The 903,575-nt window shown below is 66.7% G+C and carries 870 protein-coding genes, 12 tRNA genes, 1 other RNA gene, 3 pseudogenes and 1 riboswitch; of the genes and pseudogenes, 473 read left to right on the forward strand and 413 right to left on the reverse strand.

What is annotated here, in order from left to right; all coding sequences use genetic code 11:
* The first annotated feature begins 117 nt into the window (after positions 1-117).
* The 7 genes from G9473_RS01540 to rbfA all read left to right on the forward strand — a co-directional run bounded on the left by G9473_RS01540 (position 118) and on the right by rbfA (position 7,055).
* Positions 118-438 (forward strand): hypothetical protein, encoded by a 321-nt coding sequence (locus G9473_RS01540; RefSeq protein ID WP_291135304.1) that lies wholly within the window; start codon positions 118-120, stop codon positions 436-438.
* A 184-nt stretch (positions 439-622) separates the two neighbouring features.
* Positions 623-1,192 carry a ribosome maturation protein RimP gene (rimP, locus tag G9473_RS01545; RefSeq protein ID WP_291135306.1) on the forward strand — a complete coding sequence of 190 codons (570 nt, stop codon included), beginning with the start codon at positions 623-625 and terminating at the stop codon, positions 1,190-1,192.
* On the forward strand, positions 1,192-2,856 hold the full coding sequence (gene nusA / locus G9473_RS01550; RefSeq protein WP_291135308.1) for a transcription termination factor NusA: 1,665 nt from the start codon (positions 1,192-1,194) through the stop codon (positions 2,854-2,856). Before rimP ends, nusA begins: the two co-directional genes overlap by 1 nt.
* Positions 2,837-3,628: a DUF448 domain-containing protein gene (locus G9473_RS01555; RefSeq protein ID WP_291135310.1), complete on the forward strand. Its 792-nt coding sequence runs from the start codon at positions 2,837-2,839 to the stop codon at positions 3,626-3,628. Before nusA ends, G9473_RS01555 begins: the two co-directional genes overlap by 20 nt.
* Positions 3,629-3,637: 9 nt before the next feature.
* A complete protein-coding gene (gene infB, locus G9473_RS01560) occupies positions 3,638-6,193 on the forward strand; it encodes a translation initiation factor IF-2 (RefSeq protein WP_291135312.1) in 2,556 nt (851 codons plus the stop codon).
* A 17-nt stretch (positions 6,194-6,210) separates the two neighbouring features.
* The gene (locus tag G9473_RS01565; protein ID WP_291135314.1) at positions 6,211-6,648 is read left to right on the forward strand and encodes a PaaI family thioesterase; all 438 of its coding nucleotides are present in this window, start codon (positions 6,211-6,213) and stop codon (positions 6,646-6,648) included.
* Positions 6,648-7,055, forward strand: a complete 408-nt coding sequence (gene rbfA / locus G9473_RS01570; protein WP_291135316.1) for a 30S ribosome-binding factor RbfA — start codon at positions 6,648-6,650, stop codon at positions 7,053-7,055. Before G9473_RS01565 ends, rbfA begins: the two co-directional genes overlap by 1 nt.
* Positions 7,056-7,058: 3 nt before the next feature.
* On the opposite strand, the gene G9473_RS01575 is transcribed toward rbfA, so the two are convergent.
* On the reverse strand, positions 7,059-7,646 hold the full coding sequence (locus tag G9473_RS01575) for a YceI family protein (protein ID WP_291135318.1): 588 nt from the start codon (positions 7,644-7,646) through the stop codon (positions 7,059-7,061).
* Between the two features lie 129 nt (positions 7,647-7,775).
* Between G9473_RS01575 and G9473_RS01580 the strand changes: the two genes are divergently transcribed.
* A complete protein-coding gene (locus tag G9473_RS01580) occupies positions 7,776-8,375 on the forward strand; it encodes a thymidine kinase (protein ID WP_291135320.1) in 600 nt (199 codons plus the stop codon).
* Positions 8,376-8,415: 40 nt separating this feature from the next.
* A complete protein-coding gene (locus G9473_RS01585; protein WP_291135322.1) occupies positions 8,416-9,093 on the forward strand; it encodes a site-2 protease family protein in 678 nt (225 codons plus the stop codon).
* Here the strand turns inward: G9473_RS01585 and glpD are convergent.
* A complete protein-coding gene (gene glpD, locus G9473_RS01590) occupies positions 9,090-10,586 on the reverse strand; it encodes a glycerol-3-phosphate dehydrogenase (RefSeq protein WP_291135324.1) in 1,497 nt (498 codons plus the stop codon). The two genes, G9473_RS01585 and glpD, sit on opposite strands and share 4 nt — an antisense overlap.
* Before the next feature lie 47 nt (positions 10,587-10,633).
* On the opposite strand from glpD, the gene truB reads away from it, so the two are divergent.
* The 5 genes from truB to G9473_RS01615 all read left to right on the forward strand — a co-directional run bounded on the left by truB (position 10,634) and on the right by G9473_RS01615 (position 15,831).
* Entirely contained in the window at positions 10,634-11,569 is a 936-nt protein-coding gene (gene truB / locus G9473_RS01595; RefSeq protein WP_291135326.1) for a tRNA pseudouridine(55) synthase TruB, read from the forward strand.
* Between the two features lie 11 nt (positions 11,570-11,580).
* Complete coding sequence (gene rpsO / locus G9473_RS01600) at positions 11,581-11,850, forward strand: 30S ribosomal protein S15 (protein WP_291135328.1); 270 nt, start codon at positions 11,581-11,583, stop codon at positions 11,848-11,850.
* Between the two features lie 272 nt (positions 11,851-12,122).
* Positions 12,123-14,405: a polyribonucleotide nucleotidyltransferase gene (pnp, locus tag G9473_RS01605; protein ID WP_291135330.1), complete on the forward strand. Its 2,283-nt coding sequence runs from the start codon at positions 12,123-12,125 to the stop codon at positions 14,403-14,405.
* Between the two features lie 79 nt (positions 14,406-14,484).
* Entirely contained in the window at positions 14,485-15,165 is a 681-nt protein-coding gene (locus G9473_RS01610) for a spermidine synthase (protein ID WP_291135332.1), read from the forward strand.
* A 60-nt stretch (positions 15,166-15,225) separates the two neighbouring features.
* Positions 15,226-15,831, forward strand: coding sequence for a hypothetical protein (locus G9473_RS01615; protein WP_291135334.1), 606 nt, complete (start codon positions 15,226-15,228; stop codon positions 15,829-15,831).
* Here the strand turns inward: G9473_RS01615 and G9473_RS01620 are convergent.
* The 3 genes from G9473_RS01620 to G9473_RS01630 all read right to left on the reverse strand — a co-directional run bounded on the left by G9473_RS01620 (position 15,819) and on the right by G9473_RS01630 (position 18,128).
* The gene (locus G9473_RS01620) at positions 15,819-16,736 is read right to left on the reverse strand and encodes a YdiY family protein (RefSeq protein ID WP_291135336.1); all 918 of its coding nucleotides are present in this window, start codon (positions 16,734-16,736) and stop codon (positions 15,819-15,821) included. The genes G9473_RS01615 and G9473_RS01620 overlap by 13 nt on opposite strands.
* 4 nt (positions 16,737-16,740) lie before the next feature.
* Positions 16,741-17,307, reverse strand: coding sequence for a DUF1993 domain-containing protein (locus tag G9473_RS01625; RefSeq protein ID WP_291135338.1), 567 nt, complete (start codon positions 17,305-17,307; stop codon positions 16,741-16,743).
* Positions 17,308-17,399: 92 nt separating this feature from the next.
* The gene (locus tag G9473_RS01630) at positions 17,400-18,128 is read right to left on the reverse strand and encodes a GcrA family cell cycle regulator (protein WP_291135340.1); all 729 of its coding nucleotides are present in this window, start codon (positions 18,126-18,128) and stop codon (positions 17,400-17,402) included.
* A gap of 86 nt (positions 18,129-18,214) precedes the next feature.
* On the opposite strand from G9473_RS01630, the gene G9473_RS01635 reads away from it, so the two are divergent.
* Entirely contained in the window at positions 18,215-19,129 is a 915-nt protein-coding gene (locus G9473_RS01635) for an ABC transporter permease (protein ID WP_291135341.1), read from the forward strand.
* A gap of 112 nt (positions 19,130-19,241) precedes the next feature.
* Here G9473_RS01635 and hspQ read toward each other — a convergent pair whose 3' ends face one another.
* Positions 19,242-19,622: a heat shock protein HspQ gene (gene hspQ / locus G9473_RS01640; protein ID WP_291135343.1), complete on the reverse strand. Its 381-nt coding sequence runs from the start codon at positions 19,620-19,622 to the stop codon at positions 19,242-19,244.
* A gap of 226 nt (positions 19,623-19,848) precedes the next feature.
* Here hspQ and G9473_RS01645 point away from each other — a divergent pair.
* Positions 19,849-19,938: transfer RNA gene (locus G9473_RS01645), tRNA-Ser, on the forward strand.
* Between the two features lie 10 nt (positions 19,939-19,948).
* Here G9473_RS01645 and G9473_RS01650 read toward each other — a convergent pair.
* The 3 genes from G9473_RS01650 to G9473_RS01660 form a co-directional block, all read right to left on the reverse strand.
* Positions 19,949-21,181, reverse strand: coding sequence for a beta-propeller fold lactonase family protein (locus G9473_RS01650; RefSeq protein ID WP_291135345.1), 1,233 nt, complete (start codon positions 21,179-21,181; stop codon positions 19,949-19,951).
* Between the two features lie 27 nt (positions 21,182-21,208).
* A complete protein-coding gene (locus G9473_RS01655) occupies positions 21,209-22,252 on the reverse strand; it encodes a histidinol-phosphate transaminase (RefSeq protein ID WP_291135347.1) in 1,044 nt (347 codons plus the stop codon).
* A 126-nt stretch (positions 22,253-22,378) separates the two neighbouring features.
* Positions 22,379-23,188 (reverse strand): sulfite exporter TauE/SafE family protein, encoded by an 810-nt coding sequence (locus G9473_RS01660; protein WP_291135348.1) that lies wholly within the window; start codon positions 23,186-23,188, stop codon positions 22,379-22,381.
* 116 nt (positions 23,189-23,304) lie between these two features.
* On the opposite strand from G9473_RS01660, the gene G9473_RS01665 reads away from it, so the two are divergent.
* The 3 genes from G9473_RS01665 (at position 23,305) to G9473_RS01675 (ending at position 25,272) form a co-directional block, all read left to right on the forward strand.
* Entirely contained in the window at positions 23,305-23,670 is a 366-nt protein-coding gene (locus G9473_RS01665; RefSeq protein ID WP_291135350.1) for a thiol-disulfide oxidoreductase DCC family protein, read from the forward strand.
* A 78-nt stretch (positions 23,671-23,748) separates the two neighbouring features.
* A complete protein-coding gene (locus G9473_RS01670) occupies positions 23,749-24,915 on the forward strand; it encodes an alpha-hydroxy-acid oxidizing protein (protein WP_291135352.1) in 1,167 nt (388 codons plus the stop codon).
* Positions 24,916-25,149: 234 nt separating this feature from the next.
* Positions 25,150-25,272 carry a hypothetical protein gene (locus tag G9473_RS01675; RefSeq protein WP_291135354.1) on the forward strand — a complete coding sequence of 41 codons (123 nt, stop codon included), beginning with the start codon at positions 25,150-25,152 and terminating at the stop codon, positions 25,270-25,272.
* A 33-nt stretch (positions 25,273-25,305) separates the two neighbouring features.
* Here the strand turns inward: G9473_RS01675 and G9473_RS01680 are convergent, their stop codons facing one another.
* Positions 25,306-26,757, reverse strand: coding sequence for an NAD-dependent succinate-semialdehyde dehydrogenase (locus tag G9473_RS01680; RefSeq protein ID WP_291135356.1), 1,452 nt, complete (start codon positions 26,755-26,757; stop codon positions 25,306-25,308).
* 149 nt (positions 26,758-26,906) lie between these two features.
* On the opposite strand from G9473_RS01680, the gene ald reads away from it, so the two are divergent.
* From ald to fghA, 3 genes are read left to right on the forward strand one after another with little or no spacing between them, the layout of a single operon-like run.
* Positions 26,907-27,989 (forward strand): alanine dehydrogenase, encoded by a 1,083-nt coding sequence (ald, locus tag G9473_RS01685; RefSeq protein WP_291135358.1) that lies wholly within the window; start codon positions 26,907-26,909, stop codon positions 27,987-27,989.
* A gap of 19 nt (positions 27,990-28,008) precedes the next feature.
* Positions 28,009-29,115 carry an S-(hydroxymethyl)glutathione dehydrogenase/class III alcohol dehydrogenase gene (locus tag G9473_RS01690; RefSeq protein ID WP_291135360.1) on the forward strand — a complete coding sequence of 369 codons (1,107 nt, stop codon included), beginning with the start codon at positions 28,009-28,011 and terminating at the stop codon, positions 29,113-29,115.
* Positions 29,115-29,951, forward strand: coding sequence for an S-formylglutathione hydrolase (fghA, locus tag G9473_RS01695; protein WP_291135362.1), 837 nt, complete (start codon positions 29,115-29,117; stop codon positions 29,949-29,951). Before G9473_RS01690 ends, fghA begins: the two co-directional genes overlap by 1 nt.
* Here fghA and G9473_RS01700 read toward each other — a convergent pair.
* The 10 genes from G9473_RS01700 to tsaD all read right to left on the reverse strand — a co-directional run bounded on the left by G9473_RS01700 (position 29,948) and on the right by tsaD (position 39,958).
* On the reverse strand, positions 29,948-30,958 hold the full coding sequence (locus G9473_RS01700) for a fumarylacetoacetate hydrolase family protein (protein ID WP_291135364.1): 1,011 nt from the start codon (positions 30,956-30,958) through the stop codon (positions 29,948-29,950). The two genes, fghA and G9473_RS01700, sit on opposite strands and share 4 nt — an antisense overlap.
* Entirely contained in the window at positions 30,955-31,602 is a 648-nt protein-coding gene (gene maiA / locus G9473_RS01705) for a maleylacetoacetate isomerase (RefSeq protein ID WP_291138162.1), read from the reverse strand. Before maiA ends, G9473_RS01700 begins: the two co-directional genes overlap by 4 nt.
* 4 nt (positions 31,603-31,606) lie before the next feature.
* On the reverse strand, positions 31,607-32,836 hold the full coding sequence (locus G9473_RS01710; RefSeq protein WP_291135366.1) for an acyl-CoA dehydrogenase: 1,230 nt from the start codon (positions 32,834-32,836) through the stop codon (positions 31,607-31,609).
* Positions 32,837-32,901: 65 nt separating this feature from the next.
* Positions 32,902-33,225, reverse strand: a complete 324-nt coding sequence (locus tag G9473_RS01715) for a phage tail protein (RefSeq protein WP_291135368.1) — start codon at positions 33,223-33,225, stop codon at positions 32,902-32,904.
* Positions 33,226-33,294: 69 nt separating this feature from the next.
* On the reverse strand, positions 33,295-33,654 hold the full coding sequence (locus G9473_RS01720) for a response regulator (RefSeq protein ID WP_291135370.1): 360 nt from the start codon (positions 33,652-33,654) through the stop codon (positions 33,295-33,297).
* 86 nt (positions 33,655-33,740) lie between these two features.
* Positions 33,741-34,403 (reverse strand): hypothetical protein, encoded by a 663-nt coding sequence (locus G9473_RS01725; RefSeq protein ID WP_291135372.1) that lies wholly within the window; start codon positions 34,401-34,403, stop codon positions 33,741-33,743.
* Between the two features lie 129 nt (positions 34,404-34,532).
* A complete protein-coding gene (locus G9473_RS01730; RefSeq protein ID WP_291135374.1) occupies positions 34,533-36,203 on the reverse strand; it encodes a VWA domain-containing protein in 1,671 nt (556 codons plus the stop codon).
* Between the two features lie 109 nt (positions 36,204-36,312).
* On the reverse strand, positions 36,313-37,866 hold the full coding sequence (locus G9473_RS01735; protein WP_291135376.1) for a lipopolysaccharide biosynthesis protein: 1,554 nt from the start codon (positions 37,864-37,866) through the stop codon (positions 36,313-36,315).
* On the reverse strand, positions 37,863-38,882 hold the full coding sequence (locus G9473_RS01740; protein WP_291135378.1) for an NAD(P)H-dependent glycerol-3-phosphate dehydrogenase: 1,020 nt from the start codon (positions 38,880-38,882) through the stop codon (positions 37,863-37,865). Before G9473_RS01740 ends, G9473_RS01735 begins: the two co-directional genes overlap by 4 nt.
* Positions 38,879-39,958 (reverse strand): tRNA (adenosine(37)-N6)-threonylcarbamoyltransferase complex transferase subunit TsaD, encoded by a 1,080-nt coding sequence (gene tsaD, locus G9473_RS01745; protein ID WP_291135380.1) that lies wholly within the window; start codon positions 39,956-39,958, stop codon positions 38,879-38,881. The genes G9473_RS01740 and tsaD overlap by 4 nt, the downstream gene beginning before the upstream one ends.
* Before the next feature lie 119 nt (positions 39,959-40,077).
* Here tsaD and hemC point away from each other — a divergent pair, with 119 nt between their 5' ends.
* From hemC to G9473_RS01760, 3 genes are all read left to right on the forward strand, one after another.
* A complete protein-coding gene (gene hemC, locus G9473_RS01750) occupies positions 40,078-40,956 on the forward strand; it encodes a hydroxymethylbilane synthase (RefSeq protein WP_291138165.1) in 879 nt (292 codons plus the stop codon).
* Positions 40,953-41,630, forward strand: a complete 678-nt coding sequence (locus G9473_RS01755; RefSeq protein WP_291135382.1) for a uroporphyrinogen-III synthase — start codon at positions 40,953-40,955, stop codon at positions 41,628-41,630. Before hemC ends, G9473_RS01755 begins: the two co-directional genes overlap by 4 nt.
* A gap of 95 nt (positions 41,631-41,725) precedes the next feature.
* Positions 41,726-42,679, forward strand: a complete 954-nt coding sequence (locus G9473_RS01760; protein WP_291135384.1) for a hypothetical protein — start codon at positions 41,726-41,728, stop codon at positions 42,677-42,679.
* A 3-nt stretch (positions 42,680-42,682) separates the two neighbouring features.
* On the opposite strand, the gene G9473_RS01765 is transcribed toward G9473_RS01760, so the two are convergent.
* Positions 42,683-43,924 carry an FAD-dependent monooxygenase gene (locus G9473_RS01765; RefSeq protein ID WP_291135386.1) on the reverse strand — a complete coding sequence of 414 codons (1,242 nt, stop codon included), beginning with the start codon at positions 43,922-43,924 and terminating at the stop codon, positions 42,683-42,685.
* 116 nt (positions 43,925-44,040) lie between these two features.
* On the opposite strand from G9473_RS01765, the gene G9473_RS01770 reads away from it, so the two are divergent.
* Positions 44,041-46,092 carry a protein-disulfide reductase DsbD gene (locus G9473_RS01770; RefSeq protein WP_291135388.1) on the forward strand — a complete coding sequence of 684 codons (2,052 nt, stop codon included), beginning with the start codon at positions 44,041-44,043 and terminating at the stop codon, positions 46,090-46,092.
* Here the strand turns inward: G9473_RS01770 and G9473_RS01775 are convergent.
* The 3 genes from G9473_RS01775 to uvrB form a co-directional block, all read right to left on the reverse strand.
* Complete coding sequence (locus G9473_RS01775) at positions 46,082-46,615, reverse strand: hypothetical protein (protein ID WP_291135390.1); 534 nt, start codon at positions 46,613-46,615, stop codon at positions 46,082-46,084. The genes G9473_RS01770 and G9473_RS01775 overlap by 11 nt on opposite strands.
* Positions 46,612-48,126 (reverse strand): peptidase S10, encoded by a 1,515-nt coding sequence (locus G9473_RS01780; RefSeq protein WP_291135392.1) that lies wholly within the window; start codon positions 48,124-48,126, stop codon positions 46,612-46,614. Before G9473_RS01780 ends, G9473_RS01775 begins: the two co-directional genes overlap by 4 nt.
* A gap of 67 nt (positions 48,127-48,193) precedes the next feature.
* Positions 48,194-50,389: an excinuclease ABC subunit UvrB gene (uvrB, locus tag G9473_RS01785; RefSeq protein WP_291135394.1), complete on the reverse strand. Its 2,196-nt coding sequence runs from the start codon at positions 50,387-50,389 to the stop codon at positions 48,194-48,196.
* A 106-nt stretch (positions 50,390-50,495) separates the two neighbouring features.
* Here uvrB and G9473_RS01790 point away from each other — a divergent pair, with 106 nt between their 5' ends.
* The 8 genes from G9473_RS01790 to G9473_RS01825 all read left to right on the forward strand — a co-directional run bounded on the left by G9473_RS01790 (position 50,496) and on the right by G9473_RS01825 (position 57,563).
* Positions 50,496-50,999 (forward strand): DUF3617 domain-containing protein, encoded by a 504-nt coding sequence (locus G9473_RS01790; protein WP_291135396.1) that lies wholly within the window; start codon positions 50,496-50,498, stop codon positions 50,997-50,999.
* 47 nt (positions 51,000-51,046) lie between these two features.
* Entirely contained in the window at positions 51,047-51,604 is a 558-nt protein-coding gene (locus tag G9473_RS01795) for a DUF3617 domain-containing protein (protein WP_291135398.1), read from the forward strand.
* Between the two features lie 107 nt (positions 51,605-51,711).
* The gene (locus tag G9473_RS01800; RefSeq protein WP_291135400.1) at positions 51,712-52,572 is read left to right on the forward strand and encodes an alpha/beta fold hydrolase; all 861 of its coding nucleotides are present in this window, start codon (positions 51,712-51,714) and stop codon (positions 52,570-52,572) included.
* Between the two features lie 125 nt (positions 52,573-52,697).
* Positions 52,698-54,149, forward strand: a complete 1,452-nt coding sequence (locus tag G9473_RS01805; RefSeq protein ID WP_291135402.1) for a circularly permuted type 2 ATP-grasp protein — start codon at positions 52,698-52,700, stop codon at positions 54,147-54,149.
* 16 nt (positions 54,150-54,165) lie between these two features.
* Entirely contained in the window at positions 54,166-55,110 is a 945-nt protein-coding gene (locus G9473_RS01810) for an alpha-E domain-containing protein (RefSeq protein ID WP_291135404.1), read from the forward strand.
* Positions 55,111-55,119: 9 nt separating this feature from the next.
* Positions 55,120-55,941, forward strand: a complete 822-nt coding sequence (locus G9473_RS01815; RefSeq protein WP_291135406.1) for a transglutaminase family protein — start codon at positions 55,120-55,122, stop codon at positions 55,939-55,941.
* Positions 55,942-55,997: 56 nt separating this feature from the next.
* Entirely contained in the window at positions 55,998-56,753 is a 756-nt protein-coding gene (locus G9473_RS01820) for a peptidase (protein ID WP_291135408.1), read from the forward strand.
* A 189-nt stretch (positions 56,754-56,942) separates the two neighbouring features.
* Positions 56,943-57,563 carry a LuxR C-terminal-related transcriptional regulator gene (locus tag G9473_RS01825; protein WP_291135410.1) on the forward strand — a complete coding sequence of 207 codons (621 nt, stop codon included), beginning with the start codon at positions 56,943-56,945 and terminating at the stop codon, positions 57,561-57,563.
* Positions 57,564-57,880: 317 nt separating this feature from the next.
* On the opposite strand, the gene G9473_RS01830 is transcribed toward G9473_RS01825, so the two are convergent.
* The 4 genes from G9473_RS01830 to typA all read right to left on the reverse strand — a co-directional run bounded on the left by G9473_RS01830 (position 57,881) and on the right by typA (position 62,717).
* Positions 57,881-58,627: an extensin family protein gene (locus G9473_RS01830; RefSeq protein ID WP_291135412.1), complete on the reverse strand. Its 747-nt coding sequence runs from the start codon at positions 58,625-58,627 to the stop codon at positions 57,881-57,883.
* A 109-nt stretch (positions 58,628-58,736) separates the two neighbouring features.
* Positions 58,737-59,126: a VOC family protein gene (locus tag G9473_RS01835; RefSeq protein WP_291135414.1), complete on the reverse strand. Its 390-nt coding sequence runs from the start codon at positions 59,124-59,126 to the stop codon at positions 58,737-58,739.
* A 61-nt stretch (positions 59,127-59,187) separates the two neighbouring features.
* Positions 59,188-60,675 carry a sodium/proline symporter PutP gene (putP, locus tag G9473_RS01840; protein ID WP_291135416.1) on the reverse strand — a complete coding sequence of 496 codons (1,488 nt, stop codon included), beginning with the start codon at positions 60,673-60,675 and terminating at the stop codon, positions 59,188-59,190.
* A 185-nt stretch (positions 60,676-60,860) separates the two neighbouring features.
* A complete protein-coding gene (gene typA / locus G9473_RS01845; RefSeq protein ID WP_291135418.1) occupies positions 60,861-62,717 on the reverse strand; it encodes a translational GTPase TypA in 1,857 nt (618 codons plus the stop codon).
* 299 nt (positions 62,718-63,016) lie between these two features.
* Between typA and G9473_RS01850 the strand changes: the two genes are divergently transcribed.
* Both G9473_RS01850 and G9473_RS01855 read left to right on the forward strand, forming a co-directional pair.
* Positions 63,017-65,644: a TonB-dependent receptor gene (locus G9473_RS01850; protein ID WP_291135419.1), complete on the forward strand. Its 2,628-nt coding sequence runs from the start codon at positions 63,017-63,019 to the stop codon at positions 65,642-65,644.
* Between the two features lie 175 nt (positions 65,645-65,819).
* Entirely contained in the window at positions 65,820-66,692 is an 873-nt protein-coding gene (locus G9473_RS01855) for a glycerophosphoryl diester phosphodiesterase membrane domain-containing protein (protein ID WP_291135421.1), read from the forward strand.
* Between the two features lie 4 nt (positions 66,693-66,696).
* On the opposite strand, the gene G9473_RS01860 is transcribed toward G9473_RS01855, so the two are convergent.
* Together G9473_RS01860 and G9473_RS01865 are read right to left on the reverse strand one after the other, a co-directional pair.
* Entirely contained in the window at positions 66,697-69,231 is a 2,535-nt protein-coding gene (locus G9473_RS01860) for an FtsX-like permease family protein (protein ID WP_291135423.1), read from the reverse strand.
* Positions 69,228-69,938, reverse strand: coding sequence for an ABC transporter ATP-binding protein (locus G9473_RS01865; protein ID WP_291135425.1), 711 nt, complete (start codon positions 69,936-69,938; stop codon positions 69,228-69,230). Before G9473_RS01865 ends, G9473_RS01860 begins: the two co-directional genes overlap by 4 nt.
* Before the next feature lie 56 nt (positions 69,939-69,994).
* On the opposite strand from G9473_RS01865, the gene G9473_RS01870 reads away from it, so the two are divergent.
* A complete protein-coding gene (locus G9473_RS01870; protein ID WP_291135427.1) occupies positions 69,995-70,735 on the forward strand; it encodes an arylesterase in 741 nt (246 codons plus the stop codon).
* Here G9473_RS01870 and recF read toward each other — a convergent pair.
* Complete coding sequence (gene recF, locus G9473_RS01875; RefSeq protein ID WP_291135429.1) at positions 70,732-71,832, reverse strand: DNA replication/repair protein RecF; 1,101 nt, start codon at positions 71,830-71,832, stop codon at positions 70,732-70,734. The genes G9473_RS01870 and recF overlap by 4 nt on opposite strands.
* A gap of 237 nt (positions 71,833-72,069) precedes the next feature.
* Here recF and G9473_RS01880 point away from each other — a divergent pair, with 237 nt between their 5' ends.
* From G9473_RS01880 to G9473_RS01895, 4 genes are read left to right on the forward strand one after another with little or no spacing between them, the layout of a single operon-like run.
* Entirely contained in the window at positions 72,070-72,180 is a 111-nt protein-coding gene (locus tag G9473_RS01880) for an enoyl-CoA hydratase (protein WP_291135431.1), read from the forward strand.
* A gap of 22 nt (positions 72,181-72,202) precedes the next feature.
* Positions 72,203-72,331 carry an enoyl-CoA hydratase gene (locus tag G9473_RS01885; RefSeq protein ID WP_291135433.1) on the forward strand — a complete coding sequence of 43 codons (129 nt, stop codon included), beginning with the start codon at positions 72,203-72,205 and terminating at the stop codon, positions 72,329-72,331.
* Between the two features lie 55 nt (positions 72,332-72,386).
* A complete protein-coding gene (locus G9473_RS01890; RefSeq protein ID WP_291135435.1) occupies positions 72,387-72,533 on the forward strand; it encodes a hypothetical protein in 147 nt (48 codons plus the stop codon).
* Positions 72,530-72,739: a PspC domain-containing protein gene (locus tag G9473_RS01895; RefSeq protein ID WP_291135437.1), complete on the forward strand. Its 210-nt coding sequence runs from the start codon at positions 72,530-72,532 to the stop codon at positions 72,737-72,739. The genes G9473_RS01890 and G9473_RS01895 overlap by 4 nt, the downstream gene beginning before the upstream one ends.
* A 114-nt stretch (positions 72,740-72,853) precedes the next feature.
* Here the strand turns inward: G9473_RS01895 and G9473_RS01900 are convergent, their stop codons facing one another.
* The 5 genes from G9473_RS01900 to G9473_RS01920 are packed head-to-tail and all read right to left on the reverse strand — an operon-like array spanning position 72,854 to position 76,404.
* Positions 72,854-73,636, reverse strand: a complete 783-nt coding sequence (locus tag G9473_RS01900; RefSeq protein ID WP_291135439.1) for an SDR family oxidoreductase — start codon at positions 73,634-73,636, stop codon at positions 72,854-72,856.
* Entirely contained in the window at positions 73,633-74,232 is a 600-nt protein-coding gene (locus G9473_RS01905) for an NUDIX hydrolase (RefSeq protein WP_291135441.1), read from the reverse strand. The genes G9473_RS01900 and G9473_RS01905 overlap by 4 nt, the downstream gene beginning before the upstream one ends.
* An 11-nt stretch (positions 74,233-74,243) precedes the next feature.
* Positions 74,244-74,918: a hypothetical protein gene (locus G9473_RS01910; RefSeq protein ID WP_291135443.1), complete on the reverse strand. Its 675-nt coding sequence runs from the start codon at positions 74,916-74,918 to the stop codon at positions 74,244-74,246.
* A gap of 2 nt (positions 74,919-74,920) precedes the next feature.
* Positions 74,921-75,793 (reverse strand): TPM domain-containing protein, encoded by an 873-nt coding sequence (locus tag G9473_RS01915; RefSeq protein ID WP_291135445.1) that lies wholly within the window; start codon positions 75,791-75,793, stop codon positions 74,921-74,923.
* An 8-nt stretch (positions 75,794-75,801) separates the two neighbouring features.
* A complete protein-coding gene (locus tag G9473_RS01920) occupies positions 75,802-76,404 on the reverse strand; it encodes a LemA family protein (protein WP_291135447.1) in 603 nt (200 codons plus the stop codon).
* Positions 76,405-76,588: 184 nt separating this feature from the next.
* On the opposite strand from G9473_RS01920, the gene mscL reads away from it, so the two are divergent.
* The 5 genes from mscL (at position 76,589) to G9473_RS01945 (ending at position 79,761) form a co-directional block, all read left to right on the forward strand.
* Positions 76,589-77,029: a large conductance mechanosensitive channel protein MscL gene (gene mscL / locus G9473_RS01925; RefSeq protein ID WP_291135448.1), complete on the forward strand. Its 441-nt coding sequence runs from the start codon at positions 76,589-76,591 to the stop codon at positions 77,027-77,029.
* Positions 77,030-77,032: 3 nt separating this feature from the next.
* Positions 77,033-77,414: a transfer-messenger RNA gene (gene ssrA, locus G9473_RS01930) on the forward strand.
* Between the two features lie 30 nt (positions 77,415-77,444).
* Positions 77,445-78,143 carry a hypothetical protein gene (locus G9473_RS01935; protein WP_291135450.1) on the forward strand — a complete coding sequence of 233 codons (699 nt, stop codon included), beginning with the start codon at positions 77,445-77,447 and terminating at the stop codon, positions 78,141-78,143.
* A 143-nt stretch (positions 78,144-78,286) separates the two neighbouring features.
* The gene (locus G9473_RS01940) at positions 78,287-78,568 is read left to right on the forward strand and encodes a hypothetical protein (RefSeq protein WP_291135452.1); all 282 of its coding nucleotides are present in this window, start codon (positions 78,287-78,289) and stop codon (positions 78,566-78,568) included.
* A 320-nt stretch (positions 78,569-78,888) separates the two neighbouring features.
* Positions 78,889-79,761: a hypothetical protein gene (locus G9473_RS01945; protein ID WP_291135454.1), complete on the forward strand. Its 873-nt coding sequence runs from the start codon at positions 78,889-78,891 to the stop codon at positions 79,759-79,761.
* Positions 79,762-79,779: 18 nt separating this feature from the next.
* Here G9473_RS01945 and G9473_RS01950 read toward each other — a convergent pair whose 3' ends face one another.
* The 4 genes from G9473_RS01950 to G9473_RS01965 form a co-directional block, all read right to left on the reverse strand.
* On the reverse strand, positions 79,780-80,031 hold the full coding sequence (locus G9473_RS01950; RefSeq protein WP_291135456.1) for a hypothetical protein: 252 nt from the start codon (positions 80,029-80,031) through the stop codon (positions 79,780-79,782).
* 131 nt (positions 80,032-80,162) lie between these two features.
* Positions 80,163-81,446, reverse strand: a complete 1,284-nt coding sequence (locus tag G9473_RS01955; RefSeq protein WP_291135458.1) for an N-succinylarginine dihydrolase — start codon at positions 81,444-81,446, stop codon at positions 80,163-80,165.
* Positions 81,428-82,456 carry an arginine N-succinyltransferase gene (locus tag G9473_RS01960; RefSeq protein WP_291135460.1) on the reverse strand — a complete coding sequence of 343 codons (1,029 nt, stop codon included), beginning with the start codon at positions 82,454-82,456 and terminating at the stop codon, positions 81,428-81,430. The genes G9473_RS01955 and G9473_RS01960 overlap by 19 nt, the downstream gene beginning before the upstream one ends.
* The gene (locus G9473_RS01965; RefSeq protein WP_291135462.1) at positions 82,453-83,676 is read right to left on the reverse strand and encodes a hydrolase; all 1,224 of its coding nucleotides are present in this window, start codon (positions 83,674-83,676) and stop codon (positions 82,453-82,455) included. Before G9473_RS01965 ends, G9473_RS01960 begins: the two co-directional genes overlap by 4 nt.
* A 148-nt stretch (positions 83,677-83,824) precedes the next feature.
* On the opposite strand from G9473_RS01965, the gene G9473_RS01970 reads away from it, so the two are divergent.
* Together G9473_RS01970 and G9473_RS01975 are read left to right on the forward strand one after the other, a co-directional pair.
* The gene (locus tag G9473_RS01970) at positions 83,825-85,921 is read left to right on the forward strand and encodes a malate synthase G (protein ID WP_291135464.1); all 2,097 of its coding nucleotides are present in this window, start codon (positions 83,825-83,827) and stop codon (positions 85,919-85,921) included.
* A 76-nt stretch (positions 85,922-85,997) separates the two neighbouring features.
* Positions 85,998-86,435: an ion channel gene (locus G9473_RS01975; RefSeq protein WP_291135466.1), complete on the forward strand. Its 438-nt coding sequence runs from the start codon at positions 85,998-86,000 to the stop codon at positions 86,433-86,435.
* On the opposite strand, the gene rsmA is transcribed toward G9473_RS01975, so the two are convergent.
* The 4 genes from rsmA to G9473_RS01995 form a co-directional block, all read right to left on the reverse strand.
* A complete protein-coding gene (gene rsmA / locus G9473_RS01980; RefSeq protein ID WP_291135468.1) occupies positions 86,425-87,249 on the reverse strand; it encodes a 16S rRNA (adenine(1518)-N(6)/adenine(1519)-N(6))-dimethyltransferase RsmA in 825 nt (274 codons plus the stop codon). The genes G9473_RS01975 and rsmA overlap by 11 nt on opposite strands.
* On the reverse strand, positions 87,246-88,268 hold the full coding sequence (gene pdxA, locus G9473_RS01985) for a 4-hydroxythreonine-4-phosphate dehydrogenase PdxA (RefSeq protein WP_291135469.1): 1,023 nt from the start codon (positions 88,266-88,268) through the stop codon (positions 87,246-87,248). The genes rsmA and pdxA overlap by 4 nt, the downstream gene beginning before the upstream one ends.
* Positions 88,269-88,284: 16 nt before the next feature.
* Positions 88,285-89,640: a peptidylprolyl isomerase gene (locus G9473_RS01990; RefSeq protein ID WP_367159273.1), complete on the reverse strand. Its 1,356-nt coding sequence runs from the start codon at positions 89,638-89,640 to the stop codon at positions 88,285-88,287.
* A gap of 176 nt (positions 89,641-89,816) precedes the next feature.
* On the reverse strand, positions 89,817-92,180 hold the full coding sequence (locus G9473_RS01995; protein ID WP_291135471.1) for an LPS assembly protein LptD: 2,364 nt from the start codon (positions 92,178-92,180) through the stop codon (positions 89,817-89,819).
* A 192-nt stretch (positions 92,181-92,372) separates the two neighbouring features.
* Here G9473_RS01995 and G9473_RS02000 point away from each other — a divergent pair, with 192 nt between their 5' ends.
* The 5 genes from G9473_RS02000 to ndk all read left to right on the forward strand — a co-directional run bounded on the left by G9473_RS02000 (position 92,373) and on the right by ndk (position 95,576).
* Positions 92,373-93,830, forward strand: coding sequence for a leucyl aminopeptidase (locus G9473_RS02000; RefSeq protein ID WP_291135473.1), 1,458 nt, complete (start codon positions 92,373-92,375; stop codon positions 93,828-93,830).
* Positions 93,831-93,844: 14 nt separating this feature from the next.
* Positions 93,845-93,988: a DUF2256 domain-containing protein gene (locus tag G9473_RS02005; protein WP_291135475.1), complete on the forward strand. Its 144-nt coding sequence runs from the start codon at positions 93,845-93,847 to the stop codon at positions 93,986-93,988.
* Complete coding sequence (locus G9473_RS02010) at positions 93,985-94,419, forward strand: DNA polymerase III subunit chi (RefSeq protein WP_291135477.1); 435 nt, start codon at positions 93,985-93,987, stop codon at positions 94,417-94,419. The genes G9473_RS02005 and G9473_RS02010 overlap by 4 nt, the downstream gene beginning before the upstream one ends.
* 62 nt (positions 94,420-94,481) lie before the next feature.
* Positions 94,482-94,991 (forward strand): hypothetical protein, encoded by a 510-nt coding sequence (locus G9473_RS02015; protein ID WP_291135479.1) that lies wholly within the window; start codon positions 94,482-94,484, stop codon positions 94,989-94,991.
* Between the two features lie 162 nt (positions 94,992-95,153).
* Positions 95,154-95,576, forward strand: a complete 423-nt coding sequence (gene ndk / locus G9473_RS02020) for a nucleoside-diphosphate kinase (RefSeq protein WP_291135481.1) — start codon at positions 95,154-95,156, stop codon at positions 95,574-95,576.
* Between the two features lie 62 nt (positions 95,577-95,638).
* Here ndk and G9473_RS02025 read toward each other — a convergent pair whose 3' ends face one another.
* Genes G9473_RS02025 through purM form a run of 3 tightly spaced genes read right to left on the reverse strand, consistent with a single transcriptional unit; the run spans position 95,639 to position 98,932 of the window.
* On the reverse strand, positions 95,639-96,853 hold the full coding sequence (locus tag G9473_RS02025) for a sulfotransferase (RefSeq protein ID WP_291135494.1): 1,215 nt from the start codon (positions 96,851-96,853) through the stop codon (positions 95,639-95,641).
* Positions 96,850-97,830: a phosphoribosylglycinamide formyltransferase gene (purN, locus tag G9473_RS02030; protein WP_291135496.1), complete on the reverse strand. Its 981-nt coding sequence runs from the start codon at positions 97,828-97,830 to the stop codon at positions 96,850-96,852. The genes G9473_RS02025 and purN overlap by 4 nt, the downstream gene beginning before the upstream one ends.
* Complete coding sequence (gene purM, locus G9473_RS02035; RefSeq protein WP_291135498.1) at positions 97,823-98,932, reverse strand: phosphoribosylformylglycinamidine cyclo-ligase; 1,110 nt, start codon at positions 98,930-98,932, stop codon at positions 97,823-97,825. Before purM ends, purN begins: the two co-directional genes overlap by 8 nt.
* Before the next feature lie 70 nt (positions 98,933-99,002).
* Here purM and G9473_RS02040 point away from each other — a divergent pair, with 70 nt between their 5' ends.
* From G9473_RS02040 to G9473_RS02055, 4 genes are read left to right on the forward strand one after another with little or no spacing between them, the layout of a single operon-like run.
* Positions 99,003-100,331 carry a heavy-metal-associated domain-containing protein gene (locus G9473_RS02040; protein WP_291135499.1) on the forward strand — a complete coding sequence of 443 codons (1,329 nt, stop codon included), beginning with the start codon at positions 99,003-99,005 and terminating at the stop codon, positions 100,329-100,331.
* Positions 100,332-100,349: 18 nt separating this feature from the next.
* Positions 100,350-100,991, forward strand: coding sequence for an ATPase (locus tag G9473_RS02045; protein WP_291135501.1), 642 nt, complete (start codon positions 100,350-100,352; stop codon positions 100,989-100,991).
* Between the two features lie 48 nt (positions 100,992-101,039).
* Positions 101,040-101,771 (forward strand): serine O-acetyltransferase EpsC, encoded by a 732-nt coding sequence (gene epsC, locus G9473_RS02050; protein WP_291135503.1) that lies wholly within the window; start codon positions 101,040-101,042, stop codon positions 101,769-101,771.
* Positions 101,771-102,139 (forward strand): DUF2794 domain-containing protein, encoded by a 369-nt coding sequence (locus G9473_RS02055; RefSeq protein ID WP_291135505.1) that lies wholly within the window; start codon positions 101,771-101,773, stop codon positions 102,137-102,139. Before epsC ends, G9473_RS02055 begins: the two co-directional genes overlap by 1 nt.
* A gap of 172 nt (positions 102,140-102,311) precedes the next feature.
* Here the strand turns inward: G9473_RS02055 and G9473_RS02060 are convergent, their stop codons facing one another.
* Genes G9473_RS02060 through G9473_RS02070 form a run of 3 tightly spaced genes read right to left on the reverse strand, consistent with a single transcriptional unit; the run spans position 102,312 to position 107,745 of the window.
* On the reverse strand, positions 102,312-103,538 hold the full coding sequence (locus tag G9473_RS02060) for a TolC family protein (protein WP_291135507.1): 1,227 nt from the start codon (positions 103,536-103,538) through the stop codon (positions 102,312-102,314).
* Entirely contained in the window at positions 103,535-106,657 is a 3,123-nt protein-coding gene (locus tag G9473_RS02065; protein ID WP_291135509.1) for a CusA/CzcA family heavy metal efflux RND transporter, read from the reverse strand. Before G9473_RS02065 ends, G9473_RS02060 begins: the two co-directional genes overlap by 4 nt.
* A gap of 5 nt (positions 106,658-106,662) precedes the next feature.
* Entirely contained in the window at positions 106,663-107,745 is a 1,083-nt protein-coding gene (locus G9473_RS02070; RefSeq protein WP_291135511.1) for an efflux RND transporter periplasmic adaptor subunit, read from the reverse strand.
* Between the two features lie 105 nt (positions 107,746-107,850).
* Between G9473_RS02070 and G9473_RS02075 the strand changes: the two genes are divergently transcribed.
* Both G9473_RS02075 and G9473_RS02080 read left to right on the forward strand, forming a co-directional pair.
* Positions 107,851-108,507, forward strand: coding sequence for a response regulator transcription factor (locus tag G9473_RS02075; protein WP_291135513.1), 657 nt, complete (start codon positions 107,851-107,853; stop codon positions 108,505-108,507).
* Positions 108,507-109,868: a HAMP domain-containing sensor histidine kinase gene (locus G9473_RS02080; RefSeq protein ID WP_291135515.1), complete on the forward strand. Its 1,362-nt coding sequence runs from the start codon at positions 108,507-108,509 to the stop codon at positions 109,866-109,868. Before G9473_RS02075 ends, G9473_RS02080 begins: the two co-directional genes overlap by 1 nt.
* 324 nt (positions 109,869-110,192) lie before the next feature.
* Here G9473_RS02080 and G9473_RS02085 read toward each other — a convergent pair whose 3' ends face one another.
* Both G9473_RS02085 and G9473_RS02090 read right to left on the reverse strand, forming a co-directional pair.
* Positions 110,193-111,122 carry an SDR family NAD(P)-dependent oxidoreductase gene (locus G9473_RS02085; RefSeq protein WP_291135517.1) on the reverse strand — a complete coding sequence of 310 codons (930 nt, stop codon included), beginning with the start codon at positions 111,120-111,122 and terminating at the stop codon, positions 110,193-110,195.
* Positions 111,123-111,274: 152 nt separating this feature from the next.
* Positions 111,275-111,979 carry an HAD-IA family hydrolase gene (locus G9473_RS02090; protein ID WP_291135519.1) on the reverse strand — a complete coding sequence of 235 codons (705 nt, stop codon included), beginning with the start codon at positions 111,977-111,979 and terminating at the stop codon, positions 111,275-111,277.
* Between the two features lie 88 nt (positions 111,980-112,067).
* On the opposite strand from G9473_RS02090, the gene glmU reads away from it, so the two are divergent.
* Genes glmU through G9473_RS02105 form a run of 3 tightly spaced genes read left to right on the forward strand, consistent with a single transcriptional unit; the run spans position 112,068 to position 114,410 of the window.
* The gene (gene glmU, locus G9473_RS02095) at positions 112,068-113,441 is read left to right on the forward strand and encodes a bifunctional UDP-N-acetylglucosamine diphosphorylase/glucosamine-1-phosphate N-acetyltransferase GlmU (protein ID WP_291135521.1); all 1,374 of its coding nucleotides are present in this window, start codon (positions 112,068-112,070) and stop codon (positions 113,439-113,441) included.
* The gene (locus tag G9473_RS02100; protein WP_291135523.1) at positions 113,438-113,713 is read left to right on the forward strand and encodes an HNH endonuclease; all 276 of its coding nucleotides are present in this window, start codon (positions 113,438-113,440) and stop codon (positions 113,711-113,713) included. Before glmU ends, G9473_RS02100 begins: the two co-directional genes overlap by 4 nt.
* Positions 113,714-113,756: 43 nt before the next feature.
* Entirely contained in the window at positions 113,757-114,410 is a 654-nt protein-coding gene (locus G9473_RS02105) for a heme-binding protein (protein ID WP_291135525.1), read from the forward strand.
* Between the two features lie 3 nt (positions 114,411-114,413).
* Here G9473_RS02105 and G9473_RS02110 read toward each other — a convergent pair whose 3' ends face one another.
* The 9 genes from G9473_RS02110 to G9473_RS02150 form a co-directional block, all read right to left on the reverse strand.
* On the reverse strand, positions 114,414-114,653 hold the full coding sequence (locus tag G9473_RS02110) for a DUF1153 domain-containing protein (protein ID WP_291135527.1): 240 nt from the start codon (positions 114,651-114,653) through the stop codon (positions 114,414-114,416).
* A 221-nt stretch (positions 114,654-114,874) separates the two neighbouring features.
* On the reverse strand, positions 114,875-117,004 hold the full coding sequence (locus tag G9473_RS02115; protein ID WP_291135529.1) for a prolyl oligopeptidase family serine peptidase: 2,130 nt from the start codon (positions 117,002-117,004) through the stop codon (positions 114,875-114,877).
* Between the two features lie 290 nt (positions 117,005-117,294).
* Entirely contained in the window at positions 117,295-117,855 is a 561-nt protein-coding gene (locus G9473_RS02120) for a hypothetical protein (protein ID WP_291135531.1), read from the reverse strand.
* A complete protein-coding gene (locus G9473_RS02125; RefSeq protein ID WP_291135533.1) occupies positions 117,855-118,112 on the reverse strand; it encodes an ATP synthase F1 subunit epsilon in 258 nt (85 codons plus the stop codon). The genes G9473_RS02120 and G9473_RS02125 overlap by 1 nt, the downstream gene beginning before the upstream one ends.
* A gap of 5 nt (positions 118,113-118,117) precedes the next feature.
* Positions 118,118-119,575: a F0F1 ATP synthase subunit beta gene (gene atpD / locus G9473_RS02130; protein ID WP_291135535.1), complete on the reverse strand. Its 1,458-nt coding sequence runs from the start codon at positions 119,573-119,575 to the stop codon at positions 118,118-118,120.
* A 22-nt stretch (positions 119,576-119,597) separates the two neighbouring features.
* Positions 119,598-119,999: a hypothetical protein gene (locus G9473_RS02135; protein ID WP_291135537.1), complete on the reverse strand. Its 402-nt coding sequence runs from the start codon at positions 119,997-119,999 to the stop codon at positions 119,598-119,600.
* On the reverse strand, positions 119,999-120,868 hold the full coding sequence (locus tag G9473_RS02140) for a F0F1 ATP synthase subunit gamma (RefSeq protein WP_291135539.1): 870 nt from the start codon (positions 120,866-120,868) through the stop codon (positions 119,999-120,001). Before G9473_RS02140 ends, G9473_RS02135 begins: the two co-directional genes overlap by 1 nt.
* A gap of 11 nt (positions 120,869-120,879) precedes the next feature.
* Positions 120,880-122,409: a F0F1 ATP synthase subunit alpha gene (gene atpA, locus G9473_RS02145; RefSeq protein ID WP_291135541.1), complete on the reverse strand. Its 1,530-nt coding sequence runs from the start codon at positions 122,407-122,409 to the stop codon at positions 120,880-120,882.
* A gap of 36 nt (positions 122,410-122,445) precedes the next feature.
* The gene (locus tag G9473_RS02150; RefSeq protein ID WP_291135543.1) at positions 122,446-123,000 is read right to left on the reverse strand and encodes a F0F1 ATP synthase subunit delta; all 555 of its coding nucleotides are present in this window, start codon (positions 122,998-123,000) and stop codon (positions 122,446-122,448) included.
* Positions 123,001-123,207: 207 nt separating this feature from the next.
* Here G9473_RS02150 and G9473_RS02155 point away from each other — a divergent pair, with 207 nt between their 5' ends.
* Complete coding sequence (locus tag G9473_RS02155; protein WP_291135545.1) at positions 123,208-124,035, forward strand: TauD/TfdA family dioxygenase; 828 nt, start codon at positions 123,208-123,210, stop codon at positions 124,033-124,035.
* A 6-nt stretch (positions 124,036-124,041) separates the two neighbouring features.
* Here G9473_RS02155 and G9473_RS02160 read toward each other — a convergent pair whose 3' ends face one another.
* The 3 genes from G9473_RS02160 to G9473_RS02170 all read right to left on the reverse strand — a co-directional run bounded on the left by G9473_RS02160 (position 124,042) and on the right by G9473_RS02170 (position 127,780).
* On the reverse strand, positions 124,042-125,001 hold the full coding sequence (locus G9473_RS02160) for a hypothetical protein (RefSeq protein WP_291135547.1): 960 nt from the start codon (positions 124,999-125,001) through the stop codon (positions 124,042-124,044).
* 34 nt (positions 125,002-125,035) lie between these two features.
* Complete coding sequence (locus G9473_RS02165; protein WP_291135549.1) at positions 125,036-126,028, reverse strand: hypothetical protein; 993 nt, start codon at positions 126,026-126,028, stop codon at positions 125,036-125,038.
* A gap of 111 nt (positions 126,029-126,139) precedes the next feature.
* Positions 126,140-127,780: a trypsin-like peptidase domain-containing protein gene (locus G9473_RS02170; RefSeq protein WP_291135551.1), complete on the reverse strand. Its 1,641-nt coding sequence runs from the start codon at positions 127,778-127,780 to the stop codon at positions 126,140-126,142.
* 127 nt (positions 127,781-127,907) lie between these two features.
* On the opposite strand from G9473_RS02170, the gene G9473_RS02175 reads away from it, so the two are divergent.
* A complete protein-coding gene (locus G9473_RS02175) occupies positions 127,908-128,570 on the forward strand; it encodes a hypothetical protein (RefSeq protein ID WP_291135553.1) in 663 nt (220 codons plus the stop codon).
* Positions 128,571-128,636: 66 nt separating this feature from the next.
* Positions 128,637-129,119, forward strand: a pseudogene (locus tag G9473_RS02180) (methylated-DNA--[protein]-cysteine S-methyltransferase); the annotation flags it as partial.
* 69 nt (positions 129,120-129,188) lie between these two features.
* On the opposite strand, the gene G9473_RS02185 reads toward G9473_RS02180, so the two are convergent.
* From G9473_RS02185 to G9473_RS02215, 7 genes are all read right to left on the reverse strand, one after another.
* Positions 129,189-129,761 (reverse strand): DUF4142 domain-containing protein, encoded by a 573-nt coding sequence (locus G9473_RS02185; RefSeq protein ID WP_291135555.1) that lies wholly within the window; start codon positions 129,759-129,761, stop codon positions 129,189-129,191.
* Between the two features lie 135 nt (positions 129,762-129,896).
* Positions 129,897-130,391 carry a CYTH domain-containing protein gene (locus G9473_RS02190; protein WP_291135557.1) on the reverse strand — a complete coding sequence of 165 codons (495 nt, stop codon included), beginning with the start codon at positions 130,389-130,391 and terminating at the stop codon, positions 129,897-129,899.
* Positions 130,381-131,298, reverse strand: coding sequence for a CHAD domain-containing protein (locus G9473_RS02195; protein WP_291135559.1), 918 nt, complete (start codon positions 131,296-131,298; stop codon positions 130,381-130,383). The genes G9473_RS02190 and G9473_RS02195 overlap by 11 nt, the downstream gene beginning before the upstream one ends.
* A gap of 64 nt (positions 131,299-131,362) precedes the next feature.
* Positions 131,363-131,995, reverse strand: coding sequence for a glutathione S-transferase family protein (locus tag G9473_RS02200; protein WP_367159778.1), 633 nt, complete (start codon positions 131,993-131,995; stop codon positions 131,363-131,365).
* 203 nt (positions 131,996-132,198) lie between these two features.
* Entirely contained in the window at positions 132,199-133,035 is an 837-nt protein-coding gene (locus G9473_RS02205; protein WP_291135561.1) for a hypothetical protein, read from the reverse strand.
* Positions 133,036-133,347: 312 nt separating this feature from the next.
* On the reverse strand, positions 133,348-134,922 hold the full coding sequence (locus G9473_RS02210; protein WP_291135563.1) for a cryptochrome/photolyase family protein: 1,575 nt from the start codon (positions 134,920-134,922) through the stop codon (positions 133,348-133,350).
* A 35-nt stretch (positions 134,923-134,957) separates the two neighbouring features.
* Positions 134,958-137,126 carry a primosomal protein N' gene (locus G9473_RS02215; RefSeq protein ID WP_291135564.1) on the reverse strand — a complete coding sequence of 723 codons (2,169 nt, stop codon included), beginning with the start codon at positions 137,124-137,126 and terminating at the stop codon, positions 134,958-134,960.
* Positions 137,127-137,186: 60 nt separating this feature from the next.
* Between G9473_RS02215 and G9473_RS02220 the strand changes: the two genes are divergently transcribed.
* The gene (locus tag G9473_RS02220; RefSeq protein ID WP_291135565.1) at positions 137,187-137,882 is read left to right on the forward strand and encodes a DUF4197 domain-containing protein; all 696 of its coding nucleotides are present in this window, start codon (positions 137,187-137,189) and stop codon (positions 137,880-137,882) included.
* Between the two features lie 29 nt (positions 137,883-137,911).
* On the opposite strand, the gene G9473_RS02225 is transcribed toward G9473_RS02220, so the two are convergent.
* Positions 137,912-138,580, reverse strand: coding sequence for a DUF2490 domain-containing protein (locus tag G9473_RS02225; RefSeq protein ID WP_291135566.1), 669 nt, complete (start codon positions 138,578-138,580; stop codon positions 137,912-137,914).
* 137 nt (positions 138,581-138,717) lie between these two features.
* Complete coding sequence (locus G9473_RS02230) at positions 138,718-139,386, reverse strand: DUF2490 domain-containing protein (RefSeq protein ID WP_291135568.1); 669 nt, start codon at positions 139,384-139,386, stop codon at positions 138,718-138,720.
* Between the two features lie 82 nt (positions 139,387-139,468).
* On the opposite strand from G9473_RS02230, the gene fsa reads away from it, so the two are divergent.
* Genes fsa through G9473_RS02255 form a run of 5 tightly spaced genes read left to right on the forward strand, consistent with a single transcriptional unit; the run spans position 139,469 to position 143,778 of the window.
* Positions 139,469-140,122, forward strand: a complete 654-nt coding sequence (gene fsa, locus G9473_RS02235; RefSeq protein WP_291135570.1) for a fructose-6-phosphate aldolase — start codon at positions 139,469-139,471, stop codon at positions 140,120-140,122.
* 20 nt (positions 140,123-140,142) lie between these two features.
* Positions 140,143-141,984, forward strand: coding sequence for a cobaltochelatase subunit CobT (cobT, locus tag G9473_RS02240; protein WP_291135571.1), 1,842 nt, complete (start codon positions 140,143-140,145; stop codon positions 141,982-141,984).
* A 36-nt stretch (positions 141,985-142,020) separates the two neighbouring features.
* Positions 142,021-142,716, forward strand: coding sequence for a hypothetical protein (locus tag G9473_RS02245; protein WP_291135572.1), 696 nt, complete (start codon positions 142,021-142,023; stop codon positions 142,714-142,716).
* A gap of 34 nt (positions 142,717-142,750) precedes the next feature.
* Positions 142,751-143,101 (forward strand): hypothetical protein, encoded by a 351-nt coding sequence (locus tag G9473_RS02250; RefSeq protein WP_291135573.1) that lies wholly within the window; start codon positions 142,751-142,753, stop codon positions 143,099-143,101.
* Complete coding sequence (locus tag G9473_RS02255; RefSeq protein ID WP_291135575.1) at positions 143,098-143,778, forward strand: nitroreductase; 681 nt, start codon at positions 143,098-143,100, stop codon at positions 143,776-143,778. Before G9473_RS02250 ends, G9473_RS02255 begins: the two co-directional genes overlap by 4 nt.
* Here G9473_RS02255 and G9473_RS02260 read toward each other — a convergent pair.
* Positions 143,775-144,467 (reverse strand): DUF998 domain-containing protein, encoded by a 693-nt coding sequence (locus G9473_RS02260; RefSeq protein WP_291135577.1) that lies wholly within the window; start codon positions 144,465-144,467, stop codon positions 143,775-143,777. The genes G9473_RS02255 and G9473_RS02260 overlap by 4 nt on opposite strands.
* Before the next feature lie 10 nt (positions 144,468-144,477).
* Between G9473_RS02260 and cysS the strand changes: the two genes are divergently transcribed.
* The 4 genes from cysS (at position 144,478) to G9473_RS02280 (ending at position 150,160) form a co-directional block, all read left to right on the forward strand.
* A complete protein-coding gene (cysS, locus tag G9473_RS02265; protein WP_291135579.1) occupies positions 144,478-145,941 on the forward strand; it encodes a cysteine--tRNA ligase in 1,464 nt (487 codons plus the stop codon).
* Positions 145,938-146,888 (forward strand): D-2-hydroxyacid dehydrogenase, encoded by a 951-nt coding sequence (locus G9473_RS02270; RefSeq protein WP_291135581.1) that lies wholly within the window; start codon positions 145,938-145,940, stop codon positions 146,886-146,888. Before cysS ends, G9473_RS02270 begins: the two co-directional genes overlap by 4 nt.
* Positions 146,889-147,014: 126 nt before the next feature.
* Positions 147,015-148,697, forward strand: coding sequence for an acetolactate synthase large subunit (locus tag G9473_RS02275; RefSeq protein ID WP_291135583.1), 1,683 nt, complete (start codon positions 147,015-147,017; stop codon positions 148,695-148,697).
* 23 nt (positions 148,698-148,720) lie between these two features.
* Positions 148,721-150,160, forward strand: coding sequence for an aldehyde dehydrogenase family protein (locus tag G9473_RS02280; protein WP_291135585.1), 1,440 nt, complete (start codon positions 148,721-148,723; stop codon positions 150,158-150,160).
* A 24-nt stretch (positions 150,161-150,184) separates the two neighbouring features.
* On the opposite strand, the gene G9473_RS02285 is transcribed toward G9473_RS02280, so the two are convergent.
* Together G9473_RS02285 and G9473_RS02290 are read right to left on the reverse strand one after the other, a co-directional pair.
* Positions 150,185-150,622, reverse strand: a complete 438-nt coding sequence (locus G9473_RS02285; protein WP_291135587.1) for a hypothetical protein — start codon at positions 150,620-150,622, stop codon at positions 150,185-150,187.
* Positions 150,612-150,860, reverse strand: a complete 249-nt coding sequence (locus G9473_RS02290) for a hypothetical protein (RefSeq protein ID WP_291135588.1) — start codon at positions 150,858-150,860, stop codon at positions 150,612-150,614. The genes G9473_RS02285 and G9473_RS02290 overlap by 11 nt, the downstream gene beginning before the upstream one ends.
* A 117-nt stretch (positions 150,861-150,977) precedes the next feature.
* Here G9473_RS02290 and G9473_RS02295 point away from each other — a divergent pair, with 117 nt between their 5' ends.
* Positions 150,978-151,661: a S24 family peptidase gene (locus G9473_RS02295; RefSeq protein ID WP_291135590.1), complete on the forward strand. Its 684-nt coding sequence runs from the start codon at positions 150,978-150,980 to the stop codon at positions 151,659-151,661.
* 9 nt (positions 151,662-151,670) lie between these two features.
* Entirely contained in the window at positions 151,671-152,069 is a 399-nt protein-coding gene (locus tag G9473_RS02300; protein WP_291135592.1) for a hypothetical protein, read from the forward strand.
* On the opposite strand, the gene G9473_RS02305 is transcribed toward G9473_RS02300, so the two are convergent.
* Positions 152,053-152,511 (reverse strand): GNAT family N-acetyltransferase, encoded by a 459-nt coding sequence (locus G9473_RS02305; protein ID WP_291135594.1) that lies wholly within the window; start codon positions 152,509-152,511, stop codon positions 152,053-152,055. The genes G9473_RS02300 and G9473_RS02305 overlap by 17 nt on opposite strands.
* 65 nt (positions 152,512-152,576) lie before the next feature.
* On the opposite strand from G9473_RS02305, the gene G9473_RS02310 reads away from it, so the two are divergent.
* Positions 152,577-153,245, forward strand: a complete 669-nt coding sequence (locus tag G9473_RS02310) for an MBL fold metallo-hydrolase (RefSeq protein ID WP_291135596.1) — start codon at positions 152,577-152,579, stop codon at positions 153,243-153,245.
* Positions 153,246-153,407: 162 nt separating this feature from the next.
* Here the strand turns inward: G9473_RS02310 and G9473_RS02315 are convergent, their stop codons facing one another.
* Entirely contained in the window at positions 153,408-153,803 is a 396-nt protein-coding gene (locus G9473_RS02315) for an MAPEG family protein (protein WP_291135598.1), read from the reverse strand.
* Between the two features lie 218 nt (positions 153,804-154,021).
* On the opposite strand from G9473_RS02315, the gene rpmF reads away from it, so the two are divergent.
* From rpmF to G9473_RS02340, 5 genes are all read left to right on the forward strand, one after another.
* A complete protein-coding gene (gene rpmF, locus G9473_RS02320; RefSeq protein ID WP_090196596.1) occupies positions 154,022-154,204 on the forward strand; it encodes a 50S ribosomal protein L32 in 183 nt (60 codons plus the stop codon).
* A gap of 28 nt (positions 154,205-154,232) precedes the next feature.
* Positions 154,233-155,321 carry a phosphate acyltransferase PlsX gene (gene plsX / locus G9473_RS02325; protein WP_291135602.1) on the forward strand — a complete coding sequence of 363 codons (1,089 nt, stop codon included), beginning with the start codon at positions 154,233-154,235 and terminating at the stop codon, positions 155,319-155,321.
* Positions 155,318-156,283: a beta-ketoacyl-ACP synthase III gene (locus tag G9473_RS02330; protein ID WP_291135603.1), complete on the forward strand. Its 966-nt coding sequence runs from the start codon at positions 155,318-155,320 to the stop codon at positions 156,281-156,283. Before plsX ends, G9473_RS02330 begins: the two co-directional genes overlap by 4 nt.
* 94 nt (positions 156,284-156,377) lie before the next feature.
* Positions 156,378-156,680 (forward strand): integration host factor subunit alpha, encoded by a 303-nt coding sequence (locus tag G9473_RS02335; RefSeq protein WP_172800992.1) that lies wholly within the window; start codon positions 156,378-156,380, stop codon positions 156,678-156,680.
* Between the two features lie 5 nt (positions 156,681-156,685).
* Positions 156,686-157,114, forward strand: a complete 429-nt coding sequence (locus G9473_RS02340) for a MerR family transcriptional regulator (protein ID WP_291135607.1) — start codon at positions 156,686-156,688, stop codon at positions 157,112-157,114.
* 4 nt (positions 157,115-157,118) lie between these two features.
* Here the strand turns inward: G9473_RS02340 and smc are convergent, their stop codons facing one another.
* The 4 genes from smc to G9473_RS02360 form a co-directional block, all read right to left on the reverse strand.
* The gene (gene smc, locus G9473_RS02345) at positions 157,119-160,541 is read right to left on the reverse strand and encodes a chromosome segregation protein SMC (protein WP_291135609.1); all 3,423 of its coding nucleotides are present in this window, start codon (positions 160,539-160,541) and stop codon (positions 157,119-157,121) included.
* Positions 160,542-160,554: 13 nt separating this feature from the next.
* Positions 160,555-161,337 carry a thioredoxin domain-containing protein gene (locus G9473_RS02350; protein ID WP_291135611.1) on the reverse strand — a complete coding sequence of 261 codons (783 nt, stop codon included), beginning with the start codon at positions 161,335-161,337 and terminating at the stop codon, positions 160,555-160,557.
* A 92-nt stretch (positions 161,338-161,429) separates the two neighbouring features.
* A complete protein-coding gene (locus G9473_RS02355) occupies positions 161,430-162,191 on the reverse strand; it encodes a thioredoxin domain-containing protein (RefSeq protein ID WP_291135613.1) in 762 nt (253 codons plus the stop codon).
* Positions 162,188-162,742 (reverse strand): DUF721 domain-containing protein, encoded by a 555-nt coding sequence (locus tag G9473_RS02360; RefSeq protein WP_291138174.1) that lies wholly within the window; start codon positions 162,740-162,742, stop codon positions 162,188-162,190. The genes G9473_RS02355 and G9473_RS02360 overlap by 4 nt, the downstream gene beginning before the upstream one ends.
* A 29-nt stretch (positions 162,743-162,771) precedes the next feature.
* On the opposite strand from G9473_RS02360, the gene G9473_RS02365 reads away from it, so the two are divergent.
* Positions 162,772-163,818, forward strand: a complete 1,047-nt coding sequence (locus tag G9473_RS02365; RefSeq protein WP_291135615.1) for an A/G-specific adenine glycosylase — start codon at positions 162,772-162,774, stop codon at positions 163,816-163,818.
* On the opposite strand, the gene G9473_RS02370 is transcribed toward G9473_RS02365, so the two are convergent.
* The gene (locus G9473_RS02370; RefSeq protein ID WP_291135617.1) at positions 163,815-164,036 is read right to left on the reverse strand and encodes a hypothetical protein; all 222 of its coding nucleotides are present in this window, start codon (positions 164,034-164,036) and stop codon (positions 163,815-163,817) included. The two genes, G9473_RS02365 and G9473_RS02370, sit on opposite strands and share 4 nt — an antisense overlap.
* A 129-nt stretch (positions 164,037-164,165) precedes the next feature.
* Here G9473_RS02370 and G9473_RS02375 point away from each other — a divergent pair, with 129 nt between their 5' ends.
* The 3 genes from G9473_RS02375 to G9473_RS02385 are packed head-to-tail and all read left to right on the forward strand — an operon-like array spanning position 164,166 to position 167,076.
* A complete protein-coding gene (locus tag G9473_RS02375) occupies positions 164,166-165,482 on the forward strand; it encodes a serine hydrolase (protein WP_291135619.1) in 1,317 nt (438 codons plus the stop codon).
* Positions 165,482-166,384: an NAD(+) diphosphatase gene (nudC, locus tag G9473_RS02380; RefSeq protein WP_291135621.1), complete on the forward strand. Its 903-nt coding sequence runs from the start codon at positions 165,482-165,484 to the stop codon at positions 166,382-166,384. Before G9473_RS02375 ends, nudC begins: the two co-directional genes overlap by 1 nt.
* The gene (locus G9473_RS02385) at positions 166,381-167,076 is read left to right on the forward strand and encodes a DsbA family oxidoreductase (RefSeq protein WP_291135624.1); all 696 of its coding nucleotides are present in this window, start codon (positions 166,381-166,383) and stop codon (positions 167,074-167,076) included. The genes nudC and G9473_RS02385 overlap by 4 nt, the downstream gene beginning before the upstream one ends.
* 147 nt (positions 167,077-167,223) lie before the next feature.
* Here the strand turns inward: G9473_RS02385 and G9473_RS02390 are convergent, their stop codons facing one another.
* Complete coding sequence (locus tag G9473_RS02390) at positions 167,224-167,637, reverse strand: DUF6640 family protein (RefSeq protein WP_291135626.1); 414 nt, start codon at positions 167,635-167,637, stop codon at positions 167,224-167,226.
* Positions 167,638-167,655: 18 nt separating this feature from the next.
* A complete protein-coding gene (locus G9473_RS02395; protein WP_291135628.1) occupies positions 167,656-167,904 on the reverse strand; it encodes a hypothetical protein in 249 nt (82 codons plus the stop codon).
* A 145-nt stretch (positions 167,905-168,049) separates the two neighbouring features.
* On the opposite strand from G9473_RS02395, the gene G9473_RS02400 reads away from it, so the two are divergent.
* Entirely contained in the window at positions 168,050-168,730 is a 681-nt protein-coding gene (locus G9473_RS02400) for an HdeD family acid-resistance protein (protein ID WP_291135630.1), read from the forward strand.
* On the opposite strand, the gene G9473_RS02405 is transcribed toward G9473_RS02400, so the two are convergent.
* From G9473_RS02405 to mgtE, 3 genes are read right to left on the reverse strand one after another with little or no spacing between them, the layout of a single operon-like run.
* Positions 168,727-169,116 (reverse strand): DUF1489 domain-containing protein, encoded by a 390-nt coding sequence (locus G9473_RS02405; RefSeq protein WP_291135632.1) that lies wholly within the window; start codon positions 169,114-169,116, stop codon positions 168,727-168,729. The genes G9473_RS02400 and G9473_RS02405 overlap by 4 nt on opposite strands.
* 31 nt (positions 169,117-169,147) lie before the next feature.
* A complete protein-coding gene (locus tag G9473_RS02410; RefSeq protein WP_291135634.1) occupies positions 169,148-169,903 on the reverse strand; it encodes a glucose 1-dehydrogenase in 756 nt (251 codons plus the stop codon).
* 33 nt (positions 169,904-169,936) lie between these two features.
* Positions 169,937-171,394, reverse strand: a complete 1,458-nt coding sequence (mgtE, locus tag G9473_RS02415) for a magnesium transporter (RefSeq protein ID WP_291135636.1) — start codon at positions 171,392-171,394, stop codon at positions 169,937-169,939.
* A gap of 105 nt (positions 171,395-171,499) precedes the next feature.
* Here mgtE and G9473_RS02420 point away from each other — a divergent pair, with 105 nt between their 5' ends.
* From G9473_RS02420 to G9473_RS02430, 3 genes are all read left to right on the forward strand, one after another.
* Complete coding sequence (locus G9473_RS02420) at positions 171,500-171,964, forward strand: peptidylprolyl isomerase (RefSeq protein WP_291135638.1); 465 nt, start codon at positions 171,500-171,502, stop codon at positions 171,962-171,964.
* An 89-nt stretch (positions 171,965-172,053) separates the two neighbouring features.
* Entirely contained in the window at positions 172,054-173,388 is a 1,335-nt protein-coding gene (miaB, locus tag G9473_RS02425; protein WP_291135640.1) for a tRNA (N6-isopentenyl adenosine(37)-C2)-methylthiotransferase MiaB, read from the forward strand.
* A gap of 144 nt (positions 173,389-173,532) precedes the next feature.
* Complete coding sequence (locus G9473_RS02430) at positions 173,533-174,564, forward strand: PhoH family protein (RefSeq protein ID WP_291135642.1); 1,032 nt, start codon at positions 173,533-173,535, stop codon at positions 174,562-174,564.
* Positions 174,565-174,896: 332 nt separating this feature from the next.
* On the opposite strand, the gene G9473_RS02435 is transcribed toward G9473_RS02430, so the two are convergent.
* Entirely contained in the window at positions 174,897-175,703 is an 807-nt protein-coding gene (locus tag G9473_RS02435) for a class I SAM-dependent methyltransferase (protein ID WP_291135644.1), read from the reverse strand.
* 215 nt (positions 175,704-175,918) lie between these two features.
* Between G9473_RS02435 and ybeY the strand changes: the two genes are divergently transcribed.
* From ybeY to G9473_RS02450, 3 genes are all read left to right on the forward strand, one after another.
* Positions 175,919-176,416 carry an rRNA maturation RNase YbeY gene (gene ybeY / locus G9473_RS02440; RefSeq protein WP_291135646.1) on the forward strand — a complete coding sequence of 166 codons (498 nt, stop codon included), beginning with the start codon at positions 175,919-175,921 and terminating at the stop codon, positions 176,414-176,416.
* Between the two features lie 10 nt (positions 176,417-176,426).
* A complete protein-coding gene (locus tag G9473_RS02445; protein WP_291135648.1) occupies positions 176,427-177,389 on the forward strand; it encodes a hemolysin family protein in 963 nt (320 codons plus the stop codon).
* 93 nt (positions 177,390-177,482) lie between these two features.
* On the forward strand, positions 177,483-178,367 hold the full coding sequence (locus G9473_RS02450; protein WP_291135650.1) for a LysR substrate-binding domain-containing protein: 885 nt from the start codon (positions 177,483-177,485) through the stop codon (positions 178,365-178,367).
* A 17-nt stretch (positions 178,368-178,384) separates the two neighbouring features.
* Here G9473_RS02450 and G9473_RS02455 read toward each other — a convergent pair whose 3' ends face one another.
* From G9473_RS02455 to G9473_RS02485, 7 genes are all read right to left on the reverse strand, one after another.
* Positions 178,385-179,308 carry a 1-acyl-sn-glycerol-3-phosphate acyltransferase gene (locus tag G9473_RS02455; RefSeq protein WP_291135652.1) on the reverse strand — a complete coding sequence of 308 codons (924 nt, stop codon included), beginning with the start codon at positions 179,306-179,308 and terminating at the stop codon, positions 178,385-178,387.
* A 10-nt stretch (positions 179,309-179,318) separates the two neighbouring features.
* Positions 179,319-179,744, reverse strand: a complete 426-nt coding sequence (locus tag G9473_RS02460) for a Fur family transcriptional regulator (protein ID WP_291135654.1) — start codon at positions 179,742-179,744, stop codon at positions 179,319-179,321.
* Between the two features lie 203 nt (positions 179,745-179,947).
* A complete protein-coding gene (locus G9473_RS02465; protein WP_291135655.1) occupies positions 179,948-180,385 on the reverse strand; it encodes a MucR family transcriptional regulator in 438 nt (145 codons plus the stop codon).
* Positions 180,386-180,514: 129 nt separating this feature from the next.
* On the reverse strand, positions 180,515-181,021 hold the full coding sequence (locus G9473_RS02470; RefSeq protein WP_291135657.1) for a GNAT family N-acetyltransferase: 507 nt from the start codon (positions 181,019-181,021) through the stop codon (positions 180,515-180,517).
* Positions 181,018-181,689, reverse strand: coding sequence for a tRNA (adenosine(37)-N6)-threonylcarbamoyltransferase complex dimerization subunit type 1 TsaB (gene tsaB / locus G9473_RS02475; RefSeq protein WP_291135659.1), 672 nt, complete (start codon positions 181,687-181,689; stop codon positions 181,018-181,020). The genes G9473_RS02470 and tsaB overlap by 4 nt, the downstream gene beginning before the upstream one ends.
* A gap of 63 nt (positions 181,690-181,752) precedes the next feature.
* Positions 181,753-182,361 carry a malonic semialdehyde reductase gene (locus G9473_RS02480; RefSeq protein ID WP_291135661.1) on the reverse strand — a complete coding sequence of 203 codons (609 nt, stop codon included), beginning with the start codon at positions 182,359-182,361 and terminating at the stop codon, positions 181,753-181,755.
* 32 nt (positions 182,362-182,393) lie between these two features.
* On the reverse strand, positions 182,394-182,972 hold the full coding sequence (locus tag G9473_RS02485) for a NifU family protein (RefSeq protein WP_291135663.1): 579 nt from the start codon (positions 182,970-182,972) through the stop codon (positions 182,394-182,396).
* A 113-nt stretch (positions 182,973-183,085) separates the two neighbouring features.
* On the opposite strand from G9473_RS02485, the gene G9473_RS02490 reads away from it, so the two are divergent.
* The 8 genes from G9473_RS02490 (at position 183,086) to G9473_RS02525 (ending at position 193,741) form a co-directional block, all read left to right on the forward strand.
* Positions 183,086-186,115 (forward strand): pitrilysin family protein, encoded by a 3,030-nt coding sequence (locus tag G9473_RS02490; RefSeq protein WP_291135665.1) that lies wholly within the window; start codon positions 183,086-183,088, stop codon positions 186,113-186,115.
* Positions 186,116-186,236: 121 nt separating this feature from the next.
* A complete protein-coding gene (locus G9473_RS02495) occupies positions 186,237-187,622 on the forward strand; it encodes a class II 3-deoxy-7-phosphoheptulonate synthase (protein WP_291138176.1) in 1,386 nt (461 codons plus the stop codon).
* A gap of 64 nt (positions 187,623-187,686) precedes the next feature.
* Complete coding sequence (locus G9473_RS02500; protein WP_291135667.1) at positions 187,687-187,869, forward strand: hypothetical protein; 183 nt, start codon at positions 187,687-187,689, stop codon at positions 187,867-187,869.
* 168 nt (positions 187,870-188,037) lie between these two features.
* The gene (gene egtB / locus G9473_RS02505) at positions 188,038-189,303 is read left to right on the forward strand and encodes an ergothioneine biosynthesis protein EgtB (RefSeq protein ID WP_291138178.1); all 1,266 of its coding nucleotides are present in this window, start codon (positions 188,038-188,040) and stop codon (positions 189,301-189,303) included.
* Between the two features lie 4 nt (positions 189,304-189,307).
* A complete protein-coding gene (gene egtD, locus G9473_RS02510; protein ID WP_291135669.1) occupies positions 189,308-190,294 on the forward strand; it encodes an L-histidine N(alpha)-methyltransferase in 987 nt (328 codons plus the stop codon).
* Between the two features lie 38 nt (positions 190,295-190,332).
* Entirely contained in the window at positions 190,333-191,286 is a 954-nt protein-coding gene (locus G9473_RS02515; RefSeq protein WP_291135671.1) for an NAD(P)/FAD-dependent oxidoreductase, read from the forward strand.
* 77 nt (positions 191,287-191,363) lie between these two features.
* Positions 191,364-192,128 (forward strand): SDR family NAD(P)-dependent oxidoreductase, encoded by a 765-nt coding sequence (locus G9473_RS02520; RefSeq protein WP_291135673.1) that lies wholly within the window; start codon positions 191,364-191,366, stop codon positions 192,126-192,128.
* 74 nt (positions 192,129-192,202) lie between these two features.
* Complete coding sequence (locus G9473_RS02525) at positions 192,203-193,741, forward strand: ATP-binding protein (RefSeq protein ID WP_291135675.1); 1,539 nt, start codon at positions 192,203-192,205, stop codon at positions 193,739-193,741.
* A 921-nt stretch (positions 193,742-194,662) separates the two neighbouring features.
* Here G9473_RS02525 and G9473_RS02530 read toward each other — a convergent pair.
* On the reverse strand, positions 194,663-195,451 hold the full coding sequence (locus G9473_RS02530) for an SDR family oxidoreductase (RefSeq protein ID WP_291135677.1): 789 nt from the start codon (positions 195,449-195,451) through the stop codon (positions 194,663-194,665).
* 177 nt (positions 195,452-195,628) lie between these two features.
* On the opposite strand from G9473_RS02530, the gene G9473_RS02535 reads away from it, so the two are divergent.
* The 11 genes from G9473_RS02535 to G9473_RS02585 all read left to right on the forward strand — a co-directional run bounded on the left by G9473_RS02535 (position 195,629) and on the right by G9473_RS02585 (position 204,218).
* The gene (locus G9473_RS02535) at positions 195,629-196,231 is read left to right on the forward strand and encodes a helix-turn-helix transcriptional regulator (RefSeq protein ID WP_291135679.1); all 603 of its coding nucleotides are present in this window, start codon (positions 195,629-195,631) and stop codon (positions 196,229-196,231) included.
* Positions 196,232-196,477: 246 nt separating this feature from the next.
* The gene (locus G9473_RS02540; RefSeq protein ID WP_291135680.1) at positions 196,478-196,918 is read left to right on the forward strand and encodes a hypothetical protein; all 441 of its coding nucleotides are present in this window, start codon (positions 196,478-196,480) and stop codon (positions 196,916-196,918) included.
* Positions 196,915-197,532 (forward strand): hypothetical protein, encoded by a 618-nt coding sequence (locus G9473_RS02545; protein ID WP_291135682.1) that lies wholly within the window; start codon positions 196,915-196,917, stop codon positions 197,530-197,532. Before G9473_RS02540 ends, G9473_RS02545 begins: the two co-directional genes overlap by 4 nt.
* Before the next feature lie 22 nt (positions 197,533-197,554).
* Positions 197,555-198,610, forward strand: a complete 1,056-nt coding sequence (locus G9473_RS02550) for a hypothetical protein (RefSeq protein ID WP_291135684.1) — start codon at positions 197,555-197,557, stop codon at positions 198,608-198,610.
* A gap of 165 nt (positions 198,611-198,775) precedes the next feature.
* Positions 198,776-199,513 carry a C39 family peptidase gene (locus G9473_RS02555; protein ID WP_291135685.1) on the forward strand — a complete coding sequence of 246 codons (738 nt, stop codon included), beginning with the start codon at positions 198,776-198,778 and terminating at the stop codon, positions 199,511-199,513.
* Between the two features lie 11 nt (positions 199,514-199,524).
* Positions 199,525-200,382 carry a hypothetical protein gene (locus tag G9473_RS02560; RefSeq protein ID WP_291135686.1) on the forward strand — a complete coding sequence of 286 codons (858 nt, stop codon included), beginning with the start codon at positions 199,525-199,527 and terminating at the stop codon, positions 200,380-200,382.
* 31 nt (positions 200,383-200,413) lie between these two features.
* Positions 200,414-201,001: a peptidoglycan-binding domain-containing protein gene (locus tag G9473_RS02565; protein WP_291135688.1), complete on the forward strand. Its 588-nt coding sequence runs from the start codon at positions 200,414-200,416 to the stop codon at positions 200,999-201,001.
* Between the two features lie 20 nt (positions 201,002-201,021).
* Positions 201,022-202,401, forward strand: coding sequence for a transporter (locus tag G9473_RS02570; protein ID WP_291135690.1), 1,380 nt, complete (start codon positions 201,022-201,024; stop codon positions 202,399-202,401).
* Between the two features lie 253 nt (positions 202,402-202,654).
* The gene (locus G9473_RS02575) at positions 202,655-203,161 is read left to right on the forward strand and encodes an Hsp20/alpha crystallin family protein (protein ID WP_291135692.1); all 507 of its coding nucleotides are present in this window, start codon (positions 202,655-202,657) and stop codon (positions 203,159-203,161) included.
* A 2-nt stretch (positions 203,162-203,163) separates the two neighbouring features.
* Positions 203,164-203,427, forward strand: a complete 264-nt coding sequence (locus tag G9473_RS02580) for a hypothetical protein (RefSeq protein ID WP_367159418.1) — start codon at positions 203,164-203,166, stop codon at positions 203,425-203,427.
* A complete protein-coding gene (locus tag G9473_RS02585) occupies positions 203,424-204,218 on the forward strand; it encodes a universal stress protein (protein ID WP_291135694.1) in 795 nt (264 codons plus the stop codon). The genes G9473_RS02580 and G9473_RS02585 overlap by 4 nt, the downstream gene beginning before the upstream one ends.
* 54 nt (positions 204,219-204,272) lie before the next feature.
* On the opposite strand, the gene G9473_RS02590 is transcribed toward G9473_RS02585, so the two are convergent.
* From G9473_RS02590 to G9473_RS02615, 6 genes are all read right to left on the reverse strand, one after another.
* A complete protein-coding gene (locus G9473_RS02590) occupies positions 204,273-204,926 on the reverse strand; it encodes a BON domain-containing protein (protein ID WP_291135696.1) in 654 nt (217 codons plus the stop codon).
* A gap of 146 nt (positions 204,927-205,072) precedes the next feature.
* A complete protein-coding gene (locus tag G9473_RS02595) occupies positions 205,073-205,741 on the reverse strand; it encodes a response regulator (RefSeq protein WP_291135698.1) in 669 nt (222 codons plus the stop codon).
* Positions 205,731-207,635 carry a PAS domain S-box protein gene (locus tag G9473_RS02600; protein ID WP_291135700.1) on the reverse strand — a complete coding sequence of 635 codons (1,905 nt, stop codon included), beginning with the start codon at positions 207,633-207,635 and terminating at the stop codon, positions 205,731-205,733. The genes G9473_RS02595 and G9473_RS02600 overlap by 11 nt, the downstream gene beginning before the upstream one ends.
* A 279-nt stretch (positions 207,636-207,914) precedes the next feature.
* A complete protein-coding gene (locus G9473_RS02605; protein WP_291135702.1) occupies positions 207,915-208,586 on the reverse strand; it encodes a phosphoribosyltransferase in 672 nt (223 codons plus the stop codon).
* A complete protein-coding gene (locus G9473_RS02610; protein ID WP_291135704.1) occupies positions 208,583-209,248 on the reverse strand; it encodes an alpha/beta family hydrolase in 666 nt (221 codons plus the stop codon). Before G9473_RS02610 ends, G9473_RS02605 begins: the two co-directional genes overlap by 4 nt.
* Positions 209,249-209,250: 2 nt before the next feature.
* On the reverse strand, positions 209,251-210,588 hold the full coding sequence (locus G9473_RS02615) for an erythromycin esterase family protein (protein WP_291135706.1): 1,338 nt from the start codon (positions 210,586-210,588) through the stop codon (positions 209,251-209,253).
* 453 nt (positions 210,589-211,041) lie between these two features.
* Here G9473_RS02615 and G9473_RS02620 point away from each other — a divergent pair, with 453 nt between their 5' ends.
* On the forward strand, positions 211,042-211,410 hold the full coding sequence (locus tag G9473_RS02620; protein WP_291135708.1) for a hypothetical protein: 369 nt from the start codon (positions 211,042-211,044) through the stop codon (positions 211,408-211,410).
* A gap of 19 nt (positions 211,411-211,429) precedes the next feature.
* On the opposite strand, the gene G9473_RS02625 is transcribed toward G9473_RS02620, so the two are convergent.
* The 9 genes from G9473_RS02625 to G9473_RS02665 form a co-directional block, all read right to left on the reverse strand.
* Positions 211,430-211,867 (reverse strand): host attachment protein, encoded by a 438-nt coding sequence (locus G9473_RS02625; RefSeq protein WP_291135710.1) that lies wholly within the window; start codon positions 211,865-211,867, stop codon positions 211,430-211,432.
* A gap of 13 nt (positions 211,868-211,880) precedes the next feature.
* Positions 211,881-212,303: a CBS domain-containing protein gene (locus tag G9473_RS02630; protein ID WP_291135712.1), complete on the reverse strand. Its 423-nt coding sequence runs from the start codon at positions 212,301-212,303 to the stop codon at positions 211,881-211,883.
* Positions 212,304-212,400: 97 nt separating this feature from the next.
* Positions 212,401-220,593 (reverse strand): glucoamylase family protein, encoded by an 8,193-nt coding sequence (locus G9473_RS02635; RefSeq protein ID WP_291135714.1) that lies wholly within the window; start codon positions 220,591-220,593, stop codon positions 212,401-212,403.
* Positions 220,590-221,594, reverse strand: coding sequence for a universal stress protein (locus G9473_RS02640; RefSeq protein ID WP_291135715.1), 1,005 nt, complete (start codon positions 221,592-221,594; stop codon positions 220,590-220,592). Before G9473_RS02640 ends, G9473_RS02635 begins: the two co-directional genes overlap by 4 nt.
* 112 nt (positions 221,595-221,706) lie before the next feature.
* On the reverse strand, positions 221,707-222,462 hold the full coding sequence (gene lptB / locus G9473_RS02645; protein WP_291135716.1) for an LPS export ABC transporter ATP-binding protein: 756 nt from the start codon (positions 222,460-222,462) through the stop codon (positions 221,707-221,709).
* Entirely contained in the window at positions 222,459-223,175 is a 717-nt protein-coding gene (locus G9473_RS02650; RefSeq protein WP_291135717.1) for an ABC transporter ATP-binding protein, read from the reverse strand. The genes lptB and G9473_RS02650 overlap by 4 nt, the downstream gene beginning before the upstream one ends.
* The gene (locus G9473_RS02655; protein WP_291135718.1) at positions 223,172-224,422 is read right to left on the reverse strand and encodes an FtsX-like permease family protein; all 1,251 of its coding nucleotides are present in this window, start codon (positions 224,420-224,422) and stop codon (positions 223,172-223,174) included. The genes G9473_RS02650 and G9473_RS02655 overlap by 4 nt, the downstream gene beginning before the upstream one ends.
* Positions 224,419-225,432: an efflux RND transporter periplasmic adaptor subunit gene (locus tag G9473_RS02660; protein ID WP_291135720.1), complete on the reverse strand. Its 1,014-nt coding sequence runs from the start codon at positions 225,430-225,432 to the stop codon at positions 224,419-224,421. The genes G9473_RS02655 and G9473_RS02660 overlap by 4 nt, the downstream gene beginning before the upstream one ends.
* Positions 225,433-225,650: 218 nt before the next feature.
* Entirely contained in the window at positions 225,651-225,983 is a 333-nt protein-coding gene (locus G9473_RS02665; RefSeq protein WP_291135722.1) for a hypothetical protein, read from the reverse strand.
* A gap of 205 nt (positions 225,984-226,188) precedes the next feature.
* On the opposite strand from G9473_RS02665, the gene G9473_RS02670 reads away from it, so the two are divergent.
* From G9473_RS02670 to G9473_RS02690, 5 genes are all read left to right on the forward strand, one after another.
* On the forward strand, positions 226,189-226,878 hold the full coding sequence (locus tag G9473_RS02670) for a hypothetical protein (protein WP_291135724.1): 690 nt from the start codon (positions 226,189-226,191) through the stop codon (positions 226,876-226,878).
* A complete protein-coding gene (locus G9473_RS02675; protein ID WP_291135726.1) occupies positions 226,878-227,882 on the forward strand; it encodes a hypothetical protein in 1,005 nt (334 codons plus the stop codon). Before G9473_RS02670 ends, G9473_RS02675 begins: the two co-directional genes overlap by 1 nt.
* Before the next feature lie 84 nt (positions 227,883-227,966).
* Entirely contained in the window at positions 227,967-228,671 is a 705-nt protein-coding gene (locus tag G9473_RS02680) for a HEPN domain-containing protein (RefSeq protein ID WP_291135727.1), read from the forward strand.
* Positions 228,672-228,709: 38 nt separating this feature from the next.
* Positions 228,710-229,555 (forward strand): hypothetical protein, encoded by an 846-nt coding sequence (locus G9473_RS02685; RefSeq protein WP_291135729.1) that lies wholly within the window; start codon positions 228,710-228,712, stop codon positions 229,553-229,555.
* Positions 229,556-229,577: 22 nt separating this feature from the next.
* Positions 229,578-230,186 (forward strand): DUF2779 domain-containing protein, encoded by a 609-nt coding sequence (locus G9473_RS02690; RefSeq protein ID WP_291135731.1) that lies wholly within the window; start codon positions 229,578-229,580, stop codon positions 230,184-230,186.
* Between the two features lie 27 nt (positions 230,187-230,213).
* Here the strand turns inward: G9473_RS02690 and G9473_RS02695 are convergent, their stop codons facing one another.
* Positions 230,214-230,819 (reverse strand): hypothetical protein, encoded by a 606-nt coding sequence (locus tag G9473_RS02695; RefSeq protein WP_291135733.1) that lies wholly within the window; start codon positions 230,817-230,819, stop codon positions 230,214-230,216.
* A gap of 91 nt (positions 230,820-230,910) precedes the next feature.
* A complete protein-coding gene (locus tag G9473_RS02700; protein WP_291135735.1) occupies positions 230,911-231,423 on the reverse strand; it encodes a hypothetical protein in 513 nt (170 codons plus the stop codon).
* Positions 231,424-231,468: 45 nt separating this feature from the next.
* Positions 231,469-231,568: riboswitch (SAM-I-IV-variant riboswitch) on the reverse strand.
* Between the two features lie 83 nt (positions 231,569-231,651).
* On the opposite strand from G9473_RS02700, the gene G9473_RS02705 reads away from it, so the two are divergent.
* From G9473_RS02705 to G9473_RS02740, 8 genes are all read left to right on the forward strand, one after another.
* On the forward strand, positions 231,652-232,341 hold the full coding sequence (locus G9473_RS02705; protein ID WP_291135737.1) for a helix-turn-helix domain-containing protein: 690 nt from the start codon (positions 231,652-231,654) through the stop codon (positions 232,339-232,341).
* On the forward strand, positions 232,334-233,653 hold the full coding sequence (locus G9473_RS02710; protein ID WP_291135738.1) for a VWA domain-containing protein: 1,320 nt from the start codon (positions 232,334-232,336) through the stop codon (positions 233,651-233,653). Before G9473_RS02705 ends, G9473_RS02710 begins: the two co-directional genes overlap by 8 nt.
* Positions 233,654-233,688: 35 nt before the next feature.
* Entirely contained in the window at positions 233,689-234,117 is a 429-nt protein-coding gene (locus G9473_RS02715; RefSeq protein WP_291135740.1) for a DUF3293 domain-containing protein, read from the forward strand.
* 123 nt (positions 234,118-234,240) lie between these two features.
* Complete coding sequence (locus G9473_RS02720; RefSeq protein WP_291135742.1) at positions 234,241-237,684, forward strand: TM0106 family RecB-like putative nuclease; 3,444 nt, start codon at positions 234,241-234,243, stop codon at positions 237,682-237,684.
* Positions 237,681-240,656: an AAA family ATPase gene (locus G9473_RS02725; RefSeq protein ID WP_291135744.1), complete on the forward strand. Its 2,976-nt coding sequence runs from the start codon at positions 237,681-237,683 to the stop codon at positions 240,654-240,656. The genes G9473_RS02720 and G9473_RS02725 overlap by 4 nt, the downstream gene beginning before the upstream one ends.
* Positions 240,653-241,393 (forward strand): hypothetical protein, encoded by a 741-nt coding sequence (locus G9473_RS02730; RefSeq protein WP_291135746.1) that lies wholly within the window; start codon positions 240,653-240,655, stop codon positions 241,391-241,393. Before G9473_RS02725 ends, G9473_RS02730 begins: the two co-directional genes overlap by 4 nt.
* Positions 241,390-242,718 (forward strand): restriction endonuclease, encoded by a 1,329-nt coding sequence (locus tag G9473_RS02735; protein ID WP_291135748.1) that lies wholly within the window; start codon positions 241,390-241,392, stop codon positions 242,716-242,718. The genes G9473_RS02730 and G9473_RS02735 overlap by 4 nt, the downstream gene beginning before the upstream one ends.
* Before the next feature lie 9 nt (positions 242,719-242,727).
* A complete protein-coding gene (locus G9473_RS02740; protein WP_291135750.1) occupies positions 242,728-243,717 on the forward strand; it encodes a WYL domain-containing protein in 990 nt (329 codons plus the stop codon).
* Between the two features lie 124 nt (positions 243,718-243,841).
* Here G9473_RS02740 and G9473_RS02745 read toward each other — a convergent pair.
* Both G9473_RS02745 and yghU read right to left on the reverse strand, forming a co-directional pair.
* Positions 243,842-243,916: transfer RNA gene (locus G9473_RS02745), tRNA-Gln, on the reverse strand.
* 50 nt (positions 243,917-243,966) lie between these two features.
* Positions 243,967-244,833 carry a glutathione-dependent disulfide-bond oxidoreductase gene (yghU, locus tag G9473_RS02750; RefSeq protein WP_291135752.1) on the reverse strand — a complete coding sequence of 289 codons (867 nt, stop codon included), beginning with the start codon at positions 244,831-244,833 and terminating at the stop codon, positions 243,967-243,969.
* A gap of 150 nt (positions 244,834-244,983) precedes the next feature.
* Here yghU and G9473_RS02755 point away from each other — a divergent pair, with 150 nt between their 5' ends.
* The gene (locus G9473_RS02755; protein WP_291135754.1) at positions 244,984-247,062 is read left to right on the forward strand and encodes an NAD(+) synthase; all 2,079 of its coding nucleotides are present in this window, start codon (positions 244,984-244,986) and stop codon (positions 247,060-247,062) included.
* A 51-nt stretch (positions 247,063-247,113) separates the two neighbouring features.
* A complete protein-coding gene (locus tag G9473_RS02760) occupies positions 247,114-247,968 on the forward strand; it encodes a DMT family transporter (protein ID WP_291135756.1) in 855 nt (284 codons plus the stop codon).
* Positions 247,969-248,017: 49 nt separating this feature from the next.
* Here the strand turns inward: G9473_RS02760 and G9473_RS02765 are convergent, their stop codons facing one another.
* Entirely contained in the window at positions 248,018-248,611 is a 594-nt protein-coding gene (locus G9473_RS02765) for an NAD(P)H-dependent oxidoreductase (RefSeq protein ID WP_291135758.1), read from the reverse strand.
* A 61-nt stretch (positions 248,612-248,672) separates the two neighbouring features.
* Positions 248,673-249,386, reverse strand: a complete 714-nt coding sequence (locus G9473_RS02770; protein ID WP_291135760.1) for a pirin family protein — start codon at positions 249,384-249,386, stop codon at positions 248,673-248,675.
* Positions 249,387-249,522: 136 nt separating this feature from the next.
* On the opposite strand from G9473_RS02770, the gene G9473_RS02775 reads away from it, so the two are divergent.
* Positions 249,523-250,434, forward strand: a complete 912-nt coding sequence (locus G9473_RS02775) for a LysR family transcriptional regulator (protein ID WP_291135762.1) — start codon at positions 249,523-249,525, stop codon at positions 250,432-250,434.
* Here the strand turns inward: G9473_RS02775 and G9473_RS02780 are convergent.
* The 3 genes from G9473_RS02780 to G9473_RS02790 form a co-directional block, all read right to left on the reverse strand.
* Positions 250,431-250,811, reverse strand: a complete 381-nt coding sequence (locus tag G9473_RS02780; RefSeq protein WP_291135764.1) for an STAS/SEC14 domain-containing protein — start codon at positions 250,809-250,811, stop codon at positions 250,431-250,433. The two genes, G9473_RS02775 and G9473_RS02780, sit on opposite strands and share 4 nt — an antisense overlap.
* 109 nt (positions 250,812-250,920) lie before the next feature.
* On the reverse strand, positions 250,921-252,000 hold the full coding sequence (locus G9473_RS02785) for a branched-chain amino acid aminotransferase (RefSeq protein WP_291135766.1): 1,080 nt from the start codon (positions 251,998-252,000) through the stop codon (positions 250,921-250,923).
* 783 nt (positions 252,001-252,783) lie between these two features.
* Entirely contained in the window at positions 252,784-253,362 is a 579-nt protein-coding gene (locus G9473_RS02790) for a hypothetical protein (protein ID WP_291135768.1), read from the reverse strand.
* Between the two features lie 34 nt (positions 253,363-253,396).
* On the opposite strand from G9473_RS02790, the gene G9473_RS02795 reads away from it, so the two are divergent.
* Positions 253,397-254,161 (forward strand): TlyA family RNA methyltransferase, encoded by a 765-nt coding sequence (locus G9473_RS02795; protein WP_291135770.1) that lies wholly within the window; start codon positions 253,397-253,399, stop codon positions 254,159-254,161.
* Between the two features lie 84 nt (positions 254,162-254,245).
* Here the strand turns inward: G9473_RS02795 and G9473_RS02800 are convergent, their stop codons facing one another.
* Complete coding sequence (locus G9473_RS02800; protein ID WP_291135772.1) at positions 254,246-254,503, reverse strand: hypothetical protein; 258 nt, start codon at positions 254,501-254,503, stop codon at positions 254,246-254,248.
* A 355-nt stretch (positions 254,504-254,858) separates the two neighbouring features.
* Between G9473_RS02800 and G9473_RS02805 the strand changes: the two genes are divergently transcribed.
* The 5 genes from G9473_RS02805 to G9473_RS02825 are packed head-to-tail and all read left to right on the forward strand — an operon-like array spanning position 254,859 to position 258,525.
* Positions 254,859-255,416, forward strand: coding sequence for a TspO/MBR family protein (locus tag G9473_RS02805; protein ID WP_291135774.1), 558 nt, complete (start codon positions 254,859-254,861; stop codon positions 255,414-255,416).
* A gap of 48 nt (positions 255,417-255,464) precedes the next feature.
* Positions 255,465-255,716, forward strand: a complete 252-nt coding sequence (locus G9473_RS02810; protein ID WP_291135776.1) for an accessory factor UbiK family protein — start codon at positions 255,465-255,467, stop codon at positions 255,714-255,716.
* Between the two features lie 18 nt (positions 255,717-255,734).
* Complete coding sequence (locus tag G9473_RS02815) at positions 255,735-256,349, forward strand: recombination protein O N-terminal domain-containing protein (protein ID WP_291135777.1); 615 nt, start codon at positions 255,735-255,737, stop codon at positions 256,347-256,349.
* A gap of 13 nt (positions 256,350-256,362) precedes the next feature.
* Positions 256,363-257,421: a 3-isopropylmalate dehydrogenase gene (leuB, locus tag G9473_RS02820; RefSeq protein ID WP_291135779.1), complete on the forward strand. Its 1,059-nt coding sequence runs from the start codon at positions 256,363-256,365 to the stop codon at positions 257,419-257,421.
* A gap of 15 nt (positions 257,422-257,436) precedes the next feature.
* On the forward strand, positions 257,437-258,525 hold the full coding sequence (locus G9473_RS02825; RefSeq protein WP_291135781.1) for a glycosyltransferase family 2 protein: 1,089 nt from the start codon (positions 257,437-257,439) through the stop codon (positions 258,523-258,525).
* Here G9473_RS02825 and G9473_RS02830 read toward each other — a convergent pair.
* Together G9473_RS02830 and G9473_RS02835 are read right to left on the reverse strand one after the other, a co-directional pair.
* Positions 258,522-259,877 carry a phospholipid carrier-dependent glycosyltransferase gene (locus tag G9473_RS02830; RefSeq protein WP_291135783.1) on the reverse strand — a complete coding sequence of 452 codons (1,356 nt, stop codon included), beginning with the start codon at positions 259,875-259,877 and terminating at the stop codon, positions 258,522-258,524. The two genes, G9473_RS02825 and G9473_RS02830, sit on opposite strands and share 4 nt — an antisense overlap.
* A 43-nt stretch (positions 259,878-259,920) precedes the next feature.
* Complete coding sequence (locus tag G9473_RS02835) at positions 259,921-260,331, reverse strand: hypothetical protein (protein ID WP_291135785.1); 411 nt, start codon at positions 260,329-260,331, stop codon at positions 259,921-259,923.
* Between the two features lie 78 nt (positions 260,332-260,409).
* Here G9473_RS02835 and G9473_RS02840 point away from each other — a divergent pair, with 78 nt between their 5' ends.
* The 8 genes from G9473_RS02840 to G9473_RS02875 all read left to right on the forward strand — a co-directional run bounded on the left by G9473_RS02840 (position 260,410) and on the right by G9473_RS02875 (position 267,428).
* Positions 260,410-260,949 (forward strand): TetR/AcrR family transcriptional regulator, encoded by a 540-nt coding sequence (locus G9473_RS02840; protein WP_291135787.1) that lies wholly within the window; start codon positions 260,410-260,412, stop codon positions 260,947-260,949.
* Positions 260,950-260,993: 44 nt separating this feature from the next.
* The gene (locus G9473_RS02845; protein ID WP_291135789.1) at positions 260,994-262,211 is read left to right on the forward strand and encodes an aminotransferase class I/II-fold pyridoxal phosphate-dependent enzyme; all 1,218 of its coding nucleotides are present in this window, start codon (positions 260,994-260,996) and stop codon (positions 262,209-262,211) included.
* A 351-nt stretch (positions 262,212-262,562) separates the two neighbouring features.
* Positions 262,563-264,065: a SulP family inorganic anion transporter gene (locus G9473_RS02850; RefSeq protein ID WP_291135791.1), complete on the forward strand. Its 1,503-nt coding sequence runs from the start codon at positions 262,563-262,565 to the stop codon at positions 264,063-264,065.
* A gap of 72 nt (positions 264,066-264,137) precedes the next feature.
* Positions 264,138-264,755, forward strand: coding sequence for a 2-hydroxychromene-2-carboxylate isomerase (locus tag G9473_RS02855; protein WP_291135793.1), 618 nt, complete (start codon positions 264,138-264,140; stop codon positions 264,753-264,755).
* Between the two features lie 118 nt (positions 264,756-264,873).
* The gene (apaG, locus tag G9473_RS02860) at positions 264,874-265,287 is read left to right on the forward strand and encodes a Co2+/Mg2+ efflux protein ApaG (RefSeq protein WP_291135795.1); all 414 of its coding nucleotides are present in this window, start codon (positions 264,874-264,876) and stop codon (positions 265,285-265,287) included.
* Between the two features lie 46 nt (positions 265,288-265,333).
* Positions 265,334-266,122, forward strand: a complete 789-nt coding sequence (locus tag G9473_RS02865) for a LysR family transcriptional regulator (protein ID WP_291135797.1) — start codon at positions 265,334-265,336, stop codon at positions 266,120-266,122.
* A gap of 4 nt (positions 266,123-266,126) precedes the next feature.
* The gene (locus tag G9473_RS02870) at positions 266,127-266,654 is read left to right on the forward strand and encodes a GNAT family protein (protein WP_291135799.1); all 528 of its coding nucleotides are present in this window, start codon (positions 266,127-266,129) and stop codon (positions 266,652-266,654) included.
* A 501-nt stretch (positions 266,655-267,155) separates the two neighbouring features.
* Positions 267,156-267,428, forward strand: coding sequence for a hypothetical protein (locus tag G9473_RS02875; RefSeq protein WP_291135801.1), 273 nt, complete (start codon positions 267,156-267,158; stop codon positions 267,426-267,428).
* Between the two features lie 196 nt (positions 267,429-267,624).
* Here G9473_RS02875 and G9473_RS02880 read toward each other — a convergent pair whose 3' ends face one another.
* Together G9473_RS02880 and G9473_RS02885 are read right to left on the reverse strand one after the other, a co-directional pair.
* Entirely contained in the window at positions 267,625-269,277 is a 1,653-nt protein-coding gene (locus G9473_RS02880) for a hypothetical protein (RefSeq protein WP_291135803.1), read from the reverse strand.
* Between the two features lie 239 nt (positions 269,278-269,516).
* Positions 269,517-270,200 (reverse strand): hypothetical protein, encoded by a 684-nt coding sequence (locus tag G9473_RS02885; protein WP_291135805.1) that lies wholly within the window; start codon positions 270,198-270,200, stop codon positions 269,517-269,519.
* Between the two features lie 429 nt (positions 270,201-270,629).
* On the opposite strand from G9473_RS02885, the gene G9473_RS02890 reads away from it, so the two are divergent.
* The 37 genes from G9473_RS02890 to G9473_RS03070 all read left to right on the forward strand — a co-directional run bounded on the left by G9473_RS02890 (position 270,630) and on the right by G9473_RS03070 (position 295,980).
* Entirely contained in the window at positions 270,630-270,941 is a 312-nt protein-coding gene (locus tag G9473_RS02890) for a hypothetical protein (RefSeq protein WP_291135807.1), read from the forward strand.
* Complete coding sequence (locus G9473_RS02895) at positions 270,922-271,692, forward strand: DUF3800 domain-containing protein (protein WP_291135809.1); 771 nt, start codon at positions 270,922-270,924, stop codon at positions 271,690-271,692. The genes G9473_RS02890 and G9473_RS02895 overlap by 20 nt, the downstream gene beginning before the upstream one ends.
* Before the next feature lie 137 nt (positions 271,693-271,829).
* The gene (locus G9473_RS02900) at positions 271,830-272,228 is read left to right on the forward strand and encodes a hypothetical protein (RefSeq protein WP_291135811.1); all 399 of its coding nucleotides are present in this window, start codon (positions 271,830-271,832) and stop codon (positions 272,226-272,228) included.
* Positions 272,229-272,824: 596 nt separating this feature from the next.
* On the forward strand, positions 272,825-273,196 hold the full coding sequence (gene rpsL, locus G9473_RS02905; protein WP_006831873.1) for a 30S ribosomal protein S12: 372 nt from the start codon (positions 272,825-272,827) through the stop codon (positions 273,194-273,196).
* A 142-nt stretch (positions 273,197-273,338) separates the two neighbouring features.
* Positions 273,339-273,809 carry a 30S ribosomal protein S7 gene (gene rpsG, locus G9473_RS02910; RefSeq protein ID WP_291135841.1) on the forward strand — a complete coding sequence of 157 codons (471 nt, stop codon included), beginning with the start codon at positions 273,339-273,341 and terminating at the stop codon, positions 273,807-273,809.
* A 160-nt stretch (positions 273,810-273,969) separates the two neighbouring features.
* A complete protein-coding gene (gene fusA / locus G9473_RS02915) occupies positions 273,970-276,063 on the forward strand; it encodes an elongation factor G (protein WP_291135843.1) in 2,094 nt (697 codons plus the stop codon).
* A 93-nt stretch (positions 276,064-276,156) separates the two neighbouring features.
* The gene (gene tuf / locus G9473_RS02920) at positions 276,157-277,347 is read left to right on the forward strand and encodes an elongation factor Tu (RefSeq protein WP_291135845.1); all 1,191 of its coding nucleotides are present in this window, start codon (positions 276,157-276,159) and stop codon (positions 277,345-277,347) included.
* A 336-nt stretch (positions 277,348-277,683) separates the two neighbouring features.
* Positions 277,684-277,995, forward strand: coding sequence for a 30S ribosomal protein S10 (gene rpsJ / locus G9473_RS02925; protein ID WP_040715017.1), 312 nt, complete (start codon positions 277,684-277,686; stop codon positions 277,993-277,995).
* A 262-nt stretch (positions 277,996-278,257) separates the two neighbouring features.
* Positions 278,258-279,061 carry a 50S ribosomal protein L3 gene (rplC, locus tag G9473_RS02930; protein ID WP_291138181.1) on the forward strand — a complete coding sequence of 268 codons (804 nt, stop codon included), beginning with the start codon at positions 278,258-278,260 and terminating at the stop codon, positions 279,059-279,061.
* 3 nt (positions 279,062-279,064) lie between these two features.
* Positions 279,065-279,688 carry a 50S ribosomal protein L4 gene (gene rplD, locus G9473_RS02935; RefSeq protein WP_291135849.1) on the forward strand — a complete coding sequence of 208 codons (624 nt, stop codon included), beginning with the start codon at positions 279,065-279,067 and terminating at the stop codon, positions 279,686-279,688.
* On the forward strand, positions 279,681-279,989 hold the full coding sequence (locus tag G9473_RS02940) for a 50S ribosomal protein L23 (RefSeq protein ID WP_291135851.1): 309 nt from the start codon (positions 279,681-279,683) through the stop codon (positions 279,987-279,989). Before rplD ends, G9473_RS02940 begins: the two co-directional genes overlap by 8 nt.
* A gap of 14 nt (positions 279,990-280,003) precedes the next feature.
* The gene (gene rplB, locus G9473_RS02945; protein ID WP_291135852.1) at positions 280,004-280,840 is read left to right on the forward strand and encodes a 50S ribosomal protein L2; all 837 of its coding nucleotides are present in this window, start codon (positions 280,004-280,006) and stop codon (positions 280,838-280,840) included.
* A 6-nt stretch (positions 280,841-280,846) separates the two neighbouring features.
* The gene (gene rpsS, locus G9473_RS02950; RefSeq protein WP_291135854.1) at positions 280,847-281,122 is read left to right on the forward strand and encodes a 30S ribosomal protein S19; all 276 of its coding nucleotides are present in this window, start codon (positions 280,847-280,849) and stop codon (positions 281,120-281,122) included.
* On the forward strand, positions 281,122-281,499 hold the full coding sequence (gene rplV / locus G9473_RS02955) for a 50S ribosomal protein L22 (RefSeq protein WP_291135856.1): 378 nt from the start codon (positions 281,122-281,124) through the stop codon (positions 281,497-281,499). The genes rpsS and rplV overlap by 1 nt, the downstream gene beginning before the upstream one ends.
* A gap of 3 nt (positions 281,500-281,502) precedes the next feature.
* A complete protein-coding gene (gene rpsC, locus G9473_RS02960) occupies positions 281,503-282,198 on the forward strand; it encodes a 30S ribosomal protein S3 (RefSeq protein WP_291135857.1) in 696 nt (231 codons plus the stop codon).
* A 31-nt stretch (positions 282,199-282,229) separates the two neighbouring features.
* Positions 282,230-282,664: a 50S ribosomal protein L16 gene (rplP, locus tag G9473_RS02965; protein WP_291135858.1), complete on the forward strand. Its 435-nt coding sequence runs from the start codon at positions 282,230-282,232 to the stop codon at positions 282,662-282,664.
* Entirely contained in the window at positions 282,664-282,885 is a 222-nt protein-coding gene (gene rpmC / locus G9473_RS02970; protein WP_291135860.1) for a 50S ribosomal protein L29, read from the forward strand. Before rplP ends, rpmC begins: the two co-directional genes overlap by 1 nt.
* A gap of 10 nt (positions 282,886-282,895) precedes the next feature.
* Positions 282,896-283,186: a 30S ribosomal protein S17 gene (rpsQ, locus tag G9473_RS02975; RefSeq protein WP_291135862.1), complete on the forward strand. Its 291-nt coding sequence runs from the start codon at positions 282,896-282,898 to the stop codon at positions 283,184-283,186.
* Positions 283,187-283,263: 77 nt separating this feature from the next.
* Entirely contained in the window at positions 283,264-283,632 is a 369-nt protein-coding gene (gene rplN, locus G9473_RS02980; RefSeq protein WP_010411138.1) for a 50S ribosomal protein L14, read from the forward strand.
* Positions 283,633-283,634: 2 nt separating this feature from the next.
* The gene (rplX, locus tag G9473_RS02985; RefSeq protein WP_291135866.1) at positions 283,635-283,955 is read left to right on the forward strand and encodes a 50S ribosomal protein L24; all 321 of its coding nucleotides are present in this window, start codon (positions 283,635-283,637) and stop codon (positions 283,953-283,955) included.
* A complete protein-coding gene (rplE, locus tag G9473_RS02990; protein ID WP_291135868.1) occupies positions 283,948-284,529 on the forward strand; it encodes a 50S ribosomal protein L5 in 582 nt (193 codons plus the stop codon). The genes rplX and rplE overlap by 8 nt, the downstream gene beginning before the upstream one ends.
* 42 nt (positions 284,530-284,571) lie before the next feature.
* Positions 284,572-284,877: a 30S ribosomal protein S14 gene (gene rpsN, locus G9473_RS02995; protein WP_034905004.1), complete on the forward strand. Its 306-nt coding sequence runs from the start codon at positions 284,572-284,574 to the stop codon at positions 284,875-284,877.
* 11 nt (positions 284,878-284,888) lie between these two features.
* Complete coding sequence (gene rpsH, locus G9473_RS03000; protein ID WP_291135871.1) at positions 284,889-285,284, forward strand: 30S ribosomal protein S8; 396 nt, start codon at positions 284,889-284,891, stop codon at positions 285,282-285,284.
* Entirely contained in the window at positions 285,284-285,817 is a 534-nt protein-coding gene (rplF, locus tag G9473_RS03005; protein WP_291135873.1) for a 50S ribosomal protein L6, read from the forward strand. The genes rpsH and rplF overlap by 1 nt, the downstream gene beginning before the upstream one ends.
* A 1-nt stretch (position 285,818) precedes the next feature.
* A complete protein-coding gene (gene rplR / locus G9473_RS03010; protein ID WP_291135875.1) occupies positions 285,819-286,163 on the forward strand; it encodes a 50S ribosomal protein L18 in 345 nt (114 codons plus the stop codon).
* The gene (gene rpsE, locus G9473_RS03015) at positions 286,163-286,960 is read left to right on the forward strand and encodes a 30S ribosomal protein S5 (RefSeq protein ID WP_291135877.1); all 798 of its coding nucleotides are present in this window, start codon (positions 286,163-286,165) and stop codon (positions 286,958-286,960) included. The genes rplR and rpsE overlap by 1 nt, the downstream gene beginning before the upstream one ends.
* A gap of 6 nt (positions 286,961-286,966) precedes the next feature.
* A complete protein-coding gene (rpmD, locus tag G9473_RS03020) occupies positions 286,967-287,143 on the forward strand; it encodes a 50S ribosomal protein L30 (RefSeq protein WP_291135878.1) in 177 nt (58 codons plus the stop codon).
* Positions 287,144-287,230: 87 nt separating this feature from the next.
* A complete protein-coding gene (gene rplO / locus G9473_RS03025) occupies positions 287,231-287,746 on the forward strand; it encodes a 50S ribosomal protein L15 (RefSeq protein WP_291135880.1) in 516 nt (171 codons plus the stop codon).
* A gap of 173 nt (positions 287,747-287,919) precedes the next feature.
* Positions 287,920-289,284: a preprotein translocase subunit SecY gene (gene secY, locus G9473_RS03030; RefSeq protein ID WP_291135882.1), complete on the forward strand. Its 1,365-nt coding sequence runs from the start codon at positions 287,920-287,922 to the stop codon at positions 289,282-289,284.
* Between the two features lie 94 nt (positions 289,285-289,378).
* Positions 289,379-290,023, forward strand: coding sequence for an adenylate kinase (locus G9473_RS03035; RefSeq protein ID WP_291135884.1), 645 nt, complete (start codon positions 289,379-289,381; stop codon positions 290,021-290,023).
* Between the two features lie 59 nt (positions 290,024-290,082).
* Entirely contained in the window at positions 290,083-290,826 is a 744-nt protein-coding gene (locus tag G9473_RS03040) for an SRPBCC family protein (RefSeq protein ID WP_291135886.1), read from the forward strand.
* 338 nt (positions 290,827-291,164) lie between these two features.
* Entirely contained in the window at positions 291,165-291,533 is a 369-nt protein-coding gene (gene rpsM, locus G9473_RS03045) for a 30S ribosomal protein S13 (protein ID WP_291135888.1), read from the forward strand.
* 59 nt (positions 291,534-291,592) lie between these two features.
* Positions 291,593-291,982, forward strand: coding sequence for a 30S ribosomal protein S11 (rpsK, locus tag G9473_RS03050; RefSeq protein ID WP_034904984.1), 390 nt, complete (start codon positions 291,593-291,595; stop codon positions 291,980-291,982).
* A 124-nt stretch (positions 291,983-292,106) separates the two neighbouring features.
* The gene (locus tag G9473_RS03055) at positions 292,107-293,162 is read left to right on the forward strand and encodes a DNA-directed RNA polymerase subunit alpha (protein ID WP_034904983.1); all 1,056 of its coding nucleotides are present in this window, start codon (positions 292,107-292,109) and stop codon (positions 293,160-293,162) included.
* Between the two features lie 119 nt (positions 293,163-293,281).
* The gene (gene rplQ, locus G9473_RS03060) at positions 293,282-293,704 is read left to right on the forward strand and encodes a 50S ribosomal protein L17 (RefSeq protein ID WP_291135892.1); all 423 of its coding nucleotides are present in this window, start codon (positions 293,282-293,284) and stop codon (positions 293,702-293,704) included.
* A gap of 88 nt (positions 293,705-293,792) precedes the next feature.
* Positions 293,793-295,250, forward strand: a complete 1,458-nt coding sequence (locus G9473_RS03065) for a serine hydrolase (RefSeq protein WP_291135894.1) — start codon at positions 293,793-293,795, stop codon at positions 295,248-295,250.
* Between the two features lie 175 nt (positions 295,251-295,425).
* Positions 295,426-295,980, forward strand: a complete 555-nt coding sequence (locus G9473_RS03070; RefSeq protein WP_291135896.1) for a hypothetical protein — start codon at positions 295,426-295,428, stop codon at positions 295,978-295,980.
* Between the two features lie 83 nt (positions 295,981-296,063).
* Here the strand turns inward: G9473_RS03070 and G9473_RS03075 are convergent, their stop codons facing one another.
* Positions 296,064-296,894 carry a hypothetical protein gene (locus G9473_RS03075; RefSeq protein WP_291135898.1) on the reverse strand — a complete coding sequence of 277 codons (831 nt, stop codon included), beginning with the start codon at positions 296,892-296,894 and terminating at the stop codon, positions 296,064-296,066.
* A gap of 201 nt (positions 296,895-297,095) precedes the next feature.
* Between G9473_RS03075 and G9473_RS03080 the strand changes: the two genes are divergently transcribed.
* Positions 297,096-298,139, forward strand: coding sequence for a hypothetical protein (locus G9473_RS03080; protein ID WP_291135900.1), 1,044 nt, complete (start codon positions 297,096-297,098; stop codon positions 298,137-298,139).
* Between the two features lie 6 nt (positions 298,140-298,145).
* Here the strand turns inward: G9473_RS03080 and G9473_RS03085 are convergent, their stop codons facing one another.
* The 12 genes from G9473_RS03085 to G9473_RS03140 all read right to left on the reverse strand — a co-directional run bounded on the left by G9473_RS03085 (position 298,146) and on the right by G9473_RS03140 (position 312,837).
* Positions 298,146-298,934, reverse strand: coding sequence for a trimeric intracellular cation channel family protein (locus G9473_RS03085; RefSeq protein WP_291135902.1), 789 nt, complete (start codon positions 298,932-298,934; stop codon positions 298,146-298,148).
* The gene (locus G9473_RS03090) at positions 298,931-299,629 is read right to left on the reverse strand and encodes a hypothetical protein (protein WP_291135904.1); all 699 of its coding nucleotides are present in this window, start codon (positions 299,627-299,629) and stop codon (positions 298,931-298,933) included. Before G9473_RS03090 ends, G9473_RS03085 begins: the two co-directional genes overlap by 4 nt.
* 23 nt (positions 299,630-299,652) lie before the next feature.
* Positions 299,653-301,023 carry an amidase family protein gene (locus tag G9473_RS03095; RefSeq protein WP_291135905.1) on the reverse strand — a complete coding sequence of 457 codons (1,371 nt, stop codon included), beginning with the start codon at positions 301,021-301,023 and terminating at the stop codon, positions 299,653-299,655.
* Positions 301,024-301,056: 33 nt separating this feature from the next.
* Positions 301,057-302,469 carry a dihydrolipoyl dehydrogenase gene (lpdA, locus tag G9473_RS03100; RefSeq protein ID WP_291135907.1) on the reverse strand — a complete coding sequence of 471 codons (1,413 nt, stop codon included), beginning with the start codon at positions 302,467-302,469 and terminating at the stop codon, positions 301,057-301,059.
* Positions 302,470-302,548: 79 nt separating this feature from the next.
* Entirely contained in the window at positions 302,549-303,817 is a 1,269-nt protein-coding gene (odhB, locus tag G9473_RS03105) for a 2-oxoglutarate dehydrogenase complex dihydrolipoyllysine-residue succinyltransferase (RefSeq protein WP_291135909.1), read from the reverse strand.
* Positions 303,818-303,868: 51 nt separating this feature from the next.
* Positions 303,869-306,688: a 2-oxoglutarate dehydrogenase E1 component gene (locus G9473_RS03110; RefSeq protein ID WP_291135911.1), complete on the reverse strand. Its 2,820-nt coding sequence runs from the start codon at positions 306,686-306,688 to the stop codon at positions 303,869-303,871.
* A gap of 79 nt (positions 306,689-306,767) precedes the next feature.
* Positions 306,768-307,658, reverse strand: a complete 891-nt coding sequence (sucD, locus tag G9473_RS03115; RefSeq protein ID WP_291135913.1) for a succinate--CoA ligase subunit alpha — start codon at positions 307,656-307,658, stop codon at positions 306,768-306,770.
* Positions 307,659-307,660: 2 nt separating this feature from the next.
* A complete protein-coding gene (locus G9473_RS03120; protein ID WP_291135915.1) occupies positions 307,661-307,966 on the reverse strand; it encodes a hypothetical protein in 306 nt (101 codons plus the stop codon).
* Complete coding sequence (mdh, locus tag G9473_RS03125) at positions 307,963-308,925, reverse strand: malate dehydrogenase (RefSeq protein ID WP_291135917.1); 963 nt, start codon at positions 308,923-308,925, stop codon at positions 307,963-307,965. Before mdh ends, G9473_RS03120 begins: the two co-directional genes overlap by 4 nt.
* A gap of 250 nt (positions 308,926-309,175) precedes the next feature.
* Positions 309,176-311,083, reverse strand: coding sequence for an EAL domain-containing protein (locus G9473_RS03130; RefSeq protein WP_291135919.1), 1,908 nt, complete (start codon positions 311,081-311,083; stop codon positions 309,176-309,178).
* Positions 311,084-311,316: 233 nt separating this feature from the next.
* Positions 311,317-311,685, reverse strand: coding sequence for a hypothetical protein (locus tag G9473_RS03135; protein WP_291135921.1), 369 nt, complete (start codon positions 311,683-311,685; stop codon positions 311,317-311,319).
* A gap of 126 nt (positions 311,686-311,811) precedes the next feature.
* Positions 311,812-312,837, reverse strand: a complete 1,026-nt coding sequence (locus G9473_RS03140; RefSeq protein ID WP_291135923.1) for a cell wall hydrolase — start codon at positions 312,835-312,837, stop codon at positions 311,812-311,814.
* 363 nt (positions 312,838-313,200) lie between these two features.
* Here G9473_RS03140 and G9473_RS03145 point away from each other — a divergent pair, with 363 nt between their 5' ends.
* The 4 genes from G9473_RS03145 to G9473_RS03160 all read left to right on the forward strand — a co-directional run bounded on the left by G9473_RS03145 (position 313,201) and on the right by G9473_RS03160 (position 316,382).
* On the forward strand, positions 313,201-314,085 hold the full coding sequence (locus G9473_RS03145; RefSeq protein ID WP_291135925.1) for an ABC transporter substrate-binding protein: 885 nt from the start codon (positions 313,201-313,203) through the stop codon (positions 314,083-314,085).
* Entirely contained in the window at positions 314,082-315,086 is a 1,005-nt protein-coding gene (locus tag G9473_RS03150; RefSeq protein ID WP_291135927.1) for an iron ABC transporter permease, read from the forward strand. The genes G9473_RS03145 and G9473_RS03150 overlap by 4 nt, the downstream gene beginning before the upstream one ends.
* Positions 315,086-315,832, forward strand: a complete 747-nt coding sequence (locus G9473_RS03155) for an ABC transporter ATP-binding protein (protein ID WP_291135929.1) — start codon at positions 315,086-315,088, stop codon at positions 315,830-315,832. Before G9473_RS03150 ends, G9473_RS03155 begins: the two co-directional genes overlap by 1 nt.
* Before the next feature lie 64 nt (positions 315,833-315,896).
* Positions 315,897-316,382, forward strand: a complete 486-nt coding sequence (locus G9473_RS03160) for a hypothetical protein (RefSeq protein WP_291135931.1) — start codon at positions 315,897-315,899, stop codon at positions 316,380-316,382.
* A 291-nt stretch (positions 316,383-316,673) separates the two neighbouring features.
* Here G9473_RS03160 and G9473_RS03165 read toward each other — a convergent pair whose 3' ends face one another.
* Positions 316,674-317,420, reverse strand: a complete 747-nt coding sequence (locus G9473_RS03165) for a lysozyme (RefSeq protein WP_291135933.1) — start codon at positions 317,418-317,420, stop codon at positions 316,674-316,676.
* 462 nt (positions 317,421-317,882) lie between these two features.
* Between G9473_RS03165 and uvrA the strand changes: the two genes are divergently transcribed.
* Positions 317,883-320,822, forward strand: a complete 2,940-nt coding sequence (gene uvrA, locus G9473_RS03170; RefSeq protein ID WP_291135935.1) for an excinuclease ABC subunit UvrA — start codon at positions 317,883-317,885, stop codon at positions 320,820-320,822.
* Here uvrA and G9473_RS03175 read toward each other — a convergent pair.
* Positions 320,814-322,457 (reverse strand): hypothetical protein, encoded by a 1,644-nt coding sequence (locus G9473_RS03175; protein WP_291135937.1) that lies wholly within the window; start codon positions 322,455-322,457, stop codon positions 320,814-320,816. The genes uvrA and G9473_RS03175 overlap by 9 nt on opposite strands.
* 72 nt (positions 322,458-322,529) lie before the next feature.
* Between G9473_RS03175 and G9473_RS03180 the strand changes: the two genes are divergently transcribed.
* Together G9473_RS03180 and G9473_RS03185 are read left to right on the forward strand one after the other, a co-directional pair.
* Positions 322,530-323,701, forward strand: a protein-coding gene (locus tag G9473_RS03180; RefSeq protein WP_291135939.1) for an IS3 family transposase whose coding sequence is annotated in 2 segments (ribosomal slippage) — positions 322,530-322,782 and positions 322,782-323,701 — 1,173 coding nt in all. Because the reading frame shifts where the segments join, the coding sequence is not laid out codon by codon here.
* 495 nt (positions 323,702-324,196) lie between these two features.
* The gene (locus tag G9473_RS03185; RefSeq protein WP_291135941.1) at positions 324,197-324,673 is read left to right on the forward strand and encodes a CHRD domain-containing protein; all 477 of its coding nucleotides are present in this window, start codon (positions 324,197-324,199) and stop codon (positions 324,671-324,673) included.
* Between the two features lie 24 nt (positions 324,674-324,697).
* On the opposite strand, the gene G9473_RS03190 is transcribed toward G9473_RS03185, so the two are convergent.
* On the reverse strand, positions 324,698-325,189 hold the full coding sequence (locus tag G9473_RS03190; protein WP_291138184.1) for a septal ring lytic transglycosylase RlpA family protein: 492 nt from the start codon (positions 325,187-325,189) through the stop codon (positions 324,698-324,700).
* 1,055 nt (positions 325,190-326,244) lie between these two features.
* On the reverse strand, positions 326,245-327,459 hold the full coding sequence (locus G9473_RS03195) for an argininosuccinate synthase (protein ID WP_291135943.1): 1,215 nt from the start codon (positions 327,457-327,459) through the stop codon (positions 326,245-326,247).
* A gap of 221 nt (positions 327,460-327,680) precedes the next feature.
* Here G9473_RS03195 and G9473_RS03200 point away from each other — a divergent pair, with 221 nt between their 5' ends.
* Positions 327,681-328,109: a hypothetical protein gene (locus tag G9473_RS03200; protein ID WP_291135945.1), complete on the forward strand. Its 429-nt coding sequence runs from the start codon at positions 327,681-327,683 to the stop codon at positions 328,107-328,109.
* Here the strand turns inward: G9473_RS03200 and G9473_RS03205 are convergent.
* Positions 328,106-329,368 (reverse strand): cyclopropane-fatty-acyl-phospholipid synthase family protein, encoded by a 1,263-nt coding sequence (locus tag G9473_RS03205; RefSeq protein ID WP_291135947.1) that lies wholly within the window; start codon positions 329,366-329,368, stop codon positions 328,106-328,108. The two genes, G9473_RS03200 and G9473_RS03205, sit on opposite strands and share 4 nt — an antisense overlap.
* A gap of 100 nt (positions 329,369-329,468) precedes the next feature.
* On the opposite strand from G9473_RS03205, the gene G9473_RS03210 reads away from it, so the two are divergent.
* Entirely contained in the window at positions 329,469-329,909 is a 441-nt protein-coding gene (locus G9473_RS03210; RefSeq protein ID WP_291135949.1) for a DUF1801 domain-containing protein, read from the forward strand.
* On the opposite strand, the gene G9473_RS03215 is transcribed toward G9473_RS03210, so the two are convergent.
* From G9473_RS03215 to G9473_RS03235, 5 genes are all read right to left on the reverse strand, one after another.
* Positions 329,906-330,151: a hypothetical protein gene (locus G9473_RS03215; RefSeq protein ID WP_291135950.1), complete on the reverse strand. Its 246-nt coding sequence runs from the start codon at positions 330,149-330,151 to the stop codon at positions 329,906-329,908. The two genes, G9473_RS03210 and G9473_RS03215, sit on opposite strands and share 4 nt — an antisense overlap.
* Before the next feature lie 2 nt (positions 330,152-330,153).
* Positions 330,154-330,903 carry a molybdopterin-dependent oxidoreductase gene (locus tag G9473_RS03220; protein ID WP_291135952.1) on the reverse strand — a complete coding sequence of 250 codons (750 nt, stop codon included), beginning with the start codon at positions 330,901-330,903 and terminating at the stop codon, positions 330,154-330,156.
* A complete protein-coding gene (locus tag G9473_RS03225; protein ID WP_291135954.1) occupies positions 330,896-331,579 on the reverse strand; it encodes a cytochrome b/b6 domain-containing protein in 684 nt (227 codons plus the stop codon). The genes G9473_RS03220 and G9473_RS03225 overlap by 8 nt, the downstream gene beginning before the upstream one ends.
* Positions 331,576-332,367, reverse strand: a complete 792-nt coding sequence (locus G9473_RS03230) for an SDR family oxidoreductase (RefSeq protein ID WP_291135956.1) — start codon at positions 332,365-332,367, stop codon at positions 331,576-331,578. The genes G9473_RS03225 and G9473_RS03230 overlap by 4 nt, the downstream gene beginning before the upstream one ends.
* Positions 332,368-332,502: 135 nt before the next feature.
* Complete coding sequence (locus G9473_RS03235) at positions 332,503-333,030, reverse strand: glycine zipper 2TM domain-containing protein (RefSeq protein WP_291135957.1); 528 nt, start codon at positions 333,028-333,030, stop codon at positions 332,503-332,505.
* A gap of 192 nt (positions 333,031-333,222) precedes the next feature.
* Between G9473_RS03235 and G9473_RS03240 the strand changes: the two genes are divergently transcribed.
* Entirely contained in the window at positions 333,223-334,446 is a 1,224-nt protein-coding gene (locus tag G9473_RS03240) for an APC family permease (RefSeq protein ID WP_291135959.1), read from the forward strand.
* 9 nt (positions 334,447-334,455) lie between these two features.
* Here G9473_RS03240 and G9473_RS03245 read toward each other — a convergent pair whose 3' ends face one another.
* From G9473_RS03245 to rlmN, 3 genes are all read right to left on the reverse strand, one after another.
* Positions 334,456-334,794 carry a PRC-barrel domain-containing protein gene (locus G9473_RS03245; RefSeq protein WP_291135961.1) on the reverse strand — a complete coding sequence of 113 codons (339 nt, stop codon included), beginning with the start codon at positions 334,792-334,794 and terminating at the stop codon, positions 334,456-334,458.
* 24 nt (positions 334,795-334,818) lie between these two features.
* Positions 334,819-335,370, reverse strand: a complete 552-nt coding sequence (locus G9473_RS03250) for a hypothetical protein (protein WP_291135963.1) — start codon at positions 335,368-335,370, stop codon at positions 334,819-334,821.
* Between the two features lie 167 nt (positions 335,371-335,537).
* Complete coding sequence (gene rlmN / locus G9473_RS03255) at positions 335,538-336,773, reverse strand: 23S rRNA (adenine(2503)-C(2))-methyltransferase RlmN (protein ID WP_291135965.1); 1,236 nt, start codon at positions 336,771-336,773, stop codon at positions 335,538-335,540.
* Between the two features lie 290 nt (positions 336,774-337,063).
* Between rlmN and G9473_RS03260 the strand changes: the two genes are divergently transcribed.
* Complete coding sequence (locus G9473_RS03260; protein WP_291135967.1) at positions 337,064-337,729, forward strand: outer membrane beta-barrel protein; 666 nt, start codon at positions 337,064-337,066, stop codon at positions 337,727-337,729.
* 53 nt (positions 337,730-337,782) lie between these two features.
* Here the strand turns inward: G9473_RS03260 and G9473_RS03265 are convergent, their stop codons facing one another.
* Genes G9473_RS03265 through G9473_RS03275 form a run of 3 tightly spaced genes read right to left on the reverse strand, consistent with a single transcriptional unit; the run spans position 337,783 to position 340,748 of the window.
* Positions 337,783-338,277, reverse strand: coding sequence for a hypothetical protein (locus tag G9473_RS03265; protein WP_291135969.1), 495 nt, complete (start codon positions 338,275-338,277; stop codon positions 337,783-337,785).
* Positions 338,270-338,752 (reverse strand): transcription elongation factor GreB, encoded by a 483-nt coding sequence (gene greB, locus G9473_RS03270; protein ID WP_291135971.1) that lies wholly within the window; start codon positions 338,750-338,752, stop codon positions 338,270-338,272. Before greB ends, G9473_RS03265 begins: the two co-directional genes overlap by 8 nt.
* Positions 338,753-338,765: 13 nt before the next feature.
* Positions 338,766-340,748, reverse strand: a complete 1,983-nt coding sequence (locus G9473_RS03275) for a lytic transglycosylase domain-containing protein (RefSeq protein ID WP_291135973.1) — start codon at positions 340,746-340,748, stop codon at positions 338,766-338,768.
* A gap of 131 nt (positions 340,749-340,879) precedes the next feature.
* Between G9473_RS03275 and dapA the strand changes: the two genes are divergently transcribed.
* Positions 340,880-341,761, forward strand: a complete 882-nt coding sequence (gene dapA, locus G9473_RS03280) for a 4-hydroxy-tetrahydrodipicolinate synthase (protein WP_291135975.1) — start codon at positions 340,880-340,882, stop codon at positions 341,759-341,761.
* Here the strand turns inward: dapA and G9473_RS03285 are convergent.
* Complete coding sequence (locus tag G9473_RS03285) at positions 341,758-343,740, reverse strand: prolyl oligopeptidase family serine peptidase (protein ID WP_291135977.1); 1,983 nt, start codon at positions 343,738-343,740, stop codon at positions 341,758-341,760. The two genes, dapA and G9473_RS03285, sit on opposite strands and share 4 nt — an antisense overlap.
* Positions 343,741-343,892: 152 nt before the next feature.
* On the opposite strand from G9473_RS03285, the gene smpB reads away from it, so the two are divergent.
* From smpB to alaS, 5 genes are all read left to right on the forward strand, one after another.
* Positions 343,893-344,375 carry an SsrA-binding protein SmpB gene (smpB, locus tag G9473_RS03290; protein WP_291135979.1) on the forward strand — a complete coding sequence of 161 codons (483 nt, stop codon included), beginning with the start codon at positions 343,893-343,895 and terminating at the stop codon, positions 344,373-344,375.
* A gap of 252 nt (positions 344,376-344,627) precedes the next feature.
* Positions 344,628-345,161, forward strand: coding sequence for a DUF2062 domain-containing protein (locus G9473_RS03295; protein ID WP_291138187.1), 534 nt, complete (start codon positions 344,628-344,630; stop codon positions 345,159-345,161).
* Positions 345,162-345,288: 127 nt separating this feature from the next.
* On the forward strand, positions 345,289-347,724 hold the full coding sequence (locus G9473_RS03300) for a response regulator (protein ID WP_291138190.1): 2,436 nt from the start codon (positions 345,289-345,291) through the stop codon (positions 347,722-347,724).
* Between the two features lie 140 nt (positions 347,725-347,864).
* Positions 347,865-348,929, forward strand: coding sequence for a recombinase RecA (recA, locus tag G9473_RS03305; protein WP_291135981.1), 1,065 nt, complete (start codon positions 347,865-347,867; stop codon positions 348,927-348,929).
* A 215-nt stretch (positions 348,930-349,144) separates the two neighbouring features.
* Entirely contained in the window at positions 349,145-351,802 is a 2,658-nt protein-coding gene (gene alaS, locus G9473_RS03310) for an alanine--tRNA ligase (RefSeq protein WP_291135983.1), read from the forward strand.
* Positions 351,803-351,824: 22 nt separating this feature from the next.
* On the opposite strand, the gene G9473_RS03315 is transcribed toward alaS, so the two are convergent.
* From G9473_RS03315 to cpdR, 6 genes are all read right to left on the reverse strand, one after another.
* Positions 351,825-352,004, reverse strand: coding sequence for a hypothetical protein (locus G9473_RS03315; protein WP_291135985.1), 180 nt, complete (start codon positions 352,002-352,004; stop codon positions 351,825-351,827).
* Positions 352,005-352,081: 77 nt separating this feature from the next.
* A complete protein-coding gene (locus G9473_RS03320; RefSeq protein ID WP_291135987.1) occupies positions 352,082-353,881 on the reverse strand; it encodes a cation:proton antiporter in 1,800 nt (599 codons plus the stop codon).
* Between the two features lie 79 nt (positions 353,882-353,960).
* Entirely contained in the window at positions 353,961-355,601 is a 1,641-nt protein-coding gene (locus G9473_RS03325) for a bifunctional GNAT family N-acetyltransferase/carbon-nitrogen hydrolase family protein (RefSeq protein ID WP_291135990.1), read from the reverse strand.
* A 105-nt stretch (positions 355,602-355,706) separates the two neighbouring features.
* Positions 355,707-356,927, reverse strand: coding sequence for an NADP-dependent isocitrate dehydrogenase (locus G9473_RS03330; protein WP_291135992.1), 1,221 nt, complete (start codon positions 356,925-356,927; stop codon positions 355,707-355,709).
* Positions 356,928-357,137: 210 nt separating this feature from the next.
* A tRNA-Val gene (locus tag G9473_RS03335) sits at positions 357,138-357,212 on the reverse strand.
* A 98-nt stretch (positions 357,213-357,310) separates the two neighbouring features.
* The gene (gene cpdR / locus G9473_RS03340) at positions 357,311-357,715 is read right to left on the reverse strand and encodes a cell cycle two-component system response regulator CpdR (protein ID WP_291135994.1); all 405 of its coding nucleotides are present in this window, start codon (positions 357,713-357,715) and stop codon (positions 357,311-357,313) included.
* A gap of 165 nt (positions 357,716-357,880) precedes the next feature.
* On the opposite strand from cpdR, the gene G9473_RS03345 reads away from it, so the two are divergent.
* Complete coding sequence (locus G9473_RS03345; RefSeq protein ID WP_291135996.1) at positions 357,881-358,885, forward strand: N-formylglutamate amidohydrolase; 1,005 nt, start codon at positions 357,881-357,883, stop codon at positions 358,883-358,885.
* 211 nt (positions 358,886-359,096) lie between these two features.
* Here the strand turns inward: G9473_RS03345 and G9473_RS03350 are convergent, their stop codons facing one another.
* Both G9473_RS03350 and G9473_RS03355 read right to left on the reverse strand, forming a co-directional pair.
* On the reverse strand, positions 359,097-359,891 hold the full coding sequence (locus tag G9473_RS03350) for a SapC family protein (protein ID WP_291135998.1): 795 nt from the start codon (positions 359,889-359,891) through the stop codon (positions 359,097-359,099).
* Between the two features lie 140 nt (positions 359,892-360,031).
* Positions 360,032-361,492, reverse strand: coding sequence for an FAD-binding oxidoreductase (locus G9473_RS03355; protein ID WP_291135999.1), 1,461 nt, complete (start codon positions 361,490-361,492; stop codon positions 360,032-360,034).
* 163 nt (positions 361,493-361,655) lie between these two features.
* Here G9473_RS03355 and G9473_RS03360 point away from each other — a divergent pair, with 163 nt between their 5' ends.
* The gene (locus G9473_RS03360) at positions 361,656-362,267 is read left to right on the forward strand and encodes a hypothetical protein (RefSeq protein ID WP_291136001.1); all 612 of its coding nucleotides are present in this window, start codon (positions 361,656-361,658) and stop codon (positions 362,265-362,267) included.
* 144 nt (positions 362,268-362,411) lie between these two features.
* Positions 362,412-363,836: a DEAD/DEAH box helicase gene (locus G9473_RS03365; protein WP_291138192.1), complete on the forward strand. Its 1,425-nt coding sequence runs from the start codon at positions 362,412-362,414 to the stop codon at positions 363,834-363,836.
* 130 nt (positions 363,837-363,966) lie between these two features.
* Here G9473_RS03365 and G9473_RS03370 read toward each other — a convergent pair whose 3' ends face one another.
* Entirely contained in the window at positions 363,967-364,641 is a 675-nt protein-coding gene (locus G9473_RS03370; RefSeq protein ID WP_291136003.1) for a TetR/AcrR family transcriptional regulator, read from the reverse strand.
* A 63-nt stretch (positions 364,642-364,704) separates the two neighbouring features.
* On the opposite strand from G9473_RS03370, the gene G9473_RS03375 reads away from it, so the two are divergent.
* Together G9473_RS03375 and G9473_RS03380 are read left to right on the forward strand one after the other, a co-directional pair.
* Complete coding sequence (locus G9473_RS03375) at positions 364,705-365,631, forward strand: alpha/beta hydrolase (RefSeq protein WP_291136005.1); 927 nt, start codon at positions 364,705-364,707, stop codon at positions 365,629-365,631.
* A 68-nt stretch (positions 365,632-365,699) separates the two neighbouring features.
* The gene (locus G9473_RS03380; protein ID WP_291136007.1) at positions 365,700-366,935 is read left to right on the forward strand and encodes a hypothetical protein; all 1,236 of its coding nucleotides are present in this window, start codon (positions 365,700-365,702) and stop codon (positions 366,933-366,935) included.
* A gap of 3 nt (positions 366,936-366,938) precedes the next feature.
* Here G9473_RS03380 and G9473_RS03385 read toward each other — a convergent pair whose 3' ends face one another.
* On the reverse strand, positions 366,939-369,245 hold the full coding sequence (locus tag G9473_RS03385) for an ATP-dependent helicase (protein ID WP_291136009.1): 2,307 nt from the start codon (positions 369,243-369,245) through the stop codon (positions 366,939-366,941).
* 173 nt (positions 369,246-369,418) lie between these two features.
* Here G9473_RS03385 and G9473_RS03390 point away from each other — a divergent pair, with 173 nt between their 5' ends.
* Positions 369,419-369,703, forward strand: coding sequence for a hypothetical protein (locus G9473_RS03390; protein WP_291136012.1), 285 nt, complete (start codon positions 369,419-369,421; stop codon positions 369,701-369,703).
* Between the two features lie 62 nt (positions 369,704-369,765).
* Here G9473_RS03390 and rsmD read toward each other — a convergent pair whose 3' ends face one another.
* From rsmD to G9473_RS03405, 3 genes are read right to left on the reverse strand one after another with little or no spacing between them, the layout of a single operon-like run.
* Positions 369,766-370,314, reverse strand: coding sequence for a 16S rRNA (guanine(966)-N(2))-methyltransferase RsmD (gene rsmD / locus G9473_RS03395; RefSeq protein WP_291136014.1), 549 nt, complete (start codon positions 370,312-370,314; stop codon positions 369,766-369,768).
* Positions 370,311-371,087 (reverse strand): pseudouridine synthase, encoded by a 777-nt coding sequence (locus G9473_RS03400; RefSeq protein WP_291136015.1) that lies wholly within the window; start codon positions 371,085-371,087, stop codon positions 370,311-370,313. Before G9473_RS03400 ends, rsmD begins: the two co-directional genes overlap by 4 nt.
* 19 nt (positions 371,088-371,106) lie before the next feature.
* Complete coding sequence (locus G9473_RS03405; RefSeq protein ID WP_291136017.1) at positions 371,107-372,279, reverse strand: SRPBCC family protein; 1,173 nt, start codon at positions 372,277-372,279, stop codon at positions 371,107-371,109.
* Positions 372,280-372,379: 100 nt separating this feature from the next.
* Between G9473_RS03405 and G9473_RS03410 the strand changes: the two genes are divergently transcribed.
* Positions 372,380-374,095, forward strand: a complete 1,716-nt coding sequence (locus G9473_RS03410; RefSeq protein WP_291136019.1) for an MFS transporter — start codon at positions 372,380-372,382, stop codon at positions 374,093-374,095.
* 1 nt (position 374,096) lies between these two features.
* On the opposite strand, the gene G9473_RS03415 is transcribed toward G9473_RS03410, so the two are convergent.
* The 6 genes from G9473_RS03415 to G9473_RS03440 are packed head-to-tail and all read right to left on the reverse strand — an operon-like array spanning position 374,097 to position 379,154.
* On the reverse strand, positions 374,097-375,392 hold the full coding sequence (locus tag G9473_RS03415; RefSeq protein WP_291136021.1) for a folylpolyglutamate synthase/dihydrofolate synthase family protein: 1,296 nt from the start codon (positions 375,390-375,392) through the stop codon (positions 374,097-374,099).
* A gap of 7 nt (positions 375,393-375,399) precedes the next feature.
* Positions 375,400-376,251, reverse strand: coding sequence for an acetyl-CoA carboxylase, carboxyltransferase subunit beta (gene accD / locus G9473_RS03420; protein WP_291136023.1), 852 nt, complete (start codon positions 376,249-376,251; stop codon positions 375,400-375,402).
* Entirely contained in the window at positions 376,248-377,042 is a 795-nt protein-coding gene (trpA, locus tag G9473_RS03425; RefSeq protein ID WP_291136025.1) for a tryptophan synthase subunit alpha, read from the reverse strand. Before trpA ends, accD begins: the two co-directional genes overlap by 4 nt.
* Positions 377,039-377,290 carry a hypothetical protein gene (locus G9473_RS03430; RefSeq protein WP_291136027.1) on the reverse strand — a complete coding sequence of 84 codons (252 nt, stop codon included), beginning with the start codon at positions 377,288-377,290 and terminating at the stop codon, positions 377,039-377,041. Before G9473_RS03430 ends, trpA begins: the two co-directional genes overlap by 4 nt.
* On the reverse strand, positions 377,287-378,504 hold the full coding sequence (gene trpB / locus G9473_RS03435) for a tryptophan synthase subunit beta (RefSeq protein WP_291138194.1): 1,218 nt from the start codon (positions 378,502-378,504) through the stop codon (positions 377,287-377,289). The genes G9473_RS03430 and trpB overlap by 4 nt, the downstream gene beginning before the upstream one ends.
* Positions 378,504-379,154 (reverse strand): phosphoribosylanthranilate isomerase, encoded by a 651-nt coding sequence (locus G9473_RS03440; protein WP_291136029.1) that lies wholly within the window; start codon positions 379,152-379,154, stop codon positions 378,504-378,506. Before G9473_RS03440 ends, trpB begins: the two co-directional genes overlap by 1 nt.
* A gap of 104 nt (positions 379,155-379,258) precedes the next feature.
* Here G9473_RS03440 and G9473_RS03445 point away from each other — a divergent pair, with 104 nt between their 5' ends.
* Positions 379,259-379,762 carry a hypothetical protein gene (locus tag G9473_RS03445; RefSeq protein WP_291136031.1) on the forward strand — a complete coding sequence of 168 codons (504 nt, stop codon included), beginning with the start codon at positions 379,259-379,261 and terminating at the stop codon, positions 379,760-379,762.
* Positions 379,763-379,782: 20 nt separating this feature from the next.
* On the opposite strand, the gene pyrF is transcribed toward G9473_RS03445, so the two are convergent.
* The 4 genes from pyrF to radC form a co-directional block, all read right to left on the reverse strand.
* Positions 379,783-380,457 (reverse strand): orotidine-5'-phosphate decarboxylase, encoded by a 675-nt coding sequence (pyrF, locus tag G9473_RS03450; protein WP_291136033.1) that lies wholly within the window; start codon positions 380,455-380,457, stop codon positions 379,783-379,785.
* Positions 380,458-380,459: 2 nt separating this feature from the next.
* Positions 380,460-380,837: a LapA family protein gene (locus G9473_RS03455; RefSeq protein WP_291136035.1), complete on the reverse strand. Its 378-nt coding sequence runs from the start codon at positions 380,835-380,837 to the stop codon at positions 380,460-380,462.
* A gap of 85 nt (positions 380,838-380,922) precedes the next feature.
* Positions 380,923-382,233, reverse strand: coding sequence for an adenylosuccinate lyase (gene purB, locus G9473_RS03460; protein ID WP_291136037.1), 1,311 nt, complete (start codon positions 382,231-382,233; stop codon positions 380,923-380,925).
* An 85-nt stretch (positions 382,234-382,318) separates the two neighbouring features.
* Positions 382,319-383,074, reverse strand: coding sequence for a DNA repair protein RadC (gene radC, locus G9473_RS03465; RefSeq protein WP_367159478.1), 756 nt, complete (start codon positions 383,072-383,074; stop codon positions 382,319-382,321).
* A gap of 67 nt (positions 383,075-383,141) precedes the next feature.
* Here radC and G9473_RS03470 point away from each other — a divergent pair, with 67 nt between their 5' ends.
* The 8 genes from G9473_RS03470 to G9473_RS03505 all read left to right on the forward strand — a co-directional run bounded on the left by G9473_RS03470 (position 383,142) and on the right by G9473_RS03505 (position 389,800).
* A complete protein-coding gene (locus G9473_RS03470; protein WP_291136039.1) occupies positions 383,142-386,345 on the forward strand; it encodes a YdbH domain-containing protein in 3,204 nt (1,067 codons plus the stop codon).
* Positions 386,346-386,392: 47 nt separating this feature from the next.
* Positions 386,393-386,608, forward strand: coding sequence for a YnbE family lipoprotein (locus tag G9473_RS03475; protein WP_291136041.1), 216 nt, complete (start codon positions 386,393-386,395; stop codon positions 386,606-386,608).
* Between the two features lie 33 nt (positions 386,609-386,641).
* Positions 386,642-387,034, forward strand: a complete 393-nt coding sequence (locus G9473_RS03480) for a YdbL family protein (RefSeq protein ID WP_291136043.1) — start codon at positions 386,642-386,644, stop codon at positions 387,032-387,034.
* Positions 387,035-387,255: 221 nt separating this feature from the next.
* Positions 387,256-387,624, forward strand: a complete 369-nt coding sequence (locus tag G9473_RS03485; RefSeq protein ID WP_291136045.1) for an AtpZ/AtpI family protein — start codon at positions 387,256-387,258, stop codon at positions 387,622-387,624.
* A gap of 50 nt (positions 387,625-387,674) precedes the next feature.
* Positions 387,675-388,433 (forward strand): F0F1 ATP synthase subunit A, encoded by a 759-nt coding sequence (locus G9473_RS03490; RefSeq protein WP_291138198.1) that lies wholly within the window; start codon positions 387,675-387,677, stop codon positions 388,431-388,433.
* Positions 388,434-388,483: 50 nt separating this feature from the next.
* The gene (locus tag G9473_RS03495; RefSeq protein WP_027442220.1) at positions 388,484-388,711 is read left to right on the forward strand and encodes a F0F1 ATP synthase subunit C; all 228 of its coding nucleotides are present in this window, start codon (positions 388,484-388,486) and stop codon (positions 388,709-388,711) included.
* Positions 388,712-388,785: 74 nt separating this feature from the next.
* Positions 388,786-389,280: an ATPase gene (locus tag G9473_RS03500; RefSeq protein ID WP_291136051.1), complete on the forward strand. Its 495-nt coding sequence runs from the start codon at positions 388,786-388,788 to the stop codon at positions 389,278-389,280.
* A complete protein-coding gene (locus G9473_RS03505; RefSeq protein WP_291136053.1) occupies positions 389,273-389,800 on the forward strand; it encodes a hypothetical protein in 528 nt (175 codons plus the stop codon). The genes G9473_RS03500 and G9473_RS03505 overlap by 8 nt, the downstream gene beginning before the upstream one ends.
* Positions 389,801-389,820: 20 nt before the next feature.
* Here the strand turns inward: G9473_RS03505 and G9473_RS03510 are convergent, their stop codons facing one another.
* The 9 genes from G9473_RS03510 to aroA form a co-directional block, all read right to left on the reverse strand.
* On the reverse strand, positions 389,821-390,225 hold the full coding sequence (locus G9473_RS03510) for a hypothetical protein (RefSeq protein ID WP_291136055.1): 405 nt from the start codon (positions 390,223-390,225) through the stop codon (positions 389,821-389,823).
* A 93-nt stretch (positions 390,226-390,318) separates the two neighbouring features.
* A complete protein-coding gene (locus tag G9473_RS03515; protein ID WP_291136057.1) occupies positions 390,319-391,299 on the reverse strand; it encodes an NADPH:quinone oxidoreductase family protein in 981 nt (326 codons plus the stop codon).
* Positions 391,300-391,308: 9 nt separating this feature from the next.
* Entirely contained in the window at positions 391,309-392,064 is a 756-nt protein-coding gene (gene gloB, locus G9473_RS03520; RefSeq protein WP_291138201.1) for a hydroxyacylglutathione hydrolase, read from the reverse strand.
* Positions 392,065-392,179: 115 nt separating this feature from the next.
* Positions 392,180-393,883, reverse strand: coding sequence for a 30S ribosomal protein S1 (rpsA, locus tag G9473_RS03525; protein WP_291136058.1), 1,704 nt, complete (start codon positions 393,881-393,883; stop codon positions 392,180-392,182).
* A 236-nt stretch (positions 393,884-394,119) separates the two neighbouring features.
* Entirely contained in the window at positions 394,120-394,758 is a 639-nt protein-coding gene (locus G9473_RS03530) for a d(CMP) kinase (protein ID WP_291136060.1), read from the reverse strand.
* A complete protein-coding gene (locus tag G9473_RS03535; RefSeq protein ID WP_291136062.1) occupies positions 394,755-394,997 on the reverse strand; it encodes a hypothetical protein in 243 nt (80 codons plus the stop codon). Before G9473_RS03535 ends, G9473_RS03530 begins: the two co-directional genes overlap by 4 nt.
* Complete coding sequence (locus G9473_RS03540) at positions 394,994-395,278, reverse strand: permease (RefSeq protein ID WP_291136064.1); 285 nt, start codon at positions 395,276-395,278, stop codon at positions 394,994-394,996. Before G9473_RS03540 ends, G9473_RS03535 begins: the two co-directional genes overlap by 4 nt.
* Before the next feature lie 6 nt (positions 395,279-395,284).
* On the reverse strand, positions 395,285-395,728 hold the full coding sequence (locus G9473_RS03545; RefSeq protein WP_291136066.1) for a DUF411 domain-containing protein: 444 nt from the start codon (positions 395,726-395,728) through the stop codon (positions 395,285-395,287).
* Positions 395,725-397,089 carry a 3-phosphoshikimate 1-carboxyvinyltransferase gene (aroA, locus tag G9473_RS03550; protein WP_291136068.1) on the reverse strand — a complete coding sequence of 455 codons (1,365 nt, stop codon included), beginning with the start codon at positions 397,087-397,089 and terminating at the stop codon, positions 395,725-395,727. The genes G9473_RS03545 and aroA overlap by 4 nt, the downstream gene beginning before the upstream one ends.
* 191 nt (positions 397,090-397,280) lie before the next feature.
* On the opposite strand from aroA, the gene G9473_RS03555 reads away from it, so the two are divergent.
* The 22 genes from G9473_RS03555 to G9473_RS03660 all read left to right on the forward strand — a co-directional run bounded on the left by G9473_RS03555 (position 397,281) and on the right by G9473_RS03660 (position 415,330).
* Complete coding sequence (locus G9473_RS03555) at positions 397,281-397,616, forward strand: TIGR02300 family protein (protein ID WP_291136069.1); 336 nt, start codon at positions 397,281-397,283, stop codon at positions 397,614-397,616.
* Positions 397,617-397,840: 224 nt separating this feature from the next.
* A tRNA-Ala gene (locus G9473_RS03560) sits at positions 397,841-397,916 on the forward strand.
* Between the two features lie 125 nt (positions 397,917-398,041).
* Entirely contained in the window at positions 398,042-399,529 is a 1,488-nt protein-coding gene (gene ffh, locus G9473_RS03565) for a signal recognition particle protein (protein ID WP_291136071.1), read from the forward strand.
* A gap of 46 nt (positions 399,530-399,575) precedes the next feature.
* A complete protein-coding gene (rpsP, locus tag G9473_RS03570) occupies positions 399,576-400,043 on the forward strand; it encodes a 30S ribosomal protein S16 (protein WP_291136073.1) in 468 nt (155 codons plus the stop codon).
* A 71-nt stretch (positions 400,044-400,114) separates the two neighbouring features.
* Positions 400,115-400,615, forward strand: coding sequence for a ribosome maturation factor RimM (gene rimM / locus G9473_RS03575; RefSeq protein ID WP_291136075.1), 501 nt, complete (start codon positions 400,115-400,117; stop codon positions 400,613-400,615).
* Between the two features lie 39 nt (positions 400,616-400,654).
* A complete protein-coding gene (locus tag G9473_RS03580; protein ID WP_291136077.1) occupies positions 400,655-401,338 on the forward strand; it encodes a DUF5818 domain-containing protein in 684 nt (227 codons plus the stop codon).
* Between the two features lie 54 nt (positions 401,339-401,392).
* The gene (locus G9473_RS03585) at positions 401,393-401,842 is read left to right on the forward strand and encodes a hypothetical protein (RefSeq protein WP_291136079.1); all 450 of its coding nucleotides are present in this window, start codon (positions 401,393-401,395) and stop codon (positions 401,840-401,842) included.
* A 284-nt stretch (positions 401,843-402,126) separates the two neighbouring features.
* The gene (locus G9473_RS03590; RefSeq protein WP_291136081.1) at positions 402,127-402,960 is read left to right on the forward strand and encodes a class I SAM-dependent methyltransferase; all 834 of its coding nucleotides are present in this window, start codon (positions 402,127-402,129) and stop codon (positions 402,958-402,960) included.
* Entirely contained in the window at positions 402,950-403,774 is an 825-nt protein-coding gene (locus G9473_RS03595) for a methyltransferase domain-containing protein (RefSeq protein ID WP_291136083.1), read from the forward strand. The genes G9473_RS03590 and G9473_RS03595 overlap by 11 nt, the downstream gene beginning before the upstream one ends.
* A gap of 92 nt (positions 403,775-403,866) precedes the next feature.
* Complete coding sequence (locus G9473_RS03600) at positions 403,867-404,199, forward strand: hypothetical protein (RefSeq protein ID WP_291136085.1); 333 nt, start codon at positions 403,867-403,869, stop codon at positions 404,197-404,199.
* On the forward strand, positions 404,196-404,945 hold the full coding sequence (gene trmD, locus G9473_RS03605) for a tRNA (guanosine(37)-N1)-methyltransferase TrmD (protein WP_291136087.1): 750 nt from the start codon (positions 404,196-404,198) through the stop codon (positions 404,943-404,945). Before G9473_RS03600 ends, trmD begins: the two co-directional genes overlap by 4 nt.
* The gene (gene rplS / locus G9473_RS03610; RefSeq protein WP_291136089.1) at positions 404,942-405,310 is read left to right on the forward strand and encodes a 50S ribosomal protein L19; all 369 of its coding nucleotides are present in this window, start codon (positions 404,942-404,944) and stop codon (positions 405,308-405,310) included. The genes trmD and rplS overlap by 4 nt, the downstream gene beginning before the upstream one ends.
* A gap of 142 nt (positions 405,311-405,452) precedes the next feature.
* On the forward strand, positions 405,453-407,675 hold the full coding sequence (locus G9473_RS03615; protein ID WP_291136091.1) for a DPP IV N-terminal domain-containing protein: 2,223 nt from the start codon (positions 405,453-405,455) through the stop codon (positions 407,673-407,675).
* Positions 407,676-407,685: 10 nt separating this feature from the next.
* A complete protein-coding gene (locus tag G9473_RS03620; RefSeq protein ID WP_291136093.1) occupies positions 407,686-408,891 on the forward strand; it encodes an APC family permease in 1,206 nt (401 codons plus the stop codon).
* A gap of 60 nt (positions 408,892-408,951) precedes the next feature.
* Positions 408,952-409,977 carry an aspartate-semialdehyde dehydrogenase gene (locus G9473_RS03625; RefSeq protein ID WP_291136095.1) on the forward strand — a complete coding sequence of 342 codons (1,026 nt, stop codon included), beginning with the start codon at positions 408,952-408,954 and terminating at the stop codon, positions 409,975-409,977.
* On the forward strand, positions 409,974-410,531 hold the full coding sequence (locus tag G9473_RS03630; RefSeq protein ID WP_291136097.1) for an aspartate-semialdehyde dehydrogenase: 558 nt from the start codon (positions 409,974-409,976) through the stop codon (positions 410,529-410,531). The genes G9473_RS03625 and G9473_RS03630 overlap by 4 nt, the downstream gene beginning before the upstream one ends.
* 29 nt (positions 410,532-410,560) lie before the next feature.
* Positions 410,561-411,220: a 2-hydroxychromene-2-carboxylate isomerase gene (locus G9473_RS03635; RefSeq protein WP_291136099.1), complete on the forward strand. Its 660-nt coding sequence runs from the start codon at positions 410,561-410,563 to the stop codon at positions 411,218-411,220.
* Positions 411,217-411,981, forward strand: a complete 765-nt coding sequence (locus tag G9473_RS03640) for an alpha/beta fold hydrolase (RefSeq protein WP_291136101.1) — start codon at positions 411,217-411,219, stop codon at positions 411,979-411,981. The genes G9473_RS03635 and G9473_RS03640 overlap by 4 nt, the downstream gene beginning before the upstream one ends.
* A gap of 268 nt (positions 411,982-412,249) precedes the next feature.
* Positions 412,250-413,266, forward strand: coding sequence for a YncE family protein (locus G9473_RS03645; RefSeq protein ID WP_291136103.1), 1,017 nt, complete (start codon positions 412,250-412,252; stop codon positions 413,264-413,266).
* A gap of 10 nt (positions 413,267-413,276) precedes the next feature.
* Positions 413,277-413,744 (forward strand): RimK/LysX family protein, encoded by a 468-nt coding sequence (locus G9473_RS03650; protein WP_291136105.1) that lies wholly within the window; start codon positions 413,277-413,279, stop codon positions 413,742-413,744.
* Between the two features lie 66 nt (positions 413,745-413,810).
* Complete coding sequence (gene rimK, locus G9473_RS03655; RefSeq protein ID WP_291136107.1) at positions 413,811-414,716, forward strand: 30S ribosomal protein S6--L-glutamate ligase; 906 nt, start codon at positions 413,811-413,813, stop codon at positions 414,714-414,716.
* A 71-nt stretch (positions 414,717-414,787) separates the two neighbouring features.
* On the forward strand, positions 414,788-415,330 hold the full coding sequence (locus tag G9473_RS03660; RefSeq protein ID WP_291136109.1) for a YbjN domain-containing protein: 543 nt from the start codon (positions 414,788-414,790) through the stop codon (positions 415,328-415,330).
* 50 nt (positions 415,331-415,380) lie between these two features.
* Here G9473_RS03660 and G9473_RS03665 read toward each other — a convergent pair whose 3' ends face one another.
* The 5 genes from G9473_RS03665 to rpsF all read right to left on the reverse strand — a co-directional run bounded on the left by G9473_RS03665 (position 415,381) and on the right by rpsF (position 419,881).
* Positions 415,381-416,847 (reverse strand): methyl-accepting chemotaxis protein, encoded by a 1,467-nt coding sequence (locus G9473_RS03665; RefSeq protein ID WP_291136111.1) that lies wholly within the window; start codon positions 416,845-416,847, stop codon positions 415,381-415,383.
* A gap of 195 nt (positions 416,848-417,042) precedes the next feature.
* Entirely contained in the window at positions 417,043-418,491 is a 1,449-nt protein-coding gene (locus G9473_RS03670; RefSeq protein WP_291136113.1) for an AMP nucleosidase, read from the reverse strand.
* A 114-nt stretch (positions 418,492-418,605) separates the two neighbouring features.
* Positions 418,606-419,280, reverse strand: a complete 675-nt coding sequence (rplI, locus tag G9473_RS03675; RefSeq protein ID WP_291136115.1) for a 50S ribosomal protein L9 — start codon at positions 419,278-419,280, stop codon at positions 418,606-418,608.
* 14 nt (positions 419,281-419,294) lie between these two features.
* The gene (gene rpsR, locus G9473_RS03680) at positions 419,295-419,519 is read right to left on the reverse strand and encodes a 30S ribosomal protein S18 (RefSeq protein WP_007164455.1); all 225 of its coding nucleotides are present in this window, start codon (positions 419,517-419,519) and stop codon (positions 419,295-419,297) included.
* Positions 419,519-419,881 (reverse strand): 30S ribosomal protein S6, encoded by a 363-nt coding sequence (gene rpsF / locus G9473_RS03685; protein WP_291136119.1) that lies wholly within the window; start codon positions 419,879-419,881, stop codon positions 419,519-419,521. Before rpsF ends, rpsR begins: the two co-directional genes overlap by 1 nt.
* Before the next feature lie 219 nt (positions 419,882-420,100).
* Between rpsF and G9473_RS03690 the strand changes: the two genes are divergently transcribed.
* The gene (locus G9473_RS03690) at positions 420,101-421,048 is read left to right on the forward strand and encodes a DUF808 domain-containing protein (protein ID WP_291136121.1); all 948 of its coding nucleotides are present in this window, start codon (positions 420,101-420,103) and stop codon (positions 421,046-421,048) included.
* 12 nt (positions 421,049-421,060) lie between these two features.
* Positions 421,061-421,711: a glutathione S-transferase family protein gene (locus G9473_RS03695; protein WP_291136123.1), complete on the forward strand. Its 651-nt coding sequence runs from the start codon at positions 421,061-421,063 to the stop codon at positions 421,709-421,711.
* Between the two features lie 54 nt (positions 421,712-421,765).
* On the opposite strand, the gene G9473_RS03700 is transcribed toward G9473_RS03695, so the two are convergent.
* From G9473_RS03700 to G9473_RS03720, 5 genes are all read right to left on the reverse strand, one after another.
* Positions 421,766-422,176, reverse strand: a complete 411-nt coding sequence (locus G9473_RS03700; RefSeq protein WP_291136125.1) for a hypothetical protein — start codon at positions 422,174-422,176, stop codon at positions 421,766-421,768.
* Positions 422,177-422,476: 300 nt separating this feature from the next.
* Complete coding sequence (locus G9473_RS03705; protein WP_291136127.1) at positions 422,477-424,021, reverse strand: class I adenylate-forming enzyme family protein; 1,545 nt, start codon at positions 424,019-424,021, stop codon at positions 422,477-422,479.
* Positions 424,022-424,098: 77 nt separating this feature from the next.
* Positions 424,099-424,377: a hypothetical protein gene (locus tag G9473_RS03710; RefSeq protein WP_291136129.1), complete on the reverse strand. Its 279-nt coding sequence runs from the start codon at positions 424,375-424,377 to the stop codon at positions 424,099-424,101.
* A complete protein-coding gene (locus tag G9473_RS03715; RefSeq protein ID WP_291136131.1) occupies positions 424,374-424,679 on the reverse strand; it encodes a hypothetical protein in 306 nt (101 codons plus the stop codon). The genes G9473_RS03710 and G9473_RS03715 overlap by 4 nt, the downstream gene beginning before the upstream one ends.
* The gene (locus G9473_RS03720) at positions 424,676-426,103 is read right to left on the reverse strand and encodes a Mur ligase family protein (protein WP_291136133.1); all 1,428 of its coding nucleotides are present in this window, start codon (positions 426,101-426,103) and stop codon (positions 424,676-424,678) included. Before G9473_RS03720 ends, G9473_RS03715 begins: the two co-directional genes overlap by 4 nt.
* A gap of 54 nt (positions 426,104-426,157) precedes the next feature.
* Here G9473_RS03720 and G9473_RS03725 point away from each other — a divergent pair, with 54 nt between their 5' ends.
* From G9473_RS03725 to G9473_RS03750, 6 genes are all read left to right on the forward strand, one after another.
* Positions 426,158-426,988, forward strand: coding sequence for an LD-carboxypeptidase (locus G9473_RS03725; RefSeq protein WP_291136135.1), 831 nt, complete (start codon positions 426,158-426,160; stop codon positions 426,986-426,988).
* Between the two features lie 121 nt (positions 426,989-427,109).
* Positions 427,110-428,051, forward strand: a complete 942-nt coding sequence (gene fabD, locus G9473_RS03730; RefSeq protein WP_291136137.1) for an ACP S-malonyltransferase — start codon at positions 427,110-427,112, stop codon at positions 428,049-428,051.
* Positions 428,051-428,803, forward strand: a complete 753-nt coding sequence (fabG, locus tag G9473_RS03735) for a 3-oxoacyl-[acyl-carrier-protein] reductase (RefSeq protein ID WP_291136139.1) — start codon at positions 428,051-428,053, stop codon at positions 428,801-428,803. Before fabD ends, fabG begins: the two co-directional genes overlap by 1 nt.
* A 180-nt stretch (positions 428,804-428,983) precedes the next feature.
* Complete coding sequence (gene dnaN, locus G9473_RS03740; protein WP_291136141.1) at positions 428,984-430,111, forward strand: DNA polymerase III subunit beta; 1,128 nt, start codon at positions 428,984-428,986, stop codon at positions 430,109-430,111.
* Positions 430,108-430,509, forward strand: coding sequence for a hypothetical protein (locus G9473_RS03745; protein WP_291136143.1), 402 nt, complete (start codon positions 430,108-430,110; stop codon positions 430,507-430,509). Before dnaN ends, G9473_RS03745 begins: the two co-directional genes overlap by 4 nt.
* 80 nt (positions 430,510-430,589) lie before the next feature.
* Positions 430,590-431,687: a DUF2855 family protein gene (locus G9473_RS03750; protein ID WP_291136145.1), complete on the forward strand. Its 1,098-nt coding sequence runs from the start codon at positions 430,590-430,592 to the stop codon at positions 431,685-431,687.
* A 16-nt stretch (positions 431,688-431,703) separates the two neighbouring features.
* Here the strand turns inward: G9473_RS03750 and G9473_RS03755 are convergent, their stop codons facing one another.
* Positions 431,704-433,470, reverse strand: coding sequence for an amidohydrolase family protein (locus G9473_RS03755; RefSeq protein WP_291136147.1), 1,767 nt, complete (start codon positions 433,468-433,470; stop codon positions 431,704-431,706).
* A 113-nt stretch (positions 433,471-433,583) separates the two neighbouring features.
* Here G9473_RS03755 and G9473_RS03760 point away from each other — a divergent pair, with 113 nt between their 5' ends.
* A complete protein-coding gene (locus tag G9473_RS03760; protein ID WP_291136149.1) occupies positions 433,584-434,525 on the forward strand; it encodes a glycerophosphodiester phosphodiesterase family protein in 942 nt (313 codons plus the stop codon).
* A gap of 181 nt (positions 434,526-434,706) precedes the next feature.
* Positions 434,707-434,964, forward strand: a complete 258-nt coding sequence (locus G9473_RS03765; protein WP_291136151.1) for a hypothetical protein — start codon at positions 434,707-434,709, stop codon at positions 434,962-434,964.
* Between the two features lie 173 nt (positions 434,965-435,137).
* On the opposite strand, the gene G9473_RS03770 is transcribed toward G9473_RS03765, so the two are convergent.
* From G9473_RS03770 to G9473_RS03790, 5 genes are all read right to left on the reverse strand, one after another.
* Entirely contained in the window at positions 435,138-435,356 is a 219-nt protein-coding gene (locus tag G9473_RS03770; protein WP_291136153.1) for a helix-turn-helix transcriptional regulator, read from the reverse strand.
* Positions 435,357-435,368: 12 nt separating this feature from the next.
* Positions 435,369-435,731, reverse strand: coding sequence for a hypothetical protein (locus G9473_RS03775; protein WP_291136155.1), 363 nt, complete (start codon positions 435,729-435,731; stop codon positions 435,369-435,371).
* 238 nt (positions 435,732-435,969) lie between these two features.
* Positions 435,970-436,839, reverse strand: coding sequence for an alpha/beta fold hydrolase (locus G9473_RS03780; RefSeq protein ID WP_291136157.1), 870 nt, complete (start codon positions 436,837-436,839; stop codon positions 435,970-435,972).
* Between the two features lie 187 nt (positions 436,840-437,026).
* Positions 437,027-437,533: a hypothetical protein gene (locus tag G9473_RS03785; protein ID WP_291136158.1), complete on the reverse strand. Its 507-nt coding sequence runs from the start codon at positions 437,531-437,533 to the stop codon at positions 437,027-437,029.
* Between the two features lie 2 nt (positions 437,534-437,535).
* Complete coding sequence (locus tag G9473_RS03790; protein WP_291136160.1) at positions 437,536-439,230, reverse strand: alpha/beta fold hydrolase; 1,695 nt, start codon at positions 439,228-439,230, stop codon at positions 437,536-437,538.
* Positions 439,231-439,428: 198 nt separating this feature from the next.
* Here G9473_RS03790 and G9473_RS03795 point away from each other — a divergent pair, with 198 nt between their 5' ends.
* From G9473_RS03795 to lepA, 4 genes are all read left to right on the forward strand, one after another.
* Positions 439,429-441,627: an EAL domain-containing protein gene (locus G9473_RS03795; protein WP_291136162.1), complete on the forward strand. Its 2,199-nt coding sequence runs from the start codon at positions 439,429-439,431 to the stop codon at positions 441,625-441,627.
* A gap of 100 nt (positions 441,628-441,727) precedes the next feature.
* Entirely contained in the window at positions 441,728-444,502 is a 2,775-nt protein-coding gene (locus G9473_RS03800; RefSeq protein ID WP_291136164.1) for an EAL domain-containing protein, read from the forward strand.
* Positions 444,503-444,656: 154 nt separating this feature from the next.
* The gene (locus G9473_RS03805; protein WP_291136166.1) at positions 444,657-446,894 is read left to right on the forward strand and encodes an EAL domain-containing protein; all 2,238 of its coding nucleotides are present in this window, start codon (positions 444,657-444,659) and stop codon (positions 446,892-446,894) included.
* Between the two features lie 80 nt (positions 446,895-446,974).
* On the forward strand, positions 446,975-448,792 hold the full coding sequence (gene lepA, locus G9473_RS03810) for a translation elongation factor 4 (RefSeq protein WP_291136168.1): 1,818 nt from the start codon (positions 446,975-446,977) through the stop codon (positions 448,790-448,792).
* Between the two features lie 15 nt (positions 448,793-448,807).
* Here the strand turns inward: lepA and G9473_RS03815 are convergent, their stop codons facing one another.
* The gene (locus tag G9473_RS03815) at positions 448,808-449,359 is read right to left on the reverse strand and encodes a hypothetical protein (RefSeq protein ID WP_291136170.1); all 552 of its coding nucleotides are present in this window, start codon (positions 449,357-449,359) and stop codon (positions 448,808-448,810) included.
* A 156-nt stretch (positions 449,360-449,515) separates the two neighbouring features.
* Here G9473_RS03815 and G9473_RS03820 point away from each other — a divergent pair, with 156 nt between their 5' ends.
* Entirely contained in the window at positions 449,516-450,310 is a 795-nt protein-coding gene (locus G9473_RS03820; protein WP_291136172.1) for an outer membrane protein assembly factor BamD, read from the forward strand.
* A gap of 13 nt (positions 450,311-450,323) precedes the next feature.
* Here the strand turns inward: G9473_RS03820 and G9473_RS03825 are convergent, their stop codons facing one another.
* Positions 450,324-450,767, reverse strand: a complete 444-nt coding sequence (locus tag G9473_RS03825; RefSeq protein WP_291136174.1) for a DUF1499 domain-containing protein — start codon at positions 450,765-450,767, stop codon at positions 450,324-450,326.
* 127 nt (positions 450,768-450,894) lie between these two features.
* Between G9473_RS03825 and recN the strand changes: the two genes are divergently transcribed.
* The 3 genes from recN to G9473_RS03840 all read left to right on the forward strand — a co-directional run bounded on the left by recN (position 450,895) and on the right by G9473_RS03840 (position 455,253).
* A complete protein-coding gene (recN, locus tag G9473_RS03830) occupies positions 450,895-452,562 on the forward strand; it encodes a DNA repair protein RecN (protein ID WP_291136176.1) in 1,668 nt (555 codons plus the stop codon).
* A 67-nt stretch (positions 452,563-452,629) separates the two neighbouring features.
* Positions 452,630-454,756: an NAD-dependent DNA ligase LigA gene (ligA, locus tag G9473_RS03835; protein ID WP_291136178.1), complete on the forward strand. Its 2,127-nt coding sequence runs from the start codon at positions 452,630-452,632 to the stop codon at positions 454,754-454,756.
* Positions 454,753-455,253, forward strand: coding sequence for a CinA family protein (locus tag G9473_RS03840; protein WP_291136180.1), 501 nt, complete (start codon positions 454,753-454,755; stop codon positions 455,251-455,253). Before ligA ends, G9473_RS03840 begins: the two co-directional genes overlap by 4 nt.
* On the opposite strand, the gene G9473_RS03845 is transcribed toward G9473_RS03840, so the two are convergent.
* Genes G9473_RS03845 through G9473_RS03860 form a run of 4 tightly spaced genes read right to left on the reverse strand, consistent with a single transcriptional unit; the run spans position 455,250 to position 458,283 of the window.
* Positions 455,250-455,921: an SDR family oxidoreductase gene (locus G9473_RS03845; RefSeq protein WP_291136182.1), complete on the reverse strand. Its 672-nt coding sequence runs from the start codon at positions 455,919-455,921 to the stop codon at positions 455,250-455,252. The genes G9473_RS03840 and G9473_RS03845 overlap by 4 nt on opposite strands.
* Before the next feature lie 56 nt (positions 455,922-455,977).
* Positions 455,978-456,652: a DUF2459 domain-containing protein gene (locus tag G9473_RS03850; RefSeq protein ID WP_291136184.1), complete on the reverse strand. Its 675-nt coding sequence runs from the start codon at positions 456,650-456,652 to the stop codon at positions 455,978-455,980.
* The gene (locus G9473_RS03855; protein WP_291136186.1) at positions 456,642-457,571 is read right to left on the reverse strand and encodes a 50S ribosomal protein L11 methyltransferase; all 930 of its coding nucleotides are present in this window, start codon (positions 457,569-457,571) and stop codon (positions 456,642-456,644) included. The genes G9473_RS03850 and G9473_RS03855 overlap by 11 nt, the downstream gene beginning before the upstream one ends.
* Entirely contained in the window at positions 457,561-458,283 is a 723-nt protein-coding gene (locus G9473_RS03860; RefSeq protein ID WP_291136188.1) for an SDR family NAD(P)-dependent oxidoreductase, read from the reverse strand. Before G9473_RS03860 ends, G9473_RS03855 begins: the two co-directional genes overlap by 11 nt.
* A 108-nt stretch (positions 458,284-458,391) precedes the next feature.
* Here G9473_RS03860 and sdhC point away from each other — a divergent pair, with 108 nt between their 5' ends.
* The 4 genes from sdhC (at position 458,392) to G9473_RS03880 (ending at position 462,187) form a co-directional block, all read left to right on the forward strand.
* Positions 458,392-458,799, forward strand: a complete 408-nt coding sequence (sdhC, locus tag G9473_RS03865; RefSeq protein ID WP_291136190.1) for a succinate dehydrogenase, cytochrome b556 subunit — start codon at positions 458,392-458,394, stop codon at positions 458,797-458,799.
* A gap of 3 nt (positions 458,800-458,802) precedes the next feature.
* Positions 458,803-459,189: a succinate dehydrogenase, hydrophobic membrane anchor protein gene (gene sdhD, locus G9473_RS03870; RefSeq protein ID WP_291136192.1), complete on the forward strand. Its 387-nt coding sequence runs from the start codon at positions 458,803-458,805 to the stop codon at positions 459,187-459,189.
* A 35-nt stretch (positions 459,190-459,224) separates the two neighbouring features.
* Positions 459,225-461,042: a succinate dehydrogenase flavoprotein subunit gene (gene sdhA / locus G9473_RS03875; protein ID WP_291138204.1), complete on the forward strand. Its 1,818-nt coding sequence runs from the start codon at positions 459,225-459,227 to the stop codon at positions 461,040-461,042.
* 119 nt (positions 461,043-461,161) lie between these two features.
* Entirely contained in the window at positions 461,162-462,187 is a 1,026-nt protein-coding gene (locus G9473_RS03880) for a C13 family peptidase (RefSeq protein WP_291136194.1), read from the forward strand.
* On the opposite strand, the gene G9473_RS03885 is transcribed toward G9473_RS03880, so the two are convergent.
* Entirely contained in the window at positions 462,153-463,718 is a 1,566-nt protein-coding gene (locus tag G9473_RS03885; RefSeq protein WP_291136196.1) for an esterase-like activity of phytase family protein, read from the reverse strand. The genes G9473_RS03880 and G9473_RS03885 overlap by 35 nt on opposite strands.
* 176 nt (positions 463,719-463,894) lie before the next feature.
* Here G9473_RS03885 and G9473_RS03890 point away from each other — a divergent pair, with 176 nt between their 5' ends.
* Entirely contained in the window at positions 463,895-464,227 is a 333-nt protein-coding gene (locus G9473_RS03890; RefSeq protein ID WP_291138207.1) for a BlaI/MecI/CopY family transcriptional regulator, read from the forward strand.
* Positions 464,224-465,897, forward strand: coding sequence for a M56 family metallopeptidase (locus G9473_RS03895; protein ID WP_291136198.1), 1,674 nt, complete (start codon positions 464,224-464,226; stop codon positions 465,895-465,897). Before G9473_RS03890 ends, G9473_RS03895 begins: the two co-directional genes overlap by 4 nt.
* Before the next feature lie 63 nt (positions 465,898-465,960).
* On the opposite strand, the gene G9473_RS03900 is transcribed toward G9473_RS03895, so the two are convergent.
* Positions 465,961-466,521 carry a hypothetical protein gene (locus tag G9473_RS03900; protein ID WP_291136200.1) on the reverse strand — a complete coding sequence of 187 codons (561 nt, stop codon included), beginning with the start codon at positions 466,519-466,521 and terminating at the stop codon, positions 465,961-465,963.
* On the reverse strand, positions 466,493-467,353 hold the full coding sequence (locus G9473_RS03905) for a neutral zinc metallopeptidase (RefSeq protein WP_291136202.1): 861 nt from the start codon (positions 467,351-467,353) through the stop codon (positions 466,493-466,495). Before G9473_RS03905 ends, G9473_RS03900 begins: the two co-directional genes overlap by 29 nt.
* A gap of 133 nt (positions 467,354-467,486) precedes the next feature.
* Here G9473_RS03905 and G9473_RS03910 point away from each other — a divergent pair, with 133 nt between their 5' ends.
* The 6 genes from G9473_RS03910 to G9473_RS03935 all read left to right on the forward strand — a co-directional run bounded on the left by G9473_RS03910 (position 467,487) and on the right by G9473_RS03935 (position 473,789).
* The gene (locus G9473_RS03910; RefSeq protein ID WP_291138210.1) at positions 467,487-468,239 is read left to right on the forward strand and encodes a 3-hydroxybutyrate dehydrogenase; all 753 of its coding nucleotides are present in this window, start codon (positions 467,487-467,489) and stop codon (positions 468,237-468,239) included.
* Entirely contained in the window at positions 468,236-469,780 is a 1,545-nt protein-coding gene (locus G9473_RS03915) for a M20/M25/M40 family metallo-hydrolase (protein ID WP_291136204.1), read from the forward strand. The genes G9473_RS03910 and G9473_RS03915 overlap by 4 nt, the downstream gene beginning before the upstream one ends.
* 98 nt (positions 469,781-469,878) lie before the next feature.
* The gene (guaB, locus tag G9473_RS03920) at positions 469,879-471,333 is read left to right on the forward strand and encodes an IMP dehydrogenase (RefSeq protein WP_291136206.1); all 1,455 of its coding nucleotides are present in this window, start codon (positions 469,879-469,881) and stop codon (positions 471,331-471,333) included.
* A 9-nt stretch (positions 471,334-471,342) separates the two neighbouring features.
* A complete protein-coding gene (locus G9473_RS03925; RefSeq protein WP_291136208.1) occupies positions 471,343-472,533 on the forward strand; it encodes an RsmB/NOP family class I SAM-dependent RNA methyltransferase in 1,191 nt (396 codons plus the stop codon).
* Between the two features lie 59 nt (positions 472,534-472,592).
* A complete protein-coding gene (locus G9473_RS03930) occupies positions 472,593-473,099 on the forward strand; it encodes a tetratricopeptide repeat protein (RefSeq protein WP_291136211.1) in 507 nt (168 codons plus the stop codon).
* A 15-nt stretch (positions 473,100-473,114) separates the two neighbouring features.
* Positions 473,115-473,789: a glutathione S-transferase family protein gene (locus G9473_RS03935; protein WP_291136213.1), complete on the forward strand. Its 675-nt coding sequence runs from the start codon at positions 473,115-473,117 to the stop codon at positions 473,787-473,789.
* Here G9473_RS03935 and G9473_RS03940 read toward each other — a convergent pair.
* Complete coding sequence (locus G9473_RS03940) at positions 473,786-474,277, reverse strand: RNA pyrophosphohydrolase (protein WP_291136215.1); 492 nt, start codon at positions 474,275-474,277, stop codon at positions 473,786-473,788. The two genes, G9473_RS03935 and G9473_RS03940, sit on opposite strands and share 4 nt — an antisense overlap.
* A 3-nt stretch (positions 474,278-474,280) precedes the next feature.
* Positions 474,281-475,225, reverse strand: coding sequence for an alpha/beta hydrolase (locus G9473_RS03945; RefSeq protein ID WP_291136218.1), 945 nt, complete (start codon positions 475,223-475,225; stop codon positions 474,281-474,283).
* Positions 475,226-475,335: 110 nt separating this feature from the next.
* Between G9473_RS03945 and G9473_RS03950 the strand changes: the two genes are divergently transcribed.
* From G9473_RS03950 to G9473_RS03970, 5 genes are all read left to right on the forward strand, one after another.
* The gene (locus G9473_RS03950) at positions 475,336-475,716 is read left to right on the forward strand and encodes a hypothetical protein (protein ID WP_291136220.1); all 381 of its coding nucleotides are present in this window, start codon (positions 475,336-475,338) and stop codon (positions 475,714-475,716) included.
* 19 nt (positions 475,717-475,735) lie between these two features.
* Entirely contained in the window at positions 475,736-476,689 is a 954-nt protein-coding gene (locus G9473_RS03955; RefSeq protein WP_291136222.1) for a metal-dependent hydrolase, read from the forward strand.
* Between the two features lie 15 nt (positions 476,690-476,704).
* Entirely contained in the window at positions 476,705-478,096 is a 1,392-nt protein-coding gene (locus G9473_RS03960) for a deoxyribodipyrimidine photo-lyase (protein WP_291136224.1), read from the forward strand.
* A 62-nt stretch (positions 478,097-478,158) separates the two neighbouring features.
* Positions 478,159-479,394, forward strand: coding sequence for a cyclopropane-fatty-acyl-phospholipid synthase family protein (locus G9473_RS03965; protein WP_291136226.1), 1,236 nt, complete (start codon positions 478,159-478,161; stop codon positions 479,392-479,394).
* 10 nt (positions 479,395-479,404) lie between these two features.
* Positions 479,405-480,634 carry a serine hydrolase gene (locus G9473_RS03970; protein ID WP_367159507.1) on the forward strand — a complete coding sequence of 410 codons (1,230 nt, stop codon included), beginning with the start codon at positions 479,405-479,407 and terminating at the stop codon, positions 480,632-480,634.
* 31 nt (positions 480,635-480,665) lie between these two features.
* Here G9473_RS03970 and G9473_RS03975 read toward each other — a convergent pair whose 3' ends face one another.
* From G9473_RS03975 to purF, 3 genes are all read right to left on the reverse strand, one after another.
* Positions 480,666-481,013: a PilZ domain-containing protein gene (locus tag G9473_RS03975; protein ID WP_291136229.1), complete on the reverse strand. Its 348-nt coding sequence runs from the start codon at positions 481,011-481,013 to the stop codon at positions 480,666-480,668.
* 171 nt (positions 481,014-481,184) lie between these two features.
* Positions 481,185-481,898, reverse strand: coding sequence for an SDR family NAD(P)-dependent oxidoreductase (locus G9473_RS03980; RefSeq protein ID WP_291136231.1), 714 nt, complete (start codon positions 481,896-481,898; stop codon positions 481,185-481,187).
* A 42-nt stretch (positions 481,899-481,940) separates the two neighbouring features.
* The gene (gene purF / locus G9473_RS03985) at positions 481,941-483,470 is read right to left on the reverse strand and encodes an amidophosphoribosyltransferase (protein WP_291136233.1); all 1,530 of its coding nucleotides are present in this window, start codon (positions 483,468-483,470) and stop codon (positions 481,941-481,943) included.
* Between the two features lie 212 nt (positions 483,471-483,682).
* Here purF and G9473_RS03990 point away from each other — a divergent pair, with 212 nt between their 5' ends.
* The 5 genes from G9473_RS03990 to dnaE all read left to right on the forward strand — a co-directional run bounded on the left by G9473_RS03990 (position 483,683) and on the right by dnaE (position 490,190).
* Positions 483,683-484,957: a lipoprotein-releasing ABC transporter permease subunit gene (locus G9473_RS03990; RefSeq protein ID WP_291136235.1), complete on the forward strand. Its 1,275-nt coding sequence runs from the start codon at positions 483,683-483,685 to the stop codon at positions 484,955-484,957.
* Positions 484,950-485,639, forward strand: a complete 690-nt coding sequence (locus G9473_RS03995) for an ABC transporter ATP-binding protein (RefSeq protein WP_291136237.1) — start codon at positions 484,950-484,952, stop codon at positions 485,637-485,639. The genes G9473_RS03990 and G9473_RS03995 overlap by 8 nt, the downstream gene beginning before the upstream one ends.
* Before the next feature lie 52 nt (positions 485,640-485,691).
* On the forward strand, positions 485,692-485,973 hold the full coding sequence (locus G9473_RS04000; RefSeq protein ID WP_291136239.1) for a hypothetical protein: 282 nt from the start codon (positions 485,692-485,694) through the stop codon (positions 485,971-485,973).
* A gap of 81 nt (positions 485,974-486,054) precedes the next feature.
* Positions 486,055-486,534 carry a glutathione peroxidase gene (locus G9473_RS04005; RefSeq protein ID WP_291136241.1) on the forward strand — a complete coding sequence of 160 codons (480 nt, stop codon included), beginning with the start codon at positions 486,055-486,057 and terminating at the stop codon, positions 486,532-486,534.
* Between the two features lie 74 nt (positions 486,535-486,608).
* Positions 486,609-490,190, forward strand: coding sequence for a DNA polymerase III subunit alpha (dnaE, locus tag G9473_RS04010; protein WP_291136243.1), 3,582 nt, complete (start codon positions 486,609-486,611; stop codon positions 490,188-490,190).
* 79 nt (positions 490,191-490,269) lie between these two features.
* Here the strand turns inward: dnaE and G9473_RS04015 are convergent, their stop codons facing one another.
* Complete coding sequence (locus tag G9473_RS04015; protein ID WP_291136245.1) at positions 490,270-491,412, reverse strand: OmpA family protein; 1,143 nt, start codon at positions 491,410-491,412, stop codon at positions 490,270-490,272.
* A gap of 217 nt (positions 491,413-491,629) precedes the next feature.
* Between G9473_RS04015 and G9473_RS04020 the strand changes: the two genes are divergently transcribed.
* Together G9473_RS04020 and G9473_RS04025 are read left to right on the forward strand one after the other, a co-directional pair.
* Entirely contained in the window at positions 491,630-493,216 is a 1,587-nt protein-coding gene (locus tag G9473_RS04020) for a long-chain fatty acid--CoA ligase (protein WP_291138213.1), read from the forward strand.
* Positions 493,217-493,222: 6 nt separating this feature from the next.
* Complete coding sequence (locus tag G9473_RS04025; RefSeq protein ID WP_291136247.1) at positions 493,223-493,660, forward strand: DUF1330 domain-containing protein; 438 nt, start codon at positions 493,223-493,225, stop codon at positions 493,658-493,660.
* A 21-nt stretch (positions 493,661-493,681) separates the two neighbouring features.
* Here G9473_RS04025 and G9473_RS04030 read toward each other — a convergent pair whose 3' ends face one another.
* The 7 genes from G9473_RS04030 to G9473_RS04060 form a co-directional block, all read right to left on the reverse strand.
* Positions 493,682-494,209 carry a YbjN domain-containing protein gene (locus tag G9473_RS04030; RefSeq protein ID WP_291136249.1) on the reverse strand — a complete coding sequence of 176 codons (528 nt, stop codon included), beginning with the start codon at positions 494,207-494,209 and terminating at the stop codon, positions 493,682-493,684.
* A gap of 52 nt (positions 494,210-494,261) precedes the next feature.
* Positions 494,262-494,774: a YbjN domain-containing protein gene (locus tag G9473_RS04035; protein WP_291136251.1), complete on the reverse strand. Its 513-nt coding sequence runs from the start codon at positions 494,772-494,774 to the stop codon at positions 494,262-494,264.
* 60 nt (positions 494,775-494,834) lie between these two features.
* Complete coding sequence (locus G9473_RS04040) at positions 494,835-495,923, reverse strand: PA0069 family radical SAM protein (protein WP_291136253.1); 1,089 nt, start codon at positions 495,921-495,923, stop codon at positions 494,835-494,837.
* Between the two features lie 39 nt (positions 495,924-495,962).
* Positions 495,963-496,997 carry a sodium:calcium antiporter gene (locus tag G9473_RS04045; protein WP_291136255.1) on the reverse strand — a complete coding sequence of 345 codons (1,035 nt, stop codon included), beginning with the start codon at positions 496,995-496,997 and terminating at the stop codon, positions 495,963-495,965.
* A gap of 63 nt (positions 496,998-497,060) precedes the next feature.
* Positions 497,061-497,591 (reverse strand): molybdenum cofactor biosynthesis protein B, encoded by a 531-nt coding sequence (moaB, locus tag G9473_RS04050; RefSeq protein ID WP_291136257.1) that lies wholly within the window; start codon positions 497,589-497,591, stop codon positions 497,061-497,063.
* A gap of 15 nt (positions 497,592-497,606) precedes the next feature.
* Positions 497,607-499,409 carry a lytic transglycosylase domain-containing protein gene (locus G9473_RS04055; RefSeq protein ID WP_291136259.1) on the reverse strand — a complete coding sequence of 601 codons (1,803 nt, stop codon included), beginning with the start codon at positions 499,407-499,409 and terminating at the stop codon, positions 497,607-497,609.
* Complete coding sequence (locus G9473_RS04060) at positions 499,388-500,182, reverse strand: uracil-DNA glycosylase family protein (RefSeq protein WP_291136261.1); 795 nt, start codon at positions 500,180-500,182, stop codon at positions 499,388-499,390. The genes G9473_RS04055 and G9473_RS04060 overlap by 22 nt, the downstream gene beginning before the upstream one ends.
* 116 nt (positions 500,183-500,298) lie before the next feature.
* On the opposite strand from G9473_RS04060, the gene G9473_RS04065 reads away from it, so the two are divergent.
* The 7 genes from G9473_RS04065 to G9473_RS04095 all read left to right on the forward strand — a co-directional run bounded on the left by G9473_RS04065 (position 500,299) and on the right by G9473_RS04095 (position 508,407).
* Positions 500,299-501,945 (forward strand): electron transfer flavoprotein-ubiquinone oxidoreductase, encoded by a 1,647-nt coding sequence (locus G9473_RS04065; protein WP_291136263.1) that lies wholly within the window; start codon positions 500,299-500,301, stop codon positions 501,943-501,945.
* A 239-nt stretch (positions 501,946-502,184) separates the two neighbouring features.
* Positions 502,185-502,997, forward strand: a complete 813-nt coding sequence (locus G9473_RS04070) for a 4-(cytidine 5'-diphospho)-2-C-methyl-D-erythritol kinase (protein ID WP_291136265.1) — start codon at positions 502,185-502,187, stop codon at positions 502,995-502,997.
* A complete protein-coding gene (locus tag G9473_RS04075) occupies positions 502,994-503,716 on the forward strand; it encodes an N-formylglutamate amidohydrolase (RefSeq protein ID WP_291136267.1) in 723 nt (240 codons plus the stop codon). The genes G9473_RS04070 and G9473_RS04075 overlap by 4 nt, the downstream gene beginning before the upstream one ends.
* Positions 503,717-503,758: 42 nt before the next feature.
* Positions 503,759-505,480, forward strand: a complete 1,722-nt coding sequence (gene ilvD, locus G9473_RS04080) for a dihydroxy-acid dehydratase (protein WP_291136269.1) — start codon at positions 503,759-503,761, stop codon at positions 505,478-505,480.
* Complete coding sequence (locus tag G9473_RS04085) at positions 505,467-505,808, forward strand: hypothetical protein (protein WP_291136271.1); 342 nt, start codon at positions 505,467-505,469, stop codon at positions 505,806-505,808. The genes ilvD and G9473_RS04085 overlap by 14 nt, the downstream gene beginning before the upstream one ends.
* Positions 505,805-507,199 (forward strand): NAD(P)H-hydrate dehydratase, encoded by a 1,395-nt coding sequence (locus G9473_RS04090; RefSeq protein WP_291136273.1) that lies wholly within the window; start codon positions 505,805-505,807, stop codon positions 507,197-507,199. The genes G9473_RS04085 and G9473_RS04090 overlap by 4 nt, the downstream gene beginning before the upstream one ends.
* Positions 507,196-508,407 carry a class I SAM-dependent RNA methyltransferase gene (locus tag G9473_RS04095; RefSeq protein ID WP_291136275.1) on the forward strand — a complete coding sequence of 404 codons (1,212 nt, stop codon included), beginning with the start codon at positions 507,196-507,198 and terminating at the stop codon, positions 508,405-508,407. The genes G9473_RS04090 and G9473_RS04095 overlap by 4 nt, the downstream gene beginning before the upstream one ends.
* Before the next feature lie 3 nt (positions 508,408-508,410).
* On the opposite strand, the gene G9473_RS04100 is transcribed toward G9473_RS04095, so the two are convergent.
* From G9473_RS04100 to G9473_RS04115, 4 genes are all read right to left on the reverse strand, one after another.
* Entirely contained in the window at positions 508,411-509,205 is a 795-nt protein-coding gene (locus tag G9473_RS04100) for a hydrolase 1, exosortase A system-associated (RefSeq protein WP_291136277.1), read from the reverse strand.
* Positions 509,202-509,906 (reverse strand): hypothetical protein, encoded by a 705-nt coding sequence (locus G9473_RS04105; RefSeq protein WP_291136279.1) that lies wholly within the window; start codon positions 509,904-509,906, stop codon positions 509,202-509,204. The genes G9473_RS04100 and G9473_RS04105 overlap by 4 nt, the downstream gene beginning before the upstream one ends.
* A gap of 28 nt (positions 509,907-509,934) precedes the next feature.
* Positions 509,935-510,201, reverse strand: a complete 267-nt coding sequence (locus tag G9473_RS04110) for an acyl carrier protein (RefSeq protein WP_291138215.1) — start codon at positions 510,199-510,201, stop codon at positions 509,935-509,937.
* Positions 510,202-510,335: 134 nt separating this feature from the next.
* Positions 510,336-511,358, reverse strand: coding sequence for a GNAT family N-acetyltransferase (locus G9473_RS04115; protein WP_291136281.1), 1,023 nt, complete (start codon positions 511,356-511,358; stop codon positions 510,336-510,338).
* A 58-nt stretch (positions 511,359-511,416) separates the two neighbouring features.
* Between G9473_RS04115 and G9473_RS04120 the strand changes: the two genes are divergently transcribed.
* The 13 genes from G9473_RS04120 to G9473_RS04180 all read left to right on the forward strand — a co-directional run bounded on the left by G9473_RS04120 (position 511,417) and on the right by G9473_RS04180 (position 527,658).
* The gene (locus tag G9473_RS04120) at positions 511,417-512,988 is read left to right on the forward strand and encodes an acyl-CoA ligase (AMP-forming), exosortase A system-associated (RefSeq protein WP_291136283.1); all 1,572 of its coding nucleotides are present in this window, start codon (positions 511,417-511,419) and stop codon (positions 512,986-512,988) included.
* Positions 512,985-514,211 carry a pyridoxal-dependent decarboxylase, exosortase A system-associated gene (locus tag G9473_RS04125; RefSeq protein ID WP_291136285.1) on the forward strand — a complete coding sequence of 409 codons (1,227 nt, stop codon included), beginning with the start codon at positions 512,985-512,987 and terminating at the stop codon, positions 514,209-514,211. The genes G9473_RS04120 and G9473_RS04125 overlap by 4 nt, the downstream gene beginning before the upstream one ends.
* 204 nt (positions 514,212-514,415) lie before the next feature.
* Positions 514,416-515,081, forward strand: coding sequence for an XrtA/PEP-CTERM system exopolysaccharide export protein (locus G9473_RS04130; RefSeq protein ID WP_291136287.1), 666 nt, complete (start codon positions 514,416-514,418; stop codon positions 515,079-515,081).
* Positions 515,082-515,096: 15 nt separating this feature from the next.
* A complete protein-coding gene (locus G9473_RS04135; protein ID WP_291136289.1) occupies positions 515,097-516,620 on the forward strand; it encodes an XrtA system polysaccharide chain length determinant in 1,524 nt (507 codons plus the stop codon).
* Between the two features lie 10 nt (positions 516,621-516,630).
* Complete coding sequence (locus G9473_RS04140; protein WP_291136291.1) at positions 516,631-517,605, forward strand: AAA family ATPase; 975 nt, start codon at positions 516,631-516,633, stop codon at positions 517,603-517,605.
* 4 nt (positions 517,606-517,609) lie between these two features.
* A complete protein-coding gene (locus G9473_RS04145; RefSeq protein WP_291136293.1) occupies positions 517,610-519,229 on the forward strand; it encodes a preprotein translocase subunit YajC in 1,620 nt (539 codons plus the stop codon).
* Between the two features lie 15 nt (positions 519,230-519,244).
* Complete coding sequence (locus G9473_RS04150) at positions 519,245-520,393, forward strand: XrtA/PEP-CTERM system-associated ATPase (RefSeq protein ID WP_291136295.1); 1,149 nt, start codon at positions 519,245-519,247, stop codon at positions 520,391-520,393.
* 26 nt (positions 520,394-520,419) lie between these two features.
* On the forward strand, positions 520,420-521,307 hold the full coding sequence (locus G9473_RS04155) for an XrtA system polysaccharide deacetylase (protein ID WP_291138217.1): 888 nt from the start codon (positions 520,420-520,422) through the stop codon (positions 521,305-521,307).
* Complete coding sequence (locus G9473_RS04160) at positions 521,304-522,371, forward strand: FemAB family XrtA/PEP-CTERM system-associated protein (protein WP_291136297.1); 1,068 nt, start codon at positions 521,304-521,306, stop codon at positions 522,369-522,371. The genes G9473_RS04155 and G9473_RS04160 overlap by 4 nt, the downstream gene beginning before the upstream one ends.
* A gap of 18 nt (positions 522,372-522,389) precedes the next feature.
* The gene (locus tag G9473_RS04165) at positions 522,390-523,616 is read left to right on the forward strand and encodes a TIGR03087 family PEP-CTERM/XrtA system glycosyltransferase (RefSeq protein ID WP_291136299.1); all 1,227 of its coding nucleotides are present in this window, start codon (positions 522,390-522,392) and stop codon (positions 523,614-523,616) included.
* Positions 523,606-524,616, forward strand: a complete 1,011-nt coding sequence (gene xrtA / locus G9473_RS04170) for an exosortase A (RefSeq protein ID WP_291136301.1) — start codon at positions 523,606-523,608, stop codon at positions 524,614-524,616. Before G9473_RS04165 ends, xrtA begins: the two co-directional genes overlap by 11 nt.
* Positions 524,617-524,627: 11 nt before the next feature.
* A complete protein-coding gene (locus G9473_RS04175; protein WP_291136303.1) occupies positions 524,628-526,526 on the forward strand; it encodes an XrtA/PEP-CTERM system amidotransferase in 1,899 nt (632 codons plus the stop codon).
* A 205-nt stretch (positions 526,527-526,731) separates the two neighbouring features.
* On the forward strand, positions 526,732-527,658 hold the full coding sequence (locus G9473_RS04180; protein WP_291136305.1) for a crotonase/enoyl-CoA hydratase family protein: 927 nt from the start codon (positions 526,732-526,734) through the stop codon (positions 527,656-527,658).
* Here G9473_RS04180 and zapE read toward each other — a convergent pair.
* The 3 genes and pseudogenes from zapE to G9473_RS04195 all read right to left on the reverse strand — a co-directional run bounded on the left by zapE (position 527,655) and on the right by G9473_RS04195 (position 530,068).
* A pseudogene (zapE, locus tag G9473_RS04185) lies at positions 527,655-528,772 on the reverse strand (cell division protein ZapE). The gene G9473_RS04180 and the pseudogene zapE overlap by 4 nt on opposite strands.
* Positions 528,772-529,206 (reverse strand): PaaI family thioesterase, encoded by a 435-nt coding sequence (locus G9473_RS04190; RefSeq protein WP_291138219.1) that lies wholly within the window; start codon positions 529,204-529,206, stop codon positions 528,772-528,774. Before G9473_RS04190 ends, zapE begins: the two are co-directional and overlap by 1 nt.
* A gap of 79 nt (positions 529,207-529,285) precedes the next feature.
* Positions 529,286-530,068: a succinate dehydrogenase iron-sulfur subunit gene (locus tag G9473_RS04195; protein ID WP_291136307.1), complete on the reverse strand. Its 783-nt coding sequence runs from the start codon at positions 530,066-530,068 to the stop codon at positions 529,286-529,288.
* Between the two features lie 272 nt (positions 530,069-530,340).
* On the opposite strand from G9473_RS04195, the gene G9473_RS04200 reads away from it, so the two are divergent.
* The gene (locus G9473_RS04200) at positions 530,341-531,075 is read left to right on the forward strand and encodes an SDR family NAD(P)-dependent oxidoreductase (RefSeq protein ID WP_291136309.1); all 735 of its coding nucleotides are present in this window, start codon (positions 530,341-530,343) and stop codon (positions 531,073-531,075) included.
* Here the strand turns inward: G9473_RS04200 and G9473_RS04205 are convergent.
* A complete protein-coding gene (locus G9473_RS04205; RefSeq protein WP_291136311.1) occupies positions 531,072-531,368 on the reverse strand; it encodes a hypothetical protein in 297 nt (98 codons plus the stop codon). The two genes, G9473_RS04200 and G9473_RS04205, sit on opposite strands and share 4 nt — an antisense overlap.
* Before the next feature lie 89 nt (positions 531,369-531,457).
* Positions 531,458-532,474: a phosphoribosylglycinamide synthetase gene (locus tag G9473_RS04210; RefSeq protein ID WP_291136313.1), complete on the reverse strand. Its 1,017-nt coding sequence runs from the start codon at positions 532,472-532,474 to the stop codon at positions 531,458-531,460.
* Positions 532,475-532,629: 155 nt separating this feature from the next.
* Here G9473_RS04210 and G9473_RS04215 point away from each other — a divergent pair, with 155 nt between their 5' ends.
* On the forward strand, positions 532,630-533,265 hold the full coding sequence (locus G9473_RS04215) for a class I SAM-dependent methyltransferase (RefSeq protein WP_291136314.1): 636 nt from the start codon (positions 532,630-532,632) through the stop codon (positions 533,263-533,265).
* A gap of 53 nt (positions 533,266-533,318) precedes the next feature.
* On the opposite strand, the gene G9473_RS04220 is transcribed toward G9473_RS04215, so the two are convergent.
* Complete coding sequence (locus G9473_RS04220; protein WP_291136315.1) at positions 533,319-536,177, reverse strand: ribonuclease E/G; 2,859 nt, start codon at positions 536,175-536,177, stop codon at positions 533,319-533,321.
* Positions 536,178-536,630: 453 nt separating this feature from the next.
* Here G9473_RS04220 and G9473_RS04225 point away from each other — a divergent pair, with 453 nt between their 5' ends.
* The 4 genes from G9473_RS04225 to prfB all read left to right on the forward strand — a co-directional run bounded on the left by G9473_RS04225 (position 536,631) and on the right by prfB (position 541,918).
* Entirely contained in the window at positions 536,631-537,503 is an 873-nt protein-coding gene (locus G9473_RS04225; RefSeq protein ID WP_291136316.1) for an N-acetylmuramoyl-L-alanine amidase, read from the forward strand.
* Between the two features lie 105 nt (positions 537,504-537,608).
* Positions 537,609-540,122, forward strand: coding sequence for a transglycosylase domain-containing protein (locus G9473_RS04230; RefSeq protein ID WP_291136317.1), 2,514 nt, complete (start codon positions 537,609-537,611; stop codon positions 540,120-540,122).
* Positions 540,123-540,163: 41 nt separating this feature from the next.
* Positions 540,164-540,694 carry a peroxiredoxin gene (locus G9473_RS04235; protein ID WP_291136318.1) on the forward strand — a complete coding sequence of 177 codons (531 nt, stop codon included), beginning with the start codon at positions 540,164-540,166 and terminating at the stop codon, positions 540,692-540,694.
* 96 nt (positions 540,695-540,790) lie between these two features.
* Entirely contained in the window at positions 540,791-541,918 is a 1,128-nt protein-coding gene (prfB, locus tag G9473_RS04240) for a peptide chain release factor 2 (protein ID WP_291136319.1), read from the forward strand.
* Positions 541,919-541,927: 9 nt separating this feature from the next.
* On the opposite strand, the gene G9473_RS04245 is transcribed toward prfB, so the two are convergent.
* Positions 541,928-542,557, reverse strand: coding sequence for a hypothetical protein (locus tag G9473_RS04245; RefSeq protein WP_291136320.1), 630 nt, complete (start codon positions 542,555-542,557; stop codon positions 541,928-541,930).
* Between the two features lie 78 nt (positions 542,558-542,635).
* Between G9473_RS04245 and G9473_RS04250 the strand changes: the two genes are divergently transcribed.
* Together G9473_RS04250 and G9473_RS04255 are read left to right on the forward strand one after the other, a co-directional pair.
* The gene (locus G9473_RS04250) at positions 542,636-543,361 is read left to right on the forward strand and encodes a class I SAM-dependent methyltransferase (RefSeq protein WP_291136321.1); all 726 of its coding nucleotides are present in this window, start codon (positions 542,636-542,638) and stop codon (positions 543,359-543,361) included.
* 119 nt (positions 543,362-543,480) lie between these two features.
* Positions 543,481-544,884, forward strand: coding sequence for a nitronate monooxygenase (locus tag G9473_RS04255; RefSeq protein ID WP_291136322.1), 1,404 nt, complete (start codon positions 543,481-543,483; stop codon positions 544,882-544,884).
* Positions 544,885-544,888: 4 nt separating this feature from the next.
* On the opposite strand, the gene G9473_RS04260 is transcribed toward G9473_RS04255, so the two are convergent.
* Positions 544,889-545,899, reverse strand: a complete 1,011-nt coding sequence (locus tag G9473_RS04260) for a D-glycerate dehydrogenase (RefSeq protein ID WP_291136323.1) — start codon at positions 545,897-545,899, stop codon at positions 544,889-544,891.
* A gap of 106 nt (positions 545,900-546,005) precedes the next feature.
* Here G9473_RS04260 and G9473_RS04265 point away from each other — a divergent pair, with 106 nt between their 5' ends.
* A complete protein-coding gene (locus G9473_RS04265) occupies positions 546,006-546,500 on the forward strand; it encodes an SH3 domain-containing protein (protein ID WP_291136324.1) in 495 nt (164 codons plus the stop codon).
* A 19-nt stretch (positions 546,501-546,519) separates the two neighbouring features.
* Here the strand turns inward: G9473_RS04265 and G9473_RS04270 are convergent, their stop codons facing one another.
* A complete protein-coding gene (locus G9473_RS04270; RefSeq protein WP_291136325.1) occupies positions 546,520-546,930 on the reverse strand; it encodes a hypothetical protein in 411 nt (136 codons plus the stop codon).
* Positions 546,930-548,126 carry an acetyl-CoA C-acyltransferase gene (locus tag G9473_RS04275; RefSeq protein ID WP_291136326.1) on the reverse strand — a complete coding sequence of 399 codons (1,197 nt, stop codon included), beginning with the start codon at positions 548,124-548,126 and terminating at the stop codon, positions 546,930-546,932. The genes G9473_RS04270 and G9473_RS04275 overlap by 1 nt, the downstream gene beginning before the upstream one ends.
* Positions 548,127-548,311: 185 nt before the next feature.
* Here G9473_RS04275 and G9473_RS04280 point away from each other — a divergent pair, with 185 nt between their 5' ends.
* The 23 genes from G9473_RS04280 (at position 548,312) to G9473_RS04390 (ending at position 570,199) form a co-directional block, all read left to right on the forward strand.
* Positions 548,312-549,742 (forward strand): coniferyl aldehyde dehydrogenase, encoded by a 1,431-nt coding sequence (locus tag G9473_RS04280; RefSeq protein WP_291136327.1) that lies wholly within the window; start codon positions 548,312-548,314, stop codon positions 549,740-549,742.
* 185 nt (positions 549,743-549,927) lie between these two features.
* Positions 549,928-550,302, forward strand: a complete 375-nt coding sequence (locus G9473_RS04285; protein WP_034905099.1) for an NADH-quinone oxidoreductase subunit A — start codon at positions 549,928-549,930, stop codon at positions 550,300-550,302.
* Complete coding sequence (locus G9473_RS04290; protein WP_291136328.1) at positions 550,299-550,892, forward strand: NADH-quinone oxidoreductase subunit B family protein; 594 nt, start codon at positions 550,299-550,301, stop codon at positions 550,890-550,892. The genes G9473_RS04285 and G9473_RS04290 overlap by 4 nt, the downstream gene beginning before the upstream one ends.
* Positions 550,892-551,764: an NADH-quinone oxidoreductase subunit C gene (locus G9473_RS04295; protein ID WP_291136329.1), complete on the forward strand. Its 873-nt coding sequence runs from the start codon at positions 550,892-550,894 to the stop codon at positions 551,762-551,764. The genes G9473_RS04290 and G9473_RS04295 overlap by 1 nt, the downstream gene beginning before the upstream one ends.
* Positions 551,761-552,972 (forward strand): NADH-quinone oxidoreductase subunit D, encoded by a 1,212-nt coding sequence (locus G9473_RS04300; RefSeq protein ID WP_291136330.1) that lies wholly within the window; start codon positions 551,761-551,763, stop codon positions 552,970-552,972. The genes G9473_RS04295 and G9473_RS04300 overlap by 4 nt, the downstream gene beginning before the upstream one ends.
* Positions 552,969-553,271, forward strand: a complete 303-nt coding sequence (locus G9473_RS04305; RefSeq protein ID WP_291136331.1) for a hypothetical protein — start codon at positions 552,969-552,971, stop codon at positions 553,269-553,271. The genes G9473_RS04300 and G9473_RS04305 overlap by 4 nt, the downstream gene beginning before the upstream one ends.
* Positions 553,264-553,932 (forward strand): NADH-quinone oxidoreductase subunit NuoE, encoded by a 669-nt coding sequence (gene nuoE / locus G9473_RS04310; RefSeq protein ID WP_291136332.1) that lies wholly within the window; start codon positions 553,264-553,266, stop codon positions 553,930-553,932. The genes G9473_RS04305 and nuoE overlap by 8 nt, the downstream gene beginning before the upstream one ends.
* On the forward strand, positions 553,932-554,105 hold the full coding sequence (locus tag G9473_RS04315) for a hypothetical protein (RefSeq protein WP_291136333.1): 174 nt from the start codon (positions 553,932-553,934) through the stop codon (positions 554,103-554,105). The genes nuoE and G9473_RS04315 overlap by 1 nt, the downstream gene beginning before the upstream one ends.
* Complete coding sequence (locus tag G9473_RS04320) at positions 554,102-554,314, forward strand: hypothetical protein (protein ID WP_291136335.1); 213 nt, start codon at positions 554,102-554,104, stop codon at positions 554,312-554,314. The genes G9473_RS04315 and G9473_RS04320 overlap by 4 nt, the downstream gene beginning before the upstream one ends.
* Positions 554,301-555,593, forward strand: coding sequence for an NADH-quinone oxidoreductase subunit NuoF (gene nuoF, locus G9473_RS04325; RefSeq protein WP_291136337.1), 1,293 nt, complete (start codon positions 554,301-554,303; stop codon positions 555,591-555,593). Before G9473_RS04320 ends, nuoF begins: the two co-directional genes overlap by 14 nt.
* Positions 555,593-557,626: an NADH-quinone oxidoreductase subunit NuoG gene (gene nuoG / locus G9473_RS04330; RefSeq protein WP_291136339.1), complete on the forward strand. Its 2,034-nt coding sequence runs from the start codon at positions 555,593-555,595 to the stop codon at positions 557,624-557,626. The genes nuoF and nuoG overlap by 1 nt, the downstream gene beginning before the upstream one ends.
* On the forward strand, positions 557,623-558,765 hold the full coding sequence (gene nuoH, locus G9473_RS04335; RefSeq protein WP_291136341.1) for an NADH-quinone oxidoreductase subunit NuoH: 1,143 nt from the start codon (positions 557,623-557,625) through the stop codon (positions 558,763-558,765). The genes nuoG and nuoH overlap by 4 nt, the downstream gene beginning before the upstream one ends.
* Positions 558,762-559,250 carry an NADH-quinone oxidoreductase subunit NuoI gene (gene nuoI / locus G9473_RS04340; RefSeq protein ID WP_291136343.1) on the forward strand — a complete coding sequence of 163 codons (489 nt, stop codon included), beginning with the start codon at positions 558,762-558,764 and terminating at the stop codon, positions 559,248-559,250. The genes nuoH and nuoI overlap by 4 nt, the downstream gene beginning before the upstream one ends.
* A 142-nt stretch (positions 559,251-559,392) precedes the next feature.
* Positions 559,393-560,016, forward strand: coding sequence for an NADH-quinone oxidoreductase subunit J (locus tag G9473_RS04345; protein WP_291136345.1), 624 nt, complete (start codon positions 559,393-559,395; stop codon positions 560,014-560,016).
* On the forward strand, positions 560,013-560,318 hold the full coding sequence (gene nuoK, locus G9473_RS04350) for an NADH-quinone oxidoreductase subunit NuoK (protein WP_034904657.1): 306 nt from the start codon (positions 560,013-560,015) through the stop codon (positions 560,316-560,318). The genes G9473_RS04345 and nuoK overlap by 4 nt, the downstream gene beginning before the upstream one ends.
* A 32-nt stretch (positions 560,319-560,350) precedes the next feature.
* Complete coding sequence (locus tag G9473_RS04355; protein ID WP_291136351.1) at positions 560,351-561,505, forward strand: hypothetical protein; 1,155 nt, start codon at positions 560,351-560,353, stop codon at positions 561,503-561,505.
* Positions 561,506-561,593: 88 nt separating this feature from the next.
* Positions 561,594-563,669 carry an NADH-quinone oxidoreductase subunit L gene (gene nuoL, locus G9473_RS04360; protein WP_291136353.1) on the forward strand — a complete coding sequence of 692 codons (2,076 nt, stop codon included), beginning with the start codon at positions 561,594-561,596 and terminating at the stop codon, positions 563,667-563,669.
* Positions 563,670-563,683: 14 nt separating this feature from the next.
* Complete coding sequence (locus G9473_RS04365) at positions 563,684-565,234, forward strand: NADH-quinone oxidoreductase subunit M (RefSeq protein ID WP_291136355.1); 1,551 nt, start codon at positions 563,684-563,686, stop codon at positions 565,232-565,234.
* Entirely contained in the window at positions 565,234-566,712 is a 1,479-nt protein-coding gene (nuoN, locus tag G9473_RS04370) for an NADH-quinone oxidoreductase subunit NuoN (RefSeq protein WP_291136357.1), read from the forward strand. The genes G9473_RS04365 and nuoN overlap by 1 nt, the downstream gene beginning before the upstream one ends.
* A 20-nt stretch (positions 566,713-566,732) precedes the next feature.
* Positions 566,733-567,434, forward strand: coding sequence for a biotin--[acetyl-CoA-carboxylase] ligase (locus G9473_RS04375; RefSeq protein WP_291136359.1), 702 nt, complete (start codon positions 566,733-566,735; stop codon positions 567,432-567,434).
* Positions 567,435-567,452: 18 nt separating this feature from the next.
* A complete protein-coding gene (locus tag G9473_RS04380) occupies positions 567,453-568,244 on the forward strand; it encodes a type III pantothenate kinase (protein WP_291136361.1) in 792 nt (263 codons plus the stop codon).
* A gap of 16 nt (positions 568,245-568,260) precedes the next feature.
* Positions 568,261-569,910, forward strand: a complete 1,650-nt coding sequence (locus G9473_RS04385) for a ribonuclease J (RefSeq protein ID WP_291136363.1) — start codon at positions 568,261-568,263, stop codon at positions 569,908-569,910.
* 4 nt (positions 569,911-569,914) lie between these two features.
* Positions 569,915-570,199 (forward strand): DUF1467 family protein, encoded by a 285-nt coding sequence (locus G9473_RS04390; RefSeq protein WP_291136365.1) that lies wholly within the window; start codon positions 569,915-569,917, stop codon positions 570,197-570,199.
* Here the strand turns inward: G9473_RS04390 and G9473_RS04395 are convergent.
* Positions 570,196-572,772, reverse strand: a complete 2,577-nt coding sequence (locus G9473_RS04395; protein WP_291136367.1) for an ATPase — start codon at positions 572,770-572,772, stop codon at positions 570,196-570,198. The two genes, G9473_RS04390 and G9473_RS04395, sit on opposite strands and share 4 nt — an antisense overlap.
* Positions 572,773-572,841: 69 nt before the next feature.
* Between G9473_RS04395 and G9473_RS04400 the strand changes: the two genes are divergently transcribed.
* From G9473_RS04400 to G9473_RS04415, 4 genes are all read left to right on the forward strand, one after another.
* The gene (locus tag G9473_RS04400) at positions 572,842-573,153 is read left to right on the forward strand and encodes an Hpt domain-containing protein (protein WP_291136369.1); all 312 of its coding nucleotides are present in this window, start codon (positions 572,842-572,844) and stop codon (positions 573,151-573,153) included.
* Positions 573,154-573,247: 94 nt separating this feature from the next.
* On the forward strand, positions 573,248-574,456 hold the full coding sequence (locus G9473_RS04405) for a hypothetical protein (RefSeq protein ID WP_291136371.1): 1,209 nt from the start codon (positions 573,248-573,250) through the stop codon (positions 574,454-574,456).
* A 40-nt stretch (positions 574,457-574,496) separates the two neighbouring features.
* Positions 574,497-575,480: a hypothetical protein gene (locus tag G9473_RS04410; protein WP_291136373.1), complete on the forward strand. Its 984-nt coding sequence runs from the start codon at positions 574,497-574,499 to the stop codon at positions 575,478-575,480.
* A complete protein-coding gene (locus tag G9473_RS04415; RefSeq protein WP_291136375.1) occupies positions 575,477-576,886 on the forward strand; it encodes a HAMP domain-containing sensor histidine kinase in 1,410 nt (469 codons plus the stop codon). The genes G9473_RS04410 and G9473_RS04415 overlap by 4 nt, the downstream gene beginning before the upstream one ends.
* Here G9473_RS04415 and G9473_RS04420 read toward each other — a convergent pair.
* From G9473_RS04420 to gltX, 3 genes are read right to left on the reverse strand one after another with little or no spacing between them, the layout of a single operon-like run.
* The gene (locus tag G9473_RS04420) at positions 576,883-577,062 is read right to left on the reverse strand and encodes a hypothetical protein (RefSeq protein WP_291136377.1); all 180 of its coding nucleotides are present in this window, start codon (positions 577,060-577,062) and stop codon (positions 576,883-576,885) included. The genes G9473_RS04415 and G9473_RS04420 overlap by 4 nt on opposite strands.
* 54 nt (positions 577,063-577,116) lie before the next feature.
* On the reverse strand, positions 577,117-578,403 hold the full coding sequence (locus tag G9473_RS04425) for a citrate synthase (RefSeq protein ID WP_291136379.1): 1,287 nt from the start codon (positions 578,401-578,403) through the stop codon (positions 577,117-577,119).
* Between the two features lie 55 nt (positions 578,404-578,458).
* Positions 578,459-579,874, reverse strand: coding sequence for a glutamate--tRNA ligase (gene gltX / locus G9473_RS04430; protein WP_291136381.1), 1,416 nt, complete (start codon positions 579,872-579,874; stop codon positions 578,459-578,461).
* Between the two features lie 173 nt (positions 579,875-580,047).
* On the opposite strand from gltX, the gene G9473_RS04435 reads away from it, so the two are divergent.
* Positions 580,048-582,222, forward strand: coding sequence for a ComEC/Rec2 family competence protein (locus tag G9473_RS04435; RefSeq protein WP_367159532.1), 2,175 nt, complete (start codon positions 580,048-580,050; stop codon positions 582,220-582,222).
* A gap of 126 nt (positions 582,223-582,348) precedes the next feature.
* Here the strand turns inward: G9473_RS04435 and lexA are convergent, their stop codons facing one another.
* The 10 genes from lexA to G9473_RS04485 form a co-directional block, all read right to left on the reverse strand.
* On the reverse strand, positions 582,349-583,050 hold the full coding sequence (lexA, locus tag G9473_RS04440) for a transcriptional repressor LexA (RefSeq protein WP_291136383.1): 702 nt from the start codon (positions 583,048-583,050) through the stop codon (positions 582,349-582,351).
* Between the two features lie 191 nt (positions 583,051-583,241).
* Positions 583,242-584,441 carry a molybdopterin molybdotransferase MoeA gene (locus tag G9473_RS04445; RefSeq protein ID WP_291136385.1) on the reverse strand — a complete coding sequence of 400 codons (1,200 nt, stop codon included), beginning with the start codon at positions 584,439-584,441 and terminating at the stop codon, positions 583,242-583,244.
* Entirely contained in the window at positions 584,438-584,914 is a 477-nt protein-coding gene (gene moaC, locus G9473_RS04450; RefSeq protein WP_291136387.1) for a cyclic pyranopterin monophosphate synthase MoaC, read from the reverse strand. Before moaC ends, G9473_RS04445 begins: the two co-directional genes overlap by 4 nt.
* Positions 584,915-584,990: 76 nt before the next feature.
* The gene (gene trpC / locus G9473_RS04455) at positions 584,991-585,779 is read right to left on the reverse strand and encodes an indole-3-glycerol phosphate synthase TrpC (protein WP_291136389.1); all 789 of its coding nucleotides are present in this window, start codon (positions 585,777-585,779) and stop codon (positions 584,991-584,993) included.
* Between the two features lie 77 nt (positions 585,780-585,856).
* Entirely contained in the window at positions 585,857-586,849 is a 993-nt protein-coding gene (gene trpD, locus G9473_RS04460) for an anthranilate phosphoribosyltransferase (protein ID WP_291136391.1), read from the reverse strand.
* Positions 586,846-587,457, reverse strand: coding sequence for an aminodeoxychorismate/anthranilate synthase component II (locus G9473_RS04465; protein ID WP_291138225.1), 612 nt, complete (start codon positions 587,455-587,457; stop codon positions 586,846-586,848). Before G9473_RS04465 ends, trpD begins: the two co-directional genes overlap by 4 nt.
* A gap of 7 nt (positions 587,458-587,464) precedes the next feature.
* Positions 587,465-588,427 carry a prolyl aminopeptidase gene (gene pip, locus G9473_RS04470; protein ID WP_291136393.1) on the reverse strand — a complete coding sequence of 321 codons (963 nt, stop codon included), beginning with the start codon at positions 588,425-588,427 and terminating at the stop codon, positions 587,465-587,467.
* A complete protein-coding gene (locus tag G9473_RS04475; RefSeq protein WP_291136395.1) occupies positions 588,424-589,230 on the reverse strand; it encodes a phosphodiester glycosidase family protein in 807 nt (268 codons plus the stop codon). The genes pip and G9473_RS04475 overlap by 4 nt, the downstream gene beginning before the upstream one ends.
* 29 nt (positions 589,231-589,259) lie before the next feature.
* The gene (gene trpE, locus G9473_RS04480; protein WP_291138227.1) at positions 589,260-590,777 is read right to left on the reverse strand and encodes an anthranilate synthase component I; all 1,518 of its coding nucleotides are present in this window, start codon (positions 590,775-590,777) and stop codon (positions 589,260-589,262) included.
* A 47-nt stretch (positions 590,778-590,824) separates the two neighbouring features.
* Complete coding sequence (locus G9473_RS04485) at positions 590,825-592,759, reverse strand: peptidylprolyl isomerase (protein WP_291136397.1); 1,935 nt, start codon at positions 592,757-592,759, stop codon at positions 590,825-590,827.
* Between the two features lie 214 nt (positions 592,760-592,973).
* Here G9473_RS04485 and tpiA point away from each other — a divergent pair, with 214 nt between their 5' ends.
* The 3 genes from tpiA to G9473_RS04500 all read left to right on the forward strand — a co-directional run bounded on the left by tpiA (position 592,974) and on the right by G9473_RS04500 (position 596,042).
* Positions 592,974-593,759, forward strand: coding sequence for a triose-phosphate isomerase (gene tpiA, locus G9473_RS04490; protein WP_291136399.1), 786 nt, complete (start codon positions 592,974-592,976; stop codon positions 593,757-593,759).
* A gap of 119 nt (positions 593,760-593,878) precedes the next feature.
* Positions 593,879-594,277, forward strand: a complete 399-nt coding sequence (gene secG / locus G9473_RS04495) for a preprotein translocase subunit SecG (protein ID WP_291136402.1) — start codon at positions 593,879-593,881, stop codon at positions 594,275-594,277.
* 127 nt (positions 594,278-594,404) lie between these two features.
* A complete protein-coding gene (locus G9473_RS04500; protein ID WP_291136404.1) occupies positions 594,405-596,042 on the forward strand; it encodes a CTP synthase in 1,638 nt (545 codons plus the stop codon).
* A 468-nt stretch (positions 596,043-596,510) separates the two neighbouring features.
* Here the strand turns inward: G9473_RS04500 and G9473_RS04505 are convergent, their stop codons facing one another.
* Entirely contained in the window at positions 596,511-596,999 is a 489-nt protein-coding gene (locus G9473_RS04505; RefSeq protein ID WP_291136406.1) for an Hsp20 family protein, read from the reverse strand.
* A 209-nt stretch (positions 597,000-597,208) separates the two neighbouring features.
* Between G9473_RS04505 and grxC the strand changes: the two genes are divergently transcribed.
* The 4 genes from grxC (at position 597,209) to G9473_RS04525 (ending at position 598,928) form a co-directional block, all read left to right on the forward strand.
* A complete protein-coding gene (grxC, locus tag G9473_RS04510; protein ID WP_291136408.1) occupies positions 597,209-597,484 on the forward strand; it encodes a glutaredoxin 3 in 276 nt (91 codons plus the stop codon).
* Positions 597,481-598,311, forward strand: a complete 831-nt coding sequence (locus G9473_RS04515) for a carbon-nitrogen hydrolase family protein (protein ID WP_291136410.1) — start codon at positions 597,481-597,483, stop codon at positions 598,309-598,311. The genes grxC and G9473_RS04515 overlap by 4 nt, the downstream gene beginning before the upstream one ends.
* On the forward strand, positions 598,308-598,790 hold the full coding sequence (locus tag G9473_RS04520; protein WP_291136412.1) for a DUF1178 family protein: 483 nt from the start codon (positions 598,308-598,310) through the stop codon (positions 598,788-598,790). The genes G9473_RS04515 and G9473_RS04520 overlap by 4 nt, the downstream gene beginning before the upstream one ends.
* Positions 598,791-598,851: 61 nt before the next feature.
* Positions 598,852-598,928: transfer RNA gene (locus G9473_RS04525), tRNA-Arg, on the forward strand.
* A 202-nt stretch (positions 598,929-599,130) separates the two neighbouring features.
* On the opposite strand, the gene G9473_RS04530 is transcribed toward G9473_RS04525, so the two are convergent.
* The gene (locus G9473_RS04530; protein ID WP_291136414.1) at positions 599,131-599,514 is read right to left on the reverse strand and encodes a hypothetical protein; all 384 of its coding nucleotides are present in this window, start codon (positions 599,512-599,514) and stop codon (positions 599,131-599,133) included.
* A gap of 95 nt (positions 599,515-599,609) precedes the next feature.
* On the opposite strand from G9473_RS04530, the gene G9473_RS04535 reads away from it, so the two are divergent.
* A protein-coding gene (locus tag G9473_RS04535) for an IS3 family transposase (RefSeq protein WP_291135939.1) occupies positions 599,610-600,781 on the forward strand; the annotation gives its coding sequence in 2 pieces (ribosomal slippage) (positions 599,610-599,862 and positions 599,862-600,781; 1,173 coding nt in all).
* Between the two features lie 29 nt (positions 600,782-600,810).
* Here the strand turns inward: G9473_RS04535 and G9473_RS04540 are convergent.
* From G9473_RS04540 to G9473_RS04570, 7 genes are all read right to left on the reverse strand, one after another.
* Positions 600,811-601,365 (reverse strand): hypothetical protein, encoded by a 555-nt coding sequence (locus G9473_RS04540; protein WP_291136416.1) that lies wholly within the window; start codon positions 601,363-601,365, stop codon positions 600,811-600,813.
* Between the two features lie 25 nt (positions 601,366-601,390).
* Positions 601,391-602,524 carry a DUF4268 domain-containing protein gene (locus G9473_RS04545; protein ID WP_291136418.1) on the reverse strand — a complete coding sequence of 378 codons (1,134 nt, stop codon included), beginning with the start codon at positions 602,522-602,524 and terminating at the stop codon, positions 601,391-601,393.
* A gap of 386 nt (positions 602,525-602,910) precedes the next feature.
* Complete coding sequence (locus G9473_RS04550; RefSeq protein WP_291136420.1) at positions 602,911-604,614, reverse strand: hypothetical protein; 1,704 nt, start codon at positions 604,612-604,614, stop codon at positions 602,911-602,913.
* A complete protein-coding gene (locus G9473_RS04555; RefSeq protein ID WP_291136422.1) occupies positions 604,611-606,341 on the reverse strand; it encodes a hypothetical protein in 1,731 nt (576 codons plus the stop codon). Before G9473_RS04555 ends, G9473_RS04550 begins: the two co-directional genes overlap by 4 nt.
* Before the next feature lie 44 nt (positions 606,342-606,385).
* Positions 606,386-607,063, reverse strand: a complete 678-nt coding sequence (locus G9473_RS04560; RefSeq protein WP_291136424.1) for a hypothetical protein — start codon at positions 607,061-607,063, stop codon at positions 606,386-606,388.
* A gap of 7 nt (positions 607,064-607,070) precedes the next feature.
* Positions 607,071-608,216 carry a HEPN domain-containing protein gene (locus G9473_RS04565; protein ID WP_291136425.1) on the reverse strand — a complete coding sequence of 382 codons (1,146 nt, stop codon included), beginning with the start codon at positions 608,214-608,216 and terminating at the stop codon, positions 607,071-607,073.
* Positions 608,217-609,631: 1,415 nt separating this feature from the next.
* Positions 609,632-609,970, reverse strand: a complete 339-nt coding sequence (locus G9473_RS04570; RefSeq protein ID WP_291136428.1) for a UrcA family protein — start codon at positions 609,968-609,970, stop codon at positions 609,632-609,634.
* A 261-nt stretch (positions 609,971-610,231) separates the two neighbouring features.
* On the opposite strand from G9473_RS04570, the gene G9473_RS04575 reads away from it, so the two are divergent.
* Positions 610,232-612,544, forward strand: coding sequence for a winged helix-turn-helix domain-containing protein (locus G9473_RS04575; RefSeq protein WP_291136431.1), 2,313 nt, complete (start codon positions 610,232-610,234; stop codon positions 612,542-612,544).
* Positions 612,545-612,741: 197 nt separating this feature from the next.
* On the opposite strand, the gene G9473_RS04580 is transcribed toward G9473_RS04575, so the two are convergent.
* The 3 genes from G9473_RS04580 to G9473_RS04590 all read right to left on the reverse strand — a co-directional run bounded on the left by G9473_RS04580 (position 612,742) and on the right by G9473_RS04590 (position 617,559).
* A complete protein-coding gene (locus G9473_RS04580; protein WP_291136434.1) occupies positions 612,742-615,852 on the reverse strand; it encodes a CHAT domain-containing protein in 3,111 nt (1,036 codons plus the stop codon).
* A gap of 720 nt (positions 615,853-616,572) precedes the next feature.
* A tRNA-Asn gene (locus G9473_RS04585) sits at positions 616,573-616,647 on the reverse strand.
* A 108-nt stretch (positions 616,648-616,755) separates the two neighbouring features.
* Positions 616,756-617,559 carry an NAD kinase gene (locus G9473_RS04590; RefSeq protein WP_291136437.1) on the reverse strand — a complete coding sequence of 268 codons (804 nt, stop codon included), beginning with the start codon at positions 617,557-617,559 and terminating at the stop codon, positions 616,756-616,758.
* Between the two features lie 208 nt (positions 617,560-617,767).
* On the opposite strand from G9473_RS04590, the gene G9473_RS04595 reads away from it, so the two are divergent.
* The gene (locus G9473_RS04595) at positions 617,768-618,616 is read left to right on the forward strand and encodes an EAL domain-containing protein (protein WP_291136440.1); all 849 of its coding nucleotides are present in this window, start codon (positions 617,768-617,770) and stop codon (positions 618,614-618,616) included.
* A gap of 251 nt (positions 618,617-618,867) precedes the next feature.
* Here G9473_RS04595 and G9473_RS04600 read toward each other — a convergent pair whose 3' ends face one another.
* The 3 genes from G9473_RS04600 to G9473_RS04610 all read right to left on the reverse strand — a co-directional run bounded on the left by G9473_RS04600 (position 618,868) and on the right by G9473_RS04610 (position 622,968).
* Positions 618,868-619,134: a hypothetical protein gene (locus G9473_RS04600; protein WP_291136443.1), complete on the reverse strand. Its 267-nt coding sequence runs from the start codon at positions 619,132-619,134 to the stop codon at positions 618,868-618,870.
* Entirely contained in the window at positions 619,131-622,625 is a 3,495-nt protein-coding gene (mfd, locus tag G9473_RS04605) for a transcription-repair coupling factor (RefSeq protein ID WP_291136446.1), read from the reverse strand. Before mfd ends, G9473_RS04600 begins: the two co-directional genes overlap by 4 nt.
* Before the next feature lie 64 nt (positions 622,626-622,689).
* A complete protein-coding gene (locus tag G9473_RS04610) occupies positions 622,690-622,968 on the reverse strand; it encodes a succinate dehydrogenase assembly factor 2 (protein WP_291136449.1) in 279 nt (92 codons plus the stop codon).
* Positions 622,969-623,023: 55 nt separating this feature from the next.
* Between G9473_RS04610 and recG the strand changes: the two genes are divergently transcribed.
* Positions 623,024-625,084, forward strand: coding sequence for an ATP-dependent DNA helicase RecG (gene recG, locus G9473_RS04615; protein WP_291136451.1), 2,061 nt, complete (start codon positions 623,024-623,026; stop codon positions 625,082-625,084).
* A 10-nt stretch (positions 625,085-625,094) separates the two neighbouring features.
* Here the strand turns inward: recG and G9473_RS04620 are convergent, their stop codons facing one another.
* Positions 625,095-625,607, reverse strand: coding sequence for a low molecular weight protein-tyrosine-phosphatase (locus G9473_RS04620; protein WP_291136453.1), 513 nt, complete (start codon positions 625,605-625,607; stop codon positions 625,095-625,097).
* A 104-nt stretch (positions 625,608-625,711) separates the two neighbouring features.
* Between G9473_RS04620 and G9473_RS04625 the strand changes: the two genes are divergently transcribed.
* Positions 625,712-627,442 (forward strand): DUF885 family protein, encoded by a 1,731-nt coding sequence (locus G9473_RS04625; protein ID WP_291136456.1) that lies wholly within the window; start codon positions 625,712-625,714, stop codon positions 627,440-627,442.
* On the opposite strand, the gene G9473_RS04630 is transcribed toward G9473_RS04625, so the two are convergent.
* Together G9473_RS04630 and G9473_RS04635 are read right to left on the reverse strand one after the other, a co-directional pair.
* Entirely contained in the window at positions 627,443-628,816 is a 1,374-nt protein-coding gene (locus tag G9473_RS04630; protein WP_291138229.1) for an AarF/ABC1/UbiB kinase family protein, read from the reverse strand.
* Between the two features lie 133 nt (positions 628,817-628,949).
* On the reverse strand, positions 628,950-629,723 hold the full coding sequence (locus tag G9473_RS04635; RefSeq protein WP_291136459.1) for an SDR family oxidoreductase: 774 nt from the start codon (positions 629,721-629,723) through the stop codon (positions 628,950-628,952).
* A gap of 77 nt (positions 629,724-629,800) precedes the next feature.
* Between G9473_RS04635 and G9473_RS04640 the strand changes: the two genes are divergently transcribed.
* Complete coding sequence (locus G9473_RS04640) at positions 629,801-630,295, forward strand: DUF3429 domain-containing protein (RefSeq protein ID WP_291136461.1); 495 nt, start codon at positions 629,801-629,803, stop codon at positions 630,293-630,295.
* A 28-nt stretch (positions 630,296-630,323) separates the two neighbouring features.
* Positions 630,324-632,666: a transketolase gene (locus tag G9473_RS04645; protein WP_291136464.1), complete on the forward strand. Its 2,343-nt coding sequence runs from the start codon at positions 630,324-630,326 to the stop codon at positions 632,664-632,666.
* Here G9473_RS04645 and G9473_RS04650 read toward each other — a convergent pair.
* From G9473_RS04650 to G9473_RS04660, 3 genes are all read right to left on the reverse strand, one after another.
* Positions 632,663-633,871, reverse strand: a complete 1,209-nt coding sequence (locus G9473_RS04650) for an MFS transporter (RefSeq protein ID WP_291136467.1) — start codon at positions 633,869-633,871, stop codon at positions 632,663-632,665. The genes G9473_RS04645 and G9473_RS04650 overlap by 4 nt on opposite strands.
* Positions 633,868-634,782, reverse strand: a complete 915-nt coding sequence (locus G9473_RS04655) for a haloalkane dehalogenase (protein ID WP_291136469.1) — start codon at positions 634,780-634,782, stop codon at positions 633,868-633,870. Before G9473_RS04655 ends, G9473_RS04650 begins: the two co-directional genes overlap by 4 nt.
* Before the next feature lie 69 nt (positions 634,783-634,851).
* Positions 634,852-635,721: a mechanosensitive ion channel family protein gene (locus G9473_RS04660; protein ID WP_291136471.1), complete on the reverse strand. Its 870-nt coding sequence runs from the start codon at positions 635,719-635,721 to the stop codon at positions 634,852-634,854.
* A gap of 168 nt (positions 635,722-635,889) precedes the next feature.
* On the opposite strand from G9473_RS04660, the gene G9473_RS04665 reads away from it, so the two are divergent.
* From G9473_RS04665 to G9473_RS04675, 3 genes are all read left to right on the forward strand, one after another.
* Positions 635,890-636,186 (forward strand): septum formation initiator family protein, encoded by a 297-nt coding sequence (locus G9473_RS04665; RefSeq protein WP_291136473.1) that lies wholly within the window; start codon positions 635,890-635,892, stop codon positions 636,184-636,186.
* Positions 636,187-636,302: 116 nt separating this feature from the next.
* Complete coding sequence (pdhA, locus tag G9473_RS04670) at positions 636,303-637,442, forward strand: pyruvate dehydrogenase (acetyl-transferring) E1 component subunit alpha (RefSeq protein ID WP_291136475.1); 1,140 nt, start codon at positions 636,303-636,305, stop codon at positions 637,440-637,442.
* Between the two features lie 3 nt (positions 637,443-637,445).
* On the forward strand, positions 637,446-638,834 hold the full coding sequence (locus G9473_RS04675; protein ID WP_291136478.1) for a pyruvate dehydrogenase complex E1 component subunit beta: 1,389 nt from the start codon (positions 637,446-637,448) through the stop codon (positions 638,832-638,834).
* A 21-nt stretch (positions 638,835-638,855) separates the two neighbouring features.
* Here G9473_RS04675 and G9473_RS04680 read toward each other — a convergent pair whose 3' ends face one another.
* From G9473_RS04680 to G9473_RS04690, 3 genes are read right to left on the reverse strand one after another with little or no spacing between them, the layout of a single operon-like run.
* Entirely contained in the window at positions 638,856-639,557 is a 702-nt protein-coding gene (locus G9473_RS04680; RefSeq protein ID WP_291136481.1) for a TadE/TadG family type IV pilus assembly protein, read from the reverse strand.
* Positions 639,554-640,159, reverse strand: coding sequence for a TadE/TadG family type IV pilus assembly protein (locus G9473_RS04685; RefSeq protein WP_291136484.1), 606 nt, complete (start codon positions 640,157-640,159; stop codon positions 639,554-639,556). Before G9473_RS04685 ends, G9473_RS04680 begins: the two co-directional genes overlap by 4 nt.
* On the reverse strand, positions 640,156-642,117 hold the full coding sequence (locus G9473_RS04690) for a Tad domain-containing protein (RefSeq protein WP_291136487.1): 1,962 nt from the start codon (positions 642,115-642,117) through the stop codon (positions 640,156-640,158). Before G9473_RS04690 ends, G9473_RS04685 begins: the two co-directional genes overlap by 4 nt.
* Before the next feature lie 270 nt (positions 642,118-642,387).
* Here G9473_RS04690 and G9473_RS04695 point away from each other — a divergent pair, with 270 nt between their 5' ends.
* Positions 642,388-643,089, forward strand: coding sequence for a hypothetical protein (locus G9473_RS04695; protein WP_291136490.1), 702 nt, complete (start codon positions 642,388-642,390; stop codon positions 643,087-643,089).
* Positions 643,090-643,143: 54 nt separating this feature from the next.
* Positions 643,144-643,608, forward strand: coding sequence for a hypothetical protein (locus tag G9473_RS04700; protein ID WP_291136493.1), 465 nt, complete (start codon positions 643,144-643,146; stop codon positions 643,606-643,608).
* Here G9473_RS04700 and trmFO read toward each other — a convergent pair whose 3' ends face one another.
* Entirely contained in the window at positions 643,609-644,985 is a 1,377-nt protein-coding gene (trmFO, locus tag G9473_RS04705; protein WP_291136496.1) for a methylenetetrahydrofolate--tRNA-(uracil(54)-C(5))-methyltransferase (FADH(2)-oxidizing) TrmFO, read from the reverse strand.
* A gap of 71 nt (positions 644,986-645,056) precedes the next feature.
* On the opposite strand from trmFO, the gene G9473_RS04710 reads away from it, so the two are divergent.
* Positions 645,057-645,707, forward strand: coding sequence for a lysoplasmalogenase family protein (locus G9473_RS04710; RefSeq protein WP_291136498.1), 651 nt, complete (start codon positions 645,057-645,059; stop codon positions 645,705-645,707).
* Between the two features lie 3 nt (positions 645,708-645,710).
* Here G9473_RS04710 and gyrA read toward each other — a convergent pair whose 3' ends face one another.
* Positions 645,711-648,551: a DNA gyrase subunit A gene (gene gyrA, locus G9473_RS04715; protein WP_291136500.1), complete on the reverse strand. Its 2,841-nt coding sequence runs from the start codon at positions 648,549-648,551 to the stop codon at positions 645,711-645,713.
* Between the two features lie 353 nt (positions 648,552-648,904).
* Here gyrA and G9473_RS04720 point away from each other — a divergent pair, with 353 nt between their 5' ends.
* Positions 648,905-650,245 (forward strand): tetratricopeptide repeat protein, encoded by a 1,341-nt coding sequence (locus G9473_RS04720; RefSeq protein WP_291136503.1) that lies wholly within the window; start codon positions 648,905-648,907, stop codon positions 650,243-650,245.
* A 79-nt stretch (positions 650,246-650,324) separates the two neighbouring features.
* On the opposite strand, the gene G9473_RS04725 is transcribed toward G9473_RS04720, so the two are convergent.
* Together G9473_RS04725 and G9473_RS04730 are read right to left on the reverse strand one after the other, a co-directional pair.
* Complete coding sequence (locus tag G9473_RS04725) at positions 650,325-651,095, reverse strand: NYN domain-containing protein (RefSeq protein ID WP_291136505.1); 771 nt, start codon at positions 651,093-651,095, stop codon at positions 650,325-650,327.
* A gap of 38 nt (positions 651,096-651,133) precedes the next feature.
* Positions 651,134-651,775 (reverse strand): carbonic anhydrase, encoded by a 642-nt coding sequence (locus tag G9473_RS04730; RefSeq protein ID WP_291136508.1) that lies wholly within the window; start codon positions 651,773-651,775, stop codon positions 651,134-651,136.
* 162 nt (positions 651,776-651,937) lie between these two features.
* Between G9473_RS04730 and lipA the strand changes: the two genes are divergently transcribed.
* Both lipA and G9473_RS04740 read left to right on the forward strand, forming a co-directional pair.
* A complete protein-coding gene (gene lipA, locus G9473_RS04735) occupies positions 651,938-652,894 on the forward strand; it encodes a lipoyl synthase (RefSeq protein ID WP_291136511.1) in 957 nt (318 codons plus the stop codon).
* A 6-nt stretch (positions 652,895-652,900) separates the two neighbouring features.
* Positions 652,901-653,362 (forward strand): type II toxin-antitoxin system RatA family toxin, encoded by a 462-nt coding sequence (locus G9473_RS04740; RefSeq protein WP_291136514.1) that lies wholly within the window; start codon positions 652,901-652,903, stop codon positions 653,360-653,362.
* Here G9473_RS04740 and G9473_RS04745 read toward each other — a convergent pair.
* Together G9473_RS04745 and G9473_RS04750 are read right to left on the reverse strand one after the other, a co-directional pair.
* Positions 653,323-653,835 carry a CinA family protein gene (locus tag G9473_RS04745; protein ID WP_291136517.1) on the reverse strand — a complete coding sequence of 171 codons (513 nt, stop codon included), beginning with the start codon at positions 653,833-653,835 and terminating at the stop codon, positions 653,323-653,325. The genes G9473_RS04740 and G9473_RS04745 overlap by 40 nt on opposite strands.
* Positions 653,836-653,940: 105 nt before the next feature.
* Positions 653,941-655,107 (reverse strand): bifunctional 2-C-methyl-D-erythritol 4-phosphate cytidylyltransferase/2-C-methyl-D-erythritol 2,4-cyclodiphosphate synthase, encoded by a 1,167-nt coding sequence (locus G9473_RS04750; protein WP_291136520.1) that lies wholly within the window; start codon positions 655,105-655,107, stop codon positions 653,941-653,943.
* A gap of 77 nt (positions 655,108-655,184) precedes the next feature.
* On the opposite strand from G9473_RS04750, the gene dusB reads away from it, so the two are divergent.
* The 7 genes from dusB (at position 655,185) to hflX (ending at position 664,732) form a co-directional block, all read left to right on the forward strand.
* On the forward strand, positions 655,185-656,201 hold the full coding sequence (gene dusB, locus G9473_RS04755) for a tRNA dihydrouridine synthase DusB (protein WP_291136523.1): 1,017 nt from the start codon (positions 655,185-655,187) through the stop codon (positions 656,199-656,201).
* Between the two features lie 2 nt (positions 656,202-656,203).
* Positions 656,204-657,343 carry an ATP-binding protein gene (locus tag G9473_RS04760; protein ID WP_291136526.1) on the forward strand — a complete coding sequence of 380 codons (1,140 nt, stop codon included), beginning with the start codon at positions 656,204-656,206 and terminating at the stop codon, positions 657,341-657,343.
* A 4-nt stretch (positions 657,344-657,347) separates the two neighbouring features.
* The gene (locus G9473_RS04765; RefSeq protein ID WP_291136529.1) at positions 657,348-658,805 is read left to right on the forward strand and encodes a sigma-54 dependent transcriptional regulator; all 1,458 of its coding nucleotides are present in this window, start codon (positions 657,348-657,350) and stop codon (positions 658,803-658,805) included.
* 70 nt (positions 658,806-658,875) lie between these two features.
* Positions 658,876-661,197, forward strand: coding sequence for an ATP-binding protein (locus G9473_RS04770; protein WP_291136531.1), 2,322 nt, complete (start codon positions 658,876-658,878; stop codon positions 661,195-661,197).
* A gap of 42 nt (positions 661,198-661,239) precedes the next feature.
* Positions 661,240-662,628, forward strand: coding sequence for a sigma-54 dependent transcriptional regulator (locus tag G9473_RS04775; protein WP_291136533.1), 1,389 nt, complete (start codon positions 661,240-661,242; stop codon positions 662,626-662,628).
* A gap of 185 nt (positions 662,629-662,813) precedes the next feature.
* Positions 662,814-663,410, forward strand: coding sequence for an RNA chaperone Hfq (hfq, locus tag G9473_RS04780; protein WP_291136536.1), 597 nt, complete (start codon positions 662,814-662,816; stop codon positions 663,408-663,410).
* 17 nt (positions 663,411-663,427) lie between these two features.
* Positions 663,428-664,732 carry a GTPase HflX gene (gene hflX / locus G9473_RS04785; protein WP_291136539.1) on the forward strand — a complete coding sequence of 435 codons (1,305 nt, stop codon included), beginning with the start codon at positions 663,428-663,430 and terminating at the stop codon, positions 664,730-664,732.
* A gap of 2 nt (positions 664,733-664,734) precedes the next feature.
* Here hflX and mazG read toward each other — a convergent pair whose 3' ends face one another.
* The 9 genes from mazG to G9473_RS04830 form a co-directional block, all read right to left on the reverse strand.
* A complete protein-coding gene (gene mazG, locus G9473_RS04790; RefSeq protein WP_291136542.1) occupies positions 664,735-665,511 on the reverse strand; it encodes a nucleoside triphosphate pyrophosphohydrolase in 777 nt (258 codons plus the stop codon).
* A gap of 69 nt (positions 665,512-665,580) precedes the next feature.
* Entirely contained in the window at positions 665,581-665,751 is a 171-nt protein-coding gene (locus G9473_RS04795) for a hypothetical protein (RefSeq protein WP_291136545.1), read from the reverse strand.
* Positions 665,748-666,530, reverse strand: coding sequence for an MBL fold metallo-hydrolase (locus G9473_RS04800; RefSeq protein ID WP_291136549.1), 783 nt, complete (start codon positions 666,528-666,530; stop codon positions 665,748-665,750). The genes G9473_RS04795 and G9473_RS04800 overlap by 4 nt, the downstream gene beginning before the upstream one ends.
* Positions 666,527-667,303 carry a TatD family hydrolase gene (locus G9473_RS04805; protein WP_291136552.1) on the reverse strand — a complete coding sequence of 259 codons (777 nt, stop codon included), beginning with the start codon at positions 667,301-667,303 and terminating at the stop codon, positions 666,527-666,529. The genes G9473_RS04800 and G9473_RS04805 overlap by 4 nt, the downstream gene beginning before the upstream one ends.
* Entirely contained in the window at positions 667,303-668,883 is a 1,581-nt protein-coding gene (gene metG, locus G9473_RS04810) for a methionine--tRNA ligase (protein WP_291136556.1), read from the reverse strand. Before metG ends, G9473_RS04805 begins: the two co-directional genes overlap by 1 nt.
* A complete protein-coding gene (locus G9473_RS04815; RefSeq protein ID WP_291136558.1) occupies positions 668,876-669,847 on the reverse strand; it encodes a DNA polymerase III subunit delta' in 972 nt (323 codons plus the stop codon). The genes metG and G9473_RS04815 overlap by 8 nt, the downstream gene beginning before the upstream one ends.
* The gene (gene tmk, locus G9473_RS04820; protein WP_291136561.1) at positions 669,847-670,506 is read right to left on the reverse strand and encodes a dTMP kinase; all 660 of its coding nucleotides are present in this window, start codon (positions 670,504-670,506) and stop codon (positions 669,847-669,849) included. The genes G9473_RS04815 and tmk overlap by 1 nt, the downstream gene beginning before the upstream one ends.
* Positions 670,506-671,678 carry a D-alanyl-D-alanine carboxypeptidase family protein gene (locus G9473_RS04825; RefSeq protein WP_291136566.1) on the reverse strand — a complete coding sequence of 391 codons (1,173 nt, stop codon included), beginning with the start codon at positions 671,676-671,678 and terminating at the stop codon, positions 670,506-670,508. The genes tmk and G9473_RS04825 overlap by 1 nt, the downstream gene beginning before the upstream one ends.
* Positions 671,679-671,736: 58 nt before the next feature.
* Positions 671,737-672,789, reverse strand: a complete 1,053-nt coding sequence (locus tag G9473_RS04830; protein ID WP_291136569.1) for a lytic transglycosylase domain-containing protein — start codon at positions 672,787-672,789, stop codon at positions 671,737-671,739.
* A gap of 91 nt (positions 672,790-672,880) precedes the next feature.
* On the opposite strand from G9473_RS04830, the gene G9473_RS04835 reads away from it, so the two are divergent.
* Positions 672,881-672,970, forward strand: a tRNA-Ser gene (locus G9473_RS04835).
* A 151-nt stretch (positions 672,971-673,121) separates the two neighbouring features.
* Here G9473_RS04835 and G9473_RS04840 read toward each other — a convergent pair.
* The 5 genes from G9473_RS04840 to G9473_RS04860 are packed head-to-tail and all read right to left on the reverse strand — an operon-like array spanning position 673,122 to position 678,441.
* Entirely contained in the window at positions 673,122-674,030 is a 909-nt protein-coding gene (locus G9473_RS04840; protein ID WP_291136572.1) for an ADP-ribosylglycohydrolase family protein, read from the reverse strand.
* A 51-nt stretch (positions 674,031-674,081) separates the two neighbouring features.
* Entirely contained in the window at positions 674,082-674,939 is an 858-nt protein-coding gene (locus G9473_RS04845; protein WP_291136576.1) for a methyltransferase domain-containing protein, read from the reverse strand.
* Complete coding sequence (gene lpdA, locus G9473_RS04850; protein ID WP_291136579.1) at positions 674,939-676,348, reverse strand: dihydrolipoyl dehydrogenase; 1,410 nt, start codon at positions 676,346-676,348, stop codon at positions 674,939-674,941. Before lpdA (G9473_RS04850) ends, G9473_RS04845 begins: the two co-directional genes overlap by 1 nt.
* Before the next feature lie 42 nt (positions 676,349-676,390).
* Positions 676,391-676,882 (reverse strand): hypothetical protein, encoded by a 492-nt coding sequence (locus G9473_RS04855; protein ID WP_291136582.1) that lies wholly within the window; start codon positions 676,880-676,882, stop codon positions 676,391-676,393.
* 50 nt (positions 676,883-676,932) lie between these two features.
* Complete coding sequence (locus tag G9473_RS04860; RefSeq protein WP_291136585.1) at positions 676,933-678,441, reverse strand: 2-oxo acid dehydrogenase subunit E2; 1,509 nt, start codon at positions 678,439-678,441, stop codon at positions 676,933-676,935.
* Between the two features lie 124 nt (positions 678,442-678,565).
* Here G9473_RS04860 and G9473_RS04865 point away from each other — a divergent pair, with 124 nt between their 5' ends.
* Positions 678,566-679,015 (forward strand): universal stress protein, encoded by a 450-nt coding sequence (locus tag G9473_RS04865; RefSeq protein ID WP_291136589.1) that lies wholly within the window; start codon positions 678,566-678,568, stop codon positions 679,013-679,015.
* Positions 679,016-679,018: 3 nt separating this feature from the next.
* Here the strand turns inward: G9473_RS04865 and G9473_RS04870 are convergent, their stop codons facing one another.
* From G9473_RS04870 to radA, 10 genes and pseudogenes are all read right to left on the reverse strand, one after another.
* Positions 679,019-679,534, reverse strand: a complete 516-nt coding sequence (locus G9473_RS04870) for a peroxiredoxin-like family protein (RefSeq protein WP_291136592.1) — start codon at positions 679,532-679,534, stop codon at positions 679,019-679,021.
* Positions 679,535-679,592: 58 nt separating this feature from the next.
* Positions 679,593-681,889, reverse strand: a pseudogene (rnr, locus tag G9473_RS04875) (ribonuclease R).
* A 25-nt stretch (positions 681,890-681,914) separates the two neighbouring features.
* Entirely contained in the window at positions 681,915-683,309 is a 1,395-nt protein-coding gene (locus tag G9473_RS04880; RefSeq protein WP_291136595.1) for a M28 family peptidase, read from the reverse strand.
* Positions 683,310-683,347: 38 nt separating this feature from the next.
* The gene (locus G9473_RS04885) at positions 683,348-684,892 is read right to left on the reverse strand and encodes an aminoacyl--tRNA ligase-related protein (RefSeq protein ID WP_291136598.1); all 1,545 of its coding nucleotides are present in this window, start codon (positions 684,890-684,892) and stop codon (positions 683,348-683,350) included.
* A 50-nt stretch (positions 684,893-684,942) separates the two neighbouring features.
* On the reverse strand, positions 684,943-685,524 hold the full coding sequence (phaR, locus tag G9473_RS04890; RefSeq protein WP_291136601.1) for a polyhydroxyalkanoate synthesis repressor PhaR: 582 nt from the start codon (positions 685,522-685,524) through the stop codon (positions 684,943-684,945).
* Positions 685,525-685,596: 72 nt separating this feature from the next.
* Positions 685,597-686,640, reverse strand: coding sequence for an alanine racemase (gene alr, locus G9473_RS04895; RefSeq protein WP_291136604.1), 1,044 nt, complete (start codon positions 686,638-686,640; stop codon positions 685,597-685,599).
* Positions 686,630-688,306: an MFS transporter gene (locus G9473_RS04900; protein WP_291136607.1), complete on the reverse strand. Its 1,677-nt coding sequence runs from the start codon at positions 688,304-688,306 to the stop codon at positions 686,630-686,632. The genes alr and G9473_RS04900 overlap by 11 nt, the downstream gene beginning before the upstream one ends.
* Before the next feature lie 70 nt (positions 688,307-688,376).
* The gene (locus G9473_RS04905; protein WP_291136610.1) at positions 688,377-688,826 is read right to left on the reverse strand and encodes an iron-sulfur cluster assembly scaffold protein; all 450 of its coding nucleotides are present in this window, start codon (positions 688,824-688,826) and stop codon (positions 688,377-688,379) included.
* The gene (locus tag G9473_RS04910; RefSeq protein ID WP_291136613.1) at positions 688,823-689,362 is read right to left on the reverse strand and encodes a CvpA family protein; all 540 of its coding nucleotides are present in this window, start codon (positions 689,360-689,362) and stop codon (positions 688,823-688,825) included. Before G9473_RS04910 ends, G9473_RS04905 begins: the two co-directional genes overlap by 4 nt.
* A 12-nt stretch (positions 689,363-689,374) precedes the next feature.
* On the reverse strand, positions 689,375-690,742 hold the full coding sequence (gene radA / locus G9473_RS04915; protein ID WP_291136616.1) for a DNA repair protein RadA: 1,368 nt from the start codon (positions 690,740-690,742) through the stop codon (positions 689,375-689,377).
* 72 nt (positions 690,743-690,814) lie between these two features.
* Between radA and G9473_RS04920 the strand changes: the two genes are divergently transcribed.
* Entirely contained in the window at positions 690,815-693,139 is a 2,325-nt protein-coding gene (locus G9473_RS04920) for a patatin-like protein (RefSeq protein ID WP_291136619.1), read from the forward strand.
* Between the two features lie 43 nt (positions 693,140-693,182).
* On the opposite strand, the gene dnaJ is transcribed toward G9473_RS04920, so the two are convergent.
* Together dnaJ and dnaK are read right to left on the reverse strand one after the other, a co-directional pair.
* On the reverse strand, positions 693,183-694,331 hold the full coding sequence (dnaJ, locus tag G9473_RS04925) for a molecular chaperone DnaJ (RefSeq protein ID WP_291136623.1): 1,149 nt from the start codon (positions 694,329-694,331) through the stop codon (positions 693,183-693,185).
* An 85-nt stretch (positions 694,332-694,416) separates the two neighbouring features.
* Positions 694,417-696,351, reverse strand: coding sequence for a molecular chaperone DnaK (dnaK, locus tag G9473_RS04930; RefSeq protein WP_291136626.1), 1,935 nt, complete (start codon positions 696,349-696,351; stop codon positions 694,417-694,419).
* Positions 696,352-696,531: 180 nt separating this feature from the next.
* On the opposite strand from dnaK, the gene G9473_RS04935 reads away from it, so the two are divergent.
* A complete protein-coding gene (locus G9473_RS04935; protein ID WP_291138232.1) occupies positions 696,532-697,014 on the forward strand; it encodes a copper chaperone PCu(A)C in 483 nt (160 codons plus the stop codon).
* 68 nt (positions 697,015-697,082) lie between these two features.
* Complete coding sequence (locus tag G9473_RS04940; RefSeq protein ID WP_291138234.1) at positions 697,083-697,538, forward strand: vgr related protein; 456 nt, start codon at positions 697,083-697,085, stop codon at positions 697,536-697,538.
* 6 nt (positions 697,539-697,544) lie between these two features.
* On the opposite strand, the gene G9473_RS04945 is transcribed toward G9473_RS04940, so the two are convergent.
* The 3 genes from G9473_RS04945 to hrcA all read right to left on the reverse strand — a co-directional run bounded on the left by G9473_RS04945 (position 697,545) and on the right by hrcA (position 699,595).
* The gene (locus tag G9473_RS04945; RefSeq protein WP_291136629.1) at positions 697,545-697,835 is read right to left on the reverse strand and encodes a glycine zipper domain-containing protein; all 291 of its coding nucleotides are present in this window, start codon (positions 697,833-697,835) and stop codon (positions 697,545-697,547) included.
* 82 nt (positions 697,836-697,917) lie between these two features.
* Complete coding sequence (gene grpE / locus G9473_RS04950; protein WP_291136632.1) at positions 697,918-698,517, reverse strand: nucleotide exchange factor GrpE; 600 nt, start codon at positions 698,515-698,517, stop codon at positions 697,918-697,920.
* A 34-nt stretch (positions 698,518-698,551) separates the two neighbouring features.
* A complete protein-coding gene (gene hrcA, locus G9473_RS04955; RefSeq protein ID WP_291136635.1) occupies positions 698,552-699,595 on the reverse strand; it encodes a heat-inducible transcriptional repressor HrcA in 1,044 nt (347 codons plus the stop codon).
* A gap of 109 nt (positions 699,596-699,704) precedes the next feature.
* On the opposite strand from hrcA, the gene rph reads away from it, so the two are divergent.
* Both rph and rdgB read left to right on the forward strand, forming a co-directional pair.
* The gene (gene rph, locus G9473_RS04960; RefSeq protein ID WP_291136638.1) at positions 699,705-700,418 is read left to right on the forward strand and encodes a ribonuclease PH; all 714 of its coding nucleotides are present in this window, start codon (positions 699,705-699,707) and stop codon (positions 700,416-700,418) included.
* The gene (gene rdgB / locus G9473_RS04965; RefSeq protein ID WP_291136641.1) at positions 700,415-701,044 is read left to right on the forward strand and encodes an RdgB/HAM1 family non-canonical purine NTP pyrophosphatase; all 630 of its coding nucleotides are present in this window, start codon (positions 700,415-700,417) and stop codon (positions 701,042-701,044) included. The genes rph and rdgB overlap by 4 nt, the downstream gene beginning before the upstream one ends.
* 9 nt (positions 701,045-701,053) lie before the next feature.
* Here rdgB and G9473_RS04970 read toward each other — a convergent pair whose 3' ends face one another.
* Positions 701,054-701,596 carry a CAP domain-containing protein gene (locus tag G9473_RS04970; RefSeq protein WP_291136644.1) on the reverse strand — a complete coding sequence of 181 codons (543 nt, stop codon included), beginning with the start codon at positions 701,594-701,596 and terminating at the stop codon, positions 701,054-701,056.
* Between the two features lie 53 nt (positions 701,597-701,649).
* On the opposite strand from G9473_RS04970, the gene hemW reads away from it, so the two are divergent.
* Positions 701,650-702,801 (forward strand): radical SAM family heme chaperone HemW, encoded by a 1,152-nt coding sequence (gene hemW, locus G9473_RS04975; protein ID WP_291136648.1) that lies wholly within the window; start codon positions 701,650-701,652, stop codon positions 702,799-702,801.
* Positions 702,798-703,712 carry a tyrosine recombinase XerC gene (locus tag G9473_RS04980; RefSeq protein ID WP_291136650.1) on the forward strand — a complete coding sequence of 305 codons (915 nt, stop codon included), beginning with the start codon at positions 702,798-702,800 and terminating at the stop codon, positions 703,710-703,712. The genes hemW and G9473_RS04980 overlap by 4 nt, the downstream gene beginning before the upstream one ends.
* Here G9473_RS04980 and G9473_RS04985 read toward each other — a convergent pair.
* Genes G9473_RS04985 through rsmI form a run of 5 tightly spaced genes read right to left on the reverse strand, consistent with a single transcriptional unit; the run spans position 703,709 to position 707,038 of the window.
* Complete coding sequence (locus tag G9473_RS04985) at positions 703,709-704,326, reverse strand: DedA family protein (RefSeq protein WP_291136654.1); 618 nt, start codon at positions 704,324-704,326, stop codon at positions 703,709-703,711. The genes G9473_RS04980 and G9473_RS04985 overlap by 4 nt on opposite strands.
* A 22-nt stretch (positions 704,327-704,348) precedes the next feature.
* Positions 704,349-704,831 (reverse strand): VOC family protein, encoded by a 483-nt coding sequence (locus tag G9473_RS04990; protein ID WP_291136658.1) that lies wholly within the window; start codon positions 704,829-704,831, stop codon positions 704,349-704,351.
* A 19-nt stretch (positions 704,832-704,850) separates the two neighbouring features.
* Positions 704,851-705,816, reverse strand: coding sequence for a glutathione synthase (gene gshB / locus G9473_RS04995; protein WP_291136661.1), 966 nt, complete (start codon positions 705,814-705,816; stop codon positions 704,851-704,853).
* A gap of 11 nt (positions 705,817-705,827) precedes the next feature.
* On the reverse strand, positions 705,828-706,175 hold the full coding sequence (locus G9473_RS05000) for a YraN family protein (protein ID WP_291136664.1): 348 nt from the start codon (positions 706,173-706,175) through the stop codon (positions 705,828-705,830).
* Positions 706,172-707,038: a 16S rRNA (cytidine(1402)-2'-O)-methyltransferase gene (rsmI, locus tag G9473_RS05005; RefSeq protein WP_291136667.1), complete on the reverse strand. Its 867-nt coding sequence runs from the start codon at positions 707,036-707,038 to the stop codon at positions 706,172-706,174. The genes G9473_RS05000 and rsmI overlap by 4 nt, the downstream gene beginning before the upstream one ends.
* Positions 707,039-707,078: 40 nt before the next feature.
* Here rsmI and G9473_RS05010 point away from each other — a divergent pair, with 40 nt between their 5' ends.
* The 3 genes from G9473_RS05010 (at position 707,079) to G9473_RS05020 (ending at position 710,743) form a co-directional block, all read left to right on the forward strand.
* On the forward strand, positions 707,079-708,308 hold the full coding sequence (locus tag G9473_RS05010; RefSeq protein WP_291136670.1) for a penicillin-binding protein activator: 1,230 nt from the start codon (positions 707,079-707,081) through the stop codon (positions 708,306-708,308).
* A 64-nt stretch (positions 708,309-708,372) separates the two neighbouring features.
* On the forward strand, positions 708,373-710,361 hold the full coding sequence (parE, locus tag G9473_RS05015; protein WP_291136673.1) for a DNA topoisomerase IV subunit B: 1,989 nt from the start codon (positions 708,373-708,375) through the stop codon (positions 710,359-710,361).
* Positions 710,354-710,743 carry a hypothetical protein gene (locus G9473_RS05020; RefSeq protein ID WP_291136676.1) on the forward strand — a complete coding sequence of 130 codons (390 nt, stop codon included), beginning with the start codon at positions 710,354-710,356 and terminating at the stop codon, positions 710,741-710,743. The genes parE and G9473_RS05020 overlap by 8 nt, the downstream gene beginning before the upstream one ends.
* On the opposite strand, the gene G9473_RS05025 is transcribed toward G9473_RS05020, so the two are convergent.
* The gene (locus G9473_RS05025; protein WP_291136679.1) at positions 710,744-711,958 is read right to left on the reverse strand and encodes a bifunctional alpha/beta hydrolase/OsmC family protein; all 1,215 of its coding nucleotides are present in this window, start codon (positions 711,956-711,958) and stop codon (positions 710,744-710,746) included.
* Positions 711,959-712,063: 105 nt separating this feature from the next.
* Here G9473_RS05025 and G9473_RS05030 point away from each other — a divergent pair, with 105 nt between their 5' ends.
* The 5 genes from G9473_RS05030 (at position 712,064) to G9473_RS05050 (ending at position 716,635) form a co-directional block, all read left to right on the forward strand.
* Complete coding sequence (locus G9473_RS05030) at positions 712,064-712,597, forward strand: sigma-70 family RNA polymerase sigma factor (RefSeq protein WP_291136682.1); 534 nt, start codon at positions 712,064-712,066, stop codon at positions 712,595-712,597.
* Positions 712,594-713,169, forward strand: coding sequence for a hypothetical protein (locus G9473_RS05035; protein WP_291136685.1), 576 nt, complete (start codon positions 712,594-712,596; stop codon positions 713,167-713,169). The genes G9473_RS05030 and G9473_RS05035 overlap by 4 nt, the downstream gene beginning before the upstream one ends.
* A 46-nt stretch (positions 713,170-713,215) precedes the next feature.
* A complete protein-coding gene (locus G9473_RS05040) occupies positions 713,216-714,520 on the forward strand; it encodes a serine hydrolase (protein WP_291136688.1) in 1,305 nt (434 codons plus the stop codon).
* A gap of 94 nt (positions 714,521-714,614) precedes the next feature.
* Positions 714,615-715,475, forward strand: coding sequence for a MoxR family ATPase (locus tag G9473_RS05045; protein WP_291136691.1), 861 nt, complete (start codon positions 714,615-714,617; stop codon positions 715,473-715,475).
* A gap of 86 nt (positions 715,476-715,561) precedes the next feature.
* Entirely contained in the window at positions 715,562-716,635 is a 1,074-nt protein-coding gene (locus G9473_RS05050; protein WP_291136694.1) for a hypothetical protein, read from the forward strand.
* A 3-nt stretch (positions 716,636-716,638) separates the two neighbouring features.
* Here the strand turns inward: G9473_RS05050 and G9473_RS05055 are convergent, their stop codons facing one another.
* Complete coding sequence (locus G9473_RS05055) at positions 716,639-718,039, reverse strand: methyl-accepting chemotaxis protein (protein ID WP_291136697.1); 1,401 nt, start codon at positions 718,037-718,039, stop codon at positions 716,639-716,641.
* Positions 718,040-718,175: 136 nt separating this feature from the next.
* On the opposite strand from G9473_RS05055, the gene G9473_RS05060 reads away from it, so the two are divergent.
* The 3 genes from G9473_RS05060 (at position 718,176) to G9473_RS05070 (ending at position 720,386) form a co-directional block, all read left to right on the forward strand.
* Positions 718,176-719,360: a VWA domain-containing protein gene (locus G9473_RS05060; RefSeq protein WP_291136700.1), complete on the forward strand. Its 1,185-nt coding sequence runs from the start codon at positions 718,176-718,178 to the stop codon at positions 719,358-719,360.
* A 100-nt stretch (positions 719,361-719,460) separates the two neighbouring features.
* Complete coding sequence (locus G9473_RS05065; protein ID WP_291136703.1) at positions 719,461-719,961, forward strand: hypothetical protein; 501 nt, start codon at positions 719,461-719,463, stop codon at positions 719,959-719,961.
* An 89-nt stretch (positions 719,962-720,050) separates the two neighbouring features.
* Positions 720,051-720,386: a hypothetical protein gene (locus tag G9473_RS05070; protein ID WP_291136706.1), complete on the forward strand. Its 336-nt coding sequence runs from the start codon at positions 720,051-720,053 to the stop codon at positions 720,384-720,386.
* Here G9473_RS05070 and G9473_RS05075 read toward each other — a convergent pair.
* Positions 720,380-721,576, reverse strand: coding sequence for a DUF1343 domain-containing protein (locus tag G9473_RS05075; RefSeq protein ID WP_291138237.1), 1,197 nt, complete (start codon positions 721,574-721,576; stop codon positions 720,380-720,382). The genes G9473_RS05070 and G9473_RS05075 overlap by 7 nt on opposite strands.
* Before the next feature lie 119 nt (positions 721,577-721,695).
* On the opposite strand from G9473_RS05075, the gene G9473_RS05080 reads away from it, so the two are divergent.
* Positions 721,696-722,193 carry a TspO/MBR family protein gene (locus tag G9473_RS05080; RefSeq protein ID WP_291136709.1) on the forward strand — a complete coding sequence of 166 codons (498 nt, stop codon included), beginning with the start codon at positions 721,696-721,698 and terminating at the stop codon, positions 722,191-722,193.
* Between the two features lie 3 nt (positions 722,194-722,196).
* Here G9473_RS05080 and G9473_RS05085 read toward each other — a convergent pair whose 3' ends face one another.
* On the reverse strand, positions 722,197-722,724 hold the full coding sequence (locus G9473_RS05085) for a DOMON-like domain-containing protein (RefSeq protein ID WP_291136732.1): 528 nt from the start codon (positions 722,722-722,724) through the stop codon (positions 722,197-722,199).
* Positions 722,725-722,801: 77 nt separating this feature from the next.
* Between G9473_RS05085 and tyrS the strand changes: the two genes are divergently transcribed.
* The 6 genes from tyrS to G9473_RS05115 all read left to right on the forward strand — a co-directional run bounded on the left by tyrS (position 722,802) and on the right by G9473_RS05115 (position 728,529).
* The gene (gene tyrS, locus G9473_RS05090) at positions 722,802-724,040 is read left to right on the forward strand and encodes a tyrosine--tRNA ligase (protein WP_291136735.1); all 1,239 of its coding nucleotides are present in this window, start codon (positions 722,802-722,804) and stop codon (positions 724,038-724,040) included.
* Between the two features lie 105 nt (positions 724,041-724,145).
* On the forward strand, positions 724,146-724,484 hold the full coding sequence (locus G9473_RS05095) for a PilZ domain-containing protein (RefSeq protein ID WP_291136738.1): 339 nt from the start codon (positions 724,146-724,148) through the stop codon (positions 724,482-724,484).
* 167 nt (positions 724,485-724,651) lie between these two features.
* Positions 724,652-725,872 carry an MFS transporter gene (locus G9473_RS05100; RefSeq protein WP_291138239.1) on the forward strand — a complete coding sequence of 407 codons (1,221 nt, stop codon included), beginning with the start codon at positions 724,652-724,654 and terminating at the stop codon, positions 725,870-725,872.
* 1 nt (position 725,873) lies between these two features.
* The gene (gene cysK, locus G9473_RS05105) at positions 725,874-726,794 is read left to right on the forward strand and encodes a cysteine synthase A (RefSeq protein ID WP_291136741.1); all 921 of its coding nucleotides are present in this window, start codon (positions 725,874-725,876) and stop codon (positions 726,792-726,794) included.
* Between the two features lie 43 nt (positions 726,795-726,837).
* A complete protein-coding gene (locus G9473_RS05110; protein WP_291136744.1) occupies positions 726,838-727,746 on the forward strand; it encodes an energy transducer TonB in 909 nt (302 codons plus the stop codon).
* Between the two features lie 330 nt (positions 727,747-728,076).
* Positions 728,077-728,529: a hypothetical protein gene (locus G9473_RS05115; RefSeq protein WP_291136747.1), complete on the forward strand. Its 453-nt coding sequence runs from the start codon at positions 728,077-728,079 to the stop codon at positions 728,527-728,529.
* A 183-nt stretch (positions 728,530-728,712) separates the two neighbouring features.
* On the opposite strand, the gene G9473_RS05120 is transcribed toward G9473_RS05115, so the two are convergent.
* The 4 genes from G9473_RS05120 to G9473_RS05135 form a co-directional block, all read right to left on the reverse strand.
* On the reverse strand, positions 728,713-730,518 hold the full coding sequence (locus tag G9473_RS05120) for an acyl-CoA dehydrogenase C-terminal domain-containing protein (protein WP_291136750.1): 1,806 nt from the start codon (positions 730,516-730,518) through the stop codon (positions 728,713-728,715).
* Positions 730,519-730,564: 46 nt separating this feature from the next.
* A complete protein-coding gene (locus tag G9473_RS05125; protein WP_291136753.1) occupies positions 730,565-731,047 on the reverse strand; it encodes a MerR family DNA-binding transcriptional regulator in 483 nt (160 codons plus the stop codon).
* 58 nt (positions 731,048-731,105) lie between these two features.
* On the reverse strand, positions 731,106-731,504 hold the full coding sequence (gene hisI, locus G9473_RS05130) for a phosphoribosyl-AMP cyclohydrolase (protein ID WP_291136756.1): 399 nt from the start codon (positions 731,502-731,504) through the stop codon (positions 731,106-731,108).
* Between the two features lie 342 nt (positions 731,505-731,846).
* Entirely contained in the window at positions 731,847-732,716 is an 870-nt protein-coding gene (locus G9473_RS05135; protein WP_291136760.1) for a ComF family protein, read from the reverse strand.
* A 68-nt stretch (positions 732,717-732,784) separates the two neighbouring features.
* On the opposite strand from G9473_RS05135, the gene G9473_RS05140 reads away from it, so the two are divergent.
* Entirely contained in the window at positions 732,785-733,549 is a 765-nt protein-coding gene (locus G9473_RS05140) for a methyltransferase (protein ID WP_291136762.1), read from the forward strand.
* Here G9473_RS05140 and ppdK read toward each other — a convergent pair.
* From ppdK to G9473_RS05155, 3 genes are all read right to left on the reverse strand, one after another.
* Positions 733,546-736,263: a pyruvate, phosphate dikinase gene (ppdK, locus tag G9473_RS05145; RefSeq protein ID WP_291136765.1), complete on the reverse strand. Its 2,718-nt coding sequence runs from the start codon at positions 736,261-736,263 to the stop codon at positions 733,546-733,548. The genes G9473_RS05140 and ppdK overlap by 4 nt on opposite strands.
* A 123-nt stretch (positions 736,264-736,386) precedes the next feature.
* On the reverse strand, positions 736,387-738,735 hold the full coding sequence (glyS, locus tag G9473_RS05150; protein ID WP_291136768.1) for a glycine--tRNA ligase subunit beta: 2,349 nt from the start codon (positions 738,733-738,735) through the stop codon (positions 736,387-736,389).
* On the reverse strand, positions 738,735-739,664 hold the full coding sequence (locus G9473_RS05155) for a glycine--tRNA ligase subunit alpha (RefSeq protein ID WP_291136771.1): 930 nt from the start codon (positions 739,662-739,664) through the stop codon (positions 738,735-738,737). Before G9473_RS05155 ends, glyS begins: the two co-directional genes overlap by 1 nt.
* Positions 739,665-739,915: 251 nt before the next feature.
* Between G9473_RS05155 and G9473_RS05160 the strand changes: the two genes are divergently transcribed.
* From G9473_RS05160 to G9473_RS05205, 10 genes are all read left to right on the forward strand, one after another.
* Complete coding sequence (locus tag G9473_RS05160) at positions 739,916-740,044, forward strand: hypothetical protein (protein WP_291136774.1); 129 nt, start codon at positions 739,916-739,918, stop codon at positions 740,042-740,044.
* Positions 740,045-740,048: 4 nt separating this feature from the next.
* Entirely contained in the window at positions 740,049-740,249 is a 201-nt protein-coding gene (locus G9473_RS05165; RefSeq protein WP_034901401.1) for a helix-turn-helix transcriptional regulator, read from the forward strand.
* Positions 740,246-740,686 (forward strand): hypothetical protein, encoded by a 441-nt coding sequence (locus tag G9473_RS05170; RefSeq protein WP_291136780.1) that lies wholly within the window; start codon positions 740,246-740,248, stop codon positions 740,684-740,686. The genes G9473_RS05165 and G9473_RS05170 overlap by 4 nt, the downstream gene beginning before the upstream one ends.
* Positions 740,687-740,752: 66 nt before the next feature.
* Positions 740,753-741,664 carry a TraB/GumN family protein gene (locus tag G9473_RS05175; protein WP_291136783.1) on the forward strand — a complete coding sequence of 304 codons (912 nt, stop codon included), beginning with the start codon at positions 740,753-740,755 and terminating at the stop codon, positions 741,662-741,664.
* Between the two features lie 65 nt (positions 741,665-741,729).
* Positions 741,730-742,596, forward strand: coding sequence for a TraB/GumN family protein (locus tag G9473_RS05180; protein ID WP_291136786.1), 867 nt, complete (start codon positions 741,730-741,732; stop codon positions 742,594-742,596).
* Positions 742,597-742,742: 146 nt separating this feature from the next.
* A complete protein-coding gene (locus G9473_RS05185) occupies positions 742,743-743,417 on the forward strand; it encodes a 50S ribosomal protein L25/general stress protein Ctc (protein ID WP_291136789.1) in 675 nt (224 codons plus the stop codon).
* A 138-nt stretch (positions 743,418-743,555) separates the two neighbouring features.
* Positions 743,556-744,125 carry an aminoacyl-tRNA hydrolase gene (pth, locus tag G9473_RS05190; RefSeq protein WP_291136791.1) on the forward strand — a complete coding sequence of 190 codons (570 nt, stop codon included), beginning with the start codon at positions 743,556-743,558 and terminating at the stop codon, positions 744,123-744,125.
* Between the two features lie 47 nt (positions 744,126-744,172).
* Entirely contained in the window at positions 744,173-744,478 is a 306-nt protein-coding gene (locus G9473_RS05195) for a (2Fe-2S) ferredoxin domain-containing protein (RefSeq protein ID WP_291136794.1), read from the forward strand.
* Between the two features lie 75 nt (positions 744,479-744,553).
* On the forward strand, positions 744,554-745,654 hold the full coding sequence (ychF, locus tag G9473_RS05200; RefSeq protein ID WP_291136797.1) for a redox-regulated ATPase YchF: 1,101 nt from the start codon (positions 744,554-744,556) through the stop codon (positions 745,652-745,654).
* 89 nt (positions 745,655-745,743) lie between these two features.
* On the forward strand, positions 745,744-746,544 hold the full coding sequence (locus G9473_RS05205; RefSeq protein ID WP_291136801.1) for a DUF1206 domain-containing protein: 801 nt from the start codon (positions 745,744-745,746) through the stop codon (positions 746,542-746,544).
* Between the two features lie 16 nt (positions 746,545-746,560).
* Here the strand turns inward: G9473_RS05205 and G9473_RS05210 are convergent, their stop codons facing one another.
* Complete coding sequence (locus G9473_RS05210; protein ID WP_291136804.1) at positions 746,561-747,226, reverse strand: methyltransferase domain-containing protein; 666 nt, start codon at positions 747,224-747,226, stop codon at positions 746,561-746,563.
* A gap of 105 nt (positions 747,227-747,331) precedes the next feature.
* Positions 747,332-749,194, reverse strand: coding sequence for a DNA mismatch repair endonuclease MutL (mutL, locus tag G9473_RS05215; protein ID WP_291136807.1), 1,863 nt, complete (start codon positions 749,192-749,194; stop codon positions 747,332-747,334).
* Between the two features lie 189 nt (positions 749,195-749,383).
* On the opposite strand from mutL, the gene G9473_RS05220 reads away from it, so the two are divergent.
* From G9473_RS05220 to rodA, 5 genes are read left to right on the forward strand one after another with little or no spacing between them, the layout of a single operon-like run.
* Entirely contained in the window at positions 749,384-750,427 is a 1,044-nt protein-coding gene (locus tag G9473_RS05220) for a rod shape-determining protein (RefSeq protein ID WP_291136810.1), read from the forward strand.
* A 58-nt stretch (positions 750,428-750,485) separates the two neighbouring features.
* Positions 750,486-751,391 (forward strand): rod shape-determining protein MreC, encoded by a 906-nt coding sequence (mreC, locus tag G9473_RS05225; RefSeq protein WP_291136813.1) that lies wholly within the window; start codon positions 750,486-750,488, stop codon positions 751,389-751,391.
* Positions 751,388-751,945 (forward strand): rod shape-determining protein MreD, encoded by a 558-nt coding sequence (locus tag G9473_RS05230; RefSeq protein WP_291136816.1) that lies wholly within the window; start codon positions 751,388-751,390, stop codon positions 751,943-751,945. The genes mreC and G9473_RS05230 overlap by 4 nt, the downstream gene beginning before the upstream one ends.
* Positions 751,942-754,044, forward strand: a complete 2,103-nt coding sequence (mrdA, locus tag G9473_RS05235; protein WP_291136819.1) for a penicillin-binding protein 2 — start codon at positions 751,942-751,944, stop codon at positions 754,042-754,044. The genes G9473_RS05230 and mrdA overlap by 4 nt, the downstream gene beginning before the upstream one ends.
* 7 nt (positions 754,045-754,051) lie before the next feature.
* Positions 754,052-755,194, forward strand: a complete 1,143-nt coding sequence (gene rodA / locus G9473_RS05240; protein WP_291136822.1) for a rod shape-determining protein RodA — start codon at positions 754,052-754,054, stop codon at positions 755,192-755,194.
* Here rodA and G9473_RS05245 read toward each other — a convergent pair.
* Positions 755,191-755,901: a LuxR family transcriptional regulator gene (locus G9473_RS05245; RefSeq protein WP_291136825.1), complete on the reverse strand. Its 711-nt coding sequence runs from the start codon at positions 755,899-755,901 to the stop codon at positions 755,191-755,193. The genes rodA and G9473_RS05245 overlap by 4 nt on opposite strands.
* Before the next feature lie 212 nt (positions 755,902-756,113).
* Between G9473_RS05245 and G9473_RS05250 the strand changes: the two genes are divergently transcribed.
* Both G9473_RS05250 and G9473_RS05255 read left to right on the forward strand, forming a co-directional pair.
* Positions 756,114-756,473 (forward strand): hypothetical protein, encoded by a 360-nt coding sequence (locus G9473_RS05250; RefSeq protein ID WP_291136828.1) that lies wholly within the window; start codon positions 756,114-756,116, stop codon positions 756,471-756,473.
* 102 nt (positions 756,474-756,575) lie between these two features.
* Positions 756,576-756,651: transfer RNA gene (locus tag G9473_RS05255), tRNA-Lys, on the forward strand.
* Positions 756,652-756,705: 54 nt separating this feature from the next.
* On the opposite strand, the gene G9473_RS05260 is transcribed toward G9473_RS05255, so the two are convergent.
* Positions 756,706-757,236, reverse strand: a complete 531-nt coding sequence (locus tag G9473_RS05260) for a hypothetical protein (RefSeq protein WP_291136831.1) — start codon at positions 757,234-757,236, stop codon at positions 756,706-756,708.
* Between the two features lie 24 nt (positions 757,237-757,260).
* Positions 757,261-759,024, reverse strand: a complete 1,764-nt coding sequence (locus G9473_RS05265) for a hypothetical protein (RefSeq protein ID WP_291136834.1) — start codon at positions 759,022-759,024, stop codon at positions 757,261-757,263.
* 166 nt (positions 759,025-759,190) lie between these two features.
* Here G9473_RS05265 and ribB point away from each other — a divergent pair, with 166 nt between their 5' ends.
* The 4 genes from ribB (at position 759,191) to G9473_RS05285 (ending at position 762,208) form a co-directional block, all read left to right on the forward strand.
* On the forward strand, positions 759,191-760,438 hold the full coding sequence (ribB, locus tag G9473_RS05270) for a 3,4-dihydroxy-2-butanone-4-phosphate synthase (RefSeq protein ID WP_291136837.1): 1,248 nt from the start codon (positions 759,191-759,193) through the stop codon (positions 760,436-760,438).
* Positions 760,439-760,444: 6 nt separating this feature from the next.
* A complete protein-coding gene (gene ribH / locus G9473_RS05275) occupies positions 760,445-760,867 on the forward strand; it encodes a 6,7-dimethyl-8-ribityllumazine synthase (protein WP_291136839.1) in 423 nt (140 codons plus the stop codon).
* A 96-nt stretch (positions 760,868-760,963) separates the two neighbouring features.
* Positions 760,964-761,260, forward strand: a complete 297-nt coding sequence (locus tag G9473_RS05280) for a hypothetical protein (protein WP_291136842.1) — start codon at positions 760,964-760,966, stop codon at positions 761,258-761,260.
* 462 nt (positions 761,261-761,722) lie between these two features.
* Positions 761,723-762,208 carry a winged helix DNA-binding protein gene (locus tag G9473_RS05285; protein ID WP_291136845.1) on the forward strand — a complete coding sequence of 162 codons (486 nt, stop codon included), beginning with the start codon at positions 761,723-761,725 and terminating at the stop codon, positions 762,206-762,208.
* On the opposite strand, the gene eno is transcribed toward G9473_RS05285, so the two are convergent.
* A complete protein-coding gene (gene eno / locus G9473_RS05290) occupies positions 762,205-763,494 on the reverse strand; it encodes a phosphopyruvate hydratase (RefSeq protein WP_291136847.1) in 1,290 nt (429 codons plus the stop codon). The genes G9473_RS05285 and eno overlap by 4 nt on opposite strands.
* Before the next feature lie 188 nt (positions 763,495-763,682).
* On the opposite strand from eno, the gene G9473_RS05295 reads away from it, so the two are divergent.
* The 5 genes from G9473_RS05295 to G9473_RS05315 all read left to right on the forward strand — a co-directional run bounded on the left by G9473_RS05295 (position 763,683) and on the right by G9473_RS05315 (position 766,328).
* Positions 763,683-764,348: a hypothetical protein gene (locus G9473_RS05295; protein ID WP_291136850.1), complete on the forward strand. Its 666-nt coding sequence runs from the start codon at positions 763,683-763,685 to the stop codon at positions 764,346-764,348.
* Between the two features lie 5 nt (positions 764,349-764,353).
* Complete coding sequence (locus G9473_RS05300; protein WP_291136853.1) at positions 764,354-764,890, forward strand: phage holin family protein; 537 nt, start codon at positions 764,354-764,356, stop codon at positions 764,888-764,890.
* A 1-nt stretch (position 764,891) separates the two neighbouring features.
* Positions 764,892-765,200, forward strand: coding sequence for a hypothetical protein (locus tag G9473_RS05305; protein ID WP_291136856.1), 309 nt, complete (start codon positions 764,892-764,894; stop codon positions 765,198-765,200).
* Between the two features lie 139 nt (positions 765,201-765,339).
* Positions 765,340-765,951, forward strand: a complete 612-nt coding sequence (locus tag G9473_RS05310; RefSeq protein WP_291136859.1) for a hypothetical protein — start codon at positions 765,340-765,342, stop codon at positions 765,949-765,951.
* A 146-nt stretch (positions 765,952-766,097) separates the two neighbouring features.
* A complete protein-coding gene (locus G9473_RS05315; RefSeq protein WP_291136862.1) occupies positions 766,098-766,328 on the forward strand; it encodes a DUF4170 domain-containing protein in 231 nt (76 codons plus the stop codon).
* Positions 766,329-766,527: 199 nt separating this feature from the next.
* Here G9473_RS05315 and greA read toward each other — a convergent pair whose 3' ends face one another.
* From greA to carA, 6 genes are all read right to left on the reverse strand, one after another.
* Positions 766,528-767,004 (reverse strand): transcription elongation factor GreA, encoded by a 477-nt coding sequence (gene greA, locus G9473_RS05320; protein WP_291136865.1) that lies wholly within the window; start codon positions 767,002-767,004, stop codon positions 766,528-766,530.
* A 139-nt stretch (positions 767,005-767,143) separates the two neighbouring features.
* Complete coding sequence (carB, locus tag G9473_RS05325) at positions 767,144-770,479, reverse strand: carbamoyl-phosphate synthase large subunit (RefSeq protein WP_291136868.1); 3,336 nt, start codon at positions 770,477-770,479, stop codon at positions 767,144-767,146.
* Entirely contained in the window at positions 770,479-771,009 is a 531-nt protein-coding gene (locus G9473_RS05330) for a hypothetical protein (RefSeq protein ID WP_291136871.1), read from the reverse strand. Before G9473_RS05330 ends, carB begins: the two co-directional genes overlap by 1 nt.
* The gene (locus G9473_RS05335) at positions 771,006-771,533 is read right to left on the reverse strand and encodes a carbamoyl-phosphate synthase large subunit (protein WP_291136874.1); all 528 of its coding nucleotides are present in this window, start codon (positions 771,531-771,533) and stop codon (positions 771,006-771,008) included. Before G9473_RS05335 ends, G9473_RS05330 begins: the two co-directional genes overlap by 4 nt.
* Positions 771,534-771,607: 74 nt before the next feature.
* Positions 771,608-772,354: a hypothetical protein gene (locus tag G9473_RS05340; protein WP_291136877.1), complete on the reverse strand. Its 747-nt coding sequence runs from the start codon at positions 772,352-772,354 to the stop codon at positions 771,608-771,610.
* Positions 772,351-773,541: a glutamine-hydrolyzing carbamoyl-phosphate synthase small subunit gene (carA, locus tag G9473_RS05345; RefSeq protein ID WP_291136880.1), complete on the reverse strand. Its 1,191-nt coding sequence runs from the start codon at positions 773,539-773,541 to the stop codon at positions 772,351-772,353. The genes G9473_RS05340 and carA overlap by 4 nt, the downstream gene beginning before the upstream one ends.
* Before the next feature lie 153 nt (positions 773,542-773,694).
* On the opposite strand from carA, the gene G9473_RS05350 reads away from it, so the two are divergent.
* The 4 genes from G9473_RS05350 to G9473_RS05365 all read left to right on the forward strand — a co-directional run bounded on the left by G9473_RS05350 (position 773,695) and on the right by G9473_RS05365 (position 779,024).
* Complete coding sequence (locus tag G9473_RS05350) at positions 773,695-774,147, forward strand: GatB/YqeY domain-containing protein (RefSeq protein ID WP_291136883.1); 453 nt, start codon at positions 773,695-773,697, stop codon at positions 774,145-774,147.
* 67 nt (positions 774,148-774,214) lie between these two features.
* Positions 774,215-776,170 (forward strand): DNA primase, encoded by a 1,956-nt coding sequence (dnaG, locus tag G9473_RS05355; protein WP_291136886.1) that lies wholly within the window; start codon positions 774,215-774,217, stop codon positions 776,168-776,170.
* 9 nt (positions 776,171-776,179) lie between these two features.
* Positions 776,180-778,219 (forward strand): RNA polymerase sigma factor RpoD, encoded by a 2,040-nt coding sequence (rpoD, locus tag G9473_RS05360; RefSeq protein ID WP_291136889.1) that lies wholly within the window; start codon positions 776,180-776,182, stop codon positions 778,217-778,219.
* A 49-nt stretch (positions 778,220-778,268) separates the two neighbouring features.
* On the forward strand, positions 778,269-779,024 hold the full coding sequence (locus tag G9473_RS05365) for an FkbM family methyltransferase (RefSeq protein WP_291136892.1): 756 nt from the start codon (positions 778,269-778,271) through the stop codon (positions 779,022-779,024).
* Between the two features lie 52 nt (positions 779,025-779,076).
* Here the strand turns inward: G9473_RS05365 and G9473_RS05370 are convergent, their stop codons facing one another.
* Together G9473_RS05370 and G9473_RS05375 are read right to left on the reverse strand one after the other, a co-directional pair.
* Positions 779,077-779,520 carry an isoprenylcysteine carboxylmethyltransferase family protein gene (locus tag G9473_RS05370; protein ID WP_291136895.1) on the reverse strand — a complete coding sequence of 148 codons (444 nt, stop codon included), beginning with the start codon at positions 779,518-779,520 and terminating at the stop codon, positions 779,077-779,079.
* Positions 779,521-779,532: 12 nt separating this feature from the next.
* Positions 779,533-780,225, reverse strand: a complete 693-nt coding sequence (locus G9473_RS05375) for a hypothetical protein (RefSeq protein WP_291136898.1) — start codon at positions 780,223-780,225, stop codon at positions 779,533-779,535.
* Positions 780,226-780,400: 175 nt separating this feature from the next.
* Between G9473_RS05375 and G9473_RS05380 the strand changes: the two genes are divergently transcribed.
* The 7 genes from G9473_RS05380 to G9473_RS05410 all read left to right on the forward strand — a co-directional run bounded on the left by G9473_RS05380 (position 780,401) and on the right by G9473_RS05410 (position 785,405).
* A complete protein-coding gene (locus G9473_RS05380) occupies positions 780,401-780,880 on the forward strand; it encodes an RpiB/LacA/LacB family sugar-phosphate isomerase (RefSeq protein ID WP_291136901.1) in 480 nt (159 codons plus the stop codon).
* A gap of 46 nt (positions 780,881-780,926) precedes the next feature.
* Entirely contained in the window at positions 780,927-782,243 is a 1,317-nt protein-coding gene (gene glyA / locus G9473_RS05385; protein ID WP_291136904.1) for a serine hydroxymethyltransferase, read from the forward strand.
* 34 nt (positions 782,244-782,277) lie between these two features.
* Positions 782,278-782,754, forward strand: a complete 477-nt coding sequence (nrdR, locus tag G9473_RS05390; RefSeq protein WP_291136906.1) for a transcriptional regulator NrdR — start codon at positions 782,278-782,280, stop codon at positions 782,752-782,754.
* 6 nt (positions 782,755-782,760) lie between these two features.
* On the forward strand, positions 782,761-783,507 hold the full coding sequence (locus G9473_RS05395) for an RNA methyltransferase (protein ID WP_291136908.1): 747 nt from the start codon (positions 782,761-782,763) through the stop codon (positions 783,505-783,507).
* 95 nt (positions 783,508-783,602) lie between these two features.
* On the forward strand, positions 783,603-783,866 hold the full coding sequence (locus G9473_RS05400; protein ID WP_291136911.1) for a hypothetical protein: 264 nt from the start codon (positions 783,603-783,605) through the stop codon (positions 783,864-783,866).
* A gap of 178 nt (positions 783,867-784,044) precedes the next feature.
* A complete protein-coding gene (rpsD, locus tag G9473_RS05405; RefSeq protein ID WP_291136914.1) occupies positions 784,045-784,659 on the forward strand; it encodes a 30S ribosomal protein S4 in 615 nt (204 codons plus the stop codon).
* A gap of 104 nt (positions 784,660-784,763) precedes the next feature.
* Entirely contained in the window at positions 784,764-785,405 is a 642-nt protein-coding gene (locus tag G9473_RS05410; protein WP_291136917.1) for an NAD(P)H-dependent oxidoreductase, read from the forward strand.
* On the opposite strand, the gene G9473_RS05415 is transcribed toward G9473_RS05410, so the two are convergent.
* The 12 genes from G9473_RS05415 to G9473_RS05470 form a co-directional block, all read right to left on the reverse strand.
* The gene (locus G9473_RS05415; protein WP_291136920.1) at positions 785,395-785,709 is read right to left on the reverse strand and encodes a chorismate mutase; all 315 of its coding nucleotides are present in this window, start codon (positions 785,707-785,709) and stop codon (positions 785,395-785,397) included. The two genes, G9473_RS05410 and G9473_RS05415, sit on opposite strands and share 11 nt — an antisense overlap.
* A 40-nt stretch (positions 785,710-785,749) precedes the next feature.
* The gene (locus tag G9473_RS05420; RefSeq protein ID WP_291136922.1) at positions 785,750-787,783 is read right to left on the reverse strand and encodes a S9 family peptidase; all 2,034 of its coding nucleotides are present in this window, start codon (positions 787,781-787,783) and stop codon (positions 785,750-785,752) included.
* A 59-nt stretch (positions 787,784-787,842) separates the two neighbouring features.
* Positions 787,843-788,970 (reverse strand): tRNA guanosine(34) transglycosylase Tgt, encoded by a 1,128-nt coding sequence (gene tgt, locus G9473_RS05425; protein WP_291138241.1) that lies wholly within the window; start codon positions 788,968-788,970, stop codon positions 787,843-787,845.
* Positions 788,971-789,065: 95 nt separating this feature from the next.
* Complete coding sequence (locus G9473_RS05430; RefSeq protein ID WP_291136925.1) at positions 789,066-789,623, reverse strand: hypothetical protein; 558 nt, start codon at positions 789,621-789,623, stop codon at positions 789,066-789,068.
* Between the two features lie 137 nt (positions 789,624-789,760).
* Complete coding sequence (locus G9473_RS05435; protein ID WP_291136928.1) at positions 789,761-790,534, reverse strand: ABC transporter permease; 774 nt, start codon at positions 790,532-790,534, stop codon at positions 789,761-789,763.
* Positions 790,531-791,472 (reverse strand): ABC transporter ATP-binding protein, encoded by a 942-nt coding sequence (locus G9473_RS05440; RefSeq protein ID WP_291136931.1) that lies wholly within the window; start codon positions 791,470-791,472, stop codon positions 790,531-790,533. Before G9473_RS05440 ends, G9473_RS05435 begins: the two co-directional genes overlap by 4 nt.
* A gap of 44 nt (positions 791,473-791,516) precedes the next feature.
* Positions 791,517-792,566 (reverse strand): tRNA preQ1(34) S-adenosylmethionine ribosyltransferase-isomerase QueA, encoded by a 1,050-nt coding sequence (gene queA / locus G9473_RS05445; protein WP_291136934.1) that lies wholly within the window; start codon positions 792,564-792,566, stop codon positions 791,517-791,519.
* A 60-nt stretch (positions 792,567-792,626) separates the two neighbouring features.
* Complete coding sequence (locus G9473_RS05450; RefSeq protein WP_291138244.1) at positions 792,627-793,259, reverse strand: peptidylprolyl isomerase; 633 nt, start codon at positions 793,257-793,259, stop codon at positions 792,627-792,629.
* A gap of 191 nt (positions 793,260-793,450) precedes the next feature.
* Positions 793,451-793,963 (reverse strand): pantetheine-phosphate adenylyltransferase, encoded by a 513-nt coding sequence (coaD, locus tag G9473_RS05455; RefSeq protein WP_291136937.1) that lies wholly within the window; start codon positions 793,961-793,963, stop codon positions 793,451-793,453.
* Positions 793,960-794,364: a hypothetical protein gene (locus G9473_RS05460; RefSeq protein WP_291136940.1), complete on the reverse strand. Its 405-nt coding sequence runs from the start codon at positions 794,362-794,364 to the stop codon at positions 793,960-793,962. Before G9473_RS05460 ends, coaD begins: the two co-directional genes overlap by 4 nt.
* Before the next feature lie 91 nt (positions 794,365-794,455).
* Positions 794,456-795,370 carry a polyprenyl synthetase family protein gene (locus G9473_RS05465; protein WP_291136943.1) on the reverse strand — a complete coding sequence of 305 codons (915 nt, stop codon included), beginning with the start codon at positions 795,368-795,370 and terminating at the stop codon, positions 794,456-794,458.
* Position 795,371: 1 nt separating this feature from the next.
* Positions 795,372-795,641 (reverse strand): exodeoxyribonuclease VII small subunit, encoded by a 270-nt coding sequence (locus tag G9473_RS05470; RefSeq protein ID WP_291136945.1) that lies wholly within the window; start codon positions 795,639-795,641, stop codon positions 795,372-795,374.
* An 81-nt stretch (positions 795,642-795,722) separates the two neighbouring features.
* On the opposite strand from G9473_RS05470, the gene G9473_RS05475 reads away from it, so the two are divergent.
* Genes G9473_RS05475 through purL form a run of 3 tightly spaced genes read left to right on the forward strand, consistent with a single transcriptional unit; the run spans position 795,723 to position 799,118 of the window.
* Positions 795,723-796,133: a DUF2177 family protein gene (locus G9473_RS05475; protein WP_291136947.1), complete on the forward strand. Its 411-nt coding sequence runs from the start codon at positions 795,723-795,725 to the stop codon at positions 796,131-796,133.
* 24 nt (positions 796,134-796,157) lie between these two features.
* Positions 796,158-796,832, forward strand: a complete 675-nt coding sequence (locus G9473_RS05480) for a hypothetical protein (RefSeq protein ID WP_291136950.1) — start codon at positions 796,158-796,160, stop codon at positions 796,830-796,832.
* A 30-nt stretch (positions 796,833-796,862) separates the two neighbouring features.
* Positions 796,863-799,118 carry a phosphoribosylformylglycinamidine synthase subunit PurL gene (purL, locus tag G9473_RS05485; RefSeq protein ID WP_291136953.1) on the forward strand — a complete coding sequence of 752 codons (2,256 nt, stop codon included), beginning with the start codon at positions 796,863-796,865 and terminating at the stop codon, positions 799,116-799,118.
* Here the strand turns inward: purL and G9473_RS05490 are convergent.
* Positions 799,115-799,906 carry a Coq4 family protein gene (locus tag G9473_RS05490; RefSeq protein WP_291136956.1) on the reverse strand — a complete coding sequence of 264 codons (792 nt, stop codon included), beginning with the start codon at positions 799,904-799,906 and terminating at the stop codon, positions 799,115-799,117. The genes purL and G9473_RS05490 overlap by 4 nt on opposite strands.
* Positions 799,907-799,994: 88 nt before the next feature.
* Here G9473_RS05490 and G9473_RS05495 point away from each other — a divergent pair, with 88 nt between their 5' ends.
* Positions 799,995-800,681: a nitroreductase family protein gene (locus G9473_RS05495; protein ID WP_291136959.1), complete on the forward strand. Its 687-nt coding sequence runs from the start codon at positions 799,995-799,997 to the stop codon at positions 800,679-800,681.
* On the opposite strand, the gene G9473_RS05500 is transcribed toward G9473_RS05495, so the two are convergent.
* Both G9473_RS05500 and serB read right to left on the reverse strand, forming a co-directional pair.
* Positions 800,678-801,511 (reverse strand): Coq4 family protein, encoded by an 834-nt coding sequence (locus G9473_RS05500; protein WP_291136962.1) that lies wholly within the window; start codon positions 801,509-801,511, stop codon positions 800,678-800,680. The genes G9473_RS05495 and G9473_RS05500 overlap by 4 nt on opposite strands.
* 120 nt (positions 801,512-801,631) lie before the next feature.
* Positions 801,632-802,447 (reverse strand): phosphoserine phosphatase SerB, encoded by an 816-nt coding sequence (gene serB / locus G9473_RS05505; RefSeq protein WP_291138246.1) that lies wholly within the window; start codon positions 802,445-802,447, stop codon positions 801,632-801,634.
* Positions 802,448-802,556: 109 nt separating this feature from the next.
* Between serB and miaA the strand changes: the two genes are divergently transcribed.
* The 8 genes from miaA to G9473_RS05545 all read left to right on the forward strand — a co-directional run bounded on the left by miaA (position 802,557) and on the right by G9473_RS05545 (position 811,974).
* Positions 802,557-803,531, forward strand: coding sequence for a tRNA (adenosine(37)-N6)-dimethylallyltransferase MiaA (gene miaA / locus G9473_RS05510; protein WP_291136965.1), 975 nt, complete (start codon positions 802,557-802,559; stop codon positions 803,529-803,531).
* A 283-nt stretch (positions 803,532-803,814) separates the two neighbouring features.
* Positions 803,815-805,536 carry a biosynthetic-type acetolactate synthase large subunit gene (ilvB, locus tag G9473_RS05515; protein WP_291138248.1) on the forward strand — a complete coding sequence of 574 codons (1,722 nt, stop codon included), beginning with the start codon at positions 803,815-803,817 and terminating at the stop codon, positions 805,534-805,536.
* A 5-nt stretch (positions 805,537-805,541) separates the two neighbouring features.
* Complete coding sequence (gene ilvN / locus G9473_RS05520) at positions 805,542-806,057, forward strand: acetolactate synthase small subunit (RefSeq protein ID WP_291138249.1); 516 nt, start codon at positions 805,542-805,544, stop codon at positions 806,055-806,057.
* Between the two features lie 103 nt (positions 806,058-806,160).
* Positions 806,161-807,180: a ketol-acid reductoisomerase gene (gene ilvC / locus G9473_RS05525; RefSeq protein WP_291136968.1), complete on the forward strand. Its 1,020-nt coding sequence runs from the start codon at positions 806,161-806,163 to the stop codon at positions 807,178-807,180.
* Between the two features lie 84 nt (positions 807,181-807,264).
* Positions 807,265-808,413, forward strand: a complete 1,149-nt coding sequence (locus G9473_RS05530; RefSeq protein WP_291136971.1) for an alpha-hydroxy acid oxidase — start codon at positions 807,265-807,267, stop codon at positions 808,411-808,413.
* A 185-nt stretch (positions 808,414-808,598) separates the two neighbouring features.
* On the forward strand, positions 808,599-809,042 hold the full coding sequence (locus tag G9473_RS05535; RefSeq protein WP_291136974.1) for a hypothetical protein: 444 nt from the start codon (positions 808,599-808,601) through the stop codon (positions 809,040-809,042).
* Between the two features lie 230 nt (positions 809,043-809,272).
* Positions 809,273-810,952, forward strand: a complete 1,680-nt coding sequence (leuA, locus tag G9473_RS05540; protein ID WP_291136977.1) for a 2-isopropylmalate synthase — start codon at positions 809,273-809,275, stop codon at positions 810,950-810,952.
* Between the two features lie 227 nt (positions 810,953-811,179).
* Entirely contained in the window at positions 811,180-811,974 is a 795-nt protein-coding gene (locus G9473_RS05545) for a DUF2189 domain-containing protein (RefSeq protein WP_291136980.1), read from the forward strand.
* Between the two features lie 4 nt (positions 811,975-811,978).
* On the opposite strand, the gene G9473_RS05550 is transcribed toward G9473_RS05545, so the two are convergent.
* Together G9473_RS05550 and G9473_RS05555 are read right to left on the reverse strand one after the other, a co-directional pair.
* Positions 811,979-812,134: a DUF1328 domain-containing protein gene (locus G9473_RS05550; RefSeq protein WP_291136982.1), complete on the reverse strand. Its 156-nt coding sequence runs from the start codon at positions 812,132-812,134 to the stop codon at positions 811,979-811,981.
* Positions 812,135-812,285: 151 nt separating this feature from the next.
* Positions 812,286-813,416: a hypothetical protein gene (locus tag G9473_RS05555; RefSeq protein WP_291136985.1), complete on the reverse strand. Its 1,131-nt coding sequence runs from the start codon at positions 813,414-813,416 to the stop codon at positions 812,286-812,288.
* Positions 813,417-813,621: 205 nt separating this feature from the next.
* On the opposite strand from G9473_RS05555, the gene G9473_RS05560 reads away from it, so the two are divergent.
* Positions 813,622-814,677, forward strand: coding sequence for an amidohydrolase (locus G9473_RS05560; RefSeq protein WP_291136988.1), 1,056 nt, complete (start codon positions 813,622-813,624; stop codon positions 814,675-814,677).
* A 55-nt stretch (positions 814,678-814,732) separates the two neighbouring features.
* Positions 814,733-815,737 (forward strand): nitronate monooxygenase family protein, encoded by a 1,005-nt coding sequence (locus tag G9473_RS05565; protein ID WP_291136990.1) that lies wholly within the window; start codon positions 814,733-814,735, stop codon positions 815,735-815,737.
* A 7-nt stretch (positions 815,738-815,744) separates the two neighbouring features.
* On the opposite strand, the gene G9473_RS05570 is transcribed toward G9473_RS05565, so the two are convergent.
* From G9473_RS05570 to G9473_RS05580, 3 genes are all read right to left on the reverse strand, one after another.
* Positions 815,745-816,233, reverse strand: coding sequence for an AHH domain-containing protein (locus G9473_RS05570; RefSeq protein ID WP_291136993.1), 489 nt, complete (start codon positions 816,231-816,233; stop codon positions 815,745-815,747).
* A 48-nt stretch (positions 816,234-816,281) separates the two neighbouring features.
* Positions 816,282-817,112 carry a hypothetical protein gene (locus G9473_RS05575; RefSeq protein WP_291136996.1) on the reverse strand — a complete coding sequence of 277 codons (831 nt, stop codon included), beginning with the start codon at positions 817,110-817,112 and terminating at the stop codon, positions 816,282-816,284.
* Between the two features lie 104 nt (positions 817,113-817,216).
* Complete coding sequence (locus G9473_RS05580) at positions 817,217-817,711, reverse strand: flavodoxin family protein (RefSeq protein WP_291136999.1); 495 nt, start codon at positions 817,709-817,711, stop codon at positions 817,217-817,219.
* Positions 817,712-817,796: 85 nt separating this feature from the next.
* Here G9473_RS05580 and recJ point away from each other — a divergent pair, with 85 nt between their 5' ends.
* The 8 genes from recJ to phoB all read left to right on the forward strand — a co-directional run bounded on the left by recJ (position 817,797) and on the right by phoB (position 826,190).
* Positions 817,797-819,602: a single-stranded-DNA-specific exonuclease RecJ gene (recJ, locus tag G9473_RS05585; protein ID WP_291137002.1), complete on the forward strand. Its 1,806-nt coding sequence runs from the start codon at positions 817,797-817,799 to the stop codon at positions 819,600-819,602.
* 136 nt (positions 819,603-819,738) lie between these two features.
* Positions 819,739-819,813, forward strand: a tRNA-Glu gene (locus G9473_RS05590).
* A 76-nt stretch (positions 819,814-819,889) separates the two neighbouring features.
* Positions 819,890-821,134 carry an ATP-binding protein gene (locus tag G9473_RS05595; protein WP_291137005.1) on the forward strand — a complete coding sequence of 415 codons (1,245 nt, stop codon included), beginning with the start codon at positions 819,890-819,892 and terminating at the stop codon, positions 821,132-821,134.
* A 124-nt stretch (positions 821,135-821,258) separates the two neighbouring features.
* Positions 821,259-822,644 (forward strand): phosphate ABC transporter permease subunit PstC, encoded by a 1,386-nt coding sequence (gene pstC, locus G9473_RS05600; RefSeq protein ID WP_291137008.1) that lies wholly within the window; start codon positions 821,259-821,261, stop codon positions 822,642-822,644.
* Positions 822,637-823,923 carry a phosphate ABC transporter permease PstA gene (gene pstA / locus G9473_RS05605; RefSeq protein WP_291137011.1) on the forward strand — a complete coding sequence of 429 codons (1,287 nt, stop codon included), beginning with the start codon at positions 822,637-822,639 and terminating at the stop codon, positions 823,921-823,923. The genes pstC and pstA overlap by 8 nt, the downstream gene beginning before the upstream one ends.
* A 17-nt stretch (positions 823,924-823,940) precedes the next feature.
* Positions 823,941-824,708: a phosphate ABC transporter ATP-binding protein PstB gene (gene pstB, locus G9473_RS05610; protein ID WP_291138250.1), complete on the forward strand. Its 768-nt coding sequence runs from the start codon at positions 823,941-823,943 to the stop codon at positions 824,706-824,708.
* Positions 824,708-825,376, forward strand: a complete 669-nt coding sequence (gene phoU / locus G9473_RS05615) for a phosphate signaling complex protein PhoU (RefSeq protein ID WP_291137014.1) — start codon at positions 824,708-824,710, stop codon at positions 825,374-825,376. The genes pstB and phoU overlap by 1 nt, the downstream gene beginning before the upstream one ends.
* A 124-nt stretch (positions 825,377-825,500) precedes the next feature.
* Complete coding sequence (gene phoB, locus G9473_RS05620; RefSeq protein WP_291137017.1) at positions 825,501-826,190, forward strand: phosphate regulon transcriptional regulator PhoB; 690 nt, start codon at positions 825,501-825,503, stop codon at positions 826,188-826,190.
* Between the two features lie 19 nt (positions 826,191-826,209).
* Here phoB and G9473_RS05625 read toward each other — a convergent pair whose 3' ends face one another.
* The 6 genes from G9473_RS05625 to G9473_RS05650 form a co-directional block, all read right to left on the reverse strand.
* Positions 826,210-829,719 carry an error-prone DNA polymerase gene (locus G9473_RS05625; RefSeq protein WP_291137019.1) on the reverse strand — a complete coding sequence of 1,170 codons (3,510 nt, stop codon included), beginning with the start codon at positions 829,717-829,719 and terminating at the stop codon, positions 826,210-826,212.
* A gap of 4 nt (positions 829,720-829,723) precedes the next feature.
* Positions 829,724-831,184 carry a UdgX family uracil-DNA binding protein gene (locus tag G9473_RS05630; protein ID WP_291137022.1) on the reverse strand — a complete coding sequence of 487 codons (1,461 nt, stop codon included), beginning with the start codon at positions 831,182-831,184 and terminating at the stop codon, positions 829,724-829,726.
* A complete protein-coding gene (locus G9473_RS05635; RefSeq protein ID WP_291138271.1) occupies positions 831,184-832,425 on the reverse strand; it encodes a putative DNA modification/repair radical SAM protein in 1,242 nt (413 codons plus the stop codon). Before G9473_RS05635 ends, G9473_RS05630 begins: the two co-directional genes overlap by 1 nt.
* A gap of 87 nt (positions 832,426-832,512) precedes the next feature.
* The gene (locus G9473_RS05640) at positions 832,513-832,845 is read right to left on the reverse strand and encodes a PilZ domain-containing protein (protein ID WP_291137025.1); all 333 of its coding nucleotides are present in this window, start codon (positions 832,843-832,845) and stop codon (positions 832,513-832,515) included.
* Between the two features lie 63 nt (positions 832,846-832,908).
* On the reverse strand, positions 832,909-835,311 hold the full coding sequence (locus tag G9473_RS05645) for a DUF6504 family protein (protein WP_367159625.1): 2,403 nt from the start codon (positions 835,309-835,311) through the stop codon (positions 832,909-832,911).
* Between the two features lie 100 nt (positions 835,312-835,411).
* Positions 835,412-836,842 (reverse strand): sodium-dependent transporter, encoded by a 1,431-nt coding sequence (locus tag G9473_RS05650; RefSeq protein WP_291137028.1) that lies wholly within the window; start codon positions 836,840-836,842, stop codon positions 835,412-835,414.
* A gap of 136 nt (positions 836,843-836,978) precedes the next feature.
* Here G9473_RS05650 and panB point away from each other — a divergent pair, with 136 nt between their 5' ends.
* Together panB and G9473_RS05660 are read left to right on the forward strand one after the other, a co-directional pair.
* Positions 836,979-837,851 (forward strand): 3-methyl-2-oxobutanoate hydroxymethyltransferase, encoded by an 873-nt coding sequence (panB, locus tag G9473_RS05655; protein WP_291137031.1) that lies wholly within the window; start codon positions 836,979-836,981, stop codon positions 837,849-837,851.
* 41 nt (positions 837,852-837,892) lie between these two features.
* Positions 837,893-838,972, forward strand: a complete 1,080-nt coding sequence (locus G9473_RS05660; RefSeq protein WP_291137034.1) for a DUF475 domain-containing protein — start codon at positions 837,893-837,895, stop codon at positions 838,970-838,972.
* Here G9473_RS05660 and G9473_RS05665 read toward each other — a convergent pair.
* From G9473_RS05665 to G9473_RS05690, 6 genes are all read right to left on the reverse strand, one after another.
* Positions 838,944-839,909: a bile acid:sodium symporter family protein gene (locus G9473_RS05665; protein WP_291137036.1), complete on the reverse strand. Its 966-nt coding sequence runs from the start codon at positions 839,907-839,909 to the stop codon at positions 838,944-838,946. The two genes, G9473_RS05660 and G9473_RS05665, sit on opposite strands and share 29 nt — an antisense overlap.
* A 47-nt stretch (positions 839,910-839,956) precedes the next feature.
* Positions 839,957-841,441 (reverse strand): hypothetical protein, encoded by a 1,485-nt coding sequence (locus tag G9473_RS05670; protein ID WP_291137039.1) that lies wholly within the window; start codon positions 841,439-841,441, stop codon positions 839,957-839,959.
* Positions 841,425-842,789 (reverse strand): PEP-CTERM-box response regulator transcription factor, encoded by a 1,365-nt coding sequence (gene prsR / locus G9473_RS05675; RefSeq protein WP_291137042.1) that lies wholly within the window; start codon positions 842,787-842,789, stop codon positions 841,425-841,427. The genes G9473_RS05670 and prsR overlap by 17 nt, the downstream gene beginning before the upstream one ends.
* Positions 842,789-844,915 carry an XrtA/PEP-CTERM system histidine kinase PrsK gene (gene prsK, locus G9473_RS05680; protein ID WP_291137045.1) on the reverse strand — a complete coding sequence of 709 codons (2,127 nt, stop codon included), beginning with the start codon at positions 844,913-844,915 and terminating at the stop codon, positions 842,789-842,791. Before prsK ends, prsR begins: the two co-directional genes overlap by 1 nt.
* On the reverse strand, positions 844,915-846,300 hold the full coding sequence (locus G9473_RS05685; RefSeq protein WP_291137048.1) for a TIGR03013 family XrtA/PEP-CTERM system glycosyltransferase: 1,386 nt from the start codon (positions 846,298-846,300) through the stop codon (positions 844,915-844,917). The genes prsK and G9473_RS05685 overlap by 1 nt, the downstream gene beginning before the upstream one ends.
* A 147-nt stretch (positions 846,301-846,447) precedes the next feature.
* A complete protein-coding gene (locus G9473_RS05690; RefSeq protein WP_291137051.1) occupies positions 846,448-847,785 on the reverse strand; it encodes a short-chain fatty acyl-CoA regulator family protein in 1,338 nt (445 codons plus the stop codon).
* A gap of 172 nt (positions 847,786-847,957) precedes the next feature.
* Here G9473_RS05690 and G9473_RS05695 point away from each other — a divergent pair, with 172 nt between their 5' ends.
* On the forward strand, positions 847,958-849,553 hold the full coding sequence (locus G9473_RS05695; RefSeq protein WP_291137054.1) for an isocitrate lyase: 1,596 nt from the start codon (positions 847,958-847,960) through the stop codon (positions 849,551-849,553).
* Positions 849,554-849,677: 124 nt separating this feature from the next.
* Positions 849,678-849,872, forward strand: a complete 195-nt coding sequence (locus G9473_RS05700) for a hypothetical protein (RefSeq protein ID WP_291137057.1) — start codon at positions 849,678-849,680, stop codon at positions 849,870-849,872.
* Positions 849,873-850,039: 167 nt separating this feature from the next.
* Here the strand turns inward: G9473_RS05700 and G9473_RS05705 are convergent, their stop codons facing one another.
* Both G9473_RS05705 and G9473_RS05710 read right to left on the reverse strand, forming a co-directional pair.
* On the reverse strand, positions 850,040-851,359 hold the full coding sequence (locus G9473_RS05705; protein WP_291138277.1) for an amidohydrolase: 1,320 nt from the start codon (positions 851,357-851,359) through the stop codon (positions 850,040-850,042).
* Between the two features lie 92 nt (positions 851,360-851,451).
* Positions 851,452-853,293, reverse strand: a complete 1,842-nt coding sequence (locus G9473_RS05710; protein WP_291137060.1) for an SLC13 family permease — start codon at positions 853,291-853,293, stop codon at positions 851,452-851,454.
* A 145-nt stretch (positions 853,294-853,438) separates the two neighbouring features.
* Here G9473_RS05710 and G9473_RS05715 point away from each other — a divergent pair, with 145 nt between their 5' ends.
* Positions 853,439-854,815, forward strand: coding sequence for an NAD-dependent succinate-semialdehyde dehydrogenase (locus G9473_RS05715; RefSeq protein WP_291137063.1), 1,377 nt, complete (start codon positions 853,439-853,441; stop codon positions 854,813-854,815).
* 141 nt (positions 854,816-854,956) lie between these two features.
* Here G9473_RS05715 and G9473_RS05720 read toward each other — a convergent pair.
* The 4 genes from G9473_RS05720 to efp form a co-directional block, all read right to left on the reverse strand.
* A tRNA-Leu gene (locus tag G9473_RS05720) sits at positions 854,957-855,041 on the reverse strand.
* Between the two features lie 45 nt (positions 855,042-855,086).
* Positions 855,087-855,905: an inositol monophosphatase family protein gene (locus tag G9473_RS05725; protein WP_291137066.1), complete on the reverse strand. Its 819-nt coding sequence runs from the start codon at positions 855,903-855,905 to the stop codon at positions 855,087-855,089.
* A gap of 32 nt (positions 855,906-855,937) precedes the next feature.
* On the reverse strand, positions 855,938-856,318 hold the full coding sequence (locus G9473_RS05730) for a hypothetical protein (RefSeq protein WP_291137069.1): 381 nt from the start codon (positions 856,316-856,318) through the stop codon (positions 855,938-855,940).
* Positions 856,319-856,322: 4 nt separating this feature from the next.
* Positions 856,323-856,886, reverse strand: a complete 564-nt coding sequence (efp, locus tag G9473_RS05735; protein WP_291137072.1) for an elongation factor P — start codon at positions 856,884-856,886, stop codon at positions 856,323-856,325.
* A gap of 270 nt (positions 856,887-857,156) precedes the next feature.
* Between efp and G9473_RS05740 the strand changes: the two genes are divergently transcribed.
* Positions 857,157-857,597 (forward strand): elongation factor P, encoded by a 441-nt coding sequence (locus G9473_RS05740; protein ID WP_291137074.1) that lies wholly within the window; start codon positions 857,157-857,159, stop codon positions 857,595-857,597.
* A gap of 3 nt (positions 857,598-857,600) precedes the next feature.
* Here the strand turns inward: G9473_RS05740 and G9473_RS05745 are convergent, their stop codons facing one another.
* Complete coding sequence (locus G9473_RS05745; protein WP_291137076.1) at positions 857,601-858,314, reverse strand: M23 family metallopeptidase; 714 nt, start codon at positions 858,312-858,314, stop codon at positions 857,601-857,603.
* Between the two features lie 185 nt (positions 858,315-858,499).
* Between G9473_RS05745 and G9473_RS05750 the strand changes: the two genes are divergently transcribed.
* The gene (locus G9473_RS05750) at positions 858,500-858,670 is read left to right on the forward strand and encodes a hypothetical protein (RefSeq protein ID WP_291137079.1); all 171 of its coding nucleotides are present in this window, start codon (positions 858,500-858,502) and stop codon (positions 858,668-858,670) included.
* 48 nt (positions 858,671-858,718) lie between these two features.
* Positions 858,719-859,273 carry a manganese efflux pump gene (locus G9473_RS05755; RefSeq protein WP_291137082.1) on the forward strand — a complete coding sequence of 185 codons (555 nt, stop codon included), beginning with the start codon at positions 858,719-858,721 and terminating at the stop codon, positions 859,271-859,273.
* On the opposite strand, the gene thiE is transcribed toward G9473_RS05755, so the two are convergent.
* The 8 genes from thiE to tkt all read right to left on the reverse strand — a co-directional run bounded on the left by thiE (position 859,263) and on the right by tkt (position 866,030).
* The gene (gene thiE / locus G9473_RS05760) at positions 859,263-859,892 is read right to left on the reverse strand and encodes a thiamine phosphate synthase (RefSeq protein WP_291137085.1); all 630 of its coding nucleotides are present in this window, start codon (positions 859,890-859,892) and stop codon (positions 859,263-859,265) included. The two genes, G9473_RS05755 and thiE, sit on opposite strands and share 11 nt — an antisense overlap.
* Positions 859,893-859,911: 19 nt before the next feature.
* Positions 859,912-860,796 (reverse strand): fructose bisphosphate aldolase, encoded by an 885-nt coding sequence (locus G9473_RS05765; protein WP_291137089.1) that lies wholly within the window; start codon positions 860,794-860,796, stop codon positions 859,912-859,914.
* A gap of 88 nt (positions 860,797-860,884) precedes the next feature.
* Complete coding sequence (locus G9473_RS05770) at positions 860,885-861,331, reverse strand: PaaI family thioesterase (RefSeq protein WP_291137091.1); 447 nt, start codon at positions 861,329-861,331, stop codon at positions 860,885-860,887.
* Positions 861,332-861,347: 16 nt separating this feature from the next.
* Complete coding sequence (locus G9473_RS05775; RefSeq protein ID WP_291137094.1) at positions 861,348-861,569, reverse strand: hypothetical protein; 222 nt, start codon at positions 861,567-861,569, stop codon at positions 861,348-861,350.
* A gap of 20 nt (positions 861,570-861,589) precedes the next feature.
* Positions 861,590-861,775: a hypothetical protein gene (locus G9473_RS05780; RefSeq protein ID WP_291137097.1), complete on the reverse strand. Its 186-nt coding sequence runs from the start codon at positions 861,773-861,775 to the stop codon at positions 861,590-861,592.
* Between the two features lie 13 nt (positions 861,776-861,788).
* Positions 861,789-862,991: a phosphoglycerate kinase gene (gene pgk, locus G9473_RS05785; protein WP_291137100.1), complete on the reverse strand. Its 1,203-nt coding sequence runs from the start codon at positions 862,989-862,991 to the stop codon at positions 861,789-861,791.
* A gap of 22 nt (positions 862,992-863,013) precedes the next feature.
* The gene (gap, locus tag G9473_RS05790) at positions 863,014-864,021 is read right to left on the reverse strand and encodes a type I glyceraldehyde-3-phosphate dehydrogenase (protein ID WP_291137103.1); all 1,008 of its coding nucleotides are present in this window, start codon (positions 864,019-864,021) and stop codon (positions 863,014-863,016) included.
* Positions 864,022-864,038: 17 nt separating this feature from the next.
* Complete coding sequence (tkt, locus tag G9473_RS05795; RefSeq protein ID WP_291137106.1) at positions 864,039-866,030, reverse strand: transketolase; 1,992 nt, start codon at positions 866,028-866,030, stop codon at positions 864,039-864,041.
* Between the two features lie 301 nt (positions 866,031-866,331).
* On the opposite strand from tkt, the gene G9473_RS05800 reads away from it, so the two are divergent.
* The 4 genes from G9473_RS05800 (at position 866,332) to G9473_RS05815 (ending at position 868,331) form a co-directional block, all read left to right on the forward strand.
* Positions 866,332-866,544: a hypothetical protein gene (locus tag G9473_RS05800; RefSeq protein WP_291137109.1), complete on the forward strand. Its 213-nt coding sequence runs from the start codon at positions 866,332-866,334 to the stop codon at positions 866,542-866,544.
* 22 nt (positions 866,545-866,566) lie between these two features.
* Positions 866,567-867,076, forward strand: a complete 510-nt coding sequence (locus G9473_RS05805) for a cell division protein ZapA (RefSeq protein ID WP_291137111.1) — start codon at positions 866,567-866,569, stop codon at positions 867,074-867,076.
* Positions 867,077-867,467: 391 nt separating this feature from the next.
* Positions 867,468-868,046, forward strand: coding sequence for a 5-formyltetrahydrofolate cyclo-ligase (locus tag G9473_RS05810; protein ID WP_291137114.1), 579 nt, complete (start codon positions 867,468-867,470; stop codon positions 868,044-868,046).
* A gap of 18 nt (positions 868,047-868,064) precedes the next feature.
* Positions 868,065-868,331: a DUF2842 domain-containing protein gene (locus G9473_RS05815; protein WP_367159639.1), complete on the forward strand. Its 267-nt coding sequence runs from the start codon at positions 868,065-868,067 to the stop codon at positions 868,329-868,331.
* Between the two features lie 42 nt (positions 868,332-868,373).
* Here the strand turns inward: G9473_RS05815 and G9473_RS05820 are convergent.
* The 5 genes from G9473_RS05820 to thyA form a co-directional block, all read right to left on the reverse strand.
* Positions 868,374-868,450: transfer RNA gene (locus tag G9473_RS05820), tRNA-Asp, on the reverse strand.
* Between the two features lie 117 nt (positions 868,451-868,567).
* Positions 868,568-869,875, reverse strand: a complete 1,308-nt coding sequence (locus tag G9473_RS05825; RefSeq protein WP_291137117.1) for a dihydrolipoamide acetyltransferase family protein — start codon at positions 869,873-869,875, stop codon at positions 868,568-868,570.
* Positions 869,876-869,879: 4 nt separating this feature from the next.
* The gene (locus G9473_RS05830; RefSeq protein ID WP_291137120.1) at positions 869,880-870,932 is read right to left on the reverse strand and encodes an alpha-ketoacid dehydrogenase subunit beta; all 1,053 of its coding nucleotides are present in this window, start codon (positions 870,930-870,932) and stop codon (positions 869,880-869,882) included.
* Positions 870,929-872,233: a thiamine pyrophosphate-dependent enzyme gene (locus G9473_RS05835; protein ID WP_291137123.1), complete on the reverse strand. Its 1,305-nt coding sequence runs from the start codon at positions 872,231-872,233 to the stop codon at positions 870,929-870,931. The genes G9473_RS05830 and G9473_RS05835 overlap by 4 nt, the downstream gene beginning before the upstream one ends.
* Before the next feature lie 117 nt (positions 872,234-872,350).
* Complete coding sequence (gene thyA / locus G9473_RS05840) at positions 872,351-873,310, reverse strand: thymidylate synthase (protein ID WP_291137125.1); 960 nt, start codon at positions 873,308-873,310, stop codon at positions 872,351-872,353.
* Between the two features lie 110 nt (positions 873,311-873,420).
* Here thyA and G9473_RS05845 point away from each other — a divergent pair.
* A tRNA-Pro gene (locus G9473_RS05845) sits at positions 873,421-873,497 on the forward strand.
* Positions 873,498-873,616: 119 nt separating this feature from the next.
* Here G9473_RS05845 and G9473_RS05850 read toward each other — a convergent pair.
* On the reverse strand, positions 873,617-874,579 hold the full coding sequence (locus tag G9473_RS05850; RefSeq protein WP_291137127.1) for an O-methyltransferase: 963 nt from the start codon (positions 874,577-874,579) through the stop codon (positions 873,617-873,619).
* A gap of 130 nt (positions 874,580-874,709) precedes the next feature.
* Positions 874,710-875,912: an ATP-binding protein gene (locus G9473_RS05855; RefSeq protein ID WP_291137130.1), complete on the reverse strand. Its 1,203-nt coding sequence runs from the start codon at positions 875,910-875,912 to the stop codon at positions 874,710-874,712.
* A 175-nt stretch (positions 875,913-876,087) separates the two neighbouring features.
* Between G9473_RS05855 and G9473_RS05860 the strand changes: the two genes are divergently transcribed.
* Positions 876,088-876,489: a very short patch repair endonuclease gene (locus G9473_RS05860; RefSeq protein WP_291137132.1), complete on the forward strand. Its 402-nt coding sequence runs from the start codon at positions 876,088-876,090 to the stop codon at positions 876,487-876,489.
* A 40-nt stretch (positions 876,490-876,529) separates the two neighbouring features.
* The gene (gene dcm / locus G9473_RS05865; RefSeq protein WP_291137135.1) at positions 876,530-877,867 is read left to right on the forward strand and encodes a DNA cytosine methyltransferase; all 1,338 of its coding nucleotides are present in this window, start codon (positions 876,530-876,532) and stop codon (positions 877,865-877,867) included.
* Here the strand turns inward: dcm and G9473_RS05870 are convergent.
* Positions 877,829-878,668: a hypothetical protein gene (locus G9473_RS05870; protein WP_291137139.1), complete on the reverse strand. Its 840-nt coding sequence runs from the start codon at positions 878,666-878,668 to the stop codon at positions 877,829-877,831. The genes dcm and G9473_RS05870 overlap by 39 nt on opposite strands.
* 329 nt (positions 878,669-878,997) lie before the next feature.
* On the opposite strand from G9473_RS05870, the gene G9473_RS05875 reads away from it, so the two are divergent.
* Complete coding sequence (locus G9473_RS05875; protein ID WP_291137142.1) at positions 878,998-880,056, forward strand: site-specific integrase; 1,059 nt, start codon at positions 878,998-879,000, stop codon at positions 880,054-880,056.
* A 368-nt stretch (positions 880,057-880,424) separates the two neighbouring features.
* On the opposite strand, the gene G9473_RS05880 is transcribed toward G9473_RS05875, so the two are convergent.
* From G9473_RS05880 to G9473_RS05890, 3 genes are all read right to left on the reverse strand, one after another.
* Positions 880,425-881,180, reverse strand: coding sequence for a sulfite exporter TauE/SafE family protein (locus G9473_RS05880; protein WP_291137145.1), 756 nt, complete (start codon positions 881,178-881,180; stop codon positions 880,425-880,427).
* 33 nt (positions 881,181-881,213) lie between these two features.
* Positions 881,214-883,976 carry a preprotein translocase subunit SecA gene (gene secA / locus G9473_RS05885; RefSeq protein WP_291137148.1) on the reverse strand — a complete coding sequence of 921 codons (2,763 nt, stop codon included), beginning with the start codon at positions 883,974-883,976 and terminating at the stop codon, positions 881,214-881,216.
* Between the two features lie 125 nt (positions 883,977-884,101).
* Complete coding sequence (locus G9473_RS05890; RefSeq protein ID WP_291137150.1) at positions 884,102-884,404, reverse strand: hypothetical protein; 303 nt, start codon at positions 884,402-884,404, stop codon at positions 884,102-884,104.
* 79 nt (positions 884,405-884,483) lie between these two features.
* Between G9473_RS05890 and argJ the strand changes: the two genes are divergently transcribed.
* Complete coding sequence (argJ, locus tag G9473_RS05895; protein WP_291137153.1) at positions 884,484-885,710, forward strand: bifunctional glutamate N-acetyltransferase/amino-acid acetyltransferase ArgJ; 1,227 nt, start codon at positions 884,484-884,486, stop codon at positions 885,708-885,710.
* Positions 885,707-886,513, forward strand: a complete 807-nt coding sequence (locus G9473_RS05900; protein WP_291137155.1) for an inositol monophosphatase family protein — start codon at positions 885,707-885,709, stop codon at positions 886,511-886,513. The genes argJ and G9473_RS05900 overlap by 4 nt, the downstream gene beginning before the upstream one ends.
* Before the next feature lie 42 nt (positions 886,514-886,555).
* On the opposite strand, the gene trxA is transcribed toward G9473_RS05900, so the two are convergent.
* The 8 genes from trxA to ahcY form a co-directional block, all read right to left on the reverse strand.
* Positions 886,556-886,876 (reverse strand): thioredoxin, encoded by a 321-nt coding sequence (gene trxA, locus G9473_RS05905; RefSeq protein WP_291137158.1) that lies wholly within the window; start codon positions 886,874-886,876, stop codon positions 886,556-886,558.
* 59 nt (positions 886,877-886,935) lie between these two features.
* Complete coding sequence (gene addA / locus G9473_RS05910) at positions 886,936-890,466, reverse strand: double-strand break repair helicase AddA (protein ID WP_291137162.1); 3,531 nt, start codon at positions 890,464-890,466, stop codon at positions 886,936-886,938.
* Entirely contained in the window at positions 890,463-893,546 is a 3,084-nt protein-coding gene (gene addB / locus G9473_RS05915) for a double-strand break repair protein AddB (RefSeq protein ID WP_291137165.1), read from the reverse strand. The genes addA and addB overlap by 4 nt, the downstream gene beginning before the upstream one ends.
* A gap of 8 nt (positions 893,547-893,554) precedes the next feature.
* Complete coding sequence (locus G9473_RS05920; protein WP_291137167.1) at positions 893,555-894,283, reverse strand: nucleotidyltransferase family protein; 729 nt, start codon at positions 894,281-894,283, stop codon at positions 893,555-893,557.
* Positions 894,280-895,263, reverse strand: coding sequence for a phosphotransferase (locus tag G9473_RS05925; protein ID WP_291137170.1), 984 nt, complete (start codon positions 895,261-895,263; stop codon positions 894,280-894,282). The genes G9473_RS05920 and G9473_RS05925 overlap by 4 nt, the downstream gene beginning before the upstream one ends.
* Positions 895,260-895,718 (reverse strand): tRNA (adenosine(37)-N6)-threonylcarbamoyltransferase complex ATPase subunit type 1 TsaE, encoded by a 459-nt coding sequence (tsaE, locus tag G9473_RS05930; RefSeq protein ID WP_291137174.1) that lies wholly within the window; start codon positions 895,716-895,718, stop codon positions 895,260-895,262. The genes G9473_RS05925 and tsaE overlap by 4 nt, the downstream gene beginning before the upstream one ends.
* Entirely contained in the window at positions 895,715-898,069 is a 2,355-nt protein-coding gene (locus G9473_RS05935) for a PAS domain-containing sensor histidine kinase (RefSeq protein ID WP_291137177.1), read from the reverse strand. The genes tsaE and G9473_RS05935 overlap by 4 nt, the downstream gene beginning before the upstream one ends.
* Positions 898,070-898,184: 115 nt before the next feature.
* A complete protein-coding gene (gene ahcY, locus G9473_RS05940; protein ID WP_291137180.1) occupies positions 898,185-899,609 on the reverse strand; it encodes an adenosylhomocysteinase in 1,425 nt (474 codons plus the stop codon).
* 245 nt (positions 899,610-899,854) lie between these two features.
* Between ahcY and G9473_RS05945 the strand changes: the two genes are divergently transcribed.
* The gene (locus tag G9473_RS05945; protein ID WP_291137183.1) at positions 899,855-900,334 is read left to right on the forward strand and encodes a peroxiredoxin; all 480 of its coding nucleotides are present in this window, start codon (positions 899,855-899,857) and stop codon (positions 900,332-900,334) included.
* 62 nt (positions 900,335-900,396) lie between these two features.
* Here the strand turns inward: G9473_RS05945 and G9473_RS05950 are convergent, their stop codons facing one another.
* Both G9473_RS05950 and G9473_RS05955 read right to left on the reverse strand, forming a co-directional pair.
* The gene (locus G9473_RS05950; RefSeq protein ID WP_291137186.1) at positions 900,397-901,092 is read right to left on the reverse strand and encodes a cytochrome b/b6 domain-containing protein; all 696 of its coding nucleotides are present in this window, start codon (positions 901,090-901,092) and stop codon (positions 900,397-900,399) included.
* Between the two features lie 4 nt (positions 901,093-901,096).
* The gene (locus G9473_RS05955) at positions 901,097-901,609 is read right to left on the reverse strand and encodes a cytochrome c (RefSeq protein WP_291137189.1); all 513 of its coding nucleotides are present in this window, start codon (positions 901,607-901,609) and stop codon (positions 901,097-901,099) included.
* Positions 901,610-901,898: 289 nt separating this feature from the next.
* Here G9473_RS05955 and G9473_RS05960 point away from each other — a divergent pair, with 289 nt between their 5' ends.
* Positions 901,899-902,828, forward strand: coding sequence for an OmpA family protein (locus G9473_RS05960; protein ID WP_291137192.1), 930 nt, complete (start codon positions 901,899-901,901; stop codon positions 902,826-902,828).
* 85 nt (positions 902,829-902,913) lie between these two features.
* On the opposite strand, the gene folE is transcribed toward G9473_RS05960, so the two are convergent.
* Positions 902,914-903,531, reverse strand: a complete 618-nt coding sequence (gene folE, locus G9473_RS05965) for a GTP cyclohydrolase I FolE (RefSeq protein WP_291137195.1) — start codon at positions 903,529-903,531, stop codon at positions 902,914-902,916.
* Positions 903,532-903,575 lie beyond the last annotated feature (44 nt).

Here is a 903,575-nt window from a genome sequence, read left to right on the forward strand (position 1 = left end):
TTCTTAACCGACTACGGTCATTGGGGCGGCATGGTTGATACCCCGCCCCGCTCTCCGCGTGCTTCCTCCCCACCATCCATCACGGGCAGGCGCGCGGCGGCGCGGCTGCGGCTCGGCGTGGATGCGCAACTGGTCACGCTTGCCGGGGCCGAGCGCTGCGAACTCGTCGACCTGTCGCTGAGCGGTGCGAGGGTCGCGCTCGGGCGGGAGCCCGACGGCCTGCTCGGCGAGGGCGAGGGCGCTGTGCTGAAGGTCGCCGGGCTCGAGGCGTTCGGCGAGATCGTGCGCTGCGGTTCGCATGGCCTCGCCTTCGCCTTCGACGAACCGCTGGCAAGCGAAGATGTGCTGGCGATGCGCGCCCATGCCGAACGGATCGCGCGCGAACCGGATCGCACTCTACGCCGACAGGCGCGCGACTGGGTGACAGGCGGGCGCTAGGGCATTCGCCCGGACGCCGCAGGCCGCACGCGCCTTTGCTCTTGCCAAATCGCGTTGGCGCGACTACCTCACGCATATCCCGACATTGTCGAGACTCTGAAGGGCTGGCGCCTCCGGGGGCCGGCACTTAACCCGTTTTGTCATCCCGCGGCGCTATTTTCGCCCGCGAACCGAAGGAAACCGATTGGCCGACATCGACCGCCTGACCGCGATCATCGAGCCCGAGGCGAAAGCGCTCGGCTTCGATCTCGTGCGCGTGAAGATGATGCCGTCGGAAGCCGGTGACGGCGGGCAGGCGCTCCAGATCATGGCCGAAGACCCTGCGACGGGCCAGCTGGTGATCGACCAGTGCGCGGCGCTTTCGCGGCGCGTTTCGGACGCGATCGACGCAGCGGAAGAGGCGGGCGAGGTGCTCGTCGAAGGGGCCTATCACCTCGAGGTCTCGAGCCCCGGCATCGACCGTCCGCTCACCCGGACGAAGGATTTTTCCGACTGGGCCGGGCACGAGGCGAAGATCGTCATGGCGAAGGGCTATGACGGGCAGCGCAGTTACAAGGGCGAACTCGTCGGCATCGAAGGCGAAGAAGTGCTCCTCAAGGACGCGAAGGCGGGCGATGTCCGCCTGCCGCGCGAACAGATCCATTCCGCCAAGCTCGTCCTCACCGACGCGCTGATCGCGGCGACGCGCCCGCTCGATGCGAGCGGGGCGGACGAACTCATCGAAGACCTCACAGAAGAAAAGGCAGACGACTGATGGCCAGTGCCATTTCCGCGAACAAGGCCGAACTGCTCGCGATCGCGAACTCGGTCGCCTCGGAGAAGATGATCGACAAGTCGATCGTGATCGAGGCGATGGAAGAAGCGATCCAGAAGAGCGCGCGCAACCGCTATGGCGCGGAGAACGACATCCGCGCCAAGCTCGATCCCCAGACCGGCGACCTCACCTTGTGGCGCGTCGTCGAAGTGGTCGAGGAGGTCGAGGACTATTTCAAGCAGGTCGATCTCAAGCAGGCCCAGAAGCTCAAGGAAGACGCCCAGATCGGCGACTTCATCGTCGACCCGCTGCCGCCGGTCGACCTTGGCCGCATCGACGCGCAGAGCGCCAAGCAGGTGATCTTCCAGAAGGTCCGCGATGCCGAGCGAGAGCGCCAGTACGAGGAATTCAAGGACCGCGCGGGCGAGATCATCACCGGCGTCATCAAGTCGGTCGAATTCGGCCACGTGATCGTCAATCTCGGCCGGGCCGAGGGCGTCATCCGCCGCGACCAGCAGATCCCGCGCGAGGCCGCCCGCGTGGGCGAGCGCGTGCGCGCGCTCATCACCAAGGTCGAACGCAACAACCGCGGGCCGCAGATCTTCCTCTCCCGCGCCGCGCCCGATTTCATGCGCAAGCTGTTCGCGCAGGAAGTGCCCGAAATCTACGACGGCATCATCGAGATCAAGGCCGCCGCGCGCGATCCCGGCAGCCGCGCCAAGATCGGCGTCATCAGCTACGATTCGAGCATCGACCCCGTCGGCGCCTGCGTCGGCATGAAGGGCAGCCGCGTGCAGGCGGTGGTGCAGGAACTCCAGGGCGAGAAGATCGACATCATCCCCTGGTCCGAAGATACCGCGACCTTCGTCGTCAACGCGCTTCAGCCCGCCACGGTCAGCCGCGTCGTTCTCGACGAGGAAGAGGGCCGGATCGAGGTCGTCGTGCCCGATGACCAGCTTTCGCTCGCGATCGGTCGCCGCGGCCAGAACGTGCGGCTCGCCAGCCAGCTCACCGGCCACCAGATCGACATCATGACCGAGGAAGAGGCCAGCGAGAAGCGGTCGAAGGAATTCGCCGAACGCTCCAAGATGTTCGAGGAGGAGCTCGACGTCGACGAAACGCTCTCGCAGCTGCTCGTCGCCGAAGGCTTCGCCGAACTGGAAGAGGTCGCTTATGTCGAACTCGCAGAACTCGCCGCGATCGAGGGCTTCGACGAGGAACTCGCCGAGGAACTCCAGAGCCGCGCGATCGAGGCGCTGGAACGGCAGGAAGCCGCCTATCGCGAACAGCGCCGCGAACTCGGCGTCGAGGACGATCTTGCCGAAATCCCGCACCTGACCGAAGCCATGCTGGTCACGCTGGGCAAGGCGGGGATCAAGACGCTCGACGATCTCGCCGACCTCGCCACCGACGAGCTGATCGCCAAGAAGCGCGAGGCTCCGCGCCGCCGCAACAATGCCGACGGCCCGCCGATGCGCCGTCCGCAGCGCGAACAGGACAAGGGCGGGGTGCTCGGCGAATACGGTCTGACCGAAGAGCAGGGCAACGAGATCATCATGGCCGCCCGCGCGCATTGGTTCGAGGATGAGGAAGAAGCGCCCGCCGCCGAGAGCGGCGAAGCGCCCGACACCCAGGAGGCCGCCCATGCGGACTCCGACCAATGAGCGCCTGACGCCGGACATCGACGAAGCCGATACTCCCGCCACTTCCGGGAGCGAGCGGCGCTGCATCCTCTCGGGAAAGAGCTTCCCGCGCGATGATCTCGTGCGGCTGGCGATTTCGCCGCCCGATGCGGACGGCGTGTGCCACGTCCTGCCCGACCCCGGTGCCAAGGCGCCGGGGCGGGGGGCGTGGGTCGCGCCGGACCGCGCGGCGCTTGAAAGCGCGCTTGCCGAGGGCCATTTGAAAAAGGCGCTGCTGCGCGCGTTCAAGGGGGCGAGGCTCGCCATAGCGGACGACCTCGCCGACCGGGTGGAAGCCGCGCTGCGCCGCAGCCTTGCCGAGAGGCTGGGGCTGGAATTGCGCGCCGGACACATAGTGCTCGGCTCCTCGCGGATCGAGGAGCAGGCGCGCAGCGGGCGGATCGAGCTCCTGCTCCACGCCGCCGACAGCAGCGAGGACGGGCGCAAGCGGCTCGACCAGGCATGGCGCGTCGGGACCGAGGCGGAAGGCTCGGGGCTACGCGGCGAGGTCTTGCCACTGGACCGCGCGGCGCTCTCTGTGGCATTGGGCCGCGACAATGTCGTCCACCTGGGGGTTTCCTACCCCCGCCGACAGGAGGCAGGCGGATCCTCGCCGGCCTCGCGGGTCGCCCATGCGGCCGCCCGCCTTTCGAACTACATGGGCCTCTCCCCGGACCGGCAGGGTCCGCGCGCAGATGCCGCCGATACAGCGGGCGCACCGGGCGTCGGCAGTGATGAATACGTGAAGGAATGACGAGCCGTAATGAGCGACGATAACGAAAAACGCACCCGCAAGCCGTTGGGCCTCAAGCGCGCGGTGGACGCTGGCGAGGTCAAGCAGACCTTCAGCCACGGCCGCACGAACAAGGTCGCGGTCGAGGTGAAGCGCCGCCGCAAGCTCGTGAAACCGGGCGAGGCCGCGGCGACGCCCGAGCCGGCTCCGGCCCCCGCACCCGCTCCTGCACCCGCCCCGGCTCCGGCCCCGGCGGCGAAGAAGCCTGCGCCCAAACCGGCTCCGTCGAAAGCGCCTCCCGGCGAAACCCCGCAGGAGCGCGTCAAGCGGCTCCAGCGCGAGGCCGAGGAAGAGCGCCTGCGCCTCGCCGAAGAGGCGCGCAAGCGCGAGGAAGAGCAGGCCCGCAAGGCCGCCGAAGAGGAAAAGCGCCGCGCCGAGGAAAACCGCAAGGCGGAAGAAGAAGCCGAAAAGCGCGCCGCCGAAGAGGCGAAGAAGGCCGCCGAAGCGCCGGCGGAAGAGACGCCTTCGACCGAACCTGCCGAAGCCGAGGCTCCGGCCGCGAAGGGCGGCTCCATGCCCGCTGCGCGCAAGTTCACGCCGGTCGCCCGGCCCGAGCCCAAGCGCCCGGAAAAGAAGAAGAAGGAAGAAAAGCGCCCCGCTCCCGCCAGCGGCGGCGGCAAGGACAAGCGCCGTTCGGGCAAGCTCACCGTTACCCGCGCCCTCAACGAGGACGAAGGGCGCCGTGCGCGCAGTCTCGCCGCATTGAAGCGCGCACGCGAGAAGGAACGCCGGATGCAGGGCGGCGGCTCGTCCAAGCCGCGCGAGAAGCAGGTCCGCGACGTCGTCGTGCCCGAAGCGATCACGGTGCAGGAACTCGCCAACCGCATGGCCGAAAAGGGCGCCGACCTCGTCAAGGCGCTGTTCAACATGGGCATGATGGTGACGGTCAACCAGACCATCGACGCCGACACCGCGGAACTGCTGGTCGAGGAATTCGGCCACAACATCAAGCGCGTGTCCGAAGCCGACATCGACATCGTTCCGGCAGAGGACGACGATCCCGAAGAGACGCTGAAGCCGCGTCCGCCGGTCGTCACGATCATGGGCCATGTCGACCACGGCAAGACGAGCCTGCTCGACGCCCTGCGCGGCACCGACGTGACCAAGGGCGAGGCCGGCGGCATCACCCAGCACATCGGCAGCTACCAGGTCACGACCAAGAACAAGGACAAGATCACCTTTCTCGACACGCCCGGCCACGCCGCCTTCACCGAAATGCGCGCGCGCGGGGCGAACGTCACCGACATCGTCGTGCTGGTGGTGGCCGCCGACGACGGGATCATGCCGCAGACGATCGAGGCCATCAATCACACCAAGGCCGCGGGCGTTCCCATGATCGTCGCGATCAACAAGATGGACAAGGACGAGGCCGACGCGGACAAGATCCGCAACCGCCTGCTCGAACACGAGGTGATCGTCGAGAAGCTCTCGGGCGACGTGCAGGACGTCGAAGTCTCGGCCAAGACCGGCAAGGGGCTGGACAACCTGCTCGAGGCGATCGCGCTCCAGGCCGAACTGCTCGAACTCAAGGCCCGCCCCGACCGCGATGCCGAGGCGACCGTGATCGAAGCCCAGCTCGACAAGGGCCGCGGCCCCGTCGCGACCGTGCTGGTGACGCGCGGGACGCTCAAGCGCGGCGACACCTTCGTCGTCGGCACCGAAAGCGGGCGCGTGCGTGCGCTCGTCGATGACAGTGGCAAGCAGATCAAGGAAGCCGGGCCTTCGATGCCGGTCGAGGTGCTCGGCCTCGGCGGCGTGCCGTCGGCGGGCGACCAGCTCACCGTGGTGGAGAACGAACAGCGCGCCCGCGAAGTCGCCGAATATCGCCAGGAAAAGGCGACCGAAAAGCGCACCGCGCTCGCGCCGACCAATTTCGACACGATGTTCAACAAGCTGCAGGCCAATGTCATCGAATGGCCGGTGCTGGTGAAGGCCGACGTGCAAGGCTCGGTCGAGGCGATCGTCAACGCGCTCCACAACATCTCGAACGACGAGATCAAGGTGCGCGTGCTCCACGCAGGCGTCGGCGCGATCACCGAGACCGACGTGAGCCTCGCCGCCGCCTCGAACGCCCCGATCATCGGCTTCAACGTGCGCCCCAACGCCAAGGCGCGCGAGCTGGTGAAGCGCGATAACGTGCGGATGATGTATTACGACGTCATCTACCACCTCACCGAAGAGGTCGCGAAGGAAATGGCGGGCGAACTCGGTCCCGAACGAATCGAGACGGTCGTCGGCCGCGCCGAGGTCAAGCAGGTCTTCCCGGCGGGCAAGAAGGACAAGGCCGCGGGCCTCCTCGTCATCGACGGGGTCATCCGCCGCAACCTCTTCGCGCGTCTCACCCGCGACGACGTTATCGTCTCGGCGACCAAGATCGCCTCGCTGCGCCGGTTCAAGGACGACGTGGACGAGGTCCGCGCAGGGCTGGAGTGCGGCGTGGTGCTGGAGGACACGAACGACATCAAGCCGGGCGACAACCTCGAGGTGTTCGAAGTGACCGAGCGCGAGCGGACGCTCGAGTTCTGATCGCCGGAGAGGGCTGAATGGACACTGCCGGAGTTTTCCCCGAGGATCATCACACCTCGCCCCATTCCGCGTTGCTCGGCTCCGAGTTCGTGGGCTGGGACGAGGCGACGCAGACCGCCACCATGCGCTTTACCGTCCGCAAGGAAATGACAACCTGGCGCGGCGGGGTGCAGGGCGGGCTCGTCGCGGGCTACCTCGACGATGTCATGGGCTATGCCTATGTCGCCGCCACCGGGGGCGAGATGGCGCCGCTCAATCTCGACCTCACGATGAGCCTCATCCGCCTGATCCCCGAAGGCCCGCTGATCGGCAAGGGTCGCGTGGTGAAGGCCGGGCGCAAGGTCGTCTTCCTCGAGGCGGAATTGCTTTCGGAGGACGGCAAGCTCATGGCCCGCGCCACTTCGACCGCGATCCCCACGCCGCGCCCCTCGCCGGAATCGACGGGCATGGTGTGATGGCCCGCAAGCAGGAATACACCGCCGAACAGCATTCGGTCCGCGTGCTCAAGGTGGGCGAGCGGGTGCGGCATATCCTGTCAGAACTCCTCGCCCGGCGCGAGGTGCATGACGAGACGGTGAGCGCGGCGAATATCTCCGTGACCGAGGTCCGCATGACCCCGGACCTGCGCCATGCGACGGCTTACGTGAAACCGCTGCTGGGGCAGGCCGAGGACGAGGTGGTGACCGCGCTCAGGCAGAACACCGCCTTTCTCCAGCGCGAGGTGGCGAAGCGGCTCGGCCTCAAATTCGCGCCCAAGCTCAAGTTCCGCAAGGATGAAAGCTTCGCCGAAGCCGACCGGATCGAGGCGCTGCTGCGCGATCCGAAAGTCGCGCGCGACCTCGACGGGGACGAAGAGGAATAGCGCCTAGCGCGGCACCATCCGCGCGCGCAGTTCGATGTCGACTTCGTTGCCGACGATGATCTGGTAGCTCTTCATGCCATAGTCGCGCCGGTCGATCGTGGTCCTGCCGGTGAAGCTGATCGGCTTGCCCACCGCCTCGCCCGGCGGGCTGTCGAACGTGACCGCAAGCGTCTGCGGCCTGCTCACCCCGCGCGCGGTCAGGACGCCTTCGAGCGTGCCCTCGAGCGGGCTCGACATGGTCAGCGAGCGTCCCTTGAAGCGGATCACGGGATATTTTTCGACCCAGAAGAACTTTTCGCCCCTGAGGCGGCGCAGGGTCACGCGGTCGGGCGCCTCGATCGCTTCGGCATCGAAAGTCACGTCGATCACCGCGCGTTCGGGCGCATCGGGGACGATCGTGACGGCCCCTTCCATCCGGGGAAAGCGCGCGGTCTTGCTGGCGAGGCCGAAGAAGGGGACGCGGGCGGAAACGTCGCTCGCATTGGCATCGAGCCGGTAGGTGAGCGCGCCGGGGCCGGGCTGCTGCGCCCATGCGGCAAGCCCGGCGAACAGCGCGATGAGCGGCAGCAGCGCGAGGCGGATGGCTTTCATTGAGGTTGCGTCCCTTCACGATCCCAACCCATGATAGCGCAAAAGGTTTCGGCTGGGGAACGCTTTTGCCGCCGATCTGGCGCGGGTCGCGGGCCCGGGCTAGGGGGGAGGGGCTGATCGGAGGGCCCCTTGGCGAAGCTCTATTTCTACTATTCGAGCATGAATGCAGGGAAAAGCTCCTCGCTCCTGCAGGCCGATTTCAATTACCGCGAGCGCGGCATGAACACGATGCTGTGGACCGCCGCGATCGACACCCGCTCGCAAGGCATGGTGCAGAGCCGCATCGGGCTCGAGGCGGAGGCGCACCGGTTCGGGCACGACACCGACCTGTTCAATGCGATTTCGGTCGCGCACGAGAACGAGGACGCGAACGAATTCGGCTCGAAGGGATTGGACTGCGTGCTGGTGGACGAGGCCCAGTTCCTCACGCCCGCGCAGGTCTGGCAGCTGGCGCGGATCTGCGACGAGGTCGGCATTCCGGTGCTGTGCTATGGCCTGAGGACCGATTTCCAGGGCGAGCTCTTTCCCGGTTCCGCCGCGCTGCTCGGCATTGCGGACGCGCTCGTCGAGCTCAAGGCCGTGTGCCATTGCGGGCGCAAGGCGACGATGAACCTGCGCGTCGATGAAGCGGGCAATCCGATCCGCGAGGGCGAGCAGACCGCGATCGGCGGCAATGAAAGCTATGTCGCGCTGTGCCGGGCGCATTTTTCGCAAGAGCTCGCGCGCTAGGCGTATGGCGCGGGTGCGCCGCGCTTCCTATCTTTCACCCATGGACACCGTCACTCTCATCGCCCTGCTGATCCCCTGCCTCGTGGTCGCGATCGTCTTCCACGAAGTCGCGCACGGCTATGTGGCGAAGCTGCTCGGCGACACGACCGCGGCCGAGCGCGGGCGGCTCACGCTGAACCCCCTTCGCCACGTCGATCCGGTCGGCACGCTGCTCGTCCCCGGCGCGCTGCTGCTGGCAGGCGCGCCCGCGTTCGGCTGGGCGAAGCCCGTGCCGGTCAACCAATTCCGCCTGCGCAATCCGCGCTACGGCATGATGGCGGTGGCGATAGCGGGGCCGGCGAGCAATTTCGTCCTCGCGACGCTCGGCGCGATCCTGATCGGCGTGCTGAGCGCGGTGAACGGCGCGAACATTCTCGAAGGCCCCAGCGTGGTGGGGGCCGCGCTCTCCATGTTTCTGCTCATCAACATTTTCCTCGGGCTTTTCAACCTTTTGCCGATCCCGCCTTTCGACGGGTCGCATATCGTCGGCGGACTGCTGCCCGACCGGCTGCGCTTCCACTGGGCGCGGCTGCAGCGGGTGGGGATATTCCTGCTGATCGGCGTGATCGCCTATAGCTGGCTGTTCGGGACCGGCTGGCTTTTGGCGCTGCTGGGGCCGCCGCTGGACATCGCGTGGGGCTTCTTCGCCCATCTCGCCAAGGTCGTCTCCGGCCTCTAGGCCCGGCTGTCGAACCAGGCGGCGACGCGGGCCTGCGCTTCGGCATCGAGGTGCAGGTAGAGTTTCGAGCGGCGTTTCAGCACGTCCTCGGCGCTCCGCGCGAATTCCTGTGCAACGAGGTATTCCAGCTCCGCCGCGTAGAGGTCGCCGCCCATGTGCGCGCCGAGATCGTTCGTGCCCTCGGCATCGCCCAGAACCGCGTCGATCCGCGTGCCATAGGCCCGCGCGAGGCGGCGCACCGTGGCGGGTTCGAGGAAGGAATAGCGCACCTCCATCGCGCGCACGAAGACCTCGAAAGCGCCCGGATCGATGTCGCCACCGGGCAGCGGCTCGCTTGCGGTCCATTCGCGCCCGCCCACGCCGAGCTCGCCGAGCGCGTGTTCGGCGAGCTTGCGATAGGTCGTGATCTTGCCGCCGAAGATCGAGAGCAGGGCAGGGCCATCCCCGTCCTCGCCCCGGTCGAGTTCGAACTCGTAGTCGCGCGTGACAGTCGAATTGGCCTCCGAGCGGTCGTCGTAGAGCGGGCGCACGCCCGAATAGGAGGCGACCGCGTCTTCCGGCGACACGTCGCGGGCGAGATATTCGTTCGCCGCGGCGCAGATGTAGCGCGCCTCTTCGTCGCTGATCGCAATTGCGCCGGGGTCGCCCTCGAAACTCACGTCGGTGGTGCCGACGAGAGTGAAGTCGCGCTCATAGGGAATGGCGAAGACGATCCGTCCGTCGCGGTTCTGGAAAATGTAGCAATGCTCGCCCTCGAACAGCTTCGGGAAGATGAGGTGGCTGCCCTTGACCAGCCGCAGGTTCTGGTGGCGCTCGCCGGGCAGCGCGCGGCCGAGCACGGTGTCGACCCACGGCCCGGCGGCGTTAACGACGCGCGCGGCGGTGACGGTGCTTTCCTCTCCCTCATGGCGCAGGCGCGCGGTCCAGCGGTCCGCGCCGCGCTCCAGGCCGACGCATTCGGTGCGCGTGCGGATGTCGGCCCCGCGCTCGGCCGCATCCATGCAATTGAGCGCGACGAGGCGCGAATCCTCGACCCAGCAATCCGAATATTCGAACCCGCGCGTCAGCCGCTCTTCGAGGATCGCGCCGTGCGGGGGCGCGGTGAGGTCGACGCTCCTGGTCGGCGGGAGGAGCTTGCGCCCGCCGAGGTGGTCGTAGAGGAACAGGCCCAATCGCAGCATCCATTTCGGGCGCAGACCCTGGTCATGCGGCAGAACGAAGCGCAGCGGCCAGATGATGTGCGGTGCGATTGTCAGCAGCCGCTCGCGCTCGATCAGGCTCTCGCGCACGAGGCGGAATTCGTAGTGCTCGAGGTAGCGCAGACCGCCATGGACGAGCTTCGTCGAAGCGGAGGAGGTGTGGCTCGCAAGGTCGTCCTTCTCGACGAGGCAGACCGAAAGGCCGCGCCCGGCCGCGTCGCGCGCGATGCCGGCCCCGTTGATCCCGCCGCCGATGATGAGGAGGTCGAAATGGTCCGTGTCGGTCGAATCCATGGGCGCAAAGCTTGGCGGTTCGGGGCCGCTTTGGCTAGGGGGCGCGCATGACCGACGAACCGAAACCCGCGCTCCACGGCTGGCTGGTGCTCGACAAGCCGCGCGGGCTCGGCTCGACCCAGGCCGTGGGCGCGGTCAAGCGGCTGCTGCGCGAGGGCGGCTATGCGAGAACCAAGGTCGGGCATGGCGGGACGCTCGACCCGCTGGCCGAAGGCGTGCTGCCGATCGCGCTGGGCGAGGCGACAAAACTTGCCGGGCGGATGCTCGATGCGAGCAAGATCTATGAATTCACGATTGCTTTCGGGGCGGAGACTTCGACGCTCGACACGGAAGGCGGGGTCGTGGCGTCGAGCGATGCCCGGCCGACCCTTGCCGAGATCGAGGCGGTCCTGCCGCGCTTTACCGGGAGAATCGAGCAGGTTCCGCCCGCTTTCTCCGCGATAAAGGTCGACGGAAAGCGCGCCTATGACCGGGCGAGGGCGGGGGAGGATGTGGAGCTCAAGACGCGGGGCGTGACGATCCACGCGCTCACCGTCGCCCGAGCGGAGGCGGGGGAGGGCGCGCTCGGGGAAATCACCCTCACCGCCCACGTCTCCAAGGGCACCTATATCCGCAGCCTCGCCCGCGACATCGCGCTCGCCCTTGGAACGCGCGGCCACGTTACCTATCTTCGCAGGACCAAGGCGGGTCCCTTCCGCCAGGAACAGGCGATTTCGCTGGACTTTGCCGGCGAAAGCGGTAATGGGCCGCCACTTCATGACCTCATCCTGCCGCTGGAGGCGGGGCTGGACGACATCCCGGCCCTTACCCTCGACCCGGAGAGCGCGCAGGCGGTCCGACAGGGCCGGGTCCTTTCCGGGATGCCCCAATCATCCGGGCTCTACTGCGCGAAACTGGGCGATGTTCCGGTCGCGCTGGTGGAAATCGCGGATGGGACGGCGAAGGTCGTCAGGGGGTTCAACCTGCCCGATGTCGCTGAGTAAGGAACACGAATATGTCGGTCGACGCCGAAACGAAAACGAAGATCATCAAGGACAACGCCCAGGGCAACAATGACACGGGCAGTCCCGAAGTGCAGGTCGCGATCCTGACCGAGCGGATCAAGAACCTGACCGAGCATTTCAAGCAGCACCACAAGGACAACCATTCGCGCCGCGGCCTGCTGATGATGGTCAACAAGCGTCGCAACCTGCTCGCCTATCTCAAGAAGAAGGACGTCGAGCGGTACAACGCGCTGATCCAGAAGCTGGGTCTGCGCAAGTAAGCATTCAGGAACGGCTCCCCGCGGGGAGCCGTTTCGCTATCCAGTCGCGGCTTTCTTCGCTATGGAGGCCGCGCGCCGGAAACGGGACGTCTCCGGCCTGTCATGCGCCCGTGCGAAATCGGGCGCGCCACTCTTTCGGCTTTCCTTCGCAATTCGGTGAAGGGGCTACAGGGGCATATTCGGCCCCGCACCGGACCGGGACGGCAATCTTCCCCGGAACACGAGAGGCCCCGCTACGCAATAGGGCGCAGCGGGTTCAGCAAGGAATCCAAATGTTCGACACGAAAACCGTATCGCTGGAGTGGGGCGGAAAGACCCTCACTCTGGAAACCGGCCGCATTGCCCGTCAGGCCGACGGCGCTGTGCTCGCCACCTATGGCGAAACCGTGGTGCTGTGCGCCGTGACCGCCGCCAAGAGCGTCAAGGAAGGCCAGGACTTCTTCCCGCTCACCGTTCACTACCAGGAGAAATTCTCCGCTGCTGGCCGTATCCCCGGCGGCTTTTTCAAGCGCGAAGGCCGCGCGACGGAGAAGGAAACGCTCACTTCCCGCCTGATCGACCGCCCGGTGCGGCCGCTCTTCCCCGAAGGCTTCTACAACGAAATCAACGTGATCGCGCAGGTTCTCAGCTATGACGGCGAGACCGAGCCCGATATCGTCGCGATGATCGCCGCCTCGGCTGCCCTGACCCTGTCGGGCGTGCCTTTCATGGGCCCGATCGGCGCCGCGCGCGTCGGTTACACGACCGATGGCGAATACGTCCTCAATCCCAGCACGACCGATGCGCTCGGCGAAAACGGCCGTCTCGACCTTGTCGTCGCCGCGACGCAGGACGCGGTGATGATGGTCGAATCCGAAGCCAAGGAGCTGACCGAAGAGGAAATGCTCGGCGCCGTCATGTTCGCGCATGACGAGTGCAAGAAGGTCGTCGGCGCGATCATCGACCTTGCCGAACAGGCCGCCAAGGATCCGTGGGATCTCGACCCGGTCGAGGACAAGTCGGCCCGGATGGACAAGCTTCGCAGCGTCATCGGCGCCGATCTCGAAGCGGCCTACAAGATCACCAACAAGGCCGAACGCCAGGACGCGGTCAACGCCGCGCGCGAAAAGGCGCGCGAAGCCTTCGCCGATCTCGCCGAAAGCGACCCGGCCGAATATCTCGGCACGCTCAAGCTGGTGAAGAAGCTCGAAAGCGAGATCGTTCGCGGCTCGATCCTCAAGGACGGCACGCGCATCGACGGGCGCAAGCTCGATGAGGTCCGCCCGATCGAAGCGATGGTCGGCCTGCTTCCGCGCACCCACGGCTCGGCGCTGTTCACCCGCGGCGAGACGCAGGCGATCTGCACCACCACGCTCGGCACCAAGGACGCCGAGCAGATGATCGACGGGCTCGAGGGGCTGTCGTACAACAACTTCATGCTGCACTATAACTTCCCGCCCTATTCGGTCGGCGAAGTGGGCCGCTTCGGCTTCACCGGCCGGCGCGAGATCGGTCACGGCAAGCTCGCCTGGCGCGCGCTGCATCCGGTCATGCCCGATGCGGAGGACTTCCCCTATACGATCCGCGTTCTGTCCGACATCACCGAATCGAACGGTTCGTCCTCGATGGCGACCGTGTGCGGCGGCGCGCTGTCGATGATGGACGCGGGCGTTCCCTTGAAGCGTCCGGTCTCCGGCATCGCGATGGGCCTGATCCTCGAAGGCGAAAACTTCGCGGTCCTGTCCGACATCCTCGGCGACGAGGACCACCTGGGCGACATGGACTTCAAGGTGGCCGGTTCCGAGGCGGGCATCACCTCGCTGCAGATGGACATCAAGGTCGCCGGGATCACCCGCGAGATCATGGAAAAGGCGCTCGAACAGGCCAAGGCCGGTCGCGCGCACATCCTCGGCGAGATGACCAAGGCGCTGGGTTCGGCCCGCGGCGAGGTCTCCAAGCACGCCCCGCGGATCGAGACGATGCAGATCGACAAGTCGAAGATCCGCGACGTCATCGGCACGGGCGGCAAGGTCATCCGCGAGATCGTCGCGGAAACCGGCGCCAAGGTCGACATTGACGACGAGGGCGTGATCAAGATTTCATCCAGCAATCTCGACGAGATTGAGGCGGCGAAGAACTGGATCCTCGGCATCGTCGAGGAGCCGGAAGTGGGCAAGATCTACACCGGCAAGGTCGTCAACATCGTGGACTTCGGCGCTTTCGTGAACTTCATGGGCGGCAAGGACGGGCTCGTCCACGTCTCCGAAATGAAGAACGAGCGCGTCGAAAAGCCGACCGATGTCGTCTCCGAAGGCCAGGAGGTGAAGGTCAAGGTGCTCGAGATCGACAATCGCGGCAAGGTCCGCCTGTCGATGCGGGTGGTCGACCAGGACACCGGCGAGGAGCTCGAGGACACCCGCCCGCCGCGCGAACCGCGCGGTGACCGGGGTGGCCGCGGCGGACGCGGCGGCGACCGGGGCGGCGACCGTCGCGGCGGTCGCGGACGCGGCCCGCGCGGCGGCAATGACGGCGGCAATGATGCCCCGGCCGCGATGCCCGACTTCCTGAAGGACTGATCCTTCGGGCCATGGAAACTGAGGGGGCCGCCCGGCGCAAGGCCGGGCGGCCCCTTCGCTTTTGGAACGGAACGCAAGAATGCTCGAACGCAAGACCCTCGCCAGCGCCGCCGTCCCCGGCGGGGACGAGGAACTGACTCTCGTCAGCCATGGGCGCGACTTCATCATCATGCTGGGGCGCGGCGAGTTGATGGGCACGCGGATGCAGTATTCAGAGGAGCAGCTTGCGGTGCTGACTCTGGCCGAGCTTTCCGCGCCCGCCCCGCGCGTCCTCATCGGCGGCTACGGCATGGGTTTCACCTACCGCGCAGCCCTTTCGGAATTGCCCGAAGGCGGCGTGGTGCGCGTGGCCGAGATCGTGCCCGAGATCCTCGACTGGGCGAGAGGGCCATTGGCGCATCTCACCGGCGACAGCCTCGACGACCCGCGCGGCGACATCCGCCTGTGCGACGTCGCGGCACTGATCGACGATGCCAATGACGGAACTTGCGAGAAATACGACGCGATCCTGCTCGACGTCGACAACGGGCCTGACGGGATCGTGCGCGATGCGAACGACCGGCTCTATTCACGCACCGGCCTCGGCAAGGCGCGCGATGCGCTGAAGCCGGGCGGCGTGCTGGCGATCTGGTCCGCGGCGCCCGACCACAAGTTCACGCGGCGGCTCAAGGACGCGGGCTTCGCGGTCGAGGCGCGCGAGGTCCGCGCCCGGCCCAACAACAAGGGACCGCGCCACACGATCTGGTTTGCGAGGGCGTGAGGCTGGCGTAATGCTGCCCCCGGGAAGGTGCGCATGGCTGGTGCAGAGGTAGAGACAGCAATGCTCCGCCGAGCGGGTCTCGCGGTGATCGCGCTGCACGCCGCCTATGCCTTCGCGACCATCGCCGGGTTCATCGCCCTTCCGTCTTCCTCCGAGCCTATCGGCGATCCCTGGTTCGCCGCGATGGAGCTCCTCATCATCGCGCTCGCGGTCCCGGTCGTGCTGTTCTTCGCAGCGCTCGCCCGGACCGCGCAGGAGCCACGGGGCTGGTTTCTCGCCGCACTCGCCCTCGCGGCGGCGGCGCTGACGACGAGCGCGGCGCTGCACGCGGCGGTCCTGGCGCTTCCGCGCGATCACGCGCTGGTTGCGGGCGAGGGCGCGCCTCTCGCCTTCGTGTGGCCGTCCGCGGCCTATGCGATCGACATTCTCGCGTGGGACGTGCTGTTCGCCTGCGCCCTGCTGTGCGCGGGGGTGGGCCTGCGCGGCGCACCCGCTATGCGCCCGGCGAGTGCCGCCTTCTTGCTGGCAGGAAGCGTGGCGCTTGCTGGCCTGATCGGACCGCTGACCGGGTCGATGCCGCTGCGAAATCTCGGTATCCTCGGCTACGCGCTGGGTTTCCCGCTCGCTGTCTGGCTCACCCTGCGCGCGCTTTCTCAGAAATCGTAGATGATCGTCACCCGGCTCAATGTGTCGGTGTTCACCGCGCCCGCGGGCGGATCGGTGTCATGCTCGACCGTGTAGGACAGGCGCAGCGAGAAATCGCCCGCGACCTTCGCCACCAGCCCCGAATCCGAAATGAACGTCGAGGAACCCGACTGGACGAAGGCGCTCGCATCCTGCGTGAAGGTCACGGTGTCGAGCAGCTGCCAGTCGAAATCGAGCGCCGCGAGCCCGGCAAGGTCGCTCCGGCTGCCTCCGCCGACGAACTCGGTGCGCCGCCACGCGGGGCCGGCCTTGACCGACAGGGTCATCTCCTCGCCCGTCAGCACGTCGTAGCCGAGGCCGCCCGAGACCGAATAGCGCGCGGAAAAGCCCTGGAACCGGTCGCGCTCGTATTGCGCGAGGCCATAGGCGTAGAGGCCGTCGGTGATCTTCCAGTTGGGCTCGTAGGCGGCGAGGAACTGCTCGCGCGTGACGACGCCCTCGGTCTCCTGGTAATCGGCGCGGCCCGACAGCTTGTGCCGCCAGTCGATCCCTTCGCGCACCAGCGACAGCCCGGCGGTGATCCCGGTGTTCGAGGCATTGCCGGTGGAACGGAAGGCGCCGAGCTCGCCCTTGCCGCTCCAGTTGTCGAAGAGGCCGGCAGTGCGGATGCGCTCCTGCTCGGCCGCCGCTTCGGCCTCGGCGGCGGCGGCGAGGTCGGTTTCGTAGGCGGCGAGGATCGCGTCGATTTCGGCCGCCTCGCCCGGATTGGTGGTGCGGGCGAGGTCGATGACGGTGCGCACGGTGTCCTCGTCGCCGGTCTCGATCGCCGCGTCGATCATCGCGCGCACCGGGGCGGGCAGGTCGGCGAGGGCGGGCGCGGGCAGGGCGAGCGCGCTTAGCGCGAGGGCGGGAGCGAAGCGGCGCATCGCCTCAGGCCCCGGCCGTATCCGGGCGGGCCATCTGCATCGGCCCCATATAATCCATCTTGCCGAGCTTCACGCCCTTCATCCGGCAGATGCCGTAGAAGGTAGTGGCGTGGAATTGGAAATTGGGCTGGTTGAAGCCGAGCAGGAACTGCGAGACCGTCCCTTCCATCAGCTTTTTGCCGCCGAGCACGAAGGTGACCTTGTCGCCCGCGATCCGTTCTAGGTCGTCCTCGTCCACCCCGGTCAGGACCGCGCGCGCTTCGTCGACCATGGCCCGCATCGCGTCCCAGCTTTCGGGCCGCACGGTGAAATCGGGGGTGAATTCGCCGGTCGGCATCAGGCCGAGCGCATAGCCCGAATGAACCCAGCAGGCGCGCACGTGCCAGGGCAGCGACCACATATCGGGCGCGAGCGCGGCGTCGATCAGGTCGGCGTCGGCAAGCCCCTCGGCGCGGCAATGGGCTTCAGCCCGGTCGATGACGGTGCGCAGCCCGCCGAGCAGCTGGTCGCAGGTCGGCACGAAGGCGGCGTGGAGCGTGAGCGGCATGATGGTTCCCCTGTTCGCCGGCATGGGCGATTCGCCCCTGCCTTAGCGAGGGGGGCGCGCGCGGGCCACCCCGCGCGCGCCCCCCGCGCGCTGGAGTGTCGCCCGCCGTGCGGGGATCAGCGAACGCGGGGGCCGCCGAAAGGCAGCGGGGGCGGGGGCTTGCGCGCGCCGCGCGGCAGCTGCGCCTGGTAGGCCCGCCCGCAATGTTCGACGCAATAGGGAAAGCCCGGGTTCACCGGCTCGCCGCAGAAGTGGAAATCGGGTTCGCCCGGATGGCCCATCGGCCAGCGGCAGACCTTGTCCGACAGGTCGAGCAGGCTTGTCTTGTCCGCGATCTCGGGGCTCGGCTTGGCCGGAACGAGGCGGCGCGGCGGGGCGGGCGGGATCGGGGCCTGCTGGTCGCCCGGACCCTGGCGCAGGAAGCCGCCGGGGCCGACCGAGACGATCTTGGGCAGGTTCTGCTGTTCGGGCTGCGCGGGCGCGCCGGCCGATCCGGCATCGGCACTGTCCGCCTGCTTCGGCGAAGCCGGCGCGGCAGCCTTGTCGGCAGTCGGCGCGGCGGAACCTGCGCTGGCCGGGGCCTTGCTCTCGGCCTTTGCCGGAGCGCGCGCGGGCGCCGCGTCCTTTTTCGCGGGGGCGGGCTTGGCCGCCTGCTTCTTGGGCGCGGGCTTCTTCTTGTCGTTCGCCTTGACCGGCGAGGGCCGCGACTTGAGCCCGAGACGGTGCGCCTTGCCGATCACCGCGTTGCGGCTGACACCGCCCAGTTCCTCGGCGATCTGGCTGGCGGTCGCGCCGCCTTCCCACATTTTCCGGAGCGTCGCGATGCGCTCGTCAGTCCAGCTCATAAGATTTCTATTCCGTTCCTGATGATCGCGCACTCGGCAGGGCGCGGGAGTTGCCAGCGTCTATGAGAGGACGTAGGCGCTGGGGCATGGCCGATCAAGCACCCACCGCCAACGAACAACCCGCTTCCGCGCACGCTGCGAGCGAAAACGTCGTCCCCGGAGATGCAGGCCCGGGCGAGGGCGCCCGGTTCACTCCGCGCGGCCGGCCGGTCATCACCGGGATCAACCGCGTCGGGCTCATGGCGCTCTATATGAAGGAGGTGCGGCGGTTTCTCAAGGTCCAGACCCAGACGATCTGGGCCCCGGCGGTCACGACGCTGCTGTTTCTCGTGATCTTTTCGGTCGCGCTGGGGCGCGAGGGGCGCGAGGTGCTGGGCGTGCCCTTCTCGAGCTTCGTCGCGCCGGGGCTGATCGTGATGGGCATGATGCAGAACGCCTTCGCCAATTCGAGCTTCTCGCTGCTTTCCGGCAAGATCCAGGGGACGATCATCGACCTGCTGATGCCGCCGCTTTCGCCGGGAGAGCTGATGGCGGGGATCGTCGGCGCAGCGGTGACGCGCGCGGTCGCGGTCGGATGCACCGTGGCGCTCGCGATGGTGCTGTGGCCGGGTGTGACGGTGCACATCGCGCACGTCTGGGCGATCGTGTGGTTCGGGTTGATGGGCAGCGTGATGCTGTCGGTGTTCGGGCTTGCCACCTCGATCTGGGCGGAGAAGTTCGACCACAACGCTGCGATCACCAATTTCGTGATCGCGCCGCTCAGCCTGCTGTCGGGGACGTTCTACGTGATCGACAACCTCGCGCCCGCGTTTCAGGCGGTGAGCCGGGCGAACCCGTTCTTCTACGTGATCTCGGGCTTTCGCTACGGCTTCCTCGGCGAAAGCGACATCGGCTCGGCAAGCGACGTGGCATGGGCCGCGGTCGGCATCGGCGTGTTCAACGTGGTGCTGGCGCTGATCGTCTACGCCGTCCTCAGGAGCGGCTGGAAGCTGAAAAGCTAGCGCAAGGCACGAAGGCAAGCGCTGAACCGGGCCGCAGGCCCGCAAGCGCGACTGCGCGCCCGCAGCGCCGCTGGCGCGAGGAGATGGTAGCCCGGATGGGCTGCCGAAAGAATCAATGCGTCAGCGAGCGCCGCATCCGGTAGCGGCCATCCTTGAAGCCTTCGAACAATTGCGGGACCGTCGGGTGGTCGACCGGCCCGCCTTTCGCGTCGGCCACGAGATTGCCCTGGCTGACATAGGCGACATAGCTCGAATCCTCGTTTTCGGCGAGGAGGTGGTAGAAGGGCTGATCGCGGTCGGGGCGGATGTCCTCGGGGATCGACTGATACCATTCCTCGCTGTTGGCGAAGACCGGGTCGATGTCGAAAATTACGCCGCGAAAGCCGAACAACCGATGGCGGACCACGTCGCCGATCCCGAAGCGGGTGCGGGTTTCAAGCGGGGCGTAGATCGTGCGCCCGGCCTGCGTCGAGAAGAACTCAGCACGTTCCATAGGATAAAGCATATGGGGGCTGGCCCCGCCATGGCAAGGCGTGCGCCCGAGGCGCGCGCGAGATATGCCCGCATTTTATGGCGCGCAGGGACTTGGCAAGGCCGGGGCCATGGGCTAACGGGCGCGCTCTCCATCGCCCCGCCAAAGCGTTCGACCGACGCCTGGGGCATGGGAGCATGGTGCAAGGCGGGCCTCTTTCGGCGCGCTTTCGCCCGCAGCAACAGTCGGAGAGGTGCCGGAGTGGTCGAACGGGGCGGTCTCGAAAACCGTTGTGCTCTCACGAGTACCGAGGGTTCGAATCCCTCCCTCTCCGCCAGCTGCGTCGCCTATTCCTCATAACCCTGAAAGACGAAGCGCTGGACCCTTCGCCCGGTGTTGACCTCGGTGGTGTAGACGTTGCCCTCGCTGTCGACATCGACGCTGTGGAGCCAGATGAACTGGCCCGGATAGCGCCCGTTGCGGCCGAACCAGCCGACGATCTCGTGGTCCTCGCGCGTGAGGATCCAGACCCGCCCGTTCATCATGTCGGCGACGTAGACATAGGTTCCGTCAGGGCTGAAGGCGACATCGCTCGCGGTGCGCGTGCCGCCGGTCTCGGGCGCGATGACGACGTTCTCGACGAACTCGATGCCGCCTTCGCCCTCGCGGAAGACCTGCACCCGGTTGTTGCGGCGGTCGCAGACATAGACGGTGTTTTCCGGCCCGCGCACGACGCAGTGGACCATCGGCTCGAAATCGCCGGCGAGCGGGTCGGGCCCGCCCTCGGCGGTGCTGGTCGCCATCGACTGGTCGAACGCCCCGCCGCGCGTGCCCGAGCCCGGTTCGGTCCCGTAAGCGCCCCACAGCTGTTCGAAAGAAAGGTCCTCGCTCGCGAATTCGATCACGCGCGTGTTGGTGTAGCCGTCGGCGACCAGCACGCTTGTGCCGTCGTGGGCGATGTCGGCGGGGTTGCCGAGATATTGCTCGGACAGGTTGCCTTCCGTCACCTGCCGCCGCCCGATCTGGCGGATGAATTCGCCCTCGGCGGTGAAATTGAGCACGACGTGATCGCCCGCCCCGTTGCCGCCGATCCAGACCGTCCCGGCCTCGTCGACATAGAGGCCGTGGACATTGGCGGGCCATTGCTCGTCGCCTTCCTCCTTCGCCTCGCGTCCCTCGCCGGTGACGGTGCTTGTCCCCGGAGCGAGCGCGGGTCCGCCCCAGGCGCGCAGGAGATTGCCCGCGGAGTCGAACTGCATGACGTGCGGCGGCGACTTGCAGCAGGCCACGGTGAGCGGCGGGTCGGGGTCGAGCCCCGCCTCGGTCGGATTGAGCGAATTGGGCCGGGTGAGGATCCAGACCGTGTCGTCCTTCGCCACGGCAAGGCCGGGCACTTGCCCGAGGATCAGGTCATCGGGCAGTTTCGGCCAGCTCGCATCGGCCTTGAACGTGGGCAGCGGCACGCCTTCCTTGACTCTCCCGCTCTCGACTTCGACCAGCGCCTCGTCGCCCGCCTGCGCGGCCAGCGCTGCGGGCATGAGCGCGAGGGCTCCCGCGGCTGCGAGAATGATGGCTTTCATGAACGTTCCTCTCCCCGTGTCGCGAATCTACGCGTTCAGGCTCTCGATAATCTCCGGAAGCGCCTTCGCATAGCGTTCGACATCCTCGAGCCTGCCGGTGCTGACCCGCGACCATTCCTTCCACGGGCCATAGGCGCCGCGGATGAAGACGCCGCGCTCGAGCATTGCGGCCTGCACCGCGTCGGCATCGGGAACCTTCACGTAGACGAAATTGGTCTGCGAGGGCAGGGCGGTAAGCCCTGCGCGTGCGACCGCGTCCATGATCATCTCGCGCCCTTCGAGCACCATCGCGCGCGATCTCTCAAGAAAGCCCGTGTCGTTGTAGCTCGCGATCGCCGCGGCGATACCCGCCGTGTTGCCGCCGAAGCTCATCAGGTAGCCCGCGATACGCTGCGCGTTCTGCTCGGTCGTGATCGCATAGCCGACCCGCATCCCGGCCATGCCGTAGATCTTGGAGAAGGTCCGGCACACGATCACGTCGCGCCCCGCGCGCACGAGGTCGACCAGCGTGTTGTCGCCGGGCGCATCGGTCAGCTCGTTATAGGCTTCGTCCACCAGCAGCGTCGCCTTGGGCGTGACCGCGTCGGCGAAGGCGCGCAGGTCCGCCGAAGGGATGAGCATTCCGGTGGGATTATTCGGGTTGCAGATCTGGACCAGCGACACGCCGTCGTCGAGCCGCGCTGTCATCGCGGCAAGGTCCACGCCCATGTCCGCGGCGAGCGGCACGCGCAGCGCCTCGACCCCTTGCCGCTCGCCGTATTGCACGGTCGTGTCCCAGAACAGGTCCGGGCACAGCACCTTGCCCTTTTCCCCCCACGCGAGCGCGATGGCGCACAGGATCTCGGTCGAGCCGCTGCCGATGATCACCTGCCGGGGCGAGACGCCGTGGCGCTCGGCGATCATGTCGGCGAGCCGGCCGAGCCCGCGGTCGGCATAGTAGCAGCCGAGCCGCGCGGCATCGGCGACGGCCCTGAGCGCGGACGGGGCGGGGCCGTAGGGATTCTCGTTGCGGCTGAGCAGCGCCTCGCCCGGCAGTGGTCCGAATTGGGGCCCGAAATCCGGGGCCGCCATGGACCCCGCCGCGGCTAGCGGAAACACTCCCCCGGCTGCCACAGGTGCCAGCCCTGCCGTCACTCCGGCGCCGGCGAGAAAGGATCTGCGGTTGGTGTGCATGAGGGCTGCTCCTTTGCTGGTGGGTCAGTACTTGGCGATCATGGTTGTCCCGACGAGGATGAGGTAAATGCCGAAGACCCGCCGCAGCACGGCGGGCGACAAGAGGTGCGCGGTCGCCACGCCCAGCGGGGCGAAGACGACCGAGGTGAGCACGATGACGAAGGCCGCGGGCAGGTTGACGAAGCCGAGCGAGCCCCACGGCAGGCCCGGCTCGCCCATGCCGATGACGAGGAAACCGATGCTGGCGGGAATCGCTATGATTGCGCCCATGCCCGCCGCCGTGCCGATGGCGCGGTGGATTGGCGTGCCGCACATGGTCATCGTGAGGGTTGCGATCGTGCCCCCGCCGATCCCCAGCAAGGCCGAAATCGCGCCGAGCGAGCCCGCAAGCGAGAACCGCGCCACCCCGCCGGGCATGGCGGACAGGACCGGCTCCTCGCTCCTGCGGGGCAGCAGGAAATAGACCGCGAAGCTGAGCACGCCGACCCCGAAGATCACCGCGAGCGTCGCGCCCGAGATCCGGTCGGCGATCATCGATCCCGCCACCGTGCCGAGGACGACCCACGGCGCCCAGCTTTTCAGAATCGCGAAATCGACCGACCCGCGCCGCGCGTGGCTCTGGGTCGAGCGGGCCGAGGTGAAGATGATGGTGGCGAGGCTGGTGCCCACCGCGATGTGGGGAACCTGCTCGGCCGCGACGCCCAGCAGCGGCAGGATGAAGACCAGCGCAGGGACGACGACGAAGCCTCCGCCGATGCCGAAAAGCCCGGCGGCAAATCCCGCTCCCGCCCCGACCGCAAGCAGCACGGGGATGGCGAAAGTCAGAGATGCCATGTCGCCCACCGCATCCTTTGTAACGCGCGGGCTCCCGCTGCCAAGCGAATTGTTGCAGCGCAGCACGGTGCGGCTTTCCCGTAGGAACGCGAAGCGGGGACCAGCATTTGTTATGCATGGCCCATCCCAAGTCCGCTCGCGTCACCGTCTGGTATGACGGCGCCTGCCCGCTGTGCCTACGCGAGATCGCGCTGATGCGGCGGCTCGACCGGCGCGGGGCGATCCGTTTCGTCGACGTTTCGGACAGGGGCGAGCCCGCTTCCTGCCCGATCGACCGGGCGCGCCTGCTCGAACGCTTCCATGCCGAGGAGGACGGCGTGCTGCTCGAAGGCGCGGCGGCCTTCGCTGCGATGTGGCGCGCGATTCCGCTCCTGCGCCCCTTGGGCCTTGCCGCACGCTGGCGTCCGCTCCTGCGCCTGCTCGAAGCCGCCTATGGGCAGTTCCTCAAGGTCCGCCCGCGGCTCCAGCGCTTCTTCGCTTGACCTCTCGCCAGATTCGCTCTTGCCCCGCGCCGCTCGTTCGGCTGGAACAGGCGCAAGAGAGAGACGAGGAGGGATCCGATGACCTATTTCGGCGCGATGCAGAACGAGATCTACAATGCCGGGCTGAAAGGCGTGCTGCCCGATTACCCGGTCGATTTCGCCGGCCTCGAAAAGCGCGCGCACGAGGCGCTCGGCCCGATGCTCACCAATTACGTCGCGGGCGGATGCGGGGACGAGCACACGCAGGACGAGAACGCGGCGGCCTTCCACCACTGGGGCATGGTCCCGCGCATGATGGTCGACTGCTCGCAGCGCGACCTGTCGATCGAATTGTTCGGGCACACGTACGAAACGCCGCTGTTCATGGCGCCCATCGGGCTGAACGGAGAAGCCTCGCAGGATAAGCGCGGCGACATGGCCGCGGCGCGCGCCTCGGCAATGACGGGCGTGCCGTTCTGCGCCTCGACGCTGGCGAACGATCCGCTGGAGGACGTGAAAAAAGCCTGTGGCGATACGCCCGCGTGGTTCCAGCTCTACACGCCGCGCAATCGCGAGCTTGCCGAAAGCCTCATCCGCAGGGCCGAGGAAGCGGGCTATTCGGCGCTCGTCGTGACGCTCGACACGTGGGTGACCGGCTGGCGTCCGCGCGATCTCAACGCGTCCAATTTCCCGCAGCTGCGCGGCAAGGTGCTGCAGAACTACTTCACCGACCCGGTCTTCCGCTCGCTGCTGGCAAAGCCGCCGGAAGAGGACATGGCGGCGGCGATCTTCACCTGGGCGGCGACTTTCGGGCAGGTGCTGACCTGGGACGACATGGAGTGGTTCAAGTCGGTGACGAAGCTTCCCATCGTGCTGAAGGGCATCTGCCACCCCGACGATGCGAAGCGCGCGGTCGATACCGGGGCGGACGCGATTTATTGCTCGAACCACGGCGGGCGGCAGGCCAATGGCGGGATCGCGACGATCGACCTGCTCGCCGATGTCGTCGAAGCAGCGGGCGATGTGCCGGTGCTGTTCGATTCGGGCGTGCGTTCGGGGACCGATGCGGTGAAGGCGCTCGCGCTGGGCGCGAGGGCGGTCGGGGTCGGGCGGCCCTATACCTACGGCCTCGCGCTGGGCGGGGCGGAGGGCGCGGCCTGGGTGCTGCGCTCGATCCTCGCCGAAGCGGACCTGCTTATGGCGGTCAACGGCTACCCCACGCTCGCCGACGTGCGCGCGGCTGGCGCGGTGCGCACGGATCGCTGAGGCGCCATGCTGCGCCTGCGAAAGGCGGGCGGTGGGCAAAAAAGCCGCAATCGGACCCGAAAACGACAATAAGTGCATTTGCGGGCTTGACCAGGTGGGCGAAAAATTGCGCGCGCGGTCAATTCCGACTCACTTTTCCACACATTTGCTGTTAGGTTGCACCTGCTAACAAGACGCGAATCGGGGACGCGATAGATGGAAAGACCGACGATCTGGTCCTCTGGCCCGGATGCCATGGGACGCACTGTCTGCACGCATGACGAGATCGCCCGCAGGGCCCATTACGGCCGCATCCAGCCGATGGAAGACGCCAATCCGCTGCGCTCCATCCTTTCGCGCTTCATCCCGCTGTCCTGACCCGCCTCTTCCTTGCGGTAAGCCCGTGGCGGCTTACCCGCCGGCCCTCGCGACGGTGACCAGCTTGGTCTCGGTATAGCCGAGATAGCCCTCGACCCCGCTTTCCGAACCGAACCCGCTGTCGCCCGTGCCGCCGAAGGGCGTTTCGGGCGACCCGACCGCGAAATGGTTGATCGCGACCATCCCGGCGCGCAGTTCGCGGCCGAGATAGTGGCTTTCATCGAGGCTCGCGGTGAAGGCATAGGCGGCCAGCCCGTAGCGCAGCGAATTGGCGATCCGCACGGCTTCGGCGATGTCGTCATAGGGCACGATCCCGGCGACCGGGCCGAAGGGCTCCTCCACCATCAGCCGGCTGTCGAGCGAGGGCGCGGCGATCACGGTCGGCTCGAAGAAATGGCCGGGCCGGTCGATTGCCTTGCCGCCGGTGACGATCTCGCCCTTTTCCCCGCCCAGCGAGGCCATCAGGTCGGCCATCGCCTTGACCCGTCCGCCATGGGCGAGCGGGCCCATCTCGACGCTGTCGTCGCTGCTCGCATCGCCGACCTTGAGCTTGCTCGAGCGGGCGGCGAATTCGGCGACGAATTTCTCGTAGATGCCGCGCGCGACGAGGAAGCGGGTGGGCGAGACGCAGACCTGCCCGGCATTGCGGAACTTGGTCGCGGCGCACACCGCCACGGTGCGCTCGAAATCGGCGCTTTCGCCGATCACCACCGGCGCGTGGCCGCCGAGTTCGGGGGTGAAGCGCTTCATCCCCTGCGCCGCGAGCGCGCCCAGCTGCTTGCCCACCGCGGTCGATCCGGTGAAGCTCACCTTGCGGGTGACGGGCGAGGCGATGAGGTGCTCGGAAATCATCGCCGGGTCGCCGTAGACGAGGTTCAGCACGCCCTCGGGCAGGCCCGCATCGACGAAGCATTCGACCAGCATCTGCGCGCTCGCCGGGGTCGTCTCGGCGGGCTTGAGGATGGCGCTGCACCCGGCGGCAAGCGCGCCGCCGATTTTCTTCGCCGGCAGGTTGATCGGGAAATTCCAAGGGGTCAGCAGCACGGCGGGGCCGACCGGTTCCTGCGTCACGCGCTGTTCGAGAATGGCGGAAGTGCGCGCGGGCACGATGCGACCGCCCTGGCGCTTGGCCTCCTCGGCGAGGAAATCGATGAGGTCGGCCGCTCCGGTCGTCTCGGCCATGGCCTGTCCATGCGGCTTGCCCATTTCGAGCGTCATCACCCGCGCGATGGTTTCGGCGCGCTCGCGCAGCAGGTCGGCGGCGCGGCGGATCACGCGGAAGCGCTCGATCGCGGGGGTCCGGCTCCACACGGCAAAGCCGCTGTCGGCGGCGACGAGCGCTGCGTCGAGCTGTTCCTTCGACGCCTTGGGCGCGCGGCCGATTTCCTGCTCGGTCGCGGGATTGACCACCGGCATCGCGCCTTCGCCGCCTTGTGCGATCCACTCGCCGCCGATCATCATGCGGACTTCGGGATAGGTGGTCATGGGGGCTCTCCTCGCTGCGTTTCGTCTCACCCACGCCCCTTTCAAACCCGCGCGGGCTTTGCAACCAAACTCGTTACGATTGTAACTTTGTTGCGCATTCTCTAGCGGGGTGCGGAAACGAGTCCCCCGACCATCCCCAGGAGCGAATCATGCTTGTCGGCGTCCCCAAGGAAATCAAGAATCACGAATATCGCGTCGGCCTGACCCCCGAAGCCGCGCGCGAATACATCGCGGCAGGTCATCAGGTCGTGGTCGAGACGCAGGCCGGCGCGGGTATCAGCCAGAGTGACGAGGATTACCGCGCCGCGGGCGCCGAGATCGTCGATACGGCGGAAGAGATCTTCGCCCGCGCCGACATGATCGTGAAGGTCAAGGAGCCGCAGCCCAATGAATGGGTGCAGATGCGCGAGGGGCAGATCCTCTACACCTATCTCCACCTCGCCCCCGATCCCGAACAGGCCAGGGGGCTGATGGAAGCAGGCGTGTCGGCCATCGCCTATGAAACCGTCACCGGCCCGGGCGGCGGGCTGCCGCTGCTTGCGCCGATGAGCGAGGTCGCAGGGCGCCTGTCGATCGAGGCGGGCGCGCACGCGCTGCGCGCCAATAATGGCGGGCGCGGCACGCTGATGGGCGGGGTTCCGGGCGTGCTCCCGGCCAAGGTCGTCGTGCTCGGCGGCGGCGTCGTCGGCACGCAGGCGGCGCGCATGGCGGTGGGTCTCGGCGCGCGGGTCGAGATCTTCGACCGCTCGATCCCGCGCCTGCGCCAGCTCGACGAGATGTTCCAGGGCCGGGTCGCGACTCGCTTTTCGACCACCGGCACGATCGAGCAGGCGATCACCGATGCCGACGTGGTCGTGGGCGCGGTACTCATTCCGGGCGCGAGCGCGCCGCATCTCGTCACCCGCGAAATGCTGGGCCTGATGAAGCACCGTTCGGTTCTCGTCGATGTCGCGATCGATCAGGGCGGCTGCTTCGAGACGAGCCACGCGACCACGCATGAAAACCCGACCTACGAGGTCGACGGCATCATCCATTACTGCGTCGCCAATATGCCCGGCGCGGTCCCGCTCACCTCGAGCTATGCGCTCGGCAATGCGACGCTGCCCTTCGGCCTCGCGCTTGCGAACAAGGGGATCGCGGCGTGCGAGGAGGACCCGCACCTTGCGCCCGGCCTCAATGTGCATCAGGGCCGCATCGTGAACCCGGCCGTGGCGGAAAGCCTCGGCTTCTGAACCAAGGAGATCCGCCCCCATGAAGACCCGCGCCGCCGTCGCCTTCGAAGCGAAGAAGCCGCTCGAAATCGTCGAACTGGACCTCGAAGGCCCCAGGGCGGGAGAGGTGCTGGTCGAGATCATGGCGACGGGCATCTGCCACACCGACGCCTATACGCTGGATGGGCTCGACAGCGAGGGGATCTTCCCCAGCATCCTCGGCCATGAAGGGGCGGGCGTGGTGCGCGAAGTCGGCGCGGGCGTGACCAGCGTGAAGCCGGGCGACCATGTCATCCCGCTCTACACGCCCGAATGCCGCCAGTGCAAAATGTGCCTGTCGGGCAAGACCAACCTGTGCAGCGCGATCCGCGCGACGCAGGGCAAGGGGCTGATGCCCGACGGGACCTCGCGCTTCAGCTACAAGGGCGAGACGATCTACCACTACATGGGCTGCTCGACCTTCTCGAACTTCACCGTGCTGCCGGAAATCGCGGTCGCCAAAATCCGCGAGGACGCCCCGTTCGAGACGAGCTGCTATGTCGGCTGCGGCGTGACGACGGGCGTGGGCGCGGTGGTCAACACGGCGAAGGTCGAGCCGGGCGACAACGTGGTGGTGTTCGGTCTCGGCGGGATCGGCCTCAATGTCATCCAGGGCGCGAAGATGGCGGGCGCGGACCGGATCGTGGGTGTCGACATCAACCCTGCGAAGAAGGAATGGGGCGAGAAGTTCGGCATGACCGACTTCGTCGATGCGCGCCAGACGAAAGACGTGGTGGCCCATATCGTCGAAATGCTCGACGGCGGGGCGGATTACTCCTTCGACTGCACCGGCAATGTCGAGGTGATGCGCCAGGCGCTCGAATGCTGTCACAAGGGCTGGGGCACCTCGATCATCATAGGGGTGGCCGAGGCCGGCAAGGAGATCGCGACCCGGCCCTTCCAGCTGGTGACGGGCCGCAATTGGCGCGGCACGGCATTCGGCGGCGCCAAGGGGCGCACGGACGTGCCCAAGATCGTCGACTGGTACATGAACGGCAAGATCGCGATCGACCCGATGATCACGCACACGCTCACGCTCGACGAGATCAACAAGGGCTTCGACCTGATGCATTCGGGCGAGAGCATCCGCTCGGTCGTGGTCTATTGATGGAGACGGTGTCCGAAAACCGCTCCCACGGCGGGGTGCAGGGGGTCTACACCCACGCCTCGCGCGAGACGGGTTGCGAGATGACTGTCGCGGTCTTCGTGCCTGAGCACGCGCCGGGCGAGCGGCTTCCGGTGCTGTGGTATCTCTCGGGCCTCACCTGCACCCATGCCAACGTCATGGAGAAGGGCGAATACCGCGCCGCCTGCGCCGAGCACGGGATCATCCTCGTCGCACCCGATACCTCCCCGCGCGGCGAGGACGTGCCGGATACGGGCGACGAATACGACTTCGGCAAGGGCGCCGGGTTCTATCTCGATGCGACGCGCGAGCCTTGGGCGAAGCATTACCGGATGCGCTCCTATCTGGAACGCGAACTGTCCGAGCTCATCGCCGAGCACTTCCCCGCCGACATGGAGCGGCAAGGGATCACGGGGCACTCGATGGGCGGTCACGGCGCGCTCACCATGGCGCTGCGCGACCCGGCCCGCTTCCGCTCGGTCAGCGCGTTCAGCCCGATCGTCGCACCGTCACGCGTGCCGTGGGGCGAGAAGGCCCTGCCGCGCTATCTCGGTGAGGACCGGGCGGCGTGGCGCGAATACGACGCGGTCGCGCTGATCGAGGACGGGGCGAGGGCCGACCACCTGCTCGTCGATCAGGGCACGGCGGACAACTTCCTTGCAGAACAGCTGAAGACGCACCTCCTCGCCGAAGCCTGTGAAGCCGCCGGAATGCCCGCCACGATCCGGATGCAGGAGGGCTACGACCACTCCTACTTCTTCGTCTCGACCTTCATGGCGCAGCACGTCGCCTGGCACGCCGAACGGTTGAAGCGCTAGGCTTGCACCACCTTCTGCTCGATCGCACCGAAGATCGAGTGGTTGTCCGCATCGCGCATCTCGACCCGCACCGTGTCGCCCGGCTGCATGAAGCGCGTCTTCGGCTCGCCGTCGCGGATCGTCTCGATCATGCGGATTTCCGCGATGCAGGAATAGCCGAGCCCGCCGTCCGCGACGGGCTTGCCCGGACCGCCGTCGGGATCGCGGTTCGAAATCGTGCCCGAGCCGATGATCGAGCCCGCGCACAGCGAACGGGTCTTGGCCGCGTGCGCCACCAGCTGCGCCATGTTGAAGGTCGCATCGACGCCGACCTCGGCCCGGCCGAAGGGCTCGCCGTTGTAATCGACCATCAGCGGCAGGTGGACGAGGCTGTCCTTCCACGCTTCGCCCAACTCGTCGGGCGTGACCGCGACGGGGGAAAAGGCGCTCGCGGGCTTGGACTGGAAGAAGCCGAAGCCCTTGGCGAGTTCGCCGGGAATGAGGCCGCGCAGCGACACGTCGTTGACCAGCATGACGAGCTTGATGTGGCCCGCGGCTTCCTCCGGGGAAACGCCCATCGGCACGTCATCGACGATGACGGCGACCTCGCCTTCCATGTCGCAGCCCCATGCCACATCGCCCAGGGGAATGTCGCCGCGCGGCGGGAGGAAGCCGTCCGAGCCGCCCTGGTACATCAGCGGGTCGTGGTAGAAGCTTTCGGGCACCTCGGCGCCGCGCGCCTTCCTCACCAGTTCGACGTGGTTGATGTAGGCGCTGCCGTCGGCCCACTGGTAGGCGCGCGGCAGAGGCGAATGCGCCTCGCGCTCGTGGAAGCGCTCGCACGGCACGGCCTCGTGCTCGACATCGCGGGCAAGCACTTCGAGCTTCGGCGCGACTTCGGCCCAGTTGTCGAGCGCAGCCTGCAGCGTGGGGGCGATGTTGTCGGCGGCGCAGCAGCGGGTGAGGTCCTTCGAGACCACGACCAGCTTGCCGTCGCGCGTTCCGTCGTTGAGAGTTGCGAGTTTCATGGATAGTCCCTTTGCGGGTTGTCGTTCTGGTTGTCGGGATGGGCGCGCTGGAACTCTTCGAGCGCAAGGCAGGCCGCCTCGATCCGGATCATGCGCGGGCTCTGCGACAGGTCGTAATCGAACCGGCGGGCGTTGTAGAGCTGCGGGATCAGGACGGTCTCGAACAGGCCGGGCGCATCGAACAGGAAATCGCCGGTATCGAGCTGTTCGAGCCGCTTTTCGACCGGAACCAGCGTGCGCGCGAGCCAGTGGCGATACCACTCGCCGATCTCGCCTTGCGACTTGCCGTATTCCTCCTTGAGGTATTTCAGCACGGGCAGGTTCAGCGGCGCGTGGAGTTCGGTCGCGATGGCATAGGCGAGTTCGCGCGCGGTGTAGCGCTCCTCGATGTCCTTCGGCAGCAGCGGGCGGTCGGGATAGGCTTCGTCGAGCCATTCGATCAGCGCCATCGACTGCGCCCGGTCGCGCCCGTCCGCTTCCAGCATCGGGACCGAACCGAACGGGTTGCGGCTGGTGAAAGCCGCGTCCTTCTGCGCGGCTTCCAGCAGGTTGACGGGCACGTTCTCGTAATCGAGCCCCTTCAGCTCGAGCGCGATCCGCAGCCGGTAGCTGGTCGAGCTGCGGTAATAGCCGTAAAGCCGCATCGTCTCAGGCAAAGGCCGCAATCCCCGTGATCGCGCGCCCGAGGATCAGCGCGTGGACATCATGCGTGCCTTCATAGGTGTTGACCGTCTCGAGGTTCACGGCGTGGCGGATGACCTGGTATTCCTCGGAAATGCCGTTGCCGCCGTGCATATCGCGCGCCATCCGGGCGATGTCCAAAGCCTTGCCGACATTATTGCGCTTCACGATCGAGATCATGTCGGGGCTGAAGCGGTGTTCGTCCATCAGCCGCCCGACGCGAAGGCTCGCCTGGAGGCCGAGCGCGATGTCGCTCATCATGTCCGCGAGCTTCTTCTGGAACAGCTGCGTCGCGGCCAGCGGCCGGCCGAACTGGTGCCGGTCGAGCCCGTATTGCCGCGCCGCGTGGAGGCAGAATTCCGCCGCTCCCATCGCGCCCCACGAAATGCCGTAGCGCGCGCGGTTGAGACAGCCGAACGGCCCTTTCAGCCCCTCGACATTGGGCAGGAGCGCATCGGCGGGCAGCTTCACCTCGTCCATCACGATCATGCCCGTGGTGGAGGCTCGCAGGGAAATCTTGCCCTCGATCTTGGGCGCGGAGAGGCCCTCCATGCCCTTTTCGAGGACGAATCCGCGGATCGCGCCGCCGTGTTCCTCGGACTTGGCCCAGACGACGAAGACGTCCGCGAAGGGCGAATTGGAAATCCAGGTCTTGGAGCCGGAGATGACGTAGCCGTCGCCGTTCTTCTTCGCGACCGTCTTCATGCCGGCGGGGTCGGAGCCCGCGTCGGGTTCGGTGAGGCCGAAGCAGCCGATCAGCTCGCCGCTGGCAAGGCCGGGGAGGTATTTGCGGCGCTGCTCCTCGGAGCCATAGGCGTAAATCGGGTGCATCACGAGGGAGGACTGGACGCTCGCCATCGAGCGATAGCCCGAATCCACCCGCTCGATCTCGCGAGCGATCAGGCCATAGGCGACATAGGACGCGCCCGCGCCGCCGTATTCCTCGGGAATGGTCGCACCCAGCAGGCCCGCTTCACCCATCATCGGGAAAAGCTCGGGCGCGTCCACTTCATTGCGGAACGCCTCGATCACGCGCGGCTGGAGTGTCGATTGCGCGAAGCCGCGTGCGGCGTCGCGGATCATGCGCTCTTCTTCCGAAAGCTGGCTTTCGAGGTCGAAGGGGTCTTCCCAGTTGAAGGGGACGATGCCGCTTGCGGGCTTTTCGGGGGCCTGTTGGTCGGGGGCGGGGCCGTGCATCTGGTTACTCCTGAAACTTGTTTGCCTTTTCGCAGGTGTCGCCGCTCGCCGCAAGGGCGGGCGCGTCAGGAACGGGAAGGATAGATGCCCTGCGTGACGATGCAGAAGCGCACCTCGCGCCCGTCCCTGTCGTCCATGCCATCGAGATTGGGCAGCGCGAAGGTCGTGCGCCCGTCGCCGCCGTATTTCGTGCCGAGCAGCGAAAACAGCGCGGTGTTTGTCGAGATCTCCAGCAGCCGGCCGTCGGCGGGCAGCGTGCCGCGCGGGCAGAAATTGCCGGCGAAGACGAAAACTTCGGCGAGCATCCGGTCCTGCGCCTGCGCCGGGGCGGCTGGCAGGGCGGCAAGGCCGAGCGCCAGTGCGCTGGCCTTCACGATCGCGGTCTTCATGGCTTTCCCCTCATCTCGTGCCGCTTCGCCTTGGCGTGCGGCGGGGGAAAGATCAATCGCGCAGGCGCGTCAGGCGGCCGCCTCGAGCGCGTCGTTCACTGCCTCGATCACGTCGGCGGGCGGGCAGGGCTTTTCCAGCGTGCGCGCACCGGGAAAGCGCGCCGCGATTTCCTCGCGGCTGTGGAGCCCCGAATGGAAGATGATCGGCACGCCTTCGCTGGCGAGCTTTTCAGCGAATTCGAATACCATGCCATCATTCAGCTGGACGTCGAGAATGGCAAGGTCGGGCCGCTGTTTCTGGAAAGCGAACATCGCCGAGGAGATCCCGGCATGGGGACCTTCCACGCTATAGCCCGCTTCCTCGACCGTGTCGCGCAGGTCGAAGGCGACGATCATCTCGTCTTCGGCGACGAGAATATTCTGCGTCATTGGATGCCCTCCTGTCATTGCGTGCAAGTCTAACACGGATCGCCGCGCGATGCAGGAGGGGGTCAATACGTAGCCCCGCGTAAGGGTCAGGCGCCCCGGCCGAACCTGGCCTCGAAGGCGTCCTTGTCGCCTGAAACCAACAGCTTGGCCTGTTCGACCCACTGGTCGCGGCGGATGCGGCCCTGGAAGCGGCCAAGCTGAGCATCGATCCGGTCGATTTCCGCCTCGTCCCACTCGGCGATCTGCGCGAATCGGGTCACGCCGAGCTCGCCCAGCATGGTCGCGAGCTTGGGCCCGACTCCCTTGATGCGGGTCAGGTCATCGCTTTCGTCGCCAGCAGGAACGGGCGCGGGAGTCGGAGCAGGAGCAGGAGCAGGAGCCGGAGCAGGAGTAGGAGCCGGAGCGGGGGCGGGGGCGGACTCGGGTTCGGGCACGGGATCGCCCACCGTCGGCGCGACGCTCACGCCCGCTTCGGCATCGGCGCTTTCGCCCGCCGTCGCGATCCCGTGCGCGTTCGCCGTGGCCGAGGTCTCGCCAAGCGTCTTTTCGACTGCGCGCGGCGAATTGATCAGCGCTTCGTTCCGCCGCGGCTTTGGCGCGCCGTCGTCGAGAACGTCTCCCTTCTCGCGGTCCTCGGCACCGACGACCTTCGTCTTCTTGTTCGCGCGCATGAACAGCATGATCGCGATCACGAGGAAGACGAGGCCGATCAGGATCAGCGGCAAGGCGGAGGCAAAACTGTCGGACATGGTGCGGTGGTCTCTCCTGGTCGAACGGCGGAATCGCCGCGGGCCATGCCCTTAGCAGCGCAGACCCGTTCGCCCCAAGAGGGCTTCGCGCAAGCCGCCGTGATGTGCGCGGTGCGCCGAGCGTCCCGCTCAGCCGCCTTTCATCGCGTCGGCAAGCTCGGTGAGCTTGACGAATTCCTGCCGCCAGTAATCCTCGTGGCTCCCGGCAAGCGCGCGCGTGTCGGCGAAGGTGAAGCCGTTCATCAGCGTGTCGCCGCGCAGCAGCTGGCCGAAAGCGGCGACCGAGACGGCGAAGGCGAAGTCGTCCGCCGGCGCGCGGGCCGAATGGAAATCGTCGCTCATCACCACCGTGTCGATCAGTTTCGAGGTGTCGCCGTCGGGCAGCTTGTAGCGCAGCTTGACGTGCGCGGCCTCGGCCATGCGCAATTCCGCCTCGCTCGCGGGAGGGTCTTCGTAGCGCCGGGGGGCGATCCAGCCCTTCGCGCCGGTCGGCACGACTTCGTAGATCGCGGTGACCTGGTGGCCCGCGCCGATATCGCCCGCATCGACCGCGTCATTGTCGAAATCCTCTTCGCGCAAAACGCGGTTCTCGTAGCCGACGAGGCGATACTGGCCGATCACGGCGGGATTGAATTCGACCTGGATCTTCACGTCCTTGGCGATCGTGAAGAGGGTCGAACTCATCTCGTCGCCGAGCACCTTCTTCGCCTCGAGCGCGCTGTCGATATAGGCGTAATTGCCGTTCCCGTGATTGGCGATCTGCTCCATCATCGCTTCGTTGTAGTTGCCCGTGCCGAAGCCGAGCGTGGTCAGCGTGATGCCCGAATCGCGCTTCGCCTCGATCATCTCGACGAGGGCATCGCGGGTTCGCACACCGACGTTGAAATCGCCGTCGGTGGCGAGGATGACGCGGTTGACGCCGCCCTCGAGAAACGCGTCCTCGGCGATGTTGTAGGCAAGCTGCAGCCCCGCGCCGCCCGCGGTCGAGCCGCCTGCGGAGAGGCTGTCCAATGCGCGGCGGATTTTCGCAGTGTCGTTGGTCGGCTCGAGCACAAGGCCCGCCGCGCCCGCGTAGACGACGATCGAGACGCGGTCCTCTTCGCCCAGTTCGCCCGCTAGGCCCGCCAGCGCGGTCTTGACCAGCGGCAGCTTGTCGGGCGCGTTCATCGAGCCCGAGACGTCCATCAGGAAAACGAGGTTGGCAGGCGGTCGCTCGTCGCGGGCGATGTCATAGCCGCGCAGGCCGATCCGCATGAGGTAGCTGTCCTCGTTCCACGGCGTGCGCGCGACGTCGGTGGTGACGCTGAAGGGCACCTCGCGGCTTTCGGGTCGCGGATAATCGTAGCGGAAATAGTTGATCATCTCCTCGGTCCGCACGGCCGCCTTGGGCGGCATCATGCCGGTGGTGAGGAAACGGCGCGCATTGGCATAGGCGCCGGTGTCGACATCGACCGAGAAGGTCGAGACGGGCTCGGCCGAGACGAGCTTGACGGGCGAGACCTCCTCGCCCTCGTATTGCTCGCGCCCCGGGTCGGTCGCGACGCGGACCGGCGGGACATAGGCTTCGGCCCGTTCGCCGCGAAGGGCTCCGGTTCGATTGCGCGAGCCGGAAACAATCACCTGCTGGGGCGAATAGGCGGCCGACGGCGGGGGAGGCGGCGGAGGCGGAGGCGGCGGGGCTTCGGCGCGGCGGTCGGAGGAGGTGTCCCCGGTGCTCGCCATTTCGCCGCCCTGCTGCGCGGCGCAGCCCGCCAGCACCATGGCGAGCGCAAGACCGCCGGTGATCCGCCAATGTCGCATCCTGAATTCTCCCCGCTTGTGCATCCGCCCGCCATGAGGCCGCCGGGGCCGTGAATAACGACTGAACGTGCTGTAAGCGAGGTGAAATCTCCGCTCCAACCTGCTGGAATCAGGCCGCTTCGCCTTCCTTGGGCGGGGTGACGTTGCGGCGGAAGAGCACCTTGTCGTCCTCGTCGAAACCGCGCTTCCACACGACGAATCCATAGGTCGCGAGGATCGCCGGGATGCCGAAGACCAGTTCGATCCATTCGGGCAGGAGGGTGAAGGCGAAGCCCACAACCACGGCAGGCGCCGCCGCATGAACCAGCGCCCAGCGCCAGTTCGACACCGGCGCCTTGAGCAGCGTCTTGAGCACCATCGCCTTGACGAGGCTCGATGTCGCAAGCGCCAGCACCAGCGCGAGCGCCGCGCCCGCGGCCTTGAACCCCTCGTCGAGGCCGAGCGCGTTGCACGCCTCGATGAAACCGATGGTCAGCGCGCCCTGCAGCGCGATCACGCCGATGGAAATGGCGAGGTTCCGCTTCCTCGCGATATAGACCAGCACGCTTTCCGAGACGACCGCCATCGACGCGGCGACCTCGGCGGCGAGCAGCAGGGCGAGCGCGCCCGTACCCCCGACGATGGCCGGCCCGCCAAGGCCCATCACCGCCTCGCCCGGAATGCCGAGCGCGAGCGCGATGCCCGCCTGCAGCGCGATGATCCAGAAGCCGACCTGCCGCACCTGCGCTGCGATCGCGGCGAAATTGCCGGTCTTCAGGTTCTTGGTGATGACGGGCGAGAGGATCGGCTCGAAACTGGTCTTGAGCTTCTGCGGGAGGCTCGCGATCTGCTGGGCGAAGAAGTAGATGCCGACCGCCGCCGAGGAGGTGAACAGGCCGAGCAGGAAGACGTCGAGCAGCCGCGTGCCGCGCTCGATCACGTCGGCGCCGACCAGCGGCATCGCGCGGCTCGTCATCTTCGCGAGATAGCGCGGGCGCGGCCGCCAGCCTTTCGGCAGGCCGTAGGTGCGCAGGAAGGACCACAGGGCGGTCGCCAGCGCGGCATAGATCGAGGCGAGGAAGGCGAGTGCCAGCCCCGCTTCGCTGATCGCCGCGATGTAGAAGAAGCCGACCGCCGCGATCGAGCGCGTCCACGGCTCGACGATGGCGCGGGCGCGCACGGTGGTGGCGATGTCGTATTTATAGGCTTGCGCTGCAAGCAGGATCTCGGTCAGCGCGAAAGCGGGGATGCCTGCGATCATCCAGATGTCGAGATCGCTGTTCGTCCCGTTCGGGAACATCACCTCGGGAAACAGCAGCAGCACGCCGCAGATCGCCGCCGAGACGAGCAGCGAGGCGAACATCCCGTCGAACACGAGATTGACCGCGCTCGTACCCTCCTCGTCCGCGCCTTCGGTCAGCCGCTGGGCGAGGCCGCGTTTCTCCCCCAGCGCGCAGATCAGCGCGACGATCTCGACGATGACGAAGGCCGAGGCGAAGCGGCCCATGTCCTCGACCCCGTAGAGGCGGTAGCCGAGGAAGAGGAACGGGATGCCGCCCAGCGCGCGGATGACGAAGCCCAGCGTGTTGGTCCGCCCGCCCTTGGCGAGCGCCGCTATGTCGTCCGACCCCGAAACATCCGGCGTGGGGGAAGACGCGCGCTGGACGGGCGGCGTGTCGCTCACGGCCTGCGTTCCTGTTCGGACCGGAGCGGCCGGGCGAGCAGGGCGGCGACGACCTCGCGCGGCGGCTCGCCTTCGAGGATGGCGTTGACGGCGGCGACGATCGGCATGGCGATCCCGCGCTCTTCGGCCAGAGCGGCGAGGACGGGCGCGGTGAAGGCGCCTTCGGCGACCGTGGTGCGGTCGGCCATCAGGTCGGCGGCGCGCCCGCCTTCGCCCAGCGCCATGCCGAGCGAGAAATTGCGGCTGGAGGTGGAGGAACAGGTCAGCACGAGGTCGCCGAGGCCGCACAGGCCGGCAAGCGTTTCGGGCCGCGCGCCCAGCGCCTCGCCGAAGCGTAGCATTTCGGCATAGCCCCGCGCGATCAGCGCCGCGCGCGCGTTCTGGCCGAGCCCGAGCCCGTCGACCAGCCCGCAGGCAATGGCGAGGACGTTCTTGATCGCCCCGCCGATTTCCGCGCCGGTCACGTCGTCCGAGTAATAGGGCCGGAAGGTCGGGCGCGCGATCGCGGGCATCAGCCGCTCCCACTGCGCCTCGCCGCCCGAGCAGGCGAGCGTGATCGCGGTCGGCAGTCCGGCGGCGACCTCGTGCGCGAAGGTCGGGCCTGACAGGACCGCGATTTCGCTTGCCGGACAGGCTTCGCGCGCGACGTCGTTCATCAGGCGTCCGGTCCCCGCCTCGATGCCTTTCGAGCACAGGACAAGGTCGCGCGGCGCCTCGGCAAGCCCGGACAGCACCTTGCCCAGAACCTGCGCGGGCGTGACGGCGAGGACGATGTCGATGCCCGCGAGGTCGCCAAGTTCGCCCGTGGCGCGGATTGTCGGGGAAAGCTCCGCTCCTTTGAGAAACATCGGGTTGGCGTGCGTCTCGTTGATCGCCTCGACCACCTCGGCCTCGTAGGCCCACAGCAGCACCTCGCGCCCGTCGCTCGCGACCAGTTGGGCTAGCGCCGTGCCCCATGCGCCCGCACCGATGACGGCGATTTGGGCTCGCTCATCCTGAGCCTGTCCAAAGGTCATGCCTTCACTCCCGCGCCCCGCACCGCCTCGGCTTCCGGGTCGAGCGGCCAGCGCGGCCGCGCCTTGATATCGAGCGGGTCGCCCGCGCCCGCGTCGAGCGCCAGCCGCTCGCAGCCGGCCCAGGCGATCATCGCCGCGTTGTCGGTGCACAGCGCGAGCGGCGGGGCGACGAAGCGCATCGCATGGCGCGCGGCGAGTTCCTCCAGCGCGGCGCGCACCGACCGGTTCGCCGCGACCCCGCCCGCCACGACCAGCGCGGGCAAAGGCCCGCTGCGGCCAAGCGAATGTTCGAGCCTGTCGGTCAGGCAGTCCACAGCCGCCTGCTGGAACGCGGCGGCGATGTCGGCGGGGGCGTGTTCGCCGCTTTCATGCGCGCGCAGCACCGCGCTTTTCAGCCCGGCGAAGGAGAAATGCGGTTCTTTCGAGCCCGCGAGAGGGCGGGGCAGGCGCAGCTTCGACGCATCGCCCTCGCGCGCGAGCCGCTCCACAGCCGGGCCTCCGGGATAGCCCAGCCCGAGGATCTTCGCGGTCTTGTCGAAAGCCTCGCCCAGCGCATCGTCGATGGTGGTGGCAAGGCGGCGGTAGCGGCCCACGCCTTCGACCGCGAGGATCTGGCAATGCCCGCCCGAAACCAGCAGCAGGAGATAGGGGAAGGCGAGCCCCGCATCGGCCAGCCGCGGGGACAGCGCGTGGCCTTCGAGGTGGTTCACCGCGAGCAACGGCTTATCCGCCGCCATGGCAAGCGCCTTGGCGCTGACGAGGCCGACCATCACCCCGCCGATCAGCCCCGGCCCGGCGGTCGCGGCGATGGCATCGACATCCTCCAGCGACATCCCCGCCTCGGCCAGCACATTGCCCACCATCGGAGCAACCCGGTCGGCATGGGCGCGCGCGGCGATTTCGGGCACGACGCCGCCATAGGGCGCGTGCTCGGCCTCCTGGCTGGCGATCCGCTGGGCGAGGATCGTGCGGTCGGCGGCGACCAGCGCCACGGCGGTTTCGTCGCAGCTCGATTCGATGCCCAATACGAGCGGGCGAGCGGGCGGGTGCGCCGGGATGGGGGAAGGGCGGGTCATGGCGCTTCCACTTAAGCCTTGTCGGGGCTAGAGCAAGCGCAGCCATGAGCCATTCACCGCAAGACAGCGCCTCCGGCCCCTATCGCATCCGCCTCGGCACGCGCGAATCCCCGCTTGCCATGGCGCAGGCCCACGAAACCCGCGCGCGCCTGTGCGCCGCCCACGGCTGGGACGAAAGCGAGGTCGAGATCGTCCCCGTCGTCGCGAGCGGCGACAAGGTGCTCGACCGCCCCTTGGCCGAAATCGGCGGCAAGGCGCTGTGGACGAAAGAGCTCGACGCATGGCTCGGCGAAGGGCGGATCGATGCGGCGGTCCATTCGGCCAAGGACGTCGAGACGATCCGGCCTTCCGAATTCCACTTCGCCGCCTTCCTGCCGCGCGCGGACCGGCGCGACTGCCTCGTCGGAGCCGACAGCATCGCCGCGATCCCGCAGGGCGCGGTGGTGGGGACCAGCGCCCCGCGCCGCGCCTCGCAGCTCCTCAATCTGCGCCCCGATTGCAAGGTCGTGACCTTTCGCGGCAATGTCGCAACGCGGCTAAGCAAGCTCGATGCGGGCGAGGCCGACGTGACCTTCCTCGCCGCCGCCGGGCTCGAGCGGCTGGGGCAAAGCGCGGTCGGCCATGCGCTCGAGACCGGCGAATGGATACCCGCCGCCTCGCAGGGGGTGATCGCGATCGAATGCCGCGCCGATGCGCCCGAAGTCACCGCGCTGCTCGCCGCGATCGACCACGCGCCGACGCGCGCCGAACTCGAGGCCGAACGCGCGCTGCTCGCCGCGCTGGGCGGAACCTGCCATTCGCCGGTCGCGGTGCTGTGCGAAGCGCAAGGCGACACGCTCGCCATGCGCGCCGCGCTGTTCAGCCCGGACGGAAGCGAGCGGGTCGAGGGCACGGCAAGCTTCGCGCCCGGCGATCACGGCCCGGTCGCCGCGCTCGCCGACGACCTGCTCGGCCGCGCGTCTCCCGCCATTACCGAGCATTTCCGAACCACCGCATGACGCGCCGCGTGATCGCCGTGCGGCCCGAACCGGGGCTGGCAGCGACGCTCGCACGGGCGCGAGAAATGGGGCTGGAGGCCGAGGGCGAGGCGCTGTTCGAAGTCCGCCCGCGCGACTGGACCGCGCCCGATCCCGGCGCAATCGACGCCCTGCTGGTCGGTAGCGCCAATGCCTTCGCGCACGGCGGGGAGCAGCTTGCCCGGTTTACGGACAAGCCCGTTCACGCGGTCGGTGAAAAGACCGCAGAGGCTGCACGCGCGGCGGGGTTCGCGGTCGCCTCGACCGGAGCGGGCGGCTTGCAGAACGTCCTCGATGCGCTTCCGCCGCCCGCCCGCCTGCTGCGCGTCGCGGGGGCGAAGCACGTCCCGCTCGATGCGCCGCAGGGAATCTCGATCGCCACCGTCATCGCCTATGAAAGCGCGCCCCTGCCGCTGTCTGAAAGCCTTGCCGCGAGCCTTGGCGAAGGCGCGCTTGTCCTGCTCCATTCGGGCGAGGCGGCGCGCCATTTCGCCTCCGAATGCCGCAGGCTCGGGGTCGATCGGGCCGCGCTCGACCTTGCCGCGCTCGCCCCGCGCGTGGCCGAGGCGGCGGGCGAGGGCTGGCGCGCCGTCCATGTCGCGCCCGAGCCTTCGGACGCAGCGCTCCTCGAAATGGCGCATGGTCTGGTGACATGACATTTGCGAATGACAGGTGCATAGCTTGCATCAAACCTGCCCGGAGGCGCGATCCCGCGAAGGGACGCTGGCGCCGGGCGCAAGGAACGAAGTAGATGGAATCGAAATACGGGAGCCGCCGCAAGACCTCGCCGACCCGGAGCGTCCTCTGGGCGGGGCTGGCCGCTTTCATCCTCGGCGCGCTGCTGGCGGGCTATGTCGTGTGGTACAACATGGACGCCGCGCGCGAACGGCTCGCCGCGAGCCTGCCCGAAGCGGCCGCTTCGCCCGACAGTCCGCCTTCGCCTGCCGCCAGCCCGAGCGCGCTGCCGAGCGCGCCGCTTTCGCCCAGCCCGAGCCCGCTTGCCGAGGCGCTCGAAGGCGACGATGCCGAAAGCGCGGTCGAGGCGGTGACTCGCGTGGCCGAGCAACAGGGCGGGATCGAACAACGGATCGCTGCGGCCGAACAGCGCCTCACCCGGCTCGACCTGCAGGCACAGGCGGCGGCCGGGAATGCGGCGCGGGCCGAGGCGCTGCTGATCGCCTTCGCCACCCGCCGCCTGATCGAGCGCGGGGACGAACTCGGCTACCTTGCCGACCAGTTGCGGCTGCGCTTCGGCGACGAGCGGCCCAATGCGGTCAACACGATCATCACCTTCTCGCGCCGCGAACAGCCGATCCGGCTCGACACGCTGGTCGCCCGGCTGGATGGTCTGGGGCCGCAATTGCGCGAGAGCGAGGAAGGCCCGTCGTGGGAGCGGTTCAAGCGCGAATTGTCGCAGCTTTTCGTGATCCGGCGGGAAAGCACGCCGTCGCCGCAGCCCTCGCGGCGGCTCGAACGGGCGCGCTGGGCGCTCGAGCAGGGGCGGATCGACAGCGCGATCGAGGAAGTGCGCGGGATGCCGGGCGCGGCCGCCGCCGAGGCGTGGATCGAGGATGCCGAAAGGTATCGCGACGTGATGATCGCGCTCGAAAACATCGAAAGCGCCGCCGTGCTCGACCAGCGCGGCCTGCGCGATCGCGAGGGCAACCTTGTCAACCAGCCGAGCCCGGTCGGCGGGGGCGAGTAGCTCTCAGGCGCGCAATAATTCGGGCAGATCGCCCGAGACGCCGCGCGCCTCGTCCATGAAGAAGGTCTTGAGCACGGGCGTGCGCTGGACCGCCGACATACCGAGCCGCCGCACCGCCGAGGCGGTCTTGCCGGGCACGCCGAACAGGCGGGTGAGCCCGTCGGTCGCGAGCGCCACCATGAAACTGTCGAGCCCGCGCCAGTTCTCGTAGCGCTTGAGCAGCTGCGGATCGCCCGGATCGAGGCCGATTTCGGCCCCATCGGCCAGCACCTCGACCAGCGCCCCGACGTCGCGCAGGCCGAGATTGAGCCCCTGTCCCGCGATCGGGTGGATGCCATGCGCGGCATCGCCTACCAGCGCCAGCCGCTCGTCGGTGATCTTGGCCGTGTGGTGGAAGCCCAGCGGCCAGCTCGACCTTTGCCCGACCGACAGCACCTTGCCGAGCACGCCGCCCATGCGCTTTTCGACCTCGGCGAGGAAGGCGCGGTCGCCCAGCTTCATCACGCCCTTGCCGTCCTCTTCCGACACGGTCCACACCAGCGAGGAGCGGTGCGTCCCGTCCGCTTGCGTCTTCATCGGCAGCAGCGCGAAGGGGCCGGCGGGGTAGAAGATCTCCCACGCGACGTTGTCATGCGGCTTTTCGTGGGTGAGCCCGGCGATGATCGCGCGGTGGTGGTAGTCCCACTTGGCGATGGTGATGCCCGCAGCCTCGCGCGTGGGCGAGCCGCGCCCTTCGGCGGCGACCATCAGCCGGCCCTTGAGCTTGCGCCCGTCGGCGAGGCTCGCGGCGACGCCAAATTCGCTGCGCTCGCGCGTCGTCACCTCGGCCTTGGCGACCCAATTCACAAGCGGCTCGGCGGCGGCGGCTTCGAACAGGGCGAGGCGAAGGCGGCGGTTGGGGAACATCCGCCCCAGCGTGCCTTCGTGCGGTTCGGGCTGGAAATCGAGCCTTCCGGGCTTGTTCTGGTCGGTCACCGCGATGCTCGCGATGTCGCAGGCGAATTCCTCGAGCCCGTCTGCGATGCCGATATTGGCGAACAGGTGCCACGACGCGGTCGAGATCGCGGTCGCGCGGTCGTCGAAGCCCTCGGCGGTGAGTTCCGCCGGGTCGGCGCGGTCGACGACATGGCTCGAAAGCCCCTTCTTCGCCGCCGCGAGGGCGAGCGTCATGCCGACGAGCCCTCCGCCCAGGATCAGGAGGTCGCGGGTTTCGTCATCGGCGCTCATCGTCTCGTCACCTGCCATCGGGTTTGTGTTTGGCGGGCACGCATCCTATCTCGCCCGCACTGACCCCGGCATCTAGGGGTTTCAGGCGTATAGAGGCAAGATTGTTCGCTGCACCCCGTATTGCCCCCCCTGCATTGTCGGCTGCATGGCTGAAGGCGCTCGCCGCGCTGTGGCTCGCTCTGTGCGCGGTCGCGGCGACGGCGCAGGACGCGCCGCTGGCCCCCCCGCGCTTCGGTGACGAGAACATCGCGGTCGAGCTGCTGTCGGAAGGCGCTCCTGAGCCGGGCGAGACATGGATGCTGGCCCTGCGCTTCACACCTTCCGCCCCCGAATGGCACGGCTACTGGCGCAATCCGGGCGATGCGGGGCAGGGGATGGTGCTCGAATTCGACCTGCCGGACGGATGGGAAGCGGGAGAGCCGCTCTATCCCGTGCCCGAGACGCTGGTGATCGGCGGTCTGATGAACCACATCTACGAAGGGCGCTACGCCGTGCTGGTTCCGGTGGAGGTGCCGGAGGATGCGGCGTTCGGGGGCATCCCGCAGGTCCGCGCACAGGTCGAATACCTCGCCTGCACCGACCGGGTCTGCGTCCCGCAGGACGCGCTGGTGACGGCGCGCCCCGGCGGAGATTTCGCGCGCTGGCGGGCGGAGGTCGCGCCGCTGCTCGACGCGCGGGCGCGCTTCGCGGTGACGGGCGAGGCGCTTCGCCTCGCGATCCCGCTGCCCGCATCGGTCGAGCTCGCGGAGCCGCACGTCTTCATCGGCAACGAACGCCTCGTCGATTACGCCGCCGACCAGACCTTCCGCCGCGACGGTGACCTGCTCACCGCCGAAATCCCGCTCGACGAGTACCGCGACGGCGAGCCCGGCAGCGTTTCCGGCATAATCGCGTTCGGTGGCGGGGCGGGGGTCCGCTTCGAAGCCGATCAAGGTGCAGTCCCCGCGGGCGGCGAGGTGATCGCCGGGCCTGCCGAAGCCGCTACCCCGCCCCTGTGGACGCTGGCGCTGGGCGCGCTCGTCGGCGGGCTCCTCCTCAACATCATGCCCTGCGTCTTCCCCATCCTCAGCCTCAAGGCGCTGAGCCTTGCCCGCGCGGGCGAAAGCGAGGCGGCGGCGCGCGTTGAGGGCGTGGCCTATACGCTCGGAGTCGTGCTTGCCTGCGTCGGACTGGGCGCTGTCATGCTCGCCCTGCGCGCGGCGGGCGAGCAGGTCGGCTGGGCGTTCCAGTTGCAGGAGCCGGGCGTGGTCGTCGCGCTGCTGCTTCTCGCAAGCGTCATCACCGCCAATTTCGCGGGCGTGTTCGAGCTTCCGAGCATTTCCACCGGCCACGGCGCGCGCCGGGGCGCGGGCGGGGCCTTCGCGACCGGCCTGCTCGCCGCCTTCGCCGCGACGCCCTGCACCGGGCCGTTCATGGCGGCAGCATTGGGCGCGGCGCTGCTGCTGCCCGCGCCGCTCGCGCTGGTGCTGTTCGCGATGCTCGGGCTGGGGCTGGCGCTGCCGTTCCTCCTCTTGGGCTTCGTCCCCGCGCTGCGCCGCCGCCTGCCGAAGCCCGGCGCGTGGATGGAGCGGTTTCGCCGGATCATGGCGATCCCGATGGGCCTGACCGCGCTCGCGCTCGTCTGGCTGACGGTGCAACTCGGCGGGCGCGGCTTCGGCCTGTTCGCGCTCGTCACCGTGTTCGGCGTGGTGCTCGCGCTGTGGGTCGTCGGGCGGCTGCAGCAGGCGGGCAAGATGGCCTGGCCCGCCTTCGGCCTCGTCGCCGCGCCTTTCCTGATCTTCGGCGCCTTCGCGATGCCCTATGGCTACGAGCCGCGCAGCGAGCGCATGGCGGAAAGCCTGCTCGACCCCGTGCCCTTCTCGAAGGAAGCGCTGGCGGAGGCGCGCGCTACGGGCAGGCCGGTCTTCGTCTGGTTCACCGCCGACTGGTGCGTCACCTGCAAGGTCAACGAAAGCGTCGCGATCGAGCGCGAGGCGACGAAGGAGGCGTTCGAGGCGGCGGGCGTCATCCCGATGGTCGGCGACTGGACCGTGCGCGACGAGGAAATCACGGCCTTCCTGTCCGAGCAGGGCGCGGCGGGCGTGCCGCTGTACCTGTGGTACGAGCCCGGTGCGGCGGAGCCCGAGCAGCTGCCGCAGGTGCTCACCCCCGACAGCCTTGCCGAGCGCGCTCGCGCTACCCGCTGACCGCGCGGCAGGTCTCGACGAGCTCCATCGGCAGCGGGCTTGGAGCGAGTTCGACCATCCCCGCGCCGGGCAGGGTCGCGGTCAGCTTGCGCGGGCCGGCGAGCGGCTCCCACTCCTCGCTCGCCGCGTCATGCGTGCCCTGCCACACGCGCAGCTTTCCCGCCTCGGTCGCATCGACCGGCAGCCGCCCGACATGGCCGTTGCCGATCAGCGCGAGCATCGCCTCGGCCCCCTCGTCGGCGGGAGCGAAGCGGGTGATGGTGAGCGTGCCCGCCGCCCGGTCGCAGGCGAGCGCGATCAGCGCCGGTTCGCCCGGGATGCCGTAGACGATCCGGTCTGCGGCCTTCGCGCTTTTCGCCCAGACGGCCCCCTCGGCCTCGGGCGAGGGCAGGGGGGCGGAGGCGAAGACCGGCTCCGCCACGGGCGCTTCGCGGGTCAGCGTCTCGTCGGTCGGCGGCGGCTTGCAGGCGGCAAGGCCCGTCGCGAGCGCCCCCGCCACAAGCAGCGCGAGCGCGCGCCTCATCGGGCCTTGATGAAGGCGCGGATGTCGGCGCTGAGCTTGGCGCGGTCCTCGTCGCGGATATACATCATGTGGCCCGCGTCGTAGTAATGCCAGCTCAGCCGGTCCTGCGGGATGCCGTAGCGGTTGAGCGACAGCTCCGCCCCGAAGAAGGGCGTGGCGAAATCGTACCACCCCTGCGCGACGAAAGTGCGAAGGTCGCTGTTCTGGCGCATCGCCTGCCCGATGAAGGGCGCGACGTTGAGATAGGCCCCGCGCCCGAATCCGCCGAGCGTCCAGTCCCAGTTGCGCCCCGGGTCGCGCCCGATCGAATTGTAGCCGCGGTCGGTTTCGTAGCCGAGCGTCTCGCGCGCCCACTGGTTGATCGCGGCGGTGTAGCCCGCGTCGATCCCGTAGAAGCTCGGGTCGTTGTCGGGATATTCGCCGGCATTGTCGTAGTCCCTGCCGGTGTAGCGCGCATCGAGCCGCCCGATGGTGAGCCCGCGGTCGCGCAGCAGTTCCTTGTAGAAGCGCTGGCTGGTGACGCGCAGGTTCGCCTGTTCGAGATATTCGGGCGAAAGGCCGGTGAGCTGCGCCATCCGGTCGCGCACGGCGGCGAATTCCTGCGGGCCGATGTCCTGCCCTTTCAGGAGGGCGCTGGCATAGGGGCCGAGCGCGAAGGCGCGCGCTTCCTCGGCCACGGCTTCGGCGGATTCGCCCTCGATGACGCCGTGATACCACGCCGCTGTCGCCATGTTGGGTAGTGTGACGACATAGGCCATCTCGTTGCCCGGCGTCGGCTCGCGCATGGCGAAATCGAGGATGGTCGAGATCAGGATCAGGCCGTTCAGGGCCACGTCGTTGTAGGTCGAGCCTTCGAGCTCGTCGACCACCATCGCGGTGCGGGTCGTGCCGTAGCTTTCCCCGCCGAGATATTTCGGGCTGTTCCAGCGCCCGTTGTCGTTGATCCAGCGGCGGATGACCTCGGCGACCGCGCGGGCGTCCTGCCTCAGGCCGTAGTATTTCTTGGGGTCCGTGCCCTTGGTGAGGTAGGAATAGCCCGTCCCCGGCGGGTCGATGAAGACGAGGTCGGCAACGTCGAGCAGGCTCTCCGGGTTGTCGACGATCGGATAGGGCGGCGCGCCGTCGTCGCGCGCGTCGGAGGGGATCGCGACCCGCTTCGGCCCGAAAGCGCCCATCTGCAGCCAGACCGAGCCCGAACCCGGCCCGCCGTTGTAGATGAAGAAGACCGGGCGCGAGGTGTCCCTGGGGTCCTTCACATAGGAGGTCGTGACGATCACCGCCTCGGGATTGCCCTCGTCCGATTTTAGGATCGTCTCGCCAATGGTGGCGGTGTAGTCGATCCGCTGCCCGCCGAAAGTGCCCGACAGCTTGCGCGTCTTGACCTGCGGGTCGATCTGCGTGGCTTCTGATTTCGCGCTGCCTTCGTCCTGCGCGGCGAGGGGAGCGGCCATGGGAGCGGAAAGGGCGATAAGCGAGGCGGCGGCGAGCGCGCCGATCAGTCTGGTGTTCATGGCGCGTGGTGTTGGCAGGCTTCCGGCAGGGCTGCAAGAGGCCCGCCCGGCGCTATCGACGAACGGCCTACGGCTTCCCGCCCATGCGTTTTGCCCTGACCTTGCCGTAGCGGGTCTTGCGCGTGCCAGGCTTGCCTTCGTTCGAGCGGCCGACGCGGGGCGCCTTCTTCTCTTCGTCGGGCAGGCCGAGTTCGTCCGCTTCGAGCCGGCGGATCTCGTCGCGCAGGCGGCCGGCTTCCTCGAATTCGAGGTTCGCGGCCGCATCGCGCATCCGTTTCTCGAGGTCTTCGATGTAGCTGCGCAGGTTGTGCCCGACGAGGTTGTTGCGCTCTTCGTCGCCGGTTTCGACCGTTACGCTATCCTGCGATGCGGTGTCGGCTACGATGTCGGCGATCTGGCGGCGGATCGTCTGCGGGGTGATGCCGTGTTCCGCGTTGAACGCCTCTTGCTTGGCGCGGCGGCGGTCGGTTTCGGCCATCGCGCGTTCCATGCTGCCGGTGATGCGGTCGGCGTAGAGGATCACGCGGCCATCGACATTGCGCGCGGCGCGGCCGATGGTCTGCACCAGCGAGGTTTCCGAGCGCAGGAAGCCCTCCTTGTCGGCATCGAGAATGCACACCAGCCCGCATTCGGGAATGTCCAGCCCCTCGCGCAGGAGGTTGATGCCGACGAGCACGTCATAGACCCCCATGCGCAGGTCGCGGATAAGCTCGATGCGCTCGAGCGTCTCGACGTCGGAATGCATATAGCGGACCTTGACCCCGGCCTCGTGCATGAATTCGGTCAGGTCCTCGGCCATCCGCTTGGTCAGCGTGGTGACGAGCGTGCGGTAGCCCTTCTGGGCGGTTTTCTTGCATTCCTCGATGCAGTCCTGGACCTGGTCCTCTACGGGTCTGATGTCGACCGGGGGATCGATGAGGCCCGTGGGGCGGATGACCTGTTCGGCGAAGACCCCGCCGGTCTGCTCCATTTCCCACGGCCCCGGTGTGGCCGAAACGCAGAAGGTCTGCGGGCGCATCGCGTCCCATTCGTTGAACCGCAGCGGGCGGTTGTCGATGCACGAAGGCAGGCGGAAGCCGTATTCGGCGAGCGTCAGCTTGCGCCTGTGGTCCCCGCGCGCCATCGCGCCGATCTGCGGCACGGTCTGGTGGCTTTCATCGACGAAGAGGAGCGCGTTTTCGGGCAGGTATTCGAACAAGGTGGGCGGCGGCTCGCCCGGCAGGCGGCCGGTGAGGAAGCGCGAATAGTTCTCGATCCCGGCACAGCTTCCCGTGGCGGCGATCATCTCGAGGTCGAAATTGGTGCGCTGTTCCAATCGCTGGTGTTCGAGCAGCTTGCCTTCCGCTTCCAGCTCCTTGAGCCGCTCGGCCAGTTCGAAACGGATCGCTTCCATCGCCTGCTTCATCGTCGGGCCGGGCGTCACGTAGTGCGAATTGGCATAGACCCGCACCTTGTCGAGGCTCGCGCCCTTCTTGCCGGTAAGGGGGTCGAATTCGCTGATCTCCTCGATCTCGTCGCCGAAGAAGCTGATGCGCCACGCCGTGTCCTCGTAGTGCGAGGGGAAAATTTCGAGACTGTCCCCGCGCACCCGGAAGGAGCCGCGCGCGAAGGCGACGTCGTTGCGCTTGTATTGCAGGGCGACGAGCTTGCGGATCAACTCGCGCTGGTCGACCGTCTCGTCCTTTGTGATGTCGAAGATCATCGCCGAATAGGTCTCGACCGACCCGATCCCGTAGAGGCACGAAACGCTCGCCACGATCACCACGTCGTCGCGTTCGAGCAGGGCGCGGGTGGCCGAATGGCGCATCCGGTCGATCGCCTCGTTCACGCTCGATTCCTTCTCGATATAGGTGTCGGAGCGCGGCACGTAGGCTTCGGGCTGGTAGTAGTCGTAGTAGCTGACGAAATATTCGACCGCGTTCTCGGGAAAGAAGCTCTTGAATTCGCCGTAGAGTTGCGCTGCGAGGATCTTGTTGGGCGCGAGCACCAGCGCAGGCCGCTGCAATTCCTCGATGACCTTCGCCATGGTGAAGGTCTTGCCCGAGCCCGTCACGCCGAGCAGCACCTGGGTCTTGTCGCCGCCGCGCGCGCCTTCGACCAGTTCGCGGATCGCGGTCGGCTGGTCGCCCGCCGGTTCGTAGTCCGAGACGAGCTTGAACCTCTTGCCCGGCATCGACTTTTCGGGCCGGGCGGGGCGGTGGGGGGTGAAATCCTCGCCGGTTTCCGGTTCGTCGAGGCCGCGGCGGATGACAAGCTGGCTCATGCCCGCGATATGCGGAGCGCAAGGCCGGTTGTGAAGTGTCTCCCATGCTTCTAGCCTCTCACCCGGACACGAAAGATGCCGGGTTCCGGCGGAGAGGGACGGGGGAATGATGAATTTGAACAGCCTTGCTATCGCTTGCGTCGGAATCGGGTTCGCTGCGGCGATCACCGTGCCCGATGCGCTGTCCGCGCAGGTCGAGCCGCCCGAAATGCGCCCCGAAACGGGCAAGTACAGCGCCGACATCACGGTGCAGCAGGTCGATATTCCCGGCGCGCCGCCGCAGATGGCGGACATGATGACCCGGATGATGAGCCGCCGGACGACCTATTGCCTGACCGAAGAGGACGTCGAGGAAGGCTACCGCGCCATCACCCGCCGTTCGCAGGGCGAAGACGGCGAGGACTGCACCTATGACCGCTTCACCATGGAGGGCGGGGAGCTCGACGCGCAGATGACCTGCCGTGTGGACGGGCGGACGATGACCATGACGATGGAGGGCACGGGCACGCCGACCTCCTCGGACATCACGATGACGATGAACGGCGACATGGGGGTGGGGCCGGGCACGATCCGGATGCGCGTGATCCACCAGCGGCTCGGCCCGTGCTGAGCCGGGGCGGGAACGCTCGGGAAAACGGTTAGAGGGAGGATGTGAGAATGAAAAGAATGGTGTTTGCGCTGGCTGCGCCCGCCCTGCTGGCGGCCTGCGGCGGCGATGCCGATGAAAGCACCGCTGGCGGCGAAACCGCCGCAGCAGGCGAGGAGCTGAGCATGGGCGAAGTCGCCGAGCGCGCGCGCGAAGGCACGGTGCGCCCGCAGCCCGGCCAGTATCGCAGCACGGTCGAACTGGTCGAGCTCGACATCCCCGGCGCGCCCCCGCAGGCGGCCGAGATGATGCGGTCCAGCATGGCCCAGACCAACGAATTCTGCCTCACCGAGGAAGACGTCGAGGAAGGTTTCCGCCAGCTCGCCAGCCAGCCGCAGGGCGGCGACTGCAAATTCAGCAAGTTCGACGTCGACGGCGGCGCGATCGATGCCGCGATGAGCTGCTCCAATCCCGGCGGCGGCACGGTCGACATCACCATGGAGGGCACGGGGCGCGAGACGTCTTCCGAATTCACCATGACGATGTCTGGCAATCTCGGCGGGACCGGCGAAGGCTCGATGACCATGAAGCAGACGAGCGAGCGGATCGGCGACTGCCCGGCGGGCTGAACTGCCTGAAAGAGCGGAGCGGGCCGAGCGGGCCTCGCGGTGGCCATCGATGCGCGCGAAACCAAATTCTTCACCGGACATTCAGTCGGCGGAGATATGAAGGTTGCATGACATCGAACGCTTTCCTTGACGGCCTGCACAAACTCGCCGCGCGCGTGACGGGCGAGGGCGTCAAGGATGGCGAAGGTGCCGGGGACGGGCAGCAGCCCCGCTCGGCCCGCCTCGTCCTGACCGAAAACGAGCTTGCGCGCCGCATCGCGCTCGCGCGGGAAGATCATCCGGAAGAGGAGCACGGCAAGCCGCCGCTCGCGCGGCTGGTGGGCGAATTCGATTTCCTCGCCGAGCCGTTCCGGCGGATGGTCCGCACGATTCCCGTCGAGCCCTGCGACCGGCCGCGCACGGTCATGATCCTGCCCGGCTTCGCCACCCAGCCGCGCCGGATGCGCTACATGGCGCGCCATCTCGAGCGCGCCGGGCACACCGCCAAGCGCTGGGGGCTGGGGTTCAACTGGGGCCCGGACGAGGCCAAGTTCGAGCGGCTCGAGGCGCGCCTGCTCGACCTTTACGAACGCGCGGGCGAGCCGGTCGTGCTGCTCGGCTGGAGCCTTGGCGGGCTGTTCGCGCGCGAACTGGCCAAGCGCCACCCCCACGCGGTGTGCAAGGTCATCACGATGGGCTCGCCCTTCTCGGGAAGCCCGCGGGCCAACAATATGTGGCGGGTCTACCAGTTCATCACCGGCCACCGGGTCGACCAGCCGCCGATCGACGTCGACCTCAGGACCAAGCCGCCGTGCGAGACGGTCGCCATCTGGAGCCCCAATGACGGCGCGATCGCTCCGCGCAGCGCGGCGGGCTACCCGGGTGAGCGCGACCGCGCGATCGCGCTGCGCTGCACGCACATGGGCTACACCTATGCGCCCGAGGCGATCCGCACCGTGCTCGCCGAACTGCGCCGCATTCCCGACTGACCGCACGGTTTCGGGCGCTCGGGCGCGCTCGCCTCTTTATTTTTCCCCTGCGCCGGTTACACTCTATCCTTCGCGGGCGCAGCATTCTTGCGCGGTCGCGGTTCGCAAATCGGCCCGGGGGGTGAATGACGCGAGAGGCGCAGCAGGAATCCGTCGATTTCGACGAGATGCACGATGCGCAGGGCAACACGCGCGAAGCCTACCGCGACTATTGCGACTGGTTCAACACACAGGAACCCGCCTCGCTCCGCCGCAAGGACAAGGAAGCCGACGACACTTTCCGCCGCACCGGCATCACTTTCAACGTCTATGGCGAGGACGAGGCGGAGGAACGCCTGATCCCCTTCGACATCGTGCCGCGCATCATCACCGCGCCCGAATGGCGCAGGCTTAGCCGCGGGATCGAGCAGCGGGTGCGGGCGCTCAATTCCTTCCTCTACGATATGTATCACCGCCAGGAGATCGTGCGCGCGGGCCGCGTGCCCGAACGCCTGTTCCGGCATAACGATGCCTGGCTTGCCAACATGGTCGGCTTCACCCCGCCCGGCGGCATCTACACCCACATCGTCGGCATCGACCTCGTGCGCACGGGGCCGGACGACTTCTTCGTGCTCGAGGACAATGCGAGGACGCCCTCGGGCGTCTCCTATATGCTCGAAAACCGCGAGACGATGATGGCGATGTTCCCGGACCTGTTCAGCAAGGTGCCGGTCGAAAGCGTCTCGGACTACCCGCGCCGCCTCGCCCGCAGCCTCGCCGCCTGCGCGCCGCGGGGCCAGGCGAGCGGGGAGGGCGGCAAGCCGACGGTCGCGGTGCTCACGCCGGGCATTTTCAACTCGGCCTATTTCGAACACGCCTTCCTCGCCGACCAGATGGGCGCCGAACTGGTCGAGGGCAGCGACCTGCGCGTGGTCGAGGGCAAGGTGCAGATGCGCACGACGCGCGGCTACAAGCCGATCGACGTGCTCTATCGCCGGGTCGACGATGACTATCTCGACCCGCTCACTTTCAACCCCGACAGCGTGCTGGGCGTGCCGGGCATCATGGACGTCTACCGCGCCGGCGGCATCACCATCGCCAACGCGCCCGGCACGGGCATCTGCGACGACAAGGCGATCTATTCCTTCATGCCCGACATCGTCGAGTTCTACACCGGCGAGAAACCCCTGCTGCCCAATGTCGAGACGTGGCGCTGCGCCGACCGCGAGAGCCTCGCCTACGTGCTCGACAATCTCGATGAACTGGTGGTCAAGGAAGTCCACGGCTCGGGCGGCTACGGGATGCTGATCGGCCCGACCGCGACGAAGAAGCAGATCGCCGAGTTCCGCAGGAAGCTCGAGGCGGCGCCCGAAAACTACATTGCCCAGCCGACGCTCTCGCTCTCGACCTGCCCGATCTACACGAAGAAGGGCCTCGCCCCGCGCCATGTCGACCTGCGCCCCTTCGTCCTCGTCAGCCCGAACGGGGTCGAGATCACGCCGGGCGGCCTTACCCGCGTGGCGCTGAAAAAGGGCTCGCTGGTGGTCAATTCCTCGCAAGGGGGCGGGACCAAGGACACGTGGGTGCTCAAGGACTGATGGAGGAGGCGCGCTGATGCTAGGCCGGATGGCGAATGCGTCCTTCTGGATGTTCCGCTATCTCGAGCGGGCGGAGAACACCGCGCGCCTGATCGAGGCGGCGCTGCGCATGGCGCTGACCAAGGATCTCGCCACCGCCGAGGAGGAATGGCGTTCGGTCATCGCGACCCTCGGCCTCACCGCGCTCTACGAGGCCGAGCACGACGGCTATGACGGGCCGCGGGTGTGGAACTTCGTCCTGCGCGACCGCGCCAACCCGGCGAGCGTGCGGGCGATGTTCGGGGCGGTGCGCAACAATGCCCGCGCGGCGCGGACCTGCATTTCGAGCGAGGTGTGGGAAGCGGTCAACGAAAGCTGGATGGAGCTCGACCGGATGCTCGCCCGCCCCGTCAGCCAGGGGGCGCTGGGCGATGTCGTCGCGATCATCCGGCGAGCCGGCGCGCAGGTCCACGGCGCGGTCGATGGCTCGATGCTGAGGAACGAAGGCTTCCACTTCGCCCGCGCGGGCACGTTCGTCGAACGCGGGGAATCGACCGCGCGCATCCTCGACATGAAATATTTCCTGCTGCTTCCCTCGCTGTCCTACGTCGGATCGAGCCTCGATTCCGGGCAGTGGGACCAGGTCCTGCGCTCGGTCGCGGGGGCGCGCGCCTACAGCTGGCTCAACGCCGGGAACATCGACGCGCGCGGGATCGTCGAATTCCTCGTCCTCGACGAGCGTTTCCCGCGCAGCCTCGCCTTCTGCCGCATGGCGCTGCAGCGCACGCTCCAGGCGCTTGCCAAGATGCACGGGGGGGAAGGCACGTGCGACGCGCTGATGGCCGAGGCCGAGGCGCGGATCGGGGCGCTCACGGTCGACGACATCTTCGACCAGGGCCTGCACGAGTTCCTCGTCGACTTCATCGGGCGGAACGCCGCGATCGCAGAGGCGATCGTCGACGATTACCGCTTTCTCGCCTAGGCTGTCCCCATGCGCCTCTCGATCCGGCACACGACCCGCTATTCCTTCGGCCAGCCGGTGGTCCACGGCCTGCAACGCCTGCGCCTTACGCCCAAGGAGACGCAGGGCCAGCAGATCATCCACTGGGACATGGAATACGAGAACGCCCATCCCGAGCTTCACTACGACGACCAGAACTTCAACCACGTCACGCTGGTCGGGGTGGAGCCGGGGGCGAGCGCGGTGACGGTGACGTGCCACGGCACGGTCGAGACACAGGACAATGCGGGCGTCATCGGCCACCACGCCGGGCACCTGCCGCTGTGGAGCTTCATGGGCCAGACCCGCCTCACGCGCCCGGGGCCCAAGGTGCGCGCGCTGCTGCGCGACCTGCCGGGCCCGTCGGCGGACGAGAAACTGCCCTTCCTCCACGCCCTGTCGAACCGCATCCGCGAGGACATCGCCTACCAGGCCGGCACGACCACGGTGATGACCACGGCCGAGGAAGCCGCCGCCCACGGCTATGGCGTGTGCCAGGACCACGCGCACATCTTCATCGGCGCGGCGCGCGCGGCGGACATCCCGGCGCGCTATGTCAGCGGCTACCTGATGATGAACGATCGCATCGAACAGGACGCGACTCACGCCTGGGCCGAGGCCCATGTCGAAGGGCTGGGCTGGGTCGGCTTCGACATTTCCAACGGCATCAGCCCCGACCCGCGCTATGTCCGCGTCGCCACGGGCCGCGACTATCGCGACGCGGCGCCGGTGACCGGCATCAGTTTCGGAGCGGCCGAGGAAGTGCTCACCGTCAATGTCGCGGTCGAACAGCAGCGCCAGGACGAGCAGTAGAGACTCCGCGCGCGCTTTGCGCTAACCGCGCGGCTTCACAACGGAGACCCCGGTAAATGACCTATTGCGTCGGCATGGTGCTCGAACGCGGGCTTGTCCTGATGAGCGACACCCGCACCAATTCGGGCGTCGACAACATCTCGACCTTCCGCAAGATGTTCCACTGGCAGGTGCCGGGCGAGCGCATGATCGCGGTGATGTGCGCGGGCAATCTCGCCACGACGCAGGCCGTCATCAGCCAATTGGAGGAACGCACCAAGGAACCCGGCGAGCGCGAGAACACGCTGATCCGCGGGCGCACCATGTTCAACGTCGCGACCGAGATCGGGCGGCTGCTCCGCTCCACGATCGAGGACGCGCAGAGGAGCAACGGCGAGGCGGGCAAGGGCCGCTTCACCGCCTCGATGATCCTTGCAGGCCAGATCAAGGGGATGCAGCCGCGCCTGTTCCTGATCTATCCCGAGGGCAATTTCATCGAGGCGAGCTGGGACACGCCCTTCTTCCAGATCGGCGAGACGAAATACGGCCGCCCGATCCTGATCCGCGGTTACGAGCGCGACATGGCGTTCGAGGACGCGGTCAAGCTGCTGATGGTGAGTTTCGATTCGACCATCAAGGCAAACCTGTCGGTCGGCCTGCCGCTCGACCTGCTGGTCATCGGCAAGGACGAGTTCGCGCCCTTGCACGAACACCGCGTGACGGGGGACGACGCCTTCTTCGAGACGATTTCATCGAGCTGGGGGGCGGCGTTGCGATCGGCGCTCGACGCGCTGCCGTCCTACAGCTTCGATTCGCCCGGCGGGTCCGGTTGAACCCTCAGGCACATCCCTAGGGGCCATTGCGAGGGGCACCGATTCACCATGATCGGGCAATATCGTATTCGTTTCGGAGGAATTGGACGGCGGTTTTGCATGGTTTAGGGGCATGGTTAACCCGGTATTGCTCCGTATCGGGGGATGTCTCGCGTGAAATGCGCGGCGGCTTGGTCAATCACGATGGCCATGACACGCAAAGCATCGCTCCACTTCATCGACTCCTCCAGCCGCCACCGCGCCGAACTGGCACGCGTCGGGTTCTCGCTCGGCCACCATTCGGAAGTCTACGGCGATATGTCGGAGCTCTCCGTCCACCCGCCGCGCGAAGGGATCATCATCGCCCGCGACACGCCCGAAGAGGGCGGGGTGGCGATGCTCCTCGAACGATTGAGCCGCCTCGGCATCTGGCTGCCGCTGATCGCGGTCGACGTCCAGCCGCGACCCGGTCGCATCGTCGAGGCGATCAAGGCCGGCGCGCTCGATTATCTCTCGCTTCCGCTCGACCCTGAACGTTTCTCGCGCTGCCTCACCCGGATCGAAAAGGAGGCCGAGGTGTTCGGCGCCCAGCGCCGCCGCATGATCGAGGCGAGGGACCGCATCGCCAGCCTGTCGCAACGCGAACGCGAAGTGCTCGACTGGCTCGCCGAGGGCTCCAGCAACAAGGTGATCGCGCGCGAACTCGACATCAGCCCGCGCACGGTCGAAATCCACCGCGCCAACATGATGAGCAAGCTCGGCGCGCGCCATGCCGCCGAGGCCGTGCGGCTCAAGCTCGAGGCGAAACTGGAACCGCGGATCCGCGCCTGACCTCTCGCAGACCGTGCCGGCCCGCTGTCCTCCCCCTTGCACGGCCGGCACGGGATCGGGGCCGCCGACAAGTCCTCACGGGCCACCTCTCCAGGCCCGTCCGGCGGCCCCGATGCGAACCGCGCTCCCCGGTGTAGGATAGGCGGGCGCAGGGGAATACTGGATGTAGGATGCCGGCTGCTTTCCTACACGCTGCGCATTTTTCTGCCGCGCCGCATCCGCGCCGCACTGGGCAGAGGGTATGACCGACGCGAACTATGCGCGCTGCGAAAGGCGCAGACGGTGAGACACCGCCCGTCCGCAGGCTGCTCGCGAACCTAGCGACAGAAGCGCGGACCGGTGCCCTCAAGATGGAAATGGTCGCGGTGCGCGGCGTTGTATTCGGGGCCGAGCACGGTGCCGAAGCGCTTGCAGGCGCTGCGATGGACGATGCGGAGGAACTCGCGCTCGGCCGCCGTCCCGCCGTTCCAGTCGCTCGCCAGGACGATCCGCCGACCGTCCTCGAGGACGAAGCCGGACACGTCGATCGCCTCGGCGCGCGCATGGGCCGAGCGGCGGTTAGTTCCGGCGACATTGCGACAGGCATAACTTCCCATCGTCTCGATCCGCATCAGCGGGCTGCCTAGGATCTGGCGAGCCGCACGATCGACGCCGAAGCGTGCCCAGTCGGAGAACGCCTTGGCCATGCCGCACTTGACCGGGCCGAGATTGGTGACCCCGAAAACCCCGTCATCGCCCGATAGCGCCGAAAGGCGCACCGTGCCGAGCTTGTGGCAGCCCGGCCCGGCGTAGGTATCGGGAAGCGGGTCGAAGCGCGCGCCGGTCTCGCCGAGGTCGGCCAGGCAGCTCGCCTGCGGCCCGTCATCACGCCAACCGCGCGGGGCCGAGGCCAGCCGGGTCGAGCTGCGGTCGATCGGCGGCGGAGTGCTCGCCTGCGACACGCCGCTTGCCCGGCCGGGAGCCGGGGCGCTCGGCGAAGGCACGAGCGAACCGCAGCCTGCCAGGGCCAGCGCCGCAATCGCGCCGGCCGATGCCCGGTAAAGGATTGCCTTTCGATTCATCATTAAGGAGTATCGCCTAGCTCAGCTTAATGCTGGCCGAAGGGGCATCCTTAATGGCTGTTTTACCGTAATCTCGCCCGTTCGCAGCCGTGCGGGAAAGGCCGTCTCGCGCTCAGGGCAAACGATCCTCGACCTGTTCCCACAGCTCGATTTTCACGCCGTCGGGGTCGAGGATCCAGGCGAACTTGCCATAGCCCTCGGCGGCGGTGTCGAGCACCTTGACCTTCGCCTTCTTCAGCTTCTTCACGAAGCCGTCGAGGTCGTGCACACGCAGGTTGATCATGAAGCCGTGCCTGCCCGGCTTGATGTAGGTGTCGTCCTCGAAATGGCTTATGAGCGAATAGGGATGGGCCATCGGCTCGCCCTCCCACGCCAGTTGCGGGCCATAGGGCCCGTCGATCCCGAGCTTCTCGCGATACCACTCTCGCGTGGCGGCGGGATCCTTCACCTTGTAGAACACCCCGCCAAGCCCCGTGACGCGCGGCCCTGCCTGCTCATCCATCGCTTCCTCCCGTCGCCGTCCCACGCGGCAGGATGCCCGAACGCGGTCGGGGAGGGAAGCCCTACTCCGCCGGGGCCTGCGCGCGGGTCGCGGCGCTCTGGGTCGTGCCCTTGCTGACCAGATAGATCGCGATCCACGAGGCGATGAAGCCCGGCACGATCTCGTAGAGGCCCTCTCCGCCCAGGAAGCTCGAATTCCACTCGAGCGCGATCCACGCCCCCGCGACCACCGCACCCGTGACGAGCCCCGCGACCGCGCCCGCGCCGGTCATCCCGCGCCACGTCAGCGCGAGGATGATGAGCGGCCCGAAGGCCGCGCCGAAGCCCGCCCAGGCATTCGCGACAAGGCCCAGCACCTCGCTTTGCGGATCGCTTGCGATGACGATCGCGGCCACAGCCACCAGCGCGACGCAGACCCGACCGATGTTCACCGCCTCGCGCTCGCCCGCGTTCTTGCGCAGGAACAGGCGGTAGAAATCCTCGGTCAGCGAGGAGGAGGAGACCAGCAGCTGGGAGGAGATCGTGCTCATGATCGCGGCCAGCAGGGCGGCGAAAAGAAAGCCGGTTATCGCCGGGTGGAACAGGAGGTCGGCGAGCACGATGAAAATCGTTTCCGGATCGTCCACCATCAGCCCGTTTCGCTCGGCATAGGCGCGCCCCGCAAGCCCCATGCCCACCGCGCCGACCAGCGAGATCGCCATCCACGAAAGGCCGACATTGCGCGCGGTCCTGACCTTTTCCACCGTATCGATCGCCATGAAGCGCACGATGATGTGCGGCTGGCCGAAATAGCCCAGCCCCCATGTGACCGCGCTGATGAAGCCGAGGAAGGTGAGGCCCTGCGTCAGGCTCAGGAACCCCTCGACCGGCACTTCGGTCAGCGATTCCCCGCCGTCGCCGCCGCCGCCGAACATGACCACCAGCGGCATGATGACGAGCGCGACCATCATGATCACGCCCTGCACGAAATCGGTGAGGCTGACCGCGAGGAACCCGCCGATCATGGTGTAGGCGAGCACGATCCCGGCCGTGATGACGATGCCGAGCATATAATCGCTCATCCCCACATCCGGCAGCAGCCCGGCGAAGGCGGTCTCGAACAGCTTGCCCCCGCCGACGAGGCCCGCGGCGGTATAGACCGTGAAGAACACCACGATGATGATCGCAGAGACGATGCGCAGGGTGGTGCCCTGGTCGGGGAAGCGGTTGGCGAGAAATTGCGGGATCGTCAGCGCATTGCCGTAACTCTCGGTTTGTTCGCGCAGGCGCGGGGCGACGATGATCCAGTTGGCGACCGCGCCCAGGAACAGGCCGATCCCGATCCACGCCTCGACCAGCCCTGCGGCATAGAGCGCGCCGGGCAAGCCGAGCAGCAGCCAGCCGGACATATCCGAGGCGCCAGCCGAAAGCGCGGCGACCGCCGGAGGCAGGTTGCGCCCGGCGAGGAGGTAGCCTTCGGAATCCTCGGTCGACTTCTTCCAGGCGTAAAGCCCGATGCCGAGCATGGCGATGAAATAGACGGCGAGCGAGGCGAGGGTTGCGGTTTCCATGTTGCAGGTGCGTAACAAGCGCGCGGCATCATGGCCACAGCGCGCGGCAAATTCGCAAGGATTGCGAAGGAGAGGCGGCAAGCGATTGAAAATGTTTCGCCCGCCCGCCGGTTCGGGCAATTATGCTGCGCCCGCGAAGGGGCGCGCCGTGGCTCAGCCGGGGCGGGCCGAGCCGCGAATGAGCGTCAGGCGTCCTTCTTGCGGCGCGCCTTCTTGCGCTCGTGCGGGTCGAGGATCGCTTTCCGCAGCCGGATCGACTTGGGCGTCACCTCGACCATTTCATCGTCGTCGATATAGGCGATCGCCTGTTCGAGGCTCATCCGGCGCGGGGGGGTGAGGCGGATCGCGTCGTCCTTGCCCGACGAGCGGATATTGGTGAGCTGCTTCGACTTCAGCGGATTGACCTCGAGGTCTTCCGGCTTGGCGTTCTCGCCGATCACCATGCCTTCGTAGACGCGCGCCTGCGACCCGATGAAAAGCTCGCCGCGATCCTCGAGCGCGTTCAGGGCATAGGCGACCGCCTCGCCGTCGCTGTTCGAGATGAGCACGCCGTTGATGCGGCCTTCGATCGGGCCCTTGTAGGGGCCGTATTTCTCGAAAAGGCGGTTCATGATCCCCGTGCCGCGCGTGTCGGACAGGAATTCGCCGTGATAGCCGATCAGCCCGCGTGAGGGGGCTGAGAAGGTGATGCGGGTCTTGCCCTGGCCCGAGGGGCGCATTTCGGTGAGGTCGGCCTTGCGGCGCTGCATCTTCTCGACGACCGTGCCCGAATGCTCGTCGTCGACGTCGATGACGACGGTTTCATAGGGCTCCATGCGCTGGCCGTCCTCTTCGCGGAAGAGCACGCGCGGGCGCGAGATGCCGAGCTCGAAGCCTTCGCGGCGCATCGTCTCGATGAGGACGCCCAGTTGCAATTCGCCGCGCCCGGCGACTTCGAAACTGTCCTTGTCCTCGCTCTCGGTCACGCGGATCGCGACGTTGGTCTCGGCCTCGCGCAGCAGGCGGTCGCGGATCAGGCGGCTCGTCACCTTGTCGCCTTCGCGCCCGGCGAGCGGGCTGTCGTTGACCGCGAAACGCATCGCGAGCGTCGGCGGGTCGATCGGCTGGGCGGCGATCGGTTCGCTGACGGCGGGATCGGCGATTGTGTTGGCGACGGTCGCTTTTTCGAGTCCGGCGAGCGCGATGATGTCGCCCGCCTTGGCGCTTTCGACGGGCACGCGTTCGAGCCCGCGGAAGGACAGCAGCTTGGTCGCGCGGCCCGTTTCCACCACATTGCCCTCGCGGTCGATGGCGTGGATCGGGTCGTTGACCTTGATCGTGCCCGACTGGACCCGGCCGGTCAGCACGCGCCCCATGAAATTGTCGCGGTCGAGCAGGGTCGCAAGGAAGCTGAACTTGCCGCCCGCGTCGAGATCGGGGGCGGGGACGTGGTTCACGATCAGCTCGAACAGCGGCTCGAGGCTGCCTTCGCGGGCGTTCTCGTCGGGGCTGGCATAGCCGTCGCGCCCGCTGGCGAAGAGCGAGGGGAAGTCGAGCTGTTCGTCGTCGGCGTCGAGGCTGGCGAAGAGGTCGAACACCTCGTCGAGCACGTCCTGCGGGCGGCCGTCGGGCCGGTCGATCTTGTTGACCACGACGATGGGCTTGAGGCCGAGCGCGAGCGCCTTTCCGGTGACGAACTTGGTCTGCGGCATAGCCCCTTCGGCGCTGTCGACGAGCAGGATGACGCCGTCGACCATGCTGAGGATACGCTCGACCTCGGCCCCGAAATCGGCGTGGCCCGGCGTGTCGACGATATTGATGCGCACCGTCTCGCCGCCGCCCTTGGGTGTCCATTCTACGCTGGTGCACTTGGCGAGGATGGTGATCCCGCGCTCTTTTTCGAGGTCCCCCGAGTCCATCGCGCGCTCGTCCACCCGCTGGTTCTCGCGGAAGGTTCCGGACTGGCGGAAGAGCTGGTCGACGAGCGTGGTCTTGCCGTGGTCGACGTGGGCGATGATCGCCACGTTCCTGAGCGAGGCGGGACCGGAAGGAGAGGCGGACATGAAACGGGGCTTTCGAAGAGGGGTGTGATGCGGGCCGGATCGCTTGCGCGCGATCTCTTGCCCATGCGCAGCGCGCCTTAGGCAGCACCGGGGGCAAAAGCAATCGAAACCGGGGCGCGGGCCAAGTGTGACTCGGCTGCAACATTGCGGTGCTTTGCCCCCGGCAATCCATTCCAAGCCGCTTGTCGCAGGCAGGGCGCTCGCCTATCAGCTTGGGGTCAGCCCGGCGGGGCGCGCGGTTTGGGACGCGCATCCCGGTTCTTTGCGGGCTCGAGAGGGTTCAAGAGAGAGGAACTTCCATGCGCTCCATCCTGTCCGGCATTGCCGGCTCGTATCGATTCACCCTGCTGGCAGGCGCCGCCGCCTTCGCCGTGACCGCGCCGGGCGTCGCCCACGCCCAGGACCTGCCCGATTCCGACGATGCCGACGAACTCGTGCTCGAGGACGACGTGCCGAGCGCGCCGGAATCGAACAACCAGATCATCGTCACCGCCTCCAAGCGCGAGCAGACGCTGCAGGAAGTGCCGATCTCGGTATCGGTCACCAGCGGCGAGACGCTTGAGCAGGCGCAGATCCGCGACGTGCTTGACCTGCAGACGGTCACGCCTTCGCTGCGGGTGAGCCAGCTGCAGACCTCGTCGGCGACCACTTTCATTATCCGCGGCTTCGGCAACGGCGACAACAATTTCGGGATCGAGCCTTCGGTCGGCGTGTTCATCGACGGCGTGTTCCGCTCGCGTTCGGCTGGCGCGCTGGGCGACCTCAACAACGTGCAGCGCATCGAGGTGCTGAACGGCCCGCAGTCGACCCTGTTCGGCAAGAATGCGAGCGCCGGCGTCATCTCGGTCGTCACGCGTGAACCGCAATACGAATTCGGCGGCATGGTCGAAGCCGTCTACGGCAATTTCAACCAGGTCTTCCTGCGCGGCGACATCACCGGGCCGATCACCGACAACATCGCCTTTTCGCTCGACGGCACCTACCAGCGCCGCGACGGCTTCGGCGAGATCGTCAATCTCAATGAAGAGATCAACAACCGCAACCGCTGGTCGACCCGCGGCCAGCTGCTGATCGAGCCGAGCCCGGATTTCAAGATCCGCGCGATTGCCGACTATGCCCGGATCGACGAGATCTGCTGCCAGACCGCGACGCTCGTCGCCGGCCCGACCGCGCCGGTGATCCAGGCGCTGGGCGGCCAGTTCTCGACCGATTTCTTCGCCTACGAGAATTTCCTCAATGTCGTCCCCGTGAACGAGAACGACAATTACGGCGGCTCGGTCCAGATGGACTACCAGGCCGGGCCCATTTCGATCACCTCGATCACGGCCTATCGCGAGCTGAAGAACTTCTTCAACCAGGACATCGACTTCACCAGCGCCGACATCGCGACCGAAACGCGCGACCAGGAAGTGCAGACCTTCACCCAGGAAATCCGCATCGCATCGGATTTCGACGGTCCGTTCAACTTCCTGCTCGGTGGGTTCTATTTCGATGAGACGATCGAGCAGATCTCCTCGGTCGAGAACGGCTCCGCCTTCCGCGGCTTCGGCGACCTGCTCGCGGGCGGTCCGGGCACGCTCAATTTTGTCGAGCAGCAGCTCGGCCTGCCGCAGAACTCGATCCTTTCGACCCCGCTGCTCACCTCGGAGAACTTCCGGATGGAGAATACCGCGTGGTCGATTTTCGGCACGTTCGACCTTGAACCGGTCGACGGGCTCGTCTTCACGGTCGGCTTCAACTACACCGACGACGAGAAGCAATTCGCGCTTTCGCAGCAGAGCTTCGACCCGCTGGCGCAGATCAACCTCGTCGATGCCGTGATCGTCGGCCAGATCGCGCAGGCGACCGCGACCCCTCCCGGCAATATCGGGCCGGCCGAGATCGCCGCTTTCCAGCAGGCCAACCCGCAGGCTTTCGCCGCGATCGCGGCGGCCGCCACCGACCCGGCGACCAACCCGCTGCTTCCGCTTGCCGCGTTGCAGTTCCAGCCGCCGTTCCTGTCGGTCCCTAACTCGGTCGAACCCGGGCGCACCAATGACGACGAGCTGACCTACCTGCTGCGCGCGAGCTACCAGATCTCGCCCGAGGTCAACGTCTATGCGAGCTATGCGACTGGCTTCAAGGCGAGCTCGGTCAACCTGTCGCGCGACAGCCGTCCGGTGCTCGGCGACTACATCCCGGGGCCGGGCCTTTCGACCATTCTCGCCCCGCCGTCGCCGATCCTCAACGCCGGGCTCGCGACGCCGAACCTGACGACGGGCTCGCGCTTCGCCGGGCCGGAAGAGGCGGAAGTCTACGAAATCGGGATGAAGGCGCAGTGGGAGGGCTTCGGCTTCAACCTCGCGCTGTTCGACCAGACGATCGAGGGCTTCCAGAGCTTCGCCTTCACCGGGCTCGGCTTCGCGCTCGCCAATGCGGGTGAGCAGTCGGTCAAGGGCTTTGAATTCGACGCCACGATCAACCCGGTCGACGGGCTGGTCCTGACTTTCGCGACGACCTATCTCGATGCGCTCTACGACGACTTCACCGGCAGCCCGCTGGGCGATCTCACCGGTCAGCGTCCGGGCGGCATCCCCGAATGGGCGATCGCGACTTCGGCGACCTACACCCACGAATTCGACAGCGGGTCGCGCATCATCACCCGCGTCGACTACAACCACGAGAGCAACCAGGACATCAACAACGGCCTGCCGACCTTCAACGCGCAGCGCGGCAATACGCAGATCTTCCGCCGCGAGGTGAACCTGGTGAACGCTTCCTCGACGCTTGCGCTCGAGAACGGGCTCGAAATCGGGGTCTTCGCGCGCAACCTGCTCGACGACGAATACATCCTGACCGTGTTCGACGGCGTCGCGCAGGCCGGGACCGTGTCGGGCTATCCGAGCCCGCCGCGCACCTATGGCGGGGTGGTTCGCTTCCGCTTCTGACCGGCTCTGCCGAGCGAGATGAGGGGGCCCCGCGCGGCGACGCGCGGGGCCCCTTTTCGTTGCGGCATCCGCGCCCCGTGTGCGCAGGGTGCTTGCCATCGGACGGGCATTGTGCAGACTTCGTGCTGTATCGGGGGCGGCGAAGAGCGTCGCCCGCGGAACAGGGGCGCCTTTCATGATCGATATTCGCCGGGTCTTTTCGACCACTTTCGCCATGCTCCGGCAGCGCGGCCTTATGCTTGTCGGGATGCTGGTCCTTTTCACCGTGGGGCAGATGATCCTTTCCACCGTGCTGGGCGGAGTTATGGGCGCGTCCATGGCGGGCGCGATATTCGCAGCCTCCGCGATCGAGGACCCGGCTTCGCTCCTTGGCGTGGGAGGAGGCGCGTTCGTGATCGTCGCGCTGCTATCCTACGTCCTTTTCCTGCTCGTCACGATCGCCCAGCAGGCGGCCATGACCGCGCTCGCGACCCCGCTGTCGCAGCCCGGTTTCGGGGACGCGCTGGGAGCCGGGTTCAAGTCGGCGCCGACCCTGCTGGCGACCGCCGTGCTCCTCACGGTTGCTGCGCTGGTCGCAGGCGTGGTCTGGATCGTCCTCGCGGCGATCCTTTCCCTGGCGGGCGATGCGGGTATCCTCGCCAATGTGCTCGCCGTGCTCATGGTGTTCCCGCTCGCGCTTTATCTCGCCTGCCGTCTCGCGGTGCTGGTGCCGGTCGTCGCGGTCGATGGCGAGCGCGGCCCGATCCGGGCGATCCGGCGCAGCTGGGCGATCACCGAGGGCAAGGTGCTGGGCATCCTCGTCGTCTTTCTCCTGGCGACGGTCATCATGATCGTCCTCGGCTTGGTCCCTTTTCTGCTGATCTTCGCCGGGGGAGCGATGGCAGGCAGCGATTCCGCGGTGGCCGGCGGCATCGGCGTCCTGCTGGGAAGTCTTCTGGTCCTGCCGGTGCTGGCATTGATCGGGATCGCGAGCGCGGCGCTTTCGGCTGCGCTTCACGCCGTTATCGGCGACAGCGCGCAGCAGGAAATCGAGGAAGCCTTCGCCTGATCGGCTAGAGTTCGCGCAGGGCGCGGGCCGGTTTTGCCCGCAGCAACGGCAGCGACCCGCCGAGCGCGAAGGCGAGGACCATGACGAGGCCGAGCCCCAGCACGCCCAGCACAGCCCCCCAGTCGGGCAGCCAGTCGAATTCGAACAGCTGCGTGATGACCACCCAGCCGAGCAGGCTGCCTAGCCCCAGCGCGACCAGCGCGAGCGCCGCGGCGATCAGGCCGTATTCTGCGAGCTGCATCATCAGGATCTGCCGCCGGCTCGCTCCCAATACGCGCAGCACCACCGTGTCATAAGTGCGCGAGGCGCGCGCCGCCGCGATCGCTCCCATCAGGACGGCGAGCCCTGCCAGCACCGCGACCGCCGCCGCAGCGAGCGTCGCCAGCCCCACCTGCCGCAGGATCGTGCGCGCCTCGCCCAGCAGCTCGCCGACCTCCACCACCGATGAGGAGGGAAACTGCCGCACCAGCGCGCGCAGCAGCTCGCCGCGCGCCTCGCGGTCCGCCCCGTCGGGCAAATCGATCGTCGCGGCGAGATTGTGCGGTGCGTCGCTGATCGCGTTGCGGCTGAAGACGAGGAGAAAGTTGAACCCCATGCTCTCCCAGTCGATTTCTCGCAGGTTGGCGATGCGGGCCGTGCGCTCCACGCCGAGGATGCCGATGGTGAGGTAGTCGCCGACCTCGAGATCGAGCGCGCGGGCGAATTCGGCGTCGATCGAGACCAGCGGTTCGCCCTGGTGGAAAGGGCTCCACCACTCGCCCTCGACCACGCGGTTGCCCTGCGGGATGCTGTCGGAATAGGTCAGCCCGCGTTCGCCGCGCAGGCCCCAAGCGCCCTCGGGCAGTTCCTCGAGTTCTGCGACGCGCACCATGTCGCCTTCCGGCCCGTAGGCGAGCACCGCGCCGCGCAGGGTGGGGACGGTGCGGATTCCGGCATCGGGAAAGCGCTCCTGCACGAGGTCGAAGAAGCGGGCCTCTTTCGCCGGCGGCACGTCGAGCACGAAATAGTCCGGCGCCTCGCGCGGCACGCGGCTGTCGATATTGCCCTCGATCGCGCTCTGGATCGCGGCGAGTAGCACGAAAGCGGCAAGCCCGAAGCCGAGCGCCGTGACCAGCGCTCCGGTCGGCGCTCCGGGGCGGTGGATATTGGCGAGCGCGCTTCTGAGGATCGGGTTGGCGGGGCGCGGCAGGCGGCGCGCGACGGCGGCGATCAGCCAGCCCAGCCCGGCAAGCAGCGCCAGCGCCACGCCGGCCCCGGCCAGGAACCCGCCCGAAAGCAGCGGCTCGGCGGTCGTGAGCAGGGCGAGCGCGCAGATCGCCGCAAGCCCCGCCGCCGTGACCGCGAGCGCCCGCCGGTCGCGCGAAAGCGGCACGATGCGCGAGCGCATCAGCGCCATCGCCGGGAAACTGCGCGCCCTCAGCAGCGGCGCGGCGGCGAAGGCAAAGGCGACCAGCATCCCGTAGGAGCCCGCCAGCAGCAGCGGCGCGGGCTCGATGATGAAGCCGCTTTCGACCGGCAGCAGCCCCTCGAGCGCGCGGGCGAGCAGGGGCGTTACCAGCACGCCGACCGCCAGCCCGGCAAGGCTCCCCACCAGCGCCGCGACCGCGACCTGCAGCGCATAGATCCGCACGATGTCGCGCGAGGATGCGCCGAGCACCTTGAGCGTGGCGATGCTGGTGCGGCGCTGGTCGAGATAGGAGGAAACCCCGCCCGCGATCCCGATCCCGGCGATCACCAGCGCGGCAAGGCCGACGAGCGTCAGGAAATCGCTCATCTGCGCCACGAAGCGGTCCGCGCCGGGCGAGGCGCGGTCGCGTGTGCGGAAATCGAATCCGGCATTGGGAAAGGCCGCTGTCAGTTCCTCTTCGACCGCTTCCGGATCGCGGCTCTCGTCGGCGAAGGCGAGCCGGTACTTGCTCTGGTAAAGCGCGCCCGGTTGCAGCAGCCCTGCACGGCGCGGAACGTCCTCGGCCACGATCACCGTCGGGCCGAGCTGGAAGCCTTCGGAGAGCCGGTCGGGCTCATCCTCGATCACGCCCGCCGCGGTCAGGCCGGCCGTCCCGATGGTGAAGCTGTCGCCCACCGCGATGTCGAGCCGGTCCATCGCACCCTGCGCGAGCCATGCCTCGTCGCCTGTCGGCGCGCCCGTCTCGCGCCCGTCGGCCAGCGTCAGCGTGCCGTAGAGCGGCCAGCGCTCGTCCACGGCCTTCAGTTCGACTGGCGCGGCATTCTCGCCCGCACTCGCCATGGCCTGCAGGCGCGTCCCGCCCGAGATCGTGCCGTATTCCGACAGCGCCGCCTTTTCCTCTTCGGAGAGGTCGCGCTGCCACACCTCGACCTCGAGATCGCCGCCCAGGAGTTCCTGCCCGCTCGATGCGAGTTCACGCTCGATCGCAGCGGTCAGGGTTCCGATGGCGGCCAGCGCGGCGGTGCCGAGGAAAATGCATACGAGCAGCAGGCGCAGCCCCTTGAAACGGGCATTGAGATCGCGCCGGGCGATCCGCCACGCCGCACCCCAGCCGAGCCCCGCCTCGCTCACGCGGCCTCGCCCTTGGCGGCGGTCTTCGTGTCGGAGACGATCACCCCGTCGGCCATGGTCAGCACCCGCTCACAGCGCTTCGCCAGCGCCTCGTCATGGGTGATGATGAGCAGCGTCGCCCCGGTTTCCGCGCGGCGGGCGAAGAGGAGGTCGACGATTTCCTCACCCGTCGCGACGTCGAGATTCCCGGTCGGCTCGTCGGCGAAGATCAGTTCGGGGCGAGGCGCGATGGCGCGGGCGATGGCGACGCGCTGCTGCTCGCCGCCCGAAAGCTGGGTCGGGTAATGGCCGGTCCGGTGGCCGAGCCCGACCGCCTCGAGTTCGGCCACGGCGCGCTTGCGCGCGTCGTCGGCGCCGGCGAGTTCCATCGGGGTGGCGACGTTCTCGGCGGCGGTCATGGTCGGCAGGAGGTGGAATGCCTGCAGCACGATCCCGATCCGCCCCCGCCGCGCGGCGGCAAGGCCGTCCTCGTCGAGCTTGGTGAAATCCGCCCCCGCCACCGTCAGGCTCCCGCCGCTTGCGCGTTCGAGGCCCGACAGGACGGCCATCAGCGAGCTCTTCCCCGAACCCGACGGGCCGAGCAGCGCGACCACCTCGCCGCGCGCGATGTCGAGATCGATGCCGCGCAGGATCTCGACCGGCTTGCGGTCGGAACCGAGGGTCAGGGTGAGATTGCGGGCGGTGAGGGCGAGGGAAGGGCTTGTCACGCGGGCTCGATGGCATAGGTGGGAGGGGCACACAAGATACGCGAGGAAGAGCGGAAATGATGCTTCGGGGCGGAATTTCGAGGATTGCGGGCGCTAGCCTGCTGGCGCTTGCCCTTGCGGCGTGCGGCGGGGAGGCGGCCGAGGACACGGCGGTCCCGCCCGCCTCCGGCGCCGCGCGCACGCCCGGTGCCGAGGCCCCGCCGCCGATCCCCGTCATGGGGCCGGAACGCCGCATCCTCGCCTTCGGAGACAGCCTCTTTGCGGGCTACGGGCTCGATGAAGGCGAAAGCTATCCCGCCCGGCTCGAAATGGCCTTGCGCGCGAAGGGCGTGAACGCGCGGATCGCCAATGCGGGCGTTTCGGGAGACACGACCGCCGCCGGACGCCAGCGGCTCGCCTTCACGCTCGACGCGCAGGAGGAGAAGCCCGACCTGTTCATTCTCGAACTCGGCGGCAATGATATGCTGCGCGGTCTCTCGCCGGCGGAGACGCGGGCCAATCTCGCCGCGATGCTCGAAGAATTGAAGGCGCGCGATATTCCCGTCCTGCTAATGGGGATGCGCGCGCCGCCCAATTACGGACCCGAATACCAGCGCGATTTCGATGCGATCTATGCCGACCTCGCGCAGGAATACGGCGCGCAGCTGGTGCCGTTCTGGCTCGAATCGATTTACGAGAATCCCAATCTCTTCCAGGCCGACCGCATCCATCCGACCGAGGAGGGGATCGAGCAACTGGTCGAGGCGACGCTGGCCGATGTGCGCGAGGCGCTGCCCGAAGAGGAAAACGAGGGCTAAAGCGCTTCCACCGCGCCGCCCGCGACCTTCCAGACCGCCGCCTCGCTGGCGATCTCGCTGAATGGGGCAAGTTCGGTTCCCGTCATCCAGACCTGTGCGCGTCCTGCGGCGAGCCGCCGGAACAACTCTGCACGGCGAACCGGGTCGAGGTGGGCGGCAACCTCGTCGAGCAGCAGGACGCTCGGCCGGCCCGATGCGGCGAGCGTGCCGTGGGCGAGGGTGATCGCGATCAGCATCGCCTTCTGCTCGCCGGTCGAACACGTCGCTGCGGGCTGGCCCGCCGAGCCGTCGGCGCGCATCATCGCCACGTCCAGTTCGTCGCGGTGCGGGCCCGTCAGCGCGCGCCCGGCGGCGCGGTCGCGCGGGCGCTCGCGGGCCAGGCTCTCCGCGAGCTCATCGCGCGAGGTCGGGCCGCCGGGGCGATAGGTGAGGATCGGCCGGGCGAAGGGTTCCGGGGGAAGGGCGGACAGCTCCTCTGACAAGAGCTCCACCAGCCGCGCGCGCGTCGCGACGACCTGCGCGCCGGCTTCGGCCAATTGCGCCTCGACCGCATCGAGCCAGCGCGGCTCGCGCCCTTCCTCAAGGAGGCGGTTGCGTTCGCGCAGCGCGCTCTCGAGCTGGTTCACCGCCCTTGCATGGGCGGGTTCGATCGCGAGCGCCATGCGGTCGACGAAGCGTCGCCGCGCGCCCGCGCTGTCGGTGAACAGGCCGTCCATCGCCGGGGTGAGCCAGCTTACCGCGTGCCATTCGGACAGCGCCGAGGCGCTCGTCTCGGCCCCGTTGATCCGCACCAGCCGGCGGTTGGGGCGCGCGTCCTCGGTGTAGGTGCCGAGACGCGCCGATACCTGCCCCTGCTCGACGAGGCTCGCGCCGATGGCGAAGGGGCGGGGCGCATCGGCGGGCTTCTCGCGCCGGGCGAGTTCGGACAGGGGCGCGCGCCTGAGGCCACGGCCGGGGGCGAACAGCGAGATCGCCTCGAGCACGTTCGTCTTGCCCGCCCCGTTGGCGCCCACCAGCAGGTTGAAATGCGCGGTTTCGCCGAGCTCGCTGAGGGCGTGGTTGCGGAACTGCTGGAGGGTGATTTTCGCGAGCGGCATGGGTGTTACGCGGCGCTTAGCATGGCCCTCGCCAAAGGCCATAGTGATCGGCGCGGCAAGGCGATCCCAAGAGGTGGGAAAATTTCCCAACCTTTCGTTTAGCTGAACGGGGCTTTCAGGGAGCCGGGGGCGGAAAGTCCCGGATTTCCGCCATTCTCCGAGTTTGGCACACCTCCTGCAGAGTATCGGATGTCCCAAGCGGGACGAACCGAAACAACCCAAACAGGAGACCAGACCATGTTCGCCGATACTTATGACCGCTTCGCCGCCGCCGCCTTCTCGATTTTCGCGACGGCCGCCTTCCTCGCTTACGCGATCGTGCCCGCCAGCCCCTCGCTGATGGCCTGATCGCGGACCGCCAAAATCCCCGATGACGAAAGATACCCCCATGTTTCGCAGCAATCTCGCCAACCAGCTCGCCGCAGCCGCTTTTTCGGTGATCCTGTCGGCCTCGTTCCTCGCTTACGCGATCGTCCCGGCCAGCCCCGGCCTCGCCTGATCGCGGCGAAGCTTGAAACGCCCCGCAACCCGCCAGCATAAGGAAACAAGACGCAATGTATTCGTTCTTCGACCAGGCCGGACAGCGCACCCAGCGCGTGCTCGCAGCCGCCGAGTCGCTGATCATCACCGTGGTCCTGATGATCGCGGCGATAGTGCCCGCCAGCCCGTCTCACTCTCTCGTTACAGGAGTCCTCGCATGAACAAGATCACCCGCAACAACGGCGGAGGCCAGCCGGGCTTCCACCTCGACAAGCGCAATGCCAAGCTCGCCGGCGTCTGCGGCGGAATTGCCGAATATGCCAATGTCGATGTCACGCTCGTGCGTATCGCCTTCGTGATCGGCGCCTTCGTCAGCTTCGGCACGGCCGCGCTGGTCTACCTTGCGATCGCGCTGATCGCCGACTGACCTCGCGGCATGAAAAGCGGCTCCCGGTTTTCATAACCCGTTCTTTTCGGGGGAGCCGCGAGGTTCAGACATTCGAACGAAACCGGGAGGGGCCATTTCGGCCCCTCTCTTTTTTCACATCGCGGAAATGCCGCCGTCGAGCTTGATCTCGGCCCCGGTCATGAAGCGGCTTTCGTCGCTGGCGAGATAGACCACGGCATTGGCGATGTCGTTCGGCTCGCCCACGAACTTCAATGGGATCTGCCGGGCGAGCTTTTCCATCAGCACGTCCTTGTCGAGCGCGTGGGCTTTTGCGGTCCCGTCGAGGATCGGCGTGTCGACGAAGGTCGGGTGGACCGAATTGCAGCGGATGCCCATCTGCTTCTTGGCGCAGTGGAGCGCGATCGACTTCGACAGCATCCACACCGCCGCCTTGGTCGAATTGTAGGCCGGCATCGTGTCGCTCGCGATCAGGCCGGCTATCGAAGAGATGTTGATGATCGAGCCCGGCGCGTGTTCGCGCATCAGCGGCAGGGCCTTCTGGCAGCCGTGAAAGATCGAATCGACATTGACCGAATAGCACCGCTTCCAGTCCTCGAAGGTGCAGGTCTCGATGTTGCCGCCGACGCCGATCCCGGCATTGTTGACCAGCACGTTGAGCCCGCCCAGGTGCTCGCGCGCAGCGTCGATGGCGGCATCCCACTGGGCCGGGTCGGTCACGTCGTGGGCGATGCCGAAAGCGGTCCCTTCGCCCATTTCGGCGTTGATGATTGCGGCGGTCTCCTGTGCCCCCGCGCCGTTGATGTCGGTCGCGAGCACCCGCGCGCCTTCCTGCGCCAGGCGGATGCAATGCGCCCGGCCAAGGCCCTGCGCCCCGCCGGTGACCAGGGCCAGCTTGCCCTCGCAGCGTTTCGTCATGTCAGTTTCTCTCCCAGAAATCCCGGTGTCATCAGCATCGCGATGCGCACGTCGACCGCATGGCCGGCTTCGCGCCATTTCGCAACGTAATCGGCAAGCCCCGCGAGCGGCACGCGGTGGACGGTGATGCTTTCCTCGGACACGCCGCCGCCCTCGTGGACTTTCGTAAGCTCGGTCGCGCGCAGCAGCGTGAAGGCTTCGGAGACCATGCCCGGAGAGGAATAGAATTCGCCCAGCACCTCCAGCCTGCCCGCGCGGTAACCCGTTTCCTCTTCCAGTTCGCGCGCGGCGGCCTCGCGCGCGCCTTCATCCTCGCTGCCCGCATCGTCGCCGACGAGGCCGGCGGGGATCTCGAGGCAGAAGCGCGACAAGGGCACGCGGTACTGGCTGACGAGGATGACGTGGCGTGAGCCGTCCGCGTCCTCGTCGAGCGCAAGGATCGCGGCGGCGCGGATTCCGCGGGCGCGACCGACATATTCCCAGCGCCCCCGGGTCTTGGCGGTGATGAAGCGGCCCTCCCAGCGGACTTCTTCCGGCAGGTCGGCGTCCTTGTCGCGTTCGAAAGCGGCGAATCCGTCTTGCGTGATGTCCGTCATGCGGACCGGGCCTAGACTTCGATCAGCCGGTCGGGAAGCTCGTTTTCATCGTCCTCGGCGCGCGGGAAGTGCTGGGCGAGGACGAAGCCGACATCGCGCACGCCCACCGCGAGGCCCTCGGCGATGCGGCCGGCGGCGATGTGCCGCAGCATATCGCCCATCGCTTCGCCCCATACTTCGGCCTCGACCTTTTCCGCGATCGGGCGGTCGGCGACGATTTCGGCGCGGTGCTCGCTCATGGAGAGGTAGATGAGAACGCCCGTGCGGCCATGGGTGCGACCCTCGGCGCCGACCTTGAACTGGCGCTGTGCCATGGCGTGGACGCGCGCGGTTCGAACCGGGCCGGGGACGAGCAGCCACTTGACCGGCTCGATCATCTGCACCGCCCAGGCGAGCGCGAAGGCGATGAGGCCGAGCCCGATGGTCATGCTGGCGAGCTCTCCGGGGGTCCATTCATGGCTCCATCCCCCGATCAGGCCGTCCCACAGGTCGAGGAAGGGCTGGGGAAAAGCCGCGAACAGGCTCATCGCGGTGAAGGCCGCGCCCGCGGCCCAGAGCAGCGCGATATCGGCGTAGTCGTCCGAGCGATCGGCGAGGACCGTCACGATCTCGCCCGAGGTCTGCATCTCGGCCTCGGCGACCGCATCGCTGACGAGCTTGTGGCCCGCTTCGTCGAGATAGGCCATTTCTACCACCCCCCGGAGGCGCCGCCGCCTCCGAATGAACCGCCGCCGCCAGAGAAGCCGCCGCCCCCTCCGAAGCCCCCGCCGCCAAAGCCGCCTCCGCGACCGCCGCCCAAGGCGCCGCGGGCGATGGCCGTGCCGACTTCCCACAGGATGATGTCGCGCGCGGTGCGGCCCCAGCCGCCGCCATAATCGTCATCATCGTCGTCCCGGTCGCCCCACGGCCCCTTGCCGCGCGCGCGATACTTGCGCCGCCTGCCGGACCGGATGATGGGGAGAACGAAGAAGATGAACATGAAGACGAGCCAGACCAGCATCCCGACGGGGAAGCCGCCGTCCTTCTCGCGCGCTTCGCCTGCCTCCTTCGCGATCCGCGCTGCCTCGTCGGGGGGCAGCTTCAGGACCTCGATAATCGCATCGGTCCCGGCGACGATTCCGCCGGCATAGTCTCCATCGCGGAAGGCCGGGACGATCTGGTTCTCGATGATGAGCTTGGAGACGGCATCGGTCAGCCAGCCTTCGACCCCGTATCCGCTGGCGATATGGACCCGCCGCTCGGTCGGCGCGACGAGCAGCAGCGCCCCGTCATTGCGCTCGGCATCGCCAAGCCCCCATTCGCGGCCCAGCCGGTAGGCGTAATCGGCGATCTCGTAGCCCTGTAGGTCGGAAACCGTCGCGACGACGAGCTGGCGCTGGGATTGCGCCTCGAGCGCGGCGAGCTTCTGCGTGAGCTGGGCTTCGACATCGGGCGGGATGATCCCCGCCTGATCGACCACGCGGCCGGTCAGAGGCGGGAAATCCTGCGCGGCGAGGGGCGCGGCGAGGAGCGCAAACAGCGCTCCCGCCAGCGCAAGGAACAGGGACTTTATGCGCGGCACGCCGAGGTTCAATTGCTCGTCATGTCGATTTCAGGAGCGACCTCGGCGCCTTCGGTCACGGCCGAATAGGGCACCATCGGCTCGGCGCCGTGGATGATGTTCGCGCCGATCGTGTCCGGGAAGGTGCGGATCGTCGTGTTGTACTGGCGCACCGCCTCGTTGTAGTCGCGGATCGCCACGGCGATGCGGTTTTCGGTGCCTTCGAGCTGGCTCTGCAGCGCGATGTAGTTCTGGTTCGACTGGATCTGCGGATAAGCTTCGAAACTGGCGAGCAGGCGGCCGAGACCCTGTCCGAGCTGGCCCTGCGCGGCGGCGAAGCTCTCCATCTTGGCAGGGTCGTTGAGATCCTCCGCGCTCACGTTGATGCTGGTCGCCCGCGCGCGCGCTTCGGTCACTTCGGTGAGGATGGCGCGTTCGTTCTCGGCCGCGCCTTGCGCGACTTCGACGAGGTTGGGAATGAGATTGGCCCGGCGCTGGAACTGCGCCTCGACATCGGCCCACTTGGCCTTGGCGGTTTCCTCGGCGGCGGGGACCGAGTTGATCCCGCAGGCGGCGAGGCTGAACGCCGCCATGGCGGCGAAAGCGCCGCGGAAAAGCGTCTTGAACGTCATCGAAATCCCTCCGAATGGCGCGCCGACAAAGGAGCGCGGCGCGCAGCAAGTTCCTGTATTGTCGATATAGCACACCCCATTCGCCTTTCAAGCGGGGGAAGGGTGGGCAAAGGCGCTTGGCAGGAAGTCGGCGTAGCGGCAAAGACAGGTTCGTGCACGGGCAGGAAAAGGGGAAAAGGCCGCCATGCTTTCGGAATTTCGCGAATTCATTGCCAAGGGCAATGTTATGCAGCTCGCCGTCGCCGTGATCATCGGCGGGGCTTTCGCGGTGATCGTGAAATCGCTCACCGACGAGATCATCATGCCGGTCGTCGGCGCGATTTTCGGCGGGGCGGATTTCTCGCAGTATTTCTGGCTGCTCTCCGTGCCGGATGGCTACGAAGGCTCGATGACCGATTACGCCGCGCTCAAGGAAGCCGGTGCGGCGATGATCGGCTATGGCGCCTTCGTCACGGCAGTCATCAATTTCGTCATCCTCGCCCTCATCATCTTCCTGCTGGTGCGCTACACCAACCGGGTGATCGAGCGTTTCGAGAAAGAGGAAGAGGTGACTCCCCCGGAAGAAGCGGCAGGCCCGAGCGAAATCGAGCTTCTGACCGAGATCCGCGACGCGCTGAAAAAGTGAGATACACTTCACATTAATCGCAAACCGCCTATATGGAGCGCGTCGGAGCAATCCGACTATGACGATAAAGTGCAGCGTGCAATAGGCACAACGGACCCGGGGGCAGTACCCGGCGGCTCCACCATAAATTCCTGTTTCGGCAGGGATTTCTGACGGGGCCGAACCAGGATCGACGTGGGCTGAAAAGCGTTGTTTTCGTCCGGGCTGAGTAACCCGTTAAAGGCTCAAATCCATAAGTGCCAACGACAACGAAGCACTCGCTCTCGCTGCGTAATTTTATGGCCTAGCGGCCTGAATTTACAAAGCTAAAGCGCGGTTGGACCCACCGGGCAACAGAAGCGGATTCCGGGGGCCCGGGGGTGCCTAGCAACAGAAATCCCCCACCCTTCCTTTCATCTCCCGCGGGGAGGGTGGCGTGTTCCGGATGTTCCTTTTGTGCTGCGGCCTTGCTGCGGCCTGTTCGTACTCCGCCCCTATTCTCGCCGAAACCCGCGAATCCTATCTCGCACGGCTGCGCGACGTCTGCGCGCCCGGCTGCCTGCCGCCGCGCGAGGCGCTGAGGAATGCGCGCAAGCGGCCCGCGAGCGAGAAGGACGACATCGCCGCGATCCTCGACATCCGCGCCGTCAGCCGGGATGGCGACACTTTCCGTCTCCACACCGAGGAGAAGGCGGAAGCCGACTATTTCGACCTCCAGCAATTCGATTTCGGGATGCCGGAATTCCGCAGCCGCCCGCTGACCAGCGTCAACGATATCACGGTCGAATTCGGAATTCCGACGCTTGCCGCGCTGCTGAAGCTTCCCGTCTCAGGCGATGAGGATTATCCGGATAGGGACGATGCGGATTCCGACATCCTCGTCGAAGGCGAACGCGGTGAGCGCGCCGCTCGCCCCACTTTGAGCGGGCTGCGCGCGCTGCTGCGCGGTCGCCGGATCGCGGTGCGCGGCCGGCCCGTCCTGGTCCCCGCCCTGGTCGGCGCGCGGCGCGATTTCCGGCGCAAACGTTTGACCATCGAGCTGTCGAATGCCGACGACCTCGTGATCCTGCCGCTCTACGACGAGAACGGCGAACCGATCCTCGACGGTCCGCTCGAAGGGCTTGCCCGGCCCTGATCCGGGCGCTTTCGCGTCTTCGCCCGCCGGGTGCGCCCACTTTCTCGAAACTTCGCTTCGGCGCGTCCGTTGGTGGCGTGCGAGCCGCCGTGCAGATCCCGCAAGAGGACACGCGTGGGGCGGCGCAATGGAGGAGACACGAAATGAAACGACTGATGATCACGATGACAGCCCTTCCCGCGCTTGCGATGGTGACCGCCTGCGGGCCGGATTCCCCGCGCGAGGAACTCGGCGATCGCATGGAAGAACAGGCCGATGCGATCGAGGATGTCGGCAACGAACGCGCGGAAATGCTCGAGGAGCGGGCCGACGAAGCCGCCACCGATGCGCGCGAGGATATGCTGAACGAGCGTGCCGAGGAAATCGACGATATCGGCGACGAAGCAGCCGACGAGATCAACGACGTCGCGGACGAACTCGAGTAAGGCCGAGCGGACCTTTTCGGCAGCCCGGCTGTCCAAGGAAAAAGGGCATCTCGCTCATTAGCGGGATGCCCTTTTTATTTTGTGTCGGGTGGCACCATTCGAGGATTCGGCGAACGGAGAGTTTCGTCCGAATATGGGTGATAAGTTCTTTCGCAATCGATGACGATTCTGAAAGGAAACAAATCGAAGGAAAGGCGTTTTAAATTCTGTAAAGCCTTTTTGGGGTGAGATTTAAATAATGTGAAAAAAATGCCATTCAGACATCCAAAAGTGAAAAATCGTTTCCGCACTCGTCGATCGGGTCGGAGCTGAAGCTGGCTGTGTGGCGCAATCCTGTCGCCGCCATTCTCGCGGCCCTTGCGTGCTTCTGCGCCCCCGGTGCCGTCGCGCAAACCGCTTCGTCCCCCGAAACAGTCGATGTCTGGGTCGAGAAATGGGATCCGGAAACAGGGCGCTGGATAAAGGTGGAAGCCTCGGAGCGCGAAGGGAATGATTCACCGGATTACGACTTGCGACCGCAGCGGCACGATGACCGGCTTCGCGGCAATGCCGAGCACCCCTCGTCGTCGCGGTTTGAAAACGCGGGTTGGTCCCGTCAGAAGGATCGGCACGGCCCGGCGCGTGGGCAAGATGCGGTACGATATGGCCCTTTCCTTGTGACAGGCCCTCGCAGCGCCTTGCTCGACGGGACGACAGATCGTCGCAGTCTGGCTCACTTCGATGCGATGATGCGCGAATTTCCGCAGCTCGAAGTGATCCGCATGATCGACGCGCCCGGAACGGTAAACGATGTCGCCAATCTCGAACTCGGCAGGCGCATCCGGCGGGCTGGGCTGAAGACCACCGTACCTCCCGGCGGTTCGGTGCGATCGGGAGCAATCGAGCTTTTCCTCGCAGGCCAGCCGCGCTCGATTTCGCCGGACACGCGCTTTGCCGTGCACGCCTGGCGCGATGCTGCGGGACGCCGGCCGTCGGACTATGGTCCGGGGTCGCGCGTTCACAGGATGTATATCGATTATTACAAAGACATGGGCATGAGCGAAAAGCGCGCTCGCAATTTCTATGCGATGACGAACTCGGTGCCCCACCGCTCCCCGCGATGGCTCAACGGCAGCGAAATGCGTTCCTGGATACGAAGGCCGGAGCAAACCTCCGCAGCGGCCCCGATGCGCCGCGAGCGAGGCGGATCCTGACCGCTTTGCGCGGCGGTCTCATTCGCATCGACTGGCCGGCAAGGAACCCTCTTCGATCTGACGCTCGAGCCGAAGGCAATCGAGGATCTTGGCCCCGCCCAGGAACACCGCGCCGCTCGTCGCAAGGAACAGGAGCTGGCCGAAAATGCCGGGATATTCCTCGAGATAGGCCGTGCCGCGGGTCATCGCGCCAAGCGCGAGCGCGTAGATGATCAGGAAGGCCTCGAACCTGTTCTTGATAACGAACAGCCTTCCGATCTTCTTGAGCATTGTTTCTCCCTTCCGTTAACCTCTGGTCCTGCAAGTCCCATGCCATCAACGTAGGGGCGTGGGCCTTGCTGGTTAACGTGGCCGCGATTGTAAGCCCATCCGACGCCAGCCTGCAAATGCGTTAACCATGGTCAGGCGAGTTCGCCGAGGTCGAGCGCGTCGAGAAGTGCATCGCGCGCGGCAACCACCTGCTGCGCGAGCGCCTCGCTGCCGATATCGCCGGGATCGATCTGTTCGGGCCAGGTGTGCGCGATGACGCGTTCGATGCGCTCCGCCTTCGCTTCGTCGAGCAGGAAACGCGGATCGATCCTTGCCGGGTCGCACACGACGCGCAACCGCAGACAGGCCGGCCCCCCGCCATTCGCCATGCTCTGGCGCACATCGACCGGGATGACCTCGCGGATCGGCCCGTTCGAGGCCATCAGCCTTTCGCAATAGCGCCACACCGAAGCGCTCTCGCGGCATTCCTCGGGCACGACCAGCGCCATTGTGCCATCCGGCAGGGTCGGCAATTGCGCATTGAAAAGATAGGTCCGGATCGCTTCGGCAAGGCTGACCTCGCTCGCGGGCACCTCCACAAGTTCGAGCGCCGGGAAAGCCGCGCGGATCGCTTCGTAGGCGTTCTCCCGATTTGCGAAGGCCCGTTCGTGGACGAACAGCACACGTTCGTTCGCCACGGCGACCACGTCATTGTGGAAAGCGCCTGCCTCGATCGCTTCCGGGTTCTGCTCGATGAAGACGCACCTCGCCGCGTCGAGGCCGTGGGCACGGGCGACGAGCCGGCTCGCCTGTTCGTGCTGGCGCGCGGGGAAGCGGCCTCCGCCTCTTTCGGAAAGGGGCCTGCCGTAGACGAACACTTCGACCCCGGGTCCGCCGTGGCTTTCGCACAGGCGCATATGGTTGGCCGCGCCCTCGTCGCCGAAGGTCGGGGGGACCGGATCGTGAACCGCGAAATGCGCTCTATCGGCGAAGGCGAGATCGAGCTGGCGTTTGGTGTCAGGCCATTCCTGCGCCCTGTGCAGCATGGTGACGAGGTTGGCCGGCGTCAGGTGGCAGCGCCCGTCCGCCGTGTCGGGAGCGGGCGAGACGGTCGCGGCGTTGGCGGTCCACATACTCGAAGCCGACCACGGCGCCGCGCGCAGGGCCGGGTCTTCGCTCCCGTCGAGCGCCAGCCGCTCGATCAGTGCGGTATTGGGGCGGGGGAGGGGGACGAAAAAGCCCTGCACGCCGAGCCGCGCGAGGTTCCCGCGCATCTTGGCGAGCCCCTGCAGCGCCGCCGCGCGCGGAAAGGACGGATCGCCCCGGTGGCTCGCGCTCGCGATATTGCCGAGGCTGAGGCCCGCGTAATTGTGGCTCGGCCCGACGATCCCGTCGAAATTGATCTCGACCAGTCCGCTCATCGCGCGACGCTCCATACCTCGTCGCCTTCGCCCACATCGAGCGCGTCTGCCGCGGTGCTGTCGATCGCGATGGTGAAGCCGTTTTCCTCGTCGCCCGACAGCGACCGAGCGCCATAGCAGGCGCGGAAGGTTTCGAGCCGACCGGTCGCGAGGATCGCGCGTTCGCCCTCGGCAAGATCGATCCCGCTCACCGTCGCGCGCACGCTCTGCTTGACGCTCGTCACCTCGTCGGTGCGCGCGATCATCGTCGGGCCGCCGTCGAAGATGTCGACATAGCCTTCGTAGCTGAAGCCTTCGTTCTCGAGCATCCGCATCGCCGCGCGCCCGGTCGGATGGGGCACGCCGATGACGCTTCTCGCATCGTCGTCGAGCATGGCGACATAGACCGGGTGCTTGGGCATGAGATCGGCGATGAACTGGTTGCCGTTGATCGCGTTGAAATAGTCCGCTTCCTGGAAGCTCATCCCGAAGAAACGCCCCGCGACCCCGTCCCAGAAGGGCGACCCGCCGCGCTCGTCGATGATCCCGCGCAGTTCGGCCAGCACCTTGTCGGCGAAACGCGAGCGGTGCATCGCGATGAACAGATAGCGCGCGCGGGCGAGCAGCAGGCCGAGCCCACCGGCGCGTTCGTTGGGGTGGAGGAACAGGCCGCCGACTTCGGAAAAGCCCTCGAGATCGGTGACGAGACTGAGCATTTCCGCGCGCACCGTGCGGTCGAGCTCCTTGGAATATTGGGTCAGTGTGTTGAGCCGGTACGAATAGAACGGCCAGCGCTGCCCGACCTGCGTCATCAGCTGGCTGGTCCCGCGCACGGCGCCTGTCTCATGGTTTTCCAGCACCAGCACGAATTGTTCGGAAGCGAGTTCGTCCGATGTATTCGCGAACGCTTTCGCCGCGGCCTCGAGCTTGCCCTTGAGCGCGGCTCGATCGGGCGGAAGGTTGGTGAAGCCTCCGCCCGTCAGCTTCGCCATTTCATAGAGGTGCTCGAGATCCTGGGGGCGCGCGGCGCGCAGGCGAAAGGTCACTTCGGTTCTCCTTTGCCCGCCCCATGCTCGGCCAGCGCGCCCTCGGCAAGCCGTTCGATGACGCGCGCGGAAAGCGCGGCGCGTTCGGCAAGGCTGGGGACGATGAGGTATTCGTCCGATGAATGGATCGCGCCCCCGCGCACGCCCATCGTGTCGACGACCGGCACGCCGCAGGCGGCGATGTTGTTGCCGTCGCACACGCCGCCGGTCGATTTCCAGCCGATGTCCTGGCCCAGCTCCGCGCCGCATTGGCGCACGAGGTCGAACAGCGCCTGCGCGCGCGCATCGACCGGCTTGGGCGGGCGGGTCACGCCGCCATGACGATGGACCGCGACTTCGTGCACGGTGGCGATTTCATCGAGAACGCCGTCGAGCGCCGTGTCGAAGCCCTCCATCGCCGCAGTCGATTTCGGGCGGATGTTGAAGCGCAGCAGGGCATGGCCGGGCACGACGTTGTTCGGCCCGCCGCCTTCGAGCTTGGCAGGGTTCACGGTAATATCCTCACGCTCGAGTCGCTTCAGCCGCAGGATAAGGTCGGCCGCGGCGACCAGCGCATTGCGCCCGTCTTCGGGATTGCGCCCGGCATGAGCGGAGCGCCCCTTGAGCGTGATCGAGTAATTGCCGGTCCCCCCGCGTTCATGCGCCAGCGTCCCGTCGGGGAGTGCAGCGGGTTCATAGGTGAGCGCGGCTAGCTTGCCTGCGGCGAGCTCGGCGATGAGGTCGGCGCTGGCGAGCGAGCCTGTCTCCTCGTCCGAATTGATCAGCACATCGTAGCCGAGGCTGGACGCCGCAGGGCGCTGCTCGAACGCCAGCAGCGCGTGGAGCATGACCGCGATGCCGCCCTTCATGTCGGCAACGCCGGGACCGTTCAGGGTATGATCGTCGAGCCAGCGCTGCTGCTGAAAGGGATGGTCGGGCGGGAAGACCGTGTCCATGTGGCCGGTCAGCACGATCCGCCGGTTCGCGCCGGGCCTCACGCGGACGACGAGGTGTCTCCCATTCGCCTTCTCGTATTCGCTGCCGTCGGCGGCGATGGCGATGACGGGGGCGGGATCGACCAGTTCGACCGAGCCGGGCAGGACGGAAAACGCCTCGGCCAGGGCGTCGGCCTGCCGGGCGAGCCCGTCGAGGTTGCCGGTGCCGGTGTTGATCGCGCTCCACGCCTTGACCTGTTCGAGCATGGCGGCGGCATCGATCGCGGGGGCGGGGCGGGTATCCATTGCCGCTTCCTAGCGGTCCCGGCTGGTCCTTCCAACCCGCGGAACCTGTTTCGCCGCCGCCGTGTTGCAATCCTCGAGGCGCTTCGCCATAGGGCGCCCGTCCTCCTCCCCGGGACCCGTTTCACGCGAGTCATGAGGACATGAGACAATGGCAGAAATGATCGATCGCGCGGGCCTTTCCGTGGACGGCAGGCTGGCGGATTTCATCGAGCGCGAAGTGCTGGGCCCGCTGGGGCGCGACACCGAGGCGTTCTGGGAAGGCTTTGCCAAGCTGCTCGCCGATTTCGCGCCGCGAAACGCCACGCTCCTCGAAAAGCGCGAAGACCTGCAGCGCCGGATCGATGCCTGGCACGAAGAGCGGCGCGGCCAGCCGCATGATGCGGCGACATACCGCGCCTTCCTCGAGGAGATCGGCTACCTCGTCCCCGAGCCGGGCGACTTTTCCGTCACGACGCAGAACGTCGATCCCGAGATCGCCACGATGGCGGGCCCGCAGCTGGTCGTCCCGATCCTCAATGCGCGCTTCCTGCTGAACGCGGCGAATGCGCGCTGGGGGAGCCTGTACGATGCCTTCTACGGCACCGACGCGCTCGATGCGCCGCCACCAAGGCCCGGTGGCTACGACGAGGAGCGCGGCGCGGCGGTGATCGCGCGGGGGCGGCAGTTCCTTGACGCGACCTTCCCGCTCAAAACTGGCAGCTGGAGCGAAATCGCCGGGCCCGACGACATCGAGCTGGTCGATGAAACACAGGCCGTCGGCACGACCGAAAAGGGCTTGCTGTTCGTCAACAACGGCCTCCACGTCGAAATCGTGTTCGATCCCGAAACGCCCGTCGGCAAATCCGACACGGCGGGCATTTCCGACATCGTGATCGAAAGCGCGCTCACCACCATCGCCGATTGCGAGGATTCGGTCGCGGCCGTCGACGGGGAGGACAAGCTGCTCGCCTATTCGAACTGGCTCGGCGTGATCCGCGGCGATCTTGAGGAAAGCTTCGAGAAGGGCGGGAAAACGCTCACTCGCAAGCTTGCAGGCGACAAGACCTATACTGCGCCGGACGGCTCGACGCACAGCCTGCCGGGGCGCAGCCTGCTGTTCGTGCGCAATGTCGGCCACCTGATGACCAATCCGGCGATCCGCCTGCCCGACGGCTCCGAGATCCCCGAGGGCCTGATGGACGCGGTCTTCACCAGCGCGATCTCCACGCTGGATGTCGAGGGCCATGCGAAATACGGCAACAGCCGCCGGGGCAGCATTTACATCGTCAAGCCCAAGATGCACGGGCCGGAGGAATGCGCCTTCACCAACGACCTGTTCGACCGCGTCGAGGACCTGCTCGGCCTCGCGCGCCACACGATCAAGGTCGGGGTGATGGACGAGGAGCGCCGCACCAGCGCGAACCTTGCCGCCTGCATCCACGCGGTGAAGGACCGCATCGTCTTCATCAACACCGGCTTCCTCGACCGCACCGGGGACGAAATCCACACCTCGATGAAGGCCGGGCCGATGATGCGGAAAGGCGCGATGAAGGGCTCGGCCTGGCTCCAAGCCTACGAGGCGCGCAATGTCGCGATCGGGCTGCGCCACGGCCTTTCGGGCAAGGCGCAGATCGGCAAGGGGATGTGGGCCGCGCCCGACATGATGGCCGACATGATGGAGCAGAAGATCGGTCATCTGCGCGCGGGCGCGAACACGGCCTGGGTTCCCTCGCCCACCGCCGCGACCCTCCACGCGCTGCATTACCATGCCGAGAATGTGTTCGAGATCCAGGCGACGCTGCCTGAGGCTCCGAGCCTCGACGCGCTCCTGACCATCCCGCTAGCCGAAAACACGAATTGGCCCGAGGACGAGCTGCGCGAGGAGCTCGACAACAACTGCCAGGGCCTGCTCGGCTATGTCGTGCGCTGGATCGACCAGGGCGTGGGCTGTTCCAAGGTGCCGGACATCAACGATGTCGGCCTGATGGAGGACCGCGCGACCCTGCGCATTTCCTCGCAGCATATCGCCAACTGGCTCCACCACGGCGTCGTCAGCGAGGAGATGGTGATGGATTCGCTCCATCGAATGGCCGCCAAGGTCGACGCGCAGAACGCGAACGACCCGCTCTATCGCCCTCTCATCGGCAATGAGGACGGCCCAGCGTTCAGCGCGGCGAAGGACCTGATATTCAAGGGGGTGGAGCAGCCCTCGGGCTATACCGAGCCCCTGCTGCACCACTGGCGGCAGGTCGCCAAGGCGGATTGAGCGGGCGGCGACAGGGCGTTTCGCAAGCACGCCTGCGGCAGGAACAACACGCCCGCGCCGCCTGTTGGTCCGGGAGATGACACAAGCGGAACTTCACGTCCTGGGCTTGGGCATCGCCCTGCTCTTCGCGTTCGGCGGGATCCATCTCGCCGGGCTCGAAGGCATCCGCTGGGCCAAGCCCAAGCGCCACCGGCACAGCCCGCTCGGCCTGTTGCTGACCTTCTGGGGATTGGCGCTGCTGCATATCCTCGAAATCGGCATCGCCGCGGGCGCGATCGCCTGGCTGCTGGGCGATCCGGCCTACGGGATGCTGAGCGACGGGGTGAACGGCAGCGACGCCGCCGACCTGCTCTATTTCGCCGGGATCAGCTTTTCCACGCTCGGCTATACCGGGATGGACGCGCATGGGCCGATCCGGCTGATGGTGATGATGCTTTCGCTGTCGGGCTTCATGCTCATCACCTGGTCGGCGACTTTCATCTACACCATCTGGGGCGAGACCTTCAGGCAGTAAGAGCGCGGGCTAGAGCGACGAATTCGGCGACGCTGACGGTTTCGGCGCGGCGCGTTTCGTCGATGCCGAGGCGGCCCAGCGCATCGAGCGCGCCGGGGACGCCCTTGAGGCTCTGTCGCAGCATCTTGCGCCGCTGGCCGAAGGCGGCTTCGGTGAGGCGTTCGATCATGCGCGCCGAGACACCTGCGGGCATTTCAAAGGGCGTCACGTGGACCACCGCGCTCATCACCTTGGGCGGCGGGGTGAAGGCGCTGCGGTGAACCTTCATCGCGAGGCGGGCCTCGGCGCGCCACTGCGCTAGCACAGCGAGGCGGCCATAGGCGCTGGTGCCCGGCGCGGCGACGATCCGTTCGGCCACCTCGCGCTGGAACATCAGCGTGAGCGAGGTCCATGCGGGCGGCCAGCCCTCGCCCGACAGCCATTTGACGAACAGCGCCGTGCCGACATTATAGGGCAGGTTGGACAGCACGGCGAAGGGTTCGCCGTCCATGACCTCGCCGTGGTCGAGCTTCATCGCATCGCCTTCGATGACGGTCAGTTGCCCCGGAAAGGCTTCGCTGAGTTCTGCGAGAGCGGGCAGGCAGCGTCGGTCCATCTCGATCGCGGTGACGCGGGCACCGGCGCGCAGCAGCGCGCGGGTGAGCCCGCCGGGACCGGGGCCGACCTCGAGCACGGCCTTACCCGCAAGATCGCCGGGTATAGCGGCGATTCGGGCGAGCAATTGCTCGTCCATGAGGAAGTTCTGTCCCAGCGCCTTGGAAGCCGACAATCCGTGTCGGGCGATGACCTCCCGGATCGGGGGGAGGGTGGTCATGCTCTCGCCCGCGCGGCCGCGCATTCCGCCGCCATGCGGATCGCGGCAATCATCGCGCCCGGATCGGCGATCCCCTTGCCCGCGATGTCGAAGGCGGTGCCGTGGTCGGGCGAGGTCCGGATGATCGGCAGGCCGAGCGTGACGTTGACGCCCTCGTCGAATTCCAACGCTTTCAAGGGGATGAGCGCCTGGTCATGATACATACACAGCGCCGCGTCGTATGTGCCGCGCACGCGCGAGGTGAACAGCGCGTCGCCCGGCACGGGGCCGGTGACGTCGAGACCTTCGTCCTGCAATTCCCTAATCGCGGGTTCGATGATCCGCGCCTCCTCGTCGCCGAACTTGCCCCCTTCGCCCGCGTGTGGGTTGAGCCCGGCGACGGCGAGGCGAGGCCGCTCGATCCCGAAATCGCGCGTGAGCCCCTTGGCGACGATGCGCGCCTTGTGGGCGATGAGCTCGCTGGTGAGCAGTCCGGGCACTTCGGCGAGCGCACAGTGGACGGTGAGCGGCACGGTCCGCAAGCTCGGCCCGGCGAGCATCATCACCGCGTCGCGATAGGGCAGGCGGCAGGCATCGGCGAGGAATTCGGTCTGGCCCGGATTGGCGAAGCCGACCTTCGCAAGCTCGGCCTTGGCGATGGGCGCGGTGACGAGCGCCGCCGCGCTGTGCCCAAGCGCGAAACGCGTCGCATAGGTGAGCGAGGCCAGCGCGAGCCGCGCGCCCGCTTCGCTTGGGCTTCCCGGCGTATAGGGCGCATCGAGCCCGGCCATGACCGGGAGCCCTGCGGAAAAGGCGAACAGCGCTTCGGAAGGCTCGGCGATGGGGACGATCGGGCAGTCGAGCCCGCGCGCTTCGACCGCAGCGCGCAGGACCGCGGGACCGCCGACGACGAAGAAGGGATGCGGCGCGCCGCCCGCGGGCGCGGTCCGGGCGCGCTGGGTCCATGCCTCGGCGATGATTTCGGGCCCGATTCCGGCCGGGTCGCCGAGCGCGAGCGCGATGGGAGCCTCGCTCGTCATCCCCTCGCGCGCCCCGTCAATTGTATTCGATATAGGCGTCGTTGCGCAGGTCGCGCAGGTAACGCTGGGCGCGCTTGTTGATCCGCTCCTGCTCGATCTGGTCCATGATCTCGTCGAAATTCGGACCGCCGACCTGTTCGGGATCGTCGCGCCCGCACAGCATCAGCACGCGCACCCCTTCCTGCGGCGAGCCGAAGGGCGGGGTGGTCTGGCCGACCTGCATATTGAGGATGATCGCGCGCAGCTGTTCGGGCAGGTTCGCGGCGCGGATCTGGTCGTTCGAGACGACCGTCGCGCCCAACACGTCGCGCGCGCTTTCGGCATCGGAGCAGCTGCGAAGGTTGTTCACGAAGGCGGCGAATTCGTTGACCTTGGCCTCGGCCGCTTCCTGCGTCACGTCGGGTTCGAAGCTGATCGCGATCTGCTTAAGGCTGAGGATGGCATCGGCAGGGTCCGCCATCGCCACCTTGCGCTTGTTGATGAGGTAGATGATCGAGAAGCCGCCGGGGATTTCGATTGGGCCTTGGAGCTGGCCGGGCTGCATCTGCTGGAGCGCGGCGTCGAGCGCAGGCGGCAGCTGGCCGAGACGGATCCAGCCCAGATCGCCGCCGACGACTGCGGTGGTCGCCTCGGAGAACTGGCGGGCATAGGCGACGAAGCTGCCGCCCTGGCGCAGCTGCTCCATGATACGCTGCGCGTTCTGGAGCACCGCGGCGCGGTTTTCCTGTGTCGCCGAAAGGTAAATCTCGCCGACCCGGTATTCGTCCTGCCCCTTGGCCTCCTCGAGCCGTTCGAGCACGTCGTTGACCTCTTCGGCCGAGACGTTGACGAAGGGCATGATGTTGCGCCGCAGGAGGTTCTCCCACGCGATCTCGCCTTCGATCTGGCGTTTGAGCGCGGCCGGCGAAGATCCGATCGAGACGAGGTATTCGGCCATCTTTTCAGGCTCCTGCCCGAAATTCTGCGCCGCGAGCTGGGCATAGGTCTGTTCGACCTCGGCCCGGCTGACCGGCATATCGAGCGCCTCGGATGCCTGGATCTTGAGCGTTTCGTCGATCAGGTTGCGCAGCACCTGCACCCGCAGCCGCTCGAGCTCCTGGTCCGATACCTCGGTTTCCGAGGCCGAGGTGACGAGCGCCACGCGCTGGTCGATGTCGGTCCCGGTGATGACATAGCCGTTCACCACCGCCGTCGCGGTGCGGGTGTCCGGGTTTTCCTTGCCGAAGATTTCGATGTCGTCGGGAATGCCGAAAGGGTTGTCCGCGGTCGGCACGGCGACCGTCTGCGCCATGGCGGGCACGAGCGGAGCCGCGACCAGCGCCGCAGAGGTGAAAGCGGCACAGAAATTCTTCATCATGCTTGTCGAAGTCACTCGTTCGTTCCGTCCTGATTCGTCGGCGTTCCGGGCGGCCCCTCGCCCTTTTCGCCGGATCGCTCCCCTGCCGGAGCCGGGCTTAACCTGCGCTGAGTGGAGGTGCTGGTGGCCTCGGTTCTGACTGTCTCGCGGCGCGTGTAGCCCTTTTTGCCGCCGCTGCCAATTCGCGCGCCTCAGCGGAAACCGAGATTCCTCAGCGCGAAAAAGAGCTGGAAGGAATTGCCCCGCGCCGCGTCGCCCGCCGTGATGTAGTCGCGCCGCCAGGTGAAGCCGAATTCGAGGCAGTCGTCCTGGTAGGACACCCCGAGCCGGGTGCGGATCGGCTCGAACCCGTCGGGCGCGAAGACGGGGTCTTCCTCCGCGCTCGTCAGGTTGAACACGCCGGATCCGAACACCGCCCAGTTGTTGGCGAAGGCGACCCGCGCGGCGGCGCGGAATTCCTCGCGGTCCTGCAGATCCTCGACGGTCTGAATGTCGCGGTTCAAACGCAGGTAGCCCACTTCGAGATAGGTCCGGCGCGACCCGATCGCGGCGTCGATCTCGTTGCGACGAAACGCGAGGTTGTCCTTGTCGAGCCGGAAGCGATGGGTGAAGGCGAGGAAATCGCGGTAGCGCACCTCGGTCCGCCCGACGAAATCGGACACGCGCTCCGACAGGCCGGTGCCTACGGGGAAGATCTCCTGCTTGTCTTCCAGCCGGTAGGACTGGCCGACGGTGGTCTTGACCCGCCAGCCGGGCTTCTGCAGCTCCCAGTCGAGCCCCCAGGTGACCCGCGCGCCGTCCTCGACCCGGTCGTATCCGGGAAAGCGATTGAGCGCGAAGAGGTTGGAATCCTCGAGGTCGATCGCGCGCGCGTCCTCGTTGGGCACGGCAAGGTTGCGGATCGGCGGGCTGGCGACGAGCTGGAGGCGAGGCTTCAGGACCTGCGTGCCGCCGAAGGCTTCGCCGACGAAGGGCCATTCGATGTCGATCGCTGCCGTGGCGATGCCGCGCGCGGTCCAGCCTTCGTTGCCGCGATAGATCTCGGTCAGTGTCGAGCCGGTGTCGGAGGTGTGGTAGACATCGCCCCGCACCAGCGCGCTGAAGGTCACGACCTGGCCGAGCCCGGTCAGTGTCCTCAGGTCCCAGCGCGCCCCGGCGAAGGCGCGCTGCGTATCCTGCCCGTCGGTCCGCAGCAGCGCCAGCGTGTTGGCCTGCAGCTGGACCTCGCCGCCCAGCACCGGCTCCTCGATCAGGCGGCGATAATCGAAGGCGGGCAGGGCGATCGGGATCTGCCCCTGGTCGGCATTGATCCGGAGCGTCTGCGTCGCCCAGCCGGCGAGGCTGAGATAGGAGTCCTCGTCGATCCGTTCCAGGTTTACCGTCGAGCGCAGCCGGTCGTCGCGGCTGAGATCGTAGCGGCGCAGGAAGGTTCGGTCGCTCGCCGCGCGGATCGATCCGGTGAGGCTCCAGTTCTCGGCGAACTGGAAACGGCCATTGGCGAAAAGGTAACCGCGCGGGTCGCTTTCGGTCGTCGCCTGCCCGGTCAGGTCGGCGACGCGGCTCGACTGGGTGAGGTAGCCGGTGACCTGGTAAGCGCCCTTGTCCGTCAGATGCCGCCACTCGGCGCTGACCATGGGGGCGACGTCCGAGAAGACGAAGGCGCCCAGCGTCAGGTCCTTGTTGTCGGCGAGGCGCCAGTAATATTCGCCCGAAAGTTCGAGCCCGTTGACCTGCGTGACGCGGATATTGGGAATGAGAAAGCCCGACACCGCCTCGCCGTCGGTGTTCAATGCGAGGCCGGGGAGCGGGAGGATGCGCGCCCCGAACAACTCCAGCATCGCGCCCCGGAACCGCACGCGCTGTTCGTCGGGATCGTAGATCACCCGGTCGGCGGTGATGCGCCAGGACGGATCGTCGGCGCAGCCGTCCTCGCCGGTGACGGGGCAGGCGGTGTAGGCCGCGCGGTCGAGAAGGATCGTCCCGTCCTCCGCTCGCGCGGCCGAGCGCGCGGCGAGCCGCCCCCCGGCGCGCAGGGCGATGAGCAGTTCCTCCATCGCGCCGGCTTCGAATTCGTCGGTCAGCTCGATCTGGTCGGTGAAGAGCTGGTTGCCGCCCTCGTCGACGAAGCGAATATTGCCGGTCGCGACGATCCGCCCGCTGTCGCGATACCACACGACCTCGTCCGCGCGGACCGACCGGTCCTCGCTGCGCAGCACGACATCGCCGCTGGCGGTGACGATCTCGGCCTCGTTGTCGTAGGACAGGCGGTCGGCCTCGAAGGTTAGGATGCGATCCTTCCCGATCAGCTCCTCGCGCTCGCGCGAGAGGACGGGCGCGTCGAGCGAGGGGTCGGCATCCTGCAGGGCCGCGCCGAGAACGGGCGCCGCGATCGGTTCGAGCGCGGCGGCGGCTCCGCCCTGCAAAAGCGCCGCGGGACCGAGCCCGGCAAGGGCGAGAGTGCGGGCCAGCGGCAGCGGGGAGGCGGCACGGCGCAAGCGGGCGCGCGTCGCGCCGGGCGCGAAGTTGCGCGCGTGCCCCGTGAAACCAGCCGTCATGCCTTGCCTATTGCACCGCTCACGCCTAATCGCAATCGCCATTCACGGCCCGGTCCGCGCGTGCGAACCGCACCCTGCGAGCGCGTCCTTTTGCGCGGGAGCGATCAACCGTTTCACGCGTTGGTCGGGCCGAGCCGATCGCCAGAATTCCGCTCGTCCGGAGCCATCCGGCGGGCCCAGCCGGGAGACCCCATGAAGATCCGTTTCAGCGACAGCCCGCCCGCCAGCGTCCGGCTCTACGCCCGCATCGTGAACCAGGGCGACTTGCCGTCCGATTTGGACGCGACTCTTGTCGACGGCGCCAAGGCGGCGCGATTCAAGGGCAGCGCGGGGCAGGTCTTCGAGACTTTCTCGAGCGACGACGGCTCCTTGCGCCGGATCGCGCTGGCCGGGGCGGGGGAGACCGATGGGGCCGCGCGGCGGCTCAACATCGAGAAGGCGGGTGCGGCGCTGAGCGCCAAATATCTCGTCTCGGGCGAGAGCGAGATGGTGCTCGATCTCGGCCATGCGGACCTTTCGGGCGAGGAAGCGGCGGCGGCGCTGCTGGGCCTGCGCCTGCGCGCCTGGCGGCAGGACGCCTACCGGACGACGCTTCCCGCCGACAAGCGGCCGAGCCTCGAAATGGTCCATGTCGTCGGCGCTCCCGACGGCACGAAGGATGCCTGGGCCGAAGCCGAGGCGGTCGCCAGGGGGGTCGAATTCACCCGCACGCTCGTAACCGAACCGGCCAACAAGCTCTACCCGACGAGCTTCGTCGCAATGTGCGAAAAGGCTTTCGAGGGGACGGGCGCGGAGCTGATCGTGCTCGATGACGAGGCGATGGAAAAGCTCGGCATGGGCGCGCTGCTCGGGGTCGGGCAGGGGTCCGAACAGCCGAGCCGGATTCTCGCGATCCGCTGGAACGGCGGCAAGGCGGGGGACAAGCCGACCGTCTTCGTCGGCAAGGGCGTGACCTTCGACACGGGCGGCATCTCCCTGAAGCCGCCGCCCGGCATGGAAGACATGAAGTGGGACATGGGCGGCGCAGGAGCCGTCGCGGGCGCGATGCTGGCGCTGGTCGGGCGCAAGGCGAAGGCGAACGTGATCGGCGTGGTCGGTCTCGTCGAGAATATGCCCGACGGCAAGGCCCAGCGCCCCGGCGACATCGTCACCACCATGAGCGGCCAGACGGTCGAAGTGCTCAACACCGATGCCGAAGGGCGGCTGGTGCTGTGCGATGCGCTGCACTGGGCGCAGGAGGAATTCGACCCCGCGCGGATCGTCGACCTCGCGACGCTGACCGGCGCGATGATCATCGCGCTCGGCAACGAGCATGGCGGGATGTTCGCCAATGACGACGAACTCGCCGGCCAGCTCGCCTGCGCGGGCGAGGGCGTCGGCGACAAGTTATGGCGCCTGCCGCTCGCGCCCGCCTACGACAAGCTGATCGATTCGCCGATCGCCGACATGAAGAACGTGGGGCCGCGCGAGGCAGGCTCGATCACCGCGGCGCAGTTCCTACAGCGCTTCATCCGCAAAGGCACGCCGTGGGCGCATCTCGACATCGCGGGGATGGTCTGGTCGACCAAGCCGGGCCACACCTGGGACAAGGGCGCGACGGGTTATGGCGCGCGCCTGCTCGACCGGTTCGTCAAGGAAAGCGTGGAGTAGGGCGCTTGGGCAGGATGCGCAGGAAGGCCGATCTGCCGACCAAGACCTGCGCGTCCTGCGGCCTGCCCTTCGCCTGGCGCAAGAAGTGGGCGCGCGACTGGGACAACGTGCGCTATTGTTCGGAGCGGTGTCGGCGCAATAAGGGCGGCCAGACATGAAAGTCGATTTCTGGCAGCTATCGCGCGACCCCGCCCCTCGTGTCGTTGCGCTCATCGCGGAGCGCGTGCTGGCGCAGGGCGAGCGGCTGCTCGTGGTGAGCGCTGATGCCGAACAGCGCCAGCTCATCGCCAGGGCGCTGTGGGAGGCTTCGCCCGAAAGCTTTCTCGCCAATGGCCATGCAGGTGCGGCGGGAGAGGAACGCCAGCCCATCCTGCTTTCCGCCGATCCGGTCGCACCCAACGGGGCGAGCCACGTAGTCTTCGCCGACGGCACCTGGCGCGAAGCGGAGGGTTTCGCGCGGGCTTTCCTGCTGTTCGGCGAGGACACGCTCGAAGCCGCGCGCGCGACATGGCGTTCGCTCGACGGGCGGGACGGGGTTGAACGCTCCTTCTTCCGGCAGGAGGGCGGCAAATGGGTCAAGGCGGCCTGAAGGCTTGAACTCCTCGGCGGCAAGGCCGATGCTCTCGCACACGGAGCCATGAGGAGGCACTGATGGGCATTACGAGGATTGCGACCGCGCTCGGCGGCGCGCTGCTGCTGGCGGCCTGCGGCGGGCAGGAGGAAAGCGGCGAATTCACCACCGAGGACGGCGAGACCGGCGAATACACGATCGACCGCGACACCGGCGAAGCGCGGATGTCGGTCGAGACCGAGGAGGGCACCGCGACCCTGCGCTCGGGCAAGGACGTGCCGGTCGAACTGCCCGACGGCTTCTCGCTCTTCCCCGGCTCGCGCGTGACGTCCAATTCGGTCATCAACCAGGGCGAGCGCACCGGCAGCATGGTCATTTTCGAGGCCGACGCCGCGCCCGAAGATGTCATCGCCCATTTCCGCGAGCAGGCCGAAGCCGCCGGGGTCGAGATCCAGATGGATGCGAAAATGGGCGAAAGCCTTATGGTCGCGGGCGAGAACGAAGCCGAGGGGCTCGCCTTTCAGGCCAGCGTGACGGGCGACGAGGGCACGACGACCGGCCAGCTCTTCATCGGACGAATGCCCGAATAGGCGCGCAAATCCGCCGAACGCCCCATCGGGCTTGAACTGCCGCGCCGCCGGGGCTAAGCGCGCGCGCGACGAACCCGCGCCGGGACTCCGCGCCCGCGCCTCGCTTCTCTCACGCGCCCCGCAGCGCTCCTCTATCTCTCTCTAGTCCAAGGAACACGAACAATGGCGGTCACCCGCACCTTTTCGATCATCAAGCCCGATGCCACCAAGCGCAACCTGACCGGCGCTGTCACCAAGATGCTGGAGGAAGCCGGCCTGCGCGTCGTCGCGTCCAAGCGCATCCGCATGACCCGCGAACAGGCCGAAGGCTTCTACGCGGTCCACAAGGAACGCCCCTTCTTCGGCGAACTGGTCGAGTTCATGATGAGCGAGCCGGTCGTCGTGCAGGTCCTCGAAGGCGAGGATGCGGTGAAGCGCAACCGCGACGTGATGGGCGCGACCAACCCGGCCGAAGCCGCCGAAGGCACGATCCGCAAGGAATACGCCCTGTCGATCGGCGAGAACACGGTCCACGGCTCGGACAGCGAAGAAAACGCGAAGATCGAGATCGACTTCTTCTTCGACGAGGACGAGATCGTCGGCTGATCGCGCCGCTTCGATCTAATCGAAAGGGCCGTCCCCATGGGGCGGCCCTTTTCGTTTGCGCCTCAGCCCGCCCGCGCCTCGGCGAAACGAGCGAGCTGGTCCGAATGGGCGCGGTGGGCGCCGCGCTCGCTGCTCTTCATCTCGGCCCGCATCGCGGCGAGCGCGGCGGGTGACAGCTCGAGGCCGAGTTCGGCATAGGCGCGAGCGATTTCCGCCTCCCAGTCCGCGCCCAGCGCCTCGAAATCGAGCCGTGCCACGGGTCCGCGAAAGGTCGCAAGCGCCTTGGCCATGCGCTTCTCGCGCAGGTCGATCTTGTGCCGCCATAGCGTCTCGATCCGCGCAAGGTCGCAGGTGTCGGACTGGATCGCCATCTGGTTCGCCGCGAGGCTGACTGCGCTTTTCAGAACCGCCTCGCGCTCGCGCCGGGCGATCACCAGCCGCGCATCGGGGAACTGCGTGAGCAGGGCGGGCAGGTCCTCGGCGAAGGCGGGAACCTTCATCACGCGGGGAAGCTCCGCCACTCCCCGGTGCGCCGCGTCGGTCCGCAGCATCCGTGCGAACTCTCGGTAGATCGCCGCTGGGTCGCGCGCTTCGCTCCAGCCCGAATAGGACGGGATGTGCCATTGGGATTCGTAGATCGAGTGGTGCAGCGCCGCCGATATCCAGGCGAGCTCCTCCTCGGCGCGGGCCGGGGCCATGGGATGGATCGACTGGAGCCACGGGTTGAGCGCGCCGAGCAGGGCGAGGTCGAGCGCGCTCTTCGCCCGGTTCACGCCGAAGCGTGAGGGAACCGGGTGGTAAGCGTCGCAGTATCGCGTGTGCGAATGGGCCGGGTCCGCGGCGAGCAGCTTGTGGATGCGGGTCGTGCCCGAGCGCATATGCCCGATCACGATGATCGGCGCGGCGAGCCGGGTTTCGGCCATTTCGGGGCGCTTCGCCCACAGCGCTCCCAGGCGCAGGCGGTTGCGAATGGCGCGCACGAGCTGCCCGTGCGCCATGGCCCGGCCGAGCGGGTTGAGGGCGGCTTCCTCGCGCACGGCGCGCGTGAGCCGGTCCAGCCGTTCGCGGAAATCGGCGACATCGGCTTCCTCGCGCCCGGCTTGCTCCGCCGCTGCGGCCTGCGCGCCGAGCGGTCGCGCTGCAATCTCCCACAGGCCGCGCGCATCGAGCGAGGGTTCGGGCAGGCGGCCCTTAGCCCATGCATTGCCGAGCAGCGCGCTCGTCCGGTCGGCGAGCGGCGAACGCGCCAGCGGGTGATCGCGCGGCGGCACCTTCATCGGAACATCTCCGCCGCATCGTGCAGCTTCGTCAGCCGCGCCGGAGCGACCGCGCGCCAGCTGCGCTCGAGCCATTCGCCGATATGGTCCCAGTCGAGCCCCGGCCGGTCGAGGATCACGGCGACCCACCCGCTCGCCCCGTAATAGGGCGGCTTGAAATAGGCATCCGGCTGCGTCTCCACGAGGTTCGCCATCTCGTCCACGCCGCTCGTCTTGACCAGCAGCGCGATGCGCCCCCTACCGTGATCTCGGCCGCTGAAATAGGCGAAGAATTTGCCGGTCTTCGCCGAACCGACGCGAAATCCGGGCGCGCCGTGGCTTTCCTTTTCGTGCGTTTCCGGCAGGGCGAGAGCGAGTTCGCGGACCCGTGCCAGCAGGTAGCCCGGATCGCTCCCGCGTGAGACATAGTCGGCCAGCGCGCGCGGGTAGAGCTGGTGTTCGGCGATGCGGACCCGCACAGCGAGGGCTTCGGGTGTGTCGTCGGGGGCGATGGCGACGGGAAGCTGGGCGAGCACTTCGCCTGAATCGAGTTCGCTCGTAACGAGATGCACGCTCGCGCCGGCATGGCTGTCGCCCGCTTGAATCGCACGGGCGAAGGTGTCGAGCCCCTTGTATTTCGGCAGGAGCGAAGGGTGGATGTTGAGCATCCGGCCTTCCCAGCGCTTCACGAACCCTTCCGAAAGGATCCGCATATAGCCCGCGAGCGCGATATACTCCGCGCCTGCGTCAAGCGCGGCGGCCTCCATCGCCTCGTCCTGCGCCTCGCGGCTCACCCCCTTGTGCGAATGGGCGAAAGTCGGGATGCCCTCGAGCCGGGCGAGCGCCAGCCCTTCGGCGTCGGGGTTGTTGCTCGCGACCAGCACGACTTCATAGGGCGCGCCCGGCAGGCGGCTTGCGTGGAGGAGGGCGGCCATGTTGGTCCCCGCGCCCGAGATGAAGATCGCGACCTTCGCTCGGGGGCCGGGGTTGTCAGACATTGTGGACCGCTTCGAACGCCGAGCGCGCGCTCCAGGTGCCCTGCGACCCGCGCACGGTGCAGCCGCGCGGGCCGTCCTCGATAGCGCCGACGCGGAAGGCGGTTTCGCCTGCGGCTTCGAGCCGTTCGATCACCGCGGCCGCCCGCTCCGGCGCGACCGCGAGCACCATGCCGACCCCGCAATTGAAAGTGCGCGCGAGTTCCTCCGGTTCGATATTCCCCTGCGCTTGGAGGAAGGCCATGAGGCCCGGCTGCTGCCACAGGTCGGCATCGACCACCGCGTGTGCGCCTTCGGGCAGGATGCGCGGGATGTTTTCGAGCAGCCCCCCGCCGGTGATGTGGGCGAGGGCGTTCACTTGGCCTTCGCGGATAAGCGGCAGCAGGCTTGCGACATAGATCCGCGTCGGCTCGATCAGTGCGTCGATCAACAGGCGCTCGCGGTCGAACACCGCCGGGCGGTCCATCCGCCAGCCGAAATCGGCGGCGAGGCGGCGGACGAGCGAATAGCCGTTCGAATGAACGCCGGAGGAGGCGAGGCCGATGAGCACGTCGCCCGGCGCGACGCGCTCGCCGGTCAATTGTTCGCCGCGCTCGACCGCGCCGACGCAGAAACCGGCAAGGTCGTAGTCGCCGGGGGCATACATCCCCGGCATTTCCGCCGTTTCCCCGCCGATCAGAGCGCATCCCGCCTGCTTGCAGCCCTCGGCGATCCCCGCGATCACGCGCTCGGCGACGCCTTCCTCGAGCTTCCCGGTGGCGAAATAGTCGAGGAAGAACAGCGGCTCGGCGCCCTGAACGATGAGGTCGTTGACGCACATCGCGACGAGGTCGATACCGACGGTATCGTGCCGGTCGTGCTCGATCGCGAGTTTGAGCTTGGTCCCGACCCCGTCATTCGCCGCGACCAGCAGCGGGTCGCTGAAGCCTGCCGCCTTGGGGTCGAAGAAGCCGCCGAACCCGCCCAGATCGCTGGTCGCACCGGGACGGGCGGTGGCTTTCGCCAGCGGGGCGATGGCTTTCACCAGCCGGTTGCCCGCTTCAATCGAGACGCCGGACTGTTCGTAGGTGTAGGAACCCTTGGAGGGAGGGGAGGGATCGCTCATGTCCCGGTCCTTAGCCTTTCGCGCTTGGAATTCCACTCACCTTTGGGCAAAAGCGCGGCGGCTTTCCACCATGACCGCGTCCTCTTCCCCCCTTCGCCCGCCTCTTGCCGGGACTCCGCTCCCGCCGCGGCGCTGGCTGCGGCACGGAGCCGCCGCGCTCGGCGCGCTTGCGCTGCTGTCGGGCGGCTATGCGCTGGTGCTGGCGCAGGTTTCGGGCGAGCGCGGGATCGCGCCCACCGCTTCGAGCGTGGATATCGAAGTGAGCGGGATCGCCGTGGACGTGACCGCCGATTCGGCCGAGGAAGCACGCGAGCAGGCGTGGCGCGAGGCCCAGCGCAGGGCGTGGGAAAAGGTCGACGGCCCGGCCATTTCCGACAGCCAGCTTTCCGGCCTCGTCTCCGCAATCGTGATCGAGCGCGAGAACATCGGGCCGAAGCGTTACATCGCGACGCTCGGTGTGGTCTTCGATCGCCAGCGCGCGGGGCGCTATCTCGGCGGGCAGGCGCAGCAGCGTTCCTCCGCGCCGATGCTGCTGATCCCCGTGATCGCAAGCGGCGGGGCCTACACGACATTCGAGCGCCGCAATGAATGGCAGCGCGCCTGGGCCGAGTTCAATCCGGGCACGAGCCGCATCGACTATGTCCGCCCGAGCGGGGCGGGGGGCGATTCGCTGCTGATCAATTTCGGCCAGACCCGCAGGCGCAGCCGTGCGTGGTGGCGCACGACGCTCGACCAGTACGGCGCGGCCGATGCGCTCGTGCCGATCGCGCGGGTCGATTACCAGTTCCCCGGCGGCCCGGCACGAGGCATCTTCACCGCGCGCTATGGCCCCGACAGCACCTTCCTCGGCGAATTCGAACTGTCCGCTTCCAGTCCGGAAGAGGTGCCCGATATGCTCGCCGAGGCGGTGCGGCGGTTCGACCGGATCTTCGAGGCCGCGCTCGAGGAAGGCAAGCTCACCCCTGACCCGACCCTGCGCGAAAGCGATTCGGGCGACATCGACCCGGCGCTGCTCCGCCTGATCGAGCTCGGCCGCGCGATCCAGCAGCGCGAGGCCGAGGCGGGGGCCGAGGGTGAGGGCGCGGGCGATCTCCCCGCTCCAGGCGAGACCGGACCGGCGGAGGCGCAGGAGACGCCGAGCCCCGCCGAGACGAGCGCACCGGTGCGCGCGATCACGGTCCAGTTCGCCAGCCCGGACGCGGGCGCTTTCGATGCGACGCTGTCGGCCATGCGGGGCGTGCCGGGCGTGCGCTCGCTTGCCGTCACCAGCACCGCGATGGGCGGGACCAGCGTGATGAGCGTGCGCTATGCGGGCAGCCTCGATGATCTTGCCGAAGCTCTGGTCGAGCGTGGCTTCGCGGTCAATCGCGGGGCGGGCGCGCTCGCCATCAGCCGCTGACCGGCGCGCGTGCCGCCGATGCCCCCGGCTTCCGATTCTCCCTCGCAGATCGCGCTCCCGCTGGTTCCGGGAAGGGGCGGAGCGCCGCGGCGGATCGTGATCGGCAATGCCAATGCCCATGTGGTCGAGGCGCTGTCCGACCCTTCGCGCTGGCCTTACGGCACGGCTGTCCTCACCGGGCCGGAACGCTCGGGCAAGTCATTGCTCGGCGAATGGGCCGCCGCGCGCGGGATCGCGGTGATCGACGGTGCGGACCGCTGGGATGAGGACGCGCTGTTCCACCGCTGGAACGCCGGGCAGGAGGGCGGATCGCGCGCGGGCGAACCGCTTTTGCTGATCGCCGACCGCCAGCCCTGGGACATCGCGCTGCCCGACCTCGCCTCGCGCCTCGGCGGCTCGCTCCAGCTACAAATCGGCGCGCCCGACGATGCGATGGCGGCGCAGTTGATCGAGGCGATGGCCGAGCAGCGCGGCCTCACGCTCGCCGAGGGCGCGGCCGATTACCTCGTCCCGCGCGCGGAGCGCAGCTTCGCCGCGCTCGAAAGGCTCGTCGCTACGATCGACCGGATCAGCCTTGAACGGCAGGTTCCCGCCACCATGTCGGTCTGGCGCGCTGCGCTCGAAGCGATGCACGGCCCCGAGCAGGGGCGCCTGATCTGACGAGCCGGATTTGCAAAACGCGCCGATTGGTGGAAGGGTAATGGGGCCATGTTCGATAAGCTGACGGCCTATCTGGACTCGATCCGGGCGCGCGATCCGGCGCCGCGTTCGCGCTGGGAAATCCTGCTTTATCCGGGGGTCTGGGCGCTGGGGTTCCATCGCGTCGCGCACTGGCTGTTCGAGGCCAAGCTCTATTTCCTCGCCCGGCTGGTGAACCATGTCAGCCGCGCGCTGACCGCGATCGACATTCATCCGGGCGCGACCATCGGGCGAAATTTCTTCATCGACCACGGCTTCACCGTCATCGGCGAAACCGCGGAGATCGGCGATAACGTGACGATCTACCAGTGCGTGACGCTGGGCGGGACGAACCCGACCAACGGCAAGGGGGGCAAGCGCCACCCGACGCTGCAGGACAATGTCATCATCGGCTCTGGCGCGCAGATCATCGGCCCGATCACCGTGGGCGAGCGCGCCCGCGTCGGGGCCAATGCCGTCGTGACCGAGGATGTCGCGCCGGGGGCTACAATGGTGGGGCTCAAGGCCCGTTCGACGCTGGTTCCGGCGGAGGAGTGGATCAAGGAATTCATCCCCTACGGCACGCCGTCGGACGACCCGTGCGAGCCGCGCAGCGACTGCATCGAGAAGCTCGAGAGTGAACTTGGCGCGCTCAAGGCCGAACTGGCCGAGATCAAGGCCGCGCAGGCCCGCGCGATCGAGGATGCCTCGGCCCGCCAGGCGAGCCTCGATTTCGGACGCAAGAGCGGGACCGACGATTGATGGCGGCGGGCAAGGGCGCAGGGCTCCCCGGACAGGTCGTCGCTTTCCCGGCCCGCGGTGGCGCGGGGCAGGTCGGGTTCGAGCGCGAGGAACTGCAGCGCATCCTCGACCTCTACGGTCGCATGGTCGCCGCCGGCGAATGGCGCGATTACGCGATGGACTTCGATTCGAAATGCGCCACCTTCGCCGCCTTCCGCCGCACCGCCGAACGCCCACAGGCGCGGCTCGAAAAGCGACCCGCGCTCAGGAACAAGCAGGGGATGTGGACCCTGTTCGGCGAACACGGCCAGGTGATGAAGCGCGGCCACGACCTTGCGAACGTCCTTGCTCCGATGGAGCGGCGGCTGGTGAAGGCGGTCGAGGACTAGGCCCGAACACTGTGCGGGCGCAGGCTCCGGCAGCGCAAGTGGCAGCTTCGGAACGCTCGAACCACCTGTTTCGATGGAGGAAAGTGGGTGGAACGGAGACGTCTGCGACACTGGCGAATGCCGCCGCGCGCTGACATAGCGTCTGGCTTCCGGCCCGAACGACCGGGTGCCGTCAGTCCGCGATCCAGAGGTCGTGAGCGTCGATCCTCAGCTTCGTGATCGCGCGCATCGCGTCCGCGCGGGCCTCGGCCTCGATGCGGAAGGCGTCGTGGACCATGCGTTCGCCCAGCAGCCGTTCGGCAAGGTCGATTTCGCCCAGTTCCTGTCCGCGGCGCAGCTTTGCGAGCGCTTTCATCTGCGCCTCGACCGTCTCGCGGGCGCGCGCCCAGGTGGCGATGCGATAGCGCGCCTCGACCACGTCGGACGTCGCGGTTTCCTCGACCTCGATGCGGGCAAGCTGCGCCTGCGACAGCGCCGCGGAAGCCGAGGCGCCCGCCTCGCTCGCCAGCGCGGCCCGATGCCCGCCTCCGAGCGGGATCGACACCACCACGCCCGCGCCGCGCTCGATCCCGCCGAACTCGGAGAAAGCCCTGAGGCCGATGGTGGGATCGGCGACGCGGTCGCGCTGCGCACGGTCGGCCATCGCGGCCATGCGCTCGCTTTCGGCCTCGGCGGCGGCGATGAGGTGGCTGTTGACGACCACGAGGTCGCCCAGCTGCGAAAGCCGCGCGTCGGCCATTTCGGGCAGCGGAATGTCCGGCGCATCCGCCGGGAGGGCGAGAGCCGGAAAGCGCGCGGCGAGGCGCGAGCGGGCGAGATCCGCCATGCCGCTCGACTGTTCGAGCGCCCGGCGCGCTTCGGCAAGGGCTGCGGCTGCCCGGTCGACTTCGAGCTGCGAGGCGTCGCGCAGGTCGCGCCGCCGCTCGAGCGCGGCGAGCGCGGCTTCGTAATTCTCCACCGCCGCCCGGTCGACTTCGGCCACGGCGGAGGCGGCGAGCCAGTCGAACCAGTAGGCGGCGAGCGCGAGCGCGGCTTCGTGGCGCGCATCCTCGGCCATGTTCTCGGCCGCCTCGATGCCGTGGCGGCCGATCTCGCGGTCGAGCCGGGCCTTGCCGGGCAGGCGGAAGCTGCGCGAGAGCATCGCGTCGTATTCGTCGAATTCCCCGCCCGAGCGGACATTGCGGCGCTGGTAGGTTCCCTGCACCGTGACTTCGTAAGGCCCGCGCGCGAGCCCCTTCGCGCGCGCCCGCGCCGCGTCGAGCCGGGCGCGCGCGGCGTTGACCTCGGGATGCTCCTCGAGCGCCTGCTCGACCGCAGCTTCGGGCGGCAGGCCGGGCTCGGCGAGGAGAGGTGCGCCCGCCAGCAGAAGGGGAGCGAGGAAAAGCGCCTTGCGGATCATGCCAGCGCCTCCTTCTCGGTGTCGCTGTCGGCGCTGCGCTCGCGCGGCCCCTCTCCGAAGCGTTCGTAGAGGATCGGGAGAAGCACCAGCGTCAGCAGGGTGGCCGAGACCAGCCCGCCGATCACGACGATCGCGAGCGGCTTCTGAATTTCCGAGCCCGGCCCGGTCGCGAACAGCAGCGGCACGAGGCCGAAGGCGGCGATGCTAGCGGTCATCAGCACCGGGCGCAGTCGCCGCTCGGCCCCCTGCCGCACCGCCTGCGCGAGCGGGACGCCCTCTTCGCGCAGCTGGCGGAAATAGGTCACCATGACGAGCCCGTTGAGCACCGCGATGCCGAGCAGCGCGATGAAGCCGACCGATGCGGGGACCGAGAGATATTCGCCCGACACCGCAAGCGCGATCATCCCGCCGACCGCGGCGAAGGGGATGTTGGTGAGGATGAGGAGCGAGGCCCGGACCGATTGCAGCGTCAGGTAGAGCACGCCGAAGATCAGCAGGATCGCCACCGGCAGCACCACCGCGAGCCGGGCCGAGGCGCGCTGCTGGTTCTCGAACTGGCCGCCCCATTCGAGCCGGTAGCCCGGCGGCATCGGGACATTGGCGGCAAGGTCCGCCTTCGCATCCTCGACATAGCCGACAAGGTCGCGGCCCGAGACGAAAGCCTGCACCATGGCATAGCGCGAGCCGTCCTCGTGCTCGAGCTTGACCGGGCCTTCGACGCGGGTGACATCCGCGACATCGCTCGCGCGGACGAGCTGGCCGGTGGGCGAGCGGTAGACGAGATCGGCGAATTCCCGCGCACCCAGCTCGCCCGCGCCGCCTTGCCCGCGCACGACGATCGGGACGCGCCGCACGCCTTCGTTGACGACTCCGCTTCGCACGCCTTCGACTTGCGCGCGCATCATGTCCTGGAGGTCCGAGACCGGCATCCCGACCCGGCCCGCGGCGACGCGGTCGATGTCGACGAGGAGATAGTCGACCTGGTCGTTCGCCACGGTCATCGCCTCGCTCGTGCCGGGAATCGTCTCGAGCCGCGCCTGTATCTCGCCGGCCAGCCGCGAGAGTTCGGCAAGGTCCGGGCCGAACAGCTTGATCGCAAGATCGCCGCGCGCGCCGGTCAGCATTTCCGAGGTCCGCATATCGATCGGCTGGGTGAAGGTCGGCTCGATCCCGGGGAAACGCTCCATCACTTTGCGCAATTCGCCGAGCAGCCAGTCCTTGTCCTCGACCCGCCATTCCTCGCGCGGCTTGAGTTGCAGGAAGCTGTCGGTCTCGTTCGGGCTCATCGGGTCGAGGCCGAGTTCGTCCGAGCCGACCCGCGCGATCACCGCCTCGACCTCGGGCACTTCGGCGAGGATCGCGCGCTGCACCTTCATGTCGCCCTCGACGCTGTGTTCGAGCGAGATCGAGGGCAGCTTGGTGAGCTGCACGATGACCGAGCCTTCGTCCATCACCGGAAGGAAGGTCTTGCCCGTCACGGTGTAGGCTGCCCCCGCGAGAGCGAGGCCGATGCCCGCCACCGCGAAGACCCTACGCTTGTGCGCGAAGGCACCGGAAAGCAGCGCGTGATAGCGCGGGGCGATCTGGCGCATCAGCCAGGGCTCGTGGTGGTGCTCGGCGTCGGTCGCCTTCACCTTAAGCAGGTAGTAGGCGAGAACCGGGACAAGCGTCAGCGACAGCACCAGCGCCGAGGCGAGCGCGAGGACGATGGTGAGCGCGACCGGGCTGAACAGCTTGCCTTCCAACCCCTCGAGCGTGAGCAGCGGCAGGAACACGATGGCGATGATCGCAAGGCCCGAGGCGACGGGCTTTGCGACCTCGGCGGCGGCGACATAGACATTGTGGAGCTTGCCGAGCGAGGCGTGCTTTTCGTCCGACAGCCGCTCGACCACGTTCTCGACCACGACCACCGCCCCGTCGACGAGGATGCCGACCGCGATGGCGAGCCCGCCGAGGCTCATGAGGTTCGCCGTCAGTCCGATGGCGCGCATGAAGATGAAGGTCAGCAGCGCCGCCATCGGCAGCGCGAGCGCGACGATCACCGAGGCGCGGAAATCGCCAAGAAATAGCAGCAGCAGGATGACGACCAGCACGGTCGCTTCGAGCAGGGCGGATTCGACCGTGCCGACCGCGCGCCCGATAAGGTCGGAACGGTCGTAGAAGACGTCCACGCTCATGCCGGAGGGAAGGCTCGGCTGGATCTCCTCGAGCCTTGTCTTTATCCCTTCGACGACCTTCGCCGCGTCCGCCCCGCGCAGGCCGATGACGAGCCCCTGCACCGCCTCGCCCGTGCCGTTCTTCGTGACCGCGCCATAGCGCGTCAGGCTGCCGGTGCGCACGTCGGCGACATCGCCCACGCGCACCACCGCGCCGCCCTGCGAACGCACCACCACCGCGGCGAGATCGTCGAGCGTGCGGATCGCCCCGGTCGAGCGGACGATGAGCGATTCCTCCCCGCTGGTGAGCCTGCCGGCCCCGTCATTGCGATTGCTCGCCTCAATCGCGGCGGCGAGGTCGGCGGTCGAAAGTCCCGCGGCGGCGAGCGCGTTCACGCGCGGAGCGACCTCGAAGGTCTCGACATAGCCGCCCAGCGCGTTGACGTCCGCAACGCCCGGCACGGTGCGCAGCGCGGGGCGGATCGTCCAGTCGAGCACGCGGCGCTTTTCCGCGAGGCTCTGCGGGCCTTCGAGCGTGAACATGAACATTTCGGAGAGCGGCGTCGAAATCGGCGCGAGCCCGCCCTCGACCGTTGGCGGCAGGTCCCCCATCGCCGCATTCAGCCGCTCGGCGACCTGTTGGCGCGCCCAGTAGATGTCGGTCGAATCCTCGAAATCGATGGTGATGTCGGCGATCGCGTATTTGGCGACCGAGCGCAGGACGGTCTGTTCGGGAATGCCGAGCAGTTCCATCTCGAGCGGGGTGACGACGCGGCTCTCGACTTCCTCCGGCGTCATGCCGGGGGCCTTGAGGATGATCTTGACCTGCGTCGTGCTGATGTCGGGAAAGGCATCGATCGGCAGGTTGGCAAAGGACCAGCCGCCGATCCCGGCGAGGACTGCGGCGAGGCCGAGGACGGCGAGGCGCAGCGAGAGCGCCTTTTCGACGAGCTTGCCCAGCATGGCGCTTATTCCGCCCCCTGCGCCTTGAGTTCGGCGACGCTGCTGGCGGCGACGGTCTCGCCCGCCTCCAGCCCCTCGGCGATGATCGCCAGCCCGCCGCTTGTCGCGCCGACGACGACGGGGCGGGCGGTCCAGTCCTCGCCCTCGCGCACGAAGACATGGTCCTTGCCCGCGATTCGCGTGACGGCGTGTTCGGGCACGGCGAGACCCTTGCCCGAGCCCCTGATCGCCACGCTGACGTTGCGACCGGCGACCACGCCCGGCGCATCGCCGATGCTGGCGCGCGCCATGACCGAGCGGGTGGCAGGATCGATCGACGGCGCGACCGCGATGATCCGCCCGCCGACCGACAGCGCCTCGCCGTCCGCGCCGGGCAGCGCGACCTCTACCGCCATTCCGGGCCGCACCTCGCGCGCGAGCCGTTCGGGCAATTGCAGTTCGACCTGATACGCGCCCTCGGCCTCGACCACGAAGGGCGCGCCCATCCCGTCGACTCCGCCGCCCGTTTCGACCCCGACATGGGCGACGCGGCCCGCAATGGGCGCGGCAAGCGTCATCGTCCCGTCCGGCCCGATCCCGCCGAGCGCCGCGAGGCGGGCCGCCTCGGCGCGGGTCGCGCGGGCCTGTTCGTATTCCGCCTGCGCCTCGTCCGCGCGCGCCTCGGCGACGATGCCTTCCTCGGCCAGCTGGGCGAGGCGCTTGGCGCGGGCCTCGGCGAGCCGTTCGGCCGAGCGCGCGCGGGCAAGCTCGCCGCTGATCTGCACCGGCTCCGCCGCGCGCACCAGCGCAAGCGGATCGCCGCGCGCCACGCGCTGGCCCTCGATCACGAAGACCCGCACCGCCGCGCCGGGGAACGGGGCGGTCACCGCGACTCGCGCTTCAGGCGGCAGGGTGATCGTCCCCGGCGCGCTGCCTATCGGCACGCCGTCGATCTCCATCACGTCGGCCGTCTCGATCGCGAGGCCGTCCGGTTCCTGGGCCGTCTCGGCTCCATCGCTGCCGGCCTGTTCCGATTGGGGGGAAGAACAGGCCGGCAGGCCCGCCATGGCGGCGAGGGCGGCAAGAAGGGCGATGGAGCGCGGTGTCATGCCCGGTTCTCTGGCCCACCAAGCTGACAACAACTTGTCAGCCTGCCAGCTTCTTGTCAGTTTCGCGCGCCACACCCTCGGTCGAAAGGACGGAAGGGCATCGCCATGCACATCCTGCTCGTCGAGGACGATCCCGAGCTCGGTCGCCGCCTGTCGGAGCGGTTGCGCGCGGCCGATTTCGCGGTCGATCTCGCCACCAGTCAGAACGAGGCGGAGGATTGGCCCGATGTCGAACGCCTGGCCGCGATCATCCTCGATCTCGGCCTGCCCGACGGGAGCGGGCTCGACCTCCTGCGCGGCTGGCGCGACCGGCGGGTGGAGACGCCGATCCTGATCCTCACCGCGCGCGGCAGCTGGCAGGACAAGGTCGAGGGGCTGAATGCGGGCGCGGACGATTTCGTGGTCAAGCCGGTGCGCTTCGAGGAACTCCTCGCCCGCCTCAATGCCCTGTTCCGCCGCCAGCAGGGCTCGCGCAGCACGGCGCTCCGGGCGGGCGACCTCGTGCTCGACCCGCTCGCCCGAACCGCGCGGCAGGACGGCGCGCCGCTCTCGCTCAGCCGCCAGGAATTCCGCCTGCTCCACCTCTTCATGCGCCGCGCAGGCCAGGTCATGTCGCAAGCCGACATCCTCGAGGATCTCTACGAGCTCGAGGCGGAGCGCGAACTCAACACGGTCGAGGTGCTGGTCGGCCGCCTGCGCCGCAAGATCGGGCGCGAGCGGATCACCACCCTTCGCGGCATGGGCTACCGGTTCGAGCGATGATGCGCGCTCCCGCCCTCTCAAGCCTCAGGCTGCGCTTCCTGCTCGCGGTGACGTTGTGGGTGCTGCTCGGCATCGCGGCGATCTGGGTTTCAGCGACGCAGATATTCTCCGCTCATGTCGAACAGTCCTATCACGAGGAACTGGAGGTCCATGTCCGCGAACTCGCGCGCCTGACCGAAATCGCGCCCGACGGCGCGATCAGGCTGACGCGCCCGCTGTCGGACCCGCGTTACGAGGTGCCGCTGTCGGGCTTCTACTGGCAGGTCACCGCGCCCGGCCTCGCTCCGTTGCGGTCGCGGTCGATGACGCGCGGGAGCCTCGATGAAAGCATCGCCCATTCGCCCGAGATCCTCCACCGGGTCGACGACGGGCCGACCGGGGCGGCGATCACCTACGGCTTCACCCGGCCCGGACCGGAGGGGGAGGAACTGCATTTCGTGATCGCCACCGACCAGAGCGAACTCGATCGGCTGATCGACGCCTTCACTGCCGATCTAGCGCTGTGGCTCGCCGGCCTTGCCGCGCTCCTTCTCGCAACAGGTCTGGCGGTGGTTTCTTTTGGCCTGAGGCCGCTGGACCGGCTCGCCGCCGCATTCGGCCGGTTGCGGCGCGGGGAGGCGACGGAGCTCGAGGGCCAATACCCGGCCGAGATTTCACCGCTCGCAGCCGATCTGAACGCCTATATCCGCCAGAACGAGGAGATGGTCGCGCGCGCCCGCGTGCAGGCGGGCAATCTCGCTCATTCGCTGCGCACCCCGCTCGCGGTTATCACCGACGAGGCCGAGCGCCTCAGCGAGCAGGAGAACTGCGCCGCATCGGGGGCGGTCCTGCTCGACCAGGCGCGGGCGATGGAGCAGCAGGTCGAATATCAGCTTGCCCGCGCCCGCTCATCGGCGGGACGGAAACGGTCGGGGCAGGGCGTCGTTATTCCCGAGGTCGCGGTCCCGATCCTGCGGGCGATGGAGCGGCTGCACCCCGAGCGCCGCTTCACCATGCGCGCGACCGGCTGCGAGGGGCTCGTCCTGCCGCTCGACCCGGTCGATTTCGCCGAGCTGCTTTCGATCCTGCTCGACAATGCGGGCAAATGGGCGCTGAGCGCGGTCACGCTCACCTTCGAATGCGACAGGAAGGGGCACTTCACCGCCGAGATCGAGGACGACGGCTCCGGCATGGCAGAGGCCGACATCGCCCGCGCATTCGAAGTCGGCACGCGCTTCGACAGCACGATGGCCGGGTCGGGCCTCGGCCTTGCCATCGCCCGCGACCTCGCTGAAGCGATGGGGGTCGATCTCGCCATTCGCAACGGTGAACGCGGTCTGCGAGCAATGATCCGCTACGCTGGCGATGGAGTGATCGAATGAAGGCTCCGAAGGGTCGCAAGGCAGTTTCTGCTTAGGGGTCGTGAGCGGACAGACCGCCGCCGCCGTTTCCTACCTCGCGCGACCCCGCTAGGCTTTGCGCCGCTCCTTCGCATCGTCGACCTCGCCACGAACGGGCCTTCGCGCCGAAAAGGCCCCGCTCCCCCTGTCCGTCCGGTGGGCGCAGCGGGCGCTAAACGCCTGTCGCAAATGCATTATTCGGTAAATCGGAAAGTTGACAGGGTGTCACCTTTGTCCGCCTGAACGCAGAAAGGCCCGCCCCCTTGCGAGGGCGAGCCTTTCCGAATTCCCGTGCGAGTAGCCGGATCAGCCGCGCGCGCTCGACGGGCCGGTGCCGGTGACCTTCTGCATGGCTTTCAGGATATTGCCCGACTGCTCCGAACCGCTCTGCGGGGCCTGGAGGTTGGTGAAGGAATTGATCTCCTCCCAGCGCGCGGCGAAGCCTTCGACCGTGCGGTCCTTTTCCTCGAGCCAGACGGCGTCGTTCATCACCACCCAAGAGGAGTGGAAACCGCCAGCGCCCGCGCCGACGATGGCGTTGGTGGGCGCGTCCTCGCTGACGAGGAAGAGCGCGGCCGGGACCACGTTTTCCGGTGCGAAGAGCTTGAAGGCTTCTTCGGGGAAGAGGTCCTCGGTCATGCGCGTGCCGGCCACCGGCGACAGGGTGTTGACCTTGATGTTGTACTTCGCCCCTTCGAGCTGGAGCGTCTTGGTCAGGCCCGCAAGACCCAGCTTCGCCGCGCCGTAGTTCGCCTGGCCGAAATTGCCGAACAGGCCGGTCGAGGAGGCGGTCATCAGGATGCGGCCATAGGACTGTTCGCGGAAGGTTTCCCAGCACGCCTTGGTGACGAAGGCCGAGCCGGTGAGGTGGACCTTCAGCACGAATTCGAAATCGGCCGGGTCCATCTTGGCGAAGGTCTTGTCGCGCAGCACGCCCGCGTTGTTGATGAGGACGTGGACGCCGCCCCACTTCTGCTTGGCATCGGCGACCATCTTTTCCATCTGCTCGTATTCAGTGACCGAGCCGCCGTTCGCCATCGCCTCGCCGCCAGCCTTCTCGATTTCCTCGACGACCTGCGCCGCCGCGTCCGAGGTGCCGGTGCCGTCGCGCGACCCGCCGAGGTCGTTGACGACGACCTTCGCGCCGCGCTTGGCCAGTTCGAGCGCATAGGCTTTGCCAAGCCCGCCGCCGGCGCCGGTGACGATGGCTACCTTGTCCTTGAAATCGATGCTCATGGGTGTGTCCTCTCAGTTGCGTGGATGGGCGCGCCAGCTTGACGCGCGCGTAAACCGTGAATGCGCGCGCTGCCTTGCACTTTTGGCGGGGCCTTGCAACCGCGAGAATGGCAGGGGCCGGGCGGCTCCGCCCTGCCGTAGCGGCAGGCGGTTCAGAGTGTCTCAAGCGTGGGGATCAGCGCATCGAGCGAATCGATCACCGCGTCCGCCCCGAGATCGCCCGGCAGGCGATCGCAATAGCCGTATCCGGCGGCCACGACCTTCACGCCCGCGGCTCGCGCGGCCTTCACGTCATAGGTCGAATCGCCGATGAAGACGAAGCGGCTCGCATCCTCGACGCCGCAGCGCTTCTGCGCTTCGAGAACCGGCGCCGGGTCGGGTTTGGCGATGTATTTGCCTGCCTCGTCCTTGCCGACCGAATTGCCGCCGATGACCGTCTCGAAGGGATCGAGGAAATCGAGCTGGGTGAGGATGGAACGGGCGAATTCCTCGAACTTGTTGGTGACGACCGCCATCCGGACGCCCTTCGCGCCGAGTTCGTCCACCACCCGGCGGGCATGGTCGAAAGGCTGCGTGTGGACCGCGTTGTTGTCGGCGTAATATTGCAACATCGCCTTGTAGAGCGCGCGGAAATCGTCGCCTTCGAGCCCGCCCGCAAGCCCGCCCTGCGCCTGCACCGCCTGGGCGAGCATGACCTTCGCCCCGCCGCCGATCAGGTCCTTCGAGGAATCCACCGGAACCGGGGCGAAACCGCCAAGGGATAGAGCATAGTTCACCGCCGCGCCGAGGTCTCGGAAGGTGTCGAGCAGGGTGCCGTCGAGGTCGAATCCGACAGCCGAAAAGCGAAAATCTGTCATGCCCGCCCCCATACATGGACGCGCAGGCGGAGACGACTTCAAATCGCAAGCATTTGCGGGCAAATGCGCTCCATCCTAAGGGGGACCAATGCAAGACTTCGCCGCCATCATCCTCGCCGCGGGCAAGGGGACCCGCATGAAGAGCGACCTGCACAAGGTCCTCCACCCGATCGCCGGTCGGCCGATGCTCGGGCACCTCATGGCTTCGGTCGAGCAGGCGGGTGCCACGCGGCAGATGGTCGTCGTCGGTGCAGGGCGCGAGCAGATCGAGGCGGCGGTCGAGGGCAGGGCGGAAACCTGCCTGCAGGAACCCCAACTCGGCACGGCCCATGCGGTGCAGCAGGCCGAAACCCTGCTTGAAGGTTTCGACGGCGACGTGCTGGTGCTCTACGGGGACGTGCCCTTCGTGCGGGTGGAGACCATGCGCGCCATGCTCGACCGGCTGAACGGCCCCGATGCGCCTGCGGTGGTGGTGCTGGGCTTCGAGCCCGACGACCCGCTCGCCTATGGCCGCATCATCGCCGACGACGACGGCGCGATCATCAAGATGGTCGAATACAAGGACGCAGACGAAGGCGAGCGCGCCTGCCACTTGTGCAATTCGGGCCTCATGGCGGCGAAGGCCGCGGACCTCTTCGCCCTGCTTGCAAGGGTCGGGAACGACAACGCGCAGGGTGAATATTACCTCCCCGACATCGTCAACATCGCCATCGCCGACGGTCGGCCGTGCGCGGTCGTCATCACCGAAGACCCCGACGAGGTCGCCGGCGTCAACTCCCGGTCCGAACTGGCTGCGCTCGAAGCGCGCTGGCAGGCCGCGCGGCGCGAACGGGCGATGGCCGAAGGGGCAAGCCTCACCGCGCCCGAGACGGTCTTCTTCAGCTGGGACACCGTTGTGGGCCGCGACGTCACGATCGAGCCGCACGTCGTCTTCGGCCCGGGCGTTACCATCGCCGACCACGTCCGCATCCGGGCCTATTGCCACATCGAAGGCGCCGAACTCGCGAGCGGCGCTTCGGTCGGCCCCTTCGCCCGCCTGCGCCCCGGCGCGGTGATGGAGGAGGGCAGCTTTGTCGGCAATTTCGTCGAGATGAAGAAGGCCGTGCTCGGCAAGGGCGCGAAGGCCAGCCACTTGTCCTATATCGGCGATGCAACCGTCGGGGCTAATGCCAATATCGGCGCGGGCACGATCACCTGCAATTACGACGGCTATTTCAAGTACCAGACCCACATCGGGGAGCGCGCCTTCATCGGTTCGAACTCGGCCTTGGTCGCACCCGTCAAGATCGGCCCCGACGCAATCGTCGCCGCGGGTTCCACCGTCAGCCGCGACGTGGCGGCGGGCGAACTGCGCATGGTGCGCGCCGAACAGCTGGTAAAGCCGGGCTGGGCGGACCGTTTCCACGACACGATGAGGAAGAAGAAGGAAGCGGCGAAAGCCTCCAAGAAGTCGGAAACGTGAGCGAGGGCGAAGACCTCTCCTGCTGGCTGTGCGGCCGTCCGTTCGAAACGCGCCTGCAATGGCATCACCCGGTCCCGAAATCGAAGAAGGGGCGCGGCACTGTCCCGCTCCATCCGATCTGCCACAAGGCGATCCACGCCAATTTCACCAATGCCGAGCTCGCCCGGATCGGCGACGACCCCGAAAGGGTCCGCGAGCATCCGGCCATCGCGAAATTCGTCGCCTGGGTGAGCACCAAGCCGCCCGACTTCCACGCGCCTACCCGGACCTGAGGCCGAGGCGGGAACCTTCGCGCGGCTGCGGGGCTTTAGGAGCATGAGAAAGACCTTCTGGATCGCCGCAGGGGGCGCGCTTGCCCTTGCCGGAGCCGCCGTGGCCTACGCCCAGTATCGCAACACCGAGGAACCCGACTACGCTTCCGTCGCCATCGACGGCGCGTTCGAGCTGCGCGACTATCCCGCGCTCGTCGTCGCCGAGATCACCCATACGGGCACGCGGCAGGCGGCCAGCTCGCGCAGTTTCCGCCGCCTTGCCGCCTATATCTTCGGGCAGGACCGGCCCGCAGGCGGCGAGAAGATCGCGATGACCTCGCCGGTGCTGCAGGACCGTGCGCGCGAGGACGAGAAAATCGCCATGACCGCCCCCGTTCTGGAGGACGAGGTCGCCAAGGACGCATGGCGGATGCGCTTCGTCATGCCGGCGAAATACACGCTCGACACGCTGCCCGAACCGCCCGCCGACATCACCCTGTCCGAGATTCCCGCCCGGCGCGTAGCGGCGGTGCGCTTTGCCGGGAACGGCTCGGCCGAAGACCTCGCCGAGATGGAGCAGATGCTTGCCGAATGGGTCGAGGCGCAGGGGCTGCGGGCGAAGGGCGCGTTCGAATACGCCTTCTACGATGCGCCCATGGTCCCCGGGCCGCTGCGCCGCAACGAGGTGCTGGTCGAGGTCGAGGAAGCGGCGCGCTAGCTCTCAGGCGTCCTCGAGCCGCGCGCCGCCGGGCTGCGTGCCCACGAGGTCGCGCTCCCACTGTTCGAACTCGCTCCGGCTGAGCAGGTAACGCCGCTGCGCCTCGCCGAAGCTGATCGCCTCGTCGTGCACCGCGCGCACCACGTCGGCCTTGCGCGCGGGCGACCAGTGGACCCGGTGGGTCCGCGGCAGGCGATAGCGCTTGATCGCTTCGGCAATGGAAATGTCGCGGGGGTAGGCCATTGTCTCGAACTCCTTTTCGCCCCTGTCCCGCGCAGGATGGGGGTTCGCAGGCTTAAGTCGGCCTTTCCCGGCAGGGTTAATTGCGCCTTGAGGACACCCCCCGTGCCATTCGCGCGGCGAAGCGAGGCGGGAATGTCGGAGGGGTTTACAGGCTTGCGAAAAAGCGCGGCCCCGCGCTTTGCGGGACCGCGCTTGGGTCTTGCCGAAGCAAGGCGCCCGACTCAGCCGCCGTCGCGTTCGTCCATCAGGCGCTGCATCAGGTAGACGTGCTGGAGCGCCTGCAGCTTGGCGCGCTGTTCATTGTCCACGCCGCCCGAGTGGCCGCCGGTCATGTCCTCGAAATAGTAGTAATCATGGCCCTGCGCCTTGAGCTTGGCCGCGCCCTTGCGCGCGTGGGCGGGGTGGGTGCGGTCGTCGGCGGTCGAGGCCCACAGGAAAGGCACGGGATAGTCCTCGTCCTCGGCGATCATCTGGTAAGGTGAATAGCCTTCGATCCAGGCGCGCTGTTCGGGAATGCGCGGGTCGCCGTATTCGCCGATCCACGAAGCGCCGCGTCCGATCAGGTGATAGCGCAGCATATCGAACAGCGGGATCTGAACGATCGCCGCGCCGAACAGGTCGGGCCGCTGGGTGAAGGCCGTTCCGACCAGCAGGCCGCCCTGCGAGCCGCCCTGGATGCCGAGATGTTCGGGCGAGGTGAAGCCGCGCTCCACAAGGTCCTCGGCCACCGCGATGAAGTCGTCCCAGGTGCGCTGCTTGTTCTCGCGGATCGCGGTCTGGTGCCAGCCGGGTCCGAACTCGCCCCCGCCCCGCAGGTTGGCGAGGACGTAGGCCCCGCCGCGCTCGAGCCAGAGCTTGCCGGTGGTGCCGAGATAGCCGGGCAGGCGCGGTATCTGGAAGCCGCCATAGCCGGTCAGCAATGTCGCAGTGCTGCCGTCCATTGCCATGCCCTTGGGCTTGACGATGAAATAGGGGATCTTCGTCCCGTCCGCGCTGGTCGCTTCGTGCTGCTCGACCTCCATGCCAGCCTTGTCGAAATAGGAAGGCGAAGTCTTGATGATTTCGGGATCGCTGCTGCCGTCCGAATAGTAGAGCGTCGTCGGGTTGAGGAAGTCGGTGACCGTGAACATGATCTGGTCGGTTTCGTTCGAGCTTGCCGCGATGCCGACCGTGGCATTGTCAGGCAGGGCGACCTCGCGGCTTAACCACTGGCCGCCGCCGTTTTCATTGGCGACAAAATTGAACTCGAGCACCTTGCCCACGACATTGTCGAGCAGGCCGACATAGAGCGCGTTCGCGGTGATCGACCCGCCGCGCTTGGTCTGGCGCTCGCCCGGTGCCCATACCAGCGTCTTGGCCGCGCCATTGGGATCGGCTTTCCACTCCTCGAGATCGACAGCGACGAGACTGTCGGCGGGGAAGGTCTGCCCGTCCGCTTCCCATACGACATCGGTCGAAAACAGCAGGTGCCCATCGACGATGCCGTAGGGCGAGGCCATTTTCGGGATGTCGAGTTCAAGCCACTCGCCGTCTTTCCAGACGTAGTAGAGGCTTTCGTGAAAACTGATGCCCCGAAAGGCGGTGCGCGCCTGGATCGTGCCGGTCGCATCGCGCAGCAGGCTGGCGCCGGCCCAGACGTCGGTGGGTTCGCCGCGAAAGATTTCCTCTGCCTCTGAAAGGGGAGTGCCGCGCTTCCAGATACGGCTGGTAAAGGGATATTCGCTTTCGGTCAGTGTGCCTTCGCCGAAATCGCGGTTCACCAGCAGCGTGTCCTCGTCGATCCACGAGACGCTGCCCTGGCTCTTTTCGTCGATCACGAAGCCGTCTTCGACAAAGCTCTTCGTCGAGGTGTCGAATTCGCGCATCACGGTCGCGTCCTCGCCCCCGTCGGAAAGCGCAATCATGCACTTGTTGAGCGCCGGCGGCAGGCAGGTCGAGCCCTTGTAGACCCACTCCTTTCCTTCCGCCGCAGCAAGCGCATCGATGTCGAGCACCACCTCCCACTCAGGCTCGTCGGTGCGGTAGCTCTCGAGGGTCGTGCGGCGAAGAACGCCCTTGGGGTTCTGCTTGTCCTGCCAGAAATTGTATAGCCCGTCCGGGCGGAAGGTGGCGAAGGGGATGCGGTCCTCGCTGTCGTAGATCGCGAGCGCCTCGGCCTTCAATTCCTCGAAACGCGGGTCGTTTTCGAGCGCGGCGAGGGTGCGCTCGTTCTCGGCGCGGACCCAGTCGAGCGCTTCTTCGGAGCGCGCTTCCTCGAGCCAGATGAAGGGATCCTCTTCCGGGCCGGGCACCCCGACGACGGTTTCGGTAGTGTTCTGCGCGTTCGCGCTCGTAGCGGCGGTCAGCGTCATAGCGGCTGCCAGGGCAAGGGTGGAAACAAGCTTCAAACGTCCTCTCCTGAAGGGATTGGTTGACGCGGGTGTGGCCCGCCGGTGCGGGGATGTGAAGGGGGAGAATCGAAAAAGGGCGGCTGCTTCCAAAGCTGCCCTTCTCTATGCTCTCTCGAGGTGTCTCGGCGAGAGGGGGCTCTCATCGAATTTGCTCTATGCCGAAAGAGGTCCCCGCCTTGGCGGGGACACGCATAGTCTCGACAGGCTCGGCGAGCACGGTGAAGCCGTCTGGACCGATTGATCTGCGGGGATTACCCGGCCTCGATCAGGAAGGCGATCGTGACCGCATCGCTGCTTTCGCTAACGCTGTAGACATAGACATGACCCGAACCCTCTACGGTCTTTAGAAAGACGCGAAGGCCATCGCTGTCATCGACCAAGCGATACCCCCTGATCCGCATTCCGCCTTCGAGAACGCGGCGGGTTGCGGTCGGATCGAACTCGATTGCGGAGGGCCTGATTGCAACCGTGCAACTGCGCGTCGCCGCGTCTGGCGAGACATCGATCCGTGATCCGAGAAAGGTTTGCGAAGACGTGAATTCCCATCTTGACCCGGCCTCGTCATTCCTGCGCAGACCATAAAGGCCGGGATATCGGCTCGGGCGCCCGTCACGCACGACTTGGGGGCAGAACGCGAAAACGGCGTTCTTCTCCACTTGGGAAGCCAGATCGGGATCGGGGTGAGGGATGGTCTCGAAATCGTGAGCCGATGCGGCTCCGATCGTGAAGGAGGAAACGGCAAGCAAGGAAAGCACGGCGACCGCCCGAAGAAGCGACCGCCGCACCATGACCTTGCCGGCCGAGACGGACATTACGTCTCGACGTGCTCCGCGAGAACGGTGAGGCCGTTCGCGCCGACTTCGGCAAAGCCGCCGCGGACTTCGATCGTCTCGGGCGCTGCGCCTTCGCTCTTGTAGACCTGCACCGCGCCGTCGCGGATCGTCGACATGAAGGGCGCGTGGCCTTCGAGCACCCCGAATTCGCCCTCCGCGCCGGGGACGACGACCATGTGGACGTCCTCGGAACGGACCAGCTTGGCCGGGGTGACGAGTTCGAAGTGGAGTGCCATCGCGCTTACGCTTCCTCGGCCAGCTTGGCAGCCTTTTCGACCGCCTGGTCGATCCCGCCGACCATGTAGAAGGCGGCTTCGGGCAGGTGGTCGTATTCGCCTTCGACGACCGCCTTGAAGCTCTTCACCGTGTCTTCCAGCTGGACGAACACGCCCGGGATGTTGGTGAAGACCTCGGCGACATGGAACGGCTGCGAGAGGAAGCGCTGGATCTTGCGCGCGCGGGCGACGGTCAGCTTGTCCTCTTCGGACAGTTCATCCATCCCGAGAATGGCGATGATGTCCTGCAGGCTCTTGTACTTCTGGAGTGTCTCCTGAACCTTGCGCGCGACTTCGTAGTGCTCCTGGCCGACGACGCGCGGTTCGAGAACGCGCGAGGTCGAGTCGAGCGGGTCGACCGCCGGGTAGATGCCGAGTTCGGAAATCGCGCGGCTCAGCGTCGTGGTCGCGTCAAGGTGCGCGAACGAGGTCGCCGGAGCCGGGTCGGTAAGGTCGTCCGCGGGGACGTAGATCGCCTGCACCGAGGTGATCGAGCCCTTGGTGGTCGAGGTGATGCGCTCCTGCAGGTTGCCCATGTCGGTCGCGAGCGTCGGCTGGTAGCCAACCGCCGAGGGGATGCGCCCGAGCAGCGCCGACACTTCCGAACCGGCCTGCGTGAAGCGGAAGATGTTGTCGACGAAGAACAGCACGTCCTGCCCTTCCTGGTCGCGGAAATACTCGGCCATGGTGAGGCCCGAGAGCGCGACGCGGGCACGCGCGCCCGGAGGCTCGTTCATCTGGCCGAAGACGAGCGCCACCTTGGACCCTTCGCTGGTCGCTTCGCCGTTCTCGTCCTTGGCGATGACGCCCGCGTCGAGGAATTCGTGATAGAGGTCATTGCCCTCACGGGTGCGTTCGCCGACGCCCGCGAAGACCGACACGCCGCCGTGACCCTTGGCGATGTTGTTGATGAGTTCCTGGATCAGCACGGTCTTGCCGACGCCCGCGCCGCCGAACAGGCCGATCTTGCCGCCCTTGGCGTAAGGGGCGAGGAGGTCGATGACCTTGATGCCGGTGACGAGAATGCTTGCCTCGGTCGACTGGTCGATGAATTCCGGCGCCGGCGCGTGGATCGGGGCGGTCTGTTCGGCGCCGATCGGCCCGCGCTCGTCGATCGCTTCGCCGACGACGTTCATGATGCGGCCCAGCGTCTTGGGGCCGACGGGCACGCTGATCTGCTGGCCGGTGTTCACCACTTCCTGACCGCGCACGAGGCCGTCCGTGCCGTCCATCGCGATGGTGCGCACGGTGTTCTCGCCGAGGTGCTGCGCGACTTCGAGGACCAGCGTGGTGTCGCCGTTCTTCGTTTCGAGCGCGGTGAGGATCGGCGGCAGTTCGCCTTCGAACTGGACGTCGACGACGGCGCCGATGACCTGGGCGATGGTGCCGTTCGTGGTCTGGTTCAATGCGGGTGCGGTTGCCATTTTCTCTGCTTCCTGTGGGTGGTTACTGCACGGGGCAGTCTTCAGGGATGTCGATCAGGGTGTAGGTGTCGCCGTCGGCGGCGATGAAGGCTTCGCGCTCGGTTTCCGGCGTGTCGCCTTCGAGGCTGTAGGTGCAGCTGAACTCGGTGCCTTCCTCGGTCGCGGTGCAGGTCGCGTCGATCACTTCCTCCTCGTAATTGCACTGGGCAAGCGCGAGCTGGACTTCGGCGAGGCTCGGCACGTTCTCGTCGGTTTCAAGTTCGGACGCGTCGCCGAGGTCTTCCGGTTCGCCCGGTTCCTCTTCGAGGATCGGCGGCGTGGTCGGTGCGGTCGAGACTTCCTCGAGCTTGTCCGGGTCCACGGGATCGCCGCAGGCGGCGAGCGCGAGCGGGGCGGCGAGGAGAAGGGCGAGCGTAATTCGCATCACAGTGCCTCCGCCCCGGCGATAATCTCGATCAGTTCGGTCGTGATCGCGGCCTGACGGCTGCGGTTGTACTCGATGTTGAGATCCTTGATGAGCTCGCCCGCGTTGCGCGTCGCGTTGTCCATCGCGGTCATCGAGGCACCTTGTTCCGATGCCTCGCGTTCGAGCAGTGCACCGAAGATCTGCGTCTTGACGTAGCGCGGCAGGAGTTCCTCGAGGATCTCCTCTTCGCCCGGCTCGTATTCGACCACGGCATCATCGACCTCGCCGCCTTCCGGGGCGGGGACGGGGATGAGCTGGTTCACGGTCGGATCCTGCACCAGCGCCGACTTGAAAGTCGGGTAGATCAGGTGCGCGACGTCGAACTTGCCGGCTTCGAACATATCGATGAGTTCGGCCGCGATCGCGTCGGCTTCGGTGAAGCCGGGGGTCTTGACCTCGCTGGTGTCGTAGCCGCCGCCGATTTCCTTGGCGAAATCGCGCTTGAGCGGCGCGCGGCCCTTCTTGCCGACGAGGTAGAATTCGATCTCCTTGCCCGCGGCGAGAAGCTCGCGCGCCTTGGCCTTCGCGGCCTTGACGAGGTTCGCGTTGAGACCGCCGCACAGACCCTTGTCGGTGTTGACCACGACAATCAGGTTGCGCCGGTCCGAGCCGGTCCCGGCGAGCAGCTTGGGCGCATTGTCGCCCGAAACGCGCGCACCGAGGCTCGCCATGACGGAGGCCAGCCGCTCGGCATAGGGGCGCGCCGCCTCGGCCGCGGCCTGCGCGCGGCGCAGCTTGGCCGCAGCGACCATCTGCTTGGCCTTGGTGATCTTCTGGGTCGACTTGACCGAGTTGATCCGGCCCTTGAGTTCCTTGAGGCTGGCCACCTGGCTCTCCCTTAGGCGAACTGCTTGGCGAAGGCGTCGAGCGCGGCGACGACCTTGGCCTTGGTGTCGTCCTCGAACTTCTGCGTGGTGCGGATTTCGGCCAGCACGTCGGCGTGTTCGGAACGCATGAAGGCGAGCATCTGCTCTTCGTAGTCGGTCACGCGCTCGACCGGCACCGAGTCGAGATAGCCGTTGGTCCCGGCGAAGATCGACACGGTCTGCTCTTCGAACGGCATCGGCGAGAACTGCGGCTGCTTGAGCAGTTCGGTCAGGCGCGCACCGCGGTTGAGCAGCTTCTGCGTCGCCGCGTCGAGGTCCGAACCGAACTGCGCGAAGGCCGCCATTTCGCGGTACTGTGCGAGGTCGAGCTTCATCGAGCCCGAGACCTTCTTCATCGCCTTGGTCTGGGCGGCGCCGCCGACGCGCGACACCGAGAGGCCGACGTTAATCGCCGGGCGAATACCCTGGTAGAAAAGGTCGGTCTCGAGGAAGATCTGCCCGTCGGTGATCGAGATCACGTTGGTCGGGATGTAGGCCGACACGTCGCCCGCCTGCGTTTCGATGATCGGTAGCGCGGTGAGCGAGCCCGAGCCGTTGTCGGCGTTCATCTTCGCCGCGCGCTCGAGCAGGCGGCTGTGAAGGTAGAACACGTCGCCCGGATAGGCTTCGCGGCCCGGAGGACGGCGCAGCAGGAGCGACATCTGGCGGTAGGCGACGGCCTGCTTGGAAAGGTCGTCATACACGATCACGGCGTGCATACCGTTGTCACGGAAGAATTCGCCCATCGCGCAGCCGGTGTAGGGCGCGAGATACTGGAGCGGGGCGGGTTCCGAAGCGGTCGCGGCGACGACGATGGAATATTCCATCGCGCCGTTTTCTTCCAGCTGCTTGACGATCTGGGCGACGGTCGAACGCTTCTGGCCGACCGCGACATAGACGCAGTAGAGCTTTTTGCTCTCGTCGTCGCCCGCGTTGATTTCCTTCTGATTGATGAAGGTGTCGATCGCGACGGCGGTCTTGCCGGTCTGGCGGTCGCCGATGATGAGTTCGCGCTGACCGCGGCCGACGGGAACCAGCGCGTCGATCGCCTTGAGCCCCGACTGCACCGGCTCCGACACGGATTCGCGCGGGATGATGCCCGGCGCCTTGACCTCGACACGGCGGCGCTCGGTCGCCTCGATCGGGCCCTTGCCGTCGATGGGATTGCCGAGCGCATCGACCACGCGGCCGAGCAGACCTTTGCCCACGGGCACGTCCACGATGGTGCCGGTCCGCTTTACCGTGTCGCCTTCCTTGATCGTGGTGTCCGAACCGAAGATCACGACCCCGACATTGTCGGCTTCGAGGTTCAGCGCCATGCCCTGGATGCCGCCGTCGAATTCGACCATCTCGCCGGCCTGCACCTTGTCGAGGCCGTGGATACGGGCGATCCCGTCACCCACGCTGAGCACGGAGCCGACTTCGCTGACTTCGGCCTCGGTGCCGAAATTGGCGATCTGGTCCTTGATGACCTTCGAGATTTCTGCGGCGCGGATTTCCATGTTTCGTGTTCCTTTGAGCCCTTATGGCTGTCTGGGTCAGGCCTTCATGGCCTGGGCAAGCGAGTTGAGACGGGTGCGGATCGAGGCGTCGATGCGCTGCGATCCGATGGTGACGACGAGGCCGCCGAGCAGGTCCGGATCGACATCGGCACTGAGCATGACGGTGCGGCCCTCGCGCGCGGTGAGCTTGTCCTTGAGCTTGGCGAGCTGGTCGTCCGAAAGCGGATGCGCGCTCGTCACCTTGGCGCTGACTTCGCCGCGCTGCGCGGCGGCGATCGCCTTGAACGCGGCGATCATGTCGGACAGCTTCGACAGGCGGCGGTTGTCCGCCAGCACGCCGAGAAAATTGGTGGTGAGCGGCGAAAGGCCGAGATGCTTGGCGACGCCCGCCATCGCCTGACCCTGCGCCCCGCGCGAGATTTCCGGATTGCCAATGAGCGCGCGCAGGTCGGCCGATTCGGCGAGCGCGGCCCGCAGCGTTTCGAGATCGCTCTCGACCGCGGTGACGGTCCCGTTCTCGCTCGCGAGGTCGAAAAGGGCAGCGGCGTAACGCCCCGCTAGGCTGGCCTGTATACCGGCGGAAATATCCACGCGCGAAAGATCCTCTTGGAGGTCCGAGAAAACGTTGCTGCGCCTCGGGCGAAAGCGGGCCTGTAAGACCCCTGCCGCAAGGCTGGCGCGCGCCTAGCACCGGGGGTGGGATGTTGCAAGCGCGTGGCGGCGATTTACTGGACAGCGCTCGCCACGCGCGGCAAGCTGCGCGGGCAGAGCCGAAAAAGGCCGCGAGGGAGAGGATCGATGGAAATGACCCCGATGGCCCCGAAATGCGGGGTCGAGATCAGTGGCGTGTCGCTCGCCGGGTGCAGCGACTCCGAAATGCAGGCGATCAAGCAGGCGATCTACGAGCACGGCGTCGCCGTCTTCCGCGACCAGGATTTCTCACCGGAAGATCACATCGCCTTCGCCAAGCGCTGGGGCGGGATCGACATCAACGCCTATTTCCCGCTCGACCCGGCCTTTCCCGAAATCGCGTTGGTGAAGAAGGCGCCGGACCAGCAGACCAATATCGGCGGGGCGTGGCACACCGACCATTCCTACGACCAGGTTCCCGCGATGGGCTCGATACTCGTCGCGCGCGTCCTGCCGCCGTCGGGCGGGGACACGCTGTGGGCGCACATGGGCGCTGCCTATGATGCGCTGTCGGACGAATTGAAGGAACGGATCGAGGGGCTCGAAGCGTTCCACACTGCCGATCATGTTTACAAGGAAGGCGGGATCTACGCCCAGACCGACCAGGGGTCGGACCTGCGCGGGCAGGACGTGACGACGGGCGCGGTCCACCCGGTCGTCATCCGCCATCCGCAGACGGGCCGCAAGCTGCTTTATGTCAACACCGCTTTCACCATCCGCTTCGTCGGGCAGACCCGCGAGGAAAGCCTGCCGCTGCTGATGGAACTGACGCAGGCCGCGCTGCGCGAGGACAACCAGTGCCGGCTCGAATGGAAGCCGGGGACGGTCGCGATCTGGGACAACCGCACCACCTGGCACAACGCGATGAACGACTATCACGGCCATGCGCGCGAGATGCACCGCATAACGCTGACCGGCGAGCCGCTGGCGGCCTAGGAGGGATCACTTCGGCGGTTCTCCGGCCCCACGTGTCAGTTCTGCATAGGCGGCGATCGTGAACACCTCGAGCCGATTTCCCGGTTCGGTCGGGCTCATCTCGTAAAGCCCCTTGAGGTAGGCGAGGTCGACCAGCGTGAGCCCGGGCGGCGCTTCTTCGGGACCGAGGTGGAAAAGGTTGAGGATCGTCTCGGACTCGTCCTCGCCAGGTTGCCGACCGGGTCGCGGATCGCCGAGAATGCGCATCGCCGCGTAGTCCGCAAGCTGGTCGAGATGGACGCCGTCCATCCTGTACGCATCGAGGACAACGACCGCGCCCGAACGCGCGATGCTGAAATCGATATTGAACTGCGAGGGGAAACGATTGTCGCGGGAGGACATCATCTCGTTGAACAGGCTGTCCTGCTCGTAGCCGCTGAGGGGGTTGCCCGGCGGGAGGTGCCGGCCCAGCCGGTCGCGCCTTTCGGTGGTAGCCCAGCTTATCGCGGGATAGCCGCGGCGCAGCGTCGCGCGAATCCGGCGCAGGCTGTCCGAGTCCATCAGCCCCGGCCGTTCGCGGCGCATCCGGTCGATGAGCACTGCGGGCTTGTCTACCATGACGAGCGTCGCATTGGGCGCACAGCCCGGTTCGGCGACCTCCACGCCGACGAGCCGCGCCCGCATCCTCACGCGCTCGGCGATGCGCTCGCCCAGAGTCTCTCCGAAGCCGATGACGGTGACGCAGAGCGGGTCGTGATAGCGCGCCAGCGGCTGTGCGGCGGAGCGCCCGCGTGCGGCAATCGAGCGCACTGCCGAACGCACACGGTCTTCGTCGAGGTCGCGCTTACCTGTGACGACGATCGGTTCATCGCTTTCGTCCGTGCGAAGCACGAAACCGTCCGACCCGTTCGTACCGCTGTCCTGTGCAAGCAGGCGCGGGGAGGGCGAGAGGGCGAGGGCGCAGGCAAGGAATAGGACCGGACGCATTTCGCTGGCCTTCGTCCGGGGCGCCCCTGTCAGATCAGCCCGGATCGCGCTCGCTCTCGCAGCTACCCGTCTCCTCGCAGCCGAGCGCGGCGAGATCGCGATAGGCATCGATCGTGAAGCTCTCCAGCCGGGTCGAGGAGTCGTTGGGCTTCATCGCGTAGAGCCCGCGCAAATAGGCGAGATCCATCAGCGTCAGGCCCTGCGAGGCTTCGAGCGGGTCCATCCGGAACAGGTTGAGGATCGTCTCGGGCTGGTCCTCGCCCAGCGCCGCCTGCGGCTGGGGATGGCCGAGAATGCGCATGACCGCATAATCGGCGACCTGGTCGAGATGGACATTTTCGAGCTTGAAGGCATCGAACACCACGACCGATCCGGTCCGTGCGATGGAGAAGGGTATTTCGATCTTCGAGGCGAAGCGCGCATCGCGCTGGAACAGGAGTTCGCCCGCGATCCCGGGTGCGCCGAGCCCGCCGACCCCGGCAAAGTTCTCCATTTCGTCGCCATATAGATTGCGGCGTTCGGCAACGAACCAGTGGATCGCCGGATCACCCCGGTTCAGCCCGGCGCGAATCTGGCGGAGCGCTGTCGGAGAGAAGAGGTCGGGCCGTTCCTTGCGGAAGCGATCGATCAGCACCTTGGGCCTGTCGACCATGACGACGGTCGCGTTGGGGGCGCAGCCCGGCTCGGCCAGTTCGGCCCCCACGGCTCGCGCCTGCATCCGGATGCGCTCGGCGATGCGCTCGCCCAGCACTTCGCCAAAGCCAAGCACGGCGACGCACAGTGGGTCCTGATAGCGCATCAGCGGCTCGTCGATCCTTCGCCCGCGCATGGCGATGTCGCGCACGGCCTCGCGCACGCGCTTCTCCTCGAGATCGAGATCGCCCACGACGACGATCGGCTCGCCGACGCCCTCGGTGCGCAGGTTGACGCTTGCCGGGCCGCCGGCCTCCTGCGCGGCTGCGGAGCCCGGCCCGGCGGCAAGCCCGAGTGCGGCGGCCGCGATGATGGCCCTCGATGCGAAGTTCATGGACGTGTTCTCCCAACCCGGTGATCGCCCCCGGATGAGACACCATACCACGCCCGAGCCGCCTGAGAAGATTGCAAGACTTGCAAAGCCGAAGCGTCTTGGTTTCGCGCCTCATTGGCCGGTCTGACCGCTCCCCGACAGCTTCGCCTCGCAGGAATAGACCAGCCGCTCGTTGGGGCGTTCGGGCAGCAGCGCCATCACGGCCGACTGCTGTTCGGCGACGATCCGCGCCGCATCGGTGAGCCCACAGGCGGGCGGGTCGTAGGCATCGCGCACCCGGCGCGCTTCTTCCATCGCCTCGCGCCCGAGCAGGTAGCGATCGGTGCGGAAGGTGCGGGTGTCGGGATCGTATATGTTGACCGAGACCGCTTCCTCGTCGTCGGGAACGAAAACGCGGGTCCATTCGCCGTCCATCATGCCGTACTGGGTGCGCGAATTGACGCAGCCATCACCGACCCAGTCGAACTGCACGTCGTCGGTGCGCGCGGTCACGACCCGGCTGCGATCGGGCACCAGCGAACAGATCAGCGTCCCGTCCCGCGCGAGGCTGGCAGGCGGCCCGTCGCCGCTTCCCGGCTCCTGGCCGCCGGGGGCTTCCTCCATCGCCGCTGCGGCCCGGTCTTCGACTTCGGCGAAGCCGGGCCGGGTAATCCAAACCAGAACTGCGCCGATCAGCGCCGCCCCTGCGATCCCCGCAGCGGCGAGCGCGGGCGTCTGGCTGGTTTCGCCGACCAGGGCGCGGCGGCGCAATTGCGCCGCCATGAAGCCCGCCCCGCCGCCCAGCAGCAGCAGCAACGCCGCGATGGCCATCGCGTTCTCGCGTTCCTCGCTCACCGCCAGAAGCGCGGCGATTCGCGCCTTTTCGCGGGCCTCGCGCAGTTGCTGTTCGCGCGCCTGCAGCTTTGCCCGCGCTTCGGCCCGCTGCGCCTCGAAGCGGGCGCGCTCGGCCGCGTTCAATTCGTCGATCGAACGGCATGGAAGGGCGTTGATCCGCGGGTCGATCTCGTTGGCGCGCAGGAAGGGAAGCAATTCGCGCAAGCTGACCGCGAAATAGAACTCCGCGTCCGACCCGTCCGAATCTGCCCCGAAGGAATTGACTCCCAGCACCCGCCCGCACCCGTCGAGCAGCGGCCCGCCCGAATTCCCGCGCGCGATGGGGGCGGTGTGGAGGATGGTGTCGAACTGCCGGCTCGGTCGCTCGCCCGAGAGGAACCCGCGGCTCTTGACCGGCGGCTGGGCGCGGAAGATGTCGCCGAGGTCGAGTCCCTGCGCGAGATCGACATTCATCGGATACCCGACCGCTGAAACCTCGCCCATGCCGCGCGGGACTTCCCCCGAGAAGGTCAAGGGCGGCAGGCGTAGCGATCCGTCGACGATCTCGACCAGGGCAAGGTCGTTGCGCGGCGACACCGCGACCGGCCTCGCATAGGCGCCGTCGTCGCCCTCGCTCGGGACAATCCCGATGCGCAAGCCGTCGTCCTGCAGCGCCTCGCGGATGACGTGGGCATTGGTGACGATCATGCTGGGCGTGACGGCGAAGCCGCTGCCATGAGTGACGGGGACGAGTTCCTCCCCGTCACGCGCTATCAGCACCACGCGCACGACCCCGCGCGCGGCGGCGTCGATGTCGCCCGGGTCGGCTGCGGCCGGTCGGGGCGCAACCAGCAGGCACAGAAGGGCAAGGAGCGCGCAGGCCGCATGGGCGGCGCGTAGCGAGGCGATCCGGGGGGGAGGGGCAAGCGGGGCGTGCATCGCATTCGTGCTTGCGCCATTCGGTCGCCGCGTTCAATCCCGTAGCGGAATTTGCGGGAGGGAAAGCGAAATGGTGCGAGAGATTTCAGTCGACTTGCGGTGCGGGCTGCGTGGCCGCGCAGGCATCATGGCGAAAGCAGCGCTTCCCCTGCTAAGCCTGTTCGCCGCCGCGCCGGCGCTGGCGCAGCCGCAGCCGCAGCCTAAGGACAGCGTCGCCTTCACCATCGACGGCCAGGCTTATGAATTCGCCTTGCCGGAGGATTTCTGCCTGCCCGATGCCCGGCAGCAGGCGGTTGCGCGCTCGATCGCCGCGCTCGATCCGCAGAACGACACGATGGTACACGTCTACCACTGCGCGCCGGACAACGAAGATTACATCATCGTCAAGGTCCAGAAACAGCGCCAGCGATTGCCTTGGGACAACGCCACGTTCCTCGAGATGGCCGAGCAGCATTTCTCCTCCGAATTCGGCCGCGCGATGCTCGAGGACGAAGCCGAAGAGGCCGGATCCGCCGTCAACCGCGGCGCCGAAGGCCAGATGAAGATATCCGGATCGACCATGGGCTATGCCGGACGCGACGCGGTCTGCGCCTACCTGCGAGGCGTGACGACTGTCGAGGACGCAGGCGGTGCGGTAACGGTCCGGTCGAGTTCCTGCATGACGCTGAAGGGCGGCTACCTGCTCGCGGTCCACGCCTATGGGCTTGCCGAGGAAGGGACCGAATTCGACCTGCTGGCCCGGCGCAGCCTGGCGGCGGCGGAAGGGATCGAGGTGCGCGCGGCCGAATAGCGCCGAGGCCGCATCAATGGGAGAACGGGCGTGGTGCGTTCGGATGCAGCTGGCCGGAATGAAGTTATCCATTGGGCGGTGCTGGACACATCGCTCGGCGCGATGCTGGTCGGCGCGACCGAGCGGGGAGTGTGCTGCCTTGCCTTCGGGCGGGGCGAGGCCGAACTCGCCGCGCGTTTCCCGCGGGCGCGGCTGGTTCCGGCGGGCGAGGCGTTTCGCGGCCTGTTCGGCGAGGTTCTCGCTGCAGTAGAGGCACCCGGGCCGGGAGCAACCGCGCTCCCGCTCGATATTCGCGGCACCGCATTTCAGCAGCGCGTCTGGGAGGAACTTCGCCGCATACCGGTGGGCGAGACACGTTCCTATGGCGAACTCGCCGCCGTGCTCGGCAAGCCGGGTGCGAGCCGCGCGGTGGGCGGGGCGAACGGCGCCAACCGGATCGCGGTGCTGATCCCCTGCCACCGGGTGATCGCCGCAGATGGCACCCTGGGCGGCTATGCCTATGGCACGGCGATCAAGCGCGAATTGCTGCGCCGCGAGGGCGCCGGTTGAGCGCAAAAGAAAGGGCGCGCGAGGCCGTGCGGCCTCCCGCGCCCTCGCGCCTTATCGGGGTCTCGGGGGTCAGCGCGGCATATTGGTCTCGAGCCGCTTCATATGGTCGAGGTGGCCCTCGATCACCGGCGAGACTTCGGTCGCGAATCCGCGCAGAACCTGGCAGTCGCCCTCGTCTCGGTAATTGTGCATCAGCTTGGCGGCCTCCTCGTGCGCCATGACCTGCTGCCCCAGGTAGGTCCGGTCGAATTCCTCGCTCGGCGCCTCGCGCAGGTGGTCGATCATCTTTTCGCGGCGCTTGTCGAGTGCGTTCGGCACGTCCGAGCTTTCCGCCTTGGGTGACTGCCGTACCGCGGTCTCGAGCTTGGCAGAGCTGTCGGTGTGATCGTCGATCATCTTCTGCGCCGCCTCGCGCACGGTCGGGTTCTGGGTCCGGTCGAGTGCGATGCGGCTCGACTCGATCTCGTACATGTCGCTGATCGCGGCTGCCTCGGCGAAGTCAGGCGCCTTGCTGGTGGTCGAGGCCGAAGCCTGGCCGACCATGCCGCCGGCGGCATCGACCGCCTTGTTGAGCGTGTGCTTGACGCCGCCCGCTTCGTCGTCGTGGGTCCGGCCTGTCGTGGTGTTCGTGTCGTTCGCCATATCATCCTCCTCTCAGGAAATTCGCAGGGGTTTAGTTGACGAAATACGTCCACTAGGGCCCCGTTCCGCGAATCGAGACGAGTTCCGGCGAGTTGTGAGGTAGGATTGCCAAGTCGTTGACAAGGATAATATTTATTAGTCCGAGGTTGGCATTTCGCCCGCTTCGGCAAGCGCTGCGTTGTAATAGCGGTCATCGCCCGTCACCTCGGTCCCGCACCAGTCGGGTGGAACGATGTCCTCGCCGTTTTCGCCCAGTTCTATTTCCGCAAGGACCAGCCCCTCGAGCGCGCCTTCGAACACGTCGATCTCCCACTCCCGACCGTTCGCGGCGGGCACGAGATGGCGGGTCTTGGCAAGCACGCGGGTCGCGGCGAGGGCGAGCATCGCCTCGGCTTCGTCCACCGGCACGCCGTATTCGAACTCGGCGCGATCCTCCTCGGCCCCGGCGGACTTGATCGTCAGCTTCGCCTCCTTTCCGCCCGCGACGATCCGCACCCGGACCTGCGCGCGATCGGTCAGCGCCAGGTAAGCCTGACGCACCCGCTTCGCCTCGCTTGCCGTATCGCGCCAGCCGTCGCCGACGACGAGAAACTTGCGTTCGATCTCGCGCGGGGGCTGGTCAGGCGGCATTGCTGCGCTTTTCCTCGGCCTCCCAAGCGTGCCAGTAGCTGCCGATCCGATCGACCAGCGCATCGGTGCTCTCGGCTAAGACCTTCTCGCCCAGCGCCCGCGCTTCGGTTTCGAGCGCGGCGCTGCGGCGCTCGGCCATGGCGCGCAGCAGGGCGATCGTCTCCGCTTCCCCGAAAGCACCCGGCTCGCCTTCGAGCGTTTCGACGAATACATGAATGTCGTGATGGTCGCCGAGCAGGTCGGAGAGCTGCTTGATCGCCCTGGCGCGGGGCTTGAGCGTGTCGGGGAAGGAATGTTTCAGCAGGCGCGTGTGATACCAGTGATATTTCGCCCGCTTGCGCCATTCGTGGAGCCGCGGGCCGGTCGGTGCCTTCACCGCCTCATCCATCGCTTCCACCGCGCGAGAGTGGGTCTTGGCAAGCCCGCCTTCGAGCGCCTCCCAGCCTTGCTCCTCGAGCCGCCAGCCCGCCGCCCGCCTGCGCGCTTCCTCCAGCCGTGCGCGCGCCTCGCCGCGCAGCGCGTCCCAGTCGGCGCGGGCGAGCACGGCCTTGCGCCGGCTCGTCATCTCGCGCCGGACGCTGGCGAAGGCGGTGCGGTCGACCTGGTCCTCGAACGCCCCGATCAGCAGGTCGTAGGTGTCCTGCATGACCTTGGCATCGCGCAGGTCCTCGAACAGGTGGGCGACGGCGCGAAAGGCGGCGTTCTCGGCCTTGTAGTCGGCGAAGGCGGGGCGGACGAGGCGGATGAGTCCGCGCAGCTTCTTGCAGCGCAGGCGCACGTCGTGGACGATCTTCTCGCGTTCTGTCCCGCTCCTCTCGAGCTCGTCCAGCGCCGCGCCGAGCTGGTAATCGGCGATGGCGCGGAGCTGCCGCTCGACCCCGCTCGGCCTGTCGAGGGAATAGGTCATGCCGAACCGACGCTTTGTCGCTCCGGGCGTTCCCGCGCCTCGCCGGATGCTGCGCGAAGGGCGGTCAGTCGAGCTTGGGCGCAAAGCCCGGCTCGGCCTTCGCCATCGCCCGCTGGTAGGCCGGCCGCGCTCCGATGCGTTTCAGATACGCCTTGAGATTGGGCAGGTGGTCGATCGGCTGGTCGCGAAAGGCGCGGCTGGTGGTCAGCTGGAAGACCATCATGATGTCCGCCGTGGTCAGCCTGCGCCCTCCGAAATAGTCGGCCTCGCCCAGCCGCCGCTCGATCTGCTCCCACGCGTTCGTCACCCGCTTCATCAACGGGGCGGGCATTTCCGCCCCGACGAAACCGACCGCGATCTGCATCATGCCGTTCGTCATGAATGTCGCGTTGGCGAAGTGGAACCAGTAGAGGTGGTCGGCGAAATCGGGATCGTCGGGGCCGGGCACGAGTTCGGTATCCGGCGCATACTTGCCGACGATATATTCGACGATCGCCCCGCTTTCGCCGAGCTTGAGGTCGCCGTCCTCGATCACCGGGGCGATTTCCATCGGATGGATCGCCTTGAGTTCGGGCGGGGCGAGCCGCGTTTCGGGATCGCGGTCGTAGAGCTTCAGCTCGTAATCGAGCCCCAGTTCCTCGCAGAGCCAGACGATGCGTTCGGATTGCGAGATGCGCAGGTGATGGATGGTAAGAATGGCGTGTCTCCCCTTGAGCTTGCCCGGCCTGTCCTAGGTAAAGCAGGCGTCGCGCGAAAGGGGAGGGGAAAGCGCGCGCGAAAAAGGGGGGCCACCACCCCCCCTCTTCCAGTCGCCGGTTTGCGGGCCTTCTCGCCGGGCCGCTTGTCCATGCGCGCCTCGTCGGTCCTCCACCATGGACCGGCAAGCCGCGCGTGCTCCGTTCAGGGCGCGGACTTGAGTTCGCGCAGCGCCTCGGCGGCCTGCGAGAGCGCGGCGATCGCGCGGTCGATCTTGGCATCGTCGCCCGAAGCGGCGGCCGCGGCGGCCTCGCTCGCGGCAGTCTCGGCCGAGGCGATCCTCCGGTCCGAGGTGTCTTGCTGTGCAGGCACATCGACCGTCTCGAGCGGTTCGGGCCGCGTTTCGGGCAGGCTGCCCGGCTCGGTATAGGTCGGCACGCCGTCCACCATTTCCGGCGCGCCGCCCGGAGCCGCGCGTTCCCAGCGCGGGGCGGGCAGGTCGGCGAAGGGATCCCGCTCGCGCGCAGCGACCGGCGGGACGAAGCGCGCTTGCGCACCGCCCGCGGGAAGGGCGCAGGTGCGCACCGCGCGGTTGGTCACGAGTTTCGAAAGCGTCGCGAGTTCGGCATCGTCGGCCCGCTTCGCAAGCCGCATGAAGGCGCTCGCATCGGCGCACAGCTCGCGGGTCGGCTGGACCTGCGAATGATAGTTCGAAAGCCGCGTGTTGTAGCTTTCGAATTCGGCATTGCCGCGCCTTGCGCCGAGCCGTTCGACGAAGTCCTCGCGTACGCGTGCGCCATGATAGCCGAACTCGTCCTCGCGCTGGTCGAGCAGGACAGTGTATTCGCGCAAGGTTCGCGGGTTGTCGAACCGGCACTTCAACGCGGAAACCATCAGCATGACGCGCAGGTCGTGGATCCGGGCGGATTCGACCATCGCGTCCTCGAAACACGGGAAGTCATAGGCATGGGCCGGCGCGGCGGTGGCGGTCAGCGCAGCGGCAGCCAGCCCGGCGGTGAACCGGGAAGAGGGTAAGGCCACTTTGATACTCCTACTTTGGGTGGTGGAAAGGTAGGAGCGCTCCGGTGTGATCATGTATCACATTGCACCCGATGGCGGAAGTGATGTAGGAAGAAATTCATATTCAGTTCAGATACTTGGGGAATTTTTCTCGAAACTGAACCGGGTCTGAATCGCTGCGTGCATTCGTCGCGCAATAGGGCCGTCCGGCCCCTTTCTTCTTGGCGGGCGGGACGGCGCCCGGGCCGCAGCGCGGGAGGTTGGACCCGCCTGGGTGGAATGTTCAGGCAATCTCGGTTGGTCGACGGGGCGAATCACTTCCGAGAAAGCGTGTCACTCGGCGCGGGCCCAGCCCTTGCGCGCCGGTTCGAGTCCGTCGAGAAATGTCTGCGCGGTCTCGAGATAGGCGCGCCGCTTGTCCTCGCTCATCCGGTCCCAGTTAGCGTAGATCCGCCCGACCCGGTGATTGCTTTCCAGCCGGTCGCGGTGGCGGTCCATGAAATGCCAGTAGAGTGGATTGAAGGGGCAGGCATCGGGGCCGGTCTTCTTGCTCACCGAATAGCGGCATTCGCGGCAGTAATCCGACATCTTGTTGATGTAATTGCCTGAGGCCGCATAGGGCTTGGTCGCGAGCTTGCCGCCGTCGGCGTAGAGGATCATGCCCGATACGTTCGGCAGTTCGACCCACTGGTAGGCGTCGGCATACACGACGAGATACCAGTCCTGCACCTGCTTCGGTTCGATCCCGGCAAGAAGGCAGAAATTGCCTAGCACCATCAGCCGCTGAATATGGTGCGCGTGCGCGTCCTCGCGGGTGGAGCGGATGCAGTCGGCGAGGCAGCGCATATCCGTCTCGCCCGTCCACATGAACTCGGGCATGGCGCGCTGAGCATTGAGAGCGTTGTCACTCTCCAGCCCCGGCATCAGCAACCAGTAGAAGCCGCGCACGTATTCGCGCCAGCCGATGATCTGGCGGATGAAGCCCTCGACCGAATTGAGCGGCGCGCGGCCGTCTTCATAGGCTTTCTCGGCGCGGCGGCACAGCTCCAGAGGGTCGAGCAGGCCGCAATTGAGGCTGGTCGAGAGCATCGAATGATAAAGGTCGTCTGACCCGTGAACCATGGCGTCCTGATAGGGGCCGAACTTCTCGATCCGGGCGGCGAAAAAGGCATCGGCGGCCTTCTCCGCATCGGCGCGGGTGACGGGCCAGCGGAAGGGCTCGAGATCCCCGAAATGGTCCGCGAATTTTTCGCCGACGAGCTCGATCACTTCGCGCGTGAGGGCGTCGGGTTCGAAATCGGGCACGGCAGGCGGGTCCATGCCTTCCTTGGGCGGTTCGCGGTTCTCGCTGTCGTAATTCCACTCGCCGCCCGCCGGCTTGCCGTCCTCGCGCATGAGCAGCCCGGTCTTCTTGCGCATCTCGCGGTAGAAATGCTCCATCGTGAGGTGCTTGCGCCCTTCCGCCCAGTCGCGGAATTCGGTGTGGGAGCACAAGAAGCGGTCGTCTGGGAAGATTTCGACTTCGCAAGGAAACTTGCCCGCCCATTCCTCGATGCTTTGCTGCACGCGCCATTCGCCCGCTTCGGTGACGTGGATCGCGCGCGGGGCGTGGCGTTCGACCGCGCGGGCGACCTCGCCCGTAAAGCTGCCCGAATTGTCCTCGTCGGTGAGCTTCACGTAATCGACCGTCCAGCCGGCCTCGCGCAGTTCGTCCGCGAAATGGCGCATGGCCGAGAAGATCAGGACGATCTTCTGCTTGTGGTGCTTCACATAGGTCGCCTCGTCCCACACCTCCATCATCAGGATGACGGTGTCGTCCTTGGTCCGGCCCCGCAGCGAGGCGAGCGTGCGGGTGAGTTGGTCGCCGAGGACGGGGACGAGGATCGGCTGGTCGTTCGTATCGGGCATCACGGCGACAATGAGCGAGGCCGCGATTGGTGCCGTCAGACGAAGGAATAGGGGTCGATGTCGATGCCGACGCGCACGCCGGGGGCGAAATCGACCCGGCCGATCCACTCGCGCAGCGCCGCCTGCAGCCCCGCGCTGCGCTTCGCATTGACGAGGAAGCGGTAGCGGTAGCGGCCCCTCAATAGCGCGAGCGGGGCGGGGGCGGGGCCAAGGATCATCAAATCGTCCATGTGCGGGCGCGCATCGCCCAGCCGGATCGCCGCCTCGCGCGCCTCGCGCTCGTCCTCGCTTGACAGGATGATCGCCGCCCAGCGGCCGAAGGGCGGGGCGCCCGCATCGCGCCGCGCCTCGGTCTCGGCGGCGTAGAAGGCGTCGCGGTCGCCGTCCGCGAGCGCGGCGATGACGGGCGCTTCGCGGTGCCGCGTCTGGATCAGCACTTCGCCCGGCTTCGCCCCGCGCCCCGCGCGCCCCGCGACCTGCGCGACCTGCTGGTAGGTGCGTTCGGCCGCGCGCAGGTCGCCGCCTTCCAATCCGAGGTCGGCATCGACCACGCCCACCAGCGTCAGTTCGGGAAAATGGAACCCCTTGGTGACGAGCTGCGTGCCGACAATCACGTCGATCGCCTTGGCCTCGGCCTCGGCGATGAATTGCGCCGCGCGTTCGGGATTGCCGAGCGTGTCGGAGGTCGCGACCGCGACGCGCGCTTCTGGGAAGAGTTCGGCGACTTCGTCCGCGATCCGCTCCACGCCCGGCCCGCAGGCGACGAGGCAGTCGCCTTCGCCGCATTCGGGGCAGCTTTCGGGGACGTGCGTTTCCAGCCCGCAATGGTGGCAGGCGAGGCGGGCGGACAGGCGATGTTCGACCAGCCATGCGCTGCAGTTGGGGCATTTGAAGCGGTGGCCGCAATTGCGGCACAAGGTGAGCGGGGCATAGCCGCGGCGGTTGAGGAAGAGGAGCGACTGCTCGCCGCGTTCCAGCCGCGCCGCGAGGCCGTCCACCAGCGGCTGCGCGAGCCAGCGCCCGCGCGGCGGCTTCTCGCGGGTGAGGTCGAGGATGTGAATGTCGGGCAATTGCGCCCCGCCGAAGCGGCTGGGCAATTCCAGCCGCTCGTAGACGCCGATCTCGGCCATGTGCAGGCTTTCGAGCGCAGGCGTGGCGCTGGCGAGGACCACCGGGAGCCCCTCGAAGCGGGCGCGCATCACCGACACGTCTCGCGCGTTGTAACGCACGCCGTCGTCCTGCTTGAAGCTCACCTCGTGCGCCTCGTCGACGACGATCAGGCCGAGGTCGGCATAGGGCAGGAACAGCGCCGAGCGCGCACCGACGACGACCTGCGCGGTTCCTTCGGCTATCGCGCGCCACGCCCGGCGGCGCTCGGTCGATTTCAAGGAGGAATGCCACAGCACAGGGGCCGCGCCGAAGCGCTGCTCGAAGCGGGCGAGGAAGTTTTCGGTGAGCGCGATTTCGGGGAGCAGGACGAGCACCTGCCGGCCCATGCGGATCGCCTCGGCGACGGGTTCGAAATAGGTCTCGGTCTTGCCCGAACCCGTCACCCCGTCAAGCAGGAAGGGGGCGAAGGCGCGTGCGCGGACCGCCTCGACCAGCCGCTCGGCCACCGCGCTCTGGTCGGGCGAGAGGTCGGGCGTGTCGTGGTCCGGGTCGGCGGGCGGGTAGGGGCGGTCGATCGCGACCTCGACCGGCTCGATCAACCCTGCGCCGACCATGCCGCGAAGGACGCCCTCCGAAACGTCAGCGGCGGCGGCGAGTTCGCGGATCGTTCCCTGTTCGCCCGCCAGCCGCTCAAGCGCCTGCTTGCGCTGCGCGGTGAGCCTGCCGGCGGGCTCACCCCTGACCAGCCGGTATTCGGTCGTCGTCGTTGGCCCACCAAGCGCCCCGCCGCTGGACAGCACCATCCGCGCCACGCTGGCGAGGGCGGCGCAGTAATAATCGGCGGTCCATTCGATAAGGCGGCGAAGCGGCTCCGAGAGCGGCGGGACCGGGACAAGGCCGATGATGGGTCGCAGCTTCTCGGCGGGAACCTCGCCGCCGGGAAGCCGCCCTTCGTCCCATACGATCCCCGTCACCCGTCGCGGCCCGAGCGGGGCGATCACGACGCTGCCCGGCACGGCCTCGATTCCCTCGGGCACGGAATAGTCGAGCGGGCCCAATGCGGCGTTGAGGACAAGGAGTCGGACGCGGTTCATCTGGAGCCAAGCATAGCCGGGCTCGTTGTCATTCGGAAACAATGCGAGAGGAACTTGTCCATGGACCCGATGCCCGCCGCCCCGATCTCCCGCCGCCGCGCCCTTCGCACCGGCGGCATCGCCGCGCTCGCCCTCGCGCTTCCGGCCTGCGCGACCTATCCCCCCTTCAGCCTGACCGAGGCAGTGCGCCGCCTGCTGTTGCGGGCGAGCGAGAACGCCTTCGCGCGCCTGACCGAGCCGGGCGGCTATTGGGACCAGCGGATCGCCGGGATCGGGCTGGGCGATGCGCTCGGCGTGCGCGGCGACGTGTTGACCCGTATCCTCACCTCGACCCTGTTCAAGCGGCGGGTCGAGGATGCCTTCGCCGACCTCGCGATCGAAGCCTCGTTCCGCGCCGCGCCGATCGTGACCGATGCGGTGCGGGTGATCGGGCTCGAGAATGCGGTCGACCTCGTGCGCGGCGGGCCGCGGGCGGCGACGAGCGCGCTGCGCGGCGAGCTCGGCGGGCGATTGATCGAGGAAATGGTTCCCGAAGTGGGCGAGGCGATCCGCCTCGCCTCCGACCCGCTGGTGGCCGAATTGCTGAACGCCGCGACCGGGACCGATGTGGGCGGTGTCGCCCGGCGGCTGGCGGGCGAGGTGGATGCGGCGATCTGGGACGAGATCGGCAACGAGGAAGCCGCGATCCGCGCCGACCCGCGCTCGACAAACGATCCCGTCCTGATCGAGGTGTTCGGGCCGGAAGCGCTGTCCTGACAGGCGCTTCCAAGCGCCCCCGGTTGCCTTCAAAGCGTCAGGTAGAACCCGAGGATCGGTGCGTGGCCGACCTCGTCGGGTTCGGCCGGCTCGATCTCCTGGTGGCGCAGGTAGCCCAGCCGGACCGACAGCCGCTCGTTCACGCGGTGGGCGAGGTAGACCTGCGTGCGCAGCGCGGTCTTGCCGATGTCGCCGGGCGGAAAGCTGTTGCGCAAGGTGATGAAGCTCTCCGCGTCCGCCATCAAATGCCAGTTCTCCGCCCGGTCGAGCGGGATCGCCAGCCCCGCGCGCGAACGCAGGCGCAGCCCCATGCGCGCGCCCGCCCCTTGCGCGAAGCGTTCCTCCAGCCGCATCCGCACCCTGAGGATGCCGAGCGCGCTCTGGACCTGCTGCATGGCGCGGATCTCGTCGCGCTTGCCGTCGTTGATGCGCCTCTCGATCGCGCCGCCGACGCGCATCCCGTCACCGAGCTTGCGCCACGCCCAGAGGCGGAAGAAATAGGTGTCCTCGCGGCCCCGCCCGGCGCTTCTCAGGCGCTGTGCGGTCTCCAGTTTCACATAGGTGTCCTCGTCGAGATCGACGACGAAAACAGGGTTGAACCACGCCTCGAAATCCTCGTCGGCTGCGTGGGCGGCGCTCGGCGCGAGGAACAGGAGGGCGGCAAGAAGCGGGAGGAGGGGGCTGAACGGGCGGAGCATGGCGCGGATCGGGCTTCCGGTGGCGACCGGGCGGAACGGCGGCCCGGCACGTCCCGTTCTGCCGCAGGCGGGCAAACGGGCGGTCAGCGCACGGCTAGGGAGGATGCCGGGGGAGCCGCGGCACCGCGGTTAACGCCTCAGAAGCGCCAGGTAAGGGCGGCTTGCGGGATGTGGTTGATCCGGTCCTCGCGCGGCCCTCGCGGCGATACGACCAGCCAGTAGATCGCTCCCACATCCAGGTTGTCGGCGAGCTTGTGCGAGAGAATCGCCTGGAAGCGCCATTGGTCGGTCTGCGGGCCCCGGTCGGCATCGCGCGGCTGCACCAGCGCGAGCCATTCGACGCCCACCGTCCCGCGCCATTTCTCAGCGATGGGGTGGTTGTAGTGGACCCGCTGGCGAAAGCGCAGTTCGACCCGGTCCGCGCCGTCGAAGAATCGCTCCTCGAGCCGGGTGCGCAGTGCGAAGCGGCCGGGGGTGTAGGTCGCCTGCTGGGTCACGCGGATTTCGGTGAGCCCGCCCTGCGTCTCAAACACCCCGATCCCGCCGCCCAGGTCGAGCTCGTCGGCCACCTCGCGGTCGATCATCACGCGCAGGGTGTGCTGGTCGCCGTCGCGCTCCTCGCGGAAACGCTGGGTCGCATCGATGGTGATCGCGGTATCCTCGGCGATTTCGCCGGTGACGATGCCATTGAGCCAGAACTGGGTGTCCTCGTCCGCCGCAGTGGCGATCGACGGTTGCCAAGCAAGGCCGAGGCAGGCAATCAGCGCGGCGAGACGTATCCGGGTCCGGGCAATGGGGCGTGTCATGGGCGAGGCGCTTAGGCCCCGCAGTGTCACAAGGCCACCATCATTTGTTTGTTGCGGGCGAAAGATCGAAAGGGACAAGTCCATGAAATTCTTCGTCGATACCGCCGAGATCGATGCCATCCGCGAACTCGCCGCGACGGGCCTGCTCGACGGGGTGACGACCAATCCCTCACTCATCGCCAAGTCGGGCCGCGACTTCATGGAGGTGACGAAGGAGATCTGCGAAATCGTCGACGGGCCGGTCAGCGCCGAGGTCGTCGCGCTCGACCACGAGACGATGATGAAGGAGGCCGAAAAGCTCCGCAAGATCGCCGACAATGTCTGCATCAAGGTGCCGCTGACGGTCGACGGGCTCAAGACCTGCAAGGCGCTGACCGGCGACGGGACGATGGTGAACGTAACGCTGTGCTTTTCCGCCAACCAGGCGTTGCTCGCGGCGAAGGCGGGGGCGACCTTCATTTCGCCCTTCGTCGGTCGGCACGACGACAACGGGACGGACGGGATGGACCTCATCCGCGACATCCGCCTGATTTACGACAATTACGCGTTCTCGACCGAAATCCTCGTCGCCAGCGTGCGCCACGTCACCCACGTCCTCGAATCGGCGCGCATCGGCGCCGACGTGATGACCGCGCCGCCCAAGGTGATCTTCGCGCTGTTCGACCATGTCCTGACGCAAAAGGGGATTGAGGGTTTCCTCAAGGATTGGGAAAAGACCGGGCAATCGATCCTGTGACCCCCATCTTTGCGGACTGAATGGCTGAAGAATCCCCCCTCGATCGTTTCAAGCACGCGCTGACCGGCGCTTCGCGCGCGATTGCCCGCGACCCCGAAGTCGAAGTCGCGTGGTCCGCCGACGTGCCTGGCCAGAGCGGCAACCGCTTCCGCGTGCCCCTGCCGGGCCGCGACCTGCCGCCCGACCAGGTGACCGAGGCGCGCGGCTTCGCCGATAGCTTCGCGCTGAAACTGCGCCACCACGACGCCGGGCTCCACGCGACCGGCGCGCCGCCCGAGCCGGTCGCGCGCGCCTGCTACGACGCGATCGAGCAGGTCCGCTGGGAAGCGCTGGGCGCGAACCGCTTCGAAGGCATCAAGGCCAATCTCGACGCCGCGACCGAGCTTCGCACCGCGTCCGACCAGATCGTGCGGGCGCAGAACTCCTCCGAAGTGCCGATCCAGACCGCGCTCTCGCTCATGCTGCGCGAACAGCTGACCGGTGAGGCGATCCCCGAAAAGGCACGCTCCGGCGTCGATCTCGTGCGCGATTTCGTCGAGGAGAAGGTCGGCAAGGATTTCGCCGCCTTGTCCGAAAGCCTCGCCGACCAGGAAGCTTTCCAGAAGCTCGCGCTCGATATGCTGCGCGACCTCGACCTCACCCGCCCGACCGACCAGCCCGAGGACAACGAGAACGAGGACGGCGAGGACGACGAGGGCGAGGAGCAGGACCAGGAAGGCGAGGACGAGCAACAGGACGGCTCGAACGAACCGCAAAGCGCCGAAATGGCCGGCGACATGGCCGAGGGTGAAGGCGAGGGCGAGGCCGACAGCGAGCTTTCCGCCGAGGACGAGATGCAGGACGGCGAACCGGGCGAGGAGGGCGATGCCTCCAACGCGCCGGTAAAGCCCAACCGTCCGCAGGCCGACATTCCCGAGGGGCTGGATTACAAAGCCTATACCGAGAAATTCGACGAGATCGTCGATGCGCCGGAGCTCTGCGATTCGGAGGAACTCGACCGGTTGCGCGCCTATCTCGACAGTCAGCTCACCGGGCTTCAGGGCGTGGTCACGCGGCTCGCCAACCGGCTCCAGCGGCGGCTCATGGCGCAGCAGAACCGCAGCTGGGATTTCGACCAGGAGGAAGGCGTGCTGGACGCGGCCCGCCTTTCGCGCGTGATCGTCTCGCCCGGCACGGCGCTCTCCTACAAGGTCGAGCGCGACATCGAGTTCAAGGACACGGTGGTGACGCTGCTGATCGACAATTCGGGCTCGATGCGCGGGCGGCCGATCAGCATCGCCGCGATCAGCGCCGACATCCTTGCCCGCACGCTGGAGCGCTGCGGGGTCAAGACCGAGATCCTCGGCTTCACCACCCGTGCGTGGAAGGGCGGGCAGAGCCGCGAGGCATGGCTCGCCGACGGCAAGCCCGCCAATCCGGGCCGCCTCAACGATCTTCGCCACATCATCTACAAGCAGGCCGACGAGCCCTGGCGGCGCGCGCGGCGCAATCTCGGCCTGATGATGCGCGAGGGGCTGCTGAAGGAGAACATCGACGGCGAGGCGCTGCTGTGGGCGCATAGCCGCCTGATGGGCCGGCCCGAGGAACGGCGCATCCTGATGGTGATTTCGGACGGCGCGCCGGTGGACGATTCGACCCTGTCGGTGAATTCGGCAGGCTATCTCGAAGCGCACCTGCGCGGCGTGATCGACTGGATCGAGAAGGTCTCGCCGGTGCAACTCGTGGCGATCGGCATTGGGCATGATGTCACGCGCTACTACCGCCGCGCGGTGACGATCATGGACGTGGAACAACTGGGCGGCACGATCATGGAACAGCTCGCCGAACTGTTCGAGGACGAAAAGGGGCCGAGGCGGCGCTAAAAGCGGGCGACAGGGAGCTCTATTGGGGAGGGTAGGATGACGACAGCAGCGCCGCAGCCTGCAGAAAATCTCGTCGTGAAGGTGCTCGAGCCTTATGGGGTCGACGCCTCGAGCGTGAGCGAACAGCAGCGTTTCATCGACGAGCACATCGCTCAGCTCGAAGCTTCGGACAACGAAACCATCGCCCGCAGCGGTTTCGTGCTCAAGCGGGCGAGCGAGGGCTTCGGGATAGGCCACAAGGTTCCGCTCGCCGTCATGGCGATGGGGCAGCAGATGCTAGGGATCGATCTCGCAGTTGCGACCCCGTTTATCGCCTCGAATCCGGCTGCCTTCACCGCCGCCGCGATGGGTGCAGTCTACTGGGGTTATCAGGCTCTCGAGCCGGAAGAACGCGAGCACTTGCACCGGCTTATCGGGCAGGCTTTCGAGTTCGGGGTCGAACTTGTGAAGACCATAGCGGAGTTCTGTATCCGGACGATGAGGGACCTGCTCGATTCCGAGGAGTTTGCCCAGTTGCGGAAATATGTCGCAGAATTCGCCGAGGCGGTGGGGTCCAGCCTCTATGATGTGACGGGCCGCATTTACGATCGCGTCACCGAAATCGCGAATTCGGCAGGTGAGGCCGTTTCGGGCGCCGGCAGCAGCGTCGGCAGCGCCGCCAGCGCCACCATCAACCGCGGCAAGGCGCTGATCTGGGGCAACGAGGAAAAAGATCCAGAGGGCAAGGCATGAACCCAGTCGAGACCGCCAATACCGGCGCTTCACTGTGAAACCCGGCCTTCTCGTCATCATCGCCTTCGCGCTCGGCGTGGCGCTGTGGACCCTCGCCCGGTTCATCGATGGCGTGCGCGAGCCGTGGGACGGGCGGAGCTTCTGGATCTTCTACGTGACCGCGCTCGCGCTTGCCGCGATGCTTGGTGCCTTTGCGGAGCGGCTCGCTTGGCTCGCGGGCGCCGCGGTCATCTTCGCCATGCTGCCGGTCATGCTCGTCGCCACCGGCGTCGGCTCGCTGATCGTGCTCGGCGTCATTTTGCTCGCCATCATGGCGCTTCCGGCGATGGCGACCGCGCAGGTCGCTTTCGCGCTCGCCCACAGGAAAACGGGGACCCCCACATGAACGTAACCGAAGCCGTCACCACCCGCCGCTCGATCCGCGCCTTCCTCGACAAGCCGGTGGAGTTCGAGAAAATCCGCCGCGTCATGGACACCGCGCGCTGGGCCGCTTCGGGGTGCAATTACCAGCCGTGGGAAGCGACGATCCTGACCGGGCAGCCGCTCAAGGATTTGCAGGCCAAGATCACCACCACCCCTCCGCAGGAAGCCGAATACGACTGGACCGCGCCCGGCAATGTCGATTGCTACAAGGAGCGCCTTAACGGTGTGTCGCGCGGAATGTTCGGGGCGATGGGCATTGCGCGCGAGGACAAGGAAGGGCGCATGAAGGCGATGGCGCGCAACGCCACCAGCTTCGGCGCGCCCGCGCTGCTCCTGTGCTACTTCCCGCGCTTCATGAAGGAGGCGCAGTGGTCGGACACGGGGATGTGGCTCCAGACCGTAGCCCTGCTGCTGCGCGAGGAGGGGCTTGATTCCTGTTACCAGGAATTCATGGCGCTCTACGCCAACGTGATCCGCGACTTCCTCGGGCTCGACCACGAGAAGACGATGTTCTTCTGCGGCATGGCGATCGGATATCGCGATCCCGAAGCCCCGGTGAACAATTTCGAGCGCGAGCGTGTGCCGCTGGAAGAACACGTGCGCTTCATGGGCTGGGAAGAGGCGAAAGCAACCGCCTAGCTGCGCTCGTCCGCCGGCACGTGGCGGCGGGTGTCGGGATCGCGCCAGATCATCAGGCCCATCGTGGCGAACCAGCCGAGCATCAGCGCGGCGAGCAGGCGTTCATAGGCTCCGTCCCACGCGGTCGGCACGACGAACAGGAAGGGCGCGGCCACCACCCAGATCGCGCCGAGCGCATAAAGCGCGATCCCAAGCGCGTTGTTGATCCGATAGAACTGGCCCGCCGTCATCAGCACGGCGACCGGAAAAGCCGCGCCCAGCGCATAGACCAGCCGGTAGTGGATCACCGGGCCATCGCCGCCCGAATAGGCTTCGTAGCCCGCGATTAGCGTGACGCAGGCCGCGACCACGGCGAGCGATCCGGCACCGATTTTCCAGTCGAGCCGCTCGATCCGCCAGCGCAGCAGCCCGGCGAGCGTCGCCAGCACCGCAGCGGCGAAGGCGTAGAGCCCGGTATCCGCAAGCTCGTCCACCGGCGTTGCGTTGCCTTCCTTGGCGGCGAGGTTGCTGATCGTGTCGCGCACCAGCCCGACCCGGTCCGAAAGGCCCGCCCCGACGAGGTCGAGCACGATGGCCACAAGGCATCCGGCGATGACGACCCCGCCTAGGATATTGGGCCATGTGCCGCTTTCGCCGGAATCGAAGATGCCGTCCTCCCGCTGCTTGCGCCCCGTGGCGGATTGTCGCATGGCCCGCGCCATGACCGCTCCACCGCTCAGGCTGTTCAATTCCCTCAACCGGAAACTCGAGGAGTTCGTTCCGGTCCACGCAGGCGAAGCGCGGGTCTATACCTGCGGGCCGACGGTCTACAACTACGCCCATATCGGCAATATGCGCGCCTATGTCTTCGCCGACGTGCTGGGGCGCACGCTGTCGTGGAAGGGCTACAAGCTCACCCATGTCATCAACATCACCGATGTCGGCCACCTGACCGACGATGCCGACGCCGGCGAGGACAAGCTGGAGAAGGCGGCGGCCAAGTCGCAGCGCTCGATCTGGGACATCGCGGCGCATTACACCGAGGCGTTCAAGGCGGATGTGAAGGCGCTCAACATCCGCGAGCCCGCGCGCTGGTCGGTCGCGACCGATTACATCGACGAGATGATCGCGTTCGCGCAGAGCATCGCGGACAGGCACTGCTACCAGCTGCCCGGCGGGCTCTATTTCGACGTCTCCACGGTCGCGGATTACGGCCGCCTCGCCCGCTCCGTGACCGAGGAAGAGGGCGAAAGCCGCATCGGCGAGGTCGAGGGCAAGCGCAACGCGGCCGACTTCGCGATCTGGCGTACCACGCCTCCCGGAGAGACGCGGCAGATGGAATGGGACAGCCCGTGGGGCCGGGGCGCGCCGGGCTGGCATCTCGAATGCTCGGTCATGGGCGAGAAGCTCCTGGGCTTTCCCTTCGACATCCACACCGGCGGGATCGACCACCGCGAGATCCACCACCCCAACGAGATCGCGCAGAACCAGGCGTTCTGCGGCTGCGGCTCGCTCGACGAGGCGACCCATTCGGGTGCGAAGATCTGGATGCACAACAACTTCCTGGTCGAGCGAAGCGGCAAGATGTCGAAAAGCTCGGGCGAATTTCTGCGGCTGCCGCTGCTGGTCGAGAGGGGTTTCCACCCGCTCGCCTACCGCATGATGTGCCTGCAGGCGCATTACCGCAGCGAGCTGGAGTTTTCGTGGGAGGGGCTGGAAGCGGCGCTCACCCGGCTGAAGCGGATGGTGATGGCGGTGGAACGGCTCGCCGATGCGCCTGCGGGAGGGACGCACGAACACCCGAAATTCGCAGCCGTGCTCGCCAAGTTCGACGAGGCGATCTCGGATGACCTCAATACCCCCATCGCGCTCACGGCGCTGGAGGACGTGCTGGCGGTCAAGAAGGTCGATCCCGCGATCAAGCGCGCGGTCGTGGAACACATGGATGCGGTGCTCGGGCTTGGCCTGTTCGACCTTTCGCGCACCGACTTGCGGCTCCGCCCGAAAGACGCAGCCATAACCCCGGAAGAAATCGAGGCCGCGCTCGCTGAACGCAAACAGGCTCGCGCGGCCAAGGACTTTGCCCGCTCCGACGCGATCCGCGACGATCTTGCGGCGAAGGGCGTCGAGGTGATGGACGGTGATCCGCTGAGCTGGGAGTGGAAACTGGGAGACAACGCATGACGACGCGCCCGACGACATTGGCAATCTCCGGCCTCATCCGTCCCTTGCTCGAACCGCGCCTGCCCGATGACGTGGAGGTGCGCTGGTTCATGACGCACGAGGAAGCGCTCGAAGCGGTGAAAGGCGCGGAGATCGGCTGGTTCGACATGAACGACACCGATGCCATGGTCGCCACCCTGCGCGCGGCGAGCGAGCTCAAGTGGCTCAATTCGATCTATGCCGGGCTCGACTTCATGCCGATGGACCTGCTGATCGAGCGCGGGATCACCGTCACCAACGGCGCGGGCATCAACGCGATCACCATTGCCGAATATGTCGTCATGGGGATGCTGAACATCGCCAAGGGCTACCGCGACGTGGTGCGCGCGCAGGACAGGCAAGAATGGCTCACCGACAGCCCCGGCAAGCGCGAACTGGCCGGCTCGAAGGCGCTGCTGCTCGGCTATGGCGCGATCGGCAAGCTGATCCAGCCGAGGCTCGAAGCCTTCGATGTCGGGGTGAGCGTGGTGCGGCGTTCGGGCGGGGAGGGCGTGCTCGGCCCCGACGAATGGCGCGGGCGGCTGGGCGAATTCGACTGGGTGATCCTCGCCGTGCCTGCCACGCCCGAGACTGAGGGCATGATCGGCGCGGACGAGCTCGCGGCGATGAAGAAGGAAGCGGTGCTCGTGAACATCGCGCGCGGCAGCGTGATCGACCAGCCGGCGCTCGTCGCCGCGCTCGAAGCGAAAGCGATCCACGCGGCCTTCCTCGACGTCACCAGTCCCGAACCGCTGCCGGAGGACCACCCGCTCTGGAAGCTCGACAACGCGCATATCACCATGCACCTGTCGGGCCGGGCGCAGGACAAGATGTTCATCCGCTCCGCCGACCGGTTCCTTGAAAATCTCGCGAATTATCGGGCCGGAAAGCCACTTTCCCCGATCTTCGACCCCGCTCGAGGTTACTGACGGCGCGCCTTTGGCGCTTTCCTGCAATCCAAACGCACCCTTGCGCGGCATCTAGGCCCGGTTAAGGTGACGCCAATGGGGGTGTCGTCGGGAGCGGTGCGCCCGGCATTTGGGGGGAAAGCGACAATGAGCGAGAGCAAAAAGGCTTCGGACCTGTTCATCGAGTGTCTCGAAGCGGAAGGCGTCGAATACATTTTCGGCGTGCCGGGCGAGGAGAATCTCGATTTCCTCGAAAGCCTGTCCAACTCGAAACAGATCAAGCTGGTCCTTACCCGCCATGAACAGGGCGCGGGCTTCATGGCGGCGACCTATGGCCGGCATACAGGCAAGACCGGCGTATGCATTGCGACGCTCGGGCCGGGCGCGACCAATTTCGTGACCGCGGCGGCCTATGCCCAGCTCGGCGGGATGCCGATGATGATGATTACGGGCCAGAAGCCGATCAAGAAATCGAAACAAGGCCGTTTCCAGATCCTCGACGTGGTCGACATGATGGGGCCGATCACGAAATTTACCCACCAGCTTGCCAGCGGGGACAATATCCCGAGCCGGGTGCGCGAGGCGATCCGACTTGCCGAGGAGGAAAAGCCCGGCGCGGTCCATCTCGAATTTCCCGAGGACATCGCCGAGGAGAAGACCACCAGCCGCCCGATCGCGCCCTCGCTCGCGCGCCGTCCTTCGGCAGAGCCCAAAGCTGTGCGCCAGGCGGTCAGCGCGATCGAGCAGGCGAAATCGCCCATCCTCGTCATCGGCGCGGGCGCGAACCGCACAATGACCGGGCGGATGCTCCACCAATTCATCGAGAAGACCGGCATCCCCTTCGTCACCACCCAGATGGGCAAGGGCGTGATCGACGAGCGCCACCCGTTGTTCCTCGGCTGCGCGGCGCTTTCGGCGGGCGATTTCTGCCACCGCGCGATCGAGGACGCCGACTGCATCGTCAATGTCGGCCACGACGTCATCGAAAAGCCGCCCTTCTTCATGCACAACGACGAGGAAGGCCCGGTCGGATCGGACAGCCCGCCCACGGTCATCCACGTCTCGAACCGCACGGCGGAGGTCGACCCGGTCTATTTCCCGCAGATCGAGGTGATCGGCGACATCGCCAACGCGATCTGGCAGATCAAGGAAGACATCGTGCCGCAGGGCAAGTGGGACTTCGCCCGGATGCTCGAATATCGCAAGGCCGAACTCGCCCATACCGAGCCGCTGGCCGACGACGCGCGCTTCCCGATCTTCCCGCCGCATCTCGTGAAGCAGGTGCGCGGCGCGATGCCCGAGGACGGGATCATCTGCCTCGACAACGGGGTCTACAAGATCTGGTTCGCGCGCGGGTATACGGCCTACCTGCCGAATACGGTCCTGCTCGACAACGCGCTCGCCACGATGGGCGCGGGGCTTCCGAGCGCGATGATGAGCGCGATGCTCTATCCCGAACGCAAGGTCATGGCGATCTGCGGCGACGGCGGTTTTATGATGAACTCGCAGGAGATGGAAACTGCCGTCCGGTTGGGCCTCAATCTCACCGTGCTGATCCTGCGCGACGATGCCTACGGCATGATCCGCTGGAAGCAGGCGAACATGGGCTTCAAGGATTTCGGCCTGACCTATGGCAACCCCGATTTCGTCGCCTATGCCGAAAGTTACGGCGCGAAGGGCCACCGGGTGACGTCTTCCGAACACCTCGCCGACGTCCTCGCCGAGACGCGCGACACGCCGGGCGTGCACCTGATCGACTGCCCGGTCGATTACAGCGAGAACGACCAGATCCTTAACCATGATATCAAGCGGTTGAGCGCGGAGCTGTAGACCCCCCTCGACAGGAGAGACATATGCCCGAGCTCAAGGACACCTACCCGCTCTACCTCAACAACAGGGCCGCGCAGCCCAACACCGACCTCGAGGTTACCGACAAGTTCACCGGCGAAGTCGCCTTCCGCACCGCATTGGCGACGCCCGACGTGATCGAGGAGGGCATCGCGGGGGCCGTGCGCGCGACCGAGCCGATGGCGAAGCTTGCGAGCTACGAACGCCAGGACGTGCTGATGCACTGCGTCCAGCGTTTCCGCGAACGTTTCGACGAGCTGGCCTACGCCCTGTGTGTTGAGGTGGGCAAGCCGATCAATGACGCCGAAGGCGAAGTCACGCGGCTCATCGACACCTTCCGCATCGCCGCCGAAGAGGCGGTAAGGAATTACGGCGAGGTCCAGCCGCTCGACATCTCCGCGCGGGCGAAGGGATACATGGGAATGTGGAAGCGCGTGCCGATCGGGCCGTGCAGCTTCATCTCGCCATTCAATTTCCCGCTCAATCTCGCCGCGCACAAGATCGCACCCGCTATCGCGATCGGCTGCCCCTTCGTGATGAAGCCCGCCTCCAAGACACCCCTGGGCGCGCTCATCATGGGCGAGGTGCTGGCCGAATGCGACGTGCTGCCCGAAGGCGCGTTCTCGATCCTTCCCGCGAGCCGGGACGGGGCGGACCTATTCACCGAGGACGAGCGGCTGAAGCTTCTCTCCTTCACCGGCTCTCCGGGCGTCGGCTGGGACCTGAAGGCCAAGGCGGGCAAGAAGAAGGTCGTGCTCGAACTCGGCGGCAATGCGGCGGTTGTGATCGACAAGGACGCCGACCTCGAGGACGCGCTGGGCCGGGTGATCTTCGGCGCCTTCTACCAGTCGGGCCAGTCCTGCATCGGTGTCCAGCGCATCCTGATCCATTCGCAGGTGTATGACGATTTCAAGGCGATGCTGGTCGAGAAGACGAAGACGCTGAAGGCGGGCGATCCCAAGGACCGCGAAACCTTCATCGGCCCGATGATCTCCGACCAGGAGGCGAGCCGCCTCAAAGGCTGGATCGACGAGGCGGTGGATGCGGGGGCGAGCCTGCTCACGGGCGGGGGCCTCTCGAACGGCAATATGCTCGAAGCGACGCTGCTGGAAAACGTGCCCGACGATTGCGCGGCGCGGAACGAGGAAGCCTTCGGCCCGCTCGCGATCCTGCGGCCCTTCGACAGTTTCGACGAGGCGCTGGAACAGGTGAACGATTCGAAGTTCGGCCTGCAGGCGGGCATCTTCACCCGCGACCTGTTCCAGGTGCTCGACGCGTGGGACCGGCTCGACGTCGGCGGCGTGGTGGTGAACGACGTGCCGAGCTATCGGGTCGACAATATGCCCTATGGCGGGGTGAAGGATTCCGGGCTGGGGCGTGAAGGGATCCGCTTTGCCATGGAGGACATGAGCGAGATCCGGAACCTCGTCGTCAGGAGAACCTGATCGCCGCCCGCCCCGGGAGGGGGATCACCCCTCCTCGAGCAGCAGCAGCACCGCCGTCACCACCATCCGTTCCTCTGCGCCGAAGCGGTGATCGACCGCCCGCACGGTCGCATCCGCGACGAGCTGGCCGGGGATGCGGAATTCGTGTTCGGGCAGTTCGTCGATGAACTCCTCGCCGGCGCGAACCGCGTCGGCCCCGTCGAAATCGAGCATCACCTCGTGGCGCGTGCCGGAAAAGGTGATCGAGGCCCAGGCCTTTTCCTCGTGGGTGAGGAGGCTCGCATGGCCCTGCGCGAGCGTCAGCAGCGCCTCGCGCACCCGGTCGGCGGTGGTGCGCCGGGGGCGGTAGCGGCGCGGTGTTCCGACGCGGGCGGGTGAGGGCACGCGCTGGTGCTGCGGGGGCGGGGCATCGTCCGACTTGGTTTCGAGATCGGCGGGCACGATCACCGCGTCAGTCAGCATGGGCCACCTCCTTCGCCTCGCTCGCCCCCGCGGCGTGGGGGCAGTCCTTCGCGCAGGCCGCCTGCCTTGCCTCGTAGCCCTTCATCCATGCCCGGGTGCGCGCCTCTGTTGCAGGGCGGGGGAGGCGGCCCATGCGCAGGTCGAGCACGAAGCGCGGGTCGTGGGCGGCGAGGCGGCCGAACTTGGTCGCGGGCATATCGTGTCGGCGAAGGAAGGTTTCGATGGTCCTGATCAGCATGGTGTTCCCCTCATCTGGCTGCGTCCTGATGGCGGCACCGGGCAGCGAATCGCCCGGTGTTCCCTATTCGTTCCATCGAAAATCCTACTTGTCTAGGAAAAATCCTATGTGTAGGATATGTCTATGGCGAAACCCAATGCAGACATCCCCGAAGGCCCGCGCAGGCGCCTGCTCGATCTCGCGCAGGAGCGCGGGGCGAGCCTTGCCGGCCTGTCCGAGCTGATCGGGAGGAACCCGAGTTATCTCCAGCAATTCATACGGAAAGGCTCGCCGCGCAAGCTCGGGGAAGACGACCGGCGAACGCTCGCGCGCTTCTTCGGCGTGGCGGAGGGCGAACTCGCCGAGACTAAGGAAAAATCCTATGACGCATCGCCGGAGTCCGCCGATTCCCGCGAGTCGCCATGGGTCGAGGTGCCGCGCATCGACATCGGCGCGTCCGCCGGGCCGGGGGCACTGCCGGCGGGCGAGACCGCCTTCGACGCTTTCCGCTTCTCGCGCCGCTGGCTCGCCGAACAGGGATTGGAGGGCGCGCAGCTTTCCGCGATCACGGTCGAGGGCGACAGCATGGAGCCGCTGCTCAACGACGGCGATGAAATCCTCGTCGACCGCCGACCTCTCCCTTTTCGCGACGGCATCCATGTCGTGCGCATGGGCGACACGCTGATGGTGAAACGCGTCGCGAGCGCCGGGGGAGGGCGGCTCTCGCTGCTCTCGCAGAACCTCGCCTATCCGCCGGTGAGTGTGGCGGCGGAGGATGTCGAGATCATCGGGCGGGTTGTGTGGAAGGGGGGGCGGATATAGCCTCGTGCAATGACCGACGCCCGCCGCATCCTTGTTGTCGCGTTCGCGGCGTCGCTGCTGAACATGGCGCTGCTGACGGCATGGCAATGGGGCGAGCGCATGGCGGCGCCGGACTGGCGCCCCGGGGAGGTCCTGTTCGTCTGGTTCTACGTCTTCCTTGTCACAGCGTTCGGGCTAAGCCTGCTTTGGGCGCTCATGTCCTTCGTGATCCCGCGCTTTCTGAAGGGCCACGCGGCGAATGGAGCCTTCGTCGTCGGCGGGGCGGCTCTCGGCTGGTTGATGTTCGCCTGGACGCCCGATCCAAGGATGTTCACTGCCATGGGCGCGCTTACGGCTGCTCTTTTCGCAATACTTTCCCCGGCGGCATTCCGGCGCGGGGAATCGCACGAAGTCACAGCCGCAGCTTGAACCCCGCATGGCTCGCGACAAAGCCGAGCCTCTCGTAAAATCGGTGCGCGGCGGGGCGCTGGTGGTCGCTGGTCAGCTGAACGAGGTAGCAGCCGCGCGCCCGGCATTCCTCTAGTGCCCAGCGCATCATCGCCTCGCCTATGCCGCGCCCGCGCATGGCGCTTGTCACCCGGACGAATTCGATCTGTCCGCGCCATGCTCCGCCGACCGCGACGCCGGGGATGAAGGAGAGCTGGAAGCTGCCGACGCGCTCGCCGTCCAGTTCCGCGACCAGCAGGCGGTGATTCGGATCGGCCGCAATCGCCTCGAACGCCTCGCGCTGGTAGGCGGCCTCATTGCCCGTCGGCCTGTCGCGCGTCGCAGCGACCGCGTCATCGGCAATGAGGCCGGTGACGAAGGGCAGGTCGTCCGCGCGTGCGTCCCTGATGGTGAGTCCCTGCATGGCCCAAGCGATAGCGCGGCGCGCGCCACTTGCAATCGGCCTCGCTGAGCGGCACATCCTTTGCCATGACCGACGCTCCGAAAACGCCCCCGATGAAGGCCGCGATCCTTCCCGTGACGCCTTTGCAGCAGAACTGCTCGCTGATCTGGTGCACCGCCACGAACAAGGCCGCGCTGGTCGATCCGGGCGGCGATCTCGACAAGCTGAAGGCGGCGGTCGCGAAGGCCGGGGTGGAACTCGAGAAGATCCTCATCACTCACGGCCATCTCGACCATTGCGGGCAGGCCGGGATGCTGGCCGAGGAACTGGGCCTGCCCATCGAAGGCCCGCACGAGGACGACCGTTTCTGGATTTCCCGCCTCGACGACGACGGCGCGCGCTGGGGAATGGAGGCGGCGAGCTTCGAGCCGACCCGTTGGCTGAAGCACGGCGACACGGTCACGGTCGGCGACCTCACGCTCGACGTGATCCACTGCCCCGGCCACACGCCCGGCCACGTCGTCTTCTTCCACGCGCCCAGCCGTTTCGCCATCGTCGGCGACGTGCTGTTCAAGGGAAGCATCGGGCGCACCGACTTTCCGATGGGCAATCACCAGGACCTGATCGATTCGATCACCCAGCGCCTCTGGCCGCTCGGCGAGGACGTGACCTTCATTCCCGGCCACGGGCCGACCAGCACGTTCGGGATGGAGCGCAAGACCAACGCCTTCGTCAGCGATTACGCGTTGTCTTGATGTGTTCGCCCGTCCGGGCGAACGCCTCGGTGCTTTTCCTCCGCCCGGGCAAGACTGGGCTCCGGGCACCTGCCGGCGGCCTTGCAGGTGTGCTTCGCACGTCCGCGCCTTTGCTTCGACTCCGGCCTTGCGGCGGCTTTGCCGTCGAATCTGGGTGTCGCTTCAAATAATGCCTGCCGCGACCAGCGCCGCCACGACCGCCAGCCCCAGCAGCGTGAGCATCGTCACGAGCGTGCCGATCATCCGCCCGACCTGCATCGAACCGCCGTCCATGCCGAAACCGTGCGCGATGCGGCCGATCATGTAGATCCCGGCGACCCATTGCAGCCACCAGCCTCCCGCCCCGGCAAGCTCGATGAAGCCCACCAGCAGCAGCACGAAAGGCGTGTTCTCGACGAAATTCGCCTGGGCGCGCATCCGCCTCTCGAGCGGTTCGCTCCCTCCGTCGCCGACGCTGATCCCGGCGGCCTGCCGGATCGCCCCGATGCGGATCGAAAGCCAGATGTTGAGTACGGCCGCCGCCGCGCAGGCCGCGAGCGTCACGGGTAGTATGGTCATCGAGGCATCCCCTGTCCTGTTCCCGGCCCTGCTAGTGCCCCGGCGCGAGGCTTGCAACGCGAAGAATTTTCGCTATAGCGCGCGCCTTCCCGCCATTTCAGCGAGGACCGGCGCACCGCCATGCTTGTGCGCGCGCGCCCCTTGCCGTAAGGGCGGCTTCGGAAAACCTGCGCTGAATTCGCGCAAGACACGATTTTACCTGAGGAATTGGCGTAGCCATGGCTGTCCCCAAGAGAAAAGTATCGCCCCATCGCCGCGGCAATCGCCGGGCCCACGATTCGCTCAAGGTCGAGGCGTTCCACGAATGCCCCAATTGCGGCGAGCTCAAGCGTCCGCACAATATGTGCGGCCATTGCGGGTTCTATAACGGCCGCGAAGTGATGGTGCCCAAGGGCATCTGACCCGACCCTTGACTGAAGGAAAGAGCGCATGAGCCTCCCGCGTATCGCCGTTGACGCGATGGGCGGCGACGAAGGCGTGCGCGTCATGGTCGAGGGCGCCGCGATCGCCCGCCGCCGGCATGAGGGATTCAAGTTCCTGCTGGTCGGCGACGAGGCGCGGATCAAGCAGGCGCTCGAACACCACCCGGGCATGGCCGGAGCTTCCGAAATCCTCCACTGCGAGGACGTGGTCGGCGGCGACGAACTGCCCAGCCGCGCGATCCGCCGGGCCAAGACCACCAGCATGGGGCTTGCCGTAAACGCCGTGAAATCGGGCGAGGCCGGGGCCGCGGTCAGCGCGGGCAACACCGGCGCGCTGATGGCGATGAGCAAGATCGCCCTGCGGACGCTGCCTGGGATCGATCGGCCCGCGCTGGCCGCGCTGCTCCCGACCTTGCAGGAACACGACGTCGTCATGCTCGACCTCGGCGCCAACACCGAAGCCGACGCGCGCAACCTCGTCCAGTTCGCGGTCATGGGCGCGGCCTATTCGCGCATCGTCAACGGCTTCGAGAAACCGCGCGTGCGCCTGCTCAACATCGGCACCGAAGAGATCAAGGGCACCGAGCCGTTGCGCGATGCGGCCGCGCGCCTGCAGGCCGCGACCGCGCGCGAGGACAGCGAACTGGCGCTCGAATTCGACGGCTTCGTCGAATCGGACAAGATCAACCGGGGTGAAACCCATGTCGTCGTGACCGACGGCTTTTCGGGCAATATCGCATTGAAGGCGATCGAGGGTTCGGCCCGCTTTGTCACCGACCTGCTGCGTCAGGCATTCACCTCCTCGCTGCGCTCCAAAATCGGCTTTCTCGTCTCGCGCCCTGCGACCGAATTGCTCAAGCATCATCTCGACCCCAACAACCACAATGGTGCGGTCTTCCTCGGCCTCAACGGGGTGGTGGTGAAAAGCCACGGCAGCGCCACCGCGGGCGGGGTCGCCAATGCCGTCGCGGTCGCCGCGCGCCTGCTCGAGAACAAGCTGACCGAACGCATCGCCCGCGACCTCGCCGAGATCGGGGAGGATGCCTTCAAGGAAAACGGGCGCGAGAACGGCCAGCAGGGCGAGGCGGCTGCGTGAGCGGTTCGCGGCTGCTCGGCTCGGGTTCGGCCCTGCCGCGGCGCGTCGTCACCAATGACGAGCTCGCCGCCAAGGTCGACACCAGCGATGAATGGATCGTCGAGCGCACCGGCATTCGCCAGCGCTATATCGCGGGCGAGGGCGAGACCACCGCGACCCTGGCGACCGATGCCGCGCGCGCGGCGCTGGCCGATGCCGGGCTGGAAGCGCGCGACATCGACCTCATCGTGCTGGCGACAGCCACCCCCGACAACACCTTCCCCGCGACCGCGACCAAGGTCCAGCACGCATTGGGCTGCAACGGCGGGATTGCCTTCGACGTGGCGGCGGTGTGTTCGGGCTTTCTTTACGCGCTGACCGTTGCCGATTCGATGCTGCGCGCGGGCAATGCGCGGCGCGCGTTGGTGATCGGGGCGGAGACGTTCAGCCGGATCCTCGACTGGAGCGACCGCACGACCTGCGTGCTGTTCGGGGACGGCGCGGGGGCGGTCGTGCTCGAAGCGCCGGGCGAGAACAGCGAAGGGCGCGGCGTGCTCGCAAGCCGCCTCCACGCCGACGGCGCGCAGCACGACCTGCTCTATGTCGATGGCGGGCCCTCGACCACGCAGACGGTCGGACACTTGCGCATGAAAGGGCGCGAGGTGTTCCGCCACGCGGTCGTCAACCTTTCCGAAGTCCTCAACGAAGTGCTTGAAGAGGCGAAGGTTTCCGCCGAGGAAATCGACTGGGTCGTGCCGCACCAGGCCAATGCCCGAATTCTCGATGCGACCGCGAAGAAGCTCGGCATCCCGCCCGAAAAGGTGATCGTCACGGTGCAGGATCACGCCAACACCTCGGCTGCTTCCGTCCCGCTCGCCTTCGACACCGCGCGGCGCGACGGGCGCATCAAGCCGGGCGACCTCGTCATGTTCGAGGCGATGGGCGGCGGCTTCACCTGGGGCGCGAGCCTGGTGAGACTCTGAGGCGGTGACGGCGGCGCTGCGGCGCATTGCCAAAACCGCGCAAGTCATTATGATACAAGGCTCCCCAAGGGTCGCGCCGCGGAGGAGTTTGGGCATGATGCGTTCGGTTGGCACCCTTACCCGCGCCGATCTGGCGGAGACGATCAATCGCAAGATGGGTTTGAGCCGGGCGGAATCGCTCGACCTCGTCGAGGCCATCCTCGAAAAGATGTGCGATGCGCTTGCCGATGGCGAGAACGTCAAGATTTCCGGCTTCGGCAGTTTCGTGCTGCGCGACAAGAATGAGCGGATCGGCCGCAATCCCAAGACCGGGGTCGAGGTCCCGATCACCCCGCGCCGGGTGATGACCTTCCGTGCGAGCCAGCTGCTCAAGGAACGCATCGCGAAAGGCGCCTGACGCGCATGGCGCAGTTCGAGGACGGCAAGGATGAGGGCGCGCTGCGCACCATCGGCGAGGTGTCCGAGGCGCTCGGGATCAAGCCGCACGTGCTGCGCTACTGGGAACAGCAATTCGCTCTGCTCAAACCTCTGAAACGCAGCGGAGGGCGGCGCTATTACCGGCAAAGCGATGTCGCGCTGGTCGAGACGATCGACCGGCTGGTGAACCGCGAAGGCTACACGCTGAAGGGGGCCGAAGCGGTGCTGCGCGCGCAGACGAAATCCGAATATGACCGTCGGCGCGGGGGCGAACGCCGCGCGGGCGACCGGCGGGCTTCCGCCGAAACGCAATCGCCGGGCGGGCCCGGCCCCGAGGCTGCGCCCAAACTCGCCGAAACGCTGGCCGGGCTGAAACGCGTGCGCGACAGGCTCGCCCGCGCGCTCGAAGCCTGAACGCCTATTCCGCCGCCATCAGCTCCGCTTCGCCAAGGTCGACGCTGACGAGGCGCGAAATCCCCTTTTCCGCCATCGTAACCCCGAACAGGCGGTGCATTCGGCTCATCGTGACCGCGTTGTGGGTGACGATGAGGTAGCGCGTGCTGGTCGTGCGGACCATCGAATCGAGCAGGTCGCAGAACCGCTCGACATTGGCATCGTCCAAGGGCGCGTCGACCTCGTCGAGAACGCAGATCGGCGCGGGATTGGTCAGGAACAGGGCGAAGATCAGCGCGGTCGCGGTCAGCGCCTGTTCCCCGCCCGAAAGGAGGGAGAGCGATTGCAGCCGCTTGCCCGGCGGCTGGGCGTAGATCTCCAGCCCGGCTTCGAGTGGATCGTCCGAATCGACGAGAGCAAGGTGCGCCTGCCCGCCCTGGAACAGGCGGGTGAACAGGATGCGGAAATGGCCGTCGACTTCCTCGAAAGCGGCGCGCAGCCGCTCGCGGCCTTCGCGGTTGAGATTCCCGATCGAGCCGCGCAGCCGGGCGACCGCTTCGGTCAGTTCGGCCTGTTCGCTCGCGTTCGTGCCGTGCTCCTCCTCGATCCGCGCGAGTTCCTCGGCGGCGACGAGGTTGACCGGGCCGATCCGCTCGCGGCTGGCGACGAGCTTGTCGAGCGCTTCGGATTCCTCGCTTGCCGGCTTCACATCGTCCTCAGCGAAACCGAATTTCTCCGCCAATAGCGGGGGCGGGCACTGGAAGCGTTCGCCCGAGACGCGCGCCATTTCGCTCCGGCGGGCTTCCTCGTTCTCGGCCCGCGCGGCGAGCGTCGCGCGGCCCTCGCGCGCCTGCGCCAGCGCTTCGGTCGCATCGGCCAGCACGCGCTCGACATCGCCGAGCGCGTCCTGTGCAAGCTGCATCGCCTCCTCGGCTGCGGCGAGGTCTTTTGCCAGCCGTTCGCGCACCGCATCGCCCTGTTCGATCTCGGCCATCAGCGCGGCGGGCTTGGCGGCGTGGACGGCGCGCTCCTCCTCGATTTCCTCGAGCCGCCGCGCCGCCTCCGACATCCGCCGCGCGGCATCGGAAGAGCGCGCCTGCCAGCTCGCATGGTCCGATTTCTGCGCTGCAAGCCGCTCGCGCGCGACCGCGAGTGACTGGTCGTGCGAGGCGAGGCGGGCGAGGGTGGACTGGACCGCGGAACGCGCCGCCTCGTTCTTCGCCTGCGCCGCCTCGAGCGCGGCGCGGCCCGCATCGGGCGGCGGCAGTTCGGCACGCTTCGCCTGTGCGGCTTCGACCTCAGCCTCGGCGGCGGCAAGCTGCTCGGCGAGATCTTCTTCGCTCTCCGCCAGTTCGGCGAGGCGCGCGGCGATCCGCTCCTTCGCCGCCTCGGCCTGATCGAGAGCGCGCCACGCTTGCCGCTCGGCCTCGATCCGCCCGGCAAGGTCGCGTTCGAGCGCGACAAGCGCGGATTGCAGCGCGGACAATTCCTCGCGCGCGGCGGTTTCGGTCGCGGCGGCATCTTGCGCGGCCGCGCGCAAGGCGGGGAGCTGTTCTTCCAGTTCCGCCAGCCGGTTCGCCGCTTCCAGCCGCGCGGCTTCCGCCGAGCCTTCCCCGCGCGCCACGAAGCCGTCCCACCGGCGCAAGTGGCCCGCTTTCGTCACCAGCCATTCGCCCGGGGCGAGGGCGCGCCCGTCGTCTTCCTCAGCGACATGGACCAGCGCGAGCCGGGCGGCGAGCTCGGCGGGGCAATCGGTCACATGGGCGAGCAGGCTGCCTGCGACCGGCTCCGGCGCCTTGCTGCCCGTCCAGAAGCGCCCTTCGGCCCCAGCCTCCGGCGCGCCCAGCGGTGACTTGGCATCGCGCCCCAGCACCGCGGCGAGAGCGCGCTCATAACCCTTGGCGACCGCGACCCGATCGAGCGCCAGCGGAAGCCCGGCGCGGCCCTTCTCACGCTTCTCGCGCGCCTCGCGGTCCCGGACCAGCGCGTTGTGTTCGCGCTCGATCCCCGCCAATTCGGCCTTTGCAGCAGCGAGCGCGGTCGACGCCTCGTCGCGCGCCGCCTGCAATTCGGCCTTGCGCGCCTGCTCGGCCTCGATCCGCTCGCGCATCCGGGCGACTTCGCCGGCCGCCTCTTCCGCCGCCTCGCGCGCGTCGCGCACGGCAGCGTCGAGATCCTCGCCGCCTGCCAGTTCGGCGCGGGTCCGGTCCAGCCGCTCGCGCTCCGCCGTGAGCCGGGCGAGGCGTGCCTCGGCCTGTTCGATCGCCGCTTCGGCGACGCGCCATTCGGCCTCGACCCCGGCGTGGTCGGCGGTCGCTTTCGCCAGTGCGAGTTCGGCGGCGCGGCTCGCGCGCTCGGCCTTTTCGGAGGCTTCGGCGATTTCGGGCCGCGCTGCCTCGGCCTCCTCGACCGCCTTGCGGCTCTCCTCGAGTTCGCGGGAGAGGCGGGACAGCGCCTCGACCGCGTCGGTGGTCAGCCGGTCGGCGTCCTCGCGGTCGGCTTCGAGCCGTTCGCGCTGGCGTGTGAGGTCTTTCAGCCGCGCCTCGGCGGCTTCGAGCTTTTCGGACAGGGCGGCCATGCGGTGCCCGTGCGCGCTCGCATCGTCGCGGCGGTCGGCGAGTTCGTCGCGCGCGGCCGCAAGAGCCTTGGCCGCCTCGGCCTGTTCCTTCTGCGCCTCGGCCACTGCGCCTTGCGCCTCGGCCACGCGCGCCTCGGCGCCTTGCGCAGCGGCGCGCGCTTCCTTGGCCGAGTGCGCCGCGTCGCGCCAACGCGCGAACAGCAAGCGCGCTTCGGAAGTCGCAATTTCTTCCGAGAGCGCTTTGTAGCGTTCGGCCTGCTTCGCCTGCCGCCGCAGCGAATTCATCTGCGCGTCGAGCCCGGCCATGAGGTCTTCCAGCCGGGCGAGGTTGGCTTCGGTCTGGCGCAGCTTGCTCTCCGCATCCTTGCGCCGGACGTGGAGCCCCGCGATCCCCGCCGCTTCCTCGAGCATGGCGCGGCGTTCGGCGGGCTTGGCGGCGATCACCTGCGCGATCTTGCCCTGACTGACGAGCGCGGGCGAATGCGCTCCGGTCGCGGCATCGGCGAAGGTCAGCGCCACGTCCTTCGCCCGCACGTCGCGCCCGTTGACGCGGTAGGCGCTGCCCGCCCCGCGCTCGATCCGGCGGGTGACGACCAGTTCCTCGCCCGCATCGTCCTTTGCGTGAAGCACGACTTCTGCGAAGGCGCGCGGGGGACGGGTTGAAGTGCCCGCGAAGATCACGTCCTCCATCCCGCCCGAGCGCATGGACTTGGGGCTGTTCTCGCCCATCACCCAGCGGATCGCCTCGAGCAGGTTGGACTTGCCGCAGCCATTCGGCCCGACGACGCCGGTCAGGCCCGGCTCGATGCGCAGTTCAGCCGGCTCGACGAAGCTCTTGAAACCGCTGAGCTTGAGCCGGCTGATCTCCATCGACGCGTTTCGCTTACTCGGCCGGCCGCGCGCCGGCGTTCTGGAGCGCGGGTTCGACCGCAGCCCAGACCGTGCCGTCCACGCGCTTGCCATTGACGAAGAAGGTCGGCGTGCCGGTGATCTCGTCTTCCTGGGCGACCGTTTCGGCCTGTTCGACCATGGCCTTCACCGTGTCGAAATCCGACAGGCACATCCGCGCCTGGTCGGCAGGAAGTCCGCGCGCCGCGAAGAAATCGATGAAACCCGCAAGCTCTGCGATCCGGACGAGGCGCTGGTCGTCGGGCAGGTTGCCGGTGGCCTGGATCGCCTCGGGGTTCTGCTGGACGCCGGCCATGACCTGGCCGAGATTGGCCCAGACCTCGTCCGAGAGAGCATGGGCGCGCTCCGGCCCGCCGCACTGGACGAGCGTGGCGAGGACCGGATCGATGAAGTTGAGGAAGACCTCGCGCTGTTCCAGGCTTACCACCCCGGTCGAGATGTAATCCTGCTTGAGCGGCGGCTTGCCCTCTGCCGAGAAAGTCCCGCAATGGCCGCAGGTGTGCGAGGCGTATTCGACCAGCTTGATGGGCGCATCCGGGTTGCCGAGCACGAAGCCGCCTTCTTCCGACAGCGTCACCGTATCGGTCCACGACGTGCCTTCGGGCGCGGCGATCGGATCGATCGGGCCGGAGGTGCTTGCGGCGGTATCGCCTTCCTCACCGCCGCACGCGGCAAGCGCGAGGGCGAGCGGGGCGACGGCCAGCAGGCGGCGGAACGAAAAGCGGGTCGAATTCATCTCGGAAACAGTCCTTGTCACTGGCGAAAGGTTACAGGGTCGCATCGCGCGCTCAATAGCGGGGCAGGGCGCACTTGTGCACAAATATGTGGGCAGGCGGCCTGAACGGGGCCTTATTCGCTTCCCGTGCCCGTGGAGGCGCTTTCGGGCCCATAGGCCGCCGCCAGCACGCCGCGCAGCGCCTGCCAGTCATGCACGCCCTTGAGCAGGGCGCCGTCGAGCGCGAAGCTCGGCGTGCCGCGGATGCCCAGTTCGGCGCGGTCGGCATTGCTGTTGTCGACCAGCCGCTTGGCCGCCGCATCGTCCATCAGGCAGGCGTTGATTTCGGACAGGCTCATGCCCCGGTTCGCCAGCGTGTCGTCGAGATCGAGCGCGCGCGCCGCGCTGAGCCGCGCCTGCGCCGTTCCGCGCGCCCAGGCGGCCTGCTGGCTTTGCGGGGCATTGGCCGCGCGCGAAAGCCACTCGTCCTGCGTATAGAGGAACAGGCGGTGGCGGTCCTTGAAGCCTGCCGGATCGCCGCACTGGGCGAGCAGGGTCACGGTCATGTCGAGCCAGTTGCGGATCACCGGGCGCACTTCCACCCCGAGCTTGCCCGGCGCGACGAGGACGAGGTCCATCGAAGGGCCCGCCTGTTTCGCGAAATCGGCGCAATGGGGGCAGGTGTAGCTGATGAATTCGCTCAGCCGCGCCTCGGCATCGGGATTGCCGATGAGAAATCCGCGCTCGGTCCGCGCGATCTCGGCCTGCCAGGCTTTCTTCGGTGTGGTGTCGACGAAATCGCTGTCCGGGTTGGAAAGGTCCTGTTCCTGCGCCGCAGCGGGCACGCCCAGCGCGGCGGCGGCTACGGCGGCGAGTGCGGTCACTATCGCTTTCACGTTTCGTCCTTCCTGGTCTGCTCGTTCGCGTCGAAACTGCGCGCGAGCGATTCGAGCACGGTGCGCAGTTCCGGGTCGCCGATATCGCGCAGGCTGTCGCCCAGTTCCATCGGGATGGGTTTGAGCGAAGGCGGCGGCTTTGCCGGCCTGTCAGCAGACGGAGCCTTAACCGCGCCTTGCCGGATCTTCACCCGCGCCACCGCGCGGTAGCCGAAGAAGCGGTTGACCCGCTCGATGATCTCCGGGGTGACCTGCTGGATCAGCGGGGCATGGGCGGGCGCGACGACGAGCTGCAGCGTGCCTTCGGCGCGCTCGCCGGGCGGGAAGCGGATCGCCTCGGGGCTGCATACCCGTGCGTGCTGGGGGCCGACGATCTCGTGCCAGCGGGTGACGACCGAGCTTTGCACGAAGCCGAAGCGGCGAAAGGCGGTGCGGCCGATTTCGGGCATGAGGTCGCCGATCGCCTTCGCCCCGCCGCCGCGCGGGCGCTGATAGGGCTGGGCGGATTTCTTCACGCCCTTCGCCTTCGGTTTCTCGCTGCCTGTTCCCATGACAGGCCGGGCCATGCCATAGGCCAGGCGTGACCGCCAGCATCTCCGACGCGCTTCTCGACTGGTACGACCGCAGCGCCCGCGCCTTGCCGTGGCGTCTGCCCCCCGGCGAACCGCTGCCGAACGACCCGGCGTGGCCCTATCGCGTGTGGCTGTCGGAGGTCATGCTCCAGCAGACCACTGTGGCGGCGGTGAAGCCCTATTTCGAAACGTTCACGCGGCGCTGGCCCACGGTCGAGGCGCTCGCGGCGGCGGGCGAGGACGAGGTGATGGCCGCATGGGCGGGGCTGGGCTATTATTCGCGCGCGCGCAATCTCGTCAAATGCGCGCGGGAAGTCGCGGCGCGGGGCGGCTTTCCGGATACCGAGGAAGAACTGCGCGCGCTCCCCGGCCTCGGCGCCTACACCGCTGCCGCGATCGCCGCGATTGCCTTCGGACGGCGCGCCGTGGTGGTCGATGCCAATGTCGAGCGGGTGGCGGCGCGGCTCTTCGCTATTGCCGAGCCGCTGCCAGGCGCGCGCAAGGCGATCCGCCAGCGCGCCGAGGCGATCACGCCCGATGCCCGAGCGGGCGATTTTGCGCAGGCGATGATGGACCTTGGCTCGCAGGTCTGCACCACGAAAGCGCCGCGATGCCTGCTTTGCCCGCTTTCGGCGCAATGCGAAGGGCGCGCGCAGGGCATTGCCGAAAGCCTGCCGGTCAAGCCGCCGAAGAAGGCCAAGCCCGAACGCCGCGGGACCGCCTTCTGGATCGAGCGCGTGAACGGGGCGGGCGCGGAGGTCTGGCTCGTAACGCGGCCGGGGAGGGGGATGCTCGGCGGGATGCGTGCGCTGCCCGACGATGGCTGGTCGGCGCGCGCCGACGGGTCGGGCGAGGCTCCGGTGACGGGCGTAGCGGAAGAGCTCGGCGCGGTGCGCCACACCTTCACCCACGCACACCTCACGCTTTCGGTGCGGCGGATCGAGGGCGAGCCCGGGGGCGAGGGGGAATGGTGGCCGGTGGAGCGGCTGGATGAGGCGGGCCTGCCGACGCTTTATGTCAAGGCGGCGCGGCTCGCGCTCGCGCGCGAAGACTAGAAGATACCACCGCCCAGCATCAGCCGCACGACCGCGATCAGCAGCACGACGAGGCAGAAATTGCGTCCCCCGTCCTGCGACGACAGTGCGCCGAGGACGACCCCGAGCACGATGATCGGCAGCGCGATCCAGTTGGCCGCGCCGAGCAGCGGAAGCTGCGCCGGGATGACGATGACGAGGCTGAGAAGGCCGACGAGATAGGCGAGGGCGTTGAGCATGTGTGTTATATAGATAGCACACTCGCGCGGCGCAAGGCGGCTCTGCCAAGCAGCCGATTGACCCTTCGGCCCGAGTCCCGCACACAGCACCGGGACCAATCAGCTGCATTTGCCGGAGATTCTTCGCCCATGGCTTTTCGCGATTTCGATTCCCCCGATGTCTCGCGCCGTTCGCTCTTGCGCCTCACCGGATACGGCGCTGCCGCCGCCGCGCTTTCGGGCCTGCCTTTCGGCCGCGTTCTGACCGCGCACGACGTATCGGAAAGCTGGCCCAATGTTGCCGCGCTCGCCGAACGCTATGTCTCCAAGGGCAAGCTCGCCAACATGCTCCTGACCTTCGGCTGGCGGAAGGACGAGCACGCCCACCTTGTTGCGCGCGGCACTCTTACCGCGGGCGGCACGGCTCAGGCGGATGAGGATTCGCTCTATCGCATCTATTCGATGACCAAGCCGATCACCGGCATGGCGGCTATGACGCTGGTGGACGAGGGCAAGCTGGGCCTCGACCAGCCGTTGCACGACATCCTGCCCGTCTTTCGGGATATGCAGGTGCTGCTCGATCCCGAAGGCCCGCTCGACCGGGTCGAACCCGCGATCCGGCCGATCACGATCCGTCAGCTGATGACCCACACTTCCGGCCTCGGTTACGACATCGTCTCGAAGGGTCCGCTCCAGCAGGCTTATCGCGACGCGGGCGTCGTCAGCGGGCAGGTCAGCAAGATGCCGATCCCGGGCTTTCCCGACGTGACGCCCGCGCCGGGGCTGGAAGCCTTCGCCGACCGGCTCGCCGAAATCCCGCTGATGTACCAGCCCGCGACCAAGTGGAGCTATTCCTTCGGGCTCGACGTGCTCGGCCGCGTGATCGAAGTCGTCTCGGGGCAGAGTTACGACGCCTTCCTGCAGGAGCGGTTCTTCGGCCCGCTCGGCATGACCAGCACCTTCTTCCGCGTGCCGCAAAGCGAGGTTTCCCGCCTCACCACGAATTACGGCATTCTCAACGGCACGCCGCTGCCGCTCGACCTTGCGAGCAATTCGATCTTCGCCGAGCAACCGCCGATCCTGTGGGGCGGTTCGGGCCTCGTTTCGACCCCGCGCGATTACGACCGTTTCCTCAACATGGTGCTCAATCACGGGATGTTCGAAGGAAAGCGCGTGATGGGCGAACTCGCTGTGCGCGTGGGCACGTCCGATCTCATACCCGCCACGGTCGACAAGACCGGATCCTGGTCGGAAAACGAAGGGCATGGCGCGGGCGGGCGCGTGCGCGGGCGGACCTGGGGCTGGGGCGGCGCCGCGGGCACGATCGCCGCGGTCGATTACGGCCTCGGCCTTCGCACCACGCTGTTCACGCAATATATGCCGAGCGAAGCCTATCCCGTGCGCGAGGAGTTCCTCGCCGCGCTCGAGGCCGACCTTGAAGGCATCAACGGCAAGAAGGCGGCCTGATGTCCTATCCCGCGCCTGCCGATTCGCCCGCCGGAGCCCCGATCGCCTTCGCCGGTTCGCCGATCGACCGGGCGGACCATATCCGCACCGATCCCGCCGCGCTCGGCAACCTGATGAACTGGCGCGCGCGGGTGATGAACCTCGACGGCCTGCTGCCCGAATTCGACGACGAGGGGCGGCTGCTGTGGCATACCATCGCCGACGTTGCGGAAGATGCCGAGCTCGTCTTCCTCGGCCTGATCGACGACAAGGCGCACTTCGCGCCCGTGCCGATGGACGGCTTTTCCGGCCCCGCCATGCCGCGAGCGTGGCAGGCGATGCAGATGCTCCAGCCGGAAGATCTCGCGCTTTACGGCGGGGCGAGGAGCCTCGTCGACTGGCACGCGCGGCACCGGTTCTGCGCCAATTGCGGCTCGCCCACGAAGCTTGCGAAGGGCGGCTGGCAGCGGAACTGCGACAATTGCGGCGCGCAGCATTTCCCGCGCACCGACCCGGTCACGATCATGCTGGTCGAGCACGAGGACAAGCTCCTCCTCGGTCGCCAGCCGCGCTTCCCGCCGCGGATGTATTCCGCGCTCGCGGGCTTCGTCGAACCGGGCGAGACGATCGAGGAAGCCGTCGCGCGCGAGGTGCAGGAGGAAGCGGGTGTCGCGGTGCGCGACGTGCGCTATCTTGCAAGTCAGCCCTGGCCGTTTCCGAGCCAGCTGATGATCGGCTGCACGAGCATTGCCGACGATCCGACGCTGACCATCGACGAGACGGAGCTCGACGATGCGCGCTGGTTCACCCGCGAGGAGCTCGAAGACGCGCGCCGCGCGGGGGCGGAGGGCAACGAACTGCTGATCTTCCCGCAGAAATTCGCGATCGCCCATCGCCTCATCACATGGTGGCTCGACCGATGACCGACCGACTGACCATCGACATCTATTCCGACGTCGTGTGCCCGTGGTGCGCGATCGGCTACGGCCAGCTGACCAAGGCGCTGGCCGAGCTCGAAGGTGAAATCGAAGCCGAGGTGCGCTGGCGGCCCTTCGAACTCAATCCCGACATGGCGAAGGAGGGCGAGGAGCAGGAAGCGCACCTGCAGCGCAAATACGGACGTTCGGCGGAAGAGGGCGCGGCGGTGCGCGGACGGATGAAGGAAATCGCGGCAAGCGCGGGCGTATCGCTGTCGTATGAGGGCGCCGACGGGGACGGGGGCGAAGCGCCGCCGGCGATGATGTGGAACACGCGCGACTGCCACAAGCTGCTCGGTTTCGCGCTCGAACAGGCGGGACCGCAGGTACAGACGGAGCTCAAGCTCGCCCTGTTCAAGGCCCACTTCAACCACCGAGCCGACCTGTCCGACCGCGCGCGGCTGCTCGACATTGCGGCGAGTGTCGGCCTCCACCGCGAGGCGGCGAAGGCGGCGTTGGAAGACTCCGATCTCGAAGCGCGCATTCTGGCCGAGGAGCGGCAGGCGTGGGACCTCAACATTACCGGCGTCCCCGCGATGATCGTCAACGGCAAGTTCCTGATCGCCGGCGCGCAGGCTCCGGAAACCTATGTCAATGCGCTGCGGCGGGTGGCGGAAAAGAGCCGGGCGGCGGGCTAGGCGCAGCGGGCGTGGAGTTCGATCCTCTGATGATCGCGCTCGCCACGTTTTGCGTCTGGGGCGCTCGACTTTCACTACCGCGATCTCGATCGCTGGGTCGAAGAGCGTTTCGGCGGGGACCTCCTCCGCGTCCACACCGTTCCGAGCCTAATTGCGGCGCATGACCAGCCAGGTCGCGGCGGCGAGCATCGCAGCCCCCACCCCGAATCCGATAAGGTTGCTGTTCACACCGAAAACGAGGATCTCGTGCTCCCTCCCCGCAAGCGCGCCGCCATAGGCTGGCATGGCTAGCGCGGCGAGGCCGAAGGGTGCGAGCGCTGTCCAGCCGATCGCCGCCGCGACCGCGAGATTGGCCCGCGCATCGGCGGGCTTTCCGCGCCAGGTCATGACCAGCATCACCAGTGCCAGCGCGGCGAGCACCAGCACCAGCCAGACGGTGTGAAACCGGGCATGGGCGGGCCAATCCGGATTGAAGGCATGGCTCATCGACAGGTCGGTTACGAACGGCGCCAGGCCGAAGCCCAGCGCCGTCGCGGTGAGAAGTAACCGGGCGAGCAGCATTGCAACGCCTCAGTAGCGTCAGTCGTCCTGTTTGCCCTGCTTGATCTTGTGCATGGTCTTCGGACCCTTTCGCGCATCGTCCTCGGGATTGTCGGAGCCGATTTCGGGCTCGCGATTGTCGGGATCTCTCGCGCTTTTCGTCTCGTCGCGCTTGCCGACGCGGCGATTGACCTCGCCTCCCGATGAGCCGGACTGCGAAGGGGTTTCGCCCTCGGTCAGCTCGTCGATGAGGTCGTTGTCGGGCTGGCGGCTCTGGCGTTCGGGCATGATGTCTCTCCTTTGTGAGACCAATGGCCGGGGCCGGGGCGATGTTCCGAGCGTTACGGGCCGGGACACAAACCGCACGTCCGTGCGTTTCAGTGCAAGGACAAGCGGCAAGAATAGCCGCGAGAGGACGCATGGGAGGAGAGCCATGAACACGACTGCCAGCGATGCCACCACCGGCACGCCTTCGGATGCCGATACAAACCCGGCCGAGCAGACCCCGCCCCCGCGGAGCGACACGACCGACCCCGTCGTCGGTGCGATGCCCGATCCGACCCGCGCCATCCCGAAGCAGGGCGAGCTGGGGCGCGGCTGGTTCATCGCGCTCGGCGTGCTGCTGGTTCTGACCGGGGCTGGGGCGCTCGTATTCCCGCTTGCGGTGGCGCTGTCGGTCAATCTGCTGGTCGGGATCACGCTGCTGATCGGCGGGGTGCTGACGCTTGCCCATGCGTTCCGCGCGAAGGGGTGGAAGGGTCGCGCGCTGACGGCGCTGCTGGGCCTGCTCTATGTCGCGGGCGGCCTGTTCTTCCTCGCTGACCCGCTTGCCGGAATGTTCACCCTCGCGATCATGCTCGGCGCCTTCTTCGCCGCCGACGGGGTCGCGCGGCTGATGCTCGCCCTCCGCCTGAGGCCCGAAGGGGCGTGGTGGCTGTTCCTCGCCTCCGGCCTGCTGTCGCTGCTGATCGGGGTGATGCTGTTCTTCGGCATGGCAACGGGGCTGTCGATCGCCTTTCTTGGCATCCTCGTGGGCGTGAACCTGATCTTCGCGGGCGTGTCCTATGTCTGCTGCAGGGGCGTCGACGGCGACCGCGAGACCGCGGCAGCCTAGATCAGCGCCAGCTTTTCGAGCTTCGCCGCAAGCTTGCCGGGCAGGGTGTCGCCGATGTCCTCGCCCTCGGCGAGGTCGCGCGGCGGTTCGCCCTTGAGATAGCGCCAGCCCTGGTGCGCGCGTTTCGGGCGAGGGTGGACGCGGATCAGCTTGGGTTCGAGGTCGATGTTCCAGCGCCCGTCGCTCGTTTCCGAAAAGCCCAGGATGCGCGAACGCGCGACGAGCTGGTGGTTGAGGATCCAGTAGAGCGAGCCGCCCACCAGTTCATCGGCCCGCTTGGGGCGATAGCGGGTGGTGAGCGCGATCCGTTTGCGGCCCTCGTACCAGCCTGCAAGGTCGGCATAGCTCTTCGCCCCGAAAGCGATCTTGGTCATGTGAAGCGGCATGAACGCCAATGTGGCGACCGCTCGGGCGCGGTCAAGCGATCGACAGGCCGCCGTCCACGATGAAGGGCGCGCCGGTGGCGAAGCGGCTTTCATCGCTGGCGAGATAGACGATCAAGTGCGCAATGTCCTCGGGCTCGCCCATGTGGCCGACCGGCTGGGCGATGCTGAAGGCTTCGCGCGTGGCATCGGGATCGGGTGTCCCGGCGATGACGCTTTCGACATTGGGGGTGAGGATCGTCCCCGGCTGGACCGAGTTCACGCGGATGCCGTTCTGCTCGCGCGCGCACCACAGCGCGATCGACTTGGTCAGCATCGGCACGGCGGCCTTGGCGCTGTTGTATGCGACGAGGTCCGCGCTCGGCTTGTTCCCGGCGGCGCTCGAGAAATTGACGATCGACCCGCCGCCCGATTTCGCCATCAGCGGGATCGCTGCCTTGCAGCCCATGAAGATCGAATCGACATCGACGGTGTAGCAGCGGCGGAAATCCTCCACGCCGATGTCCATGATCGAGCCGAAGACGGTGATCGCGGCGTTGTTCACCAGCACGTCGAGCCGGCCGTGGTCGCGTTCGACTTCGTCGATGACTTCGAGCCAGCGGTCCCAGTCGGTCACGTCCTGCTGGATGAAACCGCAGCCGAGATCCTGCGCCGTCGCGCGGCCCGCGGCCTCGTCGATGTCGGTGATGACGACACTCGCGCCCTCGGCCACCAGCGCCTTCGCCGCGGCCTTGCCAAGCCCCATCGCGCCGCCGGTCAGCAGCACCACCTTGCCAGAAACCCGTCCCATTCCCTCACTCCCTCTCCTGATGGAGCGAAGGAGCTAGAGCGAGGCGAGCCCGCTTGCCACTGCCAAACCTAGGAAGGCGAAGAAGCCCATCGAATCGGTAATCATCGTGACGAACACGCTGGAGGCGACCGCCGGGTCCTGCCCCAGCCGCTCGAAGATCACCGGAACCAGCACGCCCGCAAGCCCCGCGACTGCGATGTTGATGACCATGGCCGCCGCGATCACCGCGCCCATCATGGGCGAGAAAAGAAGTCCCGCCGCGATCCCGATCAGCACCGCGACCGTCGCCCCGTTGAGCAGCGCGACGCGCATCTCGCGCCACAATATCCGCCGCGTGTTCGACCTCGTCAGCTGGTTCGTCGCGATCGCGCGGACCGAGACCGCCATCGTCTGCGTGCCCGCATTGCCGCCGATGCTGGCAACGATCGGCATCAGCACGGCGAGCGCGACCAGCTGCTCGATGGCCGCGCCGAACAGGGCGATGATCGCGCTCGCGACCACCGCCGTGCCGAGATTGGCGACCAGCCAGCGCACGCGGCTCGAATAGGCTTCGCGGATCGGCTCGTTGATGTCGCCGTCGCCCGCGCCCGACATCAGCAGGGCGTCCTCGCCCGCTTCCTCGGAGATGATGTGCACGACGTCGTCGACCGTCATCTGGCCTACCAGCCGCCCGCTCTCGTCCACCACGGCGGCGGAGATCAGCGCGTATTTCTGGAACATCAGCGCGACCTCCTCCTGGTCCATCGTGACCGGGATAAGCGTCTGGTCGCGCTTCATGATGTCGGTGAGCTTGACCCAGCGCGGCGCTGTGAGAATCCAGTTGAGCGCGCACGAGCCCACCGGGTGATGCGCCGCGTCGATCACGAAGACCTCGTGGAAGTCGTGCGTGAAATCGCCGTTCTCGCGCAGGTAGTCGATGAGGTCGCCGACCGTCAGGTGCTCCGGAACCGCCATCACGTGGCGGTTCATCAGGCGCCCGGCGGTCTCTTCGGGATAGGACAGCGCCGAATTGACCACCACCTGCGTTTCGGGCTGCAGGTTGGCGATGATCGCGCGCTGATCCTCCTCGTCGAGGTCTTCGAGCAGCTGCACCGCGTCGTCGGTTTCGAGCTGCTGCGCGATCAGCGCCACCGCCTGCGCGGGCAGGGCGGTCATCATCTCGCCGCGCACGAAATCGTTGAGTTCGGCGATGACCTCGACCGTCATCAGGTCGGTGATCGCGCTCGCCAGCTCCTCGCGCTCGCTACGGTCGAGCAGTTCGAGAAGGTCCGCGATGTCCGCCGGGTGGAGCGGCTCGACGAGGTCGTAGACCGCGCCCTTGTCGCCTTCCTCCAGCGCCTCGCGCACCGCGCCGACATATTCGGGCTTGAGCCGGTTTTCCTCGTCGTGGCGCTCGTCGTCGATGCGGTCGTCGGGACGCACGTCGTCCTCGAGCGCATCGGCCAGCAGCACGGCGTCCCTTTCGGACGTGTTGTCGGAGGGGTCGACCATGCGCCCCGGTCTAGGGACAGGGCTTGGAAAAGCAAGGTGCTGCGGGGTGACAGGCGCGTCATGGCCGCTATACCTGCGCGCCGATTTCAAACGGGAGATTCACGCATGGCCAATGAGACCCTCACCCTCACGCTCGACACCGGCAACGGGGAGGGCGGCGATGTCGTGATCAAGCTGCGCCCCGACCTCGCGCCGGGTCATGTCGAGCGGATTACCGAGCTTGCCAAGGAGGGCTTCTACGACGGCGTCGTCTTCCACCGCGTGATCCCAGGCTTCATGGCGCAGGGCGGCGATCCGACCGGGACCGGCACGGGCGGCAGCGACCGGCCCGACCTCAAGGCCGAATTCAGCGACGAGCCGCACGTGCGCGGCGTGTGCTCGATGGCCCGCACGCCTAACCCGGACAGCGCGAATTCGCAGTTCTTCATCGTCTTCGACGACGCGACCTTCCTCGACAAGCAGTACACCGTCTGGGGCCAGGTCGAGAGCGGCATGGAACACGTCGACGCCCTGCCCAAGGGCGAGCCGCCGGCGAACCCGGGCAAGATCGTCAAGGCGAGCGTTTCCTGACGACACCGCAGGTTCACGCGGAAGCAGGGGGCTTCGATGGTCTGCGATTTGTTGAACGCGCAGCCCATTGGCGCTAAGGGCGCGCGCTCATGAAACGGCAAACGCCCCCCCAGACCTACCGGGTCAAGAGCTTCGGCTGCCAGATGAACGTCTATGACGGCGAGCGCATGGGCGAGTTGCTCAGCGCGCGCGGCATCCGGCCTGCGGCGGAAGGCGAGGAGGCGGATCTCGTCGTCCTCAATACCTGCCACATTCGCGAGAAGGCCGCCGAGAAGGTCTATTCGGACATCGGCCGGCTGAAGAAGGAAGACGGCTCCAAGCCCCTGATCGCGGTCGCCGGCTGCGTCGCGCAGGCGGAGGGAGAGGAGATCATGGCGCGCGCTCCGGCGGTCTCCATGGTGGTCGGCCCGCAGGCCTATCATCGCCTGCCCGAAATGCTCGACCGCGCGGTGAAGGGCGAGCGCGCGACCGACACCGATATGCCCGCCATCGCCAAGTTCGATGCGCTGCCGCAGCGTAAAAAGCGCGCGCCCAATGCCTTCCTCACCGTGCAGGAGGGCTGCGACAAGTTCTGCACCTATTGCGTCGTGCCCTATACCCGCGGCGCGGAAATCTCGCGTCCCTTCAGCGACCTCGGTGAGGAAGCTCGTAGGCTGGTCGAGGCAGGCGCGAAGGAGATCACGCTGCTCGGCCAGAACGTCAACGCCTGGTCCGGCGAGGACGACAAGGGCCGCGCGGTGGGGCTTTCCGGGCTCATCTGCGCGCTCGCCGAAATCGACGGGCTGGAACGCATCCGCTACACCACATCGCACCCCAACGACATGGAAGACGACCTCATCGCAGCCCACGGCGAGGTCGACAAGCTAATGCCCTACCTCCACCTGCCCGTGCAGGCGGGGAGCGATAGGGTGCTGAAAGCCATGAACCGCCAGCACACGGCTGAAAGCTACCTCAAGCTCCTCGAGCGCTTCCGCGCGGCGCGCCCCGACATCGCGCTGTCGGGCGATTTCATCGTCGGCTTTCCCGGCGAGAGCGAGGCTGAATTCGAGGAAACGCTCAGCCTCGTGGACGAGGTCCGCTACGCCCACGCCTTCAGCTTCAAGTATTCCCCGCGCCCCGGCACGCCCGCCGCGACGATGGAGAACCAGCTTCCGCGCGAAGTCATGGACGAGCGGCTCCAGCGCCTACAGGCCCGGCTCAATCGCGACCAGCTCGCTTTCAATGAAGCGAGCGTGGGCCAGACCTGCACCGTCCTCGTCGAGCGCAAGGGCAAGCATCCCGGCCAATGGCTCGGCAAGTCGCCGTGGCTGCAGAGCGTATGGTTCGAAGGTGATGCCGCAATCGGCGACATCGTTACCGTCGAACTCGCAGAGGCAGGGCCGAATTCGATGCGCGGGCTCCTGATGGAAAACGCGCTCGCCTGACGTGGCTTCGCCGGTTACGAAACCGCGACGGCCGCGTGTCGCGCGGATGACTTTCCACCGCCGCGCGACGGTCCCCCGCTTGCCATTGCCCTCACGCGCCTTACCTTGACGGTCCAAGCCGCGAGTCCAACCGCGAAGGAGCCTATGGGCCGACGACCATCCCGCGCAGCCGATCCGGCGATTTCGCCCGATCCTCCCCGCAATGCCGTCCCCCGGCGCGCGCAGGCGGAGCTCTCCTTCGAGAACCAGTCGCTGCTCGGCCCCCTGTTCGGACAGTTTGACGCCAATCTCGTCCAGGTCGAAAACCGCCTCGGCGTGTTCATCCACGCGCGCGGCGACAAGGTCATGATCGAGGGGCCGGAGGATAATGTCGCGCGCGCCCGCGACACGCTGCAGACCATGTATGACCGCCTCGCCATGGGGCAGGACCTCGATGCCGGCGCGATCGAATCGCTCATCGCCATGTCGAACGAGCCGACGCTGGAAGGCATCATCTCGGGCGAGACGAACGAGCCGCCGATCATGATCCGCACCCGTCGCAAGACGATCGTGCCGCGCTCGGCCACCCAGATCGCCTACATGCGAAGCCTGCAGCGCGACGACATCATCTTCGCATTGGGCCCGGCGGGGACGGGCAAGACCTATCTCGCGGTCGCGCAGGCTGTGAGCCAGCTGATGACCGGCAGCGTCCAGCGCCTGATCCTCTCGCGCCCGGCGGTCGAGGCGGGGGAGAAGATCGGCTTCCTTCCCGGCGACATGAAGGACAAGGTCGATCCCTACCTGCGCCCGCTCTACGACGCGCTCTACGACTGTATGCCGCCCGAACAGGTCGAACGCCGGATCATGAGCGGCGAGATCGAGATCGCGCCCATCGCCTTCATGCGCGGGCGCACGCTGGCCGATGCCTTCGTGATCCTCGACGAGGCGCAGAACACCACGCGCGAACAGATGAAGATGTTCCTCACCCGCTTCGGGATGAACAGCCGCATGGTGATCTGCGGCGACCCGCGCCAGGTCGACATTCCCGGCGGCCCGAACATGAGCGGGCTGAACGACGCGGTTGGGCGGCTCGAAGGGGTCGAAGGCTTCGGCACGATCCGCTTCACCGCCGCCGACGTGGTGCGCCACCCGATCGTGGGCCGCATCGTCGAGGCGTATGAGGGCGAGGGCGCCTGAGCGAGGGCGCGCCTTCGCGGGGCGTTTCGCGCCTTAAGCGGACAAAGGTGACACCCTGTCAACTTTCCAACTTGTCTAATAATTCCACTATAACAACTGTTTATCGCCCGTTCCACCTACCGGACGGACAGGGGAAGCGGAGCCTTTTCAGCGCGAAGGCCCGCGCGCGGCGTGGTCGACTATGCGAAGGAGCGGTGCGAAGACTAGCGGGCGCGGCGGAGGTAGGAAACGGTGGCGGGTTTTCGAGGGCAGAGAGCCGAAAGCCGACTTTCCGCTAACCACCCCAAAGCGGTCACTGGAAAAGTCGCCGGACGTATCCTCGCAATCGCAACCTATCGCTTTCGCATCCAAAACGATCCGCCAGCATATGGGCCGCGGCGCGTATAATCCGGCATGGCTTGATAAAGTTCGTCGTGTCTTTCCTGAGTTGCATAATAGGTCGGGAAAAGCACCTCGAAAGCATCCGAAAGCACCCACGGGGCCAATCCGCAAGCTTCGTTCCAGTTGCGATCTTTCCATTTGGGGGGATACGCGAAAGGGAGAAAAATGTCGTGGACGTGTACGATGACACCGGACTTGAGTTCGGGAAACATAATGTTGAACTCTATGTCACAATCTGTGCCGGGCTGGAGAATGTGACTGCTGTCGATGAAGAGAATATCATTCGCCTCAAGAGAGAGAACAATGTCCACATCATCCTTGGTCAAAACCCGTCTATGCAGTTTAACAGGCAGCTCAGCAATATCGAGGCGCGGAGCAGGGTCGATACATTCGATTTGACCGGTTCCATTGTCCGTAACTGCGCGATTCAAGATGTGAGTTGAACGTCCGGACCCGATCTCGACTATGCGCTGAGGCTTGCTCCAACGCACCATCGCATAGTCAATCAAGGCATCGAGAGTGTCGAGATGTCCTGTTCTATCGCGAAATAACGGATCGGTTCGAACCGGCTCAGAGTCCAGCATCGCCAAAATCGGATCAAGATCAGCCTGCGCACACTTCTTCGCAAAAGCAGGGTAGAACTCCAAGCGCTCCACCGTGTTTGCGAAATCGTACTGGATGAAGAAGCCAGCTTGCTTGCCGAGAGCTGTCTTTAATAAAGCGCGAACGCGCGACATCCTGGCCCGCCACTCACTCATGATTACCCCCTTCTGTGCTGTACAACACGAGCCCAACGGCACCTGCTCGTAACTAGCGCAGCCGGTTCTTTGGGGTCCCAGCTATCAAAGCCCTGGACGATCATGTCAATCGGTCGTGTCTGCTGACCACCCACATCCCGACACCGGCACAAGGAGCGGTCTCGCTTAACAGCGGACGTTCCAACACCGGCCGATCCACGCTAGGGCCGGGCGCGATGGAGCTCGATATCGATGTCGAAGACTGGCCCGTGGGGCAATGGGACGATCTTGCCGGGCGCGCGGCGCTGGCGGTGGGTGAAGTCGCGCCCGAGCTTGCGAATGCGCGCCTTGCGGTGAGCGTGCTGTTCACCTCCGACGAGGAGGTCCACGAACTCAACCGCGAATGGCGCGGGCGGGACAAGCCGACCAATGTGCTGTCCTTTCCCATGCTGGAGCGCGCCGATCTGCTCGCTCTGCGACCCGAAGGGCCGCCGGTCCTGCTCGGCGACATCGCGCTCGCTTTCGGCGTCTGCACGCGCGAGGCGGAGGCCAAGGGCATCGCGCTCGAGGCCCATGCGGCGCACCTCATCGTCCACGGCCTCCTGCACCTCGCGGGCCACGATCACGTCGAAACCGACGCGCAGGCCGAGGCTATGGAGCGATTGGAGATTGCGGCCCTTGCAAAACTTGGGCTCGCGGACCCATATGGGGACCGCGACACGACAGGAGTCTAGAGCCAGGGCCATGCCCGATTCCCCATCCCCCTCCGGAGACGCGGAGAGTAGCGGCGGATTGTGGTCCAGTCTGGGACCGGCAATCCGCAAGGCGCTGAAACTCGGCGAAGGCGACCGCAGCCTTCGCGCCCAGCTCGAAGAGGCGATCGACGAGCACGAGGACGAAAACGAGGACGAGGAGCATCACGAAAGCTCCGCGGCCGGCAACGGCGACCTGTCGCCGGTCGAGCGGCAGATGCTGCGCAACCTCCTCCATTTCTCCGACAACGACGCCGACGACGTCGCCGTCCCGCGCGGCGAGATCGTCGCGGTCGAGGCCGGGATCAGCTGGGACGAGCTGGTCGAGACCTTCTCCGAGCATGGCCATTCGCGGATGCCGGTCTATCGCGGCACGCTCGACGACGTGATCGGGATGATCCACATCAAGGACGTGTTCGGATACCTCGCGAACGGGAAGACCCCGCCACGCGACTGGACCGTGCTGATGCGCCAGCCGCTTTATGTCCCTCAGGCGAGGGGGGCATTGGACGTGCTTGCCGACATGCGCGCGCGCCGGGTCCACCTTGCCATCGTGCTCGACGAATTTTCCGGCACCGACGGGATCATCACGATCGAGGACCTCGTCGAGGAAATCGTCGGCGAGATTGAGGACGAGCACGACGAAACGCCCGAAGCGCTGATCGTGCCGATTGGCGACGGGATGTGGGATTGCGACGCGCGCGCCGAGCTCGACGATATTGCGCAGCACGTCGACCCGCGCCTTGCCGAGGTCGAGGAATCGGTCGACACCCTGGGCGGGCTCGCCTTCGTGCTGGGCGAGGCGGTTCCCCCGGTCGGCGCGGTGCTGGAACATTCCAGCGGATGGCGCATTGAAGTGACCGAAGGCGACGACACTCATGTGAAGCGCCTCAGGCTCCATGCGCCCCATACACGCCCGACCGAGCCTCTCCCGGATGCGGACGAGATGCAATAATCGCACGGACGGGGAAAAAAAATCGCCTGCCCTTCGATTTTTTGCATCCATTTCCCTCGACAAGCGTAACTCCTCGCATCAAGGAGTTCGTTCATGCCGTCACGTCGTCTGCCTCCCCTTCGTGCGCTCGAAGCCTTCATGCGCACCGTCCGTCTCGGTTCCGCGCGCGCCGCGGCCGAGGAAATCGGCCTCAGCCCCTCCGCGCTTTCGCGCCGGATCACCAATCTTGAGGAATTCGTCGGGAAGAAGCTGTTCACCCGTGCGCGCCAGTCGATGCAGCTGACCGATGAAGGCCAGGCTTTCTACGAGGCGGTGAACCCTCACCTGGAAGCGCTCGCGCGGGCGGTGGAGAGCCAGTCGGACAATGTCTCGCTGCTGCGCCTGCGATTGGGTGTCCTCCCGATGTTCGGCAGCCAGCGCCTGTTCCCGCGGCTCGGCGAGCTTCGCAAGCGCCACCCGCTGCTGCATATCGACATCGACACGGCGCCGCATCTTGAAGACCGGGTGGGCGACACGCTCGATGCGGCGATCATCCTGTCGCGCGGGCCCGCGAGCGGGCTGCACGCGGTGCGGCTCGACCACAATCTCGTCCATGCGATCTGTTCGCGCGACGTGGCCGAGGCGATCGGCGAGGAGATCACGGCAGAGGCGCTCGCGCGGCAGACCTTCCTCATCCACAACGAACTGCCCGAAAGCTTCGTTGCGTGGAAGAAGGCGAACAATCTCGACGACATGGACCCGGCCGCGATCGACCATTACGATTCGGGCCAGCTGATGCTCGAAGCCGCCGCGCAGGGGCTGGGCATCGCGATCATGCACGACGACCACCTGCGCCGCGCGGCGGACAACCGGCTCACCAACCTGCCGGGGGCTGAGGTGCAGAGCCCCTATTCCTACTGGTTCGTGTGCAAGCCCACCGCGCTCGAAATGCGCCCGGTGCGGCTGTTCCACGACTGGCTGGTGCGCGCCGGTCTCTAGCGCCTCCTGTCCGGTCCCTATTGAAGCGTTTCGGGCGTACGCTCGCCCGCCTTGCGCCCCTGGTAGCGCACCGGCGGCACGTCGTGGGCGAAGTCGCGCAGCGGCTTGCCGAGCGATTCCTCGAGCGCCTCCTCGATCCGACGACGCGCTTCGAGGCTGATCGCCTTGCGCCCGCGGAAATCTTCGGGGCTGAAGGGTTCGAGGAAATGGATTCGCAGGGGGAAGGTGCCCTTGCGCGCGAGCACCCGCTTGGCGTTGTTGAGCCCGCCTTCCTCGCCGATCCAGCCGATCCATTCGGCGACCGACCCGTAATCGAGCAGCACCGGCTGGACCAGCACGCCCGGCGGCGGCGGTTCGAGCACGGACAGCATACTCGTCTTGAAGGGAAGCAGCGATTGCCCGTCGGTCGTCGTGCCTTCGGGGAAGACCGTGACCGACCAGTTGTCGGCGAGCGCTTCCTTCAGGGCGTTGATCTGTTCGGCGACGCCCATGCGGTGCTCGCGCTTCACGAAGACGGTGCGGTTTAGCGAGGCGAGCCAGCCGACCAGCGGCGCCTGCGCGAGTTCGGCCTTGGCGACGAAGGCCGTCCCGCAGGCGCCCGCGAGGCTCAGGATGTCGATCCACGAGACGTGGTTGGCGACATAGAAGACGTCGCGTTTGAGATGCGTGCCCTCGGTCGTCACCTTCGCCCCGGAAACCCGGGCGGCGTAGCGCAGGAACAGCATGGGGAAGGGCGAGCCGTAGGCGAAGATGCGGAAAATGTAGTGGAGCGGCACGAACACGCAGATCAGCACCAGCAGCGCGAGCGAGCGCCCCGCGATCCGAACCCAGCCCATCGGCGAGATCGGCGTGACTTCGCCGCGCGCGGCGGCCTGGCGCAGTTCCCACTGGGCGGCATCGCCGGGCGCGCCGGCATAGCCTTCGAAGACGCCGTCGGTCATGCTCCGACGATCATGTTTCGTCGCGCGAAAGGCGCACGCCGTAGAGTTCCATCCGATGATCGACCAAGCGGTAGCCGAGCTTCTCGGCGATCTGGCGCTGAAGCGATTCGACTTCCGGGTCGACGAACTCGACGACCTTGCCCGTCTCGACGTCGATCAGATGGTCGTGGTGCGCTTCGGGCACAGGTTCGTAGCGCGAGCGCCCATCGCCGAAATCGTGGCGGTCGAGGATGCCCGCTTCCTCGAACAGGCGCACGGTGCGGTAGACGGTTGCGATCGAGATCTTGGGATCGATCGCACTCGCGCGGCTATGGAGCAGTTCCACGTCGGGATGGTCGTCGCTTTCCGACAGCACCTTGGCGATGACGCGGCGCTGTTCGGTGATGCGCAGCCCTTTTTCCGCGCACAATTGTTCAAGGTCGATTCTCTGGCTCAAGCGTAACTCCCTCGCCAAGGGGCAGGCCGTGCCCGCGAGAGGCCCGTGCCCGAAGGTCTTGTCCCGATAACCTTACCGGGACCGCCCTGCTTCCTCAAGCTGCGACCCGGCAAAAGGAGCAAAAGGGGCAAGAGGGACAAAAGGGGCGGAAGGCGGTGCGGTGCGACCCGAAGGATGGGCCCGCCGCCCCCGATGCCGTTCGGTCAGCTCGTCTTCTTCTTGGCCCGGCCCGATCCCGGCTTGCGCCCGAGGCCGATCTTCTTGGCGAGATCGCGGCGGGTTTCGGCGTAGTTCGGCGCGACCATCGGATAATCCGAAGGCAGGTTCCAGCGCTTGCGATATTCCTCGGGCGTCATGTTGTAATTGGTGCGCAGGTAACGCTTGAGCATTTTCAGCTTCTTGCCGTCCTCGAGGCAGACGATGTAGTCCGGCTTGACCGAGGCGCGGATCGAGACCGCCGGTTCGGGCGGTTCCGCCTGCGTTTCCTGCTCTTCGCCGAGCTGCGAGAGCGCGCCGTAAACGCTCGTGATGAGCGAAGGCACGTCGCCCACTGCGACATCATTGTTGCTGACATGAGCGGCGACAATATCGCTCGTCAGCGTGATGAGTGTTTCCTTCATGTCGTTTTCCAGATCCTGCATGAGTTCCTCTGATTTTTAGTGGGGTTTTCCCATTGTCGGCTTGCTGCCGATTGGCGCGCAATGAAGCAGACTTTCAAGCAATGCAAGCACGCAGGCTGCTTATTGTGAAAAAGGAGAGGGGAAAAACGACTAGATGGATCGGCCGAAAGTAATGGCATCGACCCGGCTGCCATTGGCAAGGCGGTAATAGTTTGGCCGCTCGCCGATCGGTTCGAATCCGACCTTGCGATAGAGATTGATCGCCGGGTTGCCGCGCCGCATTTCGAGGAAGATGCGCTTCGCCCCGCGCGCGCGGGCGGCATCGAACAGGCGGTCGATCAGCATCTGCCCGAGCCCGCGCCGGCGGCACGAGGGCACGACCCCGATCAGCAGCAGTTCCTCCTCGTCCGCCGCGTGGCGGGTGAGGACGAAACCGGCCGGCGCTGCGGCATCGTCCTGCGCGCTCCATTCGCCGTGCCCGGTGCGGTCGCTCGAGGCGATCACCGCGCCGGCAGCGTCGAGAACGAGCGCGTGGGTGCTCGGCAGGACCAGCGCGTCGGCGACCTGGCGGCGGTTCCACGCTTCGCCGAAGGCCGGATCGAAGGCGGCTTCCATCACCTCCATGATCTGGTCGACGAGCCGGTCGCGCGGGTTCATCTTCGCTCACCCCCGGCTGCTTGCGGGAATTGCGGGGTGGCATCGGGCGCACGCCCGTAGATCGCGCCGACTTCGCGCGTCAGCAGGGCGGGCGGCAGTGCATGGAACGCGCTCGCATCGGGCAGCAGGTCGAGCGCTACATGGTCCTTCTCGCCGCGCGCATGGGCAAGGTCGCGCGCGCGGCTCCCGGCAAGGACGCGGTGCGCCTCCCGGCGGGCGGCGGCTTCGGGGACGAGCGAGGCGAGGGGGCCCTCGGCTTCGCCATCGGGTCCGAAATCGGCGACGAACCATTCGCCGTGCCCGCCCGTCATGCACACCGTCACCGGCTCTGCGGGATGTTCGCTGCGCGCCATCGCGGCGACAAGGGCGAGCGTGGGGTAGCCCAGCACTTCGGCGCCCCATGCAAGGCCGAGCGCGCGGGCGGCGGCGATGCCGATGCGCACACCGGTGAAACTGCCCGGCCCGCGCGAGACGCAGATGCGACCCGCGCGCCCGCGGTCGGGCAGGTCGGCGATCATCGGAACCAGCCGTTCGGCATGGCCGCGCCCGAGCACGGCGTGTTCATGCGCGAGGAGCGCATCGCCCTCGAACAGGGCGACCGAGCAGGCCTCGCTCGCGGTCTCTATGACGAGAGTGTGGTGGACGGGGGTGCGTGGGCGCGCCGACATGGCCCAGCCGATGCCCCAAGCCGCGCGCCTTCGCAAGATGCCAGCGCGCGGCGGCGGCGCGCGTCAGGCGATCCGGTTGAACGTCTCGAAATCGGGGCGCGGGGAGCGCTCGAAGATCGTCCCCGGGTCGCCATAGCCGATCGAGCAGACCCAGTCGGCCCGCACGCGCGGCTGGTCGGCGAAGTAATGCTTCGTCAGCGCGTCGAGATCGACTCCCGACATCGGCCCGCAATCGAGCCCGAGGCTGCGCGCGGCGATGATCAGATAGGCGCCCTGGAGCGCCGAATTGCGCCTTGCATGGAGGATGCGCGCGTCCTCGTCGCCCTCGAACCAGCTTTTCGCGTCGGCATGGGGGAAGAGCCAGGGGAGCTGCTCGTGAAAGTCGATGTCGAACCCGATCACCGCGGTCACCGGCGCGGCCCTGATCTTGTCCTTGTTGCCCTCGGCGGCGAATTCGCAAAGCTTCGCCTTTTCCGCCTCGGAACGGACCCAGACGATCCGCATCGGCTGCATATTGGCCGAGGTCGGCCCCATCTTGGCAAGGTCGTAGATTTGGCGCAGCTGCTCTTCGGTCACCGGCTTGTCGAGCCAGCCGTTATAGGTGCGCGCTTCGTTGAATATCTGGTCGAGCGCCTCGTCCGAAAGGACGTGCCCGTGGAACTGCTTGGTCATGTGAAGCCCCGGAAGATTGATGAAAGCGAAAGTCAGGCGGCTCGCACTTCAACGACTTCGGGGACGTAATGTTTCAGCAGGCTTTCGATTCCCTGCTTGAGCGTCGCCGTGCTCGACGGGCAGCCCGAGCACGCGCCCTGCAGGGTTAGGTAGACCACCCCGTCCTTGAACCCGCGATAGGCGATGTCGCCCCCGTCGCCGGCCACCGCCGGGCGCACGCGGGTTTCGAGCAGTTCGTTGATCGCCGCGACCGTTTCGGCATCGGCTTCGTCTTCCTCGACGACCGGCGTGTCCTCGGGCGGGACTGCGATGCCATCGGCGCTGCCGCCCTTGAACAGCGGGGCTTCGGAGACGAAGTGATCGAGCAGGATCGCGACCACCTGCGGCTTCAGCGCGCTCCAGTCCACTCCGGGCGCGGCGGTGACGGTGATGAAGTTCCAGCCGTAGAAGACGTTGACCACCTCGCCCGTGTCGAACAGCGCCTCTGCCAGCGGGCTCGCCGCGGCGGCTTCTGGCGAGGCGAATTCGCGCGTGCCGGTCGGCATGACGGGGCGGCCCGGCAGGAACTTGAGGCTCGACGGGTTCGGGGTGGTTTCGGTCTCGATGAACATGGCGGGTGATATAGTATCGCGCGGCCCCGCTGCCAAGCGCGCGATTGCGGAACGCGCAATTCAAGGGGCGCATTCACTGGTCCTTCAGCCCCCATACCCCTATAGCGGGCTGCATGAACGCTTTCCTTCGGGCCCTCGCCCCGCTCAGCCTCCTCGCCGCCCCCTTCGCGCTCGCAGCGCCCCTGTTCGCGCAGGACGCGCCGCCTGCCGTGGCTCCCGCCTCCGAGGAAATCGCGATCCCCGCGCCGCAGGCGCTGCAGGGCGAAGGCGAAGTGCCCTGGCTCTACGAGGGCAGCAATGTGCCCGTCGACCGCGAATGGCTGTTCGGGGAGATGGACAATGGCCTTCGCTATGCCGTGCGCCGAAACGGCGTGCCGCCGGGTCAGGTGTCGATCCGGGTGCGGGTGGATGCGGGCTCGCTCCACGAACGCGACGACGAACAGGGTTTTGCCCACCTGCTCGAACACCTCCTCTTCCGCGAGAGCAAGTATCTCGGCCAGGCCGAGGCGATCGCCGCGTGGCAGCGTCTGGGCGCGACATTCGGCAGCGATGCCAATGCCGAAACCAGCCCGACTCACACCGCCTACCGGCTCGACATCCCGAATATCGACCGGGCCAAGCTGGTCGAAAGCTTCAAGCTGCTCTCCGGCATGATTCGCGAACCGGTATTGTCGGAGGAGAACGTCGCCGCCGAACGCCCCATCGTGCTCGCCGAAAAGCGCGAGCGGGGCGGGGCGAGCCAGCGGGTCGCGGATCTCACCCGGCGCACTTTCTTTGCCGGACAGCGGCTCGCCACGCGCAACCCGATCGGCACGGTCGCGACGCTCGAAGCGGCGGATGCCGAGGGCGTGCAGGGCTTCTACGACCGCTGGTATCGCCCGGAGAACACCGTCATCGTCGTCGCGGGCGATGCCGAGCCGGAAGTGCTTGCCGGGCTGGTCGAAGAATGGTTCGGCGACTGGGAAGGCACGGGCGAGCCCGGCGTGCCCCCCGATTTCGGCGACCCGCTGCCGCCCGAAGGCGCCGAGGTCAGCCCCGTGCTCGGCGCGCCGATCGGCCAGCTCGGCATCGCGACCGAGCCCGACCTGCCGCGCAACCTCACCTATGCGATCATGCGACCGTGGCGGAAGGTCGACGACACGATCGTCTATAACGAGGGCCTGCTGCTCGATGCGATCGCGCAGGCGATCATCAACCGCCGGCTCGAAGCGCGCGCGCGGGCCGGGGGCAGTTTTCTTTATGCGGGCGTGCGGCAGGAGGACATCTCGCGCTCGACCGATGCCACCTTCGTCAGCTTCGCCCCGCTCACCGCCGACTGGCAGGCCGCGTTGGCCGAGGTCCGCGCGGTGATCGCCGATGCGCTCGCCAACCCGCCGACGCAGGAGGAGATCGACCGCGAGGCGGCCGAATTCGAAGTGGTCTTTGCCAACGAGGTCGAAACCCGCAGCGTCAAGGCGGGCAGCCTGCTCGCCGACAATCTCGTCAACGCGGTCGACATCCGCGAAACCGTCGCCGCGCCCGAAGTCGTGCTCGACGTGTTCCGCGGCATGAAGGACCGCCTCAATCCCGAGGAAGTGCTCGAGCGCACCCGCGCCCTGTTCGAAGGCAGCGTGGTCCGCTCGGTCTATGTCACCCCCGAACTGGGCGAGGCGGACGAGGGCCGGCTCAAACTCGCCCTGTCGCAGCCGGTCGAGGTCGATTCGGGCGCGCGCCTTGCCGCGCAGAGCATCGATTTCGACGATCTCCCCCCGGTCGGCGAGCCGGGCACGATCACGAACCGCGCGCCGCTCGGCGTGCTCGAGGTCGAGCAGGTCGAATTCGGCAACGGCGTGAAGGCGCTGCTGTGGTCGAACGATGCGGAACCGGGCCGGGTGACGGTGCGCGTACGCTTCGGCGCGGGCTACCGCGCCTTCGACGAGGCGAGCGCGGTCTATGCCCCGCTCGGCGAAGTCGCGCTGGTCGGCTCGGGCATCGGCGAATTGGGCCAGGAAGAGATCGACCGGCTCGCGACGGGTCGCAAGCTCGGCTTCGAATTCGCGATCGACGATGCGGTCTTCACCTTCACCGCGCAGACCCGTTCCGAAGACGTCGCCGACCAGCTTTACCTGTTCGCCGCCAAGCTCGGGATGCCGCGCTGGGACCCGGACCCGGTGAAACGCGCGAAGGCGGCGGCGGAGCTGGCCTACAACACCTTCGCCACCAGCCCCGGCGGCATTCTCGCGCGGGATCTCGAATATCTCCAGACCGACATGGACCCCCGCTTCGCGACGCCCGACCCGGGCGCGCTCGAAAGCGTCACGCCCGAAGGCTTCCGCGAAGTGTGGGAGCCGCTGCTGGCGCAAGGCCCGATCGAGGTGCTGGTGTTCGGCCAGTTCGACAAGGAAGCGATCGTCGAGAAACTGCGCACGACATTCGGCGCGCTGCCCGAGCGCGAGCCGATCGCGCCGGAAGTCGCCGCGCGCGTGCCCGATTTTCCGGTCACGGGGGGCGAGCCGGTGGTGCGCTTTCACCGCGGCGACGACAACCAGGCCGCCGCGGTCGTGACCTGGCCGAGCGCGGGCGGCATGGCCCGCATCCGCGAGGCGCGCCAGCTCGAAATCCTGACGCAGGTCTTCAACAACCGCCTGATGGACGCGCTGCGCGAAAAGGCGGGGGCGAGCTATTCGCCGCAAGTCTTTTCCAAGTGGCCCGAGGACCTCGCAGGTGGCGGGCGGATCACCGCGCTCGCCCAGCTCGAGCCCGAATACGTGCCCTTCTTCTTCGCCGCGGCGGACAAGATCGCGAACGACCTCGCGGCCAATCCGCCGACTGCGGACGAGCTCGAACGCGTCACCGCGCCGCTCGCCGAGCGGATCAGGCGCGCCTCGACCGGCAACCAGTTCTGGCTCTACAATCTCGAAGGCGCGACCACCGACCCGGCGCGGGTGAACCTGCTGCGTTCGCTGCTGGCCGACTATTCGCAGACCACCCCGCAGATCATGCTGCTCTTGGCCGACCGCTATTTCGTGAAGAAGACGCCGCTCAAGCTGGCGATCATCCCCGAAGGGCAGGAACTGGCCGAGACCCCGCCGCCGAGCGCGATTCCCGATGTCGCGCCCGCCCCGGCGGCGCAGCCCCCGCGGGCCGAGGTGATGGGCCGCTGAGGCCGGAAAGAAGGCCGCACGCGCGACATAATCTTGTCGCAAGCCCCCTTGCGGCTTTACACTTGCAACAAGGCCACGTAGGCGCGCGGCCCTTGGAAACGACATTGCGAACGAGTTGAACGTGGCGAAGGACTGGAAACCGGGCAGCTGGAAGGCCCACGAGGCGCGGCACCTGCCGCATTACGAGGACGCGGGCGAACTCGCCGCCGCCGAGGCGCAGCTGGGCACCTATCCGCCGCTCGTCTTCGCGGGCGAGGCGCGCGCGCTGAAAGCCGACCTCGCCGATGTCGCGAACGGCCACGGCTTCCTGCTGCAGGGTGGGGATTGCGCCGAAAGCTTCGCCGAGTTTCACCCGAACAATATCCGCGACACCTTCCGCGTGCTGCTCCAGATGGCGGTGGTGATGACTTTCGCGAGCAAGCGCCCGGTGGTGAAGGTCGGGCGCATGGCGGGCCAGTTCGCCAAGCCGCGTTCCTCGCCGACCGAGACCGTGGGCGACGTCACCCTGCCGAGCTATTTCGGCGACAACATCAACGGGATCGACTTCGACCCCGAACAGCGCCGCAACGACCCGAACCGGATGCTGCGTGCCTATTCGCAGGCGGCGGCGACATTGAACCTCCTGCGCGCCTTCGCGGGCGGGGGCTATGCGAACCTTCGGCAGGTCCACCAGTGGACGCTCGATTTCATGGGCCGCACGCCGTGGACCGAGAAATTCAGCCAAACCGCCGACCGGATCGGCGAGGCATTGGATTTCATGGAAGCCTGCGGGATCGATCCCGCGACCGTGCCGCAGCTTCAAGGCACCAGCTTCTACACCAGCCACGAGGGCCTGCTGCTGCCTTACGAGGAAGCGCTCACACGGCAGGATTCGCTCACCGGCGAATGGTATGCGACCAGCGCGCATATGCTGTGGATCGGCGACCGCACCCGCTTCCCCGGCAGCGCCCACATCGAATGGGCGCGCGGGATCGGCAATCCGCTTGGCATGAAATGCGGGCCGAGCCTTCAGCCCGACGACCTCTTGCGCCTGCTCGACACGCTCAACCCGGCGCGCGAGGCGGGGCGGATCACGCTCATCAGCCGCTTCGGCCATGACAAGGTCGAGGACGGGCTTGCCCCGCTCGTGCGCGCGGTCAAGCGCGAGGGGCACCCGGTCGTGTGGTCGTGCGACCCGATGCACGGCAACGTCGTCAAATCGGAAACCGGCTTCAAGACGCGCCCCTTCGACCGCATCCTGAAAGAAGTGAAGGGCTTCTTCGCCGTGCACCGCGAGGAAGGCACGCATCCGGGCGGCATCCATATCGAGATGACCGGACAGGACGTGACCGAATGCGTCGGCGGAGCGGTCGCGATCACCGAGGAACGGCTCGGCGACCGTTATCACACGCATTGCGACCCGCGCCTCAATGCCGAGCAGTCGCTCGAACTCGCCTTCCTCATCGCCGAAATGCTCAACGAGGCGGCGAATGAGCGGGGGCAGGGGGCGAAGGCCGATGCGGCCTAGGCGCTTGTCCCGGGGGGCGTATTCGCCGCTTGTCAGGCATGATTCGCGCAATCTCGCACGGGCCATGCAAGCCGATCCCGTCCTCCTGGCCGCCAGCCTCGCCATCGGCTGTGCCGCGCTCGCCGCGCTGCGGCCGGTGGTCAGCGCCCGCCGCGAGGCCCGCTCCGCTGCGCGTGAAGCCCGGCGACGCTCCGAGCGCGTCCATGCCGAAATCGAGGCGCTGCGCGAGGCGCGCAGGAAGGCCTGAACGGGGCCGCGCCGCGCTCTCGCTCCGGCTTGCGGCAGGCACGGTGCGTCTCGCCGCGCAATCGCCGGGCAACCCTTTCAATTCAGCCGCGTTTGCTTCATGTCGGCATTTCCAAGGGGCCGTTCCCGCGGCCCGGCCGATGCGAGGAGGTCACGAGTGACCCGATCCATGCCGATGGGCTCTGCGCCCGCCCAAGCCGACCCCGGTGCCGAACCGCTCGCTGCCCGCTTTGCCGCCACCCGTGCGCTGAGCGAAGCGCTGGTCGAGCCGCTGTCCGATGCCGATGCGACGATCCAGTCGATGGAGGATGCGAGCCCGGCCAAGTGGCACCTCGCGCACACGACGTGGTTCTGGGAGACTTTCCTGCTGCGCGACCACGTGCCGGGTCATGAGCGCCACGACGCGGACTGGCCGTTCCTGTTCAATTCCTATTACGAGGCCGAGGGCGAGCGGATCGCCCGGTTTTCGCGCGGGCTGCTGTCGCGCCCGACGCTGGAGGAAGTGCTCGACTGGCGCGCGGCGGTGAACGCGGCGATGGAGCCGCTGCTCGAAGACCCGGCCTGCGCGGACCTCGTCGCGCTCGGCATCGCGCATGAACAGCAACACATCGAATTGCTGCTCACCGACATCAAGCACGCACTGTGGCACAACCCGCTGGGTCCTGTGATGTGGGACGCAGCGCCCGAGCCGTCAGCGCCCGCGGGCGAGCCGGGCTGGCACGAACATCCCGGCGGCGTCGCGCTGATCGGGCATGACGGGGCAGGCTTCGCCTTCGACAACGAGGGCCCGCGCCACCGCGTACTGCTCGAACCCTTCGCGCTGGCCGACCGGCTGGTTACGAACCGCGAATGGGCCGAATTCATCGCCGACGGCGGCTATGACAATCCCGCGCTGTGGCTGTCGGACGGCTGGGCCTGGGTGAAGGAGGCGGGCGCACGCGCGCCGCTCTACTGGCGCGGGGAGGAGGCTTTCACCCATGCCGGGTGGAAGCGCCGCGACCCGAACGCGCCCGTCACGCACATCAATTATTTCGAAGCCGATGCCTTCGCCACCTGGGCGGGCGCGCGGCTTCCGACCGAGTTCGAATGGGAAGCGATCGCGCGCGGGCAGGACGGCTCGGAAAAGCGGCCCGCACATGACGCGAGCGCGGGCAACCAGCTCGACACCGCCGCCCCGCCGCTCCCGCGCGGGGGGACCGACCTGTTCGGAGACTGCTGGCAGTTCACCCGCTCGGCCTATCTGCCTTTTCCCCGCTTCAAGCCTGCCGAGGGCGCCGTGGGCGAATACAACGGCAAGTTCATGAGCGGGCAGTTCGTCCTGAAGGGCGCGAGCTGCGCCACGGTGCGCGGCCATTCGCGCGCGTCCTATCGCAATTTCTTCTACCCGCACCAGCAATGGCAATTCACCGGGCTCAGGCTCGCAAGGGATCTCTAGGATTATGACGACGAACAAGGGACTCGCACTGGTCGAGCGCGACGAAAGCGGGGTCGATCTCGCCTTTCGCGCCGACGTGCTCGAAGGGCTGCGCGGCGAGCCCAAGGCGATCCCCGCGCGCTGGCTTTACGACGATGCGGGCTCGCAATTGTTTGAGGACATCACCCAGGTTCCCGAATATTACCCGACCCGCGCCGAGACCGAGATCCTGAAGACCCGCAGCGAAGAGTTCGCCGCCATGATCGGACCGGGCCGGGCAGTGGTCGAATTCGGCTCGGGTTCCTCGGTCAAGACGCCGCTGCTGCTCTCGGCGATCGAGCCCGCTTCCTACGTTCCGCTCGACATCGCAGGCGATTTCCTGCGCGCGGCTGCTGCCGACCTTGCGGAGAAATTCCCCGGCCTTCCGGTCCATCCGGTCGAGGCGGATTTCATGCGCCGCGTCGAACTCCCCGCCGAAGTCGCCGACCAGCCCAAGCTCGGCTTCTTCCCCGGCTCGACCATCGGCAACATGGTCGCGCGCACCGCCGTGGACCTCTTGCGCTCGATGCGCGAGACGCTCGGGACCGGCGCACAGCTGCTGATCGGGATGGACCTCATCAAGGACGAGGAGGTGCTGGTCGCCGCCTATGACGATGCGGGCGGCGTGACGGCGGAATTCAACTACAACCTCGTGCGCCGCATCAACCGCGAGCTCGAAGGCGACATCCCGCTCGACAAGCTGCGCCACGAAGCGCGCTGGAACGACGACTATGCCCGGATCGAAATGCACCTCGTCGCGACCGAGGCCATCGCCTTCACGGTCAGCGGCGAGGCGTTCGGGATGGAAAAGGGCGAGACGATCCACACCGAGAACAGCCACAAGTTCAACCGTCGCACCTCCAATATGCTGCTCCTCGCGGGCGGCTGGGAGCCGGTCGCGCGCTGGCTCGACGGGGAGCAACGCTTCTCGATGATCCTCGCCGAGGCCCGGCCCCCGCGCTCCGCGCCCTGAGGCGGAAACCGCTCGGTGCCCGGTGCGTTCGGAGCGGGATGAACACGAACACACACGACATTCTCGTCATCGGAGCCGGCATGGCCGGCCTATCCTGCGCCAGCCGCCTCGCCGCCGAGGGCCGCGAAGTCGCGCTTATCGACAAGGGCCGCGGCCCCGGCGGGCGCATGGCCGCACGCCGCGCCGAGATCGACGGCGAGAAGGTGCGCTTCGACCACGGCGCGCAATATTTCACCGCCCGCGACCCCGCCTTCCGCGAGGCGGTCGCCGCGTGGGAGGAGGCAGGCGCGGTCGCGCGCTGGCCGGAAGCCGGAGAGGACGCTTTCGTCGGCACGCCTGGCATGAACGGACCCGTAAAGGCGATGGCTCAGGCTGTGCTCGTGCGCTGGTCGGTCCGCGCCGAGCGCGTCAAGCACGAGGACGGCCTCTGGCGGGTCGAGACGGACGGCGAATCCCTGACCGCACGCACGCTGCTGGTGGCGATCCCCGCCGAACAGGCCGCCGCGCTGCTAGGCGACGCTGCGCCGGACCTCGCGGCGCTGGCGGGCGAGGTCGTGTCCGAGCCCTGCTGGGCGGTCATGGCGGGCTTCGCCGGGAGGCTGGGAATAGATGCCGACACGTTCCGAGGAAGCGGCCCGATCGCCTGGGCCGCGCGCAATTCGGCCAAGCCGGGCCGGACGGGAGGCGAGACCTGGGTGATCCATGCTGCTCCCTCACGCAGCCGCGAATTGCTGGACGTGGACAAGGACGAGGCCGCCCGCCGCCTCCTCGCCGATTTCTTCGCCGCTGCCGCAGCCGCACCCCAAGCGCCGGTCCACCTCGCCGCGCATCGCTGGCTCTACGCCATGCCCGCCAGCCTTGCGCGCGATCCGGCGCGTTACGACGCGGCGGCGCGGATCGGGGTCGCGGGCGACTGGCTCCATTCGCCGCGGGTCGAAGGCGCCTTCCTGTCGGGCCGCGCGCTCGCCGAGGGCGTGCTCGCGCACGGCTGAGGGGCCTGCGAAAAGGCTAGTGGCGCGGCTCTTCCCCGGCGCGTAGCCCTGTCGCCCGACACAAAGGGGGAGAGACCATGCACGAGTTGTTCGACCTATCGGGCAAGACCGCCGTCGTCACCGGAGCGGGGCGAGGGATCGGCGAGGGCATCGCGACGCTGCTCGCCGAAGCGGGCGCCAATGTCGTCTGCGCGGCGCGCTCGGCCGACCAGATCGAGCGGGTCGCCGCCGCGATCAACGCCTCGGACGCGCCGGGACGCGCCATTGCGCAGGTCACCGATGTGTCGAGCGCCGATGCGATGAACGCGCTGGCAGACCGGGCGGTGGACGAGTTCGGGCGGCTCGACATCTGGGTCAACAACGCGGGCGGCTCGCTCGTCTCCGCGCCGCTCGTCGAACTCGACCCGGAGGAATGGGAGCGCACGCTCGCGGTCAACCTCTCTTCGGTGTTCCACGGCGTGCGCGCGGCGGTTCGTCACATGGGCGAGGGCGGCAGCATCGTGAACACCTCGTCCATGGCCGGGCGCGATCCGTTCCCGGGAAGCGGGCATTACAGCGCGGCCAAGGCGGGCGTGAATATGCTGACCAAGACGCTCGCGCTCGAACTGGGCGAAAAGAAGATCCGGGTGAATGCGATCCTGCCCGGCTTCGTGCCCACCGACACGGTGAAGAAAGCGCTGTCGATGAGCGACGAGGATTTCGGCCCGCTGCTCGAACAGCTGAACCTGCCCGCCGGACGGCTGGGCACGCCGCGCGACATCGCGGCCTGCGTGCTCTACCTCGTCGGGGATTCGGGCGAATGGGTGACCGGCCAGTGCCTCACGGTAGCGGGCACGGTCTGATCCGAAGACCCTTTCATGGGAAAACTCGCCCGCCCGCCTAGGCGCGAGGGGGAGGGACGCCTAATCTTGGCGGCGTGAGGGCGCTTATCGACATTGGCCGGGATTCGGGCGGGCAGGCTCTGTCCGTCGATCTCGAGGAACTGCTTGCGACCCGCCTGCTGGTGCAGGGCAATTCGGGCTCGGGCAAGTCGCACCTGCTGCGCCGACTGCTCGAGGAATGCGCGGGCGAAGTGCAGCAGGTGGTGATCGATCCCGAAGGCGATTTCGTCAGTCTTGGCGACGAGTTCGGCCACGTTGTTATCGACGGAGCGGACTATTCCCCGCGCGAGATCGAGGCGCTTGCCGCGCGCGTGCGCCAGCACCGCGCATCGGTCGTGCTCGCGCTGGACGAGCTCGAGGTCGAACAGCAGATCCGCTGCGCCGCGATGTTCCTCACCGCCCTGTTCAACGCGCCGCGCGAACACTGGTATCCCGCGCTCGTCGTGGTCGACGAGGCGCAGATGTTCGCGCCCTCGGCGGCGGGCGAGATGTCGGACGAGACGCGGCGCATGACCCTGTCGGCCATGACCAACCTCATGTGCCGCGGGAGGAAGCGCGGGCTTGCGGGCATCGTGGCGACCCAGCGGCTTGCCAAGATGGCGAAGAACGTCGCGGCAGAGGCATCCAATTTCCTGATGGGCCGGACTTTCCTCGACATTGATATGCAGCGCGCGGCGGACCTTCTCGGCATGGACCGGCGGCAGGCCGAGCGGATCCGCGACCTGCAGCGCGGCCAGTTTCTCGGGCTCGGCCCGGCGATCAGCCGACGCCCCGTGGCGGTGACCATCGGCCCGGTGCGGACCGCGGGCAAGAACGCGGCCGCCGCGCTGATCCCGCTGCCCGAGGCTCCGACAGAGGAAATGGAGGCGCTGCTCAACGCCGACCTCGCCGATGCCGCCGCAGCGACCGTATCCGGACGCGAGGCCGCCGCTCCCGGCAGGGCACAGCGCCCGGCGCGCGAGATTGAAAGCGCGCTCGCCGCGGCCACGCTCGCCAAGCGCGCGGGCGGCGAGGACGACAGGGTGCAGGCCGAAGCCGCGCCGCAGGCTGACAATCCGCCGCTCGCCGATGAGGAGAATCCGCCCGTACCCCCGCCCGCCGACCCCGGCGGGATCGAGGGCGTGGTGCGCGAAATGGCGCAGGACGCGGACGCGCCGTTCCGCTCCGCCTCCGCCCTGTTCCGGGATTTCGCGGTGCGCTGCCGCCAGCGCTCCATCCCCAGCGCCCATGTCGACCTGCCGCGCTTCCGCCGCCTTTTCGCCGCCGAGATCGCCGGGCTGTCGCGGCTCGACGGGGCCTTGCGCGAAGCGGTCGAGGACAGGGTCGAAGGGGTCGAGGAAGACGTGCTCGCGCCCTATCTCGCGCTGGTGGTGGCCGCCGCGACCGGCGCACCCATGCCCGGCGAGGACGAACTCGCCCGGCTCTACGGCAGTTCCTCGCCGAGCCGCGTGCGCCGCCTGCTCGACCATCTCGAACGCAGCGGGCTGATCGTGGTCAAGGAGGATTTCGGCGGCGACCGCTCGATCCTCTTGCCGGGCATGGACGAGCTCACCGCCAGCGCCGAGACCGCCTGAGCGCGCGGCCCGCCCCGCTCGGGAAGGGGGCTGTGCCACACCAGCGCGGACAGTGCGATCCAGGTCGTGAACATCACCAGATAGGGCCAGCGGCGCGGCCACAGGCGCGCGACCAGCAGGGTCGCCGCCGCCGTCCCGGCAAGCGCGAGCAGCGGTGCGAAAGCCGCAGCCGTCCCCATGCCCGACAGCGACGCGCGCAGGGCCATGCTCGCCCATTGCGCCGGGAGCAGCGCCAGCAGCCAGCCGGGCAGCGCCTCGGGCCGGGCGAGGGCGACCGCGAGGATCGCGCCTTCGCCCGCGACCACGGCAAGCGCGACCAGCCAGCCCCAGCGTCCGGCGCTGCGCGCGAACAGGCTGCCGCGCGCCGCGAAACTGGCGCTGGCGACGATCATGGCGAACCCGGTCGCGAGCGGGCCGGGCTGGGGCGGGAACCCGGTTAGGCGGGCAAGCGCGATGAGACCTGCCCCCGCGGCGAGGGCAAGGCCGATGCCGACCCAGATTCGCCCGGCGGCGGCGGCCCCGATCATCCCTGCGCCCATCAGGGCGACGGCTATGGCGGGGCTGCCGACCGCCGCCAGCGAAGCGGGACCGCCCGGTTGTCCAAAGAGCAGCATGGCGCAGACCGGCGCCGCCACTCCCGCAAGGAGTGCGGCAAGCCAGGCGATGGCCTGGCCGCAGGGGTGCGGGGCATCCGGCGCGGAATCCATGCGCACCCCACTGCGCGAAGGGCGGCGACTTGTCGAGCGGGCGCATCGAGCGGGGACACCGCAGAGATGCCCTCAGGCCGACAGGCATGGCGTTTTCGACCCAAGGTCAATTCCCGAGCCGTTCGGCTTGCCTGTGGCGATGAAGGATTGCCGATCGGGGTCGGGTGGCGGTCGATGATCATGAACCGTGCCGTTCCACCGTTCCGTTTGCTTCCTATTTCCCTTCCGGAAGAAAATCGTCGCTGCCGTTCGGCTCGCGCTCCAGCCGAAGGACCGCCCCTGCCAGCGCGCCCCCGTCGATCACGAATTCGCACCCCGTCGAATAGGATGCTTCGGTAAACAGGAAGCGCACCATGCGCGCGACTTCCTCCGGCTCGCCGAAGCGGGGGATCGGCTGGCTCGCCGCAACCTCGTCCGGCATGGCCTGCGTCATCGGCGTGCGGATCGGGCCCGGGTGAAGCGAGACGACGCGGATCCTGTCGCCCGCAAGGTCGAGCGCCGCCGATTTCGTGAGCCCGCGGATCGCCCACTTGCTGGCGACATAGGCGCCCAGCCTTGCATAGCCCTGCATCCCGGCGGTCGAGGACGTGTTCACGATGGTCCCCCCTCCGGCGCGGCGCAGCGCGGGGGCGACCGCGCGGATGCCGAGGAAGATGCCGGTGAGGTTGACCTCGATCACGCGCCGGAATTCGTCCGGTGTGCATTCGAGGACCGATCCGTGGGCGAGTATTCCCGCATTGTTGAACAGGCCGTCGAGCCGGCCGAAGCTCTCTTCGCAGCGCATGATCGCCGCGCCCCAGTCGCGCTCGCTCGACACGTCGAGATGGCAATAGGCTGCATTGTCGCCGATCCCCGCGGCCAGGTCGTGGCCTTCCTCGTCGAGGATATCCGCGATCATGACCCGGCTTCCGCCCCGTGCAAGTTCGCGCGCGCTGGCCGCGCCGATCCCGCGGGCTCCGCCGGTGATGAGGACCGCAGGCGGCGAGTCCGGCGTGGCTGTCATGGCGTTCCCTCGACTTGTTCTGCGAAACCTCTCGCCATCCTGCCATGCGCGTAAGCGGGTTCGACTGGGAAACCTACGGATGGTCTTCGTGCAGCAGGCGCCTGCCGGATCGGGAAAATTGCGGATGCCCCGCAAGCGTGGGATGTCGCATGGAGCAACCCGCGAGAGGGGGGTGCGATGTTTGCCAGCAACGCGAGCGAGGAAGCGGCGGCTCGGAAGCCGGACTGGGATACCCTGCTCGATTGCCTCGTGCAGCTCGACGGGCGCATCCGGCTTATCGTCGATCGCGACGGCGGGATCGTCGCGCGGCCGCGCCGTGCCGCCCTGCCGCTCGGTTCCCTGCTGGGCGCGTCGCACGTCACCTCCACCGCGCGCTGCGAAAAGGGCGCGCGCATCGCAGGCCCGCGCGCGCTGGCCGAGCGCCTGCTCGCAGTCCGCGGGGAGGAAACCGAAGTCGTCCTGCTCGGCCGCGAAGACGGAGGTGCCCCCGTGGTCGCGCGCGCCTGCGCGATCGACGAGCGACACGTCTGCATCCTCTTCATCGCGCCCTGCGACGAGCGACCTGGACGAATCGACGAACTCGGCGCGCTGTTCGGTCTCACGGCGTGCGAAGCGCAGGTCGTGCTCGACCTTTTTCACGGACGCTCTCCGCAAGCGATCGCCGACAGGCGCGGAAACTCGATCCACACGATCCGGGCCCACATCAGGCAATGTCACCAGAAGATCGGTGCGAAAACCCGCGAAGAAATGCTGAGTCGAATTGCCGGGATCTGTGCCTGAATCGAAGAGGTGTAACCAATTTTGACTAATCGTCTTCGATGACAGATCGGGTAGTTAATATTGCCTTAGTAAAAATCCGGATTCATCCATTTTTCCATACCTAGGATCATTCCCTCGTCGCGGCGCAACGTCGGGATCGAAGCGATCTTGCGAAGTCGCGGGTCGGCTCATCCGGGCCGGACGGGAGGGACCATGCACAGGGACTGGATACACGCAAACGGTCGGATCGTTCTGCCATGGACGCTCATGGCGTTGCTGGCCGGCGCAATTCCGTTTCCGGCGATGGCCGACGAGCCTTCGGCGCAAGGCGCGACTGCTCTCGTCGATGGCCAGATCGTCTATTCGCGCGAGGTCCGGCACGCCGTCGGATCGCCGCACTTCCCGGGCAGGAGCCACGAGGCGACCACCGCACCGACGGGCACGATCCTTTCGACCGTATCGAACGGTCTCGTTCCGCTCAGCGATCTCGAGACCTCGGCGGTAACGGCTTCGCTGCCGCGATCGCTCGCGGTGCTGGATACCGGATCGGCCCTGAACGGGCCGGTGGGCGCTTTTGCAGGACAGGCCAGCCCGCTCATCCCGTCGGAAAGCGCGTCGCTCAATCCCGGCGCGACGATCGGAAGCGCGATGCAGTCGCTGCACGGCGCGCTGGGCAGCCTTTCGGTCCTTCCCGGAGGAGGGCAATGAGCCGCTCTCGCCATCTCATGGTGGTGTCCGCCGCCGCTGTTCTGCTGGCATCGTCCGCAGGGCTTCGTGCCCAGGATCCGCAAGCGCCGGTCGATGACAGCGTGGTTCTCGAAAGCACGGCGGGCGCGGGGCAGAACGGGCGGCTCGCCGTCAACATCGCGGCCGGCAGCCTCAACCAGCAGGCATCGAGCCTCGTCCTCGCACAGGGCGAGGTCGCGGCGACGCGCGAGAAGCTCACCCAGCGCAGCGACGCGGGCGAGGGAGAAGACCGAGCGACCCGCATCGTCGTCGGCGAGGGCGTTTTCGCAGGCCATTCCGGGGTCGCGAGCATCAACATTACGGCCGGGACGGGCAACCAGTCCGCCAACCTGGCCTCCATCGCAATCGGGCAGGCGGGGGCGCTGTCGGACCAAATGCTGGAGCAGGCACGCGCTCCCATCGAGCCATCCGGAGGGCCGACGACCACCGCGAGCGGGCGAAACGACTTCATCGACATCGACGATGGAGCCTTCGCCGGCGGAAGCGGTGTTCTCCAGGCCAACCTGATCGGTGGCGAGAGGAATTCCTCCGCCAACACCTTCTCGCTCGCCATCGCGGCGGGCGGGCAACCCTGAGCAAGAGTGAAGGAGAACTGAGATGAAAAAGCTGCTGCTTTCAACCGTGGCCGCCTCGGCGTTCATCGCCGTGCCGGCAATGGCACAGAACCACGGCGGGAACGGCCACGGCGGTCCGATGGTCGATGTCGACGCCGAAGTGGAAGTCGATATCGAATACGAGAACGAGATCGACACCGAGCTCGAAACCGACGCGACCTTCTTCAAGCTCGTCGGCATCCTCGGCGGCGCGCTCGTGACCGGCGTGGTCGAAGTCGACAGCGCGGCGGTGGCGATCACCGATGCCAAGCAGCTGCAGTCGGGCACGGTCGTGAACTACCGCGAGGAAAACGAGCTGAACGGCGAGAACGGCTATGTCGATCGCGTCTTCGGCCCGGCCTGGAGCGAAGCGGGCAACGACCCGAACGACGACCTGATCGACGGCACGCTCGAACCGCGCATCCGCGCCGGTTACTTCGCGCCGATCATCAACACGGTCGATGCCTTCGCCGTCGATGCCTCGGGCAATACCGGGGTCAACCTCGCCGCGGGCTATTTCAATATGCAGATGAACGCGGCGACCCTCGCCACCTCGAGCAATGCCGACGAGGAAGCCGTGGGCGGCTGGGCGGAAGCCTCGACCACCTCGTTCCAGTCGCTGCTCAATGTGAGCCAGGCTGCGACCCCGGGCTTCACGAGCCCCGGTGACGATCCCGAGCAGGGCGGAGACAACAACAACTTCCGCGATCGCAACTCGGTGCTCGGCGGGACGATCTCCGGTTCGGGCAATATCGGCGTCAACGCGGCGGCGGGCAGCCTCAACCAGCAGGCGAACCTGATGACGCTCGCGGTGGCGAACGACAGCACGCTTGCCGAAGCGAATGCGGGGCTGATCCAGGCTTCGACGCTCAGCTTCGTCGAGCAGCAGGACAGCCAGAACTTCGTGACCGGGCTCATCATCGACGGCGCCTCGGGCAATGTCGGGGTGAACTTCGCCTCGGGTGTCGGCAACCAGCAGCTCAACTCGCTGACCATCGCCGCGTCGGCCGGCGGCGCGCCGGGCAACGGCAATGGCGGCGGTGGGAACGATCCGGACTGACGGTCCCGCCAAGAGCTAGCTCCACCGCCATGCAGCGACCCGGATGGCGGGAGGGGCACCGGCAGAACGCAGCGCCCCCGAAGCAAGTATCTGCCGGCCGTGAGGGGGAAGGGCACGCGCCCTTCCCCCGAGCGGAAAGCGGGGGAAACGCGAGAGGATGGCGAGATGCAAGCGGACGAGCGTAATTCTGCAAGACGGAGGCTGGCGACGGCGACGAGCCTTGTCGCGCTTGCGCTGGCCAGCGCCTGCAGCACGGCGCCCGAAGGCGAGGCGGTCCCGCTCTGGCTCGGCGCGGTGACGACCACCGGCCCGACGCTCGCGGTTTCCGTGACCAGCTGGAAAGAGATGAAGTTCGAGAACCTCGTTCGCCAGCGCACCGATTTCAGCTGCGGTGCGGCCGCGCTAGCCACGATCTTCAACTATGCCTTCGGACGCGAGACGAGCGAGCAGCAGGTGCTCGTCAATATGCTGCGGGTCGCCGACCCGGACGTGGTCCGCAAGAAGGGCTTTTCCCTCCTCGACATGAAGACCTACGCGCAGTCCGTCGGCTACGAGGCCGAGGGATACAGGGTCGATTACGCGACGCTCGAGCAGCTCGAGGTTCCCACCATCGTCCTGCTCGACATCCGCGGATACAAGCATTTCGTCGTCGTGCGCCGCACCTGGCCGGACCGGGTGGCGATCGGCGACCCCGCGCTCGGCAACCTGACCATGGAGCGCGCGAAGTTCGAGGAAGCCTGGAACGGCATCCTCTTCGTCGTCTCGGGCGAGGGCTACCTCCCCGACAACATCCTGATCAATCCGCCCGAGCCGCTTTCCGCCAAGCGACTTCTCGAACTCACCGCGACCATGCCCGGCGCGGAAGTCGCCGAGTTCGGCTTCGGGCCGCGGATCACGTTCTGAAGGAGGCAAAGATGTCCCGCGAAGAAACCAATGGCAGCCGCGCGAAAAGAATGCGCGCCGGCACATTCGCCATCGCGCTGCTGCTCGGCACTGCGGCCCCGCCGCTCATTGCGGCCGGTCCCGATCTTTCCGCGCTCGGCGATGCCAAGCCGCTTGCCGACGAGGAACTGGCGGATATGCGCGGCAAGTTCGTCACGCCCGAGGCTGTGTCCTTCTTCGGCATCACGATGCTCACCAGCTGGCAGGATGCGAGCGGCGTCACGACCCTCGCGCGGCTGCTTTTCAGCGTGGATTTCCTGCCTCGCGCCGGCGGTGGGGCGCCCGCGCCGCAGCTCATGATCGCATGGTCGCGCGCCGGGGAGGGCGGCGGCGATCCGGCGATGGACGTGACCGATATGCACGAAGGCTACGTGCCCTATATTCCGCCCCAGGACGCATTCGGCCTCGGCGGGCTCGACACGTTCTCGGGCGCCGCACAGGCCAATGTCATCGCCGGGGCCGACAACCGCGCGCTCAATGCGATGCAGGTGATGATCGTGCCGTCCTCGGCCGTCCCATCGCTTTCCGATGGCGGCCTGACGGCGATCGACGGCCCCGCCGATTTCGCCTTTGCCGACGGGGACACCCTGCATTTCCGGCTCGCCGACAACCAGCTCGGCATCGTGATGACCGGCAACCAGGGGCTCGACACGAGCAGCCAGCTCGCCGGCGGCGATATCGGCCAGCTGCTCCAGCAGACCATTCTCGGCAGCAACAACAACCTCGTCGAGAACCGCGCCTCGGTGATTTTCGGCATCGACGCGCTGCAGGCCCAGCAGGCCGTCCGCGTGCAGGAGGCGCTGAGCGCGATGAAAGGCCACGGTTTCTGAGATTTCGCTGTTTTTCGGGGGAGATGGACGAATGAAAAAGGTGTTCGCTGCGATGGCCGCCCTGGCCTTTCCCGCGCTGGTTTCGGCGAGCGTGCAGGACGACGGGCGGCAGTTCGCCGTCGAGGGCGTGGGCATGGCGACCTGCGCGCGCTTCATCGAAGCGCGCGCCTCCGCGCCGGCCGAATACCAGCGTATGCTCGGCTTCATCGAAGGCTACCTGAGCGCCGCGAACCTCTACGAGCCCGATACCTTCGATCTCACCCCGTGGCACAATGCCGCAGCCCTCGACCTGATCGTGGAGCATCATTGCACCCAGCATCCGGACGACCGGCTGGTCGGCGTGACACAGCGCATGGTGGGCGGCTTCCGGCCGTTCCGCATCGCCCGTTTCTCGCAGATGCTCGAGGTCGGCGACCGCGAGCATCGGACCTACGTCTACGAGGCCATCCTGCGCCGCGCCCAGGCCGCGCTGCAGCTGCGCGGATATTATTCGGGCCCGGAGGACGGGACCTATTCGCCCGAATTGCGGGAGGGCTTTCGCAAGTTCCAGCGTGAAGTCGGGCTCGACGAGACCGGCGTGCCGGACCCGGCGACGCTGTGGAAGCTGCTCAACCCATGACAGAGAGGGGGAGAAGAGAGATGGAACGCCAGTTTCAATACACAGCCGCGGGCGTCGTGCTCGCTGCCGCGCTTGCCTGCGGGGCGGTTCCGGCTTCGGCGCAGGATGCGGGGCCGGACGACCCGGCGGCGACGCGCGAGAATCTCGAGGAACAGCTGAAGGAGCTTCGCGCAAGGGAGCGCGAATACCGCGACCGGCTGGAAGCGCTCGAAGCGCGCCTTGCGCTCATCGAGCGCGGGCAGGAAGTGCCCGATGCCTCGCTCGCCCCGGCCGAGGCGGCGAACCTGCGCGGCGCCTACATCGCCCCGCGCCCGCTTGCGATTCCCGACGATCCCTCGCTCGCCTTCTTCCGCAAGCAGGATCTCGAAGCCTCCTTCGTGCTGCCCTCGCAGGAGGAGCCGCCGACAGGAGGAGGCGGCGACGAGGAAGAGGAGCGCCGCTCGCCTGCGCCCACCGAAGCGGTGGCGGAAATTTCCGGCGAACAGCAGGGCCGCTTCGGCGACCGGCTGGGCTTCGATCTCGGCCTGTCCTATTCGCATTTCGACACCGCGCGGATCTCGCTGAACGGGTTCCTCGCGCTCGATGCGATCTTCCTCGGCACGATCAGCATCGACCAGGTCAAGTCGGACATCTTCACCTTCGACCCGACCATTCGCTACGGCATCAACGACCGCCTGTTCGTCGATGCGAACCTGCCGTTTCTCTACCGCACGTCCAATTTCCGCTCCGGCGGCGCGGGCGGTTCGGCATCGGCGCTGGTCGAACGGACGATCCACGATGAAGGGCTTGGCGACCTCAGCATCGGGGCGAGCTACCGCGCGATCGCGGAAACCGCGAAACTGCCCGATGTCGTCGTCAGCGCCCGGGTGAAGTTCCCCACCGGGCGCGACCCGTTCGGGATCGAATTCGTCGAGGTCACGGGAAGCGAGGGGAACCTGCAGGTGCCCGAAAACCTCGCCACCGGGACCGGGGTCTACGGCGCCTCGCTCGGCTTTGCCGTGCTCAAGACGCTCGACCCGCTGGTGGTCTTCGGCAACGCGACCTATTTCCACAATTTCTCGCGCGATTTCGACGACATCGACGAGGCCGAGGGCGACATTCCCGGCCGGGTCGACATCGGCGATGCCTTCCAGTTCGGGGCGGGGCTGGCCTTCGCGCTCAACGACAAGTCGAGCATTTCGATGTCCTACAGCCAGCGCATCGTCGAACGCACCCGGCTTACCCCGGAGGGACAGGATTCGCGCATCGTCGTAGGCAGCCAGGCCAATGTCGGCCTCGTCAACCTCGGCGCGACCTTCTCGCTCGGCCCGCGGCTTGCGCTGGTCACGAATGTCGGGATCGGACTGACCGACGACAGTCCCGATATGTCGGTCGGCATCCGCCTGCCGTTCCGCTTCTGAAGTCAAGGGAAGGCAGGGTGCAGGCAAGGCGCGGAGCGTTTGGGGGCCGTCTTCGCCAGCTTGCCTGCACGCGCGATCATCGTCGCCCGCGCGCGCCGGGGCCATTCGTAGAAGACCGGGGAGCGCCGCACAGGACGCCCTTTTCCGTAGCTTTACCAATGCCCCCTCGCGCCTTGCAGGAATAGGCCCCGAAGGTGCCGCCGGTCCCTCGTGCAGGCATCCGAGCGGCGCTTTCGAGAAGAAGGAGTATCACATGACGGAACACACGACCTTGCCCGCGCGGACCGAAAGCGAACCGCGCACGGAGCCGCGCTCCGATCAGGGCCTTGCCGCGGTCTTCGGGCGGTTGCGCGAGGAAATCGACGAGCTTTTCGAGGACATCACCGTGCCGCGCCCGGTCCGGCGGGTGCTGCATATGCCGGGGGGCATCGAATTCAGTCCGGCGATCGACCTCAAGGACAAGAAGGACCACTACGCGCTGGCGATCGAACTGCCGGGGCTCGAGGACAAGGACATCGACGTCGAATTCGCCGACGGGGTTCTCTCGATCTCGGGCGAGAAGCGCGCCGAAAGCGAGGAGAAGGCGGACGGCTGCCTGATCAGCGAGCGCAGCTACGGCGCTTTCCGGCGGAGGCTGTCGATGCCGCGCGACATCGATCCCGAGCGGATCGAGGCCAAGTATCGCCGCGGTGTCCTCCACGTGACGCTGGGCAAGGACAAGAACGCGGCCGAACGCGTCCGGAAGATCAAGGTCGCCTGACCTTGGCCTGCGCGCTTCCGGTGCAGGCCGGTATCCCGCCGCTGCGGCCCGACCGGATCGAGCCGGTCGAGCCGCCCGGGATCGAGCCCCTGCCGGACGAAAGCGAGCCGGACGCGGTCCCCGAAACCGAGCCGGTCGCGCCCGACATCGACGAGCCCGATCGCGCCCCGGAAGAATATCCGGCCCCGGAAGAGCGGGCCGGGCGGCTGCGGTCGCCCGGTCCCATCGTCCTCGCGCCGCGGCGGAAGAAGGAAACCATCGCATGAAGAACATCCTGCTGCTCGTGCACGATGACCCGGCGCAGGAATCGCGCCTGCAGGTCGCGCTCGACGTGACACGCTGGCTCGGCGGCCATCTCGAATGCCTCGCGGTGCGCGAATTGCCGATGCTGAGCTACGGCGACTATTCCGCCGCCGAGGCGATGGCGATGATGGACCGGGACGACTCCACGAAGGGATCGTTGCAGAGCGTCGTCGAGGATCGGCTCGCAGGGGAAGATGTCGCCTGGTCTTGCGAACGCTCCTTCGAGGCCCGCTCCGACGCGCTGAACTATGCCTCGGACTTCGCCGACCTCATCGTGATGTCCTCGCGGCTGGACGAAGTGGGAGACAAGTTGCCAACTCCTGAACGCCTGCCGCTTCGCTCGGGGCGGCCGATCCTTGCTGTCCCGCCCGGCACGAAGGGGCTCGATCTCGGCGCACCCGTCGTCATTGCGTGGGACGGCTCGCGCCCTGCGGTCGAAGCCGTGCGCGCAGCCGCCCGTCTCTCCGGCGACGCGAGCGAGGTCGTCCTGATCGAGGTCGATCCGCCCTCGGGGGCGCTCGCGATGGAGGAGGCGGCCGTCTATCTCTCGCGCCACGGGATCACGCCCCACCTGATCGAGCGGGACCGCGCCCCTACGGTCGCCGACACCCTGCTTGACCAGATCCGCCTTGTCGGCGCGGGCTTTCTCGCCATGGGTGCCTATGGCAGCCCGCCGAGCGCGGAGCGGATTTTCGGCGGGGTGACGCGCACCATGCTCCAGCGCAGCCCCGTCCCGCTGCTGCTGGCGCATTGACGGGAAATCGGCAGGCGGGCGCCCCGGCCGCTGCGCGGCGGGACGCCCGCTTTCTCAACCCACCAAGATCTTGTCTTCGACCTGCGTAACGCCGGGAGCGGCCCACGCGGCCTGTTCGGCGAGCTTGCGTTCGTGCCACGCCTTCACCTTGCCGGAAAGCGTCACCTTGTTGCCGCTCGCGGTGATCGTGACCGCGTTCGCATCGAGCCCCGCCTGCCGCTTGAACGCGTCCTCGATCCGCTTGCGGATGTCGGTGACCTTGGGCCTGCTTTTGACGGCAATATTGTTCGACACGCCGACCACGCCCGACACCTTGCCGGCGGCGTGCATCGCCTCGTCGGCCTGGTATTTCCATTCGACCTCGCCATCGAGGCTGACCCAGCCGCGCTCGACCTTCACCTTGATCGTTTCCTCGGGGATGAGCACGTCATAGGCGAAGATGTCGAGAATGCGCTTGGCGATCTCGTGATCGGCGGTCTTGCGGTCGGAATCGAAGCGGATCTTGAGTTCCTCCGCGATGGCCTGCACGCCCTCGACCCGTTTCGCCGCGCGTTCGGCGGCCATCTTCTCGGCATAGCTTTTCACATAGCCGTTGAGCGTCACCACCCCGTCGACCACCGAAACGCCGATATCGGCATGGTCGATGCTCGGTTCCCATTCGAGCTCCTCGAGCACGTCGCGCTGCAGCGCGCTGTCGCTTTTCTTCATCGCCTTTCTCCCAGGACGGACTTCGAGACGGCAGGTCGCCCGTCACTCTTGCGGGTGTTCGGGCCTGCCGACCCTCTTTTGAAGCGCCGTGGGGAGCGGCGGGATGCGGTAATGTGCGTAAGGCGTCGTCTTTCAGGTCTTGGCCGTCAGGCCTTGTCGCGTGGGGCGAGGAGGGTGTGTTCGGACAGCCACCGCTTTTCCGAACCCAATCCCGCAGCAAACGCGATCCTCAGCGCATCGGCGAAGCTGTGCACCGCGAGCTTTTCCATCACGTTCGCCCGGTAGACCTCTACCGTGCGCGAAGAGATGCCGAGATCATAGGCGATCGTCTTGTTGGGATAGCCGCAGGCGAGCCCGTCGAGCACCTCCTGCTCGCGCGAGGTCAGCCGTCCGAGCTGCGTTTTTGCCCAGTCCGCACGCTTGCGCTGTTCCTCGCAGTCGCGCATCGTCTCGAAAGCGGACTGGACGGCGTTGAGGACGTGCTGGCGGTCGACCGGTTTCTGGAGGAAATCGACCGCCCCCTCCTGCATCGCGTGCACCGCCATGGTGATGTCGCCATGCCCCGTGAGCACGATGACGGGAAAGTTGAAGCCCTCCCGCTTCATTTCGCGCTGCAGCTCCAGCCCGTCCATCCCCGGCATCCGTACGTCGATCATGGCGCAGGCCGGGGTCATCTTGTCCGCGCCCTTGAGGAAGGGTTCCGGCCCCTCCCAGCGCATCACGTCGTAGCCCGAATTCGACAACAGGAAGTCGAGCGATCGCCTTATCGATTCCTCGTCGTCCACGACATGGACCAGCCTGCGTTCAATCGGCATGATCATCCTCCTCCCTGAAAGCGGGGACCGTGAAGAGGAAAGCCGCGCCGGCAGCGAGATCCGGGTCGTACCAGATGCGCCCGCCGTGGGCTTCGACAATGGTCCTGCAGATGGCGAGACCCATTCCCATTCCGTCGCGCTTGGTCGTGCTGAATGGCGCGAACAGTCGCGCGACGCGTTCCGGCGGCACGCCCGGACCGCTGTCCGTGACGGTGAAGCGGGTTGCGGCGTCATCCTTTGCGATTGCGATCGTGACCTGTCCGTCGCGCTCGACCGCATCGATCGCGTTGCGCACGAGGTTGAAGAGCACCTGCTGGATCTGCACCCGGTCGACCAGCATGGGTTCCAGCCCCGGCTCGACCTCCAGCGACCATTCGACGTTACGATGCCGGATGCCCGCCGCCGCCAGCGTGCAGGCATCGCGCGCGAGCTTGCCGGGATCCTCCAGCGTGCGGTCGATGTCGCCCCGCGCCATGAAACTGCGAAGCCGCTTGACGATTTCGCCCGCGCGCAGGGCTTCATGCCCGGCCTCTTCGAGCGCATCGGCGACCTTCTCGAGCGAGCCCGGCTCTCCCCGCCGCAGGAGTTCGGCCGAAGTCTGGACGATGTTGCTGATCGCCATCAGCGGCTGGTTGAGTTCGTGTGCGATCGCGGTGGACAGCGTGCCCATGTCGCTCACCCGCCCGATATGGGCAAGCTCGCGCTGGAGCTCTTCCATTCTCGCCTCGGTCTGCTCCTTGTGCGTCAAATCCTGGATGAAGCCGGCGAACATCCGCTCCCCGCCGCCGAACGCCTCGCCGATCCTCAGGGTATGGGGAAAGATCGAACCGTCCTTGCGCAGGCCGTGGACGCGCCGTTTCAGCCCGATCACCTTGCTTTCGCCCCGCGTGCGATAGCGCAGCAGGTGTGCGTCGTGCTCCTCGCGGTCGGGGGAGGGCATCAGCATCGCGACATTGCGTCCCACCACCTCGCTCGCCGAGTAGCCGAACATCTCTTCGGCCGCCTTGCTGAACAGGAGGATCCTGCCTTCGACATCGATCACCACCAGGGCGTCGGGAACGGTGTCGAGGATCGAGCGCAGGAGCACGGTGCTCGCTTCGAGCGAGCGCGCCTGCGTGTCCTCGTGCGTGATGTCGCGCAGGACCTGGCCGAAGCCGCTCGGGAGGATCTCGTCGCCCTCGATCCGGGTGATCGTGACTTCGGCGAGGAATCGCGTGCCGTCCTTGCGGGTGCGCCAGCAGCGATCGCGGAAAGACCCGTTCCTGCGGGCAAGCCGCAGCTGGGTCTTCGGCAGGCCGCGCGTGCGTTCGCCGGGATCGAACAGGATGTCGAAGGACTCGCCCTGGACCTCCCCCTCGCGCCAGCCGCAAAGGCGTTCCGCACCCTCGTTCCAGATCGTGATCCGGCCTTCGTCGTCGAGCATGCAGAGCGCGAAATCCTCCGCCGTGTCGATGAAAAGCGACAATTCCTCCTTGAGCACCTTGCTCCTGAGGCTTTGCTCCATTTCCGCGGTCACGTCCTCGCAGACCATCAGCGCGCCGCGCACGGTGCCCTTGGTGTCCTTCCACGGCGAGACGCTCCAGCGCACCCAGTCGACGGTGCCGTCGGCGCGTTCGAGCCGCTCGAATTCGCGCGAGAGGACCTCTCCCGCGAGCGCGCGCTGCAATGCCGCCCGCCACGGGCCGCGTTCGCAGGAGGTGACATATTCGCGGGAGAAGGGAGGCTGGATCTCGGGCGGCAGGCGCAACAGCTTCTTCCAGCCGGCATTGCACAGCACGCAAGCCAGGTCGCGGTCGAACAGGGCCACCGCCGCCGGAATCTGGTCGATCATCGGCGCGACCAGCCGGGTGTAGGGTATCCGCCCCGCGCGGAAACTGGGATCCGCTTTGTTCATCCCGTTGCTTGCCATGCAATATACTGCATCAACATCATCGACGCCAGTGACCGTGACGAGGTGAACGGGGACATTCGTAATATTACGGAGAAATGCGGTTGCGGGCCGGCGCCGACGGCGATGTAGCCAGCCAGGATCCACTCACACCGCCCGGTGGACGCGGCCTTCTATCGACACGTGCAAGTCTTCCCGTGCCCCCAGGTGTAATTCTCGATCGCCCTCTCGATCTGCAACAAGGCTCGCTTGCGCTCGTCTCTCGCCAGACGCCTTGGCCGGGCCTCATGGCGAGCGCGGACGCGATGCGCGCGCGCTTTCCATGAGGCGCACCACTTCGGCATCGGAAGTCTCGCTGAAATCGCCGTAGTGCTGGCCCACCGAACCGAAGGCCGCGGGCGTTTCGAGGACCACGATCTCGTCGCACAGGTCGGCCAGCGCGCGCACCGCATCGGGCGGGGCTACCGGCACCGCGAGAATAATCCGCTCGGCGCCCGCCTTGCGCGCTCCGCGAATGGCGGCGGTGATGGTGGAGCCCGTTGCGATCCCGTCGTCGACGATCACGACCGTGCGGCCCGCGATGCGCGGTTTGCGCCGTTTTCCCATGTAGGCGCTCCGGCGGCGTTCGAGCTCTACCAGCTGGCGGCCCATTTCCCGCTGGAGATAGTCGGTCCCCGGCGCGATGATATCGATCGCGTGCTCGTTCAGCACGATCTGCGGATCGTCACCGTCGACGACCGCCCCGATCGCGTATTCGGGATTGCCGGGCGCACCCAGCTTGCGGACCATCATGAGATCGAGTTCGGCATCGAGCGCGCGGGCGATTTCATAGGCCACCGGCACGCCGCCGCGCGGCAGGGCGAGGATGAGCGGGTCGTGTCCGCGCAGATGGCCGAGCTTGCCGGCAAGCAGACGCCCGGCGCTGACCCGGTCCGCGATCATCGCACGCGCCCTCATCCCGCCTCGACCTCGCCGCGGGCGAAGTGGCAATCGAACCACTCGGCGGCGTGATCGACCACCTGTTCGAGCTCGCCGGGCCCTTCGAACAGGTGCCCTGCGCCGGGGACGATGACGATTTCATGCGGGCATTCCAGCAGCTTCGCCGCGGCCCGGTTGAGCGCGATCACCTCGTGATCGGCCCCTCCGACGATCAGCTGCACCGGGCATCGCACCCGCGAAAGCGCGTCGGCGCCTGCAAGGTCGGGCCGTCCTCCGCGCGATACCACCGCGGCGACCAGGTCGGGCCGGTTGGCCGCGGCGAGCACGGCCGCCCCGGCCCCGGTGCTCGCCCCGAACAGGCCGAGCGGCAGGGATGCGAATTCCTCCTCCGCCTTCATCCGGATCATCGCATCGACCAGCCTTGCCGCAAGCAGCTCGATATCGAACACCTTCGCCCGGTTGTGCGCCTCGGCAATCGTCAGGAGATCGAACAGGAGCGAGGCGAAGCCCGCTTCGGCGAGCATTTCGGAGACGCGATTGTTGCGCGGGGAGCGATGCGAGCTGCCGCTGCCGTGGGCGAACAGGACGAGGCCGCGGGGCCTGTCGGGCACGCGCAGGACCGCAGGCAGCTTGCGCGGGCCGAGGCCGAAGAAGCGGAGCGAGGGAAGAGTGTCGGGCATTGCTACAATCCGAACGGGTAGGTTTCAGGCACGCCCTCCGGCCGCTCCGCGCCTAGCGGGGTCACGGGCGTCGTCTCCTCGAACCAGACATAGGCATCGAACTGGTCGGCGAGGACGGCTTCGAAATAGTGGCTGAGATATTCGCTTTCGGGCCGGTAGACGACGCCGATCGCGCGTTCGAGCAGAGTGCGGCGGAGCTGTTCGGCGAGTGCGCGCCTTGCCGGCGAGCGCCAGTCGGTCAGCGAGCGGGCGAAGCCGGCGTGGCGAAAGGCGTGCTCCCAGCTGTCGATGCGCGCCGGCCGCACGGTCTTGACCTCCATCTGCCCGCCCCATTCGCTCGCCGCAGCGACCGTCCCGCGATCCGTGCCGAAGCCGATCGCGACGCATTCTTCGCCATGCGCCATGCGGCAAAGCTCGCCGATGTTGAATTCGCCGCGCCAGCCCATGGCCGTCGCCGCGGCGTTGCCGATGTGCGAATTATGCGCCCAGACGACGGCCTTCGTCGTGTCGCCGCCATGGGCGAGCAGCGCCTGGAGCGTCGCGAACATATGCCGGTCGCGCAGGTTCCAGCTTTCCGCCGCCCCGCGGTAGAGCGCGCGGTAATATTTCTCCGCCGCGACCGCGATGCGCGCATTCTGCACCGCATCGAACCACTCCTCGCCATCCTCGCCGAGCGCGGCAAGCCGCAAGTCGAGCAGGCGGCGCAGCTGTTCCACGACTTCCTCCTCGCAGCTTTCGCGCCCGCCATGGACGACGGCATGGCCATAGCGCGCCGGGTCCTCGCGCCAGGGGAAGAGGCAGGCATAGCGCTCGCGCGCGAGCGCCGCGTCGAAGGGGCTTTCCGCTTCGAGGAAGTCGATCACCGCGTTCATCGACTGATTGAGCGAATAGAGGTCGAGCCCGCGAAACGCGACCCGTTCTCCTTCAGGCAGGCGCTCGTTGTGGCCGCGCAGCCAGTCAGCGAATTCGAGCGTTTCGAGATTGCGCCACATCCATGTCGGGAAGCGCACGAAGGCTTCGCCGCGCGCGGGCCGCGGTGCTTGGTGACGGACATAGTCGTCGATCCGCGCGGCATCGGGCCAGTCGGCCTCGACGGCGACGAGGGTGAAGCCGTGCCGCTCGATCATGCGGCGGGTGATGGCGGCTCTGGCGCGGTAGAATTCGCTGCTGCCATGGGTCGCCTCGCCCAGCAGGAGCACCTTGGCGTCGGCAAAGCGGTCGAAGCGGCTTCCGAAATTCGCCGCATCGGCCGGGTGAGGCAGCGGCTCGGCCGCTTCGCGCAGCAGGACCGAAAGCTGCGGCAGTTCGGTCCTTTCCCGTGTCCCGGCCATCACGTTCATCAGCCGTCTCCCTTGCAGGAGAGTTATGCGCGTGCCCGCGATGGGCGCGCATTCGGTAATATTACGGAAGCGCGGTCCCGAAGCGGGGCGCTTCGGGACCGCCGAGGTTGGGTCAACAAAGGGGGGTGAACCCGCGGGGTTCCCTGACCCGTGATGCACTCTCGCATCTCGTTTTGGGAACCACCGCGAGCCCTGGTCAAACGATCGTCGCGCAGACTTGGGTCAGAACCTTTTCGCTCGATCCGGTTCAAAACGAAGCTGCCGCTCCCGTTTGACGCTTATGGTTTACGCCTGCCCCGCCGCCGGCTCCATGCGGAGATGTCCCTAGGGGTTTTCACGGGGATAAGGCTTCCGGCGCGCAGTGGAAGGGCAAGGGCGGCCTACGGGGAATTGCGAGGCGCATCGAAAGCGAAGGGTCGCCACATTCGTGCCCTATCAAGGAGGGAGCAGGGTATGCCGCACGCACTCATCATCGACGAGAACATCGCCATCTGCCGCGCGATCCAGCATTATCTGGCGGGGCTCGGCTTCGGCTCGTTCGATCACACCTGGACCGAACAGCAGGCGCTCGACGCGGCGGCACGGCGCAGGCCCGACATCATCGTGATCGGGGACGATATCGAATTCGGATGCGCCATGCGCGCAGCGCGCAGGATTTCGAACGACGGGGCGATTCCGGTGCTGATGGTGAGCGGAAACCCGGCAAGGGCGTCGGAAAGGCTCGCGGCGGTCCCGAGCTACGAAGGCCCCTTCCGGGTCAACGAGATCGAGGAGGCTGTGGACCTCGCGCTGGCGCACAGGGGAACCCCCGTGTTGCATTGACCTGCGCGCGCGAGGGGGCTCAGGCGGCCAGCAGACGGTGCGCGATCTCGGCAACCGGCATGGCGGTGTAATCGCGGTCGATTTCGGCCATCAGCCTTTTCCTGACGAACGGCGGATAGATGCCGCGCAGGCGTCCGAGCGAGACCGGATCGGCGGCGATCACGATCGCGGGCGTGCGCTCGTCCGCGAATTCCGCGAGTGCCGCGATCGCTGCGACGAGGAACTCCTCTTCCTCCGCCGCGTGCGGATCGCCCGCCTCGTAGCGGCTGCGCCCATCACCATGGCTCGAAAAGGTCGTCCCCGGCCGATCGGAGAAGAGGTCGCGATTGGGCACGAGGAACACCTCGCGGTGCTCGATCACCTCGAGCCGCGGCGCAAGCGCGTCGCCCGCGTTGCGCATCAGCACCATGCGCGCGCCGTCGGTGACGAGGACGAGAGTGCGGCTGGGTAGGATCATCGCCAGCGCGCCCTCAGGGATGATGCGCCGACACCGAGCGCAGCGTCTCGGCCGCGAGCGAGGCGGGCGCGGCGGCCGCGACATCGCCGAGCGAGAGCATCCCGATCATCCGCCGGTGCTCGTCGATCACGGGCAGGCGGCGGACCTGCCGGCGTTCCATCAGCCGCACCGCGTCCTCGAGCTCCTCGTTCGCGGTGCAGTAGAGGATCGGCTCGCTCATCACGTCGCGCGCCTTGAGTTGCAGCGGGTCGGCGTGCTCGGCAAAGCCGCGCACGACGATGTCGCGGTCCGTCACCATGCCGATCAGGCGGTCGTTCTCGCCCACCGGCAGCGCGCCGATATCGTCGCGCTCCATCCGCTCGGCAATGTCGGCAAGCGGCGCGTCCGGGTCGATCCAGACCGCTCCGCCGTGCATGACCTGGGAAACCTTCACCATCGCACCTCTCCCGTTCACGCTGCCGCCGGAGGGCGGCTGCGGGCAGGCAGCGATATTGCCCCGCAAGGCTCGCCGCTTCGCTCCGTAGAGTTCCCGATCAGACCTTGTCGGCTGCGGTTCCGGCGGGCTCGGGCAGCGAGGCGGGGGGCGGGCCGATGATCAGTTCCACCTTGCGACGGCGGCCTTCGCCCGGAAATTCGATCGGGCCGGGCGGGGCGGTTCGTCCATCGACGGACAGGCTCCCGGCGTCGCCGCGGCGGACTTGGATCTCGATCACGCCGTTCGCGCGCACCGAGGCGCGAAAGCCGTCCCATTCGGGCGGAAGGCAGGGGCGAAGCTCGATCCTGCCGCCCACCAGCCGGATGCCGAGGATGTACTCTGTGGCGAGCCGCCAGGCCCATCCGGCAGCGCCGGTATACCAGGTCCATCCGCCCCGGCCGAGGTGCTCGCTTCCGCCGCTGATGTCGCCCGCGACGGCATAGGGTTCGACCGCGTAGTGCAGCGCGTCCTCGCGCGTGGCGGCGTGGCAGGCCGGGTTGATCCGGTCGAACACCTCCTTTGCGCGCGCGCCGTCGCCCAGCATCGCGCAGGCGATCCCGAGCCAGGCCGCCGCGTGGCTGTATTGCCCGCCGTTCTCGCGAATTCCCGGCGGATACGCCTTGATGTAACCGGGATCGCGCGCCGAGTGGGCGAACGGCGGGTCGAGCAGCCGGGCAATATCGTCGGAGGGCCGGACGAGCTGTGCGAAGGCGCTGTCCACCGCGCGGCGCGCACGCTCTTCGTCGGCCTCCGCGATGACCGACCACGCCTGCACCAGCGCGTCGATCCGGCATTCCGCGTTCGCCGCCGAGCCCCAGGGCCGCGCATGGTCGTCGAACGCGCGCAGATACCACTCGCCGTCCCAGCCATGCTCTTCGACAGCGCGCGCGAGTTCGTCGGCCCGGCCCGGCCAGCGTGCGGTGAAGTCGCCATGGCCGGCCATTTCGGCGACCTGCGAGAAGGACCGGATCGCCGCGATCAGGAAAAAGGCCAGCCACACGCTCTCGCCGCGCCCGCCCGCGCCGATGCGGTTCATCCCGTCGTTCCAGTCGCCGTCGCCCATCAACGCAAGGCCATGCGTGCCCGTGCGAAACGCGCGCTCGAACGCGCGGGCGCAATGGTCGAACAGGCTCGCGCTGTCGCCGGTCGGAAATTCGGCGTAGCGATCCCCCTCACCGGGCGCGAGTTCGCTTCCACGCAGGAAGGGAACTTCTTCGGCGAGGATGCCCGTATCGCCGGTCGCCCGGATGTATTCGGCCGTGACGAAAGGCAGCCACACGAGATCGTCGGAGCAGCGCGTGCGCACGCCCTTGCCCGACGGGGGATGCCACCAGTGCAGCACGTCTCCTTCCTCGAACTGGTGCGCTGCGGCTCTCAGGATGTGCGCGCGGGCGATGTCGGGTGCGGACAGGAACAGCGCCGTCACATCCTGCAACTGGTCGCGGAAGCCATAGGCGCCCGATGCCTGGTAGAACCCGGCGCGCGCGAAGACCCGCGACGAGAGCACCTGGTATGGCAGCCAGCGCCCCACCATCAGGTCGAAGGCCGGGTCGGGCGTTTGCACCTGCAGGCAATCGAGCCGCTCGGCCCATGCGGCGAGGCTCGCGCCCGTTTCCGCAGCCGCGGCACCCTCGCCGCGCAGCCGGGCGAGGCACTTGGCGGCCTCGTCCTCGCTGCTTGCCATGCCGAGGAAGAAGACCGTTTCGGCCTCGCCGCCCGCAGAAATGTCGAGATGCACTTGCAGGGCGGCGATCGCATCCTCGCCTGCATTCTCGAGCCTGTCGCCGAGGCCCCACGCGGCCAGTGCCTGCGGGTGTTTCCAGTCGGGCGGTCGGCCGAGGACATCGCAGCGCGAGGTCGAAAGACCGTGCACCGCCCCGCTGCAGCCGAGAAAGGCGATGCCGCCCTGCGCTCCGTCTGCTGCCGGGTTGCAACCGATGATCGCGGCGAGGTCGGGGCGGTAGCGGCTCGTGCGAAAGGGGGAAGGGTCGGCCGCATTCGCGCCGATGATCCAGTCGGCGATGAAGGTCGCGGTGATCCGGCGCGGCTTCCCGCTCGTGTCCCGCATGGCGAGTTTCACGATCTTGACGGGATCGCCGGAGGCAATCGAGCAGGAAAGCGACTGTTCGAGCCCTTGGCAAGAGCGGGTCCAGACCGTTTCGCCCGGCCGATGCTCGATTCGGCATGATGCTTCGCCGCCCGCAGGAAGCGGCGTTACCGTCCAGACCGCGCCGCTTGCCTCGTCCCGCAGGTAGAGCGCTTCGCCCTGCGGGTCGCGTTGCGGGTCGTTGTGCCACGGCGTGATCCGCTGCTCCCCGCTGTTGCCGCCGAAAGTGAAGCCGAGCCCGGCTTCGGTGACGACCGTTCCGAAAGCGGCATTGGCAATTACGTTGGACCACGGGGCCGGGGTCGTCTCGCCGGGGCCGAGTTCGATCGCGTAATCCCCGGCACGGGTGAAACCGCCGAGGCCATTGTCGAACCGGCGTTCGTGGTCCGGCGCGGTGGGCGTGTCGCTCGCCGCGTCGGTCACGGGTGAGGCCGTCGGGACGAATTCGGCCAGGGGAAGCGATGCCGCGCGGGAAGGCTCGATCTGTCGTTCGACCGATGTGAGGGGGCCCTTGAGATGGACCCGTGCAGCTGCCTCGAGCGCTTCGATCACGTCGGCCTCGCGCTGCTCCCTGCCGACCGTCACGATCCCGCCGGGCTGGCCGATATAGTCCTCGACACCGACATCGCGCAGACTTTCGGCGATGCGCTCGCGGACGGGATCGATATAGCCGGGCGGGCCGGGATAGAGGATGGCGAGATCGACCGGAACGCCGAGCCAGCGCCAATGCCGGTGCGCGCGAAGGACGAAGCCCATGTCCTGCGACGAGAAATCCTCGCCCGGTTCGTAGAGGAGAATGGGCAGCTCGCCCGACAGGCCGAGCTCCCAGAGCGCTTGCCGGCTTGCATTGCCTTTCGCAGGTTTGCGGGGGTCAGGCTCCGACACCAGTGCCGAGAAGGCCAGCTGCGCCTCGCGCAGGCGCTCGGCAGGCAGGCCGATCCTCGCAAGGTCGGTGCGTGCGCGATGCCTCGCATCGTCATCGGTCCAGTCGAGCGCCGCGAGCGAGCCGTAGCGTTCGAGCACTTCCAGCGCCTCCTCGCCGCTCGCCGCCAGCGCGGTCACGACCGCGAGTTCGGCTTCGCCCCGTGGCGGCAGCGCGATCCGTGCGGCAAGCAGGGATGCCGCATCGAGGGGGTGTGTCTCCAGTTTGGCGGAGGAGGGCGGGATTTCCGGGAAGGAGCGGGGCCGGGCGAGCCTTTGGCGCGCGGCACGGCGCGATACCCCGAACCCCGTCACACGGACCCGTCCCGGCGAGCAGACCAGGCGCTGCGCCATGGCGAGGCCGGGCGCATCCGGGTCGCGCGCACGCCTTGCGAACACGAGTGCGCCGGACGGCGCATCGCGGCGCGCTTCCACGAACAGCCGGGCGAAGGCCGGGTGGCGGTTCCATTCGCCGAGCGGGGCGAGCGCCAATTCCGCCTCGCTCGCGAAATCCAGCGCCATCGGCTTGTCCGAATGGTTGACGAGGCGCAGCCGGCGGATCGCGACATCGTCGACCGGCGCTACGAGGACGTCGAGCACCGTGGAAAGCGCGCCTGCGTGGCTGCGGATCTCGAGCTTGTGCGGATGGATCACGGCGCTGCGATCGGTGTCGGCGGGGAAGGGCGGAACGGCCCCGGCGATCGCGCTGCCCCCGGCGGTGCGAAGGTGGAGGAAATGCCCCCGGTCCCGCTCGCGCCCCGTCGGGCAGGTCACGGCATTGCCTTCCCACAGGAAATCGCTCGCCCCGTCGGTCCCGACCATCAGCGAGACCCGTCCGTTGCCGAGCAGGTGCGTGAGTTCGCCGCGACCGGCACCGGTTTCCCACGCCTGCGGGTGCTGTATTGCAGGAACGTCGGACGGCTCGGCGTGCACTTCGCGGCGTTCGAGTTCGGCCGGTATCTCCCAGGGTATCCTCTCGTTGAGCAGGAGGTCGACCGCCTGGATGCGATGATCCGCCCCGAACCAGCGTACGATTGCATCCCCGGCGACCGCGTTCGCGATTGCGGCGATGCTCATGCCGTGATGATGCGCCATGTAGGAGCGCACCACGGCCGGCGCTCCGCCCGGGCCGAGCCGCGACGGGGTGAAATCGATCGCTTCGTGAAAGCCGAAGCGCCCGAGCGCCCCCAGTTCCTCGATCCGGCGGAGGTTCGCGACCACCCCGCGCGGATCGACCGGCAGGGCGAGGGCCGAGGCATAAGGGGCGATGACGAGGTCCTCCTCGAGCCCGCGGCGCAGTCCGATGCCGGGCACGCCGAACGCCCGGTAGCGCCATGCGCCATCCCCCCCATAGGATGCGAAACCCGATTCCGAGATGCCCCAGGGAGCCCTGCGGCGAGCGGCATGGGCCTTCTGGGCCGCCACGACTTCGCTTTCGGTCATCCCGATCAGCGTTGCGCGCTCGCTGCGCACGAACAGCGCGGGCATGAGATACTCGAACATCGACCCGTTCCACGAAACGAGCGCGGTGCGGCCCCGGCGCTGGCGCACGGGGCGGCCGAGCCGGAACCAGTGCTCGCTCGGCACGTCGCGCTTTGCGATGGCGAAAAAGCTCGCCAGCCGCGCTTCGCTGGCGAGCAGGTCGTAAAGATGGGGGTCGAGCCGCTCGCCGCTGACATCGTAGCCGATGTGGAACAGACGGCGATGGGTGTCATAGAGCGGCGCGAAATCCATCGCCTGTGCAAAGGCATCGGCCCGGTGGGCGATATCCTCGAGAGTCTCGGCGACGCGCTCGGCGGACGAGATCGCATCGGGGAGCAATTCGCGCCGGATCTCGGCAAGGTGGTGCTCGCATCGCTCCAGCCAGTCGTGAACCCGTTCGATCCGCTCCGGGTCGCTTTGTTCCTTCTCGACCAGCACGCGCACGATCCCGGCGCGCAGGCAGGCAAGCTGGCGTTCGGCGGCCTCGAGCAGGTCGACCCAGTGCCGCTCCTCGCGGGCCAGCCCGGCCACGATTTCCTGCAGGTGCCGGATTTCGCCCACGAGGTCCTTGTCGAGGTCGCAATCCTCGACACCCTCTGAAAGCAGGCGAAGACAATCGCAAAAGCCCTTCCACCGGGCCGGCGTGAACAGCGGCGCGGCCGCGATCGCGCGACATCCCTGCGCAAGCGTGACGAGGCTCACCGCGAGGTTGCCGCTGTCCACGGTCGAGACGTAGCGCGGTTCGAGCGGAGCGAGGCTCCTCGTGTCGATCCAGTTGAGGATATGGCCGTGCCAGCGCTCCAGCCGCTCCAGCGCATCGAGCATTGATTGCATCCTGAGCGCGAATTCGGGTGTCCCGAGATGCCCGAGCCGCCAAGCCGACAGGGCAGCGAGCGCCATCATGCCGATATTGGTCGGCGAAGTGCGATGGGCGGTGGCGGGTATTGGCGCTTCCTGGTGATTGTCGGGCGGGAGCCAGTGGTCCTGCGGCCCGGCGAAGCGTTCGAAGAAGAACCAGCTGCGCCTAGCGATACCTCGCAGGTAATCCCGCCCGGCCCGGTCGAGGGCGGGAACCGGTCGGCGTGCGGACAGGGCCGTCAGCTGCGCGATCGCAGGAGCGGCGAGCCACGCGGCGGCAAAGGGCAGGGCCACTACAAGCGCGGGGCCGGACCGGAAGGCAAGCGCGGCGAGTGCGACCAGCCCTGCTGCCGGAGCCGGCCAGGTCGCGGCGAATTGCGCGCTCCTCCGGCTGCCGAGCGCGATCAGCCGGTTCACCTCGGCCGCGCTTGTCCATTGCAGCAGCCGCTGCCCGCGCCTCAGCCGGGCAAGGGTGAGGACAATGGCATGGAGGGCGACGAAGCTGTCGGCGGGCAGGAAGGCGATCTGCATCAGCCAGCGCGCAAGATGCTCCCGCGCGCGCCTGCCCGACGTGATGCGCACTCCGCGCCTGCGCCCGCGCGCCATCCCGGTGACGACTTCGGTGAACAGCCAGGCCCCCGGCACGAGTACGGCAATCGCGCTCCATACGGCGGGCGATCCGGGCAGCAGGAACCAGCCGCCCACCAGCAGGGCCAGAACGCTCGGCGGGACGAGGCTGCGCCGCATATTGTCCCATATCCGCAGCCGGTCGAAGGTCGTCAGGCGATTGGCCAGCCGCGCGCCGCCGGGGCCGGGCACGCGGGCGAACAGCCACGGCAAAAGCTGCCAGTCGCCGCGCACCCAGCGATGCCAGCGGCGCACGTATTCGGCGTAGCTTTCGGGGAAGCTCTCGTAGAAGACGATGTCGCTCGCCAGCCCCGCGCGCCCGTGCAGGCCCTCCCACAAGTCATGGCTCAGCAACAGGTTCTCGGGTATGCGCCCTTCGAGGCTGCGCTCGAAGGCGGCGACGTCGTAGATCCCCTTGCCGACGTAATTCCCGGTTCCGGTCAGGTCCTGGTGAACGTCGCTGACTGCGCGCGAATAGATGTCGATCGCGCTGTCGCCGCCGAACAATCGCGCGAAGCGCGTGCGCGCGCCGTGCGGCCCGATCTCGATTCGCGGCTGGAGCACGGTGTATCCCGCCACCACTCGGCCCTTCTCATCGAAGACCGGGCGGTTGAGCGGATGGGCGAGCGTCCCGGCAAGCCGCGCGACCGAGCCGGGCGCGAGCCTTGTGTCGGCATCGGCGGTCACGACGAAGCGCGCCCCGACGAGCTTGCGCACTGCGCCTGCGGAAACCGGAAAGGCCCGCCGATCGCCGGTCAGCAGGAAGGTGTTGAACTGCTCGATCTTGCCGCGCTTGCGCTCCCAGCCCATCCAGCAGCCCTCGGCGCGGTTGTATCGCCTCGCGCGGTGGAGAAGGCAGAAGCCCCCATGCCATTTTCGGTTGAGCGCGATGATGCCCCGGCGCAGCGCCTGCTCGATCGCCTCGTCGCCCGGCAGGCGCTCGGCGGGGCCGTCGGCGGGATCGCTGAGGAGGACGAAGGCATCGGCTTCCGGGTTGGCGAGGCGATGAAGTTCGATCCGGGCGAGGATTTCCTCGGCCTCGGCGACGCTGCCGAGGATGACCGGGACCGCGACCAGCGTGCGCTCGGAGCGGTCGATCCCGCCGCGATAATCAAGTTTGGGCAGGCGGCGGGGCGGCACGATCGAGGTGATGAGCCAGTTGACGAGCGTGACCGCCAGCACGGTCGTCGGCAGCGCGCTCAGCGCAAGGCCCAGCGCCCATTCTTCCGGGCTCGCCCGCTCCAGCGCGAGATAGGAGGCGGGCAGCAGCAGGCCCGCAATGCCGCACAGGAAAAGCAGCGCAGCATAGACCGCTCCCGCATGGGCCCGCATCGCCCGGCCGATCCGCCGGTCCGGCGAGAGGTCGATGCCGATGCGCTGTTCCAGGTCGGGCAGGCCCGCGCCGCAAAGCCAGTGCCCGACATGGCTTGCCGGAAGGCCCTCCGCTTCCCGCGCAGCGGCCAGCACCGTTTCGGCAACAGCGACCTCGGGCAACCCGGCGCGCGACGCGAGATCCTCAAGCGAGCGGCGACAGGCATCGCGCGTCTCGAAATCGCAGGCCGCATAGGTCTTGGCCGGGTCCTTGCGCAGCAGCCGGTCTACCGCGCTCGTCTGATCGAAAATGTCCTTCCAGTCGATGCTGGATATCGCAACCAGGTTGCCGATCATGTGCGCGATGCATTGCTCCGCGCTCGCCGGAGGGGTGAAGGCGAGACAGGAGCGGCTGCAGACGAAGGGTGCGTCCACCGGCGGGAATTCTTCGCCGACCCCTCTGACGAGGCGCTCGAGGCAGGCAAGACGCAGCATGGCGGGCAGTGCCCACAATTCCGCGATGTCGAGGGCATGATGCGTCTGATAGCCTTCGAGGTAGGCAAGCACGGTTTCGCGCGAGAGGTGATGCTTGCCGGCATGGAGCAGGCCGTGGGCGAGGATCAGGATACGCGGCTCGCCCTCGGCCGGTTCGCCTTCGAGCGGGCGCAGCCGCATATAGAAGCCCGCGGGAAGATCCTCGCCCAGCTGAACGATCGCCCGCTTTACGATATAGCCATTGTCGAGCAGCCACTCCGCCGCCGAGGACGCGGCCGGTCGGGCCTGTGCGGCGGCATTGATCGCCGCGCCCAGCCAGCCGCCCAGCGCCTTGAGCGACTGCCAGGCTGGGATTGCGAGAGGACGCCGGCCCGGGCCAGCGAACCGCCAGGTCCTGCCTGCTTCCCAGCCCTGCGATGCGACCGGATCCGTAAACGGATCTCCGGTCATGCGGCAGCGGGGCGCCGGTTCAGGGGAATCCTTGCGGAGAAGGCGCCTTCGGTTCCGGAAGTTGCGGGCATTTCCCCGCGCCACGTCGCTGCCCGGCTGGGGACCACCATGATCGGCACGCTTGCGTGATCGAGCAGATAGGCGGCGGTGCTTCCCAGCGCCATGTTCTCGCACGTCTTCACGCCCTGCCCGCGCGCGGAGAGCACGACGAGGCCCGGCCGCTCTTCGGCCATGAGGCGATCAAGGCAGGCACGCGGATCGCCCTTGAGACAGCGGCTGCGGGCCGAAATCCCCTCGGCCTGCAGCCGGCGCAGCGCGGCTTCGAGGAATTCGCAGGCCGCCCGTTCGTTGCGGCGATCGATCTGCCGTTCGAGCTCGAGATCGCCTATTCCGGGCGGCCCGAATTCCTCGATTCCCGCAGACGGAATGACATGGGCGAGCAACAGCTCGCCCGCTGCCATGCGCGCGATCGCCCGCGCGCGCGAAAGCGCCGTGTCGGCGAATCTCGACCCGTCGAGAGGCACCATCACGCGCATCCGTCCGGCGGGCTCGGAGAAATCACGCGAAGGGACGACCAGCAGTCCGCCCGCACCCCGCTCGAGAAGGGCACCCGAAAGATGGCCGCTGTCCCCCGACCTCGATGACCCGATGATCACGATATCGGGGTCGAGCGCGGCGCATTGTTCGGCAAGGGCTGTCTGCCACTGGCCCTCGCGGATGGTGATTTCGATCGTCCCGGGAGAATCCTCGACCGATGCCGCGAGATCCTCGAGGAAACGGCGCGCGCGGCTTCGGCTGAGGTGCCATTCGAGCGGGTCGGGAAGCTGGTGCGCCGGAAGGTCGCCTTCCATGGCATGGAAGAAGACCAGCGGCCGGCCGGTCTGCTTTGCGAAAAGGGCGGCCATGCGCGCGACCGGCCCCGAGCGGGGCGAGAGGTCGAGGCACGCGAGGATCGGGGCGGGCTCCTTGCGAAGCACCGGAAGAGGAGATGGTCTGGACATTTCGGGACACCTTGGCGCTGGATCGACGGGTCTCCAATTCAGTCCGACGACGCCTGTGCGCGGTATCCGCAAACTTACGGGGAAGGGCCCTTCCAGCGCGCGCCCGGACAGGTCAGGGACCGCTTGCCTGACCGAGGTAGCGGGCGAGCGCGCGTTCATCGTGCAGCATTTCTTCCGGGCTTCCTGCGAAAGCGATCCTGCCCTCGTCGAGCAGGTAGCAGCGGTCGATCACGGCCATCGTCTCCCGGACATTCTGGTCGGTGATGAGGATCGCCACCCCGCGTTGCCTGACCTGCACGATGAGCTCCCCGATGCTGGCGACGGCAAGCGGGTCGATACCCTTGAGCGGCTCGTCGAGGAGGAGCACCGAGGGATCGAGCGCGAGAGCCCGCGCGACTTCGCAGCGACGACGCTCGCCCCCGGAAAGCGAGGTCGCCCGGCGGTCCCTCAGATGCGCGATGCCGAGATCGGACAGCAGTTCTTCCAGCCTTTGCGAGCGGGCTTCCCCGTCCGGCTCGACGATCTCCAGGCTCGCCAGGATGTTGTCCGCCACGCTGAGGCCGCGATAGATCGAAGGCTGTTCGGGCAGGTAGCCGAGGCCCAGCAGCGCGCGGCGGTAGAATGGCAGGCGGGATACGTCCTTTCCGTGCAGGACCACGCGCCCGCTGTCGCAGCGCAGCAGGCCGAGGACGCAGTGAAAGGCGACGGTCTTGCCCGCTCCGTCGCGGCCGAACAGCCCGACCGCCTCGCCCGAAGCAACCGAGAGGGTAAGTCCCGTCAAAACGGGTCGGGCACCGAAAGCCTTGTGGATGTCGATCACGTCGAGGACTGTCTCGGCGGGCGGTGGTGTTCCTCCCGGCGGCTTCATCCGGTGCACGCTGCGGTGTCGTTTTCGCGCCGGTCGATGATCCGCTCGATCCGACCGTCGAGCATTTCGACCTGAAGGTCGGCCCCGCCTGCAATGTCCATGTCGTGCGTCACGCAGATCACCGCGCGCTGCTCGTCATGGGCGAGATGGTGGAGCGTCTCGACCACGCGCGCGGAATTGCGGCTGTCGAGATTGCCGGTGGGCTCGTCGCACAGCACGACCAGCGGATCGTTCGCCAGCGAGCGCGCTATCGCGACGCGCTGGCGTTCGCCGCCGGACAAGTGGCTCGGCAGGCGCGTTGCCTTGTCCGCGATGCCGAGTTCTTCGAGCAGGTCCATCGCGCGCGTCCGGGCCTGCTCGCGCGAGATGCGCCCCAGTCGCTCCATCGGCAGGCGGACATTCTCGAGCGCGGTGAATTCGGGCAGCAGGAAATGGAACTGGAAGACGAAGCCGAAGCGTTCGAGGCGCAGCCGGGCAAGGGCGTCGCCCGACAGGTCGCTTACCGCGCGCCCCTCGACGAAGATCTCGCCCGAAGTCGGGCGGTCGAGCAGGCCCAGCAGGTAAAGCAGCGAGGACTTGCCGCATCCCGACGGGCCGACGATCGCGGTGAAAGCGCCGCTCGGCGCGCGAAGCGTCGCATCGCGCACCAGCACGACCTCGCGTTCGCCCGCAAGGACGCGGCCGACTCCGCGCGCTTCGAGGACCGCGCTCATGTCGATCCGCGCAGGATCTCGACCGGGTCGACGCTCGCCGCCTTGCGCGCCGGCAGCCACGCGGCAAGCGCCCCGGCAAGGAAGGAGGCTCCCGCCGCGATCGCGTATTGCCGGGGCGAGCGGTCCATCGGGATGCGCTCGACATCGCCCCCGACCGGGAATTCGAGCGTGCCGAGCAGGGCCATCAACCCCGTCCCCAGCGCCCAGCCGAAAACCACGCCGACCGCTGCGAGCAGCACCCCTTCGACGACGAACACCGCCTGCAGGTCGCCTGCCGAAAAGCCGATCGAGCGCATGATCGCGATGTCGCGGCGCTTGTCGGAAACGCTGTTCGAAACCACGGTGTAGATGCCGAAACTCGCCACCAGCAGGATCGCGGCGACCACCGAATACATAATGACATTGCGCGTCACCAGCAGCGAGAGGATGTCGGCGGAGCGCTCCTGCCAGCTCTGCGCCTTGTATCCGAACCGCTCCTCGAGCCGCGCCGCGAAGGCTTCCGCTTCGTAAGGGTCGGACAGGCGGATGCCGATCCGGTTGATGACATGGGGCCGTTCGAGCAGGGCCTGTGCCTCGCGCACGAGGACATAGCCGGTGTTGGGGCCGAGCTGGGCGCGGCCGCGCTTGAACAGCCCCGCGATCCGCATCGTGCGCACATTGCCCGAAGCCGCGGTCGCCGCGACGACATCGCCCATCCCCAGCCCGAGCCGCTCGGCCAGTTCCTCGCCGATGATGATCCCGCCCTGCACGGTTTCGAGATTCCGGAGGCTGCCTTCGCGCAGCTGGTCGGCGATGGTGCTGATCTGCGCTTCGATCGCGGGGTCCACGCCGATGATCGCGATCGCCTCGTCCTGTCCGCCGAGCCTGAGCGTCGCGCCGCCCGTGAGGCTCGGCGCGGCGATCGCGTCTCCGTCCGCTTCCGCCGCCGCGAGGATGGCCTGCCAGTCCTTGATCCCGCGCGCTTCCTTGAGCGGGCGGTAGCCGCGCAGCGCGACCGCGCCGCCCGCGAAGGCACGTTCGCCCGCCTGCGGCGGGGCGCTGCGGATTTCGTCGGAGATGATGACATGGGGCGCGGTGTCGATCAGCTGGCGCAGGAAATCGGCCTGGCTGCCGACCATCAGCGCCGAGACGGCGAGGAAGAAGCCGACTCCAACCGCGACCCCGCTGACCGCTACGATCGTCTGCCTGCGTCGCCGCGCCAGATGGCGCAGCGCGATCGAGCCCAGCAGGGCGAATCGCCCGCTCACCGCTGGCGAACCCGCTCGCCCTCGACAAGATCGCCCGGCGGATCGCTCACCACCAGGTCGCCCGGCGCGAGGCCGGAGAGGATTTCGACCTTCTCGCCGCCTGCGATTCCGACTTGCACCGGGCGCCGCATGATCCGCCCGTCGCTGACCAGCCACGCGGCCCCGTCCGCGACCGCCGAAGCCGGTGCGAGCACGGCATTGTTGCGGCGCGTGGTGAGGATGTTGACCTCCAGCGTCAGGCCGAAAGGCAGGCTCACGGCTTCGTCGAAAGCGATCCGAACCCGGAAAGCGCGCTGCGAGGGATCGCCGGCCGGGGTGATCTCGACCACGCGCCCCTCGATCGGCTTTGCGCCCAGCGCGCTCGAGGAGAGCAGCGCCCGCTGGCCCGTGAGCACCCGCGTGATGTCCCGCTCGTCGACCGTCGCGCTGACCCGCGCCTCGGCCGGATCGCCCAGTTCGAGCAGCGTCCGGCCCGGCATGGCGAGATCGCCCGGCTCGACCTCCCGCCGCAGCACGATGCCGTCGATGCCCGAGCGCAGCGTGAGCTGGTCGAGCCGCGCCTCGCCGGCGGCCAGCAAGGCGCGCGCGCTCGCGGCAGCGGCGACCGCTTCGTCATGCGCGGCTTTCGTCACCCAGCCCTTGGAATGGAGCGCCGTGATGCGCTCTTCGGCGAGCGTCCGGGCGCGCGCCTCGGCCCGGGCCTGTTCGATCAGGGCGCGCTGTTCGCTCGCATCGAGCCGCACGAGCGGCTGGCCGCGCGTCACGCGCTCGCCTTCCTCGACGAGCACGCGCTCGACCGGCGCGGTGATGCGCGAAGAGACCGAGACCGGGTGCTCGGCCTCGACGAAGCCGGTCGCGTAGACGATTTCGGCTGCCGGCCCGCGCGTTACAGGAAGGACGTCCAATTCGCGCGGACGGTTGAGCAGGAACCACGCGGCCGCGGCGGCGATTGCAAACAGCCCGGTGAAGACCAGCGCGGCGAACCAGCGCTTTCGGATCGGATCGCCCATTGCCAAGGTCTTGTCCCCATTCCCCTTTCGCAGGCGACCGGCGCACCGCAGCCGCCTTGCTTCTGGCTAGCGAGGCTCGGCAGGGGGACACATCGGGAATCTACCGAATGGCCGGGCGGGCAGTCCGCCCCGCCGACCGGCGGAGGCGCGCAGCTTGTGGCGGGAGGTCTGCCGTGGGTGGAGGGGTGGTTACGGGCATCACAACAGCCGCCCCCAAATCAGCGCCAGAACCTCCCCGACGAATAGATGAAGCCGTTCGGATGCTTCCCGATGGAGAGGGGAAAGGCGGGAGGGGCGAGGAAATCCTGCAGGCTTGGATCGTGGGCGAATTCGACGAACCCGTTATTTACCAATGCATCTCTGAGCGTTCGCATATCGTCGAAGTCGATCCGGTCGAATATGCCCGCGTCGTCCCCGACGAAAAGCAGGACGGGCTTGCCCGCCAGCAATACCGGCAAGGCCCAGTTCTGTTGCAGCATCCCGACGACCTTTACCCACCACGAGGGGTTCGGGTCATCGGGGGTGAAGGGAGTCGATGGGAAATGGGGCATTTCGATTTTCTCGGTGAAGCTCAGGAACGAGGTGGCCGGTTCGATGACTTTAGCGGGTCGAGCGGACCGAAGATGTCGCGCTTTCATCGCCACTCCTGGCGGCTGAGATGAAATAAAAATCTTGACCCTTCGATGAAGTCTAAAGTTAAAACCTTCCGAGGTTCTCGATGGCAAAGCTGGCGGCATATCGGGGCAAGGAGGGGCGATGGGCGCACGAAAGCTTTTCGAGAGCGTGTTCTTCGGGCGGAAGTTCGACGCGTGGGCCGAAGAGCAGACGCTCAAATCGGCCGGCATTCTCAATCAGGCGGCGGCCGACATCCTGCGTGCGATCGACAAGGAGATCGAACAGGCCGGCTGGCGCGATGGCTACGACACGGCGCGGTTCCTGCGCGCCAAGGTCGTGCCGATCACGCGCGAAGTCGCCGAGCCTCTTGCGGTCGCCCTGATCGAGGACGCGAACGAAACGCTTGCGGAACTGGTCGACCTCAAGCTTCACTGGACCCGCAGGCTCGATACAGAGCCGGAAGACGGCAGCCCGTTCGACGGCATGGGCGACATCGCAGCTGCGGTGGTTCCGCTGGGCGTCGGGGCGGCGACGGCTGCCTCGCTCCCCTTCATGGCGGTTAGCACGACCGCCGTCCTGTTCGGTTTTGCCACCGTCACGACGATCAGCTGGCCGGTCGTCGCGGCCGGTTCCGCCGTCGCCGCGCTTGGAGTGGCGACGGGCGCGATCCAGACCAGCAAGCTGTGGTCGCGGACACAGGCCCGGATAAGGAGAAAATCGAAGGAATTCGTCGTCGCCGTCCTGCTCGAGGGCAAGGGCGACCAGCCCTCGCTTCTCGAAACCCTCGAGAGTGAATTCCTCGAAGCTGCCCGCAAGGCGAAGGAGCTGTGATGCTTGCCTCCGAAATCCTTCTTCGCGAGGTGCCCAAGCATCTTCAGGTGGCCGTGAAGGCCAACCAGCTCGAAGTCGTGGGCTCGATAATCCGCTCGACCTCTTCCGGCAGGATCGTCGCTCACCTGCAGGAAGCCCGCCCCATGGTCGAACTGTTGTCGAAGGTGCCGGGCGACCCCCTGACCGGCGTGCTCAACCTCGCCGCGCAGGGCGCCCAGATTTATCAGAACGAACAGATCAAGTCGGGTATCGAGGCGCTGCGGCAATTCCAGACCGCCGGACTTGCTCTCAACGCCGCTTCGATCGGCATTTCTATCGCGGGCTTCGCGATGCTGAACCACAAGATCGCCGCGCTCGAGGCCGGGATCGCCTCGATCCATTCCGACCTCGAGAAAATCGATGCCAAGCTCGATGCGCTGTGGCGGGAGCCATGGGCGAGGGATTGCAGGAGCCTGCGGACACTGGCGGAGAAGCTCGACGAAAGCTGGTTCCTGACCGACGGTCGCGGCGAGCTCGCCGACATTGCCAACGAAGCCCACGAACTTGCTGGCCAGTTCCACCGGCAGGCGGAAGACGCGCTTGAAAGCGATGCGATGTTCCTCGTGGCCGTCCCCGCCGTCGAGGCTTTCGCGCTCGCCTCCGCCCTTCGCATCACGGCCCGCCTCGCGATGGACGAGAACAAGGCGGCACTCGAAGCATCGCTTTCCAGCACCAGGAAGATGTCCGAACTGCTCGGCAGCATGAAGCCTGCGAAAGCGGCGGTGTTGGAATTGCAGGCTCGCGGCGACCTCTTGGGCACGCCTGAATGGGATGCGGAAATCACGAAGCAGCGGACGCGGCTCGTCGATCCCGTCTCGCGCCTTCGGACCATCGAGGCTTCGAGCGCCGCGCGGGGCGTGACGCTCGAAAGCCTGCTCGAGCAAGGCGTTTCCGGGCGTGACTGGCTCGAAACCGCGAGCCGGGAGGACAAGTCACCGCTTCTGGTCTGGGAGGTGAAGGATTAGGCAGTGGCACGAGAAGCGGGCGACCGTTTTCTGCGCCGAGTAGCGGTATCGGATTCGCAACATTCCTCTTGCTAACGTCATCTTATGGCTAGCGACGACACTCTCGACCCGATCCGCCTCAAGGAAAAGCAGCGTGCCGTGCGCGACGGCTTCTCGCTGGCGCTGACCCTGCGCGTGCACCGGGCGCTCAGCTGGCTCCTGCGTGCGCACCGCGAGGAGGGGGATCTCGACACGCGCTTCATCCTCCTGTGGATCGGCTTCAACGCCGCCTATGCGGGCGATCTCGAAAGCGCGCTCGACGATGAGGGCTCGCCTTCGCGGCGGGCGAGCCATGCGAACGAGCGCGCGCGGTTCGAGAACTTCTTTCGCACGCTGGTCGCGCTCGATGCCGAGAACCGGCTCTACGACACGCTGTGGAGGCGCTTCGGGCAGGAGATCCGCGTCCTGCTGGACAACCGCTATGTCTTCGCGCCGTTCTGGCGGTTCCACGCAGGGCAGCCGGGCGGGGCGGGCTGGGAGATCAGCTTCGATTCCGCGAAACGCGCCGCGCATAATGCGCTGGCCGCAGGGGACACGCCGGTCGTCCTGTCGATCGTGTTCGACCGGCTCTATGTGCTCAGGAACCAGCTCCTGCACGGCGGGGCGACCTGGAACAGCGCCGCCAACCGCGCGCAGGTGCGCGACGGGGCGGCGCTGCTCGGCCATCTCCTGCCGCTGTTCATCGACCTGATGATGGACAACCCGGACGAGGACTGGGCGATGCCGCTCTACCCGGTGATCGAGGAGTGACGACCGTTTCTGTCGCACGTGTTGGATAGAAGGGCGGCATGACCCAACACCGACCCCGCCGCTATGGCCTCTCCAAGTCGAAGATCACCGCTTTCGAGCAATGCCCCAAGCGGCTCTGGCTCCAGACACACCGGCCCGATCTCGCTGAAGAGGACGAGGGCGCGGAAATGCGTTTCGCCACCGGCAACGCGGTGGGCGAGATCGCCTGTTCGCTCCATCCGGGCGGCGTCATGGTCGAGGCCGAGCCCGATCTCGCCGCCGCGCTCGCCAAGACCGAGGCGCTGATCGCAGCGGATCATCCGGGGCCGATCTTCGAGGCGACCTTCCAGCATGACGGCGTGCTGGTGCGGGTCGACGTGCTCGAACGCCTCGAGAAAAGCGGCTGGGCGGCGGCGGAGGTGAAGAGTTCGACCAGGCCCAAGGACTATCACTACGGCGACCTTGCCACGCAGATCTGGGTCATGCGCGAGACGGGCCTCGACCTGAGGCGCGCCGGCATCCGCCATGTCGACACGAGCTTCGTCCTGACGCGCGAGGGCGATTATGCGGGGCTCTTCGCCGATGCCGAACTGCTCGCGGAATTGGAGGAGGCGATCGCCGGGCGCCCCGCGCTGGTGGCCGAGGCGCGCGCCGTACTTTCAGGCCCGGAACCCGAGCGGGAGATGGGGGAGCATTGCTCCTCGCCCTTCGCCTGCGAATTCGCCGCCTATTGCGGGCGCGATTTGCCGCCGGGGCCCGAGTGGCCGGTGACGGTCCTGCCCAACGGGGCGGGGAAGGGCTGGATCGAGAAAGGCATCGAGGACCTGCTCGATCTCGCCGAGGGCGACCTCACCGCGCGGCAGGCCCGCATCCTCGCCGCGACCCGCGACGCGGCCCTTTCATGACCCCGAGGGCGCGCGCCGGGCGATGGCGGATTGGGGCTGGCCGCGCGCGTGGCTCGATTTCGAGACCATCGCGCCCGCGATCCCGCGCTGGGTCGGCACGCGTCCCTATCAGCAGGTGCCGTTCCAGTTCTCGCTCCACCTCGAGCGGCGCGGCGGGCGCATGACGCATCACGAATTCCTGATCTGCGACGGCAGCGACCCGCGGCGGCCTTGCGCCGAGGCGCTGGTCGAGGCGATCCCCGAAGGCGCGACGATCATCGCCTATTTCGCCCCCTTCGAGCGGCGCGTGCTGCGCGAGCTCGCCGCGCAATTCCCGGACCTTGGCGACAGGCTCGAGGCCATGGCTGCGGCGACCGTGGATCTCCTGCCCCTCACGCGCGAGCACTGGTATCATCGCGACCAGCGCGGCAGCTGGTCGATCAAGGCGGTCCTGCCGACCATCGCCGCCGAACTCGACTACGCCGCGCTCGAGGTGAAGGACGGAGGCGACGCACAGACAGCCTGGCTCGAGGCGGCGGACCCGGCCTGCGACCCGCTGCGGCGCGAGGCGCTGGAAGAGGCGCTCAAGGCCTATTGCGCGCGCGACACGTGGGCGATGGTCGCGGTGGCGCGGGCGCTGGCGGGCGGATGAGGGCGGCTGGTGCCTGGCAAGAGAGCTTTAGTCCGGACCCGGGCCGCGAGCGGGTTGCTTCCAGCTGGTGAACCGATTGACCCTGACGAGTTCCGATCGACCATCCCCGCCTTCTCGCACTTCCCATGCGGGTCTCGGGCAGGCTTGTGGCAGTGGGCACTCGGCCGATCTGGCGAGGCGGTAGAGGGGCATTCGTCGCTTGGGATGGATCGCCAGCACCCATGGCGGAATCGCCCCGAAGGCGGCGCGGTATTCGCTTCCGGCGAACTCGGCGGCCATGCCGGGGACATAGGTACAGATCGTCCCTTCGAGATGCGCCCTTTGGTCGAGCAGCTTGCACAGGGCTTGTTCGAAGGGAGATCGTGTCCGTCCAAGGTCGGTGAGCAAAGCAAGGAAATCATCGCCCGCCGCCTCGAGCTTGCGGAAGCGCGCGATGCTCCAGCCTCGGCCCTGCGGCAGATCGGGGACGCCGACGAGACGAACGCCGTATTCGCCTCCTTCGTCGCGAGTGAATGCGCCGACGCGGTAGAGCCGCCCGGCGCGAAGCCGCTGGGCGGGGTCATCGACCGGGTCCGGGGGCAGGCCGGTGTCGTCGATGCATCGGACGATGTCGCCAACGTGAAACGGGTTCATTGGTCGAATTCCTTGGATACCTGCGCCTCGGCGTGTCCGACGTGCCGAACGCCGGGCGCGCGCATGATGGATGTGAGCCCGGACGCCGCGGCTATTGCGCCCGTCCGGAGCGAAGATGGAGCCGCTTCTGGATAAGGGTCGTCCTGATGATGCTGTCGAGCTTGCGCTGCATTTCGGGTTCGAGCTGGTCGTAGACGTCGCCCAGTTCGGGATGGAACCGGCCGAGTTCCTTGCGCCCAAGCAGTTCCTCGACCTGTTCGAGGCGCTCCCCGACATCGTCGCAAGGTTCGGCCTCACCGCGATCCGGAGGTGTTTCGGCGGCGCGCACGCGGCTGCTCGCCGCGCTCTCCTGTTCCGCCTCGGACCTGTCCGCATCGGGCGTGACACGCACGAAGTTCCCGGCGGCGAACCTGTCGCGTCCCCATTCGTCGAAGCCCAGCAGGACTGTGGCCCCGTGCGGGGTGGAGCCGCGCCCGACATGGGCGACGGTGAGGATCTGTCCCGCACGCGGGCCGAAATCGACCGCCTCGCGCGTTGCGGTATCGCGCCAGCGCCCCTGCTTGATGCACAGGGCAAGGTCGCCGGTCTGCCAAATGTTCGTCATGTCTGTTCTCCTGTCTGCGCGCAGGAGAAAGAACCGATGTTGCACGAAAGCCCGCTTGGTTGCCTTCGGCCACATCCCCTTGCGGGAGCCACCTTGCCCGGGTCGGCAGGTTGGCGAGGGTCGAACCCTTCTCCTGATGCTGGGGCGACAATAGCGAGGCTCCGGAAAGTGCGCAAGCGATAAATACGACATATTGACATGGCGTATTAATGGGCTATCTGTCGGCACATGGACGACAATGAACTAACCCTCGAGGAACTGAGCGAGCGCACCGGTGTCGAACCGCGCACCTTGCGCTCCTGGGTGAGCGAGGGCCTGCTCGCGCCGCCGTTCAAACCGGGCCGCGGGGCGCGCTATCCGGCGAGCAATGCGGACCGGGCGCTCGCGGTTCGCGCGCTCAAGGATGTGCACGGCCTCTCCTTCGCCGAAATCGGCAAGAAGTTCATGATGGCGAGCGAGGAGCAGATCCGCGCATGGGCGCTCGAGGCGGGGCCGACCCTGCCTTCGAGCGAGAGCGCCCGCGACTATCTCAGGCGGATCGGCGAGGCGCAATCGCCGGCCCGCGTCCGCGAAAGCTCGGATGACCTGTTTCGCAGCGATGCGCGCATGGCCTCGTTCGAGCGGGCGTCCTTCGAACTGCCCCGAGAGCGTTTCGAAAAGGGTCGCTTTCTCCGGTCGCGCGCACTCCGCAAGGACACCGACCTTGCCGCGATCGAGCAGCTTGTCCTGCAACTCGCCAGGGTCCTTGAAGCGCCCGCCCCGCGGCGCTCGCGCGGGTCCATCTGGACGCGGATTTCCGTCACCCCCGATCTCGAATTGTCCGTGCGCGGCGATCTCGAACCGGGCGAGCGGGCATTGTTCGAACAACTCGCGGATCACATCCGCGCCATTCTCACAGGGAGAGCAAGGAATGACTGACGTGACCTTCACCGCCGAGGCGGCCTTCGATCGCTCGCTCTTCTGGGAGCGCGGCAAGTCGGTGCGCTACTGCGTCGCCCGCCTGCGGGCGCGGCGGGACGGGGAGGCGCGGGGGCAGCGAACCCCGCTCAACATCGCGCTGGTGATCGACGCCAGCGGCTCGATGGGCGGCGGCAAGCTCGAGGCCGCGAAACAGGCAGCCGCTGGCCTTGCCGAAAGGCTGGGGGAGGGCGACCGGTTGAGCCTCGTCTCCTTCGCGTCCGACGTGCAGGTGCATTGCGACTCGCTCGAGGCGACCCATGACAATGCCGGGCGCATCCGCGCCGCCATTGCCGGGCTCGAAACGCGCGGGATGACGCATCTGTCGGGCGGCTGGTTCGCCGGTGTCGAATGCGCTGCCCGGATCGCGGAAGCGGACCCGGCCATGACCCCGCGCGTCATCATCCTGAGCGACGGGCACGCGAACGAGGGCATCACCGATGCGGCCGAACTGCGCGAACACGCCGGCGAACTGCGCCTGCGCGGCGTGCTCACCTCCTGCCTCGGCATCGGCGACGGCTATGACGAACACCTGCTGCGCGGCCTCGCCGAAAGCGGGGGCGGGCGGCTCCACGATGCGGAACTGACGAGCGAGATTTCCTCGGTTCTGCTGGGCGAGCTCGACGACATCTTCGGCACGATCGTCGAGGATGCGGCAATCGACCTTGCCGTTCCGGCGGGCGTCGAGGTCGAGCCGCTCGGCCTCGGCAACACGCAGCGACGGCCGGATGGGCTGCTCGTCTCGCTCGGCCCGGTGCAGAACGATGTCGAACGGATCGCGGTGTTCAAGGTCACTTGTCCCACGGCCCGGGCCCGCGACGAGCTCGAATTCCGGCTAACCGCTTCTGCACGCGCGGTCGATGACGGGGCGATGCTCGAAAGCGATCCCGTGATCCTGCGCCTCGCCGCTGCGGAAGGCTCCCGCAACACCGCCCAGCCGCGCGATGTCGAACTTGCCGCGATCGTCGCGCGGATCTGGAGCGCCGACGTTGTCTCGACCGCCGCACGCATGAACCGCGACGGCGCCTTCCGAGAGGCGAGGGACTATGTCCGGGGCCAGCTGCGTCACTTCGCCCGCTATGTCGACGGCCTCGACGGAGCGGAGCGGATGGTGCGCGAACTCGAACTGCTCGCCCGCAGTGTGGAACGCGACTTTTCCCCGCGGATGCAGAAGGAAATGGTTCTCCAGTCCGCCCTCTTGATGGAAAGCCGCAAGGACTACCGAGGCGCGGACAAGGCCGCCTGGGCCGAGCGGCTGGCGCGGGGCGACTGACGTCTCCGCATGGCCTGGAATGAGGCTGTTATCCGATGAGCGGGACTGAACTGCCGGCCTCGCTGATCGCCGCCTATCGCGCGACCGACTACTGGGTAAGCTTGGCGGATAACCGCTTCCCGCTGCGGATCGGCGAATGGTCGCAAGCCTTAGCCGACCTGCTTCGGGCTACCTCGGCGCGGAAAGCGGTTTTCATCACCGCCGAAAATCCGTTCAGCGAGGCGACGTCGGCAAGCGCGAACGAGGCTGCGATGGCCGGGTTGCGGCGGGATCTGGAGAAGGCGGGAGCGACGATTTTCGAGGGCTACGGCCAGGGGCAGGACACCGAATGGCCGCCCGAGGCGAGCTTCCTCGCGCTTGGGATCGGCAAGCGCGAGGGCGGCGCGCTGGGGCGCAAGTATCGACAGAACGCGATCGTCTGGATCGGGCCCGACGCGATTCCCGAGCTGGTTTTCCTTCGCTGAGTCTTGTGGCGGCTCGGCACCGCGGTCCCTCCATCGCTCATCGCATATTTTCCAACAGCTTAGGTATTTGATGACCGAATCTGTCGTATCGCGCCCGTAAGCCGGTCGGCGAAGGGAAACCGAATGCAGATCAACCACTCCCAATTGCTGTTCTCGCCGACCGACCTCGTCCGCTTTCTCGGCTGCGCCTATGCGAGCGCGCTCGACAAGCTGCGGCTGCTCGAGCCGGACAAGGCGCCCGAACGCTGTGCCGATGGCGAGATGGCGCAGCTCGTCCAGCGCGCGGGACTCGATCATGAGGAGCGCCACCGCGAGAAGCTCGCGGCCGAGGGCGGGCTTGTCTCCATTCCAGAGAATCGCTCGCTCGAGGAGCGCGCGCGCCTCACCCGCGACGCGATGGAAGCGGGGGCCAAGGTCATCTTCCAGGCCGCCTTCCTCCAGCCGCCGTGGATGGGCTTTGCCGATTTCCTCGAGCGGGTCGATCAGCCGTCGGACCTCGGCGACTGGTCCTACGAGCCGGTCGACACCAAGCTCGCCCGTTCGGCCAAGGCGTCCTACATCGTCCAGCTCGGCCTTTATGCCCGCATGATCGCGCGCGTGCAGGGTCGCGAGCCGCGCCGGGTCCATGTCGAGCTGGGCGACGGACGGCGCGAGAGCTTTCGCCTGAGCGAATTTGCCCGCGTGCTGGGGGCGGCATCCGAGCGTTTCCTCGCCTTCGTCGAAAGCGGCGCAGAGGGCACTTCGCCCGAACCGTGCGCCGCCTGCGAGTTGTGCAGCTGGCGCGAGCATTGCCGCTCGGTGTGGGAGCAAGAGGAGCACCTCTCGCTTGTAGCCGGGCTCAGCGTCCCGCAGGCGCAGAAGCTGCGCGAGGCGAGGGTGGAGAGCCTGTCCCAGCTTGCCGAACTGCGCGAGGATTTCCGCGTGCCGCGCATGGCCCGCGAAACGCTCGCCAGGCTGCGCGCGCAGGCCCGCTTGCAGAAGGCGCGGCGGAAAGGCGGCGATCCGCGGACCGAAACGTTGGAAGTCCAGGAGGGCCGCGGTTTTCTCCAGTTGCCAAAGCCCGACCCCGCCGACCTGTTCTTCGACCTCGAGGGCGATCCGCTGGAGGAAGGCGGGCTCGAATATCTCTGGGGCGTGCATTACCGCGAGGGCGGGCGGAGCGAATTCCGCCACCGCTGGGGCCACGACCATGTCCGCGAGCGGCAGGCGTTCGAGGACACGATCGACTGGATGGCCGACCATCTCGCGCGCAATCCGGGCGCGCACGTCTACCATTACGCGCCTTACGAGATCACCGCCTTGCGGCGTCTCTCGACCCTTCATGCAAGCCGCGAGGAGGTGCTCGACCGGCTCCTGCGCCAGCGGCGCTTCGTCGATCTCTACGCCGTCCTGCGGCAGGCGATCCGCACGTCCGAACCGGACCTGTCGCTCAAGACGATGGAAGTGTTCTTCGCCGAAAAGCGCGAGGGCGACGTGACCAAGGCCGACCAGTCCGTGGTCGAATACAAAAGCTGGCGCGAGACGGGCGAAGCGGCGATCCTCGACGGGATCCTCGAATACAACCGGGTCGACTGCGAGAACACCGAGGCGCTGCGCGACTGGCTGGTCGAGCTGCGGATGGACGACCTGCCGTGGCGCGAGCCCGGTCCGGTCGCCGACGTGCCCGAAGAGAAGACCGAGGCGCGCGAACTTGCCGAGCAGCGCGCCCAGCGCCTGATCGCTGCGATCAAGGGCGGCGCTATCCCGGCGACGCCCGAGGGCCGCGAACTCGTCGGCCACCTCACCCAGTTCCACCGCCGCGCTGACAAGCCCGCGCTCTGGGCCATGTTCGACCGCTGCGAGCGCGAGCCGGACGAACTGGTCGAGGACGGCGAATGCATCGGCATGATCGCGCCCGATCCCGACGAGGACGGCGTCTGGCAGCGCAAGGAGAAGCAGAGCACGGTTGCGCGCTATCGCTTCCCGCCGCAGGAGACGAAGCTGAAGCTGGGCGACAAGGTCAAGCACGCGCCGACGCTCGGCAATGTCGGGGTTATCGTCGGCCTCGACCGCGAAGTCGGCTGGGTCGAGATCAAGCGCGGCCCGAGAGCCAAGGGCTTCTGGCCGGAAGAAGGCTCGCTCATCCCCGAACCGACCGTCCCCAACGCGACGCTGATCGCTGCGGTGCGCCGCGTGGCCATGGCATGGTGCGGCATGAACGAGGAGCAATGGCTCCACGGCGAGACCGATGAGGAAGGGCTCGAGACGTGGTCCTGCGGTCTTACCGACACGGAGCCTTATCGCGCGCTGTGCGACCTTATCGAGCGCGAGCCGCCGCGCCTCATCGACTGGGGCGGCGGCCCGCTGGTGCGCGAGGGCGAGAGCCTCGTCGAGGCGGCGACCCTGCGCTGCCTCGCGATGGACGAGACCTGCCTCTTCATCCAGGGGCCGCCCGGCACCGGCAAGACCTACACCAGCGCGCACGTGATCTGTTCGCTGATCGCGGCGGGCAAGCGCGTGGGCGTCTCGAGCAACAGCCACAAGGCGATCAACAACCTCCTCGCCAAGGTCGAGGAGGTGGCGGCGGAGACGGGGCTCGACTTCGTCGGGGTCAAGAAGAACTCGCGCGGCAAGGAGGAGCAGCGGCTCGGCGGGCGCGTCATCACCGACGTCGAGGCGATCGAGGACGTGATCGACTACGCCCCCGATCTCGCCGGGGGCACGGCATGGCTGTTCGCCGACGAGGATCTCGACCGGCATTTCGACTATCTCTTCGTCGACGAGGCGGGGCAGGTCTCGCTCGGCCACCTGCTCGCGATGGGCTCGGCGGCGCGCAACATCGTGCTGGTGGGCGACCAGATGCAGCTCGCCCAGCCGATCCAGGGCGCGCATCCGGGTGAGAGCGGGCTGTCGGCGCTCGACTATATGCTCAAGGGCGAGGCGACCGTCGCGCCCGATCGCGGCATCCTCCTCGACACGAGCTGGCGGATGCATCCCCATATCTGCGGCTTCATCTCGGACGCGGTCTATGACGGGCGGCTGAAGGCGCATCCCGATTGCGCGCGCCAGCGCCTCCACCTCTCCCCGGGCCATGACCCCGCGCTTGCGGAATGCGGCCTGCGTTTCGTCGCGATGGATCACAAGGGCTGCGGCCAGCGCAGCGACGCCGAGGTCGCGCGGGTGAAGGAACTCGCCGAGGGCCTGATCGGCACGCCCTTCACCGACATTACAGGTAAGGAGGGCACGATCGGCTGGGAAAATATCCTGGTGGTCGCGCCCTTCAATATGCAGGTGAACGCGCTCGCCGCCGCGCTGCCTGAGGCGGCGCGGGTGGGCACGGTCGACAAGTTCCAGGGGCAGGAGGCCGAGGTGGTGATCGTCTCGCTCGCGACCTCGACGCCCGATGACCTGCCGCGCCATGTCGACTTCTTCTATTCGAAGAACCGCATCAACGTCGCGATCAGCCGGGCGCGCACGCTGGCGCTGGTCGTCGCCAATCCGAAGCTTTTGGAACTCGACGCGAAAAGCGTTGATCACCTGCGGCTGGTGAATACCCTTGCATGGGTGATCGAGGAGGGGAGCAGATGAGAGAAGAGGATGTCCGCGAATGGATGCGCCGAAGGGGGCTCGCCGAGAGCACCATCGGGACGCAGATGAGCAAGATGCGCAAGCTCGATCGGCACTTCGGTGATCTCGACAGGCTGATCGACAACGGCGAAATCGAGCGTGTCGCGGCGCTCCTGGAAGATCCGGCTGCGCTTCCGTCCGAGCTCGGGAACGAGGGAGAACGCAACCACCTGCGTCAATCTCTCCGATATTATCGCAAGTTCGCAGCCGAGGCTTCCGCAGGATCGCCGAAACCAATTCCGGACCGGGCCGCTCTCGATCGGATGAGGCGCCTGTTCCTCGAACGGCATCCCGATTTCGAGACCTTCTCCGATTGCCCGAGCTTCGCGGAGAGCGAAGGCGATTACAAGCGCGCGCTCGTGGAAGACGCGGCGCGGCTGACGCGCGACCTGTCGGAAGCCGATGATGCCGAACTCGGTGCCGCGCTGATCGAGCTGCTCGCTGGACGCGCGGGGCTCTACAGCAACCTGATCGATTGGCGCGCGCAGAAGGTGATCGACAGTGCACGCGAAGCACAACCGGGCCTCGTCGAAGCGGCGACTGGGCGCCTCGCAAGGGCAGGTGACGCTTCACAAGCCATCGCGGATTGGCTCGACGCGCTCTGGCCGACGATGCGCGATAGCGTCCCCGGCAACCCCTTCGCCGAAAGCCGGATGTTTCCGACAATGCTGCGCGGGCTCGTCGATCCGCAGACCGTCATGCCGATCCGCTCCACACCGACTGACAACGCTATGCGGGCGCTCATCGGCGAGCCTGCTTTCGCCCATGCGCCTCTGTCCCGCGAGGAGCTTGAGCGGGTCAACGCGATGGTTTTCGAACTGCGGCGCATCATGGACGAGGAATGGGGCTGGGAGCCCCGCGACCTGTGGGATGTCCAGGGCTTCATCTGGGTCACCTGTCAAAAGAAGCCGGGGAGCGAGGAAGATATGACGGACGAAGAGCTGCTGGCACGCTTCGACAGCGACCCGAATTTTCGCGAGCGGCGGAGCGCATGGAGCGAAGGCCAGGTGAAGGCATTCTGCCGCATGGCGAGGGCGGTTAACGATGTCGGTTTGGACTGGTATCCGACGAACATTCCCGAGCTTCGCTTCGGTCGGCGTGAGCTCGGCGCGCGCAAGGCTGCGGCCACGGCAGGACGCCTGCTGATGACCACTTCGTCCGTCGATTTCAGCCATTCCTCGCCGAACATCGGATTGTCGGGCCAGTTTTCGATCGATGAAGAAGGCGCAACGGCTTTCGTCGCAGCGCTGAACGCCGCGCGAGATCGAATTGAAAGGTGGGAAGCACCCTCGATCGGGCGCCGACCTTTCTGGCCGGATGAATACGCCGACAGGGCGGACGATGAAGATCGGCCGGCGGTCGCCGCACCGACCAATCTCATCCTCTACGGCCCGCCCGGCACAGGCAAGACCTACCGCACCGCGCGCGAAGCAGTGCGGTTGTGTGACGGAGAGGCGGATTACCCCAACAGTGCCGAAGGCCGCGCGGCGCTGATGAACCGCTACCGCGAACTGGTCGAGGCGAGGCAGGTGGAGATGGTCACTTTCCACCAGAGCTTGAGCTACGAGGAATTCGTCGAAGGGCTTCGCCCCGATACCGACGGATCGGGCGAGGGCGCCGGGTTCAGCCTGAAGGCTGAGAGCGGCCTTTTCGCGCGTATCGCCGACCGAGCTCAGAAGCGCGTGCGCGGCGGTGACGGCGGAGTTTCGCTGGAGGGCAGGAAAATCTTCAAGATGTCGCTGGGACAATCCAACGATCCGCACAGCGCCTGGGTTTTCGAGGAGGCTCTCGAGCAGGGGCAGGCACTGTTCAGTTTCCGGGATGTCGACTGGAGCGACCCGCTTTTCGATAATCCGGATGCGATACTGGCGGAACTGCGCGAACGCTTTCCCGAAGAGCGTATCACGGAACGCTCCCACATGGTCAGAATGACCGACCGGTTCCGGAACCGCTTGAGCGAGGGTGACATCATCGTCGCTTCGAAGGGGCTGAACGCCTTCCGCGCGATCGGGTTCGTCGAAGGCGATTACGAATATGCTCCGCGTCCCGAGGGCCGGTACACGCATCGGCGCAAGGTCGATTGGGTCTGGAGCGATCCCGAGGGTTTGCCGGTGGGCGAACTCGTCACCGACTCGCGCTTCGGCATGAAGACGATCTACGAACTCCCGCGCGAGCGCCTCCATCTCGATCTGCTGGAACGCCTGATCAACAGCGAACCGGATGACGAAGCGCAGACGGGCTCGGAGGAAGGCGAACTCCTCCCGCACGTCCTAATCATCGACGAGATCAACCGCGCCAACATCTCCAAGGTCTTCGGTGAGCTCATCACGCTGATCGAGCCCGACAAGCGGCTTGGGATGCGCAATGCGCTCAAGGTTCGGCTGCCTTATTCGAAGCGCGAGTTCGGCGTGCCGGCGAACCTTCACATCATCGGCACGATGAACACCGCCGACCGCTCGATCGCGCTGCTCGACACCGCGCTGCGGCGCCGGTTCCGGTTCGAGGAGATGGCGCCCGATACCACCGTCGAAGCCTTCCGCGACGCCGAGGAGGCGACCGGGCTTCCGCTCGCGAAGGTGCTCGACACGATGAACCGGCGGATCGAATATCTCGTCGATCGCGACCACCGGATCGGCCATGCCTTCTTCATCGGCTGCGAAACCAAGGCCGATGTCGACGCGGTTATGCGCGACAAGGTCATCCCGCTTTTGCAGGAATATTTCTTCGAGGACTGGAACCGCCTCGCTGCGGTGCTGGGCGAGAAGGACAAGGGCGGCAATTTCCTCGAATGCGACACGATCGAAGACCCGATGGGCGAGGGCGGGGAGCCGCTGAAGAGCTGGCGGGTGCGCGATACCTTCGACGCCGGGGCATACGACCGCCTCGTATCGGGCAAGCCGTCTTCGCCGCCGGTAAGCGAGGTGGCGGCTTGACCGAACACGACCCCATCTTCCTGCCCGGCGTGCCCGAGGCGCGGCTGCGCGCGATCTTCGGACAGGCGGCGGGCAACGAGATCGCGAGCGGCAAGTTCGCCAGCCCGCAGAGCAGCTCGGCGCTCGCCGCCAACGGCTTCGGCTGGTTCATCGACCGCCCCTCCGACTGCCCGCTTTTCCCCGCGATTTCCGACCTTAGAGGCCCGGTGCGCGAAGTCGCGGTAGAGCGCGAAATTCGCCTCCCCTGGCGCGGCGGTCGTCATCCCTGGCTCGACGCGGTGCTGTGGACCGATGCCCACGTGATCGGCGTCGAATCCAAGCGCCACGAACCTTTCCGCGACGCCAAGGTGGCCGAACTGTCCGACGCCTATGACCGCGACGTTTGGAGTGAGGGCATGGAGGGGTGGTGCGCCATGCGGGACGCCCTTCGCTCCGAGCCGCGGCGCTATCGCCACCTCGACGCGGCGCAGCTGGTCAAGCACGCGCTGGGCCTTGCAAGCGAAGAGACCCGTTCCGGCCATGCCCCGGTGCTGGTCTATCTCTACGCCGAGCCGCAGGATGGGGGTTACTCGCCCGACGCCTTCCTCGCCCATCGCCGCGAGGTCGAGGACTTCCACGCCGCCGTCGCCGGATGCCGCGTCCGCTTCGCTGCCTGTTCGTGGCGCGGCTGGCTCGCGTGCTTCACCGGCGAGGCCGCGAGGCACGCTCGCGCGATCGAAGAGGCGTTCGCGCCATGACCCACATCACCATCCGCGAATGGGGCCATGCGAAATTCGGCGAGGGGCTGACCCGCGAACAGGCCCACGCGCTCCACGCCGCCGCCTGCGAGCATCCGCTGGCGCGCGAGGACGCGACGAATATCCTTGTTCTGGGACGCGACCGGATCGTCGCCCGGCAGATGGTCGGCATGGTCGCCGCCAAGGGGTGCAGCCTCGAGATCCTGCCCAAGGTCGATCCCGATGCGGACGACAGCGAGAGCGAAAGGGCGGTGCGCGAAAGGCTCGTGCGGATGCTCGACGTCGCGCTCGGGCTCGATCTCGACATCGGGGCCGAAGCGGCCATTGCGCGGCAGAAGGCGACTTTGCTCGAAATCCTGATCGATGCCTTCGCCACGCGCCTGCTTGCCGAAGTGCGGCGCGGGCTTCCGCGGGCCTATCGCCAGCACGAGGACGACCTTGCCGCGCTGCGCGGAAGGCTGGACGTGACCCGCCAGTTCACCCGCAACGCGGTGCGGCCCGACCGGCTCGCCTGCCGCTTCGACGAGCTCGAGGCGGACACGCCGCTGATGCGCATCATGGCGGCGGCGAGCGTTTTCCTCGCGCGCCATGCCCGCTCTCACGCCACCCGGCGCAAGCTCGACGAACTGCGCCATACGCTCGCCGACATTCCGCTCATGCCTCTCGCGCTGCTGCCGTGGAACGAGGTGCGCATCGACCGCACCAATCGCCGCTGGGCCGCGCTGTTCCGGCTAGCCGAGGTCCTGCTCCAGCGCGACTGGCAGGCGACCCACCATGCGGCCAAGGCGCCGGACGGACTGACCCTGCTGTTCCCGATGAACGACCTGTTCGAGAAATACGTCGCGGTCCTGCTGCGCCGCGCGCTGGCCGGGTGGGGGATCGAGGTGATCGAACAGGGCGGCCACCGCGCCTGCCTCGGCGCTTTCACCGGCGAGCGTCTCGAAAGCGGCACGGTCTTCAGCACCAAGCCCGACATCATCCTGCGTGCGAGCGGTGAAATCCTCGCGATCATCGACACCAAATGGAAGAGGCTGAGCGCCGACCCGCTCGACCGCAAGCACGGGGTGAGCCAGGCCGATGTCTACCAGCTGATGGCCTATGCGCGGCTCTACGACACCGAGCGGCTGATGCTGCTCTATCCGGGCGTGCCGGGGGAAGCGCCGCTGGCTCGCAAGCCCTTCGGCATCGCGGGCGGGCGCGAATCCCTCAGCGTCGAGACGATCGACATGGCGCAGGACGAAGCGGCGCTGAAAAGCTCGCTCGCGCAACTATTCGACCGAATGCTCGCCACCGGTGCCGAGCCGCTCCTGCGGGTCGCGGGCTAGGAGGGCGGCATGGCGCGGATGGAGAAACTCGACCGGCTGCTCACGCTGGTTGCGGCGCTGGGCGAGAGCGCGGAAGGGCTGACGCTCGACGAGATGGCCGAGGTGATCGGCGCCAACCGCCGCACCGCCGAGCGGCTGCGCGATGTCATTCTCGTCCATTTCGACCTCGAGGAGCGCATCGACGACCGCCACAAGCGCTTCCGCATCCCCGGCGCGCTGCCGTCCCCTTTTACCCAGCCCAATGTCGAGGAGATCGCCGCGCTGCAATCGGTCGCGGCCATGCAGCGGCGAGGGGGCTCGGCGCAGGCGGAGCTGCTCGAAAGCCTGCTCGGCAAGGTGCAGGCGGGGCTGAGGCGCGAGGTCAAGAGCCGCATGGCGCCCGACCTCGACCCGCTCGTGCGCCTGCAGCGCCACCACGTGCCCGCCGGCCCGATGATCGAGCACGCGCCCGAAACCGTCGCCGCAATTCAAGGGGCGATGATGGCGGGCGTGTGCCTCGAATTCGACTACCGGGCGGAAGGGGCGAGCGAGGCGAAATGGCGCCGCGTCGTCCCGCTCGGCCTGATCCATGGCGCGGTCACCTACCTCATCGGCAAGATACCGGGCCGCGATCTCGACCCCGTCCCCTACCGCCTCGACCGGATGAGCGAGGTCCGCGCCTCTAACGAACCCGGCGCGGCGGGCGAGGAGTGGGACCTCGACGAATGGATGAGCCGCAGCTTCGGCATCTGGCGCGAGGAGGGGCATGACATCGTCCTGCGGGTCGCTGCGACATCCGCTGAGCGCGCGCGGCGCTGGCGCTTCCACCCGCATCAGAGCATCGAGGAAGACGGCGAGGAAGTGGTGGTCCGGTTCCACTCCGGCGGCCTGCGCGAGATCGCCGAGCACCTCTTCACCTGGGGCGGCGAAGTTCGCATCGAGGCGCCGGAAGAGCTGCGCGAGGTCATGAGGGAAAGGCTTGATGCGGCTCAGGCTTCGCTGAAGAAGGAGCCGCTTTGATCCGTCGGATAAGGGGGGAAGTGGCTGGGGTGGCAGGATTGTCCTCTGGACGCCTCACGGCCCCGAACCTGCCTGTGCCTCCGGCAGCAGGTTCGATCCTGATCGGGCCGGGCGCTTCGGAAAGTGGCTGGGGTGGCAGGATTCGAACCTGCGCATGGCGGTACCAAAAACCGCTGCCTTACCGCTTGGCTACACCCCAGCAGGAGCCGCGCTCTATAGCGTCTCGCTCGGTGATGTGAAGGGGGGCTTTCACAGGCTCCAGTCGAGTTTCTTGCCTTCGAAATCGGACGGCGAGTGGCGTTCGAGCAGCTTCTCGTCGTCCTCGCCCCAGGTCTTGTTGACGATCCGCCCGCGCTTCACCGCCGGCCTTGCCGCGATCTCGCGGGCCCAGCGAGCGACGTTTTCGTATTCGTCGATGCCTAGGAAGGTCTTCGCGTCGTTGTAGATCTGCCCGGCGACGAAGGGCGCGAGCCACGGCCAGTTCGCCATGTCGGCGATGGTGTAGTCCTCGCCGCCGAGATAGCGCGTTTCGCCGAGCCGCTTGTCCGCGACGTCGAAAATGCGCTTCGTTTCCATCGCGTAGCGGTTGATCGGGTATTCGTATTTCTCCGGCGCATAGGCGTAGAAATGGCCGAAGCCGCCGCCGATGAAGGGGCCGGTGCCGACCTGCCAGAACACCCAGGAGAGCACTTCGGCGCGCGCGGCCGGGTCGGGGGGCAGGAACTCGCCGAATTTTTCCGCGAGATGGACGAGGATCGCGCCCGATTCGAACACGCGGAAGGGGGTGTCGCCGCTGCGGTCGATGAGGGCGGGGATCTTGGAATTGGGATTGATCGAGACGAAGCCGCTGGTGAATTGCTGTCCTTCGGAAATGTTCACCGTCCAGGCGTCGTATTCGGCGCCCTCGTGGCCCTTTTCGAGCAGCTCCTCGAGCATGATCGTCACCTTCACCCCGTTGGGCGTGGCAAGGGAGTGGAGCTGGAAGGGATTGTCGCCTTGCGGCAGCTCCTTTTCCTCGCGCGCGCCGGCGGTCGGTCGGTTGATCCCGGCAAAGCGCCCGCCCGAGACGGTTTCGGGGTTCCAGACCTTGGGCGGGGTGTAGGTGGGATCGGCCATGAACTCGTCTCTCCTTGCTGCGTGTCGCTGCGGCCCGTTCGTTGCCGCGCCTTGCCGCCGCGTGCAAGGGTCCTCCCTAGGAAGAGCGCGCGATTGCGGCTAGAGGACACGGCCAAGGCCGCAACAGGCGAAGGACGATAACGCCCGCTCATGGCAGACCAGACGCACCCCTTCTTCGATATGCACGCCCACGGCCTCGTCCGGGTGGCGACCGCGACGCCCGCGACGCGCACCGCCGATGTCGCGTTCAACACCGCCGGCGTGCTGGCCGAAGCGGCGCGCGCGCACGAGGCCAACGTCGATCTTGTCGTCTATCCCGAACTCACGCTGTCCTCCTACGCGATCGACGACCTGCACCTGCAGCACGCGATGCTCGACCGGGTCGAACAGGCGATCGCCGAAATCGTCGAGGCATCGGACGACTTCACCCCGGTGCTGGTGCTCGGCGCGCCGCTCAGGCGCGGGGACAAGCTGCACAATTGCGCGCTGGTGATCGCAGGCGGCGAGCTGTTGGGCGTCGTGCCCAAGAGCTATCTGCCCAATTACCGCGAGTTCTACGAGAAGCGCTATTTCGCCCATGGGCGCGGGTGCGAGGACACGTGGATCGCGGTGAACGGGGAGGAAGTGCCCTTCGGGACCGATCTCGTCTTTGCCGCGGCGAACCTGCCCGGCTTTACCTTCGGGATCGAGATCTGCGAGGATTTCTGGGCGCCGCTGCCCCCCGGAAACATGGCCGCGCTCGCGGGCGCGCATATCCTGTGCAACCTGTCGGCCTCGCCCATCACCATCGGGCGCGCTGACGACCGGCACCTGCATTGCCGCTCGTCGTCCTCCCGCGCGATCTGCGCCTATGTCTATTCGGCGAGCGGGCACGGGGAGAGCACGACCGATCTTGCCTGGGACGGGCAGGGCGTGATCTACGAACTCGGCGACCTGCTTGCCGAAAGCGTACGCTTCGAGCTCGAGCCGGCCTTGAACATCGTCGATGTCGACACGGACCGGATCGCGGCCGAGCGGATGCGCAACCAGACCTTCGCTGACGCCGCCGAGGCGCACGGGGCTCCCGCCGAGAGCTATCGCCGGATCGTGTTCGAGCACGCCTGTTCGGCAGGCGACATCGGCCTCATCCGCCCCGTGCGCCGCTTCCCATTCGTGCCGAACAATGTGAAGACACTGGACGAGGACTGCTACGAGGCGTTCAACATCCAGGTCGATGCGCTGATGCGGCGGATCCAGGCGACGCGGGCGAAAGCCCTCGTCATCGGCATTTCGGGCGGGCTCGATTCGACCCATGCGCTGATCGTCGCGGCCAAGGCGTGCGACCGGCTCGGCCTGCCGAGGACGACGATCCGCGGCTACACCATGCCCGGCTTCGGCACCTCGGACGAGACCAAGGCGAACGCGTGGAAGCTGATGGAAAGCTTCGGCATCACCGCCGAGGAAATCGACATCCGCCCGGCGGCGGAAAAGATGCTCGCCGACATGGGCCACCCCTATTCGCAAGGCGAGGCGCATTACGACGTCACTTTCGAGAACGTGCAGGCGGGGCTGCGCACCGATTACCTCTTCCGCCTCGCGGGGCTCCACGGCGGCTTCGTGATCGGGACGGGCGACCTTTCCGAACTGGCTTTGGGCTGGTGCACTTATGGCGTGGGCGACCAGATGAGCCATTACGGGGTCAATGCGGGCGTGCCCAAGACGCTCATCCGCTATCTCATCCGCTGGACGATCCAGACGGGGCAATTCGACGCGGCCTGCGCCGAGGTGCTGCAGGCGGTCCACGACACGGTGATCAGCCCCGAACTGGTCCCGGCGGGCGAGGACGGCGCGATCCAGTCGACCGAGGACATGATCGGGCCTTACGAGCTCAACGACTTCTTCCTCCACCACACGGTCCGTTTCGGCCAGCGCCCGTCCAAGATCGCGTTCCTCGCCTGGCACGCGTGGAAGGACCGCGAGGCGGGCGAATGGCCGGTCGATTTTCCCGAGGACACCCGGAACGAATACGACCTTCCCACCATCGCGCACTGGCTCGAGAACTTCTGCCGCCGGTTCTTCGGCTTCTCGCAGTTCAAGAGGAGTGCGCTGCCCAACGGGCCGAAGGTATCCTCGGGAGGTGCCCTGTCCCCGCGCGGAGACTGGCGCGCGCCGTCCGATGCGGTGGCCGACGTGTGGATCGAGGAACTGCGCGAGAGCCTTCCGCAAGACGCTTTCCCGGCGCGGGACTGATTTCAACTGCCCGCCGCGCTGCCTTTTTCCGCGATTGCGATTTTGCTCGCCGTGAACGTCCTGTGGGCGCTCAACGTTGTCGTCTCGAAACTGGCGGTGGACGAGCTTGCCCTGCCGCCGCTGTTCTACGCCGCGCTGCGTTCGGCCCTCGTGGTGCTCGCGCTCGCCCCGCTGTTGCGGCGCGTGCCGGAGAGACTGCCGCGCGTGCTTGCGGTGGGGCTTGCGATAAGCGGGGGGAGTTTCGCGCTGCTGTTCGTCGGCCTGCAAAGCGCTTCGCCATCGGCGGCGGGGATCGTCAGCCTGTCGGGCGCGCCGCTGACCGTGCTGTTCGCGATCCTGTTCCTCAAGGAAGAGGTGCGCTGGCGGCGCGGTATCGGGATCGCGCTGACCTTTGCGGGTGTCGCGGTGGCGATCGGCTCGCCATCGGGGCTCGAGAGCGGCTGGGGCCTCGCGTTCGTGTTCGCCTCGGCGGTGGTGGGCGCGCTGGGTTCGGTGTTCTTCAAGCGCCTGTCGATCGGCGCGGTGGAGATGCAGGCGTGGGCGGGTGTCGCCTCGGCTCTCGTTCTCTTCCCGCTCTCCTTCGCGCTCGAAAACGGGCAGGGGGCGAGCCTCGCCGCCAATCCGCTCGCGGCGGCGGGATGCGTGGTGTTCGCCGGGCTCATCGTGTCGGTCGGCGCGCATTCGAGCTATTACCGCCTGTTCCAGCGGTATGATGCGAACATGATCGTGCCTTTCACCCTGCTCACGCCGCTTCTCACCATCGCTTTCGGCGCTTGGCTGACGGGCGATCCGGTCGGCTGGCGGCTGCTTGCGGGAGGGGGCATCGCGCTGGCCGGGGTGGCGATCATCGTGCTGAGGCCGAGCGCCTCGATCTTCAAGCCGCTGCTGGTCCGCCCGCGGCTCTAGGCGCGAAAGCGCCGCGCCCCTCGAACGAGGCGCGGCGCTCCCGGACAGGTCAGGCCGCGAGGCGTTCGGCCTGTTCGTGGGCGGCAGCGATCTTCGCTTCGCCGTCCTCGCCCATGATCCCGTCGGCGGCGACGATTGCGACGTCGGTGATGCCGAGGAAGCCGAGGAAGAAGGTCAGCCAGGGCGACATGAAGTCGATTGCGCTGCCGATCTTCGTGCCGCCCGAAGCGACCGCGAGATAGACCTTCTTCCCGGTGAGGAGGCCGACGGGTCCGTTCTCGGTGTACTTGAAGGTGCGGCCCGCGCGGGCGACGAGGTCGGCCCACGCCTTGAGGCTCGCAGGCACGCCGAAATTGTAGACCGGCGAGGAGATGACGATCGTGTCGGCGGCCTCGAGTTCGGCGATCAGGGTGTCGGAAATCGCCGCGAGGTCGGCCTGTTCGCTCGTGCGTTCTTCGGCGGGGGCGAGGTTCGCGGCGAACCGCTCGGCGCTGACGAAGGGCAGGTCGTTTGCGGCAAGGTCGCGGGTGGTGACCTGCGCATCGCCCTTTGCGCGGAGGCCCGCGACGATCCGGTCACCGAGCTGGTTCGAAATGCTTTCATCGCCGCGGATGCTGGCCTTGATGTGGAGGATATTGGTCATTGGTGTTCTCCGTTCGGAAATGGGCAGAGGTTGGCCCCGCCCGGCAGGGAGGGGCGGTGGGTCAGGCCGCGTCGACGAGGACGAGTTCGGCATCCTCCAGCGCGGTGACGGTCACTTCGTCCATCGCCGTGATGGCGATCCCGTCGCGAGCCTTGGCCTCGACCTGATCGACGCGCACCCTCCCGCTGGCGGGGACCAGGTAGAGGTGGCGGTCGGCCGAACGGGGGCGGTAGGTGACGGCCTCGCCCGCCTTCACGCTCGCGCCGAGGACGCGGGCATCGGCGCGGATGGGTAGGGCCCCCTGAGCTTTGTCCCCGTCGCCGTCCATGCCGCTTGCGAGCGGGACGAAGGCGCCGGAGCGCTCGCCCTTGGGGAACTTGCGCGCGCCCCAGCCGGGCGCGCCGCCGCGGCTATCGGGGATGATCCAGATCTGGAACAGCGTCGTTTCGGTGTCCTCGAGATTGTATTCCGAGTGCCGAACACCGGTCCCGGCGCTCATCACCTGAACGTCGCCCGCTTCGGTGCGGCCTTCATTGCCCATGGAATCGCGGTGCGTGATCGCGCCTTTGCGGACATAGGTGATGATTTCCATGTCGCTGTGCGGGTGGGTCGGGAAACCCGTGCCCGGCGCAATCGTGTCGTCGTTCCAGACCCGCAGCGCGCCCCAGTGGACGCGCGCCGGGTCGTGGTAACCCGCAAAGGAAAAGTGGTGATGCGCATCGAGCCAGCCGTGATTGGCCGCGCCGAGGCTTTCAAAGGGCCTGAGTTCGATCATCGCTCGTGTCTCCTGTTCCGTCGGCGGGCCGCGCGAAGCGGGCCTCGCCTGTCGAACGCGGAGATAGGGCGGACGGTGCAGACGGATAAGTGCGATAAAACTTGCAAAGATGTTCGATAAATCCGAACAAGCGTGCATGAAACTTGGCGAGCCCAGCATCGACCAGCTGCGCATCTTCCTGTGCGTCGCGGAAACCGGCAGTTTCGGCGGCGCGGCGCGGGAAATGGGGCGCACGGTCTCGGCGATCAGCTACGGCATCGCGCAGATGGAAGCCCAGCTCGGCGTGCGCCTGTTCGAACGCCAAGGATCGCGCCGCCCGGTCCTGACCGAAGCGGGCGAGGGCCTGCTGCCCGAAGCGCGCGCGGTCGCCGACCGGGTCGATGCTCTGATGGCGAAGACGCGCAGCCTCCATGCGGGGCTCGAATCCGCGGTGGGCCTCGTTCTCGACGTGATGGTGCCGGGCGAGGTCACAGCGGGCGTGCTGCGCGATTTCCGGCGGATGTTCCCGACAACCGCGTTGACGCTCAATATCGAGGGGCTGGGCGCGGTCGCGGCCTGCCTATTGGAAGGGGCGGGCGACCTCGCGATCGGCGGCCCCGTCATCGCCGACCATCCCGCGCTCGAGCGGCAGGCGGTGGGCGAGGTCGAACTGGTCCCGGTCGCCGCGCCCGGCCACCCGCTTGCAAGGCTCTCGCGCGAAGGCCGCGCCGCGCCGGGCGAGAGCCGCAAGCACCTGCAACTCGTCCTCGCCGACCGATCGAACCTCACCGAGGGGCGCGAATTCTCCGTCCTGAGCCCGCTGACATGGCGGCTGGGCGACCTCGGGGCGAAGCACACGCTGCTGCTCGAAGGGCTGGGCTGGGGCAATATGCCGCGCGCGATGGTGGCGGGCGATCTGACGCGGGGGAAACTGGTCGCGCTCGACCTGCCGGAAAGGCCCGGCGCGCATTACCGGCTTTCGGCGCTGTGGCGGCGCGACACGCGGCTGGGGCCGGCGACGAGCTGGCTGATCGATGCGTTCCGCGAAAGGCTGGAGGAGCGGGCCTAGCCCGAGCGCAGCCAGCGCCGCGCTTCGTCCGGAGCGTCGAAGAATTCGACCTCCACCCCGTCCGCGATGCGGCGATACTGCATCCGCACCAGCGGCGCGCTGGACACGACGGCGAAGCGGGTGAGCCCGTTGTCGCGCCCGGCGAGGATCGAATCGCGGATCACCTGCGCGGTCTCTCGGTCCTGCGGCACGAAGTCGCGCAGGTCTCCCAGAGCGCTGAACGGCGTCCGGTCGCGCAGGAAGGGGCGTGCCTTGTCGAGCAGCTCGCCGAGGAAATCCTGCATCGTCGCCTTGGTCCACAGCCCGCTGATCGCGAAATGGAGTTCCGCGCGATGCCGGTCGATCGAGATCGAATGCGAGGGCGCTAGCGAAGCCATACCCGTTGACGTAACGGAACTCCGGTAAAAATACTTATAACGCCCGCCAGTTTTTCTTTGCCTTTTCGGGCGGTTCGAGCCCGATGGCCAAGTTTTTACCGACAGGCGATCACAGCCGCGTCACCCAGCCGCGCGGGTCGGGCGCGGTGCCGTGCTGGATCGCGACCAGCCGCTCGCGGATTTTCGCGGTGAGCTGTCCCGTGCCTCCGGCGCCGATGGTGAATTCGCCCTCGGGCGAAGCGACCGTGCCTACGGGCGTGACGACCGCTGCCGTGCCGCAGGCCATCGTCTCGAGCAGCTCGCCGCTTTCCGCTTCGGTGCGCCATTGCTCGAGACTGTAGGGCTCCTCGCGCACCTCCAGCCCTTCTTCGGTCAGCAGCGCGATCAGGCTCTCGCGCGTGATGCCGGGCAGGATCGTGCCGGTCAGCGGCGGGGTGACGACGCTGCCGTCGCGGCGGACGAAGAACAGGTTCATGCCGCCCAGTTCCTCGATCCACTTGTTCTCGACCGCATCGAGGAAGACGACCTGGTCGCAGCCGTGCTCGCTCGCCTGCGCCTGCGGCACGAGGCTCGCGGCGTAATTGCCGCCGGTCTTGGCCGCGCCCGTCCCGCCGGGAGCGGCGCGGACATATCCTTGCGCGACCCAGATCTTCACCGGCGCGACGCCGCCCTTGAAATAGCTCCCCGCGGCCGAGAGGATCACCATGAACTTGTATTGCTTGGCCGGGCGCACGCCGAGAAAGGCTTCGGAGGCGAACATGAAAGGGCGGATGTAGAGCGATCCGCCCTCGATCGGGGGCAGCCATTCGGCATCGGCCAGCACCGCCTCGCGCACTGCTGAAAGGAAGGTGTCTTCGGGGATTTCGGGCATCGCCATGCGCCGCGCGCTGGCGTTGAAGCGGCGCGCGTTCGCCTCGGGCCGGAAAAGGGCGAGCCCGCCGTCCGCATGGGCGTAGGCTTTCATGCCCTCGAAGATTTCCTGCGCGTAATGCAGCACGCTCGCCGCCGGATCGAGCGCGATGGGCCCGCGTGGGGCCAGCACGGCCTCCTGCCAGCCTCCCTTTTCCTCGTCATAGTCGATTGCGACCATGTGATCGGTGAAGACCTTGCCGAAACCGGGATCGGCGATGAGTTCGGCGCGCCGCTCGGGCGGCGTGGGCGAGGGGTGGGGGAGGCGGGTGAAGTCCATGGATCGGCGGTTAATATGGCCGGTGGACTTGGGCAAGCGGGAGTCTTTGTCTGCGCGGAGTCTTTGTTTGCGCACCCCCATCCGGGGGTGCGATGTCCTCGGCCCTTGCGGGCCTGCGGGCGGGCGTGCAGGTGTGCTTCGCACGTCTGCGCCTTCGGCTTCGACTCCGCCCTTGCGGCCCTCTGCGCGGGCCGGACCAGCGCGATAAGCTCGCCACCCGCTAAGGCGGCAAATGCGAGAAAGCACTGATCGGCGGCGAAGCCGCCGCAAGGGCGACCGCCCGCCCGCAGCGGGTCCGCAGCGAAGCGGAGGACGTCTAGCGAGGACGAAGGCGCGGATGCGCCTTCGCGAAAACAAATAATGAAAAGGGCGCTCCCAGCCCGTCGGTGGGAACGCCCTTTCATGGTCAGCGGCCAGGAAGTGCCGCTCACGAAGCCTCTAAGGGTACCGTCTTACCGATAGTGCTCCGCGCGGAAACTTGCCGACCTCTCTGCTGAACCATGAGACATCGGATCACCTCCTTTCGCGCTAGATAGCCAAGACCCGCCGTATCACCGGGGGCCGAGGACCGCGTTCGCCGCTGGCCTCGTGTCCATATGTGAATCATGGGCAAGGGCGGTGCAAGACTTGAAAAAATCTTTTCCCACGTCACAATGGTGCGCCGTTGCATTGAGGCAATTGCAGGGCGTCCGGGCACAATTCCGGGCGCCTTTTTTCATGTTACATGGGCGTGACGGTCGAATAGGTATTCGCGCCTGTGGAAAAGCGCGAATCCCTTTCGGTTTACCGGCAATCCTCGATCACGCGGCTCACCTCGACCCATGCGGGCAGGTAAAGCGTGCGCTGGCCCTCGACGGCGACGGCGAAGCGGCCCTTGGTGATCGCCATCGCATCGAGCAGCGGGTCGGACGGGGCGAGGAAGGCGGCAAGCAGCTCGCTCTGCCCCGCGACGGGCCGCGCCTCGATCGTCCGGGTGAGCGTCTCGGTGCGGATCGTCATTGGGCGTGGCACCGCCTGTTCGCTTTCGGTGACATAGGCCAGCCCCACCTCGCCCCCGGCGCAGCGCAGGATGAAGCGGGCCTCGGAAATGCCGGTTCCGAACTGTGCGAAGATTTCGCCCGGCTCGCGCGCATAGTCCCAGTCGCCCGGCGTCTGGGGGGCGTCGAGATAATTCTCGTAGACCGGTTCTTCGACGACGGGCGGCGGGGCGGGGCGCGGGGGCGGGGTCGGCGCGGGCGCAGGTGTCGCGACCGGCGCAGGTGTCGGTGCGGGCGGCAGCGGCACGTCGGCCTGCGGAATGCAGGCGGCGGTCCCGAAGGTCAGAGCAATCGCGCCGGCGGCGGTGAGGACGGTCGCTTTCATGGCCCTTCAATGCGCGCTAAGCCTGCGCGCGTCCATGACCAATCCGGCGAAACCCTCTTCCAAGGCGGCGAAACGGCGTGTCGATCACCTGCTGGTCGAGCGCGGCCTCGCGGAAAGCCGCAGCCGCGCGCAGGCGCTGGTGATGGCGGGCGTGGTGTTCGCGGGCGAGGCCAAGGTCGACAAGCCCGGACAGCAGGTCGCCGAGGATACCGCGCTGGAAGTGCGCGGGCGCGACCATCCCTGGGTCAGCCGCGGCGGGATCAAGCTCGCCCACGCGCTCGATCATTTCGCCATCGACGTGACGGGAGCGACCGCCATGGACATCGGCTCGTCCACCGGGGGTTTTACCGACGTGCTTTTGCAGAAGGGCGCGGATCATGTCTTCGCGGTCGATTCGGGGACCAACCAGCTCGCCTGGAAGCTGCGGCAGGACAGCCGCGTGACCGTGCTCGAGAAGACCAGCGCGCGGATCCTCACGCGCGAGCGGATCGACCGCGACTGCGGCCTCGTCGTGTGCGATGCGAGCTTCATTTCGCTGGCGAAGGTGCTCGAGCGCCCGCTCGAACTGGCGGCGCAGCGATGCCGCGTGGTCGCGCTCATCAAGCCGCAATTCGAGGTCGGGCGCGAAGAGGTCGGCAAGGGAGGGGTGGTGCGCGATCCGGCCCTGCACGAGCGAGTCTGCGGTGAAGTGCGCGACTGGCTGGAAGGGATCGGCTTCGCTCTCGACGGGATCGTGCCGAGCCCGATCACCGGGCCGCAGGGCAATGTCGAATTCCTCGTGAGCGCGCAGCGCGGCTGAGGCACGCGGAGCTGTAACGAAAAAGGCCGGCGGCAACCCGATGTCGCCGCCGGCCCTTTCTGAAAGCCCGTAAGGGCCGACCGATTACTCGGCGGCTTCTTCCTCGGTGGCTTCTTCGGTGGCTTCTTCAGCCATTTCTTCGCCTTCGGCCATGGCTTCTTCGCCTTCGGCCATCATTTCCTCGCCCATGGCTTCGCCTTCGGCCATGGCGTCTTCGGTGGTTTCTTCGACCGAGGTGGCGTCGGCTTCGGTGGCGGCGTCATCGGCCGGCTCGGCGCAGGCAGCGGTGAGGGCGAGGCCGCCGGCGACGGCGATCAGCGAGAAAAGGTTGGTGGTCTTCATTTTCGTGTTCCCCTATCGGCCCCCGTGAGGAGGTCCCTGATTGGAATGGGACGCGCAAGTAAGCTTTCCTGCCGCATAGCGCCCCGAATCACGGCAAGAATGTGGCGTGATTAGCATAAGCCGCGCCGCACGCTAATAGATTTACCACAATTTCGCCCCATTTCCCCTTTGCTGCCCCGGCGAAGGGCGCGATTGCGGTGGTTTCCGGGAGCCGCGCAGACCATCCCCGAAAGGCAAGGCGCGCCGCATTTGCCTTCGCGCAAGGCTTGTGTATCGCCTCCGACACCGGAAATGACAGGCGAATCGCCTCCGGCCCGGCTGATCGGGCTGGGCGCGCGCCGGGTCGGGAGAGGTCATGCAGACACTCGCTTCGAAAGGGCAGTTGCGCGCAAGCTTCGTGCGCTGGGCCCTGTTCCTCGTGCCGCTGGTCCTGCTGCTCGGCTATGTCTCGGGCGAGTTCGGCGGGTCCGATACGCCGTGGTTCGCCGCCCTTGAAAAGCCCGCGATCTACCCGCCGCCCGCGGTCTTCGGGATCGTGTGGGGAGTGCTGTTCGTGACGATCGGCATTGCCGGGGCGCTGGTCGGCAGCGCGTGGGGCGCGCGCGGGCGGCTGCTCGCGCTCGGCGCCTTCGCGGTGCATTTCATGGGCCCGCTCGCGTGGACGCCGGTTTTCTTCGGCCTGCAGGAGATGCAGGTCGCGCTTGGAATCATCGCCTATTCGGGGGCGAGCCTCGTCCTCGTCGTGGCGCTTTACTGGCGGGTGCGGCGCTCGGCGGGCATCCTGATGCTGCCCTATCTCGCCTGGGTGTGCTTCGCGGGCGTGCTCAACTACGCTTTCATAGTCGAGAATCCCGACGGCGGCCCGGCCAATCCCGACGGGGCGGTCCAGCGCTTCGAACTGGGCGAGAGCTGAGCCCTCTCCCATCTGGACAAAACGCCCCCGCGCGACCAAATAGACGCCATGCAGAGCCAGAACCCGATCATCGCCGACTTCGTCAAACTCGCCAACAGCGCGGCCGGGACTTTCGCCGGCATGAGCCGAGAGGCGCGCGACAATGCGCGCGAACGCCTGCGTGAAGCGATGGGCGGCATGGATTTCGTATCGCGCGAGGAATTCGACACGGTCAAGGCCATGGCGCAGAAGGCGCGCGAACAGGCCGACGCGCTTGAAGCCAAGGTCGCCGAGCTCGAGGCGAAGCTCGCCAAGAAGTGATGCCGTAAGGCGCGCGTCATGCACCTGCGCGCGCCCGCCATCCTCGTCGCCTCCCGCGCGCATGGCGAAACCGCCGCAATCGCGCGTTTCCTGACAGAACACCACGGCCTCATCGCCGCCTATGTCGCCGGAGGGCGCGGGCGGCGGATGCGTCCTGTCGTCATCCCCGGCAACCGCGTTGCGCTCGAGCTTTCGGCGAAATCCGACACCCAGCTTCCCTTCGCCCGGGTCGAACTGGAAGAAAGCCGCGCGCCGTGGATGACCGAGCCGCTGCCCGCCGCCGCGATCCAGTGGGCCTGCACGCTCACCGCCTCGGCGCTGCCGGAACGCAGCCCTTACCCCGCGCTCCATTCCGCGCTCGACGCGCTGCTCGCCGCGATCTGCCATGCCCCTTCGGCGCGCGGCTGGCTCGGCGCGATGGTCGGCTACGAGACGCTGCTGCTGCGCGAGATGGGCTATGGCGCGCCGCTGGGCTCGGGCGCGCCCGCGCTCGATGCGCCGCTGGCCGAGCAATTCGAGGCTTTCCGCGCGCTCCACAGGCCGATCGGGCGCCACGCCCTTGCGGGAAGCCCCGGCGATGGTATGGCCGCGCGCGTGCTGCTGGGCGAACGGCTCGCCCGCATGGTGAGGTAAGGGGCTTTTCGGGATGAAGATTGCGGTTCTGCCGGGCGACGGGATCGGGCCCGAGGTGACGCGCGAGGCGGTGAAGGTGCTCGAATGCCTCGACCTGCCCGGCCTCACCCTTTCCCAAGGCGACGTCGGCGGCATTGCCTACAAGCGCCACGGCGCGCCGCTGCCGAAAGAGACGCTCGACATGGCGCACCATGCCGATGCCGTCCTGTTCGGTGCGGTGGGCGATCCGTCCTGCGACGGTCTCGAACGGCATCTGCGCCCCGAACAGGCGATCCTCGGGCTTCGCAAGGAGCTTGGCCTGTTCGCCAACCTGCGCCCGGCCAGGGTGTTCGAGGGGCTCGAACACCTCTCCCCGCTGCGCCCGGAAATCGCCCGCGAACTCGATATGCTGATCGTGCGCGAGCTCACGGGCGACGTCTATTTCGGCAGGAAGGGCGAGCGCACCACCGATGCGGGCGAGCGCGAAGGCTGGGACGAAATGGCCTATAGCGCGCCTGAAATCCGTCGCATCGCCCATGTCGCCTTCCGCGCGGCGAAGGGGATGGGCGCGCCCCTCGTCAGCGTGGACAAGGCGAACGTGCTGGAAACCAGCCAGGTCTGGCGCGACGTCGTGGGCGAGGTCGCCCACGGCTACCGCGAGGTCGCGCTCTCCCATATGTATGTCGACAACGCCGCGATGCAGGTGATCGCGAACCCGGCGCAGTTCCGGGTGATGCTTACCGGCAACCTGTTCGGGGACATATTGTCCGACCTCGCGAGCGCGGCGGTCGGCTCGATCGGCCTGCTGCCGAGCGCCTCGCTGGGCGAGCGGCAGACGGGCTTCGGCACTTTCGGCCTGTACGAGCCCATCCACGGCAGCGCGCCCGACATCGCAGGGCAGGGCAAGGCCAACCCGATGGCGACGATCCTGTCCGCGGCGATGATGCTGCGCCATTCCTTCGGCCGCGAGGAGGACGCCGCGCGCATCGAGAAGGCGGTGGCGAAAGCGCTGGCGGACGGCATTCGCGGCGGCGATCTCGGCGGGGATCACGGCACCGAGGCGATCGGCGCAGCGGTGCGCGAGCGGCTCTGACGCCGGGCGCGGGCGATGCTCGACCTCGCCATCATCCTCCCCACGCTCAACGAGCGCGGCAATCTCGCGCCGCTGGTGGAGCGGATCGAGGGCGCGCTGGGGCCGGAAGGCTGGGAAGTCCTGATCGTCGACGACGACAGCCGCGACGGCACGGCGGACGAGGCGCGCGCGCTGGCGCTTGGCGACCGGCGGGTGCGGGTGATCCAGCGGATCGGGCGGAGGGGCCTTGCGAGCGCGGCGATGGAGGGCTTCTGCGCCACGGCGGCGCCCTTTTCCGCCGTGATGGACGCCGACCACCAGCACGACCCCGCGCTGCTGCCCCGGATGCTCGCCGCGCTCAAGGCGGGCGAGGCCGAGGTCTGCGTCGCCAGCCGCTTCGCGCAAGGCGCGAGCACCGCGAACTGGGCGAACCCCGAGCGCGAGAAGCTCTCGGGCCTCGCCAACCGCATTGCGCGCGGGCTTACCGGCGTCGAGCTGACCGACCCGATGAGCGGCTATTTCATGCTGCCGACCGCAACGGCGCGCGCGCTCGTCCCGCGCCTGTCGGGGATCGGCTTCAAGATCTTGCTCGACCTCCTCGCCACCGCCGACCGGCCCCTGCGTGTGAAGGAATTCCCGCTCGATTTCGCCGCCCGGCGCGAGGGCGTGAGCAAATTGGACCGCGCGATCCTGTTCGATTTCCTCGCCGGGCTCTATGACAAGACCATGGGCCGCGTGATCCCCACCCGTTTCGCGCTGTTCGGCACGGTCGGCGCGCTCGGCGTGATCGTCCATTTCGCGGTGCTCACCGCGCTGCTGTTCGTCTACGAGGAAGGCTTCACGCTGGCGCAGGCGATTGCGGTGCTGGTGGCGATGAGCTTCAACTTCTGGCTCAACAACTGGCTGACCTATCGCGACCAGCGGTTGCGCGGGGCAGGGGCGATGCTGCGCGGTTGGCTGGGTTTCTGCGCGACCTGCGCGGTCGGCGGCTTCGCCAATGTGGCGGTGGCGACGTTACTGGAGAGCCAGGGCGTGTTCTGGGCGCTCGCCGCGCTCGCGGGCATTTTGATCGGGTCGGTCTGGAACTATGCCCTGTCCAGTCGCTTCGTCTGGGGGCGGTTCTAGCGCCAGCCCGAAATCCAGGTCCAGTCGGCAAAGCTCATCGGCCCGTCGAGCGGGGCGGCGGTCAGCACCTTCCAGAACAGCGCGAAGAAGCCAAGGCTCGCCAGCGGCATCGCCCAGCCGAGCCAGCGCAGCCGCTCCACCTGCCGCAGGTCCGCCAGTGACAGCGCGAGGGCTGCGAGCAGGAACACGCTCGGCATCATGTAGTGATAGTAGAACTGCACCGGCTTGGGCGCGACGATCCAAAGGCCGAGGCTCGCCGCGTAGCCCAGACCCACGCCGACCTTCGCCCATTCGCGCCGCCAGACACCCGTCACCATGCACCACACCAGCGCGGGCAAGCCCAGCAGCATCGTCAGCGGATTGCCGATCAAAAGCACGCCGCGCTGGGCCCCGTCGGCGTATTCGTAGAGGTACCAGATGCCGCGCGTGTTGGTGACCCATTGCGGCCAGGTGCTCTGGTAAGTGTGCGGCGCCATGACCGATTTCTGCAGCTCGAGGATTTCGCCGTGCAGCTCCACGAGGCCGAAAGGGAACAGCTCCCCGGCAAGCGGCGAGGGGCGCAGCGGCGTACCCAGCGAGTAGCCCGGCAGGAAGGTCAGCGCATAGACGAAGAGCGGCACGATCCCGAGCCAGAGAAAGGCTTCGAGGAGGCTCACGCCCGGCACGGGAATGCCCCTGCGGCTCGTCAGCAGGCGGCGGCGTCCGGCGGAAAGGCGCGCGGCGAAGAACGCGAGGCCGGGCAGCATGGCAAGGGGTATCGCGTTCCACTTCGCCCCCAGCGCGCAGCCGATCGCGATCCCGGTGAGCGCCAGCCGCCGGCGGCCCGTCTCCGGCTCGCGGATCGCGGCGGCGAAGCCCCAGGCGGCAAGCGCAAGAAAAGCGGCCATGAAGATGTCGAGCATGGCGATGCGCGACTGGACGAAGAGGTGAAAGCCGCTTGCCAGCAGCACCCCGAAGGCGAGCGTCGCATAGCGATCGAGGCTCGCGTGCCACAGCGCCCGCATCGCCGCGCCGAACGCAATCGTCCCGGCAACGAGAGGCATGATCCGCCAGCCCAGCGGCCCGTCGCCGAAGAGCCATATCCCGAGCCCGATCAACGCCTTGCCGAGCAGGGGGTGTTCGCGGTTCATGTATTCCCCGCCTTCGAGCAGCGCGCGCGCGGCGGGGAGGTAGTGGACCTCGTCGAAAAAGGGCTCAGAAGGGATCGCCAGCCGCACGCTTGCCAGCGCGGCGAACAGGGCGGGGATCGCAAGGCACCAGCCCCACGGGTCGCGCGGGTGCGCCACAGGATGCTGGGGCGGGCCCGAAAACTCGGGCGGGGCGACGACCGGCTGGGAGGCGACCTCGTGCATCGCCCCGGCGCTTACGAAAGCCCCGCGCGCTTGCCAAGCGGCTTCAGGCGGCCCGCGTGTCCGAGGCGCGCGCCTCGAGCCAGAACAGCCGCGCGGCCATGGCGAGCAGGCCGATGCTCGCGGTCGCGACCACTAGCAGGAACCACAGGGGCAGGTTCATCCCCGCCGCCCGCGCGCGCGGCGCGATCAGGACGAGCGCGAGCGTCACCGCGATCAGCAGATCCCACCACACCTGCACGCCCCACAGGTTCGCGGTGTGGTTCTCCCACACCGGCAGCACCCCCTCGCTCGCCAGCACCACCCCCGTGAAGGCCGCGAAACCGGCGGCGAGCGCGGCGGCGAGATGCGGATTGCCGCGCGCTACGGGCCGCGCGAGGACGGCGAGGATCGCAAGCACCGCGCCGGCGAGCCCGGCGAGGAATAGGACGACGGGGGGCGTGAATTCGAGCGGCATGGGGCGAATCTCCGGGTTTGGTGTAGCGAGTGCTACACCCGTCTTGTAGCCTGATGTAGCGCCCGCTACAATACCCGCATGGCCAAGCCTCCGCTCTCGCGCGAAACCCTGCTCCCGGCGCTCGCCGCGCACGTCCTCGAACACGGGCTCGCAGGCGCGAGCCTGCGCCCGCTCGCGCGCGCGGCGGGGACGAGCGACCGGATGCTCATCTACCATTTCGGCTCCAAGGCCGCGCTCGTCGCCGACCTCCTCGCCTTCGTCGCGGAGCGCTATGCCGAGGCGCTCGATGCCGCTCTGGGCGAGGACCGCGGCGCCACCCGGCAGGAGGTCGCCGCGCGCGTGCTCGCCAAGGCGGGCGGCGAGGAAATGCAGCCCTTCATGGCGCTGTGGTGGGAAATCGTCGCGGGCTCGGCGCGCGAGCTTCCCGGCTACCGCGAGGCGGCGGGCGCGGTGATGGACCGGATGCTTCGCTGGCTCGAAGGGCAGATGCCCGCGGGCGACCCCGACCCGCAGGGCGGGGCGCGCTATCTGCTCACCCTGATCGAAGGGGCGATGATGCTGTCGGCCGCGGGCCGCCCCCGCATCGCGCGCGAGGGGCTGGTCGCCAGCGGCCTGTAACGCGGCTTGTAAGGCGCCCCGCCACCGCCTAATCGCTTGCCTCCATGAAGAAGACCACCGGAATGGACCGCAAGGTCACGCAGAAATGGCGTCCCGCGACGCAGGTCGTGCGCGGCGGCACGTGGCGCAGCGAAGAGGGCGAGACGAGCGAGGCGATGTTCCTCACCTCGGGCTATTCCTACGACGACGCGCAAACGGTCGCGGACCGGTTCGCGGGCGAGGCGCAAGGCATGACCTATTCGCGCCTCCAGAACCCGACCGTCGCCATGCTGGAAGAGCGCATCGCGCTGATCGAGGGGGCGGAAGCCGCCCGCGCGCAGGCGAGCGGGATGGCGGCGATGACGGCGGCGCTTTTGTGCCAGCTTTCGGTCGGCGATCATTGCGTCGCCGCGCGCGCCGCGTTCGGTTCGTGCCGCTGGCTGGTCGATAATCTCCTGCCGCGCTTCGGGATCGAGACCACGGTGATCGACAGCGCCGACAACGCCGCGTGGGAAGCCGCGATCCGGCCCAACACCAGGGTCTTCTTCTTCGAGACCCCGGCGAACCCGACGCTCGACATCGTCGATTTGCAATTCGTCTGCGACCTCGCCCGCGCGCATGGCATCACCACGGTCGTGGACAACGCCTTCGCCACCCCCGTGTTGCAGCGCCCGATGGAATTCGGCGCGGACGTGGTGGCTTACAGCGCGACCAAGATGATGGACGGGCAGGGCCGGGTGCTGGCGGGCGCGATCTGCGCCTCGAAGCAGTGGATCGACGAGGTGTTGATGCCGTTCCAGCGCAACACCGGGCCGACGCTTTCGGCCTTCAACGCCTGGGTGGTTCTGAAGGGGCTGGAAACGCTCGACCTGCGCGCCCACCAGCAAAGCCGCAACGCCGTCGCCATGGGCCGCTTCATCGAGGAGCGGGTCGAAAAGGCGGGCGGGCGGATGCTCCATCCGGGGCTCGAAAGCCACCCGCGCCACGCGCTCGCGAAACAGCAGATGGACGCGACCGGTCCGATCTTCGCTTTCGACGTCGGCACGCGCGAGCGCGCCTTCGCCCTGCTCGACGCGCTCGAATTGATCGACATCTCCAACAATATCGGGGATGCGAAGACGCTGATGTGCCACCCGGCCTCGACCACCCACGCCAACATGGGCGAAGAGGCGAGGGCGGAGATGGGCGTGACCGACGGCCTCATCCGCATCAATGTCGGGCTGGAGGACATTGCCGACCTCACCGAGGATATGGACCGCGCGCTGGCCGCTGCCGGGATCTGAGACAAGCGCAAGGGGCCGGGCCGCCCGCTTGTGCCTCGGTGAAGAGAGCGGGCGGCCCGGCCGGTGCACATGGCGGCTTGCCGTGAAGGCGGGACCGCTCGGAAACGACCTGTCAGAAACCCGTGCCTTGATGGCCTTGGGGGGTTCCCGAGGACGTGCTCCTTGTGAACCGGCGGGGCTAACGAAACGCGCAAGGGCACGGGTAATACCGCGTCAACCACGTTGGGCGCGAGGCCGGCACTGCGCCGGGGCGGGGCGGTTGTGCATTGCAGCATGATCGGCTAGGTCGAAGGCGACTTTCACGCGCCGCGCCTCTGCCGTGCGGCCCCAGATTCCGGAAAAATTCCGCCCATGATCCAAGACCGCTCCTTCGCGGCCCGGCTGCGCCATGACTGGTTCGCCCAGCCGCGCGCCGACATTCTCGCCGGCATCGTGGTCGCGCTCGCGCTGATTCCCGAGGCGATCGGCTTCGCGCTCATCGCCGGGGTCGATCCCAGCGTCGGCCTCTATGCGAGCGTGGTGATCGCCATGGTGATCGCCTTTACCGGCGGGCGGCCCGGGATGATCTCGGCGGCGACCGCGGCGGTGGCGGTGGTGGTCGTGCCGCTGGTGCGCGAATACGGGGTGGAATACCTTTTTGCCGCTACGATCCTGATGGGCGTGTTCCAGGGGATCGCGGCGCTGCTGCGTTTGGACCTCCTGATGCAGTTCGTCAGCCGCAGCGTCATCACCGGATTCGTCAACGCGCTCGCCATCCTCATCTTCATGGCGCAGATCCCGCAGCTGACGGGTGTGGGGGTGGAAACCTACGTCATGGTCGCGGTGGGGCTGGCGATCATCTATCTCCTGCCGCGCGTGACCAAGGCCGTGCCGAGCCCGCTGGTCGCGATCCTGCTGCTGACGGGCGCGGCGATATACTGGGGCCTGCCGGTCAACACGGTCGCGGGCGAGGGCGAGCTGCCGGACGGCCTGCCGTTCTTCCGCCTGCCGGACGTGCCGCTGACGATGGAGACGCTGCGGATCATCGCGCCCTATTCGCTGACCATGGCGGCGGTCGGACTGCTTGAAAGCCTGCTGACCGCGCAGATCGTCGACGACATGACTCACACCGACAGCGACAAGCGCCGCGAGAGCGCGGGGCAGGGGGCGGCGAACATGGCGGCGGCCTTCTTCGGCGGGATGGGGGGCTGTGCGATGATCGGCCAGTCGGTCATCAACGTCGCGAGCGGAGGGCGCGGGCGGCTCTCGACCTTCACAGCGGGAGCCTTCCTGCTGTTCCTGCTGACCGTGCTGGGCGACTGGGTCGGGCAGGTGCCGATGCCCGCGCTGGTCGCGGTGATGATCATGGTGTCGATCGGGACGTTCTCATGGAACTCGATCCCCAACCTGCGCCGCCACCCGCCGACCTCGAGCGCGGTGATGATCGCGACCGTGGTGGTGGTCGTGTGGACCCACGACCTCGCGCTGGGCGTGCTGACGGGGGTGCTGCTCTCGGGCATCTTCTTCGCGGGCAAGGTGCGCAACCTGTTCGATGTCGAGCGGGTGCGCCGGCCCCATTCGGCGGTCTATGTCGTCACCGGCGAGATCTTCTTCGCCAGCGTCGACAAGTTCATCGAGAAACTCGGCCCCGAAAGCGCCCATGAGGACGCCGCGCACCATGTCGTGATCGACGTCTCCCGCGCGCATTTCTGGGACATCTCGGCGATCGGCGCGCTGGAAAAAGTGGTCGAGCGTATGCGCCGCAACGGGCGGCACACGCGGGTCGTGGGGCTGAACCGGGCGAGCGCGGACCTGTTCGACAAGTTCGCGCTGGAGGACCGCACCGGACTGGAGCTGGGCCTCGCGCCGCACTGACACTTTAGCCCGCTTGCCGCCCCCGCGCGTCCGTGCAATCGCTCGTCCGCGCAATTTCGAGGGAGCCTCCGCATGGCCAAGAGCGTCGAACTGGTCTTCGATTTCGTCAGCCCCAACGCCTATCTCGTGTGGTGGCCGCTGCGCGACCTGTGCGCGCGGCACGGGGCGGAGCTGGTCGTCACGCCCGTATTCCTCGCCGGGATGCACCGCATCACCGGCAACGCCCCGCCGATGATCCGCGACAAGGACGTGCGCGGCAAGAACGAATACGCCCAGCTCGAAATGGACCGCTTCATCGCGAAGCACGGCCTCACCGCCTATCGCCTCCACCCGCAATTCCCGTTCAATTCGATCACCCTGCAAAGAATGCTCTTCGCCGCGTGCGAGGACGGGCGCGGGGTCGATTTCGCCGAGGGCCTGCTGCGCCCGATCTGGGAGGAGGGTATCGACATTACCGACCCGCAGGCGCTTGGGCAGGCGATCGCGGCGGCGGGGTTCGATCCGCAGGCCCTTTTCGAACGCGCGCAGGCCGAGGAGGTCAAGCAGGGGCTCGCCGCCAACACCGACGCGGTGGTCGAACGCGGCGCTTTCGGCATCCCGACCATGTGGGTTCCTGCAGGCGCGGGGCGCGAGGCGATGTTCTTCGGCAAGGAGCGCCTGGACCAGGTCGAAGAGGCGCTCGCCGCCTGACCCCAACGCGATTTGTGCGTTGCAAAAATGCCAGCCCGCAGCGCCCTTCGGGATACGCCGGTGAAATCGCGCGTTGCCCCCTTGTGAGCAGGACGGGAATCGCTACCTTGGAGACGTCATGAAAGAGCTGTTCCAACACGCTGCCACGACCGACGGGGTGACCGTCCGGGTCGCCGTCAATTTCCTGCCGGAACAATCGCATCCCGAAGCCGGCAAGTGGTTCTGGGTCTATCACATCCGGATCGAGAACGGCTCGCACGAATCGCTCCAGCTGCGCACCCGCCACTGGCGCATCACCGATGCGCGCGGGATGGTGAACCATGTCGACGGCGAAGGCGTGGTCGGCGAACAGCCCGTCCTCGCACCGGGTGAGAGCCATGATTACGTCTCCGGCTGCCCGCTGACGACGCCGCACGGCTCGATGGAAGGCTTCTACACCTTCACCCGCGCCGACGGCACGCCGTTCGAAGTGCGCATCCCCTTCTTCCCGCTCGCCGCGCCCGAAACCGCCGACGGGCGCTCCTCGGCGTAAACGCGCGCGCTTGCGCGGCCCGGCGGCGCTGGCTAGGCGCTGAAGGGTGAAGCGCACCCATCTCCCCTTGAACGCCCTGCGCGTGTTCGACGCGGCGGCGCGGCACCTGTCCTTCACCCGCGCGGCGGACGAGCTTGCCGTCACCCCCGCCGCGGTCGGCCAGCAGATCCGCGCATTGGAGGACCATCTCGGCGTGGTCCTGTTCCGCCGCACCTCCAAGGGGCTCGAACTCACCAGCGAGGGTGAGGCCGGGCTCGACCCCTTGCGCGAAGGCTTCCTGAGGTTCGAGGAAAGCGTGCAGGCGATGCAGGCCGGGCAGGCCTCCGACCGCTATACCATCGCCGCCCCGCGCGAATTCTACTCGGTCTGGTTCGCCGCCCGCCTCGCCGCCTTCCAGGCCGACCGGCCGGGCATCCAGTACATCCTCGCAGCCAGCGAGGAGACGGATTTCACCGAGGCCAATCTCGACCTCGCGGTGCGCCTCGTCGAAGGGCCGGGCGATCTCGAAGGCATCCAGCTCACCCCGGCGAAGCGCATCGCCGTCGCCGCCCCTGACGCGCGTGAGGCATGGATCGACTGGCCCGGCGCGGCCCTGCCCGAAGGCGTCACCCCCTGCATCCGCGCGGCCAATCCGGGACAGGCGCTCTCCAGCGTGCTGGCGGGCATGGGGCGCACCGTCCTGCCGCTCGCGCTGGCCGAGGCGGCGCTCGAAGACGGGCGGCTAGACGCGCTTGGCGAGCCCGAGGAAAGCCGCCGGGCCTACTGGCTGGTCGCCCCGCTGCCGCAATGGCGGCAAAAGAAGGTCCGCGCCCTGGTCGAATTCCTTACCGCGTGACCCGATGATCCGGCCCGTCACCGAACTCGAAACGCCGCGCTTCCTCATGCGGCCCCTGCGCCGATCCGACCTCGCCGCGCTGTTCCCGACGATGTCCGACGAGGCCCACGCGCTCTATCTCACGCGGCCCGCCTTCGCCTCGCATACCGAGTTGTGGCAATGGCTCGCGGCGCCCGACTGGCCGGGCCGCACGTGGATTGCCGAGGACCGGGAAAGCGGCGCGCTCGCGGGCCGCTTCGTCGCGGTCCCGACGGGGCGCGAGGGAGTCGAGGAAATCGGCTACATCACCTGCATCGAGAGGCTCGGCCAGGGCGTCGCGCGCGAATGCACCGCCGCGCTGGTGCGCCACCTGTTCGATACCGGCACACGCAAGATCGTCGCCGAGGTCGATACCCGCAACACGCCGTCCGTCCGCCTGCTCGAAACGCTCGGCTTCACCCGCGAGGCGCACCTGCGCGAACACGAGGAAACCCACGCGGGAATGTGCGACGTCTATCTCTACGGCCTGCTCGCGAGCGAAGCGCGAGCCTAGCGAAGCGGAAGCGGGCGGGACGAAGCGGCAGGGATCGATCCGGCCCGCCGCGTTCGTCCGCTTCATCCGCAGGGGTGCGAGAGGGCAGGGACAGGGTTAAGGCGCCGTTAGGATCGGCAAGGTTGCAGGCCACCGGAACGCGGATTTCCGCGGTGTCCGGGACACGTAACGTTACATATACGGTGTGATACTCATCGCACGGCCCGCGCTGCGATATACCCGTGGTCATGAAGTGGGCAGTCGCTTGCGGTATCCAATTCGCCCTCCTGGCTTTTCCCACCTTAGAAGTCAGGGCCGAACGCGGGAAAGTACGAGAGGTCGACAGACCCCAGATCGCAAGCGTGTCCGCTTCTGCCAGGGTCCTCCCGGGTGCGAAGCCGAACTGGTCCTCGGCCCGCTCCGGGAGGGCTCCACGCCCGGGCGCTTCGGGTCGCGCCGACGTGTCCTACTCCAGGGTCGCAAGTTGCTCCGAGAGAAGCGACGAACAGGAAGTATGCTATTATGTCGATTTCTCTTGAGGCGTCGCACTGCAGCACGACGGCGCAAGCCGACCCGCGTGATGCAGTCGCCGGGCCCGAAGGCAAGGTGGTTGCGTTTGCCGATGCACGCGTGGGGGAAGACCTCGACGAGGGAACGACCGGTTTCGCGGACCTTTACGTCGTCGAACCGGACGGCCTGCCCATCACCGGATTGCGCAACGCGCTCCTTCCGGCGCTTGCCCTGTGGGGAGCGATAGCGGCATCGGTCATGCTGGTCTGGCGGGTGCTGGGATAAGCCCCGGGATCATCCGGACACGATAGTCGGCGGGGCATGAAGGCGCGCTCCTGTGGGTGTGCCGTCTTCGATCTGTATCGCCCGTCCTGATACCTCGGCCCGGCGGCTCATCGCCCGCTATTGTTGCGCCGCCGCTTGGCCGCGCGCCCCGCACCGGCGTGGAAGGGCCGCGCGATCGGGCTACGGCAGCGTCACTTCAAGAGCCGCGAGCCTGCGCCTGGCGCGAGCATTGCGAAACGGTGCAGGCTCGCAGGTTCTCGATCAGCCGATCGACCGCGCCGCCGCCCCAGTTGAACAGGCCCAGCTCCTGCCTGATTCGCTGTTCGTTCGCATCGAGAAAGGACGGGTCCGTCATCGCCCGGCGCAAGAGCTTGATGGCATGGATATCGTGGGTGTTGGACTGTCCGGGGATGGGCCGCACGAGAAGCATCCGGGCAGCGTCGAGCTCGCCCGAGGCAAGCGCGGCCATCAGCATATTGAGATGGTGCGGCGCGCTCGGCGCGGGTGTGGCGGCGATCATCGCGCGCAGCTCGCCGGGGGAAAGCCCCGTGCCTTCGGGCGGGTCGGGGCAGGAACGGGCCTCTGAGGCGACTGCGGCGAGCAGGGTGGGGTGGCCGATCGACTGGTCGGCAGCGATCCGCAGGTTGCTCCCGGCGGCATCGCAGTTGCCCTGCGCTATGGCGACCTTGGCGCAGACGAAATTGGCATAGGGGTTTTCGGGGTCGATCGAAAGAGCGGCCTTCACATCCTGCCACGCCCTGCCGGACGGGACGACCGCGCGGCCCTCGATCACGTCGGTCTGGTAGGCCCGCAAGGCGCGCCGCGCCAGCAGGAAGGGCGTGTATTCTCCCGTGGGGTGCCGCTCGATGCAGGCATCGAGAAGCGCGGTGTCGGAGCGGTTCTGCCCGCGCAGCGCCTCGAGCCTTACGAAACAGGCGTAATCGCTGGCGAGCGGGTCGTCGATCCGTTGGTTTTCGATGCGGGTGATTCGGCCGCCGGGGGCGATCGCCTTGCTGATCGCCCAGGCGATGCCGGCGGTGAAGATCTGCGGATCCTCCAGCTCCGGTCCGACGGTCTCGCGCAGCAGGACGGTATCGTTGCGGTCCGACAGGACGACGAACGCCTGCAGGCCGCCGCGTGGGCCGCTCTCGAAGCGCAGGTCGAGGACGTAGTCCGCTTCGCCGCGCCCGGCCTGCGGACTGACTCTCGCGGCGCGCGAAAAGGCGAGCATCATCTCGGCCTGGCGAACCGCCTGCCCGGCGAGCGCGCGCCATTCGCCCGGAGCGTTGTCGAGCCCCCGCAGATCCGGTTCGAGCGCGATTATGGGCGCATCCGTGCGCGCGGTCGCTTCGGATTGCGAGCCTTCGACGAAAACCGCGGCCGCCAGCAGCCCCGCGCCGAGCACAAGCGCGATCAGCCCGGCGAAAGCGGCGATCCGGCGCGCGGGAGTCGGCAATCGGGCGAAACCGATCCGCCCGTCGGCCGGCGCCCCGGATGGCGCGGCGGGCTCCGCCTCCGCGGGCCGATCGCTCGGCGGATCGTCGAAGGGCGCGAGCCGGATCGCATAGCCCCCCGTGTCGATCCGCAGGCGCCCCTCGCCGACCGGACGGTTGCGCAGGTAGTAATGGTCGAGATTGTGCCGCAGCCGCGAGATCTGCACGCGCGGATAGCTGTCGCTTACAAGGTCGAAATCCGGGCTTTTGCCGAGCGCATCGACCGCGATCTCGAACTGCGTCGGCGGCCCGTCCCCCGCGATCGCGCGTTCGACCAGGTAGCGCAGCAGCTTGGCCTGCACGGGAGAGCGCGCGAAGGCCGGATCGGCCAGCACGGCGTCGAGTTCGAGCCGCATTTGCCCGGCGGTATTCACGCGGAAGCCCCGGTGTGCATGGCGCCTTGTATCCCTGCGACCTCGGCGGGATCGCGCGACGCGCGCCCGCACTGTCATTATACCCGCCCCGCGATTGTCGAAGCGGCTGGCCCCGATGCCGTATTAACGATCCTTTGACGAGCGGAAAAGTGGCCTAATTGATAGCCTTGCCCATTTTGCAACACTTCTGCCGCACCCGGACACCGGGCCGCACCCCGCGCCTAGTCCGCACTGTCCTCCCCGGCCTCGAGCTCCTTGCGCCACGCGCGCACCTTGGCATCGATCGCCTCGCGCACGCGGGCGACGTTCGCCGGGTCGTTGGCCCGCGCGCGCGCCTCCTCCTCGACCTCGCGGCGGATGCGTTCGTAGACCGGGTGGCCGGGCGTGATGTGGGCGGCGGGCGCATAGCGGTCCGCCAGCCGCGCCCTGAGGAAGAACATCACCAGCGCATCGTTCCAGCGCCGCTCGTAGCCGACGATCTCGCCGCGGTGGATGATCGGCCGCTCCTCCCCCCTGAGCGCGCGGGCGAAGGCCGAATCCTCGAGCCGCGTCATCGCCCAGTCGAGCGCCCGCTCCCACGCCGCGCGAAAGCCCTCCGCCCCGGGTTTCTGCCGCAGCCGGTAGAGCGCCTCGTTGCTGCGCCCGATATGCCGCGCCGCATCGCGCACGATGCCGGTCGCGGCGAGGTGCGCGATGAATTCGCGCTGGAGCTCGGGCGTGATCGAGTTCTTGCGCAGCGTGCGCGGCACGACCGGCTCGAAATCGAGCAGCGGGTCGCCGGGCCCGGGCTTCTCCCGCACGAAGGCGACCTGCGAACACGCCTGGCGCGCGATCGCGCGCTTGTTGCGGATGATGGGACGCGACGGATCGCGCGAGAGCGGCGGGGTGGAGCGGGGCTTGGTCATGGCCCGCGGGGAGATTGCACAGATTTCCCGAGTAGGAAAATCCCGCCCTGCCGGTGGCATATCAGTGGCCCGGCGGCGCGCCCTCAATCGCGTGGAACCGGGGGCAGGGCCGGGCGCAGCGGTCCTCGGCAGGGCCACAGAAAAGGACTCGGGGCCGGGAAGGCGGAAGATCAGCCCCCTCCCCGCGGGAAGGGGGTTGGGGGTGGGGAGCGGAGGTGGCGCTATGAGGCGAGGAGTCTTTTGCTTTGCGCTCGCCCATCCGGGCGAGCGTTCTCGGTGCTGTTCCCTCCGCTTCGCTACGGGGCACCTGCGGGCGGGCGGTCGCCCTTGCGGCGGCTTCGCCGCCGTTATTCTCGCCCTATCGTCGCCCCGGGCTTGACCCGGGGTCCAGCTTCCTGCTGTTTATCCGAGACCGGTCAGGGGTACGCGATGACCAACACGCTCTATTACGGCAACAATTTCGACGTGCTGCGCGAACACATCGCGGACGAGAGCGTGGACCTCATCTATCTCGACCCGCCGTTCAATTCGAACGCCAATTACAACATCCTGTTCAAGTCTCCGGAAGGCCAGCAGTCGGATGCCCATATCGAAGCGTTCGAGGACACGTGGCACTGGAACGACACGGCGGAGGCCGCTTTCGACGAGGTGATGCGAAGCGGCAATTCTGATGCCTTCAAATTGCTGCGGGCGATGCCGAACGAAGCTACGAGGTGGGATTATGTATCTGCTATTTGTTGATGAGAGTGGCACACCTCCGAAGCCCGAAGTTCAACCTCTTAGCTACTTCGTCATGGCGGGCCTGGTCATTCCAGAAGATCGCTGGATGGGAATGCATGACAAGCTGTCAGGCTTAAAGCGCGCAGCTGGTTATCATGGTGAGGTGAAATGGCGCTATTTTGCGCCAAGGAATGATGATCCCGACAATCCGATGGTAGGTTGGGGACAAGATGAACGAAATGCTTTTCGGGACAGGGTCTTCTCGATCATTACTGAAACAAAATCATGCAAGATTATCGCATGCATAAGCGAATGCCCCACGGCATACGGCCTTGGAAACGTGAACACGGAGGATGATCTCTATTTTCGGACGTATAAGCCGGTAACAGAACGTTTTCAGTATCTTCTGCAAGATATTACCCGAACTAGCGGACGCGACAGCTATGGGCTCATCGTTGCAGACCACCGCGGTCGCGGTGACGATGATCGGATGCGGCACCAACACGAGCGCCTAGTGCGCGAGACAGGGCGATACTCCTCAAACTACGACAACTTCGTAGAAGGTCTATTCTTCGCGCCGAGTCATCTAAGTGTAGGTATTCAGTTGGTTGACATGGTTGCAGGTGCGATCTGGCGCGCCCAAACACATAATGACCGACTCTGGTTCGATAAGCTTCGCCCGTCTTTCCGCACTTCAGCGGCTGGAAAAATTGATGGGTGGGGAGTAGCCCGTTTCCCGAAAGCAGATTGGCGAGGCAATATCTTGGCATAGACGCCGGGCGAGGCCATAGCCTCGACGTGCTAAGTGACGCACTCCCGGCACCACTTATATAGTTTCAGCCTTCAGCTTGGTCAACGTTGGGCGACAAGCGCCAGTTCGAATTCTGAGGGCTCTCGGCCGTCAAGGCCGTGCCGTGGAAGGGCGGGGCGTTCGGTGTCAAGGACATCGCCCGCGTCGCGCAGGTGATGGAGTGCGAGAAAGCGCCGCTCGGCGTGTTCCTCACCGCCGAACCACCGACCCGCGCGATGGAACGCGACCCGGCGGCGGTCTGCGTGTGGGAAAGCCAATATACCGGGCTCAAGCACCCGCGCCTGCAAATCCTGACGCTGGCGGAATTGTGCCAGAACAAGCGGCCCGATATTCTTTGGGTCGATACATCGGGGCAGAAAAAGGCCAAACGCGAGGATACGAGCAAGCAGGGGACGTTGCTTCAGGAATGCCAGATAAGGATGAACCCATTACGCCGGGGCGGGCGAAAGAACTCGCGAGGATTGCCGAGGAACTGCGCGAGCGAGAGGAGCGACTGAAGCGCCAGCTTCGTGATGAAGGGAACCCTTGACCCCGCCCCAAATCCAACATAGAGGGCGCGCTCGTTCGGTGGGTGACCGGCCCTTGCGCCGCTTGCCTCGCCGAAAGACATAGAGCTGAACAATGGCGGTCCTCGTCCCTTCGGCCCGTGCCTCTCACGAGGCGGGCCTTTCGTGTTTGGGGCGGCCGTCAGAGTAACCCTCGGTGGCCTTGACCGGCTGTGCAGGTGGGTGGAGCGTTTCGGCTTGTGCCTCCGGGCGGGAAGGGCGCTTTGTGCGCGTTTTCGTTCCCGCTCAGGTTCCCGCTTTCGCGGGGATGACGACGGGGGCACAAGGCTAATCCCTCCACACATCGACGGTTTCGACAAGCTGCCGATCCGGCCAGCGTCTTCGGGCGCGCGCCGGGAATAATGAGTTTGTGGGTTCTCCGCCCGCGCGAAAGGTTAGCGGCAAACGCTGCGCCCCTTCAGCGAAAATGGGGACCGCCCCCGCCCTCGGGCTGGTGCAACAGAATTGAGGACTACCGAACCTCATCAGGAAAAGTGGCTCCCACTTTTCCGCCCGGATGAGGTGAGCAACGAGCGAAGCGAGAAAATATGCCGACTATCAACCAGCTGGTCCGCAAGGGCCGCGTTCCGCAGAAGGCCAAGAGCAAGGTCCCTGCGATGGAGCAGAACCCGCAGAAGCGCGGCGTGTGCACCCGCGTCTACACGACGACCCCGAAGAAGCCGAACTCGGCGCTGCGCAAGGTCGCCAAGGTGCGTCTCACCAACCAGCGCGAGGTCATCTCCTACATCCCGGGCGAGGGCCACAACCTGCAGGAGCACTCGGTCGTGCTGATCCGCGGCGGGCGTGTGCGCGACCTTCCCGGCGTGCGCTACCACGTGCTGCGCGGCGTGCTCGACACGCAGGGCGTGAAGGACCGCAAGCAGTCGCGTTCGAAGTACGGGGCCAAGCGGCCTAAATAATGGGTCCGCTTCAGGCATCCGCCTGAAGCTTGGCGCCCGGCCAGCCCTCTCCCCCGCCCTTCCACCCTCGAGGATACGATGTCCGGGTGGAAGGGCGGGGGAGAGGGCCGGCTCCGGAAGTCTCCGAAGGAGTTTTTAAAAGATGTCACGTCGTCGTCGTCCCGAGAAGCGGGAAATCCTGCCCGATCCGAAGTTCAAGGATCAGGTGCTCTCGAAGTTCATGAACAACCTCATGCTCGACGGGAAGAAGGCCGTTGCCGAGAAGATCGTCTATGGCGCGCTCGATACGGTCGAGGCCAAGGCCAAGGCCGATCCGGTGCAGCTTTTCCACGAAGCGCTCAACAACGTGAAGCCGCAGGTCGAGGTGCGCAGCCGCCGCGTCGGCGGTGCGACCTACCAGGTGCCGGTCGAGGTGCGTCCCGAGCGTGCCCAGGCGCTCGCGATCCGCTGGCTAATCTCGGCCGCGCGCGGGCGTCCGGAAACGACGATGGCCGCGCGGCTTTCGGGCGAGCTGCTCGATGCGGCGAACAATCGCGGCAATGCGGTCAAGAAGCGCGAGGACACGCACCGCATGGCCGACGCGAACCGCGCGTTCTCGCATTACCGCTGGTAGGCGAGCCGTGCGGGCGCTGGGACGGGGGCTGTCGATAAAGGCCGCGCCCGTCTTATCGCCGTCACATTAATCCCTATATGGGGCGCGCTTGGACCGAGGCGGGTCCGGCACGGGCTGTAGGAAACAGGCCGGGCGCTCCACCAAAACCGAGGAAACCACCATGGCACGCAGCCATCCGATCGAACGCTACCGCAATATCGGTATCATGGCGCATATCGACGCCGGCAAGACCACCACGACCGAGCGGATCCTTTATTACACCGGCAAGTCCTACAAGATCGGCGAGGTCCACGACGGCGCCGCGACCATGGACTGGATGGAGCAGGAGCAGGAACGCGGCATCACCATCACCTCGGCCGCGACCACGACCTTCTGGCGCGCCGATGACGGCCAGGGCGAAGAGCACCGCATCAACATCATCGACACCCCCGGCCACGTCGACTTCACGATCGAAGTCGAGCGCTCGCTGCGCGTGCTCGACGGTGCCGTCGCAGTATTCGACGGTGTCGCCGGTGTGGAACCGCAGTCTGAAACCGTGTGGCGCCAGGCGGACAAGTACAAGGTTCCGCGGATGTGCTTCATCAACAAGCTCGACCGCACCGGGGCCGACTTCTACTACTGCGTCCAGTCGATCATCGATCGCCTCGGCGCGACCCCGCTGGTGCTCTACCTGCCGATCGGTGCGGAGAGCGACCTCCAGGGCGTCGTCGACCTCGTCAACAATCGCGGGATCGTGTGGGAGTCCGAAGGTCTCGGCGCGAAGTTCAACTATGTCGACATTCCCGACGACCTGAAGGACAAGGCCGCCGAATACCGCGAGAAGCTCATCGAGACCGCCGTCGAACAGGACGACGATGTCATGATGGAGTACCTCGAGGGCAACGAACCCGACGTGGCCACGCTCAAGCGGCTCATCCGCAAGGGCACGATGGCGCGCGCCTTCGTCCCCGTCCTGTGCGGCTCGGCGTTCAAGAACAAGGGCGTCCAGCCCCTGCTCGACGCGGTGATCGACTATATGCCTTCGCCGATCGACGTTCCCCCGATCGAAGGCGTCCTGCCCGACAGCGAGGAGAAGGCGACCCGCCCGTCCTCGGACGACGAGCCCTTCGCCGCGCTCGCGTTCAAGATCATGAACGACCCCTTCGTCGGCTCGCTCACCTTCACCCGGATCTATTCGGGCAAGCTGTCGAAGGGCAGCGTGCTCAACTCGGTCAAGGACAAGAAGGAAAAGATCGGGCGAATGCTGCTCATGCACTCGAACAACCGCGAGGACATCGAGGAAGCCTTCGCCGGCGACATCGTCGCCATCGCGGGCCTCAAGGAAACGACCACCGGCGATACGCTGTGCGCATCGTCGGCTCCGATCATCCTCGAACGGATGGAATTCCCCGATCCGGTGATCGAGCTTTCGGTCGAACCCAAGACCAAGGCCGACCAGGAGAAGATGGGCGTCGCGCTCAATCGTCTCGCGGCCGAGGACCCGTCCTTCCGCGTCTCGACCGATCACGAATCCGGCCAGACCATCATCAAGGGCATGGGCGAGCTTCACCTCGACATTCTGGTCGACCGCATGAAGCGCGAATTCAAGGTCGAGGCCAATGTCGGCGCGCCGCAGGTGGCCTATCGCGAATCACTCGCGAAGGAAGTCGAGATCACCTACACCCACAAGAAGCAGTCGGGTGGTTCGGGCCAGTTCGGCGAAGCCAAGGTCGTCGTCACCCCGGGTGAACGCGGCCAGGGCATCATCTTCGAGGACGAGATCAAGGGCGGCAACATCCCGCGCGAATACATCCCGTCCGTGGAGAAGGGCATGCGCGAGCAGGCCGAAAGCGGCCACCTTGTCGGCTTCCCGATCATCGACTTCACGATCCGCCTCGTGGACGGCAAGTATCACGACGTCGACTCCTCGACCGTCGCGTTCGAGATCACCGGTCGCGGTGCGATGCGCGAAGCGGCTCAGAAGGCCGGGATCAAGCTGCTCGAGCCGATCATGAAGGTCGAGGTCGTGACGCCCGAGGATTACCTCGGCGACGTGATCGGTGACCTCAACAGCCGCCGCGGCCAGATCCAGGGCACCGACAGCCGGGGCAACGCCCAGGTCGTCGAGGCGCACGTGCCCCTCGCCAACATGTTCGGCTACGTCAACGAACTGCGCTCGTTCACCCAGGGCCGCGCGCAGTACACGATGCAGTTCTCGCATTACGACGAAGTCCCGGCGAACGTCGCGCAGGAGGTCAAGGAGAAGCTTGCCTAAGCGGCAAAGCAAGGCTAGGGGCGGCGCCTGTTTCGAGCGGGCCCGCCCTTTCTCCCGCTAAGAAATCATCTCAAGAGAAGGTACAAACGAGAAATGGCGAAGGAAAAATTTGAGCGGAACAAGCCGCACTGCAACATCGGCACGATCGGTCACGTCGACCACGGCAAGACCACGCTGACCGCGGCGATCACCAAGGTCATGGCGGAAGTCTATGGCGGCGCGGCCGTCGATTTCGCCAACATCGACAAGGCTCCCGAAGAGCGCGAGCGCGGCATCACCATTTCGACCGCGCACGTCGAATACGAGACCGAAAAGCGTCACTACGCCCACGTCGACTGCCCGGGCCACGCCGACTATGTCAAGAACATGATCACCGGCGCGGCGCAGATGGACGGTGCGATCCTCGTCGTGAACGCCGCCGACGGCCCCATGCCGCAGACCCGCGAGCACATCCTGCTCGCCCGTCAGGTCGGCGTGCCGGCGCTGGTCGTCTACCTCAACAAGGTCGACCAGGTCGATGACGAGGAAATCCTCGAACTCGTCGAGCTCGAAGTGCGCGAACTGCTCTCGAACTACGACTTCGACGGCGACAACATTCCGATCATCAAGGGCTCGGCTCTCGCCGCCCTCGAAGGTCGCGACGACGAGATCGGCAAGAACTCGATCATCGAGCTGATGAATGCCGTCGACGAGCATATCCCGCAGCCCGACCGTCCGGTCGACAAGGACTTCCTGATGCCGATCGAGGACGTGTTCTCGATCTCGGGTCGCGGCACCGTCGTCACCGGCCGTGTCGAAACCGGCATCGTGAAGGTCGGCGACGAAGTCGAGATCGTCGGCATCAAGGACACCACCAAGACGACGGTCACCGGCGTCGAGATGTTCCGCAAGCTGCTCGACTCGGGCGAAGCCGGCGACAACATCGGTGCGCTGATCCGCGGCGTCGGCCGTGACGAGGTGGAGCGTGGCCAGGTCCTCGCCAAGCCCGGTTCGGTCACCCCGCACACCGAATTCAGCGCCGAAGTCTACGTGCTGTCGAAGGACGAAGGCGGCCGTCACACGCCGTTCTTCGCCAACTACCGCCCGCAGTTCTACTTCCGCACCACCGACGTGACCGGCGAAGTGATCCTTCCCGAAGGCACCGAGATGGTCATGCCGGGCGACAACGTCACGATCGGCGTCAAGCTCATTGCCCCGATCGCCATGGACGAAGGTCTGCGCTTCGCGATCCGCGAAGGCGGCCGCACGGTCGGCTCGGGCGTGGTCTCGAAGATCACCAAGTAAGCCGTTTGCCCCGCAAGGGGTGACGCGAGAAAATGGGGCCCGGTTTCCTTCAGGGGGAGCCGGGCCCCAATTTATGGAAGCTCCTTTCGCGCGCGTCCGGGCGAGCGGGGGAGACCAATCGCGGCTTCGCGTAAATTCGGTGACAGAAGGGGGCTTGCGCTCCAACCTTCGTCTCCGTATACGCGCGCCATCGCTGCCGGATTCGTTTCGGCTGCAACGAAATTCAACAAGGCCGCCCGTTCCGGGAAACCGGGCTCAAGCGGGGCGGGCCTTTTATTTTTGGGGTGTGACCCTTTCGGGAAGCGCTCCCTGGCTCTTTCGCATCGGTAGTAGGACATGGAAGCACAGAATATCCGCATTCGCCTCAAGGCGTTCGACCACCGCGTTCTCGACCAGGCCACTGGCGAGATTGCCGAGACCGCTCGGCGCACGGGTGCTCTTATTCGTGGTCCCATTCCCCTGCCGACGCGTATCGAGAAGTTCACCGTGAACCGCGGCCCGCACATCGACAAGAAGTCGCGCGAGCAGTTCGAGGTGCGCACCTACAAGCGGCTGCTCGACATCGTGCAGCCCAACGCCCAGACGGTCGATGCTCTTATGAAGCTCGACCTTGCTGCGGGTGTGAACGTCGAGATCAAGCTGGCGTAAGCCGTTTGTCTCCCGTCCGTCCGGCCGGACGCTAAACGGGCCGGAAGGTTTCAGGGGCTCCAACGGCCCCGCCGCTCCTTCAGGGATCGGCAAGACATTGGGATACCGCCGGCTTGAGCCGGGCTGCGTCCTCCGTCTCGCTCGCAGCGGCCCATGTGGTCGTCGCGCGCAAATCAGCCCGGACGGGGCGATGCATCGAAAAATCGGGCTGGCAAGCACCTGGGGATGGTCCCCTTGTGCCTCTGTTTAGGAGTCTATGACGATGCGCACCGGCGTGATCGCAAAGAAAGTCGGGATGACCCGCCTCTTCCAGGAGGACGGTCGGCACGTGCCGGTCACCGTTCTCGCGCTGGAAGACTGTCAGGTCGTCTCGCACCGCACCGCTGACCGCGACGGCTATTTCGCCGTCCAGCTCGGCGCGGGCGAAGCGAAGCAGAAGAACGTGGCCAAGCCGCAGCGCGAGCATTTCGCGAAAGCGGGCGTGGGCCTCAAGAAGCGGACCGCGGAATTCCGGGTCGAAGGCGAAGACGGCCTCGTGCCGGTCGGCGCGCAGATCAGCGCGGACCACTTCGTCGCCGGCCAGAAGGTCGACATCACCGGCCACACGCAGGGCAAGGGCTTTGCGGGCGCGATGAAGCGCTGGGGCTTCGGTGGCCTTCGTGCCAGCCACGGCGTGTCGATCTCGCACCGCTCGCACGGTTCGACCGGTCAGAACCAGGATCCGGGCAAGGTTTTCAAGGGCAAGAAGATGGCGGGCCACATGGGCGACCGCCAGCGCACCCAGATGAACCTCGAGATCGTCCGCACCGATGCCGAGCGCGGCCTTCTTTTCGTCAAGGGTTCGGTCCCCGGCGCGAAGAACGGCTGGCTGCTGGTCCGCGATGCGATCAAGCTGCCGCTTCCCGAAGGCGCCCCGTTCCCCGGTGCGATCCTCGAGACCGCCGCCCCGCAGAACGATGAACCCGCTGCCGAGGCGCAGGTCGACGAGACCGCGGTCGAGGCGGCTGTCGACACTCCCGCGCCCGAAGCCAACGCTCCGGCCGGCGACGAAAGCAAGGAAGACTGAGCCATGAAGGTGAAGGTCCAGAAAATCGACGGGAAAGCGTCCGGCGACATCGAACTCAACGATGACGTCTTCGGCGTGACCCCGCGTGCCGACATCCTGCACCGGGTCGTGACCTGGCAGCTGGAGAACCGCCGCGGCACCGCCCGCCCGACGCGTGAGCGTGCGGACGTGGCGCGCACCGGCAAGAAGTTCGTCCGCCAGAAGGGTTCGGGCGGCGCTCGCCACGGCGACCGCAAGGCTCCGATCTTCATCGGCGGCGGCAAGGCGCACGGCGCGCGCAAGCGTGACTTCGAGCAGTCGCTCAACAAGAAGATCCGCGCGCTCGGCCTCAAGATGGCGCTTTCGACCAAGGCGAAGGACGGCCTCGTCGTCGTCGACAGCCTCGAACTGGCCGAAGCCAAGACGAAGGTTCTCAAGGGGCATTTCGCCAAGGCGGGCCTCAATGGCAAGGTGCTGGTGATCGACGGCGATGCCGTGAACGACGGCTTCAAGAAGGCTGCCGGCAACATCCCGGGCGTCAACGTGCTCCCGGCGATGGGTGCCAATGTCTACGACATCCTCAACCACGACACGCTCGTCCTGACCAAGGACGCTGTCGCCAAGCTGGAGGCGCGCTTCAATGGCTAAGAAGAGCGAGATCGATGCGCGTCACTACGACGTGATCCTGGCGCCGCACATCACCGAGAAGTCGACCCTGGCTTCTGAGAACAACGCGGTCGTCTTCCGCGTGGCGAACGATGCGACCAAGCCGCAGATCAAGGAGGCGGTCGAGGCGGTCTACGACAAGAAGGTCGTCGCGGTGAACACCATCGTCACCAAGGGCAAGTCGAAGCGCTGGCGGGGCAAGCCCTACAAGCGTTCGGACTTCAAGAAGGCTGTCGTCACCCTCGCCGAAGGCGAGATGATCGACATCACCAGCGGTATCTGAGGCGGACCAAAGAAATGGCACTCAAGAACTACAAACCGACAAGCCCGGCGCGCCGCGGCCTCATCCTGATCGACAAGACGCAGCTCTGGAAGGGCAAGCCGGTCAAGTCGCTCACCGAGGGCAAGCGCAAGACCGGGGGCCGCAACAACAAGGGCCACGTCACCAGCCGCGGCATCGGCGGCGGCAACAAGCAGCGCTATCGCATCGTCGATTTCAAGCGCCGCAAGTGGGACGTTCCCGCGACGGTCGAGCGGATCGAATACGACCCGAACCGGACCGCCTTCATCGCGCTCGTCAAGTACGAGGACGGTGAGCAGGCCTACATCCTCGCGCCGCAGCGTCTCGCCGTGGGCGACACGGTCGTCGCGGGCGAGAAGACCGACACCAAGCCGGGCAACGCCATGCTGCTCGGCCAGATGCCGGTCGGTACGATCTGCCACAATGTCGAGATGAAGCCGGGCAAGGGCGGCCAGATCGCCCGTTCGGCGGGCGCCTACGTCCAGCTCGTCGGTCGCGACCGCGGCATGGTCATCGTGCGCCTCAACTCGGGCGAACAGCGTTACCTGCGCGCCGATTGCATGGGGACGGTCGGAGCGGTTTCGAACCCCGACAATCAGAACCAGAATTTCGGCAAGGCCGGTCGCAGCCGCTGGAAGGGCCGTCGCCCGCTGACCCGCGGCGTCGCCAAGAACCCGGTGGACCACCCGCACGGTGGTGGTGAAGGCCGCACCAGCGGTGGCCGTCACCCGGTCACTCCCTGGGGCAAGCCGACCAAGGGCGCGCGCACGCGCAACAACAAGCAGACGGACAAGATGATCATCCGTTCGCGTCACGCGAAGAAGAAGAGGTAAGGCACGATGGCACGTTCCGTCTGGAAAGGTCCGTTCGTCGAACTCAGCCTGCTCAAGAAGGCCGAGGCAGCTCAGGATGCCGGTGGCGGCAAGCCGATCAAGACCTGGTCGCGTCGCTCCACCATCCTGCCTCAGTTCGTCGGGCTGACGTTCAACGTCTATAACGGGCACAAGTTCATCCCCGTCTCGGTTTCCGAAGAGATGGTCGGTCACAAGCTCGGTGAATTCGCGCCCACGCGCACGTTCCCGGGCCACGCCGCCGACAAGAAGGGCAAGCGATAATGGGCAAGGCAAAGGCACCCCGCCGCGTCGGCGAAAACGAAGCGCTGGCCGTCGGCACCACGATCCGTGGTTCGGCGCAGAAGCTGAACCTCGTCGCTGAACTGATCCGCGGCAAGAAGGCCGAAGAGGCTCTCAACATCCTCGAATTCTCCAAGAAGGGGATGGCGAAGGACGCGAAGAAGGTGCTCGCCTCGGCGATCGCCAACGCGGAGAACAACCACAATCTCGACGTCGACGCGCTGGTCGTGGCGGAAGCTTCGGTCGGCAAGTCGATCACCATGAAGCGGTTCCACACGCGCGGCCGCGGCAAGTCGACCCGGATCCTGAAGCCCTTCAGCCGGCTTCGCATCGTCGTGCGCGAACAGGAAGAGGCGTAAACCATGGGCCAGAAGAGTAATCCGATCGGTCTGCGCCTGCAGATCAACCGCACCTGGGACAGCCGCTGGTACGCCGAAGGGCGTGACTATGCGGGGCTGCTCAAGGAAGACATCGAGATGCGCAAGTACATCCTCGAGAGCCTGCCGCAGGCAGCGATCTCGAAGGTGGTGATCGAGCGTCCGGCCAAGCTGTGCCGCGTGTCGATCTATGCCGCGCGTCCGGGCGTCATCATCGGCAAGAAGGGCGCCGACATCGAGAAGCTGCGCGCCAAGCTCGCCGGCATGACCGAAAGCGAAGTGAAGCTGAACATCGTTGAAATCCGCAAGCCGGAAATCGACGCCAAGCTCGTCGCTCAGGGCATCGCCGACCAGCTGGTCCGCCGCGTGGCGTTCCGCCGGGCTATGAAGCGAGCGATGCAGTCGGCCATGCGTCTCGGCGCGGAAGGCATTCGCATCGTGTGCGGCGGCCGTCTGGGCGGCGCGGAAATCGCCCGCGTCGAGCAGTATCGCGAAGGCCGTGTGCCGCTTCACACGCTGCGCGCCAACATCGACTATGCCGAGACCGAGGCGCTCACCGCCTACGGGATCATCGGGATCAAGGTGTGGATCTTCAAGGGCGAGATCCTCGGCCACGATCCGACCGCGCAGGACCGTCTGATGATGGAATCGCAGACTTCGGGGGTTCGTCCGGCGCGCTGAGGCGCACGGGCGACCAGATAGGTAAGAGACAATGCTGCAACCGAAGAAAACCAAGTATCGCAAGGCTTTCAAGGGCAAGATCAAGGGCGAGGCCAAGGGTGGCACCACCCTGAACTTCGGCTCCTATGGCCTCAAGGCTCTGGAGCCCGAGCGGATCACTGCTCGCCAGATCGAGGCCGCGCGCCGTGCGATCACCCGCCACATCAAGCGTCAGGGCCGCCTCTGGATCCGCGTCTTCCCCGACGTGCCGGTATCCAAGAAGCCCGCCGAAGTCCGTCAGGGCAAGGGCAAGGGCTCGGTCGAATACTGGGCCGCGCGCGTGAAGCCGGGCCGGATCCTGTTCGAGCTCGACGGTGTGCCCGGGCCGCTCGCCGCATCGGCTTTCGAGCGCGCCGCGATGAAGCTTCCGATCAAGACCAAGGTCGTCGGCCGCTTTGGCGACACCTCGCACCTGGGAGGCGAATAATGGCCGCCAACACGACCACCATCGAAGACCTGCGCGCCAAGACCGACGACCAGCTCATCGCCGAGCTGACCGAGCTCAAGCGCGAGCAGTTCAACCTGCGCTTCCAGGCGGCGACGAACCAGCTCGAGAACCCGGCGCGGATCCGCGAGGTGCGTCGCACCATCGCCAAGATCAAGACGCTGCAGAGCGAGCGCGCCAAGAGCGCGGACGCAAAGGCTTAAGGAGCAGACAATGCCGAAACGTATCCTGATCGGGACTGTCACCTCCGACAAGACCGACAAGACCGTGACCGTGAAGGTCGAACGCAAGGTGAAGCACCCGCTCTACGGGAAGATCATCCGTCGTTCGAAGAACTATCACGCTCACGACGAGAACAACGAATACAGCGTCGGCGACGTCGTGCGGATCGAGGAATGCCGCCCGATGTCGAAGACGAAGACCTGGCGCGTCAAGGACCAGGTCGTCTCCGGCGGCACCCAGGCGATCGAGGCGGATCTCGACGTCGAAGCCGCGGGCAACTGAGAAACAGACGTAAACGGAACTGCCGGGCTCCAGTCGAATTGGGCGTCCCGGCAAGCCAGTGAGAAGGAACCGGATCGATGATCCAGATGCAATCCAATCTCGACGTCGCGGACAACAGCGGCGCGAAGCGCGTCCAGTGCATCAAGGTGCTGGGCGGGTCGAAGCGTCGCTTTGCCTCCGTCGGCGACGTGATCGTGGTCTCCGTCAAGGAGGCCCAGCCGCGGGCCAAGGTCAAGAAGGGCGACGTTCACCGCGCGGTGATCGTGCGCACCAAGAAGGACGTGCGCCGTCCCGACGGTAGCGTGATCCGCTTCGACAGCAACGCCGCGGTTCTCGTCAACAAGAGCGAGGAGCCGATCGGCACCCGCATCTTCGGCCCCGTCGTGCGTGAACTGCGCGGCCGCGGCTTCATGAAGATCATTTCGCTCGCCCCGGAGGTGCTTTGATCATGGCATCCGCAAAGATCCGCAAGGGTGACAGCGTCGTCGTGCTTTCGGGCAAGGACAAGGGCCGCACCGGCACGGTCGCCCAGGTTCTGCCCAAGGAAGGCAAGGTCGTCGTCGAGGGCGTCAATGTCGTCGCCCGTCACCGCAAGCCGAGCCAGCAGAATCCGCAGGGTGGCATCGACCGGTTCCCGGCCCCGATGCACATCTCGAAGGTCGCGCTGGCCGATCCCAAGGACGGCAAGCCCACCCGCGTCCGCTTCGAGGAGAAGGACGGCAAGAAGGTGCGCGTCGCCGTGAAGAGTGGGGAGACCATCGATGGCTGATTACACGCCGCGCCTGCGCAAGAAGTACGACGAGGAAATCGTCAAGGCGATGACCGAGAAGTTCGGTTACAAGAACCGGCTCGAAGTCCCCAAGCTCGAGAAGATCACGCTCAACATGGGCGTGGGCGAGGCGAGCCAGGACAAGAAGAAGGTTCAGACCGCCGCCGAGGAAATGGCTCTGATCGCAGGGCAAAAGCCGGTCATCACCAAGGCCAAGAAGTCGATCGCCCAGTTCAAGCTGCGCGAAGGCATGCCGATCGGCTGCAAGGTCACCCTGCGCCGCGAACGTATGTACGAATTCCTCGATCGTCTGGTGACCGTGGCCATGCCGCGCATCCGCGACTTCCGCGGGCTCAACGCGCGTTCGTTCGACGGGCGCGGCAATTACGCGATGGGTCTCAAGGAACAGATCGTGTTCCCCGAGATCAGCTACGACAAGATCGAGAAGGTGCGGGGGATGGACATCATCGTGACCACCACCGCCAAGACCGACGAAGAGGCGCGCGAGCTGCTGCGCCTGTTCGGCTTCCCCTTCCAGGGCGAGGCCAAGAGCGAACAGAAGGAAGCGGCGTGAGCCGGTTCCTGACAGAGACACGAAAGAAGAGAGCTTAAGTCCATGGCGAAACTGAGTTCGATCAACAAGAACGAGCGTCGCAAGAAGCTCGTGAAGAAATACGCGGCCAAGTACGAGAAGCTGAAGGCGATCGCGAACGACGAGAGCCTCGATGAGACCGAGCGTCTCATGGCGCGTCTCAAGATGGCCGAGATCCCGCGCAACGCGAACCCGACCCGGGTGCGCAACCGCTGCGCCACCACCGGCCGCCCGCGCGGCTATTACCGCAAGTTCGGCATCAACCGCATCGAACTGCGTCAGCTTGGCAACCGGGGCATGATCCCGGGCCTGACCAAGTCGAGCTGGTGAGGACCTGACAGATGGCTATGACCGATCCCCTGGGTGACATGCTCACCCGCATCCGCAACGGCCAGCAGGCGAAGAAGGACTCCGTCCTGTCGCCCGCGTCCAAGCTGCGCGCGAACGTGCTCGAAGTGCTCACCCGCGAAGGCTACATCCGTGGCTATTCCGAGGACGAGAGCGGCAAGCACAAGGCGCTGCGGATCGAACTCAAGTATTTCGAAGGCGAGCCGGCGATCAAGCACGTCGCGCGCGTCTCGAAGCCCGGCCGCCGCATCTATTCGGGCTGCAAGGAGCTCCCGACTGTGCGCAACGGCCTTGGCATCACCATCGTCTCGACCCCGCGCGGCGTGCTCTCGGACGCCGAGGCCCGCGCGAACAATGTCGGCGGCGAAGTGCTGGCGGAGGTGTTCTGATGAGCCGCATCGGCAAGAAGCCGGTGACGATCCCTTCGGGCGTCACCGCCAATATCGAAAACGGCCTGCTCAGCGTGAAGGGGCCCAAGGGCACCCTTTCGATGGGCCTGTCCGACCTCGTCGAGTACAAGCTCGAGGACGGGGCGATTTCGGTCAACCCGGCCAACGACAGCCAGAAGGCGCGGTCCTACTGGGGTATGCAGCGCACGCTCGTCTCGAATCTCGTCGAGGGCGTGACCGAGGGTTTCACCAAGACCCTCGAGATTTCGGGCGTCGGCTTCCGTGCTCAGGCCCAGGGCAAGAAGCTCAAGCTGCAGCTCGGCTTCAGCCACGATGTCGACCTCGACGTGCCCGAAGGGCTCGAGGTGAAGACTCCCGACCAGACCACGGTCGAGATCTCCGGCATCGACAAGCAGGCCGTCGGCCAGTTCGCTGCTGAAATCCGCGAGTTCCGCAAGCCGGAGCCCTACAAGGGCAAGGGCATCAAGTATCGCGGCGAGTACATCTTCCGCAAGGAAGGGAAGAAGAAGTAAGATGGCAAAGCTTTCCCTTTTCGAACGCCGCCGTATGCGGGTGCGCAGCGCGCTTCGCAAGCGCTCGGGCGACAAGCCGCGCCTGTCGGTCCATCGCACCGGCAAGCATATCTATGCGCAGATCATCGACGACGCCGAGGGCAAGACCCTCGCCGCCGCCTCGACGCTCGGCGTGAAGGGCAGCGGCGCGAATGTCGAAGCCGCGAGCAAGGTCGGCAAGGACATCGCCGCAGCCGCCAAGAAGGCGGGCGTGACCACTGTCGTGTTCGATCGCGGCGGGTTCCTCTACCATGGCCGCGTCAAGGCGCTGGCCGATGCCGCCCGCGAAGGCGGGCTGGAGTTCTGATGATGGCCGAGAACAACGAAAACACCGAAAACACCGAAGCGACGGAAAACGCCGCGAGCCCGGCTCCGGCTGCCGAAGCCAAGGCGGAAACTCCGTCCGAAGCGGCCGACAACCAGTCTGCCTCGCAGGAGCCCACCGCCCAGCCGACCGAAGAGCCCCGTCGCGGGCGCGGCGGTCGTGGCGGCCGGGATGGCGGCGATCGCGGTCGTGGCCGCGGGCGCGGTCGTGACGGCGGCCGTGGCGGCCGGCGCGAGGAAGAGGACGATGGCATCATCGAGAAGCTCGTCCACATCAACCGCGTCTCCAAGACGGTGAAGGGCGGCAAGCGCTTCGGTTTCGCAGCTCTCGTGGTGGTCGGCGACGGCCAGGGCCGCGTCGGCTTCGGCCACGGCAAGGCCCGCGAAGTGCCGGAAGCCATCACCAAGGCGACCGCCGCCGCGCGCAAGAAGATGATCCGCGTGCCGCTCAAGGAAGGCCGCACGCTGCATCATGACGGCAAGGGTCACTTCGGCGCGGGCAAGGTCACCGTGCGCACCGCGCCTCCCGGCACCGGCATTATCGCAGGCGGCCCGATGCGCGCCGTGTTCGAGAGCCTCGGCGTTTCCGATGTCGTGACGAAGTCGGTCGGAACCTCGAATCCCTATAACATGATCCGCGCCACTTTCGATGCGCTCACCAACCAGAGCTCGCCCAAGTCGGTCGCCCAGCGTCGCGGCAAGAAGGTCGCCGACCTGCTCGGTCGCGGCGGTGCGAGCGAGGCCGAGGCGGAAGCCGAGGCCGCGGCGATTGTGGAGTAACAGGCAATGGCAAAGATCAAGATCAAGCAGGTGGGCTCGCCCATCCGCCGCCCCGAAAGCCAGCGCAAGGTGCTGATCGGGCTCGGTCTGGGCAAGATGCATAAGGTCGTCGAGCGCGAGGATACCCCGGAAATCCGGGGCATGGTCGCCAAGATCCCGCATCTCGTCGAGATCGTCGACTAAGCGGCACGGAACCGTTGGCGGGCCCTCGCCTGGGGCGGGGGCTCGTCCTATTTTGAAGCGCGAAGAAAAGCGAAAGCGAGTGCAATCATGAAACTCAACGACATCCGCGACAACGAAGGCGCCCGCAAGGGTCGCATCCGCAAGGGCCGGGGCATCGGCTCGGGCAAGGGCAAGACCGCTGCGCGCGGCCAGAAGGGCCAGAAGAGCCGCTCGGGCGTCGCGATCAAGGGCTTCGAGGGCGGCCAGATGCCGCTCCATATGCGCCTGCCCAAGCGCGGGTTCAACAATCCCTTCGGCAAGGACTACGCCGAAGTGAACATCGGCATGGTCCAGAAGATGATCGACGCCGGCAAGCTCGATGCGAAGAGCGACATCACCGAAGAGGCGCTGCGTGCCTGCGGTCTGGCGCGCGGCGGCAAGGACGGCGTGCGCCTGCTCGGCAAGGGTGAGCTTTCGGCCAAGGCCAAGTTCGTCGTAACCGGTGCGACCAAGGGCGCCGTGGCGGCTGTGGAAAAGGCCGGTGGCAGCGTCGAGGTGACCGCCCCGACCAATGCCGAGTTGAAGGCCGCCAAGGCAGCCAAGTCGGGCGACACCGGCGAATAATGCGACAAAATACGGGCGGGGGGTTCGACAAGCGGCCCCCCGCTCCCTATTTACGCTTCTGCGTGCCCCGCCCGGCCCGGCAAGTCTCCGGTGCTGAGAGTCGGCAGGCCGCCCATATCCGGGTCGCTCGCGCCAATCGCCGAGCGGCCGAAGGCTAGGATCGAAACGACGACATGGCATCACGCGCCGACAATCTCGCCAGCACTCTCAACTTCGGCAATTTCGCCAAGGCGACCGAGCTGCGCCAGCGCATCTGGTTCACGATCGGTGCGCTTATCGTGTTCCGTTTCCTGAGCTTCGTGCCCCTGCCGGGCGTCAACCCGTCGGCGCTGCGCAATCTTGCCGAGATGGGGCGGGGCGGGGTGCTCGACCTGTTCAACACCTTCTCGGGCGGCAGCCTCGAGCGCATGAGTCTCATCGCGCTCGGCGTCATGCCCTACATCACAGCCTCGATCGTGGTGCAGATGGCCTCGGCCCTGCACCCGACGCTCGCCGCGCTGAAAAAGGAAGGCGCGAGCGGGCGGCAGAAGCTCAACCAGTATACGCGCTACGGCACGGTCTTCCTGTGCGCGATCCAGGGCTATTTCCTCGCGGTCGGCCTCGAAGGTTTCGCGTCGCAGCAGGGGATCGGCGCGGTCGTGCAGCCGGGCTATATGTTCCGCATCGGCGCGGTCATCAGCCTTGTCGGCGGTACGATGTTCCTTCTCTGGCTGGGCGAGCAGATCACCAGTCGCGGCATCGGCAACGGCGTGTCGCTCATCATCATGGCGGGCATCGTCGCGCAGTTCCCGACCTTTGCCGCCAACCTGTTCGAAGGCGGGCGCACCGGCTCGATTTCGGCGACGATCATCGTCGTCTTCGTGATCATGGTGATCGCGCTCATCCTGCTCATCTCCTTTGTCGAGCGGGCGCAGCGGCGGCTCCTGATCCAGTATCCCAAGCGCGCGACCCAGCAGGGCGTGATGCAGGCGGACCGTTCGCACCTCCCGCTCAAGCTCAACACCGCGGGCGTCATCCCGCCGATCTTCGCGAGCTCGCTGCTGCTCCTTCCGCTGACCATCTCGCAGTTCGCGGGCAATTCGGTCGACACCGAAAGCGGCTTCGGCAACGTGATCGTGACTCTGAACCAGTATCTGCAACCCGGCGCGCCGATCTACATGGCGCTCTACGGGGCGGGGATCATCTTCTTCTGCTTCTTCTACACCGCGGTCGTCTTCAACCCGGAGGAGCAGGCGGAGAATCTCAAGAAGGCGGGCGGCTTCATCCCCGGCATCCGGCCGGGCAAGCGGACTTCGGACTATCTCGAATATGTCCTCACCCGGATCACCGTGGTCGGCGCGCTCTATCTTGCGCTGGTGTGTATGCTGCCCGAATGGGTCATCCGCCAGACCGGCGTGCCGCTGTTCCTCGGTGGGACCAGCCTGCTCATCGTCGTCAACGTGACGGTCGATACGATCAGCCAGATCCAGTCGCACCTGATCGCCCACCAGTACGGCGACCTTATCAAGAAGGCGAAGTTGAAAGGCCGGATGCGCTGAGGCATTGCCGCTTGACTACTGTCTGTGACCGTCCGCTTATGAGAGGAGCGCCGCAGGTCCATCCGGGCTCGGCGCGACAAACGGGGGAGCTTTCGTGAACATCATTCTTCTGGGGCCTCCCGGTGCGGGCAAGGGCACGCAGTCAAAAGGGCTCGTCGAACGCCACGGCATGGTCCAGCTTTCGACCGGCGATATGCTGCGCGAAACGCGCAAGGCCGACACCGAGCTCGGCCGCACCGTCGCCGACATCATGGATTCGGGCGGGCTCGTGTCGGACGACATCGTCTCGGCCATGATCGATGCCAAGCTCGCCGACATGGGCGAGGGGCAGGGCGCGATCTTCGATGGCTATCCGCGCACTGCGGCGCAGGCCGAACAGCTCGACGAAATCCTCGCGAAACACGGCCGTGCGCTCGACCGGGTGATCGAGCTCGAGGTCAACGAGGACGCGCTGGTCGAACGCATTACCGGGCGTTTTTCCTGCGCCAATTGCGGCACGCTCTATCATGACACCGCCAACCCTCCGAAGACGCCGGGCGTGTGCGATTCGTGCGGCTCGACCGAATTCAAGCGCCGCCCCGACGACAACGAGGAAACCGTACGCAACCGCATGGCCGAATACCGCGCCAAGACCGCGCCGATCCTGCCCGGCTACGAGGCGCGCGGGATCGTCACGCGGATCGACGGCATGGCGGGGATCGAGGATGTCGCCGCCGCGATCGACAAGGTTCTGGCCTGACCGCTCTTTTCCGGGCCGCTGCGATTTCGTAGAGCCGCGGCATGAGGGAGGATAGGCCGATGACCCGTTTCACCATTCGCGCAATCGCAGCGGCGAGCGTCGCCGCGCTGGCGTTTCCCGCGTCGGCCGAGGTCGTGCGGCAAGGCGAAAACAGCTTCGTCACCCGCGACGAGGCGGTCGTTTCTGCCACTCCCAAGGAAGTCTGGCTCGCGCTTATCAGCCCGGCGCGCTGGTGGAATTCGGCGCACACGTGGTCGGGCGAAGCGGCCAATCTGAGGCTGACGCCGCAGGCGGGCGGATGCTTTTGCGAGAGCATCCCCGAAGTCGACGAGCCGGGCCGCTTCACGCTCGAGGGCAGCGTAGAGCATATGCGCGTGATCCAGGCTTATCCCGAACGCGCGCTGGTGATGCGCGGTGCGCTCGGCCCACTCCAGCCCGAGCCGGTGACGGGCGTGCTCACCATCGCGATCAGCGAGGTCGAGGAAGGCACGCGGATCGTGTGGGAATATAATGTCGGCGGCTTCATGCGCTTCGAGACGCCGGTGATCGCGCGCGCGGTCGACGGGGTGATGAGCGAGCAGCTCGCCGGCCTTGCCGGGCTGCTGGGCCAGGTGGATCTGCCGGAGTCCGAACCCGAGCCGGAGTCCGAACCCGAGCCGGAGCCCGATCCCGATCCCGAGCCCGAGCCCGAGATCGAAGCCGAAGCGGTGATTGAGCAAACGCCCGCAGAGCGCGGGCCGAGCGTGGAGGAAGCCTTCGGCGACCTTGTTGAGGACGAGAGCGGGGACAAAAGCCCGCGATAGGTCCGAGCCGTCCCTTTGACTGGGCCTGCGAAGCGGTGTAACCAACGATGATGGTGAACACGGGCCGTCTCCTTCGGGCAGGTCCGTGGCTTTTGCGCGCGGCGGTTGACGCACCGCGCGAATCGGCCTATGCGCGCGCTTCATTCGACACGCTCGAACCCCGTCCGGCAGGTCGCCGCCATGCGCGCGCACCGACCGGACTTTTTGCCGTTGAACCGCCGGGCAAAAGGCCCGGCAGACGGAGAAAGGCCTAGGGCGCGCGCGTTTCGATGGTTGTAGCGATGAGATAGGGGCACCGGCCGATGTCCGGCAAACCCCTGTGGAGCATGGAGAATTAAGTGGCTCGTATTGCCGGGGTAAACATCCCCACCAACAAGCGCGTGATTATCGCGCTCACCTATATTCACGGAATCGGCCGCACGACGGCCGTGCAGATCGCGGACAAGCTGGGCATCCCGCACAGCGCGCGCGTGCAGGACCTCACCGACGAGGAAGTGCTGCGTATCCGCGAGACGATCGATTCGGAATACACCGTCGAGGGTGATCTTCGTCGCCAGACCGCGATGAACATCAAGCGGCTGATGGACCTGCGCTCCTACCGGGGCCTGCGCCACCGCAACCAGCTGCCCGTCCGCGGCCAGCGCACCCATACCAACGCCCGCACCCGCAAGGGTAAGGCGAAGCCCATCGCCGGGAAGAAGAAGTAAGCGCGGCTCCCTGAGCTTCACGCTTTTCCCTTCATCCGAATTCAAGAGGAACACGCATAATGGCACGCGAACCCGGCCGAGTGAGGCGCCGCGACAAGAAGAACATTTCTTCGGGCGTCGCGCACATCAACGCCAGCTTCAACAACACCATGATCACCATCACCGATGCGCAGGGCAATGCGATCAGCTGGTCCAGCGCCGGCATGATGGGCTTCAAGGGCAGCCGCAAGTCGACTCCCTATGCCGCCCAAGTCGCAGCCGACGACGCGGGCAAGAAGGCCGCTGAACACGGCGTGCGCACGCTCGAAGTCGAGGTCAAAGGCCCTGGCTCGGGCCGCGAAAGCGCGCTGCGCGGCCTTGCCGCGGTTGGCTTCAACATCACCTCGATCCGCGACGTGACGCCCATCCCGCACAACGGCGTTCGCCCGTCCAAGCGTCGCCGCGTCTGATCGCATCCCGTCCGGCGGCCGGCCGCGGCCGCCGGGACACCGCACGGGGTGTCCGCCGCATCCGCTCACCGCGCCTCGGCCCGTCCCGTATTTGAACCGCTGAAAGGCGAATTAGGGGAAATCCATGTCCGTCAACACGAAGAACTGGCAGGAACTCAAGAAACCCAACGCTCTCGAAATCAAGGAAGGCGGCGACAAGCAGCGCAAGACCACCTTCGTCGCCGAACCGCTCGAGCGCGGCTTCGGCCTCACCCTCGGCAATGCCCTGCGCCGGGTGCTCCTCTCCAGCCTCCAGGGCGCGGCGATCACCTCGATCAAGATCGAGAACGTGCTGCATGAATTCTCCTCGCTCGCCGGCGTGCGCGAGGACGTGACCGACATCGTGCTCAACGTGAAGCAGATCGCGCTCAAGATGGAAGGCGAAGGGCCCAAGCGCCTGCAGCTTTCGATGACCGGCCCCGCCACGGTCAAGGCCGGCGACATCGCCGTCACCGGCGACATCGAGGTGATGAACAAGGACCTCGTCCTGTGCCACCTCGACGAAGGCGCGACGCTCAACATGGAACTGACCGCGGACGTGGGCAAGGGCTATGCCCCGGCCGTCCAGAACCGTCCGGCCGATGCGCCGATCGGGCTGATCCCGGTCGACTCGCTGTATTCGCCGGTGCGTCAGGTGAGCTACAAGGTCGAGAATGCCCGCGTCGGGCAGGAGCTCGATTATGACAAGCTCTCGCTCACGGTCGAAACCGACGGCACGGTCACGCCGGAAGACGCGGTCGCCTATGCCGCGCGGATCCTGCAGGACCAGCTGACGCTGTTCGTCCACTTCGAGGACGGCATCCCGCAGCCGCAGTCGGCGATGATCGGCCATGCCGCGCAGCCGCAGGAAGACGACGCGAACCAGCTCAACCGCTACCTTCTCAAGAAGGTGGACGAGCTCGAACTGTCGGTCCGCAGCGCCAACTGCCTCAAGAACGACAACATCATCTACATCGGCGACCTCGTCCAGAAGACCGAGGCCGAGATGCTCCGCACGCCGAACTTCGGCCGCAAGTCGCTCAACGAGATCAAGGAAGTCCTTTCCTCGATGGGCCTGCGCCTCGGCATGGACATCCCCGGCTGGCCGCCGGAGAACATCGAGGAAATGGCCAAGAAGCTCGAACAGGAGCTTCTGGGCTGAGGAACGGACGCTCCGGGTTCGATGCCCGGAGCCCTTTCAAGGGCGAAGGTTGCGGCCCTGACGGCAACCGGGATGGAGCTACCTGACACGGGCTCCCTACGAACGAAGGAAGACAAACGATGCGTCACGGTATTTCGCAGCGCAAGCTCGGTCGCAAGACCGGCCACCGCAAGGCCCTGTTCCGCAACATGGCGGCTGCCCTCATCAAGCACGAGCAGATCGTCACGACCCTGCCCAAGGCGAAGGAACTGCGCCCCTACGTCGAAAAGCTGGTCACGCTCGCCAAGCGTGGCGGCCTTTCGAACCGCCGCCTTGCGATGGGCCGACTGCAGGACGAAACCCAGCTCAAGAAGCTCTTCGACGTGCTGGCCGAGCGCTATTCGGACCGCGAAGGCGGCTATGTCCGCATCATCAAGGCCGGTTATCGCGCCAGCGATAGCGCCCAGCTGGCGGTGATCGAATTCGTCGACCGCGACGAGGACGCGAAGGGTCAGGATTCGGGCCCCGACATGAGCGAGATGGACGAATACGAGGACGCCTGAGCGTCTCTCGACAGGCAACCGACAGGGGCCGACGGAGCGATCCGCCGGCCCCTTTCCTTTTGGCGCTGTCGCCCTAGTGTCGCTGGCCATGAGAACGCTCCTCCTCGCCGCCGCCGCTGCGGTGTTCGCCGCGCATACCCCGGCCCTCGCCCAGTCCCCGCAGGACCGCCTCGACGTGCGCTACGACCGGGCGCTTGCAGCCGGGTACAAGGCGCTGATGCTGTGCAGCGCGATGGCCATTGCCGAGCGCAACGGGACCACGCGCAGCCCCGAAAGCGTGCACGAATGGGAGCTGTCGGGCATCTACCCTGCGCTCGACCCAATCATCCGCGACCTGCCGTACGAGATTGTGCGCCGCCCGACGGGCCAGATCGCCCATGTGCAAGTCGAGTGGGCCGACGATATGCCGGGCCGGATCGCGGCCTATTACGGGCAGGAAACCGGCTGCTCGGTCCTTCCCATCGGTGCGCCGGAGGACGTGAGCAATCCGGAGGCGCCTCTGTCCGAACCCGAGCGCGATTCTGCGGGTGCCGAGGGACGCATCGTCGAACTTGAGGTGGTCGATGGCGGCGAGGGCGGGGCGATGCTGCAAGGCCCGCTCGGCTCTGTCCTTACCGACGCCTTTGCAGAGCGATATGGCGAGGGTCGGACCACTGCGGTGCTTGTTCGACAGGTCGGCGCAGACGGCACCATGATCGAGGACTCCGCCCGTTACGCGCCCGGCTTCGACGAGAACACTCCGCAGCGCACCTGGTCGGTCGCCAAGAGCATCGCCGCCACCCTTGTCGGTGCAGCAGTCCTTTCGGGCGAATACGAAGTGAGCGACCCCGTCGGCCTCGACTACTGGCGCGCCGGGGCCGAGGGCGATCCGAGGAACGCCATCACCATCGACCACGCCCTGCGCATGGCGACGGGCCGCTATTCCGACACGCCGGGCAACCGCACCGACCCGCTCTACTGGGGCGGGACCACGGTGGACGAGCGCGCCGCCAACTGGCCGATCGTCCACAAGCCCGGCACGGTCTATCGCTACGCCAACAACGACACGCTGATGGCGGTGAAGGCGATCGAGCGCTGGCTGACCTATTATTCCCCGGACGAATTCTTCGCCAAGCTCGGCATGGACGACACCGTCGCCGAGACCGATATCCGCGGCAATTACGTCCTCTCCTCGCAGGTCTGGTCGACCGCGAGCGACCTTGCGGCGCTCGGCCAGCTCTATCTCAACGACGGTATCGGCCCGGACGGCGAGCGCCTGCTTCCCGAAGGCTGGCGCGACTACGTCTCCGATCCCGCAGGCCCCCAGCCCGAAGGGACCGCGTGGGGCTACGGTGCGGGCTGGTGGACTTTCCGCCGGCCCGAAGGGAACGCTTTCGAAGGCATTCCCGACGACGCCTTCGCCGCGCGCGGCAACCGGGGGCAATATGTCGTCGTCGTCCCTTCACGGCAGGTCGTCATCGTGCGCCGGGGCGAGGACCGCGTAGGAACCCGCTTCGACATCGCCGCTTTCACGCGCGACGTGCTGGATGCTCTCGAAGGGGAGTAAGTTGATCAAAGCCGCGCGGTAGGGCATCGGATTTCGATAAGCCTGTTCAGGCTTTACCTCCTTTAGCTGAACGCTTCCTGCACGCCGGATTCAGGCTCGTCTCACCCCCTTTCCTACACATTGCCTCTTGCGAAGCCGGGACACGCCCGTCCCGGTCAAAGCGAGGACATGACCCATGACGAGCACTTTCAAGACACTCGCCCGGTCCGCGCTCGGCACGGTTGCGGCCGGCGCGCTGGCCTTCGGCGCCGCGAGCCCTGCAATGGCCGACGACCGCCGCGACCGCGATGGCGGCATCGGCGCGGGCGAGATCATCGCCGGCGCGCTCGTCATCGGCGGGATCGCCGCGCTTGCCGGGGCTTTCGACGGGGACGACGACTGGCGCGACCGGCGCTGGCGCGACCGCAACTGGCGCGGCGACCGGCGCGGGTGGCGCGGCGACCGGCGCGGCTGGAGGGGCGGGCGCTTCGGCGATCCGCGCTTCGCGGTCGATCGCTGCGTGCGTGCCGCCGAGCGCCAGGCGCGCCGCTTCGGCGGGTGGCGCTTCGCCGACGTGACCGAGATCCGCGACGTCGACCGCAAGCGTTACGGCTTCAAGGTCAGGGGCCGCATCGTGGTCGAGGAGAATTTCCGCTTCCGCCGCAATTTCGACCGCGGCCGCTTCACCTGCCGGATCGACGGTCGCGGCCGCCCGCGGATCGATTTCGACGGCGTGAGGGGCCTGCGCTGAGGCGCAATCGACCCTGCGATACGAACCACCGCGCGCCCTTCCGGCCCTAAGGCCGGGAGGGCGCTTTCGCCTCAGGCAGGCGCTCAATCGCCAGCGAGCAGGCGGGCCATCGCGTAGGTGAGGTTCCAGGTCGGCGCGATCGCGGTGAACTCCCCCTCGATTTTGCGCTCGGACCCGTCGGTCAGCCGATAGGTCAGTGTCACGGGCGCGCCCTGGCCGGCGATCCACCGGCCCAACAGCGCGCTCGTTTCCTCGGCGGGGCCTTCCATCGCGAAGGCTTTGCCGAACCGCCTGCCCTCGCTCACCAGGGCGACGCTTCCGATCGACGAGGATACCGTGGCGGGGCCTCCGGGATCGACCGGATCGGTGAAGGCTGCATTGTCGACGAAGCGCAGCACCGAGGCCGTCGCCCCGTTCGGCAGCAGGGTCGAGCGAATGTAGAAGACCTTGCGAAAATCGAGGAACTGGTCGCACTCGACGACGTCGCCCTGCGCCACGTAGGAGCGTTTCGAGGAGCATTCGGCCAGCACTTGCGGCGTCTTCAGGTCGCCGCCTTCGACTTCGAGCACCATGCGCCTGCCGCCCATGCGCCCATGCCATATCGTGACCGTCTGGCCTGCGCGGGTGATGCGTTCTCCGACACGCAGCTTGCCGCGCACGCGGTCGGGATGCCGTTCGACCTCGCACACCACCACGGAAGGGTCGTCGGCGGACGCGAGCGCCTTGCCGTAAAAGGCCGCGTCATCGCTCCAGGCGGGCATATCGGGCGATGTCGCCGCGCCGTATTCGACGGTTTCGCAGCCCAACCGCTCGGCCGCCGCACCGACGGTTTCGACCTCTTCTACCGCAGAAGCGGCGACGGGGCTCAGGGCGAGAGCGGGCGCGGCACACGCAAGCAGGACGAGGCGGGTCATGGGCGCCGGATTAGCACGCCCTTGCGCGGGGTCTTTGTAAGAACTGGACCTTGCCGCCGCACCGCACGCGTGCTTTGATATGCGCGCCTCCTGCCGTTCACGTGCGGCTAAGCCGTGCGGGGTTAGGCGGAAGGCGACTGACGGATGAGCGATTGGTGGCCGCTCTTCTTGCGCAATGTTCGTTTGCAAGGAGGACCTTTGATGGCGTTCCCCACTCGCACGGCCGCAATCGCCACATTCACCGCCGCCCTTTCGCTGACCGCCGCTCCGGTTACTGCGGCCGAGCTTCCGGCCAATCTCGTCCGCCCCGCGGCGAGCGGCAGCGCGTTGCTCCCCGATTTCAATTCCAGCCGCTACGACCCGCAGGCCGACACCGCCGACTGGCGGCGCTGCTGGCGGCGCTGGGGCTGTCGCGGCTGGCGGGGGCGCGGCTGGAGAGGCCGGCGCGGGATCAGCGCGGGCGACGTGCTGGCGGGCGCGGTCATCATCGGCGGGATCGCCGCCATCGCCAGCGCCGCGAGCAACAACCGGCGCGAACGCGAGCGCGACGTGGTGATCGTCGAGCGCGACCGCGTGCGCTACGATGATCGTTATGACGACAGGCGCTATGACGACAGGCGCGTCGATGACCGCCGCTGGGACACTCGCCGGGCCGACGACCGCCGCGGCGCGGTTCGCCGGGCGGGCGCTTCGGGGCTCGAAAACGCGGTCGATATGTGCCTTTCCGAAATCGAGCGCGACGTGCGCGTGAACGAGGTCGACAATGTCAGCCGCACCGCGCGCGGCTGGTCCGTCACCGGATCGCTGTTCGACGGGTCGGGTTTTCTGTGTTCCATCGGCAATGACGGGCGGGTCGAGCGGGTCGACTACAGCGGCTTTTCGGACGGTTTCCGCGGCAGCGCGGCCCCGACGCCGCGCGCGCCTGCGGGCGGGGAAGAGACGTATATCCCACCGATGCGCTCGGGCGGGGGCGACCAGTGGAGCGACGTGCGCTATCTCACCGCGCGCGCCAATATCGAGGAACGCGAAGGCTTCGGCCCGCAGCCCGACGAGACGATGCGCGTCGCGCTGGTGACGAGCCCGGCCGATGTCGAGGCTGCCTTTGCCGGAGAGCGCCGCGCTGCGCCGCGCGGGGAGCCGCTCGTCCCGCTCAGCGCGTCGCGCCAGCCGGCCTATCCCGGCGGGCCGATCCCCGGCGAAGAAATCCCCGAGCGGCGTCCGATCGACGGCGACCTGCGCCGCTAAGGCGGATCAAGGCGCCGCTGAATCGCGCTCTGGCGAGGCGGCTTCTTCGGCCTGGCCCGCCCCTTCGCTCGCTTCTCCGGCGGGATACTCGCCAGCCTCGATTTCGGCGATGGCGTCCATCTGGGCTGCCGTCTCGGCGGCGGCCTTGCGCCGCAGCCTGCCATAGGACGGCCAGCGCCAGCGGAACCGGATTGCGCCGAGCCGGACGACGAAGCCGACCGCGAAGGCCGCGGCCCAGGCGATGGTCTCGTTGAAACGCAGGACCTCGGCGAGGAAGGAGCCCGCCGCCGTGATGGCCGAGGCGATCAGCGCGGCGGTGAGATATATCTGCGGCTGCATGATGACCGAAGGCCGCCCCGCCACGACATCGCGGATGATCCCGCCCGCAACCCCGGTCAGCACCCCCATCAGCATCGCCGGGACCGGCGGGATGCCATAGGCGAGCGCCTTGGCCGTCCCGAGCACCGAAAAGGCGGCGAGCCCCGCGCCGTCCGCGTAGAAGAACAGCCGCCCGTCCCAGATGCGCCCCGGGAAATACCAGGCGAGGATCGCCATGCCGAGGCAGACCGGGGCGACCCAGGGATCGAATATCCAGAACACCGGCGCGCCGATCAACAGGTCGCGGATCGTGCCCCCGCCGACTCCGGTGACGAGCGCGAAGAAGCCCATGGTGACGAAGCTCTGCCGCTCGCGCGCGGCGATGAGCGCGCCCGACAGCGCGAAGACCGCGATGCCGGCAAGGTCGAGCCAGTCGAGGATCGGGGTCAGGATCGCACCCGTAACGCCTGCGTTCATGGCGCGCTCCTCAGGCCGCGCGCGCGGCGGCGACGGAACAGCAGGACGACGCCGAAGAGCGCGCCGATGAGCGAGAGCGCGGCAAAGCCGATCAGCACCGGGTGGCTGGTGTCCTCGCGCTCGGAAAGGTCCATGATGTGCAGCCCCCAGGCGAAATCGAACCAGCGCCACCAGCGCGTGCGCACCGCCTCGATCTCGCCCGTGTCGCGCCCGACATAGATGTTCGTCCCGTCCGCAAGCGCGACCTGCCAGACCGCGAGCGGGCGGCGGAAATCGAAGGGGACGGCATCGGCTTCGAACAAGGTGGCCGCGCGCACGTTGTCGCCGCCTGCGATCCGGCGCTCGACCAGCGCGCGCGCGGCGGCGGCGTCGAGCGGGGGGAGGGGCGCGCCCGTTGCCATGTCGAGGCGGCTCACCGCCCCGTCGAGGCTGGTGAGGATCGCGACCGCGCGGCCCTCCTGCATGACCACCCGCATCTCGGCGAGCTGCGCCGCCTCGTCCGCTATGGCGCTGCCGGGCAGGACCAGCGGTTCGGCCTCGGCGGACAAGCGCAGGTGCTCGCCGCGCACTTCCTCGATGGGCTTCAAGGTCATGAACAGACCCGTGGCGAGCCATGCCGCGATCGGCACGCCGACCAGCCAGCCGAGCCAGATGTGCCACTTGGCAAGCGTGAGCATGAAGGGTTTGCGGGCCATCAGCGCGCCATGGCGGGCTGCGCTCAGCCGTGCAAGATTTTCCCGATCTCGCCCGCCGCCGCGATGCAGTCGAGGTCGGCAAAGGCCGGCCCCATGACCTGCATCCCGCAGGGCAGCTCCGCGCCGAGATAGCCGCTCGACCCGATGGGAAGGACGGTCGAGGGCAGGCCGGGGAAGGTGGCGAGCCCTGAGAAGATCAGCCCCGCGCCGCCCGGCACGTCCTCGCCGTTCACGTCGAGCGAGCCCTTGAACACCGCCTCCTCGCGATGCGGCACGGCGAGGACCGGGGCGGGGGGCGCGAGGACGAAGTCGTAGCGCTCGAACAGCCGCTCCCACAGGACCTGGCTCGCGGCCTGCGCGTCGAGCAGGTCGAACCAGTCGCTCGCCGTGGCGCGCTTGCCGCTGGGCGAGGGCGCGCCGCGGGCCATGACGGTGTTCATCATGCGCAGGTAGTCGCGGTGCTGCTGCGCGAGATCGGGCAGGAGTTCGCTTTCCCGGTCCACCGCAATGCCCGCCTGCGCGAGCGCTTCGAGCGCGGCTTCGGTCGGCCCGGCGACGCTGGCGTCGAGCGGGCAGCCGGGCAGGTCGGTGAGCGCGAGCAGGCGGCACTCGGCGAGCGGCTTGCCCTTCGCCCGGAGCGGGAAGCGCGCGCCGATTTCGGTCAGCACGGCGAGATCTTCCGCATTGCGCGCGAGCGGACCGGCGATCGACAGCGCGCTTTCATGCGCCGCGACGAAGCCTTCGCGCCGGGCCATCATCGGGTGGTCATGGCCGCGTTTCGAGACGATGCCGTGGGTCGTCTTGTGCCCCCAGATGCCGCAGAAATGCGCCGGCACGCGGACCGATCCGCCGATGTCCGTGCCGTATTCGCAAGGCACCATCCCGGCCGCCACCGCCGCCGCGCCGCCGCCGGAGGAACCGCCGGGTGAGCGCGCCGGGTCATGCGGGTTCGTGGTGCGGCCATAGACCGGGTTGAAGCTCTGCCAGTCGGTGAGGTCGGTCGGCACGTTGGTCTTGCCGATGATGACCGCGCCGGCGGCCTTGAGCCGCCGGACCAGTTCGGCATCGCGCGCGGGCACGTAATCGGTCAGCCGTTCATGGCCCCAGCAGGATTGCAGGCCCGCCACATCGAAGCTTTCCTTGACCGTCATCGGCACTCCGAAGAGCGGCTGGTTCTCGCCCCCGTCTTTTGGAGGCCCTTCCCGGTCCATCGCCTTGGCGGTTTCAAAGGCGCGCTCGAAATCGGGCACGGCGAGAGCGTTCACTTCGGCATCGAGATGCTCGATCCGCACGATCGCGGCATCGACCGCCTCGGCGACAGAGAGCCTGCCCTCCCGGATCGCCGCCGCGGTGTCGAGCGCGCCGGGCTTGGTCGTCACTTGCGGATAGGCCATCGTCTCTCCCCCTCAGGCCGCCGACGCGTGGTGTCAGATATGGATCGGCTTGCCCGTCACCGCCATCGCCGCTTCCTTGAACGCCTCGGCATGGGTCGGGTGGGCGTGGCAGGTATAGGCGATGTCTTCCGACGTCGCGCCGAATTCCATCGCTTGGGCCGCCTGCGCGATCATGGTGCCCGCAAGCGAGTTCACCATCCACACGCCCAGCACGCGGTCGGTTTCCGCATCGGCGATCACCTTGACGAAGCCGTCTGTGTCGCGGTTCGCCTTGGCGCGGCTGTTCGCCATCATCGGGAACTTGCCGACCTTGACCTTGGCCTTGTCGCCGCCCGCGGCTTCGACCGCCTGTTCCAGGGTGAGGCCCACGCCCGCGATTTCCGGCGTGGTGTAGACGACGTTCGGGATCACATCGTGGTTCACGATGCCCGTCTGCCCGGCGATGAATTCGGCCACGGCGATGCCCTCGTCCTCGGCCTTGTGCGCGAGCATGGGGCCGGGAGCCACGTCGCCGATCGCCCAGATGTTGTCGACCTTGGTGCGGAAGTCGTGGCCGATTTCGACCTGGCCCTTGTTGTTGGTCTGCAGCCCGGCCTTTTCCAGCATCAGCCCGTCGGTGTTGGGCCGTCGCCCGATCGAGACGAGGACGTGACTCGCCTCGATGGTCTGTTCGTCGCCGCCGGCCGATTTCTCGACCGTCAGCGTCACTTTCTTGCCCTTGACGCTGGCGCCGGTGACCTTGTGGCCGAGCATCATGTTCATGCCCTGCTTCTTGAAGATCTTGCCCGCTTCCTTGCGCACTTCGCCGTCCATGCCGGGCAGGAGCTGGTCGAGGAATTCGATCACCGTCACCTTCGCCCCGAGCCTGCGCCAAACGCTGCCGAGTTCGAGGCCGATCACGCCGCCGCCGATCACGACGAGATGTTCGGGGACTTCGGGCAGGTCGAGTGCGCCGGTCGAATCGACGATACGCTTCTTTGCGTTGTCGACCTCGACGCCGGGGAGCGGGGTGACGGAAGAGCCGGTCGCGATGACGATGTCCTTCGCCGTGTGGGTTTCGTCACCGACCTTGACCGTGTGCGCGTCCTCGAACGCGGCGTGGCCTTTGAGCCAGGTGATCTTGTTCTTCTTGAACAGGAACTCGATGCCGCCGGTGAGGTCGCTCACGGCCTTGGATTTTTCGGCCATCATTTTCTTGAGGTCGAACGTCGCCTTGGCCTCGATCCCCCAGGTCGCGAAATGGCCGCCCTCGGCTTCCTCGAACAGTTCGGAGGCGTGGAGCAGCGCCTTCGACGGGATGCAGCCCACGTTGAGGCACGTCCCGCCGAGCGTTTCGCGGCTTTCGACGCAGGCGGTCTTCAGCCCAAGCTGCGCCGCGCGGATCGCAGCGACATAGCCGCCGGGGCCGGCACCGATGATGAGGACGTCGTAGTCGTATTCAGCCATTATTCTGCTCCGTGACCCCTCGATGGCGAGGTGGGATCAGCCATTGTCTTGTTCAATCGTTACGCCGCGATGGCGCGCCTCACAGGTCGATCAGCATCCGGGTCGGATCCTCGATCGCTTCCTTGATGATCTTGAGCGCGGTCACCGCCTCGCGCCCGTCGATCAGGCGGTGGTCGTAGGACAGGGCGATATACATCATCGGGCGGATGACGACTTCGCCGTTCACCGCGACCGGCCGATCCTCGATCCGGTGGAGGCCGAGCACGGCGCTCTGCGGCGGGTTGATGATCGGGGTCGACATGAGGCTTCCGAACACGCCGCCATTCGAAATGGTGAAAGTGCCGCCGCTCATGTCCTCCATCGTCAGCGTGCCTTCCTTGGCGCGCTGGCCGAAATCGGCGATGTCCTTTTCGATGCGGGCGAAGCCCTTCTTGTCGGCGTCGCGGATGACGGGGACGACGAGGCCGTTGGGAGCGCTCACGGCAACCGAGATGTCGACATAGTCGTGGTACACGATCTCGTCGCCCTCGATATAGGCGTTGGCCGCCGGCACGTCCTTCAGCGCAAGGCAGGCGGCCTTGGCGAAGAAGCCCATGAAGCCCAAACGGATGTCGTGCTTCTTGGCGAAGAGGTCCTTGTACTTGTTACGGGCCTCGATCACCGCGCTCATGTCGACATCGTTGAACGTGGTGAGCAGCGCGGCATTGTCCTGCGCGCCTTTCAGCCTCTTGGCGATGGTCTGGCGCATCCGGGTCATCTTGACCCGCTCTTCGCGGCGTTCGCCGGTCGCAACCAGCGTCGGAGCGGGGGCGGGTGAAGGCGCCGGGGCGGGCGCTGCGGAAGGCGCGGGCGCGCCGCTCTTCTTCGCTTCGGCGGCGGCGATCACGTCTTCCTTGGTCAGGCGGCCGTCCTTGCCCGTGCCCTTGATCGTGGAGGGGTCCACCCCGTGTTCGAGCACCGCGCGGCGCACCGCGGGCGAAAGCGTCGCGGCCGCCGCGATCAGTTCCTCGGACGGGCCTTCGCCGCCCTTGCTGTCCGCGTCGTCGTCCTTCGTCTCGCTCTCGGCGGGCGCAGGGGCAGGGGAGGGCGAGGGCGAGGGCGAGGCTTCGGCCCCCTCGTCGATCAGCGCGATCACCGCGCCGACTTCGACCGTGTCGCCGACCGCGACCTTGTGCTCGGACATGACGCCCGCGACCGGCGAGGGCACGTCGACCGCGACCTTGTCGGTTTCGAGGCTCGCGATCGGCTCGTCGGCCTCGACCGGGTCGCCCGGCTGCTTGAGCCATTCGCCGATCGTGCCTTCCGTGACCGATTCGCCGAGGGCGGGGACTTTGATTTCGGTTGCCATTTCGGATGCTTCCTGAGCTTCGTTGCTGTCTCTTGTCTTGCTTTGGCGGGCCTAGCCGGCGAGCCCCAGCGCTTCCTCCACGAGCCGCTCCTGCTGCTCCTTGTGGCGGCTGGCGAGGCCGGTCGCGGGCGAGGCGGCGGGATCGCGCCCGGCATAGATCGGCCGCTTGCCTTCGAAGCCCGCCATGGTCAGCGAATCCTCGATCTGGTTCTGGACGAACAGCCACGCGCCGTTGTTCTTCGGCTCTTCCTGGCACCAGACGACCTGTTCGAGACCCGTCATCCGCTTCATCCGCACCGCCAGCGGCTCGCCCGGGAAGGGGTAGAGCTGCTCGATCCGCACGATCGAGACGTCGTCGAGGCCCTGCTCGTCGCGCTTTTCGATGAGGTCGTAGGCGACCTTGCCCGAACACAGGACGAGGCGCTTGACCTTCTCGTCGGCGATCTCGGTCGTGTCGGACTTGATCCGGCGGAACTGACGGTCGCCGAGGAATTCCTCGCGGTCGCTCTTCGCCATCGGGTGACGCAGCAGCGATTTCGGCGTCATGATGATGAGCGGCTTGCGGAACGGGCGCAGCATCTGGCGGCGCAGCACGTGGAAGTAGTTCGCCGGGGTGGTGATGTTGCAGACCTGGATGTTGTCGTTCGCGCACAGCTGCAGGAACCGTTCGAGCCGCGCCGAGGAGTGCTCCGGCCCCTGTCCCTCGTAGCCGTGCGGCAGCAGCATCACGAGCCCGTTGGCGCGCAGCCACTTGACCTCTCCGCTCGCGATGAACTGGTCGATCATGATCTGCGCGCCATTGGCGAAGTCGCCGAACTGCGCTTCCCACAGCACGAGGCTCTTGGGATCGGCCATGGCGAAGCCGTATTCGAAGCCGAGCACGCCGTATTCCGACAGCGTCGAGTCGTGCACCTCGAACTTGCCGTGGGGCAGGGTGTTCAGCGGCACGTATTTGCGCTCGGTCTTCTGGTCGACCCAGACGGCATGGCGTTGCGAAAAGGTGCCGCGCCCCGAGTCCTGCCCCGACAGGCGCACGCCGTAACCTTCCATCACGAGGCTGCCGAAAGCGAGCGCCTCGGCCGTTGCCCAGTCGAAGCCTTCGCCGGTCTCGAACATCTCTTTCTTCGCCGCGAGCACGCGGCCCAGCGTCTTGTGGATGTCGAGATCGTCCGGCACCTCGGTCAGCACGCGGCCGATATGGTCGAACATCTTGCGCTCGATCGCGGTTTCGACATTGCGCCGCGCGGTTTCGGGATCGGCGGGCTTGTTCAATCCGGCCCAGCGGCCCGCGAACCAGTCCGCCTCGTTGGGCTTGTAGCTCTTGGCCGCTTCGAATTCCTCGTCGAGCAATTCGACGAATTCCTTGGCGACCTCTTCGCGGTGGCCCTTTTCGATCACGCCTTCGGCGATCAGGCGCTCCTCGTAGATCTTCGAGACCTTGGGATGGCCGCGGATCGCGTCGTACATGAGCGGCTGGGTGAACTTGGGCTCGTCGCCCTCGTTATGGCCGAAGCGGCGATAGCACCACATATCGATCACCACGTCGCGGTGGAAGGTCTGGCGGTATTCGACCGCGAGCTTGCACGCGAAGGTCACCGCTTCCGGATCGTCGCCGTTGACATGGAGGATCGGCGCCATGACGCCCTTCGCCACGTCGGACGGATAGGGCGAGGAGCGGGCGAACTTGGGCGAAGTGGTGAAGCCGATCTGGTTGTTGATGATGAAGTGGATGCACCCGCCGGTGTCATAGCCCGGCACGCCGGAGAGCGAGAGGCTCTCCCACACCACGCCCTGTCCGGCGAAGGCCGCATCGCCGTGGATGAGCACGGGCAGGACTTCGTCCTTCTTGGCGAGGTCGTCGCGGATCGCCTGCTGCGCGCGGGCCTTGCCGAGCACGACCGGGTTCACCGCCTCGAGGTGCGAGGGGTTGGGCGTGAGGCTCATGTGGACCGAAATCCCGTCGAACTCGCGATCGGTCGAGGTGCCGAGGTGGTATTTCACGTCGCCCGAACCGCCGACATCGTCGGGGTTCGCGCTGCCGCCCGAAAACTCATGGAAGATCACGCGGTAGGGCTTCGCCATCACGTTGGCGAGCACGTTCAGCCGCCCGCGATGCGCCATGCCGTAGATGATCTCGCGCACGCCTGCGCTGCCGCCGTGCTTGATGACGGCTTCGAGCGCCGGGATCATCGATTCCCCGCCGTCGAGGCCGAACCGCTTGGTCCCGACATATTTCTTGCCGAGGAATTCCTCGTACTGCTCGCCGCGCAGCACGGCGGCGAGGATCGCCTTCTTGCCTTCCGGCGTGAACTGGATCGTCTCGCCCGGGCTTTCGAACTTGTCCTGCAGGAAACGGCGTTCCTCGGTGTCGGCGATGTGCATGTATTCGAGGCCGACCTTGCCGCAATAGACTTCGCGCAGGCGGCGGTGGAGCCGGCCCACCGTGGTCCATTCCATGCCGAGCACGCTGCCGACATAGACCTCTTCGTTCTCGAGCCCGGCAAGCCCGTGGAATTCGAGCGTCAGGTCCTCGGGCACCTCGCGCTGGCCGGACAGGCCCAGCGGGTCGAGATCGGCCATGAGATGCCCGCGCACGCGGTAGAGCCGCACCAGCGTCATCGCCGCGATCGACATACTCGCCGCGCGCTGGACCGCCTGCGGGTCCATGCTCTTGCCGGCCTTCGCCGCGGCCTTTTCGACCGCGCCCTTCATCGCCTCGAGGCCCATCTGCGTCGGGTCCATCGCCGCCGACAGGTCCGCGTCGGCCCCGCTCACCGTGTCGAGCCACGCCCGGTTGCCCCAGGAGGGTCCGGGCTGCGGGCCTTCCTGGTCGGTCATTTCGGGGATGAAGTTTGCGGTTTCCTTGTTCATGGCGAATGTCCCGCTGGGGGTAGGAGGGGGAGGAGGAGGGGGCGCGCCCCGGCGGGGCCGGGGCGCGCCAGAGGTATGGTCAGGCCGTTTCCTTGAGCATCGCCGCGAGCGTCGTGCCGAGTTCGCTCGGGGACGGCGAGACGCGGATGCCCGCATCCTCCATCGCCGCGATCTTGTCTTCCGCGCCGCCCTGGCCGCCCGAGACGATCGCGCCCGCGTGGCCCATGCGGCGGCCCGGAGGCGCGGTGCGGCCCGCGATGAAGCCGACGGTCGGCTTCTTACGGCCCTTGGCGGCCTCGGCCTTCAAAAAGGCGGCGGCTTCTTCTTCCGCGCTGCCGCCGATCTCGCCGATCATGATGATGCTTTCGGTTTCCGGGTCGTCGAGGAAGAGGTCGAGCACGTCGATGAAGTTCGTCCCGTTGACGGGGTCGCCGCCGATGCCGACCGCGGTCGACTGGCCGAGCCCGACCTGGGTGGTCTGGTGGACGGCTTCATAGGTGAGCGTGCCTGAACGGCTGACGACGCCGACCGAGCCCTTCTTGAAGATCGAGCCGGGCATGATGCCGATCTTGCACTCATCGGGGGTCAGCACGCCGGGGCAGTTCGGGCCGATCAGGCGCGACTTCGAGCCTTCGAGCGCGCGCTTGGCGCGGACCATGTCGAGCACCGGGATGCCTTCGGTGATGCAGATGATGAGCTCGATCTCCGCATCCACCGCCTCGCAGATCGCGTCGGCTGCGAAGGGCGGCGGCACGTAGATGCACGAGGCGGTCGCGCCGGTCGCGGCCTTGGCCTCCTTCACCGTGTCGAACTGCGGCAGGCCGATGTGCTCCGTGCCGCCTTTGCCCGGCGTCACGCCCGCGACCATCTGCGTCCCGTAGGCGAGCGCCTGTTCGGTGTGGAAGGTGCCGGTGTTGCCGGTCATCCCCTGCGTGATGACCTTGGTGTCTTTGTTTACGAGGATGGACATGATTATTCCTCTTTTATGATTCCGAATAGGTGGATTTTTGAGCGGATGATAAGCGCAATGGTCAGGGCGATCATCCCGAGCAGCATCGTCACCGCTCCAAGCATGGCAAATCCATAGATTTCCTCGCCGTCAATGCCGACTAAGTGCACCGGAGCATCGAAGAACAAGAGAAGCCCCGGAACAAGCAAGATGCTGCCGCTCACGATCGCGGTCCACCCGCTTCTCAGCCTTCTGAGGCTGACCCCTGCGATCCAACTCGCAAGGGCGACCAAGGATAGGCCAAGAAAGAAGACGAACGCGATGCTCACGCCAGCGAGCTATCCAGCCCCTTGCACGCCTCGAGCAGTTCCTTGACCGCGTCGACGCTGACCTGGAGGTTGGATTTTTCCTCGTCGTTGAGGTCGATCTCGATCACGTCCTCGGTGCCGCCCGCGCCGATCATCGTGGGAACGCCGACATAAAGCCCGTCGAGGCCGTACTTGCCTTCGACATAGCTCGCACACGGAAGGATGCGCTTCTGGTCGCCGAGATAGGCTTCGGCCATGGCGATCGCGCTGGTGGCGGGGGCGTAATAGGCCGAGCCGTTGCCGAGCAGGCCGACGATCTCGCCGCCGCCCTTGCGGGTGCGGTCGACGATTTCGTCGAGGCGGCTTTCCGACACGCCCTTGATCGCGGCCATGTCCTTCACCGGGATGCCGTTGATCGTGGAGTAGGAGAGGACCGGGACCATCGTGTCGCCGTGCCCGCCGAGGACGAAGGCGTTGACGTCGCGCACCGAGACGCCGAATTCCCAAGCGAGGAAGGTCGCGAAGCGCGCGCTGTCGAGCACGCCCGCCATGCCGACGACCTTGTTGTGCGGCAGGCCCGAGAATTCGCGCAGCGCCCAGACCATCGCGTCGAGCGGGTTGGTGATGCAGATGACAAACGCGTCGGGGCAGTTGTTCTTGATGCCTTCGCCGACCGCCTTCATCACTTTCAGGTTGATGCCGAGCAGGTCGTCGCGGCTCATGCCGGGCTTGCGGGGCACGCCCGCGGTGACGATCACCACGTCGGCGCCTGCAATGTCGGCATAGTCGTTCGTGCCCTTGATCGAGGCGTCGAAGCCTTCGATGGGTCCGCACTGGGAGAGGTCGAGCGCCTTGCCCTGCGGCATTCCCTCGGCGATGTCGAACAGGACGATGTCGCCCATTTCCTTCTTCGCGGCGAGGTGGGCGAGCGTGCCGCCGATCATCCCGGCGCCGATCAGCGCAATCTTGGTGCGGGCCATGTTTTGGACTTCCTTCCCTGATCCTTCGGGACGAAAACCGTGTCCATTGGCGCAGCCGCCAGCCCGTCCCAAGCCGAAGCGCGCCGTGATCTCGCGGGCGGGCCTAGGCGCGTGGGAAATCCATTGCAACCGCCAAAAGGGCAGGATCGGCGGAAATCTTTGATAACAGTTCGCAATTGCAATAAGCGGATGAAGGCGCGCCCCTTCGTACCGCGGACACGGCGATGCGTGGCTTTCGATGGGGTTGGTCTCAGGCTTGCGCGCGCGCCGGTGTTGGGGCGAAGTCCTCGCCGCGTTCCTGCGCGATCAGCATCGCGGCGAGGTAATCGGGCACGGCCCGGCTGAAATAGAAGCCCTGGCCCAGCGTGCAGCCCGCCTCGCGCACGGCCTGGACCTGTTCGACCGTCTCGAGCCCCTCGGCGACTATCTCGATGTCGAGCGTCGAGCCCATTTCGGCGACCGCGCGGATGATCGCATCGCTCTTGCGCCCCACGTGCGCGCCCGAGACGAAGCTGCGGTCGACCTTGATCTTGTGCAGCGGGAAGGTGTTGATGTGGCCCAGCGAGGAATAGCCCGTGCCGAAATCGTCGAGAGCGAACTTGACCCCGATCGCGGACAGTTCCTCGATGAAGGCCGCGGTCGCGTGGTTGTCCTCGATGAACAGGCTCTCGGTCACTTCGAGTTCGAGCCGCCTGGGGTCGAGCCCCGCTTCGCGCAGCGCGTTCCTGATCCCGAGCGCCGCCCCCGGCGCGCGGATCTGCAGCGGGGAGAGGTTGACCGCTAGGTTCACGTCCTCCGGCCAGGTCGCGGCCGTGCGCGCGGCCTGCGCGGTGATCCAGTTTCCGAGCGTGACGATCACGCCCGTCTCCTCGGCCACGGGGATGAATTCGTCGGGCTTCAATTCGCCCTTTTCCGGGTGGAACCAGCGCACCAGCGCCTCGAAGGTGCGGATGCGGCCGGTTTCGAGGTCGACGATCGGCTGGAAGAAGATCGACAGTTCCTCGCGCTGGATCGCGGCGCGCAGTTCGTCCTCGATTTCGCGTCGGCGGATGAGGTCGCGGGTCATCGACCGGTCGAAGAAGCGCGTCTGCGAGCGCCCGCCGACCTTGGCGTGATAGAGCGCAAGGTCCGCGCTCTGCATCAGCGTGTCGGCATCGGCCCCGTCCTCGGGCAGCAGCGCGACGCCCAATGAGGCGCGCACTTCCAGCCTGTCGCCGTCGATCCGCACCGGGCGCATGATCTCGGCATGGATCTCGCTTGCGAGCCGTTCGGTCGCCTTGCGATCCTCGACGGTGGTGAAGACCACGAATTCGTCCCCTCCGAAACGCGCCACGGTCGCGCCTGCGGGCGAGACATCGCGCAGCCGCCGCGCGACCTCGATCAGGACGCGGTCGCCGACCGGGTGGCCGAGCAGGTCGTTGACCTCTTTGAAACGGTCGAGGTCGATCCAGATCAGCGCAAGCCGCGCGTCCTCCTCGAGCCCCATCATCGTCTCGACCATCGCGTGGTTGAGCCCGGCGCGGTTGGCGAGCCCGGTGACGACATCGGTGCGGGCGAGAACCTGCATCTTGTCGGCGAGCTGCGAGCTGGTCTCGGCCGAGGCGATCGAATCGCGCAGCACCTTGAAGATGTTGAGCACGATCGACATCATCGCCGGGATGAGCAGGGCGATGGTGACCGCCAGGGTGATCAGCGCGGCCGAGCCTTCGGCGATGCAGGCCGCCATGATCGGCAGCAGCGAAAGCGTGAGCTGGCCGATCGCGATGCTGGGCCGGCCGGCATTGCGCGCCGACACGCCGACCCCGTAGCACAGCGTGTTCGCCACCATCAGCACCTGCACCTCGCCCGGCGCGCCGAGCCAGATCGTCATCGCCCCGACGATCCCGATCGCCAGCGCATAGCTGAAAGCGCCGATCTCGTAGATCGCCTCGAGCCGGGCGGTGCTGGTGCGCCCGCTGTCCGGCGACAGGCCGATCGCGGCGACCACGCGCGCAAGCGCGATCACGGTGAGCACGCTCGCACCGACATAGAGTTCGGGCAGGCGCGCGACGAAAGCCGACACGCCGGTCGCCGCGATCCCGGTGAGCGCGCCGATCGCAAGGCTGGCCGGCTGGGTGTAGAGCGTCTTTACCAGCAGACGGCGCGCGCGCGCGGACACGCGGTCCGCCCGCGGACGCGGCGCCAGCGCGCGCAGTTTGGCAAGGGGTCCACTCGCTCCCATATCCGTTCCGGGCTAGCGCAAACAGGTCAAGGCCGGGTTAACGGAACGCTTACTGCTTTATCGCGCGAAAATCGGCGCTCCGCAGGGCAGGCAGGAGTGTGCTGGCGTCTCGGGATCACCGGAAGGCGCCCGGCGGCAAGCCGGGGCGCGAGCGCGACAGGGCCGCCCGTTCAGGCGCGCGGACGGCCTTCTTGGGCCGTGATCTCGAGCGCGAGGCGGCGGTCGAGCGTGCGGGTGATCTCGAGCCACCAGTCATAGGCGGCGCGGTCGCCCGCGAAGAAAGCGGCTTCGGCCTTGACCCGCGCGGCGCGCGCGGCGCCGAGCCCGTGCTCGGCGAAATGGCGCAGGGCCGCGCGCAGGATTTCCTCGCTCGGCGCGTGGCGGCGCGCGCGCGCGGGAAGCGCGCTCGGCGCAGGCCTTGCCGCGCGCGCATTGTCATTGGCGGCCCTCTCGCGCGCACGCCGCGCGAGACCGCGCGCGACCGGTGCGCAGGCGGGTGCAGGGGCTCTTCCGTGGGCGGCCGCGAAATGGATCGTCATGCTGGCGCGGTTTCCGCTGTCTTGGCCCCGTCGCGGGCGTCGTGCCGACGCCCCTGCGACCGTGGCGCAGGCGTTGATGCAATACGCGTGGCTTTACGGGGTATGGCGCTAAGGCTTGGTGTGGAGTCAGGGTTTCGCGGGCATTAACCCTTTCGCCGCAGGGGCTTGCGGCGGGGCTGCGGCAAGCGGTTCGACCGCGATGTGCGGGGCGGGGGCTGGCGGCTCGGGCCGCGCCTTCCAGCTTCCGGCGGTGCGATATTCGGCGCGCACGCTGCCGCTGCCCTTTGCGGGTTCGGCTGAGGGTGCGGGGGAGGGGACCGGTGATTGCCGGGCGGCGGCTGGTTTGGCGGAGTCGGAGGGCGCGGGCGCGCGCGGGCGCGCCTGCGGCGCGGGCCCGCGCGCGCCCGCTCCCGGCCCCAGCTCGTTATCTGCTCCGGCATAGGCTTCATCGAAAGCGGCGAGCTGCCCGGCATTCCCCCGCGAGCGATAGAAGACGTGCGCGCCGATCGTGCCCACTGAATCGAGCGAGGCGGCCCAGCGCGGGGCGACCCACAGCGTGTGGTAATGCGTCGCAAGGCCGACCGGGGCATAGACCTCGCCCGCCAGCGCGGCCCCTGCGATGCGCCGCGCGCGCGCCCAGGCCGCACCGCGCGGGGGCCGGGCGCGGCTGCCGTCGCAGGTGAAGGTAAACTGGCAGCCGGTGGATCGTTCGGAGCCTTCGAACACCACGCCGCACACGCTGTTCGGCCAGGCGGCGTGGCGCACCCGGTTGAGCACGACCTGCGCGACCGCGCGCTGGCCCGCCTCGCTCTCGCTCGCCGCCTCGTAGAAGATCGCCTCGGCAAGGCAGTCGGCGGCGCGCGGGCTGGCGCTCGCGGCGAGGAAGGGCGCGGCGGCCGGGCCGGGATCGAGCGGTGCGCCCTCCGCCGGTGCTTCGGCCAGCGGGTCGGGCGCGGGCAGGGCGATCAGCGCGGCCCGCTCGGGCGGGTCGGCGAGGTAGTAGAAGGCCGAGCCCGGAAAGCTCATCCCGGGCTGCTCGAAAGGCATCGCCGGCGCGGCGACAGCCGGGCTCTGGCCGTCCGCAGGCACATGACGCTCCCGCTCCGCTTCCGGTGCGGCAAGGGCCGGGACGGCGATGGCGAGGACGAGCACGCCGAGCCGCCGGCGGAGCGGATGCGCGGTCGCAGTTGCGCGTGAAGATTGCCGCGAGAAGCGGGTCGCGAGCCTGTGCAGTGGCCCGCCGAGCCCGGACCTCTCCCCGGATGCCGCAGCGCGTGCGGGTGCGACGTCGCTTGGTGTGGCGGGGCTGGGCGCTGCAGGGGCGCGTTTGAGGATGCGGGCGCGGGTCACGCGCGCTGGACTAGCGCCGCAGGCAAAGCCGGGCGAGCGCGGCTTTGCGCGCGTCCCGAAAGCGCACAGCCGCGCGCAGCGGGTTAACCCTCCGCAGGCCGAGCGCCAACGGCGCGGCTTGCGGGCGGGCGGGCGCGGCCCTATCGGATGGGCCCAAGGGGATCGATGCCGTCACGCCTTCTCACCACTGCCCGGGCCCACCTTGCCGCCCTGTCGCTCGCCCTGTTCGTGGCGCTGTTTCCGGCGCTGCTCGCGTCCTGCGCGCCCGCGACCGAGCGGGAGGCCCGGCAGGACGCGGGCGGCGCACCGCGCTTCGTCAGCCTCAACCCATGCCTCGATGCGCTGTTGGTCGAAATCGCCGCGCCCGCGCAGGTGCTCGCCCTGTCGCATTACAGCCGCGACGCCGCCTCGAGCTCGCTCGCGCGGGGCGTGGTCGAGCGGTTCGCCGCCACCGGCGGGACGGCCGAGGAAGTGCTCGCCTTGCAGCCCGACATCGTGCTGGCGAGCAGCTTCCTCGATCCCGCGACCCGCGCCGCGCTCGAACGCGCGGGGCTCAGGGTCGAGACGTTCGGCAGCCCGGTGAGTATTGCCGAAAGCCTCGAACAGGTCCGCCGGATCGCCGCGCTGGCGGGACGCGAGGCGGCGGGCGAGGCGCTGGCGCGCCGAATTGCGGGGGGCATCGCGGCGGGGCCGGAAACGCCCGGCGAGGACATCGCCACAATGCTCTGGCAGCCGGGCCAGATCGTGCCGGGCGAGGCGACGCTGATCGGCGAATTGATGCGCGAGGCCGGCTTTGCGAGCCATTCCGCCGCGCGCGGGCTGGGACAGGCCGACCATGTCGCGCTCGAAACCCTGCTCGCCGACCCGCCCGATCTGCTGCTGGTTGCGGGGGACAGCGCGGGGCAGGAACACCCGCTGCTCGCCCGGCTGGAGGACACGCGCGTCGAGCGCCTGCCGACGAACCTGCTTTATTGCGGCGGGCCGACGATCCCTGCGGTGCGCGCGCGTTTCGCCGCGATCAGGGAGCGGATGGAGCACGCCGCGCCGTGACCCGCGCGAGCCTGGCCTTCGGCGCGCTGCTGGCGCTGCTGCTGCCCGCCTCGCTGCTGGCGGGGCGCGTGTGGATCGCGCCTTTCGCGCCCGCCGCGGGGCCGGAGAACGCGGCGCTCATCCTGATGGAACTGCGCCTGCCGCGCGCGCTGCTCGCCGTGGTGATCGGCGCGGGGCTGGGCGCCGCGGGAGCGGCGATGCAGGGCTATCTTCGCAACCCGCTGGCCGATCCGGGCCTGTTCGGCATCGCGCCGATGGCGGCGCTCGGCGCGGTCGGGTCGTTCTGGTTCGCGCAGGCGCTCCCACCCGCGCTCGCCGCGTGGAGCCTGCCGGGCTTCGCGCTGGCGGGCGCGGGGCTTGCCATGGCGCTGCTCGCGCTCATCGCCGGGCGTACAAGCAGCGACGCGGCCGGCGGGGCAGGCGGAGGGATCGCGCTGTTCACGCTCGCCGGGCTGATGATCGCGAGCCTCGCAGGCGCGCTCACCGCGCTTGCGATCACGATGGCGCCCTCGGCCTTCGCGATGAGCCAGATCGTGCTGTGGCTGAACGGCGCGCTGACCGACCGTTCGTGGAACGAGGTCCTGCTCGCCGCGCCGCTTGTGGCAGCGGGCATCGCGGTGCTGGCCCTCGCCGCGCGCTCTCTCGACGCGCTGACGCTGGGCGAGGAGGCGGCGCGTTCGCTGGGGGTGGACCCGGCGCGGCTGCTCGCGCTGCTGGTCGTCGGCGTCGGCCTGACGGTCGGGGCGAGCGTCGCGGTCGCGGGCATCATCGGCTTCGTCGGTCTGATCGTGCCGCATCTCGTCCGCCCGCTGACCGACCGCCGCCCGTCGAGCCTGATCCTTCCGAGCGCGCTCGCCGGAGCCTGCCTCGTGCTTGCCGCCGACAGCGCGGTGCGGGTGCTGCCTTTCGTGACCGAATTGCGCCTCGGCATCGCGCTTTCGCTGATCGGCGCGCCGTTCTTCGCCTGGCTCTTGCTGCGGATGCGGCGGGGGGAAGTGTGATGCTGGCGGCTCAGAACCTGTCGCTGCGGCGCGGCGGCGTGCGCGTGCTCGAAGGACTGGACGCCGCGCTCGAGCCGGGGGCGATCACCGCGATCGTCGGACCCAACGGGGCGGGCAAGTCGAGCCTGCTGCTCGGTCTTGCCGGCCTGCTCGCGCCCGAACAGGGCCGGGTGAGCCTCGACGGGCGCGATCTTTCAGGCTTGCCCCCGCGCGAGAGGGCGCGGGTGCTCGGCTACCTGCCGCAAGGGGCGGACATTGCCTGGGACGTGGCCGTGGAGACGCTCGTCGCGCTCGGGCGGATGCCGCATGGCGATGCGAGGGGCGCAGGGCGCGAAGCGATCGAGCGCGCGATCGCCGCGCTTTCGCTCGAGGACCTGCGCCATCGCCCGGCGAGCCGCTTGTCGGGCGGCGAGCGGGCGCGCGCCCTGCTCGCGCGGGTGCTTGCCGGGAGCCCGCGCTGGATTCTCGCCGACGAGCCGCTCGCCGCGCTCGACCTTGCCCACCAGCTCGCTCTCGTCGGCCACCTGCGCGCCTGTGCGGCGGCGGGGCAGGGGGTGGTGGTGGTGCTCCACGACCTCGCGCTGGCGATGAACCATGCCGACCGGGTGATGGTGCTGCGCGGGGGCCGGCTTGTCGCCGCCGGACCGCCGGAAGAGGCGCTTTCGAGCCGGACCATCGCCGATGTCTGGGGCGTCGAGGCGCGCTGGTTGGGCGAGCCGGGAAGGCGGGCGCTGGCGGCCGTGTGAGCCGCGCTTTGTCGCATCCTTCCAAGGATCGCCCCGCTGCCCTGCGCTAGGGCCATGTCCAGCAATGGGAGAACCCGCCATGATCACGATGCTGCGCCGCCTGTCCCTCCGCGCCCCGCTCGTCGCCGCGACCGCTTTCGCAGCGCTCGCCGCCGCTCCGCTCGCGGCGCAGGGCGTCTCGACCCCGGCCGAGGCCGACGCCGAATTCGCCGATGCGATGGCATCGGGCGTGCGCGCCTCGACACTGCGCGAGGCGGAGATGTGCGCGGGCTATTGGTGGGCGTTGCAGGCGGTCCACGAGGCAAGCGCGGAAGTCCCGTTCTGGCAGAACCTCCCGAAGCGGCTCGGCCCCGACACGGCCACGCTCGGGCGCGAATTCTGGAACGCGGTCCTGCGCGAGGCGCTCAAGGACGACGAGGCCCGGCTCGAGGCGGCCGGAAACCGGGTCTTCGACCACCGCCAGGAGGCGATCCGGCGGGTCGTCGAAGCCGAAAAGACCGGGGGAATCGAAGGGTTCTTCTCGACTCTCGGCACGTGCGTGCCGGAGTAACGGGCGGTCGTCATCATCGACGAGGCCGAAGGGCGTATCGGGGCCGCGCGCCGGGTTCCCGCTCGGCCTTGAAAGGTTGGGCCGGCCGGGCGGCATCACCCGCCCCCAATGCTTGGCAGGGACACCGCCGACCGACCCGCTCCGAGCAAGTTGTCGCTCCGCCCGGAACAGTGCGACCCGAAGGGCTCATGCGAGGACTTGCAAAGAGGCTGCGACCATAACGCGACCGGGGCACTTTGGGACTTTAGGTTTTCTATAGCCCCTCCCCATCAGCGGTTTTTGCTATCGAAATCAGGCGCTTCGCGGATCTTCGTAATCGGCATCGAGAAAGATCTGCGTGCGCCGTTCGGAGCGGTGGATCAGCCCGCCCGCGACCCGTCCGGCAGCCGTGGTGTATTCAAGCTCGGCTGCAATGGCCTCGTAATCCCCCGCCCGGATCGCCGCGTTGAGGCGCGGGCTTTCTTCCGGCGAGACATTGCCGATGCCGACATTGAAGACGAGATCGACCAGCGCGTCGAATTCGTTCTGGTTGACCGGCAGCCCGGCGAGCAGGTCGCGCACCCCGGCCTCCGCCTTTTCGAGATCGCGCTCGAGCAGCTTCATCGCGCGGGCATGGGTGATGCGCTGGCCGAGCCGCAGATTGTCCTCGGGCAGGACGAGGTGGCCCACGCCCACGGTCGGATAGCCCGCGACGTCGCGATAGACGCGGTAGCGCACGCCTTCTTCCTCGACCAGCGCCGCGACCATCGCCTCGCTGGTGGCAAGGTCGGCGGCATCGCGCCGGATCGCGGGGTCGAACACGGCCTGCTCGACCACCGGGGGCGCGGTGCGGGGCTCGGCCCGGATCGCGATGTCCGAAGCCCCAGCGAGCGCCACCGCCGAAACGCTCAGCAGGGCGGCGGCGCCTTTCCGCTTGGGCAGGGCGATACGCCGGGCCGGATCGCGGAGCGCCGCGCCGCGCCCGCGCGCCCTTGCGCGCAGGCGCATCAGGCGTTCGCGGAAAGCGCGGAAGGAGCCGAAGAAGCGCCGCCGCCGCACGCCTTGCGCGCTGCGGGCAGCGGGCGGTGTGGGTACGCGCCTGTGGGGTAGGGCGGGCGGGGCGGATCGGGGAATGCGCTGGAGTTCGGTTGCGGTGATGGATATCCTCGTTTCAATCGATATTACAATTGCTTGTAGTTCATGAAAGCAACGGGCGAGGGCCCCGCGAATGTCCACGCTTCGCCCGTTTTCCCGTGCAATGCGGCGCGTGCGTCCGCCTCGGCGGGGCATCTGGCACTCGGCATCGGCGTTCCTGACGCGCGCTCGCTGCCGGGGATGGGCCGGCAGCCGGGCACCAAGGCGCGCCTCGTCCGTTGCAATCGACGGGGCAAGGGCCATCTCCCGCACAAGCCTGCGGACAGCCTCGCGCCCGCGCCCCGCGCCCTCTTTACACCTACGAACATTTCCGGAACAAAGCCCTCCCATGAGCCTCTCCCTGATCCAGAAGCATTGGCCCGCCCCATGCTGACCAAGATTTCCGTGCGCGGCGCGCGCGAGCACAACCTCAAGGGCATCGACATCGACCTGCCGAGGGACAGCCTGATCGTCGTCACGGGCCTTTCGGGCAGCGGCAAGTCGAGCCTCGCCTTCGACACGATCTATGCCGAGGGGCAGCGGCGCTATGTGGAATCGCTCTCCGCCTATGCGCGGCAGTTCCTCGAGATGATGCAGAAGCCCGATGTCGAGCATATCGACGGGCTCTCGCCTGCGATCAGCATCGAGCAGAAGACGACCTCGAAGAACCCGCGCTCCACGGTCGCGACCGTGACCGAAATCTACGATTATATGCGCCTGCTGTGGGCGCGGGTGGGCACGCCCTATTCCCCCGCAACGGGTGAGCCGATCGAGGCGCAGACCGTCTCCAACATGGTGGACCGCGTCATGGCCCTGCCGGAGGGCACGCGGCTCTACCTGCTCGCCCCGGTCGTGCGCGGGCGCAAGGGCGAGTATCGCAAGGAGCTCGCCGAATGGCAGAAGGCGGGCTTTACCCGCGTCCGGATCGACGGGGAGCTCTATCCCATCGAAGAGGCGCCCGCGCTCGACAAGAAATACAAGCACGACATCGAGGTGGTGGTCGACCGTCTCGCGGTGAAACCGGGGCTTGAAACGCGCCTCGCCGACTCCTTCGAGACCGCGCTGAAACTGGCGGATGGGCTCGCCTATGTCGACCTCGCCGATGGTGTCGTGCCGGGCCGCGAGGGCGAGGACGAGGGCGGCGGCGCGATGAAGGGCGCCGGCATCCCCGCCAACCGCATCGTCTTTTCCGAGAAATTCGCCTGTCCCGTCTCCGGATTCACCATCGAGGAAGTCGAGCCGCGCCTGTTCTCCTTCAACTCGCCGCAGGGGGCCTGCCCGGCCTGTGACGGGATCGGGGAAAAGCAGCTCTTCGACGAACAGCTCGTCGTGCCGAACGAGGCGCTTACCTTGAAACAGGGCGCGATCGTCCCCTGGGCCAAGTCCAATCCGCCGTCACCCTATTATATGCAGGTGCTGGCCAGCCTCGCCAAGGCGTATGATTTCGACCTCACCACGCCGTGGAAGGACCTGGAGCCCGACCAGCGTCTCATCATCCTTCACGGTACGGGCGGGATGCCGGTGCCGCTGACTTTCAAGGACGGTCGCAAGGAATACACCGTCACCAAGCCGTTCGAGGGCGTGATCGGCAACTTGAACCGCCGGATGCGCCAGACCGAAAGCGCGTGGATGCAGGAGGAACTGTCGAAGTTCCAGACCGCGCAGCCGTGCGAAGCGTGCGGGGGCAAGCGCCTTAACGAAAAGGCGCTTAGCGTGAAGATCCCCGGCCCCACCGGCCCGATCGACATCGCCGAACCCGTCCGCATGAGCGTTGCGCAGGCGAAAGCGTGGTTTGCCGAAATCGACGACTATTTGACCGAGCAGCAATCCCAGATCGCGAAGGCGATCCTCAAGGAGATCAACGAGCGGCTGGGCTTTCTCGACAACGTGGGCCTCGACTACCTCAACCTCGACCGGACCAGCGGCACTCTGTCGGGCGGCGAGAGCCAGCGCATCCGCCTCGCCAGCCAGATCGGCAGCGGGCTGTCGGGCGTGCTCTACGTGCTGGACGAACCCTCCATCGGCCTCCACCAGCGCGACAACGACCGGCTGCTGGAGACGCTGAAACGCCTGCGCGATCTTGGCAACACGGTGATCGTGGTCGAGCATGACGAGGACGCGATCCGCTCCGCCGACCACATCGTCGACCTCGGCCCCGGCGCGGGGGTGCACGGGGGCGAAGTGGTCGCGCAGGGGACGCTGAAACAGGTGATGAAGGCCAAGGGCTCGCTCACCGCCGATTACCTCACGGGCCGGCGCGAAATCGAAGTGCCGAAACAGCGCCGCAAGGGCAATGGGCTGAAGCTGACGGTGAAGGGCGCGAGCGCCAACAACCTCAAGAACGTGACCGCCTCGATTCCCTTGGGCACCTTCACCTGCATCACCGGCGTTTCGGGCTCGGGCAAGTCCTCCTTCACCATCGACACGCTCTATGCCGGCGCCGCCCGGGTGCTGAACGGCGCGCGCGTTGTCGCAGGGAAACACGAGTCGATCGAGGGGCTGGAAAACTGCGACAAGGTGATCGAGATCGACCAGTCCCCCATCGGCCGCACCCCGCGCTCCAACCCCGCGACCTACACCGGCGCCTTCACCCAGATCCGCGACTGGTTCGCCGGCCTCCCGGAATCGCAGGCGCGCGGGTACAAGCCAGGGCGCTTCTCCTTCAACGTCAAGGGCGGGCGCTGCGAGGCGTGCACCGGCGACGGCCTCATCAAGATCGAGATGCACTTCCTCCCCGATGTCTACGTCACCTGCGAGGAATGCGGGGGCAAGCGCTATAACCGCGAAACGCTCGAGGTGAAGTTCAAGGGCCTGTCGATTGCCGACGTGCTCGACATGACGATCGAGGACGCGGAGGGCTTCTTCAAGGCGGTGCCTTCGATCCGCGACAAGATGCGGATGCTGAACGAGGTCGGCCTCGGCTACGTCAAGGTCGGCCAGCAGGCGACGACGCTATCGGGCGGCGAGGCGCAGCGCGTGAAGCTCGCCAAGGAGCTGTCGAAACGCTCCACCGGGCAGACGCTCTACATCCTCGACGAGCCGACGACGGGCCTGCATTTCGAGGACGTCCGCAAGCTCTTGGAAGTGCTGCACCGGCTGGTGGAGCAGGGCAATTCCGTTGTGGTGATCGAGCACAACCTTGATGTGATCAAGACCGCCGACTGGATTGTGGACCTCGGCCCCGAAGGCGGCGTGCGCGGCGGGGAGATCGTCGCGGAGGGCACGCCGGAGGCGGTGGCCGAGGTGGAGCGGTCGTTTACTGGGGCTTATCTGAAGCCGATGTTGCGGCAGGCTCACGCAAAATCTCAAGGTAATGATTCAAAATAGAAAAATATCCTCGAGATAATCAAAGCAATCACACGCGTTGTCAAAATCTTCATCGCATATATTCTTTGCATGGGCATCTGCTCGAAACTTATTTACAATGTGAAGCGACTCTCGAATTTTCGGTTTCGACGAGGATAGGTGTGTAAGACATTCTTGGTGGCCAATGATCGAGATAAGGTCAACCAAGTATAGTGGGCTGCTTTCTGAGGAAAATAAAAACTTTGGATTAGTATCTTGAAGTCCATCGTACTTTTTCTTCGTCAATGATTTAGAAAGAACATCCTCAAATTTAAAGCCATCAATTGATTTTGCCCAAAAAAGCAGATTCGTCCGAATTGTAGATTCCAATCGATTGCGGCGCAGTGAAAGCTCCGCCCACTTTCCTTCAAGATCAATCAAATTCTCATCGGGTTCAACCTGAAGAACAGCTTTTTTGACTGCGTCAAAGGCGATTTCGGCTACTTGATCTCTAACAATTATGAGTCCATAGCCGATAAGATGGTCGATGAGGTCCGGCGCTTCTGTGGCATACTCAGTCGCTTCATCTGATTTTTCTGTCACCAAATCTTTTAAAACCCGGAATTCGGAAGGGTAGTAGTCCCTTAAGTTCGCGATGATATCGAACATGTACCTATCCAGTTGTCCAGAGAACTCCCTCTGGGCATCTCTAACCCGCTTCATAGGCACGGCTTTGGGCCGCTGACCGGTAGTCAATTGGTGCACCTTGCTGCAAACTTGCCTTGTGAAAAATGGGTGCCCTCCATAACTCGAATGCAAGGCATTTATCGCGGCGGCATCGAAATCTAAGCCCATGAAGAAGCCAAGGCGGTTCACCATTTCTCGCGTTTCGTCGAAAGTGAGATTTGGTATAAATCTCTTCTGAGCAAGTAGGTAGGCGGGGTTGTCGATGCCTTGGATATTTTGTTTCTCAAGTAAGTAGGGGCTTGTGCCGACGATGCAAAACGCCAGTGATCGGTTCTTTAGGCTCTGCGAGAATGACCTCAGAACTTGCCAGAAGTAAACGGGATCTTTGCCGCTCCTCCAGTGGTCTGATGCAGCGGTCTCGGGTGAAATATTTTCTATCTCGTCAAATATCAAAAGAAGACTTGATCTAAGGGATCCAATAGTTTGAGACATTTTTTCCGAAAACCATTCTGAAATCTCGGCTCCATCAAATGAGTTTGGTTTTGGCAGTTGCTTGAGCTTGGCTTTGTCTCGAACTGTGTTGACGATATGGTATAGGAGCTCTCCATAACGTCTACTGTGTATTTTCAAGTCTTGGCAGTCTAGCGTTACCACCGTCAATTCAGCTGGTTTACAACGGCGTTCGATAGCATAAATCGTAGATGTTTTGCCGCTTTTCCTAAGGCCGAACAAGCAGGAGTGCTGGCCAGACTTTGCTAAGTCAATAACACCAGATACAATCTCGCTGCGACCGAAGAAGAAATGCTCTTCTCTTAGGGGGGACTGGAAGCCAAACAAGTCGCGAATATAATGGTTCTGTCTTACGGCAGATATTAATGGGTCCCTTCTTCGGTCAAGTTGGTCAAATGTGATAGGAACGATAACTGGATATTCTGGGTGTTGTTCAAGGTAAAGCTTTATGTGTCTGTCTACATTATTGTCATCACTCACCAGAAAACGTGACGTGACCCCCTGATTTTCCTCCACGAGCGATTAGAGTCTGGCCTGAAGGAAGGACAGACGATGAAGCGGAAGAGGTTCTCAGAGGAGCAGATCATTGGGGTGCTGAAGGAAGCGGAGGCGGGCGCGAAGACCGCCGATCTGGCCCGGCGGCACGGGGTGTCTGAAGCGACGATCTACAACTGGAAGGCCAAGTATGGCGGGCTGGAGGTGTCCGAGGCCCGGCGGCTGCGGGAGCTCGAGAGCGAGAACGCGAAGCTCAAGCGGCTGCTGGCCGATGCGATGCTGGACAACGTGGCGTTGAAGGATCTGCTCTCAAAAAAGTGGTGACGCCCGCCGCGAAGCGAGAAGCTGCCGCACATCTCCAGGCATGTCATGGGATGAGCGAGCGGCGGGCGTGCCGTGTCATCGATGCCGATCGCAAGAGCGTGCGCTATCGTTCCATCCGGGATGATGACGGCGCGCTGCGTGAGAAGCTGCGTGAGCTGGCCAACCAGCGGCGCCGGTTCGGCTATCGCCGTTTGCATATCCTGCTGCGCCGGGAGGGCGTGATGATCAACCGCAAGAAGACCCAGCGGCTGTATCGGGAGGAAGGGCTTGCAGTGAGGCGACGACGCAGCCGCAAGCGCGCTGTCGGCACCAGAGCGCCAGCTCCGGTGCTGGCACTGCCGAACCAGCGCTGGAGCCTGGACTTTGTCCATGACCAGATCGCTTCTGGCAGACGGTTCCGGGTGCTCAATGTGGTCGATGACATGACCAGGGAGTGCCTGGCGGCGGTGCCGGATACCTCGATCTCGGGGCACCGCGTCGTGCGCGAGCTGACCCAGCTAATCGCCCAGCGCGGCAAGCCGGGCATGATCGTTAGCGACAATGGCACCGAACTCACCAGCAATGCCGTGCTCGCATGGTGCGGCGAGATCGGGGTGGAGTGGCATTACATCGCTCCGGGCAAGCCGATGCAGAACGGCTACGTCGAGAGCTTTAACGGCCGCATGCGCGACGAACTGCTGAACGAGACCCTGTTCCTCAGCATGGCCCACGCACGGGTCGAGATCGCTGCTTGGGTCGAGGATTACAACCGGGAGAGGCCACACTCGTCCCTTGGCTACGCAACCCCGGCGGCGTTCGCCGCCGAACTGGATAAGCAATGGCCTGCTTCGCTACGCCCTACGGGCTCCGCTACGCAGCCCATTGCTTCAACCGCGCTGATGCGCAAAACAACCGCCCGGCTCTAATCCCAGCTGGGGGAAAGCTGGGGGTCACGTCAAACGGAGGCTATTGTCGACGCGAGCGGACTCCACTAAACTGTAAAACTGATTGTATGCCTCGAGTGTGCGAATCTCGAACGTGTCGTAATTCGCAAAAACAACGAGAAGTTCTCTCTGGGTGTTGAGGACAACTGAAGAGTCGTCAGTGGGTCGGATTAAGGCGCCATAGTATACACTATTATCTACCCGGATTTCCGAGAATGATCGCGTAACATAGAAGGTATCAGCGATCCTCCGGATCGCATTCCGTATCGTCGGGGGATAGTTCTCGAGGTGAAAATTCCTATGGAGGCCGGGCTGAGTGGGCATGAAGTCCTCATACTTTTGCTTGTTCGGCTTTGCCAAATTCGTTTCGGATCGTCGAGAGTTATTCGAAGCGTTGTTGCGGTTCGCTAACCCCGGAACCACCCGCTCCCCCACTCGCTGACGTTGTGACAACACAACAAAGCGAAGGAGCATCCCATGACCCGCACCGCTTTCACCGACGCCCTCCCGCGCCGCCTTGCGCTCGCCGTCGGCGCTGTCGCCGCGCTTGCGATGGGGGGCTGCACCACCTCTCCCAATGATCTCCAGTTCGGCACGCCGCTCGTCGCCAATCTCGAGGGCGAGAACGAGGTGCCGCAGGAGGGCGATCCGAACGGGACCGGGCGCTTCGACGCCGCGCTCGAGCGCAATGGCGAGCTGTGCTACGAACTCTTCGCCACCGGCATCGCCCAGGCGCAGGCCGCGCATATCCACCGCGGCGCGGCGAGCGAGAACGGGCCGCCGGTCGTCACTCTCGCCACGCCGCAGATGGACAGGACCGCCGAGGGCTGCACGATGATCGAACCCGCGCTGGCGAGCGAGATGCTCGGCAACCCCGAAAACTTCTACGTCAACGTCCACAACGAGCCCTATCCCGGCGGCGCGATCCGCGGGCCGATCGTCGCGGTGGAGTGAGGCTGCACGCCGCGGGCGACTGACCTATTCGAGCAGTTCGAGCTCCACCGGCGCGTGGCCGCGGCGGATCAGGCCCAATTCCTCGGCCGCCGCGCGGCTCACGTCGATCACCCGCCCCCGCGCAAAGGGGCCGCGGTCGTTGATCCGCACGGTGACGCTGCGCCCGTTGGAAGGGTTGGTCACGCGCACGATGCTGCCGAAGGGCAGGGTGCGGTGCGCCGCGGTGAGCGCGTTCATGTCGAAGCGTTCGCCGTTCGCCGTGCGCCGCCCGTGGAAGCGCCGCCCATAATAGGATGCCGTTCCGGTGCCGAGGCTGCGGAAGGCGGGCGTCTCGATCTCGGGCTCGATCGCGGAGAGGTCCACGGCGCTTTCGGGCACGGCGAGGTCCGGGCGCGGCGCTTTGGCAAGCGGGGCGAAAGCGGCCTTAAAACCGGCGGGCGGAGCGGGTTCGGCGGGTCGGGTCCGCGGCTCGCCCGCAGGCGGGACGGAAGGCGCGGCGGCGGGGGCGCTCGCCATGGTTTCGCCCGTGCCCTCGGCGAGGTTTTCCTGCGCCTGCGCCGGCAGGGCGAGCCCGCCCGCAACAAGGCCGAGCGGGAGCGCGGCGGCCAGGCGGAGCGCAATATGCGCGCCGAAAGCCGGGCGCGGAGCGGTGGAGCGAACCTCTCCCATGGCGACAGGGTCTAGCCCGGCGCGTGCGGGCAAGGCAATCCGGGCGCTTTACCAATGTCGCGGGAAAGGGGCCGTTTGCCGCATTTCCGGCCGCTTCGACAGGTAGGGGAGGGGACAAAGCAAATGGGGCCGGCATTGCTGCCGACCCCACTCTCACCGGCGCGTGGACGCTGCCTTCTTCGTGCGAGGCTTCCGGCGGACCGTCTCCCTCGCGCTTGTCCGGCAGCGCACTTGGCGCCCGATGTCTGGGCCTCCGGCGGCCTTGCCCGAAGGCGCGGCCAGCCCGAAGGCTTCCTCACCGGCGCTCGCGCCGGCATCCGGCCCGGTGGCCTTGCCGTCCCGTCCGCGCAGGACCCCGAAGGATCCTTCGCAGGGCCGAGAGGCTGCCTGCCCGGCCGAGACCGTGATCCCGTATGGCCTGCAAGGGGCGGGCGCAGTTGCCGGGACCGAAGTCCCTTTCCTCTGCTGCCCTTGCGGACCGGCATCGCGGCCTTCACGCCGACTTTGCTTCGCGCCATCCTCAGGCAAGGCGGGTTGCATTCGACCGAGGCTTCCTGCATCCCGTCTCTCAGACGACGCGTGGACAGTCACCAGCGTGGTCTCTCGGTTAGAAAACTTCGGCTTTTCAAGGTCTTGCGACCCTGTCTTGCCGATGTTTCCCGTCCCGAAGACAGGTTGAGATTGCGCCCGGAGAGGCCATTCGGCAAGCGGCGCAACCCCGACTTATCCACTTTTCCCCGGTTTAGCTGTGGAGAATGGTGGACAACTCAACCGTTCGTCGCATTGGACAGGTGCGGGCGAGAACCGCTCCCCGCCGCGCCCGGATTTCTCGGCAATTTGCCGTAAGCAATGCTTGCCGGATGTTGCGGAGGTCCGATGGCGAGTCGGCGCGACTCGGCTGCTCACCCGCCGCGCTGGGCGAGCAGGCGCAGGCGCAGCGCGTTCAATTTAATGAAGCCTTCCGCGTCCTTCTGGTCATAGGCCCCCGCGTCGTCCTCGAAGGTCACGTGCGCTTCGGAATAGAGCGAATGGGGCGACTTGCGCCCGACCACGCCGGCAAGGCCCTTGTAGAGCTTGAGCCGCACCGTGCCGGTCACCTTCTGCTGCGACAGGTCGATAGCCGCCTGCAGCATCTCGCGCTCGGGGCTGAACCAGAAGCCGTTGTAGATGAGCTCGGCGTATTTCGGCATCAGCTCGTCCTTCAAGTGCGCCGCGCCGCGGTCGAGCGTGATCTGCTCGATCCCCCGGTGCGCGCGGGCGTAGATCTCGCCGCCGGGGGTTTCGTACATCCCGCGCGACTTCATGCCGACGAAGCGGTTCTCGACGAGGTCGAGCCGGCCGATGCCGTGCCTGCGCCCGAGGTCGTTGAGCGCGGCGAGCAGGGTGGCGGGGCTCATCGCCTCGCCGTTCAATGACACGCCGTCGCCGCGCTCGAAACCGATCTCGATATATTCGGGCGTGTCGGGCGCATCCTCCGGGTGGTCGGTGCGCGAATAGACGTAGTCCGGCGTCTCCTCCCAAGGGTCTTCGAGCACCTTCCCCTCAGACGAGGTGTGGAGGAGGTTGGCATCGGTCGAGAACGGGCTTTCGCCGCGCTTGTCGGTCGGCACCTTGATCTGGTGCGCTTCGGCCCAGGCGATGAGCGCGGTGCGGCTGGTGAGATCCCATTCGCGCCAAGGAGCGATGACCTTGATGTTGGGGTCGAGCGCATAGGCCGACAGTTCGAAGCGGACCTGGTCATTGCCCTTGCCGGTCGCGCCGTGAGCGATCGCATCGGCGCCGGTTTCGCGCGCGATCTCGACAAGGCGCTTGGAAATGAGCGGACGGGCGATCGAGGTGCCGAGCAGGTAGTCGCCTTCGTAGCGGGCGTTGGCGCGCATCATCGGGAAGACGAAGTCGCGCACGAATTCCTCGCGCAGGTCCTCGATGAAGATGTGCTCGTCCGGAATGCCCATCGCGCGGGCCTTGTCGCGCGCGGGTTCGATCTCCTCGCCCTGGCCGAGGTCGGCGGTGAAGGTGACGACTTCGAGCCCGCGCTCGACGGAGAGCCACTTGGCGATGACGGAAGTGTCGAGGCCGCCCGAATAGGCGAGGACGACGCGTTTGATGTCGCTCATGGATCAGGTTCCGGATGCTTGGCGGGCCGCCTAGGCCCACGGGAAAGTGGAGCGCCCGTATCAAGCCGCCGGGCGCGAGGCAATCGCCCGCGGGCGAGGGCGCCGGGGCGACACCGGGCGGGCGAATGTAACGTATTAAAGTATCATCCCTTTTAAGGTGACAGCGCGTGGCAATGGAGCTAGGGCCGCGGATGGGATCTGAACTAAAAGGAAATGCTCCGATGAAAAGATCCCTCTCCCTCATTGCCATTGCCGCCGCCACGCTCGCTTCGGGTGCCTATGCCCACGAGGTGCTCCATGCCGGGCATGAGGACCATGCCCACGGCGCCGATTGCGGGCACATGGCGATCGAACACGCCGGCCATGTCGATTACCTGCACGACGGGCACCTCCACTTCGCGCACGGCGCGCATTTCGACGAACACGCGCTCGAAGTGTCCTCGACCAACCCGGCGGCCGAGGAACTGGCGAGCATGGTGACCACCGACGATCATATGCACGGCCATGAGGGTGAAGAGCACGAGATGGTCCAGCACGGCGATCACATGGACTATGTCCACGATGGCCGGCTGCACTTCGTCCACGGCGATCACATGGACGATCACGGCCCCGTCGCGCTGGTCGATCCGGCGCAGCTTGCCGCGCGTTAAGACCCTGAAAGCAGGCGCTTCTCCTCCTGCGCGATCCAGTCGCGCGTGAGGGGCAGCGCATTGCGGTCGCGCACGTACTGGATCTGGTAATTGCACATGCCGCCGTGCTCGAACACGGTCGCCGCGCCCGCCAGATAGAACGTCCACATCCGGAAGAACCGCTCGTCGTGGAGCGCGACGATGGCGTCCTTGTTCGCCATGCAGTTCGCGTACCACTGGCGGATCGTCTTGGCGTAGTGGACCCGCAGCGCCTCGACATCGGCGGCGATCAGGCGGAATTTCTCCGATGCGGCCACGGTTTCGGACAGGGCGGGGATATAGCCGCCGGGGAAGATGTATTTGCGGGTGAAGGCATCGGTCGTGCCGGGCGACCCCATCCGCCCGATCGTGTGGATCAGCATCACGCCTTGCGGGTCGAGCAGCCGGGCGCAGCATTCGAAGAAGGTGTCGAACTGGGCCTGGCCGACGTGCTCGAACATACCGACCGAAACGATCCGGTCGAAGGTCTGCCCCGACGCGGCGAAATCGCGGTAATCGACCAGCTCGATAGTGACCTGTTTCGCCACGCCCGCCTGCGCGATCCGTTTGCGCGCGAGCGCGGCCTGCTCGGATGACAGCGTGATCCCCGTCACCTCGACGTCGTAATGCTTCGCCAAGTAGATCGCCATGCCGCCCCAGCCGCAGCCGATGTCGAGCACCTTCTGCCCCGGCTGGATCTGCAGCTTGGCCGCGATATGCGCGAGCTTCGCCTCCTGCGCCTGCCCCAATGTCATGTCGGGGCCGAAATGGTCGGTGTTCCAATAGCCGCAGGAATACTGGAAATGTTCGGGATCGAGCATCAGTGCGTAGAGCGCGTTGCCGATGTCGTAGTGGTGCGCGACGTTCTTCTGCGCGCGCACCGCGTCGTTGAACCGGTCGACCGCCATCGCGGCGGTGTTTACGAGCCGCTTGGGCAGGCTCGGGCGCAGCTTGTCGCTGCCGCGCTCCCAGCGCCCGTTCATGCGGAGCAGCGAGACGAGCCCCATGACGTCGCCTTCCTCGATCACGAGGCGGGCGTCCATGAAGGCTTCGGCCGCGCCCAGTCGCGGGTCGAGCACGATGTCGCGCGGCACGGCGTCGTCGGTGAAGCGCAGCACGATCTCCGGAAAGCCGTCTGCCGCCTCGCCATAGACGCGCGCCTCGCCATCGGCGAAGACGACGCCGAGCCGCCCGCGCGTTACGGCCTTGGAGAGAAACCGGTCGAGAAGGGTCTTGCTCATGCTGGCTCCCTGTTGGCCGGGGCGGTCCCGGCGAGGCGTGCGAGCGCCCAAGATGCCCCTGCTTTTGCCGCTGTCAATTCTGCGCTATCCTCTGCGCGCCATGGCCGATGCGAAGATCCTGCCCAATGCGGGCTCGGTCGAGGCGTTCCTCGCCTCGGTCGAACCGCCCGCGAAGCGCGAGGACGCGCGCGCTCTCGATGCGCTGTTCCGCCGCGTGACGGGGGAGGAGCCGGTGATGTGGGGCGCCTCGCTGATCGGTTATGGAGAATACGAGACGGTCTATGCCAGCGGGCGCGCAGTGCGCTGGATGCGGAGCGGCTTTTCGCCCCGCAAGGCCAAGCATTCGCTGCACCTGATGGCGGGCTATTCCGACCCGGAAGCGGCACGGGAACGGGCAGCGATCCTCGAACGGCTCGGCAAGCATTCCGAAGGCAAGAGCTGCCTTTACGTGAACAAGCTGGCCGACGTGGACATGGCCGTGCTGGAAGAGCTCATCGCAGCGGACTGGCGGGCGATGCAGCGGATCTATCCGCCTGCCTAGTTCGTCCCTTCCTCATAGAGGTAGAGAGTGACTTCGCAGGGCATGGCCGTCGCCCACGCTACCGCCTCGCTTACCGATATGCCGTCGCGCTCCTTGTAAAGCACGCTGGTTCCGGGATCGCCCGGCTCGGCCTCGTCGGCCCCTTCGACCCCGTTGTCGTGCGCCGTCGCTTCGACGATCGCCTGGATCCGTTTCCAGCGATAGGGGTGGGCACGGCGATCGATGATATTCGCGACCGTCATTCTCAGATCCCGGCATACCACTGGTAATCGCCGATATCCTCCCAGAAGCCGCCCTTGCCCTCGCCGATGGAATCGAGACTGGCGACCGCCTCGATGCCGGTGAGGTACTTGGCGTGCTTGTAGCCGAGCTGCCGCTCGATCCTCATGCGCAGCGGCGCACCGTTCTTTTCGGGGATGTCCTCGCCGTTCAACTGGTGCGCGACGATGGTCTGCGGGTGATAGGCATCGACCATGTCGACGCTTTCGTAATAGCGCCGACCATAAAGCGTGTCGGCGCAGCGGAAGACGATGAAGTTGGCCTCCGGCAGCACGCGTGCGGCATCGAGCAGCGTGGAGAGCTGGGGTCCGGTCCACTCGCCGATCGCGCTCCAGCCCTCGACGCAATCGTGGCGCGTCACCTGCACCCGCTGGGGCATGGCGCGCAGCGTCTCGAGCGAGAGCACCAGCGGATTGGCGACGAGGCCCGTGACGGTCAGCCGCCAGTCGGGAAAGCCCTTCGCCAGCTGCTCGCGATATTCCTCCGTGTCGACCGTGAGCGAGCCATTGCCGCGAAAGCTCGGCGAGATTTCGGAGCGGTCGAATTCGGGGGCAAGCGCCTCGCGCCCGGCGAGCGCGCGGTGGGCGGCGCGGTGCCAGCTTTCGGCGGTGTCGAAAAGCGAGGTGGCGGTCTCGCTCTCCCCGATCCGCGAACAGGCGCCCGCGCCCAGCGCGGCGAGGCCTGCGAGCAGGTGGCGGCGCTTGATTTCAGCCATTGCTGCGCTCCTTGCGGAAACTCGGAATGGTCATCCCCGACAGCGTCCTGATCGGCCCGGCGACGAAGACCATGGCGACATGGACGATGACAAAACCGAGCAGGGCGAAGGCGAAGAGGAAATGGAAACTTCGCGCGCTCTGCCGCCCCCCGAACGCCTCGACCAGCCACGGCGCGGCAGGCTCGATGCCGGGACTGATCGCAAGGCCGGTAAGCACCATGCCGGGCAGGAACACGCCGAGCACGAAGGCATAGGCGATGCGCTGGAGCGGGTTGTAGTCGGCTTTCTCCTCGCGCCGGTTCGCGCCCGTCAGGTAGCCCTTGATCGTTCCCCAGATGGCGGCAGGCGCATAGGCGCGCGGGCCCGCGGCGACATCGCGGCGGAAATGGCCATTGACGAGGATCACGATCCAGTAGGCGAGCAGGCCCAGCGCGAACACCCAGGCGGCCGTGTTGTGCCACCCGCGCGCCTCGGCGAGGTCGTAGCGGAACATCGGCAGCGTCGTCCAGCCGGGAAAGCGCATGACCTGGAGCCACGCCTCCTCGGGCGCGAAACCGTAATTGCCCCAGTAGAGCCGCCGGTGCGCGTTCGAGATCGTCAGCCCCGACATGAACAGCACGACGACCGCCGCCGCGTTCACCCAATGCCAAAGCCGGGTCGAAAGCGCGTGCCTCATGCCGCGTCCGCCCCCGCGCCTGCCTGCCCGCGCGCCTTCTCGCGGGCGAGCCAGATCACGTCGCGGTCCTGGTCGAGCAGGTGCTGGCCCGAATCGACGAAGATCGTCGAGCCGCTTCGCATCGCGCGGGTGGCGAGGAAGCGCGCCGCTGCGACGATCTCGTCCACGTCGGTCTTGCGCTCCAGCAGGTTGAGGCGGTGCGAGACTTCGGTTTCCTCCTCGCGCTGGTCGTGGCTGGCGAGGATGGCTCCGGGTGCGAGGCCGTAGACCCGGTCCTCGGCCCGGCCTGCGCCCTTCGCCAGCATCGCGATGGTGGCCGAAAGCGCGTGCTTCGACATGGTGTAGCTGAAGAAATCGGGATTGGGATTGGCGATCTTCATGTCGGTGACCTGGATCACCGTGCGCCCGGCCGCGCTTGTCGCATGGGCGAGGAAGGCCTGCGCCGTGCGCGCCGGGGCCAGCGCATTGACCTGCATCGCGCGGGCATAGATCGCCTCGTCGGCCTCCTCGGCCCCGTCATATTCGAACAGCGAGGCCGAATTGACGAGGCAGCGCCAGTCGGGAAGCCGCGCGGCGAGCGCTTCGACCATCGCCGTGGCCGCGCGCGTGTCCGCAAGGTCGCATTGCACCGTCTCGGCCGAGGGGAGGGCGCTGGCGAGTTCCTCGGCCGCCTCGGCCGAAGTCCCGTAATGGATCACCGCGTGCCACCCGGCCTCGCCGAACCCGGTGACGATGGCGGCGCCGATACGGGTCGCCCCTCCGATGACGAGGATCGCGGGGCGGGTCATGCGGCGGGGGCGGGAAGGGCGGTCGCGGCGGGCATGGGCGAGAGACCTATCAGCGCCCCGCCAGCGCGGCAACGCGCAAGCGAGAGGGCCGCCGGAACTTTCGTCCCGGCGGCCCCCGGCCTCGTCCCTCGAAAGTCAGCGGCAGCGAACGTCGCCGCGGTCGATCTCGCGGCCGAGCAGCCCGCCCGCGACCGCGCCGAGCACCGTGCCGAGCGTGCGGTCGCCGCGGCGGTCGATCTCGCGCCCGAGCAGCGCGCCGACCCCTGCGCCGATCACGAGGCCCACCGTCCCGTCGTCGCGGCGGCAGCGAAAGCGCCCGTCGCGCCCGCGCCAGATCCGGTCGCGGCGACCGAGGCGGCGCCCGTCGCGCCAGCGGTCCCGGTCACGCCAGCGGCGCTCGCGCCAGTCGTCGTCATCGTCCCAGCGGTCGTCGTCCCAGCGGTCATCCCAGTCGCGACCGCCGCGGCGGCCCCAGGCGCGCGCATGGCGCGGCGGGTCGCGGTCATAGCTCGCGGGCTGCACGATGCCGCTCGCAAGGCCGGTGAAGGCGGCGACATCGTAAGCGGCGGCGGGAGCGGCGGGGGGAGCGATGTCGGCCGCCGCGACGGGCGCGGAAAAAGCGGCGAGCGAACCGGCGGCGGCAAGAATTGCGAATGTCTTCATGACCCAGTCCTTTCCTGTCCGGTGATGCGGACGAGCCCCTTTTCGTTCATTCAAGACGAACGCTGGCTGAACAAAATGAATTTCAAGAGGCCCATCGGCCCAGCCGCCCGACAGGATCGGCGGGCCGTTCGTCGCGGAACGAGGCGCGCTCTCGCGGCTTGGTTGGAGGACAGGCGCGAGCGAAGGAGAGCCATGCCCCTCAAGCGATCAATGGGCCTTGCGAGCCTCATCCTCTATGGGACGGGGACCATCCTCGGCGCCGGGATCTTCGTGGTCATCGGCGAGGTCATGGGCGAAGCGGGCACGCTCGCCCCGCTCGCCTATGCCGCCGCCGGGGTGGTCGCGGTCTTCACCGCGCTGTCCTTTGCCGAGATCGCCGCGCGCGTGCCGAGCGCGGGCGGGGCGATCGACTATGTGCGCAAGGGCTTTGGCTCCGACAGGTTCGCCGGGGTGATCGGGTGGATGATGATCATCGCCAACATCGTCTCGGGTGCGACCATCACGACCGGCTTCGTCTCCTACCTCAACAGCTTTACCGACGTGCCGCACTGGATTGCGACGAGCGGGCTCGTCGTGCTGCTGGGCGCGATCTCGATTGCGGGGATGAAGCAGAGCGCCTGGTTCATGTCGGTGACGACTGCGATCGGCATCGCGACCCTGGTGGTGGTGCTGTGGCTGCTGCGCGACAGCCTGATCGGCTGGCCGGGCAGGCTCGCGGAGAGCGGCGAGATGGGCAGCGCGGGCGCGGCGAGCGCGATTCTGGCTGGCGCTTTCCTCGCGATCTATTCCTTCATCGGCTTCGGCGACGTCGCGCAGACCGCGGAGGAGGTGAAGGACGTGAAGAAAACGCTCCCGCTCGCCATGTGGCTGGTGCTGGTGATCGTCTTCGTCTTCTACCTCGCCATCGCCGCCGCGCTCGCCGGGCGCGGCGACATCGACGCGATCGCCGGGGCCGACGCACCGCTGGTCTACGCCGCGACTGCGGACACGGGCTTTCCCGCGCTCCCGCTCGCCATCGCGAGCCTCTTCGTCATCGTGAACGGCGCTCTGACACAGGTGATCGCGGCGGCGCGGCTTTTGATGGACATGGGGCGCGACGACCTGCTGGCGACGCCGGCGGTGTTCGGACGGGTCAACTCCGCGACCCACACGCCGATCGTCGCGACGCTCGCCTCGCTCGGCGTGATCCTCGTGCTCGCCCTGTTCGTGCCGCTGGGGACGCTGGCGAGCGGGACGAGCCTTGCGATCCTGGTGGTGTTCACCGCCGTCAACGCGGCGCTCTGGCGGATGAAGCGGGAAGGCCAGCCCGAGGACGTGCCGAATATGTGGAAACTCGTGCCCGTCCTCGGGGTCGTGACCTGCGCGCTCGCGGTGGTCGGCCAGGTCGTGCTCTGGATGACCGGGATCGGCGGCTAGGACGCCGGGTCAGGCACGGCGGCCCGGATGTTCGCGCCGCCGCACCGGGACCGGCCCGCGCTCGACATCGCGGCGGCTTTCTTCGGGGCGGAACCAGCGGCTTTCCTCGACGGGATCGATATAGGCATCGCCCTTCCTGATCTCGATCTCGCTCACCGGCACGCCGCGCCCATCGTCGAGCACGAGGGCCGCGACGTGCTCGCGTTCGGGATCGACCAGCATCCGGCGGATCGTGCCGAGCTTCGTGCCGTCATGGCTGTAGAGCGCGGACCCGCGCAGGTCCTGGTGGCTGTTTTCGAGCTTGTAATCGTCGAGCTTGCCGAGATCGACGTAGTTGTCGGTGTTCATGGGTTTTCTCCTCGCGGGGGGCGCTCAGGCCGCTTCGCTTATGTCGATATTGCGCTCGCTGACGACGAGGACCGCCTGCTGGCCTTCCATCGCGTCGATTGTGTCGGCGTCGAGGTCGTCTCCGGCGAGATCCTCGATTTCCGAGGGCTGGCGGATCGTGCCGCCGGTGATGTCGAGCGTTGCCCCGACATTGATGTCGACCGGACGTTCGCGCGGCTGGTCGATGACGATGGCGAACATCCGCGCGCCGTCGTTCTCGATCCAGAAGCCGCGATCGGTCAGCGGGCCGCCGACCGTGACCGTGCCGGAAAAGCCTTCGCGCCCGTAATATTCGGACGGGTTGGCGGTGATCGCGGCGATGGTCATCTCGCCCGCGCCGGCGGTTTCGGCCATGCCTGTCGTGTCGGTGGTGACGGGTTCGGCCTGTTCGAGCACCACTTCATCGTCGCCGTCGAGGTCGCCCTCGGCCGCTTCGTCGAACAGCCACCACGCGAGCGCCGCGACGATCAGCAGCAACAGGATGAGCCAGAGCCATCCCTTGCCGCCCGATTTCTTTTCTACGGGAATTTCCGCCATGTCGTTCCTCCTCCATTGGCAATGCGACCCTTGCGCGCGGGACTGCGCGCGCGGGCGTGCCCAGGGAGGGGATCAAAGCGCCGAATGTTCCGGGAAAACAGCAACCTATGTGGCTTGCCGCGGAGTCGGCCCGGACGGGCCGTGCGCGGCGTGCGCCGGGCGGGAGGTCAGGACGCGGCCGCCGCCGCTTCGCGATCGCGTTCGGCGCGGCTCTTCTTTTCTGCCGCCGTGCGCAGCTGCCCGCAGGCCGCATCGATGTCGCGCCCGCGCGGGGTGCGGACCGGCGCGCTGATGCCGCCTTCAAAGACGATGTCGGAAAAGGCGCGGATGCGCTCTGGCGTCGAGCATTCGTAGCCGGCGCCCGGCCACGGGTTGAACGGGATGAGGTTGACCTTGGCGGGAAGGTCATACTTGCGCAGCAGACGGACGAGCTCGCGCGCGTCCTCGTCGCTGTCGTTCTTGTCCTTGAGCATCACGTATTCGAAAGTGATGCGCCGCGCGTTCGAGGCGCCGGGATAGTCGGCACAAGCCTGGAGCAGATCCTCGATGCCGTATTTGCGGTTGAGCGGCACGATCTCGTCGCGCACCTCCTTGCGCACGGCGTGGAGCGAAACCGCGAGGTTGACCCCGATCTCCTTGCCGCAGCGTTCCATCATCGGGATGACGCCGCTCGTGGAAAGCGTGATGCGCCGCTTCGACAGGGCGAGCCCGTCGCCGTCCATCACGAGGTTCAGCGCGTCGCGCACGTGGTCGAAATTGTAGAGCGGCTCGCCCATGCCCATCATCACGATATTGGTGAGCAGGCGTCCATCGGCGGTGTAGTGGCCGGCATCTTCCTCGCCGAGGTCGTTCATGCGCCCCTTCGGCCATTCGCCCAGCGCATCGCGCGCGAGCATGACCTGGCCGACGATCTCGCCTGGCGTGAGGTTCCTCACCAGCCGCATCGTGCCGGTGTGGCAGAAGGTGCAGTTGAGGGTGCAGCCGACCTGGCTCGACACGCACAGGGTTCCGCGGGTCTCGTCGGGGATGAAGACCATCTCGAAATCATGGCCGTCGCTGGTGCGAAGCAGCCACTTGCGCGTGCCGTCTGAGGAATGCTGCGCCTCGACGACATCGGGGCGGCCGATGACGAAGCGTTCGGCGAGCCATGGGCGCATGGTCTTGGCGATGTCGGTCATCGCTTCGAAGTCGGTTACACCGCGGTGGTAGAGCCAGTGGAACACCTGCTTGGCGCGCAGCTTGGCGGCCTTGGCATCGAGCCCGGCTTCCTCGAACAATTCGTGGATCCGCCCTTTGGGCAGGCCGATGAGGTCCACGCGCCCGTCCGCGCGCGGCGTGATGTCGCGCGCGACGGGAACCGGGTCGACCTGCCCGGGAATGGTCATGAGGCTCGTTTCTGGCATGATCGCCCGCGCATATAGGCGCGTGCGGCGCACAAATCAAAGCCCGCGCGCGGGAAGGTGCATTCCGCCAATGGGTTCCCGCGAGCGGGCGCGTCAGTCGCTCGCCCCGTCGATCCGTTTCGCGGCGCACTTCCGGGCGCTGCTGCGGCACGATCCGGCGGCGCTTTCGTGGCCTTGCTGCAACACCGCGTTGTTGCGCCATGTTCATGAAACAAGGGACAAAATCCGCCCGTTCTCCCGATCGAAGCGGACGCGAAAGGCGCGTTCGTGGGATCAATGGAGAATGACACATGAAACCGATCGCAACACTCCTGCTCGCAGGAACCGCCTTCGCCGTCGCCTCGCCCGCCATGGCGCAGGACACGGACGACTTCACCGGCTTCCGCCTCGAAGCGCTCGCCGGGTTCGACGCGAGCAAGGCCGGGGATACGGTCGACGACGACCTCGACGAGGACAACGACCAGTCGATCGAAGGGCTCGTCTACGGCGCGGGCGCGGGCTACGACTATGATCTCGGCGGCGTCGTCGTCGGGGTCGAGGCGGAGCTGACCGGCTCGACCGCCGACACCGGCTTCGAGGACGGCGATTTCGAGGGCATCGGCTTCGGCGAAGTCGATACGGGACGCGACATCTATCTCGGCGCGCGCGCCGGCGTGGTCGCCTCGCCCGGCCTGCTGGTCTATGCCAAGGGCGGCTACACCAATGCCCGCTACAACCTTGCCGCGACCTTCGACGGCGATGACTATGACGAGAAGATCGACGCCGACGGCTACCGCGTGGGCGCGGGGGCGGAATACCGCTTCGGTGCGAACACCTTCGCCAAGCTCGAATACCGCTATTCGAACTACTCCGAGGCGGAGCTCGATTTCGAGGACGACACGATCCCCGACGTCGACCTCGGCGAGATCGATCTCGACCGGCACCAGGTGATGGCGGGCGTGGGTTTCCGCTTCTGATCGGAGGAACCGAAGGCGAGGGGCCGGACGCGCTGCGTCCGGCCCTTTTCGTGTCAGCGCAGGTTCGCGCAGCCGACCGTGGCGGCATCCATCGCTGTCGCGACCCCGTCGAGGTCGTAGCGGCTGGTAAAGCGCCCGCCGCCTGCCGCGCGCGCGGTTACGCGCAGGATGGTGGCGGAGCGCAGCGCGGCGATGATCGCGGCGTCCGCCGCGGCGTCCTTCGCCCAGGCATCGCGCCCCCGCGCGACGAGGTCGAAGCGCCGCGAACCGACGCGCAAGCTGGGCGCGCTGCCCTTGGCCGCGGGCCGGGCAAGGCGGATGTGAAGCTGGCCGCGAATGCCGCGCTTCGGCCATGTCGCGATGCTGGCAAAGGCGGCGGCCCGATTGCTCCCGCGCGGCCTGGCGATGGCGTAGCAGCGCGCCGCGCTTTCGTCGCGAAAGGCGGCCCAGTTCGAATAGACGCCGAGGCTTTCCTTGCCGTCCTGCTGCGCCGCCGCTGGCAGGGCGAGCGCGGCAAGCGGCAGCAGGGCAAGGCCGAGCCTAGTCATAGGAAATGTCCATCACTTCCCATTCCTTCTCGCCCGTCGGCAGGCGCACGGTCCTGAGGTCACCGACAGCCGCGCCACGCAGCGCCCTTGCGAGAGGGGAACTCCACCCGATCCGCCCGGAACCTGCGTCCTGTTCGTCGTCGCCGACGATGGTCACGCTCTTGCGCTCGTCGTCCTCGTCGGCAAGCTCGACCGTAGCCCCGAAGAAGACGCGCTCCGCATCGCGCTGCTGGGTGGGATCGACCACTCGCACCGCCTTCATCCGGCGGGCGAGGTGGGCAAGCTCGCGGTCGATCTCGCGCATCCGCTTGCGCCCATAGAGATAGTCGCCGTTCTCCGAGCGGTCGCCATTGCCCGCCGCCCAGCTGACGATCTCCACGATTGCGGGGCGCTCCGTGCCGAGCAGGTGGTCGTAGCGCGCCTTCAGCGCGGCGAAGCCTGCGGGCGTGATCGGCGGCCCCTGGCGGGAAGACATGGTGCGCGGCTCCTTAGGGAAGGAACTTGTCGATCGTGCGCGGCAGCCCGGCCTTTTCCGGGTACATATGGCTGTAGCTCACCGCGTTGCCGAGCACGCGCATGATGTAATAGCGCGTCTCGAAATTCGACGGGATCTTCTCGACCCATGTGACCCAGTCGATCTCGCCGGTGCGCGGGTCGCCGTTCATCCGCAGCCACTGGTTCACCCGGCCCGGCCCGGCGTTGTAGGCCCCGACCGCGAGCGGGTAGGCGCCGCCGTAATAATCCATCATGCGCGCGAAATAGGCATCGCCCAGGCGGATATTATAGGCCGGATCGCCGATCAGGTTCGCGGACATATACTGCACGCCGAGCTTGCGCGACTGCTCGCGCGCGGTGCCGGGCATCAGCTGCATGATGCCGCGCGCCCCGGCGTGGGAAACGCGGGTGCGGTCGAATTCGCTTTCCTGCCGGCTGATCGCGTGGACCATGGTCCAGTCGTTGACCACCGGCGTGTCGAGCGTCGGGAAGCCGACCCGCTCGAAGCCGGGAAGGCCGTTCTCGCCCGCCTTCATGCCGAGCACGACGGCCATTTCCTCGAGCCCCGTCTCGCGCGCGAGCCCGGCCACCAGCGCCATGTCCTGCGGGGTTTCGGCGCTGTCGCCCAGCGCCTGGAAGAAGCGCCGCTCGGTCCGCCAGTCGCGGCGGTTGGCGGCGATCGCGCGGATCGCGCGGACCAGCGGGCGCTGTTCGAACTCGGCGCGGGTGGCCTCGTCGATCACGGGTTCGGGCACGGGCGCGAAGCCGGGCATTTCGCGGCCCAGCGCGCGGATCGCGAGCTGGCCGTAGTAATATTCGGGGTGCGCGGCGGCCATTTCGAAATAGCGCGTCGCTTCGTCGGTCATGCCCGCTGCGCGTGCGGCGCGGCCGGCCCAGTAGAAGCCCTTGGACCGGGTGAGCGGGGTGCGCGCGCCTTCGCCGTAGCGATAGAACAGCGGCGCGGCCTTCGCCCCGTCTCCGAGGTTCCACAGAGCCGAGGTTCCGCCCAGCCACATGAGGTCGGTGTAACGGTCGCGCAGGCGGAAGGAGCCTTCGGAAATGTCGCGGTTCTCGCGGAAGACATCGTCGATCCGGCTCGCGATGCGCACCGCATTGGTCGGCCCGCCCGCTTCGGCGAGCGTGAGCATCAGGCCGACCATCGCCTCGCCGTCATGCGCCGGGCGGTCGAAGGCGGGGCGATTGGCGAAAAGCTGCACCGCGTCGGGCAGGCGGTTCGAACGGCGCAGGTGGTTGCCGAGCGCATAGACATAGCCCGGATCGCGCAGCGCGCCTTCGGGGACGGTCAGTCCCGCTTCCTCGGGCAGCGTCCCGCGGACCAGAGCGAGCCGCGCCATCGCAAGGTCGCGCTCGCCCGGGGCAAGGTGCACCATCGCCCGCGCCGCCGCATCGGCGTTGCCCTGCCACAGCAGCGCATCGACCCGCGCGGCGTGATCTTCGGGTGTGAGGCGCGCGTGATAGAGGCTCGAGAGGTAAAGCTCGGCCGGCTCGCTCATCGTGCCCATGCGCCACGCCTCGCGCGCGACCTCGAACGCCTCGGGCCGCTGCGCCCCTGCAAGCGCCAGCGCATAGCGCGCGCGGCCCGCATTGGTGAGCGGCGGATAGAGATCGAAATAGCGCAGCAGGTCGGCGGCCGGGGGCGCTTCGGCATCGAGCGTGTTCTCCGCCCGCACCCGCAGCGTGTCGGTGAGCGGGAACTGCGGATAGGACATGACGAAGCGCGAATAGTCGTCAAAACCGAACGTCCGGTCGGCCGATTGCAGCGCTTCCCACTTGTCCAGCGCGGCGCCGATCGGGGTCGGCTGGCGCGCGACGAGGCTGGCCCTGTCTTCCTCCATCGGCTGGGGCTGGGCGATCTGCGCGACCGAGGGACCGGCGAGCGCAGCAGCTGCACTCGCCGCGAGCACGCCCGCCAGAGCGCCTGTGTTTGTCTTCCTCCGTGTGACCATGCTGGACATTATGCCGGTCGGCTCCTTATCAGGCCCTGAACGCAGGGGGCGAAAGGCACCGGAACCCCGCAAGGGAACCGGGCGCCGCGCGACCCCGTTTCTTCCACCGACGCTTTTCTTTGAGTGACAGGATTTTTGCAATGTTCAGCGGCTCAATTCCCGCTCTGGCGACTCCTTTCCGCGACGGGTCGTTCGACGAGGCGACCTTTCGCCGGCTGGTCGACTGGCAGATCGAGCAGGGCTCGAGCGCGCTGGTCCCCTGCGGCACGACCGGAGAGGCTTCGACGCTTTCCAATGCCGAGCATCACCGCGTGATCGAGGTCTGCGTCGAACAGGCCGCGGGGCGCGTGCCGGTGATCGCGGGCTGCGGGTCGAACGACACGCGCAACGCCCTGCTGCACATGAATTTTTCCAAGAAGGCGGGCGCGGCAGCGGGGCTGTGCGTCGCGCCCTATTACAACCGGCCGAGCCAGGCCGGGCTGATCGCGCATTTCAGCTTCCTTGCGGAGAACAGCGACCTGCCGATCGTGCTTTACAACGTGCCGGGCCGGACCGTGACCGACATCGAGGACGAGACGGTGATCGAACTGGTCAGGCGCTATCCCGACCGGATCGTGGCGATCAAGGATGCGAGCGGCGACCTCTCCCGCGTGGCGGATCACCGCATGGGCATCGGGCGCGATTTCTGCCAGCTTTCCGGCAATGACGAATTGTGGCTTCCCCACAGCGCCGCCGGGGGAAGCGGGGCTATTTCGGTCACCGCCAATGTCGCGCCGAAACTGTGCGCCGAATTCCACGATGCCATCGCCGCTAACGAACTGGCCAAGGCGCGCGAACTCAATGACCGCCTGTTCCCGCTGCACTACGCGATGTTCTCCGACGCCTCGCCCGCGCCGGTGAAATACGCCCTGTCCCGCGTGATGGAGGGCTTCACCGACGAGGTGCGCCTTCCGCTGGTCCCGGCGAGCGAAGCCTCGCGCAAGGCGGTCGACGAGGCGCTGGAGTTCGCCGGTTTGCTCTAGCCGCCGGCAAGCGGCGGGTTGTGCCGCTCGACGAAGCGCACCGCCGCCTCGAGCATGGCCTTGCGGGTTTCGGCGGCGCTCAGCCAGTGATCCTCGCCCGGCAGTTCGACAAATTCGAACACCTTGCCCGCGTCCTTCAACTCGTCGGCCATCAGCGCGCTCTGGGCGAAGGGAACCACCGTGTCGTCGCGCCCGTGGATCAGGAGCACCGGCGCATCGGCCCTGTCGGCAAGCCGCGCGGGCGAAATCGCCTCGAGATCGGTCGCCGCGCCGAACTGGCGGTCGATCGCGCGGCGGAAGATGTCGCGCGTGCCGGTCCGCTGGGCAAGGGTGATCGCCTTGAGATCGCTCACCCCGTTGACCGAGACCGCGCAGCGATAGACGCCCTGCTCGATGGTGACGCCCGCCAGCGCGGCATAGCCGCCATAGGACGCGCCCATGATGCAGGCGCGCTTCGGATCGACGATGCCCGCTTCAGCCAGCGCTTTCAGCCCGTCGGACTTGTCGGATTGCATCGCGCGCCCCCATTCTCCGTCGCCCGCCTCCTGAAACGCTGCGCCGCGCCCGTTCGAGCCGCGGAAATTGGGCTGGAACACGGCATAGCCGCGCGCGGCGAATGCCTGCGCCCACCAGTCGAAGGCGAGCCTGTCGTGCGCCGCCGGGCCGCCGTGGGGCAGGATGATCGCGGGTAGGTCCACCGGCTCGCGCCCCGGCGGAAGGGTCAGTATGCCGCGGATCTCGAGCCCGTCGCTCGCCTCGTAGGTGAACTCGGACACCTTGCCGATGGCGCGGCCCTGGATCGCGGGCCGTTCGAGCCCGACGATGCTGCGCTCGCCCGTGTCCGCCTCGACGCGCAGCCACGTGCCGCTGTCGTAATTGCCGCTGGTCGAAACGATCATGGTCGAAAGGTCCACATCATACCCGGCGATCGTGAAGCTTATGCCGCGGCGCGTCTTGAACAGGTCCGTTACCTTTTCGAGCCGCGCGCGCCGGGCTTCGTCCTCGACGAGATAATCCCCGTCCGTGGTCCGTACGCCGAGCACGATGCCGGTCAGCGGATCGCGGATATAGCGGTTGATCGCGACCCCTTCCCACATCGCACCCGGCTCCCCGCCCGTAAGCGGCACGCTGCGCCTCGCCCAGTCGCCTCGGCCTTCGTCGTATTCGGAATGGATCACGCTCGCGCCGTTCGCGCCGAGCCCGACGAGGTCGATGTCGCCGCGCGGCTGGCTCCCGCGCGCGAGGGTCGAGCCGTCCGGTCCCTCGATCCGCCAGTCGCCGGTCCGCCGCTCTATGTCGAGCGTCGCTGCCACTTCGCCATCCGGCCCGACGAGCCAGTCGCGCATGATCGAGCCTTCGGCGGCATAGGCGACCCTTTCGGCCTCGCCGGTCATGAGGTCGACGGCGAACAGCGAGCGGCCCTCGTCGAGCAGCATATTGCGCTCGCCCGAGGACGGGCCGCGCCTCAGCCCGCCGAAGTAGCCCTTCCAGCGCCCGTCCACCCGGCGGATCCCGTGAAAGCCGAGGATGCCGTTCACGATGGAGCGCTGGTCGGCGAAGATCGAGACGACCGGGCGGCGGTCGTCGAGCGGGATGACATTGCCGCGCCACCATTCGACCTTGGCGCTGCGGTACTGGCGGGGAAGGTTCCCGGTCTCGGTCCGCAGCAGGAGGATCGCTTCCTCGCCTACCCATTCGATCCCGCGCACCTTGGCATCTCCGACGACGAATTGCTTGACCGGCTGACCGGCCGCGTCGGTCACTGTGATGATCCGCTCGCCGTTCAGCGTCATCAGCAGGGCGGTGTAGGTGCCGCTCGGCGAGAGCACGGCTTCTTCCACCGCCGGCAGGTCGCCGTAGAATTCGAGCGGGACGGCAGCCGCCTGCTGGGCCGTCGCGGGGGCGGCGGCGAAGGGCGCGGGCAGAACCCCCGTCGCGGCCAGAAGGGCGAGGGCAAGGGCAGCCTTTGGAAAATGCATGGGGGATCGACCTTGAGAAAAACCGAGATACCTGATTCGTCGCCACGGTGGCACGCTTCGGCGTCAATTCAAGGACTTCCTTGCCACACGCCGCAAGTCTCGAAGGCGAAGGCTTTGCGTTGCGAGCCGCAGCGCCTATGTGGCCTGCGATCATGGCCAAGCCCAAACCGCCCACTTTCGACAAGCAGAAGATCGTCGCCGAGAATCGCCGCGCGCGGTTCGACTACGCGATCGAGGACACCTTCGAGGCCGGCCTCGCCCTGCAGGGGACCGAGGTGAAGGCGCTGCGCGCAGGCGAGGCGTCGATCGCGGAAAGCTATGCCGAGGTGAAGGACGGCGAGGTCTGGCTCGTCAATTCGAACATCCCCGAATATTCCCACGGCAACCGCCAGAACCACGAACCGCGCCGCCCCAGGAAGCTGCTGCTCCACGGCCGCGAGATCAACCGCCTGTTCGGCGCGGTCGAGAGGAAGGGCATGACGCTTGTGCCGCTCTCGATCTATTTCAATCGGACCGGCCGCGCGAAGGTCGAACTGGCGCTCGCCAAGGGCAAGCAGGCGCACGACAAGCGCCAGACGATCAAGGAGCGCGACTGGAAGCGCGACAAGGCCCGGCTGCTGCGCGAGCGAGGCTGAACGCGGGGCGCGCACGGCGGCGAACCGGGCTTCTTGAGCGCCGCAGCGGATTTTTGCGATGCGCCCGGTTCACCCACTGGTCATGGGCCGGGCGATACCCATATCGGCGATGATGGTGGAAGCTGCGGCCTCGATTGCAAATGACTTGCCTTCCCGGTTTTTCGGGAGCACGGCCCGCGCCAGGCCATGATGCGCGAACTTCTCTCGAAACTGCGCTCCCGCAGCTGGGGGGCGGATTCGCTCCGGCGGCGGATGCCGACGCGCGACGAGATGGCGAAAAATCGCTGGCTCGCGCCGATCGCGCATCGTTTCCTGTCGCCCGAGCTGTGGCGCTTCACGCGCCGTTCGGTCCCGCGCGGAGTGGCGCTGGGGCTGTTTTCGGCCTTCATCATCCCGCTTGGGCAGATCTTCCTTGCCGCCTTCCTCGCGCTGCCTGCGCGCGCCAATGTCCCGCTCGCCGCGCTGGTGACCTTCGTCACCAATCCGCTCACGCTCGCCTTCTGGGTGGTCATCGCCAACCGGATCGGCAATTTCATGCTGCAGGTCGATGCCGCGACCGCGAATGTCGCCAGCGGCCAGATGGAAAGCACGTGGTGGCAGGCTTTCGTCGATTTCTCGCAGATGGCCGGCGTGACGGTGGTCGGCTTCCTCGTCCTCGCGATCGTGTCGGCCGGGCTCGGCTATGTCCTCTCGAGCGCGGTGTGGCGGGTGATCGTCGCGCGCAAGCGGGCAAAACGCCTCGCGCTGATGGAAGCGCGTCTCGACCGCAGGCTGAACGCGAACTAGACAGGCGACCCTGGCTGCCGAAAAGGATTTAGCAGCGCGATCGAAGGGACGAGGCAAGCGCTTGAAGGAGTTGGACATCTCGGCAGGGGCGACGAAGGGCTCGGGGGCAGCCGGGGAGAGTCCGCTCGTGCCCGGCGTCCTGCTGGTCGCCTCACTCGGCCTGAGCATCGCGATCCTCTATCTCGCCACTTTCGACCTTGTCGTCACGCTCGCCTTTTCCGCCGGGGTTGCGGTCCTGCTGGCGGGTGCCTTCGTGTTCGAGCGGATGCAGCGCGCTCCCGCCGCCGAAACCGCTGCCTCGCCCGACTGGTCGGTGACCGCCGCCGCGATCGAGGGCCTTGGCGCCGAAGCGGGCGAGGCGGTCGCGATCACCGACCGAGCGAACCGGTTGGTGTGCGCCAACAGCGGCTTCGTCGATGCCTTCGGGGTCGATTCGGCGCCGCCCCTGCTGCCCTTCGACCGCCCGGTGCTCGAGGCGCTGACCCGGCTCGCGCGGGAAGCCTGGCGCGACGGCAGCGCCAATGAGGATCTGGGCGCGCTGACCCGCGCGGGCGAAGCGCCCTGGCGGGTCGCAGTGGCGCGGGCGGGGCGCGGGGAGGATCATCTCGTGTGGCGCTTTCGCCGGATCGAGGCGGATCCGCGCGCGGCTGTAACCGATATCGATCTCGGCGGCCCCTTCGGTCGGATGTTGAGCCGCGCCGGGATCGAGGCGGCGATCGTTTCGGCAGAGGGGGTGGTGCGCTCGGCCAGCGCGGGTTTCGCGGAGCGCGCCGCGGGTGACGAAAGCGCGACTCTTGCCGGGCAGGATTTCGTCTCCTTCCTGCGTTCGGACGAGCGCGAGCGAATCTATTTCGCGCGCGAGGGCAGGGGTGGCACGCCGCAGACGCTGATCGACGTGCCGCTGATCGACGCTCCTGCGGGCAAGGCGCCGCCGGGCGCGGCGGGCGAATCGCTCATGCTGCTGGTCGACAGCGGGGTCGGCATCGGAAACAGCTGGGACGGGGCGATGCAGGCCGGGGTCGCGCAGCTCGAGGCGCTGCTTTCGCAATTGCCGCTGGGCCTTGCGATGACCGACCGCGACGGGCGCTTCCTGTTCGGCAACGAGGCGTTCCTGCGCTCGGTCGACCGCGAGGGGAGGGGGCTGCCTTCCTTCCCCACCGATCTCGTCGTGCGCGAGGACAAGGCGGCGCTGTCCGACGCGGTGCGCCGCCACGGGCGCGGCCCCGCCACCAGCGGCGACATGGCGGTGCGGCTCGTCTCTTCGCCGGAAGAGCCGGTCTCGATGGGCCTTGCCGGCGTGCGCGGGCTGGGCGAGGCGGCGGTGCTCCTCAGTCTGGCCGATTCGACGCAGGAGAACCAGCTGCGCCGCCAGGTCGCTCAGGCGACCAAGATGCAGGCCGTGGGCCAGCTCGCAGGGGGAGTCGCGCACGATTTCAACAATGTCCTGACCGCGATCATCGGGACCTGCGACCTCATGCTGCTACGCCACACGCCGGGCGACAGCGACTATGACGACATCCAGCAGATCCGCGCCAATTCCAATCGCGCCGCCGCGCTGACCCGGCAATTGCTCGCCTTCTCGCGCCAGCAGACGCTGCGCCCGGAGATCCTGCAATTGCCCGACGTGGTGAGCGAGGTGAGCCCGCTCATCAAGCGACTGCTGGGCGAGAAGATCACCTACTACGTCCAGCACGATCGCAACCTCGGCCCCGTGCGCGCCGATCCGCAGCAGCTCGAACAGGTCATCATGAACCTTGCGGTCAATGCGCGCGACGCGATCCAGTCGAAGGGTGAGGGCGCTTCGGGGCGCATTTCGCTGCTCACCCGCAGCCTGCAGGCGAGAGAGGTGATCAAGCTCGGCAGCGAGATCCTGCCCGCGGCCGATTACACCGTGCTGATCGTCCAGGACACCGGCGGCGGCATCCCGCCGCACGTCCTGCCCAAGCTGTTCGAGCCCTTCTTCACCACCAAAGAACAGGGCAAGGGCACGGGCCTCGGCCTGTCCACCGCCTATGGCATTGTCAAGCAGTCGGGTGGATTCATCTTTGCCGACAACGTGCTCGACAAGCAGGGCAGGCCGACGGGTGCTCGCTTCACCATCTATTTCCCAGTCCACCGCGGCGAAATGCCCAAGAAGCGCGCGGCGGACCCGGTCGGCTCGTCCGACTGGTCGGTCGGCGGGCGCATCCTGCTGGTCGAGGACGAGGACATGGTCCGCGCCGTCGCCGAACGCGCCCTTTCCCGGGAAGGTTACGAGGTCACCGCCTGTTCCGGCGGCGAGGAAGGGCTGGAAGCGCTGGACCGGGCTGGAGAGCCCTTCGACCTCGTGGTGAGCGATGTCGTCATGCCCGGGATGGACGGGCCCGCCATGGTCCGCGAGATCCGCAAGCGTCATCCCGATATCCCGGTGTTGTTCATGTCGGGCTATGCCGAGGAACAGCTGCGCAAGGACATCGACATCCCCGATATGCACTTCATCGCCAAGCCGTTCAGCGTGGCCGCGATCGGGGACAAGGTCGCAGCGGTGATGCGCGCTTCCGGGAAGGCCGGAGCGAAAGCCTGAGCGCGGCCTTTTGGACAGGCCCGCCCAAAAAATTTCGTTCCCTACTTGTTCCTGTAGAACAAATGCGATACATCCTTCGTCACGAAAGGGCTGGTCGAAAACTACGCGGTCACCCCTAGGCAAGCGAAGGAGTGCGTGCGATGGCTACCCAATTGAAACTGGTAGAGAAGGAAAAGGACGTGGATCGCCAGAAGGCTCTCGACGCAGCGCTTGCCCAGATCGACCGGGCATTCGGCAAGGGTTCGGCGATGAAGCTGGGCCAGAAGGAAGCGATGCAGGTGGAGGCGATCTCCACCGGCTCGCTCGGGCTCGACATCGCGCTGGGCGTGGGCGGGTTGCCCAAGGGCCGGGTGATCGAGGTCTACGGCCCGGAAAGCTCAGGGAAAACGACGCTTGCGCTGCACGTCATTGCCGAAGCGCAGAAGGCGGGCGGGACCGCGGCCTTCGTCGATGCCGAACACGCGCTCGACCCGGTCTATGCGAAGAAGCTCGGCGTGGATATCGACGAACTGGTCGTCTCGCAGCCCGACACCGGCGAACAGGCGCTGGAAATCACCGATACGCTGGTGCGCTCGAACGCGATCGACGTGCTGGTGGTCGATTCTGTCGCCGCGCTCGTGCCGCGGGCCGAGATCGAGGGCGAGATGGGCGATTCGCACGTCGGCCTGCAGGCGCGCCTCATGTCGCAGTCGCTGCGCAAGCTGACGGGCTCGATCAACCGGTCGAAGTGCATGGTGATCTTCATCAACCAGCTGCGGATGAAGATTGGCGTGATGTACGGCAATCCTGAGACGACGACGGGCGGCAACGCGCTCAAGTTCTACGCCTCGGTCCGCCTCGACATCCGCCGCACCGGGCAGATCAAGGACCGCGACGAGGTTATCGGCAATTCGACCCGCGTGAAAGTGGTCAAGAACAAGGTTGCCCCGCCTTTCAAGCAGGTCGAATTCGACATCATGTACGGCGAGGGCATCTCCAAGATCGGCGAGATCCTCGACCTCGGCGTGAAGGCGGGCATCGTCGAGAAGTCGGGCAGCTGGTTCTCCTATGACAGCATCCGCATCGGCCAGGGCCGCGAGAACGCCAAGACCTATCTCAAGGAGAACCCCGAGGTGTGCGAACGGCTCGAGGCGGCGATCCGCGGCAAGACCGACGAGGTCGCCGAAGAGATGATGACCGGGCCGGAGCCCGATTCCGAGGACTGATAGGGGCCGGGCGTATCGCGGCGCCCGGACCTTGCAAGCCGGCGGCGGAGCCGGAGCCTTCTCCCCAAGAGGCTCCGGTCCGGCGCCGGATTTTCGTTCCGCCTTGGGCCTGCCTGACGAGCGGCGCGAAAGCGCGGCTTGCCGCCCGGCGCTGCATTGCCTAACTGCCGGTCCATGAACACGCTCCAGCGCAGCCTCACGCGAAACGAACGCCCATGACCTCGACCAACGACATCCGCCGGTCCTTCCTCGATTATTTCGGCAAGGCCGGGCACGAGGTGGTGCACAGCGCGCCGCTCGTCCCCTACAACGACCCGACGCTGATGTTCGTGAATGCGGGCATGGTGCCGTTCAAGAACGTCTTCACCGGGCTCGAAACCCCGCCCGGGCCGCGCGCGACCTCGGCGCAGAAATGCGTGCGTGCAGGTGGCAAGCACAATGACCTCGATAATGTCGGCTACACCGCGCGGCATCACACCTTCTTCGAGATGCTCGGCAATTTTTCCTTCGGCGACTATTTCAAGGCCGAGGCGATCGAGCACGCCTGGACCCTGCTGACCCGCGAATGGGGCCTGCCTGCCGAAAAGCTCACTGCCACGGTCTTTCATGACGACGACGAAGCCTTCGACCTCTGGCGCAGGATCGCCGGGCTGCCCGAAGAGCGCATCATCCGCATCGCGACCAGCGACAATTTCTGGTCGATGGGCGAGACGGGCCCGTGCGGGCCGTGCTCGGAGATCTTCTACGACCATGGCGAACACATCCCCGGCGGGCCGCCCGGCAGCCCTGACGAGGACGGCGACCGCTTCGTCGAGATCTGGAACCTCGTCTTCATGCAGTTCGACCAGCAGGCCGACGGCACCCGCCGCGACCTGCCCAAGCCGTCGATAGACACCGGCATGGGAATCGAGCGCGTCGCCGCTGTCCTGCAGGGCGTGCACGACAATTACGACACCGACACCTTCAAGGCGCTGATCGCAGCGTCGGAAAGCCTCACCGGGGTCGCGGCCGAGGGCGAAAACACCGCCTCGCACCGGGTCATCGCCGACCACTTGCGCTCGACCTCGTTCCTGATGGCCGACGGCGTGCTGCCTTCGAACGAAGGGCGCGGTTATGTCCTCAGGCGGATCATGCGCCGCGCCATGCGTCACGCCCACCTGCTCGGCGCGCAGGAACCGCTGATGCACCGGCTCGTCGGAAATCTCGTGACCGAGATGGGGCAGGCTTACCCCGAACTCGTGCGCGGGCAGGCACTGATCGAGGAAGTTCTCGAGCGTGAGGAAACGCAGTTCCGCAAGACGCTGGAAAAGGGGCTGAAACTGCTCGACGAGGCGACCGCCGACATGACCGAAGGTGGCGAGCTCGACGGCGAAACCGCGTTCAAGCTCTACGACACCTATGGCTTTCCCTACGACCTCACCGAGGACGCCCTGCGCGCCCGTGGCCTAGGGGTCGACCGGGAAGGATTCGACGAGGCCATGGCCCGTCAGAAGGCCGCCGCGCGCGCCGCGTGGAAGGGTTCGGGCGAAGCGGCTTCGGGCGAGGTCTGGTTCGACATCGCCGAGCGCGAAGGCGCCACCGAATTCACCGGCTATGCCGCGACCACCGGCGAAGGCCGGGTCGTCGCGATCCTCAAGGACGGCGCCGAGGTAAAGGCCGCGATAGCGGGCGAAGAGGCCGTCATCCTCACCAACCAGACCCCCTTCTACGGGGAAAGCGGCGGGCAGACCGGCGACACCGGCACTATCACAACGCCGGCGGGGCTCAGCGCGGTCGTCACCGACACATCGAAGCCGCTCGGCCGCCTCCACGCGCACCATGCGCGGATCGAGGCGGGCGAAGTCGCGGTCGGCGACAATGTCCAGCTGGATGTCGATGCCGAGCGCCGCACGAAGATTCGCGCGAACCATTCCGCGACCCACCTCGTCCACGCCGCGCTCAGGAACCGGCTCGGCGGGCACGTCACGCAAAAAGGTTCGCTGGTGGCGGAGGACCGGTTGCGCTTCGACTTCGCGCATCCCAGCGCGCTCACCGACGAAGACATCGCCGCGATCGAGGCCGAGGTGAACGCCGAAATCCGCGCCAACGAGGTCGTCACGACGCGCCTGATGAGCCCGGACGAAGCGGTCGAGGCGGGCGCGCTCGCGCTGTTCGGCGAGAAATATGGCGAAGAGGTTCGCGTGCTCGCGATGGGGCGCCCGGGCGAGGGCGGACGCAATTACTCTGTCGAATTGTGCGGCGGCACTCATGTCGAGGCAACCGGAGACATCGGCCTGTTTCGCATCGTTTCGGAAAGCGCCGTGTCCTCTGGCGTTCGCCGGATCGAGGCGCTGACGGGAGAGGCCGCGCGCCAATGGCTCGTCGGGCGCGAGGAAGCGCTTAAGGCCGCAGCGAGCGCGATCCGCGCAACGCCAGAGGAAGTGCCGGGACGGATCGCGGCTCTGCTCGACGAGCGTAAGCGGCTCGAAAAGGAACTGGCCGAGGCGAAGAAGGCGCTCGCGCTGGGCGGCGGCGGAGCGGCGTCATCGGGCGGGCCCGCACAGGAAGAGGTCGCGGGCGTCAGTTTCACCGGGCAGGTGCTCGAAGGGCTCAACCCGAAGGAACTGCGCCCGCTGCTCGACGAAGCGAAGTCGCGGCTTGGTTCGGGCGTGGCGGCGATCGTCGCGGTCAATGACGGCAAGGCGAGCATCGCCGCGGCGGTCACGGACGACCTGACCCAACGCTTCTCAGCGGTCGATCTCGTGCGCGCCGGGGTCGAGGCTCTCGGTGGGAAGGGCGGGGGCGGACGGCCCGACATGGCGCAGGGCGGCGGCCCCGACGGCGCGAAGGCCGGCGAGGCGATCGAAGCGGTCAAGCGCGCGCTCGCCGGCTAGGCCGGCGCGCGCGCCTCCTCCCTCAGCGGCTCGGGCGCTTGTTGGTGACGGGCTGGCTGCCCTGTTCGATGTCGTCGCCCTCGGTGTCGCCGGGCTTGCCGCGGCCGGAATTGGGCGCCTTGTCCTTGAGCGGCCCCTTGACGTTCTGCGGCTTGAACTTCTCGTCGTTCGGGATCGGCTTGGTCGGATCGATATCGGTCATGTTTCCTCCTTTGCCCGACCAACGCGCGGGCGAGGGGGAAAGCTCCGAGAAATCCGTGAGTTGCGCGAGAGTTTCGGTCAGGTGGTGACGCCTTGCGGCGGGCCTTCCGGGTTCGCTTTCGCGCTCGGTGTGGTGCGCAGGGCGGGCTTTGCGGCCAGGCCGCCCTCGCGCTCGATCGTCTCGCGGAATTCGTCGCGCTTTTCGTGGATCGAGGCGATCACCGGGCCCATCGCGACGCCGATGTCGACAAGCACGGCTTCGGACAGCTGGAGCGAGCTTTCGAGGTTTTCCGGCACGGCGTGGCTTGCGCCCGCGCGGTAGAGCGCGGCGGCGTGTTCACTGTCGCGCGCGCGGGCGACGATCAGAAGGTCGGGATATTCGCCGCGCAGTTTTGCGACGAGGCGCTGGGCGAGGACGGGCTCGTCCATCGTCAGCACCACCGCCGGGGCGCGCTCGACGCCGAGCCGGTCGATCGCATCGCCGCGCGCCGCGTCGCCGAACACCGCGCGGTAGCCTTCGCGCCGGGCGCGGCTGATGAGGTCAGGGTCCGAATCGAGCATGACATAGGGCTGTTCGTGCCGCGTCATCATGTCCGCGATCAGCCGCCCGACGCGACCGCCGCCGATGATGATCGTGCGCGGCTCGTCCTCGTCCGCCCCTTCGAGCACTTCGGGCACGCCGTCCACCCGGCGGGCGATCACGCGCCCGAGCTTCGCAAGGAGCGGCGTGACGGTGAGGCCGATGGCGGTGACGATCTGCCAGAACTGCGCGGTTTCGGCATCGATCACCAGCGCGCTGGTCGCCGCGGCGAGGACGATCAGCGTCGTCTCGGACGGCGAGGCCATGAGCACGCCCGTCTCGGTCGCGGTGCTGCGCCGCGCGCCCATCGCGCGCAGCAGGATGCCCGTGACGATCGCCTTGAACACCAGCACGCCGACCACCGCCGCCATGATCGTGCCGAGGTCGCTCCAGATCGCGCGCAGGTCGATGCTCATGCCGATCGTGATGAGGAACACGCCGAGCGCGAGCCCCTTGAACGGCTCCATGATGCTTTCGACCTCGCCGTGGTACTCGGTCTCGGCGATCAGCAGGCCCGCGATCAGCGCGCCGACGATGGGCGACAGGCCCGTGGCGGCGGTGGCGAGGCTCGCACCGATCACGACCAGCAGCGAGGCGGCGAGGAAGAGCTCGGGGCTCTTGGTCCGCGCGGCCTGGCTGAACAGGCGGGGAAGGGCGACCCGGCCGAGCACCAGCAGCACGGCGATGACGAGAGCGCCCTGCCACAGCGTGTCGGTGATCGCGCTCCAGCCCCCTTCGGCATTCGGAGCGAGCGCGCCGAGGATGAAGATGATCGGCACGATCATGATGTCTTCGAACAACAGCATCGAAAGCGCCGCGCGCCCGACCGGAGAACTCGTGCCCGAAATCGGCAGCACGATGGCGGTCGACGAGAAGGCGAGCGCGAAGCCCAATGCGAGCGCCGCAGTCGTCTCCATCCCACTCGCCCAGCCGAAGAAGACCGCGGAAATGCTACCGATGATAAGCAGTTCAAGGCTCCCGAGCCCGAACACCAGCCGGCGCAACTGCCACAGCCGGTTGAAGCTCAGTTCCAGCCCGATCGCGAACAGCAGCAGGATGATGCCGAAATCGGCGAACGGGGCCAATCGTTCGGGATCGGATATGGTAACGTGCGATAGCCAGGGCACGCGGTCGGTCAGCATCCCGAGGCCGTAGGGGCCGACGAGGATGCCGATCAGGATGAAGCCGATGATCGGCGTGATGCGGAAACGGGCGAAGACCGGGATGACGATGCCGGCCGAGCCCAGGATCACGAGCGCATCCGACATCACCGGGGAAAGGGACAATTCGCCTGCCATGGACGAGACTTAGCCTAGCGCCCCCGCCAAGTCATCAGCGCCCAAGTCATCCGCGTCCAGCTCATCAGCACCCGGCTCCTCATCCCCCACCATGGGGCGGGCCGAGCGGGCGGGTGATCGAGCTGTCGTGGTCTTCTCCGAAGGGATCGGTGATGTTGCCCACCCGCTTGTCCCACTCGATCCGGTAGAGGTCGAAGCGGCGGTCGGCGAGGTTCTGCACCGTGCCCTCGGCCCGCGCCCAGCTGAGGTCGGCGAGGTTCACGTCGCTGATCGTCAGCGTCTCGACATTTTCCGAAGCCTCCGCCGCGATCCCGTCGCGCGCGAAGGGAAAGTCGCAGGGGGTGAGGATGCAGGACTGGGCGTACTGGATGTCCATGTTGGCGACGTTCGGCAGGTTGCCGACATTGCCCGAGAGCACAACGTAGCACTGGTTTTCGATCGCGCGGGCCTGCGCGCAATAGCGCACGCGCATATAGCCCTGCCGCGAATCGGTGCAGAACGGCACGAAGATGATCCGCGCGCCTTCGTCGACCAGTCTGCGGGCAAGCTCGGGAAATTCGCTGTCGTAGCAGATGAGCACGCCGATCGGGCCGCAGTCGGTCGGGATCGCGTCGATGCTGTCGCCGCCCTTGATGTTCCACCAATAGGCTTCGTTAGGGGTCGGGTGGATCTTCTCCTGCGAATGGACTGACCCATCGCGCAGGCAGACGAGTGCGACATTGTGGATGTCGCCGTCGGGCATCCGGGTGGGATGCGAACCGCCGATGATGTTGATGTTGTAGCTCAAGGCCATTTCCGACAGTCGCTGGCGGATTTTCGGGGTGAACTCGCTCAGCGTCTCGATCGCTTCCAGCGGGCTCTGCTCGCGGCCCTCGGCTGAAAGCAGCATGAGCGTGAACATCTCGGGGAAGACAATGAAGTCGCTTTCGTAGTCCGCTGCGACATCGACGAAATACTCGACCGAGCGCATGAACTCCTCGAAATCCGCGACTGCGCGGGCCTGCAACTGGCAGGTGGCGATCCGCACGCTTTCGACATCGCGCGGCAGGCGGTGCTTGGGCGGCGCGTCGATGTCGACATAGGGATTGCGCCAGACCATTCGCACGGCAAATGCCTTCGACGCCTTGTCCTCGGGCAGGTAGTTTTCGAGGATGCCGTGCGGCTCGAACCCGTTGGCGAGCTGGAAGCGCAGGACGGGGTCGTGGATCTTGGTGTCGATCACCTTCTGCAGGTAATCCTCCGGCCCTTCCGCGCGATTGGTTTTGCGCCGCATCGCCCGCGCAAGGCCCGGCATCCGCCCGCCGAAGACGATGCCTTTCAGATCGAGTCGTTCCGCCAGCGCGCGGCGCTCCTCGTAGAGCCTGCGCCCGAGCCGCGTGCCCCGCACCTTGGGATCGACGCACATCTCGTAGCCATAAAGCCAGTCGCCGGTCGGGTCGTGCCGCGCGCCGAAGCCGTTGCCCGTGACCTCGTCCCAGCTGTGGTCCGACAGCGCCACGTCTTCGTCGAGGCGCATGGTCGCGCAATAGCCGACCAGCTTGCCGTCGAGCTTGGCGACGAAGCAGCCTTCGGGATAATTGTTGATCTGCCCGCGGATCTCGCCGTGGGTGTAGGCGGGCAGTTCGGCATAGGCGCGGCGGACGAGGTCGCCGATGGCGCGCACGTCCTCGAGCTTGGCCTGCCGGACTTCGAGCCGCGCCTTGCTGCTGGTGGATGCCATTGCTGCCCCTCCTCTTGAATTGCAAAAGGCGGCCCCGCCGCGTGGCAGGGCCGCCCTTGACCTACGCCGCGCGAGCGCGGGTGTTCCAGTGCCGAAAAGGGCGGATCAGGCCCAGCTGGCCATTTCCTTCTCGAGGTTCTCGACGATCGCCTCGAAGAACTGCTCGGTGGTCAGCCAATTCTGGCCCGGGCCGATCAGCAGCGCGAGATCCTTTGTCATCGAACCGCTTTCGACCGTGCGGATGCAGACCTTCTCGAGCGTTTCGGCGAAGCGCACCACGTCGGGCGTGTCGTCGAACTTGCCGCGATACATGAGGCCGCGGGTCCAGGCGAAGATCGAGGCGATCGGGTTGGTCGAGGTCGCCTTGCCCTGCTGGTGCTGGCGATAGTGACGGGTGACGGTGCCGTGCGCGGCCTCGGCCTCGACGGTCTTGCCGTCCGGGGTCATCAGGACCGAGGTCATGAGCCCGAGCGAGCCGAAGCCTTGCGCCACGGTGTCGGACTGCACGTCGCCGTCGTAGTTCTTGCACGCCCACACGAACTTGCCCGACCACTTGAGCGCGCTGGCGACCATGTCGTCGATCAGGCGGTGTTCGTAATGGATGCCGGCGGCGTCGAACTTGTCCTTGAACTCGTTCTCGTAGACCTCCTCGAACAGGTCCTTGAAGCGCCCGTCATAGGCTTTCATGATCGTGTTCTTGGTCGAGAGATAGACCGGCCACTTGCGGTCGAGGCCGTAGTTCATCGAGGCGCGGGCGAAGGCGCGGATCGAATCGTCGAGATTGTACATCGCCATCGCGACGCCCGAGCTTTCGAATTCGAACACTTCGAGGTCGATCTTTTCCCCGTCCTCGCCCTCGAAGACGAGGCGCAGCTTGCCGGGGCCGGGTATGAGCGTGTCGGTCGCGCGGTACTGGTCGCCGAAGGCGTGGCGGCCGACCACGATCGGGTCGGTCCAGCCCGGCACGAGCCGCGGCACGTTGTCGATCACGATCGGCTCGCGGAAGACCACGCCGCCCAGGATGTTGCGGATCGTCCCGTTGGGCGAGCGCCACATCTTTTTGAGGCTGAATTCCTCGACGCGCGCTTCGTCCGGGGTGATCGTCGCGCATTTCACGCCGACGCCATGTTCCTTGATCGCGTTGGCCGCATCGACCGTGATCTGGTCGTCGGTCTCGTCGCGCTTCTCGATCGAGAGGTCGTAGTATTTCAGGTCGATATCGAGATAGGGCAGGATCAGCCGCTCGCGGATCCATTGCCAGATGATCCGCGTCATCTCGTCGCCGTCGAGTTCGACGACCGGGTTCTTGACCTGAATTTTCTGCATGAAGTGTCCCGCCTTCCTTGAGGTGTCCTGCGGCACAGCGAACGGGGGTAAGCGCGCCGCTTTTCGATGTCTGGTGTAATCCCTGACAGGGGCTTTAGCAGAGCAATCCGCCTGTGCAAGCCGGGGGACGGGACCGCGCGGGCGCGCAGCACGGACAACAAAAAACCCGCCATGAGGCGGGCCTTTGTCCCGGGTTTGCCGGGGCGGCGATGGTGGGCGTAGGAAGAGTTGAACTTCCGACCCCTGCGATGTCAACACAGTGCTCTACCACTGAGCTATACGCCCGAACCCATCTGCCGGACTGCCCTGGTCGAACCTGTCGATCCGAGGGCGGAGCGGCCCATTAGCGCGGGCCGCGGATATGTGCAAGCGATTCGGGGAGGCTACAGGCTCGCCTCGGCCTGTTCCTCGAACACGCGCTCCACTTCGAGCACGAGGTCGCGCAGGTGGAAGGGCTTGGACAGCACCTTGGCATCGGGCTGTTCGCGGCTTGCGCGCAGGCTCACCGCGGCGAAGCCGGTGATGAACATGACCCGCGTCTTCGGAGAAATCTCGGCGCAGCGCTGGGCGAGTTCGATCCCGTCCATTTCCGGCATGACGATGTCGGACAGGAGCAGGTCGAAATCCTCGGTCTCGAGCAGCGGGATTGCCTCGGTACCGCGATCGACCGCGCGCACTTCGTAGCCGGCATTGGTGAGCGCGCGCGCAAGATAGGTGCGCATCGCCTCCTCGTCCTCGGCGAGCAGGATGCGGGGGGAATCGCTGCGGGGGGATTGGCTGGCTGTCATGCGCGCACGCCTAGCATGAGGCGCTTAAGAAATCTTCTCGCGCCTTTACCCCTGACCCGCGATGGAACGCCCCCCGCGTGGCACGCCCGTGCTCGGTAACCCAGACGGCTTGGGCAAATCAACGCTTTGACACGCAGGCACAATGCGTTCAGCAGGTCGTTACGGATGACTATGCAGGGCGATCTCCCTCAGCACGACTTCGAGGCCGGCGACCGGGCCAGGCCCGGCGGCGCGCGCGATGGCGCGGTCGTCGAGGGCGGGGCGGTGGGCGATCCGGCCTGCGGTCCGGCCTTCACCTTTCGCGCGCCGCGCGCGATGCCGCTTCCGGTGGTGATCGCCGTGCCCCATGCGGGCCGGGTCTATCCGGGCGAGACGCTGGCGGCGATGCACGACGTGCGCCTGTCGCAATTGCGGCTCGAGGACCGGCTGGTCGATCTCGTCGCCGAGGAAGTCGCCCGCCTTACCGGCGCGGCGCTGCTCGTCGCCCATGCGCCGCGCGCGCTGCTCGACCTCAACCGGGCGGAGGACGATGTCGACTGGGGCATGGTCGAAGGAGGCCGCCCGCCGGGAACGCCCGAAGAAGGGCAGGGACGCTCCAATCGACGGGCGAGAAGCGGGCTCGGGCTCGTCCCGCGCCGCCTGCCCGGTTTCGGCGAGATCTGGAACCGCCCGCTCGCGCGCGGGGAGATCGAAGGCCGGATCGAGCGCATCCACCGGCCCTATCACGCCCTGCTGGAGCGCGAATTGCGCCGGGTTCGCGCGCAATGGGGGGCGGCGCTGCTGGTCGATCTCCACTCCATGCCACCCCTGCGCCTGCAGGCGGGCGAGAGCCGCGCGCCGCACTACGTTATCGGCGACCGTTTCGGCGCGTCGTGCGATGCCAGGCTGGTTGCGCGCGCGTTCCGCTATCTCGACGCCGAGGGTTGTGCGAGCGCGCATAACCGGCCCTATGCGGGGGGCTATGTGCTCGATCGCCACGCAGCCCCCGCGCGCGGGCTCCATGCGCTGCAGGTGGAGCTGTGCCGTTCGGCCTATCTCGACGTCGATCTCGCCGAGCCCGCGCCGGGTCTTCTACCGGTCGCACGCATGATTGCGGGATTGGTGCGCGAACTCGGCGCGGAAACGGCCCGGCTCGCCGAGGGCGGCGATTTCGCGCAGGCAGCGGAATAAGGCTGAAGTAAAAAGCGCCACCCCGTGCAAGAGGGGGGGATGCACGAGGTGGGCCAGGTTCAGGGGGGAGCGCGCTCTCAGGCGCGGCTCCAGGCGGGTGATGAGGGGGAACACCGCCTGTCCCAGACATGGTAAAAGGCGGGCGGGACTTCAAGCCCCGCCCGCCTCGAAAAACCTCCGGATCGGCGGCTAGGCGCCGCCGCATCGAGCCTTAATTAATAACGGCCGGCTGCGCCTGCTGCTGCTGCGGGAGCTTGCCCTGGACAACCTGGCGCTCGAAGATCGAGCGCATCAGGTTCATCGAGAACAGGTGCGCGTGGATCAGCATGAGCAGGCCGTTCTTGTTGAGCGCCTCGAGCGTTTCCGCGGGAAGTTCGCGCAGCTTCTTTTCGTCGACCATGCGGAAACCGCGATAGACGAAGGGCTTGTCCGGGTTCTCGGCGCGGGTGATCGCGACTTCGCCGTCCATCAGGATGTCGAGCTTCTTGAGCTCTTCGAGGAAGGCGCGCGTGCGCTGGCCCGATTCCTCGAATTTGGAGCAGAAATCGAGCACCTGGTTGGTGTATTCGGTCGGCTTGCCTTCGCCGTCGAACAGCGCCTGGCCCTCGTCCTGCTTGGCGATGACGCCCGCGGTCGGGTCGAAGCACAGCGACATCTCGTCGCTGTCGGGCTGCATCTTGGCGAGGATGAAGGGATAGCGCCGGATATAAGCCGGGACATAGACGCCCGCGATGATCTTCTCGTCGTCGCCGACGAAGGTGTTTACCCCTTCGTTGAGGCCCATCAGCGCGATCGGCAGCGGATTGTCGCCGGCAGTGAAGACGATCGGGTAGTTGCGCTGCGCATCGACGAATTCGTCGACGGTCAGCGGGATCGCGTGGGTGTTGGCGACATGAGCGGCCGAGCCGAACTGGCTCACCTTCCAGTCGGCATGGTCCCGGCTGTTGAGCGGCAGGAGGTCCTTGTAGAACAGCGGAAGTTGCGGCTGCTGCGGCGCGCTGGCCATGAATATGTCTCCGAAGACTGCTGTGCGTTGTCAGTTCGCAGCGAACGGATCGGGCCGTGATGCCCGCGCCCCGTCCGCCGGTTGCGGCGCGCTTTAGGCGCTTGTGCAAAGAGGCGCAAGTCGGCTGCCGATTCGCGCGCTCAGGCGCCGGGGACGAGCTTTCCGGGATTGAGCAGGCCGTGCGGATCGAGCGCCTGTTTGACGGCCCGCATCATCGCAAGCGACACGGGATCGCCGAGCCGCGCGAGTTCGCCGATCTTGACCTGGCCGATGCCGTGTTCCGCGCTGATCGAGCCGCCCCATTCGGTGACGAGGTCGTAGACCCGCACGCTTACCCGCTTGCCTTCGCCTTCCTCCCATTCGCCCGCCACCGCGCCTTCGGGGGCGAGGACGTGGAAATGGACATTGCCGTCGCCGAGATGGCCGAATGCGACCGCGCGCGTGCCGGGAAATTCGCGTTCGACCGCCGGGCCGGCGGAGAGGATGAATTCGGGCATTTTCTCGACCGGGACCGAAATATCGTGCTGCATCGCCGGGCCGAGCGCGCGTTCGGCCGCGGAGATGGAATCGCGCAGGGTCCAGAACGCTTCGGCCTGGGTCTCGTTCGCGGCGATCACCGCGTCTTCGAACAAGCCGTCCTCCATTGCCGAAGCCAGCGCCGCCTCGGCCCGTTCGCGCAAGCTCGCCTCGTCCGTTCCCGTCGCCACGAATTCGATCAGCGCGTTCCAAGCGTGCCGCCCGGAAAGCGGAGGACGCGCATCGGGCAGGTGGGCGAGCACGCTCTCGAGGCAATGCGCGGGGACCACTTCGAAGCCTTCGAGCGTGTCGCCCATCGCCCGCTCCATCGCGCGCAGCAGGGTGCGCGCCTCGACGATTCCGGGAAGGCCGGCCCAGACCGTGACTGTCGCGCTCGGCGCAGGCAGCAGGCCCAGCGTCGCGGCCGTCACGATGCCGAGCGTGCCTTCCGAGCCGATCAGCAATTGCTTGAGGTCGAACCCGCGATTGTCCTTCTTGAGCGCGGTCAGCCCGTCATAAACTTCGCCATCCGCGAGCACCGCCTCGATCCCCAGCACCTGCGCGCGCATCGTCCCGTGGCGCAGGACCTGCGTGCCCCCGGCATTGGTCGAGATCAGCCCGCCGATGGTCGCCGACCCCTTGCCGCCCAGCGTCAGGGGAAAGCGCAGGCCATTTTCCGCCGCGAGATCGTGGAGCGATTGGAGGATCATGCCCGCCTCGCACACCACCTGCCCGGCTTGTGCGTCGAGCCTGCGGACCCGGTCCATCCGCCGCAGCGAGAGCAGGATGCCGCGACCGCTATCGTCCGGGGTCGCCCCGCCGACCATGCCGCTGTTCCCGCCCTGCGGCACGATCGGCACGCCGTGCTTCGCGCACAGCTTCACCAGCGCGGCGACTTCCTCGGTCGAACCGGGCGAGGCGAGGGCGAGCGCGCGGCCCGTGTAGCGCCCGCGCCAGTCGGTCAGCCACGGCTCCATCAGCTCGGCGTCGCGGGTCAGGCCCTTGGCCCCGAGCAGCTCGGCGGCTTCGGCGAGAAAGGTGTCGGCGGCGGGTCTTTCGGCGGTCAGGGTCATTGTTGCTCCCATGCCACAGGCTGCCCCCAAGTGACCAGTGGCTTGCCATGCGGCGCGAGGCAGTTAAGCCGGTGTTCAATCGCGCGGCCTAGTGTCGCACCCTCGCTTTGAAAGTCCGGGCGCCCGCGCGAGATGCGAGCCTGCCCGCCGCGAACTGGAGGATTCTCCCGCCACCATGCCGAGCCTGCTCGCCTATGCCGCGCCGCTTGCGCTGCTGGTCCCGATGATGGGGCAGGGCATGGACGTGCCGCTCGCAGACCGAGCGGAGGGGCAGGAGGGCATCGTCCGCGTCGACGAAGGGATCGACCGCGAAGAGCCCGAACAGGCCTCGCCCCGCGCGCTGCCCCCTGCGCCGCTGCCCGCGACAGCGCCGCTCTCGGCCTTTCGCGAAGGGCAGGTCGCCCACCAGGTCCGCATCGAACAGCGCGTCGTCGTCCGCATCTCGCCGGCCCGCCCGACCACACGCCAGCAATTGCTCGCCACGCTCCCGCGCGAGGAAGTCGCCACGCGCTACGAGGAGCGCAAGATGGCCAAGTGCCTTCCGGTGGAACGGATCGCCGGGGTCCAGACCGGATCGGGCAACCGCCTCGTCCTGTTCCTCAAGGATAAGCGGATGGTCACCGTCAACCTCGAGAAGACCTGCCGCGCGCGCGATTTCTACTCGGGTTTCTATGTCGAGAAGAACGAGGACGGGAAGCTGTGCGTCGACCGCGACCGCATCAAGAGCCGTACGGGGCTCAAATGCGAAGTCGAACGGATGCGCCAGCTCGTCGCGGTCGAGGAATAGGGCTCGCCGCTGGCGCGGGGCGCGGGTTTCCTTGACTTTCATGGCCGTTTGAGCGAAGGCGCGCGCGATTTCGGCGGCGTCATCGCTGGCCGGATGCAGCAAGCGGCAGGGCTGTCCTGCCTTTACCCGGACATTACCACACGCATGACTTTCGCCGATCTCGGCCTTTCCCCCGAATTGCTCAAGGCCGTCGAGGACGCCGGCTATTCCGAGCCGACCCCGATCCAGGCCCAGGCCATTCCCGCCGTCCTGATGATGCGCGACCTGATCGGCATCGCCCAGACCGGCACCGGCAAGACCGCGAGCTTCGTGCTCCCGATGATCGACGTCATGGCCGCCGGGCGCCGGCGGGCGCTGATGCCGCGTTCGCTGATCCTCGAGCCGACCCGCGAACTCGCTGCGCAGGTGGCGGAGAATTTCGAGAAATACGGGGCGAACCACGATCTCAAGATGGCGCTGCTGATCGGCGGCGTGCAGATGGGCGACCAGTTGAAGACGCTCGATGAAGGCGTCGACGTGCTGATCGCGACTCCGGGCCGCCTCATGGACCTGTTCGAGCGCGGCAAGATCCTCCTCAATGGCTGCGAGCTGCTCGTCATCGACGAGGCCGACCGGATGCTCGACATGGGCTTCATTCCCGATATCGAGTTCATCTGTTCCAAGCTTCCCGAAAGCCGCCAGACCATGCTGTTCTCGGCGACCATGCCCCCGCCGATCGAGAAGCTGGCGTCGAAATTCCTTTCCAATCCCAAGCGAATCGAGGTCAGCCGCGCGGCCTCCACCAACGAGAACATCACCGCTTTCAAGATCCCGGTGAAATCGCGCCAGAAGCGCGAGACGCTCGAATGGCTGCTCGCGAACGACGAGGTCGAGACCGCGATCATCTTCTCGAACCGCAAGACGACTGTCCGCGAACTCAACAAGCACCTGCAGAAGCGCGGCTTCGCCTCGAGCGAGATCCACGGCGACATGGACCAGTCGAGCCGTTTGAAGGAACTCGAGCGTTTCAAGAAAGGCGAGGTCAACATCCTCGTCGCCTCCGACGTCGCGGCAAGGGGCCTCGACATCAAGGGCGTCTCCCACGTCTTCAACTTCGACACGCCGTGGCACCCGGACGATTACGTCCACCGCATCGGCCGAACGGGCCGCGCCGGGGCCAAGGGGCGGGCCTTTACCTTCGTATCCGAAGAGGACGCAGAGGCGATCGAGAATGTCGAGAAGCTGACCGGCAGCCCGATCAAGGTCTTCGGCAAGGAAGACGTGCGCGTGCCGCTGGCCGAGCCGGGCTCGGACGACGACAAGGGCAGCTCGGGCAAGGGCAAGGGCGAGAGCAAGGCCGGGGCACAGGACGAGGACAAGCCCAGGCGCTCCTCGCGCCGCCGCCGCGACGGGGAGGGCGACGATGCGCCCGAAAAGCCCAAGCGCGAACGCGCCCCGCGCAAGGAACGCTCCGACGATAAGCCGGAACGCAAGTCCCGCTCGCGCCGCCGCGACGAGGAGGACGAGCCGGTCCCGGCAGGCGAATGGAACGGGCCGCGCCCGAGCTTCCTCGACATCGGTTTCAGCTGATCGCGGGCCTTCCGACCGCGCTTTTCGCAAGTTGATCAAAGCCATCCGGGGCGCGTTGGAGGGGGAATTCCTTGTAGGATCGATCCGCGCGTCCTTCAGGATTATTTCCTTTATAAAACAATATATTGCTTCATATATGCCGTGGCCCTACCGCACCGGGGGCCGCCCTGTCGCGCGGACTTTCCTGCACGTCCTCGGCCGCCAGGTAGGCGCGGAGCATCGCGCTCATCTCCCCCGCCATCCGGTCCGCGTCCAGCGGCGCGCCGAGATCGTCGACGATCCAGCGATGGGCGAGCGCATCGGCGGTGTCGACCAGCAGCGCGGCCTTGAGTGAGGGCTCGATGACCTTGCCTGCCAGCCTTTCTGCGACCGCCGCGACGCTCGCGGCGCGCAGCGCCTCCACCCGCGCGCGCTGTGCGGGGTCCAGCGGCACTTCGCTCGACAGGACGCGGTGGAGGCGCGGGTCGGAGCGGTGCAGGTGGATCGCGGCATCGACCAGCGCGCGCGCGATCTCTGGCGGTTCGGCCTGCGCCGGCAGGCCCGCTGCCGCCTCGGCCAGCGCGGCCTCGCCCTCGGAGAGGTGGCGGTCGATCAGGAGGTCGATGACGGCGCGTTTGTCGGCGAAATATTCATAGACCGACCCCACCGACACCCCCGCCACTTCGGCCAGCCGGTTGGTGTTGAGCCGCGCCAATCCCTCCTCCGCCAGAATCCGAGTCGCCGCTTCGAGGATCGCCTCGACCGTCGCCTTCGAGCGCGCCTGCGAAGGCCGCCGCCGCGCGGATTTCTGCCTGTTGCCGCCCATTGGCGCGCTCCTGTCCCAACCCGAGTATGCGAACCCGAGCAATTGCTCGATAATCGCGCCGTCATGCAAGAGAGAACCTTTGCCGATTCCCGATCGTGGGCCGAATACCGGGCGATCCTTGCGCGCGCCTTCGGCCTGGCCTTTCCGTGCGAACCCGACGAGCGCTTCCGCGAAATGCGCGGACACCGGGTGCGCTACGACCTGTGGGAATCGGTTGGCGAGACGCAGGGCACGCTCGTTCTCGTCCACGGGGGCGGCGGTAACGGTCGGGTTCTCGCCCCGGCGGCGCTGCCCGCGCTCGCGGCGGGCTGGCGGGTGGTCGCACCCGACCTGCCCGGCTACGGCCTGACCGCGCCCGCGCCGGGCTTCGACTGGGACATCGCCGAATGGCCGCGCGTCGTCGCCGACTTCGCGCGCGCGGAGCCGGGGCCGGTGGTCCTTATGGGCTTGTCGTTGGGCGGCATGGTCGCCGCACTCGCCGCCGAGGCGGAGCAGCGGGTTGCGGGCGTGATCGCGACGACGCTGGTGGACCCGTCGGACCCGGCGATATTCGATCGCATCGCGCGCTGGCGCTGGCTCGGCCGCGCGAGCCGGGTCGCGTTTCGCCTCGCGCCGGGCCTCGTCGATCGCCTGCGCCTGCCCCTCGCGCTAGCCACGCCGCTCGCCGCGATGACGAGCGATCCCGAACTCGCCCGCTGGTTCGCGCGTGACCCGCTGATCGGGCGGCGCCGGATACCCGCGCGCTTCTTTCGCAGCATACACGAGGCCGCTCCCGCGCGGCGCCTGTCCTGCCCGCTGCTGCTTGTCCATCCGGGGGCGGACGCGTGGACCCCGACCGCGCTCAGCCTGCCCGCCTTCGAGCCGCTTCGCGCGCCGGACAAGCGGTTGGTCGAACTCACCAACGGCGCGCACCTGCCGCTCGAACAGCCCGCCTTCGCCGAACTCGGTGCGGCGGTGAGAAGCTTCCTGCACAAAATTGCGCTCGCTTGACGTAGGGGAAGCTCCGCGATAGCCGTGTTGCCGGACTAATACAGTCCCTGCGGATTGGAGGGTGGATCATGCCACGTATCGCTTCGTTCATCGCCATAATCGCTCTCGGCCTCGCCGCCGCGCAGCCGCTCCATGCCGCCGAAGAGGGCGCGCCCGCGATCACCCCGCTCCCGCTCGAATTCTCCGCCGAGGGGCTTTCCGGACCCGGCGCAGTGCCCTTGCGCGAAGCTCTGCCCGATGCGCAGTTCGTCTCGATCGGAGAGGATCACGGCTTCGCCGCCGCGCCGTTGCTGGTCGCCGCCTTCGCCGCCGAGGGACGACGCCACGGCTTCGCCAATTACGTGATCGAGGTCGGCCCCTACAGTCTCGAATGGATGGAGGAACACCTGCGCGCGGGCGGTGCGGACGCGCTCGCCGCCGCACTGAAAGGCCGCCCGCTCGCCATTCCCTTTCTCTCTTACCGGGAGGAGGCCGAGGTCGCCGCCGATTTCGTGGCCGCCGGCGGCGCGCTGTGGGCGGTGGACCAGGAATTCCTCGCCTCGCCGCTCATTCATCTCGAATGGTTCGCCGCGCGCGCCGAGGATGCGCCGAGCCTCGATATGCTGGTCGAAGCCGAGCGCGAGGCTTTCGCCAAGGGCGATCAGCGCTCGGTCTTCATGGCCAATGCCGGGCCGGAGCTGTGGGCCGAATTGCGGGAGATCTTCGCAGGCGACGATGAGGCGCTCGGCCGGATCGACGCGCTCCAGCGCAGCCAGGCGATCTACATGGCGAACTTCACCGGACGCCTGCTCGACAATAATCTCGACCGGGTGGCGCTGATCCGCGAGCTGTTTCTCGCGCGCTACCGGCAGGCCCAGGAAGCGGACGGCGCGCCGCCCAAAGCGATCCTGAAGATGGGCGCGACCCATGCCGGGCGGGCGACATCGCCGGTGCTGACCTTCGATCTCGGCTCGCTGGTGGAAGGCATCGCGGCGGCGAACGGGATGGAGGCGCTGCACGTCGTCTATCTCCCCCTCGGCGGGGAGCAGCGCGCGATCCTGCCGACGCCGGACGGGCCCTTCATGGTGAAACCGGCGACAGGCGGCGACGAATTGGCTGGCGTTCTGGAGGAAGCCGGCGTGGACCTCGCGCCCGTAAGGGCCGGGCAGGGGCATTACCTGATCGATCTCGAACAGGTCCGCCGCGCGCTGGGGGCGAAGCGGATCGCGCAGGCTGATGAGATGGTGCGCTTCATCGTGCTGGGCTTCGACTGGCTGGTGACGAGCGGAGATGCCGCGCCCGCGACACCGCTGGTCGCCGAATAGGCTCTAGCCGACGACTTTCACGAAGCTGTCGATCACGCGCTTTTCGCCCGCGTCCTCGAAATTGATCGTCAGCTTGTTGCCTTCCTGGTCGATCACGCAGCCGGTCCCGAACTTGTCGTGGTGGACCATCGCGCCGATCGCGATGTCGCTGCGACCCTCGCCGGCGAAGCTGGCGGCGGATCGACCGGTTTCGCGGATGCGCTGCTGCTTCGTCTCGTAGCCCGACGCGATGGCGCGCTGCCAGCCGGGGCCGCGGGCCTGCGCGCGCTCGGGCCGGTCGCGGGCGACATGGGCGAAGGGATCCTCGTTCTCCGACCAGTTCGCGCGCCACAGCGATGCGCCGCCGGTCAGCGTCGTTTCCTGCTCGATGTGTTCCTCAGGCAGTTCCTCGATGAAGCGGCTGGGGATGGAACTCGTCCACTGGCCGTAGATGCGCCGGTTGGCGGCGTGGAGGATCATGCAGCGCCGCCGCGCGCGGGTGATCGCGACATAGGCGAGGCGGCGCTCTTCCTCGAGGCTGGCGAGCCCGCCCTCGTCGAGCGCGCGCTGTGAAGGAAACACGCCTTCCTCCCAGCCGACGCAGAACACGTGGTCGAATTCGAGGCCCTTGGCGGCGTGGATCGTCATGATCGTGACCGTCTCCTCGTCCTCGCGCCCGTCCGTGTCCATGACGAGGGAGACGTGTTCGAGGAAGTCGCCCAGCGTCTCGTATTCCTCCATCGCGCGGGCGAGTTCGGTGAGGTTTTCCGCGCGCCCCGCGCTTTCGGCGGACCGGTCGGCGGCGAGCATGGCGTTGTATCCCGATTCCTCGAGCACGAGGCGCAGCAGGTCCGCCGGGGTCATTTCCTCCGCCGCCTCGCGCCACGACAGGAAGGAGCGCAGCAGCGCTTGAATCGTGTTCGCCGCGCGCTTGGGCAATTCGTCGCTATCGGCCAGTTGCAGCGAGGCGGCGGCGAGCGGCAGGCCGACGCGCCGGGCGTGCTGGTGCATCTTCTCCAGCGTCTTCGCGCCCAATCCGCGCTTGGGCTGGTTGTAGATGCGTTCGAAGGCGAGGTCGTCCTGCGGCTGGGCGATCACGCGCAGGTAGGCGAGCGCGTCGCGGATCTCGGCGCGTTCGTAGAAGCGGAATCCCCCGATGATCCGGTAATTGACCCCGATCTGGATGAAGCGGTCCTCGAATTCGCGGGTCTGGTACTGGGCGCGCACGAGGATCGCGACCTGATCCAGTGGCGCGCCTTCGCCCTCGAGCCGTTCGATCTCCTCGCCCACGCGGCGCGCTTCTTCCGGAGCGTCCCATACGCCGATGACGCGCACCTTCTCGCCGCCGTTCGCCTCGGTCCACAGCGTCTTGTCGTGGCGCTGGCTGTTCGCGCGGATGAGACCCGAGGCGGCGCCGAGGATATGCGGGGTCGAGCGGTAGTTCTGTTCCAGCTTGACCACGTGCGCGCCGGGGAAATCCTTTTCGAAGCGAAGGATGTTCGCGACCTCGGCCCCGCGCCAGGAATAGATCGACTGGTCGTCGTCGCCCACGACGCAGATGTTCTTGCGCTCCTGAGCGAGCAGGCGGAGCCAGAGATACTGGACCGCGTTGGTGTCCTGATATTCGTCGACGAGGATGTAGCGAAAGCGCTGCTGGTATTCCGCCAGCACGTCGTGGTGCGCGCGGAAGATGTTGAGGACGTGCAGCATCAGGTCGCCGAAATCGCAGGCGTTCAATGCCTTCAGCCGCTCCTGATAGGCGCGGTAGAGCGCCTGCCCGCGCCCGTTGGCATAGGCTTCGCTCTCGGCGGCATCGAGATCGTCGGGGTTGAGCCCGCGGTTCTTCCAGCGGTCGATGAGCCCGGCCAGCTGCCGCGCGGGCCAGCGCTTTTCATCAAGATCGTTGTCGGCGATGAGCTGTTTCAGCAGGCGGATCTGGTCGTCGGTGTCGATGATCGTGTAATTCTGCTCCAGCCCGACAAGCTCGGCATGGCGGCGCAGCATCTTGGCGCAGATCGAATGGAAGGTGCCGAGCCACGGCATTCCCTCCGCGCCCTGTCCCAGCAGAGCGCCGACCCGCTCGCGCATTTCGCGCGCGGCCTTGTTGGTGAAGGTGACGCACAGGATTTGCGAGGGGTAGGCGCGGCGCGTCGCGACGAGGTGGGCGAGCCGGGCGGTCAGCGCGGCAGTCTTGCCCGTGCCCGCGCCCGCCAGCATCAGCACCGGGCCTTCGGTCGTCAGCACCGCCTCGCGCTGCGGCGGATTGAGACGCGCGGCATAGGGCGGGACGCCGGAGTCCTGCTGGGCGGGAAGGGGGCTGTGATCGGTCATGCTGTCCCGGTGAACAGGTAGGGAACGCGCGGCGGGGCCGCAACCCGATGGCTTCGGTTTTCGACCGCTGCTTGCCCATGCCCGGCGAGCCGTGGAACCCGGGAAATTCGGAACCTCGCGCCCGGCCTTCCCATTGATTCAGTGTAAACGAACCGAATGGAGGACCGAAAATCATGAGGAATTTCCTAGCAATCGCCGCCGCCGCCACGCTTTCGGCCGGTATCGCCGCGCCCGCCATGGCGGACGACCACAAGAACGACCGCGCGGACTGGAAGGCGCAGTCGCCCGAAATCGTTGAAACCAACGCACAGGGCAAGGCCACCAAGGTCCGCGTCGAGGGCGAAGTCTACGAGGTGTGCATGAACGAATCGCAGGACGGCTGCATCCAGCCGCGCGCTGCGGGCCTTAATTGGGGTGACTATCCCGCGATGGACTTCCCGGAAAACCGTCGTGGCTAAGGTGTCACCGACAATCCGAACCGAAACGGGGGCGGCTCGCACCGCCCCTTTTTCGTGCGCGTCTACGAGGCGGTGAGCAGCGTGAGCTTGCCCTTGCCCTTGCCGAGCGTGCGTTCGGTCTCGACCGCGAGTCCCTTGACCGAAACCTCCTCGTCCCGCCCGGTTTCGAGCGCGATCCAGGTCGCCTCGCCGATCCATCCCAAACGCAGCATACGGTCGAGCGCGACGGCCCCCGCGCCCGTTCCATAGGGCGGGTCGAGCAGTATCAGGTCGAGCGGCTCGCGCGCCGCGCGAAGGCCCATGACCGAGCCCGCCTCGACGCTCGCCCGCGCGCCCGCATCGAGGCTGCGGATATTGGCCCGGATCGTATCGAGCGCTGCGCGGTCCTGCTCGACGAAAAGGCAATGCGCCGCGCCCCGCGACAGCGCCTCCAGCCCGAGCGCGCCCGAGCCTGCGAACAGGTCGGCGACGCGAAGCCCCTCGAAACTGCCGAGGCGGCTCGTGAGCATATTGAACAGCGTCTCGCGCGTGCGGTCCGCGGTGGGCCGCGTCGCCTCGCCCCTGGGCGCGTCGATCCGCCGCCCGCGCCATTCGCCCGCGATGATCCTCACGGCCTGCCCTTCCTGAGCGAGCTGATGAAGCGCCCGACATCCTGCTTGCGCAGCCGCACCGCCGCCCCGCGCGGCAGGTCGCCCAGTTCGAACGGGCCGTAGGCGGTGCGGATCAGGCGGTTGACCTTGAGGCCGAGCCATTCGAGCACCCGTCGCACCTCGCGGTTCTTGCCTTCGGTGATGGTCATCTCGACCCACACGTTGCGGCCCGACCCGCGTTCGAGGTTCGCGTCGATCGAGCCGTAGCGCACGCCTTCGATCTCCACCCCTTCGATGAGGTCGTCGAGCTGTTGCTGGCTGACCTCGCCGAAAGCGCGCGCGCGGTAGGTGCGCGGCACGCCGGAAGAGGGCAGTTCCATCAGCCGCTTCAGCTCGCCATCGTTCGTGAGCAGCAGCAGGCCTTCGGTGTTGATGTCGAGCCGGCCCACCGGCATCACCCGCGGCGCGTCCTTGGGCAGGGCGTTCACCAGCGCGTCATAGATGGTCGAGCGGCCCCTGGGGTCGCGCTCCGCCGTTATCAGCCCGGTCGGCTTGTGGAACGCAAAAAGCTGCGCGGGCTCGGGCGCGGCGACGGGTTTTCCATCGACGCTGACGCCCCTGAGAGAGGTGAGGAAGGTCGCGGGGGTCTCGACCGGCTTTCCGTCGATCGTGACACGACCCTCTCCGATCATGCGCTCGACCTCACGGCGGCTGGCGATGCCTGCGCGGGCGAGCAGTTTCGCGATACGGTCCCCTTCGGGGCGGTCGTCCTGGCGGGGAGGCTTGGTCGGCATGGGGCGCTCGGTTACGCGCCTAGTTCGCCGCGCGCAACGCCTCGCTCACCAGTTCGTCGAAGCGCACGATCCCCCCTTCGAGCGTGCCGAGCGTGAGATGCGGAACGGCTCCGCTTTCGAGCCCCTGCTGGCCGAGCTCGGCAGCCCGGAAATCCTCCGAGGCGAACACGCCCCCGTCGAGCAGCGCCCAGCTTCGCTCCCAATGGTCGCGCGCCTTGTCGGTTGCGGGCGGCTCGGGGATGAGCATGAAGTCCTCTACCAGCGTGCGGTCATGGGCCTGCGGCATCAGCACCATGACGTTCACGTAATCCGGGCTCGGCACGATGATCGTGGCCGGCATCAGCTGGTAGGCGAAAGTCACGACCCGGCGAAGCTGCGCCATGTCGGTAAGGTCGAGCCCTTCCATCTCTTCCAGGCGACCGACCGCCGAACGCTGGTGCGGCCCGACGAGGTCGCCGCTGGTGATCCCGTCCTTGAAGAACGGCCCGATCGTCTGCGCGTGAAGCCGCGTCACATGGTAGCTTTCGAGGAAGGCGTCCATGATGAGCTTCCAGTTGCCCTTCACCTCGTGAGTCTTGCGGCGGAAGAGGTGCGCCTCGGGCATTCCGAGCGCGGCGAAATCCTCGCCCAGCTGCTCGGCATGGCTGAAATCCGCCCCTTCGCGCGGTGCGAACCAGATAAGCCCGCCCGCTTCCACGCTCGGCAGTTCGACGAGACCGTATTCGGACTTGTCGAGACCGGGGAAGGTTTCCGGGCGGGGCAGGGCGAGGAGCTTGCCGTCGAGGCGGTAGGTCCAGGCGTGATAGGGGCACACGAGCCGTTTCGCGCATTGCACGTCCTCACCCTCGACCAGCCTTGTCCCCCGGTGACGGCAGACGTTGAGGAAGACGTGCGCTGCGCCGTCCGAATCGCGCGTGACGAGCAGCGGACGCCCGGTCGCATCGTGCGGCACGGCCATGCCGGGATCGGGCAGCAGCGCGCTGGGACACAGCACCTGCGGCATCCGGTCGAACAGCGCCGCCTTTTCGCGCGCGAAGTGATCGGGCGAGGTGTAATTGCTTGCCGGGACCGTGCCGACGCCGGGCGAGACGCGGCCCTCGCCGTGGCGGATCGCCTCGGCGAGCGCGAGCTGGCCTGCGGTGGGGCGTTTTTCGGGAGCGGTGTCGCTCGACATGGTTGTGCGCGTGTTCATCGCGGCGTTCCTATTTCCTCTCTCAGCGCCTAATGGTGCAGGAATATGGAGACGACGACAAGCATGGCGCATATCGCGACGACCGGCGGAACCGGGGCAAATGGCTGAAGCAGCGAAGAAAAAGCCCGGCTGGCTGACGCTCGCGCGGGCCATGCGCAACCCCAAGACGGCCTTCATGGCGCTGTTCGGCTTTGCCAGCGGCCTGCCTTTCGCGCTGTTCCTCGGCACGCTCTACGCCTGGCTGTCCGAGGCCGAGGTCGACCTCGAGACGATGGGCGTCTTCTCGCTGATCGGGCTCGCCTATGCCTTCCAGTTCCTGTGGTCGCCGCTGATCGACAAGGTGAACATTGCCGGGATCCACCGATTGGGGCGGCGCAAGCAGTGGATGGTCCCGGCACAACTTCTGCTGGGCGCGATACTCGTCACGATGTCGCTGCTCGAGCCCAGGACGCAATTGGGCTGGTTCTCGCTGTTGGCCGGGATCGGCGCCTTCGCCAGCGCGACGCAGGACATCGCTATCAATGCCTGGCGCATCGACGTCGCGGATGAGAAGGCGACGCTCGACATCCTCTCGACCGTCTACCAGATGGGCTATCGCCTTGCCGCGCTGGTGGGGGGCGCGTTCGGCCTCATCATCGCCGCGCGCATCGGATGGCCGGAGACCTACGCGCTGATGGGCGCGATCCTGCTCGCCATCGGTTTCATCGGCCTCTTCGCGCCCGATCTTCGCTCGGGACGGGGCGAGCGCGACGAGGAAGCGGACGAGCAATTGCTCGCGCTGCGCAAGGCCGGCGAGCTGCGGCCGGAAATCCGCGCCCGCGCGCTTGGCGTTGTCGCTCTGCTGTGGGCGGGGGCGATCGGCGTGGTCGTCACCTTCATGGTCATGTCGCTCGCCTATCCGCCGGAGCAGCGGCCCAATCCGACCGAGTTCACGCTCAATTTCGGCCCCTGGATCATCGTCGCCACGGTCGTGATTCCCGCGCTGATCGCGGGCTGGCTCGCCGCGCAGAAGCGCGAGGGAACCAACCTGCTCGCAAGCGACGAGCCGCCCTCGCAAGGGGCGGGCTTCGTGATGGACCACCTCTACCGCGCGCTCGTGCTGCCGCTGGTCGAATTCGTCGGGCGCATGGGGTGGAGCCTCGTCCTCATCCTCGCGCTGGTGCTGACCTACCGCATCTGCGACCAGATCTGGGGGACCTTCGCCTATCCCTTTTACCTTGGCGAATTGCAGTATTCGAACGACGAGGTCGCCTTCGCGTCCAAGTTCTTCGGAGTCTTCGCGATCCTTGCCGGGCTTGCCGTGGGCGGAGTGCTGCTGACCGCGATCGGGCGCATGGCGACGCTGACCATCGGCGCGCTGCTCGCCGCGCTCACCAACCTGCTTTATGCCGACCTCGCGGTGGGCGGCGCCAATATGCAGCTGGTGAGCGATGCGGTCGGCTTCACCTGGGCGATTTCGCAGGTCCCCGTGATCGGCAGCGCGAGCCTTGCCAAGCTCACCTTCACGATCTTTTTCGAGAACCTCGCCATCGGCATCGCGGGGGCGGCTTTCGTCGCCTATCTCTCCTCGATCGTGAACAAGCGCTACAGCGCGGTGCAGTATGCGCTGCTGTCCTCGCTCACGCTGCTGGTGGGCACGCTGGGGCGCGGGGCGCTGGGCGAAATGATCGAGGATCGCGGCTATTTCGACGTCTTCGTGCTGACGACCTTCATCGGGCTGGTTGCGGTGGTGCTGTGTCTTGCCGAATGGTGGCGGCAGTCGCGTTCGGGCGCGGCTTCGGGGGTCGTGACGCCCGAAGCGCAGCCGGCGGAATAGCTCAGTCGGGCATCTCCTCGTTGAGGCGCAGGGCCTCCCCCGCGAGGTAGAGCGACCCCGCGATCAGCACCGGCAGGCCGTCATCCGGTATCGCGGCCAGCGCGCGCGGCAGGTCGGGCGCGGCCCGTGCGGCCTCGCCGAAGACTTCGGGCGGGTGCGCCTCATGGCCGGGCACGGGCACCACGGTGAGCGTGGCGATGCTCTGTCCCATCGGCTCGACCAGCGCGCGCGGATCCTTGTTCGCCAGCATCCCGAGCACGAGATGGACGCGCTGTCTTGCGAAATGCGCCGCCAGCATTGCCCCCGCGCTCGGGTTGTGGCCCCCGTCGAGCCATGTCTCGCGCCCGCCCGTGAGCGGACCGGGCCCAAGGCGCTGGAGCCGCGCGGGCCATGTCGCCGCGGTGATGCCCCGCTCGATCGTCTGTTCCCGGACCGCGATGCGCGACTGATGGCGCAGCATGGCGATGGCGAGGCCGGCGTTGTCCACCTGGTGGGCGCCGGGAAGCGCGGGCAGCGGCAGGTCGAGCGCGCCCGCGCCGTCTTGATAGGAAAGCTGTCCGCCTTCCGCGCGGGCCCCCCACGCCTGCCCCTGCGCGAAGAGCGGCGCATCGAACCGGCTCGCCTGCGCCGCCACCGCTCCCGCCGGGAGCGCATCGTGGCGCAGCGTCACAAGCGGCACGCCCGCCTTGGCGATTCCCGCCTTCTCGAATCCGATCCGCGCCATCGGCTCCTTTGGCGTGCCTTCCTCCGGGGCGAGCAGGAACTTTTCATGGTCGAGCCCCAGCGCCGCGATCCCGCAGGCGGCGAGCACGTCAGGCTCCAGCACATTGGTCGCATCGAAGCGTCCGCCCATGCCGACTTCGACCACGCAGGCGTCGGCGGGCACCCGCGAAAAGGCGCAGAAGGCGGCGGCGATGGTGACTTCGAAGAAGCTGGGCCCAAGATCCTCGCCCGCATCCAGCACTTCTTCGAGCAGGTCCGCCAGCATCGCATCGCCCATGAATTTTCCGGCAAGCCGGATGCGTTCATTGTAGCGCACGAGGTGGGGGCTGGTGGTGACATGGACGCGGTAGCCTTGCGCCTCGAGGCAAGCGCGCAGGAAGGCGCAGACCGAGCCCTTGCCGTTGGTCCCGGCGACGTGGAACACCGGCGGCAGGGCGCGGTGCGGGTTGCCGAGACGGTCCATCAACGCGCGGATGGTGTCGAGCCCGAGTCTTCCCTGCGGGACGCTCAGGCGCGAAAGCCGGTCGAGCTGGGATTGAACGCGCGGGTCGTCCGACCGCCCGAAATCGAGCATCGGCGCGCTACGCCGCCGCGCTCGGCTGGAGGTAGTCGAGCACGGTGGCGAGCTGCGCCTTAAGGTCGCGGCGATGCACCACCATGTCGACCATGCCGTGCTTGTGGAGATATTCCGCGCGCTGGAATCCTTCGGGAAGCTGCTCGCGGATCGTGTCCTGGATCACCCGCTGCCCGGCAAAGCCGATCAGCGCGCCGGGCTCCGCGATATGCACGTCGCCGAGCATGGCATAGCTCGCGGTGACGCCGCCGGTCGTGGGGTCGGTGAGGACGACTATGTAGGGCAGCCCCGCCGCCTTCAGCCGCCGCGTCATAACGGTCGCGCGCGGCATCTGCATGAGCGAGAGGATACCCTCCTGCATCCGCGCGCCGCCCGCCGCGGTTACGACGACGTAGGCGCAGCGCCGCTCCAATGCCTTTTCAGCTCCGTCGATGAAAGCCTGCCCAACGGCCATGCCCATCGACCCGCCCATGAAGGCGAAATCCTGCACGCCGACCACGGCAGGGCGTTTGTCGATGGCCCCGGAACCCACCACGAAGGCATCGTCATGCGGGTTAGCCGCGCGCGCGGCCTTGATGCGGTCGGTGTATTTCTTCGAATCGCGGAATTTCAGCGGGTCTTCCGTAACCTGCGGAAGCGGGAGCAATTCATATCCTTCGTCGAGCAGCAATTGCAGCCGCGCATCCGCCCCGATCCGCCCGTGATGGTCGCAGCGGGGGCAGACCCTGAGATTCTCCTCGTATTCCTGGACGAAGAGCATCTCCTGGCAGTTCGAGCACTTGATCCACAGATCCTTCTCGGTGCTCTTCTTCTCCGAGCCGAAGCCGAGCGAATTGCGGACGCGGGTGAACCAGTTCATGTGTCTTGCCTCTCGCGCGCGGATCTGATCGCGCCCACCATTGCCGAAGTCAGCTCCTCTAGCCGTTTCGGCGCGTCCTTGCCAAATTCGCCGACGAGATCGACGAAGGCCGAGCCGACCACGACCCCGTCCGCAACCCGCGCGATTTCGGCGGCCTGATCGGGCGTGCGCACGCCGAAGCCGACCGCGACGGGCAGGTCGGTCGACTGCTTGATGCGAGCGACGTTCGTCTCGATGCTGTCGATCGCCGCCTGCTGCTTGCCCGTGATCCCGGCGACCGAGACGTAGTAGACGAAGCCTTCCGAGCCTTCGAGCACGCGCGGCAGGCGCGCGGCGTCGGTGGTGGGCGTGGCGAGGCGGATGGGGGCGATGCCCCGCGCGCGCAGGGCGGGGCCGAGCGCCTCGTCCTCTTCGGGCGGAATGTCGACGCAGATGACCCCGTCGATGCCCGCGCTGGCGCATTGGTCCGCGAACCAGTCGGCCCCGCGCCGGATCATCGGGTTGGCATAGCCCATCAGGACGAGCGGGATGTCGGCGTGCCGCTCGCGGAAGTCGCTTGCGATCCGCAGCACGTCGGCGGTCGTCGTGCCCGCGCCCAGCGAGCGCAGGTTGGCGTTCTGGATCGCGGGGCCATCGGCCATGGGATCGGTGAAGGGCATCCCCAGCTCGATCACGTCCGCGCCCCCGCGCGCAAGTGCATCGAGATTGGCGGCGGTGTCCCCGTCGCCCGCGGTGATGAAGGCGACGAAGGCTGCGTGGGGCTTGGCGAAGGCGGTGGCCAATCTAGTCACAACGGAATGTCCTTCTTCGTAAATAGGCCCCAGAGACCGCATACGACGGCGACAATCAGCATGAATATCGGCACGCCTTCCCAATGAAATTCCTCAGCACGGAATGATTTAATCGCGATCAGGACTGGCGAAAGCAGCAGACCGATGCCGAAACCCTTGAGGCCTCGCATCGGGCTGAAACTTCCGACTAATCGTTCGAGCAATGAGGGCTTAGCGCCCACGATGGGGCCGTCATCGTCCCACCTCACATCTCCACTCCCAGCTTCTCCGCCACGGTGAAGATGTCCTTGTCGCCCCGTCCGCACAGGTTCATCAGGATGATCTTGTCGCGGTCCATCGCCTTGGCACGCTCCGCCACCGCCGCGATCGCGTGGCTCGGCTCCAGCGCCGGGATGATCCCCTCGGTGCGGCAGAGCAGCTTGAAGCCCTCGATCGCCTCGTCGTCGGTGACGGCGGTGTATTCGACCCGGCCCGACTCTTTCAGCCAGGCGTGTTCCGGCCCGATGCCGGGATAGTCGAGCCCCGCGCTGATCGAGTGGCCCTCGGTGATCTGGCCGTCCTCGTCCTGCAACAGATAGGTCTTGTTGCCGTGGAGCACGCCCGGCGCGCCGCCGAGCAGGCTCGCGGCGTGCTCGTCCCCGTCGAGCCCGTGGCCCGCGGCTTCCACGCCGAGCATCTTCACAGAATCGTCGTCGAGGAACGGGTGGAACAGCCCGAGCGCGTTCGACCCGCCGCCGATGCAGGCGACGAGAAGGTCGGGGAGGCGCCCGGTGCGCTCGAGCATCTGGGCGCGCGCCTCGGTGCCGATCACGCTCTGGAAGTTGCGGACCATCTCGGGATACGGGTGCGGGCCCGCCGCCGTGCCGATGATGTAGAAGGTGTCGTGGACGTTCGCGACCCAGTCGCGCAGCCCTTCGTTCATCGCGTCCTTCAGCGTGCCCCGACCGCTGGTGACGGGGACGACTTCGGCGCCCAAGAGCTTCATGCGGAAGACGTTGGGCGATTGCCGCCGCACGTCCTCGGCGCCCATGTAGATGACGCAGGGCAGGCCGAAGCGCGCGCACACGGTCGCGGTCGCGACACCGTGCTGGCCCGCGCCGGTCTCGGCGATGATGCGGGTCTTGCCCATGCGCTTCGCCAGCAGGATCTGGCCGATGCAATTGTTGATCTTGTGCGCGCCGGTGTGGTTGAGCTCGTCGCGCTTGAACCACACCTGCGCGCCCCCGAGCGCCTCGGTAAGCCGCTCGGCGAAATAGAGCGGCGAGGGGCGGCCGACATAGTGCTTCATCAGGTCGTCGAATTCGCGCGCGAATTCGGGGTCGGCCTGCGCTTTCCTGTATTCGCGCTCGAGATCGAGCACGAGCGGCATCAGCGTCTCGGCGACATAGCGCCCGCCATAGTCGCCGAAATGGCCGCGCTCGTCGGGAAGCGCGCGGAAGGAATTGGGGATTGCGTCGTTCATCATGTCTCTCGTGCTGAACGCGCCGCGTGACAGAAGGCCGCGATTCTGTCCACGTCCTTGACGCCGGGCGCGCTTTCGAGGCCCGAGGAGGCATCGACCAGCGGCGCGCCCGTCGCGCGGATCGCCTGCGCCACGTTGTCCGGGTTCAGCCCGCCGGCGAGTCCCCACTCGGTGGCATGGTCGTGGCTCGCCAGCAGCCGCCAGTCGAAGCCGACGCCATTGCCGCCGGGCAGCGCGCCTGCGGCCTCCGGCGGGGGCGCATCGAACAGCAGGCGGTCGACCGATCCCGCATAGCGCGCCGAATTGGCGAGCGTCTCCGCGCTCCGCACACCGATTGCGCGCCAGGCTTCCACGCCTGTCTTCTCGCGCACCAGCGCGATCCATTCGGGCGTTTCCGAGCCATGGAACTGGATCACGTCGGGCTTCGCCACTTCGATCGCTCTGGCGGTCGTCTCGATATCGGCGTTGACCAGCAGCAGCACCGCCTTGACGCTGGCGGGAAGGTCGCGGCGCAGGCTTGCCGCCTGCTTCAGCTCCACGTGGCGAGGGCTCGGCTCGAAATGGACGAAGCCGACATGGCTCGCCCCGGCTTCCACCGCGGCGGCGACGGTTTCGGGGGTCGAGAGCCCGCAGATCTTGATCAGCGTCATGCTCCGATCCCTAGGCCGCGCGCGCGCCGAGGTGAAGGGCGAAGTGCTTGAACGCGAGAGCAAGGCGCGGCATTGTCGCGCTCCGCATCAGGGAGGGATCGTCCATGAATTTCCGTATCTTGTTCGCTTTGGCGGGCGCCTTCGCGCTGGCTGCGTGCAACCCGGTTGAACAGTTCGGCATCGCCGAGGAGCGCATCGACACCTTCCACGCGCGCTACAACGAGGGCGATGCGGGTGCGCTTTACGCCATGACGGGGGAGACCTTCCGCGAAGTGACCGATCCCGAGGACATGGGCAGCCTCGTCGCCATGTTCACCGCCCGGCTGGGCAGGATCGAATCGAGCGAGCGCAGCGGCTTCAACACCTCGTTCAACAACGGGCTCAACGTGACGACCGTGACGATGGACACGCAGTTCGAACAGGGCGCGGGCACCGAAACCTACATCTTCCACGGCACGGGCGAGGACATGGAACTGGTCGGCTGGCAGGTGAATTCGCCGCGCCTGATGCTGAGCCCGGAGGAGATGCGGATGCTTTCCGAAAACGAAGGCACGGCAAGCCCCGAGCTTCCCGAGCGGCGGGTCATTCCCGAGCGTTCGGCCGACTGAACCTGAACCGCCAGGGACTGCTAGAGCGTCGCCTCGATCGCGCGCGCGGCGGCTTCGGGATCTTCCGCCCGGCTGATTGGACGGCCTATCACCAGCACGCTCGCCCCCGCATCGCGCGCTGCGCGCGGGGTGACGACGCGCTTCTGGTCGCCCGTGCCCGATCCGGGCAGGCGCAGGCCCGGCACGACGAAGAAGCCGTCTTTCCACGCCTTCTTGACGCGGGAAACCTCGTGGCCCGAGCACACGATCCCGTCCAATCCCGCCTCGTGCGCGAGTTCGGCAAGGCGCATGACCTGCGTTTCCTCGCTGCCGTAGATGCCGGTCTTGGCAAGATCGTTCGTGTCGAGGCTGGTGAGCATGGTCACGCCGACCACCTTGCATCCCTCGGCAGCGGCGGCCTTGGCATCCTCCATCATCGCGCGCCCCCCGCTCGCATGGACGGTGACGATGGCGGGCTCGTAGACATGGATCGCCTGCATCGCGGCGGCGACCGTGTTGGGGATGTCGTGGAACTTGAGGTCGAGGAAGATGGGAAGGCCCATGTGGGCGATTTCATGGACCCCGTGCGCGCCGTGGGCGCAGAAGAATTCGAGGCCGAGCTTGACCCCCCCGATATGCGCCTTGACCTTCGACAGCAGCGCCTTGGCCGGCTCGATCTGGGGAACATCGAGGGCGAGATAGACCGGATTGCTCACGTTCACTCCGATGGGTTTCGCGGTGTCGGGGTGAGCGTGTCGCCGCTTGCAATGTCGCTGTCCACACTTTTCGGCGCTTGCGTGGCGGCAGGCGCGGGCGCGTCCCCGTGATCCGGGTCGTGACGGCGCGACATCGCATTCGACTTGATCGAGTTTTCCAGGCTGCGGATGCGGCGCTGGAGGCTCCATTTGACGCTGCGGTGATAGAGCCACATCGGGAGAGCGCCGAGCAGGAAGGCTACGATGACGAGCGCGGGGACTTTCGTCTCGAGCACGAGATTGTCCCACAAGGTGACCTCGACCGGTTCCCAGTTGAAGAAGGAAAAGGCGAGGATCGCGAACAGGATCAGCACCCAGGCGATGGTTCTCACGATCTGCATTGGGGCTTATGTCCTCTCCTGTTGCGCCTTGCGCGCCAGCCTAGGCGATTGCGCGCGTGGGTCCAAGCCCGCCCGGCCTAGGCGTTCAGCCGAACACCCGCGCGAAGATCGTGTCGACCTGCTTGAAATGGTAATCGAGGTCGAATTTCTCCTCGAGCTCGGCTTCGGTGAGCGCGGCGGTCACGTCCGCATCGGCCTTGAGCAGGTCGAGTAGCGAGAGCGTGCCAGAGGACTCCCACACTTTCATCGCGTTCCTCTGGACGATGGCATAGGCGTCCTCGCGGCTCACGCCCGCTTGCGTCAGCGCGAGCAGGACGCGCTGCGAATGAACGAGCCCGCCCATCGCATCGAGATTGCGCTGCATCCGCTCGGGATAGACCAGCAGCTTTTCGACCACCCCGGTGAGGCGCGCCAATGCGAAATCGAGCGTGATCGTCGCGTCCGGCCCGATGAAGCGCTCGACCGAGGAATGCGAGATGTCGCGTTCGTGCCAGAGCGCGACGTTTTCCAGCGCGGGCAGGGCATAGGCACGGATCATGCGCGCTTGGCCCGTGAGGTTCTCGGTCAGCACCGGATTGCGCTTGTGCGGCATTGCGCTCGAGCCCTTCTGCCCGGGCGAGAAATATTCCTCGGCTTCCAGCACCTCGGTGCGCTGGAGGTGGCGGATTTCGACGGACAGGCGCTCGATGCTGCCCGCGATCACCGCGAGCGTGGCGAAATACATTGCATGACGGTCGCGCGGGATGACCTGCGTGCTGATCGGTTCGGGGGTGAGGCCCATTTTCTCCGCCACATGGGCTTCGACCGCCGGGTCGATATTGGCGAAGGTGCCAACCGCGCCCGAGATCGCGCAGGTCGCGATTTCCTCGCGCGCGGCGATGAGGCGCTTTCGGCAGCGGTCGAATTCGGCGTAGGCTTGCGCCAGCTTCAGTCCGAAGGTGACGGGTTCGGCATGGATGCCGTGGCTGCGACCGATGGTGGGAGTGTACTTGTGCTCCTCCGCGCGGGTCTTGAGCGCTTCGAGCAGCGCGTCCATGTCCTCGAGCAGGATGTCGCTCGCCCGCGCGAGCTGCACGGCAAGCGTCGTGTCGAGCACGTCCGATGACGTCATGCCCTGGTGCATGAAGCGCGCCTCTTCACCGACCTGCTCGGCGACCCAGGTGAGGAAGGCGATGACGTCGTGCTTGGTCACGGCCTCGATGGCGTCGATCGCGGCGACGTCGATCTGCGGGTCAGTCGCCCACCAGTCCCACAATGCCTTCGCCGCCGATTTCGGGACAACGCCCAGTTCCCCGAGCTTTTCGGTCGCGTGGGCCTCGATCTCGAACCATATGCGGTATTTCGCCTCCGGTTCCCACAGGGCGGTCATGGCGGGGCGGGCGTAGCGGGGGACCATCGGGAGGCTCCGGTGAAGGTGAAAGGGTGAGCGGCGGCTAGGCCGCGCGCCCGATTCAATCAAGCCCGCGCCTGATGCCGCTCCCCTAGAGCAGCCCCTTTGCCCGCAGCGACACGTGACCCTCGCGTCCGACGATCACGTGGTCGTGGACCGTCACGCCGAGCAGCCGCCCGGCCTCTGCGATCCGGCGGGTCACGTCGATGTCGGCGCGGCTGGGTTCCGGGTTCCCGCTGGGGTGGTTGTGGACGAGGATGAGCGCGCTCGCCCCCACGTCCATTGCCCGGCGGATGACCTCGCGCGGGTGGAGGCTCGCCTCGTCGATCGTCCCGTCGGCGAGGTGGTGGTCGTCGATCAGGCGATTCTTGGTGTCGAGATAGAGGATGCGCACGCGCTCGACATTGAGATGCGCCATGTCGGTGGTGAGATAGTCTATAAGCGCCTGCCAGCTCGAAAGCACCGGCTTCGTGCCGATCTCGCTCCTCGCCATACGCCGCGAGGCGACTGCGACCGCCTTCAATGCCGCCGCGCTCGTCTCGCCCACGCCCTTCACCCGTTGGAGCGCCTTGGGATCGGCATTGAGCACGGCCGAAAGCGAGCCGAAGGTCTTGAGCAGCTCCTTCGCCACCGGCTTGGTGTCGCCCTGCCTGATCCCTGCGAAAAGGAGGTATTCGAGCACTTCGTAATCGGCGAGCGCCTCGGCCCCGCCTTTCAGCAGCCGTTCGCGCAGGCGGGCGCGGTGTCCCGCGCCGGCGTGCTTGCCCGCGTCGGAACGCGCCGCGGATGGGACCGCGAGCTTGCCCGGCGCGTCGCCGAAATCGAAGCTGTCGTCCTTTTCCGCCAAGCTCTCGCGCCCCTTTCCCCTTGCTCTTCATTGCCTTTGCCGCGCTTGTCGCGCAAGTGGTCGGTCAATGTCCGAGCCCGCTCCCGAGACCGATCCCCACACCGGCGAATCGCCCGGCAAGCGGCGCTGGGCGCTGCGTGTGGGAGCGCTGGCGCTTGCGGCGTTCGCGATCGTGGTGGCTGGCGGGTGGTTCGGGCGTGAGGAAATCGCCGACCTCGTGATCGAGGACGTGCTCGCCGATTATGACCTTCCCGCCAGCTACGAGATCGTGGAGATCGGCCCGAGCGAGCAGGTGCTCGCCAATATCGTGGTGGGCGATACGGCGCGGCCCGACCTCGTGATCGAGCGCGCCGTCATCGGCATCGACTACACGCTCGGCCTACCGGGGATCGGCGACGTGACGCTGGTGCGCCCGCGCCTTCATGCGAGCTACCGCGAGGGCGTTTTCAGCATGGGCGCGCTCGACCCGCTGCTCGAAGGCGAGGGGGAGCCGGGCCTGCCGGGGATCGACCTCACGCTCGTCGATGCCCGCGCGCTGATCGAAACCGATTACGGGCGCATCGGGGTGAAGGCCGAAGGCTCCGGGCCGCTCGACGACGGCTTTTCCGGCATTCTGGCAGCGAGCGCGCCGGGCATCGGGAGCGCGGATTGCCGGGCGGCGCGCGCGACGCTTTACGGCAAGGTGACGACCGCGGCGGGTGCGCCATCCTTCGCGGGGCCGCTGCGACTGGGCGAGTTCGAATGCGGCGGCGCGCGTCTCGAAAACGCCGACATCGCGCTCGACGCGGCGCTGCCCGCCTCGCTCGATGCGGTGGATGCGGGCTTCGACCTCGCCGTCAAGGGGCTGGCGGGCGGCGGCATCGAAGCCGCGGCGCTTTCGGGCGAGGGTCGCGCGGGGTGGAGTGATGGGGTGTTCAACCTGCGCCACGACCTTGCATTGGAGGAGGTCGACGCTGGCTTCGCGCGGCTCGAAAACCTGACGGCGGATGGCGCGCTGCGGAGCATCGAAGGCTTTGCGCAAAACGAATGGGATGCGCAGCTCGTCGGCAAGGGACTGGCCGTGAGCGCGCTCGAGGGCGAGGGGCTCGCCGCGATCGAGAAAAGCCTCGATGCCACCCCGCTCGGCCCGCTGGCGGCGAAGTTCGCGCGCGCGTTTCGCAGCGCCAGCGCGGGCGGAGCCTTGCGCGCCGATCTCACCGCGCGGATCGAGGACGGCGCGCTGTCGCTGTTCGTGCCCGAGGCGCGGCTGGCGAGCGGGTCGGGCGAGACCATCCTCGGCGCTTCGCGGGTGAGCTGGTCGGACGGTGCGCTGCGCGGCAACGTCATGACGGGCGGGGCGGGCCTGCCGCGGATCAGCGGGCGCATGGAGCAGGCCGGGCGCAGCGGCGATCTCGTCTTCCGGCTCGCCATGGCCCCCTACGAGGCGGGCTCGGGCGAGGAAAGCGCGCGGCTCGCCGTGCCGCGCATGGAGTTGCGCCAGACGCGCGGCGGGCTGGCCTTCGTCGGACTGGTCGAAGCGAGCGGCCCGCTTCCCGGCGGACGGATCGAGGGGCTGCGCCTGCCGCTTGCCGGAACCTATGACGCGGGCCGCCTCGCCGTCGGGCGGCGCTGCACCGCGCTCGCGTTCGAGCGGCTGGCCTATGCCGATCTCGAGCTCGGCCGCGAGCGGGTGACGCTGTGCCCGGACGGGGCGGGGGCGATGCTCGCCTATGACGAGACGCTGCGCCTGTCGCTCGCCGCCGACGACCTCGCGCTCGAAGGCTCGCTCGGGGACACCCGGCTGCGCATCGCGGCGGAGCGGGCAGGGCTTTTCGGCGCCAGCTTCGCACTCAACGGCCTCGATGTCGTGCTGGGCGAGGACGAAGCCGCCGTGCGCCTCGCCGCCGCGACCCTGACCGGCGTAATCGGCGACACGCTCGCAGGCGAATTCGCCGGCGGCACGGCGGCGCTCGATGCGGTCCCGCTCGACGTGGCGGCGCTGTCGGGCGGCTGGCGCTATGAGGACGGCGTGCTGGCGCTGGAACGCGGGGCTTTCCTCCTCACCGACCGGACCGAGGGCGAGGCGCGTTTCGAACCGCTCATCGCGCGCGATGCCGTGCTGACACTGGAGGACGGCGCGATCCTGGCCGAGGCGGCGCTGCGCGAACCGGCTTCGGACGCGCTGGTGACGCGGGTTTCGATCCGCCACGACCTCGAAACCGCGCAGGGCCGCGCGCTGATCGACGTGCCGGGCGTCGCGTTCGGCGATTCGCTCGCGCCCGACGATCTCACCATCCTCGCCAAGGGCGTCGTCGCCGAGGTCGAAGGCGTCGTCACCGGGGAAGGCATCGTCGAATGGGACGGCGAGGAGGTGACGAGTTCGGGCCGGTTCCGCACCGACGATCTCGACCTTGCCGCCGCCTTCGGCCCGGTCGCAGGGCTGGCGGGGGAAATCGTCTTTACCGACCTTCTCAATCTCACCACCGCGCCCGGCCAGGTCGTCACCATCGCTGCGATCAATCCCGGGGTCGAGGTGATCGACGGGCGGGTCGCCTTCGCGCTCGACGGGGGGCAGATCGTGCAGGTCGAGGACGCGCGCTGGCCTTTCATGGGCGGCACGCTGATCATGCGCCCGGTGGTGCTCGACTACGGCAGCGCCGAGGAAAAAGCCTATGTCTTCGAAATCGTCGGGCTGGAGGCGGAACGCTTCGTCACCCAGATGGAGCTGACCAACCTGTCCGCGACGGGCACGTTCGACGGGACCGTGCCGATCGTATTCGACGGCGAGGGCAACGGGCGGATCGAAGGCGGCCTTCTGATCTCGCGCCCGCCGGGGGGCAATGTCTCCTATATCGGCGAGCTGACCTACGAGGACATGGGCGCGATGGCCAATTTCGCCTTCAACGCGCTGCGCTCGCTCGATTACAACCAGATGGCGGTCGCGCTCGAAGGCAATCTCGCGGGCGAGATCATCACCCGCTTCACCTTCGACGGGGTGCGCCAGGGCGAAGGGGCGAGCCGCAATTTCGTCACCCGAAGGCTGGGCAGGCTGCCGATCCGGTTCAAGGTCAATGTCCGCTCGGAAAACTTCCACGAACTCGCCACCATGGTGCGCTCGTTCTGGGATGCCGATTATATCCGCAATCCCGTCGATCGCGGCCTGTTGCGGACCGAGGAGGGGCGTTTCGTCCCCCGCACGCCCGCACCCGGCGAACCGCCGCAAGCCGTCCCCGAGGCCATCCGTCCCGAAGAATCTCCCGTTCAACCCCCAGAAAGCGAAGACAGCCCATGATGCCCTGCAAATTGACCGGACCCGCCGGCGCTGCCAAGACCTCCGCCATGAACGGCACGGGGGCTAGCGCGATGGCGGGACGATGGAAGCGGCGGCTGGGCATGGCTTTCGTGCCTGCGGTCATGCTCGGTGGGTGCATCAACGTGAATGCGCCGGACAAGCCGATCGTGATCGAGCTCAACATCAACATCCGGCAGGAAGTGATCTATCGGCTCGCCGAGGACGCGGCCGACACGATCGAGGAGAACGCGGACATCTTCTGAGTGCAGGGGATTCCGATGCTTGGAGGAATACGGATGAAGGCTCTTGTGCGAAACGCGATGCTGGCGGCGGCTGCGGGTGCGGCGCTTGCCGTGGGAATGGCCGCCCCGGCGATGGCCCAGCGCGACCCGGCCTATGCCGCCGCGCGCGCCGCCGGAAAGGTGGGCGAGGGCAGGGACGGTTATCTTGCCATCGTCGGCCAGGCGACGCCCGAGCTCCAGCGGCTGGTCGACGACATCAACATCAAGCGCCGCGCGGTCTATGCGAAAAAGGCGCAAGCGAACAAGGCGACGGTGGAGGAATATGCCTTCACCTCCGGTTGCCTCGCGATCGCGAACACCGCTCCGGGCGAGAAGTACGAAGCGCCCGACGGCACGTGGAAGACCCGCACCAGCGCGCCGCCTGAACGCGATCCGCGGTGTCCCTAGTTTTCCGGCAGCCCATCCGGGCTGACATTTCCTCGCTCACGCGCGCTGCGGACGCATTGCTTTGGCCGCCCGGAGGGGGGCTGGTGTCTTGTGCGCTGCAAGATAATCGCCCGCTGCGAGGGGGCGCACGGTTGACTTGGGTTTGACCCCCTTCTAAGGGGTCCGCGCCCTCGGCGGGCACCTCCTGGCACGTGTCTCGCGGACCCCTTAGGAAAGCAGGCATGAGCGACGAGAAACCCGCCCGAGAATCCAATGCCGAGGATGCGCGGATCGACGCGCTCGAAGCGCGGCTCAAAGCCGCACGCGAGCGTGAAGAACAGCGCAACCGGCCAAAGGTGCAGGGAACCGACGCGAATTACCGCGCCGGCAACCGCGCGCTGGCGGACCTCCTCGGCGGGATCATCGGCGGCTTCGTGATCGGCTGGGCGATAGACGCGCTCGCCGGGACGACGCCCTGGGGTCTGTTGGCCGGCCTGTTCCTTGGGACGGTGGTGGCCTTCAGGAACATTATTCTATCGGCGAACAAGCGCCCCGACACGAAGGCCGACGACCCCGACGGGGAAGGGCCGGACGCGGGGCGCGGTTCATAAAGGGATCAGGGACCGACATCGTGGCAGCCGAAGAAGGCAAAGTCGATCCGATGAAGCAGTTCATGCTCGAGCCCCTGTTCGGCTCGGAAAGCTGGGAACTGGCGGGCTTCAACATCGCGTTCACCAATTCCGCGCTTTGGATGGCGATCACGGTCGTCCTGCTGTGGGCCTTCGTAGCGGGCGGCATGAAGCGCGAGCTGGTCCCCGGGCGTTGGCAGATGGCGGTCGAGAGCTTCACCGGCTTCATCGACGATATGCTCGAAGCGAATGTCGGCAAGGCGGGGCGCAAGTATGTGCCCTACATCTTTTCGCTGTTCATGTTCATCCTGTTCGCCAACCTGCTCGGCCTGCTGCCGATCGGCGTGTTCGGGATCCATCCCTTCACCTTCACCAGTCACTTCACCGTCACCGGCGTGCTCGCGATCCTGAGCTTCTCGATCGTGCTCATCGTGGGCTTCTGGCGTCACGGACTGCACTTCTTCTCGCTGTTCGTGCCGCACGGCACGCCGCTGTGGCTGATCTGGCTGATCCCGCTGATCGAGCTCATCTCCTTCCTCGTGCGCCCCTTCAGCCTCGCGCTGCGCCTGTTCGTCGCGATGATGGCGGGCCACGTTCTGCTCAAGGTGCTGTCGAGCTTCGTCATCGACAGCGTCAACGCGGGGCCGCTGTTCGGCGGGTTCATCGGCGTGCCGAGCTTCCTGCTGATGATCGCCATCAGCGCGCTCGAGATCCTCGTCGCAGGGATCCAGGCCTACGTCTTCGCGCTCCTCACGTCGCTTTACATCAACGACGCCGAGAACCTTCACTAAGTTTCATCCTTTTCCCTCCAAACAGTTTTGAATCCAAAGGAGTTTTTCAAATGGAAGCAGAAGCAGCCAAGCTCGTCGGCGCCGGCCTCGCAGCGATCGGTGCCGGCATGGCCGCGATCGGCGTGGGCAACGTCTTCGGCTCGTTCCTCGAGAGCGCGCTGCGCAATCCGGGTGCTGCCGACGGCCAGCAGGGCCGCCTGTTCATCGGCTTCGCCGCGGCGGAACTTCTGGGCCTTCTGGCCTTCGTCGTCGCGATGATCCTGATCTTCGTCGCCTGACGCCTTTCGGGGGCGCGAGGCGCGTCAGCGCCGAGCGCCTCCTCGAATTTCCTTAAGCTGACCGGGACCGGCAAATGCCCCAGATAGCCCAGCTCGCCGAATTCTACTCCAGCCAGATCCTCTGGACGCTGGTGTTCTTCGGCATCACCTTCTTCCTTATCGGGCGCGGAATGGTGCCCAAGGTGATGGACACCGTCCAGCTGCGCGACCGCCAGATCGCCGACGACCTCGCCGCAGCGCAAGCCGCGCGCGATGCCGCCGACGAGCAGGAGGAGGCATGGAAGGCCCGCGAGGCGGAGAACCGCGCGAAGGCGCAGGCTCTCATTGCCGAGGCCAAGGCCAAGGCTTCGGCCGCGAACGAGGCCAAGCTCGCCAAGGCGCAGGAACGGCTCGATGCCCGCCTCGCCGAAGCCGAAGAGAAGATCGAGGCGGCCCGCAGCGCGGCGCTTGCAGAACTCGAAGACGTCGCCACCGAGGCGAGCCAGGACATCGTCGCCCGCCTGACGGGTGCGAAGGTGGACAAGCGCTCGGCTCGCTCGGCGGTGAAGAAGGCGCTGACCAATGCGTGACACCCTGACCATTCTCGCTTCCGGCTCCGAGTACGCCGAACCGGCCGCGATGGGGCTCGATTCCTATCAGTGGGTCGGGCTTGCCATGCTCGTGCTCATCGGTGTCTTCATCTGGAAGAAGGTGCCCGGCATCGTCACCGGCGGGCTCGACGCGCGGATTGCCGAGATCCGCCAGCAGCTCGACGAGGCGAAATCGCTCCGCTCCGAGGCCGAGGCCCTGCGCGACGAATACGCCGCCAAGATCGCCAATGCCGAAAAGGATGCCGAGGCGATGATGGAGAACGCGAGCCGCGAAGCCGACGCGATCCTTGCCAAGGCCGAAGAGGACGGCGCCGCCATGGTCGCCCGCCGCGAACGGATGGCCGAGGACAAGATCGCCGCCGCCGAACGCGAGGCGGTCGAGGACGTGCGCGCCCGCGCTGTCGAGGCCGCGACTGCCGCCTCCGGCCAGCTTATCGCCGCCAAGCACGACAGCGAGGCGGATGCGAAGCTGGCGGACGAGGTGATTTCCTCGCTCTGAGCCGCACCGGCTTTTTGAGGCTACATCGCCTCCAGCATCGTCACTTCGAGCGTTTGCCCGCGATTGCTGGTGACCGTCATCGTCTCGCCTTCGCGCATCGGCTGGTAGGGCCAGCATTCCTCGCCGCGCGGGACGAAGTCGATGCAAAGGTCACCGTCTGACGCAAAGCCGTATGTTCCCTTGACCACGGGACCGCTGTCGTTGACGAGGATGTTCATCGTTCCGTTGGGCTGGAAATTGCCCGTGTTGGTCGCGCCCTGGTCCATCTCGATCTTGAACGTGCGCCCCTCAAGGTCGTCGGGCCAGCTGTCATAGGATCGGACCTCGTCGCCGGGCACGAGATTGCCCGTTTCCGCGACCTTGTAGGCGCAGCCCGAAACGGCGACGCAGGCACCGGCGACTAAGCTAACATATTTTAAATGCATGATTTTTCCTCCTCTGGTCTGACCAATAGGAGGCTCCTCGGGCCGTTCCGCCGGATCGGCCGAAGCGCCCTTAAGAAGGGGTTTGCGGAGCGCTCAGCCCGCCATTTCGAACACCACCTTACCGACCAGTTCGCGCCGCGCCATCGCTTCGAAGCCCTCGCGCCAGTTCTCCAGCGACAGCACCCGGTCGATTGCGGGTGAGATGCGTCCCGCTTCGGCCAGGTCGCGGACCGCCGCATTGATCGCCGCGCCGCGCTGAGGGAAGCGCCGTGCGTATTCGCCTGCGCGCAGGCCCACGACCGAAAACCCCTTGATGAGCGGTATATTGGTCGCGATTTCGGCGATCCGCCCGCTGGTGAACCCGACCACCACCAGCTTGCCGCCGAAGGCGACGCAGCGGGTCGATTCGTCGAACACGTCGCCGCCGACCGGATCGAATACGATTTCGGCAAGCGCGCCTCCGGTGAGGTCCGAAACCGCCTCTCTGAAACGGCCCTCTGCGAGGATGACGTGGTCAGGCTTCGCCTGCACCGCGATGGCCTCGCGCTTCGCCTCCACGCCCGTCGCCGCGATCACCCGCGCGCCGAGCGCCCTTGCCAGGTCGCAGGCGGCAAGGCCGACCCCGCCGCTCGCGCCGTGGACCAGCACCCACTGGCCATCGCGCAGCCCGCATAGCTCGACGAGGCCGGTATAGGCGGTCGAATAGGCCGCGCCCATCGCGGCCGCTTGCGCGAAGGAGAGCCCATCCGGCATCGGCGAAAGGCCGCGTGCGGGGATGCTCGCAACCTCAGCGAAGGCTCCGGTCTTGTTGCCGCCCATCACCCGGTCGCCGGGCGTGAAGCCGCTGTCCGGGTCGGCAGCGATTACCTCGCCCGCGAGCTCGAGCCCGCTGGTGAAGGGAGGCTCCGGCTTGAACTGGTATTCGCCGCGCGTCATCAGCAGGTCCGGGTAGTTGAGCGAGGCCGCCCGCACCCGAACAAGCACCTCCCCCGGCGCGCGCTCGGGTTCGGCGATATCCTCCAGCGCCACGCCCGATAGGTCGTCCGAAAGGCGATTGACCCGCAATGCCTTCATGTCGGGAGCCTAGAAGGCGTCCTTGGCCGCTCTCAGCGCCGCGAAGGTTTCGTGCGGCGCACTCCCGCCCCAGCGCGCGGCCAGTGCCGGGTCGTCGGCGCGCAGGAAGGGGTTGGTTTCGAGCTCGCGCGCCAGCACCGTCGGGACGGTCGGCTCGCCGCGGGCGCGCTTGGCCTCGATCTCCTCGGCATATTCGTGAAGCGCCGCGTTGTCCGGATCGGCGTGGAGCGCGAATTTCGCGTTCGCGGCCGTGTATTCGTGCGCGCAGTAGAGCGTCGTCTGCGTGGGCAGGCGGCGGATGCGGTCGAGGCTGGTCCAGAACTGCTCCGGCTCGCCTTCGAACATTCGCCCGCAGCCCAGCGCGAAGACCGCATCGCCGACGAAGGCGATCCCTTCTTCCGGGATGAAGTAGGCGATATGGCCGTTGGTGTGGCCCGAAACGTCGATCACCTCGGCGCGGTGTTCACCGAGGCCGACGCTGTCGCCGTGGCCCACGACTTCGTCGATAGACGAAAGCCGCTCGACCTCCTTGGGAGCGATCACTTTCGCGCCCGTCGCTTCGACGATCTCCGCGTTCCCGCCGGCATGGTCGGGGTGCCAGTGGGTGTTCCAGATGTGGGTGATGGTCCAGCCCTTCGCCTCGGCTTGGCGCAGGTATTCCTTCGCATCGGGCGTATCGATCGCGGCGGTTTCGCCGGTCACGGAATTGTGCAGCAGGAAGCCGTAATTGTCGGCAAGGCAGGGGAACTGGTGGACTTGCAGCATGGCGCTCACCTTACAGGCCGGGCGCGCAATGGAAAAGGCCCGCCTGCCGATGGGGCAAGGCGGGCCTTTCGGATCCTGTCGAGGAGGCGCGCCCGGACGGGCGCGCCCCACAAAATCAATCGTTCTTCTTGAGCGCTTCGCCCAGGATGTCTCCCAGCGACGCGCCGCTGTCGGACGAGCCGAACTGCGCCACGGCTTCCTTCTCTTCGGCGATCTGGCGCGCCTTGATCGAGAAGTTGGGCTTCTTCGAGCGGTCGAAACCGGTGACCATCGCGTCGACCTTGCTGCCGACCTGGAAGCGGTCGGGGCGCTGCTCGTCGCGGTCGCGGCCGAGATCGCTGCGCTTGATGAAGCCGGTCGCGCCGTCCTCGCCGACCTGCACTTCGAGACCGCCATCGCGGACTTCGAGGACGGTGACGGTGACGACCTGGCCCTTGCGCAGCGCGCTGGCATCGGCGCCTTCGGCGGAGGGCGCGCCCTTTTCGAGCTGCTTCATGCCGAGGCTGATGCGCTCCTTGTCCACATCGACGTCGAGCACGACCGCCTTGACCATCTCGCCCTTGCGGTGGAGCGCCAGCGCGTCCTCGCCCGAGATGCCCCAGGCGATGTCGGACATATGGACCATGCCGTCGACGTCGCCGTCGAGCCCGACGAACAGGCCGAATTCGGTGGCGTTCTTGACTTCGCCCTCGACTTCGGAGCCGATCGGGTGCTTCTCGGCGAACTCTTCCCACGGATTGCGCTGGGCCTGCTTGAGGCCGAGGCTGATGCGGCGCTTTTCGCTGTCGACCTCGAGGATCATGACCTCGACTTCTTGGCTTGTGCTGACGATCTTGCCCGGGTGGACGTTCTTCTTGGTCCAGCTCATTTCGGAGACGTGGACGAGGCCCTCGATACCCGGTTCGAGTTCGACGAAGGCGCCGTATTCGGTGATGTTGGTGACCGTTCCGGTGATCTTCATGCCGACCGGATACTTGGCCGAAACGCCGTCCCACGGATCGCTTTCGAGCTGCTTCATGCCGAGGCTGATGCGCTGGGTTTCGGTGTTGATGCGGACGATCTGGACCGTGACGGTGTCACCGATATTGATGACCTCGCTCGGGTGGTTGACGCGCTTGTAGCTCATGTCGGTGACGTGGAGCAGGCCGTCGATCCCGCCGAGGTCGACGAAGGCGCCGTAATCGGTGATGTTCTTGACCACGCCGTCGATCACCTGGCCCTCGGCCAGCTTGTCGATCAGCTCGCTGCGCTGTTCGGCGCGGGTTTCTTCCAGCACCGCGCGGCGCGAGACGACGATGTTGCCGCGGCGGCGGTCCATCTTGAGGATCTGGAAGGGCTGCGGCATATCCATCAGCGGGGTGACGTCGCGCACCGGGCGGATGTCGACCTGCGAGCCGGGGAGGAAGGCCACGGCGCCGTCGAGGTCGACGGTGAAGCCGCCCTTGACCCGGCCGAAGATGCGGCCTTCGACGCGCTTGCCTTCGCCGAATTCGTTTTCGAGCTTGTCCCACGCGGCTTCGCGGCGGGCGCGGTCGCGCGACAGCATCGCTTCGCCGTCGGCATTCTCGACGCGGTCGACATAGACTTCGACCTCGTCACCGACGGAGAGGTTGTGGTCCTCTTCGCCGCGCATGAATTCCTTGAGGTTGACGCGGCCTTCGGACTTGAGGCCGACATCGATCACGGCCATGCCGGCCTCGATCGCGGTGACGGTTCCCTTGACGACGCGGCCTTCGAAGCCGCCTTCGTCGGCACCGCCGAGCTGTTCGTTGAGGAGCGCTTCGAAATCGTCGCGCGTGGGGTTGGGCGAAGTCGCCATAAGTCGTGGTTTCCCAGTTCGTCTTGTTACCGGCCGCCGGTTTTTCCGGGGTCTTTCTCCGTCTCCGCGCGCACCATTGCGGCGGCTGACGGGGCAAGAGGCCGACATCTCCGCGCCGCCGGATGCGAAAACGCGAAGGTCCACTCAACCACTGATGATTGCGAGAACGGGCGCGCCCCTATGCGAAACGGGCGGGAAAGGCAAGGAAAATGCCGGGCGCACGCCGCCCGGATGGGTCAGGCGAGGCCGAGCCGTTCCTTCACCGCGTCCAGCACCGCTTCGAAGGCTTCCTGCTTGCCGAAGTTGGTGGTGTCGATGACCATGGCATCGGGGGCTGCCTTGAGCGGGGCATCGGCGCGGTTGATGTCGCGCGCGTCGCGGCGCACGATGTCCTTCTCGATTTCCGCAAGCGGTATCTCGTCCTCGCGCCCGATATGTGCCTGCGTCATCTCGAGCCAGCGCCGCCGCGCGCGTTCCTGCACGCTGGCGGTGATGAACAGCTTGACCTCGGCATCGGGCGCGATGACGGTGCCGATGTCGCGCCCGTCGAGCACGGCGCCGCCCGGCTGCGTGGCGAAGGCGCGCTGGCGTTCGAACAGGGCGGCGCGCACCGCCGGGTGCACGGAAACGCGGCTCGCCAGCCCGCCGGTTTCCTCTGAGCGCAGGACCGGGTCGTGCATCAGTTCATCGGGAAAGTCGCAGGCGGCCAGCGCGTCCGCCTCGGTATCGGCATCGCCACCGTTCAGCGCGACCTGACGCCCGACCGCGCGGTAAAGGAGGCCGGTGTCGAGATGCGGCACGCCGAAATGCTCGGCGAGCCGCTTGGCGATGGTGCCCTTGCCCGAAGCGGTGGGGCCGTCGACGGCGATGATCATCGAAACGTGTCCTTGATGCGGCGGGGAGTGAGCGCACGCCTTTCGCGGGCGCGCCAGCGGTAATGGAGGAAGACCAGCGCCCCCAGTGCGGCGACGAGGTTGAGTGCGAGGTCGATCCGCTCGAGCCCGTTCTCGCTTCGCAGGACGCTTACCGCAATGGCCGTGCCGAACAGCAACAGCGCGGCGACGAGGCGGCGGACCAGCGGCGTGCGGCCGAGCAGGAGCAGGGTGCGCTTCACCGCTCCTCCACCTCGACCGCGTCGTCGCCGCCGCTTGCGCTGCGAACGGCCTTGACCAGCCCGGTAATCGCGATCGCCGCCCAGAACCCTTCGAGCACCAGGCTCGGCCAATTGGTGTGGACGATGAGGCTGACCGTGAGCAGCGCCGCGCCGGTCAGGTTCGTGCCGTGGAGGATATACGGGTTCGCCCGCTGGGCCAGCGTCAGGTAGGCATAGGCGCCGATGATGCAGGCCGTGCCGACAAAGCCGATGAACGAATAGATGTCGAGCGGGGTCGCCACACGCCTTCAACCGTAGCGGGCGAAGACGTAGCGGCTGCCGTCCGCACGGAAGGCGATCACCTCATAGGGCTGGGTGCGATTGCCCATTTCCATGCCCGGCGAGCCGACCGGCATCCCGGGCACGGCGAGGCCGACGACGCCCTCGGGCCGCTCGGCGAGCAGGCGCTCGATCTCGGCGGCGGGGACGTGGCCCTCGATCACGTAGTCGCCGACGGTGAGCGTGTGACAGCTCCACAGGTCCTGCGGCACGCCCTTCGCGGTCTTCACCGCGGCCATGTCGGGCGTGATCGTCTCGGCCACCTCGACCGCGTTCTCGGCGCGCACGTGCTCGGCCCATTTGCCGCAGCAGCCGCAATTGGGATCGCGGAACATCTCGTAGGTCGCGGCCTGCGCCGCGCTCGTGCAGGCGGCGAGGAAAAGCAGGGCGGGGGCGAGAAGGGGTCGTTTCATCCAGGGATCTCCGATTTTCTTCCGGGCGAAGATTGGGGCTGCGCGGCGGCCTCTTCAAGCAGCGATGCGAAACCGGGAAAGCTGGTCGCGATCGGCCCGGTGTCGTCGATCGCGACGCCGCTGCGGCTCGCGAGCCCTGCGACGGCCATGCTCATGGCGATGCGGTGATCGAGGTGGGTCGCGACCTCAGCGCCTTCGGGCGTGCCCGGCAGGGGCTCGCCGCCGCTGCCGTGGATGACGAGCCCGTCCTCGTGCTCCTCCGCCCGCGCGCCGGCCAGCGTGAGCGCGGCGGCCATCGCGGCGAGGCGATCGGATTCCTTGACCCGCAGTTCCTCCAGCCCGCTGGTGGTCGTGGTCCCCTCGGCCATGGCGGCGGCGACGAAGAAGGCGGGGAATTCGTCGATCATCGCAGGGCCAAGCGCGGGGTCGATCTCCGCGCCCTTCAGATGAGCATGGCGCACGCGCAGGTCCGCGACCGGCTCGCCGCCGACCTCGCGCGGATTTTCCTCCGTTATCTCCGCGCCCATCTGGCGCAGCGCCTCGACCAGCCCGGCTCGGGTGGGGTTCATGCCGACGTTCTCGATGACAAGATCGCTCCCCGGCACGATGCTGGCTGCGACCATGAAGAAGGCCGCCGAGGACGGATCGCCCGGCACGGTCACGTCGAGCGGGGTCAGGTCCGCTTCGCCGTGGATGTCGATGACCTTCTCGCCTCCTTCCTCGCCGATCTCGAGCCGCGCGCCGAAACCTTCCAGCATCCGCTCGGTGTGGTCGCGCGTCGGGACCGGCTCGATAACGCGGGTGATGCCCGGCGTGTTGAGCCCGGCGAGCAGCACCGCGCTCTTCACCTGCGCCGATGCGACCGGCAGGCGGTAGGTGATCGGCACGGCAGGCAGGGCGCCGCGCATCATCAGCGGGAGCGTGCCGCCGGGCGAGGCATTGATCGCCGCGCCCATCCGCGCAAGCGGGGTGATGACCCGCTCCATCGGGCGACGCGACAGGCTGGCGTCACCCGTGAAAGTCGCGGTGATGCCATGGCTCGCGACGAGACCCATCAGGAGCCGGGTGGATGTCCCCGAATTGCCCATGTCGAGCGCCTGTGCGGGCTCGAGCAGGCTGCCGAGCCCGGCTCCGTCGACGACCCACGCACCGTCCTCCAGCCGTTCCACGCGCGCCCCGAATGCCCGCATCGCCGCCGCGGTCGCAAGCACGTCCTCGCCTTCGAGCAGGCCGGCGATCGTGCTGCGCCCGACGGTGAGCCCTGCGAACATCAGCGCGCGGTGGCTGATCGACTTGTCGCCCGGCACGGCGATGCGCCCGGTCAGCGGCGCGCTTGCTGGAAGGAAGGTGTGGGCGGGCATTGCGGCTCTTTCGGGGCTTCTCGCTTGCGGTGGTGCTTTGACAGCGCCTCCCCCTTCTGGCAAGGCGCGCCGCCACGTGCAGTCCCGTGCTTGATTCAGGGGCGGGGCGCGCCCACTTTCCACGACTGACTTGACGGATAGAACGGCACTCGCAAGGACATCGGCGAGGCCAATTCGAGGATTATCACGACATGGCGAAGCCAGAATGGGGCACCAAGCGTTCCTGCCCCAAATGCGGGGAACGCTTCTACGACCTGGGCAAGGACGATCCGGTGACCTGCATCGAATGCGGCGAACAGTGGACGCCCGAACCCGTGCTCAAGTCGAAGCAGCCTATCCCGTTCGAGGAAACCGAGAAGAAGGAAAAGGACGGCGAGTCCGATTCCGACCTGTCCGGCGATGACGATCTCGACGATATCGACATCGACGATGATGACGATTCGCCCGACAACGACGTCGATCTCGGCGGCGACGACGATCTCGGCGTCTCCAAGGGCAAGGGCGACGACGAGGAAGAAGACTCCTGATTTTTGGCGCACCCCCGTTCCGGGGGTGCGACATCCTCGGCCCTTGCGGGCCTGCGGGCGGGCGGTCGCCCTTGCGGCGGCTCCGCCGCTGGACAGCGTCACCTGGCAAGGGTTGATCGGGACAGCACCTTCCCCAAATACCTCTTGCAAATGGGAAGTGCCCCTTATAATGGGCGCATCCCGCGAGCGGCTCCGCAAGGTACGGCTCGCATTCTGACTGGCTCGGGGCCTTAGCTCAGCTGGGAGAGCGCAACACTGGCAGTGTTGAGGTCAGCGGTTCGATCCCGCTAGGCTCCACCAGTCAACCACATTCACGGGGTTCCGCCTTCGGGCGGTCATTCCGCACGCTGGCCGACGAGGTTTCGTCCGCCGGCGTTTTTCGCGTTTATCGGGCTTTCGCCGGTCCGTGAGGAGTTGGAGCGCCAATGTTCGACAACCTGTCCGATCGCCTCGGCGGCGTCTTCGATCGGCTGAAGGGCCGCGGCGCGCTCAAGGAACAGGACGTGCGCGATGCCATGCGCGAAGTGCGCGTCGCCCTGCTCGAAGCCGACGTGGCGCTGCCCGTCGCCCGCCGCTTCATCGATTCGGTCACCGAAAAAGCCGTCGGCCAGGACGTCCTCAAATCGGTCACGCCCGGCCAGCAGGTCGTCAAGATCGTCCACGACGAGCTCGTCGAAATGCTCGGCGGAGCCGAGGCCGAGGGGCTCAACCTCGAGGCCAAGCCCCCCGTCGTCATCATGATGGTCGGCCTCCAGGGCTCGGGCAAGACGACCACCACCGCCAAGCTCGCCAAGCTGATCCGCGAACGCCACGGCAAAAAGGCAATGATGGCCTCGCTCGACGTCAACCGTCCGGCGGCGCAGGAACAGCTCGCCGTGCTCGGCGAACAGGTGTCGGTCGCGACACTCCCCATCATTGCGGGCCAGCAGCCGGTCGACATCGCCCGGCGGGCGATGGAATCCGCGCGGCTTCAGAACGTCGACGTGCTCCTGCTCGACACCGCGGGCCGGCTCCATGTCGACGAAGCCCTGATGGCCGAAATGAAGGCGGTGGCGAGCGTCTCCGCGCCGAACGAAGTGCTGCTGGTCGTCGACAGCCTCACCGGGCAGGACGCGGTCAATGTCGCGCAGAGCTTCAGCGGAGAAGTCCCGCTGACCGGCGTGGTCCTCACCCGGATGGACGGCGACGCGCGCGGCGGTGCGGCGCTTTCTATGCGCGCTGTCACGGGCAAGCCGATCAAGTTCGCAGGCACCGGCGAGAAGCTCGACGCGATCGAGACGTTCCGCCCGGCAGGGGTCGCCGACCGCATCCTCGGCATGGGCGACGTCGTCAGCCTCGTCGAGAAGGCGGCGGCGACGATCAAGCAGGAAGAGGCCGAACAGCTCCAGCGCAATTTCGAAAAGGGCAAGTTCGACCTCAACGACCTGAGGATGCAGCTCAGGCAGATGCAGAACATGGGCGGGCTCGGGATGCTCGCCGGGATGCTGCCGGGCATGAAGAAGGCGAAGGCCGCGATGGCCGCGTCGAACATGGACGACAAGGTGCTGGTCCACATGGACGCGATCATCTCCTCGATGACGCCCAAGGAACGCGCCAACCCCGCGCTGATGAACGCCAAGCGCAAGAAGCGAGTCGCGGCCGGCAGTGGGACGGACGTGCAGACCGTCAACAAGCTGCTGAAGATGCACCAGGAAATGGGCCGCGCGATGAAGCAGATCAAGAAGATGGGCGGTTTGAAGGGCCTTGCCGCGATGTTCGGAGGCGGGGGGATGCCCGGAATGGGCGGCCCCGGCGGGGTCGGCGGTCAGGGCGGGCTTCCCGGCCTTGGCGGTCCGGGCGGTCCCGGCGGCGCAGGCGGCGGGCTCCCTGGCCTCGGCGGGCCGGGTGGCCCCGGCGGCAGCAAGAAGAAATAGTTTCAATTCTAAATATCAGACACTTCCACTCGAAAGGTAAGACATAATGGCAATTGCACTCAGGCTCTCGCGCGGTGGCGCCAAGAAGCGTCCCTATTACCGCATCGTGGCCGCCGACAGTCGCGCGCCGCGCGATGGCAAGTATCTCGAGCAGATCGGCACCTACAATCCGCTGCTGGCCAAGGACGACCCGGCCCGCGTGAAGCTCGACGAGGACCGCGCGCGTCACTGGCTCTCGGTCGGCGCGCAGCCGTCGGACCGCGTCGCCCGCTTCCTCGATGCCGCCGGCATCATGGAGCGCACACCGCGCAACAACCCGCAGAAGGCCGAGCCGGGCGAGAAGGCCAAGGAGCGCGCCGAGGAGAAGGCCGAGAAGGCCCGCGAGGCCGAGGAAGCCGCCAAGGCCGCCGAAGCCGAAGCGAACGAGGCCCCGGCTGAAGAAGCCGCTGCCGAGGAAGCTCCGGCCGAAGAGGCTCCCGCCGAAGAAGCGGGCGAGGAAAAGGCCGAGGGCTGATCCCTCGCTTGTGTTCGCGCCGGGCCGGATGACGGCCCGGCGCGCGCCTTTAAGCGCCCTGGGAGCGCGTGGTGGCGACAGACAGGATCGAACTCGCCGCGATCACCGGCGCGCACGGCGTCGCGGGTGAGGTGCGCCTCAAGCTCTTCGGTGAAGGGATCGAGGCGCTCCGCCTTCACGACAGCTTCAATGACGGCGCGCTGACCCCGCTCAAGATCCGCTCCGACGGCAAGGGCGGGGCGATCGCGCGCTTTGCCGGGGTCTCCAACCGCACCGAAGCCGAACGCCTGCGGGGCACGGTCCTTACCGTGCCTCGCGCCGCGCTGCTGCCGCTCGAAGAGGGCGAATATTACCACGCCGACCTCATCGGCCTTGCGGTCGAGACCGATGCGGGGGAGCCGGTGGGCGAAGTGATCGCGGTCGAGAATTTCGGCGCGACCGACGTGGTCGAGATCCGCCGCGAGCCGCCGCCGGCCAAGGGGCCGAAGACCTTCATGGTCCCGATGACGAAAGAGGCGGTCCTGTCCTGGGACACCGCGCGCATGGTGATCGCGGCCCCCTTCGCCGAGTGATCGGCGGAACATCGCCCCCCGGCCATGCGCTGGAAGGGCATGAGACATCTCCTCCTCCCCGCCGCCGCCCTCGCGCTCGCCGCCTGCGGAGACGCTCCGCCCGCCGATGAACCCGACGCCCCCGCTCCGACGCCAAGCGAGCCGCAGGCGCGCACGGTCGAGGGGCGCATAATGGAGGGGACCGAGTGCCCCGTCCTCGTCACTCCCGAGGGCGAACGCTACGCGCTTGCGCTGGGCGAAGCCGATTTCGGCCCCGGCGACTATGTCCGCTTCACCGGCCCCCGCGCCGGGGCGAGCATCTGCATGGAGGGCGAGGCGACGCTCACGCCCGACTATATCGAGAGCATCGATCCCCCGGCGCGCGACCGCGACCCGGCGCGCGCGGGCGGCATCGCGCTCGACATCGCCTATGTCACCGGCAGCTGGGTCGCCAAGGGGTTGCAGGCAGATTGCGACCGCCCCGATTTCCAGATCAGCGAAAGCCCCGGCGCGCTGGTGATCGAGACGCGCGTGAACGGCCGGCCCGAGACGGCGCGCGTCGTTCTGGGCGATTATCCGCGGATCGACTGGGACGAGCCGCTGCCCGAGACCCCGATCGAGGCGCGCGGGCCGGACGGGCTCGCCATACTGCGCCCGGCCACCGATGCCGACTATGACCCGGTCGAGGTCGCCGGGCACGCCATTTCAGGCGATGGGGTCGTGTTCGTCAAATGCGCGGGGTGACAGTCTGCCAAGGCTTCCCTTGCGCATTCATACGGCCTGTCGGACAAGGGCGGCATGGCGATAAGGCAAGCGGTTCTTTCAGCGAGCGGTCAGGCGACGACGCCGCAGAACGAATTCATGATCATCGAAGACGCGCCGCCGCCCGGTGCCTTTGTCGGTCCGTTGGAAGCCTTTGCGCTCGTCTTCGCGGTCGGCGCGCTTGTGAGCCTCCTCGCCGCGATGATATTTCACCGCGCGCTCGGGCCCGCCCGGTTCGGCTGGCGCGTCGCGCTGACGGGGGCGACCCCGGTGCTGCTCATGCTGCTGTTCTATTTCGTCATGTCGCTGGCGATGGGCGAGGGCGTGCTCGACGCTCTCGCGCGGCTGCCCGGCATTCCGCTCGTGGGAAAGCTCATCTTTCTCGGCCTTGGCGTGGTCGGTCTCGTCGTCGGCGTGCTCTGCGCCGCGTTCCTCAGGTGGCGGCTGAAGCAGCGTGCCCGGCGCGAGGTGGAGGCTTTCTCCTGAGGCCGATTCCCGACTTTTCAATTGCTTAACTTTTGTTACGCCCGGTAATCCTGTTCCACTGAGCCGAGCGCAGAGCCACAATGCTTGCGAAACCCGACAAGGTGATTGCGTGAGGCGCAATTATCTTGCGTTTTTGCCGAAAGCCGCCGCTTCGGTTGAGATAAGCCGCGCGCCATGTTCTAATTCCCGCACTCGAAAATGTGGATCACACGCTCCGCGAGGCCACTCTCAGCCGGAGGGCGTCTTCGCGCGCCTGCGGAGCTTTTCAGAATGGGGACGGGACAGTGGACAAGACCACCACCAGCACCTTCGTGCCGACACACGAGCAGGATTACGGCGACGACCCGCACGCCGTGCGCGAATCCGACGTCTACGTGAACGAATATGTCCGCGGCTTCGTCGAGAAGTGGGACGAGCTGATCGACTGGGAAGCGCGCGCCAAGAGCGAAGGCCAGTTCTTCATCGACCTGCTGCGCGCGCGCGGCAAGAAATCGGTCCTCGACGTGGCGACGGGCACGGGCTTTCATTCGGTGCAATTGCTGAAAGCCGGGTTCGACGTTTTCTCGGCCGACGGGTCTGCCGAAATGCTCGCCATGGCATTCCAGAACGCGGCCGACCACGATTTCGTGCTCAAGACCGTCCACGCCGACTGGCGCTGGCTCAACAAGGATGTGCACGGCAAGTTCGACGCGATCATCTGCCTCGGCAATTCCTTCACCCACCTGCATGACGAGGCCGACCGCCGCCGCACGCTCGCGGAATTCTACGCCGCGCTAAAGCATGACGGGGTGCTGATCCTCGACCAGAGGAACTACGACGAGATCCTCGACCACGGGTTCAGCTCGAAGCACAAGTATTACTATTGCGGCGATCAGGTGACAGCAGAGCCGGACTATGTCGACGACAGCCTTGCACGGTTCAAATATTCCTTCCCCGACGGGTCGGATTATTTCCTCAATATGTTCCCTCTGCGCAAGGAATATGTCCGCGGCCTGATGACCGACGTGGGCTTTCAGCGCATCCAGACCTATGGCGACTTCCAGGACGACCACGAGGACGCCTCGCCCGACTTCTTCATCCACGTCGCGGAGAAGGAGTATATCGAAGATGGCGAGTGAAGCGGGCGTAGAGGTCGCGCGCGACTATTACGACAGCAGCGACGCGATCGAGTTCTACTCCACCATCTGGGGAGGGGAGGACATCCATGTCGGCATCTACGACGACACGCGCGACATCCGCGAGGCGAGCGCCGCGACGGTCGACACGATGGCGGGGCTGCTCGGCGACCTGTCGCGCGCCTATGTGCTCGACATCGGCTCGGGTTATGGAGGCGGCGCGCGGCGGCTCGTGTCGAAGCACGGCGCGGGCCGGGTCACCTGCCTCAACATCGCCGAGGAGGAGAACGCCCGCAATCGCAAGCTGACCGAGGAAGCGGGGCTTTCGGACCGGATCGAGGTGGTCGACGGGTCGTTCGATGCGCTGCCCTTCGGCAGCGGCGGCGTCGACGTTGTGTGGAGCCAGGACGCGATCCTCCACGCACCCGACCGCGAGGCCGTGCTGGACGAGGTCGCGCGGGTGCTGAAGCCGGGCGGGCGCTTCATCTTCACCGACCCGATGCAGGCCGACGGGCTGTCCGACACCAGCGCGCTGCAGCCGATTTACGACCGCATCCACCTGCAGAACCTCGCGAGCTTCGGCTTCTACCGCGAAGGGCTAAAGGCGCGCGGTTTCGAGGAAGTCGAAGTCCAGGACCGCTCGCGCCAGCTTCGCAACCACTATGCGCGCGTTGCCGAGGAGCTCGACGCGCGCCGGGACGAGCTTTCGGCGAGCGACGAATTCATCGACCGCATGATCGCCGGGCTCGGCCACTGGGTGCGCGGCGCGGACGAGGGGCGGCTGACATGGGGCATCATGCTCTTCCGCAAGCGGTGAGCGGGCTTTCGATACGCCTTCCACACGGCTAAGGAGCGGGCGGGGCAGCGCATCGGCGCGTCCCGCCTGTTTCACGTCCGGGGAGGGAAAACGTGTTCGAAGCGCCCGAATGGTTGTGGTGGGTGATGCTCGTCTCGCCGCTTATCCTGACGCCGATCATCGCCAATATCGCGCTCGCCCGCGCGGCCGGACGACCCGGCCTCGGCGCGATGATGGGCATCGGCGCAGCAGGCGCGATCCCGCTCGCGCTGTTCATGGCGCTGACCCGCGATGGCGGGATTGTCGGAGGGCTGGTCTTCGCGCTGGTCGTGCTGGCGGTGTGGGGCAGCACCATCGGCGCGGCGCTGGCGAGCTATGTCGATTGGCTGCGGCGCGAGGATGCGAAGCGGCGGCCGTCCGAACCTGACCTCCCTGACACCGAATGACCTTCGCCGCCACCATCCTGACGCTTTACCCGGAGATGTTTCCGGGTCCCCTCGGCGTTTCCCTTGCGGGCCGCGCGCTCGAGCGGGGGGACTGGTCGTGCGAGGCGGTGCAGATCCGCGACTTCGCCAAGGACAAGCATCGCACGGTCGACGACACGCCCGCTGGCGGCGGGGCGGGGATGGTCCTCAAGTGCGACGTCGTCGCCCGCGCGGTCGATCATGCCGCGGCGCTCCAGCCCGAAGCGCCGATCCTCGCCATGACCCCGCGCGGGAAACCGATCACGCAGGCGCGCATCCGCGAACTCGCGAGCGGGCCGGGCGTCACCCTGCTGTGCGGGCGGTTCGAAGGCTTCGATGAGCGCCTGTTCGAGGCCCGCCCGCACATCGAGGAAGTGAGCCTCGCCGACATCGTCCTCTCCGGCGGAGAACCCGCCGCGCTTGCCATACTCGACGCTTGCATTCGGCTGCTTCCCGGCGTAATGGGCGCGGCTTCTAGCGGCGAGGAGGAATCCTTCGAGGAGGGCCTGCTCGAATACCCGCACTACACCCGACCTCAGGAGTGGGAAGGGCGCACGATCCCCGAAGTGCTGCGATCGGGGGATCATGCGAAGATCGCCGCCTGGCGCAAGTCACAGGCGCGCGAGACGACACGGTTACGCAGGCCCGATCTATGGGAGCGTCACGGGGATGCTCCGGGCGGGTCTGCCTCTGGCGCGCAGCGTGAAAAGAAGGATACGGACCAGTGAACCTGATCCAGCAAATCGAAGCCGAAGAAATCGGCAAGGTCGAACGTCAGATTCCCGAATTCCGGGCCGGCGACACCGTGCGTGTCGGCGTCAAGGTCAAGGAAGGCAACCGCGAGCGCGTGCAGAACTTCGAAGGCGTGGTGATCGCGCGTTCGAACCGCGGGATGGGCTCCAACTTCACGGTGCGCAAGATCAGCTTCGGCGAGGGCGTGGAACGCGTCTTCCCGCTCTATTCGCCGATCATCGACGACATCACCGTGGTCCGCCGCGGCGTCGTGCGCCGGGCGAAGCTCTATTACCTGCGCGGCCGCACCGGCAAGCGCGCGCGCATCGCCGAACGCCGCGAGAACGCGCCCAAGGCGTAAACCGCGCGCCACAAAGCGAATTCACGAAAGGGCGGCTCTTGCGGGGCCGCCCTTTTTCGTGGCTCGCCCTTTGCAATTCGCGCGCGCTTTCGTCATGTCGGCTGCCGAGCAATGACGACATAACGAAGGGGCCGTCCTTGAAATGCGCTTGTCCATCCTCGCAGCCGCCGCTGCTGTCCTGCTTGCCCAGCCTGCCGTCGCGGATACTCCCATGACCGAAGACGGCGAACTCACCTTCGAGCGGGTCTTCGCCTCGCCCTCGCTGAACGGTCCCGCGCCTCGCCAGGCGAAGCTGTCGCCGGACGGGAAATACCTCACCTTGCTGAGAAACCGCGAGGACGATCTCGAACGCTACGACCTGTGGGGCTACGACATCGCGACGCGCGAATGGCGGATGCTGGTCGACAGCGAGGCGCTGGGCACGGGGCGCGAACTGTCCGAAGACGAGAAGATGCAGCGCGAGCGCGCGCGCGTCGGCAATCTCAAGGGCATCATCTCCTATCAGTGGGCGAGCGACGGGTCGGGCGTGCTCGTGCCCCTCGATGGCGATCTTTACTTCGCCAATCTCGACGGAAGCGTCACGCGGCTGACCGATACGGAAGGGACCGAACTCAACCCCAAGCTTTCGAGCAGGGGCGGCTACGTCTCCTTCGTGCGCGACCGCCAGCTCTGGGTCGGCCCGTTCGGCGGCGAGGCGCGCCCGATCACGCCCAGGGAAGGCGAGACGATCCGCTGGGGCGAGGCCGAATTCGTCGCTCAGGAGGAAATGGGCCGGCTGACCGGATATTGGTGGAACGGGAACGACACCCGGCTTGCGGTCCAGCGCACCGACGAAAGCCCGGTCGGCATCGTCACCCGCGCCGCGATCGGTGCGACGGGGACCAAGGTGTTCGACCAGCGCTATCCGGTCGCGGGCTCGGACAACGCACTGGTCGAGCTTTACCTGATGGACCCCGACGGAGGGAACCGGGTGAAGGTCGATCTCGGCCCGGAAACCGACATCTACCTCGCCCGCGCCGACTGGGGCCCGGACGATTATCTCTACGTCCAGCGGCAGGACCGCGCGCAGACGCGGATCGATATGCTCAAGGTCGATCCGGCGACGGGGAAAAGCGAAATCCTCTTCACGGAAAACGCCGCGCGGCCTGATTACTGGGTCAACCTGTCCGACAGCTACCGCTTCCTCAAGGACGGCAGCCTGCTGTGGTGGTCCGAGCGGTCGGGCTACGGCCAGTTCTACCGCCTGAAGGACGGCGAATGGACGCAGCTCACGCAGGGCACGCAGCCCGCAAGCGCGCTCGTCGGGGTGAACGAGGAAGAAGGCGTCTTCTTCTACACCCGCACCGATGGCGTGCTGACCCAGCAGGTCTACCGCGCCAGCCTTTCGGGTGAGGGCGAGCCCGAACGCCTGACCGATCCCGACTACACCAATTCAGCCAGCATGGACGGCAAGGGCCGCGCGCTGCTCGTCACCCGCTCGAAACCCGACCAGCCGCCGCAATCCTATCTCGCCGGGCGCGAAGGCCAGCGGATCACCTGGATCGAGGAGAACGCGCTCGACGCTGACCATCCCTACACGCCCTTCCTGATGAGCCATGTCATGCCCGAATACGGCACGATTGCCGCCGAGGACGGGACCGCGCTTCACTACATGATGCTCAAGCCCGACATGGAGCCGGGCAAGAAATACCCCGTGCTCTACTACCACTATGGCGGGCCGGGGCCGCAGCTGGTGGACAAGGGCTGGACCGGCGCGCTCGCGCAGGCGGTCGTGGACAGGGGCTATATCTGGTTCGCGCTCGACAATCGCGGCTCGGCGAACCGGGGCGTCGATTTCGAACAGCCGATCTACCGCGCGATGGGCGGCGTCGAAGTGCGCGACCAGAAGGCCGGGGCCGAATGGCTGGGGCAGCAGTCTTTCGTCGATCCCGACAAGATCGCGATCTACGGCTGGTCCTATGGCGGCTACATGACGCTGAAACAGCTCGAGGCCGACCCGGGCCTCTACGCCGCAGGCATCTCGGGCGCGCCGGTGACCAAGTGGGAACTCTACGACACGCACTACACCGAACGCTACATGGGCGACCCCAACGAAGTGCCCGAAGCCTACGAAGCGGCAAGCGCGATCCCGCAGGCGACCACAATCAGCGACCCGCTGCTCATCATCCACGGCATGGCCGACGACAACGTGGTGTTCGAGAACTCCTCGGAAATCATCGCCGCGCTGCAGGAGGGCAACGTGCCGTTCGAGATGATGCTCTATCCCGGCTACACGCACCGCGTCGCGGGCGAGAACATCTCGCCGCACCTGTGGAACACGATCTTTCGCTTTCTCGAAAGCCACGGGGTGACCCCGCCGCAATGACCCTGCGCCGATGACCGACCGGGCCGAACCGTCTTCCGATCAGCCGCACCTGATGAAGCCCGGCGGCGCTTGGGCGATGGCGGTCGGCGGCATGATCGGCGGCGGGATCTTCTCGACGCTGGGCGTGGTGATTGCGGTCGCGGGGCAGTTCGCCTGGGCGAGCTTCGTTCTCGGCGGCCTTGTCGCGCTCTGCTCGGGCCAGTCCTATGCCGCCCTGTCGCGCGTGATCGACCGGCCGGGCGGGTCCTATGCCTATCTCATGGACATCGGCTGGAGGCGCACCGCGCGCATCGCGGTGTGGGTGCTGGTGGTGGGCTACACCTTCACCGTCTCGGTCTACGCCGTGACCTTCGGTTCCTACGCCGCCTTCGCGCTCGGAGCGGCCGCATGGGTCAAGACCGCCGCCGCGATCGGCGCGATCGCGGTCCTCGCGGGGATCAACCTGATGGGCGCAGCCGAAGCGACGTTCATCGAAAAGGTCGCGGTGTGGGGCAAGCTCGCGATCCTGCTCGTCCTGTCGGGCTTCGGCCTTGCGCGGTGGGACACCGGTCAGCTTGTCGCCGATCCGGGTTCACCCGTGGGCTGGACAGGGGCGCTGATCGGCATGGGCGTGGTGTTCATGGCCTACGAAGGCTTCCAGCTGCTGAGCTACGACTACGACGAGATGGAGGATCCGCCGCGCACCATCAGCCGCGCCATGCCCGCCGCGATCCTCGCGACCATGGCGACCTATGTCCTCGTCGCGCTGGGGGCGGCGATGCTGGCGGGAGCGGGCGAGATCGTCGCGCGCGAGGAAGTCGCGCTCGCCATCGCCGGGCGCGAGGCATTGGGGCTCGCCGGGTTCCTCGCCGTCTCGCTTGCAGCGACGTTTTCGGCGGGCTCGGCGATCAACGCGACCGTTTTCGCCACCGCGCGCCTCGCCAGCCGCGCAGCCGAGGACGGGGAAATGCCCGCCCTGTTCGGCAAGCGCGACTCCTCCGGCGTGCCGTGGGCGGGGACGCTGCTGATCTCGGGCGCGGCGGCGGTGCTGGTGGTGATCGGCGGGCTCGAAGTGCTGGTCGAGGTCGCGAGCCTCATCTTCCTTGCCGTCTTCGCGCTGGTGAACTGGCTCGCCATCCACTGCCGGGTCGGGCGGCGCTGGGCCTCGTGGATCGGGCTTTGCGGGTCGCTCGGTGGGGCGGCGATGCTGGTGCTTTACCTCGCGGGAGTGGTCTGAGCCCTTGCGGGCGCTGCGCGGCACGCTATTTCGCAGGCCGCAGATACAGGAGAATGCGAATTGGGCTATCGGGTGGCCATCGTCGGGGCGACCGGCAATGTCGGGCGCGAAATGATGCAGATCCTCGCCGAGCGCGAGTTTCCCGTGGACGAGGTGGCCGCGGTCGCCTCCGGGCGCTCGACCGGGACCGAGGTCGAATACGGCGACACGGGCAAGATGCTGAAATGCAGGAATATCGAGCATTTCGACTTTGCCGGATGGGACATCGCCCTGTTCGCGGCCGGGAGCGGTCCGGCGAAAGAATACGCGCCCAAGGCGGCGGCGGCAGGCTGCGTCGTGATCGACAATTCCTCGCTCTACCGGATGGACCCCGACGTGCCGCTGATCGTGCCCGAGGTGAATCCGGACGCGATCGACGACTACAAGAAGCGCAACATCATCGCGAACCCCAACTGCTCGACCGCGCAGCTGGTCGTCGCGCTCAAGCCGCTGCATGACGCCGCGACGATCAGGCGCGTGGTGGTCTCGACCTACCAGTCGGTCTCGGGCGCGGGCAAGGCGGGCATGGACGAGCTGTTCGAACAGTCCCGCGCGATCTTCGTCGGCGATCCGGTGGAACCGGCCAAGTTCACCAAGCAGATCGCCTTCAACGTCATTCCCCATATCGACGTCTTCCTCGAGGACGGTTCGACCAAGGAGGAATGGAAGATGGTGGTCGAGACGAAGAAGATTCTCGACCCGAAGATCAAGCTGAACGCCACCTGCGTGCGCGTGCCGGTCTTCGTCGGCCATTCCGAGGCGGTGAACATCGAGTTCGAGAAGGAGCTTTCTGCAGAACAGGCCCAGGAAATCCTGCGCGAGGCGCCCGGCATCATGCTCGTCGACAAGCGCGAGGACGAGGGATACGTCACCCCGGTCGAATGCGCGGGCGACAGCGCGACCTACATCTCCCGCGTGCGCGAGGATCCGACGGTCGAGAACGGGCTGACGCTGTGGTGCGTCTCGGACAACCTGCGCAAGGGCGCGGCCTTGAACGCAGTCCAGATCGCCGAACTGCTCGGCCGCCGCCACTTGCAGAAGGGATGAGGCCGATGCGCTTCGCCCTTTCCGCCGCCGCGCTGCTGGCGCTCGCCGCCTGCGGGGGCGAGCCCGACGAGCCGGGCGAAGAGGCTCCATCCGCACAGGTCGTAGCCGACGCCGTGCGGCTCACGGGCGAGGGGCTCTCCGCCGGGGGCGAGGCGTTCTACTTCAACGCCGGGCGCGGCGAGGTCGAGACAGCGCTCGCCAAGGTGCTGGGCGAGCCCAATCGCGGCGCGACCAACACCGAATGCGGCGCCGGACCGATCGACTTCACCGATTTCGATGGCGGGCTGACGCTCAATTTCCAGGACGGCGCGCTGGTCGGCTGGAACTGGCACCTGCCCTATGAAGGCGACGCGCCCACGGCCGAAAACGTCGCGCTCGCATCGGGCGAGACGCTCGGCGCCTCGCGCGCGTCGATCGAGGGGCGCGAGGGCTTCGCGCTTGTCGAGGACAGCACGCTGGGCGAGGAATTCACGCTGGCGGGCGGCATCGGCGGCTTCATCGAGGAGGACGAGGTCGCCATGCTCTATGCCGGGACGCAGTGCTTCTTTCGCTGAGCGGACCATTTGCCTGGGGGAGGGAGACAATGACACTCACCGCCGATCTCTATTTCAGCTTCCGCTCACCCTATTCCTACCTCGCCGTGGGGCGTTACCGGCAGATGAGCGAGGAATGGGACGTCGACATCGCGCTTAGGCCGGTCTGGCCGCTCGCGGTGCGCCAGCCGGATTTCTTCGAGCGCAACCATCCCAACTGGCTCGGCTACACCATGCGCGACATGATGCGGGTGGCGCAGTTTCACGGGATACCCTTCGGCCCGCCCATGCCCGACCCGATCGTGCAGGACGTGAACACCCGCCAGATCGCCGCCGACCAGCCGCATATCCGGCGGATCACGCGATTGGGCCAGGCGGCGGCGCGGCGCGGGCGCGGGCTCGCCTTCGCGCACGAGGCCGGAAGGCTCATCTGGGGCGGGGCGAAAGGCTGGAACGAGGGCGAGCACCTGAAAGGCGCGGCGGAGCGCGCCGGGCTCGACTTCGCCGGGATCGAGGCCGAGGCGGTGGACGACGCCGAAGCGCTAGACATCGAGATCGCCGCGAACCAGGCCGCATTGGAGGCGGCGGGCCACTGGGGCGTGCCGACCCTCGTGTTCGAAGGCGAACCCTTCTTCGGGCAGGACCGGATCGAGATGGTGAAGTGGCGGATGGAACAGAAGGGGCTGGCGCCGCGGGAAGGTTCGGCGTGAGCGATCACACGACAACGCATTTCGAAAGTTTCGACGGCACGCGCCTCGCGCTCCATCGGCAGGGCGAGGGGCGGCCCGTCGTCCTGCTCCACGGCCTGTTTTCGAGCGCCGACATGAACTGGATCCGCTGGGGTCGCGCCGCGCGTCTCGCCGAGGCGGGATTCGAGGCGATCATGCTCGATTTCCGCGTCCACGGGCAAAGCGAAGCGCCGGGCGAACCCGAAAGCTATCCCGAAGGCGTGCTGGTGCGCGACGTCGCGGCGCTGGCGGAGCACCTTGGGCTTGAGGAAGGCGGCTTCGACCTCGTCGGCTTTTCGCTCGGCGCGCGCACCGCGCTCCATGTCGCGGCGCGTGGCGTGTTGTCGCCCCGGCGCATGGTGGTGTGCGGGATGGGCGTATCGGGCCTCTCGCAATGGCAGCAGCGCGCGGCCTTCTTCAAGCGGGTGATCGACGAATTCGACACGATCGAGCGCGGCGATCCGGCCTGGCAATCGCGCCAGTTCCTGAAATCGCAAGGGGTCGACCGGGTCGCGGCGCGCCTGCTGCTCGATGCGATGGGCGATCTCGAACTCGAAGCGCTCGACAATGTCGATTGTCCCGTGCTGGTGGTGAGCGGGGTGGACGACCGCGACAACGGCTCGGCCAGCCACCTCGCGCAGCTCCTGCCCGATGCGGCTTACGAGGAAGTCCCCGGCGGGCATCTCGACAGCGCGACGAGGGCCGAACTGGGCGAGGCGATCGTGCGTTTCCTGAAGGACTGACGGAAAGGCCTGGAAAGTAATGGGCCCCCGCCGCAGACGGATCGACGGGGGCCCGCGCTCACGGCCTCACGGGGGCTATGGCCGGTGAGCATACCGATCGTCGCAAGGATCGGTAATTCTCTCTCTCATTGCGCAAGCTACATTATCTCATTTCATTGGATAAATCCAGCGAATTCGGCCCCGCTTGTCCTTGCCAAATCAGACAGGGGCGGGCGTGCCCCGCTTTGACGCGGCCTGCGCACCCGTTATGATCTTAGGGATGAAGCGGATGAACCTATCCGGGGCGCTCGCCATGTCGGCGGCCCTGCTGCTCGCGGCGGGCTGCGCGCCTGAGAACAGGCCGGTTAGCACGAGTGCGGCGGATCAGCCTGCGCGCTCGCTCTTCGTCGCGGCGAAGCGGGGCAACACGCTCTCGAAGATCGATCTCGCCACCGGCGAGGAAGTGCAACGCAAGCCGAGCTGCACCAATCCGCATGAACTCGCGACCTCGCCCGACGGGCGGCACGTCGCACTGGCCTGCTATGGCGGGACGAGCGTGGACATCTTCGCGGTCGATACACTGGACAAGGTCGCAAGCATCGACCTGGGCGAAAATGCCCGCCCGCACGGCATCGTGTGGCACGAAAACGGCGACATCTACGCCACTGCCGAGGGGCGCCGCTCGATATTCCGCATCGCCCGGCCGCTCGCAGCCGAGCCGCAACTGCTCGAATTCTCCACGGCAAAGGACGGCAGCCATATGCTCGCCGTTGCGCCCGACGGGAACACGGCGTGGACCACGGACCTCGGCTCGCGCACGGTGACGCGCGTGGCGTTGAAGGCGCGCATGGCGCCGCTTTCGATGACGGTGGGCGAGGAGCCCGAAGGCATCGCGCTTGCTCCCGACGGCAGGACGCTGTGGGTTTCGGCGCGCGGGTCGAACGAAGTTTTCGCGCTCGATTCCGACACCATGGAAGTGCGCGAGACGGTCGAGACGGGCCGCTTTCCCCTGCGCATCGCGATCCGGCCGCAGGGCGACGTTGCGGTCACATCGGACCTCATGGACGGCTCGCTTTCGGTCATCGACCTTGCCGAAGCCGAGGTCATCCGCACGATCCCCGTTTCCGGCCCCGAGACGGCGCAGGACCGCTTCCAGGTCACGATCCTGTGGTCGGACGACGGCAGGCGTATCTACGTCGCAGAGACCGCCAGCGACACCATTGCAGAGGTCGATTATGCCAGCGGCACGGTCCTGCGCCGGCTGACAGCGGGCGAGGGCGGGGACGGGCTCGCCATCCTGCCGTGAACCCGCCTGCATGAATCCCCCGCCGAAGCCTCCCCGCATTCTGCCGATCGTCGGCTGGCGCGAAATGGTCGACCTGCCCGAGCTTGGCCTGTCGCGCATCCCGGCCAAGATCGACACCGGCGCGCGCACGTCCTCGCTGCATGGGCAGGTGATCGAGGAATTCCTGCGCGGCGGTGAGAAATACGTGCGTTTCGCGGTCGACTGGGACGGGGAGCGCCACGAATGCGAGGCGGTCCATGTCGACATTCGCGGCGTCACCAGTTCCAACGGAGAGACGCAGCGGCGCTATGTCATCAAGACCCCGCTCATGATCGGCGATGTGCGTTTCCGCGCCGAGATCAGCCTTGCCGACCGCTCCGACATGAAATTTCCGATGCTGGTCGGGCGTTCCTCGCTGCGTCGCCGCTTTGTCGTCGATAGCGGATATTCATGGCTGCAATCCGCGGGCATGGAGGCGGTGAAGGGGTATCGGCCCTGACGCTTTCGCCCGATTCGCCCGCGTTTCACTCTGACCACCCGGCTCACTCTGACCAAGGTTTCACCCATGAAAATCGCGATGCTGGCCCGCAATCCGAACCTCTATTCGCACAAGCGACTTAAGCAGGCGGCCGAGGCGCGCGGGCACGAGCTCGACATCCTCAACACCACCCGCTGCACGGTCCACATCGCCAGCCACCGGCCCGAGGTCTATTACGAGGGCCAGCCGATGATCGGATACGACGCGGTGATCCCGCGCATCGGGGCCTCTATCACCAATTACGGCCTTGCGATCCTGCGCCAGTTCGAGATGCGCGGCTGCTGGCCGCTCAATGAAAGCGTCGCGATCGGGCGCAGCCGCGACAAGCTGCGCTCCCTGCAGATCCTCGCCAAGCACGGGCTCGGCCTCCCGCTCACCGCCTATGCGAACGATCCGAAAAAGGCCGAGGAGATCATCCGCGCGGTGAACGGCCCCCCGGTCGTCATCAAGCTGCTCGAAGGCACGCAGGGCATCGGCGTCGTGCTGGCCGAGACGATGTCGAGCGCCAAATCGGTGATCGAGGCGTTTAGGGGCGCGAACGTCAACATCCTCGTGCAGGAATTCATCAAGGAGGCAGGCGGGACCGACATCCGCGCGCTGGTCGTGGGGGGCAAGGTCGTCGCCGCGATGAAGCGCACCGGGGCGGCCGACGATTTCCGCTCAAACCTCCATCGCGGCGGCAGCGCGCAGGTCATCAAGATCACGCCCGAGGAACGCTCCACTGCCGTGCGTGCGGCGAAGCGCATGGGACTGAACGTGTGCGGGGTCGATATGCTGCGAAGCAATCACGGCCCGGTCATCATGGAGGTCAATTCCTCGCCCGGGCTCGAAGGGATCGAAAGCGCGACCGGCAAGGACGTGGCGGGCCAGATCATCGCCTACATGGAAGCGAATGCGAAAATCGGGCGGACCAAGACGCGCGGGCAGGGGTGAAGCGCTTGCCAGGCGTGTCCGAACGGGTAAGCCTCTCCTCGCCCGCCTGTTATCGCTGAAAGGTCGCTCGCATGATCCTGCGTCCGCTGCTTGCTCTCGCCGCGCTCGTCGCACCGTTCCCGCTCGCCGCCGAGGAAACGGCGGAGCGCATGATTTCCGCCGAACGGCCCGAGGACATGGTGATCGCCCTGCTCAATGCGGGCTATGATCCTGAATTGATTAAGGACGGGGTGGGCGACCCGGCGATCAGCTTCTCGCGTGCGGAGGGATATCCGCTCATGGTCCTGTTCTACGATTGCGACGAGGAGACCCATGACAAGTGCACCTCGATCCAGCTGCGCGGCGGGCTCGACCGGGCCGAGCCGTGGAACCCGGCCGAGGCGATCGAGATTTCCTCGCGCTACCGCTTTCTCGCCGTCTCTCTCGACGAGGAGGGCGACCCGTGGATGACCTGGGACATCCTGACGGGCAACGGCATTCCCGAAAGCCTGTTCGTCGAGGCGGTCGAGCGGTTCGAGGCGACGCTCGAAGAGGCCGCCGACGCACTGGTCTTCGCCGAGGAACGCGAGGCGGAAATCGAGGCGGCGGCCTCCGCAGCGGAGGCAGGCGGGTGAAGCGCGCGCTCGCGCCGGTCGTGCGCGAAGCCTGACACCGCCGCCCGCGATCACGCCGCGCGCAATTGCTCGGTGAACCTCCTCGCCGAGTTTTCGAGATCCTGTGCATGGCCGAGCAGGGCGGCGGCGGCGCGGTCGAGTTCGGCGGCGAGCTCGCCTGCGTTCTCCGCCGTCTGCGCCAGAGCCCGGCTGCGCATCGCCATTTCGCCGATGTCCTGCGCCGTGCTGCGCGCATGGCTTTCGATCGTGTCGGCGGACTGGCGCTGGTGCTCCACGTCCCAGCGGATCGCGCGCGCGGCCTGGTCGAGTTCGGCGATGACCTCGGCGATGCCGTCGAAACTGGTCTGCGCATCGAGCGTGCCCGAGCGGATGCCGGAGAGGAAAGCGTCGATCTCGGTCGCGGCCTCGCCCGCCTGCCGGGCGAGCGATTTCACTTCCTGTGCGACGATGGTGAAGCCCTTGCCCTGAGCGCCCGCCGACGCCGCCTCGATCGCGGCGTTGAGCGCGAGCAGGTTGGTGCGCTCGGCAATGCGCGCGATGGCGCGGGTCGCCTCGCCGATAGTGTCCGAATGTTCGGCGAGCGAGCCGACCGCCGCGCCGCCCGAGGTCGAGCGTTCGGCCGCGCGGGCGGTGAGTTCCTTGTGCTGGCCGACATTGCCCGCGATGCTCGCGATCGCGCCCGACAGCTCGCCGATGCCGCGCGCAACCGTGCTTGCCGCGCGGCTCGCGCTTTCCGCCGCCCCGGCGACCTCGCCCGCGCGCGCGCCCGCTTCGCGCGCGACGGTGTCGAGCGCCTTCGTCGTGCGTTCGAGCAATTGCGCGGTCGCGACGAGCGAATGGGTGAGGCCGCCGACATTGCCTTCGAATTCGCGTGCGATCCGGGCGAGGTCCTCGCGTCGGGCCTCTTCCGAAGCGCGCCGCTCGCTTTCGTGCACCTCGCGCTCCCGCCGCGCCGATGCGCGCGCCTCGGCCAGCGCCTTTTCGCCTGCCGAAAGGCTGTCGGCAAGGCCGGCTGCTTGCGCCCGCGCCTCGCCCAGGCCGGCGAGTGAGCGCGAGAGGCCATCGGCCAGAAGCGCCAGCGTGACCGCGGCAGCGAGGAGCGCGATGACATGGATCGCCACGTCGCCCATGTGGACCGCGCGGCCATAGGTCCATTCGGGCGCGGCAAGGGCGAGCGCGACATGGTGCGCCGCGATGAGCGCTCCGGCGAGCAGCACGGGCCGGGGGTCGCACAGCCAGACCAGACCGGCGAGGGCGGGGAAGAAGTAGAGGTGCATCTCCATCTGCAGCCCGCCCGCATCCATCACGAAGATCAGCAGGGCGGGCTGGATCGCGGGGACGATGGAAAGGGTGAGCCGGGCGCCCGGGCCTTCTCGACCGGTCCGCGCCTGATAGGTCGGCAGGGCGTTGACCAGCGCGCTCGCAAGCGCGGCGATGCCCGTCTCGCGCCCGAGAGGCAGGGCGAGGACCGCGAGAATCGCCGTGACGGTCCAGCCCGCGACGACGAGCGAGACCATGCCCCGCCGTCTGACGCGTTCGATTTCGCTTGGCACTTGTCCGCCTCCCGCCCGTTCGCACGCCCGTTCGTTCAAGCGCCGGGGCGGGCGGGCCTCGCAGGGGATCGAACGGCCCGCCCGAACCCGGACGAGCCCTTGTGACGCGGCAGGGTTAGCGCGGGGGTGCGCGCGGCCTTAGTATTTCCCCTGCGGGGATTACCGGAAGGGCGGTTCGTTAAAGGCGCGCAGCTTCCTGCTGTGCAGCCGGTCGCCCTCGTCGCGCAGGCGCTTGCACGTCTCGAGCCCCATCTGCAGGTGCGCCGCGATCGCCTCCTCGTAGAACTTGTTGGCCTGCCCCGGCAGCTTGATCTCGCCGTGGAGCGGCTTGTCCGACACGCACAGCAGCGTTCCGTAGGGCACGCGGAAGCGATACCCCTGCGCGGCGATGGTGGCGCTTTCCATCTCGATCGCGATCGCGCGGCTCTGCGAAAACCGCATCGCCGAGGAGGAATAGCGCAGCTCCCAGTTGCGATCATCGGTGGTGACGACCGTGCCGGTGCGCATCCGCTGTTTCAGGTTCGCGCCCTGCACGCCGGAGACTTCCTCCGCCGCCCCGGCGAGCGCCTGCTGGACTTCGGCGATGGGCGGGATCGGGATTTCGGGCGGGAGCACGTCGTCGAGCACGTGGTCGTCGCGCAGATATGCGTGGGCGAGGACGAAGTCGCCGATCTTCTGGCTCGAGCGAAGCCCGCCGCAATGGCCGATCATCAGCCACGCATGGGGGCGCAGCACGGCAAGGTGGTCGCAGATCGTCTTGGCGTTGGACGGGCCGACGCCGATATTGACGAGCGTGATGCCGAGCCGGTCCTCGCGCATGAGGTGATAGGCCGGCATCTGGTGGCGCCGCCACGCCGTGTCGGAGAGCTGTCCCTGCGCGTTCTCGGCTGGATCGGTGATGTGAAGCCCGCCTGCGCCGGTCAGCGCGGTGTAGCCGTCCTTGCCGATCTGCTTCGCGCCCCAGTTCACGAATTCGTCGACATAGCGGTGATAGTTGGTGAACAGGATGAAGTCCTGGAAATCCGCCACCCGCGTGCCGGTGTAATGCGCCAGACGGGCGAGCGAATAGTCGGTCCTGAGCGCGTCGAACAGCGACAGGGGCATATCGCGCTCCTCGTCGAACTCGATCCCGTCGGCGAGCTCGTCACCGATCAGGGCAAGGTCGGTCGAGGGGAAATACTGCGCGATCTCCTGCGGCGCGATGCCGACCATGGCCGCGCCCGCGTCGCCGTCGAGGACATAGGGGAAAGGGATTTCCTGGCGCGAACGCCCGACCGTCACGGTGATTTCGTATTCGGCCGCGATCAGTTCGAGCTGTTCCTTGAGATAGGGCGCGAACAGGTCGGGCCGGGTGATCGTGGTGGTGTAGGTTCCGGCCATTTCCAGCCGCCCGAAGGCGCGCGCGCGGTCGTCCTGCGCCCCGCCGTTCGAATCGCGGCCCGAATAGCGCAGGGTCAGCTCGGGATAGGCATAGCTGCCGTCCTGCCGCTTGCGCGCGGGCGGGATCGTCCCGTCGCGCCCGAAGGCGATCACGTCCTCGCGCAGGGTCTCCACCGCGTCGGCATAGTGCTGCTGCAATTGTTCGAGGATGCTGGGGATCGGGGTCATGGGCGAAAGCCTAGCGTTCAATTGGGGAAAGGGAATGACAGCCGGTTACAAGAAGGGCGCGGAAGCCGTGTGACCTCCGCGCCCGTCCGTGTCATCGTGGTGAAGCGAGGAGGCTTACTGCTCTTCGCTTTCGCTGTCGGGGTCGGTCGCTTCGATCTTGGCCTCGGTCACGCTCGTGTCCTCGGGCGTGGCGACGCCGTCCTCGAGCAGTTCGGCCGGGATCTCGCCGGGTTCGAGGTTCGGGTCGATGCGGTTCGCCTCGGCCTGTTCCTCGATCTCGCGCTGTTCTTCCTCGAACAGCTGGGCGAGCACGTCGATGCCCTGCGACTGCAGTTCGGCCTCGTCGTCCGAGCGGGCGACATTGGCCTTGACCGTGACGTGGACTTCCGGGTGGAGAGCGACGGTCACTTCGTGCATTCCGATGGTCTTGATCGGGGCGCCCATGATGACCTGCTTCTTGTCGATCGCGTGGCCCTGCGCGGTCAGCCCGGCGACCATGTCGCGGACATTGACCGAACCGTAGAGCTGGCCGGCGTTCGACGCGGCGCGGATCAGCACGACTTCGGCGCCTGCGACCTTCTCGCCGAGCTTTTCGGCTTCGGCGCGGCGTTCGGCGTTTTCCTTTTCCAGGCGTTCGCGGTTCGCTTCGAAGACCTTCTTGTTGGCTTCGTTCGCGCGCAGCGCCTTTTTCTGCGGGAGCAGGAAGTTACGGGCATAGCCGTCGCGCACGGTGACGATGTCGCCGATCGAACCGAGCTTCTCGATGCGTTCGAGGAGAATGATATCCATGACTGTCTCTCCTCTTACTTCACGATGTAGGGCAAAAGGCCGATGTGGCGCGCGCGCTTGATCGCCTTGGCGAGTTCACGCTGCTTCTTGGCCGACACGGCGGTGATGCGGCTGGGCACGATCTTGCCTCGCTCGGACATGAAGCCCTGCAGCAGGCGCACGTCCTTGTAATCGATCTTGGGGGCGTCCTTGCCGGAGAAGGGGCAGGACTTGCGGCGGCGGAAAAACGGGCGGGCCATCAGTCGTCTCCCTTGTCCCCGCGACGCTTACGGTCGCGCTCGTTCTTGCGCATCATGACGCTCGGGCCTTCCTCGTGCTCGTCGACGCGGATGGTCATGTAGCGGATGATGTCTTCGTTGATGCGGGTCTGGCGCTCGAGCTCTTCGACGACCGTGCCGGGCGCGTCGATGTTGAGCATGACGAAATGCGCCTTGCGGTTGCGGTCGATCTTGTAGGCGAGCGACTTGAGACCCCAGGTCTCGGTCTTGGTGACCTTGCCGTTGTTCGCTTCGACGATTTCGGTCGCCGTGGCCGCCAGCGCGTCGACCTGGGCCTGGCTGAGGTCCTGACGCGCGAGGAACACATGCTCGTAAAGAGCCATGCCTTTTCCTTTCACTTCCATGCCGATCGCTGGCTTGTCCGTCCGGATGACGGGGCCCCTCCGGCTTTCTTCGGGATTTCGCGGCGGCGCCGTGTGCCGGAACCGCTGCGAAGGGCGCGCTCATACAGCTTCCGGGCGCAATTGCAAGTCTTGTCCGGCAGCGCGCCTGCGGGCAGGCGGGGCGCTGCATTCCATATAGCCGCCCACGAAGGAACCGCCATGCCCACAGGTCTCGTCGCCCTGCTCGACGACGTTTCGGTGATCGCCCGCGCGGCGGCCGCCTCGGTCGACGACATCTCGGTCGCCGCCGGCAAGGCCGGGACCAAGACCGCGGGCGTGGTGATCGACGATGCCGCCGTCACGCCGAGCTACGTCACCGGGCTTTCCCCGGCGCGCGAGCTGCCGATCATCTGGAAGATCACCAAGGGCAGCCTTTTCAACAAGCTCATCATCCTGCTGCCCGGCGCGATCCTCCTGTCCGAGTTCCTGCCCGGCGCGATCATCTTCATCCTGATGCTGGGCGGGGCCTTCCTGTCCTATGAAGGCGCGGAGAAGGTGATGGAGAAACTCGGCGGGGCAAAGCACGGCCAGACGGTCGAGGACGAGATCCGCGATCCGGTCGAATTCGAGAACAAGCGCGTTGCGGGCGCGATCCGCACCGACCTCATCCTGTCGGCTGAGATCATGGCCATCACGCTCAACGAGCTCGACCTGCCGACATGGTGGGAACGCGCGCTCGCGCTCGCTCTCGTCGCTTTCGTGGTCACGGTCGCGGTCTACGGCGCGGTCGCGCTGATCGTGAAGATGGACGATGTCGGCCTCCACCTTGCAAAGAAGGAAAGCGCGGCGGCGCAGCGGCTCGGGCGGCTGCTGGTCGAATCCGTGCCCAAGGTGCTGGCCGCGCTGTCCTTCATCGGCACGATCGCCATGCTGTGGGTCGGCGGCGGGATCATCGTCCACGGCACGCACGAGATCGGCTTCGACCTTCTCTACGACATCGCCCACGGGGCCGAATACGCGGTCGAGGGGGCGACCGGCGCGCTCGGCGGCGTGCTCGGATGGGCGAGCTATGCCGCGGTCTCGGCGGCGATCGGCCTGGCGCTCGGCTTCGTCATCGCCTTTGTCCTGCACAAAGTGCTGGGTGTCGGCGCGGCGGAAGCGCACTAGGAGGCAAGCCCCATGACCAAGCCGATCTTATGGACCTGCGCGCGTTCGCGCGGACTTCGCGCCACCTGGGCCGCCGAGGAGGCGGGGGTGGACATCGACCTTCGCGTGCTGCCGTTCCCGCCGCGCTACAAGGCGCCCGAATTCATGGAGGAAAACCCGCTCGGCACGGTGCCGCTGCTGGTCGATGGAGAGGCGCGCATGACCGAAAGCTGCGCGATCGCGCATTATCTCGCGACGCGCGGCGGCTTCACCGACCTCGCCATAGCGCCCGGCGAGCGGGACTACGCCGAATACTGCGACTACACCTACCACGCCGACGCGACGATCACCTTCCCGCAGACGGTCTTCATGCGCTTCGCCATCTTCGAGAAGGACAAGGGGCTGGAGGAAGCCGGCCACGCCTACGCCAAGTGGTTCCACAAGCGCCTCGTCAAGGTCGAGCAGCGGCTCGAGACCCGCGAATACCTGTGCGCCGACCGCTTCACCGTGGCCGACATCTGCGTCGGCTACGCGCTGATCCTCGCGCAGACTGTCGGGCTGGACGAAGGCGTGCCCGACAGCCTCAAGGCGTACCGCGAACGCCTGACCGCGCGGCCCGCGTACAAGCGGGCCTTCGAGCGCGAGGAAGCGGGCAGGAAGGCGCTGGAGCAGGCGGCGGGCTGAAGGGCCGGTTTCGAGGAAGTTCCGGCAGGGGCCGGAATGACCGAAACTGGGTGGTTAGCAGTCATTCCCATGATGCTTCAATTCCACCTGCTCGCATGTCGCTAACAAGTCTGCACCAATCGCTGGTTGCATCTCGACTAGAGTGAGTTCGCCCGTTTCAATCGCGGTTCGTTTCCTAGTGCGAAAGGACTCTGACTTCTCGTGATATTCGTTTGCTGCGGAGGGATGGGGCGAGCCGTAGAGCCGCTTCAAATCCAAAGCTGCCCTCGGAGTTTCGCCAGTTGTGGTCTCGAAAAGAACGACAATGTTACCTTGCTGAAAGTCGTCCATATGCAGCGCGTCGATGCCGGATAGCCGGACTTCGCATCCTCGCCCGTCAGTCGCACTGAAATAGAGCGTGGCAACTTTGTCCTTGATGACAATTCCATCAAAGGTGGCGTCATGCAGTGGAAGTTCTTCTCTCATTACCTGCGGTTACACGCACTTCTCTCAGGTCCGCAATGGGGTCGTTAGCAGTCAGTCCGCTTCCGGCTGCGTTCCCCCGAAAACCCGCCGCCCCCGTTTCCTACATCCGGCGCGCCCGCTACTCTTCGCGCCGCTCCTTCGCATAGTCGACCTCGCCACACGCGGGCCTTCGCGCCGAGAAGGCCCCGCTTCCCCTGTCCGTCCGGTTGGCGGGATGGGCGCTAAACTTCTGTTACGAATGCATTATCCGGCAGCTTGGAAAGTTGACAGGGTGTCACCTTTGTCACCTTTACCCTGGACTCACGCCGCCTGGTCCTCGCTCACCGGGCGGGCCGACAATTCGCGCCGCAGCAGCTTGCCAATCGGGTCGCGCGGCAGCTTGTCCACGAATTCGATGTAGCGCGGCCGCTTGTAGCCCGCGATCCGGCCCTTGAAGCGCGCCGTGATTTCCTCGCGGGTCAGCTCCATGCCCGGTTTCAGCACCACGAAAGCCTTGACCGCTTCGCCCCATTGCCGGTCGGGCACGCCGCAGCAGCCCGCATCGGCGACTTCGGGCATTTCGGCGAAGACCGCGTCGACCTCGGCCGGGTAGACGTTCTCGCCGCCGGTCTTGATGAGCTCCTTGGCGCGGCCCAGCAGATAGCCGAGCCCCCGTTCGTCCATCGTGCCGAGGTCGCCGGTGCGCAGCCAGCCGTGGCCGAGCGCGGCCTTCGTCGCCTCCTCGTTGCGCCAGTAGCCGAGCATCACCGAAGGGCCGCGAAGGCAGATCTCGCCTTCCTCGCCGGGTGGGAGCTGGTTGCCTTCGGGATCGAGGATGGTCATCTCGACATGGGCCATCGGCCAGCCGATCGAGCGGGGGTGTTCCACCATGTCGGGGTAGTCGATGAAGGTGGCGAAGCCGCACACTTCGGTCTGGCCGTAGCCGCCGACGACGCGCGCATCCCAGTCGTTCTCGATGAATTCGTAGATCTGCGGCCGCCCCATGCCCGCCCCGCCGGTGTAATTGGTGAGCGGCATGACGCCATCGCGGATCGGCTCCATCGCGGCCCATGGGAAGCAGATCGTGGGAAAGGCGCTGGTGGTGGTGCAGCCTTCGCGGTGGACGAGATCGAGCATCGCCGCGCTGTCGTCGTCGCGGCCGGCGAAGACGCTCGTGCCGCCGCAGGCGAGCATGGCGGCGACCTGCTGCATCCCGACCACGTGGAACAGCGGGTTGACCGAAAGCAGGCGTTCGGCGGGCGAGAAACCGCGGCGCACGGCAAAGCCCATGGCGGAGGCGGCGACCGCGCTTCCGGCTTGCAGGCAGCCCTTGGGCCGGCCGGTCGTGCCGCTGGTGTACATCATGTAGAGCGGCCTTTCCGGCGCGAGGTCGGGCCATGTGGGGAGGTCGTGGGAGCGGGTGACGATGTCCTCGAAGGCGCCTTGCGGATCGTGGCGCTCGTCCACCTCGATGACTTCGCCCGCCTCGGCTTCGGCGAGGAGGTGCGTGAAGCGCGGATTGGCGAAGGTCATGGCGGGCTCGGCGTTGCCGCAGATCCACGCGATTTCGCCCGGCGCGAGCCGCCAGTTGAGGAGCACCGCGATCGCGCCGATCCGCCCGCAGGCAAGGACCACGGTGAGGAAGGGCGCGCCGTCGGTCATCAGGATGGCGACCCGGTCGCCCGGGCCGATGCCTTTCGCCAGCAGCCACCGGGCGAGCGCCTCGACCCGGGCCTCGAGCTCGGCATAGGTCAGGCGCTGGTCGCCGTCGACCGTGGCCTCGCGCCCGGCGAGCCGGGTGGCGGCGGCGCGCAGCAGCGTGTCCATCGAGAAATCGCGCGGGTGGGAAGCGGGAAGAGTGGGCATGGTCGGCTCGCATCTCCTTTTCGGCCTCGAATAAGGCAGGAAAGGCGCGGGCCCGCCATTCGCGGTTTTGCTGGTTCTCAGCCGCGCGCCTCGTCGAGCCGAGCGCCACAGCGCCCGCAGGTCCGGTTGGGCCAGGGCACGACGAACAGGCCGCGGAAGAACAGGTTCTTGCCGCAATGCGGGCAATTGAGCGCGAGCATCCGCCGGTTGGCGACGACCAGGCCGATAATCGCCGCGGCGAAGGCAAGGGTGGAATGGCCCCAGAAGCGATCGACCACGGCGACGAACAGGACCGCAAGCGTGAGCGCGCCCGCCATCCACCACGCATGGCGGCTTGCGCTTTCGTAGACGGTCACGCGGTGCTTTCCTCATCCCAGTTATGATCGCAGACCCGACACCGGCTCGAAGGAGGCTTCAATGACAGGCCGATGCTAAGGCCGAAGGTTTCCGGCTCGCCGAAAGCCGGGGTTCGGCATTGCGGGCAGCGGAACATCTGCCCGAGAAGAAGCGGGCCGCCAAGGAAAACGACGAACATCGCGATCATCGCCCAGCCGCGCTCGAACATTGTGTCGGGACTGGCGGCGAACCAGCCGAAGAACCCGGCAATCGAGAGAATGACCACCAGCCAGGCGGCCCACATCCGCGCATGAAGGCTCAAGAAACCTGCTCCAGCACGCCCCTGGCGAACGCGCTCAGCGTGTCGTCGCGCGCGCCCATCACGACCACGCGGTCGCCGGGCTCAGCGAGTTCGGCGATGCGCTGGCCGCACGCCTCGCGTTCGGGGATGTGTTCCGCATGGCCTCCCGCCGCGCCGATCAGTTCGACGATCCGCTCGGTCCCGACGCTGCGGTCGACCGTGCCGCCGAAATAGACGGGGTCGCACATGATCGTCACGTCGTCCTCGTCGAGCTCGCGCGCGAAGGTCCTGGCCAGTTCGGCCCCCATCTGCTTGAGAGGCCCGTAGCCATGGGGCTGGAAGAAGGCGATGACCCGGCCAGGCGTGGCCTTGAGCGTGCGCAGGGTGGCGGCGCATTTCTCCGGGTTGTGGCCGAAATCGTCGATCACGGTGATGCCGGACGGACTGGTTCCGACCACGTCAAAGCGCCGCGCCAGCCCCTCGAAACTGCGCAGCGCATAGGCCGACTTGGCAACATCGATACCGGCCGCGTCGGCCGCCGCGATCGCGGCTAGCGCGTTCGACAGGTTGTGCAGGCCCGGCATCGGCAGGATCAGCGGAAAGACCTCGCGGCTGCGGTTGTCGATCACCGCCGCGCGGATGCCGAAAGCGCTCTGGTCGATCGAATCCGGCTCGACCGTGATATCGGCCTTGCGGTCGTGCACGCCGAAGGTCACGCGGTTCCTGACCTTCTCGGCGAGGAAGCGCGCCTCCTCGCTGTCGGTGTTGACGATCGCGCGGCCCGAAGCCTTCAGGTAATTGCCGAAAAGCACGCGCAGTTCCTCGATGCTCTTGTGATCGAGGCTGACATTGAGCAGCACTCCGATCGAAGGCCGATAGAGCGCGATCGAGCCGTCGCTCTCATCGACTTCGCTGACGAAGAGCCCGCTCGAGCCGACCCGCGCGCTGGCGAAGGGATTGTCGGCGCCCGCGAAGTTCTTCATCACCGCACCGTTCATCACGGTGGGATCGTGGCGGCCTTCGTGGAGGATCCAGGCGATCATGCCGGTTACGGTCGACTTGCCGCTGGTGCCGCCGACCGCGATCGAGAAATCGGCCTCGTTGAACAGCGCGGAGAGCAGCTCGGCCCGGCTCATCCGCTCGCAGCCCAGCTCGCGCGCTCTTGCGACTTCGGGCACGCTGTCCTCGATCGCAGCGGAAGCGATCAGCACCTGGTCGGGCGAGGCGATGCCGCTGCCGTCCTGCGGGAAGAGGGTGAAGCCGCGGCTTTCGAGCCAGGCGAACTTTTCTGGCGTGCGGCCCTGGTCGCGGCTGCGGTCGGACCCGGCGACGCCATGGCCCCGGCCATGCGCGATCTGGGCGAGCGGCAGCATCCCCGATCCGCCGATCCCGCAGAAGAACAGGGGGCGCTTGTCCAGCGACCCGGCATCGACCCCATCAACCATGCGCCATGGTTATTGGCTTGCAGAGGCCAAGACAAGCGGCATAGGGTCGCGTCCGTGACGAATATCGCGATCTGCGCCCCGGCCACTCCGATTACCCGCGACCATGCGCGCGCGCTGGAGGAACTCGTCGCGGCCGAATTCCCGCAGCACCGCGTGCATTTTCACGAACAGTGCTTTGCGCGTGCGGGCCATTTCGCGGGCGATGATCTCGTGCGCCTTTCCGCCTTCGTCGAATGCGCGAACGATCCCGCTTTCGATGTCGTCTGGTTCGCCAAGGGTGGCTACGGCTCGAACCGCATCGCCGAGGCGGCGGTGGTGCGCATGAACGCGGCGGCGCGGGAGAAGACCTTCATCGGCTTTTCCGATTGCGGCTACCTGCTGGCCGCGCTCTACAAGGCTGGCATAGGGCAATGCGTCCACGGCTCGATGCCGGTCAGCGCGCGGTCCGAGCGCGGGCGCGAGGCGGTGCGCCGGGTGCTGCGCTGGATCGGCGGCGACACCAGCGGGGTCGAGCCGAGCCTCGACGGGACGACGCCTGCGGCGGCGTTCAACCTCATCACGCTCGCCATGGTGGCAGGCACGCCGATGATGCCGGACCTTACCGGCCATGTCGTCATGGTCGAGGAGGTGAGCGAGCATCTCTACGCGGTCGACCGGTTGTTCTTCCACCTCGCCGGAACCTTGCCCCGTGTTGCGGGCCTCAGGCTCGGCGCGGTCAGCGACGTGCCGGAGAACTACGTCGAATTCGGCCAGAGCCCCGAGGAAATCGCGCGCTACTGGTGCGACCGCGCGGGCATCCGCTATCTCGGTCGGGCGGAGATCGGACACACGCCTGCCAACAGGGTCGTGCCCTTCGGACTTGCCAGCCCGCCTACCGGCTCCTAACCCGCGCGGGTTTTTATCGGGACGGTGTCGGCCGCCCGCGCCCCCGCCCTTCCGCCCTTGAGGATACCATTCCGGGTGGAAGGGCTGGGGAGCGGGCGTCTCGGCCAAGCAGGGACAGAAAATGCGCGCATTCGTTTTTCCGGGGCAGGGCAGCCAGAAGGTCGGCATGGGCAAGGAGCTGGCCGAGAATTCCGCCGCCGCCCGCGAAGTGTTCGAGGAGGTCGACGAGGCGCTCCTGCAGAACCTGTCGGGCATGATGGCCCAAGGGCCGGAGGACGAACTCACCCTGACCCAGAACGCCCAGCCCGCGATCATGGCCAATTCGATCGCGGTCCTGCGCGTGCTCGAGCGTGAATTCGGCATGAAGCTGGCGGATGCCGCCTCCGCCGCAGCGGGCCATTCGCTCGGCGAATATTCGGCGCTGTGCGCGGTCGGCGCGTTCGATCTTGCCACCACGGCGCGGCTGCTCAAGCTGCGCGGGCGTTCGATGCAGGCGGCGGTCCCGGTGGGCGAGGGGGCGATGGCGGCCCTGCTCGGCGCCGACATCGACAGCGCCAAGGCGCTCGCCGCAGCCGCCGCAGGCGAGGGCGAGGTGTGCGAGATCGCCAATGACAATGATCCCACGCAGGTCGTCATCTCCGGCCACCGGGCCGCGATCGAGCGCGCGGTCGGAATGGTCAAGGAGCACGGGATCAAGCGCGGTGTGCTGCTGCCGGTCTCGGCGCCCTTCCATTGCTCGCTGATGCAGCCCGCCGCCGATCGCATGGCGGACGCGCTCGCTCACACGCCGCCCGATGCCATGCAGCTTCCGATCTACGCCAATGTCACCGCCGCGAAGGTCGAGGACTCGGAAGAGGAACGCGCGCTGCTGGTCGAGCAGGTGACGGGCCGCGTGCGCTGGCGCGAAAGCGTGCTGGCGATGCGCGCGGACGGGGTGGAAAGCTTCGTCGAACTTGGGGGCAAGGTGCTGTGCCCCATGATCGGCCGGACCGACAAGGAGGCGGAAACGGTTAGCCTTGTCACCATGCAGGATTGCGAGAATTACGCGAAGGAGAGGCTGTGATGTTTTCGCTCGACGGGATGAACGCGCTGGTGACCGGCGCAAGCGGGGGGATCGGCTCGGCCATCGCGACCGCGCTCGCGAAGCAGGGCGCGCGGGTCGCGCTGTCGGGCTCGAACGGGCAGAAGCTGCGCGGTTTCCGCGAACAGCTCAACGAGGAGATCGGCGGCGACCATGTCGAGATCACCTGCGACTTGTCGAACACGACGCAGGTCGAGGAACTGATCCCCGCGACGCTCGACACGCTCGGCGGCATCGACATCCTGGTGAACAATGCCGGGATCACGCGCGACAATCTCGCCATGCGGATGAAGGACGAAGAATGGGACGATGTCATCCGCATCAATCTCGAAGCCTCGTTCCGCCTGATGCGCGCGGCGGCAAGGCCGATGATGAAGGCCCGTTTCGGCCGGGTCGTCAACATCACCAGCGTCGTCGGCACGACCGGCAATCCGGGCCAGATGAACTACTGCGCCGCCAAGGCCGGGCTCACCGGCATGACCAAGAGCTTCGCGCAGGAAGTCGCCTCGCGCGGGATCACCGCGAATTGCCTCGCGCCCGGTTTCATCCGCTCGGCCATGACCGCGGCGCTCGATGAAAAGCAGACCGACGCGATCAACGCGCGCATCCCGATGGGGCGCATGGGCGAGGGCTCCGACATCGGGGCCGCCTGCGTCTACCTCGCCAGCCGCGAGGCGGGCTATGTCACCGGGCAGACGCTCCATGTGAACGGCGGCATGGCAATGACGGGCTAGAAGGGGCCTCAGGGCGCCTTATCCCCAAGCGAATCGACCCGTGCGAAGGCATTGATCTTGCCCGCAAGACTGACCGCGCTAAGGTTTTGCCGACTGTTCCGGCGCTGGAGGGGCGATTCCGGCTCTCTGCCTGCCACCACAATCGAAGCGATAGGTTCCACAAATGAAGGCTAGGGGCACATGAAGGCTACGATCGAACGCGCGACGCTCCTGCGTTGCCTGTCCCATGTCCAGTCGGTGGTCGAACGCCGCAACACCATTCCGATCCTCTCGAACGTGCTGATCGAGGCGAGCGACGGCGGCGCGGTCAAGGTCATGGCGACCGACCTCGACCTGCAGGTGGTGGAGACGATGAGCGCCGCCGCGGTCGACACGCCCGGAGCGATCACGGTGTCCGCGCACCTGCTGTTCGACATCGCGCGCAAGCTTCCCGACGGCAGCCAGGTCAGCCTCGAGACGGCGGACAACCGGATGGAGATCAAGGCCGGGCGCAGCCGTTTCAAGCTGCCGACCCTGCCGCGCGACGATTTCCCCGTGATCGTCGAAGGCGACCTGCCGACCAGTTTCGAACTGCCCGCGCGCACGCTCGCTGAACTGATCGACCGCACTCGCTTCGCCATCTCGACCGAGGAAACGCGCTATTACCTCAACGGCATCTTCCTCCACGTCACCGACGATGACGAGCCGGTGCTGAAAGCCGCCGCGACCGACGGCCACCGCCTTGCGCGCTTCACCCTGCCGCGGCCCGAGGGCGCTGCCGGGATGCCCGACGTGATCGTGCCGAGAAAGGCCGTGGGCGAGCTTCGCAAGCTGCTCGACGAGGCGCTCGACGGGAATGTCCTCGTCGACCTTTCGGCAAGCAAGATCCGCTTCACGCTGGGCGGCGAGGGCGGGGTGGTGCTCACCAGCAAGCTGATCGACGGGACTTTCCCCGATTACAGCCGGGTCATCCCGACCGGCAACGACAAGCTGCTGAAAGTCGATCCCAAGCTGTTCTTCGCCGGCGTCGACCGCGTCGCCACGATCGCGACCGAAAAGACCCGCGCGGTGAAGATGGGGCTCGAACCCGACAAGGTCACGCTGTCCGTCACCTCGCCCGACAACGGCACCGCGACCGAGGAACTCGCGGCCTCCTATGGCAGCGATGCCTTCGAGATCGGCTTCAACGCCAATTACCTCAAGGATATCCTCGACCAGATCGATGCCGACGAGGTCGAACTCCACCTCGCCGACGCGGGCTCGCCGACGCTGATCCGCAAGGACGAATCGAGCCCGGCGCTCTACGTCCTCATGCCGATGCGGGTGTGAGCGTGCGCCGCTGCGCCTCGGCATTCGCCGCGCTGGTCCCCGCGGCGCTCCTGCTCACGGCGCCGCTTTCGGCGCAGGACGACGCGCAATACACCGCCCAGGACGATCTCGACTGCGCGATCGTCATCAGCATGGTGCTCGGCACGCTCGGGGACAATGCGAGCGCCGAACAGCAGAAGGGCCTCGTCGGCGGACTGTCCTATTTCGTCGGTCGCTACGAAGCGCGCTCGGACCGGCCGCTCGAAACGGCGATGCTGGAGCGTTACCGCGTCCTGAGGGACCAGGACGTCTCGGCCAGGCAGAAGGTCTGCGGGGCGCGTATGCAGGGTATGGGCCAGCGGATGCAGGCCGCGGGCAGCGCCATCAGCGCGCTTGAGGATCAAAGTCCCGTCCAGTAAGCGCGCTCCGCCGCGCCGGCCCGAGCGCGGGGTGGGAAAGCGCCGCGCGAGGTTGTAAGGGCTCATGCAAAGGAGAGCCCATGAACACGCCCCAAACCCCGATCCAGCAGGTCCATGTGCGCAAGGACGCGCTGGACCGTGCCGAACTCGTCCATGTCGAGCCGATGGAGCTTGCCGAAGGCGCGGTGCGGCTTGCGATCGAGAGCTTCTCGGTCACTGCCAACAACGTCACCTATGCGGTGGTCGGCGACGGGTTCATGTACTGGGATTTCTTCCCCGCGCCCGACCCTTACGGGATCGTCCCGATGTGGGGCCATGCGCGCGTCGTGGAGAGCAAGTGCCCCGACATCGCGGTGGGAGAGCGGGTCTATGGCTACCTGCCGATGGCGACCCATCTCGATGTCGTGCCGGGCAAGGTGAGCGCAGGAGGCTTCACCGACACGAGCGAGCATCGCCAGAAGATGAGCCCGGTCTACAACCAGTATTCGCGCCTTGCCGCCGATCCCGAACACGACGCGGCGCGCGAGGCGGAGCGGATGATCTTCGGGCCGCTGTTCCGCACCGGTTTCCTGATCGCGGACTTCATGAAGCGCGAAGGCTGGTTCGGCGCGGAGCAGGTGCTACTCACCAGCGCCTCGTCCAAGACCGCGATGGGCTTTGCGAGTTCGGCCAGGGCAGGCTCGCCCGCAGTGCGCCGCATCGGGCTCACGTCGAAGGGCAATGCCGACTTCGTGAAAGGGACCGGGCTTTACGACGAGGTCGTGGCCTACGACGTGCTCGAGGAGATGGAGCGCCGCCCCAGCGTCGTGGTCGATTTCGCGGGCAATGCGAGCCTGCTGGGCCGGGTCCACGCGCATTTCGCGGACGCGCTCACATATTCCTGCCTCGTCGGCGCGACGCACAAGGACGCGCGCAGCACCTTCGGCAGCGAGGCGGAGATGAAGGGGCCGAAACCCGAGCTCTTCTTCGCCCCCGACCACATGATCGCCTTCGCCCGCGACCATGGGCGCGAGGAAGCCGCGCGCCTGTTCGCAGCCGGCTGGCACCGTTTCCTCGGCGAGGTCGAAGACACGGTCGCAATCGACCGCCGCGAGGGTCTTTCGGCCGCGCGCGAGGTGTGGCTCGCCATGGTCGCGGGCAAGGTCGACCCGGCCCGGGGCATCGTGATCGAGCCCTAGGCCGGGGCGCGAGTTCCTATTCGGCGGCTTCGGCGAGTTCCACCCGCTGCGGACCTCTCACCAGGCCGCCCGGAGTCGCGCCGGTCCATTTGCCGTTCTCGAAGGTCACTTCGCCCGACTTGATCGTGCAGACATAGCCTTCGGCCTTTTGCAGCAGGCGCTTGCCGCCCGCGGGCAGGTCGAAGGCGAGCCAGGGCTTGCCGAGTTTCAGCTTGTCCATGTCGATCACGTTGATGTCGGCGAGATAGCCCGGCGCGATCAGGCCGCGGTCCTCCAGCCCGTAGAGCACGGCGGTGTCGCGGCACTGCCGCTTGATCGCGTGTTCGAGCGCGATCCGCTCGCCCCGGCGGCGGCCCTTGACCCAGTGCTCGAGCATGAATGTGGGCGAAGCCGCATCGCAGATCGTCCCGCAATGCGCGCCCCCGTCGGAGAGCGAATTGACCGTGTCCTCGGACAGCTGGAGCGGATGAAGGAAATCGAGGTTGCCGTCGGCATAGTTCAGGATCGGCAGGTAGATGAACCCGCGCGCATCGTCGCGGCAAAGCATATCATAGGCGTATTCCTGCGGGTCCACACCGGCCTTCTGCGCGCGGGCGTTGACGCTCGCCTCCGGGCCCGGTTCGTAGTCGAAATCGGGGTCCATCTCGTATTGCAGCGCCCAGCCTTGCGTGATGACCATGACCACGCCGATGATGTCCTTGGGCGCTTCGGTGTAGTCGTTCGGTTCGGACAGGAGCTGCTTCTTGAACGCGGGGTCGAGCAGCTTGGCCTTCTGCTCCTCCCACGGAAGATCCTTGATCGCCTGCCAGCTCGGGCGGAAGGCGAAGGGGTTCACCGTGCCCTGCCAGGCCATGATGATGCCGTTCCCGCGCAGCGCGATCTGGGCGACGATGTTCGCGCCATTGTCGTTTTCCGCGCGCATCTGGGCGATCTGCTCGTCGAGCGAAAGCTCCTTGGCGATGGATTGCAGCGCGGCGAAGGTGACGGGGATGCCCGCCTCGCGGCTGAGCTTGCCCATCCACGAAAACTCGTTCCATTCGCGGTTGAGGTCGCTCGCCATCTCGAACACGGCATGACCCCCGGCGGCCTTGGCGCGGCCCATGGCGCGGCCGATCGCGACCAGTTCCTCTTCCGTGGCCGTGGTCCCGGGGACGAGCTCGCCGTCGACCGACTTGTGCAGCACGGTGCGCGAGGTCGAAAAGCCCAATGCGCCCGCGCGCACGCCTTCCTCGACGATGGCGGACATGGCCTCGATGTCCTCTTGCGTGGGCACGGCGCCCGGCTGCTCGCGTTCGCCCAGCACATAGGCCCGCACCGCGCCGTGGGGGACGTGCGTCCCGACATCGACCGTCCGGGGCAGCTTTTCGAGCGCGTCGAGATATTCGGGGAAGGTCTCCCAGTCCCACGTGATCCCTTCGGCCAATGCCGTGCCCGGAATGTCCTCGACCCCTTCCATCAGGCTGATGAGCCATTCGTGGCGGTCCGGCTTGGCCGGCGCGAAGCCGACCCCGCAATTGCCCATCACCACCGTGGTGACGCCGTGCCAGCTCGACGGGGCCATTTCCTGGTCCCAGGTCGCCTGCCCGTCGTAATGCGTGTGGATGTCGACGAAGCCGGGGGCGACCACCTTGCCGGAGGCATCGATTTCGCGCGCAGCGGAGCCTTCGACCGTGCCCACGGCGGCGATCAGGCCGTCCTTCACCGCCACGTCCCCGGTGAAGCTTTCCGCCCCGCTGCCGTCGACGATGGTTCCACCACGAATGATGAGATCATATTGCGCCATTGTCTCTCTCCCTTATGGCGCGGATGATGTCGCAAACCCGGCCTGCCTACAAGGGGGGTGCGCGCGGCGGCATCATGGTTCGCGTCGGTCATACCCTTTCAAGGAGAACGAAAATGTTGGCGAGGATCGCTGCCGCGGCGGCTGTTGTAGGACTTGCAGGATTGGCCCCCGGCGCTTCCAACGCGCAGGAACAATGGCAGCTCGTGCCCGAAAACGGGCTTTCGGCAATGCTCGACTGCCTCGAGGCGGAGGGGCGCAGCCTCGTCTCCGCGCACCGGGGCGGGCCTTCGCCGGGCCTGCCGGAGAACGCCATTGCGACGATGGATGCGGTGCTCACTGCGATCCCCGCCGTGATGGAGGTCGATGTCGCGGCCAGCAGCGACGGCGTGCTCTTCCTCCTCCACGACGACACGCTCGAGCGCACGACGACGGGCGAGGGCGAAGCGGCGGACAAGGCATGGGCCGATCTCGCCGCGCTCAACCTCACCGACGCGGCCGGCTGGGTCACGCCCTACCGCATCCCGACGCTCGCCGAGGCGCTCGACTGGGCGAAGGGCCGCACCGTGCTCCAGCTCGATTTCAAGCGCTCCGCCCCCTACGAGGACGTGATCGACATGGTCCGCGAAAAGGGCATGGAGGAACACGTCATCCTCATCGCCTATTCGGTCGCCTCCGCAAAGAAACTCCACGACCTCGCGCCGTGGGCGATGATCTCGCTCTCCATCGAAAGCCCCGGCGCGCTGGCCGAAGCGGTCGCCGCAGGCATCCCGGCGGAGCGCATCATCGCCTTCACCGGCACGCGCCTCGCCCGGCCCGACCTCTACGCCGCACTGGACGAGGCCGATGTCGAGGTGATCTTCGGCACTCTGGGCCGCCCGCCTTATTCGATCGACAGCGTGATCGACCGCTTCGGCACGCCCGAACGCTATGCCGAGCTGTCGCGCGGCGGCGTCGACGTGATCGCCACCGACGCCCCGCGCGAAGCCGCCGCGGCGCTGGCCGAGGCGGACCGGTTGCCGCAAGCGGGCAAGTGCGGGGTGGGGCGGGGGGATTAGGGGAACGCCTGCGCCGTGCGGCCAGAGACGGGTTCGCCAGTGCCCCGCAATTCGACACGACCACCGGAGCGTACGATGAGAGGTCATGAAGTTCAGACCGGCACGGCAAGCGCTATTCGCTCGGATCGGAATCCGAAGGGCGCTCTTGCCTTCAACGGAACGGTTGAGATAACCTCGGCTCATGGAAGCGCCGCGAAATTACGAGGCCCGGTTCACCGAGGTCTTTCAGCCAATCTTTCTCTGGGGGGTCGGCACTCTCGAATTGTCTCTGGTGGTCTACACGCTGTATATGGAATTCATCAGAGGAACTGGTCCCTCCTTGTTATCTACGGTCTTGCCCTTGAGCGTGATGATCTTGATCGCGTGGGCTGTTATGTCATCGCTGATTGCAGTTGTCTTTCTGGCGATAAAAAATCGCCTTAACCGCGCCGAACACTGACTGCAGGTTTTGCGTCCAATTTCTCTACGCGAATGCGCTCGCCCACTCTCTTCGCCGCAGAATGGCCAGCGCCATCAATTCGTCCATCACAGGGTCGTGATTACACGCTTTGCTGCTGTCGTGCAGATCGATGACAAGGCCATGTCTATTGCGATCTTCGACGCAGCGGCCGTCTAATCGCCCTCCCACCCGAATACGTCTTCGAGACCGACGTCGAACAATCTCGCAATGCGGAAACTGGTTTCAAGGCTGGGTGAATAGCGCCCCTGCTCGATAGCTATGATCGTGTGGCGCGTCACACCCACCGCCTCGGCCAGCGCAGCCTGGCTCATCCTGCCATGCTGCTCGCGCAAGCTTCGCACCCGGTTGGTGATCGGTGGACGCTTACCCATCGCTTCTTTCCGTCAGACCGCGCGGCGCAAGAGAAAGATCTGGAAGAGGCAGTCTGCCAACTGCGCCACGATCAAGGCGGCGACGATCGAGTGGGCCAGCAGCGTGGCGCTCGAGCCGCCGATATACGTGACAAGGGCGATGACGACCCCAAGGCCAAGCACGATGCCCGACCAGTTTCCCGCGCGGTCGATTACGATCCGCTCGCGTTCGTCAGCGTGGGCCTCGGCCTCCTTCGGCGAGAGGATTGCGAGGATCGTTTGCGCGATGATCGACAGCACGATGACGGCGAGGACGTAAGGGACAAGCGAGCCGATAATTGGCGTGTCCGGTTGGGCGGCAACCCGTTGAACATACCAGACGCCGGTGACGAGCATGATCGCCCCCATGACCCAAGCGGATTTTTCCCTGAAAGACACGACGTGAAACTCCCATGCGATGTATAATATTTTCTACATAGGAGGCCCGAGAACGAATGTCGAATATTTTTTACATGGGTTCGCTTGCATCTGGCTCTGCATACAGGATTCCGGCGGGGCGCCCGAAAGTCCGCTTGCCACCTTAACTTTGGACGGAAAGCACCCGCTTGCGTCGCATTGGCAACCGTTCCTGTCCTCAGGCCGCGTAGGCGCTCGTCCGGCCCGCTTCGCGCTCCGTCTCCGGCGCGTCGAGGAAGTCGCGGATCGCGGCCACGCTTTCGTCGGCATGGGTCAGCAGGAACAGGTGCCCGCCGCCCTCGACCGTGATGAGCCGCGAATTGGGGATCATCGCTTTCAGGATCTTGCCGTTCGCCACCGGCACGATCTGGTCGTCCTCGCCCATCATGATGAGCGTTTCCTTCGACAGGAAGGGGAGCGCGGGAAGGCTCGTCCAGCCCATCATGCACATCAGCTGGTAGAGATAGCCGCGCGGGGAAGGGGGCTTCAATCGCCCGATATGGCTGTCCTTCTGGTGCTCGGCCCCGTCCTTGTCGACGCCGCCATAGAGCGTGGCGAAATGCTCGTTCATGAATTCGGGGTCGATGTAGCGGCGCGGGTTCGCCATCTTGGTGAAGGCGGCCGGATTGCCCGGGATCATCGCCATGCCCGGCGTCGTCGCGATCAGGGTGAGCCGCCGGGTGCGCGCGGGATGCTGGAGCGCGAAGTGCTGCGCCATCGCGCCGCCCCAGGACACGCCCATGACATCCACCTCGCCAAGCCCGTAGCGCCCGAGGATCTGCGCGGCGGTCCAGCTCATCGTGAAGGGGTTGTAGGGGACGAGCGGCTCGGGCGATTCGCCGACGCCCGGCATGTCGAACATGATGAAGCCGCGCTCCGGCAAGGCGTCCGCCAGCGGGGCCACCGCCTCGATATTCGCGCCGATGCCGTTGAAGAAGAGGATGGGGAGATGGTCGGAGGGTTCATCGAGCCTCCATGCAGCAGTCCGTAGCGTCCGGCCGGCGACCTCTTCCATGGTCACGACCGCGTCCTTCATGGGGTCAGACACGTAATACCCGTCCTTTCGTGTGCGCCTTGCGATCCCCCGGTCGGGCGCTTTTTTTCATGGGTTGCCAAGGGGTGGGAGGCACGCTCGTGGATCCCTCACGGGCGTGCCTCCCATAAGCTCGTGGCCGCAGCCTTAGCAGCTTTCCGGCGGGTGTGCATCAATGCTTGCGGGGGACTGGGGTGAGCGGTCAACGGGCGGAGGCGTGCTTGACCTGGAGCGAAAGGCCCGCCTCGCGCGAGCGGTTCGCGCGGGCCGACAGGCTCAGCTCCACGACCACCTGCCGCTCAGGGAGCACCCAGGTCATCGATTGCAATCCAGGCTCGTCGCTTTCCTCGCCTTCGCCCAGCAGCGCGCAGGCCTTCAGCCGGTCGCGGTGGTATTCGAACGCATCGAGCGCGCGCAGATAGGCGTTCTCTCTGTCGGTGTGGTCCGCGATGTTCATGCCGCACAGCATCTTCGGCCCGAGCGGGGCGGGGAGCCAGATCGTGCAGGCATTGCCTTCGCCGATGTCGAGCGCCGGGTCGGGATCATACATCGCGCGGCGCGCGCCCTCGGCGAGTTCGGGGGCGAGCGCGGCGAAGGGCTGCTCCGCCCCGGCGGCTGCGACCAGCCGTTCGATCTCGGCGCAGGGCGAGGCGACCGCGGGCGCGGCGAGAAGGGCGGCCAACCCGGCGAGGCACGGGGCGAGACGCACGCCTACACTTCCTCGACGACGTAGAGGCCCGGCGCGGGGCCGACGGGCTTGTATGTCGCGTTGCCGAGCTTGGCGGGCGCCGCCTTCTTGTCGCCCGAGCGCGCCTGCACCCATTCCATCCAGAAAGGCCACCAGCTGCCCTTGACCTCCTCGACCCCGCCCAGCCATTCGTCCGCACTTGCGGGGAGCTTGCCCTTCTTCTTCTGGACGAAATACTTGGCCTTGGGATTGGTCGGCGGGTTGAGGATCGCCTGCATATGGCCGCTCTGCGAGAGCACGTAGGTCACGTCCTTCGAGCCGAACAGCTGGGTCGAACGGTAGGTCGCCTTCCACGGCGTGATGTGATCGGTCACCCCGCCGAGGATGAACAGGTCGCTTTTCACTTTCGACAGGTCGACCTTGTGGTCGGCCATCTCGACCTCGCCCTGCTTGGTGAAGGCGAGCGTTTCGTAGAGCGTCAGGAAATCGCCCATCAGGCTCGCCGACAGGTTGGTCGCGTCCGAATTCCAGTAGAGCACGTCGAAAGCGGGCGGGTCGGCGCCGAGGAGGTAGTTGTTGATGACGTAGTTCCAGATGAGGTCGTTGGGCCTCAGCCACGCAAAGCCGCGCGCGAGGTCGTCGGCCTTGATCACGCCCGCCTTCATCGCGCGCTGGCGGGCGAGTTCCATGCCGTGTTCGGAAACGAGCGAGCCCGCCTCGATGTCGGTCGCCTTGGGATGGAGGACGCACACCATCAGCGTGAGCGTTCCCATCAGGTCGGACTTGTTCGCGGCGAGTTTCGAGGCGAGCACGCTCGCGGTCTGCCCGCCCGAACACCCTGCGGAAACGTTGACCTTTTTCGACCCCGTGATCGCCGCGACCGCTTCCATCGCTTCCTCGCAGGAGGCGACGTAGTCCGCCATGCCCCACTTGCCCTGATCCTTGGTCGGGTTGCGCCACGAGATGACGAAGGTCTGGATGCCGTTATCGACCTGCCACTTCACCACCGATTTCTCCGGCGAGAGGTCGTTGATGTACATCTTGTTGATCTGCGGCGGGATGGTGAGCTGGGGGATCTCGTAGACCTCCTCGGTCGAAGGCGCGTAGTGGATCAGCTCCATCATCTCGGTGCGCAGCACGACCTCGCCCCTGGATGTCGCGATGTTCTCGCCCAGCTTGAACGGGCGCTTGTCGACCTGGCTGACCATGCCCTTGTTGTGGACGATGTCGTTATAGGCGTTCTGCAGCCCCTTGATGAGCGACAGGCCGCCCGAATCGATCAGCCGTTTCTGCGCGGTCGGATTGCCGGCGAGCGTGTTGGTCGGCGAAAGGCCGTCGAGGATGATGTTGGCGATGAAATTCGCGCGGTTCCTCTCCAGCTCGTCGAGCTCGAGATCCTCCAGCCAGCCGCGCATCCCCTTCTGCACGGCGAGGTAATATTGCACCCCGGCGCGGAAGAAGGGGTTGAACTGCCACGCGGGGTCCATGAAGCGCTTGTCCCTGGGATCGGGCGCGAGATCGCTCTTGCCGGTCATGATCCTGACCATGTCCTCGCCCATCTTCTGGGCGTGCTTGAACGTGCGTGCCGGATCGCTCGCCGTCTCGCGCAGCAGCAGCGCCACCGCGCCGACGAAATCCTCGCGCGCGACCCCGATCAGCGGCCCCAGCGCATTGGTCGATTGCGCCGCCTCGTTCTCTAGCCTGACCGTGTCCGCCATGATCCCCGTCTCCCCTTTCGCAGCATCGCGCCGATCGTGCGCCTTTTGCGGGCAGAGTGGCGCGCGCCCCGGCGCTTTGCAAGCGTCCTGCGCGCGCCGGGCGGTTCGGGCCATCGCGACACGTCCTTACCGTTTCTTTATCCATCCGGCCTAAGGCGGACGTGGCGGAAGGGACAACTCCAGTCGGGACCAGGACAGGTGGCAGGCTTTTTCGGGCGTATCAGGAAACAGGGCGACGAGGCCGCGAATGGGGCGGAGGGACCGGTCGCGCCCGCGCCGATCGCGGCGAGCGATCTTGCGCGCCGGGTGGAACTCCTCGACTCGCTCGAGGAAACCGGCGTCGGCTGGTTCTGGGCGAGCGATGCCGAAGGGCGGATGATCTATTGCTCGCCCGCCGCGATCGCGCCCTTCGACATCTCGCCCACCGAACTCGCCGCGCGCACGATCACGCAGTTGTTCGAGGAAGAGCGCAAGGACGAGGGCAAGGGCGAGGGCACGGCCCGCCCGCTCAAGTTCCTGCTCGCCGCGCGCGGCACGCTCGGGCCGACCCCGGTTCGCGTGAAGCTCGGCAAGGGCGAGACCTGGTGGGAGATCGCGGGCAAGCCGCGCTTTGCCAAGGACGGCAGTTTCGCCGGTTATCGCGGGACCGCGCGCGACATCACCGGCACGCACGAGGAACGGCGCAAGGCCGAGCGCGCCTCGCAATATGATTCGCTTACCGGCCTTGCCAATCGCTACCGCATGAGCCGCCAGCTCGAACAGACGCTCAAGGCTTATGCCCATGCCAAGCGGTCCTGCGCGCTGATGATGCTCGACCTCGACCGTTTCAAGCAGGTCAACGACACGCTGGGCCACCCGGCGGGCGACGAATTGCTCAAGCAGGTCGCGGGGCGCATCCGCCGGGTGCTGGGCGACCGGGTCGAGATCGGACGGCTCGGGGGCGACGAATTCCAGGCGATCATCCCCGACGGCGACGACCGCGGCGAGCTCGGCGACATTGCCCAGCAGCTCATCCAGATGGCCTCGCAGCCCTATTCGATCAACGGCAGCCGCGCGGTGATCGGGGTGTCGATCGGGATCGCGGTCGCGCCCTATGACGGGATCGAGCCCGAGGAACTGACCAAGGCCGCCGACCTTGCGCTCTATGCCGCCAAGGGCGGGGGGCGCGGGCAGCACCGCTTTTATTCGCGCGAACTGCGCGACCAGGCGAGCTTCCGCCACCAGATCGAACAGGACCTGCGCGATGCGATCCACGGCGACCAGCTGCGGATGCATTACCAGCCGATCGTCGATGCGAAGACCCACGAGGTCGCGTGCATGGAAGCGCTTATGCGCTGGGAACATCCGCAGCGCGGGATGATTTCGCCGGCCGATTTCATCCCCGTCGCCGAGGAAGTCGGCCTGATCCGCGAAATGGGGACCTGGGCGCTGAACGATGTATGCCGCACGGTCAGCACGTGGCCCGGCACGGTCAAGGCCGCCGTCAATGTCTCGGCGGTGCAGTTCGCGGCCGACGATTTCGTGGACGTGGTCAGGAAGGCGCTCAAGAGCTCCGGAGTCGATCCCGGTCGGATCGAGCTCGAGATCACCGAAAGCGTGTTCATGGGCGATGTCGAGCGTTCGGCTCGGGTCTTCGCCGCGCTCAAGAAACTGGGCGTGCGGCTCGCGCTCGACGATTTCGGCACGGGTTATTCGTCGCTCAGTTACCTGCGCGATGCGCCTTTCGACAAGATCAAGATCGACCAGAGCTTCGTGCGCGGCTGCGCTGGGCGCGACAGCAACAACCTCGCCATCGTCGCCGCCGTCGTCAGCCTCGCGGGTGCGCTCGGCATGGAAACGGTCGCCGAAGGGGTCGAGACGAAGGACGAACTCGACGCGGTGACGAAGCAGGGTGCGAGCCACATCCAGGGCATTCTGTTCTCGCGCGCCATGCCGGGCGAGGAGGTGCTGCGCCGGTTCGAGGAGGGCGAGCTTCACTTCACCCCGCGCGGGCCGGAAAAATACCGCGCCGAGCGGCGCACCGAATTCCGCCGGATCGGGCTCATCCACGGCGATCATCGCTACAACGTGTTCCTGCGCAACCTGTCGAAGACCGGGGCCAAGATCGAAGGTCTGCTGGGCATCGAGGTCGGGACCGAGGTGGTGCTCGACCTAGGCGGCGGGCAACTTGCGGTGGCGGTGGTGCGGCGGTCGGAAGGCTCGGCCCAGGGGCTCGAATTCGAAACCCCGCTGATCAGCGACGGGGCCGACGGCCTGTGCACCCGCCACCGGGTGTCGCCCTATCAGATCGAGCTCGCCGGAAAGCCGCTCCAGGCGCTCGGCGATGATCCCTATGCGGCGCTCATGACGATGCAGAATCGCGCCCCCAAGGCATTCATGGAAGTGCAGCTGAATTAACTTCCTAGGCCGCTAGAGGCCCGGAAATGCGAGGGTTTTCACGCCTCGTTAACTGCAAGCCTTAGCCAGAAGGCAAAGGGATTGGCGTTAGATGCGCCCCATGGAAGCGCGTGCCGCCAGGGAGGGAAACCGCAGGGAGAGGGAACTCGCCCCGCCGCTGCGCGCCTCCGGCGAGGGCGTCGCACAGGTGTCCGGCACCGCGAGGCTCCCACGGCCCTCTGGCGCTGCGGCGGCAACACAGCCGGACCGCCGCGGCGGCGAACGCCGCACCGCGCTGCGCGAGGGCGAGCGGCACACCGCGCTCAGGGCGGCGCGTCCCGAAAAGGCGAAGCGCAGCCAGGACTGGTACCTGCCGCGCCATTCGCGCGCGCTCGCGCTGCTGCTGGGGCTGGCCTATGTGCCCTGCGTGATCCTTGCCGGCGGCCTGCCGCAAGGGGCCTCGCTGGCGACCGGTTTCGCCTCCGTGTTCCTGCTCGCCGTCGCCTCGCTCTTCGCCGCGCTCGAGCGGCGCGAGGGGACGGGCATCGCCGTGCGCATCGCGGTGGTCGCGCTCGGCGTCGCGCTGCCGATGGGCTGCGCGGGCTATACGCTGGCGCACTGGGTCACGCAGGGCCTGCCGTGGCAATGGGCTCTGGCGACTCTCCTGTCGATCAACGCGGCTGCCGCGACCGTCTACCGCGCGCGGGTGATCTCGCTTTTCACCGGCAAGATCGCGAGCTGGGTGCCGTTCGCCCTGATCGATCCGAGCCCGCTGATGTTCGCCGCGATTATCGGCGGGGCGCTCGCCTTGACGCTGATCGCGCGGTTCGAATGGAAGGACGCCGAGGCCCGCCGCGCCCGCAGCGAGGCGCGCGACCGGGTCGCCGCGCGCGCCGAGGACATCCTCAGAAGCTTCGAGGAAACCGGAGAGGGCTGGTTCTGGGAGACCGACCGGCGCGGCGCGCTGACCTATATCTCGCCCAAGGCCGCGCACGTGCTGGGCAAGGAACCCGAACAGGTCATCGGACGCCCGCTGACGGAGATCGTCCACCCCGCGCCCGGCGCGTCCGATGCCGAGCGCACGCTCGCCTTCCACCTCTCGGCGCGCTCGGCCTTCCAGGACATCGAACTGCGCGCTGCGAGTGCGGCGGACGAGGGCGGGGACGGGAACGGGGAGGACGCGCGCTGGTGGGCGCTCACGGGGCGGCCGGTCTACGATTCCTACAAGAATTTCTGCGGCTTCCGCGGGCATGGCAGCGACCTCACCGAAAAGCGGCGCAGCCAGCAGCAGGTCTCGCGCCTTGCCCATTACGATTCGCTCACGGGCCTTGCCAATCGCGTGCAGATGAGCCGCGCGCTGGAACAGATCCTCGCCGCCCCGCGCGAGCGCGACCGAGCCTGCGCGCTGTTCCTGCTCGACCTCGACCGGTTCAAGCAGGTCAACGACACATTGGGCCACCCGGCGGGCGATGCGCTGCTGAAACAGGTCGCCCAGCGGCTCGAGCGGGTGATCGGCCCGGCCGGGCGGTGCGGGCGGCTGGGCGGCGACGAATTCCAGGTGATCGTCCCCGCGCCCCAGACCCGCGAGCACCTCGCCCATATCGCGCGCGAGATCATCGCCTCGCTGTCGCAGCCCTATACGGTCGAAGGCCACGCGGTGGTGATCGGCGCGTCGGTCGGCGTCGCGCTCGCGCCCGAGCACGGCACGACGAGCGAGGAGCTCATCCGCAACGTAGACCTCGCGCTCTACGCCGCCAAGGACGCGGGGCGCGGCTGCCACCGGTTCTATTCGGACGAGCTCCATTCCGCCGCCGAGGAGCGCGCCGAGCTGGAGAAGGACCTGCGCGAGGCGATCGCGCGCGGCGAGCTCGAACTCTACTACCAGCCGGTCGTCTATGCCGCGAGCGAGACGATCGTCGGGTTCGAGGCGCTGATGCGCTGGAACCACCCGCGCCGCGGCGCGCTTTCGCCGGGCAAGTTCGTGCCGATCGCCGAGGACGCGGGGCTGATCGACCAGCTCGGCCAGTGGGCGCTGAGGACCGCCTGCGACGACCTCGCGCGCTGGCCCGCCGGCATCCGCTGCGCGGTCAATGTCTCGCCGCTGCAATTCGCCAATCCCGAACTGCCCAATATCGTCGCCAACGCGCTCGCCCATTCAGGGATCGATCCCGCGCGGCTCGAACTCGAGATCACCGAGAGCGTCTTCATGGGCGATGGCGCCGCGACCGATGCCATGTTCGCGGCCTTGAAGCGGGTCGGGGTGCGCCTCGCGCTCGACGATTTCGGGACGGGCTATTCCTCATTGGGCTACCTGCGCAAGGCGCCGTTCGACAAGATCAAGATCGATCAGAGCTTCGTGCGCGGGGCGACCGAAAAGGGCAGCCGCAACGGCGCGATCATCGCCTCGATCACCAGCCTTGCCGAAGCGCTCGGCATGGACACGACCGCTGAAGGGGTGGAGACGCTCGACGAGCTCGAACTGGTGCGGATGCTCGGCTGCAGCCACGTGCAGGGCTATATCTACCACAAGCCGATGGACGCGCGCGCCGCGGGCGACCTCGTCGAAGGCGATTGCACCGCCCAGGCCGACGGCCCGCGCGCGGCGCGCCAGACGCGCACCAACCTGCTGCGCCGGGTGCTGGTGATGCACGCGGGCGGGGTCGACGATGCGACCTTGCGCAATATCTCCGAAGGCGGGGCGCTGCTCGAAGGGCTGTGGAACGTCGCCGAAGGGGCCAGCGTCGAGATCGAATTCTCCGCAGGCCGCCGGGCGCGCGGGGTGATCCGCTGGAGCCGCGCCAATCGCACGGGCATCGAATTCGACGAGCCGCTGCGCCGCCGCTCCGACGGCTCCTTCGCCGTGCTGCGCGGCACTCCCGCGCGGCTCGCGGGGTAGCCCGCAAGCGGGGCCGGGGCGCGCGCTCTTAGCGAAAAACTAACCAACCGCCTTTACGCGGGGGTGAGACCAGTAAGAGCCTCGCCTGCCCGCCGCATCCCACCGGGATGGAGCAGGGTGCAGCGAGGACCGGAAGCGGGAGGACCGACGCGACGTGCCCTTGAAGGGACTGCTGTCTTCGAGGAGCGGGAATGCCTCCGCACGGTCCGGCACGCAGGGGCGCGCCGGGGCCTCGCCGACCCTGTCCGATACCCAGAAGCTCGCCATGCTCGAGGATCTCGAACGCTCGGGGCTGGGCTGGTTCTGGGCGAGCGATGCCGAAGGGCGGCTGGCCTATCTCTCCCCCAGCGTCGCGCAGCGGCTTGACCTGCCGCTTGAGGAACTCGTCGGCCAGCCGGTCGCGCAGGTCTTCCAGCCCGCGGGGCTGGGCGGACGGGAAAAGCCGCTTTCGCTGAGGCTCGGCGCGCACAAGGCGTTTTCCGGCGTCGCCGTGCGCGCGGCGCGGCGCGAGGACGGCGCGGTCCTGCGGCTTGCCGGGCACCCGGTGTTCGACGATGCGGGCCGTTTCGAGGGCTTCCGCGGGACCGGCGCGGACATAACCGAGGAATTCTACCGCGAGGAGGAGACCGAGCGCCTCGCCAAGTTCGATTCGCTCACCGGGCTCGCCAATCGCCACCGCATGGCGCACCTGATCGAATCGACGCTCACCGCCTTCAAGGCGGCCAAGCGCAATTGCGCGGTGATGATGCTCGACCTCGACCGCTTCAAGCAGGTCAACGACACGCTCGGCCACGCTGCGGGCGACGAGCTGCTGAAACAGGTATCCGAACGGCTGAAGCGCGCGATCGATCGCGAATGCGAGATCGGAAGGCTCGGCGGCGACGAATTCCAGGTGATGATCCCCGACCTCGACGACCGCGGCGTGCTGGGCGAGATCGCGATGAAGATCATCTCCATGCTCAAACAGCCCTACAGCCTTGCCGAAGGGCGCTGCGTGATCGGTTCCTCGGTCGGCATCGCCATCGCCCCGCACGACGGGGTCACGCGCGAGGAAGTCGTGCGCTCGGCCGACCTTGCGCTCTACGCTGCCAAGAACGGCGGGCGCGGGCAGTTCCGGTTCTTCTCGGGCGAGCTCGAAAACGAGGCGATCTTCCGCCGCCGGCTCGAAGCCGATCTCGGCACGGGCCTGTCGGAAAACCAGCTCTTCCTCAAATACCAGCCGGTGATCGAGGCGAAGAGCCGCAAGGTGACCTCGCTCGAGGCGAGGATCTGCTGGAACCATTCGCAGCGCGGCGAGATCGACGAGGAGGAATTCGCCAGCATCCTCGAAGGCTCCTCGCTGGTCGCCGATGTCGGGCGCTGGTCGATCCGCGAGGCGTGTGCCCATGCCGCGCTGTGGCCCGACAGCGTGCGCGTCGCGCTGGGCGTTCCGGCCCCGTTGTTCAACGCGGAAAGCTTCGTCGACGATGTGGCCGAGGCGCTGTCGGAAACCGACCTGCCTGCCAGCCGGCTCGAACTCGGCATCAGCGAGGCGGTGTTCTTCGGCGATGCCAACCAGGTCGACCGCACGCTCGGCCGGCTGTTCAAGCTGGGCGTGCGCCTCACGCTCGACGAATTCGGCTCGGGCTATTCGAGCCTTGCCTACCTGCGCCGCGCGCCGTTCGACACGATACGCATCGACAGCCGCCTTGTCGCGGAGGCCGACCGCGAGGCGGATGGCGGGGGCAAGGGCGGGGCCATTGGCGGCGAGAACCGCGAGCTCGGCCTCGTGCGGGCGATCGTCGCGCTTGCCGGTGCGCTCGGGATGGACACGCTTGCAGGCGGCATCGAAAGCATGGCGCTCAACGACGCGCTGGTCGGCTGCGGGGTCGGCTTCGTCCAGGGCCCGATCTATTACGAGGCGGCCGAGCGCGAGACGGTCGAGGCGGAGATCATGGGCGGGGGCTGGCGGATCGACCCGTCGGCCGACCGCACCCGCCGCGCCCGCCGCCGCACGGTGCTGCGCAAGATCCACGTCATCCACGACGACCATTCCTACGAGGTCACGCTGCGCAACCTGTCGAAGACCGGCGCGCTGATCCAGGGGCTGATGGACGTGCCGAGGGGCACGCAGTTCGTGGTCGACCTGGGCGGCGGCCAGCTTGCCGTGGCGACGGTGACGCGCACCAATGGCGACACGCAGGGGCTCGAATTCGAACAGCACCTCGTCGAGGACGGATCGGGCGGGCTGGTGACGCGCAACCGCGTGTCACCCTATATGCTCGCCTCGGCCGGCGCGCCGCTCGCCGCGCTGTCGCCGGGCAGCTACAAGGCGATGGAAGGCGGTTTGGGTGAGGGCAAGTCGATCCCGCAATTCGGCTACGCGCCGAGCTATCGCCACGAACACGCCTGACGCGCCGTTCGCGGGCGCGCGGGGGACTTGCGTTTTTCGCGCATGACACCCGGGCGGCGCGGCGCTATTGCGCAGCGCAAATGACCGACCTTTCCAAGATCCGCAATTTCAGCATCATCGCCCATATCGACCACGGGAAGTCGACGCTCGCCGACCGGCTGATCCAGGTCTGCGGCGGGTTGACCGAGCGCGAGATGCGCGAGCAGATCCTCGACAACATGGATATCGAGCGCGAGCGCGGCATCACCATTAAGGCGCAGACCGTGCGGCTCGACTACACCGCGTCCGATGGCGAAACCTATCAGCTCAACCTGATGGACACCCCTGGCCACGTCGACTTCGCCTACGAGGTCTCCCGCAGCCTCGCCGCGTGCGAGGGCGCGCTGCTGGTGGTGGACGCCGCGCAGGGGGTCGAGGCGCAGACGCTCGCCAATGTCTACCAGTCGATCGAGCACGACCACGAGATCGTCCCCGTCATCAACAAGATCGACCTGCCCGCCGCCGACCCCGACAAGGTCAAGGCCGAGATCGAGGACATCATCGGCCTCGATGCTTCCGACGCGGTGCTCACATCCGCGAAATCGGGCATCGGGATCGAGGACGTGCTCGAAGCCATCGTTGCCCGTATCCCGCCCCCCACCGGCACGCGCGAAGCGCCGCTCAAGGCGAGCCTCGTGGACTCGTGGTACGACCCCTATCTCGGCGTCGTCATTCTCGTGCGCGTGCTCGAGGGAACGCTCACCAAGGGGCTGAACATCCGCTTCATGCAGGGCGGCACGCAGCACCTCGTCGACCGCGTCGGCTGCTTCACGCCCAAGCGCACCGACCTGCCCGAACTCGGCCCCGGCGAGATCGGCTTCATCACCGCGCAGATCAAGGAAGTCGAACAGGCCCGCGTCGGCGACACCATCACTACGGTCAAGAACGGCGCCGACAAACCGCTGCCCGGCTACCGCGAGCCGCAGCCGGTGGTCTTCTGCGGCCTCTTCCCCGTGGACGCCGCCGATTTCGAGAAGCTGCGCGAGTCCATCGGCAAGCTGCGTTTGAACGACGCGAGCTTTTCCTACGAGATGGAAAGCTCAGCGGCATTGGGCTTCGGCTTCCGCTGCGGCTTCCTCGGCCTGCTCCACCTCGAGATCATCCAGGAGCGCCTCTCCCGCGAATACGACCTCGACCTCATCACCACGGCGCCATCCGTCGTCTACCGCGTCCATCTTGGCCATACCAAGACCGAGGACGCCAAGGTCATCGACATCCACAACCCCGCCGACTGGCCCGACGTCAACCGCATCGAGATCGTCGAGGAGCCGTGGATCAAGGCGGTGATCTACACGCCTGACGACTATCTCGGCGCGATCCTCAAGCTGTGCCAGGATCGCCGCGGCATCCAGACCGACCTCACCTATGTCGGCGGCCGCGCGCAGGTGACCTACGAATTGCCGCTGAACGAAGTCGTGTTCGATTTCTACGACCGGCTGAAGTCGATCAGCCGCGGCTATGCGAGCTTCGACTACGAACAGATCGGGCTTCGCGAAGGCGACCTCGTCAAGATGAACATCCTCGTCAACAACGAGCCGGTCGACGCGCTCTCGCTGATCGTCCACCGCTCGGTCGCCGAGGAGCGCGGGCGGGGGATGTGCGAGCGCCTGAAAGATCTCATCCCGCGCCACCTGTTCAAGATCCCCATACAGGCCGCGATCGGCGGCAAGATCATCGCCCGCGAAACCATCGCCGCACTGCGCAAGGACGTGACCGCAAAGTGCTACGGCGGCGACATCACCCGCAAGAAGAAGCTGCTGGAAAAGCAGAAGAAGGGCAAGGCGCGGATGCGGGAATACGGGAACGTGTCGATCCCGCAGGAGGCGTTCATCGCCGCGCTCAGGATGGGGGAGGAGTGATCCTCCCCCGAGCCGTCAGCCTTCCGGCATCTCCACGTCATTGCCCAGCCGCGCCAGCACCGCGCTCGCATCGAAGCTCTCCTCGCTTCCGGCCGGGGCCCTGCCGCGATACATCTCGATCACGGCCGAGGCGCTGTAGCGGTCGCTCGTGGTGATCCTTTCGGCCGGGAAGGGCGCGCCGAGATAGGGGTCGTAGGTGTTCCAGCCATAGCCCGCGCCATAATAGTCCCAGGCCGGTGCCCAGCCCGGATAGACCGTCGGCACGGTGTCGATGTCGATGTCGGCCTCGGTCGCCTCGCGCACGACCTCGAAACCCTCATAGCCCTTCTGCCGGGTGAGTTCGGCGGCGCGGTAGAGCAGGTATTCCTCGACCGTCTCGCGGCTCGTCACCTCGTTGCCGGAAAAGCTCACGCGAAAGCGATCAGCGGCGATCTGCTCGCTCTGGTAGCCGAACTGCTGCCCCGGAGCCTCGGCGGACTGGTAGGGGGTGGAAGTGGCGCAGGCCCCGAGCGCGACGGACATTCCGAAAGCGGCGGCAACGGCGAAGGTGTGTCTGGTTCTTAACATAGTTAAGCTCCTGAAATAGCGTTATATTGTCCAATAACGGGTGGAGCGCGGATCGTTTCCGGTGCGCATGGGCCGATCGCGTTGGAATCGACCGGCGGGCAGGGGCCGCCAACCTTCACTTGGCGTTCAGCGCGGCTCTGGCTATACGCTCGCGCCATGACGACCCGGATCACGACGACACTTTCGCGCGCTGCCCTGCTCGGCGCGGCCGTCCTCGCCACCACCGCCTGCGGGGGAGGCTCCGCAAACGAGGACGTCGCCTATGTCGCGCGCGACGTCGAATCGCTCTATGCCGAGGCGCAGCGGCGGCTCGATCGCGGCAACACGATCCTCGCCGCGGCCCTGTTCGACGAGGTCGAGCGCCAGCACCCCTATTCGCCCTGGGCCCGCCGCGCGCAGCTGATGAGCGCGTTCAGCTATTATCTCGCGCGCGATTACAACAAGGCGATCCAGAACGCGCAGCGCTTCCTATCGATCCACCCGGGGAACAAGGACGCGCCCTATGCCTATTACCTGATCGCGCTGTCCTATTACGAGCAGATCAGCGACGTGAACCGCGACCAGAAGATCACCGAACAGGCGCAGGCCGCGCTCGAGGAGGTGAACCGGCGCTTTCCCCAGACCGAATACGCTGCCGATGCGCGGTTGAAGCTCGACCTCGTCGCGGATCACCTCGCGGGCAAGGAGATGGAGATCGGGCGCCATTACCAGCGCATGGGCCAGTGGCTCGCCGCCGCGATCCGGTTCCGCAACGTGATCGACGATTTCGACACGACCAGCCACACGCCCGAGGCGCTCTATCGCCTGACCGAAAGCAATCTCGCGCTCGGCATCCCTGAAGAGGCGGTGAAATACGCCGCCGTGCTGGGGGCGAACTATCCGGGCAGCAAGTGGTACGAAAAAGCCTACAAGCTGGTCGACAAGCACGCGCCGGACGTCCAGCCGAGCTAGGCTTCGGCGCCGTTCAATCGTCCAGCCGGGAGCGCAGCTGCGCGACGCGCGCGGCGTTCACGCCGTTGTCCGAATGGCCGACCCGCGAGGCCGAGCGCACGTGCACCGCGTCCTCGCCCCGGCGCAGTTCGAGATCGTCGACGAAGCCGAAGACGCGCGAGGTGAACTCGGCGGCGATGTAACCGTCCTCGCGCCGGGTCACCTGGCCGCCCATCGCCGCAATCGCGCCGGGCAGGGCATCCCAGCTTGCCGAGGCAAGCGGTTCGACCCGTTTGGCCGCCTCGGTCCCCGCTTCGCTCGAGACGCAATTGGGGCTGGCGGGGCAGGGCGCGAGCGTGCCTCCGGTCAGGCCGGGCGCGCTGCCCCGCTTCGAATACTGCCCGAGCGCGGCGAAGCCTCCCGCCCCAAGCACCGCGAGCCCGATGAGAGCGAAAGCGCCTGTCCTGATGATGCTCATTGTAACCTCTCCAAAGCCCTGCCGTCATAGGGCGCCGCCCACCCCGCCTGCAAACCGCGGATAGCTGTTCGCAAACCCGCTTTGCCCGCGTGACCGGACCGCGCGCTTGGGTTAACAGGTTTCCGCCATGCTGACCCGGCTTTCGATCCGCAACATCGTCCTCATCGAAGCGCTCGATCTCGAGTTTCGCGGCGGGCTCGGCGTGCTCACGGGCGAGACGGGGGCGGGCAAGTCGATCCTCTTGGATGCGCTCGGCCTCGTGCTCGGCGACCGGGCGGAAACCGCGCTGGTGCGCGCCGGAGAGGAAAAGGCGAGCGTCACCGCCAGCTTCGATTTCGCCGCGCTTCCTGCCGCGATCGCGGAGGCATTGGACGATGCCGGGATCGAGATCGAGCCGGGCGAGCCGCTGCTCATCCGCCGCCAGGTCAAGGCGGACGGCGGCTCCAAGGCTTTCGTCAACGACCAGTCGGCGAGCGTCGCCCTGCTGCGCGCGCTCGCCCCCGCTCTGGTCGAGCTGCACGGCCAGCACGACGACAGGGGGCTGGTGAACCCGCGCGGCCACCGCGATCTGCTCGACCGCTATGCCGGGACCGACCTTTCCGCGCTCAGCGCCGCGTGGCGCGACTGGGCGAAGGCCGAGGCGAAGCTGGCCGAGGCGCGCGCCGAGGTCGAGCAGGCGAGGGCCGACGAGGAATTGCTGCGCGCGCACCTTGCCGAGCTCGACGCGCTGACGCCCGAGGTTGGCGAGGAAGAGCGCCTCGCCGCCCAGCGCATCGACCTGCAGAAAGGCGAGCGCCTGTCGGGCGAGCTCGAGGAGTTGCGCCACATCTGGGAGGGTTCGGACTCGCCGCTCGCCTCGCTGCGGGTGGCGGCGCGCAAGCTCGACCGGATCGCGGAGGAACACCCGCTGCTGGCAGAGGCGCTGGCCGCGCTCGATAGGGCGGTGATCGAGGCGGGCGAGGCGGAGGAAACGCTCGAACGCGCGGCCGAGGCGCTTGTGCATGACCCGGCGGCGCTCGAGGCGGCGGAGACGCGCCTGTTCGACCTGCGCGCGCTCGCCCGCAAGCACCGCTGCGAGGTCGACGACCTGCCTGCGCTGATGGAGGAGATGCGCGGGAAGCTCGCCGCGATCGAGGGCGGGGAGGCGGAACTGGGCGCGTTGGAAAAGGCGGCGAAGGAGGCGCGCGCGGCTTACGTTGCGGCGGCCGATGCCGCGCACGAAGCGCGCGCGGCGGCGGCGAAGCGGCTGGACAAGGCGGTGGCGGCGGAGCTTGCCCCGCTGAAACTCGACGCGGCGCGGTTCCGGACGGCGATCACCGATCTGCCCGAGGACAAGTGGGGCGCCTTGGGCCGCGACGGGGTCGAATTCCTGATCGCGACCAACCCCGGCGCGGATTTCGCCCCGCTCGCCAAGATCGCGTCCGGGGGCGAACTCTCGCGCTTCATCCTCGCGCTGAAAGTCGCGCTGGCGGAAAAGGGCGGGGCGGCGACGATCATCTTCGACGAAATCGACCGCGGCGTGGGCGGCGCGGTGGCGAGCGCCATCGGCGAGAGGCTGGCGCGGCTGGCGTCGGACGAGGGGCAATTGCTGGCGGTGACGCATAGCCCGCAGGTCGCGGCGCGCGGGGGGCAGCACTACCTCATCGCCAAGGCGTCCAGCGGCACGGTGACGAAGACGAGCGTGGTGCTGCTCGACAACGCCGGGCGGCAGGAAGAGATTGCACGGATGCTCTCCGGCGCGGAGGTCACGCCCGAGGCCCGCGCGCAGGCGGATCGGCTGCTGGAGGGGGTGTGATGGCAGAGGCAAAGATCGCACAAGTCCCCTCCTCACGGGAGGAGGGTGTTGGGGGTGGTGGACGCCTATGACCGACACAGCCAACCTCACCGAAGCCGAAGCCGCGAACGAGCTGATGCGGCTCGCCAAGGCCATTGCGAAGCACGACCGGCTCTATCACGCCGAGGATTCGCCGGAAATCTCCGACGCCGAATACGATGCGCTGGTGCGGCGCAATGCGGAGCTGGAGGCGGCTTTCCCGCATCTGGTGCGCGAGGACTCGCCGTCGAAGAAGGTCGGGCACGCGGTCGCCGCTTCGCCGCTTTCCAAGGTCACCCACGAGGTTCGCATGATGAGCCTCGACAATGCCTTCTCGCCAGAGGAAGTCGAGGAATGGGCCGCGCGGGTGCGGCGCTATCTGGCGCTTTCCGAGGACGAGCCGCTCGCCTTCACCGCCGAGGACAAGATCGACGGGTTGTCCTGCTCGCTGCGATACGAGGACGGACGGCTGGTCCGCGCCGCGACCCGTGGGGACGGGCAGGTGGGCGAGGACGTGACCGCCAATGTCGCGCACATCGCCGACATTCCGCAGGAATTGCCGAAAGGCGTTCCGAGCGTCTTCGAAGTGCGCGGCGAGGTCTACATGGAGCGCGCCGCCTTCGCCGACCTCAACGCCCGCCTGATGGAGGACGCGCGCGCCGCCGCCGAGGCGAAGGACGAGGAATTCGACGCATCCAAGGTCCGCCAGTTCGCCAATCCGCGCAATGCGGCGGCGGGCTCGCTGCGGCAGAAGGACGCGAGCGTCACCGCGAAACGCCCCTTGCGGTTCTGGGCGCATGGCTGGGGCGCGGTGAGCGATGTTCCGGGCGAGACGCAGGAAGAGGTGGTCGAAGCCCTGCGCGGCTGGGGCTTTCCGATCTCGCCGCTGTTCACGCGGGTCGAGAGTGTCGAGGGCCTGCTCGCGCAATACGAGCGCATCGGCGCGGCGCGGCCGGACCTCCCTTATGAAATCGACGGGGTGGTCTACAAGGTCGACCGGCTCGACTACCAGCAGCGCCTCGGCTTCGTGGCGAAAGCCCCGCGCTGGGCCTTGGCGCACAAGTTCCCGGCCGAGCGCGCCGAGACCGTGCTGGAGGCGATCGACATCCAGGTCGGGCGCACCGGGAAGCTGACGCCGGTGGGCCGCCTCGCGCCGGTGCTGGTGGGCGGGGTGACGGTGACGAACGTGACGCTCCACAACCGCGACGAGATCGCGCGCCTCGGCGTTCGCCCCGGCGACCGGGTGGTGATCCAGCGCGCAGGCGATGTCATCCCGCAGGTGGTCGAGAACCTGACGCGGGAGGAGGAGCGCGAGCCCTTCCAATTCCCCGACCACTGCCCGCGCTGCGGCAGCGAGGCGGTGGCGGAAGAAGGCGAAGTCGACGTGCGCTGCACCGGCGGGCTGATCTGCCCGGCCCAGCGCACCCAGCGGCTCGAACATTTCGTCAGCCGCAAGGCGCTCGACATCGACGGGTTCGGGACCAGGACCATCGCCCAGTTCTTCGACCTCGGCTGGCTCGAAAGCCCGGCGGACATCTTCCGCCTCAAGGAACGTCGGGATGACATCCTCGCGCTCGAGGGGTGGCAGGACAAGTCTGTGGATAACCTGTTGGCGGCTGTGGAAAACCGGCGCGAGCCCGACGCGGCGCGGCTGCTTTTCGGGCTCGGCATCCGCCATGTCGGCGAGGTCACGGCGCGCGACCTTCTCAAGAACTTCCACGAGCTTCCCGTCATCCGCGACCTCGCGGAACGGGCACGCGCCGGGGACGAGGAGGCGGCCGCAGAACTCACCGCAATCGACGGGATCGGGCCGAGCGTGGTCGAGGCATTGGGCGACTTCTTTCACGAACCGCACAATGTCGCGGTGTGGGAGGACATTCTCGGCCTCGTGAACCCGCCGCGCTACGAGGTCGAGACGCTCGACAGCCCGGTGGCGGGCAAGACGGTCGTCTTCACCGGCAAGCTGGAAACCATGAGCCGCGATGAGGCCAAGGCGCAGGCCGAACGATTGGGCGCGAAGGCTGCGGGCAGCGTCAGCGCCAAGACCGACCTGCTGGTCGCCGGGCCGGGCGCGGGGTCTAAGCTGAAGAAGGCGCAGGAACTCGGCATCGAAGTGATCGACGAAGCGGGCTGGGCGGAAATCGTCGCGAAGGCCGATGCCGGGGCCGGGCCATGAGCGACCTGCTGCGCGAACTCCACCCGCTTGCCGCTCGCATTGCGGACCGCTTGCGGGCGCGGGGCGAGAAAGTCGCGGTCGCCGATGGAGCCACCGGCGGGCTGGTCGCGGCCAGCCTCCTGACCGTGCCGGGCGCGCTCGATTTCTTCGTGGGCGGCGGGGTGGTCTATTCGCTGCGGGCGCGCGACGTGCTGTTCGCGCTTCCCCGCGAGGCTTACAAGGGGATGCGCGGGGCGAGCGAAGACTATGCGCTGCTGCAGGCGCGGGCGATCCGCGACAACTTCGGCGCCGAATGGGGTCTTGCCGAAAGCGGCTCCGTAGGCGGCTCTTCGCATCCCACTGGAGCGCCTGCGGGCCGCAGCGTGGCGGCGCTTGCGGGGCCGGACGGGGAGGTCTGCGCCGTGCTCGAAACCGCCAGCGACGATCGCATCGCGAACATGGCCGCCTTCACCCGCAACGCGCTCGACCTGCTCGAGAAAACGCTCGCCGAAGCCTAGTCGTTCGGCATGATGTAGATCTCGCGCACCGCCGCCGTTTTCGGCTGCTCGAGCGCGTAGACCACCGCGTTCGCCACGTCCTCTGGCTGGATCTTGGTCGGCTTGGGCTCGTCGAAGAAAGCGGTGTTGACCATGCCCGGCGCGATCACCGTGCAGCGCCCGCCCCAGTCGCGCATCTCCTCGGCGAGGTTCTCGCCGAAGCCGTGGACGAACCACTTGGTCGCAGAATAAACCGAGCCTTTCATATTGTCGCGGCCCGCCTTGGACCCGGTGACGAGGAAATGGCCCTTGGTCTTTTTCAGATGCGGGATCGCCGCGTGCGCGAGGTAGAGCACGGCGAGGATGTTGATGTGGATCATGCGATGCCAGTCGTCGGGATCGCCCTTCTCGACGCCCGGCGCCGACGCGCCGGTCCCGGCATTGGCATAGACCGCCTCGATCCCGCCGAACCGGTCCGCGGTCTTCGCCAGCGCATCGCGCACCGCATCGCGGTCGGTCGCATCGCAGGGGAGGGCGAGGGCATTGTCGCCGATTTCTCCCGCCAGCTTTTCCAGCTTGTCCGCAGAGCGCGCGACCAGCGCGACGTTCCAGCCCGCCTGCGCCGCCGCGCGGGCGGTCGCCGCGCCGATGCCGGAGGAGGCTCCGGTGATGAGCAATGTCTTGGCCATGATGCTTGTCCTTTCACCCGGTCAATGGTGCGGGCGGGCGGGGCGTTCCGACAATCCTAGCGTGCGGCTGCGCGCGGGACCCATTTCATCACGCCCCCGGCAAGCGGAGTCCACCAGCCGGTCGCGATCCCCGCGCCGGCCAGCCGGTCGCTGGTCCACTGGTTGCAGGTCTTGCCGAGATGATAGGCGCCGCGTGCCGAATAGAACACGTCGTGGTCCTCGTAGCCCTCGAACACCTGCGGGTCCGGTTCGAGATCGGCGGCGATCGCCTCGGCCAGTGCGCGGTATTGCGCCGGCGTGACGCGCAGCTCGCGGAAATTCCCGGACGGGGCGGGGCGGACATACCACGCCACGTGCAGCAGCGCCTCGCCTCCGAAAAGCGCGCCCAGCGCGTTGCCGAGTTCCATCTCCGCCCAGGTCGGCGTTTCGAGGAAGAAGTCCCGCTCGCCCCAGCTCACCGCGACATGGGTATAGGCGCGCCGGGGCTCCGCGAGATCGGCAGGTGAGAAATGCGCGCGCCAGTCGTGCCCCTCGGCAAGGACGGGCATGACGATCTCGGTATGCACGCCGTTATGCGCGAGCAAGATCGTGACGCCGCGCGCGGGTTCCTCCCAGTCGGCGTTGCGCGGGATCGAGGAGCCGATCCATGCGGTACCGGCAAACAGGACGGGCAGGGCGACAATCGCGAGCGCGGCGCGGGTGAGCCAGCGGCGCAGCGGCCTAGCGGCCACGGCGCTTTCTCAGCCACAGGATCGCCCAGTCGCCGCGCTGGAGCCGCGCGACGAGATGCAGCCCGGCGCGGCGATAGGCGCGGCGCACCTGCGCCTCCTGCTCGCCCGCCAGCAGCCCGGCGAGCAGCACGCTGCCCCCCGGCGTGACATGGCGCGCGAAATCGGGGGCGAGTTCGACAAGCGGCCCGGCAAGGATATTGGCGATGAGGAGGTCGTAGGGCGCGTTCACGCGCAACAGGTCGTGCTCCATCCCCTCGGCGACGACGAAGGCCATCTGGCCGGGGCGCGGGCCGAGCGCTACCCGGTTGAGCGCGGCGTTCTCCGCGACGACCTCGGCGCAGACCTCGTCGATGTCGGACGCGGTGCAATTGGCCAAGGGCCACAGGCGCAGCCCCGCGAAGCCGAGCAGGCCCGTGCCCGTCCCGATATCCGCGATGCGCCGTGCGACGAGGCCGCTCGCCTTCATCTGCGAGAGCATTTCGAGGCAGCCGGCGGTGGTGCGGTGCTGGCCCGTGCCGAAAGCCTGGCTCGCCGGGATGACGAAATCGATTTGCTCCGGGTCGGGCGGGAATTCGGGCGTGTGGACGTGGAAGCGCCCGGCGCGGATCGGCTGGACGTTCTGCTGCGAGAGGGTCAGCCAGTCCTGCGCGGGCAGGCGCTCGACCGCGATTTCGGGCGGGTTGTCGGCGAACAGCCCGGCGAGCGCGGCTTCCTGCTCGGCCCCCGGTTCGCGCGGATACCAGGCTTCGAGCACCCAGTCCTCGGGGCGGTCTTCGGCCAGTTCGCGGCCCGCTATGACGAGGTCCGCGTCCCAGTCCTCGATCTCGTCATGGACGAGCAGCGCCTGCTGCACCGCGCGTTTTCCGGCGTGCGCGGTGAGCTTCCACGTCGCGCCCGTATCGTCGGTGTCAGCGGACAAAGCTCGCCCCGTTCGCATCGATCACCGCGCCCGTCATGCTCGGCGGCGCATCGAGCGCGCAGAAGGCGGCGATGGTCGCGATTTCCTCGGGCTCGGCGACGCGGCCCAGCGGGATGTCGGCGAGCAGGCCCGGCCCGCCGCGGCTTTCAAGGTAGTCGCCCGCCATGCTGGTGTCGGTGAAGCCCGGCGTGATCGCGTAGCTCAATACGCCCATGTTGGCATAGGCGCGCGCGATGGTCTTGTGCATGGCGACCATGCCGCCCTTGGCCGCGGCATAGTGCCAGTGCGCGGGCGAATCCCCGCGATAGGCCGCGCGGCTCGCGACATGGACGAGCCGTCCGCGAACGCCGTCCTCGCCCGCATCCCCGTCGAGCCAATGGAGCACCGCGAGCCGCGACAATTGCGCTGCGGCGGTAAGGTTGATGCGCAGCGTGTCCTCCCACGCGTCGAGCCATTCGATGTCGGAGCGTTCGAGACGCGAGGCTTCGAACAGGCCGGCGTTGTTGATGACCGCATCGATCCGCCCGCCGCCCGTCTCGAGCGCGGCTTCCCACAGCAATTGGGGCGCTGCCGGATCGGTGAAATCGGCGGCGATTTCGCCGTCCCCGCCGCGCGTCGAATGGCCGATCACCGTGACCCCGCGCGCGGCGAGCGCCTCGCGCACCGCCGCGCCTATGCCCCGGCTCGTCCCCGTAACAAGAATGACACTCATGCAAGCCCCTATCCCGAAATTTGCAAGCGGAGTCGAGTTCTCGCCGCTTGCCCTATGCCGCAGCATCGTTAAGTGAGTGCCGGAATATCAATGCGACATGGGACGATCATGAGTCAAAGAGACCATCACAGCGCAAGGCCGCTGTCGCCGCATCTCCAGATCTGGCGCTGGGGGCCGCATATGCTGGTCTCGATCCTGCACCGCGTTTCGGGTTCCGCCATGGCGCTGGTCGGCCTGCCGCTGCTGGTGTGGTTCCTGGGCGCTCTCGCGAGCGGGCCGGAGGCGTTTGCGACCTTCACCTTCTGGATGGGCTCGCCGATTGGCCTGGTCGTTCTGTTCGGCCTGTCCTGGGCCTTCTTCAACCACATGATGAGCGGGCTACGCCACTTCGTGCTCGACATCGGGGCGGGCTACGATCTCGACGTCAACCGCTTCTGGTCGATTGCCTCGCCCGTCATCGGCGTGCTGCTGACGCTGGCGCTGTGGTCCTACCTGCTGTTCGCGAAGGGAGCCTGACCAATGGGTAACGGCACTTCGATCGGCCGCGTGCGCGGCCTCGGCCCGAGCCACGAAGGCGCGCATCACTGGCTGCTGCAGCGCACCACGGCGGCGGGCAATCTCATCGTCATGGCGTGGCTGATCGTCAGCTTCGCGATGCTGTCCGATTTCTCCCATGCCGGTGTCTCGACATGGCTCGCCCAGCCGATCGCGGCGGTCCCGATGGCGCTGCTCACGATCAGCCTGTTCTGGCACGCCCGGCTCGGCCTGCAGGTCGTGATCGAGGACTACATCCACGAGCCCGGTTCCAAGTTCGCGCTGATCACGGCGCTCAATCTCGCGGTATTCGGCGGCGCGGGCTTTGCCCTGTTCAGCGTCGCAACCCTCGCATTCGGAGCAAAGGCTTAATGGCAAGCGCACCCGCCAATGATGCAGGCCCTTCGCTGAAGGGCTCGTATAAGATCGTCGATCACACCTATGACGTCGTCGTCGTGGGCGCGGGCGGATCGGGCCTGCGCGCCACCATGGGCGCGGCCGAAGCGGGCCTTCGCACGGCGAACATCTCCAAGGTCTTCCCGACCCGCAGCCACACGGTCGCGGCGCAGGGCGGAATCGCGGCGAGCCTCGGCAACAACACGCCCGACCACTGGACCTGGCATATGTACGACACGGTCAAGGGGTCGGACTGGCTGGGCGACCAGGACGCGATCGAATATCTCGCGCGCGAAGCCCCGCAGGCGGTCTACGAGCTCGAGCACGCGGGCGTGCCGTTCAGCCGCAACGAGGACGGGACGATCTACCAGCGGCCTTTCGGCGGGCACATGCAGAATATGGGCGAAGGCCCGCCCGTGCAGCGCACCTGCGCCGCCGCCGACCGCACGGGGCACGCGATGCTCCACGCGCTCTACCAGCAGAGCCTCAAGTACGATGCGGATTTCTTCATCGAGTATTTCGCGCTCGACCTGATCATGGCCGATGTCGACGGCGAGAAGAAATGCGTCGGCGTGATGGCGATGTGCCTCGACGACGGGACGATCCACCGCTTCCGCGCGCAGAGCGTGGTGCTGGCGACCGGCGGATATGGCCGGTGCTACTTCACCGCTACATCCGCGCACACCTGCACCGGCGACGGCGGCGGCATGGTGCTGCGCGCCGGGCTTCCGCTGCAGGACATGGAATTCGTCCAGTTCCACCCGACCGGCATCTACGGCGCGGGCGTGCTCATCACCGAAGGCGCGCGCGGCGAGGGTGGCTACCTGACGAACAGCGAAGGTGAACGCTTCATGGAGCGTTATGCGCCGTCCGCGAAGGACCTCGCCTCGCGCGATGTCGTCAGCCGCTCGATGGCGCTCGAAATGCGCGAAGGGCGAGGCGTCGGGCCGGAGGGGGATCACATCTACCTCCACCTCGACCACATCGATCCCAAGGTGCTGGCCGAACGGCTTCCCGGCATCACCGAGAGCGGCAAGATCTTCGCCGGCGTCGACCTGACCCGCGAACCGCTGCCGGTGACGCCGACCGTGCATTACAACATGGGCGGCATCCCGTGTAACTATCACGGCCAGGTCGTCACCATCGGCCCGGACGGAAACCCGGACCATGTCGTGCCCGGCCTCTACGCCGTGGGCGAAGCGGCCTGCGTCTCGGTCCACGGGGCGAATCGCCTCGGCTCCAATTCGCTGATCGACCTCGTCGTGTTCGGCCGCGCGACCGGCATCCATCTGAAGGAAAACCTCAAGGCCGGCGCGAGCCAGCCCGAACTTCCGACCGACAGCGCCGACTTCGCGCTCACCAGGCTCGACCACTTCCGCTATGCCGAGGGCGGCTCGCCCACGGCCGCGATCCGCGCCGATATGCAGAAGGCGATGCAGCAGCACGCCGCCGTGTTCCGCGACCAGAAGCTGATGGACGAGGGCGTCAAGAAGCTCGCCGAGCAGAACAAGCGGATGGAGGACATCCACGTCACCGACAAGTCGCTGATCTGGAACTCGGACCTGATCGAAACGCTCGAACTCGACAACCTCATGGCGCAGGCGAACGTGACCATGGCAAGCGCCGCCAACCGCAAGGAAAGCCGCGGAGCCCACGCGCACGAGGATTATCCCGAGCGCAACGACAAGGAATGGATGAAGCACACCGTCGCCTGGTTCGACGGCTGGGGCGGACGCGGCTCGAACATCCGCATCGATTACCGCCCGGTCCACGAATACACGCTGACCGAAGACGCGACCTACATCGAGCCCAAGGCGCGCGTGTATTGAGGACGCAGGCGGCGTCCGGGCTCTCCCGGACGCCGCGCGCAGCTCCCGGACGATGCCGGTTCGCTAGTCACGCCGAACCGGCTTGACGCTTGCAGCAGCGGCGGGCAGCTTGCCTGCCTATGAAGCGGGGCGCGATCATGGTGGGGGTCTGGGCGAGCCTGCTTGCTCTTGCTGCACCGCCGACGCTCTCTGCCAACCCCAACCAGCCGCCTCCTCACACCGAGCCTTTTCCGAACCTCGTCACCGGCGAGAGCCGCGAGGATGCGAAGGCCAGCTTCGATCTCGGCCCGCAGATGCGGCGCGGGGTGAGCGTTGCCGAAATGCTGGAGCAGCGTGCGCGGCTCGATGCGGCGCTGGGGCAGCTCAGGGCGCATCGCAGGGGCACGGTCGATGCCTATGTCGTGACGGTGGCGCTCGACAGCGACCCGGTCTTCGCCCGCGAGGCGCGCGAGGCGGGACGGGTGCTTGCCCGGCGCTATGGCGCGGACGGGCGCACGCTGGTGCTCGCCGGGCCGGACGGCACGCGCGACGACCGGCCGCACGGCTCGATCGAGGCGCTTGCGCTCTCGCTTGCCCGGATCGCCGAGCTGATGGACCCGGAAGAAGACGCGCTCGTGCTCTACACCACCAGCCACGGCGCGCCCTATGGCCTCGTCTTCCATTACGGCGACACCGGATACGGCATTCTCTCGCCCGCGCGGCTCAAGTCCGTGCTTCAGGAACTCGGCATCGCGCGCCGCGTGCTGATCGTCTCGGCGTGCTATTCGGGCATCTTCATCCCTGAACTCGCCGGCCCCGACAGCGCGATCATGACCGCGGCAGCGGGCAATCGCACCAGCTTCGGCTGCGAGGCGGACAATGACTGGACCTTCTACGGCGATGCGATGATCAACCGCGCTCTGAGGAAGCCCGTGCCGCTGACCGAAGCCGCGCAGGAGGCGAACCGCACCATCGCGGGGTGGGAGGCGAACCTTCGCCTGTTCGCCTCGCTCCCGCAATCGAGCATCGGGGACGGGGCGAAGGCGTGGCTGGCCGAACTGGAAGCGAACCTCCCCGCAGCCGCGGACCCGGTCGGGCGGTCGGCGTTCGAAGCGGCGAAGGAGAAGCTCGCTAGTCAGCCTGCTCCACAACCCGCACGTCGATGATCTTCACCGGCTCGGCCAGCATCTGGCCCTTCATCACCCCTTCACCCTTGTCGGGATCGCCGGGCCGCGCGTGGATCGCGGCGACCACGTCCATCCCGCCGGTGACATAGCCGAACACGGCATAGCCATTGCGCCACGTCGGATTGTCGCTATCGGGCCGCGCGTCGAGCCCGGTCTGGTCCTGCAGCATGATCGAGAAATCGCCGTTCGCCGTGCCGGGTTCGCCCATCGCCATCGAAAGCGCGCCGTTGGTGTGGGAAAGCCCCGTCTCGCTGGTCGGCTCGTGTTCGATGCCGGGCAGGATGCGGTCCGGATCCTGCTGCGTTCCGCCCTGGATCAGCCCGTTGGGCATCGGCTCGCGGTCGAGTTTCATCGCGCGGTAGAACACCGTCCCGTCGAAGCGGTCCTCCCTTGCATAGCGCAGGAAATTGGCCGCGGTGATCGGCGCGCGCTCGGTTTCCAGCGCGACGGTGATGTCGCCCAGTTCGGTCTCGATCACGACGGTCTGCGTCTCGTAGTCCTTGGGCGGGGTCACGTCGGCGGGCGGGGGAGGGGGCGCGTCCGACTTGATCTCGAATTTCGCCAGCAAGGTGCGCTGGCAACCGGGCGCATCGTCCTCGGCGCAATTGCGGAAATTGTCGTCGCTGACGAGGTAGAAATAGGTCTTGCCCGATTGCTCGCGCAGGGCCAGCCCTTCGAAATTGTCGAGCTTCATCGGCGGGCGCAGCACGGCGAGCGTTTTGGGCGGCACGCCGCCTGCGACCTCGACGATGGCCGCGCGGTTGCCCTCCTCGGGGCGGTAGCTGCGAAAGAGGACGTAGCACGTGCCGTCCGCCTTGCACGCGGCATCGGTCGGCACGCCGCCCGCCTCGGCGATGCCTTGGGGGGCGGGCAATTGGAACAGGCTCGCGCTGGTGCCGGTCACGCGCACGCAATTTGGGCGGTCGGGGCTGGCCCATTCTCCGCAGGCGATGAAGCCACCCTCGAAAGCGGCAAGCGCCTCGATCCCGCTATTGCCCGAAGCCTGCGAGAGCAATTCGGCGGCGCGGTCCTCGGTGGCGGTGGGTGCGCCTGCGTAATCGACATAGCGCCAGATGCGCTGCTCGCGCTCAAAGGCGATAAGCCAGCCGCCCGCCGGGTCGAACGCGATCGCCTCGGCATCGGCGCGCTCCTTGTCGTCCAGCTCGTCCCCGTCCGTTTCGAGCAGCGGGCCGATCTCCATCGCCGCGACGTCCACGAGGCGGCGGTTGATGTCGTCGGGCACGATGCGCAGCCAGCGCCCGTCGTCGGCGACCGCGTGGAGCGCGCCGTCCGCCCAGTCGAGGCCCGAAATTCCGCCGATTGCGAATTCGTCCGGCTCGATCTCGACCGCGCCGCGGAAGACCAGCTCGCCGACCTCCTCGTCCTCGCCAAGGCCGAGATCGGCGGGGTTTGTCAGCGGGAAGAACTCCTCCGCCACCAGCGCGGCGGGCAGGGGCAGGGCTGCGAGAATCGCGGCGAGCAGGGCGAGAAGGGCGGGGCGGTGGGTCATGCGTGCGATGATATGCGCGCTTCGTCGGGGCGCAAGCGTCGTTCGTGGATGTTCATCCGGGCTTCATGTTTACAGACGTAGTCGATGCGCCTACAGATGTAATCGCAAGCAGGGAGACCGCTTTCGTGACCGACCGTAACCCACCCGAAAGGATCAGCGAGGCCGAGCACGCCGTGATGGAGGCGCTCTGGACCCGCGGGACTATGACCGCCGCCGAAGTGTGCGACGTCGTCTGCGAGAGCCGCGGCTGGAGCCTCGCCACGGTCAAGACCCTGCTCTCGCGCCTTGTCCAGAAGGGCGCGATCGGGGCCGAGCCCGACGGGCGGCGCTATCTCTACAGCGCCCTGATCGAACGCGCCGATTACGTGGGCGGCGAATCGCGCCGGCTCGTCGACCGCCTGTTCGGCGGGCGGCCCGCCTCGCTCTTCGCCCACCTCGCAGAAAGCGAGGCGCTTACCGAAGACGACCTTGAGGAGATCGAGGCCCTGCTGAAGGAGATGCGCAAATGAGCGGCTTCCTCCTTGAAACGCTGGTTTGGACCGGGGCGCTGATCGCGCTGGTCCTTGTCCTTCGCCGCCCGGTCGCGCAGGTGTTCGGGCCGCGCATGGCCTATGCCCTGTGGGCGCTGCCGATGGCGCGCCTCCTGATGCCGCCGATCACGCTGCCCGCCTGGCTTGCGCCCGCGCCCGAGGCCGAACCGATGACCGTCGGGCTCGCCCTTGATGCAGGCGAAGTCCAGACGGTCGCGCTCGCGCCAGCCACGCGCGAGGCTGACCCTGCGCCCCTTCTTTCGCTCGACTGGGAGGCGCTGGGCACGGCCGCGCTGCTCGTCTGGCTGGCGGGGGCGGCGGTGTTCCTCGCCAATCGCTTCCGCCACTATTTCGCCCTGCGCGATGAGCTGGTCGCCGATGCGCGCGAGGTCGGGCGCCTCGAGGGGCCTTTCGCCTCCATCCGCCTGATCGAGACGCCGGGCACGGCCGCGCCGCTCGCTTTCGGGGTGGTCGACCCCGTGATCGCCCTGCCGCCCGGCTTCATGGCGCAGGCCGACCGCACGGCGCGCGACCTCGCGCTGGAGCACGAAATCGCCCACCACCGCGGGCACGACCTGCTCATCAATGTCCTCGTCCAGCCGCTGTTCGCCGCGCACTGGTTCAATCCGCTCGGCCGCTATGGCTGGCTCGCGCTGCGCCGCGACCAGGAAGCGGCCTGTGACGCGCGGGTCGTCGCCGCGCGTTCGAGCGACGAGCGCGCGGTCTATGCCCGCCTCATCGCCAGCACCGCCGCCGGGCCGCGGGTCGCGCTCGCCGCGCCCATGGCCTGCCCGGTGCTGGGCGAACAATCCATCATCCATCGCTTGAGGAGCCTGAAGATGTCCGACCTGTCCCCCCGCCGCCGCATCGCCGGTCGCCTTGCACTGGGCGCAGCCGTGCTCGCCCTGCCGCTCACCGCGTCGATCAGCTATGCCGAGGCTATCGCGCCCGAAGCGCCCGCAGCTCCGGCTGCGCCCGCCGCGCCCGCTCCGGCTCCGCAGCCGCCCGCGTCGCCTGAAGCTCCCGACGCGCCGCCCGCGCCCGAGGGGATCGAAAGCATCGACCCCGACAGCGCCGAACCCCAAGTCTATTACACCGAGGAATCCGAATACGTCACCATCGTCGAGCGCGAAGAGCCCGGCGCGGACGGCAAGAAGCGCAAGGTGATCGTCAAGCGCGTCACCGACGGCGACGGCAATGTCATAAGCGAGGACGAGCGCGGCCTCACCCTCGGCTCCCGCACCGAGGTCATCCGCGGCAAGCGCGCCAGCGGCGAGCTCAGCGACGAGGAAGTCGAGGAAATCATGATCGAGGTCCGCGAAGGGCTCGCCGAAGCCGACGCGGCGCTCAAGGAACTGCCCGCGATGCTGGCCGAGATCGAGCGCGAGGGCGACATGGTGAAGCACCGCACCGTGGTCGAGATGCAATGCGATCCCGCCAGCAGCGAGGTCGCCACCACCACCACCGACGAGGACGGCGTGACCGTGGTGAGGCTGTGCCAGGCGCGAGTGATGGCGCAGGCGCTCGAGGGGATCAAGGAAGCGCGCCGCTCGATTGCCGCCGACCGCGAGATGTCCGCTTCGATGCGCAAGAAGATCCTCAAGGAGCTCGACCGCCAGATCGAGACCTGGGAGGACGCCAACAGCTGACGCGCCGCTGCGGCGCCAGCGCGAGGGGGCGCGCGGCCTTGCGGCCTGCGCGCCCCTTTCGCGTCATTCCTTGCTGGTCTCCGGCTCTTGCGAGGCCATTTCCGCTTCCATCGTCATCTCGCGAGGGCGCGCCGGGTAGTCGCAACCGCGCCCCATGCCGAGCCCCTTGAGAAAGCCGCGCCGGACCATCCCGGCCGTGATCGCATAGACGAGCGCGCGCTTCTCGCCCGCCGCACCCGTGACTTCGCGCAAGATCCCGCGAAACGGAATGAGCGACCCGACCAGCCCCTTGGCGACGCGGCCCGGTTTCAATCCGCCCTCGGGTCGGCCGAGATAGTCGTAATCCGGCCCCAGCACCGTATCGATCCGCGCGATCTCGGCGACGATCGCGTTGCAATCGGTCAGCTCTTCGCGGGCGTAGGGGGCTTCGGCGGCCTCGACCAGCACGGCGGGTATCTCGCTGCCGTCGATGTTGAGATCCTCGAGCGGGGTGCGGGCGATGTCCTCGACATCGGCATCGGGCTTGGCCACCTGCGCTTGGGCCGGGGCGGCTGCGCACACGCCCATCAGCGCGAGCGCCGCAGGCGCGAGCGCCCTATTCGAAATACCTGTCGCAAACCGCATGATCGCCTGTCTCCATTCCGGCTTTCAGCGCCGCCATTCGCTGGGCGCTGGTGCCGTGGGTGAAATTCTCCGGCTCGATCCGCCGCCCGGCCTGTCGCATCAGCGTGTCATCGCCGATGGAGCTGGCGGCGGCGAGCCCTTCCTCCATGTCGCCCGGCTCGATCCGTTCCCGGTTGAGCCCGGCCCACACGCCCGCATAGCAATCGGCCTGCAATTCCATCCTCACCTGCAGGGCATTGGCCCGCGATGGATCGCGCGCCTTGGCCTGCCGCACCGCGCCCGCGATCCCGGTCAGGTTCTGGATGTGGTGGCCGTATTCGTGGGCGATGACATACAAACGCGCGAAATCGCCGCCCGTGCCCGCCATTGTCGCAAGCTGGTCGTAAAAGCCCGTGTCGATGTAGATGCCCATGTCCGCCGGGCAGTAGAACGGTCCCGCCGCCGACGTGGCGCTGCCGCAGCCCTCGGTCGTGACCGCGCCGCCGCGATAGAGGTCGAGGACGGGCTGTTCGAACCGCGCCCCGGCGCGCGCGAAGACCGGCTCCCATGTCGCATTGAGGCTGGCGAGCGCGTCGCAGGCTTCGGCCGCATAGGGGCCCATCGCGCAGACCTCCGCCTCGCTCATCTCGCTCGCCCCTTCGCCGCGCTGGGGGAGCGCCTGCTGCGCGCCTTCCATCATCCCGATCGTCTGGCGCGGATCGAGGTCGAGGAAAAACGCCGCCGCGAGCGCGATGAGGATGCCGACGATGCCGAGCCCGCCCGCCTTCTTCGCGCGGCCGCCGCCGCTGGAGCGGACCTTGATGTCATCGGTATCGTGCCGGTCGAGCCGCATTGCCTTCTCCCCTCCCGCGCCTGCTTCCGCAAATCGCTGGACAGGCGGCGCGCGTGCGGCGAAAGCACGCGCAAGGATGGAACGAGTGCAGGAGAACGACGAAATGCTCAAGACCGATGCGGCTGGAGGCACCATGCTGGCGGGCAAGCGCGCGCTGGTGACGGGGTCGACTTCGGGCATCGGCCTGGCCGTCGCGCGCGCGCTCCATGCCGAGGGCGCGGGCATCGTCCTCAACGGCTTCGGCGACGAGGCCGAGATCGCCGCGCTGCGCGAGGAGCTGGCTGCGGATTACAGCGGTGCGAACCTGATGGACGCGGGTGCGATCGAGGCGATGATGGAGGAGGTCGGCGACATCGACATCCTCGTCAACAATGCCGGGATGCAGCACGTCTCCCCGGTCGAGGACTTTCCGCCGGAGAAGTGGGACGCGGTGCTCGCGCTCAACCTCACCGCCGCCTTTCACACCACCAGGCTTGCGGTTCCGGGGATGAAGGCGAAGGGCTGGGGGCGCATCGTCAACACCGCGAGCGCCCATTCGCTTGCCGCTTCGCCTTTCAAAAGCGCCTATGTCGCGGCCAAGCACGGGCTTGCCGGCTTCACCAAGACCATCGCGCTCGAACTGGCCGAGCACGGCGTCACCGCGAACTGCATCTCGCCCGGCTATGTCTGGACGCCGCTGGTCGAAAACCAGATTCCCGACACCATGGCCGCGCGCGGGATGACCCGCGAACAGGTGATCAACGACGTCCTGCTCGCAGGCCAGCCGACCAAGAAATTCGTCCAGCCCGAAGATGTCGGGGCCATGGCGGCGTTCCTGTGCACCCCGGCCGCAGACAACATCACGGGGTCGAATTTCAGCATGGACGGGGGATGGACCGCCAAGTGAGCCTTCCCGTCCGCCTCCTGCGCCTGGCCGCCGCGCTGTTCGGCCTCGCCGCGCTCGCCGCCTGCGCGAGCGCGCCCCCTCCCGCGCCGCTTGTCAGCGATGCCGAGATCGCCGCGATCCGCGCGAACCTCACCCGCGACATCGCGGTGCTGGCGAGCGACGAGTTCGGCGGGCGCAAGCCGGGCACGCCGGGCGAGGCGAAGACGGTCGATTTCCTCATCGGCCAGCTCGAGGCGGCGGGGCTCGTCTCGGGCACCAACGATCCCGGCAGCGCATGGCGCGCGCCCGTGGACCTCATCGCCACGAGCCCACAGGCGAGCGGGCTTTCCTTCGAGATCGGCGAGCGCGGCGTGCTCATCCCCGACGAGGAAGGCGCCGCCTTCACCACCCGCCGCCGGGTGCTGGTTCAGGCCGGACCCGATCTCGGCAGCGAAGTCGTCTTCGTCGGGCGCGAATCGGACAGCATCACGCGCGAGGTCGCGGCGGGGCAGATCCTCGTCATGCTCGGAGAGCCCGGCGTCAGCCCGCAGCGGCGCGCGGCGCTGTTCGCGCTGGACCCGGTGGGAATCGTCACCGTGGTCGAGGACGAGAAGTCGATAGCGGCCACGAGGCGGGCCTACGGGCGCGAACGGCTGCTGCTCGCAAGCGAGGAGGAAGTGCGCCTTTCCGCCTTCGTCACGGCGGGCGCGATGGAACGCGTGCTCGGCAAGGAGGCGTGGCGCGCGCTCGAGAAAGGCGCGGACGAGCCCGGTTTCGAGCCCGTCACCATCCCCGCGCGGCTCACGATCGAGGCGACTTCGAAGCGGCGCGAGTTCGCCTCGTCCAACGTCATCGGCCTGTTGCCGGGAACGAAGCCCGAAGCGGGCGCGGTGCTGCTGCTCGGCCACTGGGACCATCTCGGCGAATGCGGCGAAGCGCCCGATCCGATCTGCAACGGGGCGGTCGACAATGCCTCGGGCATTGCCGCGCTGCTCGAACTCGCCCGCCGCCTCGCCGCTTCCGGCCCGCACGAACGCGACATCTACGTGCTCGCCACCAGCGCCGAGGAAGCCGGCCTGCTCGGGGCCAAAGCCTTTGCCGAGAACCCGCCGCTGCCGCTCGACGCGATCATCGCCGCGTTCAATTTCGACACCGTCGCAGTCGCCCCCGCAGGAACGCCGGTCGGCTTCATCGGGGCCGGGCGCACGCCGCTCGACAAGCCGGTGCTGGACCTTCTGGCCGAGCGCGGGCGCACGACCGGCGATCCCGCCTTCGCCGAGGCGTTCCTGCGGCGACAGGACGGCTGGGCGCTGCTCGAAAAAGGCGTGCCTGCGGTGCTGGTGTCGAGCGCCTTCGCTTCGCGCGACGTGCTCGGGAGCTATCTCAGGAGCGATTACCACCGTCCTTCCGACGAGCCGGGCGCGCTCGAGCTGGGCGGGGCGATCGAGGACCTGCTGCTGCATGAGGAGCTGGTACGCCGCCTGGCCGACACCACGCTCACGCCCTCGCTTGGGCCCGCGATCGCGCCGAGCGCGCCGGAAATCGCCGCAGACCGTCGATAGCGCGCGTTCCGGCCCTAGCGTTTGCGCCGAAGCGCGATTACATGGGCCGTCACGATTCTCCCCCCAGACGGTCAACACCCGCTCAGAAAGTGACGCTCATGGACATTCCGCTCGGCCTTACCTTCGACGACGTGCTGCTGCGTCCGGCCGAAAGCGAGGTCCTGCCCTCCATGGCCGACACGAAGACGCGTCTTACCCGCGAAATCGCGCTCAACATCCCGATCCTGTCCTCCGCGATGGACACGGTGACCGAGGCCGACATGGCGATCGCCATGGCGCAGCTGGGCGGCATCGGCGTGCTCCACCGCAATCTCGACATCGAGGAACAATGTGCCGCGGTGCGCGCGGTCAAGCGGTTCGAGAGCGGGATGGTGGTCAATCCCATCACCATCGGCCCCGACGCCGCGCTGGGCGAAGCGCAGGCGCTGATGCAGCAGCACCGCATCAGCGGCATTCCCGTGACCGACCGCGAGGGCAAGCTGTGCGGGATCCTGACCAATCGCGACGTGCGCTTTGCCGAGAACCCGGCGCAGCCCGTGCGCGAGCTGATGACGACCGACAACCTTGCGGTCGTCCCGCTCGGCACGAGCCAGGAGGAAGCGCGCCGCCTGCTCCACCAGCGCCGGATCGAGAAGCTGCTGGTCGTCGATGACGACTATCGCTGCATCGGCCTCATCACGGTCAAGGACATCGAGAAGGCCGTGACTTACCCCGACGCGACCAAGGACGCTGCCGGGCGCCTGCGGGTCGCCGCCGCCACGACGGTCGGGGATTCGGGCTTTGCCCGGACCGAGGCGCTGATCGATGCCGAGGTCGACGTGATCGTGATCGACACCGCCCACGGCCACAACCGCGAAGTCGCGCGCGCGGTCGAGCGGGCGAAGAAGCTGTCGAACGCGGTGCAGGTGATCGCGGGCAATGTCGCGACGCCCGAAGCGACGCGCGCGCTGATCGACGCGGGCGCGGATGCGGTCAAGGTGGGGATCGGACCGGGCTCGATCTGCACCACCCGCGTCGTCGCGGGCGTCGGCGTGCCGCAATTGACCGCCGTGATGGAAAGCGCCGCCGAAGCCAAGAAGTCGGACGTTCCGGTGATCGCCGACGGCGGGCTTCGCACCAGCGGCGACGTCGCCAAGGCGCTGGCTGCAGGCGCAAGCACGGTGATGGTCGGTTCCATGCTGGCAGGGACCGCCGAAAGTCCGGGCGAGGTGTTCCTCTACCAGGGCCGCAGCTACAAGGCGTATCGCGGCATGGGCTCGGTCAGCGCGATGGCGCGCGGCAGCGCCGACCGCTATTTTCAGCAGGACGTCTCCGCGATGAAGCTCGTGCCGGAAGGGATCGAGGGGCAGGTGCCGTTCAAAGGCCCGGTCGCCGACGTGATCCACCAGCTCGTCGGCGGTATCAAGGCGGCGATGGGCTATACCGGCGCGGCGACGATCGAGGACCTGCAGACCCGTTCGCAATTCGTGCGGATCACCAATGCCGGCCTTTCGGAAAGCCACGTCCACGATGTCGCGATCACCCGCGAGGCGCCCAACTATCCCACTCGCTAGGTTCTTCCAATGACCCCCGCAGCCCGCGTTCAGGCCGCGATCGAGGTGCTCGACCTCGTGATCGAGGCGGCGAAGGGCGAGGGGGCGCCCGCCGACCGAATCCTCGCCGATTATTTCCGCGCCCGCCGCTATGCTGGGTCCAAGGACCGCCGGGCGGTGCGCGAGCTGGTCTATGCCGCAATCCGCGCGGTCGGGCCGGTGCCGGGCAATGGCCGCGACGCCATGCTCGCCTATGGCCGCGCGGACCCGGCCAACCACCACGTCCTTGACCTGTTCGACGGCTCGCCGCACGGCCCTGCGCCGATCGAAGCGGGCGCGATCGAGGCAAAGCCCGGCCTTGCGCCCGACTGGCTGGTGGCGGCGCTCGCCCGTTCGGGCATCGCGGGCGAGGCGGCAGCGGCGCTGATGGACCGCGCGCCGCTCGACGTGCGGGTGAACACGCTCAAGGCCGAGCGCGAGACCATCGAACTGCCTGAAAAGGGCGAACACCTCGCCGCGCCTCAGGCCGTGCGCCTTCCTTCGGGCACGCGGATCGAGGACTGGGACGCCTGGCGCGATGGCCGGATCGAGGTGCAGGATCTGGGCAGCCAGCTCGCCTGCCTCGCCGCCGCCGCGCAGCCGGGGGAGACGGTGATCGACCTGTGCGCCGGGGCCGGTGGCAAGTCGCTCGCTCTCGCCGCCGCGATGGAGAACGCCGGCCGCTTGATCGCCTGTGACACCGACAAGCGGCGGCTCGGCAACCTCCCTCCGCGCGCCGCGCGTGCCGGAGCGGGGCTGGTCGAAACGCGCCTGCTCGATCCGGGCCGCGAGGCCGAGGGGTTGGCGGATATTGCGGGCAGTGCGGACCTTGTCCTCGTCGATGCGCCCTGTTCGGGGACGGGCACATGGCGAAGGAAGCCCGAGGCGAAGTGGCGGCTCACCCCGCGCGCGCTCGAAAACTATGCCGCGCTGCAGGACCGTCTGCTCGACATCGCGGCGGGGCTGGTGAAGCCGGGCGGGCGGATCGTCTTCGTCACCTGCTCGCTTCTCGACGAGGAAGGCGCGAAGCGGATCGAGGCTTTCCTCGCCCGCCACGAGGGGTTCGAGGCCCCAGGCGTTAACCTTCCGCTCGGCGCGCCGCGCGGGAAAGGGTGGCGGCTCGATCCGTTCCATCACGGCACGGACGGTTTTTTCATCGCCAATTGCCTGCAGGCGTGTTAGCCATATGCCTTATGGCTGAGCCTGTCCGATCCCGGCCTGCTGCAATCAAGGAGCTGTTCATGCGTTTCGCGCCCGCTGCCGCCGCCCTTTCGCTGTTCCTCGCCACCACGGCGAGCGTGACGAGCGCGGGGGACAAGGCACCGGATGTCCGCGCCGAAGCCTTGATCCTCGAAGGGGAGGCGGCGCTTGCCGCAGGCGACACGCAGGGGGCGATCGATGCCTTCGAAGCCGCGCTTGCGGTGGACCCGGGCTACACGCCGATCTTCGTCCACCTTGCCGAGGCCGCGCGCGAAAACGGGCTCCAGGGCAAGGCGATCCGCTATTACCGCGAGGCGCTGGCCCGCGACCCTGACAATTTCGCCGCGATTTCGGGCGAAGGCGCCGCGCTGGTCGAAAAGGGCGCGATCGAAAAGGCGAAGCGCAACCTTGCGCGGCTTCAGTCGATGTGCGGCGATTCCTGCCCCGAAACGGTCGCGCTGCGCTCGACCATCGCGTCCGGAGCGAGCCGTCCGGTCGGCCAGCGGCTCGCGGTCGATACCGCCGAGGGCGGCAGCTCGGCCAACTGAGCACGCACCGCACCCGTGCTGACGCTGCACCATCTCGAATATTCGCAGAGCTTCCGCATCCTCTGGCTGCTGGAAGAACTCGGCGCCGAATACGAGCTGAAGACCTACAAGCGCGATCCCGAGACGAACCTCGCGCCCGATGACTACAAGGCCTTGTCGCCGCTCGGCACTGCGCCGGTCGTCACCGATGGCGACCTTGTCCTCGCGGAGAGCAACGCGATCATCGACTACATTCTCGATTCGCACCCGGACAGCCCGTTGCGCCCTGCACCCGGCACCCCGGACCGGGCGCGTCACCTGTTCTGGTTCCATGCGGCGCAGGGCTCGCTGATGAGCATTCAGGGTGTCGCCATGGTTCTAACCCTGCTCGAAAGCCGCACGCCCTGGCCCATCAGCGCGCTGCTGAAGGCGATCTTCGGGCAGGTGCGCAAGCTGTTCGTCAACCCGCGGATGGATGCGCTGTTCGGCCAGATGGAAAAGGATCTAGGTGAAAAGCCCTTCTTCGGCGGGGACACCCTGACCGCCGCCGACATCACGCTGGTCTATCCCATGTTCGCCGCGCGCGACAAAGGGGCGTTCGAATTGGGCTATCCCAATATCGGCAAGTGGTTCGACCGCGTCGAGGCGATGGACAGCTTTAAGGCCGCGCGGGCGAAGGATGACCGCGATTCCATCATTTTCCGCTTCTAGCCGCGCAGGTGGTCGCGGAATTCCTCGAGGATTTCACGGTAGACCTGCCGCTTGAACGGGATGATGAGTTCGGGCAGCTGCTCGGGCTCGATCCAGCGATACTCGTTGAATTCGGGCGGGTCGTGCGCCTCGAGGTCGATATCGGCCTCGCTCCCGAGGAATCTGCCGAGGAACCAGTGCTGCTCCTGCCCGCGGTATTTCCCCTTCCACACCTTGCCCAGAAGTTCGGGCGGCAGGTCGTAGCGCAAGGGCCGGGAAGCGGGCGCGATGATCTCGACGAGATCGGGCGTGATGCCCGTCTCCTCGCCCAGTTCGCGCAGGGCGGCGACCTGTTTGTCCTCGCCCGGATCGATCCCGCCCTGCGGCATCTGCCACATCCCGTGCGCGCGCTTTTCGATCCGCTGGCCGACGAAGACGCGGTTCTCGGCATTGAGCAGCATGAAGCCCGCGCAGGGGCGATAGGGCAGGTCGTCCGGGGAAAGGGTCATCAATCAGGCTCCGAGCATGAATTTCATCGCCGCGACGACCCGTTCAAGGTCGGCCTGGGTGCTGGGCACGGCCTGGCGCAGGTTGGTAAAGGAATGGGTGACGCCCTCGATCTCGAGGAAGACGTGCGACCGGCCCGCCTCAGCCAGAGCCTTCGCGTATTCGCGGCCCGAATCGCGAATGGGATCGAGGCTCGCGGTGACGATCACCGTGGGCGGCGCGCTGGCGTGGTCGCCGAGGATGGGGAAGGCGCGCGCGTCCGCTCGGTCGCCCTGATAGGCGGCATCGAAGAATTCGACTGCCGCCCTGGTCAGCACGAAGCCCTCGGCAAAGGCTTCGAGGCTGGCGGAGCCAATCGCGTCGGCGGCGAGCGGGAAGAGCGGGACCTGCAACGCCACCGGCACTTCGGCGGGGTTGGCGGCGAGCAATTGCCCGACCGCGATGGTCGCCGTGCCCCCGGCGCTGTCGCCGATCGTGACAAGCCCGGTCGCCTCGCGGCCCAGTTCTGCCGGGCTGCCCGCGACCCAGCGCGCCGCCGCCTCGCAATCCTCGATCGCCGCGGGGAAGGGCGCTTCGGGCGCGCGGCGGTAATGCGTCGCGACCACCGGCAGGCCGAGCAGCGCGGCAAGTTCGGTGCACAGCGCGTGGTGCGTCTCGAGATCGCCGATGACGAAGCCGCCGCCGTGGAAGAAGGTCACGACCGGGCCGGGCGCGCGGTTTTCGCGTGCGTCGTAGAGCCTGAGCGGAATATCGCCCGCAGGGCCGGGGCAGGAAAGGTCGCGGATGACGGCAAGTTCGCGCGCGGGCTTGTCTGCCATGGCATGAAGGGCCACGTAGCTTGCGCGCGCTTCCTCGAGGGTCATATCGGCGATCGCCGGACCCTCCATGGCGGCGAGCGCATCGAGGAAGGCCTTCATGTCGGGCCGGACGTAGGGGGCGGCTTGGCTCATTTGGGTTTCTCTCTCCCTGTTTCGTCCCGCGCTGATAGGCCGGGGCGGCACGCATTTCCACCGGCCAATCGCACAGGCCGCACACACGAAGAGGTTTACGCGAAGCGCGCATGAAATATTCGGTCAGGACACGTTCGCGGCTGCCGCTGCTTTTCGCGCCGAGCGCGATGTTCGTGGCCTATTTCCTGCCGCTAGCGAACCAGGTGCAGACCGGCATCTTCGGCATTGCGGTGGGCGCGCTCGCCGGTTTCGCCGCGCGCGGCAGCATCGAGCGACGGTTCGATCCCGCCGATGCCCCGGCAAGCGTCAAGCGCCGGATCGTGGTCGCGCTGGCCCTGTCCAAGCTGGTCTTCGGCCTGCTCTTGATGCTGCTCAGCATCCTCGCCTTCGCCGACTGGCTGGCGACGCCGTTCACCGTGCTCGGCGGCTACCTTGCCGGGACGACCGCAGCGACGCCGGTTTCGGCGCGCGCCTTCGAGGCTCGTAGCTAGGCGAGGGGCGGGGGGCGGCATGGACAATATCACTCACAGCCTCGTCGGCGCGCTCATCGGGCAGGCGGGGCTCAAGCGCCGCACCGGGCTTGCCATGCCCGCGCTCGTCATCGGGGCGAACCTGCCCGATGTGGACGCGGCGTGCTTCTTCTGGCTCGACGGGGCCGAGCATCTCGGCTTCCGGCGCGGGATCACCCACGGGCCTTTCGCATGGGCGCTGCTGCCGCTGGTGCTGGCTCTAGCGCTGTGGGCCTTCGACCGCTGGCAGGACAAGCGCGGGACCCGGCCCGATGGGCGCGCTCCGGTCGATTTCGGCTGGCTTTACTGGCTCTCGCTGATCGGCTGCCTGACCCATCCCGCGCTCGACTGGCTCAACGTCTACGGCATCCGCCTGTTCGAGCCGTTCTCGAGCCAGTGGTTCTACGGCGACACGCTGTTCATCCTCGATGTCTGGCTGTGGGCGCTGCTGGGCGTGTCGCTGTGGCGCTCGCGCCGGACCGAGAAGCGCGGCGGGGCGGGGCGGGGCGAACTCGCAGCGCAGGTCGGTCTGGGGCTCATGCTGCTCTATGTCGCGTTCAACGGCCTGCTGTCGGACTATGCCGCCTATCACCGCGCCAAGCTCTACGATCCCGAACCCGAGATCGCGATCGCCTCGCCCGTGCCGCTGCTCTTCTGGGAGCGCGAGCGGATCATCCGATCGGGCGGCCGCTGGTATTCGACCGCGTGGGAAGGCGAGCCTTTCGCCAATGGCTATTTCGCGCCCGCGGCGACGGTGTGCCGCATTCCCGCCGATGCCGCGGAGGCTTCGGACGAGGCGCGCGCCTTCCTGTTCTGGTCGCGCGCGCCCTTCGCCGAGAAGGCGGCAGACGGCTCGGTCATCCTGCGCGATGCGCGCTTTTACGACCCGCGCGCGCGCGACCGCTTCAGCGTCGCGCTTCCAAGCCACAAATGTGAGGAACTGGATGACGAGTGATGCGCTTTTGCCGGCATGAGTGACGTCCAGATCGTATGGCTGCGGCGCGATTTGCGCATGGCCGACAACCCCGCCCTTTACGAAGCCGCCCGGAAAGGCCCGGTCTGCGCGGTCTACGTGCTCGACGATGCCGCCGCGGGCCACCACGCCATGGGCGGGGCCTCGCGCTGGTGGCTGCACCATTCGCTCGAAAGCTTGTCGAAGAGTTTCGGCAAGCGCAACGCGAAGATCGTCCTGCGGCGCGGCGATGCGGTGGAGGAATTGTGCAAGGTCGCCGAGGCGCTGGGCACGCGTGCCGTCCACGCCAATCGTCATTACGAGCCTTGGTGGAGGAAAGCGCAAGGCGCGCTCTCCGAAAAGCTCGACCTGACGCTCCACGATGGCAATTACCTCTTCCCGGCGGGCCACGTGACGACCGGATCGGGCGAGCCCTACAAGATCTTCACGCCCTTCTACAAAGCGATGCGCGCCCAGTTTCCGCCGCGCGACGTGGTGCCCGAGCCCGAGACCCTGTCCTCGCCCGACGACTGGCCCGATAGCGACGACCTTTCCGACTGGAAGCTGCTCCCGACGAAACCCGACTGGTCGGGCGGCATCCGCGATTTCTGGGAAGTCGGCGAGGAAGCGGCCCACGCCCGCCTCGCCGAATGGGAGGACCACGTCTCCGACTATGAGGCGAAGCGCAACCTTCCGAGCGTCGACGGCTCCTCGCGCCTGTCGCCGCATCTCCACCACGGCGAGATCACCCCGGTGCAGGTCTGGCACGCCCTGAAGCACCACCGCTCGGAAGGCTGGCAGAGCTTCGAGAGCGAGCTGGTCTGGCGCGACTACGCGCAGAACGTCATCTGCCAGTTTCCCGCCTATGGCAGCCGCAATTACCGCGAGGACTACGACGACCTCCAGTGGCGCGATCCGCACGATGACGAGGCCGCCGCGCGCGACCTGAAGGCATGGCAGAAGGGCAGGACCGGCTACCCTATCGTCGATGCCGGGATGCGCCAGCTTTGGGAGACCGGCTGGATGCACAACCGCGTGCGCATGATCACCGCGAGCTTTCTCATCAAGCACCTGCTGATCGACTGGCGCGAGGGCGAGAAGTGGTTCTGGGACTGCCTGGTCGATGCCGATTACGGCTCGAACTCCGTCAACTGGCAATGGAATTCGGGCACGGGGGTCGATTCCAATATGTTCGTGCGGATCATGGCTCCGCTTTCCCAGAGCGAGAAGTTCGACGCGGCGGGCTATATCCGCCGCTACGTCCCCGAATTGGCCGGGCTCGACGAACCGGCGATCCACGATCCCGAGGCGCACGGCTGCCGCCCGAAAGGCTATCCGCGCAAGATCATCGCCCACAAGGCCGGGCGCGAGCGGGCGCTGTCGGCCTACAAGGCGATGAAGGGCGAATAGCGCAGGCAATCTGCGATTGACCCGGCTTGCCCCCGTCCGCGCGGCGAGCCTATGACGGCGCCATGAAGGCGGGAGAGATCAGAGGCGAGCGGCTGCTTGCCGGCGGAGCGCGCTTCGCGCCGTCGGCTTCTTCCCTCGCGCGCCTACTCGCGCCGTTCTTCCGCACCGTGCTCGACCGCATCCATTCTGGGCTGGCGACGGGCTCGCTGCTGGCGCACCTTCCCGACGGCACGACCCGCCTGCTTGGCGGCCATGCTCCGGGTTTCGAGGTCGAGGTCCGGCTCAAGGACTGGCGCGCGCTGGTGCGGCTGGCGACGCAGGGCTCGATCGGCTGGTACCGTGCCTACGAGGCGGGCGAATGGGAGGCGAGCGACATGGTCGCGCTTTTCGCGCTGTTCGCAGGCAATGCCCGCACGCTGGGCGGGACGGCGCGCTCTTCCGGCCTGTTCCGGCTGATCGCCCGCGCCGCGCACCGCCTCAACCGCAACAGCCGCGCAGGCGCGGCGCGCAACATCGCCGCGCATTACGACCTCGGCAATGATTTCTACGCCGCCTGGCTCGACGAAAGCATGACCTATTCGAGCGCGCTCGCGCCCGGCAAGGACGGCCTCGAAGCCGCCCAGAGGCGTAAGCTCGATACAATCGCCGCGCGGCTCGGCAGACCTGCCAGCGTGCTCGAAATCGGCTGCGGTTGGGGCAGCCTCGCACAGCGGCTCGCCGAGGACGGGGCGAAGGTGACGGCGATCAGCCTCAGCCGCGAACAGCTCGATTGGGCGCGGGCAGGGCGCCCCGGCACGATCGATTTCCGCCTGCAGGATTACCGTGACGTCACCGGGCAGTATGACGCCATAGCCAGCGTCGAAATGGTCGAGGCGCTGGGGCGCGAATACTGGGCTGCGTTCATGGATTGTATCTCAGGCTGCCTGAAGCCCGGCGGGCGCGCGGCGATCCAGTATATCTCGATGGCCGACGACCTGTTCGAAACCTATGCCGCTAGCGCCGATTTCATACAGGCCTATGTCTTTCCCGGCGGGCTCCTCATCAGGACGAGCGAATTCCGCCGCCTCGCCAAGGAGCGCGGCCTCCAGTGGTGCAACCAGTCGGATTTCGGGCAGGACTATGCCGAAACGCTGCGGTTGTGGCGCGAGCGCTTCGACGCCGCTGTGGACGAGGCCCGCCTGCCCGGCGGGTGCGACGATCGCTTTATCCGGCTCTGGCGCTATTACCTCGCCTATTGCGAAGGCGGCTTTCGCGCCGGGACCATAGATGTGCACCAGGTAACGCTGGTGAAGGAATGAGAGAGAGGGGATGAACACCATGACCAAGCACCGCGGCGCACTCGGCGCTTTCCTTGCCGCCTGCCTCGCCGGGACGGCGGCCTGCACCGGCAGCTTCGGCAGCGCCGACACCAGTGTGGCGAGCGCCGCGCCCGCGCTGGGCGAGGTCGAGGTGATAACGCCGCCTGCGCGCGACCCGTCCGATTTGCAGGTCCTGTTCTGGAACAATGAGCAGCGCGCGGCCCGTTTCCGCGCGATGGAGGACTGGTTCGCAGGAATCGAGGTTCCCGCCGCCTCGCAGACGCGCCCGCTGCCCGAAGGCGAAAGCCTGCCCGCTCCTCTCGCCGCCGAGATCCGCGCGCTGATGGAGGAAAGCGGCGCTGCGGGCGTGATGGTGCTAAAGGACGGCAAGGTCCGTTTCGAGGAATACGCCCTCGGCCTCGGGCCAAGGGATCGCTGGACCAGTTTCTCGGTCGCCAAGAGCTTCACCTCGACCCTGCTCGGCGCGGCGGTGAAGGACGGCTTCATCGCCAGCCTGCAAGACCCGGTGACGCAATACGTGCCCGGCCTCGAAGGCTCGGCCTATGACGATGTCACCGTGTGGCAACTCGCCACGATGACGAGCGGTGTCGCGTGGAACGAGGACTACACCGACCCCGACAGCGATGTTGCCAGAATGAATGAATTCGTTCTCGAATACGGGCCGGACGCGATCGTCGCGCAGATGAAGGAGCTCCCACGCGAAGCCGAGCCGGGCACGAAATTCGTCTACAAGACCGGCGAGACCAATCTCATCGGCCTGCTGGTCGAGAACGCGGTCGGCCTGCCGCTCGCCGAATACGCGCAGGAGAAGATCGTCGAGCCCGCCGGTTTCGCCGGGCCGATGTTCTGGATGACCGACCCGCGCGGCGGGAATATCGGAGGCTGCTGCCTGTCGCTACGCCTGTCGGACTATGCCCGCATGGGCCAGTTCGTGCTCGAGGACGGGGTCGGAGTCTCGGGCCGCAAGGTCGTGCCCGAAGGCTGGTTCGCCGAGGCGACGGCCTCGCAGGTCGAGTTCGGCAACGGCTTCGGCTACGGCTACCAGTGGTGGACCTATCCCGAAGGCGATTTCGGCGCGCAGGGGATTTTCGGCCAGTCGATCACGATCATGCCGGAAGAGCGGCTGGTGATCGCGATCGTCAGCAACTGGCCCACGGCGACGGGCGAATATCGCGGCAAGTGGTTCGCGCTCGCCACTCGGATCGCCGCGACGCAATAGGGCGGGGCGGGAACAGCGCCCGCCTTACGCCTTACGCCATCGGGCGATAGACGCCGGTGTTGCTGTAACGCTGCAGGATGTTGTCGTGCACGATCGGGCTCAGGAGCTCCGAGAAGGCGCAGCCGACGATGCAGTTGTCCCACCACACGACTTCGGCCTGGAGCGATTCGAGGCCGGGCAGGGTCAGCCAGCAGACCTGGCCTTCGTGCATCCGGTTGATTGAGGCCGCCGAGAAACCCGAAATCGACAGGTCGTGGACGACGCTCTGAAAGGCGCGCCCGCCCGACGCGCGCAGCGTAGCGGGGATCGTGAGCTTGGTGCGCTCGCCGCAGCGATCTTCCTGCGCAGCGACGCGGTAGCGGTCGGTTTCGATGGGCATTGCGTTAAACCTTGTCCAATCAGCCGTGGTATCTTGCCGGTTGGTCTCAAGGCACACATTCACCTACGAGACCTAACAGCGCATTTCAGCGATTGGTTAACGCGAGGGTAAGCCGCCGCTTTCGGCGGCGGGCCGTGCCGTCACGGCGGCGGCGCGCGCGCGGCGGCGGGGTCAGTCGACCCTTTCGCGGTGGCCGGAGGGAAAATCCTCCTGCACCAGCTGGACGATTCGCGCCGCGACCGTCTCTGGCGGCTTGACCGTTTCGGGATCCTCGCCGGGATAGGCGCGCGCGCGCATCTCGGTTCGGGTCGCGCCCGGATCGATCACCGCGACGCGCACCGGGCTGAGGCGCTCCACCTCTGCGCCATAGGTTTCGAGCAGGTTGTCGAAGGCCGCCTTGGTCGAGGCATAGGCGCCCCAGAACGGCCGCGGGTCCGCGCCGACGCTGCTGGTGAGGCCGATGACGCGCGCGCCCTCGGCCTTGCGCAGCAGCGGGTCGAAGGCGGCGAGCAGCGCCTGCGTTGCGACCACGTTGGTCATGATCGCTTCGTTGAACTGCTTGGGCTCGACCTGCGAAATGGGTGTGAGGGTCGGCAGATAAGCCGCTGAAAGCACGAGGATATCGATCGTGTCCCAACGGCCCGAAATGGCGCTGGCGAGGCGGCCGACGCTGTCCGCTTCGGTAAGGTCGAGCGGTGCGATGGTCGATGTGCCGCCCAAAGCGTGGATCGCGTCCTCGACCTCTTCGAGCGCCTTCACCCGCCGTGCGACGAGGATCACGTGCGCGCCCGCTTCGGCAAGCGCCTTGGCGGTGGCGGCGCCGATGCCGCGGCTTGCGCCGGTGACGAGGGCGGTCTTGCCGGCGAGGGGTTTTGCGTCGGTCATTGGTTTCTGCTGCCTTGGGAATCTTGGGGTTGCGCGCTGCTATCAGGCCGCTTTCGGATCGGCAAAGGGAAGCTGCGCCGCGCGCTGTTCCATCATGCGGAAATCGGTCAGCGAGGTCGGATAATCCCCGGTGAAGCAAGCATCGCAGAACTGCGGGCAGCTCTTGTCGCGGTCCTTGTGCCCGACCGCGCGGTAGAGCCCGTCTATCGAAATGAAGGCGAGGCTGTCGGCCTTGATGAATTCGCGCATCGGTTCCAGTTCCATGCGCGCGGCGAGCAGTTTGGAGCGTTCGGGCGTATCGACGCCATAGAAGCACGAATGCGCGGTCGGCGGGCTGGCGACGCGGAAATGGACCTCGCGCGCGCCGGCTTCGCGCATCATCTCGACGATCTTCATCGAGGTCGTGCCCCGGACGATCGAATCGTCGATCAGCACGATCCGCTTGCCTTCGACGAGGCCGCGATTGGCGTTGTGCTTGCGCTTGACGCTCGAATGGCGGGCGCTGTCGGACGGCTGGATGAAGGTACGCCCGACATAGTGCGAGCGAATGATGCCGAGCTCGAAAGGCACGCCCGATTCCTGGGCATAGCCGATCGCCGCGGGCACGCCGCTGTCGGGAACGGGGACGACGAGATCGACGTCGGCGGGCGCTTCGATGGCGAGCTGCGTGCCGATCGCCTTGCGCGCTTCATAGACGCTGCGCCCGGCGAAATAGCTGTCGGGGCGGCTGAAATAGACGTGTTCGAAAATGCAGGGCCGCGCCGGTGGCGAACCGAAGGGCCGCACGCTGCGGATTTCGCCGTCGAAGCCGACCTGGAGCATTTCGCCCGGCTCGACTTCGCGGATGAGTTCCGCACCGACGACGTCGAAGGCGACCGATTCGCTCGCGAACAGGATCGCGTCCCCCATCCGGCCCATCACGAGCGGGCGGATGCCGAGCGGGTCGCGGCAGGCGATCATGCCCTCGGGTGTCATCACGATCAGCGCATAGGCGCCCTCGACCAGACGCAGGGCGTCGATCAGGCGGTCGGCGGTTGTGGGATAGCGACTGGTCGCGACGAGGTGGATGATGACTTCGGTGTCGGAGGTCGACTGGAAGATCGACCCCTTCGCGACAAGGTCGGCGCGCAGCGCCTGCGAGTTTGAGATATTGCCGTTATGCGCCACCGCGAAACCGCCGCTTGCGAGTTCGGCATAGAGCGGCTGCACGTTGCGAAGGCCCGATCCGCCGGTGGTCGAATAGCGCACGTGGCCCGCCGCCATATGGCCGGGAAGCTCGCCGATCGCCTCGGACGAGGAGAAGTTCTCCGCCACGTGGCCGAGCCCGCGGCGCGAATAGAATTCGTGCCCGTCGAAACTGGTGATGCCGACCGCTTCCTGCCCACGATGCTGGAGCGCGTGAAGGCCCAGCGCCGTCGCGGCCGAGGCATCGGCGGCGTTGATCGCGCCGAACACGCCGCATTCCTCGCGCAGCTTGTCGCCGTCCGCGTCGAGGAAGGGATGAGTGAGATTCGCGTCGAGCCGGTCCCGGATCCGTGCCGGAGCCTCGCCCTTCTGCGGTGAATTGGTCATGGTGTCCGAACCCGCTGCTGCCCCCCACCGTCGCGTCCCCAATGGCGATGTTACCGCTGGATTACAAGGGCGGGGTGGGCATCGGTGCCCGGCTTTTTCGTGACAGTAATGTTACAGCGCGACAAAGCGAGCAGCCCTTGCGGGGGCCATTGCGGGGAACCGGGCCAGCGCCTACAGGCAGCGTTCAGCAACCGGCGGCAAGACGCACTTTCATGCTCTCACCCTTCGAATGGATGATCTCCAAGCGTTACCTCTGGCCCGGCAAGGGCGAGGCATTCATCGCGCTCGTCGCCGGGATCTCGGTCGGCGTCGTCATGCTCTCGGTCGCCATGCTGGTAATCGTGATGAGCGTGATGAACGGCTTTCGCGGCGAATTGCTCGACAAGATCGTGGGGCTGAACGGCCATGCCATCGTCCAGGCCTATGGCGGCAAGCTCGACGACTGGGAAAGCGTGCTCGAGGACGTGCGTTCGACCGAGGGCGTGGTGAGCGCCAGCCCGCTGATCGAACAGCCGCTGCTGGTCAGTTTCAACGGACGCACGGTCGCAATCCTCGTGCGCGGGCAGACGGACGAGGATATCGCCGAGCTTGGCGACAAGATCGTCGCGGGCGAGATCGAGGCGCTTGCTCCCGACGCCGCGCCGAGCCTTCGCCGCGAGACCGGGCCGGCTGCCGGCGCCGTCGCGATCGGCTCGCGGCTGGCGCAGAACATCGGCGCGCGGGTGGGCGACACGATCACGATCATCAACCCGCAGGGGCGCTCGACCCCCTTCGGCACTTCGATCCGGCGCGTCCCCTACGAGGTCGGCGCGATCTTCGAGGTCGGGGTCTACGACTACGACGAGAAATTCATCATCATGCCGATCCCCGACGCGCAGTCACTGCTGCTGATGGGTGATGCCATCGGGATGATCGAGGTGACGGTCGAGGATGCCGACCGGGTGGGCGAAATCCTTGCACCCGTGAAGGAGAACTACGCCGGCCGCGCGGTGGTCGCCGACTGGAAGACGATCAACGCGGCCTTGTTCGAGGCGCTGCAGGTTGAGCGTGCCGCGATGGGCTTTGCCTTGAGTTTCATGGTTCTGGTCGCCGCTTTCAACATTCTTTCGAGCCTTGTCATGCTGGTCCGCGCCAAGACCCGCGACATCGCGATCATGCGCACGATGGGCGCGACGCGGCGCAGCCTGCTCAAGATCTTCGTCACCACCGGCACCACCATCGGCGCGATCGGGACCATCGCCGGCCTCATACTCGGCGCGGTGGTGCTATTGTTCCGCGAACAGATCGTGCAGGCCATCGCCTTCGTCACCGGGCAGGAATTGTGGGATCCCGAGGTGCGCTTCCTTTCGACCATGCCCGCGCGCGCCGACCCGTGGGAAATCCTCGCGATCACCGCGCTCGCGCTGGTGCTCAGCTTCCTCGCGACGCTCTACCCGGCATTGAAGGCCGCGAACACCGATCCGGTGCAGGTGCTGCGCTATGAATAGCGGCGGCGAGAGCGCGCCCATCGTGGCGCTGAGGGGGCTCGAGCGGAGCTTCGAGCAGGGCGGCCAGCGCATCGACGTGCTGCGCGGCGTCGATCTCGACATCATGCCGGGCGAGATCGTGGCGCTGCTCGGTCCTTCGGGTTCGGGCAAGTCGACCATGCTGCAGGCGGTGGGCTTGCTCGAAGGCGGGTTTTCCGGTTCGATCATGATCGCCGGACAACAGGCCGAGAAACTGCCGACCGACGGGCGCACGCGGCTGCGGCGCGAGCATCTCGGCTTCGTCTACCAGTTCCACCACCTGCTGCCCGATTTCGACGCGCGCGAGAATGTCGTCATGCCGCAGATGATCGCAGGGCGCACCCGCGCCGAGGCGGAAGAGCGCGCCGACTCGCTGCTCTCCAGCCTCGGCCTCGGCCATCGTCTGACCCACCGCCCGAGCCAGCTTTCGGGCGGCGAGCAGCAGCGCGTCGCGGTCGCCCGCGCGCTCGCCAACCGGCCGACGCTGGTGCTGGCGGACGAGCCGACCGGCAATCTCGACGAGGCGACCTCGGACACCGTGCTCGCGCAGTTCCTCGACCTCGTCCGGGGCGAGGGCAGCGCGGCGCTGGTTGCGACCCACAACGAACGCCTGGCCAAGCGCATGGACCGCGTGGTGCGCCTGCGCGAAGGGCATCTCGAATAGCGCCGGACCCGAAGCGCCTCCCGGATGTTGATGAAGCGAAGGAGGAACGAAGATGTCAGACCATCCCAGCACTTATGACGGCACGCCCGAAAAGAGCGGCGAGACCGCGTGGGAGGACCGCGCCGCGCTGCACGCCGCCGATGACGGGGACGGCATTTTCGACGGGGCCAAGGCGATCCGCCGCGGGACCTTCGCCGAGATGATCCGCCACATCGTCTCCCTGCCCGAAGGCGAGCGCGAGCGTTATGTCATCGAAAAGGCGGGCGACCGCGAATATTCTGCCGCCGAGGCGGTCGAACTCTCCAAGCGCGACGATTTCCCCTATCGCGCGTGAGGTGACGGCGATGCCGGCTTGACTTTGGCCGCCCCGCTGGCGGAGCAAGGGGGCGGAGCTTGTCCAAGCAGGGGATCACCAATGACCACCATCGCCGATTTCACCGTCACCACCAATCGCGGCGAGGAGCTCGACCTCGCGTCCAAGAAGGGCAAGGTCCTCCTCGTCGTCAACACGGCGTCGAAATGTGGCTTCACCCCGCAATATGACGGGCTCGAGGCGCTCTATCAGCGCTTCAAGGAGAAGGATTTCGAAGTCCTCGCCTTTCCCTGCAACCAGTTCGGCGCGCAGGAACCGGGCAGCGCCGACGAGATCGCCGAGTTCTGCCGCGTCAATTTCGGCGTCTCCTTCCCGCTGATGGCGAAGGTGGATGTGAACGGCCCCGATGCCTCCCCGCTTTTCGACTGGATGAAGACCGAGGCCAAGGGCCTGATGGGCTCGACCTCGATCAAGTGGAACTTCACCAAGTTCCTGATCGACCGCGAGGGCCATGTCGTCAAACGCTATGGCCCGCAGGACAAGCCGGAAGGCATCGCCAAGGACATCGAGAAGCTGCTTTGAGCGCCCTTTCGGCTGTGGAGAAATAGGGCGCGGGCGCGCTTATCGAATCCGCGGCGATTTCCTAGATTGCGCCTATGGCCTTCGCTCCCTTCGTCCCCTTGCGCGTGCTTTCGTCCTATTCGATGCTCGAAGGGGCGATCGATCCCAAGCGGATTGCCAAGCTGGCGAAGGACCTCGCCTTTCCCGCGATCGCGATCTGCGACCGCGACGGGCTTTACGGCGCGGTCATGTTCGCATCGGCCTGCAAGGGGGAGGGCGTGCAGCCGATCATCGGCACGCTTCTGGGCGTCGCGCGCGACGGGCCTTCGGGCGCGGCTTCGCAGGGGGCGATCGGGTCGAACAAGATCCCGATCGATTACCTACCGCTCTTCGCGCAGGACGAGCGCGGCTACGACAACCTGTGCCACCTCGTTTCCAAGGCGCATCTCGACCGCCCGCTCGAATTCGATCCGCACGTGACGATGGACGATCTCGAAGGGCGCACCGACGGGCTGATCGCGCTCACCGGGGCGGGCGAGGGTGCGCTCACCCGGCTGCTCGCCGAAGGGCAGGACACGGCGGCAAGGGCGCTGTGCGACCGGCTCGACCGGCTGTTTCCCGGGCGGCTCTATATCGAGATCGCGCGCCACGGCGATCCCGTCTGCGAGACCGCCGAAGAGGCGCTGATCGACCTCGCCTATGCCCGCGAACTCCCCCTTGTGGCGACCAATCCGGCCAATTTCGACACGCCCCATATGCACGAGGCGCACGATGCCATGCTGTGCATCGCCCATTCCTCGCAGATCGATGCCGAGGACCGCCCCCATTCCAATCCGCAGGCTTTCGTCAAATCCGACCGGATGATGGCGGAAATCTTCGCCGACCTGCCCGAAGCAATCGCCAACACGCTCGTCATCGCGCAGCGCTGCGCCTATGCGCCGCCCAACCGCGCGCCGATCCTGCCGAGCCTTGCCGGCGATCAGGAGGGCGAGGCGAAGATGCTGGCGGAGGATTCGCGCCGGGGGCTGGAGGCGCGGCTCGAACCCTATGGCGAGATGGCCGAGGAGGAGCGCCGCGCCTATTTCGACCGGCTCGAATACGAAATCGACATCATCGTGAAGATGGGCTTCCCCGGCTACTTCCTGATCGTTGCCGACTTCATCAAGTGGGCCAAGGAACAGGGCATTCCGGTCGGGCCCGGGCGCGGCTCGGGCGCGGGCTCGCTGGTCGCCTGGGCGCTCACCATCACCGATCTCGACCCGATCCGGCTCGGCCTGCTGTTCGAACGCTTCCTCAATCCCGAGCGCGTCTCGATGCCCGACTTCGACATCGACTTCTGCGAAACTCGCCGCGGCGAGGTGATCCGCTACGTCCAGAAGAAATACGGCCACGACCACGTCGCGCAGATCATCACTTTCGGAAAATTGAAGGCGCGCGCGGTGCTGCGCGATTGCGGGCGCATCCTGCAGATGGGCTATGGCCGGGTCGACAAGCTGTGCAAGATGGTCCCGAACGCGGCGGCCGATCCGTGGAAGCTCGACGATGCCCTCCATGGCAAGTCGAACAAGGACGGCCACCGCTCGCCCCCGGTAGCGGAATTCCGGCGCGAATACGAAAACGACAACGAGGTCAAGCGCCTCATCGACCTCGCCATGCAGCTGGAGGGGATGCCGCGCAATTCCTCGACCCATGCCGCGGGCGTCGTGATCGGCGACCGGCCCCTGTCGCAGCTCGTTCCGCTCTACCGCGATCCGCGTTCGGATATGCCGGTGACGCAATACGACATGAAACACGTCGAAAGCTCGGGCCTCGTCAAGTTCGACTTCCTCGGCCTCAAGACGCTTTCGGTGCTTAGGAAGGCGGTCGACCTGCTGGCACGGCGGGGTATCGAGATTGACCTTGGCGCGCTGACGCTGGACGATCCGGCGGTCTATGAGCTCATGCAGGCGGGCAACACGGTCGGCGTGTTCCAGCTTGAATCCGAAGGGATGCGGCGCACGCTCAAATCGGTGAAGCCGACCAATTTCGGCGACATCATCGCGCTCGTCTCGCTGTATCGGCCGGGGCCGATGGACAACATCGACCTGTTCGGCAAGCGCAAGGCCGGGGTCGTCCCGATCGAATACCCGCACGAGAAGCTCGCCGGAATCCTCGAGGAAACCTACGGTATCTTCGTCTACCAGGAACAGGTCATGCAGGCCGCGCAGATCCTCGCCGGATATTCGCTCGGCGATGCGGACCTGCTGCGCCGCGCGATGGGCAAGAAGAACCAGGCCGAGATGGACAAGCAACGCGCCATCTTCATCGAGGGCTGCGCGCGGGTATCGGGCATCGGCGAGGCCAAGGCGAACGAACTCTTCGACTTGATCAACAAGTTCGCGGGCTACGGCTTCAACAAGTCCCACGCCGCCGCCTATGCCCTGCTCGCCTACCAGACCGGCTGGGTGAAGGCGCATTATCCCGAGGAATTCTACGCCGCCTCGATGTGCTTCGATATGCATCAGTCGGAGAAGCTCGCCGTCTTCGTCGACGATGCACGGCGCTATCCGGGGACCGGGGGCGGGATCGAGCTTCTGCCGCCCTGTATCAATTCCTCCGAAGCGCGCTTCACCGTCGAGCAGACCGATCGCGGCTACGCGGTGCGCTATGCGCTCGCGGGGATCCGCAATGTCGGGGAAAAGGCGATGGAGGCGATCGTCGCCGAGCGGGAGGCGAACGGGCCTTTCGCAAGCCTGCAGGACTTCTGCGAGCGCATCCCCCACGGCGCGATGAACCGCCGCCAGTTCGAAGCGCTCGCCAGCGCGGGCGCGCTCGATGCGCTCGAACCCGACCGCGCGCTGGTTTACGGTAATGCCGAACACCTGCTCGCAGTCGCCGAGGCCGCCATGCGCGAGCGGACCAGCGGGCAGGCGGGCCTGTTTGGCGGGGATGCAGCGCCCGGCGAAACCCTGCGTCTTGCTCGCTGCGAGGAATGGGGCCGGGCCGAGCGCATGGCGAAGGAACGCGAGAATTTCGGCTTCTATTTCTCCGGCCACCCGATCCAGGAATTCCGCGATGTCGCGCTCGCCAACGGGGCGCGGACCTATCAGGCGCTGATGGAGACGGGCGGCAGCGGGGCGGCCGTGATGGCGGCGATGGTCGAAAAGGCGCAGAAGGCCCGCACGAAGCGGGGCAAGGACTACGTGCGGGTCGATTTCTCCGACCTGTCGGGCCAGTTCCAGTCGGCCTGTTTCGAGGAAGCGCTCGTTCCGCAATTCGAACGCTGGGCCGAAAGCGGGGAATGCGTGCTGCTCGATGTCGAGCTCGACGCGCCCGATCCCTCCGACCCGCCGCGCCTCACGATCCGCGGAGCGAGGCTGCTGGCGAGCGTGAGCGGCTCGACCCCGATGCGGCTGAAGGCGGATATTTCGAGCGTCGATGCGTTGCTCGAACTCAAGGTCGAGCTGGACATGGCCGCGGACCAGGTGGGTATGGAGCCTGGCATGGGCTGCGGCGAGGTGGTGGTGCGCCTCGCGCTCGAACACGGCGGGCACGTGCCGGTGCGGCTCGGGCGCGACTACGTGCTGAGCGGCGAGACGATCGAGCGGCTTGCGGGCGTGCCGGGAATCGACAATCTCGAACTCGGCCCTGCTCGTGGCGGGGCATCGGGCAAGGCGAACCTGCGCCTCGTCGCCTGACCTTCCTATTGAGAATGGGCCGACATGAAAAAGGGGCCGGAACGAGCCGGCCCCTCTCCCTTTTCATCGCGCGAGGCGATCACATTCCCGAATTGGGGCCGTACGTGATCTCGACCCGGCGGTTCTGCGCCTCGCGCACGCCGTCCGCGGTGGGGACGCGCGGCTGCGATTCGCCGAAGGCTTCGCTCGAGATGCGCCCATCGGGAATGCCGCGGCCCGTCAGGTAATCGCGCACCGACGCGTTGCGGCGGGCGGCGAGCGCCATGTTGTAGGTCACGCTTCCCGCCCGGTCGGTGTGGCCGGCCAGCATGACATTGGCCGTGCCGCAGTTCGAATAGGCCGTCACCGCCGCATCGAGGATCGTCGCCGCTTCGGCCGTGATCGCGGATTCGTCGAAATCGAAGAACACGATGTAGGGCCCCGTGTTGCACGCCGGAGCCGGGGGCGGGGGCGGAGGCGGAGGAGGCGGCGGCGGCGGAGGAGGAGGGGGCGGCGGAGCGGCGGGCTCCGGCTCGGGTGCCATCACGGGCTCGGGCGCGCCGCCGAAATTGTAGCGCAGGCTCGCGAGGATCGAATGGCTCTGGAAATCGGCTTCGAGCGGGTCGCCGAAGGCGCTTTCGAATTCGAATTCGTCGATCACGAAATAGCGATACTTCACGCCCAGATCGAGATTGTCGCTCACCGCGAAGCGCACGCCGCCGATCAGCTGCCAGGCGAAGTCGGTCGCGCTGTCGTCCACCAGCGTGCCCACGCCGGGCACCTCGACCGGGAGATCGACATTGGCGAAACCCACGCCGCCGCCGGCGAAGAGCTGCACGTCCTTGCCGTATTCGAAAATCCCGTTGGCCATGCCGGAGAGGACACGGATGTTCTGCTCGTTATTGACGACATCGCCCGTGCCAAGGCCCGTGCCCGGCGCAAAAGCCGGGTTCACGATCGTCACGCTGTCGGAATAGATGCTCTTGTAGCCGCCCTCAGCTTCGAGCCGAAAGGCACCGAAATCGTAGCCGAACACGATGTCGCCGTCGAACCCTGTATTGGTGTCGATGAAGGCCGCGTTCTCCTGCAGCCCGTCGGGCCGGCCGGTGTCGATGTCGATATCGACCTGGTCGTCAAGGATGATCCCCCCGTCGATACCCACGTAAAGCTGCCCGTCGCGCGCCTGCGCGGGAACAGCGAGAATTGCGGCCGATCCCGCAAGAAGCATCGCCAATCTGGTCATGTCCGTCCTCTCGTTCGGTGATCCTGTCGTGCGCGATAGGAAACATCCGTGGCAAAGCCGTGACAGGCGTTTCACCACGCTGTCGCATTTGCGCGTTTCCGGCGATTGCCAAGCGCGGCGAGGGTCGGCATGAACGGCGCTTCACGGGATTCACGCCCCTGCTTACAGGGGCCCTTTTGGGACAAGGGGAGAGACGAAAGTGGCAAAGCTAGGCGCGATGCAGGACTGGACCATGCGCATCACGGCGGTGATCGATCACGCCGCGCGCGAGGCGGGCGGGCGCGAGATCGTGACCCGCTGGGCCGATGGCAGCGTGACTCGCACCGACTGGGCTGGCATCCGACGCGATGCGCTCAAGATGGCGCAGGCGCTGCAGCGGCTCGGGATCAAGCCGGGCGAGCGGGTGGCGAGCCTCGCGATGAACCATTCGCGCCATCTCGTCAGCTGGTACGGCGTTGCGGGCATGGGCGGGGTGCTGCACACCGTGAACCCCCGCCTGTTCGAGGACCAGCTCGAATACATCGTGAATCACGCCGAGGACCGCGTGCTGCTTTACGATGCGGCGTTCCAGCCGATCGTCGACAAGATGAAGGACCGCTGGCCCACGATCGAGCACTACGTCTGCTACGACAGCGGCGAGAACGCGCCCGCCTTCGAGGACTGGATCGGTGCCGAGGACGGCGATTTCGAATGGGTCACGGGCGACGAGCGTGACCCGTGCATGATCTGTTACACAAGCGGCACGACAGGCAATCCCAAGGGCGTGCAGTACGAGCACCGCTCGACCGTGCTTCATGCGATCGCCGGGCTGCAGCCGGCGGCGTTCAATTTCTCGGGCTCTTCGGTGATGCTGCCCGTCGTGCCGATGTTCCACGCGGCAAGCTGGGGCCTGCCCTATGCGGGCGCGATGGCGGGTATCAAGTTCGTGTTCTCGGCGGTGAATGACCCGGCCGTGCTCCACCAGCTGATGATCGATGAGAAGGTGACCGACAGCGCGGGCGTTCCGACCGTGTGGCTCGCGCATTTCCAGTATTGCGACGCGAACGGGCTCGACCTGCCGCCGCTGAAAGCCGCGACCATCGGCGGTTCGGCGGCTCCGAAATTCATGATCGAGCGGCTGATGAAGAACGGCACCCGCGTCCAGCACGCCTGGGGCATGACCGAGACCAGCCCCATCGGCACGGTCGGCGGGCCGACCTGGGACTGGGACCAGCTCACCTTCGAGGAGAAGGTTCAGAAGACCACGATGCAGGGCCGCCCGATCTTCGGCGTCGAGCTGCGCACGGTCGATCTCGACGACATGGTGACCGAACTGCCGCGCGACGGGAAGACCTCGGGCGCGCTGCAGATCCGCGGGCCCTGGATCATCAAGCGCTATTTCAAGGCCGAAAAGGACGCGGTCAACAACGAGGGCTGGTTCGATACCGGCGATGTGGGAATCCTCCACCCCGACGGCACGCTCCAGCTGACCGACCGCACCAAGGACGTGATCAAGTCGGGCGGCGAGTGGATCAGCTCGGTCGAACTGGAAAACGCCGCGGGTGGCCACCCCGCCGTCGCCGAGGCGGCCTGCGTCGGGATGCCGCACCCCAAGTGGGATGAGCGCCCCGTGCTGTTCATCGTGAAGAAGGCCGATGCCGAGGTCAGCTCCGAGGAGATCATCGAGCACCTTCGTCCGCAGGTCGCGAAATGGTGGCTTCCGGACGCGGTCGAGTTCATCGACGAGATCCCGCACACGGCGACGGGCAAGATCTCGAAGAAGGATCTGCGTGATCGCTTTTCTGACTACAAGCTCGGGGCCTGATTCTTCATGGAGTGCGAAACCTATATCGACCCCTCGCGCGAGAATTTCGAGCAGTTCAAGAAGCTGCCCCGCGACGAGCCTATCCATATGCTCAACCTGCTGCTCTACCGCGAGAAGGCCGAGTATCCCGAAGGCCACGAACACGCGGGCAAAGGCTGGAGCGGACGCCGCGCCTATGAGGAATACGGCAAGACATCAGGCCCGATCTTCCGCCGCGTGGGCGGGTCGATCGTCTGGCGCGGGGCGTTCCGGACGATGGTGACGGGGCCGGAATTCGAAACCTGGCACGACGGCTTCGTCGCCCAGTATCCGAGCGCGGCTGCCTTCTTCGAGATGATCAAGGACCCGGACTACGCCAAAGCCGTGGTGAACCGCACCGCCGCCCTGGTCGATAGCCGGCTGGTGCGCTTCAGCCCCGGCGAGGCGGGCGAGGGCTTCGGCTGATCCCGGATCGCGCGACGGGCCTCAGGCCGCGCCGTCCTCGCCTTCGGATTCTTCCTCGCCGTAGAGATAGTCGAAGAAGTCGTTGAGCGAGTTCTCCCACAACTCGATCTGGCGCTTGTAGTTCTCGCGCGTGATGCCGCCGTCGGCGATGATGTAGAGCCGGACCGAGATCGTCCCGTCGGGATCGACATAGGCGCGGCCGAAATTCTCGCGGTAATTGTAAGTGTTGATCGCCTGCGCCACTTCGGCGTCGGAGCGGCCTTCGCGGTTGAACGTGGCGAGGATCGAAGTGCCGTAGCATTCGAGTTCGAGGTCGTCGTCGGTGCAGGCGAGCAGCACGGCATTGGCGAACACGCCCGACGCGAAAGTGACGTTGATGCTGCGGCTGTCGGCAAGTTCCTCATACATGGCCCCGTTCGCTTCGAGCGCCGCGATCAGGTCGGCGCGGGAGAAGGTCTCGAGAGGCTCGCTCTCCTGCGCCGCGGCCGGCCCGGCGACTGCCGCCGCCATAAGCCCGGCGAGCGCGATGAAGAGAGTGGTGCGTTTCATTCCGTTTCCCCTTTACGGCCTGGGCGCCGGGCGCCGGGCGGCTTCTTACCGTCTATTCGCCGGGTCCATAAAGCGCTTCGCCATATTGCGCGATACCGAGCGCGAACAGGCCGAGGCTGATGACGAGGTTTTCGCGCGTCACTCCGCCGTCGAGCACGAGGTATGACTTGAGCAAGTGCTCGCCGCGCTCGTTCACGATCACGCTGGCCGGGTTGAAGGTGGCTGAAAAGCGCCGCGCGATCCGTTCCGCCGTGGCCGGATCGCGGCCTTCGGGCGGGGTGAAGAGGCTGGTCATCAACAGGCCCCGGCACGCCTGCGCCTCGCACCCTGAACGCCGCAAGACAGCGATCCCGCCGCCGGGAAAGGCGACCCGCAGCACCAGCGCCTCCTCGTCGAGGGGCGTTGCCTCGGCACCCAATGCAGCGAGGGCCTCGCGCAGGGTCGCATCCTCGAGCGATTCGATCACGGCGGGCGGCTCGGCCTGCGCGGAGAGCGGAGCGGCCAGCGGCGTGGCAGGACCAGCCAGCAGCACCGCGCTCACCATTATCGTCGAAATCCGTTTCATCAGCCTCCCCGTCCGGTGCGAGGGGTAAAGCGCAAGCGTCTCTGCGACAAGGAAAACCCCTCAGCCGAAAAGGTCGAGCTGCCCTTCGGGCGAAGGCGGGCAAAAGCGCGAACAGTCGAGTTCGAAGCGATGCTTGCCGATCCCGGCGCGCTTTGCAGCGATACAAAAGCGGCTGCGAAAGAGGTCGGCCCAAACGCCTTCGGGCTTCATCCGCGTGCCGAAATTGGGGTCGTTGTCCCGCCCGCCACGGATGGATCGCACGATGCTCATGACCTTTCCCGCGCGCTCGGGATAATGGACCTCGAGCCATTCGCGGAACAGCGGGGCGACCTCGTGCGGGAGGCGCAGCGGAATCCAGCCCGCGCTCGGCACGCCCAGCTTGCCTGCCTCGGCGAGAATGCCTTCCATGAATTGGTCGGTGATCGCCGGGATCACGGGCGAGACCGAGCAATGTGTGGGAACGCCCGCCTCGACCAGCCTGCCAAGCGCGGCGAGCCTCTTGGCAGGGGCGGCGCAGCGCGGTTCGAGCTTGCGCGACAGGCCAGGGTCGAGCGTGGTGACCGAAATCGCCACGGCGACGAGTTTTTCGCGTGCCATGTCCGCGATCAGGTCAAGGTCGTCGAGCACGCGGTCCGATTTGGTCGTGATCGTCACCGGGTGGCGCGCCTCGCGGCACAGTTCGAGAATCTGCCGCGTGATCCGCCAGTCGCGCTCGATCGGCTGATATGGATCGGTGTTCGTGCCGAGTGCGATCGGTCGGGGGCGATAACCCGGCTTCGCCAGCGTTTCGCGCAGCAGTCGCGCCGCGCCCGGCTTGGCGAAAAGCTGCGTTTCGAAATCGAGACCGGGCGAGAGGTCGAGATAGGCATGGGTGGGGCGGGCGAAACAGTAGATGCAGCCGTGCTCGCAGCCGCGATAGGCGTTGATCGAACGGTCGAAGGGAACGTCGGGCGATCGGTTGAAGCTCAGGATCGAGCGAGGGCGTTCTTCGGTAACGGTCGTGCGAAGCGCGACGGGCGGCCCGTCGAGCGCGGCGACATGGTCGCGCCAGTCGCCATCCACCTCGCGCGAGGCGAGGCCGAAGCGGGACGGCGTGCGCGCGGAAGCGGCGCCGCGTCCCTTGAGGGCGGTGCGCTGGGTGTCGGGCATGGCGCGGAACATAAAAGGAACAAGTGCGCGTGTCGAGCGCTATCCGCGCCATATCTGCAAGCCGGCCCCGATCCCCCACAAGCCGATCAATGCGACCGATTCCCAGCCGATCTTGCCCGGACCCTCGCGCTCGCGTCGCAGCAGGCCGAGCAGCAGGACCGCGGTCATCACGATGACGAGCCCCATCCAGAACACCGTCGCGTCGGATATGGCGTGGTAGATGCTGCCTTCGCGATAGGCGAAGTCGCTCGCCGCGACGAACAGCGAATCGAACATATTGCCGCCCACGATCCCGCCGATCGCGAGCTGCGGCGCCCCCCGGCGCACGGCAGCGATGGTGGTGACGAGTTCGGGCAGCGATGTGACGGTCGCCGTGCCGAGCGAGCCGACGAGGCTGCCCGACAGCCCCAACCGCTCCGACAGGGCGAGGCCCGTTTCGCCCACGATGTAGCCGGAAAAGCCGACGACGAGGACCAGCCCGCCGAACAGCGCGAACAGGGTCGCAAGCGACTGGCCCTCGTCGTCGTCGTTCGATTCGTCCTCCTGCGTGTCCTTGGTCTGCTTGGGCAGCCACATCGGCTCCTGGTGAATGCGGTGCGCGTTGTGCAGCCCGACAAGGTAGACCGCGATCAGCACCGGGCTCAGCAGGTTCACGCCCCACAGCGTGATCGGCGGCGCGGCCCAGGCCATGACGGGCAGGGCGACCAGCACGATCAGCACCGTCGCTTGCCCGAGATTGACCGCGCTCACCCCGGCGTGTTCGAGATTGACGTTCTTGTAGAAGACATCGGCGAGCGCGAGGAACATGGTCTGCGCGACGATCCCGCCCAAGGCGTTGGAAACGCTGAGGTCGGCCGCCCCGCTCGCCGCCGTGCTGGTCGAAGTGACGATGCCTGCGATGCTCGTTCCCGCGCCGAGCAGGACCGACCCGATGAGCGCTTCGCCAAGCCCCGTCCGGTCCGCGATAACGTCGGCATAACCGGCCATCTTCGATCCGAAAACCGCGATCACCACGGCGCAGGCGGCAAAGGCGAGGCCAAGCGTGGTGGTCGAATACTGGGCGAGGTCGAGCAAGGAAGCTCCCGGATGGCGGCGTGATGCCAGACCAATCCGGGTGCGCGGGGCTTTGTTCCGCCCCTAGCTTTCCTTGAGGCGCGGCATCAGCTCGACGAAATTGCACGGCCTGTTGCGCGCGTCGAGCTGTTCAGCGAGGATATTGTCCCAGCCGTCCTTCACCGCGCCGTTCGATCCGGGCAGGGCGAAGATATAGGTTCCGCGCGCCACCACGGCGCAGGCGCGCGACTGGATCGTGCTGGTGCCAATGGTGTTGAAGCTGACCCATCGGAACAATTCGCCGAAGCCCGGAATGTCTCGCGCGCCTTCAATCCGGGCGAGAGCTTCGGGTGTCACGTCTCGGCCTGTCAGTCCCGTGCCACCGGTCGAGACGACCGCGTCGATTGCGGGATCGTCGATCCACGCGTCGAGTCGCTCGACCAGCAGGGCGGCATCGTCGCGCACGATGTCGCGCGCGGCAAGATTGTGCCCGGCGGCAGCGATGCGCTGGGCGAGAATGTCGCCTGATGTGTCGTTCTCGGCTGTGCGGGTGTCGGAGACCGTAAGCACGGCGATATTGATGGCAACGAAGTCCTTCGTTTCGTCGATCGCCATTAGGTGCGGCCCCCTTCAGTCTTCCTGTTCGTACCTCGCCGTGCGAACCTTAGACATCTGCGGGAAGACAGGCCAGCGTCCTTGTGCGAGCGCGCGGCGGCTGGGCGAGGGAACCCCGGCGGCGCGCTCGTACATCCAGTAATTTCGCATCACGATCGCGACATAGCCGCGGGTTTCCCAGTAGGGGATCGATTCCATCCAAAGGAGAGGATCGCCCTGGTCCCTGATCTCGGTGTTCCAGCGGTCGACCGGGGTGAGCCCGGCATTGTAGGCCGCCATGATCTTGGGCAGCAATCCGCCGGTCGCGCCGCTGTCGCGGAGCATTTCGAGATGCTGCTGGCCGTAGGCGAGATTGACCTCGGGATCGTTGAGGTCGTCGTAACTCGCGCCCAGTTCGAGGCGGCGGTTATGGTCCTGCGCGGTCGTCGGCATGATCTGCATCAGGCCGCGCGCATTCGCGGGACTCACGGCGGCGGCGCGGAAATTGGACTCCTGCAGCGCATGGGCGAAGGCAAGCGCGGGATCGACCCGCCACCCGGTGCGCGGCTGCCAGCGCGCGACCGGAAAGCGCAGCGCGCCTTCGGAGCGCATCCCGTAGGGAGCGTGGTGGGCCATGAACAGCTGGGTGGACGGCAGGCCGAGTTCGCGCGCGATCCGGGCAAGGGTGGGATAGTCGCGTGCGGGCCCGATCCGCGCCTCGTGCCGCAGCACCTCGTCGGCGAGGGCATAGCGCCCGATCTCGACCAGTGCGGCGGCCACGCGGACATTGCCGCGCCGCTCGAGCGCGCGCCAATCGTCCCGTGTGAAGGCTTCGGGTTCGGTCTCGGCGGGCAATTCGATGCCGAGCTGGTCCGCGGCGAGCATTCCGTAGAGCGTTTCGTGATAGCGTGCCGCAGCGGCCAGATGCGCCTGCGCCTCACCCGGCTCGCGGCAACGCACCAGCGCGCGGTGCGCCCAGTAATGCGCCGCAGTGGTAAGCTCGTCATTGGTCGAAAGCCGCGCCGCCTCGGCGAAGCTTTCCGCCGCGAGCGCGCAATAGCCGAGGCGCCATGCGGCGAGCCCTGCGACCCATTCGCCTTCGGCGACCCACGGTCCGCTGCCCTCGGCGACGGTTTCGGCGAGCGCCAAGGCGGCCGCATCGTCGTTTTCGATGTAGTGGCTCCACGCCACCCGCTGGCGCCATTCGGCGCGCGCTTCGGGGCTGAGGCTTGCATCGACCTCGGCCAGCAGGCGCTGGGCGGTGGCGGGATCGTCGCCCCGGATCGCATCGAGGATCGCCGCGCGGACCGACTGCGGCATCGTCCCGTCCTCGATGGTGCGCGGACGGATGCGCTTGCTGGCGGCGGGCTGGCGGGAGAGCGCCTGCGCTTGCGGAAGCGGCGGGACGTATTCGAGCCCGCGCTTCGCCCCGAGCCGGCCGAGCTGATCGGCCTGCGGCAGGTCCGTGCCGAGCGCGAACCATGCCGCTATCTGCTCGGCGCTGACCTTGGGGCTGCGCGCATGGGTGTAATATTCGGCGAGCGCGACCTGCTTCAGCACGCCGTCGTCACCGGCGAGCAGCCGATCAACCGTCTCCCATTCCTCCCGGTCGAGCGCGGCGAAGATCGCCCGGTAGTGTTCGCGCTCACGCTCGGAAAGGACGGCGGGAAGTTCGGCTTCGTGGCGCGAGCCCCGGTCGTAATGCGCGACCATGCTCGCGGTCGGTTGCGCGGCGAGGGGAGTTGCCGCCGAGAGCACGCCCGCGCCCACCAAGGCTGCTAGAGCGGCAATGATGCGACTTGTGATTGTGTTGTGCGTCACGCCTGCGTGGCCGACCATTCGATCCATCTCCGCCAGAACCGGGCCTTGAGTCGGGGCATCGACATGAGGCTGTCGAGATCCTCGCTCACCAAGACCGGCATATTTGGCGGCTTATGGTTGAACTTACGTAAATTTCCGTAATCCTTTTTGTCTTCGGAGCCGATAAGCGCGGCAAGCCCTGCACCAAATGCGACGATCCGCTGCGGCGCGGCGAGTTCGATGTGGTGAGCAAGGACCGCATCCATGCCGCGCGCGGCTTCGGCGGGGCAATCGGCCATCGGGGTGAAGCGCGGCAGGGCGCTTGCGACATAGGCATCGTTCGGTGTGCAGCCCATCGCCGCGAGGATCGCGTCGAGCAGCCGGCCCTGGGGTCCCGACAGGAGCCGTTCGCGGTCGCCTTCCTCGGGGTGGATCACCAGCACCATCAGCGCAGCACCCGCCGCCCCGCGCGGCGGAACACGTCCGCGCGGGCCGACCGCGTCGAGGCCGGGGGCAGTCATCCACCATTCGCTGAATTCATCGAGCGTTGCGGGCGGCGAATCGCCGAGCAGGTCCGGCGGCGGGGCTAGCGGGGGTGCATCTGGTGCAAGCGGCTGTCCGGACAATGCGACAGGCCGGGTGACAGGCGGGAGTTGTTGCGCTGCGCTGGTCGCTTCGACCGGCGCGGTCGTCTCCGGCTCGGCAAGCCATGCCGTAGCGTCATCGACGAAGTCGCAGTCCACGCCCGCCAATCGCCACCATTCGCGATAGGCGGCCAGTTCGCGGGCGAGGACGGGGTCTTGGGCGGTCATGCTATCCATTGCGGGTCTTGACTGTCCGGGGGGCAGTTAGCAAGTGCAAGGGCAAGACGAGGGGGATCTCGCGCGCCTGCGGGCGTCCAGCCGGAAACGAAGGAATACAAGAGCGCATGAGCGAACGTGAATCAATGCCCTGCGATGTCGTTATCGTGGGCGGCGGGCCGGCCGGCCTGTCGGCGGCGATCCGTCTCAAGCAGTTGAACGAGGAACTCGAGGTCGTCGTGCTCGAAAAGGGCTCCGAAATCGGGGCGCATATCCTTTCGGGTGCGGTGGTCGATCCCAAGGCGCTCGACGAACTGATCCCCGACTGGCGCGATCAGGGCTGCCCGATGGCCGAGACGCCGGTGACCGACAACTGGCACTGGATGCTGTCCAAGGGCGGCAAGACCTCGCTCCCGCACGCGATCATGCCCCCGCTGATGAGCAATCACGGCTGCTACACCGGCTCGCTCGGCAACATGACCCGTTGGCTCGGCGAACAGGCCGAGGCGCTGGGCGTCATGGTCTTCCCCGGCTTCCCGGCGGCCGACGTCATCATCGACGACAACGGAGCGGTCGCGGGCGTCATCACGCAGGACATGGGCATCGACGCGAAGGGCGAGAAGAAGCCCGACTACGAGCCCGGCATGGAGATCCATGCGAAATATACCCTTTTCGCCGAGGGCGCGCGCGGTTCGCTGACCAAGCGGATGAAGGCGAAATACGACCTCGAGGCGAATTGCCAGCCGCAGGTCTACGGCCTCGGCATCAAGGAATTGTGGGACATCGATCCGGCCAAACACGTGCCGGGCCGCGTCATCCACACGCAGGGCTGGCCGCTTTCCGAAAGCGACACCTGGGGAGGGGGCTTCCTCTATCACCAGGCGAACGGGCAGGTCGCGATCGGTTTCGTCACCGCGCTCGACTACAAGAACCCGTGGGTTTCGCCCTATCAGGAATTCCAGCGCTGGAAGCAGCACCCCGCGATCCGCGAATATCTCGAAGGCGGCAAGCGAGTCGCCTATGGCGCGCGCGCGATCAACGAGGGCGGCTGGCAGTCCGTGCCCAAGCTCGCCTTCCCCGGAGGCGCGCTGATCGGATGCGCGGCGGGCTTCGTCAACGTGCCCCGGATCAAGGGCAGCCACACCGCGATGAAGAGCGGGATGCTCGCCGCCGAAAGCATCGCCGCGGCTATCGCGGCGGGCCACGAGAAGACCGAGCTGTCGGACTACGACAGCACGCTGCGTTCGAGCTGGATCGCGGATGAGCTCAAGAAGGTCCAGAACGCCCAGCCCGCCGTCGCCAAGTACGGCGGCGACATCGGTACGGCGCTTGCGGGCATCGATATGTGGATGCGCACGCTCAAGATCGGCCTGCCGATTTCGATGAAGCACCACCGCGACCACGAGATGACCGGCCGCGCGGACCTTTACCCGAAGATCGACTATCCCAAGCCCGATGGCGAAATCAGCTTCGACCGGCTTACCAACGTCGCCTTCAGCTACACCAACCACGCCGAGGACCAGCCCTGCCACCTCCAGCTCAAGGATCGCGAGCTTCAGAAGGAAAGCGAGCTGGAAGTCTATGGCGGGCCATCGGCGCGCTATTGTCCGGCAGGCGTCTACGAATGGGTCGAGGAAGAGGGCAAGGAGCCGCAGTTCGTGATCAACTCGCAGAACTGCGTCCACTGCAAGACCTGCGACATCAAGGACCCCAACCAGAACATCAACTGGGTGACGCCGGAGGGTGGCGGCGGGCCGAATTATCCGAATATGTGATTCGGCGCGATTATGGATGCCCGCACTCCTCAATTCAGGACACGGCTTCTCCGTGCCCTCAGGAATGCCTATCTTGGGCAAGAGTTCGAGTTTTCTGACACGCCGGACGGGCTTGCTGTCCGCATCCTGACGGAAGAAGGTCTTCCGCTAGGAAGAGAGGCGAAGTTTCGCGGCAAGCGTGTCACAGATTTGAGCAAGTCCGCGTTGGCCACCCAATTTGGGATTGAACCGGGCAGCGCGTGAAACGCACCGAAACCGCCTACGCCAAGATCAACCTCGCGCTGCACGTCCGCAGCCGGCGGGAGGATGGGTATCACGAGCTCGAAACCCTGTTCGCCTTCGTCGATGCGGGCGATGTGCTGAGCGCCTCTCCGGCGGAGCACGACAACGTTACGACGCTCGGCGAATTCGCGGGCGGGATCGAGGACCCGTTCGACAACCTCGTCGCCAAGGGGCTCGCTGCGCTCCCACGCTCACAGGGCCTTGCGATCACATTGGAAAAGAACCTCCCCGTCGCAGCTGGCCTCGGCGGCGGCTCGGCAGATGCGGGGGCGGTGTTCCGGATCGTCGAGGCGCTTCATGGCCTGCCGGACGACTGGCAGGAGCGCGCTGCGAAACTCGGCGCCGACGTGCCCGCCTGTGTCCTCAGCCGCACCCATATCGGGCGCGGGACCGGGACCGAGCAGGTTGAGGTGGAGGACGACCTCGCCGGAACCCCCGTCCACCTCGTCAATCCGCGCGTGCCGCTGTCGACCGGGCCGGTGTTCAAGGCGTGGGATGGAAAGGACCGTGGCGCTCTGCCCGAAGGCCCCGCCCGGCACATCGCCTTCGAGGGACGCAACGACCTAGAAGCCCCCGCCATTTCGCTATGCCCGGTGATCGCCGACGTGCTGGATGCGCTCCGCTGCACCGACCCATGGCTCGTCCGTATGTCCGGCTCGGGCGCGACCTGCTTCGCGCTTTACGACAGCGAGGCCGAGCGCGAAGCGGCCGCCGAACGCATCGCGGCGGACCATCCCGATTGGTGGCAACTCAAGGGCAAGCTGCGGTGATCGACGGACAGCCCTTCCGCCATATCGGAACGCCGACGCCGGGCGGGATCGTCTGCGTCGCCGACCATGCCTCGAACCACGTGCCCGAGGACATTCCGGTCGGCATCGCGCCCGAATTGCTGGAGGAGCACGTCGCTATCGACATCGGCGTCGCGGGCGTCGCGACCCGCATGGCAAACCGGCACGGCATCCCCGCGCACCTTGCCACAGTCAGCCGGCTCGTGTGCGACCTCCACCGCGAGGAGGACCACCCGAACGTCGTCCCCGAGGCGAGCGACGGATACGTGATCCCCGGCAATATCGGTGCCGATATCGAAGGGCGGCTCGACCGTTTCCACCGCCCCTATCACGCCGCGCTCGAGGAATGGCTCGAAGCCGCGCAGCCCGGCCTTATCGTATCGCTTCATTCCTTCACGCCGCGCATGGCATCGACCGATGAGGAGCGCCCGTGGGACGTTTCACTCCTGTGGAACACCGACGACCGCGCGGCGCGCCACGCCATCCGCTTCCTGCGCGACGAGGGGCTGAACGTGGGCGAGAACGAGCCCTATTCGGGAGCCGAACTCAACGCGACGATGAACCGCCACGCCGAGGCGCACGGGCGGCCCTATTGCTTCTTCGAGATCCGCCAGGACCACATCACGACCCGCGCCCAGCAATCGCGCTGGGCCGATCTGCTCGCGGACGTCGTCGGAAGGGTTGCGCTGGCGCTTTCCTGAAGGCAGGGCTGTTGCGCGAAACAGCCAGTGACGGGAAAGAAAATGTCCGAACGCTTCGACAAGTCGAAACTGCCCAGCCGCCACGTCTCGGTCGGCCCCGAGCGCGCGCCGCACCGCTCCTATTACTACGCGATGGGCATGACCGAGGAGGAGATCGCACAGCCCTTCGTCGGCGTGGTCAGCGCAGGGAACGACAGCGCGCCGTGCAATACGACCCTGAACGCGCAGGCCGACATCGCGCGCGAAGGCGTGATCGCCGGGGGAGGGACGCCGCGGCGCTTCAACACGATTACCGTGACCGACGGGATCGCGATGGGCCACCAGGGCATGAAAAGCTCGCTCGTCAGCCGCGAGGTGATCGCGGATTCGGTCGAAGTTTCGGTGCGCGGCCATTGTTATGATGCGCTGGTGGGCTTCGCGGGCTGCGACAAGAGCCTGCCGGGCATGATGATGGCGATGCTGCGGCTGAACGTGCCCTCGATCTTCGTATATGGCGGCTCGATCCTGCCCGGCACCTACAAGGGCGAGGACGTCACCGTTGTCGACGTGTTCGAGGCGGTCGGCCAGCACGCGGCGGGCAATTGCCCCCTGCAGGAGCTGATCGCGCTGGAAAAGGTCGCCTGTCCCGGCCACGGCGCCTGCGGCGGCCAGTTCACGGCCAACACGATGGCCTGCGTCGGCGAGGCGATCGGATTGTCATTGCCGAACAGCAACATGGCGCCCGCTCCTTACAAGTCGCGTGAGGAAATCGCGCGCGCGGCGGGCAAGCAGGTGATGAACCTTGTCGAGAAGCAACTGCGACCGCGCGACATCGCCACGCGCGCCGCCTTCATGAACGCGGCGCGCGTCGTCGCGGCGACCGGCGGCTCGACCAATGCGGCCCTGCATCTTCCGGCCATGGCGAACGAGGCAGGGATCGATTTCGACCTGTTCGACGTGGCGGAAGTCTTCAAAACAACCCCTTACATTGCGGACCTGAAGCCCGGCGGGAAATATGTCGCCAAGGATATGCACGAGGCGGGCGGCGTCTACATGGCGCTGAAGACGCTGCTCGACGGCGGCTTCATCGATCCCGAACCGATCACCGTCACCGGCAAGACGCTGGGCGAGAACATCGAGGAGATCACCTGGAACCCCGACCAGAAGGTCTTCTACGAGGTCTCCAACCCGATCACCCCCACCGGCGGCGTCGTCGGGCTCAAGGGCTCGCTCGCGCCCGACGGGGCGATCGTCAAGGTTGCCGGCATGGCCCGGCTCCAGTTCTCCGGCCCAGCGCGGGTGTTCGATCGCGAGGAGGATGCTTTCGCGGCCGTGGAGGCGCGCGACATCGCGGAAGGCAGCGTGATCGTCATCCGCTACGAAGGGCCCAAGGGCGGCCCCGGAATGCGCGAGATGCTTTCCACCACCGCCGCGCTATACGGGCAGGGGATGGGCGAGAAGGTCGCGCTCATCACCGACGGGCGCTTCTCGGGTGCGACGCGCGGCTTCTGTATCGGCCATGTCGGTCCGGAAGCGGCGGAATGCGGTCCCATCGCGCTGGTCGAGGACGGGGACATCATCTCCATCGACGCGGTCGCCGGCACGATCGACCTCGAAGTCGAGGAATCGGTGCTGGAAGAGAGGCGCAAGGCGTGGCAACCGCGCGAGCATGATTACCAGTCGGGCACGCTCTGGCGCTATTCGCAAACCGTTGGCCCGGCGCGCTACGGCGCGCTCACCCATCCGGGGGCCAAGGCCGAGAAACACTGCTTTGCGGATATCTAGCGCGGCTCTCCTCGCTCTGGGGCTCTCAGCCTGCGCGCCAGAGGCGGGCGCTCCGCAAGGCGAGACCATCGCCTGCGCGATCGGGCCGGGGGCAGAATTCGCGGACGAATGCGTGCTCGAAAGGCGGGCGTTGGAGGAGGGGCGCGAAATGCTCGTTATCCACCATCCGGGCGGCGGCTTCCGGCGCTTCGTGATGGAGCGCTCCACCCTGCTCCCGCTCGACGGGGCCGAGCCGCTGGTCATGGTCGCACTCGACGCTGCGAGCGGCATCGAGTTCACCGTCGCAGGCGACCGCTACCGCCTTCCCCCTGCGGGCGAGCCGGAATGAACGACAGCCAGATCCTGACTGCCAGCGAAATGCAGGCCGCCGAGCAGGCGATCTTCGATAGCGGCACGAGCGTTTCGGAGCTGATGGAGATCGCCGCCGGGGGTGCGGCAGAGTGGGTCCGCCGCCTCGCCGCCGGGCGTTCGGTCACGGTCCTGTGCGGTCCCGGCAATAATGGCGGCGATGGTTATGTCATTGCCCGTCGGCTTGCCGAAGCGGGCAACCGGGTCGAAGTAGTGGCCCCGATCGAGCCCAAGACCGATGCAGCGCAGTCGGCGCGCGGGCGGTTCGAAGGGCCGGTCCGATCCTCTGGCCGCGATGTCCGGGCGGAGGTGCTCGTCGATTGCCTGTTCGGCACCGGCCTCGCGCGGCCGCTGTCGGGCGAGCTGGCGCTCTTGCTGCGTGACCTTGCCGGGCGCCATCCGATGCGCGTTGCGGTCGACCTGCCTTCGGGGATTGCCAGCGACAGCGGCGAACTGCTCAACGAGAAGCTGCCGGACTACGACCTCACGCTTGCGCTCGGCGCTTGGAAATTCGCCCACTGGAGCCTGCCGGGCCGGGCAAAGATGGGCACGAAGCGGCTTGTTCCCATCGGGATCGCTCCCATCGAGGGCGCGGCTCGGTTGATTGAACGGCCCCGGATCGCTCCGCCGGAGCGCGACAGCCACAAGTATCGCCGCGGCCTTTGCGCCATCGTTGCAGGCGAAATGCCGGGGGCCAGCCTGCTAGCAACGCTCTCCGCCCAGCGTTCGGGCGCGGGCTATGTCAAGCTGCTCGCCGAGACCGCGCCCGCCGCGCCGCCCGCCGATCTCGTGGTCGATACGTCGGAGTTGGCCGAGGCGCTGGGCGATGATCGGATCGACGCGCTGCTGTGCGGCCCCGGCCTCGGACGCAGCGATGCCGCGCGAGCGCGGCTCGAAACGGCGCTGGGTTCGGACAGGCCGATGGTGCTCGATGCCGATGCCCTGATGCTGCTGCGGCCCGACATGATCGGCAAGGGAACGCTGATCGCAACGCCGCACGACGGGGAACTCGCGACCCTGTGCGAGAATTTCGCCGTGCGCGCCGAAGGACGCCGCGACAGGGCGAGGGCGCTCGCCGCAACGAGCGGGATGGTGGTCGTCGCCAAGGGCCCCGACACGGTGGTCGCCGCTCCCGGTGGAACACTCGCGCTTGCCGCGCCTTCGCCGAGCTGGCTGTCGGTCGCGGGCACGGGCGACGTGCTCGCCGGGATCATTGCGAGCCGGCTCGCGACAGGCTGCGAGGCTTTTGAAGCCGCCTGTGAAGCGGTCTGGCTTCACGGTGAGGCCGCGCGGCTGTGCGGTCCTGCCTTCACGGCGGAAGAGCTCGCGCGCGCCGCCTCGCGCAGCCTTGCCGCGGCGCTTGTAGCGTGAGCGAGCCCGGCGAGATCGTCCGCATTGCTGCCAAGGGCGACGGCGTGACCCCCGACGGTCGCCATGTCGCGCGCGCCGTGCCGGGCGACCGGCTTGCGGAGGACGGCACCGTGCTCCGCGGCCCCCACCATGTCACGCCGCCCTGTCCCCATTTCGGCCCCTGCGGCGGCTGCCAGCTCCAGCACGCCGACGAGGACGTGCTTGCCGATTTCGTCCGCGACCGGGTGGTCAACGCGGCAGGCGGGCAGGGCGTCGAGCCGGGCGAGGTGCTCCCCGTCCACCTCTCGCCGCCCGCCAGCCGTCGCCGTGCGAGTCTCCACGGCCTTGCTACGCAGAAGGGCGCGGTGCTCGGGTTCCGAGAAGGCGGCTCGCACCGGATCGTCGACATGACAGCCTGTCCGGTCCTGCGCGAAGAACTCTTCGCCCTCGTCGCGCCGCTGCGCGCCTTCATCGCCGCGCATGGCGGCAAGGGCGGGATCGAGGCGCAGCTGAGCCTTGCCGATCAGGGTGTGGACCTGGCCCTGTCGAACATCGCGCTCGATGGCCTTGCCGCGACCGAGGCGGCGCTCGATTTCGCGCGGGAGCATCGCCTCGCCCGGCTGTCGATCGACCAGGGCTACGGGCCGGAGACGGTGTGGGAGCCTGACCCCGTGACGGTCACCCTGTCGGGAATGCCCGTCGGCCTCCCGCCCGGTGCGTTCCTGCAGGCGACCGAGGACGCGCAGGCGCGTATGGCCGCCGATGCCTGCGACTGGCTGGGCGAAGCGCGCATCCTCGGCGATCTTTTCGCCGGGCTCGGCACCTTCGCCTTCGCGCTGCTCGGGGACGGGCCCGAAGGTCGCAAGGTGCTCGGCGTGGAGGCCGAGCGCGTCGCGCATCTCGCCTTCAAGGCCGCCGCCGCGCGCACCGGGGGAAGGGCGCTCGCGCTTCACCGCGACCTGTTCCGCGCGCCCTTGCAGGCGAGCGAACTCGCGCGCTTCGATGCGGTGCTGCTCGACCCGCCGCGCGCCGGAGCCAAGGCGCAGGTCGCCGAAATCGCCGCGAGCGACGTGCCCCGCGTCTGCTATGTCAGCTGCAACCCGTCGAGCTGGGCGCGCGATGCGGCGCGGCTCGCCGAAGGCGGCTTCCGGCTCGCGAAGCTGCGCCCGGTCGGCCAGTTCCGCTGGTCGACCCATGTCGAACTCGTCAGCCTGTTCGAGCGCGCCTGACCCCTAGGCCCGCAGGGCGGCGAGGATCTGTCCGTCGAGCCAGTCGCGATGCTCGGGCCGGTCATAGGCATGGCCCGCGCCCTCGCAGCGCGCGATCCGCGGGTCGGCCGCATCCCAGTTTTCGGCAAAGACCTGCGCGGTGCGATCGGCGCTCGCCAGCAGGATGCGCACCGGCCCGGCGAATTCGGCCAGCCCCGCGCGCATCTCCTCGGCGAGGCTCGACGGGGCGGGGCCGGGCGCGAGCGACTTGACGAGGCCGCGACCGAGTTTCCTGAGGTCCACCCCGCCGCGCAGCAGGCGGGCCACCTCGCGCGGATTTCTGAGCTTTGCGGCATAGCGCGCGCGGATCGCGGAAGGGGGCGGGGTGGGATCGCTCTCGCCAGCTGCATCGCCGTCCTCCTCGATCGTCCAAGGGTTCGACAGGACCAGCGCATCGAACCCCTTGCCCTTCGCCAGCATCAGCGCCGAGGCCGCGTCGCAATTGCCGAAGCCGACCACCCGGTCGACCTGCGGGGCGAGGGCTCGAAACGCCTCGAGCGCGGCGGCGATGTCACGCGCACTATGGCGGAAACCCCGGTTCTCGCCCTCGCTATCGCCAATGCCTCGCCGGTCGAAGCGGAATACGGGAAAGCCCGCCCGCGCGATCCGGGCCGCGAGCAGCGACTGGCCGGAAAAGGCGCCCGCACGGATCTCGTTTCCGCCGCTGACGATCAGCAGCCCGGTCGTGCCCGGTGCGGTGTCGAGCGTGCCGGCGAGCTTGAGGCTTCCGCAGCCGAAATCGAGCGGGAGCCGGGTCATTGTGCCTCCTCCTCCTCCGCCTCGCCGCCGACAAGGGCCGCCGCGATGATCCTTGCGATCGCGTCTGCCTGTGCCGCGTCGTGATCGGGTTCGGCGCGCAGCCACAGGCCGGGGCCGCCGAGCGCGCTCTGCGCAATGTGGTGCTGGTTGTCCGAGGGCACGGGCTCGGCCTCGGCGAATTCGGCGAAGAAAGTCGCGCCGAGCGGCCAGCCGGCCAGCACCAGACCTTCGCGCCGCCCCGTCTCCATCAGCGCCTCGGAGCTTTCCTCGCGCCCTTCCTCGCGCGCGGCGATGGTGCGGGCGCGGATCATCCCGCGCAGCTGCTTCGGCCCGTTTTGGGGGGCATAGCGCCAGCAGGGAAGGCTCTCGGGTGCAAGCAGCGCTCCCGCCCGGATCGCAAGCACGTGGGTCGCCGCGAAAGCCTCCGTCGCCGCCTGCGCCGCCGCGCGCCAGTGCGCGATGGTCTGGTCCTCCAGCGGTGCAAGGCTTTCATTGCAGCCGGGAAGGTCGGGCAGGAAACTGTCGATCCCGGCCTCGTCGAGCCGCCGCATGACCTCGACGGTGAAATGGCGCAGCTTGTTCGCCTCGTCGAACCAGGCAGGCAGGACGATTAGCCGGGCCGCGCGTCCGCTATCGAAGGAGAAGAGCAGTTCCTCGCGCGTCGCGCCGTCGATAAGCGGGGCCGTCCAGGTGCCGATCACGCAAGGCTCCTGTCAGTCGGGTGAAGGATCAACCTTTGGCGAGCTTGGCCTCGGCGAAAGCGAGCAATCCGCCATAGGTTTCGAGCATTTCGCCGTCCACATCCTCGTCGTCGATCATGATGTCGAGCCGGTCCTCCATCTCGGTCAGGAGGCCCGCCACCGCCATGGAATCGAGTTCCGGAAGATGGCCGAACAGGCCGGATTCCGGGCCCAGCGCCGCGGCCTGGGCGGCGTCGATGCCGAGCACGTCCGCGATGATCGCCTTCAATTCGCTGTCGATGGCATTCCGGTCCATTCCCGTTCCCGTCTGGCTGCCTTCCGCATCGGCTGCGGCGGTGTTGATGGCCGGATTGGTGCTCATTGCGATCGGATCCCTTGCTGGACGCGCGCAGCATTCGCAAAGGCGCGGCCCCTTCGTGGTGCGCGGCCTTAGCCAGCAGGCGGCGCGGGCGCAAGTTCCGGGACGTGCGCTTCGGTCAGGCGGCGCGCGGCGAGGCGGGCAAGATCGATCCAGGCGCGCGGGCGTGTCATCGCGAGACAGTCGATCTGGTAGCGCGGGCGCACTTCCTCCATCCAGTCGGCCTTGTAGGGCTGGTCGCCCGTGCCGAAATCGACCGTGGAGACCCCGTCGCGGTCGATGACGTGCTCGAACAGGGCGGCCGTCAAGGTCGTTCCGGCGGAGAGGTGGCGGTGGCTTTCGAGATGGGCGAGCTTGTGGATGAAGGCCGTGCCCGCCTCGACCGTCCAGCATTGCGCCGCGACCGGCTCCTCTTCGTGCCAGGCCATGCCGAAGCGTAGCCGTCCCGCCGCTCCCTCGGCCTGGGCGAAGTCGCGCAGCATCGCAGGTTGATCCTCCTCCGGCTTCCAGCTTTCGGCGTAGATGCGTTCGTAATGCGCCCACAGGTCGGGATCGAAATGGGTCAGCACACGCGTTTCGACCTTCTTCGCCTTGCGTTTCAATGTGGTGCGCATCCGCCCCGGGCGACCCGCCCAGTATTCTGCGAAGCTGCGTCCGCGCACGTGCAGCACGTGGTTGAGATCGCACACGGTCACTTCCACACGCCACCCGGCGGCGCGAAAGGCGCGGGCGAGGCGGGAGGCCGAGCCGTCCTCCTCCGGCACGGGTGCGAGCGTCACACGGTGGCCTTTCGCCTTGAGCTGGCGCGCGATCTCGACCAGCAGGCGGTCGCCGCGCTCGCCGGGCGGGGCAAGCTGGCGCCAGGTGAAGCTGTACCAGTTGCGCAAGGGGGCGATCCGCCCGTCCTTTTCGGTCAGCGCAAGGGCGGCGCGCGTGTCGGCCTCGCCGGCGATCGCGATCAGCGGGACCAGCCCGGTCGCGGCGAGCAGTTCGTACCACTCTGCCCGGTCGAAGGGCGAGGGCGCGGGAAGACTGTGCGCGCCCGCAAGATCGCGCAGGGCGTTAACGCTATCGTGACAGGTCGATACGATCATTCTACCCAGTCCGCTCCGCCTTCTTCGAACGCTCCATCGCTCCTTCTGGAAAAGCCCGATGTCCAGCCTCTCCCAGCCCGAGACCGCCGGTAAAGCCCCTCCGTCGCCCGATCCCGCGCCGCGCCCGATCGACCATGTCGCGGTGCTGGCGGCGGAGCGGGGCAGGGGTTCGGACCCGGCGCTCGTCTTGCGCTCGGGGGTTCTAAGCCACGATGCGTTAAACTTGCGTGTTGACGATCTTGCCGCCTGGCTGGCGCGCGAAGTGCCCGAGAAGGGCGCTCGGGTGGCGACATGGGCGGCGAAGGGAGAGCTCGCCTGCCTCATGCCGCTCGCCGCGGCGCGCGCGGGGCTGGTCCACGTGCCGATCAACCCGCTTCTGAAGCGGATGCAGGTCGCCCATATCCTCGCCGACAGCGGGGCGCGGTTGCTGGTGGGCACGGGCTCACGGCTCGCTTCGCTGGAGGCGGGCGACGTGCCTGAAGGATGCGTTACGGTCGAGGAAGCCGACGCCCTGACGGCTGCGAGTGAGGCGGGGGAGGGGCCGGGCCCGTCCGATGCCGACCCGGACGATCTTGCCGCGATCCTCTACACCAGCGGTTCGACCGGGCGGCCCAAGGGGGTGATGCTGAGCCATGCGAATATGTGGCTCGGTGCGGTGTCGGTCGCGCATTACCTCAAGCTGGCGCATGATGACGTGACGCTTGCGGTGCTGCCATTGAGCTTCGACTACGGGCAGAATCAGCTTTTCTCGACCTGGCTGGCCGGGGGAAGTGTCGTGCCGCTCGACTTCCTCTTCCCGCGCGACGTGGCAAATGCTTGCGCCAAGCACGGCGTGACGACGCTGGCGGCGGTCCCGCCGCTGTGGGTGCAGCTGGCCGAGATCGACTGGAAGACGGAGGAAAGCGCCCCGCTGCGACGCCTGACCAACAGCGGGGGCGCGCTGACGGTTGAGCTTGTGCAATCGCTCCGGGGGATTTTCCCGCAAGCCGATCTCTATCCGATGTATGGACTGACCGAGGCTTTCCGGTCGACCTTCCTTGATCCGGCTTTGGTCAAAAAACATCCGACATCAATGGGTAAGGCGATACCTTTCGCAGAGATTCTGGTGATTGGCGATTCCGGCGAAGTCGCCGCTCCGGGTGAGGAGGGCGAGCTCGTCCATTGCGGGCCGCTGGTGGCGCAGGGTTACTGGCAGGACCCCGAGCGAACCGCCGAACGCTTCCGGCCAGCGCCTGCCGCCTCGCGTTATGGCGGGACCGCGGTGTGGTCGGGCGACCGGGTTCGACGCGATTCCGAAGGGTTGCTGCATTTCGTCGCGAGGCGCGATGCGATGATCAAGAGCGCGGGCAACCGCATCTCCCCGCAGGAGGTGGAGGAGGCCGCGCTCGCGACCGGCCTTGCAACCGAGGCGGTGGCATTGGGCGTGCCGGATCCCCGGCTCGGGCAGGCGGTCCACCTGGTCGTGCGCGGGCCGGGCGATGCCGATGCGCTCGCCAAGGCGCTCAAGACTGCGCTGCCCAATTTCATGCAGCCCGCCGTCATTCACTGGCGCGAAGCCCTGCCGCTCAATCCCAATGGCAAGATCGACCGCACCGCGCTCGCCGCCGAACTCAAGGACACCGCCGCATGAAGCCCGTCGGCCCGATCCCCCCCGGCTACGAGACGCTGGACGGCGAACTCGCCATTTCCGGCCGCACGGCGAGCGCGCTGGTCGACGGAGCGGGCGGCACTCCGCTGTTCGTCTATTCGCGCGCGCTCCTGAGCAAGCGCGTCGCCGACCTGCGCAAAGCCCTGCCGGAGCGGATCGGGGTCAATTACGCGGTCAAGGCCAACCCCATGGCCGAGGTCGTCGCCCACATGGAGCCGCTGGTGGACGGTTTCGACATCGCCTCCTCGGGCGAACTCGCGATCCTTCAGCGCGTGGGCATCGACCCGGCCCGCATCAGCTTCGCCGGGCCGGGCAAGCGCGACGACGAACTCGAAGCCGCGATCGCCGCCGGGGTCACGCTCAATTGCGAATCCGCCGGCGAGGCGGCGCGGTCGCTCGCGATCGGCGAGCGGCTCGGCAAGGCACCGCGCATCGCGATCCGGGTCAATCCCAGTTTCGAGCTCAAGGGCTCGGGCATGAAGATGGGCGGCGGGGCCAAGCAGTTCGGGGTCGATGCGGAGAAAGTGCCCGCATTGGCCCGCAACGTCATCGGCGAAGGAGCCGAATGGCGCGGCCTCCATATCTTCACCGGCAGCCAGGCGCTGAGCGCAGAAGCCATCGCAGAAACGCAGGGCAACGTCTTGAAACTGGCTGCGGAACTTGCCGAGGAGATCGGCCACGGTCTGCCCAAGCTCAACATGGGCGGCGGTTTCGGCATACCCTATTTCCCCGGCGACGAACCGCTCGACCTCGTCGCCGTGGGCGCGGCGCTCGCGGAGCGGGTCGCGCACCTGCCGCCGGTGCTCGCCGAAACCGAACTCTGCCTTGAACTCGGGCGCTATCTCGCGGGCGAGGCGGGGGTCTACCTGTGCCGCGTCATCGACCGCAAGGAGAGTCACGGCGTGACCTATCTCGTCACCGATGGCGGACTCCACCACCAGCTTGCCGCCTCTGGCAATTTCGGGACCGTGGTGCGGCGCAATTACCCTTCGGCCATCGCAACCCGCTATGGCGAGGAACCGGTGGAGGAGGTCAACATCGTCGGCTGCCTTTGCACCCCGCTCGACCGGCTCGCCGACCAGGCGATGATGCCGCGCGCGGATGTCGGCGACATCGTCGCGGTGTTCTGCGCCGGGGCGTATGGCGCGACCGCTTCGCCGAGCGCCTTCCTCGGCCACGGTCCGGCACGCGAACTGGTGGTCTGACGCACCGCCCGACAGCCGCGCGTTAACCTGCCGCAGATCCCTGTCCCAAGGCGGGATAGGCCCGCAATTGCGGGCTTATTCCTAACATTCTGTTCACCATTTTCGGGCACACGCAGCAGTGCAACTCGCGAGGGCCGGATGGTGCAGGTCGCTCCTGCACGGATCGTGCGGCCCGTCGCAGTCACGGCCCGAGGACCAGTATCGATGTTTTCCAACCCGCTCTTTTCTGTTCCGCCCCAGGCTCGGCTCGCGCGGCCCATCGGCCTCATCGGCGTGTCGCTGGCCCTCGCCGCTTGCGCCGGGACCGGCCCGGAACTGCCGCCCGCGACCTACACCGCCGCGGCCGAACAGCCTTCGGAGGAATACCGCATCGGCCCGCTCGACGACATCACCATCCACGTCTGGCGCAACCCGGAATTGAGCGCGGAGAAGGTCAAGGTCCGCCCCGACGGGCGGCTGACCATCCCGCTGGTGCAGGACATCCCGGCGGTCGGCAAGACCGCGACCGAACTACAGGATTACATCGCGGGCGAACTCGCCCAGTATATCGAGCAGCCGATCGTTTCGGTGATCGTCAACACGCCCGGCGGAACCTACGACCAGCGGGTGCGCGTCGTCGGCTCGACCGAACAGCCCGCTTCGCTTCCCTACCAGGCCAACATGACCGTGCTCGATGCGATGATCGCCGTCGGGGGCCTCGGCGAATTCGCCAGCGGCAACCGCGCCAAGCTGATCCGGCTCGACCGCGAAAGCGGCACGCAGAAGGAATACCGCCTGCGCCTCGCCGACCTGCTCAAGCGCGGCGATGCGAGCGCCAATGTGATGCTGCGGCCGGGCGATACGATCATCATTCCGGAGAGCCGCTTCTAACGGGGCGCCGGGCGAATGGACGAACTTTTCGACGAGGTGCGCGCGGCGCTGTGGTCGGTCTGGCACCGGCGCTGGATCGCGATCGCGGTTGCCTGGGGGGTGTGTCTGCTGGGCTGGCTCGTCGTTGCGCTGATTCCCAATTCCTACGAATCCAAGGCGCGGATCTACGTCGATGTCGAGGATGTCCTGTCCGAACAGCTCGGCATCGCGGGCGACGGTCGCGAGGAAATCATGCGGGTGCGCCAGACGCTCGCCAGCAATGTGAATCTCGAACGGGTAATCAAAGGCACGCGGCTCGGCGAAGGGATTTCGACCCGGGGCGAGATGGACAACGCGATTGCCGACCTGTCGAAACGGGTCGCTGTGCAGAGCGAGGAGGACAACCTCTTCGCTATCACCGCGACGGTCGGCAAGAGCGACCTTTCCGACGCCGAGAACGCGGTGCTGGCGCGCAATGTCGTGCAGAAGCTGCTCGACATCTTCCGCGAGGAACACATTGCTGGCAACCGGGCGGGGATCGACCAGGCGCTGGCCGAACTCGATTCCCAGCTCGAGGAACGCAAGGCCGAACTCGAGGCGGCGGAGGAGCGCCGCCTGTCCTTCGAGGCGCAGTATCCCGAACTCATCGGCGGCTCGCAGACTCTGTCGAGCAAGGTCCAGCAGGCGCGCACCGAATTGCGCGACGTCGAGGCCGATCTCGCCGCCGCGCAGAGTGCGCTGGCCGCGATCGAAGGGCAGATCTCCGGCACGCCGCGCACCATCGTCACGCCCGGAGCGGCGACGGGGCCGCGCGGGGCGCTGATGCAGGCGCAGGCGCAGCTCGCCGAATTGCGCTCGCGCGGGCTGACCGACGAACATCCCGACGTGGTGGCGACGAAGCGCCAGGTAGATCTCCTCGCCAGGGCGGCGGCTGCGAGCGGGGCCGAGGACGCGGGCGGCACGCCGAACCCGGCCTATACCTCGCTCATCGCGATCCGTGCAGACCGGCAGGCGGCGGTCGAATCGCTCCAGGCGCGCCGCGCGGCGCTGCAATCGACTCTCGCCGGGCTGATGGCGAGCCAGGCCAGCGAGCCGGCGATCGCGGCCGAGGCGAACCGCATCAGCCGCGACTACGACGTGCTGCGCAAGAATTATGAGGATCTTCTCCAGAACCGCGAGGAAATCCGCACCCGCGGCGACGTGGTGGACGAGACGAGCCAGTACAAGTTCGACCTGATCGACCCGCCGGTCGTGCCCCAGAAGCCCGCCGCGCCCAATCGCCCCGTGCTGCTGCTGGGCGTGCTGGTCGTCGGTCTCGGCGCGGGCGCGGGGGTGGCCTGGGCGCTCGGCCAGCTGCGCTCGGGCTTCGCCACGCCGCAGAAGCTCGAACGTGCTTTCGACCTGCCGGTGGTGGGCGCGATCTCGCTGACCCTTTCGGATGCCGCGAAGGCGCTGGAACGACGCAGGCTCAAGCAATTCGCCGGCGCCTGCGCGGGGCTCGGCGCGATATTCGTGATCCTGCTCGCGATCGAGGTCGTCTCGGTCGGGACGGTGGCGTGAGGAGGAGCGGATGACCGAACATCGCAGGATCACGCCTCCTTCGGGCGAGCCTGAGGGCCGCAAGCGGCGCTCGCTGATCGAGCGGGCGGGGGATGTCTTCGGGACCGACCGGCTCGGCCCGTTCGCGGTTCCGCGCGACCTGCCGGAGCCGCGGCGACCCGTTGCCGACCCTGCACCACCCGAGCAGCCCGCACGGGCCCCTGCGGGCGACCTCGGCCCGGCCGCGCCACCGCCGCGCGTCGAACCTGCGGTTGCGCTCGCCGGCCCGCGCCAGTCGGTCGACCGCGAGCGGCTGCGCGACGAAGGTCTCATCGTTCCCGAGGAACCGGTGACCGGCCAGCTCGAGGAATTTCGTATCGTCAAGCGCGAGCTGCTTGCCGAAGCGCGCGGGGCGGACGATCCGCTGGCGCGGCGGATCCTCGTGTGCTCGCCTCATCCGGGCGAGGGCAAGACCTATTGCGCGGCCAATCTCGCCATTGCCATGGCCGCGACCCGTGACATCGAGGTCGTGCTGGTCGATGCCGACACGGTCAAGCCGTCTGTCACCCAGCGGTTCGGGATCGAGGGCGGGCCGGGGCTCTTGGACGTGCTCGCCGATCCCGCGATCCGTCCCGAAAGCTGCGTGATCCGCACCGATATCGAAGGGCTCTTCGTCCTCCCTTCAGGCAGCGCCACTTCGCGCGATTCCGAATATCTCGCGAGCGCGCGGACCGGCGAAGTGCTCGACCGCCTGACCCGCGGCGCGCCCAATCGCATCCTCATCTTCGACACGCCCCCCGCGCTCGCCGCCTCGCCCGCGGCCGAGCTCGCGCGCCATGTCGGACAGGCGCTGCTGGTGGTGCGCGCCGATGAAACCAGCCGCGCCGCGCTCGAAGATGCACGCCAGCTGCTTTCGGCCTGCCCGGACATCAAGCTGCTGCTCAACGCCGCGCGCTACAGCCCTTCAGGCCGACGCTTCGGCGATTACGGGAAAGCGAGGGACTAGGCTCATGCGCCCGATGCTTCTCGCCCTTTCTGTCCTTACCGGCCTGGCCGCCGCTGCCCCGGCCCATGCCCAGGACAACCGCCAGGACACGGCCGACGGGCGCACTTTCGTGCGGCCCTATATCGAAGTCGGCCAGGTCCTTTCGGCCGAGCTGTCGCCGGGCGACGACGTACTCACATTCACTCAGGTCGCCGCTGGGGTCGATGCCAACCGGCAGGGCCGCAATTCGGGCGTCTCGGTATCCCTGCGCTACGAACGCAACATAGCCTGGGGCGACGACCAGGTCGACACCGAAACGCTGAGCGGGGTCGCGCGCGGCTATCTTTCGCTCGTCCCGCGCGCGCTGACGTTCGAGGCGGGCGGGCTCGCGAGCCGCACGCGGGTTGACGGCGGCGGGGGCGTCTCCAGCAACCCGCTGGTGCGCGAGGACGCGGAAAGCCAGATCTATTCGATCTATGCCGGGCCGACGCTCGCCACCAATGTCGGAGCGGTCGCCATCAACGGCTTCGCGCGGGTCGGCTACAACCGTTTCGAGACCGAGAACGCGGTGTTCGACAACGCTGGCAATGCCATCGACGTGTTCGACGACAGCGTGACCTATAACGGCCGCGTGACCGCCTCGACCCGCTCGGGCGAACCGCTTCCGGTCGGGCTCGCAGTGACGGGCGGGATCTTTCAGGAGGAGATCTCCAATCTCGACCAGCGCGTGCGCGATGCCTTCGTGCGCGCCGATGTCACCGTGCCGCTTACCCCCTCGCTCGCGCTGGTGGGCGGCGTGGGTTACGAGGACGTGGAAATTTCCAGCCGCGACGCGCTGCGCGATGCGAACGGCGATCCGGTGATCGGAGCGGACGGGCGGCTCGTGACCGACACGGCAAGCCCGCGGCTTATCGCATTCGATGTAGACGGCCTGCTTTGGGACGTCGGCGTTCTGTGGCGCCCGAGTTCGCGCACCTCGCTTGAAGCGCGGGTCGGAGAGCGTTACGACTCAACGACTTACTACGGAAACTTCACCTATCGTCCGAATACCCGCAGCGCGCTGGCCATTGTCGCTTATGACGGGGTGAGCGGCTTCGGCGGGGTGCTGAACAACGCGCTCGCCGGCCTGTCGAGCGACTTCACCGCTTTCCGCAATCCCGTCACCGGCGATTTCGGCGGCCTCGTGAGCGGCGGCGAAGGTCTCGGCACGATCGGCGCGCTCGGCTCGGTCCGCTCGGCGGCTTTCCGCGGCCGGGGTGTGCGGGCGAGCTACCAGCGCACCATCGGCAGGCTCAATGCCGCGATCGGCGCGGGATACGACCGGCGCACCTTCATCGCTGCGGCCGGAACGCCGCTCGAAGCGGCGGACGGCCTGACGGACGAAAGCTATTACATCACCGGCGCGCTCTCGCGACAGGTGGGCCAGCGCGCGATCGTCACCGCCAATGCCTATGTCAACTGGTTCGAAAGCGCGACCGACGGGGGCGATGTGACCGCCTTCGGCGCTTCGGCCTCCTATAACCGCTCGCTGACCCAGCGCCTGTCCGCCCGTGCCGCGCTGTCGGTCGATTATTTCGACAGCGAGTTCACCGCCGAGGACTTCGCCTTCGCCACGGCGCTGCTCGGCCTGCGCTACGATTTCTGACCCGGAGCCACGCTTATGTACGAGGAATTCTACGGCTTCAGCGCCCGCCCCTTCCAGCTCACGCCGGACCCGCAGTTCTGGTTCGAGAGCGTCACGCACAAGAAGGCGATGAGCTATCTCGGCTATGGTCTTGGCCAGGGCGAAGGCTTCATCGTCATCACCGGCGAAGTCGGCGCGGGCAAGTCCACGCTGGTCGCGCACCTCATGGAACGGATCGACCCCGAGGCGCTCACCGTCGCGCAGGTGGTCACCTCGTCGCTCGACGGAGAGGAGATCGTTCACGTTGTCGCACAAGCTTTCGGCCTTGCGGTCGAAGGGCATGACAAGGCCGCCGCGCTCGGCGCGATCGAGCGCTTTCTGCAGGACGAGGCGCGCGCCGGGCGGCGCTGCCTGCTGGTGGTCGACGAATGCCAGAACCTCGCGCTCGAAGCGCTCGAGGAACTGCGGATGCTGTCGAATTTCCAGCTCGGCTCGCATCCGCTGCTGCAGAGCCTGCTGCTCGGCCAGCCCGAATTCCGCCGCACGCTTGCCCATCACCCCGGGCTAGATCAGCTGCGCCAGCGGATCATCGCCTCGCATCACCTCGCGCCGCTGGGCGAGGACGAGATCGAAGCCTATGTCACGCACCGCCTCATGCAGGTCGGATGGGACGCCCGCCCGGCGCTGGGCGAGGGGCTGGTGGAGAAACTCTACATCGCCTCCGAGGGAATCCCGCGGCGGGTTAACCGGCTGATGAACCGCCTCCTGCTGCTCGGCGCGATCGAGGAAGAGGAAGCGCTCACTCCCGCCATGCTCGAAGCCGTGGTCGAGGAGATGGCGGGCGATGAAGCCGAAGGATCGCAGGCCGAAGCGCCGAAGCCTGCGCGCTCGCACGCTCAGCCCGCCGAGCCGCAGGAAGCGGGCTCGGTCCCTCCGGAAGAGGTCGCCGCGCTTCTTGCGCAGCGCGATGCCCGCACTGCCGAGCTCGAAGCGGCGATCCTCGAATTGCAGGCTGCCGGGGCTTCGACCGGCGGGGATGATGCTCCGCGCGCGCTCGACCCGGAGATTGCCGAAACGATCCGCAAGCTCGAAGCGCGGCTCGAGGAGCAGGAGCAGTCGCTGCGCCACGTGCTGACAATGCTGATCGAATGGTTCGAGGACGACGCCGCGCGGGAGGCGGCCTGACCGTGTCCGCCGCGCTCGCCTCGCCCATGCCTGCCAACGGCCTGTCGGTCGATGTCGAGGAGTGGTTCCAGGTCGGCGCGTTCGAGCGCGTGATCGGGCGCGGCGAGTGGGACGGGATCGCGAGCCGGGTCGAGGGCAATGTCGACTTCCTTATCGACCTGTTCGCCGCAGCCGGGGTCCACGCGACATTCTTCACGCTGGGCTGGGTGGCGGAGCGGCAACCGGCGCTGATGCGGCGCATCATCGATGCGGGACACGAGATTGCCAGCCACGGCTATGACCACGCGCGCGTCTTCACCCTTTCGCGCCGCGCCTTCGCCGAGGACATCGCAAGGGCGCGCCGCATCATCGAGGATGCTGCGGGCGTGGCTGTGAAGGGCTACCGCGCGCCGAGCTTTTCGATCGATGCGCGCAATCCATGGGCCTTTGAGGAACTGGCGGCGCAGGGCTATGCTTATTCCTCCAGCGTCGCGCCGGTGGTGCACGACCATTACGGTTGGCCCGAAGCGCCGCGCTTCGCCTTTCGTCCGGTTGCGGGCTCCGACCTCGTCGAGCTGCCGGTGACCACCGCCATGCTCGGCCGCCGGCGGGTCGCGGCGGGCGGAGGCGGGTTCTTCCGCGTCCTGCCCTATGGCTTTTCACGCTGGGCGATCCGGCAGGTCAACCGCGTCGATGAACGCCCGGCGATGTTCTATTTCCACCCCTGGGAGATCGATCCCGGCCAGCCGCGCGTGGGCAACGCCCCGCTGCGCTCGCGCCTGAGGCATTACACCGGGCTCGAGGCGATGGCGGGCAAGCTGCGCCGCCTGCTGGGCGATTTCGCCTGGGGGAGGGTCGATGCGGTGGCGGAGCGCGAGGTGCTGCGGGCGGAAGACTGGCCGGTGGCATCCCCGCCCGCAAGGCAGGCCGCATGAACGCGCCCGTTCGCCTGTCCGAGACCGTGCGCGCGGTCGACCTGCACGATCCCGGCGAGGTGCGCCGGATCGAGGCTTTCGTGCGCGAACGCGGCGCGAGCCTGTTCCACCGTCCGGCCTGGCTGCTCGGGGTCGAAGCGGGGACGGGCCAGCGCGCGGGCGGCTTCTTCGCTCAGCGCATGGGAACGATCACAGGCTGGCTCCCGCTCACCGAAGTGCGCTCGGCCCTGTTCGGCAAGGCGCTCGTCTCGAGCGGCTTCGGCGTCGGCGGCGGGATCTGCGCGGAAAGCGAGGCGGCGGTGGATGCGCTCGCCGCCGCGGCCGAGCGCGCTGCCGAAACGCGCGGCTTCGCCAGTGTCGAACTGCGCGGGACGCCCATTCCCCCCCGCGAAGGCTGGCGGCAATGGGACGACCGGCATTGCGGGTTCGAACGGGCGCTTGCCGCCGACGACGAGGCGGAACTCCTCGCCATCCCGCGCAAGGCCCGCGCCGAGGTGCGCAAGGGGCTCGCGAACCAGCTCCCGGTACGCGTCGGGCGCGGGCGAGACGACCTGGCCGCGCATTATGCGGTCTATTCGCAAAGCGTGCGAAATCTCGGCACGCCCGTCTTCCCGAAAAAGCTCTTCGCCGCGATGCTCGCCGCCTTTCCGGATGAGGCCGACATCCTCACCGTCTTCGCAGACGGTGCGCCGATCGCGAGCGTCCTTTCCTTCTATCACGACGGTGCGGTCATGCCCTTCTGGGGCGGCGGCACGCAGGCCGCGCGAGGGGCTCGGGCGAACGAGCTGATGTACTACGAGCTCATGCTGCACGCCCGCAAGCGCGGCATGGAGCGGTTCGATTTCGGGCGCTCCAAGACCGGCAGCGGGCCGTGGAAGTTCAAGAAGAACTGGGGCTTCACGCCGCAGCCGCTGACCTATGGCGAATGGAGCGCGCCGGGCCGCCGCCCCCGCGACATCGACCCGACCAGCGCGGCCTATTCGCGCCGGATCGAGCTGTGGAAGAAGCTTCCGCTACCGCTCGCCAACCTCATCGGTCCGCCGATCGCGCGCGGGCTCGCCTGAGCCTTGGCGGAGGGCCGCATGGGCGACATCCTGTTCCTTGCGCACCGCGTGCCGTTCCCGCCCGACCGCGGGGACAAGATCCGCTCGCACCACCTGCTGCGCAAGCTCGCGCAGCTCGCCCCGGTCCATGTCGGCACGCTTACCGAAAGCGCCGCCGACCGCGCGGGCGAGGGCGCACTCGCGGCGCTGGCGGCAAGCCATTTCGCGCCTACGCGCGCCAAACCGCTCGCCCTTGCCGGGGTCGAGGCGGTGCTTTCCGGCAAGCCCGTCAGCCTTACCGCCTTTCATTCCGCCGCGCTCGACAACTGGGTGCGGCGCACGATTGCCGAGCGGAAGATCGACACGATCGTCGTCTTCTCGGGCCAGATGGGGCAATACGTGCCGGACGATTTCGCAGGGCGCGTGGTGATCGACCTGTGCGATGTCGACAGCGCCAAGTTCGCGAATTACGCCGAGGCCGGCCAGCGCGTCTGGCTCAACCGCCGCGAAGCGCGCCTGCTTGCGTGCGAAGAGGAACGGCTCGCTGCGCGCGCCGATGCGACGATCCTAATCAGCGAGCCGGAGGCAAACCTGCTGCGCGCCCGGCTGCCCGCGCCGGTGGCGGACAAGGTTCGGGTGATCGGCAACGGGATTGACGCTGCCCGCTTCGATCCCGCCGCCTGCGCTGCACACCTGGGTATCGTCGCGCGCGAGGGGCCGCATATCGTCTTCACCGGGCAGATGGATTACCCGCCCAACGAAAAGGCCGCGAGTTTTGCCGCGCGCGCGTTCCTCCCGCGCCTGCGCCGGGCCTTGCCGAAGGCCGAACTCCACGTCGTCGGTCGCAGCCCGACCCGCGCTGTGGAGGCGCTGGGCGAATGCGAAGGCGTGAGCGTTTGGGGCGAGGTACCCGACATCCGTCCCTTCCTTGCCGCCGCCGACTGCGTCATCGTCCCGCTCGAAATTGCGCGCGGAGTGCAGAACAAGGTGCTCGAAGCGATGGCGATGGCGCGGCCCGTCCTGCTTTCGCCCCAGGCTGCGACCGGTATTGCGGCCCGCTCCGGCGAACACTGGCTGGTGAGCGCGCTCGACGGCGAGGCCATGGCCGGGGCGGCCTGCGACCTCATCGCCGATGCCCCCCGCGCGGCGGCGATGGGGCAGGCGGCGCGGCGCTTCGTGATCGATCACCACGGTTGGGAGGCGATGCTCGCACCGCTGGATGCGCTTGTCGGTCGATATGCCGGAAAGGCGCGCGATGCCGCCTGAGGCCGTCACCTTCACAGGCGCCGATCGCCGCACGCTCGAGGGCGGTTGGCGGGCTGCACTGACTCGGCTCGGCCTCGCTGCCGCGGCGCTTGCCTGCGTGAGCGCGCGCGAATGGGGCGAGATGCTGCACCAGTGGTGGAACATCGACACCTATAATCACATCCTCATCGTGCCCTTCATCCTCGCCTGGCTGGTCGGACTGAAGCGTGAGGCGCTCGCCGAGGTCGAGCCTCGTGCGTGGTGGCCGGGCGTGATGCTGGTCGGCGCGGCGCTCGCGCTGTGGGGTACAGGGCGCGCGAGCGGGATCAACCTCATCGCCCATGCGGGGGCGGTCGGGGCGCTGCAGGGCGCGGCGGTCGCACTGCTCGGCCCGCGGATTGCCGCGCTGCTCGCCCTGCCATTGGGCTTCGCGGTGTTTCTCGTGCCCTTTGGCGACGAGCTCATTCCCGCGCTTCAGGTCGTCACCGCCGAAATCGCCGCTGCGCTCACCCGCATGAGCGGCATCCCGGCCGAGCTCGACGGGCTCCATATCCTGACACCCTTTGCCCTCTTCATCGTCGCAGAAGCCTGTTCGGGCGTGAAGTTCCTCGCCGCCACCCTCGCTCTCGGCGTGCTGGTCGGCTTCACCCGCTTCGCCTCGTGGCGGCGGCGCGCGATGCTCCTGGGGGCCTGCATCGTCGTCCCGATCCTCGCCAACGGGGTGCGGGCGTGGGGGACGATCATGGTCGCGCGCAGCTTCGGCATCGAGGCCGCCGAGGGCTTCGATCACATCGTCTATGGCTGGGTGTTCTTCGCGCTTGTCACCGCCGGCCTGCTTGCCGCCGCCTGGCCGTTCTTCGAGCGCGAGCCGGAAGAGCATAGCTGGGGCTTGGCGCAGCTCGAAGGATCGCCGGTCCTAACCCGCTTTGAAAGGGGAGAAGGGCAGCGGCGCGGGGTCTTCGCCGCCATTCTCGGCCTCTCGCTCCTCGCCGCGATTGTCGCGCTCGCCCCGTTGGGCTAGCCCCAGCGCCCATGTGCGGGATTGCCGGAATCTTCCATGCCGAAACGCCCAAACCGGTCGATCCCGCGCGGGTCGAGCGGATGTGCGAGGCGCTGGTCCATCGCGGACCAGACGGGGCAGGCGTGTGGACCGCGCCGGGCGTCGGGCTCGGCCACCGCCGCCTGTCGGTGATCGACCTCGAAGGCTCGCCCCAGCCGATGCATTCGACCGACGGGCGCTGCGTCATCGTGTTCAACGGCGAGATCTACAATTTCCGGCAATTGCGCCGAGAACTCGAAGCGGCGGGCGCGCGGTTCCGGACTTCCGGCGATACCGAGGTGATCCTCGCCGCTTATCAGCGCTGGGGGTTGGATTGCCTCGAGCGGCTCGACGGGATGTTCGCCTTCGCGCTCTACGACCTCGACAGGCGTGCGCTGCTGCTCGCCCGCGACCGGTTCGGGGTGAAGCCGCTTTTCCTCGCTCGGCTTTCCGACGGTAGCCTCGCTTTCGCCTCCGAGCTCAAGGGCCTGCTCGCCCATCCGCTGCTGCGGCGGCGGGTCGATCCCAAGGCGCTCGATGCCTACCTTGCCTGGGGCTACGTGCCCGACAGCCACGCGATCCTTGCCGGAACGCGCAAGCTGCCCGCGGGGCATTTCCTGTGGGCCGAGCACGGCAAGCCGCTGCCCGAGCCGCGCCGGTGGTGGGACATCGATTTTTCGCAGCGCGCGCACGGGAGCGAAGCGGACCTTTCGGCCGAGCTCCTCCACCTCATGCGGGAGGCGGTGCAGTCGCGCATGGTCGCCGATGTCCCGCTCGGCGCCTTCCTCTCGGGCGGGGTCGACAGCTCCAGCGTCGTGGCGCTGATGAGCGAGGCGAGCGCCGCGCCCGTGCGAACCTGCTCGATCGGCTTCGATGTCGAGAGCCTCGATGAAACGAGCCATGCCGAAGTGGTGGCGCAGCGCTTCGGGACCGATCACACCGCTCGCCGCGTCGGGCACGGCGATTTTGCGGCGGTGGACGAGCTCGCGGCGATGTTTGACGAGCCTTTCGCCGATGCCTCGGCGCTTCCAACATGGCACGTCTGCCGCCTTGCGCGCGAGCAGGTGACGGTTGCGCTGTCTGGCGACGGGGCGGACGAGGCGTTCGCGGGCTATCGCCGGCAGGTCTTTCACCGCCAAGAGGAGCGCGTGCGTTCGCTCCTTCCGGCGGGCCTGCGCGCGCCCCTGTTCGGTGGGCTCGGGCGGGCCTGGCCCAAGGCGGACTGGGCTCCGCGCCCCCTGCGGGCCAAGGCGACACTGCTGGCTCTCGCGGCGAGCGGCGAGGAAGGCTATTCGCGCGGCCTGTCGGCGACCACGGCGGAGCAGCGCGCTGCGCTTTATTCGCCAGAACTCGCGCGCGATCTTGCGGGCTTCCGAGCCGAAGACGAAGTCGTGGACCTTATGCGCACGGCCCCGGCGCGAAGCGGGCTCGACCGGGCGCAATACGCCGATCTCGCCTTCTGGCTGCCGGGCGACATCCTGACCAAGATCGACCGCACCAGCATGGCTGTCAGCCTCGAGGCGCGCGAGCCGCTGCTCGATCACCGGCTCGTCGAATTCGCCGCGCGCCTGCCCGAAAGAATGCGCGTGCGGCGTGGGACGGGCAAATACCTGCTCAAGCGCTGCATGGAACGCTACCTGCCCTCCGACATACTTTATCGGCCCAAGCAGGGCTTCGTCACGCCGATCGCCGAATGGCTGCGCGGGCCGCTCGCCGGTGAAGCGCGGGCGATCGCGGCAAGCCCGGTGATCGCCGAAAGCGGCTTCTTCGACGGTAGCGCACTCGCGCGGCTCGCCGAGGCGCATATTGCCGGGCGCGCCGACAATTCGAGGCTCCTGTGGCAATTGCTCATGCTCGAGAAGTCGCTGACAAGACTCGGCATTTCCGGCTGAAACGAACGGGTTTCTTCGGCAAGAATGTGAGTCCTTTGGGCAACGCCCGCCCCATTTCGGGACTCGCAAATGTGACTTGGTAAATATTTGATTGCCAAGCGACTCCTGCCTCGCTTAGATTCAGCGCAACAGAGCCAAAGGGCCGTGAAGCCGATCCGGCGGGCACCCTGCCGGGAACAGACGGGGCGTGTCGGAGAACGGAACCATGGACAGCAGTGCCACCAGCGCGGTCCCCTTGACCGGTGAGGACGAAGAGCTTCTCGCCGAAAGCGCGCTTCACGCGGCGATCCCGCAGGAGCTTTTCGGACTGGGCGAACTCGACGTCCTCTACGACGATCGCGCGGCCGCGCTCTGGACTTTCATGAACCCGGAGGGGCGCCCCAGTTTCACACCCGCAATGTTGCGCGATTTCGAGAGCTGGCAGGAACTGATCGGGGAGGGCTTCGGGCCGGGCAAGGTGCCGCTGCGCTATCTCATCCTCGGCAGCCGCGCGCGCGACGTGTTCTGCTTCGGCGGCGATCTCGAACTGTTCCAGCGGCTCATCCGCGACCAGGACCGCGACGGGCTGGTGCGCTACGGCCACCGCTGCTGCGCGATCCTCGACCGGAACATCAACACGCTCGGGATCCCGATGCTGACCGTGGGGCTGGTGCAGGGCGCGGCGCTCGGCGGCGGGTTCGAGGCGCTCCTTTCCTTCGACTACATCATCGCCGAGCGCCAGGCGACTTTCGGCCTGCCCGAGATCATGTTCGGCCTCTATCCCGGCATGGGCGCGCACGCCTTGCTCGCGCGCAAGCTGGGGAGCGCGATGGCCGACCGGATCATCGTCTCGAACCGGACCTACACGGCCGAGGAAATGTACGAGATGGGCATCGTCCACGCGCTCGCCGAGCCGGGGGATGGGGTGGGCGCGGTGCGCGATTTCCTCAAGAAATCGGACCGTCGCCATGCCGGCCTCGTGGGTTCGCGGCGGGCAATCAAGGAGGTCTGGAAGCTCGATGTCGCCGAACTCAACCGCATCACCGAGATGTGGGCCGACACCGCGCTGCAGCTTACTGAGACCGATCTCAAGGTGATGAACCGCCTTGTCGCGGCGCAAGCGCGCCTCGCGGAACGGATCGCGGCCGCTTAACCTTCCTCTCCATGGCCGAGCGCCATGTAGTCGTCGCTCTGCATCTCGTTCAGCCGGCTGACGGTGCGCTCGAATTCGAACGCGCCGTCGCCAGAGGGATAGAGGTCTTCGGGCAGCGCAGAGGCGGTGGCGAAAAGCTTCACCCGGTTTTCGTAGAGCGCATCGATCAGCGTGACGAAGCGCGCGGCCTCGTTGCGGTTCTCGGGGCCCATGCGCGGGATGCCGACGATGATGACCGTGTGGAAAGCGCGCGCGATGGCGAGGTAGTCGCGCGCGCCCCGCGCCGCTCCGCACAGCCGCTGGAAACTGAACACCCCGACACCCTTGAGGCTCTTGGGCACGTGGACCGTTCGCTTGGCGCCGACGGGCAGGTCCTCGCTCGGCACGTGCGCGGCATCCTCGGGCGCGAAATCGGTCAGGCGAAAGAACGCCTCGCGCACCTTCTCCGTTGCCTCGTCGCCCAATGGCGTATGCCAGGTTGCCAGCCCGCCGATCCGGTCGAGCCGGTAATCGGTCGGCCCGTTCAGGGGCAGGACGTCGAGCTCGCCCTCAATGAGGTCGATGAAGGGCAGGAAATGCTCGCGGTTGAGGCCGTCCTTGTAGAGATCGGTCGGCGGGCGGTTCGAGGTGGTGACGATGGTGACGCCGCGTTCCCGGATGAGCTGGGTGAACAGCCGGCTCATGATCATCGCATCGGCGGAATTGTTCACCACCATCTCGTCGAAAGCGAGACAGCGCACCCCTTCCGCCAGGCGCTCGGCAACGCGCGGGATGGGGTCGCCTTCGCGGAGCTGGCGGACCTCGCGCATCGTCTCGTGGACGTCCTGCATGAAGGCGTGGAAATGCACGCGGCGCTTCTGCGCTATTCCGAGCGTCTGGTGGAAGAGGTCCATCAGCATCGACTTGCCGCGCCCGACACCGCCCCACATATATACGCCTTCGGGACGCTTCGGTTGCTTGGCGAAGAGCTTGCCGAAAAGGCCGGGGAAGGCTGAGCTTGCTCGAGTTCGCGTTGCAACCGGTCGAGCCGCTCAGCCGCCGCGCGCTGGTCCGGGTCGGCGCGCAGTTCGCCGCTTGCGATCAGATCTTCATAGCGCGCGAGCAGGCCCGCCATCAGCGCGGTTTCATCTTGCGCACGATGCCCGAATAGCTCGCCACCACGTCGTCTCCCTGGACAGCCTGCCCGCGCAGGAACAGCATCCGCCCGGTCTCGCGCACGATTTCGGTCACGGCGTCGAGCGGCCTTTCGGGATCGCCTGCGCCGACGAATTGCGTTGACAATTCGACCGTCACCGACGGCCCGGCATCGCCGTGTCCGACAAGGTGCATGGTGGCGAACAGGGCGATGTCGATCAGGCCCAGCGTCGCCGCGCCGTGGATATTGTCACCGAGATTGGTGTGGCGGCGCTCGGGAAACATCCGCAGGCGGCACTGGTCGCCTTCGCGGCGCACGTGCATATCGCCCAGCACCGCGGTGTTGTAGCGCGTCCGATCGACGAGGTTCCAGCTGTACCAGCCGTCCTCGCCGCCCGCCTCCTCCGGTGGGATGGCGCGATAGTCGAACGGGGGACCGGCATCGTTCACGACCCGTCTCCTCCCGGCAATTCCCTCCCAGCCATGCGGAAGGTCAGAGCTCGCGCTCGGCCATCATCTTCTTGGTCTCTGCGATCGCCTTGGCCGGCGAAAGACCCTTGGGGCAGACATTCGCGCAGTTCATGATCGTGTGGCAGCGATAGAGCCGGAAGGGGTCCTCCAGCGCATCGAGCCGCTCGCCCGTCATCTCGTCGCGGCTGTCGGCGAGCCAGCGGTATGCCTGCAGCAGGATCGCGGGGCCGAGGAACTTGTCCGAGTTCCACCAGTAGGACGGGCAGGCGGTCGAACAGCACGCGCACAGGATGCACTCGTAGAGCCCGTCGAGCTTTTCGCGCTGTTCGGGCGACTGCAGCCGCTCCTTGCCCGAAGGCGTCGGGCTGACGGTTTGCAGCCACGGCTTGATCGAGGCGTATTGCGCGTAGAAATGCGTGAAATCGGGCACGAGGTCCTTGATCACGTCCATGTGCGGCAGCGGGGTGATGCGGATCTCGCCCTTCAGGTCCTCGATCGCGGTGGTGCAGGCGAGGCCGTTCTTGCCGTTCATGTTCATCGAGCACGATCCGCAGATCCCTTCGCGGCAGGAGCGGCGGAAGGTCAGCGTCGGGTCGATCTCGTTCTTGATCTTGAACAGGGCGTCGAGGACCATCGGCCCGCACTGGTCGAGGTCGATCTCGAACGTGTCGTAGCGCGGGTTCTCTCCGCTGTCGGGATCGTAGCGATAGACCTTGAAGCTCTTCACCCGCTTCGCGCCGTCAGCCTTGTGGACGCGGCCCTGCTTCTTGATCTTGGAATTCTTCGGAAGGGTGAAAGTCGCCATGGTGGTCGTGATCCCGGTTTGAACGTGCGCCCTATCTAACGGCTCGAGTGGACGAGGCAAGGCGGCAGGTGTTGCGTCGTTTGGCACGAAGCTTGTCCGCGCTTCAATAAGGCGGACAAAAGTTACACCCTGTCACTTTTATGTTCGCCTCCCAGCCGGTTGAAAAGAATGGGTTTTCTGATGGATTTGGCGAGCGGACGGACAGGGGGGCGGGGTTGATTTATGTTGCAATCTCCTTGGAACCGCTCTCGCCTTCCCGCGCTTTAGCTGACATGACCGAGGTAGGAAATTGGCCGCGCCGCGCGGCGGTGTGGGGATGTTCGGGCGGGATTGGCCGCGCGCTGTGCGAGGGGCTCGCCGAACACGGCTGCGAGACGATCTACGCGGGATCGCGCGGCGGCGATGAGCCTTCGGGCGGACCCTTCCGTCCTTTCGCCTTCGACCTCACCGACGAGGGCAGCATCGCATCCGCCGCCGAGGCGATGAAGGACGAGCCGCCTGAATGGGTCATAGTCGCGAGCGGGGTGCTGACGCTGGCGGACGGGACCGGGCCGGAGCGCAGCTACCGCCATGTCGAGGCGGCGAGCATGGCCGAAGTTTTCGCGGTGAACACGATCGGCCCCGCGCTTGTCGCCAAGCACTGCCTGCGGCTGATGCCGCGCAGGGAGCCCTTCGTCTTCGCTGCATTGAGCGCGCGGGTCGGCTCGATTTCGGATAACGGGATCGGAGGGTGGCATTCCTACCGCGCCTCGAAAGCGGCGCTCAATATGCTGCTGAAGAACTACGCGATCGAGATGGGCCGCACGCATTCCGGGGGCGTGGTGGTCGGCCTCCACCCCGGCACGGTCGATACGGCGCTGTCCGAGCCGTTCCAGAAGAACCTGCCCGATGGCCAGCTGACCGCGCCGGGCGAGGCGGCGGGCAAGCTGCTCGGCGTGCTCGCCGGGCTGGGGCCGCTGGACAGCGGCAAGGTGTTCGACTATGCCGGGCGCGAAGTGCCGGCTTAGTCGAATATCACGACGGCAAGCTCCGCCCAAACTGCGAGAAAACCGAAAGCCGAAAGCGCAATGCCCGCGATCCGTCCAGCGGGACGGGCGAACGCGCGCAGGGCGAGCTCGACCCCGGCCCACAGCGCGGCGAGCAGGGCAGCAGCGACGAGAAAATCGCCCGGTCCCCAGTCGACCTCGCCGGTGAACTGCATCGCAACAAGCGGCACTGCGAGAAGCGCGAGCGCTCCCGCGGCAAAGGCGCGGCGCAGCCCGCGCAAGGAGAGTGCCGAACCGATCGAGGCGGCGTTCATGTCGTGTCCTTTCCGGCCTGCGGGATTACTCTCACCGATTGGCTTTAGCTTCGATGAACAGCGCGGCGTGCCGCCCCGCAGACGATCGCTCAGCCCGCGATCAGCCCGTTGCGGCGCCAGCTTTCGGCGAGCAGCGTCTCGAGAAGGTCGGCATGGCTGAAACCTGCGTGCGCGGCGGCCTTGGCCATGACCTTTTCCGACCACAGGTTGCAGTTCAGGTTGATCTCGATGAAATTGATGTCGCCTGTCTCGAGGTCGAGTCTGAATTCGATCCGGCCATAGTCGAACGGCACGAATTCGCGCGCGAGAGCCTTGGCCATCTCCTCGATCTTCGCAGCGAAATCGGCATGGTCGAAGGCCTTGAGCGCGGCTTTCTCCGTGTTCTGGACGAGATCGCGCTTCTCGTAATAGGTCCACAACCGCTGCGTGTCCTCGCGCTCGTACCACAGCATCGGCAGGGCCGTCGGCTGATCGTTGAGCGTGATGAAGGCGCACTGGATGTCGTAGCCGTCGAGATAGGGCTCGACGATCGCATCGTGCCCCTGGCCGTGGATATCGGCGACTGCATTGGCGACGCCGGTGAAGTCGAACGCGTCGGAAATGCCCCAGCTTGCCGAAGAGGCGTTGGGCTTGATCACCCAGCGACCCGCGGGGCTCGCGGGCAGGTTCGCCTCTTCCACCGGGGCGCCCCGGCGGTAGCAGAACCAGTCTGCGGTCGGCACGCCCGCATGGCGAGCGACCAGCTTGGAGACCGACTTGTCGTCGCCCAGCCCGCGCAGGAAGGGCATCGCGCCGAGATAGGGGATGCGCTGCATATTGCACAGCAGGGGCACCATCATCTCCGAATTCACGAAGCCGCCGCGATTGAGCAGCGGGAACACGAAATCGACCTCGGGCCGCGTGAAGAGGATGTCGTAGCTGTCGCCCAGCTGCAGGTTCAGATCCAGCCCCTCGAGCGTCTGGCGCACCTCGTGATGGTAAATCGCGTGGTTCCCGTCCTCCGGGTGCATCCCGCCGCCCCACTTGGCGTGCTTGGCCATGTAGAGCAGGCGCACGCGCGCCTTGTCTTCGGGGGAAATGCGCAAGGGAGCGATGGATTGGGTCATCGGTACGTCCGTGGAAGAGGGAAAACTGGCGGCGCTGATTACAGTCTCGCGCTCCGCTCCGCCACACAAATCGTCGGCCGCGTGCGGTTGCGAAAGCGCTTGGCAGGCGGGTCGGATTGGGGAAGACTGGCAGCGGGGCAAGAGGAGACGGAGCGATGGGACTGGGGCAATGGTACGATCGCCACGTGATGCCGCGTCTCATCACCTGCGCCTGTTCGCAAGGACAGGTGATGAAGCGCCGGGCGGGCGTCGTGCCGCTGGCGAAGGGCGACGTGTTCGAACTCGGCTGCGGGGGCGGGATAAATCACGAGTTCTACGACGCGTCCGCGATCACCTCCTATGCCGGGATCGACCCGCATGAGAAGCTGCTTGACGGTGCGCGCGAGGCGGCGCGGGAGAAGGGCTGGAGCGCCGACATCCGGCAGGGGCGGGGCGAGGCGATCCCCTTTGCCGATGCCTCCTTCGACACGGTGGTGTGCACTTTCACCCTGTGTTCGGTCGACGACCCCGCGCAGGTGCTTGCCGAACTGGGGCGCATCCTCCGCCCCGGCGGGCAGGCGCTGTTCCTCGAACACGGCCGCGCGCCCGATGCGGGCGTGGCGAAATGGCAGGACCGGATCGAGCCCGTGTGGAAGCGCATGGCCGGCGGCTGCCACCTGACACGCCCGATCGGAAGCGCGTTTCGCGGTGCGGGATTCCATGTCGCTCCGATCGGGCAGGGTTACACGCCCCAGGCACCGAAATTCGCCGGGTGGATGGAATGGGGCGCTGCGATCAAGCCGGGCGGGTGAGGGCAAGCCCCACCGCCCGGCCTGTCACCTGAGCATCACTCGCCGCCTGAAAATCACTCGCCGAACGTGCGCTGCCACCAGCCGCGCTTCTTCGGGGCGGGCTTTTCCTCGCTCTTTCCAGTGCTTTCGACTTCCTCGGCTTCCGCTTCGGCCGGGGTGGGAGCGGGGGAAGTGGCGGGCTCGTCCGCAACCGTGCTGGCGCTCTCGCCCGCGTCATCGGCCTTTTTCGCGGGCGCCTTGCGGCGGCGCGGAGCCTTGGGCTTGGGCTCGGGCTCGGGCTCGGGCTCGGGTTCGGGCTCTGCCTCGACGGATGCCTCGGCGGGAGCGGCATCGGTCTCGCCCGCAGCGGCTGCCGCCTCGGCGTCCTTCTCGGCCTTGGTCTTGCGCGGGGCGCGCTTGCGCTTGGGCTTCTCCGCGGCGGGAGCCTCTTCGGAAGGCGTATCGCTGCCGGTGTCGGCTTCGGCCCCGGTATCGGCGGGCGCTTCGTCGGCCTTCTTCTTGCGCGGTGCACGGCGGCGCTTGGGCTTTTCCTCGGCGGGAGCCTCCTCCTGCACCATTTCCCCGGCGGTCTCGGGAGCGTCGTCTGGGCCGGAGACGACGGTCATGTCCTCCTTGACCTGCTCGGCGACCTCCTCGAGCTGGTCGGCACCCTGTTCGAGTTCATCGTCCGAACCCTCGTCGCCGTCCTGCCGCCGCGAGCGTCCGCGACCGCCGCGCCGGCGGCGCTTCTTGGGCTTCTCGCCGTTCTCGCCGCCTTCGCTCTCATCGCCGGACGCGCCGGAGTCGGAGCTTTCATCGCTGCTATCCGACGATTCCTCATCCGAGCCGTTCTCGCCGTTTTCTTCGCCGCCCTGCCGCTTCTTGCGACCGCGACCGCCGCGGCGGCGGCGGCGCTTCTTCTTGCGCGGGGCGCCGTCGTCATCGGACGAGGTCTCGTCGGAGGTGTTGTCATCCTCCTCGTCCGTCTCCTCGGGCAGCTTCTCGTCCTCCTCGTCATCGACGATGGGATCGAACTTGGGGACCGAAGCGGGCTTGGGCCCGGCGCTCGAGACGTTCATCTTCGCGCCCTCGTTCTCGCCTTCGGGCACGACTTCGACACGCACGCCATAGCGCTGTTCGATCTCGACGAGGTCGTCGCGCTTTTCGTTGAGCAGGTAGATCGCCGCTTCCGTGCTGGCGGCAAGGCGGATGATCGTGCCCTTGCCCTTGGCCGCCTCGTCCTCGATCAGGCGCAGCGCCGAAAGCCCCGCGCTCGACGCGGTGCGGACAAGGCCCGTCCCGTCGCAATGCGGGCATTCGCGGGTGGTCGCTTCGAGCACGCCGGTGCGCAGGCGCTGGCGGCTCATCTCCATCAGGCCGAAGCCGGAGATGCGCCCGACCTGGATACGCGCCCGGTCGTTCTTGAGCGCCTCTTTCATCGCCTTTTCGACCTTACGCACGTTGGAATTGTGCTCCATGTCGATGAAGTCGATCACGACGAGGCCGGCCATGTCGCGCAGGCGCAGCTGGCGGGCGATTTCCTTCGCCGCCTCGAGATTGGTGTGGAGCGCGGTCTGCTCGATCCCGTGTTCCTTGGTCGAGCGGCCGGAGTTGATGTCGATCGACACCAGTGCCTCGGTCGGGTTGATGATGAGGTAGCCGCCCGATTTGAGCTGCACCATCGGATCGTACATCGCGCGCAGCTGGTCCTCCGCGCCATAGCGCTGGAACAGGGGGACGGGGTCCGAATAGGCTTTCACCCGGCGCGCGTGGCTCGGCATCAGCAGCTTCATGAAACCCTTGGCCGCCTTGTAGCCGTCCTCGCCCTCGACGATGACTTCCTCGATCTCGCGGTTGTAGATGTCGCGGATCGCACGCTTGACGAGGTCGCTGTCCGAATGGATCAGGCTGGGCGCGGTCGAGGCGAGGGTCTTTTCGCGGATTTCGTCCCACAGGCGGGCGAGATAGTCGAAATCGCGCTTGATCTCGGTCTTGGTGCGGGAAAGCCCGGCGGTGCGCACGATCAGGCCCATGGTCTTGGGCAGTTTGAGATCGGAGACGACTTGCTTCAGCCGCTTGCGGTCGCTGGTCGAGCTGATCTTGCGGCTGATGCCGCCGCCATGGCTGCTGTTCGGCATCAGCACGGTGTAACGCCCGGCGAGGCTGAGATAGGTCGTCAGCGCCGCGCCCTTGTTGCCGCGCTCTTCCTTGACGACCTGGACGAGCAGGACCTGGCGGCGCTGGATGACGTCCTGGATCTTGTAGCGGCGACGCAGGGCCATGCGCTTGGCGCGGACTTCATCGACCTCCTTGGCGCGGCTGCGACCGCCGCCGTTCTTGCCGTTACCACGGCCCTTGCCCTGGCGGCGGCCCCGACGCGAGCGGCCCCGGCGGCTACTGCTCTCTTCGGTATTTTCGCCGTTGTCGTCGTCGTCCGAATCCTCGTCGTCGCTGTCGTCGTCGTCCGATGCGCCGTCCTCGATCGTGGAGACCTTGTCCGTGCTGTCGTCGTCGATTTCCTCGACCCCGTCCTCGGCGAAGTCTTCGGCAAGGCTTTCGCCGCTTTCGTCCTCAGCGTCGTATTCGTCGCCGGGCGCAATGCCTTCGCTTTCTTCCTCGTCGCGCAGGCGCTGCTCTTCCTCGGCCGCTTCGGCCTCTTCCTCGAGCAGTTTCTGCCGGTCCTCGTAGGGGATTTGGTAATAATCGGGGTGGATTTCGCTGAAAGCGAGAAAGCCGTGGCGGTTGCCGCCGAAATCGACGAAGGCGGCCTGCAGCGAGGGTTCGACCCTCGTTACTTTCGCCAGGTAGATGTTGCCCTTTATCTGCTTGTGTTCGGCAGATTCGAAATCGAATTCCTCAATCCGGTTGCCCTTGAGCACCGCCACCCGGGTCTCTTCCGAGTGGCGCGCATCGATAAGCATGCGCGTTGCCATTATGTAGTCTCCAGGCGCCCGCCCGCTTTCGCTTGAAGCGGCAGGGCGGACGCAAATTGTGGGATGGTGAGGCACCGGGCCTTGGGGCCGCGGCGCTATTGGTGTTCGCGGCCGCTCCGCTGGCGAAGTCCGGCGCGCTGTTCGTGTCTGCTGCGACGAGAGTGCGGATTTGGCCCGCGCCTCGGCCCGCGTGGCCCGGAGCGGCGAAGGCGCGCTCTTGGCTGGCTGGCGGGGGAAGGCGTCTCGTCACTGCATCAACCTGTGTGCGGGCGGCGCGGGGAATACCGGCCGGCCGTTCTTTCGGGTGAACGTCGCAAGTGTCCGGCAGTTTGGCCCCTTTCGGCGGCAAGTGCCCTGAAAACAGTTACGTCCACCTCGACTTGCTAGCACCGTGGGTTTCCACCCGCAACTCTATTGCGCTTGCCTCGCGCAACATCCTAAGCCGGGCGGGTCATGAGCTTTCGCACCCTGCTGCTGCTGGTCGTCGGCCTGCCCGCGCTTGTCGTCGGCGGTGCGATGGCGCTGGGGCTTACCATTCCGGTGCCGCACTGGGGCCGCGACTACGTGCTGCGCTTTGCTCTCGGCGGGGAGGAGGCGCGTCCGGTGGACCTGCCCGACATCGCCGGCCCCGACGATCCGACCCGTCCGCTGGTGGTGATCGATGCCGGCCACGGCGGACGCGATCCCGGCTCGGTCGGGGGCGGGGTGCGCGAAAAGGACGTCGTGCTCGCCATCGCCCGGGCCTTGCGCGAGGAACTGCTCGAGGCGGGCGGCATCCGCGTTGCGCTGACGCGCGAGGACGATCGCATCGTGCCGCTCGCCGACCGGCCCGAGATCGCCCGCCAGCTGGGCGCGGACCTGTTCCTGTCGATCCACGCCGACAGCGCGGGCGAGCGGGGCGATGTCGCGGGGGCGAGCATCTACACCTTGTCGAACGAGGCATCGAGCGAGGCGGCGGCGCGCTTCGCCGAGCGCGAGAACGACGCCGACCGGGTCAACGGGATCGTGATCGAAGGACAGAGCGAGACGGTCAGCGCGATCCTCGTCGAGCTGTCGCAGTCGCGCACGCAGGAGGAGGCGACCGAATTCGCATCCCTGATCGCGCGGGAGGGCGAGGGGCGAATCGCCTTCCATCCGCAGGCCCGCCGCTCCGCCGCGCTCGCCGTGCTGCGCGCGCCGGACGTTCCCGGCGTGCTGTTCGAAAGCGGCTTCGTCACCAATCGCGACGACCGCGCCCGGCTCACCACCGAAGAAGGCCGCGAAGCCTATGCCGAAGTGCTCGCGCGCGCGATCCGGGTCTATTTCGCCCGCCGCGCCGGGTCGTGAAGGCGATGCGTTCAGCGTGACGAAAGGCGCGGCGGGCAAAGCGGCATAGGCTGCGCGAAGCCGCTGGCGCGGCGCTTGCAAGCCGTGCTAATCGCCCCGACGATCATGACCGACCCCGCTGCCCTCTCCTTCGCCGATTATGCCCGCTACCGCGTCAACCGCGACCTCGGCGGGCTGGCCGCTTGGTTCGGCGCGAAATGGCGCGGGAGCCTCCTGTTCAAGCTCGCCGCCGCCGCGCTCGCGCTGTTCGTCGTCGTGTGGGTCGCGGCGTGGATCTGGCTGGCGAGCGACCTGCCGGATGCGGAAAGCCTGCTCGAATACGAAACACCGCTGCCGACCGTGGTGCGCGGGCTCGATGGCGAGATCGTCCATTCCTATGCCCGCGAGCGGCGCGTCCAGTTGCAATATCCCGATTTTCCCGAGCGGCTGAAGCAGGCCTATATCTCGGCCGAGGACAAGACCTTCTACAGCCATGCCGGGGTCGACCTCACCGGCACGCTCAATGCCGTGGTCGACTATGCCAGCAAGATGGGTTCGGGCGAGCGCGCGGTGGGCGGATCGACCATCACCCAGCAGGTCGCCAAGAACCTGCTGCTGGGCGATGAATATTCGGTCACGCGCAAGCTCAAGGAAATGATCCTCGCCACGCGGATCGAGGACGTCATGAGCAAGCAGGAGATCCTCGAGCTCTATCTCAACGAAATCCCGCTCGGGCGGCGCAGTTTCGGGGTGCAGGCGGCGGCGCGGGCCTATTTCGACAAGGACGTTTCCGATCTCGAACTGCACGAAATGGCCTTCCTCGCGATCCTGCCCAAGGCGCCGGAGCGGTATGGCCGCAAGGGTCAGGAACAGGCCGCGCTCGGCCGGCGCAATTTCGTGCTGCGTCAGATGGAGGCGAACGGCTTCATCACCGAAGCCGAGCGCGCTGCTGCCTCGGCCAAGCCGCTCGGCCTTGTTACCCAGCGCCGCGAGCGCAGCGTCGATGCAGGCTATTTCCTCGAAGAGGTCCGCCGCCAGCTGATCGCCGAATTCGGCGAAAGCGCTGAGGACGGGCCGAACAGCGTCTATGCCGGCGGGCTTTGGGTGCGCACCTCGCTCGATCCGGAAATGCAGGATGCCGCGCGCGAGGCCCTGCGCGAGGGGCTGATGCGCTATCACGGCAATCGCGGATGGGGCGGGGCGATCGCGACGATCGACGTGTCCGAAGGCAACTGGGCGCGCCAGCTGCAAAGCTCGCCGCTCGGCATCCGTTACAAGGACTGGCGGCTCGGCGTGGTGACGGTCCGCGAGGGTTCATCGGCGCGGATCGGCTTTTCCGATGGGTCCGAAGCGCCGCTGACGGGCCTTCCCAATTCGCTCAAGGCGGGGGACGTGATCGTAGGCAGACCGTCCGGCAATGGCTACGCGGTCGCCACCGTGCCCGAAGCGCAGGGCGCTCTGGTCGTTCAGGACGCGCAATACGGGCGCGTGCTGGCGATGCAGGGCGGGTTCGATTTCCGCCTGTCGGACTTCAACCGCGCGACGCAGGCCAACCGCCAGCCGGGCTCGACGATCAAGCCCTTCGTCTATGCCACCGGGCTCGACAACGGAATGACCCCGTCGACCCAGGTCGATAACACCCGCTATTGTTATTATCAGGGCGCCAACCTCGGCGAGAAATGCATTCGCGGCGGGCGTGCGGGGCAATTTCCGATGCGTTACGGCCTCGAGCAGTCGCAGAACATCATGACCGTGCAGATCGGCTCGACCGTGGGCTTCGACAACGTGGTCGACACGATCGAACGCCTCGACATCAGCGAGGACGCGCAGCCCTATCCCTCGACCGCGCTGGGTGCGGGCGAGACGACGGTGTCGAAAATGGTCGCCGCCTATGCCGCTCTTGCCAATCACGGGCGTTTGAACGAACCGACCGTGATCGATTACGTGCAGGACCGCCACGGCAAGGTCATCTGGCGCGCCGACGAGCGGCCCTGCCGGGGCTGCAACATGGCCGAATGGGACGGCCAGCCGATGCCGCGCTTCGGATTGAAGGGCGAGCAGGCGCTCGACCCGCGCACCGCGTTTCAGGTGATGCATATGCTCGAAGGCGTGGTGCAGCGCGGGACGGCGACGAACCTGCGCGATCTCGGCTTGCCGCTGTTCGGCAAGACCGGGACCACCAGCGGGCCCAAGGACGTGTGGTTCATCGGCGGCACGCAGCAGCTGATCGCGGGCGCTTACGTGGGTTTCGACACCCCGCGCAACATGGGCGGCTATGCCTATGGCGGGACGATCGCCGCGCCGATCGTCAAAAGCCTCATCCAGAAGACGAAGCCGCGTTGGTCCGACCTTCCCCCGGTCGCGCCCGAAGGCGTCCGCATGGTCCGCATCGACCGCCGCACGGGCAAGCGTGTGTTCGAGGGCTGGCCGACCGACGACCCGCTCTCCGGCATCATCTGGGAAGCCTTCAAGCCCGACACCGAGCCCGAGCGTTTCACCCGGCAGGACGCGATCGCCGCGCGGCGCGAGGAGATCCTCGAACTCATCCGAACCGGCCGTCTCGGCGCGGTCCCGAGCCAGCAGGAAAACGCCTTCGGCCAGCCGAGCGATTTCGTCGAGGAGCAGGGCGGCATCTATTGACCCTGCTGCTGCGTAGCTTTCGCTCTCACGAGGAGACTGTCATGATCCGTTTTTCCGCGTTTCTAGCCGCTGCTCTCGCCGCGGTTCTGCCCGCCGCGCCTGCGCTGGCCGAATTGCCGGTGGGCAAATCCGCGCCCGCCTTCTCCACTCAGGCCGCGCTTGCGGGCAAGGAATTCGGCTTTTCGTTGAAGGAGGCGCTGAAGAAAGGCCCGGTCGTGCTCTATTTCTACCCCAAGGCGTTCACGCAGGGCTGCACGCTCGAGGCCAATGCTTTCGCCGAAACCATGCCCGAGTTTGAAAAGGCCGGCGCGAGCGTGATCGGTATGTCGAACGACGACATCGCCACCTTGAAGCGCTTCAGCCGCGAGGAATGCCGCGATGCCTTCCCGGTCGGCGTCGCCAGCGCCAAGGTGATCGCCGACTACGACGTGAAGCTGGGCACGACCGGGCTCGCGAGCCGCACCTCCTATGTCATCGCGCCGGACGGGCGGATCGTCGCGGTACATTCGGACAGCGATTATCGCGGGCACGTCACCGAAACGCTCGCCGCGGTGCGCGCGCTGTCCAAGTGAGCCGGGCGCGGTGATCTTTACAATCGCATGATGCTCGCTAGGTGAAGCCTCCCGCCGGTGTCGGCGGGACCGAACCGAGCGTGCGAAGGAACACCAATGCGGGCAGAAGCCCAGGCCCATATCGACCGGATCGAAGCCGCACTCGCGCTGGTACGCCAGTCGCTCGACTGGGAGCGCGCGCTGCGCCGCCTCGATGAACTCAACGCGCGGGTGCAGGATCCGACGCTGTGGGACGACCCCAAGGAAGCCCAGGCGATCAGCCGCGAGCAGAAGACGCTCGAGACGGCGGTGAACACCGTGCGCGAGATCTCGAGCGAGATGGCCGACGCGATCGAATTCATCGAAATGGGCGAGGCCGAGGGCGAGGAAAGCGTCGTGAACGACGGCCTGAAAAGCCTCGAACGCCTCGCCGAACGCGCCGATGCGGACAAGGTCCAGGCGCTGCTTTCGGGCGAAGCGGACGGTAACGACACCTATCTCGAAATCCATGCGGGCGCGGGCGGGACGGAAAGCCAGGACTGGGCCGAAATGCTCTTCCGGATGTATTCGCGCTGGGCCGAGCGGCGCGGGTTCAAGGTCGAGACGGTCGAATACCAGGCGGGCGAGGCCGCGGGGATCAAGTCGGCGACGCTGCTTTTGAAAGGCGAGAACGCCTACGGCTACGCCAAGACCGAAAGCGGGGTCCACCGGCTCGTCCGCATCAGCCCCTATGACAGCTCCGCGCGGCGCCACACGAGCTTCTCCAGCGTCTGGGTCTATCCGGTGATCGACGACGACATCGACATCGAGATCAATCCCGCCGACCTCAAGATCGACACTTATCGCGCGTCCGGCGCGGGCGGGCAGCACGTCAACACGACCGACAGCGCGGTGCGGATCACCCACCAGCCGACCGGGATCGTGGTGGCGAGCCAGAGCGACCGTTCGCAGCACAAGAACCGCGCGACCGCGATGAATATGTTGAAAGCGCGCCTGTTCGAACGCGAAATGGCCGAGCGCGAGGCGGCGGCCTCGGGCGAGTACCAGGAAAAGAGCGAGATCGGGTGGGGCCACCAGATCCGCTCCTACGTCCTCCAGCCGTATCAGATGGTGAAGGACCTGCGCACCGGGGTCACCTCGACCTCGCCCGACAACGTGCTCGACGGGGAGATCGACCCGTTCATCTCCGCCGCGCTCGCGCAGCGGGTGACAGGCGAGACGGTCGAGATCGAGGACGTCGAATAGGGCGGGGCGCTATTCGGAGATTGCGTCCTCGATGGCGCTTTCCCACTCGTAGACCGGTGAGAGCTCGGCCCATGGCCCGATCGCGACGATGCTGGGCCGGGCGAGCAGTTCGGCCGCTTCGCGCGCGGCTGCCAGCAGCGCGGGCTTCGAGGTGAAATTACAGATCGTCACGCCACTCGCCGGGTCCGCGCTGATCTCGAGCCCCGTTCGGGCGGGCGTTCCCCGGCAGTCGGGCGCGTAGATTCTCAAGATGCGTTCCTCGTCCAGCGAAGCGATCATGTAGAGCTTTTCCCGTTCACCGTCCTCGCCCGAGCCGTGAAGAAGATGCCAGCCTTCCGGCGCTTGCGGGATGGCGACGAAATTGAGCGTGCTGACCGCTACAAGCGGCTCTTCGATGAGCGCCGCCACAGCCTCGTCCTTGGCGTAGGTGACGGTCTGCCTCACGCTGCCATCGGGCTGCGGTTCGAAAACCATGCTTTCGATCTCCGCCATCTCGCCGCGGTAGACGGTGTAGCGATAGGGGCCTTCGAGATCGACCGCAGCGTTGTCGGCGGGGCCGAACAGCGGATCGGTCGAGAGCCAGCAGCCGGACAGCGCCAGCGCAGCGAGCAACGACAGGAAGGTCCGCAATTGCTTCATGGTTCGTTTGCCTTGCCTTGAGAGAATGCCAAATTGGCTTTTGCCAAGGCCACTTCACCGCATTAAGCGCTTTGCCTGATGCGCTCCAGACTGTTCACAGGATTGACGCTGCTCCTGCTCGCGCTTCCGCTTGGCGGTTGCGACGCGCTGCTCGCCCCGTCCGATCGGCCCGCGACCGCGCTCGACTTTCCCGAGCCCGACCGGCCCGTGGCGCGCGTCGTCTCCAACCAGTTCGCCGACGAGGACGCCCGCGACGAGCGCGAGGAGGCGCGGATCGTGATGGACCTCGCCGATATCAAGCCCGGCATGACCGTCGCCGACATCGGGGCGGGTGGCGGATATTACACCGTCCGCCTCGCCGAAAGGGTGGGTGAGGAAGGCCGGGTGCTGGCGCAGGACATCGACTGGGAGGCGCTCGAACGCCTCGGCCAGCGGGTCGAGCGCGAGCGGCTTGAGAACATATCGATCAAGCCAGGGCGCGAAGACGACCCGCAACTGCCGCCCGACAGTTTCGACCGCATCTTCCTCGTCCATATGTATCACGAAGTGACCGAGCCCTATGCCTTCCTCTGGCGGATGTGGCCTGCGCTGACGGCCGAGGGCGAGATCATCGTGGTCGAGACCGACCGGCCCGTCGGAAGCCACGGCCTGCCCCACGCCCTGCTGTTTTGCGAGTTCGAGGCTGTGGGCTACACCCTCATCGAATATATCGAGCGGCCGGACATCAAGGGATATTTCGCGCGCTTCGGCAAGGGCGAGGCGCGCACCGAACCGGAGGCGATCGAGCCTTGCAGCGCCGTATGAGCCTCGCGCGGAAGGCCATGACAGGCCCGCAATAGGTCATTGCCGCAGCGAAGCTGCTTCCTTATGTGACGCCATGATTTCAGTGGGGCACAAGGCGCCCTGCGAACGGGAGTGAAGTATTGTTCAAGGGATTGAGCCCGATCGTCTATGGCGGCCGGGAAGTTTGGCCGCTGATCGAAGGCGGGAAGGGCGTGTCGGCGACCAACCACGCGAGCTCGGGCGCATGGGCGGCGGCGGGCGGGATCGGGACCGTCAGCGCGGTCAATGCCGACAGCTATGACGAAAACGGCGATGTCATCCCGCAGGTCTATCACGGCCGCACCCGCGAGGAGCGTCACCAGGAGCTGATCCGCTACGCCATCGACGGCGCGACCGCGCAGGTCCAGCGCGCGCACGAGATCGCTGGCGGTCGCGGTGCCATCAACATCAACGTGCTGTGGGAAATGGGCGGGGCGCAGGCCGTGCTCGAAGGCGTGCTCGAACGCACCCGCGGCATGGTCGCGGGCGTCACCTGCGGCGCGGGGATGCCCTACAAGCTGGCCGAGATCGCGGCTCGCTTCAACGTCAATTACCTGCCGATCGTGAGCTCCGCGCGCGCCTTCCGCGCGTTGTGGAAGCGGTCCTATCACAAGGTGTCCGAGCTGATGGCCGCGGTCGTGTACGAAGACCCCTGGCTCGCGGGCGGGCACAATGGCCTTTCCAACGCCGAGGACCCGCGCCAGCCGCAGGACCCGTACCCGCGTGTCAAGGAACTGCGCGCCACCATGCGCAAGGAAGGCGTGTCGGAAGACGTGCCGATCGTGATGGCGGGCGGGGTGTGGTACCTGCGCGAATGGAACGACTGGATAGACAATCCCGAGCTGGGGAAAATCGCCTTCCAGTTCGGCACGCGGCCGCTGCTGACCAAGGAAAGTCCGATCCCGCAGGTCTGGAAGGATATGCTGCGCACCGTGGAGAAGGGCGACGTGCTGCTGCACAAGTTCTCGCCCACGGGCTTTTATTCGAGCGCGGTCAAGACGCCCTTCCTCTACGACCTCATGCACCGTTCGCAGCGGCAGATCCCCTTCCACAAGCGCGGCGAAGTCGAGGGCACGGTGCAACTCGGCGACACCGGCAAGGCGAGGAGCTTCTGGGTCACCCCCGAGGACAAGCGCCGCGCCGAAGTGTGGATGCGTGAGGGGCACACGGAACCGCTCAAGACGCCGGAGAACACCATCGTCTTCGTGACGCCCGACAAGCGCGACGAAATCCGCAAGGACCAGCAGGACTGCATGGGCTGCCTGTCGCACTGCCAGTTTTCCAGCTGGAAAGACCACGACGACCACACCACCGGGCGGCTCGCAGACCCGCGCAGCTTCTGCATCCAGAAAACCCTGCAGGAAATCGCCCACGGCGACGACCCGGCCGACAACCTCGCCTTCGCGGGACACTCGGCCTACCGCTTCAAGACCGACCCGTTCTATTCGAACGGCTACACGCCCACTGTGGGCGAGCTGGTCGAGCGGATTTTGACGGGGGATTGAGGGGTCAGATAAGCCCCGTCAACACCTGGTCCGGCGGACGGTGCCCGTCGGCCCAGAAGCGGATGTTCGCGATCACCTTCTCGCCCGAGGCTTCTCGCCCCTCGGCTGTGGCGCTGCCGATGTGGGGCAGGGTCATGACATTGGGGTGACCCAGCAGGCGCTGGTCGACATTCGGCTCGTCCGGATAGACGTCGAGCCCCGCGCCCGCGAGCCTGCCCGAATGGAGCGCCTCGATCAGCGCCTCGTGGTCGATCAGTTCGCCGCGCGCGGTGTTGATGAGGCTAGCGCCCTGCTTCATCAGGCCGATTCGGCGCGCGTCGATCATGCCGCGCGTTTCCTCGGTCAGCGGGCAGTGCAGGGTGAGGATGTCGGCCTCCGCCACGAGTGTGTCCAGATCGCCGACGAAGCGAGCGGCGAACATACGCTCGGCCGCTTCGGGAAGCGGCTTGCGTGCATAATAGGCGATGTCGAGCCCGAAGGCCCTGGCCCTGTGCGCGACCGCCTGGCCGATCCGGCCCATGCCGACAATGCCCAGCACCTTGCCACCGATCTTGCGACCGAGAAGGCCCGAGGGAGCCCAGCCGGTCCATTCGCCGCGCCGCACCAGCTGCGTGCCCTCGCGGATGCGGCGCGGCACGCCGAGGATCATCGCCATAGCGATATCGGCCGTATCGTCGGTGAAGACGCCGGGCGTGTTGGTGACGATGATCTTGCGCTCGGCCGCGGCCTTGAGGTCGATATGCTCGGTCCCCGCGCCGAAATTGGCGATGAGGCCAAGTCTCTCGCCACACTGGGCGATCATCTCCGCGTCGATCCGGTCGGTCACGGTCGGGACCAGCACGTCGCAGTCCTTCATCGCCGCGCACAGCTGCTCGCGGTTCATCGGCGTGTCGCTCTCGTTGAGCACGGCATCGTAAAGCTCCCGCATCCGTGCTTCGACGCTCGGCATGAGGTGGCGGGTCACGACCACGCGGGGCTTGCCTGACGGGAAGTGCGGTGCGCTTGTCTGTGCCATGGAAAATCGCGCTAATGGGTGAGGGGCTTGGCGGTCAAGCGCTACGCGCGTCCACCTTCCACACGGCCCGCTTGCAGCCCCGCGCCACCGCGTTATCAGTGAGCGCATGAGCGCCCTTCGCCTTGCCGCCGTGATCGTTCTCGCCCTCGTCGCCGCCGCCTCGCTCGTCGCCGCACCGGCACGCGCGCAGGACCGCGAGCCGCCCTATTGGGCGAGCCTGCGCTACGATAAGGTGCGGATGCGTGTCGGGCCGAGCCGGGAATACCGGATCGATTGGGTCTACCAGCGCAAGGGGCTGCCGGTGCAGGTCGTGCGGGTGCGCGAGGGCTGGTGGCTGGTGCGCGATTCGGACGGGACGCAGGGCTGGGTTTCCGCCAGCCAGCTGTCCCGCAATCGCGGCGCTATCGTGATCGGCAGCGAACCCGCCGCCATGCGCGAGGAACCCGACGCGGCTTCGGCCCTGCGCTGGCGGGCCGAGCCGGGCGTGGTCGGCAGGCTGCTGCGCTGCCGGGAGAACTGGTGCGAGATCGACATCGCGGGCCGCACCGGATGGGTGCGCGCCGAGCGGCTATGGGGCGACGAAGAGCTTTCGGGCGGCTAGCGCCCCGCCGCGCATCTCATTATTCGTCCAGGGGAGTGACCCTGTAGCTCCGCGATCCGTCGTCTCTGGTGGTGATGAAGCTGCCGTCCTCTTCCGGCTCTTCATTGGTCCAGCAGCGCTCCTGCTGGTTCTCCCCGTCGCCTTCCGGATCGAAGCAGGTGAGCTCTCCGCGCACTTCCCAGGTGCCGCCGCCGACCTCGGTTCCTTCGCCGTCCATGTCGACATAGGTTCCGTCGGCATTGACCCGGGTCTTGGCGTAGATCTGTCCCGCATCGCCCATGCCGTAGAGGCCCGGTTTCATCACCGAGGCGGCGGGTGCGGGCTCTGCGGGCAGCGGGGCGGGATCGAGCGGTTCGGGATCCTGCGGGGGCTGGTCGCACGCCGCCAGCGCGAGCGCGGGAAGGGCGGACGCGGCAAGGAGCGCGCGCATCAGGCCATCTCCACCGCGACCGCGGTCGCTTCGCCGCCGCCGATGCACAGCGAGGCGACCCCGCGCCTCTTGCCCCGTTTCTTGAGCGCATTCAGCAGGGTCACGATGATCCGTGCGCCGCTCGCTCCGATCGGGTGGCCCAAGGCCGTACCCCCTCCGTTGACGTTGATCTTGTCGTGCGGAATGTCGAGATCGCGCATCGCGAACATCGCGACGCAGGCGAAGGCTTCGTTGACCTCGAACAGGTCGACATCCTCGACGCTCCACCCGGCGCGCTCGAGCACCTTGCGGATCGCGGGGATCGGGGCGGTGGTGAACTTCGCGGGCTCATGCGCATGGGCGGCGGTGGCGACGATCTTCGCCACAGGTGTCAGGCCCTTTTCCTTCGCCACGCTCTCGCGGGTGAGGACCAGCGCCGCCGCGCCGTCCGAGATCGAGCTCGAGGTCGCCGCGGTGATCGTCCCGTCCTTGGCGAAGGCCGGGCGCAGGGTCGGGATCTTGTCGGGGCGGCCCTTGCCGGGCTGCTCGTCATGTTCGACCACGACATCGCCCTTGCGGGTCGAGACGGTCACCGGGACCACCTCGCCGTCGAACGCGCCGCTTTCGATCGCCTTGTTCGCGCGGGAGAGCGATTCGATCGAATAGGCGTCCATCTCCTCGCGGGTCATCTGGTATTCGTTGGCGGTTTCCTGCGCGAAGGTTCCCATCGCGCGGCCTTCCTCATAGGCGTCCTCGAGCCCGTCGAGGAACATATGGTCATAGGCCGTGTCGTGGCCGAGCCGGGCGCCCGAGCGGTGCTTCTTGAGGAGATAGGGCGCGTTCGTCATGCTCTCCATGCCGCCCGCGACGACCATGTCGATCGTTCCGCTGGCAAGCGCTTCGGCGCCCATGATGACGGTCTGCATGCCGCTGCCGCAGACCTTGTTGACCGTCGTCGCCTCGACCGAAAGCGGCAGGCCCGCCTTCACCATCGCCTGGCGCGCGGGCGCCTGGCCGAGCCCGGCGGGCAGGACGCAGCCCATGTAGGCGCGGTCGAAGTCCTCGCCGCTCGCGCCCGAACGCTCGACCGCGGCCTTGACCGCGACCGCGCCGAGATCGGTCGCCGATACGTCCGCCAGCGCGCCCTGCATCCCGCCCATCGGCGTGCGGGCGTAAGAAAGAATGACGATCGGGTCTTCGGCCGAGAACTGGGGCATTTCGTGTGCGTCCTTCTGTTCGGTGTGTTTCGGGCGCGGGGTCTAGTGCTGCACCGCAATAATGGCAATCGCTGCCGGGCGCGCCCATTCATGTTACCTTGTCATCGCCTGCGCTTTCGGCAAGTGTCGCAGGTGAGTGGCAATCCGCAACGGATGCCGACAGGACACGGGATCAGGAGAGAGAAATGGCAGACGACCGGCGCGATGAACTTGAGGAACTGCTGAAGCACCAGCGCGACGCCTTCACCGCTTCGCGGCCCGAGGCGATGAGCCTGCGCAAGGACCGGATCAGGCGCGCGATGGCGTTGCTGAAGGAGAACGGCGAGGAGTTGTGCCGCGCGATGAGCGCCGATTTCGGCAATCGCGCGATCGAGCAGTCGATGATCACCGACATCGCCGGGACGGTCGGGCTCGGCAAGGATGCGCTCAAGCACATGGACAGCTGGGCGAAGACCGACAAGCGCAAGGTCCAGTTCCCACTGAACCTGCTCGGCGCCAAGGCCGAGGTCCGCTACGAGCCCAAGGGCGTGATCGGCATCCTTTCGCCTTGGAACTTCCCGGTGAACCTCGCCTTCGCCCCGCTGATGCAGGTGCTCGCCGCGGGCAATAGGGCGATGATCAAGCCGTCCGAATTCACCGAGCGCACCAGCGAGCTGATGGCGGAACTGACCGAGAAATACTTCGCGCGCGACGAGGTCGCTGTCGTCACCGGCGGGCCGGAAGTCGCAGCGGCGTTCTCCTCGCTGCCTTTCGACCACCTCGTCTTCACCGGATCGACCGCGACGGGGCGGCTCGTCATGCAGTCGGCGGCGAAGAACCTCGTGCCCGTCACCCTCGAACTGGGTGGTAAGTCGCCCGTCATCATGGGCCGCAGCGCCGATTTCGCCAAGGCGGGCGAGCGCATCGCGCTCGGCAAGATGATGAATGCAGGCCAAATCTGCCTCGCGCCCGATTATTTGTACGTGCCCGAGGACAAGGCCGACGAGGCGGTTGCCGGCGTCTCCAATGGCGTCTCGGCGATGTACCCGACCCTGCTCGAGAACGACGATTACTGCTCGATCGTCTCCGATCGCCATTACGACCGCCTGAAGGGCTTGGTCGAGGATGCACGCGACAAGGGCGCAGAGGTGATCGAGGTCAATCCGGGAGGAGAGGATTTCGGCTCGTCGAACCAGCGCAAGATGCCGCTCACCATCCTCAAGAACGTGAACGACGACATGACCGCGATGCAGGAGGAAATCTTCGGACCCGTCCTGCCGGTCAAGACCTACCGCGCCGTCGACGAGGCGATCGACTACGTCAACGAGCATGACCGCCCGCTCGGCCTTTATTATTTTGGCGAGGACAAGGCCGAGCAGGAACGCGTCCTAAGCCGCACGATCTCGGGCGGGGTGACGACCAACGACGTGATTTTCCACGTCTCTATGGAGGATTTGCCCTTCGGCGGGGTGGGGCCTTCGGGGATCGGCAGCTATCACGCGATCGAGGGCTTCCGCGAATTCAGCCACGCCCGGAGCGTCTACCACCAGCCCAAGATCGACATCGCCAAGCTTGGCGGATTCAAGCCGCCCTATGGCAAGGGCACGATGAAGGCCGCGCAGACGATGATGAAGTAAGAGGATGAAGTAAGACGGGGATGAAATAACACGCGCGCGACGCAATGGTGCGTGCGAGGCGCGCATCGCATCAAGTGTTCGATTTCCTGCAACCGGGATGCGTCGTTTTGCCCGAGTCGCGCCCTTGCGCGGCGGGTGCGACGGGCCTAGGTGGCACGCGGGATAACACAAGCTTGGACATCGCCGTGATCGACCTCAGCCAGTATCTGCCGATACTGTTATTCATCTTCGTGGCCCTCGGGCTTTCGGTGCTTTTCGTGTTCCTGCCGATGGGCGTGTCGCGCCTGACCGGCGCACACAACCCGGATGCGGAGAAGCTTTCGGAATACGAATGCGGCTTTCCGGCGTTCGAGGACGCGCGCAGCCAGTTCGACGTGCGCTTCTACCTCGTCGCAATCAGCTTCATCATCTTCGACCTCGAAGCCGCTTTCCTGTTCCCGTGGGCCGTCAGCCTTGGCGAGACGGGCTGGGTGGGCTGGATCGGCATGATGACCTTCCTCTTCATCCTCGCCGTCGGCCTCGCATACGAATGGAAGAAAGGAGCTCTGGACTGGGAATGAGCAAGCCTTCCGAGAGCACTGTCGTCACCCCGCCGCGCAGCCTTCCGGACACCTCCGGCCTGGCGACCGCGAAGGGCGGTGAGGTGCGCCAGCCCGACCAGGATTATTTCAACGCGCTCCAGACCGAGGTCAACGACAAGGGCTTCCTCGTCACCTCGACCGAGGACGTGTTCCAGTGGGCCCGCACCGGCTCGCTGTGGTGGATGACTTTCGGCCTCGCCTGCTGCGCGGTCGAGATGATCCACGTCAATATGCCGCGTTATGACATGGAGCGTTTCGGCGCCGCACCGCGCGCCTCGCCGCGCCAGTCCGACCTGATGATCGTCGCCGGCACGCTGTGCAACAAGATGGCCCCGGCGCTGCGCAAGGTCTACGACCAGATGTCGGACCCCAAGTATGTCATCAGCATGGGGTCGTGCGCCAATGGTGGCGGCTATTACCATTACAGCTATTCGGTGGTGCGCGGCTGCGACCGCATCGTGCCGGTCGACATCTACGTCCCGGGCTGTCCGCCGACCGCCGAGGCGCTGCTCTATGGCGTGATGCAATTGCAGCGCAAGATCCGCCGCTCAGGGACGATTGAACGCTGATGGCCGTGCTTCATTCCGCCCCGAAGATTGCCTCGCATGAAGGCGTGATCGACGCGATCTCCGAGACGATCAGCGTCTGGCTGCTTGACGCGCGCGAGGCGCATGGCGAGCTCATCTTCAGGGTTCGCCGCGAGGATATCGAGCGCGTCCTGCGCGTGCTGCGCGACGACCATGCCTACCAGCAGCTGATGGAGATCGCGGGCGCGGACTATCCGCAGCGGCCCGAGCGGTTCGAAGTCGTCTATATGCTGCTTTCGCTGACGAAGAACCACCGCATCATCGTCAAGTGCTCGACCGACGAGGATACGCCCGTTCCGACCGTCACGACGCTGTGGCCGAACGCGGGCTGGCTCGAGCGCGAGGTGTTCGATATGTTCGGCGTGACCTTCGCGGGCAACCCGGACCTGCGCCGCATCCTCACCGACTACGGTTTCGAAGGGCATCCCTTCCGCAAGGACTTCCCGATGACCGGCTATACCGAGCTGCGGTATTCGGAAGACGAGAAGCGGGTGGTGTATGAGCCGGTCGATCTTGCACAGGATATGCGGACCTTCGACTTCCTTTCCCCGTGGGAGGGCGCGGAATACCAGCTTCCGGGCGACGAGAAGGCCCAGCAGCCACCGCTTGCCGACGAGAAGAAGCCGCCGGTGAAGGATCCCAAGGTCACGGAAAAGCCCGCCGATACCGGTGCGGGACCGAAGGCGGAAAAGAAAGCCGCCGAAGGCACGGCGGCGAATCCGCCCAAGCTCAAAGACGGCAACGGCGCGCCCGGAGCTCCGGATGCGACCGAGGACAGCCCCGACCGCGCCCCGGCCAAGAGCAACGTGCGAGACACCAAGGGTGCGACCAAGCCTGAAGGCGGTGACGAATGAGCATCGAGATCGAAAAGTCGCCGACCACCGAAGGCGACGTCATCACCAATTACACGATCAATTTCGGCCCCCAGCACCCGGCCGCGCACGGCGTCTTGCGCATGGTCATGGAGCTGGACGGCGAGGTGATCGAACGGATCGATCCGCACGTGGGCCTGCTCCACCGCGGCACCGAAAAGCTGATCGAGCACAAGACCTATCTCCAGGCGCTGCCCTATTTCGACCGGCTCGACTACTGCTCGCCGCTGTGCATGGAGCACTCCTACGTCCTAGCGATCGAGAAGCTGCTCAATCTCGAAGTGCCCGAGCGCGCGCAATATCTTCGCGTCCTCTTCGCGGAACTGACGCGCATTTCCAACCATATGCTCAACATGGGCGCGCACGTGCTCGACGTGGGCGCGTTCACGCCGAACCTGTGGATCATGGACTTGCGCGAAGACTGCATGAACTTCTTCGAGCGGGCGTCGGGCGCGCGGATGCACAGCGCATACTTCCGCCCCGGCGGTGTTCATCAGGACGTTCCGGAGAAGCTGCTGGTCGATATCGGCGACTGGCTCGACAACCGCTTCTTCCAGCTGTTCGACGACGCGATGAGCCTCGTGCTCGACAACCGCATCTTCAAGCAGCGCAATGTCGACATCGCCGTGGTCAGCCGCGAGGACGCGGTGGCGTGGGGCTTTAGCGGGCCCATGATCCGAGCGGCGGGCATTCCGTGGGACTTGCGCAAGAGCCAGCCCTACGACGTCTATGACCGCATGGATTTTGAAATCCCGGTCGGCACGAACTCGGACTGCTACGATCGCTTCATGGTTCGGGTGAAGGAAGTGCGCGAGAGCGCCAGGATCATCAGGCAGTGCCTCGCGCAGATGCCCGGCGGGCCGATCGCGGCGGAAAACAGCAAGGTGGTCCCGCCCAAGCGCGGCGAGATGAAGCAGTCGATGGAAAGCCTCATCCACCACTTCAAGCTCTACACCGAAGGCTTCCACGTGCCCGCGGGCGAGGTCTATGTCGCGACCGAAAGCCCCAAGGGCGAATTCGGCGTCTATCTCGTCAGCGACGGCACCAACAAGCCGTACCGCTGCAAGATCCGTCCGACCGCGTTCAGCCACCTCCAGGCGATGGACATGATGAGCAAGGGCCACATGCTGCCCGACGCGACCGCGATCCTCGGCGCGATCGACGTGGTGTTTGGGGAGTGCGACCGGTGATGGATGACAACTTAGGCATCATTGTCATTCAAGCTGGGACGGTAGCAATGGTCTTCGGCTTGATGGTCATGCCGTATGCAATGTCGCGTCGCGCACACACCCATCGCGCGTTTGCAGCGAAACTCGGAGTGGCCGAGGCCATTGCGTTGGCGGCTTGGTATGTATTCGGCGCGGCAATCGTTATACCTGTGACGCCAATGATCGTCGGACAAGGTTTGCTTGTTGGCGCAGTTGCTGCGGCCGCAGTTTTTGCCGCTTGGCAAGGCTATCTTGGATTGAAAGGTCAAGCGAATGGCTGACCGCACCCCCGCACCCGACACTCCCGAACTGCGCGCGCGCTGGGGCTCGTTCGAATGGACGCCCGCGAACCGCAAGAAGGCCGACTGGCACATCGCCAAGTATCCCGAAGGCCGTCAGAAATCGGCGGTCATGCCGCTGCTTGATCTCGCCCAGCGGCAGGTCGGCGAGGAGACCGATACGCAGGGCTGGCTCCCGCTGCCTGTAATCGAATATGTCGCGAAGTATCTCGACATGCCGGTGATCCGCGTGCTCGAGGTCGCGACCTTCTATTTCATGTACAACCTCAAACCCGTCGGCAAATTCCATGTACAGGTCTGCGGCACGACGCCCTGTATGCTACGCGGGAGCGACGACATCATCGCCGCCTGCAAGAAACGCGGGATGGTGAAGGGCGGAGTGTCCGAGGATGGCCTGTGGACCCTCACAGAAGTCGAATGCATGGGCAATTGCGCGACTGCGCCGATGGTCCAGATCAACGACGACAATTATGAGGATCTGACCCCCGAACGCCTCGACGCCGTGCTCGATGCGCTCGCGGCGGGCGAGCAGCCGAAGACCGGCACGCAGGAGCCGGGCCGCCATACCTCCGAACCCGCTGGCGGGCCGACGACGCTCAAGGAGATGGTCAGCGAAAACCACGATTATCGGGGCGAATGGTGATGGGCGAGAAGGCTGACACCAACAGCGGCATGGGGATCGCGTTCTTCACCATTGGTGCGGGGATGACAATCACGTTTGGCCTGCTGTTCGGTCCGGCCTTCATCGGCATCGGGCTGCCTTTCATGGTGCTCGGGTTCGTCTTCATGGGCAAGAAAGGGGAGGGCGAGGAATGAACGGCGGCACTCTGGCATTCGCGCTGGGCGGGATCATCTGCTTTTTCATCGGCGCCTACCTGTCGGCGACCGACCAATTAAACCTCGGCATTGTCTTCATGGGCGTAGGGCTATTCTTCCAGGTGACCTCGCTCGCGCGGATCAAGGCCGAGAAGAAACGGGCTGCAAGCGCGGCCAGTGAAAGGGATGGCGGCAATGCTGGCCGATAAGGATCGCATCTTCACCAATGTCTACGGCTTCCAGGACTGGGGGCTGAAGGCGGCGCAGGCGCGCGGCGACTGGGACGACACCAAGTCGCTGCTCGCGCGCGGGCAGGATTCGATCATCGAGGAGATCAAGGCATCGGGCCTGCGAGGCCGGGGCGGGGCGGGGTTCCCGACCGGGCTCAAGTGGTCGTTCATGCCGAAGGAATCGAAGGACGGCCGGCCGAGCTTCCTCGTCATCAATGCCGACGAATCCGAGCCCGGCAGTTGCAAGGACCGCGAGATCATCCGCCACGACCCGCACAAGCTGGTTGAAGGCGCGCTCGTCGCCGGTTTCGCCATGCGGGCGCGGGCGGCGTACATCTACATCCGCGGCGAATACATCCGCGAAGCCGAGGTGCTGCAGGCCGCGATCGACGAGGCCTATGACGCGGGGCTTATCGGCAAGAACGCGTCCGGATCGGGCTACGATTTCGACGTCTTCATGCACCGCGGCGCAGGCGCCTACATCTGCGGCGAAGAAACCGCGATGATCGAGAGCCTCGAAGGCAAGAAGGGCCAGCCGCGGCTCAAGCCCCCGTTCCCGGCGGGCGCGGGCCTTTATGGCTGCCCGACGACGGTGAACAATGTCGAGAGCATCGCGGTCGTCCCGACGATCCTGCGGCGCGGGGCCTCCTGGTTCAGCTCCTTCGGGCGCGAGAACAACGCCGGGACCAAGCTCTTCCAGATCTCCGGCCATGTCGAAAAGCCCTGCGTGGTCGAGGAGGCGATGAGCATCCCCTTCCGCGAGCTGATCGAAAAGCATTGCGGCGGCATCAGAGGCGGGTGGGACAACCTTCTCGCTGTGATTCCGGGTGGTTCTTCGGTTCCGCTGGTTCCTGCCGAGCAGATCATGGACGCGCCGATGGATTTCGACGGGCTCAAGGAGCTCGGTTCGGGCCTCGGCACCGCGGCGGTTATCGTCATGGACAAGTCTACCGACATCGTGCGCGCGATCAGCCGGATCAGCTATTTCTACAAGCACGAGAGCTGCGGCCAGTGCACCCCCTGTCGCGAAGGCACGGGCTGGATGTGGCGCGTGATGGAGCGCCTGCGCACGGGCGATGCGGCAATCGAGGAAATCGATATGCTGCACGACGTCACCAAGCAGGTCGAAGGCCACACGATCTGCGCGCTGGGCGACGCGGCGGCGTGGCCGATCCAGGGCCTCATCCGCCATTTCCGCCCCGAGCTCGAGCGGCGGATCGAAGAGCACAACGCACAATTCCAAGAGGCAGCCGAGTAATGCCCAAGGTTACCGTAGACGGTCAGGAAATCGAAGTCCCGGCGGGCGCGACGGTCCTCCAGGCCTGCGAGCTTGCGGGCAAGGAAATCCCGCGCTTCTGCTACCACGAGCGCCTGAGCATCGCCGGCAATTGCCGTATGTGCCTCGTCGAGGTGAAGCCCGGTCCGCCCAAGCCGCAGGCATCCTGCGCGCTGCCGGCTGCCGAGAACCAGGAAATCCGCACCGACACGCCGATGGTCAAGAAGGCGCGCGAGGGGGTGATGGAGTTCCTGCTCATCAACCATCCGCTCGACTGCCCGATCTGCGACCAGGGCGGCGAGTGCGACCTGCAGGACCAGGCGATGGCCTATGGCCGCGGCGGCTCGCGCTACACGCGCGAGAACAAGCGTGCCGTGACCGAGAAATACATGGGGCCGCTGATCAAGACGATCATGACCCGCTGCATCCACTGCACCCGCTGCGTGCGCTTCTCCGAGGAGATCGCGGGCGTCGACGAGATCGGCGCGCTCTATCGCGGCGAGGACATGCAGATCACGACCTATCTCGAGAAAGCCGCGGCGCACGAATTGTCGGCGAACGTGATCGACCTTTGCCCGGTCGGCGCGCTGACCTCGCGGCCCTACGCCTTCGAGGCGCGGCCGTGGGAGCTGAAGCGCACGCTCTCCATCGACGTGTCGGACGCGGTCGGTGCGAACATCTCGCTGCACTCCAAGGGCCGCGAAGTGATGCGCGCGCTTCCCCGGATCAACGACGACGTCAACGAGGAATGGCTGTCGGACAAGGGCCGCTACATGGTCGACGGCCTCGTGAAGCGCCGGCTCGACCGGGTGTGGATGCGGAAGGGCGGTAAGCTTCAGCCGGCGGGCTGGGCCGAGGCGTTCGAGGCGATCGTGGGCCATCTCGGCAGCGACAAGGCGAGCATTGCTGCGGTCGCGGGCGACATGGTTGATTGCGAGACGATGTTCGCGGCCAAGGCGCTGCTCAAGGCGTGCGGCTCCACCCTCGTCGAGGCGCGGCAGACCGGCATGACCTATGACGTCTCGAACCTCGCTGCGGTCAATTTCAACACCGGCTTTTCCGGCATCGAGAGCGCCGACTGCATCCTGATCGTCGGCAGCCACATCCGCTGGGAAGCGGCGCTGGTCCACCCGCGCCTGCGCAAGGCGGTGAAGGCGGGGGCGAAGGTGTTCCTCGTCGGGCCGGAATGGGACACGACCTTCGAAGCCGAATGGCTCGGCAGCGACCTCAAGGTGCTGAACCGCGTGCCCAAGGCTCTGGGTGACGCCATGAAGGCGGCGAAGCGCCCGGCGGTCATCCTCGGCGGCGCGGCTCTGGCCAAGGGTGCGCTCGGCGCGGCGCTCAAGCTGGTCGACAAGTTCAAGCTGGTGCGCGTGCTCGAGGACGGGTCCGCCTGGAACGGCTTCAACGTGCTGCACATGGCGGCGGCGCGGATGGGCTCGCTGATGCTCGGCTTTGCGCAGGAGGGCGGCATGGCTGACCTCGCTGCGGCCAAGCCGAAAGTGCTGCTCAGCCTTGGCGCTGACGAGATGGATTACGAACCCTTCGCCGACAGCCTGAAGGTCTATATCGGCCATCACGGCGACCGCGGCGCGCACGCGGCGGACATTATCCTGCCTGCGGCGAGCTATGCCGAGAAGGACGGGACCTACGTCAACACGGAAGGCCGCGTGCAGTTCGCCGAAAAGGCCGTCTTCGCGCCGGGTGACGCGCGCGAGGACTGGACGATCCTGCGCGCGCTCGCCGATGCTCTGGGCGTTTCGGTTAGCTTCGACAGCTTCGGCGAATTGCAAATGGCGATGATGCGCGAAGTGCCTGCGCTGGGCGAAGAGGGGCTCGCGGATTACGGCGAGCTTCCCAAGGCCGATGCCAGCGCCAAGGCCGAAGGCGTGATCGAGGCCTACCCGATCAAGGATTTCTACCTCACCAACCCGATCGCCCGCGCAAGCGCGGTGATGCAGCGCTGCTCGGCCGAACTGCTGCACGCCGAGGAAGTGAAGGAGGCAGCGGAGTGACCGATTTCTTCCAATCGCTCGGCCTTCCTTACGGATGGGCCTGGACCATCGGCACGCTGACCGCGATCGTGGTCATCTCGCTTGCGATCATGCTGTCGGTTGCGATCGTCATCCTGATCGACCGCAAGGTCCTGGGTGCGATCATGATGCGCAGGGGACCCAACGTTGTGGGTCCGTTCGGCCTGCTCCAGACTTTCGCCGACGGGCTCAAGGTGTTCCTGCAGGAAACCATCATTCCGAGCGCTGCGAACAAGGGCATCTTCCTGCTCGCGCCTATCGTCACTTTCACCGTCGCGCTGGCGGCGTGGGCGGTCGTTCCCTTCTGGGAAGGCGGCGTGGTCGCGGACATCAATGTCGGGCTGCTCTACATCCTGGCGATCTCGTCGCTCGGCGTTTACGGCGTGGTGATGAGCGGGTGGGCCTCGAACTCTAAGTATCCGTTCTTCTCCGCCATGCGCGCGGCGGCGCAGATGATCTCCTACGAGGTCTCGATCGGCTTCATCCTCGTATGCGTCGTGTTGTTCGCGGGCACGTTCAACATGAGCGCGATCGTGATGGAGCAGAAGGGCTTCGGGCTGGGCATCATCAACGGCTATGTTGTGCATCCGCTGCTGTTTCCGATGTGGGTGGTGTTCTTCATCTCCTCGCTCGCGGAAACGGCGCGCGCGCCCTTCGACCTGACCGAGGCGGAGAGCGAGCTCGTCGCGGGCTACCAGACCGAATATTCGAGCATGGCCTTCGCGCTGTTCTGGCTCGGCGAATATGCGAACATCCTCCTCATGTGCGCGCTCAACACCCTGCTGTTCTTCGGCGGTTGGCTGCCGCCGATCGACTGGGCGCCGCTCTACTGGGTGCCGGGGATCGTGTGGTTCTTGCTCAAGACCTTCTTCTTCTTTTTCCTGTTCAGCTGGATCTGGGGAACCGTGCCGCGTTACCGCTACGACCAGCTGATGCGGCTCGGGTGGAAGGTGTTCCTGCCGATGAGCCTGCTCTTCGTCGCGGTGATCAGCGGCTACCTGATGGCGACGGGGCATTTCGAGCGGAACTCGATCCTGAGCGAAGGACCCCCCGCCGTCGCGCCCACCGAAATCGCCAACAACACCCCCGCGCAGCCTGACGCTGTGAGAGGCCAGTCATGACCACCGCAACCCAGTTCATCAAATCGTTCACCCTGTGGGAATTCCTCAAGGCGCACGCGCTGACCTTGAAGTATTTCTTCAAGCCCAAGGTGACGATCAACTACCCCTTTGAAAAGTCGCCGCTCTCCCCGCGTTTTCGCGGCGAACACGCGCTCAGGCGCTATCCCAATGGCGAGGAGCGCTGCATCGCGTGCAAGCTGTGCGAGGCGGTCTGCCCCGCGCAGGCGATCACGATCGAGAGCGAACCGCGCGAGGACGGCAGCAGGCGGACCACCCGCTACGACATCGACATGACCAAGTGCATCTATTGCGGCTTCTGCCAGGAAGCCTGCCCGGTCGATGCCATCGTCGAGGGTCCGAACTTCGAATATTCGACCGAAACCCGCGAGGAGCTGCTCTACGACAAGGCCAAGCTGCTTGCGAACGGTGACAAATGGGAGAGGGCCATCGCGGCCAATCTTGAAGCGGACGCACCCTATCGCTAGGGGCTTCCCGCAAGACACCACAAGGGGGCTTTCGCGAGTCTCCATCCGCCCTTTTCCCGCCTCGGGATTGGGCCACTAACAAGGGATCGGATCGCCGGTATCCGGGCTCGCCAGCGGCGGGCCATGGCCGGCCACAAGCATCATGATACAGGTCCTCGCCTTCTATCTCTTCGCTGCCGTTGTGATCGCGAGCGCGGTGTTCGTGATCCTGTCGCGCAACCCGGTTCACAGCGTGCTGTGGCTGATCCTCGCCTTCTTCAACGCGGCGGGTCTGATGGTGCTGGTGGGCGCGGAGTTCATCGCGATGCTGCTCGTCATCGTCTATGTCGGCGCGGTCGCGGTCCTGTTCCTGTTCGTCGTGATGATGCTCGACATCGATTTCGCGGAAATGCGCGCAGGGTTCATCCGCAACCTGCCGCTGGGCGTCGCGGTCGCGGTGATCCTGCTCGCCGAACTGCTGCTGGTGGTAGGTGCCTACGGCGCGGGCGGGATCGACATCGGCACGCCGGACGGCGCCGGCGCGGCGCCGCTCGGCCTCAGCAATATCGAAGCCCTGGGCGCGCTTCTCTACAGCGACTACATCCTGCTGTTCGAGATCGCCGGGATCATCCTCCTCGTCGCGATGATCGGGGCGATCGTCCTCACCTTCCAACCGCCGAAGCCCGGTGCGCGCGGTCGCCAGAACGTTGGCAAGCAGATCGCGCGCCGGCCGGAAGAGGCAACCGTTATGAAGAACCCGGAATATGGGAAAGGGGTCGAGCTGTGATCGGCATCGAACATTATCTCACGGTGGGCGCGATCCTGTTCGTGCTCGGCGTGCTGGGAATCTTCCTCAATCGCAAGAACGTGATCGTGATCCTGATGGCGATCGAGCTGATCCTGCTTGCGGTCAACATCAACCTCGTCGCCTTCAGCGCCTTCATGGGCGATCTCGTCGGGCAGGTTTTCGCCATGCTGGTGCTGACCGTCGCGGCGGCCGAAGCGGCGATCGGGCTCGCGATCCTTTTCATCTACTTCCGCGGCCACGGCACGATCGCGGTCGACGACGTCAACCGGATGAAGGGCTGATAGTGTCTTTTCCGCGGACCTTTTTCTGCCTGGTGGCATTTGCCGTGGGGACGCTGTCGCTCACAGCCTGCAGTCATGAAGCTGCTGCTCCGGGTGCTTCGCAGGAGCGGGATGCCGTCGATCCGTTTTCGGGCCGTCCTGAGTTCTTTCCTTTGGGCGTATTTCTCCAGTCGCCGCACAAGGCCAGACAATGGGCCGATCTCGGGATGAACATGATCGTGCCTGCCAATGGATACCTGACGCTGGAAGACATCGCTCATCTCCGATCGCTGGGCATGGTCGTCGGCGGCAAGGCGAATGATCGCTTGCCGCTGTCCGAAAGCGGCGAAACGCTCGCCTTCTTCGTGGCCAGGGACGAGCCGGACAATGCGCAGGCCCGCGAGGACGGTTCATGGGGGCCTTGCCTGACTGCAGCCGAACTGGCCGATGAGAGTGCCGAATTGCGTCGGATCGGAGGGGGGCGTCCGGTCCTTCGAAATTTCGGGATGGGCATGGTTCACCCCGAGTGGATCGGACGCGGTTCGTGTGCAGGCGAGACCGACGGTTATTACCCGGCTGCAATCGCATCCGCCGATATCGTTTCTTTCGATTATTATCCCGTGTTTCGCGGCGAACCGCTTGAAGGCGTAGCGCAAGGCGCGCGCCGACTGCGTTCCTACATCGAACTTGGCGGCGGTAAACAGGTCCAGTGGGGTATCATCGAGATCTCTGCGATCAGGGGCGGGGCCAAACCCACGCCTGCTCAGATCCGCAGCATGGCCTGGATGCACATCGCGAATGGAGCGAAAGGTTTGATCTTCTTCCCCTGGCACGTCGGCGAGAAGGGCGAGCGGATCCGCGATGATGCGGCTCTTGCAGATCCGGCCGTGGTCGAGGGGCTCAAGGCCCTGACTGCCGAAATCTCGCAATTCGCCCCGATCCTAAACTCGGGCGACGAAATCGAACCCACCGTCAGCAGCACGCATGCGGTCTCTGCGCTGGCGCGGCGCTTCGAGGACGACGCTTATCTGGTGTTGGTCAACGAAAATTCGAACCCGGCGGATGTGTCGATCGCCCTGCCGGGATATGAGAGCGGTAACGTCGTTCAGCTTCCCGAGAATGGGGCGCCCGCCCGCCCCGCGTCGGGCTTCACCGATACGCTCGACTCCTACGAACCACGGATCTACCGCTTTCGGAGGGGCGATTGATGCAAGCCATCAGCGTTGCTCCCGCTAGTCCGGTCATTTCTATGTGTGTCGACTCCCATCTTTTCACTCTCCCGACAGGTGGCCGCCTGTGAATATCCTATTGATCGTTTTCCTGCCGCTGCTTGCTGCGATCGTCGCAGGGCTCGGCAATCGCATGATCGGCAATGTCGCCGCGAAGACCGTGACGACTGGCGCGCTGTTCGTTTCGGCCGCACTTAGCTGGCCGATCTTCCTCGGGTTCCTGGGCGGGACCGAAGTCGAGCGCGTCGTCCCTGTATTGAAGTGGGTGCAGTCGGGGGACATGACCTTCGACTGGGCGCTGCGCGTCGATGCTCTGACCGCAGTTATGCTGGTCGTCATCAATTCGGTTTCGGCTCTCGTCCATCTCTATTCGTGGGGCTACATGGAGGAGGACGACAGCCAGCCGCGCTTCTTCGCCTACCTCTCGCTCTTCACCTTCGCGATGCTGATGCTGGTGACGGCCGACAACCTCGTCCAGATGTTCTTCGGATGGGAAGGGGTGGGCCTTGCGAGCTACCTCCTCATCGGGTTCTATTTCAGGAAGCCGAGCGCGGGTGCGGCGGCGATCAAGGCTTTCGTGGTCAACCGCGTCGGTGACCTCGGCTTCATGCTCGGCATCTTCGGGACGTTCCTCGTGTTTGGTACGACCTCGATCCCCGAGATCCTCGCCGCGGCGCCTGCCATGAGCGGGTCGACCATCGGCTTCTTGGGCTTTCGTTTCTACACGATGGATATCCTGTGCGTCCTGCTGTTCATCGGGGCGATGGGGAAGTCCGCGCAGCTGGGCCTGCACACCTGGCTGCCCGACGCGATGGAAGGGCCGACGCCGGTCTCCGCGCTGATCCACGCAGCGACCATGGTGACGGCGGGCGTGTTCATGGTTTGCCGCCTTTCGCCGATGTTCGAGACTGCGCCGACCGCGCTTGCCATCGTAACGGTGGTCGGGGCTGCGACCTGCTTCTTCGCCGCGACCATCGGGACAACCCAGTGGGACATCAAGCGGGTGATCGCCTATTCGACCTGCTCACAGCTGGGCTATATGTTCTTCGCCGCCGGTGTCGGCGCTTACGGCGTTGCCATGTTCCACCTGTTCACCCACGCCTTTTTCAAGGCGCTGCTGTTCCTCGGCGCGGGTAGCGTCATCCACGCCATGCATCACGAACAGGATATGCGCTATTACGGCGGTCTTCGCAAAGCGATCCCGGTTACCTTCTGGGCCATGATGGCGGGGACGCTCGCGATCACCGGAGTCGGCGTGCTCTATGTCTTCGGTTTCGCGGGCTTCTATTCGAAGGACGCGATCCTCGAGGCGGCCTGGGCGCGCGGCACCGGCACCGCGCATTTCGCCTTCTGGGCTGGCGCGATCGCGGCGCTGCTGACGAGCTTCTATTCCTGGCGCCTCATGTTCCTCACCTTCTGGGGCAAGCCGCGCTGGGCCGAAAGCGAGCACATCCAGCACGCCGTCCACCACGGCGAGCACAGCTCGGACCACGCCCACCCCGCGCCGCACGAAGACGCCGCGCAGAAGGGTCCGCACGATGTTCCCTCGACCGAGGAGCATGACGGCACAGCCGGTTACCACCCGCACGAAAGCCCGCTTTCGATGCTGGTCCCGCTCGGCGTGCTGACGCTGGGCGCGATATTCGCGGGCTACCTGTTCAAATATCCCTTCATCGACGGCTCTTCCGAAATGGTCGATCCCAATGGCTTTTGGGGCGGCTCGATCTATTTCAACGAGAACCTGATCCACGCGCTCCACGCCGTGCCGCTTTGGGTCAAGCTGACGGCGACCGCCGCGATGCTGGTCGGGCTTGGCGGAGCGATCCTTGCCTATGTCCTGAAGCCCGGCATCCCCGGAGCCTTCGTCGCGCGCTTCTCGGCGCTCCACAACTTCGTCTATCGCAAGTGGTATTTCGACGAGCTCTACGACCGCATCTTCGTGAAGCCGGCTTTCTGGTTCGGCCGCCAGTTCTGGAGGATCGGCGACATAGGCGGGATCGACCGCTTCGGCCCGAACGGCATTGCCTGGGCGGTGCAGCGCGGGTCAGTCGCGGCCAAGTCGATCCAGTCCGGCTATCTCTACACCTACGCACTCGTCATGCTGCTGGGCCTTGTCGCCGCCATGACCTACGTTCTTCTCTAGGGGCCGACACTGTAATGGAAGGCTTTCCCATTCTTACGACCATGATGCTCGTGCCGCTCGTGGGCGCGATCCTCTGTCTGTTCACCAGCGCCGGCGCGGCGCGCGGCATCGCGCTCGCGGTAACGATCGTGACGCTGGCGCTGGGCGCGGTGCTGTGGGCGAATTTCGAAGTCGGCGGCGCGCAGTGGCAGTTCGTCGAAAAAGCCGAGCTTTTCGCGGGCTTCAGCTATGCGCTCGGCATCGACGGCATCGCGCTGATGCTCATCATGCTGAGCGTTTTCCTGATGCCGATCTGCATCCTTGCAAGCTGGGATTCGATCCAGAAGCGCGTTGGCGAATACATGAGCGCCTTCCTGCTGATGGAGGTCCTGATGATCGGCGTGTTCGCCGCGCAGGACCTGTTCCTGTTCTACATCTTCTTCGAGGCGAGCCTTATTCCGATGTACCTCATCATCGGCGTGTGGGGCGGGGACAACCGCATCTACGCGAGCTACAAGTTCTTCCTCTACACCCTGCTCGGCTCGGTCCTGATGCTGATCGCGATGTTCTGGATGGTGGCCGAAGCGGGCACCTCCGACATTCCGACGCTGATGGCTTACGATTTCCCGGTCGGGGCGCAGACGTGGCTCTGGCTTGCCTTCTTCGCGAGCTTTGCGGTCAAGGTGCCGATGTGGCCGTTCCACACCTGGCTGCCGGATGCGCACGTGCAGGCGCCGACGGCGGGTTCCGTGATTCTCGCGGGCGTGCTGCTGAAACTGGGCGGATACGGCTTCATCCGGTTCAGCCTGCCGATGTTCCCCGAAGCCTCGGCAGATCTTGCCTGGTTCGTCTTCGCGCTTGCCATGGTGGCGGTGGTCTACACCTCGCTCGTCGCGCTGGTGCAGCACGACATGAAGAAGCTGATCGCCTACTCGTCCGTGGCGCACATGGCGATCGTCATGGTCGGCCTCTTTGCCTTCAATGTGCAGGGGCTCGAAGGGGCGATGGTGCTGATGCTGTCGCACGGCCTCGTCTCGGGCGCGCTGTTCTTGTGCGTCGGCGTGATTTACGACCGCCTGCACACTCGCGAGATCGACCGCTATGGCGGCCTTTCCATAAATATGCCCTATTACGCGATGTTCTTCCTGTTCTTTACCATGGCCTCGATCGGCCTGCCGGGGACGAGCGGCTTCGTCGGCGAATTCCTCTCGCTGGCGGGGATCTACCAGGTCTCGACCTGGGCCGCGCTGATCTGCACCACCGGCATCATCCTCGGCGCTGCCTATATGCTCTACCTCTATCGTCGCGTTGCTTTCGGCGTTCAGGCAAACGAGGACGCCGCGCGCATGGGCGACCTGTCGGGGCGCGAATGGGCGATGATGGTCCCGATCGTCGCGGTGGTGCTGTGGATGGGTGTCTATCCCGAAAGCTTCATCGCCCCGATGCGTTCGGACATCGCCGCGCTCGACGCGCGCATCGCGTCGGCCGCACCGGAAAGCGACAGTCGGCTTGCCGCCGGCCCGCCGCGAGCGGAGGCGGCCAATGCCTTGCCGCATGAAGAGCACGGTGAAGGGGGAGAGCACTGATGGACTTTCCCGCAAGCTTCGCGCTGATCGCGCCCGAATTGGTCCTGACCGGCACCGGCCTCGTCCTGCTGCTGGTCGCTGCATGGGCGGGCGACAAGGCTGCGCGCCCCATCGCCATCCTCGCTGCGACCGGCCTGTTTGCCGCCGGCTTCCTGCTCGTGCCCGGCCTCCATACCGGCATGGACGGCCCCGGCACGCTCGCTTTCGGGGGGCTTCTCAAGATTGACAGCTTCGCGCTTTTCGCCAAGGCGCTGATCTATCTTGCCGCGATCGCCTGCCTGATGGTCGCGCCGCGCTTCTTCGACAGCGAAGCGGCGGGGCTCGATCGCGGCACGCGCGCCGAATACCCGGTGCTGGTGGTCTTCGCCGTGCTCGGCATGAGCATCATGGTCTCGGCCAATGATTTCATGTCGCTCTATCTCGGGCTCGAGCTGAACAGCCTGTCCGCTTACGTCCTCGCCGCCATCCTCAAGCGCAATGCTCATTCGGGCGAGGCGGGACTGAAGTATTTCGTGCTCGGTGCGCTTGCTTCGGGCATCCTGCTCTATGGGATGAGCCTGCTCTACGGCTTCACCGGCGGGACCAGTTTCGACACGGTGCGCGCGGGGCTGACGGGAGAACTCGCCTATGGCCCGCTGTTCGGCCTGACCTTCGTGCTGGCGGGGCTGGCCTTCAAGATCTCCGCCGTGCCGTTCCATATGTGGACCCCCGATGTCTACGAGGGCGCGCCGACACCGGTCACCGCGTTCTTCTCGACTGCGCCCAAGGTAGCCGCGATCGGGCTGACCGCGCGCGTCGTCTACGAGGTGTTCGGCGCGCAGGTGCTCGCCTGGCAACAGATCGTCATGTTCGCCGCGCTCGCGTCGATCGTTTTCGGCGCACTGGGGGCGATCGGGCAGGAGAACCTCAAACGCCTGCTGGCCTATTCCTCGATCAACAATGTCGGATTCATCCTGCTCGGTCTCGCGGTCGCCAGCGAGGCAGGGGCGTCCGCCATGCTGGTCTACCTCTTCATCTATGTCGCGATGAGCCTCGGCAGCTTCGTCGCGCTGCTGATGCTGAGGAGCGAGGACGGCGGGCTCTACGAAACCTTCGGCGACATTCGCGGGCTTTCGGTGACGCAGCCGGCGATCGCTTGGTGCCTGCTTATCTTCATGTTCAGCCTTGCCGGCATCCCGCCGCTGCTCGGCTTCTACAGCAAGTTCGTCGTGTTCCAGGCGACCGTCGATGCGGGCCTCATCGCTTTCGGCGCGGTCGCCATCGCGGCAAGCGTAATCGGGGCGTTCTACTACATCAAGTTCGTCAAGGTGATGTTCTTCGACGAGCCGGTCGGCCTTGTCACCGGCAAGAGCGGAGGCGGACACTGGGCGCTGCTGTTCCTGACCGCTGCGCTGCTTTCGCCGCTGGGCTACCTGATCACCCCGTCGCTGACCGACCTTGCCGACAAGGCCGCATCTTCGCTGTTTCTGACGGTTTGAACGACGCGCCTTCCCTTCGGATGGTCGAGGAGACGGGATCGACCAATGCCGATCTCGCCATGCTGGTGCGCGAGGGAAGGGCGCCAGGCGAAGGCGAATGGCTCGTCGCGCGCCGCCAGACTGCCGGGCGCGGGAGGCAGGGTCGGCAATGGTTCGACGGCTTGGGCAATTTCATGGGGTCCAGCCTCGTCCTGCGCCTCGACGGCGACCCGACACCTTCGTCGCTCAGCTTCGTCGCCGCGCTTGCTGTTCACGATGCGGCGATGCAGGCGTTGGGCGAAACAGCGAACCTCGCCCTGAAATGGCCCAATGACGTCCTGCTCGGCGGCGGCAAGCTGTCGGGCATCCTGCTCGAAATGGTCGGGCACCACATTGTCGTCGGGATTGGAGTGAATATCGCCCGCGCCCCCGACCTGCCCGACCGGAAAACCGCCGCGCTGGCCGATCACGGCGCTGCACCGGATGTGGAAAGCTTCGCGCGCAGCCTTGCCGATGCCTTCGGCGCTCGTCTCGCCGAATGGCGTGCGGAGGGTCTTTCGATCACGCTCCAGCGTTTTCTCGCGCAATCGATCCACGCCCCCGGTGCGCCGCTTCGGGTGCATGACGGGGAGGGCGCGCCCATCGAGGGCCGCTTCGCCGGGCTGGAAACGAGCGACGGGGCGCTGCGTCTGCGCTTGGCGGATGGCTCCGAACGTGTCATTCGCGCCGGCGACGTGGAATAGGAAGAGGTCACGCACATCATGCTGCTCGCCGCCGATGTCGGGAACACCAATGTCGTCTTCGCCCTGTTCGAGGGGGAGGGCGAGGCGCGCACCGTCCGCGCCCGCTGGCGCATTGCGACCGACCCGCGCCGGACGGGCGACGAGTACGCCGTCTGGCTGCTCCAGCTGCTCAAGATCGAGGGGATCGAACGCTCCGACATCACGCAGATCATCTTCGCCTCGGTCGTGCCGCGCGCCGACCACAACCTCACTGTGCTGTCGCAGAAATATTTCGGCATCACGCCGCTTTTCGCAGGGCACGGCTCAGCGCGCTGGCGGTTCGAAATCGATGTCGACCAGCCGTCTTCGCTCGGAGCCGACCGGGCCTTGAACATCCTCGCCGCGCATCACAAATACGGCGGCGACCTCATCGTGGTCGATTTCGGCACCGCGACCAAATTCGAGGCGATCGATTTTAACGGCACGTACAAGGGTGGCTCGATCGCGCCGGGGATCAACCTCTCGCTCGATGCCTTGGTCGGCAAGACCGCAAAGCTGCCGCGCATCGCGATCCGTGCGCCCTCATCGAAGAGCGTCATCGGTCGCAACACCGAGGATCAGATGCTGATCGGCGTGTTCTGGGGCTATGTCGCGATGATGGAGGGCATCATCGAACGGATGCGCTCGGAGATCGGCCGCCCGGCCAAGGTCGTCGCTACCGGCGGCCTCGCCATCCTGTTCGACGAGGCGACAGAAATCTTCGACCACGTCGATGCCGACCTTACGATCGAGGGGCTCGGCATCCTTGCCGGGCAGGCGGCGCACGACTGACGAAAAAAGAGATACAGTGGACAAGAATTACAAGCCCCAGAACGAACTGCTTTTCCTCGCGCTCGGCGGGTCGGGCGAGATCGGGATGAACGTCAACCTCTACGGCTGCGAGGGCAAGTGGTTGATGGTCGATCTCGGCATGACCTTTTCGGGCGGAGAATATCCGGGGGTGGACCTCGTCTTCGCCGATATCGAATTCATCGAGGACCGCCGCCGCGACCTGCTCGGCATCGTTCTTACCCACGCGCACGAAGACCACATCGGCGCGGTCCCCTATTTCGCGGGGGAGCTGGGCGTGCCGCTTTATGCGACGCCCTTCACCGCCGATCTCGTGGCGCGAAAGCTGGAGGAGGCGGGGCTGCTCGGTGAGGTTGAACTCAACATCATCGAGGAGGATCACGGGCGGATCGAATTGGGCCCCTTCGCCGTGACTTATGTCCCGCTCGCGCATTCGATCGCGGAGGGCAACGCTCTGCTGATCGATACGCCTTACGGCCGCGTCTTTCACACCGGCGACTGGAAGCTCGACGAAGACCCGATCATCGGAGAGCCGACCACCGAGGAGGAACTGCGCGCGATCGGGGACGAAGGCGTGTTGGCGCTCGTGTGCGATTCAACCAATGTTTTCAATCCGAACCCCTCGGGCTCCGAAGGCGCAGTGCACAAGGCGCTGATGGAGGAGGTCGCCCGGCACAAGGGCAAGCGGGTGCTCGTCACGACCTTCGCCAGCAATGTCGCGCGGCTCCAAACGCTGGGCGAAGTCGCGCGCGAGACCGGGCGGCGCGTCTGCGTCGCGGGGCGCTCGCTCGACCGGATCATCGAGGTCGCGCAGGACAACGGCTATCTCGAGGACTTCCCCGAGACGGTCGATTTCGACACCGCAATGGGCCTGCCGCGGGGCGAGGTTCTGATCCTCGCCACCGGGGGCCAAGGCGAACCGCGCGCTGCGCTGGCCCGGATCGCGGAAGGGAACCACCCGCTCGAACTGGTGAGCGGTGATGTCGTGCTGTTCTCCTCGCGTCAGATCCCCGGCAACGAGATCGCCATCGGCAAGGTCCAGAACCAGCTCGCCGCGCGCGGCATCACGATGGTGACGGACCGCCAGAGCCTGATCCACGTCTCCGGTCACCCCGGTCGCCCGGAACTCGAAGCGCTCTATTCATGGCTGCGCCCGCAGGTGCTCGTGCCCGTGCACGGCGAGATGAAGCACATGACCGAACAGGCGCGGCTCGGACGGGAGTGCCAGATCCCGCGCGCCGTGGTGCAATCGAACGGTGACATCGTGCGCCTTGCGCCGGGCGAGCCGGGGCGGCTCGCGCAGGTGCGTCATGGTCGCCTCGTACTCGACGGCGACATCATCGCGCCGTCCGATGGGGAGGCCGTCGTCATGCGCCGCCGGATCGCGCACGAGGGCGTCGTGATCGTCGTGCTGATACCCGGAGAGCGCCCGCTGATCGAGGCCATCGGCCTGCCGCTCGACGAGGACATGGCGGATTTCATCTCCGAGGCGCAGGAGGACATCCTCGCCGCGGTCGGCAAGCTCAAGGGCAAGGACGCGCGCGACGCGGCTGCGATTCACGAGGCGGCGCGTCTCGCGGCGCGCCGGGCGGCCCAGCGCTGGTCGGGCAAGCGTCCACAGGTCCGCGTCCTCATGCCGGGAGCCTAGGGTGATGGCCTGGACCTCGATCCTTGCGATCTACTTCCTCGTCTGGATTGCTACAGCTTTCGTCATGCTGCCTTTCGGGGTTCGCACAGCGGACGAGGAGGGGGTCGAGACCGTCCCCGGCCAGGCCGAAAGCGCGCCGGTCAATTTCAGGCCGGGCCGGCTCGCCCTGCGCGCGACCGCTGTAGCCGCGGTGCTGACGGGAGCCTACGTGCTCAATTACGAACAGGGCTGGATCACGGCGAAGGACATCGACCTCATGCCCGAGCCGCCTGCCGATCTGCAGCGCTAGTCGCGGAAGCGTTCGATCGCTTGGGCGAGCACGACGTAGAGCTTGCCGGCATCCGACCCGAGCACCGTCACGCCCAGCGCGTTGCCGTCGCGGGTCGAGAGCATCGCGCGCAGCATCGCCTCGAAATCGTGGATATAGCGAGCGACCGCCTGCTTGAAATCCTCGTCCGACTGGTAAAGTTCAGCGATCCGTTTCGCATCGCCGCTGTCGACCAGACGGACAGCACGCCGGGTGAAGATGCCGCGATCACCTTTTAGGTAGGCGTCCCACGCCGTGTCCGCCACTTCGCTCGAGAGCGCGGAGGCAATGTCGATCGAGGCCGAGTTCAGGCTGTCCGTGATCAGCGCCATGCGCCGGGCGAAGTCGTTGTTCACTTTCTCCTCGGCCAACTCGCGCGCGCGCGCGATGCGTTGCTCGAGATTGCCGGCGAGTTCGTTGACCTTGGCGAGCTGGTCGCGCAGCTGCGCAGCCGCCTCACGTCCGACGCCCGAGGCATGGGCCGCGGCCTGTTCGATCCTGCCGATCGCCTCGGCACTTTCGCTGCGCAAGGCGCGATCGAGCGCTTCGACCGCCTCTGCGCCCATTCCTTCGCCGAGCCGGGCAAGCCGTTCGCGCGCGCCTTCGTCGAGAGTGCGAAAAGCCGCCTCGGTCGCAGCGCGCAATTCCTCTAGACCCGCGCGCACGCGGTCCTGCGTTTCCCCGCCGAGCCGTTCGCTTTCCTCGACCAGTCGCTCGAACCCGCCGCGCAGGCCCCCGAGCCGGGCAAGCGTCTCCTGCGAACGCTCCTCGAGCCGCTCGGCCAGCTGCCGGATCGACGCGTCGGTCGCTTCGATCTCGTCCTTGGTCCTGATGAGATAGTTCGAAAGCTCGCCGCCGTTCTCCTTCGCTGCGAGCATCAGGGCACTGACTGCCTGTGTGCGCTGCTCGACACTCGAAAGGCCACCGGTTGCGCCTTCGATGGCGCGGGGCAGGTCTTCGCGGGCGTGGCGCGCGCCGGACTGGATGATCTCGAGCAGCCGAACCCCCGCCTCGGTCAGTTCTGCCAGCTGGCTTTCGGTCTCGGCCAGTTCGCGTCGCCGCTCCGCCAACTGCTGTCCCAGTTCGTCAAGCCCGCTCCCGAGCTGTTCGCGCGTCCTATCCGATGCCTGCGCGATCTCGCCGATCAGGGCGCCGAGCCGTTCGACCTGTTCGCCGACATCGCGACCGTGCGCGACGAGTTTCTCGGTTTCCTCGGCCTGTGCTTCGCGCCGCTGCGCCATTGCTTCGTCGAGGTCGGCGAGCCGCTGTGCGAGGACTTCGCTCGCTTGTGATTCGCGCGTTTCGAATTCGTCCTGGCGGCGGCGCATTTCCTCCATGAAACGGCGGTCGCGCGCCTCGAGCCGGTCATCGAAACGTCTCGCTTCCTCGTGCAGTTCGGCGAGCCGTTTGCGCGCGGCGTCCATTGCCTGCCGATCGAGCCCCTCGAGCGTTGCAATGGTCTCGGCGATTTCATCGTGTACCTGTGCCTTCGCTTCCCGGAGCCGGGCGAGCGCCGCGTCTTCGCCTTCTCGCAGCTCCTTCGCTGCCGCAATACTCTCCTCGCGCAGGGCCGCCACCCGCTCACGCAGGGCGGAAAGCGCCTCCCGCTCGGCTTCATCGAGCGACGCCCGATAGGTCTCCGCTTCCTCGCCGAGCGCTTTGAAGCGGCCCGCGGCGACCTGCTCGATCGCGGCAAGCTGGCTTTCGAAATCGGCCAGAGTCTCGGCCACTTTCCTGCCAAGCCCGGAAACCTGGTTCGTGGTCGCCGAGCCGAACTCGTTGAGCCGCTCGAACCCTGCGATCAGTTCACCGAGCTGGCCCTGCGCCGTGCGCCCGGCATTGCCGATCTGGTTGGTGACGTCGCGCGCCGAATTGGCGATCACGGGCAGGTCATCGCGCAGCCGGTTCATGTTGGCGAGTGCGGTTTCGCTGGCCGATCCGATCGCGTCCACCTGCGCGCCGTTATCGACGATCAGGCGCTGCAATTCGCCCGCATGGGTCGAGATACGCTCGCTCGCGATGCGGCCGAGCGATTCGAGTTCGCGCGATTGGGAGGCAAGGAATTCGCGCGCGAGACTGAGTTCCCGGTTGACCACAGCGAGCCTCCCTTCAAGCTCGGCGCTTTCGCGGCTGAGCAAGGCGGCGGACGCGGCGAAACGCTTTGCCTCGGCGCGCGAATTGCGCACGGCGACGAGATAGGCGACGCCGACCAGCAGTACGGGAGCTGACCAGTCGATGATCCAGTCAGCCCATTGCGAAGGCGCTGGGGCAAGGCCCGCGGAAAGCTCGCCGCGCAGCGCCCAGAGATAGAAACCCGTCCAGCCCACGATCGCCAGAAGCGCCAGCGCGGGCGCCACCCAGCCGAAGCGCGAAACCCCAGGGTCGGCCGGATCGCTTGCCGCTTCTGCCTCGCTCCAATCCTCGTCCGGAGCTTCGTCCTCGAGCAGGATCGCCTCACCCTCCTCGCCGTCTGTTTCGGCGGAGACGGATTCGTCCCCTGTATCCCGAGGCTTATCGCCGCGGCCAATTGACCTGATATGGTGTCCACCCGACATGGCCGATCAATACCACACACCGGGACATGATAAACCCCGCTTTAACTCCATCCCGGATATGTGTCCGACATGGCTCATGAAAGCGGTGCCCTCGATGCAACGATCGCGGCGGCTGCGGGAGACGACCCGGCGCTGATGGGCGAGTTGCGCAACGCCTTCCTCGAAAGCGCGGCGAGACAGCTCGATCTCCTGCGGCGCTCGCGCTGCGATGGCAATTGGAACGTAGCCGCCCTGCGGCTGAAGGGACTCGCGGCGAGTTTCCATGCCGAGGAATTGCTGCTCGCCGCGGAAAACGCGCTCGCCTCGGCTCCCGGTGAACCGGCGGCCATTCGTGAGATCGAGCGCGTGCTCGCCCGGTTCTCCGGCCGACCGCAAGCCTGAACTGCGCAAAATCGCGACGAAATGACTGCCTGCCGGTTGAAGGGGGGCAGGGCAGGGGCGTAGCAAGCGGGCTCCACGGCCTGGGGACAGGACTTTGCGTACAGCCCTTCTGGCGGCTCTCGACCATGGTGACGACGGAGCCTTGCGCGCCGCGCTGATGCTGGGCGGGCGCAGCGTGCTGGCCCGGCAGGGGGAGGTGGTGCGCGCGCTCGGCTGCGAGCGGGTGATCTGCCTGACCGAGCGTTTCGGGGAGGAAATCCTTGCCCTGCAGCGCATGGTCGAGGCCGATGGCGGCGAATTCCACGCGCTGCGCTCCGGCCTGCAATTGCCCGGCATAGTGCGAGCCGAGGACGAACTGGTGGTGATGCTCGACGGGCTCGTGCCGCAGCGCGATGCCGTTGAGGCGGTGGTCTGCGCGGAAGGGGAGTTGGTGCGGGGCATCGTCACTCTCCCTGCGAGCCACCCGCTCGCGCAGGCCCACCCGCACGCATTCGAGCGGATCGACCGCGATCGCAGCTGGGCCGGAGTGTTCGTGATGCGCGCGGCGCCGGTGCAGCAGCTTGCCGACCTGCCCGGCGACTCCGCGACGATCCCGCTGCTTCTCCGGCTCGCCCTGCAGGCGGGGACGCCGTGTCGCGCGCTTGATACCCAGGCTCTGGGCGAAGGCGACTGGCTGTTCGCTACCTCGCACGCAGGGCTCGCTGCGCGCGAGCAGGCCATGGTGGACAGCGCGCTGGTCGAAGCGCCGTGGACCGGCCCGGGGCGGGCACTGGCGCAGGAGATCGCCCGCCGGCTTGCTCCACGCGGGCTCTCAGCGGGGCCCTTGCTGGGGTCGGGGGCGGCGCTCGTGCTTCTCGTGCTCGGCGCTGTCCTTGCCGGTTTCGGTTTCGGCACGACCGGTCTTCTTCTTGCGGTGCTGGGAGCCTTTGCGGGAGCCTGGATGGAGGCCGCCGCCAGCCTTGCGCGCGGGCTCCTGGGCGGATCGCGCAGGCGGATCCCGTTGCGTGCGATGGGAGCCGCCCTCGACGCGCTCGCAGCGGCAGTGCTGGTGTGCGCGCTCCTTTTCGGTTCCGAAGTGACCGAGCCCGATATTGCCGAGGCGGCCCTGGGACCTTTCGCGATCGGCCTCGCAAGGCTGGCGGCCCGCGAGCGCCCCCCGCTAGAGCGCGCCTTCTGGGAGGACCGTACGGTGCACCTTGCGGTCTTCGCATCGGCGGCCGGGCTGGGCGTGCTCGCCCCGGTGCTGGCGCTTTTCGGGCTCGTCGCGCTGGTGCGATTGCTGCTGCGCCAGGGCCGCGTTTGAGCTAACGCAGACTTAACTATAACCCTGTAACCGGCACAATATGGCGCAGACTGCAACGAGCACGTCCGGGGATTTCACGAGTGTCGAGAGCCTCCTGAGGGAGGAACTCGCCAGTGGCGATCGCTCGCTGCGCGGTGTCGCGCCCGTGCTTGCGCATATGCTGGCAAGCTCGGGGCACACGCTGGTCAGCGATGCGGTCGTCGCGCGGGTGCGCGGAATGCTCGACCATCTTGCGCGGCAATTGCTCGCTGCGGAGCGGGCCGAAGTGCTCGGCACGGCGGCGGGTGGACCTGCCGAACCTGCGGATGTTGTCGATGCGCTTGCCGAAAGGCTTGCGGCGAATCATGTCGTGCTCGGCCATTCCTACGTCCTTGCGATGGAAAGCCATCTTGCCGAACGGCTCGAGCGGCGCGCCTCGCTCGATCCCGTGCTGAGTCCGCTGCTGCAGGAACTCATCGCTTCGGAAAAGCCCGCGATTGCCGAACTCGCCATGGCGACGCTGGCCGCGCAATCGCGTTTCATCCAGAGCCAGCGCCGCATGGATATGCCGCTCGCCGAGCTTCCGGCGGAGCTCTTTCTCGGCGTACTCGAGTGTTGGGAAAGCGCAGCGCGGGAGCGTGAGCGCGGCGGTTTGCCAAGAGGAGCTCTCGATCGTCTGAAGCGCTCATACGATGAGGGTGCGAGCCGGGCGGGGCTGCTCGCGCGGCTCGTTTCGGCGATGGGCAATGGGGCGCTCGCCGCGCTCGAACTCGAACACGCCGGCCTCGCTCTGTTCGCCAGCGCGCTCGCCTCGCTCTCCCGGCAGCCGCGCGACAACGCCGTGATCGCCTGCCACCAAAGCCAGGCCGCACGGCTTGCTCTGGCCTTTCGCGCTGCGGGCCTCGATGCGGCTGCGATCGAGCGCCAGTTCCTGCTGCTCGAACCGGGGATCAGCGTGCCCGAGGTTATCGGCGATATTGCGCCCGACCGCGCGCAGGCGATCCTCGCGCGTTCCGAGGCGGGGGTGGTGGATAGCGAGCGATGATCGAGCGCGGCGACACCCTGCTTGCGGCGCGCGGGCTGACCGATGCGCGCGACCGTCTCGTGACGGCGGACGAAGCGCTTGCCGAGCTCCAGTATGCCTGCGGGGGAAGCGTGCCGGGTGTGCTGGCGGTTCCGGAACTGCTCGATCTCGTGCGGCAGGCGCGCACTATGGGTCTGCGCCTCGCGAGGGAATTCTCCGCCCATGATGGGGAGGAGATGATAACCGGGTTTGCTCGCATTCATCCCGTGCCCGAAAGCGAAGGCGGAGGCTGCGAAGTGCTGGTCGAAAACTGGCAGCGCCACCCCGGTGCTCTGGCCGCGGCGGGCGAATTCGCAGAACAATTCGACGCGATCGATCGCGCCAGCGCCGAGGCGAGCGGGCGGCTCGATCCGCGCCAGCGGGTGCAGTTCGTGAGCGCGGGCGCTCCCGATGCCCGGGCGCTCGAACAGGCGGTGGCGACGGAGCCGGGGAGGGTGTGGACCGACTACGTCACGCTCGAGGATCTCGCCCATCGCCAGCCGATGCACTGGCGTCTGCTCGACGGAGTCTGTTGCCGCATCCCCGGATCCGAGCGCCGCTGGCGCGTCAGGCTGCTGCCGGTCGGCACGGTCAGCACCGCGCCGGCCGGGTTTGAATGGCTGCTCGTCCCCGATGAGCCGCTGGCCGATGTCGGCGAGCAGCCCGATGCGGATGACGCGGAGGGGATCGCCGGGCAGAGCCGCATGATCGGCAATGCGCTCACCCCCATCCTGCGCCAGCCGATCGCGCGGATTATCGCCAATGCCGAGACGATCCGCGCGCGGCTCGCCGGGCCGCTGCGCGAGGAATACACCGAATACGCCGGGACGATCGCGGCGGCCGGACAGCACCTTTCAGTGATGCTCGATGACCTTGCCGATCTCGAAGTGGTAGAGGCCCCGGGCTTTCGCACTGCGCGCGAGAAAGTCGACCTCGTCGATGCGGCGCGCCGGGCGGCGGGTATCCTGGGCGTGCGGGCGCAAGCGCGCGACATCGCGCTCGAGTTGCCGGGCGAGGGCACGACCTGTCTCGCGACGGCCGAGTTCCGCCGCGTCCTGCAGATCCTGATCAACCTCGTCGGAAACGCGATTGCCTATTCCCCCGCGGAGAGCCGGATCGAGGTGCGCGTCCATGACGTGCACGAGGGGCGGGTGGCGGTCAGTGTCGCCGACGAGGGGCCGGGAGTGACCGAAGAACAGGCCGAACGCATCTTCGATAAGTTCGAACGGCTCGGGCGCGACAATGACGGGGGGTCGGGGCTGGGCCTCTACATCTCCCGGCGCCTCGCCCGCGCGATGGGCGGCGACCTTACCGTATCGAGCGGCGAGAGCGGCGGGGCGGTGTTCCGGCTCGATCTGCCCGCCCATGGGACGGACCAGACGGCCTAGCGCCGCGCGATCCGCGCGCTCGCCCAGACCAGCAGGGCGCCTATTGCAGCGGTGATCCCTCCGTAAAGGGCCCATTCGCGCTGGGCCAGCATGAAGCTGCCGGGCGGCCACATCACGATGCCGAGCCCCTGCAGCGCCCACAATATTCCCGAAAAGACAAGGGCGGCCCCTGACACCTGCACTGCAAGCACAAGCAAGGACCGCCCCATCGACCTGGTTCCTGCCAAGCCTTATCGCTTGTCGATCGGCACGTAATCCCGCTCGGTCGGGCCGGTGTAGAGCTGGCGCGGACGACCGATGACCTGGGCGGGGTCGGAGATCATCTCGTTCCACTGCGCGACCCAGCCCACGGTGCGGGCGAGGGCGAAGAGCGCGGTGAACATGGTGGTCGGGAAACCGATCGCCGACAGGATGATGCCGGAGTAGAAGTCCACGTTCGGGAAGAGCTTCTTTTCCTTGAAGTAATCGTCATTGAGCGCGATCTCCTCAAGCCGCAGCGCGGTTTCGAACACTGGGTCCTGAACCTTGAGCGCGTCGAACACCTCGCGCACGGTCTTCTGCATGACGGTCGCGCGCGGGTCGTAGTTCTTGTAGACGCGGTGGCCGAAGCCCATCAGGCGGAACGGGTCGTTCTTGTCCTTGGCGCGCTCGATATAGTGCGGGATCTTATCCGGCGTGCCGATTTCGCGCAGCATATTGAGCGCCGCTTCGTTCGCGCCGCCATGCGCCGGACCCCACAGGCAGGCGATGCCCGCCGCAATGCAGGCGAACGGGTTGGCGCCCGACGATCCGGCCAGTCGCACGGTCGAGGTCGAGGCGTTCTGTTCGTGGTCGGCATGGAGGATGAAGATCCGGTCCATTGCCCGTTCGACCTCGGGCACGACTTCGTATTCCTCGGCCGGAACGCCGAAGGTCATGCGGAGGAAATTGCCGGTGTAGGACAGCGAATTGTCCGGCTGCATGAAGGGCTGGCCGATCGCGTATTTGTACGCCATCGCCGCGATGGTCGGCATCTTGGCGATCAACCGGTGGCTCGAAATCTTGCGATGTTCCGGATCCGAGATGTCGGTGCTGTCATGGTAGAACGCCGAAAGTGCGCCCACGACACCGCACATGATCGCCATCGGGTGTGCGTCGCGGCGGAAACCTTGGTAGAACTGGCGCAGCTGCTCGTGCAGCATGGTGTGGCGCGTGATGGTGTAGGTGAAGTCGTCGAGTTCCTCACCCTTCGGCAGCTCGCCGTTGAGCAGGAGATAGGCGACTTCCATGAAGGAGGAATGTTCCGCGAGCTGGCCGATCGGGTAGCCGCGGTGGAGCAGCACGCCTTCATTCCCGTCGATATAGGTCAGCGCGCTTTCGCAGCTTGCGGTCGACTTGTAGCCCGGATCGAAGGTGAAATGCCCGGTCGTGCCGTAAAGCTTGCGGATGTCGACGACATCCGGTCCGGTGCTGCCGCTGAGGACGGGAAATTCGTGGGTTTCGCCGCCAAGCTCGAGTTTAGCGTGCTTGTCTGCCAAGATGTGTCTCCTGCTCTATCCTTTGCCCTTTCAGCGGCTCCGCGCGGCGACCCGGTCAGGCGGCCTGCGCGTCGAGCCGTGCTAGGGCTTCATCCCGTCCCAGAAGGACCAGAACATCGAAAATACCGGGCGAGGTCGTCGTCCCGGTGAGTGCGGCGCGCATCGGCTGCGCGAGCTTGCCGAGGCCCAATCCCAGTTCCTCCGCAAGCGCCTTCGTAGTGGCTTCGAGAGCCTCGCTTGTCCAGTGATTTTCCTGCGCCAGAGCCTGCGAAACCAGTGCAAGGCGCGCACGTGCTTCCTCGTCGAGCAGCCCGGCTGCCTTCTCGGTCAGTTCGAGCGGGCGCCTGGCGAAAAGAAAGCCCGCGCCGTCAGCGATTTCGTTGAGGTTCTTCGCACGCACTTTGAGCACGGGCATGGCCTCGATCAGGAGCGCGCGGTCGGCGTTCTCGGGCAGGTGCGGCAGGACCAGATCGGCCAGCACTTCGTCATTGGCCTCGCGGATGTAATGCCCGTTGAGATTCTCGAGCTTCTTGAGGTCGAACCGCGAGGGGCTTTTGCCCACCCCATTGAGGTCGAACAGCTCGATCGCTTCGCTGCGGCTGATCTCTTCGCGATCGCCATAGCCCCAGCCGAGGCGCAGCAGGTAGTTGAACATCGCATCGGGCAGGATGCCGAGTTCGTCGCGATAGGCCGCAACGCCCACCGCGCCGTGGCGCTTCGACATCTTCGCGCCGTCCGAGCCGTGGATGAGCGGGATGTGGGCATAAACCGGGTCCTCCCACCCGCCCTCGATGTCCTGCATCGCTCGGTAGATAGGAAGCTGGCGGAAGGCATTGTTGAGATGGTCATCGCCTCGGATCACGTGAGTGACGCCCATGTCGTGGTCGTCGACCACCACGGCCAGCATATAGGTCGGCGTGCCGTCGGCGCGCAGGATGATATAGTCGTCGATCTCCTCGTTGGCGACCGAGACGCTGCCCTGCACGCGGTCCTCGATCGTCATGGTCCCGGTCAGCGGGGTCTTGAGCCGGATGGTGTAGGGCGCGCCTTCGGGGGCCTCGGAAGGATCGCGGTCGCGCCAGCGCCCGTCATAACGCATGGGGCGCTTGTTCGCGCGCTGCTCGGCGCGCATCGCCTCGAGTTCCTCGGAAGTTGCGAAGCACTTGTAGGCATGGCCCGCCTCGAGCAGTTGGCGCGCGACTTCGGCATGGCGCGGGGCGCGCTGCGACTGGAACACCGGCTCTTCGTCATAGTCGAGGCCGAGCCAATCGAGCCCCTCCAGGATCTTGTCGATCGCCTCTTGAGTGGAGCGCTTCTTGTCGGTGTCCTCGATCCGCAGCAGCGCCTTGCCGCCATGGTGACGGGCGAAGAGCCAGTTGAACAGTGCGGTGCGCGCCCCTCCGATATGAAGAAAGCCGGTCGGCGAGGGGGCGAAGCGGGTTACGACCGCGCCGGTGCTTTCGCTTGCCATGAAGTGCGATTTCCTTTTCAATACGGCGACTTCCAAGTGGCCTTGACCCTGGGGGGAGGTGGCCGATGGGCGATGCGCCGTTCATACCTATGGGAGACGGGACCCAAGGCAGCGAGGCTGCCGGGGCCGCCGCCCGACATTCTTCCGCGCGCCCTTGGCAAACGCGTCCCGGATTGTCCAGCGCCGGTGAGGCTGCAAAGACGGGCGGCTTCGGGGGGCTCGGATCCGCTGCGCTCGCCCGGGCGGAACGCTTTCTCGCCGAGGCCGGGTTCGACCGGGCGCCTTGGCTTGCGGTTGCTTTCGGTAGCGGGATACTGGCCTGGTTCGGCCTGCCTGGGCCATGGCACTGGAGCGCGGCGATCGGCAGCGGCTTCCTCCTCGCCCTTGCCGCGCTCGCCATCTGGCCGACGGGTTCCGCCATCGCCGAAGAGCGCGGGCACCTGCGTCGCGCGTCGGTCGCGCTTGGTCTTGTCTTCGCAGCCGGTATCGTGGTGATCTGGGTGCGCTCGGAAATCGTCGGTGCCGAACCGATCGAGCGGCCGATGATCGAGCGGGTGCAGGGCTACGTCCTCGAACGACAGGACCAGCCCGCCGAGGACCGCGCGCGGCTCACTCTTGCGGTCCGCGATGCCGCTTCCGGCGAGAGCCGCAAGATCCGCATCAACGTGCCGCTCGATGCGCTCGCGGCGGCACAGGTCACAGGCATGGTGGTGGAGGGAGCCGTGGTGCGGATGCGCGTGCGCCTCATGCCCCCTGCCAGCCCGATGCTGCCCGGAGCCTATGATTTCGCGCGCACCGCCTGGTTCCGCGGGCTCGCGGCGACCGGGAGCCTGATCGGCGAACTCGAACTCGTCGAGCCTGCGTCCGAAGGGCCGGGTATCGCGCGGGTCCAGCGCGCGCTTTCGAAACACGTCCGACAACGCGTCGACGGATCGGCGGGAACGATCGCCGCGGCTTTCGCGAGCGGCGACCGGGGGGCGATCGACCGGGCGGATGAAGAGGCGATGCGCGATGCGGGGCTCACGCACCTGCTCTCGATCAGCGGGCTTCACGTCAGCGCGGTGATCGCCGCCGCCTACCTCGCCGCGCTCAAGCTGTTCGCGCTGTTTCCCGCGATTGCGCTGCGTGTTCGCCTGCCCGTGATCGCCGCGGGATGTGGGGCGCTCGCCGGGATCGGCTATACCCTGCTCACCGGAGGCGAGGTTCCTACCGTGAGAAGTTGCGTCGCCGCGCTGCTTGTGTTGGTCGCGCTCGCCATGGGGCGCGACGCGCTTTCGCTCCGGATGGTCGCGGCGGCGGCTTTCGCGGTGATGCTGCTGTGGCCCGAAAGCGTCATCGGGCCGAGTTTCCAGATGAGCTTTTCCGCAGTGCTCGCGATTGTCGCCCTGTCCACCTCGGCGCCTGTGCGAGCTTTCCTCGCGGCGCGTGACGAACCCTGGTGGCAGCGTATGGGGCGGCGGGTCGCCATGCTGTTCTTGACCGGGCTGGTGATCGAAATCGCTCTGATGCCGATCGTGCTCTACCATTTCCATCGCGCCGGGCTCTATGGCGCGCTCGCCAACGTCGTCGCGATCCCGCTCGTCACCTTCATCTCGATGCCGCTCATCGCGCTCGGCCTGCTGCTCGATCTCGTCGGTATCGGGGCTCCGGTGTGGTGGCTGGTCGAGACCTCTCTCGATCTTTTGCTCGGTATTGCCCATGTCACCGCCGCCCAGCCCGGAGCGGTCAAGCTGATGCCTCAGATGGACGGGCTGACCATCGCGCTCTTCAGCGCAGGCGGATTATGGCTTGCCCTGTGGACCGGCAGGGCCCGCCTGCTGGGTTTCATACCCGCCGCGATCGCCACGCTGATGCTGATCGCGACGCCGATCCCCGACGTGCTCGTGGGAAGGGAAGGGCGGCACGTCGGCATCACCGTCGATAGCGCCGACGGGGCGCGGCGATTGCTCAGCCTGCGCGATACACGATCTTCCTATAGCCGCGACAACCTGCTCGAACTCGCCAGCGTGACCGCTGATCCGATCCCGCTCGCCGAATGGCCGGGCGCGCGCTGTTCGCGGGCCTTCTGCTTTCTCGAGATCGAGCGCGGCGGGCGTGAGTGGACCTTGCTCATGGCGCGAAATCGCGACCACATCGAGGAGCGCCGCCTCGCCGCCGCCTGCGCCGAGGCGGACATCGTCGTCGCCGACCGTTTCCTCCCGCGGTCATGCCGCCCGCGCTGGCTGAAGGCCGACCGCAAGCTGCTGGTGAAGAGCGGCGGCCTTTCGATCGATCTCGAATATGGCCGTATCACCAGCGTGGCCGAAAGCCAGGGCGAACATGGCTGGTGGCGCGGCGAACGCGAGTGAGTGGAGGGGCGCTCCTGCCTCACGCCACCGGGGCTTCCCCGGTCCTGCTGCCGGCGTAGGGCGAACGGGGATCACGACCTTTCGGAAAGCCTCGTCCCAGCCGGTGGCCGGGCAAGGCCCCCGGTGTCAGTGATAGCGTCGAAGCAGCCCCGCGAGCCGACCCTGCACCTGCACTTCTTCGGGCCGATAGACCTGCGGTTCGTAGGCGGCATTGGCCGGATCGAGACGAACGGACCCGCCGTCCTTGTGGAGATATTTGAGCGTCGCTTCCTCGCCGCGGACGAGCGCCACCACGATTTCCCCGTCGCGCGCCGTGTCGGTCCGCTTCACCAGGGCGAAGTCCCCGTCGAATATCCCCGCCTCGATCATCGAGTCCCCCGACACTTCCAGCGCATAATGTTCTCCGGGGCCGAGCAGGGCTGCGGGAACGGGGAGCGATTTCTGCCCTTCGAGCGCTTCGATCGGGGCGCCTGCCGCGATCCGGCCGTGGAGCGGAATTTCGATCACGTCATTGGCCGGTTCGGGCGCCTCGCGCATCTTGCGCGATACCGAAGCGACGGCGTCATTGGCCGCGTCGAGCCCGACCGCAGCACCGCGCGGGGGCGGCACCGAATCCTCGGGCTGGCGAATGACTTCAAGCGCACGCGCGCGATTGGGCAGGCGGCGGATGAAACCGCGCTCCTCGAGAGCGGAAATCAGGCGGTGGACGCCTGACTTGCTCTTTAGGTCGAGCGCGTCCTTCATCTCCTCGAAGCTCGGTGAAACGCCGGTCTCCTCCAGCCTTTGCTGGATGAAGCGGATCAGTTCGTGCTGCTTTGCAGTCAGCATTCGGTATCTCCCACGGATTGCATCCCAATGGCGCAATGATGCCGGGATGCCGGAACGGCACGCCCGCGAGAGGCACCGGGCAGAGGTGCATAGCGAGCGCTGGTCGCCACCGAAAAGGTGAACGAATGTGGAACGAATAGGCAACTGGCTTGCGCAAGTCAAGCGAGTTGGATTGCGTAACGAGCCGCTTTTCAGCCGTTTGCGATGAGATGGACGGCCACTTGATCGCCCTCCTTCACCGGCCCGGTATCGGGCTCCCGTTCGAGCAGACAGTTCGCCTCGGCCAGAGCGAAAAGGGCGCTCGAATCCTGCGAAGCCGCGCGGCGCACCAGCCGCCCGTCATGCACCGCCCGGAGGAATTCGCGCCGCTTGCCGGTAGGCGGAAGCTCTTCGCCCGCGTGCAGGATCACCGGGCGCGGGATCTGGTCGGCCGCTCCCATCGCCGCGCGCACCAGGGGGAGGACGAAAAGAAAAGCGGTGACGAAGCTCGAGACGGGATTGCCCGGTAGCCCGACGATGACCTGCCTTCCGGTTCCCGTATCGCGCGTCGCCACCATCAACGGCTTACCCGGCTTGATCGCGACCTTCCAGAAATCGATCCGCGCTCCCCAGTCCTTGAGCGCCTGCTGGATGAGGTCATGATCGCCGACCGAGGCGCCGCCCGTCGTTACGAGGATTTGGACATCCTCTGCGCGCCCCAGTGCTTTCGCAAGCGCGTCCGGATCGTCTCCGACCGGGCCGAGCTGGTCGACCGCGCCGACGAATGGCCGCAGCATCGCAGCGAGCATCAGGCCGTTGCTCGCTGGGATCTGGTGCCTTGAACATGGCCTGCCCGGGCTCACCAGCTCGTCGCCGCTGTCCAGCAAGGCCAGCCTCGGAGGCATGAAGGTGGGCAGGCAATCATGCCCTGCGGCCGCCGCCAGCGCGAGATTCGGCGCCGTCAGGGGCGCGCCCTTCGTGAGGATCGTGTCGCCCTCATGGAAATCGAAGCCGGCTCGCCGCACATGGCGACCGGGCTCGGGCAGCTGCGTTCCGGCAACCGTCCCGTTCCCCACTGTCGCGTTCTCCTGGATGAGGACACGATCGCTTCCGTGCGGCATATGCGCCCCGGTCGAGATCCGCACGCATTCGCCCGGCTTCAGCGCGCGATCGAAGGGCTTGCCGGCCCGGCTCTCTCCGACGAGGCGCCAGGGTCCGGGGCCTGGCGTCACGGCGTAGCCATCCATCGCTGAAAGGTCCGCCGCAGGCTGGGTTCGCAGCGCCGCGATGTCCTTTGCGAGGAAGCGTTTCCCAGAAATGGGAGACGTGATTGACTGGACTTGAGCATCCGTCCCGGGGGCGAGCGCGAGTAGTCGCTGCTGCGCTTGCCTCAAATCGAGCAGCCCGCTCACAGCCCAGGCGCCTTCCAGTCGCCGCTCTTGCCGCCGCGTTTTTCGAGCAGCCGGATCTCACCGATCACCATCGCCTTGTCGATGCTCTTGGCCATGTCGTAGATCGTCAGCAGCGCGGTGGAGACGGCGACCAGCGCCTCCATTTCGACCCCCGTCTTGCCGGTCAGCGAAGCCGTGGCGGTGGCCCTGATGCCGTTCTCTTCCAAGGCGAAGTCGATGCCGACCGCCTCGAGCCCGAGCGGGTGGCAAAGCGGGATCAGTTCGCCCGTCTTCTTGGCCGCCATGATCCCGGCAATGCGGGCGGCGGCCAGCACGTCGCCCTTGGGCGCGTCTCCTTCGCGGATCGCGGCAAGCGCGGCTTGCGACATCGTGATCCGTCCCGACGCCACGGCAACGCGCGCGCTTAGGTTCTTGCCCCCGACATCGACCATCCGTGCCGCGCCCTGTTCGTCGAGATGGGTGAGCCTTGCCATTGATCCTTTCCCCGTTTCGGCCTGTTTGATTGCCATGCTTGCCGGGTCGGGACCAGTCGCGCTTTTGGGGACGCTCTCAGTCGCCGAGCAATTCGCGCGTCGCGGCGGCGATGTCGTTGGCGCGCATCAGGCTTTCGCCGACGAGGAAGCACCGGACGCCCGCTTCCGCCAGACGCTCGCAATCGGCATGGGCGGCGATGCCGCTTTCGCCGACGATCAGCGCACCTTTAGGGACGAGCGGGGCAAGGCGTTCGGTCACCGCGAGCGAGGTTTCGAATGTCCGCAGGTCACGGTTGTTGACCCCGATGAGCCGGGATTTGAGGCGTGTGGCAGCGCGTTCGAGCTCTGCCTCGTCATGCACTTCCACCAGCACGTCCATTCCCTGATCGAGCGCGGCGGCTTCGATCTCGGCCATCTGCGTGTCTTCGAGAGCGGCGACGATCACCAGCACCGCGTCCGCACCGATCGCGCGCGCCTCGATACATTGCCAGGGATCGACCATGAAATCCTTGCGCAGCACCGGGAGCGAAGAGGCGCTGCGAGCGGCGACGAGGAAATCCTCGTGGCCCTGGAAGTAAGGCGCGTCGGTGAGGACCGAGAGGCAGGCCGCCCCGCCGGATTCGTAGTCGCGGGCGTGGTCGCCGGGGCGAAAATCCTCGCGGATCAGGCCCTTGGAAGGACTCGCCCGCTTGATCTCGGCGATAAGGCCGAAGCCGACTTCGCTCGCCTCGCGAAGCGCCGCCTCGAAGCCACGCGGGCTGGCGGCGCGCGTGGCGGCGGCCTCGAGCTCCGACAAGGCGATCGCGCCCTGGCGCGCGGCGACAATTTCGCGTTTGGCGGCGCAGATTTCCTCGAGCTTGTTCATCTGTCCCCGTGTGTTTCTCGCTGGCCTTAGCGGTTCGCATCGAGCGAAGTCGAGAAGTGTTTGCGCCTGCCGCTCGCTCAAACCGCCATCGCGATCCAACGCTCGAGCAGTCGGTGCGCCGCGCCCGAATCGATCGCTTCGGCGGCCATCGCGACCCGGTCGGTCCAATCCTCGCCCCGTTTCGCCACGCGCAGCGCTCCGGCTGCGTTGAAGAGGACCGCGTCGCGATAAGGTCCGGGAGCGCCCATAAGCAGCGCTTTGAGAGCGGCGGCATTGTGTTTGGCATCGTCGCCGCGGATCGCCTCGATCGGGGCGCGCGGCAGGCCCGCGTCCTCGGGCGCGGCGCGCTGCATTTCGAAGCTGTGCCCGGTGACGACCGCGACTTCATTGCCGCCCGCAAGGCTCAGTTCGTCCAGCCCCTCGTCGCCCGACACAATCAACGAACGGCCGGTGCCGAGCCTGGCCATGGCCCCCGCATAAATCGGGACATAGGCGGGCCGGGCGATGCCGATCAGCTGGCTTTCGACCCGCGCGGGATTGGATAGCGGCCCCATCAGGTTGAAGATCGTGCGCTTGCCGATTTTCTTGCGGATGGGCTGGATGCGTCCCATCGCCGGGTGGTGGTTCTTGGCGAAGAGGAAGCAGATGCCGATTTCGGCGAGCGTCTTTTCCGCCGTGCGCCCGGCTGCATCCATGTCGAGCCCCAAAGCCTCGAGCGTGTCCGCCGCGCCCGCCTTGGAGGAAGCCGCCCGGTTCCCGTGTTTCGCCACCGGCACGCCGCAGGCGGCAACGACAAGGCTCACTGCGGTCGAGACATTGAGCGTATGATGCCCGTCGCCGCCAGTGCCGCACACGTCGATCGCTTCGTCTGGCGCGTCGATGGGGATCAGACGTGCGTGCAGGGCGCGCGCAGCGCCGGCGATCTCGTCCGAGGTTTCCCCGCGGCGGGTGAGATCGATCAGGAAGCGTTCGATCTCCGCTTCGGAGGGGCTGCCATCGAGCAAGATGCCGAAGGCGCTTTCCGCCTCCGCTTCCGACAGCGGGGCGGCGACATCGGGCAGGACGCTCATGCGATCGCTCGCTCGGGCAGGGTCGCCTCGATCCCGCAGGTCCGTGCGAAATTGGCGAGCAGGGCGTGGCCGTGTTCGGTCGCGATGCTTTCAGGGTGAAACTGCACGCCGTGGATGGGCAGCTCTGCATGGCGGAAACCCATGACGGAAGGGTGGTCGCCGCCGGGCGTATCTGCATGGGCATTGGCGATGAGACAGTCCGGTGCGTCAACGACTTCAAGGCTGTGATAGCGCGTCGCGGTAAAGGGTGAGGGGAGCCCGGCGAAAACGCCCGTCCCGTCATGCGTCACCGGACTGGTCTTGCCGTGCATCAGCCCTCCGCGCACCACGCGCCCGCCGAAATGCTGTCCGATCGCCTGGTGGCCGAGGCATACGCCCAGAAGCGGCACGCCCGCATCCGCGCAGGCCGCGACGAGATCGAGGCTCACCCCGGCCTCGTTCGGCGTGCAGGGGCCGGGCGAGATGAGGAAGCCTTTCGCCCCGCTCGCCAGCGCCTGGGAAGCCGAGACCGCGTCATTGCGCTCCACCTTCACCTCCGCGCCCAGTTCCATGAGGTAATGGACGAGGTTGAAGGTGAAGCTGTCGTAATTGTCGATGACGAATATCATGGCCGGCTCACGCATTCCCTGCGAGCTTGTCGGTGGCGCGCACAAGCCCGTCGATGATGCCCGGTTCGCCCGAGGAATGGCCCGCGTCGTGGACGATCCAGAGCTCGGCTTCGGGCCAGGCTTTCTTCACCTCCCACGCGCTGGTCGGCGGGGTGCAAATGTCGTGACGGCCCTGAACGATGATGCCGGGTATGTGGCGGATCTTGTGCATATCGGCGAGAAGCTGGCCTTCCGCCAGGTAGAAATCCTCAAGGAAGAAGCGCGCACAGATGCGGGCGAAGGGCACGGCTTTCGACGGATCGGCGAATTCGTCGAGCAGCGCCTCGTTGGGAAGCAGGGTCGCGACCGTACCCTCCCACAGCGACCACTCGCGCGCGGCGGCGAAGCGGGTCTCCTCGTCCTCGCTGGTGAGCCGGTCGTAGTATGCCCTGACGAGATCGCCGCGCTCGGACTCGGGGATCAGCCCGGTGAAGCGGTCCCACTGTTCGGCCATGATCTCGCTCGCGCCGTAGCGGTAGAGCCAGTTCTTCTCCTTTTGCCGGGCGAGAAACACGCCGCGCAGCACGATCTCGCTGACCCGCTCCGGGTGCGTCTGGGCATAGGCAAGTGCGAGCGTCGCGCCCCAGCTTCCGCCGAACACCTGCCATTTTTCGTGCTCGCACATCTCGCGCAGGGCCTCGATGTCCGAAACGATGCGCCAGGTGTCGTTGTTATCGATTTTGGCGAAGGGCGTCGATTTGCCGCAACCGCGCTGGTCGAACAGCAGGACGTCGTAGCGGTCCGGATCCCACTGGCGCCGGTGCGAGGGACTCATCCCGCCGCCCGGACCTCCGTGGAGGAACACGGCAGGCTTGGCGCCGGGCGTGCCGACCCGTTCGTAATAGAGCGAATGGCCTTCACCGACATCGAGCATCCCGGTCTCGTAGGGCTCAATCTCGGGATAGAGCGTGCGTTCATAGGTGAGGGTCATTCGCTGTTCTCCACCACGATGATCGGGCCGGCGCGCCCATTGTCGAGCCGCCCGGTCGCCGGGTCCCACAGCGCGGATGTGGTCGAAGCGAGCAGCAGGGCATCCGAGATCCCGAGCTCGTCGCGATAGAGCCGAGCGATCTTGCCGAAGCTCACTTCATCGTCTGCGATAACGAAATGCGCGCGGCCCTGCGAATCCACGCCGACCGCATTTCGCACCGCGCGCGAGGCGCCGTCATCCTGGAACTCGGGATGCATCTCGCCGCCTACGACCAGCATCGGCCCCGATTGTGTGCCGAACTGCGGGCGATCGCGAACGGTCGAAAAGAACGCCTCGGTCGACAGCACGCGCCATCCGCCCGGCCCGCCGAAGAAGACGCCGTTGGGCTTCATGTAGAAATTGCCTTCGCCATCGCCGCGGTCGAGTTCGGACAGGCGTTCGCCGTCCTCGACGTAATAGCCGATCGCGCGCCGGTCGTCCCCGAATGCTCCTCCGTTCACGACGAAGGCGATGCGGCCCGCCTCGACCTGCTCTGCGAATGCGGCGAGCGAGCCGTAGGGCTGGCCGCCTTGCGGGGCGAGCGCGGTGCGGATCGTGTGAGCCCGCGGATCGGCGATGCAGTGAGTGAAGGCCGTTTCCTCGAATGTGAGAGCCGTGCAGGCCGATGCGACCTGCGGTTCCTCCCGTGTCTCCGGCTCCACCACCTCGGCCGTTTCCCCGGAAGCGCCGCCGCCAAGATCGGTGCGGACCACTGCTTCGCCCGCGGGCTGTTGTTCGCAGGCAGCCAGCGCAAGCGATGCCATTAGGCCAGAGGCAAAAGCGAAAGCGCGCTTCATTGGCCGTATCCCGGTTCCTGCCCGACCCGCACCGCCTCGCGCGCCGCGGCGAACAGCGCGCCCGCCTTGGCGCGGCATTCCGCAAGTTCGGCATCGGGGCTTGAATCCGCCACGATCCCCGCACCTGCCTGGACGTGCATGACCCCGTCCTTGACCACTGCGGTGCGCAGCACGATGCAGGAATCGACCGACCCGTCGGGTGAGAAATAGCCCACGCCCCCGGCATAGGCTCCGCGCGTTTCCGGTTCCAGCTCAGCGATGATCTCGCAGGCCCGGATCTTGGGCGCACCCGATACCGTGCCCGCCGGAAAGCCCGCGAACAGCGCATCGAGCGCGTCGTGCCCTTCGGCGAGTTCGCCGACCACGTTGCTGACGATGTGCATGACGTGGCTGTAACGCTCGATCGTGAAGCTGTCAGTGACCGTGACGCTGCCCCGCGCGGCAACCCTGCCGACATCGTTGCGCCCGAGGTCGAGCAGCATCAGGTGTTCGGCGCATTCCTTCGGATCGGCGAGCAGTTCGGCTTCGTTTGCAAGATCGGCTGCGCGGGTTTCGCCGCGCGGGCGGGTTCCGGCGATGGGCCGGATCGTGACCTCGCGCAGCCCGCTCGCATCGGAGCGCACGCGCACGAGGATCTCGGGACTCGAGCCGACCAGTGCGAAACCCGGAAGGTCAAGGAAATAGAGGAAGGGCGAGGGGTTTACTCGCCGCAGCGCGCGGTAGAGCGCGAGCGGGGGCAGTTCGAACTGGCAGGTAAAGCGCTGGGCGAGCACGACCTGGAAGATGTCGCCGGCAAGGATGTAATCCTTCGCCCGCGCGACCATCGCCTTGTAATCCTCGCCCGCCATGATGGGCAGCGGCTCGGGAACGGGGGTTTCGGCAGCGGCGCGCGGTTCGGTCGGGCGAGGGCGGGCCAGCGCGGAAAGCGCGGCGTCGATCCGCTCGCCCGCCTCGACTATCGCCTTATGCGCGTCCTCTGCTTCCCAGATCGGGGCGACGCAGAACATGGTGTCGGTCAAGCCATCGAAAACGCAGATCAGCGTGGGCCGGACGAACAGCATATCGGGCAGAGCAAGCTCGCTTTCGGGCGCACGGGGTAGCTTTTCGACCAATCCGATCGTTTCGTAGCCGAAATAGCCGACGAGGCAGGCGAGGGCAGGGGGCAGGGCCTCGGGCACGTCGATCCGGCAGCTTTCCGCCAGCGCACGCAGGCGGTCGAGCGGGTCGCCGTCCAGCGGATCGAAGGCATCGCGGTCCTGTTGCCAGTCACGATTGATCTCCGCACGGTCGGCGCACGCCCGGAAGACAAGGTCGGGGTCCAGCCCGAGCAGGCTGTAGCGCCCGCGCACTTCGCCGCCTTCGACCGATTCGAGCAGGAAATCACCGCGTCCCTCGACCATCAGCCGCCGCGCCGCACCGACGGGCGTGTCGCAGTCGGCCACGACCTTGCGCCACACCAGCGCCGGCGCGCCCGTGCGAAGCGCGCGCGTCGCCTCCTCGGCTCCCTCGGGCAGGCTCGTGCCGGTATCGGTTCGTGTCACGCGCGACCCCTCACGCCCGCTCAGCTTTCGCCGGCAAGCCGTCTGCGGATCGCCTCGATCGCGTCCTCGTTGCGTTCGACGCCGACCTCCTCGCGGATCGCCCGGGTCAGCTGGCGGCGGTATTCTTCGGCCAGGGTCGGCGCGAATTGCTGCCGGGTCTGGGCGATCACCGGGTCGTCGGCTTCGATGTCGCCGGTCTCGACTTCCTCGAGATCGACGAGATACCAGCCGATGTTCTCCGGCGCTTCGAGCAACTTGGTCGAACCTTCCGCCATCGAGAACAGCAGGACCAGGGGCGGAGCGATGTCGCGCCCGCGCTGGGCGAGCAGCTCGCGGCGCGACAGGGCGACGGGCTGGACCTGGAAGCGCGGTTCGTTTTCGGCTCTCAGCGCGTCCGCGAAATCGGTCCCTTCGCGGGTTTTCTCAAGCACCCGGCGGGCCGCCTCGCGCGCCTTGGCGCTTCCTTCGGCGCGGCGCCACGCGGCGGTCACCTCGTCCCTGATCTCGGCCAGCGGCGGCGCGGCCGAGGGCCTGATCTCGCTCACGTCGTAGACGATGAAGCGCTGGCCCGCGCCGAGCGCTGCAAGCTGGGGCTGGCTCTCGTCCATCTCGAAAGCGGTCTCCAGCACGGGACCCAATTCGCGCGGGACTTCGGCGCCGGGCTCGCCGTAGACCGTGCCGTTGGCGAGCAGGGCAGGGCTGGTGCGCACTTCGAGATCGAAGGCGTCGGCCACTTCGGCAAGCGAGGTGCCGTCATAGAGTTCGTCCTCGATCCGGGCCGACAGGTCGACCAGGGCCGCGGCGCGTTTTTCCTCTAGGATCTGCTGGGCGATTTCCTCGCTCGCTTCGGCGAGGCTGCGAGCGGGAACCTGTTCGACATCGTCGACCCGCGCGACATACCAGCCGAGTGTGCCGCGCGCTGGCTCGACGACCTCGCCTTCGGCGGTATCAAACACCGCTTCGGCAAAAGCGAAGCTGGTCGCATTCGCCATCGTCTCGCGGTCGCGCAGATCGCTTGATGATACCTGGAAGCCCGCCTGGCGCGCTGCCGCTTCGAGTGAAAGCCCGCCGCGAATACGTTCGACGAGCGATTTTGCCGCGTCCTCGGTCGGCACGACGAAGGAACTGACTGCTCGGCGTTCGCGCGCTTCATAGGCATCGCTGTTGGCCTCGTAGCGCTGGGCGATCTCCTCCTCGGTGGGCTCGATATCGGCAAGGATCGTCTCCGGTCCGAAGGTCGCAAAGCGGATGACGCGCTGTTCGGGCCGGCGGAACTGGCTCAGGTTTTCCTCGTAATAGGCTTCCAGCACGCCCGCCTCGGGATCGCCTTCGGGCGCGTAGAGTGCGCTCGGGATCAGCGCGATTGCGCCGCGGCGGCTTTCGAGCACGAGGGAGGCATATTGACGCGCGGCGCGCCCGGACAGCTGCGGCGCGGCAAGGGCGGGGCGTAGCAGCATCTGCTGGAGCAGGCCGTCCTTGAGGTCGCCGCGCAGCATCTCGTCGGTGACGCCCTGCGCGCGAAGGGCCTGCTGATAGACCTCCTCGTCGAATTCGCCCGCGACATTGCGGAACGCGGGGATCTGCAGGATCTCGCTGTTGACGAGATTGCGCCCCGCACGAAGCCCGAGTTCCTCGGCGTAATTCCCGATCGCGTATTGGTCGATCAACTGGCGCAGCACTTCCTCGAGCAGGCCCTGCTCGACGAATTCGGGCATCCCGATGGTCGGGTCCTGCTCGCGCACCTGCGCGAGCGCGGAATTGGCGGTGCTTTCGAGTTCGCTCGCCGGCACGCGTTCATCGCCCACCACCGCGATCCGGTCGCCGCTGGCCACGCCGCCGAAAGTCGAGCCGGTGATGTCGGCTGCGGCAAAGGCGAGCGCGACGATGACAAGGAAGGCGATGAAGATCGCCATGCCGATTTTCGACTGGAAGAAGCGGCGGATCGAGGAAATCATGAGTCTGACGGTCCCGGTAGGAGGGACGCGGCCGCCCGGTGGCGGCGCGTCCGGATGGGCTCCGGCCTTTATCGGGCCTGCGACCTCGCGGCAACAGGTGAGCGAGGCTTTTGACTAGCGCTGCATTGTCGGCTAGCGGGCTTCCCCCCGCGCGCTTAAACCGCCGGGGAAGACTTCACGCATAATTCGATTTCGAACCTCGCAGGATGAACGCATGCCCCAGCGGCCCTATATTGTCGGTAACTGGAAGATGCACGGGACCCGCGCCATGCTTTCCGAAGCGCGCGCGATCGACCGCGCCGCCCAACGCCACATGAAAGTCGAAGTGGCGCTTGCGCCACCCTACACCCTGATCCATCCGGTCCACCGCGAGGCCGAGCAGATCGGTGTCGGCGCGCAGGACTGCCACCACGCGGACGGCGGCGCGCATACCGGCGACATTTCCGCAGCGATGGTTGCCGATGCGGGGGCCAAGTTCGTGATCCTCGGCCATTCCGAACGCCGCCAGAACCATGGTGAGATCGATGCCGTGGTCCGCGCCAAGGCCGAGGCTGCCTTGTCCGCAGGACTGCGCATCATCCTGTGCTGCGGCGAAAGCGACCAGACGCGCGAAGCGGGCAAGGCGGTCGCCTTCGTCAAGAAACAGCTCAAGGCTTCGCTTCCGGTCGAGCACGAGGCGCTTGCCAATGGGGCTGGCAGTGTTTCCGAGCGCCTGACCATTGCTTATGAACCGATCTGGGCGATCGGGACGGGCAACACCGCTACGATCGAGGACATCGGCGAAATGCACGCCGAGATCCGCGCACTGCTGATTGAACTGTTCGGCCAGGAGCAGGGATCCGAAGTGCGCATCCTTTACGGCGGCTCGGTCAAGCCCGACAATGCCGCTGAGATCCTCTCCACCCCCGAAGTCGGTGGCGCGCTGGTCGGTGGAGCGAGCCTCACTGCCGACAGCTTCATGGGTATCGCGCTCGCTGCGGCCGAGGCAGACGAGGGCTGACCTGCCGTATTGACGGGCCTGCACGCTTGCCGGAGCAGCTCGCTATCCCTAAATGCGCTCCGACATCGCCCGCGCACGCCGATGCCGGGAAAACCTGATACTCGAATCGAGAACCGTTCATGTCGCTTTTTTTCTTTCTCACCGTCGTCCAGGCTATCGTCTCCGCCGCTCTTGTCGGCGTCGTGCTCATGCAGCGCAGCGAAGGCGGCGGTCTCGGGATCGGGGGCAGTCCTGGCGGGGCCCTGGGTGCGCGCGGCGCGGCCGATTTCCTGACCCGGGCTACCAAGTGGCTGGCGATCGTCTTCGTCGCTCTGTCGATCGCGCTTGCCGCGGTTGCGGTGGAAACGCAGAGCGTCAGCGAAATCAGCACGACGCTGGAGCGCGGCGCGCCGGCAAGCCGCACGGACGATCTTCTCGGCACGGGCGAGGCTCCGGCGCAGGATGCGCCGCTCGCAGAGCCGGCCACGCAGGACGGCGCGGCGGCTCCGGTCGACGACGACGCACCGCTCGCCGAATAGGCTTGCGCCAGCGAGCGCGCTCGGTCGCCCCTGCGCGGCCGCCAAGACTCAACCTGTGGATGGTCCCGCACGACCCGGGCCAATTCGCTTGCTCCGAATCACACCCGACGACTAAGGCCACAATCCCATGGCGCGGTTCATTTTCATCACCGGCGGCGTGGTCTCATCGCTTGGCAAGGGTCTCATGGCGGCAAGTCTCGCCGCGCTCCTGCAGGCGCGCGGCTACAAGGTCCGCATCCGAAAGTTCGACCCCTATCTCAACGTCGATCCGGGCACGATGAGCCCTTACCAGCACGGCGAGGTCTACGTCACCGACGACGGGGCCGAGACCGATCTCGACCTTGGGCATTACGAACGCTTCACCGGCGTTTCCGCGCGCCAGAGCGACAATATCACCAGCGGGCGGGTCTACCGCGACATTATCGCGCGCGAGCGTCGCGGGGACTATCTCGGCGCGACGGTGCAGGTGATCCCGCACGTCACCGACGCGATCAAGGAATTCGCGCTCGCCGATCAGGACGATCACGATTTCATCCTGTGCGAGATCGGCGGGACCGTGGGCGATATCGAATCGCTGCCCTTCATGGAGGCGATCCGCCAGCTTCGGAACGAGCTGGAGCCGCTACAGACGCTTTCGGTGCACGTGACGCTGGTTCCCTACATCGCGGCGGCAGGTGAGTTGAAGACCAAGCCGACCCAGCATTCCGTGCGCGAGCTCGCTTCGCTGGGGATCAAGCCCGACGTTCTGCTGTGCCGCGCCGAGCATCCCATCCCCGATGCCGAGCGCCAGAAAATCGCCAATTTCTGCAACGTTCGCCGAGAAGCGGTCATCCCCGCGCTCGATGCGCCGTCGATCTATTCGGTTCCGCTGCAATATCACGAGGAAGGGCTCGATGCCGAAGTGCTTCGCGGTTTCGGTATTGCCGATGCGCCGGCGCCCGATCTGTCGGCCTGGAATGACGTCACCGACCGTTACTTCAACCCCGAAGGCGAAGTCACGATCGGCGTGGTCGGCAAGTATGTCGGCCTGCCCGATGCCTACAAGAGCCTCAACGAAGCGCTTGTCCACGGTGGGCTCGCCAACCGGGTGAGGGTCAACATCCGCTGGATCGACGCTGAAATCTTCGAAGGCGAGGACGAAGGGGAGATCGTCAGCCGCCTAGAGCCGATGCACGGTATCCTCGTCCCCGGAGGATTCGGCGAGCGCGGAAGCGAAGGCAAGATCGCCTCCGTCCGCTTCGCGCGCGAGCGCAAGGTGCCCTTTTTCGGCATCTGTCTCGGTATGCAGATGGCCTGCATCGAAGGCGCGCGCGCCGCTGGCTTTCCCGAGGCATCCTCGACCGAATTCGGCGAGACGAAGGAGCCGGTCGTCGGCATCATTACCGAATGGATGAGCGAAGAGGGCCTTCAGCAGCGTGAGGAGGGCGGCGATCTCGGAGGGACCATGCGGCTCGGTGCCTACGAGGCGAAGCTGTCGGCGAACAGTCACACCTCCGCCATGTACGGCGGTGCGACGACGATCTCCGAACGTCATCGCCACCGCTACGAGGTGAACAGCGCGTATATCGGGCCGCTGGAAAAGCAGGGGCTGGTTTTCGCCGGAATGTCGCCCGACGGGCTCCTGCCCGAAATCGTCGAGCGGCCCGATCATCCCTGGTTCGTCGGCGTCCAGTTCCACCCGGAACTCAAGTCGAAGCCGTTCGACCCGCACCCTCTGTTCGCCGGCTTCATCGCCGCCGCGCTCGAGCAGTCGCGACTCGTGTGACCTGTAAGCCGATTGCGGCTTACGCGATCGGGTTCCTGTCTTCATATCCTCGCTCGCAACCGATGTCCTGGCACCGTTTTCAAGGCATATCGTGCCTTGGTGGGCCATGTGTGCATCAGGATGTGTCGCGTTTATACAAACTGTTTAAATTAAACTTGCAAAACCCCCGAATTCCGCACTAGTTCGTCTGCAGACCTACAGGTTTCCATAAGGGGCGAAGCCCAGTGGTTTCGCGCTTCACGGGGGCAGGGCCGGTCGCCTTGCCCGGAAAATTATGCGGCGGGGGGCGCTGCGCGCCATGACGGACCCCGACGCGACGGGCTCGAGCCGGGCCTGTCCGTCTTCTGCGACCCGGACGGACAGAGCCCGGCCGAGGCGGCTTACGGTCGCGGGGGCGGATCGGTCACGATCCGCCCCCAACTCATTTCCATTCAGGTGCTCAGGCCGCGGCCCGGACGCCGTCGCGCATCAGGCGGCGTCGGCGTCCGTGGCTTCGCCCTTGTCATCCCGCGCGTCGGGAACAGCGGTGAGAGTGGTGCCGTTCACCGGGATCTTCTTGGGCTTCATCGCCTCGGGCACTTCGCGCACGAGGTCGATGGTCAGGAGCCCGTCGGCAAGGTCGGCGCCGCGCACGCGGACATAGTCGGCAAGTTCGAAACGCCGCTCGAAACCGCGATTGGCGATCCCGACGTGGATCAGTTCGGCGCCGTCATCCTCGTCCTCGCGCTTGCGCCCCTGTACGACGAGCAGATTCTGCTGCGCGGTGATATCGATATCCTGCGGGCGGAAACCGGCAACCGCAAGCGTGATGCGGTATTCGTCCTCGCCGTGCTTGGCGATGTTGAAAGGGGGATAATTGTCGCCGGAATTCTGGCGGGCCTGCTGTTCGAGCAGGTCGAAGAGCCGATCGAAGCCCACGGTGCTGCGACGATAGGGAGTGAAATCGAGACGTGACATAGTGGCAAATCCTCTTCGTTGAGCAATTTGACGTTCGCGGGCCTGCGCCTTGCAGCACCCGCACCTTTGCGCCGCTTGCGGTCTCCCGAGACTGGCGAAACCGGACGGCGATCCCTAGTTAGGGCAGGCGACATTCCTTTCAAGAGGGCTTGCGCGCGTTGCAAGTGGAACGCCTGCCTGTCCCTCACGACACCAGCGAAAAGGCCAGCATGACCACTCCCACGATCGACATTTACACCAAGTTCGCCTGCCCCTTTTGCGTGCGAGCCAAGCAACTGCTCGATTCGAAAGGTGCAGCCTATACCGAGCACGACATCACGATGGGTGGGCCGAAGCGCGAAGAGATGAACGCGCGCGCCCCGCTTGCGCGCACGGTTCCGCAGATCTTCATCGGAAACACCCATGTCGGCGGCTGCGACGACCTGTTCGCGCTCGAGCGGGCGGGCAAGCTCGATCCGCTGCTGGCGGGAGAGGCCGGCGCGTGACGCGCATTGCGCTGTTCCAGATGCAATCGGGCATCGACCCGGAGGCGAATTTCGCGGCCATCGTCGATGCTGCGAGCAAGGCTGCAGGGGAGGGGGCTCGGATTCTTTTCACCCCCGAGATGTCCCTGTTGCTCGACCGCGACCGAAAGCGAGCAGCACGCACGATCGGTGCGTCCGGCTATACCGATTATCCCGCCCGCCTCGCCGACCTCGCACAGGAGGCCGGGATCGACATTGCGCTTGGCTCAATGCCGCTCGCGCACCCCTCGGGCAAATGGCTGAACCGGGCGCTTTACCTGTCATGCGGCGGAGGCGAGCCTGCATTCTACGACAAGCTGCACCTGTTCGACGTCGAGCTTTCGACCGGTGAAAGCTGGCGCGAGAGCAATGCTTTCGAGCCGGGCACGCATATCGCCTGTGTCGAGCACACACCGGTCGGGCGGCTCGGCCTGACGATCTGCTACGATATCCGCTTTCCCGCGCTGTTCGAGGAACTGGGGCGGCTGCGTTGCGACTGCATCGCCATTCCTGCAGCCTTCACAGTGCCCACCGGCAAGGCGCACTGGCACGTCCTGCAGCGTGCCCGCGCGATCGAGTCGAGCGCTTTCGTCGTCGCCGCGGCCCAGGTCGGAGAACACGCCGACGGGCGCATCACATATGGTCACAGCCTCGTGGTCGATCCCTGGGGTGAAGTTCTGCTCGACATGGGGGGCGAGGGTCCGGGGCTGGGCTATTGCGAGATCGACCTTGCCCGGATCGATGAGGTGCGCAGGCAGGTGCCCTCTCTTGCCAACCGCCGCGAAATCCCCAAATTGCGTCCGTCATGATCGTATACGACCTTCATTGCGAGGCCGGCCACCGTTTCGAGGGCTGGTTCGGTTCTTCTTCCGATTTCGACGCCCAGCGCAATCGCGGCCTCGTTACCTGTCCCGAATGCGGTTCGGGCACGGTCGCCAAGGCACCGATGGCTCCCGCTGTCGCACCCAAGGGCAACAGCGCGGCGCTGGAGACCGCCCCCGCACCGATGCGTGCTGGGGACGCGCAATCGGTCGCGAACCGCGAAATGCCGGCCGAGGTTCAAAAGGCGCTCAAGGCGCTCGCCGATGCGCAAAAGAAGGCGCTCGAGAAGAGCACCTGGGTCGGCGAGAATTTCGCCGAGGAGTCGCGCGCGATGTATTACGGCGAGCGCGACGAGGCCCCGATCCACGGCAGCGCTAGCATCGAGGAAGCGAAGGCGCTGATCAAGGAAGGCGTGCCGGTCGCCCCGCTGCCGTTTCCCGTGGCGCCGCCCGAAGAACTTAACTGACCCGCGGTTTCGCTGCGGGGATTGCCGGGCGTGCCCGCAATGCTATGGGGACGATCGCGGTGTCCCCGTAGCTCAGTCGGATAGAGCGTCGGATTCCTAATCCGAAGGCCACAGGTTCGAATCCTGTCGGGGACACCAGCCTGTTGTGGGACGTCACAAAAGCTTGGACAAAATCCAAGAGGTTTGGACAAGCGTTGCGCTGCCCGATAGAGTTCAGCAGTCAGATGTCATTGCATAATTCGAGTTGACAGCTCTGCGCCCCATTTCGGTCATTCGAGTTCGCCTCCGAGGCACCTACAAGCGGTCACTCGACTCGAAGGCCAATCTACCTAGCGTAGTCTCATTTGGATGAGGTCGTCACATATGTTGGCGCATTGGTGGCACTCGGGCTGCCTCCAACCGTGATGACCTGACCGGGCACTGCCGCCCTAAACATGCCCTGAAATTCCGATGCGAGCTCTCTTTCAAAATGCTGTGCCTCTCGCTCCAGAGCGGTGAGAAACTTTGCTCGCAGTGCATGACCAATCTTCTCAGCAGGATTGATCGTCCGCTTTGCCGTGACGTGTGCGATCTGAGTGTTGAGCTTGTCGCGCTCAGACCTTGTGAGTTCCGATAGGTGCGCGGCTGCGTAGTTACCGCCCGTGAAGTCTTTTGCATGCTTGCCCTGTTTGTTGTCGAAGAATTCGAGCAACTGACGCGCATGGATGCAAAAAGCCTCGATCAATGCGTTCCGCAGGACATAATCTTCAGGCTGACTGACGTGACCCCCTGATTTTCCTCCACGAGCGATTAGAGTCTGGCCTGAAGGAAGGACAGACGATGAAGCGGAAGAGGTTCTCAGAGGAGCAGATCATTGGGGTGCTGAAGGAAGCGGAGGCGGGCGCGAAGACCGCCGATCTGGCCCGGCGGCACGGGGTGTCTGAAGCGACGATCTACAACTGGAAGGCCAAGTATGGCGGGCTGGAGGTGTCCGAGGCCCGGCGGCTGCGGGAGCTCGAGAGCGAGAACGCGAAGCTCAAGCGGCTGCTGGCCGATGCGATGCTGGACAACGTGGCGTTGAAGGATCTGCTCTCAAAAAAGTGGTGACGCCCGCCGCGAAGCGAGAAGCTGCCGCACATCTCCAGGCATGTCATGGGATGAGCGAGCGGCGGGCGTGCCGTGTCATCGATGCCGATCGCAAGAGCGTGCGCTATCGTTCCATCCGGGATGATGACGGCGCGCTGCGTGAGAAGCTGCGTGAGCTGGCCAACCAGCGGCGCCGGTTCGGCTATCGCCGTTTGCATATCCTGCTGCGCCGGGAGGGCGTGATGATCAACCGCAAGAAGACCCAGCGGCTGTATCGGGAGGAAGGGCTTGCAGTGAGGCGACGACGCAGCCGCAAGCGCGCTGTCGGCACCAGAGCGCCAGCTCCGGTGCTGGCACTGCCGAACCAGCGCTGGAGCCTGGACTTTGTCCATGACCAGATCGCTTCTGGCAGACGGTTCCGGGTGCTCAATGTGGTCGATGACATGACCAGGGAGTGCCTGGCGGCGGTGCCGGATACCTCGATCTCGGGGCACCGCGTCGTGCGCGAGCTGACCCAGCTAATCGCCCAGCGCGGCAAGCCGGGCATGATCGTTAGCGACAATGGCACCGAACTCACCAGCAATGCCGTGCTCGCATGGTGCGGCGAGATCGGGGTGGAGTGGCATTACATCGCTCCGGGCAAGCCGATGCAGAACGGCTACGTCGAGAGCTTTAACGGCCGCATGCGCGACGAACTGCTGAACGAGACCCTGTTCCTCAGCATGGCCCACGCACGGGTCGAGATCGCTGCTTGGGTCGAGGATTACAACCGGGAGAGGCCACACTCGTCCCTTGGCTACGCAACCCCGGCGGCGTTCGCCGCCGAACTGGATAAGCAATGGCCTGCTTCGCTACGCCCTACGGGCTCCGCTACGCAGCCCATTGCTTCAACCGCGCTGATGCGCAAAACAACCGCCCGGCTCTAATCCCAGCTGGGGGAAAGCTGGGGGTCACGTCAGGGTGTAGTCAGCCGCTCCAGATTTGTGTCGAGAGCGGCTCTCAGAGCAAACTCAGGTGCTATCACATAGAACCCTAACTCTTCGATCTCCTCCACACGGCGACCGCTAGCGGCAAGAACATGCGCCATGCACGCTACGTTTCGCGCAGCTTGATCGTAGTCAGTAGCGTTCTTCACGCCCGCAGACAGATTGCTGGACATCTTCGCTTCCACCACCACGAACTGCTTACAGCTGCGGCGCAGCTGCAAACCTGCTCTCGTGCCCGGCCTGAAATCAAAGTCGCCGATGACGGCATCGGCATGAGTTTCTTTTTCGGCAAGAGTGTCACCGCGAAAACGCGCAAGGAAGGGGGAGGGGAGAAGAACTTCCGATGACCATGATGAACCATCTCTGACGCCCATGGTGAGCTCGCGATCGGGATGCTCGGACAGGGCATCGAGCAGCAGCCTTAGCATCCAGCCCTCATTGAAGATTTCGGTCGCTGGAAATGTAGCGGCCTTACCTTCGACGACACCTTGAATCAGATGGAGGAGGCGATTTGGGATGGTCATGCGTTCAAGGGCTCGTCGCAAAAGGCTATGTCTTTGCGCGAAGCTCGGCTCCAAGCTCGGTCACCCGCTCGGCAAAGGTCTCCTCCAGCTGCAGAAAGGCCGCCTTCAGCCACTCAATCATCTCTGGCCAGTTATCCTTGCTGTAGCCTTGAAACGATTTCCTACACTGGATCGTGGTTTTAATCTTGTCTGGCTTTCGAAGCCATTCGAGCTCGATCGAACCCACCTGGTCGAGACGAGCACGGTCTTCCGCAAGCCGTGCGTAGACCCACTTGTTCTCATCCTTTGAAGGACGCTCGAAATTTAGCTCTGCGCGTACTTCTTGACGCAGGAAAACGAGAGCGAACGTACATCCACCAACGCCGGTGCTCGCAGAAATCCAGTGATCATGGGAAGGGGAGATGTTCTGCCAGCGAGTGACGCCACTTTGCTGAAAAGTCGCGAGCAGTTCGGTCCAGAACGCATGCCGCATCTCGTGGCTCCACTTTTGAGCCCCTTTTGCCGATTTCTCCTCGCTGTCCTTCTGGGACATCTTGATCATGTAGTCGGTCGCTTCAGGCGGCGGGATGATCTGCTGCATGTCCAAAAGCAGCTGGCCTTCGAATTCGAAGGGGGAAACTCGGATGCATCTCACGTCGATCTGATGTTCGCGTAGCCAAAGCGCTGTTGAAGTCACTTCGCGGCGGAAATTGGCTGCGATGAAGAGAATGCGTTGCGCGTGGCCTTCGTTGAGCACGACTTGTTCGAGAGACTCGCACTCGAGGAAATTGCAAAGCTCTTCCTCTGCACGCGCTTCGCCATCTCCGAGATAACGCGCGAATATGGCAATGATATCTGCGCGGGTCAGGCTCGAGCAGTAGGCTGCGTACTTCATCGCCTGCCACACAACATCGCGGCCAGAATCGTCTAGCTTGTTCTCGATGACCATCAGTTGCCCTGACTTGTCGATCGCCAGGAGGTCCAGGCGCTCTCGGGTGCCGTCGAAGCCGTCGAATTCCTTTTGGATGATGAGTATATCCTCGCCGAGCACCTGGCCCAGTGCCTCTGGAGCTTTCGCGATCCACTCCTGCAGGTGATCTCTTTCGCGAAGGCCGGCAGCCGCGAAGCTTATCGGCTTCAGCGCCTGAAGCGCATTCGCTTTCTGATCGACCCTAAACACGCCAGAAATTCCCCTTCCTTCGCTACCGGTGCTGCCATCATCGTCCTGTAGGAGACTATATCGAGAAGCGATCAAGCTAGGGTTAAAGCCGGTGAGCGATTGAAAGCGAGCGCACACTCGAAGGCATAGGTCACGTTTCCGACCTTCTTGTCTCAGAATGGGATGCCTAAACGTTTGTTCTGGCATAATATGTCGATCAGTAATACACGGCCTCCGCGACCCCAAGACCCTTCCTTCAATTCGGGTCTTGTTCTGAAGGCCTCGCTCTCAGAGCGAGGCCTTCTTTGTTGCGACACCCGAACGGGTTTCGTCGGCCACTGGGCCTTATGCTGCATGACCGCACTAGGTTTTGAGATCGCCAACTGCCGTCACGGCCCTATCCGTATTCACAGCACGTCCTCAGCGAGTTTCATCCAAAGTTGAGGGGGGACGGGGAGGCGGCTTCGCCGACATGCCATTGCAACCAGAGGCCAGTGCTCGAGGCGGATGGCCGAAAGCGCGTTCCACGCTGTATTTTCGGCACATTCGAGCCGCAGTGTTTTAAGCAGTTTGCTCCCGTCGGCTCCAATCTCGAGATCCTGAAACGCTGATCCGGTCCTCTGATTGCCCTGCCACAATTTGTCGTCACATCCGGCATTTGGCACCCAGGTCTGTGCGTTGCAGCGCGTTAAATGCTTTTCCTGGAACTCGGCGAGCTCGCCAAGCAACTGCGTGTCGCCGAGTATCCAGGCGCACAGGCCATAGACAGGAAGCAGGGTGGATGCTGCCGTAGCGTCCTTCAGCTCTTCGTCAGTCAAAGCTTTGTCGTCTCGCAAAAGCGCTTCGTAATTGGGATCGATCGAGGGCAGCCGCGGTCCGTGGCCAGGCATCGAAACTGCAATCATGAGCGCCTGCGCTGCCTCGCGGTTCCAGTAGGCAGCCCGCTCGCGCGTTTCCTCAAAACAGCAAAGGAGGAGAAGGGCCAACCCGAGCTCGCTGGAATGCCTGTCCAGCATGGGAGCTTTCAGCGTCGGATTGCTCGCGGGCATTTCGGCGAGAGCAGTGGCAATTCGCTCAGCCCTTGGTGCCGTCCTGCACACCATAATTGGGAATTGGGGACCGGTTGGTGAGAGCCAAAGGTGAATGAGGCCACCCAGCGCGATCTTCCCGACGAGGTCGAACATCGCGAGATTGATGTCGACCGGTTCGACCGAGCCCACCGAGAAACTCAGCGCGTGCAAGGTGTCAGCGTGGGGCAGCACTTTCTCACTGATGAATGCGTTCCAGATATCGAGATACTGGGTGAACACCGCGTAGTAGACGTGGCTTGCCTCGAGCTTGCGTGTGCGGTCGTGTTCGATGATCGGATAGAGTAGGGGCCAGGCGCGCAGGGCCAGCTGTTCGCTCGCGTCGTACGGCACATGAAGATTGCCGGCATCACGCCCCCAACTGAAGACGATCCAGTTGGCGATGAGCATGATACGAACACGCTCCACAGGAGCGAGGTCATCGTCAGCGAACACTCCGTCGATCAGGCACGCGTATTGCCGCAAGGCCATTTCAGGTTCCTCGACCAGAGCGGCCGTCTTGCGCAGCAGGGCGCGGCGTTCGAACGAGAAAATCTCTTCCCGCAGCGCGCCCTCAAGGACACGCTTGGTCAGCGAATCTCCGGTCCAGAGCCGGTATTCGAAGCGCGGACTCTCCTTCTCTTTCTCTTCCATATAGCCATTGACCAGCGGCAGCACCTTTTCAGGGACGATGCCGCCAACAACCGCTATGATCACGACCGGCAGTTTCTTGTGTTCTGGCGCAACGCTGCGGATATAGGCGTCGCGTATTTCATCGAGCGAGGGGCGCAAGGCCTGGTCGGAATCGCCGTTCCATTCCGTCCGCGAGAGATCGCCGCGCTTCACTGACAGGAGGAAAAGCTTGCGCTGGCCGTCCTCATCCTTGCCCACGGCGGAGATATCGGCGCCATATTGTCGCACGCCGATCGTGGGCCGCGACAGAACCTCCAGACCCATACCGGTGAGGATTTCGGGCAGGATAGCGTCGAGCTCGTCGCGCTCCTTCATGGTTCGGAAGTGTTCGAGGATGACCGGGTCGATCATGCCGGCAGTCCGTTCATCAGCAGCCGTCGGCGATACCAGTAGCCGAATGGATCGATGGCATCGAGGCGAGGAAGGGCGTGCGAGTGTTCGATCGCCTGCATCGGCTGCTCGGCACGATGGCTTTCGCCGTCGCCTGTGAAGACTCGGTAGATGGCGCTGTCGCCATTGAGGACCACGCGCGTCTCCATGAGACTTGCAAGCAATGAACCTTCGTTCGCCTTGCGTGAAACGGCGCGCGAGTCAGCGTCTTTCTTGAGAGCGCGCAGAAACCGTTGCCGCTCTGGCGGGAAGAGCTCTTCGATGTAGCCAACGGCCCTGATCGCCTCCACATAACCTTCGAGTGCGGCAATCAACGCGTCGATCCTCGCGGCCATATCGCCAATTTCATGCTCTCGGCGCTTTCGAAGATAATCGCCCGCATCCTCCCAGTAACTGATGAGCACCGGATCCATGATCAGCCCGGCAACCTCGTCGGCGACTTCTGCAGGCCCGGATCGCAGCAGGCTGAGCAATATCGAAGTGGCGGTTACTGGCGTGATCGCGAATAGTCCGGCAACGCGCCGAGCGATCCTGATGGCGGGCTCCGGTTCGAGCGCATGCGGCGCGAAATTGAGTACCGGTTCGAGGGGTTTACCGAATGTCTTGAGGGCGATCTGATAAACGGCCTGCGCGCCCTCGAAGCTGTCGCTTGCAAGCAGCCTGGCAAGGATAGCATCGCGACGCTCGGCCGCGATCTGGAGCACCGCGCCCGCGCTGGCGTCGAGCGTGTCAAAGGTTGCTTCGGTTTCAAGGATGAGACTGACCAGCAGATGGGCGAAAGCTGCATGCGAGCTATCGATCCCGATCCAGCGCCGTATTGCGTCATCCAGGAATTTCATGGTCGCAGCGTCAAGCCGCTCGGCCTGCAACAAGACGCCCGCGATGGTCTCGACCAATGCCGCATCTGGGGCGCTATCGGCGACGACAAGCTGCCGTGCGCAGGAGCGAAGGAAGGCTTCGGGCTGCCCCGGGTCGACAAGCGTGAGGATGCTTGCAGCGGTATGGGGTGCGGTGCGGAATGCGAGACCAAGCGCCGCCTCGAACAACTTTGTTCTCGCCTCGCCCCCCATGCTTTCGCAGCGCAGTCGAATGGCCTTGAGGATCTGTTTGGCGGCGCCTTTTCCGATCGGCTTTTGCCCGGCAAGCACTTCGGCGGCGGCAATCGCAATCGGCTTCGGCCCGGACTCAATGAATGCGAGGCCTCGCTCTCGAAAATGTCTGCGCTGGACGGTGAGGCCGGCCCGCAGGGCGGGGGCCAGAAGTTCAGGGGGCGCCGCGTCTGCAACCAGCGCATCGATGCAGGCACCAGGGCGATCAGCTGCTTTGCAAGCCCAGCTTTCGAACCCGCGCAGGATTGTCCATCGGTCACCGGCGGGACGGGTGCCAAGTGCTTCGCGCATGAGCTGCAGCATTGAGCTGGTTTCCAGCTCGAGATTGGCCAGTACTTCGGCGTAAAAGCTCTCGAGGATCCAGTCGAACGGACCCTCGCGGACTGTTACGAGTGGCAGCAGTAGCGCGTGTTCGGGGCCATCAATGTCATTGGATATTTTGCCAGCAAGCTTGGCCCAATCAGATTCGCCGAGCGCATGGCGTGCCTCGCGAATGCATCGCGGCAGCTCGGCCTGTTCTGCCGCAGCTATCCTGCTGGCGTAATGGTCCATGTTTTCAGGGGGATCGGCATCGGGCATCTCAGCGATATGGTGCGCAGCCTTGGCTGCGCCAAGTCTCCGGTTCACTCAGTGATCTGGCGATCGAGCCGGGCAACCCTCTCGCGCAGTGAGCGCGTCCAATTGTCCTGAGCCGTGCGCAGGTCGTGAAACGCCGATTGCACTGCCGCAACCTTTCCGGCAGCCTCGATCTTGGCAGCGGCGCACCGCGTTTCAATTTCGGCCCATTCCTCGTCGGGGATAAAGATCTCGTCCTGCTGCTGGTCATTGTGATCCGCCCAATGGGCATCGCCTAGGGTCTCGACCAGTTCGGAGAGGGCTGTCTTGAGTTTGGCCTTCTCCGCCTCGATCAGGACATGCTCGGTTCCAGCAAGGACTACGAGATACCAGTCGAGGACACGGTAGAAGAGCTGCTCAAGGTAATGCGCGGCTTCGGCCCCGATCTTGGTCGGATCGCCTACCGGATCATGGGTTTCGCGCCACGCTGCGGCGAGCGGCTCGCGCATGGCCTCTTCGACCTTTTCGAAGCGCCTCAGGCCTGCGCGCAATATCGATGCGAGCGTCTCACGATGCGAAATGCGGGTCTGAAGATTGGAATCACGCAGCTGCTTCCAAATCGGGATCAGGGTGAGCAGCGCAATGGCAATGGCCGCGAGGCCGGTCAGCAGGGTCTGGAAATCATAGACCATGCACCAGAACGAATTGGTCGGCCCGTCACCCAGCTGGGCGCAATAGTTTTGCATGGTGCTGCTAGCCTCCAAGTGTCAGGCTGTTCCACTCGGGAAATTCCCCGCGTCGCACAAGAGCTTGCAGGACCGAGACGACAAGGCGATCGGCTGCATCGAGATCGGCGGCTCTACGCGTAGGGAGAATGCCTTCGTGCACGGCTTTCGAGCGGGTCGCATAGAGCTCCTTCATGTCCTTGGAAATGCCGCTCCGCATTTCGGGGTCAATGCCGAGAAGCCAGGCCGCCCTGCTGGAGATCTTGTGCGTGATTTCCGCGTTCGAACCGCCGTTGTCGTGCATGAGGACAATCTCGGCGGCCATTCCGAGATCGAGGGCCCTGTTGACCGGGTCTGGTGAAGTCCGGGACCTGCCCAATCGGTCGATCGCCCGCGCGACGACCGCCAATTCGGTGAAGGTAGCGAGCGAAGAGTAAAATTCGTCGACAAGGTCAAGGTCGAGCGGGAAGGGCGCGAGTGGAAGCGTTGCGGCCGGTCGATAGGCGGGATTGCCTTCGACCTGGAAAAGCGATTGGCGGTCGCCGAGAATGACCGACATCGGCATTTCGATCCCGCCCGATGACGCCAGCAGGCACGCCATGCGAACCCGTTCGCGGCTCTCCCGGCGCGCAGTCTGGTCGGGCGCGGTCACGCCATTGCAGCCGGAGTCGTCAGCACTCGTGAAGGCGGGCGTGACCGAGTATGGCTGGACCAGGAAGCCTGTTTGGGCGCGCTCCTGCGGCCACTGAAAACGGTAGGTATATCCTTCACGGTCGAAGATATCCTGCGAAGGCGGGACCAGACGCAATCCTCCGGCAAGTTCGCGTCCCGCGTCGAATTGCGCGCCCAGAATGGGGGAGACTTCCTCGTAGGCGCCGACATTGCGCGCAACCTCGGAATGGAAGGCCGCAAGAATTTGTTCGGGCGTCTGCTTTGCAACAAGCCGGTCGATAGCCCATTCGCCGAAGCGGGTGCCTACCTCGGCACGCGCGCCATCGCCGCTATCGATCCGGCAGGTGGTGAAGTGGCAGAAGGGTTCAATCGCGGCAAGGCGTGCCTGTGCCCGGGGGACAGTGTCGCTTCGCCAGAAGCCATACTCCTTCGCGCGGCGGATTTCGCTCAGTTCCGCTGCGAGCTCGTGCAGGAACGACAGGGCCTGTGCTTCATCGCTCATCGAACTTTCCTGTCTGTCCGCGATTGGGTTTACCAAGTGCAATAGGGCTTCCGGTATTCTCGCGCTACGTTGTATCGGGTGCGAAATTCACAATTATCGTAGCATCTTATCTCGGGCCTTCTGCTGGCGTCCAGCGAAGGTCGTGGGCCAGGAGAGAGCCCATCTATTTTGTTTGGAACAAAAGCGGCAGCTTTCGGCAAGAGCTTGAGCGAGCTCGATCGGCCGAAATCGGGCGCAAAGTTGCCGAGCCGCGAGGCTGTCTGATGTCTAGCTCGCCGCATATCTCCACAGTTGCCGGATCGCTTTGCAGCCGCTTCGCAACATGCCCACTGCTAAGATGCTTTCTTCGTTAGCTGGCATCCAGCGTCTGCTCAAAGGATCGTCCAAGCTGTCTTGAGCCATCAGCCCGGTTAATCCAGCATGTTGTGACTTTTATCCAAGCTTCTTGGAGTCAGGCCGACCGCAACCAATTGATTCTTGGTCGAGCGAATCCAAGCTTTTATTGCGTCCCACACCTGTTGTGTCGGCTGCCATGAGCGGTGAACATTTCACGTCCCCAACCCAATGCTCACCGCCGACCAGATGAGATCGGCAGCGTTCGTGTGGAACAGATCGATTGTTCCCAGCACATGGCCGTCCAGGAGATAACTCGCGCCGTCGGGTTTTGTCGGGAAATGACCTCCGAGAAATCGTAGTCCCTTCAGCGTCGGCAGCAGACATTCCCCCAGAACGATCTGAAAGCTCGGCCCGTCAGAGATTGTCGTTTTTGCCGCAAGTACGGCCGGGAGGACGGGCTGGCGGAACTTTCAAGGCTCGGCGCATGGTGGAGGGAGCGGACTGCTGCCGCGAATGCTCCACTCTCATCGGAAAAGGGACGCTCGCCTCGGGTCTGCGGATCCTTCGCGGTCAGGTCGTGAGGACGGCGGGGCTGTGAGTGTGGACCGCCCACCGCATCGCGGCACTGTAATCCTTCACGCTCGTCGTGTTTCCAAACTGATCGAGAATGCGCACCCGGTTGAGCTGATTGCGCCACGTCGCGAACTTCTTGGCCTTGAAACCGACGCGCAGCTCCGCCGTGTTCGCTGAAGGCGAATTCGCGCTGACGGACCGGAGCGACCTCGTCGCGGGGCTGCGCTACGACTACGGCAGATTCGCAAGCCGGGTCAGCGTGCTGGCGCGCAACCTTCTTCGAGAAGGACCATTTCACCGTCGTCATCGTCGCCAATCCGGGCGCCGAATTCGCCGCACTGGGCGATCATCAGGCATTCTGGCAGCGGCTCGACGCGAATTTCTGAACGGCACGTGGCAAGCGGGCATGGCGATGCCGGACTGCAAGGGGACACAAGCAGCCCGGCATCATGGTGTGGGTGAGCGCCTCACGAAAGGCCGCGCTCACCCGGAACGGCGTCCGGCGATCACCGGGCGACGAGGCGGATCTTGCGGTCCTTGCGGGCGAGCTGCTGCTGGCCGTATTTCGCCACCGCAAGGTCGCGCGAGGTCTTCGCCGCGATGCGGGTTTCCGCCTGGCATTCGCGCACCGCGCGGTCGAAGGTCGGCCTGCCTTCGGTCCTGCCGCAGACCGCTTCGACAGCGGCTTCGATGCGGCGGTCGAAGATCGCCTGGCCGGCCTCGCTCGACAGGTCGAGATCGGCATAGCTGATGTCGGCCGAGCGCGGCTCGGCGGCGTTCGCGGCCGAAAGCGGCAGGAGGCTCGCGGCGAAAGTGATGGCGGCGGTGGTGATGGTCTTGGTCATGGGTCTTCTCCTCGTGTGCAGGGCGGCGGTGCGCCGCGTCCGGTTTGTCCGAGTGAGCCGTTCCGGTGTGATCCGGAGGGCCCGTCGGATGAGTTGGAGAATGACCGGGTCGACCTTATCGCGCTTCACAAGAGGCGTGATTTGGCCCTTATGAAAAGCTTATTTTTGCAGCTCGAAGGGTGACTTGGGGGGTGTTTTCTGCCCTAATCGACATCGGGCGCGTTAATTGACGCAGATGTCGATGCAGCGAGGCGCTACGCCATGAACGAGCAACCGGGCCGGTCCGAGGAGGCGCTCGCACAGCGCGCGCGGCGCATCGACCTTGCCCATCACAGCGATTTCGCGCTCGGCCCGGTCCGGGTGCGGCCCTCGCTGCGGCGGATCGTCGGTCCGGACGGCGAGGCAATGCTCGAGCCCAAGGTGATGCAGGTGCTTATCGCCCTGTCGGACCCGATCGGGGCGCTGCTTTCGCGCGACGACCTGATCGATCGCTGCTGGGACGGACGCGTGATCGGCGACACCTCGATCAACCGGGTGATCTCGCTGCTGCGCGGGGCGCTGCGCGATGTCGCAGGCGAGGCCGTCGTGGTCGAGAACGTGCCCAAGGTCGGGTATCGGCTGGTGGTGCGCGAGAGCGAGGCGGAAGGCGAAGCGGATATTGCCGAAGGCGACGATGCGGACGCCCCCGGTTCTCCCGCTGCGGCGAAGAGCAGGCGAGGCCCGTTCTTCGCAGGAATCGCGGTGCTGGTCGCAGTCGCGCTCGCCGCTGTCTTCGCGCTGCTGCGCCCCACCGGCGATGAGCCCCTTCCCGACATCAGCGTCGCCATGCTCCCGCTCGGTGTCGCTGAGGGCGTCGACCCGCTCTACGCCGCCGGGCTAGAGAGCGAGCTGCGCGCCCAGTTCGCCCAGGTCGGGGCGATGGAAGTCACGGCCAGCGAAAGCGCGCGGATGCTGCTCGAGGAGGGCCTCTCCCCGACCGAGATCGGCAAGCGGCTCGGCGCGCACTATGTCTGGGCGGGCGATTTCGCGGTCGAGGCGGAGCGCGCCGCGCTCGACCTGCGCCTGATCGATGTCGATACGGGCGAGGAAGTCCTTGTCGACCGCCTGTCGAGCGCGCCCGACGCCGCCCAGCACCTGCCGTTCCGCACCGCCCGCTCGGTCTCGCTCGCGCTCGGTCGCCCGGTGCGCGAAAGCACCCTGCCCGAAGCGGTCTCGGCGAGCGATTTCAAGCTCTACCTCGTCGCCAACGGGCTGATGCGCACTCGCGGGATGGACCAGCGCCGCGCGGCGCTCGAAATCCTCGGCGAGGTGACCGCGCGCAACCCGCGTTTCGCGGCCGGCTGGGGCGCGCTCGCCAAGGCCCATTTCCTCTATCCCGCGCAAGGGGTCGAGGAGACCGCGCGATATCGCGGCATGGCGCGCGCCTTCGCCGAGCGCGCTCTCGAAATGCGGGCCGACACGGTCGAGGCGCTCAAGGTGATCGGCATCGCCTCGGAGGAACCCGAGGTCGCGCTCGCCAATCTCGAACGCGCGGTCGAACTCGACCCGGGCGATTCCGAAGCGTGGTTCTGGCTCTCGATCCAGCAGCAGCGTTTCCTGCTCGAAGGCGGCGATCCGATGGCGAGCGCGCTCCGGATGGTCGCGATCGACCCGCTCTGGCCGGCGGTCTGGAACGTCTCGACACTCGCCGCCGAATTCGGCCGGGGCGACCTCGCGCGCAAGATGGAGCGCGACATCGCCGCCGCCTCGGCGACGCCGGCGCAGGAAATGTTCGCCGAAGCCCGGCTCGCCCGGCTCGAGGGCGACCTGTCGCGCTTCGTCGAGCTGACCACCCGCGCCTCGCGCACGGCGACCGATGGCGAGCGGCTTTACAGCATCTATATCCCCGACCGCATGATCCGGCTGCTGCTCGACCTGCCGCTGGCCGATGGCCAGAGGGTGCGGCGGGGCAGCGCGCCCGGGATGCTCGAACGGCTCGATCGCGGCGACCTGCCCGCAAGGGCCGAGCTCGAACGGGCCGGGCTGGCGGGCAAGCGGGCGTGGGACGATCCGCGCTTCATGGAAGTGGCTGCGCCGCTTTTTCTCGAAACCGGACGTGAGCGGGAGATGCTCGAGGATTACGACGCGCGTTTCGCAAGCCCCGCCGCCTTCGCCGCCCATGCCGAGCAGACCGGACAGCCCTATGCCGTCATCACCGGCGTCTCGCCCTATCTCGTCCTCGCCCTGCGCCGCGCCGGACGCGACAATGAGGCGGCAGCGCACCTTGCCGCGATGAAGAAGGCGCTTTCCGAGGCGCGCGCCACCGGGCTCGAATGGCTCGATCCGCTGCTGCTCGAACTCGACATCGCCGCCCTCGAAGGTGACGCCGGGCGCGCCGCGGAGGTGGTCGCGAGGCTTCCCGATTTCGGCTGGCCCTTCGCCCCGGCGCGGGTCGATCCGAGCGTGCACAACCTGCTGCGCTCTGATCCGCTCTATGGCGAGATCCGCCAATTGCCCGAAGTCGACGCGGTTCTCGATCCAATCCGCCGCCGCTTATCAAGGGAGCGTGCGGAAGTGCTTTCGCTCGGCTTGTGATTGGTCAGGTTGGCCCGCAACTGAAAAATCTCGCGCTTCCCTTCGCCCAAGGCATCAGGAGGCGTTGAGTTCAGCCCCGGTCCTTACCATGCTTGATGGTTCGGGTTTGAGCTCGTCGCATTTCCCGGCAACCAGATGCCAAGGCGATGTTCGCTTTGGTCCGAGCAGCGGAAGGTAAGCCGGCGCTTGGTCGTTCATCAGCGCAAGTCGCCCACCGTGATGAATGGCGCCCAACTGCTTGGATGATCGGCGAATTCCAGGCTTTCGTCGTTCCGGACATCGATCATCGCCAATTGCAATGCCGTGCCGCGCGACATTCCCGGGTTTTCGGCCAGCATCCGGACAGCCCCGGATGTCAGCAGGGGGGCGACATCGTCACGCACGGGCCAATGCGAGGCGAGGAGGCTGCGTGCTCCGGCAAAGAAGAACGACCGTGCAAGGCCGGACAGGCTGCCGCCGCCGAGGCCGTCGGCAGCCGCGGTGTTGCAGGCGCTCAGCATGACCCAGTCGGCCGACAGGTCGAGCGTGAGGATTTCCGATGCGGTGAGCAGGCCATCGTCATGCATCGTCGCTTCCTCGGGAGGTGTGAAGACGAGCCCCGGCTCGGACGCTATGCCGCCTTCTCCGGCTTTCAGCCCATGCGTCGCGAAAGCCAGGAACCGCACATTGGACAGGTCTTCATCCTTGACCGAAGATTCGGTTGCAGAAGCGCCGAGATAGAGCACCTCGGAGCCCTGCTGCAGCGATTGCGCCAGCATCCGCACTTCCTGCGCCGTGCCCGGCAGGCGCGCAAGAGCGCGTATGCTTGCCGGGTCGGCCAGTGGCGGCCCGTCCCTGCCATTGGCGGAAAGGGCGATGCGCGTGCTGGCGACCGAACCTGCGTTACGCCCGCCGCGGGTTGCCGCTTCTCCTTCGAGAATCGGGTCGGCAAAGCCGACGATCGAGCGCTGCCTGCTTGCGGTTTTCACGTTCGTACGGAGAAAGGCGAGCGAGGCGATAGATGGCAATTGCGCCATCGCGAACCGATCTCCCAGCCAGGACATCGCCCGGTAATCGTGATGCCTCTCGCCTGCGGTATCGGGCGCGGCAGCCACAAGGACGGTCAACGGGATCGACGCGAGCTCCGGCCCGGTCGCATAGAGAAGCGCATCGCTGGCCGCGAGGACCGGCATCACGGGTTCGATGAGTTCGCGGAATAGATCATGCGCGGCCCCGGCCTCGAAGCCTGCGTCCCAGTAACTGATTACGCCTGCACCCCAAGGGTCGAGATCCTCGCGAAGCCTGCGTGCAGACCCGGCGACTTCGTCGGCCGTCAGGTCCGACTTGTGCCAGGCTTCGCCTTCGGGAGTGACGGCCATGACGTGCGTGCCGTATTCCGTGGGCAGGACCAGGACCACGGCTTCACCTTGCCCCAGCAGCGCGCGCGCCTCGGCAAGGGGAAGCGCTCTGGGGCGGATCAGCCGGAAGAATTCGGGCGCGGCCTGCTGCAGTTGCCAGTCGATGTCTTCCTGGCGCGCCACAGCCTGCCGATACTCCCGGCTGCCTGCCATTCCATCGCGCGCCAGGCTGGCGATTTCCCGGGATATGGCCTCGCGTTGGCGGGCCAGCTCCCCGAACCCTGCGCGCGCCGCGAACTCGCTTGCCGCGTTCTGCGCGACCGCCCGTGTCGCGCGGTCCTGCAGGGCGTCCTGCGCGGCGGCGAAGGCTTCGGCGAACAGGGCTTTGTCCGCGTCGCCATTTTCCTGTGCGAGACGCCATGCCGCTTCCACGAAACCGGAGAACTGCTGTCTTGCATCCTGCCCGAAAGGAAGGTCTTCCGGTGCCGAGAACTGATCCGCGATCACGGCATTGGCTTCCGCGCCCGGCGGGCGATTGTCGCGCACGCCGCGCAGATAGCGGATCGCGAACCGAGCGCTGTCGAGAGCAAGGGCGGACCGAGTGTCGGCTCGCAGGAGGATGCGGGCGAGCTGCGAGCGGGCCTGCGGCAGATAATATTCGCGCTCCACCGGGTCCGATCCCGGCTGCCAGGGATAAAGTTGCTCGGGCGGCACCTCGTTGAGGTCAGGTGCGAGAACGGCCCGCGCAAGGGCTTCGGCTGCCAGGTCGCTGTTTCCCAGCGCCGCCTGGGCGTTCGCCAGATAGGCAATGACGGTCACTTCCATGTCGGACTGGCCGAAATTGTCATCGCCCAGCGCATCGAGCCAGCGTGCCGCCTCTTCCACGACCAGGTCGTAGCGGCCTGCTTCGGTCATCCCGCGCAGCAGTTCGCGGGTTGCGAAGTAGAGGGGATAGGGACGAAATGCGCCGATCTCGCGCAGCTCGAGATCGCGCGACGTCACGAGATTCTCGACAAGTGCATCGCCCGACAAGTCCGCCCGTTTTTCGAACAGGTTCCGCAGTTCGGAGCGTGCCGGTTCGTCATAGGTGTCGAGGCGCCAATCGAATTCCGACGGAAGGTCTTCCGATGCGAACATGGCCTGACGCTCGGCGTCTTGCTGCCAATTTTCCAGATTCCCGGCCAGCTGCCGCACCAGCGCATTGTCCTGCCCCAGCCGCGCTTGCGCGGCGGGGAGGGCCTCGGCGGAAAGCCGGCTGACCAGGTCGACATGGACCCGGTCGTAATCGACGGCGCGCACGGCAAGGGTGGCACGGGCAAGCGTCCGGAGGTAAATTTCGCTGTCCGGCGTGTAGGTGCGCTCGACATAGCGAAGCAGGGCCATCGTCGCCTGCAGCCATGCCGCGTCGGACTGCCAGGTGGTCCTTTGCTCCTGATATTCGGAAAACAGCTCGGCATAGCGTGCGTCCGTCGCAATCGCCTGCCGCTCGATCCCAGTTACCTGCTGGGGCGGGGATGACGGCAGTGCGGCGAAATCGCGCGGACCGGGCAGGAACTCGTATGTGTCGGGCGCCCGTCTATCGATAAGTCCTGCGCTCTCCAGCGCGCTGTCGCGTCGCCGGCGAAGGATCCTGCTCAGCGCATGATCCGGGCCCAGCCTCCTCGCGACGGCCGGAAAGGCCTCGACGTATAGTTGTCGCATGAAAGCCGAGTATCGCCCTTCGAGATCCAGGTAATTGACGACATCGAAGGTTTGGTCGAGCGTCTGAAGATAGAGGTTGTCATCGGGCTGATAGGCTTGCGCGACATAGGCCATCAGCTCCACGGAGGTTTCCAGGACAGCCTCGTCACCGGACGCATTCCGGATCGCGGCGAAGAGCTCGGCGTAGCGGGGATCCGCAGCGATCGCCTCGCTTTCGATCGGATCGATGGTCTGCGCCGCAACGGCGAGGTTGCCGCCCGGAGCGAACATCAGGATACCAACGCAAGCGAAACCCAGTACAGACAATCGATGACGCAACCGCACGCTTACCCCCCTCAAGCCTTCTTCATGACGCGAACGTCACCAGGCAAACGCCTGCGAACGGACGGTCATGTTTGAGAGACAAGCTTGTCTGCCTGCAAGGGCAAATATCCAATAGGCTGTGTCCGGATCATTCTTGAATGGCCGGTGATCCAATTCGACCGTCACTGGAGCAGCAGGTTGCTCCGACGACAAGACAAACGTGATACGTCGAGTCATCCTGGTTGCAGACGGTCGGAGCGACGATAAAGGGGCCGCCGGCCGTTGGAAAGCTGAACGAGATCATATCCTCGCTGGAGCGTCTCCTCACTCACTCAAAAGCAAACTTGGGCGATCCGCTTCTTCCGCGATCGCGAGCGACGGCTGCGAGGTCGGGGGCGCAATTCGTTTGGCAGGGACTCCAAATCGATCATGCCGCATCATTCAGGCCGAAGTCGGAAACCCGTTACTCGAACAACGCCGTGTCGGTCGTCTTCTTTTCAGTCGGCGCAAACGGCGTCGCTGAAATATCAAAGCAGCGCCGAATGCACCGTGTCTTGTGAATTCGGTCTAGGCTCGAACGCGTCCTCGTGATCTCGTCAAGATCGAAGCCATGTGCTTCGGCATCCTTCCTGCTGATCTTGGCTAAGGCAGGCTTGCGTTATCTGTCGAGGCGCAGCGCGGTATGAATGGCTCCCCGAGTTGGATTCGAACCAACGACCAAGTGATTAACAGTCACCTACTCTACCGCTGAGCTATCGGGGAGCAGCCCCGGTCTGTCTGCCGGAGCGAGCCGCGCGTATATGGGGGCATATCCCGTTTTGCAAGAGTGTTTTGAAGTGGATTTCCCGAGCTTGCGGCTGAGGCATCAGGTCATGCGGTGACGAACTGTTCGGAGACGATCCGCTCCTCTAGGCTCTGGCCTGGATCGAACAGCAGTTCGAGCTCGGTATCGCGCGCGATCTCCAGACTCACTTCGGCGATGTCTCGCAATTCCTTCTGGTCGGCGACCGCGGCGACCGGGCGCTTGACCGGTTCGAGCACCTTCAGCACGATCTTCATCCGGTCGGGCAGGATCGCCCCGCGCCAGCGCCGCGGGCGGAAGGGGCTGATCGGGGTCAGCGCGAGAACCTCGCTGTCCAAGGGCAGGATCGGCCCGTTGGCCGACAGGTTGTAGGCCGTCGAACCCGCCGGCGTCGCCACGAGCACCCCGTCGCAGACCAACTCGCGGATCCGCACGCGACTTCCTACCGTGACCTCGATCTTGGCCGTCTGGCGGGTTTCGCGCAGGATCGACAATTCATTGATCGCGCACAGGGAATGGCGCTCTCCGCGCTGGGTCACCGCCTCGATCCGCAGGGGCGCGATCGCCTTGTGCTTCGCCCGGTTCAAGCGCCCCAGCACGTCCATGCGCGGGGTATAACGGTTCATCAGGAACCCGACCGTGCCGAGGTTCATCCCGAAGGCGGGGATGATGCGGCCCGAATCGAGCATCTCGTGCAGGGTCTGCAACATGAACCCGTCCCCGCCGAGGACCACCGCACTATCGGCCTCCTCGAGCGGGGCCCAGTCGTGCTGGCCGACGAGGACATCGTAAGCCGACTGCGCACGCTCGGTATCGGACGCGAGCAGGCAGGGCCTCGTGAACTGGTGCGGCTCTACGCCTGTCCTCGCCATTCTCTCCCCCGTCCGGCCCTTTGCGATGCTCCCCGACACCTCGCGGCAATTGCAGATTCGTCACCATGTTTCAATTCAGGCCGTCTTCCCGATTAGCCTGCCTTTTTCGAGCAGGCCATGCTTAAGAAAGCACCACGCGGTTATCGGCGGGCCTTTCGATGGAAGACCCGTGAAAACGAGATCCGATCGCGAGGGAGCGCGAAACCTGATGGAACGGCGACAATCGCTGCGAGGAACCGGGCACGCAGCAATGCCCAAGGGCGGCTCGATCATGCCGGGCGTGCGCCCCGGCGCGCTCGAGGCGGACCTGCTCTCCGCGCTCGACCGGCGCGAGATCGAAGTCCTGTTCCAGCCGCAGTTCTCCGCCGCGACAGGCGCGGTCGCCGGGGCCGAGGCGCTGGCGCGCTGGCGCCACCCGACTCTCGGCGAGATCGGCGCGCGCGACCTGTTCGCCATCGCCGAGCGCGCCGCGCTTGTCGCGCCGCTCTCGCGCCATGTCGTCGCGCGCGCGCTGGAGGATGCGGCGCGCTGGCCGGAAACGCTCACGCTCTCGCTCAACATCACGCCGGAGGAGTTGGGCGACCCGCGCTTCGCGGCCGATTTCGCGGGGCTGATCGGGCGTAGCGAGATCGCGCCGCACCGGCTGATGCTGGAGATCACCGAGGATCTGCTGCTGCGCAACCTGAAACAGGCGGGCGAGGCGCTGGCCGCGCTTCGCAAGCTCGGCTTTCGCACCGCGCTCGACGATTTCGGCGCGGGCTTCTGCAATTTCCGCTACCTGCGCGAACTGCCGCTCGACGCGCTGAAACTCGACAAGACCATGCTGGACAGCGTACCGCGCGATCCGACCGCGCTCGCGGTGCTGCGAGCAATGATCCAGCTCGGCAAGGCGCTCGACCTCACGGTCTATGCCGAGGGCGTCGAAAGCGAAATCCAGCGCGCCGCCGTGGTGAGCGAAGGGTGCGATTACTGGCAGGGCTTCCTGCGTGCACAGCCGATGAAAAGCGAGGCCGTGCTCGCACTCGCCCGCACCGCGCGGGGCAAGGGCCACGGGTAACCCTGCGGCCAAAGCGGACAAAGGTTACACCCTGTCACCTTTTCGGCGCGCCGATTTCGCCAGTAATGCCGGTATCTTACAGTGGAAATCGCGAAAGTGACGGACACGGGGAAGGGGGGCTTTTTCGCTCATTCTTCGCGCGCCTGATGCCCTCAAGGGGCGCGGGTGGGGATGACGACGATGCGAAGGAGCAGGCGGAGTCTCTAGAGCCGCGCGGCTGTGTAGGAAATGGCGCCTTTCTGAGGGCACCCTTAGAACGGCCGGTCTTCCGGACGCTGCGACATCGCCTCTTGCCGGCGCAGGAGGAAGCGCACCCATCCGAAAACGATAGCAAAGCCCGGTCCTGTCCCGAGGCAGGCCGCGACGATGTGGCCGTTATTCACCAAATACACCAACAGGGCGATGACGGGGATCAGTGGTATGCTGAGCAGCCAGCGCCATTGATAGAACGTTCGGGGCGGGCGCACTTGCCGATCGACGAACCGCTCGACACGCTTGGCGAGAGCCGAAAATCTCATGCCGCCTGTTTGCCCTTCGCCTTCGCCGCCTTCCTCACGATCCCCGAAAGCCCCTTGGTCAGCTGGAAGAGGCCATTGAGGCGGCTCTGCGGGTCGCCCCAGGCGCGGTTGATGACGAGCTTCATGTCGGGGCGCAGCTTGGCCGTCCCTTGCAGGCGGTCGACATAGGCGATGAGGCCGGCGGGGTCGGGGAAGTCGTCCTTGTGGAAGGTCACCAGCGTGCCCCTCGCGCCGACGTCGATCTTGGCGATGTTGGCGGCGATCGCCTGGTGCTTGATCTCTATGAGGCGCACGAGGTTCTGCGTCGGGGCGGGCAGGTCGCCGAAGCGGTCGATCATTTCGGCAGCGAGGCTCTCGATCTCGGCCTTGCCTTCGGCCTGGTTGAGGCGGCGGTAAAGCGCCATGCGCACCGCGAGGTCGGGGACGTAATCCTGCGGGATCATGATCGGCGCATCGACCGTGATCTGCGGGGAAACCTTGTCGCGCGCAGGCTCGAGGCCCATCTCACCCGCCTTCGCGGCGAGGATCGCGTCCTCGAGCATCGACTGGTAAAGCTCGAAGCCGACCTCGCGGATATGGCCCGACTGCTCGTCGCCCAGAAGGTTGCCCGCGCCGCGAATGTCGAGATCGTGGCTTGCGAGCTGGAAGCCCGCGCCGAGGCTGTCGAGATCGCCGAGCACTTTCAGGCGCTTCTCCGCGACTTCGGAGAGGGCCACGTCCTTTTCGTAGGTGAGATAGGCATAGGCGCGCAGCTTCGCCCGCCCGACGCGACCGCGCAGCTGGTAGAGCTGGGCGAGGCCGAAGCGGTCCGCGCGGTGGATGATGATGGTGTTGGCCGAAGGCAGGTCGAGCCCGGATTCGACGATTGTTGTCGAGAGCAGCACCTCGTACTTGCACTCGTAGAAGGCGCTCATGCGCTCCTCGATCTCGCCCGCGCCCATCTGGCCGTGTGCGGAGACGACCTTCACTTCCGGAACGTTCTCGTGGAGCCATTCCTCGAGCGGGGCCATGTCGGAAATGCGCGGCACGACGATGAAGCTCTGCCCGCCGCGGTGGTGTTCGCGCAGCAATGCCTCGCGCATCACCATGTCGTCCCATTCCATCACGTAGGTCCGCACGGCGAGGCGATCGACGGGCGGAGTCTGGATGGTCGATAGTTCGCGCAGGCCGCTCATCGCCATCTGGAGCGTGCGCGGAATCGGGGTGGCGGTGAGCGTCAGCATATGCACGTCGGAGCGCAGCTGCTTGAGCTTCTCCTTGTGGGTGACGCCGAAGCGCTGCTCCTCGTCGACGATCACGAGGCCGAGATCCTTGAACTCAGTCGATTTCGACAGGATCGCGTGCGTTCCGACGACGATGTCGATGTCGCCCTTTGCCAGCCCCTCGCGGGTTTCGGCCATTTCCTTGGACGAGACGAGGCGCGAAAGCCGCCCGATCTTGAGCGGGAAGCCTTCGAAGCGGTTCGCGAAATTCTGGTAGTGCTGGCGGGCGAGAAGGGTTGTTGGCGCGACGACCGCGACCTGCCGCCCGCTCATCGCCGCGACGAAGGCGGCGCGCAGGGCGACCTCGGTCTTGCCGAAGCCGACATCGCCGCACACCAGCCGGTCCATCGGCTTGCCGCTTTCAAGATCGCGCAGGACGTCCTCGATCGCGCGTTCCTGGTCGTCGGTCTCCTCCCACGGGAAGCGATCGACGAACTGGTTGAAGCTGGCCTCATCGGCTTCGAAAACGGGGGCTTTCTTGAGCGCACGCTCGGCGGCGACCTTCATCAACTCGCCCGCGATCGCGGTGATGCGCTCCTTGAGCCGGGCCCGGCGTTTCTGCCACGCTTCGCCGCCCAATCGGTCGAGCGGGACCGCCTCTTCGGAGGAACCGTAGCGCGAGAGGACGTCGATGTTCTCTACGGGTATGAACAGCTTGTCGCCGCCGTGGTATTCCAATGCGACGCAATCGTGCTGGCTCTTGCCCACGGCGATGGGTTCAAGGCCGAGATACTTGCCGATGCCGTGCTCGACGTGGACGACGAGATCGCCTCTCGACAACGCTTGAAGTTCGGCGAGGAAAGCGTCGGAATTGCGCCGCTTCTTCTTGCGACGCACCAGCCGGTCGCCGAGGACATCCTGTTCGGTGACGATCTCGAGGTCGTCATTGGCGAAGCCCGCCTCGAGCGGCAGGACCATGATCGTCGCATCGCCCTTTTTCGAGGCGCCGAGCGCCTCCTGCCAGCTTTCCGCCATGCGAGTCGGCGTGCCGGCTTCGGAGAGAATCGATCCGATCCGCTTGGCGCTGCCGGTGGAATAGGCGGCGAGGAGCGGGCGCTTGCCGGCCTTGGCGATGGCCTTCAAATGCTCGGCGGCGGCTTCGTAGACATTGTCGCCGCGCGCCCGTTCGGGGGCGAAGTCGCGCGCGGCCCGGAAGCCGAAATCGACCGAGGCCGAGCCCTCGGGCGCGGCGAAGACGCTCGCGCGGTGAGCGGGGGCTTTGGCGAGCGCGCGGGCGAACTCGTCTTCGGCAAGATAGAGCGCGTCTTTCGGGAGCGGGCGATAGCTGCCCGACTTGTCAGATCCGGTGCGCGTGCGCTGGTCGTGGTAGTCGGCAATGTCCGACAGCCGCTCTTCGCCCGCGCCGAGCGATTGCTGGTCGATCACCATCACGTCGGTGGAATCGAGGTGGTCGAACAGGGTCGCAAGCTTGTCCTCGAACAGCGGCAGCCAGTGCTCCATCCCCGCCAGCCGCCTGCCGTCGCTGACCGCTTCGTAAAGCGGATCCTGCGTCGCCGACGCGCCGAAAAGCTCGCGGTAGCGCGACCGGAACCGCTTGATGCTCGCCTCGTCGAGCAGCGCCTCGGAGGCGGGTAGGAGCAGGTGCGAGTCGAGCGTGCCCGTCGAGCGCTGCGTGTTCGGGTCGAACAGGCGAAGGCTTTCCAGCTCGTCGCCGAAGAAATCGAGCCGCAGACCCTCATCCAGCGAAGAGGGGAAGATGTCGACGATCGACCCGCGCACCGCGAATTCGCCGTGGTCGACCACGGTGTCGGTGCGCGAATAGCCCGCCCGCGTCAGCAGCGCGGCAAGGCTGTCGTGGCCGATGGTCGTGCCCGGCGCGAATTCGCGCACGCTCTCGCGGATGCGGAACGGGGTGAGCACCCGCTGCAGCGCGGCGTTGACCGTGGTGACGAGAAACTGCGAGCCGCCCTTGGGGTTCTGCAGCCGGTGAAGCGCCGAAAGCCGGGCTGCGCTGATCGAGAGAGCCGGGCTCGCGCGGTCGTAGGGCAGGCAGTCCCATGCGGGAAATTCGATCACCTCGACCTCGGGCGCGAAGAAGCGCGCCGCATCCGCCACGGCGCGCATCGCAGCATCGTCGGGCGCTATGAAGACCGCGCGCTTTCTCGCCGCGCGGGCGAGGTCGCCCATGACGAGCGGTAGGCTCCCGCGCGGGAGCGAGGTCAGCGTCAGCGGCGTTTCGCTCGTGAGGATGCGGGAGAGGTCGGGCATGGGCTTACAGGGTCAAACGCGCTGGCGCACGGGCGTTCCCGCGCGCGATTGGGGGAGCGCGGCCCTAGCGCGGGATATCGACGTAGTCGAGTTTCTGCATCTTCTCGATCAGCTCGCCCCGGAACCGTTCGGGCACGGCCTGCGTGCCTAGGCCCCAGGCCATGACATCGACATCGTCTTCGGCCAGCAGGTCTTCGAACCAGTCCATTTCCGCCTCGTCCCATTCCGCGTGGTAGCGATCGAAGAAGCCGCCGATCATGTAATCGGCCTCGCGCGTGCCGCGATGCCAGGCGCGAAAGCGCGCGCGGGCGAGGCGCTGTTCGAAAGTGGGCATATCGTCCATGGCGGGCGAGGTAAGGCACTCGCCCGCACGGTTCAAGCGGCTATAACCCCCCGCGATGCGTCCCGATATCCTCAACCCCCTGTTCGCCGAAACCCGCGCTCTCGAAGGAGTCGGGCCGAAACTGGCGAAGCCGCTCGGAAAGCTCGGGCTCGAACGGGTCAAGGACGTCGCCTACCACCTGCCCGAACGCTTCGTCACGCGCCGCGCGATCGCCAATCTCGACGAAGGGGGCGAGGGCGAGCAGGTGATCGTGGCGCTGACCCCGACCGAACACCGCGCCTCGCGATCCCCCCGCGGGCCTTACCGCGTGCTGGCGCAGGATGCGGCGGGCAATATCTGCGCGATCACCTATTTCGGCCGCGCGTCCTACACGGCGAAGAAGCTGCTGCCGGTGGGCGAGAAGCGTTGGGTCGCGGGTAGGCTCGACCGCTATGGCGATATGCTCCAGATCGTCCATCCCGACCATGTCGAAAGCGAAAGCGCGGCGCATCTGGGGCGGCTGACCGAGCCGGTCTATCGCCTGTCCGAAGGACTCACCCAGCCGCGCGTCGCGAGCCTCGTCGAACAGGCGCTGGAACGTCTGCCCGAGCTGCCCGAATGGATCGAGCCGGGCCAGCTCGAGCGCGCCGGATGGCCGAACTGGCGCGATGCGCTGGCGATGGCGCACCGCAATGAAAACGCCCCGGCGCGCGACCGGCTCGCCTATGACGAACTGCTTGCGAACAGCCTCGCGCTGCTGCTGGTCAAGGCGGACAGCCGCCGGCGCAAGGGGCAGTCGCTCATCGGCGACGGGCACCTGCGCGTGCAACTCGCGCTGCCGTTCGAGATGACCGGCGCGCAGAAACGCTCGATCGCCGAGATCGAGGGCGACATGGCGCAGGAAGCGCCGATGCTGCGCCTGCTGCAGGGCGACGTGGGCGCGGGCAAGACCGTGGTGGCATTGGCCGCGATGCTGATCGCGGTCGAGGCGGGCAAGCAGGCCGCGCTCCTCGCGCCGACGGAGATCCTCGCGCGCCAGCATTACGAGACGCTGCGCCGCATGGCAGCCCCCACCGGGGCCGAGGTCGCGCTGCTGACGGGCCGGGCCAAGGGGCGCGAACGCGAGTCGATCCTGATGGGCCTGCTCGACGGGTCGATCGACATCATCGTCGGCACGCATTCGCTGTTCCAGGACAGCGTGGCCTACAGGGATCTCGGCCTCGTCGTGATCGACGAACAGCACCGCTTCGGCGTCGCCCAGCGCCTCGCGCTGGCGGCTAAGGGCAGGTGCGCGCCGCACACGCTCGCCATGACCGCGACGCCGATCCCGCGCTCGCTGACGCTGGCGAATTACGGCGAGATGGACGTGAGCCGCCTCGACGAACTGCCGCCCGGACGCCAGGCGATCGACACGCGAGTCGTGCCGCAGGAGCGGATGGAGGACGTTGTCGCAGGGGTGGCGCGGCATCTTGCGGGCGGGCAGCAGGCGTACTGGGTTTGCCCGATGGTCCGCGACAACGAGACTGACGACATCGCCGCGGCCGAGGCCCGCTATGCGGCGCTCAAGGAGCGTCTCGGCGATGCGGTCGTGATGGTTCACGGCCAGCTCGCGCCCGAGGTCAAGGATGCGAACATGGAACGTTTCGCCAGCGGCGAGGCGAAGCTGCTGGTGGCGACCACCGTGATCGAGGTCGGGGTCGATGTCCCCTCGGCAACGCTGATGGTGATCGAGCAGGCCGAACGCTTCGGCCTCGCGCAATTGCACCAGCTGCGCGGGCGCGTCGGGCGCGGGTCCGAGAAATCGGTCTGCCTCTTGCTGCGCGGCAACGAATTGTCGGAAACGGGCAAGAAGCGGCTCGCCCTGATGCGCGAGACGCAGGACGGGTTCCGCATCGCCGAGGAAGATCTCGAACTGAGAGGCGGGGGCGAACTGCTCGGCACGCGGCAATCGGGCGAGGCGGCGTTCGCCATCGCCGATCTCGACCAGGTCCAGCGCCTGCTGCCCGCCGCCCATGCCGATGCGCGCCTGCTGATCGAGCGCGACGGCGGGCTGACCAGCGCGCGCGGCGAGGCGGCCCGGGTGCTGCTCTACCTGTTCGAGCGCGACTGGGGCGTGCAATTGCTGCGCGGCGGATAGGGTGCGCGTGTCAGTCTTTACGGTCGAACCGGGCGGAGAGGCCCTCTTCGAGGAAGCGCCGCACCAGCACGTCGACCGCGATGTTGATTTCTTCCCAGACGCGGCGGAAATCGGCCTCGTCGCCGTAATAGGGATCGTCGATACCGCGTCCGGTCAGCCCTTCGACCGCGTCGTTGAGCAGCGCGACCTGCGCGGTCCCGTCGCGCGGGGCGTGGGCGCGGATGCCCTGCAGGTTCGCCTTGTCGAGCGCGAATATGTGGGTCGCACGGTAGAAGTCGTCGCGCGCGATCTGGCGGCCGAGCAGCCCGCCGATATCGACCCCGTTCTCGCGCGCGATGCGGATCGCTCGCGGATCGGGCGGCTCGCCGATATGATAGGACGCGGTCCCGACCGAATCGACCTGCGCTTCGAGCCCGGCCTTAACCGCCGCAGCCCGGAACGCGCCCTCCGCCATGGGAGAGCGGCAGATGTTGCCGAGGCAGACGAACAGGACTGCCGGAAGTGAATTCGAGCCTTGTGCCATGTCGAAGGCCAGTAGGTCGCCAGTGCAGATTACGCAATATTCTTGTAAGTAATACGGGAGTTTACTCGGTGCGGAAACTTTGTCTCGCTCTAGCACTTGGAGGAATGCCTCTGGCGAGTGCGTGGGCCGGCCCGGTCGAGGACTACGAGGCGCTGCGCGAGGAGGTGTGGGAAGCGACGCTCGACGCCTCGCCGCTGCTCGCCACCAGCGTCGGCGATGACCGGGGGGAGGGCGAGCTTTCCGACCTCTCGCTCGCCGAATACGAACGAGGGCTTGAAGAGACGAAGGGCTTCCTCGCAAGGTTGCGCGCGATCGATGCCGATGCTCTGCCGGTCGATCTCAGGATCGATTACGAAGTGCTCGAGGCGAGCCTTGCCGACCGGGTCGCCGCCTCTGCGCACCAGCATGATCGCTATGTCCTGTTCACGACATTCGGCGGGTGGGGATCGTGGTTCGCTTCGCTCCCCGACAGTTCGCCCTTCTTCGACCGCGCGGATTATGAAAGCTATGTCAGCCGCCTCGAAGCCTTCGCCGCGCAGAACGAACAGGGCATTGCGCGTAGCCGCGAGGCGGTCGCACGCGGGCTGACGCAGCCTTGCGAACCGCTCGAAGGTTTCGAGAACCGCATCGCCAAGCAGGTTGCCGAGGATTACCGCGCGACGCCCTTCTGGCAGCCGTTCGCAGGCGCACGGCCGGCCTTTCTCGACGAGGCCGAATGGAGCTCGCTCAAGGCCCAGGCGCGCGCCGCGATCGAGGACGGCGTTATCCCCGCCTATGCCGACTTCCTCGCCTTCTACACCCGCGAATACGCTCCCAATTGCCGCACCGGCACGCCGGGCGTGCTCGCGACACCGGGCGGCGCGGCCTATTACGCGCAGCAGGTGAAAAGCTACACCACGACCGACATGACCCCGGACGAGGTCCACGAACTCGGCCTTTCCGAAGTCGCCCGGATTCGCGCCGAGATGGAGCAAGTCGCCGCTGAAGCAGGCTTCGCCAGCCGCGAAGCCTTCATCGAGCACCTGAGGACCGATCCCAAGTATTACGAGACGGACGTGGACGAATATGTCGAACACGTCGCCGCGCTCGCCAAGCATATCGACGGCTTCCTGCCCAAGCTTTTCGGCCGCCTCCCGCGCCAGCCCTATACGGTGAAGCCGATCCCCGAAGCGCAGGCGCCGGGCAACACGACCGCCTATTACGAGCCGGGCTCGCTCGAGACGGGCCAGCCGGGTGTCTACCGCATCAACACGACCGAACTCGACCAGCGGCCCCTATGGGAACTGCCCGCTCTGGGCGTCCACGAGGCGGTCCCCGGCCATCACTTCCAGATCGCGCTGCAACAGGAACTCGACATCCACCCGCTGCGCGCCAACGGCACCTTCTTCACCGCCTTCGTCGAGGGCTGGGGGCTCTATTCCGAGCGGCTCGGGATCGAGATGGGGCTCTACGACACGCCCGCGAAGGAGATGGGGCGCCTGTCCTACGAGATGTGGCGCGCGACCCGGCTCGTGGTCGACACCGGGCTTCACGCAAAGGGCTGGTCGAAGCAGCAGGCGGTCCGCTTCATGCTCGACAACACCGCGCTGACGGCGGCGAATGTGGACGCGGAGGTCAACCGCTACATGACCTGGCCGGGACAGGCGCTCGCCTACAAGGTGGGCGAACTCAAGATCCGCGAACTGCGCGCGCGGGCCGAACGGGCGCTGGGCGCTGATTTCTCCTTGCGCGCCTTTCACGACACCGTGCTCGAAAACGGGGCGATCCCGCTTTCCGTGCTGGAAGCCCATGTCGACCGCTGGATCGCGGCCGAACTGGACAAGCGCAAGGACTGATCAGGCGGCGCGCGCGGGGAGGGGCTCGGTCGAGCCGAGCACGTCCTCGGTGATGCGGCGGATATTGACCTGCGCCTTCAGTTTCGCGCCGAGAAGCGCCGTGCCCGACACCTTGCGCTGGACGAACAGGGTCTCGATCGGGGGGAAGGCCCAGGTGTCCTTGTCCTGCGCGATGGCATAGCCTTCGTCGCGCAGCAGCGGCACGAAGGCGCGGTCGCCGAAGTCGAACGGCTTGTCCTCGCGCATTTCATTGATGACGATGTCGATCATTCGATTGACCCGCTCGGGATGCTTTTCCGCGACGATCGGCATCATGAAGCCGCTTTCGATGGTCGCTTTCAGCACTTGTTCGCGGTCACCCTTGAGCCCGGCTTCGAGCATCCGGCGGTAGCCGTTCGAGACGTCGGGATCGACTTCGCGGCAGGCCCCGAAATCGAGCAGGACGATCTCGCCCGTTTCGCCGCGATAGCGGTAATTGGCGAAGTTCGGGTCGGTCTGCATCACGCCGAATTCGAACAATTCGCGCGCGACGAGGCGCATCAGGCGGGCCATGACCGCGTCACGCTGTTCGGGCGATTCCTCGCCCAGCACCTCGATGCTCGAGCCTTCCTCGAAGCTCATGGCGAGGATGTGTTCGCGCGTCAGCCCTTCGTGGAGGCGCGGGACGACGAAGCCGGGCTCGCCTTCGAGCCGCTTGCGGTAAAGCTCCATCTGCTCGCCTTCGCGGTGATAGTCGGCCTCTTCGTGAAGCTGCTTTTTCGCGGCGGCGAGGAGCTTGTCGATTTCCAGTTCGGGCGGGGCGAAACCCGCGACGCGCAACAAGGTCATCACATTGTCGACATCGCTGTCGATGCTCTTCGCAACGCCCGGATACTGCACCTTGATCGCCAGTTCTTCGCCTTCGCGGGTCATGGCCTTGTGGACCTGCCCGATGCTGGCGGCGGCGATGGGCCGCGGGTTGAACCACTTGAACTGGCGGCGCCAGTCATTGCCCCATTGCTCTTTCAGCACCTTGTCGAGCTGGCGCGTCGGCATGAAGCTCGCCTGGTCGCGCAGGGTGGCGAGGATCTGCGAGAGTTCCGCAGGCAGGAAATCGCCCGCGTCCATGCTGATCATCTGGCCCATCTTCATCGCCGCGCCGCGCAGGTGCGACAAGCGGTCGGCGAGCCGTTTCGCGTTGCCGGGCGTGAGGATCAGGTCGCGCGCCGAAATCCGCTCTCCGCTGGAGATGCGGCGCGCGCCTTCGGCCATCATGCCGCCCGCGACCCCGCCCACGAGCTGGCTGAAACTTGCCACCCGCGAAATGCGCCCCGAGGGTACGGCGCGGTGGCGGCCGCGTTCCTCGCGGGTCCAGTTGGCTTCGCTTTCGGCGATGTTGCGATCGTCGTCGTCGGGGTTTTCTGGGGGAGAATCTGGCACGTGGCGACCCTGCTCGTTCCGGCTGTTGCTCCCTAACAGATGGGCCGCGAAGCGGTTCCGCGCAAGGCGCGCTGCTCGGGCGGGCCGGTCAGCTGATGCACAGCCCCCCGTCGACCGGCAGGCATTGCCCGGTGATGTAGTCCGAATGGGGCGAGGCGAAGAACACCGCTAGCCCTTCGAGGCCCGCATGGTCGCCCGGGCGGCGCAGCGGGATGCGCTTTGCCATCCACTCGGCGAATTTCGGGTTGGCAGCCGCGGTTATGTCGGTTTCGTAATATCCGAAAAGCAGCGCATTCGCGGTGATGTCGTAGCGAGCGAGCTCGAACGCCGCGCCGCGCGTGAGGCCGTTGAGAGCGGCCTTGGAGGCGGCATAGTCGGACGACTTGTTTACACCCATGATCGACTGGCCCGACGAGGTCGCGACGAGCTTCCCGCCCGGGTCGCCTTCCTTGGCGCGCTGGATCATGTGGCGGGTGACGTGCTTGTAGGTGAGCGCGGGGCCGCGCGCGTTGACCGCCATGACGCGGTCCCAGCCGTCTGTCTCCATGTCGGGAATCGCCGTGCCCGATCCGGCGATCCCGGCATTGGCGAAACAGGCATCGACCCTTCCGAAGGCGCGCAGCGTTTCGCCCATGGCATCCTCGATCTGCGCCTCCTCCGCCACGTCGCAGGTGAGAGCGATAACTTCGCCCCTGCCGAGCGCGCTCAGTTCCTCGAGCGCGGCGGCGTTCTTGTCCGCGTTGCGCGCCCAGATCGCGACATTCGCGCCGGCCTTGGCGAGTCCCCGCGCCAGCCCCAAGCCAAGGCCGCCATTGCCGCCGGTGACGACCGCGACGCGGCCGGAAAGATCAAACAGGTCCATGGGCAACGGGTTGCCTCAATCCGGCACGCGTCGCAAGCGGGTGGAACCGTGCGCCCCCTTATGTATTTTGCGAGGTCATGGACGCACACAAGACGCTCACTCCCGCCGCCCGCTGGCTCGGCTATGCGGGGCTTCTTCCCCAGATCATCTGCCTTTCCCTCGCGATGGCCGAGCCGGGGATGAACGCCGGATCGTCCGCTGGAAGCGGGTGGGGCTATGCCGCTCTCCCGGCGGGTTTCGCCTATGCCGCGGCGATCTTCAGCTTTCTGGGTGGGGTATGGTGGGGGCAGGCGATTTCCCATTCCGCCGACCGCCCGGCGGGGGCAGGGGCCTATGTCGTCGCCGTCCTGCCGAGCCTGATCGCGGTCGCGCTGTTCCTGCCGTGGGCTTTCGGATGGGACTGGCCCGGCCCGGCGCTGCTCTATCTCGGCGCGTTCATCGCGCTGTCGCCGCTGGTGGACCGCTGGCTGGGTTTCGCCTCGCGCGATTTCCTCCGGCTGCGCGTGCAGCTCTCGCTCGGGCTCGGCCTGCTGACCATCGCGCTGGGGCTGGTCGCCGAAAGGCTGGTCTGAAAGCGCGCTTGGCGCTACCGCTTCCCGCATGGCGACCTCGACCGACGATACCGCAAAGCTGACCGACCGCACCGCGCTTCTCGAAGCGCTGGATACGCGGCTGCGCTGGCTTTCCGCGTGGACGATCCACAATGCGAACAACATCCGCGAAAAGCGCGATCGCCTGAAGGTTGGCGGCCACCAGGCTTCGTGTGCCTCGATGACGGCGATCATGGCCGCGCTCTATTTCCACGCGTTGCGTCCGCAGGACAAGGTGGCGGTTAAGCCGCACGCATCGCCCGTGCTCCACGCGATCCATTACCTGCTGGACGAGCAGACGCGCGACAAGCTCGAAGCCTTCCGCGGGCTTGGCGGGGCGCAGTCCTATCCCTCGCGCACCAAGGACACGATCCCGGTCGATTTCTCGACCGGCTCGGTCGGCCTCGGCGTTGCGGTCACGGCCTTCTCCAGCCTCGTGCAGGACTACCTCATCGCCCACGGCCAGATGCGCGAGGAGGACGCGGGCCGGATGATCGCGCTGATGGGCGATGCCGAACTCGACGAGGGCAATATCTACGAATGCCTGATCGAGGGCTACAAGCACGATCTTCGCAACTGCTGGTGGATCGTCGACTACAACCGTCAGAGCCTCGATGCGACGACGGCGGACCGGATGTTCCGTCGATTCGACGACATCTTCGAGACCTGCGGGTGGCGAGTCATCACGCTGAAGCACGGGCGGATGCAGCGCGAGGCATTTGCCAAGCCCGGCGGGAAGGCGCTGGAGGAGTGGATCGAAACGTGCCCCAATGCCGATTTCGCCGCGCTCACCTATCTCGGCGGGGAGGCGTGGCGCGAGCGGCTGATGCGCGATATCGGAAGAAAGCGGGGCGTGGCGGCGCTGCTGTCCGAATACGACGACCCCGCGCTCGCCCGGCTGATGACCAATCTCGGCGGGCATTGCATCGAAACGCTGCTCGATGCCTTCGCGCGGATGGACGACGAGCGCCCGACGCTGCTCATCGCCTATACGGTCAAGGGCTACGGTCTCCCGCTTGCCGGGCACAAGGACAACCATTCGGGCATGATGAGCACCGCGCAGATCGAAGGGCTGCGCGACGATCTCGGTATTGCCGAGGGCGAGGAATGGGACAAATGGGCGGGGCTCGGCGATAATCTCGCCAGCACGCTCGAAAGCTTCATCGCCGACAGCCCCATTGCCCGGAAGAAACCAGAACACCGCGCGCCCGCCGTGCCGCTGCCGCAGCGGCTGCCGGTGCCGAGCGGCGATATGCTTTCGACGCAGGCCGCTTTCGGCAAGATCCTCCACGACCTCGCCAAGTCCGACAGCGAGCTTGCCGACCGGATCGTGACGACCGCGCCCGACGTCACCCAGACGACGAACCTCGGCGCCTTCGTCAACCAGCGTGGGCTGTTCCGGCGGCAGGAACTGGCCGACGTGTTCCAGCGCTCGAAAATCCCTTCCGCGCAGAAATGGGCGGCCCACGCAGCGGGGCAGCACATCGAACTGGGTATCGCGGAGAACAATTTCTTCCTCCTGCTCGCATCGCTCGGCCTGTCTGCGGAGCATTTCGGAACGCGTCTGATGCCGGTGGGCACGGTCTACGATCCCTTCATCGCGCGCGGGCTCGATGCGCTCAATTACGGGTGCTACCAGGACGCGCGCTTCCTGCTTGTGGGCACGCCTTCGGGCATCACGCTTGCGGGAGAGGGCGGGGCGCACCAGTCGATCAATACGCCGCTGATCGGGATGGGCCAGCCCAACCTCGACTCTTTCGAGCCCGCCTTCGCCGACGAGGTCGCGCTCATGATGCGCCATGCCTTCGAGCGGATGCAGGCAGAGGACGGAAGCTCGGTCTACCTGCGCCTGACGACCCGTGCGATCGCGCAGGAAACGCGCGCCGATGCGAGCTGGCAGGAGGGCGCTCTCAAGGGCGGCTACTGGCTGCGCGAGCCCGCACCGGGCGCTTCGGCCGCCATCGCCTTCAGCGGGGCGGTTGCGCCCGAGGCGCTGGCGGCCTGGGAGGCCCTGCAGGACGACCTTCCGGGCCTCGGGCTGCTCGCCGTGACCTCGCCCGACCTGCTCCACCGCGACTGGAGCGCCGCGCGCGCCGCGCGCTGGAGCGGCGGGGCGCGTGAGGAGAGCCACGTCGAGACGCTGCTCGGCGGGCTCGCCCGGGACGCTGGGCTTGTTACTGTTCTCGACGGATCGCCTGCCGCGCTTTCGTGGCTCGGCGCCGTGCGCGGGCAGCGGGTCAGCCCATTGGGTGTCGATCGCTTCGGCCAGACCGGCGACCTGCCCGACCTCCACCGCACCTACCGGCTCGACACCGACGCGATCATCGATGCCATGGCGGAGCTGTTCCTCTAGCCCCGCCGGGCCGAAAGGAAGGCAAAGGCCGAAAGCGACACCACGCCGAGCGAGAGCGCGACCAGCATCGCCGATGTCCCTGCCCAGCCGGCCCAGTCATAGACGGCAGGACCCAGCAGGCTGCCGAGCGCGCCGCCGAGGAACATGATGACGATGTAGACGGTGCTCAGCCGGGTGCGGATCGCCGGTTCCAGCGAAAGGAAGGTCATCCGTCCCGTCACGTCGATGGTGGGGCCGACCATGTTGACCACGACCAGCGGCACGACGATCCCCCACACGCTCCATCCGAGTGGGTAGAGCAGAGCGAGGCCGGTGGCCGACACGCAGGCCGCCATGACCCGCGCCTTGCGCGCCCCGATCCGGTCGGCGAGGCGGCCGAGGCGCGGCGTGGTAACGATGCTCACCGCCGCCAGCCCCGCCAGATAGCCGACCGTGTCCACGCCATAGCCGAGCTGCGGGTTGGTGAGATGCAGCGCCAGCGCCAGCCACGTCGCCGTGAAGGTCGCGAAATTGAGCCCCTGGATGATCGCGGAGATCATCATGTCGCGGTTGCCCTTCGCCAGCGCGAAAACCGAGGCGAGCAGCGCGCCGTAGCTTCCCGTCGGGCTTTTCGCCGCGCGCCCCTCGCTGCGCATCGCCACGGGAAGGGCCAGCGTCACCGCCGCCATCAGCGCGAAGGCGCACCAGTAGACCGCCCTCCAGCCAAAGCGTTCCGCGACCACGCCAGCCCCGACCCGCGCGACGAGGATGCCGAAGATCACACCGACGGTCAGCAGCGCCGTCACCTGCCCGAGCCGGCCGGGAGCGACCCGCTTCGAGGCGAAGGCGGGGATCAGGTAGGGCGCGATGGTGACGAAGCCGAGCAGGGTCGAGGCCGCGGTGAACAGCGCGAAATCCTCCGCCAGCGCCATGCCGAGCATGAAGAGGCTCTGCAGGCTCACGAACAGGATGCACAGCGAACGGTTCGAATAGCGATCGCCCAGCGGCAGCAGCAGGAAGATGCCGAGCGCAAGCGCGAGCTGGTTCAGCGCCGGGACGATCCCGATGCGCGCCTCGCTCACCCCGAAGCTTTCCGCGACCTCGCCGATGATCGGGTGGATGTAATAGGCATTCGCCGTTACCACCGCGACCGTCACCGCGAGCGCATATTCCTGCGCGCGGGTGAGGTGGTCGGGCTCGGTCTCGGCGGCGGAAGTGGCGTTCAACCGAGCACGCCCGCCTTTCTCGCGGTATCGATGACGCCTTGCGCGAGCTCGGCCGGGCGGTCCTCCTGGCAGAAATGGCCGCAGGTGGGCAGGATCGCGTGCGGCATTCCCTCGGCCCCCTTGATCCGCTTCGCCAGCGTCTCGCCGAGCCCGCCCGTCACCGGATCGTCCGCGCCGAACAGGGTGAGGAAGGGCTTGTCGAAACCGGCGAGGCCGACCCAGGCGCGCTGGTTCTGTTCGATGCCGTCCATGCCGTCCTCGACCGGGACCAGCGCGGGAAAGGCACGCGCGCCCGCCTTGCTCGGCTCGTCGGGGAAGGGCGCGTCATAGGCCGCGATCTCCGCCTCGCTGCGCTCGGTCGCGGTGGCCCGGTCGATCAGCGCGCCGATGCGGAAATCGGGCGAGGACTTCGCGAATTCCCGCCACGCCATGAAGGCGGGCGAGGGCGTGCCGCCGGTCGGAAGGAAGGTGTTGGAAGCGACGACGCAGGTGAAGCGATCGGGCTCCTCGCCGACCATGCGCAGGCCGAGAAGGCCGCCCCAGTCCTGGCAGAACAGCGCGGCAGGCTCCGGACACACCGCCTCGCGCCATTGCTTCAGCCACGAGACGTGCCGGTCATAGGTGTAGAAGGCAATATCATCCGGCTTGTCGCTCTTGCCGAAGCCGACGAGGTCGGGCGCGAGGACGCGAAAGCCCGCTTCGACGAGCGGCGGGATCATCTTGCGATAGAGGAAACTCCAGCTCGGCTCGCCGTGGAAAAGGAATACGGGCGGGGCGTCCTTCGATCCCTCGTCGAGATAGTGCATCCTCCCGCGATGCCCTTCACCGAGGTCGATCTCGATCCAGTTCTCGGCGAAAGGGTAGTCGGGCAGATCGGCGAAACGCGCCGGGTCGGCTGTGAGGATGCGCATGATTCTTCTCTCCCTTATCGGGAGACGGGTAGCACGAAACAACCGATCGGCCAGAGCCGTGCGTGCAGGTCAGGCCGCCTCGCCGGGTTCCGCGCCCATCGGCACGCGCTCCTTGAAGGTGTGCGTAACGTACGGGAACGGTATCTCGATCCGCGCGGCGTCCAGTTCGCGCTTGATCGCGCGGATCACCTGGTCGCGGTTTTCGATCGTCGCCGCCCCGCTCGAAGGCGCCCACCAGCGCACGTGGAAATCGACCGAGGACGAATTGAATTCATTGGCGAGGATCTGGATCGGCTTGTCCTTGATGACGTGATCGACGCTTTCGACCGCGCGCCGGATCGCGGCATCGGCGGCCTCGAGATCGGTGTCGTAGGCGACCCCCACCATCACGTCGTAACGGCGCGAGTCGGCGTCGGTCCAGATCTCGACCGGGTTCATGAAAAGCATCGAATTGGGCATGATCGTAAGCTCGCCCGAAAAATGCCGGATATAGGTTTCGCGCAAGGCGATATGTTCGACCGTGCCGAGCACGCCTTCGCATTCGATCGTGTCGCCCACCCGCATCTTCTTGCGCAGCATGATGAGGACGCCTGCGAGGAAGTTCTCGAAGATGTCCTTGAAGGCGAAACCGATCGCGACCGAGCCGACCCCGAGCCCGGCGACGAGGCTGGCGGGCGACAGGTCCGGGATCATGATGATCGCCGCAGTAAGGAGGCCGGTCAGCCACACGCCGAGCCGCACCAGCCGGTCGATCAGCGCCCTGAGGCTCGGTCGCAGCTCCGCCTTGCCGACGAGCGCCCCCGCGATCCGGCCTGCCCCCTTGGCGACGAGCCACGTAAGGACAAGCACGACGATCCCGATGGCGATGGTCGGAACACTCGCGACCGCGGCGGCGGCCATGTCGTTGGTCTGGGCACGAAGTATGTCGATGATCTGCATTGGTTCCCCTGCGTTGCTTTTCATTCCAATCGGTTGGCAGCAACATATGTTCCCTGTCGCAGCACTCCTTCGGTCGGGCGCGAAACGGGCGGCGCGCGGTGCATTTCGGCTTGCAGGCGAAGGCCAAGTGTGATTCTGTAAGAAAGCTCAGGCGGTTCGAGGGGCATCATGCGCGGTCAGGTGAAAGAGCAGGCGAAGCAGGGCGTGGCGCTCGCGCTGCTGCTCGTGCTCGGCGGGTTCGCCATCGCCGGGCCGACGGGCCTGCTCGCGTGGTCGGAAAACCTCGCCGCGCTCGAAGCGCGCGAGGCCCGCATCGCCGAATTGACGGCCCGGCGCGATGCGCTGTCGAACCGGGTCGAACTGCTCGATCCCGAAGCCGCCGATCCCGACCTTGCGAGCGAGCTCGTGCGGCGCAATCTCGGCGTGCTGCACGCCGACGAAGTGGTGATCACGCTCGAGGAATAAGCGCGCCGCAGGTGATTGCGCGTCCCCCCATGACCCGCCTATAGGGCTGCCCGAGAGAGAAGCGCGCGCCTCCTCCTCCCCATGCGCGCGCATCATGCAAGAGAGGAATTCGCCCCTTGGCAAAGACCCCTTCGAAAAGCTCGTCCGCCAAAAAGCCCGCAGCCAAGCGTGCGCCCGCGAAATCGACGACCGCGGCGAAGGCCCGCTCCGCGCCCGCCGCGCCTTCGGACGATCCCGATTTCGAACTGCGCTCGCTCCAGCGCGAATTCGAGGAGGCGAAACTCTACGACGCGAGCGAGGAGGAAATGCTCGAATTCTACCGCCGGATGCTGCTTATCCGGCGGTTCGAGGAAAAGGCGGGCCAGCTTTACGGGCTCGGCCTGATCGGGGGCTTCTGCCACCTCTACATCGGGCAGGAAGCGGTCGCGATCGGGCTTCAGTCGGCGCTGGACAATGACCGTGACAGCGTCATCACGGGCTACCGCGACCACGGGCATATGCTCGCCTACGGGATCGATCCCAAGGTCATCATGGCAGAGCTGACCGGGCGGCAGGCGGGCATCTCCAAGGGCAAGGGCGGGTCGATGCATATGTTCTCGACCGAGCACAAGTTCTACGGCGGCCACGGCATCGTCGGCGCGCAGGTGCCGCTGGGCGGCGGGCTCGCCTTCGCCCACCAGTACAACGAGGACGGCGGCCTGTGCCTCGCCTATTTCGGCGACGGGGCAGCGAACCAGGGGCAGGTCTACGAGACCTTCAACATGGCCGCGCTGTGGAACCTGCCGATCGTCTTCGTGGTCGAAGACAACCAGTATGCAATGGGCACCTCGACAAAGCGCAGCTCCGCGGAAACCCGCTTCCATCGCCGCGGCACCTCCTTCCGCATTCCGGGCATGGATGTCGACGGCATGAATGTGCTCGAGGTCCGTGCCGCCGCCGAAGTCGCGTTCAGGCACGTGCGCGAGGGCAAGGGGCCGGTGCTGATGGAGCTCAACACCTATCGCTACCGCGGGCATTCGATGTCGGACCCGGCGAAATACCGAACCCGCGAGGAAGTGCAGGAACAGCGCGAACACCACGACCCGATCGAGCGGCTGAAGAAGCACATGATCGAGAACGGCAAGGACGAGGCCGAGCTGAAGGCGATCGACAAGGAAATCCGCGGGATCGTCGCCGAAGCGGCCGATTTCGCCGAGAACTCGCCCGAACCCGACGCGAGCGAACTCTACACTGACGTGCTGGTGGAGGAGTATTGAGCAATGGCGATCGAACTCAAGATGCCCGCTCTCTCACCCACGATGGAAGAGGGCACGCTCGCCCGCTGGCTCAAGTCCGAAGGCGATGCGATCGAGCCCGGCGACGTGATCGCCGAGATCGAGACCGACAAGGCGACGATGGAATTCGAGGCTATCGACGAAGGCACGCTCGCCAAGATCCTCGTGCCCGAGGGCAGCGAGAATGTCGCCGTGGGCACGGTCATCGCCATGCTCGCCGGTGACGATGAGGATGCGGGCGAGGTCGAGGCGCCAGCCGAGAACGAGCCTGCTCCCGAGCCGAAGGACGTCGCCGAGGAGGAGACCGTCGAAGTCTCCGAAGGCGCTACGGTCCCCGATGCGAAACCTGCGCGCGAGGCCGCCTCCGACCCGCAAGTTCCCGAGGGCACGAGCTTCACCTCCGTCGCCGTGCGCGAGGCGCTGCGCGATGCCATGGCCGAGGAAATGCGCCGCGACAAACGCGTCTTCGTGATGGGCGAGGAAGTCGCCGAATACCAGGGCGCCTACAAGGTGACGCAGGGCCTGCTCGATGAATTCGGGCCGAAACGCGTCATCGACACGCCGATCACCGAATACGGCTTTGCCGGGATCGGGACGGGCGCCGCAATGGGCGGGCTTCGTCCGGTGGTCGAATTCATGACTTTCAATTTCGCCATGCAGGCGATCGACCACATCGTGAACTCGGCGGCCAAGACCAATTACATGAGCGGCGGCCAGATGCGCTGCCCCGTCGTCTTTCGCGGCCCCAACGGCGCGGCCAGCCGCGTCGGCGCGCAGCATTCGCAGAACTACGGGCCATGGTATGCGAGCGTGCCCGGCCTCGTCGTCATCGCGCCCTATGACAGCGCCGATGCCAAGGGTCTGCTCAAGGCGGCGATCCGCAGCGAAGACCCGGTCGTCTTCCTCGAGAACGAACTCGTCTACGGGCGCAGCTTCGATGTGCCCGACCTCGACGATTACGTGCTGCCCATCGGCAAGGCGCGCGTCGTGCGCGAGGGGAAGGACGCGACCATCGTGTCCTATTCGATCGGGGTCGGCTTCGCGCTGGAGGCTGCGGAAAAGCTCGCCGAGGAAGGCATCGACGCCGAGGTGATCGATCTGCGCACCCTGCGCCCGCTCGACCGCGCGACGGTGCTCGAAAGCCTCGCCAAGACCAACCGCCTTGTCGTCGCGGAGGAAGGCTGGCCGACCTGCTCCATCGCGAGCGAGATCGTCGCGACCTGCATGGAGGAAGGCTTCGACCATCTCGATGCGCCTGTGCTGCGGGTGTGCAACGAGGACGTGCCGCTGCCCTATGCCGCCAATCTCGAGAAACTGGCGCTGATCGACGCGGCGCGGATCGTCGAGGCGGTGAAGAAGGTCTGTTACGTCTGAAGTCCGGCCCGGACCGCCCGCCTAGCAGGTGGGCGGGTTCTGTCCGGTCGTCGACGGATAGAGCCTGGTTAGGTCGCGCTGGTCGCGCACGTTGAAGGCCGCGGTGTAACGGATTTCCCGATTGTCGAAGATCTCGAACGGGGTGACCGACTGGTAGTCGTAGCTCACCTCGACGAACATGACCGCGGTCCCCGCGCTGGCAGTGATCGGGCTGCCCGCATCGCCCATGCCGGCGAAACCGAAGCCGCTTTCCCCGTCGCCTTCGCTGCCGTAGCTCGAATCGAACGCCTTGTTGCCCGTGCATCGCTGCCAGGCGATCCACTGGCCGCCGTCGGCATTCTGTTGCAGGCTGGAAAGGATGATGCGGCCATTCTCGATCATGTCGATCGATTCGCCCATCCGCTCCGCACCGATGAAGACGTCGATGATGTCGTCCTCGTAGACCTTGCGCGCGACCAGCACGTCCTGTTCGCCCACGCGCGAGGCGTTGTCGGCGACCTGCATCGCGATCTGGCTGACCTTCATGTGGGTGACGAAAAAATAGGCCGTCTCCGTGCCCAGCATCCCGAGCCCGAGGATGATCGGCGCGGTGAAGGCGAATTCGATCATCGCCACGCCGGAGAAGTCCTCGCGCAGGGCGCGCAGTTTGCCGCCCGCGCGGGCGACGGTCCGGCGCAGCGGCGCCATGGTCTGGCCCATGGTTTCGCGAAGCATGGTCCTCATACGCAATTTCCCGTTTCCGAGCTGCGATCCTGCTGGTCGAAAGGCTGGTTGCGCATCACCGTGGACGAACGCAGGGTCACGTTCTGGTCCATCCCGGCGAGCCCGTACATCGGGAACAGGCGCGGATAGGTCACGACCGCAGTGTAGAGCACGACGTCGCGCGCGCCGCCGATCCCTTCTTCTCCGCGGTTGCTGTCCCATTGCCCGTTTTCGTTGACGTCGACGAAAACCTCGCCGTTGTTGCAGACACCGTCGCCGTTATCGTCGTCGAATTCCTCGGCCTGCCCGACATCGGAAAAGTCGAAGTGGGAGAGTTTCTCCAGTTCGACGCTCGCCGTGCTCGGCACGACGGCCGAGACCTGGTCGATCACGCGCTGGTCGATCGAGGCTTCGGTGCTGCCCGCCCCTTCGAGCGTGAGGTCGCGCCCGGCTTTCTGCATCGCGCCGTTGACGAGCGCGGCGGTGTATTGGGTGTGCGCCATGTCGAAGATGCCCATGACCATCAGCACGAGCACCGGCCCGACAAAGGCGAACTCGGTCAGCGTGGCGCCGGTTGCGTCGCGGGCGAGACGCCGCAGGAGGGTGGGGCGCCCGCCGATCATTGGGTCAGCCTCAGGGCGGCGATGCGCTGGGCGATTTCCTCGAAGCGGTCGCGCAGCTGGGCCGAATCGTCCGCGGTGAAGGCCCGGCCCGGGGTCGCGCAGTCGATCAGGTTCTGAGTCAGCGTCGTCCCGAAAGCGACCACCCAGACCGAGATGTTCTGGTTGCGCGCTGCGCGGCAGGCGGCCTGGAAACGTTCGGCGTGGCGCGAGCGGGCCTGGTTGTTGCTGCCATTGTCGGTCACGCGGCGGTCCCACCACTCGATCCCGTAGGTCGTGTAAAGCTCGGTACTCGGCGAGAGGATGCCGTCGGTCATGAACACGATGTGGCGCGAGATCGCATCGCCATTGGGAGCGGTCGCATTGTCGGCCGAGAAAATCCCATTGGGCGAGATAAAACGCGCACCCCAGATCATGCCGATGTCGTGATAGGTGCTCGAGCGGGCATCGAGTGCATCGACATAGCTCTGCAGCTCGGTGCGGGTGATGTCGCGCAGGCGGAAGGCCGGGGCGGGGCAGCTGTAGCCGGGGCGGTTCTCGTCCCAGGTCTGGGTCAATTCGCCCAGCACATTGCCGCCGTCCTCGCGTTTCCACGTGGCGTTGCGCAGCACCGGCTTCCAGTATTCGGTCGGATCGTCGGGCACGAGATTGACGTCGAGGTCGTTCGCCCCCGCCGGGACCGGGTTGAAGCTGGTCGCGGCGACCGTGTCGGCTTCCTCGATGCAGCCATCCCAGTCGACGCTCGCCATCGATCCGTTGTTGCCGATCGGCAGTTCGATCCGGTTGTCGTCGTAAAGCGTGGTGAGGTCGAAGGTGACCGGCTTGTAGGTCCAGCTCTGGAAGACGTCTTCCTCGCGGTATTCCTCGACGATGTCGAAGAACACGTCGGCGCGGTCCTCGTAGACCTGCCAGCCGTATTCGCACCAGCCCGATCCGCTGTAGTAGTTCGAATAGGCGTAGGCGTTCCAGATCGTCTCGTTGTCGTCGCGATAGCTGGTCGTGCGGATCGTGCCGTCGACCGTCTGCGAGATCACGCCCTGGTGGGTGCCGAGGTCGGTCCGGATGAGGTTGAACAGGTCATCGGGCTCGAGCCCGGAACACGCGCTGGAGGAATAGGTCCGCTGCCAGCTGCGCGAGACGCCAAGATATTCCTCGTCGCCTTCGGGCACGACATTGGTGACATTCGTGGCGATCTCGATCCATTCGATGACCGTGTCGACGTTGGCTTCGCGCGACTGGTAGGTGTGGCTCTGCGCCAGCCATGCCGGGTTCGCCGCCATCAATTCGGCCCCGACATTCACGTTCGAGGCATAGGGCACCATGCCGTAGCGCACCTGCGCGGCGGGCGAGGTCGAATCGACCACGGTGTCGTAGAACGTCATCACCGCATCGCGCAGACCCTCGATCTTGGAGCCGGGGTCGGGCGTATTGCCGCAGCTCCCCCCGCCCGGATTGTCGGGCGCGCAGTTCATCGATCCGGTCACGTCGACGACGAAAACGATGTCGGTGTTCGAGATGTTGATATCGGCGGTGCATTCGACCGTGATGTCGAATTTCTCGTAGCCGAAGGCGCTCATGATCGTGGTCGGCAAGGTGCCCGAAGCGATGCCGTTGACCTCGCCATCCGGACTCGCGGTGTAATCGCGCTGACGATTTTCGAGCCCGAACGTCCCGTCGGTGTAGTTCTGGTCGAAGAAATTGAGCCCGATCGTCTTGTGTTCCTGGTTGAAAGTGTCGTCCGCCATGGCGCGGCGAGCCGCGAGCGCACCGGCGTCGCAGGCGGCCTGCAGACGGCTCTGGGCCATGTAGTAGCGGCTCGCGTCGACGCCGCCCCCCACCATCGCCATCAGTGGGAAGAGCGCCATTGCGCTGATCACGATGGTGTTGGCGGTCTCGTCCGAGACGAGCGCGCGCAGGAGGGATTTGCGGTCCGGGTCAGGCCCTGTCTGGTATCGCCCCATGAATGCGCGTCCTTGTCGCTATGCAAAGTCGAGTTTGCCCGTGCCAGTCCGTCGCTGCGCGCAGCGAAGGCGCAGTCCGACCGGTTCAGGACACCGGATTAGGCGGGTCTGGTAAGCGGAATGCAAAAGCGTCTGGTTAACGCTTCGTGAAATCGCGCCTTCGTCTCGTTATGGGGCAGGCTCGGCGCGCGGTGTGCGGGCGGCTGTGCGGTGGTTTGTGGCGCGGGAGCGATTGACATTTTCTCCAGCAGGGTAGTTACGGTCGGGTGAATGGCCCCCTCCGAAAGTCTTTCAGGCGAAACCACTTACGCGGCGATTGAGACAGCGCTCGGCGGCGACCTGCCCGAAGGCGCGGCCCGGCTCGCACTGGTGCACAGCCCTCCGCCGGTCCGCGCACCGCTTGCCGCCCTCCTCGCGCTCGATGCGCGACTCGCCCGGATCGCGGGCCAGACAAGCGAGGTGATGCTCGGCCAGATGCGGCTCGCCTGGTGGCGGGACGTGCTCGGTGAAGAACCGGGAGCGCGCCCGCGCGGTGATGCGGTGCTCGATGCGATCGGGCATCAATGGGGCGGGCGCGAAGCGGCGCTGGTGGAAATGGTCGATGCATGGGAAGTGCTGGTCGCCTCCGAAAGCATGGAGCGCGACGACATCCTCGCTTTCGCCCGCGGCCGGGCCGCGCCCTTCGCGGCGCTCGCCGAAGCGGACGCGCAGGCCGAGCAGGCCCGCGCCGCCGGGCTGCGCTGGGCGCTCGCCGAGGCCGCGCCGCGCCTTTCGGACGAGGCGGAGCGCGAACGGTTCGTCGCCCTGGGCCTCGAACATTGCGCCAACCGCGCCCGGCTGCCGCCCGCACTCAAAGGTCTTGCGGTTCTCGATGCGCTGGCCGTGCGCGCGCTCAAGCGGGGAGGGCGCGATCCGATGGAGGGTAGGGGGGCCGCGCTGGTCGCGCTTCGGGCGGCTGTTCTCGGCGCCTGAAAAGGTGTAATGTCCCGATAATTCAAGGGGTCGTGAATCAAAGGGGACGACATCATGCGGCAGGCGATCCTCGGCGCCGTGGCTGGATTGGTGCTTGCAGGGATAGGCGTATTCTGGTGGCAGGGCAGGGCGACGATCGAACGCAACGCGCCCCCGCCGCCCGAGCCCGAAGCTCCAGCCCCCGATCCGCTCGACCTTCCGGTGACCGATCCGGGTGACATGGAAGGCCCCGAACCGCCCGAGATGAGCGAACTCACCCGCGAGCAGCGACGCTTCTTCCGCTATGATCGCAATCGCGACTGGCGAATCACCCGCACCGAGATGATGGCCTCGCGCTCGGACGGGTTCCGCAAGCTCGACGTCGACGGCAACAACCTGCTTACCTTCGAGGAATGGGCGGTCACCACTGCCGAACGCTTCGACGAAATGGACGCGGACGGCAACGACGAACTCACCCCGGCCGAATTCGCGACCAGCGCGCCCAAGCGCAAGCCGAAAAAGCCCGCCTGCAGCTGCTGATCAGGCCGGGACCGGCTCGGCGCGCCTCATCCATTCGGTAAGGTCCGCCTTAGCGCGGGTGGTGTAGGCTTCCTTGCGCGCCTTCTTCTTCACCTCGTGCAAGGGAGGGAACAGGCCGAAATTGACATTCATGGGCTGGAAGGTCGCCGCATCGGCATCGCCCGTGATGTGCGAAAGCAGCGCGCCCATCGCGGTCGTCGCGGGCAGCGGCTGCCAATCGCGCCCTGCCAGTTCCGCTGCCGTCATCATCCCCGCGACAAGCCCGATCGCAGCGCTTTCGACATAGCCCTCGCATCCCGTCACCTGGCCCGCAAAGCGGATGTGCGGCGCCGCTCGCAGGCGCAGCTGGCGGTCCAGCACCTGCGGCGAATTGAGGAAGGTGTTGCGATGTAGCCCCCCGAGCCGCGCGAATTCCGCGTTCTCCAGCCCGGGAATCGTGCGGAAGAGTTCGACCTGGGCGCCGTATTTGAGCTTGGTCTGGAAGCCGACCATGTTCCAAAGTGTGCCGTGCTTGTTGTCCTGCCGCAGCTGGACCACCGCATAGGGCCAACGCCCCTGCGGAAACTCGGGCGTCGTGTCATGCGGGTTGTCGAGCCCGACACCCTTCATCGGGCCATAGCGAAGTGTATCGACCCCGCGCTCGGCCATGACCTCGATCGGCATACAGCCATCGAAATAGGGCGTGTCCTTCTCCCACTCCTTGAACTCGGTCTTCTCGCCCTCGAGCAGCCCTTTGTGGAAGGCGAGATACTGCTCCTTGGTCATCGGGCAGTTGATGTAGTCGCCGCCCTCGTTCGAAGCCTCGGTCGTCTTGTTCCAGCGCGACTGGATCCAGCATTTCGTCATGTCGATGGAATCGCGATAGACGATCGGCGCGATCGCATCGAAGAAGGCGAGCCGTTCCTCGCCCGTCGCCGCGACGATGCTCGAAGCAAGCGATTGCGCGGTCAGCGGGCCGGTGGCCACGATGGTCAGGCCCGCGTCCGGCAGCGCGTCGATCCGCTCGCGCACGATGTCGATGTTCGGATGTTCGCCCAGCGCCTTGCTCACTTCGGCCGAGAACACGTCCCGGTCGACCGCCATCGCGCTGCCCGCCGGAACCCGCGCCTTTTCGCCTGCGCGCATCACGATCGAATCGAGCGCGCGCATTTCGTGGTGGAGGAGGCCGACCGCGTTCGTCTCGTCATTGTCGGAACGGAAGCTGTTCGAACACACCAGTTCGGCCAGTCCGTCGGTCTGGTGCGCCGGGGTCATGTCGCCGCCCCCGCGCATTTCGGACAGGCGCACGCGCACCCCGCGCCGGGCGAGTTGCCACGCCGCTTCGCTCCCGGCGAGGCCGCCGCCGATGATGTGCACATCGTAAGTCGTGTCGGTCATGGAGCGCGAGGTAATTGCGTGCTAGCGAGCCTGCAAGCCTCGGCAGTGCCGCAAGGGAGGGAAGGGCGATAATGGCGAAACGCGCGCTGGTCGAACACCGGCCCTGGCTGCTGGCGAGCGTGATCGCGGCCACCGCCTATTATTTCCTTTGGAACAACCCCGTCGGCGAAGGCGTCTGGGGCATTCTCCTGAAAGGTGCGGGCGTCGGCCTGCTTGCGGTCTATGCCATGCGCCGGACGCGCGGCGTGGACGGGGCGATCCTCGTCATCGCACTCGCGTTGTCGGCTGCGGGCGACATGGCGATCATGCTCTCTTTCGAGGCCGGAGGGGCGCTGTTCCTGCTCTCGCATCTCGTCGCGGTCGGGCTTTACGCCCGCAACCTGCGCGAAAATCCCGCGGCGAGCCAGCGGCTGCTCGCGCTCGCACTGGTCGTTGCCGCGCCGCTCCTGTCGTGGTTGCTCAGCGCCCGGCTCGACATCGCCGCCTATGGCGCGGTGCTCGGCGCGATGGCGGCGGGGGCGTGGCTGAGCCGTTTCCCGCGCTACCGGGTGGGGCTGGGAGCGGTGCTGTTCGTGGCGAGCGACTGGCTGCTGTTCAGCCGCCTTGGCCCCATCGACCTCGCGCCGTTGCCCGACCTCTTCGTCTGGCCGCTCTACTATGTCGGGCAGGTGATGATCGCGACCGGCGTGGTGCAGACCCTGCGCGCCGATCACGAAAGCTGAAGCCTAGCCGCCCGGTTCGTCGTCAATGTTCCTGTCGGAATGCGCGGTCGTGTCGGGCGCAGTCTCGTCCCCGCCGCCGCGCCGTTCCACCATTTCCTCGACCACGGCCTCTTCCGCCTCGTTCTCCGGCTCCTCGCTTTCGTCGATCAACGCCGCGCCGACGATGTGTTCGCCCTTGGCCACGTCGAAGATCTTGACCCCGGCGGAGCCGCGACCGATCACCGTCCAGCCCTTGTGCTCCTTGAAGCCGTTTTCGATGAGGTGCCGGAACTGGATCGGCATCCGGATCAGCTTGGCCTGGTCGGTCACCAGCATCAGCTGCGAGCCGTGGTGCACCGGGAAGCTCGCGACGACCGGCCCGTTGCGGTCGGGATTGCTTTCGGGCGCACCGATATTGGTGAGGCCCTGTCCGCCGCGCCCGATGGTGCGGTATTCATAGGCCGAGGAAATCTTGCCGTAGCCGTTGGCGGTGATGGTGAGGATGAATTCCTCGCGTTCGGCCATCGCCTCCATCTGCTCGGGCGGCAGGGTGGGCTCGGCGTCGTTGTTCTTCCACGCGGCGGCGCGCAGGTAGGCTTCGCGCGTTTCCATGTCGGCTTCGAGCGGGTCGAGCACGGCGAGGCTGACGACCTTGGCATCGTCCTTCAGGGCCATGCCGCGCACGCCGATGCCGGTGCGGCTCTTGGTCTCGCGCGCATCGGTCGCGGCAAAGCGGATCGCCTTGCCCGCATCGCTTGCAAGGAAAATCTCCTGCGTCTCGCCGACGAGCCGCACGCCGATCAGTCGGTCGCCGGACCCTTCGACAAAGCCCATCGCGTATTTCCCGTTGGTGGGAACGTTAGTGAAGGCGTCCATCGAATTGCGCCGCACCATGCCCTGCTCGGTCGCGAAGACGATGCCGAGCCGGTCCCACTCCGCCTCGTCCTCGGGCAGGGGCAGCACGTTGGTCACGCGCTCGTCCTCGGCCAGCGGCAGCAGGTTGACCATCGGTCGCCCGCGCGTGGAGGGCCCGCCCTCGGGCAGCTTCCAGACCTTGAGGCGATAGACGCGCCCCGTGTTGGTGAAGAACAGGACCGGGTTGTGGGTCGAGGTAACGAACAGCTCGACCACCGCGTCCTCGTCCTTGGTCGCCATCCCGGCGCGGCCCTTGCCGCCGCGCGCCTGCGCGCGGAAGGTCGAGAGCGCGGTGCGCTTGATATAGCCGCCCATGGTGACGGTCACGACCATGTCGTCGCGCTCGATCAGGTCCTCGTCCTCGAGCCCGTCCCAGGCGGGCGCGATTTCCGAAACGCGCGGCGTGGCATAGGTCGCGCGGACCTCTTCGAGTTCCTCGCGCATGACCGCGTAGAGCTTCACCCGGTCGGCGAGGATCGCGAGCAGTTCCTCGATTCTCTCGGCGAGTTCCTTGAGTTCGTCGCCGATTTCGTCGCGGCCCAGCGCCGTCAGGCGGTGGAGGCGCAATTCGAGGATCGCCTTCACCTGCCGTTCGGAAAGGCGATAGCTTCCGCCTTCCTCGTCGGCGGTCGGCTCGATCGCTTCGACAAGGCGGATATATTGCGCGATGTCGCCGATCGGCCATTCCTTGGCGAGAAGCTTGGCCCGCGCCTCGGCCGGATTGGAGGAACCGCGGATCATCGCCACCACCTCGTCGAGATTCGACACCGCGACGACAAGGCCGAGCAAGATATGCGCCCGCTCGCGCGCCTTGTTCAGCTCGAACTTGGTGCGGCGGGTGATGACTTCCTCGCGGAAGCCGATGAAGCTCTGCACGATGTCGCGCAGGGTGAGCGTCTCGGGCCGCCCGCCGCGGATCGCGAGCATATTGGCGGGGAAGGAGGACTGCGCCGGGGTATAGCGCCACAGCTGGTTGAGCACGACCTCGGGCGAGGCGTCGCGCTTGAGGTCGATCACAACCCGCACGCCTTCGCGCGAGGATTCGTCGCGGATGTCCGAAATGCCCTCGATCCGCTTGTCCTTGGCGGCTTCGGCGATCTTTTCGACGAGGCCGGACTTGCCGACCTGGTAGGGGATCGAGGTCAGCACGATCGCGCGCTTTTCGCCGCGCTTTTCCTCGACCTCGTGGCGGCAGCGCATCAGGATCGAACCGCGCCCGGTGGTGTAGGCGGCCTTCGCCCCGCTGGTGCCGAGGATCAGCGGCGCGGTCGGGAAATCGGGGCCGGGTATGTATTCGATCAGCTCTTCCGACGTGATCGCCGGGTTCTCGATGAAGGCGAGGCAGCCGTCGATCACTTCGCCCAGATTGTGCGGCGGAACATTGGTCGCCATGCCGACCGCGATCCCGCCCGCGCCGTTGACGAGGAGGTTGGGAAAGCGTGCCGGAAGGACGGAGGGCTCTTTCGTCGAACCGTCATAGTTGTCGACGAAATCGACCGTGTCCTTGTCGAGATCGTCGAGAAGGGTGTTGGCGACCCGCGCAAGCCGCGCCTCGGTGTAGCGCATCGAGGCGGGAGGATCGGGGTCCATCGAGCCGAAATTGCCCTGGCCGTCGATCAGCGGCACGCGCATCGACCAGTCCTGCGTCATCCGCGCGAGTGCATCATAGATCGCCGCGTCGCCGTGCGGGTGGTAGTTGCCCATGACGTCGCCGACGATCTTGGCGCTCTTGCGGTAGGGCCGCCCGGCGACGAAGCCGCCTTCCTGGCTCGCGTAGAGGATGCGGCGATGGACCGGTTTCAATCCGTCGCGCACATCGGGCAACGCGCGGGAGACGATCACGCTCATCGCGTAATCGAGATAGCTGGTCTTCATCTCATCGACGATGTCGATGCGGTCGTAATCGCCGCCGGGGGCGGGGGAATCGAGAATTTCGGTGTCGTCGCTCAAGGCTTGGGGCCGTTTCGGTTGTGTTCTGATGCGTTTGCGCTTCGTGCAATGTAGGCACTCGCACGCCGATGCGCCACTCGCCTGCGCGAACACGAGGGGAACAGGCGGGCTTTTTCCACATTTGCCGGGCGCGGAAGTGCCCTGTAAGCGCGCGTTCATCCGCATTGCGCGAATGCGCTCCGCCCTATCGCAAGAGAGGGGTTGAATCCGGCCGCGGGATCGGCATTCAAAGCCCGTTCAGACCGATTGGCCTAGTTGGAATTGAAAATTCGCCGCGCCCGGTCCAAAGGCGCGGGCAGACGAAATCTCGGCGCCTGCAAGAGCGCGACAAAACCCCTCGAGGAGGATATTTCATGACGACCCGCCACCCCCGCAAGCCGCTTTCCGGTCTTGCCCTCGCCATCGCGCTCGCCACCGGCACTGCCGTTGTGGCGACCGCCGTGCTGCCGGCCGAGGCGCAGGCCCAGCGGGCGAAGAAGCGTGACAAGAAGAAAAAGCAGGACGAAGGCGCGCCCGAGCTTTCGGACGAATTCCGCAAGGCGTTCCTGCCGGTGCAGGAAGGCATGAACGGCGAGAATCCCGACTACGCCGCTCTCAAGCCGCAGATCGAGCAGCTGATCCAGATCGCGCAGTCGAACGACGAGAAGTTCTTCACCGGCAATGTCGCCTATAATGCCGGCGCGCGGCTCGAAGACCAGACGCTCCAGCTGACGGGCATGGAGCTGATGCTCGCCGGCGGAAAGGTGCCTGCCGACCAGCTCGGCCGCTACAACTTCATCGCCTACCAGCTGGCCAACGGCATGGACCAGTACGACAAGGCGCGGCGTTACCTGCAGGCGTCGATCGACAACAACTTCACGACCGACACGATCGGCCGCTCCGACCTCCAGATCGCGATGGCGGAAAGCTATTTCGGCCAGAACAGCGTGCAGCAGGGGCTCGATTACCTCTCCGGCGCGATCGCCGACAAGAAGGCGGCGGGCGAGGACGTGCCCGAACAATGGTATCGCCGCGGGATCACGGTCGCCTATGAAAACCAGGTCACGCCCGAGCTGTACGACATGGCGACCATGTGGATCGCCGATTACCCGAGCACATCGAACTGGCGCGACGCGATCAACCTGACGCGCAATCTCAACACCTTCGAAGGCGGCGAGATTCTCGACCTCCTGCGGCTCAGCCGCCGGGTCGAGGCGATGGGCGACGTGTCGGACTATGAATATTACGTCGAAGCCGCCGACCCGCGCCGCCTGCCCAAGGAAGTGCGCGACGTGATCGAGGAAGGCTATGCCTCGGGCACGGTGAGCCGCGACAACCTCTACCTGTCCGAAGCGCTCGAGCTTGCCTCGGGCCGGATCGAGAGCGACCGTGCGGACCTTCCCGCGCTCGAAACCGACGCCATGGCGGCGGATGCGGGCCTGCGGCTCGTCGCGGGGGCGGCCGATGCCTTCCTGAGCTACGACCAGTATGCCAAGGCCGAAACCTTCTACGAGAAGGCGCTCGCCATGCCGGGCGTCGAGAAGAACGAGGCGCAACTGCGCCTCGCGATCGCCAAGATCGAGCTGGGCAAGTACGATGAAGCGCGCGAACTGCTGGCCGGGATCGAGGGCAAGCGCGCCCCGATCGCCAAGCTCTGGGCGGCCTATGCCGATGCCGAACAGGGCAGTGCGGCGAGCCCGATGACCGGCGGCTGATCCATCTTCCGAACCCGGATGCGAGAGGGCGCCGCGAGCATTGCTCGCGGCGCCCTTTCCGTTTCGTCGACGGGCGGCTTCAGCGCAGCCGCTTGACCCAGACTTCCCCGTCCTTACGCCGCTCGAGCGCGAAATTGGGGATCGCATCGAGCATATCGTAGAGCCGGGTGAAGCCGTAATTGCGCGTATCGAAGCTCGACCGGTTGCCCGCGCGCTGGCCGACTTCGGACAGCTTGGCATAGCCGTTCTCGTCGCGTTTCGAGGCGTTGTAGGCGTCGACCAGCAGGTTGAGCAGGTCCTCGCCGATCTCGCCCGAAGCGGCCGTGTCGCCCGCCCCGTTCGCGCCGGTGGAAGCCGCGGCCTTGCCCGATCCGCGCCGCGAGCCGCCGCTTTTCTCCGCTTTGTCCGCGCGCAACAGGGCGTTGACGTCGATGAAGCGGGTGCAAGCCTCGCGGAAGGCTTCGGGGGTCTTGGCCCCGCCGAAGCCGTAGACCGGCAGGCCGTCCTGCCGGATGCGCATCGCGAGCGGCATGAAATCGCTGTCCGAACTCATGATCCCGAACCCGTGCACCCGCCCGCCATAAAGCAGGTCGAGCGCGTCGATCGTCATCTTCATGTCGGTCGCGTTCTTGCCCTTGGTGAGGTCGAACTGCTGCTGCGGCTCGATGCCGTAACGGTGCATCTTGTCGATCCAGCCCTTGAGACTGGTCTTGCGCCAATTGCCATAGGCGCGGCGGATGTTGACCTGCCCGAGCTCTGCAAGGACGGTCAGTACCGGGTCGATCGCCGCATGGCTGGCATTGTCGGCATCGATCAGGAGGGCGATGTTGTGAGCGATTGGTTGGACCATGCCGCCCCATGTGGGCGAGGGGGGAAGCGCGGGCAAGCTTATTCGATGACTTCGAAACGCCCGGTCGCCTCGTCGAGCGAATAAAGCCGCCCTTCCTGAATCGAGAAATGCGCGCCGCGCAGTTTGAGCCGGCCTTCGCGTTCGCGCTCCGCCAGCCAGGGAAAGGTTCTCAGGTTCGCAAGACTCTGGCGGATGGCGGCGAATTCCATCTGCAACTCGGCTTCGCGGCTGTCGGTCCCGTATCGCGCCGCGACGTCCTCGCGCGCTTCATCGAGGAGGGTGATCCACCCTGCCAGGAATTGTCCTTCGCCACGGTCGGCCTCGGTGTAGTCGCGTTGGAGCGCGGCCTGGCAGCCGCCGCAGCGCCCGTGCCCCATGACGACGACCTGCGCGACTTCGAGCACCTGCACGGCGAATTCGACCGCTGCCGAAACGCCGTGCTGGCCGGGCGTCGTTTCGTAAGGCGGAACGAGCGCGGCGACATTACGCAGCACGAAGATGTCGCCGGGATCCACATCGAAGATCTGCGCCGGGTCCACCCGGCTGTCGCAGCAGCCGATGATCATCAGCTTGGGATGCTGGCCCTGCTCGAGCGTCTCGGCAAAGCGCGCGCGTTGGCGCGGCCAGGTCTGCTCGCGGAAGCGGCGGTAGCCTTTCAGCAATTCGGCGAATTCGGGCATTGTCCTCGTCCTCTCTCCCGACAGGGCGCTAGGCGTGAGGGAAGGGCAGGGCAAGCCGTTGCGCCCGGTGCAGCGGGTTTTGCGCAGAATACCGCGCCCCTTCTCACAAAGGATGGGGCGAGCGCGGTTGCGGGCCGGGTGAACGGCGCTTAAGTAGCCCGCATGAACGACCTCGCGAACACGCCGCAGCCGCAGCCCGAAGAGCGTCCCGCCCGCCAGCGCAAGCCCGACTGGATCCGCGTCCGCGCGCCCGCCGGTGAAGGCTATCACGAAACGCGCCGCTTGATGCGCGAGCTCAACCTGAACACCGTGTGCGAAGAGGCCGCCTGCCCCAATATCGGGGAGTGCTGGACGAAGAAGCACGCGACCGTGATGATCCTCGGCGATGTCTGCACGCGCGCCTGCGCCTTCTGCAACGTCAAGACCGGGATGCCGCGCAAGGTCGACCCGATGGAGCCCGAGAACACCGCGATCGCCGCGGCGAAGATGGGGCTCGAACATATCGTCATCACCTCGGTCGACCGCGACGACCTGCCCGACGGCGGGGCGATGCAGTTCGTCAAGGTGATCGAGGCGCTGCGCCGCAACACGCCCGACACCACGATCGAGATCCTCACCCCTGATTTCCGCGGCAAGATGCGTCGCGCGGTAGAGATGATCTGCGAGGCGGGACCGGACGTTTACAATCACAACCTCGAGACCGTCCCCCGGCTCTATCCCACCATCCGCCCCGGCGCGCGCTATTACGCTTCGCTCCGCCTGCTTGAAGAGGTCAAGGCGCACAATCCGCTGATCTTCACCAAGTCGGGCATCATGCTCGGCCTCGGCGAAGAGCGCCTCGAGGTCCACCAGGTGATGGACGATATGCGCTCGGCGGAGGTCGACTTCATCACCATGGGCCAGTATCTCCAGCCGACACCCAAGCACGCCAAGGTCGAGGAATTCGTCACGCCCAAGGCGTTCGACGCATACGGCGCGATCGCGCGGGCCAAGGGTTTCCTGCAGGTCGCATCGAGCCCGCTGACGCGCTCGAGCTATCACGCGGGCGACGATTTCGCGAAAATGCGGGCCGCGCGCGAGGAACGCCTTGCCAAGCAGGCCGCGCGGGAAAGGGCCTGAGCGCAAATGCCCGGTATCCGCGAGACGCGCCGGCTCCCCTACAGTGCCGAACAGATGTTCGACCTCGTCGCGGACGTGAAGCGTTACGGCGAATTCCTGCCGTGGGTGATCGCGACCCGCGTGCGCTCCGACAGCGAGACGGAGATGATCGCGGACATGGTTGTGGGCTTCAAGGCGATCCGGGAAAGCTTCACCTCGAGAGTGCTCAAGCGCCGCCCTAAGGAGATCGAGGTGATCTATCTCGACGGACCGCTTTCGGACCTCGACAATGTCTGGACCTTCCGCGCAATCGACGAGCGCACCTGCGAGATCGATTTCTCGGTCGATTTCACCTTCAAGAACAAGCTGTTCGAGCGGATTGCCGGCCAGTATTTCGACCGCGCCTTCCGCAAGATGGTCGCCGCCTTCGAAGCGCGCGCGGACGAGCTTTACGGCAACAGCAATTCCAGCGCGCACAGCGTCGCCTGACGCCGAATCGAAGCTCGGGCGCCGGGGCCTTCCCCGCCGTCGAAATGCTTAAGCTCGCCCTCGGGCTCGCCGTCCATGTCGCGGGTCGCGCGGGCGAAGACGACCGTGCCGACCGGCTTGATCGTCGTGCCGCCGCCCGGACCCGCTACCCCGCTTATCGCCACGGCCACGTCCGCGTTCGAGCGTTCGAGCGCGCCCTGCGCCATTGCCCAGACGCAGGCGATCGACACCGCGCCGAAAGTCTCGATGATGTCGCGCGCGACGCCGAGCGACTCCATCTTCGCCTCGTTCGAATAGGTCACGAATCCGCAGTCGAGCACGGCGGAGGAGCCCGCAATCTCGGTCAGCGCGCCGGCCACCAGCCCCCCGGTGCAGCTTTCGGCGAGCGCGACCTTGCGGCCCGCCGCCGCGTTCTCGGCGACGACCCGCTCGGCGAGCGCCGTGATCTCGTCGGGAAGGAGATAATCGCTCATTGAATGGCTCCCATGGTCCGGCTGTGCGCTACAAGCGAGGTCGAGCGGGCTGCTGCAAGGCGGCGGGCGGGGCGGGTTTTGGCCTTCGTCATAACAGGCATTGTCTCACGGGCGCTGCGCGCGCGAAAGGGCAACAATCGCCTGCGCGGCGATTCCCTCGCCGCGTCCGGTGAAGCCGAGCCTTTCGGTCGTGGTCGCCTTGATGCTGACCGCGCTCTCGTCGAGCCCGGTCAGCCGCGCGACTTCGGCGCGCATGGCCGGGCGGTGGGGGCCGATTTTCGGGGCCTCGCAGATGATCGTGAGGTCGATATTGGCGAGCGCGTAACCCGCCTCGCGCGCCAGTCCCACCGCGTGTTCGAGAAAGCGTCCGGAGCGCGCCCCGGCCCATTGCGGGTCGCTCGGCGGGAAATGGGTACCGATGTCGCCTTCGCCGACGGCTCCGAGCACGGCATCGGTGATCGCGTGGAGCGCCACGTCGGCATCGGAATGCCCGCCAAGCCCCTTGTCGTGATCGAGCTTCACGCCGCACAGCCACAGCTCCTCGCCCGGCTCGAGCCGGTGCACGTCGAAACCCTGTCCGACCCGGAAGGGCGCGGCGCCGGTATCGTCCATCAGGTCCTCCGCGAAAGTGATCTTCTTGAGCCGCTCGTCGCCCCGCACCAGCGCGACCTCGCCGCCATGCGCCGCGAGCACCTGCGCATCGTCGCCCGCGTTGGTGTCGCCGACCCAGGCGCGGTGCGCCGCGAGGATGGCCTCGAAACGGAACGCCTGCGGGGTCTGGACCCGGCGCAGGCTGTCGCGCTCGGCCTTGTCCGCCATTGTCCCGCGCGGCCCGACGACGGCAATGGAATCAACCACGGGGAGAACGGGAATGGCACCGGGGTGGTCGGCAAGCGCGCCGCGCAGCCGCTCGATCACCGCGCCGGGCAAGTCGGGCCGTGCGGCATCGTGTATGAGGACGTGGACGGGGGCATCAGGTTCGAGCGCCTCAAGCCCCGCGCGAACCGAATCCTGCCGGCTCGCGCCGCCGGTGACGAAGCGCACGCCCTCGCAATCGACGATCGCTTCGCGCGCGTGGTCCTCGGCGCCTTCGGCGATCACCACGAGAAGCGGCGCGGCGCCCGCTTCGCGTAGGACTTCGACTGAATGGCGCAGCAGCGGCCGGCCGCGCCAAGTGCGGAACTGCTTGGGCAATTCGCCCCCGACGCGCAGCCCCTTGCCGGCCGCCACCACAACCGCGGCGAAGGGGGGAAGGGGAAGCGCGTCTCGCATGGCTGGGCGGCGCTTAGGGGCTGGACGGATTTTCCGCAATGGACTATGCGCTGCTCAAAATTTAGGCATTTTCCCGCATGACAGAGCTTCCCACACCCCCGGCGCTGAAGCCGATCCGGATCGGCCCGGTGACGATCCCCGATCCCGTCCTGCTCGCGCCGATGACCGGCGTGACAGATATGCCGTTCCGCACGCTGGTACGCCGCTACGGTTCGGGCCTCAACGTGACCGAAATGGTCGCGAGCGAGGCGGCGATCCGCGAAACGCGCCAGTCGCTCCAGAAAACCGCTTGGGACCCGGTCGAGGAACCCGTCTCGATGCAGCTGGTCGGCTGCGACCCTGACAGCATGGCCGAGGCGGCCAAACTCCAGGAAGGCAACGGTGCGGCGATCATCGACATCAATTTCGGCTGCCCGGTGAAGAAGGTCGTGGGCCAGTATGCGGGCAGCGCGCTGATGCGCGAAGTGCCGCTGGCGACCAAGCTCATGGAAGCCACGGTCAAGGCGGTCGACGTGCCGGTGACGGTCAAGATGCGGATGGGCTGGGACCATGCCAGCCTCAACGCGCCCGAACTCGCCCGCATCGCCGAGGATCTCGGCGTCAAGATGATCACCGTCCACGGCCGCACCCGCAACCAGATGTACAAGGGAAGCGCCGACTGGGCCTTCATCCGCCGGGTCAAGGAAGCGGTGTCGATCCCGGTCATCGTCAACGGTGACATCTGCGGGATCGAGGACGCGGCGAAAGCGCTCGAGCAGTCGGGCGCGGACGGCGTGATGATCGGGCGCGGGGCCTATGGCAAGCCGTGGCTGCTCGGGCAGGTCATGCACTGGTGGCGCACCGGAGAGATGCTGCCGAGCCCCAGCTTCGATGAACAATACGCCGTGCTGGTCGAGCATTACGAACGGATGCTGGATCACTACGGCCGCGAGGTCGGGGTGAAGATCGCGCGCAAGCACCTTGGCTGGTACACCAAGGGGATGCACGGCTCGGCCGATTTCCGCAACACGGCCAACCAGATCGACGATCCGGCCGAGGTGCTGGGCGAGATCGAGCGTTTCTACGAACCTTTCCTGAGGCGCCGGGCGGCCTGACCATGGCATCGCGGCAGGCGCTCGGGCAGGGGGGCGACGACATTCCGGTCGAAAGCGAAAGGCCCGACGCGCGCGCCCAGATCGCGAGCATGATCTTCGCGGTGCTGCTGGTCGATGCGGAGGGCCGCATCGCCGAGGTCAACCAGGCTGCCGAAAACCTGCTCGGGACAAGCGCGCGGCGGCTGCTGGGGCGTGCTCTCGCAGATATGCTCGGCCCGCTCGACCCGCGCGTTGCGACGCGGCTTGCGCGGGCGGACGAGGCGCTGGTGGCGCGCGACCTCGTGCTTACCGTCAACGAGGCCGAATTGCTGGTCAATCTCACCGTCTCGCCGCTCTCCGGTGCACCGGGCTGGCGGGTGGTGACCCTGTCGGAAATCGCGCACGAGGACGGCATGGGCGTCGATACGGTGAGCGAAAGCACGCCGCCCGGCCCATCGATCCTCGCGCACGAGATCAAGAACCCGCTGTCCGCGATCCGCGGCGCGGCCCAGCTCGCCGCGCGCAAGCTGGCGCATGGCGACAAGCCGCTCGCCCGGATGATCACCGACGAGGTCGACCGCATCGCCCGCCTGATCGACCGGATGCAGCAATTGGGCAGCACCCGCACCGAACCGCCCGAGCCGTGCAACCCGCACGAGGCGATCCGCAGCGCGCTCGCCACGGTGCGCGTCGCGAGCGCGGGGAAGACAACGGGGCTGGCGGCGGTCGCCTTCCGCGAGGAATTCGATCCTTCGATCCCACCAGTCCTCGCCAATCGCGACGCGCTCGAACAGGTGCTGATCAATCTCCTCTCGAACGCCCGCGATGCCGCAACCGAGGCGGCGCGCGCGCCGCAGGTCACGATCCGCACGCGCTATGTCCACGGGCTCGTGTTCAGCGCGATGCGGCTTGGTCGGGCGGTGAAGCTGCCGATCGAGATCACCGTCACCGACAATGGGAAGGGAATCGACCCGGCGCTGCGCGGGGCGGTGTTCGAACCCTTCGTCTCGACCAAGCAGCAGGGGCAGGGGCTCGGCCTCGCGCTGGTGCGCAAGCTGGTGCTCGACATGGGCGGCAGCATCACCCACGAACGCGACCCGCGGCTCGGCCTGACCCATTTCCGGGTCCACCTCGCGCAGGCGCCGGATGGCGGGAAGGGCTGAAGCAGTGGCACGCGACGATCCTCCTTCCATCCTGCTGGTCGAAGACGACCGCGCGATCGCCACCGTGATCAGCGCGGCGCTTGAGGACGAAGGCTTTGCGATCCGGCACTGCTTCTCGATCGCCGAACGCGACGCGGCGCTGGCCGAGAGCGCCTTTGCCGTGATGGTCACCGACGTCCTGCTCGAGGACGGCGACGGGATCGCCAGCCTCGATGCGGTGCGCGCCGCCGCGCCGGCGATGCCGGTGATCGTTCTGTCGGCCCAGAACACGCTCGACACGGCGGTGCGCGCGAGCGACAGCGAGGCTTTCGAATATTTCCCCAAGCCCTTCGACCTCGACCAGTTGGTGCAGGCCGTGGGCAAGGCGGCGGGTGCGACCGGCAGGCGTGCGCCCGAAGCGGGCGCGGCGCAAGGCGAGGCTCCCGGTGCGGACGGGGAGGGGCTTCCGCTGGTCGGACGCAGCCCGGCGATGCAGGGCGTCTATCGCATGATCGCGCGGGTGCTCAGGAACGATCTCACCGTTCTGGTCACGGGCGAAAGCGGGACCGGCAAGGAGCTTGTCGCGGAGGCGATCCACCAGCTCGGCAGCCGCGCGACCGGGCCTTTCGTCGCGGTCAACACGGCGGCGATCCCGTCGGACCTCATCGAAAGTGAGCTGTTCGGCCACGAAAAAGGCGCATTCACCGGCGCGATCGCGCAGGCTATCGGCAAGTTCGAACAGGCCAATGGCGGCACGCTTTTCCTCGATGAGATCGGCGATATGCCTGCCGAAGCGCAGACCCGGCTGCTGCGCGCGCTGCAATCGGGACGCATAAGGCGCGTCGGCGGGCGGCAGGAGATATCCGTCAGCGTCCGGATCATCGCTGCGACCAATCGCGACCTTGTCCCCCTGATCGAACAGGGGGCTTTCCGCGAGGATCTCTATTACCGCCTCAATGTCGTGCCGATCCAGCTCCCTCCGCTGCGCGAGCGGCGCGAGGATATCGAGGTGCTGACACAGCATTTCCTCGCCCAGGCGGTCGAGGACGGGCTGCCGCGCCGCCGCCTGACAGCCGAGGCGCTCGCCCTGCTCGAGACGCGCGCCTGGCGCGGCAATGTCCGCGAGCTGCGCAATGTCGTCTACCGCCTCGCCCTCATGGCGCAGGGCGAGGCGATCGATGCCGCCGCGATCGCCGAGATCGTCGGGCCCGAGGCCGCGCAGGCTCCTGCGCCGCTCGCCTCGGCACCGGCCAGCCTTGCCGACGCGCTGGACCACTGGCTCGCCCGCGAAAACCCGCCCGACGGCCTGCTCCACGCCCGCGCCATCGCCGCTTTCGAGAAGCCGCTGATCGAACACGCGCTGAAACGCACCCGCGGCAACCAGCTGCGCGCGGCGAAGCTGCTCGGCATCAATCGCAACACCCTGCGCAAGCGGATCGTCGAGCTCGAAATCGAACCCGAACGCTTTGCAAGGTCGGTCTGACGCAAATCGGGGCCTTTCGGCTCGGAATATGCTTGCATGAAAGCCACACCATGGTTGTAATGGTGCAACTATGGAGGCGTCCAGGCCCACTTCCCCGCCCGAAGGCACGCCGGAGGATTCCGGCGAAGACCACGCCGCAGCGAACTCGCTGCCGAGCGAGGGCGATGCCGGGCGGGCGTCGCTGCGCTTGACCCGTCGCTCGCCGCGCTGGCTGCGGCGCTTCATCGTCGCGTCGCGCCGCGCCAATGTCTTTCTCTGGCTCGAACTGCTTGCGGCCCTCGGCCTCGTGCTCGCGGTGGTCGCCACGTGGCTCGCCTTTTCGCGCGATCCGGAGACGGGTGAGCTCCTGCCGACGCTGCAGGTCTCGCTGCTCCTGATGGCGACGCTTGTCCCGGCGATGGCGCTGCTCGTCCTTGCCGGGCGCCGCCTTGCCTTGAGGCGCGCGGCGGGCAGCACGGCGCGGCTCCATGTGCGGCTCGTGTTCTTCTTTTCGATGGTCGCCGCCGTGCCGACCCTGCTGGTGGCCGGGTTCGCCGCCTTCCTGTTCCAGACGGGCGTCGATTTCTGGTTCTCCGACGATTCGCGCGGGCTGATGGAGAATGCGAACGAACTGGCGCAGAATTACTACGACGCGAACCAGCGCGACGTGCGCGACGAAACGCTCGCCATGGCGGGCGATATGCGGTTCTATTTCAGCCGCGGCGGGACGCTCGCCAACGAGGAGTTTCCTGATTTCTACGCGCTGCAGGCGCAGGGGCGGAAAATCAACGAAAGCGCGATCATCCAGCGGCTCGACGACGGGTCGCTCAGGACCGCGGCGATCATGGACCTGCTCGAGGACAACCGCCCGATCGAATTCAGCGAAACCGCTCTGCCGAGGCTCGAGAAGGGGGAACTGGTCGTCGTCGAGGGCAGTCCCGAACGCATCGCCTCGATCGCCCCGATCGACCGCGATAGCGGAATCTACCTCTACAACGCGCGCAACACCGAGGCGACGATGTTCAATTCGTGGTCCCGCGCGCAGGCGATCGCGCGCGCCTATGAGACGCTCACCAGCGACGCGCGCACGCTGCAATTGCGCTTCAACATCGCGCTTGTGCTTGTCAGCCTGCTGCTGGTGGGCATCGCGATCTGGTTCGCGCTGCGCTTCGCGGACCGGCAGGTCGAACCGCTGACCGACCTCGTCGGGGCAGCGCGCAAGGTCGGGCAGGGCAATTTCGCGCTTCGTGTCGAAGGGCGCACGGGGGCGGACGAAATCGGCCTGCTGAACCGTGCGTTCAATCGCATGACCGCCCAGCTCGAAAAGCAGACCCAGGCGCTCGTCTCCGCCAACCGCCAGATCGACGATCGCCGCGCCTTCATGGAAGCCGTGCTCGAATCGGTCACCGCCGGGGTCATCTCGGTCGACGGGGAGGGGCGGGTGCTGCTCCTCAACGGGTCGGCCGCCGCCCTGCTCGAGCGCGAGAGGGCGCAGGATCCCGCGAGCATGGTGGGCATGAGGCTCGAGGAGCTTTCGCCCGAAATCCACCGCATCGCGCGCGAAGGGCAGGAAAGCGCGATCGTCACCCATGCCAAGGGCAATGAACTGCTCACCCTAGCGGTCAAGGTCGCGCCGGGGACGAGCGGGTCGGTCATTACCTTCGAGGACATCACGCGCCAACTGCTCGACCAGCGGCAGGCGGCGTGGTCCGATGTCGCCCGCCGTATCGCGCACGAGATCAAGAACCCGCTCACCCCGATCCAGCTCGCCACCGAAAGGCTCAAGCGGCGGTATCGCAAGCAGGTCGAAGAGGGCGACGGGGAACTGTTCGACGAGCTTACCAGCACCATCGTGCGCCAGGTCGGCGACCTCAGGAAGATGGTTGACGAATTCTCCTCCTTCGCCCGCCTGCCCAAGCCCGTGTTCCGCTCCGAAGACCCGGTCGATCTCGTGCGGCAGGCGGTGTTCCTGCAGGAAGTCGCCCATCCTGCCATCGATTTCAGCGTTTCGACCGAAGGGCTCGGCAGCCGCGAGATGCTGTGCGACCGCCATCAGCTCGGCCAGGCGATGACCAATGTGCTCAAGAACGCGGTGGAAGCGGTCGAGGCGCGCGCCGCCGAGGTCGGGGAGGAGTATCCAGGCCGGATCGCGGTGGCGATGGAAGGCGATGAACACACGCTCACCATCACGGTCGAGGACAATGGCATCGGCCTTCCTTCCGACCGCGAGCGGATCACCGAACCTTATATGACCACGCGCGAGAAGGGGACCGGCCTCGGCCTCGCCATCGTCAACAAGATCGTCGACGAACACGGCGGCGACATGAGCTTTGCCGCAGGCGAGGGCGGGGGAACCCGCGTAACCCTGCGTTTCGCGCGCAATCCGCAAGTCCTGGTCGGGGAAAACGCATGATGCGCTCCACCGCCCTCAAACGAAGCCCGAAGGGAGCCCCCCATGGCGCTTGAAATCCTCGTCGTCGACGATGAACGCGACATCCGCGAACTGGTCTCCGGCGTGCTCGGCGACGAAGGCTACGAATGCCGCACCGCCGCCGACAGCACCGCCGCGCTGGCCGCGATCGACGAACGCCGCCCGAGCCTCGTCCTGCTCGATGTCTGGCTGCACGGCAGCGAGATGGACGGGCTTGAACTGCTCGATGCGATCAAGGCGCGCGAGCCGAACCTGCCGGTCATCATCTTTTCCGGTCATGGCAATATCGACACAGCGGTCTCCGCGGTCAGCCGGGGCGCGATGGATTTCATCGAAAAGCCTTTCGAGGCCGAACGGCTGCTGCTGTTGGTCGAACGCGCGACCGAGACGGAGCAATTGCGCCGCGAGAACACGCGCCTGCGCGAAGGGGTCTGGGGGACCAGCGAATTCACCGGCAATTCGGCCGCGATCAACAATGTGCGCGCGACGCTGAAACGGGTCGCCAATACCGGGAGCCGGGTGCTGATTTCAGGGCCGGCGGGCGCGGGCAAGGAAGTCGCCGCGCGGCTGCTCCATTCCTGGAGCAACCGGGCGGGCAGCGCCTTCGTCCTGGTCAATTCGGCGCGGATCACGCCCGAAAGATTCGAACAGGAACTGTTCGGCGAGGAAGTCGACGGCAAGCAGGTGCGCCCGGGCCTGCTCGAAATGGCCGATGGCGGCACGCTCTATCTCGACGAGGTCGCCGATATGCCCCTGTCGACGCAGGCGCGAATCCTGCGGGTGCTGACCGACCAGAGCTTCGTGCGCGTCGGCGGCACGCGGCAGATCGGTGTCGACGTGCGAGTGGTTTCCTCGACCACGCGCGACCTCACGATCGAAATGGAGGAAAAGCGTTTCCGCGAAGACCTGTTCTACCGCCTCAACGTCGTGCCCGTCACGATCCCCTCGCTGGCCGAGCGGCGCGACGACATTCCCGCGCTCGCCGAGCATTTCTTCACCCGCTATTCGACCGACCAGGGCATCCCGCCGCCCGAAATCAGCGAGGAGGCCATGGCCGCGCTGCAAGCCTATGACTGGCCGGGCAATGTCCGTCAGCTGCGCAACCTCGTCGAGCGCACGATCATCATGACCCCGCGCGAGCGCCTTGCCACGATCGAACCCGATATGCTGCCCTCGGAAATCACCGGCGGCCGGCTTGCCGCGTCGGGCGAGGGGCTGACCGCGATGATGGGCGTGCCGCTGCGCGAGGCGCGCGAGAGTTTCGAACGCGAATACCTGACGATCCAGATCCGGCGCTTTTCGGGCAATATCTCCAAGACCGCGAGCTTCATCGGGATGGAACGCTCCGCGCTCCACCGCAAGCTCAAGCTGCTCGGCATGGCTGAGCGCCGGGAGACAAGCCGCAAGGATTGAACCGTCGAGAAAGCTTGACACCCCTGTCACGGAAGCGAGACTTTCGGAACTTGACAGCGAGTTGGGCATTGCCCGCTTGATGCGCAATCGCCATTATGGGGTGGGGCCCTTGCCGCGAACCTCGCGGGAATTCGCCCCTGCTCGCGGACCGTAAGAACGGCCGCCAAGAACAGGAGCATAGCGATATGTCCAACGGGCGAACCCTCTCTCCCCGACCCCGTCCCCAGGGACAGGCCGCTGCCGCACAGCCGCGCCAGTCCGGCAGCCTGCAGGATGCCTTCCTCAATCTCCTGCGGCGCAACAAGACCCCGGTGACGATGTTCCTCGTCAAGGGGGTGAAGCTGCAGGGCATCATCACCTGGTTCGACAATTTCTCGATCCTGCTGCGGCGCGACGGGCAGTCCCAGCTCGTCTACAAGCACGCGGTTTCGACCATCATGCCCGGGCAAAGCATCGATGCGAGCCAGTTCGCGAGCCGCGCGGGCAATCCGAAACAGCGCCTGTTGCAGGACGTCTTCCTCAGCCGCGTGAGCGAGGCGAATGTCCAGGTCACCATGTTCCTCGTCAACGGCGTGATGCTGCAGGGCCGGATCGCGGCCTACGACCTGTTCTGTATGCTGCTCGAACGCGACGGCGCGGTGCAGCTCGCCTACAAGCACGCGGTCTCGACCATCCAGCCGGCAAGCCCCGTTGACCTCACCGAGGATGACGACGACAATGGGGAAGTGGGAGACGAACCCCAGGACGAGGGGTTCGAGGATGACGAAGAGGACGACGACTGAGCTTCGATGACGACCTGATGGACGAAGTGACCCGCGGCGCGCGGGCCCTTGTCCTGTGCCCGGACATCCGCAGCTTCACCTACGATCTCGACGCGCGCGAGCGGCTTGAAGAGGCCGAGGGCCTGGCGCTGGCGATCGGCGTGGTCATCGCGCATTCCGAAATCCTGCCGGTTCGCCAGATGCAGCCGAACACGCTGTTCGGTTCGGGACAGGTGCAGCGGATTGCGGACTGGTGCGAGCTTTACGAGGCGGAACTTGTCATCGTCGACGGCGCGCTCACCGCGATCCAGCAGCGCAATCTCGAGGAGAAGCTTAAGCGAAAGGTGATCGATCGCACCGGTCTGATCCTCGAGATCTTCGGCGAACGCGCGGCCACGGCCGAGGGCCGGCTGCAGGTCGAACTCGCCCATCTCGACTACCAGCAGTCCCGCCTCGTGCGCAGCTGGACCCACCTCGAGCGCCAACGCGGCGGTTTCGGCTTCCTCGGCGGGCCGGGCGAAACGCAGATCGAAGCCGACCGCCGCATGATCAACCAGCGCATGGCGCGGCTGCGGCGCGAACTCGAACAGGTCAGGAAGACCCGCGCGCTCCACCGCGAGCGGCGGGGAAGGGCGCCCTGGCCGGTGATCGCGCTGGTCGGCTACACCAATGCCGGCAAGTCGACGCTGTTCAACCGCCTGACCGGCGCGGACGTGATGGCCGAGGACCTGCTTTTCGCAACGCTTGACCCGACCATGCGCGCGATCGCCTTGCCGGGGGTGGAAAAGGCGATCCTGTCGGACACGGTGGGTTTCATCTCGGACCTTCCGACGCAGCTCGTCGCGGCCTTCAGGGCGACGCTCGAAGAGGTCACGGGGGCGGACCTGATTTGCCACGTGCGCGACATGGCGAACCCGGCCCATGCCGCGCAGAAGAAACAGGTGATGGAAGTCCTCGGCGACCTCGGCGTGGTCGATCCCGAGACGGGAACGGGCGAAATCCCGATCCTCGAAGTCTGGAACAAGGCCGATCTCCTCCCGCCTGAGCGCCGGGGCGAACTCGCCGACGCTGCCGAAGCGCACGGTGCGGTGCTGATGTCGGCGGCAAGCGGTGAGGGGATGGACGCGCTCGAGGAGCGGATCGGGGCGATGCTGACCGCGCGGGCGAAGGAGGTGACGTTCACCCTCCCCGTCAGCGATGGGCGGCGCATGGCCTGGCTGCACGCCCACGGCGACGTGCTGGGCGAGGAAGACGCAGGCGAGGGCGAGGACGGCCCGATGAAGCGTGTGACGGTTCGCCTCAATCCCAAGGAATTGGGTCAATATGAGACGTTAGAAGGCTGAAATCAGGTTCTTTTTTCGTCAAGCTTGACCGCCTGCCAAAGCGCTTCCTGTTCCGCCAGCGAAAGGGCTGCGAAACCTTCCCCGGCCTTCGCCTCCATTGCGCGGAACCGGCGTTCGAACTTGCTGTTGGCTGCACGCAAGGCGTCTTCCGCAGCGATGCCGTGGGCGCGGACGAAATTGACCACGGCGAACAGCAGGTCGCCGGCTTCCTCAATTTGCGCACCTTCCGAAGAGGCGGCGTTAAGTTCTTCGATTTCTTCGATGATCTTGTCCTGCGAGCCCTTGGGTTCGGGCCAGTCGAACCCTGTCCGCGCAGCGCGTTTCTGGAGCTTCTGGGCACGCATCAGCGCCGGCAGCGCGAGCGCAACGCCGTCGAGTGCGCTTGCCATGCCTTTATCGGCGCGTTCGGCTTCCTTCAGGTTTTCCCAACGCGTTTCGCCCATGGTGCCGCCTTCGCTGCCGAAGATGTGAGGGTGGCGCGCTTCCATTTTGTCGCTGATCGAACGGGCGACGTCCTCGAAAGCGAACAGGCCGGCTTCCTCGGCCATGCGGGCATGGAAGACGACCTGGAGCAGGAGGTCGCCGAGTTCGTCCTTGAGCTCCGCCATGTCGCCGCGCTCGATCGCGTCCGCGACTTCATAGGCTTCCTCGATCGTATAGGGCGCGATGCTGGCGAAATCCTGCGCGAGGTCCCAGTCGCACCCATCATCGGGATTGCGCAGCCGCGCCATGATGGCGAGCAGGCGGTCGACCTGCGAGGAAGAGGGGGCGCTGTCCATGCACTCTGCTCCCGATATACTAGATGGATAATATATATTATGTTAAATACTGTCGCTGCGGCGCGGCGCTCATCCGCCGTAGAAGAATCCAACCAGCAAGGTCAGTCCCGTGAAGATCGCGATCCACACAAGCGCCATGCGTGCCAACTGACCCCAGCCGAGCCGGTAGGACGCGAGCGCGCTGCCCGCGATGAAAAGCCAGCCGAGCAAGGCGACGATCGAGACGATCTCCCCGGTCACGCGACGACCTCGAGCCCGTCGTAGCCGACGATCACATGGTCCGGCACTTCGTCGCACAGCGTGCGGTAATCCATGCTCTTGTCGAGATGGCTGAGAACGAGCCGTTTCGCTTCGCAGCGTTCGGCCAGTTCGAATGCCATGGCGAGATGCGCGTGGGTCGGATGAGGTTCGCGCCGAAGACAGTCGCTCACCAGCACGTCCGCGCCGTGGAATACCTCGACCATCTCTTCGGAAATTTCAGAGAAATCTGTTGCATAGACGATGGACCTGCCATCGGCTTCAAAGCGATACCCGGTCGTTTCGCCGGGTCCGTGCGCCATCTGCACCCAGTCGACCGAGAAGCCCGCCACGATCCGCAGCCGCTCCAGCGTATCGAGATTGACGATGGTGGGATAACCGTCCTGCCCGGCGAAGACATAGCCGAACCGCTGGCGCAACCTCCGCACCGTCTCCGCCGAGGCATAGCCCGGGATCGGCCCGCCGCGCCCATAGCGCATGACGCGAAGGTCATCGATGCCGTGGCAGTGATCGGCGTGGTCGTGGGTCCAGAACACGCAGTCGATCCTGTCGACCCGGTTGGCGAGCAATTGCGCGCGGCAGTCGCTCGAGGTGTCGACCAGCAGGCGCGCGCCTTCCTCGCTTTCGATCAGGACCGACACGCGGGTCCGGCGATTGCGCGGTTCGTTCGGATCGCAGTCGCCCCAGTCGCCCGCGCCTCCCGGCCCGCCGACGCGCGGCACGCCGGTCGACGTGCCCGAGCCGAGCAGGACGACCTTCACAGCATCGCCCGCGTGAACAGTCGTGCGAAATTGGCGGTTGTCTGCTCCGCCAGCCGTTCCGGTTCGACGCCGCGCAGTCCCGCCACGAAGCGAGCGGTGTCGGCGACGAAGGCGGGCTCGCAGGTCTTGCCGCGGTTCGGAACGGGCGCGAGGAAGGGGCTGTCGGTTTCGACCAGCAGGCGATCCTCGGGAATCCGGGCCGCGACTTCCTGCAATTCCTTCGCGTTCTTGAACGTCACGATGCCCGAAAGCGAGATCGTGAGGCCGAGGTCCAGCACCTTGCGCCCGAAATCTTCCGAGGCGGTGAAGCAATGGATCAGCGCCGGGAACGCCCCCTTCCCCATCTCGTCCTCGAGGATCGCGAAGGTATCCCCCTCGGCATCGCGCGTGTGGATGATGACGGGCAGGCCCGTCTCGCGCGCGACGTCGATATGCATCCGGAACAGGCGCGCCTGCGTCTCGCGGTCGGAGTGCTCGTAGTAATAGTCGAGGCCGGTTTCGCCGATCCCGATCACGCGCGGGTTCTCCGTCGCCGCAAGCAGCGCGCCCCGTCCGAGGTCGGCGTGGGCATCGGCTTCGTGGGGATGGATGCCGACGCTGGCGAAGACGTCGATCTCGCGGATCGCGGTGCCGACGACCTGGTCCCATTCGGACTGCCGCGTCGAGATGTTGAGGAAGGCCCCGACCCCGGCCTCGCGCGCGCGGGAGAGAACGCCCTGCTGGTCCTCGACGAGGCCCTTGTATTCGAGGTGGCAATGGCTGTCGACGAGCATCACACCGCCCCTTCCGCCGCCGCCTCCGGCAGTTCGAGCCGCGGGAAGATCGGCGTCGGCTTGCCCACGGTGAAGCCCGCCATGACGAGGCGGCGATACCAGTCGGAATCCTTCAGGTTGGCATATCGGCGCTCATCCGCAGGCACGCCGAGCTGGTCGAGCAGGTTCGCCGCCTTGCCGGGAACGACGGGCTGGATCGCGATGGCAAGGTCGCGCAGCGCCATGAAGAGCGTCTGGAGCACGACTTTCATCCGCTCCGGATCGGTCTTGCGCAGCGCCCAGGGCGCCTGTTCGTCGACATACTGGTTGCACGCATAAACCGCGCGCAGCCACGCCTCGATCCCGGTGGAGAAGGACAGCGTATCGAACGCATCGGGCAATTCGCGGTTGCACGCATCGCCCACCAGCGAGAGCAGCTGGCGGTCGGCCTCGGCCGGGTCGAATTCCTCGAGGCGCCCGTCCATGTTCTTCGCGATCATCGAAAGCGTGCGCTGGGCGAGGTTGCCGAAGCTGTTCGCGAGTTCCGCATTCGCGCGGGTCACGATCGCCTCGGGCGAATAGGATCCGTCCTGTCCGAAGGCGACCTCGCGCATAAGGAAATAGCGCAAGGGGTCGACTCCGAACGCCTCGGCGAGGTCGAGCGGGTTGGTGACGTTGCCGAGCGATTTCGATTCCTTCTGCCCGCGATTGAGCAGGAAACCGTGACCGAACACCTTTTTCGGCACGGGCAGGTTCGCGCTCATCAGGAAGGCGGGCCAGTAGATCGTGTGGAAGCGCACGATGTCCTTGCCGATGAGGTGCAGGTCGGCGGGCCAGAACTTGCGCATTTCCTCGGTATCGTCGGGAAAGCCGAGGCCCGTGATGTAATTGGTGAGCGCATCGACCCACACATACATGACGTGATTGTCCGAGCCGGGCACCTTCACCCCCCAGTCGAAGCTCGTGCGGCTGACCGACAGGTCGCGCAGCCCCTGTTCGACGAATGAGATCATCTCGTTGCGGCGGCTCGCCGGTTCGAGAAAACCGGGCGTCCCGAGCAGGTCGAGAAGCGGCTTTTCGTATTTCGAGAGGCGGAAGAACCAGCTTTCCTCGACCGTCCATTCGACCGGCGTGCCCTGCGGGGAAAGCTTCTCGCCCCCTTCCCCTTCGACGAGTTCGCTTTCGTCGTAATAGGCTTCGTCGCGGACCGAATACCAACCCTCGTAGCGATCGAGATAGAGGTCGCCCGCCGCTTCCATGCGCTGCCAGATCGCCTGGCTGGCGCGGTGGTGATCGTCTTCGACGGTGCGGATGAAGCGGTCGTAACTGACGTCAAGAACGTCGCACATCTCACGGAAATAGCCGGACATTTCATCGGCGAGATCGCGCGCGGTGCGGCCCTGTTCGGCGGCCTTGCGGGCCATTTTCAACCCGTGTTCGTCGGTCCCGGTTTGGAACCGCACTTCGCGCCCGCGCAGCCGCTGGAATCGCGCGATGACATCGGCTGCGATCGCCTCGTAGGCATGGCCGATATGGGGCCGCCCGTTGGGGTAGCTGATCGCGGTGGTGATGTAGAAGGGGGTGGTATCGGTCTCAGCCATCGGCAGGCTCGCTAGCCGCGCGCGCGCCCACAAGCAAGGTTCCGATCTCGAGCGCGAGCAGCCCCGTGTCGTAATTGTGCACCGGCGCCTCGCCCGCAAGGCGCACCAGCTTCGCGTGCGCCTCGACCAGCGCGCCGCGTTCGGGGTTGGAGGCAGTCTCGCGCGCCCGCGCCGCGACCAATGCCTGCGCGAGATCGAAGGTCGCCTGAATGCGTTCGCGGTCGGGCCGCGGACCGATAAGACGGACAAGCTCGCCGCGCCCGGCCATGGCATTGTCGCCCTGCGCGAGAAGTGTCTCCATCGCTCGCGCCAGCGACCCGAGATCCTGCTGCGCGAAACGCATCGCCGCACCGAACGAACCTTCCGCCGCCTTGAGCGCCCCGGCGCGCGCTTCGGGATCGCTGCTGGCTCCGGCGGCGTCGAGCATGGCGGAAAGCTGGGCATCGCTGAGCGGCGGGAAACGAAGAACCCGGCAGCGCGAGCGGATCGTCGGCAGCAACCGCGCCGGGCTGTGCGTGACCAGCAGGAAGAAGGTGCCCGGCGGCGGTTCCTCCAGGCTCTTGAGCAAGGCATTGGCCGACGCGCGTTCGAGATCGTCGGCGGGATCGATGATCACGACGCGGCGGCTGCCGAGCGTGGGCCGCGTGGTAAGCCGGCGCTGCATCGCTCGGATCTGCTTGACGCGAATGCTCCGCGCGAGTTCGTGCGGCTTGCCGTCGGCGGCGGCCTTCTCCGCCTTATCGTCCTTCGGTCCGTAGGTGAGCGTCAGGATATCGGGGTGGTTCGCCGGATCGGACGGCTGCGGCACGCCGGCTTCGGCGACGAGTTCGGCGGCGGCGGCAAGGGCGAAGTCGTGCTTGCCGAGCCCTTTCTTGCCCGCAAGTATCCAGCCGTGGTGCATCCGCGAGCCGCTGCTTGCCGAGCGCCATTCGCGCCATGCCCCCTCGTGGTTGGGCCAATCCATCAGCTCGCCTCCGCTGGAAGGAGGGGGGCAAGCGCCTCGAGCACGCGGGCATGGACCGCCTGCGGCTCGCCCGTCCCGTCGATAACGGCAAAACCCTGTGGGTCTGCGCCGGCCAGATTGCGGAAGCTCGCGGCGACCGCGCGGTGATAGGTCTCGCCACGCCCGCCGATCGCGTCGCTTGTCTCGCCGTCGCGCTCGGCAAGGCGCCGGGCGACCTGCGCTTCGTCGACGTCGAGCAGCACCGCGAGGTCGGGCCGCAATCCGCCGCTGCCGAAAGCGTGGAGCGCACGGATCGCCTCGTCGCCCAGCCCGCCCGCGCCGCCCTGGTAGGCGCGGCTCGAATCGACGAAACGGTCGCACACCACCCATCGCCCAGCCTCGAGAGCCGGACGAATGCGCCGCGCGACATGATCGGCCCGCGCGGCGGCGAAAAGCAGTGCTTCGGCCTCGCGCGTCCAGCCTTCGCCCGGCGGGGCAAGGAGCAGGTCGCGGATCGCCTCCGCGCCGGGCGTTCCGCCGGGCTCGCGGGTGATCTCCGCCGCGATCCCGCGCGCCTCGAGCGCTTCGGCAAGCAGGCGGGCCTGGGTCGACTTGCCGGTCCCCTCCCCGCCTTCGAAGGCGATGAACCGCCCGCGCGCGCTGACCGTCTCCGGCCCCATCAGCCGAGCCACCCGGCGATGGCGTTGACGATCCGGTCGAGCGGGCCGGCCTCGCCGACGCTTTCGCCCGCGACGAGCGGGATGCTGGCATCTTCCATGCCCGGAACCTCGATCCTGAGAGTCGCCACCCGGTCGCCGGTCGCGAGCGGCGCGCGCAGCGGCCCGTCGTAATGCACGCTCAGCTTCACGTCGCTTTCCCGGCCGCGCGGCAGGCTGATTTCCACGGGACGCTCGGCGACGAGCGCGATGCGGCGGTCGGAGCCGCCCTGAACCCGCGCCTCGGCCACCCGCTCGCCCGCCGCGAAGAGCCGCCTGCGCACGAAGGAGGAAAAGCCCCACTCGACATAGCGCCTCGCCCAGCGGTCGCGGGTGCGGCTGCGATCCGCCCCGGCCACCACCAGCACGAGCCTCTGGCTTCCGCGCTTCACCGTGCCGAGAAAACCGAAACCCGCTTCGTTCGTGAAGCCGGTCTTGATGCCGTCCGCGCCTTCGACCCGGCCGATCAGCGGGTCGTGATTGTCCTGCGTGATGTCGTCGTAGGTGAAGGTCCGATTGCCGATGTAGCGGGCGAACTTGTCGGGATGGCGGCGGATCATGGCCTCGGCGAGAAGCGCAAGGTCGCGCGCGCTGGTGAAAGTGCGCCCTTCGTCCATCCAGCCGTTGGGATTGGCGAAATGGCTGTCGGTCATCCCGAGTTCGAGCGCCTTCGCGTTCATCAGGGCCGTCCATTCCTCGATCGACCCGGCGGCCCCTTCGGCAAGCACGATCGCGGCATCATTGGCCGAGACCGTCATGAGCCCCATCAGCAGGTCCTCGACCCGCACCCGTGCATTCTCGGCCAGCCACATGGTCGAACCCTTGGCGTGCCATTCGCGCCAGGTGTCGGGCCGGATCGTCATCACCTGCCACGGGTCGAGCCGCCCTTCCTCGATCAGTTCGAAAGCGACATAGGCGCTCATCGTCTTGGTGATCGAAGCGGGCATGAAGCGTCGCCGCGCATTGCGCTCGTGGAGCACCTGCCCGGAGGAAATATCGACCAGAAGGGCAATCGGCACGTCCTCGGCGGGCGGGATAGCCGGGAGCGCGGACTTGGCGTCCTGGGCCGAACCGGCAGGCGCGAGGGCGAGCGCCAGCACCGCCAGCACGAAAGCCATCATCCTTTGCCCGGTCATGTTCCTCACCCGCGCGCCTATAGCTCCGCCCGCGCCCCTTGGCGAGGCAGCGGGCCGCTCAGTTCACGATTTCGTCCGCCAGCAGGCCGACGCTCATCGCGTAGTAGTTCGAGCAGTTATATTCGAGAATCACGCGGTAATTCCCGGTCAGAAGCCACGCGGGCGTGCCCGGCCCGTCGGGCTGGAACAGCGAGACGAGCGTGTCGTCGGGCAAGGGCCGCTGCGCGACGACGCCGAGCTCGCGCCATTCGGCGACGGTCAGCCAGCGGCTGTGGCGTTCATGGACGCGCGGGCAGACGGGCGCTTCGAGCTCGGAGCGATAGGCGTCCACGTCGAACCCCGCGGGCACGCTCGCCCGAACGCCCCAGGGCTGGCCCGTGCGCCACCCGGCATCGCGGAAGTAATTGGCGATCGAGGCGAAGGTGTCGGCGCGGTTGCCGAAGATGTTGGCGCGCCCGTCCCCGTCCCCGTCGACCGCAAGACGCTGGTAGACCGAGGGCAGGAATTGCGGAAAGCCCATCGCGCCCGCCCAGCTGCCGGTCATCTCCTCGCGCGTGAAGCCGCGGTCGGCGACCTTGAGCAGGGCGATGAACTCATCCGCGAACAGCTCGCGCCGCCGCCCTTCCCAGGCCAGCGTCGCAAGGCTGCGCGAAAGGTCGAAACCGCCCGTGATCCGGCCATAGCTCGTCTCGTGCCCGAAGATCGCGACGATGATTTCAGGCGGGACACCGAAATCCTGCTCGATCCGGCGCAGCGTTGCCTGATTCTGGCGATAGACCGCACGGCCCCCGTCGATGCGGACCGGGTTGACGTGCTTCGCGATATAGGGCGCGAGCGCGGGATAGCCGCGCCGGGTCGGCGAGCCGGGCTGGCCGCGGTCGAGCCGGATGACGCGCGGATCGGGCGACAGCCCTGAGGTCATGCGGCGCACGGTCGGCTCGCTCACCCCCTCGGCCCGCGCGCGCGCGGCGAGCTGGGCGACGTAGGCGTCGAAATCGATCCCGTCCGCCGCTTCCTCCTGCGCCGCTCCGGGCGTTGCGGGGGCGACAAGGGCGACGGCGGGCAAAAGGGCGAGGCCAAGGGCAGCCGGAGCGAGAAAGCGCGTGATCATGAACGGATGTCTCTCACATCCCGGCTTAATTCCCAACAACCAAAGCGCAGGTGACTCGGCCCAAATGCCCCGCTATTGAGCCGACCTGCGCGGACAGGTGGCAGAGCGGTTGAATGCACCGGTCTTGAAAACCGGCAAGGGTGCAAGCCCTTCGTGGGTTCGAATCCCACCCTGTCCGCCAGCAGCGCCCGCCCCGGTGGGCGGTGCTGGGGGATCGCGGTGCGGTGGACGGGCCCATGGGTTCGGACTCGAAGCGGGCGCAGCCCGCGCAGAGGAACGAGGCGCGCCAGCGCCGAGGACAATCCCACCCTGCCCACAGCAGCGCGCTCGGCTCAGACCGCCCCCGGAGCGACCAGACCATCCGCCGCCGCAAGCAGCCTTTCGCGCCATGCCACTCGCGCGAGCCATTCCTCCGGGATCCCCTCCAGCCCGAATCGCGCCCCGGCAAGCTGGCCCGCAATCGCGGCGGTCGTATCGGCATCCTCGCCGAGATTGGCGGCAAGCAGGATTATCTCGCGATAATCGCCCCCTTGCGCATTGCACCACAGCGCCGCCTCGAGCGAATGGATCACGTAGCCGCTGCTTTCGATCTGCGAGCGATCCTTGTCGCGCCAATTCCCGGCGAAAACGGTGCCGACGGGGTCATCGAAGCCGAGCGCCCGGGCGGCTTCGAGCGCTTCATCGAAGCCCGCGCCGTGGATCGTCTCGCGCAGCAAGACGGCCCAGCCCTCGCAGGCGTCCAGGCAAGCATCGGCGGCATGGGTGGTCGCACTCTGGCGACGCGCAGCTTCGCGCATGGTGGCCGCATCGCTCATCGCCCCCCTGATGGCGACCGGAGAAAGGCGCATCAGCGATCCGTTGCCGGCGGACCGGGGATGGCTCGACCCGGCGAGCGGGTCGCCCGAGCGCTCATAGCGGGCAAGGGCATCGCGCGTCGTAATGCCGATGTCGAAGCAGTCGCCGGTCGGTGAATAGGCCCCCTCGCGCCACCACGAAACGAAGCGCCGCATGAGGTCGTCGAGGTCGAGAAAGCCGCATTCGACGATGCTTTCGGCAAGCGCGAGCGCCATTGCGGTGTCGTCGGTCCATGTCCCGGCAGCAAGGCCGAAGGGCCCTCCCCCGACCATGTCGGTAAGCGGCGGCGCGCTGTCGCGGGGGCGGAATTCGAGGGTCGTGCCGACGGCATCGCCCACGGCGAGTCCCAGCAGCGCGCCCCTTGCCCGGGATGTGAGTTCCGTCACCTGCGCCTCCCCCTTATCTCCCTGCTTTCCCGCGCAAGCCCGGACGCGGCCTCACGCCCGCGCAGTGACGAGCCACGCCTTGGCGGCCATCAGCACACCCTCGCCCGGCACGTATCGCTGCTCGAACAGGGCGAGGAGGTCGGCCCGGATCGCCTCGCGCAGCGCCTCTTCCTGTTCGTCCACCACACGTCCCACGCCCATCGAGGACAGCACCATGTCCAGCGCCTCGGCCGGAGAGGCATCGCGCCCGCCGATGGCCTGCTTGCCCTCATAGGCGTCGATGTCGGGAGCGCCGAAGCCGGCCGCAGCCAGCACTTCGCGCAGATAATCGAGATCCTCGAAGGCGAACGGCCCCGGTGCGCGCGGCTCGGCGCGGGGAACCTCGACGTGTTCGCGCACCACGCCCATCATCTCCATCATCCACAGGTTCTCGCGCGGCGGGCCCCATACGGCGAGGTCGATCCGCGCGCCCGCTTTCAACAGCGAGCGCAGGTTGGCGAAGGCGGCGGCGGGCTCAGCGAAGAACATCGAGCCGAAACGCGAGAACAGCCGGTCGAAAGGCGGCTCGTCGAGCGACACTTCGCCCGCGTCGGCGCACAGGAAGCGGGCATTGGCGATGCCCTCCGCCTCGGCCCGGCGCGTCGCTTCGGAGACGAGGCCGGGCGCGATGTCGATGCCGAGCGCCTCCCCGCCCGGAGCGACCGCGCGCGCAATCGCCTGCGTCGTTGCTCCCCCACCGGGCCCGATGTCGAGCACCCGCTCGCCCGGTTCATAGGCCGCGCGCGCCAGAAGCGCGTCTCCGATCGGCGCGATCATCGCCTCGAAGCGGTCGAGATTGGCGAGCCAGCGCTCGCCCATTTCGCCCGCCCAGTCCTCGCCCTTGAGCGGTTCGGCTGCGGTCTCGGACATCAGAAGTGCACCGCCCGGCCATAGGCGTCGAGCACGCTTTCATGCATCATCTCGGACAGCGTGGGATGCGGGAAGACGGTCTGCATCAGCTCTTCCTCGGTCGTCTCGAGCGTCTTGCCGATCGTGTAGCCCTGGATCAGCTCGGTCACTTCCGCCCCCACCATGTGCGCGCCGAGCAGTTCGCCGGTTGTCGCGTCGAACACGGTCTTGATGAAGCCTTCCGCCTCGCCCAGCGCGATTGCCTTGCCGTTGCCGATGAAGGGGAAATTGCCGACCTTGGTCTCGTGACCGGCTTCCTTGGCCTGCGCTTCGGTCATGCCGACGCTGGCGACCTGCGGGTGGCAGTAGGTGCAGGCCGGAATCGCATCGCGGTTGAGCGGGTGGGGGTGCGCGTCCTTGCCGAGTTCCTTGGCGATTGCTTCGGCTGCGGTGACGCCTTCGTGGCTCGCCTTATGCGCGAGCCACGGGCCCGGCGTGCAGTCCCCGATTGCCCAGAGCCCCTTTGTCTTCGTGCGGCCATAGGGATCGATCCGGATGAAGCCGCGGTCCATCTCCACCAGCTTCTCGATCCCGATATTCTCTGTATTGGGCACGATGCCGATGGCGCTGATGACATGGCTGAATTCGCTGGTCGACGTCTTGCCCGCCTTGTCCTTGATCGTCGCGGTGACGCCTTTCGCGCCCACTTTCAGGTCCTCGACACCCGCGCCGGTCATCACCGTAATGCCCTGCTTGGTCAGTGCCTTCTCGAGGAAGGCCGACACGTCCGCATCCTCGACCGGCACGATGCGGTCGAGCAGTTCGACCACCGTCACCTCGACCCCGATGTCGTTGTAGAAGCTGGCGAATTCGATCCCGATCGCGCCAGAGCCGATGACGAGCAGCTTGGTCGGCTTTTCCGGCGGGGTCATGGCATGGCGATAGGTCCAGATGCGTTTGCCGTCGGCGGGGGCGAAAGGCAGGTCGCGGGCGCGCGCGCCGGTGGCGAGGATGACGTGTTTCGCGCCAAGCTTCTCCTCGCCCTTGTCCGATGTCACCGTCAGCGAGGTCGGGCCGGTCATGCGCCCCTCGCCCATGTGGACCGTGATCTTGTTCTTCTTCATCAGGTGCCCGACGCCCTGGTTGAGCTGTTTCGCGACGCCCCGGCTGCGCTTGACGATCGCTTCGAGGTCGGCCTCGATCTCCTTCGCGGCGAGCCCGTAGTCCTTCGCGTGTTGCATATAGTGGAAGATTTCGGCCGAGCGCAGCATCGCCTTGGTCGGGATACAGCCCCAGTTGAGGCAGATGCCGCCGAGATTCTCGCGCTCGACGATGGCGACCTTGAGCCCGAGTTGCGCGGCGCGGATCGCGGCGACATAGCCGCCGGGGCCCGAGCCGAGAACGATCACATCATATTGGGTTTCGGCCATGTTTGGCTCCTGGTGGGGGTGCGAAAGGAAGGCGCGCGAGGCTCAGCCCGCGACGAGCTTGACGAAGTTCTCGTCCACCCAGCCCTGATTGCACGGCCCTTCATAGGCGCGCACGCTCGAGACGGGAGAATTGGTGCCGCAGCTGATGTCCGTGCCTTCGGGGGCGTAGACGATGCCGATCCAGTCGCCGACCTGCTGGCACATCGACACGCCCTGCCCTTCGCCGATGCGGTCGACCTCGACCGATTCGCGCGAAGGCGCCGCGCGCACGGGGAGGGTCGGGTTGCCGTCGGGCAGGTCGCGAATGAGGCCGTAGCCCGCGCAGGCATCGAAGCGCGGCCCGTCGAAGCCGATCCGCACCGCGCGCGGCGGCACTTCGCCCGGGTCGGTCACGGCTTCGGGGCTCGCCTCAATGGTCTCAGGCTCGATCCGCGTTTCGTCGGCGCGGTCGCCTCGCGGATTGTCGCAGGATGCGAGAGCGAGCGAAGCGAGGGCGAGCGTTCCGAGCGGGAGGGTGGCAAATCGTGCAATCATGGCTGCGGGTCTATCCTGCATGGCTCCTCAAGGCCAGTCGGGGGCTGCGATCAGACCACCAGCCCCATCGGGTTCTCGATCAATTGCTTGATCGCCTCCATCAGCTGCGCGCCTTCCGCCCCGTCGATCGCGCGGTGGTCGAAGCTTCCGCTCGCGTGCATCACGGTCGCGACCTCGACATTGCCGTCGACCACGAAGGGCTGCTGCTGGCCCGCGCCCACCGCGAGGATCATGCCCTGCGGCGGGTTGATGACCGCGTCGAACTGCTTGATCCCGTACATCCCGAGATTCGACAGGCTCGCCGTGCCGCCCTGATATTCGTGCGGCATCAGCTTGCCCTCGCGAGCCTTGGCGGCGAGCTCCTTCATCTCGGTCGAGATCTGCGCCAGCCCCTTGGTGTCGGCGTGGGTGATGACCGGCGTGATGAGGCCCGAAGGCGCGGCAACCGCGACCGAGATGTCGGCGCGCGAATAGCGGCGCATCGTGTCGCCGTGATAGCTCACGTTGCACTGGGGCACGCGCATCAGCGCGCGGGCGAGCGCCTTGATCAGAAGGTCGTTGACCGACAGCTTGATGCCGTCCGCTTCGAGGCTGGCGTTCAATTGCTTCCTCAGGTCGAGCAGCGGGTCGAGCCGGATGTCGATCGTGAGGTAGTAGTGCGGGACGGTCTGCTTGCTCTCGGTCAGGCGGCGGGCGATGACCTTGCGCACGTTTGAGAGCTTCTCTTCCTCGAAGGGCGCGCCGTGGTCGGGCACGTCCTGAGGTGCGGGAGCAGCGGGCGATTCGGCGGCCGCCGCAGGCGCGGGCGCAGGAGCCGGGGCGGCGGAAGCGTCAAAACCTTCAATGTCGGCCTTCACGATCCGGCCATTGGGCCCGGTCCCGGTGACCTGCGCAAGGTCGATACCCTGCTGCTCGGCCATGCGCCGGGCGAGCGGCGAGGCGATGATGCGCTCACCCGAAGAGGAAGGTGCAGGAGCGGGCGAAGGTGCGGGCGCCGGAGGCGGGGCCGGAGCGGGGGAGCTGGCCCCGGTCACCGAAGCCGCTCCGCCGCCGCCCATCGCCGCTTCGACATCGCCCTTGGTGATCCTGCCCTTGGGGCCGGTCCCCTCGATCTGGGAAAGGTCGATGCCGTTGGCTTCGGCCAGTTTGCGCGCGGTCGGGGAAGCGGCGGGGCCGTCCTTCGCCTTGGGAGCGGGACTGGGCGATGGGGCGCTGCTTTCGGCGGGCTTGGGTGCGGGCGCGGGCGACGGAGCGGGCTGCGGCGTCGGCGCGGGCGCGGCGCTTTTCTCCGGCACGGTCACGTCGCCCGCATCCTCGCCCTCTTCGGCGAGCATGGCAATGATCGTGCCGACCTTCACGTTTTCGGTCCCCTCGGCAACGGCGATCTTGGCGAGGACGCCTTCCTCGACTGCCTCGAATTCCATCGTCGCCTTGTCGGTCTCGATCTCGGCCATGATGTCGCCCGGCTCGATCCGGTCGCCTTCCTTCACCAGCCACTTGGCGAGCGTGCCCTCCTCCATCGTCGGGGAAAGGGCGGGCATCTTGATTTCAATCGCCATGGTCGCGTGGGTCTCCCTTGCCTTCTCGCGCGGCTCCGCTCTGGCTTATCACGGCTCCACGGGCAAGGTCTTGCATTGCAGCGAATTTGACAGGATACCCGCCAGCCGGAGCGGACCTGAAGCAATGCGCACATTCCTTGTCGTCACCGATGAAAGCGAAGAATCGCGCTCCGCCCTGCGCTTCGCCGCGCGGCGCGCGGTCGCTGTGGGCGGCGCGGTCCATATCCTCGCACTCGTGCGCCAGCCCAATTTCAGCGCTTTCGGAGCGGTGCAGGCGACGATCGAACAGGAAGCGCGCGACCGGGCGGAGATGCTCGCGCACGGGGTTGCGGGTAACCTGCTCGCCGAAAGCGGGATCATGCCGACGATTTCGGTAAAGATCGGCAACGGGCAGAAAATCGTGCGCGAATTCCTCGACACGCACAAGGAAGTCGCAGCCCTCATCCTCGGCGCCGCCGCCGGCAACAGCCCGGGGCCGCTGGTAATGCATTTCTCGGCTCATGCGGGCACGCTGCCCTGCCCGCTCTACATCATCCCCGAGAACTACGACGAGGCCGAGGCCGACCACGGCTGAGCCTCAGGTCCGCTGCCCGCGCGGGGGATAATCCTGATCAAGCGCGATCTCGATGCCCTCGATGAGGTCGTCGAGCGGCGGGCGGGTGAAGGGCGCTGACTGGACCTGCGCCATGTAGAGCGTGCCGTCGGGGCGGACGAGGAACAGGCCGGGCTCGGAAAAGACGTCCGGCTCGTCCGATCCCTCGCGCGCCTGCGAGATGTAAAGCCCCCATTCGCGCGCCGTGCCCTCGTCCATCGCGTAGGCCAATGGCAGGTCGCCGGTCTTCCAGTCGGAATCGACCGTCATCGCGCGGTCCTTGGCATCCATCGACACCGCGACCGGGTTGATCCCGTGCTCGGCGAGCGCCTGCACCTTGCCGCCCATCTCCTCGAGATAGGAGCGGCACACGGGGCAGTGGCTGCCGCGATAGAAGGCGACGAGCGTGAAATTGTCCGGGCGCTGTTTCGAAAGGTCGTATTGCGCGCCGATGGTGAGCGGCAGGTCGAGTGCGGGGACGGGCTGTCCGGGCGTGAGCATTGGCGGGTTCTCCTTGGTTCACAAGACCAATGAGCGCGCCGGCCCCCGCGTTCCGACGCTACTTCTTGCGCCGCCCCTGGTGGCGGATATTGCCCGGACGACCGCGCTTGCCGACCGCGTATTTGCCCGCCTTGCGCTGCCCTTCGCGGCGGGGCTTCCTTTCGGGCCGCTTCCCGCGCGGTTCGATTTCGCTCGTATCGCTGTCGGGGAGCACGAACTTGAGCGCGCCGGTCAGCGCATTGGCTTCGGCAAGCTTGAGCTTCAGCCGGTCGCCCACGGCGAAGACCGTGCCCGTCCGCTCGCCGATCAACGCATGGGCCGCTTCGTCGTGGTTGAAATAGTCATTGCCGAGCGTCGAGATCGGCACGAGCCCGTCGCCGCCCAGCCCCTCGATCGTGGCGAAGAAGCCGAAGCCCTGAACGCCCGTGATGCGCGTGTCGAACACCTCGCCCACCCGGCCCGAAAGCCAGGCTGCGACATAGCGGTCGATCGTGTCGCGCTCCGCCTCCATCGCGCGGCGTTCGGTCTGGCTGATCGCGTCGGTGATCTGGGAGAGGTTCGCCCGGTCGCGGTCGGCAAGTCCGGTCGTGGGCGGCAGCGAGCCGGGCGGCTTGGGCTGTTCGAGCCCATAGGCATCGACCAGCGCGCGGTGGACGAGAAGGTCGGAGTAGCGCCGGATCGGCGAGGTGAAATGGGCGTAGGACGCCAGCGCGAGGCCGAAATGCCCGGCATTGGCGGGGCCGTAATAGGCCTGCATCTGGCTCCGCAGCACGGCCTCCATGACCTGCGCCTTCTCCGCCTCGTCCGAGACGTCCTTGAGCATCCGGTTGAACAGGCCCGGCGTGATGACCTGTCCCAGCGCCAGCTTCATGCCGAGGGTCTGGAGATAGTCGCGCAGGGCAATCAGCTTCTCGCGCGCCGGCGTTTCGTGGATGCGATAGACGACCGGAGCGTTCTTCGCCTCCAGCGCTTTCGCGGCGGCGACATTCGCGGCGATCATGAAATCCTCGACCACGCGGTGCGCGTCGAGCCGTTCGCGCACGGCGATCTCCTCGATCTGGCCCTGTTCGTTCAATTGCACGCGCCGTTCGGGCAGGTCGAGGTCGAGCGGGTCGCGCTTCGCCCGCGCCGCGGCGAGCAGCTTCCACGCACCCCACAGGTGTTCGAGATATTCGGGCGGCTTGCCGTTGTCGACGGCGGCTTGCGCGTCCTCATAGGCGATGTTGTGGTGGATCTTCACCAGCGCGCGGGTGAAGCGGAAGGAGCTCACCTTGCCCTCGGCGTCGATATGGAGGTGGCAGGCCATCGCGGCACGCGTTTCGTCCTCGACCAGCGAGCAGACGTCGGCGGAGAGGATTTCGGGCAGCATAGGCACGACGCGGTCGGGGAAATAGACCGAATTGCCGCGCTTCCTCGCCTCGCGGTCGAGCGCGGAGCCCGGGCGCACGTAGAAGGATACGTCGGCAATCGCGACGAGCGCATTGTAGCCACCCTTCCCGTCGGGCTCGGCCCAGATCGCATCGTCGTGGTCGCGCGCATCGGCGGGGTCGATCGCGACGATAGGGAGCGCGCGCAGGTCCTCGCGCTTCGATTCCGACAGTTTCAGGTTTGCAGCGCGCCGCGCCTCCTCATGGACCTCCTCGGGGAAGATGTGCGGGATGCCGTGCTTGGCAATGGCGATGAGGCTGAAGGCGCCGGGCGCGAGCGGGTCGCCGATCACCTCGACCACCTTGACGCCCGATCGTTCGGAGCGGCCCGTGCGCTCGCACAGCACCAGTTGTCCTTCTTCCGCCTCGCCGAGGTCGCTGATGGGCGAGGCATTGCGGATGCGCTTGTCCACCGGCGCGAGCCACGCCTTGCCCGCCTTGTCGACCTCGACCACGCCGAGCAGGCCCTCGGTCCGCGCGGGAAGCTTCTTCATCGGGTAGGCGATCCAGCCCGAATCTCGCTCCTCGGTGCGGGCGAGCACGCGGTCGCCGCGTTTGAGCGCCGGCCCCTGTTTGCCGCCCCTGCCCTTGAATTCGCGCAAGGTGAGGCGCGGGGCTTATCCTCCGCATCGGGCGCCCAGTTGTCGGGGATCGCCACCGCCTCGCCGTCCTCGATCTCGACCACGCGCAGGACCGTCACCTTGGGCACGCCGCCCATGCGGTGATAGGCGGTCTTCTTGCCGTCGATCAGCCCTTCCTCGGCCATGTCCTTGAGCAGGGCCTTCAGCTTGATCTTCTCCTGCCCTTTGAGGCCGAAGGCGCGCGCGATCTCGCGCTTGCCGGCGGGCTGGTCGGAGGACTGGATGAAGTCGAGGACCTGCTTCTTCGTCGGAAGGCCCTGCGGATGCTTGGGAGAGCGTTTTGCCATATTGCCCTCCCATATGGAGACGGTGTCAGTCGCTGTCACCCTCGGGCCGTTCGACGGGTTCGAAAGCGCCGCCGGGAACGGCGGCTGCGACGGGCGAGCAATAAGCGCCGTTGCAGGCCGCAACGCCGAACAGCCAGTCGTCGCCGCGCAGGGACACGGTCTGCGCGAAAATGTCCGCCCCAAGTGCCGCTTCGGAAATCAGGGTTTCAGGCCACTTGGCATTGACGGGCGCCGAATTTCGCCAATAGGGCTCGTCGGTCCGGCGGGCATAGACCTTGTAGAGGTCTGCACCGGGCACGGCGTCCCAGGAAATCTTGGTATCCACTCGAACGGCCGCATCGGCGCTGGGCGTTGGCGGCATCGGCGCCATCGCGAGATGGTGCAGCGCGCGCACGTTGAGCCGGGTCGCGCGGGTCAGGTAGTCCCAGTCGAGCTCGTCCACCGTGTCGCCGTATTTCACGCCGTCCTCGGTGCGCAGATCCTGATGCTGGTGCTCGTAATCCTCGACCGCGACGGTCACGCGCACGGCCGGATAACCCCGGTCGAGGAAGGGAATCTGGTCCCCGCCCCGCCCCATCCGGTCGGTCCGCCAGACCTGCCGCACCTGCATCCCCTCCGGATGTTCCGCTGCAAGGTTCGCCAGCCAGCGCGACAGGTTGCGCCCCGGGCTGTCGTTCTCGCCGCCATAGCGCCGCTGGAGCGCGCGCAGGCGCTCGGTCGAATCGGCGCGCAGCCCTTCGGAGAAGACCCGCACGTGCTCGGCATCGCAAAACCCGTCCGAGCCGCAGGAATTGCCGATCATGTCGTTGTTGAGCACGGCCTTCACGGTGAAGCCCTGCTCCGTCACCCAGTCGGCGAGGATGTTCGCACCGTAAAGCCCCTGCTCCTCGCCCGTCAGCAGCGCGTAAATGATGGTCGAGGGATAGTCGTTTTGCGACAGCAGCCGGGCCGCCTCCAGCACCATGACGCTGCCCGACCCGTCATCGTTCGCGCCCGGCGCGTCGTCGGTGGCGTTGAGCGGGTCGGTGACGCGGCTGTCGTAATGCGCCTGGACGATCACGACCTCGTCCGGGCGCTCGGTCCCGCGCTGGATCGCGACGGCGTTGCGGATGAGGGTCGGCTCGGGGATGCGCCGTCCGTCGGCTTCGACCACCTTGCCCACCGCCTGCACGTCGAGGCAGCCGTCGCAGGCAGCGCCGATGCGGCGGAATTCGTCCAATGCCCAATTCACCGCCGCGCCCACGCCCCGCTCGGGATCGTCCTGCGCGGAAAGCGTGTGGCGCGTGCCGAAGCCGACGATCGTGTCCATGTCGGCGCGCAGGCGCTCTTCGGATACCTCGTCGGCCGGGGCTTCGGGTGCGGTCTGGGCGGCGAGCGGGGCCGCAAGGATCGCGGCGGCCAATGCGATGCGTCTGATCATGCCGGGCTTTCTTGCCGGAAAGCCGCGCCAACGCAAGGTCAGTAGGCGCGCGCGACGAGGATCCGCTCGACCGCCTTCTCGCCCGTGAAGATGCAGGTGCCTTCCGCCGGAGCGGCATCCTTTGGCACGTTGCGGATGGTGAGCTTTTCGCCCTTGAGCTTTTCCACCACCGCCTCGAGCGCCGCGCCGGTCGGCTTCGCCCATTCGACTTCGACCCAGCCCGGATACTTCCCGCTCGAGCCGAAGAACTCCGCGACCGCCTCCCAGCTGGCAAGACCGCGCGTGATGTTCGCATCGCGGCGCGCGCGGGCTTCGGCGAACAGGCCGTTCTGGATTTCCTTGAGCAGCGCGCCGATGCTCCCGACGAACTCGCCGCGCGGGATGAACTGCATGGCGGGCTTGCCGTTCTCCGCGTTCCACAGGGCGTCGCGGCGGAGCATGGCGACCTTGCCGCCTTCCATGTCGCGCGGGCCGACCTCGAGGATGACGGGCGCGCCCTTGCGCACCCAGTCCCAGCGCTTGGCCGACGCCTTGCCCGGCGACTTGTCGAGCAGGACGCGCACCGGCTCGCCAAGTGAGGACGACGCGGCGATCTCGGCGCGCAGGCTCTCGCAATAGTCGAGCAGCGCGCCGTCTTCGGGCTTGTCCCGCAGCATGGGGAGGATCACGACCTGATGCGGCGCGATCCGGGGCGGCACGCGCAGCCCGTCGTCGTCGCCATGCGTCATGATGACACCGCCGACCATGCGGGTCGAGGTGCCCCAGCTGGTCGTGTGGCAATATTGCTGCGTGCCTTCGCGGTCCTGGTACTGGATGCCCGCGGCCTTGGCGAAATTGGTCCCGAGATAGTGCGACGTTCCCGCCTGCAGCGCCTTGCCGTCCTGCATCATGGCCTCGATCGACCATGTCTCGACCGCGCCGGGAAAGCGTTCGTTCTCCGGCTTCTCGCCCGCGATCACGGGCATGGCGAGGTCTTCCTCGACACAGGCGCGATACATTTCGAGCGCGCGGTGGGTTTCCTTCAGCGCATCCTCGCGGCTTTCATGCGCGGTGTGGCCTTCCTGCCAGAGAAATTCGCTCGTGCGCAGGAACATCCGCGTGCGCATTTCCCAGCGCACGACATTGGCCCACTGGTTGAGCATCAGCGGCAGGTCGCGCCAGCTCTGCACCCAGCGCGCCATGGCATCGCCGATGATCGTCTCCGAAGTCGGGCGCACGACGAGCGGTTCTTCGAGCTTCGCCTCCGGATCGGGGATCAGCCCGCCCTTGCCGTCGGCGATGAGGCGGTGGTGGGTGACGACCGCCATTTCCTTGGCGAAGCCTTCGACATGGCTCGCCTCGCGCTCGAAATTGGCGAGCGGGATGAACAGCGGGAAATAGGCGTTGGCAATGCCCGCCGCCTTGATCCGGTCGTCCATCAGGCGCTGGACGCGTTCCCAGATGCCGTAGCCCCACGGTTTGATCACCATGCAGCCGCGCACGCCCGACTCTTCGGCGAGGTCGGCGGCGGAGATGACTTCCTGATACCACTTGGCGAAATCGTCTTCGCGCTTCACGTTGAGCGCGTGGCGGATCTGGGACACTGGGGATGAAATCCTGCTGGCTGCAAAAGGCTCGCGCGAGCCCCTAATGGCTACTTGCCGAGCTCGTCCAGTTTCTTCTGCATCGCCGCCATCTGCTCGCGCAGGGCGGCGATCTCGTCCTTAGCCGTGTCGCCGTCATTGTCGCCGCGGCGCACCGGCTTTTCGCCGCCACTCTTGGCGCCGGGCATGAACGCGCCTGTCGCCGCGCGCATCATCGCCATGTTGGTTTCATGAATCGCCGCAAGCGGCCCGCCGGTCAGGCCCTTTTCGAAAGCCTCGCGGATCTTGGCCTGGTTCTGGCGGAAATTCTCCATGCTCGCTTCGAGATAGGAGGGCATCATCGCCTGCATCGAATTGCCGTACATCCCGATCAGTTCGCGCAGGAAGCTGACAGGGAGCATCTGGCCGCCATTGGCCTCTTCGTCCATGATGATCTGGGTCAGGATCGAATGGGTGATGTCGTCCCCGGTCTTCGCGTCGAGCACCTGGAACTCGATGTTTTCGCGCACCATGCGGGCAAGGTCGTCGAGCGTGATGTAACTCGAGGAGGACGTATTGTAGAGCCTGCGGTTGGCGTATTTCTTGATGATGATCGCCTCGTCCGCGTCGGCCTCTTTCGCTTTGCGTGCCATGATAGGATCCCTGCCCTTGTAAGTAAGCGACAGCTTAGCACCTGCACAAAGTGCAGCGCAACAAATACCGACTCAGCGCCTCAGGCGAGCGCCCAGAACCGTGAGCAATTCATATTGCGACAGAGCGCTTTGCCGCGCAGCATCGACGAGGTCGAAGGGCACGTCGAGCCAGTCCCCGGCGGCGAGATCGGGCGCATCGGAAAGGTCGACCACCACCATGTCCATGGAGACCTTGCCGAGGATGGGCAGGCGTCGGCCTTCGCTGGAAAGGGCATTGCCCGGCCCGCGCGCGCGCAGGAAGCCGTCGGCGTATCCCATCGACACCGTCCCGACGCGCATCGGCGCGGGCGCGGTGAATTCGGCATTGTAGCCGACGCTGTCGCCTGCCTCGATATCGCGGCACTGGATCAGCTTCGCGCGCAGGCGGGCGACGGGGCGGATCGTCTCGCCCAGTTCGCCGCGCGGGATGCCGCCGTAGAGCGCAAGGCCGGGGCGGGTGAGGTCGAAGGCGTAGTCGGTCCCCAGCGCGATCCCGGCGCTGTTGGCGAGGCTGGCGGCGCGGTGCGGGACCAGATCCAGCGCGGCGCGAAACGCTTCGAGCTGGCGCAGGTTCATCGCGCTGTCCTCGTCCGCACAGGCGAGGTGGCTCATAAGCACGTCGACCTCGAGCGCGCGGATCGCCGGGTCGCCGAGATCGCGCGGCGCGACGCCCAACCGGTTGATGCCGGTGTCGACCATCAGGTGGCAGCGCCCTCCCCCCGCATCGGTCCAGTGGCTCGCCTGCTCGGGCGAATTGATGACCGGCACGGCGCCGATGTCGCGGGCGTACTCCGCTTCCTCCCGGGTGACGGGGCCGTGCAGCACGGCGATTTCGCGCGCCGGGACATGGCGCGCGACGGACGCGACCTCGCTCCAGTGCGCGACGAAGAAATGGCGGCATCCCGCCGCGCGCAGGACGGGAACGCAGGTGTCGACGCCGAGCCCATAGCAATCCGCCTTGACCGCTGCCCCCGCCGCCGCGCCGCCCGACAGCGCGTCGAGCGCCTTCCAGTTCGCCGCCAGCGCCTCGCTATCGATTTCCAGCCGGAGCGTCGGTGCGGGCGGGTCAGGCGTCATGGGCCTCTTCGAAGTCGCGCGGCGGTCCTCCGGGGATGCCCCACAGCGCGACGATCAGGCCGAAACCGACCACGATCCACGTGTACCACAGGCCCGAATAGATATTCCCCGTGCTCGCCACGATCACCCCTGCGATGAGCGGCAGGAACCCGCCGAGATAGCCCGCGCCGATGTGATAGGGGATCGACATCGAGGAATAGCGGATCTTGGGCGGGAACATCTCCGACAAAAGCGCTGCGACCGAACCATAGGTCAGCGCCGAGAGCATCCCGAGCCCGAGCAGGATGCCGACGATGCCGAGCACGTTGAGGAAGGGCGGCTCCTGCTTGGAGAAATCGAAGCCGTATTCCGAAAGCGCCGCATGGATCCCCTCGCGCCGGGCGGTCCCGTCGGTGAACCATGCCTCATCGAGTGCGATGGCCTCGCCGCCCGCCGTGAGGGTGAGCGTCTCGCTTTCCGAAAGGGTATAAGGCACGCCCGAGGCGGTGAGCGTTTCGAGAACCTTGCCGCAGCGGGTCTGGTCGCGGTCGAAGAGTTCGGCGAAGGGATCGGTCTCGCATTCAGGGCCGCTGACCGCGATCGGGGTGCGCTCGGCCGCGGCGGCGACGCCCGGATTGGCGAGGTGCCCCATGCCCCAGAAGGCCGGGAACAACAGCGCGAGCGTCAGAACCGCGCCCACGACAATCGGCTTCTTGCGCCCGACCCGGTCGGACCACTTGCCCACGACAAGGTAGAAGCTCATCGAGATCGCGCCCGCCACCAATAGGATCAGCTCGACCGTCTGCGCCTCGACGTGCATCGGGCCTTTCAGGAAGCTGAGCGCCGAGAAGAAGGCGGTGTACCAGATCGTCGTCAGGATGCCGGTGATCCCGAAAAGCGCGACGAAAATGCGCTTCTTGTTGCCGGGATAGGTGAAGCTTTCGACAAAGGGATTGCCCGAAGTCTCGCCCGCTTCCTTCATCGCCTGGAAGACCGGGCTTTCCGACAGCATCAATCGCATCCACAGCGAAATCGCGAGCAGCGCGAGCGACAGCAGGAACGGCACGCGCCAGCCCCAGGCGTTGAAATCGTCCTCGGGGATGATGAAACGGCAGGCGAGGACGACGATGATCGAAAGGACGAAACCGCCCGCGACGCTCGCCTGGATGAAGCTGGTGAAGAAGCCGCGCTTTTCGGGCGGGGCGTGCTCGGCGACATAGATCGCCGCACCGCCGTATTCGCCACCGAGCGCGAGGCCCTGTATCACGCGCAGGCCGATGACGATCATCGGCGCGGCCACGCCGATCGTGTCCACGGTGGGGATGAAGCCGACCCCGGCGGTCGCGATCCCCATCAGTGTGACGGTGACGAGGAAGGTGTATTTGCGCCCCAGCCTGTCGCCGAGAAAGCCGAACAGGATCGCCCCGATCGGGCGGAAGGCGAAGCCGACGGCGAAAGTCGACCACACCAGCAGCAGGCCGAGCGTGTCGTTCTCGACGTCGTAGAAGGCGTCCTTGAGGATGTAGGCGAGCGTTCCGTAGATGAAGAAATCGTACCATTCGAAGATGGTGCCCGCGCTCGATGCGCCGATGACGAGCTTGATTTCCTTGTCGGTGGGCTCGCGCTGGGCGACCGCCGCACCTTCGCCGATCCCCGCCGCGGCGGCCCCTGCCTGTGCTTCTGCCATCTGATCCCTATCCCCGCCGGGCGGCATTGCTGCGCCCGGTCTTCCTTCATGTGACCCGAAAGCCGTGTGTCTAGCCGCTGGAGCCCGCTTGTAAAAGCGCCGCCTCGGCCGCCTTCCACGGCATCAGCAGCGCCCCGTGCCGCCCCGGATGATCGCGCGCCGGCGCGAGCGCCTCGATCCCCGGCCAGTCGGGCAGGTCGCCCTCGCCCGAAAGCCACGCCTCGAGCGCGGCGGCAGCAGCGGCGACTTCATCGGGCCTGCGCCCCGCGATGCCGCCCGCGAGGATCGCCGCCGAGCCCTGACCGATCGCACAGGCTGCGACCTGCATCCCGATCCCCGCAATGCGCCCCTCGCCGTCCGCGTCGAAGCCGAGCGCGATGGTCGACCCGCAGGTGCGCGAGCGTCCCTCGCCCGTCAGCGCGAAGCCATCGGTGAGCGGATAGTCCGCAAGCGCGGCGGCCAGCGCCAGCAGGCTCGGCGAATAGAGCTTGTCCGCCCGCGCCCCGGCGCTGCCGGTCATTCGCCCGCCGCCGCGGCCTCGGCGGCGTCCTGTTCGGCCTGCAGCGCGGCGCGGCGCTCGTCGATCATCTGGACCAACGCCTGCGAGAAAGCATCGGCAGCCGGGTAGGTGCGCGCGGTGGTGATCCATGTCGGCCGCCCCTTGAACCCCCAGATCGTGTCGAAGCCGAGCACGAGGACGGAGAAGGCGAAAACCATGATGAGCGCGCCCTTGACCGCGCCGAAGCCGAATCCGAGCACCCGGTCGATCGGCCCGAGGATCGACCCGCGCGCAGCCTCGCCCGCGTTGCCCGCGATCACCTTCATCGCGGCATAGGGGATCAGCAGCAGCAGGGCGAAGGCGAGGATGGGGGTCGCGGGCTCGGCATCGTAATAATCGCGCAGCGCTTCGGTCAGCGGGGTGTGGAGGTAGTAGACCGAAAAGGCCGCCAGCACCCACGCGGCAAGGCTCAGCACTTCCTGCACGAGCCCGCGCAGGAAGCCGCCGATCGCGGCCACGCCGACGATGATGAGCACGATGATATCGAAACCGGTCATTCGCGAATCCGGTTATGCGCTGGCCACCACCTGGTCAACGAGGTTCATGAGGTGGGAGAGCCCGCGGTAGTCGAGCCCGGTCCCGCCCGTGCGCGCACCGGACGGGCCGAAACCCTTGGCAAAGCCGAGCTTCTCCGCTTCGCGCAGGCGCAGTCCGGTGTGGGCGACCGGGCGGATTTCGCCTGCCAGCGAGACTTCGCCAAAGAAGGTCGCCTTGTCGGGCAAGGGCCGGTCGGCGAGTGCCGAAACCAGCGCGGCGGCCACCGCGAGGTCCGCGGCCGGGTCCGACAGGCGATACCCGCCCGCGATGTTGAGATAGACTTCGGCCGAGGAGAAATTGAGCCCGCAGCGCGATTCGAGCACGGCGAGCAGCATGGCGAGGCGGCCATTGTCCCACCCCACCACCGCCCGGCGCGGGGTCGCGCCCGATTGCAGTCGCACGATCAGCGCCTGGATCTCCACCAGCACCGGCCGCGTGCCTTCGAGCGCCGGGAACACCGCGCTTCCCGCAAGCGGCTGGTCGCGGCCCGACAGGAACAGCGAGGAGGGATTGGCGACTTCCTCCAGCCCCTCGCTCGCCATCGAGAACACGCCGATCTCGTCGACCGCGCCGAAGCGGTTCTTGAGCGCGCGCAGGATGCGATACTGGTGGGATCGTTCGCCCTCGAAGCTCATCACGACATCGACCATGTGTTCGAGCACGCGCGGCCCCGCGATATTGCCGTCCTTGGTCACGTGCCCGACCAGCACCAGCGCACATCCGCTCGCCTTGGCATAGCGGATCAGTTCCAATGCGCAGCCGCGCACCTGACTGACCGTGCCGGGCGCGCCCTCGATAGTGTCGGAATGCATGGTCTGGATCGAATCGATCACCAGCAGCGCCGGCGGCTCGCCCGCCCCCAGCGTCGTCAGTATGTCGCGCACCGAGGTGTCCGAAGCGAGCCGGATCGGCGCATCCGCCACGCCCATGCGCGCGGCGCGCAGGCGCACCTGCCCGGCGGCTTCCTCCCCGCTGACATAGACCACGTCGGCCCCGCTCCGCGCGATGGTGGCTGCGGTCTGGAGCAGCAGGGTCGATTTCCCGATCCCCGGATCGCCCCCCATCAGCACCGCCGACCCCGGCACGAGCCCGCCGCCGAGCGCCCGGTCGAATTCGGCCAGTCCGGTCGTCTTGCGCACGGGCAGCGGCGTTTCCTTGTCGAGCGGGACGAATTCGAGCCTGCGTCCCCCGCTCGACAGGTCGTGCTTCTGCGAGAACACGGTCGCGGGCACGTCCTCGACGATGCTGTTCCATTCCATGCAGTCGGAACATTGCCCCTGCCAGCGCGAGGAAACGCTGCCGCAGGCTTGGCACACGTATCGTTTCTTCGCCTTCGCCATGCACGCTGCTGTAACCGGAACAAAGGCTGAACGCAATTGCATTGCCGCGCCCATGCTTTAGGGGTTTGTCCCATGCGCCAGAAGGAACTCAGGCTTGCGCTCGTATGCTATGGCGGGGTCAGCCTCGCCGTCTATATGCACGGCGTCACGAAGGAAATCTGGCACCTCGCCCGCGCGAGCCGCGCTTTCCTGTCGCACCCCGACCAGTCGGACGAGCTGGACGGCGTGGCGCTCGTCTATCGCGGCCTGCTAGAAGAGATCGAGCGCGACCACGGCCTGCGCCTGCGCGTCCTGCCCGACATCCTGACCGGCGCAAGCGCGGGCGGGATCAACGCGGTCTTCCTCGCCCAGGCGATTCGTTCGGGCCACAGCCTCGAGCCGCTGACCGATCTCTGGCTCGAAAACGCGGACGTCTCGCGCCTGACCGATCCCGATGCCGAGCCGCTCTGGCGCTATGCCAAGTTCTGGGCGCAGCCGATCGCCGAATGGTTCCTGACCCGCCCCGGCAACGCGGTAAGCGAAAGCGTCTCGCCCGAAACCCGCGCCGAGGTCCGCCACAAGGTCTCCCGCCTCGTGCGCGGGCGCTGGTTCAACCCGCCCTTTTCGGGCGATCGCTTCTCCGCCATGCTTTACGAAGCGCTGGCGAGCATGGCCGCGCAGCCGCCGGGGCCGGTGCTGCTGCCGCCGGGCCATCCGCTCGACCTTGCCGTGACGGCGACCGATTTTCGCGGCCATGTCGAGCTGCTGCGGCTTCATTCGCCGGAAATCGCGCAGGAAACCGAACACCGGATGCCGATCTCCTTCCGCTCGAAAGCGGGCGAGAAACCCGGCGTGGGAGTCGCCGACCCGCTCGAACTGGTGCTCGCCGCGCGCGCGACGGCGAGCTTTCCGGGCGCGTTCCCGCCGCTCGAACTGGCCGAGGTCGACCGGCTCGCGGCATCGCAGGGGCATCACTGGGACAGCCGCGGCGCCTTCCTTGCGCGGATCATGCCGGGGCACGTCAAGAACGGGACGGTCGACGAAGTCGCGCTGATCGACGGGTCGGTGCTGGTCAACGCGCCTTTCGGCGCGGCCCTGCGCGCGCTTGGCGGGCGCGTCGCCCAGCGCGAGGTGGACCGCCGCTTCGTCTATATCGACCCGCGCCCCGACCGGGTCCGCGCGGTGAGCGAGGAAGCGGCCACTCCGGTCGGTTTTTTCGGAGCGATCTTCGGCTCGCTTTCGACCATCCCGCGCGAACAACCGATCCGCGACGATCTCGAACGCATCGAGCAGCAATCGCGCGATGCCGCGCGCCTGCGCCGGATCGTGATGGGAATGCGGCCCGAGATCGACCGCGCGGTGGAGCGCCTGTTCGGGCGCACCTTCTTCCTCGACCGCCCGACCGCGCGGCGGCTCGCGAACTGGCGCGCGAAGGCGCACGAAGCGGCGGGCGCGCGCGCCGGGTATGCGTTTTCGGCCTATCTCCAGACCAAGTTCACCGCGCTGATCGACCGGCTCGCGCAATTGACTCTCAAGGCCGCGCCCGAACTCGGCCTTGGCGATGCGAGCCTTGTCGGCGACGTGCTGCGCGCCGAACTCGCCGCGCGCGGGCTGGACGCGCTGACGGGCGAGGATGGAACCGCGAGCGAGGCGGCCATCGCCTTCTTCCGCGCGCACGACATCGGTTTCCGCATCCGCCGCCTGCAGCTTCTCGCCCGCCGCCTGTCGCGCGACTGGGAAATCGATCCCGAAATCCCCGATGACGCGCTCGACCGCGCGCGCGAGCGGATCTACGACATCCTCGCGCTCTATTACGCCGCCGACGACAGCGAGATGCTGAGCGCCGATTTCGCCGCTCTGGCTCGTAAGGTGCTCGACGAACCCGGCGCGGTGCTCGACCATCTCGCCGCGCGCCGCCTGCTGCCCGAAACCGACATCGAGGCGGAGGAAATGCTGATCGAGGCGCTCGAGGATATGCCACGCGGGCTGAAACGGCGGATGCTGCTGACCTATCTCGGCTTTCCCTTCTACGATGTCGCCACCCTGCCGCTGCTCCAGAGCGAGGGGCTCGACGAATACAACCCGGTCAAGGTCGACCGAATTTCGCCCGACGATGCCACCTCGATCCGCGAAGGGGGCACGCGGGCCACCTTGCGCGGGGTCGAATTCTACAATTTCGGGGCCTTCTTCAGCCGCTTCTACCGCGAGAACGACTACCTGTGGGGACGCCTGCACGGGGCCGAGCGGATGATCGACCTTGTCGCCTCGACGCTTGAGAGCGGCTTGCCGCCCGACACGACCCGCAGGTTCAAGCGCGCCGCCTTCCTCGCCATCCTCGACGAGGAAAGCGAGGCCGGGCGCTGCGGCGCGGGGCTGCTGGGGACGATCCGCGCCGAGGTCGAGGAAAGGCTCGGCTAGGGCCGCCGCGAGGCTCCCTCAGCCTGCTCGCCCACTCCCTCGCTCAGCCGCCGAAGGCATCCTTGAGTTTGGACAGGAAGCTGCGGCTTTCGGGGCATTCGTCGCCGGTTTCCGTTTCGCGGAAGGCTTGCAGGATTTCCTTCTGCTTGCGCGAGAGCTTCGTCGGGGTCTCGACCTTGATCTCGACCACGAGATCGCCGCGCCCGCGGCCCTGCAGAACCGGCATCCCCGCGCCGCGCACGCGCAATTGCTTGCCCGACTGCATCCCGGCGGGAATGTCGATTGTGTTGGTGGACCCGTCGAGATCGGGAATTTCGACGCAGCCGCCGAGCGCCGCGGTGGTGAAGCTGATCGGCACGCGCGTCGCCAGCGTAGTGCCCTCGCGCTCGAACAGGTCGTGCGGCTTGACGTGGATGAAGATGTAGAGGTCGCCCGGAGGCGCGCCGCGCTGGCCGGCCTCGCCCTTGCCCGACAAGCGAATGCGCGTGCCGGTGTCGACGCCGGGCGGGATGTCGACCTTGAGCGCCTGCGGGCGGTCGACCCGGCCTTCACCGAGACAGTCGCTGCACGGATCCTCGATCACCACGCCGCGGCCCGCGCAGGTGGGGCATGGCCTCTCGACCACGAACAGACCCTGCTTCGCCCGCACCGCGCCCATGCCGCCGCACAGGTTGCACTGGCGCTCGCCCGTGCCGGGGGTCGCGCCGGTTCCGTCGCAGGTGTCGCAGGACTGGCTGACCTCGATCTCGATCTCGGTCGACTTGCCGTGGAACGCCTCCTCGAGCGTGACCTGCATATCGTAGCGCAGGTCCGCCCCGCGCCGTGCCTGCGGCCGACCTCCGCCGCGCGCGCCGCCGAAGGCGCTGCCGAAAATCGTCTCGAAGATGTCGCCGATATCGGCGAAGCCGTCCTGCCCGCCATAGCCGCCGCCAAAGCCGCCGCCGCCGCCGCTCATGCCCTGCGTAAAGGCTTCGTGGCCGTAGCGGTCGTAGGCCGCGCGCTTCTGCGGATCCTTGAGGCATTCGTAAGCCTCGCCCACCGCCTTGAAGCGCGCCTCGGCCTCGGCATCGCCCGGATTGCGGTCCGGGTGCCATTTCATCGCGAGCTTGCGATAGGCGCTCTTGATCGTCGCGCCGTCGGCATCGCGCGACACGCCGAGCGTCTGGTAATAATCCATCTGTGTCTGAGACATTGCGGTCCAGTCCCCGTCAAAGGCCCGCCGCCGAACGCCTTACCTTGTGGCAAGGCGTCGGCGGCGGGGCGCTTTCCATAGGGGCTCAGCCCTTCTTGTCTTCGTCGACCTCGGAGAATTCGGCGTCGACCACGTCCTCATCGTCCGAGGAGGTGTCCGAAGCAGTCCCGGCCCCGGCGTCGCCGCCTTCGGCGGACGCGGCCTGCTCCTGCTCGTAGATCGCCTGGCCCATCTTCATGGCGAGCTGGCTCAGCGCCTCGCTCTTGGCGTTGATCGCGTCCGGATCGTCGCCTTCGAGCGCGGTCTTTACCTCGCCGATCGCGGCTTCGATCTCGCCCTTGAGCCCGGCGTCGATCTTGTCGCCGTTCTCCTCGAGCTGCTTTTCGGTCGCGTGGACGAGGCTGTCGGCCTGGTTGCGGGCCTCGGCCTGGGCGCGGCGCTTCTTGTCCTCCTCGGCGAACTTTTCGGCATCCTGGACCATCTGTTCGATGTCGCTGTCCGAAAGGCCGCCCGAAGCCTGGATCTTGATCGTCTGTTCCTTGCCCGTGCCCTTGTCCTTGGCCGAGACGGAGACGATGCCGTTCGCGTCGATGTCGAATGTGACTTCGATCTGCGGCACGCCGCGCGGCGCGGGCGGAATCCCGACGAGGTCGAAATTGCCGAGCAGCTTGTTGTCCGCGGCCATTTCTCGCTCGCCCTGGTAGACCTTGATCGTCACCGCGTTCTGGTTGTCCTCGGCGGTCGAATAGGTCTGGGTCTTCTTGGTCGGGATCGTCGTGTTGCGATCGATCATGCGGGTGAACACGCCGCCCAGCGTTTCGATGCCGAGCGAGAGCGGGGTCACGTCGAGCAGCAGCACGTCCTTGACGTCGCCCTGCAGCACGCCCGCCTGGATCGCCGCGCCCATGGCGACGACTTCATCCGGGTTCACACCGGTGTGCGGTTTCGAGCCGAAGAAGTTTTCGACCACTTCGCGCACCTTGGGCATCCGCGTCATGCCGCCGACGAGGATGACCTCGTCGATGTCGTCCTTGGATACGCCCGCATCCTGCATCGCCTTCTTGCACGGGTCGAGCGTGCGGTCGATCAGGCCACCGACCAGCTTTTCAAGATCGGCACGCGTGATCGTCTCGACGAGGTGCAGCGGGGTGGAAGAACCCCCTTCCATGCGCGCGGTGATGAAGGGCAGGTTCACTTCGGTCGAAGCCGAGCTCGACAGCTCGATCTTCGCCTTTTCGGCTGCTTCCTTGAGACGCTGGAGCGCGAGCTTGTCGCTGCGCAGGTCCATGTTCTCCTTCTTCTTGAAGGCATCGGCGAGGTGTTCGACGATCGCGTTGTCGAAATCCTCACCGCCAAGGAAGGTGTCGCCATTGGTCGACTTCACCTCGAACACGCCGTCGCCGATCTCGAGGATCGAGACGTCGAAAGTGCCGCCGCCGAGGTCGTAGACCGCGATGGTCTTGCCGTCTTCCTTGTCGAGCCCGTAGGCGAGCGCCGCGGCGGTCGGCTCGTTGATGATGCGCAGCACTTCGAGCCCGGCGATCTGGCCTGCGTCCTTGGTCGCCTGGCGTTGCGCGTCGTTGAAGTATGCGGGCACGGTGATGACCGCCTGCGTCACGGTCTCGCCGAGATAGCTTTCGGCGGTTTCCTTCATCTTCTGCAGGATGAAGGCGGAAATCTGCGAGGGGCTGTATTCCTCGCCGCCGGCCTTGACCCAGGCATCTCCGTTCTTGCCCTTGGTGATGGTGTAGGGGACGATCTCCATGTCCTTCTTGGTCGTGGGATCGTCGAAGCGGCGCCCGATCAGGCGCTTGATCGCGAACAGCGTGTTGTCCGGGTTCGTCACCGCCTGACGCTTGGCCGGCTGGCCGATCAGGCGTTCGCCGTCCTTGGTGAAGGCGACGATCGAGGGCGTGGTGCGCGCCCCTTCGGAATTTTCGATGACCTTGGGCTTGCCCCCGTCCATGACGGCCACGCACGAGTTCGTGGTGCCGAGGTCGATGCCGATTACTTTACCCATTTCTACCCCATCCATGCTGGTTGTTGGACACCGCCGTTTCGCGCCTCCCATCAAGCGGCAAGGCACAAGGCGGCTCGTTTCTGGGGCGGATATAGGAGCGGTTTCGCTTGGCACAAGGCATGGGCCGCTTTAGTGCGTGCGGCGCACCACAGTGGGGAGAACACAGTGAATTCGAACGTGATGACAACCGCCCTTGCCGCCCCGGCCCTGCTCGCCGCTACGCTGGGCCTTTCGGCCTGTGCGGACGAGGCCGAGGCGCCCGCCGCAGCTCCGGCAGAAGGCACGATTGCCGGGATGGAAATCACCGATGCCCGGCTCGTCCTCGCCCCGGTCGAAGGCAATCCGGCGGCGGTCTATTTCAACCTTTCCTATGACGGGGAAAAGGGCCTTGCGATCCGCGATGCCGAAGTCGAGGGTGCGGGCTCGGCCGACATCCACGATGTCATGGAATACGACTTCAAGATGCAGATGAACACCTCCGCCCCGATCCCGCTGACCAAGGGGACCGAAGTCGCCTTCGAGCCGGGGGGCAAGCACATCATGGTGTTCGAGCCTTCGGACGCGCTCGCACCCGGCAGCACGGCCAAGGTCACGCTGATCCTCGCGGGCGGCGCGACCCACGAATTCGAGGCCGAGGTGCGCGAAGCCGGGGAAGAGCGCTGACATCGCGCGCGGGCGGGAGCGGGGCGACGGGCTCCCTTCCCGCCTGCCCGAAAGGCGGCGCGCGCGCCCTGACGCCGGGCGAGGTCGACCTTGCGCGCGGCATATTCGGCGATGCGATCGATTACGGCGCGGTCGAGATCCGGCGGCGCAAGTGGTTCCCCTTCCAGCCGAAGCGGATCACCATGGCCCCGCGCGGCCACATCCATTTCCACCCCGAAGGCAGCGCCTATTGCGACGATTTCTCGCAAGAAGGCGTATTGCGGCAGGGGTTCCTGATCCACGAACTCACCCATGTCTGGCAGGCCCAGACGCGGGGAAGCTGGTATCTCGTCCTGAACCGCCATCCCTTCTGCCGCTACGACTATGCGCTGAGGCCGGGGCGGCCGCTCACTTTCTACGGGATCGAGCAGCAGGCCGAGATCGTGCGCCACGCCTTCCTGCTGCGACGCGGGGTCGGCCTTGCGGGGGTCGCGGACAAGGCCGCCTACGACGAACTCGTCCGCTTCCCCGGCGCGGCTCTCTAGCGCGCGTCAGTAGCGCGGGTCGTCGGGGTAGCCGCGCCGCCCGAAACAGTCATCGTCGAGATATTCGTCGCGATAATATCCATCGCAGTCGTCATCCTTGTCGACGAAATAGCCCGCAAGGCCGCCCGCCGCCGCGCCCGCCAGCGCGTAGGTGGTGATGTCCTCGCCGGTGATCGCGGCCAGCCCCGCCCCGGCGGCAGCACCCGCAAGCCCGCCTTCCGCGGCGTAATTGTCGGCGCAGGCGCCGAGCGTGAGGGTGCTCGCCGCAAGCGCGGGGGCAAAAAGCAGCTTTTTCATGTGTCTCTCCGTAACAGCCCCCTGTTCGGGGGAATTACGGATGAGGAGACGGGCTGGTTCCGCCTGGGATCGCGAGCCCGACTCAATCCGGCTTCTTCGCCACGCCCACCATGGCGGGGCGCAACAGCCGGTCCTTGATCATCCAGCCCGACTGCATTTCCTGGACCACCGTGCCCGGTTCGTGCTCGTCGGTGGGGACTTCCATCATCGCCTGGTGCTGGTTCGGGTCAAGCGGCAGGCCCATCGCCGCGATGCGCTCGATGCCGTGGCTCTTGAAGACCTTCTCGAGCTCGCGCTGGGTCGCCTCGATCCCGATCACGAGACCCTTCATCTTGTCGTCTTCGCGTAAGGACTCGGGGATGGCCTCGACCGCGCGGGCGAGGTTGTCGGCAACGCTCAGGATGTCGCGCGCGAAGGCGGTCGCGGCATAGTTGCGCGCGTCCTGGACGTCCTTTTCCATCCGGCGGCGCACGTTCTGCGTGTCGGCCTTGGCATAGAGCACGTCCTGCTTGGCCGCCTCGAGATCGCTGCGAAGCTGGGCGATGACCTCGGACAGGTCGTCGCCCTTGGCCTCATCGCCCTCGTCTTCGGCATTGTCGTGCGAATCCTTGAGGAATTCCTCGGGCACGCCTTTCAGTTCGGCTTCCGCCGCTTCGTCGCGCGGCTTGTCGTTCTCGTTCATTTCCAAGTGCTTCCAGCCTGTATGTAATGATGCTTCAAGCTATGCGCCGGCCCAGCGACCGCGCCGTGAAATCCACCATGGGGACCACGCGCGCGTAATTCAACCGCGTCGGCCCGATCACGCCGAGCACGCCGAGCACCCTGCCCTCGCGGTCGCGATAGGGCGAGGCGATGACCGAGGAGCCAGACAGGCCGAACAGGCGGTTTTCCGAGCCGATGAAGATGCGCGTCGCCTCCGCCTCGCGCGCGCTTTCGAGCAGGGCAGCGACCGATTGCTTGTCCTCGAGGTCCTCGAGCAGCGAGCGCACCCGTTCAAGATCCTCCAGTGCCGCCTCGTCGAGCAGGTTCGCCGCCCCGCGCACGATGAGGACCGGGCGCTGCTCGCTGTCCTCGCTCCACACGGCAAGCCCGCGCTCGACAAGGTCGCGGCTGGCTTCGTCGAGCTGGCTTTTGCCGGCGCCGATTTCGGCGCGCATCGCCTGCGCCGCCTCGGCCAGCGTGCGCCCCGAAAGCCGCGCTGTGACATAATTCGACACGCGATCGAACGTGCCGGGATCGAGCGCGGCGCCAAGGTCGAACACGCGGTTCTCGACCCCGCCGTCCTCCCCCACCAGAACGGCGAGCGCCCTGCCCTGCCCGAGATCGACGAGGCTGAACTGGGCGAGCCGCTGTTCGCGCGCCGGGACCAGCACCATCCCCGCCGCCCCCGACAGGTCGGACAACAGCGCGCTTGCCTGGTGCAGCGCCTGTTCGACCGGCCCGCCGCCCGCAAGCCGCGCCTCGATCCGGGCCTGCTCCTCCTCGGTCGGCTCGCTCATCCGCATCATCCCGTCGACGAAGATGCGCAATCCTGCTTCGGTCGGCATCCGTCCCGCGCTGGTATGCGGCGCGGCGAGCAGGCCGAGCCGTTCGAGGTCGGCCAGCACCGAGCGGATCGAGGCGGGCGAGAGGTTGAGCGTCCCGTCGCTCGCAAGCGTCTTGGAGCCCACCGGCTGGCCGGAATCGAGATAGCCCTCGACGACGAGCCGGAAGATTTCGCGGGCGCGGTCGGTCAGTTCGGTGATCGGGGGCGATGCCATGCCTGTTAGCTAGGAAAATCGGAGGCGAAACTCAATTTGTCTCGGCCCCGGGTTGCCGCGGGGCCGCGATTGCGCCAAGCGCGGGCCAGACCAAACGACAGGAGCTTTCATGCGCCCCTCTTCCCGCGCGCCCGACGAAATGCGCGCCATCACCATCGAAACCGGCTTCACCAAGCACGCCGAGGGCTCGTGCCTGATCGGCTTCGGCGACACCAAGGTGCTGTGCACCGCCAGCGTCGAGCGCAACGTGCCGCCGTGGATGCGGGGCAAGGGCGAAGGCTGGGTGACGGGCGAATATTCGATGCTCCCGCGCGCCACGCACACCCGCGGCAGCCGCGAAGCCGCGCGCGGCAAGCAGTCGGGTCGCACGCAGGAAATCCAGCGCCTGATCGGGCGGAGCTTGCGCGCCGTGGTGGACCTGAAAAAGCTCGGCGAGCGACAGATCACGCTCGATTGCGACGTCATCCAGGCCGACGGCGGCACGCGCACCGCCTCGATCTCGGGCGCGTGGGTGGCGCTGCGGCTCGCGGTCGACGGGCTCATCAAGGCGGGCGAGATCAAGGAGGATCCCATCCTCTCGCAGGTCGCGGCGATTTCCTGCGGCATCTACCAGGGCACGCCGGTGCTCGACCTCGATTACGACGAGGATTCATCCGCCGACGCCGATGCCAATTTCGTCCTGCTCGAAGGGGGCAACATCGCCGAGGTGCAGGCGACCGCCGAGGGCGCGACCTATGACGAAGAGGGCCTGCTGCGTCTCCTGCGCCTTGCCCGGATGGGCTGCGACGAGATCTTCGCCGCGCAAAGGGACGCGGTGAAGTGACGCGGAAACTGAGCGGCGGCTCGCTCGTCATCGCGACGCATAATCAGGGCAAGCTCAGGGAAATCTCCGCCCTGCTCGAGCCTTACGGGATGAAATGCATCTCGGCCGGTTCGCTCGGCCTGCCCGAGCCCGCAGAGACGGGGACGAGCTTCATCGACAACGCCCTCATTAAAGCCCGCGCGGCGGCGGAGGCTTCGGGCCTTGCCGCGCTGGCCGACGACAGTGGCCTCAGCGTCGAGGCTCTGGGCGGGCGGCCCGGGGTCTACACCGCCGACTGGGCCGAACGGCAGTGGTTCGAAGGCGATCCGGGCCGCGACTGGTTCATGGCGATGGGCAAGGTCGAGGGGATGCTGCAGGCGCTTGGTCCCGACACCGACCGCTCGGCGGCCTTCCACTGCGTTCTCGCGATCGCGTGGCCCGATGGCGAGCACGTCGCCTATGAAGGGCGCTGCGCGGGTTCGCTGACCTGGCCGCCGCGCGGGGAAATGGGTTTCGGCTATGACCCGGTCTTCGTGCCGGAAGGCCGCGAGCAGACTTTCGCGGAGATCGACCCGGCGGAGAAACACGCGATCAGCCACCGCGCCGATGCCTTCGCGAAGCTCGTCGCCGACCAGTTCGGGGTCTAGTCGTCCCGGTCAGCGATTGGCGGCGACGCGGCCCGGTGCGATGCGCTGCCCGATGACATTGCCCGCGGGCCAGTAGCGGCACACCAGCACGTCGAAATGCACCCCGCGCGCGCTCGCGCAGCCGACCTCGCGCGTGTCGGCCCAGACGATCTGGGTGTAGTGCCCGACATCGGCCCAGTTCCCGGTGCGCGAGACATGGGGGAAGGTGCCGGGACGGAAATACCGCTTTTCCTCGGTGAAGGCGGCGATCATGCGGGCGGGCGAATAATACCCCGCGCTGCCCATCCACAGGTTCTCGCCGGTCCCGTTCCTTGTCTCGCGCGGGGAATGGCGCAGCACGTTCTCCCGCGCGAGCCGTTCGGCCCAGCCCCGCGCCTCGGCGGCGAGCGCCGCGTTCCAGCGCAGCGGCGGCGTGCCGAAAGCGGCGCGCTCGGCATTATGCGCGGCGAGCCATGTTTCCTCGGCCGTCGCCGCACGCTCGCCCGCATGGGCCGCGCCCATCAGCGCGCCGAGCGCGGCGCAGCCCGCCAGAATTGTCGCCCGCAGTCTCATGGCCTACATGGTGGAGCGCACCGCCTTACCAAAGACTGAAAGCGCCCCGCCCCTTGGCCCGAGCCCTCTACATCCACTGGCCCTTCTGCGCGAAGAAATGCCCCTATTGCGACTTCAACTCGCACGTGCGCGCTGCGGTCGATCACGCCGCGTGGCGCGACGCCCTGCTTGCCGATATGCGCGCGGAGGCCGCTGTGGCGGGCGGCGCGGCGCTTCGTTCGATCTTCTTCGGCGGTGGCACGCCGTCGCTGATGCCGCCCGCGCTGGTCGAGGCGCTGCTCGCCGAAGCTGAACGCCTTTGGGGCTTCAGCGAAGGGATCGAGATCACGCTGGAGGCCAATCCCTCCTCGGTCGAGGCGGCCAGTTTCGCGGCGCTGGCCGGGGCGGGCATCAACCGCGTCTCGCTCGGCGTGCAATCGCTCGAGGACGAGACGCTGCGCTGGCTCGGGCGGCTGCACGGGGCGGACGAGGCGCTGGCGGCGCTCGAGGTCGCGCAGGCGCAGTTCGCCCGGGTGAGCTTCGATCTCATTTATGCCCTGCCCGGCCAGAGCCCGCGCGAATGGGAGGCGCAGCTGGCCCGAGCGCTGGGCTTCGGCACGTCGCACCTCTCGCTCTACCAGCTGACGATCGAGCCCGGCACGCGCTTTGCAACCGATGTCCGGCGCGGCGTCTTCGCGCCGCTGGACGACGACGCGGCGGCGGAACTCTACGACCTGACGCAGGCCATGACCGAGGCAGCGGGTCTCCCCGCCTACGAGACGAGCAACCACGCCCGGCCCGGCGCGGAGAGCCGCCACAACCTCACCTATTGGCGCTACGAGGATTATGCCGGGATCGGCCCCGGCGCACACGGACGCCGCGGCGGCTTTGCGACCGTCCGCCACAGAAAGCCCGAGAACTACCTCGCCGCCGTTGCGGAACGCGGGCACGGCATCGCCGAGCAGCGCGCGCTGCCGCTCGCCGAGCAGGCGGCCGAAGCGCTCCTGATGGGGCTGCGACTGACCGAGGGCGTGGACCTTGCCGCGCTCGCCGGGCGGTTCGCGATGAGGCGAGCGGATTTGGTGGATGAGGGAGCCCTCGCCCGCTTGCGCGGTCTCGGGCTGGTCTGGACCGCGGGCGAGCGGATCGGGGTCGCGCCTCCGGGGCGCGGCGTGCTCGACGCGCTGCTAGGAGAAATCGTCGCGGACGGGCTGGTAGCGGCGTGAGCGCGGTGGACCTCATCGGGCAATGGCAGCGCCACCTTGCCGAAGGTCGCCGCCGCTCACCCCACACCGTGCGCGCCTATGTCGCCGCCGCCCGGCGGCTGCTGGCGGCGCGGGGAATCGAGGATTGGGAGGGTGTCGCGGCGATCGAAGCGCACGACCTGCGCCGCCACCTTGCCGAGCGGCGCGCGGGCGGACTTTCCAATGCAAGCGCGGCGCGCGAATTGTCGGCGCTCAAGGCATTCATCGCCTTCGCCCGCGCCGAAAGCGGCGATCCCGACCCCGCCGCGCCGCGCGTGCGGGGGCCGCGGCTCAAGAAGGGCCTGCCCCGCCCCGTCACGCCTGACGATGCGGTGAACCTCGCGGACCTGGCCGGGGCCGGCGCGCGCGAGGACTGGATCGGGGCGCGCGACCGGGCGGTGCTGCTCCTGATGTATGGCTGCGGCCTGCGCATTGCCGAGGCGCTGTCGCTAACGGGGGCAGACGTGCCGCTGGGAGAGACTCTCAACGTCACGGGCAAGGGAGGCAAGCAGCGCGTCGTTCCGGTCCTCCCCATTGTGCGCGCGGCGGTCGCGGAGTATTTCGCCGCCTGCCCCTGGCCGCTCGCCCGCACGGACCCGCTCTTTCGCGGAGCGAAAGGCGGGCCCCTCTCGCCCGGCATGGTGCAAAAGGCGATGGCGCAGGCGCGCCGCGCGCTCGGCCTGCCCGACAGCGCGACCCCGCACGCGCTGCGGCACAGCTTCGCCACCCACCTGCTCGGCGCGGGCGCGGACCTGCGATCGCTTCAGGAACTGCTCGGCCATGCCTCACTGGGTTCGACCCAGATCTACACCAAGGTCGACGCGGCGAGCCTGCTCGAGAACTACCGCGCCGCCCATCCCCGAGAACGCGGGGCGCGCGCGAAGAAAAACTAGTCCTCGCTCTCCGCCCGCTCGGCCGGCTCCCACGTCACCACCCGCCAGACATACCACACGACGCCCAGCGCCAGCCCGGCGATGATCGCGATGCTGGCGATGTCCTCGTAGGTCTCGAGCAGGCCCGACAGCGCCGCTCCGCCGAGAATCAGCAGCGCGTTCCAGATGAGCGAGCCGAGGAAGGTGAACAGGCAGAAGCGCCAGAAGCCCATGCCCGCCAGCCCCGCCGGGAGCGAGACGATGGTGCGCAGGACGGGCGAGAAGCGCAGGACGAAGACGATCCATTCCCCGTGCCGCCGGAAGAAATCGCGCGCGCGGGTGAATTCGTCCCATTCGAAAGTCAGCCAGCGCCCGAAACGGTCGATGAAGGCGCGCAGCTGCGCCTCGCTCCAGCGGCGGCCGAGCCAGTACCAGAACAGGTTTCCGGCGACCGTGCCGAGCGTGCCGATGATGAGCAGGGGCGCAAAGGCCATGTCCCCGCGCGCGACGAGCACGCCTCCGAAGCCCATGATCACTTCCGACGGCACGGGCGGGAAGATGTTCTCGATCGCCATGAGCAGGAAGATGCCGACATAGCCGCCGCGCCGGATCACCTCGAGGATGAGATCGGTCATGTCACCCGAACGCCCGCGCGCCCTAATCGTTCACCGGCAAGCGACGCCGCGCGAGGCTCGTCGGGTGGGCGGGCGCGACCTGCTGCAATTCGATCACGTTGCCGTCGGGGTCCGAGCCGTAGATCGCCTTGATCTCGCCCATGTCGCCGTATTCGCTTCTCACGAAGCGCATCCCGGCGGCCTGGAGGCGGGCGAAATCGGCCGCGATGTCGTCGCTGTCGACCGCGAAATGGGTATAGCCGCGATCATTGGGAGCTTTGGGGGTCGTGCTTGCGGACGCGGGGCTCGAGAACTCGAATATCTCGAGATAGGCGTTTCCGGCCTTGAGCATGACGGTGCGTGCCGCGGAGCCTTCGACACCGATGATGCTGTCGATCTCGGGGCTGTCGCTCCAGGCGAATTGCTCGCTCACCGGGGTGAAGCCCAGCGCCTCTTCGTAGAACCGCACGAGCCGGTCGAGATCGTGCGTGCTCACCGCGACATGGTGGATACCCCTGATAGCCATGCGTGCCTTGCCTCCTGCCCTACTGCCCGCCAAGCCGCGAGGCGCGCGCCTCTATCGCGTCCCAGATCATGCCGGCGACGTCGGTGCCGTCGAATTCGGAAATGGCGACGATTCCCGTGGGCGAGGTCACGTTGATCTCGGTCAGCCACTTACCGCCGATGACGTCGATCCCGACGAAGGTGAGGCCGAGGCGCTTCAGATCCGGCCCCATCGCCTCGCAGATCTCGCGCTCCCGCTCGGTCAGCTCGGTCGCCTCGGCGCTGCCGCCCATGGCGAGGTTGGAGCGGAATTCGCCCTTGCCGGGTATCCGGTTGATCGCGCCCGCGATCTCGCCGTCGACCAGCACGATGCGCTTGTCGCCCTCGGCCACTTCGGGAAGGAAAGGCTGGACCATGTGCGGCTCGGGCCAGGTCTGGTTGAACACCTCGATCAGCGCGGTGAGATTGTCGCCGCTTTCCGGCACGCGGAAGATCGCCTTGCCGCCATTGCCGTGGATCGGCTTGATCACCACCGCGCCGTGTTCCTCCATGAAGCGGCGGATTTCCGCGACCGAGCGGGTGACGAGCGTGGGCGGCATGAAGCGGCGATAGTCGAGCACCATCACCTTTTCGGGCGAATTGCGCACGCTCGCCGGGTCGTTCACCACAATCGTCTCGCCCGCGATGCGCTCGAGCAGGTGGGTCGCGGTGATGTAGCCCATGTGGAAGGGCGGATCCTGCCGCATCAGGACCACGTCGATGTCGCGCCCGAGATCGAGCCGCTGCTTCGCGCCTTTTTCGAAATGGTCGCCTTCGACCCGGCGCACGGTGACGGGCGCCGCTTCGGCCCAGAGCCGGTCGTCGGCATCAAGAGTCAGGCTTTCGACGTGGTATTCGAACACCGCGTGTCCGCGCTCCTGCGCCGCGAGCATCAGCGCGAAGGAGCTGTCGCCCTTGATGTTGACGGTCTCGATCGGGTCCATTTGGACGGCGACGCGCAGGCTCATGGGCTTGTCCCTCAGGGTTGGTAGGCGTTGGCGATGTGGCGCGGACGGCTGCCGGGTGCAAGCAGGAGCACGTCGATGGTGAAGTCGTCGCCCTGTTCGGCATAGTCGGCCATCGCGATTTCGGCGGCGGCGGCAAGGCGGCGCTCGTCGATCGCAGCGGCGAGGTCGCGGGAGTGGGCGCGCCACTTGACCTCGAAGAAGCCGAGCAGGCTGCCCTTGCGCGCAATCAGGTCGATCTCGCCGCGCGGGGTTTTCACGCGCTCGGCGAGCACACGCCAGCCCTGCTGCATCAGCCATTGCGCAGCCTGCGCTTCGCCCTCGCGGCCTTTGCGTTCTGCCCGTTCGCGGCTCTCGCTCATCGGGCTTTCAGTTCCACGGCGCGGGCATAGAGTTCCTTGCGGTCGAGCCCGGTCGCCTTCGCCACGCTGGCTGCGGCCTTGCTCGGGCTCATGTCCTCCAGCGCCTCGGCCAGAAGCGCCTCGGGATCGGCCTCGCTCGCGGCTTCAACCGGCGGGCCGACGAGCAGCACGATCTCGCCCTTGGCCGGGTGCTCGGCATAATGCGCGGCGAGGTCGGCGGGAAAGCCGGTGCGGCATTCCTCGTGCAGTTTCGTGAGTTCGCGAGCGACCGCGACCTCGCGCTCCGGCCAGGCTTCGGCCAGCGCGCCGAGGCTGCGCACGAGCCGCGGGCCGGTCTCGTAGAACACCAGCGTGGCATCGACCGCCGCCAGTTCGGCAAGCACGTCGCCGCGCGCCTTGTCCTTCACGGGCAGGAAGCCTGCGAACAGGAACCGGTCGTTGGGCAATCCGGCGAGCGTCAGCCCGGCGATCGCGGCGCAGGGGCCGGGGATGCTCGTCACCGCCACCCCCGCCGCGTGCGCCTCGCGCACGAGCCTGTAGCCCGGATCGGAGACGAGCGGCGTTCCCGCATCGCTCACCAGCGCGACCGGCTCCGCGGCGGCGCGTTCGAGGATGCGGCGTCGCGTCTCCTCGCTCGCATGGTCGTCATAACGCTGCATCCGCGTATCTGCCCTGATGGCCTTCAAGAGCTTGCCCGTCACCCGCGTGTCCTCGCAGGCGATGAGCGCGGCGCGCTTCAGCACGTCGATGGCACGGAGCGTTATGTCGCCGAGATTGCCAATCGGCGTCGCGACGATGTAGAGGCCAGCCTCGAGCGGCTGCCCGTGTTCATCTTGCGTTGAGGCGGTGGCGGCAATCGTCATGACGGGACGTCTTTGAAGCAGCGATCAGGGGTCGGCAAGAATGAAGGTCAACGAAACAATGCGCATCGGGGTGAGCGCGCGGACGGGCGGTGTCTTTGCGGGCCTGCGCTCGGCCTTCCGGCACTTCAACCGCCGCAATCTCGCGCTCGCCGGATGCGCCGCGCTGCTCGGCGCGTGCCAGGTCATTCCCAAGACCGAGACCGTCTCGACCGGCCCCGCCGTAGCCACCCCAACGCCCGAGCCGAGCGCCACCGCCCTGCCGAGCGATTCCGCGCGCCACCGGATCGCGCTGCTCGTGCCGATGGGCGGGCCGACCGGCGAAGTCGGGCAGAGCCTCGCCAACGCGACCACGATGGCGCTGATCGACACCAACCGGAACAACCTGCGCATCACCACTTACGACACCTCCGCCGGGGCTGGCGAAGCCGCGCGCAAGGCGATCGCGGACGGCAACAAGCTCATCCTCGGCCCGCTGCTCGCCGCCAACATCCCCGCCGTGCAGGCCGCTGCGCGGCCCGCGGGCGTGACCGCGATTTCCTTTTCCAACGACGTTTCCGCAGCGAGCGCGGATGTCCTCTTGATGGGGCACATCCCCGAACAGGCGATCGAGCGCACCATGCGCTATGCACGCGAGAACGGCTCCAACGCTTTCGCCGCGCTGGTTCCCGACGGCGACTATGGCGAGCGCACCTATGCCGCGATGCGCCGCGCCTTGAACGCCTTCGGCGGCAATCTGATCGCGGTCGAACGCTATTCGCGCGGCAACACCTCGGTCATCAGCGCCGCGCAGCGCCTGCGAGCGGGCGGCGGCTACGACACGGTCCTCATCGCCGACGGGCCGCGCGCCGCGATCCAGGCCGCGCCCGAAATCAAGCGCGACGGAGCCGAAGGCACGCGCCTGCTCGGCACCGCGCTGTGGAGCGGCGAGGCGAGCCTGACCCGTGCCCCGGCGGTCGAGGGCGCGATCTTCTCGGCCGTTTCCGATGCGCGCTTCCAGCGCTTCGCCGACAGCTATGAAAGCCGCTTCGGCGGCAAGCCCTACCGCATTGCCACGCTCGGCTATGACGCGGTGCTGCTGACGCTGCGGATGGCGCAGGACTGGGAAGTGGGCGACGATTTCCCGCGCGCCGATCTCTACGGGCGGACCTTCATCGGGGTCGACGGAGCGTTCCGCTTTCAGAGCAACGGGGTCGCCGAGCGCGCGCTCGAAGTGCGCAAGGTGACGGGCGGCACGGTGATCGCGGTCGAGAACGCGCCCTCCTCCTTCTAGGAATTGCGCAAAACGGACGCGCCCCTGCTTGTGACGGGGCCGCCCCGCACCCTATAGCGGGTTCATGTCCGACGACCTGTTCGAAAACGCCCCCGCCTCAAGCGGCGATTACGATTCCTCCTCGATCGAGGTGCTCGAAGGATTGGAGCCCGTGCGTCGCCGCCCCGGAATGTATATCGGCGGGACCGACGACCGCGCGCTGCACCATCTCGCCGCCGAAGTGCTCGACAATTCGATGGACGAAGCGGTGGCGGGTCACGCCAACCGGATCGAGGTCCGGCTCGAGGAAGGAAACCGCCTGTCGATCTCGGACAACGGGCGCGGCATCCCGGTCGACGAGCATCCCAAGTTTCCCGGCAAGTCGACGCTCGAGGTGATCCTCTCGACGCTCCATTCGGGCGGCAAGTTCTCAGGGAAAGCCTATGCGACGAGCGGCGGCCTACACGGGGTCGGGGTGAGCGTCGTCAACGCCCTGTCGAGCCACACGCGGGTCGAGGTCGCGCGCGACAAGCAGCTTTACGCGCAGGAATTTTCCAAGGGCCAGACATTGGGCCCGATCGAGGTCGTCGGCGCCGCCCCCAACCGGCGCGGCACGACCGTCACCTTCACCCCCGACGAGGAAATCTTCGGCGACCGGGCGTTCAAGCCCGCGCGCCTGTTCAAGCTCGCCCGGTCGAAAGCCTATCTGTTCGCCGGGGTCGAGATCCGCTGGCGCTGCGCCGAAAGCCTCGCGAGCGAGGACGTGCCGACCGAGGCCACGTTCAAGTTCCCCGGCGGACTTGCCGACCATCTCGCCGAACAGGTGGGCGCGCGCGAATGCGTCACCAGCCAGCCTTTCGCGGGCAAGCAGGACTTTCCCTCGGTGGACGGCACGCAGCAGGGCCGGGTCGAATGGGCGATCGCCTGGCCGCTTTTCTCGGACGGGTCGAGCAGCTGGTATTGCAACACCGTCCCCACCCCCGACGGCGGGACGCACGAACAGGGCCTGCGCGCCGCGCTCACCAAGGGGCTGCGCGCGTTCGGCGAGCTCGTCGGCGCGAAGAAGGCGAAGGACATTTCCGCCGACGACGTGATGACCGGGGCCGAGGTGATGCTTTCGGTCTTCATCCGCGACCCGCAGTTCCAGTCGCAGACCAAGGATCGCCTCACCTCGCCCGAAGCCGCGCGGCTGGTCGAGAACGCGGTGCGCGACCATTTCGACCATTTCCTCGCCGATAACATGGAGCGCGGCAAGGCGCTGCTGGGCGAAGTGATGGAGCGCATGGAGGAACGCCTCCGGCGCAAGCAGGAACGCGAGATCAAGCGCAAGACCGCGACCAACGCGAAGAAGCTGCGCCTGCCCGGCAAGCTCACCGATTGTTCGGGCGAAGGCGGGCGCGACACCGAGCTTTTCATCGTCGAGGGCGACAGTGCAGGCGGCAGCGCCAAGCAGGCGCGCGATCGCAAGACGCAGGCGATCCTGCCGATCCGCGGCAAGATCCTCAACGTCGCATCCGCCACCGCCGACAAGATCCGCGCCAACAGCGAAATCGCCGACCTGATCCTCGCTCTCGGCTGCGGGACGCGCAAGGATTGCTCGCCCGACGACCTGCGCTATGACCGCATCATCATCATGACCGACGCCGATGTCGACGGCGCGCATATCGCGACGCTTTTGATGACCTTCTTCTTCCAGGAAATGCCCGAGGTCGTGCGGCAAGGGCATCTCTACCTCGCCCAGCCCCCGCTCTATCGCCTGACCGCAGGCAAGGAGAGCCGCTATGCCCGCGACGATGCGCACAGGAAGGAGCTGGAAGAGACGGTGTTCAAGGGCAAGAAGGTCGAGGTCGGCCGGTTCAAGGGTCTGGGCGAGATGAACCCCCAGCAATTGCGCGAGACGACGATGAATCCCGACACGCGCAGCCTCATCCGGATCACCCTGCCGCCCGAATTCGAACAGCGCGCGGCGGTGAAGGAGCTGGTCGACCAGCTGATGGGCCGCAATCCGGAACACCGCTTCAATTTCATCCAGAGCCACGCGAGCGATGTCGACCGCGACCTGATCGATGCCTGACGAGCGCGAGCACGAGCGCGATTCCGAGTATCCGAACCCGCGCGAAGAGGACATCATGGCGGGCGACCGCCGCATATCCCGCCCCGATTCCTCGCTGCCCGACTGGTATGTCTCCGACGCCGCCTATCGCCCGATCCCCATCGCCTGGTTCACCGCCGCCGTGCTGATCCAGGCGGTCGCGGCCTATGGCGTGTTCGTCGTGCTGCTCGATGCGAGCGGCTGGATCACTCTCGGCCTGACGGGGCTCGCCTCGATCGCGATCTATCTCTGGTCGATGGATCGCGGCCTCGCATCGGCGGGAGCGGGGTGGCGTATCGCGCTCGGCGTGGTGATGACGGTGCAATTCGCGCTGGTGGTGATCGGGACCAGCCCGCGCCTTTGATCAGTCCGAACTGCGCGTGTGAATGTGCAGCTCGCCTTCGAGCGTGCGGTGGACCGGGCACTTGTCGGCGATTTCCACGATCCGCGCGCGCTGGTCTTCGGTGAGGTCATCGCCCAGCACCTCGATCGCCCGGTTGAGCGCCTCGACCCGCACGTGTTCGTCGAGCGCTTTCTCGCAATCCGCGCGGTGATCGCGTTCGTGCGTCACGTGAACGCGCGCGCCTTCGAGGGGCCAGCCCTTGCGCTTCGCATACATCGTCATCGTCATCGCGGTGCAGGTGCCGAGCGCGGCCAAGAGCAGGTCGTAGGGCGTCGGCCCGGTGTCGTCCCCACCGTATGAGCGCGGCTCGTCGGCGAGGAAGCGGTGCGTTTTCGTGTGCACCTCGGTCCCGAAGCGGCCATGCCCGGTCTGCACGACCACGCCCTCTTCGGGCATCGGCCAGTCGGCGCGCAGCGGCAGGTAACGCTTGGCCCAGCTCGCGATCATGTCGGCGGCGAATTCCGCGTCCTCGGCCCGCGTCAGCAGGTGGTCCGCGCCGTCGAGGCTGACGAAGCTCTTGGGATGATAGGCCGCTGCGAACAGGCTGCTGGCATGGTCGATGCCCACCACCGGGTCGCTCGGCGAATGCAGCGCGAGGTAGGGCACGCGCATCTCCTTGACGAGATCGAGCAGGCTCGCAGCCTCCATCCGTTCGAGAAAGGCGCGCGAGATCGTGAAGGGGCGCCCGCCGATGCTCACCTCGCCCTCCCCATCGCGCAGGATCGCGTCGTGGTCGCCCTTCATCACGCCGAGCGCGTGGGCGACATCCGAAGGCGCGGCGATGGTGGCGAGCGCGGCGACCGTATCGCGCCCCAGTTCCGCCGCCGCCGCGAGCGCCGCCGCCCCGCCCAGGCTGTGGCCGACGAGCAGGACCGGGCCGCCCACGCGCTCCTTCATCGCCTGCGCCGCCGCGACGAGGTCGGAAACATCGGTCGCGAAACCCGCCCGGCCGAATTCGCCCTCGCTCGCCCCCAGCCCGGTGAAATCGAACCGCAGGCAGGCGATCCCGCGCGCCGCCAGCGCCCGCGCGACGCTGACGGCCGCGCGCGCCTGCCGCGTGCAGGTGAAGCAATGCGCGAACACCGCCCCGCCGCGCACCAGCCCCGTCGGCAATTCGAGCGCGCCCGACAGTTCATGGCCCTCGGCGCTGGTCACGGCGAATGCTTCGCTTGGCATGATGTCCTCCCTCGTTCCCGTTCAGCTTGGCATATCTCCAGCGACCGCGCGGACTTTTCTTTCCCGTTCGCGTAAGAAATCCGCTGGCGCGCCGACTGAGGGGGCATGGAACACGAGGTCGAACAGCTTTACCGCGAGGCGGGCCGCCAATTCGCCCCGGCGATCGCGCGGCTCGCCCGCGCGTTCGAGCGCGATGCGGAAAAGGCGCGCGATCTCGAACAGGAGATCCATTGCGCGCTGTGGACGAGCCTTGCGCGGTTTCGCGGCGACTGCTCGCTCAAGACCTGGGTCTACCGGGTCGCGCACAACGTCGCCGCCGATCACGTGGCGAAAGCGGTGCGCGGCCCGGCGCGCGTGCCGCTCGAACAGATCGAGGAATTGCCCGCCAGCACCGACCCGGAAGCCGAAGCCGCCGAACGCCTCGTGCTCAAGCGCATAGCGCAGCTCATCCGCCGCCTGCCCGCGCTCGACGCGCAGGTGATCGTGCTCTGGCTCGAAGGCGAGCGCGCCCGCGACATCGCCGAGATCACCGGCCTTTCCGAAGGCGCCGTCAATGTCCGGGTGCACCGGGTCAAGGCCCTGCTCGCGGACCATTTCGACCAACCCGAACACCCCCGACAGGAAGGAGCCCCCGCATGACCAAGCCCCCCTTCCCCCTCTGGACCGAGGAAGCGCAGGACGCAGGGTTCACCGACCCCGCCGAGATCGCCCGCCGCGCAGGCGCGTTCGAGCGCACGATCCGCCGCCGCAACCTGATCGAATACGCCGCTGGGGGGATCGTCTTCGTCCTTTTCTTCGCAGCCGCCGTGGGGGCCTTGTGGATCGGCGAATGGGCGATCGCGTCCTCCTTCGCGCTGATCCTCGCCGGGATCGCGCTCGTCGTGCGCAACCTTGCCCGGCGCGCGGGCAATCTCGAACGGCGACCGGAGGAGCCGTGCCTCGTTCACCTGCGGCGCCAGTATGCCCGCCAGTACGCGGCCCTGCGGTCGGTCGGCGCGTGGTATCTGGCGCCGCTCCTCCCGGGGCTGTTGCTGTTCTACGCCGTGATCGCGTGGAAGGTGAGCCTCGTGGCGGGCTGGCGCGAAGCACTGTCCGGCATCGCCGGGCCGTTCGCGGTCACCTTCGGAGTGTTTGCCGCCATTCTCGCCGCGAACCTGCTGGCCGCGCGCGGTCTGAAGCGCAAGCTCGACGCACTCGGCACGCTGGATTGACGCCGCCACAGCCCCTAACCTGCCCCTTAAGCAAGGAGACCCGACAATGATCCGCCACGCTCTTGTTGCCGCCGCCCTGCTCGCCTCGCCCATCGCGGCGAACGCGCAGGAGGCCGCCCCGCCCGCCCCCGTCCCCGCCGACACATCGGCAGAAGAATCCGCGCTCGAGGCGCGTGCCGAACAGGTCGTCGGGCTCATCAACGGCGACGTCGCCCCGGCGGAAGTGTTCAGCGACGCCATGCTTGCCCAGGTGTCGCCCGAACAATTCGCCGCCGTGTCGAAGCAATTGGTGAGCCAGTTCGGCCCCGCGATCGCGCTGCAGGGCCTCACGACGCGAAGCCGCACCGACGGGATCATCGAGATCAGGATGGAGCGCGCCATCGCGCGCGGTCCGCTGGTCATCGACCCGGCCGAAGGCAACCGCATCAGCGGGTTGCTCTTCCGCGAATTCGAGCCGGTCGACGACAGCCTCGAAAAGATCAGGGCCGACCTCGAGGCGCTGCCCGGCGAAGTCGGAGCCTATTTCGGCCCGGTCAAGGGCAATGCGCCGGTGCTGGAGATGAACGCCGAGCAGCCCTTCGCCATCGGTTCGAGCTTCAAGCTCTACGTCCTCGCCGCGCTGTCCGAGGAGATCCGGCAGGGCAAGCGCCAATGGGACGACGTGGTCGAACTGGAGACGAAGAGCTTTCCCAGCGGCAAGCTGCAGGACTGGCCGCTCGGCGCGCCGCTGACGCTGCACACGCTCGCCAGCCTGATGATCTCGATCAGCGACAACACCGCGACCGACCAGCTGATCGACATCCTCGGGCGCCAGCGCGTGGCCGAGGTGATGCGCGCGAGCGGACACGCCGCGCCCGGCCTCAACGATCCCTTCCTCAAGACCCGCGAGCTGTTCCTCCTGAAAGGCGGCGACCCGCAGCGGCTTGCCGATTACCGCGCGGCGGGGCCGGAGGAGCGGCTTGCCATACTCGCCAACACCGCCGGCGACGACCTCGACCTGAAGGCGCTTGCCAGGACTTTCGACGGCAAGCCGATCGCGCTCGATGTCGAATGGCTGGCGAGCGCCGAGGACCTGCGCAAGCTCTTCCTCTACATGATGATGAAGGGCGATCCGCGCGCGCTCGAAGTGCTCTCGATCAACGCCGGCCTGCCCGATGCGGTCGCGGACAAGTGGAAGCACGTCGCCTTCAAGGGCGGGTCGGAGCCGGGCGTGCTCCACCTCACCTGGCTGCTGCAGGACGAGAGCGGCGAATGGCACCTTCTCAACCTCGCCTGGAACAATCCCGATGACCCGGTGGACCAGGACACGCTCACCCTGATCGCCCAGCGCATCGCCTCGCTCGGCCGGTGAGCGCCTGCCTCAATTGCCAGCGGCGCGCCTCTTGCGCCGCCGGGACGCGCGCCTTATCGCTGCGGGCGCGAAATCCAGTTTTACAGGGAAACCCATGACCGACCAGCAGCAGCGTTTCGAAGGCACCAGCAATTACATCGCGACCGAGGATCTCAAGGTCGCCGTCAACGCCGCCGTGCTCCTGCGCCGCCCGCTGCTGGTGAAAGGCGAGCCGGGGACGGGCAAGACCGTCCTCGCGCACGAGATCGCCAAGGCCATCGACGCGCCGCTGATCGAATGGAACGTGAAATCCACCACCAAGGCGCAGCAGGGCCTCTACGAATACGACGCGGTCGCCCGCCTGCGCGACGGCCAGCTGGGCGATGAACGCGTCCACGACATTTCGAACTACATCAAGAAGGGCAAGCTGTGGGAAGCCTTCACCGCCGAGAAGCTTCCCGTCCTCCTCATCGACGAGATCGACAAGGCCGACATCGAGTTCCCGAACGACTTGCTGCAGGAACTCGACCGGATGAGCTTCGACGTCTACGAGACGGGCGAGCGGATCGAAGCCAAGGAACGGCCCATCGTCGTCATCACCTCGAACAATGAAAAGGAGCTGCCCGACGCCTTCCTGCGGCGCTGCTTCTTTCACTACATCAAGTTCCCCGACCGCGAGACGATGCAGGAGATCATCGACGTCCACTATCCCGGCATCCAGAAGACGCTGGTGAAGAAGGCGATGGACGTGTTCTACGAACTGCGCGAAGTGCCGGGCCTGAAAAAGAAGCCCTCGACCAGCGAGCTGCTCGACTGGCTCAAGCTGCTGATGAACGAGGATATGCCGCTCGAAGTGCTGCAGGATTCGAACCCCAACAACGCGATTCCGCCGCTCCACGGCGCGCTTTTGAAGAACGAGCAGGACGTGATGATGTTCGAGAGGCTCGCCTTCATGGCGCGGCGCAATCCGTCATGAGCCTCGGCGAGGCCCGTCGCTAGCTTCTCCCTTGCCCTGTGGCGCGGGCGACCTATGCTCGCCCGCGTCGCATCGGGGGAGAAATCATGCACAAATCCAGCCTCTTGTTCGGCGCGCTTGCATTGGCCGCCGCGCCCGCGCTGGCGCAGGACGACGCGCCGACTAGGAGCGGCTTCGTCGAACCGGGCCAGGAAGCGCAGCCGGCCTGGAAGCACGAGCCGAGCGGGCTTGCGCTGCCTCCCGCAATCGCCGGGTTCGCCCGCGGGAAGATCACCCGCTTCGACGAGGAAGGGCGCAATGTCGCCATCGCGTTCCGGGGGACCGACGACACCTTCGCCACGCTTTACGTCTACCGCGCGGGCGTGCCTTCAGTCGCGATCTGGAGCGACCGCGCGGCCAGCGTGATGCTCTCGAACAGCAAGCTGGGCGAAGTCGATCCGGACACATTGATCATCGCTCCCTTCTCGCCGCCCGCCGGGGCCGGAGCCGACAGCGGCGTGCGTATCAGCGCGGGCTTTCGCGGCGAGGGAGCGGGCGCGACAGGGCTGTCGCTGCACGTTCACGACGGCTGGCTGGTGAAACTGAGGATGACCTCGCGCAGCCTTTCCGCAGCCGGGCTCGACGCGCGCATCGCAGCCCTCGTCGGCGCGCTCGACCTGCCCCGCGCCAGCGAAACCGCCCCGCTCTATGCGGCGATGGAGGAGTGCGAAAACCGGCTCGATGCCGAAAAGCCCGCGAAGCTCGTGGCGCTCGACATGACCGCGAACATTCTTATTGGCGGGATCATCGGCAGTCTTCGGGATGAGCGGGCCGGAGCCTGGTCCGACCCCGACGCGCGGTGGTGCCGGGACGCGGCATCGCGGCGCGAATACGGGATCTATCGCAGCTCTTCCTCGCGCAATTCCTACCTGCTCGCCTATGGCGACAGCGGGACGAGCCTGTTCGCGGCGCGTTATGGCATGGGTTCGCTTATAAAGCCTTCGCGGCTGTTCCTCGCGGTGCAATCGGACGGCACGCGTGAAGTCGTCTATCCGCCGTTCGACCGGCTGCCGACGCCTGCCCAGATGGCGGGCCTGCCCGGCAACCTCGCCCCCGTCATGAGTTTCGACCTGCGGCCCGGAGCGGATGGCGCGGCGACCATCCATGTCAATGCCGAGTGACCCTCACCGGAAGGTGTAGGCCAGCTCCAGGTGCCCCCATTGCCGCCCGACGATGGTGAGCGGCACGTAGACGTTGCGCACCACGACATATTGCTCGCCGTCGCCTTCCTGGCGGTAGGCGGCCATCATGTAGGGCGCCGTGCTCTGCTTGGCACGCTTGTCGATCGGGTCGAGGATGATCCGCCCGTTGCGGCAATATTGCGTGTCGTGGGTGAGATCGCCGATGGGCTTCCTCGAAAACTCGGAAAGGTGCGTCGGGAGAAAGCCGTTCATGTCGGTGCAGGCGGCGGCCAGCACGCGGCTGTCCGATGCCCTGGTCGCGTCGAGCACGGGGCGCCAGTGCTCGTCGGCATAGTCCGACAGGCCGGTGCGGTAGAGTTGCGGGTTGGTCCCCTCGACCTTGGCATAATCGGTGTCGAACAGCGCGGCTTCGGTCAGCTTGCCCTCGGCCAGTGCCTCTTCGGTGCGCTCGACGATCTGGCGTGCGATGTCCTGCGCGCGTTCGACCATCGCGCTGTCCTCGGGACTGAGCCCGGCGTGGACAATGCGGTCGAACATCTCGCTCGCGGTGAGTTCGAGCTCCTCCATCCGGTGATGTGCGCCTTTCAGCTGCGCCTCATTGCCCTGCGCCGCCTTGTCGAAGCTGACGAGCACGTCCTGCACCGCCGCGACATGGCCGCCGATGGTCCCGGTGGAGCGGGCGATGACGTCGTTCTGACGGTCCACTTCCTCGACCAGTTCGCCGACGCTCGCGATGGTGTTCTCGATCCGCGCGACCGAAGCCTTGGCCTCGCCGCTCGCCTGGCTGCCCGCCTCGATCCGGCCGATGACGACGCCCGCTTCCTCGCCCAGCGCATCGATGGTCGCCGCGATTTCGTCCGTCGCGCGGCGGGTGTCGCTGGCGAGGCTCTTCACCTCGCTCGCCACCACCGCGAAGGTGCGGCCCGCTTCGCCGGCGCGCATCGCCTCGATCGTGGCGTTGAGCGCGAGGATGTTGGTCGTCTCGGCAATGTCCTCGATGTCCTGGGCGCTGCGGCGGACCTGTTCCATCGCGGCGGAGAAGCTGGTGACGTGCTGGCCCAGCGCATCGACCAGTTCGAGCAGCGAGTTGATCTGCCCCAGCGAGGACTGGATGAGCCGCGTGCCTTCCTCGAGCCGGTCGGTCGCGCGTTCGGACAGCAGGCGCGCTTCGTCGCTCGCTTCGGCGACGCGGTTGTGATCGGCCTCGAGCGCGGCGACCGTCTCGCGCAGCGCCTCGTGTTCCTCGCGCAGGGTCTGTGAGGAGCGGATCACCGCCTTCACCACCCCCGCGACATCGCTGCACCCGACCGTGACCGCGCCGCAGCTTTCCGGGATCTTGCCCAGTTCGGCCGCGTCGGCGGTGTCGATTGCAGTCGGCTTCATCGCGTGTCCCCGTGTGGATGCCCCGTTTGTGACAGGGGTCTAACCACGGATGGTTAGCGAAGGTTTAAGGATACCGGGCCCCTCACGCACTTTTGGGGGCTGGAAAGCGGGCGCGCGCGCGGGTAGACCCTCGGCCATGTTCTTCAACTTCGTCGACGAATTGCGCGCCGCCGGGATCGGTGCGAGCTTCAAGGAGCACCTCACCCTGCTGGAGGCGCTCGACCGGGACGTGATCGAGCAGACGCCCGAAGCGTTCTATTACCTCTCGCGCGCGACCTTCGTGAAGGACGAGGGACTGATCGACCGCTTCGACCAGGTGTTTCACAAGGTCTTCAAGGGCGTGCTGACCGATTACGGGCAGAACCCGGTCGAGATTCCCGAGGACTGGCTGAAGGCCGTCGCGGAAAAGATGCTGTCCCCTGAAGAAATGGCCGAGATCGAAAAGCTCGGCAGCTGGGACGAGATCATGGAGACGCTGAAGAAGCGGCTCGAGGAACAGCAGAAACGCCACGAAGGCGGCAACAAGTGGATCGGCACGGGCGGGACCAGCCCCTTCGGCAATTCGGGCTACAATCCCGAAGGCGTGCGGATCGGCGGCGAGTCCAAGCACAAGCGCGCGGTCAAGGTCTGGGAAAAACGCGAGTTCAAGAACCTCGACAACACCAAGGAACTCGGCACCCGCAACATCAAGATGGCCCTGCGCCGCCTGCGCCGCTTCGCGCGCGAAGGCGCGGCGGACGAGCTCGACATCGACGCGACGATCGAGGGCACGGCGAAGCAGGGCTGGCTCGACATCCATATGCGCCCCGAACGGCACAATGCGGTGAAATTGCTGCTCTTCCTCGATGTCGGCGGGTCGATGGACCCCTTCATCAAGCTGTGCGAGGAGCTGTTCAGCGCTGCCACGAGCGAATTCAAGAACCTCGAATTCTTCTACTTCCACAACTGCCTCTACGAAGGCGTGTGGAAGGACAACAAGCGCCGCTGGCAGGAGCGCACCAAGACGTGGGACGTGCTCCACAAATACGGCCACGATTACAAGGTGATCTTCGTCGGCGACGCGGCGATGAGCCCCTATGAGATCACCCATGCGGGCGGCAGCGTCGAACACATGAACGACGAGGCCGGCGCGGTCTGGATGAAGCGCGTGACCGACACCTACCCCGCGACCGTGTGGCTCAACCCCGTGCCCGAAAAGCAGTGGGGCTATTCGCAATCGACCAAGATGATGCGCCAGCTGGTCGACGACCGGATGTATCCGCTCACGCTCGACGGGCTCGACGATGCGATGCGCGAGCTTTCGCGCAAGCAGGGGCATTGAGCCGGACCGCGTTACCCCCTCGCACGTCGATCAACGGCCCCTGAGTTTGCCAACATAGGTTGGCAATTCTACCCCCCGGGTCCAGCAAGAAGGGGGAAATATGCGTCTTATTCAAAGCTTTCTCGTCGCCTCGGCTGTCGCGCTCGCGGCTGCAAGCCCGGCTTCGGCCAAGGATTATTTCGTCTCGATCTACTGGAGCAAGCCCGGCGACGTCTGCGACGGCTCGCAGGAAAACTGGGTCATGATCAACGCCGAACCCTTCGTCTTCAGCACGTCTGGCGAAGGCGGGAATGCGAGATATTTCGCGGCATACCGCTGGGCCTTCCTCGATTTCATCGAGCGCAAGTATCCCGACATCCTCGCCCAGTTCAAGGATCACACCAAGGCGACCCACGGCCGCGAGCCCTATGCCCATTCGCGCGCCGAGTGGGAGGAGAAAGTCCTGCGTGGCGGCTATTACGACCTCGACGAACAATGCGGGAAGACCGTCCGCATCCCGCTCGACGGCTTCGTGGCTCCCGAACGCTTCGACGGGACGTGGATTTCGGAGGAGCGCAAGCAGGAACTGCGCGACTACTTTACCTATAATCCCTATCGCTAGAACGACCCGCGCAGGCTGGGGGACGGTTTCGCGGGAAACTTCCGGGCCAAGGTGCGATATGCTATCCTCCTGAAAAAAAGGAGGAGACCATGCGCTTTTACGCCCTGCCCCTCGCCGCGATCGCTCTCATGGGCGCGGACGAACCGCCCGCTGCGGAAAGCCGGAACCCGGCCGAGGCCGAAGCGACGCCCGACCGCGAAACGTGCCGCGACCGGATCGAACAGGTCCGCCGCGCTTCGGGCCAGCCCCCCCTGATGCAGCGCGGCCCGGCGACGCCCGACGATCCGTTGATGATCTACGCGGTCGACCGGCGACAGGACGGCTGCGCGGTGATGGTCGTGAAGGGCGAACCCGCCGACATCCGCCCCCTGCCCGAGCCCCCGCACGACGGCAAGCTGCTGTGGCGGGCGGAGCCGTCTCAGTAGAGCAGGTGTTCGCGCACGTCCGCGATCCACGCCGCCTCGTCGGCTGACGCCAGCGCATCGAGGTCGCCGGGAGCCGCCTCGGCATCATCGACCCATTCGCGCAGGGACGGTCCGCCGTTGATGACGTCGATCGCGAGGCGCTCCAGCTCGTATTCGTAGGGAAAATCGCGCCACAGGTCGTAATCGCGATAGAGCCTGCGGATCGCCTTGAAGGTGAGCGCCTGAAGCCGCCACGGGCGGAAGGCGTCGTGCCCATAGAACGGCCCTTCCGCGTGCAACATCAGGGCGTTGCATAGCGAACCTGAGTGCTTGTGGAAGGTCGGTTCGAACCAGCATTCGCGGATCGCGGCGCCTTCGCACCACTCCGGGGCAAGCGCGCGCATCTCGGCCAGCACGGCCTTGGCGTCGACATCGGGCGCGCCGAACAGGACTTCCAATGGCCGCGTGGTTCCGCGTCCTTCCGACAGCGTCGTGCCTTCGAGCATCACCGTCCCGGCATAGCAGCGCGCCATGTTGACGTTGGCGGCATTGGGCGAAGGGTTCACCCACACGCGCGAGGGCGGCCAGCCCTTGCCCTCGCCGTCCGGCTGCCAGCCCTTCATCGCCACCACGCGGTAATCGACGTCGAGCCCGAAATGGCGGACGAACCAGTGCCCCATCTCGCCCAGCGTGAGGCCGTGCCGCATCGGCATGGGCGCGGCGCCGACGAAGCTTTCCTGCCCCGGCACGAGCATCGTCCCTTCGACCGGGCGCCCGGCGGGGTTCGGGCGGTCCAAGACCCACACGGATTTCCCCGTCTTCGCCGCCTCTTCCAGCAGGTAGAGCAGGGTCGTGACGAAGGTGTAGATGCGGCAGCCGAGATCCTGCAGGTCGAACAGGAAAACGTCCGCGCTGTCCATCATCCGCGCCGTGGGCCGCCGAACCTCGCCATAGAGCGAGAAGACCGGGATGCCGTAGACCGGATCGAACTCGTCCGCGGTCTCGACCATGTTGTCCTGCTTGTCGCCCTTGAGGCCATGCTGCGGGCCGAAGGCGCTGGTGACGTTCACCCCCGCCCCGATGATCGCATCGAGGCTGTGGACGAGGCCCGCCGTCACGCTCGCCGGATGGGCGATGAGCGCCACGCGCCGACCCTCCAGCTCGGTCAGGAGCGAGCGGTTTTCGAGCAGGCGGTCGATGCCGAATTTCACGTCAGTCATGGCAGGGAGCGTTGGCGCAGCCGCGCGGCCAAGGCAAATCTTTTGCGCCCCGCGCCGAGCGTTCATGAACGCGCGCGGGAACCAAGCGGCGTGCCTTTCGCTTGTGCAGCATGAGCATCGAGTGGACCCCTGCGATCATCGCCGCTGCCTGGGCGATCATCCTCGGCGGCGCGGGCGGCGCGCTGACCGAGATCGGGGAGTGGTATCGAGGCCTCAAAAAGCCGAGCTGGCAGCCGCCCGACTGGCTGTTCGGCCCGGCCTGGACGATCATCCTCGGCCTGTCGGGCTGGAGCTTCTACCTCGCCTGGACCGCCGCCGAAACGACCGCGGGCGGCATCGCCATCGGCGCGCTGTTCGGGGTGAACTTCGTCCTCCACCTCGCCTGGTCGCCGCTCTTCTTCAAGGTAAAGCGACCCGATTTCGCGCTGGTCGAGAATGTCTTCCTGTGGATCTCGGTGTTTTCGCTGTGCCTGTTCCTGCCGACATGGTCGCCGCTCGCCGGGTGGCTCAACATTCCCTATATTTCATGGGTCAGCTTCGCGCTGCTGCTCAACTGGAAGATCGTGCAGCTCAACGCCCCATTCGGTCGCCGCCCGCAAGAAGCTTGAGCATCACGCCTCGACGATAAGCTGGCGGCAGGCTTCCGAATGGAAATCGGGCGGCCCTGGCGGGAAGGCGAGCGCCCAGTATTGCAGCGCCCCGTTCGCGTGTTCGATCACCGTGGACAATCCCACCTGCGCGGGAGATGGCAGGTCGGCCGCGATGCTCGCTTTGAGCACCAGCTCCCCCGCCCCGTTCGCGCTCGCGTGCGAGCAGGCCACCGAAATCCCCGCGACTTCCGCCTCGCGCATTCCCTCGCGGTAACGCTCGAATGCATAGGCGGCCCAGCGGCCCGAGGGGGCGAGGTTGAATTCGCGGTAGCCTTCCTCCCCGATCCCCTGCAAGAAAATCTCGAAGCAGGTGCTTTTCCAAAGCCCGTCGGTGCGCACCGAGGGGCCGGAGGGCGGCAGGACCACCCCTTCGAGCGATCCGTCGAGGCGGAATTCGGCCTCGCAGCCGATTGCACTCGCGCGCAGCGAGGCGGTGACGGCGCGCACCGGGCCGAGGTCGCAGGAGCGGTGGAGCATCAGGGGGATCATGCGCCCCTGATGCCACAGCTTCCGGTGCAAGCAAGGCTCTAGGCGACCCGCCAAACCGCTGGTAAGCGCCTGCGCCCATGAGCACGGCCACCGAAACTTACGAATCCGATCTCCTGCGCCTCCTCGACGAGCGCGGCTATATCCACCAGGTCACCGACCCGGCGGGCCTCGACGCGCTTGCCGCCAAAGGCATCGTGCCGGGCTATATCGGCTTCGACGCGACCGCGCCCTCGCTCCATGTCGGCAGCCTCGTCCAGATCATGATGCTGCGCCGGTTGCAGCAGGCCGGGCACAAGCCGATCGTGGTGATGGGCGGCGGGACGACCAAGATCGGCGACCCGTCGGGCAAGGACGAAAGCCGCAAGCTGCTCACCCCCGAGGTCATCGATCAAAACATCGCCTCGATCTTCACCGTGTTCGAGCGGCTGCTGACCTTCGGCGACGGGCCGAGCGATGCCGTGATGGTCAACAACGACGAATGGCTCGCGCAGCTGGGCTATATCGAGCTGCTGCGCGATGTCGGCCCGCATTTCACGATCAATCGGATGCTGACCTTCGATTCGGTCAAGCTGCGGCTCGAGCGCGAGCAGCCGCTGACCTTCCTCGAATTCAACTACATGATCCTGCAGGCCTACGACTTCCTCGAACTGGCGCGGCGGTATGACTGCCGCTTGCAGATGGGCGGTTCCGACCAGTGGGGCAACATCGTCAACGGGATGGAACTGGGCCGCCGGATGGAGGGGCGCGAGCTGTTCGGGCTGACCACGCCGCTGCTGACCACCGCCGACGGGGCGAAGATGGGCAAGACCGCCTCAGGAGCGGTGTGGCTCAACGAGGACCAGCTGCCCGCTTACGATTTCTGGCAATACTGGCGCAATTGCGACGACCGCGACGTGGGCCGTTTCCTGCGCCTGTTCACCGACCTTCCGCTGGATGAGATCGCGCGGCTCGAAGCGCTCGAAGGAGCCGAGATCAACGATGCCAAGGTCGTGCTGGCGAACGAGGTGACGAAGCTGGTGCGCGGGGCCGACGCGGCGCGCGCCGCCGAAGCGACTGCGCGGGAAACCTTCGCAGGCGGCGCGGGCGAGGACCTGCCCTCGCTTGCCGTGGGCGCGGAAGGGATGCGGATCGGCGCGGTGCTGACCCAGCTCGGCTTCACCGCCTCGAATGGCGAGGCCAAGCGCAAGCTCGCCGAAGGCGCGGTGAAGATTGACGGCGAGGCGGTGAAGGATCCCGCCCACCTCGTCCTGCCGGGCGAAGGCGAAACCCTGCGGCTCAGCCTCGGCAAGAAGAAGCACGCGCTGGTCACGCGCTGACGCCGCACGAAGGTAAAGCCGCGCGTAAGCATGGGGTTTTACCAAATGTCAGCCTTTATCTCCCATTAGGAAAGCCTTGCGACAGCCAATGGAGGAAGGGGCGCCGTGTCCGTCGGAGCGAACCTGAGCGTTACAGACCTGCGCCGCGCGGCGCGTCACCCGGTCGATTTCCCGGTGATCGTCGAGCATTTCCAGCACGGCGACCTGAACCTTCACGTCTGCAACCTGTCGGCCCACGGCTTCATGGTGGACGATGCGCACAGGCTTGCGCGCGGCGACCGGATCATCATTCGCCTGCCCGTGGTGGGCCGGATCGAAGCCTATTGCATCTGGACCCGCGACACGCGCGCGGGCTTCCAGTTCGAACGCATCATCCGCCTCGACGATTTCGTCGCGATGATCGACACGCTCCAGCCCAATCCGCGCCTGCGCCGGGGGCGCTGAAACAAGAGCGCGCCAAGGGCGCTGAAAGCCGCACTTGACGCGCTGCTAGCAGCGCTCGCTTGGCAGGCGCGCGCCAGCCTGCCATGGGCGGCTGCGTGAACGAGCCTGCCCAGACCCACCCTTTCCGCGTCGCCAATTTCCGCGCCTACTGGCTGAGCCGCCTCGCCATGACGCTGGCGCAATACGCCATGCTGCTCATCATCGGTTGGCAGACCTACAACATCGCGCGCGATGCGGGCATGAGCATTCCCGAAGCCTCGGGCCAGCTGGCGCTCATCGGCCTGTTGCAATTCCTGCCGCTGTTCGTGCTGACGCCGTTCTCGGGCCTTGCCGCCGACCGCTTCGACCGGCGCGCGCTGGGGCGGCTGACGGTGCTGCTGCAACTGGCCTGCGCCGGCGTGCTCGCATGGACCACGGGGACGGAAGCGATCTCGCTGCCGATCCTCTACGCGGTCGCCATCGTGCTCGGCATTGCGCGCGGGTTTGCCGGGCCGGCGCTTTCCGCCCTCGCCCCGAACCTCGTGCCCAAGGCGATCCTGCCCACGGCCATCGCCCTGTCCTCGATCGCGTGGCAGGTCGGCATGATCGGTGGGCCGGCGCTGGGCGGCTATCTCTATTCGGTCGAGCCGCACCTGCCCTACACCGTCGCAGCCGCACTCTTCGCTGTGTCGGCGACCGCGCTCACCTTCATAGGCCGCGTCCCCCAGCCCGCTGCGCGCAAGGACCAGCGCCCCATCGGCGCGATCGTCGACGGGCTGCGTTACGTGGTCCACAACAAGATGGTGCTCGGCGCGATCACGCTCGACCTCGCCGCCGTGTTCCTCGCCGGGGCCACCGCGCTCTTCCCGGTCTATGCGCGCGACATTCTCGAGGTCGGAGAGACGGGGCTGAGCCAGCTCGCCATGGCCCCGGCCATCGGCGCGGCGATCACGGCGGCGTGGTTCTCCTTCCGCCCGATCAATTCCAATGTCGGCCCCAAGATGCTCGGCGCGGTCGCGGTCTTCGGCCTCGCCACCATCGTCTTCGGCCTCTCGACCTCGATGCCGCTGTCGCTCGCCATGCTTTTCATCGTCGGAGCGGCGGATATGTTCAGCGTCTATATCCGCCAGTCGCTGATCCAGCTGCACACGCCCGACGACAAGCGCGGGCGCGTTTCCTCGGTGAGTCTGCTTACCATCAGCGCGTCCAACGAAGGCGGCGATTTCTTCTCCGGCACGCTCGCCTTCCTCATCGGCCCGGTCGCGGCCGTGGTGGCGGGCGGAGCGGGCGCGGTGCTGACGGTCGGCCTGTGGGCGAGGCTATTCCCCGTGCTCGTCACCACCAAGACCTTCGATCCGCCGCCGGACCTGCTAGACAGCGAACCAGACATAAAAACACAGGAGGCCTGACATGAAAGCAGCCAATATCCTCGAGACCATCGGCGGCACGCCGCATATCCGCCTGTCGCGCCTGTTCCCCGATCACGAGGTCTGGGTGAAGTCGGAACGCGCCAATCCCGGCGGCTCGATCAAGGACCGCATCGCGCTCGCCATGGTCGAGGACGCGGAAGCTTCGGGCAGGCTCAAGCCCGGCGGGACCATCGTCGAGCCGACCAGCGGCAACACAGGGATCGGCCTTGCCATGGTCGCCGCGGTCAAGGGCTACCACCTCGTCCTCGTCATGCCCGAATCGATGTCGATCGAGCGCCGCCGGTTGATGCTCGCCTATGGCGCGACCTTCGACCTCACGCCCAAGGAAAAGGGCATGAAGGGCGCGATCGAGCGCGCGGCCGAACTGGTCGAGACGACCGAGGGCGCATGGAGCCCCAGCCAGTTCGAGAACCCGTCGAACGTTGCGGTCCACGCCCGCACCACGGCACAGGAAATCCTGCGCGATTTCAAGGACTCCCCTATCGACGTGATGATCACCGGCGTCGGCACGGGCGGACATCTGACGGGCTGCGCGGAGGAGCTCAAGACAGTCTGGCCGGACTTCAAGGCTTACGGGGTCGAGCCCGAAGCCTCGCCCGTCATCAACGGCGGCGCACCCGGCCCGCACCCGATCCAGGGCATCGGCGCGGGCTTCATCCCCGACAACCTCCACACCAATGCGATCGACGGCGCGATCCCCGTCGCCGCCGACGATGCCAAGGAAATGGCCCGCAGAGCCGCGCGCGAGGAAGGGATGCTGGTCGGCATTTCCAGCGGAGCGACGCTCGCGGCCATCGCCAAGAAACTGCCCGAATTGGACAAGGGCGCGCGGGTGATGGGCTTCAACTACGACACGGGCGAGCGCTACCTGTCGGTCCCCGACTTCCTGCCGGTCGAATAAGGTCGGCACAGCTCGCAAGCGGGAACGGGAAGGGGGATGCGCCGTGTTCGCTAGAAGCGCCCGCCGGGAATTTCCGGGCCTGTACGCGTGGTATCGCGATAATCTCGCCGATGCCTGCACGGCGGCGGGATTCGATCTCGACTCCGAACTCGACAAGCATGAAGCCATGATGCGCCGCCAGCGCAGGAGGTGGCGCAAGACCGTGGCGAAGGGCGAACCGGCGCAGGAGCGGGACGGCATCGTTCAGGCCATGATCGCCAATATCGCCGCGGAATCTCCCGATCTGCGAGGCACGGACGACGAGATGGCGCGCCTTGCCGGTCTCCATGACGGCCTCGCCACGCTGTTCAGCATATTCTTCTGCCAGGGACCGGCTTTCGCGCAAGGCTCGCAGGAGCAGGACGGCGCGGCCTTCGAAGGCAGGATGCGCCATGTCCGGCTGTTCGTCTCCGATCTCGTGACGCAGGCACGCTCGCGCGATGAGCTGCTGCGGCTCGAGGCCGAAAACCCCGCCTACCGGATATGGCTCGCGACGCTGACGGTCGCGCTCAAACGGATCGACGGCGTGGACGAGGTCGATCCCGCGCTGGAAGCCGCTTTCGATCCGGTCACGCTCACGTCGCCTGACCGGTCCTTTGCGCAGGACCGCTCGTCCCATCAAAGCCCCCCACGCCTGCGCGATCCGCAACGGCTCGCCGCGGCCATGAGCGATCATTATCCCTCGCGCGCGCTGCGCGAAGGGTTGGAGGGCGAGGTCGGTATCCGCGCCGAGGTCGATGCGCAAGGGCGGGTCAACACCTGCACGGTGGAACGATCCTGCGGGCACGCGGTGCTGGACGAGGCGACCTGCAAGCTGGTTTCTCGCGCGGCGCGCTTCGACCCGGCCCGCAGCGCGGCGGGCGACGCGGTCCCCGGGGAATATTCGGGCACGATTGCATGGCGGCTCGGATAGGCCCGGCAGCGCCGGGGCCGACCGTTTCGGGGCAGACCTGACCCGCCTGTTTTAGGCGCTTGCGCCCCCTTTCCGGCGCAGTCTGGCGAGCTTTTCGGAAAGCCGCTCGAAGCGGCCGCGCGCCCAGTCCGATCATTTTCCGCAGGCGAGCCGTCTCTTCGGCTTCCCGACGCTGGTGCAGTCGCTCGTGAGATCGCTCCCATCACGGCGGTCCGGGCAGGCTGTCGCGGCCCGATTCGAGGACTGGAATTAGGGTTTTCCTTAACCGGCGCGCGCTAAGCGCCGGGACAGTCTTCGAAGACAACCCGGACAGTTCGGACCCATGCGCCCATGAAATTCATCAAGCTCGAATCGCGCGGCGGCAATTACCTCGTCGTGGCCGAGAACGTCGCCTGGCTTCGCACCGCCGAGAACGGCCAGACCAGCGTCGGGATCATCGGGGGCCAACCGCTGCTGGTGGTGGGCACGATCGAGGAGGTGGCCCAGAAGATCCTCGACGGTGCCGGATCGGACGACGCGCCCGCAGCCCCGGCGCAAGCCCACGCGCCGCAAGCCGCCGCACCCGAGCCGCAGGCCGCTGCCGCGCCTGAGCCCGAAGCGCCTGTCGCGCATGAGCCGGATTCCGAGCCAGTCGAAGCGAACACCGCGCCCCAGCCCGCCCCTGCCCCCTCCCCTGCCGCGCCGGTCGCGCCAAAGCGGGTCGCAGCCGCGCCACCGCGGCAGATGAAGAAGGGCAAGACGCTCGCCGAACGCGTCGCCGCAGCGGCCGCCGCCGCCCGGTGACCTCCCACGGGGGTGGATGCGGCCTCACCTTTCCAATTGCGCGCGCCCTGCCAGCTTCGCCCGGTCCCATTGTGCGGCCGCCGCACGCAAATCGCGGGCCGCCATATCGAAGTATGACGACCCGCGGACGAAGTCAGTGAACTTGCTCGCCGCGACCCGGGGTCGTGGCGATTGTCGGACGCGTTACGCGGCGGTGGCGAAGGCGTCCTCGGTGAGCTTCATCATGTTGTCCGAACCCGCCTCGAGCTTGCGCCGCAGCGCGCCCGCATCGGGCAGCCAGCGTTCCGCGTAATAGGCCGCCGAGGTAAGCTTGGCCTCGTAGAACGCCTTGTCCTGCGGATCGCCCGCCAGCGCGTCCTTCGCGACCTTCGCCATCTTCAGCCACATATAGCCGAGCGTCACGATGCCCATGATGTGCATATAGTGATGCGCGCCCGCGCCGAGGTGGTTGGGGTTCTGCATCGCGTTCTGCATGAACCACATGGTCGCCGCCTTCTGCTCGCCCAGCGCCTTGTCGAGGGCGGCGGCGATGGGGCCGAGCGTTTCGTCGTCCTTCACGCTGGCGATTTCCTCGTCGATAACGGCGAAGAATTTCTGGATGGCCTTGCCGCCCTTGGCCGGCAGCTTGCGCCCGCACAGGTCCATCGCCTGCACGCCGTTGGTGCCTTCGTAGATCATGGCGATGCGGCTATCGCGCACGAACTGCTCCATGCCCCATTCCTTGACGTAGCCGTGCCCGCCATAGACCTGCTGCATGTTGTTCGCGATGTCATAGCCCTTGTCGGTGCCGTAGCCCTTGATGACCGGGGTCATGAGGCCGATCAGCATATCGGCTTCCTCGCGCTCTTCCTGCGTCTGGGCCTTGTGCGTGAGATCGACCTGCAGCGCGCCCCACAGGCACAGCGCGCGCATACCTTCGTTGAAGACCTTGGCGTCCATCAGCATCCGGCGCACGTCGGGGTGGACGAAGATCGGGTCAGCCTTGGCCTCGGTGTCCTTGGGACCGGTGAGCGCGCGGCCCTGACGGCGGTCGAGCGCGTAGGTGACCGCGTTCTGGTAAGAGACTTCGGCCTGGGCGAGACCCTGCAGGCCCACGCCGAGACGCGCGGCGTTCATCATGATGAACATGGCGGCAAGGCCCTTGTTCTCCTCGCCGACCATCCAGCCCTTGGCGCCGTCGTAGTTGAGCACGCAGGTCGCGTTGCCGTGAATGCCCATCTTCTTCTCGATCGACCCGCAGGAAACGCCGTTGCGCTCCCCCGGCTCGCCGTTCTCGTCGAGGATGTACTTGGGCACGATGAAGAGCGAGATGCCCTTCGACGAATCCGGCGCGCCCGGCGTCTTGGCAAGGACGAGGTGGATGATGTTGCTGGTGAGGTCGTGCTCACCCGCCGAGATGAAGATCTTGGTCCCGGTGATCGAATAGGATCCGTCCTCGTTCGGCTCGGCCTTGGTGCGGATCATGCCGAGATCGGTCCCGCAATGCGGCTCGGTCAGGTTCATCGTGCCCGACCACTCGCCCGAGATCATCTTGGGCAGGTAGGTGTCCTTCTGCTCCTGCGAGCCCGCCGCCTCGATCGCGGCGGTCGCGCCGTTGGTGAGGCCGGGATACATAGCGAAAGCCTGGTTGGCGGTGCCGGTGTATTCCTCGATCACGAAGCCGAGCACGTGCGGCAGGCCCTGCCCGCCATATTCGACCGGCTTGGCGATCGTGCCCCACCCGCTTTCGACGTAGGCGTCATAGGCTTCCTTGAAGCCCGGGGGCGTCGTGACCGAGCCGTCCTCGTGGCGGGTGCAGCCGTGTTCGTCGCCGATCTGGTTCAGGGGCGCGAGCACTTCGGAGCAGAACTTGCCCGCCTCGTTGATGACCGTGTCGATCATGTCGGGCGTGGCGTTCTCGAAGCCCGGCAGGTTGCCGTAGCTGGCAAGGTCGAGCATCTCGTTGACGACGAAACGCGTGTCGCGGGTCGGGGCGGTATAGGTCGGCATCGCTGTGATCCCTTTTCAAGCGGGGTGGAGTTCGGCGGGGTGTTCCTCAGCCGAGGTCGAGCTTTTCGATCTCGGCGACGAATTCGGTGAGATCCCTGATCGAGGAATCGATGTCGGCACGCTGCGCCTTCAGCTTGGCGATGTGTTTGCGACATTTCTCGATCGTGACGCGGCGCTGTTCGACGCGGCCGTCGTCGAGGTCGTAAAGGTCGATCATCTCGCGGATCTCGGTGAGCGAGAAGCCGACATTCTTGGCCCGCATGATCCAGGCGAGCCGCGCACGGTCGCGCTTGGAATAGACGCGGGTGAGCCCGACGCGCGCCGGGCTGATGAGCCCTTCGTCCTCGTAGAAACGCAGGGCGCGCGCGGTGCAGCCGAATTCCGAGGTCAGGTCGGAAATCGAGTACTGCTCGCGCTCGTGCTTGTCGGGCCGGTCGAGATGCGCGCTGCTGCGGCGCTGCTCGTTATCGGCGGCGGGTCTGGAATCGGTCGATCCCGATGCGGACTTGCGGGCCGGTGCGGTAACCATGCCCTCGCCCTACCTTCCCTTTACGTCAGCGTCAAGTCTTGACCCTTAGGAGAATGGGCTAGCGCTCGATCGGCGAAAGCGCCTCGGCATCATCGGCGCCGGGGTCGATCCGGCGATAGAAGCAGCTCTTCTCGCCCGTGTGGCAGGTCGGCCCATGCGGGCGGGCGCGGATCACCAGCGAATCCTGATCGCAATCGACCAGCATCTCCTCGACCTCGAGGAAATTTCCCGAAGTCTCGCCCTTGGTCCATAATTCGCCGCGCGAGCGCGACCAGAAGGTCACCCGCCCGCTTTCCCGCGTCTTCGCCAGCGCCTCGGCGTTCATCCACGCGAGCACCAGCACCTCGCCCGTGCCCGCATCGACCACCACCGCCGGGATCAGGCCCGACGCGTCGAACACCGGCGCGAAACGCGTGCCGCGCTCGCGTTCTTCCTTCGAGATCGCGCGTCCATTCACGATTGCGCTCCTTTCCCGCCCGCCATGGGACGCTTGGCCGTGAGCCTCAAGCCCTTCTTGTTGCATGATGACAACAGATGACAACGAAATGTCCGCCGGGTTTCGTTTTGACCTTCCAGACTCCGCGGCAGAATGGAACAACACGCGTATGGGCTGGCAACGGCCCACCACCGAACACCGGCGGCCTTTCCGAAAGGCAGGACGCCAGGTTCAGGGGGTGACCGGAAAGCTGCCGACAGCGGGGTGTCGGCGCATCCGGTTGAACGATGAGGGATAGGATCCCGGCGGCCAAGTTAGGGGGTGGCCGCCGACAGCTCTCAGGAGCGGATCCGCATCATTTCGTCACGTGGCGCCCGGGGTCTTCATGGCCTCGGGCGTTGTGTTTTCGGCCTCCTGAGCCTTGCGTTCCGTGCCCTTTCCCGGTGCGTCCGGTTTTCGCTCGCCGTCCATCCCGCGCCCGTCCACCACCCGCGCGAAGCACGCCACCCGCACCTCCCGCGCGCCGCCGTCGAGCAGCGCAGCAACGCAGGCATCGCTGGTCGCCCCGCTGGTGAGCACGTCGTCGACCAGGATGACCTCCCGCCCGGCTATGCGCTTCGCGCGCGCCGGATTGACCGCAATCGCGCCTGCCAGCATGGCCTCGCGCGCCTCGCGTCCCAGCCCGCCGAGGCTGCGGGTCGCCTTGCGCCGCACCAGCCCATCGACCAGCAATTCGCCCTTGCCCTGCCGCGCCAGTTCCCGCGCCAGCAGCGCCGACTGGTTGTAGCCGCGCTGCCAGATGCGCCAGCGGTGCAGCGGCACCGGGACCAGCAGCGGGGCTCGATCCGCAGCGGGCTCGGGCAGGCGCACCGCGATCAGCCGCGCCATGAGCGAGGCGAGCGCGATCTTTCCGCCGTGCTTGAAGCTGAGCAGCAGCCTGCGCGAAGCATCGTCGTAGAGCGTTGCGGCATGGATGCCCGAATGGCGCGGCGGCGCGGCGCGGCAGGCGAAACAGGTCTCGTCCTTCGCCGCCGCCGCGCTCCCCAGCGGGCGCTGGCACAGGTCGCACGCGGGATCGCCCGGTATTTCCAGCTCGCCGTAGCAATCGACGCACAGCCCGCCCTGCTCGACCACCGCCTCGCCGCACAGCGGGCAGCGCGGCGGATAGACCAGATCGACCAGCGGCCTCAGCCCGGCGGCGAGATGACCGCCCTTCCTTCCCGATTTTCCCATGCGCGACCCTCCCCGGCGAACTTGTCGCACGGCTTGCGGCGAGGAGGCAAGCGAGGCAGGAGGCGGCCATGGCAAGCCCGCAAGTCCCACGCATCTTCAGCCCGCACCGCCGCGCCCTGCGCCTCGCGCGCGCCCTCGCCCGCCAGCGCCGCACCGACGCCGCGCGCTTCGTGTGGGAGGACATGGCGAGCGAAATGGTCGAGCGCCTCGCCTTCGTCCGCCACGAGCCGAGCCGCACGCTGGTGATCGGCCCCTGTCCGCAAGACCTGTCCGATTACCTCACCCGCAGCGGGGCGCGTATCGCGGACGGAAGCGGCTTCGACCTCGAAGCGCCTTTTCCCGAGACCGGGTTCGATTTCATCGCCGTTCTGGGCGAGCTCGATGCGGTCAACGACCTGCCGGGCGCGCTCATCCACCTGCGCGGCGCGCTCGAACCGGGCGGGCTTGTCATCGCCAGCTTCGTCGGGGGCCAGAGCCTGCCCGCCCTGCGCGCCGCGATGCTCGCCGCCGAGCCGGATCGCCCCGCGGCGCGGATGCACCCGCTGGTCGATCACCGCGCCGCGCCCGGCCTGCTCCAGCGCGCGGGGTGGAAGGATCCGGTGGTGGATACGCAGGCGCTGAACCTGCGCTATTCGGCGCTCGATACGCTGGTTTCGGACCTGCGCGACCAGGCGCTCGGCAGCGCGCTCGCCGATGCCGCGCCGCCGCTCGGGCGTGCGGCACTGGCGCGGGCGCGCGCGGCCTTCCTAGAGCGGGCCGACGCGGACGGGAAAGTGCCCGAGCGGATCGAGATCGTCACCTTGACCGGGAGGCGTTCTCTCGCCGGAACCTAGCCTTTCTTCAAAGCCGACGTCTTGAGAGCGGCTTGGGCCGCCGCAAGCCGCGCGATCGGCACGCGGTAGGGCGAAGCGCTGACGTAATCGAGCCCGACCTTTTCGCAGAACGCGATGCTCGCCGGGTCGCCGCCATGCTCGCCGCAGATGCCGAGCTTGATGTCGCCCCGCGTCGCCCTGCCCCGCTCGGCGGCGAGTTCGACCAGCTGGCCGACCCCGTCGATGTCGAGGCTGACGAAGGGATCGCGCGGGAAGATGCCCTTGTCGACATAGGTGTTCAGGAACCGCCCCGCATCGTCGCGCGACAGGCCGAGCGTCGTCTGGGTGAGGTCGTTCGTGCCGAAGCTGAAGAATTCGCCTTCCTCGGCGATCTCGCCCGCCATCAGCGCGGCGCGCGGCAGTTCGATCATCGTGCCGACGAGATAGGCGATGCGCGTGCCCTTCTCCTCGAAGACCTCCTCCGCCACCCGCTCGACCAGCGCGCGCAGCACGGCGAGTTCCTTCTTCGTCGCGACCAGCGGGATCATGATTTCGGGCAGGGGCGCGTCGCCGCTTTCCGCCTCGACCGCGCAGGCCGCCTCGAAGATGGCGCGCGCCTGCATTTCGTAGATCTCGGGATAGGTGATCCCGAGGCGGCAGCCGCGATGGCCGAGCATGGGGTTGAATTCGTGGAGCTCGTTCGCGCGCCGCTTGAGGTGGTCGACGCCCAGCCCGGTCGCGTCGGAAAGCTCGGCGAATTCCTCGTCGCGGGTCGGGAGGAATTCGTGCAGCGGCGGGTCGAGCAGGCGGATCGTGCAGGGAAGCCCCGCCATGACCTCGAAGATCGCGGTGAAATCGGCGCGCTGTTCGGGCAGGAGCTGGTCCAGCGCCTTGCGCCGCCCGGCCTCGTCCTCGGCAAGGATCATCTGGCGCACGGCCTTGATCCTGCCTGCGTCGAAGAACATATGCTCGGTGCGGCACAGGCCGATGCCTTCCGCGCCGAACTGGCGCGCCATGCGGCAGTCCTCGGGCGTTTCGGCATTGGTGCGCACTTTCATCCGGCGCAGTTCGTCGGCCCATTCCATCAGCGTTGCGAAATCGCCCGCGAGCTCGGGCTCGACGGTCGGCACTTCGCCCAGCATGACCTGGCCGTTGCCGCCGTCGAGGGTGATGGTGTCGCCTTCCTTGAGTTCACTCGAGCCGATCCGCAGCGTGCGCTGATTGCGGTCGATCGAAATGCCGCCCGCGCCCGAGACGCAGGGGCGCCCCATGCCGCGCGCGACGACGGCGGCGTGGCTCGTCATCCCGCCGCGCGCGGTGAGGATGCCCTTGGCCGCGTGCATTCCGTGGATGTCTTCGGGCGACGTCTCGACCCGCACGAGGATGACCTTGTCGCCGCGGTTGGCCCATTGCTCGGCCGTGTCGGCGTCGAGCACGATCCTGCCCGCAGCCGCGCCGGGAGAGGCGGGAAGGCCCGTGGTCAGGACATTGCGCTCCGCCTCGGGATCGAGCGTCGGGTGGAGCAGCTGGTCCAATGCCATCGGGTCGATCCGCCGCACCGCCTCGGCGCGGTCGATCAGGCCCTCGTCCACCATGTCGGTCGCCATCTTGAGCGCGGCCTTGGCGGTGCGCTTGCCGGTGCGGGTCTGGAGCATCCAGAGCTTCCCGCGCTCGACGGTGAATTCGATGTCCTGCATATCCTTGTAGTGGCTTTCGAGCAGGTCGAAGACGCGCGCGAGTTCGGCGTAGGCGTCTGGCAGGGCTTCTTCCATCGAAAGCGGCTTGGCGCCCGCCGCCTCGCGCGCGGCCTTGGTGAGATATTGCGGCGTGCGGATGCCCGCGACCACGTCCTCGCCTTGCGCGTTGATGAGGTATTCGCCGTAATAGCTCTTCTCGCCGGTCGAGGGGTCGCGGGTGAAGGCGACGCCGGTCGCGGAGGTGTCGCCCATGTTGCCGAACACCATCGCCTGCACGTTCACCGCCGTGCCCCAGTCGGCCGGGATGTCGTTGAGGCGGCGATAGACCTTCGCGCGTTCGGAATCCCAGCTGCCGAAGACCGCCGCGATCGCGCCCCAGAGCTGGTCGTTCACGTCCTGCGGGAAAGGCTCGTCCTGCTCCTCGCGCACGATGCGCTTGTATTCCCCGACCAGCGCGCGCCAGTCGTCGGCGCTCATCTCGGTGTCGTTGTAATAGCCCGCGTCTTCCTTCGCGATCTCGAGCGCTTCCTCGAACAATCCGTGGTCGAGCCCGAGCACCACGTCGGAATACATCTGGATGAAGCGGCGGTAGCTGTCCCAGGCGAAGCGGTCGTCCTCGCTGGTCTTCGCCAGCCCCTCCACCGTCTCGTCGTTGAGCCCGAGATTGAGGACCGTGTCCATCATCCCCGGCATCGACACCCGCGCGCCCGAGCGGACCGAGACGAGGAGCGGGTCCGCCGCGTCGCCGAATGTTTTACCCACCGCCCGCTCTACATGGGCGAGCGCCTCGGCCACCTCGCGCTTGAGGTCGTCGCGGAACGCCTCGCCCGCCTGCAGGTAGCGCACGCATTCCTCGGTGGTGATGGTGAAGCCCGGCGGGACCGGCAGGCCGATGCTCGCCATCTCGGCAAGGTTCGCGCCCTTGCCGCCGGTCACCACCTTGTCGCGCTGGCGCGGATCGTCGTGCGGCGCGTCCCCGCCGAAGCGGTAGACGGTGACGAGGTCGGTATCGGCTGCGGACGCGGTGGCGGTGGTCATTGCTGGTTTCCCCTGTAATCTTGCGCGGCCTGCGGAGGCGTCGCGGAAGGCGCCTTGCGCCCTGTCACGGCAGTCGCGGCCGGTTCCGTCTCGATGATCCCGTGTTGCGCCGAACGCACCATTTCAGCCTTCTATCCGGCCGAAGTCGGCGACTTGCCCGACCGCTCGGGTGAAGCGTGCGAGCAGGTCGAGGCGCGCGGTGCGCTTGGCGGGATCGTCGGCGTTCACGGTCACCTCGTCGAAGAAGGCGTCGATGGGGGCGCGCAATGAGGCAAGCGCCTTCATCGCGTCCTCGAAGCGTTCCTCCCCGACCGCCTTCGCCGCTTGCGGAGCGGCTGCGTCGAGCGCCTCGATCAGAGCGCGTTCGGCGGGTTCTGCGTCATAGGAAAGCGCGCCAGCCCCGCTCTTCGCACCGCGACCAAAGGCCGCGTCGAACTCGGGCTTGCCCGCAAGCGCGAGCGGGTCTTCCTCGCTCGTCTCGGCGACGGGTTCTTCCGCCTGCGGGAGAGCGGTGTCCCACTCCTCCTTCCTGAGGATGTTCGCCGCGCGCTTGTAGCCTGCCAGCAGGTTCGCCCCGTCCTCGGTCGCGACGAAGGACTGGAGCGCATGGACCCGGGCGAGCAGGCGCACGAGATCGTCCTCACCGCCGAGCGCGAAGACCGCGTCGATCAGGTCGTGGCGGACGCCCGCTTCGCGCTGCTGGACCTTGAGGCGGTCAACAATGAACTCGAACACGTCATTCTTGACCGACTCGAAATCAGACTCATCGTGTAGTCGATCAATTACGACAACTGCGGCGGTTAGGGCTTTGGGAACGGGAAGTTCCAACCCCCTGAATTTAATGATTTGTTTCGAGAGGTCGAAAGATAAATCAGTTCGCGCATCCTCAACTTCAACAAGATCATCGTCATAAAACGAAATGATCTTATCTAGAGACTGCGTCATGAGATTATTCAGTGCGAGAGTGATTAGTGATTGAACGCTGGCACGGACGCGCTTTTCTAAGACAATCCGGATAAAGCCCAGAGTTGCCCTCCGAAGGGCATAGGGATCTTTCGAGCCCGTTGGGCGCTCATTGATGGCAAAAAATGACGACACTTGTTCGAGCTTGTCGGCCATTGCGAGACTATAAGCCAAGGGTGCGTCAGGCACGGGATCGGATGGGCCCGTGGGCAGATAGTGATCTCGGATCGCTTCAGCGATTGAATTACGCGCTCCCTCAGCCTCAGCGTAATAATAACCCATCAGGCCTTGTAGCTCGGGAAACTCCCCAACCATTTCTGTGACCAAGTCGGCTTTGGCCGCATAGCTTAACTGTATACCTCTCGAGACGAATTCATCTAGTTTGCCCGGCTTTGATGTGATCTGCCCAAAAAGCTTACCTACGCGAACGCAACGTTCGGCCACCGTCCCGAGCTTCTCATGGAAGGTGATCCGCTCCAGCCCCTTGGCGTGCTCTTCCAGCGTCTTCTTCTGGTCCTGCTCCCAGAAGAAGCGCGCATCGGCGAGCCGCGCGGCCAGGACCTTGCGGTTGCCGTCGACCACCACGGCGGGTTCGAGCGCGTCGATGTTCGCGGTGCACACGAAGGCGTTGGCGAGCTTGCCCGCCTTGTCCTCGCACACGAAATATTTCTGGTTCACCCGCGCGGAAAGCTGGATCACCTCGCTCGGCACTTCGAGGAACGCCTCGTCGAAGCGGCCGAGCAGCGGGGCGGGCCATTCGGTCAACCCTGCGTTCTCGACCACCAGCCCCTCGTCCTCGACCAGCACGAGGCCCGCCGCCTTGGCCGCCTTGCGCGCGCCTTCGCGGATGATGCCGGCGCGTTCCTCGTGATCGACGACGACGAAGGCTTCGCGCAGCTTGGCGGCGTAATCGTCGGCGCTGTCGATGGTCACCGGGCCGGAGGAATGGAAGCGATGGCCCATCGTCTCGCGCCCGCTCGCAAGGCCATCCATCACGCAGGGCACGACCTCGCCGCCGAGCAGCGCGACGATGCCCGACAGCGGGCGCACCCAGCGCGTGCTTTCCGGGCTGATCGACGCCTCGCCCCAGCGCATCGACTTGGGCCACGAAAAATCGCGGATGATGGCGGGAATAGCAGCGGCGAGAAGGTCGCTGACCGCCTGCCCCGGCTTTTCGATCACGGCGAAGTATGTCGCGCGGCCCTTGACCTCGCGTTCCTCCAACTGGTCGCGCGTGACGCCGTTCTTGCGGCAGAAGCCGTCCACCGCCTGATCGGGAGCGCCGACCGGCGGGCCCTTGGCTTCTTCGCGCACCGCCTCGGTCTGCTCGGGCAGCCCGCGCGCGATCAGCGCGAGGCGGCGCGGGGTCGACCACACGGTGACCTCGCCAGCCTCGATCCCGGCGGCCTCCATCTCGCGGCGGAACAGCTTTTCGAGTTCGCCGCGCGCTCCGGCTTGCATCCGGGCGGGGATTTCCTCGGAGCGCAACTCGAGCAGGAAATCGGCCATTACAGGCTCCATCCCGGATGGCTTTCGGCCCAGCGCGGGGCCATTTTCTCGGCATAGGCTTCGCACGAGGAGCGCGCGAGGTCGCGCACGCGGCCCATGTAGCTGGCGCGCTCCTGCACGCTGATGACGCCGCGCGCCTGCAGCAGGTTGAAGATGTGGCTCGCCTCGATCGCCTGTTCGTAGGCGGCGATGGGCACGCCGTTGGCGAGCGCATTGCGGCATTCGCCTTCCGCCTTGGTGAAGAGCGCGAAGAGGCCGTCGGTGTCGGCGACCTCGAAATTCCACTTGGACATCTGGCGCTCGTTCTCGAGGAACACGTCGCCGTAAGAGACCCCGGCGGAATTGAAAGCAAGGTCGTAGACGTTGTCGACGCCCTGGATATACATCGCGAGCCGTTCGAGCCCGTAGGTCAGCTCGCCCGAAACGGGCTTGCAGTCGAAGCCGCCCATCTGCTGGAAATAGGTGAACTGGGTGACTTCCATCCCGTCGCACCACACCTCCCAGCCCAGCCCCCACGCGCCGAGCGTCGGGGATTCCCAGTCGTCCTCGACGAAGCGGATGTCGTGGGCGAGCGGGTTGATGCCGATCGCCTCGAGGCTGCCGAGGTAGAGCTCCTGGATGTCGGGCGGGGACGGCTTCAGGATGACCTGGTACTGGTAGTAGTGCTGCAGCCGGTTGGGGTTCTCGCCATAGCGCCCGTCGGTCGGGCGGCGGCAGGGCTGGACGAAGGCGGCGTTCCAGGGCTCCGGGCCGAGCGCGCGCAGGGTCGTCGCGGTGTGGAACGTGCCCGCGCCCATGCGCATATCGTAGGGCTGCAGGATCACGCAGCCGCGCGCCGCCCAGTAATCGTGCAGCGTGAGGATCATGTCCTGGAAGGACCGGGTCGGATCGCGGCCGGTCTTTGCTGTGGTCTGCGGCGCTTGGCTCATGGCGGCAAGCCCATGGCTCAAGCCCCGCAAAGCGTCAATGCCGCAGCGCAGCAGGGCGGGTCGGGGCGGGCGGGTTCGCCGGGGAGCGGGCGGTGTCGGCGGGACCGTGTTGGTAAGGCAAGCCTGACGCTTGGTCAGGCTCTCTTGACATAGTCAGTGAATCGCGACATATAGTCAGCATAACCTGACAAATTGCCAGGTAGGTGTGACAAGGTTTTCCAACATCCGATTTCACAAAGGGGCCAATGGGTATGACCGACGCGAACTTCGAATCCGGCACCGTCCGCATGAAGCGCTGGCAGGCCATTTGCCTACTCGCGCTGAGCGGCTTTGCGATCGGCACCATTCTCGCCAGGACCGCCGGCGCGCTCGGCTTTTGAGATCGTGAAGAACCGCCTCAAGGTCCTGCGCGCCGAGCGCGACTGGAGCCAGGCCGAACTGGCCGGGCGGCTCGACGTGTCGCGCCAGGCGGTGAACGCGATCGAGACCGGCAAGCACGACCCTTCCCTCCCCCTCGCCTTTCGCATCGCGCGCCTGTTCGAGATGCGGATCGAGGACATCTTCGACGACGGAGAACAGCAATGACCCGCCCCCTCGGCCCCGGCGAAGCGCGCACCCGCCAGCGCCAGCGCCGCCAGCTCGTCTTCATTACCATCGCCGCCCTGCTCGGCGGAGCGATCGGCTTCACGACGGCCTTTTTCGACAAGGGCGACGGGAGCCTGTTCACCGGCGATTGGGAAGCGCTCTCGCTCGATCCGGCCCTTGCCGTCATCCTCGCCATCGCACTCGTCGTCGGCTTCATGGTGCTGCCGCTTTACGGTTTCACCCAGGTCGACGAGATCAAGCGCGAATACAATCTGATCGGCTTCACCGGCGGGTGCATCGCGGTCATTACCGGCTTTCCGGTGTGGGCGGTCCTCTATGCCGGAGGCTTCGTGCCGGCGCCCCATGCCTTCGGCGTGTTCGCCATCGGTTTCGCCGCGATGATGGTTTCCTATCCCATCGCCCGCTTCGTGCGCTGATCTTCGTTCACAGCACCGACACCTTCCCCGCCTAGTAATACGCAACCCCGAAAGGAACCGATTGCCATGAACCTCAAGTCCCTGCTCGCCGCTTCCGCCGCCGGCCTTGCCCTGTTCGCGGCCCAGCCCGCCTTCGCCGAGGACACCGCCCCGCCCGCCGCCGACCTGCCCGCAGGCCCGGAAGGCCCCGCGCTGTGGAGCGTCTCGGACGAGGACACCACCATCTACCTGTTCGGCACGGTCCATGCCCTGCCAAAAGAGGTGAAGTGGTATGACCCCGAGATCGCCGGCGCTCTCGCCGAGGCGGATACGGTCGTCACCGAGATCAGGATGGACCCCGGCAGCGAGGCGGCGATGCAGCAGCTCGCCATGAGCAAGGGGCAGCTTCCCGCCGGCACGACCCTGCGCTCGCTGCTCGATGAAGAACAGACCGCCGCCTACGAAGCCGCGCTTGCCAAGATCGGCGTGCCCGCCGCCGCCTTCGACCCGCTCAAGCCATGGATGGTTGGCCTGTCGCTGACCATGATCCCGCTTATGCAGCAGGGCTATTCGCCCGACAGCGGGGTGGAGAAGATCGTCCTCGCCAAGGCCGGGGACAAGCCGCAGGACGCGCTCGAAACGGCCGAATTCCAGCTCGGCATCTTCGATAGCCTGCCGCAGGAACAGCAGGTCGCCTTCCTCATGTCGGCGGTCGAGGGCATGGACGAGGTCAAGACCATGCTCGATGCGATGGTCGCCGAATGGATCGAGGGCGATGCCGACGCGCTGGCCGAGATCATGAACGACGGCATGGACGACCCCGCGCTCGCCGAGGCCCTGCTCTACCAGCGCAACGCCAACTGGGCGGAATGGATCGAAGACCGCCTTGCCGAGCCGGGCACGGTCTTCATCGCGGTCGGCGCGGGCCACCTTGCTGGCGAGAACAGCGTGCAGGACTATCTCGCCGAAAAGGGCATCGCGACCGCGCGGGTCCAGTGACCGCCCGGGCGCAGGCCGAGGGGGCCCGGAGGGCGCTTGCGCGCCTCCGGGTCCGCACCTTGTGGGTGCTGCTGGCCGCTGGGTTCGCGCTGGCCGCCTGTTCGGGCGGAAGCGAAGAATCCGATCCCGCGCAGCCCGCCAATCCGCTGATCCACGAGATCGCCGATGCCGACGGCGCGGTGCGCGGCTGGCTGATGGGCACGATCCATGCCCTGCCCGATGGCGTCGAATGGCGAACCCCCGCCATTGCCCGGGTCGAAGCCGAGGCCGGCCTGCTGATAGTCGAAATCGCCGACTTCGAGGACCGGGCCGCAAGCGCACGGACCTTCGGCGAACTCGCAACCACGCCGGGCCTTCCGCCGCTCCCACAGCGGATCGCGCCGAGCCTGCGCGACGACCTGGCCGAGCTCATGGCCAAGGCAGGACTCTCCGAGCGCGACACGGGCCGGATCGAAACCTGGGCGGCGGCGCTGATGCTCGCCCGCGTGCAAGGCCCCGGCAGCAGCGCGAACGGGGTCGACCGCGCGTTGGTGAGCGATTTCGCCGGACGCCCGGTCCGCGAACTCGAGGGAACACGCGCGCAGCTTGCGATCTTCGATGCCCTGCCCGAGGCCGACCAGCGCGACCTGCTGCGCGAAGTCGTGGCGGGCGCTGCGGACGTCGGGGCCGATCCCGAAGCTCTTTCCAGCGCGTGGCTCGTCGGCGACGAGGCGGCGCTGGTCGAGGCTGGCGAAAGCGGGATCCTCGCCGATCCGGGGCTGCGCGAAGCCCTGCTGGTGAAACGCAACCGGGCCTGGCGTCCCCCAATCCTCGCCGCGCTCGATAGCGGCGAGCGACCGCTCGTAGCGGTCGGCGCGGCTCATGTCGTCGGGCCGGACGGGCTCGCGGCTCTGCTCGAGGCGGAGGGCTACACTCTCACCCGGCTGCACTGAAGCGTGCTGAAAGCCCGGACGCGCAAGCGAAACGCCTTGCCAATAGCGCGGCATCGCTGTAACGGCCCGCGCTTCGGCGCCATGATCATCCCTGGAGGCGCGGCGCCGCTGACATATCTCATCAACGCATTCGAAAGGCAGACATCATGAGCGACGCTCTCACCCTGCCGGCCGAAGCGCGCGAACGGGCTGGCAAGGGAGCCTCCCGAGCACTTCGCCGCGAAGGTCGGATTCCCGCCGTCATCTATGGCGGCAAGGAAGAACCTACCCCCATCCACGTCGAGGAAAAGGAGCTGGTCAAGCAGCTCGGCACCGGTCACTTCATGAACTCGATCGTCCAGATCGAGCTCGGCGGCAAGACCGTGCGCACCCTTCCCAAGGACGTCGCTCTCCACCCGGTCACCGACCGCCCGATCCACGCCGACTTCCTGCGCCTGTCGAAGGATTCCAAGGTCGAGGTGCTGGTCCCGGTCGTCTTCACCAACGAAGAAAAGGCCCCCGGCCTCAAGAAGGGCGGCGTGCTCAACGTGGTCCGTCACGAGCTCGAACTGGTCTGCGAAGCCGACAAGATCCCGAGCGAGATCGAGATCGACGTGACCGGCAAGGAAGTCGGCGATTCGATCCACATCAGCGAAATCGCCCTGCCCACCGGCAGCGAGAGCGCGATCACCGACCGCGACTTCACCATCGCGACGCTGGTCGCCCCGTCGGCGCTCAAGAAGAGCGAAGGCGCGGCTGCTGCCGAAGGCGAGGACGAGGTGGCTGCCGACGAGGTCGAAGCGACCGAACAGGGCGGCGACGAGGGCGAGGGCGACGAATAAGCCCCCTTCCCCCGATCCACGAGATCACCAAGGAACGCCGGGCGGGAAACCGACCCGGCGTTTTCCTTTGGTGCATGAAAGGGCCCGCGGGCGAGCGACAGCTTGAAGTTTCGCTGCGGCGCTCTAGACGCGCTGGCCATGCAGATTTGGGTTGGCCTTGGAAATCCCGGACCGAAATACGCGCTCCATCGGCACAATGTCGGCTTCATGGCGCTCGACGTCATTGCCGATCTGCATGGCTTCGCCCCCGTCCAGAAGAAGTTCACCGGCTGGGTGCAGGAAGGGCGGATCGGCTCGGCCAAGATCCTGCTGCTGAAACCGGCGACCTTCATGAACGAAAGCGGGCGCAGCGTGGGCGAGGCGATGCGCTTCTACAAGCTCGGCCCCGAAGCGCTCACAGTGTTTCATGACGAGCTCGACCTCGCCCCGTTCAAGGTCAAGGTCAAGCGCGGCGGCGGGACGGCGGGCCACAACGGCCTGCGTTCGATCGACCGGCATCTCGGCCCCGATTTTCGCCGGGTGCGGATCGGGATCGGCCATCCGGGGCACAAGGACCGGGTGACCGGCCACGTGCTCGGCAATTACGCCAAGGCCGAGATGGACGACCTCGCCACCATGCTCGGCGCGATCGGGAACGAAGCGCGCTGGCTTGCCGAGGGCGACGATGCCCGCTTCATGAGCGACGTGGCGCTGCGCCAGCAGGGATAAGGCGCGAAATTGCAACTTCGCCCCGCACCCGTGCGTTGTCGGAGCATATGAAGACCGAAATACGATCGAACTGGAGCCACGCCATTCTCGTCTGCGGCAAGTGCGGCAAGAAAGCGAAGAAACGCGGGCTGACCTTCGGCAAGCACGACCAGACTTTCCGCAAGGCGCTCAAGGCGGCGCTCGGCGCGAAGAAAGGGCGCAAGGCCTCGCTCGGCCTCGTCGAGGTGCCCTGCCTCGACATCTGCCCCAAGAACGGCGTCGTGCTGGTCGACAGCCGAACACCCGGCCAGTGGCGCATCATCACGCCCGATGCCGACATGGACGAACTCGCCCGCCAGCTGAAAGGCGTGTGAGCGCGCCCCCATCTCTCCTCTGGCCTTTGCGCGGCGACCTCTCTATCGCCCCGCGCAGATTTCACGGAGTGACTAATGGGTTTCCGCTGCGGCATCGTGGGCCTTCCCAATGTGGGCAAGTCCACCCTCTTCAACGCCTTGACCGAAACGCAGGCCGCGCAGGCCGCGAACTATCCCTTCTGCACGATCGAGCCCAATGTCGGGCAGGTCGCCGTGCCGGACGAACGGCTCGAGAAGATCGCCGAAATCGCCAAGAGCGCCAAGGTCGTCGCCACGCAGCTCGCCTTCGTCGACATCGCCGGGCTGGTGAAGGGCGCGAGCAAGGGCGAAGGGCTCGGCAACCAGTTCCTAGGCAATATCCGCGAGGTCGATGCGATCGTCCACGTCCTGCGCTGCTTCGAGGACGACGACATCCAGCACGTCTCGAACCGCGTCGATCCCATCGCAGATGCCGAAGTGGTCGAAACCGAGCTGATGCTGGCCGACCTCGAAAGCCTCGAGAAACGCGTGCCCGCCGCGGCCAAGCGCGCGACCGGCGGTGACAAGGAGGCGAAGATCACCGCCAGCGTGCTCGGGCAGGCGCTCGACCTGCTGCGCGAAGGCAAGCCGGCGCGTCTCACCGAGCCCAAGGACGACGAGGAAGCGCGCGTCTTCCGGCAGGCGCAGCTGCTTACGGCCAAGCCCGTCCTTTACGTCTGCAATGTCGCCGAGGACGAGGCAGCAACCGGCAATGCCATGTCGGAAAAGGTCTTCGCCAAGGCCGAAGCCGAAGGCGCGCAGGCGGTCGTCGTTTCCGCCGCGATCGAGGCGGAACTCGTCGCCATGCCGGCCGAGGACCGGGCGGAATATCTCGAATCGCTCGGCCTTTCCGAAAGCGGCCTCGCCCGGGTCATCCGCGCCGGATACAAGCTGCTCGGGCTCAAGACCTTCTTCACCGCCGGCCCCAAGGAAGCGCGCGCCTGGACCTTTCCCGAGGGTGCCAAAGCCCCGCAGGCGGCGGGCGAAATCCACACGGATTTCGAAAAGGGCTTCATTCGCGCCGAGACGATCGCTTACGAGGATTACGTCGCGCTCGGCGGAGAAGCCGCCGCGCGCGAGGCGGGCAAGCTGCGCCAAGAAGGCAAGGAATACCTCGTCCAGGACGGCGACGTGATGCTCTTCAAGTTCAACGTCTGAGAACGCTCCGCCCGGCGCATTTGTCGGAACGATCGCGGCGAAGGCCCCGTTGGTTTGCGGAAAATCGCAATCATCGGGAGAGAAGCGGCGTGGTCGACAAGTCCGAAAAGTTCAACTGGCTCGTGCGGGTCGGCTATTTCAGCCGCGCCGTGCTGTATTTCGTGCTCGGCCTGCTCGCGCTGACGAGCGCCGGGGCGATCAGTGAGGGCTCCGACGGCATCTTCAAGGCGGTCGAGGAGTTTCCCGGCGGCACGACGCTCCTGTGGGTTCTGGTGGTCGGCCTCACCGCCTATGCCCTGTTCCGCTTCGCCTCGCCCGTTTTCGACATCGAGAACAATGGTTCCGACAAGAAGGGCTGGGGCAAGCGGATCGGCCATGCGGGAAGCGGTATCGCCCACCTCGCGCTCGCCTGGACCGCCTACAAGGTCGCGACCGGATCGCCCTCGGGCGGGAGCGGTGCGAGCGGCGCTGCGGCGGGGGTGCTCTCGGTCGAGTTCGGCGGGGTGGTGCTGGGCCTTCTGGGCATCGCCTTCTTCCTTGCCGCGGTGAATCAGGCGGACAAGGCGATTTCGGGCAAGTTCATGCACCGCATCTCGCCGCGCGCGCCCGATGCGACGCGCTGGCTCGGCGGAGCGGGCTTCGCCGCGCGCGGCGTCGTCTATGTCGTGATCGGATGGTCGCTGGTGCAGGCCGGCTTCCTGTCGAGCGGCGCATCGCAGGTGAAGACGCTCGGCGAAGCGGTCGCCTCGCTCGCGGGCACGGGCTGGCTGTTTTCCCTGACGGCGGCGGGCCTGCTGCTGTTCGGGCTCTTCAGCCTGATCCTCGCGCGCTATCGCATCATCCCGGAAATCGACCCGAACCAGGGCGTCCCGCAATTCCGGGCTGGCTGACCCGCCTGAAAAGGCGTCAGGCGGCTTGCTCTTTCCACCCCCACGCAAGAATGCAGGGCGGAACGTTACGCCAGACGAAATCTGTTTCGACCCGATCGAAATGGGCCTTGGTGAGATCGCGCGCGGTCGGCCGGAACTGGTAGGTCATGAACGCCCCGCCGCGCCGAAGCACCCGCCGCGTCGCCGCGACGATCCGTTCGGCGACACCCTCGGGCAGGGTCGACACCGGCAGGCCCGAGAGGACGAAATCGGCCGACTCGTGCCCGAGCTGCTTCACGAAGCGCTCGACATCCTCCGCCGATCCGAGGCGCGCGTGGAAGCGGTCGTCCTTCACCGTCCGGGCGAGATAGTCCACGAAGCGCGGGTTCGTGTCGATCACCAGCAGCTTGCCATCCTTGGGAAGGCGTTCGAGGATGTGGGGGCAGAAAGTGCCGACACCAGGGCCATATTCGACGAAAAGCCTGCAATTCTCCCAGTCGACCCGGTCCAGCATGGCATCGATCGTCACGCGCGAGGACGGGATGACCGAACCGACCATGCGCGGTTCTTCAAGAAAGCCGCGAAAGAAGACGGCGATCGGCCCAAGAACGCGGCCAAGACCCCTTCGGCTGCGTTTTTCCAGCCTGACGCTGCGAGTGCCTGTGTTCATTCCGCTGACCTTCTGCTCCTGGAGCGTTTTCATTGTCTTGCGCGCCCCAGCTATCCGGGTCGCGCCTGAAAAGCAAAAACGCCGGCGGAAAGCAGCGCGTTCCCCCGTTCGGCGCGTTACAGCGTTGTTCTGGCGCGATCAGTGGCGGCCGAACAGCTTCTCGACGTCTTCCATCGACAGCTTCACCCAGGTCGGGCGGCCATGGTTGCACTGGCCCGAGCGGGGGGTCGATTCCATCTCGCGCAGCAGCGCATTCATCTCCGCGACCGAAAGCACCCGCCCAGCCCTGACCGAGCCGTGGCAGGCCATGGTGGCGAGCGTGTATTCGAGCCTTTCGGCAAGCAGCAGCGAACCGCTGTCCTCCTGCTTGCCGTGATGGGCGATGTCGTCGGCCAGGTCGCGCAGGAGCCTGTCGCTGTCCGCCTTTGCGATCGCGGCGGGCACGGCGCGCACCAGCATGGCCGATGGCCCGAACCGCTCGATCACGAGACCGAACCGCGCGAGCCCTTCCGCCGCTTCCTCGAGCCGGTCGCAATCGACCTCGTCCATCTCGACCACGTCGGGGACGAGCAGCGCCTGCGACCGCTTCGCCGCCTCCCCTGCCCCGGCGGCGCGCAGGCGTTCGAGGACAAGCCGTTCGTGCGCGGCGTGCTGGTCGACGAGCACGAGCCCGTCGGCAGCCTCGGCGACGATATAGGTGTTCGCCACCTGCCCGCGCGCGATGCCCAGGGGATATTGCCGCGCCTCGTCCGGGATCGGCTCGGCTTCCTCGGCGCGGCCCATCGGAAGTGCATCGGAAGAAGCGCGGTTCCAGTCGGCCCCCGCCTCCGACACGCGCGCCGGGCGCGGCTGTGCAGCGGTCCAGTCCCGACCGGAGAAGATGCTCTCAAGGCTCGCCTGCGGGGAATGGGCGACCGGTTCGGCCTGCCAGCGCTCCATCGCCTTGCGGTCCGGCCCCTGCGCGCTGCGCCGGTCGCCGGTGGCGAGCGCCTGTCTCAGCCCCGAGACGATGAAGCCGCGCACGCCGGACGCGTCGCGGAAGCGAACCTCGGTCTTGGCCGGGTGGACGTTCACGTCGACTTCCTGCGGCGGCAGGTCGAGGAACAGGGCGAGCACCGCGTGGCGATCCCGCGCGAGCATATCTGAATAGGCCCCGCGCACTGCGCCCACCAGCAGGCGGTCCTTTACCGGGCGGCCGTTGACGAAGAGATACTGGTGGTCGGCCACGCCCCGGTTGTAGGTCGGCAGCCCCGCGATGCCTGTCAGCCGCATCGCCCCGTGCGGCGTCTCGCGGGTGAGGTCGATCGGGACCGAATTGTCCTTGAGTTCATGCGCGACGATCTGCGCGACGCGGGTGGCGAGCGGCTCGCCGGGTTGCGTGCGCAGGACCGTGCGCTCCTTGCCTTCCGCCCCGTTGGTCAGGGTAAAGGCGATTTCGGGGCGGGCCATGGCAAGCCGGCGGATCACGTCGAGGCTGGCGATGTATTCGCTGCGCGCCGTTCGCAGGAACTTGCGGCGTGCCGGCACGCGGGCGAAGAGCTGCTCCACGCGCACGCGCGTGCCCGGCGGAAGCGCGGCGGGGCCCTCTTCGACCGGCTCGCCATGATCGACGACGCAGCGCCAGCCTTCGGCCGCGCCCTGGACCCGGCTTTCGAGCGTCAGGCGGGCGACGCTCGCGATCGACGGCAGCGCCTCGCCGCGAAAGCCGAGCGTTTCGACCATTTCGATCGCCCCTTCCTCCCCGATCAGCGTGTCGGGCAGCTTGGATGTGGCGTGGCGTTCGAGCGCCAGTTCCATCTCTTCGGCGCTCATACCGCAGCCGTCGTCGGTCACTTCGAGCCGGGTCAGCCCGCCGTCGGTCAGCGCGATGTCGATTCGCCGCGCGCCCGCGTCGATCGCGTTTTCGACGACTTCCTTGAGCGCAGAAGCCGGGCGTTCGACCACTTCCCCGGCGGCGATGCGGTTGACCAGCGTGGAAGGAAGGCGGCGAATTTGCGGCATTTGTCGCAGCCTAGCTGTCAGCGGTCGCAAATTCGAGGGTAACCACCGCTATTCGCGATGCGCATCAACAATATTTTTGGCCTTTTGACCGCGAAAACGCTAGGCGCATCGGGTCACGTCATATCTGGGTCGCACAAGTCCGGCAGGGTTCCCGTCGGGCCTGCCCACAAGTCCACGGAACAACCAAGAATGAGCTTCCTTTCGAACCTGTTCAAATTCGGATCGCAGAACATGGCGATCGACCTCGGCACCGCCAACACGCTCGTCTACGTGCAGGACCAGGGCATCATCCTCAACGAACCCAGCGTGGTCGCGATCGAAACCATCAACGGCGTCAAGCGGGTGAAGGCCGTGGGCGACGATGCCAAGATGATGATGGGCAAGACGCCCGACACGATCGAGGCGATCCGCCCGCTTCGCGACGGGGTCATCGCCGACATCGAGATCGCGGAAGAGATGATCAAGCATTTCATCCGCAAGGTCCACGGCAAGCGCAACCTGTTCCGCTATCCCGAAATCGTCATCTGCGTCCCCTCGGGCTCGACCTCTGTCGAAAAGCGCGCGATCCGCGACGCGGCCTCGAATGCGGGGGCAAGCGAAGTCCATCTCATCCTCGAACCCATGGCCGCCGCGATCGGCGCGGATATGCCTGTGACCGAGCCGGTCGGCTCGATGGTGGTCGACATCGGCGGCGGCACGACCGAGGTCGCGGTCCTTTCGCTGCGTGGCCTTGCCTACACCACTTCGGTGCGCACCGGCGGCGACAAGATGGACGAGGCGATCGTCTCCTATGTCCGGCGCCACCACAACCTTCTGATCGGCGATTCCACGGCGGAGCGGATCAAGAAGGATTACGGCATCGCGGTCGTCCCCGAGGACGGCGTGGGCGAGACGATCACGCTTAAGGGCCGCGACCTCGTCAACGGCGTGCCCAAGGAAATCACGATCAACCAGGCGCACGTTGCCGAAGCCCTGAACGAGCCGATCGGCGCGATCGTCGAAGGTGTGCGGATCGCTCTTGAAAACACCGCGCCCGAACTCGCGGCGGACATCGTCGACCAGGGCATCGTGCTCACCGGCGGCGGTGCGCTCATCCGCCGGCTCGACGAACACCTGCGCGAGGAGACGGGCCTTCCGGTCTCGATCGCGGAAGACCCGCTCACCTGTGTCGCCATCGGCACGGGCCGGGCGATGGAAGATCCGATCTATCGCGGCGTGCTGATGACGGCATGATCCGCGCGCGCCCCGTCTTCGCCGGGGCGCTCGACAGCTAGAGAAGGGGCAGCAGGCCATGGCGCCGCCGTCATCGCGCCGTTCGGGTTTCTCGAAGAAGGCGCAATATTCCGTCTTCACCGGATACCTGCTCGCGGCGCTCGGCGCGCTGCTCGGCGCGGCCCTGCTCGCCCTGTCCTATTGGCAGCCCGGCAGCTTCGCCCCCCTGCGCGGCGCGGCGAGCGATGTGGTGACCCCCGTCGGCGAGGTTCCGGCCGCCGCGCGCAGCGGTTCGCAAGGTGTCTGGGCAACGGTCACGGGCTATTTCAACGCGGGATCGCAGAACGCGCGGCTGCGTGAGGAAAACGAGATCGCGCGCATCCGTCTCGCCGAAGCCGAGGCGGTCAAGGACGAGAACCGCCGCTTGAAGGCGTTGCTCGACCTTGCGAAGGGCGAAGTCGAGCCGGTCGCCACCGCGCGGCTCGTCGGCTCCTCTTCGACCAGCTCACGGCGTTTTGCCTATGTCGGGGTCGGGAGCGAGGACGGCCTGGTGCCGGGAATGCCGGTGCGCTCGCCGCGGGGTGTGGTCGGGCGCGTGCTCGAAGTCGCGCGGGGGTCGGCCCGGGTCATGCTGCTGACCGACAGCGAAAGCGTGCTGCCGGTTCGCCGAGCGGGCGACAACACGGTCGCCTTTGCCGAGGGACGCGGTGATGGCCTGCTGCGTATCCGCCTGATCAATCTCGGCCTCAACCCGCTTGAGGAAGGCGATGTCTTCGTCACCAGCGGCGCGGGCGGCTACTACCGGCCCGGAGTCGCCGTGGCCGTGCTGAGCGAACTTACGCCCGACGGCGGCCTCGCCCGGCTCATTGCGGACCCTTCAGCGACCGATTTCGTCTCGATCGAGCCGATCTACGAAGGCGAAGCGGTGGCTGCATCGCGCATCGGGGGTCAGAACGAACTCACCCAGCAAGAGCTCGAGGAGTGATCGACAGGCGCAGCAGGGTAACGCGCAGCGTGCGCTATCGCAGCGGCATCAACCGCGAGCCCTCGCCGCTGCGCGCGCGCACCGTGCCCTATGCCTCGATCATGGCGGGCTCGCTGCTGCCCTTCTTCCTGCAGGCCGACGTCATGCCTCTCGCTCCGCCGCTCGGCTTCATCATGCTGGTCGCGTGGCGGTTGATGCGCCCGGGGCTGTTGCCGATCTGGGTCGGCGTCCCGCTCGGCCTGTTCGACGATCTCGTCAGCGGGCAGCCGATCGGGAGCGCGGTGCTGCTGTGGTCCTTCACCATGATCGCCTTCGAGTATCTCGAACAGCGCGTGCCCTGGCGCGGCTTCTGGCAGGACTGGTTCACCGCAGGTCTAGCCATCGTGTTCTATATCCTCGCCGCGATGGCCCTTTCGCGCGCGACCGTCTCCCCTGCCCTCGCCCTTGCCGTGCTGCCGCAGATCGCGGTGGCGGTGGTGCTCTATCCCGTCTTCGCGCGGGCCGTGTCCTGGCTCGACCGCTTCCGCCTCGCCCGCACGCGGAGGATCGGATGAAGCGCCTTTTCAAGAAGACCGGTTTGAAGCGTTCGGGGCCGAAGATCACGGCCTCGGGGCTGCGCAACACCTTCGACCGACGGGCGATGGTGATCGGGACGGTGCAGGGCGGGATCGGCGCACTGCTCGCGGTGCGCATGGGGTATCTCGCGATCGCGGAGAACGAGAAATACCGGCTTGAATCCGAAAGCAACCGGGTGAACCTGTCGCTCATCCCGCCGCGGCGCGGGTGGATTCTCGATCGCAACGGCGCCCCACTCGCATCGAACCGGGCGGATTTCCGCGTCGATGTCATCCCCGAGCGCCTGTCCGAACCCGAGGCGACGATCGACCAGATCGGAACGCTCCTCGCCCTCGAACCCGACCGGATCGCCGACATCAAGCAGAAGGTCGCGCAATCGAAAGGCTACCAGCCCATCGAGGTCGCGAGCGGCCTCGATTACGAGCAGTTCGCGGCGCTGAGCGTGCGCCTGCCCGACCTGCAAGGCATCGTCCCGCAGCGCGGCTTCTCGCGCTTTTACCCGACAGGCTGCTCGGTCGGGCACCTGATCGGCTATGTCGGCCCGGCCAATGCCGAGGAATACGACGAGGAGGACCGCAATCCGCTCCTCATCACTCCGGGTTACAAGATCGGCAAGGACGGGCTGGAAAAGCAGTTCGAGCAGGAATTGCGCGGCGTCCCCGGCGCGCGGCGGGTCGAGGTCACCGCCTCGGGCCGGATCGTGCGTGACCTTGAAACGCGCGAGGACGTCCAGGGCGATCCGGTGCAACTGACCATCGACGGGCCGCTGCAGGACTATGCCGCGCGCCGCATCGGGCTCGAATCAGGCTCGGTCGTCGTGATGGACTGCGCGACCGGCGACCTTCTTTGCATGGCCTCGATGCCGAGCTTCGACCCGAACAGTTTTTCGGACGGCATCGGCTCGGTCGAATACGCCATGCTGCGCGAGGACGAGCGCGTGCCGCTGCGCAACAAGGTGCTGCAGGGTCTCTATCCGCCCGGCTCGACGGTCAAGCCGATGCACTGCATGGCGTTCCTGAAAGAAGGGATCGACCCGAACGAGACGATTTCCTGTGGCGGCGGGCGTCGGATCGGCAACCGCTTCTTCAATTGCTGGAGCAACCACGGCACGGTCGACATGGCGAAGGCCATTTACCAGTCGTGCGACAGCTATTTCTACCACTACGCGCAGGCCGTCGGCTTCGACAAGGTCGCCGCGATGGCGAGCCAGTTCGGGCTCGGCAAGCAGTTCCCGTTGCCCGTCACCAGCCAGTTCTACGGCACGGTTCCGACACCGGACTGGAAGCTCAATAAGTTCGGCCGCGAGTGGCAGGATTTCGACACGGTCAACGCCTCGATCGGCCAGGGCTATTATCTCACGAGCCCGCTGCAGCTCGCGGTCATGGCGACCCGGCTTGCGACCGGGCGGCACGTGATGCCGCGGCTCGTCATGAACACGCCGACGCGCGGGACCGATCAGGTCGATCTGGCCGACGAGGCCGTCGCCTTCGTGCGGCAGGCGATGAGCGATGTCGTCAACGGGCCCGGCACCGCGGGGCGCGGGCGGCTGCCGCTCGACGACATCCTGATGGCGGGCAAGACCGGGACAGCGCAGGTCGTCTCGCTGTCGGTATCGGACGGCAAATCCGGCCCGTGGAAATACCGCGACCACGGCCTTTTCGTATTCTTCGCCCCGTTCGAGAACCCGCGCTATGCTGGCGCCGTGGTGATCGAACACGGTGGCGGATCGGGCGCTGCCTATCCGATCGCTCGCGACGTGATGACTTTCATGTTCGATCCCGAAAAGGGCATGGACGCGCTTCTCAAGCTTGAAGAGCAATGGGGCGGGACCGCGCAGGAGCGGCTCGAGAAACGCTACGCCGCCTATGCCGCCGAGCGCGGCGCAACCGTGATTCCCCCGCCGCGCCGCGACGAGGACATCTTCGACCAGGTCGAAGCCGAGGCTCGGCTCGATGCGGCGCGCACGCAGGCGATCGCGGACGATGCGATTGCGCCGCGCCCCGACCCGACCGCATCGGGCAGCCCGCCGCCGGACGCAGGGCTACCGCCGTCAAGCCCGATCGCCGGAGAGGAGTAGCGCCGCCATGCCGAGCCCCGTGTCGAGCATCGTGCCCGACCCCATCGCGCGCCAGCCCTGGGGGATGCTCATCCCGCTTTTCATGCTGGTCGCTTTCGGCGCTGCGGTGCTCTATTCGGCGGCGGGCGGTTCGATGGATCCCTTTGCCAGTTCACACCTCGTGCGTTTCGGCGTGTTTCTCGTGATGGCGTGGGTGATTGCCGCCTTCCCTCGCGAACTCGTCAAGTTCCTGACCTACCCCGCCTACCTCGTCGTTCTCGGCCTTCTCGTTGCGGTCGAGATTATCGGACAGGTCGGCGGCGGCAGCCAGCGCTGGCTGGACCTCGGGTTCATGGTGCTTCAGCCGTCCGAACTGATGAAACCGGTGATCGTGGTCACACTCGCGCAGTTCTATTCGACCCTTCCGGTCGGGCTCATAACAGGGTGGCGAGCGGTTGTTCTGCCGGGCGCTCTCATTCTTGCGCCGGTCGCCTTCGTCCTGCTCCAGCCCGATCTCGGCACCAGCCTTGCCATCGCCTTCGGTGGGGCGGTGGTCATGCTGCTCGCGGGGCTTCCGCTGCGGTGGTTCATCCTCGGCGGGCTCGCGGCCGCAGCGGCGGCTCCGGTCGCCTTCTTCTTCGGCCTGCAGGAATACCAGCAGCGCCGCGTCCTCACGATGTTCGATCCCGAGGCCGATCCGCTGGGCGCTGGCTACCACATCACCCAGTCCAAGATCGCGATCGGATCGGGCGGGCTGTTCGGCAAGGGTTTCAACGAGGGATCGCAAAGCCATCTGCAATACCTGCCCGAACCGCACACGGATTTCGTCTTCGCCACCATGGCCGAGGAGTGGGGGCTCGTCGGCGGCCTGTTCGTGATCGGCATTTTCGCCATCATCCTGCGCTGGGGGCTGGAGGTCGCGCGCGCCTCGCGCGATCGCTTCGCCCAGCTGCTTGCGGGCGGGATGGTTGCGACGATCTTCTTTTACGTCGCGGTCAACCTGCTGATGGTCATGGGCTTTGCGCCGGTGGTCGGCATCCCGCTGCCTTTCATGAGCCACGGCGGCTCCTCCATGCTCACCAACATGATCTGCATCGGCGCGCTGATGATGGTCGACCGCTGGAACAAGCGTGCGCCGGGCGGAGGGCTTTCGGGAGGACTGTCGGCCTAGACGTGGACAAGGCCGAGCCTGAGCGCCTTCACCACTGCCCCGACCCGGTCCGATGCATCGAGCTTCGCATAGATCCGGCGGGCATAGGTCTTCACCGTGTCGGGCGAAAGCCCCATGATGTCCGCCGTAACCGAGAGCGACTTGCCCTCGGTGAACCACTCGAGCACTTCGCGCTCGCGTTCGGACAGGCTGATCTTCTCCGGCGCGCTTTCGATCAGCACGCAGACCCGCTGGTGCGCCGCCTGCGCGATCGCCCGCACGAGGCCGAGCTGGCTATCCGACACCTCTTCGATCGGGCGGCCGAAATCGATCGCGGCATAGGCATCGCGCCCATGCATCCCGAACAACGGCACGCCGAAGCCGTGGATGAGCCCGTGATCGCGCATCGCTTCGAAATAGGCTTCGTTGGCAGGCGTGTTCGGCTTCGCCTCCATCGCCTCGCGCCACGTCATCATCGTGCCCGACTCCAGCACCCGGCGCGGGATCGGGTCATCGCGGCGGAATTCCGCGCGCTGGTAGAGATCGAGCCATTCCTGCGAAAAGCCGCGCGAATAGACGATGGTCGACGGCGAAGTCGGCTCCTCGAACAGCGGCGTGACGTGATAGCTCTGGCGCACCACGCCCTCTTCCTTCGCCACTTCGCAACCATATTCGATCGCCGCTGCGATGTCGTCGATCCGGTCGAGGCGGGCGAAGTGTCGCTGCATCCCTCGGAGTATACACGAAGTCACCCGGATGGGCGACTTTCCGCACCCGTAAAGCACCGCCATAGGCGCTCACGAAACCAGTTCGGGCCTTCGGGTCGCACCCTGCCCCCTTAAGGGTGGGGAAGGCTGATAGCCCGGATCCTGGCGGCAGCGGTACTCCCCCTTTGGCCAGCCTGCCGCCAGGAACTCCCTCAAGCGCCGGCTCGCCCATCATGTTCGCTCCCCTGCGTCGTTTTCGCGCCCTGTTAGCTCGTCTCGGGTCAGGCAAGCCCTGCCGTCAGGCCGAACCGCCCCTGCGTGACGGCGGGATCGTGCTCGCCGCTCTGATGACCGAAGCGATCCGCCAGCGCGAAGTGGAAGGGCACGCGACAACCCTGCGCCAGCTGCACCTCGTGCTGGGCGTGTCGCAGCCTGCCGCTCTGCGTCTCGCGCATCGCCTTTCGCGCGAAGGCGTGGTGCGGATCGAGGAGAATATGTCGGACCGCTTCGAGAGCACGCTGCGCCTCACGCCCGAGACGCGCGACCGCTTTCTCTCGCTGCGCTACGAGAATATCGCCGAGACGGTCTCATAGCCCCTTCCCATACGCACAGAGCACGCTATATGCAGCGCCTCACGCGATTCGGCAGCGCCTCCCGGCCTCCCATCGGCGTGACTTTCCGATGCTTATCGGTATGGACGCATAGCTCAGTTGGTAGAGCAGCTGACTCTTAATCAGCGGGTCCTAGGTTCGAGCCCTAGTGCGTCCACCACCCCCCTCGGCCTGTCAATCTCCATGGCAATCCCGTCCTTGGCGTGGCGGTTGCTCAGATATCGACCCCGTTCTTCCTCAGGCAGTTCCTGATGTAGAGAAAACCGATGTCGGGCGACGGCTTGGACGTCGCGGGGCCGTAGCTCTGCCCATCGAGCTCGACGGATATGGTTTCGACATCCGCCAGCCTGTCGAGCATTTCCAGCCCCTTTGCATTATCGGTCCAGTAGGCCATCGCCCGATAGGTGAAGCCCGCGCGATAGATGCCGCGGTCGGCGGTCGTGCGCCAGTCGTCGTTGACCACGATCGTGATCGGCACGTTCTCCTTGTCGACGCCCGCATTGACGACATCGGCGGGCAGGTTCTGCACCGCCATGTCGACATTGAAATTCTCGGCATTGATCCGGAAATCGAGCTTGCGCCCGTCGCCAAGACGATAGCTCGCCCCGCACACCGACCCGTTCATGATGAGGTCGACATTGATGTCGACGTTCTGCGCCTGCGCGGTCGCAGGGGACGCGGCGGGACCGGATCCTGCGGCGGCGAGCGCGGCTGCGGAAATCGCGAAAAGGGAGGAGCGTGTCATGATCGGTCCTTCGGGTCGTGAATGTCAGCAATAGGGGTTGGAATAATTGCAGGCCGTGCTGCGACCGGTGAGGTAGTCCATCCGCTGGTTGAAATAGAGATTGTCCATCCTGGTCTGGTGCCGCTGCCAGCTGGCATTGGCGGAGCGCTGGCTGGCGGAAATCCCCGTGCGGGTCGAACTCGACCAGGACCGCGAAGACAGCGCCGCCAGCCACCCGCTGAAGATGCTGCGCTGCTGCTTGGCCGCCTCTGCCATCTGCCGGGCGCGTTCGGCGCGCCGCTGGCGTTCGGGCTCGGCGAGCATCGAACGCAGGATCAGCGTCGCTTCCTCGTCCCCGAAACGCGCGGCGATCTTCATGTAATTGAGTCCGATCTTGCGATCCTGCTTTACGCCGTGCTGACCGTACCAATGGGCCATGCCCATCCACTTGGCCGCCTCGACATGGCCGACCTTCGCCGCGTTCTCGATCAGGATCACCGCATTGCGCTCGTTCGGCGGGACAATGCCGGTCTTGCCGGTCAGGAACCAGTTCCCGAGCAGCCATTCGGCTTCCTCGTATTGCTCCTCCATCAACAGCGCGACGGTATTGCGCGCCTTTTCGTAGGCGCCGCTGTCGGCAAGTTCGACCGCGCGAGCGAGCTGCTCTGCGGCCGGGAGCGAGGGATCGACCATCTGCGCGAGGATCGCCCCGCGCTGCGCTTCGGCATTGTTCGCCCGCGCCCAGTCGCAGGACGGACGATGGCCGAGGCGGCATCCCTTGAGCATGAGCATGACGACGGCCATGCGCTGCTCCGGCCCCGCCTCGCGCATACGCTCAGCAAGATAGGCGCGGGCAAGTTCATGGCAGCCCGCAGCATGGTCGAAATCGCACGCTCGTCGCAGGTAATAGCCGGCTTCCCCCGGCGTCACATCACCAAGGCGAGCGTTGCGGCTGAACCCGTGGTGCCCGATCGCATAGCAGCTGTCGGCAAGCCCGGCCGTACAGGCCGAGTTGAGGAACCCTTCACCGAGGTCGACCGATTCCGCATCGCCCAGCCTGACAAGCCTTGCTCCGTATGCCGCGCAGACCTTGAGCTTGTCGCCCTCGCCCTCCATGCATCCGCGCCGCAGGAGGTCGAGCGAGCCGGACCGGTCGAACCCATCCATTCGCGCCGCGCCGAGGCAGGCCCAGGGAACGGCGGACTGGCAGAACTCGCCATAGAGTTCCCGCACCGAGGCACGCTCGGCGGCGGTATCCGCGACTGTCTCGAGGTGGTTGGCCAGGAAGCGGCAGCCTTCGTCGCCGACCCCGGTGCACGAATCGCGCCACAGGTCTTCCGCCCGCGCGACATCCTTGGCCACGCCTTCGCCGCGGAAATGGGCGACCCCGAGCCAGGCGCAGGCATCGCGCGATCCCATCTCGCACCCGTTGCGTGCGCTTTTCAGCGCCGGCCCGGGCTTCGGCAGGGGAAGCGAACCTCCGAAAGCGAGCCCGGCATAGGTGGCGCAAGCCCCTGCCGCGCCGTGCTCGCAGGCGGCGAGGTAATAGCCCGCAGCCACCCGCGTGCTGGCCTTGAGATCGCCGAGCCCGGTCGAAAAGGCATCGGCAAGGCGCACGCAGTCCCTTGCCCCGCCCCGAGTGCAATCGCGCGCCCATTTCTGCGCCACGCCATATAGGCGGACGGGCATATTCTGCTGGCCGTTGTAGATCGCCGAATCGCGAGCCCCGTCGCGCGCCAGCGGAAGTTTCTCGGCATGGACCGGCGCCCCACAGGCAAGCGCGATAAGCAGCGCGAGCGAACAGGCCAAATGCTTCTGGATGGCTACCCGAGAACGCGCGATCCAAGACATCACGAAGCCCCCCTTTCTCAATCATAGCCTAGCAAGCCTTGGTCGCCGTCTCGTTGTAAGGAGCCGACAGCGATCCGAAGACGCAGCGGGTTGACCTCACATTGCGATGTGATAGGCCGCGCGCATGGACACATCGACCGTCACACGCGTGCGCGAGCTCGTCGAGAGCGGCGCCTTCACCCGCGCCGGGCTCGCCCGCGCCGCCGGGCTCCATGCCAACACTTTGCGCGACTGCGCCGAGGACAGCTGGAATCCTACCGCCGAAACCCTCGCCAAGCTCGCCGCCTTCCTCGACGAAAACGACGAACGCCCGGTCCTCGTCGGGATCGAGGAGATCATCGACGAGGCGCGCAACGGGCGGATGTACATCCTCGTCGACGACGAGGACCGAGAGAACGAGGGCGACCTCATCATCCCCGCCCAGATGGCGACGCCTGCCGCGATCAATTTCATGGCGACTCACGGGCGCGGCCTCATCTGCCTCGCGCTCGACCGGGCGCGGGTCGATGCGCTCGGGCTCGAACCGATGAGCCGCAACAACAAGGAATCGATGCAGACCGCCTTCACCATCTCGATCGAGGCGAAAGAGGGTGTCACCACGGGCATCTCGGCCGCCGACCGGGCGCGCACGATCTCGGTCGCGATCGACGCCACCAAAGGAGCGGATGACATCGTCACACCGGGCCACGTCTTCCCCCTCGCCGCGCGCGACGGGGGCACGCTCGTGCGCGCCGGCCACACCGAGGCAGCGGTCGACATCTCGCGCCTTGCCGGCCTCAACCCATCGGGCGTGATCTGCGAGATCATGAACGAGGACGGCACCATGGCGCGCATGGACGACCTTGTCCGCTTCGCGCGCAAGCACGACCTCAAGATCGGCACGATCCGCGATCTCATCGCCTACCGGATGCGCAACGATCACCTCGTCGAACGCACCGGTGAACGCTCCTTCGAAAGCGACTATGGCGGCCACTGGCGGCTCATCACCTATCGCGACCGGGTCGAGGGCAACGAAGCTTATGTTCTCCAGAAGGGCCATGTCGTCCCCGGCGAGCCGACCCTCGCCCGCGTCCACCCGATCTCGGTCTTCGACGACGTGCTCGGGCAACCCGGCCCCCGCAAGCGCACGCTCCAGCGCGCGATGGAAGCGGTGGGCGAGCACGGCTCGGGCATCATCGTCATCCTGACCGGGCGCGTCGGGACGGGAGCGTGGAGCAAGGACGAGGAACTGCGCAATATCGGCATCGGCTCACAGATCCTCGCCGATCTCGGCGTCCACGACATGATCCTGCTGTCCAATTCGCGCCCGGACCTCGTCGCTATCGAAGGCTTCGGGCTGACCATCACCGGCCACAGGCCGATCCCGGAGTAATTGCCAATGGCCCGTCTCCTCATCGTCGAAGCGCGCTTCTACGAACACCTCAACGACCAGCTGATCGCGGGCGCGCGCGCCGTGATCGAGGCGGCGGGGCACGAAGCCGAAGTCCTGACCGTGCCCGGTGCGCTCGAAGTACCGGGCGCCATCGCGCTCGCGGCGGAAAGCGGAGAGTACGACGCCTTCGTGGCGATAGGCGTGGTGATCCGGGGTGAGACCTATCATTTCGAGATCGTTGCGGGCGAAAGCGCGCGCGCGATCATGGCGCTGACGATGGACGGCATTGCCATCGGCAACGGCATCCTGACGGTCGAGAACGAAGCCCAGGCCATCGCCCGAGCCGACCCCGCACAGAAGAACAAGGGCGGCGAGGCAGCGCGCGCCGCGCTCGCGATGATGGCGCTCGCCGAGCGTTTCGCGCGCTGAGCGCTACGTATTTGCCCTGATATAGGTCTTCATAAGGGTGGGCTACGCAATCACCCGGAGGGTCGACGGTGAATCGCGAATCCCAGGGGAAACCAATTGAACGACACGGGCAGTCCGGCCAATGGCCATACGGGCGATGACGACACGGGCGAGGTGAGCCGCGAACTGCGTGAAGTCGCGCTCGTCCTGCGTGAGTGCCTTGCGCGGCTCGACCGCGTCGGGGCCGGTATTCCGGCAATCCACGTGAACGCCGCGGTCGAACATCTCGCCGCTCTGCAGGGTGAAGCAGCGAACGACCTCGCCGGGGCAGGCGGAAGCCTCGGGCGGCCCTTCGCCGCGGAAATCGACGCGCGCCTGCTCTGCATCCTTCCGGCAACGGGTCGTTCGCACTGACTGCGCGACCCGGAAGGGAGCGTGCGTCTCCCCGGCGCGCCTAGGCAATCCACCTGAGGAATCGTCCGTAAAGCCAGCAAGGCGCGGGTAAGCTATTAAAATCCGTAATAGGCGCCGTTGTCGATGGGCCGAGAGGGCCTGTCGTCCTCGAAGCGCCTCAGAACCGGAAGGTCGCAACCCGAATGGCCCGACAGCGCAATCCCGTCCGACCTAAGTGCCGCACGCCCGGTCCGCCGCCTGACGAGCGGAGCGTGCATCGTGGATGACGCCCGCATATCCGCCTTTCCCGACCGCTTCGGGGCACAGCACGCGGATGATGAGCCGACGGAGCCCGACCATGAGGCCACTCGCCGACGCTCCGCACAACGCGGTTCGTCCCCCGGTCCTTCGCCCTTGCCCTCGCAATCACCCCCTGCGAACCACCCCACCCGCCTCCGTCCGCGCGAGACACCGCCCGCCCCGGTGGATCTCACGCCCTTCGCCGACCAGCTCTTGGCGATTGCGCGACAATTGCGCGAGGGCGATTTCACGAACACCGCGCCGGCCGCCGTGCCCCCGGCGCCTGCAGCGGCCGCCCCCGCCCCGGTTGTCGACCTCGACCAGCGACGCCGCCGCCATGCCGTCCTCGCCCGAAAAACCTATGCCGCGCGGCGCCGCCGGGGTGCGATTTTCGGCGACGAGGAAATATTCGGAGAGCCCGCCTGGGACATCCTGCTCGACCTCTACATCGCCCATGTCGAGCGCAAGCCCGTGTCGGTGTCGAGCGCGTGCATCGGTTCCGCCGCGCCGCCGACGACGGGGCTGCGCTGGCTCGGCGTGCTGGCGGATCGCGGACTGGTGGCCCGCGAACACGATCCCGAAGACCAGCGCCGCGTGCTGGTTCGCCTGACGGAAAGCGGGCTCGAGGCGATGGACCGCTATTTCGCTCTCGCCGGAGGAGCCGCTTAGCCTCCCAGCGCGCCGAAGCAACCAGCGCCCGCGTAATCGGCGCTGGTGCCGAGCTCTTCCTCGATACGGATCAGCTGGTTGTATTTGGCGAGGCGGTCCGACCGGGCGAGGCTGCCGGTCTTGATCTGCCCGCAATTGGTCGCGACCGCGAGGTCGGCGATGGTCGCGTCCTCAGTCTCGCCCGAACGGTGGCTCATGACGCTGGTGTAGCGCGCGCGGGTCGCCATATCGACCGCTTCGAGCGTCTCGGTCAGCGTGCCGATCTGGTTGACCTTGACCAGCAGCGAATTGCCAAGGCCGCGGGCGATCCCGTCGGCAAGGCGCTTGGGATTGGTCACGAACAGGTCGTCGCCGACCAGCTGGACGCGGTCCCCGAGAAGATCGGTCAGCGCCTTCCAGCCCTCGAAATCGTCCTCGCTCATGCCGTCCTCGATCGAACGGATCGGGTAGTCGCCGCACAGCTTGGCGAGGTAGTCGGCCATTTCCTCGCCCGAAAGGGAGAGGTTCTCGCCCGAAATCTCGTAACGGCCCTCGCGGAAGAATTCGGTCGCCGCGCAGTCCAGCGCCAGCACCACGTCCTCGCCCGGCTTGAACCCGGCCTGCTCGATCGAGCCCATGATGAAATCGAGCGCATCGCGCGTGCTCGCAAGGTCGGGGGCAAAGCCGCCTTCGTCACCCACAGCCGTGGCGAGACCCTTGTCGGCCAGGCCCTTCTTGAGCGTGTGGAAGATTTCCGACCCCCAGCGCACGCCTTCCGCGATCGAATCCGCGCCGACCGGCATGACCATGAATTCCTGGATGTCGATCGGGTTGTCGGCGTGTTCGCCCCCATTGATGATGTTCATCATCGGCACCGGCAGCACGTGCGCCGAAACCCCGCCGATATAGGAATAGAGCGGCAGGCCGCGCGCCGCGGCCGCCGCCTTGGCGACCGCAAGGCTGGTGCCGAGGATCGCGTTCGCGCCGAGCCGGCCCTTGTTGGGCGTGTCGTCGAGAGCGATCAGCGACAGGTCGATGTCGCGCTGGTCCTCGGCATCGAAAGCACCGACGAGCAGCTCGCGGATTTCGGTGTTGACCGCCTCGACCGCCTTCAGCACGCCCTTGCCCTTGTAGCGCGCCGCGTCGCCGTCGCGCAGCTCGACCGCCTCGTGAGCGCCGGTCGATGCGCCCGAGGGCACGGCCGCGCGCCCGAAACTGCCGTCGTCGAGCAGGACATCGACTTCCACCGTGGGATTGCCCCTGCTGTCGAGGATTTCGCGCCCTTGAAGGTCGATGATCGCGGTCATGTTTGGCTCCGGCTGTGATGTATAGTAGGCTGAATTCGGCAATGGTGAGTTTTTTGCGAGCGTCCCTATGCGCCCCGCGGGAGCGGCGCAAGCGGCTCATTACGCGGTTCGCCCGGCTGGCGGACAGGTGGCCAGGCGGCTTTTCGGACCCTTTTCGCCGCGCGGCCATTGCATAGAAAGACGAGACGGTGAATTCACTGTCTATCCATTCGATCACGGGAGGTGACGAGACGATCATGGCAGAAAGCAGCACCACGAAATCGACCACGACGAAATCCGCCGCGACGAAGAAGACCCCGGCGAAATCGGCCAAGGGTTCGACCACGAAATCGACCGGCCCCAAGAAGGCCGGCTCCTCGAACAAGACGGGTGCGACCGCCAAAAGCGCAGACACCGGCCACGCTGCCGAGGCCAAGAGCCGCTTCAACGCCGCGCTCGAGGAAGCCAAGGCCGGCGCCGCTGCCCTGCGCAGCGAAGCGCAGACCCGCGTCGGCGCCTACCGCGAACAGGCATCCGACCAGGGCGAAGCCTATTCCGAAAAGGCGAAAACCCGCGCCAGCGAACTTGCAAGCGAGGGCAAGAAATCGGTCAGCGAAGGTCTTGTCTCGCTGTCCCACGTCGTCTCCGACACGGCAACGAAAATCGACGAGCGCTTCGGCGAAGAATACGGCGACTATGCCCGCAAGGCTTCGCGCAGCCTGACCGAGACTTCGGCCCGGCTCGATGAGAAGAGCGTCGAGGAGCTGGGCGAGGACGCGCGCGAATTCGTGCGCAAGAGCCCCGGCCTTGCTGTCGGCCTCGCCGCGCTCGCGGGCTTCCTGTTCGCCCGCCTGTTCCGCGGTTCGCGCGACTGAGGGCCGTGAACGCGACGCGGACGAAAGCGCGGAAGGATTCGGCCACCCTGGCGACGTCCTCGCCGGGTGGCGAGGAGTCGTTGCCGCCCGACAGCGCGAACGGGATCGAGGACCCCTTCGATCCCGCCACCCTGCCCGACGATCTGCCTGCCGACCCCACGACCGTCGGCCCGCCCGAGGAGGGGCTTTCCGAAAGCCTCACCGAGGAACTCGCCGCGCTGATCGACGATACGCGGACCTATGCCGAGGCCGAGCTCGCCTTCCAGAAGACGCGCGCCAGCCTCGCCGGCAAGAACGCCGGAATCGCGCTCGGCCTTGTCGTGGTCGCTGTGGTCGTGCTGCACGTCGCGGTGCTGGCCCTCGCGGTCGGACTTGTGATGGCGCTCGCCCCGCTGGTAACGATCTGGGGTTCGATCGCGATCGTGGTCGGCGCGCTGCTTGCCCTCACGGGCCTGCTCGGCTGGATGGCGATGAAGCGGGGCAAGCGGATCTCGGCGATCTTTGCCAAGGACGAGCCTGCAGCTGCCGCGGGGGAAGAGTGAGATGCCCGACATCGACCCCCGCCTCGCCGAGGACCGCGCGCTGCGCAACGCCGCTCTTGCCGTACTCAAGGCCGATATCGAACACGCGAAAGAAAGCTTCACGCCGAAAAGCATCGCGGCGCGCACCGGGACCCGCCTCAAGGAAGGCGCCGAGGAAGTTTACGAAATCGCGAAAGACCGCGCCGACGACAATCGCGGCGTTATCGCGGTGCTGATCGGGGCGCTGTTCCTGTTCCTCGCGCGGCAGCCCATCCTTGAGATCCTCGGCCTCGCCGATCCGCCCGAAGCGGACGCGGAAGGCGAAGAATAGGCCGGAACGGCAAGGCAAGCCGGGCGGGACGCGGGAACACGTCCTGCCCTCGCCCCGTTGCTTTCCCAAGAGCCTGAAACGGCGTATATATGCGCCGCAAAGACAAGCGCCCGCCGCAGCAGGCGGGCAAGGAGAAACCATGACCGAAACCACCACGCACACGACCTGGGAAAAGACCGCGTCCCCCAATGGCAGCGCGGGCGGAAGCGGCGATGACAAGCGCGACGAACTGCGCGCCAAGATCGAGGCGAGCGAGCGCCGCATCCAGGAGCGCACTCTTGCCGACGACGCGCGCGATGCCGCCGTCGCGGCGCGCGACTACACCCGCGCCCATCCGCTCACGGTGGTCGCGGGCGCTATCGGGATCGGCATCCTGATCGGTCTTGCCACCCCGCCCGGTCGCCGTGCGGCCAGGCGCGCCGCAAACGCCACCGCAGGCGCGGTCGGCGGTGCGGCAAGCGCGGCGGGCAGCGCGGCCAAGCGCTCGGGCGAGGCGATGTTCGCCCCGCTCATCAACGCGCTCACCGCCTACGTCCTCAGCCTCGTCGACGATGCGCTTTCCGCGGCCGAGGCCGGGCAGGACAAGCTCGAGGACCTGTCGGACAGCGCGGAAGCCACCGCGCGCAAGGCCCGGCGCGAGGCAGAATATCGCGCCGGGACCGTTGCCGACAGCGCCCGCAGCACCGCCCGCCGCACCAAGCGCAAGGCGAGCCGCGCCGCGCGCGACATCAAGGACCGCATCGCGGGCTGAGCCGATCAGCCCGGCTCGGACCCGCCCGACGAAGTCGGCGGGCTTGCTCGGCGCGCGAAAGCGATTAAGGGCTGCGGGGATTCCTCCCCACAGCCCTTTTTCGTGCGCGACCAGCGCAAGGGCTAGCCAAGCAAGGACCACCAGCCATGGAAGAAACCACCCCCAGCCAGCGCCTCCACCTCGTCATGGGCGGCCGCGTCAAGGATCCGCGCGGGTACGAATTCCAGGACCCCGAAAGCCTCCACGTCGTCGGCGTGTTCAGCTCCTACGAAGCCGCCGTCGAAGCCTGGCGCGCTCAGGCGCAGCGCACGGTCGACGATGCCGAGATGAAATATGTCGTGGTCCACATCCACAAGCTGCTGACACCCGAAGAGTGAACCGCACCCGGCAGCGCGCATATCCAACCGGGTCCGCGCGCAAGTTGATCTAATTCATTCGGGGAGCGGATTGAGCGAATTGCGATTCCTACTTGTCCTACACGGCGTCCAAGCGAAAACGCCGGCGGGGCCTCGGCCCTGCCGGCGCGTATGATCCGTCAGCAAATGCACCTATAATCAGGCGCTTGCCGCGTAATGCTCAGATGAATTCGATCTTCTCGACGAGATAGAACTTGTCTCCCGAAGGGACCGTCACCTCGATCTCGTCGCCGACCTGCTTGCCGATCAGCGCGCGCGCCATCGGCGAGGAGTAGGAGATCCGCCCCTTGGCCGCATCCGCCTCGGTCTGGCCGACGATCTGATATTTGACGGGCTTGTCGTCCTCGTCGAGCAGGGTCACGGTCGCACCGAAGATGATCTTGTCGCCCGACAGTGTCCTGGGATCGATGATCTGGGCGCGGCTGACCTTGTCCTCGATCTCGGCGATCTGCGCCTCGACCTGGCCCTGACGTTCCTTCGCGGCGTGATATTCGGCGTTTTCCGACAGGTCGCCGTGCGCGCGTGCTTCCTCGATCGCGTCGACGATCTTCGGGCGTTCCTCGCGCAGGGCCTTGAGATCGGCGGTCAGCCGCTCATACCCTTCCACCAGCATCGGAACCTTTTCCATCGTTGCCATGTCCGTCCTTTATCCTCCAAAGCCTTGCGCTTCCGAACTGTTATCGCGGCCGAAAGGTCCGGCCAATTGTCACTTCGGTATCGCGCCCCCTCTTCAAGGCAAGGGGACCGGTGCGAACCCGAAATGTCGGAAGGGAAGGTTACGTGGTCGGCCCACCATAGTAGTCCTGCAGGGAGCGGACTTCAAGCTGGTGCGGCTTTACCGCGCGAATCGCCGCCGCTGCGGCGCGCGATGCGGCCGCCGTGGTGTAATAGGGCACCTTCTTTTCCAGCGCGCTCGCCCGGATCGATTTCGAATCCAATAACGACTGCCAGCCTTCGGTGGTGTTGAAGATGAGCGCGATCTCGCCGTCGATGATCTTGTCGACGATATGCGGCTGGCCTTCGGCGACCTTGTTGACCCGTTCGACGTCAAGCCCCTGTTCGGCAAGATAGCCCTGCGTGCCGGAAGTCGCGAGAATGCGGAAACCTTCGCCGATAAGCGTGCGGACCGCCTCGACGATCCCGGCCTTGTCCGAATTCTTGACCGAGACGAACAGCGTGCCCTCGCGCGGGAGCGCCATGCCGACGCCCATCTGCGATTTGAGGAAAGCGGCCTCGAAGTCGCGATCAATGCCCATGACCTCGCCGGTCGATTTCATCTCGGGCGTGAGGACGGGGTCCGCGCCGGGGAAACGGCTGAAGGGGAAGACCGCCTCCTTCACCGCCATGTAGGGCAGGTCGCGCCGGAAAGGCTCGAAATCGGCGAGCTTCTCGCCCGCCATGACCCGCGCCGCGATCTTGGCGACGGGCTGGCCGATCGCCTTGGCGACGAAGGGGACGGTGCGGCTGGCGCGCGGGTTGACCTCGATCAGGTAGACTTCCCCGTCCTTGACCGCGAACTGGACATTCATCAGGCCGACGACATTCAATGCACGGGCAAGCGCATCGGCCTGGCGCTCCATTTCCGCGATGACCTCAGGCGGCAGCGAATAGGGCGGCAGGGTGCAGGCGGAATCGCCCGAATGGACGCCCGCCTCCTCGATATGCTGCATCACGCCCGCGACGCGCACTTCCGTCCCGTCGCACAGGGCGTCGACATCGACCTCGATCGCGTCGCGCAGGTACTGGTCCACGAGCACCGGACTGTCGCCGGAGACGGTCACGGCATTGGCGATGTAGTCGTCGAGCTGGGCTTCGCTATCGACGATCTCCATCGCCCGTCCGCCCAGCACGAAACTTGGCCGCAGCAGCACCGGATAGCCGATCCGCGCGGCCACAGCCGCCGCCTCGTCGCGGGTGTAGGCGATACCGTTGTCGGGCTGTTTCAGCTTCAGCTTGTTGACCAGCTTGGCAAAGCGTTCGCGGTCCTCGGCGTGGTCGATCGCGTCGGGGCTTGTCCCGAGGATCGGGATGCCCGCATCCTCCAGCGCCTGCGCCAGCTTGAGCGGCGTCTGCCCCCCGAACTGGACGATCACGCCGACCAGCTCGCCCTTGCTCTGTTCGACCCGCAGGATTTCGAGCACGTCCTCGGCCGTAAGCGGCTCGAAATAAAGCCGGTCGGAGGTGTCGTAATCGGTCGAGACGGTTTCGGGATTGCAATTGACCATGATCGTCTCGAAGCCCGCTTCGGCCAGCGCGAAACAGGCGTGGACGCAGCAATAGTCGAATTCGATCCCCTGCCCGATCCGGTTCGGGCCGCCGCCGAGGATGACGATCTTGCGCCTGTCGCTCGGGTCCGCCTCGCACTCGGCCTCGCCGAAGCTGGGCGCTTCGTAGGTCGAATACATATAGGGCGTGATCGCCTCGAATTCGGCGGCGCAGGAATCGATCCGCTTGAACACCGGGAATACGCCGAGCTTGGCGCGCAGGGCACGGACCTCGCTTTCATCGGTCGCCCCCGCCATCGCCTGCAGCGCGGTGTGGAGCAGGCCCGACGACTTCGCCTTGGTCTCGGCAAGCCCGCCCGCGACCCCGACCGAACGCACCGCGAGCGTCGCCAATCGCCGGTCGGAAAAGCCCATCGCCTTCAATCGCCTCAGCCCTTCGGCATCGCGCGGAAGGCCGTCTGTCTGCACCTCGCGCTCGGCCTCGATGATGGCCTCGATCTGGCGCAGGAACCACGGGTCGTAGAAAGTGACCGCGCCGATTTCCTCGACCGACAGCCCCTCGCGAAAGGCTTGTGCCACTTTCAGGATGCGCTCGGGCGTGCGCTTCGACAGGGCCGCGGTGATGACGTCCTTCGCCGCCCCTTCGAGTTCGGGCACGCGGTTGAACCCGTCGAGCCCGGTCTCGAGCCCCCGCAGCGCCTTCTGCATCGACTCGGCGAAATTGCGCCCGATCGCCATGACTTCGCCGACGGACTTCATCGCGGTCGACAGCGTGGCTTCCGCCCCCTTGAACTTCTCGAAGGCGAAGCGCGGGATCTTGGTCACGACATAGTCGATGGTCGGCTCGAAACTGGCAGGCGTCGCGCCGGTGATTTCGTTGGTGATTTCATCGAGCGTGTATCCCACGGCCAGCTTCGCCGCGACGCGGGCGATGGGAAAGCCGGTTGCCTTGGACGCCAGCGCCGACGAACGCGAGACGCGCGGGTTCATCTCGATCACGATCAGGCGGCCGTCCTTGGGATTGACCGCGAACTGGACGTTTGAGCCGCCCGTCTCGACCCCGATCTCGCGCAGCACGGCGATGCTGGCCGAGCGCATGATCTGGTATTCCTTGTCGGTGAGGGTCAGCGCCGGGGCGACGGTGATGCTATCGCCCGTATGCACGCCCATCGGATCGACGTTCTCGATCGCGCAGATGATGATCGCGTTGTCCTTGCGGTCGCGCACCACCTCCATCTCGTATTCCTTCCAACCGAGGAGCGATTCCTCGATCAGGACCTCGGTGGTGGGCGAAGCGTCGAGCCCCTCGCGCACGATGCGCTCGAATTCCTGCGTGTTGTAGGCGATCCCGCCGCCCGTCCCGCCCAGGGTGAAGCTGGGTCGGATGATCGCAGGGAGCCCCGTGCGTTCCAGAACCTCGCGCGCTTCGTCGAGCGTGTTGGCGACGCCCGAGCGCGCGCTTTCGAGGCCGATCGCGTCCATCGCCTCGCGGAAACGCTGGCGGTTCTCCGCCTTGTCGATGGCGTCGGCGCGCGCGCCGATCATCTCGACCCCGTGCTCTGCCAGCACGCCCATCTCGTCCAGTTTCAGCGCGCAATTGAGCGCGGTCTGCCCGCCCATCGTCGGCAGCAGCGCGTCGGGCTTTTCCTTGGCGATGATCTTGGCGACGATTTCGGGCGTGATCGGCTCGATATAGGTCGCATCGGCGAACTCGGGATCGGTCATGATCGTCGCCGGGTTGGAGTTCACCAGGATGACCCGGTAGCCTTCCTCCTTCAGCGCCTTGATCGCCTGCGTGCCCGAATAGTCGAACTCGCACGCCTGCCCGATGATGATGGGGCCCGCGCCGATGACGAGGATGGAGGAGATGTCGGTGCGTTTGGGCATCAGTCTTGCGTCTCTTGTTCGGGTTCGCCGTCGGCGGAGTGGTCTGGTTCGGCTGCGGAGGCGGCCACCTGCACGTCGATCAAGCGCATATCGGCCTTCTGGCGGGCGCAGCCGCTTGCGATCATCCCGGCGACCGGCTGGCGCTCGCCCCGCACGCGGTAGAGTGCCGGATCGCGGCCGAGGAAGAAGGCGCCTTTTTCGTCCACCTCGCGGGCCATGAATTCCTCGACCGCGGTGTCGGTCATGTTGGTTTCGGACATGGTGCGCGCGCCCGCGGTCTCATCCCCGCCCTCGCCCACCAGCGCCTGCACCTCTTCGAGCCCCAGCTTGGTGATGTCGTAGGTGTAGGTCGGCACGCCCGTCTCGCGCTCGTAGAGCCGGAAGTCCGACCCCGGGCCGAGCGCCTTGGCGACGCGCGCGGCGCAGTCCTCGGCGCTTTCGGTGCCGAGGCGCTCGTCCTCGGGCCAGAGCAGCGAACAGCCCCCGAGCACCGGCAAGGCGGCGAGGATGGCCAAGTGGGCGCGGATCATCCTGTCGCTCCGTTCGGTTCGAAGCCGTAGGTCAGCTTGGTGTAGCGATAGACGTAAGGCAGCGCGTCGATCTTCGTGATGCCCTTGCCGTGGACGAATGTGCAGTTGCGGCGGATGTCGATCATCCGCGCCCCGTCGCGCACGAGGATGTAGGAGAGGACATAGTGCTGGTGCGGCGCGTTGCGGCGGCCGACGACGTCGAGGCGGCGGGTATGCTCGCCGATGTCGCGCAGCACGTCCTCGTCGATGAAGCCCTGGCGCTCGCGCGCCCCGGCGGTGGCGGCGTGCTTCGCGTCCGGGTCGAAGGCGGCTTCGTCATAGGGCTGCTCGGCAGCGACGACCTTGCAGTCCATCCGGCCTGCGATGGGCTCGTCGGTTTCCTCGCGGAAGAGGATCGGGCGCCAGAAGGACAGGACCGGAAGCCCGCTTTCGCCCGCTTCGAGCGTGAGCGACCCGTCGCCCTGAAACGCCACGCCGGGCGCGATCTCCGCGCCGGGCCACTCGGCGAGCGGCGGCGGCGTCATCGCGGGGGATTGGGCGGCGAGCGCACCACCTGAAATGCAGAACGAGAGTGCAGAGAAGGCTGCCCCGAGCTTAATCAAAACCCAAATTCCTTCAAAACAAGCGCGAGAAGATTTCCAGCAACGGCCCCAATCGCATGATCCTTGTATTTCTCAATCAGCATTTGCAGACCAACAACGAGCGTCAGTTGCAAACTTTGGATCGAAAATACTCCCGCACGAATTAACTCCCGTCCAGCCTTCAGTCGGCCAATGGCCAGTTCTCGCAGGCCATCTTGTCCATTGATAGAATTCTCTTGTTCGAGAAGTTCGACAATCTCCTCGATCGGCTCCTCAATGATTTTCTGCTGGTTGTGGCTGACACGCACTACACGATCGGAAGCGGGGACTTCACGATCAAGCGGTTCATTGATTTCATCATCATTGAAGCCGCGCTCTATTATTTTCGCAATGGCTCGACGGAGAGCCTCCGGACCAGACCCTCCGAGATTATTTATCCTTTTGGAAGCGCTGTTTTGCTCGAGAATTTTTGCGACGGCGCCGTTCTTCGCTGCAGGGCTGAGACGATACCAGGTTCCTGAAAGTTCATCCCCCTCAACTTTAAATCCGCCCCGAGACACCAATTCCTGAAAAAGTTCATCAAAATAACTAAGGTAAGGCTGCGAATCTTCCTTAAAATCAAGAGTATCAAATGCGTTTATAATACTATTCCGTCGAATATGATCCAAATCCTCTTCGGGAACCCACCCTTCGCCCACAAGCTGGTCGAATTGAGAGCTTCGGATGTAATTGCAGAGGAGAAGTTGGATATAGTCCTCTCTCACCCCAGCCCCCCGACGAACTTCTCGAACAGGTAGAAGCTGTCCTGCGGCCCCGGACTTGCCTCAGGGTGATACTGCACCCCGAACGCCCGCTTGCCCTTGATCGCGATGCCGCAATTGGTCCCGTCGAACAGGGAGACGTGGGTCTGCTCGACCTCGGGCGGCAGCGTCGCCGCGTCGACCGCGAAGCCGTGGTTCATGCTGGTGATCTCGACGAGGCCCGACGTCTCGCCCCAGCCCCCACCCTCTTCGAACGCCACGCGCTGCACCGGATGGTTCGCGCCGCGGTGGCCCTGGTGCATCTTCACCGTCTTGGCCCCCGCCGCGATCGCGAGCATCTGGTGGCCGAGGCAGATGCCGAAGATCGGCACGTCCGCTTCGAGCAATTGCCGGATCACCGGCACGGCATATTCCCCCGTCGCCGCCGGGTCGCCCGGGCCGTTCGACAGGAACACGCCGTCAGGGGCGAGCTCCATGATTTCCTCGAACGTCGCCTTGGCGGGCACGACCGTGACCTTCGCCCCGGCGCGCACGAGGTTGCGGAAAATATTGTCCTTCGACCCGTAATCGACCGCGACCACGTGCGGCTTTTCCGACGTCGCCTCGCCATAGCCGAAGCCGAGCCGCCAGTGCCCGCCGGTCCATTCCTCGCGCTTTTCGCGGGAGACGCGGCTGGCCAGGTCCATGCCTTCCAGCCCCGCCCATTCGCGGGCGCGCCCGACCAGAGCGGGAATGTCGAACTTGCCGTCCGGATCATGCGCGATCACCGCGTTCGGCGCCCCGGTCATGCGGATGCGGCGGGTCAGCGCGCGGGTGTCGACGCCGGAAAGCCCGATCTTGCCGGCGGCTTCCATCCATTCGGTGAAGCGTTCGAGGCTGCGGAAATTCGACGGCTCGGTCACGTCCTCGCGCACGACGCAGCCGACCGCGCTCTCGACGCGGCTTTCGACGTCCTCGGGATTGGCACCGACATTGCCGATATGCGGAAAGGTGAAGGTGACGATCTGCGCAGCGTAGGAGGGATCGGTCATCACCTCCTGGTATCCCGTCATCGCGGTGTTGAAGCAGACCTCGCCTACCGCGCTTCCCTCGGCACCGAAACCGCGCCCCCAGATGACCGTGCCATCGGCCAGAACGATACATCCCGTCGCCCCTTTGGGTTGCGCAGGCGAAGAGGCGGAAAGGGCCATGAGGCGCTCCGTTCGAGAGGGTTGACCGACAATGCGTGCTAAGTCCCATGCGCTAGGGCCACGCGCGCACGCCGTCAAGCTAGGCGCGGCGCTTCCAATGCGATAGGCCCGACCCCATATTCATCTCATCCACAGATACGAGCGACATCGAACATGATCAGGGACGACATCAAGACCGCCACCGTGCAGGCGATGAAGGGCGGCGACAAGGACCGCACCGCGACGCTCCGCCAGATCGCCGCCAAGATCAAGGACCGCGACATCGAGATGCGGACCAGCGAGAAGCAGGTGGACGACGACGAACTCGTCACCGGCGTGCTGCAGAAGATGGCGAAGCAGCGGCGCGAATCGATCGAGATGTACGAGAGCGGCGGGCGCACCGAACTCGCTGAGAAGGAAAAAGCGGAGCTCGCCGTGATCGAGGAATTCCTGCCGCAGATGATGAGCGAGGAGGAGGTCAAGGCGGCGATTCAAACGATCAAGGCGGAAACCGGAGCCTCCGGCATGAAGGACATGGGCGCGGTCATGGGCGAGCTCAAGAAGCGCCACGGCGCGGTGCTCGACGGCAAGATGGCGAGCGGCCTGGTCAAACAATCGCTGAGCTGAGACTTTCCGCACAGGCAGTTGCGCTCGCGCGCTTGATCGCGGGCGTGAACCCGCGCACTCTTTCGGCATGACCATCACCCCGCAATGGAAGGACGAGCTGCGGGCGCGGATCACTCTTTCGAGCGTGATCCAGCGCACCACCAAGCTCACCAAGGCGGGGCGCGAGTGGAAGGCGTGCTGTCCCTTCCATTCGGAGAATACGCCGAGCTTCACCGTCAGCGACGACAAGGGCTTCTACCACTGCTTCGGCTGCGGGGCGCATGGCGACGTCATCAGCTGGATGATCGAGCAGCGCGGGCTGTCCTTCATGGACGCGATCAAGGAACTCGCCGCCGAGGCCGGGATGGAGGTTCCCGCGCCCGACCCGGTCGCGGCGAAGAAAGCCGAGCAGCGCGCAAGCCTCGTCGATGTGACCACCGCGGCGCAGGACTGGTTCGTGGCCCAGCTTTCGAGTGACGAGGGCCGCGCGGCGCTGGACTACCTCAAGGGGCGCGGGTTTTCGGGCGCTACCTTGCGCGAATTCGGCTTCGGCTATGCGCCCGAGGACAAGCAGGCGCTCGCCCGCGCGCTGTCGCGCTTCGACGAGGCGATGCTGGTCGAGACCGGTATGCGGATCAAGACCGATGACGGGTCCACCTACGACCGCTTCCGGGGCCGGGTCATGTTGCCGATCCATGATGCGCGCGGCCGGGTAATCGCTTTCGGCGGGCGCATTCTAAACAAGCGGGACGGGGTCGCCAAGTATCTCAACAGCCCCGACACGCCGCTCTTCGACAAGGGACGCACGCTCTACAACCTCCATCGCGCCGCGCCGGCCTCGCGCCAGTCGGGCCGGGTGATCGTGGTCGAGGGCTACATGGACGTGGTCGCGCTGGCACAGGCGGGCTTTGCCGACGCGGTCGCCCCGCTCGGCACGGCGCTGACCGAGACGCAACTCGAAATGCTCTGGCGCATGGTCGAGCGGCCCGTGCTGTGCTTCGACGGCGATGCGGCCGGGCACAAGGCGGCGATGCGGGCGATCGGGCGCGCCCTGCCGCTGCTGCGCCCGGCGCGCACGCTCGGCATCGTGCGGCTGCCCGCAGGGCTCGACCCGGACGACCTTATCAGGGAGAAAGGCGCCGGGGCGATGGAGGCGCTGCTCGCCGAGCCTGCCAGCCTGCTCGACACGCTGTGGGAGTACGAGCGCGATGCCGCCCCGCTTTCCACGCCCGAGGCCAAGGCAGGACTGAAGGCGCGGCTGATGGAGCACGTCGAAACAATCGCCGACAGCGACATCCGCGCGCTCTACCGACGCGAGCTGCTCGACCGCTTTTCCGCGTATGCCTATCCGCCGCGCAGCGCTCGCCGGCAGGGCCGCGGGGTCCAGCGGGGCGGCTGGCAGGGCGCGCGGCCCGTCATCGCCCCGCTTTCGCCGGGCGCGCGCGAGGCGCTCGGGAAGCTTGCCGCAGGGGGCGCGCGCAGCGCCTTGCTCGATGCGGTGCTGGCCGGATTCCTGCGCCATCCGCAGTGCATCGCGCCCCATGTCGAAGCGCTGTCGCGGCTCGCTCGGCATGACCCGAAAGCCGCACCCGCAATCGAATCGCTCATCGAACTGTCCGAAACGCTTGATTCGCGCGCCCCAAACGCCATATCCCCACCGCAAGGCATTCCCGCCCCGCCGGTCGACAATCGCTACGCCTTCCTCAGAGAAGGGACCACACCGGACGAAGCGCGCGAGGAACTGGCCGAAGCTGTCGCGTTGCTGGTCGAAAGACCGGCGCTGGAGGCCGCACTGGCGGCCACGATCGCCCGTTTCGACAGCGACCCGGAAGGGTCGTTCGCCGAACAGGCGCGCCTGCGCGAACAGCTCACGACAGTCGATGAACGCCTGAAAGCCTTCGGGCGCAGGAAAGCCGCTCCGGCGGCAGACAGGGACACCCCCGGATCGGCAGGCGCTTCGGCAGGCGCTCCGGCAGGGGGATCGGACGAAACGGCTCCGGCGGCAGGGGATCACCCGAATTCCGCCACGGGCGAAATGGATTGACAGAACCGCATGGCTTCCTCCGCGAAAACCCCCGAAACCGATGACGCCCCGCTGATCGACCTCAACGAGGCGTCGGTGAAGAAGCTCATCAGCAAGGCGAAGAAAAAGGGCTACGTCACCTATGACGAGCTCAACGAGGCGCTGCCTTCGGGCGAGATGAGCCCCGACCAGATCGAGGACATCCAGACCGCGCTTTCCGAGATGGGGGTCCAGATCGTCGAAAACGACGAGGAGGCCGAAGCCGAGGCCGAGGCCGAGGCCGAAGTCGAGGAAATGACCGTCGGCGAGGACGACGACGAGGACGCCGACGCCAAGAAGGCCAAGAAGGACACCAAGACCGCCGCCAAGAAGACCACCGGCGGCGAACGCACCGACGACCCGGTGCGGATGTACCTGCGCGAAATGGGCGCGGTCGAACTCCTCAGCCGCGAGGGCGAAATTGCCATCGCCAAGCGGATCGAGGCGGGGCGCGACATGATGATCATGGGCCTGTGCGAAAGCCCGATCACCTTCCATGCGATCATCCAGTGGTCCGAAGCGCTCAACAACGAGGATATGCAGCTGCGCGAGATCCTCGATCTCGACGCGATGCTGTCGAAGGAGCCGCCGGCCGACAAGATGGCCGAGGATGCCGACGACGATGACGACGGCGAAATCTCCGAGGAAACCGCCGGCCCCACGATCCGCGACGACGACGAAGACGACAGCGAAGACGAAAGCAGCGAGGACGAGGACGGCGAAGGCGGCTCGTCCAAGCGCGAGGACGATGACGAGGAGGACAACACCCTCTCCCTCGCCCAGATGGAAGCCGCGCTGAAGCCGGAAGCGATCGAACGCTTCGCCCGCATCACCAAGTTGTTCAAGGACTTCGAGAAGCTCCAGGCCGAACGGGTCGAAACGCTCGCCGCGGGCGGCGATTTCCCCAAGGCCAAGGAGAAGAAGTACGAGGAACTGGGCGAACAGCTCACTGCGGAAGTGGAATCCATGCAGTTCCACGCGACCAAGATCGAATTCCTGGTCGACAACCTCTACGCCTTCAACCGCCGCCTGACCGCGCTGGGCGGCCAGATGCTGCGCCTTGCCGAGCGTCACAAGATCAAGCGGATCGATTTCCTCAACGGCTATGTCGGCAACGAACTCGACGACGGCTGGATCAAGGAACGCGCGAAGAAGGACAAGAAGTGGGCGGCCTTCCTCGAGAAAGAGGCCGACGCGATCGAGCGCATCCGCAGCGAGATCACCGACATCGCCGCGCAGACCGGCATGGCGCTCCCCGAATTCCGGCGCATCGTCAACATGGTGCAGAAGGGCGAGCGCGAGGCGCGCATCGCCAAGAAGGAAATGGTCGAGGCGAACCTGCGCCTCGTCATCTCCATCGCCAAAAAATACACCAACCGCGGCCTGCAATTCCTCGACCTGATCCAGGAAGGGAACATCGGGTTGATGAAGGCGGTCGACAAGTTCGAATACCGCCGCGGCTACAAGTTCTCGACTTACGCGACGTGGTGGATCCGGCAGGCGATCACCCGCTCGATCGCCGACCAGGCGCGCACGATCCGCATTCCGGTCCACATGATCGAGACGATCAACAAGCTGGTGCGCACGAGCCGCCAGTTCCTCCACGAGGAAGGCCGCGAGCCGACGCCGGAGGAAATGGCCGCGCGGCTTTCCATGCCGCTCGAAAAGGTGCGCAAGGTGATGAAGATCGCCAAGGAGCCGATCAGCCTCGAAACGCCGATCGGTGACGAGGAGGATTCGCACCTCGGCGATTTCATCGAGGACAAGAACGCGGTCATCCCGGTGGACGCCGCGATCCAGGCGAACCTCAAGGAAACCGTCACGCGCGTCCTCGCCAGCCTCACCCCGCGCGAGGAGCGCGTGCTGCGGATGCGCTTCGGCATCGGGATGAACACCGACCACACGCTCGAGGAAGTCGGCCAGCAGTTCTCGGTGACGCGCGAACGCATCCGCCAGATCGAGGCGAAGGCGCTGAGAAAGCTCAAGCACCCGAGCCGCAGCCGCAAGATGCGCTCATTTCTGGACCAGTAACCTGCACGGCCAGGCTGGAGGAGGGCAAATGCCGCGCTTGAAAGACGCCATGAAACGCCAGTTACCCGATGTTCAGACATATGCTCCGTGGCTGATCGATGCGAAATTCGCGTTCTACAATGCGGGCACGCGCTATGCCGGGCTGTTCGTGGATCCGGAATTCAAGCTGCTTTCGCGTCTCCCGGCCGCAGGACTTGCGCTCGACATCGGTGGCAATCGCGGACAAAGCATCCTGGCGCTGAAACGCCATGCACGGCCCCGACGCATCGTCACTTTCGAGCCGAACCCGGTCCTCGTGCGCGGTCTGGAAGAGAGATTCGGCACACTCGAATCGGTCACGATCAAGCCCGTTGGCCTCGGCGAGAAGCCGGATCGGCTGGACTTGTATGTGCCGTCCTATCGCAATTTCACCTACGATGGGCTCGCCTCGCTCAATGAGACGGCGGCGCTCGCTTTACTCAACGACCGCATGATCGCGCGCTATGACGAACGCCATGTCTCCCTTACCCGCTGCAGGGTCGAGGTGCGCACGCTGGACAGCTTCGAATTCGAACCGGACATCATCAAGATGGACGTGCAAGGTCTCGAGGATGCCGTGCTGGCAGGCGGGCTCGAAACGGTGCGGCGATGCCGACCGGTCATGATCATCGAAGCGCCCAGCGCCCGCTTTACCGAGATGGCCGCCAGCGCAGGCCTTTCGCCGTATCGATATGACGGCCACCGGCTTGTGCGGGGCAGCACGGGTGCGAAGAATATCGTCTACCTGTCCGAGGCCCATCTCGAAGCGCTGGGCGAGGCGTTATAGTCGGGCCGATCCCGGATAGGACACGCTCAGGGTTTTCGCCCGCTAAAGCGCCTTACACCCAGCGGCGGACATTCGCCTTGTAGTCGCGGTATTCCTCACCGAAGCGCGCCTCCAGCGCGCGTTCTTCGGGGATGATATGGAAGCGCGTCATCCACCAGATAAACAGCGCGATCACCGCAAGGTGGCCCCACGCGAAACCCCACGCCGCGACCGCGCCCAGCAGCAGCGCCATGCCGACATACATGGGATTGCGCGAAACGCGGTAGAGCCCGCCGGTCACGAGGCGCTCGGCGCGTTCCGGGTGCACCGGGTCCACGGTCGTCTTCTCACGCGAAAACCGGACGGCGGGGGCGAAGAGGAAGGCGAGCGACCCGGTCGCCAGCACTGCGGTCAGCCACGACAACTCAACCGCGGGCGCGGGCGCGATCCGGCCTATCCCCGCCATCAGCGCGATGGCGAGCGCGACCTGCACGACCGGGCGAATGCGAAGTTCCATGGCCCTCGCCTCTCAATAGCGCCGGTTCTTGTCGTCGTCGTAGCTGCGCGGAAACAGGCCGTATTTGAGCCGATAGTCCTCCGACACCTCGACCTTCGGCCCCGCAGACAGGGACGAAAGCCGGCGCAGCGCCTTGCGCGCTTGGTCCGGCGGGATCGGCGACCATTCGATGGTATTCCTTGCCGTCAGACCCCAGTCGCCCGCATCGGTCAGCGCGCCCTCGCGCACCTCGAACACCGGCGCGTCTTCGCCATAGCCGCGCGAGGGAAAGCTCACCGTCTCGCCTATCCCGAGCACCTTCACGTCGACAAGGCAGCGTTCGTCGGGCGCGGGCACCTTTTCGCAGCGCACCCCGTGTCCGGCGAGCCGCCAGCGTCCGGCGGGAAGCTGGTAGGCGCGCACCTTGTATTTCGTCGTCCTGTTGCCGAAGGCGAGCGCAGGCTGGCTGCGGGTGAAGCGGACGAGGTCGGCCGGGTTGTCCTTACTTCCGCCTTCCCGCACGAACCACACGCTGAGCTCGTCGAGCAGGTAGAGCTCACTCCTGATCGAGATGATGATCGCTCCCGTGCCCTCCTTCAGCGCACCGGCCCTGCTTATTTCGTCGGGTTCGCGCCCTTTCTGTGCCCAAAGCGGTGCGGGCGCGAGCATCGCCAATGCGGCGAAGGCAAGCGCGAAAAGGACGAGCTTAGCGGGGCGGTTTCGCATGGGATTGACCGGAACGGGGAGAGGTGCGGGCGGCGAACTAAGTGCACTTTCTGCAAACCGGCGCAACCCCTCCCCGCAACCGCTGCAAGACCGTTCCGATTAATCCGCGCCGGACGGGGTGAAAAAGCCGCGCGCGGGGTGGAGTGTTGGCGCGAGTGTCTCTATGTAAGCGCCCATGCGCATCGCCATTGCTTCCGACCACGCCGCGACCGACCTCAAGGCCCAGCTTGCCGAGTGGTTGATCGACGAAGGCCACGAAGTCGCCGATCTCGGCCCCGACAGGGGTGAGAGCGTCGACTATCCCGATTACGGCTACAAGCTGGCCGAGGTCGTCGCCGAGGGCACGGTCGATTACGGCATCGCGCTGTGCGGTTCGGGCATCGGCATTGCGATGAGCTGCAACCGCCACCCGCAGGTGCGCTGCGCCAATGTGTCGGAACCGCTTTCCGCCGCGCTTGCGCGGGACCATAATGATGCGAACGTTATCGCGCTGGGCGCGCGGCTGATCGGGATCGAAATGGCGAAGAGCTGCATTGCGACCTTCCTCGCGACCGAATTCGCCGATGCCGACGAGCCCGAAGGCCGCCACCGCCGCCGCGTGGCGAAGCTCGGCATTCCACCCTTCGCGCAGGACCGCATCGAAACCCACCAGTAACGCCGCCCCGAGACTGGCGTACCTCAAGCCCCCCAAGGAGGCCCATATGAGCACCGCTCCCGCTGAAATCGTCGACACGCCCGACATGGACGCGTTCTGGAACGACGATCTCGCCACCGCCGACCCGGAAATCGCCGCGGCGATCGCCAAGGAACTGGGTCGCCAGCGCGACAAGATAGAGCTCATCGCGTCGGAAAACATCGCGAGCCGCGCCGTACTCGAAGCGACGGGCAGCGTCTTCACCAACAAGTATGCCGAGGGCTATCCGGGCAAGCGTTACTATGGCGGCTGCGACTATGCCGACGTGGTCGAAACCCTGGCGATCGAGCGCGCGAAGGAACTCTTCGGGTGCAATTTCGCCAATGTTCAGCCCAATTCCGGCTCGCAGATGAACCAGGCGGTGTTCCTCGCCCTGCTCCAGCCCGGCGACACTTTCATGGGGCTCGATCTCAATTCGGGCGGCCACCTCACCCACGGCTCGCCCGTCAACATGAGCGGCAAGTGGTTCAATCCCGTCAGCTACGGCGTGCGCGAGGGCGATGAACTGATCGACATGGACGAGGTCGCCGCCATCGCGCGCGAACATAGCCCCAAGCTCATTATCTGCGGCGGCACGGCCTATTCGCGGACCTGGGACTTCGCCGCCTTCCGCCGAATCGCGGACGAAGTGGGCGCGATCCTGCTGTGCGATATGAGCCACATCTCCGGCCTTGTGGCAGGGGGCGCGCATCCCTCGCCCTTCCCGCATTGCGACATCGTTACCTCGACCACCCACAAGAGCCTGCGCGGTCCGCGTTCGGGCATCATCCTGTGGAATGACGAGAAATACACCAAACCGCTCAACATGGCGGTGTTTCCCGGCCTGCAGGGCGGCCCGCTGATGCACGTCGTCGCGGCCAAGGCGGTCGCTTTGCGCGAGGCTTTGCAGCCTGAATTCAAAGCCTATGCGCACCGCATCGTGGAAAACGCCCGCGCGCTCGCGGCGAGCCTCGAAGAAAACGGCCTGCGCATCGTCTCGGGCGGGACGGACAACCATTCGATGCTGGTCGACCTGTCGGCCAAGGACGTGACCGGCAAGGACGCGGAAAAGGGCCTCGACCGCGCGTGGCTCACCTGCAACAAGAACGGCATCCCGTTCGACACGCGCTCGCCCTTCGTGACCTCCGGCATCCGGCTCGGCACCCCCGCCGGCACGACCCGCGGCTTCGGCCCGGCCGAATTCCGCACCGTGGGCGCCCTGATCGCCGAGGTCGTCGACGGCCTCGCCAAGAACGGCCCCGAAGGCGATGCACAGGTCGAGGAGAGCGTGCGCTCGCGCGTGAGCGAATTGTGCAAGACCTTCCCGGTCTATCCCGGAATGTGACGCCTGCGGGCACGCCTGAGAACGACACGAGAAAATGCGCTGCCCCTTCTGCGCCCATGAAGACACGCAGGTGAAGGATTCGCGGCCCGCCGAGGACGGGACCGCAATCCGCCGCCGACGCCAATGCGCCCAGTGCGGCGCGCGCTTCACCACTTTCGAGCGCGTCCAGCTGCGCGATGTCACCATCGTCAAGGCCGGGACCGACGGCGGGCCGCAAAGGCGCGAACCCTTCGACCGGGCAAAGCTCGAACGCTCGGTCGCGCTTGCCTGCCGCAAGCGGGGAATAGAACAGGAACAGATCGATCAGCTGGTAAGCGGCATCCAGCGCCAGGTCGAAACCGCGGGCGATGCCGAAGTGCCCTCCTCGAAGATCGGCGAACTGGTGATGGATGGCCTGAGGCAGATCGATTCCGTCGCCTACATCCGCTTCGCCAGCGTCTACCGCGATTTCTCCGAGGCGCGCGATTTCGAGGAATTCGCCAGCACGGTGCAGGAAGCGGCGAAGGAATAGGCGGGCATGAGCGAAGTCAACCGGCCGGTCATGGTGCTGGTCCGTCCGCAGCTGGGCGAGAATATCGGCAAGGCGGCGCGCGCCATGCTCAATTTCGGGCTGACCGAACTGCGCCTTGTCGCCCCGCGCGACGGCTGGCCGAACCCTTCGGCAGGCCCGGCGGCGGCGGGGGCAGACGTGGTTCTCGATCGCGCGAAGGTCTACGACACCACCGCCGAGGCGGTCGCCGACTGCGCCCATGTCTATGCCACGACGGTCAGGAAACGCGGCGTGACCAAGCCGGTGGTCGGCGCGGACGGGGCGGCTCGGCTGATCCACGGGCAGGAAGGCCGCCATGCCGTCCTGTTCGGCCCCGAACGATCGGGCCTCGAAACGGAAGATGTCGCGCTCGCACGGCACATCCTCACCGTCCCGATCAATCCGGAATTCGGTTCATTGAACCTCGCGCAGGCGGTGATTCTCGTCGCCTATGAATGGTCGAGGATCGGGCGCGAGCTGGGCGCGGGCGAGGAGACGCTGGTGCAGCCCACCGCGGAGGATGCTCTCCCCCCCGCCCCACAGGACGAACTCGACGGCCTCATCGCGCATTTCGAGCGTTTGCTGGAGCCCAGAGGCTATTTCCTCCCCGAAACCCGCGCCGAGGCCACCCGCCGGACCCTGCGCACCGTGCTGACCAAGCCGGGCTGGAACCATCTCGAGGTGCGCACCCTGCGCGGCATATTGAGCACGCTCGAACGCGAACCGAGGCAATAGCGCAGCGAAGGGCCGGAACGGCGTGGACACGGGCCGGGCCTGCCGTTACACGCGGAGCCTCGCCCACACTTCGTCGCAACTCACGGAAAATCCTTATGAACCTCGCCCCCGCCCGCTTCGCGGCGTTCGCCGCCTGCGCTCTTATTGCAGCGCCCGCTGTTTCCGCCGCCGATCCGCAGGAGGAGAAGGTCGAGGCCGAAACCGCGGGAGAGCAGGACGAGGCCGCATCCGATGCCAAGACCGAGGCCAAGGAAGACAAGCGCATCTGCCGCCGTATCAGGACCGATATGTCGAGTCGCCGCAAGACCCGGGTGTGCCTGACCGCGGAGGAATGGCGCGAGCTCAACCAGCGCCGCTGACGCACGCGCGCGCTTCTCGCTTGACCGCGGGGCCTTTCCCCTCTAACTGCGCGCCTTCGCAAATGGGCCCCGCACCCCGGTGAAGCGGTGGCCGCGTCGTGGATTTCGCCTCGACGGTGCGATGCCGGGTTGGATGGCGGCCATTGGGGTCGCTCAGCATATTTGAAGGAAACGACTCATGTCGAAGCGCAAGAGCGCCAAGTACAAGCTCGACCGCCGGATGGGCGAAAACATCTGGGGTCGCCCGAATTCTCCCGTCAACAAGCGTTCCTACGGCCCCGGTCAGCACGGCCAGCGCCGCAAGGGCAAGATGAGCGACTTCGGCCTGCAGCTGCGCGCCAAGCAGAAGCTCAAGGGCTATTACGGCGACGTCACCGAAAAGCAGTTCCACTCGACCTACAAGGCTGCCGCCCGGATGAAGGGCGACACCGGCCAGAACCTCATCGGCCTGCTCGAGCGCCGTCTCGACATGATCGTCTACCGCGCCAAGTTCGCCCCGACGATCTTCGCCGCGCGCCAGATCGTCAACCACGGCCACATCTACGTCAATGGCGTGAAGTGCAACATCCCCTCGCGCCGCGTCGACGTGGGCGATGTCATCAGCCTGGGCAGCAAGGCCAAGGAAATGGCGCTGGTGATCGAGGCGCAGAGCCTGCCCGAACGCGACATTCCCGACTACGTCGCGCCCGACGGCACCGACAAGGTGACCTTCACCCGCGTGCCCAAGCTCGACGAGGTGCCCTATCCGGTCACCATGGAACCGAACCTCGTGGTCGAGTTCTATTCGCGCTGATGTTGCGTCGACTGTGACGAGAAACGGGGCGGTCCTTTCAGGGCCGCCCTTTTCTTTTGCGCGCCCTTTTGCGATCACTCCGCGCGAAGGGGGATCGCCAACCGATGAACGTCCTGCTGATCGACGGCCACCCGGATGAGGGTCGCCTCACGACCCATCTGCTCGACATCTACGCACGTGCCCTGCCCGCCGGCTGCGAGATAACGCGCATGGCCGTGCGCGACCTCGCGTTCTCGCCGGTGCTGCGCCACGGCTACCGCCAGCGCACCGAGTGGGAGCCCGACCTCGCCCGGCTCGCCGAAGCGCTCGACGCCTGCGATCATCTCGTGGTCGCCTTCCCGATGTGGTGGGGGAGCGAACCGGCGGAGCTGAAGGGCCTCGTCGACCGCCTGTTCCTGCCCGGATTCACCTTCGCCTATCACGACGACGACCCGTGGTGGGACAAGCTGATGGCGGGCCGCAGCGCCGATGTCATCGCCACGATGGACACCCCGCCCTTCGTGCTGCGCTGGTATTACGGCAATCCGCTGGTGCGCCGCTGGAAGGGGCAGGTGCTCGGCTTCTGCGGCTTTGCCCCGGTGCGCTTCCTCGCGCTCGGTCCGTGCGATGAAAAGCAGGCCGCAAAACGGCTCGCCGGGTGGGAAAAGCGGATCGCGAAGCTCGCCGGGTCGATCCGCCAGAAGAAGCCGGAGGAGAAGAAAGCGCGGCTTCCCGATTTCCTCGAGCGCGAAAAGGTCAGTTCCTGATCCGGTCCCACTCGACGAATTCGTAAGCGATCGAGCCTTCGACGAGCCGTTCCCACAGGTCCGCGATCACGTCCGCCGGAAGCCCGCGCGTCTCGGCGTCCTTGACCGCTGCGGCAATGACATGAGCCTTGCGCGCCTCGTCGCGCACGGCGCCGCGCTCCTGCTTGATCCGCGCGGCGGCGCGCATATAGCCGAAGCGGCGGTCGAGCAGCGCCATCAGTTCGCGGTCGGTCGCATCGACGCCGACGCGCACCTCGATCATGGTTTCGCAGTCCTCGGGCGGCTTGGCTGGCACGTCTGTCATGGCGTGGGCCTTGGCCCGAAGCGGCGCGTTTGTCGAGAGGCTAGCGGGCGAAGGCGTCGTCGAGGAAGCGGGCGATCCCGGCCAGCATCTCGGCGCGGGCCTTGCTGTCGTCGAGGCTGTGCTCGAGATCCTCGAACTCGGTGTAGGAAACCGGCTTGCCCACGTCCTTGAGCGCGTCGGCCATGGCCCGCGAATGGCGCACCGAGACATTCACGTCGAGCGTGCCGTGGAACAGCGCGACCGGGGACTTGAAACGATCCGCGTGGCGCTGCGGGCTGCCCGCAGCGATGTGCGGGCCGGTGCCGAGCTGCTCGTCGCGCGCGCGAAAGCCGGTGTAGCGCCGCGCCTCGTCGCGCAGGAATTCAAGGTCGGTGACAGGCGCGATCGCAACCACAGCCTTGTAGAGGTCGGGATCGACCACCTGCGATTGCAGCGCGGCATAACCGCCGTAGGACCAGCCCACGATGGCGAGCCGTTCGGGGTCGGCAATGCCCTGGGAGACCATCCAGCGCCCCGCGTCGTTGACGTCGCCTATCGCCACGTCCCACGCTTGGTAGCCGTTGCGCCCGAACCACGCCTCGCCATAGCCCGCCGAGCCGCGGTAATTGGGCTGGAGGACGGCATAGCCGAGGGCGGTGAAGAATTGCACCAGCCAGTCAAAGCCCCAGTAATCGCGCGCCGCCGGGCCGCCATGAGGCAGGACGATAGCGGGCAGGCCCTTGCCGTCCGAACCCGGCGGCAGGGTGAGGTAGCCCGGTATCTCGGTCCCGTCGGCGGCGGGGAAGGTCACGGGCCGCATTGGCCCCATCGGCACGCCGACGAGGAATTCGCGCAAGGCGAGAAGTTCCTCGAGCTGGCGGCTGCCCTTGTCGTAGAGATAGATCGTGCCCGGGTCGGTGTCGGAGGAAGCGATGACGAGCAGGCGGCTCTCGTCCGCGCTCGCGCCCGCAATGTCGATCAGCGGCTGGTTCGGCAACGCCTTGGCGAGCGCGGCGGCGAACTTCGCCAGTTCCTCGTCGAAATATTCGACGTCGCGCTTCTCGGTCGCATAGCTCACACCCACGACCCGGCGCTGGCGGCCGATGCGGATGAGACCGTCGACATCCGCGTCGTCGCGCGCGGCGAGAATGCGCGCCTCGGGCACGCCTGTGAGCGGTATTTCGATCAGCGCGCGGTAGCCGTTGATCGTCACATAGGCGAACAGGACATCGCGCTGCCCATCCACCGCGACCGGCGAAAAACCGGGAACCGAGGCCCCGCCGAGCGTCACGCCGTCAAGCTTCTCCCAGCTCTCCTCGCCCTTCCGGCGGACCATGTGGACCCGATCGCCCGTGGCATAGCCGCGCCCGTCGAACAGGGCGCGGGTCTTGAACCGGACCGCGCCGTTCTCGTCGGCGAGGTAGGACACCGCGCCGTCGTCGGGCTGTTCTTCCACCTTGCGCTTGCCGCTTTCGATGTCGATCCGGTCGACCCCGAGCCCCTCGCGGTCGTTGGCGAGGCGGGTGTTGATGCTCGTCTCCTTGATCCACTCGCGCGTCATCAGGATCTGACCCGGCTCGCCCTCCACGTCGAGCGCGACGATATTGCCCCCGTCCTGGTTGAAGCCCAGCGCGCGCCAGTCCTGCCGCTCGGTCAGCTGGTCGGCATCAGAGCCGTCGTCGTCGATCGCGAACATCCGGGTGAAGGGCAAAAGCAGGCCGTCCCCGGTCTTCGCCATGCCGTATATCTGGCACACAATGCGTGCCTCGGTCGCCCATTCGCAGCGCGCCAGGTCGGCGATGATCTCGGTGTTGCCGGCGATGGTCTGGATGCCTTCGTCACTGTCGAGGTCGTAGACCCGCAGCACCTCGGTGTGATTGGGCCCGGGCGCGATCCAGGCGAGCTTCCGGCCAGAAGGGGACAGGCTGATGTCGAGGACCGAGGCGCGAATACCGAAGCGTTCGGCGGTCTTTTCGAGCTCGCCCTTCGCGCCCGCTTCGGCGGTCTGTACGCCCTGCGCGGTTGCGGGAACGGCGAGCGCGCAGAGCGCCGCGCCGGCGAGAAGGCCGGAGAAGCCTTTGACCATAGATTTCATGTGTTTGCCCCCGTTTGCGACTTGGGGCGAACATATCGGGCGAGGCGGACAAGTAAAGCCTAGGTCTTGCAGTAATCCCGCCGGAAGTCGCTTGCGAAGGCGGCGAAGCGCCCCTCCCCGATCGCTACGCGCATCGCCTGCATCAGCTGCTGGTAGAAGGCGAGGTTGTGCTCGGTCACCAATACCGCGCCCAATATCTCGCCCGATTTGTGGAGATGGTGGAGATAGGCACGGCTATAGGTCGCGCAGGTCGGGCAGGTGCAGCGTTCATCGAGCGGCCCGGTGTCCTCGGCATGGCGAGCATTGCGCAGGTTGAGCGGCCCCTCCCACGTGAAGGCTTGCCCGTTACGGCCCGAGCGGGTCGGCAGCACGCAGTCGAACATATCGATGCCCCGCTCGACCGCACCGACGAGGTCGTCTGGCTTGCCCACGCCCATGAGGTAGCGCGGGGCGTTTTCGGGAAGCTGGCCGGGCGCATAGTCGAGCACGCCGAACATCGCCTTCTGCCCCTCGCCCACGGCGAGACCGCCGACCGCGTATCCGTCGAAGCCGATGTCGATGAGCTTCTCGGCCGAGACGCGGCGCAGATGTTCGTCGAGGGCGCCCTGCTGGATGCCGAACAGCGCAGCGCGGCTAGCGTGTTCCTCGCCCGCGTCGAAGCCCTGGCGGCTCCTCTTCGCCCAGCGCATCGACATTTCCATGCTCGCCGCGATCTCGTCCCGCGGGCGGTCGGCGCGCGGGCATTCGTCGAAGGCCATGACGATGTCGGAGCCCAGCAGGCGCTGGATTTCCATGCTGCGTTCCGGGGTGAGCATATGCTTCGACCCGTCGAGGTGGCTGCGGAATTCGACGCCTTCCTCGGTCAGCTTGCGCAGGTCCGACAGGCTCATCACCTGGTAGCCGCCGCTGTCCGTGAGGATCGGGCGCTGCCAGTTCATGAATTTGTGCAGCCCCCCAAGTCGCGCGACTCGCTCCGCGCCGGGGCGCAGCATCAGGTGGTAGGTGTTGCCGAGAATGATGTCGGCCCCGGTCGCGCGCACCGCCTCGGGCTTCATCGCCTTGACCGTCGCGGCCGTGCCCACGGGCATGAAGGCGGGCGTGCGGATTTCGCCGCGCAGCATGGCAATCGTGCCGGTGCGGGCCTTGCCGTCTGTCGCGTGGAGGGTGAAGGAAAAGCGCGGGGACATCATGCACAGCCGCTAGCGTCCTGCGCCTTTGCTGTCACCAAGCGAAAGGGAGCGCCCGCCGCACGGCGGGCGCCCCCTCATCCCTGATCGAAGGTTCAGAACCTGAAGCCGACGCCCGCGGTCGCGCGGACGGTGTCGAAGGCAATCGTGTCGACATTGCCGCGCAGCACCGCGCCGCCGAAAGGCAGGTCGATGCCGACCCCGACGAGGTAGTCGCCGAAGGTGGAATCGAGCCCCGCCGGGACCGCGGCCTCCGGAACGTCGAGGATGTTCGCATAGTCGATGTCGACCCACTGGTAGCCGCCGCGCACATAGAACTTGGTCCCGTTCTCGGTGCGGATGCCAAGCCGTGCCGAGGCGCCGTAATCGGCGTCGAGCGCATCGGTGCCGAGGTTGGCATTGCCCTCGACGCCTGCGAAGAGCGTGTCGGACACCGGGAAATCGACTGCGACGAAGCCGCCGAAGAGCGCGCTGCCGTCATCGACCTCGATGCCGGTGAGGTCGAACACCTCGTCGGCGATGCCGAGATCGTGGTATCCAGCCTGCGCGCCGACGGTGACTTCGGGCTTGTCGCCCGCGTCCTGCGCGAAGGCGAACGAAGGGGCTGCGAGCATGGCAATCGCCAGGCCCGCATGAATGGCGGTGCTTTTCATTATTATGGTTCCCTCACAATTCGCGCCCCGTCGATCGGGGTCGCGACTTGCGAGCTAGGACGCGCCGCCTGTCCGGCAAGTGAATAAATAATTCAGACTTGTCGAAACGCCGATCCGGCCCGACGAACGGCGCTCGATTACTCGCGCAGCCGCCATCCGGTGCGAAAGATGACGGCGATCACCGCGATGCACGCGGCGAGAAAGGCGAGCGTGAGACCGAGCGAAACCACGATGCTGACATCCGAGACCCCATAGAAGGTCCAGCGCAGACCGCTCACGAGAAAGGCGATCGGGTTGACCAGGGCGAGCGCGTCCCACGGCGCGGGCAGGTCATCGATCGAATAGAAGGTTCCGCCGAGAAAGGTCAGCGGCGTGAGGATCAGGAGCGGGATGATGCCGAGCTTCTCGAAACTGTCAGCCCAGATGCCGAGGATGAAGCCGAACAGCGAGAAGCTCGCCGTCACCAGCACGATGAAACCGACCGCCCAGAACGGGTGGACGATGGTGTAATCGACGAAGAAGGTCGCGGTCAGCAGGATGATGCCCGCAAGGATCAGCCCCTTCGTCGCCGCCGCCCCGACGAAGCCGATCAGCGTCTCGGCCACGCCCACGGGCGCGGAGAGCAGTTCGTAGATCGTGCCGGTGAAGCGCGGCATATAGATGCCGAAGGAGGAATTGCTGGTCGTCTCTCCCAGCAGGGTCAGCATCAAGAGGCCGGGGATGATGAAGGCGCCGTAGGGCACGCCGCCGATGGGCTCCATCCGCCCGCCGATCACCGTGCCGAAGACGATGAAATAGAGCGAGGTCGTCAGCACCGGGGAGAGGATCGACTGGAAAGCGGTGCGAAAGGCGCGCATCAGCTCGCGGCGATAGATCGACCAGGCCCCGCGCGCGTTGAAGGAGAAACTCATGCGCCCTGCCCTTCGGCCACCAGCGAAACGAAGATGTCCTCGAGCGAGCTGTCGTGGATGTCGATGCCGACATAATCGATGCCGGCAGCGACCAGCGCCTTGGTCAAATCGGCGATCTCGGCCCGTCCCCGGCCCTTGCCGTCGCCGCCGCGATAGACCAGTTCGCGGCCCTCGGCCCTGACCTCGACCGGGAAGGCCCGGATCGCATCGGGCAGCGCGCCCAGCGGTTCGGCGAGCGCGATGACAGCCTCGGTCGTGCCGAGCCGCTCCATGATGGTCTCCTTGTCCTCGACCATGAGGATGCGGCCGCCGCGAATGATGCCGACGCGGTCGGCCATTTCCTCCGCCTCCTCGATATAATGCGTGGTCAGGATGATCGTGACGCCCTGTTCGCGCAGCGCCGCGATCTGGTCCCACATCCCCTTGCGCAGTTCGACGTCCACCCCCGCAGTCGGCTCGTCGAGAAACAGGAGTTCGGGTTCGTGGGCCAGCGCCTTGGCGATGAGGACGCGGCGCTTCATACCCCCCGACAGCTCGCGGATTTGCGCCGAGCGTTTCTCATAGAGGCTGAGGGATTGCAGGATCTCGTCGATTTTCGCCTTGTCCGGCGAGCGCCCGAACAGCCCGCGCGAATAGGCGACCGCGTGCTGGACCTGTTCGAACATATCGGTCGACAATTCCTGCGGGACCAGCCCGATCCGCCGACGCGCCACGCGCCAGTCGCTTGCCATGTCGTATCCGAAGGCGGTGATCGTCCCCGAAGTCGGCCGCACGAGCCCGCAGACCGCTCCGATCAGCGTTGTCTTGCCCGCGCCGTTGGGGCCAAGCAGGGCGAAGATTTCGCCGCGCCGGATCTCAAGGTCCACGCCGTCGAGCGCGCGCACGCCGCCCTTGTAGACCTTTGAGAGATTCTCGATTTTCAGGATGGGTTCGCTCACGCCCCCGGTGTGGCAGGGCGGCAGCGGATTGCAACCCGCGAGCGTCAACCGCCGGGCAGGAGAAGCGAAGAGTCGCCGTACGAATAGAAGCGGTAGCGCTGCTCGATCGCGTGGGCATAGGCCGCCATCATGCGCTCGCGGGTCATCAGGGCGCTCACCAGCATCATCAGCGTCGATTTGGGCAGGTGGAAATTGGTCATCAGCCCGTCGACCGCGTTGAAGGTGTAGCCGGGCGTGATGAAGATGTCGGTGTCGCCCTCGAAGGGCGCGATGGTGCGGTCGGGACGGGCGGCGCTTTCGAGCAGGCGCAGCGACGTCGTGCCGACCGCGACGATCCGCTTGCCCGCTGCCCGCACGGCGTTGAGACGCTCGGCCACGTCGGGGCGGATCACGCCGAATTCCGCGTGCATCTGGTGGTCGTCGGTGTCCTCGGCCTTGACCGGGAGGAAGGTCCCCGCGCCCACGTGCAGTGTCAGCGTTTCGCGGAGGATGCCGCGCTCGTCGAGCGCATCGACCAGCCTTTGCGTAAAATGGAGCGAGGCGGTGGGCGCCGCCACCGCACCGTCCTTCGCCGCGAACATGGTCTGGTAATCCTCGCGGTCGGCCTCGTCGATCGCGCGCTTGGACGCGATGTAGGGCGGCAACGGCATGGTCCCGGCGCGGTCGAGCAGGACCTCGACCGGTTCCTCGCCCTCGAAGAACAGCGTGACCGAATCGTCACCGTGGCGTGCCTCGGCAATCGCGGTGACACCGCCGCCGAAGACCAGCGCGTCGCCTTCCTTCACCCGTTTCGCGTTCTTGAGGAATGCCTGCCAGCGGCGAAGGTCGATCCGCTTGTGGAGAGTCGCGCCGATCTTCGCCTCGCCGTCCCTGCGCCGCCCTTCGAGCTGGGCCGGGATGACGCGTGTGTCGTTGAAGACGAGGACATCGCCCGGCTCGAGCAGGTCCGGCAAGTCGAGGACGCCCTTGTCTTCCATCGGGGCGGCGGGGTCCGTCCCGCGCACGAGCAGCATTCGCGCCGCATCGCGCGGCCGCACCGGCCGCAGGGCGATGAGGTCCTGGGGAAGATCGAAATCGAAGAGGTCGACACGCATGGCGCGCCGATTAGCCGCATTGGCGCGCGGCGCAAGGCCGATTCGCGCCCCCAGCGGCCCTTACTGCTGGACGGGCGCGCTCAGCATATCGGCGGTGATGTCCTGCTCCATCGCGGGCGGGGCGGTGATCGCGGGCGGCGGCACGTTGTCGGAGGCGATCGATGCCTGCAGGATGCGGGTCGGGTTCTGCGGCGGCTCGCCCCGCTGGATCGCGTCGACTGCGGCGATGTTGTCGATCACCCGGCCGAAGTTGGTGTAGCGCTTGTCGAGGCTGAAACGCGGGTAGAACACGATGAAGAACTGGCTGTTCGCGCTGTTCTCCTCGTTCGCGCGGGCCATCGAAACGGTCCCGCGCACGTGCGGCATGGCGTTGAACTCGGCCTCGAGGTCGGGAAGGTCGGACCCGCCCTGCCCGGTCCCGGTCGGATCGCCGCCCTGGGCCATGAAACCGTCGATCACGCGGTGGAAGATCACCCCGTCGTAAAAGCCCTGCCGGGTCAGCGTCTTGATCCGTTCGACGTGTTTCGGCGCCCAGTCGGGCATCAGCCGGATCGCGACTCTCTCGCCGTTCGACAGGTCGAGCAGCCAGATGTTCTCGCGGTCCTCGTTCATGTCGTAATTGACCTTTTCGTAGAGGCGCGGGCCGGCAGGCGCGACTTCCTCGCGCTCCTTGGCGGCTTCGCCGGTCGTCATGTCCTGCGCGCGGGCAGGCGAAGGGGCGAGCAGCGCGGCAAAAGCGGCCGCGAGCAGCACGAAAAGAACGGCGGTGCTCTGCAGGGTTCTGGGAATGGACACGGGTGTTTTAACTTCCTTGTTCGGGCGCGTTCCTTAACGGCGCGCGCCTGACACTTCAATGAATGATCCCGTGCGCCGCCCTCGCGCGGTCAGTAATCGCCCTTGAGCCCGATCCGCTTGACCCGCTCCAGCACTTCGGACTCGACCTCGGCACTGACGAAGCGGGAGATGTCACCGCCATAAAGCGCGATTTCCTTGACCAGTTTCGACGCGATCGGCTGGAGCGAGACGTCAGCCATGAGGAAGACCGTCTCGATTTCCTCGTCCAATTGCTGGTTCATGCCCGCCATCTGGTATTCGTATTCGAAATCCGCCACCGCGCGCAGGCCGCGGATGATGACGGAGGCGCCCTGCTTCTGCGCGAATTTCACCAGCAGCGCATTGAAGCCGACGACTTCGACATTGTCGAGGCCCATGGCGGCGACCTCGCGCTCGACCATGGCGAAGCGTTCCTGCGTCTCGAACATGGGGTTCTTCGACGGATTGGTGGTGACCCCGATGATCAGCCGGTCGACCAGTTTCGCGCCGCGCCGGATGATGTCGGCATGGCCTTTCGTGATGGGATCGAAAGTCCCGGGATATATCCCGACGCGGGTACTCATTGCCCGGTCCTTTCCCATTCGAACGCGCCCCGGTCTGCGCCCGGTTCGGTGTAGATCGTCAGCATTTCCTGAGCCGGGCTGTCCGGAAGCGCATAGCTGCCGCCCTGCCCCTCGACGAAGCCGCGTTCGAGCGCCGCGGCGCGCATCGCCTCGACGCAGTCCATCGGCGCGGAAAAGGCGAGCATCTGGCGGAAACCCTCGGCATCGGTTCGCTTGTAGGAACCGACGACGGCGACATCCTCGCAGGTCTCGACCCCGAAATTGTCCATGACGAGGATGATCTGCTCCTCGAGCACGTCGGGCCGCGCCTCGCCCGGCTCCTCGCCGGGGATGAGCACGAACAGGACGACGGCGATCACCACGGCGAGCGTGATGTAGATGGCATAGAGCGGCGCTTTCATGGGCGGTGCTCCTCTCCCGGGCCTGCGGCCCTGTCTTGATTGAATTGTATCATGGGATGGTTCGTAAGCTTTCCTCGCCGCTCCGGCTAGCTCACCGGTCGCGTTCCACGATGAATCGGGCGAGTGCGCGCAGCGTGTCGGCTTCGCTGCCGTGGCTGGCGAGGTGCGAAATCGCCTGGTCGACCAGAGCGCGGGCCTGTTCGCGGGCCTTGTCGACGCCCATCAGCGTGACGAAGGTCTGCTTGCCCTGCACCTCGTCCTTGCGCAGCGCCTTGCCCGCCTTTTCCTCGTCGCCGGTCACGTCGAGCAGGTCGTCGGCGATCTGGAAGGCAAGCCCGATGTCGCGCGAATAGGCGCGCAGGTGCGCGCGCGCGCTGTCGGGAACCCGCCCGAGGATCGCGCCCATCTCGACGCTCGCGCCGAGCAGCGCACCGGTCTTCAATTGCTGGAGCCGCGTGACTGCGCTGAGGTCGTAGTCCACGCCCTCCTCGTCGGCGACCATGTCCATCATCTGTCCGCCGGCCATGCCGTTCATGCCCGAGGCGTGGCCGAGCGTCGCGATCAGCTCGCTGCGCACGAAGGGGTCCGAACTGGTGTCGGGATCGGCAAGGATGTCGAAGGCGAGCGCGTGGAGCGCGTCGCCTGCCAGCACCGCAGTCGCCTCGTCATAGACGCGGTGAACGGTCGCCTTGCCGTGGCGCAATTCGTCGTCGTCCATGCAGGGCAAGTCGTCGTGGATCAGCGAATAGACGTGGATCGCCTCGATCGCCGTGCCGACGCGGATCGCGGCCTCGCGGCTGACGCCGTACATCTCCGCCGTGCTCGCGACCAGCAGCGGGCGGACCCGCTTGCCGCCGCCGATGGTGGCATAGCGCATCGCCTCGACAAGCCGCGCGCGCGTATCCTCCGGCACGGGCAACAGCGCATCGAAGCTCGCGTCGATTTCTGCTTGCACGCGCTTGAGCCCGTCGGCGAGCAGGTTACCTTCCATCCCGACCAAGGCCATGTCAGCGCGTCTCGTCGAGCGGCGCGGTGCCGGTCGGGCGGCCGCCCGGATCGGTCACGATCTTCTCGATCCGCGCCTGCGCCGCGTCGAGCCGCTTCTGGCAAGCCGCCCGCAGTTTCTCGCCGCGTTCGTAAAGCGCAATCGATTCGTCGAGCGGCACGTCCCCGCTTTCAAGCTGGCGCACCACCTGTTCGAGCGCGGCCAGCGCCTGCTCGAAGCTCATGTTTTCGATATCGGCCGCCGGCGAGGCGGCGTTCGTTCCCTCGTCCATGGCGGCGAGCATTGACGGTGCACCGCGCGGCGGTCAAGGCTGGCCCTCAAACAGGACAGGGCAACAGGGGAAGAAAGCACAATGGTGAAGTGGATCACGGCCTATCTCGCCGCGGCGCTGGTGTTCGGCCTGCTAGACGCGATGTGGCTGCGCTGGGCGGCGGGCAACCTCTACCGTCCGGTCATCGGCGAAATCATGGCCGAGGATTTCGACATGGCCGCAGCCGGCGTGTTCTACGCGGTCTATCTCGCGGGCATGGTGTGGTTCGCGATTCGCCCAGGGATCGAGAGCGCCTCGGTCGGATATGCGCTCCTCAACGGCGTGCTGCTCGGCGCGCTGTGCTATGCGACCTTCGACCTCACCAGCCAGGCCGTGTTCAAGGTCTGGGCGACGAAGATCAGCGTGCTCGACATCTTCTGGGGCGCCTTTGCCACCGGCACGACAAGCGCGATCGCCACATGGATCACGCTGCGCTTTGTCGGCGCAGACTAGAAGAGCGAAGCAGGGGTCGCACTCATGTTCATCGGTCATTTCGCCCCGGCCTTCGCCGCTGCCGCGCTAAGCGAGCGGAGCCCCAAGCTGGGCACGCTGTTCGTCGCAGCGCAGCTGGTCGACTGGGGTTTCTTTTCGCTCGCGCTGGCCGGGGTCGAAAAAATGCGCGTCGAGGAAGGGGCGACGGCGATGGTTCCGTTCGATCTCTACTATATGCCCTACACGCACAGCCTTGCAGGATGCGGCGCATGGGCGGTCGGCTTCGCGCTGGTCGTAGCGCTGTGGCAGCGCAGCGCGGCGGGCGGGCTGATCGCAGGCGTCGTGGTGATGTCGCACTGGGTTCTCGACTGGCTGACCCATGCGCCGGACCTGACCCTAGCCGGTTCGCCGCCCGCCTATGGCCTCGGCCTGTGGGATTATCCGCTCATCGCGATGCCGCTGGAACTCGGGCTCACGCTTGCTGCCTTCGTCTTCTACTTTTCCCGCACGCGCGGGCCGGTGGGACAGCCGCTGGTGCTGCTCGCCGCGCTCCTCGCCTTGCAGGGTGTCAACTGGTTCGCCCCGCACCCGGCCGAAGCGGGCGCGTTTCTCTACATCCAGGCGCTTGTCGCCTTCGGCGTGCTGACCGCGCTCGCCTGGTGGGTGGGGGAGAACCGGCAGCGCATCCGAAGAGGCGGCTTGGCGGCTCGGCCCGCGTGACCTAAAGGGCGCGCCCAAGGAGCCTCTTTCATGACTGCCATCACCCCCGAAATCGTCTCCCAGCACGGCCTCAGCGAAGAGGAATACGAGCGCGTCCTCCATGCGCTCGGGCGCGAGCCGAACCTCGTCGAGCTCGGCATCTTCTCGGTCATGTGGTCGGAGCATTGCAGCTACAAGTCGAGCCGCGTGCACCTGAAGAAGCTGCCGACCGAGGCCGATTGGGTGATCTGCGGCCCGGGCGAGAACGCGGGCGTGATCGACATCGGCGAAGGGCCGGAAGGGCAGAAACTTGCGGCGATCTTCAAGATGGAGAGCCACAACCACCCCAGCTACATCGAGCCCTACCAGGGCGCGGCGACGGGCGTGGGCGGCATATTGCGCGACGTCTTCACCATGGGCGCGCGTCCAGTCGCGAACATGAACGCGCTGCGTTTCGGGCGGGCTGAACATCCGAAGATGAAGCATCTCGTGAAAGGCGTCGTCTCGGGAATCGGCGGCTACGGCAATTGCGTGGGCGTTCCGACCGTTGGCGGCGAGACGAATTTCCACCCCGCCTATGACGGCAACATCCTCGTCAACGCGATGACCGTCGGGATCGCGGACGCGGACCGGATCTTTTATTCGGCTGCCACAGGCGTCGGCAACCCGATCGTCTATGTCGGCTCCAAGACCGGGCGCGACGGCATCCACGGCGCCACCATGGCGAGCGCCGATTTCGAGGAGGATGCCGAGGCCAAGCGCCCCACGGTGCAGGTCGGCGACCCCTTCACCGAAAAGCTGCTGATCGAGGCGTGCCTCGAACTGATGGCGACCGATGCGATCGTCGCTATCCAGGACATGGGCGCGGCGGGCCTCACCTCGTCCAGCGTCGAAATGGCGACCAACGGCAATGCGGGCATCCGGCTCGACATGAACAAGGTGCCCTGCCGCGAAGAGGGCATGACGCCTTACGAGATGATGCTTTCGGAGAGCCAGGAGCGGATGCTCATGGTGCTCAAACCGGGCCGCGAGGCGGAGGCCGAGGCGATTTTCCGCAAGTGGGAGCTCGATTTCGCAGTGATCGGCGAGGTCACAGACACGCGGCACATGGTGCTCGAATGGAATGGCGAAGTAGTGTGCGACATCCCGCTCGGCCCGCTTGCCGCCGACGCGCCGGAATACGAGCGCCCCTACCTCTCCCGCGAGGAATACGCCGCATGGGTCAACATACCGCGCCTTTCCGAAGTGCCCGAGAGTGCGGACCCCGGCGCGGATCTCCTGAAACTGCTCGCCTCCCCCAACCTCGCCTCGCGCCGCTGGATCGCGGAGCAATACGACAGCCAAGTCATGGGCGACACGCTCCAGACCGGGGGCGACGCAGCGGTGGTGCGCATCCACGGAACCAATCGCGCGCTCGCGATCAGCACCGACTGCACCCCGCGCTATGTCTATGCCGACCCCTATGAGGGCGGAAAGCAGGCCATTGCAGAGGCTTGGCGAAACCTGTGCGCCGTGGGCGCGCGCCCGCTTGCGGTCACCAATTGCCTCAATTTCGCCAACCCGCAGCGGCCCGAGATCATGAGCCAGTTCGTCCACGCCCTCGAAGGCATGGGCGATGCCTGCCGCGCGCTCGATTTCCCGATCGTGAGCGGCAACGTCTCGCTATACAACGAATCGAAGGCGACCGGAGGCGGCAGCGCGATCCTGCCCACCCCCGCAATCGGCGGGGTCGGCGTGATTGAGGATGCCGCCAAGATGACTACCCCCGCCTTCAAGGCCGAGGGCGATGCGATCTACCTCGTCGCGCCCGAGTTCTGGGCGCACCCCGACCCGACGCGCTCGCATCTCGGCCAGTCGCTCTGGCTCGCGGTGATCGAGGGCCGGGAGGAAGGCCGCGCGCCGCCGGTGGACCTCGAAGCCGAACGCGGTGCGGGCGAGATCGTGCGTCGCCTGATCGCGGAAGGGCTGCTTTCGGCGGTCCACGATGTCTCCGACGGCGGGCTCGCCGTCGCAATCGCTGAAATGGCGCTTGCCGGGAATCTCGGCGCGCAGCTGTCGCGCAATGTTGCCTACACGCCCGCCCAGTGGTGGTTCGGCGAGGACCAGGCGCGCTACGTCATCACCGTCTCGCCGGAGAAGGCCGACGCCTTCAACCGGATCGTCGCCGAGGGGCCGGAAAGCCCGCAGGCCGAACTGGTCGGCTTCACCCGGATCGGAACCGTCGGCGGCGACACTATCCTCGGGCAGAGCCTCGACGCGCTGCGCGAGGCGCACGAGAGCTTCTTCCGCGACTGGATGGAAGCCTAGGCCGCTTCCGCGCCGCCCAGCGTCAGTTCTTCGCGGACATTGCCTTCGGATTCGAGGATGCGCAGGCACTCGCGGTAAATCACCGGCTTTGCAATGCCGAGCCGCGCGCGCGCCTCGTCGATGTCCTCTCGCATCAGCGCCGCGATATCCTGGTGCGCGATCTTCGCTGCGGCGCGCCCATTGCGCTGGCCTTCGCGCACCGCCCTGAACAGCGGCGCTTTCGTGCCCGACACCTTCGCGATCTGCCGCGCCCCGGCATAGGCGATGAAAAGCAGGCCCTTGTTGTGATTCTGCGAATAGGAAAAGCCGAGCAGCGCCGCCTCGCCCAGGGCATCGCGGCCATAGCCGGTCAGCACGTGGAACAGGTCATGCGTGTCGCGCAGGCGGTCGAAATACCATTGGGTGAGATCCCTGGGCAGGCTTTCGGGCGGAGCCCACTTGTGGCTTTCCGCGACCAGGCCGGCCGCGCTCAATCCCTCGCGCTTCATGAAGGCGATGTAGCGCTGCGCGACGCTGTTCTCGCCGCAATCGGCCCAGCGGTCGTGATCGTCGAGCATGGCGGGAATGTCCTGCCCCTCGGCGAGGAAACGCTGCCCCTCTGGCGAAAGAATGAAGTCGCGCGCCTGTTCATGGCTGCGTTTTCCCTTGGTCGCCTCGATGATGTGAAAGACCTGTTCGGTGTCCTCCTTGTCCTCGACCAGCTTGCCGAAGTGGTGCAGCACCTTGAGCGGGCGGATTCCGGAAATCCGGCGTTCGGGCGCGACCAGCGGGAGATCGGTAGGGGTCATCTTTGCCTCCTTGGGACGCACCTTATTTACATCCCTGTCAGTTACGTGTCCACTTCACAAAAGCGCGAACCGCCCGGATAGAGGGCGCATGAAACCGCACGACACCCTACCCTACTCGCTGCCGCGCCTTTCGGACGAGGAAAGCGTGGCCCGAGCACGCGCTATGCGCGACCGGCTCCGCGAACGCCGGACCTGCCGCTATTTCTCGGACGAGCCGGTCCCGCGCGAAGTGATCGAGGCCGCGATCGAGGCGGCGGGCACGGCCCCCAACGGCGCGAACCACCAGCCCTGGCATTTTGCGGTCGTCGCCTCGCCCGATAAAAAGCGGGCGATCCGGCTTGCGGCCGAGGGCGAAGAGCGGCGCTTCTATGGCGAGGACGGCGATGATCCCAAGGCGAGCGAGGAATGGCTCGCGGCGCTTTCGGGCCTAGGCACCGATGCGGACAAGCCCTTTCTAGAGACCGCGCCTTTCCTCATCGTCGTCTTCGGCCAGCGCAAGGGCGGTCTCGAAGAGGATGGGTTCACACAGAACTACTACGTGAACGAAAGCGTCGGGATCGCCTGCGGGATGCTCATCGCGACGCTGCACGAAGCGGGGCTGGCGACGCTGACGCATACGCCATCGCCGATGGGCTTCCTGCGCGAAGCCTGCGGGCGGCCCGAATGGGAAAAGCCGGTGATGATCGTCGTGGTCGGCCACCCGAGCGCGGATGCGACCGTCCCGGCGAAGGCATTGCGCAAGAAGCCGCTGTCGCAGATCGCAAGCTGGCTCTAGGCCGCCACCGCCTCCGCATCGTCCCTCTGCGTCGCGAGCAGGTCGTAGGGGTCCAGCCCTTCCTCGCGCCAGATTCGGTGGCATTCGCGGTATTGCGTCGGCTCGGGAATGTTGAGCGCCTCGCGAACGCGGTCCAGCGGTTGCTTCAGCAGCTCGCGGATCGGCTGTTCGATGAGGCGCGGCGCGCCCTTGCCGGTGCGCTTCGCCTGATTCACCGCACCCATGACCGGGGCTTTCGAACCCCACGTCATCTTCTTGATGTTGGCAGCGCCCGCATAGCCGATCAGCAGGTGGCCGTGGGTCGGCGATTGGCCGTGGGTGAAGAGCAGCACGCATTGCTCGCCCAGCGCGTCGCGGCCATAGCCGGTCAGCACGTGGAAGAGATCATGCGTGTCGCGCGAACGCTCGGCGAACCACTGCACGAGGTCGGGATATTTCGGCCGGCCGAGCTTTTCAGCCTCGGCGACCAGCCCCGCCGCCGAAAGCCCTTCGCTCTCCATGAAGTCGCAATAGGCGTGCGCGAGGCTGCCCCTGGGCGTGCGGCGCAGGGCGGCGTGATCATCGAGGATTTCGGGCAGGTTCGGCTCGGTCCGGCGCAGCAATTCGCCGCGTTCGGACAGGGCGAGATCCCTCACCCGCGGCAGGAAATCCTTCGAAGGGAGCGACTCGTAGATCTTGAAGACAAGGCTGGTGTCTTCCTTGTCCTTCATCAGGAGGCGGAAATTCCTGATCGCGCGCGGTAACGAGTAACGAGGCTGCGGCCGGTCGGGATGGCGCAGCACCGTGCCGTCGGCAGCGGTCAGGGTGGAATAGTCGATCGACTTCGTCATGGTCGGAGCCTTCATCCTTCGCGGCGGCTTTACACCGCGCTACTTACATCGATGTAAATAGCATCATCCGGTTCCGTTTCAAAACCCTTTCGCCGCGCAAGGCCCACCGCCCGGCTCGGATCAGCCCTTTTCGACCCAATCCGCGCGCGGGATGCCGAACAGGGCGAGTACCGCCGTAAGGTCGCCCCTGTCGATCCGCCCGTTCGCCGCCGCGCGCGCTTTCGGCTTGGCGCGATAGGCGAAGCCGTAGCTCGCCGCTTCGATCATCGGGATGTCATTCGCCCCGTCGCCGGTCGCGAGGCTGTGCGCTTCCCCGCCGAGCCCTTCCATCTCCTCGGCCAGCACGCGAGCCTTCACGCCGGCATCGGTAAGCGGCCCTTCGAGTTCGCCGGTAAGCTTCCCGCCCTTCACTGCGAGCCGGTTGCCGACCACCCGGTCGAAGCCGAGCCGCGTCGCGACGGGATCGGCGAAATGGTGGAAGCCGCCAGTGACGAGGACGCTGCGAGCGCCCCTTGCCGCGAGCGTCGCGACGAGCGTGGCAGCGCCCGGCGTAGGTCGAATTCGCTCCTCGAGACAGCGGTCTATCGCCGTTTCCTCCAATCCTTCGAGCAGAGCGACGCGTTCGCGCAGCGCGGCTTCGAAATCGAGCTCTCCCTGCATTGCGCGTTCGGTGATCGCGGCGATCTGCGGCTTGATCCCGGCGTAATCGGCGAGTTCGTCGATGCATTCCTGCCCGATCATGGTGGAATCCATGTCCGATACGAACAGGTGCGGCACGATGATCTCGCCGCCCGTGGCCCCCGTCCCCACCAAGGCGTCGCACGGGCCGAAATGCGCGTCGATCCCCTCGAGGACGGCGGCGGGCTCGGCATCGGCGAAGGACAGTTGCAGCACGCCGTCGCAATGCTGCAGCATCACCGCCGCCGCGACCGGCATCCCCTTCTCCGCGAAGGATGCCAGCGCCGCGTCGAGCCGCGCCTCGAGCGCGGGCGCCGGGCCCGCTTCTTCGGTTCCCTGCGACGTCTGGTCTGCTATCAGCCGGGCTATGAGCACCAGGCAATCTCCTGAAAAATCCTTTGAGGGCGACGTGGCCACGCGCCCGCTCGCGCTCATCGCAGGGCCGACCGCGAGCGGCAAGAGCGCTCTTGCCCTGCGCCTCGCCGACAGGTGGAAGGGCGAGGCCCGCATCATCAACGCCGATTCGATGCAGGTCTATCGCGACATCCCGATCCTTTCCGCCGCGCCGGGCGAGGAGGAGCGCTCTCGCGCGCCGCACCTGCTCTACGGCGAATGGGACGGAGCCGAAGCCTGCTCGGCTGCCGCATGGGCGCAGGCGGCGAAGGAAGTCATCGAAACGGCGCACGCGGACGGTGCGCTCCCCATCCTCGTCGGGGGGACGGGGATGTATATCAAGGTCTTGCTCGAAGGGATCGCCCCCATCCCCGCGATCGACCCCGAGATCCGCGCCGTGGTCCGGGCACTTCCCGTCGAAAGCGCCTATGCGGCGCTGATGATGGAGGATCCGGAGCGCGCGATCGAACTTGCCCCCACCGACAGCCAGCGCATCGCCCGCGCGCTCGAGGTCAAGCGTTCGACCGGCGTGACGCTGGCCGACTGGCAGCGGGCGAAGACGGGCGGGATCGGGGAGGAAATGGACCTTCACGCAGCCGTCTTAATGCCCGAACGCGAAGGGCTCTATGCCCGCTGCGATGCGCGCTTCGAGGCGATGCTGGAGGCCGGGGCGGTTGGCGAAGTCGAAGCCCTGCTCGAGCGCGGGCTCGACCCTTCCCTTCCCGTGATGCGCGCGATTGGCGTGCCGGAAATCGCCGCCTACCTTGCGGGCGAAACGAGCCGCGAGGCCATGATTGCCGAGGGCCAGCAATCGACCCGCAACTACGCCAAGCGGCAATACACATGGCTGCGCCACCAGTCGGGCACAGGCTGGCAGACCATTCCCGAAAGCGGTGAATCCGAAAATATCTCTACGGTGAATATTTTCGCATCATTATTACGTGATTAAGGGTTGACGCATTAGATTCTGCCGCCTACCTCGGCCTCGCAAGCCCGGCGGAAGCGGGGCCATTGTTTCGGTTTCGTCATGCAAGGCACCTATGGCCGCACAGTGACGACAGGTTGATTGAAAGGTTCCCGTGATGCTCGTCCTTCTTATCGTAGATGGTGCTGGCTGATTGGGGATTTCTTCCGCGTGATTTTCCCGATCGGCCCGATGCGACCCACGCTTCGGGCCGGTTTCGTATGAGGAGTTTGGTGAAGTGGCGCAGCGTTCGGGAGCCGCCCTGTTGATGGATTGCCTTGGCGAGCAGGGAGTCGAATTCGTCTTTGGCTATCCCGGCGGTGCGGTGCTTCCCATATACGACGAATTGTTCGGGCATCCCTCCATCCGTCACATCCTCGTCCGCCACGAAGCGGGCGCGGCGCACGCGGCCGAAGGCTATGCCCGCGCGACCGGGAAGCCGGGCGTCGTGCTCGTCACCAGCGGGCCCGGTGCGACCAATGCCGTGACGGGCATCGCGGATGCCTTCATGGATTCGATCCCGATGGTCGTCATCACCGGGCAGGTTCCCACGGGCCTTATCGGCACCGACGCCTTCCAGGAGGCGGACACGGTCGGCATCACCCGCCACTGCACCAAGCACAATTACCTCGTGAAGGATCCCGCCGACCTCGCCGCGACGGTCGAGGAAGCCTTCCGAATCGCCACCACCGGACGCCCCGGCCCGGTCGTGATCGATATTCCCAAGGACGTGCAGATCGCGGTCCCCGGAATGTCGCGCCGCGCCGCCCCCGCCCCGCACCGCTACCAGCCCCAGATGGTCGCGCCCGCCGAGCAAGTCGCCGAAGCGATCGAGATGATCGAAAACGCCGAGCGACCGATCCTCTACACCGGCGGCGGCGTGATCAATTCCGGGCCCGAGGCGAGCCGCCTGCTGCGCGCTTTCCAGGACCTGACCGGCGCGCCCGTCACCTCGACCCTCATGGGCCTCGGTGCCTTCCCCCACGACCATCCCGACTGGCTCGGTATGCTCGGGATGCATGGCACTTACGAAGCGAACATGGCGATGAACCAGTGCGACGTTATGGTCTGCATCGGCGCGCGCTTCGACGACCGGGTGACGGGGCGGCTCGATGCCTTCAGCCCGAATTCGAAGAAGATCCACATCGACATCGACCGTTCGTCGATCAACAAAAACGTGCCGGTCGAACTGGGCATCGTCGCCGATTGCGCCACCGCACTCGGCCAGCTGGTCGAGGCATGGGGCACCCGCAAGGGACAGGATCTGGGCGAGTGGAAGGCCCGCATCGCCGGTTGGCGCGCGCGCGAATGCCTCGCCTATCCGGAGACCTCCAAAAAGGACCCGGCCGCGATCATGCCGCAGAAGGCGGTCGAGCGGCTGTTCGCGCTGACGAAGGACCGCTCGCCGATCATCACCACCGAGGTCGGCCAGCACCAGATGTGGGCGGCGCAATATTTCGGTTTCGCCGAGCCGAACAAGTGGCTCACCAGCGGTGGGCTCGGCACGATGGGCTACGGCCTTCCCGCCGCGATCGGCGCGCAATTGGGCAACCCGGACGCGCTGGTGATCGACATCGCCGGCGAGGCGAGCATCCAGATGAACATCCAGGAACTCGGCACGGCCTCGCAATACCGCCTGCCGGTCAAGGTCTTCATCCTCAACAACGAATACATGGGCATGGTCCGCCAGTGGCAGGAGCTGACCTATGAAAGCCGCTATTCGAATTCCTACTCGGACAGCCTGCCCGATTTCGTTCGCCTTGCCGAAGCCTACGGCTGGAAGGGCATCCGCATCACCGAGCGCGGCGAGCTCGACGCGGGGATCGAGGCCATGCTCACCCATGACGGCCCGGTGATCGTCGATTGCTGCGTCGCCAAGGACGCGAACTGCCTGCCGATGATCCCGTCGGGTGCGGCGCACACCGATATGCTGCTCTACGGGGACCAAGTGCTCGGCACGATGGACGACGAAGCGAAGGCGCTGGTGTGAGCCCCATGAAGATCGCCGAAGCGCCTTCCGAGCGCCACGTCCTCACCGTCATGGTCGACAACGAGCCGGGCATCCTCGCCAAGATCACCGGCCTGTTCACCGCGCGCGGCTACAATATCGACAGCCTGACCGTGGCCGACATCACCGAGGACCACGCGATCAGCCGCATCACCATCGTCACCAACGGGCCGCCGGCGGTGATCGACCAGATCGAGGCGCAGCTCGAGAGGCTGGTGCCGGTCCACAAAGTCACCGACCTGACCACCGCCGGACCTCACGTCGAACGCGAACTGGCGCTCATAAAGGTGGCGGGCACGGGCGAAAAACGGGTCGAGGCCCTGCGCATCGCGGAGCTTTTCCGGGCCAAGGTGGTCGACACGACCACGCACAGCTTCGTTTTCGAGCTCACCGGTAGCCCCGACAAGATCGACAGTTTCATCGTGCTGATGCGCGAACTCGGCCTCGTCTCCGTGGGCCGGTCGGGCGTCGTCGGGATGCTGCGCGGCGCCGGGGGGGCGTGAAGCACCACTTTCAATGAACCGCGCGCGGGCCTAGGCCGGGCGCAAACACCATTCGCCGGGACACTGCTCTCCGGCGCTCCGCGACACGAGGGGAATACGAGAAATGAAAGTCTACTACGACGCCGATGCCGACCTGAACCTTATCAAGTCCAAGAAGATCGCCGTGCTCGGCTATGGCTCGCAGGGCCACGCCCATGCCCAGAACCTGCGCGATTCAGGCGTCGCCGAAGTCGCCATCGCCCTGCGCGAAGGGTCGGCTTCCGCGAAGAAGGCCGAAGCCGCGGGGTTCAAGGTGCTCTCGAACACCGAGGCGGCGAAGTGGGCCGACGTGCTGATGATCCTCGCGCCGGACGAGCACCAGGCTGCGATCTGGGAAAACGATCTTGCGGGCCACATGAAGCCCGGCTCCGCCATCGCCTTTGCGCACGGGCTCAACATCCACTTCGGCCTGATCGAGGCCCCTTCCGACATCGACGTCATCATGATCGCACCCAAAGGGCCGGGCCACACCGTGCGCAGCGAATATGTCCGCGGCGGCGGCGTCCCCTGCCTCATCGCGGTCCACCAGGACGCCTCCGGCTCCGCTCACGATGTCGCGCTCGCCTATGCTGCGGGCGTCGGCGGCGGGCGTTCGGGGATCATCGAGACGAACTTCAAGGAGGAGTGCGAGACCGACCTGTTCGGCGAGCAGGCCGTCCTGTGCGGCGGGATCACCCACCTCATCCAGGCCGGGTTCGAAACGCTGGTCGAGGCCGGATACGCCCCCGAAATGGCCTATTTCGAGTGCCTCCACGAAACCAAGCTGATCGTCGACCTGCTCTACGAAGGCGGGATCGCGAATATGCGCTACTCGATCTCGAACACCGCGGAATACGGCGACATCACCACCGGCCCGCGGATCATCACCGACGAGACCAAGGCAGAGATGAAGCGGGTGCTGGCCGACATCCAGTCGGGCCGGTTCGTCAAGAACTTCGTGCTCGACAATCGCGCTGGCCAGCCCGAACTCAAGGCCGCCCGCAAGGCCGCCGAGGCGCACCCGATCGAAAAGACCGGGGCGGAGCTGCGCGCGATGATGCCGTGGATCGGCGAAGGCAAGCTCGTCGACCGCGAGAAGAACTAGGTCGACAAGGAAACGAACTGAGGGACGCGAGGGAGGCGAGCCGCTGCGCTTGCCTCCCCGCCCCGGCCCCGCGACAGGAGGCCCATGCGCCTTTCCGATTGCCACCGCATCGACGATTTCCGCAAGCTGGCGAAGCGCCGCCTGCCCTTCCCCGTGTTCGACTATATCGACGGGGCGGCGGACGACGAGCTGACCAAGGCGCGCAACACCGCCGCTTACGATGAATGCGACCTCGTGCCGGACGTGCTCGCAGGGGTCGCCGAAATCGACACGAGCTGCACCATTCTCGGGCGCAGATCGGCGCTTCCGCTGATGCTCTCACCCACCGCGGTCCAGCGCGCATTCCACTGGCAGGGCGAGACGGCGGTGGCGAAGGCGGCGGAGAAATTCGGCCTCTGGTTCGGCATATCGAGCCTCGCGACGCGCAGCATCGAGGAAATCGCCGCGCTCACCTCCGGCCCCAAGCTGTTCCAGCTCTACGTCCACAAGGACAAGTCGCTCAACACCCACATGATCGAGCGCTGCCAGGCGGCGGGCTTCGACGCGCTCGCGCTGACGGTCGACACGATCGTTTCGGGCAAGCGCGAACGGTGCCTCCATTCGGGCTTCACCACCCCGCCCCGCTTCACGCCGGCGAGCGTCATTTCCTATGCCACGAAGCCGAAATGGACGCTCGACTACCTCCTGCGCGAGAAATTTCGCCTGCCGAATCTCGACACCCACGTCGCCGAGGGGTCGAGCAAGGCACTGAGCATCGCGGATTACTTTAACACCATGCTCGACACCTCGATGGACTGGTCGACTGCGGCAGCTATCCGCGAGCAATGGGGCGGGACTTTCGTGCTGAAAGGCGTGATGAGCGCCGCCGACGCGCGCCGGGCGGTCGAAATCGGGGCGGATGCGATAATGCTCTCGAACCACGGCGGACGGCAGTTGGACGGCAGCCGCGCGCCGTTCGACCAGCTGCCTGAAATCGTAGAGGCGGTCGGCGGCGAGATCGAGATCATCTGCGACGGCGGCATCCGGCGCGGCACGCACGCTCTGAAAGCCCTGTGCGCGGGCGCGAACGCGGCTTCGGGCGGTCGGCTCTATCTCTACGCGCTGGCGGCGGCGGGACAGGACGGGGTCGAACGCGCGCTTGCGATCCTGAAGGACGAGATCGAGCGCGGGATGCGCCTGATGGGCGTGACCAGCGTGAACCAGCTCACCCGCGAGCGCCTGCGCTGGCGATGAAGAGCGCCAAACCCGCCTCGTGGCACAGGAACGGGCCGAAAGGTCGCGAGGCCACGCGGCCGGCCCGCAGGCCCGTAGGGCCAAGGGCATCGCATCGCGGATGCGATGGCGGAAACGAGAATGTCATGAAACCGCAACTTGGCGGGCGTCATGGCGCTTCGCGAACTGAGTCAGGATCACGCCCGATGACCAAGCCCTTCGCCTGCGCGCTGATTGCCCCGCTCGCCTTCGCGCTTGCCGCCTGCGGTTCGCAAACGCCCGCCGAAAGCGGGAACGATGCCGACACTTTCGCCGAGCGAATCAAGGGCGCCACCCCTGCCCCGGCCCCCAATGCGACCGAACCCCCGCGCGTCGCCGCCCCGCTACCCGGCGCAGCGCCCGGCCCCTACGCCCCCGGCACCGCGACCGATCCCGAAGCGAAAACCTGCAACGCGCCCGCAATGGGCCCTTACATCGGCAAGGTCGCGGACGATGCGACACGAGCGGAAATCATGCAGGTGATCGGCGGCGCCAACGAGGTGCGCTTCATCCAAGCCGGCTCGCCCTATATCAAGCCCGACCCGACCAATCCGCGGCTCAACCTGATGCTCGACGCGCAGAACATCATCCGCGACGCGCGCTGCGGCTGAGGCGCGCAATATTGCCGCCGCACGGGCCTTGAGCGCAAGATAAGTGCCCTTCCCCCTTGCATGGGCGCGCGCAATCGGCATAAGGCGCTTCGCATGAACCGGACCGGCCTCTCGCTTCTACGACTTATGCGCCCTTGGGCGTGAGGGTCCGCGCGTGAAGAAGGCGCGGCCTCGCTCCCAAGGGTGACGCTGCCGCACTTCCTCCCGACATTCAGAAGCGATTTTCCTCCATGCTCAAGGACCCTTCCGCCAAGTATCGCCCGTTCGGGCAGATCGACCTGCCCAACCGCCAGTGGCCAAGCCGCCTGATAGAGCGCGCGCCGCGCTGGCTTTCGACCGACCTCAGAGACGGCAACCAGTCGATCATCGACCCGATGGACGCAGTGAAGAAGCGCCGCTTCTTCGACCTGCTCGTCGAAATCGGGGTGAAGGAGATCGAAGTCGGCTTTCCGAGCGCCGGGGCAACCGAGTTCGATTTCATCTCCGGGCTCGTGCGCTCGGGCGATATCCCCGACGACGTGACCGTGCAGGTCCTCACGCAAAGCCGCGAAGACCTCATCCGCACCAGCTTCGACAGCCTCGAAGGCGCGCGTGCGGCGATCGTCCATCTCTACAACGCGGTCAGCCCCGCCTGGCGAGACATCGTCTTCCGCATGAGCAAGGACGAGGTGAAGGCCATCGCCGTTGCCGGCGCGAAAATCATGCGCGACGAGGCGGCAAGGCGCCCCGGCACCGACTGGCACTTCCAGTATTCGCCGGAGACATTCTCCACCGCCGAACTCGATTTCTCGATCGAGGTTTCAGCCGCGGTAATGGAGGTGCTCCAGCCCACGGTCGACCACCCCATCATTCTCAACCTGCCCGCCACCGTCGAGGCGGCGACGCCCAATGTCTACGCCGACCAGATCGAGTATTTCTGCCGTCACCTGCCCAACCGCGAGGCGGCGGTGATCTCGCTCCACACCCACAACGACCGCGGCACGGGCGTCGCCGCGGCCGAGCTGGGCCTGATGGCGGGGGCGGACCGGGTCGAAGGCTGCCTGTTTGGAAACGGCGAGCGCACCGGCAATTGCTGCCTCGTCACCATGGCGCTCAATCTCTACACGCAAGGGGTCGATCCGGGCCTTGATTTCTCCGACATCGACCGGGTCATCGAGACGGTCGAATACTGCAACGACCTGCCCGTCCACCAGCGCCACCCCTATGGCGGCGAACTTGTCTTCACGGCCTTTTCCGGCAGCCACCAGGACGCGATCAAGAAAGGCTTCGAAGCGCGCGAGACGCAGAACGATCCTCAGTGGCGCGTTCCTTACCTGCCGATCGACCCGGCAGACCTCGGGCGCAATTACGAGGCCGTGATCCGGGTCAATTCGCAATCCGGCAAGGGCGGCTTCGCCTGGGTGCTGGAAAAGGACCAGGGGCTCAAACTGCCCAAGCGGATGCAGGCCGATTTTTCCAAGGAGGTCCAGCGGCTCGCCGACGAGATCGGGCGCGAACTCAATGCCGCCGACATCTGGCAGGCATTCCGCCGCCACTACCACGTCCACACGCCCGACAAGCATTTCCAGCTGGTCGACTACGAGGAAAGCCGCGCCTCGGACGGGACGCGAATCTTCGCTGGAACCATCGCGGTCGAGGGCGAGGAACGCAGCGTATCGGGACGCGGCAACGGACTTATCTCTTCGGTGATGGGCACGCTTCGCGAAGCCTTCGGCGTCGAACTCGAGGTGGCAGACTATTCCGAACACGCGCTCGGCACCGGAACGAATGCCAAGGCAGCCGCCTACATCGAATGCAAAGCAGCGGACGGGCGAACGATCTGGGGCTGCGGCATCGACGAGGACGTCGCCACGGCAAGCGTGCGCGCGGTGCTTTCGGCGGCCAATTCGGCGGTCGAACGCGCTCGCTAGGCCGGGACGGGCCGCGCGGGGGTATGCGGGGAAACTCCGCCCCGCCCGGCATCATTTAAGCGAGTGCGCCGAACGCTGCTGCCGCTCCTCCGCCACTGGTGACGGGACGATCATGGCCCTCGTCACCAGCCTGCCGGGTCCGCAAGGCCATCCCCGGCGCATCTTGCAGACCTGCCTGTTTGGGCGCAGTATCGCTATCGAACTGGAGCGGCACGGGAGGGCTGTTCATGGGAACCTTACCCGACACCTCGGGGCTGGACGCGGGCGCGCCGCCGCGAATTGCGACCGACCTTGCGCTCGCCGACCTCGGCGCGGCGCTGGGCGCGGGCTGGCGCGATTTCCTCGCCGCGCCGCATTACGGCTTGTTCTTCGGCGGGGTCTATGTCGTCGCCGGGCTGGCGGCGGCATGGGTCGCTTTCGTCGGCGGGGAATTGTCGTGGCTGATCCCGGCGGCGGCGGGCTTTCCGCTCGTCGCCCCTTTTGTCGCGGTCGGGCTCTACGAGGCGAGCCGGAGGCGGCAGCGGGGCGAACCGCTCGGCTGGGGCGCGGTGCTCGGCGCATTGAAGGGGCATGGCGACGACCAGATCCTCTCTATGGGCGTGATCGTCTTCGTCGCGTTCTCGTTCTGGATGATCGTGGCGCACGCGATCTTCGCGATCTTCATGGCCGAAAGCGGGATGGGAGCCGACAGTCCCGCCGCGATCCTGGCCGCATTCGCCACGCCTGCGGGGCTTGCGATGCTCGCCGTGGGAAGCGCGGTGGGCGGAATCATGGCGCTCGCCTTCTACGCGATGACCGTCATCAGCCTGCCGATGCTGGTCGAGCGCAAGGTGAGCTTCCCGACCGCGATCATCGCCAGCTTCGCCGTCATGCGCGCCAATCTGTTCGTGATGCTGGCCTGGGCGGGCATCATTGCCGCGCTGCTCGCGCTTGCGATGATCCCCGCCTTCCTCGGCCTGCTGGTGGCGCTGCCGGTGCTGGGGCACGCGACCTGGCACCTTTACGTGCGCGCCGTAAGCTGAAGCGTCACGCCCTGCCGCGCACGAAGGCGATGATGGCGAGGATGATGAAGACGATGAACAGGATGTAGGCGATATTCGTCGCCGTTCCTGCAAGCCCTCCGAATCCAAGAACCGCCGCGACCAGCGCGATGATAAGAAAGATGATAGCCCATTTCAGCATGATGTTTGTCTCCTGCCCTACTAATGGCGGCCGGCAGAAATGGGTCCCGCTTTCGGTCAAATCATTTTTCACGTAGAGTTTACGAGAACAGGCGCAAAGCACTCACACTTTAACAAATGTCACATTCTTAAAGCAAAAAAACGAATTCTTATTATTCCTCCTGTGCGATGTACGCTGCAGCCGCACGCAAGGTTGATGCCGGGTTGCTCGGATCCTGCAATTCGAATTCGAAAGCCCCGAAGCCCTCGGTGATGTCAATCGCATTGAAAACGCCGCGAATGTCGCCGATCGCAATGCCGCCTGCCCCCTCGATCTCTGCGGACCAGGCGCCGGTGCCATCGAAACGATAGGACTCGAAGGACAAACGGCCGAGATCGACAAAGAAAGCCTGTTCGCGGTCGAAGCCGCGAAATTCGAGCGCGCCCGTGATCTCCCTCGCCTCGAAGTCGACGTCCAGCGTGATCGTGCCGACCAGATCATAGGCCCGGCGACTGTTCGTCCCGATGCCGTGCCCGATGACCGGACCGCGATAGGAGAACGAGCCGCTTGCAGGAAGCTGCGGCTCGACATTGTTCTCTGAAGCGGCATAGGCGAAGACGCGTCGCTCCGTCCCGAATGCACTGTCATATTCGAACTGCGCGCGGCCGATCGTGACCCGGTCAAATAGGCCGAGCGGATTGTCCGGGGCGTGGCGCATGAGATCGACGCGGACGTCGAACTCGTCCACCGCCTTCTCGTAGACGTCGAAAGCTCCGTCGGTTGCGCGTCCGACGAAATCGCCGACATCCAATTCAACTGCAAGGGTCTCACCGTTCGTCCCGCCCGGTCGCCCTCCGAACCAGAAGGCGAATTCTCCCTCTTCACGCTCCAACAGTCCGAGGCCAGAGGGTGAAAAGGATGTCGCGCCCCGCTGCACGTAGTCGCCGCTTGGCGGGACGCCATATTCGATGACCGGCAACCAGACTATCTTGCGACCGGTATACGGAATGCCGATCAGGGCTCCAGTCGGTGCCGGGGCCGCCACGGGTGCGAATACCGAAGTCGGAGCTGGTGTCGGTGTCGGTGTCGGTGTCGGAGTTGGAGTGGGCGTTGGTGTTGGTGTTGGTGAAGGTGCGGCAGTCGCTGCTGGCTGCGGCGGGCTGCTGTCATCGCCGCCGCATGCGCCGAGCAGCCCCAGGCCAAGCGCCGTGACAACAATCGAAGCGCCGCGTCTGGCGGCAATATCAGTCCTGAAGATGAAGATGCGCCCCTCGAAAACCGCCCGTCGCCGATGGCCGAGCATACACGATATGCCTATCGAGTGACGGCAGTGATGCAACCCCTTAGCCTTGTTTTCATGCGAGTTTGTTCATTTCCCGGACTGTCGTTTCACCCGGTGCAAGGGCGACGGGTCCACGCGGCTTCATACCCTGCCCCATGAGGCGCAACCGTGGCATAGACGTTTCGAATCAGGCGTCGGAAAACGGCGCATCAAGGGAGAGCATGACATGCCGGACAACGCCGAAGAGACCCTCGATCCCGATCTCGCGATCATCGATCCGCACCATCACTTGTGGGACCTGCGCCCGCTGCTCCCGATGTTCCCCGAACCGCGCCATCGCTTCCTCGAGGCGCTCGTGCCGGTCGCGCATTACACTTTCGACCATTTCAACGCCGAGGTCGCGGGGAGCGGCCACAACGTCGTCGCCTCGGTCTTCATGGAATGCGGCGCGTTCTACAACGCGGCCTACGGCGAGGCTCTGAAGCCCGTGGGCGAAGTCGAATACGTGAACGGGGTCGCGGCCCAATCGGCAAGCGGGCTTTATGGAGAGGCGCGCCTGTGCGCCGGCATCGTCGGCCATGCCGACCTCACGCTGGGAGCGGCGGCGGGCGAGGTGCTCGATGCGCTCAAGGCCGCCGCGCCGGGGCGCTTTCGCGGCATTCGCCATCAGGGCGCATGGGACGCGGACCCGGACGTTCTCGGCCCGCCCTTCCACGCCCCGCCCGAGCTCTACCGCGACGCGACCTTCCGCGAAGGCTTCGCCGAGCTGGGCAAGCGGGGCATGAGCTTCGATGCGTGGATCCTCGAGCCGCAGATCCCCGACGTGATCGATCTCGCCCGCGCCTTTCCCGATACGCCGATCTGTCTTGACCACTGCGGCACGCCCCTTGGCTGCGCGAGCTATTCGGGCAAGCTCGAGGAACGCTTCGACACCTGGGCGGCGAACATCCGCGAACTCGGCACGTGCGAGAACGTCATGGTGAAGCTAGGCGGGCTCGCCATGCACAACTGCGCCATGCCCGAGGAAGGCCCGGCGGCGGGCATTGGCTCGGAGGAACTGGCGCGGCTGTGGAAGCCCTATATCGAAACCTGCATCGAGGCTTTCGGCACGAAACGCGCGATGTTCGAGAGCAATTACCCGGTCGACCGCTGGGGCGCGACCTACCCGGTCCTGTGGAACGCCTTCAAACGGATCACGGTTGGGGCGAGCGCCGAAGAAAAGGCCGATCTTTATGCCGGGAACGCCGCGCGCTTCTATGACATTGAAGAGGTGCTGGGCTAAGGACACAGTGTCACATCGCCCCTCGCGAATATCTTTTTCAGGAGAATTGTCCCCGATGCCCCTTCCCGCTCCGTTCGACCGCCTTCGCCTGCCGCTGATCGGTTCGCCGCTGTTCATCGTCTCCGGCCCGGAACTGGTGATCGCGCAATGCAAGGCGGGGATCATCGGCAGCTTCCCGGCGCTGAACGCGCGCCCGCAGAGCCTGCTGGACGAATGGCTCCATCAGATCACGGAAGAGCTCGCCAAGCACAACCGAGAGAACCCGGATCGCCCGGCCGCGCCCTTCGCGGTGAACCAGATCATCCACAAGACCAACGACCGGGTCGAGGCCGACATGGCCACCTGCGAGAAGTGGCAGGTGCCGATGATCATCACCTCATTGGGCGCACGCGAGGAAGTCTACCAGGCGGTCAGGAACTGGGGCGGGATCACTATGCACGACGTGATCAACAATCGCTTCGCGCAGAAGGCGATCGAGAAAGGCGCGGACGGGCTCATCCCCGTCGCCGCAGGGGCCGGCGGGCACGCGGGCGCGCTGTCGCCCTTCGCCTTGATGCAGGAAATTCGCGAATGGTTCGACGGGCTCGTCGCGCTGTCGGGCTCGATCGCGCACGGTGCCTCGATCCTCGCCGCCCAGGCGCTGCGGGCGGACTTCGCCTATTCGGGCAGCGCCTTCATCGCGACCGAAGAAGCCAATGCCGACCAGCGCTACAAGCAGGGCATCGTCGAGGGCGATGCGAGCGGGATCGTCTACACCAACCTCTTCACCGGCGTGCACGGCAATTACCTGCGCTCCTCGATCGAAGCGGCCGGGCTCGACCCCGACAACCTGCCCGAAAGCGATCCCTCCAAGATGAATTTCGGCAGCGGCGGCAACACCAAGGCCAAGGCGTGGAAGGACATCTGGGGATCGGGCCAGGGCGTCGGCGCGGTCAAGTCGGTCGGGACGGTCGAAGAGCTCGTCGCCCGGATGGAGCGCGAATATCACGCCGCCAAGGCGCAGCTGCTCGCCAATTCCGACTATTCGGCGTGGGGCTCGCTCGCCGAAGCCGCGGAATAGGCCCCGGTCAGGTCGCCGCCCACAGCGCGTCGGCCATCGCGTCCAGTTCGCTGAAGTCGAAGCCCGCGCCGAGCGGATCCTTCCTGTTGAGCAGGAAGCGCCGCCGCTCGGCAAGGAGCTGCCGGCGCAGCGCCGCCTGCAGCAGGCCGAGCCGCATGACCACTTCTTCGGCTGCCTCCTCGGGCGCGTGCCGGCGCACGAAGGACCAGCGCGCCTCGATCCGCCCGACCCGCTCGATCACAACCTCGTTGTAGCGCCGATGCGGTCCGCGGTGCAGCGGCATCCCGCTGCGCAGCGTCGCTTCCTCGGTGGCAGGCAACAACAAGCCGTTTATGCGAAAATCGTCGAATCCGACTTCGCGCCGTCCCACCATCTCGAACATCGGCCCGAAACAGCGCCGCGAAAGCAGCTGGCGGGGGAGCAGATGGTGACGCTGCATACCGGGGTCGAAGCCGGGGCTGCCCCTGCGATTGACGCTGCGGAAGGGAATCGCCACCCGTCCCGCATCCGTCGTCGCACCCCCGGTCGTTCCCCCGCCCAAGCCTCACTCCCGCCAGACCCGGATGAACTTGCCGTTGCGCGAGGGGCGCAGGACCAGACGCGTCCCGTCGGGCGCGATGATGCGCTCGCTTTCGGAAAGGCCACCGACCAGCACCAACTGGTTGACGAGCCGCACGCCGAGCCGGGTGGCGGTCGCGCGGTCGCTCGCGAGCGGCGGCTCGATCCTAAGCTCCTGCCCGATCCAGTGTTGGAGCCCGACGCTGTGCAACGCCCCGTCAAGCCCTTCGCGAAACGCGGTCAGGCCGAGCGCGGGAAAGGCACCGCCCTCGAGCCACGCGGTGACGGTCGATTCGAAGAAACGCCGCCCTATGGCGCTTTTGGCAGGCGGCCACGCGACCGCGACGAGATCGTCGAAATGGTGGACGAGATCGCGCGCGAGCGCGACCATGCCCCGGATGACCGGCACGCTGCGCCCTGCCCCTGCGAGATGTGGTCCGGGCAAGATCCGCATCGCCTCGCAGGTCGTAGGCGCAGGCGCATCGCCCATGTCGAACAGGTGTTCGGCCAGCGGCACCGGGCAGGCACGCCCCGGCACCATGCCGCGCAGGTCGAAAGTCAGTCCGTCGCGCAGCAGTTCGACCCATACCTTTTCGGCAAGGTCGGGGCCTGCCTGCGGTGGGGCCGTTCCCGCATCCCCGTTTGCCGTCACCAGTTCGGGTGACGGAGAATCGAACGGGTCATGGCTGAGCGAGACCGCCGGATGGCGCTCTGTGAACTGGCGAATGGCAGCGCGACCGGGCCGTTTGCCCGCGGCAAACAGCAGGTAAAGCCCGGCACTGTCATTCGCCCGCTGCGAGATGACCCTTTCCCCCAATGCCAACCGGTCCCGAACCCGGCCCCGATGACGGGAGAGTTTGGCGTGTTTGGCGGGTCCCGTCGAGTCCCGATTGCAAGCTGTTCCAGCGCGGGATGGGCGTTTCAGAAGATTCCCTCGCGCAGCCCCGTGGCCAGTCCCTCACCCAGCTCGCGGCACTCGGCCAGCCTCGCTTGCGGCACGGTCTTCTCGGCCAGGATCGCCTCCGGGGTCTGGGCAGAGAAGTTGACGATCATGCGCTCGGCCACCCGTTTGAGGCGCCAGCCCTGCGCGATCCGGTCGATCTGGCGCTGGGCCCCCTCCCCGTCCGACCCGGCGGCGATGATGGTTGCGAAAGGCCGGCCCTCGATCCTTCCGAGGACGGGGTAATAGCAGCGGTCGAACATCTCCTTCATCGCTCCGCTCATCGTGGCGAGGTTTTCGGGGCAACAGAACAGGTATCCGTCCGCCGACAGGATCGCCTCCGGCTCGACCGCGTCGCAGCGCAGCAGCAGGGCATCGCCTGCTCCTTCGGCCGCAGCGCGGGCCATGGCCTCGCTCGCGCCGGTGCGGCTGTGCCAGGCGATCAGCAGGCGGCGGGAGGGGGCGGGGTCGCTCATGCGGTGGGCCTGCCCGCCGCACCTGTCGATTGTCAACGACCGCGCCCTGTCGCGCGCCGTCGCGCTGGTGTAGCGTGCAGCCACCATGGCCACCCGTCCGCTCTCTTCTCCCGATGCGCGCGCCTGCGTTCTCGGCGTGACGCAGTCCCTGTCGGGCCGCGCATGGCACTGGCGCGGCGGTAACATGGAGCTTGCAGGCGGCCCCGCCGGGCTCGAACGGGGTATTCTCGCGCAATTGCTGGTGACCCGCGGAGTCGCGGCCGACGACATCGAGCGCCATGCAAAGCCGACCCTGCGCGGCTTCCTTCCCGATCCTTCCGAGTTCCGGGACATGGACCGCGCGGCCGAACGTATCGCGGCCGCTGTCCTGTCGGGCGAGAAGGTGACGATCTACGGCGACTACGATGTCGACGGTGCGACCAGCGCGGCGCTGATGATCGAATTGCTGCGCGGCCTCGGGAGCGATGCGGATTACTACATCCCCGACCGCCTGCTCGAAGGCTATGGGCCAAGCGGGGAAGCGCTGGTGAAGCTCGCCGAGCAGGGTTCGAGCCTGATCGTCACGGTCGATTGCGGCGCGATGGCGCACGAAGCGCTCGCCATGGCGAAGAAGGCCGGCGTCGACGTGATCGTGGTCGACCATCATAAATGCGCAGCGGAGCTTCCCGAGACCGCCGCGCTGGTCAATCCGAACCGGCTCGATGAAAGCGACCTTGCCGCCGCGCATGGCCACCTTGCTGCGGTCGGCGTCGCTTTCCTGCTCGCGGTGGCCGTGGTTCGGACCCTGCGCGTGCAAGGCTATTTCGAGCAGAGGGACGAGCCCGATCTCATGGGCCTGCTCGACCTCGTTGCATTGGGCACGGTGGCCGATGTCGCCGCGCTCCACGGGCTCAACCGGGCCTTCGTCGCACAGGGACTGAAAGTGCTCGCCCGGCGCTCGCGGATCGGCATGGCGGCGCTGATCGACGCAAGCCGAATCACCCGCCCGCCCATCGCGAGCGATCTCGGCTTCGCCCTGGGCCCGCGGATCAATGCAGGGGGACGGATCGGCGAATCGACCCTGGGCGTGCGCCTGCTCACCACCCGCGACCCGGAGGAAGCGCGCGCCATCGCCGAGCAACTCTCGCAGCTGAACGAAGAGCGCCGGGCGATCGAGGCGGCGGTGCAGGAAGCGGCCGAAGCGCAGCTTTCCGGCCAGCACAACATGGCGGTCCATGTCCTCGCCGGAAGCGGCTGGCATCCGGGCGTCATCGGCATCGTCGCCGGGCGCATCAAGGAGAAGACCGGCAAGCCCGCGATCGTCATCGCGCAGGACGAGGGCGAAGGGACCGGCAAGGGCTCGGGCCGCTCGATCTCCGGCGTGGATCTCGGCGCGGCGATCATTGCCGCGCGCGAAGCCGGGCTGCTCGTCGCAGGCGGCGGGCACGCCATGGCGGCCGGCCTTACCATCCCGAATGACAAGCTCTCCGCCTTCATCGAGTTCCTCGATTCGCGTCTCGCCCGCGATGTCGAGCGCGCCCGCGCCGGGGCGGCGATGGCGCTCGACCTCTCGCTCGCGCCCGGCGGCCTCACCCCGGACCTGTGCGAGACGCTGGAAGCGGCCGGGCCATACGGTGTCGGCTGGCCCGCCCCGCGCGTCGCGGTCGGCCCGGTGCGGATCGTGAAGGCCGACATCGTGGGCAAGGACCACCTGCGGATTATCGCAAGCGGCAATGACGGGCGTTCCTTCAAGGCCATCGCTTTCCGCGCGGCCGAGACGGAGATGGCCCAGACCCTCCTCCACCGCCACCAGGGCCGTCGCTTCCACCTCGCGGGCCGCGTCAAGCTCGACGACTGGGGCGCGCGCCCTGCGGCCGAACTCCACTTCGAAGACGCCGCCTTAGCCGAGTGAAGCGGGTGGTCTTCAAGCGTACGAACGGGACGCCGCCAAAAAAACGCAAGCAAGGGGCAAAGCGGGGTTGACCCGTCCCGGCGACACCCCTAGATGCGCGCTCTCGCAAGCGCTTGCGGCTCCCGCAGGCGAACGTGGCCCCTTCGTCTAGCGGTTAGGACGCGGCCCTTTCACGGCTGAAACACGGGTTCGAGTCCCGTAGGGGTCACCACTTCCCCCGCCTCGCGCGGGATGCGACCACTCTCCATCCTTCCCTGATCGGGTTCGAGGCGATAAGGCACTTTCCCATGGGCCGGATCGAGACCTTCCCCATTGCGGGCATCAGCCTCGCGGCCGTGACCTTCGTCGCGCTGCTGCTGCTCGGCATCGATCCCGTGGTGTCGCTCGCGGTGCTGGCGGTCTGGGTCGGCTCGCTGCTCGTCGCCACGATTCGCCCGCCCGAGCCGCCGACCGTCACGGTCGAGAAGAAATTCACCGTCGAATCGATGCGCGACCTGATCGAGAATTCCTCGATCCCGCTGCTTGTGACCGAACAGGGCGCGATCGCGCTCGCCAATCGCGCGGCCCGGCGGATGCTCGGCCAGCACATCGTCGGTCAGGACGCGCGCGTGATCTTCCGCCAGCCCGAGGCGATCACCCTGCTGGGGCGAAACCGCAACGGACAGGCGATCGTGCGCGGGCTCGTGCGTCGGCAGGACATCTGGCAGATCAACCGCCAGGCGATCGACGAAAAGCTAGCGGTGATCGAGCTCATCAACCAGACCGCCGAAGCCGACATTTCCCGCGCGCACACCGATTTCGTCGCCAATGCGAGCCACGAACTGCGTACGCCGATGGCGGCGATCCTGGGCTATGTCGAAACCCTGCGCGAAAGCGGGGAAAGTCTCGATTCGCCCACGGCGCAGAAATTCCTCGCCACGATCGAGCGAGAGGCGAGGCGGTTGCAGAGCCTCATCAGCGATCTCATGAGCCTCTCGCGGGTCGAGGCGGAAAAGCACGATCCCCCGCAGGAACGCATCGAGCTCGCCCCGCTGGTCGAACGCGCCGCGCGTGAGGGCGCCGGGCCGGACCGGACCGAGCGCCTGCGACTGGAATTCAGCGCCGCCCCGGTCGTCCACGGCGACCGACAGCAGCTCGAACAGGTGGTTCGCAACCTCGTCGACAATGCGCTCAAATACGGCGCGCACGATGCGCCGGTTCGGGTCGTGCTCGACCTCTCGCGCGAAAACCAGGCGCGGCTCGTGGTGATCGACCGCGGCGAAGGCATCGCGCCGGAACAGATCCCGCATCTCACCCGCCGCTTTTACCGCACCGATCCGGGGCGCAGCCGGGCGTCGGGCGGGACCGGCCTGGGCCTTGCTATCGTCAAGCATATCGTGGAACGCCACCGCGGGCGGCTCGACATCGAAAGCGCGCTCGGCGAAGGGACCAGGGTATCGGTCCGCATCCCGCTGGCCGAAACCGAGGAGCGCGCGAAGCAGGCGGAGGATACCCCGGCGAACGAACCGCGCGAGGCGCAGGAGATGTCGTGAGCGGAGTGTCTTATTTCTTCAACATGGGGTCGCCAAAGGGCAGGGGTTAAGAACCCGGGCGGTTCCGCCAGGTCGATTCCCCCTTAGCCGGACAGCCCCAAAAAGGGCCCAACAGAGTCGTTTGATGTCGCCGATCACGCTTATCCTGATTGCCATCGGGCTTGGCCTTGCAGGCTGGCTGGCGGGGCGCGCGCGGGCGTGGGCGTTCCAGAACGCCGACCCCGGCCGCCGCCCGGTCGCCCGGCCGGTCTATCATGCATGGTATGTCGCCTTGTGGATCGTGCTTCCGCTGGTCGCATTCATCGCCCTGTGGTCGGCGGTTGCGCCCTATTTCGTGACGCAAAGCGTGCTCGCGAGCCCCGCCGCGGCGAATCTGCCCGCATTCGGGTTCGAACGCGAGGCTTGGCTCGCCGAGGCGCGCGCGGTGGCGAAAGGCAATGCGCCGGGCGTCTTCAACGACGGGGCCGAAGCGCTCATCGAACCCTATCGCGAAGCGATTTCGCGCTACAACCTGATCGGGATCGCCATCGCGCTGGTCATCGCCTTCGCCGGCGGCGCGTGGTCCTACCTCAGGGTTCGGCCCGATTTCCACGCCCGCACAAGGGTCGAGCGCAGCGTGCTGGGCGTGCTGCTGCTCGCCTCGCTGGTGGCGATCCTGACCACTTTCGGCATTTTCGTAAGCCTCGTGTTCGAGACCGTGCGCTTTTTCGGCATGGTTTCGCCGTTGGATTTCCTCTTCGGGACTTTCTGGAACCCCGACCCGATGAGCAATCCCGAAAACCCGGATGGGTCGCGCTACGGGGCGATCCCGCTGTTCTGGGGGACGATCTTCATCGGCGCGATCATCGCCATGATCGTCGCGATCCCGCTTGGCCTGATGAGCGCGGTCTACCTCACACAATATGCCGACCGGCGGGTGCGATCGTGGGTCAAGCCCATGCTCGAAATCCTCGCGGGCGTGCCCACCGTGGTCTATGGCTATTTCGCCGCGCTGACGGTTGCGCCCGCCTTCCGCGATGCGGCAGTGGCGCTGGGCATGACCAATGCATCCACCGAAAGCGCGCTTGCCGCCGGCATCGTCATGGGCATCATGATCATCCCCTTCGTCTCCTCGATGGCTGACGATTCGATCGCCGCCGTGCCCGGCGCGATGCGCGACGGGAGCCTTGCGATGGGCGCGACCCAGTCGGAAACGATCAAGAAAGTGCTCTTCCCCGCCGCCCTGCCCGGCATCGTCGCGGGGGTGATGCTCGCGGTCAGCCGCGCGATCGGCGAGACGATGATCGTCGTCATGGCCGCCTCGACCGCGGCGAACCTTTCGGCCAACCCGTTCGACCGGATGACCACGGTCACGGTCCAGATCGTCAAAATGCTCACCGGCGAAGGCAGTTTCGACCACCCGGCGACGCTCAGCGCCTTCGCGCTTGGCTTCGTCCTGTTCCTGGTCACTCTCGCGCTCAACATCGTCGCCCTGCGCGTCGTCAAGCGGTTCCGCGAAGCCTATGAGTAGCACGCCCCTCAGCCCCGACATGGCGGCCATGCCCGCCAGCGAGCGTCCGACGCGCACCGCCGCCTTCGAAAAGCGGCTGGCGAAGCGTTACCGTGCCGAGCGCAATTTCAAGGCGCTCGGCATCGCCGCGATCGCCTTTTCGATTGCCGCGCTGGTGTTCCTCCTCGGCAATATGCTGGTGAACGGCATCCCCGGACTCCAGCGGGCCGAACTCGCGGTCGAGATCGATTTTGCCGAAGCCGGCGTGACCGGGGACGAGATTTCGCTGAAGGCGCCCTCGGCTATGCAGGTGCTCGAAATGCAGGGCTTGCCCGCAGTGGTCGAGGTCTATGCCGAACGCTCGCTCGGCGAGGAAGGCGCGCAGCAGGTCTACCAGGACGCCTGGCGCGACGTCGCCCGCGCGCTGACCGAGGACCCGGCACTGGTCTACGGCAAGACGACGATCTGGCTGCCCGCCTCCTCCGACCTTGCCTCCGGTCTCAACGATGAGGGATCGCCCGAAATGCAGGCTCTGGCCGACCGGCTCGAGGCCGAGGGCAAGCTTGCCAAGAACTGGGACTGGGGCTTTTTCGCCCGCTCGGACGCGACGAGCCCGCAGATGGCGGGCATCTGGGGCGCGCTAAAGGGTTCGGTGCTGACCATGCTGGTGACTTTCGCGCTGGCCTTTCCGATCGGGATTCTCGCCGCGCTCTACCTTGAGGAATACGCGCCCAAGAACCGCTGGACCGACCTGATCGAAGTGTCGATCAACAACCTCGCCGCGGTTCCCTCGATCATTTTCGGCCTGCTCGGCCTCGCGGTGTTCCTGACCGTGTTCCCGAACCTGCGCTCGACGCCGATCATCGGCGGGATGACGCTGGCGCTGATGACCATGCCCGTCATCGTCATTTCGGGCCGCAACGCGATCAAGGCGGTCCCGCCCTCGATCCGCGACGGGGCGCTCGCGGTGGGCGCATCGCCGGTGCAGGTCGTGTTCCACCACGTCCTGCCGCTCGCCCTGCCCGGAATGCTGACCGGCACGATCATCGGCATGGCCCGCGCGCTGGGCGAGACGGCGCCGCTGATCCTCATCGGGATGCGCGCCTTCGTCGCCACCCCGCCCGATGGCTTTACCGCGCCCGCCACGGTATTGCCGATGCAGATCTTCCTATGGTCGGACGAAATCGACCGCGGCTTCGTCGAGCGCACCAGCGCGACGATCATCATTCTCCTGCTGTTCCTCCTCGCGATGAACGGCATCGCCATCTACCTGCGCAACAGATTCGAGAAGACCTGGTGACTGTCATTCACGAGAACATGGAAGACGAAAGCGCCAAGATGAAGGCGCGGGGCGTCTCGGTCTATTACGGGGACAAGAAGGCGATCGACGACGTGTCGATCGACATCTCGCCCGATTACGTGACCGCCTTCATCGGGCCTTCGGGCTGCGGCAAATCCACCTTCCTGCGCTGTTTCAACCGCATGAACGACACGATCCCGGCCGCCCGTGTCGAAGGTTCGATCGAACTCGAAGGCGAGAACATCCTGGGCGATGCGATGGACGTGGTGCAGCTGCGCGCCCGGGTCGGCATGGTGTTCCAAAAGCCCAACCCCTTCCCCAAGTCGATCTACGACAACATCGCCTACGGCCCCAAGATCCACGGGTTGGCCGAAAAGAAGGCCGATCTCGACGTGATCGTCGAACGCTCGCTGACGCGCGCCGGGCTTTGGGACGAGGTCAAGGACCGGCTTAACGATTCGGGCACGGCGCTGTCGGGCGGCCAGCAGCAGCGCCTGTGCATCGCGCGCGCCATCGCGGTCGACCCCGAGGTCATACTGATGGACGAGCCCGCCTCGGCATTGGACCCCATCGCCACGGCCAAGATCGAAGAACTGATCGACGAACTCTCGGGCCGCTACGCCATCGTCATCGTGACCCATTCGATGCAGCAGGCGGCGCGGGTCAGCCAACGCACGGCTTTCTTTCACCTCGGAAAGATGGTGGAATACGGGCCGACTTCAGACATCTTCACCAATCCCATCGAGGAGCGGACGAAGGACTATATTACAGGACGCTACGGCTGATGGGCGAACATACGGTCAAGGCCTTCGATGAGGACATCACCCGGCTTCGCGGCCTGATCGCGGAGATGGGCGGCCTTGCCGAAGTGGCGATCGCCGAAGCGCTCGACGCGATGGTGCGCGGCGACGTCGAACTGGGCGACCGCGTGGTCGCTCGCGACAAGAAGATCGATGCGCTGGAAACCGAGGTCGACAAGCTCGCGGTCCGCATCATTGCCCTTCGCGCGCCCATGGCGGACGACCTGCGCGAGGTCATCGCGGCGCTCAAGATCGCGGGGGTCGTCGAACGGATCGGCGATTATTCGAAGAACATCGCCAAGCGAGTCGGCATGATCGAGGGGCGCGACCGGTTCGAACCGCTTACCCTGCTTCCCGCCATGGGCGAGCTGACCAGCGAGATGGTCCACGACGTGCTCACCGCCTATGCCGCGCGCGATCCCGAACTCGCGCGCGAGGTTATCGCGACCGATGCCAAGGTGGACGCTTTCTACAACTCGATTTTCCGCAATCTCGTCAGTCACATGGTGGAAAACCCTGCGACCATTTCGAGCGCGGCGCAGCTGCTTTTCGTCGCCCGCAACCTCGAACGCATCGGCGACCACGCCACCAATGTCGCGGAGATGGTCCACTTCGCCGCGACCGGCAATTACCCGCCAGAGGACGAACGCTGAGCCCGGCCTCGCGCATTATGTGGACAAGTTGTCCCGGCTCGTTTCATAAAACGGCAGCAAAACTGAAACATGGGGGCATTCGATCGCCCGCGGCGCTGCCGGGGCAGAATCGAGGATGAAGGCCATGTCCGCTGCGAAACTGCTGCTTGTCGAAGACGATCCCGCGCTTTCCGAACTGCTCGAATACCGCTTCCAGAACGAGGGCTACCAGGTCCGCTGCACCGGCGACGGCGACGAAGCCATGGTGCTGGCGAGCGAGGACGTGCCCGATCTCATCATCCTCGACTGGATGATCGAGGGCACCAGCGGGATCGAAGTCTGCCGCCGTCTGCGCCGCGACAAGGAAACCGCGCACGTCCCCATCATCATGCTGACCGCCCGCGAGGCCGAGGACGACCGCGTGCGCGGGCTCGAAATCGGCGCGGACGATTACATGACCAAGCCCTTTTCCCCGCGCGAACTGCTCGCCCGCGTGGCTGCGGTCATGCGCCGCATCCGCCCGGCGCTCGCCGGCGAGACGATCGAGGTCGGCGACATCCGGCTCGATCCGGTCGCGCACAAGGTCCAGCGGCGCGGCAAGTCGCTCCAGCTCGGCCCGACCGAATACCGCCTGCTCAAGTTCTTCATGGAGAGCCCGGGCCGCGTGTTCAGCCGGGGGCAGCTCCTCGACGGAGTGTGGGGCACGGGCTCGGACATCGAGTTGCGGACGGTCGACGTCCACATCCGCCGCCTTCGCAAGGCGATCGGCGTGGAGGGCGCGAAGGATCCGATCCGCACGGTCCGCTCGGCCGGCTACGCGCTCGAGGCGGCCTGACCCGAGCCTGCGGGCTGTCCTAGTGAAAGTCGCGTGATTTCGGGATGATCCGGGCATTGCGCGGATGGCCGCGCGTGTTCGGAAGCTGGTCGATGAGGTCGCGCGGCCGGATCGCCTCGTTCTCGCCCGTGTCCGCGCGGCTCGCCGGATGCTTGTGCCCGGTGAGCGGCGCGTTGACATGGTCCGCGCGCGCGACGGGGGCGTTCAGCATATCATCCGAGAGCGCGTAGAGCGCGTGCGTCGCATCGGTCATGTGGTGGGCGATGACGTGGATCACCTCGTCATCATATTCGACCCGGCCCCGCACTTCCATCAGCCGCGCACCCATGACGACGCGGCGCTGCTTCTCCTTCAAGTCCGGCCACACGACGAGGTTGATGACGCCTGTCTCGTCCTCCAGCGTGATGAAGCACACGCCCTTGGCGCTGCCCGGCCGCTGGCGGATGAGGACGACGCCCGCGACCTGCACCATACTCCGGAACTTGCGGTACCTGAGATCGCACGCGCGCACGAAGCCGCGATCGGCAAGGCTCGCGCGCAGGAAAGCCATCGGGTGCGCCTTCAGCGAGAGGCGCGTGGTCTGGTAATCGGCCACCACTTCCTCCGACAAAGGCATCTGCGGCAAGCGGGTCTTCGCCCGCTCCGCGCCCTCCTCCCTTTCCGCCGCCGCGCGGAACAGCGGCAGGTCGGGCGCGGCGACAAGGCTCCTTGCATCCCACAGCGCCTGCCTGCGCGAAAGGCCCATCGAGCCGAAGGCATCCGCACTCGCGAGCCGTTCGACATGGGCCGGGCCGATGCGCGCGCGTTCGCGCAAGGCGGCGACGTCGCGGTAAGGCCCACGCTCCTCGCGCTCGGCGATGAGCTGCGCCGCGACGTGTTCTGCCAGCCCGTCGATCTGGCGCAGGCCGAGGCGGAGGGCAATGTGCCGGTCGAAGCGCCCTTCACTCACCTCCGCCGCCTCGCCGATTTCCTCCAGCGTGCAATCCCACTGCGACAGGTTCACATCCGCCGGCAGCACTGCGACCCCGTGCTCGCGCGCATCGCGCACGATCTGCGCGGGCGCGTAGAAGCCCATCGGCTGCGAATTGAGCAGGGCGCAGGCGAAGGCCGCGGGGAAGTGGCACTTGAGCCAGCTCGAGACGTAAACGAGATGCGCGAAGCTCGCCGCATGGCTTTCGGGAAAGCCGTATTCGCCGAAGCCGCGGATCTGGTTGAAGCACCGCTCGGCGAAGTCGCGCTCGTAGCCGCGCGTCACCATGCGCTCGACCATCATGTCCTGCAGTTCGTCCACCATCCCCCGGCTGCGGAAGGTCGCCATCGCCTTTCTCAACCGGTTGGCTTCGGCGCTGGAGAATTTCGCGGCGTCCAGCGCGATCTTCATCGCCTGTTCCTGGAAAATCGGAACGCCTAATGTGCGCTCGAGGATGCTCGATAGCTCGTCGGGCGGTCCGTGCTGCGGCGAGGGCGCGGGGATGGTCACCGCCTCCGCGCCCCGGCGGCGTTTCAGGTAAGGATGCACCATGTCGCCCTGGATCGGGCCGGGCCGCACGATCGCGACCTGGATCACGAGGTCGTAGAACTCGCGCGGGCGCAGGCGGGGGAGCATATTCATCTGCGCCCGGCTTTCGACCTGGAACACGCCGAGCGAATCCCCCTTGCGCAGCATGGCGTAGGTCTCCGGGTCCTCGCGGGGAACGCTCGCCAGCGTCAGCTTGCGGTCGTGGTGGTCCTCCAAGAGGTCGAGGCACTTGCGGATACAGGTCAGCATCCCCAGAGCGAGCACATCGACCTTGAGGATGCCCAATGCCTCGATGTCGTCCTTGTCCCACTCGATGAAGCTGCGATCCGGCATTGCGCCATTGCCGATCGGCACGGTCTCGGTGAGCGCGCCCTCGGTCAGGATGAAGCCGCCGACGTGCTGCGAGAGGTGGCGCGGCATCCCGATCATCTGCTCGGTCAGCTTGAGCACGCGGCGAAGATGCGGGTCGGTGACGTCGAGGCCGGTTTCGGCGGCGTGGCGTTCGTCGATCTCGCGGCCCCATCCGCCCCACACAGTTCGCGCGAGCGCGCCGGTTACGTCCTCGGACAGGCCCATGGCCTTCCCCACCTCGCGGATCGCCATGCGCGGGCGGTAGTGGATCACGGTGGCGCACAAGCCAGCGCGGTGACGGCCATAGCGACGGTAGATGTACTGGATCACCTCCTCGCGCCGCTCATGCTCGAAATCGACGTCGATGTCGGGCGGCTCCTTGCGCTCCTCGGAGATGAAGCGGTCGAACAGGAGCTGGTGCTTGGCCGGATCGACGCTGGTGATGCCGAGGCAGTAGCACACCGCCGAATTCGCGGCCGACCCCCGCCCCTGGCACAAAATCGGCGGTTCGACGCTGCGGGCGAAATCGACGATGTCCTTGATGGTCAGGAAATAGCGCGCAAGGTCGAGCTTGGCGATCAGCGCCAGTTCGCGCTCGAGCGTCTCGGTGACGCTTTCGGGCACGCCTTCGGGGTAGCGCCTTTCGGCCCCGGCCCAGGTCTCGATCTCGAGATATTCCTGCGGCGCCATGCCGTCGGGGTAGATTTCCTCAGGGTATTCGTAGCGCAGTTCCTCGAGGCTGAAGGTGCAGGCGTCGGCCACCTCGCGCGCGGCGGCGATGGCGTGCGGCCAGCGCTCGAACAGGCGGGCCATTTCCTGCGGGGACTTGAGGTGCCGCTCGGCATTGGCGTCGAGCAGGTGCCCGGCTTCGGCGACGGTGGTCTTGTGGCGAAGCGCGGTCATCACGTCCTGCAAGGGGCGGCGCTCGGGCGCGTGGTAATGCACGTCGTTCGTCGCGAGCAGGCCCAGCCCGTTCGCCCGCGCCAGCGCGTCGAGCCGGTCGATCCGGGCGATGTCGTCGCCGCGGTAGAGGTAGCTCGCAGCCAAGTGGCGCATGGTCGGCAGGCCGCGCGCGAGATGCGGCAGGAGATCGGGCAGCGCGCCGGTGGCTGTGCCGGCGAATTCGCTCCCGTCGAGCGCGACGACATTGCTCGCCCAGGCGGGCACGGTGAAATGCTCGTCGAGGTCGCGCGGCGGCAGGAGGATGAGCGCGCTCCCTTCGGCATGGTCGGCGAGCATGGACAGGTCGATCTCGCACACGCCCTTGTCCTGCCATTCACCTTCGAGCGTGTGCATCCGGCCTGCGCTGATGAGGCGGCACAACCGGCCATAGGCGGCGCGGTCCTTCGGATAGGCGAGGAAAGCAAGGCCCTCGACCGTCTCGATCCGCGTGCCGATGACGGGGCGCAGTTTCAGAGTCCGCGCCTCGGTGTGGATGCGGACCACGCCTGCGAAGCTGTTGACATCGGCGATCCCGATCGCGTCATAGCCGAGGGAGCGCGCGGTGAGGACAAGGTCCACCGCATCCGAGGCGCCGCGCAGGAAGCTGAAGCAGCTGGCGAGCCCCAATTCGACGAAAGGTGCGCGCGGCGGGGCCTCGATGAGGTCGGGATCGACTTCGAGACGGCGCTTTTCGGGGGTGAGCGGGGCCTCGGGCATGGCCCTAAGCTTCCAGTTCCGTGAGCCGCTCCTTCACTGCGGCAAGATCCGCCTCGAACAGGGCCGCCTGCCTCTCGCGCGCCTCGCCGTCGAGGCGCAGCAGGTAGGAGGGATGCGCCGTCACCCACAGCTCCGCCCCGCCTTCAAGCGGCATGGCCTGCCCTCGGACTTTGGAAATGCTGACTGTCCTACCCAGCAGCCCGCGCGCCGCGCTTGCGCCGAGGGCAAGGATCACGCGGGGTTTGACAAGGTCGCGCTCGGCCTCGAGCCACCAGCGGCAGGTGTCGATCTCCTTCGCCGCCGGGGACTGGTGGAGGCGGCGCTTGCCCCGGGGGACGTATTTGAAATGCTTGACCGCATTGGTGACATAAGTCCCGCCCCGGTCGATCCCGGCGCGCTGGAGGTATTCGTCGAGCAATTGCCCCGCAGGCCCCACGAAGGGGCGGCCTGTCACGTCCTCCTGGTCGCCCGGCTGTTCGCCGACGATCATCAGCGGAGCCGAACGCGGCCCCTCGCCCATCACCGCGCGGTTTTCGAGCTCGCCGATCGGGCAGGCGCGGCACTTGGCGATCGCCTCGCCGACCTTGTCGAGCGTCTCGGGCTTCTCGCCCATGTCTGTCGCGCCGTGATCGACCATCTGCGCTTCCCTCGCCTGCGCGCCGGCGATGAGATCGGGGATCAGCGCCGCTTCGGGCAGGTTCTTCCAGTATTTGCGCGGCATTTCGGAAAGCATCGCCCCGACCTTCAGCCGCGCGGGGTTGAATATGGAAGCGTAGTAGGAGCGCCACAGTTCCTCGACCGGATCGCCGCCGGGGGCATCGCTCCGCCGCGCCGGGCCGCTTTCGCGCATGGTCTCTCCGTCCCAGTGGATGCAGCCCTTGGGCGTCAGGATCGACCAGTTCATATTGGCGAAGCGGCGCATGAAGAAGCCCGCCTCGGCCCGCACGATGTGGTGGTCGGGCTCGAACCAGGCGACGTAGTGTTCACCTCCGTCTTCGGTGCGGACTTCGCGGAAGCGGACGAAGGCGTGCATCTTGTGCGCATCGCGCCGCACCGCCTTGTCGAGCTCCTCGATCCGGCGCACGTCGGGGTCGGCCTTGTCCTCCATCGCGCGGGGGTTGGACTGGAGCCGCCAGAGCATCCGGTAGAGCAGGCCGAAGCGCGAAGGGTCGGAATGGAGCGCCGCCTTGCGGGCGAGCTGCATGAAACGCTTGCTGGCGCGCACCTCGTGCGGGGATTCGGGCGGCACGGGAAGGCGGCGCTCGCCCCGGGATGGTCCCTCCTGCGCGAAGAGATCGCCCGTCCCGCCCGGCTCGACCCAAGAAACCCGGTCGGGCGGCACGTCGCACTGGATCAGCCCCCGCGCCCGCTCGCGCCAGAAAGCGAAGTCGTCGGGCTCGGGGATGTGGACGACGTAATGCGCGCCGAGGGAGGCGTTCTGCATCGAAGCTCTCGGGACGGTCATCAGAACAGCTCCAGCTGCTCGGACTTCGGTGCGAGCATTGCCCTCAGATCGATCCGGTCGGTCAGCCGCGTCGGGCGCCAGTCGGCCGCGACGAGGAAGGGGCGGACCTTGGCGATCGACTGGGTGAGGCGCGCAAGATCGTCGAGCCGGAGCGTCCGGTGCCGCCGCGCGGCGAGGATCTTCGCCACCGCCTTCGTCCCCAGCCCCGGCACGCGCAGCAATTCCTCGCGGCTCGCACGGTTGACGTCGACCGGAAAACGCTCGCGGAATTTCAATGCCCAGGCGAGCTTGGGGTCGATGTCGAGCGGGAGGTTCCCGTCCGCCTCAGCGGCCTCGGCCACCTCGCCCGGCGCGTAGCCGTAGAAGCGCATCAGCCAGTCCGACTGGTAAAGCCGATGCTCGCGAATGAGCGGCGGGCGCTTCAGCGGCAGGACGGCGGAGGCATCGGGGATCGGCGAAAAGGCGCTGTAATAGACCCGCCTCAGCCCGAAATTGCCGTAGAGCGCGCTCGCCCGGCCCATGATGTCGACATCCGAAGCCCCGTCCGCGCCGACGATCATCTGGGTCGACTGGCCGGCGGGCGCGAAACGCGGCGCGTGGCGGAAGCGCTTGCGCTCGTCCTTGGCCTGCAGGATGCGCACCTTCGTGCGGTCCATCGCGCCCTCGATCTGGCGGGCGTTCTTGTCGGGGGCGAGGCGCGTCAGGCCGCTGTCGGTCGGCAGTTCGACATTGATCGAGACCCGGTCGGCATAGAGCCCCGCCTCGTGGATCAGCTCGGCATCGGCCTCAGGAATGGTCTTCAAATGGATATAGCCGCGAAAATCATGCTCTTCGCGCAGGATGCGGGCCGCCTCGATCAGCTGTTCCATCGTGTGGTTCGCGCTTTTCACGATGCCGGAGGAGAGGAACAGGCCCTCGATGTAGTTGCGCTTGTAGAAGGACAGGGTGAGGTCGGCGACCTCCTGCGGGGTGAAGCGCGCGCGGCGAACGTTCGAGCTCTTGCGGTTGATGCAGTAATGGCAGTCGAAGATGCAGTGATTGGTCAGCAGGATCTTGAGCAGCGATATGCACCGCCCGTCGGGCGCATAGGCGTGGCAAATGCCCATCCCCTCGGTCGAGCCGACGCCCTTGCCGCCGCGCGAATCCTTCTTTGCCGTGCCCGAGGACGCGCAGGACGCATCGTACTTCGCCGCATCGGCGAGGATTTCGAGTTTCTGGCGAAGGGAAAGCTGCTGGGCCATTGGAACCTGGAACACGTGTATGTTCCTTTTATGTTCCTACGCGCTGCGGCTCCAGTGCTTTCTTTGCAAGTCGCCGCGCGCAGCCCGTCAGACCCGGCGCAGCGCCTCCTGTTCTTCCGGTGCGGCAGAGGCGCCTTGCGACTGGCACAGGTAATCGAGCACGGCGCTGTGCATCTCGCCTTCGAAGGCGACCCCGGCCTCCTTGCCCTCGACCCACGCGACCACACCCAGCGGGGCGTTGATCCCGCCGACCTTCATCACCACCCGGTCGCCGATGCTGGCGAAGCCGAGCCCGCCGCGAATCTTGCAGCCGCCCTCGGAAATGTCGAGCAGGTCGACATAGACCGGACGCGAACGCACACGGCCGCGAACGACCAGGCTGAGCGGGCGGCGCTCTGCGGCGCGGGGGATCGAATGCATATTCATTGCCCCTTGCGGTTAATGCATAAACTTTAACGAATGGCTGACACTGGCCCGCGGGGTTCAGGCGCACAGGCCCTGCAGGAACCAGTCGGGCGCGCGGCCCTTGCGGTCGCCGCCGCGCCCGTCCCCGGCGATCCCGTGGCGATAGATCCAGTAGCGCCGCCCGGCCGCGTCCTCGATCCGGTAATAGTCGCGCAGCCGCGCGCTCGATCGCTCGCGCCACCATTCGGGCGCGATCCGCTCCGGCCCTTCGACCCGGGCGACCTCGCGCACCTCGCCCCGCCAGCGAAAGCGCTGGGGGAAGCCGTCGGGCGAGGCGTAGAGGACCGCGATCTTCTCCGGCCGGTCGAGCAGCTTGAGGGGCCGCCGGTGAAATTCGAGCATCCCCTGCGCGGGCGGGACCGGGTCGAGCGGCCCCTGCCACCGCACCGCGCGTTCGGGCAGGTGGCTCGCGCGGGGGACCGGGCGGCGCACGGCCTCGGTCCCGAGCCGCACGGTCAGCCGGTCGATGCAGGCGGCAAGCGAAGTGCCGCGCTTTTCCGCCGAAGCCTCGATCTCGCCCTGTTCGAGCGCGAGCGGTTCGGCCCAGCTGGCGCGAAGGCGCACCGTCTCGATCCCGAAACCCGCGTCGACATCGTCGAGCTTGGCGGAAAACAGGCGGATGACGTGGTCGGGATCGCGCGTCGCGGCGGCGAGTTCGAGGCGGCGCGCGATCACCTCGCCGTCGACCCGCCACAGCGCGATCTCGAGCCGCCGCGCGCCCTCGCCCCGCCCTTCGAGCTCGCGCGCCATATCCTGCGCCAGATCGGCCAGCACCCGGTCGAGCAGGTCGCGGTGGCGGATCGGCTCGACGAGGCGGCGCTGGACGAGCGGCATCGACTGGGGGACGACCGGGAGGAGCGGCTCGGGCACGCGGCCGAGGATCTGGTCGAGCCGGATGAGCGGGTTGGCGGCGGGCGACTTGCGGTTGCGGAACCGGCGCTGGAGCGCATCGCGCGAGGCGGCTTCGCTTTCCCCGTCCTGTACGTGCCCCGCGACCCCGGCGAGTTCGCCAAGGCGCTTCAGACCGAGGCGGCGCAGCACGGTCAGCACGTCCTCGTCGAGCCGCAAGGCCGCAACCGGCAGGTCGGCGAGCCGGGCGAGGAGGTCGTCCCCCGGCCCCACTATGGCCCGCGACGGCCCGTAATGCGCGAGCGCCCAGGCCGCTCCTGCGGTCGGCGCGATGGCGCAGCGCACCGCGAGCCCGCGCTTCGTGCAGGCCGCCTCGACATCCGCCAGCAGCCGCGCCTCTCCGCCGAACAGGTGCGCGACCGCGGTCACGTCGACCAGCACGCCGTCGGGCGCGTCGAGCGCGCTCCACGGCCCCCAGCGCTGCGCCCAGACGGCGAGTTTCTCAAGAAAGGCAAGGTCGCCCGCCGGATCCGCCGGGGCGGTGCGCACGGCGGGGCAGAGCGTCCGCGCATCGGCGAGCATCGTCCCCGGCTGCACCCCGGCGGCGCGGCCCGCGTCGTTGACGGCGGCGATGCGAGGGCCGTGCGCGGTTTCGGTGATCAGCGCGGTCGGTTCGGCATCCGCGCCCTCGCGCGCCTCAAGCCCTTGCCCGAGCCGCCAGCGATCGACCGAAAGTCGCGCGCACCACAGGGCGAGGATCCGGCGTAGTGGCCGGGGGTTGAGGTTGGCGGCGGTTTCGGGGCGGGCCGGCCGGTCGGCGCGGAGGCGTCCGTCGTCATCGCGAAGGGTCCATTGTCCGGGAATGTGGGAGCGGGCGCGGAACAGCTCGGCGGCCCAAGCGGGCGCTCCGGGCGCGTCGTGGTTCCAGCGCGGACGCGCGGAAGGGGCTGCGGCGACCCGCCAGCGCATCCGGGCGGAGGAAAGGTCGGCCTCGGCCTCGAGCCGGACGAGCCACAGCGCAATGCCGTGCTTCTCCGCCGTGAGGCTGAGGCGGCGCGAGGCGGTGAAATCGAGGCTGCGCGGATTGCCCGCGATCTCTCCGATGACGCAGGCGAAATCGCGGCACCTGAGGCCCTCTTCCAGAGCGAACAGCGCGTCTTCGGGGCTGCGTGCGGCGACGTGGATCAGCCGATCCCTCAGGTCGCGCGGCAGGCCGTGGAGATAGGGCCGCCCGCCCCGCTCGATCGCGCGCGCATCCTGCACCCACAGCACGTGGCGGCGGTCCTGCGGCTCGGCCAACGGATCGGGCCTCGCCGCCGCTGCGGCCAGGGCATCGCGGGCGAGCGCCAGCGCGAAACCCGCCCCGCTCGCATCCCCGGCGCTCGCGAAGATCTCGCTGTGAAGCGGTTGTTCGGCAAGGCCCGGTCGCCAGCGCCCTTCGCGCTGGCGTGCAAGCGTGGCGAGATCGGCGCCCGCCAGCCGCGCCGCCGCACCGCTTCCCTTCGGACGAGAGGGGACGGGAAAAGCCTGGAGCGCGCTTGCGCGGTGAGGAGAGGATGCGGATTTCGTCATGGGAACTGCTCTTAGCAAAGGGACTCGGCAAGCGGCCCTTTGTTCCCATTATGTTCCACGTGGAACACGATTGCAATGCCGCAATCGTGTCCTCGGAAATTCAACCCAGGACCTGAGGAAACAGTCCGGTCACAAGGATCACACCGACCGCCAGCGGGCAGATCCACGCAATCAGGAAGCGCCAGACCGACAGCCAGAAGCCCGTCATCCCGGTCATCTCCTGGACCAGCCGCTTGTCGGCCTTCCACCCCACGAAGACTGCGGTGAAGAAGGCGACGACAGGCAACATGACCTTGCCGGTGAAGCCGTCGATGGTGTCGAGGATGTCGGTATCCGCGAACAGCGGCCAGAAACCGAGCGGGCGCACGTCGGCCCAGACGTTGTAGCCCAGCAGGCACGCGACCCCGATCAGGAACGCCCCTCCCCCGAAGACGAGCGAGGACGTGCGCCGGCTCCAGCCCATCTCGCCGATGCCCCAGGCGACGGGCACTTCGAGCAGGGAGATCGAACTGGTGATCGCTGCGACGAGGATCAGGACGAAGAAGAGGAGGCCGATCAGCGCGCCCGCAGGCATGGTCTGGAAGGCGAAGGGCAGCGTCTGGAACACCAGCGTCGGCCCGGCCGCCGGGTCGAGGCCCACCGCCAGCACGATCGGAAAGATCATCAGCCCCGCGATCAGCGCCACGCTGGTATCGGCGATGGCGATGGTGAGCGCGGTCGGGCCGAGCGGCGCAGACCCCTTGATGTAGGAGCCGTAGGTAATCAGACCCGCCACGCCCAGCGAGAGCGAGAACAACGCCTGTCCCAGCGCCTCGTTCATCGCCTGCGGCGTAAGCTTGGCGAAATCGGGCGTGAACAGGAAGGCCATCGCCCCGCCGATCTCGCCGACGAAAGCGCCATAGACCGTGATCCCCACCAACAGCACGAAGAACATCGGCATGAGGATGGTCGCCGCAGCCTCGATCCCCGAGCCGATCCCGCGCGCGACGATGAACAGGGTCACGCCCATGAAGACGAGATGCATGGCGAGAAGCAGCATCGGGTCCGCGAAAAGGTCGCCCATGCGACCCTGGATCATCTCGCGGCTTTCCCCCGCGAGCGCGCCCTGCAGGGGATTGCCCGAAAAGAGCGCGCCGAAGAAATCCGCGCCCATCACGCCGACATAGTAGAGCACCCAGCCGGCCACGACCGAGTAGAAGGACAGGATGAGGAAGGCCGCGATCACGCCGATCACGCCGAAGCCCGACCAGCTGCCCGGTGAGCCCGAACGCTGGGCCACCTTGCGGATCGAGCCGACCGCGTCGTCCTGCCCGGTGCGCCCGATGAAGATCTCCGCCAGCACCAGCGGCAGGCCCAGCAGGAACACGCAGGCGACATAGAACAGAACGAAGGCCCCGCCTCCGTTCTCCCCCGCAAGCGTCGGAAAGCGCCAGACATTGCCCAGCCCCACTGCCGCCCCGATCGCGGCGAGAATGAATGCGCTGCGCGAGGACCAGCCCTCGCGGGTCGTCGAACCGGTGGATGCTACCATGGCTGAAGAAAATCCCCTGATCGCGCAGCCGTGACGGCGCGCCGCTTATCCCATTGCGACCCTAGTGCAACGAAAAGCACGGCGCGCCAAGGGCCAGTCTTTGCCTTTGCACCGGAGCAGGTCTAAGGGCGGGGCCATGTCCACCACCTTCCAGCTCGACACGAGCACCAGCCGGGCCAATCCCACCCCGCAGCCGATGAAGCGGCTCACCGTCCCGCGCATTCGTGCGCGCAAGGTGGACGGCGTGACCGAAGAACCGCTGGTCATGCTCACCGCCTACACCGCGCGCCAAGCGCAGCTGCTCGATGCCCATTGCGACCTTTTGCTGGTGGGAGATTCGCTCGGCCAGGTGATCTACGGCCTGCCCTCGACCATCCCGGTGACGATGGAAATGATGGCGAACCACGGCGCCGCCGTGGTGCGGGGCAGCTATCATTCGGTGGTGGTGATCGATATGCCTTTCGGCTCCTACGAGGCATCTCCCGAGCAGGCATTCGAAAGCGCCGCGCGCCTGCTCAAGGAAACCGGCGGCGCCGCGGTCAAGCTCGAGGGCGGCGCGGCGATGGCCCCGACGGTCGAATTTCTGAATGCGCGAGGGATCCCGGTGATGGGCCATGTCGGCCTCACCCCGCAGGCGGTCAACGTCCTCGGCGGCTACGGCGCGCGCGGGAGGTCCGATGCGGAAGCCGAGAAGATCGTTTCCGATGCCAGGGCGCTGGACGAGGCGGGCGCTTTCGCGATCGTCGTCGAAGGCGTGGTCGAACCGATCGCGATCGCCGTGACCGAGGCAGTCTCATGTCCCACCATCGGCATCGGCGCCTCGGCGAAATGCGACGGACAGGTGCTCGTCACCGACGATATGCTCGGGATGTTCGAGCGCGTGCCGCGCTTCGTCAAACGCTACGAGAATATCGCGGAGACGATCGAGAAAACGGTCGCCACCTATGCCAGCGAAGTGCGCGCACGCAGCTTCCCGGGCGAGGAACAGACCTACCAGCCCAAGGGTTGAGCGCGAGAAAGCGCCCCCTTCGATACGGATCCCCCGCTGCAATGCAGACCCTGCTTCGCTTTTACACCTTCTCGCTGTTCTTCACCGCCGCCTGCCTTGCCGGCGCGGGCTGGTACGGCTGGGCCAGCACGGGCACGCTGGCGGGGACGCTCTCGATCCTGTGGATCGTCTTCGTACTGTCGATCCTCGAGATTTCGCTCAGCTTCGACAATGCCGTCGTCAACGCGACCGTGCTGCGCGAGATGGACCCGGTCTGGCAGAAGCGCTTCCTGACCATCGGCATCCTGATCGCCGTGTTCGGGATGCGGATCGTCTTTCCCATCGCGATCGTCTCCATCGCGGCCAATATCGGGCCGTGGGCGGCGGTGCAGCTCTCGCTCGGCAACCCGGAGGAATACGAGCGCATCGTCTCGGCCGCTCATATCGGGATCGCGGGTTTCGGCGGAGCCTTCCTGGCGATGGTGGGCCTCTCCTTCTTCTTCGATGCGGACAAGGAGGTTCACTGGATCGGCACGCTGGAACGCTCGATCAACCGGTTCTCGACCCTTCCCGCGGTCGAGATCGGGCTGGTGCTGGCTTTGCTCTATGGCGTGTCCACACTCCTGACCCCGGAGGAATCGCTGACCTTCCTCACCGCAGGCGTGCTGGGCCTGCTCACCTACATCGCGGTCAATGCTATCGGCGAATGGATCGAGCAGCGCGAGCAGGCGAAGAAGGCGAGCGGTCAGATCGTGCGCTCGGGGCTTGGCGGGTTCCTCTATCTCGAAGTGCTCGATGCGAGCTTCAGCTTCGACGGGGTGATCGGCGCCTTCGCCTTGTCGAACAACATGATCGTGATCGCCATCGGGCTTTCGGTCGGCGCGATGTTCGTGCGTTCGATAACGGTCCACCTCGTGCGCGCGGGGACCTTGTCGGAGTATCGCTATCTCGAACATGGCGCGTTCTGGGCGATCATCGTGCTGGGCGCGATCATGCTGCTCTCGGCGCGCTGGCACATCCCGGAAACCATCACCGGGCTGATCGGCGCGGTGCTGATCGGGCTGTCGCTGCTCTGGTCGATCCGCCACAACCGCGCCGAAGCGCGGGCCGAGGCTAGCGGGGCCGCAGCGCCAGCCGACTAGCGAGCGGCGCGGCGACCACCAGCTGCAACAAGTGGTAGAGCAGCAGCGGCGCGATCACGAAGCCCGCCATTTCCGGCGCGAACAGGATCGCGGCCATGGGCGCGCCGATGGCGACGCTTTTCTGCGAACCGGCGAACAGGAACGCGATCCGGTCCGCGCGCGACAGGCCAAGCACGCCCCCGGCGATCCACGCACCTGCAATCGCAAGCGCGAGGAAACCGACCACCAGCCCCAGCAGCGCCGCCCATTCGCCCGCACCGAACAGTCCCGCCAGCCCCTGCTCCACCGCGCCCGAAAAGGCGACATAGACCGCAATTCCGATCACCCCTCGGTCGAGCCAGGCGATCCGCGCCTTGCGCTCCATCACCCATTCGCGCGTCCAGCCCTGCAGCGCCTGCCCGATGACAAAGGGCAAGACGAGGATCAGGCCGATCCGCACAATCGTCTCGTAACCGATGTCCGCCGCTGCGCCTCCACCGAGAGCGGCGAAGAGCGGCGCGGTCACGAAGACCCCGACGATATTGACCAGCGCCGCGCCCACCACCGACAGCGCGACATTGCCGCCTGCAAGGCTGGTGTAGCTCGTCGCCGATTGCACGGTCGAGGGCAGGCATCCGAAATACAGGAAACCGAGCGCGACAAGCGGAGGCAGGACCTGCTGGGCAAGCTGCATCGCCGCAAGCCCGCCCAGCGCCATGACCCCGAAAATCCACAGCAGGAGAGGCCCGAAATAGCGCCAGTTGACCAGTCCGCGCGCAATCTCGCCGCGCGCGATGCGCATCCCGTTGACGAGGAAGAGCACGAAGATCGCCCCGTTCGACACCATCTGCGCCATTCCCCGCGCCTCCCCGGTCGCGGGAAGAAGCAGTGCAAGCGCGGTCGCGGCCACAAGGACCGCGATCATCGGGTCGGAAAGGATGGCAGGGCGCGCGGGCATGGCGAGCGGCCCTGCCCTCAGCCCGACAAAAAGTCGAGCTTTGCCGCTCAATCCGGCACGAAACCGCGCGGGGCGAGCGCCTGGGCGCGGGCTGCAAGGCGTTCGGCCTCTCCGTTCTCGCCAAGCGCGCGGGCGCTCTCGGCCCGCATCCGCAGCAGCGCCGGATCGCTCCCTGCACCCAGCGCGATCGCCCGGTCGAGCAGAAGCTTCGCGCGCAGCCAGTCCTCGCGCGCGACACTGCGCCGCGCCAGCATCGCCAGCGCCTCGGCATTGTTCGGCTCACCCGCGACATGGCGCGCGAGCAGGGTATCGGCCGCCTCCTCGTCGCCGAGCAGGCGGTAGGCCGCAATCGCCTTCTTCGCCAGCGGCCAGGGCCTGCGCACCCGGGCCGCGTCGCGGTAGAGCGCGAGCGCCTCCTCGGCATCGCCTGCGGCGAGGGCAACATCGCCCGCCAGCGCCGCGATGTCAGAAGAGGCCGCAAAACGCGCACGCAGGGCATCGGCCTCGGCCCGCGCCGCCGCCGCGCCGCCCGCTTCGATCAGGCCGCGCACGCGCGCGGTCGGCCCGGGCAAGCTGTCATTGCCCGCCAGGCTCGTGATCTCGCCGTTGGGCCCGGCAAGCCCGCGCTCGAGGAAAGGCGCCGCCTCGGCCCTCTGCCCCAGCCGTTCGAGCGCGCGCCCCACCGTCACGAGGAGGTAGGACGAAGCGTCCTTCCGCCGGGCGCGGGCCTCATGGATGTCCACCAGCTCGCGGTCCCTGCGCCCCAGCCAGAGCGCGCGCGCATGGAGATCGGCGATGCGGACATTACCGGGCTGGCGGCGCGCAAGATTGTCCAGGGTCACCGCCGCGCTGTCGGAATTGCCCTGTGCAAGATCGATAAGCGCATCGAGCAGCACGGCAGCCGGCAAGCCCTCTTGGGCAAGGCCGCTGCGCGCAAGGAGACTGCGCGCCAGCACGTTCTCTCCCGCCCGCGCAGCGAGCACCGCGCGCAGCAAATGCGCGCGCGGTTCCTGTTCGGTTCCCTCCGCGATGGTTTCTAACGCGTCGAGCATCGCACTGTAATCGCCGCTCTCGCCCAGCGTCGCCGCGCGGTCGAGCGCGAGTTCGGCATTGCCGGGCTCCGCCGCCAGCGCCGCATCGTACCAGCGCCGCGCGGCGCTGAGGCCATGCGCGTCACGCACCAGCTGCGCGCGCATCAGCAGCGCCGGGCCGTAAGCGGGATCGCTTTCGAGCGCTCGCTCCGCCGCATCGAGCGCCGCGATCTGTTCCCCGCCGCGAAAGCGCAGCCGGGCGATCGCGGTCCACAAGGCCGGGTTGTCCGGTTCGAGCGCGCGCGCCTCGTCGAGCAGGCGTCCGGCCTCGGCAAGCTCGCCCGCGTCCGCCGCCACCTGCGCCTCTTCGACCAGCGCGACGAAAGGCGCGCTCCCGGCGATCGGAGTCGGGCCGCTTTCCGGCTCGGCCTCGGCGCAGCCCGCCAGAGCCAGGGCCGCCGCGAGCAGCGGCCCGAAAGCGCGATCAGGCCGAAAGATCATATTGCTTGAGCAGGTCATAAAGCGTCGGTCGGCTGATCCCGAGCAGCTTGGCCGTATTCGAGATATTGCCCTCACTGCGGGCGAGCGCGTGGCGGATCACCCGCCGGTCTGACTGTTCGCGCGCGGCCTTGAGGTTGAGCACTTCGGCCTCCTCCTCCTCGGCAGCGGCGAAATCGAGATCCTCGGCGCCCACCAGCTTGCCGTCGGCCATGATGACCGCGCGCTTCACCCGGTTTTCAAGTTCGCGCACATTGCCCGGCCATTCGTGGCGGTCGATCGCGGCGAGCGCGTCGGGCGCAAAGCCGGTGACGCCGGGGTTCATCTCCTTGGCGAAACGTTTGAGGAACGCCTTGGCGAGAAGCACCGCATCGCCATGCCGCTCGGCAAGGCCGGGGATGCGCACCACGATCTCGGCGAGACGATAGAACAGGTCCTCGCGGAAGGTGCCCTCGGTAATCATCGCCTCGAGGTTCTGGTGAGTCGCGCACACGATCCGCGTGTCGACCGAAATCGCCTTCCTCCCGCCGATCCGCTCGATCGTGCGCTCTTGCAGGAAGCGCAGGAGTTTCACCTGCAGCGGCAGCGGGATGTCGCCGACCTCGTCGAGGAAGAGCGTGCCGCCATTGGCACTTTCGATCTTGCCCTCGGTGGTCTTGACCGCGCCGGTGAACGCGCCCTTCTCGTGACCGAAAAGCTCGCTTTCGAGCAGGTTTTCCGGGATCGCCGCGCAGTTGATCGCGATGAACGGCCCCTCGGCGCGGTCGCTCGCATCGTGAAGCCCCTTGGCGAGCAGTTCCTTGCCCGTCCCGCTCGCGCCCAGAAGCATGACCGAAACACTGGTGCGTGCCACCCGTTCGATCGTGCGGGCGACCTTCACCATTTCCGGCGCGCCGGTGATGAGCCGGCCGAGCACGGTCTTCTCCTCGCCGGAACTGGCGACGAGGCGGCGGTTCTCCGCCTCGATCTGGTGGAGGTTGAAGGCGCGCCGGACGATCAGGCCGAGCTGCTCGATATCGACCGGCTTCTGATAGAAATCATAGGCCCCGCGGTCGATCGCCTGCAGCGCGCTTTCGCGCGCGCCGTGGCCGCTTGCGACGATCACCTTGGTGTCGGGCTTCAATGCCATGATCGCATCGAGCACGGCGAAGCCCTCGGAGGTTCCATCGGGATCGGGCGGCAGGCCGAGATCGAGCGTCACGACGGCCGGCGTCTCGGCCCGCAGCGCGGCGATGGCGCTGTCGCGGTCGCCCGCGATCACCACGTTGAAATCCTCATAGGCCCACTTGAGCTGGGCCTGCAGGCCCTCGTCGTCTTCGATGACCAGCAGGTTGGGTTTCTTGTCAGCCATCATGCGACCTCGTTCTGGGGGGCTGGATCGGGACCGCCCGCGTCGCCGAGGCGCGCGGCCTCGGGCACGGGCAGAGTGACGGAAAAGCGGCTGCCGATGCCTTCGCGCGATTCGACCGTGAGCCGCCCGCCCATCGCGCGGATCATTTCTCGCGCCTCGAAGGCGCCGATGCCGAAGCCGCCCTGTTTCGACGAGACGAAGGGCTTGAACAGCGAATTGCGGACGAATTCGGGCGACATCCCGGTTCCGCTGTCGACCACGTCGATCCGTCCCATGACGCCGTCGCGCACCACATCGAGATGCACCGACGCGCGCTTTTCGCTGACATCGACCGCGTTCTGGACAAGATGGATCAGCGCCTGTTCGAGCTGCTCACGGTCGCCCACGATCTCGACCGGCTCCTCGCGGGTGAGCACCACCGGGTGCACCCCGGCAAAGCGTTCGGCCACGCCCTTTGCCACAGCCGCAAGATCGATCGGGCGCATCTCCTGCGCCTGCCCCGCCCCGTAGCGTCCGAGCCGCGCAAGCAGCGCGGTGAGCTTTTCCGAAGACTTGCGCAGGGTGACAAGCATATCCGCACGGAAAGCGGGATTGTCGGCGTGCTTTTCGGCATTCGCGGCAAGCAGCGACATCTGACTGGCGAGATTCTTGATGTCGTGCATCACGAAAGCCATGCGCCGATTGAATTCGTCGAAGCGGCTCGCGTCCATCAGCGCCTGCTGCCCGGCCTGTTCGGCGAGATAGCTGGCGAGCTGCTGGCCCGCGACGCGCAGAAGGTCGAAATCCTCCCAGTCGAGCTGGCGCATGGTCCGCGGCCGGCCAAGGACTATCGCCCCGACGAGCCGCTCGAAATGGATGAGCGGGACGAGCGCCCAGGCATCCTCCGCCTCCCGCAGCCAGGCGGGCACTTGGGCGAGTTCGCCGTGATGGTCGATCCCTGCGCGCACTTCGCCGAGATCGAGGATATGGTGGTGCTGCTCGAGCAGGCCCGAAAGACCGTATTCGCCGGCAATCGCCGGGACTTCGATGGTCGGCCAGTTCCAGCGCGCGGTGAGTTCGAGCTGCGCCTCCTCGTTTGGCACGAGCAGAAGGCCCGCCGGGCTGTCGGTGATGTCGGCGATCGCCTTGACCGCGCGAGTGTGGAAACTCGTCGAACCGCCCGAGCCGCACCCGATGGTGCGGGTGAAGCGGAGCCATTCGGCGCGGTAATCGTAGCGATGCTGGAACAGGTGCTTGGCCGCCATTACCCTTATCCACGCGCGCACGCGTTCCGAGGGCAGCCAGATCACCGCGGCGACGATGGCGAGGACGAGGAAGGCGACCTGTCCGGTGCGGGCCATGTCCCCGCCGACCAGCGCCAGCGAGCGCGTCACCAGCACCATGACGAGCAGGTAGCTGCCGATCAGCAGGAGCGAGAGCGTCTGGAACGTGACCGCGCGCGACGGGCTCAGCTGCAGGCTCGCCCCGCGCGCATTGGCCCCGACCGCGAGCACGCCCATCATCGCGCCGGCGAACGCCCCGCGCAAGGCGACCAGCAGGTCCGGGCTCTCGCCGCCGAGATAGGCGATGGTGAAGAGGTTGAGATCGTAGGCGAAAATGCCGGCAAGCGCGATTCCGCTCCAGCGCAGCACCACGCGCGAGGCGGCCGCAGCCCCGGCATAGAGGTTGTGCAGCAGCATCAGCGCCCCGATCGCGACCAGCAGCGAAAGGATCGCGGAAACCTCGAAGATCACCGCCTCGAGCTGCCGTGTCGCTTCGACCCGAAATTCAAGCGCCAGGATGACCGGCTGGAGCAGTTCGACAAGGACCAGCGCGAGAAGGACCGGGCGGATCGGCTTCAGGCTTTCATCGCGCCCGTCGGCGGAGAACAGGCGGAATATGACCGCGATGAAGGCGAGATTGCGCGCGGTCGCGATGAGTTCGGTCACGGGCGCATCCGGCCCGAGCGCCGCGCCGAGCACGCACCACAGCCCGGTCAGCCCGCTCGCCGCCATCGCCGCCTCGCGGTCGGGCCGGGCACGGTCGCCGAAGCGCGCGATCCACACCAAGGCGCCAAAGGCCAGCACCGCCCCCGTAACCATGCAGAAGGGTGCGATGAAGGGAGCGATGCCCGACGCGCCGACCATCACCGCGCGCCCTCCGGCCACAGGATCACCCGCACGGTCTGGAGCAGGATCACGAGATCGAGGAAGGGAGTGTAGTTCTTGGCGTAGTAGAGATCGTATTCGAGCTTCGCGCGGCTGTCCTCGATCGAGGCGCCGTAGGGATAATTGATCTGCGCCCACCCGGTTATGCCGGGCTTCACCATGTGCCGCTCGCCGTAGAAGGGGATCTGCTCCTGCAGGTCATCTACGAATTGCGGGACTTCCGGGCGCGGGCCGACGAAGCTCATCTGGCCGGTCAGCACGCTCCACGCCTGCGGCAGTTCGTCGATCCGCACCTTGCGGATGAACCGCCCGAGGCGGGTGATGCGCGGATCGTTCTCCTCGGCCCATTTCGCCCCGTCCTTTTCCGCATCGGTGCGCATCGAGCGCAGCTTCACGATGCGGAAGGTCTGCCCGTAAAGCCCGACGCGCTCCTGCCGGAAGAAGGCCGGGCCCTTGCTGTCGAGCTTCACCAGCAGCGCGAACAGGGCGATGATCGGGAAGGTGGCGAGCAGCAGCAGCGAGCTCGCGACGATGTCGAACACGCGCTTGACCGCGCTCGAGAACATCCGCCCGCCCGAAAAGCCGTCGGAGAAAATGAGCCAGGACGGGTTCACCGTGTCGAGATCGACCCGGCCCGTCTCACGCTCCATGAAGCTGGAGAAATCGTTGACGTGGACGCCCTTGGTCTTGATCCGCAAGAGATCCTTCAGCGGCAGCGCATTGCGCCGCTCCTGCAGGGCGAGGACGACCTCCGACACGCCGAGATTCTCGACGAAGCGGCCGAGATCGTGGATCGCCTCGCGCGCGATCGCCTCCTCGACGACACGCTCGGGCTCGCCCATGGCGATGTAGGAGACGATGGCGAATCCGCTTTCGGGCCGCTCGGCGAGCTCGCGCAGGCGCTGCGCCCGGTCGCCCGCACCAAGCACCATGACCCGCCGGCGAAAGGCCGAGGAGCCGAGGAAGGAATTGAGCAGCAGCCGGTCCGCGACGAGCACAAGGATCGCAAACCCCATCGCGTAAAGCAGGGTGGAGCGCCAGAAGGTGCTTCCCGGCAGGATGAAATCGATCGTCGCCAATGCGATGATGCCGAGGCTGATCGCCACCAGCAGCCGCGCGCCCGCAAAGCGCAGCGAGCGCAGGGCATAGGGACCGTAGACCCCGACCGAGATCATCGCCAGCCACACCACGCCCGCCGTCGCCAGCAATGGCAGCCAGCGCTCCGCCATTGGCCCCGCATCCATCTCGATCTGGGCTGCGCGCAATTGCCACGCCATCTCGCTCGCCACCACCAGCAGCGCGAGATCCAGCAGGCCGAGAAGGATCACGGCGTGCGGGATATAGTGCTTGAACAGGCGGATCATCGGCGCAGGGAGCCTCGGGCTAAGGGGTTGTGCACCCCTCCCCTCTAGCGGCGAGTGCTTAAGTGTCGGTAAACCTTACACTCGCCGCGCAAGCCCTTGGGAATGGGCGAAGTCGGCGGTTAACGAGGCGTGACCGAGACACCGTGCCTAGAGGTGCTGCGCGCTGGCAAGGCGCGGGGTCGCGGGAGTGAGGCAGTCGGCCCGGCCGCAGCGGGGGCAGCCGATGCCCAATGGCACCGCATCCTCCGGGGCAAGCGAAATGCCGCGCGCCTGCGCCAGCTCCCCGGCGAAGCGCGCCTCGACCCCCAGCACGATCGCGCGGCGGGCGGAGCAGGCCGCGCCATCGACTTCGACCGTGCGGGCGATGGTGAACCAGTGGCGCGGAGCGGCCTCGCCCTCGCCGAAAGTGACCGTCTGAGTCAGCATCTGCCCGCGGCTCTCGAAAGCGGCATAAGGAACCCACGCGGGCCAGCGCGCCCCTGCGAGCGGATAATGCGCGCCGCTTGCCCCCGCAGTGAAGCCGAGCATACGGCCCGTGCGACCGAACCGCGCACTGAAGAACGGCAGGCCCCGCTCGCTCACCCGCTGGAGCGTGGTCAGGCGCTGGGCGAGCTGGTCGAAACTCACCGCGAAGCGCCGCTGGAGCACGGCGAGGTCATAACCGGTCTGCTCGCAGGCACGCAGGAAGCGGCGATAGGGCATCAGGAGTGCAGCGGCGAGGTAATCGAGCACGTGGTTGCGAAAGGCCGCGCGCGCCTCCTCGCTCGAAAGGCGCGCTCCTGCGACCAGTTCCTCGATCCTGTCGCGCTGTTCGAGCGCGCCGACCTGCCGCGCGATCTGGAACCGCCGCGCGGCGCCCGGCAGCATTTCGGAGAGCTGCAACTGCCGCGCATGGAGGTCGAGGCGCTGAACCATGCCGGGCATGACCTCTGCCGGCAGGATGCGGACCGAAAGGCGGTGCTGCTCGCGCAGCCGCTCCCCGAGCGCGGCGGCCATGTCCCCGCGCGAGAGGCGCAATTCATCGGCGAGATCCTCGGCCGCGTGGTCAAGGTCGGGAAAGTGGTTCTGCCAGCGCTCGATCGCCTCGCGCGCGTCGCCTTCCGGGTCCTCTATCCGCGCACCCGCCTCGCCCGCATTGTCGTAAAGCCGGGCGAAGGCGGCGGCGGCCTGGGGGGCGGCGGCAAGGAATTCCTGCACCTCCTCGCGATCGATACCGAGATCGGCGAAACGCTTGTCCGCGAGCCGCCGGGCGAGGCCGTCGATCCCGCCGATCGCCTCGTCCTCGCGCAGGGAGCGCGGGTCGAAATCGAAGCGTTCGATCACCTGCACCAGCACGCGCGCGGAAAGCGGGCGCTGGTTCCTTTCGATGAGGTTGAGGTAGGACGGCGAGATACCAAGCGCGGCGGCCATCGCGGCCTGGGTCATGCCCTCACGCTTTCGCAGGCGGCGCAGCGAGGGTCCGGCAAGAAGGGCACTTTCAGACATGATCGTTTTCCAGACGGCTTCGTTTTGTAAATACCTTTACATTCTTACACGATTCTTCCGCCAGATCACCCCATACAGACAAGATATTCTGTAATTTTTCCTGTCTTGCTGCACCGCAGCGCGCCACACGCGGCTCATCCACTCCCCAGGACGCGAAGGAGATTCACGAGCCATGACTTATCAGGACACCATCGCCCATATGCAGGGCCTCGTCAGCGCCAACGGCAACTGGAGCGGGATCGACCCCGAAAGCGCGGCGCGCATGGTCATCCAGAACCGCTTCCGCACCGGGCTCGACATCGCCAAGTACACCGCGAAAATCATGCGCGAGGACATGGATGCCTACGACGCCGACCCGACGCAGTACACGCAGTCGCTCGGCTGCTGGCACGGCTTCATCGGCCAGCAGAAGATGATCTCCATCAAGAAGCACTTCGGTTCGACCAAGCGCCGCTACCTCTACCTCTCGGGCTGGATGGTCGCCGCGCTGCGCAGCGAATTTGGCCCCCTGCCCGACCAGTCGATGCACGAAAAGACCGCCGTTCCGGGTCTGATCGGCGAACTCTACACCTTCCTCAAGCAGGCCGACGCGCGCGAACTCGGCATGATGTTCCGCGCTCTCGACGAAGCGCGCGAGGCCGGTGACGAGGTCAAGGCCCGCGAAATCCAGAAGAGCGTCGACAACTACGAAACCCATGTCGTTCCGATCATAGCCGACATCGATGCGGGCTTCGGCAATGCGGAAGCCACCTATCTCCTCGCCAAGAAGATGATCGAGGCGGGCGCCTGCGCGCTGCAGATCGAGAACCAGGTGTCGGACGAGAAGCAATGCGGCCACCAGGACGGCAAAGTGACGGTCCCGCACGAGGACTTCATCGCCAAGATCCGCGCCTGCCGCCACGCCTTCCTCGAGCTCGGCGTGGATGACGGCATCATCGTCGCGCGCACCGATTCGCTCGGCGCCGGCCTGACGAAGCAGATCGCCTATTCGAAGGAGCCGGGCGACCTCGGCGACCAGTACAACAGCTTCCTCGACGCCGAGGAAGTCGATCCGGCGAACATCACCAACGGCCAGGTCTTCATCAGCCGTGACGGCAAGCTGATGGCGCCCAAGCGGCTGCCGTCGAACCTCTATCAGTTCCGCCCCGGCACTGGCGTGGACCGGGTCGTGCTCGATTGCATCACCTCGCTCCAGAACGGCGCCGACCTGCTGTGGATCGAAACCGAAAAGCCCCATGTCGAACAGATCGCCGGCATGGTCGACAAGATCCGCGAAACGGTTCCGAACGCGAAGCTCGTCTACAACAACTCGCCCTCGTTCAACTGGACGCTGAACTTCCGCCAGCAGGTGTTCGATGCGTGGGAAGAAGCGGGCAAGGACGTCTCCGCCTATGACCGCGCGAAGCTGATGAGTGTCGATTACGACGACAGCGAACTCGCCGCCGAGGCCGATGCGAAGATCAAGAGCTTCCAGGCCGATGCGGCGAAGCGGGCGGGCATCTTCCACCACCTCATCACGCTTCCGACCTATCACACCGCGGCGCTGTCGACCGACAACCTCGCGCGCGAATATTTCGGCGAGGAGGCCATGCTCGGCTACGTCAAGAACGTGCAGCGCAAGGAAATCCGCGAAGGGATCGCCTGCGTGAAGCACCAGAACATGGCGGGCTCCGACATCGGCGACGATCACAAGGAATACTTCGCCGGCGAAGCCGCTCTCAAGGCGGCGGGCAAGGACAACACCATGAACCAGTTCGAGGCCGCCTGATCCGGTCCCGGCATCCCGTGAGCCGTTTGCAACCGGCCTTGCGGGATGCCGCCTCAAGCTGCATGAGTGTCCGCATGAACGGCGCATCCGCCCATGCGCCCGATGCCGGACAGGGAGACATCCGATGAGCGACACCACCAATACCGACGCCCCGAAAAGCGAGCCGGGCCGCGCCCGCGCGCTGCTTTCGACCGCGGACATGAAGCTGCTGCGCCGCGCTCTCGAAAGCCACGCGCGCACCACCGAAGACCGCGAGGAACTCGCCAAGATCAACGCGCTGCACCACCGCCTCGGCACCTACGTGCCTTCGACCGAGTAGGCGCACGCCCCTTCACCGGTTCTCCTGGGGAGGAGAAGACGGCCGTCGGATGCAGGGTCAGCCCTGCGCCCGGCGGCCGTTACTTTTCTTTCAAGCCCCCTCCTCCCCCGGAGGAGAGGGTTGGGGGTGGTGGGGCCCCGGCGGTCGGGACCGGAAGCGGGGCAGCCCTACCCGCCCTTCTTCGCCATCAGGTCCAGCGTCGCCGCAGTCAGCGCCTCGGTCGCGGTCGCGATCACGGCCGGCGCGTCGGGCGCCCAGAAAGGCGAGTGCAGGCTGACAAGCTCGACCTCGCCGCGCTGGGCCGCCTCGTATCGCTCCATCGGAACCCCGCCGACCCAGAAGATCAGCGATTCGATATTGTCCGGATCCGCGCGGTGGAACTGGCCGAAATCCTCGCCTCCCATGACACTCGGCACCTGGAACACGCGTTCGGGGAAGCGATCCTTGAGCTTGGCCATCACCGCCTCGGTGAATTCGGGCGTGTTGTAGGTGGACGGCGTGTAGGGTTCCTCGACCTCGACCACGGGCAGCAGTTCCTCGGGCAGGCCCGCTGCGAGCGCTTCGGCCTTCGCAATGCGGCGGATGCCGTCGAGCAGGTGCGCACGCGATTCATCGCTGTAGGAACGCACGGTCAGCTGCAGCTTCGCGGTGTCGGGGATGATGTTGTGTTTCGTGCCGGCAAGGAAGCTGCCGACCGTCACCACGGCCGAATCGAGCGGGTTCGTCTCCCGGCTCACCAGCGTCTGGAGCCGCGTGACGATGTTCGCGGCAACGACGATGGGATCCTTGGTCGTGTGCGGATAGGCGCCGTGCCCGCCGACGCCCTTTACCGTGATGTCGACGCTGTCCACGTTCGCAAGCGCATAGCCCGGCGAATAACCGATCATGCCCGCGGGCGCCTGCGCCGCGTCGTGAAAGCCGAGCACGTAGTCGGGCTTGGGAAAGCGCTCGAACAACCCGTCCTCCAGCATCGCAAGCGCGCCGAGGCCCAGCTCTTCGGCCGGCTGGAGGATCATCACCAGCGTGCCCGACCATTCATCGCGCCGCTCGGCCATGAGCTGCGCCGTGCCGACCCAGGCGGCCATGTGCGTGTCGTGGCCGCAGGCGTGCATGATGCCGCTTTCCACCCCGCTCGCAGGTGTGCCGCGCGCCTTGGAAGCATAGGGCAGTCCGGTCTGCTCGGTCACGGGCAGCGCGTCCATGTCGGCGCGCAGCATGACGGTCGGCCCCTCGCCGTTCTTCATCACCGCAACCACGCCGGTCTTGCCGACGCCCTCGGTCACTTCGAAGCCGAGTCCGCGGGCGCGGGCGGCGAGCTTTTTCGCGGTCTCGAATTCCTGGAAGGAGAGCTCGGGATTGGCGTGGAGGTCGCGGTAGAGCTCGACGAGGCCCGGCATATCCTCCTCGACCGCGTCACGCAGTTCATCCGCCTTGGCCGGAACCGCCATCGCAAACGCCAGCGCGGCGCCGGCCATCAGGTGCTTCATCATCGTCCTGTCTCCCCGTGTGTTCCACCGGCCTTGTGCCGGATCGTCGGCACGATCTTACACTCTGCGCACGGCGAGGAAAGCCGTCCCCCTCACCCGAGGCCGTAGAAGATCACCAGCAGGATCGAGAGCGTCGTCACCATCAGCGCCACCAGCGGGACGCCGGTGCGGATGTAATCGGCAAACTCGTAGGAGCCCTCGGCCATGATCAGCATATTGGTCTGGTAGGCGATGGGCGTCGCGTAGCACAAGTTGCACCCGAACAGCACGGCGAGCACCAACGGCTCGGGCGGCAGGCCCAATTGGTTCGCGATGCTGAAGGCGATGGGGGTTCCGACAGTCGCGGCGGTCGCGTTCGAGGCGAAATTGGTGAGCAAGGTGACGAAGACCATGATGGCGGCCAGCACCAAGGCAGGCGGAAGGAAGGCGAGACCGATCGACAGCGTCTCACCCAGCCACTGCGCAGCCCCGCTTTCCAGAATGATCCGCCCGATCGCGATGCTGGCCGCGACCAGCACGATCACCTTGGCCGAAAGCGCACGGCCGACCCGATCGAACTTGACGCAACCGGTCACGAACATCGCGATCGCCCCCATCAGCGCCGAGATCGCGATCGGCAGCTTGAGCATGAAGAAGCCGCCCTCGCCGATCCACGGAATGCCGATCGAGGCGAGCGCGATGGCGGCCCCCATGATCGCGCCCGCCAGCACCGCCTTCGAACGGCGCGGCAATTCGCGCGCGCCTTCGAGCATCAGCAGGCTGTCGTTGCGGGCGAAGTTCTGCAGGTCCTCCTCCAGACCCATGACGAGCAGCACGTCGCCTTCGCGGATGCGCAGGTCGCCGCCTTCGGAATACCGGTCCTTCTCCCCGACCCCGAATCGCTGGGGGCGATGGATGCCGAGCACGGCGACCGAGTAGAGATCGGCGATCCCCGAAGACGGCAGGGTGCGGGTGATAAGACGCGAATCCGCCGTCACCGTCATCTCGACCGCGACGATGTCCTTGCCTTCGGCCCTGCTCGTGCGGCGGATGCGGTCGAGAACCCAGCTGGGTGCAAGCTCGCCCTTGAGCACGCGCGTCGCCTCTTCCAGCGCCTCGTGCGTGCCGGAAATGTGCAGGCGCTGCTGCGGCTGGAGCGTGCCGGTGGGCTGGTCATGGAAGGTGATGTTGCCGGGCAGCTTGTCCCTGATCGCGGACAGCTCCGAGCCGGACAACACGCTGTCCACCCCGACGCGCAGGCGCGTGTGAAACATCCGGCGCGTCGCATCGGGTTCGGCGCTGTTGTCGCCGAGCAGGCGCGGCATGACGAGCCAGAGATAGGGAATCGCGATGAGCGCCGAAATCAGCACGATCGGCGTGAAATGGAACACGCCCATCTCCGGCAGGCCCAGATCCATCGCGATCGAGGTGACGAGGATGTTGGTCGAAGTCCCGATGGTCGTCGCCATCCCGCCGATCAGCACCGCGGCGTTGAGCGGAATGAGCGTCTTGGAGGCGGGCATCGCGCCCTTGGCCGCGAGTGCTACGAAGATCGGCAGCAGCAAAACGAGCACCGGCGTGTCGTTGACCGCCATCGACAGCAGTAAGGCGATCATCAGCGACACCAGCAGGCCGACCTGCAGATTGAAGCGGAACACGCCTTCGAGAAACCGCGCCGCCGGTTCGAGCGCCCCGGTTACGACCAGTCCCCGCCCCATGATCATCAGCGCGCAGATGGTGATGAGGGCGTAGTGGCCGAACCCCCCGAAGGCGAGTTCGAACCCGTCGGTCGGGCGGCCTCCCTCAAGCGGGAAGAAATAGAGGCCCACGGCGATCACGGCGATGGTCATCAGGCTGACGATCTCGACCGAGAGCCTTCCGCGTGCGAAGGCGACGAACATCGCGACCGTGACCGCCATCGCCGCCATGGCGTGATATGATGGAAGCGATAACATCGGACCCCTCTTCGAACCTCGCGGTGTTTCAAACGGCGCGGGCAAGATCAAGCGAAATTGCAGCGCGCCGGGAAGTGGAACGGGCCCAAAGCCGCGTCCGTTGATGCCTGGCAACACCCCGCAATCCAATAGCTCCGGAGCATCCATGACCGACCCCGCCATCACCATCGACCCCGCCACCGGCAATGAACTGCAACGCTACGAACGGATGGGCGAAGGTGCGGCGAAGGCCGCCGTCGATCGCTGCCATGAGGCATTCGACCAGTGGCGGCACACCACGCTCGAACACCGCGCGGGTGTCCTGCGCGCGATCGGCAGGCGCCTGCGCGAACGCAAGGAGGAACTCGCCGAGCTGATGAGCCGCGAGGTCGGCAAGCTGATCGGCGACAGCCGCGACGAGGTCGAGCTGTGCGCCGCGATCTGCGACTACACCGCCGAAACCGGCCCGCGCGAACTCGCCAGCGAAGAGCGCGACCCGGCCAACGCCTCGCGCGGGATTATCGCCTATGCGCCGATCGGGGTGATCTACGGCATCCAGCCCTGGAACTTCCCCGCCTACCAGGTGATCCGCTATGCCATTGCCAACCTGATGACGGGCAACGGCGTGCTGCTGAAACACGCCGAAAACTGCACCGGGTCGGGGCTGATGCTGAAGGAAATCTTCGAAGAAGCGGGCCTGCCCAACGACCTGTTCACCGTGCTCGTGATCGACCATGACGTGTCGGATACGATCATCGCGCATGACAAGGTGCGCGGTGTGACGCTGACCGGAAGCGACGGCGCGGGCAGCATAGTCGCCGAGCAGGCGGGCAAGTTCAACAAGAAGACCGTGCTCGAGCTGGGGTCGAACGACGCCTATATCGTGCTGGCGGATGCAGATGTGGATCTCGCGGCCAAGACCTGCGCGTCCGGGCGGCTCTACAACAACGGTGAGACCTGCATCAACGCCAAGCGATTCATCGTAACCGAGGCGGTCTACGACGAATTCATGGAGAAATTCGTCGCCGCGATGGAAGCCGCAAAGCCCGGCGATCCCTTCGACGAGGACACCGGCATCGGCCCGATGGCGCGCGAGGACCTGCGCGAGAAACTTCACGGCCAGGTCGAGGAAAGCATCGACAAGGGCGCGCGCGTCGTAACGGGCTGCGAAATCCCCGAGGGCAATGGCTGGTATTACCCGCCCAGCGTGCTCGCCGATGTCGAGCCGGGCCCGCCCGCCTACGATGACGAATTGTTCGGTCCCGTGGCAAGCGTCATACGCGCCGCGAACGATGAGGACGCGATGCGGCTCGCCAATGACAGCCGCTATGGCCTTGGCGGTGGCATTTTCTCGAAGGACGAGGAGCGCGCGATCAAGCTCGCCGAGCAGCATTTCGACACCGGCATGGTGTTCGTGAACACCTTCGGCGTGGCAGATCCCACCATGCCCTTCGGCGGAGTGAAAAGTTCAGGCTATGGCCGCGAACACGGCGGCTTCGGCGTCAAGGAATTCGCCAACGCCAAGTCGATCTTCGTGGGCTGAGCGGGCAACCCATAATACTAGATTCATCAGCGCGAAGCGCCGCAAGCCCGACCGGGCGCCCGCAGGCCCGCCAGGGCCGAGGAAATCGCTCGCCGGATTGCGTGCGGACAAAAGAAACCAAAACCCCCTTCCTGGGGGTTTTGGTGCCCCTGGCCCGACTCGAACGGGCACTTCCGAAGAAAAGCGATTTTGAGTCGCTCGCGTCTACCGATTCCGCCACAGGGGCCCGTCTCGCTCGGGCAAGGCAAAGGCCGTTACCGCCAAGCCGGCGTCACTTCAAGGAATTCGCCAGCAGCTTGTGCAGCTTGGAATGCAGCGCATCGTTCGCCGCGAGCACCTGCTTCGAATGGATCGGCGCGGAACGTCCGCGATAATCGGTCACGAAACCCCCGGCCTCGCGCACCAGCAGGCAGCCCGCCGCCGTGTCCCAGTCTTGCAGATCGCTTTCCCAAAACCCGTCGAAGCGCCCTTGCGCGACATAGGCCATGTCGAGCGACGCGACGCCAAAGCGACGGATTCCGGCGACCTCAGGCCCAATCGCGCCGAAGATGCGGCTCCATTCGGAAAAGTCGCCGTGTCCCTGGAAGGGGATGCCGGTGGCGACCAGCGCATCCGACAGGCGCGAGCGCGAGGACACGCGCAGCCGCCCGTCATGAAGCCACGCGCCTCGGCTCTTTTCGGCCCAGTAGGTCGCATCCTCGATCGGGTGATAAACCAGCGCGGCGGTGACATCGCCCCACCCCTTCCCGTCGAGGCGCGGCTCCTGCACCGCGATCGAGATCGCGAAATGCGGGATGCCGTGGAGGAAGTTGCTGGTCCCGTCGAGCGGATCGACAATCCAGCGCGGCTTGCCTTCGTCGCCCTCGATGGTGCCCGCTTCCTCCATGACGAAACCCCAGCCCGGACGCGCCGCACTGAGTTCGTCGTAAAGCGTGCGCTCGGCGCGCATATCGGCCTTTGACACGAAATCGGCCGGCCCCTTGCGGCTGACCTGGAGGTGTTCGACCTCCCCGAAATCGCGCCGCAAACGCCCGCCCGCCTTGCGCGCAGCGCGTTCCATCACGCGGACAAGACCTGAAAATGTCGCCATGTTCTCTTCCGTAAGGGCGCGCCAGCCGGGCCTTAGCGCGGCTGCGCGGGCGCTTCGCTCGCCGCACCACCGGGCTGCGCCTGATAGCCGCAGATACCCGCCATCACGCCGAGCATCACGCCGCTGTCGGTGCGGTCGAACTGCTCGGGATTGGCGGCAATCGCATTGTCCATCGCGACGGTAATCTGGCGCATCGAATTGTTGTAGATGCAGCCCATCAACACGTTCTTGACCTCTGCCTCGACCGCTTCGGAATTCAGCGCGCTCATCAGCAAGGTCATGTTCTCGACCGCGTGCTGGCGCGTCTCCGGAGTATCGGCGGGCGCGGCCGCGTCCTGCGCGAAGGCAGGCGACGCGGCGCAGGCGGCGAGTGCGAGAGCGGGAGCGAAAGCTTTGATGAATTTATGGGTCAAAGAGTTAACTGGCCTTTCCGACATAAGTCTGTTCGTACACGTCGACCACGATCCGCGTGCCCGCTTCGATATGCGGGGGGACCATGATCCGAACGCCGTTGTCGAGCACGGCGGGCTTGTAGCTCGAAGAGGCGGTCTGCCCCTTCACCACCGCGTCGGCTTCGACGATCTCGGCTTCGATCTGGCTCGGCAGCTGGACACTGATGGGCTTTTCCTCCCACAATTCCAGGCTCACCTGCATCCCGTCCTGAAGGAACGGGCGGGCATCGCCAAGCAGGTCCGAAGGCAGGTTGATCTGTTCGTAGGTGTTCTGGTCCATGAAGACCAGCATGTCACCATCCTCGTAGAGGAACTGGTAGTCGCGCGTGTCGAGCCGAACGCGCTCGACCGTGTCGGCGCTGCGGAAGCGCACGTTGGTCTTGCGACCGTCCTGCAGGTTCTTCATCTCGACCTGCATATAGGCCCCGCCCTTGCCCGGCTGGGTGTGCTGAATCTTGGCGACTTTCCAGATGCCGCCTTCGTATTCGAGGATATTGCCGGGGCGAATATCGACGCCGCTGATCTTCATGAGGGCTGTCTGCCTTCCTTGAGGAGGGTGGATGGAACGATGAGATACGCGAAGGGCGTGCGCGCGGGACCGACCGGCCCCGGTGGCCGCGCTCGGCCCGGAAGATTGGCGAGCCAATAGCCGAGCACGCCCGCCGGGGCAAGCGCAGCGCGCCCCGCCCCCACCTCGGCGCGCCATCCGCCCCGGCGCGGTGCAGCGCGCATTCATGGTTAAGGCGATAGCGGGCACGCGCTGCGCCTGCTAACCGGGCGAAACGCCACGGGGATCGCCATGAAAGCTCGCACCATCCTTTGCCTCACCCTGCTCGCCGCCGGAATAGCCGCGGCCAGCCCGATGTCGGCCGGAACGTTATCGGCAGGGCGCGTTTCGGCGAGCGCACAGGAGCCGGCAGGGCCCGAGGCGCAGCGCGATACCGGCGGGATGCTGCGCACGCTCGAACACGGTACCTGGCGCTGCGCCCTTCCGGGGGATGCGGCGGGCGCGGCATGGCGGAGCGTCCCGGAAGCCGATTTCACCGTCGGCCCCTCCTCCAGCTATGACAGCGCGGCCGGACGCGGAACCTATATCCTGCGCGGGCGCATCCTGACTTTCACGCGCGGCCCCAAAAAGGGCGAGCGTTACGAGCAGGTCGGGCGCAACACACTGCTGGTGCTGCACGACGACGGCAGCACCGGGCGGCTCACCTGCACCCGCGTCGGCGCGCCCGACTGACCGTCATTCCTCCCGTCCCGCGACGAGCAGCGGATAGGGATTGATCGCATTGGCCGGCTCCCACCACGCCGCATCCTCGGTTGTCTCGAGGATCGCGAAATGCAGATGCGGGGCTTGGGGCGAGGCGTTCCCGCTCGACCCCACCGTACCGAGCCTCTGCCCCGCCCGTATGCGCTGGCCTTCGCGCAGGCCCTCGGCATATTCGGCGAGGTGAGCATAGTAATAGATCCGCCGCCTGTCGGGGGAGCGGACATAGATCGCATTGCCCCCCGCTTTCGAGCGATGGAGCTTCGCCACCGTTCCGGGCGCGGCGGCGACGACGCTGGTGCCTTCGGGAGCCATGATGTCAATCGCTTCGTGGAGGCGCACGCTGTTTTCGCCGCGCCGGTCGGCGAAGGTGTCGGAAAGCTCGCTCGCCGCGACGTTCATCACGGGAATGCGCAGGGTTGCGGGATCGGAGCGGGCCTCACTCGGGTCGGCCCCGGCCGTGGGCTCGGGCGGATCGAGCGAAGGAACGGGCACTTCATCGTCGCCGGCGCCTGCCTGCTCTGACGTGTCCGCCGCCTGCGGGCTCGGCGCGGCCTCGGCCGGGCGAAGCGAGTCGTCGCCCCGCCGATTCTCCGCCAATTCGATCACCGTGCCGCCGAAGACGATCCACAGGACCGAGGTCAGCGTGGCCGTGACGAGGATCGTGGTCAGGCGGTCGAGAAACTTCATGCCGGCAAGTCTAGCCCGTTAGGCCACTCGCGTCACGCGCGGGCCTTCGGAACAAGCCCCGGAACCTCTTCGTTCACCTGTGTAACCAACGAAAAACAGGAGAATTTCCCATTCTTGCACGCACTTTCATCGCCGCCTCGCTAGCCCTTCCCCTGATCGCCGGGTGCACCACCGCAAACCCGCGGGTGCTTTCGGCCGACGATTACAGCATCGCGCTGCGCGTGAAGGACCAGAACCAGAGCGCAGCCCGCAAGGAAGCGAGAGATTACTGCGGCGACCGCAACCGCGATGCCCGCCTGCGAACCGTGACGCCGACCGGCGACAACCGCACGGTGCTGACCTTTGGCTGCGTCTGAGGCCGATTGCCCTTCCCCTGCCGCCCCGGGAAAGGATAGGGGCGGATCATGTTCGCCGTCCTTATCCTCGCCATCGGCCTCGCAATGGACGCCGTCGCGGTCGCCCTGGTGCGTGGTGCGGCCGGGAAACACAGCCCGGCGCGGGCGGTCGAGATCGGCGCGGCTTTCGGCATCGCGCAGGGTATCATGCCGCTCGGGGTGTGGGCATTGGGCCTTGCCTTCGCCGAATGGATTGAACCTTTCGACCACTGGATCGCCTTTGCGGTGCTCGGCTTTCTCGGCCTACGCATGATCCGCGAAGCTCTTTCGGACGACGAGCCTGACGTCGCTTCGCCCATGCGCTCGCATTATGCGGGCCTGGCTCTGGCAGCCCTCGCCACCAGCCTGGATGCGGGCGCGGCGGGGCTCACCCTGCCGCTGTTCGACCCGCCGGTGCTCGTCTCGTGCCTCGTGATCGCGGGCGTCACGGCCGCGCTTTCGGTCCCCGCCTACTGGCTGGGCACGAAGGCTTCGGCGCGATACGGCAAGGCGGCGGAAATCGCGGGAGGCATCGCGCTGATCGCGATCGGCGCGAAAATCCTCGTCGAGCACCTCAGCGCGTGAGCGCCTCGCGGAAAGCTTCGACGGCCTTGACCTCATCCCCGTTCCAGACCCCGCCCGAGACGGCAAGAAAATCCGCTCCCGCTTCGGCGAGGGGCCGGCAGTTTTCCGGCGTGATACCGCCGATTGCGACGCAGGGGATTTCGAACAGGCGTGCCCACCATGACAGAAGTTCGGGCTCGGGCCGCTCGGCATCCGGGCCCTTGTCCTTGGTCGCGGAAGGGTAGAACGCCCCGAAGGCGACGTAGTCCGCCCCCGCCTCCCCCGCTTCCATCGCGAGGTGCTTCGACGCGTGGCAGGTGACGCCGATCTGCGCCTCGCGCCCCAATGCCTCGCGCGCTTCCTTCGGCGAGCCGTCGCCCTGCCCGAGATGGACCCCGTCCGCCTTCAGCCTTTTCGCCAGCGCGATGCTGTCATTGACGATGAAGGCGACCTCGCGCGCGGCGCAGATTTCCATGAGCGGCGCGGCAAGCCGGGCGGCCTCATGCTGGTCGATCCCCTTCACCCGGAACTGGAACGCGGTCACGAGCCCTTCGCCCGCATCGAGCGCCCGCTCGAGCCGGTCGGGGAAGGCCCCGCCGACCTCGAGCGGGGATATGAGGTAAAGCTGCGTATCGCTCATGACCGCGCGGCCGAGAGCCTCAGGCGCTAGCAGCGGCGATCTTCTCGATCGCGTCCGACAACGCCTTATTGAACTCGGCGTCCGACTGGTCCTTCCTGAGATCCTGCAGCAGGCCGCGGCTGAAGCTCGCGATCATGCCGGGGTTCTTCGCAAGGTGCTCGCACGCCTCGTCGGTAGAATAGCCGCCCGACAGCGCGACGACGCGCAGCACCTTGGGATGGCTGATGAGCCCGGCGTAGAGCCCCGCCTTGGCGGGTATCGAGAGCTTGAGCATCACCTGGCGGCCTTCGGGCAGGGCATCGAGGTTCTTCGTGATCTCGGCCAGCAGGATATCCTCGCCCGCCTCGCGGTCCGCGGCATGGATGTCGTATTCGGGCTCGATGATCGGCATGAGCCCGGCATCGAGGATCTGCCCGGCGACCTCGAACTGCTGAGCGACGACAGCGGCGATGCCCTTCGGGTTGGCCGACTTGATGACCGAACGCATCTTGGTCCCGAACATCCCCTTGGCGACCGATTTCTCGAGCAGCGCGGGAAGCTTGTCGAGCGGCTTCATGAGCTGAACGCCGTCCTCCTCGTCGGCAAGGCCCTGGTCGACCTTGATGAAGGGGACGATCCCGCGCGCCTTCAGGGCATCGCCGGTCGGCTTGCCGTCAACCTCGCCGTCCATCGTCTTTTCGAACAGGATCGCACCCAAGACCTTGCCCTCGCCGAAGCACGGCGCGGTGATGACGCGCGCGCGCATCGCGTGGATAGCGGCGAACATTTCGTCCTCGCCCGACCATTCGCTGTCGTCGACCCCATAGCCGCGCAGCGCCTTGGGCGTGGAGCCGCCAGACTGGTCGAGCGCGGCGATGAAGCCTTTGCCATTGGCGATACGGTCGGTCATTTCCTTGGTGTTCATGGCTGGTCCGAAGCCCCCTCGATTGGCCGTGATGTCGTCTGCGCAAGCGCCTTAGCCAGCCCTCCGCCGCCCTGCAATGGCGCAGACGTCAGCGCGCGGCGAGCCGCCGAATGATCCCGGTGAAGGACAGCGCGGGCCTGCCGTCGCCGGTGACAAGCCCGCGCACGAAGATCGTCTTGCCCCCGCCGCGCGTCACCTCGCCGCGCGCCTCGACCAACGCGCCGGGCGCGACCGCGCCGAGGAAATCGCCCGAAAGGTTGATCGTCACCGCATTGTCGCCTTGCAGTTCGTCGGTGGCGATCGCGAAAAGCGCGAAATCGGCGAAGGTGAGCAGGCACCCGCCGTGCATCGAACCGCTCGCGTTCATGTGGCGCTCGGCCGCGCGAAAGGCGCAGACGTGCTCGCCGCTTTCCTCGCGCTTCATGTAGAACGGGCCGGAACGCGCTTCGTAAGGGTCGGTCTTCCAGCAAGACCAGCCCGCGAATTCGCCTTCGGTCTCCACGACGGGCGCGCCGTATCCTTCGCTCTCGCTCATATGTCTCCCTACGTCGTCAGCGCCACAACTGCAGCGCGCGGATCGCGTGCGACAGGGCCTCGTTGGCCTCGACCGGCGCGAGGCTTCGCTCGGCCAGCTTCCAGCGCCGCCGGAGCCCTGATTTTCGCCACAGGTCGGTGAGCAGGAAGCCCCCGCTCCACGTGTCCCGGCCGACCGCGATTTCCATCTCGGCATGGGCGGTGAACCATACGCCGCCGCCGTGGCTGCGCCCGGTCACTTCGCGCAGGCGAAAGCCGGTCAGCGCAAGGCCTCGCGAAGCCGCCGCGAGAAAGCTCGCCCGGTCGAGCAGGACCGGGGGGCAGTGCCGAACAGCATGACGCATTCGCCCGCAACGTGGCGCTTGAGAGCAGCCCGGTCGGCCTCCATCCAGGCGCGCATCAGCGCAAGTTCGCGGGCCTCGAATTCGGGCGTGACATCGGCCATTCGGGACCGCCCCTCAGGCGGCAAGCGCCGCGACGCCGGGCAACTGTTTGCCCTCCATCCATTCGAGGAAGGCGCCGCCAGCGGTTGAAATATAGGTGAAATCCTGGGTCACCCCGGCCTGGGCCAGCGCCGCGACCGTATCGCCCCCGCCTGCGACGCTGGTGAGCGAACCCTCCTGCGTCAGCGCCGCCGCCGTGCGCGCGAGGCTCATCGTGGCGGTGTCGAAAGGCTCGGTCTCGAACGCGCCGAGCGGTCCGTTCCAGACGACCGTGCGGCAGGTCTTGAGCACGTCGGCGAGCGCTTCGGTCGCTTGCGGTCCGAGATCGAGGATCATCTCGTCCGCCGCGACCTCGTGGACGTTGCAGGTGCGCATCGAAGGCGGGTTGGGCGCGAATTCCTCGGCCACGACGACGTCATAAGGCAGGTGGACGGTGCAACCCGCGTGGTCCGCCTCGTCCATGATGCGCGAGGCGGTATCAGTCAGGTCATGCTCGCACAGCGACTTGCCGACATCGACCCCGCGCGCGGCGAGAAAGGTGTTCGCCATGCCGCCGCCGATGATGAGGTGCTGTACGCGGCCGACGAGATGTTCAAGCACGGCGAGCTTGGTCGAAACCTTGGCTCCCCCAACGATCGCGGCGACCGGCGTTTCGGGATTGCCGAGGGCTGCATCCAGCGCCTTGAGTTCCGCCTCCATCGAGCGCCCCGCATAGGCCGGGAGGTGATGCGCGATCCCCTCGGTCGACGCGTGGGCGCGGTGCGAGACCGAGAAGGCATCGTTGACGTAGAAATCGCCGTGGGCCGCGATACCCTTGGCGAAATCCGCGTCGTTCGCTTCCTCGCCCGGCCAGAAGCGGGTGTTTTCGAGCAGGCCGATATCGCCTGCGCGCAGGATGCCGACCGATTGCTCGACCACAGGCCCCATGACCTCGGGGATGAACATGATTTCCCTGTCCAGGACTTTCTCGACATCGCCGACGACATAACTGGTCGACATGGTCGAGTGGCGCTGGCCCTTGGGTCGGCCGAAATGGGCAAGCAGCAGGACCTTGGCCCCGCGCCCCGCGAGTTCGAGGATCGTGGGCTTCACCGCCTCGACGCGCGTCACGTCGCTCGCCGAACCTTCCTTCATCGGCAGGTTGAGATCGACCCGGACCAGCGCAACCTGACCGGTGAGATCGTCGGCGAGGTCACCAAGCGTCCTGAAATTGCTCATGTTCACCCCTCCCCGGGCTGGATCAGAGGAACTTCGCCATCACCCCGGCGGTGTCGATCATGCGGTTGGAGAAGCCCCATTCGTTGTCGTACCAGCTGACCACGCGGGCGAGCTTGCCTTCCATCACGCTGGTTTCAAGGCTGTCGACGGTCGAGCTTGCCGGGTAGTGGTTGAAGTCCGAGGAGACGAGCGGTTGGTCCGTGTAGTCGAGCACGCCCTTCATGGCACCCTCGGCCGCTGCCTTGAGCGCTTCGTTCAGCTCTTCCTTCGTCGTGTCGCGGCCCGGCACGAAAACGAGGTCGACGAGGCTGACATTGGGCGTCGGCACGCGAACGCTCGATCCGTCGAGCTTGCCGTTGAGTTCCGGCAGGACGAGCCCCACCGCACGCGCAGCGCCGGTGGTGGTCGGGATCATGTTCGCAGCACCCGCGCGGGCGCGGCGCAGGTCCTTGTGGATCTGGTCGAGCATCCGCTGGTCGTTGGTGTAGGAATGGATCGTCGTCATGAAACCGCGAGTGATGCCGACGGTGTCGTTGAGCACCTTGGCTACAGGCGCGAGGCAGTTGGTGGTGCAGCTCGCGTTCGAGACGATGTCGTCCTCGGCCGTCAGGCTTTCGTGGTTGACGCCGAACACGATGGTCTTGGAGACGCCGCTTGCCGGGGCCGAGATCAGGACCTTTTTAGCGCCGGCGGCGATGTGCGGGCGGCTTGCCTCGTCCGACTGGAAGAAGCCGGTGCATTCGAGCACGATGTCGACGCCCATGTCGCCGTGCGGCAGCTTGCCCGGATCGCGCTCGGCAGTGACGGCGATGCGCTTGCCGTTGACGGTGATCGAAGTGTCGTCCGAACTCACCTCGCCGTCGAAGCGCCCATGGACGCTGTCATGGGCGAAGAGAAGCGCATTCGACTTCGCATCGGCAAGATCGTTGATCGAGACGAGATCGAGGTCGTGATCGGTCCGCTCGAGGATCGCGCGCGCCACGAGCCGCCCGATGCGGCCAAAACCGTTGATCGCAACTTTCGTCGCCATATCCTTGAAACTCCTGCTTATCCGTTCAGTTTGTCTTTGATTCTGGAGGCGACCCTTTCGGCTGTGAAACCGAAATGCTCGAACAGGTCCTTGGCCGGGGCGGAGGCGCCGAAGCGATCGAGCCCGATGGCGAGCCCGCGCGGAAAGGCGCGGTTCGAGGTGTAGCGCTCCCACCCGAAGGTGCTCCCCGCCTCGAGGCTGACGATCAGCGCGTCGTCGGGAAGGATCTCTGCGCGGTATTCGTCGGACTGCTCATCGAAGAGTTCGGTCGAGACCATCGAGACGACGTCGACCCCGAGCCCGTCGGCCTCGAGCGCATCGGCCGCATCCATCGCAAGCGCGACTTCCGAGCCACTCGCGAGGATCACCACCTTGCGGAAATTCGTCGCTTCGCGCACCCGGTAGCCGCCGCGCGCGCAGGGGTTGTCCTCGCGCGCCTCGAGCCGCAGTTGGCGCAGGCCCTGACGCGAAAGGGCGAGCACCGTGGGTCGCCCCTTCTGTTCAAGCGCGACCTGCCAGCACTCCGCCGTCTCGACCGCATCGGCCGGGCGCATGACGAGCAGGTTCGGGATAGCCCGCAAAGACGCGAGATGTTCGATCGGCTGGTGGGTCGGTCCGTCCTCACCCAGCCCGATGCTGTCATGGGTCATGACGTAGACCACCCGCGCCTGCTGGAGCGCCGACAGTCGGATCGCGCCGCGTGCATAGTCAGTGAAGACGAGGAAGGTTCCGCCGTAGGGGATGACGCCGCCATGCAGGGCCATGCCGTTCATCGCCGCGGCCATGCCGAATTCGCGGATGCCGTAATAGATATAACGGCCCGAATAATCGTCGGCGGTGAAAGGCTTGATGTCGCCTGCCTTGGTGTTGTTCGAACCGGTCAAGTCCGCACTGCCGCCGATCATTTCGGGGACGGCCGGATTGAGCGCGGCGAGCGCCATTTCGCTCGCCTTGCGGGTGGCTACGCCCTGCGGATCGGCGATGAGCTTGGCAATGTGCTGGCCGAGCGAGTCGGTCTCCGGGAGCTCGCCCGCCATGCGGCGTTCAAACTCGGCCTTGTGCGCGCTCTCGTGGAGGCGAAGCTCCCAGTCGCCGAGCTCGGTCCGACCCCGCTCTGCGGTCGATCCCCAGTCTTCGAGGACATCATCGGGGATGACGAAGGGCTCGTATTCCCAGCCCAGCGTTTCGCGAGTGGCCGCGACTTCTTCGACCCCCAGCGGCGCACCGTGGGTCGCCGCCGTGCCCTGCTTGCCCGGCGACCCCTTGCCGATCACCGTGCGGCAGGCGACGAGCGAGGGCCGGTTCGCCTCCTTCGCTTCACCGATCGCGCGTTCGATGTCGGCAAAATCGTGGCCGTCGCATTCGGTGACGTGCCAGCCCGTCGCCTTGTAGCGCGCCTTGATGTCCTCCGAGGTCGAAAGGTCGGTCGCACCGTCAATGGTGATCCGGTTGTCGTCCCACAGGACGATCAGTTTGCCGAGGTGCAGGTGTCCGGCAAGACCGATCGCTTCGTGGTTGATGCCTTCCATCAGGCAGCCGTCGCCCGCGATCGCCCAAGTCCGATGGTCGACGAGGTCATCGCCGAACACTGCATTCAGATGCCGCTCGGCGATCGCCATGCCGACCGCCATCGCAAGCCCCTGGCCAAGCGGGCCGGTGGTGCACTCGACGCCTTCAAGCAGGAAATTCTCCGGATGCCCGGCGCAGGGGCTGCCGAGCTGGCGGAAATTGCGGATGTCCTCCATCGTCGGGCGGGCATAGCCGGTCAAATGGAGCAGCGAGTAGATCAGCATCGAGCCGTGGCCTGCCGACAGCACGAAGCGGTCGCGGTCGGGCCAGTCGGGCCGGGCGGGGTCGAACTTGACGTGGGAGTCGAACAGGACGGTGGCGACATCGGCCATGCCCATCGGCATCCCGGGATGGCCCGAATTGGCGGCCTGCACCGCGTCCATCGAAAGCGCGCGAATGGCGTTCGCCATGCGTTGGAGCCTGGCAGTGTCTTTCGTCATCGCGGGATGTGCCTCCTGATGGCTCCGCTGGGTGGGGATACTCAGGCGAGCCCTTCGCCCTTGTCGCCCGCCCCGAACCATGCCGGGCCGGGCGATTCGATCCCCTCTCGTGATCGCGCGCTGCCATTGCCGAGCCTTCCTGCAAGGTCAAGCGCGCGGGATGCGCCCGCCTGCGAACGGCCCTGTACGAGCGACCGGAGCGATGTCGGACCAACGGCTCGCGGCCGGCCCCGCGAAGACTTATCAACAGCCGCCCCCAAGGCTTTGCGCGCCTTCGCCTTTCTTGCTACCTCGCAAGTCCATGGCGACGGCCCGGATGGAACAGGCGATCGCGCGCATCGAGGCCGCGTTGACGCGGCTGGAGAGCGCACGCCCTCCGGGCAGGTCGGGCGAACCGGAAATGGAGAACTCCCCGCGCGTCCTCGCGCTCGTCGACAGACACGAAAAGCTGCGCGAGGAAGTCGCCGAGACGCTGCGCGATCTTGATGCGCTGATCGCGGAGATCGAGCCGTGACCCGCCGCCGCGCGAGGGCGCGATGAGCACCGTCACTCTCACCATCGGCCCGCGCAGTTACCAGGTCGCCTGCGCGCCGGGCGAGGAGGCGGCGGTAGAACGCCTCGGCGCGATCGTGGCAGAGAAGTACGCCGCTCTCGGCGCGGCACGCGGGCCGTTGGAGGCGCAGAATATGCTGTTCGCCGCGCTGTTCATGGCCGACGAACTGGCCGAGGCGCGCGAGAAGGCAGCCAAGGCTGAACATCAGCAGGAGCGTATCGGCGGCACGCGCGAGGCGCTTGAGGCGGAGATCGAAACCCTGCGCAGGTCCGAGGCGCGCGCACGTGCCGAGATCCGAGAGCTCAAGGCCGAACTCGCCACGCTGCGCGAGGCGGCAAACCACCAGCACGACCTGTTCGGAACGCCCGCATCGGACGAGGCGGACCGCGTCGCCGCACTTCTCGAAACACTGGCCGAGCGTCTCGAACAGGCCGCCGACAGGTTCGCCGGGCCGCCTGCGGATTCTCTTGAAGCGGACACCGCCGGAGCCTAGATACGCCCTCGGCGGGACTGCCCGGCACGAGCCGATCGAATATCCCTGAGGCTATAAGCAATCCTAGGGAGCTGTCCCTGCCTGGGTCCACCGGTTCGTCCGGGGGGCTCGGGTATACGGCGCCCACCTGACGTTGAGGCGTCAGAGGATTTCCCGGCAACGACCCATGGTGGTTCCGTCACGTTCTTTGTTGCCCTACCGCTTCGCTGCTTGAGGGCGTGGTCGGTTATCGTTGCCCTACCGCTTCGCTGCTTGAGGGCGCAGTTGGTTTTGGTTTCCTCGCTAACGCGCCCTGAAGGGCGCGTCGCTGCGGGCGGGCGGTCGCCCTTGCGGCCCTTTGGGCCGTTCATCGCGCCCATTCATTGTTATTAGGAGCGGGCAAGTCTTCGCCGTGTCGAACAAGTCCGAACTTCGCGAACAACTCAGGGCCCTGCGCCGGGTTCATGTCGAGGCGCAGCCCGATCGCATTCGCGCGCTCCTGTTCCACCGTCCGCCCGCGCCCATCGTCGCTATGATCGAGCCCGGTGCCGTGATCGGCCTTTACCATGCGAGCCGCTACGAGGCCCCGGCCAGCGCTTATGCAGGCTTTTTCGCAGAGCAGGGGCACGTCGTCGCCCTGCCCCACTTTGGCGCGCGCGATGCGGCAATGACGTTTCGCGCGCACACCGACCCGTTCGGCGCGAGCGACCTCGCGCCCGGCCCTTTCGGCCTGCTCCAGCCCGCCGGCGAGCCCGAGGAACTGGTCCCCGACGTGCTGTTCGTGCCGCTGGTGGGCTTTACGGAGACCTGCGAGCGGCTCGGCCAGGGCGGCGGGCATTACGACCGCTGGCTTGCGGAACATCCAGGGCGGCTGACGATTGGGCTCGCATGGGACGCGCAGCTGATCGAGCCGGCCTCGGCCCTGCCGCTGGAGCCGCATGACCACCGGCTGGATGCGGTCGTGACGCCGACCCGGATCTACCGACCCTGAAGCGATGATGTCGAGACGATGAGCAACCCCATGCGCGAGACCCCGACCTGGCGGATCCCCTTCGGGATCATCACCCTTTTCCTTGCGATCATGGTCTATGCCATCGCGATTGCGCGCTATGCGCCCGACCTGATCGGCGGTTGGCCCGGTTGGGCGCAGACCATCGCCTACCTCTTGCTGGGGGTGATCTGGTTGCTGCCCTTGAAGCGATTCCTGATCTGGATGGAAACCGGTCGCTGGGGCGCGCCGGAGCCGTTGCCCGACCCCGACGACGAAACGCGCTGACCCCGCTGGGGACCGCGCCGACTTCACCGATGATGGGGAAAGTGGCGCGAGTGACGGGACTCGAACCCGCGACCTCCGGCGTGACAGGCCGGCGCTCTAACCAACTGAGCTACACCCGCGCATTGGGTTGTTTCCGCCCCGCGGCAGATCCGCTGCCGGTGGAGGAGCAGCGCCATTAGGCCCGGCGCGGAAGGCTGTCAACGCTCTCCGGCAAGGGCCAGGCGCTTTTTTTCGCCTCAGTCCCGGAGCAGCAGGACCGGGGTTTCGACAAGGCGTTTGACCTCCTGGATGAAGCTCGCCGCATCATATCCGTCGACCACCCGGTGATCGCATGAAATCGAGATATTCATGAGCTTGCGCTTTGCGATTCTTTCGCCGCCCTGATCGTCGGGGACGAACATGGGACGCTCGACGATGCGGTTGGGGCCTATGATCGCGACTTCGGGGCGATTGATGACCGGCGTGGTCGCAACGCCGCCAAGTGGACCGAGCGATGTCACGGTGACGGTCGAGCCCGAAAGCTCCTCCGATGTCGCTTTGCCGCTTCGCGCCGCATCGGCGAGACGCGCGATCTCGCTGGCGAGTTGCCACAGGTTGCGCGCCTGCGCGTCGCGGATGACGGGGACCATCAGGCCATTATCGGTCTGTGTCGCCATTCCCATGTGAACCGATCCATGGCGCGTCACAACACCCGCCTCGTCGTCGTAGCGCGCATTGATCATCGGGTATTGCGGAATCACCTTGCAGAAGGCGGTGATGAGCAGCGGCAGCAAGGTCAGCTTGGGCCGGCTGCCGCGATTGGCGTTGAGATCTGCGCGCATTTTCTCGAGCGCGGTGACGTCGCATTCCTCGACATAGGTGAAATGCGGGATGTTGCGCTTGGCCGCGGCCATGTTCTGCGCGATCCGCTTGCGCAGGCCGATGACCTTGATCTCCTCGTCGGCACGGGCCGTGCCCGCCGGGGAGAAACCGCCGCCCGAATTATACGCGAGAAACTGGTCGAGATCGCCGTGGCGCACACGCCCGTCTTCGGCCGGTTTCACTTCGGAAAGGTCGATACCGAGATCTTTCGCCCGCTTGCGCACGGCAGGGCTGGCGAGGACCTTGCGCGATGTCACCGGTTCGCGAGACGGCGTCGGCGCAGGCGCGGGAGCAGCGGAAGGCTTGGGCTCCGGTTCGGGAGCGGGTTCGGGTTCGGGTTCAGGCTCCGGTTCGGGGGCGGGAGCGGGAGCGGGAGCGGGAGCGGGAGCGGGAGCGGGAGCAGGCTCCGCTTCATCTTCCTCGACGTCGTCCGGCACCTCGCCCTCGACCTCGATCACCAGCAGCATCGCGCCGACCGCGATCGTGTCGCCGATCTCGCCCGCCACTTCGAGCACCTTGCCCGCGACGGGGCTCTCGATGTCGATAGTCGCCTTGTCGGTCATCACGTCGACGAGGTGCTGGTCCTCCTCGACGTCATCGCCGACCTTGACGTGCCATTCGACGATCTCCGCCTCTGCGACGCCCTCGCCCACATCGGGCATATTGAAAGTGAACTTCGCCATTGCGTCAGTCCTTCAGGATCTTGTCGATGGCCTCGCCGATGCGGACGGGGCCGGGGAAATAGGCCCATTCGAGGCTGTGGGGATAGGGCGTGTCGAAGCCGGTCACGCGCTCGACCGGGGCTTCGAGGTGGTAGAAGCACCGCTCCGTGACGAGCGCCGACAGCTCCGCGCCAAAGCCGGAGGTGCGCGTCGCCTCGTGGACGATCAGGCATTTCCCCGTCTTCTTCACAGAGTTTTCCACAGCCTCGATGTCGAGCGGAACGAGGGTGCGCAGGTCGAGGATGTCGGCATCGACGCCCTTCTCCTTCGCCACCGCCTCGGCCACGTGGACCATCGTGCCATAGGCGAGGATCGTTAGCTCATCGCCCTCGGCCACGTGCCGCGCCTGCCCGAGCGGGATGCGGTAATAACCTTCGGGAACCGCGCTCTGCGGGTGCTTCTTCCACGGTTCGACCGGGCGGTCGTAGAAACCGGAGAACGGCCCATTGTAGATGCGCTTGGGCTCGAAGAAGATGACCGGGTCATTGTCCTCGATCGCCGCGATCAGAAGGCCCTTCGCGTCGTAGGGCGTGGAGGGGATCACGGTCTTGAGGCCCGAGACATGGGTGAACAGGCTTTCGGGCGACTGCGAATGGGTCTGCCCGCCGAAAATCCCCCCGCCGAAAGGCGAGCGCACCGTCATCGGGGCGATGTATTCGGCGGCCGAACGATAACGCAGCCGCGCGGCCTCGCTGATAAGCTGGTCGAGGCCGGGGTAGATGTAGTCGGCGAACTGGATTTCGGGAACGGGACGAAGGCCATAGGCGCCCATCCCCACCGCGACGCCGATGATGCCGCATTCGGAGATCGGCGTGTCGAACACCCGCGTCTTGCCGTGCTTTTCCTGCAGCCCAGCGGTGCAGCGGAACACCCCGCCGAAATAGCCGACGTCCTCGCCCATCACGATCACGTCCGGGTCGCGTTCGAGCATGATGTCGAGCGCCTCGTTGATTGCCTCGATCATGTTGATCCGGCGTTCAGCGGTTTCCTCCGCCGCTTCCTTCGTTTCGGCGCTCATCGGTTGGGCCCCTTTTCGCCGAATTTCTTGATGCGTTCACGGGTCGCCTGTTCGGCCTGTTCCTTGAGATGCCAAGGCAGTTCCTCGAACACGTCCTCGAACATGGTGCGGAAGGGCTGGTGGAGGCCGTGACCGAGGATGCCGTTCTTCTCGGCCTCTTTGGTGGTCTCCTTGACTTCTTCCGCGCATTCCCTGTCCATTGCGGCGTGGCGCTCCTCGTCCCACTCGCCGATCTCGATGAGGTGGTCCTTCAAGCGCTTGACGGGATCGCCCAGCGGCCATTCCTCGCGTTCCTGCGCGCTGCGATAGCCGGAGGGGTCATCGGAAGTGGAATGGCCTTCCGCGCGATAGGTGAAATATTCGATCAGGGTCGGCCCCTTGTTCGCCCGTGCGCGGTTCGCCGCCCACAGCTGGCTCGCATAGCAGGCGAGCGCATCGTTCCCGTCGACTCTCAGGCCCGCAAGGCCATAGCCCAGCGCGCGCGCGGCGAAGGTCGTGCGCTCCGCCCCGGCGAAACCGGAAAAGCTCGAGATCGCCCACTGGTTGTTGATGACGTTGAGGATAACCGGTGCATTATAGACCGTCGCGAATGTGCACGCGCTGTGGAAATCGCCTTCCGCGGTCGAACCTTCGCCCACCCAGGTCGCCGCGATCCGGCTGTCGCCGCGAATCGCGCTGGCCATCGCCCAGCCGACCGCCTGCGGGGTCTGGGTCGCAAGGTTGCCCGAGATGCTGAAGAAGGAGTGCTCGCGGCTCGAATACATGATCGGCAGCTGGCGGCCCTTCAGCTTGTCGCCCTTGTTCGAGTAGATCTGGTTGATCATCTCGATAAGGGGATAGCCGCGCGCGATGAGGACACCCTGCTGGCGGTAGGACGGGAACACCATGTCGTCGCTCGCGAGCGCCATCGAGGTCGCGATGCTGGTCGCCTCCTCGCCCGTGCACTTCATGTAGAAGCTGGTTTTGCCCTGCCGCTGGCCGCGGAACATCCGCTCGTCGAAAGCACGCGTCATCGCCATATGCCGCAACATGGTGCGCAAGGTGTCGGGATCGAGCTTCGGATCCCACGGCCCGTGCGCCTTGTTGTCTTCGCCCAGCACTCGCACCAGGCCATAGGCAAGATCGGTCATCTCGGAAGGATGCGCGCCCTCGTCCGGGCGCGGCTGCTTGCCCGGTTCGCCGATATCAAGGTCGGAGAAATCGACCGGGTCGCCGGGACGCGATTTCGGCTCAGGCACGTGCAGCGCGAGCGCGGGGCGGTTGTCCCCGCCCCGGGGCGGTTTGTCGGCCGGCTCGGCCATAGAGGCGCTCTCCCAAAAGAGTGAAGCGGACCGCCGCCAAGGGGCAGCGATCATTGCTTGCGCGTGAATTTTTATTTCAGCGCCGTGAAGCGGTCAAGCGCGGCGGGCCTTGGCGGCCTAGACCGCAACAGGAGCCTTGATCGGCGGCTGCGGGGCGTAATCATGGACCACGAAATCCTCGATTTCATAGTCGAATATTGTCGCCGGCCGTCGGACGATCTCCAGCCTCGGATGCCCCTCGGGCCGACGCGCGAGCTGTTCTTCGACCAGCCCGGCATGGTTGAGATAGAGATGGACGTCCCCGCCCATCCAGACAAGCTCGCCCGGCTCCATGGCGACCTGCTGTGCGATCATCCGGGTGAGCAGAGCCGCCGACCACAGGTTGAAAGGCAGGCCGAGCGCGACATCGCAGCTTCGCTGGTAGAGGATGCAGTTGAGCCGCGCTGCCTGGCCTTCGCCTGCGACATGGAACTGGTAGGTCTTGTGACAGGGCGGCAGAGCCATACGATCGAGTTCAGCAACGTTCCAACCCTCGATGATGTGGCGCCGGCTCGCGGGATTGCTGCGCAGGCTCTCGATCACCTCTGCGACCTGGTTGATGCCGGGGCCCTTTTCGTAAAGCCCGTCCTTGCGGTAGCGGAACGTCGGCCAGTCGACCCACTGCTTGCCATAAACCGGGCCGAGGTCGCCCCAGCGCTCGGCGAAGGCTTCGTCCGCTGCGATCCGTTCGACAAAAGCCTCGAGCGAAATGTCGTCCTTCGTCTCGCGCACATAGCGCGCGTGCGGCCACTCGTTCCAGATCTTCACGCCCTGCAGGACAAGCGGGCGGATATTCGTGTCGCCGGTGAGGAACCAGAGCATCTCGCGCGTCGCGGTCTTCCAGTAGACCCGCTTGGTCGTAAGGAGCGGCATCGCACCGCCCGCAAGGCCGAAGCGCAACTGCGCCCCGCAGATCGAGCGCGTGCCGACACCGGTGCGATCGACCCGCTCGCTCCCCCGCTCCCAGATCTGGCGCATCAGGGCGAGATATTGCTCTTCGTAATGGACCGGGGAATCGGTGGGCGCAGCGCTTTCCATGGCGAATTTCCATAGCGGCCAATTGCCCGCTTGCCACCCCGCGCTGCGCCACCTATAGGGCGCGCCTTGCCTCGACCCGCGGGTAAGCGAATCCGCGGGACCGACACGGTCGGGGAGTAGCTCAGCCTGGTAGAGCACTGTCTTCGGGAGGCAGGGGCCGGAGGTTCGAATCCTCTCTCCCCGACCAATTACTTTATTGATAGATCACCATCAGTTTTGCACACGCCCAAGGGAACGCAGCAAGTTCTTGATCGATGAACGCGAGACTTACTGGTTTAATTCACAACAATATTACGCGACAACCTCTTATCTCTCGAATGACGCGAAATTCGGGAGGTAGCGATAGAACTTGGCGTACCTACTAGCCTCTCTCAATGGAATAGGAGATGCATCCAAGGCACCGTCCCCCGAGATCGGCAATTGTTTATCGAGATGGCGCATCTCATGTGGCGTTACCAATGGCATATGGATACGCAAGGCATCATCGCCATCGCGATAGAACTCTAACTCCCGGAATCCCGCCCCATCGAAGAGCGCTGCTTGTCCTTGATCCACGAAGACTCCGCCGACGGTCGTCATCTTCGCGCCATCCTTGTATTCAAACGCTAATGTCTGACGGAACTCTATCTTTTGACCATTGGGCCGGGTCGCATTCGCAACCCTGAGACCTTCCTCAATCTCAGCCAACAACATCTGACGCGAGGTGAGCGAAAGTCGCCATCCTCGTAAATCGGCCTGCCCCAAATCTTCGCGTGTTCGACCTTCTCCAAAATAATTTGAGAAGTTTTCCTTCGTCTGGACATGGATAGCATTCTGTGCGTCGCGCTTGTCGAAAATTTTCTCTGTCTGTACTGAGATTACAAAAGCCGTGCCGGATTGAGCGCGAGTAGCCACGGTGCGCACATCCTCCAGTATGCTCACACTCAACGGATCATCGTAATCAAGCCAGACAATTGACCGAATGCTCCAATCAAGTGATGGAAGAACGTCGCTAGCTTCTCCCATCATCAAATTGATACCTCGCAGCGGATTATTGAACTCGAATCGCGCTTGGTGATCCAGCTCGCATTCAATCGAAACGATGTTTGAAATGCCGAGTGACCGATGAAAGAGCACGCAGTCCGAGAACCAAATCGAGCCAAAACCCACGTAACGATAGCTCTCTAACGATCCAAAGACGCGCAAACGCGCGAAAAAATCGCAAAGCATCTTCCTTTCGGCAAATTTCGCGGGCCTAATCGAATAATCGATAATCTCGTAGCTCGCCATCACTCTTCCTCGCCTTGCTCAGACAAGATCATATCGAAGGTCGTTTCACCGACTGCTTTGGCAGAATTTACTCCCAGAGCATCCATAAGCAGGCGAATCTTATCGACCTCCCTAGAATATTGGATTCTGGTCATTTTCGGCCCCGAGCCTTCGGGCCTATATTATAGGAGAAAGATCTTGCCCCCCGAATATTTTCGACTTCTTGCGGGCTGGCTTCTTTCGAGAGAGCCGCCAGCGTGGGTGAATTCTTACCGTACTCGTCAACCTCTTCGTCCAGCTTATTCAAGAATTTTATGATCGTTCGGGTATGATCAAGCATCTTGGGAAAAACAGATTGCCAGATTCCAGATGTCTCATCGAGGCCAGTCTTAGTCGTATTCCAAGGGAGTTTTTGCGAGGAACTACAGTCGAAGAAGACGACTCCCCGAAAGCGCGCATACTGGTTGTGAAATTTGGGTATGCCATCCTTTTGTTCAGAAACCGAATTCCAGCCCGTGGCTTCCGAGCGGTCTGCCGAAAGTATCACCCTGCCATTGCATACGACATACCAGCCAGCCTTAGACGGCTGGGATTCCGCGATACCGGCAACAATTCGAACGACGACCGGGGCGTCACTAGATGAATCGTAAGTAACCTCTTCCACTACGGGCGAATATGCTCCGCCGCTAAGGATGCGAAGGTCTGTTTGCGTAAGGTGCTGCCCGTTAAACTCAATCGCCAAACCAGCCGAAATGAATTGACGCTGATGTGCACGGATCGTCTCAGCCAACCCTCTGCAAAAATATTTTGACGAAAATCGATTGCTGATTTCTGGGCGCAGTTTATCGACTAGTATGCGCGTCCCGCATTCGGCATCAGGAAAATCAATTCCTTCTACAAGATCAGCGAAGCTGAATTGCCATTTCTCGTCCCCTTCCCAAGCATCTACATCGATTTCTATAGACCATCTTTCAGATTTCGTTGTTGAATGAACCTCAAAATATCGTCCAAATTTAAACAATGCTCGCTTCATGCCGACACCGAACTGACCGATTGAGTAGTCGGTGGACTTGGCGTTGGCTGGACGACCAAAGCGAAAAGCGTAGTTTATGGCTGTATCCGTATCGAAACCGCCACAATTATCGGTGATCTCCAAACGATCACCATCGATATGGATCTTGACCCACAGGCCATCAAAATTCGGATCGTTACCCGGTCTGAGCCGTTTCGCTCCATCGATACAGTTATCAACAAGATCGAGGATCGCGCGCTCAGTCGGAATGTCGCGCACCAGCATGTCGACAAAGAAGGCCTTTGTCGGCATTGCGTTGATATGTTTCGATGCTGTCGTCATATCCCTCACCTCCAGACGGTTCGCTAGATGCCCTGAGAGCGCCCGTCCAGCATAGTTCTGACAGCCGAAACTCCCAGCTTTTCGAACTTGATCGCGCACAGATAATGCAGTCCCCTACGAAAGCATGCACTTACAAATGATCGACCACGTGGACCCCGTCCGGAGGAGTAAGATTATGGCTAGTGTCGGCCAAAAAGACACAAGGCCTGAAATGATCGTGCGTCGCAATCTGCATAGACTTGGCTTTCGATATCGGCTCCACAGGCGTGATTTGCCGGGCACTCCCGACCTTGTTTTCCCGTCGCGGAAAAAGGTGATATTTGTACACGGGTGCTATTGGCACGGGCATGAATGTCGGTGGGGGAAATTGCCAAAGTCGAACCAAGGTTATTGGCGGGCAAAAATCCGAGCTAATCGCGACCGTGACGATCGCAACGCATCATCGCTAGCGGAAATGGGTTGGGACAGCCTCACCGTTTGGCAGTGCGAACTTCGGGAAGAACGAAAGGCGATCAACAGGATTGTGGAGTATCTGCAGTCTGGCTGCATCTTAGGTGGCAATCAGGCCCAGCTTTGAATAGACAGTTGTTCTCCAATCGTTCATTCCCGGTGCAGCCATGACACGTCCAATCGGTATCGATCTTTTCGCTGGCGCAGGGGGTATGAGTCTCGGTTTCGAGCAGGCCGGTTTCGACATTGCCGCTGCAGTTGAGATAGATCCAGTTCACTGCGCAACTCACCATTTCAATTTCCCCGAATGCGTTGTGATCCCGAAGTCAGTCACGGACGTGACGGGGCATGAGGTTCGCGAGAAAGCCGGTCTTGAAGATCAGCAGATCGATGTGGTTTTTGGCGGGGCGCCCTGCCAAGGGTTCTCTATGATTGGGCAGCGCGCTCTCGACGACCCGCGCAACTCCCTTGTTCGCGACTTCGTTCGCCTAGTTCATGAACTCGACGCTCGCTATTTCGTATTCGAGAATGTCAAAGGGCTGACGGTTGGTAAGCATCGGAGATTTCTAGAGGAAGTAATCGCAGCTTTCGAAAATGGTGGCCAGTATCAAGTGCTTCTAAAAGAGCGTGTGTTGAATGCTGCCAATTATGGTGTGCCGCAAAACCGCCATCGACTTTTCTTAATTGGCGCACGTAAAGACTGTGATCTCCCAGAGTATCCGGCGGAGATCACACATCCGGCGGGCACCTCGAACTGTGGTTCTGCAGAAGGCCCTACGTGTGAGGATGCGCTCGGCGACCTTCCTGATGCAGAAAGATTCGATGAATTATGGAAAACAGACCAAGTCGCGACCAATGCCTGGGGCGAGCCTAGTACTTATGCTGCCGAATTGCGGTGTCAAACAAACGAGGCTTGGCATTTCGGCCATCCAAGGGATTGGAATCCGTCAATCATGACGTCCAGTCTACTCACAGCGCATACCGAAATTTCTCGACGTCGCTTCAATGCTACGGCAGGCGGGTCAGTCGAACCAATTTCGAGATTCTTCAAGCTCGCACCGGACGGCGTTTCAAACACACTCCGCGCCGGGACGGACTCGGCACGGGGTGCGTTCACTAGTCCCCGGCCAATTCACTACAAGTATGCTCGCTGCGTCACCGTCCGCGAAATGGCCCGTTTGCACGGTTATCCAGATTGGTTTCGGTTCCACGAAACAAAATGGCATGGCGCTAGGCAGATCGGGAACTCAGTTCCCCCTCCGCTGGCAAGAGCCGTGGCAAATGAAGTAGTCAGAGCTCTTGGTATCAAGCCCACCCGTCCGACGATCAGTCAGAAGCTCGGAGACGAGGGCCTTCTTCGCATGGATCTCTCGGAAGCTTCGCGACACTGGCAAATCGAGAATCCAATTGGAAAACGCAACCGCAAGAATGGGACGAAGAAACGCAAACAGCAGGAAATCGAGGCGTCAGATGCCTTTGACCGCAGGTTTGAGTTCAATGATTGAATGGCTCGCAACGTCAAGCTGCGTTAGCCCGGAAGCGAAATCTCGCTTTACTGCCTCAAATTCTACTACGTAGAATCCAACTCCCTTAATCGCCCGCAAACCAATCGGCACAGTTACATCCACGTGGCTATTTGCTGCAAAAGACGCTTGGGCCTGATTAATTATCTGGCTCTCGATAAGTGGGTCCTTGGCTTGTTTCGCCTCGCAGGTGACAAGGACTGAAAAAGGATCACTTGCAGTTCCAGCCTTTCCCAAGAACAGTGCGTCAATTTCTGTCTTCCTAAGCTTAATTCCAGATTGCAAATGTGCTAATTCTAGCAGTCCAAAGGCACCCGCTACAGCGAAATGAGTTTCGACGACCCTAAGCTGCACAGCGACCTGAATGTGCCACGTTTCGTCACTCCGTCCCAGCGATTTGGTGACGAGTGGAATGCTAGTTGACTGGATTGGAAACCTAGGCGCGTGAAGATCGACAGCAAACTTTTCAGGAAAAGCCTCAGTCTGACCGGGCGCAAAGGGAATGAACTCAAAACATGCCTCACCGGTGCGCTGAACCGCTGTGAACCTTCTTTTGGCTACCGAAGCAGGCCAATGCTTCGACGCATTCTTGCTCCGCAGTATGTCCTTCAAAAAATTTGCTGGATTATTATCACTTAGCGAAATCCCATGCGTCTTCCGGCACGCTCTGATGGCCTTTCCGACATCGTCAATGGTCATTAGTGTTTTCGTAAGTATATTATTATTCGCATCCCAATATTTGTCGAAAAGATACTCGATGACGACGGTCTTCTGTGATGCCATTTCCTACCTCGAAAGTTCGCCGATTTGCGTCGAAAACACTCATACGACCGTGCAATAGAGATGGATTTTGTCAATCGATTCTGTCGTGCGAACTCGCGAGCATGCGGTTTGAACAGCCTCAACTTGGTAGGATTTCGACAAGGCGAGAGGTAGATCGCTCCGAACGGATACGTCGCGCGATCTCTGCGCAGCCCCCTTCACTAACCCGTCGAAAGGGCCGAGCCTCGCCAACCATTGAATTGCACATCTTGTCAATCAATTCTTGCGGTGACACATTTAAATACAACGCATAAATGGCTCAACCTCACATTGAATAGAAGAGGTTGGAAATGCCGCGTCGTAACTCTGGACCTAAATTGAAGTGGATTGAGGAAAGAAAGACTTTCTACATTGTTTGGCAAGAAGGTGGAAAGACCCGTAAACGTTCCACTGGAACATCAGATGGACGGGAAGCGCATGAAATATATTTAGACTACTGCAACTCGTTGTATGCGATCGGCGACGGAACGCGGCCCGACAAGTTTCCGGTGGCTGACGCGCTTGCCTACTATGCGGAGCATAAGGCCACCCAAGCTATGGACCCTGCACGCATTGCCTATGCGATCGAAGCCCTTCTTCCTTTTTGGGAAGACAAAATGGTCTCGGAGATCAACCAAGGTACGTGCACGCAGTATCTTCAGTACCGTGCGGAGAGAAGAAGGAAGGGCATCTCTAACTCGACCATACGGAGGGAATTGGGCGCGCTCGTTGCTGCACTGAATTTTTGCCACCGCGAAGGGAAGCTTACGCGGGTTGTCCACGTACCGTTGCCAGAAAAAGCACCGCCCAAGGATCGCTGGCTGACACGAAACGAAATGGCAGCCCTTCTTTGGGCATCGCGATGCGGGCATCCTCGCACTCGCGCATACCTTCCGCTCTACATGCTAATCGGAATCTACACCGGAGCGAGGACCGAAGCCATTCTGTCTCTCACGTGGGATCGGGTCGACCTTGAGAGGCGTCGCATAGATTTTCAGATTCCGGGTCGTCGCCGCACGAAAAAACGGCGTCCGACGATTCCGATCCCTGAACGCCTGCTCACGTTCCTGCGTTATGCTTATAGGAGGCGCACAGCCAACGACGGTCCTGTGGTTCACAACAGGGGCAAGCCAATCACCCGCATCATTCGGGGGTTCAAGGCTGCCGCAAAAAGAGCCGACCTACCGGACATCACTCCGCACGTGCTTCGTCACACGATAGCGACATGGATGGCTTTGGATGGTGTGAGCATGTACGAGATTGCCGCCTATCTCGGACAAGACGTAGCTACCACATCACGCATATACTCGCATCACAGCCCTGACTTTTTGAACGATGCGATCCGCTCGCTCGATCGTCGCACGAAGTAGGGAGCGTGGGAAAAATCATGAGAATTCATGTCAGTCCTGAATTGCCCCAACCGACATACAGATTTTCGTCTGTGTACGGTTATGTGTCGGCTAAATACGCCAGTAGCGTCAGGCAACGTCGTTCAACGCCGATTCCGAAAACCTATATGTCTATGAATTAACATCTTTTTTCGGAAGCGCTTTTGGTTCGGGAGGCAGGGGCCGGAGGTTCGAATCCTCTCTCCCCGACCAATTTCGATGCTTGAGCCCCTCAAGACCGGGCAAATCAGCCACTTTCTTCTTCGGGGGATTGGCCTTGATTAGCTCGAGCCGCATCTTCGGCTGACCGTGCTAGGTTACGCCTGCCGCGTTTCCTTCCGAACGGTTGCTTAGAGACCGCCGAGAAGACGCACTCCGACGGCAATTACCAGCAGCGCGGTCAGTCGGCGAATCCAGCGGCCCGGCAGGAAGCGCAGGGCCAGCAAGCTACCCACCTGTCCGCCGACCACCACAGCGACAAGCAGGGGTAAGCCGCCTCCGATCGCCGCGGCGAAGTGGTCGGGCCCGCCCTTGAGGAGTTGCCCGGCAAGGCCGAACAGCGAATTGACGAGGATGAAGAAGCTCGCCGTGGCCGCAATGGCGCGCGCCTCGCGCCAGCGGGCGAGATGAAGCAGCGGAGCGAGGAAGATGCCGCCGCCGATGCCTACGAGCCCGGCGAGATAGCCGAGCGGCGCAGCGATGAGCGGCATAACACGCGCCGCGCGCCTGGGCTCGGCAGCGCGCCCCTCGCTGACCGGCAGCAGCATGGCGAAGCCGGTGAGCACGAGGCTCGCCCCAAGCAGTGTCAGAAAGGTGGTGCGGTCGATTGGGGTCAGCCCGCCTAGGAAGGCTGCGGGCGCGGCAAGCGCAGTGACGAACGCCGCGCCTCGCCATGGCAGAACCTTCGCGCGGGCGAAGCGGACCGTCGAGCCCGCCACGACCACGATATTGCAGGCGAGGACCAGCGGCGGAAGCAGGCGGTAGTCGAGCCCCGACAATGCCAGCAGCGCGGCATAGGTCGACCCGCCGCCGAACCCGACGCTGGCATAAAGCAGCGCAGTCAGCGCAAAGGCGAGGACGAGCACGACCGGAACCGCGCCGATCATCGCTCACCCTCCCCTGTTACCGACCTAGCGCGCTCAGGCGATCTGCCGCGTACCGGCCGCCCCGTGGCAGTGCTTGTACTTATTGCCGCTTCCGCAGGGGCACGGCGCGTTGCGGCTGATGTTGAGGTTGGCGTAAGGATTGTCGCGGTTCGCCCCGCCCGGCGATGCGGCGGCCTGCGGGCTCCCGGCGAGCGAACCGAACAGCTCGGGCCGCTTTTCCGAGCCGTCGTCGTCGTCCGAGTTCTCGAACCCGGTCAGCGGGTCGATATGGCCGGTGAGGAAATCGGGCAGGTCGGGCAGGCTCACCGAAGCGGGCGGCGCGGGACGGAACTCGTTCTTGAACAGGAACTTCGTCACCTCTTCGCGCAGCTTGTCGAGCATCGTCTCGAACAGGCCGAAGGCTTCCTGCTTGTATTCGTTGATCGGCTGTTTCTGAGCGATGCCGCGCATCCAGATGACCTGCCGCAGCGCGTCTAATGTGGCGAGGTGGTCCTTCCAGTGGTGGTCGAGCTGGCGCAGCAGGATTTCCTTTTCCACCCGCCGCCAGTCGGCTTCCTCGAAGCGCGCGATCTTTTCTTCCATCATCGCGTCGGTCTTTTCGCGCAGGCGTTCCTCGATCAGTTCTGGTTCGACCTGTTCTTCCTCGAGCCATTCGTCGATCGGCACCTCGATTCCGAAGACCTCATCGATCCGTTCCTTGAGCCCGGCGATGTCCCATTGTTCGGGATAGGAGCCCGGCGGGCAGGCGCCGAAGACGATCGCGTTGACCGTGTCGTGGCGCATATCGACCACAACATCGTCCACCGCTTCGGCGTCCATGATCTCCGCGCGCTGTTCGTAGATGACCTTGCGCTGGTCGTTCATCACGTCGTCGTACTGGACGACATTCTTGCGCGCATCGTAATTGCGCGCCTCGACCTTTTTCTGCGCGGTCTCAATCGCCTTCGAAAGCCACTTGGACCCGATCGCCTCGCCGTCCTGGAGGTTCGAATTCATCATCTTGGCGAAGAGCGTGTCGGGACCGAAGATGCGCAGCAGGTCGTCTTCGAGGCAGAGGTAGAAGCGTGAAAGGCCGGGGTCGCCCTGCCGCCCGGAGCGCCCGCGCAGCTGGTTGTCGATCCGGCGCGATTCGTGGCGCTCGGTGCCGAGCACGAACAGCCCGCCCGCTTCGAGCACCTTCTGCTTTTCCTCTTCAAGCTCGCGCTTGATCCGCTCGATCTCGGCGTCCTTGGCGGGCCCGTCCTCCATGTGGCCGAGCTCGTCGTTGATGCGAAATTCAAGGTTGCCGCCAAGCTGGATGTCGGTCCCGCGCCCGGCCATGTTGGTTGCGATCGTCACCGCTCCGAGCCGCCCGGCCTGCGCGACGATATGCGCCTCGCGCTCGTGCTGGCGGGCGTTGAGAACCTCGTGTTTGACCCCCTCCTTGTCGAGGAATTGCGAGAGAAGCTCGGATTTCTCGATCGAGACAGTGCCGACGAGGATCGGCTGACCGATGGCGTTCTTTTCCTTGATCGCGCGCGCGATCGCCTGGAACTTGTCCATCGTGTTCTTGTAGAACTCGTCCTCCTCGTCGATCCGCTGGACCGGCTTGTTGGTCGGGATCTCGACAACGTTGACCTTGTAGATGTCCCAGAATTCCGCCGCTTCGGTGGCCGCGGTCCCGGTCATGCCGGACAGCTTGGGATACATCCGGAAATAGTTCTGGAAGGTGATCGAGGCCATGGTCTGGTTCTCGGGCTCGATCTTCACGCCTTCCTTCGCCTCGACCGCCTGGTGCAGGCCGTTCGACCAGCGCCGGCCTTCCATCATGCGGCCGGTGAATTCGTCGATGATCACGACCTTGTCGTCCTTGACGATGTAGTCGGTGTCGCGCTGGCGAGCGAAATTGGCGACCAGCGCCTGGTCGAGGTGGTGCACGACCTGCGTGTTCTCGACATCGTAGAGATTGGGCGTCTCGAGTAACTCCTTCTCGACGAGGATCTTCTCGACCTCGTCGATCCCCTCCTCGGTCAGCTGGACCCGCTTGGTTTTCTCGTCGATGTCGAGCCAGTCCTTGGGCACCTGCTTGGCCACCGCGTCGAGCGCGACGTAGAGGTCCGACTTGTCCTCTGTCGGGCCGGAGATGATGAGGGGCGTGCGCGCCTCGTCGATCAGGATCGAGTCCACCTCGTCGACAATCGCGTAATTGAACGGACGCTGCACCATCGAGGCGCGGTCGTGCTTCATGTTGTCGCGCAGGTAGTCGAAGCCGAACTCGTTGTTCGTGCCGTAGGTGATGTCGGCATTGTAGGCTTCGCGCTTGGAATACTCGTCCATGTTGGGGACGATCACGCCGACGGTAAGGCCAAGCCAGCCGTAGAGCTGCCCCATCCATTCCGCGTCGCGCCGGGCGAGGTAGTCGTTGACCGTGACGACGTGGACGCCCTTGCCTTCCAGCGCGTTCAAATAGACCGCGAGCGTCGCCACCAGCGTCTTGCCTTCGCCCGTGCGCATCTCGGCGATCTCGCCGCGGTGAAGCACGATACCGCCGATCAGCTGGACGTCGAAATGGCGCATTCCGAGCACGCGGAAAGACGCCTCGCGCACCGTGGCGAAGGCTTCTGGCAGGATGTCGTCGAGGCTCGCGCCGTTATCGAGCATCTCGCGCAACCTGGCGGTCTGGCCTTTCAGCTCCTCGTCCGACATCGAATTGATGCGGCTTTCAAGGGCGTTGATTTCATTGACGATCTTGCCGAGCGACTTGACGTAGCGGTCATTCGACGAGCCGAAGACGGACTTGATTAGCTGGTTGAACATTGAATCGAATCCTGCGTCTGGGGACGACCTTCGCGTAAGGGTCGTGAATATCGAGGGAGGTTGCGCGGCGATTGCGCTCGCCGATCCGGCCGCCGGGGCAGGCCGGGAGAAGGCGTGCCGAAAGGCTATTCGAGCGCGCGCTCGACCCCCATCAGCACCGGCATCAGGAGCACGCGCGGGCGCGCTGCGGGCGAAGGCCGCCGCGTCTCGCGGCAGCGCCGGGCCGCCTTGTCGCGGGCATCGGCGGCCTTGGTGTCGAGGTGCGCGCGGGTTTCCCCGGCCTCTGCCGAGGCGCCGACATTGCAGGCGGCGAGCGGGTGTGCGGACGCGTGCGCCGGACCGCTCAGCGCGGCAAGGCCCGAAAGCAGGGCCAGCAGGGCGATAATGTGACGCGTCATCGCCAGCGCAGATAAGCGTTTCGCGGCCATTCGTCCACCTTGCAGCGCCATTTATGCCGCGCAAAGCGCCGTTTACTCGCGCCGCGCGGCGGCCTAAGCGCGACGAGCCATGGATCTCGAGCGCTCGCCCCTCGCCCTGCCCTTCCCCGACATGCCGCCGATCGACGGCGTGCGCCTGCGGGTGGCCCGCGCCCGCTACAAGGAATGGGACAGGGCCGACCTCACCTTCGCCGAACTCGCGCCGGGAACGAGCCTCGCGGGAGTGTTCACCAAAAGCGCCTGCGCCTCGAGCGAGGTCGAATTGGGACGCGAGCAGGTCAAGGCAGGCGCGGCCCGCGCGCTCATCGTCAATGCGGGCAATTCCAACGCTTTCACCGGTTATCGCGGGCGCGAGGCGGTAGAGGCGATCCAGGCGCAGGTGGCCGAGGCGTTGGGATGCACCGGCGGCGAGATTCTCGTATCCTCGACCGGCGTGATCGGCGTGCCGCTGCCCAAGGACAAGGCCCGCGCCGGGATCGAAGCGGCGCTCGCGGCGGAGGACTGCGGCTGGGAGGAGGCGGCGAACGCGATCGCCACGACCGATACCTTCCCCAAGGGTGCGCACGCCAGTGCCATGCTGGGAGAAACCCGCGTGGAACTGTGCGGCATCATAAAGGGATCGGGCATGATCGCGCCCAACATGGCCACCATGCTCGGCTATGTCTTCACCGATGCCGACGTCGCCCCAGCCTTCCTGCAGGAAGCACTGGATCGCGCCAATGCCGAGACCTTCTCCTGCATCACGGTCGACGGCGACACCTCGACCAGCGACACCGTGCTGGCCTTCGCCACCGGCAGGGCAAGGAACGCGCGGATCGAGGACTGGAACAGCCCCGGAGCGGATTCCTTCGCCGCCGCTCTCGCCGATGTGTGCCGCCGCCTCGCTCATCTCGTCGTGCGCGACGGGGAAGGCGCGTCGAAATTCATCACCGTGCGCGTCGCAGGTGCGGCGGACAATGACAGCGCGCGGCGTGTCGGCCTTGCCATCGCCAATTCGCCGCTGGTCAAGACCGCGATCGCGGGCGAGGACGCGAACTGGGGCCGCGTCGTCATGGCGGTCGGCAAAGCGGGCGAACCGGCGGATCGCGACCGGCTCTCCATCGCCTTCGGTGGCATCTGGACCGCGCGCGAGGGCAACCCGGTCGAGGACTATGACGAGGCTCCGGTGGCCGAACACCTCAAGGGCCGCGACATCGAGCTCGCTGTCGATCTTGGCATCGGCGAAGGGCGAGCAAGCGTGTGGACCTGCGACCTCACGCACGGCTACATTTCGATCAACGCGGACTACAGATCATGAGCGACCTCACCGCCCTCGACGCCGAAATCCGCGACCTGCTGCGCTTTGCCGCGGAACGCTCGATGATGCCGCGCTTCCGCGCGCTTTCGGATAGCGAAGTGGACATGAAGGGCGAGGACGATCCCGTGACCGTGGTCGACCGCGAGGTCGAGGAATTCCTCACCGAAGCGCTCACCCGCCTCGCCCCCGGGGTCGCGGTGGTGGGGGAGGAAGCGGTCCATGCCGACAAGGGCGTGCTGGACCGTCTTTCGGAGCAGTGCTGGATCATCGACCCCTTGGACGGGACCGCGAATTTCACCGAAGGCAAGGAGCCTTTCGGCATCATCGTGGCGCTCGCCGATGCGGGCAAGGCGGTGGCGGGGTGGATCTACGACCCTAACCTCGACCGGCTGTGCCACGCCCGCGCCGGCGAAGGGGCGCGGATCGACGGCGAGACAGTGACCGCGCGCACGACAGGTGAAGACCCGCCGGTGACGGCGGTGAGCCGGATGTTTCTGACTCCGGAACAGTCGGCGATGGTCGATGCGCGGCTCGCCCCGCATTACAGGCTGGTCGACATACCGCGCTGCGCGGCGGAGCAATATCCGCGCCTCGCGCTGGGGCAGAACGACATCTCAAGCTTCAAGCGCACCTACCCGTGGGACCACGCGGCGGGCGTCCTGTGGCTCAACGAGGCGGGCGGGCGCGCGGCGCGGCTGGACGGGAGCGAGTACAAGGTCGACGACGGCGAGGGGAAGCCGGGCCTGATCGGCGCGTCCAGCCCGGCCATCTGGGACGAATTCGTCGCGCGCCTGAGCAGCTAGAAGCGCGCGAACTCCCGCACCTGCAGGCGTTTGCGCGATCTCTCAGAGTTCGCCTTCAAGCCACTGCTTGAGCTGGCTTTTGGGGCGCGCGCCCTGCAGATGCGCGGCGGGCTTTCCGTCCTTGAACAGGACGAGCAAGGGAATGCCCTGCACGCCCATCTCGGTCGGCACGCCGGTGTTTTCCATGATGTCCATCTTGGCGATCGTGACCTTTTCGCCGAGCTCGTCGCTGATCTCCTCCAGCGCCGGGGCGATCATCTTGCACGGACCGCACCAGTCGGCCCAGAAATCGACCAGCACGGGCTTGTCGCTTTCGAGGACGTCGGATTTCCAGCTTTCATCGGTCACTTTGACGGTGGCCATAAATTCGTCTCCTTCGAAGGGGGCTGTATCTTGTCAACCAAACTAGGGTCAATCCGCGCTCACTCAAGCCGCATCGGACGCGCGGACGGATAGCTTTCCTGCGCCTCGCCCAAGGCGTGCTTGAAAGGGGCGAGCGTTTCGCCCGGCAGGTCGATGAGTAGCGGAGCGTGGGTGTAGAGAACGCCTGCACGCACTGCGCGGCCCGGATATATCGCCTCGAGCGCGGCGACATAGGCCGCCATCTGCCGCAGAGTCGCCTCGGGCACTTCCTCGAGCCGCTCGGGCGGGCGGCGGGTCGTCTTGAAATCGACCACGGTGACGCGGGCCTCTTCGACCAGCAGGCGGTCGGCGGTCCCGGCCACCACGATCCCGCCGATGGTCGCGGCAAGCGGGACTTCGGCAAGCGCACGGGCCGAGAAGATCGCGGCGAAGTCCGGCTCGTCCAGCACGCGCAGGGCATCCGCCACCATTTCGGCGCGCAGGCTTTCATCGATGTCGCTCGCCTGGCGCGCGAGCCATGCGAGCGCGGCCTCCTCCTGCGCGCCGGGCGGAATATCGGGCAGGCGTTCGAGGAGACGGTGAATCAGCGTGCCGCGCCGCGCAGCGAGCGTGGCTCCCTCGGCCCCGCCCGGCCCTGCGGCCAGCGGCGGGTCGGGGCTCGCTTCCTCCCCTGCCCCGCTCGGCGCGAGCGGGCGCGGCGGGCGCGGTTCGGGACCTATAGGCACCTTCGCCCAAGCCGGGAGAACGTCGCCCATCCCGGCAGCGGCGGCATCGCTCGAAGCGAGCAGCGGCGCGGCCCGACGCCCGATCTCGCGCCGCGCGCCCCAGATGTCGTCGGCCAGCGCCTCGCCGTCGAACAGCGAGGCGAGCCGGGCATACCAGCTGTCCTCGGGCGGTCCTTTCTCCGCGTGCCTGGGCCCCAGCGAACCGCCGATGAACAGCGCCTCTTCGGCACGCGTCATGGCGACGTAGAGCAGCCGCCAGTGCTCCTGCATATCGGCGAGCTTGCTCCGCTCGGCCGCTTCGGCGACTCGCCCGCAGAGCTGGTCGCCGGTAAGGTCGGGCAACGGGACCATGCGTCCGGTCGGCTCGCCCAGGGGTATGTCCTCCAGCTCGAGATCGCCGCCCCTGCCCGGTTCCCCTGTGGCATCGGCAAGGACCACGATCGGCGCTTGCAGCCCCTTGGACCCGTGCACCGTCATCACCCGCACCTGTCCGCCGGATTCGCCCGAATCGCGCTTCAGGTCCGTGGCGCCCGCGTCGAACCATTCGAGGAAACCTGCAAGGCTCGGCACGTGGGCGCCCTCATAAGCGAAGGCGGCGTTCAGCACTTCATCGATTGGATCGTTGGCCTCGCGCCCGAGCCGGGCGACGAGCCTTTCCCGGCCCCGCCAGGGCCCGGTCAGCAGCCAGGACAGCAGCGCCTGCGGGGTCTGGAAATCGGCCAGCGCGAGAAGGTCGCGAAGCTTTTGCGCGCTCGCCGCAACGAAGGGGTCCGCGTGGCGCCGCAGGTGGTCCCACAAGAGCACGCCCGTATCGCGCACCGCGAAGGCAAGGAGGTCGTCCTGGCTCCACCCCATAAGCGGCGACACCAGCAGGTTCGCGAGCGAAAGGTCGTCCCCCGGCTGCGCGGCAAAACGCAGCGCTGCGAGCAGGTCGCGCACCGCGAGTGGTTCGCCGAGGCGCAGGCGGTCGACCCCGGCTACGGGCACGCCGCTGGCATAGAGCTTGGCGACGATCTGCGCGGCGAGATCCTTGCGCTTTCGCACCAGCACCATGACATCGCCCGGCTGCGCGTGCCGGGGCTTCTCGCCCTTTTCCAGCACGAAGGGCTCGTCGCCCTTGACCCACCGGGCGACCTGGGCTGCGATCTTCTCGGCGAGCAGCGTGTCGTGACGGGGCAGCCAGTCCTGTTCCTCGCCGCTTTCGTCGTCGCCCATCCGCTCGCCCAGCGCGTCCGCAGCGCGGACCGGTTGCCACATTGTGACGAGGCCCGCACGGTCCGCGCCCATGTGCTCGCCCGGTTCCTTGTCGAGCCCGAAGGCTTTGTATCCGAGCGCCGAAATTGCAGCATTGACGAAATCGAGCACGGGCTGAGAGGTCCGGAAGGACTGTCCGAGATCGAGATCGCGGAACTCCGGCATCCGCCGATTGGTCCGCGTGCTCTCGATACTGGACCGCGCGGCATCGATCCGGGCCCGCACGCGCTCCTTCGCGCGGGCGAAATTCTCCGGGCTCGTCCCCTGGAATCCGAAGATCGCCTGCTTGTAATCGCCCACCGTGAAGATCGTGCGCAGCCGGTCGCCATGTGCGCCCTCGCCGGAGAAGAAATCGTCGATCAGAGCATCGATGATATCCCATTGCGCGCGGTTCGTGTCCTGCGCCTCGTCGATCAGGATGTGGTCGAAGCGCCGGTCGAGCTTGTAGCGGATCCAGTCGGCGGACAGCGAACCGGACAGCAGCGCCGCGGCCTTGCGGATGAGGTCTTCGAATTCGAGCAGCCCCTCGCGCTCCTTGGCTTCGGCCCAACGGCGCGCAAAGGCGTGGCCGATGGTCAGCGCGTCATCGAGCAGCGCGGCAAGGCCGATGAGCGCGCAGCGTTCGCGGTAGAGCGCGAGCGCGTCGGCGATCTCCTGCTGACGCTCGGGAAGCTGCGGATCCTCCTTCGCCGGGGCCTTCATCTGGCGCGGTTCGCCTTTCTTCGTGAGGATGGTCTCGAAGAAGCGCGAAACGAGCCCCGCACGCGCCTCGGCCGGAGCGGCAAGCCAGCGCGGGATGAAGTCGGCGCAATCGCGCCCGGTCTGCGCCGTCCAAGCCTGCATCGTGGGGAGCATTGCGACAAGCTGGTGATCGGGAAAAATATCGGGATGGAGCACGTCCGCCGCCCATTGCTCGCCAGCGTCGGAGGGAATGCCGAGCAAGCTGCACACCCGTTCGCGCAAGGGCGGCTGCCAGCCGCCGGGCCCGTCCCACAATTCGCCCGCACTCGCGCAGCGCAGCAGCCAGTCGTGGAGCGCACCGGGATCCTTGCGCGTCACGAAATCGGCGATCGCATCCGTCAGGCGCGTCTCGCCCGACGCGCGCGCGTCCTCGAGCATTTCGGCGAGCACGTCGCGCGCAAGCAACTCGCGCGTGCGGTCGTCCATCGGCTGCGCGCCGGGCTGGAGCCCGGCTTCCTGCGGGAAGCTCGCGATCAGCCATTGCGAGAAGGCATGGATCGTGTCGATCCTGAGCCCGCCGCCGGGACAGTCGAGCACGCTTGCGAACAGCGTGCGCGCGCGTTCCTGCGTCGCCGGATCGATATCGGCGCCGAGGTGGTCGAGCTCGCGGGCGAGCGCGATCGCATCGAGCCGCACCCAGCGCGCGAGCACCGCGTTGATCCGGTTCGCCATTTCCGCCGCCCCCGCCTTGGTGAAGGTGAGGCACAGGATCTGCGAGGGATCGACTTCCTCGCGCAGCAGCAGACGCAGCACGCGCGCGGACAGCACCTGCGTCTTTCCCGTCCCCGCCGAGGCGGAAAGCCAGACATTGTCGCGCGGGTTCACCGCATCGCGCTGGTTGCCGGCAAGCGGGAAGACCTTGCCGCTCATGCGCCGCCCTCCCTCCCGTCGCCGTCGCCTTCACCGCCGGGTGCGAGCGAAACGATCCATTCCTCGAGCCGCATCAGCTGATCGTAGTCGTGATACCCTGGATAGTCCGGATTCTCGCGCGCCCGGAAAGGGTCATCGCCCCTGATGTAGCGGCGGATCGCTTCGCGGAGCCTTTCCTCATGGTGCGGCAGGAAATCCTCGGGCGGAACACCGGTTTTCATGCGCCCCGTCCTTACCGGCTCCTTCACATAGCCGAAGGCGGGTGGGCCATCCTTGCTGCGTTTGGAATCGCGGCCGAGCGACCAGTATTCGAAACGGGTCGCATCGCCGCTCACGCGGGTCTCGCCCATTTCGAACACGCCGTCGCGCGCGATCAGGCCGAGGATCCCCATCTGCAGGGCGAACCCCGCCTCGACCTGCGCCGCGCTGGGCGGGGTGCCGGTCTTGTAGTCGACGATCGCCAGCGTGCCGCCCGGCAGGCGGTCGATCCGGTCGGCGCGCCCGTGGACCGTTACGCCTTCGACTTCCATCGCACCTTTCGCCTCCCAAGCGGCGATGCTGCGCCCCTCCGCCGCGTCCGCCGCCATGCGCTCCTCGAACCAGCCAAGCGCAGCAAGGATGCGCGGCTGCCAGAGGCCGCGAAAGAGCGGATGGACTGCCGCTGCGGTAAAGCGCTCCTGCGCGAAAGCCACCAGTTTCACATCGGGCCGGCGGGCGCGTTCGGCGTGCCATGCCTCGAGTATTTCATGGACCAGCGTGCCGCGCAGAGCCGGGTCGCCGAAGGGATCTGCGCCGAGCGGGTCGAGCCGCGAGAGGCGCAGGATCTTCTGGGCGTAGAACTGGTAGGGATCGCCCAGGAGCCGGTCGAGCGCGGTCGCGCTGATCGACACCTTGCGTAGCTCCGCCGAGGGACGCGGTTCGGGCCTGGGTGCGGGCGGCACGGGTTCGGGCGCGCGGTCGAGCAGCGGGAGCAGCGCGGGGATGCGCGTCTCGCGGTGGCGTTCGACCAGTTTCTCGCCGAGCAGCGCCTCGGCCCTCAGCCAGAAGCGCGAAGGCAGGGTCGGCCCCTCGGCATCGCGCTGGGCGCGGCTGAGCACGACCTGCGGCGCGCCCATCGCCCCGGCAAGGTCGTGCGCGGCAAGCCCGATGCGGAACTCCGCCCCCGGAACGCCGAGCGCGCGCAGAATACCGGGCGCGAGCAGCGGGTCGGGCGAAGGCGGCTGCGGCCAGCTGCCCTCGTTGAGCCCGGCGCAGATGACGAGGTCGGCGCGAGCCATGCGCGCTTCGAGCAGGCCGTACACCGCAACCCTCGAGTGTCCGCCATAGGGCGGCCGCACCGCGATTTCATCCATCGCCTCGCGCATCACCTGAGGGAGGTCGCGCGCCGAAATGGGGGTTGCGCAGGCACGCGCGTCCATGCGCAGTTCCTCGACCATGGCAGCAAGGGCGCGTCCGTCCTCGTTCGCCCAGACGGAAAGGCCGCACAGTGCTTCGGCAACCTTTGCGGCGAGATCGAGCAGGTCGGCGAGCGGCAGCGCCTCCTCGCCGCTTTCGAGAGGCTCGAACAGGGGCGCGATCAGGCCCGCGGCCTCCTCCCACCATTCGCCCACGCCAGCCTTCAGAGCGGCGGCGCGCAGCGGGCCGAGGCCGGGCGCGAGAGTTTCGCGCCGCAGGCGATGGTCGAAACGGCGCAGCGCGGCGAGCCACGCGCGCCGCTCCTCGGCCGAGCCCGAGCGCACCAGCGGATGCGACAGCGCGGCGATGATCGGAAGCGGCGACGGCCCCTCGCCGAGCAACGCCGTGACCAGCCCGAAAAGCCGCCCCGCCGGGGTCAGCGAAAGCGGCCGCCCCGCGCTGTCGTCGGCCACGATGTTCCAGCGCGCGAGGTGCTGCACCACGCGCCGCGCAAGGCCCCGGTCGGCTGTGACGACAGCGATCCGCTTTTCCGGCTCCTCAAGCGCCTCGCGCACGAGCAAGGCGATCGCCTGCGCCTCTTCCTCGACCGTGGGAAGCGTCATCAGCCGCACCCCCGACAGGCGGCGTTGCTCGCTCGCAAGGTCGATCCACGCCCGGCTCGCCTCGGGCGGGAGAAATAGCGAGCTGATCGCGCGGCTGCGTTCCGGCTCGGCGGCGGCCATGCCCCGGCGATGCCAAGGACGCACCTCCTCGCGCGCCACGCCCATGCGTTCGAGCAACAGCTTGAGATGGTATTGCGGATGAGTGAGCGCGTCGCCGCGGGCGAAAATCTCGCCGCCCGGCTCGGGCGCGGCACCGGCCCGGCCCAGTTCGTCCCACGCGTCCTCGTCCATCGAAAGATCGAGATCGGGCAGGATCACCGCCCCGTTCGGCAGGTCGGCGATTGTCCGCAGCATCCGGGCAAGCGCAGGCGCGGCGCTGGTCACGCCGGCGGCGATGATCGGCGTATCGGGCGGCTCTTCACGCCAGCGCCGCGCGGCGCGCTCGAACAGCAGGTTGCGCCGCGTCGGCGCATCCACCGCGCCCAGCTCCTCAAGCCGGATGCGCCAGCGCGCCTGCACCCGCGCGAACAGGCGGAGCGAAGTCTGCCAATGGACTGCGAGATCGCCGAGCAAGTCCCTAATCGGTTCGCCCAGCAGATCTTCGGGCTCCTTCGCTTCGACCAGCAGGCGGTCCATCGTCCGCGCGATGTCCCGCGCAAGCCGCAGCCGCGCCGTTCCGGGCAGCGGCGGTTCGCCCATCCCGGCGCGTTCCTGCTCGATCAGCGCGGCAAGTTCGAGCCAGCGCCGCCCCGGTTCGATCGCGGGCGGAATGTCACCCGCACCCAGCGGGTCGAGCAGCGCACCCAGCGCCTCGTCGAGGTCGAGATCGCCCACTGTGACCATGCGCGGCATCAGCAGGCCGGCTTCGCCGTTCTCGCCGGCAAGGCGGATGAACGCCTCGGAAATGGTGCGCGCCGCGCGGCTCGAAGGCACGAGCAGCGTCAGGCGGGCAAGGCCGACCTCCGGTCGGCGGTAGCGCGGGACCAGCCCGGCGACGAGCGCATCGGCGAACCCGCGATGGGCTGCGATCGAATAGATGGATGGCCCCGGCCGCTCCCCCATGCGGCGGTTCAGCCGTCCCTCAATGCGGCTTCGGTCGGTGCGATGGCCTGCGGCGTGCCGACTTCGAACCATTGCCCGGTGAAGGCGAGGCCGAAGAGTCGCCCTTCCTCGATCGCTCTGTTCCAGAGGATGTTGGTCGAAAACGGCCCTTCCGGCGCATCGCGCAGAAGGCGGTGTGAGACGAGCTGGATGCCGGTGTAGATGAAGGGCGCGATCCGCCCCGCCCGGCGGCGCGAGAGAAGCCCGGCGGCGTCCATGTAGAAATCGCCCGGCCCGTCGAAATTGCTCGCGCGCACGTGCGGCACGACCAGCAACAGCGCGTCCATCGCTTCCGGGTCCCACCGCGCAGACAGGTCGGCAAAGGCGTTCTTCGGCCCGTCGAGCCAGATATTGTCGGCATTGAGACAAAAGAAGGGATCGGGAAGGTGCGCACGCGCGCGGACCAGCCCGCCGCCGGTTTCGAGCAATTGCGCGCGTTCGTCGGAGATCGTCACTTTAGGTGCCGCACGCTCGATCACGTGCGCCTCGAGCGCGTCGGCGAGGTAGTGGACATTGACCACCGCCCGTGCGACTCCCGCATCGGCGAGCCGATCAAGCGCGTGATCGATCAAGGGCTTGCCCGCCACGCGCACAAGCGGCTTGGGCTGGGCTGCGGTGAGCGGGCGCATCCGCTTGCCGAGGCCGGCGGCCATGACCATCGCGGTGTCGCTGGCGAGCGCGCCTCCCGACAGGCTCATGCGATCTTTCCCCCCTGCGCGCGGCGCACATCGCCCGGGATGTTCGCATCGAACCAGCGCGCCACCGGTGCCAGCGCGGGATGGGCGAGGTCGCGCTCCATCGCCTCCCACACGCGCGGGATCATGGCGAGGTAGCGCGGCTTGCGGTCGCGCTTCGCAAGTCGGGTGAAAATGCCGACGATCTTGGCGTTGCGCTGCGCGCCGAGCCGGGCGTAGTCGGCGCGGAAGTCGTCCTGCGCCCCGGTCGCCGCCGCATAGCGGTCGAGCATGGCGGCCTCGAGTGCGGCCGACACGTCGCGCCGCGCGTCCTGCAACAGCGAGACGAGGTCGTAGGCCGGATGCCCCACCAGCGCGTCCTGGAAATCGATCAGGCCCTGCGGCCCTCCGGACCGGCCGTCCAGCAGCATGATGTTCTCGGCATGATAGTCGCGCAACACCGTCACGCCGGGCTCCTGCCGGGCGAGCAGCGGCTCGAGCGCCTCGCGCCACGCGGCCTCGTGGCCCGCTTCGTCCACCGTGAGGCCCATTGCAGGCGCATACCATTCGGTGAACAGCCGCACTTCGCGCAGGTAGGCGTCCATGTCATAGGGCGCGAAGGGACCGGGGGGGAGGCGATGAAGCTGCACCAGCGCATCGACCGCCGCTTCGTAGGCCGCGCGCTCGTCGCCGGGACGGGCATCCAGCCAGTCGCGCATCCGGTCGTCGCCGAAATCCTCGAGCAGGACCCAGCCCGCCTCCGGCTCGGCGTGATGGATCGCGGGCGCACGCATCCCGTTCGCGGTAAGCCACGCCGCCACGTCGAGGAAAGGCACAGGGTCTTCGTGCGGGGGCGGCGCGTGCATCAGCATCGCGCGGCGCTCCCCGTCACGCAGGCGAAAATAGCGCCGGAACGAGGCATCGCCGGGAAGCGGCTCGATCGTCCCCCCGGCCCAGCCGGCCTCGGCGAGGAAATCATGCAGCCCGTCGGGAAGCGTCGTCATGGCATCCGTCCTAGCCAATCGCGCCCGGCTTTCACAGTCGCCACTCGCCCCGAATCCTCAGTTTCGAGCAGGATCGAGAGGCAAGCCGGTTCGTGGTCGAATCCGCCGGCGTTCGCGGGCCATTCGGCGATCAGCGCGGCACCCTCGCGGTAATCGTCGAGCCCGATCTCGGCGAGTTCGGAGGGGTCGTCGATGCGGTAGAAATCGGCGTGCGCCACCGGCACGGCAAGGGGTGGCGCGTCATAGGTCTCGACTATGGTGAAGGTCGGCGAGGGCACTTCTCCCTCGTGGCCGAGGCTCGCCAGGATCGCGCGGGCGAGCGTCGTCTTGCCCGCCCCGAGTCCGCCGGAAAGCGCAATCACGTCGCCCGCACGCAGAACGCGGGCAATGCGTTCGCCCAGACCCGCCATCGCGGCGAGGTCGGGAAGTTCGATGCGCGCCTCGGCTGCGCTCATGGCAACAGGATCGTCGCGGTCGTGCCCGCACCCTTGCGGCTCTCGATCGAGAGCGTCCCGCCATGCGCCTCGACCAGCTGTCGGGCGAGCGGCAGGCCGAGGCCGCTGCGTTTCTCGATCCTGCCTTCGTCGTCGGGCTTGAGCCCGTCGAGCGCACGGTCGAGATCGGTCTTGCTCATGCCGCTGCCATTGTCGCGCATGACGATCGAAGCGCTCCAGTCGTCGCTTTCGCCGGGCCTGGATATCTCGATGACGATCCGTCCACCCTCCGGCGTGGCCGCGATCGCGTTGTCGAGCAGGTTGCCCACCGCGCGCGCCAGCTGCCGCCGGTCGGCCATTACCTTGCGCCCGCGCCTTCCTTTGAGGTCGAGGCTCAGCCCCGCGCCGATGATCGCCTGCTCACGCTCGCGAACGACTTCGGTGAGAAGCGGGAGGAGGTCGATCTCTTCCTTGGTGATCGGCAGCAGGCCGGCCTCGGACTGCGAGAGGTCGAGCACGTTTTCGACCTGCTCGGTCAGGCGTTCGACAGCGGCAAGGATGGCATCGACATATTCGCCCGCCGCGCCGTCAAGCTCCTCGCCCGCGGCGCCGCTCTTCAGCATTTCGGCATAGCCGCCAATGGTAGTCAGCGGAGTGCGGAATTCGTAGCTCATGTTGGCGAGGAAGCGCGCCTTGACCGCATCCGCCTCCTCGAGCGCGCGGGCGCGTTCGCGCAGCGCCTGTTCGGCCTTCTGCGAATCGGTGATGTCGAGCACCGTGAGGAGGCCATTGCCGTCGGGCAGCGGCACCCCGGCGAACCGCAGGGTGCGCCCGTCCTTGAGCTCGGTCCGCCCGCCCTGCCCGCGCCGGTCGAGCGTCGCGGCGCGCACCACCGCGCCGATCTGCTCTGCCTCGGCCGGGCGCACGAGGTTCTCGGCGATGGCATCGAGCAGTTCCTGCGCGCCGGGATGGGTATCGAGGAATTCGGGAGTGAGCCCCCAGGTGCCGGCAAAGCTGCGGTTCCAGAGCTGGACCGAGCCGTCCGGGGCAAAAATCGCGAGCGCCTCGAAAAGACTGTCGAGCGTCGCCGTGCGGGTGCGCAGCAGCGTGTCGCGCGTGGCCGAAAGCGCAAGCTGTTCGGTGCGGTCCTCGGCTATCAGGACAAGCCCGCCGTCGGGCATCGGGTGGCCCACGATGCGCAGATGCGTGCCGCCGGGCAGGGGCCAGGCTTCCTCCTGCGTGGCAGGCTGGCCGAACCAGCCGACGTGCTCGCGCCGCCATTCGGGAAAATCGCGCACTTCGGGCGTGCGGCCGCGCTCGCGCGCGTCGGCGAGGAAGCGTTCGAAAGCGATCCGTTCGGATATGGCCTCCGCGCCGAGCCCGAACAGGCGCGTGAAAGGCAGGTTGGCGAAGACCAGGCGCTCGTTCCCGTCGAACTGCGCGACCCCGACCGACAGCTGATCGAGCATCGCGCGCTGCGCCTCGCGATAGGCGCGAAAAGCGCGTTCGACCTGCTGCTGTTCCTCGATGTCGATGGCATAACCCGCCACCCCCTCGCGCCCGAGCGGCAGGTCGCTGACCTTGAGCGAGCGGCGTTCACCGTGGATCGTCGCGGCGACGATGCGCTCGTTCTTCTCCTGCGCCTCGAGGCTGGCGCGGGCGATCTCGGCCGGGCTGCGCCCGTTCTCGGCCTCGAGCAGCTCCGCCTGCGCGGCGACGACCTTTTCCGCGCTCGCCGCACCGACGGCCTCCACATAAGCCTGGTTGACGAGCTGCAGTTTCATGTCGCTCGCCCGGAACCACATCGGCATCGGTGCGGCCTCGATCAGGCCGACGAGCGCGGCGAAATCCGCCTCGGCCCGCGTCGCCGCCGTGCGCAGGCGCGACAGTTCCGCCTCGCTTTCGGTGAAGTCGAATACCCACACCAGCGCCGCGCCGCCGGGCGAGACCTGTGGATCGGCGAGAGCGCCAGCGAAGGCAAGACTGCGACCCGAACCCGGCGGCGTCAGAGCGAGCTGGAAGGGGGCAGCGCTTTTCTGGGTGGTGCGAATCTTTTCGGACAGGGCCTCGAGTTGCTCGGGCGCGAGCCCCTCCCCTTTGCCCCGCGCAAGCTCGCTGAGGTAGCCCGGCATCTTTTCGAAACCGAGCCACCGCGCGAGCCGATCCGGGCCCTCGACGCGCCCATCGACCCGCACCAGCATCGGCACGGCGGGCGCAACATCAAGCAGGTGCTGCATCCGCTTCATGGATTTCTGCAGCGCGCGCATCCGCGTGGTCTTGGCGCTCGCCCGCAGGACGACCACCGCCGCGCCCACCGTCCATGCGGCGAGCAGCAATCCGATCAGGACCAGCGCGAGCGGGGTGAGTTCCATTCCTGCCAGCTATGCGGGGCGCGGCGAGGATGCAACTGGCGCCGCGCAGGGCGCGCATGAAAAAGCCCCCGCACGTCACCGCGCGAGGGCTTTTCGTCTAGCGCGGTGGGCGGGATCAGTAGCGGTAATGATCCGGCTTGAACGGGCCTTCGGCAGGCACGCCGATGTAGTCGGCCTGCTTCTGCGAAAGCTTGGTCAGTTCCACGCCGAGCTTCTCAAGGTGCAGCGCGGCGACCTTCTCGTCGAGATGCTTGGGCAGGACGTAGACGTCGTTCTCGTATTCGTCCGCCTTGGTGAACAGCTCGATCTGCGCGAGCGTCTGGTTGGTGAAGCTCGCGCTCATCACGAAGCTCGGGTGGCCGGTGGCGCAGCCGAGATTGACGAGCCGGCCCTTGGCAAGGACCAGCAGGCTCTTGCCGTCGGGCTTGGTCACCATGTCGGTGCCTTCCTTGATCTCCTTCCACTCGTAATTGTCGAGCGCGGAAATCTGGATCTCACTGTCGAAGTGGCCGATGTTGCACACGATCGCCATGTGCTTCATCGCCTTCATGTGTTCGCCGGTGATGACGTCCTCGTTGCCGGTGGCGGTCACGAAGATGTCGGCGCGCTTGACCGCTTCGTCCATCGAGACGACCTCGAAACCGTCCATCGCCGCCTGAAGCGCGCAGATCGGGTCGATTTCGGTGACCATCACGCGCGCACCGCCGTCACGCAAGCTCGCGGCCGAACCCTTGCCGACATCGCCATAGCCCGCGACGCAGGCGACCTTGCCGGCCAGCATCACGTCGGTCGCGCGGCGGATCGCGTCGACCAGCGATTCCTTGCAGCCGTAGAGGTTGTCGAATTTCGACTTGGTCACGCTGTCATTCACATTGATCGCCGGGAAAGGAAGCTTGCCCTGCTTGGCGATCTGATAGAGCCGCATGACGCCGGTGGTGGTCTCCTCGGACACGCCCTTCACGGTCTTGACGGTCTTGGTGAGATAGCCCGGCTTTTCCTTGACGAAAGCCTTCAATGCGCGCTGCATCTCGATTTCCTCGGCATTGGCGGGCGGCGGCATTTCCTCGCCCGCTTCGAGCCGCGCGCCCCACAGCGCGAACATGGTGGCGTCGCCGCCGTCGTCGAGAATCATGTTGGCGGTGAGATCGGGATCGCCTTCACTCGACCAGTCGAAGATGCGCCCGACATAGTCCCAGTAATCGGCAAGGCTCTCGCCCTTGATCGCGAAGACCGGAACGCCGCGATCGGCCATCGCGGCGGCGGCGTGGTCCTGGGTCGAGAAGATGTTGCAGGTCGCCCAGCGCACTTCGGCGCCGAGGTGGATCAGGGTCTCGATCAGCACCGCGGTCTGGATCGTCATGTGCAGGCTGCCGGTGATGCGCGCGCCCTTGAGCGGCTTGGCGCTGCCATATTCCTCGCGCAGGGCCATGAGGCCCGGCATTTCGGTCTCGGCAATGGCGATCTCGTCGCGGCCGAACTGGGCAAGGCCGATGTCCTTGATCTTGTATTCGATTGCGGGCGTTGCAGTGGCGGTTGCCATGAAGCGGTCTCCTTGGGACGGACTTTGGTTGACGTAGTGCATTCACTCCGCCGTCTTGGCGAGGCCCATAGCGAGGGCGGCGCATCGGGGCAATATAAAGTTATCTTTATATGTGAAAATGCGCGAATGAAGCCGACCATGCAAGTTCTCTTGGCCGCTCCGCCTCTCGATTGCGGTGGTTGGCAGCCCCGCGCAAGCCGCTATACCACGTCCGCGTTCCACCCATGAGGAAAGGGAGTAATTCCATGACGATTTCGGTAGGCGACAAACTGCCCGACGTGACCCTGGTGAAAGCCACCCCCGACGGCCCGCAGCAGGTCCAGTCGGGCGACTACTTCGCCGGCAAGAAGGTCGCGCTGTTCTCGGTCCCCGGCGCCTTCACCCCGACCTGTTCGGCCAAGCACCTGCCGGGCTTCGTGGAAAAAGCTGCCGATCTCAAGGCCAAGGGCATCGACGAGATCTGCGGCACGGCGGTCAATGATGCCTTCGTCATGCAGGCGTGGAACGAGGCGGGCGGTTCGTCGGACATCACCATGCTCGCCGACGGCAACGGCGATTTCGTCGAGGCGCTGGGCCTCACCATGGACGGCTCGGGCTTCGGCATGGGCAAGCGCGGGCAGCGATTCTCGATGGTCATCAACGACGGCGTGGTCGAACAGCTCAATGTCGAAGCGCCGGGCGATTACAAGGTCTCGAGCGCGGAATATATGCTCGGCCAGCTCTGAGGCGCGCCGGAGCGAAGCGAGAGGGGCGCTCCCCGGCACGGCGGAGCGCCCCTTTTTTCGCGTCAGGTCAGCGGCGGCGCGCCTTGCGCGATCCACCACGCAAAGCCGCCCGCGAGCAGCACCGCTGCGAGCGCCCGCGCCACCGGCAAGGCTCCGATCCCCTCCTCGCCCGGCGGAACCGCGCGGCTGCCCGTGATCATCCCGCCAACAAGGTGCTCACGCTTGATCGCCTCGTAGAAGATAATCGCCGCGATATGCAGCACGACGAAGGCGAGCACGACATAGAAGAAGGTCTCGTGCACCTCGGTGATCGTGTCGGCGGTCATCACGCCAACCAGCGGCCTCAGCGGCCCGGTCATCCCGTCGAAGGGATCGCCCGCGAACAGCCCCATCGACACCTGCGCCAGCATCACCAGCAGCAGCGCAAGCGTGCTGTACCCGCCCGCCGGGTTGTGCCCGGCCCGAGGCGCCCCCGCCCCGCTCTCGCCGCGAAAATAGGCCAGCACCGTGCCTGGCGTGCGCAGGAAATCGGCAAAGCGGGCGGTGCGCGGGCCGACAAAGCCCCACAGCACACGCAGCGTCAGGATACCCAGCAGGACAAGGCCGAGCCGCTTGTGCCAGCCCCACTCGGAATTCTCCGCCGTCCACCACATTGCCGGGATCAGGACGACGAAGCTCCAGTGCGACAGACGCACGATCGGATCCCACACCTTCACCCGGTGCGGGGAGCCCGGACCCGCGTCAGCGGGCTCGCTCATGCCCTTACTTCTCGTCGTCGTAGCGGAACTGATCGTGGCAGTTCTTGCACGCCCCGCCCATTTCCTTCACCGCTGCGCCGACCGTGGCCATCTCCTCGGTCCCGGCGGCCTCGACCAGCGCTGCGCTGGTTTCCTGCAGCTTGACGGTCGCGGCGGCGAATTCCTCGGGCTTTTGCCAGATCGCGGCCAGCGCCTCGGTGTCGTAGCCGTCCTCGCGCGCGGTTTCCTCGGCGAAATGCGCCTCGATATTGCCGGCGCGCTGGTTGATGTCCTCCGCATTCGACAGGATCACCGCGTAATCGGGCTCGCCACTTTCGAGCTGGCCGCGGATCGCCTTGAAGGCATCGCCGATGCTTTCGAAATTCTCGTGCCGCTCGTCGATCAACGGCGAGGTCAGATCGGTTTCGGCTTCGGGAGCGTCGCCGCCGCAACCGGCGAGCAGGCCGGCGAAAGCGGCGATCGCGATCGAAGGCGCGATGGAAGAGGCGATCGGGCGGAAAGTCGTGGGTCGGGCCATGGTGGCAAACTCCCTCATTGGGTTGCGGATGACAGCGGGGCCCTTGCTAGGACGGATTCCGGCCCATCGCAAACCCTCTTGTGGCGGGGCCATGCCAATCGCCTCGCCGCAAGCCCCGCCCGCATCGCCCCGCGCGGCGCACGTCCCGGGCGGGGGATTCATCGCCGAGCAAGCTTGCCCCCACCAACCGGGCGGCCCATTGTTCGACGCGGCACGTGAGGCCGCAAGTCTTGGACGGTGCGCGAAGAGCCCCGCAGCGGGGCTCCGCACCGACAGTAGGAGGAAAGCCATGAGTGTCATTTCGAAGCGGGCCGGGTCCGCGCTGCTGGTAGGAGCGCTGGCGCTGCCGCTTTCGGGTGCATTCGCCCAGGATACCGATATGCGCGGGGAGATCCCGCAGGAGCAGCCCGACGCGCGCGAGGGCACGCTCGCGACCGTCTACGGCTCGCCGCCGGCCGATCTTTCGGGCCTGCCCGAAGGACCGAAGGTCGAAGGCGTGATCACCGCGCGCAACGGCTCGGCGATCCAGGTCACAAGCACCGACGGAAGCGAGACGATCATCTCGGTCGGCGCGGGGACCGATATCAAGTCCTCGGGCGGGTTTCTCGGTCTCGACAAGGACAGGCTCGGCCCCGAGGCGCTTCTGAACGGCCTGCCGGTCAAGGTCGACACGGTCCAGTGGGGCCGCCGCCTGCTGGCGAGCGACATCGACCTCAAGGCCCGCGACCTGCGCACGGCGGCAATGATCCAGTCGGGCACGCGCCAGCAATTCGCCGAGCAGGGTGCCGCGATCGAGGAAAACGCGCGCGTCGCCGAGGCCCTGCGCGGCCGGGTCGCGGATATCGACCAGTACAACGTCAAGGGCACGACCAACGTCTATTTCGACACCGGCAAATACGAGCTGTCGGGCCGGGCGCGCAGTGAGTTGTGCGAATTCGCGCGCGAGGCCGAAGCGATGGACAACGCGCTTCTGCTCGTCGTCGGCTACACCGACACGACCGGAACCTACGAAATCAACCAGGAACTGAGCGAGCGCCGCGCGGGCCGCGTGACCAATTTCCTCCAGCAGGAATGCGGCTGGAAGCCGTGGCGGATGCTCACCCCCACCGGCATGGCGACCGCCGATCCCGCGGCCGACAATTCGACCGAGGCGGGCCGCGCGCAGAACCGCCGCGTGGCGGTCAACATCCTCGTTTCGAAAAGCGTCGACGGGATGTAATCCGGCTCACTCCAGAGGCCGCAACGAAAGGGGCGGACCGCATGATCGCGGCCCGCCCCTTTTTCGTGCGCCTTGGCCGGCGGGCTCAGTAGCCCATCAGGCTCATGACTTCCTTGCGGCTGCGCGGGTCCTCGAGGAAGCAGCCGAGCATCCGGCTCGTCACCATCTCGACGCCGTGCGTCTTCACGCCGCGCCCGGTCATGCAGCCGTGCTGTGCCTCGATCACGACGGCCACGCCCTGCGGTTCGAGATTGTCCCAGATGCACTGCGCGACCTCGGCGGTAAGGCGTTCCTGCACCTGCAACCGGTTGGCGAAGCCATGGAGCACGCGGGCGAGCTTGGAAATGCCGACCACCCGGCTGTCGGGCAGGTAGGCGATATGGGCCTTGCCGGTGATCGGAGCCATGTGGTGTTCGCAATGCGACTGGAAGGGGATGTCCTTCAGAAGCACGATCTCGTCATAGCCGCCGACTTCCTCGAACACGCGCGAAAGGTGGATCGCCGGGTCTTCCTGGTAGCCAGAGCAGTATTCGAGCCATGCCCGCCCCACCCGCTTCGGCGTGTCGAGCAGGCCCTCGCGTTCCGGATCGTCGCCCGCCCAGCGCAGCAGTGTACGGATCGCGTCCTGCACGTCCTCGGGAACGTCGGGCTTGCCGAGCGGGTTGTCGGGGTCGAAATCGTCGTCGGGGCCGAGGCAATTCATCGATAGCAATCTTTCCAATTCGAGGAGCCATGAGCGTTTACGGA

The sequence above is a fragment of the Erythrobacter sp. genome (assembly GCF_011765465.1).
Taxonomy (GTDB): Bacteria; Pseudomonadota; Alphaproteobacteria; order Sphingomonadales; family Sphingomonadaceae; genus Erythrobacter.

Coding starts and splice junctions, on each gene's coding strand:
- nusA (WP_291135308.1), top strand. CDS start 1,192: ATGGCCAGTGCCATTTCCGCGAACAAGGCCGAACTGCTCGCGATCGCG.
- G9473_RS01555 (WP_291135310.1), top strand. CDS start 2,837: ATGCGGACTCCGACCAATGAGCGCCTGACGCCGGACATCGACGAAGCC.
- infB (WP_291135312.1), top strand. CDS start 3,638: ATGAGCGACGATAACGAAAAACGCACCCGCAAGCCGTTGGGCCTCAAG.
- G9473_RS01565 (WP_291135314.1), top strand. CDS start 6,211: ATGGACACTGCCGGAGTTTTCCCCGAGGATCATCACACCTCGCCCCAT.
- rbfA (WP_291135316.1), top strand. CDS start 6,648: ATGGCCCGCAAGCAGGAATACACCGCCGAACAGCATTCGGTCCGCGTG.
- G9473_RS01575 (WP_291135318.1), bottom strand. CDS start 7,646: ATGAAAGCCATCCGCCTCGCGCTGCTGCCGCTCATCGCGCTGTTCGCC.
- G9473_RS01585 (WP_291135322.1), top strand. CDS start 8,416: ATGGACACCGTCACTCTCATCGCCCTGCTGATCCCCTGCCTCGTGGTC.
- glpD (WP_291135324.1), bottom strand. CDS start 10,586: ATGGATTCGACCGACACGGACCATTTCGACCTCCTCATCATCGGCGGC.
- truB (WP_291135326.1), top strand. CDS start 10,634: ATGACCGACGAACCGAAACCCGCGCTCCACGGCTGGCTGGTGCTCGAC.
- rpsO (WP_291135328.1), top strand. CDS start 11,581: ATGTCGGTCGACGCCGAAACGAAAACGAAGATCATCAAGGACAACGCC.
- pnp (WP_291135330.1), top strand. CDS start 12,123: ATGTTCGACACGAAAACCGTATCGCTGGAGTGGGGCGGAAAGACCCTC.
- G9473_RS01610 (WP_291135332.1), top strand. CDS start 14,485: ATGCTCGAACGCAAGACCCTCGCCAGCGCCGCCGTCCCCGGCGGGGAC.
- G9473_RS01615 (WP_291135334.1), top strand. CDS start 15,226: ATGCTCCGCCGAGCGGGTCTCGCGGTGATCGCGCTGCACGCCGCCTAT.
- G9473_RS01620 (WP_291135336.1), bottom strand. CDS start 16,736: ATGCGCCGCTTCGCTCCCGCCCTCGCGCTAAGCGCGCTCGCCCTGCCC.
- G9473_RS01625 (WP_291135338.1), bottom strand. CDS start 17,307: ATGCCGGCGAACAGGGGAACCATCATGCCGCTCACGCTCCACGCCGCC.
- G9473_RS01630 (WP_291135340.1), bottom strand. CDS start 18,128: ATGAGCTGGACTGACGAGCGCATCGCGACGCTCCGGAAAATGTGGGAA.
- G9473_RS01635 (WP_291135341.1), top strand. CDS start 18,215: ATGGCCGATCAAGCACCCACCGCCAACGAACAACCCGCTTCCGCGCAC.
- hspQ (WP_291135343.1), bottom strand. CDS start 19,622: ATGGAACGTGCTGAGTTCTTCTCGACGCAGGCCGGGCGCACGATCTAC.
- G9473_RS01650 (WP_291135345.1), bottom strand. CDS start 21,181: ATGAAAGCCATCATTCTCGCAGCCGCGGGAGCCCTCGCGCTCATGCCC.
- G9473_RS01655 (WP_291135347.1), bottom strand. CDS start 22,252: ATGGCGGCCCCGGATTTCGGGCCCCAATTCGGACCACTGCCGGGCGAG.
- G9473_RS01660 (WP_291135348.1), bottom strand. CDS start 23,188: ATGGCATCTCTGACTTTCGCCATCCCCGTGCTGCTTGCGGTCGGGGCG.
- G9473_RS01665 (WP_291135350.1), top strand. CDS start 23,305: ATGGCCCATCCCAAGTCCGCTCGCGTCACCGTCTGGTATGACGGCGCC.
- G9473_RS01670 (WP_291135352.1), top strand. CDS start 23,749: ATGACCTATTTCGGCGCGATGCAGAACGAGATCTACAATGCCGGGCTG.
- G9473_RS01675 (WP_291135354.1), top strand. CDS start 25,150: ATGGGACGCACTGTCTGCACGCATGACGAGATCGCCCGCAGGGCCCAT.
- G9473_RS01680 (WP_291135356.1), bottom strand. CDS start 26,757: ATGACCACCTATCCCGAAGTCCGCATGATGATCGGCGGCGAGTGGATC.
- ald (WP_291135358.1), top strand. CDS start 26,907: ATGCTTGTCGGCGTCCCCAAGGAAATCAAGAATCACGAATATCGCGTC.
- G9473_RS01690 (WP_291135360.1), top strand. CDS start 28,009: ATGAAGACCCGCGCCGCCGTCGCCTTCGAAGCGAAGAAGCCGCTCGAA.
- fghA (WP_291135362.1), top strand. CDS start 29,115: ATGGAGACGGTGTCCGAAAACCGCTCCCACGGCGGGGTGCAGGGGGTC.
- G9473_RS01700 (WP_291135364.1), bottom strand. CDS start 30,958: ATGAAACTCGCAACTCTCAACGACGGAACGCGCGACGGCAAGCTGGTC.
- maiA (WP_291138162.1), bottom strand. CDS start 31,602: ATGCGGCTTTACGGCTATTACCGCAGCTCGACCAGCTACCGGCTGCGG.
- G9473_RS01710 (WP_291135366.1), bottom strand. CDS start 32,836: ATGCACGGCCCCGCCCCCGACCAACAGGCCCCCGAAAAGCCCGCAAGC.
- G9473_RS01715 (WP_291135368.1), bottom strand. CDS start 33,225: ATGAAGACCGCGATCGTGAAGGCCAGCGCACTGGCGCTCGGCCTTGCC.
- G9473_RS01720 (WP_291135370.1), bottom strand. CDS start 33,654: ATGACGCAGAATATTCTCGTCGCCGAAGACGAGATGATCGTCGCCTTC.
- G9473_RS01725 (WP_291135372.1), bottom strand. CDS start 34,403: ATGTCCGACAGTTTTGCCTCCGCCTTGCCGCTGATCCTGATCGGCCTC.
- G9473_RS01730 (WP_291135374.1), bottom strand. CDS start 36,203: ATGCGACATTGGCGGATCACCGGCGGTCTTGCGCTCGCCATGGTGCTG.
- G9473_RS01740 (WP_291135378.1), bottom strand. CDS start 38,882: ATGACCTTTGGACAGGCTCAGGATGAGCGAGCCCAAATCGCCGTCATC.
- tsaD (WP_291135380.1), bottom strand. CDS start 39,958: ATGACCCGCCCTTCCCCCATCCCGGCGCACCCGCCCGCTCGCCCGCTC.
- hemC (WP_291138165.1), top strand. CDS start 40,078: ATGGCGCAGGCCCACGAAACCCGCGCGCGCCTGTGCGCCGCCCACGGC.
- G9473_RS01755 (WP_291135382.1), top strand. CDS start 40,953: ATGACGCGCCGCGTGATCGCCGTGCGGCCCGAACCGGGGCTGGCAGCG.
- G9473_RS01760 (WP_291135384.1), top strand. CDS start 41,726: ATGGAATCGAAATACGGGAGCCGCCGCAAGACCTCGCCGACCCGGAGC.
- G9473_RS01765 (WP_291135386.1), bottom strand. CDS start 43,924: ATGGCAGGTGACGAGACGATGAGCGCCGATGACGAAACCCGCGACCTC.
- G9473_RS01775 (WP_291135390.1), bottom strand. CDS start 46,615: ATGAGGCGCGCGCTCGCGCTGCTTGTGGCGGGGGCGCTCGCGACGGGC.
- G9473_RS01780 (WP_291135392.1), bottom strand. CDS start 48,126: ATGAACACCAGACTGATCGGCGCGCTCGCCGCCGCCTCGCTTATCGCC.
- uvrB (WP_291135394.1), bottom strand. CDS start 50,389: ATGAGCCAGCTTGTCATCCGCCGCGGCCTCGACGAACCGGAAACCGGC.
- G9473_RS01790 (WP_291135396.1), top strand. CDS start 50,496: ATGATGAATTTGAACAGCCTTGCTATCGCTTGCGTCGGAATCGGGTTC.
- G9473_RS01795 (WP_291135398.1), top strand. CDS start 51,047: ATGAAAAGAATGGTGTTTGCGCTGGCTGCGCCCGCCCTGCTGGCGGCC.
- G9473_RS01800 (WP_291135400.1), top strand. CDS start 51,712: ATGACATCGAACGCTTTCCTTGACGGCCTGCACAAACTCGCCGCGCGC.
- G9473_RS01805 (WP_291135402.1), top strand. CDS start 52,698: ATGACGCGAGAGGCGCAGCAGGAATCCGTCGATTTCGACGAGATGCAC.
- G9473_RS01810 (WP_291135404.1), top strand. CDS start 54,166: ATGCTAGGCCGGATGGCGAATGCGTCCTTCTGGATGTTCCGCTATCTC.
- G9473_RS01815 (WP_291135406.1), top strand. CDS start 55,120: ATGCGCCTCTCGATCCGGCACACGACCCGCTATTCCTTCGGCCAGCCG.
- G9473_RS01820 (WP_291135408.1), top strand. CDS start 55,998: ATGACCTATTGCGTCGGCATGGTGCTCGAACGCGGGCTTGTCCTGATG.
- G9473_RS01825 (WP_291135410.1), top strand. CDS start 56,943: ATGACACGCAAAGCATCGCTCCACTTCATCGACTCCTCCAGCCGCCAC.
- G9473_RS01830 (WP_291135412.1), bottom strand. CDS start 58,627: ATGATGAATCGAAAGGCAATCCTTTACCGGGCATCGGCCGGCGCGATT.
- G9473_RS01835 (WP_291135414.1), bottom strand. CDS start 59,126: ATGGATGAGCAGGCAGGGCCGCGCGTCACGGGGCTTGGCGGGGTGTTC.
- putP (WP_291135416.1), bottom strand. CDS start 60,675: ATGGAAACCGCAACCCTCGCCTCGCTCGCCGTCTATTTCATCGCCATG.
- typA (WP_291135418.1), bottom strand. CDS start 62,717: ATGTCCGCCTCTCCTTCCGGTCCCGCCTCGCTCAGGAACGTGGCGATC.
- G9473_RS01850 (WP_291135419.1), top strand. CDS start 63,017: ATGCGCTCCATCCTGTCCGGCATTGCCGGCTCGTATCGATTCACCCTG.
- G9473_RS01855 (WP_291135421.1), top strand. CDS start 65,820: ATGATCGATATTCGCCGGGTCTTTTCGACCACTTTCGCCATGCTCCGG.
- G9473_RS01870 (WP_291135427.1), top strand. CDS start 69,995: ATGATGCTTCGGGGCGGAATTTCGAGGATTGCGGGCGCTAGCCTGCTG.
- recF (WP_291135429.1), bottom strand. CDS start 71,832: ATGCCGCTCGCGAAAATCACCCTCCAGCAGTTCCGCAACCACGCCCTC.
- G9473_RS01880 (WP_291135431.1), top strand. CDS start 72,070: ATGTTCGCCGATACTTATGACCGCTTCGCCGCCGCCGCCTTCTCGATT.
- G9473_RS01885 (WP_291135433.1), top strand. CDS start 72,203: ATGACGAAAGATACCCCCATGTTTCGCAGCAATCTCGCCAACCAGCTC.
- G9473_RS01890 (WP_291135435.1), top strand. CDS start 72,387: ATGTATTCGTTCTTCGACCAGGCCGGACAGCGCACCCAGCGCGTGCTC.
- G9473_RS01895 (WP_291135437.1), top strand. CDS start 72,530: ATGAACAAGATCACCCGCAACAACGGCGGAGGCCAGCCGGGCTTCCAC.
- G9473_RS01900 (WP_291135439.1), bottom strand. CDS start 73,636: ATGACGAAACGCTGCGAGGGCAAGCTGGCCCTGGTCACCGGCGGGGCG.
- G9473_RS01905 (WP_291135441.1), bottom strand. CDS start 74,232: ATGACGGACATCACGCAAGACGGATTCGCCGCTTTCGAACGCGACAAG.
- G9473_RS01910 (WP_291135443.1), bottom strand. CDS start 74,918: ATGGCCTATCTCGACGAAGCGGGCCACAAGCTCGTCAGCGATGCGGTC.
- G9473_RS01920 (WP_291135447.1), bottom strand. CDS start 76,404: ATGACGTTCAAGACGCTTTTCCGCGGCGCTTTCGCCGCCATGGCGGCG.
- mscL (WP_291135448.1), top strand. CDS start 76,589: ATGCTTTCGGAATTTCGCGAATTCATTGCCAAGGGCAATGTTATGCAG.
- G9473_RS01940 (WP_291135452.1), top strand. CDS start 78,287: ATGAAACGACTGATGATCACGATGACAGCCCTTCCCGCGCTTGCGATG.
- G9473_RS01950 (WP_291135456.1), bottom strand. CDS start 80,031: ATGCTCAAGAAGATCGGAAGGCTGTTCGTTATCAAGAACAGGTTCGAG.
- G9473_RS01955 (WP_291135458.1), bottom strand. CDS start 81,446: ATGGAGCGTCGCGCGATGAGCGGACTGGTCGAGATCAATTTCGACGGG.
- G9473_RS01965 (WP_291135462.1), bottom strand. CDS start 83,676: ATGGATACCCGCCCCGCCCCCGCGATCGATGCCGCCGCCATGCTCGAA.
- G9473_RS01970 (WP_291135464.1), top strand. CDS start 83,825: ATGGCAGAAATGATCGATCGCGCGGGCCTTTCCGTGGACGGCAGGCTG.
- G9473_RS01975 (WP_291135466.1), top strand. CDS start 85,998: ATGACACAAGCGGAACTTCACGTCCTGGGCTTGGGCATCGCCCTGCTC.
- rsmA (WP_291135468.1), bottom strand. CDS start 87,249: ATGACCACCCTCCCCCCGATCCGGGAGGTCATCGCCCGACACGGATTG.
- pdxA (WP_291135469.1), bottom strand. CDS start 88,268: ATGACGAGCGAGGCTCCCATCGCGCTCGCGCTCGGCGACCCGGCCGGA.
- G9473_RS01995 (WP_291135471.1), bottom strand. CDS start 92,180: ATGACGGCTGGTTTCACGGGGCACGCGCGCAACTTCGCGCCCGGCGCG.
- G9473_RS02000 (WP_291135473.1), top strand. CDS start 92,373: ATGAAGATCCGTTTCAGCGACAGCCCGCCCGCCAGCGTCCGGCTCTAC.
- G9473_RS02005 (WP_291135475.1), top strand. CDS start 93,845: ATGCGCAGGAAGGCCGATCTGCCGACCAAGACCTGCGCGTCCTGCGGC.
- G9473_RS02010 (WP_291135477.1), top strand. CDS start 93,985: ATGAAAGTCGATTTCTGGCAGCTATCGCGCGACCCCGCCCCTCGTGTC.
- G9473_RS02015 (WP_291135479.1), top strand. CDS start 94,482: ATGGGCATTACGAGGATTGCGACCGCGCTCGGCGGCGCGCTGCTGCTG.
- ndk (WP_291135481.1), top strand. CDS start 95,154: ATGGCGGTCACCCGCACCTTTTCGATCATCAAGCCCGATGCCACCAAG.
- G9473_RS02025 (WP_291135494.1), bottom strand. CDS start 96,853: ATGAAGGTGCCGCCGCGCGATCACCCGCTGGCGCGTTCGCCGCTCGCC.
- purN (WP_291135496.1), bottom strand. CDS start 97,830: ATGTCTGACAACCCCGGCCCCCGAGCGAAGGTCGCGATCTTCATCTCG.
- purM (WP_291135498.1), bottom strand. CDS start 98,932: ATGAGCGATCCCTCCCCTCCCTCCAAGGGTTCCTACACCTACGAACAG.
- G9473_RS02040 (WP_291135499.1), top strand. CDS start 99,003: ATGACCGCGTCCTCTTCCCCCCTTCGCCCGCCTCTTGCCGGGACTCCG.
- G9473_RS02045 (WP_291135501.1), top strand. CDS start 100,350: ATGCCCCCGGCTTCCGATTCTCCCTCGCAGATCGCGCTCCCGCTGGTT.
- epsC (WP_291135503.1), top strand. CDS start 101,040: ATGTTCGATAAGCTGACGGCCTATCTGGACTCGATCCGGGCGCGCGAT.
- G9473_RS02055 (WP_291135505.1), top strand. CDS start 101,771: ATGGCGGCGGGCAAGGGCGCAGGGCTCCCCGGACAGGTCGTCGCTTTC.
- G9473_RS02060 (WP_291135507.1), bottom strand. CDS start 103,538: ATGATCCGCAAGGCGCTTTTCCTCGCTCCCCTTCTGCTGGCGGGCGCA.
- G9473_RS02065 (WP_291135509.1), bottom strand. CDS start 106,657: ATGCTGGGCAAGCTCGTCGAAAAGGCGCTCTCGCTGCGCCTCGCCGTC.
- G9473_RS02070 (WP_291135511.1), bottom strand. CDS start 107,745: ATGACACCGCGCTCCATCGCCCTTCTTGCCGCCCTCGCCGCCATGGCG.
- G9473_RS02075 (WP_291135513.1), top strand. CDS start 107,851: ATGCACATCCTGCTCGTCGAGGACGATCCCGAGCTCGGTCGCCGCCTG.
- G9473_RS02080 (WP_291135515.1), top strand. CDS start 108,507: ATGCGCGCTCCCGCCCTCTCAAGCCTCAGGCTGCGCTTCCTGCTCGCG.
- G9473_RS02085 (WP_291135517.1), bottom strand. CDS start 111,122: ATGAGCATCGATTTCAAGGACAAGGTAGCCATCGTCACCGGCGCCGGC.
- G9473_RS02090 (WP_291135519.1), bottom strand. CDS start 111,979: ATGACAGATTTTCGCTTTTCGGCTGTCGGATTCGACCTCGACGGCACC.
- glmU (WP_291135521.1), top strand. CDS start 112,068: ATGCAAGACTTCGCCGCCATCATCCTCGCCGCGGGCAAGGGGACCCGC.
- G9473_RS02105 (WP_291135525.1), top strand. CDS start 113,757: ATGAGAAAGACCTTCTGGATCGCCGCAGGGGGCGCGCTTGCCCTTGCC.
- G9473_RS02110 (WP_291135527.1), bottom strand. CDS start 114,653: ATGGCCTACCCCCGCGACATTTCCATTGCCGAAGCGATCAAGCGCTAT.
- G9473_RS02115 (WP_291135529.1), bottom strand. CDS start 117,004: ATGACGCTGACCGCCGCTACGAGCGCGAACGCGCAGAACACTACCGAA.
- G9473_RS02120 (WP_291135531.1), bottom strand. CDS start 117,855: ATGTCCGTCTCGGCCGGCAAGGTCATGGTGCGGCGGTCGCTTCTTCGG.
- G9473_RS02125 (WP_291135533.1), bottom strand. CDS start 118,112: ATGGCACTCCACTTCGAACTCGTCACCCCGGCCAAGCTGGTCCGTTCC.
- atpD (WP_291135535.1), bottom strand. CDS start 119,575: ATGGCAACCGCACCCGCATTGAACCAGACCACGAACGGCACCATCGCC.
- G9473_RS02135 (WP_291135537.1), bottom strand. CDS start 119,999: ATGCGAATTACGCTCGCCCTTCTCCTCGCCGCCCCGCTCGCGCTCGCC.
- atpA (WP_291135541.1), bottom strand. CDS start 122,409: ATGGAAATCCGCGCCGCAGAAATCTCGAAGGTCATCAAGGACCAGATC.
- G9473_RS02155 (WP_291135545.1), top strand. CDS start 123,208: ATGGAAATGACCCCGATGGCCCCGAAATGCGGGGTCGAGATCAGTGGC.
- G9473_RS02160 (WP_291135547.1), bottom strand. CDS start 125,001: ATGCGTCCGGTCCTATTCCTTGCCTGCGCCCTCGCCCTCTCGCCCTCC.
- G9473_RS02165 (WP_291135549.1), bottom strand. CDS start 126,028: ATGAACTTCGCATCGAGGGCCATCATCGCGGCCGCCGCACTCGGGCTT.
- G9473_RS02170 (WP_291135551.1), bottom strand. CDS start 127,780: ATGCACGCCCCGCTTGCCCCTCCCCCCCGGATCGCCTCGCTACGCGCC.
- G9473_RS02175 (WP_291135553.1), top strand. CDS start 127,908: ATGGCGAAAGCAGCGCTTCCCCTGCTAAGCCTGTTCGCCGCCGCGCCG.
- G9473_RS02185 (WP_291135555.1), bottom strand. CDS start 129,761: ATGGCGAACGACACGAACACCACGACAGGCCGGACCCACGACGACGAA.
- G9473_RS02190 (WP_291135557.1), bottom strand. CDS start 130,391: ATGCCGCCTGACCAGCCCCCGCGCGAGATCGAACGCAAGTTTCTCGTC.
- G9473_RS02195 (WP_291135559.1), bottom strand. CDS start 131,298: ATGACCTATTCCCTCGACAGGCCGAGCGGGGTCGAGCGGCAGCTCCGC.
- G9473_RS02210 (WP_291135563.1), bottom strand. CDS start 134,922: ATGCCCGATACGAACGACCAGCCGATCCTCGTCCCCGTCCTCGGCGAC.
- G9473_RS02215 (WP_291135564.1), bottom strand. CDS start 137,126: ATGAACCGCGTCCGACTCCTTGTCCTCAACGCCGCATTGGGCCCGCTC.
- G9473_RS02220 (WP_291135565.1), top strand. CDS start 137,187: ATGGACCCGATGCCCGCCGCCCCGATCTCCCGCCGCCGCGCCCTTCGC.
- G9473_RS02225 (WP_291135566.1), bottom strand. CDS start 138,580: ATGCTCCGCCCGTTCAGCCCCCTCCTCCCGCTTCTTGCCGCCCTCCTG.
- G9473_RS02230 (WP_291135568.1), bottom strand. CDS start 139,386: ATGACACGCCCCATTGCCCGGACCCGGATACGTCTCGCCGCGCTGATT.
- fsa (WP_291135570.1), top strand. CDS start 139,469: ATGAAATTCTTCGTCGATACCGCCGAGATCGATGCCATCCGCGAACTC.
- cobT (WP_291135571.1), top strand. CDS start 140,143: ATGGCTGAAGAATCCCCCCTCGATCGTTTCAAGCACGCGCTGACCGGC.
- G9473_RS02245 (WP_291135572.1), top strand. CDS start 142,021: ATGACGACAGCAGCGCCGCAGCCTGCAGAAAATCTCGTCGTGAAGGTG.
- G9473_RS02255 (WP_291135575.1), top strand. CDS start 143,098: ATGAACGTAACCGAAGCCGTCACCACCCGCCGCTCGATCCGCGCCTTC.
- G9473_RS02260 (WP_291135577.1), bottom strand. CDS start 144,467: ATGCGACAATCCGCCACGGGGCGCAAGCAGCGGGAGGACGGCATCTTC.
- cysS (WP_291135579.1), top strand. CDS start 144,478: ATGACCGCTCCACCGCTCAGGCTGTTCAATTCCCTCAACCGGAAACTC.
- G9473_RS02270 (WP_291135581.1), top strand. CDS start 145,938: ATGACGACGCGCCCGACGACATTGGCAATCTCCGGCCTCATCCGTCCC.
- G9473_RS02275 (WP_291135583.1), top strand. CDS start 147,015: ATGAGCGAGAGCAAAAAGGCTTCGGACCTGTTCATCGAGTGTCTCGAA.
- G9473_RS02280 (WP_291135585.1), top strand. CDS start 148,721: ATGCCCGAGCTCAAGGACACCTACCCGCTCTACCTCAACAACAGGGCC.
- G9473_RS02285 (WP_291135587.1), bottom strand. CDS start 150,622: ATGCTGACTGACGCGGTGATCGTGCCCGCCGATCTCGAAACCAAGTCG.
- G9473_RS02290 (WP_291135588.1), bottom strand. CDS start 150,860: ATGCTGATCAGGACCATCGAAACCTTCCTTCGCCGACACGATATGCCC.
- G9473_RS02295 (WP_291135590.1), top strand. CDS start 150,978: ATGTCTATGGCGAAACCCAATGCAGACATCCCCGAAGGCCCGCGCAGG.
- G9473_RS02300 (WP_291135592.1), top strand. CDS start 151,671: ATGACCGACGCCCGCCGCATCCTTGTTGTCGCGTTCGCGGCGTCGCTG.
- G9473_RS02305 (WP_291135594.1), bottom strand. CDS start 152,511: ATGCAGGGACTCACCATCAGGGACGCACGCGCGGACGACCTGCCCTTC.
- G9473_RS02310 (WP_291135596.1), top strand. CDS start 152,577: ATGACCGACGCTCCGAAAACGCCCCCGATGAAGGCCGCGATCCTTCCC.
- G9473_RS02315 (WP_291135598.1), bottom strand. CDS start 153,803: ATGACCATACTACCCGTGACGCTCGCGGCCTGCGCGGCGGCGGCCGTA.
- rpmF (WP_090196596.1), top strand. CDS start 154,022: ATGGCTGTCCCCAAGAGAAAAGTATCGCCCCATCGCCGCGGCAATCGC.
- plsX (WP_291135602.1), top strand. CDS start 154,233: ATGAGCCTCCCGCGTATCGCCGTTGACGCGATGGGCGGCGACGAAGGC.
- G9473_RS02335 (WP_172800992.1), top strand. CDS start 156,378: ATGATGCGTTCGGTTGGCACCCTTACCCGCGCCGATCTGGCGGAGACG.
- G9473_RS02340 (WP_291135607.1), top strand. CDS start 156,686: ATGGCGCAGTTCGAGGACGGCAAGGATGAGGGCGCGCTGCGCACCATC.
- smc (WP_291135609.1), bottom strand. CDS start 160,541: ATGGAGATCAGCCGGCTCAAGCTCAGCGGTTTCAAGAGCTTCGTCGAG.
- G9473_RS02360 (WP_291138174.1), bottom strand. CDS start 162,742: ATGGGAACAGGCAGCGAGAAACCGAAGGCGAAGGGCGTGAAGAAATCC.
- G9473_RS02370 (WP_291135617.1), bottom strand. CDS start 164,036: ATGCTCAACGCCCTCGCCTATCTCGTCGGCCTTCTCAGCCTCGTCATC.
- G9473_RS02375 (WP_291135619.1), top strand. CDS start 164,166: ATGGCTTTTCGCGATTTCGATTCCCCCGATGTCTCGCGCCGTTCGCTC.
- nudC (WP_291135621.1), top strand. CDS start 165,482: ATGTCCTATCCCGCGCCTGCCGATTCGCCCGCCGGAGCCCCGATCGCC.
- G9473_RS02385 (WP_291135624.1), top strand. CDS start 166,381: ATGACCGACCGACTGACCATCGACATCTATTCCGACGTCGTGTGCCCG.
- G9473_RS02390 (WP_291135626.1), bottom strand. CDS start 167,637: ATGCTGCTCGCCCGGTTACTTCTCACCGCGACGGCGCTGGGCTTCGGC.
- G9473_RS02395 (WP_291135628.1), bottom strand. CDS start 167,904: ATGCCCGAACGCCAGAGCCGCCAGCCCGACAACGACCTCATCGACGAG.
- G9473_RS02400 (WP_291135630.1), top strand. CDS start 168,050: ATGAACACGACTGCCAGCGATGCCACCACCGGCACGCCTTCGGATGCC.
- G9473_RS02405 (WP_291135632.1), bottom strand. CDS start 169,116: ATGCCGCTTCACATGACCAAGATCGCTTTCGGGGCGAAGAGCTATGCC.
- G9473_RS02410 (WP_291135634.1), bottom strand. CDS start 169,903: ATGGGACGGGTTTCTGGCAAGGTGGTGCTGCTGACCGGCGGCGCGATG.
- mgtE (WP_291135636.1), bottom strand. CDS start 171,394: ATGGTCGACCCCTCCGACAACACGTCCGAAAGGGACGCCGTGCTGCTG.
- G9473_RS02420 (WP_291135638.1), top strand. CDS start 171,500: ATGGCCAATGAGACCCTCACCCTCACGCTCGACACCGGCAACGGGGAG.
- miaB (WP_291135640.1), top strand. CDS start 172,054: ATGAAACGGCAAACGCCCCCCCAGACCTACCGGGTCAAGAGCTTCGGC.
- G9473_RS02430 (WP_291135642.1), top strand. CDS start 173,533: ATGGGCCGACGACCATCCCGCGCAGCCGATCCGGCGATTTCGCCCGAT.
- G9473_RS02435 (WP_291135644.1), bottom strand. CDS start 175,703: ATGAGTGAGTGGCGGGCCAGGATGTCGCGCGTTCGCGCTTTATTAAAG.
- ybeY (WP_291135646.1), top strand. CDS start 175,919: ATGGAGCTCGATATCGATGTCGAAGACTGGCCCGTGGGGCAATGGGAC.
- G9473_RS02445 (WP_291135648.1), top strand. CDS start 176,427: ATGCCCGATTCCCCATCCCCCTCCGGAGACGCGGAGAGTAGCGGCGGA.
- G9473_RS02450 (WP_291135650.1), top strand. CDS start 177,483: ATGCCGTCACGTCGTCTGCCTCCCCTTCGTGCGCTCGAAGCCTTCATG.
- G9473_RS02455 (WP_291135652.1), bottom strand. CDS start 179,308: ATGACCGACGGCGTCTTCGAAGGCTATGCCGGCGCGCCCGGCGATGCC.
- G9473_RS02465 (WP_291135655.1), bottom strand. CDS start 180,385: ATGCAGGATCTGGAAAACGACATGAAGGAAACACTCATCACGCTGACG.
- G9473_RS02470 (WP_291135657.1), bottom strand. CDS start 181,021: ATGAACCCGCGCGACCGGCTCGTCGACCAGATCATGGAGGTGATGGAA.
- tsaB (WP_291135659.1), bottom strand. CDS start 181,689: ATGTCGGCGCGCCCACGCACCCCCGTCCACCACACTCTCGTCATAGAG.
- G9473_RS02480 (WP_291135661.1), bottom strand. CDS start 182,361: ATGACCAAGCAGTTCCACGGGCACGTCCTTTCGGACGAGGCGCTCGAC.
- G9473_RS02485 (WP_291135663.1), bottom strand. CDS start 182,972: ATGTTCATCGAGACCGAAACCACCCCGAACCCGTCGAGCCTCAAGTTC.
- G9473_RS02490 (WP_291135665.1), top strand. CDS start 183,086: ATGAACGCTTTCCTTCGGGCCCTCGCCCCGCTCAGCCTCCTCGCCGCC.
- G9473_RS02500 (WP_291135667.1), top strand. CDS start 187,687: ATGCAAGCCGATCCCGTCCTCCTGGCCGCCAGCCTCGCCATCGGCTGT.
- egtB (WP_291138178.1), top strand. CDS start 188,038: ATGCCGATGGGCTCTGCGCCCGCCCAAGCCGACCCCGGTGCCGAACCG.
- egtD (WP_291135669.1), top strand. CDS start 189,308: ATGACGACGAACAAGGGACTCGCACTGGTCGAGCGCGACGAAAGCGGG.
- G9473_RS02515 (WP_291135671.1), top strand. CDS start 190,333: ATGAACACGAACACACACGACATTCTCGTCATCGGAGCCGGCATGGCC.
- G9473_RS02520 (WP_291135673.1), top strand. CDS start 191,364: ATGCACGAGTTGTTCGACCTATCGGGCAAGACCGCCGTCGTCACCGGA.
- G9473_RS02530 (WP_291135677.1), bottom strand. CDS start 195,451: ATGACAGCCACGCCGGACTCGCCGCCTGCGGTCCTCATCACCGGCGGA.
- G9473_RS02535 (WP_291135679.1), top strand. CDS start 195,629: ATGTTTGCCAGCAACGCGAGCGAGGAAGCGGCGGCTCGGAAGCCGGAC.
- G9473_RS02540 (WP_291135680.1), top strand. CDS start 196,478: ATGGCGTTGCTGGCCGGCGCAATTCCGTTTCCGGCGATGGCCGACGAG.
- G9473_RS02545 (WP_291135682.1), top strand. CDS start 196,915: ATGAGCCGCTCTCGCCATCTCATGGTGGTGTCCGCCGCCGCTGTTCTG.
- G9473_RS02550 (WP_291135684.1), top strand. CDS start 197,555: ATGAAAAAGCTGCTGCTTTCAACCGTGGCCGCCTCGGCGTTCATCGCC.
- G9473_RS02555 (WP_291135685.1), top strand. CDS start 198,776: ATGCAAGCGGACGAGCGTAATTCTGCAAGACGGAGGCTGGCGACGGCG.
- G9473_RS02560 (WP_291135686.1), top strand. CDS start 199,525: ATGTCCCGCGAAGAAACCAATGGCAGCCGCGCGAAAAGAATGCGCGCC.
- G9473_RS02565 (WP_291135688.1), top strand. CDS start 200,414: ATGAAAAAGGTGTTCGCTGCGATGGCCGCCCTGGCCTTTCCCGCGCTG.
- G9473_RS02570 (WP_291135690.1), top strand. CDS start 201,022: ATGGAACGCCAGTTTCAATACACAGCCGCGGGCGTCGTGCTCGCTGCC.
- G9473_RS02575 (WP_291135692.1), top strand. CDS start 202,655: ATGACGGAACACACGACCTTGCCCGCGCGGACCGAAAGCGAACCGCGC.
- G9473_RS02585 (WP_291135694.1), top strand. CDS start 203,424: ATGAAGAACATCCTGCTGCTCGTGCACGATGACCCGGCGCAGGAATCG.
- G9473_RS02590 (WP_291135696.1), bottom strand. CDS start 204,926: ATGAAGAAAAGCGACAGCGCGCTGCAGCGCGACGTGCTCGAGGAGCTC.
- G9473_RS02595 (WP_291135698.1), bottom strand. CDS start 205,741: ATGCCGATTGAACGCAGGCTGGTCCATGTCGTGGACGACGAGGAATCG.
- G9473_RS02600 (WP_291135700.1), bottom strand. CDS start 207,635: ATGAACAAAGCGGATCCCAGTTTCCGCGCGGGGCGGATACCCTACACC.
- G9473_RS02605 (WP_291135702.1), bottom strand. CDS start 208,586: ATGAGGGCGCGTGCGATGATCGCGGACCGGGTCAGCGCCGGGCGTCTG.
- G9473_RS02610 (WP_291135704.1), bottom strand. CDS start 209,248: ATGCCCGACACTCTTCCCTCGCTCCGCTTCTTCGGCCTCGGCCCGCGC.
- G9473_RS02615 (WP_291135706.1), bottom strand. CDS start 210,588: ATGAACGTGATGGCCGGGACACGGGAAAGGACCGAACTGCCGCAGCTT.
- G9473_RS02620 (WP_291135708.1), top strand. CDS start 211,042: ATGCCGCACGCACTCATCATCGACGAGAACATCGCCATCTGCCGCGCG.
- G9473_RS02625 (WP_291135710.1), bottom strand. CDS start 211,867: ATGATCCTACCCAGCCGCACTCTCGTCCTCGTCACCGACGGCGCGCGC.
- G9473_RS02630 (WP_291135712.1), bottom strand. CDS start 212,303: ATGGTGAAGGTTTCCCAGGTCATGCACGGCGGAGCGGTCTGGATCGAC.
- G9473_RS02635 (WP_291135714.1), bottom strand. CDS start 220,593: ATGACCGGAGATCCGTTTACGGATCCGGTCGCATCGCAGGGCTGGGAA.
- G9473_RS02640 (WP_291135715.1), bottom strand. CDS start 221,594: ATGTCCAGACCATCTCCTCTTCCGGTGCTTCGCAAGGAGCCCGCCCCG.
- lptB (WP_291135716.1), bottom strand. CDS start 222,462: ATGAAGCCGCCGGGAGGAACACCACCGCCCGCCGAGACAGTCCTCGAC.
- G9473_RS02650 (WP_291135717.1), bottom strand. CDS start 223,175: ATGAGCGCGGTCCTCGAAGCGCGCGGAGTCGGCCGCGTCCTTGCGGGC.
- G9473_RS02660 (WP_291135720.1), bottom strand. CDS start 225,432: ATGGGCGATCCGATCCGAAAGCGCTGGTTCGCCGCGCTGGTCTTCACC.
- G9473_RS02665 (WP_291135722.1), bottom strand. CDS start 225,983: ATGCCCCATTTCCCATCGACTCCCTTCACCCCCGATGACCCGAACCCC.
- G9473_RS02670 (WP_291135724.1), top strand. CDS start 226,189: ATGGGCGCACGAAAGCTTTTCGAGAGCGTGTTCTTCGGGCGGAAGTTC.
- G9473_RS02675 (WP_291135726.1), top strand. CDS start 226,878: ATGCTTGCCTCCGAAATCCTTCTTCGCGAGGTGCCCAAGCATCTTCAG.
- G9473_RS02680 (WP_291135727.1), top strand. CDS start 227,967: ATGGCTAGCGACGACACTCTCGACCCGATCCGCCTCAAGGAAAAGCAG.
- G9473_RS02685 (WP_291135729.1), top strand. CDS start 228,710: ATGACCCAACACCGACCCCGCCGCTATGGCCTCTCCAAGTCGAAGATC.
- G9473_RS02690 (WP_291135731.1), top strand. CDS start 229,578: ATGGCGGATTGGGGCTGGCCGCGCGCGTGGCTCGATTTCGAGACCATC.
- G9473_RS02695 (WP_291135733.1), bottom strand. CDS start 230,819: ATGAACCCGTTTCACGTTGGCGACATCGTCCGATGCATCGACGACACC.
- G9473_RS02700 (WP_291135735.1), bottom strand. CDS start 231,423: ATGACGAACATTTGGCAGACCGGCGACCTTGCCCTGTGCATCAAGCAG.
- G9473_RS02705 (WP_291135737.1), top strand. CDS start 231,652: ATGGACGACAATGAACTAACCCTCGAGGAACTGAGCGAGCGCACCGGT.
- G9473_RS02710 (WP_291135738.1), top strand. CDS start 232,334: ATGACTGACGTGACCTTCACCGCCGAGGCGGCCTTCGATCGCTCGCTC.
- G9473_RS02715 (WP_291135740.1), top strand. CDS start 233,689: ATGAGCGGGACTGAACTGCCGGCCTCGCTGATCGCCGCCTATCGCGCG.
- G9473_RS02720 (WP_291135742.1), top strand. CDS start 234,241: ATGCAGATCAACCACTCCCAATTGCTGTTCTCGCCGACCGACCTCGTC.
- G9473_RS02725 (WP_291135744.1), top strand. CDS start 237,681: ATGAGAGAAGAGGATGTCCGCGAATGGATGCGCCGAAGGGGGCTCGCC.
- G9473_RS02735 (WP_291135748.1), top strand. CDS start 241,390: ATGACCCACATCACCATCCGCGAATGGGGCCATGCGAAATTCGGCGAG.
- G9473_RS02740 (WP_291135750.1), top strand. CDS start 242,728: ATGGCGCGGATGGAGAAACTCGACCGGCTGCTCACGCTGGTTGCGGCG.
- yghU (WP_291135752.1), bottom strand. CDS start 244,833: ATGGCCGATCCCACCTACACCCCGCCCAAGGTCTGGAACCCCGAAACC.
- G9473_RS02755 (WP_291135754.1), top strand. CDS start 244,984: ATGGCAGACCAGACGCACCCCTTCTTCGATATGCACGCCCACGGCCTC.
- G9473_RS02765 (WP_291135758.1), bottom strand. CDS start 248,611: ATGACCAATATCCTCCACATCAAGGCCAGCATCCGCGGCGATGAAAGC.
- G9473_RS02770 (WP_291135760.1), bottom strand. CDS start 249,386: ATGATCGAACTCAGGCCCTTTGAAAGCCTCGGCGCGGCCAATCACGGC.
- G9473_RS02775 (WP_291135762.1), top strand. CDS start 249,523: ATGAAACTTGGCGAGCCCAGCATCGACCAGCTGCGCATCTTCCTGTGC.
- G9473_RS02780 (WP_291135764.1), bottom strand. CDS start 250,811: ATGGCTTCGCTAGCGCCCTCGCATTCGATCTCGATCGACCGGCATCGC.
- G9473_RS02785 (WP_291135766.1), bottom strand. CDS start 252,000: ATGGACTTCACCCGCCTCCCCCACCCCTCGCCCACGCCGCCCGAGCGG.
- G9473_RS02790 (WP_291135768.1), bottom strand. CDS start 253,362: ATGAAAGCGACCGTCCTCACCGCCGCCGGCGCGATTGCTCTGACCTTC.
- G9473_RS02795 (WP_291135770.1), top strand. CDS start 253,397: ATGACCAATCCGGCGAAACCCTCTTCCAAGGCGGCGAAACGGCGTGTC.
- G9473_RS02800 (WP_291135772.1), bottom strand. CDS start 254,503: ATGAAGACCACCAACCTTTTCTCGCTGATCGCCGTCGCCGGCGGCCTC.
- G9473_RS02805 (WP_291135774.1), top strand. CDS start 254,859: ATGCAGACACTCGCTTCGAAAGGGCAGTTGCGCGCAAGCTTCGTGCGC.
- G9473_RS02810 (WP_291135776.1), top strand. CDS start 255,465: ATGCAGAGCCAGAACCCGATCATCGCCGACTTCGTCAAACTCGCCAAC.
- G9473_RS02815 (WP_291135777.1), top strand. CDS start 255,735: ATGCACCTGCGCGCGCCCGCCATCCTCGTCGCCTCCCGCGCGCATGGC.
- leuB (WP_291135779.1), top strand. CDS start 256,363: ATGAAGATTGCGGTTCTGCCGGGCGACGGGATCGGGCCCGAGGTGACG.
- G9473_RS02825 (WP_291135781.1), top strand. CDS start 257,437: ATGCTCGACCTCGCCATCATCCTCCCCACGCTCAACGAGCGCGGCAAT.
- G9473_RS02830 (WP_291135783.1), bottom strand. CDS start 259,877: ATGCACGAGGTCGCCTCCCAGCCGGTCGTCGCCCCGCCCGAGTTTTCG.
- G9473_RS02835 (WP_291135785.1), bottom strand. CDS start 260,331: ATGCCGCTCGAATTCACGCCCCCCGTCGTCCTATTCCTCGCCGGGCTC.
- G9473_RS02840 (WP_291135787.1), top strand. CDS start 260,410: ATGGCCAAGCCTCCGCTCTCGCGCGAAACCCTGCTCCCGGCGCTCGCC.
- G9473_RS02845 (WP_291135789.1), top strand. CDS start 260,994: ATGAAGAAGACCACCGGAATGGACCGCAAGGTCACGCAGAAATGGCGT.
- G9473_RS02850 (WP_291135791.1), top strand. CDS start 262,563: ATGATCCAAGACCGCTCCTTCGCGGCCCGGCTGCGCCATGACTGGTTC.
- G9473_RS02855 (WP_291135793.1), top strand. CDS start 264,138: ATGGCCAAGAGCGTCGAACTGGTCTTCGATTTCGTCAGCCCCAACGCC.
- apaG (WP_291135795.1), top strand. CDS start 264,874: ATGAAAGAGCTGTTCCAACACGCTGCCACGACCGACGGGGTGACCGTC.
- G9473_RS02870 (WP_291135799.1), top strand. CDS start 266,127: ATGATCCGGCCCGTCACCGAACTCGAAACGCCGCGCTTCCTCATGCGG.
- G9473_RS02875 (WP_291135801.1), top strand. CDS start 267,156: ATGTCGATTTCTCTTGAGGCGTCGCACTGCAGCACGACGGCGCAAGCC.
- G9473_RS02880 (WP_291135803.1), bottom strand. CDS start 269,277: ATGCGGCTCGAACTCGACGCCGTGCTGGCCGATCCGGCCTTCGCGCGC.
- G9473_RS02885 (WP_291135805.1), bottom strand. CDS start 270,200: ATGACCAAGCCCCGCTCCACCCCGCCGCTCTCGCGCGATCCGTCGCGT.
- G9473_RS02890 (WP_291135807.1), top strand. CDS start 270,630: ATGACCAACACGCTCTATTACGGCAACAATTTCGACGTGCTGCGCGAA.
- G9473_RS02895 (WP_291135809.1), top strand. CDS start 270,922: ATGTATCTGCTATTTGTTGATGAGAGTGGCACACCTCCGAAGCCCGAA.
- rpsL (WP_006831873.1), top strand. CDS start 272,825: ATGCCGACTATCAACCAGCTGGTCCGCAAGGGCCGCGTTCCGCAGAAG.
- rpsG (WP_291135841.1), top strand. CDS start 273,339: ATGTCACGTCGTCGTCGTCCCGAGAAGCGGGAAATCCTGCCCGATCCG.
- fusA (WP_291135843.1), top strand. CDS start 273,970: ATGGCACGCAGCCATCCGATCGAACGCTACCGCAATATCGGTATCATG.
- tuf (WP_291135845.1), top strand. CDS start 276,157: ATGGCGAAGGAAAAATTTGAGCGGAACAAGCCGCACTGCAACATCGGC.
- rpsJ (WP_040715017.1), top strand. CDS start 277,684: ATGGAAGCACAGAATATCCGCATTCGCCTCAAGGCGTTCGACCACCGC.
- rplC (WP_291138181.1), top strand. CDS start 278,258: ATGCGCACCGGCGTGATCGCAAAGAAAGTCGGGATGACCCGCCTCTTC.
- rplD (WP_291135849.1), top strand. CDS start 279,065: ATGAAGGTGAAGGTCCAGAAAATCGACGGGAAAGCGTCCGGCGACATC.
- G9473_RS02940 (WP_291135851.1), top strand. CDS start 279,681: ATGGCTAAGAAGAGCGAGATCGATGCGCGTCACTACGACGTGATCCTG.
- rplB (WP_291135852.1), top strand. CDS start 280,004: ATGGCACTCAAGAACTACAAACCGACAAGCCCGGCGCGCCGCGGCCTC.
- rpsS (WP_291135854.1), top strand. CDS start 280,847: ATGGCACGTTCCGTCTGGAAAGGTCCGTTCGTCGAACTCAGCCTGCTC.
- rplV (WP_291135856.1), top strand. CDS start 281,122: ATGGGCAAGGCAAAGGCACCCCGCCGCGTCGGCGAAAACGAAGCGCTG.
- rpsC (WP_291135857.1), top strand. CDS start 281,503: ATGGGCCAGAAGAGTAATCCGATCGGTCTGCGCCTGCAGATCAACCGC.
- rplP (WP_291135858.1), top strand. CDS start 282,230: ATGCTGCAACCGAAGAAAACCAAGTATCGCAAGGCTTTCAAGGGCAAG.
- rpmC (WP_291135860.1), top strand. CDS start 282,664: ATGGCCGCCAACACGACCACCATCGAAGACCTGCGCGCCAAGACCGAC.
- rpsQ (WP_291135862.1), top strand. CDS start 282,896: ATGCCGAAACGTATCCTGATCGGGACTGTCACCTCCGACAAGACCGAC.
- rplN (WP_010411138.1), top strand. CDS start 283,264: ATGATCCAGATGCAATCCAATCTCGACGTCGCGGACAACAGCGGCGCG.
- rplX (WP_291135866.1), top strand. CDS start 283,635: ATGGCATCCGCAAAGATCCGCAAGGGTGACAGCGTCGTCGTGCTTTCG.
- rplE (WP_291135868.1), top strand. CDS start 283,948: ATGGCTGATTACACGCCGCGCCTGCGCAAGAAGTACGACGAGGAAATC.
- rpsN (WP_034905004.1), top strand. CDS start 284,572: ATGGCGAAACTGAGTTCGATCAACAAGAACGAGCGTCGCAAGAAGCTC.
- rpsH (WP_291135871.1), top strand. CDS start 284,889: ATGGCTATGACCGATCCCCTGGGTGACATGCTCACCCGCATCCGCAAC.
- rplF (WP_291135873.1), top strand. CDS start 285,284: ATGAGCCGCATCGGCAAGAAGCCGGTGACGATCCCTTCGGGCGTCACC.
- rplR (WP_291135875.1), top strand. CDS start 285,819: ATGGCAAAGCTTTCCCTTTTCGAACGCCGCCGTATGCGGGTGCGCAGC.
- rpsE (WP_291135877.1), top strand. CDS start 286,163: ATGATGGCCGAGAACAACGAAAACACCGAAAACACCGAAGCGACGGAA.
- rpmD (WP_291135878.1), top strand. CDS start 286,967: ATGGCAAAGATCAAGATCAAGCAGGTGGGCTCGCCCATCCGCCGCCCC.
- rplO (WP_291135880.1), top strand. CDS start 287,231: ATGAAACTCAACGACATCCGCGACAACGAAGGCGCCCGCAAGGGTCGC.
- secY (WP_291135882.1), top strand. CDS start 287,920: ATGGCATCACGCGCCGACAATCTCGCCAGCACTCTCAACTTCGGCAAT.
- G9473_RS03040 (WP_291135886.1), top strand. CDS start 290,083: ATGACCCGTTTCACCATTCGCGCAATCGCAGCGGCGAGCGTCGCCGCG.
- rpsK (WP_034904984.1), top strand. CDS start 291,593: ATGGCACGCGAACCCGGCCGAGTGAGGCGCCGCGACAAGAAGAACATT.
- G9473_RS03055 (WP_034904983.1), top strand. CDS start 292,107: ATGTCCGTCAACACGAAGAACTGGCAGGAACTCAAGAAACCCAACGCT.
- rplQ (WP_291135892.1), top strand. CDS start 293,282: ATGCGTCACGGTATTTCGCAGCGCAAGCTCGGTCGCAAGACCGGCCAC.
- G9473_RS03065 (WP_291135894.1), top strand. CDS start 293,793: ATGAGAACGCTCCTCCTCGCCGCCGCCGCTGCGGTGTTCGCCGCGCAT.
- G9473_RS03070 (WP_291135896.1), top strand. CDS start 295,426: ATGACGAGCACTTTCAAGACACTCGCCCGGTCCGCGCTCGGCACGGTT.
- G9473_RS03075 (WP_291135898.1), bottom strand. CDS start 296,894: ATGACCCGCCTCGTCCTGCTTGCGTGTGCCGCGCCCGCTCTCGCCCTG.
- G9473_RS03080 (WP_291135900.1), top strand. CDS start 297,096: ATGGCGTTCCCCACTCGCACGGCCGCAATCGCCACATTCACCGCCGCC.
- G9473_RS03085 (WP_291135902.1), bottom strand. CDS start 298,934: ATGAACGCAGGCGTTACGGGTGCGATCCTGACCCCGATCCTCGACTGG.
- G9473_RS03090 (WP_291135904.1), bottom strand. CDS start 299,629: ATGGCCCGCAAACCCTTCATGCTCACGCTTGCCAAGTGGCACATCTGG.
- G9473_RS03095 (WP_291135905.1), bottom strand. CDS start 301,023: ATGGCCTATCCGCAAGTGACGACCAAGCCCGGCGCGCTCGACACCGCG.
- lpdA (WP_291135907.1), bottom strand. CDS start 302,469: ATGGCTGAATACGACTACGACGTCCTCATCATCGGTGCCGGCCCCGGC.
- odhB (WP_291135909.1), bottom strand. CDS start 303,817: ATGGCAACCGAAATCAAAGTCCCCGCCCTCGGCGAATCGGTCACGGAA.
- G9473_RS03110 (WP_291135911.1), bottom strand. CDS start 306,688: ATGAACAAGGAAACCGCAAACTTCATCCCCGAAATGACCGACCAGGAA.
- sucD (WP_291135913.1), bottom strand. CDS start 307,658: ATGTCCATCCTCGTAAACAAAGACACCAAGGTCATCACGCAGGGGATG.
- mdh (WP_291135917.1), bottom strand. CDS start 308,925: ATGGCCCGCACCAAGATTGCGCTGATCGGCGCCGGGATGATCGGCGGC.
- G9473_RS03135 (WP_291135921.1), bottom strand. CDS start 311,685: ATGACGATCCATTTCGCGGCCGCCCACGGAAGAGCCCCTGCACCCGCC.
- G9473_RS03145 (WP_291135925.1), top strand. CDS start 313,201: ATGCCGTCACGCCTTCTCACCACTGCCCGGGCCCACCTTGCCGCCCTG.
- G9473_RS03155 (WP_291135929.1), top strand. CDS start 315,086: ATGCTGGCGGCTCAGAACCTGTCGCTGCGGCGCGGCGGCGTGCGCGTG.
- G9473_RS03160 (WP_291135931.1), top strand. CDS start 315,897: ATGGGAGAACCCGCCATGATCACGATGCTGCGCCGCCTGTCCCTCCGC.
- uvrA (WP_291135935.1), top strand. CDS start 317,883: ATGCTGACCAAGATTTCCGTGCGCGGCGCGCGCGAGCACAACCTCAAG.
- G9473_RS03185 (WP_291135941.1), top strand. CDS start 324,197: ATGACCCGCACCGCTTTCACCGACGCCCTCCCGCGCCGCCTTGCGCTC.
- G9473_RS03190 (WP_291138184.1), bottom strand. CDS start 325,189: ATGGCGAGCGCCCCCGCCGCCGCGCCTTCCGTCCCGCCTGCGGGCGAG.
- G9473_RS03195 (WP_291135943.1), bottom strand. CDS start 327,459: ATGAGCGACATCAAACGCGTCGTCCTCGCCTATTCGGGCGGCCTCGAC.
- G9473_RS03200 (WP_291135945.1), top strand. CDS start 327,681: ATGAAAAGATCCCTCTCCCTCATTGCCATTGCCGCCGCCACGCTCGCT.
- G9473_RS03205 (WP_291135947.1), bottom strand. CDS start 329,368: ATGAGCAAGACCCTTCTCGACCGGTTTCTCTCCAAGGCCGTAACGCGC.
- G9473_RS03210 (WP_291135949.1), top strand. CDS start 329,469: ATGGCCGATGCGAAGATCCTGCCCAATGCGGGCTCGGTCGAGGCGTTC.
- G9473_RS03215 (WP_291135950.1), bottom strand. CDS start 330,151: ATGACGGTCGCGAATATCATCGATCGCCGTGCCCACCCCTATCGCTGG.
- G9473_RS03220 (WP_291135952.1), bottom strand. CDS start 330,903: ATGGCTGAAATCAAGCGCCGCCACCTGCTCGCAGGCCTCGCCGCGCTG.
- G9473_RS03225 (WP_291135954.1), bottom strand. CDS start 331,579: ATGAGGCACGCGCTTTCGACCCGGCTTTGGCATTGGGTGAACGCGGCG.
- G9473_RS03230 (WP_291135956.1), bottom strand. CDS start 332,367: ATGACCCGCCCCGCGATCCTCGTCATCGGAGGGGCGACCCGTATCGGC.
- G9473_RS03235 (WP_291135957.1), bottom strand. CDS start 333,030: ATGAAGACATTCGCAATTCTTGCCGCCGCCGGTTCGCTCGCCGCTTTT.
- G9473_RS03240 (WP_291135959.1), top strand. CDS start 333,223: ATGCCCCTCAAGCGATCAATGGGCCTTGCGAGCCTCATCCTCTATGGG.
- G9473_RS03245 (WP_291135961.1), bottom strand. CDS start 334,794: ATGAACACCGACAACTACGTCGATCTCGGCAAGCTCGACGATTACAAG.
- G9473_RS03250 (WP_291135963.1), bottom strand. CDS start 335,370: ATGGCGGAAATTCCCGTAGAAAAGAAATCGGGCGGCAAGGGATGGCTC.
- rlmN (WP_291135965.1), bottom strand. CDS start 336,773: ATGCCAGAAACGAGCCTCATGACCATTCCCGGGCAGGTCGACCCGGTT.
- G9473_RS03260 (WP_291135967.1), top strand. CDS start 337,064: ATGAAACCGATCGCAACACTCCTGCTCGCAGGAACCGCCTTCGCCGTC.
- G9473_RS03265 (WP_291135969.1), bottom strand. CDS start 338,277: ATGACTAGGCTCGGCCTTGCCCTGCTGCCGCTTGCCGCGCTCGCCCTG.
- greB (WP_291135971.1), bottom strand. CDS start 338,752: ATGTCTTCCCGCCAGGGGCCGCCGATCACGCCCGCAGGCTTCGCCGCG.
- G9473_RS03275 (WP_291135973.1), bottom strand. CDS start 340,748: ATGTCCAGCATGGTCACACGGAGGAAGACAAACACAGGCGCTCTGGCG.
- dapA (WP_291135975.1), top strand. CDS start 340,880: ATGTTCAGCGGCTCAATTCCCGCTCTGGCGACTCCTTTCCGCGACGGG.
- G9473_RS03285 (WP_291135977.1), bottom strand. CDS start 343,740: ATGCATTTTCCAAAGGCTGCCCTTGCCCTCGCCCTTCTGGCCGCGACG.
- smpB (WP_291135979.1), top strand. CDS start 343,893: ATGGCCAAGCCCAAACCGCCCACTTTCGACAAGCAGAAGATCGTCGCC.
- G9473_RS03295 (WP_291138187.1), top strand. CDS start 344,628: ATGCCGACGCGCGACGAGATGGCGAAAAATCGCTGGCTCGCGCCGATC.
- recA (WP_291135981.1), top strand. CDS start 347,865: ATGGCTACCCAATTGAAACTGGTAGAGAAGGAAAAGGACGTGGATCGC.
- alaS (WP_291135983.1), top strand. CDS start 349,145: ATGACCTCGACCAACGACATCCGCCGGTCCTTCCTCGATTATTTCGGC.
- G9473_RS03315 (WP_291135985.1), bottom strand. CDS start 352,004: ATGACCGATATCGATCCGACCAAGCCGATCCCGAACGACGAGAAGTTC.
- G9473_RS03320 (WP_291135987.1), bottom strand. CDS start 353,881: ATGGCAGGCGAATTGTCCCTTTCCCCGGTGATGTCGGATGCGCTCGTG.
- G9473_RS03325 (WP_291135990.1), bottom strand. CDS start 355,601: ATGGCATCCACCAGCAGCAAGGCGCGGCTCGAAGTCCGGCAGGCCAAG.
- G9473_RS03330 (WP_291135992.1), bottom strand. CDS start 356,927: ATGCAGAAAATTCAGGTCAAGAACCCGGTCGTCGAACTCGACGGCGAC.
- cpdR (WP_291135994.1), bottom strand. CDS start 357,715: ATGACAGCCAGCCAATCCCCCCGCAGCGATTCCCCCCGCATCCTGCTC.
- G9473_RS03345 (WP_291135996.1), top strand. CDS start 357,881: ATGACTATGCAGGGCGATCTCCCTCAGCACGACTTCGAGGCCGGCGAC.
- G9473_RS03350 (WP_291135998.1), bottom strand. CDS start 359,891: ATGGCCAGCGCGCCGCAGCAGCCGCAACTTCCGCTGTTCTACAAGGAC.
- G9473_RS03355 (WP_291135999.1), bottom strand. CDS start 361,492: ATGGGAGCAACAATGACCCTGACCGCCGAAAGACCCGCCGCCGACACC.
- G9473_RS03360 (WP_291136001.1), top strand. CDS start 361,656: ATGCCGAGCCTGCTCGCCTATGCCGCGCCGCTTGCGCTGCTGGTCCCG.
- G9473_RS03365 (WP_291138192.1), top strand. CDS start 362,412: ATGACTTTCGCCGATCTCGGCCTTTCCCCCGAATTGCTCAAGGCCGTC.
- G9473_RS03370 (WP_291136003.1), bottom strand. CDS start 364,641: ATGGGCGGCAACAGGCAGAAATCCGCGCGGCGGCGGCCTTCGCAGGCG.
- G9473_RS03375 (WP_291136005.1), top strand. CDS start 364,705: ATGCAAGAGAGAACCTTTGCCGATTCCCGATCGTGGGCCGAATACCGG.
- G9473_RS03380 (WP_291136007.1), top strand. CDS start 365,700: ATGCCACGTATCGCTTCGTTCATCGCCATAATCGCTCTCGGCCTCGCC.
- G9473_RS03385 (WP_291136009.1), bottom strand. CDS start 369,245: ATGACCGATCACAGCCCCCTTCCCGCCCAGCAGGACTCCGGCGTCCCG.
- G9473_RS03390 (WP_291136012.1), top strand. CDS start 369,419: ATGAGGAATTTCCTAGCAATCGCCGCCGCCGCCACGCTTTCGGCCGGT.
- G9473_RS03400 (WP_291136015.1), bottom strand. CDS start 371,087: ATGCCGACCAAGCCTCCCCGCCAGGACGACCGCCCCGAAGGGGACCGT.
- G9473_RS03405 (WP_291136017.1), bottom strand. CDS start 372,279: ATGAACACGCGCACAACCATGTCGAGCGACACCGCTCCCGAAAAACGC.
- G9473_RS03410 (WP_291136019.1), top strand. CDS start 372,380: ATGGCTGAAGCAGCGAAGAAAAAGCCCGGCTGGCTGACGCTCGCGCGG.
- G9473_RS03415 (WP_291136021.1), bottom strand. CDS start 375,392: ATGCTCGATTTCGGGCGGTCGGACGACCCGCGCGTTCAATCCCAGCTC.
- accD (WP_291136023.1), bottom strand. CDS start 376,251: ATGAACTGGTTCACCCGCGTCCGCAATTCGCTCGGCTTCGGCTCGGAG.
- trpB (WP_291138194.1), bottom strand. CDS start 378,504: ATGAACGACGCAATCCCCAATTCCTTCCGCGCGCTTCCCGACGAGCGC.
- G9473_RS03440 (WP_291136029.1), bottom strand. CDS start 379,154: ATGACGCTGATCAAGATCTGCGGGCTCTCGACCCCCGAAACCGTCGCC.
- G9473_RS03445 (WP_291136031.1), top strand. CDS start 379,259: ATGAATTTCCGTATCTTGTTCGCTTTGGCGGGCGCCTTCGCGCTGGCT.
- G9473_RS03455 (WP_291136035.1), bottom strand. CDS start 380,837: ATGCAGATCGTGAGAACCATCGCCTGGGTGCTGATCCTGTTCGCGATC.
- purB (WP_291136037.1), bottom strand. CDS start 382,233: ATGGTCCCCCGCTACGCCCGCCCCGCCATGACCGCCCTGTGGGAACCG.
- G9473_RS03470 (WP_291136039.1), top strand. CDS start 383,142: ATGTCCGAGCCCGCTCCCGAGACCGATCCCCACACCGGCGAATCGCCC.
- G9473_RS03475 (WP_291136041.1), top strand. CDS start 386,393: ATGAACGGCACGGGGGCTAGCGCGATGGCGGGACGATGGAAGCGGCGG.
- G9473_RS03480 (WP_291136043.1), top strand. CDS start 386,642: ATGAAGGCTCTTGTGCGAAACGCGATGCTGGCGGCGGCTGCGGGTGCG.
- G9473_RS03485 (WP_291136045.1), top strand. CDS start 387,256: ATGAGCGACGAGAAACCCGCCCGAGAATCCAATGCCGAGGATGCGCGG.
- G9473_RS03490 (WP_291138198.1), top strand. CDS start 387,675: ATGAAGCAGTTCATGCTCGAGCCCCTGTTCGGCTCGGAAAGCTGGGAA.
- G9473_RS03495 (WP_027442220.1), top strand. CDS start 388,484: ATGGAAGCAGAAGCAGCCAAGCTCGTCGGCGCCGGCCTCGCAGCGATC.
- G9473_RS03500 (WP_291136051.1), top strand. CDS start 388,786: ATGCCCCAGATAGCCCAGCTCGCCGAATTCTACTCCAGCCAGATCCTC.
- G9473_RS03505 (WP_291136053.1), top strand. CDS start 389,273: ATGCGTGACACCCTGACCATTCTCGCTTCCGGCTCCGAGTACGCCGAA.
- G9473_RS03510 (WP_291136055.1), bottom strand. CDS start 390,225: ATGCATTTAAAATATGTTAGCTTAGTCGCCGGTGCCTGCGTCGCCGTT.
- G9473_RS03515 (WP_291136057.1), bottom strand. CDS start 391,299: ATGAAGGCATTGCGGGTCAATCGCCTTTCGGACGACCTATCGGGCGTG.
- gloB (WP_291138201.1), bottom strand. CDS start 392,064: ATGCTGCAAGTCCACCAGTTCCCCTGCCTTGCCGACAATTACGGCTTC.
- rpsA (WP_291136058.1), bottom strand. CDS start 393,883: ATGGCGACTTCGCCCAACCCCACGCGCGACGATTTCGAAGCGCTCCTC.
- G9473_RS03530 (WP_291136060.1), bottom strand. CDS start 394,758: ATGATCATCGCCGTCGACGGCCCCACCGCTTCGGGCAAGGGCACCATC.
- G9473_RS03545 (WP_291136066.1), bottom strand. CDS start 395,728: ATGAAACGACCCCTTCTCGCCCCCGCCCTGCTTTTCCTCGCCGCCTGC.
- aroA (WP_291136068.1), bottom strand. CDS start 397,089: ATGCCCGCCCACACCTTCCTTCCAGCAAGCGCGCCGCTGACCGGGCGC.
- G9473_RS03555 (WP_291136069.1), top strand. CDS start 397,281: ATGGCGAAGCCAGAATGGGGCACCAAGCGTTCCTGCCCCAAATGCGGG.
- ffh (WP_291136071.1), top strand. CDS start 398,042: ATGTTCGACAACCTGTCCGATCGCCTCGGCGGCGTCTTCGATCGGCTG.
- rpsP (WP_291136073.1), top strand. CDS start 399,576: ATGGCAATTGCACTCAGGCTCTCGCGCGGTGGCGCCAAGAAGCGTCCC.
- G9473_RS03580 (WP_291136077.1), top strand. CDS start 400,655: ATGAGACATCTCCTCCTCCCCGCCGCCGCCCTCGCGCTCGCCGCCTGC.
- G9473_RS03585 (WP_291136079.1), top strand. CDS start 401,393: ATGGCGATAAGGCAAGCGGTTCTTTCAGCGAGCGGTCAGGCGACGACG.
- G9473_RS03595 (WP_291136083.1), top strand. CDS start 402,950: ATGGCGAGTGAAGCGGGCGTAGAGGTCGCGCGCGACTATTACGACAGC.
- trmD (WP_291136087.1), top strand. CDS start 404,196: ATGACCTTCGCCGCCACCATCCTGACGCTTTACCCGGAGATGTTTCCG.
- G9473_RS03615 (WP_291136091.1), top strand. CDS start 405,453: ATGCGCTTGTCCATCCTCGCAGCCGCCGCTGCTGTCCTGCTTGCCCAG.
- G9473_RS03620 (WP_291136093.1), top strand. CDS start 407,686: ATGACCGACCGGGCCGAACCGTCTTCCGATCAGCCGCACCTGATGAAG.
- G9473_RS03630 (WP_291136097.1), top strand. CDS start 409,974: ATGAGGCCGATGCGCTTCGCCCTTTCCGCCGCCGCGCTGCTGGCGCTC.
- G9473_RS03635 (WP_291136099.1), top strand. CDS start 410,561: ATGACACTCACCGCCGATCTCTATTTCAGCTTCCGCTCACCCTATTCC.
- G9473_RS03645 (WP_291136103.1), top strand. CDS start 412,250: ATGAACCTATCCGGGGCGCTCGCCATGTCGGCGGCCCTGCTGCTCGCG.
- G9473_RS03650 (WP_291136105.1), top strand. CDS start 413,277: ATGAATCCCCCGCCGAAGCCTCCCCGCATTCTGCCGATCGTCGGCTGG.
- rimK (WP_291136107.1), top strand. CDS start 413,811: ATGAAAATCGCGATGCTGGCCCGCAATCCGAACCTCTATTCGCACAAG.
- G9473_RS03660 (WP_291136109.1), top strand. CDS start 414,788: ATGATCCTGCGTCCGCTGCTTGCTCTCGCCGCGCTCGTCGCACCGTTC.
- G9473_RS03665 (WP_291136111.1), bottom strand. CDS start 416,847: ATGGTCTCGCTCGTCGTCGCGGGCTGGACCGTCACGGCGATTCTCGCG.
- G9473_RS03670 (WP_291136113.1), bottom strand. CDS start 418,491: ATGACCCCGATCCCCAGCATCCTCGAACAATTGCAGCAGCACTATGCC.
- rplI (WP_291136115.1), bottom strand. CDS start 419,280: ATGGATATCATTCTCCTCGAACGCATCGAGAAGCTCGGTTCGATCGGC.
- rpsR (WP_007164455.1), bottom strand. CDS start 419,519: ATGGCCCGCCCGTTTTTCCGCCGCCGCAAGTCCTGCCCCTTCTCCGGC.
- rpsF (WP_291136119.1), bottom strand. CDS start 419,881: ATGGCTCTTTACGAGCATGTGTTCCTCGCGCGTCAGGACCTCAGCCAG.
- G9473_RS03690 (WP_291136121.1), top strand. CDS start 420,101: ATGCCCACAGGTCTCGTCGCCCTGCTCGACGACGTTTCGGTGATCGCC.
- G9473_RS03695 (WP_291136123.1), top strand. CDS start 421,061: ATGACCAAGCCGATCTTATGGACCTGCGCGCGTTCGCGCGGACTTCGC.
- G9473_RS03700 (WP_291136125.1), bottom strand. CDS start 422,176: ATGAGAGAAGAACTTCCACTGCATGACGCCACCTTTGATGGAATTGTC.
- G9473_RS03705 (WP_291136127.1), bottom strand. CDS start 424,021: ATGCCCACTCTTCCCGCTTCCCACCCGCGCGATTTCTCGATGGACACG.
- G9473_RS03720 (WP_291136133.1), bottom strand. CDS start 426,103: ATGGTTGATGGGGTCGATGCCGGGTCGCTGGACAAGCGCCCCCTGTTC.
- fabD (WP_291136137.1), top strand. CDS start 427,110: ATGCGCGCATTCGTTTTTCCGGGGCAGGGCAGCCAGAAGGTCGGCATG.
- fabG (WP_291136139.1), top strand. CDS start 428,051: ATGTTTTCGCTCGACGGGATGAACGCGCTGGTGACCGGCGCAAGCGGG.
- dnaN (WP_291136141.1), top strand. CDS start 428,984: ATGAAGGCTACGATCGAACGCGCGACGCTCCTGCGTTGCCTGTCCCAT.
- G9473_RS03750 (WP_291136145.1), top strand. CDS start 430,590: ATGAACACGCCCCAAACCCCGATCCAGCAGGTCCATGTGCGCAAGGAC.
- G9473_RS03755 (WP_291136147.1), bottom strand. CDS start 433,470: ATGGCGCAATATGATCTCATCATTCGTGGTGGAACCATCGTCGACGGC.
- G9473_RS03760 (WP_291136149.1), top strand. CDS start 433,584: ATGTTGGCGAGGATCGCTGCCGCGGCGGCTGTTGTAGGACTTGCAGGA.
- G9473_RS03765 (WP_291136151.1), top strand. CDS start 434,707: ATGGAAGCGCCGCGAAATTACGAGGCCCGGTTCACCGAGGTCTTTCAG.
- G9473_RS03770 (WP_291136153.1), bottom strand. CDS start 435,356: ATGGGTAAGCGTCCACCGATCACCAACCGGGTGCGAAGCTTGCGCGAG.
- G9473_RS03775 (WP_291136155.1), bottom strand. CDS start 435,731: ATGCTCGTCACCGGCGTCTGGTATGTTCAACGGGTTGCCGCCCAACCG.
- G9473_RS03790 (WP_291136160.1), bottom strand. CDS start 439,230: ATGGCGGACACGGTCAGGCTAGAGAACGAGGCGGCGCAATCGACCAAT.
- G9473_RS03800 (WP_291136164.1), top strand. CDS start 441,728: ATGGAAGCGCGTGCCGCCAGGGAGGGAAACCGCAGGGAGAGGGAACTC.
- lepA (WP_291136168.1), top strand. CDS start 446,975: ATGACCGACCTTTCCAAGATCCGCAATTTCAGCATCATCGCCCATATC.
- G9473_RS03815 (WP_291136170.1), bottom strand. CDS start 449,359: ATGTTAAGAACCAGACACACCTTCGCCGTTGCCGCCGCTTTCGGAATG.
- G9473_RS03820 (WP_291136172.1), top strand. CDS start 449,516: ATGACGACCCGGATCACGACGACACTTTCGCGCGCTGCCCTGCTCGGC.
- G9473_RS03825 (WP_291136174.1), bottom strand. CDS start 450,767: ATGAGCATCATCAGGACAGGCGCTTTCGCTCTCATCGGGCTCGCGGTG.
- recN (WP_291136176.1), top strand. CDS start 450,895: ATGCTGACCCGGCTTTCGATCCGCAACATCGTCCTCATCGAAGCGCTC.
- ligA (WP_291136178.1), top strand. CDS start 452,630: ATGACCGACACAGCCAACCTCACCGAAGCCGAAGCCGCGAACGAGCTG.
- G9473_RS03840 (WP_291136180.1), top strand. CDS start 454,753: ATGAGCGACCTGCTGCGCGAACTCCACCCGCTTGCCGCTCGCATTGCG.
- G9473_RS03845 (WP_291136182.1), bottom strand. CDS start 455,921: ATGGCCAAGACATTGCTCATCACCGGAGCCTCCTCCGGCATCGGCGCG.
- G9473_RS03860 (WP_291136188.1), bottom strand. CDS start 458,283: ATGAGTGTCATTCTTGTTACGGGGACGAGCCGGGGCATAGGCGCGGCG.
- sdhC (WP_291136190.1), top strand. CDS start 458,392: ATGAGTCAAAGAGACCATCACAGCGCAAGGCCGCTGTCGCCGCATCTC.
- sdhD (WP_291136192.1), top strand. CDS start 458,803: ATGGGTAACGGCACTTCGATCGGCCGCGTGCGCGGCCTCGGCCCGAGC.
- G9473_RS03880 (WP_291136194.1), top strand. CDS start 461,162: ATGAAGCGGGGCGCGATCATGGTGGGGGTCTGGGCGAGCCTGCTTGCT.
- G9473_RS03885 (WP_291136196.1), bottom strand. CDS start 463,718: ATGACCCACCGCCCCGCCCTTCTCGCCCTGCTCGCCGCGATTCTCGCA.
- G9473_RS03890 (WP_291138207.1), top strand. CDS start 463,895: ATGGAGGCGCTCTGGACCCGCGGGACTATGACCGCCGCCGAAGTGTGC.
- G9473_RS03895 (WP_291136198.1), top strand. CDS start 464,224: ATGAGCGGCTTCCTCCTTGAAACGCTGGTTTGGACCGGGGCGCTGATC.
- G9473_RS03900 (WP_291136200.1), bottom strand. CDS start 466,521: ATGCGGTTTGCGACAGGTATTTCGAATAGGGCGCTCGCGCCTGCGGCG.
- G9473_RS03905 (WP_291136202.1), bottom strand. CDS start 467,353: ATGCGGCTCGACCGGCACGATACCGATGACATCAAGGTCCGCTCCAGC.
- G9473_RS03910 (WP_291138210.1), top strand. CDS start 467,487: ATGCTGGCGGGCAAGCGCGCGCTGGTGACGGGGTCGACTTCGGGCATC.
- guaB (WP_291136206.1), top strand. CDS start 469,879: ATGGACATTCCGCTCGGCCTTACCTTCGACGACGTGCTGCTGCGTCCG.
- G9473_RS03925 (WP_291136208.1), top strand. CDS start 471,343: ATGACCCCCGCAGCCCGCGTTCAGGCCGCGATCGAGGTGCTCGACCTC.
- G9473_RS03930 (WP_291136211.1), top strand. CDS start 472,593: ATGCGTTTCGCGCCCGCTGCCGCCGCCCTTTCGCTGTTCCTCGCCACC.
- G9473_RS03940 (WP_291136215.1), bottom strand. CDS start 474,277: ATGACCCTTTCCCCGGACGACCTGCCCTATCGCCCCTGCGCGGGCTTC.
- G9473_RS03945 (WP_291136218.1), bottom strand. CDS start 475,225: ATGAGCCAAGCCGCCCCCTACGTCCGGCCCGACATGAAGGCCTTCCTC.
- G9473_RS03950 (WP_291136220.1), top strand. CDS start 475,336: ATGAAATATTCGGTCAGGACACGTTCGCGGCTGCCGCTGCTTTTCGCG.
- G9473_RS03955 (WP_291136222.1), top strand. CDS start 475,736: ATGGACAATATCACTCACAGCCTCGTCGGCGCGCTCATCGGGCAGGCG.
- G9473_RS03960 (WP_291136224.1), top strand. CDS start 476,705: ATGAGTGACGTCCAGATCGTATGGCTGCGGCGCGATTTGCGCATGGCC.
- G9473_RS03965 (WP_291136226.1), top strand. CDS start 478,159: ATGAAGGCGGGAGAGATCAGAGGCGAGCGGCTGCTTGCCGGCGGAGCG.
- G9473_RS03970 (WP_367159507.1), top strand. CDS start 479,405: ATGAACACCATGACCAAGCACCGCGGCGCACTCGGCGCTTTCCTTGCC.
- G9473_RS03975 (WP_291136229.1), bottom strand. CDS start 481,013: ATGCCCATCGAAACCGACCGCTACCGCGTCGCTGCGCAGGAAGATCGC.
- G9473_RS03980 (WP_291136231.1), bottom strand. CDS start 481,898: ATGACCGACGCAAAACCCCTCGCCGGCAAGACCGCCCTCGTCACCGGC.
- purF (WP_291136233.1), bottom strand. CDS start 483,470: ATGACCAATTCACCGCAGAAGGGCGAGGCTCCGGCACGGATCCGGGAC.
- G9473_RS03990 (WP_291136235.1), top strand. CDS start 483,683: ATGCTCTCACCCTTCGAATGGATGATCTCCAAGCGTTACCTCTGGCCC.
- G9473_RS03995 (WP_291136237.1), top strand. CDS start 484,950: ATGAATAGCGGCGGCGAGAGCGCGCCCATCGTGGCGCTGAGGGGGCTC.
- G9473_RS04000 (WP_291136239.1), top strand. CDS start 485,692: ATGTCAGACCATCCCAGCACTTATGACGGCACGCCCGAAAAGAGCGGC.
- G9473_RS04005 (WP_291136241.1), top strand. CDS start 486,055: ATGACCACCATCGCCGATTTCACCGTCACCACCAATCGCGGCGAGGAG.
- dnaE (WP_291136243.1), top strand. CDS start 486,609: ATGGCCTTCGCTCCCTTCGTCCCCTTGCGCGTGCTTTCGTCCTATTCG.
- G9473_RS04015 (WP_291136245.1), bottom strand. CDS start 491,412: ATGACCAGATTGGCGATGCTTCTTGCGGGATCGGCCGCAATTCTCGCT.
- G9473_RS04020 (WP_291138213.1), top strand. CDS start 491,630: ATGCAGGACTGGACCATGCGCATCACGGCGGTGATCGATCACGCCGCG.
- G9473_RS04025 (WP_291136247.1), top strand. CDS start 493,223: ATGGAGTGCGAAACCTATATCGACCCCTCGCGCGAGAATTTCGAGCAG.
- G9473_RS04030 (WP_291136249.1), bottom strand. CDS start 494,209: ATGAAACGCACCACTCTCTTCATCGCGCTCGCCGGGCTTATGGCGGCG.
- G9473_RS04035 (WP_291136251.1), bottom strand. CDS start 494,774: ATGAAACGGATTTCGACGATAATGGTGAGCGCGGTGCTGCTGGCTGGT.
- G9473_RS04040 (WP_291136253.1), bottom strand. CDS start 495,923: ATGCCCGACACCCAGCGCACCGCCCTCAAGGGACGCGGCGCCGCTTCC.
- moaB (WP_291136257.1), bottom strand. CDS start 497,591: ATGGCGATCGACGAAACGAAGGACTTCGTTGCCATCAATATCGCCGTG.
- G9473_RS04055 (WP_291136259.1), bottom strand. CDS start 499,409: ATGGTCGGCCACGCAGGCGTGACGCACAACACAATCACAAGTCGCATC.
- G9473_RS04060 (WP_291136261.1), bottom strand. CDS start 500,182: ATGACCGCCCAAGACCCCGTCCTCGCCCGCGAACTGGCCGCCTATCGC.
- G9473_RS04065 (WP_291136263.1), top strand. CDS start 500,299: ATGAGCGAACGTGAATCAATGCCCTGCGATGTCGTTATCGTGGGCGGC.
- ilvD (WP_291136269.1), top strand. CDS start 503,759: ATGTCCGAACGCTTCGACAAGTCGAAACTGCCCAGCCGCCACGTCTCG.
- G9473_RS04090 (WP_291136273.1), top strand. CDS start 505,805: ATGAACGACAGCCAGATCCTGACTGCCAGCGAAATGCAGGCCGCCGAG.
- G9473_RS04100 (WP_291136277.1), bottom strand. CDS start 509,205: ATGACCCGGCTCCCGCTCGATTTCGGCTGCGGAAGCCTCAAGCTCGCC.
- G9473_RS04110 (WP_291138215.1), bottom strand. CDS start 510,201: ATGGACCGGAATGCCATCGACAGCGAATTGAAGGCGATCATCGCGGAC.
- G9473_RS04115 (WP_291136281.1), bottom strand. CDS start 511,358: ATGATCGTATCGACCTGTCACGATAGCGTTAACGCCCTGCGCGATCTT.
- G9473_RS04120 (WP_291136283.1), top strand. CDS start 511,417: ATGTCCAGCCTCTCCCAGCCCGAGACCGCCGGTAAAGCCCCTCCGTCG.
- G9473_RS04125 (WP_291136285.1), top strand. CDS start 512,985: ATGAAGCCCGTCGGCCCGATCCCCCCCGGCTACGAGACGCTGGACGGC.
- G9473_RS04130 (WP_291136287.1), top strand. CDS start 514,416: ATGTTTTCCAACCCGCTCTTTTCTGTTCCGCCCCAGGCTCGGCTCGCG.
- G9473_RS04135 (WP_291136289.1), top strand. CDS start 515,097: ATGGACGAACTTTTCGACGAGGTGCGCGCGGCGCTGTGGTCGGTCTGG.
- G9473_RS04140 (WP_291136291.1), top strand. CDS start 516,631: ATGACCGAACATCGCAGGATCACGCCTCCTTCGGGCGAGCCTGAGGGC.
- G9473_RS04145 (WP_291136293.1), top strand. CDS start 517,610: ATGCGCCCGATGCTTCTCGCCCTTTCTGTCCTTACCGGCCTGGCCGCC.
- G9473_RS04150 (WP_291136295.1), top strand. CDS start 519,245: ATGTACGAGGAATTCTACGGCTTCAGCGCCCGCCCCTTCCAGCTCACG.
- G9473_RS04155 (WP_291138217.1), top strand. CDS start 520,420: ATGCCTGCCAACGGCCTGTCGGTCGATGTCGAGGAGTGGTTCCAGGTC.
- G9473_RS04160 (WP_291136297.1), top strand. CDS start 521,304: ATGAACGCGCCCGTTCGCCTGTCCGAGACCGTGCGCGCGGTCGACCTG.
- G9473_RS04165 (WP_291136299.1), top strand. CDS start 522,390: ATGGGCGACATCCTGTTCCTTGCGCACCGCGTGCCGTTCCCGCCCGAC.
- xrtA (WP_291136301.1), top strand. CDS start 523,606: ATGCCGCCTGAGGCCGTCACCTTCACAGGCGCCGATCGCCGCACGCTC.
- G9473_RS04175 (WP_291136303.1), top strand. CDS start 524,628: ATGTGCGGGATTGCCGGAATCTTCCATGCCGAAACGCCCAAACCGGTC.
- G9473_RS04180 (WP_291136305.1), top strand. CDS start 526,732: ATGGACAGCAGTGCCACCAGCGCGGTCCCCTTGACCGGTGAGGACGAA.
- G9473_RS04195 (WP_291136307.1), bottom strand. CDS start 530,068: ATGGCGACTTTCACCCTTCCGAAGAATTCCAAGATCAAGAAGCAGGGC.
- G9473_RS04200 (WP_291136309.1), top strand. CDS start 530,341: ATGACCGAGGTAGGAAATTGGCCGCGCCGCGCGGCGGTGTGGGGATGT.
- G9473_RS04205 (WP_291136311.1), bottom strand. CDS start 531,368: ATGAACGCCGCCTCGATCGGTTCGGCACTCTCCTTGCGCGGGCTGCGC.
- G9473_RS04210 (WP_291136313.1), bottom strand. CDS start 532,474: ATGACCCAATCCATCGCTCCCTTGCGCATTTCCCCCGAAGACAAGGCG.
- G9473_RS04215 (WP_291136314.1), top strand. CDS start 532,630: ATGGGACTGGGGCAATGGTACGATCGCCACGTGATGCCGCGTCTCATC.
- G9473_RS04220 (WP_291136315.1), bottom strand. CDS start 536,177: ATGGCAACGCGCATGCTTATCGATGCGCGCCACTCGGAAGAGACCCGG.
- G9473_RS04225 (WP_291136316.1), top strand. CDS start 536,631: ATGAGCTTTCGCACCCTGCTGCTGCTGGTCGTCGGCCTGCCCGCGCTT.
- G9473_RS04230 (WP_291136317.1), top strand. CDS start 537,609: ATGACCGACCCCGCTGCCCTCTCCTTCGCCGATTATGCCCGCTACCGC.
- G9473_RS04235 (WP_291136318.1), top strand. CDS start 540,164: ATGATCCGTTTTTCCGCGTTTCTAGCCGCTGCTCTCGCCGCGGTTCTG.
- prfB (WP_291136319.1), top strand. CDS start 540,791: ATGCGGGCAGAAGCCCAGGCCCATATCGACCGGATCGAAGCCGCACTC.
- G9473_RS04245 (WP_291136320.1), bottom strand. CDS start 542,557: ATGAAGCAATTGCGGACCTTCCTGTCGTTGCTCGCTGCGCTGGCGCTG.
- G9473_RS04250 (WP_291136321.1), top strand. CDS start 542,636: ATGCGCTCCAGACTGTTCACAGGATTGACGCTGCTCCTGCTCGCGCTT.
- G9473_RS04260 (WP_291136323.1), bottom strand. CDS start 545,899: ATGGCACAGACAAGCGCACCGCACTTCCCGTCAGGCAAGCCCCGCGTG.
- G9473_RS04265 (WP_291136324.1), top strand. CDS start 546,006: ATGAGCGCCCTTCGCCTTGCCGCCGTGATCGTTCTCGCCCTCGTCGCC.
- G9473_RS04270 (WP_291136325.1), bottom strand. CDS start 546,930: ATGCGCGCGCTCCTTGCCGCGTCCGCCCTTCCCGCGCTCGCGCTGGCG.
- G9473_RS04275 (WP_291136326.1), bottom strand. CDS start 548,126: ATGCCCCAGTTCTCGGCCGAAGACCCGATCGTCATTCTTTCTTACGCC.
- G9473_RS04280 (WP_291136327.1), top strand. CDS start 548,312: ATGGCAGACGACCGGCGCGATGAACTTGAGGAACTGCTGAAGCACCAG.
- G9473_RS04290 (WP_291136328.1), top strand. CDS start 550,299: ATGAGCAAGCCTTCCGAGAGCACTGTCGTCACCCCGCCGCGCAGCCTT.
- G9473_RS04295 (WP_291136329.1), top strand. CDS start 550,892: ATGGCCGTGCTTCATTCCGCCCCGAAGATTGCCTCGCATGAAGGCGTG.
- G9473_RS04300 (WP_291136330.1), top strand. CDS start 551,761: ATGAGCATCGAGATCGAAAAGTCGCCGACCACCGAAGGCGACGTCATC.
- nuoE (WP_291136332.1), top strand. CDS start 553,264: ATGGCTGACCGCACCCCCGCACCCGACACTCCCGAACTGCGCGCGCGC.
- G9473_RS04315 (WP_291136333.1), top strand. CDS start 553,932: ATGGGCGAGAAGGCTGACACCAACAGCGGCATGGGGATCGCGTTCTTC.
- G9473_RS04320 (WP_291136335.1), top strand. CDS start 554,102: ATGAACGGCGGCACTCTGGCATTCGCGCTGGGCGGGATCATCTGCTTT.
- nuoF (WP_291136337.1), top strand. CDS start 554,301: ATGCTGGCCGATAAGGATCGCATCTTCACCAATGTCTACGGCTTCCAG.
- nuoG (WP_291136339.1), top strand. CDS start 555,593: ATGCCCAAGGTTACCGTAGACGGTCAGGAAATCGAAGTCCCGGCGGGC.
- nuoI (WP_291136343.1), top strand. CDS start 558,762: ATGACCACCGCAACCCAGTTCATCAAATCGTTCACCCTGTGGGAATTC.
- G9473_RS04345 (WP_291136345.1), top strand. CDS start 559,393: ATGATACAGGTCCTCGCCTTCTATCTCTTCGCTGCCGTTGTGATCGCG.
- G9473_RS04365 (WP_291136355.1), top strand. CDS start 563,684: ATGGAAGGCTTTCCCATTCTTACGACCATGATGCTCGTGCCGCTCGTG.
- nuoN (WP_291136357.1), top strand. CDS start 565,234: ATGGACTTTCCCGCAAGCTTCGCGCTGATCGCGCCCGAATTGGTCCTG.
- G9473_RS04375 (WP_291136359.1), top strand. CDS start 566,733: ATGGTCGAGGAGACGGGATCGACCAATGCCGATCTCGCCATGCTGGTG.
- G9473_RS04380 (WP_291136361.1), top strand. CDS start 567,453: ATGCTGCTCGCCGCCGATGTCGGGAACACCAATGTCGTCTTCGCCCTG.
- G9473_RS04390 (WP_291136365.1), top strand. CDS start 569,915: ATGGCCTGGACCTCGATCCTTGCGATCTACTTCCTCGTCTGGATTGCT.
- G9473_RS04395 (WP_291136367.1), bottom strand. CDS start 572,772: ATGTCGGGTGGACACCATATCAGGTCAATTGGCCGCGGCGATAAGCCT.
- G9473_RS04400 (WP_291136369.1), top strand. CDS start 572,842: ATGGCTCATGAAAGCGGTGCCCTCGATGCAACGATCGCGGCGGCTGCG.
- G9473_RS04410 (WP_291136373.1), top strand. CDS start 574,497: ATGGCGCAGACTGCAACGAGCACGTCCGGGGATTTCACGAGTGTCGAG.
- G9473_RS04415 (WP_291136375.1), top strand. CDS start 575,477: ATGATCGAGCGCGGCGACACCCTGCTTGCGGCGCGCGGGCTGACCGAT.
- gltX (WP_291136381.1), bottom strand. CDS start 579,874: ATGGCAAGCGAAAGCACCGGCGCGGTCGTAACCCGCTTCGCCCCCTCG.
- lexA (WP_291136383.1), bottom strand. CDS start 583,050: ATGCTGACTGCAAAGCAGCACGAACTGATCCGCTTCATCCAGCAAAGG.
- moaC (WP_291136387.1), bottom strand. CDS start 584,914: ATGGCAAGGCTCACCCATCTCGACGAACAGGGCGCGGCACGGATGGTC.
- trpC (WP_291136389.1), bottom strand. CDS start 585,779: ATGAACAAGCTCGAGGAAATCTGCGCCGCCAAACGCGAAATTGTCGCC.
- trpD (WP_291136391.1), bottom strand. CDS start 586,849: ATGAGCGTCCTGCCCGATGTCGCCGCCCCGCTGTCGGAAGCGGAGGCG.
- G9473_RS04465 (WP_291138225.1), bottom strand. CDS start 587,457: ATGATATTCGTCATCGACAATTACGACAGCTTCACCTTCAACCTCGTC.
- pip (WP_291136393.1), bottom strand. CDS start 588,427: ATGACCCTCACCTATGAACGCACGCTCTATCCCGAGATTGAGCCCTAC.
- G9473_RS04475 (WP_291136395.1), bottom strand. CDS start 589,230: ATGGCATCGCTTGCGCTGGCTGCCTGCGAACAACAGCCCGCGGGCGAA.
- G9473_RS04485 (WP_291136397.1), bottom strand. CDS start 592,759: ATGATTTCCTCGATCCGCCGCTTCTTCCAGTCGAAAATCGGCATGGCG.
- tpiA (WP_291136399.1), top strand. CDS start 592,974: ATGCCCCAGCGGCCCTATATTGTCGGTAACTGGAAGATGCACGGGACC.
- secG (WP_291136402.1), top strand. CDS start 593,879: ATGTCGCTTTTTTTCTTTCTCACCGTCGTCCAGGCTATCGTCTCCGCC.
- G9473_RS04500 (WP_291136404.1), top strand. CDS start 594,405: ATGGCGCGGTTCATTTTCATCACCGGCGGCGTGGTCTCATCGCTTGGC.
- G9473_RS04505 (WP_291136406.1), bottom strand. CDS start 596,999: ATGTCACGTCTCGATTTCACTCCCTATCGTCGCAGCACCGTGGGCTTC.
- grxC (WP_291136408.1), top strand. CDS start 597,209: ATGACCACTCCCACGATCGACATTTACACCAAGTTCGCCTGCCCCTTT.
- G9473_RS04520 (WP_291136412.1), top strand. CDS start 598,308: ATGATCGTATACGACCTTCATTGCGAGGCCGGCCACCGTTTCGAGGGC.
- G9473_RS04540 (WP_291136416.1), bottom strand. CDS start 601,365: ATGACCATCCCAAATCGCCTCCTCCATCTGATTCAAGGTGTCGTCGAA.
- G9473_RS04550 (WP_291136420.1), bottom strand. CDS start 604,614: ATGATCGACCCGGTCATCCTCGAACACTTCCGAACCATGAAGGAGCGC.
- G9473_RS04555 (WP_291136422.1), bottom strand. CDS start 606,341: ATGCCCGATGCCGATCCCCCTGAAAACATGGACCATTACGCCAGCAGG.
- G9473_RS04560 (WP_291136424.1), bottom strand. CDS start 607,063: ATGCAAAACTATTGCGCCCAGCTGGGTGACGGGCCGACCAATTCGTTC.
- G9473_RS04565 (WP_291136425.1), bottom strand. CDS start 608,216: ATGAGCGATGAAGCACAGGCCCTGTCGTTCCTGCACGAGCTCGCAGCG.
- G9473_RS04570 (WP_291136428.1), bottom strand. CDS start 609,970: ATGACCAAGACCATCACCACCGCCGCCATCACTTTCGCCGCGAGCCTC.
- G9473_RS04575 (WP_291136431.1), top strand. CDS start 610,232: ATGAACGAGCAACCGGGCCGGTCCGAGGAGGCGCTCGCACAGCGCGCG.
- G9473_RS04580 (WP_291136434.1), bottom strand. CDS start 615,852: ATGTTCGCTCCGGGCGGCAACCTCGCCGTTGCGGCGCAGACCATCGAT.
- G9473_RS04590 (WP_291136437.1), bottom strand. CDS start 617,559: ATGGCGAGGACAGGCGTAGAGCCGCACCAGTTCACGAGGCCCTGCCTG.
- G9473_RS04595 (WP_291136440.1), top strand. CDS start 617,768: ATGGAACGGCGACAATCGCTGCGAGGAACCGGGCACGCAGCAATGCCC.
- G9473_RS04600 (WP_291136443.1), bottom strand. CDS start 619,134: ATGAGATTTTCGGCTCTCGCCAAGCGTGTCGAGCGGTTCGTCGATCGG.
- mfd (WP_291136446.1), bottom strand. CDS start 622,625: ATGCCCGACCTCTCCCGCATCCTCACGAGCGAAACGCCGCTGACGCTG.
- G9473_RS04610 (WP_291136449.1), bottom strand. CDS start 622,968: ATGGACGATATGCCCACTTTCGAACAGCGCCTCGCCCGCGCGCGCTTT.
- recG (WP_291136451.1), top strand. CDS start 623,024: ATGCGTCCCGATATCCTCAACCCCCTGTTCGCCGAAACCCGCGCTCTC.
- G9473_RS04620 (WP_291136453.1), bottom strand. CDS start 625,607: ATGGCACAAGGCTCGAATTCACTTCCGGCAGTCCTGTTCGTCTGCCTC.
- G9473_RS04625 (WP_291136456.1), top strand. CDS start 625,712: ATGCCTCTGGCGAGTGCGTGGGCCGGCCCGGTCGAGGACTACGAGGCG.
- G9473_RS04635 (WP_291136459.1), bottom strand. CDS start 629,723: ATGGACCTGTTTGATCTTTCCGGCCGCGTCGCGGTCGTCACCGGCGGC.
- G9473_RS04640 (WP_291136461.1), top strand. CDS start 629,801: ATGGACGCACACAAGACGCTCACTCCCGCCGCCCGCTGGCTCGGCTAT.
- G9473_RS04645 (WP_291136464.1), top strand. CDS start 630,324: ATGGCGACCTCGACCGACGATACCGCAAAGCTGACCGACCGCACCGCG.
- G9473_RS04655 (WP_291136469.1), bottom strand. CDS start 634,782: ATGCGCATCCTCACAGCCGACCCGGCGCGTTTCGCCGATCTGCCCGAC.
- G9473_RS04660 (WP_291136471.1), bottom strand. CDS start 635,721: ATGCAGATCATCGACATACTTCGTGCCCAGACCAACGACATGGCCGCC.
- G9473_RS04665 (WP_291136473.1), top strand. CDS start 635,890: ATGCGCGGTCAGGTGAAAGAGCAGGCGAAGCAGGGCGTGGCGCTCGCG.
- G9473_RS04675 (WP_291136478.1), top strand. CDS start 637,446: ATGGCGATCGAACTCAAGATGCCCGCTCTCTCACCCACGATGGAAGAG.
- G9473_RS04680 (WP_291136481.1), bottom strand. CDS start 639,557: ATGAGGACCATGCTTCGCGAAACCATGGGCCAGACCATGGCGCCGCTG.
- G9473_RS04685 (WP_291136484.1), bottom strand. CDS start 640,159: ATGATCGGCGGGCGCCCCACCCTCCTGCGGCGTCTCGCCCGCGACGCA.
- G9473_RS04690 (WP_291136487.1), bottom strand. CDS start 642,117: ATGGGGCGATACCAGACAGGGCCTGACCCGGACCGCAAATCCCTCCTG.
- G9473_RS04695 (WP_291136490.1), top strand. CDS start 642,388: ATGGCCCCCTCCGAAAGTCTTTCAGGCGAAACCACTTACGCGGCGATT.
- G9473_RS04700 (WP_291136493.1), top strand. CDS start 643,144: ATGCGGCAGGCGATCCTCGGCGCCGTGGCTGGATTGGTGCTTGCAGGG.
- trmFO (WP_291136496.1), bottom strand. CDS start 644,985: ATGACCGACACGACTTACGATGTGCACATCATCGGCGGCGGCCTCGCC.
- G9473_RS04710 (WP_291136498.1), top strand. CDS start 645,057: ATGGCGAAACGCGCGCTGGTCGAACACCGGCCCTGGCTGCTGGCGAGC.
- G9473_RS04720 (WP_291136503.1), top strand. CDS start 648,905: ATGACGACCCGCCACCCCCGCAAGCCGCTTTCCGGTCTTGCCCTCGCC.
- G9473_RS04725 (WP_291136505.1), bottom strand. CDS start 651,095: ATGGTCCAACCAATCGCTCACAACATCGCCCTCCTGATCGATGCCGAC.
- G9473_RS04730 (WP_291136508.1), bottom strand. CDS start 651,775: ATGCCCGAATTCGCCGAATTGCTGAAAGGCTACCGCCGCTTCCGCGAG.
- lipA (WP_291136511.1), top strand. CDS start 651,938: ATGAACGACCTCGCGAACACGCCGCAGCCGCAGCCCGAAGAGCGTCCC.
- G9473_RS04740 (WP_291136514.1), top strand. CDS start 652,901: ATGCCCGGTATCCGCGAGACGCGCCGGCTCCCCTACAGTGCCGAACAG.
- G9473_RS04745 (WP_291136517.1), bottom strand. CDS start 653,835: ATGAGCGATTATCTCCTTCCCGACGAGATCACGGCGCTCGCCGAGCGG.
- G9473_RS04750 (WP_291136520.1), bottom strand. CDS start 655,107: ATGCGAGACGCGCTTCCCCTTCCCCCCTTCGCCGCGGTTGTGGTGGCG.
- dusB (WP_291136523.1), top strand. CDS start 655,185: ATGACAGAGCTTCCCACACCCCCGGCGCTGAAGCCGATCCGGATCGGC.
- G9473_RS04760 (WP_291136526.1), top strand. CDS start 656,204: ATGGCATCGCGGCAGGCGCTCGGGCAGGGGGGCGACGACATTCCGGTC.
- G9473_RS04770 (WP_291136531.1), top strand. CDS start 658,876: ATGGAGGCGTCCAGGCCCACTTCCCCGCCCGAAGGCACGCCGGAGGAT.
- G9473_RS04775 (WP_291136533.1), top strand. CDS start 661,240: ATGGCGCTTGAAATCCTCGTCGTCGACGATGAACGCGACATCCGCGAA.
- hfq (WP_291136536.1), top strand. CDS start 662,814: ATGTCCAACGGGCGAACCCTCTCTCCCCGACCCCGTCCCCAGGGACAG.
- hflX (WP_291136539.1), top strand. CDS start 663,428: ATGGACGAAGTGACCCGCGGCGCGCGGGCCCTTGTCCTGTGCCCGGAC.
- mazG (WP_291136542.1), bottom strand. CDS start 665,511: ATGGACAGCGCCCCCTCTTCCTCGCAGGTCGACCGCCTGCTCGCCATC.
- G9473_RS04805 (WP_291136552.1), bottom strand. CDS start 667,303: ATGCTCGTCGACAGCCATTGCCACCTCGAATACAAGGGCCTCGTCGAG.
- metG (WP_291136556.1), bottom strand. CDS start 668,883: ATGGCTGAGACCGATACCACCCCCTTCTACATCACCACCGCGATCAGC.
- G9473_RS04815 (WP_291136558.1), bottom strand. CDS start 669,847: ATGGATTGGCCCAACCACGAGGGGGCATGGCGCGAATGGCGCTCGGCA.
- tmk (WP_291136561.1), bottom strand. CDS start 670,506: ATGGGGCCGGAGACGGTCAGCGCGCGCGGGCGGTTCATCGCCTTCGAA.
- G9473_RS04825 (WP_291136566.1), bottom strand. CDS start 671,678: ATGACCGGGCAAAGGATGATGGCTTTCGTGCTGGCGGTGCTGGCGCTC.
- G9473_RS04830 (WP_291136569.1), bottom strand. CDS start 672,789: ATGATCACGCGCTTTCTCGCTCCGGCTGCCCTTGGCCTCGCCCTTTTG.
- G9473_RS04845 (WP_291136576.1), bottom strand. CDS start 674,939: ATGTCCGAGACCGCAGCCGAACCGCTCAAGGGCGAGGACTGGGCGGGC.
- lpdA (WP_291136579.1), bottom strand. CDS start 676,348: ATGGCCGAAACCCAATATGATGTGATCGTTCTCGGCTCGGGCCCCGGC.
- G9473_RS04855 (WP_291136582.1), bottom strand. CDS start 676,882: ATGATTGCACGATTTGCCACCCTCCCGCTCGGAACGCTCGCCCTCGCT.
- G9473_RS04860 (WP_291136585.1), bottom strand. CDS start 678,441: ATGGCGATTGAAATCAAGATGCCCGCCCTTTCCCCGACGATGGAGGAG.
- G9473_RS04865 (WP_291136589.1), top strand. CDS start 678,566: ATGCGCACATTCCTTGTCGTCACCGATGAAAGCGAAGAATCGCGCTCC.
- G9473_RS04870 (WP_291136592.1), bottom strand. CDS start 679,534: ATGCTCACGCCCGGACAGCCCGTCCCCGCACTCGACCTGCCGCTCACC.
- G9473_RS04880 (WP_291136595.1), bottom strand. CDS start 683,309: ATGATCAGACGCATCGCATTGGCCGCCGCGATCCTTGCGGCCCCGCTC.
- phaR (WP_291136601.1), bottom strand. CDS start 685,524: ATGGCACGCAAAGCGAAAGAGGCCGACGCGGACGAGGCGATCATCATC.
- alr (WP_291136604.1), bottom strand. CDS start 686,640: ATGACGCCTGACCCGCCCGCACCGACGCTCCGGCTGGAAATCGATAGC.
- G9473_RS04900 (WP_291136607.1), bottom strand. CDS start 688,306: ATGGCAGAAGCACAGGCAGGGGCCGCCGCGGCGGGGATCGGCGAAGGT.
- G9473_RS04905 (WP_291136610.1), bottom strand. CDS start 688,826: ATGACCGGCAGCGCCGGGGCGCGGGCGGACAAGCTCTATTCGCCGAGC.
- G9473_RS04910 (WP_291136613.1), bottom strand. CDS start 689,362: ATGACCGGTTTCGATATCATCGTGCTCATCATCGTCGGCGTGGCCGCG.
- radA (WP_291136616.1), bottom strand. CDS start 690,742: ATGGCGAAGGCGAAGAAACGATACGTGTGCCAAGCCTGCGGCAGCGTT.
- G9473_RS04920 (WP_291136619.1), top strand. CDS start 690,815: ATGCGCCAGAAGGAACTCAGGCTTGCGCTCGTATGCTATGGCGGGGTC.
- dnaJ (WP_291136623.1), bottom strand. CDS start 694,331: ATGTCTCAGACACAGATGGATTATTACCAGACGCTCGGCGTGTCGCGC.
- dnaK (WP_291136626.1), bottom strand. CDS start 696,351: ATGGGTAAAGTAATCGGCATCGACCTCGGCACCACGAACTCGTGCGTG.
- G9473_RS04935 (WP_291138232.1), top strand. CDS start 696,532: ATGACAACCGCCCTTGCCGCCCCGGCCCTGCTCGCCGCTACGCTGGGC.
- G9473_RS04945 (WP_291136629.1), bottom strand. CDS start 697,835: ATGAAAAAGCTGCTTTTTGCCCCCGCGCTTGCGGCGAGCACCCTCACG.
- grpE (WP_291136632.1), bottom strand. CDS start 698,517: ATGAACGAGAACGACAAGCCGCGCGACGAAGCGGCGGAAGCCGAACTG.
- hrcA (WP_291136635.1), bottom strand. CDS start 699,595: ATGGCATCGCCCCCGATCACCGAACTGACCGACCGCGCCCGCGAAATC.
- rph (WP_291136638.1), top strand. CDS start 699,705: ATGCGCCCCTCTTCCCGCGCGCCCGACGAAATGCGCGCCATCACCATC.
- G9473_RS04970 (WP_291136644.1), bottom strand. CDS start 701,596: ATGAGACTGCGGGCGACAATTCTGGCGGGCTGCGCCGCGCTCGGCGCG.
- G9473_RS04985 (WP_291136654.1), bottom strand. CDS start 704,326: ATGACCGATCTCATCCTCGAGGTGATCCGGCGCGGCGGCTATGTCGGC.
- G9473_RS04990 (WP_291136658.1), bottom strand. CDS start 704,831: ATGGCTATCAGGGGTATCCACCATGTCGCGGTGAGCACGCACGATCTC.
- gshB (WP_291136661.1), bottom strand. CDS start 705,816: ATGAGCCTGCGCGTCGCCGTCCAAATGGACCCGATCGAGACCGTCAAC.
- G9473_RS05000 (WP_291136664.1), bottom strand. CDS start 706,175: ATGAGCGAGAGCCGCGAACGGGCAGAACGCAAAGGCCGCGAGGGCGAA.
- rsmI (WP_291136667.1), bottom strand. CDS start 707,038: ATGACGATTGCCGCCACCGCCTCAACGCAAGATGAACACGGGCAGCCG.
- G9473_RS05010 (WP_291136670.1), top strand. CDS start 707,079: ATGAAGGTCAACGAAACAATGCGCATCGGGGTGAGCGCGCGGACGGGC.
- parE (WP_291136673.1), top strand. CDS start 708,373: ATGTCCGACGACCTGTTCGAAAACGCCCCCGCCTCAAGCGGCGATTAC.
- G9473_RS05020 (WP_291136676.1), top strand. CDS start 710,354: ATGCCTGACGAGCGCGAGCACGAGCGCGATTCCGAGTATCCGAACCCG.
- G9473_RS05025 (WP_291136679.1), bottom strand. CDS start 711,958: ATGCCAAGCGAAGCATTCGCCGTGACCAGCGCCGAGGGCCATGAACTG.
- G9473_RS05030 (WP_291136682.1), top strand. CDS start 712,064: ATGGAACACGAGGTCGAACAGCTTTACCGCGAGGCGGGCCGCCAATTC.
- G9473_RS05035 (WP_291136685.1), top strand. CDS start 712,594: ATGACCAAGCCCCCCTTCCCCCTCTGGACCGAGGAAGCGCAGGACGCA.
- G9473_RS05040 (WP_291136688.1), top strand. CDS start 713,216: ATGATCCGCCACGCTCTTGTTGCCGCCGCCCTGCTCGCCTCGCCCATC.
- G9473_RS05045 (WP_291136691.1), top strand. CDS start 714,615: ATGACCGACCAGCAGCAGCGTTTCGAAGGCACCAGCAATTACATCGCG.
- G9473_RS05050 (WP_291136694.1), top strand. CDS start 715,562: ATGCACAAATCCAGCCTCTTGTTCGGCGCGCTTGCATTGGCCGCCGCG.
- G9473_RS05055 (WP_291136697.1), bottom strand. CDS start 718,039: ATGAAGCCGACTGCAATCGACACCGCCGACGCGGCCGAACTGGGCAAG.
- G9473_RS05060 (WP_291136700.1), top strand. CDS start 718,176: ATGTTCTTCAACTTCGTCGACGAATTGCGCGCCGCCGGGATCGGTGCG.
- G9473_RS05065 (WP_291136703.1), top strand. CDS start 719,461: ATGCGTCTTATTCAAAGCTTTCTCGTCGCCTCGGCTGTCGCGCTCGCG.
- G9473_RS05070 (WP_291136706.1), top strand. CDS start 720,051: ATGCGCTTTTACGCCCTGCCCCTCGCCGCGATCGCTCTCATGGGCGCG.
- G9473_RS05080 (WP_291136709.1), top strand. CDS start 721,696: ATGAGCATCGAGTGGACCCCTGCGATCATCGCCGCTGCCTGGGCGATC.
- G9473_RS05085 (WP_291136732.1), bottom strand. CDS start 722,724: ATGATCCCCCTGATGCTCCACCGCTCCTGCGACCTCGGCCCGGTGCGC.
- tyrS (WP_291136735.1), top strand. CDS start 722,802: ATGAGCACGGCCACCGAAACTTACGAATCCGATCTCCTGCGCCTCCTC.
- G9473_RS05100 (WP_291138239.1), top strand. CDS start 724,652: ATGACGCTGGCGCAATACGCCATGCTGCTCATCATCGGTTGGCAGACC.
- cysK (WP_291136741.1), top strand. CDS start 725,874: ATGAAAGCAGCCAATATCCTCGAGACCATCGGCGGCACGCCGCATATC.
- G9473_RS05115 (WP_291136747.1), top strand. CDS start 728,077: ATGAAATTCATCAAGCTCGAATCGCGCGGCGGCAATTACCTCGTCGTG.
- G9473_RS05120 (WP_291136750.1), bottom strand. CDS start 730,518: ATGCCGACCTATACCGCCCCGACCCGCGACACGCGTTTCGTCGTCAAC.
- G9473_RS05125 (WP_291136753.1), bottom strand. CDS start 731,047: ATGGTTACCGCACCGGCCCGCAAGTCCGCATCGGGATCGACCGATTCC.
- G9473_RS05135 (WP_291136760.1), bottom strand. CDS start 732,716: ATGGGAAAATCGGGAAGGAAGGGCGGTCATCTCGCCGCCGGGCTGAGG.
- G9473_RS05140 (WP_291136762.1), top strand. CDS start 732,785: ATGGCAAGCCCGCAAGTCCCACGCATCTTCAGCCCGCACCGCCGCGCC.
- ppdK (WP_291136765.1), bottom strand. CDS start 736,263: ATGACCACCGCCACCGCGTCCGCAGCCGATACCGACCTCGTCACCGTC.
- glyS (WP_291136768.1), bottom strand. CDS start 738,735: ATGGCCGATTTCCTGCTCGAGTTGCGCTCCGAGGAAATCCCCGCCCGG.
- G9473_RS05155 (WP_291136771.1), bottom strand. CDS start 739,664: ATGAGCCAAGCGCCGCAGACCACAGCAAAGACCGGCCGCGATCCGACC.
- G9473_RS05160 (WP_291136774.1), top strand. CDS start 739,916: ATGACCGACGCGAACTTCGAATCCGGCACCGTCCGCATGAAGCGCTGG.
- G9473_RS05170 (WP_291136780.1), top strand. CDS start 740,246: ATGACCCGCCCCCTCGGCCCCGGCGAAGCGCGCACCCGCCAGCGCCAG.
- G9473_RS05175 (WP_291136783.1), top strand. CDS start 740,753: ATGAACCTCAAGTCCCTGCTCGCCGCTTCCGCCGCCGGCCTTGCCCTG.
- G9473_RS05185 (WP_291136789.1), top strand. CDS start 742,743: ATGAGCGACGCTCTCACCCTGCCGGCCGAAGCGCGCGAACGGGCTGGC.
- pth (WP_291136791.1), top strand. CDS start 743,556: ATGCAGATTTGGGTTGGCCTTGGAAATCCCGGACCGAAATACGCGCTC.
- G9473_RS05195 (WP_291136794.1), top strand. CDS start 744,173: ATGAAGACCGAAATACGATCGAACTGGAGCCACGCCATTCTCGTCTGC.
- ychF (WP_291136797.1), top strand. CDS start 744,554: ATGGGTTTCCGCTGCGGCATCGTGGGCCTTCCCAATGTGGGCAAGTCC.
- G9473_RS05210 (WP_291136804.1), bottom strand. CDS start 747,226: ATGAAAACGCTCCAGGAGCAGAAGGTCAGCGGAATGAACACAGGCACT.
- mutL (WP_291136807.1), bottom strand. CDS start 749,194: ATGCCGCAAATTCGCCGCCTTCCTTCCACGCTGGTCAACCGCATCGCC.
- G9473_RS05220 (WP_291136810.1), top strand. CDS start 749,384: ATGAGCTTCCTTTCGAACCTGTTCAAATTCGGATCGCAGAACATGGCG.
- mreC (WP_291136813.1), top strand. CDS start 750,486: ATGGCGCCGCCGTCATCGCGCCGTTCGGGTTTCTCGAAGAAGGCGCAA.
- mrdA (WP_291136819.1), top strand. CDS start 751,942: ATGAAGCGCCTTTTCAAGAAGACCGGTTTGAAGCGTTCGGGGCCGAAG.
- rodA (WP_291136822.1), top strand. CDS start 754,052: ATGCCGAGCCCCGTGTCGAGCATCGTGCCCGACCCCATCGCGCGCCAG.
- G9473_RS05245 (WP_291136825.1), bottom strand. CDS start 755,901: ATGCAGCGACACTTCGCCCGCCTCGACCGGATCGACGACATCGCAGCG.
- G9473_RS05250 (WP_291136828.1), top strand. CDS start 756,114: ATGTTCGCTCCCCTGCGTCGTTTTCGCGCCCTGTTAGCTCGTCTCGGG.
- G9473_RS05260 (WP_291136831.1), bottom strand. CDS start 757,236: ATGACACGCTCCTCCCTTTTCGCGATTTCCGCAGCCGCGCTCGCCGCC.
- ribB (WP_291136837.1), top strand. CDS start 759,191: ATGGACACATCGACCGTCACACGCGTGCGCGAGCTCGTCGAGAGCGGC.
- ribH (WP_291136839.1), top strand. CDS start 760,445: ATGGCCCGTCTCCTCATCGTCGAAGCGCGCTTCTACGAACACCTCAAC.
- eno (WP_291136847.1), bottom strand. CDS start 763,494: ATGACCGCGATCATCGACCTTCAAGGGCGCGAAATCCTCGACAGCAGG.
- G9473_RS05305 (WP_291136856.1), top strand. CDS start 764,892: ATGCCCGACATCGACCCCCGCCTCGCCGAGGACCGCGCGCTGCGCAAC.
- G9473_RS05310 (WP_291136859.1), top strand. CDS start 765,340: ATGACCGAAACCACCACGCACACGACCTGGGAAAAGACCGCGTCCCCC.
- G9473_RS05315 (WP_291136862.1), top strand. CDS start 766,098: ATGGAAGAAACCACCCCCAGCCAGCGCCTCCACCTCGTCATGGGCGGC.
- greA (WP_291136865.1), bottom strand. CDS start 767,004: ATGGCAACGATGGAAAAGGTTCCGATGCTGGTGGAAGGGTATGAGCGG.
- carB (WP_291136868.1), bottom strand. CDS start 770,479: ATGCCCAAACGCACCGACATCTCCTCCATCCTCGTCATCGGCGCGGGC.
- G9473_RS05330 (WP_291136871.1), bottom strand. CDS start 771,009: ATGATCCGCGCCCACTTGGCCATCCTCGCCGCCTTGCCGGTGCTCGGG.
- G9473_RS05335 (WP_291136874.1), bottom strand. CDS start 771,533: ATGACGCCGCCGCCGCTCGCCGAGTGGCCCGGCGCGGAGATCGCGCCC.
- carA (WP_291136880.1), bottom strand. CDS start 773,541: ATGGCCCTTTCCGCCTCTTCGCCTGCGCAACCCAAAGGGGCGACGGGA.
- G9473_RS05350 (WP_291136883.1), top strand. CDS start 773,695: ATGATCAGGGACGACATCAAGACCGCCACCGTGCAGGCGATGAAGGGC.
- dnaG (WP_291136886.1), top strand. CDS start 774,215: ATGACCATCACCCCGCAATGGAAGGACGAGCTGCGGGCGCGGATCACT.
- rpoD (WP_291136889.1), top strand. CDS start 776,180: ATGGCTTCCTCCGCGAAAACCCCCGAAACCGATGACGCCCCGCTGATC.
- G9473_RS05365 (WP_291136892.1), top strand. CDS start 778,269: ATGAAACGCCAGTTACCCGATGTTCAGACATATGCTCCGTGGCTGATC.
- G9473_RS05370 (WP_291136895.1), bottom strand. CDS start 779,520: ATGGAACTTCGCATTCGCCCGGTCGTGCAGGTCGCGCTCGCCATCGCG.
- G9473_RS05375 (WP_291136898.1), bottom strand. CDS start 780,225: ATGCGAAACCGCCCCGCTAAGCTCGTCCTTTTCGCGCTTGCCTTCGCC.
- G9473_RS05380 (WP_291136901.1), top strand. CDS start 780,401: ATGCGCATCGCCATTGCTTCCGACCACGCCGCGACCGACCTCAAGGCC.
- glyA (WP_291136904.1), top strand. CDS start 780,927: ATGAGCACCGCTCCCGCTGAAATCGTCGACACGCCCGACATGGACGCG.
- nrdR (WP_291136906.1), top strand. CDS start 782,278: ATGCGCTGCCCCTTCTGCGCCCATGAAGACACGCAGGTGAAGGATTCG.
- G9473_RS05395 (WP_291136908.1), top strand. CDS start 782,761: ATGAGCGAAGTCAACCGGCCGGTCATGGTGCTGGTCCGTCCGCAGCTG.
- G9473_RS05400 (WP_291136911.1), top strand. CDS start 783,603: ATGAACCTCGCCCCCGCCCGCTTCGCGGCGTTCGCCGCCTGCGCTCTT.
- rpsD (WP_291136914.1), top strand. CDS start 784,045: ATGTCGAAGCGCAAGAGCGCCAAGTACAAGCTCGACCGCCGGATGGGC.
- G9473_RS05410 (WP_291136917.1), top strand. CDS start 784,764: ATGAACGTCCTGCTGATCGACGGCCACCCGGATGAGGGTCGCCTCACG.
- G9473_RS05415 (WP_291136920.1), bottom strand. CDS start 785,709: ATGACAGACGTGCCAGCCAAGCCGCCCGAGGACTGCGAAACCATGATC.
- G9473_RS05420 (WP_291136922.1), bottom strand. CDS start 787,783: ATGAAATCTATGGTCAAAGGCTTCTCCGGCCTTCTCGCCGGCGCGGCG.
- tgt (WP_291138241.1), bottom strand. CDS start 788,970: ATGTCCCCGCGCTTTTCCTTCACCCTCCACGCGACAGACGGCAAGGCC.
- G9473_RS05430 (WP_291136925.1), bottom strand. CDS start 789,623: ATGAAAAGCACCGCCATTCATGCGGGCCTGGCGATTGCCATGCTCGCA.
- G9473_RS05435 (WP_291136928.1), bottom strand. CDS start 790,534: ATGAGTTTCTCCTTCAACGCGCGCGGGGCCTGGTCGATCTATCGCCGC.
- queA (WP_291136934.1), bottom strand. CDS start 792,566: ATGCGTGTCGACCTCTTCGATTTCGATCTTCCCCAGGACCTCATCGCC.
- G9473_RS05450 (WP_291138244.1), bottom strand. CDS start 793,259: ATGACGACCGGCGAAGCCGCCAAGGAGCGCGAGGAAGTCGCGCCTGCC.
- coaD (WP_291136937.1), bottom strand. CDS start 793,963: ATGAGTACCCGCGTCGGGATATATCCCGGGACTTTCGATCCCATCACG.
- G9473_RS05460 (WP_291136940.1), bottom strand. CDS start 794,364: ATGAAAGCGCCGCTCTATGCCATCTACATCACGCTCGCCGTGGTGATC.
- G9473_RS05465 (WP_291136943.1), bottom strand. CDS start 795,370: ATGGCCTTGGTCGGGATGGAAGGTAACCTGCTCGCCGACGGGCTCAAG.
- G9473_RS05470 (WP_291136945.1), bottom strand. CDS start 795,641: ATGGACGAGGGAACGAACGCCGCCTCGCCGGCGGCCGATATCGAAAAC.
- G9473_RS05475 (WP_291136947.1), top strand. CDS start 795,723: ATGGTGAAGTGGATCACGGCCTATCTCGCCGCGGCGCTGGTGTTCGGC.
- G9473_RS05480 (WP_291136950.1), top strand. CDS start 796,158: ATGTTCATCGGTCATTTCGCCCCGGCCTTCGCCGCTGCCGCGCTAAGC.
- purL (WP_291136953.1), top strand. CDS start 796,863: ATGACTGCCATCACCCCCGAAATCGTCTCCCAGCACGGCCTCAGCGAA.
- G9473_RS05490 (WP_291136956.1), bottom strand. CDS start 799,906: ATGACCCCTACCGATCTCCCGCTGGTCGCGCCCGAACGCCGGATTTCC.
- G9473_RS05495 (WP_291136959.1), top strand. CDS start 799,995: ATGAAACCGCACGACACCCTACCCTACTCGCTGCCGCGCCTTTCGGAC.
- G9473_RS05500 (WP_291136962.1), bottom strand. CDS start 801,511: ATGACGAAGTCGATCGACTATTCCACCCTGACCGCTGCCGACGGCACG.
- serB (WP_291138246.1), bottom strand. CDS start 802,447: ATGCCGGTCGCGGCGGCGGTGATGCTGCAGCATTGCGACGGCGTGCTG.
- miaA (WP_291136965.1), top strand. CDS start 802,557: ATGAGCACCAGGCAATCTCCTGAAAAATCCTTTGAGGGCGACGTGGCC.
- ilvB (WP_291138248.1), top strand. CDS start 803,815: ATGGATTGCCTTGGCGAGCAGGGAGTCGAATTCGTCTTTGGCTATCCC.
- ilvN (WP_291138249.1), top strand. CDS start 805,542: ATGAAGATCGCCGAAGCGCCTTCCGAGCGCCACGTCCTCACCGTCATG.
- ilvC (WP_291136968.1), top strand. CDS start 806,161: ATGAAAGTCTACTACGACGCCGATGCCGACCTGAACCTTATCAAGTCC.
- G9473_RS05530 (WP_291136971.1), top strand. CDS start 807,265: ATGCGCCTTTCCGATTGCCACCGCATCGACGATTTCCGCAAGCTGGCG.
- G9473_RS05535 (WP_291136974.1), top strand. CDS start 808,599: ATGACCAAGCCCTTCGCCTGCGCGCTGATTGCCCCGCTCGCCTTCGCG.
- leuA (WP_291136977.1), top strand. CDS start 809,273: ATGCTCAAGGACCCTTCCGCCAAGTATCGCCCGTTCGGGCAGATCGAC.
- G9473_RS05545 (WP_291136980.1), top strand. CDS start 811,180: ATGGGAACCTTACCCGACACCTCGGGGCTGGACGCGGGCGCGCCGCCG.
- G9473_RS05550 (WP_291136982.1), bottom strand. CDS start 812,134: ATGCTGAAATGGGCTATCATCTTTCTTATCATCGCGCTGGTCGCGGCG.
- G9473_RS05555 (WP_291136985.1), bottom strand. CDS start 813,416: ATGCTCGGCCATCGGCGACGGGCGGTTTTCGAGGGGCGCATCTTCATC.
- G9473_RS05560 (WP_291136988.1), top strand. CDS start 813,622: ATGCCGGACAACGCCGAAGAGACCCTCGATCCCGATCTCGCGATCATC.
- G9473_RS05565 (WP_291136990.1), top strand. CDS start 814,733: ATGCCCCTTCCCGCTCCGTTCGACCGCCTTCGCCTGCCGCTGATCGGT.
- G9473_RS05580 (WP_291136999.1), bottom strand. CDS start 817,711: ATGAGCGACCCCGCCCCCTCCCGCCGCCTGCTGATCGCCTGGCACAGC.
- recJ (WP_291137002.1), top strand. CDS start 817,797: ATGGCCACCCGTCCGCTCTCTTCTCCCGATGCGCGCGCCTGCGTTCTC.
- G9473_RS05595 (WP_291137005.1), top strand. CDS start 819,890: ATGGGCCGGATCGAGACCTTCCCCATTGCGGGCATCAGCCTCGCGGCC.
- pstC (WP_291137008.1), top strand. CDS start 821,259: ATGTCGCCGATCACGCTTATCCTGATTGCCATCGGGCTTGGCCTTGCA.
- pstA (WP_291137011.1), top strand. CDS start 822,637: ATGAGTAGCACGCCCCTCAGCCCCGACATGGCGGCCATGCCCGCCAGC.
- pstB (WP_291138250.1), top strand. CDS start 823,941: ATGGAAGACGAAAGCGCCAAGATGAAGGCGCGGGGCGTCTCGGTCTAT.
- phoU (WP_291137014.1), top strand. CDS start 824,708: ATGGGCGAACATACGGTCAAGGCCTTCGATGAGGACATCACCCGGCTT.
- phoB (WP_291137017.1), top strand. CDS start 825,501: ATGTCCGCTGCGAAACTGCTGCTTGTCGAAGACGATCCCGCGCTTTCC.
- G9473_RS05625 (WP_291137019.1), bottom strand. CDS start 829,719: ATGCCCGAGGCCCCGCTCACCCCCGAAAAGCGCCGTCTCGAAGTCGAT.
- G9473_RS05630 (WP_291137022.1), bottom strand. CDS start 831,184: ATGACCGTCCCGAGAGCTTCGATGCAGAACGCCTCCCTCGGCGCGCAT.
- G9473_RS05635 (WP_291138271.1), bottom strand. CDS start 832,425: ATGGCCCAGCAGCTTTCCCTTCGCCAGAAACTCGAAATCCTCGCCGAT.
- G9473_RS05640 (WP_291137025.1), bottom strand. CDS start 832,845: ATGCATTCGATCCCCCGCGCCGCAGAGCGCCGCCCGCTCAGCCTGGTC.
- G9473_RS05645 (WP_367159625.1), bottom strand. CDS start 835,311: ATGACGAAATCCGCATCCTCTCCTCACCGCGCAAGCGCGCTCCAGGCT.
- G9473_RS05650 (WP_291137028.1), bottom strand. CDS start 836,842: ATGGTAGCATCCACCGGTTCGACGACCCGCGAGGGCTGGTCCTCGCGC.
- panB (WP_291137031.1), top strand. CDS start 836,979: ATGTCCACCACCTTCCAGCTCGACACGAGCACCAGCCGGGCCAATCCC.
- G9473_RS05660 (WP_291137034.1), top strand. CDS start 837,893: ATGCAGACCCTGCTTCGCTTTTACACCTTCTCGCTGTTCTTCACCGCC.
- G9473_RS05665 (WP_291137036.1), bottom strand. CDS start 839,909: ATGCCCGCGCGCCCTGCCATCCTTTCCGACCCGATGATCGCGGTCCTT.
- G9473_RS05670 (WP_291137039.1), bottom strand. CDS start 841,441: ATGATCTTTCGGCCTGATCGCGCTTTCGGGCCGCTGCTCGCGGCGGCC.
- prsR (WP_291137042.1), bottom strand. CDS start 842,789: ATGGCTGACAAGAAACCCAACCTGCTGGTCATCGAAGACGACGAGGGC.
- prsK (WP_291137045.1), bottom strand. CDS start 844,915: ATGGTCGGCGCGTCGGGCATCGCTCCCTTCATCGCACCCTTCTGCATG.
- G9473_RS05685 (WP_291137048.1), bottom strand. CDS start 846,300: ATGATCCGCCTGTTCAAGCACTATATCCCGCACGCCGTGATCCTTCTC.
- G9473_RS05690 (WP_291137051.1), bottom strand. CDS start 847,785: ATGTCTGAAAGTGCCCTTCTTGCCGGACCCTCGCTGCGCCGCCTGCGA.
- G9473_RS05695 (WP_291137054.1), top strand. CDS start 847,958: ATGACTTATCAGGACACCATCGCCCATATGCAGGGCCTCGTCAGCGCC.
- G9473_RS05700 (WP_291137057.1), top strand. CDS start 849,678: ATGAGCGACACCACCAATACCGACGCCCCGAAAAGCGAGCCGGGCCGC.
- G9473_RS05705 (WP_291138277.1), bottom strand. CDS start 851,359: ATGAAGCACCTGATGGCCGGCGCCGCGCTGGCGTTTGCGATGGCGGTT.
- G9473_RS05710 (WP_291137060.1), bottom strand. CDS start 853,293: ATGTTATCGCTTCCATCATATCACGCCATGGCGGCGATGGCGGTCACG.
- G9473_RS05715 (WP_291137063.1), top strand. CDS start 853,439: ATGACCGACCCCGCCATCACCATCGACCCCGCCACCGGCAATGAACTG.
- G9473_RS05725 (WP_291137066.1), bottom strand. CDS start 855,905: ATGGCGACATTTTCAGGTCTTGTCCGCGTGATGGAACGCGCTGCGCGC.
- efp (WP_291137072.1), bottom strand. CDS start 856,886: ATGAAGATCAGCGGCGTCGATATTCGCCCCGGCAATATCCTCGAATAC.
- G9473_RS05740 (WP_291137074.1), top strand. CDS start 857,157: ATGAAAGCTCGCACCATCCTTTGCCTCACCCTGCTCGCCGCCGGAATA.
- G9473_RS05745 (WP_291137076.1), bottom strand. CDS start 858,314: ATGAAGTTTCTCGACCGCCTGACCACGATCCTCGTCACGGCCACGCTG.
- G9473_RS05755 (WP_291137082.1), top strand. CDS start 858,719: ATGTTCGCCGTCCTTATCCTCGCCATCGGCCTCGCAATGGACGCCGTC.
- thiE (WP_291137085.1), bottom strand. CDS start 859,892: ATGAGCGATACGCAGCTTTACCTCATATCCCCGCTCGAGGTCGGCGGG.
- G9473_RS05765 (WP_291137089.1), bottom strand. CDS start 860,796: ATGAACACCAAGGAAATGACCGACCGTATCGCCAATGGCAAAGGCTTC.
- G9473_RS05770 (WP_291137091.1), bottom strand. CDS start 861,331: ATGAGCGAGAGCGAAGGATACGGCGCGCCCGTCGTGGAGACCGAAGGC.
- G9473_RS05780 (WP_291137097.1), bottom strand. CDS start 861,775: ATGGCCGATGTCACGCCCGAATTCGAGGCCCGCGAACTTGCGCTGATG.
- pgk (WP_291137100.1), bottom strand. CDS start 862,991: ATGAGCAATTTCAGGACGCTTGGTGACCTCGCCGACGATCTCACCGGT.
- gap (WP_291137103.1), bottom strand. CDS start 864,021: ATGGCGACGAAAGTTGCGATCAACGGTTTTGGCCGCATCGGGCGGCTC.
- tkt (WP_291137106.1), bottom strand. CDS start 866,030: ATGACGAAAGACACTGCCAGGCTCCAACGCATGGCGAACGCCATTCGC.
- G9473_RS05800 (WP_291137109.1), top strand. CDS start 866,332: ATGGCGACGGCCCGGATGGAACAGGCGATCGCGCGCATCGAGGCCGCG.
- G9473_RS05805 (WP_291137111.1), top strand. CDS start 866,567: ATGAGCACCGTCACTCTCACCATCGGCCCGCGCAGTTACCAGGTCGCC.
- G9473_RS05815 (WP_367159639.1), top strand. CDS start 868,065: ATGAGCAACCCCATGCGCGAGACCCCGACCTGGCGGATCCCCTTCGGG.
- G9473_RS05825 (WP_291137117.1), bottom strand. CDS start 869,875: ATGGCGAAGTTCACTTTCAATATGCCCGATGTGGGCGAGGGCGTCGCA.
- G9473_RS05830 (WP_291137120.1), bottom strand. CDS start 870,932: ATGAGCGCCGAAACGAAGGAAGCGGCGGAGGAAACCGCTGAACGCCGG.
- G9473_RS05835 (WP_291137123.1), bottom strand. CDS start 872,233: ATGGCCGAGCCGGCCGACAAACCGCCCCGGGGCGGGGACAACCGCCCC.
- thyA (WP_291137125.1), bottom strand. CDS start 873,310: ATGGAAAGCGCTGCGCCCACCGATTCCCCGGTCCATTACGAAGAGCAA.
- G9473_RS05850 (WP_291137127.1), bottom strand. CDS start 874,579: ATGGCGAGCTACGAGATTATCGATTATTCGATTAGGCCCGCGAAATTT.
- G9473_RS05855 (WP_291137130.1), bottom strand. CDS start 875,912: ATGACGACAGCATCGAAACATATCAACGCAATGCCGACAAAGGCCTTC.
- G9473_RS05860 (WP_291137132.1), top strand. CDS start 876,088: ATGGCTAGTGTCGGCCAAAAAGACACAAGGCCTGAAATGATCGTGCGT.
- dcm (WP_291137135.1), top strand. CDS start 876,530: ATGACACGTCCAATCGGTATCGATCTTTTCGCTGGCGCAGGGGGTATG.
- G9473_RS05870 (WP_291137139.1), bottom strand. CDS start 878,668: ATGGCATCACAGAAGACCGTCGTCATCGAGTATCTTTTCGACAAATAT.
- G9473_RS05875 (WP_291137142.1), top strand. CDS start 878,998: ATGCCGCGTCGTAACTCTGGACCTAAATTGAAGTGGATTGAGGAAAGA.
- G9473_RS05880 (WP_291137145.1), bottom strand. CDS start 881,180: ATGATCGGCGCGGTTCCGGTCGTGCTCGTCCTCGCCTTTGCGCTGACT.
- secA (WP_291137148.1), bottom strand. CDS start 883,976: ATGTTCAACCAGCTAATCAAGTCCGTCTTCGGCTCGTCGAATGACCGC.
- G9473_RS05890 (WP_291137150.1), bottom strand. CDS start 884,404: ATGGCCGCGAAACGCTTATCTGCGCTGGCGATGACGCGTCACATTATC.
- argJ (WP_291137153.1), top strand. CDS start 884,484: ATGGATCTCGAGCGCTCGCCCCTCGCCCTGCCCTTCCCCGACATGCCG.
- G9473_RS05900 (WP_291137155.1), top strand. CDS start 885,707: ATGAGCGACCTCACCGCCCTCGACGCCGAAATCCGCGACCTGCTGCGC.
- trxA (WP_291137158.1), bottom strand. CDS start 886,876: ATGGCCACCGTCAAAGTGACCGATGAAAGCTGGAAATCCGACGTCCTC.
- addA (WP_291137162.1), bottom strand. CDS start 890,466: ATGAGCGGCAAGGTCTTCCCGCTTGCCGGCAACCAGCGCGATGCGGTG.
- addB (WP_291137165.1), bottom strand. CDS start 893,546: ATGGGGGAGCGGCCGGGGCCATCCATCTATTCGATCGCAGCCCATCGC.
- G9473_RS05920 (WP_291137167.1), bottom strand. CDS start 894,283: ATGAGCCTGTCGGGAGGCGCGCTCGCCAGCGACACCGCGATGGTCATG.
- G9473_RS05925 (WP_291137170.1), bottom strand. CDS start 895,263: ATGACGACGCTTCCCGACGGGCTGCATGATTTCCTCGCCGAGGCCGGC.
- tsaE (WP_291137174.1), bottom strand. CDS start 895,718: ATGAGCGCAGCCGAGGCGCGCATCGAACTTCCCGACCTCGCCGCGATG.
- G9473_RS05935 (WP_291137177.1), bottom strand. CDS start 898,069: ATGGAACTCACCCCGCTCGCGCTGGTCCTGATCGGATTGCTGCTCGCC.
- ahcY (WP_291137180.1), bottom strand. CDS start 899,609: ATGGCAACCGCCACTGCAACGCCCGCAATCGAATACAAGATCAAGGAC.
- G9473_RS05945 (WP_291137183.1), top strand. CDS start 899,855: ATGACGATTTCGGTAGGCGACAAACTGCCCGACGTGACCCTGGTGAAA.
- G9473_RS05950 (WP_291137186.1), bottom strand. CDS start 901,092: ATGAGCGAGCCCGCTGACGCGGGTCCGGGCTCCCCGCACCGGGTGAAG.
- G9473_RS05955 (WP_291137189.1), bottom strand. CDS start 901,609: ATGGCCCGACCCACGACTTTCCGCCCGATCGCCTCTTCCATCGCGCCT.
- G9473_RS05960 (WP_291137192.1), top strand. CDS start 901,899: ATGAGTGTCATTTCGAAGCGGGCCGGGTCCGCGCTGCTGGTAGGAGCG.
- folE (WP_291137195.1), bottom strand. CDS start 903,531: ATGAATTGCCTCGGCCCCGACGACGATTTCGACCCCGACAACCCGCTC.